Source organism: Dyadobacter sp. NIV53, assembly GCF_019711195.1.
In the GTDB taxonomy this organism is placed as follows: domain Bacteria; phylum Bacteroidota; class Bacteroidia; order Cytophagales; family Spirosomataceae; genus Dyadobacter.
On the sequence record NZ_CP081299.1, the window covers coordinates 6812183 to 7587604 of the forward strand.

General features: G+C 40.2%; 657 protein-coding genes, 4 tRNA genes and 27 pseudogenes (1 of these 688 running past the window's edge). 369 read left to right on the forward strand and 319 right to left on the reverse strand.

Annotated elements, in window-relative coordinates:
- A protein-coding gene (locus tag KZC02_RS27885; protein ID WP_229253847.1) for a PLP-dependent aminotransferase family protein crosses the window boundary here: on the forward strand, nucleotides 1-1285 show its 3' portion. Its footprint begins 179 nt before the window's first position; 1285 of the gene's 1464 nt are visible here — the last part of the coding sequence; the start codon falls outside the window, past its left edge; its stop codon occupies nucleotides 1283-1285.
- A gap of 332 nt (nucleotides 1286-1617) precedes the next feature.
- Complete coding sequence (locus tag KZC02_RS27890; RefSeq protein ID WP_221391667.1) at nucleotides 1618-2724, forward strand: LacI family DNA-binding transcriptional regulator; 1107 nt, start codon at nucleotides 1618-1620, stop codon at nucleotides 2722-2724.
- An 86-nt stretch (nucleotides 2725-2810) separates the two neighbouring features.
- Here the strand turns inward: KZC02_RS27890 and KZC02_RS27895 are convergent, their stop codons facing one another.
- Entirely contained in the window at nucleotides 2811-3041 is a 231-nt protein-coding gene (locus KZC02_RS27895; RefSeq protein WP_229253848.1) for a hypothetical protein, read from the reverse strand.
- 315 nt (nucleotides 3042-3356) lie between these two features.
- Between KZC02_RS27895 and KZC02_RS27900 the strand changes: the two genes are divergently transcribed.
- Together KZC02_RS27900 and KZC02_RS27905 are read left to right on the forward strand one after the other, a co-directional pair.
- Nucleotides 3357-4571, forward strand: coding sequence for an MFS transporter (locus tag KZC02_RS27900; protein WP_221391668.1), 1215 nt, complete (start codon nucleotides 3357-3359; stop codon nucleotides 4569-4571).
- Between the two features lie 19 nt (nucleotides 4572-4590).
- Entirely contained in the window at nucleotides 4591-5457 is an 867-nt protein-coding gene (locus KZC02_RS27905) for a cyanophycinase (protein WP_221391669.1), read from the forward strand.
- 50 nt (nucleotides 5458-5507) lie between these two features.
- On the opposite strand, the gene KZC02_RS27910 is transcribed toward KZC02_RS27905, so the two are convergent.
- Nucleotides 5508-5891 carry a hypothetical protein gene (locus KZC02_RS27910; protein ID WP_221391670.1) on the reverse strand — a complete coding sequence of 128 codons (384 nt, stop codon included), beginning with the start codon at nucleotides 5889-5891 and terminating at the stop codon, nucleotides 5508-5510.
- Between the two features lie 203 nt (nucleotides 5892-6094).
- Between KZC02_RS27910 and KZC02_RS27915 the strand changes: the two genes are divergently transcribed.
- A complete protein-coding gene (locus KZC02_RS27915) occupies nucleotides 6095-6412 on the forward strand; it encodes a hypothetical protein (protein ID WP_221391671.1) in 318 nt (105 codons plus the stop codon).
- Nucleotides 6413-6519: 107 nt separating this feature from the next.
- Here KZC02_RS27915 and KZC02_RS32690 read toward each other — a convergent pair whose 3' ends face one another.
- The 5 genes from KZC02_RS32690 to KZC02_RS27930 form a co-directional block, all read right to left on the reverse strand.
- Complete coding sequence (locus tag KZC02_RS32690) at nucleotides 6520-7464, reverse strand: Hsp70 family protein (RefSeq protein WP_310590461.1); 945 nt, start codon at nucleotides 7462-7464, stop codon at nucleotides 6520-6522.
- On the reverse strand, nucleotides 7461-7775 hold the full coding sequence (locus KZC02_RS33175; RefSeq protein WP_310590379.1) for an Hsp70 family protein: 315 nt from the start codon (nucleotides 7773-7775) through the stop codon (nucleotides 7461-7463). Before KZC02_RS33175 ends, KZC02_RS32690 begins: the two co-directional genes overlap by 4 nt.
- Before the next feature lie 90 nt (nucleotides 7776-7865).
- Nucleotides 7866-8441, reverse strand: coding sequence for an alpha/beta fold hydrolase (locus KZC02_RS27925; RefSeq protein ID WP_229253849.1), 576 nt, complete (start codon nucleotides 8439-8441; stop codon nucleotides 7866-7868).
- A complete protein-coding gene (locus KZC02_RS32250; RefSeq protein WP_229253850.1) occupies nucleotides 8438-8590 on the reverse strand; it encodes a hypothetical protein in 153 nt (50 codons plus the stop codon). Before KZC02_RS32250 ends, KZC02_RS27925 begins: the two co-directional genes overlap by 4 nt.
- 56 nt (nucleotides 8591-8646) lie before the next feature.
- Nucleotides 8647-9219, reverse strand: coding sequence for a GDSL-type esterase/lipase family protein (locus tag KZC02_RS27930; protein WP_221391672.1), 573 nt, complete (start codon nucleotides 9217-9219; stop codon nucleotides 8647-8649).
- A 210-nt stretch (nucleotides 9220-9429) separates the two neighbouring features.
- Between KZC02_RS27930 and KZC02_RS27935 the strand changes: the two genes are divergently transcribed.
- Nucleotides 9430-9867, forward strand: coding sequence for a hypothetical protein (locus KZC02_RS27935; RefSeq protein WP_221391673.1), 438 nt, complete (start codon nucleotides 9430-9432; stop codon nucleotides 9865-9867).
- A gap of 123 nt (nucleotides 9868-9990) precedes the next feature.
- On the opposite strand, the gene KZC02_RS27940 is transcribed toward KZC02_RS27935, so the two are convergent.
- The gene (locus KZC02_RS27940; protein WP_221391674.1) at nucleotides 9991-10785 is read right to left on the reverse strand and encodes a DUF3050 domain-containing protein; all 795 of its coding nucleotides are present in this window, start codon (nucleotides 10783-10785) and stop codon (nucleotides 9991-9993) included.
- 225 nt (nucleotides 10786-11010) lie between these two features.
- Here KZC02_RS27940 and KZC02_RS27945 point away from each other — a divergent pair, with 225 nt between their 5' ends.
- From KZC02_RS27945 to KZC02_RS27965, 5 genes are all read left to right on the forward strand, one after another.
- Entirely contained in the window at nucleotides 11011-12732 is a 1722-nt protein-coding gene (locus KZC02_RS27945; RefSeq protein ID WP_221391675.1) for a hypothetical protein, read from the forward strand.
- 97 nt (nucleotides 12733-12829) lie between these two features.
- On the forward strand, nucleotides 12830-13234 hold the full coding sequence (locus tag KZC02_RS27950) for a hypothetical protein (RefSeq protein ID WP_221391676.1): 405 nt from the start codon (nucleotides 12830-12832) through the stop codon (nucleotides 13232-13234).
- Between the two features lie 102 nt (nucleotides 13235-13336).
- On the forward strand, nucleotides 13337-14266 hold the full coding sequence (locus tag KZC02_RS27955; RefSeq protein ID WP_221391677.1) for an aldo/keto reductase: 930 nt from the start codon (nucleotides 13337-13339) through the stop codon (nucleotides 14264-14266).
- 4 nt (nucleotides 14267-14270) lie between these two features.
- On the forward strand, nucleotides 14271-15194 hold the full coding sequence (locus KZC02_RS27960) for a glycosyltransferase (RefSeq protein WP_221391678.1): 924 nt from the start codon (nucleotides 14271-14273) through the stop codon (nucleotides 15192-15194).
- Between the two features lie 8 nt (nucleotides 15195-15202).
- Nucleotides 15203-16090, forward strand: coding sequence for a glycosyltransferase (locus KZC02_RS27965; protein WP_221391679.1), 888 nt, complete (start codon nucleotides 15203-15205; stop codon nucleotides 16088-16090).
- 3 nt (nucleotides 16091-16093) lie between these two features.
- Here the strand turns inward: KZC02_RS27965 and KZC02_RS27970 are convergent, their stop codons facing one another.
- The 5 genes and pseudogenes from KZC02_RS27970 to KZC02_RS27995 all read right to left on the reverse strand — a co-directional run bounded on the left by KZC02_RS27970 (nucleotide 16094) and on the right by KZC02_RS27995 (nucleotide 21869).
- Nucleotides 16094-17062: a glycosyltransferase family 2 protein gene (locus tag KZC02_RS27970; protein ID WP_221391680.1), complete on the reverse strand. Its 969-nt coding sequence runs from the start codon at nucleotides 17060-17062 to the stop codon at nucleotides 16094-16096.
- Between the two features lie 30 nt (nucleotides 17063-17092).
- A pseudogene (locus KZC02_RS27980) lies at nucleotides 17093-17928 on the reverse strand (DUF5672 family protein).
- Between the two features lie 17 nt (nucleotides 17929-17945).
- Nucleotides 17946-18890, reverse strand: coding sequence for a hypothetical protein (locus KZC02_RS27985; RefSeq protein ID WP_221391683.1), 945 nt, complete (start codon nucleotides 18888-18890; stop codon nucleotides 17946-17948).
- A gap of 57 nt (nucleotides 18891-18947) precedes the next feature.
- Entirely contained in the window at nucleotides 18948-20771 is a 1824-nt protein-coding gene (locus KZC02_RS27990; protein ID WP_221391684.1) for an ABC transporter ATP-binding protein, read from the reverse strand.
- Nucleotides 20772-20885: 114 nt separating this feature from the next.
- On the reverse strand, nucleotides 20886-21869 hold the full coding sequence (locus tag KZC02_RS27995) for a glycosyltransferase family 2 protein (protein ID WP_221391685.1): 984 nt from the start codon (nucleotides 21867-21869) through the stop codon (nucleotides 20886-20888).
- 964 nt (nucleotides 21870-22833) lie between these two features.
- Here KZC02_RS27995 and KZC02_RS28000 point away from each other — a divergent pair.
- Nucleotides 22834-24030 carry a putative sensor domain DACNV-containing protein gene (locus tag KZC02_RS28000; protein WP_221391686.1) on the forward strand — a complete coding sequence of 399 codons (1197 nt, stop codon included), beginning with the start codon at nucleotides 22834-22836 and terminating at the stop codon, nucleotides 24028-24030.
- Between the two features lie 124 nt (nucleotides 24031-24154).
- Here the strand turns inward: KZC02_RS28000 and dinB are convergent, their stop codons facing one another.
- Nucleotides 24155-25258 (reverse strand): DNA polymerase IV, encoded by a 1104-nt coding sequence (dinB, locus tag KZC02_RS28005; RefSeq protein ID WP_221391687.1) that lies wholly within the window; start codon nucleotides 25256-25258, stop codon nucleotides 24155-24157.
- A gap of 301 nt (nucleotides 25259-25559) precedes the next feature.
- Here dinB and KZC02_RS28010 point away from each other — a divergent pair, with 301 nt between their 5' ends.
- Complete coding sequence (locus KZC02_RS28010; protein WP_229253851.1) at nucleotides 25560-27665, forward strand: M43 family zinc metalloprotease; 2106 nt, start codon at nucleotides 25560-25562, stop codon at nucleotides 27663-27665.
- A gap of 78 nt (nucleotides 27666-27743) precedes the next feature.
- Here the strand turns inward: KZC02_RS28010 and KZC02_RS28015 are convergent, their stop codons facing one another.
- Nucleotides 27744-28139 (reverse strand): hypothetical protein, encoded by a 396-nt coding sequence (locus KZC02_RS28015; protein ID WP_221391688.1) that lies wholly within the window; start codon nucleotides 28137-28139, stop codon nucleotides 27744-27746.
- Nucleotides 28140-28461: 322 nt separating this feature from the next.
- Between KZC02_RS28015 and KZC02_RS28020 the strand changes: the two genes are divergently transcribed.
- The 3 genes from KZC02_RS28020 (at nucleotide 28462) to KZC02_RS28030 (ending at nucleotide 34585) form a co-directional block, all read left to right on the forward strand.
- Nucleotides 28462-31893 (forward strand): TonB-dependent receptor, encoded by a 3432-nt coding sequence (locus tag KZC02_RS28020; RefSeq protein WP_229253852.1) that lies wholly within the window; start codon nucleotides 28462-28464, stop codon nucleotides 31891-31893.
- 18 nt (nucleotides 31894-31911) lie between these two features.
- A complete protein-coding gene (locus KZC02_RS28025; RefSeq protein WP_221391690.1) occupies nucleotides 31912-33492 on the forward strand; it encodes a RagB/SusD family nutrient uptake outer membrane protein in 1581 nt (526 codons plus the stop codon).
- A 163-nt stretch (nucleotides 33493-33655) separates the two neighbouring features.
- On the forward strand, nucleotides 33656-34585 hold the full coding sequence (locus KZC02_RS28030; RefSeq protein ID WP_221391691.1) for a Nif3-like dinuclear metal center hexameric protein: 930 nt from the start codon (nucleotides 33656-33658) through the stop codon (nucleotides 34583-34585).
- A gap of 131 nt (nucleotides 34586-34716) precedes the next feature.
- Here KZC02_RS28030 and KZC02_RS28035 read toward each other — a convergent pair whose 3' ends face one another.
- On the reverse strand, nucleotides 34717-35010 hold the full coding sequence (locus KZC02_RS28035; RefSeq protein ID WP_229253853.1) for a Dabb family protein: 294 nt from the start codon (nucleotides 35008-35010) through the stop codon (nucleotides 34717-34719).
- Between the two features lie 308 nt (nucleotides 35011-35318).
- On the opposite strand from KZC02_RS28035, the gene KZC02_RS28040 reads away from it, so the two are divergent.
- From KZC02_RS28040 to KZC02_RS28065, 6 genes are all read left to right on the forward strand, one after another.
- Nucleotides 35319-37181 carry a serine hydrolase gene (locus tag KZC02_RS28040; protein WP_221391692.1) on the forward strand — a complete coding sequence of 621 codons (1863 nt, stop codon included), beginning with the start codon at nucleotides 35319-35321 and terminating at the stop codon, nucleotides 37179-37181.
- 126 nt (nucleotides 37182-37307) lie between these two features.
- Complete coding sequence (locus tag KZC02_RS28045) at nucleotides 37308-37814, forward strand: GbsR/MarR family transcriptional regulator (RefSeq protein WP_221391693.1); 507 nt, start codon at nucleotides 37308-37310, stop codon at nucleotides 37812-37814.
- A gap of 55 nt (nucleotides 37815-37869) precedes the next feature.
- A complete protein-coding gene (locus KZC02_RS28050) occupies nucleotides 37870-38694 on the forward strand; it encodes a hypothetical protein (protein ID WP_221391694.1) in 825 nt (274 codons plus the stop codon).
- A gap of 1 nt (nucleotide 38695) precedes the next feature.
- Nucleotides 38696-39622, forward strand: coding sequence for a TIGR01777 family oxidoreductase (locus tag KZC02_RS28055; protein WP_221391695.1), 927 nt, complete (start codon nucleotides 38696-38698; stop codon nucleotides 39620-39622).
- Nucleotides 39623-39710: 88 nt separating this feature from the next.
- Nucleotides 39711-40475, forward strand: a complete 765-nt coding sequence (locus KZC02_RS28060) for a 5'-nucleotidase C-terminal domain-containing protein (RefSeq protein ID WP_221391696.1) — start codon at nucleotides 39711-39713, stop codon at nucleotides 40473-40475.
- Entirely contained in the window at nucleotides 40447-41400 is a 954-nt protein-coding gene (locus KZC02_RS28065; RefSeq protein ID WP_221391697.1) for a metallophosphoesterase, read from the forward strand. Before KZC02_RS28060 ends, KZC02_RS28065 begins: the two co-directional genes overlap by 29 nt.
- A gap of 158 nt (nucleotides 41401-41558) precedes the next feature.
- Here the strand turns inward: KZC02_RS28065 and KZC02_RS28070 are convergent, their stop codons facing one another.
- Nucleotides 41559-41909: a DUF4174 domain-containing protein gene (locus KZC02_RS28070; protein WP_221391698.1), complete on the reverse strand. Its 351-nt coding sequence runs from the start codon at nucleotides 41907-41909 to the stop codon at nucleotides 41559-41561.
- Between the two features lie 63 nt (nucleotides 41910-41972).
- On the opposite strand from KZC02_RS28070, the gene KZC02_RS28075 reads away from it, so the two are divergent.
- Entirely contained in the window at nucleotides 41973-42230 is a 258-nt protein-coding gene (locus KZC02_RS28075; protein ID WP_221391699.1) for a hypothetical protein, read from the forward strand.
- Between the two features lie 45 nt (nucleotides 42231-42275).
- Here KZC02_RS28075 and KZC02_RS28080 read toward each other — a convergent pair whose 3' ends face one another.
- The 4 genes from KZC02_RS28080 to KZC02_RS28095 all read right to left on the reverse strand — a co-directional run bounded on the left by KZC02_RS28080 (nucleotide 42276) and on the right by KZC02_RS28095 (nucleotide 44407).
- Nucleotides 42276-42716, reverse strand: coding sequence for an SRPBCC domain-containing protein (locus tag KZC02_RS28080; RefSeq protein WP_221391700.1), 441 nt, complete (start codon nucleotides 42714-42716; stop codon nucleotides 42276-42278).
- A gap of 71 nt (nucleotides 42717-42787) precedes the next feature.
- Nucleotides 42788-43120, reverse strand: a complete 333-nt coding sequence (locus KZC02_RS28085; RefSeq protein WP_229253854.1) for a helix-turn-helix transcriptional regulator — start codon at nucleotides 43118-43120, stop codon at nucleotides 42788-42790.
- A gap of 186 nt (nucleotides 43121-43306) precedes the next feature.
- The gene (locus KZC02_RS28090) at nucleotides 43307-43732 is read right to left on the reverse strand and encodes a hypothetical protein (RefSeq protein ID WP_221391702.1); all 426 of its coding nucleotides are present in this window, start codon (nucleotides 43730-43732) and stop codon (nucleotides 43307-43309) included.
- Between the two features lie 195 nt (nucleotides 43733-43927).
- Nucleotides 43928-44407 carry a Dps family protein gene (locus KZC02_RS28095; protein ID WP_221391703.1) on the reverse strand — a complete coding sequence of 160 codons (480 nt, stop codon included), beginning with the start codon at nucleotides 44405-44407 and terminating at the stop codon, nucleotides 43928-43930.
- Nucleotides 44408-44643: 236 nt separating this feature from the next.
- Here KZC02_RS28095 and KZC02_RS28100 point away from each other — a divergent pair, with 236 nt between their 5' ends.
- Both KZC02_RS28100 and KZC02_RS28105 read left to right on the forward strand, forming a co-directional pair.
- Nucleotides 44644-45069: a helix-turn-helix domain-containing protein gene (locus KZC02_RS28100; protein ID WP_221391704.1), complete on the forward strand. Its 426-nt coding sequence runs from the start codon at nucleotides 44644-44646 to the stop codon at nucleotides 45067-45069.
- 217 nt (nucleotides 45070-45286) lie between these two features.
- Nucleotides 45287-46465 (forward strand): amidohydrolase family protein, encoded by a 1179-nt coding sequence (locus KZC02_RS28105; RefSeq protein WP_221391705.1) that lies wholly within the window; start codon nucleotides 45287-45289, stop codon nucleotides 46463-46465.
- Between the two features lie 31 nt (nucleotides 46466-46496).
- On the opposite strand, the gene KZC02_RS28110 is transcribed toward KZC02_RS28105, so the two are convergent.
- Nucleotides 46497-47489, reverse strand: a complete 993-nt coding sequence (locus tag KZC02_RS28110) for a hypothetical protein (protein WP_221391706.1) — start codon at nucleotides 47487-47489, stop codon at nucleotides 46497-46499.
- A gap of 206 nt (nucleotides 47490-47695) precedes the next feature.
- Between KZC02_RS28110 and KZC02_RS28115 the strand changes: the two genes are divergently transcribed.
- On the forward strand, nucleotides 47696-49576 hold the full coding sequence (locus KZC02_RS28115; protein WP_221391707.1) for a glycoside hydrolase family 13 protein: 1881 nt from the start codon (nucleotides 47696-47698) through the stop codon (nucleotides 49574-49576).
- A gap of 91 nt (nucleotides 49577-49667) precedes the next feature.
- On the opposite strand, the gene KZC02_RS28120 is transcribed toward KZC02_RS28115, so the two are convergent.
- The gene (locus tag KZC02_RS28120; protein WP_221391708.1) at nucleotides 49668-50939 is read right to left on the reverse strand and encodes an NAD(P)/FAD-dependent oxidoreductase; all 1272 of its coding nucleotides are present in this window, start codon (nucleotides 50937-50939) and stop codon (nucleotides 49668-49670) included.
- A gap of 468 nt (nucleotides 50940-51407) precedes the next feature.
- Between KZC02_RS28120 and KZC02_RS28125 the strand changes: the two genes are divergently transcribed.
- From KZC02_RS28125 to KZC02_RS28145, 5 genes are all read left to right on the forward strand, one after another.
- Complete coding sequence (locus KZC02_RS28125) at nucleotides 51408-53783, forward strand: DUF2339 domain-containing protein (RefSeq protein WP_221391709.1); 2376 nt, start codon at nucleotides 51408-51410, stop codon at nucleotides 53781-53783.
- Nucleotides 53780-54655, forward strand: coding sequence for a hypothetical protein (locus KZC02_RS28130; RefSeq protein WP_221391710.1), 876 nt, complete (start codon nucleotides 53780-53782; stop codon nucleotides 54653-54655). Before KZC02_RS28125 ends, KZC02_RS28130 begins: the two co-directional genes overlap by 4 nt.
- A gap of 4 nt (nucleotides 54656-54659) precedes the next feature.
- Nucleotides 54660-55043: a hypothetical protein gene (locus tag KZC02_RS28135; RefSeq protein ID WP_221391711.1), complete on the forward strand. Its 384-nt coding sequence runs from the start codon at nucleotides 54660-54662 to the stop codon at nucleotides 55041-55043.
- Nucleotides 55044-55318: 275 nt separating this feature from the next.
- Nucleotides 55319-55942 (forward strand): hypothetical protein, encoded by a 624-nt coding sequence (locus KZC02_RS28140; RefSeq protein ID WP_221391712.1) that lies wholly within the window; start codon nucleotides 55319-55321, stop codon nucleotides 55940-55942.
- A gap of 8 nt (nucleotides 55943-55950) precedes the next feature.
- Entirely contained in the window at nucleotides 55951-56958 is a 1008-nt protein-coding gene (locus KZC02_RS28145) for a S41 family peptidase (protein ID WP_221391713.1), read from the forward strand.
- A gap of 89 nt (nucleotides 56959-57047) precedes the next feature.
- Here the strand turns inward: KZC02_RS28145 and KZC02_RS28150 are convergent, their stop codons facing one another.
- Nucleotides 57048-57533: a thioredoxin fold domain-containing protein gene (locus KZC02_RS28150; RefSeq protein WP_221391714.1), complete on the reverse strand. Its 486-nt coding sequence runs from the start codon at nucleotides 57531-57533 to the stop codon at nucleotides 57048-57050.
- A 198-nt stretch (nucleotides 57534-57731) separates the two neighbouring features.
- On the opposite strand from KZC02_RS28150, the gene KZC02_RS28155 reads away from it, so the two are divergent.
- Nucleotides 57732-58109, forward strand: coding sequence for a hypothetical protein (locus tag KZC02_RS28155; RefSeq protein WP_221391715.1), 378 nt, complete (start codon nucleotides 57732-57734; stop codon nucleotides 58107-58109).
- Nucleotides 58110-58155: 46 nt separating this feature from the next.
- On the opposite strand, the gene KZC02_RS28160 is transcribed toward KZC02_RS28155, so the two are convergent.
- The 5 genes from KZC02_RS28160 to KZC02_RS28180 all read right to left on the reverse strand — a co-directional run bounded on the left by KZC02_RS28160 (nucleotide 58156) and on the right by KZC02_RS28180 (nucleotide 63386).
- Entirely contained in the window at nucleotides 58156-58344 is a 189-nt protein-coding gene (locus KZC02_RS28160) for a hypothetical protein (RefSeq protein ID WP_221391716.1), read from the reverse strand.
- 99 nt (nucleotides 58345-58443) lie between these two features.
- Nucleotides 58444-60156: a GMC oxidoreductase gene (locus KZC02_RS28165; RefSeq protein WP_221391717.1), complete on the reverse strand. Its 1713-nt coding sequence runs from the start codon at nucleotides 60154-60156 to the stop codon at nucleotides 58444-58446.
- Nucleotides 60157-60402: 246 nt separating this feature from the next.
- Entirely contained in the window at nucleotides 60403-61167 is a 765-nt protein-coding gene (locus tag KZC02_RS28170; protein WP_221391718.1) for an SDR family NAD(P)-dependent oxidoreductase, read from the reverse strand.
- A 94-nt stretch (nucleotides 61168-61261) separates the two neighbouring features.
- A complete protein-coding gene (locus KZC02_RS28175) occupies nucleotides 61262-62164 on the reverse strand; it encodes an AraC family transcriptional regulator (RefSeq protein WP_221391719.1) in 903 nt (300 codons plus the stop codon).
- Between the two features lie 31 nt (nucleotides 62165-62195).
- A complete protein-coding gene (locus KZC02_RS28180) occupies nucleotides 62196-63386 on the reverse strand; it encodes an esterase (protein ID WP_221391720.1) in 1191 nt (396 codons plus the stop codon).
- A gap of 231 nt (nucleotides 63387-63617) precedes the next feature.
- Between KZC02_RS28180 and KZC02_RS28185 the strand changes: the two genes are divergently transcribed.
- Nucleotides 63618-64073: a response regulator transcription factor gene (locus tag KZC02_RS28185; protein WP_229253855.1), complete on the forward strand. Its 456-nt coding sequence runs from the start codon at nucleotides 63618-63620 to the stop codon at nucleotides 64071-64073.
- 119 nt (nucleotides 64074-64192) lie between these two features.
- The gene (locus tag KZC02_RS28190) at nucleotides 64193-64726 is read left to right on the forward strand and encodes a DUF4199 domain-containing protein (protein ID WP_221391722.1); all 534 of its coding nucleotides are present in this window, start codon (nucleotides 64193-64195) and stop codon (nucleotides 64724-64726) included.
- A 46-nt stretch (nucleotides 64727-64772) separates the two neighbouring features.
- Here the strand turns inward: KZC02_RS28190 and KZC02_RS28195 are convergent, their stop codons facing one another.
- Entirely contained in the window at nucleotides 64773-65558 is a 786-nt protein-coding gene (locus tag KZC02_RS28195) for a class I SAM-dependent methyltransferase (protein ID WP_221391723.1), read from the reverse strand.
- A gap of 220 nt (nucleotides 65559-65778) precedes the next feature.
- On the opposite strand from KZC02_RS28195, the gene KZC02_RS28200 reads away from it, so the two are divergent.
- The 7 genes from KZC02_RS28200 to KZC02_RS28230 all read left to right on the forward strand — a co-directional run bounded on the left by KZC02_RS28200 (nucleotide 65779) and on the right by KZC02_RS28230 (nucleotide 75120).
- Nucleotides 65779-67716 (forward strand): CocE/NonD family hydrolase, encoded by a 1938-nt coding sequence (locus tag KZC02_RS28200; RefSeq protein WP_221391724.1) that lies wholly within the window; start codon nucleotides 65779-65781, stop codon nucleotides 67714-67716.
- 91 nt (nucleotides 67717-67807) lie between these two features.
- The gene (locus tag KZC02_RS28205) at nucleotides 67808-68653 is read left to right on the forward strand and encodes a sugar phosphate isomerase/epimerase (RefSeq protein WP_221391725.1); all 846 of its coding nucleotides are present in this window, start codon (nucleotides 67808-67810) and stop codon (nucleotides 68651-68653) included.
- Between the two features lie 316 nt (nucleotides 68654-68969).
- Nucleotides 68970-70370: a glycoside hydrolase family 140 protein gene (locus tag KZC02_RS28210; RefSeq protein WP_221391726.1), complete on the forward strand. Its 1401-nt coding sequence runs from the start codon at nucleotides 68970-68972 to the stop codon at nucleotides 70368-70370.
- A gap of 125 nt (nucleotides 70371-70495) precedes the next feature.
- Complete coding sequence (locus tag KZC02_RS28215; protein ID WP_221391727.1) at nucleotides 70496-70795, forward strand: hypothetical protein; 300 nt, start codon at nucleotides 70496-70498, stop codon at nucleotides 70793-70795.
- Nucleotides 70796-71728: 933 nt separating this feature from the next.
- A complete protein-coding gene (locus KZC02_RS28220; protein ID WP_221391728.1) occupies nucleotides 71729-72883 on the forward strand; it encodes a glycosyltransferase family 1 protein in 1155 nt (384 codons plus the stop codon).
- Between the two features lie 181 nt (nucleotides 72884-73064).
- Entirely contained in the window at nucleotides 73065-74222 is a 1158-nt protein-coding gene (locus tag KZC02_RS28225) for a family 1 glycosylhydrolase (protein ID WP_229253856.1), read from the forward strand.
- Nucleotides 74223-74247: 25 nt separating this feature from the next.
- Nucleotides 74248-75120 (forward strand): helix-turn-helix transcriptional regulator, encoded by an 873-nt coding sequence (locus tag KZC02_RS28230; RefSeq protein ID WP_221391729.1) that lies wholly within the window; start codon nucleotides 74248-74250, stop codon nucleotides 75118-75120.
- Nucleotides 75121-75169: 49 nt separating this feature from the next.
- Here KZC02_RS28230 and KZC02_RS28235 read toward each other — a convergent pair whose 3' ends face one another.
- On the reverse strand, nucleotides 75170-75547 hold the full coding sequence (locus KZC02_RS28235) for a DUF983 domain-containing protein (protein ID WP_221391730.1): 378 nt from the start codon (nucleotides 75545-75547) through the stop codon (nucleotides 75170-75172).
- A gap of 470 nt (nucleotides 75548-76017) precedes the next feature.
- Here KZC02_RS28235 and KZC02_RS28240 point away from each other — a divergent pair, with 470 nt between their 5' ends.
- Nucleotides 76018-76698: a hypothetical protein gene (locus KZC02_RS28240; protein WP_221391731.1), complete on the forward strand. Its 681-nt coding sequence runs from the start codon at nucleotides 76018-76020 to the stop codon at nucleotides 76696-76698.
- Between the two features lie 63 nt (nucleotides 76699-76761).
- The gene (locus KZC02_RS28245) at nucleotides 76762-77217 is read left to right on the forward strand and encodes a hypothetical protein (protein ID WP_221391732.1); all 456 of its coding nucleotides are present in this window, start codon (nucleotides 76762-76764) and stop codon (nucleotides 77215-77217) included.
- 255 nt (nucleotides 77218-77472) lie between these two features.
- On the opposite strand, the gene KZC02_RS28250 is transcribed toward KZC02_RS28245, so the two are convergent.
- The 8 genes from KZC02_RS28250 to KZC02_RS28285 all read right to left on the reverse strand — a co-directional run bounded on the left by KZC02_RS28250 (nucleotide 77473) and on the right by KZC02_RS28285 (nucleotide 86586).
- Entirely contained in the window at nucleotides 77473-78051 is a 579-nt protein-coding gene (locus tag KZC02_RS28250) for a chemotaxis protein CheB (RefSeq protein ID WP_221391733.1), read from the reverse strand.
- Nucleotides 78033-78842: a protein-glutamate O-methyltransferase CheR gene (locus tag KZC02_RS28255; RefSeq protein ID WP_221395217.1), complete on the reverse strand. Its 810-nt coding sequence runs from the start codon at nucleotides 78840-78842 to the stop codon at nucleotides 78033-78035. The genes KZC02_RS28250 and KZC02_RS28255 overlap by 19 nt, the downstream gene beginning before the upstream one ends.
- A 7-nt stretch (nucleotides 78843-78849) precedes the next feature.
- Complete coding sequence (locus KZC02_RS28260) at nucleotides 78850-79215, reverse strand: response regulator (protein ID WP_221395218.1); 366 nt, start codon at nucleotides 79213-79215, stop codon at nucleotides 78850-78852.
- Nucleotides 79216-79312: 97 nt separating this feature from the next.
- Nucleotides 79313-82912: a response regulator gene (locus KZC02_RS28265; protein ID WP_221391734.1), complete on the reverse strand. Its 3600-nt coding sequence runs from the start codon at nucleotides 82910-82912 to the stop codon at nucleotides 79313-79315.
- 31 nt (nucleotides 82913-82943) lie between these two features.
- The gene (locus tag KZC02_RS28270; RefSeq protein ID WP_310590380.1) at nucleotides 82944-84368 is read right to left on the reverse strand and encodes an ATP-binding protein; all 1425 of its coding nucleotides are present in this window, start codon (nucleotides 84366-84368) and stop codon (nucleotides 82944-82946) included.
- A 394-nt stretch (nucleotides 84369-84762) separates the two neighbouring features.
- Nucleotides 84763-85029 carry a hypothetical protein gene (locus KZC02_RS28275; RefSeq protein WP_221391735.1) on the reverse strand — a complete coding sequence of 89 codons (267 nt, stop codon included), beginning with the start codon at nucleotides 85027-85029 and terminating at the stop codon, nucleotides 84763-84765.
- A gap of 151 nt (nucleotides 85030-85180) precedes the next feature.
- The gene (locus KZC02_RS28280) at nucleotides 85181-85753 is read right to left on the reverse strand and encodes a hypothetical protein (protein ID WP_221391736.1); all 573 of its coding nucleotides are present in this window, start codon (nucleotides 85751-85753) and stop codon (nucleotides 85181-85183) included.
- Nucleotides 85754-85854: 101 nt separating this feature from the next.
- Nucleotides 85855-86586 carry a DUF3891 family protein gene (locus tag KZC02_RS28285; protein WP_221391737.1) on the reverse strand — a complete coding sequence of 244 codons (732 nt, stop codon included), beginning with the start codon at nucleotides 86584-86586 and terminating at the stop codon, nucleotides 85855-85857.
- 191 nt (nucleotides 86587-86777) lie between these two features.
- Between KZC02_RS28285 and KZC02_RS28290 the strand changes: the two genes are divergently transcribed.
- Nucleotides 86778-87824: a hypothetical protein gene (locus tag KZC02_RS28290; RefSeq protein WP_221391738.1), complete on the forward strand. Its 1047-nt coding sequence runs from the start codon at nucleotides 86778-86780 to the stop codon at nucleotides 87822-87824.
- A gap of 96 nt (nucleotides 87825-87920) precedes the next feature.
- Here KZC02_RS28290 and KZC02_RS28295 read toward each other — a convergent pair whose 3' ends face one another.
- The 3 genes from KZC02_RS28295 to KZC02_RS28305 all read right to left on the reverse strand — a co-directional run bounded on the left by KZC02_RS28295 (nucleotide 87921) and on the right by KZC02_RS28305 (nucleotide 89887).
- Nucleotides 87921-88082 (reverse strand): hypothetical protein, encoded by a 162-nt coding sequence (locus KZC02_RS28295; protein WP_221391739.1) that lies wholly within the window; start codon nucleotides 88080-88082, stop codon nucleotides 87921-87923.
- 50 nt (nucleotides 88083-88132) lie between these two features.
- Nucleotides 88133-89326: a class I SAM-dependent RNA methyltransferase gene (locus KZC02_RS28300; protein ID WP_221391740.1), complete on the reverse strand. Its 1194-nt coding sequence runs from the start codon at nucleotides 89324-89326 to the stop codon at nucleotides 88133-88135.
- A 288-nt stretch (nucleotides 89327-89614) separates the two neighbouring features.
- Entirely contained in the window at nucleotides 89615-89887 is a 273-nt protein-coding gene (locus KZC02_RS28305; RefSeq protein ID WP_221391741.1) for a hypothetical protein, read from the reverse strand.
- Nucleotides 89888-90320: 433 nt separating this feature from the next.
- On the opposite strand from KZC02_RS28305, the gene KZC02_RS28310 reads away from it, so the two are divergent.
- A complete protein-coding gene (locus tag KZC02_RS28310) occupies nucleotides 90321-90842 on the forward strand; it encodes a hypothetical protein (RefSeq protein ID WP_221391742.1) in 522 nt (173 codons plus the stop codon).
- Between the two features lie 83 nt (nucleotides 90843-90925).
- Here the strand turns inward: KZC02_RS28310 and KZC02_RS28315 are convergent, their stop codons facing one another.
- From KZC02_RS28315 to surE (KZC02_RS28325), 3 genes are all read right to left on the reverse strand, one after another.
- On the reverse strand, nucleotides 90926-93244 hold the full coding sequence (locus KZC02_RS28315) for a c-type cytochrome (RefSeq protein WP_221391743.1): 2319 nt from the start codon (nucleotides 93242-93244) through the stop codon (nucleotides 90926-90928).
- 75 nt (nucleotides 93245-93319) lie between these two features.
- Nucleotides 93320-94621, reverse strand: a complete 1302-nt coding sequence (locus KZC02_RS28320) for an MFS transporter (protein WP_221391744.1) — start codon at nucleotides 94619-94621, stop codon at nucleotides 93320-93322.
- 267 nt (nucleotides 94622-94888) lie between these two features.
- Nucleotides 94889-95626, reverse strand: coding sequence for a 5'/3'-nucleotidase SurE (gene surE / locus KZC02_RS28325; RefSeq protein ID WP_221391745.1), 738 nt, complete (start codon nucleotides 95624-95626; stop codon nucleotides 94889-94891).
- Between the two features lie 85 nt (nucleotides 95627-95711).
- On the opposite strand from surE (KZC02_RS28325), the gene KZC02_RS28330 reads away from it, so the two are divergent.
- The 3 genes from KZC02_RS28330 to KZC02_RS28340 all read left to right on the forward strand — a co-directional run bounded on the left by KZC02_RS28330 (nucleotide 95712) and on the right by KZC02_RS28340 (nucleotide 98320).
- The gene (locus KZC02_RS28330) at nucleotides 95712-96608 is read left to right on the forward strand and encodes a diacylglycerol kinase family protein (RefSeq protein WP_221391746.1); all 897 of its coding nucleotides are present in this window, start codon (nucleotides 95712-95714) and stop codon (nucleotides 96606-96608) included.
- 381 nt (nucleotides 96609-96989) lie between these two features.
- Nucleotides 96990-97994 (forward strand): NAD(P)/FAD-dependent oxidoreductase, encoded by a 1005-nt coding sequence (locus tag KZC02_RS28335; RefSeq protein ID WP_221391747.1) that lies wholly within the window; start codon nucleotides 96990-96992, stop codon nucleotides 97992-97994.
- Nucleotides 97995-97996: 2 nt separating this feature from the next.
- Nucleotides 97997-98320, forward strand: coding sequence for a 2Fe-2S iron-sulfur cluster-binding protein (locus KZC02_RS28340; RefSeq protein WP_221391748.1), 324 nt, complete (start codon nucleotides 97997-97999; stop codon nucleotides 98318-98320).
- Nucleotides 98321-98416: 96 nt separating this feature from the next.
- Here KZC02_RS28340 and KZC02_RS28345 read toward each other — a convergent pair whose 3' ends face one another.
- The 3 genes from KZC02_RS28345 to KZC02_RS28355 all read right to left on the reverse strand — a co-directional run bounded on the left by KZC02_RS28345 (nucleotide 98417) and on the right by KZC02_RS28355 (nucleotide 100526).
- Complete coding sequence (locus KZC02_RS28345; RefSeq protein WP_221391749.1) at nucleotides 98417-99112, reverse strand: SGNH/GDSL hydrolase family protein; 696 nt, start codon at nucleotides 99110-99112, stop codon at nucleotides 98417-98419.
- 126 nt (nucleotides 99113-99238) lie between these two features.
- The gene (locus tag KZC02_RS28350; RefSeq protein WP_221391750.1) at nucleotides 99239-100060 is read right to left on the reverse strand and encodes a maleylpyruvate isomerase N-terminal domain-containing protein; all 822 of its coding nucleotides are present in this window, start codon (nucleotides 100058-100060) and stop codon (nucleotides 99239-99241) included.
- A 1-nt stretch (nucleotide 100061) separates the two neighbouring features.
- Complete coding sequence (locus KZC02_RS28355) at nucleotides 100062-100526, reverse strand: nuclear transport factor 2 family protein (protein WP_221391751.1); 465 nt, start codon at nucleotides 100524-100526, stop codon at nucleotides 100062-100064.
- 339 nt (nucleotides 100527-100865) lie between these two features.
- On the opposite strand from KZC02_RS28355, the gene KZC02_RS28360 reads away from it, so the two are divergent.
- The 3 genes from KZC02_RS28360 (at nucleotide 100866) to KZC02_RS28370 (ending at nucleotide 105387) form a co-directional block, all read left to right on the forward strand.
- Nucleotides 100866-101618, forward strand: a complete 753-nt coding sequence (locus KZC02_RS28360; protein ID WP_221391752.1) for a peptidase — start codon at nucleotides 100866-100868, stop codon at nucleotides 101616-101618.
- A 728-nt stretch (nucleotides 101619-102346) separates the two neighbouring features.
- Complete coding sequence (locus KZC02_RS28365) at nucleotides 102347-104659, forward strand: heparin lyase I family protein (RefSeq protein ID WP_221391753.1); 2313 nt, start codon at nucleotides 102347-102349, stop codon at nucleotides 104657-104659.
- Nucleotides 104660-104766: 107 nt separating this feature from the next.
- A complete protein-coding gene (locus tag KZC02_RS28370) occupies nucleotides 104767-105387 on the forward strand; it encodes a T9SS type A sorting domain-containing protein (RefSeq protein WP_221391754.1) in 621 nt (206 codons plus the stop codon).
- Between the two features lie 259 nt (nucleotides 105388-105646).
- Here the strand turns inward: KZC02_RS28370 and KZC02_RS28375 are convergent, their stop codons facing one another.
- The 7 genes from KZC02_RS28375 to pdxA all read right to left on the reverse strand — a co-directional run bounded on the left by KZC02_RS28375 (nucleotide 105647) and on the right by pdxA (nucleotide 115527).
- Nucleotides 105647-107032, reverse strand: coding sequence for a M28 family peptidase (locus KZC02_RS28375; RefSeq protein ID WP_221391755.1), 1386 nt, complete (start codon nucleotides 107030-107032; stop codon nucleotides 105647-105649).
- A gap of 46 nt (nucleotides 107033-107078) precedes the next feature.
- On the reverse strand, nucleotides 107079-109400 hold the full coding sequence (locus KZC02_RS28380; protein WP_221391756.1) for an RND family transporter: 2322 nt from the start codon (nucleotides 109398-109400) through the stop codon (nucleotides 107079-107081).
- 166 nt (nucleotides 109401-109566) lie between these two features.
- Entirely contained in the window at nucleotides 109567-110682 is a 1116-nt protein-coding gene (locus KZC02_RS28385; RefSeq protein ID WP_229253857.1) for an SAM-dependent methyltransferase, read from the reverse strand.
- A 178-nt stretch (nucleotides 110683-110860) separates the two neighbouring features.
- Complete coding sequence (locus KZC02_RS28390) at nucleotides 110861-112663, reverse strand: sensor histidine kinase (RefSeq protein ID WP_221391758.1); 1803 nt, start codon at nucleotides 112661-112663, stop codon at nucleotides 110861-110863.
- Between the two features lie 173 nt (nucleotides 112664-112836).
- Nucleotides 112837-113451, reverse strand: coding sequence for a DNA-3-methyladenine glycosylase (locus KZC02_RS28395; protein ID WP_221391759.1), 615 nt, complete (start codon nucleotides 113449-113451; stop codon nucleotides 112837-112839).
- A gap of 4 nt (nucleotides 113452-113455) precedes the next feature.
- Nucleotides 113456-114343: a YicC/YloC family endoribonuclease gene (locus KZC02_RS28400; RefSeq protein WP_221391760.1), complete on the reverse strand. Its 888-nt coding sequence runs from the start codon at nucleotides 114341-114343 to the stop codon at nucleotides 113456-113458.
- 77 nt (nucleotides 114344-114420) lie between these two features.
- Nucleotides 114421-115527 carry a 4-hydroxythreonine-4-phosphate dehydrogenase PdxA gene (gene pdxA / locus KZC02_RS28405; RefSeq protein WP_221391761.1) on the reverse strand — a complete coding sequence of 369 codons (1107 nt, stop codon included), beginning with the start codon at nucleotides 115525-115527 and terminating at the stop codon, nucleotides 114421-114423.
- Nucleotides 115528-115622: 95 nt separating this feature from the next.
- Here pdxA and KZC02_RS28410 point away from each other — a divergent pair, with 95 nt between their 5' ends.
- Nucleotides 115623-116558, forward strand: a complete 936-nt coding sequence (locus KZC02_RS28410) for an NAD(P)-dependent oxidoreductase (RefSeq protein ID WP_221391762.1) — start codon at nucleotides 115623-115625, stop codon at nucleotides 116556-116558.
- An 18-nt stretch (nucleotides 116559-116576) separates the two neighbouring features.
- On the opposite strand, the gene KZC02_RS28415 is transcribed toward KZC02_RS28410, so the two are convergent.
- The 5 genes from KZC02_RS28415 to trpS all read right to left on the reverse strand — a co-directional run bounded on the left by KZC02_RS28415 (nucleotide 116577) and on the right by trpS (nucleotide 120317).
- Nucleotides 116577-117083 (reverse strand): DUF421 domain-containing protein, encoded by a 507-nt coding sequence (locus KZC02_RS28415; RefSeq protein WP_229253858.1) that lies wholly within the window; start codon nucleotides 117081-117083, stop codon nucleotides 116577-116579.
- 96 nt (nucleotides 117084-117179) lie between these two features.
- Complete coding sequence (locus KZC02_RS28420; RefSeq protein WP_221391763.1) at nucleotides 117180-117746, reverse strand: 50S ribosomal protein L25/general stress protein Ctc; 567 nt, start codon at nucleotides 117744-117746, stop codon at nucleotides 117180-117182.
- A gap of 37 nt (nucleotides 117747-117783) precedes the next feature.
- On the reverse strand, nucleotides 117784-118728 hold the full coding sequence (locus KZC02_RS28425; protein ID WP_221391764.1) for a ribose-phosphate pyrophosphokinase: 945 nt from the start codon (nucleotides 118726-118728) through the stop codon (nucleotides 117784-117786).
- A gap of 39 nt (nucleotides 118729-118767) precedes the next feature.
- Nucleotides 118768-119343 (reverse strand): phosphatase PAP2 family protein, encoded by a 576-nt coding sequence (locus KZC02_RS28430; RefSeq protein ID WP_221391765.1) that lies wholly within the window; start codon nucleotides 119341-119343, stop codon nucleotides 118768-118770.
- On the reverse strand, nucleotides 119340-120317 hold the full coding sequence (trpS, locus tag KZC02_RS28435) for a tryptophan--tRNA ligase (protein ID WP_221391766.1): 978 nt from the start codon (nucleotides 120315-120317) through the stop codon (nucleotides 119340-119342). The genes KZC02_RS28430 and trpS overlap by 4 nt, the downstream gene beginning before the upstream one ends.
- Nucleotides 120318-120652: 335 nt before the next feature.
- Between trpS and KZC02_RS28440 the strand changes: the two genes are divergently transcribed.
- From KZC02_RS28440 to trxA, 3 genes are all read left to right on the forward strand, one after another.
- Complete coding sequence (locus KZC02_RS28440; protein ID WP_221391767.1) at nucleotides 120653-121321, forward strand: DUF2461 domain-containing protein; 669 nt, start codon at nucleotides 120653-120655, stop codon at nucleotides 121319-121321.
- Nucleotides 121322-121402: 81 nt separating this feature from the next.
- Nucleotides 121403-125053 carry a DNA polymerase III subunit alpha gene (gene dnaE, locus KZC02_RS28445; RefSeq protein ID WP_221391768.1) on the forward strand — a complete coding sequence of 1217 codons (3651 nt, stop codon included), beginning with the start codon at nucleotides 121403-121405 and terminating at the stop codon, nucleotides 125051-125053.
- 214 nt (nucleotides 125054-125267) lie between these two features.
- The gene (gene trxA, locus KZC02_RS28450) at nucleotides 125268-125600 is read left to right on the forward strand and encodes a thioredoxin (protein ID WP_221391769.1); all 333 of its coding nucleotides are present in this window, start codon (nucleotides 125268-125270) and stop codon (nucleotides 125598-125600) included.
- Between the two features lie 208 nt (nucleotides 125601-125808).
- Here the strand turns inward: trxA and KZC02_RS28455 are convergent, their stop codons facing one another.
- A complete protein-coding gene (locus KZC02_RS28455; protein WP_221391770.1) occupies nucleotides 125809-126111 on the reverse strand; it encodes a hypothetical protein in 303 nt (100 codons plus the stop codon).
- 253 nt (nucleotides 126112-126364) lie between these two features.
- On the opposite strand from KZC02_RS28455, the gene KZC02_RS28460 reads away from it, so the two are divergent.
- From KZC02_RS28460 to KZC02_RS28500, 9 genes are all read left to right on the forward strand, one after another.
- Nucleotides 126365-127150, forward strand: coding sequence for a DUF2306 domain-containing protein (locus KZC02_RS28460; protein ID WP_221391771.1), 786 nt, complete (start codon nucleotides 126365-126367; stop codon nucleotides 127148-127150).
- Between the two features lie 34 nt (nucleotides 127151-127184).
- Nucleotides 127185-128690 (forward strand): DUF1593 domain-containing protein, encoded by a 1506-nt coding sequence (locus KZC02_RS28465; protein WP_221391772.1) that lies wholly within the window; start codon nucleotides 127185-127187, stop codon nucleotides 128688-128690.
- A 204-nt stretch (nucleotides 128691-128894) separates the two neighbouring features.
- A complete protein-coding gene (locus KZC02_RS28470; protein WP_221391773.1) occupies nucleotides 128895-129305 on the forward strand; it encodes a hypothetical protein in 411 nt (136 codons plus the stop codon).
- A 108-nt stretch (nucleotides 129306-129413) separates the two neighbouring features.
- A complete protein-coding gene (locus KZC02_RS28475) occupies nucleotides 129414-129725 on the forward strand; it encodes an SRPBCC family protein (protein ID WP_221391774.1) in 312 nt (103 codons plus the stop codon).
- A 394-nt stretch (nucleotides 129726-130119) separates the two neighbouring features.
- On the forward strand, nucleotides 130120-130497 hold the full coding sequence (locus KZC02_RS28480) for a hypothetical protein (protein ID WP_221391775.1): 378 nt from the start codon (nucleotides 130120-130122) through the stop codon (nucleotides 130495-130497).
- A 111-nt stretch (nucleotides 130498-130608) separates the two neighbouring features.
- On the forward strand, nucleotides 130609-130842 hold the full coding sequence (locus KZC02_RS28485; RefSeq protein WP_221391776.1) for a hypothetical protein: 234 nt from the start codon (nucleotides 130609-130611) through the stop codon (nucleotides 130840-130842).
- Between the two features lie 130 nt (nucleotides 130843-130972).
- Nucleotides 130973-131536, forward strand: a complete 564-nt coding sequence (locus KZC02_RS28490; protein WP_221391777.1) for a dihydrofolate reductase family protein — start codon at nucleotides 130973-130975, stop codon at nucleotides 131534-131536.
- A 75-nt stretch (nucleotides 131537-131611) separates the two neighbouring features.
- Entirely contained in the window at nucleotides 131612-132040 is a 429-nt protein-coding gene (locus KZC02_RS28495; protein WP_221391778.1) for a VOC family protein, read from the forward strand.
- Nucleotides 132041-132133: 93 nt separating this feature from the next.
- On the forward strand, nucleotides 132134-132688 hold the full coding sequence (locus tag KZC02_RS28500) for an alpha/beta hydrolase (RefSeq protein ID WP_221391779.1): 555 nt from the start codon (nucleotides 132134-132136) through the stop codon (nucleotides 132686-132688).
- Nucleotides 132689-132690: 2 nt separating this feature from the next.
- On the opposite strand, the gene KZC02_RS28505 is transcribed toward KZC02_RS28500, so the two are convergent.
- A complete protein-coding gene (locus tag KZC02_RS28505; RefSeq protein ID WP_221391780.1) occupies nucleotides 132691-132885 on the reverse strand; it encodes a hypothetical protein in 195 nt (64 codons plus the stop codon).
- A gap of 218 nt (nucleotides 132886-133103) precedes the next feature.
- On the opposite strand from KZC02_RS28505, the gene KZC02_RS28510 reads away from it, so the two are divergent.
- The 11 genes from KZC02_RS28510 to KZC02_RS28560 all read left to right on the forward strand — a co-directional run bounded on the left by KZC02_RS28510 (nucleotide 133104) and on the right by KZC02_RS28560 (nucleotide 143904).
- On the forward strand, nucleotides 133104-133529 hold the full coding sequence (locus KZC02_RS28510; protein WP_221391781.1) for a response regulator: 426 nt from the start codon (nucleotides 133104-133106) through the stop codon (nucleotides 133527-133529).
- A 69-nt stretch (nucleotides 133530-133598) separates the two neighbouring features.
- Nucleotides 133599-134438 carry a sulfurtransferase gene (locus KZC02_RS28515; RefSeq protein ID WP_221391782.1) on the forward strand — a complete coding sequence of 280 codons (840 nt, stop codon included), beginning with the start codon at nucleotides 133599-133601 and terminating at the stop codon, nucleotides 134436-134438.
- A 214-nt stretch (nucleotides 134439-134652) separates the two neighbouring features.
- Nucleotides 134653-135345, forward strand: a complete 693-nt coding sequence (locus KZC02_RS28520; RefSeq protein WP_229253859.1) for a DUF1080 domain-containing protein — start codon at nucleotides 134653-134655, stop codon at nucleotides 135343-135345.
- Nucleotides 135346-135370: 25 nt separating this feature from the next.
- The gene (locus KZC02_RS28525; RefSeq protein WP_221391783.1) at nucleotides 135371-138511 is read left to right on the forward strand and encodes a PVC-type heme-binding CxxCH protein; all 3141 of its coding nucleotides are present in this window, start codon (nucleotides 135371-135373) and stop codon (nucleotides 138509-138511) included.
- 45 nt (nucleotides 138512-138556) lie between these two features.
- Complete coding sequence (locus KZC02_RS28530; RefSeq protein ID WP_221391784.1) at nucleotides 138557-138853, forward strand: Dabb family protein; 297 nt, start codon at nucleotides 138557-138559, stop codon at nucleotides 138851-138853.
- A 52-nt stretch (nucleotides 138854-138905) separates the two neighbouring features.
- Entirely contained in the window at nucleotides 138906-140165 is a 1260-nt protein-coding gene (locus tag KZC02_RS28535) for a Tm-1-like ATP-binding domain-containing protein (RefSeq protein WP_229253860.1), read from the forward strand.
- A 142-nt stretch (nucleotides 140166-140307) separates the two neighbouring features.
- The gene (locus KZC02_RS28540) at nucleotides 140308-141183 is read left to right on the forward strand and encodes a phosphoenolpyruvate hydrolase family protein (RefSeq protein WP_221391785.1); all 876 of its coding nucleotides are present in this window, start codon (nucleotides 140308-140310) and stop codon (nucleotides 141181-141183) included.
- Between the two features lie 478 nt (nucleotides 141184-141661).
- Nucleotides 141662-142456, forward strand: coding sequence for a HipA family kinase (locus KZC02_RS28545; protein WP_221391786.1), 795 nt, complete (start codon nucleotides 141662-141664; stop codon nucleotides 142454-142456).
- On the forward strand, nucleotides 142434-142817 hold the full coding sequence (locus KZC02_RS28550) for a DUF3037 domain-containing protein (RefSeq protein WP_221391787.1): 384 nt from the start codon (nucleotides 142434-142436) through the stop codon (nucleotides 142815-142817). Before KZC02_RS28545 ends, KZC02_RS28550 begins: the two co-directional genes overlap by 23 nt.
- A gap of 17 nt (nucleotides 142818-142834) precedes the next feature.
- Entirely contained in the window at nucleotides 142835-143296 is a 462-nt protein-coding gene (locus KZC02_RS28555; protein ID WP_229253861.1) for a hypothetical protein, read from the forward strand.
- A gap of 29 nt (nucleotides 143297-143325) precedes the next feature.
- On the forward strand, nucleotides 143326-143904 hold the full coding sequence (locus tag KZC02_RS28560) for a DUF4202 domain-containing protein (protein ID WP_221391788.1): 579 nt from the start codon (nucleotides 143326-143328) through the stop codon (nucleotides 143902-143904).
- Here the strand turns inward: KZC02_RS28560 and KZC02_RS28565 are convergent.
- Complete coding sequence (locus tag KZC02_RS28565; RefSeq protein ID WP_221391789.1) at nucleotides 143896-144411, reverse strand: GNAT family N-acetyltransferase; 516 nt, start codon at nucleotides 144409-144411, stop codon at nucleotides 143896-143898. The two genes, KZC02_RS28560 and KZC02_RS28565, sit on opposite strands and share 9 nt — an antisense overlap.
- Before the next feature lie 555 nt (nucleotides 144412-144966).
- Here KZC02_RS28565 and KZC02_RS28570 point away from each other — a divergent pair.
- Nucleotides 144967-145377, forward strand: a complete 411-nt coding sequence (locus KZC02_RS28570; RefSeq protein ID WP_221391790.1) for a response regulator transcription factor — start codon at nucleotides 144967-144969, stop codon at nucleotides 145375-145377.
- A gap of 11 nt (nucleotides 145378-145388) precedes the next feature.
- Nucleotides 145389-146600: a sugar transferase gene (locus KZC02_RS28575; RefSeq protein WP_221391791.1), complete on the forward strand. Its 1212-nt coding sequence runs from the start codon at nucleotides 145389-145391 to the stop codon at nucleotides 146598-146600.
- Between the two features lie 84 nt (nucleotides 146601-146684).
- Here KZC02_RS28575 and KZC02_RS28580 read toward each other — a convergent pair whose 3' ends face one another.
- Entirely contained in the window at nucleotides 146685-147302 is a 618-nt protein-coding gene (locus KZC02_RS28580; protein WP_221391792.1) for a DapH/DapD/GlmU-related protein, read from the reverse strand.
- Nucleotides 147303-147415: 113 nt separating this feature from the next.
- On the opposite strand from KZC02_RS28580, the gene KZC02_RS28585 reads away from it, so the two are divergent.
- The 7 genes from KZC02_RS28585 (at nucleotide 147416) to KZC02_RS28610 (ending at nucleotide 155272) form a co-directional block, all read left to right on the forward strand.
- Nucleotides 147416-148084, forward strand: a complete 669-nt coding sequence (locus KZC02_RS28585) for a TolC family protein (RefSeq protein WP_229253862.1) — start codon at nucleotides 147416-147418, stop codon at nucleotides 148082-148084.
- Complete coding sequence (locus tag KZC02_RS28590; RefSeq protein ID WP_221391794.1) at nucleotides 148081-150261, forward strand: exopolysaccharide transport family protein; 2181 nt, start codon at nucleotides 148081-148083, stop codon at nucleotides 150259-150261. Before KZC02_RS28585 ends, KZC02_RS28590 begins: the two co-directional genes overlap by 4 nt.
- Nucleotides 150258-151433, forward strand: coding sequence for a glycosyltransferase (locus tag KZC02_RS28595; protein ID WP_221391795.1), 1176 nt, complete (start codon nucleotides 150258-150260; stop codon nucleotides 151431-151433). The genes KZC02_RS28590 and KZC02_RS28595 overlap by 4 nt, the downstream gene beginning before the upstream one ends.
- A 164-nt stretch (nucleotides 151434-151597) precedes the next feature.
- Complete coding sequence (locus KZC02_RS28600; protein WP_229253863.1) at nucleotides 151598-153109, forward strand: O-antigen ligase; 1512 nt, start codon at nucleotides 151598-151600, stop codon at nucleotides 153107-153109.
- Between the two features lie 67 nt (nucleotides 153110-153176).
- Complete coding sequence (locus tag KZC02_RS28605) at nucleotides 153177-154028, forward strand: beta-1,6-N-acetylglucosaminyltransferase (RefSeq protein WP_221391796.1); 852 nt, start codon at nucleotides 153177-153179, stop codon at nucleotides 154026-154028.
- A gap of 63 nt (nucleotides 154029-154091) precedes the next feature.
- Nucleotides 154092-154436 (forward strand): hypothetical protein, encoded by a 345-nt coding sequence (locus KZC02_RS32255; protein ID WP_229253864.1) that lies wholly within the window; start codon nucleotides 154092-154094, stop codon nucleotides 154434-154436.
- A complete protein-coding gene (locus tag KZC02_RS28610; protein WP_229253865.1) occupies nucleotides 154382-155272 on the forward strand; it encodes a glycosyltransferase in 891 nt (296 codons plus the stop codon). Before KZC02_RS32255 ends, KZC02_RS28610 begins: the two co-directional genes overlap by 55 nt.
- 22 nt (nucleotides 155273-155294) lie before the next feature.
- Here the strand turns inward: KZC02_RS28610 and KZC02_RS28615 are convergent, their stop codons facing one another.
- The 5 genes from KZC02_RS28615 to KZC02_RS28630 are packed head-to-tail and all read right to left on the reverse strand — an operon-like array spanning nucleotide 155295 to nucleotide 160410.
- Nucleotides 155295-157904: a response regulator gene (locus tag KZC02_RS28615; protein WP_221391797.1), complete on the reverse strand. Its 2610-nt coding sequence runs from the start codon at nucleotides 157902-157904 to the stop codon at nucleotides 155295-155297.
- A gap of 57 nt (nucleotides 157905-157961) precedes the next feature.
- A complete protein-coding gene (locus tag KZC02_RS32260; protein WP_229253866.1) occupies nucleotides 157962-158201 on the reverse strand; it encodes a hypothetical protein in 240 nt (79 codons plus the stop codon).
- On the reverse strand, nucleotides 158164-158733 hold the full coding sequence (locus KZC02_RS28620; RefSeq protein ID WP_229253867.1) for a glycosyltransferase: 570 nt from the start codon (nucleotides 158731-158733) through the stop codon (nucleotides 158164-158166). The genes KZC02_RS32260 and KZC02_RS28620 overlap by 38 nt, the downstream gene beginning before the upstream one ends.
- A gap of 23 nt (nucleotides 158734-158756) precedes the next feature.
- Nucleotides 158757-159533 carry a glycosyltransferase gene (locus KZC02_RS28625; RefSeq protein WP_221391798.1) on the reverse strand — a complete coding sequence of 259 codons (777 nt, stop codon included), beginning with the start codon at nucleotides 159531-159533 and terminating at the stop codon, nucleotides 158757-158759.
- Nucleotide 159534: 1 nt separating this feature from the next.
- A complete protein-coding gene (locus KZC02_RS28630; protein ID WP_221391799.1) occupies nucleotides 159535-160410 on the reverse strand; it encodes a glycosyltransferase family 2 protein in 876 nt (291 codons plus the stop codon).
- A 388-nt stretch (nucleotides 160411-160798) separates the two neighbouring features.
- Between KZC02_RS28630 and KZC02_RS32265 the strand changes: the two genes are divergently transcribed.
- Genes KZC02_RS32265 through KZC02_RS32270 form a run of 3 tightly spaced genes read left to right on the forward strand, consistent with a single transcriptional unit; the run spans nucleotide 160799 to nucleotide 162139 of the window.
- Nucleotides 160799-161161 (forward strand): hypothetical protein, encoded by a 363-nt coding sequence (locus KZC02_RS32265; protein ID WP_229253868.1) that lies wholly within the window; start codon nucleotides 160799-160801, stop codon nucleotides 161159-161161.
- Nucleotides 161059-161967 carry an oligosaccharide flippase family protein gene (locus KZC02_RS28635; protein WP_229253869.1) on the forward strand — a complete coding sequence of 303 codons (909 nt, stop codon included), beginning with the start codon at nucleotides 161059-161061 and terminating at the stop codon, nucleotides 161965-161967. The genes KZC02_RS32265 and KZC02_RS28635 overlap by 103 nt, the downstream gene beginning before the upstream one ends.
- Entirely contained in the window at nucleotides 161915-162139 is a 225-nt protein-coding gene (locus KZC02_RS32270) for a hypothetical protein (protein WP_229253870.1), read from the forward strand. The genes KZC02_RS28635 and KZC02_RS32270 overlap by 53 nt, the downstream gene beginning before the upstream one ends.
- A gap of 24 nt (nucleotides 162140-162163) precedes the next feature.
- Here the strand turns inward: KZC02_RS32270 and KZC02_RS28640 are convergent, their stop codons facing one another.
- The 7 genes from KZC02_RS28640 to KZC02_RS28665 form a co-directional block, all read right to left on the reverse strand.
- The gene (locus tag KZC02_RS28640; RefSeq protein ID WP_221391800.1) at nucleotides 162164-163039 is read right to left on the reverse strand and encodes an alpha-1,2-fucosyltransferase; all 876 of its coding nucleotides are present in this window, start codon (nucleotides 163037-163039) and stop codon (nucleotides 162164-162166) included.
- Between the two features lie 48 nt (nucleotides 163040-163087).
- Nucleotides 163088-164203, reverse strand: coding sequence for an acyltransferase (locus KZC02_RS28645; protein WP_221391801.1), 1116 nt, complete (start codon nucleotides 164201-164203; stop codon nucleotides 163088-163090).
- A gap of 7 nt (nucleotides 164204-164210) precedes the next feature.
- Nucleotides 164211-164636: an anti-sigma regulatory factor gene (locus KZC02_RS28650; protein ID WP_221391802.1), complete on the reverse strand. Its 426-nt coding sequence runs from the start codon at nucleotides 164634-164636 to the stop codon at nucleotides 164211-164213.
- Between the two features lie 193 nt (nucleotides 164637-164829).
- Complete coding sequence (locus KZC02_RS28655) at nucleotides 164830-165117, reverse strand: STAS domain-containing protein (RefSeq protein ID WP_229253871.1); 288 nt, start codon at nucleotides 165115-165117, stop codon at nucleotides 164830-164832.
- Nucleotides 165118-165122: 5 nt separating this feature from the next.
- Nucleotides 165123-165380, reverse strand: coding sequence for a SpoIIE family protein phosphatase (locus KZC02_RS32275; RefSeq protein ID WP_310590381.1), 258 nt, complete (start codon nucleotides 165378-165380; stop codon nucleotides 165123-165125).
- On the reverse strand, nucleotides 165358-166281 hold the full coding sequence (locus KZC02_RS28660) for a response regulator (protein ID WP_229253873.1): 924 nt from the start codon (nucleotides 166279-166281) through the stop codon (nucleotides 165358-165360). Before KZC02_RS28660 ends, KZC02_RS32275 begins: the two co-directional genes overlap by 23 nt.
- Nucleotides 166278-166829, reverse strand: a complete 552-nt coding sequence (locus tag KZC02_RS28665; RefSeq protein WP_221391803.1) for a hypothetical protein — start codon at nucleotides 166827-166829, stop codon at nucleotides 166278-166280. Before KZC02_RS28665 ends, KZC02_RS28660 begins: the two co-directional genes overlap by 4 nt.
- A 193-nt stretch (nucleotides 166830-167022) precedes the next feature.
- Between KZC02_RS28665 and KZC02_RS28670 the strand changes: the two genes are divergently transcribed.
- Both KZC02_RS28670 and KZC02_RS28675 read left to right on the forward strand, forming a co-directional pair.
- Nucleotides 167023-167937, forward strand: coding sequence for a glycosyltransferase family 2 protein (locus tag KZC02_RS28670; RefSeq protein ID WP_221391804.1), 915 nt, complete (start codon nucleotides 167023-167025; stop codon nucleotides 167935-167937).
- A gap of 3 nt (nucleotides 167938-167940) precedes the next feature.
- The gene (locus tag KZC02_RS28675) at nucleotides 167941-169113 is read left to right on the forward strand and encodes a glycosyltransferase family 2 protein (protein ID WP_221391805.1); all 1173 of its coding nucleotides are present in this window, start codon (nucleotides 167941-167943) and stop codon (nucleotides 169111-169113) included.
- A gap of 130 nt (nucleotides 169114-169243) precedes the next feature.
- On the opposite strand, the gene KZC02_RS28680 is transcribed toward KZC02_RS28675, so the two are convergent.
- The 11 genes and pseudogenes from KZC02_RS28680 to apaG form a co-directional block, all read right to left on the reverse strand.
- Nucleotides 169244-169612 (reverse strand): Hpt domain-containing protein, encoded by a 369-nt coding sequence (locus KZC02_RS28680; protein ID WP_221391806.1) that lies wholly within the window; start codon nucleotides 169610-169612, stop codon nucleotides 169244-169246.
- Nucleotides 169613-169623: 11 nt separating this feature from the next.
- Nucleotides 169624-170739 (reverse strand): MlaD family protein, encoded by a 1116-nt coding sequence (locus KZC02_RS28685; protein WP_221391807.1) that lies wholly within the window; start codon nucleotides 170737-170739, stop codon nucleotides 169624-169626.
- 2 nt (nucleotides 170740-170741) lie between these two features.
- Nucleotides 170742-171506 carry an ABC transporter ATP-binding protein gene (locus tag KZC02_RS28690; RefSeq protein ID WP_221391808.1) on the reverse strand — a complete coding sequence of 255 codons (765 nt, stop codon included), beginning with the start codon at nucleotides 171504-171506 and terminating at the stop codon, nucleotides 170742-170744.
- Nucleotides 171507-171508: 2 nt separating this feature from the next.
- Nucleotides 171509-172297: an ABC transporter permease gene (locus tag KZC02_RS28695; RefSeq protein ID WP_221391809.1), complete on the reverse strand. Its 789-nt coding sequence runs from the start codon at nucleotides 172295-172297 to the stop codon at nucleotides 171509-171511.
- A gap of 68 nt (nucleotides 172298-172365) precedes the next feature.
- Nucleotides 172366-173142 carry an EcsC family protein gene (locus tag KZC02_RS28700; protein WP_221391810.1) on the reverse strand — a complete coding sequence of 259 codons (777 nt, stop codon included), beginning with the start codon at nucleotides 173140-173142 and terminating at the stop codon, nucleotides 172366-172368.
- A gap of 145 nt (nucleotides 173143-173287) precedes the next feature.
- A complete protein-coding gene (locus KZC02_RS28705; RefSeq protein ID WP_229253874.1) occupies nucleotides 173288-174412 on the reverse strand; it encodes an endonuclease/exonuclease/phosphatase family protein in 1125 nt (374 codons plus the stop codon).
- 79 nt (nucleotides 174413-174491) lie between these two features.
- Nucleotides 174492-175468: pseudogene (locus KZC02_RS28710) on the reverse strand (glycoside hydrolase family 43 protein).
- Nucleotides 175469-175528: 60 nt separating this feature from the next.
- Nucleotides 175529-176662, reverse strand: coding sequence for a hypothetical protein (locus KZC02_RS28715; RefSeq protein WP_221391811.1), 1134 nt, complete (start codon nucleotides 176660-176662; stop codon nucleotides 175529-175531).
- Nucleotides 176659-177627, reverse strand: coding sequence for a DUF2157 domain-containing protein (locus KZC02_RS28720; RefSeq protein ID WP_221391812.1), 969 nt, complete (start codon nucleotides 177625-177627; stop codon nucleotides 176659-176661). Before KZC02_RS28720 ends, KZC02_RS28715 begins: the two co-directional genes overlap by 4 nt.
- Before the next feature lie 149 nt (nucleotides 177628-177776).
- The gene (locus tag KZC02_RS28725) at nucleotides 177777-178553 is read right to left on the reverse strand and encodes an O-methyltransferase (RefSeq protein ID WP_221391813.1); all 777 of its coding nucleotides are present in this window, start codon (nucleotides 178551-178553) and stop codon (nucleotides 177777-177779) included.
- A gap of 63 nt (nucleotides 178554-178616) precedes the next feature.
- Complete coding sequence (gene apaG, locus KZC02_RS28730; protein WP_221391814.1) at nucleotides 178617-179003, reverse strand: Co2+/Mg2+ efflux protein ApaG; 387 nt, start codon at nucleotides 179001-179003, stop codon at nucleotides 178617-178619.
- A gap of 153 nt (nucleotides 179004-179156) precedes the next feature.
- Here apaG and ung point away from each other — a divergent pair.
- Nucleotides 179157-179823 (forward strand): annotated as a pseudogene (ung, locus tag KZC02_RS28735) (uracil-DNA glycosylase).
- Between the two features lie 78 nt (nucleotides 179824-179901).
- Here ung and KZC02_RS28740 read toward each other — a convergent pair.
- Nucleotides 179902-180306, reverse strand: a complete 405-nt coding sequence (locus tag KZC02_RS28740) for a Dabb family protein (RefSeq protein ID WP_229253875.1) — start codon at nucleotides 180304-180306, stop codon at nucleotides 179902-179904.
- A 440-nt stretch (nucleotides 180307-180746) separates the two neighbouring features.
- Between KZC02_RS28740 and KZC02_RS28745 the strand changes: the two genes are divergently transcribed.
- Nucleotides 180747-181733 carry a zinc dependent phospholipase C family protein gene (locus tag KZC02_RS28745; protein WP_221391815.1) on the forward strand — a complete coding sequence of 329 codons (987 nt, stop codon included), beginning with the start codon at nucleotides 180747-180749 and terminating at the stop codon, nucleotides 181731-181733.
- Nucleotides 181734-181764: 31 nt separating this feature from the next.
- Here the strand turns inward: KZC02_RS28745 and KZC02_RS28750 are convergent, their stop codons facing one another.
- From KZC02_RS28750 to ald, 4 genes are all read right to left on the reverse strand, one after another.
- Nucleotides 181765-182685, reverse strand: coding sequence for a sugar phosphate isomerase/epimerase (locus tag KZC02_RS28750; protein ID WP_221391816.1), 921 nt, complete (start codon nucleotides 182683-182685; stop codon nucleotides 181765-181767).
- 61 nt (nucleotides 182686-182746) lie between these two features.
- On the reverse strand, nucleotides 182747-183268 hold the full coding sequence (locus tag KZC02_RS28755) for a DinB family protein (protein ID WP_221391817.1): 522 nt from the start codon (nucleotides 183266-183268) through the stop codon (nucleotides 182747-182749).
- 68 nt (nucleotides 183269-183336) lie between these two features.
- On the reverse strand, nucleotides 183337-185133 hold the full coding sequence (locus tag KZC02_RS28760) for a DEAD/DEAH box helicase (RefSeq protein ID WP_221391818.1): 1797 nt from the start codon (nucleotides 185131-185133) through the stop codon (nucleotides 183337-183339).
- A gap of 738 nt (nucleotides 185134-185871) precedes the next feature.
- On the reverse strand, nucleotides 185872-186984 hold the full coding sequence (gene ald, locus KZC02_RS28765) for an alanine dehydrogenase (RefSeq protein WP_221391819.1): 1113 nt from the start codon (nucleotides 186982-186984) through the stop codon (nucleotides 185872-185874).
- Nucleotides 186985-187168: 184 nt separating this feature from the next.
- On the opposite strand from ald, the gene KZC02_RS28770 reads away from it, so the two are divergent.
- The 9 genes and pseudogenes from KZC02_RS28770 (at nucleotide 187169) to lepB (KZC02_RS28810) (ending at nucleotide 194571) form a co-directional block, all read left to right on the forward strand.
- The gene (locus tag KZC02_RS28770) at nucleotides 187169-187630 is read left to right on the forward strand and encodes an Lrp/AsnC family transcriptional regulator (RefSeq protein WP_221391820.1); all 462 of its coding nucleotides are present in this window, start codon (nucleotides 187169-187171) and stop codon (nucleotides 187628-187630) included.
- 61 nt (nucleotides 187631-187691) lie between these two features.
- Nucleotides 187692-188714 (forward strand): SPASM domain-containing protein, encoded by a 1023-nt coding sequence (locus KZC02_RS28775; RefSeq protein ID WP_221391821.1) that lies wholly within the window; start codon nucleotides 187692-187694, stop codon nucleotides 188712-188714.
- A gap of 164 nt (nucleotides 188715-188878) precedes the next feature.
- Nucleotides 188879-189676 carry a ParA family protein gene (locus KZC02_RS28780; RefSeq protein WP_221391822.1) on the forward strand — a complete coding sequence of 266 codons (798 nt, stop codon included), beginning with the start codon at nucleotides 188879-188881 and terminating at the stop codon, nucleotides 189674-189676.
- 28 nt (nucleotides 189677-189704) lie between these two features.
- Nucleotides 189705-190626 (forward strand): annotated as a pseudogene (locus KZC02_RS28785) (ParB/RepB/Spo0J family partition protein).
- Nucleotides 190623-190838 carry a hypothetical protein gene (locus KZC02_RS28790; RefSeq protein ID WP_221391823.1) on the forward strand — a complete coding sequence of 72 codons (216 nt, stop codon included), beginning with the start codon at nucleotides 190623-190625 and terminating at the stop codon, nucleotides 190836-190838. Before KZC02_RS28785 ends, KZC02_RS28790 begins: the two are co-directional and overlap by 4 nt.
- On the forward strand, nucleotides 190808-191311 hold the full coding sequence (locus KZC02_RS28795; RefSeq protein WP_229253876.1) for a DUF5683 domain-containing protein: 504 nt from the start codon (nucleotides 190808-190810) through the stop codon (nucleotides 191309-191311). Before KZC02_RS28790 ends, KZC02_RS28795 begins: the two co-directional genes overlap by 31 nt.
- 55 nt (nucleotides 191312-191366) lie before the next feature.
- Nucleotides 191367-192086, forward strand: a complete 720-nt coding sequence (gene dapB / locus KZC02_RS28800) for a 4-hydroxy-tetrahydrodipicolinate reductase (protein ID WP_221391824.1) — start codon at nucleotides 191367-191369, stop codon at nucleotides 192084-192086.
- Nucleotides 192087-192113: 27 nt separating this feature from the next.
- The gene (gene lepB, locus KZC02_RS28805) at nucleotides 192114-193250 is read left to right on the forward strand and encodes a signal peptidase I (protein ID WP_221391825.1); all 1137 of its coding nucleotides are present in this window, start codon (nucleotides 192114-192116) and stop codon (nucleotides 193248-193250) included.
- Nucleotides 193251-193392: 142 nt separating this feature from the next.
- A complete protein-coding gene (lepB, locus tag KZC02_RS28810; protein ID WP_221391826.1) occupies nucleotides 193393-194571 on the forward strand; it encodes a signal peptidase I in 1179 nt (392 codons plus the stop codon).
- A 110-nt stretch (nucleotides 194572-194681) separates the two neighbouring features.
- Here the strand turns inward: lepB (KZC02_RS28810) and KZC02_RS32280 are convergent, their stop codons facing one another.
- Together KZC02_RS32280 and KZC02_RS28815 are read right to left on the reverse strand one after the other, a co-directional pair.
- Nucleotides 194682-194954 (reverse strand): alpha amylase C-terminal domain-containing protein, encoded by a 273-nt coding sequence (locus tag KZC02_RS32280; protein WP_229253877.1) that lies wholly within the window; start codon nucleotides 194952-194954, stop codon nucleotides 194682-194684.
- 37 nt (nucleotides 194955-194991) lie between these two features.
- Nucleotides 194992-196503 (reverse strand): alpha-amylase family glycosyl hydrolase, encoded by a 1512-nt coding sequence (locus KZC02_RS28815; protein WP_229253878.1) that lies wholly within the window; start codon nucleotides 196501-196503, stop codon nucleotides 194992-194994.
- A 147-nt stretch (nucleotides 196504-196650) separates the two neighbouring features.
- Between KZC02_RS28815 and dprA the strand changes: the two genes are divergently transcribed.
- Together dprA and KZC02_RS28825 are read left to right on the forward strand one after the other, a co-directional pair.
- The gene (dprA, locus tag KZC02_RS28820) at nucleotides 196651-197784 is read left to right on the forward strand and encodes a DNA-processing protein DprA (protein WP_221391827.1); all 1134 of its coding nucleotides are present in this window, start codon (nucleotides 196651-196653) and stop codon (nucleotides 197782-197784) included.
- 2 nt (nucleotides 197785-197786) lie between these two features.
- Nucleotides 197787-198416: a helix-turn-helix domain-containing protein gene (locus KZC02_RS28825; RefSeq protein ID WP_221391828.1), complete on the forward strand. Its 630-nt coding sequence runs from the start codon at nucleotides 197787-197789 to the stop codon at nucleotides 198414-198416.
- A 72-nt stretch (nucleotides 198417-198488) separates the two neighbouring features.
- Here KZC02_RS28825 and KZC02_RS28830 read toward each other — a convergent pair whose 3' ends face one another.
- A complete protein-coding gene (locus tag KZC02_RS28830; protein ID WP_221391829.1) occupies nucleotides 198489-198920 on the reverse strand; it encodes a peptidylprolyl isomerase in 432 nt (143 codons plus the stop codon).
- 75 nt (nucleotides 198921-198995) lie between these two features.
- A complete protein-coding gene (proS, locus tag KZC02_RS28835; RefSeq protein WP_221391830.1) occupies nucleotides 198996-200471 on the reverse strand; it encodes a proline--tRNA ligase in 1476 nt (491 codons plus the stop codon).
- Between the two features lie 184 nt (nucleotides 200472-200655).
- Between proS and KZC02_RS32760 the strand changes: the two genes are divergently transcribed.
- The 3 genes from KZC02_RS32760 to KZC02_RS28850 all read left to right on the forward strand — a co-directional run bounded on the left by KZC02_RS32760 (nucleotide 200656) and on the right by KZC02_RS28850 (nucleotide 203660).
- Nucleotides 200656-201975 carry a hypothetical protein gene (locus KZC02_RS32760; protein WP_221391831.1) on the forward strand — a complete coding sequence of 440 codons (1320 nt, stop codon included), beginning with the start codon at nucleotides 200656-200658 and terminating at the stop codon, nucleotides 201973-201975.
- A gap of 119 nt (nucleotides 201976-202094) precedes the next feature.
- Nucleotides 202095-202886, forward strand: coding sequence for a hypothetical protein (locus KZC02_RS28845; RefSeq protein ID WP_221391832.1), 792 nt, complete (start codon nucleotides 202095-202097; stop codon nucleotides 202884-202886).
- 150 nt (nucleotides 202887-203036) lie between these two features.
- Complete coding sequence (locus KZC02_RS28850) at nucleotides 203037-203660, forward strand: hypothetical protein (protein ID WP_221391833.1); 624 nt, start codon at nucleotides 203037-203039, stop codon at nucleotides 203658-203660.
- A 50-nt stretch (nucleotides 203661-203710) separates the two neighbouring features.
- Here the strand turns inward: KZC02_RS28850 and KZC02_RS28855 are convergent, their stop codons facing one another.
- From KZC02_RS28855 to KZC02_RS28865, 3 genes are read right to left on the reverse strand one after another with little or no spacing between them, the layout of a single operon-like run.
- Nucleotides 203711-204214, reverse strand: a complete 504-nt coding sequence (locus KZC02_RS28855; protein WP_221391834.1) for a shikimate kinase — start codon at nucleotides 204212-204214, stop codon at nucleotides 203711-203713.
- Complete coding sequence (locus KZC02_RS28860; protein ID WP_221391835.1) at nucleotides 204214-205305, reverse strand: BT_3928 family protein; 1092 nt, start codon at nucleotides 205303-205305, stop codon at nucleotides 204214-204216. The genes KZC02_RS28855 and KZC02_RS28860 overlap by 1 nt, the downstream gene beginning before the upstream one ends.
- A 47-nt stretch (nucleotides 205306-205352) precedes the next feature.
- On the reverse strand, nucleotides 205353-205898 hold the full coding sequence (locus tag KZC02_RS28865; protein ID WP_221391836.1) for a DUF1599 domain-containing protein: 546 nt from the start codon (nucleotides 205896-205898) through the stop codon (nucleotides 205353-205355).
- A gap of 48 nt (nucleotides 205899-205946) precedes the next feature.
- On the opposite strand from KZC02_RS28865, the gene folP reads away from it, so the two are divergent.
- The 4 genes from folP (at nucleotide 205947) to KZC02_RS28885 (ending at nucleotide 209683) form a co-directional block, all read left to right on the forward strand.
- On the forward strand, nucleotides 205947-206852 hold the full coding sequence (gene folP / locus KZC02_RS28870) for a dihydropteroate synthase (RefSeq protein ID WP_310590382.1): 906 nt from the start codon (nucleotides 205947-205949) through the stop codon (nucleotides 206850-206852).
- A 38-nt stretch (nucleotides 206853-206890) separates the two neighbouring features.
- Complete coding sequence (cdaA, locus tag KZC02_RS28875; RefSeq protein ID WP_221391837.1) at nucleotides 206891-207694, forward strand: diadenylate cyclase CdaA; 804 nt, start codon at nucleotides 206891-206893, stop codon at nucleotides 207692-207694.
- Between the two features lie 105 nt (nucleotides 207695-207799).
- A complete protein-coding gene (rpsT, locus tag KZC02_RS28880) occupies nucleotides 207800-208063 on the forward strand; it encodes a 30S ribosomal protein S20 (RefSeq protein ID WP_221391838.1) in 264 nt (87 codons plus the stop codon).
- Nucleotides 208064-208408: 345 nt separating this feature from the next.
- Nucleotides 208409-209683, forward strand: a complete 1275-nt coding sequence (locus KZC02_RS28885) for a beta-propeller fold lactonase family protein (RefSeq protein ID WP_221391839.1) — start codon at nucleotides 208409-208411, stop codon at nucleotides 209681-209683.
- Nucleotides 209684-209714: 31 nt separating this feature from the next.
- Here the strand turns inward: KZC02_RS28885 and KZC02_RS28890 are convergent, their stop codons facing one another.
- Nucleotides 209715-210413 (reverse strand): lysoplasmalogenase, encoded by a 699-nt coding sequence (locus KZC02_RS28890; RefSeq protein WP_255637098.1) that lies wholly within the window; start codon nucleotides 210411-210413, stop codon nucleotides 209715-209717.
- A gap of 95 nt (nucleotides 210414-210508) precedes the next feature.
- Here KZC02_RS28890 and KZC02_RS28895 point away from each other — a divergent pair, with 95 nt between their 5' ends.
- Nucleotides 210509-212122, forward strand: coding sequence for an ABC-F family ATP-binding cassette domain-containing protein (locus KZC02_RS28895; protein WP_221391841.1), 1614 nt, complete (start codon nucleotides 210509-210511; stop codon nucleotides 212120-212122).
- A 75-nt stretch (nucleotides 212123-212197) separates the two neighbouring features.
- Here KZC02_RS28895 and KZC02_RS28900 read toward each other — a convergent pair whose 3' ends face one another.
- Together KZC02_RS28900 and KZC02_RS28905 are read right to left on the reverse strand one after the other, a co-directional pair.
- The gene (locus tag KZC02_RS28900; RefSeq protein ID WP_221391842.1) at nucleotides 212198-212833 is read right to left on the reverse strand and encodes a gluconate 2-dehydrogenase subunit 3 family protein; all 636 of its coding nucleotides are present in this window, start codon (nucleotides 212831-212833) and stop codon (nucleotides 212198-212200) included.
- A gap of 31 nt (nucleotides 212834-212864) precedes the next feature.
- Complete coding sequence (locus KZC02_RS28905) at nucleotides 212865-214604, reverse strand: GMC family oxidoreductase (RefSeq protein ID WP_221391843.1); 1740 nt, start codon at nucleotides 214602-214604, stop codon at nucleotides 212865-212867.
- 277 nt (nucleotides 214605-214881) lie between these two features.
- On the opposite strand from KZC02_RS28905, the pseudogene KZC02_RS28910 reads away from it, so the two are divergent.
- Nucleotides 214882-215831, forward strand: a pseudogene (locus KZC02_RS28910) (L-threonylcarbamoyladenylate synthase).
- Between the two features lie 70 nt (nucleotides 215832-215901).
- On the opposite strand, the gene KZC02_RS28915 reads toward KZC02_RS28910, so the two are convergent.
- Nucleotides 215902-217329 (reverse strand): ATP-dependent RecD-like DNA helicase, encoded by a 1428-nt coding sequence (locus tag KZC02_RS28915; RefSeq protein ID WP_221391844.1) that lies wholly within the window; start codon nucleotides 217327-217329, stop codon nucleotides 215902-215904.
- A 165-nt stretch (nucleotides 217330-217494) separates the two neighbouring features.
- Between KZC02_RS28915 and KZC02_RS28920 the strand changes: the two genes are divergently transcribed.
- The 5 genes and pseudogenes from KZC02_RS28920 (at nucleotide 217495) to coaD (ending at nucleotide 220028) form a co-directional block, all read left to right on the forward strand.
- Nucleotides 217495-217914 carry a CBS domain-containing protein gene (locus KZC02_RS28920; protein ID WP_409014274.1) on the forward strand — a complete coding sequence of 140 codons (420 nt, stop codon included), beginning with the start codon at nucleotides 217495-217497 and terminating at the stop codon, nucleotides 217912-217914.
- Nucleotides 217915-218041: 127 nt separating this feature from the next.
- Nucleotides 218042-218257: a hypothetical protein gene (locus KZC02_RS33185; protein WP_310590385.1), complete on the forward strand. Its 216-nt coding sequence runs from the start codon at nucleotides 218042-218044 to the stop codon at nucleotides 218255-218257.
- Nucleotides 218258-218274: 17 nt separating this feature from the next.
- A complete protein-coding gene (locus tag KZC02_RS33190) occupies nucleotides 218275-218523 on the forward strand; it encodes a hypothetical protein (RefSeq protein ID WP_310590386.1) in 249 nt (82 codons plus the stop codon).
- 52 nt (nucleotides 218524-218575) lie between these two features.
- Nucleotides 218576-219480, forward strand: a pseudogene (locus tag KZC02_RS28930) (DUF3822 family protein).
- A 65-nt stretch (nucleotides 219481-219545) separates the two neighbouring features.
- Entirely contained in the window at nucleotides 219546-220028 is a 483-nt protein-coding gene (gene coaD / locus KZC02_RS28935) for a pantetheine-phosphate adenylyltransferase (protein WP_221391846.1), read from the forward strand.
- A gap of 81 nt (nucleotides 220029-220109) precedes the next feature.
- On the opposite strand, the gene KZC02_RS28940 is transcribed toward coaD, so the two are convergent.
- A complete protein-coding gene (locus KZC02_RS28940; protein WP_221391847.1) occupies nucleotides 220110-220799 on the reverse strand; it encodes an NUDIX hydrolase in 690 nt (229 codons plus the stop codon).
- 102 nt (nucleotides 220800-220901) lie between these two features.
- Between KZC02_RS28940 and KZC02_RS28945 the strand changes: the two genes are divergently transcribed.
- Both KZC02_RS28945 and pyrE read left to right on the forward strand, forming a co-directional pair.
- Nucleotides 220902-222203, forward strand: a complete 1302-nt coding sequence (locus KZC02_RS28945) for a hemolysin family protein (protein WP_221395227.1) — start codon at nucleotides 220902-220904, stop codon at nucleotides 222201-222203.
- Nucleotides 222204-222218: 15 nt separating this feature from the next.
- Nucleotides 222219-222845 (forward strand): orotate phosphoribosyltransferase, encoded by a 627-nt coding sequence (pyrE, locus tag KZC02_RS28950; protein ID WP_221391848.1) that lies wholly within the window; start codon nucleotides 222219-222221, stop codon nucleotides 222843-222845.
- 50 nt (nucleotides 222846-222895) lie between these two features.
- Here pyrE and KZC02_RS28955 read toward each other — a convergent pair whose 3' ends face one another.
- Nucleotides 222896-223918 (reverse strand): aldo/keto reductase, encoded by a 1023-nt coding sequence (locus KZC02_RS28955; protein WP_221391849.1) that lies wholly within the window; start codon nucleotides 223916-223918, stop codon nucleotides 222896-222898.
- Between the two features lie 144 nt (nucleotides 223919-224062).
- On the opposite strand from KZC02_RS28955, the gene ppk1 reads away from it, so the two are divergent.
- The 3 genes from ppk1 to KZC02_RS28965 all read left to right on the forward strand — a co-directional run bounded on the left by ppk1 (nucleotide 224063) and on the right by KZC02_RS28965 (nucleotide 226851).
- Entirely contained in the window at nucleotides 224063-226150 is a 2088-nt protein-coding gene (ppk1, locus tag KZC02_RS28960; RefSeq protein ID WP_221391850.1) for a polyphosphate kinase 1, read from the forward strand.
- Nucleotides 226151-226256: 106 nt separating this feature from the next.
- Complete coding sequence (locus KZC02_RS32290) at nucleotides 226257-226412, forward strand: hypothetical protein (RefSeq protein WP_229253879.1); 156 nt, start codon at nucleotides 226257-226259, stop codon at nucleotides 226410-226412.
- Nucleotides 226384-226851 (forward strand): TetR/AcrR family transcriptional regulator, encoded by a 468-nt coding sequence (locus KZC02_RS28965; RefSeq protein WP_229253880.1) that lies wholly within the window; start codon nucleotides 226384-226386, stop codon nucleotides 226849-226851. The genes KZC02_RS32290 and KZC02_RS28965 overlap by 29 nt, the downstream gene beginning before the upstream one ends.
- Here the strand turns inward: KZC02_RS28965 and epsC are convergent.
- A complete protein-coding gene (gene epsC / locus KZC02_RS28970; protein ID WP_221391851.1) occupies nucleotides 226844-227680 on the reverse strand; it encodes a serine O-acetyltransferase EpsC in 837 nt (278 codons plus the stop codon). The genes KZC02_RS28965 and epsC overlap by 8 nt on opposite strands.
- 197 nt (nucleotides 227681-227877) lie before the next feature.
- On the opposite strand from epsC, the gene KZC02_RS28975 reads away from it, so the two are divergent.
- On the forward strand, nucleotides 227878-228777 hold the full coding sequence (locus KZC02_RS28975) for an alpha/beta fold hydrolase (RefSeq protein WP_221391852.1): 900 nt from the start codon (nucleotides 227878-227880) through the stop codon (nucleotides 228775-228777).
- 145 nt (nucleotides 228778-228922) lie between these two features.
- Here the strand turns inward: KZC02_RS28975 and KZC02_RS28980 are convergent, their stop codons facing one another.
- The 4 genes from KZC02_RS28980 to KZC02_RS28995 form a co-directional block, all read right to left on the reverse strand.
- On the reverse strand, nucleotides 228923-231370 hold the full coding sequence (locus tag KZC02_RS28980; protein WP_221391853.1) for a TonB-dependent receptor: 2448 nt from the start codon (nucleotides 231368-231370) through the stop codon (nucleotides 228923-228925).
- A gap of 133 nt (nucleotides 231371-231503) precedes the next feature.
- Nucleotides 231504-232025, reverse strand: coding sequence for a hypothetical protein (locus tag KZC02_RS28985; RefSeq protein ID WP_221391854.1), 522 nt, complete (start codon nucleotides 232023-232025; stop codon nucleotides 231504-231506).
- An 80-nt stretch (nucleotides 232026-232105) separates the two neighbouring features.
- Nucleotides 232106-233206 carry a T9SS type A sorting domain-containing protein gene (locus KZC02_RS28990; RefSeq protein WP_221391855.1) on the reverse strand — a complete coding sequence of 367 codons (1101 nt, stop codon included), beginning with the start codon at nucleotides 233204-233206 and terminating at the stop codon, nucleotides 232106-232108.
- A gap of 115 nt (nucleotides 233207-233321) precedes the next feature.
- Entirely contained in the window at nucleotides 233322-234398 is a 1077-nt protein-coding gene (locus tag KZC02_RS28995) for an isoaspartyl peptidase/L-asparaginase family protein (RefSeq protein WP_221391856.1), read from the reverse strand.
- 197 nt (nucleotides 234399-234595) lie between these two features.
- Between KZC02_RS28995 and KZC02_RS29000 the strand changes: the two genes are divergently transcribed.
- Complete coding sequence (locus KZC02_RS29000; RefSeq protein WP_221391857.1) at nucleotides 234596-236458, forward strand: glycoside hydrolase family 2 protein; 1863 nt, start codon at nucleotides 234596-234598, stop codon at nucleotides 236456-236458.
- A gap of 62 nt (nucleotides 236459-236520) precedes the next feature.
- On the opposite strand, the pseudogene KZC02_RS29005 reads toward KZC02_RS29000, so the two are convergent.
- The 8 genes and pseudogenes from KZC02_RS29005 to KZC02_RS29040 form a co-directional block, all read right to left on the reverse strand.
- Nucleotides 236521-238795 (reverse strand): annotated as a pseudogene (locus KZC02_RS29005) (NADP-dependent malic enzyme).
- A 38-nt stretch (nucleotides 238796-238833) separates the two neighbouring features.
- Nucleotides 238834-240108: an MraY family glycosyltransferase gene (locus KZC02_RS29010; RefSeq protein ID WP_221391858.1), complete on the reverse strand. Its 1275-nt coding sequence runs from the start codon at nucleotides 240106-240108 to the stop codon at nucleotides 238834-238836.
- 150 nt (nucleotides 240109-240258) lie between these two features.
- Nucleotides 240259-241002, reverse strand: a complete 744-nt coding sequence (locus tag KZC02_RS29015) for a glycosyltransferase family 2 protein (RefSeq protein WP_221391859.1) — start codon at nucleotides 241000-241002, stop codon at nucleotides 240259-240261.
- Nucleotides 240999-241565 carry a WcaF family extracellular polysaccharide biosynthesis acetyltransferase gene (locus KZC02_RS29020; protein ID WP_221391860.1) on the reverse strand — a complete coding sequence of 189 codons (567 nt, stop codon included), beginning with the start codon at nucleotides 241563-241565 and terminating at the stop codon, nucleotides 240999-241001. Before KZC02_RS29020 ends, KZC02_RS29015 begins: the two co-directional genes overlap by 4 nt.
- The gene (locus tag KZC02_RS29025; RefSeq protein ID WP_221391861.1) at nucleotides 241522-242448 is read right to left on the reverse strand and encodes a glycosyltransferase family 2 protein; all 927 of its coding nucleotides are present in this window, start codon (nucleotides 242446-242448) and stop codon (nucleotides 241522-241524) included. The genes KZC02_RS29020 and KZC02_RS29025 overlap by 44 nt, the downstream gene beginning before the upstream one ends.
- A 60-nt stretch (nucleotides 242449-242508) precedes the next feature.
- Nucleotides 242509-243657 carry a glycosyltransferase gene (locus KZC02_RS29030; protein WP_221391862.1) on the reverse strand — a complete coding sequence of 383 codons (1149 nt, stop codon included), beginning with the start codon at nucleotides 243655-243657 and terminating at the stop codon, nucleotides 242509-242511.
- Between the two features lie 51 nt (nucleotides 243658-243708).
- Nucleotides 243709-244857: a glycosyltransferase family 4 protein gene (locus KZC02_RS29035; protein WP_221391863.1), complete on the reverse strand. Its 1149-nt coding sequence runs from the start codon at nucleotides 244855-244857 to the stop codon at nucleotides 243709-243711.
- Nucleotides 244857-245891 carry a hypothetical protein gene (locus KZC02_RS29040; protein WP_221391864.1) on the reverse strand — a complete coding sequence of 345 codons (1035 nt, stop codon included), beginning with the start codon at nucleotides 245889-245891 and terminating at the stop codon, nucleotides 244857-244859. The genes KZC02_RS29035 and KZC02_RS29040 overlap by 1 nt, the downstream gene beginning before the upstream one ends.
- 362 nt (nucleotides 245892-246253) lie before the next feature.
- On the opposite strand from KZC02_RS29040, the gene KZC02_RS29045 reads away from it, so the two are divergent.
- The gene (locus KZC02_RS29045) at nucleotides 246254-247123 is read left to right on the forward strand and encodes an alpha/beta fold hydrolase (protein ID WP_221391865.1); all 870 of its coding nucleotides are present in this window, start codon (nucleotides 246254-246256) and stop codon (nucleotides 247121-247123) included.
- A gap of 98 nt (nucleotides 247124-247221) precedes the next feature.
- On the opposite strand, the gene KZC02_RS29050 is transcribed toward KZC02_RS29045, so the two are convergent.
- The 3 genes from KZC02_RS29050 to KZC02_RS29060 are packed head-to-tail and all read right to left on the reverse strand — an operon-like array spanning nucleotide 247222 to nucleotide 249576.
- On the reverse strand, nucleotides 247222-247587 hold the full coding sequence (locus KZC02_RS29050) for a VOC family protein (protein WP_221391866.1): 366 nt from the start codon (nucleotides 247585-247587) through the stop codon (nucleotides 247222-247224).
- Nucleotides 247588-247617: 30 nt separating this feature from the next.
- Nucleotides 247618-248202, reverse strand: a complete 585-nt coding sequence (locus KZC02_RS29055) for a cupin domain-containing protein (RefSeq protein WP_229253881.1) — start codon at nucleotides 248200-248202, stop codon at nucleotides 247618-247620.
- A 27-nt stretch (nucleotides 248203-248229) separates the two neighbouring features.
- Nucleotides 248230-249576: an amidohydrolase family protein gene (locus KZC02_RS29060; protein ID WP_221391867.1), complete on the reverse strand. Its 1347-nt coding sequence runs from the start codon at nucleotides 249574-249576 to the stop codon at nucleotides 248230-248232.
- Between the two features lie 169 nt (nucleotides 249577-249745).
- Here KZC02_RS29060 and KZC02_RS29065 point away from each other — a divergent pair, with 169 nt between their 5' ends.
- The 3 genes from KZC02_RS29065 (at nucleotide 249746) to KZC02_RS29075 (ending at nucleotide 251702) form a co-directional block, all read left to right on the forward strand.
- Nucleotides 249746-250033, forward strand: coding sequence for a hypothetical protein (locus KZC02_RS29065; RefSeq protein ID WP_221391868.1), 288 nt, complete (start codon nucleotides 249746-249748; stop codon nucleotides 250031-250033).
- Nucleotides 250034-250114: 81 nt separating this feature from the next.
- Nucleotides 250115-251152, forward strand: coding sequence for an SDR family oxidoreductase (locus KZC02_RS29070; protein WP_221391869.1), 1038 nt, complete (start codon nucleotides 250115-250117; stop codon nucleotides 251150-251152).
- A 67-nt stretch (nucleotides 251153-251219) separates the two neighbouring features.
- Nucleotides 251220-251702, forward strand: coding sequence for a PA2169 family four-helix-bundle protein (locus KZC02_RS29075; RefSeq protein ID WP_221391870.1), 483 nt, complete (start codon nucleotides 251220-251222; stop codon nucleotides 251700-251702).
- A gap of 202 nt (nucleotides 251703-251904) precedes the next feature.
- Here the strand turns inward: KZC02_RS29075 and KZC02_RS29080 are convergent, their stop codons facing one another.
- Both KZC02_RS29080 and KZC02_RS29085 read right to left on the reverse strand, forming a co-directional pair.
- Complete coding sequence (locus KZC02_RS29080; RefSeq protein ID WP_221391871.1) at nucleotides 251905-253929, reverse strand: T9SS type A sorting domain-containing protein; 2025 nt, start codon at nucleotides 253927-253929, stop codon at nucleotides 251905-251907.
- A gap of 461 nt (nucleotides 253930-254390) precedes the next feature.
- A protein-coding gene (locus KZC02_RS29085; RefSeq protein ID WP_221389931.1) for an IS3 family transposase occupies nucleotides 254391-255568 on the reverse strand; the annotation gives its coding sequence in 2 pieces (ribosomal slippage) (nucleotides 254391-255298 and nucleotides 255298-255568; 1179 coding nt in all).
- A gap of 281 nt (nucleotides 255569-255849) precedes the next feature.
- Here KZC02_RS29085 and KZC02_RS29090 point away from each other — a divergent pair.
- The 7 genes from KZC02_RS29090 (at nucleotide 255850) to KZC02_RS29120 (ending at nucleotide 259974) form a co-directional block, all read left to right on the forward strand.
- Entirely contained in the window at nucleotides 255850-256311 is a 462-nt protein-coding gene (locus tag KZC02_RS29090) for a hypothetical protein (RefSeq protein WP_221391872.1), read from the forward strand.
- A gap of 108 nt (nucleotides 256312-256419) precedes the next feature.
- Nucleotides 256420-256944: a DinB family protein gene (locus KZC02_RS29095; protein ID WP_221391873.1), complete on the forward strand. Its 525-nt coding sequence runs from the start codon at nucleotides 256420-256422 to the stop codon at nucleotides 256942-256944.
- Between the two features lie 378 nt (nucleotides 256945-257322).
- On the forward strand, nucleotides 257323-257520 hold the full coding sequence (locus tag KZC02_RS29100) for a hypothetical protein (RefSeq protein WP_221391874.1): 198 nt from the start codon (nucleotides 257323-257325) through the stop codon (nucleotides 257518-257520).
- A gap of 38 nt (nucleotides 257521-257558) precedes the next feature.
- Nucleotides 257559-258425 carry a M4 family metallopeptidase gene (locus tag KZC02_RS29105; RefSeq protein ID WP_221391875.1) on the forward strand — a complete coding sequence of 289 codons (867 nt, stop codon included), beginning with the start codon at nucleotides 257559-257561 and terminating at the stop codon, nucleotides 258423-258425.
- 11 nt (nucleotides 258426-258436) lie between these two features.
- Nucleotides 258437-258703 carry a hypothetical protein gene (locus KZC02_RS29110; protein WP_221391876.1) on the forward strand — a complete coding sequence of 89 codons (267 nt, stop codon included), beginning with the start codon at nucleotides 258437-258439 and terminating at the stop codon, nucleotides 258701-258703.
- Between the two features lie 173 nt (nucleotides 258704-258876).
- Nucleotides 258877-259263 (forward strand): VOC family protein, encoded by a 387-nt coding sequence (locus KZC02_RS29115; RefSeq protein ID WP_221391877.1) that lies wholly within the window; start codon nucleotides 258877-258879, stop codon nucleotides 259261-259263.
- Between the two features lie 216 nt (nucleotides 259264-259479).
- Nucleotides 259480-259974 carry a DinB family protein gene (locus KZC02_RS29120; RefSeq protein WP_221391878.1) on the forward strand — a complete coding sequence of 165 codons (495 nt, stop codon included), beginning with the start codon at nucleotides 259480-259482 and terminating at the stop codon, nucleotides 259972-259974.
- Between the two features lie 55 nt (nucleotides 259975-260029).
- Here KZC02_RS29120 and KZC02_RS29125 read toward each other — a convergent pair whose 3' ends face one another.
- The 11 genes and pseudogenes from KZC02_RS29125 to KZC02_RS29175 all read right to left on the reverse strand — a co-directional run bounded on the left by KZC02_RS29125 (nucleotide 260030) and on the right by KZC02_RS29175 (nucleotide 270288).
- Nucleotides 260030-260317 carry a hypothetical protein gene (locus KZC02_RS29125; protein WP_221391879.1) on the reverse strand — a complete coding sequence of 96 codons (288 nt, stop codon included), beginning with the start codon at nucleotides 260315-260317 and terminating at the stop codon, nucleotides 260030-260032.
- A 70-nt stretch (nucleotides 260318-260387) separates the two neighbouring features.
- The gene (locus KZC02_RS29130) at nucleotides 260388-260810 is read right to left on the reverse strand and encodes a secondary thiamine-phosphate synthase enzyme YjbQ (RefSeq protein ID WP_221391880.1); all 423 of its coding nucleotides are present in this window, start codon (nucleotides 260808-260810) and stop codon (nucleotides 260388-260390) included.
- A gap of 151 nt (nucleotides 260811-260961) precedes the next feature.
- Nucleotides 260962-261189, reverse strand: coding sequence for a hypothetical protein (locus KZC02_RS29135; RefSeq protein WP_221391881.1), 228 nt, complete (start codon nucleotides 261187-261189; stop codon nucleotides 260962-260964).
- Nucleotides 261190-261266: 77 nt separating this feature from the next.
- Nucleotides 261267-262589 (reverse strand): porin, encoded by a 1323-nt coding sequence (locus KZC02_RS29140; RefSeq protein ID WP_229253882.1) that lies wholly within the window; start codon nucleotides 262587-262589, stop codon nucleotides 261267-261269.
- Between the two features lie 97 nt (nucleotides 262590-262686).
- Nucleotides 262687-263565 (reverse strand): aldose 1-epimerase family protein, encoded by an 879-nt coding sequence (locus KZC02_RS29145; protein ID WP_221391882.1) that lies wholly within the window; start codon nucleotides 263563-263565, stop codon nucleotides 262687-262689.
- Nucleotides 263566-263678: 113 nt separating this feature from the next.
- Nucleotides 263679-264894, reverse strand: a pseudogene (locus tag KZC02_RS29150) (aspartate aminotransferase family protein).
- 160 nt (nucleotides 264895-265054) lie between these two features.
- On the reverse strand, nucleotides 265055-266248 hold the full coding sequence (locus KZC02_RS29155) for a hypothetical protein (RefSeq protein WP_221391883.1): 1194 nt from the start codon (nucleotides 266246-266248) through the stop codon (nucleotides 265055-265057).
- Between the two features lie 38 nt (nucleotides 266249-266286).
- A complete protein-coding gene (locus KZC02_RS29160; protein WP_221391884.1) occupies nucleotides 266287-267153 on the reverse strand; it encodes a type 1 glutamine amidotransferase in 867 nt (288 codons plus the stop codon).
- 77 nt (nucleotides 267154-267230) lie between these two features.
- Complete coding sequence (locus KZC02_RS29165) at nucleotides 267231-268331, reverse strand: carboxylate-amine ligase (protein ID WP_221391885.1); 1101 nt, start codon at nucleotides 268329-268331, stop codon at nucleotides 267231-267233.
- Between the two features lie 251 nt (nucleotides 268332-268582).
- Nucleotides 268583-269531, reverse strand: a pseudogene (locus tag KZC02_RS29170) (RimK family alpha-L-glutamate ligase); the annotation flags it as partial.
- Between the two features lie 49 nt (nucleotides 269532-269580).
- Nucleotides 269581-270288, reverse strand: coding sequence for an esterase family protein (locus KZC02_RS29175; RefSeq protein WP_221391886.1), 708 nt, complete (start codon nucleotides 270286-270288; stop codon nucleotides 269581-269583).
- 303 nt (nucleotides 270289-270591) lie between these two features.
- Here KZC02_RS29175 and KZC02_RS29180 point away from each other — a divergent pair, with 303 nt between their 5' ends.
- Nucleotides 270592-271395 carry an esterase family protein gene (locus KZC02_RS29180; RefSeq protein WP_229253883.1) on the forward strand — a complete coding sequence of 268 codons (804 nt, stop codon included), beginning with the start codon at nucleotides 270592-270594 and terminating at the stop codon, nucleotides 271393-271395.
- 178 nt (nucleotides 271396-271573) lie between these two features.
- Here the strand turns inward: KZC02_RS29180 and KZC02_RS29185 are convergent, their stop codons facing one another.
- Entirely contained in the window at nucleotides 271574-272596 is a 1023-nt protein-coding gene (locus KZC02_RS29185; protein ID WP_221391887.1) for an acyl-CoA reductase, read from the reverse strand.
- A 131-nt stretch (nucleotides 272597-272727) separates the two neighbouring features.
- Here KZC02_RS29185 and KZC02_RS29190 point away from each other — a divergent pair, with 131 nt between their 5' ends.
- From KZC02_RS29190 to KZC02_RS29200, 3 genes are all read left to right on the forward strand, one after another.
- Nucleotides 272728-273075: a 4Fe-4S binding protein gene (locus tag KZC02_RS29190; RefSeq protein ID WP_221391888.1), complete on the forward strand. Its 348-nt coding sequence runs from the start codon at nucleotides 272728-272730 to the stop codon at nucleotides 273073-273075.
- Between the two features lie 346 nt (nucleotides 273076-273421).
- On the forward strand, nucleotides 273422-274660 hold the full coding sequence (locus KZC02_RS29195) for a porin (RefSeq protein WP_229253884.1): 1239 nt from the start codon (nucleotides 273422-273424) through the stop codon (nucleotides 274658-274660).
- A gap of 48 nt (nucleotides 274661-274708) precedes the next feature.
- Nucleotides 274709-276034, forward strand: a complete 1326-nt coding sequence (locus KZC02_RS29200) for an ammonium transporter (RefSeq protein ID WP_221391889.1) — start codon at nucleotides 274709-274711, stop codon at nucleotides 276032-276034.
- A 131-nt stretch (nucleotides 276035-276165) separates the two neighbouring features.
- Here the strand turns inward: KZC02_RS29200 and KZC02_RS32695 are convergent, their stop codons facing one another.
- From KZC02_RS32695 to KZC02_RS29210, 3 genes are read right to left on the reverse strand one after another with little or no spacing between them, the layout of a single operon-like run.
- Nucleotides 276166-276294, reverse strand: a complete 129-nt coding sequence (locus tag KZC02_RS32695; RefSeq protein WP_255637102.1) for a hypothetical protein — start codon at nucleotides 276292-276294, stop codon at nucleotides 276166-276168.
- Entirely contained in the window at nucleotides 276279-277496 is a 1218-nt protein-coding gene (gene mtaB / locus KZC02_RS29205; RefSeq protein ID WP_229253885.1) for a tRNA (N(6)-L-threonylcarbamoyladenosine(37)-C(2))-methylthiotransferase MtaB, read from the reverse strand. Before mtaB ends, KZC02_RS32695 begins: the two co-directional genes overlap by 16 nt.
- A 38-nt stretch (nucleotides 277497-277534) precedes the next feature.
- Nucleotides 277535-279370 carry an LTA synthase family protein gene (locus tag KZC02_RS29210; RefSeq protein ID WP_221391890.1) on the reverse strand — a complete coding sequence of 612 codons (1836 nt, stop codon included), beginning with the start codon at nucleotides 279368-279370 and terminating at the stop codon, nucleotides 277535-277537.
- Nucleotides 279371-279529: 159 nt separating this feature from the next.
- Here KZC02_RS29210 and KZC02_RS29215 point away from each other — a divergent pair, with 159 nt between their 5' ends.
- Nucleotides 279530-281716, forward strand: a complete 2187-nt coding sequence (locus tag KZC02_RS29215; RefSeq protein WP_221391891.1) for a glutamine synthetase III — start codon at nucleotides 279530-279532, stop codon at nucleotides 281714-281716.
- 38 nt (nucleotides 281717-281754) lie between these two features.
- Nucleotides 281755-282309, forward strand: a complete 555-nt coding sequence (locus tag KZC02_RS29220; RefSeq protein WP_221391892.1) for a hypothetical protein — start codon at nucleotides 281755-281757, stop codon at nucleotides 282307-282309.
- 91 nt (nucleotides 282310-282400) lie between these two features.
- On the opposite strand, the pseudogene KZC02_RS29225 reads toward KZC02_RS29220, so the two are convergent.
- Nucleotides 282401-283412, reverse strand: a pseudogene (locus KZC02_RS29225) (glutamine synthetase beta-grasp domain-containing protein).
- Nucleotides 283413-283793: 381 nt separating this feature from the next.
- On the opposite strand from KZC02_RS29225, the gene KZC02_RS29230 reads away from it, so the two are divergent.
- The 3 genes from KZC02_RS29230 (at nucleotide 283794) to KZC02_RS29240 (ending at nucleotide 286103) form a co-directional block, all read left to right on the forward strand.
- Nucleotides 283794-284507 (forward strand): 16S rRNA (uracil(1498)-N(3))-methyltransferase, encoded by a 714-nt coding sequence (locus KZC02_RS29230; protein ID WP_221391893.1) that lies wholly within the window; start codon nucleotides 283794-283796, stop codon nucleotides 284505-284507.
- 26 nt (nucleotides 284508-284533) lie between these two features.
- Nucleotides 284534-285205: a DUF4159 domain-containing protein gene (locus tag KZC02_RS29235; RefSeq protein ID WP_221391894.1), complete on the forward strand. Its 672-nt coding sequence runs from the start codon at nucleotides 284534-284536 to the stop codon at nucleotides 285203-285205.
- A 151-nt stretch (nucleotides 285206-285356) separates the two neighbouring features.
- Entirely contained in the window at nucleotides 285357-286103 is a 747-nt protein-coding gene (locus tag KZC02_RS29240; RefSeq protein WP_221391895.1) for an acyl-CoA desaturase, read from the forward strand.
- Nucleotides 286104-286346: 243 nt separating this feature from the next.
- Here KZC02_RS29240 and KZC02_RS29245 read toward each other — a convergent pair whose 3' ends face one another.
- The 5 genes from KZC02_RS29245 to KZC02_RS29265 form a co-directional block, all read right to left on the reverse strand.
- Nucleotides 286347-287732, reverse strand: coding sequence for a HAMP domain-containing sensor histidine kinase (locus KZC02_RS29245; protein WP_221391896.1), 1386 nt, complete (start codon nucleotides 287730-287732; stop codon nucleotides 286347-286349).
- 1 nt (nucleotide 287733) lies between these two features.
- Nucleotides 287734-288414 carry a response regulator transcription factor gene (locus tag KZC02_RS29250; protein WP_221391897.1) on the reverse strand — a complete coding sequence of 227 codons (681 nt, stop codon included), beginning with the start codon at nucleotides 288412-288414 and terminating at the stop codon, nucleotides 287734-287736.
- Nucleotides 288411-288944, reverse strand: a complete 534-nt coding sequence (locus tag KZC02_RS29255; protein WP_221391898.1) for a 5' nucleotidase, NT5C type — start codon at nucleotides 288942-288944, stop codon at nucleotides 288411-288413. Before KZC02_RS29255 ends, KZC02_RS29250 begins: the two co-directional genes overlap by 4 nt.
- Nucleotides 288944-290251 (reverse strand): dihydrolipoamide acetyltransferase family protein, encoded by a 1308-nt coding sequence (locus tag KZC02_RS29260; RefSeq protein ID WP_221391899.1) that lies wholly within the window; start codon nucleotides 290249-290251, stop codon nucleotides 288944-288946. The genes KZC02_RS29255 and KZC02_RS29260 overlap by 1 nt, the downstream gene beginning before the upstream one ends.
- Nucleotides 290252-290334: 83 nt before the next feature.
- On the reverse strand, nucleotides 290335-291606 hold the full coding sequence (locus KZC02_RS29265; RefSeq protein WP_221391900.1) for a competence/damage-inducible protein A: 1272 nt from the start codon (nucleotides 291604-291606) through the stop codon (nucleotides 290335-290337).
- A gap of 109 nt (nucleotides 291607-291715) precedes the next feature.
- Here KZC02_RS29265 and KZC02_RS29270 point away from each other — a divergent pair, with 109 nt between their 5' ends.
- A complete protein-coding gene (locus KZC02_RS29270; RefSeq protein WP_221391901.1) occupies nucleotides 291716-292447 on the forward strand; it encodes a DUF4197 domain-containing protein in 732 nt (243 codons plus the stop codon).
- A 61-nt stretch (nucleotides 292448-292508) separates the two neighbouring features.
- The gene (gldC, locus tag KZC02_RS29275; RefSeq protein WP_221391902.1) at nucleotides 292509-292850 is read left to right on the forward strand and encodes a gliding motility protein GldC; all 342 of its coding nucleotides are present in this window, start codon (nucleotides 292509-292511) and stop codon (nucleotides 292848-292850) included.
- Between the two features lie 211 nt (nucleotides 292851-293061).
- Here gldC and KZC02_RS29280 read toward each other — a convergent pair whose 3' ends face one another.
- From KZC02_RS29280 to KZC02_RS29305, 6 genes and pseudogenes are all read right to left on the reverse strand, one after another.
- Complete coding sequence (locus KZC02_RS29280; protein WP_221391903.1) at nucleotides 293062-293421, reverse strand: MmcQ/YjbR family DNA-binding protein; 360 nt, start codon at nucleotides 293419-293421, stop codon at nucleotides 293062-293064.
- Nucleotides 293418-293597 carry a DUF6728 family protein gene (locus KZC02_RS29285; RefSeq protein WP_221391904.1) on the reverse strand — a complete coding sequence of 60 codons (180 nt, stop codon included), beginning with the start codon at nucleotides 293595-293597 and terminating at the stop codon, nucleotides 293418-293420. The genes KZC02_RS29280 and KZC02_RS29285 overlap by 4 nt, the downstream gene beginning before the upstream one ends.
- Before the next feature lie 142 nt (nucleotides 293598-293739).
- Nucleotides 293740-295748 (reverse strand): annotated as a pseudogene (gene ispG, locus KZC02_RS29290) ((E)-4-hydroxy-3-methylbut-2-enyl-diphosphate synthase).
- Nucleotides 295749-295936: 188 nt separating this feature from the next.
- The gene (locus KZC02_RS29295) at nucleotides 295937-297022 is read right to left on the reverse strand and encodes a galactokinase family protein (protein ID WP_221391905.1); all 1086 of its coding nucleotides are present in this window, start codon (nucleotides 297020-297022) and stop codon (nucleotides 295937-295939) included.
- Between the two features lie 3 nt (nucleotides 297023-297025).
- Nucleotides 297026-298252 carry a sugar MFS transporter gene (locus tag KZC02_RS29300; RefSeq protein WP_221391906.1) on the reverse strand — a complete coding sequence of 409 codons (1227 nt, stop codon included), beginning with the start codon at nucleotides 298250-298252 and terminating at the stop codon, nucleotides 297026-297028.
- A 74-nt stretch (nucleotides 298253-298326) separates the two neighbouring features.
- Nucleotides 298327-299679: a Gfo/Idh/MocA family protein gene (locus KZC02_RS29305; protein WP_221391907.1), complete on the reverse strand. Its 1353-nt coding sequence runs from the start codon at nucleotides 299677-299679 to the stop codon at nucleotides 298327-298329.
- Nucleotides 299680-300076: 397 nt separating this feature from the next.
- Between KZC02_RS29305 and KZC02_RS29310 the strand changes: the two genes are divergently transcribed.
- Both KZC02_RS29310 and folE read left to right on the forward strand, forming a co-directional pair.
- Nucleotides 300077-300493: a 6-carboxytetrahydropterin synthase gene (locus KZC02_RS29310; RefSeq protein WP_221391908.1), complete on the forward strand. Its 417-nt coding sequence runs from the start codon at nucleotides 300077-300079 to the stop codon at nucleotides 300491-300493.
- Nucleotides 300453-301142: a GTP cyclohydrolase I FolE gene (gene folE / locus KZC02_RS29315; RefSeq protein ID WP_221391909.1), complete on the forward strand. Its 690-nt coding sequence runs from the start codon at nucleotides 300453-300455 to the stop codon at nucleotides 301140-301142. The genes KZC02_RS29310 and folE overlap by 41 nt, the downstream gene beginning before the upstream one ends.
- A gap of 131 nt (nucleotides 301143-301273) precedes the next feature.
- Here folE and KZC02_RS29320 read toward each other — a convergent pair whose 3' ends face one another.
- On the reverse strand, nucleotides 301274-302203 hold the full coding sequence (locus tag KZC02_RS29320) for a sugar phosphate isomerase/epimerase (RefSeq protein WP_221391910.1): 930 nt from the start codon (nucleotides 302201-302203) through the stop codon (nucleotides 301274-301276).
- A 9-nt stretch (nucleotides 302204-302212) separates the two neighbouring features.
- Nucleotides 302213-303238, reverse strand: coding sequence for a cation diffusion facilitator family transporter (locus KZC02_RS29325; RefSeq protein WP_221391911.1), 1026 nt, complete (start codon nucleotides 303236-303238; stop codon nucleotides 302213-302215).
- A gap of 38 nt (nucleotides 303239-303276) precedes the next feature.
- Here KZC02_RS29325 and KZC02_RS29330 point away from each other — a divergent pair, with 38 nt between their 5' ends.
- Both KZC02_RS29330 and KZC02_RS29335 read left to right on the forward strand, forming a co-directional pair.
- Nucleotides 303277-303831 (forward strand): NUDIX hydrolase, encoded by a 555-nt coding sequence (locus KZC02_RS29330; protein ID WP_221391912.1) that lies wholly within the window; start codon nucleotides 303277-303279, stop codon nucleotides 303829-303831.
- Nucleotide 303832: 1 nt separating this feature from the next.
- Complete coding sequence (locus KZC02_RS29335; RefSeq protein ID WP_221391913.1) at nucleotides 303833-304447, forward strand: LysE family translocator; 615 nt, start codon at nucleotides 303833-303835, stop codon at nucleotides 304445-304447.
- Between the two features lie 17 nt (nucleotides 304448-304464).
- On the opposite strand, the gene KZC02_RS29340 is transcribed toward KZC02_RS29335, so the two are convergent.
- Both KZC02_RS29340 and surE (KZC02_RS29345) read right to left on the reverse strand, forming a co-directional pair.
- Nucleotides 304465-306027: a GH3 auxin-responsive promoter family protein gene (locus KZC02_RS29340; RefSeq protein WP_221391914.1), complete on the reverse strand. Its 1563-nt coding sequence runs from the start codon at nucleotides 306025-306027 to the stop codon at nucleotides 304465-304467.
- Between the two features lie 21 nt (nucleotides 306028-306048).
- Nucleotides 306049-306816, reverse strand: coding sequence for a 5'/3'-nucleotidase SurE (surE, locus tag KZC02_RS29345; protein WP_221391915.1), 768 nt, complete (start codon nucleotides 306814-306816; stop codon nucleotides 306049-306051).
- Nucleotides 306817-306951: 135 nt separating this feature from the next.
- Between surE (KZC02_RS29345) and KZC02_RS29350 the strand changes: the two genes are divergently transcribed.
- Entirely contained in the window at nucleotides 306952-307449 is a 498-nt protein-coding gene (locus KZC02_RS29350; protein WP_221391916.1) for a GNAT family N-acetyltransferase, read from the forward strand.
- Here the strand turns inward: KZC02_RS29350 and KZC02_RS29355 are convergent, their stop codons facing one another.
- Nucleotides 307450-308436 carry a rhodanese-related sulfurtransferase gene (locus tag KZC02_RS29355; protein ID WP_221391917.1) on the reverse strand — a complete coding sequence of 329 codons (987 nt, stop codon included), beginning with the start codon at nucleotides 308434-308436 and terminating at the stop codon, nucleotides 307450-307452. It lies immediately after the preceding gene.
- Between the two features lie 226 nt (nucleotides 308437-308662).
- Here KZC02_RS29355 and KZC02_RS29360 point away from each other — a divergent pair, with 226 nt between their 5' ends.
- The gene (locus KZC02_RS29360; RefSeq protein ID WP_221391918.1) at nucleotides 308663-309277 is read left to right on the forward strand and encodes a deoxynucleoside kinase; all 615 of its coding nucleotides are present in this window, start codon (nucleotides 308663-308665) and stop codon (nucleotides 309275-309277) included.
- A 49-nt stretch (nucleotides 309278-309326) separates the two neighbouring features.
- On the opposite strand, the gene KZC02_RS29365 is transcribed toward KZC02_RS29360, so the two are convergent.
- Together KZC02_RS29365 and KZC02_RS29370 are read right to left on the reverse strand one after the other, a co-directional pair.
- A tRNA-Leu gene (locus tag KZC02_RS29365) sits at nucleotides 309327-309410 on the reverse strand.
- A gap of 153 nt (nucleotides 309411-309563) precedes the next feature.
- Nucleotides 309564-310478: an AraC family transcriptional regulator gene (locus KZC02_RS29370; RefSeq protein WP_221391919.1), complete on the reverse strand. Its 915-nt coding sequence runs from the start codon at nucleotides 310476-310478 to the stop codon at nucleotides 309564-309566.
- Between the two features lie 553 nt (nucleotides 310479-311031).
- Here KZC02_RS29370 and KZC02_RS29375 point away from each other — a divergent pair.
- Complete coding sequence (locus KZC02_RS29375; RefSeq protein WP_221391920.1) at nucleotides 311032-311442, forward strand: RidA family protein; 411 nt, start codon at nucleotides 311032-311034, stop codon at nucleotides 311440-311442.
- A 50-nt stretch (nucleotides 311443-311492) separates the two neighbouring features.
- On the opposite strand, the gene KZC02_RS29380 is transcribed toward KZC02_RS29375, so the two are convergent.
- A complete protein-coding gene (locus KZC02_RS29380) occupies nucleotides 311493-312362 on the reverse strand; it encodes an oxidoreductase (protein ID WP_221391921.1) in 870 nt (289 codons plus the stop codon).
- A 213-nt stretch (nucleotides 312363-312575) separates the two neighbouring features.
- Here KZC02_RS29380 and KZC02_RS29385 point away from each other — a divergent pair, with 213 nt between their 5' ends.
- A complete protein-coding gene (locus tag KZC02_RS29385; RefSeq protein ID WP_221391922.1) occupies nucleotides 312576-314417 on the forward strand; it encodes an alkaline phosphatase in 1842 nt (613 codons plus the stop codon).
- Between the two features lie 31 nt (nucleotides 314418-314448).
- Here the strand turns inward: KZC02_RS29385 and KZC02_RS29390 are convergent, their stop codons facing one another.
- Nucleotides 314449-315393, reverse strand: coding sequence for a cation diffusion facilitator family transporter (locus tag KZC02_RS29390; RefSeq protein ID WP_221391923.1), 945 nt, complete (start codon nucleotides 315391-315393; stop codon nucleotides 314449-314451).
- Nucleotides 315394-315552: 159 nt separating this feature from the next.
- Between KZC02_RS29390 and KZC02_RS29395 the strand changes: the two genes are divergently transcribed.
- From KZC02_RS29395 to KZC02_RS29405, 3 genes are all read left to right on the forward strand, one after another.
- Entirely contained in the window at nucleotides 315553-315855 is a 303-nt protein-coding gene (locus KZC02_RS29395) for a hypothetical protein (protein ID WP_221391924.1), read from the forward strand.
- A gap of 127 nt (nucleotides 315856-315982) precedes the next feature.
- Complete coding sequence (locus KZC02_RS29400; RefSeq protein WP_221391925.1) at nucleotides 315983-316303, forward strand: hypothetical protein; 321 nt, start codon at nucleotides 315983-315985, stop codon at nucleotides 316301-316303.
- A gap of 89 nt (nucleotides 316304-316392) precedes the next feature.
- The gene (locus KZC02_RS29405; RefSeq protein WP_221391926.1) at nucleotides 316393-317169 is read left to right on the forward strand and encodes an AraC family transcriptional regulator; all 777 of its coding nucleotides are present in this window, start codon (nucleotides 316393-316395) and stop codon (nucleotides 317167-317169) included.
- Between the two features lie 31 nt (nucleotides 317170-317200).
- On the opposite strand, the gene KZC02_RS29410 is transcribed toward KZC02_RS29405, so the two are convergent.
- The gene (locus tag KZC02_RS29410; protein ID WP_221391927.1) at nucleotides 317201-318316 is read right to left on the reverse strand and encodes an endonuclease/exonuclease/phosphatase family protein; all 1116 of its coding nucleotides are present in this window, start codon (nucleotides 318314-318316) and stop codon (nucleotides 317201-317203) included.
- Nucleotides 318317-318577: 261 nt separating this feature from the next.
- Between KZC02_RS29410 and KZC02_RS29415 the strand changes: the two genes are divergently transcribed.
- The 4 genes from KZC02_RS29415 to KZC02_RS29430 all read left to right on the forward strand — a co-directional run bounded on the left by KZC02_RS29415 (nucleotide 318578) and on the right by KZC02_RS29430 (nucleotide 324386).
- The gene (locus tag KZC02_RS29415; RefSeq protein ID WP_221391928.1) at nucleotides 318578-318889 is read left to right on the forward strand and encodes a glycerophosphodiester phosphodiesterase family protein; all 312 of its coding nucleotides are present in this window, start codon (nucleotides 318578-318580) and stop codon (nucleotides 318887-318889) included.
- Between the two features lie 20 nt (nucleotides 318890-318909).
- The gene (locus tag KZC02_RS29420; protein ID WP_221391929.1) at nucleotides 318910-319368 is read left to right on the forward strand and encodes a hypothetical protein; all 459 of its coding nucleotides are present in this window, start codon (nucleotides 318910-318912) and stop codon (nucleotides 319366-319368) included.
- A gap of 144 nt (nucleotides 319369-319512) precedes the next feature.
- Nucleotides 319513-322749: a SusC/RagA family TonB-linked outer membrane protein gene (locus KZC02_RS29425; protein ID WP_221391930.1), complete on the forward strand. Its 3237-nt coding sequence runs from the start codon at nucleotides 319513-319515 to the stop codon at nucleotides 322747-322749.
- A gap of 41 nt (nucleotides 322750-322790) precedes the next feature.
- Nucleotides 322791-324386, forward strand: a complete 1596-nt coding sequence (locus tag KZC02_RS29430) for a SusD/RagB family nutrient-binding outer membrane lipoprotein (RefSeq protein WP_221391931.1) — start codon at nucleotides 322791-322793, stop codon at nucleotides 324384-324386.
- A gap of 76 nt (nucleotides 324387-324462) precedes the next feature.
- Here KZC02_RS29430 and KZC02_RS29435 read toward each other — a convergent pair whose 3' ends face one another.
- The 4 genes from KZC02_RS29435 to KZC02_RS29450 form a co-directional block, all read right to left on the reverse strand.
- Complete coding sequence (locus KZC02_RS29435; RefSeq protein ID WP_229253886.1) at nucleotides 324463-325854, reverse strand: DUF4932 domain-containing protein; 1392 nt, start codon at nucleotides 325852-325854, stop codon at nucleotides 324463-324465.
- 145 nt (nucleotides 325855-325999) lie between these two features.
- Nucleotides 326000-328408 (reverse strand): TonB-dependent receptor domain-containing protein, encoded by a 2409-nt coding sequence (locus KZC02_RS29440; protein WP_221391932.1) that lies wholly within the window; start codon nucleotides 328406-328408, stop codon nucleotides 326000-326002.
- Nucleotides 328409-328618: 210 nt separating this feature from the next.
- Complete coding sequence (locus tag KZC02_RS29445) at nucleotides 328619-331039, reverse strand: TonB-dependent receptor (RefSeq protein ID WP_221391933.1); 2421 nt, start codon at nucleotides 331037-331039, stop codon at nucleotides 328619-328621.
- Between the two features lie 167 nt (nucleotides 331040-331206).
- On the reverse strand, nucleotides 331207-332184 hold the full coding sequence (locus tag KZC02_RS29450; RefSeq protein WP_221391934.1) for a GntR family transcriptional regulator: 978 nt from the start codon (nucleotides 332182-332184) through the stop codon (nucleotides 331207-331209).
- 110 nt (nucleotides 332185-332294) lie between these two features.
- Between KZC02_RS29450 and KZC02_RS29455 the strand changes: the two genes are divergently transcribed.
- Nucleotides 332295-332600, forward strand: a complete 306-nt coding sequence (locus KZC02_RS29455; RefSeq protein ID WP_221391935.1) for a hypothetical protein — start codon at nucleotides 332295-332297, stop codon at nucleotides 332598-332600.
- A gap of 20 nt (nucleotides 332601-332620) precedes the next feature.
- On the forward strand, nucleotides 332621-336778 hold the full coding sequence (locus KZC02_RS29460) for a beta-L-arabinofuranosidase domain-containing protein (protein ID WP_229254426.1): 4158 nt from the start codon (nucleotides 332621-332623) through the stop codon (nucleotides 336776-336778).
- A gap of 109 nt (nucleotides 336779-336887) precedes the next feature.
- On the opposite strand, the gene KZC02_RS29465 is transcribed toward KZC02_RS29460, so the two are convergent.
- Both KZC02_RS29465 and KZC02_RS29470 read right to left on the reverse strand, forming a co-directional pair.
- Nucleotides 336888-337931 (reverse strand): NAD(P)-dependent alcohol dehydrogenase, encoded by a 1044-nt coding sequence (locus KZC02_RS29465; RefSeq protein WP_221391937.1) that lies wholly within the window; start codon nucleotides 337929-337931, stop codon nucleotides 336888-336890.
- A gap of 216 nt (nucleotides 337932-338147) precedes the next feature.
- Nucleotides 338148-338891, reverse strand: a complete 744-nt coding sequence (locus tag KZC02_RS29470; protein WP_221391938.1) for a glucose 1-dehydrogenase — start codon at nucleotides 338889-338891, stop codon at nucleotides 338148-338150.
- 285 nt (nucleotides 338892-339176) lie between these two features.
- Between KZC02_RS29470 and KZC02_RS29475 the strand changes: the two genes are divergently transcribed.
- From KZC02_RS29475 to KZC02_RS29485, 3 genes and pseudogenes are all read left to right on the forward strand, one after another.
- The gene (locus KZC02_RS29475; RefSeq protein WP_221391939.1) at nucleotides 339177-340265 is read left to right on the forward strand and encodes an AraC family transcriptional regulator; all 1089 of its coding nucleotides are present in this window, start codon (nucleotides 339177-339179) and stop codon (nucleotides 340263-340265) included.
- Between the two features lie 88 nt (nucleotides 340266-340353).
- The gene (locus KZC02_RS29480) at nucleotides 340354-341466 is read left to right on the forward strand and encodes a hypothetical protein (RefSeq protein WP_221391940.1); all 1113 of its coding nucleotides are present in this window, start codon (nucleotides 340354-340356) and stop codon (nucleotides 341464-341466) included.
- Nucleotides 341467-341481: 15 nt separating this feature from the next.
- Nucleotides 341482-342741, forward strand: a pseudogene (locus KZC02_RS29485) (outer membrane beta-barrel family protein); the annotation flags it as partial.
- 295 nt (nucleotides 342742-343036) lie between these two features.
- Here the strand turns inward: KZC02_RS29485 and KZC02_RS29490 are convergent.
- Nucleotides 343037-343573 carry a hypothetical protein gene (locus tag KZC02_RS29490; RefSeq protein WP_221391941.1) on the reverse strand — a complete coding sequence of 179 codons (537 nt, stop codon included), beginning with the start codon at nucleotides 343571-343573 and terminating at the stop codon, nucleotides 343037-343039.
- A 274-nt stretch (nucleotides 343574-343847) separates the two neighbouring features.
- Here KZC02_RS29490 and KZC02_RS29495 point away from each other — a divergent pair, with 274 nt between their 5' ends.
- The 17 genes from KZC02_RS29495 (at nucleotide 343848) to KZC02_RS29575 (ending at nucleotide 368181) form a co-directional block, all read left to right on the forward strand.
- A complete protein-coding gene (locus KZC02_RS29495; RefSeq protein WP_221391942.1) occupies nucleotides 343848-344318 on the forward strand; it encodes a hypothetical protein in 471 nt (156 codons plus the stop codon).
- 79 nt (nucleotides 344319-344397) lie between these two features.
- The gene (locus tag KZC02_RS29500; protein ID WP_221391943.1) at nucleotides 344398-344760 is read left to right on the forward strand and encodes a nuclear transport factor 2 family protein; all 363 of its coding nucleotides are present in this window, start codon (nucleotides 344398-344400) and stop codon (nucleotides 344758-344760) included.
- A 51-nt stretch (nucleotides 344761-344811) separates the two neighbouring features.
- On the forward strand, nucleotides 344812-345168 hold the full coding sequence (locus tag KZC02_RS29505) for a TfoX/Sxy family protein (protein ID WP_221391944.1): 357 nt from the start codon (nucleotides 344812-344814) through the stop codon (nucleotides 345166-345168).
- Between the two features lie 175 nt (nucleotides 345169-345343).
- On the forward strand, nucleotides 345344-345769 hold the full coding sequence (locus KZC02_RS29510) for a Crp/Fnr family transcriptional regulator (RefSeq protein WP_229253887.1): 426 nt from the start codon (nucleotides 345344-345346) through the stop codon (nucleotides 345767-345769).
- Between the two features lie 145 nt (nucleotides 345770-345914).
- Nucleotides 345915-346598 carry a type 1 glutamine amidotransferase domain-containing protein gene (locus KZC02_RS29515; RefSeq protein ID WP_221391945.1) on the forward strand — a complete coding sequence of 228 codons (684 nt, stop codon included), beginning with the start codon at nucleotides 345915-345917 and terminating at the stop codon, nucleotides 346596-346598.
- A gap of 102 nt (nucleotides 346599-346700) precedes the next feature.
- Nucleotides 346701-347006, forward strand: coding sequence for a putative quinol monooxygenase (locus tag KZC02_RS29520; RefSeq protein WP_221391946.1), 306 nt, complete (start codon nucleotides 346701-346703; stop codon nucleotides 347004-347006).
- Nucleotides 347007-347523: 517 nt separating this feature from the next.
- On the forward strand, nucleotides 347524-351810 hold the full coding sequence (locus KZC02_RS29525; RefSeq protein WP_221391947.1) for a hybrid sensor histidine kinase/response regulator: 4287 nt from the start codon (nucleotides 347524-347526) through the stop codon (nucleotides 351808-351810).
- Between the two features lie 152 nt (nucleotides 351811-351962).
- Nucleotides 351963-352553 carry an RNA polymerase sigma factor gene (locus KZC02_RS29530; RefSeq protein WP_221391948.1) on the forward strand — a complete coding sequence of 197 codons (591 nt, stop codon included), beginning with the start codon at nucleotides 351963-351965 and terminating at the stop codon, nucleotides 352551-352553.
- Between the two features lie 165 nt (nucleotides 352554-352718).
- On the forward strand, nucleotides 352719-353909 hold the full coding sequence (locus KZC02_RS29535; RefSeq protein WP_221391949.1) for a FecR family protein: 1191 nt from the start codon (nucleotides 352719-352721) through the stop codon (nucleotides 353907-353909).
- A 231-nt stretch (nucleotides 353910-354140) separates the two neighbouring features.
- Complete coding sequence (locus tag KZC02_RS29540) at nucleotides 354141-357401, forward strand: TonB-dependent receptor (RefSeq protein WP_229253888.1); 3261 nt, start codon at nucleotides 354141-354143, stop codon at nucleotides 357399-357401.
- Nucleotides 357402-357414: 13 nt separating this feature from the next.
- The gene (locus KZC02_RS29545) at nucleotides 357415-359112 is read left to right on the forward strand and encodes a RagB/SusD family nutrient uptake outer membrane protein (protein WP_221391951.1); all 1698 of its coding nucleotides are present in this window, start codon (nucleotides 357415-357417) and stop codon (nucleotides 359110-359112) included.
- Between the two features lie 180 nt (nucleotides 359113-359292).
- Nucleotides 359293-360225 (forward strand): S9 family peptidase, encoded by a 933-nt coding sequence (locus tag KZC02_RS29550; protein WP_221391952.1) that lies wholly within the window; start codon nucleotides 359293-359295, stop codon nucleotides 360223-360225.
- Between the two features lie 47 nt (nucleotides 360226-360272).
- Complete coding sequence (locus KZC02_RS29555) at nucleotides 360273-360959, forward strand: GDSL-type esterase/lipase family protein (RefSeq protein WP_221391953.1); 687 nt, start codon at nucleotides 360273-360275, stop codon at nucleotides 360957-360959.
- Between the two features lie 14 nt (nucleotides 360960-360973).
- Nucleotides 360974-362332, forward strand: coding sequence for a glycoside hydrolase family 28 protein (locus KZC02_RS29560; RefSeq protein WP_221391954.1), 1359 nt, complete (start codon nucleotides 360974-360976; stop codon nucleotides 362330-362332).
- A 26-nt stretch (nucleotides 362333-362358) separates the two neighbouring features.
- Complete coding sequence (locus KZC02_RS29565) at nucleotides 362359-365298, forward strand: glycosyl hydrolase 115 family protein (RefSeq protein ID WP_221391955.1); 2940 nt, start codon at nucleotides 362359-362361, stop codon at nucleotides 365296-365298.
- Between the two features lie 6 nt (nucleotides 365299-365304).
- Entirely contained in the window at nucleotides 365305-366711 is a 1407-nt protein-coding gene (locus KZC02_RS29570) for a family 43 glycosylhydrolase (protein WP_221391956.1), read from the forward strand.
- A gap of 168 nt (nucleotides 366712-366879) precedes the next feature.
- Nucleotides 366880-368181, forward strand: a complete 1302-nt coding sequence (locus KZC02_RS29575) for a Gfo/Idh/MocA family protein (protein ID WP_221391957.1) — start codon at nucleotides 366880-366882, stop codon at nucleotides 368179-368181.
- 44 nt (nucleotides 368182-368225) lie between these two features.
- On the opposite strand, the gene KZC02_RS29580 is transcribed toward KZC02_RS29575, so the two are convergent.
- The 8 genes from KZC02_RS29580 to KZC02_RS29615 all read right to left on the reverse strand — a co-directional run bounded on the left by KZC02_RS29580 (nucleotide 368226) and on the right by KZC02_RS29615 (nucleotide 373782).
- On the reverse strand, nucleotides 368226-368690 hold the full coding sequence (locus KZC02_RS29580) for a DinB family protein (RefSeq protein WP_221391958.1): 465 nt from the start codon (nucleotides 368688-368690) through the stop codon (nucleotides 368226-368228).
- Between the two features lie 80 nt (nucleotides 368691-368770).
- A complete protein-coding gene (locus tag KZC02_RS29585) occupies nucleotides 368771-371428 on the reverse strand; it encodes an ABC transporter permease (protein WP_221391959.1) in 2658 nt (885 codons plus the stop codon).
- Complete coding sequence (locus tag KZC02_RS29590; RefSeq protein ID WP_221391960.1) at nucleotides 371425-371763, reverse strand: PadR family transcriptional regulator; 339 nt, start codon at nucleotides 371761-371763, stop codon at nucleotides 371425-371427. The genes KZC02_RS29585 and KZC02_RS29590 overlap by 4 nt, the downstream gene beginning before the upstream one ends.
- Before the next feature lie 431 nt (nucleotides 371764-372194).
- Nucleotides 372195-372449 carry an RHS repeat-associated core domain-containing protein gene (locus tag KZC02_RS33475; protein WP_409014232.1) on the reverse strand — a complete coding sequence of 85 codons (255 nt, stop codon included), beginning with the start codon at nucleotides 372447-372449 and terminating at the stop codon, nucleotides 372195-372197.
- Nucleotides 372412-372714: a hypothetical protein gene (locus KZC02_RS29600; RefSeq protein WP_221391962.1), complete on the reverse strand. Its 303-nt coding sequence runs from the start codon at nucleotides 372712-372714 to the stop codon at nucleotides 372412-372414. The genes KZC02_RS33475 and KZC02_RS29600 overlap by 38 nt, the downstream gene beginning before the upstream one ends.
- A gap of 21 nt (nucleotides 372715-372735) precedes the next feature.
- Nucleotides 372736-372966: a hypothetical protein gene (locus KZC02_RS29605; protein ID WP_221391963.1), complete on the reverse strand. Its 231-nt coding sequence runs from the start codon at nucleotides 372964-372966 to the stop codon at nucleotides 372736-372738.
- Nucleotides 372967-372976: 10 nt separating this feature from the next.
- Nucleotides 372977-373411 carry a hypothetical protein gene (locus KZC02_RS29610; RefSeq protein WP_221391964.1) on the reverse strand — a complete coding sequence of 145 codons (435 nt, stop codon included), beginning with the start codon at nucleotides 373409-373411 and terminating at the stop codon, nucleotides 372977-372979.
- 146 nt (nucleotides 373412-373557) lie between these two features.
- Nucleotides 373558-373782 (reverse strand): hypothetical protein, encoded by a 225-nt coding sequence (locus KZC02_RS29615; RefSeq protein WP_221391965.1) that lies wholly within the window; start codon nucleotides 373780-373782, stop codon nucleotides 373558-373560.
- Here KZC02_RS29615 and KZC02_RS29620 point away from each other — a divergent pair.
- Nucleotides 373781-374053, forward strand: coding sequence for a hypothetical protein (locus KZC02_RS29620; protein WP_221391966.1), 273 nt, complete (start codon nucleotides 373781-373783; stop codon nucleotides 374051-374053). The genes KZC02_RS29615 and KZC02_RS29620 overlap by 2 nt on opposite strands.
- Nucleotides 374054-374447: 394 nt before the next feature.
- Here KZC02_RS29620 and KZC02_RS29625 read toward each other — a convergent pair whose 3' ends face one another.
- The 9 genes from KZC02_RS29625 to dnaE (KZC02_RS29665) form a co-directional block, all read right to left on the reverse strand.
- Entirely contained in the window at nucleotides 374448-374954 is a 507-nt protein-coding gene (locus KZC02_RS29625; protein WP_221391967.1) for a hypothetical protein, read from the reverse strand.
- 61 nt (nucleotides 374955-375015) lie between these two features.
- Entirely contained in the window at nucleotides 375016-376326 is a 1311-nt protein-coding gene (locus tag KZC02_RS29630) for an RHS repeat domain-containing protein (protein ID WP_221391968.1), read from the reverse strand.
- 584 nt (nucleotides 376327-376910) lie between these two features.
- Complete coding sequence (locus KZC02_RS29635; RefSeq protein WP_221391969.1) at nucleotides 376911-377321, reverse strand: Imm50 family immunity protein; 411 nt, start codon at nucleotides 377319-377321, stop codon at nucleotides 376911-376913.
- A gap of 2 nt (nucleotides 377322-377323) precedes the next feature.
- Nucleotides 377324-377512, reverse strand: a complete 189-nt coding sequence (locus tag KZC02_RS33480) for an HNH/endonuclease VII fold putative polymorphic toxin (RefSeq protein WP_221395234.1) — start codon at nucleotides 377510-377512, stop codon at nucleotides 377324-377326.
- 2 nt (nucleotides 377513-377514) lie between these two features.
- Nucleotides 377515-378692, reverse strand: a protein-coding gene (locus KZC02_RS29645) for an IS3 family transposase (protein ID WP_221391970.1) whose coding sequence is annotated in 2 segments (ribosomal slippage) — nucleotides 377515-378422 and nucleotides 378422-378692 — 1179 coding nt in all. Because the reading frame shifts where the segments join, the coding sequence is not laid out codon by codon here.
- A 25-nt stretch (nucleotides 378693-378717) separates the two neighbouring features.
- A complete protein-coding gene (locus KZC02_RS29650; protein ID WP_221391971.1) occupies nucleotides 378718-379419 on the reverse strand; it encodes a DUF3800 domain-containing protein in 702 nt (233 codons plus the stop codon).
- Between the two features lie 360 nt (nucleotides 379420-379779).
- On the reverse strand, nucleotides 379780-380376 hold the full coding sequence (locus KZC02_RS29655) for a hypothetical protein (protein WP_221391972.1): 597 nt from the start codon (nucleotides 380374-380376) through the stop codon (nucleotides 379780-379782).
- A 656-nt stretch (nucleotides 380377-381032) separates the two neighbouring features.
- Nucleotides 381033-381671: an SOS response-associated peptidase gene (locus KZC02_RS29660; protein WP_221391973.1), complete on the reverse strand. Its 639-nt coding sequence runs from the start codon at nucleotides 381669-381671 to the stop codon at nucleotides 381033-381035.
- A gap of 133 nt (nucleotides 381672-381804) precedes the next feature.
- Entirely contained in the window at nucleotides 381805-384774 is a 2970-nt protein-coding gene (gene dnaE / locus KZC02_RS29665) for a DNA polymerase III subunit alpha (RefSeq protein ID WP_221391974.1), read from the reverse strand.
- 91 nt (nucleotides 384775-384865) lie between these two features.
- On the opposite strand from dnaE (KZC02_RS29665), the gene KZC02_RS29670 reads away from it, so the two are divergent.
- From KZC02_RS29670 to KZC02_RS33485, 4 genes are all read left to right on the forward strand, one after another.
- Entirely contained in the window at nucleotides 384866-385660 is a 795-nt protein-coding gene (locus KZC02_RS29670) for a helix-turn-helix domain-containing protein (protein ID WP_221391975.1), read from the forward strand.
- Between the two features lie 14 nt (nucleotides 385661-385674).
- On the forward strand, nucleotides 385675-385917 hold the full coding sequence (locus KZC02_RS29675) for a hypothetical protein (protein ID WP_221391976.1): 243 nt from the start codon (nucleotides 385675-385677) through the stop codon (nucleotides 385915-385917).
- A 103-nt stretch (nucleotides 385918-386020) separates the two neighbouring features.
- The gene (locus KZC02_RS32700) at nucleotides 386021-386155 is read left to right on the forward strand and encodes a hypothetical protein (RefSeq protein WP_255637105.1); all 135 of its coding nucleotides are present in this window, start codon (nucleotides 386021-386023) and stop codon (nucleotides 386153-386155) included.
- A 112-nt stretch (nucleotides 386156-386267) separates the two neighbouring features.
- On the forward strand, nucleotides 386268-386420 hold the full coding sequence (locus KZC02_RS33485) for a DUF6965 family protein (RefSeq protein WP_409014233.1): 153 nt from the start codon (nucleotides 386268-386270) through the stop codon (nucleotides 386418-386420).
- Nucleotides 386421-386513: 93 nt separating this feature from the next.
- Here the strand turns inward: KZC02_RS33485 and KZC02_RS32705 are convergent, their stop codons facing one another.
- Both KZC02_RS32705 and KZC02_RS29685 read right to left on the reverse strand, forming a co-directional pair.
- Nucleotides 386514-386648, reverse strand: coding sequence for a hypothetical protein (locus KZC02_RS32705; protein WP_255637107.1), 135 nt, complete (start codon nucleotides 386646-386648; stop codon nucleotides 386514-386516).
- 55 nt (nucleotides 386649-386703) lie between these two features.
- The gene (locus tag KZC02_RS29685; protein ID WP_221391977.1) at nucleotides 386704-387603 is read right to left on the reverse strand and encodes a histone deacetylase; all 900 of its coding nucleotides are present in this window, start codon (nucleotides 387601-387603) and stop codon (nucleotides 386704-386706) included.
- Nucleotides 387604-388761: 1158 nt separating this feature from the next.
- Here KZC02_RS29685 and KZC02_RS29690 point away from each other — a divergent pair.
- Nucleotides 388762-390165 carry an amidohydrolase family protein gene (locus KZC02_RS29690; RefSeq protein WP_221391978.1) on the forward strand — a complete coding sequence of 468 codons (1404 nt, stop codon included), beginning with the start codon at nucleotides 388762-388764 and terminating at the stop codon, nucleotides 390163-390165.
- Between the two features lie 148 nt (nucleotides 390166-390313).
- The gene (locus KZC02_RS29695; protein ID WP_221391979.1) at nucleotides 390314-390943 is read left to right on the forward strand and encodes a nuclear transport factor 2 family protein; all 630 of its coding nucleotides are present in this window, start codon (nucleotides 390314-390316) and stop codon (nucleotides 390941-390943) included.
- A 44-nt stretch (nucleotides 390944-390987) separates the two neighbouring features.
- On the opposite strand, the gene KZC02_RS29700 is transcribed toward KZC02_RS29695, so the two are convergent.
- Both KZC02_RS29700 and KZC02_RS29705 read right to left on the reverse strand, forming a co-directional pair.
- Nucleotides 390988-391242 (reverse strand): glyoxalase/bleomycin resistance/extradiol dioxygenase family protein, encoded by a 255-nt coding sequence (locus KZC02_RS29700; protein ID WP_221391980.1) that lies wholly within the window; start codon nucleotides 391240-391242, stop codon nucleotides 390988-390990.
- Nucleotides 391243-391761: 519 nt separating this feature from the next.
- On the reverse strand, nucleotides 391762-391983 hold the full coding sequence (locus tag KZC02_RS29705; protein WP_221391981.1) for a transposase: 222 nt from the start codon (nucleotides 391981-391983) through the stop codon (nucleotides 391762-391764).
- Here KZC02_RS29705 and tnpA (KZC02_RS29710) point away from each other — a divergent pair.
- Genes tnpA (KZC02_RS29710) through tnpC (KZC02_RS29720) form a run of 3 tightly spaced genes read left to right on the forward strand, consistent with a single transcriptional unit; the run spans nucleotide 391982 to nucleotide 394247 of the window.
- Nucleotides 391982-392290, forward strand: coding sequence for an IS66 family insertion sequence element accessory protein TnpA (gene tnpA / locus KZC02_RS29710; protein WP_221391982.1), 309 nt, complete (start codon nucleotides 391982-391984; stop codon nucleotides 392288-392290). The two genes, KZC02_RS29705 and tnpA (KZC02_RS29710), sit on opposite strands and share 2 nt — an antisense overlap.
- Nucleotide 392291: 1 nt before the next feature.
- The gene (gene tnpB / locus KZC02_RS29715; protein ID WP_255637110.1) at nucleotides 392292-392675 is read left to right on the forward strand and encodes an IS66 family insertion sequence element accessory protein TnpB; all 384 of its coding nucleotides are present in this window, start codon (nucleotides 392292-392294) and stop codon (nucleotides 392673-392675) included.
- Nucleotides 392676-392714: 39 nt separating this feature from the next.
- Nucleotides 392715-394247 carry an IS66 family transposase gene (gene tnpC / locus KZC02_RS29720; RefSeq protein WP_221391984.1) on the forward strand — a complete coding sequence of 511 codons (1533 nt, stop codon included), beginning with the start codon at nucleotides 392715-392717 and terminating at the stop codon, nucleotides 394245-394247.
- 8 nt (nucleotides 394248-394255) lie between these two features.
- Here tnpC (KZC02_RS29720) and KZC02_RS29725 read toward each other — a convergent pair whose 3' ends face one another.
- The 3 genes from KZC02_RS29725 to istA (KZC02_RS29735) all read right to left on the reverse strand — a co-directional run bounded on the left by KZC02_RS29725 (nucleotide 394256) and on the right by istA (KZC02_RS29735) (nucleotide 397901).
- Nucleotides 394256-394987 (reverse strand): transposase, encoded by a 732-nt coding sequence (locus KZC02_RS29725; protein ID WP_221391985.1) that lies wholly within the window; start codon nucleotides 394985-394987, stop codon nucleotides 394256-394258.
- A 622-nt stretch (nucleotides 394988-395609) separates the two neighbouring features.
- Nucleotides 395610-396335: an IS21-like element helper ATPase IstB gene (gene istB, locus KZC02_RS29730; protein ID WP_221391986.1), complete on the reverse strand. Its 726-nt coding sequence runs from the start codon at nucleotides 396333-396335 to the stop codon at nucleotides 395610-395612.
- A 15-nt stretch (nucleotides 396336-396350) separates the two neighbouring features.
- On the reverse strand, nucleotides 396351-397901 hold the full coding sequence (gene istA, locus KZC02_RS29735; protein ID WP_221391987.1) for an IS21 family transposase: 1551 nt from the start codon (nucleotides 397899-397901) through the stop codon (nucleotides 396351-396353).
- A gap of 141 nt (nucleotides 397902-398042) precedes the next feature.
- Here istA (KZC02_RS29735) and KZC02_RS29740 point away from each other — a divergent pair, with 141 nt between their 5' ends.
- Nucleotides 398043-398486 carry a recombinase family protein gene (locus KZC02_RS29740; protein ID WP_221391988.1) on the forward strand — a complete coding sequence of 148 codons (444 nt, stop codon included), beginning with the start codon at nucleotides 398043-398045 and terminating at the stop codon, nucleotides 398484-398486.
- A gap of 700 nt (nucleotides 398487-399186) precedes the next feature.
- On the opposite strand, the gene KZC02_RS29745 is transcribed toward KZC02_RS29740, so the two are convergent.
- The 5 genes from KZC02_RS29745 to KZC02_RS29765 all read right to left on the reverse strand — a co-directional run bounded on the left by KZC02_RS29745 (nucleotide 399187) and on the right by KZC02_RS29765 (nucleotide 404238).
- On the reverse strand, nucleotides 399187-399957 hold the full coding sequence (locus KZC02_RS29745; protein ID WP_221391989.1) for a LytTR family DNA-binding domain-containing protein: 771 nt from the start codon (nucleotides 399955-399957) through the stop codon (nucleotides 399187-399189).
- A 33-nt stretch (nucleotides 399958-399990) separates the two neighbouring features.
- Nucleotides 399991-401034, reverse strand: coding sequence for a sensor histidine kinase (locus tag KZC02_RS29750; RefSeq protein ID WP_221391990.1), 1044 nt, complete (start codon nucleotides 401032-401034; stop codon nucleotides 399991-399993).
- Between the two features lie 35 nt (nucleotides 401035-401069).
- Nucleotides 401070-401429, reverse strand: a complete 360-nt coding sequence (locus KZC02_RS29755) for a hypothetical protein (protein ID WP_221391991.1) — start codon at nucleotides 401427-401429, stop codon at nucleotides 401070-401072.
- Nucleotides 401430-401514: 85 nt separating this feature from the next.
- The gene (locus tag KZC02_RS29760; RefSeq protein ID WP_221391992.1) at nucleotides 401515-402906 is read right to left on the reverse strand and encodes a sensor histidine kinase; all 1392 of its coding nucleotides are present in this window, start codon (nucleotides 402904-402906) and stop codon (nucleotides 401515-401517) included.
- A 154-nt stretch (nucleotides 402907-403060) separates the two neighbouring features.
- Nucleotides 403061-404238 (reverse strand): IS3 family transposase gene (locus KZC02_RS29765; RefSeq protein WP_221389931.1). Its coding sequence is split into 2 segments (ribosomal slippage): nucleotides 403061-403968 and nucleotides 403968-404238, totalling 1179 coding nucleotides; the frame shifts between segments, so codons are not numbered across the junction.
- A 270-nt stretch (nucleotides 404239-404508) separates the two neighbouring features.
- Between KZC02_RS29765 and KZC02_RS29770 the strand changes: the two genes are divergently transcribed.
- The 16 genes and pseudogenes from KZC02_RS29770 to KZC02_RS29845 all read left to right on the forward strand — a co-directional run bounded on the left by KZC02_RS29770 (nucleotide 404509) and on the right by KZC02_RS29845 (nucleotide 417291).
- Nucleotides 404509-405195, forward strand: coding sequence for a hypothetical protein (locus KZC02_RS29770; protein ID WP_221391993.1), 687 nt, complete (start codon nucleotides 404509-404511; stop codon nucleotides 405193-405195).
- An 11-nt stretch (nucleotides 405196-405206) separates the two neighbouring features.
- A complete protein-coding gene (locus KZC02_RS29775; RefSeq protein ID WP_221391994.1) occupies nucleotides 405207-405521 on the forward strand; it encodes a hypothetical protein in 315 nt (104 codons plus the stop codon).
- A 131-nt stretch (nucleotides 405522-405652) separates the two neighbouring features.
- Complete coding sequence (locus KZC02_RS29780) at nucleotides 405653-406324, forward strand: phage tail protein (RefSeq protein ID WP_221391995.1); 672 nt, start codon at nucleotides 405653-405655, stop codon at nucleotides 406322-406324.
- A gap of 255 nt (nucleotides 406325-406579) precedes the next feature.
- Nucleotides 406580-406654, forward strand: a pseudogene (locus KZC02_RS33490) (hypothetical protein); the annotation flags it as partial.
- A gap of 249 nt (nucleotides 406655-406903) precedes the next feature.
- On the forward strand, nucleotides 406904-407440 hold the full coding sequence (locus tag KZC02_RS29785) for a hypothetical protein (RefSeq protein WP_221391996.1): 537 nt from the start codon (nucleotides 406904-406906) through the stop codon (nucleotides 407438-407440).
- Nucleotides 407331-407969: a hypothetical protein gene (locus tag KZC02_RS29790; protein WP_221391997.1), complete on the forward strand. Its 639-nt coding sequence runs from the start codon at nucleotides 407331-407333 to the stop codon at nucleotides 407967-407969. The genes KZC02_RS29785 and KZC02_RS29790 overlap by 110 nt, the downstream gene beginning before the upstream one ends.
- Complete coding sequence (locus KZC02_RS29795) at nucleotides 407948-408307, forward strand: hypothetical protein (RefSeq protein ID WP_221391998.1); 360 nt, start codon at nucleotides 407948-407950, stop codon at nucleotides 408305-408307. The genes KZC02_RS29790 and KZC02_RS29795 overlap by 22 nt, the downstream gene beginning before the upstream one ends.
- Nucleotides 408279-409268: a hypothetical protein gene (locus tag KZC02_RS29800; protein WP_221391999.1), complete on the forward strand. Its 990-nt coding sequence runs from the start codon at nucleotides 408279-408281 to the stop codon at nucleotides 409266-409268. The genes KZC02_RS29795 and KZC02_RS29800 overlap by 29 nt, the downstream gene beginning before the upstream one ends.
- Entirely contained in the window at nucleotides 409255-409734 is a 480-nt protein-coding gene (locus KZC02_RS29805) for a hypothetical protein (RefSeq protein WP_221392000.1), read from the forward strand. Before KZC02_RS29800 ends, KZC02_RS29805 begins: the two co-directional genes overlap by 14 nt.
- 17 nt (nucleotides 409735-409751) lie before the next feature.
- Nucleotides 409752-409961, forward strand: a complete 210-nt coding sequence (locus KZC02_RS29810) for a hypothetical protein (RefSeq protein ID WP_221392001.1) — start codon at nucleotides 409752-409754, stop codon at nucleotides 409959-409961.
- 872 nt (nucleotides 409962-410833) lie between these two features.
- The gene (locus KZC02_RS29815) at nucleotides 410834-411481 is read left to right on the forward strand and encodes a master DNA invertase Mpi family serine-type recombinase (RefSeq protein ID WP_229253889.1); all 648 of its coding nucleotides are present in this window, start codon (nucleotides 410834-410836) and stop codon (nucleotides 411479-411481) included.
- Between the two features lie 139 nt (nucleotides 411482-411620).
- A complete protein-coding gene (locus tag KZC02_RS33495; protein ID WP_221392002.1) occupies nucleotides 411621-411716 on the forward strand; it encodes a recombinase family protein in 96 nt (31 codons plus the stop codon).
- A 405-nt stretch (nucleotides 411717-412121) separates the two neighbouring features.
- Nucleotides 412122-412748, forward strand: a complete 627-nt coding sequence (locus KZC02_RS29825; protein ID WP_221392003.1) for a hypothetical protein — start codon at nucleotides 412122-412124, stop codon at nucleotides 412746-412748.
- Nucleotides 412749-413042: 294 nt separating this feature from the next.
- A pseudogene (locus KZC02_RS29830) lies at nucleotides 413043-414429 on the forward strand (IS3 family transposase).
- Nucleotides 414430-415309: 880 nt separating this feature from the next.
- The gene (locus tag KZC02_RS29840) at nucleotides 415310-416737 is read left to right on the forward strand and encodes a DUF4403 family protein (protein ID WP_221392005.1); all 1428 of its coding nucleotides are present in this window, start codon (nucleotides 415310-415312) and stop codon (nucleotides 416735-416737) included.
- A gap of 323 nt (nucleotides 416738-417060) precedes the next feature.
- The gene (locus tag KZC02_RS29845; RefSeq protein WP_221392006.1) at nucleotides 417061-417291 is read left to right on the forward strand and encodes a hypothetical protein; all 231 of its coding nucleotides are present in this window, start codon (nucleotides 417061-417063) and stop codon (nucleotides 417289-417291) included.
- Between the two features lie 626 nt (nucleotides 417292-417917).
- Here the strand turns inward: KZC02_RS29845 and KZC02_RS29850 are convergent.
- The 4 genes from KZC02_RS29850 to istA (KZC02_RS29865) form a co-directional block, all read right to left on the reverse strand.
- The gene (locus tag KZC02_RS29850) at nucleotides 417918-418871 is read right to left on the reverse strand and encodes a hypothetical protein (protein WP_221392007.1); all 954 of its coding nucleotides are present in this window, start codon (nucleotides 418869-418871) and stop codon (nucleotides 417918-417920) included.
- A gap of 113 nt (nucleotides 418872-418984) precedes the next feature.
- Entirely contained in the window at nucleotides 418985-419725 is a 741-nt protein-coding gene (locus KZC02_RS29855) for a hypothetical protein (protein WP_221392008.1), read from the reverse strand.
- Between the two features lie 513 nt (nucleotides 419726-420238).
- Complete coding sequence (istB, locus tag KZC02_RS29860; protein WP_221391986.1) at nucleotides 420239-420964, reverse strand: IS21-like element helper ATPase IstB; 726 nt, start codon at nucleotides 420962-420964, stop codon at nucleotides 420239-420241.
- A gap of 15 nt (nucleotides 420965-420979) precedes the next feature.
- Complete coding sequence (gene istA / locus KZC02_RS29865) at nucleotides 420980-422530, reverse strand: IS21 family transposase (protein WP_221392009.1); 1551 nt, start codon at nucleotides 422528-422530, stop codon at nucleotides 420980-420982.
- Between the two features lie 556 nt (nucleotides 422531-423086).
- On the opposite strand from istA (KZC02_RS29865), the pseudogene KZC02_RS32300 reads away from it, so the two are divergent.
- The 16 genes and pseudogenes from KZC02_RS32300 to KZC02_RS33505 all read left to right on the forward strand — a co-directional run.
- Nucleotides 423087-423283, forward strand: a pseudogene (locus KZC02_RS32300) (transposase); the annotation flags it as partial.
- Between the two features lie 469 nt (nucleotides 423284-423752).
- Nucleotides 423753-425153 carry a patatin-like phospholipase family protein gene (locus KZC02_RS29875; protein WP_221392011.1) on the forward strand — a complete coding sequence of 467 codons (1401 nt, stop codon included), beginning with the start codon at nucleotides 423753-423755 and terminating at the stop codon, nucleotides 425151-425153.
- A gap of 257 nt (nucleotides 425154-425410) precedes the next feature.
- A pseudogene (locus KZC02_RS29880) lies at nucleotides 425411-425642 on the forward strand (transposase); the annotation flags it as partial.
- Nucleotides 425643-425703: 61 nt separating this feature from the next.
- Nucleotides 425704-426881, forward strand: a protein-coding gene (locus tag KZC02_RS29885; RefSeq protein WP_221391970.1) for an IS3 family transposase whose coding sequence is annotated in 2 segments (ribosomal slippage) — nucleotides 425704-425974 and nucleotides 425974-426881 — 1179 coding nt in all. Because the reading frame shifts where the segments join, the coding sequence is not laid out codon by codon here.
- Nucleotides 426882-426966: 85 nt separating this feature from the next.
- Entirely contained in the window at nucleotides 426967-427785 is an 819-nt protein-coding gene (locus KZC02_RS29890; protein WP_221392013.1) for an IS3 family transposase, read from the forward strand.
- A 76-nt stretch (nucleotides 427786-427861) separates the two neighbouring features.
- Nucleotides 427862-428830 (forward strand): hypothetical protein, encoded by a 969-nt coding sequence (locus KZC02_RS29895; RefSeq protein ID WP_221392014.1) that lies wholly within the window; start codon nucleotides 427862-427864, stop codon nucleotides 428828-428830.
- 681 nt (nucleotides 428831-429511) lie between these two features.
- On the forward strand, nucleotides 429512-430831 hold the full coding sequence (locus KZC02_RS29900) for a hypothetical protein (RefSeq protein WP_221392015.1): 1320 nt from the start codon (nucleotides 429512-429514) through the stop codon (nucleotides 430829-430831).
- Nucleotides 430765-434268, forward strand: coding sequence for a CHAT domain-containing protein (locus KZC02_RS29905; RefSeq protein WP_221392016.1), 3504 nt, complete (start codon nucleotides 430765-430767; stop codon nucleotides 434266-434268). Before KZC02_RS29900 ends, KZC02_RS29905 begins: the two co-directional genes overlap by 67 nt.
- Before the next feature lie 16 nt (nucleotides 434269-434284).
- Nucleotides 434285-434920 (forward strand): tetratricopeptide repeat-containing protein, encoded by a 636-nt coding sequence (locus KZC02_RS29910; RefSeq protein WP_310590462.1) that lies wholly within the window; start codon nucleotides 434285-434287, stop codon nucleotides 434918-434920.
- 44 nt (nucleotides 434921-434964) lie between these two features.
- Nucleotides 434965-435090 carry a hypothetical protein gene (locus tag KZC02_RS32715; RefSeq protein ID WP_255637127.1) on the forward strand — a complete coding sequence of 42 codons (126 nt, stop codon included), beginning with the start codon at nucleotides 434965-434967 and terminating at the stop codon, nucleotides 435088-435090.
- 18 nt (nucleotides 435091-435108) lie between these two features.
- Nucleotides 435109-435534, forward strand: a complete 426-nt coding sequence (locus KZC02_RS29915; protein ID WP_221392018.1) for a hypothetical protein — start codon at nucleotides 435109-435111, stop codon at nucleotides 435532-435534.
- A gap of 48 nt (nucleotides 435535-435582) precedes the next feature.
- Nucleotides 435583-436987, forward strand: a pseudogene (locus KZC02_RS29920) (IS3 family transposase).
- 108 nt (nucleotides 436988-437095) lie between these two features.
- Complete coding sequence (locus KZC02_RS29925; protein WP_221392019.1) at nucleotides 437096-437362, forward strand: transposase; 267 nt, start codon at nucleotides 437096-437098, stop codon at nucleotides 437360-437362.
- Nucleotides 437363-437379: 17 nt separating this feature from the next.
- Nucleotides 437380-437835, forward strand: a complete 456-nt coding sequence (locus KZC02_RS29930; protein WP_221392020.1) for an IS3 family transposase — start codon at nucleotides 437380-437382, stop codon at nucleotides 437833-437835.
- Between the two features lie 17 nt (nucleotides 437836-437852).
- A complete protein-coding gene (locus KZC02_RS33500) occupies nucleotides 437853-438068 on the forward strand; it encodes an integrase core domain-containing protein (RefSeq protein WP_409014275.1) in 216 nt (71 codons plus the stop codon).
- The gene (locus tag KZC02_RS33505; protein WP_221392021.1) at nucleotides 438056-438196 is read left to right on the forward strand and encodes an integrase core domain-containing protein; all 141 of its coding nucleotides are present in this window, start codon (nucleotides 438056-438058) and stop codon (nucleotides 438194-438196) included. The genes KZC02_RS33500 and KZC02_RS33505 overlap by 13 nt, the downstream gene beginning before the upstream one ends.
- A 340-nt stretch (nucleotides 438197-438536) precedes the next feature.
- Here the strand turns inward: KZC02_RS33505 and KZC02_RS29945 are convergent, their stop codons facing one another.
- A complete protein-coding gene (locus KZC02_RS29945; RefSeq protein ID WP_221392022.1) occupies nucleotides 438537-442871 on the reverse strand; it encodes an RHS repeat-associated core domain-containing protein in 4335 nt (1444 codons plus the stop codon).
- Between the two features lie 173 nt (nucleotides 442872-443044).
- Nucleotides 443045-445276 carry an FG-GAP-like repeat-containing protein gene (locus tag KZC02_RS29950; RefSeq protein ID WP_221392023.1) on the reverse strand — a complete coding sequence of 744 codons (2232 nt, stop codon included), beginning with the start codon at nucleotides 445274-445276 and terminating at the stop codon, nucleotides 443045-443047.
- Nucleotides 445277-446385: 1109 nt separating this feature from the next.
- On the opposite strand from KZC02_RS29950, the gene KZC02_RS29955 reads away from it, so the two are divergent.
- Nucleotides 446386-447363, forward strand: coding sequence for an IS481 family transposase (locus tag KZC02_RS29955; RefSeq protein WP_221392024.1), 978 nt, complete (start codon nucleotides 446386-446388; stop codon nucleotides 447361-447363).
- A gap of 281 nt (nucleotides 447364-447644) precedes the next feature.
- Here KZC02_RS29955 and KZC02_RS29960 read toward each other — a convergent pair whose 3' ends face one another.
- From KZC02_RS29960 to KZC02_RS29975, 4 genes are all read right to left on the reverse strand, one after another.
- Nucleotides 447645-449762 carry a T9SS type A sorting domain-containing protein gene (locus KZC02_RS29960; RefSeq protein ID WP_221392025.1) on the reverse strand — a complete coding sequence of 706 codons (2118 nt, stop codon included), beginning with the start codon at nucleotides 449760-449762 and terminating at the stop codon, nucleotides 447645-447647.
- A 763-nt stretch (nucleotides 449763-450525) separates the two neighbouring features.
- A complete protein-coding gene (locus tag KZC02_RS29965; protein ID WP_221392026.1) occupies nucleotides 450526-452571 on the reverse strand; it encodes an AAA family ATPase in 2046 nt (681 codons plus the stop codon).
- Nucleotides 452543-453004 carry a hypothetical protein gene (locus tag KZC02_RS29970; protein ID WP_221392027.1) on the reverse strand — a complete coding sequence of 154 codons (462 nt, stop codon included), beginning with the start codon at nucleotides 453002-453004 and terminating at the stop codon, nucleotides 452543-452545. Before KZC02_RS29970 ends, KZC02_RS29965 begins: the two co-directional genes overlap by 29 nt.
- A 203-nt stretch (nucleotides 453005-453207) precedes the next feature.
- On the reverse strand, nucleotides 453208-453432 hold the full coding sequence (locus KZC02_RS29975) for a hypothetical protein (RefSeq protein WP_221392028.1): 225 nt from the start codon (nucleotides 453430-453432) through the stop codon (nucleotides 453208-453210).
- 328 nt (nucleotides 453433-453760) lie between these two features.
- Between KZC02_RS29975 and KZC02_RS29980 the strand changes: the two genes are divergently transcribed.
- On the forward strand, nucleotides 453761-454189 hold the full coding sequence (locus KZC02_RS29980; protein ID WP_221392029.1) for a hypothetical protein: 429 nt from the start codon (nucleotides 453761-453763) through the stop codon (nucleotides 454187-454189).
- 16 nt (nucleotides 454190-454205) lie between these two features.
- On the opposite strand, the gene KZC02_RS29985 is transcribed toward KZC02_RS29980, so the two are convergent.
- Complete coding sequence (locus KZC02_RS29985; protein WP_221392030.1) at nucleotides 454206-454814, reverse strand: recombinase family protein; 609 nt, start codon at nucleotides 454812-454814, stop codon at nucleotides 454206-454208.
- A 1254-nt stretch (nucleotides 454815-456068) separates the two neighbouring features.
- On the opposite strand from KZC02_RS29985, the gene KZC02_RS29990 reads away from it, so the two are divergent.
- Together KZC02_RS29990 and KZC02_RS29995 are read left to right on the forward strand one after the other, a co-directional pair.
- Nucleotides 456069-456317, forward strand: coding sequence for a hypothetical protein (locus tag KZC02_RS29990; protein ID WP_221392031.1), 249 nt, complete (start codon nucleotides 456069-456071; stop codon nucleotides 456315-456317).
- Nucleotides 456314-456616 (forward strand): ABC transporter permease, encoded by a 303-nt coding sequence (locus KZC02_RS29995; protein WP_221392032.1) that lies wholly within the window; start codon nucleotides 456314-456316, stop codon nucleotides 456614-456616. Before KZC02_RS29990 ends, KZC02_RS29995 begins: the two co-directional genes overlap by 4 nt.
- 153 nt (nucleotides 456617-456769) lie before the next feature.
- Here KZC02_RS29995 and KZC02_RS30000 read toward each other — a convergent pair whose 3' ends face one another.
- Both KZC02_RS30000 and KZC02_RS30005 read right to left on the reverse strand, forming a co-directional pair.
- On the reverse strand, nucleotides 456770-458560 hold the full coding sequence (locus KZC02_RS30000; RefSeq protein ID WP_221392033.1) for a T9SS type A sorting domain-containing protein: 1791 nt from the start codon (nucleotides 458558-458560) through the stop codon (nucleotides 456770-456772).
- On the reverse strand, nucleotides 458511-460415 hold the full coding sequence (locus KZC02_RS30005) for an ELWxxDGT repeat protein (RefSeq protein WP_221392034.1): 1905 nt from the start codon (nucleotides 460413-460415) through the stop codon (nucleotides 458511-458513). Before KZC02_RS30005 ends, KZC02_RS30000 begins: the two co-directional genes overlap by 50 nt.
- Before the next feature lie 345 nt (nucleotides 460416-460760).
- Between KZC02_RS30005 and KZC02_RS30010 the strand changes: the two genes are divergently transcribed.
- The 4 genes from KZC02_RS30010 to KZC02_RS30025 all read left to right on the forward strand — a co-directional run bounded on the left by KZC02_RS30010 (nucleotide 460761) and on the right by KZC02_RS30025 (nucleotide 464844).
- Nucleotides 460761-460925: a hypothetical protein gene (locus tag KZC02_RS30010; protein ID WP_221392035.1), complete on the forward strand. Its 165-nt coding sequence runs from the start codon at nucleotides 460761-460763 to the stop codon at nucleotides 460923-460925.
- Nucleotides 460926-461972: 1047 nt separating this feature from the next.
- A complete protein-coding gene (locus KZC02_RS30015) occupies nucleotides 461973-462563 on the forward strand; it encodes a hypothetical protein (RefSeq protein ID WP_221392036.1) in 591 nt (196 codons plus the stop codon).
- 887 nt (nucleotides 462564-463450) lie between these two features.
- Nucleotides 463451-463615, forward strand: coding sequence for a lmo0937 family membrane protein (locus tag KZC02_RS30020; protein WP_221392037.1), 165 nt, complete (start codon nucleotides 463451-463453; stop codon nucleotides 463613-463615).
- 767 nt (nucleotides 463616-464382) lie between these two features.
- On the forward strand, nucleotides 464383-464844 hold the full coding sequence (locus KZC02_RS30025) for a hypothetical protein (protein WP_221392038.1): 462 nt from the start codon (nucleotides 464383-464385) through the stop codon (nucleotides 464842-464844).
- 147 nt (nucleotides 464845-464991) lie between these two features.
- Here the strand turns inward: KZC02_RS30025 and KZC02_RS33510 are convergent, their stop codons facing one another.
- Both KZC02_RS33510 and KZC02_RS30030 read right to left on the reverse strand, forming a co-directional pair.
- Nucleotides 464992-465243: a T9SS type A sorting domain-containing protein gene (locus KZC02_RS33510; RefSeq protein ID WP_409014276.1), complete on the reverse strand. Its 252-nt coding sequence runs from the start codon at nucleotides 465241-465243 to the stop codon at nucleotides 464992-464994.
- On the reverse strand, nucleotides 465168-468941 hold the full coding sequence (locus KZC02_RS30030) for an Ig-like domain-containing protein (RefSeq protein WP_221392039.1): 3774 nt from the start codon (nucleotides 468939-468941) through the stop codon (nucleotides 465168-465170). The genes KZC02_RS33510 and KZC02_RS30030 overlap by 76 nt, the downstream gene beginning before the upstream one ends.
- A gap of 650 nt (nucleotides 468942-469591) precedes the next feature.
- Here KZC02_RS30030 and KZC02_RS30035 point away from each other — a divergent pair.
- The 4 genes from KZC02_RS30035 (at nucleotide 469592) to KZC02_RS30050 (ending at nucleotide 472594) form a co-directional block, all read left to right on the forward strand.
- On the forward strand, nucleotides 469592-469924 hold the full coding sequence (locus tag KZC02_RS30035; RefSeq protein ID WP_221392040.1) for a hypothetical protein: 333 nt from the start codon (nucleotides 469592-469594) through the stop codon (nucleotides 469922-469924).
- Nucleotides 469912-470295, forward strand: a complete 384-nt coding sequence (locus tag KZC02_RS30040) for a hypothetical protein (protein ID WP_221392041.1) — start codon at nucleotides 469912-469914, stop codon at nucleotides 470293-470295. Before KZC02_RS30035 ends, KZC02_RS30040 begins: the two co-directional genes overlap by 13 nt.
- A gap of 1154 nt (nucleotides 470296-471449) precedes the next feature.
- Entirely contained in the window at nucleotides 471450-471776 is a 327-nt protein-coding gene (locus KZC02_RS30045) for an AraC family ligand binding domain-containing protein (protein ID WP_229253890.1), read from the forward strand.
- 386 nt (nucleotides 471777-472162) lie between these two features.
- The gene (locus KZC02_RS30050) at nucleotides 472163-472594 is read left to right on the forward strand and encodes a hypothetical protein (RefSeq protein ID WP_221392042.1); all 432 of its coding nucleotides are present in this window, start codon (nucleotides 472163-472165) and stop codon (nucleotides 472592-472594) included.
- A gap of 253 nt (nucleotides 472595-472847) precedes the next feature.
- Here KZC02_RS30050 and KZC02_RS30055 read toward each other — a convergent pair whose 3' ends face one another.
- The 8 genes from KZC02_RS30055 to KZC02_RS30095 all read right to left on the reverse strand — a co-directional run bounded on the left by KZC02_RS30055 (nucleotide 472848) and on the right by KZC02_RS30095 (nucleotide 484296).
- Nucleotides 472848-475901: an ELWxxDGT repeat protein gene (locus KZC02_RS30055; RefSeq protein WP_221392043.1), complete on the reverse strand. Its 3054-nt coding sequence runs from the start codon at nucleotides 475899-475901 to the stop codon at nucleotides 472848-472850.
- Nucleotides 475895-476125 (reverse strand): hypothetical protein, encoded by a 231-nt coding sequence (locus KZC02_RS30060; protein WP_221392044.1) that lies wholly within the window; start codon nucleotides 476123-476125, stop codon nucleotides 475895-475897. Before KZC02_RS30060 ends, KZC02_RS30055 begins: the two co-directional genes overlap by 7 nt.
- Nucleotides 476126-476294: 169 nt before the next feature.
- On the reverse strand, nucleotides 476295-479027 hold the full coding sequence (locus KZC02_RS30065; protein WP_221392045.1) for a DNRLRE domain-containing protein: 2733 nt from the start codon (nucleotides 479025-479027) through the stop codon (nucleotides 476295-476297).
- Nucleotides 479028-479123: 96 nt separating this feature from the next.
- Nucleotides 479124-479552 (reverse strand): hypothetical protein, encoded by a 429-nt coding sequence (locus tag KZC02_RS30075; protein ID WP_221392046.1) that lies wholly within the window; start codon nucleotides 479550-479552, stop codon nucleotides 479124-479126.
- Nucleotides 479553-479596: 44 nt separating this feature from the next.
- Entirely contained in the window at nucleotides 479597-479911 is a 315-nt protein-coding gene (locus tag KZC02_RS30080; RefSeq protein ID WP_221392047.1) for a hypothetical protein, read from the reverse strand.
- 11 nt (nucleotides 479912-479922) lie between these two features.
- Nucleotides 479923-480102, reverse strand: coding sequence for a hypothetical protein (locus KZC02_RS30085; RefSeq protein WP_221392048.1), 180 nt, complete (start codon nucleotides 480100-480102; stop codon nucleotides 479923-479925).
- A gap of 107 nt (nucleotides 480103-480209) precedes the next feature.
- On the reverse strand, nucleotides 480210-484034 hold the full coding sequence (locus tag KZC02_RS30090; protein ID WP_221392049.1) for an ELWxxDGT repeat protein: 3825 nt from the start codon (nucleotides 484032-484034) through the stop codon (nucleotides 480210-480212).
- Between the two features lie 64 nt (nucleotides 484035-484098).
- On the reverse strand, nucleotides 484099-484296 hold the full coding sequence (locus tag KZC02_RS30095) for a hypothetical protein (RefSeq protein WP_221392050.1): 198 nt from the start codon (nucleotides 484294-484296) through the stop codon (nucleotides 484099-484101).
- Between the two features lie 394 nt (nucleotides 484297-484690).
- Between KZC02_RS30095 and KZC02_RS30100 the strand changes: the two genes are divergently transcribed.
- From KZC02_RS30100 to KZC02_RS30115, 4 genes are all read left to right on the forward strand, one after another.
- A complete protein-coding gene (locus KZC02_RS30100; RefSeq protein ID WP_221395237.1) occupies nucleotides 484691-485419 on the forward strand; it encodes an IS982 family transposase in 729 nt (242 codons plus the stop codon).
- 455 nt (nucleotides 485420-485874) lie between these two features.
- Nucleotides 485875-489822, forward strand: a complete 3948-nt coding sequence (locus tag KZC02_RS30105) for a M4 family metallopeptidase (protein WP_221392051.1) — start codon at nucleotides 485875-485877, stop codon at nucleotides 489820-489822.
- Nucleotides 489823-489872: 50 nt separating this feature from the next.
- Nucleotides 489873-494123 (forward strand): M4 family metallopeptidase, encoded by a 4251-nt coding sequence (locus KZC02_RS30110; RefSeq protein WP_221392052.1) that lies wholly within the window; start codon nucleotides 489873-489875, stop codon nucleotides 494121-494123.
- Between the two features lie 261 nt (nucleotides 494124-494384).
- Nucleotides 494385-494615: a hypothetical protein gene (locus KZC02_RS30115; RefSeq protein WP_221392053.1), complete on the forward strand. Its 231-nt coding sequence runs from the start codon at nucleotides 494385-494387 to the stop codon at nucleotides 494613-494615.
- On the opposite strand, the pseudogene KZC02_RS30120 reads toward KZC02_RS30115, so the two are convergent.
- The 3 genes and pseudogenes from KZC02_RS30120 to KZC02_RS33515 form a co-directional block, all read right to left on the reverse strand.
- A pseudogene (locus tag KZC02_RS30120) lies at nucleotides 494616-495026 on the reverse strand (transposase); the annotation flags it as partial.
- Between the two features lie 41 nt (nucleotides 495027-495067).
- Nucleotides 495068-497629, reverse strand: a complete 2562-nt coding sequence (locus KZC02_RS30125) for a Tn3 family transposase (protein ID WP_304488631.1) — start codon at nucleotides 497627-497629, stop codon at nucleotides 495068-495070.
- Nucleotides 497584-497832, reverse strand: coding sequence for a DUF4158 domain-containing protein (locus KZC02_RS33515; protein WP_221392055.1), 249 nt, complete (start codon nucleotides 497830-497832; stop codon nucleotides 497584-497586). The genes KZC02_RS30125 and KZC02_RS33515 overlap by 46 nt, the downstream gene beginning before the upstream one ends.
- Before the next feature lie 154 nt (nucleotides 497833-497986).
- Here KZC02_RS33515 and KZC02_RS30135 point away from each other — a divergent pair, with 154 nt between their 5' ends.
- Entirely contained in the window at nucleotides 497987-498772 is a 786-nt protein-coding gene (locus KZC02_RS30135; RefSeq protein ID WP_221395238.1) for an IS982 family transposase, read from the forward strand.
- A 56-nt stretch (nucleotides 498773-498828) separates the two neighbouring features.
- On the opposite strand, the gene KZC02_RS30140 is transcribed toward KZC02_RS30135, so the two are convergent.
- Complete coding sequence (locus KZC02_RS30140) at nucleotides 498829-499566, reverse strand: IS3 family transposase (protein WP_221395239.1); 738 nt, start codon at nucleotides 499564-499566, stop codon at nucleotides 498829-498831.
- Nucleotides 499567-499619: 53 nt separating this feature from the next.
- Nucleotides 499620-501007 (reverse strand): annotated as a pseudogene (locus KZC02_RS30145) (IS3 family transposase).
- A 114-nt stretch (nucleotides 501008-501121) separates the two neighbouring features.
- Here KZC02_RS30145 and KZC02_RS30150 point away from each other — a divergent pair.
- A complete protein-coding gene (locus KZC02_RS30150; protein ID WP_221392056.1) occupies nucleotides 501122-502051 on the forward strand; it encodes an NACHT domain-containing NTPase in 930 nt (309 codons plus the stop codon).
- On the forward strand, nucleotides 502048-502980 hold the full coding sequence (locus KZC02_RS30155; RefSeq protein WP_221392057.1) for a hypothetical protein: 933 nt from the start codon (nucleotides 502048-502050) through the stop codon (nucleotides 502978-502980). Before KZC02_RS30150 ends, KZC02_RS30155 begins: the two co-directional genes overlap by 4 nt.
- On the opposite strand, the gene KZC02_RS30160 is transcribed toward KZC02_RS30155, so the two are convergent.
- A protein-coding gene (locus KZC02_RS30160) for an IS3 family transposase (protein WP_221391970.1) occupies nucleotides 502977-504154 on the reverse strand; the annotation gives its coding sequence in 2 pieces (ribosomal slippage) (nucleotides 502977-503884 and nucleotides 503884-504154; 1179 coding nt in all). The two genes, KZC02_RS30155 and KZC02_RS30160, sit on opposite strands and share 4 nt — an antisense overlap.
- Before the next feature lie 181 nt (nucleotides 504155-504335).
- Between KZC02_RS30160 and KZC02_RS30165 the strand changes: the two genes are divergently transcribed.
- Nucleotides 504336-505109, forward strand: a complete 774-nt coding sequence (locus KZC02_RS30165; RefSeq protein ID WP_221392058.1) for a hypothetical protein — start codon at nucleotides 504336-504338, stop codon at nucleotides 505107-505109.
- A gap of 324 nt (nucleotides 505110-505433) precedes the next feature.
- On the opposite strand, the gene KZC02_RS30170 is transcribed toward KZC02_RS30165, so the two are convergent.
- A complete protein-coding gene (locus KZC02_RS30170) occupies nucleotides 505434-505895 on the reverse strand; it encodes a hypothetical protein (RefSeq protein ID WP_221392059.1) in 462 nt (153 codons plus the stop codon).
- Nucleotides 505896-506203: 308 nt separating this feature from the next.
- On the opposite strand from KZC02_RS30170, the gene KZC02_RS30175 reads away from it, so the two are divergent.
- Genes KZC02_RS30175 through KZC02_RS30195 form a run of 5 tightly spaced genes read left to right on the forward strand, consistent with a single transcriptional unit; the run spans nucleotide 506204 to nucleotide 510617 of the window.
- On the forward strand, nucleotides 506204-507187 hold the full coding sequence (locus tag KZC02_RS30175; RefSeq protein WP_221392060.1) for a hypothetical protein: 984 nt from the start codon (nucleotides 506204-506206) through the stop codon (nucleotides 507185-507187).
- Between the two features lie 43 nt (nucleotides 507188-507230).
- Nucleotides 507231-507539, forward strand: coding sequence for an IS66 family insertion sequence element accessory protein TnpA (gene tnpA, locus KZC02_RS30180; RefSeq protein ID WP_221391982.1), 309 nt, complete (start codon nucleotides 507231-507233; stop codon nucleotides 507537-507539).
- Nucleotide 507540: 1 nt separating this feature from the next.
- The gene (tnpB, locus tag KZC02_RS30185) at nucleotides 507541-507924 is read left to right on the forward strand and encodes an IS66 family insertion sequence element accessory protein TnpB (RefSeq protein WP_255637110.1); all 384 of its coding nucleotides are present in this window, start codon (nucleotides 507541-507543) and stop codon (nucleotides 507922-507924) included.
- Between the two features lie 39 nt (nucleotides 507925-507963).
- Nucleotides 507964-509496 carry an IS66 family transposase gene (gene tnpC, locus KZC02_RS30190; RefSeq protein WP_221391984.1) on the forward strand — a complete coding sequence of 511 codons (1533 nt, stop codon included), beginning with the start codon at nucleotides 507964-507966 and terminating at the stop codon, nucleotides 509494-509496.
- The gene (locus KZC02_RS30195) at nucleotides 509493-510617 is read left to right on the forward strand and encodes an ATP-binding protein (protein ID WP_221392061.1); all 1125 of its coding nucleotides are present in this window, start codon (nucleotides 509493-509495) and stop codon (nucleotides 510615-510617) included. Before tnpC (KZC02_RS30190) ends, KZC02_RS30195 begins: the two co-directional genes overlap by 4 nt.
- Nucleotides 510618-510958: 341 nt before the next feature.
- Here KZC02_RS30195 and KZC02_RS30200 read toward each other — a convergent pair whose 3' ends face one another.
- Nucleotides 510959-511849: an IS3 family transposase gene (locus KZC02_RS30200; RefSeq protein ID WP_221395240.1), complete on the reverse strand. Its 891-nt coding sequence runs from the start codon at nucleotides 511847-511849 to the stop codon at nucleotides 510959-510961.
- Nucleotides 511846-512133 (reverse strand): transposase, encoded by a 288-nt coding sequence (locus tag KZC02_RS30205; protein ID WP_221392062.1) that lies wholly within the window; start codon nucleotides 512131-512133, stop codon nucleotides 511846-511848. Before KZC02_RS30205 ends, KZC02_RS30200 begins: the two co-directional genes overlap by 4 nt.
- 99 nt (nucleotides 512134-512232) lie before the next feature.
- Between KZC02_RS30205 and KZC02_RS30210 the strand changes: the two genes are divergently transcribed.
- The 8 genes and pseudogenes from KZC02_RS30210 to KZC02_RS30245 all read left to right on the forward strand — a co-directional run bounded on the left by KZC02_RS30210 (nucleotide 512233) and on the right by KZC02_RS30245 (nucleotide 519655).
- Nucleotides 512233-513516 carry a hypothetical protein gene (locus tag KZC02_RS30210; protein WP_221392063.1) on the forward strand — a complete coding sequence of 428 codons (1284 nt, stop codon included), beginning with the start codon at nucleotides 512233-512235 and terminating at the stop codon, nucleotides 513514-513516.
- Nucleotides 513517-513575: 59 nt separating this feature from the next.
- Nucleotides 513576-514676, forward strand: coding sequence for a hypothetical protein (locus KZC02_RS30215; RefSeq protein WP_221392064.1), 1101 nt, complete (start codon nucleotides 513576-513578; stop codon nucleotides 514674-514676).
- The gene (locus KZC02_RS30220) at nucleotides 514677-515750 is read left to right on the forward strand and encodes an MBL fold metallo-hydrolase (RefSeq protein WP_221392065.1); all 1074 of its coding nucleotides are present in this window, start codon (nucleotides 514677-514679) and stop codon (nucleotides 515748-515750) included.
- A gap of 718 nt (nucleotides 515751-516468) precedes the next feature.
- Nucleotides 516469-516786: a hypothetical protein gene (locus KZC02_RS30225; RefSeq protein ID WP_221392066.1), complete on the forward strand. Its 318-nt coding sequence runs from the start codon at nucleotides 516469-516471 to the stop codon at nucleotides 516784-516786.
- The gene (locus KZC02_RS30230; RefSeq protein ID WP_221392067.1) at nucleotides 516765-517049 is read left to right on the forward strand and encodes a hypothetical protein; all 285 of its coding nucleotides are present in this window, start codon (nucleotides 516765-516767) and stop codon (nucleotides 517047-517049) included. Before KZC02_RS30225 ends, KZC02_RS30230 begins: the two co-directional genes overlap by 22 nt.
- Nucleotides 517018-517659: a hypothetical protein gene (locus KZC02_RS30235; protein ID WP_221392068.1), complete on the forward strand. Its 642-nt coding sequence runs from the start codon at nucleotides 517018-517020 to the stop codon at nucleotides 517657-517659. Before KZC02_RS30230 ends, KZC02_RS30235 begins: the two co-directional genes overlap by 32 nt.
- Nucleotides 517660-517671: 12 nt before the next feature.
- Nucleotides 517672-518208 carry a hypothetical protein gene (locus KZC02_RS30240; protein WP_221392069.1) on the forward strand — a complete coding sequence of 179 codons (537 nt, stop codon included), beginning with the start codon at nucleotides 517672-517674 and terminating at the stop codon, nucleotides 518206-518208.
- A gap of 203 nt (nucleotides 518209-518411) precedes the next feature.
- Nucleotides 518412-519655, forward strand: a pseudogene (locus tag KZC02_RS30245) (IS256 family transposase).
- A 136-nt stretch (nucleotides 519656-519791) separates the two neighbouring features.
- Here the strand turns inward: KZC02_RS30245 and KZC02_RS30250 are convergent.
- Nucleotides 519792-520968, reverse strand: a pseudogene (locus tag KZC02_RS30250) (IS3 family transposase).
- A 144-nt stretch (nucleotides 520969-521112) separates the two neighbouring features.
- Entirely contained in the window at nucleotides 521113-521868 is a 756-nt protein-coding gene (locus tag KZC02_RS30255; RefSeq protein ID WP_221392070.1) for a plasmid pRiA4b ORF-3 family protein, read from the reverse strand.
- Between the two features lie 177 nt (nucleotides 521869-522045).
- On the opposite strand from KZC02_RS30255, the gene KZC02_RS30260 reads away from it, so the two are divergent.
- Nucleotides 522046-522738 (forward strand): hypothetical protein, encoded by a 693-nt coding sequence (locus KZC02_RS30260; RefSeq protein ID WP_221392071.1) that lies wholly within the window; start codon nucleotides 522046-522048, stop codon nucleotides 522736-522738.
- Between the two features lie 1506 nt (nucleotides 522739-524244).
- A complete protein-coding gene (locus KZC02_RS30265) occupies nucleotides 524245-524688 on the forward strand; it encodes a hypothetical protein (protein WP_221392072.1) in 444 nt (147 codons plus the stop codon).
- Nucleotides 524689-525652: 964 nt separating this feature from the next.
- Here KZC02_RS30265 and KZC02_RS30270 read toward each other — a convergent pair.
- From KZC02_RS30270 to KZC02_RS30285, 4 genes are all read right to left on the reverse strand, one after another.
- Nucleotides 525653-526165 carry a hypothetical protein gene (locus tag KZC02_RS30270; RefSeq protein ID WP_221392073.1) on the reverse strand — a complete coding sequence of 171 codons (513 nt, stop codon included), beginning with the start codon at nucleotides 526163-526165 and terminating at the stop codon, nucleotides 525653-525655.
- Between the two features lie 94 nt (nucleotides 526166-526259).
- Nucleotides 526260-526790 carry a hypothetical protein gene (locus KZC02_RS30275; protein ID WP_221392074.1) on the reverse strand — a complete coding sequence of 177 codons (531 nt, stop codon included), beginning with the start codon at nucleotides 526788-526790 and terminating at the stop codon, nucleotides 526260-526262.
- Between the two features lie 63 nt (nucleotides 526791-526853).
- A complete protein-coding gene (locus KZC02_RS30280; RefSeq protein ID WP_221392075.1) occupies nucleotides 526854-527360 on the reverse strand; it encodes a hypothetical protein in 507 nt (168 codons plus the stop codon).
- 540 nt (nucleotides 527361-527900) lie between these two features.
- Nucleotides 527901-528503 (reverse strand): recombinase family protein, encoded by a 603-nt coding sequence (locus KZC02_RS30285; RefSeq protein WP_221392076.1) that lies wholly within the window; start codon nucleotides 528501-528503, stop codon nucleotides 527901-527903.
- Between the two features lie 482 nt (nucleotides 528504-528985).
- Here KZC02_RS30285 and KZC02_RS30290 point away from each other — a divergent pair, with 482 nt between their 5' ends.
- Nucleotides 528986-529570: a recombinase family protein gene (locus KZC02_RS30290; RefSeq protein ID WP_221392077.1), complete on the forward strand. Its 585-nt coding sequence runs from the start codon at nucleotides 528986-528988 to the stop codon at nucleotides 529568-529570.
- 150 nt (nucleotides 529571-529720) lie between these two features.
- Here KZC02_RS30290 and KZC02_RS30295 read toward each other — a convergent pair whose 3' ends face one another.
- The 3 genes from KZC02_RS30295 to KZC02_RS30305 all read right to left on the reverse strand — a co-directional run bounded on the left by KZC02_RS30295 (nucleotide 529721) and on the right by KZC02_RS30305 (nucleotide 532034).
- On the reverse strand, nucleotides 529721-530137 hold the full coding sequence (locus KZC02_RS30295) for an OsmC family peroxiredoxin (protein ID WP_221392078.1): 417 nt from the start codon (nucleotides 530135-530137) through the stop codon (nucleotides 529721-529723).
- Between the two features lie 103 nt (nucleotides 530138-530240).
- The gene (locus KZC02_RS30300) at nucleotides 530241-531137 is read right to left on the reverse strand and encodes an AraC family transcriptional regulator (RefSeq protein WP_221392079.1); all 897 of its coding nucleotides are present in this window, start codon (nucleotides 531135-531137) and stop codon (nucleotides 530241-530243) included.
- A 78-nt stretch (nucleotides 531138-531215) separates the two neighbouring features.
- On the reverse strand, nucleotides 531216-532034 hold the full coding sequence (locus KZC02_RS30305) for an SDR family NAD(P)-dependent oxidoreductase (RefSeq protein ID WP_221392080.1): 819 nt from the start codon (nucleotides 532032-532034) through the stop codon (nucleotides 531216-531218).
- A 413-nt stretch (nucleotides 532035-532447) separates the two neighbouring features.
- Between KZC02_RS30305 and KZC02_RS30310 the strand changes: the two genes are divergently transcribed.
- Nucleotides 532448-532609, forward strand: a complete 162-nt coding sequence (locus KZC02_RS30310) for a hypothetical protein (protein ID WP_221392081.1) — start codon at nucleotides 532448-532450, stop codon at nucleotides 532607-532609.
- A gap of 254 nt (nucleotides 532610-532863) precedes the next feature.
- Complete coding sequence (locus KZC02_RS30315) at nucleotides 532864-533868, forward strand: helix-turn-helix domain-containing protein (RefSeq protein WP_221392082.1); 1005 nt, start codon at nucleotides 532864-532866, stop codon at nucleotides 533866-533868.
- A 38-nt stretch (nucleotides 533869-533906) separates the two neighbouring features.
- Here the strand turns inward: KZC02_RS30315 and KZC02_RS30320 are convergent, their stop codons facing one another.
- Entirely contained in the window at nucleotides 533907-534863 is a 957-nt protein-coding gene (locus KZC02_RS30320; protein ID WP_221392083.1) for a helix-turn-helix domain-containing protein, read from the reverse strand.
- A 2367-nt stretch (nucleotides 534864-537230) separates the two neighbouring features.
- On the opposite strand from KZC02_RS30320, the gene KZC02_RS30325 reads away from it, so the two are divergent.
- The gene (locus KZC02_RS30325; protein WP_221392084.1) at nucleotides 537231-537539 is read left to right on the forward strand and encodes an integrase core domain-containing protein; all 309 of its coding nucleotides are present in this window, start codon (nucleotides 537231-537233) and stop codon (nucleotides 537537-537539) included.
- Between the two features lie 149 nt (nucleotides 537540-537688).
- Nucleotides 537689-538138 carry a hypothetical protein gene (locus KZC02_RS30330; RefSeq protein ID WP_221392085.1) on the forward strand — a complete coding sequence of 150 codons (450 nt, stop codon included), beginning with the start codon at nucleotides 537689-537691 and terminating at the stop codon, nucleotides 538136-538138.
- A gap of 745 nt (nucleotides 538139-538883) precedes the next feature.
- On the opposite strand, the gene KZC02_RS30335 is transcribed toward KZC02_RS30330, so the two are convergent.
- From KZC02_RS30335 to KZC02_RS30360, 6 genes are all read right to left on the reverse strand, one after another.
- The gene (locus KZC02_RS30335; RefSeq protein WP_221392086.1) at nucleotides 538884-539795 is read right to left on the reverse strand and encodes an IS3 family transposase; all 912 of its coding nucleotides are present in this window, start codon (nucleotides 539793-539795) and stop codon (nucleotides 538884-538886) included.
- Between the two features lie 6 nt (nucleotides 539796-539801).
- A complete protein-coding gene (locus tag KZC02_RS30340; protein WP_221392087.1) occupies nucleotides 539802-540194 on the reverse strand; it encodes a hypothetical protein in 393 nt (130 codons plus the stop codon).
- 220 nt (nucleotides 540195-540414) lie between these two features.
- Nucleotides 540415-542319 (reverse strand): hypothetical protein, encoded by a 1905-nt coding sequence (locus tag KZC02_RS30345; RefSeq protein ID WP_221392088.1) that lies wholly within the window; start codon nucleotides 542317-542319, stop codon nucleotides 540415-540417.
- A 10-nt stretch (nucleotides 542320-542329) separates the two neighbouring features.
- Nucleotides 542330-548710: a neuraminidase-like domain-containing protein gene (locus KZC02_RS30350; protein ID WP_221392089.1), complete on the reverse strand. Its 6381-nt coding sequence runs from the start codon at nucleotides 548708-548710 to the stop codon at nucleotides 542330-542332.
- A gap of 99 nt (nucleotides 548711-548809) precedes the next feature.
- On the reverse strand, nucleotides 548810-549250 hold the full coding sequence (locus KZC02_RS30355) for a hypothetical protein (RefSeq protein ID WP_221392090.1): 441 nt from the start codon (nucleotides 549248-549250) through the stop codon (nucleotides 548810-548812).
- A 332-nt stretch (nucleotides 549251-549582) separates the two neighbouring features.
- On the reverse strand, nucleotides 549583-557133 hold the full coding sequence (locus KZC02_RS30360) for a SpvB/TcaC N-terminal domain-containing protein (RefSeq protein ID WP_221392091.1): 7551 nt from the start codon (nucleotides 557131-557133) through the stop codon (nucleotides 549583-549585).
- 459 nt (nucleotides 557134-557592) lie between these two features.
- Here KZC02_RS30360 and KZC02_RS30365 point away from each other — a divergent pair, with 459 nt between their 5' ends.
- The 5 genes and pseudogenes from KZC02_RS30365 (at nucleotide 557593) to KZC02_RS33530 (ending at nucleotide 562120) form a co-directional block, all read left to right on the forward strand.
- Entirely contained in the window at nucleotides 557593-560688 is a 3096-nt protein-coding gene (locus tag KZC02_RS30365; RefSeq protein WP_221392092.1) for a Tn3 family transposase, read from the forward strand.
- A 308-nt stretch (nucleotides 560689-560996) separates the two neighbouring features.
- Nucleotides 560997-561338: a Tn3 family transposase gene (locus KZC02_RS33520; RefSeq protein WP_221395241.1), complete on the forward strand. Its 342-nt coding sequence runs from the start codon at nucleotides 560997-560999 to the stop codon at nucleotides 561336-561338.
- Nucleotides 561334-561654: pseudogene (locus tag KZC02_RS32720) on the forward strand (Tn3 family transposase); the annotation flags it as partial. The gene KZC02_RS33520 and the pseudogene KZC02_RS32720, both read left to right, overlap by 5 nt.
- A gap of 48 nt (nucleotides 561655-561702) precedes the next feature.
- Nucleotides 561703-561921 (forward strand): annotated as a pseudogene (locus KZC02_RS33525) (transposase); the annotation flags it as partial.
- Nucleotides 561827-562120 (forward strand): transposase, encoded by a 294-nt coding sequence (locus KZC02_RS33530; protein ID WP_409014235.1) that lies wholly within the window; start codon nucleotides 561827-561829, stop codon nucleotides 562118-562120. The pseudogene KZC02_RS33525 and the gene KZC02_RS33530, both read left to right, overlap by 95 nt.
- Before the next feature lie 264 nt (nucleotides 562121-562384).
- On the opposite strand, the gene KZC02_RS30385 is transcribed toward KZC02_RS33530, so the two are convergent.
- The 3 genes from KZC02_RS30385 to KZC02_RS30415 all read right to left on the reverse strand — a co-directional run bounded on the left by KZC02_RS30385 (nucleotide 562385) and on the right by KZC02_RS30415 (nucleotide 570101).
- Nucleotides 562385-566182 carry a DNRLRE domain-containing protein gene (locus KZC02_RS30385; RefSeq protein WP_221392095.1) on the reverse strand — a complete coding sequence of 1266 codons (3798 nt, stop codon included), beginning with the start codon at nucleotides 566180-566182 and terminating at the stop codon, nucleotides 562385-562387.
- A 101-nt stretch (nucleotides 566183-566283) separates the two neighbouring features.
- Complete coding sequence (locus KZC02_RS32310; RefSeq protein ID WP_409014277.1) at nucleotides 566284-568059, reverse strand: DNRLRE domain-containing protein; 1776 nt, start codon at nucleotides 568057-568059, stop codon at nucleotides 566284-566286.
- A gap of 917 nt (nucleotides 568060-568976) precedes the next feature.
- Nucleotides 568977-570101 (reverse strand): hypothetical protein, encoded by a 1125-nt coding sequence (locus KZC02_RS30415; RefSeq protein ID WP_221392096.1) that lies wholly within the window; start codon nucleotides 570099-570101, stop codon nucleotides 568977-568979.
- Between the two features lie 883 nt (nucleotides 570102-570984).
- Between KZC02_RS30415 and KZC02_RS30420 the strand changes: the two genes are divergently transcribed.
- The 7 genes from KZC02_RS30420 to KZC02_RS30450 all read left to right on the forward strand — a co-directional run bounded on the left by KZC02_RS30420 (nucleotide 570985) and on the right by KZC02_RS30450 (nucleotide 576009).
- Nucleotides 570985-571473, forward strand: a complete 489-nt coding sequence (locus KZC02_RS30420; RefSeq protein ID WP_221392097.1) for a DUF6933 domain-containing protein — start codon at nucleotides 570985-570987, stop codon at nucleotides 571471-571473.
- A gap of 19 nt (nucleotides 571474-571492) precedes the next feature.
- The gene (locus KZC02_RS30425; protein WP_221392098.1) at nucleotides 571493-572008 is read left to right on the forward strand and encodes a hypothetical protein; all 516 of its coding nucleotides are present in this window, start codon (nucleotides 571493-571495) and stop codon (nucleotides 572006-572008) included.
- Nucleotides 572009-572754: 746 nt separating this feature from the next.
- Nucleotides 572755-573345 carry a hypothetical protein gene (locus KZC02_RS30430; protein ID WP_221392099.1) on the forward strand — a complete coding sequence of 197 codons (591 nt, stop codon included), beginning with the start codon at nucleotides 572755-572757 and terminating at the stop codon, nucleotides 573343-573345.
- 450 nt (nucleotides 573346-573795) lie between these two features.
- Entirely contained in the window at nucleotides 573796-574176 is a 381-nt protein-coding gene (locus KZC02_RS30435; protein WP_221392100.1) for a hypothetical protein, read from the forward strand.
- Between the two features lie 32 nt (nucleotides 574177-574208).
- Entirely contained in the window at nucleotides 574209-575117 is a 909-nt protein-coding gene (locus KZC02_RS30440) for an IS3 family transposase (RefSeq protein WP_229253892.1), read from the forward strand.
- Between the two features lie 74 nt (nucleotides 575118-575191).
- On the forward strand, nucleotides 575192-575590 hold the full coding sequence (locus tag KZC02_RS30445) for a hypothetical protein (RefSeq protein WP_221392101.1): 399 nt from the start codon (nucleotides 575192-575194) through the stop codon (nucleotides 575588-575590).
- Nucleotides 575591-575613: 23 nt separating this feature from the next.
- Nucleotides 575614-576009 (forward strand): hypothetical protein, encoded by a 396-nt coding sequence (locus KZC02_RS30450; RefSeq protein WP_221392102.1) that lies wholly within the window; start codon nucleotides 575614-575616, stop codon nucleotides 576007-576009.
- Here the strand turns inward: KZC02_RS30450 and KZC02_RS30455 are convergent.
- From KZC02_RS30455 to KZC02_RS30490, 8 genes are all read right to left on the reverse strand, one after another.
- Nucleotides 575998-578055, reverse strand: a complete 2058-nt coding sequence (locus tag KZC02_RS30455) for a Tn3 family transposase (protein WP_221392103.1) — start codon at nucleotides 578053-578055, stop codon at nucleotides 575998-576000. The two genes, KZC02_RS30450 and KZC02_RS30455, sit on opposite strands and share 12 nt — an antisense overlap.
- A complete protein-coding gene (locus KZC02_RS30460) occupies nucleotides 578013-578999 on the reverse strand; it encodes a DUF4158 domain-containing protein (protein WP_221392104.1) in 987 nt (328 codons plus the stop codon). The genes KZC02_RS30455 and KZC02_RS30460 overlap by 43 nt, the downstream gene beginning before the upstream one ends.
- A 424-nt stretch (nucleotides 579000-579423) precedes the next feature.
- Complete coding sequence (locus KZC02_RS30465) at nucleotides 579424-579585, reverse strand: hypothetical protein (protein WP_221392105.1); 162 nt, start codon at nucleotides 579583-579585, stop codon at nucleotides 579424-579426.
- 345 nt (nucleotides 579586-579930) lie between these two features.
- Nucleotides 579931-580680 carry a nucleoside 2-deoxyribosyltransferase gene (locus tag KZC02_RS30470; RefSeq protein WP_221392106.1) on the reverse strand — a complete coding sequence of 250 codons (750 nt, stop codon included), beginning with the start codon at nucleotides 580678-580680 and terminating at the stop codon, nucleotides 579931-579933.
- 136 nt (nucleotides 580681-580816) lie between these two features.
- Entirely contained in the window at nucleotides 580817-581116 is a 300-nt protein-coding gene (locus KZC02_RS30475; RefSeq protein ID WP_255637131.1) for an integrase core domain-containing protein, read from the reverse strand.
- Between the two features lie 19 nt (nucleotides 581117-581135).
- On the reverse strand, nucleotides 581136-581534 hold the full coding sequence (locus tag KZC02_RS30480) for a DDE-type integrase/transposase/recombinase (protein WP_221392108.1): 399 nt from the start codon (nucleotides 581532-581534) through the stop codon (nucleotides 581136-581138).
- Nucleotides 581519-581743: a hypothetical protein gene (locus tag KZC02_RS30485; protein ID WP_221392109.1), complete on the reverse strand. Its 225-nt coding sequence runs from the start codon at nucleotides 581741-581743 to the stop codon at nucleotides 581519-581521. Before KZC02_RS30485 ends, KZC02_RS30480 begins: the two co-directional genes overlap by 16 nt.
- An 84-nt stretch (nucleotides 581744-581827) precedes the next feature.
- On the reverse strand, nucleotides 581828-581980 hold the full coding sequence (locus KZC02_RS30490; RefSeq protein ID WP_221392110.1) for a hypothetical protein: 153 nt from the start codon (nucleotides 581978-581980) through the stop codon (nucleotides 581828-581830).
- Nucleotides 581981-582528: 548 nt separating this feature from the next.
- Between KZC02_RS30490 and KZC02_RS30495 the strand changes: the two genes are divergently transcribed.
- From KZC02_RS30495 to KZC02_RS30505, 3 genes and pseudogenes are all read left to right on the forward strand, one after another.
- Nucleotides 582529-583071 (forward strand): hypothetical protein, encoded by a 543-nt coding sequence (locus tag KZC02_RS30495; RefSeq protein ID WP_221392111.1) that lies wholly within the window; start codon nucleotides 582529-582531, stop codon nucleotides 583069-583071.
- Between the two features lie 25 nt (nucleotides 583072-583096).
- Nucleotides 583097-584273, forward strand: a pseudogene (locus tag KZC02_RS30500) (IS3 family transposase).
- A gap of 19 nt (nucleotides 584274-584292) precedes the next feature.
- Nucleotides 584293-585015, forward strand: coding sequence for a hypothetical protein (locus KZC02_RS30505; RefSeq protein WP_221392112.1), 723 nt, complete (start codon nucleotides 584293-584295; stop codon nucleotides 585013-585015).
- 272 nt (nucleotides 585016-585287) lie between these two features.
- Here the strand turns inward: KZC02_RS30505 and KZC02_RS30510 are convergent, their stop codons facing one another.
- The 8 genes from KZC02_RS30510 to KZC02_RS30545 all read right to left on the reverse strand — a co-directional run bounded on the left by KZC02_RS30510 (nucleotide 585288) and on the right by KZC02_RS30545 (nucleotide 594742).
- Nucleotides 585288-586325: a YhcG family protein gene (locus tag KZC02_RS30510; protein ID WP_221392113.1), complete on the reverse strand. Its 1038-nt coding sequence runs from the start codon at nucleotides 586323-586325 to the stop codon at nucleotides 585288-585290.
- 440 nt (nucleotides 586326-586765) lie between these two features.
- Nucleotides 586766-588526 (reverse strand): tetratricopeptide repeat protein, encoded by a 1761-nt coding sequence (locus tag KZC02_RS30515; protein ID WP_221392114.1) that lies wholly within the window; start codon nucleotides 588524-588526, stop codon nucleotides 586766-586768.
- Between the two features lie 102 nt (nucleotides 588527-588628).
- Nucleotides 588629-588838, reverse strand: coding sequence for a hypothetical protein (locus KZC02_RS30520; protein WP_221392115.1), 210 nt, complete (start codon nucleotides 588836-588838; stop codon nucleotides 588629-588631).
- Between the two features lie 307 nt (nucleotides 588839-589145).
- Nucleotides 589146-590570: a TolC family protein gene (locus KZC02_RS30525; protein WP_221392116.1), complete on the reverse strand. Its 1425-nt coding sequence runs from the start codon at nucleotides 590568-590570 to the stop codon at nucleotides 589146-589148.
- Between the two features lie 13 nt (nucleotides 590571-590583).
- On the reverse strand, nucleotides 590584-592830 hold the full coding sequence (locus KZC02_RS30530; protein ID WP_221392117.1) for a peptidase domain-containing ABC transporter: 2247 nt from the start codon (nucleotides 592828-592830) through the stop codon (nucleotides 590584-590586).
- 33 nt (nucleotides 592831-592863) lie between these two features.
- A complete protein-coding gene (locus KZC02_RS30535; RefSeq protein ID WP_221392118.1) occupies nucleotides 592864-594039 on the reverse strand; it encodes an HlyD family secretion protein in 1176 nt (391 codons plus the stop codon).
- A gap of 21 nt (nucleotides 594040-594060) precedes the next feature.
- On the reverse strand, nucleotides 594061-594276 hold the full coding sequence (locus KZC02_RS30540) for a hypothetical protein (RefSeq protein ID WP_221392119.1): 216 nt from the start codon (nucleotides 594274-594276) through the stop codon (nucleotides 594061-594063).
- Between the two features lie 25 nt (nucleotides 594277-594301).
- Nucleotides 594302-594742, reverse strand: coding sequence for a hypothetical protein (locus KZC02_RS30545; RefSeq protein WP_221392120.1), 441 nt, complete (start codon nucleotides 594740-594742; stop codon nucleotides 594302-594304).
- A 639-nt stretch (nucleotides 594743-595381) separates the two neighbouring features.
- Between KZC02_RS30545 and KZC02_RS30550 the strand changes: the two genes are divergently transcribed.
- The 16 genes from KZC02_RS30550 (at nucleotide 595382) to KZC02_RS30625 (ending at nucleotide 608477) form a co-directional block, all read left to right on the forward strand.
- Complete coding sequence (locus KZC02_RS30550; RefSeq protein ID WP_221392121.1) at nucleotides 595382-595954, forward strand: RNA polymerase sigma factor; 573 nt, start codon at nucleotides 595382-595384, stop codon at nucleotides 595952-595954.
- Between the two features lie 4 nt (nucleotides 595955-595958).
- Complete coding sequence (locus KZC02_RS30555) at nucleotides 595959-596627, forward strand: hypothetical protein (RefSeq protein ID WP_221392122.1); 669 nt, start codon at nucleotides 595959-595961, stop codon at nucleotides 596625-596627.
- The gene (locus tag KZC02_RS30560) at nucleotides 596614-596823 is read left to right on the forward strand and encodes a hypothetical protein (protein WP_221392123.1); all 210 of its coding nucleotides are present in this window, start codon (nucleotides 596614-596616) and stop codon (nucleotides 596821-596823) included. Before KZC02_RS30555 ends, KZC02_RS30560 begins: the two co-directional genes overlap by 14 nt.
- A gap of 88 nt (nucleotides 596824-596911) precedes the next feature.
- Nucleotides 596912-598321 carry a S8 family serine peptidase gene (locus tag KZC02_RS30565; protein WP_221392124.1) on the forward strand — a complete coding sequence of 470 codons (1410 nt, stop codon included), beginning with the start codon at nucleotides 596912-596914 and terminating at the stop codon, nucleotides 598319-598321.
- A gap of 9 nt (nucleotides 598322-598330) precedes the next feature.
- Complete coding sequence (locus KZC02_RS30570) at nucleotides 598331-599533, forward strand: tetratricopeptide repeat protein (RefSeq protein WP_221392125.1); 1203 nt, start codon at nucleotides 598331-598333, stop codon at nucleotides 599531-599533.
- A 94-nt stretch (nucleotides 599534-599627) separates the two neighbouring features.
- The gene (locus tag KZC02_RS30575; RefSeq protein WP_221392126.1) at nucleotides 599628-601094 is read left to right on the forward strand and encodes a CHAT domain-containing protein; all 1467 of its coding nucleotides are present in this window, start codon (nucleotides 599628-599630) and stop codon (nucleotides 601092-601094) included.
- Nucleotides 601095-601368: 274 nt separating this feature from the next.
- Nucleotides 601369-601971, forward strand: coding sequence for a recombinase family protein (locus KZC02_RS30580; protein WP_304488624.1), 603 nt, complete (start codon nucleotides 601369-601371; stop codon nucleotides 601969-601971).
- A 36-nt stretch (nucleotides 601972-602007) separates the two neighbouring features.
- Nucleotides 602008-602562, forward strand: coding sequence for a DUF3267 domain-containing protein (locus tag KZC02_RS30585; RefSeq protein ID WP_221392127.1), 555 nt, complete (start codon nucleotides 602008-602010; stop codon nucleotides 602560-602562).
- 450 nt (nucleotides 602563-603012) lie between these two features.
- Nucleotides 603013-603342 carry a helix-turn-helix transcriptional regulator gene (locus KZC02_RS30590; protein WP_221392128.1) on the forward strand — a complete coding sequence of 110 codons (330 nt, stop codon included), beginning with the start codon at nucleotides 603013-603015 and terminating at the stop codon, nucleotides 603340-603342.
- Between the two features lie 48 nt (nucleotides 603343-603390).
- The gene (locus KZC02_RS30595) at nucleotides 603391-603969 is read left to right on the forward strand and encodes a DUF6428 family protein (protein WP_229253893.1); all 579 of its coding nucleotides are present in this window, start codon (nucleotides 603391-603393) and stop codon (nucleotides 603967-603969) included.
- A gap of 18 nt (nucleotides 603970-603987) precedes the next feature.
- Complete coding sequence (locus KZC02_RS30600; protein WP_221392129.1) at nucleotides 603988-604485, forward strand: GNAT family N-acetyltransferase; 498 nt, start codon at nucleotides 603988-603990, stop codon at nucleotides 604483-604485.
- A 5-nt stretch (nucleotides 604486-604490) separates the two neighbouring features.
- Nucleotides 604491-604907 carry an arsenate reductase ArsC gene (locus tag KZC02_RS30605; protein ID WP_221392130.1) on the forward strand — a complete coding sequence of 139 codons (417 nt, stop codon included), beginning with the start codon at nucleotides 604491-604493 and terminating at the stop codon, nucleotides 604905-604907.
- A gap of 1 nt (nucleotide 604908) precedes the next feature.
- Nucleotides 604909-605982 (forward strand): ACR3 family arsenite efflux transporter, encoded by a 1074-nt coding sequence (gene arsB, locus KZC02_RS30610; RefSeq protein WP_221392131.1) that lies wholly within the window; start codon nucleotides 604909-604911, stop codon nucleotides 605980-605982.
- A gap of 7 nt (nucleotides 605983-605989) precedes the next feature.
- A complete protein-coding gene (locus KZC02_RS30615; protein WP_221392132.1) occupies nucleotides 605990-607048 on the forward strand; it encodes an ArsO family NAD(P)H-dependent flavin-containing monooxygenase in 1059 nt (352 codons plus the stop codon).
- On the forward strand, nucleotides 607045-607821 hold the full coding sequence (locus KZC02_RS30620) for a metallophosphoesterase (RefSeq protein WP_221392133.1): 777 nt from the start codon (nucleotides 607045-607047) through the stop codon (nucleotides 607819-607821). The genes KZC02_RS30615 and KZC02_RS30620 overlap by 4 nt, the downstream gene beginning before the upstream one ends.
- Nucleotides 607818-608477 carry a metallophosphoesterase gene (locus tag KZC02_RS30625; protein ID WP_221392134.1) on the forward strand — a complete coding sequence of 220 codons (660 nt, stop codon included), beginning with the start codon at nucleotides 607818-607820 and terminating at the stop codon, nucleotides 608475-608477. Before KZC02_RS30620 ends, KZC02_RS30625 begins: the two co-directional genes overlap by 4 nt.
- A 13-nt stretch (nucleotides 608478-608490) precedes the next feature.
- Here KZC02_RS30625 and KZC02_RS30630 read toward each other — a convergent pair.
- Both KZC02_RS30630 and KZC02_RS30635 read right to left on the reverse strand, forming a co-directional pair.
- A protein-coding gene (locus tag KZC02_RS30630; protein ID WP_221389931.1) for an IS3 family transposase occupies nucleotides 608491-609668 on the reverse strand; the annotation gives its coding sequence in 2 pieces (ribosomal slippage) (nucleotides 608491-609398 and nucleotides 609398-609668; 1179 coding nt in all).
- 25 nt (nucleotides 609669-609693) lie between these two features.
- Complete coding sequence (locus KZC02_RS30635; RefSeq protein WP_221392135.1) at nucleotides 609694-610374, reverse strand: RHS repeat domain-containing protein; 681 nt, start codon at nucleotides 610372-610374, stop codon at nucleotides 609694-609696.
- A 309-nt stretch (nucleotides 610375-610683) separates the two neighbouring features.
- Here KZC02_RS30635 and KZC02_RS30640 point away from each other — a divergent pair, with 309 nt between their 5' ends.
- The 3 genes from KZC02_RS30640 to KZC02_RS30650 all read left to right on the forward strand — a co-directional run bounded on the left by KZC02_RS30640 (nucleotide 610684) and on the right by KZC02_RS30650 (nucleotide 613210).
- Nucleotides 610684-611652 carry an amidohydrolase gene (locus KZC02_RS30640; protein WP_221392136.1) on the forward strand — a complete coding sequence of 323 codons (969 nt, stop codon included), beginning with the start codon at nucleotides 610684-610686 and terminating at the stop codon, nucleotides 611650-611652.
- Nucleotides 611653-611876: 224 nt separating this feature from the next.
- Nucleotides 611877-612425, forward strand: coding sequence for a type VI secretion system tube protein Hcp (locus tag KZC02_RS30645; RefSeq protein WP_221392137.1), 549 nt, complete (start codon nucleotides 611877-611879; stop codon nucleotides 612423-612425).
- Nucleotides 612426-612445: 20 nt separating this feature from the next.
- Nucleotides 612446-613210: a T9SS type A sorting domain-containing protein gene (locus KZC02_RS30650; protein ID WP_221392138.1), complete on the forward strand. Its 765-nt coding sequence runs from the start codon at nucleotides 612446-612448 to the stop codon at nucleotides 613208-613210.
- 111 nt (nucleotides 613211-613321) lie between these two features.
- Here KZC02_RS30650 and KZC02_RS30655 read toward each other — a convergent pair whose 3' ends face one another.
- Nucleotides 613322-614125: an SDR family oxidoreductase gene (locus KZC02_RS30655; protein ID WP_221392139.1), complete on the reverse strand. Its 804-nt coding sequence runs from the start codon at nucleotides 614123-614125 to the stop codon at nucleotides 613322-613324.
- A gap of 81 nt (nucleotides 614126-614206) precedes the next feature.
- Here KZC02_RS30655 and KZC02_RS30660 point away from each other — a divergent pair, with 81 nt between their 5' ends.
- Nucleotides 614207-614566: a helix-turn-helix domain-containing protein gene (locus tag KZC02_RS30660; RefSeq protein WP_221392140.1), complete on the forward strand. Its 360-nt coding sequence runs from the start codon at nucleotides 614207-614209 to the stop codon at nucleotides 614564-614566.
- 108 nt (nucleotides 614567-614674) lie between these two features.
- On the opposite strand, the gene KZC02_RS30665 is transcribed toward KZC02_RS30660, so the two are convergent.
- On the reverse strand, nucleotides 614675-615742 hold the full coding sequence (locus tag KZC02_RS30665) for a branched-chain amino acid aminotransferase (RefSeq protein ID WP_221392141.1): 1068 nt from the start codon (nucleotides 615740-615742) through the stop codon (nucleotides 614675-614677).
- 356 nt (nucleotides 615743-616098) lie between these two features.
- Here KZC02_RS30665 and KZC02_RS30670 point away from each other — a divergent pair, with 356 nt between their 5' ends.
- The 3 genes from KZC02_RS30670 to KZC02_RS30680 all read left to right on the forward strand — a co-directional run bounded on the left by KZC02_RS30670 (nucleotide 616099) and on the right by KZC02_RS30680 (nucleotide 618292).
- Complete coding sequence (locus KZC02_RS30670) at nucleotides 616099-616881, forward strand: class I SAM-dependent methyltransferase (RefSeq protein WP_221392142.1); 783 nt, start codon at nucleotides 616099-616101, stop codon at nucleotides 616879-616881.
- 13 nt (nucleotides 616882-616894) lie between these two features.
- Nucleotides 616895-617197, forward strand: coding sequence for a hypothetical protein (locus tag KZC02_RS30675; protein ID WP_221392143.1), 303 nt, complete (start codon nucleotides 616895-616897; stop codon nucleotides 617195-617197).
- Nucleotides 617198-617956: 759 nt separating this feature from the next.
- Nucleotides 617957-618292, forward strand: a complete 336-nt coding sequence (locus KZC02_RS30680) for an NIPSNAP family protein (protein WP_221392144.1) — start codon at nucleotides 617957-617959, stop codon at nucleotides 618290-618292.
- Between the two features lie 6 nt (nucleotides 618293-618298).
- On the opposite strand, the gene KZC02_RS30685 is transcribed toward KZC02_RS30680, so the two are convergent.
- On the reverse strand, nucleotides 618299-618436 hold the full coding sequence (locus tag KZC02_RS30685) for an AraC family transcriptional regulator (RefSeq protein WP_229253894.1): 138 nt from the start codon (nucleotides 618434-618436) through the stop codon (nucleotides 618299-618301).
- Between the two features lie 6 nt (nucleotides 618437-618442).
- On the opposite strand from KZC02_RS30685, the gene KZC02_RS30690 reads away from it, so the two are divergent.
- The 8 genes from KZC02_RS30690 to KZC02_RS30720 all read left to right on the forward strand — a co-directional run bounded on the left by KZC02_RS30690 (nucleotide 618443) and on the right by KZC02_RS30720 (nucleotide 624129).
- On the forward strand, nucleotides 618443-618619 hold the full coding sequence (locus tag KZC02_RS30690; protein WP_221392145.1) for an SDR family oxidoreductase: 177 nt from the start codon (nucleotides 618443-618445) through the stop codon (nucleotides 618617-618619).
- Between the two features lie 302 nt (nucleotides 618620-618921).
- A complete protein-coding gene (locus KZC02_RS30695; protein ID WP_229253895.1) occupies nucleotides 618922-619329 on the forward strand; it encodes a putative quinol monooxygenase in 408 nt (135 codons plus the stop codon).
- 33 nt (nucleotides 619330-619362) lie between these two features.
- Nucleotides 619363-619545 carry a hypothetical protein gene (locus KZC02_RS30700; RefSeq protein ID WP_221392146.1) on the forward strand — a complete coding sequence of 61 codons (183 nt, stop codon included), beginning with the start codon at nucleotides 619363-619365 and terminating at the stop codon, nucleotides 619543-619545.
- 94 nt (nucleotides 619546-619639) lie between these two features.
- Nucleotides 619640-620200 carry a hypothetical protein gene (locus KZC02_RS32315; protein WP_229253896.1) on the forward strand — a complete coding sequence of 187 codons (561 nt, stop codon included), beginning with the start codon at nucleotides 619640-619642 and terminating at the stop codon, nucleotides 620198-620200.
- Between the two features lie 113 nt (nucleotides 620201-620313).
- A complete protein-coding gene (locus KZC02_RS32320; RefSeq protein WP_229254432.1) occupies nucleotides 620314-620826 on the forward strand; it encodes a sensor histidine kinase in 513 nt (170 codons plus the stop codon).
- Entirely contained in the window at nucleotides 620823-621527 is a 705-nt protein-coding gene (locus tag KZC02_RS30710) for a LytTR family DNA-binding domain-containing protein (RefSeq protein WP_221392147.1), read from the forward strand. The genes KZC02_RS32320 and KZC02_RS30710 overlap by 4 nt, the downstream gene beginning before the upstream one ends.
- 154 nt (nucleotides 621528-621681) lie before the next feature.
- Nucleotides 621682-622803, forward strand: coding sequence for a DUF3500 domain-containing protein (locus KZC02_RS30715; protein ID WP_221392148.1), 1122 nt, complete (start codon nucleotides 621682-621684; stop codon nucleotides 622801-622803).
- Nucleotides 622804-622815: 12 nt separating this feature from the next.
- The gene (locus tag KZC02_RS30720) at nucleotides 622816-624129 is read left to right on the forward strand and encodes a HupE/UreJ family protein (protein ID WP_229253897.1); all 1314 of its coding nucleotides are present in this window, start codon (nucleotides 622816-622818) and stop codon (nucleotides 624127-624129) included.
- Between the two features lie 121 nt (nucleotides 624130-624250).
- On the opposite strand, the gene KZC02_RS30725 is transcribed toward KZC02_RS30720, so the two are convergent.
- Nucleotides 624251-624631 (reverse strand): helix-turn-helix domain-containing protein, encoded by a 381-nt coding sequence (locus KZC02_RS30725; RefSeq protein ID WP_221392149.1) that lies wholly within the window; start codon nucleotides 624629-624631, stop codon nucleotides 624251-624253.
- Between the two features lie 128 nt (nucleotides 624632-624759).
- On the opposite strand from KZC02_RS30725, the gene KZC02_RS30730 reads away from it, so the two are divergent.
- Nucleotides 624760-625557 carry an SDR family NAD(P)-dependent oxidoreductase gene (locus KZC02_RS30730; RefSeq protein ID WP_221392150.1) on the forward strand — a complete coding sequence of 266 codons (798 nt, stop codon included), beginning with the start codon at nucleotides 624760-624762 and terminating at the stop codon, nucleotides 625555-625557.
- 8 nt (nucleotides 625558-625565) lie between these two features.
- On the opposite strand, the gene KZC02_RS30735 is transcribed toward KZC02_RS30730, so the two are convergent.
- Nucleotides 625566-625931, reverse strand: a complete 366-nt coding sequence (locus KZC02_RS30735) for a helix-turn-helix domain-containing protein (protein ID WP_221392151.1) — start codon at nucleotides 625929-625931, stop codon at nucleotides 625566-625568.
- A 106-nt stretch (nucleotides 625932-626037) separates the two neighbouring features.
- On the opposite strand from KZC02_RS30735, the gene KZC02_RS30740 reads away from it, so the two are divergent.
- On the forward strand, nucleotides 626038-626781 hold the full coding sequence (locus tag KZC02_RS30740; protein ID WP_221392152.1) for an SDR family NAD(P)-dependent oxidoreductase: 744 nt from the start codon (nucleotides 626038-626040) through the stop codon (nucleotides 626779-626781).
- 187 nt (nucleotides 626782-626968) lie between these two features.
- On the opposite strand, the gene KZC02_RS30745 is transcribed toward KZC02_RS30740, so the two are convergent.
- Nucleotides 626969-627886, reverse strand: coding sequence for an AraC family transcriptional regulator (locus KZC02_RS30745; protein WP_221392153.1), 918 nt, complete (start codon nucleotides 627884-627886; stop codon nucleotides 626969-626971).
- A gap of 10 nt (nucleotides 627887-627896) precedes the next feature.
- Complete coding sequence (locus KZC02_RS30750) at nucleotides 627897-628211, reverse strand: hypothetical protein (RefSeq protein WP_221392154.1); 315 nt, start codon at nucleotides 628209-628211, stop codon at nucleotides 627897-627899.
- A 277-nt stretch (nucleotides 628212-628488) separates the two neighbouring features.
- Between KZC02_RS30750 and KZC02_RS30755 the strand changes: the two genes are divergently transcribed.
- The 3 genes from KZC02_RS30755 (at nucleotide 628489) to KZC02_RS30765 (ending at nucleotide 630480) form a co-directional block, all read left to right on the forward strand.
- The gene (locus tag KZC02_RS30755) at nucleotides 628489-629067 is read left to right on the forward strand and encodes a TetR/AcrR family transcriptional regulator (protein ID WP_221392155.1); all 579 of its coding nucleotides are present in this window, start codon (nucleotides 628489-628491) and stop codon (nucleotides 629065-629067) included.
- Nucleotides 629068-629159: 92 nt separating this feature from the next.
- Nucleotides 629160-629486 (forward strand): hypothetical protein, encoded by a 327-nt coding sequence (locus KZC02_RS32325; protein WP_229253898.1) that lies wholly within the window; start codon nucleotides 629160-629162, stop codon nucleotides 629484-629486.
- Nucleotide 629487: 1 nt separating this feature from the next.
- Nucleotides 629488-630480 carry a trans-acting enoyl reductase family protein gene (locus tag KZC02_RS30765; RefSeq protein ID WP_221392156.1) on the forward strand — a complete coding sequence of 331 codons (993 nt, stop codon included), beginning with the start codon at nucleotides 629488-629490 and terminating at the stop codon, nucleotides 630478-630480.
- On the opposite strand, the gene KZC02_RS30770 is transcribed toward KZC02_RS30765, so the two are convergent.
- The 3 genes from KZC02_RS30770 to KZC02_RS30780 are packed head-to-tail and all read right to left on the reverse strand — an operon-like array spanning nucleotide 630398 to nucleotide 632738.
- Complete coding sequence (locus KZC02_RS30770; RefSeq protein WP_221392157.1) at nucleotides 630398-630703, reverse strand: tail fiber protein; 306 nt, start codon at nucleotides 630701-630703, stop codon at nucleotides 630398-630400. The two genes, KZC02_RS30765 and KZC02_RS30770, sit on opposite strands and share 83 nt — an antisense overlap.
- Before the next feature lie 15 nt (nucleotides 630704-630718).
- On the reverse strand, nucleotides 630719-631711 hold the full coding sequence (locus KZC02_RS30775; RefSeq protein WP_221392158.1) for a c-type cytochrome: 993 nt from the start codon (nucleotides 631709-631711) through the stop codon (nucleotides 630719-630721).
- Nucleotides 631712-631751: 40 nt separating this feature from the next.
- The gene (locus tag KZC02_RS30780) at nucleotides 631752-632738 is read right to left on the reverse strand and encodes a ScyD/ScyE family protein (RefSeq protein ID WP_221392159.1); all 987 of its coding nucleotides are present in this window, start codon (nucleotides 632736-632738) and stop codon (nucleotides 631752-631754) included.
- Nucleotides 632739-633196: 458 nt separating this feature from the next.
- On the opposite strand from KZC02_RS30780, the gene KZC02_RS30785 reads away from it, so the two are divergent.
- The 3 genes from KZC02_RS30785 to KZC02_RS30795 all read left to right on the forward strand — a co-directional run bounded on the left by KZC02_RS30785 (nucleotide 633197) and on the right by KZC02_RS30795 (nucleotide 637005).
- Nucleotides 633197-634222, forward strand: coding sequence for a two-component regulator propeller domain-containing protein (locus KZC02_RS30785; protein ID WP_221392160.1), 1026 nt, complete (start codon nucleotides 633197-633199; stop codon nucleotides 634220-634222).
- Between the two features lie 53 nt (nucleotides 634223-634275).
- A complete protein-coding gene (locus tag KZC02_RS30790) occupies nucleotides 634276-636309 on the forward strand; it encodes a sensor histidine kinase (protein WP_221392161.1) in 2034 nt (677 codons plus the stop codon).
- Nucleotides 636310-636372: 63 nt separating this feature from the next.
- On the forward strand, nucleotides 636373-637005 hold the full coding sequence (locus tag KZC02_RS30795) for a response regulator transcription factor (RefSeq protein WP_221392162.1): 633 nt from the start codon (nucleotides 636373-636375) through the stop codon (nucleotides 637003-637005).
- 76 nt (nucleotides 637006-637081) lie between these two features.
- Here KZC02_RS30795 and KZC02_RS30800 read toward each other — a convergent pair whose 3' ends face one another.
- The 6 genes from KZC02_RS30800 to KZC02_RS30825 form a co-directional block, all read right to left on the reverse strand.
- Nucleotides 637082-637408 (reverse strand): outer membrane protein assembly factor BamE, encoded by a 327-nt coding sequence (locus tag KZC02_RS30800; protein ID WP_221392163.1) that lies wholly within the window; start codon nucleotides 637406-637408, stop codon nucleotides 637082-637084.
- Between the two features lie 432 nt (nucleotides 637409-637840).
- Entirely contained in the window at nucleotides 637841-639304 is a 1464-nt protein-coding gene (locus KZC02_RS30805; RefSeq protein ID WP_221392164.1) for a T9SS type A sorting domain-containing protein, read from the reverse strand.
- 12 nt (nucleotides 639305-639316) lie between these two features.
- A complete protein-coding gene (locus KZC02_RS30810; RefSeq protein WP_221392165.1) occupies nucleotides 639317-640519 on the reverse strand; it encodes a hypothetical protein in 1203 nt (400 codons plus the stop codon).
- A 517-nt stretch (nucleotides 640520-641036) separates the two neighbouring features.
- Nucleotides 641037-642038: an amidohydrolase family protein gene (locus tag KZC02_RS30815; protein ID WP_221392166.1), complete on the reverse strand. Its 1002-nt coding sequence runs from the start codon at nucleotides 642036-642038 to the stop codon at nucleotides 641037-641039.
- A gap of 244 nt (nucleotides 642039-642282) precedes the next feature.
- A complete protein-coding gene (locus KZC02_RS30820) occupies nucleotides 642283-644211 on the reverse strand; it encodes a serine hydrolase (protein WP_221392167.1) in 1929 nt (642 codons plus the stop codon).
- A 375-nt stretch (nucleotides 644212-644586) separates the two neighbouring features.
- Nucleotides 644587-644838, reverse strand: coding sequence for a VOC family protein (locus KZC02_RS30825; protein WP_221392168.1), 252 nt, complete (start codon nucleotides 644836-644838; stop codon nucleotides 644587-644589).
- Nucleotides 644839-645238: 400 nt separating this feature from the next.
- Between KZC02_RS30825 and KZC02_RS30830 the strand changes: the two genes are divergently transcribed.
- Both KZC02_RS30830 and KZC02_RS32730 read left to right on the forward strand, forming a co-directional pair.
- Nucleotides 645239-645589, forward strand: a complete 351-nt coding sequence (locus KZC02_RS30830; protein WP_221392169.1) for a hypothetical protein — start codon at nucleotides 645239-645241, stop codon at nucleotides 645587-645589.
- Between the two features lie 551 nt (nucleotides 645590-646140).
- Nucleotides 646141-646266: a hypothetical protein gene (locus KZC02_RS32730; protein WP_255637134.1), complete on the forward strand. Its 126-nt coding sequence runs from the start codon at nucleotides 646141-646143 to the stop codon at nucleotides 646264-646266.
- A 1313-nt stretch (nucleotides 646267-647579) separates the two neighbouring features.
- Here the strand turns inward: KZC02_RS32730 and KZC02_RS30835 are convergent.
- Both KZC02_RS30835 and KZC02_RS30840 read right to left on the reverse strand, forming a co-directional pair.
- Nucleotides 647580-647652, reverse strand: a tRNA-Lys gene (locus KZC02_RS30835).
- A gap of 94 nt (nucleotides 647653-647746) precedes the next feature.
- Nucleotides 647747-647819 (reverse strand) — tRNA-Lys (locus tag KZC02_RS30840).
- A gap of 175 nt (nucleotides 647820-647994) precedes the next feature.
- On the opposite strand from KZC02_RS30840, the gene KZC02_RS30845 reads away from it, so the two are divergent.
- Both KZC02_RS30845 and KZC02_RS30850 read left to right on the forward strand, forming a co-directional pair.
- Nucleotides 647995-648729 (forward strand): SH3 domain-containing protein, encoded by a 735-nt coding sequence (locus tag KZC02_RS30845; RefSeq protein WP_229253899.1) that lies wholly within the window; start codon nucleotides 647995-647997, stop codon nucleotides 648727-648729.
- A gap of 84 nt (nucleotides 648730-648813) precedes the next feature.
- On the forward strand, nucleotides 648814-649281 hold the full coding sequence (locus tag KZC02_RS30850) for a CHRD domain-containing protein (RefSeq protein ID WP_221392170.1): 468 nt from the start codon (nucleotides 648814-648816) through the stop codon (nucleotides 649279-649281).
- 77 nt (nucleotides 649282-649358) lie between these two features.
- Here KZC02_RS30850 and KZC02_RS30855 read toward each other — a convergent pair whose 3' ends face one another.
- From KZC02_RS30855 to KZC02_RS30870, 4 genes are all read right to left on the reverse strand, one after another.
- On the reverse strand, nucleotides 649359-650591 hold the full coding sequence (locus KZC02_RS30855; protein WP_221392171.1) for a DEAD/DEAH box helicase: 1233 nt from the start codon (nucleotides 650589-650591) through the stop codon (nucleotides 649359-649361).
- A 203-nt stretch (nucleotides 650592-650794) separates the two neighbouring features.
- Entirely contained in the window at nucleotides 650795-651088 is a 294-nt protein-coding gene (locus KZC02_RS30860) for a chaperone modulator CbpM (RefSeq protein WP_221392172.1), read from the reverse strand.
- Nucleotides 651089-651100: 12 nt separating this feature from the next.
- Nucleotides 651101-651982, reverse strand: a complete 882-nt coding sequence (locus KZC02_RS30865; protein WP_221392173.1) for a DnaJ C-terminal domain-containing protein — start codon at nucleotides 651980-651982, stop codon at nucleotides 651101-651103.
- Nucleotides 651983-652047: 65 nt separating this feature from the next.
- Nucleotides 652048-652269: a VF530 family DNA-binding protein gene (locus KZC02_RS30870; protein ID WP_221392174.1), complete on the reverse strand. Its 222-nt coding sequence runs from the start codon at nucleotides 652267-652269 to the stop codon at nucleotides 652048-652050.
- A gap of 85 nt (nucleotides 652270-652354) precedes the next feature.
- On the opposite strand from KZC02_RS30870, the pseudogene KZC02_RS30875 reads away from it, so the two are divergent.
- Nucleotides 652355-653334 (forward strand): annotated as a pseudogene (locus KZC02_RS30875) (Gfo/Idh/MocA family protein).
- A 305-nt stretch (nucleotides 653335-653639) separates the two neighbouring features.
- Here the strand turns inward: KZC02_RS30875 and KZC02_RS30880 are convergent.
- Both KZC02_RS30880 and KZC02_RS30885 read right to left on the reverse strand, forming a co-directional pair.
- The gene (locus KZC02_RS30880; protein ID WP_221392175.1) at nucleotides 653640-653948 is read right to left on the reverse strand and encodes a hypothetical protein; all 309 of its coding nucleotides are present in this window, start codon (nucleotides 653946-653948) and stop codon (nucleotides 653640-653642) included.
- Nucleotides 653949-653973: 25 nt separating this feature from the next.
- Nucleotides 653974-654618, reverse strand: a complete 645-nt coding sequence (locus KZC02_RS30885) for a cysteine hydrolase (protein ID WP_221392176.1) — start codon at nucleotides 654616-654618, stop codon at nucleotides 653974-653976.
- A gap of 165 nt (nucleotides 654619-654783) precedes the next feature.
- Between KZC02_RS30885 and KZC02_RS30890 the strand changes: the two genes are divergently transcribed.
- The 6 genes from KZC02_RS30890 to KZC02_RS30915 all read left to right on the forward strand — a co-directional run bounded on the left by KZC02_RS30890 (nucleotide 654784) and on the right by KZC02_RS30915 (nucleotide 660578).
- Nucleotides 654784-655635: a methylated-DNA--[protein]-cysteine S-methyltransferase gene (locus tag KZC02_RS30890; protein WP_221392177.1), complete on the forward strand. Its 852-nt coding sequence runs from the start codon at nucleotides 654784-654786 to the stop codon at nucleotides 655633-655635.
- Nucleotides 655636-655873: 238 nt separating this feature from the next.
- Nucleotides 655874-656479, forward strand: coding sequence for an OmpW family outer membrane protein (locus tag KZC02_RS30895; RefSeq protein ID WP_221392178.1), 606 nt, complete (start codon nucleotides 655874-655876; stop codon nucleotides 656477-656479).
- A gap of 291 nt (nucleotides 656480-656770) precedes the next feature.
- A complete protein-coding gene (locus KZC02_RS30900; protein ID WP_229253900.1) occupies nucleotides 656771-657535 on the forward strand; it encodes a hypothetical protein in 765 nt (254 codons plus the stop codon).
- Nucleotides 657532-658467: a tRNA (adenosine(37)-N6)-dimethylallyltransferase MiaA gene (gene miaA / locus KZC02_RS30905; protein WP_229253901.1), complete on the forward strand. Its 936-nt coding sequence runs from the start codon at nucleotides 657532-657534 to the stop codon at nucleotides 658465-658467. The genes KZC02_RS30900 and miaA overlap by 4 nt, the downstream gene beginning before the upstream one ends.
- 46 nt (nucleotides 658468-658513) lie before the next feature.
- The gene (locus tag KZC02_RS30910) at nucleotides 658514-658966 is read left to right on the forward strand and encodes a hypothetical protein (RefSeq protein ID WP_221392179.1); all 453 of its coding nucleotides are present in this window, start codon (nucleotides 658514-658516) and stop codon (nucleotides 658964-658966) included.
- 328 nt (nucleotides 658967-659294) lie between these two features.
- Nucleotides 659295-660578, forward strand: coding sequence for a citrate synthase (locus tag KZC02_RS30915; protein WP_221392180.1), 1284 nt, complete (start codon nucleotides 659295-659297; stop codon nucleotides 660576-660578).
- A gap of 84 nt (nucleotides 660579-660662) precedes the next feature.
- Here the strand turns inward: KZC02_RS30915 and pdxH are convergent, their stop codons facing one another.
- The gene (gene pdxH / locus KZC02_RS30920) at nucleotides 660663-661301 is read right to left on the reverse strand and encodes a pyridoxamine 5'-phosphate oxidase (protein WP_221392181.1); all 639 of its coding nucleotides are present in this window, start codon (nucleotides 661299-661301) and stop codon (nucleotides 660663-660665) included.
- 106 nt (nucleotides 661302-661407) lie between these two features.
- Here pdxH and KZC02_RS30925 point away from each other — a divergent pair, with 106 nt between their 5' ends.
- From KZC02_RS30925 to KZC02_RS33540, 4 genes are all read left to right on the forward strand, one after another.
- Nucleotides 661408-663318 (forward strand): DUF349 domain-containing protein, encoded by a 1911-nt coding sequence (locus tag KZC02_RS30925; protein ID WP_221392182.1) that lies wholly within the window; start codon nucleotides 661408-661410, stop codon nucleotides 663316-663318.
- Between the two features lie 111 nt (nucleotides 663319-663429).
- Nucleotides 663430-663502: transfer RNA gene (locus KZC02_RS30930), tRNA-Thr, on the forward strand.
- A 262-nt stretch (nucleotides 663503-663764) separates the two neighbouring features.
- On the forward strand, nucleotides 663765-664256 hold the full coding sequence (locus KZC02_RS33535) for a serine hydrolase domain-containing protein (protein ID WP_221392183.1): 492 nt from the start codon (nucleotides 663765-663767) through the stop codon (nucleotides 664254-664256).
- Between the two features lie 26 nt (nucleotides 664257-664282).
- Nucleotides 664283-665329, forward strand: a complete 1047-nt coding sequence (locus tag KZC02_RS33540) for a serine hydrolase (RefSeq protein ID WP_221392184.1) — start codon at nucleotides 664283-664285, stop codon at nucleotides 665327-665329.
- A 102-nt stretch (nucleotides 665330-665431) separates the two neighbouring features.
- Here the strand turns inward: KZC02_RS33540 and KZC02_RS30945 are convergent, their stop codons facing one another.
- Nucleotides 665432-665824 carry a hypothetical protein gene (locus KZC02_RS30945; protein WP_221392185.1) on the reverse strand — a complete coding sequence of 131 codons (393 nt, stop codon included), beginning with the start codon at nucleotides 665822-665824 and terminating at the stop codon, nucleotides 665432-665434.
- 281 nt (nucleotides 665825-666105) lie between these two features.
- Between KZC02_RS30945 and KZC02_RS30950 the strand changes: the two genes are divergently transcribed.
- From KZC02_RS30950 to KZC02_RS30975, 6 genes are all read left to right on the forward strand, one after another.
- Nucleotides 666106-670260 (forward strand): hybrid sensor histidine kinase/response regulator transcription factor, encoded by a 4155-nt coding sequence (locus KZC02_RS30950; protein WP_221392186.1) that lies wholly within the window; start codon nucleotides 666106-666108, stop codon nucleotides 670258-670260.
- Between the two features lie 382 nt (nucleotides 670261-670642).
- Complete coding sequence (locus tag KZC02_RS30955) at nucleotides 670643-673861, forward strand: TonB-dependent receptor (protein WP_221392187.1); 3219 nt, start codon at nucleotides 670643-670645, stop codon at nucleotides 673859-673861.
- 48 nt (nucleotides 673862-673909) lie between these two features.
- On the forward strand, nucleotides 673910-675535 hold the full coding sequence (locus KZC02_RS30960) for a RagB/SusD family nutrient uptake outer membrane protein (RefSeq protein ID WP_221392188.1): 1626 nt from the start codon (nucleotides 673910-673912) through the stop codon (nucleotides 675533-675535).
- An 18-nt stretch (nucleotides 675536-675553) separates the two neighbouring features.
- On the forward strand, nucleotides 675554-676723 hold the full coding sequence (locus KZC02_RS30965) for a glycan-binding surface protein (protein ID WP_221392189.1): 1170 nt from the start codon (nucleotides 675554-675556) through the stop codon (nucleotides 676721-676723).
- 135 nt (nucleotides 676724-676858) lie between these two features.
- Nucleotides 676859-678766, forward strand: coding sequence for a glycoside hydrolase family 44 protein (locus KZC02_RS30970; RefSeq protein WP_229253902.1), 1908 nt, complete (start codon nucleotides 676859-676861; stop codon nucleotides 678764-678766).
- A 27-nt stretch (nucleotides 678767-678793) separates the two neighbouring features.
- Nucleotides 678794-681181: an alpha-xylosidase gene (locus KZC02_RS30975; RefSeq protein ID WP_221392190.1), complete on the forward strand. Its 2388-nt coding sequence runs from the start codon at nucleotides 678794-678796 to the stop codon at nucleotides 681179-681181.
- Nucleotides 681182-681288: 107 nt separating this feature from the next.
- Here the strand turns inward: KZC02_RS30975 and KZC02_RS30980 are convergent, their stop codons facing one another.
- The 3 genes from KZC02_RS30980 to KZC02_RS30990 form a co-directional block, all read right to left on the reverse strand.
- Nucleotides 681289-685131 carry an ELWxxDGT repeat protein gene (locus KZC02_RS30980; protein ID WP_221392191.1) on the reverse strand — a complete coding sequence of 1281 codons (3843 nt, stop codon included), beginning with the start codon at nucleotides 685129-685131 and terminating at the stop codon, nucleotides 681289-681291.
- 228 nt (nucleotides 685132-685359) lie between these two features.
- On the reverse strand, nucleotides 685360-687864 hold the full coding sequence (locus tag KZC02_RS30985; RefSeq protein WP_221392192.1) for an ELWxxDGT repeat protein: 2505 nt from the start codon (nucleotides 687862-687864) through the stop codon (nucleotides 685360-685362).
- Between the two features lie 581 nt (nucleotides 687865-688445).
- Entirely contained in the window at nucleotides 688446-688802 is a 357-nt protein-coding gene (locus KZC02_RS30990) for a hypothetical protein (protein WP_221392193.1), read from the reverse strand.
- A 383-nt stretch (nucleotides 688803-689185) separates the two neighbouring features.
- Between KZC02_RS30990 and KZC02_RS30995 the strand changes: the two genes are divergently transcribed.
- Both KZC02_RS30995 and KZC02_RS31000 read left to right on the forward strand, forming a co-directional pair.
- Nucleotides 689186-690706, forward strand: a complete 1521-nt coding sequence (locus tag KZC02_RS30995) for an FAD/NAD(P)-binding protein (protein ID WP_221392194.1) — start codon at nucleotides 689186-689188, stop codon at nucleotides 690704-690706.
- Nucleotides 690707-690797: 91 nt separating this feature from the next.
- Nucleotides 690798-691604 (forward strand): AEC family transporter, encoded by an 807-nt coding sequence (locus tag KZC02_RS31000; RefSeq protein WP_221392195.1) that lies wholly within the window; start codon nucleotides 690798-690800, stop codon nucleotides 691602-691604.
- A gap of 150 nt (nucleotides 691605-691754) precedes the next feature.
- Here KZC02_RS31000 and KZC02_RS31005 read toward each other — a convergent pair whose 3' ends face one another.
- The 3 genes from KZC02_RS31005 to KZC02_RS31015 all read right to left on the reverse strand — a co-directional run bounded on the left by KZC02_RS31005 (nucleotide 691755) and on the right by KZC02_RS31015 (nucleotide 697919).
- Nucleotides 691755-693143, reverse strand: coding sequence for a sulfatase (locus KZC02_RS31005; protein WP_229254435.1), 1389 nt, complete (start codon nucleotides 693141-693143; stop codon nucleotides 691755-691757).
- A gap of 67 nt (nucleotides 693144-693210) precedes the next feature.
- Nucleotides 693211-694797 (reverse strand): RagB/SusD family nutrient uptake outer membrane protein, encoded by a 1587-nt coding sequence (locus tag KZC02_RS31010; protein WP_229253903.1) that lies wholly within the window; start codon nucleotides 694795-694797, stop codon nucleotides 693211-693213.
- A gap of 35 nt (nucleotides 694798-694832) precedes the next feature.
- Entirely contained in the window at nucleotides 694833-697919 is a 3087-nt protein-coding gene (locus KZC02_RS31015; protein WP_221392198.1) for a TonB-dependent receptor, read from the reverse strand.
- Nucleotides 697920-698635: 716 nt separating this feature from the next.
- Here KZC02_RS31015 and KZC02_RS31020 point away from each other — a divergent pair.
- The 9 genes from KZC02_RS31020 to KZC02_RS31060 all read left to right on the forward strand — a co-directional run bounded on the left by KZC02_RS31020 (nucleotide 698636) and on the right by KZC02_RS31060 (nucleotide 714242).
- Entirely contained in the window at nucleotides 698636-702487 is a 3852-nt protein-coding gene (locus KZC02_RS31020; RefSeq protein WP_221392199.1) for an ELWxxDGT repeat protein, read from the forward strand.
- A gap of 201 nt (nucleotides 702488-702688) precedes the next feature.
- Complete coding sequence (locus tag KZC02_RS32340; RefSeq protein ID WP_229253904.1) at nucleotides 702689-702916, forward strand: hypothetical protein; 228 nt, start codon at nucleotides 702689-702691, stop codon at nucleotides 702914-702916.
- Entirely contained in the window at nucleotides 702910-705366 is a 2457-nt protein-coding gene (locus KZC02_RS31030) for an ELWxxDGT repeat protein (protein WP_221392200.1), read from the forward strand. Before KZC02_RS32340 ends, KZC02_RS31030 begins: the two co-directional genes overlap by 7 nt.
- Complete coding sequence (locus tag KZC02_RS31035) at nucleotides 705263-706516, forward strand: DNRLRE domain-containing protein (protein WP_221392201.1); 1254 nt, start codon at nucleotides 705263-705265, stop codon at nucleotides 706514-706516. The genes KZC02_RS31030 and KZC02_RS31035 overlap by 104 nt, the downstream gene beginning before the upstream one ends.
- Nucleotides 706517-706816: 300 nt before the next feature.
- Nucleotides 706817-708913: a phosphate acetyltransferase gene (pta, locus tag KZC02_RS31040; RefSeq protein WP_221392202.1), complete on the forward strand. Its 2097-nt coding sequence runs from the start codon at nucleotides 706817-706819 to the stop codon at nucleotides 708911-708913.
- Nucleotides 708914-708940: 27 nt separating this feature from the next.
- Entirely contained in the window at nucleotides 708941-710143 is a 1203-nt protein-coding gene (locus tag KZC02_RS31045) for an acetate/propionate family kinase (RefSeq protein WP_221392203.1), read from the forward strand.
- Between the two features lie 116 nt (nucleotides 710144-710259).
- Entirely contained in the window at nucleotides 710260-710835 is a 576-nt protein-coding gene (locus KZC02_RS31050; protein WP_221392204.1) for a porin family protein, read from the forward strand.
- A 389-nt stretch (nucleotides 710836-711224) separates the two neighbouring features.
- Nucleotides 711225-713537, forward strand: coding sequence for a heparin lyase I family protein (locus KZC02_RS31055; protein ID WP_221392205.1), 2313 nt, complete (start codon nucleotides 711225-711227; stop codon nucleotides 713535-713537).
- A 357-nt stretch (nucleotides 713538-713894) separates the two neighbouring features.
- Nucleotides 713895-714242 (forward strand): hypothetical protein, encoded by a 348-nt coding sequence (locus tag KZC02_RS31060; protein ID WP_221392206.1) that lies wholly within the window; start codon nucleotides 713895-713897, stop codon nucleotides 714240-714242.
- A gap of 102 nt (nucleotides 714243-714344) precedes the next feature.
- On the opposite strand, the gene KZC02_RS31065 is transcribed toward KZC02_RS31060, so the two are convergent.
- Complete coding sequence (locus KZC02_RS31065) at nucleotides 714345-715124, reverse strand: peptidase E (protein ID WP_221392207.1); 780 nt, start codon at nucleotides 715122-715124, stop codon at nucleotides 714345-714347.
- 109 nt (nucleotides 715125-715233) lie between these two features.
- Between KZC02_RS31065 and KZC02_RS31070 the strand changes: the two genes are divergently transcribed.
- Nucleotides 715234-716991 (forward strand): ABC transporter ATP-binding protein, encoded by a 1758-nt coding sequence (locus KZC02_RS31070; protein WP_221392208.1) that lies wholly within the window; start codon nucleotides 715234-715236, stop codon nucleotides 716989-716991.
- Here the strand turns inward: KZC02_RS31070 and KZC02_RS31075 are convergent.
- Nucleotides 716988-717761: a tryptophan-rich sensory protein gene (locus tag KZC02_RS31075; RefSeq protein ID WP_221392209.1), complete on the reverse strand. Its 774-nt coding sequence runs from the start codon at nucleotides 717759-717761 to the stop codon at nucleotides 716988-716990. The two genes, KZC02_RS31070 and KZC02_RS31075, sit on opposite strands and share 4 nt — an antisense overlap.
- Before the next feature lie 127 nt (nucleotides 717762-717888).
- Nucleotides 717889-719295, reverse strand: coding sequence for a Gfo/Idh/MocA family protein (locus KZC02_RS31080; protein WP_221392210.1), 1407 nt, complete (start codon nucleotides 719293-719295; stop codon nucleotides 717889-717891).
- Between the two features lie 241 nt (nucleotides 719296-719536).
- On the opposite strand from KZC02_RS31080, the gene KZC02_RS31085 reads away from it, so the two are divergent.
- From KZC02_RS31085 to KZC02_RS31110, 7 genes are all read left to right on the forward strand, one after another.
- Nucleotides 719537-721309 (forward strand): tetratricopeptide repeat-containing sensor histidine kinase, encoded by a 1773-nt coding sequence (locus tag KZC02_RS31085; protein ID WP_221392211.1) that lies wholly within the window; start codon nucleotides 719537-719539, stop codon nucleotides 721307-721309.
- Nucleotides 721310-721728: 419 nt separating this feature from the next.
- Nucleotides 721729-722298, forward strand: a complete 570-nt coding sequence (locus KZC02_RS31090; protein ID WP_221392212.1) for a hypothetical protein — start codon at nucleotides 721729-721731, stop codon at nucleotides 722296-722298.
- Between the two features lie 99 nt (nucleotides 722299-722397).
- On the forward strand, nucleotides 722398-723183 hold the full coding sequence (locus KZC02_RS31095; RefSeq protein WP_221392213.1) for a hypothetical protein: 786 nt from the start codon (nucleotides 722398-722400) through the stop codon (nucleotides 723181-723183).
- Between the two features lie 107 nt (nucleotides 723184-723290).
- Nucleotides 723291-724388: a hypothetical protein gene (locus tag KZC02_RS32345; protein WP_229253905.1), complete on the forward strand. Its 1098-nt coding sequence runs from the start codon at nucleotides 723291-723293 to the stop codon at nucleotides 724386-724388.
- Nucleotides 724385-725968 carry a carboxypeptidase-like regulatory domain-containing protein gene (locus KZC02_RS32350; RefSeq protein WP_229253906.1) on the forward strand — a complete coding sequence of 528 codons (1584 nt, stop codon included), beginning with the start codon at nucleotides 724385-724387 and terminating at the stop codon, nucleotides 725966-725968. The genes KZC02_RS32345 and KZC02_RS32350 overlap by 4 nt, the downstream gene beginning before the upstream one ends.
- Before the next feature lie 83 nt (nucleotides 725969-726051).
- Complete coding sequence (locus tag KZC02_RS31105) at nucleotides 726052-726510, forward strand: hypothetical protein (RefSeq protein ID WP_229253907.1); 459 nt, start codon at nucleotides 726052-726054, stop codon at nucleotides 726508-726510.
- Complete coding sequence (locus KZC02_RS31110; protein WP_221392215.1) at nucleotides 726510-726995, forward strand: hypothetical protein; 486 nt, start codon at nucleotides 726510-726512, stop codon at nucleotides 726993-726995. Before KZC02_RS31105 ends, KZC02_RS31110 begins: the two co-directional genes overlap by 1 nt.
- A gap of 100 nt (nucleotides 726996-727095) precedes the next feature.
- Here KZC02_RS31110 and KZC02_RS31115 read toward each other — a convergent pair whose 3' ends face one another.
- Nucleotides 727096-728151 (reverse strand): glycoside hydrolase family 43 protein, encoded by a 1056-nt coding sequence (locus tag KZC02_RS31115; RefSeq protein ID WP_221392216.1) that lies wholly within the window; start codon nucleotides 728149-728151, stop codon nucleotides 727096-727098.
- A 235-nt stretch (nucleotides 728152-728386) separates the two neighbouring features.
- Here KZC02_RS31115 and KZC02_RS31120 point away from each other — a divergent pair, with 235 nt between their 5' ends.
- The 5 genes from KZC02_RS31120 (at nucleotide 728387) to KZC02_RS31140 (ending at nucleotide 738008) form a co-directional block, all read left to right on the forward strand.
- On the forward strand, nucleotides 728387-728851 hold the full coding sequence (locus tag KZC02_RS31120) for a hypothetical protein (RefSeq protein ID WP_221392217.1): 465 nt from the start codon (nucleotides 728387-728389) through the stop codon (nucleotides 728849-728851).
- Between the two features lie 35 nt (nucleotides 728852-728886).
- Complete coding sequence (locus KZC02_RS31125; protein ID WP_221392218.1) at nucleotides 728887-729654, forward strand: CPBP family intramembrane glutamic endopeptidase; 768 nt, start codon at nucleotides 728887-728889, stop codon at nucleotides 729652-729654.
- A gap of 114 nt (nucleotides 729655-729768) precedes the next feature.
- Nucleotides 729769-730767, forward strand: coding sequence for an FAD:protein FMN transferase (locus KZC02_RS31130; protein WP_221392219.1), 999 nt, complete (start codon nucleotides 729769-729771; stop codon nucleotides 730765-730767).
- A gap of 294 nt (nucleotides 730768-731061) precedes the next feature.
- Nucleotides 731062-735429 carry a PAS domain S-box protein gene (locus KZC02_RS31135; RefSeq protein WP_221392220.1) on the forward strand — a complete coding sequence of 1456 codons (4368 nt, stop codon included), beginning with the start codon at nucleotides 731062-731064 and terminating at the stop codon, nucleotides 735427-735429.
- Nucleotides 735430-735770: 341 nt separating this feature from the next.
- Nucleotides 735771-738008, forward strand: a complete 2238-nt coding sequence (locus tag KZC02_RS31140; RefSeq protein WP_221392221.1) for a bifunctional alpha,alpha-trehalose-phosphate synthase (UDP-forming)/trehalose-phosphatase — start codon at nucleotides 735771-735773, stop codon at nucleotides 738006-738008.
- A 920-nt stretch (nucleotides 738009-738928) separates the two neighbouring features.
- Here the strand turns inward: KZC02_RS31140 and KZC02_RS31145 are convergent.
- From KZC02_RS31145 to KZC02_RS31160, 4 genes are read right to left on the reverse strand one after another with little or no spacing between them, the layout of a single operon-like run.
- Nucleotides 738929-740005 (reverse strand): dipeptidase, encoded by a 1077-nt coding sequence (locus KZC02_RS31145; protein ID WP_221392222.1) that lies wholly within the window; start codon nucleotides 740003-740005, stop codon nucleotides 738929-738931.
- 33 nt (nucleotides 740006-740038) lie between these two features.
- The gene (locus tag KZC02_RS31150; RefSeq protein ID WP_221392223.1) at nucleotides 740039-741148 is read right to left on the reverse strand and encodes a D-TA family PLP-dependent enzyme; all 1110 of its coding nucleotides are present in this window, start codon (nucleotides 741146-741148) and stop codon (nucleotides 740039-740041) included.
- Nucleotides 741149-741199: 51 nt separating this feature from the next.
- A complete protein-coding gene (locus KZC02_RS31155) occupies nucleotides 741200-741670 on the reverse strand; it encodes a RidA family protein (protein WP_221392224.1) in 471 nt (156 codons plus the stop codon).
- A gap of 51 nt (nucleotides 741671-741721) precedes the next feature.
- Nucleotides 741722-743026 (reverse strand): gluconate:H+ symporter, encoded by a 1305-nt coding sequence (locus KZC02_RS31160; protein WP_221392225.1) that lies wholly within the window; start codon nucleotides 743024-743026, stop codon nucleotides 741722-741724.
- Nucleotides 743027-743302: 276 nt separating this feature from the next.
- On the opposite strand from KZC02_RS31160, the gene gyrA reads away from it, so the two are divergent.
- The 3 genes from gyrA (at nucleotide 743303) to KZC02_RS31170 (ending at nucleotide 747485) form a co-directional block, all read left to right on the forward strand.
- A complete protein-coding gene (gene gyrA, locus KZC02_RS31165; protein WP_221392226.1) occupies nucleotides 743303-745945 on the forward strand; it encodes a DNA gyrase subunit A in 2643 nt (880 codons plus the stop codon).
- 74 nt (nucleotides 745946-746019) lie between these two features.
- On the forward strand, nucleotides 746020-746214 hold the full coding sequence (locus KZC02_RS32355) for a hypothetical protein (protein WP_229253908.1): 195 nt from the start codon (nucleotides 746020-746022) through the stop codon (nucleotides 746212-746214).
- The gene (locus KZC02_RS31170; RefSeq protein ID WP_229253909.1) at nucleotides 746184-747485 is read left to right on the forward strand and encodes a tetratricopeptide repeat protein; all 1302 of its coding nucleotides are present in this window, start codon (nucleotides 746184-746186) and stop codon (nucleotides 747483-747485) included. The genes KZC02_RS32355 and KZC02_RS31170 overlap by 31 nt, the downstream gene beginning before the upstream one ends.
- A gap of 456 nt (nucleotides 747486-747941) precedes the next feature.
- Here KZC02_RS31170 and KZC02_RS31175 read toward each other — a convergent pair whose 3' ends face one another.
- The 12 genes and pseudogenes from KZC02_RS31175 to KZC02_RS31225 form a co-directional block, all read right to left on the reverse strand.
- Complete coding sequence (locus KZC02_RS31175) at nucleotides 747942-749333, reverse strand: T9SS type A sorting domain-containing protein (RefSeq protein ID WP_221392227.1); 1392 nt, start codon at nucleotides 749331-749333, stop codon at nucleotides 747942-747944.
- A gap of 39 nt (nucleotides 749334-749372) precedes the next feature.
- Nucleotides 749373-750196, reverse strand: a pseudogene (locus KZC02_RS31180) (hydroxypyruvate isomerase family protein).
- An 87-nt stretch (nucleotides 750197-750283) separates the two neighbouring features.
- Nucleotides 750284-751180 carry a hydroxypyruvate isomerase family protein gene (locus KZC02_RS31185; RefSeq protein ID WP_221392228.1) on the reverse strand — a complete coding sequence of 299 codons (897 nt, stop codon included), beginning with the start codon at nucleotides 751178-751180 and terminating at the stop codon, nucleotides 750284-750286.
- Nucleotides 751181-751220: 40 nt separating this feature from the next.
- Nucleotides 751221-751550: a ThuA domain-containing protein gene (locus tag KZC02_RS33195; protein ID WP_310590387.1), complete on the reverse strand. Its 330-nt coding sequence runs from the start codon at nucleotides 751548-751550 to the stop codon at nucleotides 751221-751223.
- 86 nt (nucleotides 751551-751636) lie between these two features.
- Nucleotides 751637-752128, reverse strand: coding sequence for a ThuA domain-containing protein (locus tag KZC02_RS33200; protein ID WP_310590388.1), 492 nt, complete (start codon nucleotides 752126-752128; stop codon nucleotides 751637-751639).
- A gap of 133 nt (nucleotides 752129-752261) precedes the next feature.
- Nucleotides 752262-754961: a c-type cytochrome gene (locus tag KZC02_RS31195; RefSeq protein WP_221392229.1), complete on the reverse strand. Its 2700-nt coding sequence runs from the start codon at nucleotides 754959-754961 to the stop codon at nucleotides 752262-752264.
- Between the two features lie 318 nt (nucleotides 754962-755279).
- Nucleotides 755280-756789: pseudogene (locus tag KZC02_RS31200) on the reverse strand (RagB/SusD family nutrient uptake outer membrane protein).
- A 32-nt stretch (nucleotides 756790-756821) separates the two neighbouring features.
- The gene (locus KZC02_RS31205; RefSeq protein ID WP_229253910.1) at nucleotides 756822-760037 is read right to left on the reverse strand and encodes a TonB-dependent receptor; all 3216 of its coding nucleotides are present in this window, start codon (nucleotides 760035-760037) and stop codon (nucleotides 756822-756824) included.
- A 769-nt stretch (nucleotides 760038-760806) separates the two neighbouring features.
- On the reverse strand, nucleotides 760807-762234 hold the full coding sequence (locus KZC02_RS31210) for a DUF1501 domain-containing protein (RefSeq protein WP_221392231.1): 1428 nt from the start codon (nucleotides 762232-762234) through the stop codon (nucleotides 760807-760809).
- Nucleotides 762235-762412: 178 nt separating this feature from the next.
- Nucleotides 762413-764773: a DUF1549 domain-containing protein gene (locus KZC02_RS31215; protein ID WP_221392232.1), complete on the reverse strand. Its 2361-nt coding sequence runs from the start codon at nucleotides 764771-764773 to the stop codon at nucleotides 762413-762415.
- A gap of 304 nt (nucleotides 764774-765077) precedes the next feature.
- Nucleotides 765078-766586, reverse strand: a complete 1509-nt coding sequence (locus tag KZC02_RS31220) for a RagB/SusD family nutrient uptake outer membrane protein (RefSeq protein ID WP_221392233.1) — start codon at nucleotides 766584-766586, stop codon at nucleotides 765078-765080.
- A 10-nt stretch (nucleotides 766587-766596) separates the two neighbouring features.
- The gene (locus KZC02_RS31225; RefSeq protein WP_221392234.1) at nucleotides 766597-769761 is read right to left on the reverse strand and encodes a TonB-dependent receptor; all 3165 of its coding nucleotides are present in this window, start codon (nucleotides 769759-769761) and stop codon (nucleotides 766597-766599) included.
- 671 nt (nucleotides 769762-770432) lie between these two features.
- On the opposite strand from KZC02_RS31225, the gene KZC02_RS31230 reads away from it, so the two are divergent.
- The gene (locus KZC02_RS31230) at nucleotides 770433-772337 is read left to right on the forward strand and encodes a gliding motility-associated C-terminal domain-containing protein (RefSeq protein ID WP_221392235.1); all 1905 of its coding nucleotides are present in this window, start codon (nucleotides 770433-770435) and stop codon (nucleotides 772335-772337) included.
- Between the two features lie 6 nt (nucleotides 772338-772343).
- Here KZC02_RS31230 and KZC02_RS31235 read toward each other — a convergent pair whose 3' ends face one another.
- Both KZC02_RS31235 and KZC02_RS31240 read right to left on the reverse strand, forming a co-directional pair.
- The gene (locus KZC02_RS31235; RefSeq protein WP_229253911.1) at nucleotides 772344-772754 is read right to left on the reverse strand and encodes a helix-turn-helix transcriptional regulator; all 411 of its coding nucleotides are present in this window, start codon (nucleotides 772752-772754) and stop codon (nucleotides 772344-772346) included.
- A 268-nt stretch (nucleotides 772755-773022) separates the two neighbouring features.
- Complete coding sequence (locus KZC02_RS31240) at nucleotides 773023-773838, reverse strand: 2,3,4,5-tetrahydropyridine-2,6-dicarboxylate N-succinyltransferase (protein ID WP_221392237.1); 816 nt, start codon at nucleotides 773836-773838, stop codon at nucleotides 773023-773025.
- Nucleotides 773839-774364: 526 nt separating this feature from the next.
- On the opposite strand from KZC02_RS31240, the gene gap reads away from it, so the two are divergent.
- A complete protein-coding gene (gene gap / locus KZC02_RS31245) occupies nucleotides 774365-775375 on the forward strand; it encodes a type I glyceraldehyde-3-phosphate dehydrogenase (protein WP_221392238.1) in 1011 nt (336 codons plus the stop codon).
- Nucleotides 775376-775422 lie beyond the last annotated feature (47 nt).

A 775422-nucleotide genomic window follows, 5' to 3' on the forward strand; every position in this document is an offset into this window, starting at 1 on the left:
CTATGACGAATTACTGGCTCAGGGCTGGCTGGAAAGCCATGTGGGTAACGGCACTTTTGTAGCTAAAAATTTTCCGGAAATAAAGCTTTCCAGATCTGATGAGCATACAAAAAAGCAGATAAAACCGAGCAAAAAAGCAGGCTTTGAGGTTCCCATCTTATCTCATTTGAATCGTTCTGTATTGAAATCCGGGACGGGACTTCATTTGGACGACGGTTTTCCGGATGCCCGGCTTGCTCCTCTGGAAGAACTTTCACGGGCCTATCGCAGTCAGTTACTAACAGGCAATTCATACGCACGACTGGGTTATGGTGATACGCACGGCTCTCTATGGCTGCGGCAGGAACTGTCTGTTTATCTGAATGAAACCAGAGGGTTAAACACAACAATTGCTAATATACTGATCGTACGGGGAACGATTATGGGCTTGTATCTGGTGAGTGCAGGTCTGTTAAAACCGGGTGATAATGTGGTAGTAAGCGAATTAGGCTGGGCAGGGGCAAACAATAACTTTTTGCAGGCAGGTGCCAATCTTTTAACTATTCCGTCAGACGATTATGGGATTGATCTGGATGCACTTGAAAAACTTTGCTTAAAACAACCAATTCGCCTGCTTTACGTCACTTCTCATCATCACTATCCAACTACTGTGGCACTCCGTGCAGACCGCCGTGTCAGATTATTGCAATTGGCTGAACAATTCGGGTTTATCATTTTTGAGGACGATTATGATTATGATTTCCATTATCTGAGCAAGCCTCTTTTACCGCTTGCCGGTGCTGATCAGGCCGGAATGGTGTTGTATTGCGGTTCGTTCACCAAAGCTATTTCACCTGTATTCCGAGTTGGATACCTGGTTGGGCCTGAAAACGCCATTGCGCATTTAGCAAAATTACGACGGATCATTGACAGGCAGGGAGATACGATTTTGGAAAATGCACTGGCCGACTTGCTTCAAAACGGAGTGATTCAAAGGCATTTGAGAAAATCATTACGCGTGTACAGGCAAAGACGCGATCTGTTTTGCGAACTTCTTAATATGGAATTGGAGAATTATGTTGAATTCCAGGTTCCTGATGGTGGGATGGCAGTTTGGACAAAATTTGATCAGAAAATAGATTTGCCATTACTGGCTCAAAAAGCACTGAAAAAAGACCTGTACTTTTCGGATGGAAGTGCACATCAGCAATATTCCCGGATAAAAAATACAACCAGACTTGGCTTTGCGTCTTCTGACCCTCACGAACTGGAGAAATCTGTGACAATCCTGAAAAACCTGATCTGATCGAATCGACAGTAATTATGATAGGTTAGTCACAGGTTGAAATTGAAAGTCAACAGAGTTATTATCCAGGAATTTATACTTTAAAAATCTACATTTATAAGTGGATTTAACAATATAAACGTGGTTGCCAATTTCAATAAATTATTAATATAATTATATTTGTATTTTATTAGTCTAATAGGATTAATTGTATAAATTTAATATAAAATGGTAGTTGAAACGATTCAACATGAAATTTTACCAATATTAAACTATTTATGTTTTTCAATCGTTAAATGGTTTTAGTGCAAATAGTTATTAAAATTATTTGCTTCATTTTAATGCTTGAAATTATGCAAAAGAAAGCCTCTTTAAAGAGTATCGCCGACAAAGTCGGCGTCTCTACAACGCTGGTTTCCTATGTTCTGAATAACAAAATGGAAAACAGGATCAGCAAGGAAGTCGCTCAGAATATTCGTGACACAGCAAAAGAATTAAACTATAATAGTAACCAGATTGCAAGAAGTTTGAAAACCAATAAAACTTTCACAATAGGACTCATAGTAGCAGATATATCCAATCCATTTTCCTCGGCTCTGGCAAGGATTATTGAAGACGAGGCGGACAAGGCAGGTTATACAGTAATCTACGGAAGTTCGGACGAGAATCCGCAGAAATCACAAAAACTGATTGATACATTTTTGAATAAGCAGGTTGATGGACTGATCATTGCGCCATGCCATGGTTCGGAAGCGCAGATCATTGAACTTGAAAATCGCAATTTTCCTTTTGTGCTCGTTGATCGCTATTTTCCGGAAATTACGACAAATTATGTAGCGCTGAATAATTTCCAGGCGTCATACATGGCAGTGAATCACCTGATTGATCATGGCCATAAACGCATTGGAATGATTACGTTAAATTCCCCGCTGCATCATATGAAGGAAAGGAAGAGGGGTTATATGGAAGCTTTGCTGGAACACGACCGCACATTTGTACCAGATCATCTGATTGAATTAAGTCAGGATTTTTCTTCCGCAGATATAGAGGGAGCATTTTACCAGCTTCTTGGTCTGAAAGAACCGATTGACGCAATTTATCTGACTACAAATCAGTTAGGTATGTTTGGCTTGAAGTATATCAACTCAAACAAAATCAAAGTTCCTGAGGAACTGGCCGTGATTAGTTTTGACGAAACTGAATTTCTTGATTTATTCAGCACTCCGGTGACTCAATTGAGACAGCCACTGAAAGAAATGGGGACGGCAGCTACTGAAATTCTGATTGCAGCTATTGCTGATAATAACAAGCTGACTCAGCTTAATATGCAGCCATTGCTGGTTATACGTGGTTCATCAACAATGACTGGTTTGCCTAAAAAGGTATTGGAAACCGAAATGCCACCAGCAGTAGTAATTAATCCTTTGCAGTTAAACGGTCAAAAAGTAAAAGTTGCTTAATATTTCATTGAAGCAGGCCGGCTCATGTGGAATTTATAAGTGTGAATGAATGGAACTTTAAACGATTACAACTCTGTCGGGCTCCATCATTCCATTTTGAGAATGGACCGAATAACCAAGATCAATTTTTTTCCGGTACTTTTTGCTTCTTCCAGAAGTTTAAAAACTTTTTCTTCCCCTTCAATTCTTAAGGCTTCGAATAAAAGATTTCCATACCGAAATTCATCGGAGCCAAAACCGTGTCTCAGAGCCGCAGACTGGTATTGATCAAATATTTCTTTTCCTGTCATGATTAGGCATTGTTTTATTTTTAACATGGCTTTTTATAAAAGATGTATTTCTCAGGCCAAAAGTTGCATGAATGGTTACATTTCATTTAATATAAAATGGATTACTTCTTTTTGATCTATTCCGTTTAATAAAATCCATGATAAATTTTAGAATTGAAAACAGCCGGTTAATAAATTCTGCTACATTTGTATTATGAATAATCAGTCGTCATATCGCGTCTTTTCTATTTGGCACCACAAGGTGTTCCAGGCAGGATAGCTATATTTCAACTTCAAGAATATAATTGCAATCCGCTTGGTATCCCACTAAGCGGATTTTTTTGTTTTAAATCCAGAACAATTATGGTACGTAATATTCTACAAATTTACCGGATTTCATTCAGCGGGCTAAGCAGGGAAACCTGGCTGTTGAGTGTTGTTATTCTTATCAACCGTTGCGGTTACATGGCAGTGCCGTTTATGAGTATGTATATTACCCAAAGCCTTCACCGGAGCATTGCCGATGCAGGTTTGATCATTACCCTCTTTGGGGTCGGTTCCGTTGTGGGAGCTATGGTCGGTGGATACTTTACTGATAAAATTGGCTTCCGGCCCGTGCAGGTTGTTAGTCTTCTCATAAGCGGAATCCTGTTTATGCTATTTGGCCAGGTGCATAATTTTGATGGATTGTGTGCTTTAACAATTGTGCTGGCCTTTTTTGTAGAATCATTCAAGCCAGCTAATAACACAGCCATTGCATCTTATTCGTCCAAGGAAAATCTCACAAGGTCATATGCGCTGAACAGGCTTGCAACCAATATCGGATTTGGTTTCGGAACCTCAGTTGGCGGGATACTGGCAGCGATCAATTATCATTTGCTGTTCTGGGTAGACGGTGTGATATACATGACCGCCGGGTTAATGATTGCAATATTACTTCCAGCAGTATCCAGACCTGGTTTATCAGAAAAAAGCAACCCGGAAAATATCGAAAGTTTATCGCCCTGGAAAGATGTCTTTTTCCTGAGGTTAATCGTCATGGTTACTTTTTATATGATATGTTTTGTCCTTTTATTCAGGTTGGTACCGGTTTACTGGAAAGAAGAATTAAATATTGGGGAAGCTACGATCGGACTTCTTCTTGGAATGAATGGTATTATTATCGCCTTGTTTGAAATGATACTGATCCAAAAACTCGGTAGCCGGAGATCAGACGCATATTATATCGTAGCTGGAATATTATTTACAGCCATTGGGTATTTATTTCTTCTGGTGCCTGGTTTAAAGCCTGTTGTAATGGGTGCTGCAACTGTTTTCATGTTTACGATCGGGGAAATGCTTACGTTGCCTTATCTCAATACCATGGTCATGAACCGTGCTTCAGTATCCAACCGGGGACAATATTCTGCTGCATATTCGCTTTCCTGGGCAGTTGCGCAGATCATCGGCCCTGCTGCGGGCGGATATGTTGCACAGCAATGGGGATATAATATGTTGTGGTTCGTTTTGGTATTACTAAGTATGACATGTGCATTTGGATTTAAAATGTTGTTTCGAAACGTAGTAAAAATGGGCTGATTTCTGTTACATTTAAGACATGAAATATTATCTGATCAGGTTCTTTGCCGCTTTTGTTTTCCTTTCTTCTTTTGTTCATGCGCAGATCCCTGAAAAATCCAGGCAGGGTAATTTGTTTATCATCGGTGGCGGGGATCGTTCTCCGGATCTGATGCGGGAGCTTGTAGCGGCTTCCGGTTTAGGACCAAAAGATTATGTTGTCGTGTTGCCGATGTCAGGTGCAAATCCCGATACATCATTCCATTATTTCAAAGCAGATCTGGAACCTGTTTGCTCAAATAAAATAATAAACCTGAATTTTAAAACTTCTGATGTAAATAATAAACTAAGACTGGATTCCCTTGCCAATGCAAAGCTGGTATTTATTACTGGCGGTGACCAGGAACGGTTTATGAAGGTCGTTCTGAATACACCGGTGTATGATGCAATTCATAAAGCTTTTGCAAAGGGGGCGACTATTGCAGGTACAAGTGCCGGTGCCGCCGTAATGAGCCATTATATGATTTCCGGACGTGAGCTGGTTGGGGATACGACATTAAGGGCAACTTTTAGAAAAGTGAAAGATCGGAATATTGACATTCAGACAGGACTTGGGTTATTAACTGATGTAATTGTTGATCAGCATTTTATTGTCAGAAGCCGCTATAATCGCTTATTCTCGGCTTTGGCCAAGTACCCTGATTTTACCTGCGTAGGTATTGACGAGGCCACTGCCATAGTTGTAACAGGAAATCAGGTAAAAGTTGTGGGTGAAAGCCAGGTAGTAGTGATGAAAAATCCGGCTAAACTAAAAGTGACAGAAAGTGGATTAATTAAAATGGAAGATATACAATTCAGTTTGTATACTGCCGGAGATGTTTTCCGGATCAATAAAAGAAGCGAATAAGAACCACTATCAATGAATCAATAAATTTAAACAGGTTTCAAAACTTGCTTTTAAATTACTGTCAGCTGACTGATAATTCTTTGCTCTGCCAGTTTCATCATCCGTTTGTTTATCTCATCTTCATTATCAACAAACTGCCGCCATTCGGTTTCGGTAAAATGGCCAGCAATGATGCCTCGTACGAAATGGCGGAACTGGTGATCCTGCCGCAATGATTTTGCAACAAACAACTGCTGTTCAGCAACTGATAATTTCCTGAAAGTATCCTTATGCCTGGAAATATATTGGCGGAAAGCACCGATAAGTAAATCATTCTGCATCTTTAAAACCGGCCTTAAGGTCTGATTTTGAAACTGTTCAGAAACAGTAAATGCGGGTTCAGTCTCTATTTCCGGGCGAAGTGCCAAAATACGATTATTGTCTATTGCTGTCATAATGATATGAACGCGGAACAAGCTGATTTAATTTAATAAAAACCTTGAAATGAAGATTTATCCCCCACAGTGAGGAATTTTTTAACATTATTTTTTATATTTATTTTGGTTAAATAATTGAAAATGAGCGTATTGTAAATTTGGTATGATCCTGTTATTCCTATTATCATTGTTACAAACATATTTAACTTAAATCACAGATCATGAAAAAGCTAATAGTATCGGCAATGGCCTTAACACTTATCTCTTTCGCCTCTGTACAGGCCAACACTCCTTTAAATACAAATAAAGAGATCCTTTCATTAGTAAGTAATACACAGGAAAAAGTGGCGGTAAAGCCTGAGGAATTACCAGACGGTATAAAAAAGACGATTAGAGGAGAAGAATTTACAGGCTGGAAGGTTACGTCCGCATTTCTGATTACAGCACCAGACAAAACCCAATATTACGAACTCAACGTGAAAAATGGCAAAGAATCAGCCAGGGTTAAGTTGGATAAAGATGGAAAGAATGTAAGTTAAGAGGTATAAAAAGGCAAAAATTTAGCCGGGTAAAGTCAGCATTTTTTCTGATTTTACCCGGCTTTTTTATAAACAATTGTTATTAAAACAAAACTTACTTATTCTCCTCAGCCAAACTTTTTCTGACTATCATAAGCTAATCCGAGACCAACACTTGAAAGCTTGTTTTCGTCTGCCAGAACAGCATTAGGGAATAATTTTCGGAATTCATTTTGAACCGACAAGACTTCCGTAGTTCCACCGGTGAGGATAACAAGTTCTATATTGTCCTTTAAAACACCCGCTTCGTCGAGGCATTGCTGGGCTGCGTTGGTGATTTTTTTGATTTGGGGTAAAATTGCTTCGTCAAACTGGTCACGCGTAACTTTTGCGGAAAGGCCGTCTTCAATGAAATCAAATGGCGTGTTGTATGTCAATTCGTCTGTCAGAGCAATTTTGGTTTCTTCCGTCACTGCTAATAATGCATGTCCTGTTTCCTGTTCAAGTACCTGTAAAAGCCGTTTGAACCTGTTTTTGTCATGTGACTCATATAGTAATTGGCGGGTCTGGGAAATTATTTTTGTGGTATACAGGAAATTAACCTTACTCCATTCCGAAAGATCGTAGTAATGTCGAAGGGGTACTTCCAGATTTTTTTCACCATAAGTGCTTTTATATCCGAGCTCGGGCATAATAGCAGCAAGGCTCAAATCTTTATCAAAGTCATTTCCTCCGATACGAACACCGGTATTAGCCAGAATATCAGCCGAACGATCCGGTTTACTTATATATTTATTTGACAATCGGATAACGGTAAAATCGGATGTTCCACCGCCCAGATCGGCAACCAAAGCCAGTTTTTCACCCGAAATGTTGACCTCATGAGCGAAGGCTGCCGCGATGGGTTCAAACTGAAAGTCAATATTTTTGTAACCTAATTTTAGTGCAATGGACCTTAGTTCTATCTGTGCTCTTTTGTCTGCCTCAGGATCATTGTCCACAAAATGCACAGGTCTGCCCATCACTACGTTTTCAATTTCATTGCCTGCTTCGCTATCAGCACCAGCCTTCAGGTTTTGTAAAAGGCAGCAATGATCTCGTCAAATTTCATGAGTTCACCATTCACCATTGTACCTTGTTTCATGATACTCGTGCCCAAAACGCGTTTTAAACTACGCATTAACCGGCCAGGTTTTCTGGTCAGGAACATATTCACTGCCTCTCTGCCGTAATAAGGAACATTTCCTTTACGTAAAAAGAACATGGCACTGGGTATGGTAACACTTGAGCCTTCGACGGGGATCAAATGTATGTCTCCTTTTTTGGCAATAGCAATACTTGAATTGGAGGTTCCGAAATCAATTCCGCAGGAAATATGGGTCATTATCAGTTTCAAAAATTTGGGGGCGCAATTTCTGATTATTACTGAACATTTACAAGTTGTTTGTTATTTAAAATTTTATACCGGTACTTTTTACAAATATAATTTAACCATTTCCCGCCAGTATCTCGGACGGTGCGCTTCTTCTTCCCAAATGAATAAATCATGCCCGACATTGATTTTTGATAAGGCATCGCTTAGCTGTTCGTTATTATTCAGGAAAGAATCCTCCTGTCCAATAACAAGTATTATTTTTAGTTTTCTAAGCTGTTTTAATATTGTCGAATCAGAAATTTGCGGCACAAAATAATTGGGCATATTGTAATAAATATTCTCATCAGAATAGCCCTGGAAAAGATCATCAAAAAAAGGCAATGATACAGTAAGGTCATACCGAGAGCTCATTCCTACTACCTTGGTAAATAGAGAAGGATGCCTTAATGCAATATTTACAGCGTGATACCCACCCAGGCTGCAACCGGCAACAATGAGTTTCTTTTCAGCATTCGACTTTTTAATAAAAGGAATTACTTCTTTAAGAATATAATCTTCGTACTGGATATGCCTTAATATCCGCTGGGGAGGTGGCGCCTGAGAGTAAAAACTTTCGCAATCAATACTGTCAACACAGTATATCCGGAGTTCACCAGCTTCAATTTTAGGCCTCAAAGCATCAATGATTTTCCAGTTTTCAAAATCGTAAAATCGTGCAGATCGTGTGGGAAAAAAAGTACCGGAATTCCAGAATGTCCAAACACGAGCAGTTCCATATCCCGTTCCAGAACGGGGCTATACCATTTGTGGTAAACTCTTTCCATTATGAAGGGTAAATTTGATTTGAAACTTTATGATTCACTTTTTATAAATACTTCTTTCAATAATTTTTTTTCCAAAGTTCATATCCTTTTGCACTTAAATGCAATCCATCCTGCTCGAAAAGCGAAGCACGGGGATGATCCTGGTTGTTGAGCATATCAGGAAAAAGATCAATAAATTTCTGGTTAGGATCTTTCCTGACTTCCAGCTGAATGAGCTCGTTGGTTTCCCGAATATTTTTGATGAGTTCCCAACGTTTCAGACTTGGTTTTATGGAAATGTAAAAACAGGGGATATCACCAAATCTGCCGCGTATCTGATGAAGCAGTTCACGATAAAATAAACTGACCTCCTGTGGATTTCTTCCATCGCCTATATCATTGTCGCCGGCATAAATAATAATGCATTTGGCCGAAGTAACAGGAGCAAGGACCCGCTCAAAAAACCATCCGCAAGCAGCAAGCGTTGAACCGCCAAAACCAAGGTTTACAGGTTTAAATTCTTCGAAATCAGTGTACAAAGTTTTCCAGAGCGTGATGCTGGAGCTGCCGTAAAAAATGGCTTCGGGCTTGTAACTCAGACTTGCACATTCCTTTTCCACACGCTTCACTTCATCTTCGTACCAAATCATGAGTTTGTTAAAATAATTGCCAAATGTATCATCCTAATGTTACGTAACTGTTACCGTTTCTTCAACAATTTAAAAATAATTTGACCGATTGTGCCGAATTACAGGCTGTAAAAACTATAATCATTATTTTATTATAAAATTTTATGGTAACGTTACAACCATTTACCGGGCTTTTGTTTCTTATAGATATGAACGGATAAAATCTATAGCATGAAAAAGATAATTTTATTTGGATTGATTTGTTTTGCAGTGATGGCCTACGACAATAAAAATGATTCGAACCCGGTTCCCGTTGCTGAATTGAAAACGGCGGTTGTATCCAATCAGCAGGTAACGTCTTTTAGGACCTCTGACGATGAACTGGCAGCAAAACTTATTGCAGTATCAGACAGCCGTTGTCCATCGAACGCAGTATGTATCGTTGCCGGCAGTGCAAATCTGACATTTAATGTGTCTGATGGCAAAAATCAAACAGATGTTCACGTAGTATTTAGCGGTGATGAAAAAAATTCAGGGAGCCAGGAGTTCAAATTAGGTGACCGCACTTATAATCTGACTGTAACCGAAGTGCTGCCATATCCCAAAACTTCAACAAATCCTTCTCTTGAAGAATACGAGATTAGTGTAAGTATTGAAAAGAAATTGTAAGTATTACAGTATTTTAATCTTTAGTGGAGTTAAATTAATAGAGGCCTGGTCAGTTGACCAGGCCTACTTTTTTGTTATATCGAATCCCTATGAAACAGATTTTGTATTTTTGCAGCTCTAAGATTACAACCCAACCTCTGCCTCTTTCCTCAACAGGATTTTTTCATAAACACTATCCCAAAGATCTATTCTCTTTTGTAGTGATTCAATAGTAGCTTCCTCTGCTTCCTGCCAATATTGTTCATTGTTCCCACAAAGATTCGAAGTCATTTGCAGTGCCAGATGACTATGATGATCGCCGTCCACTTCAATATGTCTTTCCAGGTAATATTTGAAGATTGAAATGCTGTCCGGAAAATTTTTATGCATGTCGTTTACAATGGAATGAAACATGCCTGGAATCAGATCTTCGCGCCCGAAAGTAAAAATCGCTGATTGTAAATAATCTTTATTGCTTCTGATAATTTCAAATGTGAAGTCTACAAAATTTCGTGCTCCATCAGGCGTATCTGAAGTGGAATATGCCAAATCAAAATCTCCGGTTTCCTTTAATTTTTCAACAAACTTTTCGATGGGGGAGATGTCTGCCCCGCATTGATGCATGGCCTGCAAATACAATTCAAAATGACTCATCCTACTGCCAAATTCGTCAACATCAGATTCTTCACCTACAACATTTTCATTGATCAGATGTCTCGTTGCGGCAGAACCCTTTGGAAACCAGGGTACAGATGTACAGGTCAGGTTATTTTGCAGCGCTTTTAGTAACGACATAAAATCCCAAACCGCAAAAACATGGTACTGCATAAAGACTTTCAGATCATCAATATCTGTAATAACAGAATAGACTTTATGATTGATAATTTGCTCCCTCAAAGGTTGAGTTGCCTTAGTTATTCTTTCAATGTGTTGGTTCATGCAATAATTATTAAATATTGATTAGCCTAACACGCTGGTTTAGCTGGGAGTTCAAACCACAATAACAGATATTAATCCAAAAATTAATTAATCCGGCATTAAAATTTTAAATTGCTTTAGTAATTTATTTGCCATTTAAGATTAATAATTGAAGACCAAAATAATCGGCCATTCTCATTTTGTACAATCATACTACTTAAAAATGAATCAATTAAATAGCTCGTAATGAAGAATGTAAATTTACTTTTCGTTTTATTAATGTTAACTGCGAATGTAATGGTTTTTATATATTCTTATAAAAATCCTTCATCCATTATTACATCGTGGCCAGAACAAATTACTATATGCGGCTCAAATCAAGGTAACCAAATTGTCCCTGCCGATAATGGGAAATTCATCGTTCCGCTTCCCGGCTGGGGGGAATATTCTTATCGAATTGCCACAAAGCAGGATAGTGCGCAATTTTATTTTGACCAGGGATTAAATATGTATTATGGCTATCACCTTAAAGAAGCATTGGCCTCTTTTAAGGAAGCATCCAGATTTGATCCCAATGCTATAATGGCTTATTGGGGCCAGGCTCTTGCAATGGGGCCATATTACAACGGAGCTCATACCTATGTAATGCCAACAGAAATTCAGGCTGTTTTAAAGCGTATGAATGAAATATCGACCGATCCAGATCAAAAAGAAATACAACTAATTAAAGCAATGAATCTTCGGTATTCCTTAGATGCCTCTGATTCCAAAAGAAAAGAGCTGAATCTGGCTTATGCGTCTGCAATGCGGGAACTTGTAAAAAAATATCCTGACGATCATGACATAAAAGCGCTGTATGTAGATGCCGTGATGCTGATACATCCCTGGGATTTCTGGAATAACGATGGTTCACCCAAATCGTGGACAAATGAAGTGGTTGATTTGAGTGAGGGCATTCTCAGAAAAAATCCCGATCATCCGGGTGCATTGCATTATCACATTCATCTTACTGAGGCATCGCGTCATCCGGAAGTAGCACTCAATAATGCAGATAAACTCAAAACACTTTTGCCAGGAATACCGCACATGGTCCATATGTCAAGTCATGAATACCAAAGAAACGGACTTTATGCGAAAGGAGTTGAGGTGAACGATCTGGCTGATGAAAATCTGCTTCGTTACAATGTTTTAGCAAAAAACCTGAATCTAAATAAACATAGCCCGCATTATTTTGCGGTGCAGACGTATTGCGCTATGAGCGGTGCGATGTATAAAACGGGGATGCAAAATGCATTGCGTTGCCGCAACAGTGTTTCTCCAACTTACGAAAACACGTATGACCAGTATCTGTATATGTTGCCTGTGCTTACTTTGGTGCGGCTTGGTAAATGGGAAGAAATATTACGCGACAGTACCAGTCTGGATTCCCGTTGGCATTATGCAGGGTTAATACATCATTTTGCAAAAGGAATGGCTTATGTTAATATGAACGAAATTGCTTCAGCTCAGAAACAGCTTACTGAACTCCAGAACAAAGCGAAAGATCCCATATTAAAAAAGCGGCGCATCCCATTTAATACACCTTCTCAAATTGCTGGTATAGCTGAGGGAATTCTGAATGCGGCCATACTATTCTCACACAAAGAAAATGATAAGGCTATTAGCAGCCTGATGAATGCCATTGAAATTGAAGATAAATTAATTTATACAGAGCCGAACGACTGGCCGATTTCTGCCCGCCAGTTTTTTGGCGCTTACCTCTTAAAAATAGGAAAACCGGCCATTGCAGAAATGGTGTATAGAGAGGATTTATTAAGAAATCCTGGTAATGGATGGACTCTGCTGGGCTTATGTCAAAGCCTTGAAGCACAGTATAAAACTAAACAATTGGCGGAATTTAAAGCCAAATATTTAGTTTCGTTTTCCCACGCAGACGAGTTACCAACCGGTTCGGTTTATCTTCGATAAAGAATTTTAGCATTGTTTTACGAAATCCAGGAAACTAAGACAAAAAGCTTTATGCTTTTGTTAAATTAGATTCTTATTCACCATTGAAGAAAATAACATGGAAATTAAACGTAACGATGCTACAAGAAACCGCCCGGATGGAAGCAGAATTATTGATGCTCCGTATGTTTTTATGGATATTCCAGCGTTTACAGAACAGTTGAGAAGTGAGAAAAGCTGGGACAAAAACCACAGAAACGGTATTACAGTTTTTAAGTCAGACGAAATTACAATGGTAGTTACAGCCCTGAAAACAGGAGCAGAAATCTGTAACCATACTGAAAATGTATTTTTTACACTTATGGTACTTCAGGGCGAAATTGTCATCATCACTGCCGATGTCGAAAAGGATGTTATGAAAGGACAGGCAGTTGCTTTTCATCCGCATATTCTGCACTCGATCAAAGCATTATCAGACTCAACATTGTTGCTGACAAGCTATTGCAAAAATGGGGTGTCATGAAAGGCCGGATTTGTAAGGGTTGTCTTTATACAATTGGATTATAGTTAAAGTCAAATTCTATTTAAGATATCCTGAAAATATTAAGGACTATATTTACCAGTTATGAAACAAAATCTTTCAAGGCGTGAAATGTTGCAAATTACCGGGTTGGCCAGTGGTGCTCTGGTGCTAAACCAGTTTGATGCAGCCGCACAAAAACCTCCTTCTATGTTAACGCGTACAATTCCTTCTTCGGGAGAAAAATTGCCCATTGTCGGACTTGGTTCCTGGCAGCAATTTGATGTCGGAACAACTTTAAATGAAAGGGACCCGCTCAAAGCTGTTTTGAAAAATATGCAGGAACTGGGTGGAAAAGTAATAGACGCGTCGCCGATGTATGGGAAAGCGGAACAGGTAATCGGTGAACTTACTGATGAGTTGAAACTGAATGAGCAGTTTTTTCTGGCAACCAAAGTATGGACAACAGGTAAACAAGCCGGGATAGATCAGATGAACGACTCGCTCCGCAAAATGAAACGGAGTAAAATCGACCTGATGCAGGTGCATAATTTACAGGATTGGCAAACACACCTGAAAACGCTAAAAGATTGGAAGGCAAATGGTACAGTCCGTTATATTGGAATTACGCATTACACTGATTCGGCGCATGCGCAACTCGAACAAATGGTAAAATCCAAGGCGGTGGATTTTGTTCAGTTTAATTATTCTATACGTTCAAGAAATGCAGAAAAAAGTTTGCTTAATGCGGCAAAAGATAATGGCGTTGCTGTAATTATAAACGAACCGTTTGAACAGGGAGCTTTGTTCAGAACTGTAAAAGGCAAGGAACTTCCTGTTTGGGCGGCAGATTATGATATTAAATCCTGGGCTCAGTTCTTTCTCAAATATATTCTGGGTAACGCCGCCGTTACTTGCGTTATTCCCGGAACTTCTGATGTAAAACATCTTATTGATAATATGGGCGCGGGTTTTGGTAAATTGCCGGACGAAAATGGCAGGAAGAAGATGGCAGAGTGGATCACGTCAATTTAAAAGTATGATTTCAGTTATTATTTGCTCAGCAAGAGAGCAGGATTTAAACCAGGTTAAAGAAAACATTTCTCAAACAGTTGGTGTGCCCTACGAGATCATTGCTTATAATAACAGTGATGGACAACGAGGGATTTGTGAAGTTTATAACGCCGGAGCGCGGCAAGCACGTTATGATACATTATGTTTCATGCATGAAGATATTGAAATGAAGACGCCTGACTGGGGTAGTAAAGTGGTGAATTTGCTTTCTGAGCATCCTAAGATTGGGTTGATCGGCGTAGCAGGAGGCGGATATAAATCTGTAACTCCTTCCGGCTGGTATAACTACGGACTTGAAATTAATGGTGGTGCTTACAGTAATGTATTACAAGGATATAAGCGTGATGAAAAGAAGGAAGGCCATGATTATAATAACCCCAAAAGGGAATTGTTTTCTAAAGTTGCTTGTGTGGATGGTTGCTGGCTAAGTACAAGGAAATCAGTTTGGCAGGAATCTCCGTTTGACGAAAAGTTACTGACGAAATTTCACGGTTATGATCTCGATTTTTCTTTGGCTATTGGAGAAAAGTATGATGTGGTTGTAACATTTGAGGTATTGCTCCGTCATTTTTCGGAGGGGAATTATGATTTGAACTGGTTTGAGGAAATGCTTAAAGTGCACGCAAAATGGAGTTATCTTTTGCCCGTCAATGCTGATAACATGATTGAAGGAGATCTGTTACAAAACGAAAAATGGGCGTTTCGACGCTTTCTTCAGGATTCCCTTGACAATGGAATTACTAAATCTGCTTTAATAAATGTGGTCTGGCATTCCAGGAAGTCCAGTTTTATAGGATTTAATCTTATGGTTAAATTGGGTTTTGCATTAATGAAAATGAAGCCCAAAAAGAGAAATCCCGTCTATCAGCCCATTCATACCTCGCTTTAAATCCATTCATGATATCCATTCTCATATGCTCAGCAAATCCCGGAGATTTATTGCTGGTAAGGAAAAATATAGAAAGTACAATCGGAGCTATTCCCTATGAAATTATCGCTTTTGATAATAGTGAAGGTAAAAAAGGAATATCTGAGGTTTACAATGTCGGAATTAAACAGGCTAGATACGAACTGATCTGTTTCATGCATGAAGATGTTAGTATAAAAACAAAGCATTGGGGGAATACTATAATCCGTATTTTTTCAGGAGATCCTGAAATCGGGATTGTTGGCGTAGCAGGAGGAGGTTATAAATCATTGGCACCATCGGGATGGTATTGCCCTGAATTCGAAAATCCTGCCCAGTCGTATCAGAATATTCTTCAGGGATATAAGCTTGATAGTAAAGAAGAAGTGCATGCTTATCACAATCCTTATAATGAACCGCTTAGCGACGTTGTTTGTGTAGACGGGGTTTGGTTTTGCACCAGGAAAAGCATTGCACTTAAAAATCTCTTTGATGAGAAATTATTAAAAGGCTTCCATGGATATGACCTGGATTTTTGCCTGAACGTGTTTGGAAAACACAGAATTGTAGTGAGTTACGATATTTTAATGAAACATGCATCGGAAGGTAATTTCAACAATGCATGGCTGAATGAAATTTTGAAATTACATCAGAAATGGAATAAATACCTTCCTTTGACAACATCAGATGTAAGTGAGAAGGAAATTTATTTAACTGAAAAACGTGCAATAAAAAAACTGATCGAACAAATGCTTGGCTGGAATTACCCATTTGCGGCCATTCAAAAAATGCTTCTGAACTGTACATCTTCGAAACGAATGCCATTCCGTTTATTTTTTAAAGGTTATCTCCATCTTGTAAAACAGACATGGAAATAAGGTTTATCTGTTGAACAAGTTAGCCCAGATTGTTTTGGCTTTTAATCCCCACATTTGCCGGTAGATGAATCCGTTTATTGTACCCTTTCGTAATTTGTGGTTATGGTAAAGTGTATCATAATTTTCTTTTATAATTGCCGCGTACTTAAAAGAAAAAAGAGAATCAATCCGGTTCTCAAAAAGTCTTGTAAACCTGTCAACAAAAGCCTGGTTTCTGTTCCGGTGAAAAGCTGCACACAATTTAAGCCATATAAGTTCACGTCTTAATTTGGCTACATCCCTGTTTTCATGATAGCTTTTGTCCAGAGTTTTCCTTTTGTTTAAAATATCGGTAGAACTGGACGTGTGCTGTCGGTAAGCAACGAGGCATTGTGGAATAAAGTCAATCGAACCCAGATTGGTCGCTACGTAGGCTATCCAGTGATCATGAAACTGGTTTGGGTGGAATGGTAAAATATCTGTCAGTAATTCTCTTTTAAAAACACAACTATGGCCTGATACACAGTTTGATAATAAAAAAGTTTCAGGTTGGTTGCCACGATACAAATGAAGCACATCCGACATTTTTTTATGCATGTCTTTTCCGCTTTCATCTATAAACCGTGAGTCATGGTAAATTAGCAGGTTGTCACGAATGTTTTCGGCCTGAAGTTTTATTTTATCTAATTCCCAAATATCATCCTGATCCGATAAAGCGATTAATTCACCATTACAAAGTGTTAATGCTTTTTCAAAATTTCTGACGTATCCCAGATTCTGCTCATTCCTGTAAATTTTTATAAAAGGATAATTGCCGGCAAACTCTTCCAGTATTTTTACAGACGAATCCGTACTGTAATCATCAACGGCAATAATTTCAATATTTGAATACGTCTGCAGAACAAGTGATTCCAGCTGCTCTCTTAGAAATCGTTCTCCATTGTAAACACAAATTGCAATGGAAACCAATGGTGTATTTTCTTTTTCAGGCATTTCTATTGGAATTGATCTTGCAATAAGTTGTTAGTTAAAATCCCGGTTACTGTGAGCGGGCAAAAAATATCCATATTTTTCAAAATGCGGACGCCAGAAATTCAAATGCAGATCCCAGGCGTGGCATCCAAAAGGTAACTGGTTTTTTGTATGTTTCAGGGATTCTTCCGGATTATTTTCAAAGGAGAAAAACAGGGCTTCTTTGTAATCAGGAATTTTCAATCTTCTTTTTTTCTGTTTACTTCAATACTCCAGAAAGCGTCTTCATGAAATTTATATTCCGTTCTTTGAATATAAACCTCCATTTCAGACCGGAATTTAATTGACAGATCATAAAAAACCTGAACCCTGCGCAATGAAAATCCTCCGTTTCCCACTACATTATCAAATTGCCTGTCACTGGGTAATCCGTATTTAAAAATATTGAAATAGGTGTAAAATCTTGTTTTAACCCGTGTTTTCCAGGCAGCAAAGTTGTTTAGATCTGGTATCCGTTTAAGCCAGGGTGCACCTATGTAATCATAACCTTTATGTGCCCACGTTTTTAGCTCGTTTTTAAATACAAATGCATCAAGCTGATGAATAAGAATGAATTCGAAACCCGGGAACCGTTGATAAAAATCCGATGAAAGCATTAATTCATTGTATCCCTGCACATTTTTAAAGTATGAATCGGCAAATGAAAGGATATCTGAAAACTGTTCATAATCAGGTATTTCTGATAAATTCAGAGATTGCGGTTTAATAGCAATGATAGGATATTCCGACAGAACTTTAAAGCACTGATCCAGCGATGTTCTTTCCAATACGCTTAACGATGTTTTGTAGAAAGGAACAACTACTGCAACAAGTTTTTTATCACCCATAGGTTATATGCTAATAATTATTTGCTGTCGAGCATTTTAACAATGGATTCCAGGTGATCCTGAAAGAAAAAATCATATCCGTTTTCTCCTTCCGGAATAACATTGATAATATCAAACGAAGTTTCCAGTATCCTCGGGATTTTCAGCGATTCGGCTATCGAAAAGGGAAATGACTGGTTACCAATAAAAAATTTGGCTCCGGCAATTATACCGGCCAGTTTCATAAAGTTATCGACCTGTATCCATTTGATGTCAGGAATCACTTTTTTGATATCGTTATATTCAGATTCGACACCGATAAAAACCAGGTTTTCATAGGAATTAAGAAATCCATAATTAATTGAATGATTACGGTATCGTTCACTTCTGGCGATTACAATGCTATTACTGAAAGTTGTATCTGGTTTGACAGAAATCCAGGCTTTCCAGAGCTGTGGATTAACCCCCGTAATGTAGCTGCACCAGCGTGCAATATTTCCCGTTTTCAAAGGAATGTTGCCGGAATGAAAATAGTCCATATCGATATGCACAGGCTGGTCAGTATGGACTTCACAAACATGGATATAGGCTTGGGAAATAAGCAGAGGGCTAAGCATTTCTGCCATGCGCTGATTAAGCTTTACATTGCCCATCGGATGATTTTTATAGCCCGACAATATAAGCGGCTTGCCCAATCTCAAATATAAATGAATAGGGGCACCTGTTAATTCATGTATGCGTTTCAGCGTTGGCAACGCATAAATGATATCGCCTGCGTTTCCACTATGGCTTACGCTGATAAAACCGCTTGTTGTCGCAAATTCGCTGATTTTATCAATCGAGGTTAATCTGTTGAGGCCGGTTATAAACTTTGAGAATTCCTGTTGGTTATAATTGGCTAGTTCCCATTTGTAATCTTTATATAACGGACGGTTTGTATGTTTAAGCCATAGCTTTTCGAAAACATTCAGCTTTTTAAACATGTCAACAGATTTTAGGATATTACCAGTTTATAAAGAACCGGTTAAAATTACAAGGTTTTAATCATTAAAAGTTTGCATGTCGATCAGCCTTTTGTAAAGGCCGTTACGCTGAAGCAGTTCGAGATGAGTTCCTTGTTCATTGATTTGCCCGTCTTCCAGCACTACGATCATATCAGCACTTTGAATGGTACTTAACCGGTGCGCAATAACAAGTGAAGTCCTGTTTTTCATTAAATTATTCAACGCTTCCTGAACCAGTTTTTCCGATTCCGTATCCAGCGCAGATGTTGCTTCGTCGAGCATCATAATCGGAGGGTTTTTCAATACAGCCCTTGCTATACAGATCCGTTGCTTCTGCCCGCCCGAAAGTTTCATTCCCCTGTCACCAATATTACTTTGATAACCGTGTTCGGTCTGAAGAATAAAATCATGTGCGTTGGCAATTCTGGCAGCGTGTTCTACTTGCTCCTGTGTGGCATCAGGCAGGCCAAAAGCAATATTATTAAAAATCGTATCATTGAAAAGCATGGATTCCTGGTTGACAACACCAATAAGAGACCAAAGCGATTCCATTTTTAATTTCCTGACATCAGTTCCATCAATTGTAACCCTGCCACTTTCTACTTCTGTAAACCTTGGGATCAAATCCATCAGCGTCGATTTTCCACCACCTGACGGGCCAACTAATGCAATTGTTTTTCCTTTTGGTATGGTCAGGTTGATATCTTTTAAAACAGTCCTGCCGGGATAAGAAAAGGACAGATTCTCCAGTCTGATCGAATGGTTGAAAGAAGTAATTGATACAGCGTCGGGTGCATCCGTTATCTCTGGTTTCTGGTCAATCAATTCGAGCACGCGCTCTCCGGCAGCCAAACCTGTGTGAATACCGCTGAAAGAATTTGTCAATGCTTTTGCCGGTTGCATGATCCTTGAAAAAAGAGCAATGTAAGTAACAAATTCAGGGCCTGTAAGATCAGACTGGTGGTTCAGAATGAGGGAACCGCCATAAAGTACTATGGTCGTAACCATGGCCACACTAAGAGATTCAGATACCGGCCCGCTCAGTTGCTGACGACGTGCCATTTTACGGCCAAGGTCTGAGTACCTTACGTTTTCAGAATCGAATTTATCTTTGATGGCTTCCGTAGCATTAAAAGATTTTATGATTTTAATACCTGAAAGTGCCTCATCCAGATAACTGATCATCAAACCGAACATGTGCTGCGCCATTGTGGCCTGTTCTTTCAGCCGCTTTACAATTTTTGAAATTACAAATGCAGAAATTGGTATGACCAACAGTGCAAATATGGTCAGCTTAAAAGAGATTGAGAAAAGCATGAAAACATAAGCAGTCAGCTGTAATGGCTCTTTAAAAACAACCTGTAAAGTTCCTGTCACCGAAAACTGGACTGCACCGACATCAGAAGCAATTTTAGCGATAATATCACCTTTACGCTGGTTACTGAAATAGCCAACGTGCTGATCCATGACATTGTTAAATACTGATTTCCTAAGGTTCAGCAATGTATGGATACGGAAATCTTCCATGATCCGCTGTGCGAAATACCTGAAAACGTTCCCAAGAATAACTGCTATGACAATGACGCCGCAAACAAACTTTAAAGCTCCGAATGGGCCATATGTAAAACTGATCTGCTGGGAAAAATAATTGAGGTACCCGGTAACATCAGCCCAGCCAGCCGGCTTTGTAAGTATAGTCGCATTAGCTGATCCGCTTGCAAAAAGTGTGGTAAGCAGCGGGGCGAGAAGTGCTAATTGTAATGTATTGAAAACTACTGCCAGTAATGTTAATATGACATAAGGAATGGCAAATTTTTCAATGGGTTTTGCAAAGGATAATAATCTGAAATAAGTCTTCATTTTTTATATTAAGGCTCTTTAAACAAGGGCCGTGAATCTTTAATACCGCAAAAAGCGGATACAAAGATTATTCATTCTGAGGTGCTAATAATAAAATGTATAATAATATTTATCTCAAAGCTTAATTACATGCTTGTATTTCAGCATAATACGGATATTTCTAATCACATCAATGATACCAATCTCTGAATGATAACGTTTCATTTGGCGTTTAAATGAGTTCTTCTTTATCTGAAGCGCTTTTCGGTTTCTGAGAAAATCCATATATGCTTCCACTTTGTAAAATTGGAAAGTAAACAAGCTCAGCAATACGTCACAAAGCAAAATCTGAATATGCCACAGAGCCAGGTCCATGCCATATAAGTGCAGGAAATGCACATAATAGCGATTCCTGAAATGAATCTTTTTTATGGCTCTTTTGTGATTGTGGGTTTTGGTACTGGCCGAAACTTCATGCCTGCAGATGGCATTATGTTCATAGTAACATTTCCATCCCAGCCTCCATGCACGGATAGACAGTTCCTGATCTTCGCCATAATAAGGATTGAACATTTCGTTGAACCCGTTAATTGCTTTCAGTTTGCTTGTATCCATCAATGCTATGGCACCCGAAAGATAAAAAGTAGGCGTAAATGATTCGCGGTCTTCCAAACGGAAAAAATCACTCGACTTTATTTTACGTCCCATAATCTTAGGCGAACGGGCCGCTTCCCTGATCAGGTCATCATCCATTCCGATGATCCGGCCCATTACGCCAAATGTATCGTCCTTTTCAAAATATTTATAAAGCTTTTCAAAGTAGCCTATTTCCAGTGTAACATCCGTGTTAAGAAGGAATATCAGCTCGTTCTTCGCTTCTTTAATTCCCAGGTTACAGGTATTGGAAAATCCTGAATTGATTTCTTTCTGAATCAGAGTAATTTGGTTACCATATTTTTGCTGAAGATATGCTACAGAATCATCTGTTGAAGCATCGTCAATAACAATGATCTGGACATTGGTGCCCAGTGTTTTCAGTATATTCAGATTATGTTCAAAATATTTTTCGAACAGATGTTTTCCGTTATAATTCGGGATCACCACAGAGATGCTTCTCATTAAGATTACAATTTAAGTGTACCGTAAAGTGTGTAACAGATAGTTATTATACAGTTAGATTGTGTCGTAGTTTTAATTCCGGCCAACCGTGCATGCACACGTTCACATTTTATTTTGTCATTGCTTCCATGTATTCAAGCAGTGTACTAGCAATAACTGAACCATCAAAAATTCAGCAGCTTTACAATGAATACGCTTATTTTCACAAGTCTGTGTAAAAAGAGTTGTGTAATAGGTTAGAAAATAGTCAAATAAGGACAGTTTTAGGTTCTGCAATGATTAAAGTGCAAGAATAATTTTGAAGAGAATCAAAGGGGTTTAGAAACGGAAGACTTACCGGAATATACTTTTTTAATGTCATCTTAAAGTTACTTTATTAAAATTTGTTGATTTGATCCTAATTTAAAATTTAATTCAAACCAGAAATTAACGATTTAACGTAAAACGAATGATACTTAATCTGGATTGTTACCCGAAATAATGTTTCCGCTCTGTACCAGACTTTTTGTATTAACTTTTAATATGACGTGAGAAGGTTCGAAATGGTTGTAAACTGAAGTAAAAAATTATTGATGTTTGATTTAATATTTTGAATAAAAATATTGAAAGCTCTGATAATCAATACGTGTGTTTTCTTTTAACGTAATGAATTAAATTCATTCTGAGTAAAAATATTCTCAACGTTTATAGGAAAATTACTTTTGATAAATCAGATTTTGTATTAAAACTTCGTAATTAATATATCGAAAAACCTGATGTTTTGTTTAAAGAACAGATTTTAGCCAGTTAGTTAACCCTGGATCCTGCACAAGATACTGTTTTATACAGCAATTAGTTCGCTTAGTATTAAGTATGGTTATATTTCAACTTTTTGTAATTTCTGATTGTTGACTTAATTATAGCTTCTACAGACCAATCATCGTTTTAAAAAACAAGTATGGAAGGTATTTTGAAAAATAATTGCATGAAACCATCGAAGATTACAATAGATAATTACGAAGGTTCAGAAATTGGTGATACAGTGCCGGTTACTACATATAAAGCGGCACGTGCAGTAGCAGGGTTGGTTGCAAATCATTTTGATCGTCATCATACTTCGGCGAAGCGCCATTATGAGTATGAACTTGCTCCAAAACCAGGAGCAAGTACCATTGAAACCATTATTGACACCACTTTTTGGGCGAGCCTGAGAAGAGAGGAGGGAAGGTCGCCGAAAGTATCTATTGCATTTCTGGCCCCGGAGGATGTTGAAAAACCATTGAAATTTGGTGAACGCCTTCCTTTTACAGCCAATAGTCTTACTAAACTGGCACCAGCTGTAGAGCGTTCCGGAATACATCTGGGAGTATGGCAGGAAGGTAATGAAATGTATATTTGGGGCACTACACGTGTGATTCCGGGATTGTGTTTTGTACTTGAAGTCGTGGAACCCGGTATGTTGGTTATCAAACACCGGAGGGTAGACGGCTTTGGAAAGTTTGTCAATGTGGCTGTTTTAAAAGGAGACCAGGTAAAGGTTGTTAATGAAGAAAGCGGGAAAGTACGCGATTGTCCGTCTCTGATCAATTCAATGATGGGATTTGCATCGTCTTCCATTTGGAACGATTCACTTAATATTCTGGTACAGTTGTCGGTTTCTATGAGAGATCACGGGCGCGGCGGAATTTTGCTGGTTGTTCCAGCCGGCAAAGAAGCCTGGCGGGAATCTATAATCCATCCGATTGCTTATGCCGTTGAACCTGCATTTTCGGAATTGGCAGAATTGCAGAAGCCGCATTCTGAGGATATTAATGCTGTTTTATGGCAAAGCAAGCTGAATGCCGCCATCTATAATCTGGCAGGATTAACTGCTGTTGACGGTGCTACTGTCATCAACGACAAGTATGAACTTATGGCTTTCGGGGCCAAAATAGGCAGATCGCCCAATGGACAACCGGTTGAGGAAATGCTTGTGACCGAGCCTATTATTGGAAATAAAGGAGTGATAGTGCATCCGGTCCAAAATGGAGGAACCAGGCATTTGTCGGCAGCCCAGTTTGTTCACGATCAGCATGATGCCATTGCCCTTGTGGCTTCACAGGATGGCCGTTTCACTATTTTCTCCTGGTCGGCCTGCGAAGGAAAAGTACAGGCGCACCGGGTGGATGCTTTGTTGTTATAGAAGTACAGGCTGGTTACCCGAGGGGCACAGAGAAATGGGAAAGAGTGCCACAGAGGTTAATTTTAATGATTCTCTGTGGCTCTCTTTTTTCCTCTATGCCCCTCTGTGTAACCAACCCGTACTTCTACTCAAATAACTCCAGCTGCTCAGGATTTCTTGGTTTCCGAGGCTTGGTTTCTATTTCTCCAAAATTGGATAAGGAAATTCCTAGCAATCTCACTGTCTTTTCTTCCATATCCACTTTTTCCAGTAGCTGTTTCGAAGTTTCCAGAATCGTGTTAAAATCACTGACCGGGTGAGAAAAAGAAATATTGCGGGTGATCTGGGTAAAATCGCTGTATTTTATTTTAAGGGTAATTGTTCTTCCTTCCAGTTTGTTTTTTTGCAACCGGTTAAATACAGTAATTGCTATTTTATCCAGCTCTTCGTGCATTTCTTCGATAGTTTCCAGATCATGCATAAAGGTATCTTCAGCACCCAGCGACTTCGTTTCCCTATGCGTCTGGACTTCCCGTTCATCAATTCCTCTTACTATTTTATAATAAAAATGGCCAGTTTTTCCGAAATGTTTCACCAGATCGTTTTCAGAAAGTTTTTTCAGGTCAGCTCCTGTAAAAAGATTCATTTTTTTCATCTTTTCAGCTGTTACTTTCCCCACACCAAAAAACTTTTCAACAGGTAAGTCATTGATAAAACGCTCAATTTTTGAAGGGCCGATAAATGTAATACCGTCAGGCTTATTGATATCTGAAGCAATTTTTGCAACAAATTTATTAGTAGATATGCCGGCAGATGCAGTCAGATTCAATTCAGTTCTAATAGCCAGCCTGATCTGTTTGGCGATCTCCAATGCTGAACCAATTTTTAATTTATCACTGGTAACATCCAGATAAGCCTCATCCAGTGAAAGCGGTTCAATGATATCAGTATAACGTTGGAAGATTTCCCGTATACTTTTGGAAACCGCTTTATAAGCTTCGAATCGCGGGTATACAAATATAATATCCGGGCAAAGCTGTATGGCTTTTCGGGATGACATAGCTGATCGTACTCCAAATTTTCTTGCTTCGTAACTTGCCGCTGCTACCACGCCACGGCCGTTAGGCGAGCCTCCGACAGCAATGGGTTTGCCTCTGTAATCAGGATTATCACGCTGCTCAACAGAAGCATAAAAGGCATCCATATCTATATGAATGATCTTACGGACTGTCGTGGCGGGTTTTTCCATATCATCTACTTTTTTTGTATACCAAATTTTTTAAAGCCATTGCAATTTCAAAACAAATGAAACCACAGGGAAATTCAAGATAATAAAAGTTTGCCGGGTAAGCTTAGTTAATTAAAATGGAATTAAATCGGTCAGGTTCTGCATCATTTTTTGTCAGTTTTACGTAAGTATAAGTAATTCAGGAGCTGTCGAAATGTAACCAGCCGACAATCCTTTTGCCTAATGTTTATTCCCTGCTATTACAATGCTTACAAAATTACCAGAGACAAAATCTTTAATAAGATTCTCAATATGCTTTGCCATGATCTTATTTTCATTTGATCTGATGGCACAAAGCCGATGCGGGTCAATGGAATTACTGGATAAAAAATTTCAGGTTAATCCAGCTTTGAAAATCACATTTGACAACAGAAGAACTCAGCTTGAAAAGATCATCAATGCACGTATTGCATCGGGACAATCCCTGAAAACCGCTGAGGCTATTACAATTCCGGTCGTTTTTCATGTAGTGCTCAGCAGGCAGTCACAAGTGCAAGTGACGGATGCCCAGATACAGGCACAGCTTGATACTTTAAACCGCGATTATGCAGGCTTAAACCACAGATCGGATTCAAGGATACAACCAGCCTTTTTAAATATTTACGGCGAATCAGGTATTCAGTTTTGTATGGCACAACGAACTCCTAATGATGAAACTGCTACTGGTATTCACAGGGATACAACTACAAGATCATCCTTTGTATATACCACCAGTGACGTAAAACACAGCACAACCGGCGGAACAGATGCCTGGGATCCTGATCGATATTTTAATATCTGGATATGTGATCTGTCAAACGATATCCTGGGTTATGCCACATTTCCTGACGATGGCATTCCCGATGAGCAAGGCGTTGTGATTGACTATGCCAGTTTGCCGGGAGGCAATGCTACGGGCTATAACCTGGGAAAAACGCTGACGCATGAAACCGGACACTATTTTGACCTGTACCATATCTGGGGTGATGATAATGGTTCATGCAACGGATCCGACGGAATAGCGGATACACCCAACCAGGGGAACAGTACAACGGCTTTGCATACTGGTATTTTGACGGACAACTGTACAACAGCTTCACCGGGAATTATGTATCAGAATTATATGGATTACACACCTGACGCTGCTTTGTTCATGTTTACGACTTTGCAAGTAGCTCATATGCAGCAGGTTTACGCCAATCTGCGTTCTTCGCTTGGATCTTCCAATGCCTGTACTCCTGTTAATCTTGCCAATAAAGATGCGTATATTAAGTCCATTGTTTCCCCGGATCAGCGGTTATGCAGCGGCACATTTATTCCCCAGGTTGTATTGAGAAACCAGGGATTGGAAACGCTTAATTCCGTCACTATTACAACCAGCATTTCGAATGGAAATACCACAAGTTTCAACTGGACCGGATCCCTTTCGACGTATGGTGAAGTAACTGTAACATTACCTGCTTTGACGGTTGGCGAAGGTAATCACGTACTAACGGTTACCGGCTCAAATCCGAATGGAGCGGCAGACGAAAATACAGCAAATGACGAAATCAGCCTGGATTTTATGTATTACGCACCAATTGCCGCCCCGGTAACTGAAAGCTTTGAAAGTACTTTCCTTCCCGAGAAATGGGATATTGTAAATGAGGATGGCGGAAGCAGCTGGGAGAAAACATCTGCTGGCTCCAAAACGGGTTCAGCATCAGTCCGGATCGCCAACTTTGATAATGAGGCTGTCGGGCAAAAAGATTATTTGCGCAGCCCCACAGTCAATATTGCCAACGCTGACTCTGCTTTTGTATCATTCCAGGTTGCCGCGGCCACATATACAAGTTCATCGGCTCAAAATAATGTATGGGATACTTTACAGGTGCTTGTCAGTACGGACTGCGGCAAGACTTATACCAGCGTTTATAAAAAGTGGGGATCAACGCTCATTACGAGATCGGGTGCAACCAGAACAGCTTTCCAGCCCGGATCAGGCGAATGGCGTCAGGAAGAAATTAATATAGGTCAATTTATTTCCAGCGGAGATATTCTGGTTGCTTTCCTGAATATCAATGGTAATGAAAATGATATTTACCTGGACGACATCAATATCAGGACAGTAACAGTTAACCCAAATTTGAAGGAAGCAGGTTTTCTGGTATCGCCAAACCCGACTGACGGAGCTATATCAGTCCAGTTTTATCCGCATCCTGCCAATTTAAAAGGGATCTATATTTACAATACTTCCGGACAATTAATTGAGGACAAGCTGATTACAAATGGCGTCGTCACCACTAATATCTACAATTTCGATCTGACTTATGCTTCTGCCGGGCTTTATATAGTGAAGGCAGTTTTTGAAGATAAGATTTTGACCAGGAAATTTGTTAAAGTAAAATAGGATTTAATTTTTGAATCTGGTAAAACGAAAGAAAGCCGGCTGATTTTTCAGCCGGCTTTCTTTCGTTTGTCTATTTTCTTACAATATGCGTTTCACAATTACTTTACTATTCGTTTGCGAAACGGCAAACTCTTTTGCATTTTCAGAAGGAGGAGAAATGAAAATCTGTTTTTTCTTTTTACCATCCGTAGAAACCCAGTTTGCCGAATATATTTCAGGTAGCGGGCCAGAATAAACCGGACGGTTATCAGAATGCATAAAAACTTCTTCCTCTTCATAGGCTAATCCTAAATCACTCCCTGTGATCACATCACAGATGATTTTCAATTTGCCAAAATCATCGTCAGCCAAACCTTTAATTCTGGCTTTTCCATAAAATGGGTCCTCTTCAAAGTCCCAGCGGATATAATATTCAATAATGTTTCCTATTTGAGAATCAATATAATCGGCGGTTAGCAGTTGTTCCTGGCTCATGGTGTTGTATGTTTTTCTATAGTCTTTCAAATAAATTGACTTTGGCGTATACCCTGATAGCGGAGCATTTTGACAAATGTAATCGGTAACGGCTTTTTTCCAAAGATAAATTCAGCTCTTTTAGTGGATTTTATGAAAATAAAATATTAAGACCAACTCTTTCTGTGTATAATATTGAAAAAAAGAATTATAAACAACCAAATACTATACGAAGTTGTGTCTGGTTTTTTAAAATCAAATGGAGGGGTATGGTTTTTGTTCCAGCATTTTTCTGAATGACTGCAATTTCAGAAGTATTTTACCTCATCCAGCTAGCAATGATATGTTTAAAACTCAACGATTTAACGGGTGGCAATCCGGGTTTGTTCTTTTTAAAAAGACAATTTTTTTTCAGCTCTTTATTTTTTTCAGCATTTCTTTTAAGGTCAGCGGTCAGCAAGCTGGTAGTGATACAATCCCGAAACCAATTACCACTGATACGCTGGTAAAGTCAAAACCACAATCCGATTCTACTTCCAAACCGGCTGTAAAAACAGATACAATCTCGAAACCAGCCACTATAAGGCCCGACTCGTCAAAGATCTCTGACAGTACCGCGATGGAAAAAATCCCGGGAAATGTTACAAAATCAATCATTCAAACACAGGATACAACGTCTGTCAAAGTAAGTAATGATTCTATTCCTTCCGTTGGAGTTGGCGCAAGAGCTGTTAAGGGAACAGTGGTAGATGAGAATGGGACGGGTTTGCCTGGTGTTAGTGTTTTGATTAAAAATACTAAAATACAAGCAGTTACAACTCCGGAAGGTGCTTTTGATATAAAAGTGCCGGCTAAGGCAATAATGATTTTTAGCTATGTCGGATTTACCACACAGGAAATTCCTGTCCGCAAACAAGCCACTTACAATATTCAGTTGGTACCGGAGGCAAAAGCCTTAAAGGAAGTTGTTGTTGTTGGTTACGGGGCCCAAAGCAAGCGCGATCTGGCAAGTTCAACTTCCAGGGTTTCTTCCGGAGAATACAAATCGGCTGTTGTTAACACCCTGGACCAGGCATTACAAGGACGAACAACAGGTGTGCAGATTGTAGAAACTTCGGGGGAACCTGGTGCTGCTTCGGTAGTTCGTATCCGTGGTAACAACTCTTTGAGCGGTAATAATGAACCGCTTTATGTGATCGACGGATTTCCTATGCCTGCTTATCGTGAGGCCGGTGCCAATTTTACCGGAGCATATACACAGAACGGATTATATGGGATCAATCCCAATGATATCGAAAGTATGGAGGTTCTGAAAGATGCTTCTGCCACTGCTATTTATGGGTCAAGAGGTGCTAATGGCGTTATTCTGATCACAACCAAAGCTGGTAAAAGAGGCACCGGCAGGGTGGAACTTGTAAATAAAACGTCTTTTGGAACTGTTTCGAACCCAATAAAAATGATGAATTCCCGTCAGTATGCTGAAATCATCAATGAAAGTTATAGCCTGAGCGGACGGGTACCACCATTCGGCAATCTGGATAGTGCTTTAACCAACACAGATTGGGTTGCGGCCGTAACACAGCCAAGTTTTCGTCAGGATGTTACGCTGAGCTTATCGGGTGGAAGTGCAAAGTCGTCCTATTATATCTCGGGAAATTATCTGAAGGAAAAAGGGACAATCATCAATTCCGACAACAACCGCGCAAGTATCCGTGCTAATCTGAACAATGAGATCAACAACTGGTATACGGTAAAAGGCCAGTTTGCATTTACCCGTCAGAACTCCAACCGTGCAGTAACGGCTTCCAGAGCCTGGCCAAATTCAGGAGGATTAATGGATGGTTTGCGTGCTGCACCAACGCTGCCATTGGATTATTTGGGAAATAATAGTCTGGGAATCCCGAATTATCAGGGTTATTATTTTGCCAATCCTTACAATGAACTGATGGCCAAAACAGATGTAACCAAGAATGATTTTTCTGTAATTAACATTGAAAATTATTTCAAGATTGTGAATGGCTTGCAACTGGTAGTCAGCCTGGGAACGAACCAGAACCTGACAAGGCGAAATGTATTTTTGCCACCAAGTACAGCAGAGGGAAACCAGGTAAAAGGTAGAGGCAGCAATAATACGTCTAATACATACAGTTATAATGTAAACGCTTATTTTCAATACGAGAAAACATTTAAGAAGAATCATTACCTCAATACTACTTTGGGTGTAGAATATAACGACCAGATTGTTGATTTCGTCAACACCAATTCATCAGGTTTCGATGTTCCCTACTTCGGTGTTGACAATATCGGGAGTGCCCAATTCCAAAATATCGGTTCGTATAAAGAAGAACGAATTCTGCAATCTGCTTTTGTGCGCGCTAACTATTCTTTTAAAGGGAAATATGTCTTAAATACATCTGTACGTGTAGACGGGTCGTCGGCTTTTGCAGAAAACAGAAAATACGGATTATTCCCTTCAGTGGCATTAGCCTGGAACCTGGATGCTGAAGATTTCATGAAAGAAGTGAAATTCATTTCAAATAGTAAACTAAGGGCATCGTACGGTGAAACAGGAAGCCAGGCTATCGGTCCCTATTCATCTTTGTCCCAGTACAGCAGTAGTTTTTATCAGCTTGGCGAAGGTGACAATACGATCGGGACAGGCATTTATCCGACAACACTTGCCAACCCGAACCTTTCCTGGGAACGGACACGTCAGTTTAATGCCGGGGCAGATTTTAACACTGCCAATGACCGTCTTGTATTCAGCTTTGATTATTACAATAAAACGACTACTGACCTGCTGCAATACCGGAGGTTACCTACACAGTCTGGGGTAAATTCCATCATTGATAATTATGGGACCATGCGAAACCGGGGGCTTGAATTAAGTATTCAGGCAAATATTGTAAAAAGGAAGAATGTGACCTTTTCTTCACGTCTTAACATTTCAAGAAACCTGAATACTCTGATTGATCTGGGTGAAAGAACACAGTCTGATTTCGTTACTATTAATGGCAATCTGTTGGGTGGGGTATCCGGAATATTAACTCCGGGACAGGAAGTCGGCCAGTTCTTTGGATATAAGGTAGCTGGTTTGACTCAAACCACAGATTTTGATAGCAATGGTAATCCAACTTTTCCAACATTTGAAGGCCCTGCACCCACAGGTTCAAAAGGAACTCCAGTTTATGGTTCCTGGATTTATGCCGATACGGATGGAAGTAACCGGGTGGATGCTGATGACCGTGTTATTCTTGGTAAATCCACACCTGATTTTACCTTTGGCTGGACGAATGATATTACCTGGAAAAACTTTTCTGTCAGTGCACTTGTAACGGGTTCTGTTGGGAATGATGTGTTGAACCTGACCAATTTTTACATCAACAATGGCGTTGTGGATTTTGGCGGAGTAGGTTTCAATCAGTCCGAAGATTGGTATAACAACCGCTATACAGAATCCAATATCCATAATAATCCCAAATATCCGGGAATTCAGAGAGGTATTGCTTCTGGTGATATTAACTCCACAATGATAGAGGACGGAAGTTTTGTGAGGCTGAAAATGCTATCGCTTTCTTATACTTTTCCAAGATTTGGACCAGTACAAAATCCGCGCTTGTTTGGTACTGCCACCAATCTGTTCACGCTTACAAAATATACAGGTTTTGATCCTGAGGTAAGTTCTTATGCACAGTCGCTGCTTCAGCAGGGGATTGATTATGGCGCGTATCCTTCCCAGCGTTCTTATACCATAGGTTTTTCATGTAATTTTTAATCCTGGCTTTCCACAGATATGATATACCGTTTAATTATTTCCGCATTTATATTATTCAGTTTTGTTTCCTGCAAAGAAAATCTGGAAGAAACGCCTTTTTCTTCATTAAGCAAAGAGGTTGTTTTTAAAGATGAAGAAGGGCTGAACCAGGCCACAATCGGCGTTTACCAGGCATGGACAGCACCTGATTTTACAGATATCAGCAGCCGTTTTATTCTCAGTGAATCGGGTCACCGTTATGCAACAGCCTGTATAGGCATTGGCGCCGATCCTTATTACCGGTTTGCCCACGTTCCAGGCTCAGGCGCTTTCGAAGCGGTTTGGGGAAGATTTTATAAGATCATATTCAGGGCAAATACTGTTATTGCCAATGCAACGCTGGCAGTTCCCGGCAAGGAAGAGGAAGCTGATCCTTATATTGCAGAAGCCAGATTTTTACGCGCCTATGCTTATTTCAATCTGGTCAGATATTTTGGTGGAGTTCCGCTTATCCTGACTGAAATTAATTCATTAAAAGATACTGATCTTATATTTGGCCCAAAAAACACAGACGCTGAAGTCTATGATGCGATCATTGCGGACTTAACCTTTGCAGAAGCCAATCTTCCGGATTCAAGGGGAGGAGTAGAGCTGGGGCGTGTATCGGCGGGGGCTGCGAAAGCTATGCTGGGAAAAGTATTTCTGACTATGGCAGGAAAGCCATTGAGCAAAACGGAAAATTACCAGAAAGCAGCTGATAAGTTAAACGAAGTGGTTGGAAGCGTAAATGAAGAAAAATATGATTTTGAATTACAGCCTGATTTTGCCAATGTCTTTTCTTTAGGAAATGAAAGAAACCGTGAAATCGTATTGTCTTTCAGCTACTTTGTAAATTCTTCCAATCCAAATGGCAACATTCTGCCATTTAATTTATTTCCTCCCGGCCTGGTGAACGGAGACGAACAAACCAATTACGGCCTGACTTACGATTATTATAAATTGTTTGAAGCAACTGACATCCGAAGGGATTTTACACTTGTTCCAAAATACGTTTTCAAGGGGGTCGGCAGAACTGACGTCCAGCCTGGCGATAGCATTATATATGATTCGGAATTAGGGAATTATATGAACAAAAGAACGAGGCAACCAATCAGCCGCAGTGATTATAAGTATGGAATTGCGTTTGGCAAAATGGCCAGGGAGCCGCGTGCCGCTGGTGCAGCCGTGCAGGGTTACGGAGCAGATTTGATTGAAATGCGTTTTTCAGATGTATTACTTTGTCTGGCTGAGGCGCTGGTAGAAACAGGAAAACCTGCGGAAGCATTGCCCATTTTAAATAGGGTAAGAGCTAGGGCCAAAGCAACACTTTCCAAAGCTGCAACCGTTGCAGATGTCCGCGCCGCCATTCGCAAAGAGCGGCGGTTGGAATTAACAGGAGAATTTACGACTGTTTTTGATATCCGCCGCTGGGGAACATTAAGCCAGGAAATTGCCGCCATGTCACCGGATCAGATCGTTGACAATATTCTGCTGCCGTATACGCCCAAACTGGAAATATATCCAATCCCGCAGTCGCAGATTGATGCCAATCCAAAACTTAAACAAAACGACGGTTGGTAAAAGGAGTTTAGCTTTTTGTTATAATGCGTGGTTCTGCCGGAACTGCGCATTATTTTATTAAAAGTTTATAGATCATTTGAATTCAGATCATTGAAGTAGTAATTCGAAGTAAACAGCTTGATAAGTAAATAATGGTGATATTTAAATCAAAAATTATTTATCAATGAAAAATTCATTATTTCAATTCAGTAACTCCAGTGTTGACAGAAGAAAATTTATATTGAATGCTGTTCAGTCAATTACTGCGTTGGCATTAATTGGACTCAAACCTGCATTTGCGTTTGAAAATGAAGAAACATCCAAAAAGCCGCCAACCGTACAGGAAATAATTAATCTGATTTTAAAAGAAGGGGGCCTGACTCCATTAAAAGAAACGGTGGATACAATCAAAACTGGAAATGGCAACCAGATTGTTACAGGAATTGTAACGACGATGTTCCCAACGATTACAGTTATCGAAGAAGCTGCGCGGCAAGATGCCAATTTTATTATTGCACATGAACCATCGTTTTATAATCATAATGATAAATCGGATTGGGTAAATAATAATAGTGTTTTAAAGCAAAAACAGGCATTGCTTGAAAAACATAAAATGGTCATCTGGCGGTTTCATGATTATTGCCACGCTCTAAAACCCGATGCGATCAGTTACGGCGTGGCTAAAAAGGCAAACTGGCTTCCTTACTATAAACCGAGCGAAATAATACTTAAAATTCCGCCACTATCTTTAAAAAAGCTGGTACAGCACCTTAAAACTTCATTGGGGATTTCGCATGTTCGAATCATAGGTAATCTGTCGCAGCAATGTGAACGCATTGCATTGTTGCCGGGAGCATGGGGTGGGCAAAGGCAGGTTTCGGCTGTGGAATCAGAAAAGCCGGATGTTTTAATTGTAGGCGAAGTTTCAGAATGGGAAACAGCAGAATACATCCGTGATGGAAAATTACTGGGTGGTAAAACTTCTCTTATTATACTGGGCCATGCAGTAAGTGAAGAACCGGGAATGGAATGGTTTGCCGAATGGCTTCAACCCAAATTACCTGATGTGAAGGTGGTGCATTTAAGTTCGGGCGATCCTTTTGTTTGGGAGTGATTGAGAATATTTTTTAATTAAAATGAATTAACGAAACATGATTTGTCGGACAGAATGGAATTAGTTACGCTCGCACCGATTCGCAATCGGTGCTCCATGGCCCTGTGTTTGTAACGCGCATCACAAATATTTTACATTACAAACCCCTCGTAATCAATCTCCAAAAAATCCTCCACATCCTTCATCCAGAATTGTTCAATAAATTGTACGTGCTGCGGGTGATTGGAATAATTGTCGTAGACTGTTTGGTTTTCAAAAACCATAGACAATCCATATTCAAATTTATTAGTCGGATTGGTTTGTTTCAGGCATTCAAAATTTTGTACACCTGAAATATTTGCGAGCTTTTTTGCCGCATCCCAGAAGTCTTTTGCTTCAACTGAATCTGATGAATGTTTGAGTTTGAAAATAACAGAGTGTATCATGATCATTTGATTTAGGAAATGGAATATCTCAGTTTTTTGGGTTGGCAAAACAAGTTTTGCTCCAACTCTAATTTAAACCAAGATAATGGAAAACAGCGAACACCTGAAAAATATAATCAGGCCCGAAAACAAATACCCCACCAACAACTAGATTCAGGATTTGCTTCATTTAAGTTACGTATATGATTAAATATATGTAACTATCTGTTAATCAATTATTGCCGAATAGTAAATGTCCGGAAGTTAAGCATTATTGACCGAGATAGAATATTTATTTTTGACTAGTATTTATCTTAAATAACATAGCCATGAAAACGAAAATATTGTTTCCGATCATTGTGTTTTTTTTCTTTTCATACCGGATCCTATCACAGGGAATTCTTGATCAGCCATACGGTGATATTTCCTGGGAATCATACCGGAATATGGGCGAATCAGATTATGAAGCCCGGCTTGATGAGTTGCTGGCCAAAGATTACCGACCTGTTGACGTGGAAATTTTAGAAAATGGCTCCTCACGCCTGTACGCATTAGTTTCCCGCAAAAATACTGATGGACGAAAGTGGTCGGTCCGCACAAAACTGACTGATAGCGAATTTTCTGACAGAGCAGCCGAAATGCTGAAGAGTGGTTACAGGCTTGTAGATATGGAATCACATAACCTGAACGGTCAGACTTACTACGGCGGTATTTGGGTAGAAAATAAGGAAAATTATAAATGGATGTCGTTCCGGAAAATGACCACAGAGGCATTTTCTGATATGGTTGAAACTTACAAAGACCAGTTTATTCCTGTTGATATTGATGCATATAAAATTGGCAGCACCGTGTATTATTCCGTAATATGGGTTGAAAATAAGGAAAATATTAATTGGGCTAACAGGCGTAACATTCCGCAGGCGACATTTGCAAGCCATTTTGATGAATATGCGGGAAAGGGTTACAGGCTTTACAGTACCGAATCATATGAAAGGAATGGGAATCAGGAATATGCAACCATCTGGGTAAAGGAAAGTAACAGTCGCAAATGGTCGTCAAGGCGTGATATGAGCGGAACATCGTATCATAACTGGTGGCTCAGATACAAAGATTTAGGTTATCGTTTGGAAGATATTGAAGTGTATTATATTGGAAAAGATATCCGTTATGCAGGAGTCTGGCTCGAAAATGACGACCGGCTGCAATGGAAATACAGGGAAGGTGTTGAAAATCTGGTTGATGCATATTTTGCCAAAGAACCTACCGCGGGAATGAGTGTAGCGGTCGCTGTAAATGGTGAAATCCAATTTATGCGTGGATGGGGATTTCAGGATATAAGTGCTGATAAAGAAGCACATGCAAATACTGTTTACCGCCATGCTTCTATTTCCAAAGCACTTGCCAGCACTATAGGATTCCGGCTTCAGGCTAAAAATAAAATTGATATTTCTAAAAAAACAAGATTCTATGAACCGCGCCTGCCAGTTCATCATACCCATACGCTGGGAGAATTATTGTCGAATCGAGGCCACGTAAGGCATTATAAAGCAAACGATCCTGCTGCTGGTGACGGAACACTTTTCGTATTTCCAAATGCTTACGAAGCATCCAAGCTTTTTAGTGCCGATCCGCTCGTATCGGATAACTATCTGTACTCAACTCATGGCTACACCTGTTTTACGGCTGCAATTGAAAAAGTCACGGGAAAAACTTACACGAAGATCATGGAAGATGAACTGACTAATCCGTTCGGGCTGACTACGCTGCGTTGCGAGAATTTGGGAAGTAGCGTAGCTGAACGTTCCAGGATATATTCGGCAAATGGAAGTAACTTTTCATTATTGATACCGTTGAGTTTAAGCTGGAAATTTGGAGGCGGTGGTACAGAATCTTCGGCATATGATCTCGTTAGGTTTGGGGTCAAACTTTTGAATGGAGATCTGCTTTCGTCTAAAAATCTCACTGCCATGACAACCAAACCAGATAATGCAGAGGATTATGCATTTGGCTGGGATGTTGATACAGAGTCATCGGGTGAGAAATTTTTTGCCAAAGCAGGAGATCAGGCAGGAGCCCGTTCGTATATTTTGTGCTATCCTGATAAAAAAATTGTGATCGTATTACTTTGTAATACCGCAGGAGAAAATTTAAAACCACTTGGCAGGGATATTGGCGCTTTGGTTCTGAAATAAATTTAATTAGGCCTGGGTGATATTGCCGGGATTTTAATTTTTTCACAAAACAATCAGATAATTTATTGATATAAAATTAAACTTTCAAAACTTTTTGAAAGTTTAATTTTGTTCTTATATTTGTTTATGGAATTAACAGAGGCAAAACAGAAATTTATTGAATCCTGGGGGAAATTAGGATCTGAATGGGGTATCAACCGGACCATGGCGCAAGTGCATGCGCTGTTGCTTATTTCACCTGAAGCACTTACAACCGAGGAATTGATGGAAACACTGAGTATTTCCAGAGGCAATGCAAATATGACACTACGTGACCTCATGGGTTGGGGTTTAATAGAGAAACAACATAGAGCCGGCGAGCGTAAAGAGTATTTTTATGCTGATAAAGATGCCTGGAATATCGCGCGGCAGGTGGCTAAAGAAAGAAGAAAAAGAGAACTTGACCCCGTACTGAAGGTTCTGGATGAATTGTCGAAAGTGGAAGGGGATTTGAATGACCCTGAATTTAAAACTTTCAATAAATCAATTAATGATATTAATGAGCTTGCCAAAAATGTTGACAAAACCATTGATACAATGTTAAAAGCAGAAGAAAATTGGTTTTGGGGATCTATTTTCAAAATATTCAGGTAAGAATATTTTTTTATAATAAACTTTCAAAAATTACTGAAAATTCAATATGTATAATATGAAAACGCTGAAAAATCACCTCATTTTGTTTGATGCTGAATGCCCTATGTGTAATATGTATACCAAAGCCTTTGTAAGCAGCGGGTTACTAGACAAAAATGGCAGATCTTCCTACCAGGAATTTACCAATGAGGCTTGTCCAATGCTCGACCGTCAAAGGGCGGTGAATGAAATTGCACTGATAAATCAGGAAAGCGGAGAGGTTACGTATGGGATTGAAAGTCTTTTTACCATTTTCGCATCTGCTGTACCTGCCTTAAAATTTATTTTCTTCAATAAGATTTTTATAGAAATAATGGCAAAAGTTTATGCATTTGTGTCTTACAATCGCAGGGTAATAATTCCAGCCCCAGCTGCTGTAAATAATAAGGTTTTGCAGCCTGCGTTTAAATTAAATTACAGGATTGCTTATCTTGTTTTTACCTGCGTTATTACGGCATATATTCTTTCTGAATATGGAAAACTAATGACTGGAATATTACCCAAGGCTCCCGCATACCGTGAATATTTAATTTGTGCTGGCCAATTATTTTTTCAGGGTATGGTAATCAGCATTATTAGTAATGTTAAAAAATGGGATTATTTAGGAAATATGATGACAATCTCTTTCGCAGGAGCACTTTTATTACTGCCTGGATTATTGATCTTTTCCTTATTTCAACTCAATCCGGCGTTACCTGCGGTTTGGTTTATGATAGTAGTTGGGCTAATGTTTCTGGAGCATCTCCGCCGTAACAGACTTTTACAACTTAGCTGGTTATTAACGATCAGCTGGATCCTGTATCGTGTGATTGTTTTGTTATTCATCTTTTTATATCAGTAAAATGTTGTATCAAAAAATTATACTGGCAGGAGGTAACGGTTACCTTGGCCAGGTACTCGCAGATTTTTATAAAAACCTGTCAATTGAGATATTCATATTAAGCCGTAAGTCTGCCCCGGACAATGAAAACATTAAAACCTTAATTTGGGATGGACATACAGAAGGAGATTGGAAATATAATTTGGAAGGAGCAGATATGCTTGTGAACCTTTGCGGCAAAAATGTGAATTGCAGATACACAAAAGCGAATCAGGAAGAAATCATTAATTCGAGGGTTAATCCTACTTTGCTTTTAGGAAAATTGATTGGAAAAATGGAAAACCCTCCCAAACTATGGATTAATATTACCTCAGCCACAATTTACAGACATGCCGAAGATCGCCCTCAGGATGAAGAAATGGGTGAAATTGGATACGGATTTTCGATAGATGTCTGTCAGAAATGGGAAAGTAATTTTTTTCATACAAATACACCCCATACCCGTAAAATTGCCCTGAGAATGGGAATCGTATTAGGAAAAAAGGATGGAGCATTCCCAAGATTGCTGAATCTCGCCCGATTGGGCTTAGGTGGAAAACAGGGGGATGGTCAGCAATATATTTCCTGGGTTCACGAGCAGGATGCAGCACGTTGTACAGAATGGCTGATGCAACACGAAGAAATGACGGGGATAATCAACTGCACAGCGCCGGAACCAATAAAAAATAATGATTTTATGGCGAGTCTCAGAAAAATTTACGGAGTGCCATTTGGATTACCTTCTCCAGCATGGTTACTTGAAATAGGGGCTATGCTGATTGGAACGGAAACAGAATTAATTTTAAAAAGCCGTTGGGTATTACCAAAGAGATTATCAGACGGTAAATTCAGTTTTCAGTATCCCAAAGCAGAATATGCAATGAAGGATATAATAAGTACCAAGGCTTAATAGCTTTGCTTTTACAAAGACTTTACATTCTACCAGGTTTCTTACGATGCCAGCTATTACCTTTGCTTATCAATCCGAATCTCCTGTTATGTCTGATAAAAAAGTAAAGAGTAAGTTAGCTTTTCTAGTAGTATCCGTTTTAGTTTTATCATCCTGTAATAAGCATTTCACCGTTCAGGACAATGCTTATAAAGAATATGGAATTGACAATCAGTCTGAGGTTGATTCGTCGGTTGTAAAATATTATATGCCGTATAAGCAGCAAATGGAGGCTGAAATGAACCGCGTAATTGGTGAGACAGAACAGGAACTCACAAAATCATCGGATCCCGAAACATTGCTGGGAAACTTCTTTTCTGATGCAACCTTAACTGAAGCATTAAAGATAGATCCTTCTGTCCAGTTTGCTTTATCAACTACAAAAGGCGGGTTACGCAATACACTTCCAAAAGGCAATATTACTGTTTCCGGTATTTTTGAGTTGATGCCTTTCGAAAATGAACTGGTTATACTGAAATTATCCGGTGCCAGTGTGCAAAAGGTCATTGATTTTATTGCAAGTAAAAACGGACAGCCGGTTGCAGGAATTCGTATGAAAATCAAAAACAATGTGGGATACGACGTTACCATTTCGGGTAAACCTTTTGATATCAATCAAACTTATACTGTATTGACCTCTGATTATCTGGCAAATAACGGCGACGACCAGAGTTGTATGGCAAATCCCCTGGAAAGAAAAAACATTGGATTAAAAGTCCGTGATGCGCTGATGGATTACATTGGCGGGCAAACCAAAAACGGTAAGAAAATAAATACCCAATTAGATGGAAGAATCAGTGTCACAAATGAATAACCGGAGAGATTTTCTGAAAAAGAGTGGTGCGGCAGCCGGATTACTGGCTCTTACTTCATCACCCTTTGCTGTCTTTGCCAAAGAAGAATTGGTACAGCTCACCATTTTGCACACAAACGACGTACATAGCAGAATTGAGCCTTTTCCTATGGACGGTTCCCGGAACCAGGGGCTGGGTGGTGTGGCCAGAAGGGCAGCTTTGATAAAACAAATACGGGAGGAGCAGAAAAATGTGCTTTTGCTGGATGCTGGTGATGTTTTTCAGGGAACGCCATATTTTAATTTATTTGGCGGTGAACTGGAAATGAAGCTGATGACCGACATGGGTTATGATGCAGCAACAATGGGAAACCATGATTTTGACAACGGAATTGCTGGTTTTGTCAAACAGCTTCCACATGCAAAATTCCCGTTTCTGGTTAGTAATTATGACTTCTCCAACACGGATCTTAAAGGGAAAACCGAGCCATATAAAATATTTAAAAAGCAGGGGATCAAAATCGGGATTTTCGGCCTGGGAATAGAACTGGCTGGCCTCGTTGACAAGAAAAATTATGGTGATATTGTTTATCAGGATCCCATTGCCAAAGCAAATGAAATGGCTGCCAAGCTCAAAAAAGAACAGGATTGCGATCTGGTTATTTGTCTCTCGCACCTGGGCTATAAATACAAAGAAGAGAAGGTTTCTGATCAGATACTCGCCAAATCAACCCGTAATATTGACCTGATTATTGGCGGGCATACGCATACCTTCATGAAGGTGCCGGAAGAGATTCTGAATCTGGACGGTAAAGCAACGACCGTAAATCAGGTAGGTTTTGCGGGAATTAATCTGGGCAGGCTGGATTACTTTTTCAATAAAGATTCCGGCAAAAAGAAAATGGTAGCGACCGTTTGTCCTATTGGAGACAGGTTTCTGGTGTAAATATTTTTGACAAAATTCCTTGCAAAAGCATTAACAGGATTTTGTTAGTGAAAGCAATGGCTGTAATTGTCCGGGGGTTTTAGAGAAGTCAACTTTTCGAAAGTTGACTTCTCTCATCTCCATGATTCCTGCTCCAAAACTTTTTCACACCTAACATTTTACTTTTTTATCTCACTTTTCCTCATCGGCATCGCATCTATTTTTCCAAATAATTCCTGATGAGTTACCATCTGATTTGACCGGTGTTTTTCGCCGCCATCTCTGCCAACCAGAATAAATGTAAATGGTTTGGATCGATCGATGTCCCACTTTTTCCAAACCGTCTCATTTTCAGCAGATAATTTATAGGACGTTATAACAATATCCCGGTCTTTTATACCCTTTTTCTGACTGTCCAATTCAGACACCTGTTTTGTCCATATTCCGGAATTTTTCTCATTATAAAAAAGAAAAACTTTCCTGGGTTGATCAGCCATAAGCAAAAAAATGGTTAACAATAATAATTTCATAGTTAGAATTGATATAAGTATAAGCTATATTGAATACTCAATAATTATTCCAATTGTAATTTTATGAAATTGACCTGGACCTTTTACCCAAAATTTGAAAAAGCAATAACACTTCAGGTTTCTTATTTGCCGCGAATCGATAAAACCGGGGCGTGGGGTTTCCTTCATGTCGAATCAAACCAGGCCTGGGTAAGCTGGGATTGCTTTAAATGCTTTGACCGGGGAGACGTAAAAGCTAAAAAAGATGCATTTCAGCGGTTGGTAAAAGTAATTTCCCCGGAAGTTTTTGTAAAGGAACTGGATAGTATGAGCGATCTATAAACCCGGATTGATTTTTAGATTTGACAAATCCTGAACATGTGATAGTTAATTCACTACTTCTTCTTTTTCCAGGAATTCTGGCAGACTAATATTGATAATAAAATCCCAGCCTTCTGCAAAGCTTTCTTTTGCAAAATCCGTTTTGTTTTTTGGAAAGCTCTCCAGGCCGGTGTGAGTTAAAACAAGCCTTGTTTTATTGCCTTCTTCAAACAGTTCAAAAGTTAATTCAGAATTGCCAGGATAATTATCATAACGCCATGTATATGAGATCTTTTTGTGTTCAATCACATCTGTAATCTTACAAAGGTGCAGATACTTTTCATCTTCACTTCCGCCGTAAAACTGAAATTCAAATCCTTTTTCCGGTTTGAAATCATTGATGTCAAAATACCACTCTTTCATTTTGGTACGGTCGGTCAAAGCCTGCCAAACGCGGTCAACCGGTGCATTAAGTGTACGTTCTACTATTATTGGTTTTGCGTCCATGATATTAGGATTTTAGGTGAAACTCAATCTTTTTTCAGACTTCTGATCATTAACTTTTTCATGCTTCTTTTTTAATTTTTCGACAGATCAATTTCTTTATCCAGAAAATCTTCCAGTGCATCCAGTTTGATATTCCAGAATTCCCGGTAATGATCAGCCCAGTCTGATACCTGTTTTAATTTTTGTAAATCGGCTTTACAAAATCTTTCCCGGCCCTTGGTTTTTACAACTACGAGGCCACATTCGGTTAATATTCTGATGTGTTTGGAAATAGCCGGCCTGCTTATGGTAAAATGATCGGCAACGGCATTCAGGTTCAGCGTCTGGTATGCCAGTAAATTAATGATTTCCCTGCGCGTCGGATCTGCAATTGCCTGAAATACATCTCTTCTTAACTGGCTCATAACATTGATTTTATAAAAGGAAACCATTTGGTTCCAAATTTAATGAAACCAAATGGTTACGCAATAAGTTTTTCCTTTAATTTATTTTATGATGAAAAAAAATGAAAGCTATTTGAAAGGGTTAGCAAATGCAGAATTTAATCCTGAGGCTTTAACAGACAAACAGTTTAATTATGTTTTTAAAAATTATACAGTTTTTGCTGAATCTTTAAAAAGTCGATCCGTTATATGTGAACATATTTCCAAAGCGGTACCTGCATTGGAGTAAATGTTATGTCCGCCATCCTTAATGCTTATGTAATTTAAGTTCATACTTTCAAACCAAAATTGGCTGGGTTTAAAATTTTCAAATTCACCATAATAAAGACTGATATTACAATCGGGCTTTTCAACTTCATACCTTATCCGGGTAGCTGAAACCAGGTATAAATTTCGTATTTTCAAACCATTCAAGCCCGCTTTCCAAATTGTTCCTCCGACGCTAAATGCCAGCACATCCACGGTTTCAACTTCGTAATTTATCAGAAGTTCAGCGGCAGTGTCAATTCCACCCTTAATAAATTGTTCATGGATCTGCTCCTCATCGGGAGCTGAGAGGTTTATGTTTGCCAAAATACAAGAATCATAAAACTGTATATTGTAATGCGGTTCAAGGAAAGATATATAAGTATTTATCCAACTGGAATGTAGAATGCCCCACATATCCGATAATATGATTAATCTATCTTTCATTCAGATCTGTAAAAAAAATGTCAGCTATAGCAACTGATAATTGCGATAGCCGACAAATTTAAAACTTTTTGAATATTATTTTTTACCAGCAAAAGAGCGAAGCATCCATGTGTTTTTTTCTTTGTACTGCATGAAACGGTTTACCATGTCGTTGGTGCCATCATCACTTGCACTGTCAGAAATTTCAAGTAATTCGCGTTCCAATTCAATGAGTTTTGCCATATCTTCCAATAATGCCTCCACCATTGCCAGGTCACTCATGCCAATGGTATTTATTTCTTTAATTACCGACTCATTAATGTAGTCAACAAAACGGCTGTGCGGCGGTTTCCCCAGTGTCAAAACGCGTTCCGCAATTTCATCAATGGTTAACTGCGCGTTGGTATATAATTCTTCAAATTTGACGTGTAGTGTAAAGAAGTTTTGTCCTTTAATATTCCAGTGACAGCCTCTTAATTTCTGGTAATGAATGTGGTAATTCGCCAGGTAATCATTTAATAAATCCACAACCGGTTTTACATCCTTTTCATTTAAACTTATTGCTTTGGCATCCATAATGTCTTGTGATTTTGAATATTTAAAATCGCAAATCAGCAATAATCATACCATGCGGAAAGTTCTAAAACTGATATACGCAGAATTTGAAAATAATATTTTCATACTTTACAGCATTTGACACTTTTATAACTATCCTGTTATATTTGTACTTGCAAAATAAAAGTTGAAATTTTTTTATAACAACTTGAAATTCAAAATTATATAGGTCCAGGGTTGAAATAATTATTGTAGTCATGAAAGAAGCAAAGGAAATTACACCAAGGTCAGCTTGCCCGGTTAGTTATACACTTGATTTTGTCGGGGATAAATGGATGCTGCTCATTTTACGGGATATGATGTTTGAAGGAAAATCATCCTACGGCGAGTTTTTGCAATCGGATGAAAAAATTGCTACAAATATTCTTGCTGATAAGCTTAATATACTCTACTCAAATGGCTTTGTTACCAAGAATGTTTTGCCGGAAAATAAATCAAAATTCAGTTATATCCTTACCGAAAAAGGAATTGGGTTACTTCCAGTTGTGATAGAAATGATGATTTGGGGTTCCAGATTTAATCCGTCGGGTGGCAATAAGGACTTACTGGCGGTATTTAAAAAAGATAAGGAAAAGGCAATTAAGGAATTTTCCAAGATGCTGAAAAAACGTATTCCCGCTTGATATTAACCGACTTCGGTAGCATCTATGCAAATAACTTTTCAGAATTTTTTCGTAGATTGTTCAACCTGTTCCAGAACTCCGTTTACCTTTTTAAAATTTTTTTCATGAAGAAAATAATACTTTTTTCTTAACCTGTATTCTTGCGACATCACTGCGCGCGCAAACCAAAATAACAGTTATAAAAGCCGGTAAGCTGATTGATACTGAAAATGGGAAAATGCTGGCCAACCAACTGATCCTGATTGAAAACGATTCGATCAAAGCGGTGGGGCCGGATATCAAAATTCCCGTCAATGCAACTATTATTGATCTGTCGAAGGCAACCGTTTTACCGGGATTAATTGACAGCCATACACATATTACTGTCCAGCCAAGTGGAGATTACTACGGTGATATTTTCAGGAGAACGCCAATTGATTATGCTATTACTGCACATATTTACGCTAAAAAAACACTTGAAGCCGGGTTTACAACTTGTCGGGATGTAGGTGCACCCGCTTTTGTAGATGTAGCATTGCGTAATGCAATTAATAATGGCGACGTTGTCGGGCCTCGTTTGCTGGTAGCAACATTATTTATCGGCTCTACTGGAAGTCACGGTGATCTGAATGGTTTTTCACCGTTTCTCAATTGGCAGATTCCAAAAGAAATGACCGGTGTAGCCGATGGTGTTGATGCACTGCGGAAGCAGGTTCGTTACAATATCAAATACGGTGCAGATGTCATTAAATTTGGAGCCGGTGCGGGTGTTCTGAGTGAAGAAGAAAGTGTGGGTGCACCGCAATTTATTCAAGAGGAAATGAACGCAATTGTAAGCGAGGCGAAACTGTGGGGAAAGAAGGCTTGTGCACATGCACATGGAAATGAGGCGATTAAGATGGCCGTAAAAGCCGGAGTTGCATCCATTGAACATGGCAGTTTTCTGGATGATGAAGCAATAAAACTAATGAAGGAACACGGGACGTATCTGGTGGCAGATATTTACAATGACGAATATATCATGAGTGAATACACCAAAACGGGCTATCCTCAAAAAATACTGGATAAGGAAAAACTGGTGGGGAAAACCCAGCGTGAAAGTTTTGCCAAAGCCGTAAAAGGTGGTGTCAAAATAGCATTCGGAACTGATGCCGGCGTTTATCCGCATGGATGGAATGCAAAACAATTTAAGTGGATGGTTCAATACGGCCTCACACCGATGCAGGCAATTCAGGCAGCAACAATCAGTGCTTCTGATTTATTGGGTAAAAAAGACCGGATTGGCTCTATCTCAGTAAACAAATGGGCAGATATCATTGCGGTATCCGGCAATCCGCTGGATGATGTAAAGGTGCTCGAAGACGTACAATTTGTTATGAAAGGCGGGGTTGTATTTAAAAATTTGATTTCCAAATAAGGATCTTTAGTATTAACAATATGCATGTAAATCAGCGTTTAGCTGCCAGGAATCTCTGAACGGCTTTCTGGATATTCGGGTAAACCTGATTTTCATCTTCCTCTTCGCAAATCATTTCCTGTTTAAGATAAAAGGGCAATTTGTTCAGATTCTGCTTTTGCCCTTTTTTACTACGCAGAATGATCAGTGGCTCAATATTGTTTGCATGCACATATCCTAATTCGTACATCACATTTGGATTATTACCTGATATATCAACAATTATTGCCTTCACTCTGTCAAGAGCGGTTTTGAACAGATTAGGAATATTGCCGGCCTGATCATCCTGGTCAATTCGGTGTGGTGCATATTTACATTCAATTATAGCTTCTTTTAAATAATTGTCATAAAATCGGGTATCCTCAGCCGCAAAAGGCATAAGGATAAGACAAGTTTTTTTACTTACTTTTTTTACAAAATCTGCTATAACTTCTCCGGTTTTCAGCGAACCAGCAGGCATTTCAATTATCTGATCAATAAAACTTTCAGGCAGATCAAGCATTTTTATGATGTCCTGTTCATACATCTTCCACATTTCCTCAGACTGCCCTCCCGTAAATGCCAAAGGCAGAACTGGTTTATTGAGTGCGAGGGCTAATTCTATAACATTTCTGGTATGGTCTTCACCTTGAATAGTTATAATAGCATCAACATTTTGGACCAGTTTATTCCTCCTGATCTGCGAAGTGCCTAGAATCTCAATGACTTTCCCCTCTTTAAAACGTTCCACTTTTGTTCGGTCATATTTTTTTGGCAGCCAGGTTTCAAACCTCTGGTTGAAAGTATCTTTTAATAACTTTTTAGCAGTTTGCATAACCACCTTATCAACAGACATTCTTTCAGGATGTTTTTTGTAATGGTCAAAACCTCCGCTGACAAGTATAACTTCATCATCGTTTAACAAACTCTTCGTCAGGTTTTCAACAAAATCTACAATTTCCGGAAGAAGATCGGTACCTCCGTATACGGCTATCCTGGTTTTCATAAATTGAAGGTTTAAAGTAATTATGACTGAGGTATTTATTTGCCTGCTTGGCTCTTTCAATAAAAATACAGTTTACAAGTAATTGATTTATACAATTTATTATTGTTATATTTCTTATTTATTAAACGGTATAAGACCGGATCTATACGTTTTAATGTAACCTGAAAAAGCATTTCAGATCTTAATAATTTGTCCATCAATATTCTATGAAAAAAAGGTATACATTTTTATTGTTTTCGTTTTTATTGCTGCGGTTATCTCATGTAGTTGCGCAAACTCCTTCTATTCAAAGGATTGATCCATCCAATTGGTGGGTTGGTATGAAAAATCCTAATGTACAGCTGCTGGTATATGGGCCTAATGCCGGGACGCTAACTTATTCTTTAAATTATCCTGGTGTCAAACTGTTAAAAACCAGTAAAACTGAAAACCCCAATTATGCATTTCTTGATTTGAGTATTTCTGCGTCAGCGAGGCCTGGAAGTTTGAAAATTACTGGGAAATCGGGCAACCATACTATTACCAGATCGTATGAATTAAAAGCACGTACTAAGGAAATAAAGGGTGCCGGTGTGAATTCTTCTGACCTGATTTACCTGATCATGCCTGACCGGTTTGCAAATGGGGATGTGTCCAACGATAAATTTACCACAATGGCCGATCCGGACGCAGATACTAAAAATCCATATTTGCGGCATGGTGGTGATTTCAAGGGTATACTCAATCATCTGGATTATTTGCAGGAACTGGGTGTGACGGCATTGTGGCTGACGCCGGTCATTGAAAATGACGAAAAATTAAAGAAAGAAGGGCCGGACCGTATGCAGGCGGGTTATCATGGTTATCATTTTACGGACCATTATCTGGTCGACAGACGTTTGGGAGGAAATGAAGGCTATATTGAATTTTCGAAAGAATTGCACAAAAAAGGCATGAAACTTGTGCAGGATGCTGTGTATAATCATATCAGCGATGATCACTGGTTTTACAAAGATCCGCCAGCGAAGGACTGGTTGAATAACTGGCCGTCTTATACAAATAGTTCTCACAAGGAACAGCCGCTTTATGATCCGCATAGTTCGCAGTCCGACCAAAAAGTATTGTTGGATGGCTGGTTTACGCCTTTTCTGCCCGATCTGAACCAGCGCAATTCGTATCTGGCAAATTATTTGATCCAGCATGCAATCTGGTCTACGGAGATGTTCAGTCTGGATGCCTGGCGAATTGATACTTACAAATACAATGATCAGGCTTTTATGAATCGCTGTAACCAGGCGTTGTTGAATGAATATCCTGAGATTCATTTGTTTGGTGAATCGGTTGCCAGCCAGCCGCTTGGACTTTCCTATTTTGTGAAGAGCAAGGTAGAATTTCCATTTAAAAGTAACTTGCCAGGAACATTGGATTTTCCGTTAAACTATGCAATTAATGATGCTTTAAAACAAAATTTTGGCTGGGACCAGGGTGTGAGCCGACTGTATCTGACTCTGGCCGAAGACGTTGTATACGCTGATCCGATGAAGCTTGTAACATCGCTTGATAACCATGATATGGACCGTTATCTGTCTGTAATCGGTGATGATTTTGAAAAATATAAAATGGGTGTAACATGGCTGCTGACAACCCGTGGAATTCCATCCTGGTATTACGGAACCGAAATATTAATGAAAAATTTTAAAGACCCTTCTGATGCAGAAGTCAGGAAAGACTTTCCAGGCGGCTTTGCAGGGGATAAGGAAAATAAATTTACTGCAGGTGGAAGAAATAAAAAGGAAAATGAAGCATTTGACTATGTAAAAAAACTGGCTAATTATCGTAAAAATACACCTGCGTTACATTCGGGAAAACTGATGCAATACTACCCTGAAAACGGAATCTATGTTTATTTTAAATATGATAAAAACAAAACAGTGATGGTTGCAACCAACTCTACCGATAAAGAAGCCGATTTGAATACAACTCGTTTTGCAGAAAGAATGAATGGATTTTCAGGTGCCAGAAATGTGATTTCTAATGAAAACATCAATTCAATAGGAACCTTGAAAATACCGTCAAAAACAGCTTTGGTATTGGAGCTGTTGAAATAATGAAAAATTTTCTTAACCAGACTTTCCAGGTTTTTTTAAGACTTTCCAAGTTTTCGGGACGGGGACGCTTGGTCTTGGAAAGTCTCTGTTTTCAATCCTCAACGGTTTCTTTCAAAGTGGGTTTAATAATCATCCTCAGAGATTGGTCTTTGGTAAAATACGCGATCATCCAGTTGTATAAAGTCCTGAACCTGTTACGCTGTGTAATCAATGACAAAAGGTGGATGAATAACCATGCAAACCAGGCAATGGTACCGCCAAAATGTACTTTTGGACGAGGCAGATCCGCTACCGCTTTCATCCTTCCAATAATTGCCATTGAACCTTTGTCAACATATTTAAATGGTTCAAGCGGTTTGTTTTCGACCATCAGTTTGAAGTTCCTGGCCAACTGTTTTCCTTGTTGAATAGCTGTTTGGGCCACCTGCGGATGTCCATGCGGATATTCTGGTTCTGATAATTGCAGGCAGGTATCACCGATGGCATAGATATTAGTAGTTCCATTGACTTTGTTGAATTCATCCGTTAGCAATCTTGAACCACGGCCATAACTTTCCGCAGGAATTCCTTCAAACACCTTGGCAGTTACTCCTGCGGCCCAGATAAGGGTTTTACTCGGAATTGTTTCACCACTTGCCAGATAAACCGTATCATCCACAAAATCTTTTACCCGGCTTTTCAACATGATATTTACTCCAAGTTTTGTCAGATCTGCATAGGTTTCCTGCTGGGATTTTACACTCATCGGCGATAGCAGTTCGTCACCACCGTCTATCAGATATATTTCACTTCCTTTTCCGACCAGTTCAGGGTATTCTTTTTTCAAAATCCCGTTGCGCATTTCAGCAAACATTCCGGATAATTCAACTCCGGTTGGCCCGCCACCGGCTATGACAACCGTCAGTCTCTTTTTTATGTCCTCAGGATCTGTCGCTATCGCAGCCTGTTCCATTTGCTGCAATAATTTGTTGCGCATTTCAATTGCATCGTCCAGCGTTTTCATGGAAATAGCATTTTTCTTCACGTTTTCCATACCAAAATAATTAGTCTTCGCGCCTGTCGCAAACACCAGATAATCATATGTCAGCTCCCCATTGGAAAGAATTATCTTATTTTCTTCCGGTACCACTTTTTGGAGATATCCTAACCGGAAGTGTACGTTTTCCTTGCTTGAAAATAATTTCCGGAAAGGATAACTGATACTGGATGGTTCCAGAAATCCTGTTGCAACCTGATAGATTAGAGGAGGAAAGAAATTATAATTATTTTTATCAACCAATGTAATACCGAAATCTTTATTATTACCAAGTGCCATGGCAAGATTTACGCCGGCAAACCCACCACCAATGATGACTATATTCATTCTGAAATTTATTTGAACCCAAATTTATCCTGACAAACCCTAAGCGAATATCTTGCCAGGCAAAGACCGAAAATACTTTTAAATTAAATGGAAACGATTTATTTTATTAATTCATTTTGAAAAAAGCCCGGGTTCGCGATGAATCCGGCATAACTGGTTTACCTTTATAAATGATTAAGTGATCAGGATTGTGCATTCAGGCACAAAAACATACTCAGCTGACTTTTAGAAAAGGACATGAAATATTGCTTTATTCCAAATATCTGGAGGTCGCATGAAAAATCTTCGCTTTAATCGAGGTGATTTTGTTTTTGTCAATAAAGTTTTGCTTTATTTATATTTTAAATATTAATAGAAAAAATATTGATCTGTTTATATACCCTCTTCATATTCTAAAATTTGATGGAAATTTTTATAATTTTTGGCATCATCATAGTACTTCTTATGATGAACAAGAACAAGAATCAAATGGATAACAAATTTGATTCCTTGCAAAACAGTATAGACAGCTTATTCACTGAGCTAAAAAGGCTCGAAGCACTTTCCGGCCAGAAGGTTAGTCCGGAACCTGAGAAAATAATAAGGCCTCTCCCTAGAATGCCGGTTGTTGAAATTAAACCTGCCGAACCGGAAATTGTTGAAATTCCGAAACCTATTGCTGCGGAGATTCCAGTAGTACGCATTCCATTAGAAATTCCCAAACAAATTACTGAAGAACGGCAGCCGGAAACTGCCAGTCAGGTTGCGGAGCCGGAACCGGAATTGTCATTTTGGGAGCGTTACCCCGATCTTGAAAGATTTATTGGCGAGAATCTGATTAACAAAATCGGGATTGCCATTCTGGTTTTGGGGATGGGCTTTTTCCTCAAATTTGCAATTGATCAAAACTGGATTAATGAAATCGGTCGGACCTGCATCGGATTGGTAACAGGAGGTGTATTAATTGCTATTGCACATAAAATGAGGGATAATTACCGTTCATTCAGTTCTGTACTGATTGGTGGCGGGATGGCTATATTATATTTTGCGATTACCATTGCATATCAGCAATACCATTTGTTTGGTCAGGAGCTGGCTTTTGTAATCATGATCTTTATTACCGCGGCTACTGTGTTTTTAGCCATTTCCTATGACAGGATTGAACTGGCCATTTTTGCAATTCTGGGTGGTTTCGGCGCACCTTTTCTTATTAGTTCGGGAGAAGGGAATTATGTCGTTTTGTTTACTTACATGCTCATTCTGAATGCAGGAATGCTTGTGCTGGCTTATTACAAAAAGTGGAATTTAATCAATCAGATCTGCTTTGTTTTAACCGTATTGATTTATGGAGGCTGGCTCACTACCAGGATCATAAACGCACCGGTAACAACTCCGAAACCTTACTGGGGAGCATTGATTTTTGCCACATTGTTTTATCTGATTTTCTTTCTGATGAATATCGTAAATAACATCAGGAAAAAAGTAGAATTTACAGTTTTTGAAATTGGCCAGTTATTGAGTAATACCGTTTTTTATTTTTCCGCAGGCATGCTGATAACGGGTGCAATAGGTGATGGTATTTACAGAGGAGCGTTCACGATTTTCCTGGCAGTTGTCAACTTTACTTTTGCCTTTATCCTCTATAAAAACGATAAGGTTGACCGAAATCTGCTGTATCTGCTTATTGGCCTGGTTCTTACTTTTGTAAGCCTTGCTGCACCCATCCAGCTTGATGGGAATTATATTACTCTTTTCTGGGCGCTGGAATCTGTATTGCTTGTTTGGTTGTCTTACAAATCCGGGCTCAGTTTTCTGCGCGATGCATCCGTTTTATTGATTGGTTTGCTGATCATCAGTCTATTGATGGACTGGAATAATATCTATCTGACAGAGCCTGCGGATATTCTGAAACAACATTTGTTCCCGATTTTTAATAAAGGTTTTATTACCAGTTTTGTTGCAGTTGCCGGAATTGCCGGGTATTCGATACTAATGAAACGGTATTATCAGAATGATAAAATTGTTATTCTGCAAGTTTCCCAATACATTGATATTTTGAAAGTTGCCACGATCATCCTGATTTATTTTGGAATATTTCATGAGTTAAATTACCAGCTGCAAATTCATTCTCCTGAAATCAGAATCCTTTTTCTTGGTTGCTACAATTATATTTTTGCCATTGTGTTATTGTACATCCTATCCGGCAAACGTGCAGAAGTTAAGTTCGTAATACTGATATATGCCTTAACTTCGGTAATTTTCTTTCCAATACTTTTCAATAACGAAACCATCTCAATCCGTAATAATTATTTGCTCGGAACAAACCTGTCCATTGCCAATTTTTTAACACATTATTTACTTACTGTTTTACTGTTTGTTACGCTGTATTCTATACACCGGATATACAAATCGCTCTTTGAACAATATAAGATAAGTGAGTTATTTCAATGGTTTGTCATCATAATGGTGGTATACATTGCGAGTGCGGAACTGGATCATTTGGCTGTCACCATCTATTTCAGCCCGGGTTTACCGATTGATTCAGTACTTGGCAACAACCATAAGGTTGGGTTTGCTATTTTGTGGGGAATCTGTTCGTTTATTTTGATCTATCTCGGAATGCGATGGAAAAGCAGGACAATCCGGATTGCTTCCCTGGTTTTGTTCGGAATTACATTGCTGAAGCTGTTTATATTTGATATTACCGGTTTATCGGAGGGTGGTAAAATTGCTGCATTCATTTCCCTGGGAGTTCTTTTATTGGTCATTTCCTTTATGTATCAAAAATTGAAGAAAATTTTGCTGGAAGACGAATTGAAAACTGAGGCAGAAAAGGGGCAGGCAAATCAGGAAAATCTGATATGAAATGTTTTCACTGCGTATCAGCAATTCTGGTATTTCTTTTCATTGTCTGTTTGCTGGATAAAGATTTAAGCGCCCAAAATATAACATGGCGTGCTGATTTGCCCGCTATTTCCGGCAATGGTTTTTACAAAATTCCTTTATCACCTCAGTTGTTATCCAAAGCAGATAATAAATTAAATCGTATCAGGATTTTTGAAGGTGATACAGAAGTTCCTTTTTTAATTAAAAAGGAGATGTTAGCGACTTCAAAAAGCACTTTCCACGCTTTGCCTGTTTTGGAAAGAGCCCAAAGAGATTCACTAGGATATATAGTTTTCAGTAACGAAAACGCTTTAAAATTCAGTAAGTTAAACCTAACTATTAAACGTGCCTGGGTTACTAAAAAGGTGAAAATTAGCGGTAGTTTCGATGGTGAAAACTGGTTTATAGTACGCAGTGAATTTTTATTAAATACGCAGGATGCAGTTGAAAATGAGGATGAAACTACTGTCAGATATGTGTTAAATCTTCCGGTTACAGATTATAAATTTTATAAAATTGAATCTGATAACAGAGACGATCTTTCGATTAATATTCTTGCAATAGGGTACTTTATCCAAACAACGGTAAACAGAAATTACAATGAATTACCTGCTCCGACTGTGCAACGACTTAAAATTACAGATACGAAAACTGATCTGTTTAAGCTAAGTTTTAACGAACCATTGCTTGTAAACCGGCTTACTTTTGAAATAAACAAACCTCATTTTTTTCTGAGATACGCAAGATTGTATTCGGTTAATCCACTGGTGAAAACCCAAACCGGAAAAAGTAAAATTTCAGATAATATTCCATACACTGTAATGAGCTTATCTTCAGAAGGATTCCAGTAATTATATGGACCTTGAAGGAATCTCAGCCAAGTCTTTATTCCTGCTCGTTGAAAATCAGAACAACCCTTCACTTGAATTTAAATCCATTCAGGCTTATCAGGATCCTTATTTTTTAAACACTTATCTGGAAAAGGATAAGAAATACAGGTTTTCGATTGGACCTGATTCGCTTGGATTGCCGGTTTATGATCTGGCAAACTTTGATAACCAGATTGGTGCTGAAATACCAGTTCTGGAAATCATAAATTTGAAGAAAGAAGAATTTACCTCTAAACATTCTGTTGAAACTTTTTTCAAAACTAAACTCTGGATTTGGGTTGGCTTACTTTTTGTTGCAGGATTATTGGCATATATGTGTGTGCAAATGATGAAAGAAATTAAAAAGTAGGAATGTAATAAAAACTCATTTTGTAATAAGATGAAATCCGGCTATGAAAAAACTTTTTCTGCTACTTTTAATTCTGCCGCTCCAATTATTTGCCCAGGCTATTTCAGTATCCGATAGCGCCGGCAAAAACGTGAGGCCAAAATATTATGAGCTTGGTGCAGGACTAAATATTTCTTCTTTTCGTGATTTTGCTACTTCTCCTTTAGTTTATTCAGGTATAGCCGGTCAGTTCATTCTGGGTATAATTCGCCGGGATGAACAGATAGAATCCAATTTTGGATTCAGGTTTTCATCTGGTATTTACCTTTCTCCCGAAAATACCAGCGAGAGGACTACTAGCAATAGCCAGTATTATTTTCGTAAATTATTCCCGTCTGTATCAGATAAAATCTCTCTCGTCTCAGAAATGGAATTTCAAAGTTGGTGGCAAAATAGATCTGACCGGAAATATCAGGCAAAATTCAAGCCTGCTTAACAGTGGCGTCGGTTTCGAAAGTTTTCAGACGTTTTTTGGTTCTGCAAAAGTGACCCGCGATATTTCAAGAAAGGAATTAAAAGAGAAAAGATTTCTGTTTTTCAAATATAAAAGGAAGCCGGTAAGGCGCGAATTATCTTTTCAGCTCAATCCATCGCTGGTAAACAGCACATACAGAAACGGATATGCCTATATCGGCCAATCCGGCGTTACCGGTTCTGATAATCCATTTGATGACTATCAGTTTTCGGCCTTTTCGGGATTTAGAATAAATACAGCCTTGGATTATACAACTTACCTCAAAAATGGGAATGGGATCAAATGGTCGTATTTATGGGATGCTTATAAAACAGGCGGGAGTTTGTCAAAATTCGAAATGTCGCATCATATCATTCAGGTAGCACTTTTATTCAGAGTTAAATAATGAAAGAAATGAAAAAAATCGTTTTGATTTTACTTACGTTACCAGCTTTGTTTTCTTGTGAAAACTTACTTTTTGAAAAGGATATAGCAACCCGCAATGCTATGGAAAACTTTGAGTACCTATGGAAAGAATGCAATGAAAAATATGCTTACATGGATTACAAGCAGATTAACTGGAAAGAAGTACACGATGAATATGCCGATTTGATTTATGAGGGAATGTCGGACGATTCATTATTTACGATACTGGGAAGCATGCTCAATAAACTAAGGGACGGTCATGTGAATCTGCTGTCGCGCTTCAATGTATCACATTTTAACATTATAAAACTTGGGCCTGATAATTTTGATTTCAGATTGATACAGGATCATTATTTGCCGGAAGATTATTATGTTTCGGGTCCTTTTGTTCACGATTTTATTTCGAACAACCGGGTAGGATATATTCGTTTAAATTCTTTTCCGGGCACAGTTTCAGACAATAATCTGGATTTTGTTCTGGCAAGATATGCAAATACAAAAGGCATTATTCTGGATCTGCGCGAAAACGGGGGAGGAGCTACCAGTGATGTTTTTGACCTGTTAAGTCATTTTGTACAGGTAAAAACACATTTATATAATTCAAGATTAAAATCAGGGCCGGGCCACAACGATTTTACAGAACTTGAACCGGGATATGCCACACCATCGGGCAGGTATAAATATTTTAAAAAAGTAATTGTACTTACTGATCGCGGAACATTTAGCGCAGGATCATTTACGACACTGGCAATGAAAGAACTACCAAACGTAGTCATAATGGGTGACACAACCGGCGGCGGACTCGGACTGCCAAATGGCGGTCAGTTACCTAACGGCTGGACATACCGTTTTTCTGTTACCCAAACTCTGGATCTGGCGGGAAATAATTACGAAAGCGGGGTCCCACCGGATATTGCTGTGTATTTAAACAGCACGGACGTAAATAATGGAAAGGACACTGTTATAGAGCGGGCATTGGTAGAAATTTTCAAATAGAGGGTTACAAAAGATGTTCACGCATAGTAAAATGAAAAGAAAAAAAACCTTTCGTCCGCTTCTTTTACTCAGCGTGAAACCTTTCCTTTTCAGATTGCCTTCAGAGTCTTGAATATTTCAGCATGCGGCTGTTCTCCTTCATATGTCTTCACCAGGTTTCCGCTTTTATCATAAATAGCAATGTAAGGAAACGAGCGAATCTGGTAGTAGTGCTGCACTATGTAAGAAGTGCCTTCTGTTCCTACTTTGAAATTGAGGTATTTATTTAAATTATACTGTGTAACAAACGGTTTTAACATATCCATTGCCTGGAAAGTAACCATAATAACCTGCTTATTCGCAACTACAGCGTAATTTTTAATCAGATCTTTGGTGAAATCCTGGCAATGATCACAGTCAGGAGAAAAATAGATAAGTACAACCGGCCCTTTTGCAAGCTGTGCAGAAGTATACTGCTGACCGTTCGTGAGCTGCATTTTAAAGGGCGCTATTTTCCTTGTGCCAACGCTTGCCTGAGAAAAAGCAGTATTTGCCAGAAAAATAAACAAAAACAGGTTAATTAATTTATGAGTCATTGATTCGGATTTATATAGTCACGCAATGTAATTATGTTTAAAATTTATTCAAACGCTTTCTGTTTTAAAGTTACAGGAAGTGACAATTCGGCCCAGTCTTTTATCATGAAAAAGAGCCGCTTATGTAATTCAACAAAAAGAAAATTTTTAGCTACTGTATATTGCATAGTACCTTGCAAAACAAAATCAATTAGCCATATGAAACGTTTATTATTTTCGACAATTACCGCAGTTTTCTTACTAAGTGTTTGCTTGTCCTGTTTTGACTCAGAAGACACAAAAATTTCTGTCACCGATTCTGACGATACGTACGAGTTTTATGCAAAATTTGACAAAAGTAAAATGGGCGAAATTCAGAATTTCATTAACAGAAAAATTGCCCCGAGTAGTATTGTTACGGATAAAAATATGGACATCACAACTACTCTGAATGATAATACGCAATTCCAGCTTAAAGAATCACCAGGAAAAATCCGTATCATATTAGATAAAGAAGACAATTCGGTTGCTTCTTACATCCGGATCAAAAAAATGTGTGAGGGAATAAAGGGGATTATTTCTGAGAAGAAAAACTGAAAAAGATTAAAATTGGATATAGTTTGATGCTATGTCCAATTTTTCTTTAAGCCAGTTCACAACTGTTTTCGCTGAAATACTTGATTTCGTTGGTCTCTAAATTCTGACACTTAACCTTTCCTGTAAATTTGGTGGTAGCGCCTTTTTTAATTGTTTCGTGTTCTAAAATGAACCACACGGCAGGCTTGTTCTTAATTTTAACCTTAACCCTGTCATTGAATTTCTGTACTGCCATTCTGAATTTTTTGAAATAATCGCAAATATAACAAAATTGTATGGATGCCTTAATGGTGATACCATCCGGTTTAAAGTTTGTTGAGACATGAACTTTGACTTATAAATTCCCCTTTCTCATTTCATTAACTGCATGATCCACTGCCCGTGCCGTTAGTGCCATATAGGTCAGTGACGGGTTTTGGGTAGATGTGGAGGTCATACATGCGCCATCCGTCACAATTACATTCGGACAGGTATGCATTTGGTTCCATTTATTGAGCATGGAAGTTTTCGGATCATTTCCCATCCTGGCACCGCCCATTTCGTGGTTTTCACTACCGGGATTCCGTTTTGTATCAGAAGTTTTGATATTCGTAAAACCTGATTTTGTAAGCATTTCCGACAGTTCATTATAAAAATCCTGGACCATTTTCATATCATTATCATCAAAATCCACAGACATTCTCAATAAAGGAATTCCCCAGTTGTCTTTTAAAGCAGGATCCAGCTTCACAGTATTGGTTTCTTTTGGCAAAGTTTCTCCCATCATTTGTCCGCCTATAGTCCAGCCACCTTTCTCAATACCTAATAAGCTGTGTTTAAGTGCTTCACCCATTTCGTCAGTAGGATTTGCTGCTTTTGAACTGGAAAATGAGGTAGAGTAACCACGCAGAAAATCTGTTTCCTGCTTAAAAACATTACGAAAACGCGGAATATATGCAGCATTTGGTCTGCGACCGTCGGTAGTAAATTCATGAAAACCATCATATTCACCAGTAATTTTTCCACGATAATTGTGAAAACCAATGTACTTGCCCAACACGCCACTGTCATTACCCATGCCATTTGGAAACCGATTGGAAGTTGAATTGAGCAGGATCAGATTTGAATTGATCGCAGAAGCATTGACAAAAATTATTTTAGCATAATATTCAGTCATTTCCTTTGTTATTGCATCCACAACCCGAACTCCGGTAGCCCTTTTCTTTTTGTCATCATAAATAATCGAATGCACAACAGAATGCGGCCGCAAAGTCATTTTACCTGTTTTTTCGGCCCAGGGTAAGGTGGATGCATTACTGCTGAAATATCCTCCAAACGGACAGCCGCGCTGACACATATTGCGGTGCTGGCATTTGGCCCGTCCCTGTTCTGTATGAATAGGTTGAGGGTTACTGATATGTGCGACCCTTCCGATAATAACCGGGCGGGTATTGTTGTAATTTTTAGCGGTTTGTTCGGTAAAATGTTTTTCGACGCAGGTCATCTCGTGTGGTGTCAGAAACTCCCCGTCCGGTAACTGCGGCAATCCATCTCTATTTCCTGAAATGCCTGCAAATTTCTCCACGTAACTATACCAAGGAGCGATGTCTTTATATCTTATCGGCCAGTCTATGCCGAAACCATCACGGTCTGGTCCTTCGAAATCATAATCCGACCAGCGCTGCACCTGCCGCGCCCATAAGAGCGAACGTCCGCCCACCTGATAGCCACGCATCCAATCAAATGGTTTTTCCTGTACGTAAGGATGGTCAGCATCTCTGACTACAAAATGCATGGCGTCTTCCCTGAATATATAATGCTTACTGACAATCGGATTTTGTTCGCGAACTGCCAGGGGAGGTAGTCCCAAATGCTCGAACTCCCATGGTTGCATGTTGGTGGTCGGATAATCCACTATATGTTTCACATCCCTGCCGCGATCCAGAACCAGCGTTTTTAATCCTTTTTCTGTAAGCTCCTTAGCTGCCCAGCCACCACTTATTCCGGTACCGACAACAATGGCATCAAATGTGTTGGCTTTCTTGGCATCTATATTAAAATAAGACATGGTGTTCAGTTTGAAATCTAATATACTGACTTAAAAAGAAGGGAACACCCTGACATACTTGTTTCTTTCAATAAGCCTTCGCGAGTAATAAAGGTGATAGGTGCGGAGCGCGCGAAGTTTTCTGGGAAGTCGGTTTTTTAAAACAGCAGCGAAGTCAACTTTTAAAAACATCAGAGAAGTCAACTTTTTAAAAGTTGACTTCTCTTGGAAACTTCTCAGCACTAAAACACGCGACGGTCACTTATCTTACAGGAACATACCGCCCGAAGCCTCAATCCTTTGAGCCGTGATCCATCTTGCATCATCAGTACATAAAAACGCAACAATTCCGCCAATATCATCCGGCTGGCCGACACGGCCAAGTGCGGTAATCGAGCTCATGTAATCTTCCAGTTTAGGATGTGCAGTAAATGCACCTTTGGTAAAATCAGTATGAATAATACCCGGAGCAACAATATTTACGCGTATTCCTTTCGGCCCTAATTCCTTCGCCAGATATTTGGTCAATACTTCAATGGCGCCTTTCATGGATGCGTATGCTGCGTAGCCAGGAGTTGCAAAGCGCGCAAGGCCAGTCGAAAGATTGACAATACCTCCGTTATCTGCAATAAACGGAATTGATTTTTGCGTTAAAAAATAGACTCCTTTGAAATGAACGTTCATTAATTCATCAAAACTTTCTTCTGTGGTATCTTTGAATGCTGAATATCTGTCAATTCCCGCATTGTTAATCAGGAAATCAAAGTTTTTTCTTTGCCAGTTCTGATCCAAAACCACTGAAAGACGTTCGAAAAAACCATCAAAAGTTTTAGTATCAGCTACGTTCAATTGCAATGCTACTGCTTTCAGGCCAAGTGCTTCAACTTCTTTGACTACTTCATTTGCTTCATTTTCATTGCTGTTGTAAACCGCGATAATATCAATTCCCTTTTTAGCCAGATTAAGTACCATGTTTTTCCCCAGACCACGGCTTGCACCAGTTACCAGTGCTATTTTATTTTGAGATTCCATTTTGTTTTTGTTTAAATTCTGATGGAACAAAGGTAACGGAGCGGGAGAGAAGCAGACTTACAACGATCAAATCAATACTTGCATAATTCAATACTTATACCCTAAAAGCACGTGGAGATAATGTCGTATGCTTTTTAAACAAATGGTTAAAATGTGCGGGTTCTTCGAAACCTAAGGAATAAGCGATTTCAGAAATATTCCAGTCCGTATGTTTCAAAAGGATTTTGGCTTCCTTCACAATCCTTTCCAGGATAAGTTCAGTGGTGGTTTTACCCGTAACTTCTTTTAATTGTTTATTCAGGTAATTGACATGAATTGACAATTGATCTGCGTAATCTTTGGCTGAGCGAAAATTGAGTTTCTGATGCGGTGGTTCAAGAGGAAACTGCCTTTCAAGCAATTCTATAAATAAGGATGATACTCTTTTGGAAGAACTGGTTTCGGTATGTAATGCAGAAAGTGGCTGTAATTTTTGCCCGGTATGAATAAGTTCAATAACATAATTACGTAGCAAATCGTACTTGTATGCATAATTAGACGCCAGCTCGCGAAACATTTTTTTAAAAATCAGCTTTACTTCATCAATCTGTTCCTCGTTGAGAAAAAATATGGGATTACCTCCTGGCTGGAATACGGGCAGATCCTGTAATTTAATTCCTGACTGGCTTCCCGCAAAAAAATCTTCTGAAAAGATACAGAATGTCCCGGTTTGGTTATCGTCCAGCGGTTCCCAGTTATAGGGAATTTGCGGCGTTGCAAAAAGCAAAGCATTATTCTCAATGTGTATTACTTTGTCCGCATATTCCGCTCGGTTTTTACCGATGATCAGGCTGATCTTGTAATAGGCCCGCCGGTTATATGGCATCGTCCTCGGTTTGGTGGCAAACAATTCTTCTGTTTTAAAAACATTGAAATGGCCGATTTCTTTTTTGATACGTTCAGGAATCAATAAAGAAGCGTCTTCGTAAAAGTCTTTTACTGATATAATATCTGGCATGAAACAAAGTTACGAAATTCAAATATGGATTTTACTTTTTCTTCCACAGGTTTGGCAGTAATTTATCATTGAGCAACAGTCGCCAGGTTCCCCAGTCATGTGCGCCTTCACCAACAATTACATACTCGTGTCTGATTCCGAATTTTTCCAGTGCCTCGTGAGTTGCAGCCGAGCGTTTTCCCACAGCCGATTCCGTTTCTCCGCTTCCAAGTCCAACCAGAAGGTAATCCACTTTTTGTTTTACCTGAGGATCTTTGAAAAAAACAGCATTCATTTTTTCGGTTTCCAGATCACCCGCACTAAAAATACCAAATGAGCTGAACAAATCCAGGTCGTTCATTCCTACAACCTGCGTATGCCGGCCACCCATAGACAATCCTGCAATAGCTCTGCCTTTACGGTCAGTAATGGTGCTGTATGATTGATCGATAAATGGTACAATTTGTTTTCTCAATTCCGCTTCAAATAATTTATAAGTCTTATCAACATGGTTTGGATCGCTGCGGTGAAGCACCTGGTTGTTTGGCATTGCAATGATCATCGGAACCATTTTTCCTTCGGCAAGCAGGTTATCGGCAATAAAATTGGCACGTCCGTCAACGCTCCAGCCATTTGCAAGCTCACCGCTTCCCCCAAGTAAATACAAGACGGGATATTTCTTTTTTGCGTCATATCCCGGAGGCGTATAAGCAAAAATTTCCCTTTCTCCATCCAGCACATCCGAGTGATAAATATGCCTGTTTACATTACCGTGCGGGACTTTTTTTGCATCATAATAGGCCGGCCCGTTTCCATGAACAACCACACTGCTGTAACCAGGCTGGTTGGAAGATCCTGTAATAGTATTATTGGGATCAACAACTGCGACATGGTCCAGCAATAATCGGTATACATAAATATTGGGCTTCACTGGCCCGACTGTCAGCGTCCAGATGCTATCGTTATCTTTTTTGAAAGCAATTGGATTTTTGGATTTTAGTGCCAGCAATATCGGCCCGCCAGTCAGCTCTACTTTTTGTACATCAGGAGCTTTGACACGAAAAGTAATGGTCTGATCATCATGGACATCGGGTGAAACCACGTTTCCGCCATAAGGAACAAGATTTTCTGTATTTTTCTGCGGGTTCCAATCCAGGTTTACATTGGCCTGCTGTGCAAATAAAGAAGGCGTTCCTGCAAATAGGATCAGGGTAGAAATGTATAATTTTTTAATTTGATGCATGATAATGAAAGCGGGTTATATCGGAAATATTCATTTAATTAAGGCAGGAATTTGCCTGGATTTGGAATGATAAAGTCAGATGATATAAAACAAATACTCTGTCAGAACTGAAAATTTAGATTTCCGGCATTTGGCATGCAAAAAATTGAATTTTTGCAAACCAAAACCGCTTGTATTTTTTTAATCGAAATATAACTTACAATCACAGTTAAGATGACTTTCAGCTTTATAATGAGACATAAGCAGACCATACTTTACGGCATTTCTCTGGCTGTGCTATTATTTGTGTTGAAATGGCTTGAATTGCGTTTTGTGGTCATCAATCATGTTTTTGAAATTTACATTGGTGCTATAGCACTCATCTTTACAGGTCTCGGGATATGGCTTGCGCTTAAATTAACAAAACCTAAAATACAAACGGTTTTAATTGAAAAGGAAATTTACATCCATCAGAATAATAACCTAGCCCAGAACGAAATTGAGATACTGAGACTTGGGTTGAGTAAAAGGGAGCTCGAAGTATTAGGGTTATTGTCAGGTGGTTTGAGCAATCAGGAAATTGCTGATCAGTTATTTGTTTCTTTAAACACAATCAAAACGCATTGTTCGAGATTATTTGAAAAATTAGAAGTGAAATCCAGAACACAGGCTATGGAAAAAGCGAAAAGGCTGGGTATCATTTCCTGATGCAAAAACTTAGGAGTGAAATTTTACTGCATTTGTCAAAATCACCCGAAAGTATGAATGGAAAAAGTTGCTGAAGGTTCAATTTTGCGGCATGTTTAACATTTAAATCAAAATTAAAGATGAGAAGAAATGTAATAGTTTGCGGATTGATCTCAGGAATTATCCTGGCTGGATTCATGGTAGTAGTTACTTCTATCTGTTACCAGAATGAGGATTTTCAAAGCAGTATGGTATTGGGCTACTCGTCCATGATCCTGGCTTTTTCTCTCATTTTTGTGGGTGTAAAAAACCTCCGTGATAAGTTTAATAATGGTTTTATCACGTTTGGCAAAGCGTTCCGGATCGGGATTTATATTACTTTGATCGCCTCAACCATGTATGTTCTTGCCTGGGTGATTGATTATTACCTGTTCATTCCTGATTTTATGGATAAATACACAGCGCATGTGATGAGGGAAATTAAAGCAGCAGGTGCAGATCAGATGGAAATTGATAAAAAAGCTGCCGAAATGCTTGATTATAAAGAAATGTATAAAAATCCACTTTTGGTACTGTTGCTTACCTATATGGAAGTGATCCCGGTCGGGCTCGTAGTTTCACTAATCAGCGCATTGATATTAAAAAGAAAATCCAAAACGCAAATCACTGTTTAGGAGCTGTTTAATTGTGGAGAGTATTGGTTATGTTACGTATGACAAATTAAATTTTGCCATGGTTGTTTAAATCGAAACTATGTTTTTTCTTCTCTTTAAATACCGATTTCATTCTGGAAAGTAACGTTTCTTTTTTCAGCTCAGTAGGTATGTATGGTGTTATGGTTTCATTGCCGACCTGTATATGAAAAGGTTTTTTACGTTTTTCTTTTTCAAAAACCACCATGCTGTCGTAAAAAGAAATGCCATTAATATGGCTGGTTATTTCATTGACGGCTACTTTCTTTTTGTCGTTATCGTCATGAATATGATTATCGTACAGTGAGTCAATGAGCCTTTTAGACCTTTCAATAAAACTTTCCGGATTTCTCAAACCGCCATGAAATTCAGTCCAGTAGGAAGTATGTGTGTCTTCCACAATATAAACGCCGCCCTCTTTTACTTTAAGATAAAGATATTCGAAAGATACCAGCTGCTGGCTCATCGTATGGCCGCCGTCATCAATAATAATATCCATTTCGGGTAATGTTCTGGCAAGATCGCTAAGAAAAACTTCTTCATTTTGCGATCCGATATAAACGGTTACATTTTCTTCCTCAAACTTTTTACACTCGGGGTTAATGTCGATCGCATGAATATGGACCTTATCACCAAAATACTTTTTCCATAATTGAAGAGAGCCGCCGTGTGAAATTCCAATTTCCAGCATATTAATTTCCTTGCCCTGGTATTTTGAAAAATATTTTTCATAAATATCAAAATAATGGTCCCATTTATGGATCAGGTTTCCATTGTGATCATAAAATAGCTCTCTGATTGTTTTTGTCTTCATAGTTAAGGATTATTGCTGTTGAGTTGAATTCTTCATTTATTTTCTCAAATAAATACAATGAAACCAATATAAAAAGCAATACAGCAAAATCTATTCCTTTATACCACAGATTTTTTGCGGGCTCCTGCCTTCAAAAGCAGGCAAAATCCTTAATTTAGCCAACATGTAGGGCTAATTTCCTAATCCTTGAAATCCATTTACTTTTCACTCCATTCAATCTATGAGATTTTCAAAATCCTTTGTTCATTTAAAAAAGCGCTTTGTAAAAATTTGTTTTCTGTTCACATTTATTTCATTACCGTTTTTAACTTTTGCGCAAAAAGCCAAAGTCAATGAAGATTCGTTGTACATCCGCGAGCATTACACTAAAATTGAACGCATGATACCGATGCGTGACGGGATAAAACTGTTCACAGCCATATACATTCCGAAGGATATTTCTGCTTCTAAAACCTATCCTGTTTTGCTCAACCGGACTCCGTACAGCAGCGCACCTTATGGAGAGGAATTGTTTAAAACTTCTATTGGTCCAAGTATGCTTTTTGCACGGGAAGGATACCTTGTTGCTTATCAGGATGTACGTGGAAAGTATATGTCGGAGGGTGATTTTGAGGCTTATCGTCCATTTATTCAGGTAAAAAAAGCGAAAACAGATACAGATGAAAGTTCAGATACCTTTGATACAATCGACTGGATCATTAAAAACATTGATGGAAATAATGGTAAAGTAGGCAGCTGGGGAATTTCCGCACCTGGTTATTATGCCACCATGACTGCCATCGAAGCGCATCCTGCACTGAAAGTAGCTTCTCCACAGGCTCCTGTAACAGACTGGTTTATGGGTGACGACCGGCATCACAACGGTGCATTTTTTCTGATGGGTACATTTTCATTTTTATCATCCTATGGGGCACCACGGCCGGTACCAACGCCAAAAGGAACTCCTCCGTTCTCTGCTTACGGAACTCCGGATTCTTATGAGTTTTACCTGAAACTGGGGCCATTGAAAAATGTGAATGAAAAGATATTCAAGGGTGAAAACCGGATCTGGAATCAAATGATGGAGCACGATGTATACGGCGGCTTCTGGACAGCCCGTACGCCGGTTCCGCATTTGAAAAACATAACGCCTGCGGTCATGGTAGTAGGAGGGTGGTTTGACCAGGTAGATTTGTACGGCCCTTTAAAAACGTATCAGGCCATAGAATCAAACAAACCAAAATCTGAAAATCTGCTCATAATGGGTCCGTGGATACACGGAGGATGGGCACGGGGTACGGGTGAATCGCTGGGCAATATCCGTTTTGGATCAAAGACCAGTTTGTATTACGAGAAGGAAATTGAATTGCCTTATTTTAATCATTATCTGAAAGACCAGCCAGATGCCAAACTTCCTAAGGCATTTATTTTTGAAACAGGAGCAAATGAATGGAGAAAATACGACCAGTGGCCGCCAAAAAATACGGTGGAAAAAAGGCTCTATCTGCATCCGGATGGGACACTTTCCTTTTCGCCAACTATGACCACCATGCAGGTGAACGCCAAACCTGCATTTACGGAATATATCAGCGATCCTGCCAAACCTGTTCCCTACACTTCCGAAATCAGGATTATCCGGGGAAGTGACTATATGTATGAAGATCAGCGTTTTGCAGCAAGCCGGCCCGACGTATTGGTCTACGAATCGGAAGTTTTGAAGGAAGACATTACTATTTCAGGTAACGTGTTTGCAGATCTGTTTGTATCCACAACGGGTACAGATGCTGATTTTGTGGTAAAATTAATTGATGTATACCCTGGTGATGCGCCTAATGACAGTCCTGTAAACCCGAATATGAAAATGGGTGGTTTTCAGCTTTTGATCAGGGGTGAAGTGATGCGTGCGAAGTTCAGAAAAAGCTTTGCAAAACCGGAAGCCATGGTTCCTAATAAAATTGAAAACGTGAAATTTGATATGCAGGATGCAGCACACCGTTTCAAAAAAGGACATAAGATCATGATCCAGGTACAAAGTTCTTGGTTTCCTTTGGTTGACAGAAACCCGCAGAAGTTTGTTAATATTTATAAAGCTTCGGAACAGGATTTTCATTCTGCCAAACATCGGATTTATTCTTCGGGTACAAGCAGTTCTTATATCGGCGTGCGGGTTATTGAGTAATTTTCATACCTGGTTTTCTTTGTTCGTTTAGATATGATTTTGTCCGAATGGCAGAATCTGTTTTTATTACATATTTAACCTGATAATACCTATGAAAAAATTAATACTGATTGCCGGTATGTTATTGCTGACCATGTTGATGAATAAAGCATACAGCCAGAAAACCGATCCTAAGAATGACTGGAAACTGGGAGTGGCCATGTATACCTTTCACACGATCTCTTTTCCGGAAGCATTGGCCAAGGTGGACAGCGCCGGTATTGATTACATAGAAGGAATGACGTTTCATAGATCGGGGCCGGAATTAAAGGATTCTGTTATATCCCAACTGTCTCCGGCAAGTGTGGCAAAATTGAAAAAGTTGGTTGCTGACAGAGGAATGAAAATAGAATCCATTTACATTGGAGGAGGAAAAACAGTGGATTCCTGGAAAAAGGAATTTGAAATCGCTAAGGAACTTGGTGTAAAGTTTGTAACAACCGAGCCTCCGGTTAATATGTGGGATAGCATTGACAGTCTGGCGGGTGTTTATGGAATGAAGGTGGCTATACATGAGCACTGGAAAGGTGTAAGTGCATACTGGCATCCTGATTCCGTATTGGCAGCGATTAAAGGCCATCCAAATTTCGGTGCTTGTGCGGATCTGGGACACTGGCCGAAAAGTGGTGTTAATCCTGTGGATGGTGTGAAAAAACTGGCCGGCCATATTATAGCCATACACCTTAAAGACATTGCGGCGTTCAATGATCCGAAACTGAAAGATGTAACAGTGGGAACAGGTGTGGTAAATTTTCCAGCTGTATTTGCTGAATTGAAAAAACAAGGATTCAAAGGCCCGATTTATATCGAAAGAGACGCTGAAACTTTGCCAAGTAATTTGCCCTCTGTGATGGAGACGGTTAAGTATTATAATAAGGAAGTTGGGAAGCTGAAGTGAGGTTAAAAAAAAGTTTCCACGCTGAATATCCAATATGGCTATGTTTTTCTGTTAGAAACCGGACTCATTTTTTTGGGAGGATTTCGGGATTAACGGGATTTTAAGTTAAATAAATGTTTAAAAGTTAAAAACGCAATGCGTGCAGAAAATTTCTGTACTCATTGCGTTTTCTTATAAAATAACATCTTTAACCCCATAATTTCAATCTTTTCAATCCTGTAATTTTCTCTAAATATTATGCTTGTCATGTTACAATAGGTGAAGGTAAATTCCATCATTATTTTTCTTTTAACAGCAACTTAACATCTTGCCAAAAATGAAAAACCTTGCACTGCTGCTGATATTAATTTTAACACAAAACATAAGTCAGGCCCAACAACCTTTTTCTCACGGACGGCTTAAAGTGTCTGATAATCATCGGTTTCTGGTTCATCAGGATGGGACGCCTTTTTTCTGGCTGGGAGATACGGCCTGGGAATTGTTTCACAGGCTCAATCGTGAAGAGGCGGACCAGTATTTAAAACACCGTGCCCAGCAAGGATTTACAGTGGTTCAGGCCGTTGCCCTGGCAGAAATTGATGGATTGAACACACCTAATGCACTGGGAGATAAACCATTAATTAATAACGATCCTTCAAAGCCAAATGATGCGTATTTCAGGCACGTTGATTATATCATCGACAAAGCCGCTGAATATGGAATTGTAATAGCCTTACTGCCAACCTGGGGGGATAAAGTTTTTAAGGATAACTGGGGAAAAGGCCCTGAAATTTTTAATGTAAACAATGCCGCCGCTTATGGTGAATGGATTGGAAACCGCTATAAAAAACGTGAAAATATAGTCTGGATTTTAGGTGGCGACCGCACGCCCAGAAAGGATTCTGATGATGTGAAAATATGGAGATTGATGGCGGAAGGTTTGGAAAGAGGTGCGGATGGAAAAGACAAAGCATTGTTAAGTTTTCATCCGCAGCCAAATAGTGTCGGAATGGGCGGATCCTCTAACTGGTTTCATAGAGATGAATGGTTGGATTTCAATATGTTACAGGACGGGCATTGCCGGGATGAAATTACTTACGATAAGGTTTCATTTGTTTACAACCGCAGGCCGGTTAAACCAGTTGTTGACGCAGAACCTATTTATGAAGATCATCCGGTATGTTTCAACGCAACCGATCTGGGTATTTCCAATGCCTATGATGTGAGAAAATTCGCTTATCTGGATTTATTTGCGGGCGCATTCGGGCATACATATGGTTGTCATGATATTTGGCAAATGTATTCGAAAGAACGGGAGCCGATCAATGGCCCGCATTTCCCATGGCAGGAAGCTCTTGATCTGCCCGGAGCAAAACAGATGACGTTTGTGAAAAAACTGATGACATCCAGGCCAATATTGGACCGTGTTCCTGACCAATCGCTTATTGAAGAAAATAATTACGGACCTGCAGACCGTATCCAGGCAACAAGAGGGAAGGACTATGCTTTTATTTATACGGCCGCCGGACGTCAAATTACGGTTAATGCAGGAAAAATTTCAGGTAATCAGTTTAATGCATATTGGTTCGATCCGCGCAAAGGAGAGGCAAAACTGATTGGGAAATACGATAACAAGGGCCGACACCAGTTCAAACCACCAACGGCAGGTTATGGAAAAGACTGGATTTTGGTTTTGGATGATCCTGCGAAAAATTACGGATTTGATAATCTAAAATAAAATCGGTTTTAAATTATAATTTATGTTACTCAATTTGAGTTTTATAGTCTTAATGACGTAAAATAATCCAAGTTGTCCCGTTATCATCGTAGATTTCCGGAAATATTAAACCAAGAAAAATAATCATGAAAAAAGTATTAGTAATTGCAGCTTTTCTTGCTTTTGGAACTGTTTCCTATGCCCAGGATACAACAAAGACAAAAACTGAAAAAGCTGTCGACAAAACCAAGGAAGTAGCCAAAAAGGTTGGGAAAGGCGTTAAAAAAGGAGCAACAGTGGTTGGTGAAGAAGTAAGCAAAGATGCGAAAGTGGTGGGAGCAGGAACCAAAAAAGTGGCTAAAAAAGTGGCCAAAGGAACTGAAAAGGCTTATGACGCAACAAAAGAAAAAGTGCAGGAAGTAACCAAGAAAAAGACAGATAACTAATATTTATTGCTGCCATTAATGAAACCTGTTCGTTGCGGACAGGTTTCATTTTTTTGCCTTGTAATTTAAAATAAATACGTAAAATGTAGTTTTTACAGTCGAAATTAGACAATTGAGGAACAGGTTGGCAACTGATTGTTTCCATTGTAAGAATTGTATATCCCGAAATTTGTAAAATCAGGAAAAATAAGACAAGCCTAAGTGGTTTTTTGCCGGAATACTGCTTGTTCATCAAGTAAAAACCTTATTATTTAATACATAAATTACTTGTTATCAGATTGTTGGTTTACAATACTCACTTCATTGTGGAGATTTAATATGATTTTAATATGACGTATATATATCTACGTTTAAAATTTATGTTAATGATTGGTTTTCGTTTGGATTTTCTGATAAGTGTATAATGTAAATGGATTACAATCAGGGTTGTTCGCTTAATTTAAGTTCCCAATAAACTTGTGGAATATCAACCCCTATGGCAGTTTGGTAGAGTGTGTTCCTAATAAGTGAATGATCAGATTCTTTGGTAATACGTATAATTAACCATAGATAAACTTGTAATTTATGCTTTGGCACAATTGTTATATAGACATTATGCAATTTAAATATTATTAAAAGTGAAAAGCTAGTTTAATAATTTGTAAATTGGGAAGGGGAATTTTACGATTTACCGAATGATTCTAAGAAAGTATGATGTCAGCAATTTTTATAAATTTTTACTTGCTGCATTTTTCTTAAACCAAATTAAGCAGCAATTATAAATATCCGCGGTTTCCAGGTGTTTGCCCGAAGACTTAGTAAGCTTCCACCTGCGTTTATCAAACCGTAATTAATTTTTAGAACCCAATGACTCAGTACAGAAATTGTACTGTTAAAATATTTTTGTGCCAAGGTCAATTTAATCAACATTCAATTTTTCTTTTAACTCAACATATGACGCGTTTACCCAAAAATTTATTATGTTTATCGCATCTGCGCTGGGACTTTGTTTACCAACGTCCTCAACATTTATTAACACGTTTTTCTGAGTTTACAGCAGTTTATTTTTTGGAAGAACCTGTGTTTGGTTCAACCGATATGCCGTATCTGACTTTTTCCCAAAGAATGCCGAATCTGTGGGTTTGTGTTCCGCATCTTTCCAAAGGATTGAGTAAAACAGAGATCAACGCGCAATTGAAAGAACTGCTTAAATTTTTCTTTGTCAATAAAGATGCCTCAGAATTTATTTTCTGGTATTATACGCCAATGGCCCTGGAATTTTCAGGACATATGAAGGCAGGCCTTACCGTTTACGATTGCATGGATGAATTGTCTGCTTTCAAATTTGCGCCGGAGGAACTGAAAAATTTGGAGAAACAGCTCTTTAACAGTACTGATATTGTTTTTACCGGTGGACATTCTTTGTATGAATCCAAGAAGATGCAACACTACAATATCCATCCGTTTCCAAGCAGTATAGATAAAAAGCATTTTTCGCAAGCAAGAGTAAAAGGGCAGGAGCCGGCTGATCAGGCCAATATCAAAGGGCCGAAAATTGGTTTTTATGGTGTAATTGATGAGCGTTTTGACAGCAATCTGATTCAGGGAATTGCAGATGCAAGGCCGGACTGGAATATTATCCTGATCGGGCCAATTGTTAAAATTGATCCGAAAACATTGCCAAAAAATAAGAATGTCCATTATTTAGGCTCCAAATCTTATGAAGAGCTGCCTAAATATTTATCGGGCTGGGAAGTTGCGATGGTGCCATTTTTGCTAAATGAATCAACACGATTCATCAGTCCTACCAAAACACCTGAGTACCTTTGCGGAGGCGTTCCTGTGGTTTCAACAGCGATTAAAGACGTTATTAATCCTTATGCAAAGAACAAACTGGTATCAATAGGAGTGGATTCGGAAGACTTCGTTGATGCAATTGAAAGTCAGCTTAATAACCAGGATAAAAGCAAATGGCTTGAAGAAGTAGATCAGTTTTTGGCCAGCAATTCATGGGATATTACCTGTTCAGCCATGACGGACGCAATGATTTCAACAATTGGTAGCAGAAACAAGATTACAGTTTCGGTTAATGGTGTATCGAAAGTTTAGTACAAAAAGAAGATATAACCGGCCGCAGGTGCGGTTAAGAATATGCGACTGCTGTGATCCACAGCAGTCGCTGTTTCAATACGGGCATGCTGAATTTAAGTTTAAGATGTAAAAATGCCCGGAAATATAATCCCCGGTAAGAGATGGAATTAAATCATTTATACAAGATAAAAAGTAAACAATGGCAGAAATTAAGAATCCGTTCCAATCGTTCTGGATGGGAGGCTACGAATGTACAGACCAACTGAACACCCACGGAAACAGAGTGGATTTCCTTCATATTACTTCTCATTTAGAGCTTATTAATGAAGATTATAAGCAATTGCAAACTTTTAGTATTACTACTGTACGGGAAGGAATTCGGTGGAGCCAGATTGAAAAGGAACCCTATGAATATGATTTCAGTACGGTTCATCAAATGATTGATGCCGGTAAAGCAAACGGCGTTCAGCAGATCTGGGATATATGCCATTTTGGTTATCCTGATGATCTCAGCCCCTTACATCCCCATTTCACCAGGCGTTTTGTCGCTTTATGTAAAGCATTTGCTACATTTTATTTTTCGGTTAATCCTGATGAAACACTGATTGTTACACCTATTAATGAGGTAAGTTTTATTTCCTGGCTTGGCGGCGATGTGGCAGGCACATCCCCTTATTGCAGGCACAACGGATGGGAAGTGAAGTACGGTCTTATGCGGGCATATATTGCTGGTGTAAAGGCTTTTAAAGAAATAAACCCTGCTACGGTAATACTTACGACAGAGCCGCTGGTGAACATGGTGCCGCCCTTAAATGCTACACCCGAAGAAATTCTGGATGCCCGAAAACAGCATGAATTACAGTTTCAGTCTGTGGATATGTTATGCGGAAAAATATGTCCGGAATTAGGAGGCAAACCTGAATACCTGGATATTTTGGGTTTCAATTATTATTACAATAATCAGTGGGTAATAGGAAATTTTCAGTTTTTAGGATGGAATGACCGTGTGCCTGATCCAAGATTCCGGTTGTTATCCGATTTGTTAAGAGACGCTTATTTGCGGTATAATCGTCCGATTGCACTTACAGAAACAAGCCATCCTGGTGTAGACAGGCCAGTATGGATCCGGCAGATTACCAGTGAAATCGGCAAGGTTTTACAACTGAACATACCCTTCTGGGGAGTTTGCATATATCCGATAATTGACCGTCCGGACTGGGATAATCTTAAAAACTGGCATCATTCCGGTGTGTGGGATACCGATTCAGGAGCGTTATCGGATAACAGGATTTTGCATGAACCTTCTGCTCACGCCTTACTCGAATCGCAGCAGAAACTGGCAAATATGATCCGTTAGCAAAAATATATTACATTAGCGGAATATGCAGACCAGTATTCCCAATCTTGATCTTTGTGCACTTTCCGAATATCGTGAAAATGATATAATGATCAGCCGTTTTGCACAATATCTTGCTGAACATCAGAATCTTGTGTTCCCTCACCGTCATAGTTTTTATCAGTTTGTGTTATTTACTAAGGGTGGGGGAACTCATACTATTGACTTCCGTCATTTTGCAGTAGCGCCTTTTCAAATCTATTTTATGATACCGGGACAAGTGCATACCTGGGATTTTGAAGGAGATATGGACGGTTATGTTGTGAATTTTTCAGAAATATTCTTCCGGTCTTTTTTACTGAAAACCGATTATCTGGACAGCTTTTCATTCTGGAACGGCATTACAGAAGAAAGTGTACTGACCTTACCAGCAGAAATCAGGAAAAGTATTATAAACCTATCAGAAGACCTGGTCCTGCAATACCAGTCGAATCATGTTTTGCGCGAAGATATGATTCGTTTGATCCTGCTTCAATTATTTGTAATGATAGAACAAAATGTAATTGTTAATCCTGACAATACCGTACATCATGTTCAAAATGCAGTTGTCAGGAATTTTCAAAAACTGGTTGAAAAGAACTATGTTACGGTCAGATTACCAGGTGAGTACGCGCATTTATTGAGTGTTACGCCCAATCATTTGAATGCATTAGTAAAGGAACATCTGGGTAAACAAGCTGGTGAAGTAATTCGTAACCGCATTATACTGGAAGCGAAAAGAATGCTTGTCAGCCTGGAAATGAACATATCTGAAATTGCGTATGAGTTAAATTTCAGCGACAATTCCTATTTTACCAAATTCTTCAAAAAGTACGAAGGAACATCCCCCGAAACATTCAGAAAAAAATCTAAAGTTTAAAGTGAAATCACATTACTCTAAACTCTGAACTCTAGACTTTTCATTCTACCTAAGGCATTACATTATTTTTTGCCGGTTTGATAAACAAAGCCAGCCAGGATCTGCGCGCAAGTCTGTAAAACAAAGGAGTTAATATAATCAGTACAGGAATGATGCTGTATAAAAAGTAATCGAGATATTTTTCGAAGAAGTTAACGAACACCAAAAAATAACTAACCATAAATGCTACGTAAAAAGCATAGCTCATGTATAAAGCACCCTGATAAAAACCTGGCTCAGGAACAAGGTTTTCTCCACAATTAGGGCAGTGTTTATGCATCTTGTCAAAATTTTTGGCATAAGCACTTTTAGTGATAAAAAAATCACCTTCTCCACAGCGTGGGCATTTATTAAAAAGGACGGTATATAATCTGTTTTTGTGGTTCATGACTGAAATCATTGCTTAGCGTTTCCTGGTAAATGTAACTGTTATAATCATGCCATTTACCCGTCACAAATGTCCGTATTTATTATTTGCCTCGAAAAGACAAATTGTTTGTTTTGTGGTACTAATCAATGGTTTTACTAATTAATCCCTGGCAGGCAGTTAATAGTTTCGATAAAAATTAATCAAACAAAATACATCAACTAAGCTTGATAATTGACAGAAAATTAAAATATTTATGAAAAAATTCTATTTCAGGAAAATACTCTGTTAAAAAACAAAGGTACGGCATCGTTTTTGCCCTTCAGGCAGGTCAAATATTAAGTTATCAATACCACTATGTTAGATCTGAGTGAGCTAAATACCCCGAACTTAATAATTTGTTAACATGTATCTGCTTGTAACTAAATGTTTACTTTCTACCTTCATAGCTAAGATAACTTAAACAAAGTCATGAAATCACTATACTTTTTTTGACATTACTTGTAATTGTATGTTCCTGCAAAAAAGATGATTCTGTTAACCCGACTGACATTGGCCTTATCATAGAAAATAAGGACTGGTATATTTTAACTGCTCCGGACTCAAGGGAAATAATAGCAGCCTATGGAGATATCGACGCCAGTCTGGTAATTACAGACGGGAAAAATATATACAAGACAACAGATAAGGGAAAGACGTGGCAGGATGGTGGTTATGATTCCAATAGCGGGCTGTTTGGATTCGCAGCCAAAAATGATACTTTATCAGCCCTGAATGTTCTGAGTAAGTATTCGGATCATGGCGACGATTTGTTTGCTACAAATCCTTTCTATTACAGTCTGGACCAGGGTTCTTCCTGGTCTCCGTATCCTCCTTCTTATCGAGATGAGCAAACGGCGGTTGTAACAAACCGTGTAAAGTCGGCATCGGGAATTGAGTATCTGGTCAATCGTGAAGAGTCAGGAGGATATATTGAAAATAAAAGCATTAAAAATTCCCTGGGTGCCATAATTACCTTACCATCCAGGCATCAGATCAACAGTCTGTTTTTAGACAGCAAGTCCCGGATTTATATCTCAGCTTCTGCGGCACTTTGCGGTAGCGGTTCAGAATTTTCCTATTGTGGAACCCAGAATGGAATTCTGTACATATCCAAAAATGCACAGCCATAATATGGGGCTTACCAGATACTTAACCCTTTGGGAAAACCGGCTTCGTCCTTGCCAAGCCACTTCATGGAGCTGAAATTGCCGTTGGTTTTTATTATTTATGCAGGTGCATTACAAACGCAAAGCCATTGCCGCCTAGATTTCAAATCTGGGCAAGCTGGAACAAAAAAGATGTGGGAGGCGATTTTAATGACGATATCACAATGCATTACGGCATCATATCTCAACAGGATAGTACTCGCCAATACCAATAACTATGTTTTACTCGGAGCAAATTTAGGTTGGCAGTCATATAGTGATAAAACGGTTGTCGCTGGTTACAACGTAACGGTTACAGGCAGCACCACCGGTATTGGGCTGGATGCAAAATTCGGACATAAGATCAGCCCGGGCGCTGCACTTCTCTTTGGCCTTTCATTTACCGGAGGTACGCTTACCAAAGTAAAAGCAACCAATGGTTCTCAGTCGCAAACTATCAAATTACCCAAGGGGCAATACGAAAGTTTATCAGGCTTGAATTAACGCTCGGATTGGAATTTGGCAAACAGGAGCAGGTTTTAATTTCAGACCTCTTCGTCTAGCAGATTTTCTTAGTAATCCATCATTATTTTATAGATTGCAAGTATTTAGGAAAATACGAAAGCATGTACTTAAATGATTGTTGATCATTTTAATAACCTATAAATTATTTGAAAAACGCCAAACTTAAAAATGGTCACTTTACAAAAGCCTCACAAGAAACATCCAATTGAAATCGGGACGAACTTCATTTTTTTATCACAATCCATTTATAAATCCAGCTATTTCTCTAACAGTCAGTACCGATTCAATTCCCACATGGCTAATGGCGTGTTGAGGCATAAGAGGCATTTGGGCAGTATCAGGATTTTGGGCAATGGTTATTCCGCCTGCATTTTTTATAGCTTTTAGCCCTTTGGTACCATCTTCGTTGGCACCGGACAGGATAATTCCAGCCATAGACGATCCATATATATCGGCAGCGGATTCAAATGTAACGTCGATACTGGGCCTGCTGAAATTGATTTTTTCGGAGTAATCCAAAGAGAAGGTATAGTCCTTTTCAATGAGTAAATGATAGTCGGATGGTGCAAGGTAAATATAACCTGGAAGTATGGCATCTTTATCTTCTACTTCGTTTAATGGCAATGTGGTTTTGGTAGACAAGAGTTCGGCCAGTGATGAATCACCCGAATTGCGGCGATGCAATATGATAATAATAGAAAGTGACAAATCCGGGCGAAGCAATGGTAATAGTTTAAAAAGCACTTCCAGGCTTCCGGCAGATCCTCCGATCACTACAATTTCAACGGGCAGATTTAAACTATTTTCTTCCATATTTTTTCCCTGTTCAATTGCTTGTAATTATTTTGAATAGCCGAAAATTTAAGTGTTTCTTTCGTGCCCAACGCCAGATAGCCCAACGGCCCCAGACTTGCATCGAAAAGTTTTAGTACTCTGTCCTGTAAGTCTTTATCGAAATAAATCAGGACGTTACGGCACAATATCAGGTCAAATTCATTGAACGAGCTATCTGAAACGAGGTTATGTGTGGAAATAATGATCTTTTCTGAAAGCTCCTGGTCAAATTTTGCCTGTCCATAATTGGCAGTATAATAAGATGAAAAATCTTTTTGCCCCCCTGAGCCAATATAACTTTCAGAATAATGCTTCATTTGGTCTAATGGAAAAATGCCTTTTCTGACTTTCTCCAACACAGTAGGATTCAGGTCAGTGGCATAGAGAAGGGATTTCCTTAAAAGGCCGGCTTCTTTTAAAAATATTGCCATAGAATATACTTCCTCACCTGTGGAACAGCCTGCATGCCATATACGAATAAAAGGTTTGGTGCCTAGTACAGGCAGCACATCGGTTCGGAGAGACTGGTAAAAACTGGGATCGCGGAACATTTCAGTCACATTCACTGTAATTTCTTCCACGAAACGTTTCAGGTAAGTAGTATCCGTTTTTATGCGGTATCTCAATTCGGCAAAACTTGGGAATTTATCCAGAGAGTACAGGCGCAAAACACGTCTTTTGATAGACGCTTTCGAATAATTTGTAAAATCGTAGCCGTGTATATCAAACAAATCATTTAATAAAATATCTATCTCTTCATCTTCAATCATCACATTTCTATATTTTTGCCAATAGCTGTAGCAATTGATCGACATTGATCGGTTTGGAAATATATCCGTCGGCACCCGCCTGCAAACATTTCTCCCTGTCGCCCACCATAGCCTGCGCTGTTACCGCAAAGACGGGCGTATTTTTTCGGTTATACAAGTTCTTGATAATGGGAATAGCTTCATAACCATCCATTTCCGGCATCATCATATCAATCAGAATGGCGTCAATATCTTTTCCTGTTTTTAGCAGTTCCAATGCTTCGGGTGCTCCCGAGCAGGAAATACAATCATAGGATCGCGCGCGCAATGTAGCCGACAAGGCAAAAATATTCCGCGCATCATCATCAATAATCAACACCTTCTTCTTCATAATTTTAAATGGTAAAAGGTTAAGGGTTACAAGGTTAATTATTATATTTTTTTATTAAAGAGTAGTGCTTTAACCGTTGATCTTTCACCCTATTCTTTTTTTAAACACTTTTCTCATAAAGCCATACGCGCAGCAATGACATCAGCTGATCAATATCTACCGGTTTGGTAATATAATCCGATGCGCCGGCGTTAATACACTTTTCACGGTCGCCAGTCATAGCTTTTGCTGTTACTGCAATCACCGGCAGGTTTCTCCATTGGTAATTTTCCCGGATTTTTCTGGCTGTTTCGTAACCATCCATTTGCGGCATCATCATGTCCAGCAATACAACATCCACCAACGGATTTTCGTGAAGTTTTTGCATGGCTTCTTTTCCGTCCAGCGCCGTAATAACATTCATTTTATAGTTTTCAAGTGACTTCGACAATGAGAAAATATTTCTTACATCATCGTCCGCTATCAGTACCGTTTTATTGTTTAATATTTCATTCAGGCCACCTAACCTTTTAAATTCACTCGTTTTTGCGGTTGGTTTTTTACTTTCTTCCACAACGTGCAAAAACAATGAAACTTCGTCGAGCATACGTTGGTAGGAGTGGGCTGTTTTCACAATAATTGAATCCGCATACTGTTTTATCCGTAATTCTTCGGTCATCGACAGGCTTTTTCCGGTAAATACAATAATAGGGATATTCCCAAATTCCGGATTCTTCTTTACTTCTTCCAAAGTCTCGTATGCTCTTTTATCAGGAATGCCCATATCCAGTATAACACAGTCTACTTCATTTTCCCGTAATGCTTTTATTCCTTCTGAAATGTCTCCCTTCAACTCAGAATTGATATTATATGTCCCTAAAAAATAGGCCAGGGCCTTGGCATGCTTTGAATTATCTTCAACTATAAGCACCTTTTTTGCTTTTCTGCTGATCACATACTCAATTTTTTCAAAAATATCATGCATTTTATCTATCACCATTGGCTTGTCGATAAAATCAACAGCACCTTTCATCATGCTTTCACTTTTCATACGGTGTGACGACATAATATGAACCGGAATATGCCTCGTTTCAGGATTGGCTTTTAGTGCATCCATCACTTCCCATCCACTCATCACAGGCAGTTGAATATCAAGCAGAATTCCTAACGGGTTAAAAGTTCCGGCCAGTTCCAGTCCTTCATCACCCCGCACCGCGACTATTCCCTTATAACCTTGTTTTCTGGTGTAATCGAGGAGTGATCTTGCAAACAAAGTATCATCTTCAACAATCAGAATTACTTTATCGGTGCCGGTTATAACATGTCTGTCGTCCGGTATATTTTGAGGAACAACTGTGCTGATAAACTGAGAAGGGTCGGGAAATCTGACTTTTTGCTGGTTTTCATTTCTTAACGAAAATAAGTTCTCTTTAATAGGATTTTGTTCCGTCTCCGAATTAACGACAGGAATATACATGGTAAATTCACTTCCCTTTCCAGGAAGGCTGGATACTGTGATTTCACCTCCAAGAAGCTTAACCAATTCTCTGCTGATAGAAAGTCCAAGGCCTGTTCCTCCGTATTTTCTTTTTGTTGATCCGTCTGCCTGCTGAAAAGCTTCAAAAATAAGCTGTTGTTTCTCAGGAGCAATTCCGATCCCGGTATCTTTGACGACAAAGCAAATCCTGTTATCCTCGTGACTTGCTTTTATGTCAACAGTTACAGCTCCCTTTGAAGTGAATTTTATCGCGTTGGATATCAGGTTTTTAAGTATCTGTTCCAAACGCATTTTATCCGTTTCAATAAAAGCCGGAATTTCGGGGCTGAGTGTAATTGTAAATTCCAGTCCTTTTTCCCTGGCAACCTGTGTAAAGAGCGATTTAATATCTACACTTACTTCTTTCAGCGAAACCTGATCAAATTCCAGTTCCATTTTACCGGCTTCAATTTTGGAAAGATCAAGAATTTCATCAATCAAACCCAATAATCCATTTCCTGACGACTGAATTACAGTTGCATATTCGACCTGATCATTACTTAAAGTCTTTTCATCGTTTTCGGCAAGTAACCGGCTTAGCAATAAAATTGAATTGAGCGGCGTGCGTAATTCATGCGACATATTTGCCAGGAATTCCGATTTGTACCTTGTTGTCAGTTCAAGTTCTTCGGCTTTTCGCTGTATTTCAAAATTCTTTTCTTCCAGTAATCCGCTTCTTTCTTCCAGTTCTTCATTGGTTTGCTGTAATTCCTCCTGTTGAACCCTTAATTCTTCTTCGGATGCCTGCAGTTTTTGTGACTGCGCTTCAAGTTCCGTATTCAGGTTTTCGAGTTCATTATGCTGTGTTTGCAGTTCTTCGGATTGTGCCTGCGTTTCTTCCAGGAAGTTTTGAAGTTTTGCGTAATCTAAAGCACTGTTTATGCCAATGGCCATTGCTTCCAGGTTTTCTTCCAGGAACTTTATTTCCAGCGGCTCAGGGTATTTTAACAATCCCAGTTCTATAACCCCGATACATTCGTGCGCATAAACCAGTGGGAGTATCACAAGCACAGCCGGACTAGCCGATCCCAAAGTAGAAGAAATATTGATATAGTTTTCAGGAATATCTTTCACAATCAGCGGCTTTTTGTTTTTGATAACCTGTCCTGAAAGCCCCTGTCCGGAGATGATTTGTTCCGGTGCATCCATTGTGGCATACTTTGCACCCAGGGTAAAGTCCCAGTCGCTATCCAGAATGTATATCGTGGCAAGAGGCGCATTAATATAACCAGTAAGGGTCTGGATCAAATTAGCTGCCAGTTTTTTAAGGACACGTTCGCCACGAATGGCATCGCTGACCTGTACAGTTCCAACCTGCAGCCAGGCCTCATTTGTAAGTGTAGTAAAAGTTTGCTCAAGAGAGCCGGTCATGGAATTTAATGCGACGGCAATCCGGCCTATTTCATCATCACCAACATCAGCACTTCTTTCTGTATAATTCCCAGAAGATATTTTTTTTGTAATTTCTTCCAGATTATTGATCCTATGCCTGGTTTCACCGTATTTTTTCTCTTCTTCCAATTGCTGCAGCAAGCGGTTATTCATGTCTCTTTTAATCCTGAAATACGCAAAACCTGTGATCAGGATCGAAACCAAAGCAGCAAAAAGTAAAAGAAAAGGAGTGTAGTTGATATAAATTTCCTGCTGGCTAAGTCTCTCCTTTAAAGTTTTTTCTTCCTCTGATTTTACCTGATTGACGATCAGCCTGGTGTCATCCATGATCTTTTTGCCTTTTCGCATTTCATTGTTCCTTTCATCGGAATTAACGAGATACAGTGGGCTTTTTCTTGCAAAATCTATTACCCTTTCCATTTGGGCAAATCGGGCTTCGTAGCGTTCCTTGAGTGGAATAAGTGTTTTTTGCTGGATTGGGTTTTCCAGAGTAAGCGCTATCAGATTATTATAAGATGCCGTTGTCCTGCTGTAAGCACCATTATAAGGTTCAAGAAATACAGGATCCAGAGTTAACAGAAACCCGCGTTGTCCGGTCTCAGCATCTTTAATGTAGGATATAATGTTTTCGGCCTCTATCAGTACCTGGTTTGTATGGTTAACCAGCTGGGAATTAACAATCAGTTTCTGAGTACTGTAATAAGAGGCGGTAAGGCTCAGGATCAGTAATATAATTGAAGCTGTAAAAACGATCTGTAACTGAAAAATAATAGAGTTAGAAGTCCTTCTCATGGCATTGATAATGATGCTTGATCTTTAAGTTTTAAGGTTGGGAAACAGGAAGTACCAGAATAAAGCGTGCCCCGCCATTTTCACTGCTTTGAGCCGAAATCAAACCATTGTGTTTGTCCATGATTTTTTTCGCAATAGCCAGCCCTATGCCTGTTCCTTCATATTCGGCCTGATTATTAAGTCGTTGGAATATAACAAAAATACGATCCAGAAATTTTTCATCAAAACCAATACCGTTATCTGCAATAATAATCCGGCAATATGCACCATTTCTGTCCTGATTGCCATCAATTGATTTTACATCGATCAGCTCTGATGTGATTTTAATATATGGTGTGGTATCGTGGCGCGAGAATTTCAGGGCATTACTGATCAGATTTTGAAATACCTGCCTGATCTGGCTCGGAATCGTGTCGATAACAGGAATATATCCCAGATTGACTTCAAACTTTTTCTCAGTAATAACTTCTTGAAAATCAACCAGAAGTTCATTAATCAGCGTATTAAGATTAGTAGGGGAAAACTCTGCATTGACTGAGAGCCTTGAATAATCGAGCAGGTCACTTATGAGCCTCGACATTTTCGCTGCTGCACCAATGGAGCGATCAAGATAAGATGCTGCTTCCGCATTAGTACTCAGAAATTTATCCTTAACCAGATGACTGAACGTTTGAATTTTTCGTAAAGGTTCTTTCAGGTCGTGCGATACCACCCAAGCAAACTGCTGGAGCTCGTGGTTGGTACTTTCAAGTTCAGAGTTTTTGTTGAGCAGTTCTTTTGTCCGTAATTCAACTTTATGTTCCAAAAGTTCATTGGCCATTTTTTGCTGATGGATATCTGTAAATGTGCCCACCCAGCGAATAATTGCAGCCTGTTGAAAAATGGGAATCGCCTTTAATAAAAAGTATTTGTACTCCTGTGTCTTTAAGTGTTGAAGCCGTAATTCCCAGCTAAATTCAATTCCGTCCTGAATATTCTTCCTGAGTTTGTCATATACCTCGTGATCGTCGGGATGAACATCCGGAAATCTGCCTGCTAGTTCTGAATATTGAAACCAATGCTCGTTTACATATTCAATAATACCGTCCATGCCAAGCGTAAATGCAATTTGAGGTAACGATTCCATAACAGAGCGCAATTCCTGCATTCTTTCTGCCAGATTATCCTGAGCCTGTTTCCTGATCTCAATCTCTTTTTGCAGGGAATTCTGTATTATTTTAAGCTCTTGCTGCTGTTCGTAGAGTTTATTGAAAGTCTTTACTTTTAAAAGTAAAATATCGGTATCAACTGGTTTGGTCAGGTAGTCAATACCGCCGGATGAATATCCCTTTGTAATAAATTTCTTTTCTTTATTCACAGCCGAAAGGAAGATGATCGGTGTGTCCTTCGCTTTATTAAAACCGGAAACAGCTTCTGCAACTTCAAACCCGTCCATTCCCGGCATCTGAACATCCATGATAATGACAGAATAACTCGTATTGAGGATTTTTTTAAAGCTTCCTCTCCTGATCCGGCGCTGTCAGTTTCAAAATTATTTAACTCCAGTATTTTCCTTAATGGTAATATATTTTCGGGTCTGTCGTCGACAATAAGAATCATAATAAACTAAAAAATATCATTGTTTTCCGGTCTTATAGTGTCATAGGATAGATAATAAAAAATTGTTACCTGAGAAGATAAAGTCAGAAAGAAAGGATTCTTACCTTATTAATTCGTTTAAATCACCGGTTTAAAACGTTTATGCCTATACGAATTTTCAGTGTAAAGTGTGTGCACAAAGCATATTCATAAATATCATACCTGAAAATTCATTTGTTAGAATTGAAAAAGAAAGATTTACTGAACAGATCTCATGATTTTTCTGCCAAAAGATCACTCACAATCTCTTTAAGTTCTACACTCCATTTTTGAACGGTTATCATGGGGTGGATATACGGAACGTTAAAATCCTCAACAATAGAGGTCTTTTCTAATTCTTTAACCAAAGTAATAATTGCATCTACAATATTTTCTTGCGATGGATCATATTGTGTATCCTCATTGGTTTCGCTGACACGGGACAAAAAATCCTTTATTTTAATCAATTCTTCCTTTGAAATTTGCTGTTTATCCATCATGAAAAAAGGCTATCCGGCTCATTAGCGGCCTTATTGTTGGGAATTATTTTTCCCCTGAATCGCAGATTCAGGTGCTTCTGTGTTTACAGCAAATATTGTACTAACTATTATATTCAGGTAAACGGGGAGTTGTTGGGATCTGTGGCATGAATTAAATGTCCCGGATCTTAATTTTCATCTGATGAGGTGCTGTTTCATCGCCGCCAAAATAGGGGAGCAATTTGTACGCAATACCAACTCCACCTGAGCAGTGGCGGGGCATTACGGTTTCAATTCCGTTAAATGTAAAAACATAAGTATTCTCATTCGTCTTCAGGCCAAAGCTGGTTATTTTACCAATTTCCGTAGTTCCGAGTTCTTTTTCCTGTCTTTGTCCGTTGACATAAATATAGGCATAGATCCGTAATGCATGATCCCGCCAGTTCCAGCCAAATCGTGCACTGTTTGCCTGGTGCTGAGAACTGCAGTCAGAAAAACCCAGTAGCTTATTGATATCATTTTGGTTTTCAGGAATAGAAGTCTTGTAAATGCATGTACTGTCAAATACAGCCTGAAACCGCATACCAGAGGAGGTAAATAAACCATTGGAATTGTGATCCACTTCATGATTTCCGGCCTGAATGGTATAAGTGACAAAATCGTCACCAAAACTGGGTGAATTTCCGAACCAATCGCAAGAGGTCAGCAATAAGGCAAGAATGGAGAGTAAGCTGTAAATTTTCATTTCAATTTTTAATTCCCGATGCTTTAAACGTTTTTTTGTCTTGGTAATTACTTTTCGGAAACAATTTAGAACAATATGAATTTTGTTTACGTATACCTCTTTCAGTTTTTTGGTTTGCTTACCTGATAAACATGAAGTTCGGGTGTAACATCCAATAGGATTTTGCGAAATTCACTAACATCCTTGAATTGCAGCTGGGTTATGGTTCTGGATTCGTACCGGATCTCAAATTGTTCTGACTCAAAAGGCCAGGGATCCACATGCAGATGTTTTTCATCCAGTGAATAAAGCTGGTAACATTGCTGGTCAGGTCCGGTACTGATCTCGATCTTTCTGTTTTCAGGCTGTATCAGTTGCTGACAGATTAATAACGAAAAAGCATCACACCATTCCAAAATGGCATACGCATGTATCAGTTCGTTCTCATTCAGGCCAATTTCTTTTTTCCAGACAGATTCCTGCTTTTGCAGATTATCAGCATATTTTTTTGCGGCCTTATAATCTGAACTGCCGTACAAAAATCTGATATGACGGGAAGTTAGCAAGGCTATATACCGGCTTTTGGTTAATGCATATCCTATTAATTCATCGCATTTTTGTTTTTCAAACTTTCTTGATTTAAAGTTAACCGGCCCGCCATTTTCATTGATTAATTTATTGTCAGAGTCAAACTCGTTGAAAACATCGTCGTGCCCGGCCGTGGCAATAATTGTTTCCAGCCATCGTTCCGGCCGGTTTTCTTTTTTCCAGTGAAAACATATTTCTCCGGCTAATAAACCATGAGCTCTCTGGGAAATAATCTGCCACCCGTTTTCCAGGTAATTTACAATCATGAATGAAATTAAATAAACTTTACTTTTTGAGGTCAGATCAAATAGTATGCCGCACTTATTAAATCACACATTAATTTTTATTTCAGTTTAGAATCCAGCAAATATGAGTCACAGGTTTAAGATCTAATATTTAACTTTGATAAGATGTTGTCGAATAACGTATTGTAAATAACTTCCTTAAATCAGTTTCTATGAAATGGGTCTGGTGCTTTATCTGTTTTCTCCTCATTGCATGTGTCTCGAATGCACAGGATCGGTACCTGAAAATTACTACCGATTGTATGATACCTGCATCACCATTCACAAATATCTATTCTATTGATAACCGGTCAGACAATCAGCTTTTAGGGTTTTTGGAAGGAAAGAAAAGCGGAATAGAAAGTGTCAGTTTTAATGGAAACCTTACAGACACACTGGCTCATATTTTTGTAGGACAGCCATTAATAGGTGTAGAAACAGAACTCGTTTTAATTTTGAACGAACTCTTTCTAAGTGGATCCGAAAATTCAGGAAAGTTTAAGTTATCCATGCGTTTGTTTTCTTCCCGGGGTACAAAAGCGTACACTGAAATATTAACTGTGGACAGTATATATGTAATACGGGGCAAAAATTCGAATGAAAAATTACTTTCTTCTATAAGTGACCAGTTGTGCGAAATAAGAAATCGGGTAATTATGGATCAGAATAAAACATCTGAAAATGCATTTTATTATTCTTTGAAAGAACTTTATGATCTTGATAGCCTTGAAAAATTAAAAATTCCCATGTACCTCACGGACAAACCTGCGCGGGGTATTTACAAAGACTATGAACATTTTAAACGAAATACGCCGGATATTGATACCGAAATTATTATCGATACGAATGACCGGAAAGGTATTCAGGTTGACAGGGTTTTTAAAAATAAGAACCGGAAAGTTAAATTAGATCCAACCGGAATTTACGCGGTTTCTGATGGCAAAAAGCTAATTAAAGTTACTTCCTCCGGTGAATTTCTTGAAATAAGAAAACAAAACTTTGATTTTTATTACGACCGCCCCGGTTCGTTTTCAAGTCAGGAATATCCTTTTGCTCCTAATTATTTTCCTGGTGGAGGACGGATAGGTACAACCAGAACGGGGGACTTGGTAATTCGCCTTAATAAATCCGACGCAGATAATACGCCGTTCTATCGTTTTAAAATTAATCATCGAAAAGGCAATTCGGTGCCGGTTTCAATCGTGGACAAACGAAGATGATAGTATTAATAGAAATGTATATTTCATAATTATAATAAAAAAAGGAAGCCGGGTTGAACCCCAACTTCCCAATTCTAAATTCATCATTCTTAGCTCCTAATCCTTTTTCTTACCCTGGCTTTGGGTTTGTTTTTTATTATTGGTGATATGGTCACCTTTCACTGTTTCTTCTTCCTTATGTCTGCTGTCCAGATTATCTTTATTTTCTGTCTTCGACTGGGTCTGAGACTTTGGGTTGGACGTTTGTGACTGTTTCATAACAATTTAATGTTGGTTATGTCACATATTATATAACAATTGTGCCAGGCTCACTCAGCTTCAGGAGAGGCTACAATAGTCTTGATTTGCCTGCTTCCTTCGTATAACTCGTATTCCAGCAACCGGCAATCAATCGTACTGGTATAAAATTCTATTCTTCGTTTCGCTTTAAGGCCGATTTTTTTTGCAAGATCCAGATTCCCCGTAAAAACATAACCATAATAACCGCCGCACTTCTGTTTCATGAAATCCCCAATTCTTCCATAGGTTTCTTCCAGTTCATCCACATCTCCAAGCCGGTCGCCATATTCAGGATTGACAAAAAAGACGCCTTTTTCACCAACCGGAACTTCAGCACTGGCAAAGTCACAAACTTCAAATTCAATCATATCAGCTACACCGGCAGCTATTGCGTTCTTTTTTGCATTAACAACCGCCAGTTCGCTGTAATCGCTGGCAATGATGCGTAGTCCCGGTACTTCGGTAATCTGTTGTTCGAGCTTATCCTGTTCGGCAAAATATATTTCCTCGTCGTAACCCTGGCAGTGCATAAATGCATAATTGGTACGGAATAATCCCGGTCGGCTGTTACTTGCGATCAGTGCAGCTTCAATTGCCAGCGTACCTGAACCGCACATAGGATTTATAAATGGAGAATTTCTGTCCCAGCGGCTCGCCAGTATTGTTGCTGACGCCAAAGCTTCAAGCATCGGCGCACGTCCAGGGATTTTACGGTAACCATGCCGTGCCAGTGAATCACCGGAAGTGTCAATAAATATTTCGGCATAATCGAATTTCCAGAAAAGATGTATCACAGCACCAGTCAGTTCCGGGCCAGTAGTTGGCCGCGTCCCCCTTTTTTCACGAAGCCTGTCCACAATAGCATCTTTTACCCGCACATTGGCAAACATATTATTGTTAATGGTCGGATTCTGGACATTGCTTGTTACTGAAAAATAACCAGGGTCGGGGATGATATCTTCCCAGCTTATTTTCAATAAATGATTATATACATCATCTGCATTTTTTGCCTCAAATTGCTGAAGACTATACAAAACCTGGCTCGCACAATACAGGTTTAGGTTTAGTTTAATACAGTCGTTGATGGTACCCTTTATACGTACTCCGGTTATAAAAGCTTCTTCAATTTCAAATCCCAGATCTTTTACTTCCTGCTCCACATATGGGGCGAGGCGTTTATTGCAGGTAATGGTAACAGGGGCAGCGGTGGTATATAATGACATGAATTAATTCGAAAGTAAGAAAAGCACAAACTTACACGTTTGCTGTTGAAGATTCAGGTTTCAGCGAAAATGTTTGTTTCCGTTATACGTCTTTGGATTCATTCGGCCGACTACAATTTGGGATAAATTCTTGTATGCTGGTTATGTACAAGATACCAGCGGTCGGCTTTTTTTGGAAAATGAGAAGCTGATATATGTTACTTACCGGTTTATCAGTTCCGTCAGGATTAAATCTGTAATAACGGTATCGGATGAGAGAATATGCAATATTGTTTTCAGCAGTAGTACTTACAACTTCGGGAATGATTTCCCACTTTTTTTAAACCATGCTTCATTAAATTCAAGAAACTTTTCCTTCGAATACATGATCTCCCCATCTGGAAATATCATTGTTATACTGTCTGCAACAGTTTCATCCAAAGCTGGTAAATATTTTTGTCTTATACCAAGTAAAAAACGGTCTCTTGCTTTTGTGAAAACGGTGTCCTTTTCAATCTGGTTCTGCGCTTCACAAACCCAGGCCGAAAATATAAATAGCGATATGAAAAGCACTTTTTTCATCGCAGTTCAACAGTTTGAATTTCACATTTAAATAATTTTTAATTGTTAATGAAACGAAATATTTTAGTACATCAAATTACAAAAATTACCGGACAATATTTTTATTTCGTACAACTTTTGATCGGATGGTTAATTACTTTGAAAATATTTTTAATAACATCAAAAAAGTTCTAAAATTTAATTATTCAATAACGTTCATAAATAACGGTTAATAATATACTTTTGCGTAGTATATTTGTGAGTCGGAGAATTTATTAATTCGCTCTGTTTCAATTGTTTTAAAATGAAAAAATGCTACAAAATTTTATAATAGGTTTAAGTGTTATTTAAAGTAATACTACCGTTAAATAAGAATATTGTATGATTATTGATTTTTTGCAGCCGTTTATTTAGTATTGAATTTTACCTTACCACCACCTTAACTTTAATTCACATGCCATTCATTGAAATTGCCTCGATGCATTCACCAGGGCTTAATTTGCGCCAGGAAGATTTTAACGTTGCAATTATTGAAAATCATAAGCGTAAAAGCTGTAATCAGATTTTCGATAATTTTTTTAATGGCGAAGACGGAACCATCATTCATATTGGTGACCCGGATCTTCGGAATGACAAGAATAATGTTTGTTTTGCAAGTGAAATTATAGACTGGGACTTTGAACCCGTTGATATTATTTATTTTCCGGAAATTGATGACGATTTTGAAACTTGTACCGGAGGGGAAAACCAGCAGTTTAAATTTAAGTTTTTAAGCCGTTACAAAAGAGATATTGACAGGCTTCTTCGCGTTGCCCTCAGAAAATCTCCAATAAAAAAAGGCTATATATTGTCCGATTACCAGTTTGGCCCAAGCATTCCACAGATTGAAATAATCTCCCGTATAAGTGACTTTTGGTCCAGGCATGATCAGGAAGGATTAATGTATAACACTGTTTATGAATTATACGGCTCCTGATTAGTTAGAAGATTTTGGAAAACAGGTATATAAAAACGCCGGGCCATAAATAGTTGCCCGGCGTTCTCATTTATATTATTAATTTAAATTCCGTTTAACTCAGCCTGGGTAAATGCTTTTTGGCGATCACCCAGTTTCCTGCGTTTGGTAACGACTTCATCAGTTGTAATTTTCTCAGCATCATTACGCCATGATTTACGGATATAGCTCAAAAGCTGTGCAATATCTTCACTTGGCATATCTTTATCATATCCTATTCCAGGCATATCACCACTTACTTCGGGTGATTCATATACATGTCCATTTACCTGCACCGGCCCGGTTAATCCGAACAGCACAATTGAGATCAATTTGTCTTTATTTCCCGTAACCCATTCCGACTGATTTAGAGGCGGGCCCAGTGATTTAACTCCATTTCCGTCTGGCCCGTGGCATGTCTGGCAAATAGAAGTGAATAATGCTTCTCCTTTTGGAAATTGTTTTTTCAAAACATCGGGATTACGGTTGGCCAGTGCATTCTTAGCATTGGTAATCGCTTTCTGAAGTTGTTTATTGAAAACAAGATTTTTATCACTTAATGAAGCAGACAATTCTTTCTCAAATTTTACTTCGCTGTCCTGTAAATTACTGATGACCGCATCAGATACGTATTTGTTTTGCGGATATTTTACTGCCAGTTTTTTCAGAAGATTATTAGCAGCCGTTTCGTCATGGATCTTTATTGCCGGTGCCAAAAATGCAAGGTAAGGGGCAGCCAGCGTATCATCGGAAGCAAGTAGCTGGTCAAACCCTATAACAAATTGCTGATAATTATCACCGTTGACCAGGGAAGGAACTGCGGTAAGAGCAGCCATTTTTGCTGGCCAGACCGGTTGGTTCAGTAAACCCAGAACCTCTTCGGTTTTGAGTGCATTGAGGCCTTCCAAAGTCCAGAGTGCATGAATAGCAAACAACGGATTTTCAGTCTGTATCATTGCCAGCCGCAAAGCAGGAATAGCCTGCGTTGATTTTGAATCAATTAACTTTTGCTGTGCGTTATCGCGTACCCAGCCATTTGGATGACTTAGTAATTTCACCAATTGATCAGGATCATTGGGAAGCGTTGTAATCCGCGGTTTTGTATTTATCGGAACAATCTTATAAATCCGTCCGCTTGCCAATGGCTGTGTAAGTTCCCGTTTGCCTATTTCGCCTTTGAGATAAGGTGTCAGATAAGTTTTATGCTGAATAATCCCTCTATACATATCCAGTACATACATGGAACCATCGGGAGCATTGTATAAATTTACCGGTCGAAAACGTTCGTCAGTACTTGCCAGAAATTCTTTGTTTTTGTAAGCCTGTTCTCCTTTTATAACATAACCGTTTTCGTCCATAATATTCCGTTTGATCAGATTGGCTGATGGTTCGGGAACGAATGAATTGTTGGCGTATGCCTTTCCAAAAAGATCGCCTCGGTAAATAACTGGCCCGGCCGCGGCGGTGAAATCATTCAGGCGAAGGCTATCGTCCAGAATCCCTTTCATATAACCTCTGTTCACGCCAGGAGTTGGCCGTATCGGATATACTTTATTATTCGCAACTGCCTTTTCATTAAAACCGGCAACGCCACGCTGATTTTTATTGGTAGCTCCCAAGCCGGGTGAAAAGTAATCGCCCAGCAGGTTCTGCGAATTATTGTTATAATAAAGGCGACCATAATTATCCTGTGTGATGCCCCACTGGCCACGGAAATGGGTATGTTCGACAAGCCATTTGTCTCCTTTTTTGCGATAACGTTTATCAGATTTGGCATTATAGATCCAGTTGTCCATAGCACGAAGCAATCCGTTTGGCTGGTGCTCCACATTTCCGCCTTCTGTATATTTATCGTCTACTAAAAGTTTTTTAACAGCTTTATCATTATTGATTTCATAGAACCAAAGATTGGTAGGTTCAGCAACCAGAATACCGTTGTCAATCAGGCAAATGGCTCTTGGTAAAACGAGTGAATCCAAAAATACCTTGCGGTCGTCATAAACACCATCTTTATTTTTATCTTCCAGGATAACAATTTTTCCATTCGGAATTTCTTCGCCTGTGCCTACTGTATCCTGCATATAACCTGTCATTTCCACAACCCACATTCTTGCTTTATCGTCAAAAAGCATGGCAACCGGCGTACTCACCAACGGTTCTGCGGCAACGAGTTTTACCTCAAAACCTTCTTCCACAACCATTTTGCTGATCGCATCCTGAGGAGAAACAAAAGGTGATTTGCTGAAATCAATTTTAGCAGGATCAATTTTTACCTTTTCAACCGAACTGGCAGCTTGCCGGGATGCAGATTGTTTGTTCGACGTACAATAAAAAAGTACTGACGAAATTGAGGTGAAAAGAAGGAGATACTGAAACTTTTTCATTGAATTTGATTAACTGACAAACTATTGACAGAGATACGCTTTTTGGTTTGCTTCGGATGATTCTTGTAACAAAGATCATTCCTGTCTTAACGATTCCTCAACCGGTTTCATATTTTTAGTAAGAAGATTAATGATAAGCCACGCAGTAAAATACGCCAGTCCGCAAATGACAAAGAGAATATTGTAACCTGAACCGATATTTCCGGCAGCTTTGTAGTAATCCAGTAAGGCGCCAACAAGCAAAGGGAATAATGTGGATCCAATTGAACCGGCCATTCCCCCAATTCCTACAACGGAACTTACCGCGCGTTTTGGGAAAATGTCAGATACGATTGTAAATATATTGGCACTCCAGGCCTGATGCGCTGCTGTTGCGACACTTATAATTGCCACTGCAACCCACACATCCGTAGCAAATTTGGCCAGAATAATAGGTAATACTGCAAACGCAACAATTAACAAAGTCGTTTTTCTTGCTTTTAACGGAGCCCATCCTTTTTTGATTAAATAGGAAGAAAGATAACCTCCACCGATACTCCCGAAAGTAGTGGCAGTGTAAACGATCGCAAGGTGAAGACTTGGTTTTTTTAGATCTAACGAAAATGTAGTTGCAAAATAGGAGGGAAGCCAGAACAGGAAAAACCACCAGATTGGATCAGTAAGTAGCTTTCCCGTAATAAAAACCCAGGTTTGACGTAGCTGTAGCAACTGCGTCCATTTGATCGGTGTTACATTTTCGACAACAGTCGGATCGTTGTCACTATGAATATACTCGAATTCTTCCGGGGAAACCTTTTTGTGGCGGGAAGGAATTTCATAAAATAACCACCAGAAAACGAGCCAGATAAAACCCAGTGCACCCGTAATCAGAAAAGCTTCACGCCACCCGTATGAACCTAACAGCCACGGAACCAGGATAGGTGCTGCAACTGCTCCGATACTCGTGCCCGAATTGAAAATACCGGTAGCCAGTGCACGCTCGCGTTTAGGAAACCACTCAGCAGTTGCCTTTACTGCCGCCGGGAAGTTACCCGCTTCACCAAGACCCAGAACAGCGCGTACTGCTCCAAATCCAAATGTTGTTTTTACAAAAGCATGTGCAATTGCAGCAAGGCTCCAGATAATAATTGAAATAGAATAACCCAGTTTTGAGCCGATCCTGTCGATAAAATTTCCGAAAACCAGGTATCCCAGTGCGTAGCAGCCAGCAAATACCATGACAATATTGGCATAGTCAGATTCTGTCCAGTTAAATTCTGTTTCGAGAGTAGGTTTTAATAGTCCCAGAATTTGTCTGTCGATGTAATTGATTGTTGTTGCAAAGAAAAGTAAAGCACAAATGACCCAACGATAATTGCCAATTTTGGTTTGTTTCATAATATGAACAAGTGGGTAGCTCAGGTTTAGGTTATAGCCGTAAAAGCAGTTTGGGAATAAGACTGCATTTTCGACATTCTACCCTTTAATGACAATCGAGGAGTTTTGGCTTTGGTCAGAAGGAAATGTAAAAACGGTCAAGGGTAAAACGGTAAAAAGGTTAATGGTAAAACGGTTAAGGGTTACAGGTATGCGCGGCATGGCAAAAAAATACGTCCCAATGCCTTTAATCATTTCACCTTTGACCCTTAACCTTTTAACCCTTTTTTATGAAATCGGATAAGCCAGTTGTGCTTTAAGTAATTCTGCTTCATTGGTCAGATCAAGTCTTAACGGCGTAATGGAAACAAAATCATTTTCCATTGCCCAGCGATCTGTACCTTCTTCTGACGGCTCTAATGGAATAACAGTAAACCAATAATGTTTTCTGCCCATTGGGTCAATACCCGGTTCAATTCTATTATCATAGAGCCTTACAGATTGGCGGGTCCATCTTACACCTTTCGGATTATGCGGAAAATTGACGTTGATCAGGTTCAGGTGCGGATTTTTAAACAACAAATCCAGCGCTTTTTCAACGAATGGATCGAGCAATTCAAAATTAGGCTCAATTTTATCTGCCGGCGTGCTCAGTGCGATACCCTTCATACCAAACAGAACAGCCTGTTTTGCCGCCGCAAGTGTACCCGAATGCCACATAGCATTTCCCAGATTTGGCCCCATATTGATACCGGATAAAACCACATCCGGTTTGTCCCACAAATGCTGGCCTAAAGCGACGCAATCCGCAGGTGTACCATTAACACGGTATGCTTCCAGTCCGTCAAAGGATACAGGTGATTTTTTATATGAGAGCGGTCTGGATGAGGTAATCGCATGTCCCATAGATGATTGCTCGGCATCCGGGGCAACAATTTTTACTTCTCCAAACCGCGCTGCAATCTTAGCAAGTGCTGCTAGTCCGGGGCTATATATTCCGTCGTCGTTTGTTACTAAAATTTTCATAATTGTATGATTTTTTTTGGAATGCTTAATAAAATTATGCCTGGTATATTTTTTTTGAAATTTAAAAGGAGTTTAATTCCAACTTATGAAAAAAGCGCACTTATTACACAATCCAACTGCTGGGGATACTGATTTTTCAAAAAAAGAACTGCTTTCAATCATCAGGAAAGAAGGCTTTGAATGTTCTTATGCATCGGTAAGAAATGAAAAATGGGAAGAATTTTCAGTTGAAACGGATTTTCTGATTATTGCCGGAGGTGACGGTACCGTACGGAGAATTGCAAAAGCTTTATTGAAACGTCCACGTATCGACAAGCAATATCCGCTTGCGCTTTTGCCGCATGGTACAGCCAATAATATTGCATGTACTTTAAGTATTGATGGAAACGTAAAAGACATTGTAAAGACCTGGCATGAAAACAAACTGAAAAAGTTTGATATTGGTAAAATCTATGGCATTGGCGGGCAGGTGTTTTTTCTGGAAGGATTTGGGTGCGGGATATTCCCCCGGCTGATTAAAGTCATGGAAAAGATAGATACAGAAGGCGGCAATGCAGAAGAGAAAATAAAAACTGCCAGATCAGTTTTATATGATATCGTACTTACTTACGAAGCTCAGAATTGTAAAATTATTGCTGACGGTGTAGTTCATTCTGGCAAGTATATCATGGTAGAAGTAATGAACACCTCGTCCATTGGCCCTAACCTGGAACTGGCCAGATCGGCCGACCCGGGTGATGGCGAACTGGACATCGTAATGATACCTGAAAGCCATCAAAAGAAATTTGAATCGTTTCTGCTCAATAAGATTAATGGTGAAGAAGACAATTATGTTTTCACGACCATTAAAGCTAAGAATATTGAGATTGTGTGGGAAGGTAGGGATGTGCATGTAGATGATGAAAAAATCAAATTCTCTGCACCGCTGAATGTTAAAATCGAGATACAACCGGGAATGCTTGAATTTTTAGTCCCGGAGTAGATTGACTGCCATTTGTTCTATTGAAAAATTTCAATTTTTCCATTGCTAATTTTAACTATCTGTCATATCAATAACTATTCGTCCAGGTCAGATAATTTTGTGGGTAGTTATATCGTTTTGAGATTTATTTCATAGCGTTCCCAAAGAGCATTCGGTGATTATACTATGATTGCAAACAATCTTTTCTAGGATTGCAGAACTTCTTTTTTGCAAATACCAAATGCTAATCTGATATTTCAACCGATAACCTCTGGTTATCATTGATAACAAATTGTGATTGGCTTACGAAGATAATGGAGGTTACTTTTGTCACATGGAATTTAACTGAAACACCAGAAAAATTCCAAAAATAACTTTTCCAAAATTCATCATAACTAAGTCATGATCACCACAGATATATGTATTATTGGCGCCGGCCCTGTAGGCCTTTTTGCAGTTTTTGAAGCTGGACTGCTTAAAATGCGCTGTCATTTAATTGACGCTTTGCCACTGGTAGGAGGGCAACTCTCAGAAATATACCCCCAAAAACCCATTTATGATATTCCGGGTGCTCCGGGAATTATTGCAGAAGACCTGGTCAAAAATCTTTTGCTTCAGATAGAAGAATTCAAACCAGGATTCACATTAGGAGAACGTGTTGAATCTCTTGATAAACAGGATGATGGCTCATACATTGTTACTACGAACGAAGCGACTGAAATCCATTGTAAAGTGGTTGTGATAGCAGCTGGACTGGGTAGCTTTGAACCACGCAAACCGGCAGTCGAAAGACTGGAATATTTTGAAGGAAAAGGAGTACACTACATGGTGAAACGTCCTGAGCAGTTCAGAAACAAAAAAATAGTATTGGCTGGTGGCGGAGATTCTGCTTTGGACTGGGCTATTTTCTTATCAGATATTGCTTCCAGGGTAACGCTGGTTCATCGTGGAGAAACTTTCCGGGGAGCTCCTGATTCAGCTGCAAAAGTTTTTGAACTTGCAGAAAGCGGAAAAATTGATCTCATACTGCAATCTCAGGTTAATAGTCTCAATGGTAATGGTGTATTGAAGGAAGTGTCCATTCTGGGAAATGATAAAAGCCTGACAACGATCGAAACCGATGATTTTATTCCTTTATTCGGATTGAGCCCTAAGTTGGGGCCGATTGCGGACTGGAATCTGGGCGTGGAAAAATCTGCGGTAACAGTCAATACTCTTGATTATTCGACGAATGTTGAGCGGATTTATGCCATTGGTGATATCAATACTTATCCGGGAAAGCTGAAATTAATTCTCTGCGGATTTCATGAAGCGGCGATCATGATGCAGAGTGCTTTCAAATATGTATATCCGGAGCAAAAGCTGAGCTTTAAATACACCACTGTCAACGGAATAAACGCTTTTTAATCATGATCAATATAACAGTTGAGGACCGGATTGGCAATCGTCAGGATCTGGATGTTCCCGAAGATGTAGGGTTGAACTTAATGGAAGTTTTAAAAGCCTATGAATATGATATCCAGGCAACATGTGGCGGAATGGGGATATGTGCAACCTGTCATATCGAAGTATTAAAGGGAGCTGAAAACCTGCCCGATTGCAACGACAATGAGTTAGATACTTTGGATACACTTCCCGACGCGGATAATAACAGCAGGCTTGCCTGCCAGATCAGGCCGAATGAAGATATGGAAGGATTGGTCATAAAAATCAAGGCCCTTCAGGAAGTTTAAAGATTATAGAATTTTGGAATAATAATACATAAACCTTCGCTGTGACATATAGCGAAGGTTTTTCTTATTATAACAGAACTGTTCCGCCCAAAGTTTTCATAACATGGGCTTTACTATAGGCGAAACTTTGTTGACCCATAACTGGTGCATTTTACCTGAAAAATGAAGATTATCGTTTGCTATCATAGTCGGATCATTTAATGCCTGCCTGGAAATGGGTGTAATGTCAATAAAATATACTTTCTGGCTGGCACACTCTTTCCTTGCTACATTATTGAAACGGTCAATTTCTTCTGCAATTTTTTGCCTGTTGGAAGGGGCGGCAGTCGGCGTAACACTCCAGTCGGGAATGGATAGTACAAATACTTTTCCCGGATTGCCACCGGCATAAGTTATACTTTTCTTAAGTAATTCGCTGAATTCTTTCTGATACTGTTCTGTACTTAATCCCTGGTACTGATTATTAACACCGATCATTAGTGAAACGAGATCATATTTTTTGGCTGGCGGATTGGCATTCAACGCATTTAGCAGATTTGCGGTTGTCCAGCCCGTTGTAGCTATAATTTCCGGGGAGTGCACAGCCGTCCCATTTTTCTTTAAATCTTTAACCAGCAACACCGGCCATCGCTGATCCACAGTCACATTTTGCCCGATTGTATAGGAATCACCCAGTGCGAGGAACAACAAACCGGTATCGGAGGGGTTTAAATTCTGGTCATTAATTACCGGCTCAGACTTACACGCTCCTAGGAAAAGGAGTGAGGCAATGATCAGCTTAAATAGATTCATGATTTTTCAAGTGTTGAGTATACCTGTGCACCAATTTCTGACACCTTTATTTTAACATATATACCTTTTTTGTATCCGTTTGGATCAATTTTATATTTTATCTGTAAAAAAATAATTTAATTCCTATTACGCCATTACTGCAATCAGTGTAAGCGCTGTACTTGCCAGGTTGTGATCACCGGTTATTTTTATCTGGTCAGTTATTTCGGAAGGTTTGATTGCCTTGGTAAAAAGCTGCCACGCAATATCAGGTTCTATTTCAATTGCTGCACTTATTTGACTGGCAGGTTGAGAAGAAATTTTCCAGTCATTTTCTGTTTTGACAAGAAACCAGGTTCCTCCTATTTCAGAGGTAATATCAAGTTGGATGGTTGTTCCATTTAGTGCAAAAACGTTAAGATAAATGTGAGGAAGCCCTAATAAAAGCGTGCTGATAAATGGGAAAAACAATTCTTTGATCATAATTCCCGGCTTGTTCACCGCTTTCCTGATTTGCTGCTGGTGATGCCATTTTTCAGTATACTCTCTCGCAATGTGAAACCAGTTTTTAGACGTTTTTTCACCAGCCCAGGCAACGGAAAAAATTGCTGTATCATCCGGATTTAAAGTTTGTACGTGCTCAGTGTAAGCTTTGCCCGTACTTTCCAGTAAATCAGTCAATACATTTGGGCTTAGTCTTCTCGCGGCTTTTACCCATTCCGCATTGATTTGATTGAGATAACCGATCAGGTCAGAATAAGAATTGATTTTCACATCAGGAGTTAAGTGAAACTGATCCCGCGAAAAAGAAAGCATTCTGAGGTTTCCATCCAGAAGATGTGCAGCTACATCTTTCACGGTCCACAACCGGGCAACTGTGTGTTTGTTCCAGTCGTCTGTTTCCAGCGATTTTAACAGTTCTATCAGTTTCCCATCCAGAACTGAAAATAGATGCCTGGTTTCTATCATTTTACTTTTGCATAAATTTGGCCAGGTTTTCCATAGCCGTTGCCCTGACTTTGTTTTTAAAAAATGTTGTCCAGCCGATCAGTAAACCTGTAAAGCCAAATGCTTGTTTGGCCCAGATATAAAAAGGAAAGGAATCCGTATGTTTTACAATTTTTCCGTTTTCGATCTCAAATCGTGCATTTATATTATTGGTAACCTTATTGCCGGTTCTTGAAAAGGTGTAAACAGCAGTCCATTCCGCTTTGCCTCCGGCTGCGTCTCCTGATATATTGCCAAAGGTGAGTTTAAGGTCTTTTCCGTTTTTTATCAGCATCTCCCACATTGATCTTACCTGTTTTCCGTCGAGGTTTACAAATGCAGCGTCGCTGAATTTAGCCTGGTCGGCATAACAGTCCTGCATACCTTTATAATCCTTATTTTGAAAGCTGGTATAAAACTTTGTTATTAATTGTTCGTTAGCTGTCATGAGGAAGGAAGATCATGGTTTGTTTTGTACAATAAGTATTGGATTGCATTTTAAAACATTGGTGTAAGTATACAAAATTGGGATGCTAATTTTCATTCGTATTCAAAATACAAATAAAAATTATCATCCGGAAATTATCAAAAAAATGAACTAATGTGTTATAAAACAGTTTCTTATAAGAAATTGGCCAGTATTGTTGAATAAAAATTTAAAAAGTAAATGCATAAGTTTTCTATGAAACTGCCTCATTTTGGTAATTTTGCATAACATTAATTTAATAGTTGAAACAGATTTCTTACATAGACCAGTCTGTTTGACATTATTGGAAAAAAGATAAAAATGACTTATTGTTTAGGAATAAAAGTAAAGGAAGGCCTGGTTGCAATTGCTGACACGCGCATTACCGCCGGGACCAACACCACTGTTAAAAAGAAGATGTACATTACCCAAAAGGACAATTATTCGCTGTTTATCATGACCAGCGGACTTCGTTCAGTGCGTGATAAAGCAGTGCACTATTTTGAAGAATTGCTGAATGATGGTGTCGTTTACAACAAGCTGTATAAAGCAGTTAATGCTTTTGGGGAGCAAATAAAGAAAGTAGCCGAAGAGGACAGGGCATCGCTCGAAAAGGCCGGATTTAAGTTTAATCTCAATACTATAGTAGGAGGGCAGCTAAAGGACGACGAAGACCACAAGTTGTTTTTATTGTATTCCGAGGGCAACTGGGTTGAACTGGACGAAGGCTCACCTTATGTGATCATTGGTAATTCGGGGCAGGGAAAAGCGATATTAAACCGTGTTTTGAATGAAGAATCAACCATGAAACAAGCGCTTAAAGCCGGATTTCTTTCATTCGATTCTACTCGTGTGAGTAACAATGATGTTGAATTCCCGATTGATGTGGTACTCTATAAAAAGAATAGCTTTCAGATCGTGGAGCACCGGTATGAAAAGAAGGACATGGAAATAATATCAGAAGCCTGGGCGGATAAATTAAAGCAGGCGCTTGACGACATTCCGGAAGAATGGATGGATAAGTCCTTTGACAAAATACCTGAAGTGGCTGATAAGGTTTCGGCAGAGAAATAAATTTGGTTTGATATTTAAAAAGCCCGGCCTGCAACCAAGCAAGCCGGGCTTTTTCCTGTCGTAATGTTTTCCCTATTTATATTACTTGTGCCAGCGCACTTGTTTTTATATCAAGACCCTAATTTGATTTTTTGATTTGCCAGGCTTGTAGCCGCTTGATGAAGCACTGCCAACGGGAATCGTTGCAAGTTTGCACCTTCATGTCAATAGGAATGCACTACTGATCCGTTTGGACAAATTCAGAGAACTTCTATAACAGCCGCATAATACAGACATAATGTGTTCAATACTCAACTGAAATTATGAAAATGTCATTGACCTGTTTTTTTTAATGATGAGGTTGGTTTTATCTATGGCTTGAATTTATATTTTGAGAAAAACCTATCTAATAATTCGAAAAGTTTATTTCGAAAAACTATAATAGCGTTAAAGTGTAGGTGCATTGTTTTAGTCACAAAGAGCACTGCTAATTGGCATAAATGCCGATTTAATATGGTTATAAAAGTATTGTTATCAGAATGTTATGAATTAGGAGCATGTTATCACCAGTTACTTACTGTGAAAATTGTATTTGAAATTTTCGTGTAAAGTTTTGTAGAGATATTTTTACAAAACTTTTGCTATTTATGCTAATTATATGTACTATTACACATAGAGAAATTTCTATGTGCAGAAAACTCTAAGAATGCCTTAAAATCCTCTTTTATAAACATCATTACGGAACAATTATGGAAAATAGGCGTGATTTCCTTCGGAAATCGTCGATGGCAGCTTCAATGCTCATGTTCATCCCACGATTTCTGGTACCTGTTAAAAAGCAACTGCTACCTCCCATTCTGTCATCAAAGCGAAAGGCCCTGGATCACATGGTTCAGACTTCCTCAGATGAAAATATGCTTTTCAGCCGATCCTCTCTCGCTTCGTATTATAACTCCAGTGGACTGTTGACTTATAGCGGCGAGAACATGCTCACCTACAGTGAAGACTTTCGCAACGCAAGCTGGGTTACGGCAGGATCCTCACTTACAATTTCTCCTGACATTGTTGCACCAGACGGATCATTTACTACGGGTATTTTACAGGAAGACCTGCAGAAAAGTGAACACCGCATATGCAGAAGCCTTTCCGTTGAACAAGGGACTACATATACAATCAGCCTTTTTCTAAAAGCCGGAACCTGCGCAAAGGTACGTGTGAGTTTTATGAACAAGGCTAGTTACAAAAAAGGAAATCCCAGTTTTATATTTAATCTTTTAGACGGCGCAATCACCTCTCCATCCGTCAACGTTTTGTATTCAACTGTAACGAATGCAGGTGATGGCTGGTGGAGAGTTTCAGTTACCGGTACTCCCGATTTGAAACCGATCTCCGGCTTTCAGATTTTTATGATGACAGATAAGGGAACTATTAATTACAGGGGAAACAACAGAAACATTTACGTATGGGGAGGACAGTTTGAAAGTGGTCTTAAGGTAACATCCTACAATTCTACATCTGATCAGCCAGGTTCTGTCATACGTTACAACTACAACCCGGAGTCAACAGCGCTGATTGGATTTCTGGTTGAGCCAAAGGCTACTAACTTGTTGGTTTATTCCGAAAATCTGGATAATCCCGAGGCCTGGCTCCTGGTAAACACTGTTGCAATAAAAAGTGAGGTTTTTGCTCCTGATGGTGTATCAAAATCTATTAAGTTACTGGAAGACGCATCTTTTAATCTGCATTACATCAGGCCTCTCACTTTACAACAAACGACAATTGGGCAGATTTATAATTTTAGTGTGTTTATCAGGCCAGGTGAGCGGAAATGGGTTTACTTAAGTATCAATGATTCCTCTGTGCATTTTGATTTGAATGAAAGATCGGTCAGCCGAAGTGTTAATCCACTTTTTCTAAATACAGATACAGAATTTGTTGGTAACGGCTGGGTCAGGTGTAGCGCTTCCATTATAGCAAGTGCGAGTGAAATGGAATTTGCAATTGGCGTGGAGCCCGATGATAATGACAGGAATTATGCGGGAAATGAATCATTTGGTATCTACGTTTGGGGTGCACAGTTAGAAACAGGCCTATATGCAAGCAGCTACATACCAACATTGTCCAAAGCCTACGTTCGCAGAGATGAAATTTGTACATTACTTGCACCCGAAACTGCTCAGCCTTATGATATTTTTATACAAAGAAGAAACGGAGGTAGCTGGGCTGACGATATTTCAGATTCCTACCAAATACCTTTTTCAAGATATGAAGTCGAAGGGGCGGGATTCTGGGATCCTGGCACTACGGATGAGGGAAAAGAGCAAATAGCCGAAGAGCTGTATCCGACAGAATTTATAAATGCCGGCTTGACAAAAGATAAGGTAACAGTTTTTGCAAACGATTACCGTATACAAAGTGCCGACCAGCTTTGGTCGATAAATATGGCCATGAATAAATCCTGCCAGCCGCACCGTTTTGAAATAAGGTCCGGTGACCAATGGGCAAGTGATGCTGGAAAGGACAAGGAACGGTCGGAACTCTACATGCTCAATGAACTTCCTTTTGACCAGGACGTATGGCTTTCCTATGCTGTTAAAGTATATCCTGGAGATCCGGTAACCTCGCAGTTTTGTCATATCGGCCAGTTTCATGCTACCGAAGATTCACATGATGCAGCATCTGTCCCCATATTAACTTTCCGGTTCAACGGTGAGGATGATTTATCTGTAACAACCTGTGCAAATGTAGAAGACCCGCTTGTGGTTAATGCAACCGGAGAAGTACGTTATGTTGGAAAACTTACAAGAGGTGTATGGGTTAGAAATGTACTTCGTGTTCGTTTTTCACCTACCAATGCACAGCTGCAATGGTGGGAAAACGGACAGGAAAAACTGAACCTTGCCAATACCGGTATAGGTAATACGGACGAAGTAGGGCCTTATTGGAAATTCGGTATTTACAGGACCCAGTCTGTTGAGACATTAACCGTAGAATATGCCAATATGGAACTCTCGTTGGAATCCCTGCAATCGCGCATTTACAATCCTTTGCTTATTATTTAAGGATTTTCGGAATTTTTCACAGCAACTTATCTGGATTATACATATTCAAATTTCACAATCTTATTCAAAACTCAACCATGATTTTATCATATAAATCAAGCAAAATAATGCCCGGATTTTTATTTTGCATTATTTTGGCGCTTAATCTATTATGCACATTTTCCACTTATGCACAACCTGTTGAATCAAAAAACAACGGTAAAATAGAATTACAGAAAATGATGCGGCGCATTTACATACTGGATAATAAGAAAGGAAAATTCAATAACAAGATCGTTTTCAATTCAAAGGGTGCAATTTCTCTTAGAAGTAATATCAATCAAAAGAATATATTGACAGGACAAAATATAGCCATGAAAAATACTGGTTTTAATGACAGAAACACGTTAATGCGGATAATAGAGCCTGTTCAATTAAAAACACGTGAAAAAGAGAGGATTGCAGAAGTTGATTCCGAAGATGATAAAACAATTAAAGATTTCAGCTTTTTTCCCAATCCAATAGAAAGGACTCAAAAGGAGATCAGTATTAATTTCAACAAATTTGAAAGTGGGAGTGATGTTCAGATGTTGCTCTTTGATGCCTCCGGAAATGTAATGGTAAAGCAAAATCTGAAAGTCATTGCCGGACAAAACCGTGTCACTGTTCCCACTCTGGCTTCTGGTATTTATTATGTCAACATCAATGAGAAAAACAGCAACTATTCAAAAGCGATGTTTGTGAAGTGATGCTTGAAGGAATGATGTATTTTGATTTTGAATCAGGTTCACTGGTGGCGGATAAAATATTGGCGGCCCGCTGCGCCGCAGAATAAGCTTCCAAGGATTTTTCAAAGTGCCGTAGGTACGAAACATTACATACCTACGGCATTGTTATCATGAATTCATTTTTGATTTTTTAACTCACGGCGGAACGTCAATTTCACGTCTCAGTAGTGACTTTTTTAATCACTTAAAGAAGAAACCAGTTTGGTCAAGTCATTTTCCCTCACTCCACACCATACTTATCGAGCAGGTACATCATCGAAGCCATAGACGCAGCGCCCAGTTCCAGTTCGCGTTTACTTATTTTGTCGAAAGTGTCATTAGAAGCGTGATGGTAGTCGAAGTACCTTTGGGAATCAGGTACCAAACCTAATAAAACGGTTCCTTGTGGGCCAAGCGGCCCAATGTCTGCTCCGCCACCACCTGGGCCTATTTCGTGTAAACCATACGGAGCGAACAGATTTGACCAGCTCTTTATTTTAGATTTTTGTGCTGGTGTTCCAATGATTCCAAATCCAAGCGGAATAAAACCACCACGATCAGATTCAATAGCAGCCAGATGTTTTTCATTTTTAGATTTGGCTGAATCTGCATAAGCAATACCGCCTTTGAGTCCGTTTTCCTCATTCATGTACATCACTGCCCGTAGCGTATTGTTCGGTTTGTAACCCAAGACGGACAGTATTCTAACAGCTTCAATGGATTGTACACACCCTGAGCCATCATCATGTGCACCTTGTGCAAAATCCCAGGAGTCCAGGTGTCCGCCGGCAACGATATATTGCGGTGAAGTTTTCGATCCTTTTAATTCCCCGATCACATTATGAGACGGGGCATCAGGAAGCGTTTCGCAGTTTTGTTTAAAATAAAATTCAGTACCCGGTTTTTCTTTAAGCATTTTGCTTAACAGTTCAGCCGCGTTCGTGGAAATAGCAGCGGCCGGGATAATTGGTGCTCCACTGGCATAACGCATACTTCCGGTATGAGCTACATCGTCGAGCCTGGTAGTCAGTGATCGTACAATACAACCTACAGCTCCCATTTGTCCGGCTTCACTTGGCCCGGCTCTGCGTTGATCACCTGCTGCGCCATAAGCCTCGAAAGTACTTAGCTTAGTCGGATCCATCGGCCGGTTGAAGAAGACAATTTTACCTTTTACCTTATCAGCACCTAATGCACGTAATTCCTGAAAGTTTTTCACCTCAATAACCTGCGCTTTAATACCTTCCTTTGGCGTCGCTACCGAACCGCCAAGTGCGGCAATCGGTACATTTATTTTTAGTTTGCCATTCAGGATGTAACCCTGTTCTTTCGCACCTCTAACCCAATGAGGCACCATTACATTTTGGAGAAATACATTATCAAACTTCTGCTCCTTCATCACATCCCGGGTATATTCCACGGCCTTTGCAGCTCCTGGTGAACCACTTAAACGCGAACCGATTTCCGTTGTCAGATGCCGTAAAACCTCGTAACATTTGCCGTCACCCAATGCAGTATTGAAAATTTTACTGATAAAAACAGAGTCGGTCTGGTAATCCGTTTGGGCACGAACTGAATGAGTTAGAAAAGGATAGCACAATAATGAAGCCAGAATGCGTTTTTTCATTTTGTAAAAGGAGTGGGATAAGAATGTAAATTTATATCTGCCTAATTTAAGCAGGTTTTACATTTTTCCCCTGTCTTTTAGCAATAGATAATAGCAAGGCGGGCAATAAAATAAGATTCGTACACATCGCTACCAGCAAAGTGATAGAAACCATAACGCCCATCGCTGCGGTTCCACCAAAACTGGATGCAGCAAAGATGATAAACCCGCAAAAAAGAATTACTGCGGTATATATCATACTTAATCCGGTACCAAATATGGTATTCGTAACTGCCTGGGAAGGGTTCAGTCCTTTTTCATAAATTTCCTGACGATAACGTGTCAGGAAATAAACCGTTCCGTCGGAGGCAATGCCAAAGGTGATACTAAAAATCAGGATAGTTGTAGGTTTAAAGTAAATCCCGAAATAACCCATAATCCCGGCAGTAAGTGCCAATGGGATTAAGCAAGGAAGTTTTGATAACAGAATAATTGGAATAGACCGGAAAAGTACCATACCCACAATGGCAATCAGGCCGATCGCAATCAGCAGACTTTCGTATAGATTGCTCAGTAAATAATCGTTACTCTTCAGGAAGACCAGACTATGGCCGGTAAGGCTTACTTTATATTTTTCAGGACTGAAAATCGAATCCACTTTCGGGCGTATTTTTTGCATCAGTTCTTTAATACGTTCCGAACCGACATCGGCCATCTGAAAACTTACCCTGGTAACGCTTTTATCCTCATTCAAAAATGAATTGATCTGTTTGGCGGCGCCTTGCTTACCTTGAACATAACCTGTCATTTTGGACAATTCCAAAACTCCCGGTAAAGCAAAATATTTCGCATCTCCGCCTCGGTAAGCCTGGTATAAAAACCGTGAAGCCTGTACCACAGAGATCGGTTGAGAGAACTCCGGGAACTTGGCCATTTCATTCTGAAATGATTTTATTTTGTATAAAGTCTGTGCCTCATTTCCAAAAACTCCGTTTTTCTCTTTCGTATCGATCATCACTTCAAAAGGCAAAACGCCATTGAAATTTTTCTCGAAAAAGCGCAGATCCGTGTAAACTACGTCCTTTTTTGGAAGGTCATCCACAACATAACCGATCGTTTTGATTTTCGTCATGCCAAACAGGGAAACAATAATCATGACAACCATGGCCATGTAAATTTCTTTTCGTCGGTTGTGTACCAGATCATTAACGGACCTTAGGAAACCAAATGCCCATTTACCGTCCAGATGTTTCATATGGCGTGCTCTCGGAACGCTCATATAATGCAGTGTAATTGGCAGGAGAAGCATACAAAGCACGTATGTAACCATGACGCTAATGGCCGCAACAATGCCAAATTCAACGAGCAGGCTGCTATTTGTAAAATAGAAGACGCCAAAACCAATAGCTGTAGTAGTATTGGCAAGAAGTGTGGACAGACCAATATGTTTAATCATTTCACGGATCGAGTCATCTTTGGTCCGGTTATCCCTTAATTCAGTTTGGTATTTGTTAATAAGAAAAACGCAATTTGGGACGCCAATCACAATGAGCAGGGGAGGGATCAGGCCGGTAAGTGCCGTAATCTTGTAATCGAATAAATGCAGGATTCCGACTGAAAAAATTACACCGATCAGTACGACTACTATGGATAAAATAGTAAGACGAAACGATCTGAAAAATGCCCAGAGGATCAATAACGTCACAAAGACCGCCAGTCCCATGAACAGCTCCATTTCACCGGAAATCTTTTTCATGTTGATCGTCCGTATATATGGCATTCCGGAGTAGTGCAGATCCGTTTTGTATTTGACCGCAAATTCTTCGGCCATGGCTTCAATATCACTTACAATCGTCAGACGGCGTTTGGAATTAAGTTCTTTATCATTAAAAGTAACCACAATCAATGTGGCGTTACTTTTTGAATTTAGCACCAGGCCTTCATAAATAGGAAGGTTGAGAATTTCCTTTTTCAGGCTATCGGCTTCTTTTTGTGTGGATGGTATTTGGCTAATTACCGGCTTAAAATCAAATTGCCTCAGACTGTCATTCCTTACTGCCTTGTAAACATTAGCAAGTGAGAGCACATTTTTTATACCTGCTGTCTCCTTGATACGCTCTGAAAGTTTGCACCAGTCACGAAATTTATTAATCTCAAAAAGCTGTGGATCCTGCCAGCCGATCACCATTACACTGCCGTCCTCACCAAACAATTTACGAAAATCCTGGTATTCCTTTTCAACCGGATCATTGGATGGAAGTATCCTGGCAAAATTATAGGAGAGTTCAATTTTACTGGCTTCAAAAGCCATAAATACCGTAGTTATTAACACCAATGCAACCCACATAAGCCGGTAGCGGATAATGTAAGTCGCTATTTTATTCCACATATTTTATTCTATTTTTTACAAAAGGCGCAAATATACGCACTGGTTACACAATAAAGGCATTTCAGGTATTTCTATCTGATTTTACTTGCAGTATAGAAGCAACTGTTTTCCGATTGGATCTGGTATATAACGGAGATACGAGATATAACGGAATCTTTGTTGAAAATTACAAACCCATTATTTTTTCGAGATGATGGTACTCAATGCCAAAGTAAGCTTTCGCATCTTTGATTTTTTGTAAAATAGCAGGCTGCTCCTCAGTTAGCTTTTTATTTTTAACACCCACTATCATAACATTTTTGGGTGTATTTACATCTGATACAAACTCGAATACTTTGGTTTTGTAGCCATAATATTCCAGTATCATTGCACGTAAACCATCGGTTACCATCTCTGCCTGTCGTTCCAGAAAAATACCATGCCGGGTGAGAAAATCCACATCATTTGCAGCTTTGTGTTTCTCCATTTCACGCCTGATTTGTTTGTGGCAGCACGGAGCGACAACGATCAGATCTGCGCTGCCATTAATTCCTTTTGAAATTGCATCGTCTATAGCCGTATCACAAGCGTGCAGTGCAATGAGCATATTGGTATCACTGCTATCATAATTCTCGATGGTACCTTCAACAAAATGAAGGTGTTCAAATCCTGATTTTTTGGCAATTGTGTTGCAAAGACTTACCATATCTTCGCGGAATTCGACACCAGTCACTACAGCTTCACGTTTTAAAACATTTTGCAAATAATCGTACAATCCAAAAGTGAGATACCCCTTACCAGAACCCATGTCAACAACTTTTAATTTTTTGTCCTCGGGTATTTCTTTGATCAGCGAACTGAGGATATCAATGTAATGATTGATCTGCCGGTATTTATCCTGAGCATTTTTAAAGACATTTCCCCGTTCGTCAGTAATTTTTAGTTCTGTCAGATATTGTTTTTCTCTTGCAGAAATCGGCCTGTTTTTAACTTTATCGTGTTCAGGTTCGGGAACCTTCTTTGTTATTGCAGGCTGTTTTTTTAAAAGTGTCTTCTGATCATTTATGATCTGTAAATGATAATCCGAAGTAGTAGTAAATAATGTCGCTACCAGAAAACCAGTTGTCAGATTATTAATAATGAGCTCTATGGCTTCTCCCACCGGATAATTTTTAACAATATCCCTGGTTTTGTAACGATAAGTGAAGCTTAATTTTTCCTCCTTTTTGATGAGGATTTTCTTAATGTAAATGTTTTTGAGATATTCTTCGGTGCCTTTATAATTACCTAATGACAAACTCACAAATGTGTTATTAGTTATACAATTTTTTAAGGCAGACTGGAATTCTGTAAGTTGCGGGCTGATGATCATAGTCGTTTATTCTCCTTTTGCTCTAAAAGAACTGTATAAAATGATATACAGTTTAACCGGGAGAGAATTTTTTATTCTTATACTACTTCCGGATAATAACAAAGGTCTGTTAAGCTGTTGTTTTCGGGATTTCAATTTCAATTCTGGTGCCTTTTTCCGGTTCATCGAGGATCTGAATTTTACCGGATAAACTTTCAATACGGTTTTTTACATTGTACAGGCCAATTCCTTGTTTGGATACCTGGTTTATCCCACTTCCATTATCGCTGATGGTGAGGTTTATATTTTTTATACTCTCATTAATATCAATGACCGCTTTTGTAGCACCTGAATGTTTAAGAATGTTATTGGTCAGTTCAAGCACAATACTGTAAAGTTCAAATTCCACTTTTTTGGCGTATCGTTTTTCAAATCCGTTATGGTTAAACGCAAATTCAATATTCTTGTTTTCATTGAGCTTGCCAACCAGACGGCGCAGTGCCGTAACCAGTCCGTGTTCTTCCAATTCGGCCGGCATTAAATTGTGTGACAAACTACGTACCTGCCGGTACGCAGCACCGACCATTTGGTGTACACTGTCATAAATTTTTTGTTCTTCCGGTGATAACCCTTTTTTATCCATGCCATAGAGATACCAGTTCAGCGAAGCCAGGGTACCACCTAAATGATCGTGCAATTCGGCCGCTACTCGTTTGCGTTCAATGGTTTGTCCTTTAATCAAAGCTTCTCTTATTTCTGCATTTTTCTTTCTTAGTTTTTCATTATTGAACCAGAGAAATGCAGCAAATGCGATGATCAGGCTTGAAAATCCAATCAATAATTGTTGAATCCTGCTCTGTTCGTCTATTATTTTTTGTTGGATTGCCGTGCCCATCTGCTGGTTATCATACATGAGCTGGTACATGGTATATTGCCTGCGGATATATCCATCGTGAAGCATACGACGGTTATAAGCAAATTCATCCCCGTAAAAAAGTGCTTTTTTAAGCATATTTTTTTCACGATAAGCACGTGAAAGGGTTTGTAATGCCCAGTTAGTTTGCTGAATAGAATGATACTGTTTTGAGGAATTATAAGCTTTAAGACACATCTCAATGGATTTATCATACTGCTTACTCCAGTAATATGTATTTCCCAGATCATTAAAAATGCTTAATTCACCATAAGGATTTTTGTCTTTCCGATATAATTCCAGTGCTTCAAGGTAAAGTTTTTCTGATACGGAATGGCTTTTTATACGATGGTACAAGTATCCCTTATTTTGCAGGACACTGGCTTTTCCCCTGTCGGAATTAAGTTTTTCGTAGAGAGCGTATGCCTGATCATAATATTTTATCGCAAGGTCATTTTTGTTTTTGTCCCGGTACATATTGCCCATATTTTCCAGACAAATAGCCCTGCCGCTATTGACACCAATTTTTGTGAAAATGGCAAGTGCATTCTGATAATTGATTTGTGCCGAATCCCACTGGCGGTATTCGGTATAACTTTCAGCCATGAACCTTTTTGCATGGGCTGTATAAAAAGGAAGATTAAGTCTCTTTGAAAGTATAACCGTTTCATTTGACAGTTCCCTGAGCACATCGTAACTCCCGTCGAGCAAATAATAGGTGCTCAGTAAGTTATAGGCCAGAATTTTTCCCTTTCCCCATTGATGTTTTTGCGAAAGCTGTAAAACCTTTTTTGCATACATCATGGACTTTTCAGCATTCTGATAAAGATATGCAGTTCCTAACTTGTGATATTTATGTATCAATAAGGTATCCCGGGCAAAACCGGCCTGGTGCTTTTCAACATATTCATCCTCACTTCTGCTGGAAACAGACAAATTCTGGTCAAACGAGGAGCACTGAATTCCGGAAAGAAGAAGCCATAATGAAATTAGTATTCCTAACTTGTATAATATATTCATATCATTTAATTCCGTGACGGATTAGCAGATATGCAAATCTAAGCGAGTGCGAAAAAAGCATGTTATAGCTTTGAGATCTGTTTCTCTAATCTGTCAAAGATAAAAAAATGAATAAGGAAACGAAAGTGTTATTTAATTATTGAATGGCATCATTTTCGAAATTCGAACAAATGCTACTTACTTATAAACTTACTCCCCTGAATAGTAAACCGGTATTGTAAATCCATTCCTACACGAATACCAATTCTTTTGGATGCGGTAATCGCAATATCATTAATTAGTGGTGGGGTAATGTAAAGACTGCTATCGGAAAACGAATGATTGTTATGCAACTCACGTTCAATTCCCATTGCCTGTACAAGTTTTCCAGGTCCGCGACATAATTCGGTGAGGCTTATATCTTTTATTTCTTTGTAAGTTATTTTTCTTTTTTCATGCCTGCGAAGCTGCATTAGTTCGATTCCGGAAGTAGGTTGTAAAGCCCTGATCAGTACAGCTTCTCCGATTCCAACACGATTACTTACTACGTTGACGCACTGATACATACCATAGATCAGATACACATAGATGGTTCCAGGAAGCCCGTACATGGGTTCGGTCCGGACGGTTCGTCTGTTGTAGGCATGACAAGCTGGATCATTGGCAAGGTAAGCCTCCGTTTCAACAATAATCCCGCTGGTAATACCATCGGGACTATCGTGAACCAGTTCGCAACCGAGTAGTTTTTGTGCCAGCGTCAGCGTATCAAACGACTCGTAATATGAAAGAGGAAGCTTATTTTCCGCCATTCAGTTAGATAATATTCATAGTTTGCTCTTTGATCTTTTCCAATTCGTCTTTCATCTGGACAACCAAATGCTGAATAGTGGCATCATTGGCTTTTGATCCAATCGTATTGATTTCACGACCGATTTCCTGTGCAATGAAATTAAGTTTTTTTCCATTGCTTTCTGATGATTCCAGTGTTTCGGTAAAATAGGTCAGGTGGTTTGCCAATCGGATCTTTTCTTCTGAAATATCGAATTTTTCAATATAATAGATCAGTTCCTGCTCAAAACGGTTTGGGTCAAAATTGTCATCCGAAAGTAAATCCCTAACCTGTTTTTCCAAACGTTCCCGCACTGCCGGAATACGTAGTTTGTCCTGTTCTGAAATACTGTCCAGCAAAGAACTGATAGTCCCGATATAATCAACAAACTTGTCGGAAGTCATTTTTCCTTCCTGTCCGCGAAAGACATTACATTTCCTGATCGCTTCCAATACTGCCGTTTTAACCTGTGCCCAGTCATTCTCCCTGCTCGATTCATCTACCGAATCGGTATTATAAGCATTCGGTAATTGTAACGCTACCCGTAGTAATTCTGTGCCGTCAGGACTTAATCCAAGGTCGGTTGCAGTTTGAGATAAGTCAGCGTAATAAGCTTTTACAAGAGCACGGTTTACTGATGTCGATGCTACTGCTTTTCCAACAGGCTGAACCGTAAGTGTAAATTCCACTTTGCCACGTTCGAGCGATTGGGTTAAAAGATTTCTTATCTCAATTTCTCTTTCAGAATAATTTCTTGGAATACGGCAATATATATCTAAGAACTTTGAGTTAAGCGTTTTAATCTCAACTGTTACGTTTATTGATTCAGATTCGATGTTGGATACACCGTACCCGGTCATTGATTTTAGCATGTTGATATTACTGAGTTAAAAGTTTAAGGTTTATAAGTTTAAAGTCTAAAAGCCGGATGCTGATAGCCGGCTGAAATCTAATTAAATCGTTGTTTTCCACCGGATTTGGCAGGATGCTGGCTTTCAGACTGCTGAGGCCTTGATACCAGCGCATTCTTTTCATTTTCGGTATTTTCAATCCTGAACCGCGAAACATCGCAGGCAAGATAAATAGCCTGTAATAATGAACCTGGTGACGCCTCATTTTTTCCTGCAATATTATATGCAGTGCCATGATCCGGTGAGGTTCTTACGATTGGCAAACCTGCGGTGAAATTCACGCCTTCGTTAAAAGCAAGTGTTTTAAAAGGAATTAACCCCTGATCATGATACATGGCCAGGACTGCATCGTATTTTTTATAAGTTCCTGCCGCAAAAAATCCGTCAGCTGGAAAAGGACCGACAACCAAATTTCCTTTTTCTTTGAAATATTTTACAACTGGCTGAATAATATCTATTTCTTCGTTCCCTAAAAGTCCGTTTTCACCTGCGTGCGGATTTAAGCCTAATACGGCTAAACGAGGTTTTTTTATGCCAAAATCGTCTTTAAGCGACTTTAACATTTGTTCAATTTTAGCAGAAAGTTTTTCAGGTGTAATCTGCGATGTTACCTGGTTAAGCGGTATATGACCAGTAAGTACGCCAACGCGTAAATCGCCGGATACCATAAACATGAGCGCATCTTCTACTGCAAATTCACTGGCAAAATACTCTGTGTGGCCAGGAAATTTAAATTCTTCACTTTGAATATTATCCTTATTGATTGGTCCGGTTACAATTGCCGATAATTTGCCAGCTTTAAGATCATCTACGGCGCGTTTTAATGATGATAAAGAACCTTGTCCGGCTTCATTTGTTATTTTTCCGGGTGCAGCTTCTGTCTGGTGATCATGCCAGCAAGTAATCACATTGGTAAGTTTTGGATTGGCTTGCTCCGGTTTCTGGATTCCATGTAATGTCCAATCCTTTATTTCTAATATATTTCTATATTGATTTAATACACGCAAAGAGCCGTAAATAATGGGGGTACATAATTTAGCTAACTGATTTCCTTCTAATGCTTTAAGAATTACTTCCGGTCCAATTCCATTGTAATCTCCTAACGTAATTCCTATAAATGGTTTATTACTAATCTGGTCGCTCATGAACTTAAAATGATATTATAACGATTCTTATATGCAATCTATATTACTTTTGTACAAGTATTCGACTGGCAAGTTACAAAAAATCCCGTGCTCCTATGAAAATCCTGATAGCAGACTCCATGCATTCTTCTCTTTTCAACATGTTGAAAGGTCAGGGATGGGATTATGCTTACCAACCTGACTTCCGCCGTCAGGACATTATTGATGCCTTACCAGACTATGATGGCCTTATTATCAGAAGTAAAACGTATGTAGACCAGGAAGTATTGGCTACGGCAAAAAAGCTAAGATTTATTGCCAGGGCTGGTGCAGGTTTAGACCTCATAGATTTAAATATTGCAAAGGGGCTGAATATTGAAGTTTTTCATGCCGGGGAAGGAAACCGCGATGCAGTGGCGGAGCACGCAGTGGGCATGTTGCTCTGTTTGTTCAATAATATTTTAAAGGCCGATAAGGAAATCCGGAACGGGATTTGGGACCGGGAAGGTAATCGCGGTGTGGAAATTATGAATAAAACGGTAGGCATTATTGGTTACGGCAATAATGGTGGTGCTACTGCACGCAGACTGAGCGGTTTTGGCTGTAAAGTCCTGGCCTTTGACAAATACCGTGATAATTATGGAGATGAATATGCAGAGGAAGCTCCTTTGGAACAAATCATGGAGGAAGCTGATATTCTTAGCCTGCACATTCCACTATCAGAAGATACCCGGTTTCTAATTAATGAGAGTTTTGTTGAGAAATTTTCAAAACCTTTTTATTTATTAAATCTATCCAGAGGAGAAGTTGCACAATTAAATGCAGTTGTGAATGGATTGAAATCAGGTAAGATTAGAGGAGCTTGCCTGGATGTTTTGGAAAATGAAAAAATTAAGAATCTGAGCTCCGGACAGCAGGAAGCATTCGATTATCTGCGCGCCTCAGATAAAGTCATTCTCACACCACATATCGGAGGCTGGACGCATGAAAGTTACTATAGGATTAATGAGGTTTTGGTAAAGCAGATAAAGAACGGGCTGGTAAACGCATAAATGCCAGAATCCTAAAAACTATTTGGCTTCTTCCTTCAATATTACACTAATATTTCCTGTGGATTCCAGATAGCAGGTTTTTACCTTTTTATAATCATCAACGTTATTTTCTCTTAATAGCCCGGTCAGCTCTTCTTCATCTATCAATTCTTTTTCCATATTCTTGAGTATATAACGGCCGTTTCTTATCAAAAGGATAGGTTCCGGTCTGGCCAGTTTACCGAAAAGGATTTTTTTATAACCCATCCAGTCAATCGCATAATCCCAGAATAATAGTGTCATGATTAAAACTGCGCCTTCCGAAATAGAATTGTAGGTACCGGCCATGGCATTTTGGGAGGCATCTGAAATCATCGTGATCAACAACAGGTCACTTATACTAAGCTGTCCGGTTCCGCGACGGAAAAGGCGGAAGCATAAATAAATGATCCAATAGGTAATAGTACCTCTTATGCACACTTCCAGCAACGACTGACTGGGAATGAGCATTCCTTCCCAATCCAGGCTTATAATTTTATCCATCATAGCGATTTTGAAATAAGTACAAAGCTATATAAACAAATATGCCGACCAAAGGTCGGCACGTTTGCATCTATTAGCCATGAAAAATAAAATACTCTATTATTTACCAATCGTACCACGAAGTGCACGTGGAATTTCAATTGATGCAATTGGGTTACTTGCCGCTGTCAATATAACATAATTTTCAGCTTTTACCGCACCTACTTTAACGGATTTTCCTAAATCCAAATTTGTAACATCTACTTCTACATAGTCAGGAATATTTTCAGCCAGACCTTGTAAGCGCAATTTACGTAATTTTTGGTTCATTTTACCACCACTCATTACGCCAACAGACGTACCAGTTAATTTTACCGGCACTTCAACTTTAATTTCCTTACCGTCAATGATTTGCAAAAAATCCGCGTGGATCAGCGCGTCATTAACCGGGTGAAATTGTTTTTCCTGCAAAATGGCATTATAAATAGTGCCTTCAATATTCAAGGTAACATTATATATATCCGGTGTAAAAAGCAATTCACGGAATAACATAGCAGGCGAATAAAAATGTACTTGCTCGCTACCACCGTACAGCACAGACGGAACATAACCTTGTGAACGAAGTTCCATGGCTTCCGACTTGCCGAGATTCGCTCTTTTAAACCCTACAATCTCATGCGTTTTCATAAGAATAATTTATTAAAAAGTTAAAAAAAATTAAAATTTACTTATAATTTATAAATAATGAACTAATAGACTCGTGATCGCGGATCCGGCCAATTGCTTTTGCAAATATCTCTGCAACTGACAGTACGCGGATTTTATCATTCTGTTGCTTCAATGGAATTGTATCTGTAATAATTAATTCTTCCAAAACAGAATTTGCAATATTTTCATGGGCTTTGCCCGACATGATAGCATGTGTACTGATCGCCCTTACAGAATTGGCACCCTTTTCCAAAATCAGTTCAGCCGCTTTGCATAGTGTACCACCTGTATCAATAAGGTCATCCACCAGTACCACATCCATTCCTTCCACTTCACCGATTACCTGCATGCTGGCAATTTCATTAGCTCTTTTCCGGTGTTTATCGCACAGGATCATATCCACATTCAGGAACTTAGCAAAATTTCGTGCCCGTGCTGCACCGCCCATATCAGGAGAAGCAATCAGCAGATTTTTAAGGCCTAAGGATTTGATGTAAGGAACAAAAATAGAAGTTCCTTCCAGGTGGTCTACTGGTAAATCAAAAAAGCCCTGGATTTGTCCTGCATGTAAATCAATTGTCATCAGGCGGTCAACACCAACTGAGGTAAGCAGATTTGCCACAACTTTCGCTGCAATGGCTACACGTGGCTTGTCTTTCCTGTCCTGACGTGCATAACCAAAATAAGGAATGACCACAGTAACATAATGGGCAGAAGCACGGCGTGCAGCATCTACCATCAAAAGCAGTTCAAATAAATTATCTGCGGGAGGAAAAGTTGACTGGATTAAAAAAACGTCACAACCTCTAACCGATTCTTCAAAGCTCGGTGACAATTCGCCGTCACTGAATTTTCTCAATGTGTACCCGCCCAGTTCCTTGCCAAAATATCTTGCAATATCCTTCGCGAGGTATTCTGACTGGCTTCCTGAAAATATTTTTACTGTATTAAATGAGCCCATGGCTAACTAAAAATTTGCGCAAAATTAAATAAAAATCGGTTAATTACCGAAATACTTAGCTAAAAAAATGAAATACAGCCGGATACATAACCATGCCACCAAAATTCCGATCAGTGCTCCGACCAGAATATCCCCAGGATAATGCACACCTGCATACACTCTGCTGTAAGAATAAAGTGCCGCCCAAACGAGCAAGAGCCACATATAACTCACTTTATCTTTCAGCAATGCAAACCATACACCAGCCACAGCAAAACTGGTACTGGCATGCGAAGAAGCAAATCCGAACTGGCCACCACAGCCTGTTATTTCATGAACCATTCCAGCCAGATCCGGCTCGTGACAAGGACGAAACCTGTGAAAATAGGGCTTCATGATCCCTGAAGTAATCTGATCAGCAAGTGCAACAGCCAAAATAACAGCAACAAAAATGCCAATGGATTTCTTTCCTTCGACTTTTATGGTAATCATAGCCAGAGCCAGATACATAGGAATCCAGGTGAATTTGAATGTGATCCAATACATCAGCGTATCAGCCCACGGAGCATGCTGGCCATTTAATGCAAGAAGTAACTCCTGGTCGTAGTGAATTAGTGAGTCAATTGCTGGTGTCATGAGCTGAAACCTAGAACTTTTCGTACTTTTCTAATGGTTTGTTGTGCGATGTTACGTGCTTTTTCTTCACCTTCTGTCAGGATATTTTCCAGTTCAGCCGTGTTTTCCATATAATAATTAAAAATCCGCCTCGGTTCTGCAAACTTTTCAAGTATACATTCGTACAAAGCCTGTTTGGCATGGCCATAACCATAACCGCCACTTATATAATTCTGGCGCATTGTTTCAATATCCGTTTCAGATGCAAGCAACGAATATAATTTGAAGGTTATATCGATATCAGGATCTTTGGAATCTTCCAGAGCAGTGGAAGCTGACAGGATTTTCCTGGTTACTTTTTTTAGTTCGTTTTCGGGAAGGAAGATATCAATATAATTATGATAAGATTTGCTCATTTTCTGGCCGTCAATACCGGGAATGGTCATTATATGTTCATCGATCTGCGGTTCCGGCAACACCAGTACGTCTTCTCCTGCAAGCTGGTTGAAACGGCTGGCAATATCTTTGGTCATTTCCAGGTGTTGTTTCTGATCCTTTCCAACAGGAATAATATTGGCATCATAAAGCAGAATATCAGCCGCCTGTAAAACCGGATAAGTAAAAAGCCCGGCATTCACATCAGCCAGTTTTTCCGATTTTTCCTTAAATGATGTTGCATTGGCAAGCATAGGAAAAGGTGTAAAACAACTCAGGTACCAAGCCAGCTCAGCATGTTCCTGAACCCTTGACTGGCGCCAGAAAACATTACTTTGATGGTCAAATCCCATTGCCAGATATGCAGCCGCAATAGCCCGTACATATTCACTCCTGTCAGGCCCGCTTTTTAAAGAAACAAGTGAATGCAGATCAGCAATGAAAAAAAATGATTCGTTTTGTGGATTTTTTGAAAGTTCAATAGCAGGCAGGATTGCTCCTAAAATATTTCCTAAATGCGGTCGTCCGCTGCTTTGAATTCCGGTAAGGATTCTGGCCATTTAATTATATATGCTTATAAAAATATTATTTGAGCTGGTGTAAATTATTTTGACACAAAGTCAGGAAGACACAAAATAAAAAGACTGAGAATTTTTCAATTAGTGTCTTAGTACCTTTGTGGCTATTTGTAATTTTTTAATTTATGTAAATCTGCTGTATCTTTTCCTGAATTGCTTTCATTTTTTACCCTTTTCGTTTGACAAAAATTGAACGTTCATGACTTTTAATGGATTATCAGTTTTAAAGAAATATCCGAACTCTGAATTGCCAAAATTCGTTAAATTGAATCAGAATAACGTATTAAATTTAATTTTTATACTGCTTAATATTTGGAATGGAATTAAAAACACTTGAATTTCTTCGTCAGCTGGTTGAAAACAATAATCGGGAATGGTTTCAGGAAAACAGAAAAAAATATGATGATGCAAAAGCGGATCTGGCAGATTTAGTGGAGTATCTGATTGCGGAAGTTGGTAAGTTTCAGGACTTGGGAAATTTGCAGGTGAAAGAATGCATTTTCAGGATAAACAGGGACATTCGTTTTTCAAAAAATAAAACACCTTATAAAAGTAATCTGAGTGCCGGAATTGGTCCGGGTGGGAGAGGTGCCGGTAAAATTGATTACTATCTGCACATACAGCCTGGTGACCAGTCGTTTTTAGGTGGTGGGATGTGGGATGCCACTTCCGATCAACTGGCCAGGTTCAGGCAGGAGGTAGATTATAATGCAGATGAGCTCAAAAAGATTATTGAAGACAAAACGTTTCGCGCATTTTATCCGAATATATCTGGCGAATCTCTCAAAACAATGCCTAAAGGTTACCCCAAAGATCACCCCGAAATTGAGTTGTTGAAAAGGAAACAGCTTTTCTTTGATCATCGGTTTACCGATAAAGAAGTGACTTCCAAAGATTTTGGTGAAAAGGTTGTAAAAGGTATCGCATTGCTGAAACCTTATATCGATTATATGAATTATGTATTATATGAACAGCCCCGGATTTGACAACTTCTCCATTAAGATTTGACAATTTTTTAAAATTTGTCAAATCTGGGCAAGCAAAACAGCATCAATAAAATTTAAAATATGCAATTCTCCCATTTACACTGCCACACCCAATTCTCTCTTCTGGATGGTGCGGCTGATATAAAGAAACTTTTCAAAAAGGCAAAAGAAGATAATATGCCTGCCGTCGCCATTACCGACCACGGTAATATGTTCGGTGTGTTTGAATTTGTTGCTGAGGGGAATAAACAAGGTATAAAACCTATAGTGGGCTGCGAATTCTATGTGGTGGAAGATCGTCACATCAGGCAGTTTACCAAAGAAAAAAAGGATGTCCGTCATCATCAGCTCCTGCTGGCGAAAGATGAAATAGGATACAAAAATCTGGTGAAAATGTGTTCACTGGGTTATATCGAAGGAATGTATGGAAAATACCCTCGCATTGATAAGGAGTTAATTGTAAAATACCACCAGGGACTGATTGCCACAACCTGCTGTATCGGAGCCATTATTCCGAAAACGATAATCCGCAAAGGAGAAGAAGAAGCGGAGAAAGAGTTTAAATGGTGGCTGGATCTTTTTGGGGATGATTTTTATGTTGAATTACAGAGACATGAAATACGCGATCAGTACATTGTGAATGAGGTTCTTGTCCGTTTGGCCAAAAAATATAATGTTAAAATAATTGCATCTAATGATTCCCATTACGTAGACCAGGAGGATTGGAATGCGCATGATATTTTGCTTTGTATTAACACTGGTGACAAACAAAGTACACCGTCTGCAAAGGATTTTGACGATGATAAAGGTATTCCGAAAGGGTCGAGGTTTGCATTTTTTAACGACCAGTTTTATTTCAAGAATACCAGTGAAATGACGAAGTTGTTCAATGACCTGCCACAGTCTATTGATAATACAAACGAGATCGTCGACAAAATAAAAACACTTGATTTAAGGAAGGATATTATGCTGCCGAATTTCCCGATTCCTGAGGAATTCAAAACGCATACATTATCTGAAATGTCTGGTACAAAGGAGCTTACAGCCGATGTGCTTAATCAGTGGGAATATCTGAAACACCTTACCTATGTTGGTGCCAAATTTAAATACGGAACTATAACCTCTGAAATTGAAGATCGACTTACGTTTGAGCTGGACACCATCCGGAACATGGGGTTCCCGGGATATTTCCTGATCGTTGCTGATTTTATTGATGCAGGCCGTAAGATGGGTGTATTTATTGGTCCGGGCCGCGGTTCTGCTGCTGGTTCTGTGGTGGCTTATTGTACCGGTATTACCAATATTGATCCAATTAAATACGATTTGCTGTTTGAGCGTTTTCTGAATCCTGACCGTATTTCACTTCCTGATATTGATACGGATTTTGATGATGAAGGCCGTCAGAAAGTAATTGATTATGTGGTAAAAAAATATGGATATAACCAGGTTGCTCAAATTGTCACGTATGGTACAATGGCTGCAAAATCGGCCATTAAAGACGTTGCCAGGGTGATGGATCTGCATTTGTCGGATGCCAATATGCTCGTAAAACTGGTTCCTGACAAGCCTTCTTATAATATGACACTAAGCCGTATCTTTTCAGCGCCGCTGGAAGGTGAGGGGAGTTTAACTAAAAAAGAAGGAATAGCTCCGGACGAGCTCGAAAATGTAAAAAAATTAAGATCTATTATAGCAGGCAATGATTTGCAGGCGAGTGTTTTGCAGGAAGCGAGAAGACTGGAAGGAACAGTTAGAAATACCGGAATTCACGCTGCCGGAATTATTATTGCACCAAGTGACCTGACAGAAATTATTCCGGTTAGTACATCCAAGGAATCTGAATTTCTGATTACTCAGTATCAGGGAAAGATCATTGAAGACGCGGGTGTAATTAAAATGGACTTTTTGGGTCTTCGAAACCTGACCATTATAAAGGAAGCACTGCGTCTGATCAAGCAAAATAAGAACATTGAAATTGTCATTGACGATATTCCACTGGATGATCCGAAGGTATTTGAATTGTTCCAACGAGGAGATACCAATGCGATTTTCCAGTTCGAGTCGGATGGGATGAAGAAGCACATGCGTGACCTGATTCCCGATCGTTTCGAGCATTTAATTGCGATGAATGCCTTGTACCGTCCGGGTCCGATTGCATATATTCCAAACTTTATACGCCGTAAAAACGGGCAGGAGGAAATTACCTATGATTTACCCGAGCTGGAAGAATACTTAGCTGATACATATGGAATTACTGTTTATCAGGAGCAGGTAATGCTTTTGTCCCAGAAACTGGGTGGATTTACCAAAGGACAAGCTGATACATTGCGTAAGGCAATGGGTAAAAAGCAGATTGAAACCCTGAACAAAATGAAAGGGTATTTCATGAAGGGCGGTGCGGAAAAAGGACTGGATACCAAAAAACTGGAAAAGATCTGGACTGACTGGGAGGCATTTGCATCTTATGCATTTAACAAATCGCATTCGACCTGTTATGCATTTGTGGCTTATCAGACCGCTTACCTGAAAGCACATTACACGGCTGAATATATGTCTGCCGTTTTGACCAGCTCACTCGGTAACATTGAAAAAATTACATTCTTCATGGAAGAGTGTAAAAATCAGGGACTTGTGGTTTTGGGCCCGGATGTAAATGAATCGGACAGGCAGTTTAATGCCAATCAGAAAAGTGAAATTCGTTTTGGGTTAGCTGGTGTGAAAGGCAGTGGTGACGCAGCTGTCGAGGCAATTATTGAAGAACGTAAAAACGGTGGACCGTTCAAGGATATATTTGATTTTATAACGCGTGTTAACTTACGCTCAGTTAACAAGAAAACGATAGAAAGTCTGGCATACGCAGGTGGTTTTGACTGTTTTACTGAATTCCATCGGGCCCAGTATTTTGCAACGGTTCCGGGAGAAAATGGTAATTTTATAGAACGGCTTATTCGCTATGCCAATAATTACCATGCTGAAAAATCATCAGCGCAATCGTCACTATTTGGTGCATTCGGAGGTAACGAGAGTCTGATGGCACGGCCAAAAGCAGCTGATGTTATTCCATGGGGAGATTTGGAAAGACTGCGCTTTGAGCAGGATGTGGTTGGTTTTTATATTACCGGGCATCCATTAGATACCTTCCGGATTGAACTTGAAAACTTTTGTACCTGTACCGCGGATGAAGTCATGCTGATTCATGAAGGTGAGAAAAAACCACGGAATTTTGAAAAAGAAATCTCAATTGGAGGGATTGTAACAAGTGCCATGGAACGGACTTCGAGAAATGGAAACACGTTTATGATCTTTAAGATCGAAGATTATAAGGGTTCCATTGAAATGCTGTTGGGTGGCGACGATTATATCCGTTTTAAGAATTATCTTCAGATTGGACAGTTTTTGCACATAAAAGGCAAAATCCAGAGTCGCTGGAAACAGGAAGACCAGTTTGAATTTAAAATACTTCATATTCAGCTGCTGACAGAAATCAGGGAAAAACTGTGTAAAAAGATCAAGATAAAACTGCCGCTTGACCATATTAATGAGCAAATGATTTTTATCATTAATGAAACCCTGAGCAATAATCCTGGTACTTGTGCTGTCAATATGACAATAATTGATCCTGAAACCAGGATCGAGGTAGAAATGATATCAAGAGGTTATCGTGTGGCTCCGTCCAATGAATTATTTCATACCCTGAATGGAATGGAAGGAGTGAAATTTTCTTTGAATTAACAGAATTGTATTCAGGATCCATTTTTAATAACAATACGTAAAGTTTTGTTAATCAGAATGTTATTAGAATGAAATATTAACTTTGTAGCTTAAACTTTTCACTCATAAAAATCCTGTCAAAAAGGAATTATTAATATCACTGGCACGGAACTTTTAACAGTAAATTTTGATTAATGAAACAGATAATTAAAGATAAATCAGACAATATTTTGACATGGGAAAAGCACTTGAAATTACCGATAGCACTTTTGAAGAATTGATCCAAAGCGACAAACCAGTACTTGTAGATTTTTGGGCTGAATGGTGTGGTCCTTGTAAAATGATCGGACCAGTTGTAGAACAGTTAGCTGGCGAGTATGAAGGCAAAGCAGTAATTGGTAAAATGGATGTGGACATGAACTCAGCAATTCCTGCTAAATTCGGTATCCGTAGTATTCCAACCTTGATGATCTTCAAAAACGGACAGTTGGTTGATAAAGTGGTTGGTGTTGTTCCAAAAACAACTCTTGAAGACAAATTGAATGCGCAAATTAGCGTTGCAGTATAATTTTAACTGCTTATAATATTTTTAAAAGGCTCGGAAACGAGCCTTTTTTTGTGCCTGAATTTGCGATGGATGCACGAATAATGTTCGAATCGTATTTGTTTTATCAAAGCTTTATTCGTGGATTCGTGGCAGCAGTTTTATTTATAATTAAAAGTTGTTATTAAGATCCTAATGACTTCGTGGAATCTGTCATGGCTGTTTTAAAGATTCATCTCCGGCGGTAAATCCTTTTCATAGTTTTTGCAACCTGTTCATCCAGGAAATTCTGTTTATAGAGATAATTGGGAAAATGCTCATTCCACAATTTTTCTACTGATTTCATCGTCTTGTAGAAGTTGGTAGTGTTTGGTTTGATTCCACATTTATAATTTTTGATATTTGAAGTAAAAACCGCTGCCGGATCAACTCCATATTCATTTATATGGTGTTGAGATTTGAGTGCTCGAAATACCTTTTGTTTCGTAGTAACAGGACCTGAAAGCATAAAATCCACCTGATTATTAACAACCATTGTGCAAATAATCAGAAGAAAGTTTTATTGCCATTTTGAAATGCCTGGCCCCGATTTTTTTCAACCGGATACCTATTTGGACAAAATATAATTTTTCAATAAATTGAATTGTAGTATTTTACCCTTTATTAAAATAATACGGTTGATTTTCGCTGTAAAATAATTACTTCAGCTATTTTATGACAAAAGTTCTAAGCGATCCGGTTATTTCCCGTGAAAAAATCCGGCACTGACTAAGATCAGTTCCGCTGCAATGAGGTGGTCTGGAATCGTTCTTGTTGCCACAGTCTGGATTAGTGCAGCTTTATTTGGATTATATATTCTGGCATTTTACGCTTCCGCACTTTATGAAGGAGAAATGTCTCGCTGGAACAATGTTCTGCCAAAATTATATGAAGAAGATTCCACCGCGGCTACCAGTGGTATAGGCCTTCACTTTGCAACGGGCGGTATTATTCTCTTATTAGGAAGTATTCAGTTGCTTGATTCTGTCAGGGTTCGTTACCCCGCTGTGCATCGCTGGATTGGACGTATTTACATTATTTCATCAATTTTTGCGGCCGTTGGCGGATTGTTGTTCATTATACTAAAAGGAACAATTGGCGGCCTGGTGATGGATATTGGATTTTCACTTTACGGAATTCTGATGTTCATCGCTGCAATTGAAACTTACCGGCATGCGGTTGCCGGGAGGCTTGATAAACACAGAGCCTGGGCATTACGTTTATTTGCACTTGCTATCGGTTCTTGGCTATACCGCATGGATTACGGGTTCTGGATTCTTCTGATGGATGGACTTGGGCATGAGCGCCATTTTACCGGACCGTTCGATTACCTAATGGCTTTTTTCTTCTATATTCCTAATTTACTGGTGGCCGAAATATTTATCAGCGTCAGGCAATATAAAACTAACCCGTTTCTGAGATTATCTGCTTCCTTTGTCCTCTTACTGGCAACCGGATTTCTGTTATTAGGCACCTATTATTTTACATTATATTACTGGGGCCCCGCCATTGTGAATTGGTTAACAGGAAAATGATCTTAATTATTGTTTACTATTTTGGTTCATTATCATGAAAAAATGTGTCTTATGTATTCTTACTTTTTTATGTTTTCTAATTCCTGAATCAGGAAATGGCCAAAATAATTCAGCCAAAAAGCGGACCATTGTAACAACCGATGGCGAGGTGGATGATGTTGATACGTTCATCCGGCTTTTGCTCTACGCCAATGAATTCAATATTGAAGGATTGATTTACAGCAGTTCGCAATGGCATTATAAAGGAGATGGAAAAGGAACTCTTTTTACTTCCGAAATGGAAAACACTGCCAAACGATATGGTAAGAGAGCGGATCTGCGTTGGCCTGGTACCACCTGGATGCAGGAATATATCAATAAATATGCGCTGGTTTACAACAACCTTACCATTCATGCCAAAGGATATCCGATTCCTGAATATCTGCAAAGCATTGTCAAAGTAGGGAATATCGATTTTGAAGGAGAAATGGCTAAAAATACGGATGGATCTGATTTTATAAAAAAGATACTCCTGGACAATAACCCTGAACCCGTGTATTTACAGATTTGGGGTGGAACAAACACTGTTGCCCGTGCACTGAAATCAATTGAAGAGGAATATAAACCAACCAAAGACTGGGAATCGGTTTATAAAAAAGTATCTCAAAAAGCAATCATTTATGCTGTTCTGGATCAGGATGCAACGTATCAAAAGTATATTGCCAAAAACTGGAAAGAGATCCGTGTACTTTATAACTCCGACCAGTTCTGGAGCTTTGCCTATCCCTGGCCAAAAGTAGTTCCTACTGAATTACAGCCCTATTTGCGTGGAGACTGGTTTGCAAAAAATATAAGGTTTAATCATGGTGCTTTATTGGATGGATACTACTTATGGGGTGACGGCCGTCAGATCGAGGGTGACCCCGAACATACACATGGAAACATGGAAGAGGCGAAAAAGTACGGTTTTACGCAATACGATTTCATTTCAGAAGGGGATTCTCCTGCCTTCCTTTATCTGGTTGATGTAGGATTGAGGAGTTTGGAAAATGGTTCCTATGGAGGTTGGGGAGGCAGAATGGTTCAATCAAAGAGTAATCCTTTCCGCTGGGAGGATGGGAAACATGTGACAGATTTCAATCCTTTTACCAAAACAGATGACGCGGCATATCCACAGACCCGTTGGATTGATGTGATCCAGAACGATTTTGCTGTACGTGCTGATTGGTGTGTTAAAAGCTATAAGGATGCGAATCATCCACCTCTTGTAAAACTTAATCATCAGCAGAACTTAACGGCAAAACCCGGCAGTATTGTGAAACTGAGTGGTGACGCAAGTGATCCGGATGGAGATAAACTACTTTACCATTGGTGGCAATATGAAGAAGTAGGAACCTGTAAAAGTAAAGTTGCAATTCAGGGAGCAACTGATAAAACTTCTCAATTTAAAATGCCGGAAAATATTTTGAAGGGCGAAACCATTCATATTATCCTTGAAGTGAAAGACAGCCAGGCTAAAAGTTTGACGAGGTATCAAAGGGTAATTATTACTGGCCAATAAATTAGAAAACTTAAAGTCATAGTCGACTTTCAACTGCTAACTTGTGATGTGGATTAAATGACACCATTAATTAAATATTCCTTTCATAGTCGGCAGAATTAAATATAAAAAGAATTATTCTTCAATGTCCGGATTTTTGAAATCTGATTGTCTTCATACCAAATTACAATGAAATAAAACAATCGATTTTTTATAAACGCATTTATGGAACAATTTGAAATAAAAAAAGAGGTTCGGCTAATTTGCCAACAGGCGGAATCTTTTCCGGACGGGATTATGGATGCTTTTAGTAAATTACAGGCATCGTTACCAAATTGTGCAGACAGAACATGGTACGGACTATCCAAGCCGGATCATGGTGATATTATTTATAAGGCAGCCGTCACAGAATTGAGTGATACGGAAGCTGAGGTTAATGGTTTTGAATCCTTCATAGTAACCAGCGGAACGTATCTTACGAAAATAGTTACGGACTGGCGTCAGGATACAGAGGTGATCGGTACCGCATTTAATGAACTCTTAAAAGATCCTCAATTAGATCCGTCTTCGTATTGTGTAGAATGGTATTTACCGGATGACAAATTAATGTGTATGGTAAAACTTAAAACAGAATGAAGGATACAAATAATTGAAAAATACAATATATTGCCAGATTAATCTGATTGATATAAAACTGGAAACTGGTGTTTTAAAATATTTAACCTTCTAATCAAACTAAACACGATGAACATTCTTCTGAAAATACTGATCGGCATTGGTGCTCTTATTGTATTGCTCCTGATCGTTGCCATTTTTGTAAAAAATGAATATTCTGTCCAGCGGGAAATTGTGATAAACAGATCCAAACAAGAAGTTTTTGATTATATCAAATACCTTAAAAATCAGGATCAATACAACAAATGGGTGATGATGGATCCGGAAATGAAAAAGACTTTTAGGGGAACGGATGGGAAAATTGGCTTTGTGTATGCCTGGGACGGAAATGACATAGCCGGAAAAGGGGAGCAGGAAATAAAGAATATTACCAGAAGGTGAAAAACTCGACATTGAAATCCGCTTTGAAAAACCATTCGCAGGAATTGCACAAACTGAAATCAAAACCAAACCAGGAACGGGAAATCAGACACAGGTAAACTGGATTATGAACGGCAGAAGCGCATATCCAATGAATTTGATGAATTTGTTTATTGACAATGTATTAGGGAAAGATTTATCTGCAAGCCTCGATATGCTGAAAGCAAATCTTGAAAAGTAATTGTTATAATTCAACTTTATTTAAAAGTATAAAAAGGTATTATTATTTTGAATGTATAAAATGTATTTAGAAAAATAATATTAATCAAAACGTTTACCGGACTGCGTCAGGGAATTATTAATGCTGATTGCACCTTGTTCTCTCCATATTTAACTTTAAACCTAATCTACTGATATGAAAATTGCTGTTATTGTTGTTCGCGTTTTGATGGGGCTACTGTTCTTGTTTGCTTCCATAGTTGTATTGTTTAATCTTATGCCACAGCCAGAAACAACGGGTAAGGTTAAGATCTTTAATGAAGGAATTGCAGCAGCCGGCTACTTTATACCTATTCTGAAAGTGATTGAGTTGATTTGTGCAATTTCTTTGTTGTCAGGATTTTACCTCAGGCTTTTTACTATTGTTTTGTTCCCGATTACCATTCATATATTTTTGTTTCATGCATTTTTAAGTCCTGAGGGATTACCAGTTGCTATATTTCTGCTATTCGGAAATTTATTTTTGGCTTATCATTACAGGGAAAGTTATTCGTCACTCCTGGTTGCTAAGTAGCGCTTTGAGCTGGAAGAACCAGGGGTAATATTCTTCCAAGGTTCCACTCTGCTTGATTGTGCACTAGCTACCGACGGATATTGACTATTGTTAATTTAAAAATTAAATGCGATGATTGAAGTTTTTAAAACCAATGTCAGAAGCAAGGACGATGCAAGCCAATTGATCGACCGGATTCACAAAACCTTTACAGATTATCGCGCTAATTTTGACCTCGAAGATTGTGATAAAATCCTGCGTGTTAAAAGTGCAGAGGTGCAGATACAATCTTCCTTGTTAATTAAGCTTTTGAGCCAATCCGGTTTTTTTGCAGAAGTGCTGCCTGATGATGAATTTTTTATTTAAAAGGTCGTTAAACCTGGTGTTAATTGCAGTAATCTGAATGTATAATATATCGTAAAATTTGCACCTTGGCATGGTGCAGTTATGTGCCGCTTTTGAATTTAACAAGCTGCTTATTCTCAAATTTACGACCATGAGAAAATTGAAACTTCAGATACAAATGACAGCTGATGGTTACATTTCCGGGCCCAACGGGGAAATAGACTGGATGACCTGGGACTGGGATGATAAACTTAATAGTTATGTGGAGGGAATTACCTCACCGGTTGATACCATTATTCTGGGTAGAAAACTGGCAGAGGGCTTCATTCCTCATTGGACCTCACAACTTGAAAGTGCAGATACAGCTGATGACGGAGCACAAAAAATGGTAGAAACAGATAAGATAGTTTTTACCAAAACAATGGAAAAGTCGGGATGGGCGAGAACAAAACTGGCAAAAGGTGATCTGACCGAAGAAATATGCAAGCTTAAAGAGAAAGAGGGAAAGGATATTATCGTCTATGGCGGTGGCACTTTTGTTTCTGCATTGATCAGAGAAAACCTGATTGACGAATTTCATCTATTTATAAATCCGGTTGCTATCGGTAATGGAGTAAATATATTCAGCAAATTGGACAGGAGAAAGAATCTGACACTCATTCAATCGGAAGTATTTAAATGTGGAATTGTAGTGCTTTGTTACTTGCCTCATTGATAACAAAAGAAACATACATTATACCTGGAATTAAGATTTTACCTAAAACAATTATCAACTTAACAAACGAAAAAAATGGCAGTTTCAAATGTTTATCTGAATTTTCCGGGTAACGCCGAAGAAGCTTTTGATTTTTACAAATCTGTATTGGGCGGGGAATTTCACATGGTGCAACGCTTTGGTGACACGCCTCATGGTGATCAGTTACCTGAAGAAGAAAAGAAGAAAATCATGCACATAAGTCTGCCAATAGGTGCCGGAACAATGATTATGGCATCGGATGCAATTGAATCTATGGGACAGAAACTGACTATCGGAAACAACTTTTACATTTGCCTGAGTCCGGACAGTGAAGAGGATGCAGACCAAATTTTTAACGGATTGTCAGCTGGCGGAAAAGTAGAAATGGGGATGGAGAAAACTTTCTGGGGTGCTTATTTTGGAAGTTTCGCGGATAAATTCGGAGTTCATTGGATGGTTAATTATGAGTATAACCAGCATTAACTTTTAGCTCAACGATTGGAAACAGATATTTTAAATGAATATATGTTTCCAATCGTTGAGCATTTTTTGCCATTCATGATTTTGGAGGGTTAAATGAAAAGACAAATTTTATTTATCCATAGTGCTGAAAAACAGGGCCCTGAGCGGGGAAGTGGACACATTTTGTCATATCTGAATAAAAATCTGGGCAATGAATATGAGATTATTTCTCCAAAAATGCCTGGTTTTGAAAATCCGCAATATGAATCCTGGAAAAATACCATTGATAAAAAAATAAATTCCCTGCAGAACGAGCTCATTCTGATTGGCCATTCCCTGGGTGGATCAGTTCTGCTCAAATACCTTTCAGAACAGAAAATAAATACGATAATTTCCGGTTTATTCCTCATTGCCGCACCTTATTGGGAGCAAGATTCGGAATGGAATATTGAAGAATTTATTCCTCACAAGGAATTTGCATCCCGGCTTCCTCAAATTTCCTCCATTTTTTTATATCACAGCCGTGACGATCAATGGGTTCCGTTTTCGCATGTCTATCATTATTCTGCAAAACTCCCGGATGCAACGGTACGCAAATTTGGCGTGTCCGGACATAATTTTATCCAGGGTTTTCCTGAAATTATCAAGGATATTAAAGAATTGCCTTAAAGTTATTTAAAACGCACAAAATCAAAAAGAATCGTGTATACCCATTTACCTTCCTGTTGCTTTCCAATCGAAATGACAAATTGATTATCTGAACGTTTTTCATAAAGTACCCGTACCGCTTCTCCTTCTTTTTCAAATACTACCCGGTCATGACCAGATTCTATCCATTTATGGCGTGTTGCTGTTGCAATCCACATTACTTTCCTTCGGTAAAATTTAAAAATGTCTGACAACCTTAAATATTATCATTTTAAATAAAATCATAAATGGCGCTTGAATATAATTAATAGTACTTCGACAAAATGAAATGCCAAAAAATACAATTTTTACTATCTTTTAGAATTTTATTGTAATTGGTAATGGAGTGAATATGTATGATATTTGTAATCTGATCAACAAAAATCTTAAAGACGGCATGTCACTCAAAGGACCTATTATTGCAATTGAAGATGATGCAGATGACCAGTTTTTGCTTATAACCGCAGTTGCAGAATTGAAAATTCCTAATAGAATCGTTTTTTTTGAGAATGGCCTCGAAGCGCTTGGCTATTTAGAATCTACTCAGGAACAACCATTTTTAATTCTTTGTGATATAAATATGCCCGTTATGAATGGTCTTGAGCTTCGCGAGCAAATTGACCAAAATGAATATTTAAAGAAAAAATCAATTCCGTTTGTCTTTTTAAGTACAGCTGATAATCCCAATATTATTGAAGCTGCTTACCATTCTAAAATTCAGGGTTTTTATAAAAAGCTTAGCAATTTTAAAGACTACAAAAAACAAATCAGGATCATAGTGGACTATTGGGAGCATTGTTTGCATCCTAACGTTAAATATTAGTTCAGGACTGAACACTGTGTTTAATGTTTATTTTTACATTTTTGTAACAAAAAATAAACATCAAAATACATGGAAATTATTGCTTCCGGCCAGCTTGCGGCCATTATACAAAAGGGAAATGTTGTGATTGCTGACGCACGCGGTGGTGCAGATGCATTCGAAAGATACAAATCCGGACATCTGGAAGGCGCATTATTTGTTGATCTTGAAACACAACTTTCCAATAAATCAGAAAATGCAGCAAACGGTGGCAGACATCCTTTGCCGGAGCCATCAGAATTTGGCCGTTTGCTGGCTAAACTCGGTATTTCCCCGTCTTCCACAGTTGTTATTTACGATGATAAAAAAGGAGCAAATGCGGCTGCCCGGTTCTGGTGGATGCTTAAAGCAGCCCGCCATGAAAAAGTATATGTAGTGAGTGGTGGCCTTGATTCGCTTGTAAGCGCTGGACATAAGATTACAACTGAAATATCCTCAACTACGTTGGAAACGCCCATCTATAAGATCGATAGCTGGAAATTGCCAACTGTCAGTGTTGAACAGGTTGCAGAAGTTTCACAGGACAACAAGTATCTGATAATAGACGTCAGGGAAAATTACCGGTATCTTGGCGAGAGCGAACCTATTGATCTTGTGGCAGGACATATTCCAGGTGCTGTCAACATTCCATATACGAGTAATCTTAATGAAAAAGGGGAATTCCTGTCTTCGGAAGAATTAGCTGAGAAATATAAAAACGCTTTGCAGGGCCGTAATCCTGAGAATGTTTTCGTGCATTGCGGATCAGGTGTAACCGCCTGCCATACTTTACTGGCGCTTTCGGAAGCCGGCATTACTGGTCCCAATCTGTATGTTGGATCGTGGAGCGAATGGTCGCGTCAGGATAGGCCTATTTCTACAGGAAATTAATCCTGCACGGATCAAATCGTTGTAATGTATGCCATTGAAATTATCAGTATTCTAACTGTTAGTTTCTATGGCTTTTTTATTTTTAAAGCATTCAACAAAGTTAATTGTCATAGCTACCTGTTGCTTTCAATAAGTAGTTAACAGTAGATTAATAAGTTTACACTTTTTTAATAAAGGTATTGTCAGAATTCAGAAAACATTCAAAGACATCAAAATGATGAGAACAGATAGGAATTATGTTATTCAGATTAACAGATTATCAGGATTATTTTTTAAGACTCAGTCGTTATTAATGATTATGGTTTTAAGCGCATTCAATATTTGTGCACAATCCACTGTTCAGTCCGTCTCTCTTTTTGACGGAAAAACACTTACCGGATGGAAAACGGTTGATCCCTCTCATGAAAAATTATGGTCCGTATCTGATAGTACTATTAAAAGTGGTGATGGTGTAAATAAAATCCCGGATAATACGTATCTGCATACGATCAAAGAATATGGTGATTTTGAATTTCGCTGCCTTTTTAAATTATCCGGTGATCCAAAAACGGGAATGATCAACAGTGGAATTCAATACAGGTCTGTACTTGAAGGCGGGAAAATCCTTGGTTATCAGGCAGACATTGGCAGTGGTTATTGGGGGGATATTTATGATGAACACCGCCGGGGAAAATTAGTAGGAGGTGATTTGCGTACGCTAAGCCATTTACTGAAAGAAGACGGCTGGAATAGTTACATAATCCGCTGTAAAGGTAACCGTCATGAATTGTATATCAATGGAGTGAAAACCAGCGATTATACAGAAAAAGACTCCAAAATGCCGCAAAAAGGAGTCATAGCCGTCCAGATTCATGCTGGTGGGGTTGCCCAGGTAGAGTTTCGTGACCTTACAATATCAGAGCTTTAAATTCCCTTTTTTAACGTAAACTGTAATGAAGATCATTAAGATTTTTACGATTATTTTCCTTGTAGCCGAAGCGCACTTTGCTCAGGTTGGATTTGCCCAAAATAAGGATAAAACCCAATCGTCTCGTACAAGGATTTATACACCGGAAGAGGAACTGGCGGGATTTAAAGTTCCGAAAGGTTTTGTTGTTGAACTGGTTGCCAGTGAGAGAGACAGTATTGTCAATCCAGTTGACCTTACATTCGACGACGCGGGAAGATTATGGACACAAACTGCAAGGATGTATCCGCTCGATCCGGTTGCAGATATTGAATGGGACGATTTGCTGGAATTGATGAATGACCAGGAAGCACAGAAAAATCACCCTAACTTCAAAAGGATACTTGATCTTTACCAGGGAAAAACCAAGGGAACCGACAAAATCATTGTTATCTCAGATCTGTATGGCAAGTCCCCGGCAAAAACGAATATATGGGCAGACGGGCTAACAATTCCCATGAGTATTTTGCCTTATAAAAACGGGGCTTATGTAGCGCAGGGTTCTGAACTTTTCTTTCTCGATGATACGAATAAAGATAATAAGGCAGATCTGCGAACTCCTTTATTTACTGGTTTTGGCTTTACAGACACGCATACGATGGCGCATGTCCTGGTAAGAGCACCGGGCGACTGGATTCATTTCAGCCATGGAGCACTTAATAAAGGAGTTGTTTCCTCACTTAAAAGCGATGTGAAATTAAAAGTGGATTATAGCAAAATTGCCCGCTTTTCACTGGATGCAAAAAAAATGGAATTAGTGAGCTGCGGGCTTAATAATATCTGGGGATTTCAAATGCGCGGAAATGGTCAATGGTATGGTTCTGAGGCAAATGACCTGGGTTATTCGGTCGCACCCATGGAGCCTGGTTCAGGATTTCCGGGAATTGGAAATGAGCATTTAAGGTCTTATCAGCCATTTATGCCGGAGCTACATGACTTTCGTGTCGGTGGCACTGGTATTTCGGGCACTGCATTTGCTGATGATATTTCGGGTTCTTTTCCAGATGAATACAAAGATGTTGCATTTCTTGCCAATCCAATAACAAGTTCTGTTAATGCCGTGAAAGTGATCCGTAATGCTGACGGCACTGTGTCTTCCAGACATCTTCCTGATTTATTAACGTCTGAGGATGACTGGTTCCGACCGGTTAATATGGAATTTGGCCCGGATGGATGCCTTTACATAGCTGATTGGTATAATAAAATTGTATCGCACAATGAGCTTCCGACAACACATCCTGACCGCGACAAAACCCATGGACGTATCTGGCGGATTCGTCACGTAAGTCAGAAGCCACGTGAAATCCCGGATTTTTACAAGGTCAAAACCGACGAGTTGGCGGGATATCTGAAATCGCCATCACTTTGGGCGAAACAGGCGGTTTGGCACCAGATTACTGATCGTCCTATTGAAGAAACAACAGGATTGATACCACAGCTTACGGCTATTGCATCAGACGGGTCATTGGATGAAATAACCAGGATCCATGCTTTGTGGTCTCTCGAAGGAATAAAAAATTATGATGATAAACTGATATCCTTATTGCTAAAATCTCCGTCAGATAATCTCAAAAGGGAAACGATTCGGTCTTTGGTCAGTTTTTCACTGAGTCCGGAGAAGATTGCCGTTTATGTGAAGGATCTGATTGAAGATAAAAATCCGGCAGTTCGTTCTCAGGTTCTTCGCACTTTAAATGATGCCAACAAAGCAAATCAGGCTGTCATTGAAATCTTAGTCCGTGCTTCCAAGCCAGAGCTTTCAGGAAATGCATTGGGTGGAGCTTATGAGAGAAAATTTGAACGCTTTCTTGCAAGAAAAGCATTGGAACAATATGCTCCTGAATTACAAACATTCATTGGTGCACCCATAGCCAGCGATATTCCGGTTTCCAATATTTTGTGGGCCGTACAAGCTTTGCCAACGGTACAAAAAGAAACAGCTTTTCTGCATTTCTGGCCAAAGGAAAATATTAAAACACTGGACGAATCGACATTTGTGAGTATTGCAGGTATGCTGAATAACAAAGAGATCTATGATGCTGTAAAACCTGTGATTCAGAAACCGGCTGATGCAAAAATTTATGTCAATTTTGCATTAGAGAACCAGGCTCAGATACAATCTGCCCAACTTACTGATCTTCTGAACATTCCAGTCAACACGTTGCTTAGAAGTAAGTCTCAATCAGATATTGATCTGGCGCTGGATGCAATCGGCCGATTTAAAATTGAAAAATTGAGAGAAGAAGTGATAGTTCTGATCAATGAAGAAACGCCGGATAACACCCTGAAACTGGCTCTACAGGCGCTGGAAATCAATCCAAAGGATAATCAGGAAGTTTTTGCTAAAATTGTTCAGAATAAAACATTGAGTTTTGAAGTACGTGCGGCATCACTTAATAGTCTTGTCCAGGCAGATTCTTTGGCCGGTCAAGAGGCATCTTTAAATTGGATTCCCAACCTTAGCAACACAGAAAAGGAAGAACTGGCATCTGTTTTATCATCATCCAGCCAGGGAGCCAGTTTGTTAGTGAATGTATATGAAAAAAAACTTATCGATATGTCGGCCTTCGATCTTTCAACTGCCGAGCGTATTGTGGATAATAACAAAAATGATCGGCGCGGACTGGCAATTATGGAAAGTGTGAAAAAGCGCGAGGAAGAGAAAAAGAAAGCTTTTAAAGGAAAATTAACACATTACATAAAGATTGCAGAAAGAAATAATGGAAATCCGAGGGAAGGGAAATTACTTTTTCAAACATGTCTTTCGTGTCATCAGGTTGGTAAAAACGGTCAAAATATAGCACCTGCCCTTGATGGTTCTGCATCCCGTGAAAATGAAGCTTTGCTTACAGCCATTCTTGATCCTGATGCGGCAGTGGAATCCGGTTACGCAGTTTATCGTGTTGTCAAAAAAGACGGCAGTAGTCTGGAAGGATATTTGGTTAATAAAGACGACCGGGGATCCACGATTGCATTTATTGGCGGCAGTAAATTATTTGTCGAAGCAAATGCAATCAGAAGCCAGGGTTTTTTGGGAGGCCGTTCATTTATGGTCAAGGGATTAATTGATAATTACAACGACAAGCAGGTAGCTGATTTACTTTCTTATATCCGCACGTTGAAATAGCTGTTAGCTTAAAAGCTTATTTATCAATTATAAAAACAAAACGCTATGGTCAGACACTTTGGGGTTTTTAAATTTAAAGAGTCCATTACTGAAGCGCAGATAGCGGAATGCTTTAATACGATGGAAAATATGGTCGGTGCAATTTCTGGATTATTAGATTTTGAATATGGACCATATAATAGCAGTGAAGGACTCAATGAAGATTTTACCCATGGTTTTGTAATGACTTTTGATAATCTTCAATCAAGAGATGCATATTTGCCACATCCGGTTCATGAGAAGGCAAAAGAAATAGTGGTGCCAAGACTGGAACGTGTCATTGTTTTTGATATTGAAGTTTGATTCTCCAATATCAAAAAAACTCTTTTAATTAATTTCTAAAACAACAAAATCAATGATGTCATCGACTGGTCCATATATTTTAATGCTTGGCTGTTTCGATACCAAAGGCGAGATTTTTGCTTACTTGAGAGATTGTATTCTAACAACAGGCGAGCGTATTATTGCAATAAACACTGGAGTAATGGGGACAACTGACCGTTTTCATATAGATTTTGAATCGGATGCAGTTGCATTGGAAGGCGGAATTTCCATCACAGATTTAAGATCGAAAAAGGACCGTGGGCTGGCGATAGATGTAATGGGAAAAGGGGCGGCAAAAATTGTATCAAAACTGGTTGCGGAACGATCGGTAAAAGCGGCGATTGGCATGGGTGGGGGCGGAGGCACATATATTGCACTTTCCGCCATGCAGGAAATCCCGTTTGGAATACCCAAATTATGCCTGACTACATTGGCAGCAAAGGATTTATCCCGTCAGATCGGAAATAAGGATATCACATTAATGCCGTCAGTTGTAGACGTGGCCGGACTTAACAGTATTATTAAAGTGCTGGTTGAACAGGCAGCGGCCTCCATTTGTGCAATGTCCAATGTAGTAGTTGCAGGTAATGAGCATAAAAGAGGAAGTATTGCAATTAGTATGTTTGGCAATACAACAGCCTGCGTGGATAAATGTACAGAATTATTAAAAAACCAGGGTTACGAAGTGCTTGCTTTTCATGCTACCGGCGTAGGAGGGAAAGCGATGGAAGCATTAATCAGAGAAGGTTTTTTTGATGCGGTTCTGGACGTTACAACGACTGAACTGGCGGATGATCTTTGTGGGGGGATTTGCAGTGCCGGGCCTGAGCGGCTGAGTGCTGCCACAGAAATGGGAATTCCACAAGTTGTTGTGCCGGGTTGCCTGGATATGGTAAACTTTGCTCATTTGGATACAATACCAGTTCAATATAAGGACAGGGACCTATATAGCTGGGCCCCTGATGTAACTTTAATGCGAACTAACGAAGAAGAAAACGAAGTGTTGGGAAAAATGCTTTCTCAGAAAATTAACAGATCGGCCGCTCCGGTTAGCGTTGTTTTACCATTAAAAGGAATATCCCAGATAGATGCAGCCGGAGGAATATTTTATCATCCGGAAATTGACCAGGTTTTGTTTGAATCAATAAAGAAGTATGTGAATGAAAAAATAAATGTTATAGAAGTGGATGCTCACATCAATGATGTCGAATTTGCGGAAACACTGGTAAAGACATTACTTGAACTCATGCAAACAACGAAAGTGGGATTCATTAAAAATGGGAGAGGATAAAAAGCCGGAATACGACTTTGCCAAGTTGAACCAGAATTGATAGATATCATTAAGGATTTAGTATATAGGGAGTTACAATCTTATAATTCGTCATTTCTTAATGATTTATTTAAATTAAACTAAAAAAAGATTCAATATTATTATGCCAAATCAATGGACAGGTAAGGGAAATCCTTATACAAAGCAGGAAGTAAGAGATCGTTTGCAAGCTACGTTAGATCAGGGAAAAGCAATTATTGCAGCTGGTGCAGGTACAGGTATCAGCGCTAAATTTATAGAAAAAGGTGGCGCAGACTTAATCATCATTTACAATTCCGGCCGTTTCAGAATGGCTGGCCATGGCTCCTCCGCCGGTTTAATGGCTTATGGAGATGCTAATGCCGAAGCAATGGATATTGGTGAGTTTGAAGTTTTGCCTGTGGTGGAAGAAATACCTGTAATATGTGGCGTACACGGTTCAGACCCACGGCGCAGAATGTGGCATCACCTGCTGAAAGTTAAAGAGATGGGTTTTTCAGGGGTGAATAATTTCCCGACACATTCTATAGTTGACGGACATTTCCGGCAGGTTTTGGAAGAAACCGGAATGGGTTTTAGTAAAGAGGTAGAAATGATCCGTATTGCTTCCAAAATGGATTTGTTCACTATTGTTTACGTTGCCAAACCGGAAGAAGCAAGACAAATGGCGGAGGCAGGAGCTGATGCAATTATTGCGCATGTAGGAACTACCGTCGGAGGATCTATCGGAGTTGTAGATGCAAGCTGTACTATGGAAGATGCAATGGAAAGGACACAAAAAATCATTGAAGCTGCAAGAGAAGTAAATCCGGATATATTTTTTCTGGCACACGGTGGCCCGATTAATACGCCTGACGATGTTAAAATAGTTTTGGACGGCACGGATGCACACGGATTTGTAGGTGCATCCTCGTTGGAACGTATGGGGGTTGAAAAGTCCTTAACCGATTTAACTATGACCTTTAAATCTCTTACGATCAGGGATAAATCACAGGATTAAAAGAATTTTAAAAGCACGCTTATAAATAGAAAAAGGGCTTTGGCTCTTTTTCTATTTATTTTTTAAACCAATTTGTTAAAGAACTTTAATCACAAAATTCTTCGTCGCTTCTGCAAGCATCGCTATTTTAACAAATTTGAAATCAGTATTTAACATAAGGTTTTTAATCACGTTTGCTTTACCCTTGTCGAAACATTTTTTTCAAGTATTTCTAATGTATTCACAGCTTTGTCTTTTAAGATTGATGGTAACGGGTGTAATAAATTTATGATCTTCTGCAACATTTTTCTATTCATGTCCTCAGTCTTTCCCCATTTAACCTGAGAAATATTAAAAAAGTCATGGATCATTTCATATACTTCCATTCCTGGAAAAGCTCATTTCTGTCTAAATCATTAGAACTTACTTCAATCAGCTAAATGAATCCTGATTTTATTCGTTTCTTCGCGCAACGGTTAAGAATTTTGAAAGCTGATTTATGAATAACAAATTACCTGAACTCCGTACAGTCAATGTAATCCGTTATGTTACTCCTCTGCGGGAAGGCGGATCATTGCCTGCAATTGCAGAGGCTGATGACGATTTTCTTTATGTTCTCAAATTTCGCGGTGCAGGACAAGGTTTAAAGGCACTCATTGCTGAGCTGATTGGTGGTGAAATATGCAGGTTACTGGGTTTACGCATGCCGGAAATCGTTTTTGCCAATCTGGATGAAGCATTTGGCAGAACGGAAGCGGATGAAGAAATCCAGGATTTACTGAGGGCTAGTACCGGCCTTAATCTGGCCATTCATTATTTATCAGGAGCTATTACATTTGATCCGCTGGTTACTGCTGTTGATCCGAAACTAGCCTCCCAGATTGTCTGGATGGACTGTTTGCTTACCAACGTTGACCGTACTGCCCGTAATACCAATATGCTGATCTGGCACAAGGAATTGTGGCTGATTGATCACGGCGCTGCATTGTATTTCCATCATTCCTGGCAAAACTGGGAGGAACAAGCCAGGCGTCCGTTTGTTCAGGTAAAAGACCATGTGTTACTTTCAAAAGCTTCGGAACTTGATCTGGTGGATCTGGAATTTAAGGCAATTCTGGACACAGAAGGTATTAATTCCATCGTCGGACTGATTCCTGATGAATGGTTGGTGGCGTCATCAGACGAGTCTTCGGATGAGCTCAGACAAGTTTACGCCCAATTTTTATTAACAAGGATTGCCTCTTCGGAAATCTTTTTAAAGGAAGCAAAGCATGCAAGGGAAACACTTATTTGAGTACGCCGTAATCCGCGTTGTACCAAGGGTGGAACGTGAAGAATTTATCAATGTTGGCGTTATTCTGTATTGTCAGGGGCATAAGTTTTTAAAGGTTCTTTATCAGCTGAATGAAGAGAAAATCCATGCCTTAAGTAAAGATACGGATGTTCAGGAATTAGGAATTTATTTAAAAGCGCTTGAAAAAATTTGTATTGGAGGCAAGGAAGGTGGTACCATAGGGCAATTTCCACTGGCTTCACGTTTTCGATGGCTAACTGCAACAAGAAGCAGTGTCGTGCAAAGCTCAAAAGTACATCCTGGTTTTTGTGCTGATCCCGGTGAAACTGTCGGACGACTATTCAATCAGCTTGTTTTGTGAATTTAAAATAAAAAATCATGTTAAGAAAAACACATGCTTTTATACTGGTAATGTTATCATTCACGTGGTCCTTTACTGCATGCCGGCAAACCGCAAGCGATCCGAAAGATGCTTCGGAAAAACTAACTGCTACATCGAACTGGATGATTGACGAGATTATTGTGAACGATGCGGTAACCTTTAAAAACGGAAAAATGATCAAACAGTTTGGTGGTGTTGATTTTGATAGATACATGGAAACAGTGCGTTTTAAAGCCAATGGAGAATTTGAAGGACATTTTGCTGGTGATGACAAACCGTTGGTTCTTTACTGGAAATTGAATGAAAAAGATATTACCATTGCGGCAGCTGATACCAAAGGAGGCGCCTGGACAATTATTCCCAGGGATGTTACTGACGATTCATTCATAATGAAAACGCAAAGTACAGCATATGATTATCCCAGGATGACAAAAATTGAACTAAGCTTTAAGCGTTAACATTTCAACTTACTTTTATCTCAAACACCATGACGAAACTAGAAGATGCTTTTATCTATTTTGACGAGTACAACAAGCAAGCTCCTGAGCACATAACCTGGAACGGAGAAGTTTATCCATCGGAGTATTTTTACGCATTAAAATTATATGAATGGGTAAAAAAGCTGGATGCCAATGCGGGTGAATGCTTGCTTCTTGCATCCAGAAGCCAGCATATTGGCAGGTGGGAAATAGCAAGGAGTTCCTATCCTGAAGGACGGGTAGGTTATTTAAAATGGAGAAGTGACCTTTCTAAATTTCATGCTCAGAAAGCAGCAGAAATATTACAAACTGTTGGATACGGCCAGTCAGATATAGATCGTGTTAAAGAAATAATACAAAAACAAAAGCTGAAAGCGGACCAGGAAGTGCAAACCATGGAAAATGCACTTTGCCTGGTATTTCTCGAATTTCAATATGACGATCTTATCTCAAAGCTATCAGAAGAAAAGATGATTGATGTTTTAAGAAAAACCTGGAACAAAATGAGTGAACCAGGAAGAAACGCAGCTTTATCGATGCAGTATAGTGATAATGGTAAGGCGTTGTTAAGCAAAGCACTAGGATAATTCTTTTTTTAGAAGCCAGTCTGTTTGGCGATCATCACCGAGCATAAAAATATGTTCGCTGAATCTTTCAAAACCCCACTTTTTGTAAAATGAAAGTGCATTTGAATTGTGTTCCCAAACCCCAAGCCATATCGTTTTCGCTCCCAGGTCCACAGCCGCTTCCAATCCTTTTTTCATTAGAATATTTCCTATACCCTGTCCGATTCTTTCTTTGTCGACATATATCCTGCATATTTCAACAGTTTTTTGAGCAATATCTTCCAAAGGATTTTGTACTGGCAATAACTTGATATATCCTGCAATTGTGTTATTATCTAATGCAATGTAAAAGATATTTTCAGGGCTTTTAACTTCGGCAGCAAGAGCATCTTCCGAAAATACAGTCATGAATTTGTCCATATTTTCTTTCGTATTCTGATCCGCAAAACTATCATGAAATGATTTTCTGCTGAATCTGGCAATATTTTGTGCGTCAGCAACTGTTGCTTTTCTAATCTCTAATGGCATAAATTATTGTTTTTTATTTGAAAGACATAAGCAAATTCCGTCTGTTCTTATGTCAAAGGTATCAATTTGTATGTTTTGTAAATATAGCATCGTGAGCAAATATTTGATCCATTGTGCACCCTGGCCTAATCAAAAAGCGTTGTACACATAGCTACGACCCATATGCGAGAAAAATATTAAATCAGTAGAATTAATTTCAAATGCAAACTTTGAATTGTAGTATTTTTTTTGTGATATTGCACCTACTATCTAAATTGTAAATAATCATTAAATACATAGAATCTTATAAGTTTAATATAGGATTTTTATTATATTTAAGCCGAATTAGTTCTCTTATAAATACTCGAATGATTAGTGAAGCGATTTTTTATGATTAAATACTGATTAAAAATTTAAGACTTGAACTGAAATTTTCAAAATAATACAAGAATGTTTTCTACAAAAAAACAAATATTTTAATCCGTGTAGAATCTTGTATTTGGCATAAAAAAAATGGAGCAAACCTCTTCATTGAAGATTTAGGATTAACAAAGAAAGACAAATTATTAAAATCATATGGCTGATACGTTGTTCAATACGAACGAAAAAAGAAATTTATTGATCATAGACGATGAACCAAGCATTTGTAAAATACTGGAACATTTTCTTAAAAAGGATTTCAATGTAAATATCAAGCACGACGGTTCGGAAGGGATGTTGTGGCTGGAAGCTGGCAATGAGACAGATCTGATCATCGCAGATCTCCACATGCCTAATCTGAGTGGTAAAGAATTTCTTAAAGTTACCAAGGCAAGTAATCTGTATGCTGATATTCCGGTAATTATCCTTTCAGGATCTGATGAAAGCAGTGAGCGAATCCAGTGCTTAAATCTCGGCGCCGACGATTTTATGGTCAAACCATTTAATCCCATGGAAGTACATGCAAAAATCAATGCCATATTGCGCCGCAGCAAACGATACTCTTAATTACTATTATAATGGAATTGACTGGTACATCCGTTGAAATGGCCATTGAATCAAAATCGCAGATAACCCTTTTCAGGGTTTTTTATCTGAGTAAGGATTTTGCCCAATATTTATGGTTTGCCGAGCAGTATGGTAATTTTCTGCAGGTGGAATATTTTGATAACAGCGATGGAATTCTGAGTGCGCTGGAAGAATTTCCGGCTGATGTAGTCATTGCGCATGTAGATTGCGGCGGCTGGGAATTACTGGAAAGGATTCGTGGCAGCGTGAGCCTTGGTAATATACCGTATATTCTTATGGCTGAATCCCTGAACGACGACGTTATTCAGAACGCTCGTCTCAAACGGGCCGATGACATTTTTTCAGTTCGCTTCGATTCCGGTGACCTTTTAACACGGCTTCGCTATTTTAAGAAAAGACAGTGGTATGTTGCAAGTAAAGCTTCGGAAAAAATTGGTTTGAGGCAAAGCCAGACCCCATTTTGGAAACGGGCCATTGATATCTTCACTACTGGAATGGCATTGTTGTGCTTAATGCCGGTTTTAGCCATTGTTGCCTTGCTGATCAAACTGGATTCTAAAGGTCCTGTTTTTTATAAATCAAAAAGGGTAGGGAGCGGATACAAAATATTTGATCTGTATAAATTCCGTACTATGCGTACCGATGCAGATCAGATGATAAGGAAAATGGCAGCACTCAGCATGTACAACAAAGGAACTGAGCCAACGCAACAGGTTGAGAGCGAAGGTCTTTGTGATGAATGTAAAGCAGGAAACCAATGTAAAAGCTTGCTGTTTCTGGATGGAAAGGAAATTTGTGAAAAACTGTATCACTTTCAGAAAGACCAGAAAGCTGCTTTTATGAAGTTTCAGAATGATCCACGTGTAACCAAGTTTGGTGCGTTCCTTAGAAATTCCAGTCTGGATGAATTACCACAGCTCCTCAATATTATCAAAGGAGATATGTCTCTTGTTGGCAACCGTCCTTTGCCATTATACGAAGCTGAAAAAATGACTACTGACGATAAAATCTTACGCTTTGCCGGACCGGCCGGATTAACAGGATTATGGCAGGTTACGAAAAGAGGAAAGGGGAAAGCCGATATGTCGGAGGAAGAACGTGCGCAGCTGGATGTAACCTACGCAAAGGAATTTTCTTTTATGATGGATTTGAAAATTATCCTGAAAACATTCCCTGCATTGTTGCAATCTGAAAATGTTTAATACGGTTCCGAACTATTTAATGATCTGAAAAGCTGGTTTGCCGGACAAGAGTTCGTAATTGACCTAAACTTTAATTTGACAATGTCAATAGGTTTTAATCCATTGTTTTTGGTTCTCGTCATACTTTTTGATGATTCGCGATGGATTTCCAACTGCAACAGAATACGGAGGAACATCCTTGGTTACAACGGTACCAGCCGCAATTACGGAATGTTTGCCAATGGTAACACCAGCCGTTACAACAACATTAGCACCAATCCAGCAATCGTCTTCAATAGTGATAGATGCAACAGTAACACCTTGTTTGTGAATTGGTTGGTAAATATCGGTATAATTATGATTAAGGCCGCTTGCAACGATATTCTGTGCAAAAATTACATTATCACCAATTTTAACAGGACCAATAATTACGTTACTCATTCCTACAAGAGAGTTTTCTCCTATTACTACATCCCCCACACCATTGTTAATCGTACTGAAATCTTCAATCACAGAATTGTTTCCGATTGAAAAATGATTGAACGGAACTACATCCATTCTTACCCAGCGGCGGATAATTACGTTCCGGCCTTTGTGATGATAAAATGGATTTAAAAATATCCTGACCCAAAGCCGAGGGCGTGCCTGGTTGGTAGGAATAAGCATCCAGTGAAAAAGTTTTTTTAATCGTGCATTATTACGAATGTAACCGGATACTGACATTAGAAGTAGTTTTTAAGCGTTGAGATATAATTGTAATGAACATAATAAGTACATTGCTAATCTTATAAAACAAAAGTAGGTTTTAATAATATATTTTTTCTAAATAAATGCAGATGAAATACGCAGTGTTTTTGGTTTTCCTGTTTTTTTCAATTCATGCTACACAAGCTCAGGAGTCACTGAGCAAGGATATTTCGTATGCATACCTGGAAAAACTGATCGCAGTTTGTAAGACCAATTATCCCAAAGTGAAAATGTATGAAGCCAGGGTAAACGTGGCAGAGAATGGTGTAAAAAAGGCTAAACTGTCTTATTTTGACATATTCTCGCTTTCTTATTTATACAGTCCCAGTAACAACACTGCAACCGTTTCTGATAAATTTTTGGGAGGTTATCAGTTTGGTTTCTTTGCTAATATCGGTTCCATATTACAGAAGCCTAATTTGATAAAACAGGCCAAAGGAGAATTTGCTGCTGCACAATATGATAAGGAAGCTTATGACCTGAACATGGAGGCAGAAGTAAAAAAACGCTATTTTATTTATATACAAAAAGTTGTATCCCTTCGTGTACGTTCAGGATCATTGCTGGATGTAGAAAGTATGCTTGCCAATGTAAGGCACCGTTTTGAAAAAGGAGAGGAGACACTTGAAAATTATAATAAGTTACTAATTATGTTATCTGACCATCAACAGAACATAATTAATGCAGAAAGTGAGATGCTGGTTGCAAAGAGTAGCCTGGAAGAATTATTGGGACAAAAATTAGAAGATATAAAATGAGCGAGTTTTTACAGTTTTTGAGATTGCTGCAAAGAAATAAGGTTACACTTATTCTGGTTCCATTAATCACTGTTATTGTATGTTATTTTTTAGTTAAAAGGCTTCCGGACTCTTACGATGCACATGCCCGAATTGCGACCGGGCTTGTAGATAAAACAGATCAGGTTGTTACCAAATCCAAGGAAGAACAGGATTCACAGATTGCCAGAAAATTTGAAAGCCTGATCCAGGTAATGTTACTGAAAAGAACACTCGATCAGGTGTCGTATCGTTTGATACTGAATGATTTGAAAGGAAAAAAAGATTCTACCTGGCGCGAGCCGGTTAGGGAACTCGCTGACATGAGCAAAGCAGATAAAAGTAAAGCAATCGCACTTATCACTCAAAAATACAAGGCCAGAGAAGAACTCTTTCTTTGGAAACCCTATGAAAGATCCTTAAATAAAATTATTGAGGACATGCATTATGGTGCTGATGCACTCAGGGGGAAGCTTACCGTTTATCGCAGTGGCGGAAGCGATTATATTGATATTCAGTACGAAGCTGAGGACCCGGATCTGGCTGCTTATGTTATTAATACGCTAAGCCAGGAATTCATTTCAAATAATTCATCCAGAATTGTCGATAATAACAAAAAAACGATTGATTTTTTGCAAACCTTCATGGTGCAGAAACTGAACGACTTAAACAACAGGATGACTATCCTGAAAAATTACAAGATCCAGAATAGGGTATTAAACTTAAATGAGCAGGCAAAAAGTATTTATGGCCAAATGGCAGATTACGAATCGAGGAGAGAGATAGCTCAAAAAGATATTATCGCCTATTCGGCAGCCATTGGAAATATTGATAAAAAATTCGATCCGGCTGACAGAAAATATTTTGAAAGTGCACTGACGGAAATTAACCAGAGCATTATTACAAACAAAAGAAGCTTAAGGGAATTGAATGAAAAATACAATTTAAGCAACTTCAACCCACGTTTAAAAATTAGTCTGGATTCATTGAGAAACCAGCTTTCGGGACAAATTGATGCCGCCTCGGATAAGTATGTATACAATCCTATGGCGGTAAAACAAGATTTGGTAACTCAGAAACTGGGTATGGAAATATCTTTGGACCTGGCCAGAAACAGCGTGTCGTCTATACAGGGAGAATTAAACCGGCTGAACCGAAAATTCGATGGATTGGTCCCGAATGAAGCCAAAATTCAGGAATATGAAACCCAGATTGATATTGCTAATAAGGAGTATATCAGTGCTTTACAACGGTATAATGATGCGAGCCTGGAATTCAGCTTTCCGGTTTATCTGAACCTGATCGAAAGAGCAATGCCAGGCGAAATCCAGTCGTCAAAGAAAATGGTACTTGTGATCCTGTCAGGCGTGATCAGTTTTACATTTTGTGTATTTGTATTTTTTATCCTGTTTTATCTCGACAAATCGATCCGTTATCCTTTAGATCTTGCCAATGCGACTGACCGGCCTGTTTTAGGTTATCTCAATGCACTGGACAAAAATATGAACCTGAGCGTTTCAGGAATGAATGCTTCCGACGATAAGCAGATCCGGTTATATAAAAACCTTGTGAGATCTGTCCGGTATGAACTGGATAATGAGTTAAGCGATCCCAAAATAATTGCCGTAACCAGTCTTTCAGATGGGGTAGGGAAGACCTCATTTGTTGTGGCATTAGCCTGGGCATTTTCGAAGATCAATAAAACGGTACTGATCGTGGACGGAAATTTTGGCCAGCCCGATATTTCAAAATTAAACCCTGACTCTGCTTTATTTGAAAGTTTTCTTAAAAAGGATGTGCCAGTTGAAGCAGTTCCTGGCCAGATCAGTATTCTGGGAAATAAGGGTGGCGATTTTTCTTTGCTTGAATTATCGGATGAAAAACTTATTGGTCAAAAGCTGGCGATGTTAAAATCAAAATTTGACATCATTCTGGTTGAAACTGATTCACTTACGGCGATGAACAAAGCAAAGGAATGGATCAGTTTTGCAGACCGGGTCGTAGCTGTTTTTTCGTCAGGAAATTCTATATCAGGTGAAGACCAGTCGAAAGTTCAGTACCTGATGAATCTTGAAAATAAGTTCTCAGGCTGGATTTTAACCAACACGGAAGATATACCAGAACAGGCAGGTAAAATCGGTAAACTAGTGGAAGCATGAAAATAGCGGGAAATATAGGATTGCTGTTACAGTGTCTGATCGGTTTTAATCTGATTTTTCCTGTTGTTTTACTATTAATATATAATATTAAACAATCCGTTAAAAAATCATTAAAAGTAACTCCATTACCGGTATCTCCGGACTATGCTATTATTGTTACAGCTTATGAACAAACGCAGCAGTTGAATGCAGTGGTTGATTCATTGCTGAAATTGAGATATACAAATTACCATATTTATATTGTAGCAGATAAATGTGACATCTCTAATCTTCGTTTTCCTGAAAAAAGTGTTTTATTGCTTCGTCCTGAGCAAACCCTGGGAAGTAACACAAGATCACATTTTTATGCGATCAAAAACTTTATCCGGCCACATTCCCATCTCACTATTATTGACAGTGATAATTTGGCTGAAAGTAACTACCTCGATGAGCTGAATGTATATTTTAACCAGGGTTTTGAAGCTGTGCAAGGTGTTCGCAAAGCCAAAAATCTGAACAGCACTTATGCATGCCTGGATGCTGCCAGAGATATTTATTATCATTTTTATGATGGGAAAATACTTTTTGGCGCAGGTTCATCAGCTACTCTGGCTGGCTCGGGAATGGCTTTCACAACTGATCTTTACCAAAAATGTCTCGGACATCTGGACGTAACCGGTGCAGGATTTGACAAGGTTCTTCAGGATGGTATTGTAAGCAGGGGTTATCAGATTGCCTTTGCTGAGAATGCCGTTGTTTATGATGAAAAAACGAGCGGGACTGATCAGCTTGTGAACCAGAGGGCTCGCTGGATTAATACCTGGTTCAAGTATTTTTCACTGGGATTCAGGATTTTGTTTAAGGGTATTGTCAATTTTAACTGGAATCAGTTCCTGTTTGGCCTTGTTTTGCTAAGGCCGCCGTTGTTTATATTTCTTTTGCTTTCCGGGTTTTTCCTGATCATCAATTTATTTTTTTCCCCGCTTATTTCTGTTTTCTGGTTTACAGCATTGTGTGTGTTCGTTGCAGGGTTTTATATATCTCTCAGAAAATCAGAAACAGAGCCACGTATTTATCAGTCGCTGGTCAACATTCCGAGGTTTATCGCTTTTCAGGTACTGGCACTGCTTAAGTCACGGAAAGCCAACCAGATTTCAGTAGCCACAAAGCATGGACATTCGGATAAGGAATAGTTAAAGCCCTCGACAGTATGAAAATATATCCCGAAAAAACTGAAAAAAAGAAGAAAATCAGTTTCCAGCATCTCACTCCTCTCCAAAAGAAAACGAGGCAGGTTGCTTTATTGCTTGCCTTTATAAGCGTATTTATATTCTTTTTTAAAATCTTATTTTTTTAAGTGGAAAAAGACATTCAGATATTTGTAAAAGATGATGGTGCATCACATGCTACTTTAAAACACAGAATAAGACAATTGTTTTGGGTGGATAAGCTCAGCAATGCAACTGGTCTGGTTATTCTTTTATTCATTTCCCTGATTTTTGGCGCTCTTATAGCTTACAAAGGAATTATCGCCGGGGCGTTTATTCTTGTCGTGATTTTCACACCGCCGGTTATTTACGCAATAGTGGTTTATCCTCTATTTGGTATTTCGGTCCTGCTTGTATTCGCTTATCTGCTGTTCTTCATTATGAAACTGGGAATAAATTTTCCAATGGGAACGCTTATGGATGGAATTCAGGGCTTGCTCCTTCTGGGCTTTTTTATTCACCAAAAGAGAAAACCGGGATGGGATATATTCAAAAGTCCGGTAAGTTACATGATCCTCATTTGGATCGTTTTTAATATCATTGAAGTGGCTAATCCGGCTGCGGAATCAAGGCTGGCCTGGTTGTATACTATCAGGTCTGTTGCCGTTGTGATGCTCATGTATTTCGTTTTTATGTATCAGATAAAAACGATAAGTGCTGTAAAGTATATCCTTAAATTATGGATTGCACTCTCCGTCTTTGCAGCGTTATATGCTTACAAACAGGAATACATTGGTTTTTCTGATGCCGAAGATGAATGGCTTCATTCTGATCCGGGCATTGCCGGCCTTCTGTTTATAGCTGGTCATTGGCGGAAATTTTCTATTTTTTCGGATCCGGTGGCCTTTTCGTACAATATGGTCGTTAGCAGTATTTTATGTATCAGCCTGCTTACCAATGCGAAGAAATTCTGGAAAAAATTGTTGCTGACCATCTTCATTATACTTTTTTTGACAGCCATGTTATTTTCCGGGACCAGAGGCGCTTATGTTTTGGTACCGGCTGCCATGGTCCTGTTTCTGATATTACGGTTTAGCCGGGATGTATTGATTGGAGCGATTATCGCAGCATTTTTTATCGTTTGCCTCATTTTCGTACCCACTTCCAACCAAAATATTTTACGTTTCCAAACTGCATTTAAGCCTTCGGATGATTTGTCATTCAAAGTCAGGACGGCCAATCAAAAACGTATTCAGCCTTATATTTTGTCTCATCCAATTGGTGGCGGGTTAGGAGCTACCGGGGCTTGGGGAAGCCGGTTTGCTCCTAACAGTTATCTGGCTAATTTTCCGCCCGACAGCGGATATGTTCGCGTGGCCGTTGAACTGGGCTGGATTGGTATGCTGATATTCTGTTTTTTGATGTTTTTTATCCTGCGTGAGGGAATCAATAATTACTATACAATTGTAAATCCCGAACTTAAAACATATTGCATGGCTATGCTTCTGATGGTTTTTGCATATAATATTGGCAATTATCCGCAGGAAGCCTTGGTGCAGTTTCCATCAAATATTTATTTCTATCTGGTAGTGGCACTTATCCACGTCACCAAACGAATTGACGATAAAGAGATTGAAAATGCGAAACGAAAAGTTACCTGATTCGTGGATTAACCTGTAATGAGCGTAGCTAAGACCAAGTCAGAAAAGATTAAATTCCAAAGTATTTATGAAAATTGCCCACCTGATATTAGCCCATTCAGAACCCAGCCAACTGGAAAGAATTATAAATAAGCTGGCTCATCAGGATGCGTATTTTTTTATACACCTTGATCAAAAAATAAGTCAGGAAGCATTTCAGTATCTTACTTCAATGGACAGGGTTTATTTAATTCCTGACCGAGTAAAGGTAGCTTGGGGAGCTTATAGTCTGGTTCAGGCGACAATCATCGGTTTTCAGGCTATCGTAAATTCCGGATTGAGAATTGATTATATCAATTTATTAAGCGGATCGGATTATCCGCTAAAACCGGCGAATGAAATTCATGCTTTTTTTGATGAAAACAAGGGACGAAATTTTATGGGATTTGAGTCTGTAAACGAGCAATGGCTTGAAGCAATTCCAAGAATAACCCAATACCACCTGACGAATTATGCCTTTCCTGGAAAATATATTGTACAGAGATGGATCAATATACTAACACCCAAAAGGAAGATGCCGGACGGGCTCATTCCGGTTGGCAGGTCGCAATGGATGAGTATCACTACTGAGGCAGTTCAATATATACTTCAGTACCTGAATTCACATCCTCATATAGTTCGTTTTTTTGAATTGACATGGGCACCGGACGAAATGATTTTTCAAACTATTCTTTATAATTCTGATTTTAAAGGAAGCCTCGTCAATAACAATTTAAGATACATTGACTGGGCGGCTGGAAATCCCAGCCCTAAAATCCTTGATGAACAGGATCTTGAAAAATTACTGGCGTCAGACAAGCTTTTTGCAAGAAAATTTGACAGCTCAAAAAGTCGTAGGGTGCTTGACATGCTGGATGAAAAAATACAAAACCTGAAATAATCAATTAACATATGATCATTTTAAAGGTGATAAATACATGATACTCACCCATAACTAAATTGAATGATGGACATTATCATAACAGGACAACAAGCCTGGGATGTGGAAATTGGAAGTAATTGTAAAAACATTGCACTGGAATTCAGCAAAAAGAACAGGGTTTTGTATGTTAATTCTCCATTAGACCGCATTAGTCTGATGAAAAACGGTAATGACCCGAAAGTCATTAAACGGAAAGACGTAATCAATAAAAAAAGGATGGAATTGAAAAGATCCAGGATAATCTCTGGGTACTTTATCCGGACAGGATCATTGAATCTATCAACTGGATTTCATCTGACTGGTTATTCAATTTGCTCAATAAACGGAACAATAAGACATTTGCCAAATCTATTCTCAGGGCTGTAAAAGAACTTGATTTCAGGGATTTTGTTCATTTCAATGACAATGATATGTTCCGTAGTTTTTATCTGAAAGATTACCTGAAACCTAAAATTTCCATTTATTACTCCCGCGATTTCATGTTGGCAGTAGATTACTGGAAAAAACATGGAACTGCACTTGAACCTCAGCTCATAGCAAAAAGTGATATTTGTGTGGCTAATTCTACCTATCTCGCAGATTACTGTAAAAAATACAATAAACATTCTTATTACGTTGGGCAGGGGTGTGATCTTGAAATTTTCCTGAACGGTATCAATGCATCCGAACCGCAGGATATGAAGCTGATCAGCAAGCCGAGGATTGGTTATGTTGGTGCGTTGCAAATTCTCAGGCTTGACCTTGGTCTGATGCACTACATTGCAGTTCACCGGCCAGACTGGAATATTATACTGGTTGGCCCGGAGGATAATGAATTCAGGGAAAGTAATTTACATAAGTTGCCCAATGTTATTTTTACAGGATCCAGGAGCATAGATGAACTACCGGCATATATCAATTCATTTGATGTTTGTATTAATCCACAGCTTCTCAATGAGGTAACCATCGGGAATTATCCACGTAAAATCGATGAATATCTTGCTGTTGGTAAACCGGTTGTGGCCACCAAAACGGATGCTATGAGCGTATTTTCAGAACATGTTTATCTGGGAAAAACAAATGAGGATTATGTAAAACTTATTGAGCAGGCATTGAAAGAGAATTCAGTAGCCAGGACGGAGGCGCGTCGTGTCTTTGCAGGAATGCACACCTGGGAAAACAGTGTAGCGGAAATTTATAGCGCTATCAGTAAATCTGTTTAAGGTTTACTGATAGCTTACATTTTTAAAGCAGTTTCAATTGAGATAAACCAAGCTCGGATTGTAATTTAAGCTCTTCTAATTTTTGGTTTAATTCCTTTTGCCAGCTTCCCTGCTTAAGTATTGCTTCGAGTTCTTTGTATTGATTAGCAGTGTAAAGCAGTCCAACGGAAAATAAGGACGAGCGGAACTTGTGAATAGCCAGGCGTAATTTTTCCCCATCTCCGGAAATGGCCGATACAGTAATGGCGTTTAACTGGATTTCACTCTCATTTTCAAACATGGAGATGAGCTCGTCACGGAGTTCAGTATCTCCTCCGGTTATTTCAAACAGGTAATCCAGGTCTACAACTTGATCAGGCATATGATTATTATTAACAGGACGTTGAGTTTCTTTAGGTAATGCCGGCTCGGAATTTTCTTTGTTTCCGAGATGCGCAATGGTATAAAGCAGCTCCTTTTCCTTGAATGGTTTTGAAATATAACTGTTGGCACCTATGCTAAGGCACTCTTCTTTCTCTCCAACCATCGCATGTGCAGTCATGGTAATGATTGGTATTGTTTTGGAAACCGAACTTCTGATTTGTTTAATGGCAGTATATCCATCCATAACTGGCATCTGGATATCCATCAGTACAAGATCAAACTCTTCCTTTTCCAGTCTTTCTATTGCCTCCAATCCGTTACCAACAATCGTAAGCGAAATATCCAGCCTTTCAAAAATTGCCTGTAACAGCTTTTGGTTAAGTGTATTATCTTCTGCTGCCAACACTCTTAACGAAGAAATGGAACTGCTGATGTCCACCTCATTTTCAATATTCTCCTGCAGAAAAGTGTCCTCAACCAGCTTCATAGGAAACTCCATTGTGAAAGTACTGCCTTTTCCTACTTCACTTTTTAAAACAATCGTTCCTTCAAAAATTTCCACAAGCGATTTTACAATACTTAATCCAAGTCCTGTACCTCCAAAAATTCTTGTGGTACTTTCTGCGGCCTGTACAAACCTGTTAAATACTTCTTTTAATTTATCATTCGGAATGCCAATTCCACTGTCCTGAACGATGAACCTGATTCTTTGTGAGCCATCAATAACTTCTCCAACAGGTTCCACTGTTAACCGGACTTCCCCTTTTTCAGTGAATTTTATTGCATTTCCACACACATTGAGCAGGATTTGCGACATGCGCAATTTATCGGTTTCAATCATTTTCGGCAAATCCTCCGATATGGTCTGCACATATCTGATATTTTTTTCTGCTGCTCTCTGATCAATAATAATAGATACTGAATCAATTAATTCCTTGATCGAAGCCGGTGTTTTTTCCAGGATAATCTGACCGGCTTCTATTTTTGAAAAATCCAGGATATCGTTAATTAGTTCCAATAAATTTTTACTGGCGATCTGAATATAATTTACATAGTCGGTACTCTTGGCATCTTTTACCTGGGCAACCAGCAAGTTGGTAAATCCAATAATTGCATTTAGTGGCGTCCGGATTTCATGACTTACATTAGAAAGAAAAATATCTTTTACTCTTACAGACTTTTCGGCCAGAACCCTCGCATTTTCGAGTGTAGTTTCATAATTTGCCCTTTCCGTAATATCCCTGAATACCGTTATCGCACTTGTAACTTCGCCTTCCAAACCGATAACCGGCTGGACATTACTTTCCAGATGGAATATTTTGTTGTCTTTGATAAGGTCAATTTTATTGGCAGTCAGTTTTTCTCCAAGCAATCCTCTGGCAACCGGTAAAGAATCAGGAGTAAAGCGAACATGATATCTGGTCGGATCAAGCAGTTTTACTTTACTCAATTCATCATAAACGGTTTCGATTTTACCACCTTTGATTCCCAATATTTCCCTTCCTGACTGATTCAGCAGTACAATTTCCTTTTGTGTATTGACTACCATTACCCCATCCGGAATTGCCTCAAGATATTGGGTTAGTATACGCTCCTTTTCATTGATCTCTTTTTGCAATTGTTTTTGTTTGCGCTGGTCGCTAAGCAGGAAAATACCTGCGAGCATTGTAAGGAAAAGACCAATAATACTCGTAGAAAAAATAAACAGGGTTGAGTTCTTTTGTGTAACCAATACAAGTTTGCGACGTTCCAAAAGTCCCTGATTGGCAGATTTTTCAATTTCGTTTATCTTGCCCGATAAAAGTTTATCCAAACGCTTGCCTTCACCTTCCTTTATTAAATTAAACGCTTTTTCTGAACCTTCAATCCGGTCTAGGGTAATCACTTTTTGAGTAAAGGATACAACAGCACTGGAAATTGCCAAAAGTTCCTTTACTCTTTTTGTTTGCTCGCCATCAGCCTTCACCAGATTAAACAGCGTATCACTGATCTCAACCAGCTGAACACGTTTTCTGTAATTATCTGATAATAATTCTTCGTCCTGGGTGATCAGATAGCCGCGCATATTAGACTGGAAATCTTTTGTAGCCAATCCAAAGTTAGCTGTCTGGTTCAGTATGCCAATGGTCGTGGTCACACCCTTATTATTAAGGGAAAGATCCTGTAAACTTTGATAAGTAAAATATTGAGATCCAAAGATCAGAGCCAACCCAAAACATATACTGGTATAATACCATTTGAGTGAGTGGTTGGTGGTGAATTTTTGCATAATAGCTTTACTTCCCGAAGCGTTGATACCAGTTAAATGCGAATGCAGCCTGTAACATTAGTCCATCAGATAGCTGAAATTGAACTTAATATGTCTGTACAAATGCCGGAGCTGAGTCATTACGAAATTGTCACTTTCACGCCACACATCTCTTTTCATTGTACTCGGTTCTGCTTCCGAATTTTTTTGAATGAATAAATCCTTAAAATTTTTGTAAAACAATGCTTTACCATCGTTTTTCAGGAAAGACATCATCATACTATACTCTGTTACATCTCCTTTCTGGCCTTCTGACATACCTGCCAAATCTTTCAAAAAAGCTGTTGCGCCGCAAATGGGGATGATCGCTGTAAACATAAAATTTCTGGTATCCCGGCTTCCATAACCTAAAATCAGTTTCGTAATAACCGTGACGTGGATTGGCCAGGTACGGATATTCGAAATAAGCGTAAAAACGTACTATATCAATTTCCTGATTATTTCTGATGAGGCCCATGGCATCCTTAAAACTTTCAGGAAATAAGGCAGTTGGCGTGAAATCTTCCTGTACATAAAGTGTAAATAAACTCTTCACCGCATCCTGGCCCTTGTTAATATTATTGCCAAGCCCTTTGTTTTTAGGAGTGGTAACCAAACGGAAATTGAATTCTTTTTGCAGAGAAACAATGTATTCAAGGTGCTGAATGACACTGCCATCATCAGAAACTACAATATCTCCAAAGTGACAATTAAGTGCTGTAAATGATCTGAGCAACTGTTCCAGAGACGTGCTCCGGTTGTAGTGTGTGATCAAAAGTGTTACATCTTCAAAAAAGTAATCTTTCGTCATAATATTTAAATAATGCCTTCCATTTATTTCATAAATACAAGATCCAGGGTGTTCCTGAGCCAGCGATATCGCAGATAAACGACACGCGCAAGTTTAACCGCCGGATTTTCACTTAGCCGCCAGTTTGCACGGACCATCGTACTTGGCTCGTCGGAAGAATTTTTTTGATAGAATAATTGAGTGAAATCATTATAAAATAATCCCCGGCCTTTCTTCTGGATAAAACTCACAGCCATTTTATATTCAGTCAAATCCCCCTTGATGCCTTCCGGGTATCGTCCGAATTTATTCAGGAAATTGCTCCTTCTCAAATGCGGATGATCACTGTAACAGTAAAATTTAAGGTGGTTCCAGTTCCAGAACGAATAGATCATTTCTGAATAACCTTTGCCATAAGGTATCAGATTAGGATAAGTGAAATAGGCGTAAAACCGAACAATATCCAGCGTTGTATCAGATTGCATAAAGTCCAACGCATCCTTAAAATGCGTGGTGAAAATTTCAGCTGGTTCGAAATCTTCCTGTACATATAATGTATAAGCAGTTTTTACTGCATCCTGTCCCTTATTAATATTATTACCTAATCCTTTGTTAACCGGCGTCTTTACCAGTTCAAAAGCATATTGATCCATTAAACTTTCCAGCTTTTTTAAATGGTCAGGACGGCTTCCGTCGTCAGATACCACAATGCCTCCAAACTTACAGTCCAGCGCTTTGAAGCATTTCAACAGGCGTTCAAGTGATTCACTTCTGTTATAATGCGTGATTAGAAGCGTTGTTTCAGGGAAATAATGTATCATCTCACAATTTATTTGATAGATAGTAGCGAATCCCCTTCACCTGCCGTATCGCACGGTTCATAAATGCTTTGCCTATACTTCCGTCGTCCATCAGGCGTCTTGGAGAAGTAAAAACCCTGGCTTTTGGATCTGTTACCATTTTTAAATTACCAGCAGTTTTAAGGTTGAGTGCCATCCGCCCGTCTTCGGCCTCGTTCTGATAGTCACTGCCCACAATATTGGCATATATCCGGTTTCCACTTACTTTGAATCCTCCTGTTTCACGACCAGTTTGCGTTACAAACCCCATATTAAAACCATAAACATTCAAATATTCCCTGTTTTTCTTCCTGATTTGGATCATCATTCCGGCAAATTTTTCATACACCCAAAGTCCAAACCGGCCTTGTCCCTCGGGAGGAATAAAAGAATAAATTCCGTAAACACCCGTAATTCCGGAATCTTTCACCATTGGAGCTACCATCAGGTCAATCCAGTCAGGCGGATAAAAAGTATCAGAATCTGCGCATAAGTGGTATTTCCCCTTTGCCTGGTCCAGGCCCATTTGCCTCGCACTTGGCGTTCCCTGAACCGGCTGAAAATAAGACCGAACCCCCAAAGTATCCAGCACATGCTGAGTTCCATCGGTTGAATTATTGTTAATTACTACAATTTCCACTTTGTAGTTTGTCCTGCTGGCCGAAAGTGAAGAAAGGGTCCGGTAAATATTATTTTCTTCGTTCCAGGCGGGAATAACCACGGAGACATCAGGTGCGTTGTCAGTAAACCGTTTGATCCTGCCGCGCAATTCCTGAATGTCATTTTTTGAAAGGTCATTAAACTTTTTCCTTGCAAATAAATGCGGTTCAATCCATACAGGTAAACCAAATAAACTCATACAGATAATTATTTTTTAGCCTTGATTTACATTGATAAAGATATTCAAATTAATTCTATTATACATTGGAAAAAAATAAGTTAATTTATAAGCTTTTTGGTCAGGCAGGATTAACTAATAATAACAAATAGCGAATTTTAATTGGTAATAGCTTATGCCGGATTATTAAACTTAAAAATCCGGTCTGTAATTACTAATTCTCGGCCTGTATCTTAAATAATGACAAAAATAAACTGTAAAATTAACTATTGTTCTAATTTGTAGAATAGTTTTACCAACAATACGAATATTTTTAATTTTTTTGTCAATTTATAATTTAAAAACAACATATTTGTATTGCTTCCCATGCAAATTTAACGCCGTCAACATATTCTTATAATTATATTAAATGGACTTACGCATTATCGATAGGATAAAAAACAAACACTTTCTTTCTCTGGCGGGAAACGGAATTATGTCCGTTCTGGGCATGCTGAATATGATGATCTTATATCGTGCGCTATCCGTTTCTGACATTGGAATGTGGGTTTTCTTCCTGTCCATACTATTACTCGTTGATACTTTTCGCTCCGGTTTTTTAACCACTGCCTTTATTAAATTCTATGCTGGTGCAAGTGAAGAAAGAAGTAAGGAAGTTTTGGGGTCTGCATGGTATCTGGCAATAATTGTAACCGGGATATTAGTATTACTGAACGTACCAGCATATTTTTTCTTTTTTATATTAAAAATCAGTCTCTTGCTTTTTTCGTAGAATGGTTTGGTATCATTTATGTAGCTTCCCTGCCTTCATTTATTGCAACCTGTGCTGTACAAGCCGAACAACGATTTGACCAGCTTCTTTATATCCGGTTTTGCAGCCAGGGTATATTCATATTGTTTGTATTTTTTATGGTACTAACACATACAGCCAGTTTACAAAATATCATTTACGCATATCTGGCAGGAGCTGCCGCAACAAGTTTGCTGACAATCGTTATGGGCTGGTCAAGGATTTCCTCCATAAAATACAGAAGTAAAGCCTGCGTAAAAGAATTATTTAATTTCGGGAAATTCACCGTGCTGACAACACTCAGTTCTAATTTGTTTGGAACATCCAATACCATCATTGTTAATTTTATGCTTGGTCCAGCAGCATTAGCTGTATTTAACCTAGGTTCGCGTTTAATGGAGATCATTGAAATACCGCTTCGCAGTTTTGCAGCAACTGGTATGCCGGAGCTTTCGGCTGCTTACAATGCCGGAGACAAAAAGAAGGTAATGGATACCCTGAAAAAGTATATTGGTATTATTACACTGACCCTTTTGCCTGTTTGTATCTCCGCCGCAGTGCTCGCTGACGTAGCCATCGGGATTTTAGGAGGAAGCAAATATGTGCATAGTGAAGCTGCCAATATCATGCGCATTTTAATGATTTTAGCCCTGTTATATCCACTGGACCGCTTTTTTCGCTCTGACTCTGGACGTTATTCATCAGCCTCAGATCAACTTCATAAAAGTATTTGTAATGCTCGCCGGAAGTATTGCAGCTACTTTCATCGGTATTTACATCACAGGTAATATTTACGGTGTTGCCATCGGTGGAATTGTTCCAATTTTGATTGGAGTCAGTGTTTCCAAATGGGCTCTTGACCGGTACTACGCATTTAGTTTTGTCAGTATTTATAAGGAAGGATACCAACAAATTAAGCAATTACTGGCTACTTACTGGGTAAGTTTTTTTCCTAAATAAAGTGCGCTTCTTCTTTTATATTTATTAAAGCCTTATCCAGTTCTCCGGAACCAGGTCATTTGTATTCAGGTCAGGCAGGTTGTTGTACCATCTGGCAGGAGCTATTACAATTTTATCCTCTTTTGGATTGAGCCAGGCGCCCCACCAGCTAAACGAACTGTTGGCAATAATATGGTGATGGCAGGCACGCATCAGCATCAGATCTTCCAGATCGCTGTTTTCACCCGTATTTTCAACAAAAATAAAATCTTGTCCTGAATTTAAATTTTCTTTCACCCATTCCAGATCGTCACTGAATACAAAAAATTTACAATCAGGTGATTTTTCTTTGAAAAATTTGATCGCGTTTCTGTAATAATCCAATCCTATAAAGCCAAACTGATTGTTAAACTGCGTGTTATTGACATAGTCACCACGCCGGATATGTAAGGATACCGGGCAGTTTTCAGCCTGGATTTGTTTTTTGTAAACTTTAAACTGTTCTGTTTCAACTGATTTTAAGGTGAGCTCCTTTTGCAGTGTTTCTTTAATATCCCTGAAATATTTTTCCGTTTGCCAAAAGCCGCTCAAATAAGTGAACATTGATTTTGCAGAAAGTACCTCGGGCTCAAATGTGCTTTGTTTGTCTCTTACCAGTTTGAAAAAAGGAGGAAAACTTCGGTTCGGAAATAATTTTGTGGACTTGGATAGATAAATCAAAGCTGGTGATTCATCCAGCAAATCAAAATTAATATTGAATTTATTCAGTTTAAAACTTCTGAATGTATCAGTAGCATAAGTATGATTGTAATAGCGAAGGTCAAGATAGAGCGATGTGTTTTGCTTTAAGGCCATGCTTCTGGCAATCGCATACTGAAAAAGCTGGTTTCCCAATCCATGGGATATTTTTGAAATAATCATAATGTAATAAATTAAAGTCGGGTAAAAATTATAATGTTGCAGTACGGGCTAAACCGTGCTCTTCTCCACCATTGGTATTTTTTTAGGGGTTTTATATTGAAACCTCATCTCAATATTCTTGTATGTCCAGACCGAGAAGAAGTATATCAGAATAAAATTCAGGATAAATAAATAGGAATAAGCACTGGGTGGAAATTTTAAGATGCGTATGAAAAGGACATTGAAAAGGCTGATTAGTAACGCGTGTGACATATAAATGGAATAGGAATATTTTCCAAGTTTATGAAGCAGGGTTACACTTTTGAGTGCTGCGGAAATGAAGCCTTTTTCGAATGAAAATGTATAGATACAAACGAAAAATAAGATTTCGAAAACGATTCCCCATGGTTTTAGTATTTCCCCATTGAAAATACAATATCCAATAAGTGTAAGTGAAATGAGTTCTGCAATTGAAAAGATAATGGAAGGCCATTTTCTGACATTTTCATTGGTATTGCTGAACAGATTAAAACAAAGTACGCCTGTGAAAAATCCCAGAATGCCGCGAAGAAAGCCGTAATCAAAGCTGTAATTGATCTGAAAACTGCTGGAAACCAGCCATAGCCCTGATACTGAAACCAGACAAATCAGCGCATAATACCAGTTGCGCGAGGAAACGTGCTTTGCAAAATGAATGAAAAGAACCAGTATTCCAAATACAATGTAGGCCATCATTTCGGCACTGATAGACCAGCTAGGAATATTCCAGCTCACATCTTTAACACCGGGAAGAGGTGTGGAGTTTATCAAGAAAAGTGAGGTGAAAAAAGTATATACACTATTAGCGGGATTGCCGAGATTATTAACCTTTACATAAGGATTAAGTAGATTTTTCGCTATTTCCATTCCCACAAAAGCCATAAGCATCACAAAATGTAATGGATAAATGCGGTATAATCTTTTGGTGAAAAACAGTTTTAGTGACTGCCTGTCTGAAATCGACTGATAACTGTAAGCAATAACAAAGCCGCTCAGTACAAAGAAAAAATCAACAAACATGTCGGAGTTCTCGACAAAACTGTTATTGAGAATAGGAGTTTCAGCAAATGGACCTAAATGAAAGAGAAAAACCAGGGATGCAAATAAGCCACGAAAAATGTCCAGGACTTCAAATCTGTGTTTCATTCTACAATTATTTTAAATTAAAGTGGCTTGTAAACCTGTTTATTTTACTATCCTGATCAAATTCATACTTAAACCCATCCGATGCTTTTGTGATAATAAGCAATCCGAAATGCTCACTGATATCCGCCAGTAATCCCGGCATTTCCTGGTTTTCGAGCTGATCGATAAAAAAAATTGCCTCGTTGTTGCCGATGCATTTAATTCGTAATGAATCTGATCCGTTGTGGTATACCTGAAAGTTGACCGATTCATCCTGATTCAGAGGCCATGATATTTTTTTTCCACTATCAAAATCGGTTATGGTCAGTGGCGGGCCGTAATCTTCTTTTTCAATAATCAGTTTTTTATCCTTAATTGTGATTTTTAGCTCACATCTTTCCGCACCGGAATGTTTTACAGCGTTGGTTAACAATTCGATTAAAATCCATTTCATTTTGGTTAAAATGTCTGATTCCAGCGGATATTGCGTAGTTTCCAATTTGATATGAGCCTCACACAATTTCAAAATATCCGGGATGTCCTCTTGTCGGCATTTTAAGTAGTAACTAATCTTAACAGAAAAATCCTTCATAAATTAATTTAACGTTGCCATTGCCTGATCGTAATCTTTAAAGATTTTAAAGACTTTATCCATTCGTATAAGTGTCAAAAGATTTTTTACATCCGGCTTCCAGAGCAACCAGATAAATATCAACATTGCGTGGCATTGCATACTTTAATGCTACAACCAGGCTTCCCAAAAAAGAACTGTCGATATAGTCAACGTTTTCAAAGCTTACGATTACAACCTTTGCACCGTTTGCAATAATTGTGATCATTTCCTCCTTAAACATTTCAGCATTAGTAAAACTGGCTTCATTTGGTAAGATTGCAGCCGTTACTATATCCTTAATTTGATTGGTTTTAAGTATCATTGGAATTATAATTTTTCGATAAAAATAATGCTGGCGTCATCCATCTGATTACTGTCATTGATGTTATCCAAAACATTGGTCCTGATTAATTTAAAGCTTTCCGGCTGCCCTAGATACGGACTGATCTTGGAAACGAAGAAAGGATAATCACTCTTTTTTGTTCCCTCACAGGGTATATCAATCATGCCGTCTGTAAAAATGACGAGCTGGTCACCGGTTTTCATTTCGATGATCTGCTGATCATAAAGGCCCTCTTCCAACAATCCGAGAAGTAAACCCGAAGAAACTATCGTACTTGTAAGCCCTGCAGGCCGGAATATGGCTGATCAGCGGTAAATCACCGGCACCGGTATAATGTATTTTTCCGGTATAGCTGTCTATCAATATCAGCGACAGGCTTGATAAAATATTCTGAAGGCCTTCATCCAGATAAATCAGCTTATTGATTTTCTGAACGATGATATCCAGACCAAAATCGTTATCCAGAACGCAAAAACGAATAGCTGCCCGAATGTAACTGAGGAATCCGAACGTGAAAAACCATGCTTTCCATTTCTTTCCCATAATATCGCCCAGAAAAGCAAAACAAAACTGGTCGTTCACTTTCACAAAATCAATAAAATCCCCTCCCGGATAACCGCGGTAGCCTTTGTGCCAGAAGTTGATTCTGAAACCTGCAATCTCCGGATCTTTGGAAGGTATAGACTTGACATTTAAAGCATCAGCGGCAATCCTTAGCTCGCGTATTGATTTTAAATGTTCGTTCTCTAATGTTTTAATGATATTGCCAAGCTTGGATATAATGACCGGCAGAGGCGTTTCCTTATTGATAAAGTCGAGCGCATTCATATTCAGTCCTTCCAGCATTAACGAATTGTCTGTGGAGGAAGTCAGGAAGACGAAGGGAATATCGCAGAATTTTGAATTCTGGAGTACAACCTGCCTGAAATCAAAGCCATTCATTTCTGGCATATCATAATCAGATATGATCATGTCGGGCTCTTCATGTATCAAGAGCTGCAATGCCTCCGTTGCCGATGTGGCAAGCAGACAGCGATATCCGGCCCTGATTAATGAAACGTTCATGACAGTACGAAAAAGCAGGTTATCTTCTACCAATAGAATTGTTTTGACATTACCTGGCAGATCAGTCAGCAGATTCATTTCTTATTGAAGTTAAGTACAAAAAGAAAAACGCCTGACAGAATAATCAGTAGCGATACCAGGTCCATGATAGTGACTCCATCGTTTGGATTAAAATAAAATACAGTAAAAAGCTCAAAACTTGGTGGAGCCGGCATAATAATCATCGCAAATCCGGTACCGATCAATATAATGGCAATTAGGCAAAGTAAAATCTTTTGAAACGTATGCCGCCGTAAATATGCCCGGCTCACTTTACTATCAATTTTATTAACAGTAAGTAATTTTTCCAGGCCGTCAAGAAGTTCTTCCCTTGAAAGATTATTTTCCTCACTCAATTCTTTGAATGGCAGTATCAAATCAGAAGATGAGTGTGTTTTCTGAAATGCTTCGATTATCTGGTTCTGGTAATGTTTGATCTGTTCTTTATTCAGAACAGTTAGTTGTATCAATGCAATCAGCTCCTGAATTTTCTGTTCGAGTTCTGAACTACCGGAACCGATCTCAGGAAAATTAGCACTATCCGACTTTAAAATTCCCTTCACTTCAAGAAGTCCTTTAATTTTCACTATTCCGATGATTGATAGGATGTTCGCAGTTTTTTACGATTTGTTGAGTGCCCGAATTTTAAAATATTACACAAATACTTACAATTTGTTTAAAACTATATGATTATTGTTAATTTTGAAATAATTCTACAAAAATAAAACTCTTTTTGTAGAAATTCGAGAATATTTTTTCAACCAGATTATTATTTTTACAATGCTTGTTTCTATCGTTACTGTAAATTTTAATCAGCCGCAAGTAACGGAAGCGTTACTGAAATCATTGAAAGAAGTCAACACCTATCCGGATATAGAAATAATTGTAGTGGATAATGGCAGTAAAATTGATCCGGTTCCGGAATGGAAACAGAAATATCCGGATATTATTTTTATCCGCTCCGACGAGAATACGGGTTTTGCGGGAGGTAATAATCTGGGAATTCAATATGCAAAAGGAGATTATCTTTTTTTGATCAACAACGATACCGAAGTTACATCCACTCTGATCCGGCAGCTTTCAGATACTATGAACGGTAATCCTGAAATTGGTATGTTATCTCCCAAGATACACTACTTCGATAATCCGGGAATGCTTCAGTATGCAGGTTATACCAATATGAATTATGTGATGGCGCGTAATGCATGTATCGGGCAGTTTGAGGAGGACAAAGGCCAGTATGATTCTTTAAGCGGCCCTACTGGTTATGTACATGGAGCAGCAATGATGGTAAGGAGAGAGGCTATGGAAAAAGCCGGATTAATGCCTGAAAACTATTTTCTTTATTATGAAGAGCTCGACTGGTGCGAACGGATAAGAAATGCAGGATATGAAATACATACCAATTTGCACGCGCTGATATATCATAAAGAATCTGTTTCGGTTGGTAAGAAATCGGCTTTGAAAGAATATTTTATGAACCGTAACAGGATTTTATTTATCCGAAAAAATGCATCGGCGACTAGTTTTTTTATTTTTTGTATTTATTTTTTAATTGCAGTTGTACCTAGGAATTTGATACAATACCTGTTGAACAAAGAATATAATTTTATCCCTGTTTTTTTTAAAGCCATTAGCTGGCATTTTACTAATAAAACGGATAGCAAATTCCTGGGCTATCCTGTTATCCGCTGATATATGAAAATTCTTTTTTGGACCAGTTTATTGATAGTCTTCTACACTTTCGCAGGGTATGCGATAGTTCTGTATGCATTGGTGAAATTACGAAGATTGGTAAAAGGGAAAAGGACTGTACCAGAACTTGGCGTACATTTTCCTACCTTGACACTGATCATAGCTGCATACAATGAAGAGGGCATTATTGAGGAAAAGATCAGAAATACTCTGGCGCTGAAATATGATGCGGATAAACTGAAATTACTTTTTATTACTGACGGATCATCTGATAAAACTCCGGATATCATTTCTCAGTTTAAGGAAGTTGATCTGATGCATTCTCCATTGCGGAAAGGGAAAATACATGCGATTCATCGTGCAATGGAAGTTGTTGATTCAGAGATTGTTGTATATACAGATGCAAATACGTTTTTAAATGCTGAGGCATTGCTATATATCGCCCGGCATTATTCCGATCCTAAGGTAGGTGCGGTATCGGGCGAGAAACGGGTCATGCAGGATGTAATTTCTGATGCCACAGCGGGAGAGGGGTTTTACTGGAAATATGAATCAGCGCTTAAAAAATGGGACTCGGAACTCTATTCGGTCGTTGGCGCAGCCGGTGAACTTTTCAGTGTAAGGCGTTCACTTTACCGAAATGTAGAAGCCGACACCATTCTGGATGATTTTATGATTTCGATGCTTATTGCACTTCAGGGATACCGCATTATTTACGAACCGGACGCTTATGCTTCTGAGCTTTCCTCGGATAATATTAAAGAAGAGCTGAAACGGAAAGTAAGGATAGCAGCAGGCGGGATTCAGTCAATTTTAAGATTGAAACCACTCATGAATCCTTTTAGCAATCCGATTTTGTCATTTCAGTATATAAGCCACCGGGTTCTTCGCTGGACGGTTACACCTTTTTTATTAATCCTTACTTTAATTCTGAACATCCTTATTTGTATACAGTCTTCTGATCTTTTATACCAATTGATCCTGATAGCCCAATGCCTCTTCTATTTAATGGCAATAAGTGGTTTTATGTTGGAGAAGCGCAAAATCAAGGTTAAAATATTGTTCGTACCGTATTATTTCTGTATTATGAATTACGCTGTATTTGCGGGAATTTTGAGATATATAAAGGGAAGCCAGAGCTCGGCGTGGGAAAAGGCGCGTCGAAAAAGTGCCTGAAACGAAAAGATTAGAGGTAGAAATCTTTTTGATTTAAGAAGTCTGCGGGTTGGTTAAACTACACAGTTCCGGTTTGCTGAACCCCATTCGGATTCAGCCAGCATAAAGAATTTTGGACTTCGGGTCAGACTCAGACCTTACGTAAGCGTTCTGATTCAGTTTCAAGAATTGGCATAAGCTGATTAATCTCTTCCGAAATCTGCTCATACTGCTCCTTTAGTGATGAAATTGTTGCACCATCTTTCACAGCTTTTTCCATAATTTCAACTTTTGGCCGAATCCATGTTAAGCCCGCCATGGTAAATGATGGTTTAAGGCCATGTAAAATACTGGCAGCCTGTTCCATATCTTCTTCGTCAAGGGCCTGTTTTAAGGTGTACCAGCGAGGCAATGAATCTGACAGAAAGGCATCAAATATCATGTGAATGATTGTAGCGTCTTCCCCGTATGCTTGCTCTAAATAATTGGTATCTAGTAAAGGATTAATTTGTAGAGCCATTAGGTCATATACTATTGATTAAAAAATAATTCTCTTGAATTTATACTACAAATATAAAAGGTATCACAACATAGAAATATATTGTGATACCTTTTCTTTAAAAAAATTAAAAATTTATTCCTTAGTCGGTTCTGAGGCTTCTGTTTTGGCTGGTTGTTTGGCTTCTTCTTTTGCTTTTTTCTTGAAATACCGGCGGAATAAAAATTGGATCTTAGCGCCTGCATATTCTCATCAAGTTTTTCGGTACTTGTTTCCAGATTTTTTAGTGTGCCTTTCAAATTGGATGCAGTTTGTTCGTCGTGCAGCAATACGCCAAGAGGGCTTGTTGTATTAGAATTCAGGTCGGCACTGGCAGTGTTCAGGTTTGCCACCATGGTATTGGCCGACGTAACTGTTTCGTTTAGTTTGCCCACCGTTGCCCTTATATCACGCATAATCACTGTATCAGTTGCAAAATCATTTGCTAATCCGCCTTTCTGATTCAGTTTGGCAGTGAAACCTGAAAGTGCAGCTGTCATAGTCTGGGCATTTGCAGAAGCTATCTTCAACGATCCCAGGGTTTTATCTACATCATTGTAAAGGCGTTCATCATTCAGTAACATTCCGACGGTACCTTTACCTTCCAGGATATTTTTACTGATGGTTTTAAAAGCACTTGTAATTCCAAGTAAATTTTTATTGTTTTCAGACAATACCGCCAGCATTTCTTCCGTGCTTTCTATTTTTTCGACAACCAGCTGGTCACCGTCTTCAATGGCAGGCACTTTTTGAGTTCCGCCGTAAATAACAATGATTTTGTTACCAATAAGGCCATCCGTACTTACTTTGGCTTTAGCGTTCTTACGGATAAATTCCTGAGATTTCTCTTCAATGTTCAGCATAACTTCGACCTGTGAATTGTCGAGAAACCGGAGGGTTTTCACAGTACCGATTTTTACACCTGAATACCAGATATTATTGCCCGGTTTTAGTCCGTTCACATCGTGAAAAATGGTTTTAATGGTAATATTGGTCGAAAAGACCTTCTTCATGCTACCAATTGTAAGTATACCGACAACGAATATCAGAATACCTACTATCACAAAAAGACCTACTGTTATGGAGCGTTTTCTGGCTGATGTTTCCATTATTATTGAATAAAATTATAGTCGTAAAAACTTTTGATTCTTTCTTCTTCCGAAGCAAATACTTCTTCGAAAGTTCCTTGTTTTATAAACTTGCCATCCAAAAGCATGGAAATTTTATCGCCAGTTTGGCGTGCACAGGTAAGATCATGGGTAATGATGATCGCACTTGTATGATATTTTTCCCGGACTTCATTAATAAGCTCATTGATTTCAATACAGGTAATCGGATCAAGGCCGGCTGTTGGTTCATCATAGAGCATAATTTCCGGCTGCATGATCAGTGTTCTGGCAATACCAATTCTTTTACGCTGTCCGCCGGAAAGTTCTGATGGTACCTGATTTATGGTATTCAATAATCCAACCGCATCCAAAACCGACTCTACCTGTTCATTAATACTGGCACGGGTAAGGTTCGCAACGTTTCTGACCAATGGAAATTCAAGGTTTTCGCGAACGGTCATACTGTCATACAGCGCACTGTTTTGAAATGAAAAGCCGATTTTTAACCTAAGATCACGAAGGTCTTTTTCGTTCAAATCCGCTACTTCGCGCCCCAGTACATTAACCGTACCCTTGTCTTGTTTGAGCAGGCCAGCAATAATCTTGATTAAAACAGATTTTCCTGTTCCTGAACGCCCTAAAACAACTACATTTTCACCTTTGAGTACTTCCAGATCGACTCCCTGCAAAACCTTAAGATCACCAAAGGATTTATACAAGCCCTTAATGGAAATGACCGGTTCACCAGTTTCCGCAGTTTCTTCCATTTTTATATTCTAAAATAATTTGACACCTGAACAATAATAACCTCTTCTATAAAAATGAGGAACATAGATATTACCACCGCAGAATTGGCTGCTTTACCTACACCCTCGGTACCTTTATTTGCATTGTAACCCTGATAACAGCCAACAATTCCAATGGTGAAACCGTATGCTACTGCTTTTGCTACTGAAGTTCCAATATCCAAAAAGGTGATTTGTTCAAACGCGTTCTCGAAAAATGACCGGAAACTCGTTCCTTCATTTAAGGTTACATTAAGAAAAGCCCCCAAAAGGCTGACCATTGTGCAATAGAACACCAGGATAGGAATAGTTATAGTAGATGCCAAAACCCGTGTTACCACTAAAAATTTAAATGGATTTACCGCTGAAACTTCCATTGCATCTATTTGTTCTGTTACTCGCATAGACCCAAGTTCTGCACCTATGCTTGATCCGACTTTGCCGGAACAAATCAATGCTGTAACCAGCGCAGCCAGTGCCCTGACAATAGCAATGGAAACCAATGACGGCAACCAGGAAGTAGCTCCGAATTCGGCTAGTGAAGGCCGCGATTGTTTGGTAAAAACCATTCCAGTAATGAAACCTGTCAGACTTATCAGAAATAAAGATTTATACCCAATAGCATAACATTGCTTTACAATTTCCGGGAATTCATTTCTGCCGCGAAAAATTTCACGAAAGAACCGAATAAAAAAAACGTAACCGTTATAGACTGCCAGAAATGCGGAATCCAAACCTTTCGTAAAAACTTTATCTTTCTGCGTTGCGCTCATTAAACAATATGTGTCAGGTTGATAGGCTTGTAACTGTTAATCATATACTATATTAAAAAAAATGGGACTTAATGTTTAAGTTCCAGAGGTTTAGCTTGTTCGGTATTATTCTCTAATATATTTCGCTCTTCAATCCAGCGCATACGGTAAGCATTCATAGCAGTAGTTCCCAATTGATTGATTAAGCGATAATTAACAACTACACCTACTGCGGCTCCAATACCGGGAATCAGCTGGGCCATTTTAGCAAGGTCTATATAGTCCCGATATTCCTGCTGAAAATTTTTCCAGTCAAACTGATGAATTTCATTGGGAAGATCCTGGCTTTTGGAACTCCAGTCGGTCATTTGAACATAAACAGTTTGCTTGTTTTTCTGACTTGAAAAGGCAAGTTGAAATATGTACAAAATAAAAAGCCTTTCACGGTAATCGTCGGTTTTCCTGCCATACAGTGCAGCAATTTCGAAAAGCAACTTCATTTTTATTCCTATCAGAATAGGGAATTCGGCAAGTGATAACAAGAAACCACCAGCACCAATAATACCTCCTTCTGCTGCTCCGGCTTTTTTGTAAAAACTGATTCTGGATTTTACTGCATTTTCTGTTTGTTCAAGTGAGTTTAAATGAACAACTGGTTCAGAAGTAGTGAATTCTGCACCGAATAACACCATACGTGTCATTTGCTTTATAGTAACAGTAATGGCATCATGAACTTTATCCGGAATGATATTATTTATTTTATCCTGAAAAAATTTCGATGCCCTGTCTATTCTTGAAGGATGCTTCTGCATTCTAATTTGCCATTTATGCAATTCATGCCTTATTTTTTCTTCGTAATCAGTCATGCGCTGTAATTGACAAGTATGTGAAACGGGCTTACTACTGGTAAGTTAGTAAATAAAGATTGCAATCTAACTAGCAAAAATCATTCCAGGTCTTATACTTTACTACAAATTATGATAGAATAAAATTGATAGCGCGCGACGATAGTTAAATGAAGACAAAAAAATAGTTGTAATAATTTTCAAAAGAGAGAATTATCAAAAAATTATTCAGACACTTCTTTATTGATTTTTTCCTGTGCCAGTTCCAAATCATTCTCATCTGCAACAGGTTCCTCCTGCTGTGCTGAAGCTTGCGATTCGTACTGTATAGGGTTATTAAAATAGGGAAATGATCGGATGAGAAATTGTCAAGGCGTGCCAGCCTTATTAATTTGAAATCGGTGGAGCAAAATACATGGTCCAGGGGAAAACGTAGAAACGGATACCAGGCATGAAATGTATTATAAAATCCGCGCCCGATCCTTGGATCAAGTAGGCCGCTGATTTTTGTAAATAGTTCAGTGGTATACGACCATGCGACATCGTTTAAATCTCCAACCACAATTGTCGGAAGATTGTTTTCCTTTACCTCCTTTGCCACCATAAGTAATTCTTTGTCACGTTCGGTAGAATACCTGTTTTCTCCCGGTACCGGTGGTGTTGGATGAAGGCAATACATTCTGATATTTTGACCTGATGCAAGTTTTACGAGTGTTTTAATAGATGGGATTTCAGTGTCCACTAAATATCTGACCTCTGTATCAACAAGTTCCAATTTAGAATAGAGCAACATCCCATATGTATTTTCTAATGGAACAAGTGCCTGATATGGATATTTCTCTTTTAATTCCTCAGTGCTTTTATACCAAAAATCATCAGTTTCTAACAGCAATATTATATCAGGATCATTGGCGTGCAGCATTTTTAAACATCCCGCATTATTTTTATTATCCTGAAAAACATTAGAAGAAATAATACTGATCTGATTCGGGGTGTCCGGCTTATGGGCGTTTAAAAGCGTTTTCTTAGCGATGAAAGTAAAAGAATAAACTTTGTAGATTAAAAAAGCAGCATTCAGGGAAAGTAGTATGATGAATGCAATCCCGAAAAAAGATGAAATTTTAAATAAAATAATATATACAACTATTATTGCAAGATTGATTAACAGCTTTTGTAACCTGGGATACTCGAATACCCGGAAAACCCAGTAATCGTTTTTGACGAGTGGTATAATTGTGAATAAAGTGATTATAAATCCAAGAGTTTCCAGAAACAGTTTAAATGATTGCATTAAAGAAAAGCGAAGTTTTAAATAAATTAATTTTAGAGATCGCTTTTTCCTGCGAAAACCAAGTTTCTAAGTTTTTTAATTATTGTATTTTTTGCGGTTTAACGCCTTCCCTGGTGATTTTGACCGGATTAATCAGCCCCTGACTGTTAAATGTCATTACATCTATGCAAGTTTCACGATGATTACCATCGGTTTCTGTTAACGGCCTTCTGTGGTAAACTATATACCATTTGTCCTTGCCGGGAATCTGTATCACTGAATGATGTCCTGCACCGGTTGCAATTTTAGGGTCTTGCTGAAGAATTTTGTCAATTCTTTCAAACGGCCCAAACGGTGAATCAGACATGGCGTAAGCTACCGAATAATCCGGCCCTGTCCACCCACCTTCCGACCACATAAAATAATATTTACCGTTCCGGATAAACATAAACGGACCTTCTACATACCCTTTTGGTGTAATTTCCTTAAATATACTTCCATCTTCAAACTGTATAAATCCGGTAAAATCATCATTCAGTTTGGCTACATTACAATGTTTCCAGCCACCATAATAAAGATAATATTGTCCGTCTTTATCTTTGAAGATAAACTGGTCAATGGGTTGTGCGCCATTGTAGAACTTGTCAATGAGAGGTTTGCCAATATGATCCTTATACGGGCCTTCCGGTTTATCTGCAACGGCAACGCCAATCCCTCCTGATTCCTGGTTATTCTGAATATCGTTTGCTCCAAAGAACAAAAATATTTTTTATCTTTTTCAATAATAGATGGTGCCCAGATTGCTCTTTTTGCCCATTTAATGGAAGTTGTATCCATAATCCGTTCATGCTTTTCCCAATTCACCAAGTCAGGCGATGAAAATGCATCGAAGAAAATCTGATCTTTATAAGGTGCAGAATAAGTAGGGTAAATCCAGTATTTGTTTTTAAAAATGATTCCTTCCGGATCGGCGTACCATCCTGGAAAAACCGGATTTCCAGACGTTTTCTTAACAGATTGAGCGAAGGATGTTTGATATAAAATGAGGAAAACCAATACAAGTAATTGCCTGCTCATATTTCGACGGTTAATTTTAAATAACAGATTCATTTTTATATATTAATTCAAGATCTCATTTTAGTAGGAATCACCAGCTCCGGCTCCGCCAAAATTACCTTCTCCAAATTCCAGCCCTTTATCTTGCGGCGTTTGTCCGAGGTATTGTGCGGCCAGAATAACTTCAAGATTTGTGAATTTTCTTTCGTCTTCTGTTTCGTCCGATATTCCATGTTTTGGTTTTCGCAAAAACTGTATAAACAGCGCGGCAAATAAAATCATTAATAAGCCGGCTATTGTTAATCCTTGTGCTATTGTAAGAAAGCCAAAATAGAATCTGAAAGTATAAACAGAGCATCCCAATGCTATCAGCCCGACTATTAGAAGTATCCGGTTTTTTACTTTAAGCCCCAAAAATATGTAAGTAATGGGAATAAGTGCAGTAAATGAATAAAAAACAGGTGCAAACGCTATTTGAACAGACGGAACCAGATTACTGATCCAGGCATTTCCTTCCCTTATCACGTAATAATTTCCTCCCAGGTAGAATGTTATCACCGACATAATTTCCAGTAAAGTCCTGCAATTTTTGTAATACGGATCTTTAATTTTTTTCATCAGGTAATAAATGGCAATCGAAAGTGCCATTACCGCAAAAGGAAGAAGCGCTTTTCCCAAGGAAACCTTCATCATGAGGTTAGCCATCAGTGTAAATAGTGTTAAAAAGCTTCCTGCTGTGGTTAACATATCCGCATAACGGTAGGTGGCAGCAACGAGCACTATTAGCAGGAGTACACAATATTGCCAGAATTCTAAATGCTCAAAAAGTATAAAAACGGTACTTGCCAATAGCCCGATCGCTGCATAAAGTAATGCGTTATCAGTACCAGAATGATATAACTTTCGGTTAATTATCAGGTATTCAAGTAAGAACGACAAGCACAAAAAGCAAATGAAAGTTATAACAGCAAATGTTTTACCTGATGTGTTAGTAAATAACAGCGATATAAAACCGATGAAAAAAGCACAAGCAATAGTGGAGAAAAGGAAAAGGCCAATTTTGACAAAAATTCCTGGACGATAGAAGTGCTCAGGAAAATTGGTCTTTACTGCCTCAAACTGCACCTGGCTAATCAGGTTTTTAAAGTACCATCTTTCCGAAATTTCCTGAACGGCCAGATTGCGAATCCAGGTTTCATTATACGGTTTTTTCATTTTTGTATCCTGAGTATTTTTTTATAGTTAAACAGGAAAAGCAATACGCCTATACTGGAAAATAAAAAATAATAGATTTCAAATGATCCGTTAAACATTTCCGGCAGTAATTTGAAAACTGAATAGGTTAAGATAATATATCCATAAATGATACCCATCAGCAAAAATACCAGCGATGCCTTTTCGCGGGAATAAATTATAAAAAATACTGACAAAGTAATTCCTGTAATGAAGTAAATCACTTTAAAATCATGACTGAAAAGTCCGGTAGTGCTGGCAATTGCGGCGAGGTTTCCTCCCAATAACAAGTATGTGAAAGCAAAGTGTTTTTTTAGATTTTTTTTGTCGGAGAGCCAACTGGCTGCTATGAGAGAAACCCCCAAAACAATCGCAGTAATAATCAGTTTTGAATCAGTAAAATTATTTTTTGTAACTATGGAAAGTGGAGCGATCGTAAGGCCAAGCCAGGATGCCAAACCGGTAATAGCCATAGATAGTACTCCTTTATGATCAAAACGATAAGCGTGAATAAAGAAAATAACTGTTGGAATAAATGCAGCAAACCCATATTTACTGCCGAAGAATTTATATTGGAATTGTATATAACCTTCAAGAATCAGGAAAGTAGTACACCCTAACAGTAAGGTAAATCCTGCATATTGATTGGGACTGGAAACTTTCTGCCAGCTGAATGGTTCAATGGATTTGTAAGAGTAAAAAAAGCAGGCAACGGTTACCGTACCAATGAATGCAATTATTGCCTGATGTCCGATCGTATCTATATTTTCATAGATTATGATCCCGAGGCCTGTGCTTAAAAGCAATATTCCTAAATATAATATTGAACGCAGTTCCGTATGCACCGAAAACAGCTTATTAGCCAGGTAAGACTCTATCACAGTACTTTGCTGATCTGAAATTATTTCCTTAGATCGCAGCTTTTCAAGCACTTTTGATGTAGTCATGTTATATGAAATGAGGGAAGGCAAAGTTAATAAGTTTGACTTATTATTTTATAAAGTACCTCATCTTCAAAAACTGCTCAATGACCGTCATTTATATTTGACGGAATTGTAAGACTATTGTTATAAATGAATTAATTCAGCAATTTTTTTTAAAACCTAAGTGTGAAATTCTCTTTAACCTGCTCTTTACGAAAAAAAACGAGCCCGATCCAAAAAAGGTCAACGGTTAATATTACATCAGGATGGGCTTTGATATATTCCCAGGCTTTTGTCATTTCGGGAGACCAGTAAATATCATCAAAAATAAAAAGTGAGTCGTTAGTTGCATAAGGTAGACAGGTTTCAAAATAACGAACGGTTGGCTCGTAACGATGATTGGCATCAAAGTATGCATAATCAATTCCGTCCTTCAATTTCTTTAATTCCTGAGGAAGAGTTTCATCAATATTTCCAATTACAATTTCTATATTTTCTGCACCGGCTTTTGCAAAGTTTTCTTCTGCAACTTTGGCGGTTTCAGGGCAACCTTCAAAGGAAATAATTTGTGAGTCTGGTTTGGCACGAGACATGTACAATGTGGTAAGCCCTAATGAAGTACCAAGTTCCAGAATGGTTTTGGGTTGAAATCTTCGAATCAGCCGATTAAACAACTTACCAAATTTTTCCGGTTTTTCTGCGTTTTTGGCTATAGCTTTAATTTTCCGGAGATTGGATTTATTAATTCGTGAACCCGCTCCCAAATCCAGGATTTCAATTTGCTTATCGGATTGAAGAAGTTCTTTTCTTAATGCTTTTAACGTAATATAATCAGGATTTTTGTCCTTTTTAGAAGCAATAACGTTGGTGTATAAATCAAAAAGAAATGGGGAGTGAATGGCATGCTCGTTACCTGAACGCAATAAGTACTTAATGTAGGCAGCAATCAATTTGTGGTATTTTATTTGCAATTAATACTTTGACCAGGTTCCGGTGTTATCCGAAAACCAGTTTTAATTTAACCGGTAAGGTACGATAAGAGAAAAAGCGGGAATGATCACACGGAATTGCCTTCCATCTAAAATGCGTTCCATTAAATAAGTTCCGGCCATTTTACCGATGTCTGTACGAAGATTACACCCTGAAACATATTCATGTAAATCACCAGGTTCCAGAATCGGCTGTAAACCGACTACGCCTTCTCCTTCTACTTCACGAACTGTACCATTGGCATCATAAATAAGCCAGTGCCTGCGCAGTAACTTCACTGTATGTTCGCTGTGGTTTTCAATCAGGATTTTATACGTAAACACATAATGATCCTGGCCCGGATTAGAATAATCGGGTTGGTATTCTGTCAATACGGTGACTTTGACACCATCTGTTACTTTCGATACCATAGTAGGATTGAGGGTGTTGATTAGTATTGAGAAGTTTAAAGTATACAGGAGTTTAGTTTGTAATACTTCTACATAAACGAAAATAGTAATCAAATGCTGATAAAACAAAAACAAAAATCATTTTATTTAGGTTTTTAAATTAAACACGACGTTATGGACGTAAAAATAGAGGAGTCCTGGAAGGCGAAAATGGCAGATGAATTTGAAAAACCATATTTTGTTTCTCTTACATCTTTCGTGAGAGAGGAGTATACAACAAAAAAAATATTTCCACCTGCACGGCAGATTTTCAATGCTTTTAATCACTTGCAGTTTTGATGATTGCAAGGTCGTGATTTTAGGTCAGGATCCTTATCATGGAGAAGGCCAGGCCAACGGGCTATGTTTTTCAGTAAACGACGGGATCAGAATGCCGCCTTCGCTTATTAATATTTTTAAGGAAATTAAGGATGATCTTGGCAAACCCATACCTGCTTCCGGGAACCTGGAGCGCTGGGCATCTCAGGGCGTACTTTTATTAAATGCGACGTTAACTGTACAAAGTGCAACACCCGGCTCACATCAGAACAAAGGTTGGGAAAGATTTACAGACGCCGTTATTAAGTGTTTATCAGATGAAAAAGAAAACCTTGTTTTTATGCTTTGGGGACGCTATGCTCAGGAAAAGGGAGCGGTTATTGATGCATCAAAACATGAGGTTTTAAAGGCAAAGCATCCATCACCCATGGCGGCCAATGGCGGAGGCTGGTTTGGTACCAAACATTTCAGTAAGGCCAATTCATATCTACAAGAACAGGGACTTAACCCCATTGAATGGTAATTAGGCTTGCTCGGAAAAGAAAAAAGAGTCGGGAAGCCCGGCTCTTTTTAATAATTTTCACTCCTATTACTATTTTAATTACTTTTCGATGCTGGAATTCAATTCCAGAACATTCTCCCAGTTTGATTCATTACTCTTAACAAACGCCTTACGATCTGCATTTGCCGGATATTCCTGCGCACCTTCGTTTGTACGGAATGTTAGGTAATGAATCACGTCAAACTGGCTGTCTGCGGCGTCAGTTTTTTGAACGCGTCCTGCTGAATAAGCTACAACATCTTTTACATTGTTCTTCATCGATGCAAAATCACGCATGTGTTTTTCTACATCCTGAGGTGTAGTGCCCGGCTTAAATTTGATACAGATCACTGTTTGTGTCTCAGCAGATTTGTGAGGGACGTAAGCTCCGTATATCACCAGCATAAAAACGCATAAAGCGAATACCGGCACTAAATATTTGAATGTTTTACTTTTCGATTCCATTATTAGTTACTATCGGGATAGCATGTTTGATTTTTGATAAACAAATGTACAACATAATTTAATTATTGTATTATTTTCATAAAAAATATAAATAATATTGATTTTTATAACTATTTCAAATTAAAAAGTATGTTTTTTGGTTAAATACAATATTATATTTGGATCGCTTTCTCTGATAGGTTTTGCTATCTGCTGAAAACAATATAAAAAATAGTTGTTTGACGCTGTCAATTTTAGATAATCGGTTTCAGGAAGGTTGCGTTTCTAATGCTTTTGTGACTTTTTTTTGTGATTTCGGTATAAAGTAGGTGTAAATAGGTATTATTAAATACTCCAAATAAAATATTGGAAGACAGTTGAAAAATCATCAAAAAAAGCCAAATTATTTTTTAATTTTTTGTAAAAATCAGCTTTTAAACATTGCTGCATTAATATTTACAATGTTTTGCTGTGCATTTGATGGACAAAGAAAGTTTGGTTTGCAAATTGGTTCTGTTCATGATGAAGTGTCTGGTGAAAAGAGCAGGAGGCCCCTCTGGGGATTTTGGGCTCACAAAAGAATTAACAGGCTGGTTGTTTTTAGGTTGCCGGCCGAAATGCAGATATTTTATAAGCAAAACATTGATTATTTAACCGAAAATGCTGTTAATCCTGATCGCAGAAGATACGCAGTTGTAGGAGAGGCTGAAAGACATTTTATTGACCTGGATGTATACGGAGATAGTGCAATGAATATTTTGCCAAAGTACTGGCCGGACGCAGTTAAAAGAATAGGAGAGGACAGTTTGAGAAAACATGGCATTGTTCCCTGGTATCTTCAGACGGCTGCATATCAGCTGACGGAAGCATTCAAAGCAAAGGATGCCAAGCGCATTTTACGTCTTTCAGCAGATATGGGACATTATGTAGCTGATGCACATGTTCCCTTACACACCACCCGAAATTATAATGGACAGCTCACGGGTCAGGAAGGAATTCACGGTTTTTGGGAATCGCGTCTGCCGGAGCTCTTCGCTACTGATTATGATTTATGGATTGGTGAAGCAAAATACCTTGATAGGATCACAAACGAAGTCTGGTTGGTAGTGGCTGCATCACATGCTGCTAGTGATTCCGTTTTTTTATTTGAAAAACAACTTAGTGATTCCTTTGAGCCGGATAAAAAGTATAGCTACGAGTTAAGGAATAATGTGTTGACAAGAACCTATTCTAAAGAGTTTTCAGAGCACTACCATAACATGCTGAATGGCCAGGTGGAACGCCGGATGAAAGCCTCGGTAAAAACGGTAGGGGATATGTGGTATACCTGCTGGATTAATGCCGGCCAGCCTGATTTGAGAAATCTTTCAGGCATTTCACTGAATGAAAATGAAAAAAAGAAGAAGCCGCTGAGCAGCAAAGCTGGTTGCAGCGGCTTTTTCGTGTAAGATCAGAAAGTGATGAATAAGTCAGAAATTTCTATTTGAAAACAAGCTTTTTCATAAATTCCGCGTCGTTGGCAATACTGGTTAATACAGGACCAGGGTATTCTTCCTGTTCAACAATAAATTGTTTGATGCCATTGTCAGAAGCTACTTTCAACAAACTTGCATAATCGACATCTCCCTTTCCAAGGTCAGTTGATTCAACTTTTGGTTCACGTACAAAATCTTTAACATGGCAAAGGTCATATCTGCCCGTATATTTCTTTATGTGTGCCGCAGCATCTGCTCCGGCTGCTTCAATCCACATCAAATCTAGTTCATATCTTACGAAGGACTTATCAGTATTGTCCAGCAAAATTTCCTGTGGAATTTTTCCTTCTAACACCTTAAAAGAATAATCATGATTGTGATAACCAAATTTTACGCCGGCTTTGTTACATATTTCGCCTCTTTTATTGAATTCATCAGCACGTTTTTTCCATTCATCTATGGTTTTTTGCGGTCCGATGTAAGGTTGTAAAATATATGAAAGCCCGGCTTCAGCAGCTTCGGCAGCCGCCTTTTCAAGATTTTTGGTCGTATCCGCGTGGGTGCTGACGATGGTCATTCCCAATTCGTCCATATATGCTTTAAATTCTTTTGGCTTCATTCCCCAAAAGACACCCTGATCACCCTGATAGCTTTCAATTTTCTTATATCCAAATCCTGCGATTTGCTTTAAAACACCTTTTGGATCTTTTCCAATAAGGTCACGTACACTGTATAGCTGGAGACCGAAATCAGGAATTGATGGTGCCGGGGAATTAGTCTCAGCAACACTGGTTGAATCAGAATTGTCAGATTTTTCTCCTGATTTTCCACAAGACGACAGCGAAAAAACCATTGAACTTGTAAAAGCAGTTCCAATTGCGGCTGCTCCTGCTGATCTAAGGAATAAACGACGGTTAAAAGTCATAAATTTAAAAATAAATTGAAATGGTAAAACGTAGAATGAAAAGTGCAAAATACAAAGTTATCTACTCAATGCCTGCTTGTAAAATCTTTGCAGTCACCAATAATTGTCCGACATGGCGTTGTGTATGTTCTGCTGCATGAAAAAGCAAACCTACATGAGTAGAAGCAATTCTGGCGCGTCCTACATATCGGATTTCCGTCAAAGTTGACTCATCGGTAGCCATTAACTGGGTAATTGCTTTTTGGACCTGGGATCTAAAAATTTGAAGTAAATCTGAATAGTTACAACCAGGAAAGGGTTCTGTTCCTTCATTTTTCAAATAAAGAAGCTGTTCCTCATCTAATGATTCTTGTCTGGCATAAGTAAATAACCTGTCAAGTACGCCGGATAAATGTTGTAGGTGAAAACCTACCGAAGCTATATTTACAGGATGTTTCCATAGAAGCTGAGAACTAAATTCATTCCCGGATAAGTTGATTTCTTCCAGTGCCTGTAAAAGTGCGTGAGCCACTGGTTGTAACAATGCGGGGATCTGAGGCAGCGGGCCACGTAACCATACTTCTAAATTATTATCGTTTTGCATTCCTGAAATAATAAAAAAAGGGACCTATTTACAAGTCCCTTTTAAAATCTATAAGAAAATCGAATTACTTATTTAGCAATGTCAATCTGAACAGGTTTCCCTTTAATAGTATTTCCGTCCATCGCACGCAGTACCGCACGGGCATCACGTTCTGGTACGTCAACAAAAGTGAACTTGTCATAAATATCAATGGCACCGATTGTTTTACCAGGAATGTTAGCTTCACCTGCAATAGCTCCAACAATGTCTTTCGGAAGGATATGGTCTTTACGTCCAAGGCTCAAAAACAAACGTGTCATACCAGCTTCCGGAGTAGCAGTACGTCTCGATTCATCACGGCTGCTGCTGCCGCCTTCACTTCTGCGGGGAGAGTCAGAACGGGGTGCAAAACGATCACTGCTTCCACCTTCACGGCTGATACCTCTGTCGAAACGGCTACCACCACTGCGGCGATCATCACCACCACGGCGATCACCATCACGGCTGCTTCCACGGCGTTCATCACCGCCACGTCTTTCTTCCCATGCCATATTGCTATCTGAATATTCACTTTTCTGAACACCCATGATCTGCTTAGCCATTGCTCCTACAATTTGTTCAGTAGAAAAACCGCTGTGCTGAAGCATTTCCAATACGTCCTGATAAAGTGCGTTGTCTCCGCCTTCCTGAATTGAAGCAGAAATACTTTCTACAAAACGCGCTTTACGAACTCCGACTATGTCTTCGAACGAAGGAATAACTCCTTTTTCAATTTTTACTTTAGTATAATTTTCAATGGTTTTAAGACGGAATTTTTCGTCTCTTGCTACCAGAGAAAACGCTTTACCAGAGTTACCTGCGCGACCTGTCCGGCCTATACGGTGTACGTAATATTCTTCGTCAAGAGGAATGTCATAATTAATTACTGCATCCAGTCCGCTTACGTCAATTCCACGTGCTGCAACATCCGTAGCAACCAGGATGGTTGTTACACCAGCCTTAAATTTGCTCATAACATTACTACGCTGCTGCTGACGCAAGTCACCATGAATACCTTCTGATGCATAACCGCGCAACTGAAGATCTTCAACAATTTCGTCTACCTTACGTTTGGTGTTACAAAAAACCAGCAATGATTTCAAATGATACATGTCTATTAAACGTGTCATCACTTCAACCTTCGCCTGTGGTTTTACTTCAAAGCAAACCTGCTCGATGTTCTGGTTTGTCAATTCGTTACGAACAACCTTGATCAAAACCGGGTCATTCAGGAAACGTTTTGTAATTGACATAATCGGCTTCGACATTGTGGCCGAGAAAAGAACCGTCTGGCGATCTTCCGGCATGTCAGCCAATATACTTTCAATGTCTTCACGGAATCCCATATCCAACATTTCATCAGCTTCATCCAGAACCATCATACGCACTTGGTCAAATTTCAACGTGCGGCGTTCCATGTGGTCCATTACACGGCCAGGAGTTCCAACCACTACATGTACACCTTTTTTAAGAGAACGTATCTGGCGATCAATAGAATCTCCGCCATATATTGCTTCAATTCTTAAACCTTTCTGATATTTTGCAAGCCTACCGATTTCTTCCGAAACCTGTACGGCTAATTCACGTGTAGGACAAAGTATAAGAGCTTGTACTGCATTATTGGTAACATCAATTCTTTCTAATAAAGGAATACCAAATGCGGCAGTTTTACCGGTTCCCGTTTGTGCCTGACCAATCACGTCAGATCCTTGCATAACGGCAGGTATTCCTTGAGCCTGGATAGGAGAGGGTTTCACAAAACCCATTTCAGTTAATGCTTTGAGTATATTTTCTGAAATTCCTAAATCAGCAAAAGTCTCAAATGTTTCAATTGTTTCAGTTGTCATTCTATTGTTATTGTTATTAAATTCTTAAATAAATTACAGTTGCAGATATAAGATTTTTTCAAAACCAATTTTTAAATTGATCAGACAAGAAATGGAATTGAAAAAAAATGCACAACTGATAAGCCACATGTCGTTTTGTTTGAATAAAATCAAACCTGTTTTAGCACGACAAACCGGATGACAGCCAGTTTTATTTATTTTAAAAAAGGGGATTGCGCAAAGCCCACCAACCACAAACCATCCGTGGGGCTCTGCATGACGAAACGGTAATAACCAACCGGACATTTTAAAGGCTGGAAGCGGAAAAACCGCAAAACCGGGGATGAGGCAGAGAAGCGAACGGATGTTCGTTCAATTATGATGCAAAATTAAGAATATTATTTGAATACGCAATGTATTTGTAATAAAAATTGCAATATTTTTAGATACCCGCTTTTTACGTATAAATGCACATTGCGCAGAAATGAGTATTGCGGGGGTTAAGAAGAATATTTTTAGCAATTTGGCTAAATTACCTTTTTGCACTAACGCATGCTATTGGTGTAAATCTGAAAAGTGGATTTAATTTAAGCTTTTACCTTTTAAGCTGGGTGTGTTTATTTGTTGTTCAAAATTCAGGCTCATAAAACGAAAAAGGCCATATCGGAATTTAATCTGATACAGCCTTATTTTATCTGGTAATTGAAAACCAGCAAATAAATGCTTGTGGGAAGAACAGAGTTTAAAGTCTGAACTCAATTATAGTACTTCGCTCACATCTGCATATGGCAAATTCCATGCATCGGAAACTCCTTTAAAAACGATTTTTCCATTCACTACATTCAGCCCTTTACGAAGTTCTTCATTGGTAGCACAGGCATTTTTCCATCCTTTATTAGCAAGCTGTAAGGCATATGGCAATGTGGCATTTGTAAGCGCAAGTGTAGAAGTATAGGGAACAGCACCAGGCATATTAGCCACGCAATAATGAACCACACCGTCCACTTCATAAATTGGATCTTCGTGGGTTGTAGCTTTCGAAGTTTCAAAACATCCACCCTGATCAATCGCAACATCGACCATCACGGTACCGGGTTTCATTAGTTTCAGCATATCACGTGTAATCAGTGATGGAGCTTTCGCACCAGGTATCAGAACCCCACCAATAATAAGAATTGAGCTCTGAATTAATTCACGGATATTATATTCGTTGGACATTACAGTATCAACATTAGCTGGCATAATGTCTTCCAAATAACGTAAACGGGCAAGGCTTATATCAACGATCGTTACATTTGCACCAAGTCCGGCGGCCATTTTTGCCGATTGTGTTCCTACAACTCCACCACCCAAAACCAATACATTCGCAGGTTTTACACCGGCAACACCGCCCAGCAAAATTCCGAATCCACCCATTGGCTTTTCAAGATATTTTGCACCTTCCTGAACTGCCATACGTCCGGCAACCTCGCTCATAGGAATCAATAATGGTAAACTTCTGTCGGTTCTTTCAACTGTTTCATAAGCAAGGCAAACTGCCTGACGTTCTATCATGGCATGCGTCAGTGGCTCAGATGACGCAAAGTGAAAATATGTAAATAGTAACTGATCCTTTTTAATAAGCGTGTATTCACTTGCAATGGGTTCCTTTACTTTAATGATCATTTCGGCAACAGCATAAACCTCTTCAATAGTTGCCAGTAAAGTTGCACCTGCCGTGGCATATTGTTCATCAGAAAAACCACTTGCTTTCCCCGCTTCGTTCTGAACATAAACCGTATGTCCGTGTTTGCGGAATTCGGTAACACCGGCTGGAGTAACTGCTACCCGGTTTTCGTTATTTTTAATTTCTTTAGGAACGCCAATGATCATTATTGAAAAAGTTTAACTATGAAAACTATTGCGGTTTAAAACGCTGCAAAAATAAGCATTAGGCGAAAATGATTCTACCATAATGGAATTGAATAGAAAACAAAACTGATTTACATCTATTTTATAGAAAAATATTCTTTACGTTTATTATTTATATGATTTTTGCCATAAAAAACACTTCTATATGCAATTGGATAGTACCGACTCCCGGATACTGGAATTATTACAGCAAAATTCTCAGCTTACTATTAAGGAAATCGCAAGTCAGATCAATCTTTCAGTTACGCCTGTTCATGAGCGAATAAGAAAACTGGAAAGGGAAGGATTTATAGATAAATATGTTTGTTTGCTAAACCGGCGGAAACTGGGAAAATCTTTGGTTGTATATTGTAATGTAACACTGGACAAACAGCGCAAAGAAAGCTTCGAGGATTTCAACCTGGCCATAGTGGGAATGGAAGAAGTACTTGAATGTTCAGTCGTATCAGGTAACTTTGACTATATGTTGAAAATAGTGGTACAGGATGCGGAAGCATATAATCAATTTTATCAGCTTAAACTTTCTGCACTGAAAAGTGTGTTACACATCAGCAGCTATTTCGTTATATCTGAAATAAAATATACAACCGGAATCTCTGTTCGTTAAATCATAATTTATCAGGGTGAAAACTAAAAGCTTACAGCTAAAAGCCAACAGCTAAAATAATATGAATAAAAATTTTAAAGATGGTCTGAACCTGATGTCCAAAGTTACACCCAAACGGGCATGGAATGCGATACAAATATTAGGGAGTTATTTTTATTCAAAATCGACCGGTCAACCTGTTCATTGGGGTATGCCAATTGCTATTTCTTTTGAACCGACTACATCATGCAATCTTCGTTGTCCTGAATGTCCGAGTGGATTGCGTTCATTTACCAGGCCTACTGGCATGATGGAAGAAAAGCTCTACAAAAATACAATTGACGAATTAGCTGATACTTTACTATACCTCATTTTTTATTTTCAGGGCGAACCGTATTTGCATCCTAAATTTTTTGAACTGGTGCAATATGCTCATGATAAAGGCATTTACACGGCTACATCAACCAACGCGCATTATTTAACGGATGAAAAAGCAAAAAAAACGGTAGAATCGGGTCTGGATCGTTTGATTATTTCTATTGACGGAACCACACAGGAAGTTTATCAGCAATATCGCATTGGTGGTAAACTGGAAAAGGTTTTGGATGGAACGCGCAATATTATCAAATGGAAAAAAGAATTGAAGTCAAGTACACCTCATGTTATTTTTCAGTTTTTAGTAGTAAAACCCAACGAGCATCAAATTGAGGATGTGAAAAAATTAGCCCTTGAAATGGGCGTGGATGAAGTCGGACTGAAAACTGCACAGATTTATGATTATGAAGAAGGTAATAATCTAATACCTACCATTGACAAGTATTCGCGTTATGAAAAGCAGGATGGCGGGAAATATTCTATCAAAAACAAGTTTGTAGATCATTGCTGGAAAATGTGGCATTCCTGTGTTATTACCTGGGATGGCGGTGTTGTACCTTGTTGTTTTGACAAGGACGCAGAATATCAGCTTGGGGATATGAAAAAGCAAACTTTTAAACAATTGTGGAGAGGCAAGAAATATAATGATTTCAGGGCATCTCTGATCAGATCACGTTCTGAGATAGAAATGTGCAAGAATTGTACAGAAGGAACTCAGGTTTGGGCGTGAAACATTGGTATTTTAAGGGTTGAATTAATATTTAATCAAATAATAATGTTAGTTAATATTCTGATATTTAGTTAATTAAATATAAATTATAAAACTCCGTGGAACATTTTTTGGTGATTTGCCTTGAATAGTTGAAATTTGACGCCGGTAACTCACAAGAATACATGGGCAAAGTAATTGCAATTGCAAATCAAAAAGGAGGAGTAGGAAAAACGACCACTGCTATTAACCTGGCTGCGAGTTTGGCGGCCCTCGAATTCAGGACACTTATTATCGATGCGGATCCACAGGCTAATTCTACGTCCGGATTGGGATTTAATCCCCAGGAAATGGAAAACAGCATTTACGAGTGCATGGTAGAGGAGGCAAGAACGGCGGATATAATCCTGGAAACTGATTTTCCCAATTTAAATCTGCTGCCGTCGCATATTGACCTGGTAGGGGCAGAGATTGAAATGATCAATCTTACAAACCGGGAACAGCGGATGAAAGATGCGATTTCGGAGGTTCGGGATGATTATGATTTTATTGTAATAGATTGTTCCCCGTCTTTAGGGCTTATCACTATCAATAGTCTCACTGCCGCTGACTCAGTTATTATCCCGGTTCAATGTGAATATTTTGCTTTGGAAGGTCTGGGCAAATTATTAAATACGATTACTATCATACAATCAAGGCTCAATACGAATCTTGTCATTGAAGGTATTTTGTTGACCATGTACGACCTTCGTCTCCGCTTGTCAAATCAGGTTGTGAATGAAGTAACCAGCCATTTTGAATCGTTGGTATTTAATACAATTATCCCCAGAAATGTCAGGATCAGTGAAGCGCCAAGTTATGGTGTTCCGGTAATGGCACAGGATGCAGACAGCAAAGGTGCGATCAGTTATTTGAATCTTGCACGCGAGATTCTCACCAAAAATGGATTGTTGTCGTCTGATAAGCATCTGGGAGTTAATTGATCACCAAATCTGAATAGCTGGAACACACATGGAAACGAGTAATAAAAATAAAAAAATGACAGGTCTTGGCAGAGGTTTAGGAGCCTTGCTACAGGATTCAGATAAAGTAAGTCCGCGTTCCAATACCCGTACCTCTTATGAGGTGGTTGGTTCCATGAACGAGATACCAATAAGCCAGATTGAAGCAAATCCATACCAGCCCAGGACAAAGTTTGATCAGGAAGCTCTTCAGGAACTTGCAGATTCTATTCGTGTGCAGGGAATAATTCAACCTATTACTGTTCGTCAAACCGGCGAAGGTGCTTTTCAGATCATTTCAGGAGAACGGCGTTTGCAGGCATCAAGGTCAATTGGCATGTCGAGCATACCAGCTTACATCCGTACAGCCAATGATCAGCAAATGCTGGAAATGGCTTTGATCGAGAATATTCAGCGAGAAAACCTTAACTCAATAGAAATTGCACTTAGCTATCAGCGTTTGATACTGGAATGTAACCTCAAACAGGAAGAACTGGGCGTTCGCGTAGGTAAAAACAGGACAACGGTTAATAATTACATTCGTTTACTGGAAGCTTCCTCCGGTGATTCAGGCTGCACTTCGCGATAATAAAATCAGCATGGGACATGCGCGGGCAATTATTACAATCAACAGCGACATGAGCCAGCTTAAAATTTTCAATAAAACCATTGAAGAAGGCTGGTCGGTTAGAAAGGTTGAAGAAGAAGTGCGTAAGCTTGGCCTGATGAGCAATATATCTTTTGCCGCTAAAAAACAGGTTATAATTAATCAGGAAATAAAGTCGTTACAGTTTCAGTTGTCTTCATTTTTTGGAGCAAAAGTTTCGGTGAAGAGTGACAATGATCATAAAGGAGAAATCAAAATTCCTTTCACTTCGCAGGATGATTTGAAAAAGATTTTAGAAACCTTGAAATTTAACAAAAAAGCTTGAAAAATTGGTTTTGGATTGTGCTGTTTCTGCTCATTGCATATGAAGGAAAAAGCCAGAAAGCTGCAAAAGATAGTTTGAATAATAAAAAGAATACCATAATAGTTTCTGATACAACTATCAGTGCTGTTAATGATTCTTTAAAGGTTATTATTGGAAAAGATGGCAGAAAAAATTTATCCCAGTGCCGAAAAAAGCTACCAGACTGGCTTTAATTCCTGGCTTTGGGCAAATTTACAACCGGGACTATTGGAAACTGCCGCTCATTTATCTTTCGATAGGAGGAGGCCTTTACGCATATCATCTGAATTCAATAAAATACCAGGATTTTCTTAAAGCCTATAATTCTTTTTATAACTTAGAAACTGGGGAATTGGCTACTGGTGTTACTACTGACACAAAAAAAATTGTTAAAGTACGTAATTTATTCAATACGAGTTTTGTAATGGATTCAGCATCCAGAGATGCCATTGACAGACAAAAAAACTACTGGCGCAGAAATAAAAATCTATCAATTATAGTAACAGGTTTGATTTATACCCTGACTATTGTTGAAGCCAATGTAGCAGCACATTTGAAAACTTTTGATCTGTCCGATGATCTGACATTCAGGATTGAACCGAAGATCAGCCAGCCATTGATGCGGCAGCCAGCACCAGGGGTTCGTCTGGTTTTCAATTTTAAATAAATAGTAACCCGTACCGGCATTTTTGCATTAACACAGCTGGTAAAAAAGTAAATAAATGAAAATATTATTGCTGGGATACGGCAAAATGGGGAAAACGATTGAAAAAATTGCCATTGAAAGAGGGCATAGCATCGTTGGTAAAATTGATCTGCAAAATCGAGCTGACATGGATCAGCTTCAATCCACGGATGTTGATGTGGCAATAGAATTCAGTTCACCCGAATCGGCTTTTGATAATATTACCTATTGTCTGAAAAAAGGTTGGCCAATAGTAAGTGGCACAACAGGATGGTTGGAACATCGCACTGAAATAGAAACACTATGTAAGGAAAAAAATGGGTCGTTTTTCTATGCTTCTAATTATAGTATTGGAGTAAATCTTTTTTTCAGGCTGAACAGGCAACTTGCACGATTAATGAACGGACATGGTTATCATGCTTCGATGACTGAAATCCACCATATACATAAACTGGATGCTCCAAGCGGTACTGCTATTACACTTGCAGAAGGTTTAATAGATGAGGCTGTTGATTTGGAAGGTTGGAAACTAGCACCTGAAAATGGACAAAATTATTTGCAAATCGTTTCCGAGAGAGAAGGCGAAGTCCCGGGAACGCATATCATCAGGTACGAGTCGGAAGTAGACCGGATTGAAATTTCGCATACTGCACACAATCGTGCTGGTTTTGCATTGGGTGCTGTTATTTCTGCCGAATGGCTTCCTGGCAGGCATGGTGTATTTGGAATGAATGATCTTTTGAAAAATCTCGATTAAAATATTTAACTCTCAATAATACATAGCATGGCTATTAATAAAGAAATGACTGCCCAACCTGTTGCTTATAGAAAGCATAAATCAGCAGTAAGGGAATGGTTCGATTCAATACTTTTTGCAGTTATTGCCGCCACACTTATCCGCTGGTTGTTTTTTGAAGCATTTACAATTCCTACACCTTCCATGGAAAACAGTCTTTTGGTAGGGGATTTTCTTTTTGTCAGTAAGTTGCATTACGGCACACGTACACCAAAAACACCATTACAGGTACCATTAACGCATCAAACCATTTGGGGAACCAACATTCCTTCTTATACGGATGCTATTCAGTTACCTCAATATCGCCTGCCAGGTTTCAGTGATGTGAAACGTGGTGATGTGGTTGTTTTCAATTATCCTCCCGAATTGCAGCATCCGGTTGATTTGAAAACGAATTATATTAAACGATGTGTTGGTTTACCTGGTGATAAGCTGGAAGTAAGGGATTTACAGGTTTACACAAATGGTGTAGCAATGGTAAATCCGCCAAGAATGGAAGATGAATACTTTGTTGCCACAACTACTACTGTAAATGAAACAAAGGTTTTTAAGGAAAACGGGATTTCGGAATATCATCCTTACACCGAAAGTTTTAATGATACAATAGCAGCTAATGACCAACAGGGCTATCTGGTTTTTACCACAACAGAGATCGCAGCCAAGCTAAAAGCATTCGATTTTGTTAAAAGTATTACGTTGGTAAAATCGCCAAAAGAAATCAGTGAACCAATGTTGTATCCAAATTCTCCGTTATTTAAATGGAACCGGGATAACTACGGGCCAATCACAATTCCAAAAGAAGGAATGACAGTAAATCTTACCCCGGAAAATATTGCAACTTATGGTACTGTAATTAAAAGTTATGAAGGAAATGATGACGTTGTTATTGATACATCATCCATTAAAGTAGGAGGAAAGGCAATAACCAGTTATACTTTCAAACAGGACTACTATTTTATGATGGGAGATAATCGTCACAATTCGGCTGATTCGCGTTATTGGGGTTTTGTTCCAAAAGATCACATCGTTGGAAAAGCCGTATTTGTCTGGATGTCAATTGATCCGGATCCTACAAGTTTCTTTAGTAAAATTCGTTGGAACAGATTATTCAGAGTCATAAACTAAGATAGGTTTTTAGTAATAATATTAAGAGAGCCAACTATCAGGGCTCTCTTTTTTTATTGTTGTTTGTATATTCAATAAACTGATATATATTTGTTTATTCTTTATCTGAAACAGTATTTTTATATTTAACTTATAACAACAAATGGAAATAGCGAATGCCATGAAGATCAGCACTGAACCTGCTAAAAAGAAATCTGCTTTTCGGGAATGGATTGATTCTGTACTATTTGCAGTTACAGCCGCAGTAATAATCCGCTGGTTGTTTTTCAGTGCTTTCGTTATTCCTACACCATCCATGGAAAACACTCTTCTGGTGGGAGATTATTTGTTTGTTAGCCGAATACATTATGGAACTACTACACCTATTACTCCATTGCAGGTTCCATTAACCCATCAGACTATCTGGGGTACAAGTATTCCTTCATATCTTGACTGGATTCAGTTGCCTCAATTTCGCTTACCAGGAATTACAGATGTGAAGAGGGGAGATGTCGTAGTTTTTAATCTGCCGGTTGAACATCCGGATTTATATTCAAAATACGGTTCAGTTTTGCCAGACCTTAAACCACACCCGACGGATCTGCGTTCTAATTATATCAAACGTTGTGTTGCAATATCAGGTGATAAATTAGAAGTTCGTAACGGTCAGGTATATGTTAATGGTAAAGCTGAAACAAATCCACCACGTATACAAAGTGAATATTTTGTATCAACGGGTGCTCCTGTAAACGAACTTAATATTTTCAGAAAAAATGGAATTACAGATTATTCGCCTTTTACCGAAACATATAATGATACGATAACCGACAATGATGAGTTTGGTTATATTGTAAAAACTACGGCTGATCTTGCTTCGAAGTTGAAAGGATATGATTTTGTAAAAAGGGTAGAAGCCGTATTAATGCCGAAGGAGTTAAAAGAACCACAGTTATTTCCGGCTTCGGAACAATTACATTGGAATAAAGATAATTATGGTCCTGTTCTGGTTCCTACAAAAGGAATGAAAGTAAGTTTGACTTCACAAAATATTGCCTTATACGGAGAAATAATTAAAAGCTACGACGGGAATGAAAATGTAGGTATTGAACCCAATCGGATAACTCAAAATGGTAAGCCGCTGGAAAGTTATACTTTCAAACAGGACTATTATTTCATGATGGGAGATAACCGTCATAATTCGGCAGACTCCCGTTACTGGGGATTTGTTCCAAAGGATCACATTGTAGGAAAAGCAATATTTGTATGGATGTCTCTTGATCCCAATCCCACCAGCTTCGTAAATAAAATCAGGTGGGACAGGATTTTCAGAGTGATCAATTGAGTTTAAAGTTTACGAGAGTTTAAAGTTTAAAAGTTCAAGAGTTCAAAGTTGCTGCCAACTTTAAACTTTTAACTCTCAACTTTTAAACTCTTAAACTTTAAACTCTTAAACTACTCTTCCTGAGAATAAATTAGAGCAGTATAAGGTGGAATATTAAGAGATGCGTGAACAGGAAGACCGTCGAATTCTCCTTCTACTGTGTCCAAATCAAATACTCCCTGGTTAGAAAATTCAGGATCGTACTGGCCAGCATCACTATTTAAACGCAGATGCCATTTTCCAGCTCTTGGGAAACCAACTTTATAATCCGCAAACGTCTCAGTAGAAAAATTTAAAATGACCACAACACTATCTTTTGGGCCACCATTTTGCCAGCGATGCATGATAATAATTTTCTTATCATTGTCGGCGCGTATAAATTCAACCTCTTGTCCCTGAAGGCCAGCTGTTACGCCAAACCAGTTCCTTGCGCAAGTGTATCATATCACGATGCAGTGCTGCGAATCCGCTGAATTTTTCCAGTCGCGTCCAATCAATTGGATCGGTATCCGAAAACCATTTATCTTCAAGTAACGGCTGTCCCTGAAATATCATCGGAATGCCGGGAGAAGTTAGAACAAGAGCTACCCCAAGTGCAGCCCTTTTTTTTGAGTACCAATTATTTACGTCACCGTTTGCTATTTCCTCTGCTACTCGGGCTTGTCCATTTGCTACTTCATCATGTGATTCAGTATAAATAATACGTTGGAATGCATCCAGGTTATATCGGTTTTTAACAGCTTCCACAATGCTGTTCATATCCCGGTCTTTATCATTTTGAGTAATTATTGCGTCTCGCACTGAATGAACAAACTTTGCATCCCATTGAGAACCATAACCTAAGCCATCATTGTTAATGGTATCGGTAATACATTCAAGCGAGTGCATGTCTTCGGCGATGGTAATTTTATTGGTGAAATTTTCACGAATGTCTTTATTAATCCATTGCATTAATGAGATTCCTTCGGGTATGTCATTACCTGGATTTCCATCTGCTTTCACATTACGGATATAAGGAACCATATCCATTCTCAAACCATCCACATGAAAATCTTTAATCCACATCAGGGCATTGTCATGTATATATTGCCGTACTTCACCACGTCCGTAATCCGGACGGGTATTTCCCCAGGGAGTTTCTGAACGCCAGTCGTTATAAAAATATATTCCGCCGCCATCATTTTCCTGCCATCCATCAAACTGCCAAAGATCCATATCTGAAGGCCCGAAGTGATTATAAACAACATCCAATATTACCGCAATACCAGCTTCGTGTGCAGCTTTTACGAATGTCTTAAGTCCGTCCGGCCCGCCGTAGTCCGACTCAATAGCGAAAGGATTCGCAGGATTGTATCCCCAGGAACGCGACCCGGGAAATTCAGCACATGGCATTAATTCAACAGCATTAAAGCCCATATCTTTTAGGTATCCTAACTTTTCAATAGCTGTGTACAGTGTACCGATTGAGTTTTCATCAGGTGCATTAAATGTACCAACGTGTAATTCATAAATAACCAGTTCGTGCCAGGATGGAATTTGAAAGTCCTCGTTATTCCAACCAAATGACGAATGGCTATAAACTATTCCGTTTCCAGCCGAATTTGTCATTTGCAAGGCGTAAGGATCATTTCTCATAAAATCGCCAGAAGGTGTTTTCAGCGCGAATTTATATTCGTCACCAATTTTGGAATTATCAACAAGAACACCCCAAAAGCCGTTTTCTTCAGCCTGCAAAGGATTTGAATCTTCCTTCCAGTCATTAAAACTGCCTACGACCGATACGCTTTTGGCATGTGGCGCCCAAACCCTGTAATAAACTCCTTCAGGATAATATGTAGCACCCATACCTTCAAAATGTTGTAAAGTGTGCGCATCAATCTCTTGGTTTTCCATATATGATTTAAAAAATTTGTTATTTTTGATGATAGTCTGAATAACTTTTTATTGCAAAACTTATGCCAAAATTTTTCGCTGGGTTCAAGGCTTAATTTTGATCAGATTTGTCTTCATCAATAATTTAAGAATATCAAACACACTATTATGTTGCCGTCACTGGAAAATGAAAAGATTAGTACGTTGGCACTTATTCACACGCCGGGAATAGGATCTGTAACAGTCAGACAATTAATTAGTTACTGCGGCGGTGCTTCAAAAGTATTCACCTCTGATTACAAAAAGCTTATTAAAATACCAGGAATCGGTGATAAAGTTGCCCGTTCAATTTTAAACGGAGGCGGATTTGCTTTTGCGGAAAAGGAATTTGTGGACTGTGGTAAATCAGACACACAGCTTCACTTTGTTACGGACAAAACTTATCCGGGCAGGCTGAAATCTCTATACGATGCACCAGTTGTTCTATATTCCAGAGGACAATTTGACTTCAATCAGCAAAGAACGGTTGGTATTGTCGGAACCCGGCAAATAAGTGAGTATGGGAAAACTGTTACGGAAACTATCATAAAGGAACTCGTTCCGTTTCAGGCATTAATCGTCAGCGGACTGGCTTACGGGGTTGACATAACTGCTCATAGGGCATGTTTAAAAAATGGTTTGCCAACAATAGGGGTAATGGCTAGTGGGCTGGATGTCATATATCCTGCTGTACATCAGCGAACGGCACAGGAAATGCAGGTTCATGGAGGAATTGTTACGGAAAACGCGCTGGCGACCAAACCGGATTTCATGAGATTTCCCGCCAGGAACAGAATTATTGCGGGGCTAAGTGATGTTACAATAGTTGTAGAATCTGCAAAAAAAGGTGGAAGCCTAATTACAGTCGAGTTTGCACAAAATTATCACCGTGATGTATTTGCAGTACCCGGAAATCTCAGTAGCCCGCAGTCAGAAGGATGTAACCAGCTGATCAGAGATAATAAGGCAGCTATTTTTACATCGGTTCAGGATATGGCGATGGCAATAGGCTGGAATTTAGATCAGGAACTAAATAACGGATTAGTAAAACAATTCGAAAAGGAGATTCCAATGAGTTTTGATGGGTTTACACAGGATGAAGGCCAGGTGCTGGGAATGTTAAGACAAAAAGGAAATATGCAGATAGATGATTTGTCGTGGCAAAGCGGTATGCATCTTAATAAATTAGCAACGTTATTATTAAATCTTGAATTTCAGGGCATGATAAAGTCACTGCCAGGAAAAAAATATGGATTAATTTAAATATGAATAAAAGCACCATTCAACTAATAAAACAAGGAGAAGGCTTAGCCATTGAATTTAAAAAAACGATTGACAGTCCATATAAAATTGCTAAAACGATCACATCGTTTGCCAATACATCCGGTGGGGTTCTTTTGATAGGCGTGGACGATGCAGGATTGATATCGGGAATTTACTCAGAACTTGAAGAATTGCAAAAGCTGGAAAAAGCTGCTGGTCAGCTCATTGAGGAACCCGTTTTATTACATTTAAACACAGAAATAATTGATAATAAGAAAATTCTGCGGGTTGAAATAATTGAAAGTGCAGGCAAACCTCATTATGCAATTAATGAGAAAAATGAGCGGATCATTTATATTCGGGTGAAGGACAAAAGTGTACCAATTCCAAAGCTTTTAATTGCGGGAGAAGGAGATTTTGATACAGAAAAATTACTGGCCACACGACATGTTAAATCTTTGATTACATATTTAAAATCAACGGATTCTGTTACAGCCCGAGCATTCGCCAGAATCATAAATATTTCTGAAAAAAGGGCAGAACGCATGCTGAATGAACTTGCAGCCAGACAAATACTGCTAAAATTGAGTAAAGTAAAACCGGAAACTTACAGCCTCAAATGGGCGAAATGAAAAACGTTTGTTAAAATATAATCACGAAGATTCATTTTTAACAAACGTTTTAAAGATAGACTTCAGAAATGTTTAGTCGATTCCTACCAATTCCAGTTCAAAAATCAAATCCTGACCTGCCAGAGGATGATTTGCATCCAGAAGTACAAATTCTTCGGTTACCTCTTTAATTACAACAGGAATTACTTGTCCGTTTCCATCCTGATGCATATTTAAAGTGCCGCCAATTTCCAATGGAATTTCAGCAGGGATCTGAGCGCGTTCGAAATTAATGATCATGTCTTCATTAATAGGCCCGTAAGCATCTTCGTTTGGAATATTAATCGTTTTTTTATCTCCAATCACCATTCCGGTAACTCCGTCATCAAATCCTTTAATAACTTGTCCGCTTCCCAGTTGGAAAACCAAAGGCTCACGTCCTTCTGAAGAGTCAAAAAGTTGTCCGTCAGGAAGAGTTCCTTTATAATGAACTTTTACGTTATCTCCTGCTTGTGCTTGTTTCATTTCAGTAATATCTTAATTGGTTAAAAATGAGTTAATAAGTACTCTGGTAAACTAATTATACCAATACTTTGATGATTAATATGCTCTTGCAAAAACAACTCTTCTGAAAGATGGTTTACCAGAATAAATGCAAACACCGCTTTCCTCTTCTGCGTTCAATGGAATGCATCTGATCGTTGCTTTTGTTTCTTCCTTAATCTTTTCTTCTGTTTCTGGTGTACCATCCCAATGAGCAAGGATAAACCCGCCTTTTGAATCCAGTACACTATTAAATTCTTCAAATGTATCAACACGAAATGTGTTTTCTTCACGGAACGCCAGTGCCTTGTTGTAGATTGATTCCTGAATATTATCAAGCAGGTCAGTAATATACAAGGCGATTCCTTCCAGGGAAACTGTTTCCTTGGTTTTGGTATCACGACGTGCAACTTCAACCGTGCCATTTTCCAGGTCACGAGCACCCATTGCAAGGCGAACCGGTACACCTTTTAATTCGTACTCCGCGAATTTGTAGCCTGGTTTGTAAGCATCATTATTATCGAATTTAACACTTACACCAAGTTTTTTCAGTTGCTTTTTTATCTCATCAGCTTTTTCAGAAATCTGGGCAAGCTGTTCTTCATTTTTGTATATCGGAACTATCACAACCTGGATAGGAGCCAGCTTGGGCGGTAAAACCAATCCGCTGTCATCCGAATGTGCCATGATCAACGCACCCATTAAACGTGTGCTTACACCCCATGAGGTTCCCCACACATATTCGAGCTTACCGTCTTTGTCCTGAAATTTTACATCAAATGCAGTTGCAAAATTTTGTCCGAGAAAATGAGATGTTCCTGTTTGTAATGCCTTACCGTCCTGCATCAGAGCTTCTATACAATAGGTTTCCACGGCTCCGGCAAATCTCTCATTTGCAGATTTGATACCTTTCAAAACGGGTAATGCCATCCATTCTTCCGCAAACTGCGCGTAGATGTTCAGCATTTGCTCCGTTTCTGCAATCGCTTCTCCAGAGGTAGAATGTGCAGTATGGCCTTCCTGCCATAAGAATTCAGTAGTACGTAAAAATAAGCGGGTGCGCATTTCCCAACGAACTACATTTGCCCATTGGTTAATCAGCAAAGGAAGATCCCGGTAGGATTGTATCCAGTTTTTATATGTACTCCAAATTACCGTCTCGGATGTAGGGCGAACAATAAGTTCTTCTTCCAGTTTCGCATCCGGATCTACAATGACTCCTTTACCATCCGGATCGTTTTTCAATCTGTAGTGCGTAACAACTGCACACTCTTTTGCGAAGCCTTCCACATGTGAGGCTTCTTTACTCAGATAAGATTTTGGGATGAATAAAGGAAAATAAGCATTGGAATGACCAGTTTCCTTAAACATATCATCCAGCGCCCGCTGCATTTTTTCCCAGATAGAATAACCATAGGGTTTTATTACCATACAGCCTCTAACTGCCGAGTTTTCAGCCAAATCGGCTCTTTTTACTAGTTCATTGTACCATTCGGAGTAGTTTTCACTTCGGGTTGGTAAGGCTTTACTCATTCTTAGGATTATTTTGTAAATGAAAAGGAGTATAACGATGCGTAATACAGTCTTTTTTTAGAAGTTGCAAAGATAGTTTTTTATGTTAACTTTGGAATTAATGTAACTGCAATGATGTTTAATTCGTATTAATGGAACGAAATTTATATGTTCATTATAGATCAAATTTTAACCCTTTAAAGCCATGAAAATGATGAATGGAGCAAAATATTTGTCTTTATTAGTGCTGCTGGGAGCTTGGGGATGTACAAAGAGTCAATATTCTGGCAGTGGCTATGATGACCTCTATGGTGGAAACCCAAATTCTGGAGTAGTAATCAGAGATCAGAATGGAAACCAGGAATATTCCCGCACGGACAATCCGGATTATACAAGTACCCAGGATCCCAATGCCGGAACGAGCGATTATTATGATGATACATATCTTTCATCACGCGGTGTTCAGCGTCAGCTATCCTCAAACAGTGTAGGTTACAATGCTGGCTTTGCAGACGGTTACAGCCAGGCAACTACCAGATACTCCAACAATTACAATAGCGGTTTGGGCTCTTACTGGCCTGGAAGTTCAGTCAATATAGGTTTTGGAAGCATGTTTGGTATGCGTTCATATCTAGGTCTTGGATTCGGAATGGGATCTATGTTAGGATATTCACCTTTCGGTTATGGCAGTATGATGGGTTATAGTCCTTTTGGATACAGCCCATTTGGATATAGTCCATTCGGATATGGCGGATTTGGAAGTATGTATGGCTATGGCAGCAGCATGTATGGCTACGGTTTATATGATAGTTATTATGGTGGTTTTGGAGGCTACGGATATAATCCATGGGCTTACAGTTATCCCGTTGTAATTGTGAACAACAATTATGAAAGACAGGGTTTAACCCGTACTTATGGACCGCGCGGAACGAGTGGCAGTGCAAGAAATACTGACCGTTACAATTCAGGATTTGTAAATTCCCGTTCCAACTCAACAGGTTCTGATCGCGGATCAAGGAGATCTGCATACAATGGAAGCGATACTTACAGCTCGCCAAGATCTTCAAGATCAGAACGTAGTAGTAATTCATATACAGGAGGAAGAACCAGTACTGAATCGACTGGTGCCCGTAGTTATTCAAGAAGCGCAGGTGAAGGAAATGATGTTTATTATGCACGCCCTCGTTCGTCATCGTCAAGTAACTATTCTACTGATGGTCTGAGTTCAGGTAATTCATCACGTTCTACAAGAAACAGCAGCTCATACAGTGCTCCATCTTATAGTTCGCCGTCATCATCATACAGTGCTCCTTCAAGAAGTCAGTCTAATTACAGTACGCCGTCGCGCAGCAGCAGTTCTTATTCTGCTCCTGGCAGAAGCAGTGAATCTTACAGCGCTCCTTCAAGGAGTTACAGTGCACCAAGCCCAAGTTATAGCGCACCATCCAGAAGTTACAGTGCACCGAGTGCGCCATCTGGTGGTGGAGGTGGCGGTGGACGTTCTTCGTCAAGAGGTCCGAGATAATTGTATCTGAAAGTTATAAGTAAGAAATATAAGATTTATTTAACCCTGCAAAATGTCATAATTTTGCAGGGTTTTCGTTTAAATTGAAGACGTAATTTATTAGTAATTTTAAATTGAACATGACAAAATCAGGAGTTTATGCCGGTTTTATATTGAGTATATTTATTTCTGTTCCGGTCGTTGCACAGTATGCAGGTGATGCCTTCCGGTATTCAGAGATCAATCAAACGGGTACAGCCCGTTTTCAGGGATTAGGCGGTAACCATGCAGCATTGGGAGGGGATGCAAGTACTATAAGCGGTAACCCGGCAGGTTTGGGATTTTATAATCGTTCGGAGTTTTCAATTAGTCCGGCAGTTGCCAATATCAATACAGACAGCAGATATATTGACAGACTCACCACTGATGGAAAGTCGAATTTTAATTTGTCCAATGCCTCATTAGTAATTTCCAGCAAACCAGGATTCCAAAGGAAGTGGAAACGTTCTTCACTGGGAATTTCCTTTTCCCGTCAGCAATCTTTTCAAAACAGATTCAGCTACTCCGGATTGAATAATAAAAGTGCTTACGTGGACAAAGTAGTAGAAGATGCCGACGCCGTGGGCTGGAAAGATAAGGATTACGAAGACGAGTATGCTGATAATAATCAAAGCATACAGTATCTGGATCATGCCTACTATTATCAGAAAATGATTTACCCAACTAAGTTTGTTTCTACCACAGAAGGATATGGTCCTCCATACGCACGCGATGACAGAAATAATCCAACAGATCAAACAGGTGAATTTGAATCGAAAGGTGCTAATACGCAATGGACATTTACATATGCAGGAAATTATGATGATAAACTATACATTGGTGGATCTGTTGGTTTTAATAGAATCAAATATTCTTATTTCCACACTCTATAGGATATTTATACGAATCCAACGGTTTTTCGTTCATCTATAAAGGGAGAGGATCTTACTGTAACCGGAAATGGTATTAATGCGACTCTGGGTATTATTTATAAGGTTTCGCCGATTATCCAATTTGGCGGTTCTCTTACTACTCCAACTTTTATGAGAATTAATGAAACGTTTAATCAAAACCTCACTACTGATTATATTCCAGGATCGCTTAATGATGACCAGGGAAGAGATATAGGTCCAACTGGCAATTTTGTGGCCTTGGTTCCACGGGATTTTAAATATTCAATCATTAGCCCATTAAGAGGATCAGCAGGAGTTACATACTTTTTTACCGATAAAGGATTTATTACCGGCTCATTAGAGTATGTCGGATATTCAGGAATGCGAGCGCGTACCAAATACAGCACTGTTGCAAACGAGAATAAGGATTTTAATGAATCAAGCAAAATTGAAATAAAGGATACTTATAAAAGTGGTATAAATGCACGTGTAGGTGGAGAATACAGGGCAGGATTATTTCGTGGAAGGCTTGGACTTGCTTATCTTTCAGACCCTTACAAAGATTTAAATGATGGAATTAATAGAAGTAAATTACTTTTTTCAGCAGGAGCGGGTGTCCGGAATGATCGTTTTTTTGCAGATGTATCAGGAACCGTTTCTACTTTTAAATCAGCTTACACTCCATATGTGCTTAACAATGCACAGGATTATTCTTCTGTTGATATATCAAATCGTACTTTTAATGTTATGCTGACCGTAGGAACATTCTTTTAAAAAAAATACTGTTATAAAAAACCGGAACCCATTTTTGAGTTCCGGCTTTTTTACAACAGTACAGTTAGCGCTTCTAAAATATTACCTACATCAATTTCTCCTTTTATAATAAGATCTGCCTGTGAATAATAAGGCAGTCTTTCAATAATTTTTAGCTTTAATGCATTTTCTAAGGAAGCTGCTCCTGATAAAACCGGCCTGTCGTCTTTTCCATGATTTTCTATTCTTTTAGCCAGGTCAGTTGCTGAAACATCAAGAAAAATGCTGATTCCCAGATTTTTAATGAAATCCATATTATCATAAAAACAAGGCGTTCCACCTCCCGAAGCCAAAACGACATTACTTTCCGGTGCTATTTCTTTTAAGATCCTGCTTTCGACTTCTCTGAAATATGTTTCCCCCTTTTGGGAAAATATAGTGCTGATATCACATCCCTGATCTTTTTCAATCAACTTGTCCAAATCGACAAATCTGTAACCTAATGATCTTGAAAGCTTCTTTCCTAATGTCGATTTCCCGGAAGACATCATTCCTATTAAAATAATATTTTTCATTATTTGACCAGTCTTACTACTTCGTCGGCAGTTGGCGTATCATTGTAATGCCATTTGCCTTTTACCGTACCATCTTTTAAAAGCCATAGACCAGGATTCGATCTTGAAATTGTTTTCAGCACCGTTGCATCCACAAAGTAAAATGGCACAGTAAATTGATGCTGTTTAAGGAAATTTACAATTTCGCCGCTATCTCCTGAGGTAAGAATAATTGGTTCTACTCCTTTTCCTTTTACATTATTGATCAGCTTACTGATATCCGGCAAGGCCGCTGTATTGATATCCGTAAAGTTTTTAATTATCAGAAATAATTTATTTCCCTTAAAAGTATTTTCAGTGAAATCACCTTCATCATTCCAAACCTTGTAATCTGTAATTTTGGGTTTTGCTTCTTCATTCAATACTATCATATCCTTAAATACAAGTGTAGTATCGCTGGGATATTTCTCAAATTCGTATGTCTTTCCACCTTTTTCAAAAACATACTGATAGCGTAGTGGTTCGGATGGTTTCAGTTGGGCTGGAATATTGGCACCCACGCGGTAAGGAAGCAAATCAAAAAGTGGCAAGTGGCGTAATGCATAAACTGCAATTCCGAGTGAAGCTATTGTAGATATAATGACTACGATACCAGTAGCCAGAGGCCTGAATTTTTTTCTGTAATATACTATGATGAGTATCAGGATAAGCAAAAGCAGGTCTTTGCTAAATGAAGTCCATGGAGTCAATTTGATGGCAGCACCAAAACAACCGCAATCCGTTACTTTATTGAAATAGGCTGAATAAAAAGTCAAAAATGTAAAAAAGACAATGATAAACAGCAGAAGCCATGAGGTTGTTCTTGGCTTGTAAGCAACCAGCAGGGCAATTCCTAAAACAACTTCGGCTGTACAAAGAAATACAGAAAAGTAAAGAGCTAAAGGAACAAGCGACATGAAAAAATCATGAAAACGGGGCAGGTCCTCAGCAAATACTTCAAAATATTCTTCAAGTTTATATTGCGTACCAAGCGGATCATTCAGTTTGATCAGTCCAGAGAAAATAAATAGTAATCCAACTATGACACGGGAAATCTGCGCAGGAATTTTCATTTCAATTTATTAGTTTAACCCAATATTTGTTGTGTTTTTAGCAGGAATTAGTTAGTCTGTAAAGCGTTAGACTTAATAAGGCAAAAAACAGAATAGTTAATGATGTCCTGATAGCCAGCTTTTACACCTTCCGATACTATTGTATATCCTTGATTATCTTCAATTTGCTTTATTCTTAAAAGCTTCATTAGAATAATATCAGTCATGGAGCTCACACGCATATCCCGCCAGGCTTCACCATAATCGTGGTTTTTATTAAAAAGGAGTTCTTGTACCTCACTTACCTGCGTATTATATAAAGTAGTTAGTTCTGACGAATTAATGTCATTTTTCGATTCCCCCAAAGCGATCTGGATCAAAGCCATGACGCAGTAATTAATAATTCCTATAAACTCTGATGAAATATCGTCATTGACTTTTTGAATTCCTTTTTCCTGAATAGTACGGATTCTCTGTGCTTTAATGAAGATTTGATCAGTGATGGAAGGAATTCTCAGGATTCGCCAGGAAGTTCCGTAATCTTTGTTCTTTTTTGCAAAAAGATCTTGGCAATACTGAATGATTTCCTGATATTCCGCTTCGGTCGATTTCAAAGTTTTATTATATGTTAAGCCTGGTAATTGATCATTATTTAAAACAAAATGCACCATAAGTGTATGCTGACAGCTGCACGCAACCGGTTCATTTATAAATTTTATATGGCGCAAGTTAATAAAAAAACGATTAATGTCAGGGGGCAACTGATCGATCTGTCGACCCCACTTGTAATGGGTATTGTAAATATTACTCCTGATTCTTTTTACAAAGAAAGCCGGATGGAATCACGAGAGGCTGTAATTGAGAGAGTTGGGTGGATGCAGGAGGATGGGGCTTCACTGATCGACATTGGAGGATATTCAACCCGTCCGGGAGCTGCTGAGGTGACGGTTACGGAGGAAATAGAGCGGATTGAATCTATTATTGAGCCGTTAAATAAATTTTTCCCGGAACTATTCATTTCTATTGATACATTTCGGTCGGCAGTTGCAAGAAAAGCAGTTGAAAAAGGTGCGCAAATTATTAACGACGTCTCCGGAGGTGACCTGGATGTTGAAATGTTTGATCTGGTTGCTAAGCTTGGAGTGCCATATATTCTGATGCATATGCGCGGTACGCCAGCAACAATGAATGAACTGACACACTATGACCAGCTGATTCCGGATGTAATTAAAGCATTAAAGCTGAAAATCGAGGTACTGCGCTCAAAAGGGGTTGCCGATTTAATTATTGACCCCGGGTATGGATTTTCTAAAACAGCAGCTCAAAACTTTGAACTGATCAGGCATATGTCTGAATTTGATCAGCTTGGTTATCCGGTACTTGCCGGAATATCACGAAAGGCAACAATCTACAAAACATTGAGTATCAGTGCGGCGGAAGCTTTAAATGGTACAACAGTACTGAATACTTTGTTACTTGAGCAAGGCGCTTCGATTTTGAGGGTTCATGATGTAAAACCAGCCGTAGAAGCAGTAAAACTATGGATGGCTACTGGTCGTATGAATTAAAAATAGTAATTTAGTCGCAAAATAATATTTGTTTTCTTATGCGTGTAGGTTTTTTAAATATCAATTGGGCAGATATCCTGGATGTCTTTTTGGTTTCAGTGCTTCTATATCAGGTTTACACACTTGTTCGCGGCAGCATTGCCAGCAGGGTTTTTTTAGGTTATTTATTTGTTTACGTATTTTATCTCGTTGTAAAAGGATTAGGCCTTGGACTGCTTACAGCTATTTTACAATACTTCATGGGCGTAGGAGCAGTAGCATTAATTGTTATTTTTCAACAGGAAATCCGCAGGTTCTTATTAATTATAGGTAAATCTACTATCCATACCAATAATGGTTTTTTAAAAAAGATATTAAGAAATTCAATCCTTGACATCAAAGCGAAAAATTTGATGGAAGTAGTGGATGCAAGCAAGACAATAGCCGCTAATTTCACAGGTGCTTTAATTGTTGTAAATAAACGTGATGATCTTAGCAAATATGTAGAAACAGGGGAATTGCTGGATGCACGCGTGTCTAAACCATTATTAGTTTCTCTCTTTAATCAATACAGTGAATTGCATGATGGCGCGATAGTAATTGTAGACGGGAGGATAAAAGCTGCCCGTTGCGTACTTCCGGTAGCCGATGGGGTAGACGTGCCATCTTCGCTTGGCTTTCGTCACCGGGCAGCCATGGGCATGAGTGAAGCGACTGATGCCGTGGTAATTGTGATTTCTGAGCAAACCGGTAGAATTTCCGTAGCAGTAGAAGGGGAGCTGCATAGTAATATACCGATTTCTGAGCTTCAAAACCGCCTGGAAGAATATTTATCGTCTGATGTCCAGCGTATGGCTAAATAGGAATTTGGGTTTTTTGTAAATATATCTTCATGTAAATTTGGCATTTCGGCATGATATCGCTATTTTTGCAGACCGATTGAGAAATAAAAAATATTATAATAAAAAATGGCAAATCATAAATCTGCATTAAAGAGAATTCGTGCCAACGAAACAAAGCGTTTGCGTAATCGTTACCAACACAAGACTACACGTTCATACATCAAAAAATTGCGTGAAACGACTGATAAGGCTTTGGCTGTAGAAGTATACAAAACTGTTTCTTCTATGTTGGATCGTTTAGCTAAGAAAAATATTATCCATAAGAAAAAAGCTTCTAACCAAAAATCAAAATTGGCCAAATTGGTTAATACATTATCGGTAGCAGCATAAGTTTTTTTTCTTTTAAGATACTCCGCCCCGTTAGTTTTTACTATCGGGGTTTCTTATTTATTGGAAACAAAATATTTTGTTAACTATGTTACCATTAGTGACGTACTTAACATATTGAATAAATAATTTCAATAGATTTATAGATAAGATAGCTGTTTAGAATTGATAGAGTAAGATTTTAATCAAAAACCTGATCCTGAAAAATCAATTTATAGCTTGATCGTTATCTGTTTTTTACATTATATTGCGTTATAAAAGAGAAACCTTGTAATCCGTTTCGGGTATTTACAAGGTTTCTTTTGGTGAACGGTAATACTTTAATTCAGCGTTTAATTAAAAATATTTATGAAAAAAGTCTTTTTGTTGGCCGGTTTGATAACAATGGGATCTGCATCAGCATTTGCCCAGTCATCTATTAATTTCAATGCAAAAGGCCTTGTAGTAATTTCGGATGCAGATTTATCAGCATCAGCATTGGTCGATGGAAAATTACTCAGAGACAATACTGCCAAGGATGTATTAACCACGATTAAGTTTCCTGTGGAAAGGGGAAGTAAAGGATTTGGAACAGCTCTTGTTTCTAATTCAGTTCTTGGGTATTCCAAAACACTTGCCGTTCCTGCAACGGGCGGATTGGCTTATGTACTTGAAAGCAGGCTTAGGCCGGATGATGGAGTGGTTGATTTTAAAGATGCTGCGTCTGAATTTCCAGTTGGAGAAAAATTGTATGTGGTAGACATTGCAAATATGACCGTGCCCAAGGCGAAATTTGGTTTTCCGGTTGGTAAAAAACCAACATCTATTGATATTAACAAAAATGAATTAATTATTTCAACAACTGATACTGGTAAAGAACTTGTGTTTATAGATGCTGCTCCGGATGGTAAACCAGCACGTTTTTTAAATCTGCCCGCAGGTTTGGATACAACAAACAAAATTATTGATTTATCCTGGCATCCATCCGGTGACTTTATTGCTTTCACATTGGATAAATCCAAGGAAGTGGGTATTTATAAGGTGATTCGAGAAGCGGGAAAACTTAAAAATGTTGAGATGATTGGTAAACCTGTTAAGGTTGGAACTGATCCTTCTTTTGGCAGGTTTTCTGCTGATGGTAAACATTATTTTGTTTTGGATGCAAAAGGCATACAGGGAAAGGCTACTGGTGAAGGAGAAATTTATGTGATAGATTTTTCTATGGACGGATCAACTGAAGCTAAAATAGCCAGCCAGATTCCGGTAGGTTTAAATCCGGGATCGTTTGCCGTCAGTCCTGACGGAACCCTTCTTGTTGCGGTAAATGCAGGAAAAAGCGGATCACCCTGGACAGAAGCCAGTGCAGGAGCTGGCAGTTCTCTGACCTTATTTAAAATTGGAGCTGATGGAGCTTTGACCAAGGTTGCTGATTATCCTTTTGAAGGTATCAATCCTAAAAGTGTTGTATTCGATAAGGATGGTTCAAACCTCGCAGTTGCTGTTTATGAATATCTCGAATATGGAAATGGAACAGGTGGCGTTGAATTTTGGACTGTAACAAAAGGAGATGTACCGTCATTAAAGAAACAGAGTGCTAAAATAAGTGTAGGAAGAGGAGCACATACACTTCGTATCATACCATAACAATCTGTCAGATTTACAAATAGATTTATATTCAGAACGAAACAGACGGGTGCGAACCTGTCTGTTTCGTTTTTAAATAGCCAATAGCGATTAAATATTGAGCAAAACAATATGTACTCATTACCCAAACTGTGTTTAGGGGTATCGCCGTGATGAATTTATCCACCGCAATGACAGAATCAGAAATCAGGAATAAAATGGCTCCGTTAACAACCATCAAAAATGATCCGTTTGAAACCTTATTTTTTCTAAGAAAAGACATCCAGGCCATTGAAGCTATACCCAATGCATAAATTGCAACCGCAATTTTAATAACAATTCCAGTTAGATAGGGTTGTAATATAATATAGAAAGTAATAGCGAAAAGAAGGAAAGGGGCCAATCGGATATAAGCAAACTTTGAAGTTAATTTTAGTGGGTTATCCAGGTAAAATGCATAAGCATAAAGTATTTGCATGCTTAGAAAAGACGCCAGTCCCGGAATAAATAAATCCTCTTCCTGAATCATTAAAAAAATATCTCCAAACAGTGCGAAGAATAGTCCAGCGTTAAAGAAGAGTAATCCTCGTACTTTTCTTTGAGTTTTGGTCTGAAAAGAATAAATGATAACAGATACCATAATAAGCGGTTTGGTAAGATATATCAATATTTTGTTGCCACTTAGATCTGCGATGATTTCCGTTAGAGAAATGATTATAAAGAAGATTGAAAAGATAAGTTTGGTGTTCATTTATTAAATGCAATGGAAGGAGGAATAATCTATACGAAATTCCTCTTAATTTCGTAATTTTGCGGCTTCATTCATAAAAAATACATATTTTAAGTATGATTACGGTTCAGAACGTATCGCTGAGGTACGGTAAAAGAGTTTTGTTTGACGAGGTAAATATAAAATTTGTTCCGGGTAACTGCTACGGGGTGATAGGTGCAAATGGTGCAGGAAAATCAACATTCTTAAAAATACTTTCGGGTGAAATTGAGCCTCAAACAGGCTTGGTAAGTATGAATCCAGGAGAAAGGATGACATTTCTGAAACAGGACCAGTTTGAATTTGATGCTTATACAGTAATGGATACCGTGATTTTAGGACATGATCGTCTCTATAAAATCATGAAAGAGCGGGAAGCCATCTATGAAAAAGAAGACTTTACTGATGAAGATGGAGAGAAGGCGGCCAATTTAGAAGCAGAGTTTGCAGATTTGAATGGGTGGGAAGCTGAAACTGAGGCTGCACAATTATTAAACGGACTTGGCCTAGGTGAAGAATTACATTCTGCCATTATGGGAGATCTTAATGGTAGTGACAAAGTACGTGTACTTCTTGCTCAAACCTTATTTGGTAATCCCGATGTATTGCTTCTGGATGAGCCAACCAATAACCTGGATGTTGAGACGGTTCTCTGGCTTGAAAACTTCCTGGCGGATTTTAAGAATACCGTTATTGTTGTTTCTCACGACAGGCATTTTCTTGACGAAGTTTGTACGCATGTTGTCGATATTGATTTTAGCAAAGTGCAGATGTTTACCGGAAATTATTCGTTCTGGTATCAGTCGAGCCAGTTGGCAATGAAACAACGCCAGGATTCTAACAAGAAATCAGACGAAAAACGCAAGGAACTTGAAGAATTTATACGCCGGTTTAGTGCCAATGCGTCTAAATCCAAGCAGGCGACTTCGCGTCAGAAATTGTTGGAAAAGCTTACTATTGAAGATATAAAACCTTCATCGCGGAAATACCCATACATTGCTTTTAAATCAGAGAGAGAAGTTGGAGATCAGCTTTTAAGAGTGGAAGGACTCTCAAAGAAAGCGGATGATGGAACTATCCTGTTCAATAATCTGAGCTTCAATATAAATAAGGGTGATAAAATTGCTTTTGTAAGCCGTAACGTAAATGCTATCAGTACGTTTTTCGACATTATTAATGAAGAGCAGAAAGCTGATAAAGGAACTTACAACTGGGGCGTAACAATCACAAAATCATATTTTACCAAGGATCCAACATCATTTTTTGATGTTGATCTTAACCTGGTTGACTGGCTGCGTCAGTATTCTGAGGAAAAGGATGAAAGTTTTATACGTGGATTCCTGGGAAGAATGCTTTTCTCAGGAGAAGAAGCACTCAAAAAAGCAAAGGTGCTTTCCGGAGGAGAAAAGGTGCGCTGTATGTTGTCAAGAACGATGCTTTCCAGCGCGAATGCACTAATACTGGATGATCCTACCAATCACCTTGATCTTGAATCAATTACAGCTCTGAATAATGGATTAATTGAATTCCCGGGATGTCTTATATTTTATTCCCATGATCACCAGTTCGTTCATACTATTGCAAACAGGATTATTGAAATCGGGCCAAAAGGAATGGTGGATAAATTGATGAGTTATGATGAGTTCCTGAAAGACGAGACGGTAAAAGCGCAACGTCAAAAATTGTATTAATATATAATTGTCATCATAAAAAAACACCGTCAGTTTTTTGAAACTGACGGTGTTTTTTTATGATGAAGCTAAAATTTAAATGATATACTTCTCATATTGTTTGATTACTTCAGCGGGCGGGCCTTCCCACACATTAGGAGTATTTCCTACATATCCGATGTCATCAATACCGATTCTGGTTGTGTAAAAACCGGATGCTGTAAGATTACGCATCTGATTAAAAAATGCAACTCCCTGGCTATACATTGGTTTTGCTTTTTCTGGATATGCAATATCATCTACAATTTGTAACTGCTGTGCTTTTGTACAAAGTGTAAATATTTTGCTGAAACGTTTATTTGATTCAAGGTCGAGCCACTTCAAACCACCACGAATGGGTGTTTGGTGTTGTGGCATATCTTTAACAATAAACTCTATAAATTGGGGAACACCAGCGTCAGACGCACTTCCCGATTTATCGTCAGCAGGAATAATGATATCGCAAAGGACTTTGATAGTAGCCAGCTCGGCAACGGTCAGGAACTTCTCCTTCATCAGTTGTGCGTCACGGATCGCTTCTTCTTTTTGTCTTCCGCCCGGGATTTTTATTGGAGTTTCGGGTGGATTTTGCGCGTCAATCTCCCTTTGTTCAGCAAGTGCTACCTGAGGGTTCATGGCAGCAAATCCGAGAGAACTTAACGTTAAGGCTTTTAATGAATCTCTACGCTTCATAATAATATGATTTGAAAGAACGGTTCAATGATTAAATATTTTTCTGTTTTACCTGATCAATAATATAATCAGATGCTCTCCACGATAAAGCAAGTATTGTCCATGTTGGGTTTTTATCTGCCTGTGAAACAAAAGAGCCGCCATCCACTACAAACACATTTTTTGCATCGTGTGCTTGTGAGAATTTATTCAGAACAGAAGTTTTTGGATCATCACCCATACGTACAGTACCTACTTCATGAATGATACGGCCAGGAGCTTCAATGCCATAATTAGTATCTGCACCTGGCTTGGTGCCGCTGGCAACACCTCCTAATGAATGAATTACTTCTTCAAAAGTATCATGCATGTGCTTGGCCTGCTTAATTTCGTAATCAGTCCATTTATAATTAAATCGCAAAACCGGAATACCGAATTTGTCAACTACGTTCGGATCAATTTCACAATAATTTTCAATACTTGGAACTGCTTCACCTCTGCCGGCCATACCAACATAAGCTCCGTAAAAACGACGGTAATCTTCTTTTAATGATGCTCCATAGCCACCCGCCTGTTTCATTGTGCCGTTAGCGGTTGGGTATTTACCATTCATTCTTTCTATGCCTGAACCAAAACCATAACTTGGCATACCCATTCCACCACCATATTCAATATGGTAACCACGAGGAAAATCAAGTTTTTTGTTATCCAGCCACCAAGGTGTATACACGTGCATTCCACCGACACCGTCTTCATTATAACGCTTTCTATCCATTAAATGTGGTAAAAAAGCTCCTCTTGAAGCACCGGTTGAATCGTGCAGATATTTTCCAACTATTCCACTTGAATTACCCAGTCCGTTGGGATGTCTTGCGGATTTAGAGTTTAATAATAAACGTGCTGATTCTCCTGCGCTGGCAGCAAGTACCACCACTTTGGCTTTAATTGTATGTTCTGTAAGCTTGTTGCGATCCACATACGATACGCCGGTTGCAAGTCCGGTGTTAGGATCTGTCAATACTTCCCTGGCCATTGCATTATTGATCAGGGTAACATTGCCTGTCTTTACAGCCGGAATTACCAATACAGAGGATGAAGAAAAATCCGCATAAGCCTGGCATGAACGGCTGCACTGGCTGCAATAGAAACAAACCCCGCGCTGATCGTTAATAGGCTTGGTTAATATGGAAAGCCGCGACGGGATTACAGGGATATTGGCCTTTTTACCAGCTTTTTGAAGAAGCAGTTCGTGTAGGCGAGGCTTTGGAGGAGGAAGGAAGATACCGTCCGGCTCATTGTCCATGTTTTCTATTGTACCAAAAACACCGATCAGTTTATCTACCTGATCATAGTAAGGCTTCACATCATCATACCCAATTGGCCAGTCATCACCCAGGCCATCTATACTTTTACGCTTAAAATCTTTTGGGCCAAAACGAAGGGAAATCCTGCCCCAGTGGTTTGTACGTCCACCAAGCATACGTGATCTGAACCAGTCGAATTGAGTTCCGTTTTTATGTGTATAGGGCTCACCTTCAAGATCCCAGCCTCCCCATGCAGCATCAAAATCACCAAATGGGCGACGATTACTCGCACCTCTGCGTGGCGATTCCCATGGCCATTTCAATTGTGTAATATATTTAGGATCGGCAGGGTCAAAATATCCACCTGCTTCCAGCAACGCTACTTTTGCGCCGGCTTTTGCAAGCTGATATGCTGCCATTCCACCTCCCGCTCCTGAGCCAATAATACAGACATCAAAAACAGCAGGTTGTTCTTTGATTTGAAACATAAGGGTTAGTTTTTTAAATTACTATTTAATCATTAAATATAAACACAGATCTATTAGCAGTCAGATAAATATCCAAATATCAAAGTTATTTAAAACGAATCTAAATGGGTTGTCATTAACTGCTGCCGTTAAATCTATTGTTATTTCTTAATTTGTAAATTATTAACAAATCGTTAAATAATTATAAATACCGTCCGTTCAAATTTACTTATTAAGCACAGTATAACGTACATAAACAGGTTTTTCCATAAATTTGTATTTTAATTAAAATAGTATTTTGGCTATAATCGATAACGACGTTCAACTTGCGAAACAATTTCTTTTAAAAGGACAATTGGTAGCAATTCCTACCGAGACTGTATATGGTTTAGCTGGAAATGCTTTGGATGAGAAATCTGTATTATCCATTTTTGAAGTTAAAAACCGGCCGTCTTTTGATCCATTGATCATTCATACTGATTCACTGGATAAATTAAAGAACTATGTTACGGACTTGCCGGCAAGTGCCCGCAATCTGGCAATTGCATTTTGGCCAGGCCCTCTTACATTACTTCTGCCTAAGAAGAGCATTATTCCTGATCTGGTGACTTCTGGGCTGGACCATGTAGCAGTACGTATTCCCAATCATCCATTGACATTGGAATTGCTTCGACAGCTTGAATTTCCCTTAGCTGCACCAAGCGCAAATCCTTTTGGTTATATCAGTCCAACGAAATCGGAGCATGTAAATGCACAATTGGGTGAAAAAATTCCTTATATACTGGATGGGGGAGAGTGTGGTGTCGGAATAGAATCTACAATTGTTGGATTTGTAAACGATATTCCAACAGTATACAGGCTTGGAGGTTTGGCCATAGATGAAATTGAAAATATAGTAGGTAAAGTAAATGTATTACCTCATTCTTCTTCCAATCCGCAAGCTCCGGGAATGTTAAAAAGCCATTATGCTCCCAGAAAGCCATTTTTTTAAAAACAAAAGAAGAACTCGCTCAGGCTCCTGATGGAATTGGCTGTTTGTTATTTGATCAAAACATTCAGATCAAAAATTACGAATATCAGCGGATATTAAGTAAAACGGGTGATTTGAAAGAAGCAGCTCATCATTTATTTGCTTTTTTGCGTGAGTTAGATTCCTTACCCATTGAAGAAATATGGGCAGAAAGAGCACCGGATTACGGACTTGGCCTTGCTATTAATGACAGATTAAGGCGTGCTGCCGCAATTTAAGTTGAATGATTCGTGCTTAAATATCTAAAAATCAGGGTAATTAATGTTAAAGTACAAAACGTGAAAGATATTATTTGAAAAAATACTGATGAAAATTCATCAAAAATACTTCATCAGTTGCCCTGGTAATGGCTGTATATAACCATCTTATGAACTCGTTATTAACCTGCTCCTCAGGTAAGTAACCCTGATCTACGAATACAGCACTCCATTGGCCACCTTGTGATTTGTGTGTAGTAAGCGCATAAGCAAATTTGACCTGCAATGCGTTCAGAAAAGGATCTTTCCTTAATGCTTCCATTCGGTCTTTTTTCGATTTGATATCAAAATAATCCTGAACAACACTATCATACAATTTACGGTTATCTTCTGACGACATGGAGGGAGAGAAGGAATGTAGAGTGTCCAGAATAATTTTTGCATCAAATTCCGGTTGTTTGTCATAATCAGATAGGCGTAATACGACATCCGCAAACCGGAAACCATGAATTTCCTGTGTATTACGAATTTTCAGAAGTTCGACAAAGTCCCCGTTTGCAATAAATCCTGCCGGAGAGTCCTCTTCCAATACATTATAATTGTTTCTAACCACCATCAAGCGATCGCCGGCGTCCAGTTCCTCTTCTGAAAAGTTGATCATCCGTCGAATGTATTCATTATACTGAACAGCGGATTTATTGGAACGTGTTAATATGATTACATTTTCCTGCCCAAATTTGTCATAAGCATAACGTAATCCCTCTTCCAGTCTGTCGCCAGTCATGCGAAACATATCCCTGAAAGATTTGGTCATAATTTTAATGTCCGGCTTCTCTTCCTTCAACTGATTCCGGAGTTCAGTTGCGTTATATAATATTCCCGACAATTCATCCTGCCGCATTACTTCTTTCAGTTCTTCCTGAAAGACAGACATATAGAAGTTTTTTTCCAGATAGTCTCTGTCGAGGGCCGGGCTAAGTTCCTGCCCGACCGGCGGAAGCTGCGCTACATCACCAACCAGCATTAGTTTATTCCCCGGATTTTCAAAGACAAAGTCAATAAGATCAGCCAGCAAACTTTTATTTCCAAAATCCGCATCGTCAGTAATCATAGATGCCTCATCCACAATAAACAATGTATTGTCATGGTAGTTTTTCTGCCGCTGAAAAGTAAGGCTTCCAGAGAACGAATCGGATGTTTGTTTGTATATTTTTTTGTGAATGGTTAGAGCGATTTTATCCGCATAGTTCGACATAACTTTTGCCGCACGTCCTGTTGGCGCCAACAAGATGGATTTGTAACCGTAATTCTTAATTACCTTAATTAATGTACTTATAATGGTGGTTTTACCCGTTCCTGCATATCCCTTTAATAAAAAGCAATCGCGATAACGTTCCAGTCCCTTTTCCTCTAACAGAAAATCATTCGTTTGTTTGAAAAAGCGAAGTTGTCCTTCCGTCGGTTTAAAAGGGAATTGCTTAATCATTTGCTGTGAAGGCAAAGTTTGGTTTTTTTCCATGGTAACGAATCTAAGACAAGGAAAATTAAAATCAAAGTCGGGCGACAGTTACAAAAATATACATGGATTTAATTGGATTTTTACATACTAATTCCATATATTAGTTTCGTGTTTCTGTTTCCATATTCTCACTAACCTGAACTTTATATGCTAGTATTTCAAGTGATGGGCAACAAGCCTGTAAATGCCCTGTATTCTATAACTCAGGATAATACTGTTTTTGAGGCATTGGAACTAATGGCCGAAAAAAATATCGGTGCTGTTCTGGTACTTGAAAACGACAAGTTGATTGGTATATTCTCAGAACGTGATTATGCCCGAAAGGTAATTCTTCAGGGAAGAGCCTCAAGGGATACACTGATCCGGGATGTCATGACGAGTCGTGTAATTACAGTTGAAACAGATCAGAAAATTGAGGAATGTATGCAAATAATGTCTGATAAACATATCCGGCATTTACCTGTAAATCAGAACGGTACCTTAGTTGGGATCATTTCAATTAATGATATTGTATCTGCAATTATAAGAGAACAAAAAGATCATATCCAATCTCTTGAAAGCTATATCTCCGGCAATCCTTATTAGGGAAAATTAATATTTCCGCTCCATTCACTGGTTTTTTATGCCCGTCAAATTATTTTCAATATTTTTGACGGGCATAATTCTTACCAAATTCACCGGTAAGGTTGTCTTTGCACTTAATACTTAGGAATTGGATCTATCATTATCAGAATCAAAAATTATATACGAAAACCGTGTGCGTGTACGTGCATGCGGAATATATTTCGAGAATGATAAAATGCTGCTTGCGGGCCATGCATTAAATGGGCCTGAGATCAGTTTTTGGTATCCGCCTGGTGGTGGAATTGAATTTGGTGAAACAGCTGCTGATGCATTAAAAGAGAATTCAAAGAAGAGACGGGATTAGAGGTTGAAATTGGTGAATTGCTTTTCATGAATGAGTTTATCCAGCCACCCTTGCACGCTATTGAGCTGTTTTTTTTGATAACTTCTGCAACCGGCAAACTAATTACAGGAACTGACCCGGAGTTTTCTACCCGTGAGCAAATAATTAAAGAAGTCAGATTTCTAAGTATAGAAGAAATTAGAGCACTTCCTGATATATTTGTGCACAGCCTGTTTAAGTCAATAAACTCCTTTGATGATATTTTTAAATTAAAAGGATTTATCTGAGCTTTTTATTTAATCAACTGTAAAATTTTTTATTAATCGTATAATTTTTCTTGTGACAAATTCTGATAATCAGGCAATTGAAGTCATTCCTACTCTGCTGGTAGGAGATAGTTCATTTGACTCGGATACCATTCCGTTTTGTACGCTTTGCATCGAAGTAGATGAAAGGCGCATACGGTTTTGTATCATTAAGGACGAAAATATGGAGTGTATCTGGTTGGAAGACTATGGCTTCCAGCGGGTTTTAAATAAAAATGATGTATTTGAAAGATTAAAAAAATCTTCACCGGGCATTTATTATGGTCTTCCAATCATTGGAAAAATGTCAGGATCGCTATTAATTCACATGCATTCAGTTTGATTCCCAAGTTAATTTTTAATAAGGATTCAATTCAGGATTATCTTGAATTTACCTTAGGTACTGCTATACCCAATGATGAACGTGTACTTTATCATGAAGTACCTATCGTACACGCTCACAATGTGTTTAGTATTCCTGTTCTTTGGTACGACTGGATGATCAACCATTTCAAATCTTCCAATATCTCATTTTACCATCTTACAAGTCCTCTTATTATCGGAGCGCTTGTAAGCCATGCAGAACACCAGGAAATAAGAATAGCGTCTGCTTATTTTGAAAAAGATTATTTTACGTTAATTGTTAGTGAAGGCCAGCAGCTGATATTGTGCAACAGATTTAGATTTTCGCAGCCGCAGGAGCTTGTATATATTATCCTGTTTACATTAAATCAGCTTAATTTTCTTCCGGAAGAAATGAAAGTGCTGGCTTACGGAGAAGTTACAGTTACCTCAAATTTGTATCTGGAGTTGTCAAAGTTTTTTCCAAATCTGGAAATCGGAAAAGGGCCGACTACATTGAAATATAACGCACAATGCAGTGATATTCCGGGCCACAGGTATTTTGGCCTGTTTAATACTTATCTGGTATCGTCCTGAAGAATCAAGCTGCTAGTACAATTCCCGGGCTAACGGGATTTTTATATTATTAAATTTTAGTTTTTATGAAGCGTGTAGCACTATTTCCGGGATCTTTTGATCCTTTTACTAAAGGACATGAAGATATTATCATACGTGGATTAAGGCTTTTTGACGAAGTGGTTATTGGAATTGGTAATAATGCTACTAAAAAACGTTATTTCCCTCTGGAAGTAATGAAAGAATTAATAGAAAGGACTTTTGAGGATGAAACCAATGTAAAAGTTATTACCTACGACGATCTTACAGCGCATACAGCCCGGGAAATAGGGGCTAAGTTTTTACTAAGAGGTTTAAGAAATACAACGGATTTTGAGTATGAAAACGGAATTTCACAGGTAAACCGTTACATATATGCAGAAATTGAAACCGTCTTTTTGATTACATCACCTGCACTAGCCCCGATCAGTTCAAGCATTATCCGGGATCTTCACCGTTATGGACAGGATGTAGACGATTTTTTGCCTTATTCGCTTTCTGAGTTAAATAAGCTGAACAGGGAAGTTTAAGTTAGAACTTATCAGAAAAGTATACAATGCAGTCTGAACGCAGCATTGTATACTTTTTTCATTTCAAAGTAATATTTGAAATTATAATTCCTGTACGTTCTGCATTTTTTTCAGGCTGTCGACCACGTAACGGATTGAACTGAAAGAATTAACGAGAATTGCTTTTCCTTCTGCCTGTGTGAGCCAGCTTAGTTTTTCAATTTGTTCTTCGGCCTGCGGGCTCATTTTAGAATCATCGACGCAATCTAAGACATACCATTTAGTACGTTTCAGAATCCTGTTATTATTAATGCTGTAAGTGTGCCAGGTAGTACAAATCCGGTCATGTATCACAGCATCCACACCGGTTTCTTCCTTAATCTCACGTACAGCCGCGTCTTTGGAGTTTTCCCCTTTGTCAAGCTTTCCTTTTGGCAGGTCCCATTTTTTACGGCGATACATAAAAAGCCATTTTCCATCTTTGATTACTACACCACCAGCAGCCTTAATTACTTTAAAATTACTTTTTATTTTTTCTTCAACCTCCGCTTTTTCACGTGTTGCCATAGTTAATGAAAGCAGGTCACCCGGCATTTCTTTTTCCAGAAAAGTAATTGCCTGTAGAGCCGTAGCAGCAGTTGCATTAAGAAAAAGGACATGACCTGTTAATAAACTTTTTTGAAGTTTAGCTAGTCTTAGATCCACAATATTGTCAAAATGTGCCGTTTCAGCCATAGAAAGCTGGTTGGTCCTTACAATTTTGAAGGGACGGTCGTCAAAAAAAATGATCATTTGTAAGGTTTGGCGTTTGTTCTCTGGCAAAATTAAGTAAAGAGTTTAGTTTAGACAGAGATTATTATTGATAAATTTGTAGTATCAATAAATTAATTGTTATTGGAACTCCTGATCATTTTACTTTTAGTGCTTGTCAACGGTATATTTTCGATGTCGGAGATAGCACTTGTTTCTTCAAGAAAATCACGTTTAGAGGCTGCCGCCAGAAACGGTGATTCCAGTGCCAAAGCTGCCCTGCATTTAGCTAATTCACCGACAAGGTTTCTTTCAACAGTTCAGATTGGCATTACGCTTATCGGCCTGTTGACAGGTATGTATAGTGGTGATAACATTACTGCAGATTTTGAATTATTTATATCCAGGATCACTGTTTTAAAACCTTATAGTCATACGTTAGCTGTTGGAACTGTTCTGGTTTTTATTACCTATTTATCCCTTGTTCTGGGAGAACTTGTTCCCAAGCGAATAGGAATGGCCAATCCGGAGGCGATTTCCACCTTTATGGCCAAGCCGATGAACCTGCTTTCAAGAATAACCGCTCCGTTCATTAGTCTGTTGGGTTTTTCCAGTGATTTGATCATCAAACTATTAAATATCAAACAAAGTGAAAATTCAGTCACAGAGGAGGAAATAAAAAGCCTGATTCAGGAAGGAACCTCGGGTGGTGTATTTGAAGAAATTGAACAGGAGATTGTGCACAATGTTTTCCAGCTCGGAGACAGGAAGGTAACTTCACTCATGACAAACCGCCAGGAAATTGTGTGGCTAGATATTGAAGATACCGTTCAGGAAAACAAAGCGAAAATATTCGAGTCCAGGCATTCTATCTATCCTGTTTGTCGGGATACGGTGGACGATGTAGTCGGTTTAATCTACGTTAAAGACCTTATAGCTACTGATATTGAGGATCAGCTGGCGCACATGAATACAATTATTAAGGAGCCGGTTTATCTTCCTGAAAGTAATAGGGCTTACCAGGCTCTTGAAAAATTCAAAGAACAAAGGGTTTATTTTGGGATTATTGTGGATGAATATGGCGGAATGTTGGGTGTGATTACCATGCACGACATTATGGACGCATTGGTTGGGGATATCTCGGAAGATATTGAAGAAGCATCTGAGATAGTGAAACGTGAAGATGGCAGTTTTCTAATTGATGCTCAGCTTCCATTTGATAATTTCCTGCAATATTTTCATATGAATATCCAGGATTCGGAAAGGCGCGAACTCACAGGATTTAATACGTTGGGCGGATTTGTGCTTTACATTTTAGAAAACATCCCTCAGGAAGGTGAAAAATTTACCTGGAAACATTTTGAATTTGAAGTAATAGATATGGACAGAAGCCGTATTGATAAATTGCTTGTTCATAACAATAAAAAAGAAGACAAGGAAGAATAAATACCAAACGATCAGATGACAGATAAACGTGTTGCCGAATTACTGCTGGAAGCCCAAGCTATTAAATTAAGTCCTGACAAACCTTTTACGTGGAGTTCGGGTTGGTTGTCACCAATATACTGTGATAACCGGGTTGCTTTATCTTACCCGGATACCCGGACATATATTAAAAAAGTACTGGCTGATCTGATCAGGCAGGAATATCCGGACGTGGAAGCTATTGTTGGCGTTGCGACCGGCGGAATTGCACAGGGTGCATTAATTGCTGACATCCTGGAATTACCTTTTGCTTATGTTCGTCCTGAGCCTAAAAAACACGGTATGGGCAACCAGATCGAAGGGCGTCTGGAAAAAGGGCAATCAGTTATTATCATCGAGGATCTGATATCTACCGGAGGAAGTTCTCTGAAAGTGGTGGATGTATTGCGTTCAGCAGAAATTGAAGTAGCTGGTATGGCTGCAATATTTACATATGGATTTGAAATAGCTGAACAGAATTTCAAAGAGAAGAATGTGAAATTGAGTACGATCTGTAATTACAACGCGCTGATTGAATCAGCATTGGAACACAATTACATCACAGAATCACAAGTAGCAAGCCTGAGTTCATGGAGAGTGAACCCGGCTCAATGGGGAAAATAAATAAAAAGTGAGAGATAACCCATAAACTATCTCTCACTTTTATTACAATTTTATTGCCTGTGGTTATCCAGAAGGTCATACATTCCTCCAAAAGCTTCTTCTTTTACTCCATCGGATTTGAGGAATTCATGAGGAAAGCCCAACTCAATTTTACTGACCTCATTTAATTTTTTCAAAAATTCTTCTTGTATCCGGAAGTTAAGGCAACCAAGAGAATCCTGTAATTGTATGGATCTGGATGCTCCGATAATTGGTATCATAACCTGTTGTCGCTGGCGTGTCCAGTTAATTGCAACCTGTGCCGGTGTTGCTCCGATTTCATTGGCAATATCCACCACAGTTTGAGCAATTATGCTACTATGTTTATTGCGTCTCTGGCTATCGTCAGGTACACGTCCTGATTCTCCTCGTAAATATTTCCCTGTTAGGGCGCCACCACCAATTGCTCCCCAGGGAGTGACTGCAAGATCCAGTGCTTTTGCCATAGGGATCAGATCTCTTTCAGGTGTACGCTGTAATAAGGAATATTCGAATTGTAAGGCTGTGAAGGCATTCCATCCGCGAAAATCGGCGATGGTATTAGCCTGAGAAACAATCCAGGCCGGCGTATCCGAAATCCCAATATAATGAACCAGTCCACGGCTTACGAGATCATCAAGGCCACGCATTACTTCTTCTGTTGGAGTGGTATTATCCCACATGTGAACCCAAAGCAGATCGATGTAATCAGTATTTAGCCGTTTCAGACTGGCCTGTACCGACCGCATCATATTTTTGCGATGGTTGCCGGCAAAATTCAAATCATCGTTTCTGTCCTTTAATGTAAATTTGGTAGCAAGTACCCAGTGATCACGATCAGTTTCAATGAATTCACCTACAAATTTTTCAGATGAACCCTCTGTATACCGGTTGGCTGTATCTATGAAATTTCCACCCGCATCTGCAAAAGTGTCAAAAATCCTGAAACTCTCATGTTTGTCTGCTCCCCAGCCCCATTCTGTGCCAAATGTCATGGTTCCAAGACAAACTTCAGACACTCTTAATCCTGAACGGCCTAATAATTGATAACGCATAAATAGTATAAATTAAAAGGTTTGCCTATATGTGTAACAGTGGACGCTCGCCGTACAACGTTATTATTAATGATGCAAAGTTATATCCTTACCCATTAAATGTCTTTATATTGTACCTAAATTTGAATTTTTTTGATTTAATAAATGATTGACGTTTCGTATCCTTACTTTGACATTAATTTAAGCTGGCTGTCTAATAACTACCGATTATTATTAGAAGCCAACGATGAATCAGTTCCTTTAAGGGAGCGGTTACGGTTTTTGAGTACGTATTCCAATCAGACAGAGGAGTTTTATAGGGTAAGGATTCCCAACTTGCTGGCTATGGGTGAAGCGAGTGATGACATACGGGCTAAACTAAACATATACCCTCATTCTTTGCTTGAACATGTGTATGAAACCCTGGAAAATCAGCTTAGAGAATTTAACGATATATTAGTAACAGGAATATTACCAGCACTGAATGAACAGGGAGTTCATTTTTACTACAAAGAATCTTTCGTTTCGGAGCATTTACCTTTTATCAGAAATTTCTTTATAAATAAACTGTTCAGATACTTACAGCCAGTCTTTCTCGACGGAAGAAGAAATTCCAAAGTAACATTTTTTGAGACAAAGCAGCTGTACCTTGTAGTAAGGCTTAACTGGTCAAATGATGAGCAGGTAGATTTGTATGCTACCGTAAACGTGCCGTCTGAGCCTTTTGGGCGGTTTTTGGAATTGCCGGAATATGAAGGAAGAAAATACGTAACATTTATAGAGGATGTTATCAGGGAAAACCTGCCATTATTATTTCCAGGTTATTCAGTTATTGATAGTTATGCAATCCGTGCGGAGCGTGATACAGAGCTTATGATCGAAGATGAATATCCTGTTCAAATTTCGCAAAGAATATTAAAACAGCTGGACAAAAGAAATTTTGTAATGCCTTCTCAGTTCTTTTATGAAACTGGGATGCCTTTGGAAATGCGTGAATATTTATTCAACAAAGCGGGTATTCAGATGAACGAATTTCATGAACGCGGGCCATATATATTCATGCAGGATCTTTCCGGATTTCCTGCATTATTTAAAAAACTCGATTATTCCGTTCAAAAGCCTTTACAAAATCCCAATTTTGACGATAAGACATCCGTATTTGATACCATTCAAAAGGCAGATCAGCTGTTCCACTTACCATATCATTCCTATGAACCGATTGTACGGTTTTTTAATGAGGCTGCAACAGATCCCTTTGTGAAGGAAATTCATGTTTCACTTTATAAAATCAGCCCTAACTCCTTTATACTAAATTCTTTAATTAGTGCTGCGCGTAATGGTAAGCGGGTAATAACCTACGTAGAGCTGAATACCAAGGTGGATATTTATGAAAATTTACATTGGTCTCGTAAAATGCGTGAGGCGGGAGTGAAAATTGTTATTAGTGTTCCTAATCTAAAGGTGCATGCAAAGATGGCACTCGTTAAACGCAAAATGCAAAAAGGGTGGGAGCGTTACGCATTTTTAGGTACAGGTAGTTTTTATAAGCTGACAAGCAGGGAAATTGTAGATCATGCCATGCTTACCAGTCATCGTGAGCTAACGAATGAACTCGAACTGTTATTCGGATATTTATTTACACAGGATGAACCTAAAAAGTATAAGTACCTGCCATTTAATTATTTGATGGTAACTCAGTTTAATTTTCAAAAAAGATTGGTTGACCTGATCGACCGGGAAATTGCAAACTGTAATGCGGGCTTAAAATCTTTTGTAACAATCAAGGTAAACCAGCTTCAGGATCATATTTTGATAGATAAACTTTATCAGGCAGGGCAGGCCGGAGTTCCGGTTCATGTAATTGTGAGTGAAAGCAGCAGCCTTATTTCCGGCTTACCATCCATCAGCGATAATATTATAGTAAGCAGGCATGTGGATAGGTACACCGAAAATACGAGAATATTTCACTTCGGTAACCGGGGTAATGATGAAATATTCTTTTCTTCCTGCGATTGGACATACCGTAATCTGCATAGAAGAATTGATATCTGTTTTCCTGTATTGGATGAAGTATTGAAAAATCAGACGCGAATGGTTTTAAGAAACTATGCTAATGATAATCAGAAGTCGGTAAGGCTGGACATGTATCAGAATAATTTGCGGATCACAGATGAATCACGATTTAAATTAAGAGCTCAGGAAGCCAATTATAAGTTAACCGAAAAGCTTGAAAAGAATACAATTCAAAAGTGATCTAACAGTAACAGATATTTTAACACAGGTTATTTTATTTATTCACTATATGGTTATATTTGATGTAATTAATTGTTTTTAAATAGGTAAAAAAGAACATTTCAATATGGGAATAACCGATCGCAGGGAGCGGCTGAAAATACAGGTACGTTCCGATATAGTTAAAACAGCGAAAGAAATTGCCCGGGAAGGTGGGTGGACGGCAGTTTCAATTCGGAAAATAGCTGAAATGATTGAGTATAGCCCCTCCAATTTTATATGAATACTTTGAAAGTAAAGACAAGTTACTTGAATCAATCCGGATCGAAGGGTTTGATTTTTTACAACTTGAGTTTATAAAAATAAAAACCCGTTTCAGTAATTCCGAAAAACGATTATCTGAAGTGGCGCAATGTATCTGGAATTTTGCTGTCGAAAATCCGGAAGTTTATCAGGTTATGTTCAATCTGGAAGGTGCATACTGCGACTCAAAGCGTGTATATTCCCAGGCTATGACCATCAAGGATAATCCAGTTTGGGAAATGATAGCCACTGTGAGGCCCAAAGCAGCAGAGCTTGTTACCAAAACATACTACGAATGGTGGTGCCTGACATACGGTTTTATTTCTATAACAATGACAACACAACCCAGGTATGCATTATCGCAGGCTGAACCGATTTACATGGATACAGTACGCAGGTTTATAAAAAGCCTTACGTAATAGAAGGAATCGATTGCGGGCGTACCTCTACTTTACTTTGGTGATATACCTGAGAATAAGGAGGTACGCTTCTTACCAGCCAGGCATTCCCGCCAATTACTGAATCATGACCGATTACTGTATCTCCGCCTAAAATTGTTGCATTGGCATAAACCACAACATTATCTTGAATAGTTGGATGTCTTTTACTTGTAGCCAGTGATTTGGAAACCGAAGTAGCACCCAAGGTTACACCCTGATATAATTTTACATTATTGCCGATATGGGTAGTCTCCCCGATAACAATGCCCGTCCCATGATCAATAAAAAATGAATGGCCTATTATCGCATTGGGATGAATATCTATTCCGGTTTGGCTATGGGCAAATTCTGTCAGCATTCTGGGTAACAATGGTACTCCTAATTTTGCAAGTATGTGTGCAATCCGGTAAGTAGCTATGGCCATAAATCCCGGATACAATGCAATGACCTCTTCAATACTGACAGACGCTGGATCATTATCAGTAATGGACTGGGCATCTCTGAGCAGCATTTCATAGATTTCGGGAATCTGTTCAAATACATGATCCAAAATAGCATTTTTATTATCTTCCAGCTGCGGTGTTAATGGCTCCAGCATGCATCTGAGTTTCATTCGTAGCTCATCATAAGCTTGTGATGCATCCTTAGCCTTATCATTTTGCAGACAGTCGTAACTAATAGGAAATAAAAAATTAATAAGCTGTTGAATAAACTTACCTGCTTCTTGCCTGGATGGTAGTTTATAACGATAAGTTTCATTTTGCTCAGCGAGGCGTTGCAAAAATACATTCTGGTGGTTGGCGGTCATCAATTTACTTTTTTATTGATCTATAATTAAAATCAGAAGTGGATTGGCATTATTTTATTGCTTAACAAATAAACATACAGAAATGTTGAGTTTTTAACAATTGTTGTAAAAAAAACTAAGCACCAGTCCTTTTTGCATAATATATCGTATATTGATGTATATAGTAATGTCGTTATCAGTAATATGATTGTGTTTCTATGTTGAGCTATAAATTTTTTCGTTCGGGTTTCATTGTTCTGATTTTTTCAGTTTTGCTGACATCCTGCTTTTCCCGATATATTATTTCAGCCAAACAGGTTAGAAAACACTACGCTTCCAAGGAGATAAAACCCGAAATACAAATTATCCGGAATGATACACTTTCTCTTTGTATTGCAAGTGTAGGTGCGGATACATTGCCAATGTTGTTGCTGATCCATGGCGCACCCGGTTCATTATGGGGCTACATGAATATTATGGATGATGCTGACCTGCAGAAATACTTTCATATTGTTTCTGTTGACAGAGTAGGGTACGGAAAATCAAGATTAAAGAAACGTCGTTCAGTAACTTCAATAGAAACACAGGCTAACGCACTTTTGCCGGTTTTTGATCTGAACCATTCCAGTCAGAAAGTCATTGTTTTGGGCCGGTCCTATGGGGCGCCTATTGCTGCAAAACTGGTTTCAATGGTTCCGGAGAAAGTAAAGGAACTTATTATGATCTCACCGGTAATTGATCCGGAAAAAGAAAAATTTTACTGGTTTTCAAAATGGGGCCGTAATTCATTTATACAGCTCTTTTTGCCGGGTGAATTTAATACTGCCACTGCTGAGAAGTATACACATGCTGATGAACTGAAAAAGCTATTACCGGTGTGGCAAAACCTGAATGTACCAACAACAGTGATCCAGGGAGGAAATGACTGGATTGCAGACCCTTCTAATATCGACTTTGCTAAAAAACATATTAAAAGCAGGCGCGCTCAATATATTTTTCTCAATGACGCTGGCCATATGATTACTTTTTCCCACGCGCCAATGATCAAAGAAATGTTGCTCAGATACAGGCTGTTTCAGGATAAAATAGGGTCAGTACAAATGGCAGTAGGAAATTAGGAATATTCCTTTTTCAAAATAATTCTGGAAAATCAAAACAATTTACTTTGAAAATTAAAAGAAAACGACTGGTCATTAGACCAGCCGTTTTACTGAATTATAATTAACCTATGATAAAGTCTTTACACCATAATCAGTTATAGTATTATATCTTAATGCCAAACGAAACTACCAGGCTTCTGCCATCAGAACTCCATATTCCGGCTCCGGGATACATCGTAGGCCTTTTTGTATAGTAGCTTTTATTGAGCAAATTATTAATACCGGCCTTTAAGGTATACTGACTACCGAAACGTAAAGTAGTATTTAAATCCCATATGCCATATGACGGCACTTTACCTTTAGTACCATTAACAGACGGAGTTACTGTATTAAGTGGATCCGAAAAGTTAGAACTTACAAAGCTATATTGTAACGTTGCAAACAAACCATTATGTTGCAACTGAAGACCATTTCTGCTTATCCAGGTTGGAACACCTTCTAATTTATTTCCAACGATATCGGTGTTAATATTATCCGCTACCGCTCTTCCTTTAATGTATCTTGCATGAAAATATGATGTTGACGTAAAAAGAGAAAGCTCAGTAATTACATCCGATTTGCTTTTAATGCGAACAGGTTTGTATTCAAGATATGCCTCTACACCTTGTGTACGCGTGTTTCCGGTATTGGTCCGTAAAAGATAGGCCTGATCCGCCTCATTTCTCAAAGACATGGTACCCATTCTGTTATTGTATAATATTTGAAAAAGGCTCACATCATATGTTAGTAAAGACCTGATATTGCCATTCATACCTATTTCCAGATTATATCCTTTTGCATCTTTCAAATTTTTATCGACCTGTTCCAATACTGACGCCGGAATAATATCTTTAAAAACGACCGGACGATATGCCTGGGAAAAACCAGCATAAAACTTTTGAAGGGGAGAAATTTTGTATTGCGTATTAATCCCGAGCAATGGAAACTTATGGCTGATCTTATTAGGTAAATTTCCGGGGTCATAGTAACTGATGGTACCAGTCATATTTGTAGTGCCGGATTCAATACGAATACCAGGTGAAACTGTGAACTTGGGTGTGATATAAATCAGGTTTTCAATGAAAAGTGCAATGTTTTTTGTCTTCAGATACATGTCCCTTCCGAATACACCATTTTTAACCGACAGGTCAAAGTCACTTCCTGTCGTACCAACTCCTAATTGTCTTCGACGAAGATTGTTATGCATATATTGAACTCCGGCTGCAATAAAATTAGTCATTCCGGCAATTTGATACTGGTGAACCAGGCGCAACTCAGAGGTAAAGCTCTTAAAATTATCTATATCTACCTGGCGATTTTTGTACTGGTTTGTGGCTGGATTTATTGTATCCTTCACATTAGCAAAGGCATCGAACATCACACTGTTACGGCTGCCATAAAGCCCTGAGTTTGTCCATTTCAGCCGTGTCAATGGGTTTAATTTCCAGTCAATTACTATCGAAGGAACATAAATGTCCGGATTAAAATAATTTCTGGATCTGGTAGATTGCCGTGGATCACTTGCAAACATAGCGTCTGAGAGTGGTCCGGGAATTTTATAAACATAAGTAGAACGTCCCAGTTCAGCTTTGATATTTAATCCTGGACTTACAGCATAAGTAAGGCTTACAAATTGCGATTCTGCACTTGAATTAGCATTTTTTCGGTATCCTTTCGAATCACGTTTTTGGTAATATGCGGAATAGGACAGTTTTCCAACTTTCCCTCCAATAGCATTGTAAGAGCTAAAAAGCCCGTAAGATCCAGCCGTATTTATGGTTTCAAAATTGAATTTCCTGGTTGTATCAGGAGTTTTGGTAATATAATTGATCATCCCGCCAAATTGAGCACCATATTGCAGGGAAGATGAACCGCGTATGAGTTCAACCCTTTCAATAGATTCCATTGCCGGACTGTAATGACTGGCAGGATAGCCATACATGTCCGAATTGGTAATGATACCATTCTGCCGGATATTAAATTCCCAGGAACGATGAGGATCAAGCCCTCTTGTAGATATATTTACCTGATTGCCACTGCCATCCATATCATATACAAATACTCCCGGAACTTTGGCAAATATCTGCCTTCCTGTTTTTTCTGTCACGTTTGCATTTAGACCACCCATTTCTATAACTTCATTTTTTTTACCTCCTATCAGAAATGAATTATGAATGTCGGGAAGCCTTTCAACCTGAATGTTATTCTTTCTTTCTTCAACAATTATTTCACTAAGATTTGAAATTTCTTCTTTAAGAATAATTGCAAGGTTAGTTGTCTCTCCCGTCTTTACAGATACTCTTACCTTCTGACGGGCATATCCAACATTGGAAATGTGCAGGATGTAGTTGCCTCTTGCTACTTGTTCCAGTTTAAACATACCGTCCTGATTTGTCGTACTTCCTATTTTAGTATCGCCTAGTAACACCGTAACTCCTTCTAACGCCACGCCATTTTCAGTGCTTACTTTACCAGTTATGGTTTGTGAAAAAGAGGAAAAACCGATCGTGAAAAGTAACAGAAAGCAACACCAACCCAATATTTTTGGACTAATAAGTAAATTTTTATACATAGCTGATTTAATAAGCAGAAAGAATCAACTGCTCATGATTTTATAATTTCGAATTTATTTCCATGCTAACATATGTCAGATTTAAGCCTTTCCTATTTCAAAAAAGGCATATTTTGGAAATCTGATCATTATTTCAGGAAAAATTGGGAGGAGGAGTAGAAACAGAGCTAATAAAAGATGCCGAGTTAATCACAATGTGCGGATAAATTTCAGGGGCAATCCATTCAATAATAAAAAAAGTAAGCCTTCGATCAGTAGACATGTACTCTTTTATCAGGTTTTTCATCACTTTGCCTCCACGATTTTCAGTGCCGTCATCAGATGTTTTTAAATGCTCATCATAATCTGAAACTAATTCCCAGAAGCGGTCCCGGGAAGATTCAGTATAACGACAATGAACATAAAGCGTGTCATTAACAACGTTGCGGCTTATGATTTGATAGTGGTCATCGCCCTGGAGTAATTCGTCTTCACCATTATCTGTGATTTGCCAATCCGTTACATAAGGCACTGAAAATGGCATTTTTAAAACCATTCCCCCAACCTTATCAGATTGATTATCGACCTCACTTGCATTTAGCAAAGTGTATATCGAAAATCCCATCATATTACATGTGAGCAGCAACAGCAATAATATGGATAGAGGTTTTTTCAACAGTTGCAGGTATCTTATTTGTATAGATTACAAATATAGCAAACCTGCATGAATTTAATAATGGCTGGTAATGAAACCTGTTAGCGTAATATCTTTTGGGATACTGATTCAATATCGTTCTCTGCGCGGATAATATAAATGCCTTTTGGGTATTTCCTTAAATCAAATTGTTCTTCAATACTTGCTTGCGGCGTCTGAGATTTAATTTCGTCCAATACACGGCCTTGCATGTCGATCAATTGTAACCGGATTACCGATTGCTTTTTACTATAAGCTTTTACAGTAACAAAGTTTTCAGTAGGAACGGGGTAAGCCTCAACTAATATTGATATTTCAGGCGAATCAAGTGAAGGTATAGCTGTGATTATTTCGCCTGGATTTTCGGCATATTCATACGTAGGGATTTCTACTGTAGACCCAGGTTTATCACTGACATCAATTGTTCCTTCCCGATAGCTTTCCGAAATATTAATTCCATCCCGCCATTCATAAACCACCATTGCATATAAATAGCTTCCAACTTGTTCAGGGGCAATCCAGGTTAGTTTTTTTTCAGCCTGATTAATTTTGAAAGTACCTGTTGTGGTAACATCATTTGGATAAATATAAGTTGAATCAATCATTCTTACCTTGCAAGTTCCAGGAGACCCTTTACTAAGTTTTTGTAACCGCACACTTATACTATCGCCATCCGTATTAGCTGGTTTCAGGTCAATGGAAAATACCTGCTTCACACCGGCACTAAAGGTAAGATATGGCATTACAGGTGTAGAATTCACTAATTCAGTACTTATGACTGTCCACAAGAAAAGAGGACTTTCATTTCCTTTCGGAAAATTAATTGCACTGTTACGATCATTAATTGACGCAGAAATCTGAAATCGACCTTGAGACGGATAGGTGTAATTTGCTTCAAACGTATTAACTGTAACCCCTTTTTCAGGCAATTGCAAGATCGCAACCCGTTTTGCCGTTATTACGTTCTGATCTCCCATACAAACAGAAACATCGGTTTGTGCATCAGAAGCACTTGATGAAAGATCAATGTAAAGCAAAACAGATATTTTGTAGGTTTGACCTGAAATATGATCAGCCCTGATCTCGCCACCTTTAATATGTGTTGCAAAACAGGATGAGCTTACAAGAAGAAATAATATGCAAATTTTATAAAAGTAATTCATGGGTTGGAACAGGAAGTTAACCAGTTTACAGCGTTAAATTGAAAACGATCAACTTCTGTTATTTTGTATCAATGAAGTAAATTATACCTGTAAAAACAGTTAAAACAGTTTTTAATTATTTATCAGCTTCATCCTTGTAAATCATGATTTCACTTTTCCCGTCACCTTTGATATAGCCGCGATACATTCCTTCACTATTAAACAGCATGGCAATATTGCCGTTTCTATCCAAAGCAATCACGCCCCCTTCTCCTCCGCGCTGAACAAGTTTTTTCATAACTACTTCATTGGCAGCATCCTTTACCGAAAGGCCTTTGTATTCCATCAATGCAGAAATATCATAGGCAACAACCGACCTGATAAAAAACTCTCCATGTCCCGTAGCAGATACAGCACAGGTTTCATTGTTTGCATAAGTGCCGGCACCAATAATGGGTGCATCGCCCACACGACCGTATCTTTTGTTAGTCATGCCACCAGTGGATGTACCTGCTGCCAGGTTTCCGAATTTATCCAAAGCAACACAACCAACTGTTCCAAATTTTTTCCCTTCTGTAAAAATCAGTTCTTCGACGTTTATAAACCCGGTTTTTGGATTTTTCCTGATTTCTTTTTTTGTATTTTCTGAATGATCCAATTCAATTTTCTCTTCTTTTTTTGCTTCCTGTAAGGCCTTATAACGTGCTTCGGTATAAAAATAAGAAGGATCAACAATTTCTAATCCTTGTTCTTTTGCAAATAAATCAGCACCTTTTCCTGCCATCAATACATGAGGCGATTTCTCCATTACAGCAATTGCACCACGTATTGGATTTTTAATTGTGGTTACACCTGCAATGGCACCCGCTTTAAGGGTTTTGCCTTCCATAATAGATGCATCCAGTTCATTCTTGCCTTCATTGGTGAAGACGGCACCTTTTCCTGCATTAAACAAAGGTGAATTTTCCATTACCATAATGGCTGCTTCTACTGCCTGCAAGCTTGTTCCACCTTGTTTTAAAACTGAATAACCATTTTGCAAAGCCAGATTTAAAGCTTCCCGATATGCCTTTTCCTTTTCCGCTGTCATATTGGCCCTGGTAATAGTGCCGGCTCCTCCATGTATCACCAGCGTAATCTTATCTGAAAAATCCTGGCTGAACGAAGTATGGGCTATAAAACAGCAAAATATGAATGAATATATTGTTTTCATTTTAGGAACATTTGTTATTAGTAAACTGTATCAAAGCTACTAACTATCACTTGAAATATTCGTTTGGATAATAATTTTAATCAGATTCCTAAACATCAGTAATGCTCCAATTTTATACTGCAGTCAGTAGAGGGATATAAGAAAATCCTTTTCTTTCAAATTGTTTCAATACTTTTTGAATATAACTGTTTTATTAAATGAAAAGGGTACTACTCTGTTTAGCATTAAGTTTTTGGTTGGCACATGGAGTTACATTAGCTCAAAATGCACCCAAATGGAAAATTGTGGAAGGTAAGATCATAACGCCCTGGGCGGAAAAAGTAAACCCGTTACAGCCGCATCCGGAATATCCCAGACCGCAATTGGTAAGGGGTAACTGGGTAAACCTCAACGGGCTATGGAATTATGCGATTGTTCCCGTATCAGGATCTGAAACGAAACCTACCGGGTTTAATGGCAAAATTCTTGTTCCATTTTCAGTGGAATCAGCATTGTCAGGCGTTGGAAGGCGGGTCGGAAAAGACAGTGTACTTTGGTATCAGAATACTGTTACATTCTCTAATAAGATCAAAAATCAAAATGTTTTATTGCACTTTGGCGCAGTTGACTGGGAATGTGATGTTTATGTAAATGGTAAAGTAGCTGGCAAACACAAAGGCGGATATGATCCTTTTTCATTTGATATTACCTCATTACTTGTTAAAGGAAATCAGCAGGAAATCGTTGTAAGAGTCTGGGATCCTAGCAGCGACGGGCCACAGCCAAGAGGTAAACAGATTAAAAATCCTAACAGTATCTGGTACACACCAGTTACCGGTATATGGCAGACCGTTTGGCTCGAAACCGTTGCCAATACCTATGTTGAGTCTACAAAACAAACGAGTGATATAGACAAACAATCTGTAAATGTCCTCGCGACTGTAAAGAATTCTCAGGCTGGTGATAAGGTAAAAATAACGGCCTTGGATGGCTCTCAGCCAGTTGCGGAATTAGAGTCACTACCCAATTCTGATGCTGTTTTAAGTATTAAAAATCCAAAATTATGGTCGCCGGAAAATCCTTTTTTATACGATCTTAATATTACGGTAATAAGAAACGGTAAAGTTGTTGATGAAGTGAAAAGTTATTTCGCCATGCGTAAAATATCCATGCAGCCGGATCAGAATGGCGTACAACGAATGTTGCTCAATAATCAGTTTGTATTTCAGTACGGCCCCTTGGATCAAGGCTGGTGGCCTGATGGATTGTATACCGCTCCAACTGATGAAGCATTGAAATTTGATATTGTAAAAACAAAAGAAATGGGTTTTAATATGATCCGTAAGCATGTTAAAGTAGAACCAGCCACATGGTACCGGCATTGTGACGAACTCGGAATGCTCGTTTGGCAGGACATGCCAAGCGGCGATCTTGGAAATAACTGGGAACAGCGTCCAGGTATTACGGGCGCGGAAACCGATCAGAAAAGGACGCCGGAATCGGAAAATATTTATAAAACAGAATGGAAGGCTATTATTGATGCGAATTATAACTTTCCGTCTATTGTTGTCTGGGTTCCGTTTAATGAAGCCTGGGGACAATTCAAAACGGAAGAAATAACCAACTGGACAATGAAATATGATACAAGCCGGTTAGTAAACAGTGCAAGTGGTGGTAATTTTTATCCGGTTGGCCATATTATTGACATGCATAACTATCCTTCGCCTGTGATGCCAAGACCAGATATTTTCGGAGCAAAACAAATCATTGTTTTGGGTGAATTTGGAGGACTTGGCTTACCAGTTGATCAACATACCTGGCAACAGAAAGACAATTGGGGCTATCAGAGCTTTAAAAATAAAGAGGAGTTGTATGACAAATATGCGTCTTTCATGGTGACTTTGGAGCCGTTGATCAGAAAGGGATTATCCGCGGCAGTCTATACGCAAACGACTGACGTTGAAGTAGAAACTAATGGATTGATGACCTACGACAGAAAAGTGATCAAATTTCAGGAAGATAAACTGAAACAAATTCATGCCAAATTGTACAATCCGGCATTAGTATTAATGAAGCCTTAAAACGTAAAATAGCCGCCCGTTTAGTTTTGGGCGGCTATTTCTATCGTTACAATATGTCTTTTTTACTGCTTCATTTGTGCTTCTACAACAGCGATTGCCACCATATTTACAATTTCGCGAACAGAACTTCCCAACTGAAGAACGTGAACCGGTTTTTTCATACCCAACAGGATAGGCCCGATTGTTTCCAGTTCAGCTACTTCTTTTAGTAAGTTATAAGCAATGTTACTTGCGGATAGGTTAGGGAAAATCAAGGTATTTGCACCACCATCGATTAAAGTGCTGAAAGGATGGTTTTCCTTTAACAATTCTGTGTTGAAAGCTAAGTGAGCCTGTAACTCTCCTTCAACGATCATATCCGGATTTTTCTTTTTAAGAATAGCCGCAGCCGCACTCATTTTCTCTGCATCTTTTCCTGCTGCACTGCCATAATTGGCGTATGTTACCAACGCAATACGTGGCTGAACATTAAATTGCTGTTCGATTGCTCTGGCGGTCAATTCAGTAATTTCAACAATTTCGTCAACGGTCGGGTCAAGATTAACAGTCGTATCCGAGAAGAAAAGAGGGCCTTTTGGAGTCAGTAATATGTACATACCCGCCACTTTATTCACATCATCTTCTTTACCGATTACTTGTAAAGCCGGACGAATAGTATCGGGATATGTTCTGGTAAGCCCCGAAATAAGTGCATCAGCTTCCCCGTTTTCTACCATCATGGATCCAAAATAACTTCTGAAATAAATAGTACGGTGAGCTTCTATTGGAGTAAGCCCTTTACGTTTTCTTTTTTCATAAAGCAGGTTTGCATATAGATCAATGGTTTTTTCATTTTCTTCGGCTCGCGGGTCTATGATGGAGATATCGCCCAAATCGAGTTTGCTTTCTTTAATCAGGTTCAGAACAGTTTCTTTATTACCCAACAAAATAGGAATCGCAATTCCTTCTGTCACGAACCTGCTGGGCGGCTCTTAGTACCTGAATATTTTCGGCATCTGCAAAAACTACTTTCTTTGGATTTAACTTGGCCTTGTTAAGGATCACACGTGAAAGTTGCTCATTACGCCCCAGACGGTTAGATAATTCCATATCATACGCATCCCAATCCGTAATAATTTTTTTCGCAACACCTGTTGCGATAGCTGCTTTTGCAACAGCCGGAGCTACCATAGTCAATAACCTTGGATCAACTGGTTTTGGAATAATATAATTTTTACCAAAAACGATATTCGTTTCACCATAGGCAAGATTCACGATATCCGGTACTGGTTTTCTAGCCAGTTCAGCAAGTGCATATACAGCTGCCAGTTTCATTTCTTCATTAATCTCAGTTGCTCTAACATCAAGCGCGCCTCTGAAAATATAAGGAAAACCCAAAACGTTATTAACCTGGTTAGGATAGTCGGACCGACCGGTAGCCATAATGACATCTTCGCGCGCTTCGATAGCATCAGGATAAGGAATTTCAGGATTTGGATTTGCCATTGCCAAAACGATAGGGTCTTTTGCCATTGACTTCACCATATCTTTCGACACAACATCTGCCTTGGACAAACCCAGAAACAAATCGGCACCAACCATAGCTTCTTCCAGAGAATTGTAAACAACTTCAGTTGCAAACTGGCTTTTCATCTCACCTAAATCTGTTCTTCCTAAATGAATATGGCCTTTAGTATCAAACATGGCAATATTTTTCAGGTCGGCACCAAGCGCAACATAGAGCTTGGTACATGAAATAGCTGAAGCACCGGCACCGGATACTACTACACGGATATCTTTGATATCTTTTCCAACAAGTACCAATGCATTAAGCATCGCTGCCGCGCTTATGATAGCCGTACCATGCTGATCATCATGCATAACCGGAATATTCAATTCTTTTTTCAGGCGCGCTTCGATTTCAAAACACTCCGGAGCCTTGATATCTTCCAGGTTAATACCGCCAAAAGTTGGTTCGAGTATTTTAACCGTTCTTACAAATTCGTCGACATCTTTTGTATTGAGCTCAATATCAAATACATCAATATCGGAATATATTTTGAATAGCAGGCCTTTACCTTCCATAACCGGTTTGGAAGCTTCCGGTCCAATATCACCCAGCCCAAGAACGGCTGTTCCATTACTAATTACTGCAACCAGATTTCCTTTCGCAGTGTATAAATAAGCATTTTCAACATTTTCTGCAATTTCCAGGCATGGTTCCGCGACGCCAGGGGAATAAGCTAATGAAAGGTCTCGTTGTGTGTTTGTCTCTTTGGTTGGAATAACCTGTATTTTACCGGGCCTTCCTTTTGAGTGGTAGTAAAGAGCGTCTTCTTTTCTGATCTTTTTGTTCATACCTTTTGGACAATTATTTCGTGCTAAGGTACAAACATTCAATAAAACGCCATGAATATTACAAGCATATTAATGGCATGCCGGAGTTTTAAAACAAGGTCAAAATCATAAGTCTCTAAAAGCCTTTTTAGTAGGAGAAATATCTTTGCTTTGGAAAGTAGGATTTTCAGCCAGCTTTTTTTCCTGTTCCTGGATATAGCTCTTTTTTTCATGTAATAAGCAACGACCATATATACAACAAACATACCAATATATATATACATGGATGCTGTATTAGTAATATCACCGTGAAATACAAAAAATAGCGTTGTATTTAAAATCGTAACCATCCAGAGAGTGAATGAAGCCCAAAAATGATTAAGCCCGCTGTCGATCAATATATGATGCATGTGATTTCTGTCAGCAACGAAAGGAGAGCCACCTTTTACTATGCGAACAATAAAAACCCTTAATGTATCAAAAATAGGAACAATCAGTAATACCATTACAATAATAGGGGCATTGAAGTAGGCAGTTGGATCGTGCAGGTAACCAACATTCAGAGAGAGAAATTCAACCGCAAAAATAGAAAGCAGATATCCAACAATGAGAGAACCGGTATCACCCATGAAAATTTTGCTGGTACGAGAGAAGTTAAACCTTAAAAATCCGAGTAGTGAGCCGGACAAAGCAAATGCGAGGCATGCAAATGAGAAATGATCATTTAAAATAAACCAGATACCGAAACCTAAGCTCGCAATCAAACTGATTCCGCCCGCAAGCCCGTCAATTCCGTCAATCAGGTTGATCGCGTTAATAAGGGCAATAAAAATAAATACGGTAAGCGGTATGCTGACAAAGTCTGAAACGGCATGAACTCCAAAAATTCCATAAAAGTTGTCGACTTTAAAATTTCCCATCGCCACAAGTATCAGGGAAGCAAAAATTTGTATAATTAATTTTTTTGTAGGATCAACCGCAAGAATATCATCCTTCAAACCCAGGAAAAACAGGATTACAATTCCGGTCATGGAAAGGTTAATGATATTTGACTCTAAAATGTTTTCAGAATGAGGCCAAAGAAAGTAAGCGATCAGTGATGCTGCAAAAATGGCAATTCCACCAAGTGTAGGCGTTTCTGTTTTATGCGAACTTCTGAAACCCGGTTTGGCAGTCAGATGCAGCAGATTAGATAAATTAATAATAACCGGAATGGAAATGATCGAAAGGAAGCAGGCTATCAGAAAGGAAAGAATGCATTGATAAACATCATGGTGAATGATGTTGTTAATATTTCCGTCTGCTAATATCTGCAAGGGTAGCGTTGGTTCCATTTTAATGATGATGAATTAACTACATTATGAAGAGTTCAGACTTCTTTTGTTCAAATTTGGTGAATTATTAGAACAAAATGAAAGGTATACTCTTGAATGTCAAAATATTTGTTAAAATTAATGTAATATAATACTACAAACCTTGTCCTTTTATAGAAACTGTGATACTTTCCTTAATGGTTTAAGTAGTAATGTGTAAAAGCGGGGTTTTAAATGATTAACCTCCCAGGCTCTTTTATCATTTCGGTTGGCTGCCAAACGATTTTTAAAGCTACTGTTGCTCACACCCCCATCTCTCATTTTGACCAATACTTTTGGAATGTAAACAAGTTTTATGCCTATTTTCTCAATCATGCGCAACATAAGCTCGTAATCTGCCGCACTTCCCATATCCAGACGAAAACTTCCGTGTTTATCATAAATAGTTTTCTGAAGGAAAAATGTAGGATGTGGGGGCATCCAGCCGTTTAAAAATGAACTGGTTTTAAATTCTCCGGAAATCCATTTTCTCTTCACTTTCAAATCATTTGCAGCATCAACATAATCCAGATCCCCGTAACTTCCATTCGCGCCGCTAACTTTTAAAGCATTTACAACATCGGATATAACTGAGTGATACGCATAAAAATCGTCCGCGTTCAAAACACCAATTACATCTCCGGTTGCAGCTGCTATTCCTTTATTCATAGCATCATAAATTCCCTTATCAGGTTCGCTTATAAATTGATGAATTCTGCTTCCATAAGATTTAATCAGCTCTTTTGTACCGTCAGTCGAATTACCGTCGATAATTATGTACTCTATAAATTCATAGTCCTGCATCAATACTGATTCGATACAGGATTGTAAAGTGGCAATGCCATTAAATACGACAGTAATGATACTTACTTTCAATGTGTAATATTTCTTGTTTTTACAAAAACTGCCGGGTTTCCCTGGTAAATACTGTATGGTTCCAGATTTTTGTTCGCAACTGAGCTTACCGCCAGCACAGCATGGGAACCTACTGTTACGCCCGGACACACTGTTGATTTTGCTCCAATCCAGGCTCCGGTTTCAATTACTATTGGTTTAACGATGAGGTCAAAAGTAGTCTTTGTAAAATCATGGTTACCTGTCAGCAGTAAACATCCCTGTGACAAGCATACGTTTGATTCCAAAGTCACCATTGTGAGGTTGTCGATCCACACTTTTTCACCTATCCAAATGTCACTTTCAGCCTTCAGATACCATGGATATTTGATATTAACTTTTGGTTTTATAACAACATTATCACCAATCGTTGCTCCAAATAATCTCAAAATTATTCTTTTGACAAACATTGGAAAAGGTATATATGTATTAATAAAAAAACGGGAAGCGACATACCATAGAAATTGTTTTAAACGGCTTCCGGGTTTGTACCAGCTATTGTTATATCCGGACAGACTGGTTCGGGCTTTTGAGATCTTTTCCATATTCTGTCCTGAAATGTGTAATAATGTCCTGCTTGTTTTTTCCCGCCTGTTGGTAAACTTCATAAATTTTGGCATCAACAAGGAAGCGATACCAGAAACCCTGAAGAAAATGCCATATCAATCCTTTTTTTCCATCCAGAAATCCCAGTTTGATTATATATCTGAAAATAAAGTACAGAAATGGCCGGGTAAAAAGTGGCAATCCTGCATATTTGATTTTTAAAAAACGCGTCCTTTGTTCCTGGCTTCCCCAAAAATCGGGTTGTACAGTTGCCTTTTCGTCAAAATTGTATTTTATATTCAGTAAGTCAATAACTTCCCGTATTGCATAATTATTATGTTTCTGAGTCCACCAGGTCAGGTTATTGAGATTGTGGTCCACAATGTCATTTTGTAGCTGAGCCGTGGTTCCGCTGCTTAATTTAATATGCTCGTCCATCCACAACTCTTCACAAATGCCAATTCCTTGTCGCCAGATCCGAAGCAGCCAAATTGGATAATAACCTCCGCGCCGAATCCACTGGTTCATAAAATAAACCCGCCTTTTTATATATAATCCCGAAACCTCTGCCGGGGTTAAAGATAAGTTCTGTTTGAGTTCCTGAGCCAGTTCAGAAGTAATATACTCATCTGCATCCATCCGCATAACCCACTTGGTGTTAAATGGATTATTTTGAATCCCATAATTGAACTGAAACGCATAAGATACCCACGGATTCTGAACTACCGTGGCACCAAGCCTGGAAGCAATTGATAAAGTGTTGTCAGTTGAAAAGGAGTCAACAATGAAAATTTTATCCGTTACCTGCTGCAGACTCCTGATGCATCTTTCAATATGCCTGGACTCATTGTGCGTTAAGATGATGACGGATAAATCAATCATACAAAGATAAATACGATATTAAAGTAATGACATGGCCAAAAAAATGTGGTGCAAATGTAGTTAGATTTTCTTAATCTTCTTGTATTCTTCCAATAACTGATTGGCAACTACCTTGATGTCAAAGTTTTCCGTAACCATCTTGTACGCACTTTTTACCAATGTTTCTGCATAATCCTGATCTTGTAATATTTTAAGAAGTCCTTTTGCTACTCCATCACTGTTTAAAGGTGTAAGATAGGCGGCGTTATACTTCCTGATATAATCACCAAAGCCAACCCGGTCAGATACCAACGTGGCTACTTTTGAAGTCATAGCTTCCAGAACCGCAATGGAAAAACCTTCGGAATAGGAGGGAAGTACGAAAAGATCAGCATCAGATAAAGCCTCTTTTTTATCTGTATCGGTGAGCATACCAACCAGTTTTATCTTATTTCCAAGATTATTCTTTTGAATAAAATCTTCCGTTTCTGATTGATAACCGTCATCAGGACCGGCTAGAATCAGTATGGCATTCGGTAGTTTTTCGTGCACTTTCAGAAAGGCTGGAAGCAGGAGATCCAAACCCTTTTTAATATTCAGCCTTCCCATAAACAGGATCACTTGCTGATCCGTCCCGATCTGATGTTTGTTACGAAACAAACCCTTTTTCGGGAGGTTGGCATATTCCGAAAGCTTCATTCCGTTTGGAATGATCACCATATTTTTTGGCTCATAGCCCAGATAACGGATTACATCCTGTTGTTCATCTGTATTATTAATCTGGATCAGGTCAGCTTTGCCCAAAAGCCTTTTCTGATATAAAATGGTAACCAGGTCTTTTTTCCATTTGCTATGTGCTACTGCCCATTTATCAAGAAGCCCGTGAATGGTTATCACCATCACAGCATGATTCGGTATCAGGAATGGCGCCAGGCTGCCGAAATGCCAGATTCCGTGCATGTGAATGACGTCATATTCCGTTATATGTGTCTTTAAGTATTGGTACATACCAATCGAAAATTCACGGTAATAATTGCTAACCGGAGTAGTTCTGGCACATTCTATCAGCCGTGCACCTTCCGGAACAGGATAACTTTTTTCACCTGGTGTCATCGGACTCAGAATATCTACCTGATGTCCCTGACGAAGTACTTCATTGGTATGATCATAAATGATCCTTGCCGGGCCGCCAATTGCCCAGGTGTAGGCGCATATGTTTAAAATCCGCATGTTTTGATTAATGTGTGGATAGCAATACTAAATATATTGTGTAATCAGATTTCATAGGCTACTATAAGAATTAACCATTTCAGCAGCAACTTTTTTTGAAGAAAACCGTTTAATTAATCTTTTTGATTCTAGGCCCATCGAAAGAATTTTATGAGGATTTTCAATAAAAAACCGAAGGGAATTTTCTAATTCAGGTTGTACTTTCGGATCAAAGGTAAAACCGTTTGTACCATTTTCTAAAAGGTCTTCTGCACAGCCGCAGTTTTTTGAAACAATAACAGGCATTTCACAAACCATTGCTTCATTCACAACCAACCCCCACGGTTCAGATAAGCTTGGAAGTACAAGTACATCGCTTTTTGCCAGCCAGTCCGGGACTTTGTGCCATGGAAAACCGCCGGCAAATTTTATCTTATCAGCTAATGCACTTTCCCTTGCCAATATTTCCAGATTTAATCTTGATGGCCCGTCTCCAACAAACAGTAAACCCCATTGTTTTGCAATAGAAATGTCTTTTTGTGAAGCAACATAAGCTTTTATCAGCATTTCAAGATTTTTTTCGGGAGCGAGCCTGCCCACAAAAATAAAATTATGGTTGCCGGACGCTAATCCCGTTTCCGATTGCTTTTTTGCCAGATCATAATTTGCTCTGATCATATCTTCGTCAATAACGGCGGCATTATTTACGGCAATCTGAGCAGGTTTTACACCCAGACTAATCAGATAATCGGCGGAAGTTTTGCCAAAACAAAAAAATGCATTAGCCTGGTTTAAAATCCAGCTTTTAATTTTCTCTTTTATAAGAGAATGGTTATTGTCGGCAGATGAAGATTCAGAAGATAATACTATTTTAACACCTTTTGCCCGGGCATAAACCATTAGCAAAATCTGAGCCCGGTCAAAGTAGCCGGTAACGTTTAAAATAGTTGGTTTGAAATCGTCAAAAGCTTTAATGAGAGCGGTAAACCTTTCCTTAAACCCAACCTGATCCAGGCTGCGATTAAACAAAACCTGATATGGATACACATACTGAAAATTATCTTCATCCTGCATGCTGCCTCGGCTTGCTTCGTATAAGGCTATATGAACAACCAAAAATCTACTTTCAGGATGTTTCTCTTTCAGACAATTGTTGATCTCGCTAAATAGCTTCGATTTATAATGTGCCCATAATTGGTTGTGAATGACAAGAATGCGCATCAATGAATATTTTTAAGATAATCTGAAAAAAGAGGGTAGAGGTTATTGGCAAGAAATAACTGTCCTGAATTATTGTAGTGGATTACATCCATTTCGCGGTAATACTTTAAAATAATACCAAGATCAAACTCGTTGATCAGCCTGATATGATTCGCTTTCGCAAACCGGATAATTTCTTCTCCCTGATCATTAAAATGTCCCAGTTCTATTTCTGAAATTTCGGGATGCAAATAAATGAAGAATGGAATGGAATCTGCTCTGGCCATATTATAAAGCTGCTCATAACCTGGATTAAATCCAATTCCGGGTTTGCGGATTCCGGCATCGTTCAGTTCAATATGCTTGATAGAATCCTTTACAGCCGGCTCTGGTACAGTCTGTTTTATTTCATCTTTTTTTGCTTCTGTTTCTTTTTGCTGTTTTGTTTCGGCAACCGGCGTAAAAAAGAAAGAATTTAATTTATAAAAGATTAAATAGCGATATCTGTCCCATAGCTCCATTAATGCCAGTTTATATTGTTTATCAGGCATTCCCGGATCTATTCCCACCGGACTTTGATGTGACATAATATCATGTGCATCATGACTGCTAGTAACCAGACAAATCAGTTTTGCTTTGAATAATCCGTATTTTTTTAAAAATGCTGCGATATTATCCGGTCCCCAGGAGCCGGCCGAAATATTCAAAACCCGTATTTTTTTGCCATATTTTTTTACAAATCGTTTTTCAAGAATAGTTGTCGCAATACTGTCCTGATCCGTCAGATTTCCGCCATTAACTACTGAATCCCCAATTAACAAAATAACAAGACTGTCTGACGGAGAAACTTCCTTGCTTCGCATTGACAAACTATTGGTTTGGATTACATTACCAAAGCGCTTTGCATTTTGGTTTGGTGCATATATGTATTCAAAATCGGGATCAGAAATGTATAACGGAGCATTACAAAAGCCGTATTTGTATCTTAAAATGATTTCTGTCAGTCCGGCCAGAAATAGTAACAAAATTAGAAATCTGATAATGTATTTAAACATAAAGGGGTTTTATCGCTGCGATGAATGCAATTGCAAATTTAGAATTACTTTTCCCATTTACGACTTTTTGATCAGGTTCGGTCAAATTTTGCACTTTTCATGTTTATTTTGTTTTCATAAATCAGTCCTGCATTTCCAAATTCATTTGCAATTTTTTGTGATCTGCTTCAATTTTTCTACGATTTGTTTCAGTATTCCCAGCCCAATTTGTATCGTACAAAGTGTAATACAGCATTAAATGTATGCCTTACAACCCATAGTTGTTTGGTATAATATTTTGAACCTGGCTTACAATTACATCTTTCCATGCACAACGGCAGTGGAGATGACAAATAAGTTTTCTTACCAAATCAAAAACCAATATGAAGTTTATCAAATCAAATTCAACCACTAACGGCGAGCCAGTAAAATTATTTGTCCATGAAGTGGGACAAGGAAAACCAGTTGTATTTATAAGCGGATGGCCACTAAGTCACGAAATGTGGGAATATCAGTTTAATGAATTACCAAAAAATAATTTAAGATGTATTGCTTATGACCGTCGCGGTTTTGGTAAATCCGATAAACCCTGGGATGGATATGACTATGATTCCCTGGCGGCTGATTTAAAAGCTGTTTTAGATGCTCTGGATTTAAGAGAAGTTACACTCGTTGGGTTTTCAATGGGTGGTGGTGAAGTGGTTCGTTATCTGAGCACTTATGGAAGTGATCGAATAGCAAAAGCTGTGCTGATCAGTTCGGTAGTACCTTTTATGTTGAAAACAGATGATAATCCAACCGGTTTGCCTCAGGATTTATTTGATGGGTTTGTTGAAGAAGTGGAAGATGACAGGCCTAAATTTTTAACCTCTTTTGCAAAAATGTTTTATGGCAATTCACTATTGAACAATGCCGTATCAGACGAAATTCTTCATTGGCACGGACTACTTGCAATTCAGGCTTCTGGACACGCTACCATTGAATGTATCCGTAGTTTCAGCGAAACTGATTTTAGAAATGAGCTTTCGACAATAGACATTCCTGTGTTGATTATCCATGGCGATGCAGATAAAATTGTTCCCATAGAAGCCAGTAGTGATCTAACAGCAGAATTGATTAAAAATGCTGAATACGTGGTTTACGAAGGCGAACCGCATGGGCTGTTTTACACCAGTAAAGAAACGCTTAATGATGACTTACTGGAATTTATAAACCAGGAAGTTGCAACATCAAGTAACAGAACAACTTTTTAATAATGGTACTCATTTGTCATGCCAATATAAAATAGTGCACATTTTCAATCAAATAATAAATCACGGAAGACAGCAATGTTTTCCGTGATTTATTTTTGTCAGAGCATTTCCAAAAACTCAATTCTGTTCCCAAATGGATCGCGGAAAGAAAACCGGATCCTGTCAGGAATCAGGCTTTCATATTTAATAGTTATGCCATGAGATTCGAGGATTTCCTGAGCATTCCTGATATTAGTAATTTCGAAGGCAGGGTGTCTTTCGGAATAATGTTGTATACTTTCAGCGCGGATGTGAAGTTGTACATCCCCGATCTCGAACCACATCGCACCTTTTGGTAATACATAACCGAGATCCGTCAATTCCCGAAGGCCAAGGACTTCTCCATAAAATTTTCTTGCTTCATTTTCGGTGCCAACCGGGATACAAAGCATGACATGATCCAGTCTTTTAAATTCAATTTTCATTTTTTGGTTTTGCTCGAATATGGCTCCAATCTAACGCCATATTTTCAATAAACCGCCATTTGAGCCAAGATATGGGTCAAAATCCGGAATTAGAGCAGCCGCAATGTTTTGATCTGCCGCTGGTCTTTCACCGGATTCTCCTTTTAATATATCATAATTTTTACCATCTGGGTAGGCTCCGACAACGGCAAAATCTGCGGAAGATGACAGTTTTTTGTGACCAACACCTGCGGGAATAACGATAATGTCGCCGGCTTCAACCTTTACTTCTTTGCCCATTTCTCCACCCAGTTTTACAAGCGCACTTCCTTCGTAAATCCCTAATACTTCATGTGTAATACTGTGGTAATGATGGTAACTAAACACGCCGTTACGCCAGGAATTTGTCCAGTTGTTTTTGGCGAAATGCTTTTCCAGCCAATTTGCTGCATCATTTCCTCTTACAGCAAAAACATTCCTGAAAAGCAACAACGGATATTTACTGTTGGGTATCTTGCCGTCATCTTTAAAATAATGCTTTTCAGGATCAGACATTTCAATACTCATAGCTTTATTATTTAATAATATAGCAGACGATGCAAATCCCAGTGCCGTCAGAAAGTTCTTCCTTTTCATTATCGTGTTCCATTCCAACTATTTATTTTAATTTTCAGCAGCTGCCTTGCTTACTTCTTTTCCGTCTTTCCAAACAGACCGGATAGTTCTCGAATTCTTTATATTTTGTTCTGGATTATCATTCAGAATAACAAAATCAGCTTTTTTGCCAACCTGCACCGATCCCAGATTATCATTGATTTGCAATGCTTTGGCAGCATTTAAAGTAGCAATTGAAATAACCTGCATTGGAGTCAATCCCGCCTGAACCATTAATTCCATTTCAAGATGTTCTGAAAATCCCTGAGCACGGATTGGAAAAGCACCGGAATCTGTTCCTAACGCAACGGTTATTCCGGTGTCATAAATCTTTTTTAAGTTTGTCATCCCCATTTTTGAGGCCATTTTATTCTTTTCAAAATCAGGGGAAGTCTTGATTTTATCCTGATAATCTTTTGAGGTAATCATTTCATAAACACCCGGTTCAAGTGAAGTTTTGAAAAAATTATCATTGATCCATTCTGGTTTTTCTGCATAAGCGAATAGGTATTTGTCCAAAGCCAGAGTAGGAATGTAGATCACATTTTTCTGTTTCATTAAATGAAGCAATTCAGTATCAACTTCTTTATCACGAATGCTGTGTGCAATAATATCCAATCCCGCATTGACAAGTGCGCGAGCATCCTCTGCGTAAAATAAATGGGCAGCAACGCGAATTCCTCTTTTATGTGCCTCATTAATAATGGCTTTGTATATTTCCGGCTTCATTTTCCGGGCTTTTCCGCCATGATCGTCCACCCATATCTTCACCACGGTTGGTTTTAGCAGTGCAAGTTTCTCCATCATAGCTGGCACTTCTTCCGGTGTTTTAGGACGAAGCAGCAGATTCATCCAAGATGCTGGATTATCGTCGGGCGTATTAAACCCGTAACCGGCAGAAAACAAACGTGCGCCAGGTAGTAGGCCGGTTACTGTAGAATCCCTCAGGCCATTTTCAAAGATTATCTGGCGATCCGTTCCCATGACCAGAATAGAATTAATACCGTAATCCTGATAGCGTTTTAAATGTCTCAAAATATTCTGCCTGGTGTAATTTTTTTCATCCGAAGTATTTCCTTTTAAGGTTCCGACATGCGTATGAGCGGAAATGAGTGCAGGAATAACGGTTTTGCCGGAAAGATCAATTTGAGTTGCCGTGGGATTTGTAATTCCTTTTTGAATGCGGGAAATTCTGTCACCCTGAATAAGGATGTCTACATTTTTTTGGATAACAGATCCCGTTCCGTCAATCAGTGAAACATTTTTCAATAGCGTTGATCCGGATTGTTGAGCATAGGAAATAACGCTGATTCCGGATAAAACAAACGTTATAAAAAGATGAGAAAGTGGTTTCATAGCGTAAATTAATTTTAAGTTGTTTTACCATATTTATACCAAAGCGCTGAATTCTGACGAAAACTTCAATATTATCAATTAGGGAAAATAACTTGTAATAAATACCAGGAGAAAATAAGATAGGTATAATTATTTTACAACCCGATTGAAATTACTAAAAACCATTAATATGAAAACTTTAAAAAATAGTATTGCAATAACTAGTATGTTAACGCTTTTTATTTTCACATCATGCGGTAAAACAAATGACAGTGATAGCAAGAGCGGATCCGATTCCCAAACGACCGCGAATGACAGTTCCAAAGCGGAAAGCCGTAGTGCGATGGGTGTTAATGAAGATAATCAGGATAAGGTTGCCGGTTATCCATCCAACCAGTCCAATCTTAATTCAGACTCGACCAGTAAGCTGCACGATGTGGATACAACCCATACAAAAACAACGCAGCCTAAGAAATAGTATAACGCTGGCAACTAGTTTATGGAACTGGCTTTGTAGATCAAATATGCTTGATTTAAGAATTCAGTAACTTTTAATAATATGAAAGATTCAAAAAATAAAGCATCACTCATTTCTGTCAAAAATGCTTTAGTCACAGCAGTGGGATTGGGCGTGTACGCCTTTGCAAAAAGTGTGTATAAAGAAATGACCAGATATGACTGGCACAATAAAGTAGTATTAATTACAGGAGGTTCGCGCGGGCTAGGCCTTGCATTGGCGAGAGAACTGGCTGTAAAAGGTGCTAAACTGGTGATCTGTTCACGAACAAGCGAGCAACTTCAAAATGCAAAAGAGCAACTTGAAGGAATAGGAGCGGAGGTATTAGCAATGGAAACCGATTTAACAAACCAGGTCGATGTCAGGATTATGGTAGATACAGCTGTCAGGCATTTTGGAAAAATCGACGTATTGATCAATAATGCCGGTACAATTTCAGTTGGGCCTGAAAATGTCATGGAAGTTGAGGAATATGAAAGGGTAATGGATATTAATTTCTGGGCTGTTTTGTATACCATTAAAGCTGTTTTACCATATTTTGGCATTCGTGGAGGTGGGAAAATTGTAAATATCTGTTCTATTGGAGGTAAAATTTCAGTTCCACATTTACTGCCATACAGCGTCAGTAAATTCGCATTGGTTGGGCTCTCTGAGGGTTTATGCGTGGAATTAAAAAAGGACAATGTCCAGGTAACTACTGTGATTCCAAATTTAATGCAGACCGGAAGTCCAAGAAATGTAATTGTTAAAGGAGATCATGAAGCGGAATATGCATGGTTTAAAATTGCAGCTTCCTCACCTATACTTTCGCAAAAAGCTGAAATGGCAGCCAAACAAATAATAACAGCCGTTGAGAATGGCAAAAAAGAAGTGATTCTTACGCAAACGGCGAAAGTAGCAATTGCTGTCCAGGGTTTGATGCCTGAAGTAATTACATCTTTATCCCAGGTTGTCAACCGGTTTCTTCCAAAAAGCTCGGATACCGAAACTAAAAAAGGTTTTGAAAGCGAATCGGAATCATCCAATGGACGTGTTGCTGCAATAAGTGATGAGGCAGCAGTAAGATATAATGAAATATAGCTCATTATAATAAGATAAGTCTTTCTGACATAAGTGTTTATGATCGGATTTAAAACAAAACGATATTATGGAACGGAAATCAGAAGTAATAGAAACCTTGAATGATTTGATCCTGATCAATAATGACCGCATTGCAGGATACGAAAAATCCTATGAAGAAACTGATAACATCGAAACTGACCTGAAAGGATTATTTCAGAAATATATCAATGACAGCAGAGGATTCATTTCCCAACTGACTGACGAAGTAATAAAACTCGGCGGGCAACCTGCCGATGGAACTCTATTTTCTGGAAAACTTTACAGAGTTTGGATGAATATCAGGGCAACATTTTCCAGCGACAACAGAAAAGCAGTGCTGGAAAATTCAGAAGCGGGAGAAGATGCAGCACAGGAAGCATACGCCGAAGCTTTAAAAGCTGAAGAACTGCCAGCTGATCTGCAACAACTCATTTTGTCACAAAAAACTATTCTAAAAGAGGCGCACGATAACATAAAAAGCCAAAGGGACCAGCAACGCGATGTTTGGAATTATCCTTTGACGACTTGAAAATCATGAAGTTGCCTTAAATAGAAAAACACCTTATATGGTAATTTCTAATTTCTAAGAGACAGTTTTTTTATTGAATTTTCAAGATTTACTTCATTAGAGCTTATTCCGTTTTCTTGAAGAAACCGGTTGTTTTTGAAAAAAGTACGTACCCAAGGCGTTAAGCACCGGATACGGACCTTTTTTGATTTTATCTAAACCGTTAATTAACCTTTACAAACCTCAAATTCGTATCCTGGCCGGCATTGGAAACTTTAATAAAATAATGTCCTGAGGAAAGTTTGCCAACATTCATTCGATGGGTATTTATACCTTCCTTTATTTTAATCTGGTAATTTGTCAGCTGTATTCCTGCAATATTGTAAACCGCGATTTGGGATGCACCGGAATTTCTTGATGTGAATTGAACGTTGACATAGTCATCAGCAGGATTAGGTGCGGCAACGGCTTCAAGTATCTGGTCAAATCTGGCCGTTACTATTTTGCTTTTCGTGAATGTACCGTCCTTATCAATTTGTTTTAGCTGATAATAATTAGCGCCCGCAAAAGGTTGGGTATCCAGGAACTGGTAGTCACCTGTTCTTTGTTCGGTAAGTGCTAATTTTCCAATTACCTCAACATTTTTCAAATCATTATCCAAACGCAGGATTTCAAATCCCTCACCATCTTTTTCACTAACTACTTTCCAGGAAAGGGCAATACCATTTTTAACAGGTGCAGCATCGAAAGCCGCAATATAAATTGGCAATGCTCCGTCCACACTGAAATTCATAGCGCTAACAGTTGAAATACATGTTCCACCTTGAATTTGAAGGGTATATTCGCCTTTTGGCAAGGCTGCGTAAGTTATAGCCGGGCGGTTACTTTGAGGGGCAACACTATTTTGACGCATCATATTACTTCCCTGCATAACTTTCCAGTTGATACCGTATACTCCGTTTCCATCAAAAAGAAAGGAAAGTCCCACATCTGTTACCGAACTAATTCCCTGCAATGACGGGCCTCTGTCGCAATTGGCGGCGATAGTAAAGTTTTGTGAACTTACTCCGGAAGTACAGCTGCTTCCCTGAATTTCCAACGAATATGTTCCGTTGACTATATTATTGAATGTTAATGTGGCACTGTTTGCAGAAGTTGCTGTTGTACCAGTCGCCAATTCCGTTGATCCGCTTTTTATTTTCCATGCAATTGTAGCGATATTCGTTCCACTGAAATTTACTTTCAGGCTAGTAGATCCAATGTTGGCTACCGAAGTGATTGATGGTCCGCCTACACAAGCAGGAGCAGCGGGTTCTGTAATAGTAAATGATTGGGAGCTTACTGACGATGTACAATCACCACCTTCAATTTCCAACAAATAATTGCCTGCTGATAATGAACCGTAAACGATATTGACTGTTGTTGCATTGGATAGTTGCCCGCTTGTACCTGATCTTACTTCCGAATTATTCAGTTTAATTCTCCATTTGACATTGGGAATACTCGTACCCGAAAAAGTAAACCTTAGTCCGGTTTTCGAAATGTTTGTAACATTTGCCAATGTGGGGCCGGATGCACAGGCTGGTGCAGTAACAACCGGGGTTGCAGGTTTCGGTTCCTCACCCCAGAAACAGCTGGTAACTTCCAGGTAGTTTAAAGGGAAATTCATAATACTTCCATTTTCACCATTTATAGTAGGCTGAATGAGTCCCATCCCTAATTGGTTTGGATTTAATTCAGTTCCTTCGCGGTGAAAATTAATGCGCAGCCTTTCATTGATTATCCTGGCATATTGGAAAGTTTTAACTCTGTCGCCGCCAATATAAGTTCCTATCAGCGTATTATTGGCGATTGGTTTTCCATTACATGGAATTGCTCCGTTGCTGTTCTTTGGTTGCAAATAACCGTTATTAATAGTGCTCGGATCTCCGGAGTTCACACAGTTTCCGACCACCTGATCTCCTGCCGCAGGGAATCTGTTATTGGAAAGATGGTATAGGATCCCAGTGTTGTCAAATGCGTTAAGCGGGCTTCCATCCCATTTAATATATATCCTGTTTTCGTGAATATATGTCCATACCTTTTTGTCTTGAAATACTCCAAGTTCTTCACCATCTGTCCAGATTCTGTTACCACAACTTACCTGAGTGGCCAAGGCCGATCGGTCATTTCGCAGGCTATCGTCTGATTTTGCTGCCATTAAGCCAAACAAAGCGCTGACAAAAACTAGTTTGAGTAAAAATTTCATAGATAAAACTGAGTTTGTTAAGGATAATAAGAATATTTAAATTTTTGCTACTAAAAGTTGTAGAAAATACATGATTCTTAAATGTAGTAAAATTTAGCCTTTCCTCGATTTTTATTCTATGATTATTTTAATTTAGTGGAATAATATTTTTCGATTGCAATACTTTATTGGCTAACAAATCATGTTAAAATCACCAAAAAATTATTTACATTGTAACTAAATGCTTTATAAATGTAAAACTACAAAGTGTAAAGTTGTAGCTAAACGCCTGATGGATATTAACCAATTTGAAGATAAAAACATTAAAACAGATGATCTGCATTACATTATACGGAATGCTGGGTTTGATTGAAGTTAGGTCAATAAGAAAATGAGTAGAACTCAAATCACCATTTTATCTGGAAAAGATCTCAAATTTTTCACATTCTTTATGGAATTGCAACAATAAAGAGGACAAAATGTTAAGCCGCAATTTTCTGCATATTTAAAAGTTCTTCAAATTCTTTTGGTGACATGTACCCGAGGGCAGAATGAAGCCTCTTTCTATTATACCAGGTTTCAATATATTCAAATACAATTATTGCTGCCTGGTGTTTATTAATAAAAGTATTTTGGTAAACACATTCTGCTTTTAAGGTCTTAAAAAAACTTTCAGCAACCGCATTATCCCAACAATTTCCTTTTCTGCTCATGCTTCTTATTACCAGTGGGCTTTTGTCCAGCAAACTTTTAAATTCGTTGCAGGCGTATTGAATTCCCCTATCCGAATGGAAAATTAATTCACAGGTTACGCTTCTATTTTTCAGAGCCATTTTCCACGCAGGTATCACAGTATCAATAGCTTTCATTGTTGAACTAAGCGCCCATCCAATTACTCTCCTGTCAGCTAAATCCAGTACTATGGTGAGATATAGCCAACCTTGCGTCGTTTTAATGTATGTGATGTCAGACACCCACGCAGTAGCTATTTTTTCTACTTTAAATTGCCTGTTAAGCTTATTTGCTACAACCGGATATGTATGTTCAGAATCTGTTGTGACACGGAATTTTCTCTTGACAATACTTCTTATTTTTGCTTTCTTCATCAGTCTGGCGACCCTTGGACGGGACACTTTCACCCCCAGTTTGTACAATTCCTGAGTGACCCTGGGGCTTCCGTACGTTTGTTTACTATCCCCATGAATAACAATTATTTTATCGATAAGGGTCTGATTTTCAATAGCTGTATCCGATAGTTTATTGCTCAGCCAAGTATAAAACCTGCTTCTGCTTACCTTAAAAACCATGCACATTTTCTCAATGGGAAATATTTTCCGGTGATCCTTTATGAACCCGAATATTTGCCATCGCTCCTGGAGAAAATGCCTACAGCCTTTTTTAAGATATCTCGTTCAAGTTGTGTGTCGCGGAGTTCTTTCCTTAGCCGGGCCAATTCCTGTTCCGTTTCACTTAAAATCACCTTTCCGTTGCCAGGAAAACTACCGTTTTGTTTCGCAGAAAACTCTCTACGCCAGCGGTATAGCATAGCAGGTGGAACATCCAATTCTTTTGCCAGTGCAGCAAGGTCTGTGCGGCTATTGCTTAGTTCAACGCTCATCAGTTTGAACTCCTTGTCAAATACTCTTCTTTCTCCAGACATAAGTGTTAAGTTATAAAAGTTTCACTTAACTCAATGTCCACTTAAAGGTAGCAAGTCCATTATTTGAAATAAAGTTTCACAGCAGATACCTGAAACATAAGCTTGTAATAGAATTAGACCGCAAGGCTTTTATGTTCTGATTCGTATCATACTTTAATAATAGAAGCTTTATATCATTCCATTGTACAACATAATGGAATGGTTTTTATAGGTAAAAGTGTACAGGGTATAACTATCTTTACAATCTTTATTGATCACATACAATTAAAAACTATTTAGGAATGAAACATTTAAGATCGAATATTGCAGGCTTGCTATTAATTTCCGGAACGACATTTGCCCAAATCATTACGCAACCAGTACAACAACCCGCTTCCGGGCAGTCGCAGGTTGCACCAGCTGGCCAGGTAAATCAGGTTAGAACCGGACAAACCACACGAACTGTTACTCAGCAGCAAGTAAATACGACTCCTGCACAAACACAGGTTCCAGTAGCAACGGATGGGCAAACGACTGTTATCAGCTCTCAAAATGCTACACCTGTGGTTAATGGAGAAGTGCAGCCAGCAACAACGGTACAGGAAATCGAAAGCGTTCAGCAGCAAAGTTTGCCGGTCAATACGGGACAGGTGCCCAAAGTATATACAAATACGACAGATGCATTACCTTTCCGGGATCGTCAGCCAAAACCGACAGGAAGAATAAGTCCCGCCAACATGCCGGTCAGGAGACCAAACCGCTAATTTTCAAATTAGAGCTTACCAATATTATTCATACTTACTGACATAGGGTTGTCACTTGCACCTGTTTTATTTGTGGTGTTATTTTTTAACATCTAATTAAAACAGTTCATGGATAATACCAGTCTTCAGTCAAATCAGAAAGAATTTATATCCCCCTTCATTACTACGGAGGCATTTCTGAATCATTGGCAGGGACATCGCCGCTTGACCCGAAAAGTAATAGAAGCATTTCCCGAAAACGAGTTCTATAATTATTCATTAGGAGGGATGCGGCCTTTCGCAGAACAAGTAATGGAAATGATTGGTTTAGCGGCGCCGGGAATCCGTGGTATTCAAACGGGTAACTGGACAAGCATTGAAAAACCAATTTTAAATTCTCATACAAAGGCGCCGGAAACTAAACGGGAAATACTTAATCTCTGGGATTGGGTTACTGACCAAATCGACACAATTTGGCCGCAAATTCCTCAAAATCGTTTTGAAGAAACAGATGTGGCTTTTGGCCAGTACGAAGATTCTGTATATTCAATTTTATTGTATCTGATTGACAATGAGATTCATCATCGTGGACAAGGATATGTTTATTTGCGCTCATTGGGTATTGAGCCGCCTGCATTCTGGGATAGAATTTAGTTTTTACTAATTATTTAATACCAAGAAAATCTTCCAAAAGAAATATTACACTTGATCAACCTGATCAAAGATACCTACTGAAATTGTTGGCATAGATATGCTGACAATTTTGGATGGTCTCTTTTTTAATTTATGAGGAATGGCAATATAAATTACTGTTCAACAGCAAATTAGCTTCATTTTTCTGGTAGCCAAAATATACTGAAAATCTAATCTGGAAAACACTTTAATCTCCAGGCAAAGAATTCCAGGCATTTTAAATTGATTGGAAACAGCTACACTGTATTCGAAGTTGCCGGTTAATAAATGGCAGTTTTGATCTTTTGGAAAACCTGAAATGGTTTAGTAAATTCAGAATGTAAACAGTAAATATTTCAAATGGAAAATAATATGTGTCAGCATTCTTCACATAATCCTATCCAATGTGTGGTTCCGCCATACATAAGTGATAAACTGCTTGATCAGGCAAGCGCAAGAAAATTGCCGGTTATTGTAAATGATGAACTGCGGAGTTCGCGCTTTCGTAATGACCGTGCCTTTTTGCAAAACTCAACGAAACACAGCGGGCAGTATTGAGCCCGGTTGGCAGAGCATTAAAAACACCCGCTTTGAAAATGCAGGTATTCGACATGAACCATGATACTGATATGTCCAAGGCGGAACTGGTTTGGGACAATGGCAAAGCAAAAGGAAGACAAGATGCTGACACTAAACATTTAGTTGCCGCAGGGACTGCAACCTGGGATATGTACTACGAGATCTTTGGACGTAATTCCATCAATAATCTGGGTCTTGTCCTGAAACACTATATTCATTACGATAACAAATACAGCAATGCATTCTGGGATGGAAGACGCATGGTTTACGGTGATGGCGATGGTTCTATTTTTGGAAGTTTTACTGCCGATCCTGATATTATCGGACATGAGCTGACTCATGGTGTCACACAATATGAGGCAAATCTGGTTTATCATAATCAAAGTGGTGCACTCAACGAATCGATGTCGGACGTGTTTGGTATTATGATCAAGCAACGCCTTTTAAATCAGGACGTTAAAAAATCAAAATGGCTGATCGGAGAGAAAGTACTGAAAGGTGCTAAATATGCACTTCGAAGCATGAAAGCACCTGGTACTGCTTATGTTAATCATCCCGATCTTGGTACTGATCCACAGCCTGCTACTTTTGATAATTTCATGCAATTGCCTGATACGCAAAGAGGAGATTACGGTGGTGTCCATATTAATTCGGGAATTACAAATTTTGCTTTTTACGTAGCGGCCTTTAATATGGGTGGTTTTTCGTGGGAAAAGGCAGGCAGGATCTGGTATGCCGCCCTGACCGATACAGCTCAGCTAAGTCCCGAAGCTAGTTTTACCGATTTAAAGACACTGACAATCCAAAAAGCGGAATCACTTTTTGGTAATGGCAGCCTGGAAGCCAAAGCTGTGACCGATGGTTGGAACGAAGCGAAAGTGTAAAATCAATTACAATGAAAATAAAATTGCAGCGACTGGGTGGTTTACTGCCTGTTACAAGAGAAGCTACTACGGAAGTGGATTGGACGGATGGCGAATTTCAGCAATTGCTGAAGTCTATCCGTTCAGAAGAAGACAAAGATACGTTGAGCCGTGATGTTACATGCGATTATCTGGAAGTTGGGGGGGAAGTTTTTCAGGTTAATTTAAATAAGATCCCGGCCAAATATAAGGTTTCATTTGAAAAGTTAAAGGAAGGTTTAAAACCAGTAAAATCCTGACAGTGAACAGGAAAAACGAAGATTTGGAATGAACAAATTTTAGGCAGAAAGATAGAATTTATAAATATTTCAAAAAAATAAAATTTTTGTCCGGAATTGAAAAATTTAATTGTCTTTGAGATAAATATGTAGAAAGCCTGTACGGGCTAATAAATAAACTAAACCAATATATTATGTTCAAAGACACAAAAGCATTTAGCAGTTTTTCAGTAAATGACCTGGAAAAAGCAAAACAATTTTATGGAGAAGTACTTCAGGTTGATATTTCGGAAGAAAAGGAAATGGGATTACTCCAATTGCACCTTAAGGGTGGAAATGACATCGTAGTTTATCCAAAACCAGATCATTCTCCTGCAACATTTACTGTTCTCAATTTTTCAGTCCCACAGATTGAAACAGCAGTGGATGAACTTAAAAAAAGAGGTGTAATTTTTGAAAGTTACAATATGCCAGATTTAAAAACCGGTGAGGATCAAATTTCCCGTAGTGACGGTCATGCTGTTGCCTGGTTTAAAGATCCTGCGGGTAATATTTTATCCGTTATGACATCAGGATCATAAACAGTTACACTGTTTGTTGCAAATGTTTTTATTTGCAAATCTTGTAAACTCTCTTCTCCCTGTAATCCATTGAGTTTGGATTATCCTTATAGCTTTATTGGATTAATGCGTTCCTTTTTGATTTAAAAATTAAAGGATAAAAATCTGTTACCTAATTTAATCGAAATTGGTAATGGGAGTAGTTAAAAATTCTTAAAATACTAAACCTATCATCAGATGGAAATAATCACAAACAGCAAATTGTATTCATTACTTGTGTTATACGATATGCAAACTACATTTTTTAATAATGTGCTGGACGGTATTTCAGATAATGATACACATAACAGATTGAATACCAAAGCGAATCATATTGCATGGCTTACGGGTAGCCTGGTTCAGCAGCGTTATGACCTGGCGAATGAACTCGGGATAGAGATGAAGCAGGAGGCAAATGAGCTCTTTAAGGATAACAAAGGAATTCAGGATGATGCTACTTACCCTTCATTAGCATCATATAAAAAAGATTTTGAAAAAATCACACCTGTCCTTAGAAGTGCATTGGCCGAGGCTACGGAAAACCAGCTTAACCATGAAATTGATATGGGATCTGATCAAAAAATGACCTTTTATGATCTTGTTAGTTTCTGCAGTTACCGGGAGGCAAACGTAATTGGTCAGATCGCGCTGTGGCGTAGGTTACTTGATTATCCGGCTATGAAATATATGTAAATCACAATCAGGACATGAAAATACCCGCTGCTTACCATGCAGCGGATGTTTTTGTCTAAACTTTACTTACATAATAGTTGACCGTAAGAACGGGGTCATTTCCTGATTTAGGGTCAGGAACGTCCGGGTTCGGCACTAAATCCAAATTGGTATATATCGTATCAATCACATATTGTTCTTCATTGAAAAGAAAATATTCTCCAACCGTTAAAAATTTCCGTGAAGGGAACTCCGTCCATTCTGCAAAAGTATATTGGCTGATTTGGAGATTGTCATCAATTCCTTCACTTAGTTGTTCATTATCGCTCAACATAAAACGGATACTTGCAGTTATTTTGCTCATCGGCAGAGATATAGTTATAGTAGTAAATCCAATTTAATTTTTACGGTTTGGCCGGAATTGTCTTTCAAAATTATTCTCCCCAGGCTGTAACCACAAAACTTCTTGCACCTCCGTAATTCCTGTGTTCGCACAAATATATTCCCTGCCAGGTACCCATAGCTAATCTTCCGTTTCGAATCGGGATCATTACCGAGCTTCCCATCATGGATGCTTTAATGTGTGCTGGCATATCATCTGATCCTTCGTCGTCATGCTGATAATCCGGATCATTTTCAGGAACAGCTTTATTAAAATACATTTCAAAATCCATCCTGACGGTCGGATCTGCATTTTCGTTAATGGTCAGGGAAGCAGAAGTATGCTGAATAAAAACCTGGCACATGCCCGTATTGATCTCATTAATCTGTGGCAAGGCATAAGTAACTTCGCCTGTAATAAGATGAAATCCTCTTTTCCTTTCTTTCAACTGAAATACCTGCTGGAAAATTTTCATTAATTCTTAGATTCCATTTAACTCAATAATAGGGATAAAAAACAGGTTCTGAAAGATTTTTTGAACACCAGAGTGTATTATTTGCCTATTTTCCATGTATTACCAGCTTATTTATAATTAATGACGAATTTGTGCAATCCGGATACAGGTTCTAAAAAATGACCATTAAATCGGAATCAGGATTTTTATTGCTTTCCAGATATTCCCATTCTATTATCTCATTTTCCATAAAACTATTTCCAGCATCGCCGGATTCATCATTGCCAATGAGTTCAATAAAGGCTTTGAGGTCAATATTATAGATCCCTTCGTGCTGAATCCCTTGCTGGTCTGTGAAAAGTATTGGACGATGATCAGCTGGTAAATAGTTATTTTTCATGGCGGTGACAGTTTTAGTTTGAAGGCCAAAGCACAAAAACGATGCCAGAAAAGTATAAAATATTTTAACGCAGTTTTTTAAAAGTTGTACTGTACCCGGCAAGTAACAACATCATCAGGAATATCATCTGAAAATCCGGACAAACCAGATTTTTCATTTTTTACAAAATCGTAATAAAGCATGAATTTTAAGGACGAATTAGCATAATAAACATACCCGAAACCAAGCGTGTTGTATTGTAAATCGGCTTTTCCAAATCCCATGTTATCCGTAATTTCTTTTCCGGAAACCTTACTATTTGGATCATACCAATCGTATTTTACTACAAATTCGTGCTGGGTACTCCAGAGGTTTTGAAGAAAATAAAAATATGCTCCGTCAAAATTTCTCAAATAAAGAGGATCTTTTATTCCATTTGTAACCGGGTAGATACCCGGAGATTCGCTGCTGGCCAGTGTAGCCGTTTGCTTACCTTTTATAAATTCCGCCCGGATTTCTGTATGTCCATGTTTGTTAGGAAATAATAACTGGAAGTCGGCACCGGAATAATTGCGTGGAGAAATTTTTCTATAATTAGAAGCCGCCGAATCACGTACAGTTTGGTAACCGTCAGAAATCTGTTTAGTACTATATAAAATATTCGACTGGCTTGTGATACCACCGGCATAACCAGACAAACCCGCAGATAAAATTACTCCGTGGAAGACATGAAATTTGGTTGGTTTCAGGCTTAACCTGGCAATAACATCTTTATGACTGTCGTAATCAACCGGGCCAGACACACCCTGACCATTAAATACACCCACATCCAGTTTTACCTTGCCCCATTTACTCCCTTTTTTACGGTCATTTATAGTCACCATAATTCCAATATCCCTTTCTGTTTTCATCAGAATCTGAGACATTCTTCCTCTTTCGGGTGATTCCCGGTTTGCAGAGGCGAGGTTTATTTCGTAGCCAAAAGGGCGGGCAAACATCCCCGTTGTAACTGAAAAAAGTTTGTATTTATTTTCATAAAACCTTCCCCAAAAATCGCGGATAGCTACCCCGCGCTCAGTTCCGTCAAACTGAAATACAAAATCAGTAGTAACCTCGTTTGTTTCATTTAAATGAGCATAATCAATCCGCAAGCGACCACGGCGAATCATAAACCGGTTGTTAGACATTGGGGCAAAATTACCACCGCTAAAAGATTCTATTCCTCCATTTTTAGTATACTGGAATTGTGGCTGCATGTATCCGCTGACATTCAACCGGTTATATCTTTCGTAAATAGATAACATTCCTTTTCCCATGTGATTGGTCGTATCAACCAGATCCATCAGAAAACGTTGTGCAAAGATTTGTTGGGAGGTAAGAAACAAGAAAACGAAAAGGAGTCCGGAGATCCATTTTTTCATTATACAGGAAAATTAAAATTGGTGTCAGATAAACGCGCAAAGGACTCCAATTTTTTTAACTTATATGTTATAGTTGGTGAAGATTATTTTAAAATTACTACTCGCTGATCTCAATGGAATACAATGCTTTAAACACAGCTTTTGATTCCAGATTCAATATACCTTCCTTATTTTCAAGATTTTGATCTGAGTCCGCATTGTCTGCTATACCAAGCCAGGGTTCAATACAAACAAAATTTGCATTCGGTTTTGCCCATATTCCAAGATAGGGAAAATCGGCATAATGTAAAGTGATTACTTGTCCGGATTTAGTACTGCGCAAACTGACCTGAGTAGATTTTAATGTCTTGAATATCAGTGCATCGTGGTCAAAAAGGTGGCCGTTCAAATGCAGGACATTTGTATTATGCAGGATTGGTTTGGTATGATTTCCTACCAGGCCATCTTTTTCAAGAAGCCAGGTAGATTCAGTTTCAACCTGTTCAAATTCCAGGTAATAATCCTCATAAACCTCATCATCACTCAAAGGACATTTAAAAGCCGGATGCCCTCCAAGAGAAAATAACATTGGTTCATCACCATGGTTGGTAACCTCATGGCTAACTATAATTCTATTGTCGTAGAGTGTGTAAGTGATCTGGAATTCAAATTTAAACGGGTATATTTTCAGCGTTACATCATCATATTGTAAGCCAAAAGTAAGGCTGTTTTCGGTTTTGCGAACAAGCTTTACATTCGGATTATTACGTACAATTCCATGGCGCGGGACAGCATATTCCCTTTCATTATATTTTACAAAACCATTTTTAATGGCTCCGATTACAGGAAATAAAACGGGCGAATAACTCGCCCATACGTCAGGATTGGCATCCCACATGAATTCCTTACCCGTTTGTACGGATTGTATCTGGCATAATTCCGCTCCTGTTAGGTTTACCGATATCAGTAGCTTTTCATTTTCGATTGTATATTTCATAATGGGTTTGTTTATAGGGGTTCATGCAGACTAACAGAAGTTTTTCGCAGAAAGCAGGGAGGATTAATTCTTTGCGTTCTCCGCGAAAGCTCCTTCTACTCTGTGTGTACCTTTTATTCAGAATCTAATACTTCTAAAATCACACCACACGCTTCCCGGATCTGTTCTTCCGTGATAACAAGGGGAGGGGCAATTCTCATAGAGTTATCACAGAACAGAAACCAATCAGTAACAACGCCTTTCACAATACATTGATCAATAGTCTGTTTCAGTTTTTCGAAAGACTCCATTTCTGCTGCCAGCATAAGCCCTTTTCCTCTTACTTCTTTTATTTTAGGATGTACCAGTAATGACTTAAAAAGTTCTCCTTTCACTATGGCACTTGCTGGTAAATTTTCGTTTATTGTTACCTGTAAAGCGGCAAGAGCCGATGTACAACTCACCGGATGTCCCCCAAATGTAGTAATGTGACCTAAAATGGGATTGGTCTTCAGTACACCCATCACTGCCTGGGAAGCCATAAAAGCACCAATTGGCATACCGCCTCCCATACCTTTTAGCACTTAAAAGGATATCAGGGTAAATATTATATTGTTCGAAGGCCCAGAAACTTCCGGTTCTTCCATATCCGGTCTGAACTTCATCCAAAATAAGCAAAGCGCCAACTTCAGTACATTTTCTACGCAATGCAGTAACATATTCCTGGGTAGGAATACGTACGCCCGATTCTCCACCAATGATTTCTATAACGACAGCTGCTGTTTTAACAGTTATTTTTTCAAGATCACTTAATAATCCGTGTGTTATATTTTTTATTTCAGGAAGTAACGGACGAAAACTGCGTTTGAAAAACTCTGCTCCTGAAAGGCTTAAAGCGCCTTGAGTTGCTCCATGATAGGCATTGAAACAAGATACAAACTCGGATCTGCCGGTGAATCGCTTGGCTAATTTCATAGCACCTTCAACGGCCTCAGTTCCTGAGTTTGTAAAATAAACGTTATCAATTAATCCAAAAGGTGAGGGGTTATCGGAATCAAAATTTAAAGTATCCGACAATGCTTTGGCAAGCTGGACTTGTGTACCTTGTACAAATTCACCATAAACGAGCAAGTGTAAATGTTTGTCAAGTTGTGTATGAATGGCCTTCAAAACTGCCGGGTGCCTGTGTCCAACGTTACTTACACCTATTCCCGAAATTAAATCAAGATAGTGTTTGCCATCGGTTCCATACATATAAACACCTTCGGCACGGTCAATTTCTAATGCTAACGGATAATCAGAAGTCTGCGCAACATGGTTAAAAAAATGTTGTCGGTGAGTAATATGCATCTTATATTTTTAATACTTTTAAAAAGTATGATTCTTTTAATATTGTCTAACAGATGAAGGGAGCCTTACGCAGAGAACAAAGTTTATCCTTGCGGTATCTGGGTTTTGATCTTTGCGGCCTTTGGGCAACGGACGATTCCCTGAAACCTTTCTTCAACTCTCATTTTTCAAAGTAGCAAGCGCTTCCACCAACCCAGGTAAAATTTTTATTGAAATCAACTCCGATCATTTCCCCACGGCTCAACCGGCTCAGACTAATCATTAATTCCGGTTTTTCCGCATGATCGGGCCAGCCGTACATCATTCTTATTTCACATTTTACCAATCCATCCGGTGCCTGGATCACAGGTTCGTAAACTACTTTTCTTTGAAGAATATAATTTTCCGGATCCTTAATTGATTCCAGCATAGTATTGTCCACATGAATTTTTACACCGCTTCCGGCAAATGAGAAAAGTGGTTTCAATACATAATTTTCCAGATCAGAGGGGAAAATTCCATTGTAATCACTGACAAATTTAGTCTCAGGAACAAATTCGCTATTCAAAAAAGGCAACGCAAACTTACTGATCCTGAAAAACCAATTAGGATGCCCAACCCAGGTTACGTCCACGTCGTCGGTAAAATGGTAGCTCGTTTCCAGATCAGGGTAATTTTGCAGGTCATCGAATATGAGACGGTTGTATATTCGCTTTACCTGAACCTTTCGCCCTTCTTTTTCATAAAATAACTTCCTTCCTTCCCTGATTAATTTGGTATAACAAATTGCTTTAACACCAATCAACTCTTCCGTTATGGCGAAGTCAATTCTCGTTTTTTGTTTTTCAGGATAAATTTCCAACAGAATTACTTCCTCGGGATTTTCACCAGCAACAATGAGGTCTTTTAATTTTTGAATATAAGCTTCCTCTGATTCTGCTCCGAAAGCGTACTGAAACTTGTCCGATATGCTAAAGTGCTTGGGAAAAGTTTCAGACAAATAAGCCTGATAAGCATATAATGATGGAAATCCCTGCAGTTCAATCAGCTGAGGGAATAATTCGCCGGATTCCTTTTTACAAATGGCAAAATCGATTGCCAGGAATGAAGAATGCCCATTTTCATTGGGAACGTTATGGCCGGCCGGAACAGCACGATTGGTTTTTAAAGAAAAATCCGGGGACAGCAATGTTTCAATAATTCCGTCACAAGCCTCTATCAGGCTTTTCTTTAATTCGACTGGTACAAATACAGGTGTTTCAGCTACCCGAAAATCCAGTTGTCCAGGATGATCTGCTGCAATATTAGAAACAAAAGCATTGTATTTTTCCTCTGTAAATGACTGGTTGAATTCTTTGCGGGCTTCCTTATGCATATTGTCAAAGATTCAGTTTAAAGCTGTGAAGTGTTCAATTATATAATTTTTGCTAAAGGGCTTTCAGATTGCTCATTAGACTGTGATTTATAGAAAGCATTTCTCAAAAATGTAGGTATGATCACTGATTCTGTCATCAGTATTTTATCAGCATCGTTCAGATTTGTGATCATGTCATCATATTTCTGTTCGCCGTGATTGGCAATAATAGACGCTTTTTTATCCTCACGAAGAAAGTAACGCAGCATTCCCTCGGCATCTGCCTCAGGATGAAACTGGGTTCCTACAATTTCATTTGAGAAACGCATTGCCATAACTGCGCGTTCGAGCTGTACATGCGGGCGGATTTTTTCCAGACAAAGCACCTTTGCACCCATTTGATCCAATACGTATTGATTGGGCTGAGTAACCTGAAAATCCCTTGAATCTACAATCCAGAAAGGGTCGTTCAGTAAATTGAGTAAAGGATCTTTCCGTCCCAATGGTGTTTTGTGTACGGGAAACGTTCCAAAAGATGTTTTTCTTCTTTTACTTACTCCTGCCAGCTGCCAGTGAATACATGCCATTTGAAAGGAGTGGCAGATTAAAAACAGATGTTTTTTTGTACGGTTATTCCGGTTGGCATTAAATTGAATCAAACTATCCAGGAAATAAAAAAACTTTCTTTCCCAAACTTCACCAACCGGTGCCGGATTGCCCGGGCCACCTGTAGAAATATACGCGTCAAAGTCCAGGCCTGGGGTTTCTAATTTCTGCCGTACATCAAATATCTGATATTCAATGTTTATAGACTCATTTTCACCAAAGTTTGTTATAATTTTTTTAATACAACGCATCCCCTCATTCGCAACGCCGTCGTACATATCCAGAATCGCAATCCTGAATTTTTTATTGTCATTGTTCATTTTATTAGCTTTTAGCTTGTTGGTTTCACGCAAAGGTTTCTTTCTCGGCGTGAAACCTTCTTTCTTCCCTTTATCCGTTACTCTATTCCAACTTTAGTTTCGGAAACAATATAATCTACTACTGCATTCAGATCGCCGGTTGCTTCGAATACCGCCAGCTGACGATCTGCGCCAGTTCCCTTTTCCATGATCTGATGGATATATTCAATTTCATGCCGGCTACCCAGCTCGTCTACCACATCATCGATAAATTCCAGGAGCTCACCCGCCAGAATCTTGTATTCTACTTCTTCCTGCTTTCCGAAATCAATGAGTTTTCCATGAATCCCGTAACGTGCTGCACGCCATTTATTTTCATTGATAAGCATCCGGTGGTAAGGGCGGAAACTCAGGTTCATGCGGTGTAACTTATGAATTTTAGCAACAAGCGCCTGCATAATAGCCGCCAGACAAATTGTTTCATCTGTCCGCATGGGTACGTCGCACATCCTGAATTCAATTGTATTAAAGAACGGATGAAGTCTAATGTCCCACCAGATCTTTTTGCCGTTGTCTATACATTTGGTCTTCACAAGCAAATCTATATACTCATCGTATTCGGCGGCACTTGAGAAAAAATCAGGAATACCAGTTCTTGGGAACTTGTCAAAAACTTTCGATCTGTACGATTTAAAACCAGTATTCCGGCCGCACCAGAATGGCGAATTTGTAGAAAGTGCATAAATATGAGGAAGGAAATAACGTACTGCGTTCATAATGGCTATGCCTTCATTCCGGTTTTCTATTCCTACGTGCACGTGTAATCCAAAAATAAGATTACCACGTGCAACATCCCGCATTTCGTCAATAATCTCGTCATAACGTGGATCCGGAGTGATCAGCTGTTCAACCCAGTCGGCAAACGGATGGGTTCCGGCGGCGGCAACGTGTAAGTCCTGTTTTGCGGCAAGATCAAGGATCATTTTTCGCAGGTAAGTAACTTCTTCCCGGGCTTCCTGTATATTATGGCAGATATTTGTCCCGACTTCAACTACTGCCTGGTGCATTTCTGCTTTGACGCGCTCTTTTAATGTGATTTTTCCGTCTTCCACAAGCTTAGACATGTGTGATCTGAGATTGCGTGTTACCGGATCTATGGTTTGAAATTCCTCTTCAATTCCAAGCGTGAACGTAGGCATGTGATGTGCTCTTTAGTTTGATTGTGGTTCTATGCTTTTTTCTTAGCGGGCTTCGTTGCTGCTGCGGCTTTCGGTTCTTTAACGGCAGCAGGCTTTTTAGTTGCAGCCGCTTTTTTGACAGCTACTTTCAACATTACCTCATCGGCGGTTATAGCTTCGGGAGTTACTTCATCCACAGAAGTTGATTCGGTTTCAGGCACCACTGCTTCGGCATTCACTTCTTGTGAAGAACTTGGTGAAACTACGGAAAGAGCAGCTGATTCACTTACAAAAGTACCCCAGGTTAAATTGGTTTTACCGGGAACCTGTTTTTTTGCACGCTCAATGGCCATGTTTGCTGCTGCTTCCACTACCCACTCAAAATTATCATGACCTACCGAATAGATATCAGCATCCGGAGCCGGGTTGCAGAAATCTATCGCGATCGGTATTCCGTCACGTACTGCAAATTCTACGGTATTGAAATCATAACCAAGTGCTATGTTCAGTTTAAGTACATATTCTTTTATTGTTGCCAATAGTTTTTCACGCTCTTCGCCGGTTGCGTTCAGTTCAGCCGCATATCGCAAATGGTGTGGATTACGTGGTTCATAAGGCATGATCAACACATCTTTCTGGCCAATACAATAACAGCGTACATAATCGTCGAATACGATTTCTTCCTTGTAGCATCATAATCAGATGACCGGTTTCACCATGTTTGTTCCACATGTCCTGAGCATCTTCTACTTTATATACACTTTTCCAGCCACCTCCGTCATGCGGTTTCATATACGCAGGAAAACCTACATACTGAAACATTTCTTCCCAGGCCAAAGGGAATTTAAGGTTACGGAAAGATGTTTCGCTCGTATCCAAAGGCCGTTCTTTTGACGGTAGTAAAACAGTTTTCGGAACCGGAACGCCTACTTTTTCAGCAAGTGCATTGTTAAAAAACTTTTCATCAGCACTCCACCAGAACGGATTGTTAATTACAGCTGTCCCGCTTAATGCAGCATTTTTGAGATATGCCCTGTAAAACGGAACATCCTGTGAAATCCTGTCTATAATCACTGCATATTCGGTAGGGTCAGCCTGTACAACCTTGTCAATCGTTACTGCTTCGGCAATAATATCTGGTTCTCCTTTGCTGTTTACACGATCTATAAAAGCTTGCGGAAATGTATTTTCCATTCCGAAGAGAATTCCGATTTTTTTCATAATAAGGTTTATTTTTATGTTGAATGAAAAGCGATTTAAATATTAATAATTATAAAATCCGGGATAAATAATGGGGGAACATTTTATTCCATAACGGCCAGTCGTGCTTTTCCCAGCCACGAATATCAAGCCAATGGTCAATTCCTTTTGAATTCAGGATATCTGACATCCTGATATTGCTATCCAGACAAATATCCCAGTCGGATGTCCCCAGAACGATCTTCATATGGCCGTATCTCCAGCCTTGTTCATTGGGCATATAATCAACAGGGTTATTGAAATATACATTGTCATCGTAAAAGCCGTCCATAAAACTTCTTATGTCAAATGCTCCACTCATACTGACCATATATGCAACCAGGCCAGGGTGGCGAAAAGCAAAATTTGCAGCGTGAAAACCGCCAAAACTGCATCCTGCAACACCAATTTTATCAACCTGGCATTCATTACGAATAAATGGAACCAGCTCATTTGTTAAAAACCGGTCATAAACCATATGATTTAGTGCCCTGTATTCCGGATTGAGATGTTTGGCATACCAAGAATCAGCATCAATGGAATCGATACAATAAATTTTGTATTTTCCGGACTCAACCAACCCGCGTACGGATTCAATTAGTCCCATGTCCTTCGCCTGATAATACTTACCCAAGGTAGTTGGAAAAAGCAAAATAGGATAGCCCCAATTGCCGTATACAAGCATATCAATGTCACGGCCAAGATGGTGCGAATAGTATTTAATGTGCTTCTCTTCCAAATGGAGTGTGTTTTTAGGTTAATTATTGAAATATACGAAAGAATATGTTAGTTGCAAATTAATAATATGCTTTGCATTCTGACATTAAACAGGCTGGAAAACGATGCTTTTATTTTTCATATATGTATAATACTATATTCATTTTGGCATAAAAATGGTTAAATAATCCTCTTTCATGTAGTGTGTTTTCCAATAACAGGTTTGCCTATCCTCACATCACCCTTTTGGTTTCGCGTTTTTATAAAAGTTTCGATTCTGTTACCTTTCCGGATTATTTATATTTCATCAATTTACAGAACGGGCTTGGATATCTCTCATCAACAATTATTTGAATCACAACAAAGCATATTTTCTGCACATATAAAGCGTGAAGTTACTATTTCAATTATTCTGCCTCAGAATTATTCACCTTTTACTACTTATACTTTATTAATTGTAAATGACGGACAGGATTTTCCGGCGTTAGGGATAGAAAATATTTTAAAAGAATTACAAATAAATAATAGGATACACCCGGTTCTGGTAGCGGGCGTTCATGCCGGGGCGGACCGTATTTATGAATATGGTACCAGCGATCAGCCGGACTACGCGAATCGCGGCAACAAAGCCGGGAATACACGGGATTTTATATTACATGAATTACTTCCGCATTTAAGGAAAAGCTATTCTTTTGAAGAAAATAATATAGTTTATGCTGGTTTCTCCTTAGGTGGCTTGATGGCATTGGATATTGCCTGGAACCAATCCCATATCTTTTCCAAAACGGCTGTTTTTTCGGGTGCATTATGGTGGAGGAAAAAGGCAATTGAAGATGGTTATAATGATGCAGACCGGATCATGCACGCACAAATACGCGACACCGCCCATAAACCGGATTTGAAATTCTGGTTTCAATGCGGCGGTAAAGATGAAACCGATGACCGTGATGGAGATGGCATTATTGATTCTATTCAGGATACACTCGAATGTATTGCTGAACTGGAACGTAAGGGATACGCCTGGAATAAAGATATCAGCTATCTGGAAATGCCCTATGGCGAGCATAATATTCCCACATGGTCACTGGCACTGCCTGAATTCCTGGTGTGGGCATTTGGAGTGAAGTAGTAACTGGTGGGCTACACGTAAGATTAAACAGCGGTATGCAGAGAAGGAAGAAGAAAGCCACAGAGATTTTTTTAGTAAAAATAGATTTTCTAAAAAGCGTGTTTTTCTGAAATTCAATTAATATATCTCTGTGACTCTCTTTTCCTTTTTCTCTGCGCGCCTCAGTGTAACCTCCTTCCTACAACCGGGCCAGGAACTCCATTGTTTCTATCGAGTCGGCGTAATCGGATAGGCCTGGTTTTTGCGCCTGCCCAAAAGGAATGACTTCGGGAATATCCAGATCCTGGCTGCCAACGATGCACTGAATATTTTCAGCTGATCCCTGAACAGTTAGTTTTAAATCCCCGATTGAATCATAATATTCAAAATGAACCACACTGATCGGTGACACAAATGCAGGGCTTTCGGTTAACATTAGGAAACCGTTATCATAGTGAAAAGTACGGTTAATCAACAAAATTGATTTGTTGTATTCGTAATTATTAAAGTATTTGTGGTGATGAAGACAAGTGTTGGTGAATCTTGTAATGGATTCGTAAAACTTGGTAAAATCATATCCTGCCGGAACGAATAATTTGGATACGTTCCGGCATCCCAATCCGAAGTACTGAAAAATATCCTCTCCCAGCGCCGCCAATTCGTCTGCACTTTCAGCACCTGTGAGTATACCGATAGAAGTCCGGTTTTTGCGAATAATGTTTGGTTTTTTGGAAAAATAATAATGAAAATAACGGGCGGTATTGTTACTTCCGGTGGCAATGTAAGCATCAGCGTCATTAAGGCGGTCTACAAATTGTATGTTCTCCGTAAATGCGGGTTCCAGTTCGGCTAACTTTTCAAGCAGCATCTGAATCAGCACTAAATCGTCGGAGCTTGGTTTGGCCAGTAAAATATGTCCGCTTATCAAAACGCTCAGTGCATCATGAAATCCAACGGCAGGTATATTTCCTGCCATTATTACACCAACTTTTTTGATTTGATCAGGTTCATGATACCTGTCAGCCCAGGCAGTCAGTTTTTGTGGATTTAAAAATTCTGTTCCGATTGCCGCCAGAGATAATGCAGAATTTTCAGGTGTAAACCAGTTATTCCTTCTGTTTGCACTGGTTATCCAATCTTCAATTTCAAGTACATGCTTTGGGTCGGTAAGAAAATTTCCTAATTGAATAAATGCATTTATGCGTTGATTTCTTGATATCATTCTAAGCGAACTGTAAATAGTTTAATTAATGCGAAGGTTTTTAATTTTCTGATTGTTGGGAAACTTTAAATAGTTACATTTGTTACTATATAAAGAGGAAAATAAGAACAAATATAAACAATCCGGCGACTATGGCTATAATGATAACCGATGAATGCATAAACTGCGGGGCGTGCGAGCCAGAGTGCCCCAATACGGCTATTTATGAAGGTGGAGTAGAGTGGACCTGGGGAGATGGTACAAGTTTAGATGATGTAGATTTTGGCGATGGAACTATAGTGAGCGGAAAAGAAAAGCAATCACCGGTTTCAGATGAATTCTACTATATAGTTACAGACAAATGCACTGAATGCATGGGATTTCATGAAGAACCTCAGTGTGCTGCGGTTTGTCCTGTTGACTGTTGCGTTCCTGATCCTGATAATGAAGAAGAGGAAGAAACATTATTGGCTAAAAAGGCCTGGATGCACGGAGAATAACTTCTTGCACCATATAAGATTTTGCGACCCCGCTCTGAGCGGGGTTTTTTTGTGCCCAAGTGTTTTCTAAAATGGTAATAAAATAATATTCTTAGCCATATGTTATTAAAAAATTTTAAATATAATATTTTGCAGAACTAAATTTATACAGAATATAAATACTTTGGAATAAAATGATTATTTCTTAATATTGTGTTCAAATATCATTAAAAAATAGTACAAAAGAATGAAAAATACATTTTTTTGTATAAAAATGATGTACTTTATTTGATAAATATAAAATAAGTACAATATTTGATTCATTATTGCTTCTGATAAGTAAAACTAACATAAACAGAATATAATTATGAAAAAAGTCTATTGTACAGTATTATCTTTAATGTTTCCTTTATTGGGTTTTGCAGAGTCAGGCGAGAAGAAAACTAAGAGTGATACACTCACTACAGTTGCTGAAGTAAAAGAAGATGAAGAGTCAAAAGGCACATTTGCCTTTTCGGGTTATCTTGATTCCTATTACATGGCCAATTTTAACAAGCCTCTTTCACGTTCCAATATGGGAGCCGCTGGAACAGCTCGTGTCTTTGATCGTAAATCAGGCCAGTTTTCACTAGGTCTGGTTCAGGCCAAGGCTGTTTATACCAATGCAAAGTCAGAAGCAGTAGTTGATCTGACATTTGGACCAAATGCTGATTACGGAAATTATGGTAATCTACTTAGTCCGCTTGATGGATCAAAAACAGGAACTGCTCTTGCCATCAAACAGGCATATTTTACCTACAAGTTCACAGATAAATTTTCTATGACTGCCGGTCAGTTTGGAACACATATTGGATACGAGGTAATTGATGCTCCTGCCAATTATAATTATTCACTTTCAAATTTATTTAACAACGGGCCATTTTACCACGCAGGTTTAAAAGCCACTTATGCTTTTTCTGACAAAGCTTCATTAATGCTGGGTGTTGTTAACAATGTAGATGGCTTGGGAGATAATAACCGTAAAAAGGGTCTTATTGGTCAGTTTTTCTTTTCTCCGGTTGCCAACTGGAATGTATACGTGAACGCTATCACAAGTAACGAAGCAAATGTTGATGAAGCTACAGGTAAAGAACCGGATGCTTTTTACCGCGTTTTTGACCTTACTACAAGTTATCAGGTAACAGAAAATTTCTTATTAGGTCTTAATGCTGCTTATGGTATGCAAAAAGGAGAATATCAAGGATACGCAGGACCGGAAGATTCAGAATCATGGGGTGGTGTAGCGGTGTACGCCAATACAAAAATTTCTGACAATTTTGGTATCGGAGCCCGTTACGAATACTTTAATAACGATAATGGTGTACGTGGTGTTTTAGCTTATCCTGGCGGAGCAGGCACTGCTGCAATCGGTACAAAGGTTAATTCGGTTACTTTAACTGGAAATATCACCTTGGCAGATGGTCATATCTTGCTAAAACCTGAATTCCGTTTAGATGCTTATCCAAAGGCAGGTACGGGTAAATCGGAGCAATTTGAGGACTCTGATGGTGCTTTCACTAAAAGCAGCCAAACAACTTTCGGACTTGCATTTATCTACAAATTCTAATCTAATACCTTCTTAATCTATAACCTTAAAATAAATTACAATTACAAAATGGGAAAGCGTAGTTACATTCCACTAATCATTTTACTGGCTATTAGCATCTTGGGTGCTTTTACGCCAAACGTACCCACAAAAATTATTACTGAGGGAATAAATGCTGGTGATACGGCGTGGATGCTGGTTTCATCGGCCCTCGTTTTGTTGATGACACCCGGCTTGGCTTATTTCTACGGGGGAATGGTAAATAACAAAAATGTTATTTCAACCATGCTTCAGAGTTTTATTGCTATGGGCGTAATCAGCGTTCTATGGGTTGTAGTTGGTTTTAGTCTGGCGTTTGGAGATGATGTTGCAGGTTTAGGATTTATTGGAAATCCAACGTCTTACTTCATGTTTAGTAACGTTTTTGATGCGCCTCTATCAGGAACTATTCCATTTGCGCTTTTTGCTATGTTCCAAATGAAGTTTGCAGTAATCACTCCTGCTTTGGTAACAGGATCAATGGCAGAACGTGTTAACTTCCGTTCTTATGTTCTTTTCATGATTCTTTTCGGTTTGTTTATTTATTCTCCATTATGCCACATGACTTGGCATGCTGATGGTATTCTATTCAAAATGGGGGTTCTTGACTTTGCTGGCGGAACTGTTGTTCACATGTCAGCAGGATGGGCTGCCCTTGCCGGTGCGCTTTATCTGAAAAGGCGTAAAGCACTTCTTGAAGATCATGTATTGCCTCCTGCAAACATTCCTTTCGTGCTTTTGGGAACAGGTTTATTATGGTTTGGATGGTTTGGTTTTAACGCGGGTTCTGCACTATCTGCTGGTCCGTTGGCTGTTTCTGCTTTTGCTACTACAAATACAGCAGCAGGCGCAGCTGGTTTATCATGGGTATTGTTTGATGCTGCTAAGGGTAAAAAAGTTTCGGCTCTTGGATTCTGTATCGGTGCGGTTGTTGGTCTAGTAGCAATTACACCAGCTGCTGGTTTCGTAACTGTTCCATCTTCCATATTTATAGGAACTGTTGCATCAGTTATCAGTAACTACGTTGCGCATCTTCGTACACGTTCTACATTGGACGATACATTGGACGTTTTCCCTTGCCATGGTGTAGGTGGAATGGTTGGTATGTTGATGACCGGAGTATTTGCAACCAGCGGTGTGAATCCACTTGTTACTGACCAAGGTTTGGCGTTCGGTGAAACCACCCTGTTTTTTAATCACCTAATTGCATTGGTAGGTGTATCAGCATTTGCTTTCGGAGGATCTCTTCTTTTGTTGAAAATCACTGATATGATTTTACCACTTCGTGTATCTGAAACTGACGAAAAACTTGGTTTGGATGTTAGTCAGCACGATGAATTTCTTGTAGAAGCATAAAAACTGATTTGGATATTGTTTCAATAAAAAACCCCGGATTTTCCGGGGTTTTTTATTATAAGGACCTTAATATAATCTAAACTTTGATACAGGCTCTTGACTTTTAACTCCTTAATATAAACTCTCATTCCTCAATGATGCACAAGATATTCCTCATATAATTCAGTAACCTCCATCAATCCAGCATCATTCAGATGGTCGTAGCGGATTTTCTTTGTTTCGTTCACAAGCAACGGATCGTATTTTACTGCAACACGCACATAGTTTTCGGTGAATCCGAGCATCTGTCCGTTTTGGATTTCATCTTCAAAAAGTACTGTTGCTTCCTTACCAATCTGCTGTTCATAAAAATACCTTTTTTCTTTTCAGAAAGTATGTGCAGCATCTTTGAGCGATCTGCTCTTTGTGATTTTGGAACAACAGGTTTAATGGCCAGGGCCGTAGTGTTTTCCCGCTCTGAATAAGTAAAAACATGCAGGTAAGAAATATCAAGTTCGTTCAGAAACTGATAACTTTCCAAAAATAATTCATGCGTTTCTCCCGGATGCCCAACGATTACATCCACACCTATACAACAATCCGGCATCAGCGATTTGATCTTTGACACACGTTCAGCATACAATTCTCTTTTATATCGCCGGCGCATCAGGCTAAGTGTTTTGTTGGAACCAGATTGCAACGGAATATGAAAGTGCGGTACAAATCTCCTGGATTGCGCTACAAATTCGATTACTTCGTCGGTCAGCAGATTAGGTTCAATAGAGGAAATACGGAATCTTGATATATCTTCTACCTCATCAAGTGCTTTGATCAGTTCAAGAAAAGTTTCCTTTTTCTCTCCGTTCTGAATACCGAAATCTCCAATATTCACACCAGTCAGAACAATTTCTTTCACTCCTCTTTCTGCTACTTCTTTGGCCGCGGCAACTACGTTCGCAATGGTATCGGAACGGCTTTTACCTCGTGCAAGTGGAATGGTGCAATAAGCGCACGGATAATCACAGCCATCCTGTACTTTCAAAAATGTACGCGTGCGGTCATTTAATGAATAGGATGTATGGTAGTCAACCGCTTCATCAATATGCGATGCTAAAATTTGTGCAGGATGATTACCAGGTGCTTTTTCAAAGGTATCGATAAGTTCAACTAACCTGAATTTTTCGGCAGCACCCAACACGGCGTCAACTCCCGGAATCTCTGATATTTCTTTTGGTTTTAGCTGGGCGTAGCAACCAATAATTGCCACATATCCATCCGGATTGATTTTTTGTGCCTCACGTACGATTTTCCGGCATTTTTTGTCAGCATTTTCCGTAACAGAACAGGTATTGATGATAAAAATATCAGGATTATCGTTGAACTCGACTTTGGAATAACCTTTATCCTCAAACATTCTCCCAATGGAAGAGCTTTCAGAATAATTTAACTTACAACCTAATGTATAAAACGAAACTTTTTTCATAAAATCAGCTTAATCCTGCAAAATTACAATTTTTACGCTCAACGCTTTAAATAATCATTAAAAGAAGATTGTAAATATGCTTTTCCCAATTCGGTCTCATTCAGTATTAGCCCGCCTTTTTGTTCCGTAATATTGCCTCCAATATTGTCTCTGATGATAAATCCGTTAGGTTTCATCCATCCAAGGCCGTTATTAAATGCGAAATACGCAAAAGGTACTCTGTTCTTTCTGAAAATATTATTGCTCCATTTAAAGGACTCCGAAGGTAAATTCAGCTGATCCAATAGGGTAGAGGCCAAATCGGTTTGCGAGCATAACGTATCAATTCGGATGTTTTTTTCTTTCAGCACTCCCCCAAGCCAGAGCATGGGAATATGAAATTCAGTTGGTTTGCTTCCTGAAATTTCCGGTAAAGGATGTCCGTGATCAGCCAGGATAATAATAAGTGTATTATTCCACCATGATTTTGTTTTGGCTGTTTTTATGAAATCACCTATTGAAGCGTCAGAATAATGAAGTGCATTCAAAAACAGATGTTCAGGATCGTTGCCGTTAATAACCGTTTTGACCGGTACTTCGAATGGCTCGTGACTGCTCAGCGTGAACAATGTGGTAAAAAACGGTTGTTTCTGATAATCCAGATCGGTTAGCAAACGGTTTAAAACTACATGGTCATGGGCTCCCCATTTGGAATTCATGTCTGCCGATGAAAAAGCACTTTCATCTGTCAGTTTATCAAAACCCTGCTGTAAAAAGTATGATTTCATGTTGGCGAATTCTGTTTCTCCGCCATAATAAAACGAAGTGGAAAAACCGTTTTCATGAAAAGTTTTAGGAACCGAGGGTAGCGAAATAGTCTTGTTCGGAATTTTAATAATTGAAGTTGTCGGCTGTGCAGGATAACCGCTCAGAATTGCCACCATACCTTTATCGCTCCGATTTCCACTCGCATACATGTTGGTGAAAAGAATTCCATCTTTGGACAAAGCTTCAAATTGTGGCGTTATACCTTTTACCCCACCTAATCCGGAAACTACTTTGGCAGTAAAACTTTCCCAAATAATTACCAGCACATTGACCGGCTTTTCAGTATTTATAACTTTGATTATTTCATTACTGTGACTGTACAAAGCAGCGACTTTATTATCGGCAGTCTTTTCATCAAAATAACTAAACGGATTCTTTTTCGAATAGCTTTCATTTAAAACAGAGCGCATATAATTCCACGGAACATTTACCGCCGCATAATTGGCAAAACTCTTGTCACTGAAAAATACAGTGCTTTCATTCATAGGCGCCAATTGTAAACCTCCCCGGATTGGGATAACCAGCGACCCTGCTAATAATATAAAAAAAGCAATTGTATATATGAAAACTGATTTGGGGAAAAATGGAATTGAGCGTTTCTGTATTGTTTTTAAAAGCTGAAATACTAAAATGTATAAAAACAGGAATAGGGAAAGAAGAAAAAAGACTGGTGCAGTACCCATCGAAGCCCATGCTTCTTTGGGTGTTTTCAGATAATGCAGTGAGGTGCCATCAATACGAAAACCCCATGCACGGAAAAGTTCCAGGTCAGTGACGGTTAGCAGAAGTATGAAAAGCGAAACAACTGCACTGTATACAGACATGAATTTATAATACCATTTCCAGCGCTTTGCTGTGAAAGCTATAAGCAATGTAGGTAGCAGAATGATATATCCGGAAAAGGAAATATCCATTCTTAAGCCGTGCCATGTGCTTTGGGCCCACATGAAACCCTGAAGTTCAAGTGCCTTTTTATAATGATATATCAGGAAAATAATACGGAAGAACTGAAACAGCACAATCCATGCAATTCCATAAAGGGCAATAAATTGAAATCTTTTTCGCATTGGCGTTTGGAAGAATTTGCAAAAATCCAAAAAATATGCCGGATTCAGGAACATTATTCACAAGTAATAAGGAAAAATCAGGAAAATATCATTTGAAATAGTAGTTGGTGAACCGAAATAAATAATTTTGGGAATAAATTATATTTAAATGATACAAAAATGACTTTTCGTTCCAAGGCTTTTGAAATAGCGCAGGGTCGTGTTGCACCTGTTTTAACTCCTCCAATTGAAAAAGTAGCCGATTTATATGGAAGTAATACATTCAGTGATGAAGTAATGAGAACGCTGCTGTCCGCAGAAGCTTATACTAAAATTTCTAATGCGATCCGCTCTGCTTCGACAATTGACAGGGAAGTTGCTGACGAGGTTTCAGCTGCCATGAAATCATGGGCAATATCAAAAGGCGCTACGCATTATACCCACTGGTTTCAGCCTTTAACCGGAACCACGGCTGAAAAGCACGATTCCTTTTTTGACCTGACCCTGGATGGTAAAGCCGTAGAAAAATTTAAGGGAAGTGCACTGGTGCAGCAGGAACCGGATGCTTCTTCGTTTCCAAGCGGTGGTTTAAGAGCAACTTTTGAAGCCAGGGGATATACCGGCTGGGATCCGAGTTCACCTGCATTTTTGATGGACAATGGAGCTGGTGGTAAAACTTTGTGTATTCCATCCGTATTCATTTCGTACAATGGAGAAGCGCTGGATTATAAAGCTCCTTTGCTTCGTTCCCTGGTGATGCTGGACAAAGCAGCGACATCCGTTTGTCAGTTTTTTAACAGGGACGTTGATAAGGTAACACCCACATTAGGAATTGAACAGGAATATTTTCTGGTCGACAAAGCGTTATACTATGCCCGTCCGGATTTACTGATGGCTGGCCGTACTGTATTTGGCCATAGCCCTGCCCGTGGACAGCAACTTGACGATCACTATTTCGGCTCTATTTCTCCGCGTGTCAATGCATTTATGGTCGATTTCGAATTTGAGGCATTAAAGTTGGGAATTCCGGTCCGCACCCGGCATAATGAAGTGGCACCCGGACAATTTGAGTGTGCACCTACTTTTGAAGAAGTAAACCTGGCGATTGATCACAATGCATTACTGATGGATCTGATGCAGAAAATTGGGAACAAGCACAATTTTCAGGTCCTTTTTCATGAAAAACCTTTTGCAGGAATAAATGGAAGTGGAAAACACAACAACTGGTCTTTATCAACAGACACTGGAATCAATCTGCTGGCTCCTACTACAAAACCCAAAGAGAATTTACGGTTTCTTACCTTTTTGCTCAATGTAGTTAAAGCAGTGCACGATCATGCTGACTTATTGCGGGCTTCTATATCATCAGCCGGAAACGAACATCGCCTTGGAGCAAATGAAGCACCTCCTTCTATTGTGTCTGTTTTTTTGGGCGGCGAACTGACAAGTATGCTGGAAGAGCTTGTAAGCAAGGGGGAGATCACCTTGGAAAAAGGCGAAAATTTTTATTATAAACTGGGAATTACCCGCATTCCTAATTTGCAACGGGACAATACAGACCGGAACCGGACTTCACCATTTTGTTTTACAGGAAATAAATTTGAATACCGCGCAGTTGGAAGTTCGCAAAACAGCGCTTCTCCCATGATCGTACTGAATACCATCGTTGCCAATCAGCTTACCGAGTTTAAAAAAGAAATGGATGAACGGCTGGGTGCAGGAGAGGAAAAGAAAGTGGCCACAGTAGAGATCCTGAAAAGATATTTTAAAGAATCCAAGAAAATCCTTTTTGAAGGAAACGGTTATTCTGAGGAATGGATTGAAATGGCTAAGGAAAGAGGGTTGAGTAATATCCGGGAAACCTATACGGCACTGCATGCATATGTAACTGAAAGTACAATTCATGCATTTGAAAAAATGGGCATACTGACGGCCAGGGAATTGCATGCACGTTATGAAATCGAACTTGAAAATTATGTGAAAAGGTTACAGATCGAATCCAGGGTTATTGGGGATCTTGCTTTAAATCACATCGTTTCAACAGTTGTTAAGTACCAGTTTAAACTCGCTCAGACGGCTCGTTCGCTAACTGATCTTGAAATGATGGAGGAAGCGGAACCAATTAAGGAAATTATAAAAGAAATTTCGGCACATGTTGTAATTATAAAACGGCTGGTCCATGAAATGACTGAAACCAGAAAAGTTGCAAATAACGTCGAAGAATTGCTGGAACGGGCTAAGTTATACGGATCTGATGTAAAAGGTTACTTTGAAGAAATAAGATATCATGTAGATAAACTGGAATTATTGATAGATGATGAAGATTGGCCTTTGGCAAAATACCGCGAAATGCTATTTTTGGAATAAATTTGTCATATTGAATAGAAACAAATAATTTGAAGACTATGAATCCGGGATTTGATCCAGAAGAAATCGCTCAGTTAAAGCGGGAATGTAAAGCTGAACGGTTAAACTTTGTATACGTATCAGATGAATTCGAAGATGAGGAAGAAGAAAATAATGAACACGCTCATGTTCAGTTTGTAGGTTATTATAAAGAAAAAGAAGTTGTATACGACGCCTTGATCTATACTTTAAGACTACATCATTCTACCTTAGTATATGACGCAGCGCTGGAAAGGCTAAAAAAAACGATGCCTGATTACATTTCTCCTGACGAAAGACTGGAAAATGATACCAGTGATCCAGAAGAAGATGAAGAAGCAGAAATTCTATTGACTGAGTTTATAGAAGAAATTGAAGAGAATGAAGAAATTTCAGTGCGGGAACATGTTGAGACTGACGATCAGTTTGAATATGGCATCGGTTTGGAAGTAGGTTTGAATAAAACTGAGATCAACGAAAAAGTGATCAATGATTTTATCCTTCGCTTTAATTCCGGCCGTTTACAGCTTGACTCTACTTTGTATTCGTTTACTGGAAGCGAAGAAGAAGACTGATTTTGAATCGAATTTGAAAAACAATAAAAAAAACCACTTTTCAGTGGTTTTTTTTATTGTCCGTTTATTGAAAACGGTATTTGAATATTACTTAAAGAGCTCCTTTTACAGTTTTGATAATTCTTGCTGCAACTTTGTAAGGATCAGCCGCTGAATTTGGACGACGATCTTCCAGGTATCCGCTCCATCCTCTTTGTGGAACCAAAACAGGGATACGAATAGATGCACCACGATCAGAAACACCGTAGCTGAAATCATGTATACTTGCCGTTTCGTGTTTTCCAGTCAAACGAAGGTGGTTATCAGCACCATAAACTTCGATATGTTCTTTCACAACCGGGCGGAATGATTCGCAAACTTTGTCAAATACTTCTTTACTTCCAGCAGTTCTTAATGCTGTGTTAGAGAAGTTTGCGTGCATACCGCTTCCGTTCCAGTCAAGATCACCCAATGGTTTTGGATGGTAATTGATTGCAACACCATATTTTTCGCCAATACGCTCCAAAAGATAACGGCCAAGCCAGATCTCATCACCTGCCTGTTTAGCACCTTTTGCAAACATCTGGAATTCCCATTGTCCGGCAGCAACTTCTGCGTTGATACCTTCTGATATTAAGACCTGCATCAATACAAGCATCAAGATGCTCTTCAATGATTTCACGTCCGTAAGCATTTTTTGCTCCTACTGAACAATAGTAAGGGCCTTGTGGTGCAGGGAAACCATTTACCGGAAAGCCAAGCGGTTTGTTTGTTTCAATATCCCATAGGAAATATTCCTGCTCAAAACCGAACCAGAAATCGTTGTCATCGTCTTCGATTGTAGCGCGGCCATTTGTTACGTGAGGAGTGCCGTCAGCATTCAAAACTTCACACATAACAAGATACCCATTCTTACGCTGTGGATCTGGAATAATAGCAACTGGTTTCAACAAACAGTCAGATGAACCACCCAGTGCTTGTTCAGTGGATGAACCATCAAACGACCAGTTACTGCAATCTTCTAGTTTTCCACTAAAATCGTCTTCAATTTTGGTTTTGCTGCGTAAACTTTGGGTCGGCTTATAGCCATCCAACCAAATATATTCCAGCTTGGACTTAGACATAATAATACTAGATAAAGTGGTGACGAAATATTATAACGACACAATATTAATGCAAAAATGTAATTGGAGAAAATAAAACATAAGAAAAATTATCGAATTGCAAAATATTATTGTGTTGATAGAAGTATTAGAAGTAAAAAATGTATTTTTTTAATAAAAAGTGTATGTTTTAAATTAATACCATGAATACGCTTTTTGCATAAAAAGTTTGAAATACCGATGAAATATGAAGCAGTCAGGCATTAAAAATGTATTAAATTCAAGAAATACGAATATAAGTGAAATTTTTAAATTTGTTTTGAGCAGTATCTGAACTGATTTTATTGTTCTAATCACTTACTTTTGAATTCATTTTATTGATACTATTAATTTCAATTATACATGCACTTGTTTTATCAGCCTGATGTTAAGGTTAAAGAATTAGACGAAGAAGAAGCCAGGCATAGTACAAAAGTATTAAGATTAAATACCGGGGACATCATACACGTTACGGACGGAAAAGGATTGTTGCAAAAGTGCCGGCTTGTGCTCACCGGAAAAAAAGTGATGTACGAAGTTTTAGAAGTTTTTTTGATTCCAAAAAGACCTTATTCGGTAAATATGGCCATAGCACCAACGCGCAAGGCCGAGCGTAACGAATGGATGGTTGAAAAAATGACTGAAATAGGAGTGGAGCAAATTGATTTTGTAGTGACTGCCAATACTAATCTGGAATCGCTCAGCCGGGTTGTTAATATGACGCGTTTAAATCGTATTGCAGCAGCAGCCATGAAGCAATCACAACAATTTTATTTACCGGAAATTACATTGAATAAAAACTTTGGGTCGTTTATTGAAAGTAGGAAGGAAAACACTAAATTGTTAGCATATGTGCCGGACAATCATTTGGTAAAGCATGTGATCGAAATGGTTAATAGAAATACAGATACCATTTTACTGATTGGGCCGGAAGGTGATTTTACACCTGATGAAGTGTTGAATGCCAAGCAGAATGGATTTAATACTGTGTCTTTGGGTGCAACCAGGCTACGTACAGAAACGGCTGCTGTGGCCGGATGCCATGCAGTAAATTTAGCCTATATACTCGATTTGTGAAAGCTGATCTAAACTAGTAAAAACTTATGTTGAAAGAGAAACGTATACGGCCGTTATTATTGATTTTTTTATTGCTCAATGTTTCTTTTAGCTATTCACAATCTGCCCTTAAAATTGCCAAGCTTAAATATGGAGGTGGAGGAGACTGGTATGCCAACAAAACTTCATTGCCAAACCTTATAAAGTTTTGCAATAATGAGTTAAAAATGAATATCAACCCTACTGAAGACGTGGTGGACGCAGGAAGCGCAGATTTGTTTTCTTATCCCTTCATACATATGACCGGTCATGGAAATGTTGTTTTTACTGATGTAGAGGCTCAGAATTTGCGTAATTATTTGCTCTCAGGAGGCTTTCTTCATATAGATGACAATTATGGCCTGGATCAGTTTATAAGGAGAGAAATGAAAAAGGTTTTTCCGGAATTAACCTTCGTGGAGCTACCTTTCGACCATGCAGTTTATCATGTAAAATATGATTTTCCCGGAGGCTTGCCCAAGGTTCACGAACATGATGGCAAACAGCCACAGGGTTTTGGGCTGATTTGGCAGGGTAGGCTTGTCTGCTATTATTCATACGAAACGGATCTTGGTAATGGCTGGGAGGATCAAAGTGTATACAATGACCCCGAGGAGATGCGCCGGAAAGCATTGCAAATGGGAGCTAACTTAATAAGTTATGCTTTTATGATTTTATAATTAAACATAGAATCACTTTTGTATTGCTGCATATGATGTAACCAATTAGAATCAATATAAATAAATTCAAAATTAAGCTTTGATCTGTGTGGTATTGTGATTACTTACCTTTATTTTTGCAAATACTTTCGTTTAATCACCTAATAATTTCATGTATATAGTTCTTGCCGTTTTTGTAGTACACTGGTATTTGTCACTTTTCTGTCAAACTTTTTTTCTACATCGTTACTCTGCCCACAAAATGTTCATTATGAGCAAATCCTGGGAGCGTTTTTTCTATTTGCTGACGTATCTTTCACAAGGTTCATCTTATTTGAGCCCACGTGCTTATGCAATTCTACATCGGATGCACCATGCATTCAGTGATACCGAGAGAGATCCGCATTCTCCTCATCATACCAAAAATGTTTTTACAATGATGTGGGAAACCAAAGATATTTACAATGCTGTATTGAACCGTAAAAGAGCTATTGAATCACAGTTTGAACGTAATTATCCGGAATGGAGATTTATTGAAAAATTGGGCGATTCCTGGATGTCAAGATTAGGATGGGCTTTGCTGTATTCCGCTTTTTATATTTTAGCGTTTGTATATCTGGATATGCACTGGGTATTTTTCTTTTTGCTTCCGATCCACTTCCTGATGGGGCCAATACACGGTGCAATTGTTAACTGGAGTGGCCATAAATATGGATATCAGAATTTTGACAATCAGGATAAATCAAAGAATTCACTGATATTTGACTTCCTGATGATGGGCGAGCTTTTTCAGAATAATCACCACAAACGTCCAAATTCAATCAATTTTGGCTCAAAATGGTTTGAAGTTGATCCAACCTATCCAGTAATCAGATTGCTAAGCAAAATGAAAATTATTGAGATACGTAAAAAACCTTAATTGCATTTATACTAACAGAGTTTGCGGCGGACAGTTATGTTCGCCGTTTTTTTTTACAAAATTCGGGCAAAAAATTTATAATACCTCTAAAAAAACTTTGGCAGGTGTGAGAGACACCTGCCAAGTTTGCTTATTAACACCACAAAAAATGAAATCTAACTAAGAACTTGCTATCAGCAAGAATTTAATTTAATGAACATTACAAATTAAAATAGTAATACTTAAAATGTGGTTAATAATAAATTAGAATTTACTTAGAGGTGGAATAAAGGTTAAAATAAAGGTGGTTCCTTTTGGATTGTTGGTCTGAATAGAAATGGCCCCATTGTGGAGTTTAACAATTCGGTCTACCAGGGAAAGGCCAATGCCATATCCTCTTATGCTTGCCGTATTGTCACTACGGTAGAAAGGTTGAAATACAAGACTTTGGTCTGCAAGTGGAATACCTTTACCATGATCAGAAAACCGAACGGTCAAATTTCTTGCTGAACATTGTAAATTAACATGAACCGTAAGATTGTCTGAGAACTTGCAGGCGTTGTCCATTAAGTTTAAAAATGCAGTTTTTAGCAAAGTGGAATTTCCAAATATTTCAAGCCAAGTATCATCTTCCGGCAAATCGTTAAAATGAATCTGGATATTGTAGGACGGATTAGCCTGGATCAACGTTTGGCGGGAATCCAGTAACAGGTCATCAATACGTACCGTTTCAGTAAGCAGATCACGCTGATCTTCACTCACTTTGGCCAGTTCAAGTAAAGTATTGGACAATTGAGCCAATTCATGAATATCTTCAAGTACAGAATTGATCGTAGCGCGGTAATCAGCTGGATTTCGCTCTTTAAGCATACTTACTTCCAGCTGCGACCTCATTTTTGTCAAAGGATTTTTTAACTCATGGGAAACGTTTGCAACAAATATTTTTTGCATTTGGAATGCCGTCTCAATGCGGTCAAGCAAATTATTGAAAGTAGTGGTAAGCCGCCCAATTTCATCCTTTTGATTAGGTACTTCAAGCCTTGTATCGAGTTTCTGGGGTAATATGCCTTCCACAGCATTCATCACTTTGGATATAGGCCGTAACGCACGTTTGGCAAAAAACCAGCCTGCAAGTGCTACAATAACTGTAACGATGATAAACAGCGCAGTAAGTAATTTGGAAAGGTTGGATAAATTGATCTGACCATATAAATCCTGGGCACCCAGCATAACAACGGCACGATTAAAAGGGTATTTATAGTACAAACCTACCACCTTATAATCCCCGTCCGTATAGCGAATCTGACCAGCTTTACGGATTTCGTCCAGCCAGTAATTCGATACATTAATAGATTTGGAAGAAGGATTAGTATTGGTGTATATCAGCCGGTTTTTCTCGTCGAAGATCAGAATGTTTTCATTGTAAATCAGATCCCTGTTTGATCCTTCCAACGCCCTCATTACTTCGGTATTAACCTGTGGTACTTTAAGTAAAAGTTCAGCGGTTGATTTGGCTTTGGATCTTAACCTGTCGTAAAAATCCTCCGTTACGTTATCATAGGAAAAGAAATAAATAGCAAGAAAAGTAACAAGTAATATGCCGCTTACCAACAAAGAAAACTGAATAGTAAGCCTGGTCCTTATCTGCATATTATTCTTCCAGTTTAAGTACGTATCCCATTCCAAATTGTGTATGGATTAATTTGACAGGATAATCCTTATCAATTTTTTTACGCAAATAATTTACATAAACCTCTATGACATTGGTTCCGGTATCAAATCCAATATCCCAGACCTGTTCTGCAATTTCAACTTTGGAAATCACTCTGCCCTGGTTGCGTATCAGGTATACTAATAAATTAAATTCCCTGGCCGTAAGGTTAATTTTGTTTCCTGAACGATGTACTGTTTTGGCGTCAAATGATATTTCAAGATCAGCAAAACGAAGTATCTGGGCCGTTTGGGAAATATTGGAACCACGTTTGGTCAAAGCCCGAACACGAGCTAGCAATTCCTTAAATTCAAATGGTTTTACGAGATAATCGTCGGCTCCGGCATCCAAACCCGTTACTTTATCGTCGGTGGTGCCAAGAGCAGTAAGCATAAGAATTGGCGTGTTATCACCGGATTTCCGGATTTCACGACACAATTCGATACCGTTGATACCCGGAATAATAATGTCGCTGATAATAAGCTGATATGAATTATTTTTGGCAAGTTGCTTGCCTATTAAACCGTCGTACGCTATATCTACTTCGTAGCCATCTTCTTCCAGGCCTTGTTTGAGGGATTGTACGGTCTTTGGTTCATCTTCAATTAGCAATAATTTCATGATCTGTGCAGGAATAATTCTGATACTTCTTTCCAGCTTGACACCCTTTTAAAGGAAGTCTCACGAAGATTATGCGGTGCGGTAAATAAAATTCCTTCTCCTTTGAAGGCAGCCAGGTTACGGACATGATCATCGATCAGATAATCTGAATTGATAATGCTTTTGTAACCACAAAAAACGATGTTGGTCCATGGGATGAAATTGAAATGTTTTTTAAGCCAGTCAAATTTATCACGGAAAGAATTGGGGAATTCCATACAGGCGGTAGCTACGAATATTTCGTAGTACTTTGATAATTCATAAACTGTTTCAATCGCATCATCCTTCACCGGAATATCTGCAAAAAAACCTGGTTCATTAATGATTCTATGAATTTTGGTCAATTGTTTAGGATGAAGCAAGTCTCTCAACGCACTTGATTGGAGCTGTTTCAGAGTCAGAGTGGTATTGAAATCATTTAATACAATATTTATTAATTTTTCGTGTGTATCAGCCAACACATCATCCATGTCCAAAGTTAGTCTCAGCATTACATCAGGGTTCTGTGCGAATCAAAATTTTCAAGATAATCATTCACTTTTTTCAAAAACATTCCGCCAAGTGAACCGTCTACAACACGATGGTCATAGGAATGGGAAATAAACATCAGGCTGCGTATTCCTATCAGATCTCCCTGTAAGGTTTCAATAACCGCTGGTTTCTTTTTTATAGCACCAAATGCCATGATTGCAACCTGTGGCTGTACAATTATAGGAGTTCCCATGAGGTTAGCAAACGCTCCGATGTTGGATACCGAGTATGTACCGCCGGAAACATCATCCGCTTTCAGCTTATTTTCCCGCGCTTTTTTTGCAAGTTCGTTTACTTTACGCGCCAGTCCGGCCAGATCGTACTGATCAGCACGATGAATTACCGGAACAATGAGGTTGCCGTCCGGTAATGCAACTGCCATCCCGATATTAATATCCTTTTTAACAATAATCTTGTCTCCTTCAACAGAAATATTGATCATCGGATAATCTTTGATTGCCTTCACAACCGCTTCAATGAGTATGGGCGTATAAGTAATACTGTCACCAGATCTTTTACGATAATCTGCCTTTACCGTTTCCCGCCATTTTACAACAGTGGTCATGTCAGTTTCTATAAAGGAAGTAACATGCGCTGAAATTTTACGGGATTCAATCATGCGCTGCGAAATCATTTTGCGCATCCTGTCCATTTCAATGATCTCAGTGCTTCCGTTTAAAGAAGTAGCTTTTGGTAACTGAACCGGTAAATCAACAGGTGCCTGAATAGCTTCCCTTGTACTAAGATAGGACAGGATATCATTTTTGGTAACACGTTGTTCTGCCCCGGTTCCGGTTATTGTGGCCAGTTCCCTGGAACTGATTTTTTCCTCTCTTGCTATGCTCAGGACCAAAGGAGAATAAAAAATATCTCCATTGCCGGAAGAAGATTCAGTTTCCGGTACTTCTGTTTTCTTATTTAAGGCTACTTGCAAATCCTTTTCAAGAAGAACTGCCGGGTCTTCTACAGTTAAATTTTTTTCCGGTGAAATTTCAGGAATAAAATCAGATGGAATATTTCCATCATCAGCGATTTCAATACGTGCAACAGCACTTCCTATCGGAACCACATCATCTTCTTTTACCAGCCATTCTATAATGGTTCCATCATATGGGCAGGGAACTTCCGTATCAACTTTATCCGTAGCTACTTCTAATACCGAATCATCAACACTCACTTTATCACCTGCTTTCCTGAGAAGATGCAGCACTGTACATTCCATGATACTCTCACCCAACGGGGGCATCAGCATTTCAACTATTTTCATATATCTCTGTAATGCCATGAAACAGCAAATCTGTTTCAATTGAATTTCTTAAGTTATTAATAAAAGGATTGATGATAATCCTGTCAGATTGTTTCCACCTGTTCAACTTTTAAAATTGTTTTTCTTAACAGATTTAAAGCGTAGGTAGAAGTCAGTTCTATATTTAAACTACGGATTCCTGATAATTTCAGCAACTGTGTAAATGTTCCGTTAGGTGTTGCGCAGGCAATCCAGACAGTTCCAACAGGTTTCTCAGTTGTTCCTCCATCAGGACCCGCAATTCCTGTGGTTGCAATGGCGTAAGTAGTTTTCAGAACCTTTCGTGCACCTTCTGCCATTTCCCGGGCAGTTGATTCACTTACGGCTCCATAAGTGTTAAGTGTTGCTTCAGATACACCCAATACATTCGTTTTTACCGAATTACTATAACTGACAACCGAACCTTCAAAATACCTTGAAGAGCCTGCAAGACTTGTTAGCCGGTGTGCCACAAAACCTCCTGTGCAGCTTTCTGCCGTTCCGACAGTTGCGTGTTGTTTTATCAATAACGCTCCAATGACCGATTCAAGTTCATCCGAGTCGTATCCATAAACAAACTCCTCAATTAATGGCAAAAGCAGATTTACCTGCTCCTGCAACTGGGAGTCTAACAATTGCTGATCCGTTCCTGTACCGGTAAGGCGAAGCTTTACCTGTCCAAAATGTGGGAGGTAAGCCAATTTTATATGTTCAGGAAGGGCATCTTCCCATTTTTCAATTGTTTCAGCCAGAAAAGATTCGCCTATACCAATTGTCCTGATTGATTTATGCTGAATTATATTAAAATTAAACCTTGCTTTAAGTCTGGGTAATATTTCAAATTCCATCAGGCTTTTCATTTCATAAGGCACTCCGGGTAGCGAGACATAAATTACATTGTCTTTCTCAAACCACATACCAGGAGCAGTTCCCCACAAATTTGGAATATACGTGGCATTGGCTGGCAAAGCTGCCTGCTGAATATTCAGTTCGGTCATTTCCCGGCCACGTTTTGCGAAAAAACCAGTAATTAGTTTTAGTGCGTCCTCATTGATTTTTAACTCACTATTAAAATATTCGCAAAATGTATGTTTAGTAATATCATCCTTTGTAGGGCCAAGTCCGCCCGTAACAATAACAACGTCAACACGTTGGCTGGATTCAGTAAATGCATCGATAATATCCTGCTTATTATCTCCTACAGAAGTTTTACGAACCGGACGAATTCCTATTCCGGTAAGTTCTGCGCCAATCCATTGTGTGTTCGTATCGGTGATCTGTCCAAAAAGGATTTCATCACCAATGGTAATTATTTCTGCCCTTACTGTGGAATTCATATATGAGAAACAGAGTGGATAAACCGTTTATTTTTTCCAAAATTAAGTAAAATTAATCGTTATTGATTACGTTTGGAGCTTAGATGAATGATAACAAACTGAAAGAGAAATGAATCAAAAATTCTTAATTGTAACGTTGCTATGGATTTTTAGCAGTTGTGCAGCAGATGCCCAGCTTAACAAAAAACTTGGTGGCATATTGGATCAGCTTAAATCGCCGGCAGGGGCACTAAGTGATGGGGACATAGTTGGAGGACTGAAAGAAGCTTTAAATATCGGAATCAGCAACGGATCTGCGGAAGCTTCAAAAGTGGATGGTTTTTTCAAAAATGAACTGATTAAAATCGCAGTTCCGCCAGAAGCACAGAAGGTTGCTACTACCTTACGTAAAATGGGAATGGGGGCAGAAGTGGACAAATTTACTTTATCCCTTAACAGAGCGGCCGAAGATGCTGCTAAAAAATCCAAGCCGATTTTCTTAAAAGCCATTACCTCAATGACTATTCCTGATGCTCTTACAATTTTGAAAGGGAGTGATGATGCCGCTACACAATACTTAAAGAAAACCACCAATGCCGACCTTTACAAAACTTTTTTTCCGGTGGTTGACAGCACTTTAAATATCAATAAGGCAACGGAATATTATTCTGAACTCGTAACAGTTTATAACAAGCTTCCTCTTGTTAAGAAGGTTGACCCAAACCTGAAAGAATATGCAACCCAAAAAACCATTGACGGTTTGTATGTTTTGATAGCGCAGGAAGAAAAGAAAATCAGGGTTGATCCGGCTGCCAGAGTTACTGATTTGCTAAAACAAGTGTTCAGCAAAGCGGGAAAGTGATGTGTTTATAGCGTCTGATGTGGCGTAATTGCTTACTTTTGTGAAATTTTACTACTAAGAAATGAAAAATTCGGAAATAAATTTCACCATAGATCTTGATAATCAAAACGTACCGGAGAAAATTCACTGGAGTGCTACTGATAATCCCAATGAAGGTATTAATGATACTCGTGCCATTGCCATTGCAGTTTGGGACCATTACCACAGGGGTACCCTGAAAATTGATCTCTGGACAAAAGACATGGAAGTTTTTGATATGAAAAGATTTTATATCGAAATCATGAGCGGAATTGCAGATACCTTGCTTACTGCCACCAATGATCCTGTTATGTCAGATGCCATTGAAGCAGTTTGTGAAACGCTTAGCAAACGTCTGGATGAAGAAATGAAAGCAGCCAAGTAATAAATTTATGCTCCGTTTGTAAAAACAAAACCCTGACAAGCGCCTGTTATCCAGGAATATGTCAGGGTTTTATTTTTTTCTTTTAATTCCAAAGTAAGAAACCAAATGAGTATTTTATATTTATCTAATCCCAGAGTGATGAAACATAGGTGGGGTCCGCCGATATTATGCTCCTCCGGGACTTTACATTTCAGTAACTCTAATTTGAAATTTACGATGACCCCATCAATTCTTCTTTCGCACGTTTTGGTAGTGCGCTCACAATCAGATCATAAGAATCTTTTACCCAGCTAAATAAAATTTCACTTGAAACACTGCCGGTAACATGAACGGTATTCCAATGCTTTTTATTCATATGATAACCGGGCTGGACATCGGAATAAGAAGCTCTTAAATCTTCTGCCTTTTCCGGGTCACATTTTACATTAAAGGATAAAGACGGACTATCAAGCGAGGTTAAAAGAAACACTTTTCCCATCACTTTAAAAACCAATGTATCCGGTCCAAAAGGTAATTCCTCAGTTACACCGGGAAGTGCCAGGCAATAATCTCTAAGGGATTCAAGGTTCATCTTGTAAATGCTCGTATGATCATCACAATAACACAAAATATAAACATCACAATAGAAATTCGGTTGATACCGTGCATCATCCGAAGATTAAAAGATGTAGGCGCATTAGGATCGGGTTTTTTGAAAACCCGGACGAAATAATAAAATACGTCACCGAGTTGAAAGTACTTTTTCATTTTGTTGATTTTTGAATTTTTATAAAATTAGTTAAATCAATTAATCTAAGTTTGATTTTACTTCAATTGTTAAAAGTTGACGAGTCTTACTCAACGACTAAGTGTCTGCTTTGAACTTTAAGCTCCGGACTTTAACTATATTTTAATTCAGGACTTCGGCTTCATTTGGATTGATCCAGCGCCCGTCCTCACGTATCAGTTCTATCAGCTCTTTTACAGCATTCGCTGCTGATACTGATCGCTTTATTACTTCCTGGCCACGATATAACGCAATTTTATCTTTACCCATTCCGACATAACCATAATCTGCATCGGCCATTTCACCCGGTCCGTTTACAATACAGCCCATGATGCCGATTTTAATGCCTTTCAGGTGTTCGGTATGCTTGCGGATCAATGCTGTGGTTTCCTGCAAATCAAAAAGCGTTCTGCCGCATGAGGGACAGGAAATATATTCGGTCTTGGACATCCTCGTACGTGCAGCCTGCAAAATCCCGAATGCAATACTATTATATGTCGAGGCAGATTTTAATTTTTCAATATGAATTGCATTGTCAGTAAATTCGGGGGACAATAATGTTCCGTCACCAAAACCATCCACGAGCGATCCTCCGATATCTGTTGCTGAGTACAGTGTTAACGCATCTCCCAAATCTGTTGAATAAGTCCGTTGAATAATAACCGGGATTTTAATACCAGCTTCAACAAGTTTGAAAAATAAACGCCTCAGTTCTGGCATTGCATGCTGATTAAAAGTTTGCAATAAAAGAACTGCATTTTGAAGAGAGCGAATACTTTCTAAAAATTCAAAGTCAAAGGAGTGAATATTTCCCTTGATGAAATTAAGCTGTGTTGAAACTTGTTCCGGCTCAGCATTTTTCCATTCAGCAACTGTGAGTAACGGGAATTTGTTAGTACGGTCGATGTGGTTGGTCCATGATTGAAAATCCAGGATTTCCTTTAAACCATTTGGCAGCATAAAAGGTGCCGGATTTCTGCCAGTATAAATAAAATCAGCTCCCTGATCATTCATGGCCCATTTATCAGGAACCGGAAGAAAAAATGGCCAATACTTTTTAAATCGTCCAGCTGAGTGATAGCAATATTCGAATAATCAGCAATAACTCTCGGTACGTTTAAACTTCCAATGTTATAGACTTCCTTTGTTTCCCGGCGGGTATATTTAAATGGATTTATCGGGCAAAGTTCTACGGGTTCTATGTTGTCGTGCGGCGCCCTAAAAGTATACCGTTCAATCAGGGTCCGTGCAACCGGAGCTTCCTTTTCAGGTGCCTCAGTCAGAGAAACCCGAACGGTATCACCTAACCCGTCCTCTAATAAAGTACCAATACCAACAGCAGATTTAATCCGTCCGTCTTCTGCTTCTCCTGCCTCGGTAACACCCAAATGCAAAGGGTATGGTTTAAGGCCTTCCTCATCAAGTCGCTGTACGAGAAGCCGGTAGGCTTCCACCATTACCTGCGTATTACTGGATTTCATTGAGAGTGCAATATTAAAATAATTGAACTCTTCACAAATCCTTAGAAATTCCAGCGCTGATTCAACCATACCAATTGGTGTGTCACCATAACGGCTTAAAATCCGGTCAGAAAGGGAACCGTGATTGGTCCCAATTCGCATGGCGGTTCCATATTCTTTACAAATCCTGACCAGCGGTATAAATTTATCACGAATACGATCGAGCTCTGCGGCATAGGACGCATCGGTATAATCTATGGTTTCAAAGCGTTTACGATCTGCATAATTACCAGGATTGATACGTACTTTTTCCACGATCCTTGCTGCAAGTTCCGCAGCATTTGGTGTGAAATGTATATCTGCAACCAACGGAACAAAAATTCCGAGTTTGTGTAAACCGTTACGAATATTTTCAAGATTTTGCGCCTCTTTTACGCTTGGTGCAGTTATACGGACATATTCACAGCCTGAATTAACCATCCTTATTACTTCATCAATGGAGCCTTGAGTATCCATCGTGTCCACAGTAGTCATCGACTGCACCCTGATCGGATAATCGGAACCCATTGGAATATCGCCAATATTGATCGTGATCGTTTTGCGGCGTTTATATTCCGTTAGTGACGGGCAATAAATATTTGTGGTTTTGTCGGAAGCAGTTATCAATGTCATCAAGTGTATTCTTTTAAGCCAGACGGATATTAAAGTCCGTCATTTGGAATGTCAAAGGTCATAAAACTAAAACACATTAAGAATTACATTCGTGCATTTTAATAAAAAAGATAGCTGGCTTTGAAAAAAAGGGAAGTCAGGTTTTTAAAACTTGACTTCCCTGAATCTTGCAAAATGAATTATACAGATTACTCCGTTTCAATCCTCGTCCCCATATCCACAGAAATAATATAACTTTTCCCGCCTTCCCGTTCGATCGCATCCGCTACTTCCGCGGCATGAGCTGGCGCATATACAAACATACAGCCTCCACCACCGGATCCATTTATTTTTCCTCCCAATGCGCCCGCTGACAAAGCCGCATTCATCATCCGCTCTATTTTTGGTGTTGAGGTCCGCTTGTGATCCCGCAGGTTTTTGTAATGTTTATACAGAAGTTCGCCGAATTTGCTATCAAAAACTTCGCGTCCTGATTCAGGTACGTTTTGTGACAATAACTTTTTTCCTTCCAGTAAGATATCCCGGTCTTCAATATTTGCTTTCAGCAAACTCATTTCATCTCCGGAAAGAAATGACTTATAATCAGATATCTGAAATAATGGTGTATGGAAAATTGAAAAAGAACCATCCTCAGTTTTAACCTTTCTGATCACATCTTCCATTCCAAACCGGCATCTTGCCAAAATTCCAAGCGTATCCTTTGGTTCCAAAGAATCACCCAATACGAAAGTGCCCAGGTTAGGAGTAAGGGTTTCTACTTTAATTTTCGGTTCGGACTCTAAGTAAATTACATTTCCAATCGCAGTTGAATAGTGATCCATCATACCGCCAGGCTCTCCAAATTCAAGTACTTCGGCCGAGTTGGCAATTTCTCCCAGTTCTTTTTGTGTAAAATTGGATGGATTATCACTCATTTTATCCAGAAAATGTGCCCAGGATACGATCAGTGCCGACGAACTGGATGTTCCGGAATTAATGGGGATATTTCCATGTATTAAACAATCAAATCCTTTTGAGAAAGTTAATCCTCTTCTTTTTAAAACATTAATTGTGCTTCTGAAATAATCCCTTTGAAGAATATATGGGAATGTTTCTTTCAACGAGAATTGGACTTTTTGATTGAGATCAGGTAATTCTAAAATTACCTGATCGTCGTTTCTATAAGAACCAATAATGCTGATACGCCGCGATATCGCCGCTGCAATTACGGGTAGACCAAGATAATCCTGGTGTTCCCCGAATAAACAAATACGGCCGGGGGTTGAAATTTTCATGAACTACCAGCTTTTCTTTTTGTGACCAACAAGGCCAAAGTATACAATAAATGCGTAGAGTGGAAGCACTAAAAGATATGCTTTTTGAGTACTGCCGATAGAATCTGCAATTCCTCCGTAAACCAAAGGCATAATGGCACCACCAGATATACCCATTACCAATAACGCAGAGGCGATTTTTGTGAATTTACCCAATCCGCTCAATGCGAGCGGCCATAATGCCGGCCATATCACTGCATTGGCAAAACCCAGAACTGCAATGCACATAACGGATGTAAAACCGGTTGTCAATACTGCTATTACCGTAACCACCAGTCCTAGAATTGCAGAAAATAGCATGTAAGCCTGTTGAGAGACAAATTTTGGAATAAGCGCAATACCGAGTACATAACCGAACATCATTCCGCCTAATGTATATGCGCCAAAAACTCTGGCTTCATTTTCAGGAATACCAAGAGAAACACCGTAGTTAATAATAGTATCAGCTGCTATTACTTCCACACCTACGTAGCAAAACAACGCCAGTACGCCTAAAACAAGATTTGGATATTGGAATACGCTGGTTTTTTGTACTGTTATAGCTGCTCCTGCAACCGGCTCTTCCTCTTCTTCACTCACTTCAACAAGACCTTTGGAAAGACGTATGATTAACGCAAGAGCAACTAAAATACCAGTAAGAACGAGGTACGGTACAACCACTTTGTCAAGTTCGTCTTTTGGATCTGCTGATGATACTCCTGCCAGAAGCAGTTTACCGATGACGATTTGGCTGATAATCCCTGCACCTTTGTTGGCAATTCCCATGATACTGATCCTTTGAGCAGCACTTTCGCGAGGCCCAAGAATTGTTGCATATGGATTAGAGGCAGTCTGGAGAACTGTAAGTCCAATACCAATTGTAAAAAGGCCAACGAGGAAAAGAGGATAAGAAGCCAACTCGGCAGCCGGAATAAAAATAAGTGTACCAACAGCCATCACCATCAGTGCAAGCGACATACCGTTTTTAAATCCTGTCCTTTTAAGAACCATCGAACACGGAATTGCCATTACCGTATACGAAATAAAAAATGCAAAAGTCACCAGATAGGAACTCGTATTATCTAAACTGAACGCTTTTTTAAAGAAAGTAATTAATGTTCCATTTACCCATGTTACGAATCCCATAACGAAGAAAAGGATACCAATTGTAATAAGGGGAACCAGGTAATTGTTGTTTTTATTGTTGCTCATTGAGGCAGGTGTTAAAATAGTAAGTAGGACGGTAAAAATATAAAATTAATTCAGTTAACAGGTGTCAGACAATATTAGTAGTCCTCGTTCAATCCAAAAATCCTTTTGTTGGTTTTCCATTTTCCCCGGGTAAAATCGGGGATTTCGACCGGGGAACTGCCTCTTGCAATGGACATTTCTGACAATGGGCTGATAGCACTCCAGACGGCTGCATCGTATACATCTATCGGTGGAGCAGTTTTCCTTTTTATAGATTCGACAAAACCTCTGAAAACAAAATAATCAATTCCCCCGTGTCCTGCATTTTCAGCAGATTTGGCATGTTTTTTCCAGAGCGGGTGGTCGTATTTTGCAAGATATGGTGCATCAGGTTCAGAAGTATGCTCTTTTGGCGAAACACCTTCAATGTAAATACTGTTGCCGTCGTTCATCCAGATACCTTCTGTGCCTTGTGCGCGAAAAGCGAGCGAGTAGGAGCGGGGCGAATTGGTATCGTGTATCAATACAATATTTTCGCCATTATGGCACTGGATGACAGTCGTTACGATATCTCCAAGTTTAAAGTTAACCTTAGCATTCGGATGGTCTTTGCCACCATGATCTACAATATATTTATGTAAACCTCTTGATTTAGTAGCGGTAGATGTCAGATAAGTGAAATAATTTCCACGATTAATATCCAGCCAGTGTGCAACCGGGCCTAGTCCGTGCGTTGGATAAATATCCCCGTTTCTGTCAACGGAATGCTGTGTACGCCATTTTGATTCTGAATAACCTTTTTCTCCAAACTCTACTCCGACGTTGTTGCTTTTTCCGTCATTCAGTTTTATTCCTCTTAAATCGTGCTGATAGCCACAATGCGCATAAGTCATTTCTCCCAATACGCCTTCACGGACCATTTTAAGAACAGCCATTACATCGCGGCGGTAGCACACATTTTCAAGTATCATACAATGTGAACCGGTTTTCTCGAATGTATCAACCAAATCCCATGATTCCTGTAAAGTAACTGTCGCTGAAACTTCCACAGCAGCATATTTCCCGGCCCGCATAGCAGCGAGCGTCATAGGAACATGCCATTCCCAGGGCGTAGCAATAAGAATTCCGTCCAGATCATCTCGTTTAACCATGTTCAGGAAATCTTCTGCACCTTTGGCATATACAGCAGGTGCTTTTTTGCCCGTTTTTTTAATCTGATCCAGGGTGATATTAATTGCTGACGGATCGATATCACAAATTGCATTGATTTCGACATCTGAACTGAACAATGCCTGCTCGATATGGCTGCGGCCACGGTGCCCCACTCCAATAAATCCAAGGCGTACTTTGTCCAATGGTTTTGTCTGAAATTCGTTGCTAAGAGATGGCAATATACTTGTTACAGAGCCGGCCAAGGCGGCTTTCTGAATAAAATTACGTCTATTCATGAAAAGTTTAGGAATATTTGTTGCATTCAATGAGTTTGAAGACAAGTTCGCAATTTACAATCAATTACAATAATTTTTAATTTTTTTTATTAACCTCAAATGTTGGAAGTTAAAAGTGGTTATTACGATTTGTTTTGCGGTGCGATCAACCGTCGGCATTCGGCTGTCAGCTCTCGGCCATAGTATCAGAACGCCGACTGCTGACAGCCGGTAGCCGACAGCCGATAGCAAATCTGTAATCATTTTTTGCCGGCAATGAACAAATTTAATTCTTACAGCGTTAATCCAATGCAAGTGACTCCAATGAGCATTTTCAGAAAGCTCGGCGGCTTTAAGTGTGTTGGACACAAACTTTGTAACGACATTTAAGGCATTTAAATTTTTAGTTGGTATATGTATGGCTCATAAAGTAGCTGTGTTTCGGAAGGAACATTTCAATGCTGCACATCGTCTTCACAATCCGGAATGGTCGGTTGAAAAGAATGAAGCAGTATTTGGAAAGTGTAATAACCCTAATTTTCATGGACACAATTACGAAATTATTGTTCAGGTTACGGGTGAGGTAAATCCGGAAACAGGATTTGTCATTGACATGAAAGTACTGGGTTCTTTATTAAAAGAATACGTGCTTGATCGTTTTGACCACCGCAACCTGAATCTTGACGTAGAGGAATTCCACAACTTAAATCCATCAGCCGAAAACATAGCCATAGTTATTTATTCAATATTACGTACAAAAATTGATGCAGAGCTTGCTCTGAAAATACGATTATATGAAACAGAACGGAACTTTGTCGAATATCCCGTCGATTGATTTACATGATGTTGAGGAAACAGGTGATGATCATATTTTCTCTTCTATTGAAACTCCCATGCGCGCTGATGCATTTGCATTGGAGGATGAAATGAAAATTGAACTGATTGAAAAGCATTTTCGTCACATAATGGAAATTATGGGACTTGATCTTACAGATGACAGTCTGAAAGGTACTCCAAAAAGAGTGGCTAAAATGTATATCAAAGAAGTGTTCAGCGGCCTTGATCCTAAAAACAAGCCGGATATTACACTTTTTGACAATAAATACAAGTACGATCAGATGCTGGTCGAAAAGGATATTACCGTATTTTCAAATTGCGAACACCATTTTGTTCCTATATATGGCAAAGCACACGTAGCATATATTTCAAGCGGAAAAGTGATCGGATTATCCAAACTGAACCGTATTGTAGAATATTATTCCAAACGTCCGCAGGTGCAGGAAAGGCTGACAGTTCAGATTGCAAATGAATTGAAGAAAGCATTAAACACCGAAGACGTAGCCGTACTGATTGATGCAAAGCACATGTGTGTACAATCGCGCGGTGTACAGGATTCCGGCAGCTCAACAGTAACGGCATATTACGGTGGGAAATTCGAAAGCGAAGCTACGAAGAAGGAATTTCTAAGCTATTTGGGGCTTTAAGAGGGTTAAGGGTAAAACGGTTAAGGGTTAACAAAAATCAGCCTGGCAATCAATAGATGTGTCAGGCTGATTTTCGTTATTATATAGCAGTTAAGCGTTACCCGTTTAACCATTTATCTTTTAACCCTTCTTTAAATCATCGGCCCTACGCGTTCCAGCAAAGCCTTTGTTGCTTTAATACCATCGTATTCCGACAATTTACTTCCTTCATATTCGATACCTGCTATGCCTTTAAAACCGCTGTCTTTTACAATTTTAAGGATTTTGGTATAATCAGTTTCGATACAATTTCCTTTTTCATCGAAATCATACGTTTTAGCACTTACACCTTTTGCAAAAGGCATGAGTTCCTTTGTTCCCTGATAACGGTCGTAAGATTCCTCGCATTCAGAACTGCCTGATTTTCTTTTGATACAGAAATTTCCAAAGTCAGGAAGCGTTCCTACATTTTTCATGTTAACTTCTTTCATCACGCCGGATAACCATTGTCCGTTGGAAGAAGAACCGCCGTGATTTTCAACGATTACATTGATCCCCGTTTTTTTAGCGAATTCTCCTAATTTGCCAAGACCTTCAACAGCAGCTTTTGCTATTTCCTCATTGGTTCCTTTTCCATATGCATTTACTCGGATGGTTTTACAACCCAGATATTTAGCGCATTCAACCCATTTGTAGTGGTTTTCGACAGCTTTGTTACGTACGGCTGCATCCAGTTCTCCAAGTCCGCCTTCACCGTCAATCATGATGAGGTTGTTGGTGATCCCGTTGTCTTTACATCTTTTTAACAGCTCGTTCAGATAAGTTTTATCTTCTGCTTTGTCTTTAAAAAACTGGTTTACATACTCAACAATGCTGATCCCGAATTCCTTTTTAGCCAATTCAGGAAAATCCATATTAGTGATTTTTTTAGCAAATAATTCTTTATGCAAAGACCATTCAGCCAGGGATATATCAAACCAAAGTTTTTTAGCTGCCGATTCTGCCAGCAAATCGGTTAATGTTGTTGCAGCAAGTGCAGTTGCACCCGCTTTTTTTAGGAAATCACGTCTTGAGAAATTCATAGGTAAGGATTAAGAATTATAATTGTTATTTAAATTAAGCTGTGCTTCTGCATGTAATTTTTCATTCTTCACAAGATTTACTGAATCCCAGTTTAGATCATGCAAAAAATTATGTTGCCGTGCCTGACAGTTTTTTATAGGGCAAAAATAACAGCATTCCGGCAGACAAGGGTCGGCGTGTACAAAAATTTCTGTTTCACCCGTATGGCTGGCTTTAATAATGTCTTCAAATGAATGAATTACTTCGTGTACTTTTTGTAATTCCCAGTAGTGCGGAAGTGTAAGATGGCAGTCTATATGCAGGTCGGAGCCATATTGCTGTACCCTTAAATTATGCACGTCGATCCAGTACGGTTTTTTATTGGATCGCAAGGTATTAATTACTTTTTCAAGCAGTTTCTCATCCGTCGCATCCATCAGGCCGGCAACAGATTGTCCTACCAGCTGAACGCCATTATAGGCCAGAAACATACCAAACAGGAGGGATGCTAAGCTGTCAATCCATTGGTAGCCGGTAAGCAATATCAATCCAACGCTAAAAATCAAGACCAGGCTACTTATGCTATCGGATAATAAATGTCTTCCGTCGGCTGTTAGCGCCATAGAGCTGGAGCGCTGCCCTTCAACAATAAGTTTGTAGCCTATTACTGTATTGATCAGTATCGTTAACAAAATAAATACAGAACCTTCAGCCAGGTTTTCAATTGGAGCAGGTGTAATAAACCGGCTGATCGCTTCGATGACAATGAATAAAGATGCAATAACAATTAATGCACCTTCAATACCTGCTGAGAAAAATTCAATTTTTCCGTGTCCGTATGGGTGATTCCGGTCCTTCGGCTGAGCAGATAAATAAATGCTGTAAAACGCAAAGCCACTGGCGATTACATTGATTACAGATTCCATTGCATCACTCAAAATAGCATTGGAGGAGGTGAGATAATAAGCAAAAAATTTCAGGCCTGTCAACAGTATACTTGCTACAAAAGATAACAGGATGAGACGTTGTTTGCGCTTATTTTGGTTTATTTGCATTTTGGATCAATAAATCAGGGCGTAAAAATACTAAGAAAATGCGGGTTGCAACCACAGAAAATAATTGGAAAACACTTTCTTCTGAAACCGTTTATGAAAACGCCTGGCTGGAACTAAGTCATCGTGAGGTAATTACACCAGGTGGGAGCAATGGTATTTATGGCCTTGTTAAATTTAAAAATCAGGCAATCGGGATAATTCCATTAGATAGTGAAGGTAATATTTATCTGGTTGGGCAATTTCGTTATGCCATTAATGAATATTCCTGGGAAATTCCGGAAGGAGGAGGCATTTTGGGTACTGATGTTTTAGAAGCCGCAAAACGCGAATTAAAAGAAGAGACCGGCCTGATCGCAAATACCTGGACTAAACTTGCGCGTATTCATACGTCCAACTCGGCTACCAATGAGGAAGGGTTTTTGTACGTCGCTGAAGATTTAATCCAAAAAGAGGCAGAGCCAGAAGATACAGAAGATTTACAGGTGAAAAAAATTCCTCTGAAAGAAGCTGTGGAAATGGTGATGCGCTCAGAAATTACTGATTCATTGTCTGTGTGTGCCATTTTGATGACCGCCAGGCTGAAAAATATTTAATATGCTGCAAGCATTGTTTTATGGTACGCTAACAGGAATAGCGTTATGTCTTACGTTTGGGACAGTTTTCTTTTCATTGGTACAAAATAGCGTCGACAATGGTTTTCGCACTGGTGCCAATATTGCGTTCGGCGTATTTGTCTGCGATATAATCTTTGTATTTTTTGCAATTTTTGGTACGGCATTCCTGCCTGATGTGTCAGGTTTTCAGAAATGGGTTGCAGCTGCCGGAGTGGTTTTTCTGCTGATTTTAGGATTAAGCAATTTTGTGAGCGGCCAGCCCAAAATAGCTTATCCAAAAACAAAGTTTGGGAATTTGCTATATTATTTCACAACAGGTTTTTTGCTGAATGGGCTCAATCCGGTCAATTTCATCACCTGGGTAACTATCGCAACCTATATCCGGTCCACGCTGCATTATAATCTGGATCAGGTAATCCTGTTCTTTACTGCCAGTGTCATTGCAGTATTTATTGTGGAATGCGTTATTGCACTATATGCCCACAAGCTGAAACGTCTTTTTACTCCAAAAGTGGTGAAGATATTCAGCAAAGTGACAGGCGTCGTTTTTGTTTTGATCGCCTGCCAGATTGCTTATGTTAACTTTATTAAATGAGTAAGACAATGATTGCTCTAACTGATATAACCGTTTTTGCTTAAATAATCTTTCCAGTCATCCATCAGGAAATTTTTGAAAACCCTTGGGAATTTATGTTGCCCGCCCATTTTTCCTTTTGACTCCATCCAGCCATAAAAAGCTTTATTAGGCAGCACAGTTACAAACACTTCTTTCAAAGCATGTTTGCGTTCTACTGCATAATCGTCATTGAGTTCCGACAGCCGTGCATCCAGTTTCGTTTTCAGCAATTCTGTATCCACATTTTTTTCTTCCACACCAATATACCAGTGATGCGCAAATAGAGAATCATATGGTACCCCACAAACGGTGAACTCTTTTACAGTAAGCCCCATTTCGTCTGAAACCAGGTCTACGGCTTTATTCATGTTGTCAACCGAAAGATGTTCCCCACATAAGCTCAGGTAATGCTTTGTGCGGCCCGTTATCATTATTTCGCCCTTCTGTTTATCGACAAATTTTATTGTATCGCCAATGAGGTAACGCCAGGCTCCAGCACAGGTCGACATTAATAAAGCATATTCTTTTCCTTCTTCAACCTGATCCACCATCAGCGTTTCAGGATTTGGCTGCAACGTTCCTTCCGAATCAAAATTCTTTTCATTGAACGGGACAAACTCAAAAAATATGCCATTGTCACACACCAGTTCCATTCCCTGGGCTCCTGGACGGGTCTGATAAGCAATAAAGCCTTCTGATGCCAGATAGGTATTGATATAAATAAGCGGACGTGCTAAAAGCTTTTCGAAACCTTTTCTATAAGGCTCAAAAGAAACACCGCCATGCGCAAACACCTGTAAGTTAGGCCAGATATCATGAATGGTTTTGACGTTGTAATGTGCAATGATTTTTTCCATCAGCAACTGAATCCATGCCGGAACGCCAACTATAAATCCGATGTCCCATTCATGTGCCTGCTTCGTGATTTCTTCCAGTTTTAAACCCCAGTCTTTTTGGGAAGCAATTTTTTCTCCCGGCTTATAATAAGGGCGGAACCAGTATGGAATCTGTTTTGCAGTAATTCCACTCAGATCACCTTCAAAATGTTTATCCTGATTATTTAAATTGGTACTGCCTCCGAGCATTAGAAAACCTTTTTCATACAAATCGTCCGGAAGATCTTTATAATGCCCCAGAGATAAAATTTGCCTGATACTCGTTCTTTGAATGGCACGGGACATCGCTCTGGTCACCGGAATATGTTTGGTAGCAGCCTCAGAAGTGCCTGAACTTAACGCATAATACTTAATCTGTCCTGGCCAGCAAATATCTTTTTCACCATCCAGTGACCGATGCCACCATTCCTGAAAAATCTTATTATAATCGTAAACAGGAACTGACTTCTTGTATTGCTCATAAAACGATCCTTTCTCACCAAAAAGAATGGCTGAAAGTAATTCGTCAAAATTATATTTTTCCCCAAATTCTGTGTAACGTGCTTTAGCGAGAAGTTTCGCGAGTGTTTTTTTCTGCTGAAGATGAAGGGACGCTTTTTTACGACTGGCAACTATATTGCTGAATAGTATTCCTTTCTTGAGTAAACTTCCTACAAGGGCCATGGCTAATATTTCTAACGTTAATTATAAATTCCAGGTAACAAGCTCTTTTAAAGCCTCATACTCTGTAAGGTCGTACTGACACGGAACTACTGATACGTAATTGTTATCCAAAGCCCAAACGTCTGTATCCTGTTTTTCTGTATCAAAGTTAACAAAATCACCTGCCATCCATAAATAACCACGGCCATTTGGATCCACACGATAGTCAAATTTCTCTAACCACTTTGCTTTTGCCTGTCTGCTTACTTTTACACCTTTGATTGGAAAGTCGGATTTGGCAGGAATATTGACATTTAGCGCAACTCCTTTTGGTATCCCGTTTGATAACGCCGCTTTAGTAATTGAAGTAATAAAAGGAACAGCATGGCTGAAATCAGCATCTTCCCTGAAATCACATAGAGAAAAGCCGATGGCAGGAATTCCTTCAATTGCTGCTTCAATTGCTGCGGACATAGTCCCGGAATAAAGTACGCTGATAGAACTGTTACTGCCGTGATTAATACCGCTCACAACCAGATCAGGTTTGCGGTCGTGCAAAATATAATGTTTGGCAAGTTTTACACAATCAGCCGGAGTACCGGAACACTCATATTCTACAACACCTTCAAAGATATGCGTTTCATATAATCTGAGTGGTTCGCCAATTGTAATGGCATGTCCCATTCCGGATTGAGGACTGTTTGGGGCAACTACAATTACATCCCCGATCTCCTTCATGGTTTCTACCAGTGTACGAATTCCCAGTGATGTAATTCCGTCGTCGTTTGTTACTAAAATGAGTGGTTTCATATTTTAATTAATTCCATTGGCAATAATTAACCTTTAATGGAATTGATAATACCGGATATAGAGTAAATAAAAATATTTAGTTTTACGAATTAAGAATAATAATTCATCCTTCAAAAGGAATCAAATTTAGCAAAAATGCCTTCATTCGCAACAAAGCTTGCCGGAACAGATGACATTCCTATAATAATACAAATTCAGGAAAAAACCTGGGAACCTACCTACAAGGAAATACTTAGCAAGGAGCAAATTGATTTTATGTTTGAAAAATTGTATTCGCCCGATGCCCTTTCCAATTCTATACGGATTTATAAGCATCAGTACCTGTTATTGTTAAATGATAGCGAACCGGTAGGATTCGCTTCGGTTTCGGAGGAAAAACCTTCATATTTCAAACTCCATAAAATATATGTATTGCCCGCAACCCAGGGAACGGGAGCAGGCAAATTTCTTTTGAATGAAGTTGAAAAATATGTGCAATCAGTTGGAGGCAAAAAACTATCATTAAATGTAAACAGGTTCAATAAGGCCAAATCATTTTACGAAAAAATGGATTTTACAGTTATCCGCGAAGAAGATATTGCTATTGGCCCTTACTGGATGAACGATTACGTTCTTGAAAAACATCTTGATTAATTATTCTGCCTGGAACGACTGTGCCAGTTTTAATTTTTTAATTGTCTTTTTCTGACTTTTCAGGCCTTGCAAAGGATGGTAATGATTGCTGTTGCTTACATAGTAGCCGGTACCATCGTATATGCGTTTGAGCGGATGTGCCTTGCATTCAGCAGAACAGGTTCCTTCCATTTCGTCACCACATTTATGGCAAATCGGCACGTGCGTGTTACAATCTGCATTGGCGCAGTTCACCATTCTGTCACACGGATCATTGCATATGTAGCATTTTGATATAACAGTTGGATTTACCTGGTTTACGTCAACAGTAATCCTGTTGTCAAAAACATAACATTTTCCGTCAAAATTTTCTCCGCCTTCTTCCAGCCCATAGCGGATAATACCTCCATGCAGCTGGTATACATCTGTAAAGCCTTTTTCCAAAAGGTATGCGCTTGCTTTTTCACATTTAATACCGCCTGTACAATAAGTCACGATTTTTTTGTCCTTCAAATGCGCTATTTCATGCATGTGATCAGGCAACTCACGTAGGTTGTGCATGTCAAAGGTGATAGCGCCTTTGAATTTGCCAACTTCATGTTCATAATCCGAACGCATATCTACCAGAACCACTTCCGGGTCATTTAAAAGTTCCCTGAATTCAGATGGTTCCAGATGTTTGCCGGTTCTGACCAATGGGTTAACGTTCAGGTCTGAATTAACTATTTCTTCCTTTACACGAACGTGTAGTTTTTGAAAAGCAATTTTATCATGCTCTTCTATTTTAAATTGTACGTGTTTAAATCTTTCGTCCGACCTTACATAATCCATATAGGCTTCACAATCCTCAGGAGTTCCGGAAACTGTTCCGTTTAATCCTTCCGGTGCAATGATAATTCTGCCCAAAAGATTGTTTTGAACGCAAAATATATGATGCTCATCCCGATAAGTTTCGGTGTTTTCAATAGGAGCATAGCAATAATATAAAATAACCTTAAATGGCTTCATGGATTTGAATTTTTACAGGAATTCTATTCCGGAATTACCGGTGTGACTGATGAATTGTAAATAGGACATTCTTTTGTCTGGCTTTTCATCAAAATCAGGTGCAAATATACGAATATCCGTATTTTAAAGAAAATGAAAAGAAATGACTTTTATCAGCCGGGCTGTTTATAGTAATTGACTATTTTTGTTTGGATCTATTTATTCAAAAGTTCATCGGAATATACTTATGCATATTGCTATTGTTGGAAATATTGGTGCAGGAAAAACTACATTGACCCAAATGCTGGGTGCGCATTACAAGTGGGATGTCATGTACGAAGCTGTGGAAGGTAATCCATATCTGGCAGATTTTTATGACGATATGGAACGCTGGGCATTTAACCTGCAGATTTATTTCTTAAACAGCCGTTTTGCTCAGGTTCAGCAAATCAGGTCTGCAACTTATGCTACAATTGTACAGGACAGGACGATTTATGAGGATGCATTTATTTTTGCCCGTAATCTTCATGAATCAAAAATCATGACTGAACGGGATTATCAAACCTACTTATTATTGTTTAATTCCATTGTTAATACAGTTTCGCAACCTGATCTGCTCATATATCTCAAAGCGGATATTCCCAAATTGCTGCATCAGATTAAAAAGAGAGGCCGGGACTTTGAAGCTGATATTTCAATAGATTATCTAACCAATCTGAACGGTTACTATGAAGATTTTGCCAAAACTTATGAACACGGAAGGTTAATTGAGATTGATGTCAATAATATGGATTTCGCCTCAAATCCGGCAGATTTTGAAATTATAGTTAAAAAGCTGGATAAGGAGCTGTTTTATGTGTAGAAATTTACAAAAAAACAGCCTGTAAGTGGTTGACTCACAGGCTGTTATGTGACCAGAAGGAGATTCGAACTCCCACACCCGTAAGGGCACTACCCCCTCAAAGTAGCGTGTCTACCAATTCCACCACCTAGCCGTAGATTTACCAAATTACGATATACCAAAGCATCATTTTCCATTCCTGAAAACACAATTAAGCCATTTGGGCTTCCTTTTGTACCGTCGTGCAAAAGTATCATTTTAATATTTTAAAGCAAATCGCGGGTAAAAGTTTTTTGCTTTGTTGCAGTTATCTCCTTCTAAATTCCGCAGGTGTAAATCCTGTATTTTTCTTGAAGAATAAATTAAAACTTGGCTGCTCAGCAAAGCCGATACTGTAACTGATGTCATGCAGGCTCCAGTCGGTTTGAACGAGCAACGCTTTGGCTTCATCAAGGATCCGGTTGCGGATATGCGTACTGGCATTTTGACCTGTATGCTTTTTCAGTAACTGATTTAAATAATTCGGGTGCATCTGAAGGCTTCCTGCAAATTCCTTTGCTGTTTTTATTCTGATCGGTGCGCTGTAATTGATGCCAGAAGTTTCTTTTTCCAGTAAATCGAAAAAGTGATGGATATGTTTGAAATCATCCGTTACCTGGTCGGGTTTTGGATGACGTGCCACTTTCATACTTTCGACCATAAGCAACTGAATAAAAGCCTGCATGGCATCTTCTTTAAAATCACTGCTGCCTGTTTCTTCCTCCTGCATCCTTTCAAAATACTGACTTAAACGCGGCACTTCATCTTCTGTAAGCCGGATCACACTTTTCGGTTTTTCAGCAAACAGCCCGAATTTATCAATTACCGCTTTAAGCTGTAAGTGATGGTGAATGAAAGATTTTTTAAACAAGACATAAAAACCGCCGGATTCATCAGATAGATTTTTCCAGGAAATGATGTCGTTTGGATGGATAAATAACAACGTCGGTTCTTCGATGTAATAAGTATTGAGGCCCATAGTGAATACACCGGTACCTTTTGTAATCAGTAAAATCTTATAAAATTCACGTCTGTTCGGCGATAGGTAATTCCGGCATTCGTGTTGCTCACGGTTAAAAACCCGGATCGTCCAGTCTTCAAAATAGTCGCGAAATACGGGGATCAAATCCGGTAGCTCGCGGAGTGTATCAATCACTTTACTGTCCAGGGTTGTCTTAAGCATTTCAGATAGTCAGGAGTTTGTACAAATCTAATAAAATATGGAAGCACCTGAATAATACCAGATGCTTCCGAGCAGTTTTTAACAATAAGCGGGTTTGCTTTACTCTGATATGCCAAATTGACCGTCTCAGAAATTCTTTTGTACTGCTATCAGCCGTCGGCATTCGGCTATCAAATTGATGCATGGAAGGAGATTTTAAATGATTGCCGATTGCCGATAGCAATACTGTCTTACAATATAATTCGGGATAAGGTCAAATGAATATATCAAATTTTCCAAGGCCGTCAGCTGATGATCTTTCAGTATATCTTCCACAAACCAGGCAACCACATTAAGAAATTTGCCGGTGAAGGACAGTACGATTTGGATCATCGCATCGATCATCTACCTTGGGTCGTGCCTGGCATATTAGTATCTCATTCTGATTTTCAGATATATCATTGATTAAATTGACTTTTAGAAGTCATGTGTTTATTTTTAATAAATGATGCTTAATAGTATCTGCTTATTTATTACCGGTTCTTATATTCCAACAATCATAAAAATATAGGATATGAGCTCAGACATAACTTTTTTAAATCCGGACGAATTATTGAAAAATCCTGCTTTTTCTCAAATAGCCATAACAAAGGGAAATGGCAGTACCATTTATATTGGCGGGCAAAATGCAATAACAAAGGATCTGGAAATAATCGGAAGGGGTGACATAGCGTTACAAACAGAATATATTCTAAAAAATATTGAAATAGGTTTAAATGCCTGCGATGCAAATTTGGCGGATCTGTTCAAACTGACAATCTATATTGTGCAGGGGCAGGATGTTCGAAAGGGATTTGAAGGTGCTCAGAGCTTTTTAAAGAAATTAAGTAATCCACCCGTTATAACCGGTATTGTTGTGGCCGGTTTGGCAAATCCGGATTACCTTGTCGAAATTGAAGCTGTTGCGTTCCGGAAAGATAAATAAATTCATAACAGATGTTATCACGAATTATATCGTAACATAAACGTTAAATTCTATTCTGCTTCCTGAAATTTTGCTTCGACATCGTCGTGATCAGTCCCGGTAATGGTATCCAGCCAATCTGTAATTTCCATTTCAAAAGCAGTTGTCTTTGCCCGGAACCGGTCGAGGGTATCTTTTCCTAATGGTAAATGCACAGGTGGATTTTCAGAATTTCCCAGTGCGATGAAAGCCTGCGCAAGTTTTTCAGGATCACCCGGTTGTTTATTATTTGCTTTTGCAGCAAATTCACGCATGGCACCAACTGTTTCAGCATAATCAGAAATGATTTGTTTGCTGCTAATCAGGGAAGATTCGTCCAGGAAATTAGTGCGGAAAAACCCTGGTGCAACTACTGTGGCCTTGATACCCAGCGGCGCAACTTCCATAGCCAAAGCCTCTGTAATTCCTTCAATAGCGAATTTGGTTGATCCGTAAAGTCCCCAACCCATATAAGCGCCCAGGCCACCAACAGAGGAAATATTGATAATATGCCCGGCTCGTTTTTCTCTCATAAAGGGAAGCACAGCCCTGATTACGTTAAGCGCACCAAAAACATTAACTTCATAATTTTGTTTGACTTCTTCATTGGTTGCTTCCTCGACACCGGAAAGTAAACCGTAACCAGCATTGTTGATCAATATATTAATCTGGCCAAATTGATCGACTGCCTGTTGAACGGCAGCCTTCACCTGCTGCTCATTGGTGACGTCCATTGTTACAACTAACAGATTAGGGTCGTTATTAAGCTGAGCACTTAATTCTGGTCCTTTGCTGCGAACGGTTCCAACCACTTTATCTCCGGATGCAAGTACAGCTTTTGTGATTTCTAATCCGAAGCCTCTTGAAGCTCCTGTGATGAACCATGTTTTTTGCGTTTTCATATTGTTAATCTTTTAAATTGTTTGATGAAACAAAATTGGTAACAATCGCAGGCTGGAACTATATCAAAAACAAAGCATTGATTATGAATTTCAAAGATTTTGCCATGAGCTTAAATTTATTTTTGGCCAAATGATGAAGATAAGTTAATCTCTGATTCTTCCTTAATTGATAATTTAGCCGGAATTTTGTTGTTGCCATTTACCAAAAACCGTATGACTTTGAGACCCCTGTTTACTTTTGTTTTATTATTTCTTTCTGTTTCATTTTCGAGCTTTGCCCAAAGCTCCCGAACCTACACCACAGCTCAGGCACATTCACATAACGATTATGAGCAGAAATTTCCATTCTGGTCGGCTTACAACCAGCAATTCGGTTCGATTGAGGCAGACGTATTTTTGAAGAATGATACGCTTTTTGTAGCCCATAATGCAGCTGACATGCGTTCGGACAGGACTCTAACTACGCTATATCTTAATCCTTTATTTGCCGGAATCAGTAAAAACAATGGTGCTGTATATCCCACAAGAACTGACACTTTGCAGTTACTTATTGATTTAAAAACCAATGCAAAAGAAACAATACCTGTGCTGGTTAAGGAACTTGAAAAATTTAATAAGATTCTGGCACCAAACGGTCCGGTTAAAATTGTTTTGAGTGGAAATACGCCACCACCGGCAGAATTTGAAAAATACCCTGAATATATCTATTTCGACGGCCGGCCTGAAACCGAATATACCACATATCAGTTGGCCAGAATTGGGCTTATCAGCCAGTCATTTGGAAATTACAGTGCATGGAATGGTAAAGGTGTTTTAACAAAAAATGACAAGCTTAATATTGAAAAAGTTGTTAAACAAGTACATTCCCAAGGCAAAAAACTCCGTTTGTGGGCGACGCCTGACTATATTAATTCCTGGAAAATGTTCATGAATTTGGATATTGACTATCTTAATACGGACAAAGTTGATGAATTAGGTATTTATCTGCGTAACAGGCCCGGTTCCGAATACACTGAAACAAAGCCACATACCTTATACAAACCAACTTACAGAAATAATGACAGCCGTACGGAAGTCCGGAATATTATTCTGCTGATAGGTGACGGAATGGGGCTTGCCCAAATATATTCAGGAATTACTGCAAATCGGGGAGAGCTTAATCTTACAAAAGTTTTAAACATTGGTTTTTCTAAAACAAATGCTTCTGACAGCTATATAACGGATTCAGCAGCTGGCGCGACAGCCATGGCAACGGGTAAAAAAACAAGAAACCGGGCTATTGGAGTAGACAGTAATTTTACTGCAATTCCCAATTTACCGGACAGGATCAAACCACTTGGAATTAAAACCGGGTTGATATCCGCAGGGAATATTCTGGATGCCACGCCGGCCGCATTTTTTGCCCATCAGCCTTACCGGGATTACGAAAAACAAATCGCTCATGATTTTCTGCAGTCATCCGTTGAAATTCTAATTGGTGGTGGCTCCAAAATATTTAATGCAGAAAAAATAGCAGATTCACTGCTTTTGAAAGGAATACAGTACTCAAATAATTGGACAGATCTTTCTGGCATGAAAACACCATTTGTGCTTTTGAATGATGAAAAAACCGTATCAATCCAAAAGGGGCGCGGAGATTTTTTAACCGAATCGTTTGCAAAAACGAGTAAATCGTTGTCACAAAATAAAAAAGGTTTTTTTATCATGGCCGAGGGTGCCAAAATCGACTACGGCGGGCATGCCAACAACGTGGCTTATGTGGTTACAGAAATGCTGGATTTTGACCAACTTGTAGGTGAGGCCATGAAATTTGCAGATTTAAATGGAAACACATTGGTAATTGTAACAGCCGATCATGAAACGGGCGGACTGACTTTGTTGGACGGAGATATGAAAAAGGGTTATGTGGACGGTCATTTCAGTATAAATGACCATACAGCAGTCATGGTTCCTGTATTTGCTTACGGGCCTCATTCACTTGATTTTAGGGGAGTATATGAAAACACGGAGATTTACGAAAAAATCCTGAAACTGTTTAAAAAGTATAATAAGTAACTGAGAAAGAAATAAATTTTTTCTTTCCGGCTTATATCATCCATTTTCTTTCCGTAGTAAATGAAATGGTCAGCCACATTTTGTAATCTCCTTTGATCTGGTCATACAATTCCTGGCGGATTTTATCGTGATCCGATACTTTCATTTCAGATAATGATTTAGGAAGTAAAAAGTCGATTTCTATAGTATAGCTGCTGCCCGTTTTGGCAACACGAACACGGTTATCCAGAAAATGATAGTATACAGATATTTTTTCCGTTGCTTCGTGAATCATGTCTTCTACCTCATCGTCCGGAGCAAATTGTAATAATTCTCTTACATTCTTCCAAAAAGTACGGGCTGGAATCCGGAGGAATAAGACGGATATTATTAGAACTATAAATGGATCAAGGTATGGTATCAGATATTCAATAGTTGAATTTTTTAGAAAATACCCAAGCGATAAACCGGCTAATACCCCGAAACTAAGGAACGCATCTAACTGCCATTCCGTGGATTCAATCCGGATATATTCTGATCTGAGTTTTTGTGCTTTATCCTTAAAATACAGCCATAATAAAAAACATCCTACAATTGAAAATATCAGATAGGGCATGGCGATACCCAGCTCAACTGTTTTACCACCATTAAGAATATCCATGACGGATGTGGCAAGGGAATACAGGCACAAAAATATGATGACAGAAGATTGCACGGTCATCGCAAAAGGCTCAAACTGGGAGCGGCCAAATGGCAGGTTATCATCATCAGGCTTTCGGATAAAATTATTTACTAGCAATGATACACCCGAAAGGCTGATGCCCACCATGGAAAAAAGTGCATCAAAAATAATGGATTTTGAGTCACCCAGAATTCCAACAATGATAGCCCAAATTGTAAAAACAGAACCGGTCGCAATGGAAAGTTTTATGAGTTTTCTTTCCTGAATTCTTTTTTGCCTTGGATTAAGTGCTGGAGAGGCAGATAATGGTAACATTTTAGTTTTTATTTCAAAACAACAAAATCTTTCATATAGTTGTATCAATAAGATTTTACAGGTGGCTGATAATCAGTCTAATATTATCAAATTGTTAACCGCTAGAACTGCATTTGTTATTCTGTTATTTTTGTTAAAGAACCAGACCAGGGAACAGGTATGATCTATGAAAAAACATTTTTGCAGATTGATGAAAGCTTAGTCAGGATCATAATTACCGGACATATCGCACCAGGTGGCTCATGGATGAGGACAGAAATGGAGGTGCTTGTTGAAAATCCTGATGACAAATGTTTTTATCCTCCTGTTACAGCAGGCCATTTTGCATACGCCAAATTGAAAATGCTGAACAAGGAACAGGCCGGACAATTACAGATTTTTTACAGCGGGATTACTGTCGGACAAATTAATCAGGCGCTTGCCGAATTTGAACAGATCAGGAAATCTTCTGTCATTTATTGAAGTACACCGCCAATACAGAATGATATTTTACCTATCTGTTATCTCTGAATTAACTTATAGTTAAGTGGGTTTTTATGTGCTTACCATTCAATAAATTTGTTTGGTAAACCAGTTACATGAAATAAGAATGAGACACGAGAAAGCATTTGTTTTGCCAACAGGACGGTTGGTGAAGGTTATTATCACAAGTTATTTAGCTGAGGATCTGTCGAAAGTGAGCGTTGAAATTGAAGTGTTCATTAAGGACGAAAGAGATGAACACTTTCGTGTGCCAATTGGCACTGCACATCCCAGATACTGGAAACTTAAAAGACTGGACTCAGAGCAGGCAAGGGTAATGCAAATCCGGTATAGCGGACTGACGCAACGCCAGCTGAGACGTGCCTTAAAAGAATTTGAACAAATGCCTGCCCCTGTAAAAACCTGTGATGTTGCTGACTTTTGCTAAGATCGGCTGCTGGAAAATCCAATCGGAAATCCTGCTGCCATTTAAATAGAACCCCGGCCAAACTGTTTGATGGTAATCAGAAATACACGATGAAAAAAATTGAGGATTACAAAAAATCTGCCTTGTTTTTTGAAGGTTGCATTTCATTTATTACAGAAGTCTCTCCCGACACGGATTACTATCATCATTGCTATAAACTGGTCATTAACCTGGGCCAAAGTTTCGGTTGTCTGATTGATGGGCAGACGCTGGATGGTTTACAGGGATTAATCATCAACCAGGCCACTCCGCATACTTTATTTTCACCAAATGCAAAATTGCTTGTCAGTTATATTGAAATTGACAGTTTTCGTGGCTGGCAGCTGCGTGGTTTGTTAAATGGACAAGCTTTTGTGAACATGAACTGTCTTTTATCGCCAATTCAACTGGAACATGCGATTCCTTCCAACTATAATGAGTTGCCCGATGGAATATTGGGTGGTTTTGTAAAGGTGCTGATGGAATCTGTTTTTATTATGCCGCCTCCGGACAGTTTTATCGTTAACCAATCCGTACAGCTAGCGTTGCAGTTTATTGAATCAAATCTTGATAATTCCCTTGAAGCAGAAGATATTGCGTGCGCCATTAATATGTCATCCGAGCATTTTCGCTATCTGTTCGTTCAGCAAATGAGCATACCTTTTGCCCATTATGTAAAATGGAAACGAATCAGGAAATCAATTGCTGAGGCACTTTCCAATGATAACACACAGGTTTTATCTTATTCTGATTTTATCTTAAATCATCTCGATTCCGACCGCGTCTTCAAAAAGGTTTTTGGAATGAGCCGAAGCGCCTTATTGAGAAAAAGCCGTCTTTTGATATAATATGTTTTGACCTAAATGCATTGTGATATATTTAACGCAACTCGCACCATAACAGGTGATGATCGCTTGCTGCATGTATTGGCTTTTTGAGTTCATGATAAACCTCCCATCTAACCGGACGGCTCCCGGGCCAGGCACCCTTCCGAAATAATCCCGATGCAGTAACCCTGCCATACAATGCAGGAGACAATAAAATATAATCAATTTTATCCGAATCATTTCCAAGGCCAAAAGTACCGTTACCCGGAAATGTGCCTGTGTCAAAACTCGGATGAGTAGAAACGTCCTGCAGGTCAGTGCCCAGTAAAAGTTTTTGTATTGGCATGCTGTCCGGTGTATCATTCAGGTCTCCCAGTACTGCCACATTTGGAAAACCATCCGATATCAGCCTGTTATAAATTTCCGCAGTTCTTATTGCCTGATTCTGCCTCATGTTTTGTGCAGCCGGATCATTACCGCCAAATTTACTTTTGAAATGATTGGGCAATATCCATATATCCTCACCCTCGGGAGTACGCACACAATATTCCGGGCAATCCCGGCTATATACAGGCAGGCCTTCTGAGTCTGGGTCATTGATATGGCTTCTCATCAGACCTATATCAAAGCCATTTTTAGTCATAAGTCCAACATCGATGCCCCGTTCATCATTCCCATCTATAAGCATCACATTACGGTAAGGTTTGCCGTCAATTTGGGTCAATACATAATCACTGAATTGTTTTAATGCAATACGGTTTTCGGCTTCAACAACTGCCAGAATATCTGCATTAACATCTCTGAGCACCCTCCCAGTATTCATTACAGCTACTTCATTGACAGGCGCCATTTTTAATTCTGCCCAACCAACCCAGTCAGCACGGCCATTCGCAACGATTTCATAATCATTGCCACTTAGCGGTCTTTTTATAAGTTTACCTCTGATTTTCCTGAGCAATATGTAAGTGGCATTATTAGTTTTAAGCAGCCCGGTCTCCTCCATGATTTCTAATATCCGCAGCTTGTCCGAAGTTTCGTAAACCGGTTTTTGGAATAACTCATTCAGTTTTGCCTGAAGTTTAATGACCCGGCGTGCTTCAGGTGTGTCATCGTTAAATGCCTTGGCACGGTCAAAAAGATTTTCAACATTATAGGATGCAATTTTCATATGCAATTCAGAAATTAATACGCATTGATTATATAAAATTAATCTGTGAATCAATCTGTTATATTTCCGGTGAGTAAGAATAACAAAAAATTAATATTGTCCAGCCAATTCGTTAATCGTATGCATGCACCTTTCTTTCGGGATCAGTTCATATTAATAAATTGTAAAAATTGATGTTTTACCAAAAACCAGTAGCTGAAATTCGATCTTTGTAATTAATTTAATGAACCACTTTCAAGTATTTTATACAATTTTCAAATCATGAAATTCCAAAACATTTTATTTATCTGCCTGATATTGTTTTGTTCGTCAACAGTGGTTTTTAGTCAGTCTGTTAATCCTGATTTTAAACTGATCGCGCACCGGGGTGGGGTAGTGGATAGTGCATCTGCTGAAAATAGCCTGTCAGCACTTCGCCGGGCTGTGGAAAGTGGATATTATATGGTTGAAATAGATTTAAGAGTCACTAAAGACAATGTGCTGGTGACTCATCATGACCGTAACCTGATACGTGATTTTGGGGTGGATGCCAATGTCTCCTCCGTGAACTGGAAAGAGATAAAAAGACTATAGGAAAAAAGGGCAATAAAGTATTGAAATTGGAAGATGTACTGCAATACAGTCAGGGAAAAATTCAGATTATGCTGGATAATAAAATAAGTGGAAATGACACAGTCCTTTTTAACAGTGTCATAAAAATGCTTAAAAAATATGATTTGTTTGAAAATGCTTTGATGATTGGTACGGATGAATCCACTGAATTTTTTACAGGAAAGATAAAGCTGAGCTGTACCCGCAAACAGTTGGAAGAGAATATGCTTAAACCTGGGTTTAAAGCAGAGAACTATTACCTTTTTTCAGGCAATATTTCAAAAGAGGATGCTGAATGGGCAAAACAGCAAAAAATATTAACCGTAGGTGTTATTAATACCTGGGATTTGAAATCAGCTGATCCTCGCCGAAGTGCGGCCGAACTTGCGGATAAAATTAAATCAGCCGGAATAAGCTATGTTCAGATTGATTCGGAATATGAGAAATATTTCAGACAGTAATAAGAAGTAATTATATATTGGTACAGATAACTTTCGAAACTTCAAGTAACTTAAAACAGAGTTTACATATACTTAACAATTCGCAAATATTGAGGTAATACTGTTAGTCTAGTTTTGCATTTTATAAATGTAAACAGCTAACAAATGATTCTTCACTCTACGACTTTTAAAACAGTCATTTTAAGTATCCTGCTGCTCTGTACCATTCAGGTTATGGGCCAGACCAGCGTAAAAGGCAAAGTGACCGACCAGCAAACCGGCGAAGTAATACCGGGCGCCAGTATCATTGTAAAAGGGACCAATTCAGGAACCGGAACCAACGCCGAAGGAATTTACGAACTGAACGTTCCTGATTCAAAATCTATTTTAATTTTCTCATTCGTAGGATTTTCTACCCAGGAAATTGCGCTGAACGGCCGTTCACAGCTGGATGTAGTTCTGAGCACCGATCTTAAACAGCTAAATGAGGTAGTTGTTACCGCATTAGGTATCAAAAAAGATGTTCGCCGGATTGGGGTGGCCATTCAGACAGTAGACGGAGCTTCAACTATAAAAGCCAGGGAACCAAATGCTATCAATGCACTGGCCGGAAAAGTAGCTGGACTAACCATCGGTGCACAGCCGGAACTCCTGAGAAAACCAAATATCATGTTGAGGGGTAACTCAGATGTACTTTTTGTAGTGGATGGTGTGCCTGTAAACTCTGATACATGGAATGTAAGCCCGGACGACATTGATACTTACTCCGTTCTGAAAGGTGCGAGTGCATCTGCCTTATACGGTTTCAGGGGTAAAAATGGTGCCATTCTGATCACTACGAAAAGAGGTACCAAAGACAAACGTGGGTTTTCAGTTGATGTGAATTCTTCCACTATGGTCGATAAAGGATTTTATTCCATCCCAAAAGTACAGGACGAATATGGCCCTGGTGATCACGGCCGGTATGCGTTTGTAAATGGTGCAGGTGGCGGGTTAAATGACGGCGACTATGATGGTGGCTGGGGACCGAGATTTGAAGGCCAGCTGATTACACAATATGACAGTCCGGTAGATCCAATTACGGGTGTTCGTTCCGGTACACCATGGATCAATCGCGGAAAAGACAATCTTAAGCGTTTTCTGAAACCAGGTATTTTGTCAACCAATAACGTATCCGTTTCTTCATCGGGCGACAAATACAATCTTCGTTTTTCGGCATCTAATACTTTCCAGAAAGGGATAGTACCAAATACCAAGCTGAACATTACCAATTTTAATGTAACGGGAGATTTTAAATTTTCTGAAAAGCTTAGTTTTACGTCTAACCTGCAATACAACAGACAATATTCACCCAATATTCCTGACGTTAATTACGGACCTAACTCGATCATTTACAACATGGTATTCTGGGCCGGTGCTGACTGGAATGTAGACGATATGCGTAATTACTGGCAGCCTGGAAAGGAAGGTACACAGCAGATCTACGCGGAATATCAGCGTTACAATAACCCTTATTTCATGAGTTATGAATGGCTTCGTGGCCATCAGAAAACAGACATTATCGGTCAGGCGGCGATGACATACAAAATCAATGATTTTCTGGAAGCATCATTAAGGACACAAATCACAACGTGGAATCTTTTCAGGAATGAAAAAATGCCGTATTCTGCCACTTCTTATGGCCGTGAAGAACGAAGAGGTGATTATCGTGAAGACCGCCGTAACCTGTTCGAGAACAATACTGATGTCTTGATTAAATTTGATAAAGACCTTTTTGAGGGCTTTAACTCTAAAATATGGGCAGGTGGTAATATCCGCAGTTTTGAATACAGTTCACAATATGGTTCTACGGATTATCTGAACGTACCTGGCCTTTACAATTTCAATAACTCTTACAGGCCGGTTAAAACTTCCAATTTCAATTCTGCCATGCGTGTGAACTCAGCTTATTATTCAGCGGATTTTACATATAAAGATTATTTTACTTTATCCACTACCGGCCGTGTTGACAAGCTCTCCACTTTGAAAGCTGGAAATAATACCTTTTTCTATCCATCCGTTGCAGGTTCTACGGTTTTGTCTGACTTTTTGCCAATACCTGAAATTGTGTCCTTTCTTAAATTGCGTGCATCTTATGCCAATGTGAAAGACGGTTTGACCAAGTCAACTATTGGTACTACACCTGCATTGGGTGATGGCAATCCATTGGGATATGGAGATCAGTATTATTCACCTTATGATGGTCCAACTTACCAGAATGCAGCCGTGTATTCCACACCGTTTGCTTACAATAATACACCAGCTGCTTATTTTACCAATACCATAAATAATCCGGATCTGATACCAAGTACGACATCTCAAACGGAACTTGGATTGGATATACGCGTATTGAAAAACAGGATCGGTCTGGATATGACCTATTTTATTTCTCATGATGGCCCAAGGATATTTGCGCTTCCTGTAACCACGACTACGGGATATGAAAATTACCTGGTAAATGGTATCAAGACAAAGAAAACAGGTTTTGAGCTTGCGTTAACGGGTTCAATACTAAAAAATCCGAGTGGCCTAAACTGGGATATAATAGCGAATTATTCAACATTTAAGGAAGTTTATACAGAGCTTTACCCGGGTGTAAATGCTTTAAATACATTTTATAAAGTAGGGGACAGGCTGGATAAATTTTATGGCCGTGCATTTGCAAGAACCGCAGACGGACAGATCATCAATGATGTTTCAGGAAGTCCGATTTATTCACCTGTCAGCCAGTACCTGGGCAATGTAAATCCTAAGTTTGTTTTTGGGATCAACAACAAATTCTCTTACAAAAATATAAATCTGAGTTTCCAATTTGACGGACGTATCGGTGGTGTAATTTCGAATTATGTTCAGAAACAGACTTTCCGTGGCGGAAGAAACGCAAAGCTGGCTCAAGGAGCGCTTGGTGAGGCCCGTTATCAGGATTGGCTTGGATTTAAAAACGGTGAAACCGACAATAAAAATTATCTGGGAGAAGGTGTCCAGATCAGCAATGGTAAAGCACCTAATTTTGATATCGACGGTAAGATCACAAATCTTTCTGAATTGCATTTTGCCCCTAATACTACCAAACAATATGTTCAGGACTGGGTGAGCCGTTATTACAATACCGAAGAAGGAAATCTTATGAGCCGTTCTTTTGCCATGCTGCGCGAAGTCGTGATCGGCTATACAATCCCTTCCAAATGGCTTGTTCAGAGTAAATTCATCCGTAATGCTTCTGTTTCACTGGTTGGAAGAAACCTGTTGTATTTTGCTGAAAGTAAAGACATTGATCTGAACCAGTATACCTCTGGTAATGAATCAGGACCGCAAACGCCTTCCATGCGCCGTTATGGTGTGAATGTGAGCCTTTCTTTTTAATGAAAAACAGCAACAGAAATTTAAAATTTAACATCGAAATCATGCATCGTCATAAAATATTTTTTATACTGTTAACCCTGTCTTCCCTGTTTTTTACAGGATGTGACCGGAGTTTTGAAGAACTGGAAAAAGATCCGAACCGTGCCATTACCGCACCTGCATCGCTTATTTTGCAAGGAATTGAATGGGATATGTACAACAATACAGGAAGGCCATTCAGCTCCGAAATGCGCTGGAACCAGTTTTATGCTATTAACTACAATTACTACGGAAACAACGAGTACCAGTGGTCAGCTTTTCAAAACCATTATTCCACACTTAAAAATGTGGTGCAGATGGAAATCGAACATAAAAAGACAGGTGCTGCGGATGTAAATGGTTATTCAGCATTAGGTAAATTTTTCCGCGCGTTTTTTATGGATCAGATGTCTGCAAGAGCGGGTGATCTGCCTATGACAGACGCATTACAGGGCCGCGAAAACCTTAATCCAAAATACGATACCCAAAAACAGATCTACGTGCAAATTCTTCAGTTACTGGATGGCGCAAATAGTGACATTACATCCCTGATTGCTAAGGGAGAAACAACTGTGGAAGGTGATTTCTACTTTACTGGGAAACTGGCAAACTGGCAAAAAGTGATTAATGCATTCAGGCTCAGAATGCTGATTCGTTTAAGCAAAAAAGAAGCGGATGCGGATCTGAATATCAAAGCACAATTTGCAGAAATACTGAATAATCCTGCAAAATACCCATTGCCGGCGGCCATGACAGATAATTTGCAGTTTGTATCCAACAATTATAATAAGTATCCTTCCAATCCGGACAATTTTGGATTTGATGCAACACGCCAGAACATGGCAGCTACTTATGTCGGACTGCTTACAGAACGTAAAGATCCGCGTGTGATGATCACAACGGAGCCAGCCGGTGCCCAGTTAAAAGCAGGAAAACTACCTTTGGATTATACAGCTTTCGTTGGAGCAAGTTCAGGAGAAGGATTGGGGGATATGGCGGCAAAAGCGGGTATTGACAATGGTGCAGGGTTTGCTCCGGGTGCCTACTCATTTCAAAGCCGCTCCCGTTACTACACGACTTACACGGGGGAAAATGTGTTTATTGTGGGTTATCCGGAATTATGCTTCAATATTGCTGAGGGATTAAACCGCGGCTGGGCAACCGGAAATGCAGACCAGTGGTATCAGAAAGGGATCAGAGCTTCCATGGGATTTTACGGGATCAAAGACGGGGCAAATACGATGCAATATTCCCGAACAGGAGGTAAAGAAGCAAGTGACTTTACGAGTTATACGGTTGATTTTACTTATGACGCTTATCTGGCTCAGCCTCTTATCAAATACAGTGGAAATAATACTGCCGGTTTAGAGCAGATTGTTACGCAAAAGTATCTTGCCTTTTTCATGAACTCGGGTATGGAAGCATATTTTAACTACCGCCGTACCGGTTTTCCTAAGTTTATGGTTGGAGTAGGAACAGGGAACGGGACACGTATTGCACTTCGCTGGCAATATCCGGTTTCTGAAAGAACCACAAATGCCGATAATTATAAGGCTTCGATAGACAGTCAGTTTGGCGGTAAAGATGATATAAATGATGTTATCTGGCTGAACAAATAGTTATGTAATCACCTTAGTGAATTTGCAGGATTGCCCGGGTAGATTTGCCCGGGCAATTTTTTTATAATTAACTTGTTCAAAAACCTTGTTTGGATGCCCAGTCAATTATAGGAGGGTACAAATCAGCAACAGTTTGACCAGGCTGTCGGTTTTTATATAAGCTTAATAATTCCTGGTTAAATTCCCGGAATTTTTGAAAACCACGTAGACCGGCCATATTTTTTTCAACACGCATATTAAGTATGGCAAAAGTCTTTTCATCAAAAATTTCTGAATAATATAATGTTACTAGTCCATAGTTCATATATTCTTCAAAACATACCAGCGCATTATTATACCCGGCAGAAGGTTTACCAACAGAGATCCATTCAGGCAGGTTTTTAAAAGCTTCCGCAATAGCCTTACTGTGTTTTTCAGCCTCAGGATTGAGGAAAGCATGATTAATTTCTGTAAATGTGATCATCATTCGCTGGCCTTTCAGAACATTGGCAGTCAACTTCTTATCCTCCTCATCTACAAATGGAAAGTTGACATGTGCCTGTGCTTCGGTAAAACCATTATCATTGAAAAAGGCAGCAGATTGATTCCATCCGACCAATGGAGAAAAAACCACCTTAAGTGCAGAATACTTTGTAGCTGGAAATTGTTTCCCAAGCCAGCTTTTCATTCCCTTTATATTGATATTATTAGTGTAATCTTTTTTTAGACCGGAATAGTAATTTACATTGTTTTTGTAAAAAGCCTGGAATCCTGACCTTTCTGCAAATTTTTCAAGTAACGGTAAGTAAAATTCTAATTCATTTTTTTCACCTGAACCAATGCGGTCATACACACCTGCATTTATTATTTTATTGCCTGAAAAAATATATGCGTAGCTATCCATTTTTAAATGGAGATAATAAAATCCAGGCTCAAAATTCAGCAGGGAATCTATTGCCCGTACCGCAGCATCTTTTTTATATGAAGTATAATGATCCATGACCGACTTATAGTAGCCGGTGTTTTTATATATGGCACCTGTATTACCGTACCCGGTTAACGCAATAATAATATTGACCAGCTCGTATACTTCGGGAATCTCAATAATGGTTTTACCTTCATTCTCCGCCTTGTATTTATCACTGAAACTCGCTGGCCTCACTAACTTCTGGGTAGTAAAACTACATGTTACAGTGTCACCTTTGGATTCACGCACGATTTGAAAAACAGCATATTTCTTAGGCCTGAGAATCACCGATATAGAATCTGAATTTGACGTCAGCTTAAATACAGATGAATCGTTTTGAACAACGAAGCTGTAATCGAAATGGCTCCCTAGTTTATTTACACCGTTAAACGCATTTTTTTGGCCATCCAGATACATAATTAAACTATCAGAAGAAGTGTGCAGAATAGGGATTGATCTATTCTGTGCCAGAACAACTAATCCATTTAAACAGATAAACAGGCATGTAAAGATCAGTTTCATCAAATTTGTGATAGAATGAGAAATCTAATATTACTAAAAATAAACCGAATAATACAAGTGGATTACTCAGACTAGAAATTCCATTATACCATTCAAATATTGAAAAAATGATTTTTAGTTAATCTGAAAATGTCGGTTTTTAATTTTAATTATTCCCTTCACCACCTTTTTTGTCATCATTGCTGATCTTCTTTTTCTCACGTTGTTTACCAGCCATTTTTCCGAAGTCATATTTAAGATTTATCCGCCATCCTCTGCGATACATGGCCACGTCCTGGGTTTGGACAAAATTAGCTCCAACAAAATCATTACGCCATTTAATGGTCTGGTTAAAAGGATTATCATAACCGAAACCAATAGTTCCTTTCTTTTTAAGTACTTCTTTCTGGAACACAATATTATAGAAACCAAAGCCACCGTATTTTCCCTGTAAATTGACCCGAGGTGAGTTGTAAAATCCGAATAACTGGGCTTTGAATCCTTTTCCAAAATCAATGGTAGAATTTAGGTTGAGGCGGTACATCCAGTCTGCATTCCTGGTTTTAAGCTCTGCACTTTCCAGTACACTGTAAAACAGGTTCAAAGAACCATTCACCGACCACTGTTTGGTGATTTTCGTATTGGCACTCAGGTTGACACCATAAGCCGAATTCTCGGCTACATTCTGAAAGATCTGCTTCATGACACCACTGCTGTCCACGCTGTTAATTCCCTCGATGGCGTTGTTGGTCTTACGTAGAAAAAATGAGGCATTATAACTCGTTTGTTTGATAGAAACGCTGTAATTCGCTTCAATTGAATGTGTTAATTCTGGTTTGAGATAAGGGTTTCCTCCATATTGATTTTTAGAATCTGATTGATTTACATACGGATTCAGATAATAGAACTGTGGCCGCTGAATACGCTGGGAATAACTGAAACGTACCTGCTGTTCTTTTTTCAGGCTGCGCGACAAACTCAGACTTGGAATAATATTTCCATAATTATTGGAAAATGGTGACGTTCCATTCAGGAAATTAGCCTGTATGAAGGTGTGCTCATATCGGGCACCCAGGTTAATTCCCCATTTCTTTTTAGGCGTTCTGCTGTAAACTGCATAGGCAGAGGTAACCTGCTGTGCATAATCGAAAATATTTGCCAGATCAGGCATATCCCTGAAATCTGTGGAACCGTCTGACGCACTTGATATACGATAGTCGCTCAATATTTTCCGGAATATGGTTTTGGAGCCAAGTTCGAACTTACTGATACTGTCAATCGGATTGGTAAAATCAAGCTGTATTGTTCCCTCCTTATTATTGCTGATGTTGTAGCTTTTCTCCCGATAGTAAACCGAATTGTCGCGATTCATTAAATCCGACCAATAATCGCTGTCTTCTTCCTCAAAAGAATACATCATCAGCAGAGTTAGCTCTTTTTGCGGTTTTTTAAACAAACGGGTATAGTCAAAGTTAATCGTAGAACCGGCCCAGTCATAGGTCCGTTTCATGTCTCTCCTGAAATATTGTCTGACATTCCCAAACTGGCTTTCTTCAAAAGTGATATCAAATCCATTCGTATTGATACCATTATAATAGTTCCAGCCTGCCCCGATACGGTTCAGCGAATCGATATCCCAATCCACGTTCAGTGTGCCATAAAAATTTTTGCCCCGTCCATTGATCCATTGAACCTGGTTTTGGTTGGTAACCGTATCTGCATTTGTGAAAGAACGTAACAATTGCATATTCCGCTTGTTTTTCCAATTGCTGAAACCACCGTTTGCTGCAATGCTGATACCATTCATACGGTGATTGATACTTGCATTCGGCCAGTTATTCCATTGTCCGAAATTCGGGCTGACCGAGCCGTTGGTTCCATTAACAGAATTCTTCTTGGTAATAATATTAATAATCCCGGCAGTGCCCTCCGCATCGTATTTCGCAGAAGGAGAGGTAATTACTTCCACCTGTTTGATAATGTCAGCAGGAATTTGCTTTAACGCATCCGAAACACTTCGCGCAACAATGCTAGATGGTTTATTATTAATCAGCACCTTAATGTTCGAACTTCCGCGAAGCTGTACATTGCCTTCAATATCAACTGCGATAGACGGTATTTTCTTAAGAACATCCGTCGCGTCCCCGCCTTTTATACTAATATCTTTTTCTGCGTTATAAACCATCCGGTCTGCCTTCTCTTCAAACAAAGACTTTTGTTCGGTTACGGTTACTTCATTCAGTTTCTGAACGGCAGGTGTGAGTTTGATAATTCCTATTTCAAAATCCTCATTTTCAGTCGCATTTATATTTTCAACTGTTTTGGTAACATAACCCATCAAAGTAACCTGAACTGCATATTTATCCGGCCGGACCTTGTTGAATACAAATCTTCCTTTTGTATCGGAGTTGGCCCCCTCAACAATTTTTCCGTTTTTCATCAGTGCGACAGTGGCGAACTCAACAGGTTTGCTGGCCGTGGAATCCATTAACAATCCCGAAATCTTGATGTGCTGCGCCGATAATAAACCGGCACTTGCTGCAAACGCGGTCATGATGAGTAGTAGTATTTTCATGATATGGCTAGATAGATTATTCTTATCATGCAGGTTTACGACTGCCTGATGTCCTAATATCGCAATGACAAAATTTTGGCGCGAATGTTGCATAGCGGGGATAATTTCCCGTTGCGAACGAAATAAAAAAATGCATGAAAACAAAAAGGCCGGAAGAAAAAATCTCCCGGCCCTGACTCGTGAATTGCTTAGTGCTTGAAATTCAAAAACTTAGAAGTTATATGTGATATTCGCCAATAAGGCCCGTGGTGTTTGAGGCGCAATGGTAGACCATCCTTTATAATATTCTTTGTTAAAAGCATTATTTATTTTAACCCCGATCCGATAGTTTTCGCCCTGAAAAAACAGGGATCCGTTGGCTACGGTATATGCAGGTAACAGAAACTCGCCGGTTGATGCGTAGTTGATCGCAAAACGTTCGCTGGCGCCGTTGCATCCCAAACCGAGCCCAAAACCTTCTAATTTTCCACCGGGTACTTCATAGTTTGCCCAGAAATTGTAAAGAGTTTTGGAACCTGCTTCAAGGGGCCGTTTGTTCAGTACTTCCAGATTGTCCGTTTTGGTAAGCTTGCTGTTATTATTGCTGTACCCGGCTCTAATATTTAAGCCTTTTACCGGATTTGCATTCAATTCAAGCTCAAACCCTTTGCTGTATACCTCACCTCCCTGGATTTTATTGAAAGGTGAAGAAGGATCGGTCATGACCTGGTCTTTTACCTTAATATCATAATAACTTATCGTTGCATTCAGCTTATTTTTAATGATGTTGGTTTTGATACCAAATTCAAGCTGGTTTGCTTGTTCAGGCCTGAATGTTTTAATCGTTTGCGGGCCGTCTTCCGGATTTCCAACAAGAGAAGGTGCCACGTTAGTAAACCCATTCTGATAGTTAGCAAAAAGGGAAACTTTGTCAGGTACCGGCTGGTACAAGATCCCGAATTTTGGGGACAATGTGGTCTGGTTATAGTCGTCCTCCGACGTGGTTACACTTCCAACATTGTCAAAATGATCCAGGCGAAGCCCAACCATTAAGGATAAATTATTCGTCAAATTCAGCACGTCCGAAGCATAAGCGCTGTAAATATTGTATTTCGATTTGGCATTTGAAACTGCCTGCGTTGCCAGTACAGCATCAACTCCGGCTGTGGAAAGCGGATATGCTGTAGTTTCGACAGCAGGTGTAAAAGGATTGTCGCCGCTGGTACCACCCTGAGGTGTTACATTTCCATAAAATGCATAACCGGTACCGTTACTTGTTGAAATGGCTGAAAAATAATCGAGACCAATAACTACCCGGTTTCTCAATGTACCTACTTTGAAATCACCAATAAAATTCTGCTGGATATCGGAAGTGCCGGTGTATTCATTTTGTTTGTTCAAAAAACGGGAAAACGTATCGTTCTCTAAAATACCGTAGTCATACAAATAAGTATAATAGCCTTTGGTAGATGTTGCACTTTTTGAGATCAGCGTTTGTGACTGCCACGCATCAGACAATTTGTAATCCATTTCAACCCTGTAATTTTGTGTTGGGTTCTGCAGGGTTAAGTCATTGCTTGTAAAAGAAAGTTTGTAGTTGTATCCTAAATCTTTGATGTTTTTAGAATGCTGGGGTGCGCTTCTGTTCAGGAACAGGAACATCGGATTGGTTTGTTCAGCCTGTGTGATCTCTCCGTAAAAAGAGAACGACAGGTTATTATTCACTTTGTATGAAAGTGAAGGTGCTACGAAAAATGATTTTCTTAAACCTGCATCCTGAAAACTTCTTTCGGTCGAGTAAGATGTATTTAACCTGAAATATAAATTCTTTTCCTTACTTAATGCAGTATTGAAATCACCCGTGATCTGGTTCAAACCAAAAGAGCCGGTCGTAAATGAAAGCTCTCCGCCTGTCCCTGCAAAAGGTTTTTTGGTCACCACATTAATCAGTCCGCCGTATGAACTCACCGCATTTCCAAATAATGTTGCCGAAGGTCCTTTCAATACTTCAATGCGTTCGATGTTGGCTGCATTGATGGTACCGTTGGTGAGCCCGGGTAAGCCATTTACAAGTTTTGGCTGAACAGAAAATCCGCGTAGTGAGAAATATCCGGCACCATCTCCACCTCTTCCGGTGGAAGTCCAGAGATTGTCGACGCCGGTTGCATTTTTAAGCGCATCATCAAAATTCGTTACAATCTGGGTCTGTAATAAATAATTGGTAATGGTGCTGTAAACCTGCGTATTTTCAAAATCTTTTAAAGGCAATTTGGAAACATAGGCAGTTTTGTTTCGGGAAAATTTGTTGTCCCTTTCTCCTTCAATGATTACTTCGCGTAATATTTCATCACCCTCGTATAAGGTGATCGTTTTAACATCCACCTCGTTTTGAGAAATTGTAAACGGTAATTCTTTCGTTTTAAAACCAACAGAGGAAATTGACAAAGTGTAACTGCCATCGTTGATATTGGATATTTCGAAGAATCCGGCATCGTTGGTCTGGGCTCCTGTATTGGTGTTTTTGATTAGAATATTTACACCTGCCAGGCTATTTTTCGCATTGTCCATTACCAGCCCTTTCAGTTTGCCTGTTTGAGCAAAAGAAAAGCAGGATAGAAGCATGCACGTTGAGATAATTAAAATTCGTTTCATTTATTTTATTTAGACTTATTACAATTTAGTTTCAGGTGCAAATGTATTCTCCACAAATTACACCTGCAAGCAATTTGTAATATTTCGTTAATTATAAATTAATAAACAGGGTAGTGTTTTTAAAGGTTGTTAGCATTTTATCCTGCGGAAATAAATCCTATCTGACCTTACAGCGACCTGCGAATATTGAGTTGCCAAGGATTTTCAATCGTACAAATAGCTTTGGTGCCGATGAGTTCGGCCATAGTTTTTCCCATAAGCCTGAAATCGGTGGAAAGTGTGGTAATGCCTCCTGCCAAAACTTCTTTTAAAGGTGTGTCGTTGTATGAAATAATGCCAAAATCAGTTCCCGGAGATAGTTTTTGAATGGCGGCTTGTTTGATGAGGCCGGCCAGGTCTTCGTCTTTTACGACTATAAAAAGCTCCCCAATTGCGATTTCCCGGCCTGCTGTATCTGCTATATAATCATGTCCGATATTTTGTTCCAGGCAAAATGCTTTCAAACCGTCATACCTTTCTTCAGGTTCTTTTTCTTCTTTTTGCACCATCAAAATCCGTTTGTATTTACGGATCAGCTCTTTTCCTGATACGAGCGCCTCATAAGTATTTTTCTCAAAATCCTGAAATACAGCTGAGTACCTACCTTTCAGTTCGAAGTGAAAATGATCCAATAGAAAGACACGGCCTGAAAGTGATTCAAGTAACGGGCCGATTCCCTGAAACTTGCCGGACATAATGACATAATCCGTGTATTTCCCGTTAGCGTCATTTATCAGCGTTTCAAAAACTTTTCTGTTGTAGTTATGAAAATACAGATCAACGGTCGCGACATCCCGCATCGAGTCCATGAATGATTTGAAAAGCACTTCTTTAAACCCATTGAATTCGTTAAAGAGTAGAAATATATGATGCCCTGCCTCTATTTTAGTGCTTGTTATAAAATAGCCTACACCGTGGTTGGAAGCAATAATACCTTTTTTGATCAATGCCTGTAGACCAGCAAATACGGTGTCACGTGACAAATTGTAAATATTTCTGAATTCATTGATAGACGGAATGCGGCCACCCAGCAAATACTCTTCGGAACGAATGCGATCGGTTACGTGATTGATAATCAGGTTATATTTTGAATTATTTCTTTTCATTTTAATAGAAATGTGGTGTCTCGCCTGCTGGTACGGCAAAAATAAATAAAACCAGACCAGTTCGTACCAGTTATAAAAGGTTTTTATATTTGGGAATCTCAGATTATAATATGAAAAAGAACAGGTTATTTATCGGCGTTTTGATACTTATATCCTTATCTGCACAAGCGCAGATGAGTGGTAAAAAGCAGCTGTCCCAGGTTCATCGAACCAGTATCAATGATCCCTTCTGGAGCCCGAAATTTGAGCTTTGGCAGAGGACTATAGCTAACGACGTTCTGGACAAATTTGAAGGAAAACATTTAAAATCTTCGGTAGAGCAGAAGAAAAATAATGTTTTTGAAAACTTTGATAAGATTGCCGCTGGAAAAAAGGCGGTGGCGGGCACGCAGGTTTACCATGGTTTGACGGCCTGATTTATGAAAGTATCCGTGGCATTGGCGACCTCTTAAAACAACATCCTGACCCGGCTTTGCAGGCCAGGCTGGACGGTTACATTGACCGCATTTATGCAGCCCAGCAAGCAGATCCGAGCGGCTATCTCAACACCTATACTGATTTGATGGAGCCGGATCACCATTGGGGTGACAATGGCGGTTTCCTGCGTTGGCAACACGATGTTTATAATGCAGGAATGCTGATTGAAGCTGGTGTACACTACTACAATGCTACTGGTAAAACCAGGCTCCTGGAAGCTGCAACACGGTATGCCAATTACATGTCTGGCCTGATGGGTGCCCCGCCGAAACGTAATATTGTACCAGCACATTCCGGCCCGGAAGAAGCAATGGTGAAACTTTACTGGCTGTACAGGGAAAATCCGGATCTTAAGAAAAAGCTGGGCGTGCCAGTGAACGAGCAGGCTTATTTTAATCTGGCAAAATTCTGGATCGAAAACCGCGGACACCATGCAGGTTATCCGCTTTGGTTTACCTGGGGAAATGATAAGTCGGAGCAATGGATTAAAGATCAGAAATATAGGGAAGGCGCTGTAACGGCAAGCACACGTCCGGCGTGGGGTGATTATGCGCAGGATTCTATTCCAGTTTTTCAGCAAAAAACGATTGAAGGCCATGCCGTTCGCGCAACTTTACTAGCCACTGGTATTACCGCTGCGGCTCTGGAAAATCACGAACCAGCTTACATGATGACTGCGGACAGGCTTTGGGATAATATGGCGGGTCGGAGGATGTTTGTCACCGGCGGTGTTGGTGCGATCCACAATGACGAAAAATTTGGTGCGGATTACTTCCTGCCTACGAATGCATATCTCGAAACCTGCGCGGCCGTGGGTGCCGGGTTTTTTAGCCAGCGCATGAACGAGCTGACTGCGGACGGAAAATATATGGATGAGTTTGAACGTGTATTGTATAATAATGTCCTGACTGGGGTTTCGCTTTCCGGAACCCAATATACTTACCAAAATCCGCTGAATGCCCATGACCATGCGCGCTGGGAATGGCATTCCTGTCCGTGCTGCCCGCCCATGTTCCTGAAAATGGTTTCTGCATTGCCCGACTATATTTACGCTTCTGCTGATAACAGCCTATATGTGAACATGTTCATTGGAAGTAATGCCGACGTTGAGCTGGCGGGTAAGCATGTTGCGGTTGCACAGGAAACAGGTTATCCCTGGAACGGGAAAATCAGTTTAAAAATAAATCCTGATAAGTCCGCTTTATTCGTGGTGCATATCCGTATTCCGGGCTGGGCGCGTGGTATTGAAAACCCTTACGGCCTATACTTATCGGATTTAAAGGAACCTTTTACCATTCGTGTAAACGGAGCAATTCAAAATGTTACCATAGAAAATGGCTATGCCGCGATCAGCCGTACCTGGAAAAAAGGGGATAGGATAAAAGTGGAATTGCCAATGAAGCCGCGCATCATTACTGCCAACGAAAATGTGAAAGATTTGAAAAACATGATTGCCTTGGCTTCTGGTCCGGTAATTTACAGTTTAGAAGGAACAGACAATGCAAATCCTGACCATATTCAACTCAATAAGAATGTAACACTTGGTTTAGAATTTCGGAAGGATTTGCTGAATGGCATCAATGTGATTACAGGTACGTCAAAGCAAAATGGGAGAGAAGTTGGTTTTACGGCGATTCCGTATTATGCAGTTGGAAACCGTGAGAAGAAAGGGTACAAAGTCTGGATCCAAAAAACCGCCCAAATTAAGGTCAACACTGGTAAAGTTCAAAACAGGATCAGCCCGCTGATTTACGGATCAAATATCGAAGATGTGAACCACGAAATTTATGGTGGCTTTTACGATCAGCGGATTTTCGGGGAAAGTTTCGAAGAACCGGCAACCGGTGTGGATTTCAGCAAATGGAGAAGATACACAGGCTTTTGGACGGCAAAAAATGGTGTAGTGACCGTCATTCCGGGCAGAAATACAACCAGTGATGTTTTTATGGGAGGAATTCATTCGCTTGGCGTGGAACCCGATCACAGTGCCAAATTGGTTTACGAGCCAAAAGAATATTCAAACGGTACTTTTCAGACTGAAATGCGTTTTACAGGAAAAGGAGAAAGCGGAGCATTTTTATTACGTGTGACAAATGAAGGTGTAGGAACCGACGTTTTTGATGGTTATGAAATCAGTTTGAGCAGGGATGGAAAAAAAGTAGCGCTAGGTAAACACATGCAAAACTTTAAGCTGCTCAAAGAAGAAGCAGTTAATTTTAATCCCGATTCCTGGAATGTGATAAAAGTTAAGCTTTCAGGACCGGAAATTACAGTTGCTCTGAATGGGAAAAACGTGCTTTCATATAAAGATGAAAATGTGCCTTTGCTAAAAGGAAAGATCGGTTTGCGTACATGGAAGTCGGGATTGGAATTTCGTAATCTTTTTGCTGAGGATAACGGAAATCCAGATTCGCTGACATTAAATTTGTCTGAAAATGAGCATATTAGTTATAACTGGGATGTCATTCATGAAAAAGAAGTCAACGCAACTTTTAACGTGGACAGCACAACATCTTACAATGGAAAGTATTCACAGGTAATCAATTTTACTAACGGAACCGGCAGAGCAGGAATCACAAACAGAGGACTTAACCGATGGGGGATTGCAATACGCGGAAAACAGGTTTTTCAGGGCAGGTTATATTTGAAAGCTCAAAAATTAAAAGGTACTGTATATGTGGCATTGGAAAATGCAGACGGTAGTAAAACTTACGCCGTTGAAAAAATTAATGGCATTAGCGGCTCCTGGAAGAAATTTTCATTCAACCTGACATCAAACACAACAGACAAAAATGCAAGGCTTTCGATATACATTAATTCAAAAGGCAAACTTTGGGTTGACCAGGTTGTGTTGATGGGCGCCGGTGAAGATCAGTTCAAAGGCCTCCCGATCCGGGCCGACATTGGTAACATGCTGGTGAAGCAGGGGGTTACTTTCCTTCGTTATGCGGGTACAATGGTAAATTCTCCCGAATACCGTTTCAAGAATATGATCGGCGACCCGGATAAGCGTCCGCCTTACCGCGGTCATTGGAACCGGTACAGTACCAATGGATTTGGAATTGAAGAGTTCCTGCAATTTTGCGAAGCAACATCCATTACACCCTGCTTCACGATCAATATTTATGAAACACCTCAGGATATGGCTGATATGGTGGAATACCTGAATGGCGATGTTGTAATGAAGTGGGGTGCCATTCGGTCAAAAAATGGCCATCCGAAACCTTATGGTGTTAAATACATTGAAATTGGTAATGAAGAAGTACTTTTCAATGGTGATAAAAAGGAAGCATACGAGGAATATGTGGCACGTTTTAATTTGCTTTTTGACGCAATGAAACAAAAAGACAGTACACTTAAAATCATCCATTCTGCGTGGTGGCGACCGGCTTCTTCCAACATGGAATACGTTTTCAAGCAACTGAATGGAAAGGCTGATTATTGGGATTTGCACGTAGGAGGGGACGATCCGAAAGCAGGCCTTGAAACGGACAAACAAATAACCGGAATGCTACGACTAATGAAACAATGGGATCCGGAAACGAAAATGAAAATCGCGGTTTTTGAGGAAAACGGAAGTAAACATGGTATGCAACGAGCACTCGGCCATGCAACGAATCTCAACGCTATCAGAAGGCACGGCGAAAATGTACTGACTTCCAGTCCGGCCAATGCTTTACAACCTTATTTGCAAAACGACAACGACTGGGATCAGGGGCAGATATTTTTTACTCCGGATCAGGTTTGGGGTATGCCGCCATTTTATTCCCAGAAAATGCAGGCAGAAAATCATTTACCGTTACTGGTTGAAAGCCAGGTTGAGGGCAATCTGGACGTAACCGCGGCACGTAGTGAGAATGGGAAAATCCTGATATTACATGTGGTCAATACCGGGACGGATCCTGTTAATACGGACTTAGATTTAAGCGGATTTGAAGGTAGTAAACCAGAAGTAGAAATTTCCATGCTTGCGGGTGATCTGACTGCACGAAATACACCCGGCCAACCGGAACAATACCAGCCGCTAATCTCTAAAGTATTGCATGAAGGGAATGAAAACGGAATGTCTTACGATTTTCCTGCACAATCTTACACCATTATGAAATTCAGCAGATGAAATTTTGAAGCTATTTACAATTCGTGGATCTGTTGTGGCAGGATGAGTGTGGTAAACTAATTTTCAGAGCCGCAAAGGTGAGATACGGCTCTGAAACTAATTAACAATGTTACAGCGTTGCCATGTCAATGACAAACCTGTAACGAACATCGCCTTTAACCATACGCTCGTAGGCAGTTTGGATGTCTTTTATATCAATCATCTCTATCTCAGAAACGATATCGTGCTCAGCACAAAAATCAAGCATTTCCTGAGTTTCGGCAATACCGCCAATACCGGAACCTCCTATACTTTTCCGGCCTCCCAATAAACTGAACGCTGAAATTTCTGCCGGTTTAGGCGGAACACCAACGCAGATCAGCGTACCATCTGTCCTTAACAATGATAAGTACATGTTAAAGTCGTGCTCAGCAGAAACTGTATCCAGTATAAAATCAAATGTGCCAATGGCAGCCTTTACCTGGGCTTCGTCGGTGGTTACAACAAAATGGTGGGCGCCAAGTTTCCTTGCATCTTCTTCTTTTTTAGCCGATGTGCTCAATACAGTTACTTCTGCGCCGAAAGCTACTCCGAACTTAACGCCCATATGGCCTAAGCCGCCAAGACCCAAAACCGCCAGTTTATGCCCTTTTCCTACTTTCCAATGTCTTAGAGGAGAATAAGTAGTGATGCCCGCACATAATAAAGGCGCAACAGCAGCCAGGTTTAATTTTTCAGACACATGTAATACAAACTCTTCTCTTACAACAATAGTATTTGAGTAACCTCCATAGGTAGGTGTTTTACCATCACGTTCATAACTGTTGTAAGTCTGTGTATTACCTTCCAAACAATACTGTTCAAGATCTTTCCTGCAATTTTCGCACTCCTGGCAAGAGTCGACCATACAACCTGTTCCGGCCAGATCTCCCACTTTAAATTTCTTTACATGGTCTCCGACTTTAATAACCCGGCCTACAATTTCGTGGCCCGGTACCATCGGAAATATACCCGGAAACCATTCATCTTTGATCTGATGCAAATCCGAGTGACAAACACCGCAAAATAAAATATCAAACTGTACATCATGAGGACCAACTTCCCGGCGCTCAAAAGTCCAGGGAGCTAAATCAGTGGTTGGTGTTTGCGCAGCATATGCCTTTGTTTCTATCATTTTCTTGGTTCGTTAATTTAAAATAAAGGTAGGAACTTAAACAAATAACGGATTGCAAAAATCAAACAATTGATTAGAATAATCAAACATTATGATCTCGGATGCTTTTTATAAATAAACCCAAACCAAATCCCTCCTCAAATGATGTATTCGCTGATATTTGTAATTGAAACCATTTCTGGACTAAGCCCGAAATAATTTTTACGGCGAAACAAATTATAACGTCATTCCTCCATCGACAACTATCTCAGCACCTGTAATAAACGACGCGGCATCATTGCATAAGTAGGCAACAAGTTTTGCAACGTCTTCCGGATTGCCCATTTCTTTTAAAGGGATCGCATTGATCAGCCTTTCTGTAATGCCATTCAATTCAGATTCGTTCAAACCCGCTTTTTTCATAACGTCAGTTTTGTGAGGACCCGGGCTTACGAGATTTACCCTTATTTTCCGGTGAGCCAGTTCTGCGGCGGCAGTTTTTGTAATGGAGTTTAGAGCGGCCTTACTCGCCTGATAAATTGATGTGTCAGGCTTGTAAGTAGAGGCCACAATGGATGACAGCACAACCACAGATGCACCGTTGTTCAGTAATGGAATAAATTTGCTCAATGTAAAATACGCACCCCGAAAATTGATGTTCATGACATTATCAAAATTTTCGACACTTGCTTTTTCTATCGGGCCGAGCGAGCCTGTGATCCCGGCATTAATAAATAGTATGTCCAGTTTTCCGAATCGTTTTTCTATTTCCCGGCTTAACAATTCCGTGTCATCCAGATTTGCCTGATCTGCAACAAAAGCAATTGCCCCGATTTTCTGTGCTGCTTTTTCAATGGCATCTTTGCGCCTGCCAGTGATGATGACTTTGGCACCTTGTGCAATGAATTCTTTGGCTGTGGCGTACCCAAAGCCACTGTTTCCTCCTGTGATCAAAGCCAGTTTGTTTTCTAATTTTTTCATATCTGAATTTTTTTCACAAAGCTAGGTTTGATTGATATACCTATGTAATCAGTATAACAGAGTATACCAGTATAGATGAGTATATCAGCTATTCGGATTTATAATAAAACAAAATCAGGCAAAAATTTTGCAGGGGAATTCAGGAACCGTTAAATGATTTTTTAACCAAAAATCCCGAAAAGGGTTTATTACTGAAGAAGATGTTTGAGTTTCAATTTAACAATCAGATATTGCAATACATTTTGAGGGATTGAATTATATACCTAAAATAATCATGGCATACCTATGAATATCAGCAAAGAACTTTTATTCTTTTTCAGTATTTTAGGCGCTTTTAACGGGCTCTTACTCAGCCTGTATTTTTTCTTTTTTACCCGAAAAAAATACCTAGTTAATTATTTTCTGGGTGCTTTGCTTTTTGCATTAAGCATACGTACCGGCAAATCTGTTTTTCTCTATTTTGACGGTAAACTACCTAAAATTTATTTGCAGATCGGACTCTCTGCCTGCTTTTTTATTGGGCCTTTTTTGTATGCATTTGTTTCTTCTGCAGTAAAATCGATTGAGAAACTTCCCCGAAGCTGGTTTTCTGGTTTCATTGCTTTACTTTCAGTAACACTTGCGGTTGGTATAGCTTTCCCTTATTCAGAATTTCCGCTGCTCTGGAATGACTATATCGCCGGGGTTATTTATTTTCAGTGGTTTATCTTTATTCTTGTCTCAGGTTTTGTGGTGAGAGATTTGATCGGCAAACTATTTGTCCGTGCTTATAAAATGAAGGCTTCTGAGCTGTGGGTTTTCGTTATTTTCCTTGCCAATGTCTTTATTTTCCTCCTTTATTTCTCAGCATTGATCCGGGCACCGTTTGCCCCTTACATCAGCGGTGCCATTGCATTTTCGCTAATGCTTTATCTGATTGGTTCCATACTTTTTTACCGCAACAAAACTGATGAGCTTTTCTTAATGAATGCTGTCAGGTCAAATGTTAAAAAACTAAACGAGTCCGATACGCAGCTATGGCTCGAAAAGCTGAACAGAATAATGCATGAGAAAACAGTTTTTACAAATCCTGATTTGAAACTGAGCGACCTGTCAAAAGAAATACAGATATCCACGCATCAGATGTCACAACTTTTGAACGAGGAGCTAGGTAAAAACTTTGCAACCTATGTAAACGAGTTTCGGGTTGAAGAAGCTTGCCGGATTCTTTCAACTGATTATAGGTTTACGCTGGAAACTATTGGTTATGAGGTTGGATTTAACTCTAAATCAACATTTTTCACAGCTTTCAAGAAATTTAAGGGAGTAACACCAGCCGCTTACCAGCAAAGCCAAATACAGCCAACGGCATCAAAAAAAGGTTTGAATTTATAAATTCGTACTACGGAATCACTTTATCTGAACCTGGAAGCCAGATTTACAATGAATTTTTGTGCAGGCAAAATCCACTGTAAATCACTTTATGAAATTTTTAAAACTTCTGTTATCAATAAAGCTCTTGTCTTTATCGTTTTTCACCAATGCTCAGCAAAACTATTCGGTTACTGCCAAAGTTACCGACATTTCACATCAGCCATTGCCCGTAACAGTCCGGGTATTATCCGTCACTGATTCCAGCCTGATCACAGGATCCGTCTATGACGACGGGAATATTTACATATCCGAAATCCGGGAGAGGAAGGTGCTGTTAAAACTCTCTGTATTATCTTTCTCCGACACAATTTTTGTAGTTGAAAATAAAGGAGAATTGAAAATCGATCTTGGAACTATCGTGATGAAAGAGCAAAGCCAGGTATTAAACGAGGTTCAGGTCAAGGCCAGTGCGCCTTTGGTAAGTCACGGTAAAAATGGAAGTATTGAAATTCAGGTACCCGGAACTGTCCTGGCTGGAAGCAATTCGGTTATTGAATTGCTTGAAAGGTCTCCTGGCCTTTCAGTTATTGACGGCAGAATAACTTTCATTGGAAAAGGTGATGTAATTTTATTTCTTAACGGCAGACCTGTAACGGCCGGGCAGCTTTCCACTATTGCAGTAAGCCAGATTTTGAAAGTAGAAATAATAGCGAATCCTTCTTCAAAGTATGATGCAGAAGGTAAGGCAGTAATTAATATCATCACCAAAGCCCGCAACGAAGCGGGTGTGTCTGGTTCATTTACACAGCAATATTCTTATACCGGTTTTGCAGGCGGTGAAAGCAATACACTTGCTGATGTGAACTATATGAAAAAGAAGATCTCACTGGCTGGCAATCTGGGGTTATTGTCAGGCAACAGCCGGGAGATTTTATATACGACCAGAACAAGGCCGTCGGTTGCAGATTACCTGAGATCTGAATTAACAACGGATTGGAAACGAAAATTTAACAATGCAAACTTGGGGCTTGGTATACAATATGATTTGAATCAGCGATCCAACTTTTCACTTATTTACCGTGGGAACGCCGAAAATCTGGGTGGAAGCCAGGAAAGCAAAAACCTGATGATGACACTTTCAAATAATAGTTTGTATAACAGTTATATCCATAAAAATGAAGATAGAAATAATCATTCATTTACACTTAATTACAATAATTAACCGGACAGTGCCGGCTCTTCAATTTTTGTTGGAAGCCAGTATACGCGTTACCGGACAGGGACGGATGATCTGATCAATGAAGATAACCTCGTTGAGGACAGTAATGTTATCAAGCTAATTAAAAATGAAGTGGCACAGGATATTGCCATTTCAAGTACCCAGGCTGACTTTACGCGTGTTTTCAAAGGAGACAAAAAATTGGAAGCAGGATTAAAATTCAGCTACGCCGGCAATTCATCAGGAATGGATTTCCTGGTAGCTGGCCCGGAAAATCAATTTCAGCGGGACGATGATCTGTCCAGCAAATTTCGATATACTGAATTGCTGCCTGCTGCTTATCTGAACTATAATACTACGGCTAGTAAAAATGTCAGTTTGACATTTGGGGTACGGGGAGAATGGACACAATACAGGTTAAATACTTCTGCCGGAAAAGGTCAGTTGATTAATTCGTCATATCTGAATATTTTCCCCAATCTTCTTGTGAGCAAAATAATTTCCGACCAGTTTAAAATCCGCGCTTCTTACGTTTCCAAGATCAGCCGGCCTAGATACCAGGCGCTCAACCCTTTTGTAATATACCAGGATCCATTCACAACCATTGAAGGAAATCCAAATCTTAAACCGGAAAAGATTCATGCTTTTGAGCTTGGTGCAAATTTCCGCCAATTTGATTTCCGGACAGGTTTTAATTTCACCCTGGATCCATTAAGTGCCGCGGCATTGAGGGGTGTCAAACCAAACAGTTACGTTTTGAAAGGAATAAATCTTGAAAAGGACTATACCTGGCTTGTATCAGTTTCACATGCATTTAATGTCAGCTGGTGGAATACTACAAATACCGCAACGATTACCTACAGTAAATCAATCGATCATCAGTACGATTTTGTATTTGTAAACCCTAGGCCGCAGGTCTATGTATATACCAGTAATACTTTTAATGTACATAACTTGTTTAAGATACAGGTGCTTGCATGGTATTTGGGAGACAGGTATTATGGACTTTACCACAATGAGAGCCGTGCAATGGTAACCCTTGGTGTGGAAAAAGTATTTCTGAAAAATACACTTACCGTAAGATTTACCGCAAATGATATTTTTCATCAGACCAATTCATCCGGGACTTACAATGTAGGGCAAACCAATATCTATTTTGACAGGACATATTCAACCAATTCTTTCCGGCTGGCAGCGACTCTTCGTTGGGGCCGGTCAACCAAAGCCAGGTTCAGTAATGTATCCACCAGCGAGAGCGAAAACAGCCGGGCGAGGTAGCTTTTGCACGTTGTTTGAATTGACGGTCTAATCAAATTCCTCCTGCTTTCACAATCAGTAGTTTCAGAAATTATCAGCATTTCCCAAGATTTTAGTGAAAAGGATGCACAACCGTAATATTGTTAACGGCCGATGGGTTGAAAAGGCCAGGCTAAATAAAATGCTTTCCGATTTTGCAAAACGGAATACTGCTTTATAATGGCAATACGACTGGGAGAAAATTATGGGGAATTGAAAGTATATGTATTATGATTATTTTTCGGTTAACTGGATTTTACAGAGATGACAGCCCTAATTATTTTTTGAGTGGTATGGAAAGGCCAGAACCGGAAAGTAACAAATTAATTCTGAGCCTATTGTATTGCTGCAACAGAATTGGACATACATTGTAAACTAGATTTGAAAGCAAAATGAGCAGTGCCAGTGTTATTTTTCCAATTAAAAAGGCACTTCCAGTACTTAAAAGGAAGAACACAAAACAGCAATAATGATATCTTTCCTGCATGGCAATGGTTGTCAAATAGGTGCTGGCACTTTTTCGATTGCTGATTAATGCTTCGGTGCGATTTCGTCGAACGCGTGCAACAAAAGTACCATTTTGTACAAACCAGAGGATAAATCTTACACCTAACCTTTCATATGTCCTTCGCTTGTTGCTAAGCGTAAACGCTGAAAACCACCTTCCGGGAAACAAGTAAACCAGTACACTCAATGAAATTATAACATAGAGTGGCCAATGAATTCCTTTTTCGGATATATATCGTTCCCAATAATATATAACAACTGCAAAAGAGGTGGCAGTCCAGAATACATTGATCAGTTGGTTGAGCATACGGACGGGAAGTATTATTGTAAGGTGCTTTGGAGCCGGCTCGGCAATTCTGTTATGCTTTTGGCGTATAAGTTCGTTAAATTTACCATTATTAAAGCGCGTTATAATTTCATAAAGGCAAAGTAAAACTGCTTATTTTAAATAGTATATAACTGGCAGATACAAAAAACCGCAAGGTATAGGATTCGAGGAACTTTCGTATATTTTGGAGTAAGTGGTCATTGCCAGCCGATCCAGGAGTATTTAAAATGGTGAACCTTAAAATCAAAGCAAAATGGAAGCAAATTCAATTGACAGAAAGACCTTTCAACTTAATGAAAACGGTCAGCAGTTGGGTGAACTGGTTTATGAGAATATGTTTTTTCTTAAAGCAGAAATTAAACTGGCAAATTCAGAGCTTTATGAAATTGAGCCTGTTGGAATTTTCGCAACAAGAATTAATGTGACCAAAAACGGAATTGAAATAGCTAACTTAAAAATGAACTGGCGTGGAGAAATTGCTTTTACTTTTCAGAACGGACAAGCATTTGTTTTAAAAGCAAAAGGTACATTTTCTGATAAATTCATAATTGAAAATAAAGAGGAAGAAAAGCTAATTCAATTTGATCCTAAATTTAACAGGAGGAAGTTTCATTATAATTACGACATCACAACCGAGAAAAAGCCGGAGGATATTTTATTGATTTTACTTGGTGTTTATGCTTCAAATTATTTTATAGATTCTATTTCAGGTGCAATTGCTTGAATGAACTAAAATAACAAAACCGTTGGTCTGAATAATCATTTAAAAAGAATTTAAAACGATATTTAAACAAAAAATATTTATGCCCGCTCAATTTACAGATCTAATTAAAAAAGCATATTCCGCTTTCAATGAAAGAGATATTGACAAAGCATTATCAACTATGCAACCAAATGTGCAGTGGTCGAAGGCGTGGGAAGGCGGTTATATAAGCGGACACGATGAAATAAAACAATATTGGACCAGACAATGGACTGAGATAAATCCAACTGTTGAACCAACCGGTTTTAATGAAAGACAGAATGGAAGTTTAGAGGTGAACGTTCATCAGAAAGTAAGGGATTTACAGGGTAATTCAATATTTGATGGGCTTGTAAAGCATATTTACACCTTCGGGGATGGTTTAATAAAAACGATGGATATTGAATTGGCAGATAATATTTAAATACTTCTTACTCAGAATAATGACAAAAAACCTTATCACATTAACCTTAATATGCCATACGACATCAATCTTGCGGACAAAGTAAGAGCATACCTTGCTGAAATTCCTGAAATAGAAATCAATGAAAAGGAAATGTTCAGTGTTTTAAATTTTATGGTTAATGAAAAAACCTGCGTTTGTGTAAGCGGTGAAAAATTAATGTTACGTTTTGATCCCGGATTACAGGAAGACCTGGCTGAAATAAACGGTTATGAAACCATGTTAATGAAAGGTAAAATTTTTAGGGGTTATTGTTACATAAATCCGGAGGGGTTTAAAACAATAAAAGAATTTAAATATTTGATTGATTTATGCCTTGCTTATAATAAAGTGGCCAAATCGTCAAATAAATCAAAAGCGAAGAAATAAACATGGGTACCCTCTGATTTTACACCTGCATAATGGAGAAATTGAGAAAACATATTGAAGCAATTACACAGATTACTGATGAAGAATTTGAGTATATCAAGACATTTTTCACAATAAAAAAGTAAGAAAGCATCAATACCTGATAGAGGAAGGTGATCATGCAAAATTTGAGTTTGTGATCCTGAGGGGTATTTTCAGGGTTTTCTATCTGGATGAGGAGGGAAAAGATCATATCGTGCAGTTTGCAACCGAAAATTGGTGGATGTCGGATTATATTGCTTATTTCAATGAAAAGCCGGCAACAACAAATGTTATATGCATGGAGGAAGGCGAAGTTTTGTGCCTGACACTTTTCGGTAGGGAAAAGTTGTCGGCCGACCTGCATAAGCTGGAGCATTTTTTCAGGGTTAAACTCACAAACGGCTATGTGGCACAGCAACGGCGGATCATGACATTACTATCAGGTACGCCACAACAGCGATACGAAGAATTTGCTAATCTGTATCCTAATCTGCTGCAACGGATACCTAAAAAATACATCGCTGAATATCTCGGAGTCAGTCGCGAAACGTTAAGCAGGTTATACTCCGGCAGCAAATAATCAAAGTCTTGAGAATTATGAAGTGTGATTTCAGTCACACTTTTTTTGTGATTTGCCTCCTTCCTCGCCGAGGCAGCGTGTCCTAATTTTGTATTAGAAATTAAAACACGGTAATCATTTCTTAAAACTCTAAACTTTACAAATCATGAAAAGGAAAATTTTGATCATTGTCTCAAACGCCAACGTAATTGGCCCAAACAACAGAAGAACAGGTACTTTTTTACCGGAAGTAGCACATCCTTATGCTGAATTCGACAGAGCAAATTATGAAGTAGATTTTGCAAGTTTAACTGGCGATACGCCTTATCTGGATGCGCTGAATCTGGCCGGTGATCCTGATAATCTGGCATTTTTAACTGGCAGGGGATGGGCGGCGATGCAAAAAGCGGTTAAACTTTCGGAAGTTGATGTGAGCAGTTATGATGCAGTTTTTGTACCAGGAGGGCTGGCTCCTATGGTTGATATGCCGGATAATCCATTAATAAAAAAAGTTATAAAAGAAACAAATGAACGTAACGCAGTTGTTGGAGCGGTGTGTCACGGCCCTGTATCTTTATTGAATGTAAAACTGAGCGATGGGACTTACCTCGTCAATGGCAGGAGTATTGCTTCTTTTACGGATGAAGAGGAGGAAAATTATGCCAAAACCGACGTGCCTTTCTTCCTGCAGACTGCTCTTACAAAACAAGGTGCAATTTTTCACGCCGCAGCTCCATGGACTGCTAACAGCATTGCGGACGGAAAAATCGTAACTGGCCAAAACCCGGCATCAGCCAAGGGAGTTGCTGAAAAAATGATTGTGATTTTAGAATCACCGGAATCTTTATAGCCTATGAATATTGACCTCTTTCCAGAACCGGTAAGGAGGTCAATAAAAACTTTAAATATTGTGTCTTGCCAGGATAAATAAAAACTAACCAAAAAAACAAAAATGGAAAATTTAAAACCTATTCATGTATTTGCCACATGGCAAGTGAAAGAAGGCCAAATGGAAAGTATTTTAAATATACTTCAAACTGTCCGTGCAGAAAGTATCAGGGAAAAAGGAAACCTGTTTTATAAAATTCATCGCAGTAATGCAGATGAAAATACCATTGTATTGTTTGAAGGATATGCTGATGAAGCTGCTATTGCCGAACACCGTAACACAGCGCATTATCAGGATCTGGTTATTGGAAAAATTATACCGTTACTGGAAAACCGAGAAGTTATTCTTGCCACGCCTGTCCCGGAATAATACTTTTTAGGGTAAATTCCTGATCAGGTAACTTTTGAATCCCATTTTCACCTTTTGTTACTCAATCCTGACTTTTTTCGTCGGTCAGCAAAACTTTTCCTTGCATACCTGACTTGTATCATCCGGTACAAAGGTATGCCGGGATATTCATTCCGGAAGTTAACAATTGGTAAGAAAATCAGTTTTTGAACTAAATATATGGGTTTTTTCAAAACGACAGATTGATTTTTAAACCCCGGATCGGTTTGCGTAATTAATTTTGAATCCTCTGTAATAATGAGAAACCTGTCTGGCTAAAGATTAGTTAAACGCGATTAAATTTTATCACTTTGATATAGTTATTTAATGATTTTGCTTAAAAGTTATAGTCAAAATATCTTTTCAGGTATTAGAATAAATATAAATAATACTATGTTTGAAATAGAATTAATTTGTGTTGTATCTTTATCTTGTTGTGAATAAGTTACACTTGATATCATCCCGTTTACCGCCATTATTAGCCTGTAAGGAAAAATCCATGCTCCGAAGAATAAATAAAAAAGGTACATTTTATTTTGTATTATTTATTGTATTGCTGCAAACCATTCCATTAACCGGACTTCCACAAAGCAGGCCCATTCATTTTAAGCAGATTTCTTCTGAGGACGGAATTTCAAGCAATAACGTCAAATGCGTGTTTCAGGACGCAAAAGGTTTTATCTGGATCGGGACCATGGGCGGGTTAAACAGATATGACGGGCATGAGTACCAGACTTACCGAAACGATGAAAAGGATAAAAGCAGCATTAGCAACAATCATATTAACAGCCTCGCGCAGGATAAAAACGGAAATCTATGGGTCGCAACCGGCGGTGGCGGGCTTAACATGTTTGACCGGGACAAAAACCGATTTTACACCTACACGCATAATGAAAAAGATAAAGCAAGTGTTACAGATAACTACATCAATAGTGTAACCTTTGATAAAGAAGGAAAACTCTGGCTTGCAACTCCGGTCGGCCTGGATCTTTTTGATCCCCTAACCCGTAAAGTGCTCGTTCATTATAAACATGATGAGACCATTAGAAACAGCCTTGGTGATAACAATGTCAATGCCGTCTATTGTGACAAACAAAATAACATTTGGGCAGCAACCGTATCCGGCCTGAATTTACTGGATAGAAAAACCGGTTCATTTAAAAAATTTGTACATGATAAAACTAAAACCTCCATATCCGCAAATAATATTAGATGTTTGTTTCAGGACACCGAAAATAAGCTTTGGATAGGAACATTTGGAGGCGGCTTAAATCTTTATCAGCCTGCTGATGGAACCTTTAAACGTTTCAGGCATGATCCGGCAATTCCCGGTTCAATTTCTCATGACAATATCATGAGCATTAATGAAGCGGGTGGAAACCTGTTTGTGGGAACGGAGAATGGGGGGCTTAATATTCTGGACCGGCAACGGGAAACTTTTACTTCTTATGTTCATGATGATGTAGACCACAGCAGCCTTGCCGGTAATTCAGTCGACTGTATTTTTAAGGATCGGCAAAACAATTTGTGGTTAGGTATCTATAGTGCAGGAATCAGCATGTACAACAGCAGCAATAATTTTGAGCATTTTCAACATAATACTTCTGTTAACAGCCTTTCCAATAATCAGGTACTTTGCTTTTATGAAGATAAACAAAAAAATATCTGGGTAGGAACGGATGGAGGCGGATTGAATATGTTTGACCCCAAAACAGGTAGTTTTAAAACGTACACATATAACAAAAATGCCGGAAGCATTTCTGGAAATTATATACTGGCCCTTACCAGTGATAGTAAACAAAGGTTATGGATTGGCACATGGGATGACGGAGTAAGCATTTTTGATCCTGAAACCCGAAAATTTACATCTTTGAGGCATAACTCTGCTGACACAAACAGTTTATACAGTAACAATATTTATGCAATTGCCCGGACGCCTGATGACAGAATATGGCTAAGTACCTATGGGGAGGGGCTGGATGCCTACGATCCTGCAACAGGCTTGTTTAAACATTACAAAAATATACCCGGCGTATCAGGCAGCCTTTGTAATAATGTGGTGAATTGTTTAATTACTGACCGGAAAGGCAGATTATGGATCGGTACAGAGGATGGCAAACTGTCGCTTTATGATCAGGCAACTGATTCTTTCAGTTCAAAGCAAATTTCCGGAAGCCGGGATCGGTTCACCGATAATTCGATAATCGGCATGACTGAGGATCACAATGGGATTATATGGCTGTGTACTTTAAAAGGCCTGGTTAGTTTTGATCCGGTGACATCGGCCTATAAAAAGTATACGACCTCGCAAGGCCTGGTTAATAATGTAACCCAGGGTGTTGCCGAAGACAACATGGGAATGCTTTGGATCAGTACCAGCAGCGGCCTTTCCAGGTTCAATCCGAAGTCTGGGATATTTCAGAATTATTCAGCTGACTTCGGCCTGCAAGCCAATGAATTCAAACAAAAGTCAGCTTTTAAAGACGGGGAAGGTAATTTGTATTTTGGTGGAATAAATGGTTTTAACAAATTTAACCCGGCACATTTAGTTTCTGCTCAGGAAGAATATCCTATCGTATTAACGAATTTTAAGATCTTCAATAAAATTGTGAAACCATCGGTAAATGCAGATGAAGGATCACCCCTGACAAAAGATATTTCTGAAACTGAACTCATCAGGCTTTCCTACGATCAATCGTTTATTTCGTTCGAATATGCAGCCCTGGATTTTAAAACGTCCAAAAAAAACTATGCGTATATGCTTGATGGGTTTGATAAAGAATGGAATTATGTGGGCGATATAAATAATGCTGTTTATACCAACCTGCCACCCGGCAGCTATTTATTTAAAGTTAAAGTCCAGAATATTTCTGGAAAGTGGACTACCGCAGGTACCGATTTAACAATTATAATTTCACCTCCTTTCTGGTCAACCTGGTGGTTCAGATTAGCGGTTATCCTTATTTCCTCCGCCCTGATTTACAGATTTTATAAATACCGGATTCAGGCAATAATCAGGCAGAAAGTGATATTGGAAACCCTGGTTGAACAGCGGACGGCACTGGTACAGAAACAGTCGGAAGAATTACATACGCAGTCGGAATATCTGCAGTTCATGAACGAAGAATTACAGGCTCAGTCGGAGGAACTGAAATCCCAGTCGGACGAATTGCTTATCCAGAATGAACTGGAACAATCTGCGAGGGAAGAAGCCGAACGAGCAAACCAGGCGAAAAGCGTTTTTCTTGCCACGATGAGCCATGAGATAAGAACCCCAATGAACGGTGTAATAGGCATGACTGCATTGTTATCCGAAACCGAACTGACTGAAGAACAAAGGGATTTTACGAAGACCATTGCGAGCTGCGGGGAAACTCTTGTAAATGTAATTAATGACATCCTGGATTTCTCAAAGATTGAATCAGGTAAAATTGAACTCGAAGACCAGGAGTTTGAACTGCGGCTCACGGTTGAAGAAATCATGGATTTGTTTGCGCTTCAGGCATCTAAAAAACATATTGACCTGGTTTATGAGGTAGCGGCAGATTTACCTGTTTATCTTATTGGCGATAATTTAAGATTGAAACAAATATTAACAAACCTGGTCAATAATGCTATCAAATTCACTGAGAAGGGGGAAGTATTCGTGCAGGTTTTTAAATTAAATGAGCCTGATCCTGATGAAATCGGGGTTGGTTTTATTGTAAAAGATACCGGAATTGGAATTCCTGAGGATAAGCTTTCAAATTTGTTTAAATCATTCTCCCAGGTTGATTCTTCTATAAACCGCAGGTATGGGGGAACGGGATTGGGTTTGGTAATCAGTGAGCGCTTGATAAAGTTAATGAACGGAGATATCCGGGTCGAAAGCATATTCGGAAAGGGAACTGAATTTCATTTTAATATCAAATCCAAACTAAGTGACAGAAAGCCGGAGACTGCATCCCAGGCCTTTGAACAGATGGATATTGAGGGAAAAATGATACTGGTTGTTGATGATAACCAAACGAACCTGACCATATTAAAAGGTTACCTTGAGCAATGGAAACTGATACCAATCCTTGCCTCGTCCGCTAAGCAGGCATTAGAGATTTTAAAAACCGAAACACGGATTGAGCTGGTAATCACGGACATGGAAATGCCGGAAACAAACGGTGCGGTCTTAGCTGAGACAATTAAAGCGGGAAACAATCCCCTGCCTGTTTTTTTATTAAGTTCTGCAGGTGATGATGTAAAAATGAAATTCCCCGGATTGTTTGCGGGCGTTTTAGCCAAACCGGTAAAAAAAGGACATTTATTAAAAGGCATTTCACTTATTCTGACGAGTCAGAAAACGCTTTTACCAGAACCTGCGCCAGAGGCAAAAATATTAAATACAAATTTTTCCGCTGAACATCCCCTTAAAATACTGGTTGCAGAAGATAATCCAATGAACCAAAAGCTCATCAGTCATATTCTTGTGAAAATGGGTTATGATATCATCGTTGCAGATAATGGCATTGCTGTACTGGATAAACTTTCAGAAAGTTCTTTTGACGTTATTTTAATGGATATTCAGATGCCGGAAATGGACGGTTTGGAAGCTACCAGAATAATTAGGGAAAAATATGGATATCTGCCTTATATCGTAGCACTTACAGCAAATGCAATGCAGGAGGACAGAAATAACTGTTTGAGTATTGGTATGGATGATTACATTGCAAAACCATTAAGACTGGATGTAATAAAAAGAGTTTTAAAGGAAGCGCATCAGCAGATCGGAGCTGCACCATCCCGCCTTGTTTAATTTTTTTGTATAATGGTGTGAGATAGTCACAGTTCGATTGATGATTCTAGTGTTGTTTGGTGGTAATCATCTTTGGAAAAAACAAATTTTAATTTAAAAAGTATAGTAGTTAGCTAAAAAAATTACTTTTACACGTCTAACTCCCTAATGGCGTGATACAGGATTCGAAACATAACACAGATATATGGAACGCCTTTAGGCTGGGGGATAAAAGTGCCTATGCCGATATCTATGAAAGTCATTTCGATGCGCTGTATTCCTATGGAAAGAAATTCCTGCCTGACGAAACACAGGTAGAAGACGCGATTCAGGATCTGTTTATTAATCTCTGGCGGACACGGGAAAAGCTTTCTCCTGTTGATAATATCAAATTTTACCTTTTCCGGAGTTTAAGAAGGGATATTCGCCGCATTAACGAAAAGGAAAAAACATTCGAGAAAGTTGATTTCGATAGTTTTGTTTTGATGAACGATCATCCCGGTGAGGAAAATACCATATACAATTCAGATGACGAATTGGCGCAGAAGTTAACTGCCATTCTTAAAAATCTTCCTAAACGACAGTTAGAAGCCATTACTTTAAGATATTACGAGAATTTCAGCATTGATGAAATTGCTGCTATCATGGATGTTTCCGAAAAAACGGTCCGTAATACCTTACACAATTCCCTCACTTTGCTTCGGAAGAATTCAAATCTCTTCTACTCGCTGATCAAACTGGCACTGGTTTACTTTTGGCAATAAACGACTCTTTGTTCTGGTTATTAAATTTACATAAGACCTCCGCTTTCGAGGGTCAGCTTTTGGCTTTTTAGTGGTCAAAAAATGCCTGCCTCACATTAAACTGATTGCCGATAGCTGATTGCCGAAAGCCCAAAAAAGTGATTGATAAATGAACTATTAGTTTTTTTGAAAAAAATATTAAAATTCTTTGGGTCAAATGGGTTAAAGCCTCCTTTGTATATATATAATGCAAAAGGAGTTGATACTAACCATCAGGCTTTGAAAAATTATAACGATTATAACACGGAAGATTTTTTTCAGGACGAGCGTTTTCGCAAATGGATGATATCCGGCGGAAATGAGGAATCCTTGTTCTGGGAAAATTTCAATAAACAGTATCCGGAGAAGTCGAACGACCTTCGCCTTGCGAAAAATTTATTTAACTCATTGCACCAGCTTCAGGCGGTACCGGATGGAGAGATAAAAGCAAGGATCTGGAATAATGTTGAACAGGTCGTCGAGGATTCGGATGTTGGAAACGAGACGAACCGCCCCGTTCGTCCTTTGTATAGATGGTGGTGGATGGCCGCTGCAACATTACTTATTGCGGGCGGACTGGCCTGGAACCTTCGGTCGGCGTTTATGGGTGCCCCGTTAGAGTATAAGAAACAGGTCAGTCTGGCGAAAACAACGTTACAGGAAACTGTGAATAATACCCGGACAGAGCAAACTGTTTTACTCATGGATGGTTCTTCCGTAAAATTGAAACCTGGAAGTAAATTGAGTTACTCCGATTTTTCTGAAAAGCAAAGAGTCGTTTATTTAGATGGAGAAGGGTATTTTGATGTGACAAAAGATAAGTCAAAGCCATTTATAGTTTATGCCGGTCACATTGTCGTTCAGGTTGTTGGTACAAGTTTCAAAGTGGTTTCCAGGACAGGTAATACGAAAAGTAATGTCTCTGTAATGTCCGGAAAAGTGAAGGTATTTTCTGCCGGGAAAATGCATGAAGTCGATAGCCAGAAGGAAGATCAGGCTGTATACCTGACTCCTAATCAGCAGGTTGCTTTTGATGCAAATACTAATGTTTTTGAAAAAGGGCTTGTTGCAGAACCTGTTCAGGTAGCTAAAACCGGAGGTGCAGAGGAATTTTATTTTACCAATACTTCCGTAAACGAAATTCTCAGGGAGCTTGAAACGGCCTACGGAGTAAAGATGCGCTTTAACAATACATCATTAGAATCCTGCAAAGTTACTGCTCCTTTAGGCGACCTGCCGTTATTCCGGAAACTGGATATTATATGCCAGACTATCGGTGCAACTTATGAAGTGTTTGGGACAGAAATTGTGATCTCCGGAGGGAGCTGTGATCTTTAAATATTCTATAACTTAAATATGAAATGTATGATTAGAAATTGACCTGAAAACAAAAAAAACTGAAAGCGCGGCCACGCTTCCAGTCTAAAAATCTCCCACGAAATCGATTGAACGATATTCCTGCGCTAACAGGAAGAGGGAATTGTATGTCCTATTTTAAACGCATTAAAACAAAACACGAGTAAAATTATGGAAAAGTTTTTCAATACTGGTCCTAAAACAGTGCTTATAATGAAATTATTAGGTGTTCCTCTTGTAATTATTCTCATGCTTGCAACGCTCGGTTTTGCAAAAGACGGGAACGCGCAGGACCTGATGAAGAGAACCGTTACGATTCACTTTAATAACAAGGAAATTGTTAAAGTTCTGACAACAATTGGCCATAAGGCTAATGTGAAATTTACGTATTTACCGGGCATATTTCCGGCTGAAACGAAGGTTACAATGGACTTCAAAAATGAACCATTGGAAAATGTTCTCCACCAGATACTTACACCTTATAATGTTGGTTATCAAACAAGTGGAGAATTTATTATACTTAAAAAATTGAATCCTACTCCAAAATCTTCCATGTCGGATGGCAGAAACGATGTGCCGAGGATAATGGATGAAATTACCATAACCGGAAAAGTAACCGACGAAAAGGGTGAAAGCCTGCCTGGTGTGAGCATCATTCTGAAAGGCACACAGCGCGGAACAGTGACTGATATAGAAGGTGCATATTCATTTAATGTTCCGGACAAAGGAGCAGTTTTGGTATTCAGTTATGTGGGTTATCTGCAAAAGGAAATTCAGGTAGGTAACCAGACGAATATTGCTACCCAGTTACTTGTTGACAATAAAACACTTGAAGAAGTAGTGGTTGTAGGATATGGTACTGTGAAAAAGGCGGATGTCACAGGCGCTATTGCGTCGGTGGACGGAACCCGGATTGCAAGAGCCGCAACGCCGGATGCAACGGGGGCTTTACAGGGAACGATGCCTGGGGTTGTGGTGGTGAAAAATGTAGGGAAGCCAGGTAGCGGTTACAATATCAATATCCGTGGTGTCAGCTCGATCGGCGGGTCAAATTCACCCTTATTTGTCATCGACGGAATTCCTTCCACGGCTGGTATCAATGAACTGAACCCGGCAGATATTGAGAAAATTGATATTTTGAAAGATGCATCAGCAACTGCCATTTACGGTTCGAGAGGCGCGAAAGGTGTTGTGATCGTAACTACAAAAAGAGGAAAATCAGGTAAAACGACTATTTCCTATGATGCGTATGCAGGTGTGAGAACGCCCACGCATTTGCCTGATATGTTTGACGGAAATGAATATGTTGCGTTTCGTACTGAAATGTTCAAAGCACAAGGCAAAGACATTTCCAGGACCAATACCACATTTTTCACACCCGAACAATGGAAAAATATTGACGAAGGGAAGTTCACCGACTGGCCCAAACTTATATTGAAAAATGGCTTGCAGATGAACCACAATCTCACGGCCAGTGGCGGAGACGATAAAACACGATTTGCGATCAGCGCCGGTTTGCTTTTGGAAGATGGCAACGTGAAACCTGAGCAATTCAAGCGTTATACTTTACGGGGGAATATTGATCGCCAGATTACAGCGAAGTGGAAAGTAGGATTAAATATTTATTTTTCTCAAAATCTTACAAACCAGGGAAGTTCAGAGGCTTTGAGATCGGCTTACCGCTTGCCGCCTATGGCTTATCCGTATAACGAAACAGGCGCTCCGGCATTCCGTGTATATGGCACGAATTCAGTCACAAATCCACTTTTTGATCAGGATAACGAAATTCGCCAGAGCCGGAATTCAAGAACTTTTGGCAATATCTATGTGCAGTTTGAACCCATCAAATACTTTACTTTAAAGTCGACGATTTCGCCTAATTATTCAGCTGAAAGAAGCGGATTTTACTTTGGGCCACTTACAAAACAAAGCCTTGGCGGTTCTGTTCCTACGCAGGGATCCAATTCCAGCAAAGAACAATTGACCTGGGTTTGGGATAATCAGGCTACCTATGAGCGGCAATTCGGGTTACACAAATTGACGGCTACCGCTGTACAAAGTATGCAGAAGGATCGTCTTGAAAGCAGTACCATTACAGTCGACGGGTTGCCTTACAAATCATTATGGTACAATCTGTCAACAGGTGGCCGGGTTTTGGGATACGGTTCAAATTATACAAAGTCGACCCTGGCTTCGGCAATGGGCAGGGTTAATTATAGCTATAAAGACAAATATTTGTTGACCGCAACGGGTCGCTGGGACGGATCATCCAGGCTTGCAGAAGGCAATCAGTGGGGCTTTTTCCCATCAGCATCGGTGGCATGGAGAATCTCCGAAGAGCAATTTATCAAGACGATTTCTGCTATTAACGATCTTAAACTACGTGTAAGTTACGGCGTTACGGGAAATGACAGAGTTGAACCCTATTCTACCCAGGCAACACTGACGCAAACGTTTTATGATTTTGGAGGCACTTTCGCACAAGGTTATGCTCCGAACCAGCTTCCGAATAAAAACCTGACCTGGGAAACCACACATGAAATTAATGTGGGTCTGGATTTTGGTCTTTTGGGTAACCGTGTTTCAGGAAGTATTGACGTGTATAACAGGCTGATCGACAACATTCTTTTGAGTCGTCAGCTACCAGCTCCATCCGGATTTAGTTCTATTACCGATAATGTGGGAAAACTGAAAAACAGCGGTGTTGAAGTGGGATTGAGCACGATCAATGTGCGTGCAGGAAAATTTATGTGGAAAACAGATTTTGTCTTCGATAAAAACAAAAATGAGATCCTTGAACTGAATGGTGGGAAAAAAGATGATGTCGGCAACAAATGGTTTATCGGGCAGCCGGTTCAGGTCAATTATGATTACGTTTCTGACGGAATCTGGCAGCAGAATCAAATAGATGAGGCAAAAAAATACAACCAGACTCCGGGACAAATCCGGGTGAAGGATCTGGATGGCAACGGCGTGATCAACGCTACGGATCGTCAGATTATTGGTAAGCGCGTTCCAAGCTGGACAGGTTCGTTTTCAAACACATTCCGTTATGGTAATTTGGATCTGTATGTGCAGGTTTACACCCGCCGTGGAGAGCAGTTTGTCAGTTCGTTCGATGCGACTTTGATGAACTATAACCAGGATTACAACCAGGTAAAGGTCGATTACTGGACAGCCAGCAACCCTTCGCAGACACACTTCCAGCCGGGAAATCCTGGTCCGTATACAGTGATCCCAACTTACCGGAAGGTTGATTTTACAAGAGTCAGTAACATCACATTGGGTTATAATCTGCCAAATAGTCTGGTTAAGAAGTTCAATATCAGCAATCTGCGATTCTATGCCACGGCTACCAATCCTTTCCTGTTCACCAAATACGAAGGATTTGACCCGGAATGGCCTGCGACCAATACGTACGGAACGGCCGTGAGTACATCTTCATACCTGTTTGGAATCAACCTTGCATTTTAATCCATAGCAACCGATGAAAAAGATATTTTATACATTAATAATAGCCGCAGCAGTAGGACTGGCATCTTGCAACGAGTTTTTGACAGAAGAAAACATAAGTGGCGTAACCAGTGAAAACTTTTATGTGGATGCAGCCGGATACGAAAAACTCGTTAACTCGTGCTATTCATCCCTTCGTGACATTTACAAAACAGATCCAAAACTTTTTGCCTGGGGAACCGATACGGAAACCCGAGGAGAAATCGAATCCGTAAGCGGAACAGTGGGAGACCGGGTTGTGCGCGCCACACAGCTGAACGAATACAAAACTCTGTCTTCGGACAACTCAGGTGTCAACGAGATTTTTTCCGCACTTTATGCCGGGATTCAAAGATGTAACACGGCTATAAACAGGGCAAACGGCATCCCGGGTTTGGCGGAAGCGACTAAAAATAAACGTGTTGCCGAAGTACGTTTTATCCGGGCCTATTTCTATTATTTGCTGGTAGAAAACTTTGGAGGCATTCCTATTGTGGAGGATGAAATCAATACACCGGTTACGCATTTTGTACCCAATTCTGAGCAGGAAGTGTATGATTTTATTGTTCAGGATCTGAATGCATCAGCGGGCACTGTGGATGCAACGACCACAGAATTCGGAAGAATTACGCAAGGTGCCGTAAAACATTTGTTGTCTCTGATCCATTTGACGCGCGGCTATAAAACATTTGCAGCAGGTGATGATTTTGCAAAATCTGCCCAGTATGCCGAGGAAGTAATTGCGGGTGGGACTTACAGTCTGCTTCCTTCTTTTGCCGATGTGTTCAAGTCTACAAATCAGAAAAACAGCGAGATTATTTTCTCGATTCAGTTTGACCCAACAAGTCTGGAAAACAAAGTAGTAGGTCATGGTCAGAACCTTTTCTTTGGCTGGCGGATATTCCGCGAACCCGGATTTTACGATGGGGAATATGCAGTATATAGCAGAAGGACCAGCGATTTTATGCCAACCCAGTTTCTTTACACCCTATACAACACGGCAAAAGACACACGTTATGACGGTACTTTTTTAAGTCAGTTTTATGCCGTGCGGGATGACAAACTTGGTGCTAATGATATTAAAAAAGGGGACCTCCGGTTTTACTTCCCATATCCCGACCGTCCTTTTACAGCCCAGGATTCGGTTGCTTTGAAAGCTGCAAATCCCAATGTTGAAATCGTGCGATTTGAAAGATGGAAACAGGATTTCCAGGGAATAGGCGGGGCATTGAAATTCCCGATGATCAACAAATTCTTCGATCCGCTGGCCAGTTTTCCCAACAATAACGAGGTCGGTTACAGCTCAACCCGCGATGTCTTTTTGTTCCGTTTCGCTGAAACTTACCTGCTGGCTGCCGAAGCTTATTTCAAGTTGGGGCAATTGGATAAAGCAGCTGAAAAAATCAATGTTGTCCGCAAACGTGCTGCCGCAGCAGGACAGAGTCTGGACATTACAGCAGCGGAAGTAACGATCGATTTTATTTTGGACGAACGCGCAAGAGAGCTGGCAGGTGAATACAAACGCTGGCTGGATCTGAAACGTACCCGCAAACTGGGCCGCGCTTTTGAACATAATATCCTGACAAAACTTGCCAATCCGGGCGGCGTAATCGACAAATATTACCTAAGGCCAATTCCTCAGACGGTCATTGACAGGGATACAGAAGGATATCCGCAGAATCCGAGTTATTGAAGTTAAATGATATTTTGCTGTCACCCAGAGCCTGTTCTGGGTGACAGTAATGGAACGAAAAAAGCGCTCTGGTTTACAACCCTAAATTTATTTTCATTAATGAAAGCCCTAGTGAAGTTCTTCTTGTGTTTCCTGATTTTGTTAACGCATGAAACTTCATATGCCCAAACAAAACCAATTTTGGCCGATGAAAAGCCTTCAGAAGAAAGTTATATCAAATTTGACGATACCAGAAACATTACCTGGCCAGCCGATTTTAAAGTCGTTGAAAATGTTTCCGGAATGGATCAGAGCGTTCAAAAATCTTACTTCTACAAAACAAAATCGGCTGAACCAAAACCGCTGATTGTTTCACTGCACACGTGGAGTGGGGATTACACACAGAAAGATGACGTTGCAGCGATATGCAAAGAGAAAGACGTAAACTACATTCATCCTGATTTTCGTGGTGCCAATGTAATTACCAGCGCTTGTTGTAGTGAACTGGCATTAGCGGATATTGATGATGCGATCAGCTACGCAATCAAAAATGCCAAAGTTGACACTGCGAAAATATATGTCATTGGCGTAAGCGGTGGCGGTTATGCGACGCTTGCCACTTTTATGAAATCAAAACATCGTATCAGGAAGTTTTCGGTATGGGCTTCGATTTCCGATTTGACGGCGTGGTATCATGAAAGCACAATATTGGGAAATAAATACGCAAAAAACATTTTAAATTGCACGGGTTCTCAAAGTGAGTTGAATGTAAAAAATGCCCGGTACAAATCACCTTTGTATATGCCTGGCCCTGGCAAAAACCGGGAGGGTGCAACACTGTATATTTTCGCAGGCATTTATGATGGCATTCAGGGCAGTGTACCTATTACGCACTCCATTAATTTTTACAATAAGCTTTTAACTGACTTGTCCGTGGCTGACAAATCCCAATATGTTTCGGATGCTGAAAAACTGAATCTGCTTGAATTTCGGCGTCCGTTGGGAGCACTGGGGACAATAGGTGGTAGAAAAATTTGTCTGCAAAAAGAATACGAAAATTTTAAACTAACCATTTTTGAAGGCAATCACGAAATGCTTTCAACCTTCGCTGTCGAGCAATTATTGGATCAGTAAGTTTCGGACAATGAGTGTATTATAAGACAAAATTATTTGTTAAGTAAATGATAACCAGATACATATTTATACTTTTCTTTTTGATTTCAAGCCACTTGCCGGCTCAGTCTGTAAACCCAACTTCGGTAAAGCCGAATATTTTTACTTTGGGTGATAGCAACGGCACTTATCCGCACAGCTGGCCTCAGCAGCTGGCTTCGGCCATTCCCGGTGCACAGGTTTTTAACATCAGCAAAAGTGGAAGGACAATTGGTTTTCTCAATTTGGGTGATAGTACTTTAAATTCCCTTTTTGTAATAGACCAAAATCTTAAAAAAGCAGCTGAATTTACCGGAGAGCGACCGTACGATTTTGTGATTTTGGAGCTCGGTACAAATGACGCCAAAAACGTTTTCGCCGCCTTGCAACATGAAGTCTCTTTGAACTTGGAAAAGCTCGTAACGAAAATCAAAAACAGTCCATATCCGGTGATCAGCAAGGCGAAAATCATCATTATTTCGCCACCGCCATATGGTTCAAAAGCGCTGGGCACGGATAAATATGCTGGTGGAGATGATCGCGTCAAACAAATGAGCACGGAATTCGAAAAAGTAGCACATCGTAATGGTTGTATTTTTATAAATGGCTATAAAACCATTGGGCATCATATAGAAACCATGACCACAGACGGGCTTCACCTGGATTCTGCCGGTTCAAGGGCATTAATTGAACCCATTCTTAATATCATTTATTAGTAAATTTTAACCACATGAAACAACGAATTGTTGCCATTTTATTCTGCGCTTCATTATTGCTTGCCTATATCGCGCAAGCGGAGGTTCCTACCGTCAAATTGAAAGTGAAGGCACATTTTGCTATGCCCGATATTCTGGTTCCGGATTTTAGCAAAAGTAAAAAACTGCTTATTACGGATTTTGGAGCAGTACAGGGAGATAAAATAAAAACATCGCAGGCTATTGCAAAAGCCACTACGGAAGCGAATAAGCTTGGCGGAGGAATCGTTGTGATTCCCGAAGGCGAATGGCTGACCGGAAAAATTCACCTTAAAAGCAATGTTAACCTGCATTTAAATAAAGGTGCTGTTTTACTATTTTCAGAAAATCCGGATGACTATTTGCCGGCTGTCCACAGTACATGGGAAGGTCTGGAATGTCTTAATTATTCCCCGCTGATTTATGCTTACGAGTGTAAAAACATTGCTATTACCGGCGAAGGAGAGTTAAAAGCCAAACTCGATGTATGGAAAGAATGGTATGCACGTCCGAAGCCGCATATGGAAAGTATCAAGCGTCTGTACAATCTGGCTGCTGCTTATACGCCTGTCGATGAGCGCCAAATGGTGAATGATACTGCCCATCTTCGCCCGCAGTTTATCCAGTTTAACAGGAGCGAAAATATTTTGTTAGAAGGCGTTACCATTACAAACAGTCCCTTCTGGACGATCCATCCTTATCTATCCAAAAATGTGGTAATCCGGAAAGTAAAAGTATATGCGCATGGACATAACAATGATGGTGTAGATCCCGAAATGAGCCAGAATGTGTTGATAGAAGATTGCGTTTTTGACCAGGGAGATGATGCTATTGCTATCAAATCGGGGCGAAATCCGGAAGGATGGCGGTTGAAAACGCCTTCAAAAAACATTGTGATCCGTAACTGTATTGTTAAAAACGGACATCAGCTGGTTGCGATCGGAAGTGAACTTTCCGGCGGAATTGAAAACGTGGATATCAGCAATTGTCAGGTAATTGATGGTGCGAAACTGAATCATTTGTTATTTATCAAAACCAATGAACGCATGGGCGGATACGTGAAAAACATTTACGCGTCGAATCTCACAGCGGGTAAAATTGATCTCGGTGTACTCGGTATTGAAACCGACGTATTGTATCAATGGCGGACTTTGGTACCAACTACGATCCGCAAACTCACGCCGATCTCGGATGTTTATTTGAGCAATATTACTGTCAAAGATGTACAGTTTGAATCCAGAATATTAGGCCAAAAAGAGTTGCCTGTCAAAAATGTATCCATGAAAAATATTGTCACCAATACGATACACGACAAAAAAGAAATTCACGAAAACGTGCTCAACTTCCAGAATTGAGAGCATTTAAATACAAACCCCTTTACATGAAAATGAAGATATCAAGGTTTATTGCGGCATTTATCCTGATCGCAACGGGGAATCAATATGCCGCAAATGCATCACAGTTTGATCTCGTAACGGCACAAAATAAAGTATCAATTTATTACCAAAAAGGAGATACGAAACTTGATTCCATTGCGGCGAATTTGCTGGCCTCTGATATCCAGTTAGTGAGCGGATATCTGCCAAAAGTTTACAACGATATTTCGACTGCAAAGGGAAATGTTATCATCATTGGCCGGGCGGATTCGGAGTTAATTATGGGTTTTGGAAACAAAGCTGTTGATCAGAGTTTGAAAGGAAAGTGGGAATCTTACTCACTCAGAATTCTTGTAAGACCTTCAAAGAACATTTCCAACGCGCTGGTGATTGCGGGAAGTGATGCACGGGGAACGGCATACGGTGTGTTTTCCATTTCGGAAAAAATAGGAGTGACGCCCTGGTATTGGTGGGCTGACGCAACACCGAAAACCCAGAAATCGCTTTCTCTTAATATTGAAGATTTTACCTCAAAAGCACCTTCGGTTAAGTTCAGAGGCATTTTTATCAATGACGAAGACTGGGGATTACAGCCCTGGGCGGCCAAAACTTTTGAACCTGAAACAAAAGATATCGGCCCGAAAACGTATACGAAAGTTTTTGAACTGCTCCTGCGCCTCAAAGCAAATCTGATCTGGCCGGCCATGCACCCGAGTACAAAAGCATTTTACCATTATCCGGGCAATATCAAAGCGGCCGAAGATTATCAGATTGTAGTCGGCTCTTCACACGCAGAACCGATGCTCAGAAACAATGTAAGTGAATGGGACGAAAAAAGCATGGGGCACTTTAATTACCTGACAAACAGGAAGAAAGTTGACGAATATTGGGAATCGCGGATTAAAGAGAGCAGTAAGGTCAACGGCATTTATACAACCGGAATGCGTGGGATTCACGACGGCGAAATTCAGGGCGTGAAAACGATGGAGGAAACTGTTCCGTTGCTGGATACGATTATAACTTCGCAACGGAATATGCTTAAAAAGTATGTAAATGCGGATATTACCAAAGTGCCGCAGGTATTCACACCCTACAAAGAAGTACTCGAAATATATGATGCTGGCCTGAAAGTGCCGGATGATATTACCCTGGTGTGGCCGGACGATAATTATGGATACATTCAGCGGCTAAGTAACGCAGAAGAAAATAAAAGAGCAGGCGGTTCGGGTGTTTATTATCATGTGTCTTATTGGGGCAGGCCTCACGATTATTTGTGGCTGGGTACGTCGCATCCTGCACATATTCGCGAAGAAATGACCAAAGCTTATGCAATGAACGCGAGACAGTTATGGGTGTTGAATGTGGGTGATATCAAGCCTAATGAATATTCCACGCAACTTTTTATGGACATGGCTTATGATATAAAGCCATTTGAAGAATCTGTCTTTTCTTTCACCCATTTGCAAAATTGGTTGACCACAATTTTTGGAAATAAAACATCAGTTTCTGTTGCCAAGGCACTTTGGAAATATTACGACCTGGCTTTTGAGCGCAAGCCCGAATATATGGGTTGGAGCCGGACGGAGCCAACTACGGAAGTGAATTTCACTGCGTACAATCACAACTATTACAACGATCAGGCCCAACTTAGAATTGATGCTTACGATCAGTTGGCGGCGGATGTCGAAGCTATCAGTGCCAATATCCAGCCAAAAGACAAGGATGCTTTTTTCGAATTGGTAGCCTATCCGGTTAAAGGAGCGACGTTGATGAATAAGAAATTCCTATATCGAGACAAAGCTTATTTGTATACCAAACAGGGCAGATTGAGTGCTCAATCGTATGCTTCGTTATCTAATGAAGTGTATGAAAAAATCGCCGATGAAACTAAATTCTATAACACAAAACTGGCAGACGGAAAGTGGCAGGGCATGATGGATATGTTTCCAAGAGAGCTTCCGGTTTTTAAATTACCCGTTTTTGATTTGCCCAAAACAAAAAATTTACCTGCTTTTCGTGCGCTACCAGAAGGTTACAAAAATGTTGATTCCAGTTCAAATTCCACAATTCAGCATCAGTTTTCGCTTCCTGAATTTAATAAATGGAACAAGCCGAAATATTTCATCGACGTATTTTTATGTCGGAATGAAAAAAAGACTTTTACTGTAAATTCTTCTGAAAACTGGATAAAAATAAGTGCTGTAAAAGGGGAATTAACTCCGGACGGATTGAACAGTCAGCAGCGTATTTGGGTGGAAATCGACTGGGTTAAAGCACCGGTTCAGAAGTTGTTAAAAGGAAATATTATTGTCAAAACGGATGATGATCAATATGAATTTAATGTAGCAGCCAACAATGCCGGAACGCAGGATCTCGAAAGTTTTAAGGGCCACATTGAAGCCAATCATTATTTGTCAATCAATGCTGTTGACTACACAAACATTAAAAACACCAGATCCCGCCAGTGGAGCATCGTGGATGGATTGGGTTCCAATGGCAAAGCTCTGGAAGCATTGCCATTGATTGAAAAACCAGCTGATGGTGATTTGGATACAATGAAAGTGAAAAGCAATCCCTCGGTTGAATACGATTTTTACACGTTCCATCAGGCAACTGCAAACCTTACGATTTCTTCGTTACCTACGTATCCGCTCAACAAAAATTTTGAATTGCGATACGGCATCAGCATTGATGGCGGTCCGGTAAACATATTCAATTTCAAAACTTTTGGCCGAAGCGACGAGTGGAAAAATAATGTATTGAGCAACTCAGCTCAACGTACTTTGAAGGTGCAGGATCTGAAAGCGGGCAAACACAAACTGACAATCCATATGATCGATCCGGGAGTGATTTTGACGCATATTTTTATTGACCTGGGCGTTGCTCAGCCGTTTTACGGATTGCTTCCTTCAAGCTATAACAACACAGTTATTAGCAGTAAATAACCACTTATGAAATTTGTCACAATTCTTCTTTTCTTCTTCGTTTTGCATACCAGCAATTGTTTGGCACAGAAACCAAAACAGTATGACGCGATCTATTCCGGTACTCCCTGGTTTGACGATAAGGGAAACATCGTAAGTGCTCACGGAGCCAACATTGTGAAAGAAAATGGCCGGTACTTCCTGTTTGGTGAGGCGCATTCGGATACCAGCAACGCGTTTGCCGGGTTCAATTGTTACTCATCGGCTGATTTATACAACTGGAAATTTGAGCGTGTAGCACTCGCTCCGCAAGCAAACGGAAAGCTGGGGCCAAACCGGGTAGGGGAGCGCGTGAAAGTAATGAAGTGTCCTGATACAGAAGAATTTATAATGTATATGCATGTTGATACGCTTGGCTATAAAGACCAGTTCGTGGGTTATGCAACATCCGGAACAATTACGGGACCTTATGTTTTTCAGGGACCGTTACTATTTGATGGTCAGCCAATTAGGAAATGGGATATGGGCATTTTTCAGGATCAGGACGGATCGGGTTATGTGCTGATACATGGCGGCGAAATTTACAAGCTCAACAAAGACTATAAAAGTGTCAGTGAGTTGGTAAATAAAAATATGACTTCCGGCTTTGAATCGCCTGCCATTTTTCGGAAAGACAGCATTTATTATTTTTTAGGGTCGCATCTTACAAGCTGGGAAAAAAATGAAAATTACTATTATACCTCTAACGCATTGAAAGGACCGTGGCAGCATCGGGGAACGTTTACACCCGAAGGCACACTAACCTGGAACTCACAGACTACTTTTGTTTTACCTATTACCGGCTCGAAGGACACGACCTTTCTGTTCATGGGCGACCGGTGGTCTTACCCTAAACAGGCTTCCGCCGCAACATACGTCTGGCAGCCATTGACCGTATCCGGTCACTCTATTTCTATTCCCGGGTTTCAGGAAGCATGGCAAGTCAATACTTCAACCGGTGTAAGATCTTCCAAAAAGGTTACTGACAAAATTCTGGAACGTGCAGACAGAAGAATTTCCTATTCCGGAAACTGGCAGGATGAAACTTCAAATCCGACAGCAGGACGTATTTCCCAGGAAAAAGGTGCTTCTTTCTCCGTGAGTTTTACAGGAACTCAGATCGGCTGGTACGGTCAGGCGAGTCCAAAAGGAGGATATGCAAAACTCATTTTGCGAAACAAAAAACAAAAAATAGTGCTGTCGTCAATCGTTGACATGTACTGCAACTATGCCGAATCATCACTAAAATTTTTAAGTCCTTTGCTTTCAAAGGACGACTACACATTGACGGTATCCGTTTTGGGAGAACGTCCAAACTGGTCTGACAAAAGGAAAGCTAATTATGGAAGTACGGGTTATGAGGTTTCTTTGGGTAAAATTGTTTTGAAAGAGTAATTTTAGAGTCGCTGGTTATTTTATTGGAATGATTTCGTCAGATTTCTTGTAAAAACCTGCTTTCAAAATGGAGGATTTGAACGCATGTTGGTTTATGATTAAGTAGAATTATAGTATTTTATATTTATACTATTCTGCTATCTACAAAATTGCATTTGCTTTAATCATATGGCCACAAGAAGAAAATTCATCAGCTCGACTTCTGCAATAGTTGCTTATACAGGAGTTTCGTCGTTCTTGCCTGTTTCCTTATCTGCATTCCCAAAGATATTTGCACTTGCTGATACAATCCGGGTTGGAGCGATCGGAATTAATGGCATGGGCTGGGCGGACCTGAATGCTGTACTTAAAAATCCGGGTGTTGAATGTGTGGCCTTATGCGATGTAGATAAGAATGTGTTGGATAAGCGTGCTGCTGAACTTTTGACCAGGGGTATTAAAGTAAAGACATACAATGATTACCGCAAGCTACTTGAAGATAAAAATATCGATGCGGTTGTAATCGGTTCTCCCGATCATTGGCATTGCCTGATGATGGTCGAAGCCTGTCAGGCCGGAAAAGATGTGTATGTGGAAAAGCCAATTGGAAATTCAATTGCTGAATGCCGGAGCATGGTTGCTGCACAGGAACGTTTTAAGCGTGTGGTGCAGGTTGGGCAGTGGCAGCGGAGCCAGAAACATTTCCGCGATGCAATTGAATTTGTGCATTCCGGCAAGCTTGGTAAAATTGGTCTGGTAAAGGTTTGGGGTTATTTTGATTATGGCGCGCCATTAACAAATCTTCCCGACAGCGCTCCCCCGATGGGTGTTGATTATGATATGTGGCTGGGACCGGCGCCAAAAAGGCCGTTTAATCCCAACCGGTTTCATGGAAAATTTCGTTGGTATTGGGACTATGCAGGGGGAATTATGACTGATTGGGGCGTTCATTTGCTCGACTACGCTTTGTTAGGTATGAAAGCTTCCGCACCCAAAAGTGTATCTGCTGCCGGTAGTAAGGTGCTCAATTTCGGCGTTGATGCCCCGGACACACTTACGACTGTTTTTGAATATGATGACTTTAATATTCAGTGGGAACACGCCATTGGTTTCGGCGCAGGTATATATGGTCGCGAGCACGGCATTGCATTTATGGGAGGAAACGGAACGCTTGTCGTGGACAGAAACGGTTGGGAAGTGGTGGCGCAAGGAAAAAAGATGGAAGCCGTAACGCTCCAAAAGTCTTCAGATAACGGACTGGACCTGCATGCAAAGAATTTCATTGAAGTGATCCGGTCACGAAAATTGGAAGATTTGAATGCACCGATTCAGATTGGTTCTGAGGTTGCGATCCTGTCGCATATGGGAAATATTGCTTACCGCACCGGTAATAAGATCCATTGGAACCAGGAGAAAGGAAAGTTTGACGAATCAGTTGCCAACCAGCTTATCACCAAAGAATATCACAACGGGTACAAAATTCCTGGTTGAAGCCTGCTATAATTAAGCTTTATTTATATAAATACGAATGCTGGTCATGCCGGAAAAAATCTGGCAAAAAGAATATAATCTGTCGAGGGAGGTGCAAGATCAAGTTCCCGTATTCGCCTGATAATCTGGCCACGGTGATAAGTCCCATGATTTACCATATGGCAAAGCGTATCTTGTATGGTTGTCTGGCAAGATACGCCGGCCATATTTTTATATGAAAGCAATTTACCAAAGTCATCCACATTCAGGCTCCTGATATAATCAGCCCATAATTTGCCATTTGACTCCAATTCAATGACCATCTCAGGATTAATATTTTGTATGCTCCAAACCGGTACGTCATCCTGCCGGCCAATAGTGCGTTTGTACCAATTGACCTGTGCGAGTAAAATGTGGCTGAGCAATTTTACGCAATCATGATCTGTAATGGCGTGTTCCAGCAAATAATTTCCAATGATTTTATTTGCCCAATCATTGTAACGGAAAAGGCGGATGAAATAATCGTTCATTTTAATGTATAAATTTGTCAGTAAGATATTCTTAAATTATTGCCCGGCAGATTGTATATACTATCTGCCGGGTTAAGTATTTATTCGCTCCGTAAACTTTTTGCCGGGTTCATTAGTGCAGCACGGACCGATTGGAAACTAACCGTCAGAAACGCTATCAAAACAGCGAGCAATCCGGCTTCAATAAATATCAATACGCTGATATTTATTCGGTAAGGGTAATTTTGCAGCCATTTATCAATAGCATAATAAGCCAGTGGAAATGCAAAAACAAATGATATACAAACCAGTTTCAGGAAGTCGGAAGTTAGCAACCGGGTAATACTGGTGACTGAGGCACCCATAACCTTGCGGATGCCAATTTCCTTATTGCGTCTTTGGGCGGAAAGTGTGGCCAAACCGAACAGGCCAATGCAGGAAATAAAGATCGTCAGAATGGTTCCGAAAAGCATAATCTGCTTCCACTTCGCTTCTGATTCATAGCGTTTTATATTCTCGTCGTCCCAGAACTTGTAAGAATAAGGATTAAGCGGGAACAGCCGGGTGTAGGTTTCTCCAATGTGCCGGAGACTCGTGGTTTCGGTGCCAGGTTTGATCTTGACAAAAAAACCGCCAAATGTATTGCCAGCTTTCATAGTGAAAACCTGCGGGCCGATTTTTTCACTCAAATCAGTATAATGGTAATCCTTCACAACGCCCGCAACCGTATACTTGGCCTTGTCATACCAAAAGTCGACAACTTGTCCGATAGGATCCTTCCAGCCTGCTTTCCTGACAAATGTTTCATTCACGAGCACATGAAGAGCAGAATCAGAAGGGAAATCAGCAGAAAAATTGCGGCCTTTGAGTATCGGAACATGTATCATTGGCAAGAATTCCGGATCTACCGTTTCATAAGCAAAACTGATTTCGGTATTTCCATTTACTTTGGCGGAAGTGAACCAACGGCCACCGTTTTTTGGTGCCACAGCAATGATATCAGGGTCTTTTTCCAATTCCTGTCTGAGTAGTTGCGCTTCCTGCCTGGTAAGATTGGACTTTTCGACATGGACAAGGTGTTTGTCGCTATACCCCAGATCCTTGTTTATCAGGTAGTCGAATTGAGATTGTATAGTGAGTGTACCGATAATGAGGAAGGAGGCAATAGTAAACTGCAGAACGACCAATGAAGTCTGCAGATAATTTTTGCCTGAAAGCTGCATTCGGTTATAGAGCGTTGTCACAGGATCATAACCCGATAATACCAATGCAGGATAAAATCCAGCCAGTAAACCTGTGGTTAGGAAAAGTGCGAAATAGACCAGAATGAGCTTTATATCAAAAAGATAGGAGAGGGCAAGTTCCTTGTTGGCAAGGTGGTTAAATGTTGGTAAGGTGAGCTGTACGAGCACGAGCGCAAAAATAAACGCAGCCAGGCAAAGCAAAAAAGATTCACCAAGAAACTGGATGATCAGCTGCATGCGGCCTCCGCCAACTACTTTCCTTACTCCAATTTCTTTCGCACGTTTTAAAGAGCGGGCCACCGTCAGGTTTACGAAATTGATACAGGCAATGGCAAGTATAAAAAGCGCAATACCGGTGAGGATATACGACAGTTTTGGATTACTATGATCTACCAAGCCATTGTCGCCGGGTAAATCGCTGCTCAGGTGCATATCTGTATAGGGCTGAAGGCTGTATTGAACCTTGTCCCTGAATCCAAACTTTTCGATTCCTTCCTGGATTACTTCCCTGGCGTCGATATTATAAACCTGGTTCATCTTACGTTCCACAAGTTTTACATTTGCTCCCGGTTCGAGTACCACGAAGGTGTTCATGAAGGTGTTAAACCAATTCGTGCTTTTCTCCATTTCGCCATGATTGGTCAGCATGGGGATTATTATATCAAATTTTATGGATGAATTCTGAGGTGATTTTTGAGCAACGCCAGTCACTGTATATGGTTCAAAGCGGGCATCTTTATCAAAACTATCTTTCATCAGGATCGTCTTTCCGAGTACATCCTTACTGCCGAAATGTTTCTCAGCCATCCCTTCCGAAATCACCACAGATTTGCTTTGGCTCAGTGCAGTATGCGGATTTCCGCTCAGCAATGGGAATGTGAATACAGAAAAGAAAGAAGAATCAACACGATAAGTTGTTTCACTCTTAATTTGGGTACCTTTCTTAACATCGTTTTGATGCCCGTGATATCGCATAAAAGAGCGGATTTCCGGCACACCTGCGGCAAACTTTGGCCCCTGCAAATATCCGGTATTTCCCTGTACACCAACCTTTTTGCCGGCAGGAGAGATATACTGACTGGTTATCCGATAGATGTTCGGATTATTTACATGGAATTGATCAAAGCTGATTTCGTCTTTGGTGTAGAGCAGTATCAGCATGGCAGCGGCCAAACCAATGCTCAGGCCGATTACATTTATAAAGGAATAAACCTTGTTGTGGGCCAGGGTTCTCCATGCAATTGTGAAATAGTTACGGATCATATCAGGGCTTATCATGTAGGTGGTGGAATAAGGGGATTTTTGTCTTTTAATGTATCTGGGTTTCAGAAAACCCAATGCTTCCTGTAAATAAAATAACTGCGCTTTTCTCAAACCAGCTTTCCCGACCTGATAATTGAATTCTTCATGTAGATCACCCAAAATGGTTTCAATCAGGTGCGGGGCGCAAATGCGGCATAGCAGTTTATCGGCCCAGACTGGCGGGCGTAAAGGCCGGTTTGGGTTTGTTTTCATAGGTCGAGAGCGAGGGTAAAAGGTTTTACAAGACGTGACCAAAGATTTTCTCTTACTTCTCTTACCTGCTGTAGGGTACGCTGGCCATAAGCAGTTAACGAATACAACCTTTTCCGCCTTCCGCCACGTTCTGCTGTTGGCTCGCCCATATCCGATTTTACCATTCCTTTTTCTTCCAGGCGCTGTAATGCAGAGTGGATCTGGTTTAACCTAACCGCACGTCCGGTTTGCTCAGCAATTTCGTGCGTGAGTGCAACGCCATAGGCAGAACTGTCGAGGGCAGCAACAGTCAGAAGTACAATTTCCTCAAATTCTCCGAGGTAGGCTCTGTTCATGATTTACCATTAGTTCCATATTTGCTGATAAAATACTTTGCCAGATAAATTTATTTAACATAATGCATTTTAAGTCAGATTATTATGATTTTTTCCGATGTCGAAAAGTGTTCATTTACGGACAGTAATTGTTCGGGTTTGTCAAGGAGTCTGGTGGGCAGATTTATTGTTATGTATTAATCTTTTTAACAGGGTTTTACAAAAAATTAATAACTGATTTTTATAACCTATATTAAAATAGTCAGCTTATACTTTGTCTAAATTCATTAGAAGATGATCTTAACTATTGTATATTTTATTTACCTGATCACATTTTCTATCAAAGGCACTCCAGGAGCTCACACAAACTTCCACTCTGGCATTATTTTGAACAGAATAAATTATTCAAAGTCATGAATTTAAAGTATATTTTGAAATAACGTGGAATTGTATTAAACTGAAATTCTTACTTTCCTGCCTTCAATAACAGCACAGATCCGCCGTAAACAGCTCTGGTTATCAAATGAGTAATGATGCGGAGAAAATTCTAATTGTCCTTCAGTTTCAGGGTCAATAGTGGTGAACCTGTCGGTTGTTGGATCGTAAAACCGCTGCATCAAATCCAGATAACCTGTTTCCGCCTGCTTCTCGCGCCCAATAAAATTGTATTTACTCGTCCCTGCCGTCCTGGGAATCGCCAAACCCAAAAGGGAAGTACCCGGTCTCTTGTAAAAGTGTACCTGCTTCGTTTATTACTTGCCGGGTATTGCCAAGGTGATCTTTCAGGTAATATTGGAAGGAATAGTCACTGGCATTGGCACCGTTGTTGGTAATTGCGATCTGGCCTTCTTCGGTCCCGATACGTGTAAGGTAATTACTGCTGTTGTAGTCAAAGATACCTGAATATTTGGTGTTATCCGTTCCGCGCCGCATCCGCAGCTTAGAAGCGGTAGCATCATAGTGATACTGCATAATGAGATTGTTGATGACAACTTACCTGGTCAGGTTCATCATATTGCACCAGATGCCGCCATCGGCGATACCCAGGTTTTTATCCTGAACTACGTTGCCGTTGCCGTCGTACCTGTAATCTTCAGTGTCAGCAGAAGAACCATTGTTAAAATCCTCTGTCGAGCTGGCGTCCGTCACCTTCGTCAGGCGGTTGCCATTGTCGTAGACATAGGTCAGGTCATCCCAGGTAGCTGTACCCTTTTTTCGCTGCAAGGCTTTGATGTTACAGTTGAACCGGGGTCGCGTACGACTCGTAGGCCGAAATTGTTTCGCTGTATTCGTAGTTAGACCCTTCACCCTTTGTCAGGCGGTTCGCGTTATCATAGGAAAATTTATAGCCTACCCACGCACCGCCCTGGCGCCAGAGCATCTCGCCGATATTGCCATTGTACTGAGGGGTGGCCGCATTCGCATATTTGAGCTCAACACCAAAGTTATCTCCGGCACCTGTCTTACCATTTACTTTACTCATCCCGCCCCTGGGGATATAGCCATAGTCCAGCTGCTCCCGGAAATTACTGCCATCTGCCGAGTTCAGAAACTTCTTTTTCAGCTGTCTAAGTGCATTGTAACGGTTGGCAGCCACCACAATTTTCTTTCTCTCGGCGGTGCCGCTGCTCTCTGTCCCACAAACTTCCAAAGCAAAGTTTGAAGGCAAACTGGTTTCGAATTCATTTTACTATAGAAACTGGAAACTTCACAATGATAAAAATCTGTGAAGACACAGACTACGGTTGAGACGTTTTCATAACCAAGACAGAAGTGACAATTCATTTTCGCTTCTGTCTTGGTTATGAATAAGTATTATGGCGCTGTCAGCGTAATGGTATTGTAGTCCGTGGTGATCGAAGTCGTAGCGGTATTTACCACCGCATAAAAGCGGTAGGTGCCTGGATTAAGCAAGGCTGCCGGCCACTTGCCATTGGCAGCGCCTTCCGCAGCAGACAAGGTGTAAACACCGGGCCGGCTGGCATCGGCTACCGCAAAACCCATTGTGTTAGGGAATCCGCCATCAATGGTTGCGGCCATGACTTCCACGCTGCTGATGGTGCTGTCCGTTGGAACACAGGTAGTGATGCTGATGGCAGTGGTCACCCGTCCGGCGGTCGTGCTGGCTGTGCCTACTACACTGGCATTGTTGGCCGGCGAGAGCACGCTGGCCGTCAGCACTGAACAGCTGGAAGGTGCTGTTGGTATAACAGTACCGACTTTATCGCCTTCATCATCACATCCCATACCGAAGAAAAAGAGCATAAATACCAGAATTGTGCTAAAAATAGTTTTCATGATTGTTGTTTAATTATTAATTATTCAGAGGACACGATTTTTACAACATTAGTTGTAAAAATCGTGTTCAGAAGCAATAAATAGATTTAATATAGGAATATAGCTGAATTGTAGAGAATTTAAAATACCTTATTTTTAAATATTGACTCATCAATGCAATAATTAGGAAAAGAAAGCCAGCTTACATGTTTCCTTTAAGTTAAGAACCTAAGTTAGACTGAATTTTATAATTTAATAAAGCTAACAGGCATGATAGGAGAGTAGTCCAAACTGTCAACTTATTTTAGTAACACACGAAAATGCCTAATCGCGTAAAAGTACACAAATACGCTGGTAGGTGACATTGACATTGCCATTGGCCGCAGTGGCATAATGGAACGTGTGAGAGCGCATTCGCCTCAATCAATCTACTCAAAAGTCATCTGCTTTTTAAACTGATTTGCCTTTATTTTAGACTCACAGCCTTCAACCAAAATATTTCGACCTTTTGATAATTGGAAATGAAACAAGTATTCCTTACTATTCTTAATTACAAACAATTTTATTGATTGCTTGGCAGCAAAAGGAATTCTATGTTGCAACCCATTTACAATTTTGACTAACTCATTAGACTTGGAATCATAATATACGCCCGCATTAGATACTCCAGTCGAAAAATCAGAATTTATAATAACCTTGTCTAAGACTAAAAAGTCATTAATAGAAAGGCTGATGGTGTCCTGGTGGAAACAATCCCCAATAGCAATTAAGAATATTCCTTCTTTTTCTTTTGCTAATTTCCTATTCATGCAAGATGCAAGGCAGAGGATAACAAGAAGCAAAACACTTTTACTTTTCATCATTTGAATCAGTTTTGTTTTCCACGATTTAGGGCTCCCACGCCATACATTTGGTGTATTCTCTTTATTTGCCAAGGTTCGATTTTGGTTCCTGCCGCAGGTTGCCCTGCCGAATTCATGTCTTGCGATTGGTGCATTAAGTTGCGAGGGAAATCACTTGTTGTATATGGTGCGCCCGTAGCTGGGTTAGTTTCATTTTTCGGGTGGCCAAGTACTGCACTGTGCCCAAGTTCATGCGCTCCCGTTCTGGCGTAATTTCCCCCTTTTCTATGTAAACCACATTCTGACCAACTGGTCCAAAACCTTCAATGTTGCCACCAGGGGGATCTTCTTGTCCAATAGTAGTTGCTACGTCATCCACTATTCTAAAGGCATGATCGCTTGCCTCTAACGGATTATTTTGAGCACTGGCTACTGTGATATTTGTAGTTGTCTGATATTCTATATTCTTATCCCCGCCGCTAAATGACTTTTGGATCTGCTTGCTAATTTGCTGTGATATTCTATTCAATTGTTTACTAGTAAACCCCTTAGATGTATTGTCAACCACTTTACCACTTACATTAATCTTATATAGGTCCTTTCCATTTGCCCCCCCTCCCTTAACGTAGTTTACAGATATTGAGTCTCCATTGATATCAACCAAATTGACAGGATTATTTGCGGTATATTGATATGAGGATAACCCATAATATTTCTCTGAGTATCTATCGGTAGTTCCAAACCGCCCAATTTCCGGCAAATACATCCTAGCCCCATAGTCGAGCCAACCAGTTTCCGGCTGTTTTTCCTTACCATTATAGAGATATTTGTTAGTTCCTGCCGTTCTAGGAATCTCCAACCCAAAAGGAAAATAATCAGTCTCCTGTAAAAGTGTACCAGCCTCGTTTATTACTTGCCGGGTATTGCCTAGGTGATCTTTCAGATAATATTGAAAGGAATAGTCACTGGCACTGGCACCGTTGTTGGCAACAGTAATCTGGCCTTCGTCGGTCCCAATACGGGTAAGATAATTACTGCTGTTATATTCAAAGATTCCGGCATATTTAGTATTTTCCGTGCCGCGCTGCATCCTTAGCTTCGAACCGGTTGCATCGTAATGATACTGCATGGTGAGACTGTTTATAGCCACTTCTCTGGGCAGGTTCAGCATATTGTACCGTATACCGCCATCGGCGATACCCCGGTTTTTATCCTGAACCGTGTTGCCGTTGCCGTCGTACTTGTAATCCTCGAGGGCAGCCGAAGAACCGTTGTTAAAACCTTCTGTCGAGCCCGCATCAGTCACCTTGGTCAGGCGGTTGCCATTGTCGTATACATACGTCAGATCATCCCAGGTAGCTGCACCCTTTTTCCGCTGCAGCGCTTTGATGTTACAGTTGAACCGGGGTCGCGTACGACTCGTAGGCCGAAATTGTTTCGCTGTATTCTTAATTCGATCCTTCACCCTTTGTCAGACGGCTGGGTACAGGCATTCTCAAGTGGATACCTTTAAACTTCTGGCCGATGCCTTGCAGCTCCATGTTGATAGCTTATTGACCAATGACGTGGCAACGGTGAAGGACTTGGAGCTGTTACGTAAATTTGAAGTAATCAGGGAGCTGACCGGTGAGACCCGCTGGGTTGTCAGTACTCTCCTAGATATGGTCATTCGCAATTTTAGGACTAAAAGGGCTTATGCCCAATAGATATTTTTTGCCTGGCAACAGCAAAAAGCCCTCAAAACGATCCGTCCGAATTTGCTTTGAGGGCTTTTAATTTGAAGGTTATCTACTGGCTGATTTTAGCAAAGTGCCCCAGCTGTAAAAACAGGGCCTATTTTAATCTGGTCAACATTTTCCGGGTAGAGTCGACGCTTAGGCAGCCCCGTTTAGATAAACCCAGTAAAGCGAACCACTCAAACCCGGTTTGCAAGGGGGTTTAATACCCCATTTGATAGTGGATATGAAGGGGGATTATATGGGGGATATGAATACAAAAAACGGACTGTAATAAAAAAAGCACAGGCCCCGAATCCAGAGCTTGGTATTGTTAGCTTAAATTGTATGTATTTTGATATCCGTTCAATGAACTTAAGTATATCCAAGTCGATCTTATAGTTAGCACTTCTGCCTTAGAAGCATCTCTCAAAGTTATCCGTTTATAGTCACTGATCTGTTCGATTATAATACTATCAACACTGGAAATAGCCTTTTCCAAATCTATTTCCTCAATTTTGGCTTGAATTAAGTCCAAAGTTATTTGCACAGTGTTTATATTTCTATCTAACCACTTTTTTGGAATTTTCTTTGGAAATTCCCCCAGATCGAATCGGATATTGATTATAAGATCTTTACCAGTTGTGATTTTAATTTCGTGCAGGAATAAATTTTCTAGATCTGGCACTTCATCCTGATATATGGCCAGTAAAGCCTCTCTTTTTTCAATTAATGATAACCACATATTTAGTTCTTTTTAAACGGATCAAAAGGATAATGTGCATTAGTACCAGGCACTGTACCTGTCCTTGTATTTTCGGATGGTCGAACATTAAAATGTGGTTTTGCTGCTTCACCTCCAAATTGAGTATGTCCGGCAGAATGATCTTGAATAACAACCTTAGAACTGGAATTGCAATAGTTAAGCGGACAAATGGTTAAGCCGCAATTTTCTGTTTGTTTAAAAGTTCTTCAAATTCTTTCGGTGAGACATATCCTAGAGCAGAATGAATCCTTTTTTTATTATACCAGGTTTCAATATACTCGAATACAATTACTGCCGCCTGCTGCTTATTGATAAAGGTATTTTGGTAAACACATTCTGCTTTTAAAGTCTTAAAAAAGCTCTCTGCAACCGCATTATCCCAGCAATTTCCCTTTCGACTCATGCTTCTAATAACAAGGGGGTTTTTATCCAGCAAGCTTTTAAATTCATTGCAAGCATATTGAATTCCCCGATCCGAGTGGAAAATTAATTCACTTGTAATACTTCTATTTTTACAAGCCATTTTCCATGCAGGTATCACAGTATCAATGGCTTTCATGGTTGAGCTAAGTGCCCATCCTACTATTTTCCTATCAGCTAAATCCAGTATCATGGTGAGATATAGCCAGCCTTGTGTCGTCTTAATATACGTTATATCAGATACCCACGCAGTGGCTATTTTATCCACTTTGAATTGCCTGTTAAGCTTATTTTCCACAACCGGATATTTATGCTCAGAATCCGTTGTGATGCGGAATTTTTTCTTAACAATGCTTCTTATTTTTGCTTTTTTCATCAGTCTGGCAACCCTCGGACGAGACACTTTTACATCCTGCTTAATCAACTCCCGAGTGACCCTGGGGCTTCCGTATGTTTGTTTACTTTTACTATGAATAACCCTGATTTTTTCAGTAAGAGCCTGGTTTTCAATGGCTGCATTTGATAATTCACTGCTCAACCAAGTATAAAACCTGCTTCTGCTTACCTTAAAAACCATGCACATTTTCTCAATGGGAAATATTTTCCGGTAATCCTTTATGAACCGGAATATTTGCCATCGCTCCTGGAGAAAATGCCGACAGCCTTTTTTAAGATATCTCGTTCAAGTTGTGTGTCACGAAGTTCTTTCCTTAGCCGGGCCAATTCCTGTTCCGTTTCGCTCAAAATCACCTTTCCGTTGCCAGGGAAGCTGCCATTTTGTTTCGCAGAAAGTTCTCTGCGCCAGCGGTATAGCATTGCCGGCGGAACATCTAATTCTTTTGCCAATGCACTAAGGTCTGTGCGGCTGTTGCTTAGTTCAACACTCATTAGTTTGAACTCCTTGTCAAATACTCTTCTTTCTCCAGACATAAGTGTTAAGTTATAAAAGTTTCCCTTAACTCAGTGTCCGCTTAAAGGTAGCAAGTCCAGTATTAGCCTTAACGAGATAAGAGTCAAACACATCAGGCCAGAATTTTATAGTTAGTAGCTTGAGACGTAGTATGTCAACGAAATCCTGGCGCTGATCAGTCATGACAGTTTCATCGTAACACCTGGCAAGAGTCCCGGCTATGAAGCCAGAAGCCTGAATGAGCATATCTTCTTTATCACTAACAAAGCCAAATGTACTTTCGTTGAACAGGTTAGAAATATGGTTTTGGCTTACATATTTAATGAAACCCTCCATAAAAGTGTCAGTCCCAAAAGATCCTGCAACCATTTCCAGATTTGAAAAGATCTTGAACAGTTCCCGGTCAGCGACTCCATGAATAAATTTGTAAAATGACCCTTTGTAACGTAACCCTTCCCCTACAAGTTGTCTTTTATCAACCACCAATGCGAAAATTTGAAACGGCACTTCCAACAAATCTTCCAGAATCAGTTTCCGTTTGATGTGATCATTGGCTACAAGATCTGAATCAATGACACCGCTTTGAAAATGTTTGTTTTGAATTGCCTTTAATATTCTTTTGGCTTCCTGTATATGGTTTTTATGAAGTATAAGAGCCGTCAGGACAAAGTGGGTTGAAACCCCTTTTTTTACAAATTCCATTCCATTGTTTCCCCACTGTTCCAGAAAGGCTATTTGGTTGTACATCTTCTTGTGTTGGCGTTCAGATTCAAATGAAATTATTGAATAGTCAATATACTGAGAGTTCCCATTTTTTTAGCAATCTGGCCATTCAAAACTAGCTTTGTCATTCTAAATGTTTATGAACGGACTGAAATTTGTTTAACAAAAAATATAATCTGGATTGGAATAGGGCAGTAATGTTTTAAAATACCGTGGTATAATCGTACTCTACTCCCTTAGATTTTTCTTCACTTTTAGTTCTAAAATTGGCCTGATTTTGCCTTTTTAAATTCCATATTAGCGGTGCACCTAAACTGATTACATTATATTTCAGGCATACACTTATAATATAGGACTGCAGCTAATACTTGTATAAATAGCACTCTATCGGTGTAGTCGGGCCAGTTGCATTTCCAATGTATCACGACCTAATACCCCGTAAAGAAGCATTGCTTCTGCAGTACGATTTTTGATCGTGGCACGTAGTGTGTTTTGAGGATAGAAGACGACCAGCAAGGCATTTTGCAGACTATCAAATTCATAGCTTCCAAATAAACTTTCAGTAGGGTCAAACCGGTATGGGTTTGGACTAAAGGCACAGCCTTCAAATCCTGCAAAATAGACCCGGTTCCAAGCCGCATGATGTGTCAACCAAGCTGTAGCCGGGTGAACCCGGCCATTGCGTATCAGTTTTTTTACTATCCAGGTACCTTTTAGGGTTTGACCAGAGGGATGGGTTGCGATTGATACTTTAAGGCACACAAAAGCTGAAATAATAAGTAGCAGGCGCAGGCTATGCCTGACACAATTACGCCTAAAGGGCATAGCAGGAAAATGATCAATTAAATCCCAAAAAATCATTTTGAGTTTTTGGGCATGCAGCATAAGCAGAAACACCAGGGCCAGCAGATAGATGAACGAGTTAAAAAAGGCCTCAATGGTAATTTTATAGAATATGTTAATCAGGATAATATTTACCATCACTGGCAGAAGTATGATTGCTCCAAGAAAGGTTGTCCTTCGATAGAGCAAAAGGACCGGTCCCCCGATTTGAAAAAGGCAACTATAACTGCCAACAGATAGGAATAACCAAAATAATACCAGGTCAGGCTCATGCCGTCAAACGAACTTATGGGCATGTCAAGGCGGAAATAAGAGCAGATTTAGCAAAGCAGTAGCTGTCAGAGCCGATTCACAAAATTTAAAGAGCCAGGAGGTCCGGCTACCAGGTAAAGTTTGTATCATAACTTGAATACGAATCTTTCACTGGCTTGATTTATCAATTTAATATAAAGGGAAGTATAATATAAGTTGAAAATGAATCCTAACAATGGGTTAAAAAGTCATGTGCCACTTTGATACCCAAAGTGCAATTTTCTATTTTATACTGACTGAGGCACTTTACCTGTCTTTTTAGATATTTGGCACCTGATCTAATCAACAGAAGCGTAAAGATCTGCATCTATTCCCTGGTACAATTTCCAGTTTCAATCCACCTAATCCGGAAATCAGCATTTGAAGTTTTGCAGGATAAAAACGGGAAACTTATAGCGAAGGTTTACTCTGTACAGATTTAAATGGAGGTCATTAAACTGACACTTTTTTAATGTTCTCTTGATCAGCCCGGGACTTTTCCATCAAGCTTTTTCAGCCTTCAATTTTATGTGTGACCGGTCGGCAAATGCAAGATGATCAACCTTTGGGTTCAGCCAGTCTTCATATTCATCCGGATCCAAAACGACCAGCATACGCTCCCCTTTGTTATGAATCTTTTTCATGAGCGCATTGCCTTCTGTGGTTACGATCGTGTAACAGTATGTAATAATACCGGTTTCCCTGTTATGCCATTCCGTAAATAAACCCGCACACAAAAATACCGAATCATCCGGCCTGGTTATCAGATACTTTGTTTTTGCGCTCTTTTTCGCGTCCGGATCTTCCCATTGCCATTCATACATACCATCCATGGCCACCAGGCAACGGTTTCCGATCTTGTGTTTGTAAGATGCCTTCTGCGGAAGTTCTTCGATCCGGGCATTCAGGCAGTTCATCCGCGCCTTTTTTGCATCCGCTTCTGTTTTAACCCAGTCTGCAATCAGTCCCCATTCGTACAGGTGAATCTTTTTACGATCATCAAACCGGACAATGGGTGTGGCCGGATTAACAAACCCGTTAAATTCTGCTGCCGGCTCAAAGGTGTCCGGTTCGTCGAATTTCGCTTTTGTCGCTTTTTCAATATCGATCGGCTTTGAAGTCAATTTTGTATGATAACACATAACTACACTATTTTATTAAGTCGTAAGCAGATTATACAACTTTTTAACCTAATCAAAATTCGGGCCATTGATCTTCCCATTTAAATTTTCAGATGTTAAAATTCCTTACCGGCTTTTCGTTCAAATGCCGGACTTACTTCTTCCATTTGGCACTAAATTTCTCTTCTGATAGTTTTGGGTTGCCTTTCACAGCGATTTTGGCGCATTTGATGACTGTTAAAGCAGTATATCCAAATTCGAGGGTAACGGTTCCGGCAATCAGATAAGCCCCGCTGCCTGCAAAACTGTATTCTTTCAGGCTTGGTGGAAAATGGACGGTATCAAAAAAGTTGCCTTCACTGTCCAGGTAATTGCCAAACATCATGATTTCCCCGCGCTTGGTGCGTACCGGCTTATAAGTCACGTATTCTCCCACCATACGAACCGTTTTTCCTACATGCTGCGGCATTTCGCGCGCCAGGATATCGCCACGATAATCCGTGCGCAGCATATCAAACCAGCTACCGGAAACCGGAAATCCCAACAATTCTATTTCATCATACAAATGCTGAACCAGACTGTAATCGAAATCAGGCAGCGTTGGTATTTTTAATGGTTTTTCAAACAGGTCCATTAGCTTCGCTTTGTTTTCCAGACTATTGGCCATGTATAAGGCTTCCCATTGGAGTGTAGTTTTTACCTTTCCGGTAAAACGGAAAGCACCTGCCTTGATAAGAATGGCAACCTGCGAGGATGTAATGCCGGTACGTGCGATAAAATTTTCCAGGCTTTTATAATGCCCGTTACTTTCTCTTTCGTTTAGTATTTTAGCAGCTGTGTTTTGCTCCAGTTCCAGTATATAATCAAAGCCCAGGTATAGGTCTGTACCGTAAAGTGAAGTAGTCACACAGCTCATATTTACGCAGGGCAAATGAATAACGGCACCTGCTTTTTTGGCTTCATTTATATAAGTCCGGCGGTCGTAAAAACCGCCATAATTATTAAGCACACTCACCATAAATTCAATCGGAAAGTATGTTTTCAGGTACAGGCTCTGAAAACTCTCTACGGCAAAAGAGGCTGAATGCGCTTTTGAAAAGCTGTAACCGGCGAAACTTTCCATCTGTCTCCATACTTCCCTGGCCGTCTGCTCCGGATAACCAAATCGCCTGCAGTTGTCAAAATACCTGCCTTCGATCTCTTTCAGATGCGCCGTGCTTCTGCTTTTGCCTGACATCATCCTTCTGAGCACGTCCGCATCAGCCAGGTCCAGGCCGCCAAAGAAGTGCCCGACCTTAATGACATCTTCCTGGTAGACCATCACGCCGTAGGTCTCTTTAAGCTGCTGCTCCATGACCGGATGCAGATAAACCGTAGACTCCGGACTGCGGTGCCTTTCGATAAATGCCTTCATCATGCCGGAGCTGGATACACCTGGCCGGATGACCGAGCTTGCAGCGACAAGCGTAATGTAGTTATCACATTCGAGTTTGGTAATCAGCTGGCGCATGGCAGGTGATTCAATATAAAAACAGCCGATGGTATTGGCTGATTTGAGCTGAGCTGTGATCCTGGGATCTGTAAAGAAGCGGTGTGGTTCTGTGATATCCACCTTTTCGCCCCGGTTTTCTCTGATAAGCTGCACGCAGTCCTTGATATGGCCCAGGCCGCGCTGGGAAAGTATATCAAATTTTTCAAACTTGATGTCCTCGGCCACATACATATCAAACTGGGCTGTGGGCAGGCCCTTGGGCGGAAAATCCAGGGCGGTGTAATTGGTGATCGGCTCCTCACTGATCAGTACCCCGCAGGCATGAATCGTCCTTTGGTTGGGAAAGTCTTCCACCATGCCTTGCAAGCTGGCAATCAATTGCAGGGCGTGCTGTGAATGATAGGCCGATGCAGGGTTTTTGATCAGCTCGTCTATTTCAGATTTTGGCAGACCGTATACTTTCCCCAGTTCGCGGATGATGCTTCTGTCTTTGAATGTGCTCATAGCGCCCATCAGTGCCGTGTGCCGGGTCTGGTAACGGGTAAAGATATATTCGTAGACCTGATCACGGTCTTTCCAGCTGAAATCAATATCGAAGTCTGGCGGGGTTTTCCTTTTGGGATTCAGGAAGCGTTCAAAATACAGATCCAGCTCAATCGGGCACACATCTGTAATGCCCAGGCAATAGGCCACAATCGAATTGGCGCCGCTTCCCCGGCCAACATAGTAAAAATCCCGGGAGATCGCGTAGCGGATGATATCATAGGTAATCAGAAAGTAGGAGGAAAAGGCCAGCCCATCAATAATGCGCAGCTCTTTATTTACACGATCGGCTGCTTCCCTGTTGTTTTTACCATACCGGCGCACCAGGCCTGCCAGCGCCAGTTTTTCGAGTAAAAGTTTATCATCATAGGCATTACCGGTATAGTATTTTTTATTGCGGACGATACTGAAATCAAAGTAAAAATGGCAGTGTGACAAAAGTATTTCAGTGGTACGGATAATCTCGGGGTAGCTTTTGTATGTCTGGCGTAGTTGGTCCAGGGTAGGCATGATCTCATCCGGACCGGCCAGCATCTCAGGCTGCAGGCGGGAAAAGATCAGGTTGTGATCTACGGCGCGAAGCTGCTGATGCAGCTGGTAATCTTTGGCATTCTTGACGGTAACGGGCCAGAGTACCACGTAGCGCTCCCGTATGGCATAGGGATCTTTATAAATTCTGGCCGTATCCCCTGGTTTAATGCCGATCAGCTCGTTTTCAAGAAGCCCCCTTTTCATTTTGCTTCCGTAGGGATAGATAATATACACCTCATCGAATTCAGGCGCCATCTCATCCATCGGCTGTTTCTGCTGGTTCACTTTGCTCATCCACTGGTTTAGTTCTGCAAACCCGGCCTCGTTTTTGGCAATGCCGATATAGAGAAGCTGGTCACCGTTTCTGAATTCCATCCCTACCAGTCCGTTGATACCGGCCTGTCTGCACGCGCGGATGAAGGGAAAGACCGCTGAGGAGTTGTTGATATCGGTCAGTACGGCTGTGCTGTGGCCTTTGGCGATGAGCTCAGCAACCAGCTCATCAATGCTGATCGTACCATAGCGGAGACTGTAACAGGAGTGGACATTCAGGAGCATTTTAGCGGGTGTTTAAAGGGTTAATAAAATATTTAATTACATTTGATGCTAATAATATCAAATGCATGATCCTAATGGTACCAAAATAAAAATGGAAGCGCAAGAAATATTTTTAAAAGAGAACCTCCGGTTTCTTAGGGAGCGCCGGAAAATGACCCAGCAGGCCCTGGCCGAAGACCTGGGTTTCAGCCGTGTAAAGCTCAATGCGATCGAAAGTGGGAAGACGGCTAACCCGGTACTGGAAGATGTGGTGGGCATAGCCAAATACTTTAAGCTGGCCGCTGACACGCTTCTGACCGTGAAGCTCTCCAAACTGGGTGAGCTGAAACTCCGGGAGCTTGAATCAGGCAGTGATGTGTATCTGACCGGAAAGAACATCCGGGTACTGGCTATCACTGTGGCGCCGGACCAGAAGGAAAATGTTGAGTACATTCCTGTTAAAGCCAAAGCAGGTTACCGGGCAGGCTTCGCTGACCCGCAGTACCTGGCAGAGCTGCCCAAGTTTAATATTCCCAACCTGCCTTCGGGAACCTTCAGAATGTTTCCTACCATTGGCGATTCGATGCTACCTGTACCGGAAGAAAGTCAGATCCTGGCCCGTTATGTGCAGGACTGGAAAAGCCTCAAACCGGACACGCTTTGTATTGTGATTCTGAAAGCAGACCAGGACTTCGTCTTCAAGCAGGTTACCATACAGCAGGACGGGCTTCGGCTGCATTCGATGAACAGGCTTTATGAAGACTACGTTGTTGCTTTTTCCGATGTACTTGAAATATGGGAGTATTACAGCTTCCACAGCAGACAGCTGCCCGAAGCGCTTAGCGATCTGGCTGTGGTGATCCGGGAAATCCGGAAACTGGAAGAAAGAATGGTTCTGAACCTTTAACCGGCACATAAGCAATGCAAGCAGCTAATCAGAAAACAACTTACCGTATGCAGGTGCATATCATCCACAGCCTTTTGCAGATGGTCAAAGCCCGCTTAAAATACCAGCCCGGCATGGATGAGGCTGATTTCATGAAGGTCAATGCACTTCTTTTCCAGCGTATTGCAGGAGCCCTGCAGGATAGTTATAACCTGGATTACAGCACCGCACATGCATTACAGGCAGCCAGGCTCTATCTGAATGGGCTGCGGCAGTAAAAGTTAATTTTATTAAAGTTATAAAAATGCAGATCAGCAAGCTGAAAAAGATAGTAACGTTATGATAGTAATTTATTTTTAAACTAAACAATCAAAAACAGAAATGGCATACCCACCGGATCAAGAGCTGGTACTGTTTACCGATAAGCACAAAGTTATCCGTGAAGGAAGATATATTTTAAGTATGCATGCTTTTGTAGAGCTGGAAGGTGATGAGGGGCCAGAAGACTGCAAGTAATGTTTATGCCCAGCAGGATATTGTAAGCTGGCAGTACTTAACAAGATCAGATGTTGATCAAGGATTGATTGAGGCGCTTTAATTCAGCACATATCGCATATTTAAGAATTGTATGAATAAATTTGAACAGGAGCTCACAGGCCTCGAAGGCTTTTTTACAACAGCTCAATTGCCAGCTGAACCATGTCAGCTTAATAAATATATGACTGTACATGATATAAGGCTTTTTATTACGTCTGAGGCACAAAAGATTCAGAAGGTATGAAGGCAGTGATCTTGTTAAAGATTCACTCTTTAAGCATTTAAGGGAATTGAAAGCCATGACAGATCGTAATTAGATATTGATATGCTTTACAGCTTAGTAAAGCTGCTCAGCACCGTAGATAGAATGAAGTATTCCTGCTTTTGCAGTCAGGAAAAGAATTTCTTTCATGATAAAATGAAATTTATCATTGATTTGTGTTTTACAGATAAAACCGGATACGCCCTGCATTGGAATTTAAAGACAGAAAGATACAGGTTGACTGTATTGCTAAGCCTTAATGCATTTAAAAGACCTGAGAGGCTGCCCGGAAGGTATTTGTGTGGGCTTCAAGAATCGTCCTGAGCTGAGGGGAATAGCTGCCACCCATGCTGCACTGCATGGGAATGCCATGCTTTTTAGCAGTAGATAACACCATTTCGTCCCTTTGCCTGCAGCCCTGCTGAGTACAGGCCATCCGCCCTATGCTGTCGGTATGAAGGATATCAACACCAGCCTGGTAGAAAATAAAATCTGGTTTTAGCTGGCTGATAAGTTTGGGAAGGACCTCTGCCAATATCCCTAGGTAAGTTGAGTCGCCTGTCCAGTCTTCAAGCGGGATATCCAGGTCACTTTTTTCTTTTCTAAAAGGGAAATTATTTTTACCATGCATCGAAAAGGTAAACACACGGGGTTGATTTGAAAATATATCTGCTGTCCCGTTGCCCTGATGGACATCCAGGTCAATGATCAGGACCTGTTTGACTTTTTTATGGTCAATTAAATACTGCGCTGCCACAGCCTGGTCGTTAATCATACAAAACCCTTCGCCATAACCAGGGCCGGCATGATGCGTACCACCGGCTATATTGAAGGTAATACCGGTATCAAAGGCTTTAAGTGCACCTTGTAGTGTTCCACTGGTGATCCGCAGTTCCCGATCAGCCAGAAGTAGTGTCTGCTCAAAACCAATTCGGCGTATCTCTTTCCGGCTCAAATTTCCCTGCAGAAAACGGTCTATATATGCACGCTCATGCACAGCATATACGGCTTGCATGTTCACAGGGTCCGGGCTGAAAAAGTCGGACGGTTCGGCTATACCTTCCCGCAGCAGCTGCATAGGAAGCAGTTCATATTTGTCCATCGGAAAGCGGTGCCCTTCCGGTACGGGGTATTTGTAAATGGGGTGAAATGCAATCGGAAACATGCTGCTGATAAGATTGCCAATAATAGTGGCAAACAAATCTAATGAACTTGCTGTTAATACAATTCAGGACTTTCACAGTATTAATTACTGATAATGGAGCGATCAAAAATACGGTCGTTAAAATGAAAAATGACGTACGCCGCAATTTATGCGATATTAGCAGTGCAGACCCCAATCTAGTACAGATTAGTGCTTCATAGCACACGTTAAATTGTACGATGCAGCCTACATTATAAAATGCATGAGAAACAAGCGGCCACTAGCTGTTGATTACTCAGGCTATTCAACAGATATGGCACCAAAGGTAATAAGCTCAATGATAAATGTTATCGTTCGAAGGGGCTGACAGCGATACCTTCGTTTGTCATTAAAATCAAAAATTATAAAAGACAAACAAATCAATATTGTTTCCGACATATCCCCATCATCGGCTGAGTTAATAAACTTTTTAACAGTAACATTTTTGAGCAAAAGAAATTCCGAATAGCGGATTATGGATAAAACAGGTGTGATTATTCATGTGGTAATCCAACTAGCAGACGCCAGGGTAGTGCCTTTTAATGCAAGAAAGGGCTGCGCCCCAACGCCAAAAATAATACATCCTGCACCTTCGTGTATGCCTTCAACTACAACGCTACTGATCAGGTCAGTCTTAACTGTTATAAGCGCACCAATGACCTTTGCCGTTAAGTAATAAATTTTGCCATGATAGTCGGGGAATACTTTTATTAATTCACGCTTTCATCACTTTCATTTATAGTAAAGTAGCATCACGCGCAGTGCAATTTCTCAGAGTAAAAATGTTAATTTTAATGAGCGTGTAACGTACAGAGCAATTTTCATTTCGGTAACCCGGTTTCACAGCTTAAAAAACAGCCATGGGGCATTAAACACGTGGGTTTGTTAAATACCTTCAAACAAAAACAAAAAAATTGCAAAACATGTAGATATACAATTACTGGCCAGAAAAAATGCTACGCTATCCATTGCTGGTGTTGACATTAACACCAGGATTGCTTGAAAAAAGGGCAACTACTGATCTAATGATAAGCTTAGTTTTATTGGTTCAAAAATCCCATTGATACCCAACGGACCTGAATTGCGGCACAGTTGATAAGTGTTTATTCAGTACTTAAAATTAACCTGAACTATAACAATATGAAACTTCTCTTGTACAGCCTTGTTTGTTTCAGCTTTTTTGCAAATGCGCAAGCACCGGCAAAACGAATCGTCCTTCGAAATGCTAATGTGATTGATATAAAAACCGGAAAGGTTTTATCGGGCACGTCTCTGGTGATAGAAAGCAAACGAATTTCAGCCTTGGGCAAAAATATAAAGATGCAAACGGGTGACAGTGTAGTTGATGCTACAGGCAAGTATGTCATACCAGGTCTATGGGATATGCACACGCACGCGTTCGGCAAGTACGAAATGGCCTTTCCGCTGCTACTTGCAAACGGCGTCACAGGGATACGTAACATGCACACCACGGCAGAAAACCCCATGCAGCTTCTTGCATCAATCAGGAAAAGCTTAAATGACAAAACCATACTTGGGCCTCGATTGGTCGCCAATGGGCAAATAGTTGATGGAGAACCTGCGTACTGGCCCGCGACCTACATTGTGCATGATGCGGCCGAAGCTCGGATTGCGGTTGATACACTAATTAGAAGCGGTGGAGACTTTATTAAAGTGTACAGTAATCTATCCAGAGATGCTTATTTTGCGATCGCCGACGAATGCAAAAAGCGAGATTTTCCCTTTGAAGGACACGTACCCTTTTCCATTACAGTAGAGGAAGCAGCAATGGCCGGGCAAAAAAGCATTGAACACTTTACAGGTTTGATAAACGCGTCTACGGCAATAGAGAAAGAGCTCATGCAGGAAGAAGTGAAAGCAATGCGTAGCCAGAGCGATAGCATTGAAGACATAACTTTTCGTCATATAATTGCAGCACAAGATGGGCAAAAAAGAACGGAGGTATGCAGAATCCTGGCAGGTCGAAAAGTATGGCAATGTCCAACCCTGGTCGTAAACGAAATAGGCTTTGACACCTTGGTTATAAATGATCCTCTTGTGAAAAAATATATGCCTGCTTCGGTGTATAAATCTACACTAGACATGATTAAAACAATCACCACTGAATCCGAAGCTTTTTTTGAGATATCTTCAAAAATGAGTAAACTTCGTTTTCTCTTGCTCCAAGAAATGAACAAAGAAGGTGTTCCTTTACTGGCCGGCACTGATGTAGGCAATCCGGGATTATTATACGGCTTTAGTCTGCATCAGGAACTTGCTTTATATGTAAAAACCGGATTGACACCTTTGCAAGCTTTACAAACCGCCACCATAAATCCCGCCAAATTTTTTAGTTGGGAAAAAGATTTAGGCACAGTGGAGAAAGGTAAGTTTGCAGACCTTGTGCTACTGGATGCGAACCCCTTGATAGATATAGAAAACACGAAAAAAATTTTTGCAGTGGTTGCAAACGGTCGGTACCTGGGTCGACAAAGCCTGGACTCCTTATTAGCCGAAGTTGCTGTACTCGCTAGGAAAAATTAGGAATGAAGAAACAGAATGAAGACCGCTCTTTGATAGACAGTCTTAATCGTGGTCTACCGCGATTTTCAGATTCCTGGCATCTTTAGCACTTGTTTCATTTTTTAGCTGCCAGTTTTGCCGGGCATCTACGCTAAACGACAGAAGTGATATGAAATCTAAACCTTTCTACTGCCTGTTCGTCTCGATACTATGCTTTGGTCTCACGCCCAAAACAAGGGGCAGCCCATTATCGCAGAAACAACAAAAACAAGTTAACTACTCCACAGGTTTTTGGTCATCGAATTTCCACTTCCAAAAAAGTAAGTTTATGAAAACTATTATCTTTATCAGTATGGGTTTATTTTATGTGCTACCTAGCTACTGCCAAACCCCAAGCATCTCAGGCAAGCCTGAACAGGAAATCATTAAATTGATGAACGATTGGATGATTGCTGTCATGAAACGAGATGCTAACACATTAAATAAAATCGTTGCCCCCGAATTTAAATTGGCCGAGGCCAACAAAGCTGCATTTGATAAACCGGTCGTGACACGAGAAACATGGATGATGAATGGGATACAGCATCTAAAGGTCGATTCGGTTCATTATTATAAAATGCACGTGGATATTATTGACAATGTGGCCGTGGTTAAGTCAACCTTCTATTGGTCTGGCTCATTTCGCGGGAAACCGTTTATTGACTCAACCTCGGTTCTGGTTGATACCTGGCTGAAACGGAAGGCTGGCTGGCAGGTTGTCAGCCGACTCCGGGTTGATGAGCCGCCAATGCAAAAATAAGCAGGTCGGGTTTTGTAGATTAGCCACGAATGTGATTTTCCTAGTCAAAAGGCTGTCAGAGCTTGTGCCTTGCAATTTTTCAGGGCTGAAATGATTGTGCTCTTCCGACTCATCTGCAACAACAAACCTTGCTCCCATAATTGCCGGTTCAGCAACACTGATCCGTCCGGATCAGTGTTGGACATAAGAAGATTAGCACCAAATGCCTTCGGATAAAACCCTATGGCGGCAGTGCAATTTTTTACGTTTAGCGTGGGGACAATGACTGCCAGATGTGAATTATGTTGATGTGAGTTCATAATTCTTTTTACCACAACAGTATGCTAAAAAAGTCTGAAATGGTGACCTCATGTATAGGTCAGACAAGTGTCTATTAGATCAATGCGGGATGATAAATTATTTCAATTTGTAACCGCTTGGAGCTGTTTAAAAATTCGGTGGTATTTGTGTACTCTAAGCTCCCTACCATTTTTCTTCCCTTTTGGCTTATAAAACAACCATTTTTGGCACATTGAAATTCCATATTAGATTCTGTGTTAATAACCTATAAAAATTTCAATTTTTTATACCTTTGTTTTTGAAAGCAGCCAAGAGCTAGCTTGAATAGCATGTTTATGCATTTTGTGCTGACATGCTATTTTTTTGTCCTAATCTTTGGATTTCATACGATTTGTCATAGCTAGTTTGGTTCTTAAATAGTGTATATGCCAGTTCCAATAATTTTCTTTGGACAGCTATCAAAGCCTTCATTTTGATGCCCTGTTTACTGACGATTCTTACGTACATATTTTTAAAATTCTCATCATATTTCACCGCAGTCATTGCAGGGAAATACATGGCCTTTCTAAGGCTTCGATTTCCTTTTTTGAGATTCTTGGCTTGCCTTTTATTGATGTACCAGATTGTTTTTCTTTGACGTCAAAGCCGGCATAACTTGAAAGTTGTTTCTTATTTCTTATCAATTCAAAACCGTTTGTTTCGTATCCGTCCGGTGATACCCATATTTTAACAGATTCGCATAGTTCGTAATCTTGTTTCATGAAAAATGAGACAGAAAGAATGCGTGAGCTGTACGATCAGTGGCAGACGCAAGGGATAAGCAAACAGGCTTTTTGCAATCAGAATGGTATAGGATACCATAAATTCAATTACTGGGTTAAGAAATTCCGCCACAAGAATGTGGCCACCATGTCACCGCCCCGTGGGTTCAGTCAGATATCAGTTCCGCAACCAGAATTAATTACGCAAGACCAACAGGCGCTGGCAGCAATCACTTTTCCATCCGGAGTACGGATAGAGCTATTCGATTCTTTGGACGCATCATTTATCAGGAAGCTCATTCTTTAACATGTTAGCCTTATCTAATAGTTGCCGGTACTTCCTATACCGGAGCCCAACAGACATGCGCTATGTTATATACAGTTTGGCTGGCCTGGTCCGGAATGAATTGGGCTTTGATCCGGCGAGCGGAGACATTTTCGTTTTCTTAGGTAAACGACTTAATCAAATCCGGCTCTTGCAGTGGGATCGGGACGGGTTTGCGATGTATATCAAAAAGCTAGAACAGGGCACTTTTGAATGGCCACAGTCAGAAAATATAGCCATCACCAGCCATCAATTGACACTTCTTTTACAGGGTGTAATGCTGGATTCCGTCCGCCTCAGAAAACGTTATCAGCAGACAAATCAGGTCACAAAACAAGAAGGAAAATTAGCGCCAAAAGTGCCTTAATAACTTGTATAGGCTTGTTTTAAGCCGTATCTTCGAGTTATGGAAGACACGGCGACGGACTATAAATTACTTTATCAGCAGGCAATTGCTGCACATAAAAAGTCGCTGGAATTAATATCGGAAAAGGATGAGCAGATCCAGGCTCTGAACTTTGAGCTTGATAAATACAAGCGGTATATATTCGGCAAAAAGAATGAAAAACTGGCCAGTGTCCACACGGATGCAAACCAGATTGATCTCTTTGAACTGGGAACGGACCAGCAGCAACAAGAGGAACTTTCACAGCAAGTCGCTGACGTTGTAAAGGAAAAAACTCCTGCCAAAAAGCGTGAAAAAGGAACGGGGAGAATGCTGCTTCCTGAGAACCTGCGCCGTGAGATCATCATCATTGAACCTACCGAAGACGTTACCGGCTGTATTATAATCGGAGAAGAGGTCACTGAGGTATTGGACCTTATTCCTGCTGAATTTTTTGTGAAGCGTTACATCCGTTACAAATATGCCCGTGCAAATGGTGAGGGCATCATAACCGCATCACTTCCAGACCGTGTGATCGATAAGGGCATTCCTTCCGAAGCGGTCATTGCCCAAATGGTTGTTGATAAATATGTATTTGGTCTTCCACTTCACCGTCAAATCGATAAATACAGAAGATTGGGAGTGAATGTTCCAGCTTCCACCGCCTCTGATTGGATCATGAAAGGCTGGCAGCATCTCGCTCCTTTATGGGAGCTTTTAAAACTGCTCGTTCTCAATCAAAAGTATTTACAAGCCGACGAAACACCTCTCAAAGTGCTTGATAGAGATCACAAAAATGGGATCCATCAAGGCTTCATGTGGATATATAATGCCCCTTGCGACAAACTGACGCTGTTTGACTATCGGAAAGGCCGCGATCAAAGTGGGCCCAGGCAGATGCTGGAAGGGTATGCGGGTATCCTTCAGGTTGATGGGTACGCCGTCTATGAAAAGCTCTTTGGTAGCCATCCAGATATCCTGCTGGTCTACTGCATGGCCCATGCCCGCCGTAAATTTGTTGACGCTCTTAAATACGACGAACAGAAAGCTACCTATGTACTCGAACGCATGCAGCTACTTTATGTCCTCGAAAAGCAGATGCGAGAAGAAGGGGTGGATTGGGAGGAGAGAACCAAATTAAGGCAGAAAAAATCGGTTCCGGTTCTTTTGGAATTAAAGGAGTGGATGACAGAGCAGCTTCCGCTGGTAATCCCCAAAAGTCCTCTCGGTCAAGCCATAGCCTACACCTTACCCCGCTGGGAAGGACTGAGTGCGTATGCATTGCATGGGCAAATTGAGATCGATAATAATCTTGCGGAGAACGTAATCAGGCCCCTTGCAATTGGACGAAAATCATTTTTGTTCGCTGGTTCCCACCAGGCAGCTGAAATGACAGCAGCTATGTATTCCTTTATGGCAACATGCAAAAGGAATGGTGTTGATGAACAGGAGTGGCTCAAAGATGTCTTCGAAAGAATCCAGTCACACAAACAAAAGGATCTCTACCAGTTGCTTCCAAATAACTGGATTGAGTACAGAAATCAGACAGGTTGATCTACCTGTCAAAAAGCCAATCTACACAATGTGGGTTCGTCGGACGGATACTTTGTTTCTGCTAAAATAATGACAGCTGTCAATTCGCCGATTCCTGGAATACTGCTAATTATCTCTACTTCTTTTTTGAGCTCAGAATCTCGACTGAGAACCTGAAGTATATCTTCCTTGATTTCTTGCTCTTGTCTGTTGAGAAACCAAATCCGCTCCCTGAGACGCTCTAAACTCCGCTCATGTGGTTCTGCTTCCTGACTTTCCGCATGCAACTGATTTTTTACCACCGAGCGCTCTGAAATTATTTGATCACGTTCTCTGGTAAGTTGTTGAAGACTTTTGTAGTTCCCTTTGGGACGCTTCCAGCTATCTAATTTTCGCTCTAATCCAAACCTGGCAATGGCTTCAGAACAGCTTTTATCGGTAACGGTTTTAACTTCCAAAGTTCTGATATAATTGCTGATCTTGTTTGGTAAAACAATACTTAAAGCACAGCCATGATCATCCAGGAAGTAAGCAAACTTCTGATGATATACCCCCGTGGCCTCCATCACAAACCGCACCTCTATATCAGGATCTATTAACTTATTAGTCCACGTAAGCAAGGATGAAAATCCCTTTTCGGTATTACTAAAAACTTTAAAAGCATACAGCTCAATGCTTAAATCCGCCAGCAACCGACCTAGTGTGACAACTAATTCTTTCTGGGCAACATCTACTCCCAATACTTGTTTTAAAGTGCTCATACTTATAATGTTAAATGTTAACATAAAGTGATGAATCTCCCGGTTCGTCTTGTCTCCTGGTTGGATATTCTGGATATTGAGCAATACTCAATTCCTTACATTCTGTTCAGACTCGAAAAGATAAAAAAGGATGAGGCAATTTCTAAAATCCAATATACTTCATGAGTTATTAAGTGGTACATCTGCTCTCATCCTTTTATCACTTTATCTTACAAATCTAACTTTTATCCTTTAGACTTAATTAGCTTCGTAAACATAGGAGTGGTACACCAAAACAAATTACCGTATATTGCAAACCGGCACGTTAAACTGTACTATTTGGAATGGTGATTTGATACATTAGGGTCTCGAGGACCGAGCAAAATCAGGATCTGCAGTTTGATGCGCTTAAGAAAGCAGGCTGTGAGAAAATATATCCGGAGCTTCCATGCAAAGACCGTAATATATAAGGATGATTTCGGAGCTTCGAAAAGGTGATGTCATCGTTGTCTGGTGCATATTCCGGGAAAACTTTACCACCATTCCGGGCTGTATATTTACCAGTAATTCCGAAGGAAACTTTACCAGTAGCTAAGTACTTACATCACTGAGGATGTTAAGTTGAACATTCAATATTAGTTTTTTATTTTCGTCTTCTCAAGGAGCGCCCCACAAGATCAATTTTATTTGCCGATGCTGTGAGTCTATCGAGCACCGCGTCGGCAACTGAAGGTTCGTTTATGAACTCATGCCATTTGTCTACCGGCAGCTGCGAGGTAACGATTGTAGCGGATTTCCCATACCTGTCTTCCAGGATATCCAGCATGGCCAGCCTTGCGTCTGGCGATAGTGGTTTCAGACCAAAGTCATCAAGAATCAATACCTGATGGCCCGCTATATTACGGATCCATTTCAGGTAAGAACCATCGAGCTTCGCCTGAGAAAGGTTTTCCAGGAATTTATTCATCGAGAAGTACAAGGTCTTGTAGCCCAGCAAGCAGCTGCTGCGACCTATCGCACACGCCAAAAAGCTTTTACCTGTTCCGGTTTGCCCACAGATAAGTATATTTTCAGCTTTCTCAATAAACATTCCGTCGGATAACCGTAGCAGCATCTCGCGGGAAAGCCCCCTTTCGGGGGTGCAGATAACTTCTTCAAGCAGGGCATTGTAACGCAGTTTACTGTTTTTTAGCAGCCTTTCTGTTCGATAATGATTTCTGTATTCGAGCTCGGACTGACACAGTAAGGCGATAAGTGAATGTGCATCTTCCTGCTCGTGTGAGGGCAGCGCTAAGGCAGCCTGATATCGTTTGGCCATTCCGGTAAGTTTGAGAACATTTAATTGCTCTACGGTCATTTGAGTGTTCATAATCTGTACTGTTTGTTAAATTGTTTTATAAGAATCTGCACCACGGATGTTGGTATGAACGGGAATTGGGGAAGGTGATTCGGTCAGCTCTACAACCAGATCCATGTTGTTTTTAAGGATCGTTTTAACCACACCATAATTGTATTTACTTCCCATCAAGGCTCTTTTACAAGCTGATTCCACTCTAGCAGGACCATATTCTGTAATGAGCCTCAGTATACCAAGGCAAGGGCCGTAGGCCTGGTGAATCGTTATTTTACTCTGCATTAGTTTATCAAAAAACTCCCGTGTATAGACACCATTTTCAGAGGCCTTCCTGAGATAGTACTCTGGGTTCCATCCTTTTTGTTCAGCAATCCTTTTATGGTTCTCGGGCATGTGCTCCCATTCGGTAGTGTAGGCATGTTTTTTAAAACTTCTCTTATGAAGAGCAATCCGCTCCTGACGGTGGTAGATCTCTACACAATCGCTATCGTAAACAATCTGTACTTCTTTACCTACATACGTGCTTGGAACGCTGTAAAAGTGCCAGTCTTCGCCTACCACGACATAGTAGTTTTTATGTACTTTGCCCCGTGTGTAATGACGAAGCTCATAAGGCGTCTGAGGCAAGGGTTGTAATAAGGGCTTTTCCTCGGAGTTAAATAGCTGGTATCTGCTGTATGTTTTCTTTTGAAAGTTTTGCCGGTGATGTTCTTCAAGCTTTTGCAGGATGGCCTTATTAAGCTCGGCACGGCTATGGAAAGTTGTATTGCGGATCAGGGCGTAAATGCGGCGGTAAGTGATCAATACCTGATTCTCTACAGAAGGCTTGTCTTTGGGGAAACCTGGTCTGGTAGCCAACAGGCCTATGTGGTTATGGATAGACCACTGCTCGAGCATCTGTGGAAAGGTTGGCTCATAACGACAGGATTTGCTTACCCACTGTCTCATGTTATCTGAAATTGCATTTAAGGGTACTCCACCCAGATAATCAAGCATGTTGTTCAAGCCTTTGATTACCTGCGGCAGACTCGCATTGTCAAGGGCTTCTACATAAGCATAACCGCTGAATGGCAACACACCAATTAGTACGGGACATTCAAATAGCTCACCACTTTTCTTATCGACATAATGCAGTTTTGAACCCGCGAAGTCGATCTCCATCAGCTGGGCTGGATTATGGCTAAAATGCATACTGGGCTTCCTGCGGCCCATTTCTATATCAAGAAGTTCACAAAACCTGGAGTACTGAAAACCAGAAGGGTGCGCTTCGAGATATTCCTGCCAAAGAAGCTGGCGGGTGACACCAACCCTTTTTAATTCCAGTACAAAGTAATCGATCTGGTCTAAAAACTGGCTTTTACGCGTATCCCGGACCTGCTCCTTTTCTGGTTTATTCCCTTCAATAATGGAGTGCAGCTGATGATCACTAAGCGTTAAAAGGGTGTTATAATCACTTCCGGTTTCCAAAAACAATCTGGCATACTGATGCACAGTCTGCCTTGAAATACCGGTTTGCTTGACAATAGCGCGCTCGGAATAACCCCTTTTCAGGAATAAAAGTATCTGACGTAATTTTTGCATACTAAGTGATTTATTAGCCATTCTTCGGATAGTTTTTGATCGTAATCAAATGTATCCCAGAACGGTATAAAACCCTCAGTGGTAAAGTATGTAGCGGAAAATCCGGTAAAGTATCTGTCGGAATAACAGACTTTTAATGCCTTGATTTTACTTCCAATTGGTAAAGTTTACAGCGGAATAGCTGGTAAAACCCACCGCAGAATAACTGGTAAACTATTCCGGAACACTGGTAAAGCATGTTCGGATTTCCTGGTAAAATATGAAATCGGAATCGTGGTAAACTATAGAGTGGAATATGCAGTCTGGAGGATTGACCGGCTTTGCAGGACAACTTATGAGCTAGTCAAGCTCATGGTGGAATGGAAAGAAATGGGCGTGGACTTCCGCAGTATTTCCGAAGGCATTGACACTTCTACCAAAATGGGGCGGCTCTGGGATATGCTTAGCTCGGTATTTGCAGAAAACGAAAGAGAGATCTTGATGGAGCGGACTTTGGCTGGAATGGAAGCTGCGCGGGCAAGGGGCATGGTAGGAGGGCAGGCCGAAAGGCTTAACCAAAAAATATACAAACAATCAGATATGTGAGCAGTTAAAGATTGGAAGCAAGACCACGCTTTACAATTACTTAAGACACGAGGGAATTGAGATCGAAGGTTGGGTAACAAGAAAACAACTCAAAAATTTTATAGCTTTGTGAAATAACCCAGTTTTAAATGATAGATTTTGGCAAACTTCTTTATGTTCGCCAACCTTTCGACAAGCAGCATCATAATCAGATGGAAGCTTTAACAAATGTACCGGATGGGTTCAGAGAAAAACTCACCTAAACATTCCGTTTTGGACATGCGTAACCTTTATTATTATGATCCTAATTCTACCAACGAATATTATCAGGAATGGCTTACTAGTCTACCGGAAATCATCCTGAATTAAAAAAATCGGTAGGTTACTCAGATAGTATAAAATCTTGTCCTCTTTGCCGAATATAGAATTGGAATGAGAGTCTTCCAGATCTGTTATTAATTCCCATAGCAATTAATAATTCCGTTAAATGTTCTCTATCGAATTTTCGGTCTTTGTAGAATGACTTACAAAGTATGTAGCCATACATCAACGCTAAAAGTTATATTTCGTTTTGCTGCCTTTTATCAGAAATATATAATACGACCAAAACCGACATTTCTGAATCTACGATTTTTTTGATAAGAATTAAGAGGGTTAAATAATTAAGTTATAACAAATAAACTAAGATTAATAATTATAGCAATTGCTGATTTATCTTTCACTATTCAGATTCAAACGATGGTTTACCTAGAACCTTTAAAAGAAAAGTTGCTTTATTGGCTTTCGATACACTAATATCACTGCCATCGAGGAGTATAGCTGAACCACCATCGCCTCTTTTATAGCGTACTACACAGTCTAAGTTGATAATATGAGACCGGTTAACTCTGAAAAACAAAGGATTTTCACAAACATAATCGTAATGGCCTAGTGGTTTAGACGACACTACTTTTAGCCTGTCTTTTTGATATATCTCTGTATAAGCTCCATCTGCGGAGAACCTTATGACCTCGGATAACGTTATGTATGTCAATTCTTCAGTCGTAGCAATAGCTATCCTGCTTGGCCCGATGCTTCCGTTGCTTAACGTAGTCACCAAGTTAACTAACTCCTTAGTATAATTTATTTGGATTTTTTGTGAAAGCTTTTGTTGTAACCGACTAATAGTAATTTTTAAGTCATCTTCATCTACAGGTTTAAGTAGATAATCGAAAGCATTTGCTCTAATTGCCTTTATTGTAAATTCATTGTGCGCAGTAACGAATACTACCTGAAAGTTAATTTCAAATAGGTCTTGTAGAACTTCAAATCCATCCTTTAACCGCATTTCAATATCTAAGAATACAACATCCGGCAGATATTTTTGAATTACGGCAGCAGCCTGACGGGGGTTACTTACTTCGGCAATTACATGAACATCCGGGAACTTTGATAACTTAATTTTGAGCAGCGTAATTGCCATGACTTCGTCATCCACTATTATTGCTTTCATCTTAAATTCACAGTTTATCAATATTAAAGAATGTTAAGTGCTTTCAACGAGTGGAAAAAGTATTTCCACCCGAGTACCAGATTTGTGGAAAACAGATAAATCGTATATTTTAATAGATCCACCGAAAGATTTAATTCTTTCCTCTGTCAATTGCATTCCAAGAGATTGCCTCTCCCTTTTAAATTGATTAGAATTTTGGTTATACGAACGCTCAATTCCAATGCCATTGTCCTCAATTCTACATAGCATGGCAGCTTGATTCACTTTGAATTCAATCAATATTTGGGCATCGAAACTTAAATATCCCTTAAACCCATGTAGAATAGAATTTTCTACATAAGGTTGAATAACTAGCGGTGGGATAAGATATTTTTCAAGAATATTATCGTCAATAACAATTTCATAGGTAAAACTACGCTTAAGTCTTATGGATTCGAGATGCAGATAGTTTTTTAGTGCCTCTGTTTCTTTTGATATGCGTATTACATCAAATTGTGAATTCTCAAGTAATTCCCGCACAACTTTTGAGAATTTTTGAAGGAGAAGCTGTGCTTCAGCAGGTTTACTAGCTGCAATGTATGCCTCAATGCTATTCATACAATTGAAAAGGAAATGGGGATTCATCTGATTCCTTAATGACTTCAAACGCAGTGCTGCTAATTGAGACTCAAAAGAATTAGTTTTTACTCTATCAATCTCAGCTAAATGTTCCTCAATTTGAATGTTCTGGTTCTCCAATGTTCGAACGAGATTATTAAGCTTGATTTTTTCGACTTCAATGGTTTTACGCTGTAAAAAATCCATGCGGGTATACACTTCTAGCGAATAACCCGGAAACAATGCGAGTATGGAGCCCCCAATATTATCAATTTGATGAATAATAATAATGTCCCTGTAATCTTCAGATAACAAAGGAAACTTAAATATCATACAGGCAGTAAACAATAGCAATAAAATAATTGTACAAGTCAGGGCATACCAAAAACGTAATGCTATTCCTGAACAGGCGAAAATAATTACGAGAAGTAAGCCAGCCGGGTAATAAGTATGTCCACGGTCGGATGGCTCAAGTTGCAAAACAAAATAGACTATACTAATCCCAGCAATAATTATTAAAATGCTAAATGGAATTTGATGGTTTTTAATTTCAATTTTTTTAAATACGTTATTATTATTCCAATTAGTGCAATCAGGCCAACTGCAAAACGGACGAAGATTATATTATTAGATTTTTCTGGAGATGCAAAGATGTCTAGACCTGCAAAAGAGAGATATACAACAGTAGCAATGATAATACCCTTAACAGGCGTGAAAAATGTTAATTTATAATAATTTTCTAAATATTCTTCCTCTAATGCCGCTGGAAATCGAAGTTTTAAAGCAGCAATCCTCAGCCGACTATAGTCAGGACACGAATCATCAGTCATCTGCTGAAACTCAGTTTCTTCATTTGGGCGTTTCTTAGCTGACATGATTACTAGAATAATGATTCTTGGTACTTTAACATTCCTTCTAATATTTTATTAAAAAGCGTCTCGGGCTTTGCCTTAAAACAATTTAATCGGAAGCCATGTATTTGATAGGAATAGTAATTATTACGCGAGTTCCCGTCCTACCATACAATGACAAATCTGTTACACTTACTTTTCCCGCAAGATATATTAACCTTTCCTTAGTAAATGCCATTGCAAGTGACTGTTTATTTTTCATTCGCAACGATTTGTTTCGCAACGATTGCTCGATGCCAATTCCATTATCTTCAACGGTACAAATCAAATTTTCTGCATTTATCAGTAGATGGATTAAAATCCTTCCAAAGGATGTTTCCCTGAAATGAATCCCATGTAGGATTGCATTTTCAACATATGGTTGAATAATAAGTGGTGGGATAATAAAATTTTCACGAAGTAGAGATTCATCTAATTTAATCTGAAATGTAAAGCCATGATTAGCTCGTATTTGCTCAAGTTGAAGATATAATTTCAAGGTTTCCAATTCATCCTTTAATGAAATACCATCTGAGTTAGAATACTCCAGAGAACTCCGTATTAATTTAGAAAATTTTTGCAAAAATTCGCTTGCTTCTTGTGGCTTATGGCTAACAATATAGGCTTCAATGGTATTCATGCAATTAAACAAAAAATGCGGATTCATTTGACTACGCAATGCTGTAAGTCTTAAAGATGCCATTTCAGCTTTAATAGACTGGTCTTTAATTAATTCCATACGCCTTTGTTGTTCTTGTATTTCTATGTTTTTACTTTCTAACTGAAGCACAAGTTTATCCAGCCTATGTTTTTCTGCTTCAATAGTTTTTCGTTGTAAGAAGTCCATCCTAGAATAAACTTCCAATGAATAGCAAGCGAAAAGGCTTAAAAATGAGGCGCCAATTAAATTAAAATTATGAATCAGATGAACCGTACCAGATGAATTAGGAACTTCCAAAGGATTAATAAACGCCATAATATTAAAAACTACAATAAGAGTCAGAGTGGCCAAAAGGGCATACCAAAATCTTAGCATAATTCCTGAACATGCGAAGATAATAACGAGGATTAATCCTGCTGGATAATATGTACGGCCAATTTCAGCAGGTGACAGGTTATAAATAATTATTATAATTCCTAATCCAGCAACAATAGCCATCAAACAAAACAATGTTTGATACATACCGGTTTTGATTTTTCTGTTGTAAATCGCCGCTGAAACAATTATTGCTGGTATAGCTACCAACATACGAATGTTCAGAGTTGTATCTGTGTGTATCGGAGCAGCAAAAATATCCAAAACAAAATAAGCTAAATATATTAGAGATGCGATAATAATCGACTTTAGAGGAGCGGTAATTGTCAAAAGAAAATAATTTTTAAGATATTCTTCTTCAAGCTCCAACGGAAAACGCAGACGCCTTGCATCGCTATTAAAATGGCTATATTCTAAGATGTCCATGTCGTTATCCATAGTTATCTTAACTCTTAAATATTAGCTTTTAAACGTAACTTAATTTTAGCAAAACTTCGCATGAAAAACAACTCACGATAATTGTTTATGTTATATCTGTTATTTACGGCAATGGAATTGCAACAATAAAGAGGACAAAATGTTAAGCCGCAATTTTCTGCATATTTAAAAGTTCTTCAAATTCTTTTGGTGACATGTACCCGAGGGCAGAATGAAGCCTCTTTCTATTATACCAGGTTTCAATATATTCAAATACAATTATTGCTGCCTGGTGTTTATTAATAAAAGTATTTTGGTAAACACATTCTGCTTTTAAGGTCTTAAAAAAACTTTCAGCAACCGCATTATCCCAACAATTTCCTTTTCTGCTCATGCTTCTTATTACCAGTGGGCTTTTGTCCAGCAAACTTTTAAATTCGTTGCAGGCGTATTGAATTCCCCTATCCGAATGGAAAATTAATTCACAGGTTACGCTTCTATTTTTCAGAGCCATTTTCCACGCAGGTATCACAGTATCAATAGCTTTCATTGTTGAACTAAGCGCCCATCCAATTACTCTCCTGTCAGCTAAATCCAGTACTATGGTGAGATATAGCCAACCTTGCGTCGTTTTAATGTATGTGATGTCAGACACCCACGCAGTAGCTATTTTTTCTACTTTAAATTGCCTGTTAAGCTTATTTGCTACAACCGGATATGTATGTTCAGAATCTGTTGTGACACGGAATTTTCTCTTGACAATACTTCTTATTTTTGCTTTCTTCATCAGTCTGGCGACCCTTGGACGGGACACTTTCACCCCCAGTTTGTACAATTCCTGAGTGACCCTGGGGCTTCCGTACGTTTGTTTACTATCCCCATGAATAACAATTATTTTATCGATAAGGGTCTGATTTTCAATAGCTGTATCCGATAGTTTATTGCTCAGCCAAGTATAAAACCTGCTTCTGCTTACCTTAAAAACCATGCACATTTTCTCAATGGGAAATATTTTCCGGTGATCCTTTATGAACCCGAATATTTGCCATCGCTCCTGGAGAAAATGCCTACAGCCTTTTTTAAGATATCTCGTTCAAGTTGTGTGTCGCGGAGTTCTTTCCTTAGCCGGGCCAATTCCTGTTCCGTTTCACTTAAAATCACCTTTCCGTTGCCAGGAAAACTACCGTTTTGTTTCGCAGAAAACTCTCTACGCCAGCGGTATAGCATAGCAGGTGGAACATCCAATTCTTTTGCCAGTGCAGCAAGGTCTGTGCGGCTATTGCTTAGTTCAACGCTCATCAGTTTGAACTCCTTGTCAAATACTCTTCTTTCTCCAGACATAAGTGTTAAGTTATAAAAGTTTCACTTAACTCAATGTCCACTTAAAGGTAGCAAGTCCAGCAAAAGCATATTTTCAATGCAGTTCGTTAGTCCATTTCATCTCTTCATAAACTCAAACTGTTTATTCATATAATTTGGTAAATATGAGATTGGCATTCCATTTATCTTTGTTTAAGGCGCTTGGCAAGAAGTAATCTAAGATACGTTTTAATCACAAATATTCAAGCGTTTCCATAGAATAGATGTAATTCAATATTAAACAATTTTGATATGGCAGGTACACGAATAAAAGAAGAGCGATTTAGCTTTATAGATCCACAAACAGGCAAAACTATTTTGGTGTATGAACCTGAAAGTAACGACGAAAATAAAACGGTCGAAGACGTGAGTAAACTTACATTTTATATTTCGCCTCTTTGTTTGTTTAATGTAGCAGGTAATTTACCAAAACCAATTTTCGTTGACAATGCTTTTCGCTACACATTTGAGCTAAAGTGTTATCCCCAACGAATAATCGACTATGCCGCAGAAATGACGACAAGACGATTGAAGGGTCAGATTGGTGGTGCCGTAATATCTTCCGGTAAAGTTTCCCCGTTGCCGATTCAATCCATTGAATTCAAATCCTCGTTATCAGGGGTTGAATTTGAACCATTGGTTAGCGACTCCAATGACTCCGCACTGGGAGACCTTGAACTAGTAGTAGTAAAAGTATCGCAGCCGTACAAAGAGATATTTGAAAATATTGTGACCGATCCTGTTGGCCTTAAAGTTCAAGTTGGATTGAAGTATAATGTTTTGAACACACAAGATGCGACGTTAACCTGGTCTGTCGAAGATATACAATCTACCTTAGCATATAAAGACCTTCTCCAAGCAGGGGGAACTACGTTTCAGCAAAGCAAATCCAAAAAGTTGTTAGAGATGCAGCCACAATTGCAAATGCACGTATCGTAGCCTTTCCAGGAATGCAGGAGAAGCTAGAGTCAGCGCTGGCAAACGTTTTCAGTCGAATTTTTGATGATTTTGCCAACATTTTTAAGCAAGAAATTATTAAAAGCAGAGAAGAGGCTGCCGCATTAGACCGCAAGATTATTGAAGGGACCGGTTTAAATTCAAATGAATTTAAACCGATAGTTTTATTTTTTGACATCGTCGACAAACTTAAAACTATTGATGATTTTCAAAGTGCTAATGAATTCATAAGGAAAACTTATAATGAAGATACTACCGGAATGGATTTCTATTTTGAGTATGTTGGCGAAAGTTTTTCGGCTCATTAGGTTTAAATTCAGATTCCAAGTCTATACGTGATGGCCTATTTAAGAATTCTGAGCAATATCATTTATTTAAAGAACGAGTAACTGAAATTAAAGGACAGACGGTCGAAGTTGTGCTGAGAGGTATTAAATTATTGGAAAAGGGCGACTTTGTTAATAATCTTAGAAAGACTGCTAGTTTTGTAGTTGTTGAAGTGAATGTATCATCCATCAGTCTTGCTATTTCTACCAACTTAAGAGCTGGTACAATAGATGATCAGGAGATTCGTGAACTAAGCTTATTAAAACTCATCAAACAAACGGTGCCCATTGGTACAATCTTTGCTTATGCCAGTGACGCTGTACCTGAAGGCTTCCTAGTCTGTGATGGATCACCGTTAAAAGCGAATGATTACCCGGAATTGTATGAAGTTTTATCTACTATTCATGGTAATGGAATTGATTCAAATAGTGTACTTACTGGAAACTTTAATTTACCGGATTACCGTGGAATGTTTCTTAGAGGTTGGGACCCAATTGGCATCAATGATCCTGATTTTAACACGCGGCAATCACCAAGATCCGGAGCAAATGAAGGAAATCGCGTTGGATCTATCCAGAACCATCATGTACAAGCCCATGATCATTTGCTTAATTTACCCCGGCATATAAACATTGGAGGTCGCTACAGTGGTGGTGACTGGTCACTTGCCTGGGAATCACATGATCAGTTTCTTAACAATCCACCACAAAGAGTTGGAGAGAATGGAGGGAAGGAGACACGCCCAAAAAATGCTGCGGTAAATTTTATTATCAAAGTGCTTTGAACTTATTATTTGATATACTGGAGCTGACTTATAAGGAAGATGTTATTTTCATAATAAGAAAGAGTAAGTGAAACTTTTATAACTAAACACTTATGTTTCTAGAAAGAAGAGTATTTGATAAAGAGTTCAAACAAGTGAGCGTTGAACTCGGCGATCAGAACGCCTCCAACATTTAGACAGATCTCAGTTTATTATTGAAGCAATTGATTGTTTCATCAGCATTGTTGTAATGCATTCATATAGAGTTTTTTCAAGACTTTGAAAGCAGAATGTGTTTATCAAAACAGGTTCATCGATATGCAGCTGCCGGCAGTAATTATCTTTGAATAAATCGAAATGTGGCGGCCGTCACTGCGGTACAATAGAAAAAGAATCCATTCTGCATTAATCTGTCTATCAAAGAATTTTAAGAACTTCTAAACAAAAAGAAAACTGCAGCTCCTCTATTGTCCGCATAATTGTTGCAATTCCACTTATCAGAGCTAGGATTTCTACTCAAAAATTGTCGCATAATCTTCTTTTCATTTATTACATTTCTTTAAATCTTTCTATATCTAAATACTTATAAATGAGATTTTTATGAAAAACTTACTGATAATACTAGTTATGATTGTCCAAGTGCTGACAGTAAAAGCACTACCACAACGGTTAGCGATATTACCAACTGCTGGATCGATTGCATTAGAGGCAGCTGGCCAATCAGTAGCTACATTGGCCACTATTTGTATTGATTTAAATCGGGGAGCTCCTTATGGAGATAGCTATAAATTTATTCATGCTGGTGAAAATATTCCAATAAAGGTTAACGGCAGTAATTACCCCGGAAATTTGAAAGCTGCGTTGCAAGGGCCAAACTCAATTCTTCTAATGACAGGAAGGGGAACTAGCAAGCTTGAAATAAGGATTAATCCCGAAAGAAAAGATATTAAGACTGTTGAATTAAACAAAATCGATAAATATACCATTGTTGGAACAGAGATTGGAGATGATAAGGGAATATATGCTGATGAAATTTTTAACAAAAAAATTATCATCTACAGATACCAAAGTAAATCCAGGAAATTTCCAAGATTATTATTGGAAAGAAAATGGAAAGATAAAAAAAGACATTCTTGATGGAAGAAATAATAATTATCCTGGTGAAAAACCACGTTTAGAGAAAGAAGAATTACGTTTAAATAAAGAATTTGAGATTTACAGTAAGCTAAGTGAGCAATTTGGAGCTAAGATTTTATTTAATGTTTATGAGCTTGGAATGGTTAAGTTTGATGCAAATGGAAATTTAACTGGCGAGTCAAAGGCTTTCCTAAGATTTTATAAGGTATATGGTAAAAAATATAGTTTAACAACTTGGCAACAAGGAATAAATAACAAAAGAATAAAATTTGATAATTTAGGAAAACTTCTGCCAAAGTCTATTAGAGACTTAAAAGCCTATGAGGATATGATTAATAAATATAGTCCTGAGGCGGTTCAAGATGCAAGTATGCAAGGTAAGCGTCTGATAGATGATTTAGGAAATTTATCTATTGAAGGAAAGGACTATTTAGAGGAATATAAGGCTTTTATATCGATTATAATAAATATGAAAATGTACTTGATGAAATTTATGATAAATCTAGTATGTTACAACAATCTGACCTAGCAATTGAGAGATCCAAATCAAGATTAAAAATATTTCAAAGTGCAAAAGGATTACTCGAAACTGAGAAATTTGATGAAAAGACCGTAACTGCTCTTAACGATTATGTAAAATTTCACAAAGAATATTTTGAGGAATATTCTTATGAGCCCAAAGGTAAGATATTAGAGTATTCTAATTCGGAAGGCTCTGATGATTTTAGTTATTTAATAAAAAATGGAGATAATTACTTTATTCTCAACCGTGCTCCTATCTGGAATGTACGCTCAACAACCAGTAAAGATATCTCTTTGATAGAGAAAAAGACTGGCTATGGATTTAAAGCAAAATGCAGAAAGTAATAAAGATTATCAACTGCTACGTATTGGCTCGAGAGACCCAGAAACCCAAAAAGCAAGCATATTCTTAGGTAACGACCTTTTAGAAGCCGTTTGGGGTAATTTGGAAAGGTATGATGAATTGATTACCCCAATTGACGAAATAATTAAAGATACACCAGACGATTTACCAATTGTAATTTCAAGGGATGAATTACACTCTAGTATTATACTTAAAAGGGATAATGTAAATACCACATTTTTTGTTGATGAAAAACTTGGTGGAAGAAGTTGGATTAATCCAGCCGAATTGATGAAAGAATTAAAAAAGAAATATCCGTCAAAGCGTTTTTATTTAAGTCGAGGTATCACGGGAATAAGTAGAATTAAAAGACTACCTACTATAAAAGGTCCACAGGATATAGCAGCCTATATGCCTACAAAAGGTAGTCTGATAAAGGAAGATTTAATTGCCAGAATGAAACAGACCTTACAAGATGGGAAAATAAAAATTGTGGAGGTAGACGACACCTTTTTAAGTGCAGATGACAATATACCCGAATCAAATATCTTATTAGTAAGTGGCCATAAAGATGAAACATTTGAGAGCTTCCTAAAAACTCTTGCAGATAATGGTAAATTAATACATAAAGTAGTAGCTATTTTTTCATGTTTTGAGAGAGGGACCACCGATCTACAGGCGTATTTAATCCACAATGGATATGCTAGTAATGTAATTTTCTTTCCGATAAGAATAAGCCCCTCCGCAACACAAGCATTAATTCAGGAGATTACAGCTATTTTACCAAAGGTAACTGACATTAATAAGAACGGAGTGCTTATGGATGAATGTATTGAAATGGCTCTTAATAATGCATTAAATAATCCTGATTATTTAGATCTGAATGAAGAGCTAATTCAGCTAAGTGCTCTTCTAAATCAAATATCTTTCAACTCAAAACCTACTCAAAATGGAAAATCGTGAAATAATTGGTTTGGAGTCAAATATCATTCTTGACCTAACAGTCGATACAAATGCAAATGAAAACTTCGAAATTCCGCCGGGTAGACGAGAGATGGGAGGTGATATCCCGGATATAGAAGTTGATAATATAAGACTGTTTATTGGTAAACAACCGGTCTCACTAAATTTAAAAAAACTAAACCTAATACTAGGTAAACAAGTGCCGCCTGAAATTCAACTTTTTAAGCGTTACAACGTTTACGTTCTTACTCACAAAGTGGGAGTTATGAAAGTAGGCGGTTTTAAATCTGTAAGTGAAGTTGGTTATAAAGTAAGGTTTTCTGAAGAACAGCCAGTAAATATTTTGAATCTGATGCCTCAACCAAAATTCGTCAAAAACATTGGAGGAGACTTTAGTTTTGATGCAGCTCTTTCGATTAATGGCGCTAGAAATCCCACACCAGTTTACCGAATTTTTGCAAAATAATGTAGAATATGCGACGCTTGGAGGGGAAATTTAAAGCGGCTATTAATAATTCAATTACTGGACGTTTCTCATTTGCCGTACAAACACCGGAAATTATGGCGATCGGAAAAGGGAATTCTTACAGCGAATGGTTATTTATAAAATCAGAAAAACCTTTATATGGTAGTGACATAGAGATGTTTCAAGTGATTCTGGTTGACCGATTTGCAAAAAAGACTGAAATTTGAAGTCAAAGCGTACTGTACAATTTCAATTTACGATATGCTACCGAAAACAAGAGAAAGTGAATGGGTTCAACTTGAATGTGAGCTTGATTAGATTAGTGTACCAATTGAGCAGTTTGAAATAGTAATTGGTAAGCTATTCCAATATTACCATACATCTTTTCAATGTATTTTCTCAAAGTAAAATAATCGATGTCTTTATTCTCCATATATGCATAAACGAACTAAGTTGTAATCAATAATTACCGTTTAATACCAAATAGAAAAAATGCAATTCGGGAGTGTACGATGAACTGTGTCAGAATTTGATTTTCGAATATTCACCCACCAAGGTAAAATCCCCGATCAGCCTGTAATCGGTCACTGAATCTAAAATACAATTGAGACATTGTCAACTCTAGTTATGAATTGACATGGTCCATTTTTAGAAAGATCTCGGACAACCAAATACACCAATTTTTGAAGCACCTGGTCAGAGGTAAAAGCTTCTTTCGTTTCCGTTACTTTTTTTGATCTGGCGGTGCATTCCCTCAATTGCGTTTGTTGTGTAAATGACCCTTCTCCTTTCATTAGTATAGTCAAAAAGGTAGACAGATTCAACCAGTTATCCATTCAGGATTTAACGGAAAGAAGATATTTCTTTCGGGACCGGCCTTCAGATCTATGAAATAATAAGGTTTTAAGATCTACGTTACTTTATCAATCCATTAATGTGGTCTAGATAGTACATATTTTTCGTTTCAGAAATTTTCAGTTTTCTTATTATCGAATTTACTAATTTGTGGAAGTGATTAATTAAAAGGTCCCTTTAAGTATGCTATATTTTAGGCGGTATATTATACCCTAATTTTATCGTATACTTGTATAATTAAATATTGAATCGTGCCCTTAATACTAACTTTCTGGTTTTTGCTATGATTTATGCCTATATCCGGGTTTCCACAGACAAACAGACCGTGGTGAACCAGCGCTATGAGATTCTAAAATATGCAGCTGGCAAAAAGATCCATGTGGAGCAGTGGATCGAAGAAACGGTTAGTGGCAGCAAGCGGTCCGAAGACCGTAAGCTGGGAGCGGTTTTAACCGGTTTAAAGAAAAATGATATATTAATCGTCAGTGAGCTTTCCAGGTTGGGCAGAAACCTGATGGAGGTCATGAGCATCCTGCATATTTGCATGCAGAAAGAAAGCAAGGTATTTGCCCTCAAGGAAGGGTATGAACTGGGTAATAATATTTCTTCAAAAGTACTGGCCTTTGCTTTTTCCCTTTCTGCCGAGATTGAACGCAGCCTGATCTCGCAGCGTACCAAGGAAGCCATGGCACGAATGAAAAGTGAAGGGCTGCCGGTAGGCCGTCCGGCCGGTGCTCTTTCGAAGCAGACTAAACTGACTGGCAAGGATGATACGATTAAAGAATTATTGGGTAAGAAAGTCGCTGTGTCTACGATCGGCAGGATTTTAGGCGTTAACCGCTTAACAGTGGAAAATTATATCAAAAGCAGGAAGCTAAGAGAAGATTCATAATTACTGTTAATTACCAAATTTGTTTTGACTAAAAACACGGATTTTTTTAACCCTTACATTTGATGCTCTTAAGGAAGCAGGTGTGAGAAATTTATCATGAAAAGATTTTGGATGCTTGCAGATATCGTAATATATAAGGATGATTTCGGAGTTTAGAAAAGGGAATGTCATAGTTGTCTGGAGGATTGACCGTCTTGGCAGAACTGCCTATGAGCTGATTAAACTTATGGTTTAATTGAAAGAGATTGAAATTGGACGGACTTTGGCTGCTATGGAAGCGGCAGGTGCGAGGATAAGGGTAGGAGGTTGGCCTAAGGAATTGACTAAAAATCTAATGAATCGGCGAGTCTGGGCGCTACCTTGTATCAAAGTAAGAAATTAAACAGCCAATCAGATTTGTTAATAGTTGATAATTGGCAGTAAGACTAACTTTACAATTACCTAAGGCATGAAGGTATACAGACAGTAGGCTGGCCCAAACTAAAAGTTGATTAAATCACTTAGCGCAGAATTACACAAATTAAATTATTACATTACGGTCAAAAACCATTTTAGCAATGCTACGTTGTAATTCTACTAAAACAGTTAAGTCAGATAGTAGTTACAAATGATTTTCTTACTGCTTACTAAGTGTAACACTATGAAAGGTACAATATTAGATACAATCCATGAGGATAGTAGTAACTGCTATCTAACAAAGTTTACTTTGAAGGACTTTGTAATTTCTTTGTCAGAGGAGTATAGAGAGTACGAGATTCAAAGAGAAATTGTCACTAATACATATCTGGATAATCTGATTGATACTGTTCTTTTAAAAAGACACATTCCACCAATTGTACTTGTGATTGATGCTGAAAGTTATCGTTTGAACGGTAATGAAATTCAAATTTCTGAGTTTAAAATTTTAGATGGTTTGCAAAGAACTTACCGTTTGAAGTCTATTTGGGAAACAATTCAGTTTTTTAAAAATGAATTGGAATATTCTGATGAGTTTCTCTCCTTTTCAAGACTACAATTAGCTAGAAAATTTTCAGAAAAACTTGAAAAAATAAATTCTAATTCAAAGGTTCTTGAGTCTATTTTAAAATTTTATAAACTTAACATTTTGAATAAGCAAAATGTTAATATAGATGATTGTTTTCTAGTTTCCCAATGGTTTGAAGTTTGGTCAAATTTATCACCAGAACAAGAAGTAAATAAAATGCTTGTTTTAAATGCAGGTCATAAGTCTGTAAAAACTCAACATCAATTGGAACTCCTTTTTTAAATATTATTCCTATAATCAAGAAAGCCGGACTGGATAATTTCCATTTAGTTAGAGAAAAAGAGTCAAATTCCACAGTTTTTAGTAAAAATAGATCAAAAGGGCAGTTTCATTTTTCTCACTTAATTACATCAATTATGTCTTTGAATGAGACGAAGCCTATAACTGCGAATGTTAATTTGATTCATAAGACTCAGTCTGCGGATTTTAATATTGTGTAAATCGTCAGCAAAAAGTGGACAATTTTAACTAAAAACTAAGAGAGTGTTTTCCCCTTGAGTTCTTAACTTTAATATTATGGGAAACACAAAAAAATCAACTCCGGAAAATTACATTAAAGACATTCGTCTTAAGACCAGACGTATCTTCACCGCAGAACAAAAGATTCTGATTGTGATGGAAGCCCTTCGGGCCGAATTACCCATCGCTGAATTGTGCCGAAAATACAGTATCAACGAATCTCAATTCTACAAATGGATCGGCCCGCCGAAGCGATAATGAATTTCTTGAAGCTGGCAAAAAGCGACTCCAGGGAGACGTAACAAGAGAGGCTACCACAGATGAAGTAGCTGAACTACGCAAAGAAAATACGCGGCTCAAGGAGATGGTCGCCGACCTGGTCCTGAGGTATGATATTGTAAAAAAAGTTTGAACATGCTGGACTAACCCATAAATATAAAAAGTTTATGAGATTATCTGCATCGGAGAAGTACGAAATCATCCAGACTGTGACCCGTTCAGAGCTAGGTGTAAAAAAGACGTTGCAAGAGTTTGGGATAGCCAGAAGCACGTTTTACAAATGGTACAACAGCTATCTTGATCAAGGATACGATGGGCTTTTGGATAAGGAAAAAGCTCCTGGAAGACAATGGAACAGTATACCCCAGCAGCAGAAGGACCTGGTTGTTGAAGTAGCACTTAACAAAGTGGACCTGTCAGCCCGTGAACTAGCCCATTACATCACCGATGAACAACAGATATTTATTTCTGAATCAAGCGTTTATCGTATATTGAAGCAGCGGGGACTGATCACTGCTCCAAGCCATATTTTGATCTCCGCATCAGATGAATTTAAAGACAAAACGTCTTTTGTACATCAAATGTGGCAAACCGATTTTACTTACTTCAAAATTGTGGGCTGGGGATATTATTATCTGAGTACAGTTCTGGACGATTATAGCAGATACATCATTCATTGGGAGCTGTGCAGCAGTATGAAGGCTGATGATGTGAAAAGAACCATTGATCAGGCAGTAAAGAAGGCCAGGATTAAAAGTAAAGCCAAGCCGAAACTGCTCTCTGATAACGGAGCTTGTTACATATCCGGCGAGCTGAGTGACTATCTGAAAAACACGGTTAAAATGCAGCAAGTTCATGGTCGCCCGGCTCATCCTCAGACGCAAGGCAAAATCGAGCGATACCACAGAACGATGAAATAATGTGGCCGCCATGGAATGGTCAAGCTCAACAATTTCTATCATCCGGATGAGCTGCGGGAGGCACTAAGTGAATTTGTCGATCGCTATAACAACCAGCGTTATCATGAGTCCCTGAATAATCTCACACCCGCAGATGTCTATTTTGGAAGAGGTGATGCGATCTTAAAAGAAGAGAGGAAATTAAAAAACAAACTTTGAAACAAAGAAAAAATCAGTATTTAAATCAAAAATTAATAGTTTTATAAAGCGGAAAATACTCTCTAAGCATTTGTCCAAGTTGGTTTGAAGACATACATCAAAGAGTAAAAGCTGGTATGGCCAGGGCAAAAGCACAGGGCAAACGTATTTCTCGTCCTCCGTTGCCTATCCATCAACAACGGGAAATTCTTGAACTAAAAAAGCAAGGAATATCGATGAACAAGATTTCCAAACAGCTAGGAATAGCCTATGGGACGGTTTATAACTACGCATCAAAACCAAAAACGTAGCGGCCGCCTGCGGTTTCTTAGCGTATGTTTTCGCCCATTTGTAAGAAAAACCTCCTTATCAGAAGTGTTTTTTTAGCGTGGCCATTGCGCCTATATACTTCACCTGGATCGCTTCGGCACTCTGTTTATGAAAATAGTAGGAACTTATTAAGCGGTTAGTTTTCGGTTTTAAGAAAGGTTAGATTTATTCAATTAATTATATATATGTTAGCCAAATTAGATGGTGATCCCTATGAATTTAGCACTTGTTTTCTGCAATGTTTTTTTCTTTTTGCTGGGATGCTTTTTTTGTAAATCAGAAATTGTCAAAAAGTACGGTCAAGGCTGGGGCGGCTCCGTCTTTCGAAATTAGTAGTATCAATATTACTAAGGGTAAAATTACTGTCAGGCATGATAATGCTGGTCAGGGGAGAGTCTCCAAGACGCTTCTTTTTGCACCCGGTACGCGGAGGATAATATATTCTCTTGACCCTGGTGTTACAAATGTCCGTCCTGGTGATTATGATCATGCTGCTAGCTATACAGGATCAGGTGGTGGTATCTGCTATAGCAACATTTTCTATGAGTAGAAACTGCCTTTTGTTGGAAGATAGTAATACGTTTTAATGGCTTGACAACAATTTAGAAAATTAACATCATGACTTCAAAATGCATTACCCTCGTCAACTATCAATTAATCATTTTTTGCATATTGCTACTGTTTTGCCTTGGTTGTGCTAAGAGGGCAACCAAACCTGTGTATTCCGAAGTGCCTCTTCCTGAGATGGCGGTTTCAACAATTTCTGTTCCAATTAATGTTGGAACAGAAATTGTGAGAAGCAAAATTGATAGCAAACTGCCTCCGTCATTTGGACACGCTAGGTTCAATTATCAAATTGGCGGTGGAGCAGACCAAGGAGGCGTTAGTATGGGGTTTGGTGTTGGGAGAGCTCCCAATTCTGTCAAATTGAATGGGGAAGATTCGACATTAACAGTAAGCTGCGACATGGGCTATTGGATACATGGACTGGTATTACATAATTTCCATTTTTCTTGTGGAACTGCCTTTCACAATAGGGATGATGATGGCTTGCGAAGTGCAACAGCTTTTTTACAGGGTAAATTTCATGTAACTACGGATTGGAGTCTTAAAAGTCAGTTATCTCCTTCTGTAAGGGCAAACAGCAAATGTCGAATAACAGGTTTAGATGTAGATGTTACAAAGCACGTTTTGAATGTGATGCAGAATGTTCTACAAGATGCCTCAGTAAGGCTTGAAAGCGAACTTAGTGAAAAAATAGACTTAAGGCGTAAAGCAGATTCAGCTTGGAGTTTTATTAATGCGCCAATACAGATTGATAAAAGCGCATGGTTGACGGTATTGCCTGTTTCAGCAGGATCAACGCCTATAGCTTTTACGGACAATGATGCTTCAGTCAGTATAGTGCTAATTTCAAAGCCAGAAATTGTTTTCAATTCAACACGACCACAACTTCGTTCAATGCCCCTTCCAAAACGATTTAATTCTTTAGGTGGAAATCAATTTCATATTTTACTACCAGTAATGACGTATGGAGCATATATAGACGACCAGTTAGAAAAAATTTTCAGTAACGACAATGTTCGATTTCCAATTAAAGGAAAACGTTACTTGGAGTTTACTAAAGCACAGATTTTTGGCAATGGTGGGAAAATGGGTTTACGGCTTAAATTTAAGGGAATGGGAAGGGGAGTAGTTTACTTGTCGGGAACTCCGTCATACAATTCAAATAATAGGACTGTGTCTTTCCCAGATTTAGACTTTACAGTCAAGTCCAAAAAAATTATAATTAAAATAGCCGATTTAGTCAAGCACAATGAGATTAGAGATTCTTTACGTAGTATTACCAGGCTTGACCTGAGCGAAAAATTGGATAATATTTATCCAAAATTCCGGGCAGCTTTGAACGGAAAATTTAAAGATGTTGAGTTGGTAGGTAATTTGATGAACCCGGAGCTATTGGGAATCTACTACACCGGCGACAAAAGGCAAGAGTTTGCCGCTTACTTTGAATTAATTGGAAATCTGCAAGTTCGGGTAAAATAATTGATGTTAGTTGTTTATTATGTGGAGAATTTGAAACTGTTGACCATCGCAATACGGAAATTAATATAATTTTGGTGGGAATAGACTAGTTCAAACAATTAATAACAGCTTAACTCATGTAATGTAAAAATTCAACTGATGGTCAATCTGCCACGGAACCCCATGGTGAATCAATCCGAATTATACAATTAGATGTACAGTTAACGGTCATTAAGAAAGCCAAAACTAAAAACGTAGTCACTAACGCCGTTTTTCGCCCATTTGTAAGAAAAACCTTTACACCGTCGCGGCACAGAACGATGAAATAATGTGGCGGCCATGGAATGGTCAAGCTCAATAACTTCTACCATCCGGATGAGCTCCGGGAAGGGCTAAGTGATTTTGTCGATCGCAATAACAACCAGCGTTGTCATGAGTCCCTGAATAATCTCACACCGGCAGATGTCTATTTTGGAAGAGGTGATGCGATCTTAAAACGAAGAGAAGAGATTAAAAAACAAACCTTGAAACAAAGAAAAAATCAGTACTTAAATCAAAAATTGATAGTTTTATAAAACGGAAAATACTCTCTAAGCATTTGTCCAAGTTTGTTTGAAGATATACAAATGGCTTGGTGAACCACACCTTCTTTCATATCAATTTTGGCTACTAGCACCGCGCATACTTCCCCTTTGAACTTTCCATGGACATTTATCGTAAAAACTCAAAGGCCAGTTGTGGTATGTATACATGGTTCATAAAACAAAAATCCCATTCTGTTTAAACACCCAATCACGTAAAATATGTGTTATTCACTATCAGTAAAATAATGTGCAGTAAATTACCTATTCTGAGACAAAGTAAAAAATATCTAAAATATTATGGGTTTAATAAAAGATTTACCCGAATCAATGATATAACTGCTAGCTCCGCTAATATATTTTAGGTACTGCCCAACTTTCAGAAACAGGCTGAACAAAAGCGGTTCCAATACTTACCAAAGTCTATTGTATCTACTTTTGTACAGCATCTGGCGGCAAGTAATGATATTTTAATAAAGCTTTGACTATTATTCTGGTGGCCATCAAAATATAATGCAGATGCCATCCCCATTGTGATCAGTTCACTATAATACTATTCTTTCAGAGCATCGGTATGAGCATTTTAGGTATGCAATAAATTGCTACTTGTGTTGAATAAATTATTTTTTAGGTGTAATACCTAAAATCTTTCCCCGTAAAGTTGCCGCATCATATACCGGCAAACTTAATCGTTTTGCCAAATCATATAAACTATAAGACAGTAGATCTTTGATAGTAACGTTAGGACCAAGCTTGTTTACAATGTCTTTAGAAATCCAATTTAATTGGTGAATTGGAGTCATTAAAGTTGATTCTGGGAGTCGAGCTACTAAGCGATCTTTAAAATAATCACTATCGACTAAATCCAAATTATTTTGCGGATAATACTGTTTTATTCTGTCAGGAAGCGTAAGTAAACTTTGAACTTCTCGACGAAGCGAGTCTTGAAATGAACCTCCAGTACCAGAAAAAACATCAAGAGCTATATCGTTGTTAATTTGTACTGGAAGCTCACCCATAAATGAAGCTGCCAGACTATCTAGAGGCAGCCATTCTGGTGCACGTAATGGACATGGATCACCAGAGCGCATTGCTGTACATAGAGTACGTCTAAAAATCATTAAATTCCCTAAATCAGCAACAGCGGGACGGGTCTCAGGTCGCGGCCGTCGAAGATATATATGAAATGTCAATGTCCAAGTATCATCATCAGCGTTGAAGCCACGCTGGATTAAAGCAGAAAACAGAAACGTATCGGGACTCACTACATGATAATCTCTTGATTTAACATCGCTTGGATGCATACCCGAATCAAAACTATCACGTTCAAAACTTACTCCTCCTCTTCCTACATCACCCCTTGTTGGATCGAACTGCCATCCGTCAATTTCAAAGCCATGCCGTTCTACATTCACAATTTGCGAAGGATTACTAAATTCACCTGTCCCTACTGCTATTACCGTAATGTGGAGAGTTATTTCACGTGTATCAAAGGATGGTTGCTTTACATTGATTGTAGCATCTTCAGGAAAATGGCCGGTATCTACATGAACTTCAATACGCAGGCCCTCCATATCACCAGGACGGCGAACAATTAAAAAAAAATCTTGTATACCTTCAATATATCGAACACCTTGAACGAATGTGCGACGATTAGTTGGTTGTAATGTATGTGGGCGAGCTAATATTAAAAAAGGGCTCGGTTAGTTCCAGAATGATAACCTGTAAGGAGATTATACATTTGATTTAAGTCTGTCCGTGTTGACTGCCGTTCGCTCCTTTCTCTTGAAGCATCCGCGTTAACCTGGAAAGACTCGGTTGTAGAATCTTTCCAGGTGCCTTTAATAGTGTGAGAAGCTTCAAAGGATCCAGCATTTGATTCTGGAGATTTGTATTTTCCAGAATGCTCCAAACCGACTTCATTGCCATGAGTGCGACTAAATGATTTATCTACGGAAATACTTGACTGTGATCCAGTCAATACTTCCCCCGTTTCGCTGGTTACTTGTAGCAATTCTCGTAATTTTGGTTCAAAATCAACAATGTGGGGAAAAAGAGTTAAATCTGTTATGGTGTCTTGTGGAGGAAAAGTAGAAATATGGACCATTGCCCCGTAGCAAGCTAAATAATCTCCAAGAATTGTTCGCAATTCCCCTGATGAAAATGTTGATACTATTCCTTCTAATCGACTCCAATCATCCGTTTGGAGTTGATAACCTGTAAGTGAAATTGTAACCTTCAAATATGTCAGCTTTTCACCGCACATTTCAATAGGAATTTCTGATTGGGAAGGTTCGTATGCAAAAACAGCAATAGATGACTTAAAGCAGGTCGGAGCTGCATTATCACAAAAACCAGGATCTATCATATCTTGACTAACGTCAATGAGTTTCCATGGTATATCAATTGGAGGTATTAATTCAGGCATATCTGATCAGTTTAGAAAAGGTGAATAATCAATTTTCTAAATTTTTGCAGTTTAAATTACCATCATCACAAGAAGTTCTTAGCTTTAATTAAAGATATAAATTTTTTATCGAGAATAACTAATAAAAATTTACATTTTCTACTACTGACCTCCCCCGGCAAACGAAAGAGTTTAAAACTAGAGATTTTTGGTAGCAAATACAGATCAAAAACGTAATTTATTACTATGAAAAAATCGAACTTCGCCGAAGTTCAGCGGAGTGGCCCGTGCCATCGCTTATGCACTCAGACAATCTGGCGCAGCAACGCGGGTTAAATACATTTGTCGGCAGATAGGTGTATTATAGGCAACATTTTTTGCCTGTAATCGGATCGATTTCTACGATGCATATTCCGGGAAAACTTTACCACCATTCCGGGCTGTATATTTACCAGTAATTCCGAAGGAAACTTTACCAGTAGCTAAGTACTTACATCACTGAGGATGTTAAGTTGAACATTCAATATTAGTTTTTTATTTTCGTCTTCTCAAGGAGCGCCCCACAAGATCAATTTTATTTGCCGATGCTGTGAGTCTATCGAGCACCGCGTCGGCAACTGAAGGTTCGTTTATGAACTCATGCCATTTGTCTACCGGCAGCTGCGAGGTAACGATTGTAGCGGATTTCCCATACCTGTCTTCCAGGATATCCAGCATGGCCAGCCTTGCGTCTGGCGATAGTGGTTTCAGACCAAAGTCATCAAGAATCAATACCTGATGGCCCGCTATATTACGGATCCATTTCAGGTAAGAACCATCGAGCTTCGCCTGAGAAAGGTTTTCCAGGAATTTATTCATCGAGAAGTACAAGGTCTTGTAGCCCAGCAAGCAGCTGCTGCGACCTATCGCACACGCCAAAAAGCTTTTACCTGTTCCGGTTTGCCCACAGATAAGTATATTTTCAGCTTTCTCAATAAACATTCCGTCGGATAACCGTAGCAGCATCTCGCGGGAAAGCCCCCTTTCGGGGGTGCAGATAACTTCTTCAAGCAGGGCATTGTAACGCAGTTTACTGTTTTTTAGCAGCCTTTCTGTTCGATAATGATTTCTGTATTCGAGCTCGGACTGACACAGTAAGGCGATAAGTGAATGTGCATCTTCCTGCTCGTGTGAGGGCAGCGCTAAGGCAGCCTGATATCGTTTGGCCATTCCGGTAAGTTTGAGAACATTTAATTGCTCTACGGTCATTTGAGTGTTCATAATCTGTACTGTTTGTTAAATTGTTTTATAAGAATCTGCACCACGGATGTTGGTATGAACGGGAATTGGGGAAGGTGATTCGGTCAGCTCTACAACCAGATCCATGTTGTTTTTAAGGATCGTTTTAACCACACCATAATTGTATTTACTTCCCATCAAGGCTCTTTTACAAGCTGATTCCACTCTAGCAGGACCATATTCTGTAATGAGCCTCAGTATACCAAGGCAAGGGCCGTAGGCCTGGTGAATCGTTATTTTACTCTGCATTAGTTTATCAAAAAACTCCCGTGTATAGACACCATTTTCAGAGGCCTTCCTGAGATAGTACTCTGGGTTCCATCCTTTTTGTTCAGCAATCCTTTTATGGTTCTCGGGCATGTGCTCCCATTCGGTAGTGTAGGCATGTTTTTTAAAACTTCTCTTATGAAGAGCAATCCGCTCCTGACGGTGGTAGATCTCTACACAATCGCTATCGTAAACAATCTGTACTTCTTTACCTACATACGTGCTTGGAACGCTGTAAAAGTGCCAGTCTTCGCCTACCACGACATAGTAGTTTTTATGTACTTTGCCCCGTGTGTAATGACGAAGCTCATAAGGCGTCTGAGGCAAGGGTTGTAATAAGGGCTTTTCCTCGGAGTTAAATAGCTGGTATCTGCTGTATGTTTTCTTTTGAAAGTTTTGCCGGTGATGTTCTTCAAGCTTTTGCAGGATGGCCTTATTAAGCTCGGCACGGCTATGGAAAGTTGTATTGCGGATCAGGGCGTAAATGCGGCGGTAAGTGATCAATACCTGATTCTCTATAGAAGGCTTGTCTTTGGGGAAACCTGGTCTGGTAGCCAACAGGCCTATGTGGTTATGGATAGACCACTGCTCGAGCATCTGTGGAAAGGTTGGCTCATAACGACAGGATTTGCTTACCCACTGTCTCATGTTATCTGAAATTGCATTTAAGGGTACTCCACCCAGATAATCAAGCATGTTGTTCAAGCCTTTGATTACCTGCGGCAGACTCGCATTGTCAAGGGCTTCTACATAAGCATAACCGCTGAATGGCAACACACCAATTAGTACGGGACATTCAAATAGCTCACCACTTTTCTTATCGACATAATGCAGTTTTGAACCCGCGAAGTCGATCTCCATCAGCTGGGCTGGATTATGGCTAAAATGCATACTGGGCTTCCTGCGGCCCATTTCTATATCAAGAAGTTCACAAAACCTGGAGTACTGAAAACCAGAAGGGTGCGCTTCGAGATATTCCTGCCAAAGAAGCTGGCGGGTGACACCAACCCTTTTTAATTCCAGTACAAAGTAATCGATCTGGTCTAAAAACTGGCTTTTACGCGTATCCCGGACCTGCTCCTTTTCTGGTTTATTCCCTTCAATAATGGAGTGCAGCTGATGATCACTAAGCGTTAAAAGGGTGTTATAATCACTTCCGGTTTCCAAAAACAATCTGGCATACTGATGCACAGTCTGCCTTGAAATACCGGTTTGCTTGACAATAGCGCGCTCGGAATAACCCCTTTTCAGGAATAAAAGTATCTGACGTAATTTTTGCATACTAAGTGATTTATTAGCCATTCTTCGGATAGTTTTTGATCGTAATCAAATGTATCCCAGAACGGTATAAAACCCTCAGTGGTAAAGTATGTAGCGGAAAATCCGGTAAAGTATCTGTCGGAATAACAGACTTTTAATGCCTTGATTTTACTTCCAATTGGTAAAGTTTACAGCGGAATAGCTGGTAAAACCCACCGCAGAATAACTGGTAAACTATTCCGGAACACTGGTAAAGCATGTTCGGATTTCCTGGTAAAATATGAAATCGGAATCGTGGTAAACTATAGAGTGGAATATGCACTACGATCCATGCAACTAAAATATGATAAAAATTATAGGTTAATTCTTGCTTAAAACATGGAAATCCACGCGGTCGGTAACTGCAGCAAAATTTGCAACGATTTGCTGGCTAGAAAATCTTTAAAAGGGATTAATGTTGTTACTGAATTAAGCCGAATCTGCCTGGCCGAAGAATATTTTCCACAGCGAATTCATTGCTATAACTGTAATGAATTTATTTCGAAGAAAATGGACTTATTCGGGGCGACCCGTACCGGCGTATTCAAATAGTATAACACTCGACTTCTCAAGGCCAGGAAAACCAATTGACAATCATTTTGTTGTATCATTTGACGGAAAGAATGTCTTTCGGTTAATTGGTTCTTGTCTTTGGACGACGTCAGAAGAAAAATCGAAGACTTTCGGTGGGAATATAACTATTTCAGACCACACAGTACGCTGAATGATTTAACCGCGGCCGCCGACAGCTCCAAAGAATTTGTTAATTTACATTATGAAACACCAAAACTCTGTTTACAACCATCTGATAACCGGGGGGAACCTCATTTGAATGAAAGTTTTTACGGTCGATACACAGATATTTAAGTAAATTGACTTATCAAATCTGACTCTTACAATATTTAATTATGATCCTATAAGTGTCATTTAAATTTTACCATTTTAATTTGCTTTAAAATGCTTGAAAATTATTTATTACAAATAGACTTGTTGCAATTGTTAGAGTGCTGCTCGACAAAAATATTCATTGGTATTTATCACCCACTTTAATTCATCAATATTTCCATCAGTTAACCTACACAAGCGTAGAGCTTACGGGAAAAATGAATATTGTTAGTAATAGATGTTTACTTTATTCTATATAATAATTACATATTTCAAAATTAGAAATTCTAATTGTCTGTATTCTTGCCAATCATTAATTATGGAAAAACAAAAAATACATCTTGTACTGAATGGTGGAGGAATGAGATGCATAAGTTACATAGGGGCGATTAAAGAACTATTAGATAACCAGATTGAAATTGTATCAATATCTGCTAGCTCTATGGGTACAATTATCGGATCTATGCTTGCATCAGGCCTTACCATCGACGAAATGGAAAGGAAGGTTTTAAACTTTAATTTTAGAAGGTTTCAAAAAAAAAGATCATTTTCAAAACTTAGAATATTTGTATATCCATTTGCAACCCATGAAACGCCTAATTACCTTGAAATAGTTGAAGAACTAATTGGTGGAGATTGTGAGCTTGGAACACTTGAGCTGCCATTATCAATTAATGCATTTGATATGCTATCTAAAAAAATCCTGACATTTTCTTCAAATGATCCTGAACGAAAAAAAATATTGCTATCAAAAGCTTTGACTATTTCAACGTCATTTCCGCCAAGGTATGAACCTGTCGAATTTGAGAATTCGCTATTTGTGGATGCAGTAGTTGCCGGATCAAGCGCAGTTTTAGCTGCTTCACAACAGAAAGGATTTTATCCAATACTAGTATTGAGACCTGGATTAGCTGCTGTAAACCCTAGGAAGATTAACGTTTTGCGCTATGTCCGTTTTTTAATAGAATCATCTGTTGTCGTTCACGATTCATATGTAAATCTTCAGATAGGCCGCTCGACCGAAGTTACTACCTACTATGGAGATATTAATGCCCTAGATCTAAATATTGGACCGGATGATATAAGATTGCTGTTTGCCGAGGGACGTAGTTCAATGAAGAAGAAACTACAAGAGATTGACAGTAACTTTTCATATTTAATAAAGGGTTACGGTGCGTTAGAATACAATGCAGACGTTATATCAGAAGAATCCCATAAATCCTCTTCAATTGGAGAGTGCATGCCTTCTGCAATTGCAGAGCTATTTAGAAAGAATAGTATTTTTGTATCTTATAGCCATGAGGATTATGTTTGGTTAAGTTCTTTCCAAAAACATCTTAGCACTGCGCAGCGCTACCACAAACTTGTAGTATGGACAGATCAAGATATTAAGCCGGGAGATTTGTGGATGCAGCAAATAGACAATGCATTAGATAATGCAAGAATAGTTGTATTTTTAGTATCGCCAAGTTTCTTCAATTCAAATTTTATCCAAGATAAAGAGCTGCCCTACTTGCTCAATAAGCATATTGATGGAGAAGTCAAAATTGTTTGGATAGCACTTAGTTTTGTGCTTTATGAAGGTACGCCAATAGAAAAATTTCAATGTGCTAATAATCCACGAGAGCCTATTGATTCACTTCCTGATTCAGAACGCAATCTAGTTTGGGTTAATATATGTAAAAATATATTGTACGAAATGGAAAATCCTGATATTTAGAAAATCAACCAATAATCTGGTTGTTTTAGTTGGCATAGATAGCTATGATGGGTATCAGTTATACGTATTGTCCTGTTTTTACCTTACAGTTTGTCCGATCCTGAAAATAAGTTGTCAGTTTTTAAGTGAATAATTATTATGTCTTAGCCTGATATAGATTGTCAATTTTACCTTAAAATTTACATCTATGCAAGATGTAAGCTTCCCTAAAAATAGGACAGTAAAATTTTAGACAAATTTTCTAATTTTAAACTGTTATGAAAGGGACAAAATTTACCGAAACACAAATTGTCAAGATCCTGAAGGATTTAGATACTGGCAAACCTGCGCTAGAAATTGCCAGAGAACATGGGATATCAAAGGCTACACTTTATAATTGGCGAAAAAAGTACAACGGCATGGGAGCTTCGAAACTGTCTGAATTGAAAGCTCTCAAAGGAAGAAAATCGCCGGTTAAAGCACATGTATGCTGAGCTTGCACTGGATCACAGTGGACTTGCTACCTTTAAGCGGACACTGAGTTAAGGGAAACTTTTATAACTTAACACTTATGTCTGGAGAAAGAAGAGTATTTGACAAGGAGTTCAAACTAATGAGTGTTGAACTAAGCAACAGCCGCACAGACCTTAGTGCATTGGCAAAAGAATTAGATGTTCCGCCGGCAATGCTATACCGCTGGCGCAGAGAACTTTCTGCGAAACAAAATGGCAGCTTCCCTGGCAACGGAAAGGTGATTTTGAGCGAAACGGAACAGGAATTGGCCCGGCTAAGGAAAGAACTTCGTGACACACAACTTGAACGAGATATCTTAAAAAAGGCTGTCGGCATTTTCTCCAGGAGCGATGGCAAATATTCCGGTTCATAAAGGATTACCGGAAAATATTTCCCATTGAGAAAATGTGCATGGTTTTTAAGGTAAGCAGAAGCAGGTTTTATACTTGGTTGAGCAGTGAATTATCAAATGCAGCCATTGAAAACCAGGCTCTTACTGAAAAAATCAGGGTTATTCATAGTAAAAGTAAACAAACATACGGAAGCCCCAGGGTCACTCGGGAGTTGATTAAGCAGGATGTAAAAGTGTCTCGTCCGAGGGTTGCCAGACTGATGAAAAAAGCAAAAATAAGAAGCATTGTTAAGAAAAAATTCCGCATCACAACGGATTCTGAGCATAAATATCCGGTTGTGGAAAATAAGCTTAACAGGCAATTCAAAGTGGATAAAATAGCCACTGCGTGGGTATCTGATATAACGTATATTAAGACGACACAAGGCTGGCTATATCTCACCATGATACTGGATTTAGCTGATAGGAAAATAGTAGGATGGGCACTTAGCTCAACCATGAAAGCCATTGATACTGTGATACCTGCATGGAAAATGGCTTGTAAAAATAGAAGTATTACAAGTGAATTAATTTTCCACTCGGATCGGGGAATTCAATATGCTTGCAATGAATTTAAAAGCTTGCTGGATAAAAACCCCCTTGTTATTAGAAGCATGAGTCGAAAGGGAAATTGCTGGGATAATGCGGTTGCAGAGAGCTTTTTTAAGACTTTAAAAGCAGAATGTGTTTACCAAAATACCTTTATCAATAAGCAGCAGGCGGCAGTAATTGTATTCGAGTATATTGAAACCTGGTATAATAAAAAAAGGATTCATTCTGCTCTAGGATATGTCTCACCGAAAGAATTTGAAGAACTTTTAAACAAACAGAAAATTGCGGCTTAACCATTTGTCCGCTTAACTATTGCAATTCCACAGACTCGCTAAGGAGATTATCGAAAAAAAGCTCTAAAAGCCTGTTCAAAAGCGATTGATTGCAACAGAAATTTCTGGAGAAGGGTTTAGCATTGAACGGGCTTGCAAAGTATTAAACCTGAGTCGAAGCGTTTATTATTATAAAGCTGTTAAAGACGATAGTGCAGTTATTGATAAACTTAACGAATTGTCGGAAACTTATCCGACCAGAGGTTTTGACTGGTATTATGGCTATTTTCGAAATGAAGGCCTAGGTTGGAATAGAAAACGGGTTCTGCGGATTTATCGTAAAATGAATTTAAAACTCAGACGGAGACGTAAAAAACGTCTTTTGACCAGGCCTAAACAGCCATTAATTGAAGCTAAAGCGCTAAATGATACATGGAGCATGGATTTCGTTAGTGATGCACTTAGCACTGGTCGTCGTGTTCGAGTTCTGAACATAATTGACGATTCAACCAGAGAAGTTTTAGCAGCACATGCCGATTATTCAATTTGTTCTCAAAAAGTAATAGAAGTACTGGATCATCTGAAATCAGAAAGAGGATTACCAAAATCAATTAGAACAGACAACGGGCCGGAGTTTATTAGTAAGAAATTAGCTAAATGGTGTGAGAAAGAACAGATCGAACAAAAATTTATCCAACCGGGGAAACCCATGCAAAATGGATTTAACGAACGCCTGAACAGAACATATCGTGAAGATGTTCTTGATGCTTATTTTTTTGATTCATTGGAACAGTTAAGGATTATATCTGATAATTGGATGTACGATTACAACAATAACCACCCGCACAGATCACTAAACAGGATGACTCCAAATCAAAAGAGGCTGATATTGGAAAGCGAACACAAAGGGGAAAAAGAAATTTAATTAAAATTCAATTACTAAAGTCCAACAAATCACTGTACTAAGAAGGGGAAGCATACATCTAATACTCATAATATATATGCGTTTGTTACTGAGGTATTTTAGCTTTACTGCAATTTTAATTAGTACGATAATGCTTTTTCTAATTGGAAAAGTTAATTATACAGTTATCGAAAGATACTCAGGATTATCTATCGTCATTGTCTTCATTGTTTCCGTTCTGTTCTCTATCGTTGGGGCATACGGCTTTCGTCGTAGCAAGCAAAAAAAACTAAATGTGCCAAGTGATATTACAGATACATTTCCGAATTCAACATTTAAGCATGCAGTAAATCTGACTTACATGAGTGATACTGTTCTATATCTAAGATCATTTGAAGACGATTGGTTAGATCAAGTTTTAGTCACAAGCAATCTGCTAGATTTATCGACAAAAGAAGAAAATTTAAAGAAAGTATGTAGGGTATACGGCAAGATGGTGGCAATCGGTGATCCAAAGGACGTGCATTCAGTCCTTGGAGCAGAGCGTATTTATTTACCACCTCAAGCAAAAGAACCGGATTGGCAAACAGTTATATTACACTGGATTCATGAATCAGAATTAATCCTATTGAAGGTAGGGACGACGGACGGCTTTTTGTGGGAGCTTTCTACAGTTCTCAATACTGCCAATAGGGAAAAAGTTTTGCTTTTAATGCCAAAGGACCAAGATAAGTACAAAAAATCTGCCGCTTACATTGAAGAAATGACCTCTTTGAAATTACCAAAGTTTGTTAACAGACTAACAGCTATTTCAGAATATCAAAGCATTATTTATTTTTCCGGTCACAATTCATTGCATTGTTATTATCCCAGGTGGTGGAAGACAAATATTATTAAAATATTAGATGATAATGCTTTCGTGCTTAAAGAATGCCTTAAAGTAAGTCATGGAAAACCTAACCCTTCGGACGAATACTTATTTTTAAGTATCACGTGGAAAGTTTTAAGCTATTATTTACTAATGGCAAGATATAAAATTACATTATTTGCCCGCTCGGAAAATTAATAAAATTAGTTAATAACAGGGTCACTTTAATCTGAGCCGACATTTTGAAGAGAGGATTTAAATCACCTGTTATTAATGGTGATTATTTTTTATATTGCTGGCATCGTTATTTAACTAAAATTGAACTAAGTTTTCATAAACTTGCACATTCATATAATTAACTTACTTTGCACAAAGCAAATTATTTATGATATCAATTCGCATATCATAACTGGATTTATTATTTTGTTTTTGATATTTATTTCTTTTAGATATGAAGATGATAATACGTTTTTAGCATATATATATTTTTTACATATGGTGTTTGATAAATCCTGTCTTTAGAATTTTTGTACAAAATAAAGTTATCAATCGACAATTGTTAGAACAATATTATTGCAAGCGCATAGGACGTCATGTAGTAAAATTACATGGTCTTTATGTTAATAATTTAAAGTACCATTGGACAAATAACTCCGAATCTGCTCTGGGCGAGTACCGTTTAATAAGTTTTTCTACTAATTAAATTATTTCAGTAGAATATGAAAGTATCTTCTGCCAAATTGAACTTTAATTAATTAAAAAATAAGGTGCAAATGACAAAGGCCATACGCCTGTTTAAAACGTTAAATAATTAAACCTTCTTCAAAATGGAAATCATATCTCAATTAAAATTTCGAGGTGTACCCGTAGAGAATAACCGTGAAGATTCAACAGAATATCTTGCAGATCCGGGACACTTATGTTTTAAAGGAGAATATGCGCAGTGAACCGCTCATCAGCCAGACCGTTTCCCTGTCCGAAGATACCGTACTGGAATTTCAGTTTGATGATGATACGGTCTGGATTAGTGATCCTGCGAGTATGGAAGAGTTGTTTCCAGAGGCGGTAGCAAGTTTGAGAAGCCTGAACACATCAGTATTTGAATTGCCATCAACATTATCTTTACCTTCCCAGGAGCGAGGAATTGTCAAAGACATAGCTTTAAAAGTATTTAAGGTTTTTGTCAAGAAGCAGGTCATAGGACCCATCGTCCGTGAACTGGCAGGGAAACTGGAGGAGAAAGTGTTAAACCAGGAGCGGGGATTATTACAAATCAGGCAGGATTTCTCATTTATCAATGAAAAGCCTGCGAATCCCGGTCTTTATTTATTACTGATTCATGGTACTGCATCGTCTACGCATCAGTCTTTTGGTGATTTAAGGCATGAGAGTAAGGAAAAGCCTGTTGAGACAGCGCTGTGGCAATACATATTTACAACCTACCGGGAAAATGTCTTCGCATTTGAGCATGAGAGCCTTACAAAAAGTCCATTAAATAATGTCCTGGACCTGGTGAGGGAACTTCCGCAAAATGCTACGCTTCACCTTTTGACCCAATCCAGAGGAGGGCTGGTCGGTGAATTGCTTGCCAAATTTTTTGATGAGAAAGCAGATAAAAAGGGTTTTACCAAAGTTGAAAAAGACTACTTACGCAAACACAATCAGAACAAAGATCCTGACCGGGTTAAAGAAGTTGACCTTATTGAAGAAATAGAAAACATCATTGCCGATAAAAATATAAGAATTGACAAATTTATCAGGGTGGCCTGTCCTGCTAATGGGACAACGCTGGCATCCAAACGATTGGACATTTGGTTGAATGTCATATTTAATGTTGCCGGACTCGCCCTTGCACAGGCAAGTAATCCGGTTTATGTGGCTTTTAAAAATCTGCTGACAGCCGTGGTTGAATCAAAGGATGATCCGGATGTGCTTGCCGGATTGGCACCGCAAAACCCGGAATCTGCGATCAACAAGGTGATCAATAATACAGAGTCTGTTACCCTGCTCTCTTCACCCTTATACGTAATCTCAGGAGATAACCAGCTCAGCTTTAAACTTAAAGCATTGCTTGGAATACTAACGAATCTTTTTTTCTTGGTAAAAATGACTTTGTTGTCAATACCGCCTCCATGTATCAGGGTACCCGCCGTTCTAATGGAAGCGCCCAGTTTTTTCTGGATGAAAGTCCCGATGTAAACCACTTTAGTTATTTCAAAAATACCAGCACGCGTGGCGCTATACTTCGTGCTTTACAATCCCTTGGAAACGCCCGTGTTGACGGTTTTTCTCCTGTGCCTGAAAACTTACTTACCCAATCCAGGGTGAGAGGGATTGATATCAATTTATCATTTGGACAGCTCATGCCCAAACCGGTATCGGGAACCAAGCCTATCGCCATGATCTTGCCAGGGATCATGGGCAGTAACCTGGATGTGGAGGACAAGCCGGTTTGGGTGAATTTTCTAAAATTCGTTTCAGGCGGTCTGTCGCTGCTGGAACATAGTATTAATAATAACAAAAATGTCACGGCCCCTTCGGTGGTAGGTGATTCGTACAGTAAACTTTACCGGCATCTTTCTTCGGAATATGATGTGACTGTATTCCCCTTTGACTGGCGTTTGTCAATGCAAACCAATACGGCATTTTTCAACGCTAAAATTAAAGAATTGATGCAGTTCAAACAGCCTATTAAGCTTATCGGACATTCGATGGGCGGCGTTTTGATCCGCGATTTTATGATTGATCATCCCGATACTTGGACAGATTTGCAGAAAACCACGGATTTTTCTTTACTTTTTCTGGGAGCACCATTAAATGGCTCTTTCAGGATAGCATCAGTATTGTTCGGCAGGGATTCATTGATCAAAAAGCTTGGGTTGATTGATACAAAAAATTCCAAAAAAGAACTTTTGGCATTCTTTACCCAGTTTCCTGGCATACTGGCCTTACTTCCTTTTACGACCGATGCCGCCAATGATTTTTCAAACACGGGTACATGGCAAAAAATGCGGGATGCCCATGGAGATAATAACTGGCCTATCCCTGACGCAGCTTTACTTGCTGATTTCAAGAAATACCGTGACAATGTCCTTGATCCAAATAATACGCTGGACTTCTCAAAAGCAGTATACATTGCTGGCATGGCCGGAAGCCCTGAAGGTACCATATCAGGCTACCGGATTGTTCCAAAAAGTATTTTTAACAGAAATAGATTGAAACTGGAATTTCTGGCGACTTTGGAAGGAGATGGCAGCGTTACCTGGGAAAGCGGCATACCAGGAAAAATGATCCAATCTGAAAACGTATATTATTCATCGGTAGAGCACGGTGAGCTTGCAAACGATGAAAGTCTGTTCGCAGGAATCTCAGATATTTTAAAGGTAGGATCGACAAAAAAACTGTCGAAAAGCCGTCCGATGGTATCCAGAGGAATTGGCACCGAGTTTACGGCACCAGAATCGTTTGACTTTGATTCGTCAGACGCAGGGCTAAAAAGTGCAATACTGGGTTTGAGTTCACCGGAACGCGGAGTCAAGACCGTGGAGCTGCCCATTATTGTTTCTGTCACGCATGGCAATCTCAAATACGCATCCTACCCACTTTTGATAGGACACTTTGAAAGAGATGGAATTATGTCGGCGGAAAAAGCGGTTGATGAACATTTGGGAAAAGAATTAACCCGCAGACTGCAGCTGGAACTTTACCCGGGAGAAGTAGGCACCAGTATGCATGTATCTTCTTCTGATAACTCAGACTTCAAAGGGGTCATTGTTTTGGGTTTGGGTAAACAAGGAGAATTGAATGAAAGGTATCTGGTTAAAACGGTTGAGCAAGGCATTAGCAGTTACCTGACAAGCCTGATTACAAGCAAAGACAAATCTTTTGTAACTGATCAAAAAGCCGGAATATCGGCATTGATCATTGGCTCGGGTTATGGGGGCCTGGGTATAGAAAATTGCATCAGGGCTATTTTGGAAGGTGCACAGAATGCCAACCAAAAGATACAGGCAGCATATGGTCAAAAGGCAGTCAGGATTAATGATTTAGAGTTTATCGAGCTCTATCAGGACAACATACTGACCTGTATGAAAGCGCTTAAAACGCTTGAACGTGCCGAGGGAACAGGATTGTCGATACAAAGAAGTAATTCGGGTATTGTCGAGCAGATGGGCCGCAGGCTGCGGATCCCTATGGAATCGACTGTTGAATGGTGGACAAGAATCACCGTAAGGCGGTATTTAGATGAAGACAACGTGCCGGAACATGTTAAAAAAGGATTACTCTTTACTATTACCACAGATGCGGCCAGGATTGAGGAACGGTCATTGTTCACTTCCGGGAATGAAATCACCAATCTTTTAAAAGCGGCCTCAGCTGAGGGCAGATGGACCCCTGAATTAGCAAAAACTTTATTTGAACTGCTGATTCCCAATGACTTTAAATCGCTTGTCAAACGTCTTAGCAACATCATATTACAGCTTGACGAATTCACAGCATCGTTCCCATGGGAGCTATTGCAGGACACTTTGTTTAACGGCTCCCCGCTTAGCATCAATTCCGGATTGATCCGTCAGTTTACAACCAGGAATTTCAGGGTTATCATCAATTCAATTAATACCAGCACGGCACTTGTTGTAGCTGATCCGGATTTGACAAATCCAAATATGCAGCTTCCTGCGGCTTTAATGGAAGGTTCAAAAGTTTCACAGCTGCTTTTGGATCAGGGTTATGGTGTTATCCAGGAAAACAGGTCAACGTCGGACAGGATACTTACTAAATTGTATAGCCAGAATTACAAAATCCTTCATCTGGCAGGCCATGGTGTTTTTGAATTCGGAGAGCAAAAGCAAACCGGAATGCTGATAGGGAAGGATATCTTTCTGACACCAGCGCATATCGACCAGATGAGCAGTGTCCCTGAGCTGGTATTCGTAAACTGTTGCTTTCTGGGTCAAACAGAAGCAAGGTCGGAGGAATATACCCAAAATCGTTATCAGCTGGCAGCAAATCTGGGAACCCAACTGATCAGGATTGGTGTAAAGGCAGTAGTAGTTGCGGGATGGGCGGTTAGTGATGATGCGGCCCTTTATTTTTCAGAATGTTTCTACCGGGCTATGCTTGAAGGCCGAACCTTTGGAGAAGCAGCCAAAAAAGGCAGAAAGGCCGTTTTTGAGTTGTACAAGAACCGGTCAAATACCTGGGGAGCTTATCAATGTTATGGCGACCCATTTTACCGCCTGGCAGCAATATACGGGCATAATCATTATGAATATGATTTTGAGATCCCTGCTCTGGCAGAAATGGAGCTGACCAATTTGAAAAATGAATTGGATTCTGGAAGTGAAACCAACCAAGTCATGGCTAAGTTAAATGCAATTAACCTGGCATTAAAAAAAGACAACCTCTCCAATGCGAATATCACAGAATTGCTGGCAGCCATTTATGCTGCCCTGGGCATGTATAAGGAGGCCATTGCCCAATTCGAAAAGTTGAGTACCATTACCAACGCAACCTTTACACTGAAAGCGCTCGAACAGTATTGCAATGTAAAGGTTAAATTTTTCCTTCAGGAAGTCAAAATGGGTCAGAAATCCGCTACTAGATGCAATCAAAGACATAAAATCCGTCATTAAAGATCTGGATACGCTTATCAAATTCGGCGAAACCGCCGAACGTTACAACATTTTGGGCAGCACTTACAAGCGGTTGGGTTTGCTTAGCAAAGATACCGCAAAAGAAAATGCTTACCTGGAGGCCTCGGATGCCTACAAGAAAGCGGATAATCTTTCACCTGCAAAAGACAAATATTATCCTATCACGAACTGGATTGCGATTGATCACGCAATATCCTTAAAAAAAACAGGAAAAAAGGGCAAACCGAAAGAAACAATTGCCGACCAAAATGACGAAAGCCCGGTTGATAAATCGGGCGATTGGACTAAGTTGCTGGAATCTGCGTTGGCTGCAAGGCCTGTCAGGTCCCAGGGAAAGAAAAACTTCTGGGATTTTGTGGCCGAAGCGGATATCAGGTTTTGCCAACTGCTTTTACACTATTCTCAGGAAGAATTTGATAAAATGTCCAGGCTTTACCAGAAAATATGGCATTTCGCAGGACACCAGGGTAACCGTCTTGGGACGTTAGAGCATCTGGATATTTTAATTGATTTATACGGTTTTGTAGGTGAAAATAAGATTATAAAAATGATTGAAAAGTGTAAGGTTTTGCTGGAAGGAGGCAGTGTCGACACTAACCTAACCAGTGGGCAAGAAGGTATTACCAATTAAACTAAACCTTTAAAGCGGTTAAAAAGTAAAATTAATTATATGTTATGGAAGTGACTGTTGAACTTCGAAACGAAAGCTTTCCAATCCGAAACAAATACGCGCAATTGATCGGTGTGGAGACCTTTGACGATCCTGAGTTTGAAAATATTGCGGGTATGCAGCGCGATTAAAGTTAGATATACTTTCATATGAAGACTTATTGTTTTGTAATAACTTCTTTTGATAAAAAACCAAATATCAAGGATCTTCAGGCAAAATTTGAGGCTAAAAAGGTGGATGAACCAATCCAGAAAATTGACTTTGATAAAATTTATGAAGAATTGATTAAACCGGCAATTATTAAAGCCGGCATGGAACCGTTAATTGAGCGGGAAGAAACCACCTTCGGCTCGATTCATAAGACGATGTATGAGAAAATCATTCTCTGTGAGTTCTGCATTGCCGATTTAACCAATGCCAACCCAAATGCTTACTATGAATTGGGGATGCGTTATGCGGTCAGACCCTTTACTACGATACCGATCATTGCTTCTTCTCACTTTCCTTTACCCTTTGACATTGGCTTTGACCGCACATTTGCTTGTAAATCGTCAGCAAAAAGTGGACAATTTTAACTAAAAACTAAGAGAGTGTTTTCCCCTTGAGTTCTTAACTTTAATATTATGGGAAACACAAAAAAATCAACTCCGGAAAATTACATTAAAGACATTCGTCTTAAGACCAGACGTATCTTCACCGCAGAACAAAAGATTCTGATTGTGATGGAAGCCCTTCGGGCCGAATTACCCATCGCTGAATTGTGCCGAAAATACAGTATCAACGAATCTCAATTCTACAAATGGATCGGCCCGCCGAAGCGATAATGAATTTCTTGAAGCTGGCAAAAAGCGGCTCCAGGGAGACGTAACAAGAGAGGCTACCACAGATGAAGTAGCTGAACTACGCAAAGAAAATACGCGGCTCAAGGAGATGGTCGCCGACCTGGTCCTGAGGTATGATATTGTAAAAAAAAGTTTGAACATGCTGGACTAACCCATAAATATAAAAAGTTTATGAGATTATCTGCATCGGAGAAGTACGAAATCATCCAGACTGTGACCCGTTCAGAGTTGGGTGTAAAAAAGACGTTGCAAGAGTTTGGGATAGCCAGAAGCACGTTTTACAAATGGTACAACAGCTATCTTGATCAGGGATACGATGGGCTTTTGGATAAGGAAAAAGCTTCTGGAAGACAATGGAACAGTATACCCCAGCAGCAGAAGGACCTGGTTGTTGAAGTAGCACTTAACAAAGTGGACCTGTCAGCCCGTGAACTAGCCCATTACATCACCGATGAGCAACAGATATTTATTTCTGAATCAAGCGTTTATCGTATATTGAAGCAGCGGGGACTGATCACTGCTCCAAGCCATATTTTAATTTCTGCATCTGATGAATTTAAAGACAAAACATCCTTTGTACATCAAATGTGGCAAACCGATTTCACATATTTTAAAATAGTGGGTTGGGGGGTATTATTATCGGGCGGCGAACCGCTTGAGCACGGTTCTGGACGATTATAGCAGGTATATCATTCATTGGGAGCTGTGCAGCAGTATGAAGGCTGATGATGTGAAAAGAACCATTGATCAGGCAGTAAAGAAGGCCAGGATTAAAAGTAAAGCCAAGCCGAAACTGCTCTCTGATAACGGAGCTTGTTACATATCCGGCGAGCTGGGTGACTATCTGAAAAACACGGTTAAAATGCAGCAAGTTCATGGTCGCCCGGCTCATCCTCAGACGCAAGGCAAAATCGAGCGATACCACAGAACGATGAAATAATGTGGCCGCCATGGAATGGTCAAGCTCAACAATTTCTATCATCCGGATGAGCTGCGGGAGGCACTAAGTGAATTTGTCGATCGCTATAACAACCAGCGTTATCATGAGTCCCTGAATAATCTCACACCCGCAGATGTCTATTTTGGAAGAGGTGATGCGATCTTAAAAAGAAGAGAGGAAATTAAAAAGCAAACTTTGAAACAAAGAAAAAATCAGTATTTAAATCAAAAATTAATAGTTTTATAAAGCGGAAAATACTCTCTAAGCATTTGTCCAAGTTGGTTTGAAGACATACAAGCTTCCCTAAAAATAGGACAGTAAAATTTTAGACAAATTTTCTAATTTTAAACTGTTATGAAAGGGACAAAATTTACCGAAACACAAATTGTCAAGATCCTGAAGGATTTAGATACTGGCAAACCTGCGCTAGAAATTGCCAGAGAACATGGGATATCAAAGGCTACACTTTATAATTGGCGAAAAAAGTACAACGGCATGGGAGCTTCGGAACTGTCTGAATTGAAAGCTCTCAAGGAAGAAAATCGCCGGTTAAAGCACATGTATGCTGAGCTTGCACTGGATCACAGACTCGCTAAGAAGATTATCGAAAAAAAGCTCTAAAGCCTGTTCAAAAGCGATTGATTGCAACAGAAATTTCTGGAGAAGGGTTTAGCATTGAACGGGCTTGCAAAGTATTAAACCTGAGTCGAAGCGTTTATTATTATAAAGCTGTTAAAGACGATAGTGCAGTTATTGATAAACTTAACGAATTGTCGGAAACTTATCCGACCAGAGGTTTTGACTGGTATTATGGCTATTTTCGAAATGAAGGCCTAGGTTGGAATAGAAAACGGGTTCTGCGGATTTATCGTAAAATGAATTTAAAACTCAGACGGAGACGTAAAAAACGTCTTTTGACCAGGCCTAAACAGCCATTAATTGAAGCTAAAGCGCTAAATGATACATGGAGCATGGATTTCGTTAGTGATGCACTTAGCACTGGTCGTCGTGTTCGAGTTCTGAACATAATTGACGATTCAACCAGAGAAATTTTAGCAGCACATGCGATTATTCAATTTGTTCTCAAAAAGTAATAGAAGTACTGGATCATCTGAAATCAGAAAGAGGATTACCAAAATCAATTAGAACAGACAACGGGCCGGAGTTTATTAGTAAGAAATTAGCTAAATGGTGTGAGAAAGAACAGATCGAACAAAAATTTATCCAACCGGGGAAACCCATGCAAAATGGATTTAACGAACGCCTGAACAGAACATATCGTGAAGATGTTCTTGATGCTTATTTTTTGATTCATTGGAACAGTTAAGGATTATATCTGATAATTGGATGTACGATTACAACAATAACCACCCGCACAGATCACTAAACAGGATGACTCCAAATCAAAAGAGGCTGATATTGGAAAGCGAACACAAAGGGGAAAAAGAAATTTAATTAAAATTCAATTACTAAAGTCCAACAAATCACTGTACTAAGAAGGGGAAGCATACACTTACACAAATACCTTTTATTGATTAACACAAGTTTAGAGAACTACATATATTAGCTAATACTAATCTTAAAATATAAGCATCACTTGCCAATTGCTAACATCCCACAACTATATAATTTAGTAGTACATTAATAGTATTAGAACTACTACCTGTCCACTAAAATATGTTCGAGGCATGCTGGAAAATTTAGTGCTGACTACTTCATGCCTGTCCGACAAGTCAAGTCTTAACTCATTCACGTCATTTGGAATTGAAGGTCTGCGGCTATTTTGAAACCGTTGTTAATGGATGCCTGTGACTTTCAGGCTCCAACGGATTGCATTTCCACCAATTTTGGCCACAAAACAACCAACTGTACCCCCTATAGCAAGATGGGCAGGTATATATGCGTCTCCAAAGAAGCGAGCTTGCCAGATGTGGTCATACTCATTTGCTCGCTGTCTGGCAGTTGGCGTACCTTTATACAGAATTACGCCTCCGATAGTTATAGCTCCCCTACTTCCTGGCATCCATCTTACTGCCGGATTATTAGAGAATTCAATAGCTCCCCATCCAATGTTAATGTCCGATAGTTTGGGATTAGTAAGCCATCCAGCAGTCCCTACTAACAGACCAAGAGAGCTGGTTCCTGGTGAAATAGCGAAAGTAAGGGCTGTGACGCCTAGTTTCGCTGCCAAAATACCAGCATCCGGGGCAATTGATGCAGCAGTCGATGCAACCGCAGAACCAGCAGCTTTTGCGCCTTTGTAGGCTGCTGAAGCTCCTTTTGCAACTCCTTTACCTACACTTTTAATCGCCCCACCAATTGACAATTCTCCTGATGGATCAATAAAATTTACCGGATTATTGAGAGCGTAAGTATAAGCATTAAAACTAAGAGGGTTCAGACTCGAGCCTGCTAAGGGATCTTTTGTAAGGAATCTTCCTACTTTTGGATCATACCATCTTGCACGCATATAATATAACGAAGTCTTAGGATCTAACTCTTCTCCGGCATACAGGAAACGGTTATTGGCATAGGCAAGCTTTTTTTCTGTATTTCCGAAAGCATCATATTGAAACAAGCCTTGTGGTGTTCCTTTCTCAGTTGTAAGTGCAACGGTGCTTCCTAACCCATCGGAATGAAAGAAAAGAAATGGGTTAAATTCTTCATCCTTGGTAACATATCCTTCCCCGATCAAATCTAAGCCATAAACATGGTTAGAAGATATATTTAACTTTCCGTTTGTTTCACTTTCCTGTTGCAAGACAACAGCCAGCGGAGAGATCACATCGTTTACAAACCGGATAGTTTTTATGTTATCTGCTGCACTATAAGTCTGTTCAATTTTATTTTGTTCTCCATCATACTGATATTGTACCAGTACAGATCCTCCTTTTACTATCTGTGTAATACGATTTAGGAAATTGTACGTATACTCAATGCTTTTCGTTCCAGGAATCAGTTCTTTTGAACGGTTACCGTTTGCATCATATTCGTATACTGTGTTTCCTGCCTTTAAAAGTTGATTGTTATTATTATAAATGTAATTAACTTCTTTCTCAGGCTGGCTGCCAAAGGAACTGCTTGAGTACTTTGTGGTTCTGTTCCTATTTCCAACCGGATCATATTGGTAAATGGTCCCATTTATAAGACCAAATGGGCGTTTCTCTTCTTCTTTGGTCAACTGAGAAACGGCGTCATATGTATAATAAACGGTCCTGTTCCTAAAGCTTAAAGTATCAATTTCTTCAGTCTGTATGCGCAGACCCAGCTCATCAAGTTTGTATGTGAATTCAGCTAGACTTTTGTCCTGCCATTTATTTGATACTTTTATGAGCCGTTCTGCTGCATCATACTGGTAAGCCATCGAAGTCGAATTGGGATAATGAACTCCGGTCACGTTATCTGCATCGTCATACTCATATCTGGTTACATCAGACATCCAGTTTGTAACCTGTTCAAGACGGTTTAGCGCGTCGTACTGGTATTTGACAGTCTTTCCGTCTGGGTAAGTGAGTAATACGGGGTTTCCAACTACATCATAAGTATAAGACACCTTCTTACCGCCTGGGTAAGTTACCTGTTTGATTTGGCCCAAAGCATCATAAGTATATTGGGTATCACCCCGTTGATCCACCATTCTCGTTCTGTTTCCGTTGGCATCATACTCAAATGCTATTTTTGCCTCTCCTTCGGGCGTTATGCTAACAAGTTGATTATGCTTATCATAAGTAAAAGAGATTTGCTTACCATCCGGATTGTTTACAGCAGTAATATTATTTGCCCGGTCATATGTAAAGGATTTTTTATTCCCAAGTGGTTCTGTGACCGATACTAACCGGTTCAGGGCATCATACGAGTAAGTTGTTTTATTTCCGTTTGCATCTGTTACAGCACTAAGGTTATTATTTGGATCGAATGTATACTGGGTTATATGGCCTAAAGCATCCACAGCTTTTGTTAAATTATCTACCTCGTCATACTCATAAGAAACGCTGTTTCCCTTAGCATTAATCACCCTAACAAGGTTTCCGTTTTCATCGAAATTAAAAGAAGTAGCATATCCCAGCGAATTCTCAGCTTTAACCGGTTTATTATTAGCATCAAATTCGAATGTGCTTGTGTTACCATTTTGGTTCGTTGATGCAAGAGGACGTCCTATGATGTCAAAGGTATTTGTGATGGATTTATTAAGAGCATTGGTGACCTTGTTTACATGGCCATGTTCATTGTATCCGAGTTGGTTAACAAAACCCCGGGCGTTCTTTACCTTTATCGCTTCACCAAAATCATTATTTTCAAACTCGGTAACATTTCCAAGAGGATCCAGTAATCGCTGCAGGTTTCCTTTTTCATCATATTGCAGTGTTTCCATAAAACCCATAGGATCCGTTAGGCTAGTTGGATTATTTGTGCTGTCATAAGTTATAAAAGTTTGATTTCCTATGGGGTCTGTCATGGAAAGGACATTCCCTCGCTGGTCATAGCTTAGTCTACTTACATTTCCATTCATGTCAGTTATAGCAGTTCGGTTATTGCTGCTATCATATTCTACTGAAAATACAAAGCCATACGGGTCAATCTCCTTCACAATACGCAGCTGACTATCGTATTCATGAATTGAAGTATTTCCAAGAGGGTCGGTGATGCTTGTTTGATTTTCTTGCGGGACACCATAAGCAAAGTTTGTTATGAACCCACGCCCGTTTTTCTGCGATATTACTTTCCCGTTTGAATCATAGGTGTTTTCAACCAGGGAATTCTGGCGCGGATCAACGATATGTGTCATCCTGTGCTCCTGGTAGACATAGTGTGTTTCCCCACCCTTCGGATCAATGCTGGAAATCAGGTCCCCATTTGAATCGTAGAAATAGTGTATGGACCTGCTAATAGGATCTGTGACTTTTTTAATGTGCCCCGAATCATCATAATCCAAATGATACATAAGACCCGTAGAACCAGAAATAGTAATGAGGCTGCCGGCCATATCATATTGAAAACTCAGCTTATTGCCATTTCTGTCTTCTATACTTATGAGTTTTCCACTGCTTGCAAAATGGTAACGCGTCTGATTTGTTTCAGTAAGCGTATAGCTCAGATCCGGTTTTTTTGTCAGTGTACTAAATATGCCAGGGTATAAAGATGTATAGGTCCCATTAGCAGCCTGTCTGTAATATTCTGTCTCACCGCTAGTATGCCTAATGGTGATTAAACTGTCTGCGGTCTGTGAAAGGCTTATATTGTATGAATATGTCCAGCCATGGCCAAAGGGGCCGGAGGATGTGTCCTGGGAATTGTAAGTGCGCATAAACACAACAGGCATTCCACGACCGGCAAGCGAAAAATCGGTTCTTTGAAGAAAGTAGTTGCCGGTAGCTGTATTGACCGGGTCTGCCACAAAGGCCGACGGGTTAGAGCGACTAGGCGGGCCAAACGTTGTTTCAATAGGGCGTAAGGCTGCTTTCACAGTAAAATTATCAATGACAAAGGGGAAAACACCTTCGAATGCGGTCGAGTCCAAATCCATTACCGCATAAGCCACATCTTGCCCACTGGCTGTTAAAGTTTTACTGGAAGTGAATGGACGAAACGAGCTGCATCGTATATCGGAAACCGGAGTATACGCTCTTACAGATGTTACCTGTTTACCGAAGGCATCATATAGTCTTAAACGGACTGGCATTTTACCCATTGACTGAAAATCAACGGAAATCGTCACAGGACCTGTTGGCATAGGAAAAGTAGCCTTTATCTGCTCCTGTGACGTGGGATGCCCGATTGTTTCCGGTAACCCAGGTGCTCCCGTAGCGAACTTTTGATCATCATTGGAAGGAGCTAAACATACATAAGCTTCACTGTTCTTTACAAGTCCGATGGTTGGATTGGCCGACACTGTGGTAAAAGTTACCCCCGAAACCGCATCTGTATAGGGACTAATTAGCTTATTTGGCTCGCTGCCCAAAGGTGGTGTCTCAAAATCGATGTTAATAGGAAGATTTGTTTGGGAATGTGCCGTATTAAGCAGACCGTTTAGTAATACAATGAGTATACAAAAGTGAATACAAGTCAAATGAAGAACAAACTTCCTTAACTTTTTCGTTGTTCTTCCGGAAAAGGTAAAAAGCTTTTTCATATCTTCCCATTTTGTTTTTAATAGTATGGATACAGATTGTTATTGATTATTTTTTGATAAGCGCTATTGTAAATCTTGAACTTATCACGTTGTGGGACACAGCGGCTAACTGTTTTTGGCTGATTGCTGATAGAAGGGAATCAGAAGGTGTTCAAATTCCCTTCTATCAGCAATCAGCGTAACAACACCATTTTACTAGTCTGTGCATTATTACTTGAGTGCAGCCTTAGTATATACATACCTGCCGGCAGCTGCTTACTTTCAAAGGAGGCCTTATACCGTTTCCCGGCTTCGAGCTCGCCCTGATACAATCGTTCCACTTCTCTGCCGCTGATATCATAGACCCCCAGGGTCGTATGACCGGTTTTTAGTATTGAAAATCTGATGGTGGTCTGACCCGTAAAAGGATTAGGTGCAGCACTGAGACTTTCTCCTGCATTTTCAGAAAGCTCCCCGGCAATAGACTGCTGCTGGAATGCAGCGTTGGTTCTTGCAGCAGGTGACCGGTCTGCCACGGTGAAATTTAAGCTGTAAGGCTTTCCTTTCTTACCCTGGCCATATTTGCCGTCACAAGGCGTAACAGTTAATCTGTGATAGCCCGTAGGAAGTGTCCAGGCTCTATAGTCTCCATTAATGTCACCACCAATAACATATGGAACCTCGTTCTCCCATACCACCAGCCGGTTGTTCATGTTAAACTCCACACTGCCCACTGTATCGGGATGTGTTACTGCCCGAATGTTGATCTTGGCAGTGGGCAGAACGGATAGGTCGATCACATCTCCATTCTGTAAAGTTTGGATGGCCTGATCGGTTTCTGCATTCACCAGTATGAGGCTACTGACCACTGCGCCGGTAACGCTGAAATGGATTGTACGGGGCGTGCCTGCTTCTGCATTGCCCTGTGAAGCACTATATGGAGTAGCAGTCAGCGTATAGTTGCCATTAGCCGGCGTCCATCCATTGTAATCCTGCTTATTATTGGCAAACAAGGAATAAGGGGCTGTGTTCTCTGTATGGTTCCGTGTCAGTGGCCCGCTCAGCTGAAAGACCACACTGCCTACAACAGACGGGGCAGAGTTGGCCCGGACAGTCAGATTCAGCGAGGAAAGAGCGGACAGATCAATCACATCACCCTCCTTTAACTGCATGATATCCTTATCACTGTCAGCATCAATCAATGTGAAACTTTGGATGGAAGCCTGATCCGATGGGCAAGAATCTAAAAGCACAGCAACTTCATTACTGTAAAAATTTGAAAAAGCCAGATCTTGCTTTTTATCCTTGTTAAAATCCCCCTGGATTACAGAAGTAGGAAAAATACCACTAATATTTAAGACTCTAGGCTCTGCAAAACTGCCATCTCCGTTTCCAGGAAGTACGGCAATACTTCCCAATGTATGACCACCATTACTAACAGCGATATCCAATTTACTATCGCTGTTTAAGTCACCTGTGATAATTGAAGCTGGTAATCCCATGCCGCTTGGGTAAGTCACGGCTTTACCAAAACTGCCATCTCCTCTTCCCGCTAGTACACTAATATTGCTGATTGGATAATCACCGTTACTGACAGCCAAATCTAATTGGCCATCGTTATTGAAGTCTCCTGTTGTTATGGACATCTGAAAGCCTTCGCCTCCTGGGTAAGTAATCGCCTCTGCAAAGCTGCCCTTGCCGTTCCCCTGCAATATTCCGATAGAACTGAAGGGATAATCGCCATTTGTGACAGCTATATCCAATTTGTCATCATTATTAAAATCGCCAGTCGTTATTGAGGTCTGAGAGCCTTCACCGCATGCATAAATATTAGCCTTTGAAAAACTGCCATCACCTTTGCCTAGAAGTACCCCAATCGTTCCACTCTGAACATTCAAAACAATTACGTCTCTTTTATGATCCCCATTAAAATCACCACTGACCATCGAAGCAGGAAAATCGCCTCCGGTTTCATAAGCAGTTACGGGTGCAAAACCTCCTTTGCCATTACCTAATAGTATACCGATCGTATTGGAATTACTATTTGCAACAGCTACATCCAGTTCATCATCTGCGTTGAAATCATTATTGATGAGCAGCGAAGAAGGAAAACCACCTCCACTTTTGTAAGTCATTTCAGGTGTAAATCCTCCTTTACCATTTCCTAATAATGCACTAATAGAACCCTGAGTTTGGGTTACAACTAAATCCGGATTGTTATCGGTATTGAGATCACCTGTAACGATTGCATAGCAATAATCACCAGTACCCAATGAATGAATTATGGGAGCCGACTTGCTTATTAAGCAAGTGTCTTGAGCATATGAATGGATGATTCCTGCAATCAGCATAAGCTGAAAAGCCCAAACCTTCTTTGACAAATTAATGCCCCGTAAAAAGTGATGTTGTGAATAGTTGTGTATCATAAGACCTATAGTTTATAATCTTACAATAAAAGCAGTGTCAAGATCAAGCAGCTAAGTATATAAGCTGTTGCCTATATTTTAAAGAAGATCAGCAACAAATGTTGCACATAAGGTTAAGAAGGAAAGCGATTTCCTTCATTAAGGAGCACGATCCATAACCCAGATCAATTAGAATGTTTTTAACTGAATGGTTCCTGATGCAAAACCTGAAAGTACGCTCAACACGTAGCTTTACAGTCGTAAGTAGTGAAATCCTTAGCCAAATTTTGTTACAGGATCAATTATAGGGATGATGCACATCTTTTTTTGAACGTTGCAAACTGGGGAGGGCTTATTGATGAACTTAAAGTTCAAATTTAAACATGCTTCAATCCGGATAAAATTGTTCTTGGTAACAGATAACGTAAATCAAAATTTTTGATACTTTTCTATTAACTAACAATTATTATCGATGAAATTAAAATGTGTATGAAGAAGTTTAACGTGCTATATCAGTAAGATAATGCGTCGTAAGGCAACCCGTGGAAAATGATTTACACGTATAAAGATAATATTAAATCACATAAAAGTCCAAATAATTTCTCATTTGTTTTAAATTTCAAAATATTTACAGTGTTTAGCGGGGATGATCCATTCGAGCCTTTATACATCATAAAGCGTTTTCAATTTTGCTGAAATATTCTCCTGTAAATTAAAATAACCTGATGCATTTTTTAGAAGGCTGCGCTGGCAATCTTATTGTATCTGTAAACAAAAGCGGTGTCTTCTTGTTTTAGCAGCATGGGAGGTGATTCTTACAAATCTATTACAAAGGCCATCAAGCAGGGATGGTTCTGGCTAATCGCCTTGTTAAAAACCACAGAGTCAGCAAATCACGTCAGAAGCTGATAATCAAACAGGGAATTGCCCTAAAATAATTTCATATTTGTGATGGTTCATAACATTCGCTACACTTACAGTTTCCTTTGATTTCTCTAAAAAGTTATATTCAATTTTTTGTATTGCGATCAATTCTTTAAATTAATGATCATTTTTTCTCGCAATCCTCTCTCACAAATCCGGAGAGGTTGCGAGAAAAAATGAGGTGTTTCTAATCCAACCACCTTATTATGGCCATTGAAAATTTAAAGATTGAAGCCCGACAGAAGTGGGTAGCGCTTTACAAGCAATTGGGAAATATCTCAGTAACCGCTCGCAAATGTGGTATTGCCAGATCTACTTTACAGCGCTGGCTTAAAAGGCAGGACGAAGAGAAGCTTGTTGACCGCTCACATCGCCCAAAGCGGTTAGGTTGTCAAAAGTTTGATACTGAGCAAGAGACACTTGTGCTTAAAATTCGAAATGAGTTTAACTATGGAAAGCTAAGAATTTGCTCTCACTTGTTAAGACACCACGAACTGAAAATATCTACTTCTACCATAGCACGAATACTAAAAAAACACGCTATAAAACCTATTCGTCGATATAGGAAAAATAATCCGCCAATTAGGTATGCAAAGCTGATCCCAGGTGAACGCGTGCAATTAGATGTTTGCAAGATCAAGGCTGGGTTGTATCAATACACTGCTATTGATGACTGTACGCGGCTGAGGGTGCTAAATCTTTATAAACGACGCTCAGCTGCTAATTCGATTGACTTTCTGGACAAGCTGATTGAAGAATTTCACTATCCCGTTCAGCGCATCCAAACTGACCGGGGCCAGGAATTCTTTGCAGTTGCGTTCCAGGAAAGATTGATGGAATACTGCATCAAATTTAGGCCTATTAAGCCGCGATCTCCGCATCTGAATGGAAAAGTAGAGAGAAGTCAGCAGACTGACCTTCAGGAGTTTTACAGAACTGTTGACCTGAACGACCCAGACCTTAAAGATAAACTTGCTGAATGGCAATTCTACTATAATTACTTCCGTCCCCACAGTAGCTTGAATGGAAAAACACCGATTGAAGTAGCCATTGAACATTCCGCTAAAGCGCCATTTTGGGATGAGGTTGAAAAAGAATATGATCCAACAAAAGAGAGAATCCGAGAACAGGCTTATTGGCGTGACAAAAAAATGAATAAATACGGCCACCAGAAAAAAACGTAGTTTTGTCCTACTTTTCCAAGCTAGTTAAGTGTAGCGGAACTGTAGAACCACTACATCATATTTAATTATAAAGATTTGATAATCAACACTTTTATAATTTTTTGTTGTATGACATGTTTTTATGTTAAATGCCGCATATCTATACCTAGCCTTATATCTCTTATAATTGCATAAGAATAAAGTAGTTTACGCTGTCAACTTATTTAAACAACACACATTTTAACAATAAAAGCCGCTGATATGTATTATCAACGGCTTTTATTGTTAAAATGTTCACAAAGTTATAATTTTATGAATCTGCCGGTATCTATTTTCTGGTTATAGAAAATAACCTGCACAATATATAAACCGGATATTAACTGATCAGTCGGTATACTGTTTGATTGTGATAATTTTGAATTAAAAACAGTTTTGCCTGTTGCACTGGTTATTTTGACAGATTTTACCTGACTCCAGTCATTCAGCGTAATTTTCAGATCCTGCGAATTTATAATCGGGTTTGGATATAGCTTTATCTGATTGTGCAGACTAAAATTCAGACTTTCTATATGGCTGTATGCATACGTGCCGTCATAATCTATCATCTTTAAACGGTAAAGATTTTCACCATCGACAGGATCAGTATCGCTGAAAAAGTAATGCTGTATGGAAGTGCTTTCATGATTTGAATTCACGTTTCCAATTCTGATCCAGGATTTGCCGTCTTTGCTGCGTTCAATTTGGAAGCCCTCGCTATTTGTTTCGGCTGATGTGGACCAGCTTAGAATTGCTGTCTGTGCCTCTGGTTTTACCATGAAACTGATTAAGCTTACTGGAAGTGGGTCGGCAATTGTAATTGAATAAGTGAAGGTTACAACATCACCCAATGAAGTTCCAGGGCCTGAATCTACAATATTAACATGAATATCAAATGTGCCATTGGTAAAGGGGGTTCCCGAAACAATGCCCGATGGTGAAAGCTGTAAGCCGGTTTTCGCTGTTAAATCTGATGATGTAAAAACAAGATTCCGTCCCCCCGGATTAGAAACTATTACATTTGTTGAAGTGTACAGTTTGTCTTTACTTCCCCCCGGCAATACATTCTGAACGGGCAGGGGCAGAACAGTAATATTTGCAGTAGCACCAGCAGATTTATTGCTGCAGCCTGGTCTCACTGCCTGAACCTGATAGGAAGTATTTGCTGAAAGTACCGGAGTAGTAAACGGACTGGTTGTAGCGCCGGAAGGTGTCCATAACAGTCCGTCACCAGTACTGGCCACTGCGGATAACGACGCTGTTTTTCCACTATAAATAGTCACATTAGCAGTTGTAACAACAGGGGCTTTTATCGCTGAGCCTATTTCGTAAACTTTTACCGCAGATACAGCATTTAAAAGTCCATCGCCTAATGAAATTTCAATCCTGTCAAAAGCTACGGTTGAAGGAATTACGAACTCCACCAAAGGATTTCCTGCTGATCCGCCAAGAAGTTTAACATTGATTAATGAGGCAGAACTGCTGACAATGGTTGAAGGGCCGTTTCCTAATGTGGTTTGTATAAGTATACCATTAGCTATTGCTGTAGCATCTAATACACCGGTCTGGAGCTGGGCAACAACCCTGATATTATCTCCTGCTGGAACAACAGAATTTAAAATGCTGGTCAGATATGTTTTAGAACCGACGCTTAAAGCAGAACTTAGAAGTGCAAAGGTCCCATCATTGTTATCTACAGCATTTTTTGGATCCGTGATTAAATTAAGTGTGCTTGCCACATCAGAAGTAAATCCATGAATTACGTCCGCTGCCTGGTTACAAGCAATATCTCCTGCGGGCGTTTTATTGATATATCCTTCATATATTCTGACAGATGGGCCAACAACAGATAAAAGTGTCCTTGTTGTTATTCTGACCGAATTAAATGATTCGCCCGGCGCAGGTATAACAAAATCATAAATTGCATCTCCGGAAAGAAGGGCCAGTAATGAAGCAACATTAACAGCTGACCCAACGGGGATATCTTCGTTATAAGCCTGCAATTCAACACTGCTTGCAGCAGCAAGTAAACCACCGCTAACGCCTATTTTTACATGTATAGGGTCAGTTGCAGCGGGGGCCTTTTCAACACTGGCAGGAAATGTCAGTTGCTGATAACAGTTACTTCCTAAGGCAGAAGTTAACGGAAAAGACAATGTACTGTAATCATCAGGATTTCCTCCAATTGCCTGGCCCGGATCAGAGACATGTGAAGTTCCTGTAATAGGTACTGATGAATGGGTTTGTGAAACCGCATAGACCCTTAAATATTCTTGTCCAAAAGAATTGGATGATAACAATAACAAAGCCAGGATCAAAGCATAATTATTATAAAAGCACAGCTTGATACTAACTGAAACAGTAAGAGGCAGGTTGGTTTTCATAAAATTCAAATCATTGAAGTTAGAATTAATTAAATTTTAGAAGTACAGTTTGATTGGAATTAACGGGATGAGAACAGATCATTTAATCCGTATTTTATTTTTGCATATGGATTCAGTTTAGATGAATAATGAGGTATCAATGGTTTTGTTATTATTCTGTAAATGGCACTTGCTACTTATACAATGATTAAGGAATGAAACAGAGCCTGATAAACTATTTAAATCTAAAGCAATCAGGAAGTTTGCCAAATAAAAATATTTATTTTCTAAAATACAAGATACTTCTATACATTAATATAAAATAATTTCTATATATTATAATAGATATTTTATATTTGGATTAAATTAGTGTCTATCCTAAACATGCTGTTAACAAGTGCCAGTCTAATAAAGACCGTAAAGCAAACAGACACCAATCCATAGGTTTTCTAAGCAGAACATAAAAATCTATCAAGGATAATTTCTGTATTACAATGAAATATCCTTACAATCTTTAGGTTAATTTGGCAGATAATATTATGAGCCACAACCTGCATAATAATGGACAGTACCTTTATAAGTCAGAGTTTAAAATCATGAATTGATGTATTAAAATGAAGGAAAGAGGATAGGGTAGTCCAAGCTGTCAACTTATTTTAGTAGCATACAAATGCAATAAAGTTCAAACTTGTATTGGCAGCGTGCTATTTTATTGTCCATATTATGTGCTTCAAACATCAATCTTGAAAAAAGCCTCATCATTTTGCAAGACAAACGGTTGATTTTAAGATTTCTGTTTATGCGGGTTTTGCAGCAGATAAGCCAGGGCAGTCTGCCTGACAGCGGTATTCTGTTTGTTGACTGCCATGGCCAGTGCCTTCCGGGACCCCACAAATACGACCAGCTTCTTTGCCCTGGTGATACCGGTATAGATCAGGTTGCGGAACAGCATGTTAAAGTGCTGGGTGACCAGGGGGATGATAATAATTTCAAACTCGCTACCCTGTGATTTGTGAATGGTGATGCTGTAAGCCAGGTCCAGTTCCAGCAGAGATTCCCGGCTATAAATGACATCTCTGATCTGCTGACCGGCGCCAAACTGCACGATCACTTCCATGTCTTCGTTGTCGACTTCTTTGATCTGGCCAATGTCGCCATTGAAGACGTTCAGATCATAGTTGTTGCGCTTCTGGATCACGCGGTCGCCCTGCCGGAAAGTTTTTCCCCCGACTGTTACCTGGGCTTTGCCCGCAGCGGCAGGATTGATCTTTTCCTGGATCACCTGATTGAGGTTAGCTGTTCCCAGACTTCCCCTGGTCATCGGAGAAAGGATCTGTATCTCTGCCTGTTTTCCGTAATATTTGGGAATAATGGATCCATATAGTTTTTCGACCATACCAACAGCTGAAATGCCGTAATGCAGCGAGGACCAGGGATGGATGCGCGCGGTCACTTCTTTCAGCTCGTCAGTATGGGTGCGGGCCTGCATCAGTGCATCCAGGTCCACATGGCTGAATTTGGCCGGAATGAGCAGGCCGTTGTCCTGGTGATAAGGGTCATCCGGATCTGCTGCCCGGACCGTATCACTGCTAAGTCGCTTCACTTTGGAGATAAACCGGAGCTGCTCAGCCGTCGCTTCTTCGGAGTCGACAAAGAGACAATCTTTTTTCTGCTGCCAGACCGCGGGCGTATGAAAAGGGGAGGCTATGGCGGGCACTTCTCCCTGGTTGATCTGATGGGCGTATGAAATGATCAGTGACTCCTGCGCCTGACGGAACACCTGCGTCAGCCGCTTGCACGGAACTGCGCCGGAGCTGATCAGATCCTTCAAGACATTGCCGGCACCGACCGCAGGCAGCTGGTCCGCATCACCGATCAGCACGAGCTGCGCCTGGATGGGCAGCGCCCGAAGCAATGCAGCCGTCAGGTGCACATCCAGCATCGAGCATTCATCGACGATCAGGATATCAGTCTGCAGGGTATCTTCCTCCCTGCGCTTGAAGCCGCCTGTGGCCGGATCAAATTCCAGCAGCCGGTGGATGGTTTTGGCTTCCAGGCCAATGACCTCGCTCATGCGCTGGGCCGCACGGCCGGTCGGGGCAGCCAGCATTACTTTCCTGTTCATTTTTTGAAGTATGCCGACCAGTGCTTTGGTTGTCGTGGTCTTTCCGCAGCCTGGTCCGCCGGTCAGGATCGAAAGCCTTTCAGCCGCAATCTGCAGCACACTCTGGCTCTGCTGCTGGCTGAGGCTGATCTGATGCTGCTGACAAAAGGCACCGAGCTCCTGATGCAGATACTTTTGATCCGTTTTCAGGGGAAAGTTGATTAATTGTCTGACCCGCGTGGCAATATACTGTTCATCGAAGTACAGAGAGTGGGCATAGTAGCAGGTCTGTTCTGCGCCCTGCGCGTCCGGCAGCTGTCTGGTTTTAAGCTCTTCTTTTTGCTGCAGCTCTGCCAGGACGTGCTGTATGACCGGGCTGCCGGGAAGAGACAGCAGCTGCTCAACTGCCTGCAGGATCTGCTGGCGCGTCAGATAGCAGTGTCCTTCCTGACGCGCACTCTGCAGCACATGCCCGATACCGGCCTGGATCCGCTGGGGAGCATCTGCTGCCAGGCCCAGACTGATGGCCACCTGGTCAGCCGACAGAAAGCCGATACCAAAGATATCCTGGGCCAGCCGGTAGGGGTTGGTCTGTACCACCTGGATGGCATCATTGCCATAGGTTTTGTAGATTTTGACTGCAAATAGTGTAGAGATGTTATGGGACTGCAGAAACAGCATCACATTCCTGATTTCCTTATGCTCTGTCCAGGCTTTGCTGATCATTTCCAGCTTCCAGACTGGCAATGCCTTCCACCTGGGTAAGCTGACCGATACTGTTTTCAAAAACATCCAGGGTTTTATCCCCGAAATGTTTTACGATCCTTTTGGCTGTGACCGGACCAACCCCTTTGATCAGGCCCGAACCCAGATACTTTTCCAATGCATTGGTCGTGGCAGGTTTTCTTTCAATGGCTTTATCTGCCTTAAACTGCAGACCGTGACCGGGATGCGTAACCCAGTCACCATAAAAATCCATCGTTGCCCCTGCAAATACTTTGGACTGGTGCACGACAACGGTAAGCTCCTGGCCAGGCCTTTGCAGGCTGCTGACTTTCAGTACGGAAAAACCGGTTTCTGCGCTATGGAAGGTAACGCGCAGGACGATGCCTGATAGTTTTTCTAACGCTGCTGTATTTGGTTTGTCCGGTGCAGGCATATACAATGATTTTAAAGCCAAAGTTATATGAACCTGAGATATAACAAAAGTTAGATATCATTTTTAGAGCTGATATGTTGCCGTTCCGATACATCACCGGGCATACCGTGGCCCGTAATCGGGCGTCAAACCTGTTGATGGTTCAAAGGTATTCTATCAGCCTGCCGGTTCTTCAATGCAGGAATTGACAGGTCCTGGCTATGCTAAAAATAAAGCCAAAGTTTGCCGTCGCCGATTTTGTAGGTGACCAGCCGGTTTAAATTATAATGCTGACTGCCCACGTACATGAATTCATTCCCGAATGAAAATTCATAACTTTCATTAAACAGCTTGTTATCATGGAAGCGGAACACGCTGACCTTGTTTACAGGGGTGCTGATGATGGCTTTTTGCAGGTGTACCGAAAGGCGTTCGCCGGATGTTTCCATTTTAGGTTATGATTTGTTAAAGCAACAGCTGCAGCACCGGACATTTTGATTCCCGCAGGTCGCCTGCTGTTTTCAGCACCTATGTGAACGGCAGGTACATGTTAGCAGTAACAAGCTATCTCTGCCGGGTAAATATGCATGTAATATTTCCGGACAGCCCCGGAAATGGGTTAAATACCACTTATCACACAGGTGAAACCGTATTTAAGCGGGATCAGGCCAAAACTGTCAGGGATACCCAAACGGCTCGGTAAGGTCAATAGCAAAAATATCACCGGAACGAGCGGATACAGTAGAAAAGCAGGCAAGCCAGCTTATAATATACTACATGAAATGGTCATTTACTGCTAAACCATTTATAGTCATGAAGCTTGTTGAACTACAAAAGCATTCACACCTGCTTGAAATGGTAGTCGGCACCGGGAAGCTGGAGAATCTGTATGCAGAGGATTTTCATTATATAAATAGTGGAAAAGATCCGGATGATATACTATTCGTTTTTAACCTTACTGGTAACGCGGCCGCCGGTAAAGACCTGGTGCGTGAAGACTTTCAAACCTATCTGGCAGGCAAGGAAAACTTTGAATCCGTGCGGATAAACTGTGGATTCGTCAGACGGCATGTTCTGATGCTATATGGTAACAGCCTGGTTAGAAAGGCGGGACTGCGCATTTTCCATCAGGAGAATGAATATGTTCAGCACCGGGTACTTGTCCATTTGAAAGACCATGATATCATTTTCACGGCAGTCCGTTGATTCTGAGTACTCAGCTTTATTCTGTCTGGCTTTGATAAGCACTGATTGCAACACCACGCAACCGTAAATACTTGTAAAGTGTCATTTTTGAGACGCCAACTGTTTTGGCTATTTGATCCACACCCAGCTTTCCCTCTTTGTAATACATCTCGGCCAGCATGGATTTTTTCCGGGCTTCCGGCGAAAGTCCGCTTCTTCTGCCTCCTTTTTTGCCCCTTGCCCGGGCAGCTTGAAGACCTGCACCTGTTCTTTCCCGGACCAGGTCGCGCTCCAGCTCCGCCAGGGAGCTGAAAACATTCAGCACCAGGCTTGCGTTTGGCAAAGTCGTATCGATAGAATCGGTTAAACTTCTCAGACCAATTTCCCGGCCATGAAAATCTGTAACCAGTTCCAAAAACTTTTTGAGCGGCAGACCCAGCCTGTCTAACTTGAAGATGCAAACGATATCTCCTTTCTGAAGCTGATTTAACATTTTTTCAAACTCCGGACGGTCCGCTTTGATACCTGAGACTATCTCCTGGAAAATGATTTCACATCCGGCACTGGCGAGTGCGTCAAGCTGATGCTGCATAGTCTGGTCTCTGGTGGCCGCTGCCACTGATACCCTTGCGTAACCTATTACCATTTGTAGACCTGATCCATATTTTTTAAAGATAAATATACTTTAAAAGGTATACAAGTTTAGTTTACAAAATAACAAACATTTTATCCATATTAGCTCAAGCTGATGTCTGGCAAAAAAGTGTAATTATATCCGTCTGTTTGTTTGCACTACATTAAAGATTTTGCGTTACTTTTTATAATAAGCATTACGTTTTTGATTCTATGGATCATCATTTTGGTGATACTGAAGAACCTGGTTTAACTGTCTTTCAGTACCGGCTTGTTCATGTACTTGATTAACGAGATTGATTTTGATACGAATAAACAAATGGATATTTTGGTTTATATCAGGTCGGACACGGATCAGATCATTGGCAGGGTTTTGCAATCTGTTTCGTTTCTTTATGCACTTTTTAAAACCATGAGATTTTTTTCCTGGGGACCAGAGTATGATGTAAAACAAAAAAATTGCAGGTCACAGGTAATCTATTGCGATCAGAGATTCGATCACTGCTTTTTAAATATATCTATGCTAGCAAAACAGTCTTCATGTGAATCGCAGGATGGTAACCAGTTTCAGTTCTACCAAAATAACTGTTTTAAGTGGCTCCGGCGTATTTGCCAAAGTATAGGAAGAATTAAAATTCTTTACTTTATGTAGTTCATTTGTAGCTAATTAAAGCTTACTATAAGTAATAGTAACCCTGTTTTAATTTACTTTTAAAATAGCTGAGTGGTCAACAGTAAAGGCGAGCTGGTAGTTTTAAAGGTTGGAAGATAGATGCAGCTAACATTTGCTTAACCGTAAAATGCTCAGGACTTAAAAGTGTATATCAAAATCTCACGGCCCTGCTACACGAAAAATGTTTTCAAGAGCATAAGAAAAGCAGACGTATACTAACTTTGTTTTGCCCATATGTGGTTTTCGTCAAGGTAATTAAACTCAATCGAGTGCTACAATACCGTTACTGAGTTTTTTAGCCAAATATGAACGTAGCCAGCCCATAAGGGTCAAGAAAATATAAGTAAAACAACACCTCGTTTTCATTACCACCCATTTTGGCATTCTATAACACGCCTTATAATGAATACAACGGTTATTAATTTGAGCTATCCAAGTTTTCTGTATAAAAAAGAACAGGGGTAGGATAGTCTAAACCGTCAACTTATTCCCGTAGCATACGCCCTGGACAGTGCAAAATATACAATTGTTGGAGTTGTAGGCGACTATAAAGGATATGGCTGGCATGATATAGTACCCCTATGTGTGTTGTGTATGGCAAAGCCCGATGGATATAAGTATATGGTTGTGCGTACAAGTAATGCCAAATTGCCACAAGTTGCGGCATTCTTACAAACTATATGGCATGAATTGGCTCCCAACCTACCTTATCGGGGTTTTCTACAATCAGATTTAATTGAAAAGGAACTCCGCATGGCGCAAGGTTTTAAATCAATTGCTTTTTTCAAGCCATTGTTACTCTGCTACTTTCAGCGTCAGGTTTATTTGCACAAATTTCATTGAATATAGATAAACGTAGTAAAGAAATTGGCATGCGTAAAGTTGTAGACGCTTCAGTGATGCAGATAATTGGAGCAGTCAATCGGCAATTCGTGTATATCCTGCTGATTGCATTTGTGGTGGGATTGATTTTTGGTTATCTGTTTACCAGCAAGTTTATTTTCAAATATCATCCTGATGCCGGGCCAGCTCCATATATAGGAACATTTCTGACTGTTGTAATCTGTTGTTGCATTATTATCGGTTCAAAGGTTTACCGTGCAGCCATGTCAAATCCAGTTGAAAGATTACGTGCAGACTAGTCGCATTTTTTGAAATTGGTTGGCTTTGAGATTGAATGTACTTAATAAGAAAAGGATAAAAACCTACATGAATGTCGTGACGGATTTTATCCTTTTCTTTAATTTTACCCTATAAACCATTTTTGCCCATAGCCAGATTTTATTTCACCAGCTTTAAGGTTTCTTTTTTTTGCCTAGGTCAAGTTGTATCAGATAAGAACCAGAAGGGAGATCTGCTAAATTCACATGGAACTGTTGCTTATAGCTTTCGGGAACAATACTTTTTAGAATCTGTCCTGCAGGGCTTATCACGGTTATTTTAAGAATGGTGTCAGCACTCTGAATCGTCACAACTTCCGCAGCAGGGTTAGGATATAGCAAGATTCTGATAGAGGAAAACCCAATTGACCGTATCTGACTGTACGTATACTTCCTGCTTTTGTCTGCCATTTTCAGACGGTAATAACTGGTTGCGTTCAGTGGCTGATCATCTGTAAAGCTATAGTCTGTCAGCTGCGCTGCTTTGGATTCGCTCTTTACAAAACCAATTTCCTCCCAGACTTTTGTATTGGGTGAGCGCTGGATAATAAAACCCTCCTGATCTGTTTCATCGGCTGTGCTCCATGACAATAATACATGATCTTCCTGTTTTTTTGCATCAAAATTTACCAGCGTTACTGGCAGCGGATCCGGCGTAGTGCTCACAAAAAAGCCGCTAAAACCTTCCACATCAAAGGTAATCTCCCACCGGTTATTGATCCAGACGATGCTTTCATCTTCCGGGTCAATTATTTGTCTGGCGCCTGCATAAGAAGAGGGCAGCCCACTGGCATCAATGCTCGTGCCTGCATATTGATGAATGAGCAGGTTTGGTTTGTAGTGCTCCGGATCTGCTGGACTGACCGGCAGTTTTAATATGTTAACGGCATTATAAACATCAAAGTCTTTTTGGCTGAAATAAAGCGTAATGCGCGCAGTTGAATTTTCGGCGCCCGAAAGCGGTTTAATTTCATAATGTCTCTGGACAAAGTGTACCTGCGGCACCTCGCTCAGCCAAACCCTGGCAGACACCGGGCCGCTTACCGGCACACCGGCCCCACTTGCGCCGGCAGTCTGGCTGACCGATGCAATAACCGTACAGCTGGTCCCATCCAAAAATTCCCGTACATTTTCGACACTGTCAGTCGACATGGTATTTTTCATAGGTAATTCCGGGTTCACGCATGCGATATATTTGTAAAGCTCCATGCCGAATTCACCGCTGTTGGCTGAGATCAGCAGCTTATTGTTCATAGTACCTAACTGCCAAAACACGGAACTTCCGCCTGGCGTAATATCATAAGCAAGGCGCGTTCCTGCTTCGGTGCCATCACTTTGCCAAATTTCATTGCCGTTAATGCCATCATCATTGGTAAAATAAAGCAGGCTGTTGACGACTACTGAATGAGTAATTTCACTATACGCACCCAGCCCCGTTATAGCTTTCACCAGGCCGGTCCCCTCAGGCGTTCCGTTGGTTTGCCAGAGCTGGTCGCCTTCCCCGATGATTTTGGGCACAAATAACAATTTGTCCCCGACTACGCGGCGGTCATGGATACGGCTTTGCTGAAAAGAACCGTAATAAGTATCCGTGTCAAAGTAGCCCAGCTGCACGGTACCGGCAGAGGTGCCATCCGTCCTTCGGAATTCCTCCAGATTAAAATCGTCAAAAACGGTGGAAAAATAAGCATAACCGTTTGCTGATGTAAGCCCGGGTAATAACCGCCTGTTTTCCGGGCCAAAATCATAGACTATTTCTGTACCTGCCGTACTGCCATCAGACACCACAAGCAGGTAATGGTTGTAGGGCTCGTCCATTAGAAAAAACAGCTTTCCTGATGCTACGACCAGCGAAGCATAAATCATACCCCCATCCTTAACAACCAGTTCCGTCACCGCAACCGTGCCGGCTTCCAGTGCCGTCACTTTTCCAGAGCTCGGCGCTGTTTATCCCGTCGTAAGCTCCGAAATACAGTATGCCGTTTAGTGTTACCGGTGCAAAGAATGTTTTCAGGCCGCCTTTTACCAGGACAGTCCCTTCATTTGTCCCGTCGCTTTTCCATAGTCCCATCATACCGTCTGTATACACTCCGAAAAACAAAGTCCCATCTACATTGGTCAGGCCCTGGATACTGTCGGCGGGCATTTGCGAGAAGACGCCTTTTAAAAGAACAGTGCCCGCTTGTGTTCCGTCACTTTTCCATAGTGAAGCTCCTGTAGCTGTGACAGGAAGTGTAAAATACAAACTTCCAGCGATGTTGACCAAATTGGATATCGCTGAGCTGTCAGCACCCGGGGTGATGTCTTTTACCAGGTATGTCCCGGCAGATTTTCCATCACTCCGCCATAATTCCCTGCCATGAAAGGCATCATCTGCCGTGAAATAACCAACGCCGTTGAGCTGTACAAAATTCATAGGCACCGAAGCCGGCCGCGATATGCTGGTGATTACGCTGGTACCACCCGGCTCCATATTGCTTTTGAAAATCTGTAACCCATTATCTGTCAAACCGTTAAAATAAAGCAGGCCGTTGACATCTGTCAGCCAGGTAGCATCTGTATCTGAAAGTACCTGCGTACCAGCAGCCAGCCCATCGCTTTTCCAGAGTCTGCGCCCTGTGCCATCATCTGCGCTGAAAGCTGCAGCAGTGCCGACTGCCGTCAGTCCGGTGATATGGGCATCGCCTTCTCCGGGATTGATATCCGCAATCATGGATGTATTGGCAGAGGTCCCGCCGCTTTGCCATAACTCCCTGCCGTGTGTACCATCACTGGCCGTAAAATACAGCCGGTTCCCTACCCTGACCAGCCCGCCCGGGTCCGAGGAGACCTCTGTGGCCGGGTTAATATCTTTGACCAGCTGGGTACCTGCAACAGAGCCGTCTGTTTTCCAGAGCTCAACGCCCGCATGGAGGGCCACTGCCGTAAAGAAAAGTGTATTCCCTACAACAGTCAGATTATCCAGTGCGTACACGTCCTGCCGTACGATGATTTCCGATGCAATTCCGTTGGTGCGGCGAAGAGTATAAATAGGTACACCCAATCTTCTGCCCATGTAGGTGACGTAATAGAGGTTACCATTAGCGACTTTGAGCGGCATACGAAAAGCACCCGAAACACCCACTACCTCGGTCCCTTCGGCTGTTCCGTCACTTTTCCAGAGTGTATAGGGACGGTAAAAATAATCATAGGTATAGAAGTAAAGATTTCCTTTAAACTCCACAAAATCACCCGGATTACCCGCTTCATAGCCCGGGACAAGGTCTTTGACCAGTACTGTCCCTTCCTGGGTACCGTCAGTTTTCCAGAGCTCGGTCCCCAGCCCACCGTCGGATGTAAAGTAAATGCTGTTTCCAATGGCCAGCAGGTTGCCACCGCGGTCATAAGCACGGTCGCCTACCTCTTTTACCACAGTTGTACCCCTGTCTGTTCCATCTGTTTTAAAAAGGAAAAAGGCCCCGCCTGTAAAACCGTAAAAGTAAAGTGTTCCGTTGATATTGGTCAGCGTCCTGGGCGGAAATAAGAATTGCCTGTCCCTGGAGTGCAGATTTTTTACCATCTGCGTACCTTCCGGCGTTCCGTCGCTTTTCCAGAGTTCGGTTCCGTTCAGCCCATCATCGGCTGCCATATACAGCACATTGCCTACCGCGCAGGTCTCAGACACTTTAAGCCCATTGTATCTGCCTGTGGTATTGATATCTTTGACCAGCCCATGGATCTGTGCCAGGACCAAGGTATCTGCATGCGCTATCAGAAAAACCAAAAGTATAAATTGTTTCATATAAGTAGTTGAAAAGTGACAAATCTTGAAAAAGTAACTTTATTTATTTAATTGTTAATATAAATAAAATAATTGGCTTTTCAAGTTGGCAGTAGACTCCTATTATATAAACCTGTTTCCGTTTACCAAGAGACACCATAAGCACCTGAAGTTGGCTTTGAAGATGGTTTTTTAGAAATAATAATTATATCCTCTCCGTTGCAGTTATTAATAACGAGCAATTTACTATTCTGATATTAATGATTACATGTAAAGCTATTTCAGCTCATTACTAACTATACGGTAAAAACAGGACTACACAGTGACAGAGAGCCGGAGCAAAACCTTGTTCAAAATACAGGATTTTTGGCGGTTCAATGGCGGGCCATGTTTACAGGAAAGCACCCGTTCATTACTGTGGACGTTGTTAAACGAAAAGCCGTACAAATGACTGTCAAGGGGGCGAGGATGGTTTCGTATCTGGATGTGAATGTAGCCGCCAGCAGGCAGGTCACTGCCCGGGTTGACTAGAGGTTTGCCTCCATATCTGCGCTATAAGCCTGCCACTGATTAAACCGATATGAAATTAGCCGCTATTATGTTCTTGGTTTAGCAGATCAATCTTCAATCAAAGGGAGGAAAGAAACTACCATGAGATGGAAGGTGCCTTGCTATTCAAGGTATGTTCAGATCATCGTAGAGAATATCAACGGATTGATAAAAAAACCAGGCGCTGAACGATTCAGGATTTGTGTTTTCCCGACATAACCATAAGGTATTTTTAATTTCATTTAACAAGCATTCCGAAAATTACAATTTGATTTCACAAATGGGAATATAAAATGTTTAATAACGGTTAAGACATAGAAATTCCTCAGTTAAGAGCAAGACTTATGATTTGATAAAACCCTTGATATTTTATAGAGAGAAAGCTATCCTTTTAGGGGAAGCGGGCTGGGTATTTAAGTTGAAGATTTAAACGATTTATAAATAAACCTCGAAGTGTTTTTCTGAGATACTACATCTGTAGATGTTAAACCTAAATTCAAAGTTTCAATAGTAAGTTAGAGCAAATAAGGGGCTTTATTGGTAAATTATTATTGGAGTCCCTGAATATTGAATTATGTTCAGGTGATCTAAGTTGAAAGTAGTCAATAAAATGTGTGAATACAGAATGTTAAAACAAACTTTGAACAAACATTTACTCCCGGTTTTATAGCCCAAAGTTAGTGTCAGAAATAGAGAGTTATCGATAATTTTGGTGATCAATATCACACGTTAAATTTAGAGCTGCGTAGAGAAGCCTTAAGTTTTTTTACCACTTTGTAAGTGTTAAAGATGTGTGGTTTGATTAGTCCGTATTGTCAATCTATTCAAATAGCATAAGGAGCAGAAAATTTTTATGCGCTACATTCGAAATTGTCCTATCAGCATGCTATTTTAACGCTTATCACATAATTATTCATATGTTTTATTGTTTTTTAAATAGTCATTAAATTTACATGTCACTGTTATTTCTAAATTGGTTAATTACAGTGAAACAGGTAAATACATGTTTAACTTTTAAAGAAAGAAATCATGAGTGACTATGTATTACGGATTATCAAATTCACATGTGTTGATGAATCTGGTATTGATTTTTTAGGTTCTGACGAACCTTTTTGGATTTTCACGGCGAAGGTCAATAATGGCGAGGTGAATACTGCATCTTCCAGGCAATTTGGTGATGTAGACTCAGGCAATACCGAAAAGTTTCTTACCGACAATAATCGAAATATTATTTGGCCTAAAAAAGGAGCAGTTCAGGGGGCCCCTGGTCCAATCGGTCTATCCATTCAACTTTGGGATAAAGATCAAGGTGCCAAGGACACAATTGAGAAGCAAACGGAAAAAGCATTTGATTTGGGTTCACAAGCTCCAATTGTTGGTGATTGGGTTAGGCGGGTTCCATCTATTGTGCGGAACCAAATCAGCGCCTTTATTGGCGACGATCTGATGTCATCGAAAACGGTTCTATTTACTAATGCACAGCTTGATCGGCACCTTCGCAACGTAGGTTCGAAGCTCAAACAGAAGATTCGTTTCGGTGGAACCGGGGGAGATTTACCTTTTGAAGTCGCTGGTGGACCGGACTATGACTTATTCATTGAAGTAGAGAGAGTTTCGTGATTAACGTTGCCGGTGTTTGCAGTAATTGTCTATTCCCCATATTAGCAATTCTGGAAAGTATGATTTATATTATGTCAAAGTCATACTTTCTTTTACCACATTTGATAATTTACTCCGAATAAAAAGTTTTATGTTTTTGATTAATTTCGAAATAAATTACGATCCTTTCAGATTCCAATCACCTTAATGCTATTGTTGAACAAATTTAATTACAGCAGGATCGACTGAAACATCACCAGATCTGTTTTACATGTTTGAAAATAAAAGAAAACTTCTATTTGCGATAAAAGAATGTTTTCCTGCCTTAGCTTCTGTTAAAATTAACAATGGATAGTAACTAATGTCTCTGGAAATGTAATTGTTTAGTAGTACTTTCAATTATGAATCAGGATAAAAAAATGGCTATATAATCTGGTAATTACCGTCGTAGGAGCTCTGATTATTTGGTTTTTAACCCTGCCTGGTATCTTTACAAAAGAGAAAAAGCCAGTAAAATCTATTGCCGAAGCAGACATCAGAATCCTAAAATTCGATATTATGCCAAGTTTTTCGGTCAAAAGGGCATATGGGACATTTTCAGTATATAATGACGGGCAGGTTATCGCTGAAAACTGCGATTTAGAATGGACTATCTTGCCTTTTATTCACAATTCAAGCAAAACGCTTTGTTTTTTGTTTACTATCACACCTATTATAAAAACAAAAGCTTTGGTAATCGATAGTACTGGCTGAATTCAGAAATTCAAAAATAGGTCCAGAGCCTGTCTTGTACAAATATTTTTTTAATCTGTAAAAATTTAAAATTTTTTATAGTTGTAACACCATATTGGTAGTATTGGCACTGTATTTGTTATGCTCAGGCAAACCTATAACTAATCATAAATACAATGGGAAATATCCTGTACACAATTGCAGTCATTTTAGTTATTTTATGGCTGATAGGCTATTTTGGATTTGCTAGTTTCGGAATGGGCAACATTATTCACGTGCTTCTGGTCATTGCAGTCATTGCGGTTATTCTGCGTTTAGTCAGCGGTAATAAGATAGTCTAAATGGTATCTGGTCAGATCTGTCTAAGAGAACTGACCAGATACTATAATTTTATAACTGCTTTGTTAATTCTAAAATAATAACTCTCTGGAATTTTCCCATTGTGATAGCTGTGGATATTATGTTATTGAAATACAGTATTGGAAAGGTAATTATGCTTATAAAAAGTGGTAAGAAATGTTTACTTCTTAAACCACGTTGTTTACGCAGTCCTTTTTACTATCGTCGCTGAACGCCTTTTAAAATAATATCAATCAAACCAGCCTTTTTAGTTACAGAAGTATTTGCCTACTCCTGAAGTGCTGTAATACCTTTCAGGTTTACCAGACAAATTTTTTTATTATAGGCTAGGGGTGCACTTTTAATGATGCACCCCTATGGAACTGGATCGTTATGCCTTCTGAAAGACCAAATGGCACAGCCAGACATGGCAATAAAGTTAAAAAACTGGAAAGATAGTTCAACTCATTTTGAAGATATTTTTAGATTGAAAAGTTGGATTTTTATGGTAAATTCTAATTCTGGTTATTTTCCTAGAACACTATATTGACCTAACCGTAATGAAAATGGTTTCTTTTTTAAATATTGATATTAAAAAGTACCACTGAGCTAATCATCCGGATCTGCAGCTAGGGTATGCACCTCTTAGGTCATAACAGACTTTTTTATGTATTCATAATACACTGTTAATTTTAATCTGGCATGGTTGGAAAGATTTGAGTCATGGGCTTTGGAATTCAAATTTTTATTTATCCAAATTCGTTTAGTTATGTCTGATTTAAACACTACAGCTTATACGGATGGTCCGATTACAGGTTCATTCAAGAACAGGGAAGATGCAGACCATGCGTATGATTCTTTAATCAGCCGTGGATACAGCTCTGATGATACTACGGTAATAATGTCTGATGAAACCAAGAAAACACATTTTGAGAACGGGGACTATAAAAGCGATCTGGGCAATAAGTCGTTTGAGAAAGCAGGGATTGGTTCAGCAATTGGCGGCACAGCTGGTGCTATTATCGGGGCTATTGCAGCGATTGGTACGGTCGTGGCGCTGCCCGGTATAGGCCTGGTTGTAGCAGGACCGTTGCTTGCAGCACTGACCGGAGCAGGGGCAGGAGGGCTGACCGGAGGAATTATTGGTGCACTTTTAAAATGTCAACCAATTACAAGTAGCATATGCACTGCAATAGTCAGAAACATTGTTCAGGTGAGCCATTTGCTGTGAATCCTAATATTTGCACCTGAAAAGAAACCTGCAATCGCAGGTTTCTTTATTTATACGACGATACAGTATCCAGAGTAATTTGATTCAGTTCTCTCTGAATACGAATTTAAAATAAGTTCCTTTATAAATATACAGCATTTGAGTGAACTACTCCATAATAAATTTGGAATGCTTCACACCGGAGGCGGTCTGCGCTTTGATAATGTACAAACCCGGCACCATAGCCTTATTGACAGACATCTCCACAGAAATGCCTCCTTCCGCATCGCTGTCAACTGTTTTCGCCTGATACAGCTGCCCGTTGCGATCGTATATGGTAATGGTTACCGGCTCCTGTTTTGCAAAGTCAGTGAGGTCAATATAGATTTTTGACCCATTTTGGATTGGATTAGGATAAATCTTAAGACCAGGCTCTTTCGCCGTTGCTTGACTGACGGTATCGGCTGTAACCTGCTTTCGGGCATTTTCCTGGGAAGCGCCGGTAGCTGAAGAATCAGCTTCGTAAGAAATCCCGAAGCCAGATAACTCGACAGATACAACCCGATCCTGTTTCCTTTTTTGCTGACAGCCTCCAACCTTGCCTTTTTTTCTCCTGCGGATTTAGGGTAAAAAGCAACGTTAAAGGTAACTGAACTGTTCTTACGAATTTTTATGGGCTTATTTGGGTTAACATCCGGCTGCCCAATCATCTTAAATTCGCTGGCATTAGCTCCGGTAATAGCCAGTCCTTTTAATACCAGGTTACCCCGGCCGGTATTGGCGATCGTAATGGTGTGCAGCGCGACCTTTGAGAAATCACGTGTGTCGTTATCATCGTCATTGCCATCGTCACCTTTGCCCCTGGCACCGGATTGAGAAGAAACTGCAGCGAAGTTCGCTGTGGAAGCAGTCCTTTCCGAGGAAGTAGCAGTGGTGGTGACTCCTACTACCTCGACAGCAGAGATTTTCGCGGGAAAAGCGCTGGCAAACCCTTCTCCATCGGATAAACTGCTCACCTGTAATAAAGTAATCTGGGAAGTTCTGTCGGGTGTATTATTCCAGTTTAACTCGATCACGTACAAGTTTCCTGTTTTCACATCTTCGACCACATCCAGCGGATTAATAAAACCAGACATACCCACTAAACCGCTGGTACCGGCTCCGGTATAGGATTTTTTAATGTCGTAAAGGCTATCAGTGCTGCCTTTTACGAGCGACCCTGGTTCTAAGACAATTATATCGCCCCCGCCGCTAAAGCGGCATACCAGTAATTTACCTTTCAGCGCTCCGTTAAAAGCGCTGCTCTTGTATTCAATAGCGCCGTTAGGTGACCGGTTTAAGTCAAAGTTAAAGGCTGCTCCCTGATAATTCTGATCAGCGCTCACAGTAGTGGGGTATTTAACGTTGTCTTTATTACCCCGGTTAACAATATATTCGCCGCGCAAAGGATTAGGGTGCCCATAATAGCCATTTGGTTTGATACGAAATAACCAGTCATTCTGGACCTGTACCCCCGTTGTAGCCGGTATCGACGGACCATTATAAAAAGTGCCATCCGGCCGCCGGGTTCCTGCTACAGAAGCCGGTGTATTGCCCCCGGCCGCAGAGCCATTGGCCGGAGCGTATAACTGTCCGTTGGAATGCCACACCAGATCATAGGCATTTCTGATACCGGAAGCATAGATTTTAAGCGGGGCATTTGTAGCATATGGGTTGTAGGTGTTATCGGAGAGACGCAGCTGGCTTGCAGCAGCCTGATTGATTAAACTCTGATTGGAAGTTGTTCTGGCATCAAGCGTGGTACCATTTAGTTTTGTCAGATCCAAACGCAGTATTGCTGCAGACAGTAAACTTTCGGTGCGCTGCCATGAACCATCATAAGCCCCCATAGAACTGTTGCTGCCCTGATTTAAATATAAGGCTTTATCAGGACCAAATGCCAGACTATTCACCAGGTGGTCTTTAGCCGAGCGGGGCAGATTGGTAACCAGTAACTGCTCGGCAGCCAGGCCCGACCCCGTTAGTTTAGAGATTTTACCATCAAATTCAGGCGCATTTGTCAGCCCGGAGGAGCAGTGGGAAACATAAGCTATAAGGCTGGTGGCAGTAGAAACCGGGTCAAAAACCAGTCCTATTGCCTCACGGGTTCCGTATTTATTGACCAGTGTGGTAATAGAATCCAGTTTGCTAAGCACACCATCGGGCCGGTTAATTGTAAATCTTTCAATCACACCATCTAACCGCAGGGCGTAAAACTTGTCGTCCGGACCAATAACCAAAGAAGCATATTTTTTATTTTGAGTTCCGGCAATGGCCACCTTGTTGAATTCAACGGATAAAGGATCGGTTGGTTCAAGGGCGGCACCCGTGGTAAAAGTATCAGTATACGGAACAAAAGAAGCCTGGCTATACGATTTTACACCCTGAGTTACCATAAACTTGTAAGTCGTATTGGCTTCCAAAGCAAAAGTAGGCGAAAAGCTGATCGCATCCCCGCCCCCGGTACCCTGCACCACTCCCTGAATCTGGGTGGTAGTGCTGCCTGCTACTTTTAGCAGCTTTACCGTGCTACTTGTAATCGTACCATTATCTACGCCGCCTCTATATCCCACTACCTCCGGCACATAAAGATCATTAGCAGCAATACTGGACGTATTTACGCTTACATCAGTGGCAGCATCTACGGGTGTTGAGGAAACTACGTAAGGGTGGGGCGCACTTACTTCCAGCTGTATAGTAAAGCTGCCACTGCTCAAACTGGCAGCCACCGCGCTAATCTTAGCTTTATAAGTACCTACCGGCAACTTTTCGGCAGCAGCATAATTAAAAGTAACATTTGGCTCTGTGCCGTTATGGGTAGAATTAAAGCTTAGCCAGCCACTGCCGCCGGCTTCGTATACCGCCGATAAGCTGTATTGAACATTTGTATTGCCCGAGTTGCTAAGTTCCAGAGAAAAGGTTTTATTGGCGGTGGAGATGCCTTTCTCAATGGCTAGCTGCTGCTCATTTACAGACCAATAAACATAAGGCCCGGTGGCAACCGGCACAATTCTGGCATAGTTCATTTTAGTATTAATACCACCATCCGCGTTAATGGTCAGCTTACCATCAGAAACCATTACCCGTACTGAAGCCGATTTGAAGCGTGTGTCAGAATTAATCGGTCCGATGGGTATAAATTGATCAATTACCTCAACCCCTTCTACATTCAGACTATGTTTTTCGGGAAAAGGATAAATACCAGCATCACCCGCCGAAACAGTAACATCGTATAAGCCCCTGGGTACTTCTATCTCCCAGTAGGCTTCTGCTTTGGTACCATTGAAATTACCGGCGATATCATCAGACTGCATGTGTATTAAAGTGGATTGAAGTACATTAGCCTGCCAGTTCCGGTTTCTGCCGTTGCCAGGCGTGTCGCCACCAACAGCAATATCAAGCAGGCTGTCATCCAAACGCTTTTTCCAGCCATAATGCAGGTTATTTCCCTGGTAAGTGCCGGTCCGCAGGCCAAAAGCCTGGCCAAAATCCCGCACCCAGCCTGCAGGCGGGACCGTAACCGGATCCTGAAAGGTTACCTGAATTGTCTGCGGATTTACAACTTTGAAAGAAATGGATATGGCTGTGCCAGCCGTGCCTGTACCCTTAGCTGCCGAATAAGGAGTAGCTTTTAAGGTGTAACTTCCTGCCGCCGGGGTCCAGTTCATGCTGTCTCCAAACAAATCGTAGGGACCCTGCGATTCAATTTGTGTCCGGTTTTGCGTACCACTTAAGACAAATACGACACTTCCGACCGTACCGGGGCTGGTATTTGCCCTGATGTTAATATTTTTAGTAGGTAAGGCAGCTAAATTAACGGTGCTGCCATTGGTAAATGTTTGTATGACAGCTTTTGTAGCTGAGTTTATTAAGGTAAAGCTCGTTACTTGTTCACCTGCCAGAACATTATTTGAATGGGTTCCGGAGACATACTTTCTATTGGCAGGCTCTGCGGTATGTGAAGCCGGATTTAAAGCCTGCCCATGACCACTGATCAATAAACTAATTATCAGAAGCACCCACCATTTATACGTTAATATCTTTTTTTGTTGCAGTACGGAGGTACAAATTTGATCCATTTTTTAATCAGTTTTAAGTTGAGTAAATTTGTAATTTATAAATAATAATTTTAAATATTCTTTATCAGTTATTACGGTAATATTCAGAATATGTTTCAATTTTAACGAAGGCAAAAAGCGAAAGTCAGTCGATTTACTGCAAGTGAGAAAACCATACGCTAGCCAATGCTCTGATAACAGATTAACTGAACGGCAGAGAAAGTTAGAAACATTAGTGCCATTTTAGCAAAGGCTCGTATGTAAGCAAAGTACTAATAAAAGGTGTAAAAAATGCCCCGATCCGTTGACTGTGGGGGTATTTTATCTCGTATCTACTATGAATAATACAATATTTAATTATCGGATACTTAATTAAAATGAAAATTCGGAGCCGTTGACATTGTAATTCGGAAATGAGGAGCCGTAGTGTTTAGGCCAAAAATGACCGTTTGCATTCGCAAAGCGACCGGATATATTTTAGAAAATAATTCGGACTGTAACGTATTGATGTGACAGGTTTTATTTGATAAGTATATAGTCATTTTTTATCCGGAAAAGTAAAAACAGAAAAACGGTGTATAAGCTCACGACAATTAAGCTTTATGCATACCAATTCTCTAACTTGAACATATAACGGGCTATTTTCAACTTATTTTACCAATAATTTAATTATGGAAACAAATTATTACCTGGGTGGGTATTATTTGATTTTGCAGAATCCTATCACATATTGGGGAAACAAAATCAAAGTAATTAATTCTGCAAGCGGCTGTTTCAATGATCATTTATTAAATGGTTGGTCATATAGTTGGTCATCTAATAACAATCCATGGATCGACAAGATTAAACATTCCTGTTTAATTGATGACTCAATAATCACTGCTATCAGAAAATGGACAATGCTAGCCTCCGCAGCTGGCAAGATTGGGTTGCCGAACGTTTTTGCAGATTTGGATACCCTGAATGAATACAGAAAAACATTTTCTCCCATTTGCCTAATGTAATAGCTTTGGGCATTTATTTTGAAGATTCGGTTGCGGAAAACGTGCGTTTTATATTATCTGCGAGGTACGTGTTAGAAGATTGTGGTCTGTATTTAAATTTAAGTAAGCGTGTACCGGAAGTCAACCGCCAAAATCAAGCTTTACTTGGATTTGACCTTATCAGAATAGACTATGGTGCATCCTTTCATACATTTGTTTGTCATAGTATAGAAGAAAAGCTGGTAAGCTGGTTTGATCTGAAATTAAATGAATACGGTTTATACAATGACAGCAATCGATGGGAGGAGGTATCAGAATTTCTTAATGGAGAAAATTCTTGGGTTGAACCGGTACCATGGGTTGTGTGTAAGGTTGAGCTTATAGGGATGTGATTTTGTTTTCAAAATATAAATTTTAAATGAATCGGATAATACACTGGGAGACTGTAAAATAAACTCTCGTCAATTCTTCTCCTGACAGGCCCGGTACTCTATGTATAGGATTCTCAGCAAGGTATGATACCTTTTGTAACATCTTGACTGCTATCTATCAGATTGTATAACCCAACAACCCTTGGAGATATAATTGAATTTTTCCTGATCACAAGGAATTGCTCTAATCGATCCAAGTAACAATATTGCATTTTGGATAGTTGTTTGACTTATTTCACTTGGAGGCGGCATAGATGAATAAACATTATTGCCAGTTGTACCAAGACTCGGTATAGTCAACGATTTCCTTTCCAATAATAATGACAACTGTATAAATACCGCGTGGCTCGACACACGGCTTGGAGATAATAATTTATACGGGGCACTCTCCAGTCATGGCGGTTTAACCTCGTGCAAAAGCCAGCTCATTTACAAAGGAAAGTAAAATGATATTTGTGAGCACTGCAAACCGTCCGTTTAAATCACTCAAGCCAGGCATATTTTTGTCATGTTCCGAAACACACTGGATGGTGCTCGTAACATGTACCTGATTTCATCAAATGACAAAGGACAACATTTTGGTAAAACGCAAAAACAGGGTACCGGAGATTAGATGATCGATGCATGCCCGATGTACAGAGGCGATTTGACGGGTTAATTTAAAGGATAAATTTCCACAGTCTGGCGCCATCTATTGGAAGTTAATCTTACGCAGCAGGAAAAACCTGAAACGGAAATAGGTGGTGGTTCTGTACATGTTATACTCCAAGCTAACCACGGGAAACACGATTGCCTGGCAGCAAAATAAAGCAATTCAGTTCCAAAGTCCTGCTGGGTTTAAAACTTTTTTACCGGCAATAGGCAATTTCCAAACTGGCATCGATACTTGATCAGAAACTGGCTATTTGTACTTTTGAACAAATGCCGGATCATGGTGACAACTGTTGATTTACAGTAAACATTGTCAAACCTGGCAAAGAAAAATTTACTTCAAACACGCAGTTCGTGCCTAAATGCTAATTTTGTCCGGTAATTAATGATGTTTTGAAGTTATATTCATTGAAATTCCGGTTAAAAACAAGCTTAATGAAAAAGAGCTCTTTCGTATAAAGAGAATGAAGGAGGTGATTAAAACCACCAACCCACATGGCCACAAAAACTATCTTGAAATCATTTATTTAGAAGAAGGGGCGGGGTATCATCAGATTGATTTTAATCGTTTTGCTGTTAAACCATACAATCTTTATCTGGTCAAGCCGGGTCAGATCCATAGCTGGGAGCTGACCGAAATCCCGAAAGGATTTGTGGAGATGATCCAGAAAGATTTCCTACTGGAACACCCGCTTTATGATGTGCTTTTTCAAACCGTCCCGCTTCCTTACCCGAGTGGTTTTGATCTGGAAAAAGTGCGTCACCATGATTTGTATAACCACGAGATTTAAAAAGCCGCTTAGCCAGAGTCCACATCTGTGAAAATGCCTTATTAGGCCCCGGTTTCAAGAAAGTAGCAGGGTGATCCTAATGCATGCATAATTCTTGGAACCTGTGAAGCTTTGGGGAACTCAAACATTGATATCAAGTACATTACATTTGAGGATTTAAACGAAATATCAATAGTCAATTAAAGTGGTACCTTTCATAATTTTGACAGAAATAATCATTAGCACGACTAAAATATTAGGCTAATATAACGGATAAATTGAAATATGAGCAGATCTGATTCAGCTTGTCAGTTACATTGAAATTCAGGACTTTGAATAAAAATTTTATAAAATTATCTGGAAGTTTTTGTAATTTCATTAGAATTATAACTTTTAACTTCTGGACCATGAAAGCATCACTGTTAGCAACGTTTCTGACCTTTATTTTATGGTGTTCAACCGCAGCTGCCCAAAGCCGGTTTATGGCAAAACCCGGAGACAAGGTGTGGGTTTTTGTAAATACTGTCAAAGCCGACAAGCGACCGCAGTTTGAGCAGTTTCTGCATGATATTTTCTGGGCAGGCGCCAAAAAGCTTGGGGAAGATGATCAGAAAGTATTTCTGCAGACCCGAATACTGCATCCGACAGCAGCGGAAGCAGATGGGACCTATTCTTACCTTTTTATTATGGATCCTGTTATTGAAGGTGGCAATTATGACATCAAAAGTCTGCTCACTAAAATGTATGGCGATTCAAAGGCAGAACAATATTATAAAATATTCGAAGACGCTTCTGTCGGAGAACAGAAAGGTTATCGGTTGACGCAATCAAAAGACTAGAAAGCCAGAGGCAGAGCCGGCTTTCATGTAAATTGCCGGATGATTAAAAAATGTCATCCCAATTTGCTTTTGATACGACCTGGCTGCCCAACAGATTCAGTTTCATTTCGACTGGTAAAAATATGATAGCATTCAAAAAGAATGAAATTGTAAGCACGTAGTTTTACTGTTTAGTCAGCAGCACCTTTAACGTTTCAGTAAAGGTGCCTGACTGTATTTTCAGCATATAGATCCCATTTTCCAACTGGATGGGCTACACATCTACTTCGTACCGGCTGGCCGGTATGCCAGCTTGCCGGGCCTGTATCTGGAAGGTATTACCCGACAGGCTGATCAGCCGTAGATCTATTTTTCCGTGGTGTTTGCCTGACACATTTATTGTAAAGCTGGTTGCCGCCGGATTCGGATAGATGCCGGATGCTTCGGGTCCGGGCAATGGATGCGCAAATTCTTCTGCTGTCAACCTTGCGGCTGGTGGAGCGTTTGCTTCGATAACCAGCTGCGGCCGGTTGGCTTTACTTTCACGGCTGTTGAATATCAGGCGGGTATTCTGGTTGTCAGGGTTGGTCAGAACAAGACTTGCCACCATGTCCCCTGCCAGCTCAGACTGTACAAAAGTCGTTACATCGATCTCGTAATATCCGGTGCTGCCACTTACATTCACTGATCCCTGTGCACTTTCCGAAAAAACAGGTGCATTATCCCAGGTAATGTCCGTTTCTATCCATGAATCATCACTTACACCATAAGCCGAAACGCTGGTATGTTCCCCATTCTGCACATTAGACCCGTACAGCCGGAGTTTGGCTGACCTGATCTGGCTGATTCCATCCAGTGGGAATTTCAGATAGGTATTCCGCTGAAAGGCAGGCAAACTACCTGCTTTTATTTCCAGTGTGGATTCCATACCATAATTGTTCTGATCGCCGGGCGAGTTCCGAACATAAGCATCAGCCAGAGGCAATAGAATGGCTGGCTGGGCGGGCTGGTATTTGTAGAGTTCAGCACCAATTTCACCTGCATCCGCAGAGATCAGCAGCGTTCCGCCCACATTGGCCAGATCAAAAAAACTCGTACCTGTTATTCCCGAAGCGTGGTCATACACCAGGTAAGTACCCGCGCTGGTACCATCGCTTCGCCATAATTCACTGCCGGTAGCCGGATCATTGGGCGTAAAGTAAAAAACGTTTCCTACGGCAGCTGAATGGCTGATGGTTATTTTATCTGTTCCGCGACCGATCCGTTTTACCATATGCGTTCCTGAAGGCGTGCCGTCACTTACCCAAAGCTGATCACCAAAATCGTTGTCACAAGGCACAAAAAACAATTTTCCCCCAACGTCCGTCAAATGACTGATCACAGGACGGTAAAAAAGATTGGTCGTGTATTGTTCATCAAATGTGCCCAGTTGTATTGTTCCTGCGGCGGCACCATCCGTTCTCCATAAATATTCCTTTCCTTTATTTACAACATGAAAATACACCAGGTTGCCGGCTGTGAAAAGGCCTGAAATATGCGCTACATCTTCATCCGGATACAGGTTTTTTAGTACGGTGGTACCCTCAGCAGTGCCATCACTTTTTACCAGCAAGTGATCCTTGTTTTTCTGGTCGGTCAGAATATAATACAGAAAATTGTTAATAACAGCCGGAGAAGAGCCATTGCCAGGTCCGTTACTGATTCTTGTGACTACTGTTGTTCCTGCCGCTGTTCCGTCGCTTTTCCACAATTCATTACTATTTACTCCATCCGGGGCAAGGAAATATATCTGTCCGTTCAATGCAACCGGTTCAAAGCTGCCGGTATTTGAAATCGTTCGCAGGAGCACAGTTCCCGCCGTAGTACCGTCACTTTTCCATAGCTGAAGCTTTTGCGAAGTGGTTATGACACCCAGGAAAAGTGTACTGTTTAAACCAATCATGCCGGCGATCCTTTCGTTGTGATCCAATGGGATTACTTCTTTGACCAGTACCGTGCCTTCCGAGGTCCCGTTACTTTTCCATATTTCCCGTGAGTCGACCGCAAAAAACAAAGTTCCGTTTACATTGGTAAACAGGTCTGGAAAGGAGCCGCCTGTACCCGGGTAAATATTCCTGACCAGTGCCGTTCCTAATGCCGTCTTATCCGTCTTCCATAATTCAAAGTTGTTGATTCCGTCATTAGCAGTAAAGTATCCGGTGCCGTCAAAATCAAAAATATGCTGGGGAACGGAGCGAGGCCCTGACAGGGTCGTGACAGGCACTGTACTTTCCGAAGTGAGATCACTTTTAAATACTTGTGTGATATCGAAGTCAGATCCGGTGATATCTTCCGTTCCGCTAAAAAACAAAGTCCCTCCGGCATGGGTCAGCAATGTACCGTAGATATCAGCTATCACCTGCGTTCCTGCATCAGTCCCGTCAGTTTTCCATATTTTCCCACCCGTATCAGAATCATCAGAAACAGAAAAAATCAACCGGTTACCTATGGTGATTAATTCACCAGCACCGTCAGGAAATTCAAATACCCGGAACGTGCCTGCAGCAGTGCCGTCCGACTTCCAAAGCTTAAAATTCGTATGATCACTTTGAGCAATAAAAAACAGGGTACCGTCCACGTTGGTCAGCCGTGACAGGTTAGAGGGGTCCGGGCCCGGAAATAGGTCTTTTACCAAAACAGTTCCAGCAGCAGTGCCGTCCGACTTCCAGAGCTCTAAACCCGTGTTGCCTTGCCGGGCAGCGAAATAGATCGTCGTACCAACAGCAATGAGACTTTCTGGATCTGCATTGGGAAATCGTTTAATGGGTGTGATGTTGATCCCGTCGGTGCGTTTCAAGGTATAATTTTCAATAAAGTACATGTATCCGTTTACCGCTGCCGGCCTGAAACTGCCAAGCAACGCTGGTCCGGGTATAGTGCCGGCGGCTGTCCTATCACTTTTCCATAATTTATAAATCGTACTTCCGGTTTCAGATAGTTCACCAGTCAGAAAATACAGCACCCCATCGAAATTAATCAGGTCTAGCGGGCCGGTTGAGCCAATACCTGGCGGGACAACTTCTTTAACCAGGCTTGTTCCGGCAACTGTTCCATCAGTCTTCCAGAGCTGACCGCTGCCGTCTGATCCTGGGCTGGAAAAATACACCGTACCATTTATCTCAACCGGATTTTCAAACCGCAGCTCCTTTAATGGAAAAGTGCCGGCGGTAGTTCCGTCACTTCGAAAGAGCCAAGTACTATCATTATAGGTAAACTGGCAGAAAGCAAGGCCGTTCGCGGCAAATAACCCCGTTGGTCCATCTGATTTGTAATAGACATCTGTCAGCATCCTGGTGCCCCCGGTAGTCCCGTCACTTTTCCAGAGCTGCTTATTGTGCGCAGCATCATTGCCAAGAAAAAAAGTGTATGACCTGCAACAGCCCTTTCCCTCATGATTACCCCCTGGGAAGGCCCGCTAACATTAATATCTTTAACGAGGTCAATGGTCTGTGCTTTTAATATGTGAGGCATGATCATCAGTGAAAATACCAGCCACAGCAGTTGTCTTTTCATAAGCGTTGATTGTTTAAATAGTTTTAAAAATCAATGATGCCTGTTTTTAAAAAATAGAATTTGTTTTTTATTCAAGAGCGGAAATCAGGTATAACCGGCTTTATGCGATTTATTTTAACAAGTGATACCATGGGTTAGCAGCAGATATATTCCTGATGCTTCATTGCCTTTATTCCAAAACCAGCATTTTTAAAACTTCTTTATGCGTTCCTGAGGCGATTTCTAATAAAAACAGGCCTTCGGATACTTGTAATGCTGAAATGTCCATTTCAACTACTGATGCTGAATTATAGGTTTTCTTCCGGGTCTGTACGGCTTGTCCGGTCTTGTTTAGCAGACTTAAACAAACATCACCCTTGTGGCGGTTGGAAATCTTGATCGAAATATGTTTCCCAGTAACCGGATTGGGATAAATACTTGATGCTTCCGGGCCGGGCAACAAAATCGCAAACTCCTGTTCTGTTATCATCCTTGCGCCTGGCAGCGGCAGATCCTGTAGAACGAGCTGCGGCGGGTGGACTTCTCCCTCCCTGCTGTTGAAGGTCAGCTGGGCGTTCTGGCCGGAAGGGTTGGTAATTAAAAAGCTTACTGTTTGATCCGTTGCCAGTTGTGACTGTACAAATGCCGTTACATCTATTTCATAATACTGAGCCGTGTGAGTTACAGGCACCGATCCGAGCACGGTCCCTGAGCCGGCTGGTGCATTCAGCCAGGTGATGCCCGTTTCTGTCCACGAATCGTTGGCCACCGCGTAAGCTGACAGGCCAACAGGCGCCGTGCTTTGCATAGCCGAACCATACAGCCGCAGCTTCGCCTGGCCCACCTGGCCTACATTGGCCAGGGAGAATTTCAAATACGTGCAACGCTGATAGCTGGGCAGACTTCCGGCTTTGACTTCCAGAGTGGGGGCTGTTCCGTAGTTGGCCGCATCGTGGGGCACATTACGGATATATGCATCGGCAACCGGTCCTAAAATTGTCTGCACGGGCACTACCTCTATCGCAGCAATAATGGGCATGTCTGCGGCCCCTTTCAGAAAGTCAATGTCCAGGGTGCCGTCTGAGACATCGACTACAAATGTTTCCGTTCTGGCACGCATGGCCCCGCCGGCTTTGGTGAAAATATCGTAGTTGGTCAGCTTTCGGATGCCTTCCAGATCCACATGAAAACGGCGTTTGCCATTGCCAGCCGGCCCGCCTTTGCCCGGTACGCCCCAGTAGATTTCCGCAAAATGCAGCACGAGTTTCATTTGTCCGTTGGTAACCGGTATGCTGTATTGAAATCCCGGACCGTAGCGCTGTTCCCGGTAGAGCTGATCATCTGTTGTAGCAAGTATATCACCGCCGGAGAAATTAGAGATCCGGGTGGTACCACTGAAATACTGGTCCGCGCTAAAATGGCGGCCGCCGGAAGCTGCAAAGGATGCACCACCTGCATTAATGCGCATTTCCTGCACGCCGATGGGCACAGGGTCATATTTGTAGAGCTCGTAACCATACACGGATGTACTGGCGCTGATCAGCAGGGTGTTATTGATCGTGGCCATTTCTTCAATACCCGTATTTTCGTTCGGTGTGAGGTCCTCCACCATAAAGGTGCCTTCCGGCGTTCCATCGCTTCTCCACAGCTCATTGCCTGTTGCCGGTTCATAGTAATTGAAGTAAAAAAGGTTTCCCATACCCGCAGATACCGTTCTTTGGAAACGCAGCGGGTTCTGATCCATAGGGGTCACGCGTCTGGTACCCGAAACCGTGCCGTCACTTACCCATACCTGATCCCCGTTAACAACGTCACTGAGGCTAAAAAACAGTTTGCCATTTACATTCGTAAATTTAACAGGGCGCCGGATGTCATCTTCCTCAACCGTACCGATGGCTGCCAGTTCAATAGTGCCCGTGGCTGTGCCATCGGTACGCCATAAAAATGTTTCGCCTGTATCATAGTTGCTGATGATCGTATACACATAGGTGCCGGCAGAGTGCAAACCCGATGCCCAAAGCGGCATCGATTTGACCATATAGGTCCCTTGCGGGGTTCCATTCGTTTTGGCCAGGTTGTTTGTTCCGTTGTCCCAGGTCAGGTAGAAAAGGTTGTCACCAGATACAGCCATTTCCGTATAAAGGAGCGATCCGAGGGAAATGTCGCCGGCAGGCACGGTGCCGGCCTTTGTGCCATCACTTTTCCAGAGTACATAACGGTCAACCCCGTTCCAGGCTATAAAATAGAGCGCTCCCTTGAATTCTATGGAATGAAAAAAATCGGTATTTTCCAGGGTTTTGACCAGCACAGTCCCTTGCGGGGTCCCGTCACTTTTCCAGAGCTCCATTCTGCCAATACGACTGTAAACGCCAAAGTACAGCGTATTTCCGATACTGGTAAACCCTTCAATACTATGGTAATATTTGTCAGGAATATCAAAATCTTTCACCATAACAGTCCCATTATCCGTGCCGTCCGATGCCCATAGCTGCCAGTAAGACTTAAAGAAGAGTAACCGGTTTGTATGCATCAGCAAATCCAGGCCATCCGGTATCTCCCTGACCAGGACTGTGCCGGCAGCGGTGCCGTCTGTTTTCCAAAGGCCTCTGCCGGCTTGCGGAATGGTTGCTGAGAAATACCCTTGTCCATTCAGCTCAGTAAAATGCCGGGGAAAAGAGCTTTCAGTCGTTACTGCGGTAATTGGCTGGGTTTGCTCGGTTGCAAGGCTGGTTTTGAAAAGCCGGTAGCCGGATTCAGGATACCCTGCAAAGAACACATCCTTCCCCACAAGGATTGGGAACAAAGAGAGAAAGTCGGTCAGCGCATGCGTCCCCTGCCGGGTTCCGTCACTTTTCCAGAGTTTGTGCATTCCGTCATTTCCGTCATCTCCGTTAAACACCAGGTGGCTCCCGGCTACAAACATGGTCCAGTAATCCTGTTCTGGTTGAGAACTTTCCAGGTTAATGTCACTGACCTGAACAGTCCCGCCGGCTGTGCCGTCACTTTTCCATAGTTCATACTACCGGGAATCGTTTACAGCAAAAAAGAAAAGGGTATCCTGAAAATTTGTGAGCAGTTCGGGAGATACCGGCTGGTTACTGTCTGGGCTGGCGTCCTTGACTACGACAGTCCCTTCCGGGGTTCCATCGGATTTCCAGAGCACGGTATTCCGGGTATTAGCCAGTGCTGAAAAATAGATGGTTCCGCCTGCTGCGACCGGCTCACCCAACCTTTCCAGGCCGGATTTGACCGTATCGACTCTTTTGCCATCTGTTTTCATCAGGTCGAATTCGGTGGTGAAATACAGATAACCGCCGGCAGCCGCTGGATTAATAAAGCCGGAAACAAGTGGTCCCGGAGTAGTACCTTTTTCCGTTCCGTCGCTGCTCCAGAGCACGGATCGGCTCTCTGGTCCGGTAAGGGCTGTAAAATAAAGGATGCCGTCCATGTTAAAAAAATTACCTGCATAGGAGATGCCAGGATCCAGATCTTTTACTTTCGCTGTCCCGGCTTTAGTCCCGTCTGTCTTCCACAGCTGAATGGATTGGCTGTTGTCCGGGAACCCGAAAAAAAGAGCATGCCGTTAATTTCCAAAAGGTCCGTATCACTATTGTAATTTGAAACCCTGAACAGAGGAATGGTACCTTCCCGGGTGCCGTCACTGCGGAAAAGCCATCCGGTTCGCTGGTAAGGTGCCTTAAAATAAACATAGCCATTTGCACTCGTCAGTTTTATAGGATTGTATTCTTCAAAGTAAAAGTCGGTCAGACGGAATGTGCCCTGTTGGGTGCCGTCTGTTCTCCACAACTGATAATTGTTTATGTCATCACTAGAGAAAAAAAGAGCAGCCCATTGGCTACTGCCCTGTTCCGAATGTCATGGCCCCTGCGCGAGGGTGTATCGTTGATGTCTTTGACCAGCCTGATCTGCTGGGCGTGCACAGTCAAAACCAAAACCATGACCGGCCAGCTGGCGAACAGAAGCAGATATCTTTTCATGCTGTTATCGTTTAAACTGGATTACTAGTAATTGTTTATTGATATAAATGGGCTAGAGTGCAATATTGGTTGAAACAGCGGTGGCAAAATACCTGGTTTATTATTTGTCACTGCCCGGTTAACAGTACCCTTAAGGTTTCGGTGAAGGCCGCAGACCGGATTTTAATCATGTAAATACCGGCTGGCAAACGCTGTGCTGATAGATCTACTTCCACCTGGGATGCAGGCCGGACTGACTGATAACCGGGAGCCCAAACGGTATTTCCTGATAAATCAGACAGCTTTATATCTGTCTTTCCCTGATGTGCTTTAGATAATTGCACTGTAAAGTATTTTCCGGCCGGATTGGGATAGATGGCTGATATTTCCTGATCTACGATTACAAATTCCTGTTCTGACCCCGTTCTTGCAGCGGGCGGTGCTGTTGTTTCAATGACCAGCTGCGGCCGGTTTGCTGCACTTTCCCGGCTGTTAAAGGTAAGCCGGGCATTCTGGTTGTTCGGATTAGTCAGGAGCAGACTGACGGACCTGTTGCCCGAGAGCTGTGATCTGACATAAGCTGTTACGTCGAGCTCATAGTATTTTTTTGTGTTGGTTACCTCTATGCTTCCCAGCGTGCCGTCGGTTTCTGACGGTGCATTCTGCCAGGCAATGCCTTCTTCCAGCCAGTTGTCGTCCTGCACGCCGAACACCGATAATGTAGTAGCGGCGCTGCTTTGTACATTGGAGCCAAAGACTCGCAGTCTGGCCGAGCTGATCTGACCTACCCCGAACAGCGGAAATTTCAGATACGTGTTTCGCTGGTAGCTGGGCAGGCTGCCAGCCTTTACTTCCAGCGTAGCCTCTTTGCCATAATTGGTTTCCTGGTTGGGCGTGTTGCGCACATAGGCATCGGCTACCGGTTCGAGCACGAACTGTGCGTCCGGGATCACTTCAACGGCCGCAATAGCAGGCTTGTCAGCTGTACCCGATAGAAACTCAATATTCAACATGCCGTCGGTCACATTTACAGTAAAGTGCTCTGTTTTAGCCCGCATTGCGCCACCTGCTGCTGCAAAAATATCGTAGTTGGTCAGCTTGCGGCTGCCTTCCATATCAACGTGAAACTTCCTTCGGTTGGTGCCGGTCGTGCCGCTTCTGGCAGGTACGCCCCAGTAGGTTTCAGCGAAATGCAGTAAGACGTCGGCCTTGCCATTTTTAACCGGAATAGCATAGCTGAAAGAACTGCCGAAACGCTGTTCTCTATACAGCTGATCGTCTGCGGTATTGAGGATATCACCGCTGGCTGCACTGGAAATACTGGTCGTGCCGCTGAAATAGTCATCTGCACTGAACATTCTGCCCGATGAGGCATTGAATGTGCCGCCGCCCGAGTTAATGCGTATGGCCTGCGTGGCTGTGGCCGGTTTGTATTTGTACAGCTCGCCATTCACCGAGAGCAGCAGCATACCATTGACACGGACAATCCCGCCGAAGTTGGTGCTGCCGCCGGGTGTAAAATCCTGTACGAGGTAGGTGCCTTCCTGTGTGCCATCGCTGCGCCAGAGTTCGGTGCCTGTGGATTCTTCATGCATAGTATAGTAAAAAATATCGTCCAGGGTGGCTGAATAGCCAATCTCGTAAGTATCGGGAAACTGGTCTGTCTGTTTTACCCTGCGCGTGCCGGCCACAGTACCATCACTCACCCAGAGCTGGTCACCGACCTGGCTGTCGTATGGGACAAAAAACAGTTTCCCGCCTGCCTCTGTAAAGTGACGGATATAGTGGGATGAATACTCCTGGTTCTCATCAAAGGTGGCCAGCTCAAAGGTCCCGTCTGCGGTGCCGTCCGAGCGCCAGAAATTAACTGTGTCGGTGTTTTCCCGGACAAAGCTGAAATACATAAGGCCTGCTGCCAGATACAGATTGGAATGATCGATATATACTTCGTCATAAAATTTTTTGACAACCACTGTGCCCTCGGCGGTACCATCCGTTTTCATGAGTTTGTTATAAGCAAAAAAATACATATATTCACCCGATACAATCAGGTTACTGTTAGGTCCTTCATGCGTTTCAGGCAGGGCTGGATCTTCAATTGGCACGGTGCCAGCTGCTGTGCCGTCACTTTTCCATAGTTCCAGCTTGTCATTTAAATCCGTATAAACACAGAAATAAAGTGAACCTTTAAATGCGGCAGGGTTGAAATACTGTCTGGTGCCTAATGTCATAACCTGCACCGTGCCTGCTGTGGTGCCGTCACTTTTCCAGAGCTCTGTCTGGTCACGCGGTGTGGTCACTGCAAAATAAAGCGTATTGCCCACAGGGGTAAGATCCTTGATCTTGGCCTGGGACGAAGCAGTAAAGGCCCTGACCTGCACCGTGCCTGCGGTCGTGCCACCGGTTTTCCATAAAATGCGGCTTTCGGTCACAAAATACAGGGTATTATTTATCGTTGTCTGCTGGTTGAAAGAATTGAATTGATTAGCCGCAGTGATATCAGTGGCCCGGGAAGTACCTGCTGTGGTGCCGTCACTCTTCCAAAGCTCCTGTCCTGTTACACCATCGTCCGCTGTGAAGTATACGGCATCTTTTACCCTGGTAAAAGACCCGGGGAATGAACCGGCGGGAACCGTGAGGGGCAAAGGCCGGGTACCTGCGACAGTCAGGTCACTTTCGTACAGGCGTGTCCTGTTTTGTTCTCTCCCTTGAAAAAATACTTTATTGCCAACTTTTACGATGGGACGCGAGCTGGGGAAACCGGCAACCACGGACGTCCCGGCGGACGTCCCGTCACTTTTCCATAATTTTGCTTTATTTCCTTCCCCGGCTATAAATGCCAGTTGTCCGTTGACTACCAGAATGGGGTACAGATAATTTTGTCCAGTTGACTTGTTGATGTCTGTAACGGCAAGTGTGCCTGCCGTTGTTCCGTCGCTTTTCCAGAGTTCAATGTCCGCTTCCCCGGAACTGGCTGAAAAATACAGGGTGTTATTAAAACTTGTGAGGCTGCCCGGGTAGGAACTGGCTTCGTCCCCCCCTGGAAAAATGTCTTTTACCAGTACAGTCCCTGACGTTGTACCATCCGATTTCCACAGCTCCTGCCCGGTAACGGCAGTGCCTGCACTAAAAAAAACAGTTCTGCCGACAGCCACAGGTGTATCTATTGATGTAAAACCCTGTGCTACGGTCGTTACCGTTTTCCCGTCCGTTTTTTTGAGGGAATTGTTTTCGGCAAAAAACATGTAGCTGCCGGCAACTGCCACATAAAATGGCGGGATCACGCCAGGTCCGGACTGCGTACCTGCCTCGGTGCCATCGCTGCGCCACAATACGGCTGTTGCATCCTGGCCATAACCGGACGTTATCAGAAAATGCAGTACCCCGTTAAAGTTCTTAAACCAGGAAGGGCCGGATATGTTCCGCTCATGTAGCTGCAGCTTTTTGACCAGTCTGGTGCCGGCAATACTGCCATCTGTTTTCCACAGGTCAATCGACTGGTTATCCTGGTTTCCAGCAAAATAGACTGTGCCATTGATTTCAAGAATGTCATTGTTGCTCAAAAATGCGATCCACGACAGCCTGTGCAATGGAATTGTGCCTGCCACAGTGCCATCCGTCCTGAACAGCCAGCCTTGTTTTTTATAGTACTTTTTAAAATATATATATCTGCCTGCCGCCGTAAGTTTCTCTATATATTGGTCTTCGTAGGAAAAAAGATCGGTCAGCTGGATGGTGCCGGCCTGCGTTCCGTCGGTGCGCCAGACCTGGTCGTGTGAAATGTAGAAAAGCATCCCGTTCAGTGTGGCATGTGGAATGAATACGTCGCTTAGTGGTACATAGTCCAGCACCGCAGGATTGATGTCTTTGACCAGCTCCAGCTGCTGGGCCCGGACCTGGGTAGCGCAGCCACTCAGAAGTATGGCAGTCAAAAGAAGTAGACGTATTTTCATATGTGTACAGTTTATACTTATAGGAATAATCAAATATACTCATTGAATATAAATATTTAATTGCTCAATTACAAATGATTTTTATAGAAAAATTCAGGTTAACAAAACGCGGTATTCCGGGCGGAGTCAGGTAAATGTGCCGGAAATAGATCTGGACTGAAAGCTTGCTGACAAGTACCCAGGTATCTTTTATGTCTTTGAAAATAAAACGATAGATATATGTCAGCAGGCCCACGGATCCGCTGCCGGTAAAGCTGCTCAAGTTTGAATCAGAACGAGGGAAACAGATTTTACTAGTGGCATCCTGGGAGAAATCTGGCTGACAGAACATAGCATTGCAGACAAAATTCAGTTGAACCGACGCAATTACCAGCATCTGGAAATGGTAGACAAATCAGGAAATAATACGCGCAGTAGGATTAGATTAATTGCGATTTCCATTTTTAGGATCTTGCTATAACCCGTTGGGTGAAATAGAATAAAGGAAGGAACGTGTATGCATATTGGGTTAAGATACTGAATTTAAGTATCTTAAAGTCGCCAAACAAACCCCAATATGTATGTCAAAATTAGTAATAAATTATTATAAAATCCTGGAAACGATCCAATTGCTGAATATCGATTGTATTGTTAAGAAAGTCGGACGAAAGCCTAAAATGTCTGATAATCAAGTTGTTGCTCTAAGTTTGACGGCTGAATTTATGAGCATAGATAGCGAGAATCTCTTATTTCAACTGATACCAGAAAATGGAATAGAAAATATTTTAGAACGAAGCCAATTTAACAAGCGTCGCCGAAAATTATTGGCCTATACCGAATTGATCAGAACCAAATTAAATCATAGTTTCATTGAATTTGAGGACTACTTTATAGTTGACTCAATGCCACTGGAAATATGTAAAATGGCTAGACATAAAAGGACTAAAATCTGTAAAGAACGTTTTGAAACAGCTCCTGAGAAAGGCTTTTGTGCATCTCAAAACACATGGTTTTATGGTTACAAACTGCATGGAGTTTGTACGATGTCCGGTGTTTTTCATTCCATGGACATTAGTAAAGCAAATGTCCATGATATTGCTTATCTAAAAGATGTTAAAACACAACTCTCTAATGCTGTTCTACTTGGAGACAAAGGATACATATCTAATGAACAACAATTAGACCTATTCCATACTGTTAATATCCGACTGGAAACTCCGATGAGAAGCAATCAGAAAAAATATAAAAAGCAAGCGCATGTTTTTAGAAGAACCAGAAAAAGAATAGAAACGCTTTTCTCACAACTATGTGATCAATTCATGATTAGGAGAAATTATGCGAAAAGTTTTGATGGATTTAGGACAAGAATTCTTGCAAAAATAACTGCTCTAACTTTGATTCAATAGCTTAATAAATTTGTATTCAAAAGGAATATAAACAATATCAAAATTCAAATCACATAATTTCACCCAACGGGTTAAACTATTAAATTGATATTCTTCTTCGAGCTGATTACCGGTATCACAGGTAATCAGCTTTATCATTATAATGTACTGCCAGATACGTTTATCCCTTCCGTTACTCCAGATATCATTCTACACATTTCTGGTTAGCGTGTTAAGATAATAAGAGATTAAAGTTAGTTAATTCTATTTGATTTAGAGGTAGTTAACCCATTTCTGATGAATTTTACCGCTTAATAAGTTATTGGATTTTATTAAGTAAAAATTGGGCTATTATCTTAATTTTATAACTACAAAGTTTCTCAGGCATATCGAATACTGTTACCTATTGGCACTTCATCCTGGCTTTCGGCAGTTACCATCAACTCAACTAAACTCATCAATCTAAATGTACCATCATGAAATGTATTTTACTCAACTTCATTTTTTTTGTTTGGGCAGGAATCTTGTTTGCACAAGAGCCGCTGAAAAATCAAATTGAACTCTTTACTTCAAGGACAGGAGCTATCCCCGGGATCGGTAAGGCAACAGGTTCGGTAAGTATGTTAAAATTCCCAGCCGGCAAAGCTATGAAGATCAGTGGTGCGGGACCCCAGGAAAAAGCACTCTCATTTTTACAGCAAAACAAGGATCTGTTTGGCATAAAGCCAGGTAAATCCGATTTTGTTTTAAAGGAAAGTAAAAAGGACAATTATGGACTGGATCATGTCATATTGGAGCAGTACTTTCAGGGGGTCCCGATTTATGACGGGGTAGTAAAATTTCACTTCAATAAAAGTAATGACATTACCTCTATGAACGGCAACGTTGTCGCCGTAGGTGAGCTCAACACGGTTGCATCCGTTTCCAGAGCTGATGCTGCCGGGGAAGCAATAAGAATTGTAACAGCACAAAAAACCGGAAAGCTAAAAGTACCATTAAAAATAAAGAGCAACACGCTGTATGTTTTCCAGAAAGGGTTGGTACAAGGATACAGGGGACCCAAACACCTGGTTTACGAGGTGGAGGTAAGTAATGACAGAAATGTACGCGAGTTTGTGTTTATAGATGCACATTCCAAAGCGGTTGTTGAGCAGTTTGACGGGATCAGTTATCTCCATCGCAGATTATATGAAGAAGAGTATATCAATGGACAAAAGATATATGAAGAGGGAGATTCTCTTCCCGGCACACTCCAGCCATGGCATGAAAAACAGATAAAAGTTACGGGGCACATATATAATCTCATGAAGAATGCATTTGGCTACGTCTCTTTTAACAACAAGGATTCGGCCATGATCATTGTCAATGACGACATATATTCAGAGCCTGACCTGGAGGGTCTTAGTCCCAGGTGGAATGGCACCTATGTCAGTTCATTTTCATCAACGGCTACTGATGATGTAATAGCACATGAATGGGCCCATGCCTACACCCAAAGTACCAGCGGGCTTGTTAATGCCGGGGAAGCAGGCGCATTGAACGAAGCCTATTCTGACATCTGGGGAGAAACTGTGGACCTGATGAACGGTTACCTGGATTCGGATGAAAATAATGCAGTAAGAACCGGATGTGCAAGCTCAACGAGGTGGCTGATCGGAGAAAAAATAACAGGACGTGCCGATCCTATACTCAGGGATATGTGGGATCCTACCTGCAAACACTATCCAGGCAAGGTTTCTGATCCTCAATACACCTGCAATAATGAGGATTATTACTATAATTTTCCGAACATGGGTATCCTCAACCATGCTTATGCTTTACTTGTAGACGGAGGTACTTATAATGGACAGATCATAACCGGGATTGGCCTGACTAAGGCTGCTCATATCTTTTGGCGCGCACAGTCAAGTTACATGACACGGACAACAGGTTTTGTTGCCATGGCCGATATCCTGGAACTGTCAGTGAACGACCTGATCGGAATTAACCTGCCACGGCTTTATACTTATGCTTCTGCACCTGTACTTTCCGGACAGGTAATTACTACCGCAGATGCAGAACAATTATCCAAAGTTATTGCTGCTGTGGAAATGGGAACTGATAATGGCTGCTTTACACTTCAAACACTTCATCCGGTTTCTACACCTTTGTGTGCCGGAGGGTCAGCAGAAAATGCCTTTTTTTATGAAGATTTTGAGTCCGGCCTGAATGGCTGGAGCTTAGCCAACAGTGGAGAGGAAGAGAACTGGACAGCTCATAACTGGGAAATTGCTTCAAAAACACCAGGAGCCAAAACTGATAAGGTAGCTTATGGTACAGATAGAAATGTAGGATCAGGATTGATTTCCATGACGAGTCCGGCCATTACTATACCCACCGGATCGGCCGGGCCATACAATCTTGCGTTTGATCACTATGTAACACTTGGTTACAGAAATGGCGGAAATATCAAATGCAGTATCAATGATGGAGCGTGGATTTTAATACCAGATTCGGCATTTACCGAAAATCCCTATAACCGGCGTTTGATTGGTTACGATGATGAGTTTAGTCCTAATCCGTTAAATGGAGAGCGTGCTTTTTCGGGTTCTTTTTATGAGGTCGCCAGCTGGGAGCAAAGCCGGATCAACCTGAGTTTATTGGGTTTGAAAGCAGGACAGACTATCCGGTTCCGATGGGATCTTGGTACAAAGATCTACGAAGGACTGGAAGGCTGGTATATTGACAATATCAGGGTTTATACTTGCAGCATACCCTCAGTGCAGTTTGTTGCCGATGCTTCCATTGTTCGGGAAGGCGATGCTGATCAAATGAGTAATGCGCCGGATCAGTGTTTAAATTATACAGAAAAAAGAATTACCATCAGAATTAACAAGGCTCCTCCTGCACCTGTGAGGGTTACTTTAAAAACACCCGCAGGATCAGCCACGTTGGGGAACAAAGCCGATTACACAATCTCGCCCGGTTCGTTTGTTTTTGAAGGAGAGAAAATATCTCAGGATATCATAGTACGGGTTTATGATGATGCATTGGTGGAGGAAAATGAAACCATTCTACTGGCTTATTCATTGGAAAGCAATAGTATAGCTGTGCCTGAAACCTATAATCAGCGACATGTACTCACCATAATGGATGATGATTTTGTTCCTGATGATGCAAACAAGCAATTACTTTTTGCCGATTTCAATAACGGGCTGCCGCCGGGTTGGCAAATTCCCGGACGCGAAAGAGCCTTATACGACTGGAATTTGATTACTAATTTATCTCGTCCTCTGGACCCATCAGGACCTCCTTTGCTGATGGCTTCGTCGGAGAATCAGGATCCGGATTTCTCGATTTTGCCTGTGGATGCAATTGTAGAATCCGCTCCTTTCAGTACAGTGGGCCGCACTAACATCGTGCTATCCTTCATCCAGGAGTTTCAACGATCGGGACAACAGGGATTGGTGGATGTATGGGATGGAAGCGAATGGCACAGCCTGCTGGTGCAGAATGCATCGTCAGGCCCTAAGGATATTCCCCGCATGAGATATATTTCCATTCCGCAGGAATATGCCAATCATGCAATGAAAGTCCGTTTCAGGTATATTGCAGACAATGATTACTCGTGGTCGATTGACAATGTGAAAGTTACAGGTGATATCTCTGCACAGATTGAAACTGCATTAACTTCCACGCCCGATGCACAATATCTTGGGCCAAATGCAACCGTATATTTTTATGACCCGGGTTCCAGGGATCTGATAGCAAAAATTAAAAATCTGGGCGATCATGATTATGGATGTACTACCGTGGCAATTGATCGTGCCGGTGTAGATGAAACGGATTGGATAGGCTCTTATCATATTACCAAAAAGACATTCAAGGTTATTCCGGCAAACAATAACCCCGCCGGCCAATATGAGATTACACTGTATTATAAAGCGTCGGAACTCCCCAATTTTAATGGTACGGACATTAAATCAATGGGTAAAAGTGAGGGAAGTATCAAGGCAGGCGACGCGTCGACAAGTTCATTAGCACCGGTTGTGGGGAGTAATGTCTTCGGTTCTGATTATGCATATACCGCTACTTTTGACTCTGGGTTTTCAGGCTTTGGGCTTTCGGATCTTCCTGCATCAGGTCCGGCGTCCCGCATGCTTCCGGTAACACAAAGTAAAGCTGATGACGGGCAAAGCAGCAATCTTAAACTTTATCCCAATCCGGTACAGTCATTGGTAAAAATGGAAGTGCCGGATGAAGGTATCAAATCTGTGAATGTGCAGGTTATCAGCTTATCAGGAAAACAGGTCCTGACAAAGCGGAACCTGAAAAGACAGTATGGCAGTTTCAATCTGGATCTCGGCGGTTTATCTCCTGGTATCTATCAGGTGATTTTGTCGGGAGAAAAGCGGAATTATACATTCTCAGCACTCAAATTATAATCTGACTTTCTTTTACCAGAAACTTATTCCAAAACCTTACTTGTACGGTTATGAAAAATATACTGTTCCCACTTTTCCTTTTGTTTTATGCTGTAAACACATTTGCGCAAAAAACTTTAAAAGATGAAATTGATGCCTTTGCTGCGCAAACAGGTGCAGTTCCCACGATTGACAAGGCAACCGGTTCACTTGGTTTTTTAAGATTTCCGGCAACCAGGCCATTTAAATTATCCGGAGCAACACCAGAGGCAAAAGCACTTTCCTTTATCAGGCAAAACCCGCGTCTCACCGCCATAAATTCTGATAAAGATAATTATACTGTTAAGGAGGTTAAAAAGAATATTTATGGTCTTACGCATGTTGTGATGCAGCAATTTTACCAGGGCGTTCCCGTTTACGACGGAATCCTGAAATTTCATTTTAACAAAAATATGGATCTTGCTGCGATAAACGGGAATGTATTACCGGTTACAAAGCTCAATACTGTTCCCGCTGTATCAAAAGGTGATGGAGCTGAAACAGCGCTTAAAATAGTAACGGGCCAGAAATTGGGCAATTTTAAAGCTCCATTAAAAGTAAACAAGATAAATCTTTATGTATTTCAGAAGGGCCTGGCACAGGGGTATCAGGGAGGGAAACTTCTGGTGTATGAGGTGGAGGTGCGAAATGATAAGGATGTACGGGAGTTTCTTTACATAAATGCACATACAAAAGCTTTGGTAGAACAGTTTAACGGAATACATGCCATAGACCGGGTTTTGTATGAAGGCACATTGGCTCCGGAAAATAAAATATGGGAAGAAGGAGATGCTTTACCAGGAACCTTGGATCAGTGGCAGGAGTCGGAAGTAAGGACTTCGGGGCATATTTATAATTTAATGAAAAATACATTTGGCTACGTTTCCTTTGATAATCAGGATGCACAAATGGTCACCATTAATAACAACTATGAGATAGGTTGTCCAAGCTCAAGCTGGAATGGTGTTACAGCTAATTTTTGCCCTGGAACTGCATCAGATGACGTGGTTGCTCATGAATGGGCACATGCTTATACTGAATATACAAGCGGGCTCATTTATGGATGGGAGCCGGGTGCGATAAATGAAGCATACTCTGATATATGGGGAGAGACTGTGGATCAGATTAACGGGTACATGGATACAGGCGAAAGCAGTGCAGCAAGAACCGGATGTGAAAGTTCGGAACGCTGGGAAATAGGAGAAAAAAGAACTGCTTTCGATGGTGTTTTAAGGGATATGTGGAATCCCAACTGCAAAGATAGCCCGGGCAAGATAACTGATCCCCTGTATGCATGTGTAGATGAAACAGATCTGGGACTTGTACACATTAATTCAGGAGTCCTGAATCATGCTTATGCCTTGCTGGTCGACGGAGGTACTTACAATGGGCAAACAATTACCGGAATCGGTCTGACGAAAGCAGCTCATATTTTCTGGCATGCGCAGGTTAATTACATGAGCAGTACAACGGACTTTGCGGCGCAGGCAGATATTCTGGAGGCTTCATTAACAGATCTGACAGGTATTAATCTACCCAAACTTTCAACGTCAGAAACGCCACAAGGCTTGTCGGAGGAGGTGATCACATCTGCGGATGCGGAGCAGCTGGCAAGGGTCATTGCAGCAGTGGAAATGAGAACGGAAAACACCTGCGGTTATGAGCCTATACTTAAGCCGGTAGCTGCTATCTGCAGCGGTGGCTTGCCTGAGAATGCATTTTTTTATGAGGATTTTGAATCCGGAATTGATGATTGGACCTTTTCCAATTCCGGGATTGCACAATCATGGACACCCCGTAACTGGGTGCAGGATGATACAGCACCTGGCAGCAGGCAGGGTAAAGTAATGTATGGCGTTACTCCTCCAACCGGCGATTGTGAGACGATATTTCAGATTGGGCTCATATCTATCACGAGTCCGGTCATTACAATTCCAACTGGCTCGTCAGGACCATTTCACCTGGCTTTTGATCAATTTATAGCAACTGAATGGGGATATGATGGGGGCAATGTACGGTATAGAATCAATTCAGGAGAATGGAAGTTGGTGCCTCTATCAGCATTCACGGTCAATGGTTATAACGCAACGTTGAGCACAACAAATGAAAACAGCGATAACCCGTTACAGGGGCAACCGGGATTTTCGGGCCATGACCCGGGGTCAGTAACAGGAAGCTGGGGGCAAAGCCGTATTAATCTGACTTCATTGGGATTGACCCAAGGGCAGTCTATTGAATTTCGATGGGATTTGGGTACAGATGGATGCGATGGAGTGGAAGGCTGGTATATTGATGATGTAAGGGTTTATTCATGTTCAACACCATCCGTACAATTTGTTAATAGCAGCACAATTGTCAATGAAGCCGAGGCAATAATTCCGGGCCAAGCACCTGGTGAATGCTTGAAATATGTAGAAAGAATAATTAAAGTAAGGATTAACAAGGCACCGTCAGGCCCGGTAACTGTTACGCTGAATGCCCCTGCCGGAACAGCAAGTCAGGGGAATACAGCTGATTACACTATTACACCTTCTACGTTTATTTTAAAGGAAGGTAAGTTATCGCAGGATTTAACTCTTAGAATCTACAATGATGCTTATGCGGAAGAAGATGAAACTGTTTTTCTCACATATACCCTCGCTGGAGGAAATGCTTACGCGGATAATTCAAATCAGAAACATACCATTATAATTAAGGATAATGACATACTTCCGGGTACATTGACGAAAGTACTCCTGACGGCGGATTTTAATAAAGGTTTTCCATCGGAGTCTGGCTGGACAATCATTGATAATGAACCAGGTACAGGAACCTGGGAAGTAGTTGAATTTGACGAGGTGACACTGGACAAATCCGGCGGTCGCCCGTTTTTACATATCAACAGCAGGTTTGGATATCCTGACGGATATGATGAAATAGCTGAATCTGCTCCTTTCAACTCGATAGGTATGTCCTCCATTAATCTTTCTTTTATTGAGTTTTTTAATATGTACCCATATGGATCACAGGAGGTTGGTAGGGTTGATGTTTGGGATGGAAGTAATTGGCGCAATTTGCTGACTCAAAATGAGGCTTCGGGTACTTCCGGATCATGGAGTGCGCCAGCAATAAGAAATATTTCAATTCCTGTTACTTATGCAAATGCGGCAATGAAAATACGTTTCAGATATACAGCTATTTCTGATTATTCGTGGTCTATTGACAATGTAAAAGTCACAGGGAGCTTTTCTTCCGGGATTGAAAGTGCTGTAACTGCAATGCCGGATGAACAGTACCTGGGGCCGAATGCAACTGCGTTTTTCTACGATCCCGATTCCAGGAACCTGATCGCAAAAATTAAAAACCTGACCAATCATGATTATGGATGCACATCCGTTTCTATTGACAGGGCAGGGATAGATGAAACAGACTGGATAAGCACTTATCATATCACCAAAAAGACATTTATGGTAAACCCGGCCAATAACAATCCTGCCGGTGAATATGAGATTACGCTCTATTACAAAGCTTCGGAATTACCTGGTTTTAATGGTTCTGATGTTAAATCAATGGGTAAAAGTCCGGGCGGTATCGGACCAGATAATGAAGTGGGAACCTCGGTAGCAGCGGCTGTGGTAAGTACTGCTGTTGGTTCCGACTACGCTTTTACTTCTACATTTCATTCCGGCTTTTCGGGTTTTGGTCTGTCAGATTCTCCACCAACCGATGACACAGGGCAACCTGCTCTTCCGGTTGATCTCATCAGTTTTGAAGGCAAACATACGGCTGAAGGAAATATGCTGAACTGGACAACTGCGGCAGAAGTGAACAACAACTATTTTGCTGTTGAAAGAAGTATGAATGGCCGGGATTTCGTACAGACAGGCAGTATAGACGGCATTGGTAATTCGGCGGTAAAGAATGATTATAAATTTGTTGATACCGGTTATAAGAAAGGAATCAATTATTACAGGCTGAAACAGGTTGATCTGGACGGCGGCTTTGCTCACAGCCGTATTTTGGCTATCGATGCATCAAATACCGGAGACCTGAAATTTTATCCGAATCCCGTACAATCGCTATTAACAGTGGAGTTGCCTGACGCGGAAATTAAAATGATAGATGTGAGCATCATAAACGTAGCAGGCCAGCAGGTGCTAACGGAAAAAAATGTGAAAAACAGGAATGGCAGATTTAATCTGGATATGAGCCGTTTGCCATCAGGTATTTATCAGGTAATTTCCTCAGAGTCAAAATCATTGGGACAAGTGAGAAGCTATACTATGAAAATAGTCCGGCCGTAAGATAGAACTCGTTTTGTTTGATCTTATATTAAAATCCGAAGCACCAATTCTGTGTTTCGGATTTTAACGTTTATAGATAGCGTTACAGATCAGTATATCCTATGCTGTATGTCTTACTTTATTTGCGGCAGATATGATTTAATTGTTAAGAACCAATATCAGACCTTATAACGGATTAAATTGTATGGTAGTTTTGCAATTGGCAATACGCTTTATAGCATTATTTGCCATTAAAACAGCAGAAAAGTAAACAAAATAAACATGAAATTTCAGATAACATTATTTGCCGGTTGGATGCTGTCGATGGCTATGACAGATGCATTATGTCAGCAAACGGACAAGAAGCTTGATGCTGATTATAAACTGATTGCACACCGCGGCGGAGTTGTCGATAGTACATCAGCTGAAAACAGCCTTTCTGCTTTACGTGAAGCGGTGAAAAGAGGGTACTGGATGGCAGAAATAGATTTAAGACTAACCCGTTGGGTGTAATTAAGTGATTTGAATTTTGATGTTATTTGTGCTTCTATTCAGCACATATTTATTTATATATTGAATCGAAGTTAAAGCAGTAATTTTTGCAAGAATTCTTGTTCTAAAACCATCAAAACTTTTGGCGTAATTTCTTCTGATCATAAACTGATCACATAATTGGGAAAAAAGCGTTTCAATTCTTTTTCTGGTTCTTCTAAAAACATATGCCTGCTTTTTGTATTTTTTCTGATTACTTCTCATTGGCGTTTCCAAGCGAATATTAACTGATTCAAACAAGTCTAATTGCTGTTGATTTGATATGTATCCACGATCACCAAGTAGCACTGCATCAGATAATTGCGATTTAACATCTTTTAAATATGCTATGTCATGAACATTGGCTTTGGTAATGTCAATTGAGCTAAAAACGAGGTTTTTCTTACAAATGGGCGAAAAACGGCGTTAGTGAACTAATTATTTAGTTTTGGCTTTCTTAATGGCCGTAAACCATTATCACCAAGATCCAGATTTGTATTAAAGGAGTATTTCCCCAGCCGGTTAATATGCTCAAAGGGTGCCGGAGAGATAAATTCAAAGTCATTTTCATCGACTACTAATCCTTTCTGGTGTAGTTGTTTGATGATTTCCTGTTGATAAACTGTATTCCAGACCAGGATAATATTGGTCATCAGGTTCAGGCTTCTGACCACTTTTTGTTGTTGCTCTTCCTGTTTTTTGCGTATAATACCATCACTACCAAACCAAAGATAAAGCCGTAGGTTATGAAGCTGTTCCCCTTTGATGAGTTGTGTATTTATTTTTCTTCTTAACGGCATACTGAGCAGGTATTTAAGGATAAAGTTGGTTTTTATCAGCTGGCCATAAGCGTGTAAAACATACATCAGGTTATTTTGACGTGGGTAAGACTGGAGTTTTGAAATCAATAATGAAGCAGTCACTCGTCCCGACTTAATAGAGGCCGCCACTTTCAAAAGTTCATCAAAATGCTGTTTTAAATATTCCGGATTAACACGTCCCGTAAATTTCAAGGCAGGGTATTCCCACTCCTTATCTTTTATTTTACACAACCGCTGATCTTTTATGTCCCGGATCCTTGGACAAAAATCCATTCCCAATAAATCAAATAGTGCAAAGATCAAATCTGAATATCCTGCCGTATCCGTGGTGTGTTCGAGAATGGGCAAATCGGTTTCGTTACCAATTATTTCATCCAATACATAGGTGGCATCCCTTTCAGTTGACGAAATACTCCGGCTGCCATACTGGCTATACTGATCAGAAGTATGTGTATAAAAGGTGATCCCTTTACCATATCCAAAGTAATTGGGGAGTGCCTTCGCATTCCGGATTTTCCCACTTGTCGGGAAGCGCTGACCGTCTGAGGATGAAAGTGTCCCACCTCCCCAATAACCACTCAACCATTGTTGATAATGAAAGTTAACAAGAGTATCATTAGCCTTTTTAAGATTATCTTCTGACAGATAGTTATTGCTTGTCCACCAAACCGATTGGTAATCAAGTTCACAAGACCTGGCCAAATCCGACAAAGGGATATTGCAACCCGCGGCAAAAACAGCTGCATATAAAAGGGACTGGTGCTCCTGGTTGCGCGGTTCACTTTCCAATCCGTGAAGATGCTCTGAAAAATTTATCCATGAGTCTACTTCCTTAATCATATCTGTGATGTTGACTTTGGGGAGCCGTTGATTGATCTGCTCCCTGAGTGCTTTCGCCGAAAGGGGGATATCTTCTACAGGCAGCGCCGGCACTACCAGTATGCCTTCTTCCAGCCGTATCTCACCACCTGCGTTAAGCAGTTCATCCAGCGGTTTTAACAGCGATTCCAGTTCTTGTAAACGCTGATCGATACGTTCAGTGGCCAGATTAGGCATCGACATTTGACTGCAAAAATCCTGTCGTAGCAATTCCCATTGTTCATCTGAAAGGAGAAACGAATTGAAATCTGCGTATTTACGGGAGATATCAATAAATACATCTCCTGAACGGAGCCTGTCCCGTAAGTTAGCAAGCGCGCATAATTCGTAAGGTTGACGTTGGGGGAAAATTTCAGGCTGCTGCTGATCATTTTCAAAAATCAGCTTATTCCAGGATGGTGTTATAAAATCGACCGGTGCATCATCAGGCAGTTTTCTTCGTTTGCCGGTTTGTATATCGATCAGTATCTCAAGTACTGCCTTAAACCCATCTTTGGAATGGGCAATTTGAAAATCGATGGTTTTCAAAAGATTGGGCGTAAATTGCTTTAAATGGGCATAATAGTTATTAAGGTAAAACAAATAAGTCTGTCTGACAGGGCGAAGGGCTGAGCTTGTTATAAGTAATGCCTCGCTGAGCATTTCCTTTGGATATATTTCAAAAATAAATGCCCGAAGCTCATCATCTGTAACGGTATCATTGATAATGATACTGACAGCCTGGGAGAGGGTTTTCATCGCCTCGTTCTGTGATTTGAACAAGGTCTGCTGGTACACATCCAGTTCTTTTTTCGAACCATTGACAATATGCTCCCAATAGTCATCAAACATTTCCAGTACTTTATCATTGGTATCCATTAGGCTTTCATACAGGAAGCAAATTAAAATCGGGTACCTGCGGGTAGCGTTCAGTCTCTGTAAATATTTATTAGAAACATTCCTGGCTATTTGGGCAAGCCTTTTTCTACAGTTCAGACTTATTACGGACAAGTCCCATCCATGGACGTTTAATGATTTTAAAAAGTTGATCTTTTCTAATGTCTGGTTAATTGCCCTAGGCGTATTACTGGTGGGAACCTGGCAAAGCCACCGGTGTAAGGTTATACCGCGGATACCATCCAGTTCTACTATTTGAGTGAGCCTGGTTTTCATATCTTCAGTCAAAAGCGGACTGAACCTTCTGTACGTTTCCTGATGCAACTGTTCATCCAGACCACCAACAATCCTTTCCAATGTCCCAATGGACGGCCTTAAAATTTTTCCTGTCCGAGTTTCAAACAAACTTGCCTGAGCAATATAGGTTCGTTGTCATGTTCCATCCCCTTATTGAGTAGCCACGGCGAAAGCCAGATTTCATCCAAAGGTTGCCACCTGCGAAACTTTAGATATTTTAAGACCATACCTAAATGCTCAGTTCTGGTCTTATCTCTTTGACCGTATATTGATATTAGTTTAACCCGTTGGGTGAAATAGAATAGACATAAAAAACAATAATGCATATTGGGTTAATATACTGGATTTCAGTACATTAAAGTCGCCAAACAAACACCAATATGCATGTCAAAAATAGTAAAAAATTATCATAGAATTCTTGAAACTATTGAGTCTTTGAACATTACTTTAACTGAACGCAAAGCAGGAAGGAAGCCAAAAATGACTGACTTGCAAGTAGTTGCACTAAGTTTGACAGCTGAATATATGTCAATCGATAGCGAAAATCTGCTTTTTCAATTGATTCCTTTGGATTCGATTGAAAATCTTTTGGAAAGAAGCCAATTTAACAAACGCCGCCGAAAATTATTGGAGTTTACTGAGCGATTACGAAAGGGTTTAAGCCATAATTTTATCGAATTTGAGGATTGCTTTATAATTGATTCAATGCCATTGGAAATTTGCAAAATAGCAAGACATAGAAGAGTTAAAATCTGTAAAGAAAATTTTGAAACTGCTCCTGAGAAGGGGTTTTGCGCATCTCAAAATACTTGGTTCTATGGATATAAACTGCACGCCGTATGTACAATGTCGGGCGTTTTTAGCTCAATTGACATTACCAAAGCCAATGTTCATGACATAGCATATTTAAAAGATGTTAAATCGCAATTATCTGATGCAGTGCTACTTGGTGATCGTGGATACATATCAAATCAACAGCAAGTAGACTTGTTTGAATCAGTTAATATTCGCTCGGAAACGCCAATGAGAAGTAATCAGAAAAAATACAAAAAGCAGGCATATGTTTTTAGAAGAACCAGAAAAAGAATTGAAACGCTTTTTTCCCAATTATGTGATCAGTTTATGATCAAAAGAAATTACGCCAAAAGTTTTGATGGTTTTAGAACAAGAATTCTTGCAAAAATTACTGCTTTAACTTCGATTCAATATATAAATAAATATGTGCTGAATAGAAGCACAAATAACATCAAAATTCAAATCACTTAATTACACCCAACGGGTTAGTTTAATATTGGAATTGCAACAATAATGAGGACAAAAAGTTAAGCCGCAATTTTCTGCATATTTAAAAGTTCTTCAAATTCTTTTGGTGACACATATCCTAAGGCAGAATGTTGTCTGGTTTTGTTGTACCATATCTCAATATACTCAAATACAACTATGGCGGCCTGCTGCTTATTTATAAACTTGTTTTGATAAACACATTCTACTTTCAATGTCTTAAAAAAGCTTTCTGCAACTGCATTATCCCAGCAGTTTCCTTTCCTGTCGCCGGGCGCCCCCGTCATACTTCTGGTAACAAGAGGATTTCTGTCCAATAAACTTTTAAATTCGTTGCAGGCATATTGAATGCCACGGTCAGAATGGAAAATTAATTTGGTTGTAATACTCCGATTTTTCTGAGCCATTTTCCATGCAGGTATCACTGTATCAACAGCTTTCATAGTTGAACTTAATGACCATCCAATTATTCTCCTGTCAGCTAAATCCAATATAATAGTGAGATATAACCAGCCTTGGGTCGTCTTTATGTACGTGATGTCTGATACCCAGGCGGTGGCTATTTTTTCTACCTTAAATTCTCTGTTTAGCTTATTTTCAACAACTGGATATTTGTGCTCAGAATCCGTTGTAACACGAAATTTTCTCTTAACAATACTTCTTATTTTAGCTTTCTTCATCAGCCTGGCAACCCTTGGACGGGACACTTTTACATCCAATTTTATCAGTTCGCGAGTGATTCTAGGGCTTCCGTAAGTTTGTTTACTTTTACTGTGAATAACTGTATGTCTTCAAACCAACTTGGACAAATGCTTAGAGAGTATTTTCCGCTTTATAAAACTATTAATTTTTGATTTAAATACTGATTTTTTCTTTGTTTCAAAGTTTGTTTTTTAATTTCCTCTCTTCTTTTTAAGATCGCATCACCTCTTCCAAAATAGACATCTGCGGGTGTGAGATTATTCAGGGACTCATGATAACGCTGGTTGTTATAGCGATCGACAAATTCACTTAGTGCCTCCCGCAGCTCATCCGGATGATAGAAATTGTTGAGCTTGACCATTCCATGGCGGCCACATTATTTCATCGTTCTGTGGTATCGCTCGATTTTGCCTTGCGTCTGAGGATGAGCCGGGCGACCATGAACTTGCTGCATTTTAACCGTGTTTTTCAGATAGTCACTCAGCTCGCCGGATATGTAACAAGCTCCGTTATCAGAGAGCAGTTTCGGCTTGGCTTTACTTTTAATCCTGGCCTTCTTTACTGCCTGATCAATGGTTCTTTTCACATCATCAGCCTTCATACTGCTGCACAGCTCCCAATGAATGATGTATCTGCTATAATCGTCCAGAACTGTACTCAGATAATAATATCCCCAGCCCACAATTTTGAAGTAAGTAAAATCGGTTTGCCACATTTGATGTACAAAAGACGTTTTGTCTTTAAATTCATCTGATGCGGAGATCAAAATATGGCTTGGAGCAGTGATCAGTCCCCGCTGCTTCAATATACGATAAACGCTTGATTCAGAAATAAATATCTGTTGTTCATCGGTGATGTAATGGGCTAGTTCACGGGCTGACAGGTCCACTTTGTTAAGTGCTACTTCAACAACCAGGTCCTTCTGCTGCTGGGGTATACTGTTCCATTGTCTTCCAGGAGCTTTTTCCTTATCCAAAAGCCCATCGTATCCTTGATCAAGATAGCTGTTGTACCATTTGTAAAACGTGCTTCTGGCTATCCCAAACTCTTGCAACGTCTTTTTTACACCTAGCTCTGAACGGGTCACAGTCTGGATGATTTCGTACTTCTCCGATGCAGATAATCTCATAAACTTTTTATATTTATGGGTTAGTCCAGCATGTTCAAACTTTTTTTACAATATCATACCTCAGGACCAGGTCGGCGACCATCTCCTTGAGCCGCGTATTTTCTTTGCGTAGTTCAGCTACTTCATCTGTGGTAGCCTCTCTTGTTACGTCTCCCTGGAGTCGCTTTTTGCCAGCTTCAAGAAATTCATTATCGCTTCGGCGGGCCGATCCATTTGTAGAATTGAGATTCGTTGATACTGTATTTTCGGCACAATTCAGCGATGGGTAATTCGGCCCGAAGGGCTTCCATCACAATCAGAATCTTTTGTTCTGCGGTGAAGATACGTCTGGTCTTAAGACGAATGTCTTTAATGTAATTTTCCGGAGTTGATTTTTTTGTGTTTCCCATAATATTAAAGTTAAGAACTCAGGGGGAAAACACTCTCTTAGTTTTTAGTTAAAATTGTCCACTTTTTGCTGACGATTTACAGACGATCTTAGGAAAAATATTCAAGAAAAGACGATGGTTGTGCTTGGTGAGCCAGGAATGGGTAAAAGCACTACTATGCAATATATGGCTTACAACGATGCGAAGGATCTGTTATCTACAAATTCTAATAACATTACCAGAATTCCGATATACCTTGAATTGAAATTATTTTCCAAGTCAGAGACCATAATCGAAGTTGCATCCCATAAGGTTGGAATAGAGGAAGAACGATTATTAGACTATTTTACAAAGGGCAAGATAACCCTTTTTTTAGACGGACTTAACGAGGTATTTATCGAGATTCGTAAAAGTATTCGGATTGAAATACAGAAACTTATTGCAAAATATCCTAAGTTGGCAATTATAGTTACTACACGACCACTCGCTTATGCCAACGAGTTCAAAGAAACACCAGTGTTTGTGCTTCAAAGAATGGAGGACGAGCAGGTGAAAGAATTTCTCTTGAAGAATTGTAGTCATGTGCCAACGCGTGCCTTAATTTTTAATGAAGTAACAGCAAATATTAGGCTGGGTAAAATTGTCAGAGTTCCCCTGCTACTTAAAATGTTAATAAATGTCGTGTTAAACAATAAAGGTATTATTCCAGCCAATAAGACGCTAATTATAAAACGATTTATTCAAAATTTATATGACCGTGAAACCAAAAAAATTACATCAGACATAGATTTTAGAATTATTCACAGATTGCTCTGTTTTGTGGGGTATAAAACCCGAAATATTAATGGCTCAAACGTTGGATGGAGAATGGAAGAGCTAGAGGCTATTATAGAACGAAGGATTGAAGGTTCAAGATTTAAGATAAATGCTTACGAATTTCTTGATTATGCCATGGACTTAAACATTATAGTTAATGATGAGAATAAGTACAGTTTCATTCATGAATTATATCAGGAATATTACGCATCAGAAGAAATGTTTAGAGAATCAGCGGTTATCAAATGAAAAGCGAATATTATTTGCAAAGGCATTGGGCGGAAACCGTTAGACTGTATACTGGTCTTCTAGATGAGCCTGATAGAAATGAATTTTTAAAAAATTTGGCTGATAAAGATGTTTTACTGGCATGTGAATGTAGGGCTACATTTTTTACCGATGATCCGTTTCTCGATGAATATTTAACAAGAATTGCTGTGGTGGAAGCAGTTAAATTCGAGAAAGCAAAATCATCTGCAAATGGACTTTTGGCATTGGCGGAGTTGAACCAATTTGACGAAATTTCAAAAATTTTCCAATCAATTCCAGTAGGATCAGATAGTTATAGCCATAACCAAGTAGTTGCAAATTACATAAAGAATGGAAATGAACTACAAATTATATCATTTTTAAATGTCCTTTCTCAAACTAATGTAGAGTTACTGGGTAAGGCTTTAGATATGGTGCTGGATCAAAAGATTTTCTTTTCGAACTATTCTTTACAGAAAGCCATAGAAATTGCTGGAAGATTGAAAACCGATAAAAATCTATTATTTGCAAAGGTTGTTTGTTTGTTTCAACTTAAGTCCCAAATTGATGACCCCAATGTGATTTTCCACGAATTTCTAAAACATAAGCAACTCAAATTTGCGGAGCGACTTATTTCATTAACGAGTGTTCAAGTCTCAGAGAGCATCGTAGAGTATCTGCCTAATTATATTAAAAACAATGGTCATAAGCAATTGATTAGCCAATTGCTTAACATATTTGCAAAACTAAAAATAAATCTTGATGATGAATATATTAGTATTTGTTTATCAAAGAGTTTAAATCCACTAATAAAATCTCTTTCGTTAACCTTTGGAAATGCTTCATATTTGTCTGAGGATTTAGCTGTTAAAATTTGCCTTGTGAATATAGATATTGGAATTGCAATAGTTAAGCGGACAAATGGTTAAGCCGCAATTTTCTGTTTGTTTAAAAGTTCTTCAAATTCTTTCGGTGAGACATATCCTAGAGCAGAATGAATCCTTTTTTTATTATACCAGGTTTCAATATACTCGAATACAATTACTGCCGCCTGCTGCTTATTGATAAAGGTATTTTGGTAAACACATTCTGCTTTTAAAGTCTTAAAAAAGCTCTCTGCAACCGCATTATCCCAGCAATTTCCCTTTCGACTCATGCTTCTAATAACAAGGGGGTTTTTATCCAGCAAGCTTTTAAATTCATTGCAAGCATATTGAATTCCCCGATCCGAGTGGAAAATTAATTCACTTGTAATACTTCTATTTTTACAAGCCATTTTCCATGCAGGTATCACAGTATCAATGGCTTTCATGGTTGAGCTAAGTGCCCATCCTACTATTTTCCTATCAGCTAAATCCAGTATCATGGTGAGATATAGCCAGCCTTGTGTCGTCTTAATATACGTTATATCAGATACCCACGCAGTGGCTATTTTATCCACTTTGAATTGCCTGTTAAGTTTATTTTCCACAACCGGATATTTATGCTCAGAATCCGTTGTGATGCGGAATTTTTTCTTAACAATGCTTCTTATTTTTGCTTTTTTCATCAGTCTGGCAACCCTCGGACGAGACACTTTTACATCCTGCTTAATCAACTCCCGAGTGACCCTGGGGCTTCCGTATGTTTGTTTACTTTTACTATGAATAACCCTGATTTTTTCAGTAAGAGCCTGGTTTTCAATGGCTGCATTTGATAATTCACTGCTCAACCAAGTATAAAACCTGCTTCTGCTTACCTTAAAAACCATGCACATTTTCTCAATGGGAAATATTTTCCGGTAATCCTTTATGAACCGGAATATTTGCCATCGCTCCTGGAGAAAATGCCGACAGCCTTTTTTAAGATATCTCGTTCAAGTTGTGTGTCACGAAGTTCTTTCCTTAGCCGGGCCAATTCCTGTTCCGTTTCGCTCAAAATCACCTTTCCGTTGCCAGGGAAGCTGCCATTTTGTTTCGCAGAAAGTTCTCTGCGCCAGCGGTATAGCATTGCCGGCGGAACATCTAATTCTTTTGCCAATGCACTAAGGTCTGTGCGGCTGTTGCTTAGTTCAACACTCATTAGTTTGAACTCCTTGTCAAATACTCTTCTTTCTCCAGACATAAGTGTTAAGTTATAAAAGTTTCCCTTAACTCAGTGTCCGCTTAAAGGTAGCAAGTCCAATATTGGTAATAAATCGTCGGTAGAATTTGCATTAAAAGTTATCGAAGACTATGGCTTAGCTCATAGAATTGGCATTGAGTCTCTGATAGACGCACTCATTGCCGATCCTAAATTTCAAAGAATGGAACTAGCATATAAGTTAGTATTCCAATATAACTTAGCGGGAAAATATAGTTATCAATTATTATTTAAATTATTAATAGGAAAGATTGAACCTCAAAGCTTTGCCTTAGCACGTAGAATTATTCTTGATCACTTCCCAGTAAAATTCCGTAACAGGACGCTCGAGTATCTCGCCAGTATTTGCCAGACTCATTCTGCTCTTTCCAGAGTATTGAAGGATATCGTTTTAAGAGATTTTAAACAATTTTCTTTTGAAGATTCAAATGTGTTAAAAAATTCTTTTTTAGGAATTGTTACCACTTATAATAAAGGGAACTATACAATTCGCTTTTCGGCAAGTAACGAAGCCGTAACAGTTAAAAAAGACTACAAGCATAATTATAAAATTGACTCCATTATACAATTTAGAATAACGGATCTTGGGCAAAAGGTATCCGAGTCCCGAATCGTAATTGAAAAAACTGAATTGTTTAGAAAGCTTTTCTGGAACTACTTTTTCGATCAGTTTTATATAGGCCAAATAGTCAAACTGCAAGTTTACGTAATAGAAAGAAGTAAGGTTATTTTGATAAATGGAGAAAGTGACGATCTTCAATTTATACTGCCAATTCGTGAGATTTCGTATATGTATATAAAAGATATTAAGGATTTTGTGACTATTGGACAAGTTTTGAATTTACGGATTATTAATTTTCATAGAGCGAACAGGCTAATATTTTGTTCTCAGAAAGAATTGCATCCAGATAAAAAAACAAGGAGTATTAAAAAGTAAGTACTATACTTAGGTTAGTCTCCATCTAGTAATGATCATAATTGAGAAAGATTAAATTTTAATGAAGTTTAAAGATTTAATTATTCTTGTTTTTACGGCTATAAGGAATCTTCTGTAATTAGATAATTGGTTTTGGTAGGATTTATTGCAGAATGGATTCACACCAAAATAGGGTTATATTATAAGATGGCATATAGTTTTTGATAGGCTATTGTAAAATTCTTAATCCATTCTTATGCCAAATCAGGTTAAAATAAAGTTGTGCTATGTGTGACAATTTAAATATTAATTGTAATTAGTAACTGCATTTGATTGGTAAAAAAATTAATTTTTCGCAGCATCCACAACGCTCCAGCTTAACTCCTGAGTACCTTTTGGAGCTATTACCCTAACGTCAAAATGTTTAAGTGATCCTGGTGGCAAAATCTCATAAACTGTAAATCGACTACTTCCCAACTGGGTTTTTGTCTTACTGAAGAAGTACACTTCAAAAACTACATCTTTATAAATTGCCGATACAGCACTGCTTATAAACGAACCTTGAATACGATACTTATTGGCAAACAACGTTTTTCGGTAAGTGCCGTCCGATTTGATAAATTTCTCTGGCGAATCAATTTCGTGATTCTCTGCTGTAACCAAGCTTTTATAATATTCAGGACTGGAGTTGGACTTCTCTTTGTTTAATAAATAAACAAATCCAATTACAACGAGCATTATTGCTATGCCAATAATTGTTGGTTTTAATCCAGGGTTTGTTTTGGTCTTAGTAGTTAAATAGGGCATTTTGTTGGAGGGATAAGTTTGTGACAATATATAATCACCTGTGCATATTAGCAAATCAAAGTTGCGAGTGAATATTAGAATGCGATTTTATTTGTTTCGTCGGTGCAAAATTTTTACTTCAAGGATTAAAGACAAAATTTTACTATTTTCAGGCTTATTGTTATTGTCATATCTCCTTTCGACTGTTGATTGACATGCTTGTATTAGTCTGTTGCTGAAATTCGCTCATTTTGCAACTTTTTGGAGTGCTTCAAATAGAGTCTTTTTTGGTACCAATTATTTTTAATACCGAAATAAATCTCTTTATAATGCTCCTAAAAAACGATCAACTTTTGACCCGATTGACAGTTCGTATTCAAAACTTAGGGCAGACAATAGGAAGTGGGGTCATCTGCTGTCAAAGCACTTTCCAAGAAAAGGTATATATTTTCACGGCAGCTCACTGCTTATACAGTGATAGTGATCAGTTTACAAAGCCTTTAGAATTTGTTGAGGTGCTTTTCTACAACCCACAAGAAGCAAGATACGTTGCGATTCAGCATACGCTTAACTTTAATTTAGTATCTCCAATAATTCAACAAGATGTGGCTGTTCTGATTTTTGATAGATCAACTGTTGAAGAAATTACTGGATTACTGCCATTAATACAAGTTGTTCAAGACAGACATAGCATTAACAACTTTGCTTGCAAAGGGTTTCCAAGTGCAGCAAATGGTAAGGAGCTCATATTGATAAAACCAGTTTGGTCTCAGCATTTAGCCATAGATAATAGATTTCAACTCCTTTTGACGCAGGACTTTAGCTCAGCGGAGTCTGCCAGGTTTGAAGTGGATGGTTATTCCGGAAGTGGCATATTCTTGGTTGAAGAAAATAATATTTACCTTTTCGGAATATTTACGAGGTTTTTAGATGCAGGAAAAATAATTTACGGACAATATATTGTTACTTTCAATGACTTACTTAGGGAAAACTTTTTGCCCACCTTACCAATAAATTCCTTTGGTGGTCATGGTTTGACGCTAGATTATTTTCAAAAAACGGCCAGTCAAGCAGTTAGAAATCTAGGCCCTAGATTCAGCGAGTATCTTAATTTCCAACTTCCAATTGCGCGGCAATTTAATGATCTTGCAAAAGATTCCTATTTCAAGTTGAAAATCACCCAGGTGGTCGATACTTATCTCACAGCGGATAGATTTGGAGCCCGTGGTAGCTCATATGTAAATGAAATAGTTGAGACATACGATACGTTACGGCAATACGTGTTGAGCTGGTTTAATGTATCCGTCCGGTGATACCCATATTTTAACAGATTCGCATAGTTCGTAATCTTGTTTCATGAAAAATGAGACAGAAAGAATGCGTGAGCTGTACGATCAGTGGCAGACGCAAGGGATAAGCAAACAGGCTTTTTGCAATCAGAATGGTATAGGATACCATAAATTCAATTACTGGGTTAAGAAATTCCGCCACAAGAATGTGGCCACCATGTCACCGCCCCGTGGGTTCAGTCAGATATCAGTTCCGCAACCAGAATTAATTACGCAAGACCAACAGGCGCTGGCAGCAATCACTTTTCCATCCGGAGTACGGATAGAGCTATTCGATTCTTTGGACGCATCATTTATCAGGAAGCTCATTCTTTAACATGTTAGCCTTATCTAATAGTTGCCGGTACTTCCTATACCGGAGCCCAACAGACATGCGCTATGTTATATACAGTTTGGCTGGCCTGGTCCGGAATGAATTGGGCTTTGATCCGGCGAGCGGAGACATTTTCGTTTTCTTAGGTAAACGACTTAATCAAATCCGGCTCTTGCAGTGGGATCGGGACGGGTTTGCGATGTATATCAAAAAGCTAGAACAGGGCACTTTTGAATGGCCACAGTCAGAAAATATAGCCATCACCAGCCATCAATTGACACTTCTTTTACAGGGTGTAATGCTGGATTCCGTCCGCCTCAGAAAACGTTATCAGCAGACAAATCAGGTCACAAAACAAGAAGGAAAATTAGCGCCAAAAGTGCCTTAATAACTTGTATAGGCTTGTTTTAAGCCGTATCTTCGAGTTATGGAAGACACGGCGACGGACTATAAATTACTTTATCAGCAGGCAATTGCTGCACATAAAAAGTCGCTGGAATTAATATCGGAAAAGGATGAGCAGATCCAGGCTCTGAACTTTGAGCTTGATAAATACAAGCGGTATATATTCGGCAAAAAGAATGAAAAACTGGCCAGTGTCCACACGGATGCAAACCAGATTGATCTCTTTGAACTGGGAACGGACCAGCAGCAACAAGAGGAACTTTCACAGCAAGTCGCTGACGTTGTAAAGGAAAAAACTCCTGCCAAAAAGCGTGAAAAAGGAACGGGGAGAATGCTGCTTCCTGAGAACCTGCGCCGTGAGATCATCATCATTGAACCTACCGAAGACGTTACCGGCTGTATTATAATCGGAGAAGAGGTCACTGAGGTATTGGACCTTATTCCTGCTGAATTTTTTGTGAAGCGTTACATCCGTTACAAATATGCCCGTGCAAATGGTGAGGGCATCATAACCGCATCACTTCCAGACCGTGTGATCGATAAGGGCATTCCTTCCGAAGCGGTCATTGCCCAAATGGTTGTTGATAAATATGTATTTGGTCTTCCACTTCACCGTCAAATCGATAAATACAGAAGATTGGGAGTGAATGTTCCAGCTTCCACCGCCTCTGATTGGATCATGAAAGGCTGGCAGCATCTCGCTCCTTTATGGGAGCTTTTAAAACTGCTCGTTCTCAATCAAAAGTATTTACAAGCCGACGAAACACCTCTCAAAGTGCTTGATAGAGATCACAAAAATGGGATCCATCAAGGCTTCATGTGGATATATAATGCCCCTTGCGACAAACTGACGCTGTTTGACTATCGGAAAGGCCGCGATCAAAGTGGGCCCAGGCAGATGCTGGAAGGGTATGCGGGTATCCTTCAGGTTGATGGGTACGCCGTCTATGAAAAGCTCTTTGGTAGCCATCCAGATATCCTGCTGGTCTACTGCATGGCCCATGCCCGCCGTAAATTTGTTGACGCTCTTAAATACGACGAACAGAAAGCTACCTATGTACTCGAACGCATGCAGCTACTTTATGTCCTCGAAAAGCAGATGCGAGAAGAAGGGGTGGATTGGGAGGAGAGAACCAAATTAAGGCAGAAAAAATCGGTTCCGGTTCTTTTGGAATTAAAGGAGTGGATGACAGAGCAGCTTCCGCTGGTAATCCCCAAAAGTCCTCTCGGTCAAGCCATAGCCTACACCTTACCCCGCTGGGAAGGACTGAGTGCGTATGCATTGCATGGGCAAATTGAGATCGATAATAATCTTGCGGAGAACGTAATCAGGCCCCTTGCAATTGGACGAAAATCATTTTTGTTCGCTGGTTCCCACCAGGCAGCTGAAATGACAGCAGCTATGTATTCCTTTATGGCAACATGCAAAAGGAATGGTGTTGATGAACAGGAGTGGCTCAAAGATGTCTTCGAAAGAATCCAGTCACACAAACAAAAGGATCTCTACCAGTTGCTTCCAAATAACTGGATTGAGTACAGAAATCAGACAGGTTGATCTACCTGTCAAAAAGCCAATCTACACAATGTGGGTTCGTCGGACGGATACTGTTTAATCATATAGATTGGAGTCCTGCCGGAACTATTGAAACAAGCTGTCTTTTCAAACAAGTTTCAGATTTTAATAACAAAGCTCATGAAAGACAAACGGAGCTTTACACAGAGGAAGAACATATTCTAAAAGCTGACAGTGGTAAAACTGAGTCATATAAATACTCAACTCCCTTACAGAATGAAATTCATTGGCTTCGAGAGATATGTGAAAACAATCAAACTTTAATTTTTAAACTTGGAGAAATAAATATAGAGTTAAGTAATAATCCGGTTTTGCTTTTAACTGGTGAGGCTGGAGCCGGTAAATCACATCTTCTGGGAGATATCGCCTTAAATCGCACAAGGGATCATGGGCAGCCGTTCATTTTATTACTTGGCCAAAATTTTAAACGAGAAAAATCAATATGGGAGAACATACTAGCCCTTCTTGACTTGTCCTGCACTTCTAGCGAATTTCTAGATACGTTAAACCAAATAGGCCAACAAATAAAGCAACGCGTTGTCATTGCAATTGATGCGATCAATGAAGGTCCAGGAAGAGAATTATGGCGGGAAAGCTTAGCTGGATTCATTTTTGATGTAAAACAATATAAGCATGTTGCTCTTGTCATCAGTATTCGCAATACATATTTGAATGAGATAATTCCGATTGACATACGCCAAGATCCTACTATAGTTAAGGTAACTCATGAGGGATTTCGAGGTAATGAATATTTTGCTTTACAAGCTTTTTGCAAGTATTATGGAATAAGCCAACCCAATTTTCCGCTCTTACTACCGGAGTATAGCAATCCACTGTTTCTAAACTTAATATGTCAGGGTATTGCAGTGTCCGAAAATAAGTCCTTTCCACAGGGTTATCACGGCATAAGTGAAATTTTTTCATTATATAAGAAAGCCATAACCATCAAACTTTCACAAAAGCGCGATGAATACAAACTTCGACTTACACTTTTTGATAAAGTTTTGGAGGAGTTTTCCAATGCTTCTTACAAACAAGAATTTCGGAAATTCCTGCCTTTGGAAGAGGCGGTAGCTCTTTTGAGCAACGGTTTAATAAGCTAGACAACTTATTATCTGATCTAATCGAAGAAGGAGTTTTTATTAGGCAAATTATAGAAAACTACAAGACAAATAAAAATGAAGAAGTAATCTATTTCGCATATGAAAGGCTTGGCGACTATTTTATGGCTGAAAAACTTTTGGCACCATATAGAAATACTAACGAAGTGAAGCATGCATGCCAGAGAGCTAACGTTTTAGGCAAATTGTTTGATGAGGTGTGCTAATTTTGCCGCACGGTTAATTGTATAAGAGTTTCAAAATTTCTTCGAAACGAAGGACAAACATTTGAATATCTGCCCCTTGCGTTAGGAAGCCGTGTAGATTTTTTGTCTAACTCAAATTTAGGGTGATTTATTTGATTGTCTTCGAAATTTCTCTTCGAATTCGGTCGGTATTTCATAATTGATACCTGAATGTCTCCGTTTCCGGTTGTAGTATATTTCGATGTACTCAAAAATCTCAGTGTATGCGTCATCAAAATTGAGAAACGTTCCTTTTTGTATCAATTCCGCTTTAAATCTACTAAACAGACTTTCGCCCATTGCGTTGTCATAATGGTTATTCTTTCTCGTCATACTTTGGCAGAACTTATGCTTTTTTATCAACTTTCTAAAATCTTCTGATGCATACTGTCCACCTCCGTCTGTATGTATAATTAATCCACTTTTCAGATTTCGTCTATCAATTGATTTCGTCAAAGCATTTATAACCAAGGAACTACGCATGTTGGCATCCAAATCCCAGCCAACAATCACTCTGCTAAACATATCTAGCCAGGTAGCAAGATAAAGAAAGGATCCATCTGCCAAAGGGATATAAGTAATATCGCCTACAAATACTTCGTTGGGCTGTATTGGCGGTGCTCTATCAAGTAATAAATTGGCATTGCGTCCGAAATTATGGTTTGAGTCGGTCGTTTTTGGAACAAAGCTCTTGGGCTGAATGGCCTTTAAATTTTGTATTCTCATCAACGTCTGTGTTTGATGTCGTCCAATTTTCAGACCTCTGGATTGCAATTCTTTACTTATTCTTATGGCTCCGTAACGGCAGCGATGCTCATCAAAGACCACTTTTACCTGCTCTGCTAAATCCTTTTTTGCATTTCTGAGCACGTATGTTTCTGATCGTTTCCAAGCATAAAACACCCCAAAGCCAATGTTCAGAACAGAACAAAGCACTCGAATTGGGTACTCAGACGACAATGCTTCGATTACTTCGTAGGATTTTGTTATGTCCCCCGGCCAAAAATAACGAGCGCTTTTTTTAAAATATCCCTCTCTGTCTCAAGTTGCCGAATTTGTTTGCGAAGTTGATCTAATTCAGAGTTTACAGACTTTTCCTCAGGATTTTCCTGGGTTCTTGATTCAGCTTTCCACCTGTACACCAGGTTCTCGCCTAATCCCATCGTCCGAGCAACTTCAGGCACACTGCGGCCAGAATTGATCATCTTTAAAATCTCCTGCTTGTAATTTTCATCGTATTTACGACGTTTTCGGCTGGCCGTTTTCTTTTCCATTGCACACAAAATTAAGAGAATTTAGTGTGCGGTTTTATTAGACAGTCTCATGATGAATGGCAGTGGCGAAACAGAGGAATATTTGAATGTTTCGCTGTCTTGCTTCCGGAACGATTCAATATTGAAATAGTAGAGGCCTATGACTGGGTTTTTGCTGAGGTTGACACCTTGGACGGTAATTACGATAATCAATTAAACTATTGGCTAATCGAGGGCTTTAAATGGAGGAGTATAGAAAGTTTTAATAATGAAAAACTTAACATATGGCTGAATAAGTCAGGCAAATTTAACTTGAACCATGACCAATGGTTGTTTTACCTTTTTGAACTAACCGGCATTAAAAATCACCCGTTTAATAGCGATCGTTTGTTCCGCATTCTGTCGCGTGTGACAATGGCTGAAAGAGACGGATTTTTTCAATCACACATGCGTGGGTATAGCGGATATGATGACAACGGAGTCGCACAACCAATAACAAGATTAATTGACTGGGCTTGGCAGGATGGCATTTCGAAACTCACGGATTCAGAATCAGCAAGGCTTTGTGGTCAAACGCTTTGCTGGTTATTATCTTCCACTAATCGTGAACTACGGGACCAGGTCACAAAGGCCCTTGTAAATCTTCTTCAACATCAGGTAGATGCATTGCTTAAGCTAATAACTACATTTTGTGATAATGATGATTTTTACATACAAGAAAGATTGTATGCAGTAGTGTATGGCTGTGCGTTGCGTACATCAATGGAGAATTTGTCACAAGTTGCACAGTCTGTATATGATAAGGTATTTAAGGATGGAAATCCGCCAGAGCATATTTTGCTTAGAGACTACGCACGCAACACTATTGAATATGCACTTTTTCGTGGAGTGCAACTGGACGTTAATGTTATCCTGATTCGTCCGCCCTACCAGAGTAAATTACCAATTATATTTCCAACAAGTGATGAGGTAGAACTTAAATATGAAAAGAATCATAATGATCCTGATTATAGACAAACATACAGTGATACATCTAATCAAATTCTGCATTCCGTGCTTGAAGGAGACTTTTCAAGATATACCATTTCTTCCAAATTATCTAATTTTATTCCGTTGAAATTTTCATTCAATGCTGAATTAGAAAGGTTCAAATCCGGTTTGCTAAGAGGGGGGAAATCGCTACTTATTAAGGTTAAGCAATTTTTTGAATATCATGTGAAACCAGATAAAGAACGAAAGAGAGTTTATGATGGATTCAAATCAAATCAAGTTTCTGAATTCTGGGCATCAATGGATTACTATTTCAAGTATTTTGAAGAGAAATTAAGAAGCATCTTAACTGAGGAACAGCGCCTTTTTTTGACAAAGAGATCCTGCCATTTTGGAGAACGGAATTTGAATTAAAACAAGGGGAAGATTTAATTTTAAATGCTGATGGCATTAAATCCTGGATTGTCGAACGAGTGTTTGAATTAGGATATGATTCTAAAATTCATGGTCAGTATGATTCATCAAGACACTATTATGAAGGTCGCTTTGAAAACAAATTGGAGAGAATTGGAAAAAAATACCAATGGATAGCATTACATCAAATGTTATCCTTGCTCACAGATAATTATAAAATTAGAGAAAGTTGGTCAAGAGATATCAAAGGTAAGTTTTATGTTGGTCCTTGGGAATTAAGGTTGCGAGACATCGATCCATCTTTTACCACAAAGAGTGAAGAGAATAGCGATAGCCAAGATGATTTTGGTATTGTTAAAGAAACTTCACATTGGTGGAATATGGACAAATATGAATATTGGAACCGGTCACCTTCGGATTGGGGTAACTCTTCTTATGATCTACCTGATCCAGTTAAAGCTATCAATCGAAAAGACGAGATGTTAACAGAATGGTTTTATCTTAATCTTTCAAATACTTGGCAGGAACCAAAACCAGTAGGAGTTGATCGGTATAGCATTGGTCGAAAGGAGATATGGTATTCTTTCCAAGCATTTCTTGTTCCTAAGAATAAATTTTCTGAGACATTAAAGTGGCTAACAGGAAAGGACTTTTTTGGCGGTTGGTTGCCGGAAGAGCGTTCTCACACACAATTATTGGCAAGGGAAAACTACTGGTCACCAATAAGTAAACAGGCGCAAAAAGCTATGCCAGCTTGGCATAAATTGCGAAATTCAAATCTAAACGTTATGGTAGCTACTGAATCCGGCGTAGGAGAGCTAAGCCGTGACTATTCTGGAGCTCACCACTTGTATTCAATGCCGTGCAAAAAAATATTCGAGGGCCTTGATTTGACCTATTTGGAAGTCGACGGATATTTTAAGAATTCTTCTGGTAAAACAATTGCCTTTAGCGACAGGAAGACAGGTTGTTTAATTCAGAAGGATTCATTAATGGAATTTTTAAAAGCAACGAATCTTGAAATTGTTTGGACTCTCTTAGGAGAAAAGAACTTTTTCAGCAAGGATAAGGATAAAATTGATTACAGAAAATCACTAAGTGGAGTGTATTACTTACAGGATGGAAAGATTGTAGGAAATTTCGAGGTAAACGAGTGGTAGATGAATACATATTTTTATAAAGCAGGATGCGGTGATGCTGCAAGAATTAGCTATGTAGATCAAGATGGAAAAAATCGTCACATCTTTATTGACTCTGGCTACGACCGTACTTTTAGGAATTTGCTAGGAGATGAAATTAAAGCAATAAAAAATAGAGGAGAAAGTATCGACCTATGGATAATTTCTCATATTCATGATGACCATATTGGAGGGATTTATAGATTTATTAATGCAATAAAAGCAGGGAAAGCAATTGATATTGTCGATAATTGGATGTTCAATGCACCCAGAAAGTTAGAAAGATTGTTAGTAGAGGATTCCGTGAGTGAGGCGAAAAGTATCAATCAAGGAGATTTGTTAACATCATATCTTAAATCATTAGATAAGTTAACAGAAAAAGAAATTACAAACGATTTAGACGTTTTGGAAATAGAAGATTTGAAAATAACTATTCTATCTCCAAATATGACGAAATTGAATTCTTTATATAGTAAATACAAAATTATTAGTGTTCCGCTTGAAAAGTATGAACGTGAATTGATAAGTACAGCAAGTTCTCCGGTAGCACGTGATTATTTTGAGGCATTTGAGGATTTTGATCTCCATAATTTTCAAGAGGATTTTAATATTGAGAATGGTAGTAGTATTGCCTTACTTACTGAGCTCCAAGGTAAAACAATTTTATGGCTTGCAGATTCTCATCCTTCCACTGTGGTGGATAAGCTTCACAGGATGGGCTACTCATCAGATAATCAATTGGTTTGTGATATTGTAAAAGTTTCACACCACGGTAGCGCAGGGAACAGCAGTGATGAATTATATGATTGTATCAAGTGCTCCAATTATGTAATGAGTGTGGATGGTAAAAACATTCACGGGTTGCCGACTAAACAATGCATGGTACGAATTTTACTAAATAAATATCGTAGCACAGATCAGAAATACACGTTTTACTTTACCCACGACGACTCTGTTCTGAAATCCATTTTTGAAGTCGATGGAAGTGAAATATACGAAAAGTTAAATTTTAATATCATTTATTTATCTTCTGACAGAATAGCACTTATATTTTAATTAGTTTCTATAGTTAGGGCTTTGAAATTACATGTCCTTCTGTAAATTCATTAGAAATCTTTTCTACTAATACTATAATAGTCAATATATGCCAGCCATTAATAGATTCAGCAAAAAAGTAAGTGTATTACACTGATATAACCTTACAGTTTTTAAGCTGGATCACCCAAATAATATTTTGTTGTATAACAATCATTATGATGAATATTGCGTATATATGTCTAAGTTGATGCCTCTTATTTATATTTAAGGAGACCTTAGGTAGGTAAATATAAATTGTCAATTAATTTCAGCAACTTATACGAACTGTAAGGTAATAACAGGACGGAATAATGTTAACCTAAATCATTGCACTCAATGTTTGGCTATGGCCCGGGAGCTAAATTTAACTTTAATTTGAAATTGAATAATTATTCTTAAATTATTTACTGGTTTACATATTCTAAACCGCTTAATAAATTTTTCATTTAGATATTATATTAAAGTGAAAAATATTTTTTATTTTAAACTTAATTTACCTATTTAATTAATGATTTGGATTGCAGCAATATTTTGATTTTTATTTACAAGTTTTCAATTTATATGAAGGATTGAAAATATATGGAAGTTTCAATTCCGAATTATAGTTAACATATACTATTGAAAATAGGGAATTTTAATTCTGATTAATTTTTCATTTTGAAAATGATTTTATCACACCGATAACTTTTATTGTTATATGAAGGACTTTTTAACTCCAGAAGAAATCCAAGATGAGGGTTTTTTATTTCATAATTGGCAAATAGAACATCTTCTTAATCAAGCTGCTGAATTAGCTGATAAATGTCTCTCTGAATATAAAGAGCTTAAATCGATAGAGATGGCATTTAATCAACTAAACATCAGTTTGGATGATGAGTCGGAAAAGTTGAAGTTGGATAGAAAGCAGTTAAGTCAATTATTTCGAAAGAATCACGATATTACTCAACATCGGGTTGACTTTTTAAAACTTCAGATATACGTTATCAAGATTCCGTGGACTCAGCTAGTAAATTAACACAACAACATCCTGGTGATGATGGCTTTGGACAAAAGTTGGCAGAAAAGGAAGTCGAGAGCAATGCACGTGATAGAGAAAAGTTAATTAGTGAACTGAACAATGACATTAGCCAAGATGAAAAGGAGAGATCTGAAAAACTTTTAGATCGAAGAGATGATGTTTTGGCAAAGATGCGGACGACAGTATTAGCGGATATTTCGACGCAAATGAAAGAATTTACTGAACGTATTGATAAAAATTATAAATCTGCAAGTTATTAGATTAAAAGTTACTGTTAAAAGCCTTGAAGAGATCTTTGGTTATAATGAGAAGGGTTCATTTGATAAAATAAACAGCCCAGTTACCCTAGCTTTGTGGATAAGAGATGCTATTGATTTTGTTCTTGCAGAACAGCTTAGAGATCATCACGAGATTCATATAATTTCCCTTAGAAATGGTACCAGCGATATAGATTGGCAAACATCTATTAAGAGTAAGAAGATTATATTTAAAACAATTCCATCAGATTTTAAGTTGGAACGCGTTAGGTTTAGAAGTATTTCTGCAAGTGTTGTTGGGCCAATAACATTTCCAAAATCTCCCTTTTCACTATCTGTACATTTTCCAAAGACAGGAATTTATATTTTTGAAAATAACAGGAAACTTATTGATCAAAGCAAATTACCTGTATGTTTGATTGGAAGAGTTGAAAATATTCAATCTAATAGAGAGGTAGAGATTTGTGGAGGTGTCATTTTTAATAATGCTAGCCCAATTTGTTCTGAAGATACTTTTTTTGAGATTAATATTGAGCAATTACCTAGTGCCTCAGATAAGATTGAAGATGCAGAAGATATACTTATTGAGTTGCATGTCGTTGGAATCAACTAAATAATCAACAAAATGCATGAATTAAGAATGGAATTTAAGCTCGAATTACGCTCTGGTTCACGGGATCAAGCAGGGGCAAGGTTTAGCGATTATCATGGAAGTATAGGTAAAGATAGATTTTTGGATAATGGCTCATCGAGAAATCAACTAAAAAAGAATTCAAAAGTTTTATCAGAAAACCTTAAAAGTTTAGAAACTAACAGTTCAGGGTTTACTAAATCTTTATATCAAGTTTATGGTGCGACAGCAGGTATCATAAAGTCTGGAGTGGAGTTAGGAATAAATATTAATGCTAATTTATATGGAATTGATAAATATTTCAGCTTAACTAAACCAATTACTGATCAAATTAAGCTTGAATCTTTCATTTATAAAAATTACCAAGCAGGTGGAGATACTGATATGCTATTTAAGACTAGTTCATCATTACTTCTAACAATTTTGGTTGGAAGTTTACCAATTGCAGGACCAGTACTAGCTCCAATTGCAGGCTATATCTGGGAAGAAAAGTTTGCTGTTCCAACTTATAAATGGTTAACAACAGACTAGATATTTCTTATTTTAGTTCCCTTAGAATAATAGAGAATAACTTACTAAACCTTATATCCAAAATATTAAAAGATAAAAAGAATATTTAGCTGCTCAACTTCTCAGCTATTTTTGAAACACCCCGGAGATTGTAAACTGAACTGTGTCACCTCTTAATTTGCTTAAGGGGAAAAATAAGTAAATTAGTTTAATTTATAGACACTATGAAGACAAACGAATCCTTCAATTTCGAACGCTTCAAAGAAGAAGCAATGCAAGGTCTCTACGACGGCAAAAAGATGGGTGGTACCGATGGAGTATTCGCCCCGATTTTAAAACATCTTCTGGAATCGATGCTAGAAGGTGAGCTGAACAACCACCTGGAAGAAAGCAAAGCTGCGGGTGAGAGCAACCGCAAAAATGGTAAAACAAAGAAAACTGTCCGAAGTCTTCAATCAGGTCATTTAGAGATCGAAAGCAGTCGTGACCGCCAGGGTACTTTTGAACCTAAAATCCTGCCTAAGCGCCAATTGATTATCAGCGAAGAGCTTGAAGATAAGGTGATTGCAATGTATGCTCGTGGCATGAGTACACGCAATATTTCCGAATATGTAAAGGAAATGTATGCGATGGAAATTTCTGCTACCGAAATTTCTCATATCACTGATAAGATAATTCCGCTGATGAATGAATGGCGTAACAGGCCATTAGAAGCCGTTTACCCCTTCGTTTTTCTGGACTGCATGCATTATAAAGTACGCGATAACGGCACTGTTGAGTCAAGGGCAATTTATAACATACTGGGAATAACCCGTGAAGGAAAAAAGATTTAATTGGGATTTATCTATCTGAAAACGAGGGCGCTAAATTTTGGCTATCTGTTCTTACAGATTTAAAACAACGCGGTGTTGAAGATATTCTTATCGCTTGCATAGATGGTCTAAAAGGCTTTCCCCAGGCGATTGAATCAGTATTTCCCAAAACTAAAATTCAATTGTGTATAATCCACCAGATCCGCACTAGTATGCGTTATGTCCCAGAAAAAGACAAAAAAGCTGTTGTTGCTGATTTGAAACCTATCTACAAAGCAGTTAACCAGGAACAAGCCTATGAAAAATTACTTGAATTCGATGACAAATGGGGAAAGAAATATCCTTTGGCAGTAAAATCCTGGATGGATAATTGGGTGAATCTGTCTACATTTTTTGAATACACTGCTGAAATAAGGAAGGTTATTTATACGACCAATGCAATTGAAGGAATGCACCGTCAAATTAGAAAAATTACGAAGACAAAAGGGGCTTTTACGTCCGATCAGGCGCTGCTAAAATTGGTATATCTTGTTGTCAGAGATCTTTCTAAAAAGTGGACCATGTCAATTCATAATTGGGGCTTGACGATGTCACAATTGTACATTAAATTTGGTGATCGATTACAGGCTGACCGTGAATTTTTCCTTGGCGGCTGAATCTTCCAAAATCAAATCCTGACACAGTTCAGTGTACACTCCCACACCCCGCAGGCTTTGGGGCTGAGCTACAAGTCATATGTCTTCTATCTGCTATTGTTAGTCCTGGAATTGCAATAGTTAAGCGGACAAATGGTTAAGCCGCAATTTTCTGTTTGTTTAAAAGTTCTTCAAATTCTTTCGGTGAGACATATCCTAGAGCAGAATGAATCCTTTTTTTATTATACCAGGTTTCAATATACTCGAATACAATTACTGCCGCCTGCTGCTTATTGATAAAGGTATTTTGGTAAACACATTCTGCTTTTAAAGTCTTAAAAAAGCTCTCTGCAACCGCATTATCCCAGCAATTTCCCTTTCGACTCATGCTTCTAATAACAAGGGGGTTTTTATCCAGCAAGCTTTTAAATTCATTGCAAGCATATTGAATTCCCCGATCCGAGTGGAAAATTAATTCACTTGTAATACTTCTATTTTTACAAGCCATTTTCCATGCAGGTATCACAGTATCAATGGCTTTCATGGTTGAGCTAAGTGCCCATCCTACTATTTTCCTATCAGCTAAATCCAGTATCATGGTGAGATATAGCCAGCCTTGTGTCGTCTTAATATACGTTATATCAGATACCCACGCAGTGGCTATTTTATCCACTTTGAATTGCCTGTTAAGCTTATTTTCCACAACCGGATATTTATGCTCAGAATCCGTTGTGATGCGGAATTTTTCTTAACAATGCTTCTTATTTTTGCTTTTTTCATCAGTCTGGCAACCCTCGGACGAGACACTTTTACATCCTGCTTAATCAACTCCCGAGTGACCCTGGGGCTTCCGTATGTTTGTTTACTTTTACTATGAATAACCCTGATTTTTTCAGTAAGAGCCTGGTTTTCAATGGCTGCATTTGATAATTCACTGCTCAACCAAGTATAAAACCTGCTTCTGCTTACCTTAAAAACCATGCACATTTTCTCAATGGGAAATATTTTCCGGTAATCCTTTATGAACCGGAATATTTGCCATCGCTCCTGGAGAAAATGCCGACAGCCTTTTTTAAGATATCTCGTTCAAGTTGTGTGTCACGAAGTTCTTTCCTTAGCCGGGCCAATTCCTGTTCCGTTTCGCTCAAAATCACCTTTCCGTTGCCAGGGAAGCTGCCATTTTGTTTCGCAGAAAGTTCTCTGCGCCAGCGGTATAGCATTGCCGGCGGAACATCTAATTCTTTTGCCAATGCACTAAGGTCTGTGCGGCTGTTGCTTAGTTCAACACTCATTAGTTTGAACTCCTTGTCAAATACTCTTCTTTCTCCAGACATAAGTGTTAAGTTATAAAAGTTTCCCTTAACTCAGTGTCCGCTTAAAGGTAGCAAGTCCATCCTGTAGCAACGACGAACCGTTCATCCTTTAATACCCTTATAGAAATCACTCCCTTATCCATCACACGAAATTACAAACTATACTCAAATTAAACAGTAGATTTTATTGATACAGAAAGTGCTATCCTTAAACATCAAAATAAGCATCGTAACCGCCCAGGGTTCTCCAGAATTTACCATCACCCTTTTTTGATACAGTTTGCCCAAGGCCTGGTTCATTTTTTTCTTGTCGAACACTTCACTGTGGTGTTTGAGATACCACCAGGGGGCACTATCCAGATCAAGGTCCGGAACTTCTCCGTTCTCAATACTATCGAAGACGTTTGATAAGGTTTTCTGGATCCAGCTGAACTGACTGATCAAAGCATCCTGATAGGCATACGGGCCACCGACATCTTCCGGAGGGCAAGCTCTTCGCCCGGCTGTACAAATCGGGTGGCGATACCCCGGCCTGGCATTCTCAACCTTCTCAATACGAATTTCGTGTTTCCAGTAGTCGCCAAAATCATAAACATAGGAAAATTTATCTCGAGCCCTCAAACCTAAATCTTCGATAAGAATCTCACTGGGGTCATCACGATAGTAGGTACCTCCTTCATAGGCAATTCCATAATTCACTCCCCAAATATGAAAAACGTGTAAATGCTGGTTTTCCCAGCCCATCATTATCTGTATCAGATGATGCAGCTCTGTAATATTTGTATTGCCGTCAATAATAAAGCGTCGGTAGATCATCGGCGAAATATTCAGAATATGTACCTTCAAAAGATAAATCGTGCGACGAACCGCTGCACTTCTGGGGTCAACGGCTGCCGACTGGACTACATTTTTTGCTTTCATGAGAATGTGGGGCCGCCAAGGGTTAAAATCCTTCTCAAGTTATGAAAGAATCGATTGCCACACACCTTTGATGAATAGAGATTTACCACTTAATAAGTTGTTTTTTAGGTGATTAATTTTTTTATATCTTTCATTTAAGTAGGCGTAAGGTCGCCTGTATCCTAAAACTTAGCAGTTATGAAACAACTATATATGTTTGTATTCCTCATTGTGCTCAGTATAGGTTTACAGTCGTCCAAGGTTAATATCGATGGAAGCCGTATTGTAGCAACCGTAAATCAAATTGATGACTGCATCTGTGTAAAAGACAGAACCTACACCGTAGATTGCAAATGTGAACCAAGTGGGACTATCGTTAAGGCTACTTGCACGAAATATGTGTGCTCCACTGGTAATGGTGTTTGTAGTGATGGTTGTGAAAGTTGTTATTCCGCATGTGAAAGAGCAGGGATATTAGGAGGTGCAAGACCACCGGTGTGGTCTCCCGTAACAAACATAAGAATCGACATATATAACAGACGAACTAAAAATGGGTCAAATTATATGGAATTTGGTGCACCATTGAGCCCCGCTAATGCAGATGTTCAATTCCATGGATTTAAATTAGAACTATATCAGAAAATGGCAGAATGGGAGTCATACATTAGTGCAAAAGCGGCTCCTTCCCAATGTCGAGTTTTTTTTAGATTTTATGATGCAACTGACCAGTTAATAAACAAATTTCCAATAGCTCCCAACCAGTTCATAGAGATAGATGTAGATCAAGTCGGCAATCAACAAAAGTTCTCTGCAATCGTAGGTGGAGATCTTGGGAACAGGTGGCAAGATGTCTCTTATGGGTTTTTGTATATCCAATCTCGAAAAAAATAGTAGGACTTGCTATTTATTAACCGCATTGAATTTTCTGTATGAACCTCTCCCACACTTTTTGATGCACTCCGATTACAACAATAACCACATGCATAGATCACTGAACAGGATGACTCCAAATCAAAAGAGGAATATATTGGAAAGCGAACTCAAAGCGGGAAAAGAAATTTAATTAAATTACATAAAGTCCAACAAATCACTGCACTAAGAAAGGGAAGCCTACAGTCTACGGCGACCCAGTGATTTCGGGAGCCAATCCGGGTTGCCGGTGCGATCAATCCCAGCGGCGTGCAGATTGAAATTGGCAAGACTGCGGTTGGTTTTCCCATCATTTTGATTGTTTAAAGACATAAACTAAGCTTCAGGGAATGGATGGATGAATCAAGATTTTTCTATACGGGATTCTTAGGAAGAGATCACCAGTGAATTCAACAAGTGCCTCTTTGAGAGGCATAATCCATTCTAGCCTAGATTTTAAGAAGGACTTATGTGTACCAATATAGGTTGATAAGCTTATCTCTGAAGCTGTAACAAGATATGTAAAAAAGTAAAATTCACGCTATTCCTGTTGTCATTGGTATTCAATGGTACCCGCACAATCATTCGATGCTAGGACGGGTCACCCTAACTTCTAAATATAAAAACGTACCATTTGATAAATTGTTGGTCTGAAACCTTTAAATTATTGAATAAATTAATTTATAATATATTAAAAGTCTTAATCAATTTTTTCGACAAAAGAATTGAAAATTTGTCACATTTATTGTTGCATATTTTTGGGAAGCATAAATATACAGCCAAATATCACTATTTCTAATTGCATTTTAATTCAAGGAGAATGAAATACTTTTATCATAGATGGATTATTACTAGTATGTATGTCAATGCAACTGTTCTTTTGTCACTATACGTTGTTCGATATGTAGAGTCAATTGTGATAAATGCAGTCCTATTTTGGGTAATAGTATTATTCATCATTAGTATTGTTTTAAACCGATTACAACCAATAATTATAATTTTAAGAAGATTTAATGATAGTTCTAATGATGTAATCCTTACGGACTTGTTTCTTCCTAATGTTTCCAGATATGGACGAATTGTTTGGCTAGGGAGTAAATATTCAGAAGGAATTGTTAGCATTTAAAAGGTACACACCATTGGCTCTCGTATGTCAGTTAGTTAGTATAGTTGGTATGTCCATATATCTTTATTTTGATTGTGAAACTCTTTTAGATGTTATTTTAACAGCAATACTAGTATTAATTGGTAGTACATGGATGTTAGATGCATCAGTTGGAAACAGTAAATTGAAGGCTATTTCATTTTTTTATAAACTTAATTACCAACTTATTAATATTAGGCTATAATTTAAATTTTGTAAAAAATTATGAATTATTCATTGTTCTAGCTTTTGTATATTTTTTTGGCTTTTTTATAAGTCTTGATATACGGTTTGACTCTCTACTTTTTACATCAAAGATAAATGGTAAGTTAGATTTACTTTGGATGAAAATGGAACTTTGGTCACCATTATGGTTATTTCCAAGATTTATTGTTAACGGCCCAACTGTTATAATGGATATATGGCCAATTGATTCTAAATGGCAAGATTCTTTTCAGATTTTGCTTAATAAATCAAGGGCAGCAATTATTGATGTAACCTACTTAAAGCCGGCATCATCTTTAGAGTGGGAAATAAGAATGTGTGAAACTAAAAATGTAAGAATGCTTTTTTTGTGTAGAATAGACAAAGCAGTAGAAAAAATAGATCTTATTAGAACCATTGTTCCACAAGCAGTGATCTTTCCAAATGATTTTGAGTTAGGAAACCTAAACAAGGCCTTAAAAGAGCGAAAAATATTTAATCAATTTTCAACTTATAATAATAGTAGTTTTACAGAAAGGGAAGTCAATAATTACTGGAACTTTTTTTGGAGATATTTCTCTTGAAACATGGTTTGCTTATAGTCGTAATAGTAGCAATTAAACCATACGCGCTAAAATAGGTTGACAATTAATGATGGTTGCAGATTATCACTTTGATGATGCCTTCTATATTACTTTTTAAAATATCAATTTGAGTGTGGACGCACATTTAATTAGCATTATTACTTATCTTCTAAGGTGTGTTTCAAGCGTAGAATTCATTTCTTAAAACTATTATCCTAAATAATTTAACCCTTTGCGTTTAGCTTTGGAGCCAAATTTTTTATATAAATAGCTCTATATAACTAAATACATCTTAATAATCGCATAAGTATTTTATTAAATTCACAGGTCAAACTATTTACATTCGGTTTCAAATCAAAGCGGACTAATACTCTGCAGACATTTTATTATGGTCGTCCCTTTTGATCAGCCTGTAAATCGCCTTGCTTCCAAACTGCTTGTGCCGGCGAGTGAAGTAATGCGTTTTATTTAGGGTTAAATTAAAAGAAAGGAGAGAAACCGTCACGACTTCCTTGTATGTTTTTTATTTCCAGTAAGCCAAATATATTTAATCCTAACTCATACCAGGCAACAATTAGCCAATCTAAGCGACTGCCAATCATGAAGAATTGTATTAATGCAAAATGACGAAAGGAAACAGATTAATTTTTAATGTCCAGCTATCATAATATTCACAATAATGGCGCTTAGAATCAGTTAATCAGAATAATATTGAGCTTATTTTATTATAAAAACCTACGACGGATTTTGCGCTGGGCCGGCAATCTGGTTAGCCGCCGCTGTCCTTTCCTTTAATTAAACCCCACATTCAAACTGATGCAACAATTAAAAATACTTTATTAATGCTTTTTGATTGGTCAATTCAATGAGGGTAGCAGCTTATACTGAATGGACAACTAATTTTTTTCTTTTCCTAAAAAACGAAAAATTAATATTTAATATGTTTTAAGCTGTGTTAAATTGTCTAAATCACTATCTGTCGGTATTTAATTAAATCAGATTCTATTTCCATTAGTACCTTCATTGCTGTGTTTTTACCTCTAACCATTGCAAGTTCATCATTAATCGAAGGTTGTTCAACATTTAAAAATTTAGCTATTATCTCGAGATCTTTAATTGAATTCTCAACAGCTGCATCAAATATGGTTCTGTCAAAATGGTAATTTTTTTCAGAAAATAGGATAGAAGTATGTATCAAATTGTAGAATCTATTAGATGGAAATGGGTGAGATTGTTTGGACGCCATAACCTTCGCCAATAAATTTCTATTTTTTGCAAGTCTGACTGCCTCAAGAAGCAAAAAAAGCGATCCGATTGTTGTAATCCATAATCTAAATCTTGATACAGGGCTCATTTTTGTCATAGCGGAAAAACGTTCACCAAATGGCCTAGCTTCTGGGACGTCTGCGTAAAATGTGTCTACCATTCGATCAATTGCATAATCGTCTGCTTGGTATTCAAAGCCGAAGGAAAGCATTTGATTTGAGCTGCGATTAGATTCCTGGTCAAATTCTAAAAAGCATTCAAATCCCGATTTTGTAAATATCCGGCATGCCCCATTACAATATGACCTAATTCATGGAAAGTAAAGAAAAAGCTGCCTGTTGAGCAAGTTGTAAGGCAAGATTTGCTCTATTTCTATTAATAATCAATTTAGAATTTGTCCAGTTAATAAGATTATTTGGATGAGCCCTGGGTATTGAATTTCGGATGACCTGCCAGTTATTCTCAATAAATTCCCTATTGTAAATAGAATTATTTGACGTTTCATCAACTAACTCTTTAACATTGAATGCTTTCGGATTTAGATGATAAACATCATCCATATTATTAAATATCGTTTCGTCTGCCAGAATGGAAAGAAAAAAACTATTCAGCAATAACGGAAACCCGGAAAATACACCGATAATGGATTTGCCGTCTCGTATTCCAGCAAATGCGTTGATATCGTTGTTATTTAAAACAAATACTTTAGATATATGCGGGGTTCTTCTGTTTCCAGAAACATAATTTTGAATTAGTTCTGGAAATAATTCAAAATCATTTTCTACACCAATACTTAAATTACAAAAATAGAGAAAGTTTTGTAATTGATCTTTCAAAGGTCCGTCAGGAAGTTTTTTAATATCAAGTATTCCCCCATTATTTTCAAAAATAGATTATAATCAGTCATTGTCTTGACGTCTGTTTTTGTATTTGGAGTTGGACAGAATATCCTTCCAATAGTATCCGTTCAAAAATGCAAGATAAAATGGAAAAATAGGATCACTTGCTTTCAACGAACTTAACCATGTTGGATAGAAAACGATGATTGAAAAAAACAATGGATATAGAAGTTGACTTGCGGTTATATCGAACATGAGAGAGTTCCCAGCCTTGTAATTTCCGTTAGTAACTTGAACAAACATGCCTAATATAATTGCTGCCATTAACCAACAACCGAAAATTATTGTGTCAATGTTCTTGATAATCAAGTCATAATCTCGATATACCGAAACGGCCATCAACGTAAAGGCAATAATTGCAAAAATATTTATGATCAATCTAGCACTACTAGTTGGACTGGTCATTCCCAAAATTGAATTTTTAACCAAGCCATATGAAAGTGTCTTGCTAAAAAATGTAGCAAAAACCGATATCAAGATTCCTATTACAATACTTATATGAGGCATAAAATAAATTATTTATGATGAAAGTAAGGTGAAATGATATTTGATTAGGTCTTGATTCACAGGACTAAATCTAAATTATTCTTGTTAAATTTCAAATATAAATTTCATCAAGTTAATTTCCTTATATAGATTGCAGTTTCGCGAAATTTTTATAAGTTATTAACCTCTCCACACAAAACTGAACATTGTATAACTATAAATTAAGTCCGTGCGTTGGGCGAACGCTATTTGTCAGGATCGCAAAAATAACTAAGCACTAGGTACAACATCCTTTCCTTACCCCTTAATATTTCTAAATAATTGCTAAACCGAATAATTAAGATATGAATGATTCCGGTTGTCTGGATTACTATGTAAGGCTTGTTGCTACAAGATGCAGCAGTCAGCTAGATCTGAGTTTCACAAACCAGTAAAGACTTCAAGCTAAAAAGCTATTATTTACCAATAATGGGCTAAACTACTCAAACGTACAATTTTCCCCGCGGGTTGCTCAAACGGTTTTATTCATACCTGAATGCAGCTATAATCAATTCTCAGCGCTTACAACTTCCCAGTTTTGCTTTGATAAGCACTGATTGGGACACCACGTAAGCGTAGATACTTATAAAGTGTCATTTTTGAAACGCCAATGGTTTTTGCAATTTCGTCCACACCCAATTTTTCTTCTTTGTAATACATTTCGGCCAGCATCGATTTTTTCTGTGCTTCGGCAGAAAGCCCACTTCTTCTTCCTCCCTTTCTGCCTCTGACTCGGGCAGCTTCCAAACCTGCTTTCGTTCTTTCCCGGATCAAGTCCCGTTCGAACTCGGCAAGGGATGCAAAGATATTTAGTATCAGCCGGCCCTGGGGTGTGGTCGTGTCAATAGAATCCGTAAGGCTGCGAAGCCCAACTTCTCTTTTTTCAAAATCGGCAACCAGGTTCAGCAGGTTTTTTAGTGAACGGCCTAAACGATCGAGTTTATAAATACAAACTACATCCCCCCTTCGTAGCTGGGCCATCATCTTGTCCAGTTCCGGACGATCTGCTTTAATGCCTGATGCTTTTTCCTGGAAAATGATTTCACACCCGGCTTTTGTAAGTGCGTCCAATTGGAGTTCCAGATTTTGGTCTTTGGTTGATACCCTTGCGTAACCAACTAACATTTGTATATCTTTATTCAAGTTTTTTGCAAAGTAATTATACTTTGATAAGTATACAAGTTTAGTTTACTAAATAAGACGCATACTGTCCATTTTACTTGCATTTGAATATCAGCTGAAAAAGTACAAACAAACCCACGTTTCCCTAATCCCCCATATCATATAGATTAAATTTATATGAGTCAACATTTCCGTTAATTAACTTCCAAATGCGTGCTTAAGAAAATAGAAAAATGGTAACAACTATATGGCGTTATTCACAGGATTCGAATGAAATTGACAATCCTTAGATATTATGAATAATATTCAATCATCTCGGCCTAAGAATTTTGAAACGATGCTCAGAATGTACAGACCTCGCAAACATTTTCAAGCTGGTTAATGTGCTGGAAACAAGATTTTGATTATCAATTTAGTAAAATAAACTTGTATAACAATCTAAGTACATTAAATTTGGTGTCATAGATGGATTAAAGTATACAAAAGTGAAAATAGGATATGGAAGGGTCTCGACCCAGGATCAGAATTTGGAGATGCAGCTTGATGCCTTGACAAAAGCGGGCTGTCAGCAGGTATTCCAGGAAAAGGCTTCCGGAATAAAATCGGATCGGCCACAGCTTGCTGCCATGCAGCAAATCCTTCGTGAAGGTGATGTAATATACATCTATAAGCTGGACCGGTTGGGACGGTCTTTAAAGCATTTGCTTGAAATGACTTCGGATTTTGAAAAGCGTGGCATAGGCCTGGTATCAATCAATGATCACATTAATACGACAACTGCACAGGGCAGGCTCATCTTTAATATCTTCGCATCATTAGCAGAATTTGAACGAGACCTGATCCGTGAAAGGACAAGGTCCGGATTAGAAGCAGCAAGGGCCAGGGGACGAAAAGGTGGCAGGAGCCGGGGATTATCGAAGGAGGCCGAAAAAACGGCTATGCTCGCGCAAACGTTGTATAACGAGCGGAAGTTAGGTGTTAACGAAATTGCAGCTGACTTAAAAATCTCAAAAATGACGCTCTACAAATATCTCCGTCACCGTGGTGTTCAAATCAATAGCAAAGTTTAATTGGATTGACACAATAACGCTGATGGTCAGATTTGTAAGCCATTAGGTTCCGGCATACAATCACAGGCATAAACAAATATACTCGAAAGTCGTGACCGTTTTTCCGGGAGCCGGTGCTCTCCTTTCTTTTAATTTAGCCCGTCATTAGAGTTAAGCTAACAAATGTGCTTCTGAACTGATTGGAACAGTTAAAGCCTTGGAAATTAAGCAATTTTGCTCAGCATCTTTGATGATGGCTTCGAATTCAGTTTCGCTAATACCAAATACAGAACCCGTGATCGAAAGATGTATCCCAGTTATATTAAATCCCTCCATTGACAAAGTAGCTTCGGTATTTAATGATACTGGATTTAATCCTTTCTCTGTTAATGCAAAACTTACAGCCATTGTAAAGCATGCTGAATGTGCGGCCGCTAATAATTCCTCAGGATTTGTACCTTTTACATCTTCGGAAATACGAGTTTTAAAACTAAACTTTGTTTTGTTCAAGGTTTCACTTTGAGTGGTCAATTCCCCGTTGCCATCTTTTATGGTGCCAGACCAATGTGCATTTGCTGTCCGCTTCATTATTTAATTTTTTAAATTGGAATGTCATTTTACCTCTGTTTGGTAATTTGCCTCGTTTTTACAAGAACATGAAGCTTTACTATTATGGTAGATTTTCTGCTTCTTAATTTAAGAGGCTCCCTCTAAATTTATTTGGAGCAGTCCCTACTTCTTTTTTAAATAGACGGGAAAAATAGGTGGTATTTTCAAAGCCAAGTAACTGTGAAATTTCCGATATATTAAGTTCACCTTCTGTCAACAAATTTTTTGCTTCACCAATCAAAAAGAGATGGATAAGCTCGAGCGCAGTTTTTCCTGTTTCCTGTTTCAGCAGATCAGTTAAATACCTGGAAGATATGTTCAACTTGTCTGCCATCAGAGACACAGTGGGAAGACCCGTATTTTTTGTTTTTCTCTCTTCAAAGTTAGCGGCAAGCAATGCATTGAACTTCGTCACTGTCGAACCAGTCAATTGCGTACGGTTAATAAACTGCCTTTTATAAAAACGCTGTGCATATTTAAGCATGGAATCAAGGTGACTTACAATGATAGCCTTGCTAAGTTCATCGGTGTTGCTGTGGTGCTCTTTTTGTATGCTATAATATAAATTCCAGATGATGTCTTCTTCTGTGGGTGAGAGGTGCAATGCCTCATTAACTTCATAATCGAAATAGCCGTATTTACTAACCTCGCTATAAAGACTAGTTCCCGGTAGAAAGTCTTCGTGAATGATAATTAAAAATCCCCTTTGCTCTAATTCCACATTTTTAAAGCTCACCTTCTGATGTGGCTTTACAAATGACATCGACCCGAGATCGTGATCATATTTTGTTTTTCCATAAAGCATACTTCCCGTTTTTAACTTTTTAAATCCTATGATATAAAAAGCTGAAGTAAATTCGATCTCCGTATTTCCGGGACATGTGTCCCGTTCACCATACATCGCACTGAAAAGCGGATGCTCCGGGGGCCTAACACCAAGCGCTTCATGTAGCGGGCTTATTTTTTTAAAATGATCCATTGTTTTTAAAATGATCCATTGTTTAGCAAAATAGAAACAGAACCCGGCAAATCCGGATTCCGTTAATTTAAAATTCTATTAACCATGAGCAGCCACAGAAACATCCAGCCATGTTTCCCATGTTTTAAGGCGCTCTTCATACGTGTATTTTACCCAAGGGTAAGTCGTTTTACCCAATATTAATCTTAATGGCGGATTTTCTGAATCCACCAGGCTCAAAATAGCTTCGGCGGTCGCCGCGGGATCACCGGAATCCTGCCCTTCGGCATGCTCGTAAAACGCCTTTCTGACGCCATCGTAAGCCGGTACTGATTCACTTAATGCAAGAGAATTAGTCCCGAAAAAATCTGTGGAGAAACCTCCTGGTTCCAGTATAGTGACCTTAATTCCAAACCCACTTACTTCTCCTGCCAGTGTTTCAGTAAGGCCTTCTACGGCAAACTTCGAAGCACTGTAAAGTCCCATTAATGATACCGTATTCAGGCCCAATGCACTTGACAGTTGAATGATATGCCCTGAGTTTTGCTTACGCATAACAGGCAAAACCGCTTGAATGGTCCATATTGAACCGAAAACATTCGTTTCGAACTGTGACCTGACGTCTTGTTCATTCAACTCTTCAACAGCACCAATATGCCCAAAACCAGCATTATTAATTAAAACGTCGATGCGGCCAAAGTGCGTTTTTGCTGCATCAACTGCTTCAAAAGTTGCCTTTTTATCCGTCACGTCAAGTTTTAACACCAACAGACTTGATGGAAATGCTTCTGAAAGTTCGGTCAATGTTTCAGGCTTGCGAACAGCCGCAACGACGTTATCGCCACGTTGCAAAAATGCCTCTGTCCAAATCCGGCCAAACCCGCGGGATGCGCCCGTAATGAAAATTGTCTTTGTCATTATTTTATTTTTATTACTTATAGGACAAAGTTCTGCTAATTACTGGCAGCAATTATGATACAGAAGTAGGCAATAATGAAACGTTTTTACGAAATCCTGCGACTGTTCTCAAGCCGTACTTCAACAGGTAGGTTAAATTATAAGATTGTATGGCAGCGGCCGCCGCCAAAAGTACGGCGGGTTTGATAGAGCTTTTTTCCTGGTGAGATATGGAATACAAACAATTCTCAGCGTCATCTTTAAACATATTACAAAAATAGTCATGTACGAAGCATAGTGATTCTGTTTCATTTAGTCATTTTGGATCACTAGAACTATTTCAAAACCTAAAAATTACAATATAGAGTCAGGAATACTACCTCTAGGATTAGATATGCCAAGATTATAGCAAAGAAAAACCATACACGGAAGTCATGACTGTTTTTCTCCTTTCTTTTAGTTTAACCCAATACAAGATAACCGACAGTATTCCGAAAAATCTTAAAGGAAAGCTTCCCAGCATCGAAGAGCTCGAAAAAGAACTTGAAGCTCTTACAAACGAGGATAAAGATCCAATTCAATCCAAAACCTACTAGACTGGTATCAAAAAGTCAGTACCAGTAATACCATTGTAAATCATTTTCTGAACCTACTTTTGGACCATAGTATACGCATTGACTATATCATTTTAAAGGTTTTTAGCAGTGGTTCAAAAAGGTAGGATAATAATAACAATTAAAATCAAAAGTAAACACTGGTTTTAATTGTGAGTATGAACTCATTTGCCTTGCAGACGCTTTCTATTTTCATTGCAAAACACTACCTTTTGACCATTAACTTAATTAAGTCTATGATTGACCTTGATAGATTTTCAGTACAATCAGAATTCTTCAGTCAGATCAGGGCAAACCTACCTTCCAACATCGTCCTGGTCGATGCTATTGCTGATGTTTTAAGCCTCAGCAACGATAGTGCTTACCGACGTATTCGTGGTGACAAACCGATTAGTTTTGATGAAATAGGGAAGTTGAGCCGACATTTCAAAGTTTCGGTAGACAGGTTACTCAACTTGAAAGCTGACTCCTATATTTTTAGCGGGAAGCTTGCCAATGCGCATGACCATGTTCTTGACAAGTGGCTTGAAAATGTACTGAGCCAGTTTGAATTTATGTGTTCTTACAGGGATTGCAAATTATACTATCTGGCCAAAGACCTGCCTCTGGCACATTTCTTTCAAACGCCCGAACTAGCGGCATTCAAGTTTTTTTTCTGGCAAAAATCCATTCTTCAGTATGAAGAAAAGCGCGGTGAAAAATTTGAAATCGCGCAGATAGATGCCGGGTGCAAAAGGCTTTCTGAAAAAATTGTTGAGACTTATAATAAAATCCCCACCATTGAAATATGGAATGCAGAAAGCATCAACAGCACAATTCGCCAGATCGAATTTTACAGAGATGCAGAAATGTTCTATTCCAAAAAAGAGCTGTTTCTGCTTTGGGATATGATGGAAGAACTAGTCAATCATTTGGAGCGGCAATCGGAGTACGGGGTGAAATTTGCTTATGGAAGCACTGATCCAAAGGGGTCGGCTCCCTACCAAATTTATAACAATGAACTCATTCTTGGAAATAATACAGCGCTGGCTGATTTTGGTAGTTTCAAGCTCACTTTTCTAAACCATTCTGTCATTAATTATATTTCTACCCAGGATATCAGGTTCAATGACTATATGTTTTCAGGTATTGAAAATATGATCAGAAAATCTGAACAGTTAAACGATGTAAATGAAAAAGGAAGAATAAAATTTTTCAACCGTTTAAGATCCAAAATACAAAGGGCCAGGAAAGCTTCCTGATCTCTATCTTACCGTTCTGGCATCCGAAAGCTTCCTCTTTAAGCCATTAAAAAAATCCTTCTTTCCTTTTCTCCCGCCCAGCTTATGGGGGTCGACCGCGCTATGATGTTTTTGATGGCTTTGAAAGTGTAACTACAAAAAGACTCATCGACGGTTGTTAAATAGTTGATGAAGCTGTGATTCAAAAACGTTATTTTACTATTTCCCAGATCAGCAAGGATGGTATCTTCTCCGATAAATAATTCATTGTGGTACAGATGATATCCTGCTGCCTCACTGCCCGGTTTTTCACCAAATGTATATTTTACGCCTGATTCGGCCTGATTCTCCAGATGGGTTATCATAATTTCAATGGAGTCGTAAAGGCTTCTTAAGTCATCAACCGAAGAAAGCTGGTCCGTATAATGATAAAATTGGATCTGCTTGATAATACTGTTCAGGCATTCCGAGCTCCAGATTTCAGTACTGGGAATGCTGTTATAGGTTTTCACAATCTGCGTTACTGTTACACTCGATGAGGGGTTGACCGCAGAAACCGAAAATTTAACCCTGCGGGTCCTGTCAGGCGAAAGAAGGCTTTTGCGACGCGAAAAATCCTTAAAAGCGGCTAGAACAGGAAACTGTAACGGATATACAAGCGGAATATCTTTGGCAAGATAATAAATATGAGGATTCTGCTGCAATTTAATCTGCTGAACAATTTTGTTAAGGCTAATAAGCCATTGTTCTGAATCATAATTTTCATCAGTCAAATACCCCTGAAAAAGGAACGCTTTATCGTTCAGATTAAAGAGGCGGTCAATTGATATATTGTAGTGAGCGGCCAGTATTTGCAATTCTTCCAGCGTGACCGGCTTTTCACCGCGAATCCGGCGATAAGCGCTGTCATTACTTATATCAAGCAAATCTGCTATGGAATCTGCCAAGGACATATATGGCAGCATTTTTTCCCGGATTTCAAGAAATAGTGAGATCTGAATTTGTTCTGCGGTCATAATCTTTTCGCGTTTTTGCGAATGCTGATCTGAATGTTTCTTAAAAATTACTTGAATTTAGCTAATGTAAACCGTTTGATCAGCGTCTTACAGAAATCTGCCATATTAATCGCTCACCAAACGTACTTTTTGCAAAATTCCTGACTCATGGCGCATTATGCCATTCGCGAACTACAACTCAACCGTCTAGCTTTGATATATAAATAATCAGCTAGCTGGTATGCTCATGTATCTCATCCAAATATTACACGAAACAGATGACAAGATTACCGGAAACGTATGCTACTGAAATGAGTTGACAACTTAAAAGGTCCGGTCCTATTCGTATCATTAATCTCATATCTCTTTACTAACATTCGCCCTTTAAATATTAGAGAAATGGCTTTAAAATCGAAATATGTAAACCCCTATCAACAATTTGGATTGCTTCATAATGAAGATGTAGATTTTATATTTGGCAATTTATCCAGTATTTAATTTTCAACAATAAGTTCGAGAAATTAAGAAAGTACGCTGCATATTGTAGGCGTAACTGAAATAATAATGCAGACAAATCAATACCTATCTTATACTCTTTGTAATTGTTCTAATAATTTTACTGAACAAGATAGCTTTGCTACGGAAGGCAAATATCGTGAGTCACTGTTATTTGGAATGCTAGCAAAATCTTTCAGTAGTAAGGAGGAAGTTGAAGTACTTTACCAAAAAGCAGGATAATCAGAGAGTTAAATTGTTCATATTACTTACCTTTTTAATTCAACGTTCAGCATTGAAAATAGCTTCGATTCATTTGAAAAAAATGTCTTTTATTCTAATTTAAGTGAACAGGAAAACGATGCTTATCATTTACGTCGGTAATCTTCAATGTAAGTGCAAACTATATTCATGGATGGGAAAATACATTAAAGTATTATAAAGGGCCGATTAATGAAGGATTTAAAAGGGGGCAAATGTTGACGGAATTTGTTTCAAAATATATTCCCAAGTCTGAAGAGTCAGATCCTAAAAAAGCTTGGTATGAAAGATGGAACTGGAAAAAGATGCTTTGAAAGGTTTAATCGGAGATTCAAAGACAGTATATTAGATATACTAAAACCCGCAACAGTAGGTGTTACTGCGGCATCCGGTGAATATTGGGGATTAAGGCAGGTTTAAAAATTGGAGGTTTAGGCAGTGCGATTGTTGATTCATACGTTGATGCCACTAATCTTGATTAGTCGTATGCTATGTAAATCGACAACAAAAAGTGGACAACTTTGGCTAACAACTTAGAGAGTGTTTTCCCAAAATTGATTCCTTTAAAATTATGGGAAACACAAAGAAGCCAACACCTGAGAATTACATTAAAGACATTCTCGCCATAAGACCTGACGTCTTTATACGGCTGAACAAAAGGTCCTGATCGTTATAAAAACCCTTCATTCAGAAATTTCGGTTGCAGAGTTGTGCCCCAAACATCAGATCAACGAATATTAATTCTACAAATGGAACAAAGAATTCCTGGAAGCCGGCAAGAAACGGCTTGAGGTCGACCTGACGCGTGAAGCCAATACTGATGAAGTCAGCGAATTACGTAAGGAAAATACTCGTCTCAAAGAAATGATTGCAGACTTTTTTACTATGTGATATTGTAAAAAAAATTGACGATGCTGAATTAAACCTCAAACGCCGAAGTTGTATGTGATTATCAGCACCAGAAAAATACGAAATCATTCAGACTGTGACGCGTTCCGAACTGGGTGTCAATAAACCCCTGCAAGAAATTAGAATTGTCAAAAGCACCTTTTACAAATGGTACAGCAGTTATCTAGACAAGGGTTATGATGGTCTTTTGAGCAAGAAAAAGGCCTCAAACAGGTAGTGGAACAATATTCCTCAACTGTAAAAAGATTTGGTTGTCCAGGTACCCTTGGACCGGACAGACCTTTCTGCACATGAGATTGCCCAGCATATAACTGATGAGCAACAGGTATTTATTTCGGAGTCCAAGTGTTTACCCAATTTTAAAAGAACGTGGACTAATCAGTGCCCCAAGCCACATATTTAAAATTACATCGGATCAATTCAAGGATAAAATTGCTTTTGTGCATCAGATGTGGCAGACTAACTTTACCTATTTTAAAGTGATTGAATGGTGATATTACTATCGCGGGGCGCCTGTCTGAGCACCGTTCTGGACAATTATAGCCGGTATATCATCCATTAGGAGTTGTGCCGTAGCATGAAGGCCGATGACGTCAAAAAGACCATCGATCTCGCTATAAAGAAAGCCCGAATAAGAACCAGATCAAACCCAAGTTACTCTATGACAACGTGCCTTATTACATATCAAACGAACTGGGTGATTACCTGAAAAACACGCTCAAAATGCAGCAAGTTCATGGCAGACCTGCCCACCCGCAAATCAAGGGAAAAATCGAGTGGTATCATAAAACCATGAAAAATGAGGTCAAGCTTGAAAATTATTACCACCCCGACCAGCTTACCGAAGTGATTGGTGAGTTTGTAAACCGCCAAAATAATAAGCGGTACCATGAATCTTTGAACAATCTAACTCCTGTCGATATCCAATTTGGTCGCGGTGAGCTGATCCTGAAAAGAAGGGAGCAAATTAAAAACCCGACCCTCAAACAGCGCAAAATTCAATATTTAAACCAAAAATTACTAGCTTTATAAACCTGAAAGTAATCTCTAAACACTTGTCCCAGTTAGTTTTAAGATATATAGTCTTTCTTAAATGCCCTTGGTTCTTTATTACAGACAGGAATACCAGTTCAGTATTTTTCCCATATTTTTTATCGAATTGATTTTTAAACATTTAACTCATGAGAAAATTACTACTGCTGACCTGTATGTTTACCCTGACTTTGCATTCCTATGCATATGATTCCGGTTTTGCACTAAGCGACACAATCCCGGATACAACTAGAATACAACCTGCTACCGGATCAAAGGCTTCTGTTGTGTCCATTGCTACGGGACTCGGCTCCGTAGGTTTTGGCGTTTTCAGTTTCGCCCAGATGGCTAATGGTATTTTTGAAGACGTTCCGGTGGTTTTTGGTTTAGTCGGAGCGATAGGGATAGTGGCAATTATTTTTGGAATAGTAGGGTTATCAAATTATCATAAAATGAAACAAACCCCACGCACAAAAACCGAACTCGAAGACATGAAGAAAACGAAGAGGCGATCGGTAGGTGGAATTATTCTTGGTGTGCTCGGGATTGTTTTTTCTATTATTTTAATACAGATGGATTACGGGAATATTGGTTGGTGACTTTTGTTCTTCTGGGATGGTGTTTGTCAATCACATATTCAAGCTGGAAGCTGGCGCACAACATGAAGTTCCCCAGATGTTGGTGTCCCGCAGCTTTGATTGCGGGTAAGCGCCTTGCATTGGATGAAGTCCGGAACAAGGTTAACAGAAATGCTTTATGATCGGTAAGAAATTCGCCCGGGTACATTAGGCGGGTATCAAACTTCGAATTGTGGGCACCGACCTGCTACAATGGGACTGATCTCATTTTTACCGGCAGTTTGGAAGGGGAACAGGGAAAAGTTTTATTTAGTAAAAGGCAACCAATCAATGTCATATCAGCGGGAAGTAGACTTTGCTGGTTATACCGAATCCAAACAATTGCCTGATCTTAATGAAGCGGGCAACAGATCTATCACCGTTTTAAGGGCAGCGTCAATAATGCCTCAGGGCTTACAAGTTTTAAGGATGAAGAGTAAACGCTAAGAAACGGCCTTATTTCCTTGCTTAGCGCAGTAAGTTCGAAAAGTAATTGGCCTAGCCAATCGGTCACTCTGCGTTCCATTTTTGCAAATTTAGCAAGATGAAAGTCCATCCCATACTCCTTGGCGCAGGGAGTGAAAATGGCATACTGTCCGATCCTGAAAATAAGTTGTCAGTTTTAGGATGAAAAATAATTGGTTAAAGTTAATCCTGATATTATGTTGACAGTTGCAAAAAAGTGCTTGTTCTAACTGAATTTATCCTATTCTTGTAAGTGCTTAAACTATTTATAGACCTTGGGTTTCCAGTGCTTCTTTAAAGGCTGGTCTGACTGATGAGCGACCGCAGATGTTAAATAATCACAGCTCATATGAGGTCGCAAAAGGTTGTAGTTATATATGCTTTTGTCGACGGCCTTTACTGCTTCTTCAAATGTAGTGAACACACGGTTTAAACGAAAATCTGTTTTTAGGATCCCGTTTATCCTTTCAGCGATTGCATTTTCATAAGGATCGCCGCTCTGGGTCATGCTGTTGGATATCCCTGCTCTTTTAAGTCGGCGTACATATTCAAAGCTGCAATATTGGCTGCCTCGATCTGAATGATGGATTAGTCCGTTTCCTTTTTCCCAATCGGTTAATAGAGCCATTTCCAATGCCTTCAGACTACCTTCCGCCGTTAAATATGGATGCAGGCAATAACCAACAATCAGTTTTGAATAGGCATCAGTGACCAATGACAGATAGCCGAACCCCAAACCAATACAAATATAAGTAATATCACATACCGCCCGGCGGCCCGGCCATATCTGTCTGGGCTGTAATATAGCCTTGTCTATAAGCAAGTTAGGATACATTTTTAATCTGTGATTTGAATTGGTTGTCTGTGGAACTTGTCGGCGATGACGAAGGACCAGACCATGGTTTTGCAGAAGTTTATGTAACTTATCACGGCCTAATTTGATTCCGCTGATAGCTAATGGCTCATTTAATAACAGATGCAGCTTTCGAGTACCCAGACCTGGGATCTCTCTTCTCAATGCCGATAATAGATCTAATATTAACATGGAATGGCTAAAAGACTGTTGTGAACGTTCTTCTCTTCCGTAAAATGCTTGTCGACTTACACCGCACCGGCGGCCCGGCAAACAGACGGCAAAGGGTTCCGACACTAACCTTTGCGATTTCGTTATCACGAAGCTTTAAGACCGTTTGGGTGGTGCGCCACTGCGACCAGACTTTTTTCGAATGGGCACATTTAACTCGTTCTCAGCGACCTCGATCATCGTGTTTAGAGCCAAAATCAGCAAATTAGCCTGATTGAGGGCATATTCCAGTTCCTCAATCCGTTGTTTCAAGTCTGTAATGTCCTGTGTCTGTGCCTTTTTCAAAGCAGGTAAAGTTATCAGACCGGTTTGAATCTTTTGTTTATACAAAAGTACCCAGTTACGAAGGGTATAGCTATTATGAATATCCAAATCAGCCATAACCTGGCTAGGATCTTCGCCTCCGAAAAGAATTCGAGATACGGCACTCTCTTTGAGTTGCTCGCTGTATTGAAAGCGATTAAGCAGGTCGCGAATGTGATCTTGCATAGATGTAAATTTTAAGGTAAAATTGACAATCTATATCAGGCTAAGACATTTCAAAAAATTCTGGCGGATCTTGTATACGCCAGAATTTTACCGGTTATGGAAACTTACTTTGTGATTTTTGAATATTTATTAATATAGTAGCTATATTATTCAAACTTTCCTGTAGCTCAGTTTTAAAACAAGATGCCAGAATTCTATATAAGCGAGATTTCTGGCATGGTTATTCCCTTTTAATCGTGTAACCAACCAATAGAACCAGCTCCTCCAGCTTATTCAAATTCTCTTCCGGTAGTGATAATTCAAATCGAGTATCAAAACTGATGTTTTCCGTCTCGCCCGTAAACAGCCCTAGTGTTCCGTCCTCCCGTAACGACGTTGTAGAACTATTGTTGCCCCCAACGGTAATAGTAAAATCCGGGGCGGTATGGGCAAATAGTTTTGCAGCAAAAGTTACCCGAGCCACGATTACTTCAAAGGATTGTACAAGATAGGGCAGCCTCGATTTAGAGATTTCCAACTCTATCCTTCCTGTTTTTTTGAGGAGTCTCCATTCATTGGCATATTCATTTTTCAAATTGATGCCAACATTCAATTCCGTCTCGCCAAGCTCGTTATGGACTTTCCCAAATTGCTCCTTGAGAAAGAGATTGACTGCCGATTTAAAGTCTGCACCTCCATCCTTGGCCGAGTAGCTCATGTGAATAATTACATCTGCTATCGAATTATAATCAAATTGCCTTATTTCCGTTGGCAGTTCCAGCTGCCACTTGCTGATAGCACCGGCTCCTTCGAAAGGGAGGTAGCGTTCATCCCTGAAATTTAGTTCAAAAACCCCACTGTCGCCCTGGGCTGAGCTGGTTGCAATGGACTTTACTGCGGTGCCGTGGTTATAGACGAAACGTTTATCCTCTTTCGTTTCTGGATTGATTTCGGCGTAACCACCGTCTATTGATGTGCTTTTTCTAAACTTACTGTTTAGCAGAGAAAGGTGAGCGCTTACCGAGGTGTAAGGTCCGGCGACGCACGGGATACTGAGGCTTACTGATTGAATGAGTGTAAAATAGTTGCCAGGGTGATCCATATCAAAAAGCACCTCCGGGACTTCAAACTCGCAGATCCCCATAGTACGGAACTTGATCAACGCCAAAGGATCAAGCATCGACAACGAAATGTGTTTGGTGATTTCGTATTTACGGTTGTTTTGAGTCAAATATTCGTTTTCCAAGGTTCTGAGTGCAAATTGTAATTGCTCACCGCTCATTAATCCTTTTTTCAAACTATCCCAATAGCCATACTGTATATAGTTTGTCGATTCGAGGCCCAGTTCATGCTGCATGCATTTTTCTGCTTTTCGTGCGGTGGAGTAGGCTAGTTGGTAACTTTGGAAATACACCTCTGAAATCTTTCCTTTCATCCAGTCGTACAATTCGAGGTTCGTGAATTTGCTGCGCATATAGTCATCGACTTCAGCAGATTGCTCCATTTGCTGGGCATGGTTCTGAAGATCCTTATCCGCGATCGACAGCCTGATTTCTGCTGCGACTATTTGTTTGTCAATCTGTTTCAGTTCAAGTTCCGCAGTTTTGGCCTGGAATTTCCAGTCGTCCATTCTGCGCTGGAATCCTCCTAAGGTTGAAGCCATACTGCCTAAGATATTATTCTGGATGGACTGAATGTTCAGAAAGCTACTAAAAGCTTTAAGAGCATTTCCAACGTTGCTTCCTCCAAAAGTTACGCCGGCGGAAGTAGGTGCTCCGACTTTTACATCCGGGGCCATGTAGGCGATATTGGCCAGCATGTCAAATCCACTCTGAATAGTTTGCAATGCGAGACCTGTCGTCAGCGAGTCGTAATACTGTCTTTCAGACGGGTTCATGAGCTCACGGGTTGTATAATAATTCTTTCTGAGACTTGTATTCTGCTTCAATTCAAATAAACCATTCAAATTTTCCTGGGCTTCGTCCCGCTGTTTTTCCTTCACGTCTTTTATCAGTTCAAGCATATTCAATTCATGGGTACTCCGGAGCAGCGAAAGTTCTTCCGCATCTTTTTTCTCCAGAGCGGCCAGCAGCGATCCGCCGAGCATTTTCACATCATTGCAGAGCTCATTAGCTTTTTGCAGCATCACCTGGAATCTAGTAGTTGGGCAGGGAAATGTTCATATCATTCAGGATACTGTTGAGGTCCAGCCCGGCGGCCCGTCCTTTTACCAGCAGAGCAGGATCGATCGGCGGCTCGAAAAGCGGGAGCTGTCTTACCTCACCCTGAAGGTTCATGCAATTCCTGATCTTGAAAAGCCGGTCGGCGACGGTATCCCAGTACTTGAGTACCAGATCATTACCAGGAATTCCGAATACCGGCATCAGCATCCTGCCGGTGTTTGGGCCGTCGCCCGACGGGTTAATGTAAATTTCAAGCTCAGCCAGACTGTTATGGAAAGGATCAAGTTTTTCGAAGATATCCGAGAAAGACTTTTCGCTGACGACTGCCCGCGCGGGTACCCGTTCCTTTCTTTTGCCCAGGATATTGGAGGCGAGAGTATACAGCAGTGTGGCTTCGTTGATAGATTCGATCGTATCCCGCTGAAACAATTGGTCACCCCATTGAATAAGGTTGTCGATGTATAGCGTGACCACCCTCAGCATATAGGCAAATTGACGTGTTCGGGCAACTGCATGCGGATTGAAAGGGTTATGTTCCCAATATTCGATCTGCCGGTTTAGTTCATCCACGAAGTGTTCGTCCAGCAGCAATTCTTCAATCGGCTGGATGCCGTTCCTGATTTCCTGTTTGAATGGTTTCGTGATCCAGAACTGCTCACCATCAGTGCCGCTTCCTGCCGATTGTGTCGGATTAAAGATATAATGGTACCATTTGAGCGCCTCTAAAAACCGCTGGTTTTGGGCAAGTCTGGTGGCTATAAGCAAAGGCGCATGATAGAACAGTTCCCAGTTGTACAGTGAATAGGCACCGCCGAACTTGAAATCCAGCGTTTCCACCGGGTAGGGTTTCAGTACAAAATTTGTGGGATTGTAACGGTCGGCGGTGAAAAGTTCCTTCTCCTGATCGGTTTCCTGATGCGCATACAATGCGTCAACTCCTTCGACATTCAGTTTTCTGATCAGTTCGCAGGCGTGAGGATGGTAAAAAGTTTGAAAAGTATATTCTTTTTTAATGTAATGCTGAGCGGGAGATGTCTCATTTTCTGCGGGGTTTAAGGTGGAATGGTTGGTTTCTCTCGCTAGTATATGTGGGACGTTATCGTCTACGGATAAAAGAGGTAACAGTCGATCCGAGGATCGGGCAAAGAATGTGTTTTTCTCATTATTGAAAAAAAATGAAATGGTTTTTTGAGCTTCTATTTGATGGTGATTGGGCAGCAAACGGAATTGTCCTGGTGTTGACTCAAACAGCTCGTTTTCAGTAAATTTTGTTTTAAATAAGAGACTCTTAGCCACGCCTGAATTCATCAGAGAAAATGAGTCCTTCAAAATGGTTTCTTTCATCCATATTCCGTCTGGAACCACATCTTTTATCATTCTTAATTTTTCAGGAAGCAAGCCATTCGTTGTAGTCGGCTTCAGCTTTGGCGATCCGTTGCACGAGTCAAATTCAAATGTGCCAAGAAAAAGCTGTGTATAGATTACCGGACCTATTTTCTTTTCTTTAGCTGGGGGCCTTGTTTCAACAATCCTGATTAGCAGATTGCCATTAAGAAGTCTTGAACTTAAAGACCAATTTGCCTTCCCATAAGTATTGTCCAGGACAGCCACCTCTTTCGAAATCTTCTTCCCGCCCCATTTCCCTTTTTTGTACTCGCTCCATGGCAGTTTCATTTCAAAATAGGTTGGCGCCTCGGTGGAGCTCATCGTCATCGGGCCGTCGGCAGGATTGGAAATAGAAGTGCTCCCACCTTTGCCCTGCTTTTCAGTAAATTCTCCCCAAAGGATCAGCAGCCTGCTATTCCAGACAACCATAATGATATGATCGCTGTTGATGTCCAGGTCAACTTTGGTCCATGCCGACCATTCACCGTTTTGCTGAGTTCGGTAATAGTATTGATGCGGCAAAGTTTGCGTGCGGCCCAGGACATGGAGGATACCCATCTCTTGATCATCGAACAGGCCGACCATTTCCAGGTTCGACACTTTATCCAGCTTTTCGAGGTAAGACTGTAACGCATCCTTGGCCGTTTCCTCGGTCACTTCACTCTGTTTGAGCTGTGATTCCAGTTCCAGGAAGAACGGACTTTTATTGTCCCGGAGATCCGGCTCGATCCAGTTTTCGGGATACAGGAAAATTTTCCGGTTGGCTTCCCATACCCGGTATGCCTTTCGCCACTCGTGCCATTCTTTCTCAAATTCGCTGCTCAATGTAATACCCACTTCCAGGTTCATTAAACAACGGTGGATGAACAACTGCACGCTGCCGATTGCCTGTTTGAGGCGGGAAGTCATCATGCAGGTTTCCATTTCCGTATCGATCAGCAGGTGGTGGTACAGGTCGTCTGCGGATGTCCACCGGTCATCCTTGTTGATCAAAAACTTAACCAGCGCATTTTTCCTGCGACGTCTCAGCCGGTTGCTGATCGGTTTGATTATATCCAGCCATTGATCATTGGTGTACTTGGTTTTCAATAGATTACGGACTGATTTCGCATCGGACGGTCCGGGCTCGGGATTAAGAAGCGCTGCAACCTGCGTCGCGCTGGCGCCAAGGCTGACTAGTGTTTTGTTGCTCTCCAGCAAATCCAGCAATGGTTTTACCCGAAGGAAATCGTCGGGAAAGGAGAGCCAAAGCTGTCCTTTGTCGTCAAAGTCATTTTTTGTGCCCGCCAGCAATTCGAGACTTTCTTCCCTGATCGCGAAGATTTTTACAAACTGCGTGAAATAGGCAGCCTTTGCCCCTGTGTTTTCGGACAGGGCCGTATTCAACAGCGAAATCAGTGAAACGGTTTTATCAGTACGCTCTTTGTTTAGTTTCGATAAATGAAAAAGGCTGATCCAGGCATGATAGACTTCTGGATTCAGCGCCGGGATTTCATTCCAAAGCGCCGCAATTCCAAGCCGATTGCGATTGTCGTGCATCCATTTGATCTCTGCCATATCAAATCCCCAGTCCTTTAACAGCATCGGCGTAACTTTGCACAACAGATAGGCATCGACGAAATCGCTCAGGCTCCGGAGTTGGGCAGCAATCTGGCTGGCGGGAAGTTTGAATAAAATCTCTGATTCTGTCGGATCGATGAAGGCAGTAATGGTCTTTTTTATTGAAAGGTCGTCGGGGTTGGTCAGTGGCCCGGCAAGCGCGGACTTCAGCGTCGCATTGTTGGTAAAAAAAGCAATTATCTCCCGAATAATAGAGTCTTTATCTTCCGCTTCTTCGCCTTCTGGCGGTGTGAGTCGGTTTGAAAAGTCGATAATCGATGAAATGAACGTGTCATCCAGTGGCAACCTGTAATCTTCGCCCACTTTGCTGCCAAGTGTTTCCAACAATTTCTGAATCGGTACCCTCGTACTTTTGAAAATCTCATAATGTTCGAGAAAATCAATCAGATCGGCTGCATCCCAGCCCGTATCCGCAGCCCGCAAACCAAATGCCGTTTGAATAAGCTGTAAGTTGGCAAGACTGATCCTTAATGTTTTCGATAATAAAACTTCCCGGTACACCCGGCTCAGACTTGCGAGCGACAATACTTCCCCGGATTGTTCAAGCACGGCGATGTCTCCCACGCTTACGTTCAATGCTGCCCCAATGGGATCCTTATGCGACCATAGAAGGCCCGTAAGTTGATCCGGATTCTCCGTAAACGGCGACCCTTCCAGTTCCGAAACCAACCTGTTTCTGAAAAGCTGGGTGTAAAGCGACGGAATCTCTGGCTGCGCTGCTTTGGTATGGTCCAGGTACAACGCAGTGCTGATCGGAGCAATCAGTGTAATGGTCTGGCTGTGTGTTAAATGCAGTTGTCGGCTGATCGTTTCAACGCGTGCCAGCGGAAGGAGTATTTTGGTTTCGAACTGTGCTGTTTCGGGGAAAGCAGGATTGTCCAGCAGCGTAGTGAGTACCTGGTCCAGATCGTACAGGTCCCATTTGATGCCCTTCCAGAGGCGAACAAAACGAGTCAGTTTGTGGAGCCAGGCATTGTTGAAGCCCGATATAAAAAGCTCGTTAAGATTGCATGTCAGTACGTTTTCGTTGTCCCCGGCCACCTTCTGGAAAATTTTCATTCTCCCCGTATTCGTTTTAGGATTCAGAAAGTAGGTGCCCAGCAATTGCAGCAGCTCTACATAGCTCAACCCGGTGAGCGTGAGGAGGGATTGAATGGTTGTCTCTGCCTGGTCCATCTCCGGAAGGCTGAATGGCGTCCGGCCGGAAATGATATCCAGCTCCGCGCCGGAAAAACCGAGCAGTTCTCTTGCCAGTGCGGGATCGTTCCATTTGGCCGACAATTGATTGCCTGAAAATACCTCCATGAGCTGATAACGCTGCCAGCCCAGTTTTTCGGAATAAACCCTCACCTCCTCCAGAGACAGGTCGAGCGGCAGCGCCTGGGAAAATACGGTGTCACCGGATATGCCCTTCAAAGGCTCGTAAGCTGCAGGGTTGACATGTTCCGGCAAGGCGACCAATTCTGCGGCCGACCCTTCGGACTGATAGGAATTCTTCATCAACCTGTCAGGATCCAGCTTTTTCAAAACTTCCTTCTCCAGCAATTCATTGACCAGGTCGATATAGGGGAGGGGTGAATTGGTATTCTTGCAGGTCAGTAAAATATAGGGTAGGTCGGGCCGTCTTTCGATCAATTTGTCATAAGTAGCCTGATCCTTGTCTGCATTCCGAATAAATGCCAATACATCCACAAAATAGGCAGCGGGGCTAAGCACGCTCTGGCACTCTTCACACTCGCATAAATCGCCTCCCGATATCAAGTTGCCGCCCAGCGCATACATTTTCAGATTGTTGCGTGCCTGATCACCCACCTTTATCAGACTTGTTTTGTTATGGACCGATACCGCCCTTCTGTATATTTTCGACGCATTGGTTGCGCCTCCCAGCTGTCCTGCGAACTCCTTTTCAAACTGGGCCTCGCCAAACTTGTGCACCGCATCCGTTGCACTTGAAATCCCTTTCCGTTGCAGGGCACTTACTTTTTCATAATCATCGGCAAGTTTGCTCAGGCGCACGACCGTTTTCAATTCCGTTTCTAATCCATTCCGGTCGCTGATCCCTTCCAAAGCGGCCTGGTTAAAGGCTTTCTGAAAATGGGTTGTTTTGAGGTCAAATTCCGGGTTTTTGAGTAGAAATTGCTGAATGTCGCGCTGATGCGCAAAAGTGGACTGAGTATCTTTTTTGAGCCGGCTTGCGAAGAAAGGGGTAGGATAAAGCTGTTTGTTCCGGTTTTCAAGGGCTGCAGCGTAAAATTGCGTTTGCTCTTCCACTGAATCTCCTGTTACCCAATCCGGGAAGTCGATGACGGCTGCCTTTCTGATATGCTCCTGCCAGTCTTCCTCACTGAATTTGGCAAAGCCAGAAGCTTCGGCCAGATCGGGATCGTTGCCCTGTAATTTAAATAAATGGTTGGTCAGCTCGGGCTGGCCGGACGTAAGGGTGTTGAGCGCCAATAGTTTTTTGGCCTTTTCGATCGCCTTACCATCTGTAAAACCTGGTTTGAGTTTAAGGTTTTCCCAAAATTTCGCGGGCTCTTCCTGTTCATGGTTAAACAATGTATCTGCAAACACATTCTGCTCCGCCTCTGTCAGCACGGAACCCAGCGTCTTTCTGAACAGAACAGACTGTTTGTCGTCGCCAATTAACACCTGTTTGGAAGCCAGGCTGTTGAATCTGCCGACGACTTTTTTAATTTCCGGCCGCCATTTGGATGAAATGGTGTTTTTGTCGATGCCGCCTTCGATAGCATTTTGAATTGCATCTGCCTTTGTGAGCAGCAAATTCCTGAGATTCGTCGGCATCCCGGCTTTGGCGCATGCATAATAGATATCGGGGGCAATGTTGCCCTGTTCCTTAGTCAAACGGTGCGCCAGGTTGAGGAATGTAATATCCTCCGCAGTTTCACCCGTTTCTCCGGCCAGAAAGCTGATATCCTGATGTTCCTCATTTTCAACCAGTTCCCCAAGCTCCACTTGATTGGCTAGCGCGATCGGCGCTACTTTTTCTAATATCCTTTCGTACTCACTCTTTCCCGTGTATGCACCGCCGCCAATCTTGAAATCATAGTCGATTTTAGGTCCGACATTGTACAAAACCGGAGATGTGCCGAGTAGCGTCCTGCCGGAAAAAACTTTGAGGAATATATCAACCGGCCTCGATTCGGACACGTGCACAAGTGTGGGATTGAAAAAATTCTCATACTTTCCCTGCGCGTCAGTTTGAGTGGCGATCAGTAGCTTCTCTGATCGAAGGTCCTTATACAAGACCTGAACAGTAACGTTGGACAACGGAGCGTCATGCTCGGAATGGATCACTCCGGAGATGTGGAATTGGATAGGACGTGGCATATTATGGAAAATTCAAGATGGAATTTTGGGGATATTTTTTTCTTTTTATTTATTCTCTTTCACACTTTATTCACAATAAGAAATTTTTCCAGCGTCTTTCTACCTCCCCCACCCAAACAGGAAGGTAATGTCCTGATACTCCTCGTTCTCCACCAATTTGCCAAGTGCAACGCTGTTGGCATCCAGAATAAGTTTCAACCTCGTAATCAGCACGTCGAACTCACTAAGGTTGTCGGTCATCGATACTTTTAAATCAATAACTGTCTCGGACCCGATTCCGAAGTAGACTTTTGACTGGCCAAGAAGTAACTCACCCGAAAAGGCTTTGATACAAATATCAACCGGCCGTGATTCTGAAATCTCTGCAGGCGTAGGGTTGAAAACAATATCATAATTTCCTTTTGAATCTGTTTGCCCGGACATCAGCAGCTTCTCTGAACGAAGCTGCTTGTGAAGGACCTGAACGGTGACATTGGACAGCTTAGCGTTGAGCTCGGATTGGATGGTTCCTGAGATGTGGAATTGGATGGGGTGGGGCATGGCGATTCTGATTATTAGGTCGAACTGGGGAAAAATATTTTGAACTTCAGATTAACAATACGAAACCCCGAGAGCATTTGGACGATCATTACTAAGATTAGCTATTATTGCTGTACTATATTTGCTGACATCCATGGGCCGAAATAAACAGATCGTTGACCGATGGATAAAGTTAGCAGTGGTCAAAATGGAGGTGTTGCAAAATCTTGGCGAATATTTGACAATATATTTTATCAATTGTATTGTTCTGATTTGCTTGATAACTATCCGCTCTACGTATCTAAAAATCCGAATTGTCCCTTCCAACAACCGCCATAAATGGATCACGCATACTACCACTCAACGGCGAATGCACCTCCTTCGTCTGAGTGGTATTCTCGCCTACCCGGTTTACCAACTATATTGCCTCCTTCCACGCGTCCAGTATAAGTGGTTTCGGGTTCCGGGATTCCAACTTCGATAGATTCGATGGATTCATATGCATCAAATAGTAGAGATAAATCTACGGGGCCAATGCCGAACTCGCCAGCAACAGCCTTAGCAAAACGGTACACGTACGACCCTTCAGTTGTCTCAAACGTTACGAACGCTCCAACGATTGGGATTGCTTTTCCAGTTAATGTTGTGGCTTTCGCTCCGACCTTTTTTAACGCTTTCTCTCCAACATCAGTGGCTTGTCCGCCTGGGAATGTTTTCTTGCCAGGAACACTTCTAGCCAATGGTGACCAAAAGTCCGAGATTTTCGCCCCTTTTTTTATAGCATTAGCAATTACATCACCTCCTTGTGTTACTCTTATGTAAGGCGCACCCAATACTTTTTCCAAATCCTTGACTCCGCTTAATTTACCTGCACCAGTTTTATAATCAAGTGCTAAATCGACAACATCACTAGCTTTACGGCCAACAATATGATCAACTGTTTCGCCGGGTTTAAGTAGCAACCCATCAACACTTCTTAGATTTCTACCGCTCTTTGCTAATACTCCGGCTTTTTCTGGCGGCATTCCTACTTCAACAATTAGTCCTGTATCCATATCAATGACAACCTCCGATGCTAACCTAGATAAGTTGGTACCAGGAGGGAGTCCTTTTCCGTCGATTCCGGACCTTGCCATGAATTCAAGAGCCATATGTGCCCTTGTGCCCTGAGATGCTCTTGTAAGATCTTTGAATTCATCTTGGGGTATCTGATCAACCAGACTTTGATAGTATCGAAGTAGCGCTACACCTTCATCATCTATTGATTTTTTGCCTGACCTATCCAATAAATTTATTGGGTTGTTATTAGAATAACGAAACAAATTCCCTCCCCCCTCAATCCCAATCGGATCACTACTCAACCACCTCCCAAGCCAAGGCAAATAATACCTGGCACTATGATATTCCAGTCCCGTTTCCTCATCCCGCTCCATGCCTGTGTATCGGTAGCGCTTTGCAACTGATCTGATGGCCTGGTTTTTGGCTTGGAATGCAGTCGTGCCGAAGGGGTGATACTCCTCATAGCTAATGATCTGCGCGCGTTGGTCCAGTTCCAGGCTGGCTGAGCCTAAATGGTTGTGCAATTGATACCTTACCAGTTGCCTTTCGGTATCGTCATCAATTTCGTTTCTGGTTTCGATCATCACAAACCGGTGCCCTTCGTCCATCAGGCTCAGTGTACTGCGTTCGAGCCCTGCGAGGCGGCCATGGTGGTTTTTGTATACCTCATAACCGGATACATATATACGCTCTTCCATTTTAGATGCATGGGTACCGCCGGCAGTCTCGTTCTCTGTTATTTTACGGATGCGCTGGCCCTGGCCGTCATACTGGTAATAAGTGGTCATGGGCGTATTGGCATCCACATCTCCACAGCGTTGCCTGATAGTCCGTACCACTTCTTCCTTAAAATTCCAGCTGATGCTTTCCAGGTGGGGTAGTTCTTCCAGATATCCGTGTTTGGTATGGTGCCGGTACCGTGTATAATGTCTGGGATTTGAAATACCTCCAACAAATGTTGATACGAGCCGGTTGTTGTTCTGCTCGTAGGTATAACCCCGGGTCCAGCCACCGCCAGCCGCTGTATGTTTCATTTGAAGGATATTTCCAACGGCATCGTATTGAAATTGCTGTGTATAATTCCGAACACCGAATGGATCATTGGTATTGAGCAGGTGCGTAAACGGCTTGTCGTTCCAGTTGTCACAATCTCCATAAATCAAACTTTCCGAGTTTTCCTTTCCTGTTGCCTCGATCAACCGGTATAGCGCATCGTAGGTATATTCATTTTTGGGTTCAATTCGGCTGTTACTAAAAAACGTGACGGCTTGTGAAAGATCCTCGATCGTGGTGATGTTGCCAACCGGGTCATAGGTATAATGCAGGTCCTGCAACAGGCTGTTGTCGCGTTTTTTACTTTCCAACCGTTTCAACCGGAAAGTTTCTTTATCATAACTAAATCGGGTCACAACATCATTGCCATACTGAATACGTTCGCGCTGCCCCTTTTCATTGTAGCTAATGGCGTTGATATAGACAACCTCATTTTCTGAACCAGCATGTATTACTTTCTGGGCTGAAAGCAGGCCTGCTTCATTGTAGGACGGAGTGAGGATACTTCTATCAGGCGTGATTTGTCGGGTTACTCTACCCATGGCGTCGGTTTGGGTGGTGAACGTGAACGACTCGTTTTCCAGTTCTCCCGCATGATCGCCTTCGGTCCAGTTGGCCACCGATTTGTAGTCTTTCAAAAGTTTGCGGGTCGTGGACCTCGGCTGCCCTTTGAAGTCAAATGCCGGTGTTTCGATGAAGCCGGCGGTATCAAAATACCGAATGGGTTGACCGAGCACGTTACGTTGCTGCAAGTCTGTTTCATTGTCCCGGCCTTCCTCTAAAAGACTTTCTCCGTAAACGATCAGGTCAAAAATGTGGTCAAGCGTCACGGACCCGTCGCCACCAGTTACTTTACTGTACGAAGGCCGGTGCGCAACGTCATAAAAATACTGGAATTCGCGGTTTCTTTCATCCCAGGTACGAACAGGAAGGCCCAGGATGTTGGTAAACAGCCACCGCTTTCCCGCATCCATGCTATCCTGAAAAACCATTTTCCCCAGCATGTCGTACTTGTACCGTACGACGTCATTTCCACGCGCGTCGGTCACCTTCCTAAGATTACCCTCGGTATCAAGCGAAACCGTCGTAAGGTAAAATTCGTCCTGCTCGCCATCACGGTTGTGTTCGACTGAAAGTATGGGCCTGCCCAGGGTGTCCAGGTGCATGATGCCAGGTGTGTTCGCATGTCTGGCCGCTTTCTCCGCTGCGGCCTTCTCCCTGATCGGATCCTTCCCATCAGCAATGAGCTGCTCATCGATCAATTGGTTGATCCGGCCATCGTACCATTCGGATTCTAAAACGGTGTCATTGGGATCATAAACGGTTTGTTTCCAGGAGTCAAATTCCAGGCGGCTGAGCGTACCGTCAGGCATTTTGGTTTTTTTCAAACGTCCCATGGCGTCGTAGAACATCACCGGTGATACGCCGCTTTCTACCAGCTCTCTGGCGTCCTCGAAAGCATTTGTTACCGAGAAATAAGGCTCATATTGTTTAACAGCATTTCCTTTGTTGTTCAGGATTGTCCTGCCATTACCTATCCAGCGCAACTGTTTTGGATTTAGAGCACCACTATTTATTTCACTTACGGTATAGCTGCCCGATGCGTCTATGATCGATTTTTCGGCTTTACCTGGTTCCGCCTGAACTTTTTTCATGATCACCTGCCCGAGTCCGTTGGCGTATTCAAAGGACAATTGTACCGGTGATTCGCTGTTATCTTTAAAATGCTCTTGTCTGACAATGGATGCAGTTACAGCTGGTTTGCCCGTATTTTTATACACATCAAAATCGTAAACAAAGCGTATCGTTGCATGCTGAAGAAGACGCTTTGCAGTCGCTGTTAATGCAATGGAATCGGCTGTGCCTTCCGCTGTTAACGGCGTATTGAAAAATTGCAGGATCAAATCCTTTTCTTCTTCCTCTGTAAACCCGGCAATTCCATCCAAATCATCTGCCTCCGTCCCTTTTCCCATGACGGCAATAGCCTTTACCAGGCCCAGCTCGTCCATCAATGCTTCGGAAATATTGCCATTGATATCGCGCATCCGTTGAGGCGAAAGCGTGTAAAAATTAAATAGTTCTACCGAGGACCTATTACCCAAAGCGTCCTGGGTCTGGTCGATAAAGAGAAAATAGTTTTTATAATATTTAACCTTTGTGATCGCACCGTATGGATCAGTATACGAAATGGGCGCGTAGAATCTTTTTTGTGCGTCGGCATCCGTTTCGTCTGCGGTGCAGAACTGAGTCGTGCCCGATCGTATCCACCAATTTTGGTCGTCACAATGCGTGAATCGTCCCGTTTCTAACAGCGCATCATTCACTTTTTCGCCATAGATGTCGTTCAGCAACGCGGGTGTATAAGCCAGCTGGTAGCTCTCAAAGGGTAATGCAAGGGACTCTAACGTATGAAGCGGCAATGGCTCATCGAGGGTATTTTTGATATAAGTTGTACGTACATGTTCAATCAATCGCTTCTGGGATGTTCCGGGTGCGGGTTGCCTGTTTGTTTCCTGATAGGCTGCATCTTCCGACAGATCCAGTATTTGGTCAAAATTATTCAGAGAATAATATGATCCTGTTTTCGGGATTCCTTTAAGCTCAAATGTTTCGACCTCTGACGGCAGCCTGAGTCTGTAAAGGTCATTCCCGGTCAGGTCATTGGTAAAGCTGCTCCGGGTATAAATGATGATGGTTCTATTTTGTTCAGACCGTATGTCGTCGGTTAACAAAGTGTTGTCAACCAATCTTGGATACACCACTGAGGCACTCTCAAGTATATTTCCATATTCATCCAGTTTGACGTTGAGATTATGCGCTATTCTCGGGTCGTTGGTATTCCTCTCGTAACTGTAAGTAATTGCTTCGCTCTCCCTGCATATATAAACCGCATGCCGGTTGCTTCCTTTGGGTTGTAAAATTTCGATTACGCAATTATGCGTAGAAACCGAGTAAGGCGTTAGTTGCTTCCTGATATCATCGGTTGACGGGTTTTCAGCTGGGGCGTCCAGCGCAAAAACTTCCGAGCGTAATGACATACCTTTACAAGCACGTAAAGCCTCCCTTTGCTCACCAAAACTCAGGTGCCTGGTAATGGAATCTTGTAATCCGGGTGCTGCAACGATACGTGCGTCTGGTAGGGTGACTTCATGATGAAGCGCATCATAACCAAGTCTACGCATTTCCCTGTACCAGTAGTCGATTTCAAATTGCCCGAGGATCTTGTCGTCTCCTAAAAATGCACCCGTGTGGAACCAGGTCTTTGAAACAACAGGTTCCTGATGCAGCTCTTTATCCACAATGTTTGACGACGTGCCCTTCTCGCAGTTTTCGAAATGCTCTGAGTCTGTTTGTTCCACCATGCCGAATCCCCGAAATTCCCGTTCCAAATGATCGTAATATCCATGGTGATAACGGTAGCTTGTGACAAAACGGTAGCCCGATATTTTATCAACGGTTTGGGTCCTGGAAACGCAATGTACCGGGAATTGAAGCTGTGTAAGCCAGGGCTTGCCTGCCAGTTTATCCTCGATATAGAACTTTGTGGAAGGAGCGTATTCAAAGGACACCTCTTTGCCCAGGTTATTCTTATAGCCTGTCATGACGTGAGGCTTTTTACTGCCCATCAGGTCGATATATTTAAAAGGGGCTTGGGTATCCTTGGAAAGCGGTGATGACCAGACAATACAGGCGACCCCGTTACCGAGCAAATCGATAATCGAAATTTGAGCCTGGGTGTGAATTTCAGGAAATGATTCTATCTCAAAGGGGACGGTTCCGAATCTGTTCCCGCTTAAATTTTTCCAACATGAAAATTTATTTTTGCCCAGATAAATAATATCAGCAGTGCCCGAACCGTCGATATCTGCAAGTTTAAGGTATGTGGGATTAAAGGAATCCGGGTAGTCGAACAAAGGCGGGTTGTCCATCGCAACCTTCGCTCCGAAACTGCCGAATCCAGTGTTTGGCCAATAGCAGACCTCTCCGTTTCGGATCCGAACAATATCTGTTAAACCGTCACCCGACATATCGGCCAAAAAAATAGACTGTTTTTCATCAGCAAAAACAATGGCCGGACCGGCTTCTTCATCGAATGGTTTAGGGGTCAGGCGTGCAACCGAATAGCCATTGCGGCCCTCCGACTGATACCAGGTGAAAACGTGATCCTCAGAAATGAGAATTTCGGGCCGCCCGTCACCATCCAGGTCAAGAATACGGGTGTTTGGGTCGCCCAGGTCTATGTTGGGCAAATGCTCAAAATATCTGTAAGCAAGCCATTCTTGATTATCGTCGAGTTCATAATAGCCGGGTTCAGTTCCACCGAAATTTACAAACTGCCTCCCTCCATCTGCATCCAGGTCCATTAACTGCAGCTTGCTTCCCAGCCCCTTGAACGATGGCTTTGGGTCTACCAGTTGTGCCGGCTCAAATTGCCCATCGCCAAGGTTATGCTTGTAATACCAGCCGGTAGCTTGTTCTGTCAGAATTCCTGATAGTCCCTCGTTGTAAAGATCGGTAAATTGGTAGCGCTGATCAGCTAATCCCGCGGGAGCTTGGAGCAGTGAATCAAGTGAAACTTGCTTTATCTGGTCGTTCCATTCGTGTTTCTGGTATTCAAATTCGGTTGCTGGCAGACGCTTACTAGTGTAAGTACCATTTTCTTGTTTGATGTAACCAAACGATGTAACTGACTTTAAAAATGTGAAATCCAGTTCAGGCGTCTGATCATACTCAAAATTTAACGACTTGACCAAAGCCGAGCCACCCGGGAGTTCTCGGAAATGATGCCATGTCAAAACCCGTCTGCATAGGCGGGTTGTTCTTATTTCAAAACCTGCTTTGTAGTCAGAGAAAGAATCACTCCGATAGTTCCATATTTTAGTCTCTGCGAAAGGTGCTTCGTTGTCATATTCCCCGTAATCGAAAATGGTTTTAAACATAAAATCACTTTCAGCGGGGTAGGGATCACCGAATTTAGAGTATGGTGTCTTATTTCCATACAATACTTTCGCGAGGTAGGTATTGGTGTAGGTGATATCTCCATTTTTTACCCGGTTATTATTGTGCAGAAGATCCGGGATCTCCTCTGCATTTTCTATTTTATAATGGTATTGACAGCAATTTCCTTTGTCGTCAAAAACGAAATCGGGCAGCCATTCAAATATTTTGTGTGGATTTTTTGGATCCGCCACGACAGACTCACTACTCCACCCCAAAAGTGTTGTAATGTTATCCCCAGTTTGTACGCGCCATTTAATTGTGCCCGACCTGATATTGGTCCATCGTTCTATACGGGCAAATAGGCCTTCGATACGGGGTTTGTAAAAACGTATGGTATGAGACCCGTCCGTAGACGTTCTCTCAGCAATTACGTAATCTCCATTTTCATCTTTGGCAAAAGTCCCGTCATCGTGTTTTTTAAACACTGGCACCAAATCCTCAGTACCTGAAAAAAGATAAGTGTCGGATTCGAGTGCATCCAGATATGTGGGAAGACCTTTGTCTGTCTTCCGTCTGATACTGGGAAGATCATAATTCCACCCAAGGCCAAAAATACCGTTTCCAGCGCCTGAATTGTAAGAAAGATTTAACGAAGGCGACGCACCTCTTGCAGGTGAAAAAGGAAGGGGGACCGAAAATGAGGCAGTACCGTTAACCGCATTTACAGAAAACTTTTCGTCTATTCCCCGGATCGCCCCGCTACCTTTGGGTAAGGAATTGGAAGGAGTTTCAATCGCGTTTGACTTGGTCGAGGCATCCCGGTCTTTGAGAAAGGCTGAATCTGTTTTCATTTTCGAAATTGATTTGTTTCAACTAGACAATCCTTCTGTTTATGACCAGCTTTTTTGCTCGGACCAAGTTCTCATCTAAATCATGCCCTAATTTACTGCCCGAAAACTTCTACTTAAAATTGAATTTTAGGTCTTTCGAGCCCCAATCAGTATTAATTACTAAAATGAAGTGACATCTTTCAAAATGTATGGTGATTTGCAAAAGTTATTGCCTCAAATGGATCGAACACGCGTTTTTCAGGAAAACTAGTTACTATGCAATGAGCCTGAAGTGCACTATTATTCGTTTTATGTGTAAATCTAAAATCTTATTACTGATGTCGAGATTATGAAATTTTTTATTGAGGTTTATAAAAGCTGCTCAAAGAAAAGTACCACCTGTTCTTCATTGATGGTAGGAAGATTTTGGACAGCTTACAATCCTTTAAAGTATCGTTTTTTTATACAACAGACGACAGCATGCCCAAAAAAGATTATCTGTCACAAGAAGCACGGCACAAGTTCGATAACCCGCCTGTTCTAAATTCGGAGCAAAAGCTTATTTTCTTAAAAGCACCCCAATGGGCTACTGAATACGCTAAGACTTTACAGACACCTTCCAATAAAGTAGGATTTCTTCTCCAGGTCGGCTACTTCCGGATTGTCAGCCGTTTTTTCGTTCCCAACCGGTTTTATCAAAGCGATGTTGATTTCCTGGTACAAAGAATATCAATCGATTCAAATGCTGTTTCTATAGGAGAATATGAGGGGCGGACCGCTCTGCGGCATCGCGAAGATATTCTTAAGTATTTTGGATTTACTGCCTTTGAAAGTTCATCTGTACAAGCGTTGATGGAAGAAACTCAAAGGCTGGCCCATGTACAGACCAGGCCGCATTTAATATTTGAAGGCATGGTTGGTTTTCTCCAGGAACATCACATTGAAATTCCAACATACCAGGCTTTAAAAACAATACTTGATAAGGCACTTTCCAATTTTGAACAAGATTTGGAATCCATTTTAACCAGGTTTTTAACAGCTGATGATATTTTGCTTCTTGACCAGCTGCTTGTAGAACATAGCTCTTATCAGGAGGATTCCAGGCAACATTTGAAAGTGAAGCGGTACGAAATTACCTTCTTCAAACGTATTTCACAGTCCATGGAGACAAAGCAGATCCGGGAGCGTGTCTATAACTTTCAGCATTTAAAGCGGATGTACCTGCAATTATTACCTGTTGCAAAACGCTTAAAGCTATCTGATGCAACAATCCAATTCTATGCTGAATATGTCATTAATAACCAGGTACCACAAATAGCGACCAGAAGTACGATCCGGTATCTGCTTTTGATTGCCTTTATTATCCATCAATACTATTTATTGGGAGATGCGCTTATCCTGACTTTAAACAGTGCAGTCACAAACTATGTCAATGGCTGTGAAAATATGGTTAAACTAGAGCTTTATGAAAACCGGATGCAGACCGCCCAACTGGTTAGCAGTGTAACACACCGGAGCACCACCCATATTGATGTACTGGCAGCAATTGAAAAAATAATCGTCGATACGGTTATGGAGCCATTGGCCAAGGTAACATTGATCGACCAGCTTTTCAAAAACAAACGGTTATCACAAAAGCAGTTAAAGGAAGACGAGCAGCGTCTTAAAGCTCTCAGGGAAGCAAATCAGAAGATAAATGACCGTGAAGATTTTTACATGGCTATTGAAAAAGGTTCTTCCAGGCTTACAGGCAAGGTCGGTGAAATTGTAAAAGCTTTGGTTGCCAGCAGTACAGCGTCATCGGGAAAAGACATCCTGAAAGCGTTCTTGTATTTTCAGCAAAAGGATGGATCCATTCTCGCCAGAGGAGCAGTGCCAACTGAATTTTTGGGAATGGAACAGCAGCAGCGCGTGCTGACCGCAGAAGGAAAGCTCCGGGTGGGATTATACAAAGTATTTTTGTTTGAACAAATACGGGATGATATCAAGTCAGGGACGCTTCCTATTGAGTCATCTTATGATTATCGCAGCTTTGATGAATATGAAATTCCTTCCAATGTATGGAATAAAGAGAAGGACAAGCTCATTGAGCAGGCCGGATTAACGGCGTATAAGGACTCCCGTGTAACACTGCTCCGGCTAAACGAAAAGCTCAATGCTCAAATAAAAAGTACGAATGAGCGTATAGAAGCCGGCGAAAATAAGAAAGTCTATTTTGATGCTGGCGGTGACTGGCATCTAATGAAAGACAAATCGGAAGGTGATATTGTAGAATCTGAATCCCTTTATCCACAGGAATATATTATTCCTTTATTGGAAGTACTTACCACGGTACAAAATGCAACCGGATTTACTTCCGCGTTCATGCATGCGGGTATTGATTACCTACCGAAAAGGCCCGAAGAAAAGCTGTTTTTTGCCGCAGTACTGGGCTATGGATGCAATATTGGCATACGCAAGTTCTCTTTCATGTCCAAAGGTATCCGTACCAGCTCGCTTGAAACTACTGCGCTTCATTACTTTTCCCCGGAAATGCTGATCCAGGCCAATGATAAAGTGCTTGCTTTCAGCAATGCATTGCCGCTCACAGAACATTTCAGAAAAGACCTGGGGTTTGTTCACACGTCAAGTGACGGGCAAAAATTTGATGTTTCAGTCGCTTCGCTGGTTGCTTCCCCATCTTTCAAATATTTCGGAAATGGCAGGGGTGTTACATTCTATTCCTTTCTGGATGAATCAGGGCAATTATTTTATTCAATAACATTTAGTGCAGCAGATCCGGAATCACATTATGTGATCGATGGACTGACACATAACGAAGTGATATTACCCAATGCCCATTCAACAGATACTCATGGCTTCAGTGAGCCTGTCTTTGCTGTAACGGGGCTTTTGAACATTGCTTTTCGCCCCAGATTTGCCCGTTTTCATCACCAGCAACTTTACAGTATTGACGAAGTACGTACTTACCGTGAACAGAATTATAAAATTATCCCGGATGCAAGGATCAACTTGGCACATCTCGAAGAGCAGTGGGACGATATATTAAGGCTCGTATGTACCATTAAGTTGGGATACTCCAAGGCATCAACATTGTTCAGACGATTGAATTCTTATTCAAAGCAGCACCCGGTATACAAGGCGTTGAAAGATTTAGGCCGGCTTTACAAGACGGTTTACGTTTTTGAATACATGGACGACGAAGTGATCCGTAAATCTGTTTCAGGATCACTTTCCAAAATTGAAAGCAGTAACAAATTTTCAAAAGCCATTACGGTTGGCAATAATCAGGAGCTCATATGGGCAACCAGAAAAGAGCAGCTAATTGCCGAAGGGTGTAAAAGATTGATAGCTAATTCGGTAAATACCTATAACCTGATGTTACTGTCTGAAAAATTGGTGTCAGCAGCCTCAGAAAAAGACAAACAAATTCTTTTGAAGAAAATTATTGCCACATCCACCCAGAGCTGGGCACATATCAATTTAGTCGGGGAATATGACTTTTCGGATGGAAAGGATTATAAAACATTTGATTTGGATGCCTTGAAAAACCTAATGCTAACGCCTGAGAATTAAACATACAGTAATTATGGTGATGACAAAACGTCCGCGAAAGTCGTGACCGTTTTTCTCCTTTTCTTTAATTTAACCCAAAGTAGGTTGATTCCAGTCTAAAATCTGTTCGTAATTCAATTGTTTGTCGAAATATGACCTGGTATTGTGGCTCAATACTAACCGATTAAGACACAAAATCTCTTAGCGCTATTCTTTGTCCAATTACTAAAAGAACCCCAACATGGAATCAGCTACGTAAATTCCGCTTTATGTTATTTATTGAAAATTGACTTTCAGCCGAGGTTTAAAACGATTCACAAGGTTAAGTTATTCGGAACTGCTTCAGTACCAAATCAAACCAATCCAATTTTCAGATCAATGCAGGCGGCAGCATTAATACACAGCCTATAGAAGAACAATGGGATAACATTTTACGCCTGGTAGCAACGCTAAAACTAAAACATACCATTCCATCTGTCTTATTAAAACGCCTAACCTCTTACTCCAATAGGCATCCTTTAAATGTAGCTCTTCAAGAATTAGGTAAAGTCGTCCAGAGTATTTTTGTTCTAAAATATATGGATCAGGAAGATTTGCGAAGAAGAATTAACCACCAACTGACACAAGTCGAAAGCCTGCACTGCTCCGGCAGCCCGGCAGCTTGCAGATGAACTAAATTTGGGCCATGACGGATTAATACAATTTGCAAATAAAGAGGAACTATTAATTATGGCTCGCAGTAAACAACTCATTATCAATTCAATTGTCTGCTACAATTACCTTTATCAAACCAAAAAAATAACAGAAGCAGGTTCACAAGAAAGAAAAGAAATACAGAATGCGTTGTCGCACTCTGCTGCTTTTGCTTATCGGCACATTAATTTTCATGGAGAATACGACTTTTCAGATGACATCATTAAAAATTCAATTAAAGTAGATTTAAATACGTTATTGCAAATTGAAGAGCAAGAAGTCGCAACAGTTTAATAATCAATGTATTAGTGATCTACGCTGGGAAGTTTGCCCCACATTTAAGTGACTCCCCAATCCTGGACTACGATTCAGCAGAAAGGCCAGCCCCGGGTATTCATCAAATTTTCCCGTAAGCACTGTATACCATGCGCGGCTAGGGAGAAATGTACCAAAATGAAACGACGGGGTGTCAGCCTACTGGGCGATACGCAGTATCAGGCTTTACAGGAAGCCCGACAGCGGGAGATTCAGCAAACCTGGCTGCTTCTTTATTCTCAACGGGCAGGCATTGAAGGCAGCGCTTTCCCAGGCAGTACGCGGGTTTGGCATGCGACGTTCGCGTTACGTGGGTCTGGCCAAAACGCATTTGCAGCACATCTGTATCGCCACGGCAATCAATCTATACCGGATTGCTGACTGGATCAACGAAGTACCCCTGGCCAAGACGCGTCAGGCCTCCTTTTTGCGCTTGATGCCTTGATTGGTCGACCAGGCGTGAATTCGCCAACAGTATCTATTTGTAATGAAAACCTCAAATACCAGCCACAGCAGGTGTATTTTCATAAGCGTTGATTATTTAAATAGTTTTAAAAAATCAATGATGCCTGTTTTTTTTAAAATAGGATCTGTTTTTTATTCAAGAGCGGAACGGAAATCAAGTATAACTGGCTTTATACGATTCATTTTATATTAACTAGTGATCCCATGGGTTAGCAGCAGATATATTCCTGATGCTTCATTGCCTCTATTCCAAAACCAGCATTTTTAATACTTCTTTATGCGTTCCTGAGGTGATTTCTAATAGAAACAGACCTTTGGATACCTGTGAACCTGAAACGTCCATGTCAACTACTGATGCTGAACTATTGGTTTTCTTCCGGGTCTGTACGGCTTGTCCGGTCTTGTTTAGCAGCCTTAAACAGACATCACCCTTATGCCGGTTGGAAATCTTGATCGAGATATGTTTGTCAGTAACCGGATTGGGATAAATACTTGATGCTTCCGGCCCGGGCAACAGAATTGCGGATTCCTGTTCTGTTGTCATCCTTGCGGCCGGCAGCGGCAGATCCTGTAGAACGAGCTGCGGCGGATGGACTTCTCCCTCCCTGCTGCTGAAGGTCAGCTGGGCGTTCTGGCCGGCAGGGTTGGTAATTAAAAAGCTTACCGTTTGATCTGTTGCCAGTTGTGACTGTACAAATGACGTTACATCTATTTCGTAGTATTTAGCCGTATTATTTACATTCACTGATCCCAATGTGTTTCCCGAGCTGGCTGGTGCATTATTCCAGGTAATGTCCGTTTCGGTCCACAAATCGTTGGTTACACCATAAGCAGACAGACCAACAGTTGCGGTACTTTGGGAATTGGAACCATATAATCGCAGCTTTGCTGAGCTCACCTGGCTTACATTCGCCAGGGAGAATTTCAAATAAGTGCAACGCTGATAGCTGGGCAGGCTTCCGGCTTTGACTTCCAGAGTGGGGGCTGTTCCGTAGTTGGCCGCATCGTGGGGCACATTACGGATATATGCATCGGCAACCGGTCCTAAAATAGTCTGCATGGGCACTACCTCTATCGCAGCAATAATGGGCATGTCAGCAGCCCCTTTCAGAAAGTCAATGTCCAGGGTGCCGTCTGTGACATCGACCACAAATGTTTCCGTTCTGGCGCGCATGGCCCCGCCGGCTTTGGTAAAAATATCGTAGTTGGTCAGCTTTCGGATGCCTTCCAGATCCACATGGAACCGGCGTTTGCCATTGCCGGCCGGCCCGCCTTTACCTGGTACGCCCCAGTAGATTTCCGCAAAATGCAGCACGAGCTTCATTTGTCCGTTGGTAACGGGTATGCTGTAATTAAATGCCCGGCCAAAGCGCTGCTCTCTGTAGAGCTGGTCATCTGTTGTAGCATGGATATCACCGCCGGAGGAATTAGAGATCCGGGTGGTACCACTAAAATACTGGTCTGCGCTAAAGTGGCGGCCGCCGGAAGCTGCGAAGGATGTACCACCTGCATTAATGCGCATTTCCTGGACGCCGATGGGCACAGGGTCATATTTGTATAGCTCGTAACCATACACGGATGTACTGGCGCTGATCAGCAGGGTGTTATTGATAGAGGCCATTTCTTCAATACCCGTATTTTCGTTCGGTGTGAGGTCCTCCACCATAAAGGTGCCTTCCGGCGTTCCATCGCTTCTCCACAGCTCATTGCCTGTTGCCGGTTCATAGTAATTGAAGTAAAAAAGGTTTCCCAGACCGGCAGATGATCTTATTCTGAAACGCAAGGGGGCTTGTACCATGGGGGTCACGCGTTTGGTGCCTGAAACCGTGCCGTCACTTACCCATACCTGATCCCCGTTAACAACGTCACGCAGACTAAAAAACAGTTTGCCATTTACGTTAGTAAATTTAAAAGGGCGCCGCCGGTTATCATCTTCGCCAACCGTACCGATGGCTGCCAGCTCAATAGTGCCCATAGCTGTGCCATCGGTCCGCCATAAAAATGTTTCGCCCGTATCATAGTTGCTGATGATCATATACACATAGGTGCCGGCCGAATGTAAACCCGATGCCCAAAGCGGCAGGGATTTGACCATATAGGTCCCTTGCGGGGTTCCATCCGTTTTGGCCAGGTTGTTTGTTCCGTTTTGCCAGGCCAGGTAAAAAAGGTTTTCACCAGAGACAGTCATTTTCGAATAATGGAGCGATCCAAGGGAAAGATCGCCGGCAGGCACAGTGCCGGCCTTTGTGCCATCACTTTTCCAGAGTACATGACGGTCAACCCCGTTCCAGGCTATAAAATAGAGCGCTCCCTTGAATTCTATGGAATGAAAAAAATCGGTATTTTCCAGCGTTTTGACCAGCACAGTCCCTTTCGGGGTTCCGTCACTTTTCCAGAGCTCTGTTCCAGTATTACTGGTAATACCAAAGTACAGCGTATTTCCGATACTGGTAAACCCCCCAATACTATGGTAATATTTGTCAGGAATATCAAAATCTTTCACCAGAACAGTCCCATTATCTGTGCCGTCCGAAGCCCATAGCTGCCAGCGAGACTTAAAGAAGACTAACCGGTTTGTATGCATCAACAAATCCAGGCCACCCGATATCTCCCTGACCAGAACTGTGCCGGCAGCGGTGCCGTCTGTTTTCCAAAGCCCTTCGCCGGCTTGCGGAATGACTGCTGAGAAATACCCTGTTCCGTTCAGCTCAGTAAAATGCCGGGGTATAGAGTTTTGAGTCGTTACTGCGGTTATAGGCTGGGTTTGCTCTGTTGTAAGACTGGTTTTGAAAAGCTGATAGCCCGATTCAGGATATCCTGCAAAGAATACATCCTGCCCTACAAGTGTAGGGAACAAAATGGGAAAGTCAGTCAGTGCATGGGTCCCCTGCCGGGTTCCGTCACTTTTCCAGAGTTTGCGAATTCCGTCACTGCCTTCAAATACTAGCTGGTTGCCTGCTACAAACATTGTCCAGTAATCTGATTGATAATTTTCCAGATTAATGTCACTGATCTCAACGGTCCCGCCGGCAGTGCCGTCACTTTTCCATAGTTCATACTCGCGGGCATCATTTATGGCGAAAAAGAACAGGGTGTCCTGAAAACTTGTGAGCAGTTGCGGAGAAACCGGCTGGTTACTGTCTGGGCTGGCGTCCTTGACTACGACAGTTCCTTCCGGCGTTCCATCGGATTTCCAGAGCACGGTATTTCGGGTAGTTGCCAGCGCTGAAAAATAGATGGTTCCGCCTGCTGCGACCGGCTCACCCAACCTTTCCAGGCCGGACCTGACCGTATCGACGCTTTTGCCATCTGTTTTCATCAGGTCGAATTCGGTGGTGAAATACAGATAACCGCCGGCAGCCGCCGGACTAATTAAGCCGGGAACAAGCGGTCCCGGAGTAGTACCTTTTTCCGTTCCGTCGCTGCTCCAGAGCACGGATCGGTTGTTTGGTCCTGAATTTATTGTGAAATAAAGTTTACCGTCCATTTTAGTAAAATAATCGGCCCTGACCTCGAAAGCACCTGGGCTCAGGTCCTTTACTTTCGTTGTCCCGGCTTCAGTCCCGTCAGTTTTCCATAACTGCAGTGATTCATTGTAATTCTGCGATCCTGAAAAATAAAGCATACCGTTAAACTCCAAAAGGTCTCTTGTACTGTAAAAGTGCGAAAGCCTGTGCAGGGGAATGGTACCTTTCCGGGTGCCGTCGCTGCGAAAAAGCCAGGCACCTCCCTTATAAAGGGCTTTAAAAAAAGCATATCCATTTGCACTCGTCAGGTCCTTGGGCCATTCTTCTTCGGCATCAAGCTCGGTGAGACGGATCGTGCCCTGTTGGGTGCCGTCTGTTCTCCATAACTGATATCCGTGAAAATTATCGGAGAAGAAAAAGAGCAGTCCATTAACCGCCACCCTTTCCTGAATGTCATGGCCCCTGCGCGAGGGTGTATCGTTGATGTCTTTGACCAGCCTGATCTGCTGGGCATGCGCGGTCAAAACCAAAAACATGACCGGCCAGCAGGCGAACAGAAGTAGGTATCTTTTCATGCTGCTATTGTTTAAACTGGATTAATAGTAACTGTTTATTGATATAAATGGGCTAAGGTGTAAAGCTGGTTGAAAACAGGGGTGGCAGGTTATCTTAATTATTATTGTCCGGTCAGAAGCACCTTTAAGGTTTCGGTGAAGTTCGCAGACTGGATTTTAACCATGTAGATACCGGCTGGCAAACGCTGCGCTGATAGATCTACTTCCACCTGGGATGCAGGCCGGACCAATTGATAACCGGGTACCCAGATGGTATTTCCTGATAAATTAGACAGCTTCATATCTGTTTTTCCCTGATGTACTTTGGATACTTGCACGGTAAAGTATTTTCCGGCCGGATTGGGATAAATGGCTGATATTTCCGGATCTGCGATTACTATTTCCTGTTCTGAACCTGTTCTTGCAGCAGGCGGTGCTGTTGTTTCAATGACCAGCTGCGGCCGGTTTGCTGCACTTTCCCGGCTGTTAAAGGTAAGCTGGTTGTTCTGGTTGGCCGGATTGGTCAGGAGCAGACTGACGGCTCTGTTGCCCGAAAGCTGCGATCTGATATAAGCTGTTACGTCTAGCTCATAGTATTTTTTTGTGCTGGTTACCTCTATGCTTCCCAGCATACCGTCGGTACCGGCCGGTGCACTTTGCCACACAATGCCATCTTCCAGCCAGTTGTCGTCCTGCACGCCAAACACGGATAATGTAGTAGCGGCGCTGCTTTGCACATTGGAGCCGTAGATACGCAGTCTGGCCGAGCTGATCTGACCTACCCCGAACAACGGAAATTTCAGATACGTGTTTCGCTGGTAGCTGGGCAGGCTGCCCGTCTTTACTTCCAGCGTAGCCTCATTACCATAATTGGTTTCCTGATTGGGCGTATTGCGTACATAGGCATCGGCCACCGGTTCGAGCACGAACTGTGCGTCCGGGATCACTTCAATGGCCGCAATAGCAGGCTTGTCAGCTGTACCCGATAAAAAGTCAATATTCAACATGCCGTCGGTCACATTTACAGTAAAGTGCTCTGTTTTAGCCCGCATTGCGCCACCTGCTGCTGCAAAAATATCGTAATTGGTCAGCTTGCGGCTACCTTCCATATCAACATGGAACTTCCTTCGGTTAGTGCCGGTCGTGCCGCTTCTGGCAGGTACGCCCCAGTAGGTTTCAGCGAAATGCAGCAATACGTCGGCCTTGCCGTTTTTAACCGGAATAGCATAGCTGAAAGAACTGCCGAAACGCTGTTCCCTGTACAGCGGATCATCTGCGGTATTCAGAATGTCACCGCTGGCTGCACGGGAAATACTGGTCGTGCCGCTGAAATAATCATCAGCACTGAACGTTCTGCCCGATGAGGCATTGAATGTGCCGCCGCCGGAGTTAATGCGTATGGCCTGCGTGGCTGTGGCTGGTCTGTATTTGTACAGCTCGCCATTCACCGAGATTAGCAACATGTCATTTACACTGACAATCCCGCCGAAGTTGGTGCTGCCACCGGGTGTAAAATCCTGTACGAGGTAGGTGCCTTCCTGTGTGCCGTCGCTGCGCCAGAGCTCGGTGCCTGTGGATGCTTCATGCAGGGTATAGTAAAAAATATCGTCCAGGGTGGCTGAATAGCCAATCACATAGGTATCGGGAAACTGGTCTATGTGTTTTACCATGCGTGTACCGGCCACAGTACCATCACTCACCCAAAGCTGGTCACCGACCTGGCTGTCGTAGGGGACAAAAAACAGTTTTCCGCCTGCCTCTGTAAAGCGACGGATACCGTGGGTACCATTCACGAAGTCTTCATCAAAAGTGGCCAGCTCAATGGTCCCGTCTGTTGTGCCGTCCGAGCGCCAGAAATTGACTGTGTTGGTGTTTTCCTGTACAAAGCTGAAATACATAAGGCCTGCTGCCAGGTACAGATTGGAATGATTGATACGTGGTTCATCATAAATTTTTTTGATGACCACTGTGCCCTCAGTGGTACCATCGGTTTTGATAAGTTTGTCGTCGGCAAGGAAATATATGAAGTCACCCGAGACGAGCAGGTTGCTGTTAGGTCCTTCATAGGTATCCGGCAGCGGGGGGGCTTCAATCCTCACTGTGCCTGCTGCTGAGCCGTCGGTTTTCCATAGTTCTGTTTTCTCTTCTTCATTATTAACGACACAAAAATAGAGAACCTTTTTTAATACAGCCGGATTAGAAAAGCCTGTTGTAATTACCTGCACCGTGCCTGCTGTAGTGCCGTCACTTCTCCAGAGCTCTGGCTGGTCACGCGGTCTGGTCAGAGCAAAATAGAGTGTATTGTCTACTGCTGTCAGCCAGTTGATCCGTGCCTGGGACGATGCCGGAAAGGACTTTATCTGCACCGTGCCTGCGGGTGTGCCACCAGTTTTCCATAAAATGCGGCTTTCGGTCACAAAATACAGGGTGTTATTTATCGTTGTCTGCTGGCTGAAAGAGTTGTATTGATGGGCTGGGGTAATATCAGTGGCCTGCAAAGTACCTGCTGTAGTGCCGTCGCTCTTCCAAAGTTCCTGTCCTGTTACACCGTCGTCCGCTGTGAAGTATACGGCATCTTTTACCCTGGTAAAAGACCTGGGGAATGAACCGGCAGGAACTGTGAGGGGCAAAGGCCTGGTTCCTGCGAGGGTCAGATCACTTTCGTACAGGCGTGTCCTGTTTTGTTCGTTCCCCAGAAAGAATATTTTATTGCCAGCGTTAATGATGGGACGCCAGATGGGAAAATTGGTAACCACGGACGTACCCGTCGTCGTCCCGTCACTTTTCCATAGTTTTGCTTCATTTCCTTCCCCTGCTATAAATGCCAGTTGGCCGTTGACGACCAGGATTGGGTACAGATAATTTTGTCCAATTGACCTGTTGATATCTGTAACGGCAAGTGTGCCAGCCGTTGTTCCGTCACTTTTCCAGAGTTCAGTGTCCGCTTCGCTGGAACGGGCTGAAAAAAACAGGGTGTTATTAAAATTTGTGAGGTTGCCCGGGTAGGAACTGGCTTCGTCCCCCCTGGAAAGATGTCTTTTACCAGTACAGTCCCTGCCGTTGTACCATCCGATTTCCACAGCTCCTGTCCGGTAGCGGCAGTGCCTGCACTAAAAAAAACAGTCCTGCCGACAGCCACAGGAGTACTGATCGATGTAAAACCCTGTGCTATGGTCGTTACCGTTTTTCCATCTGTTTTTTTGAGGGAATTGTTTTCGGCAAAAAACATGTAGCTGCCCGCAGCTGCCATATAAAATGGCGTAGGCACGACAGGCCCGGGCTGCGTACCAGCCCCGGTGCCGTCGCTGCGCCACAATACAGCAACAGCATCCTCCCCACGACCGATTGTTACCAGAAAATGCAGTACTCCATTGAAGTTCATAAACCAGGAAAGGCTGCCAGGTCTGTCCTGCTCGTAGGGCTGCAGCTTTTTGACCAATTGCGTGCCGGCAATGCTGCCATCTGTTTTCCACAGGTCTATCGACTTGTTATCCTGGTTTCCAGCAAAATAGATCGAGCCATTGATTTCGAGCAGGTCATTGTCGCTCAGGAATGCCCCGTTGGAAACTTTATGCAGCGGAAAAGTGCCTGCTACGGTACCATCTGTCCTGAACAGCCAGACATTTTTTTGATAGAATTTTTTAAAAAATACATATTTACCTGCCGTTGTCAGTTTTTCTATATACTGATCCTCATAGGAAAAAAGATCGGTCAGCTGGATGGTGCCGGCCTGCGTTCCGTCGGTGCGCCAGACCTGGTCCTGTGAAACGTAGAAAAGCATTCCATTCAGCGTGGTTTGTGGAACGTATACATCTTCAAGTGGTACATAGTCCAGCACCGCAGGATTGATGTCTTTGACCAGCTCCAGCTGCTGGGCCCGGACTTGGTTAGCACAGCTAATCAGAAGCATGGCAGTAAAAAGAAGTAGCCGTATTTTCATGGGAGTAAAGTATGTAAATTATGTAAATAGTTAAATTTAATCATCTAATATAACTATTTATAAGGCATTTACAAGTGATTTTAATGAATAATTGATGTAAAAATTAAGGTTTATTTAAAAGGTATTACACTGATATAGGTTTACATTTATTTAAATAACGATATCTAAATAAATGCTTTTTGATGAAAGCGAACACTCAGTATCAGAAATAGAGCTTTATCCTAAATTTTTGCTTAACTTACTCATGCGAAGAAGTATAAATGCACAGCTGATCAAGGGAAAACAACTTCAAAATCTAAGGCTTAGATCTTACGGTTTGGCTGGCAGCCAAGAGAAAAAATCCCCGGGTTGAATGCTGCAATAACCCATGATTATATCATAACCTGAATTTTAATCTAAAAAAATGTATAAATTATTTTGATTTATATTTCCGGTTTTTTAATTTTATTGTCTAGGTGTCCCTAAAAAGACTAACCTGTTAAGGCGGCTTCACAGCCTGACCTATTTAAGGGTGCTACATTGATATGGGCACCCTTAACCTTTTTAATATACCAGACTGGCAGAAGGTGAGTACAATGTACAGAAGCACAGAAAAAAGCCAGGCATTCATAATCACAATTGATTGTAAATGTAGTTGGATGGCAATAAGACCATCCGGCCAAACCCGTGGGGAAAAACCCACGTTCGAGTCATTTACCTACTTTTAATACAAATCTAACGCTTGAAGACAACGGTTTACGGCCAATAAGAAAGCCAAAACTAAATAATTAGTTTTTTAGCGTATGTTTTCGCCCATTAGTAACGAAAATCTCCAAAAAGAGCAGTAAATGATTTTTGTTTATATTCGCTTTTACATACCGGTATAAGCCAAAATATCTTATTGATGGTTCATATTTATTGCACCCAAAAGCTGGGAAAGTTTCTTAATACTGCAAAGGGTGAGCTGCCAGAGCGCAGATCGCATGACTGGTCGGCGCATTTGTTTTTTGTATCGGGACGCAAATGCATCATTTTTGTCCATAAGAAAACGCTGTATTCCGTGCTGCTGCTGGATATTTTTAAAAAAGATATGGTGCATGTAAGCAAACTTTTTCTGGAAGCGCTGATCAGCCAGCTTGAAGCAGACAAGATTCCGGATCGTTATCAAAGCCTGGTCCGGGCTATTTACAAAGAAATAAGGTTTGTTCCGGCTGACAATGACAGAAAAACCCTTGGCGTAATCAATAATATGATATCAATTATTCAGGCAGTAGCTGCCGATGGCTTAAAAGCTGCAGGGCAGTATGAAATCAATAAAATACCCTGGCAGGCACTGAAATATGCCTATCCAAAAGATATAATGCTAAAAGAGCTCACCCGAATTAACCTGTAAAGCTGACAAAACGATTAAAATGGAATCTTATATCAATAATGCGGTCCTTTTTATTCATGAGTACCGGAACATGGAAAATTCTGATATCGAAACCAATGAAAGGTTCATAAAAAGGGTAATTTCCCCTGACTGGATTGCTGACCATTTGTGCGACTCCTGGGCAGGCAAAAATAATGATTTTGGTGACTTCTATCTGAACCTGGACCATACCATCCAGGCAGACTTCGTAGAGGCCTGGGGGATCCAGGTAGAAGGTTTGAAAGAATATAAAGATAAACAGGCTGCTGATCCCATGTTCAGCCTGTTCGCCCCTGCACCCATGACCATCACCTGGCTACATGGATTGGTTAAATACTTTTATAATAACGGTATTGGCGGCCGGAAAGATCTTATACTATCAAATCTTCCTGCTCAGGACAAGCGCTACGGCAATTCTGCCAACTGGGGCAGCTATATTCTATCTCTTTCATCAGAAGGCCGGGAGCTGGTTTTACGGCAGCTGTACAGCCATATAACCAGTAAGTCAAGGATTTGAACAGATCCTAAAATGGTGGGAGCTGTCCGGTATTAAATATAAGCCTTTACAGTATACCTGCTGCTCAACGCAAAGCCTCTGATCAGATGCTGGAATGACCTGATTCGATTACTTCCATGCAGTAACTGCTTTGTAAATGAAATCTGATTTCAAGTGCCAGCCCCGATCACGATGCAATGAATCATTTGTAGATCAGGGGCTGATGTAGCAGGATCCTGCCAGAAACAGGAAGTGGTAACCGTTTTACTACTTCCTGCTATCCGCTTTATTTCAATACTATAACAGATAAATCTTCATGACAAACCCTTATAATAGGTCAGGGGCATGCATGTAATGCAATGCCCCTGAATAGGTAGGGCTGTTAAGCCTCCTAAGTAGGTCAGTCCCTAAGGACGCCTGAGCTATAAAGTTAAAAAACCAGGAAAATAAATCAAAACCTTTCCTCCTGTTTTTTTATCGTAAAAGTCTATTTTTATGAAGGCGGACCTGAGATATTCCAGATTATAAAAAATCAGACAGGTATGCATAGAAGAACAGATGGCCTTAAATCAGCAATAAATCCCTGAATGGTTATCCAGGACTATTTACACAGGCTTAGATTCTTTGCAATTTGCATTTGAAAGCCCGGGTTTACAATGACCGTTTATTTGATAAGCTTTGGCTGCTTCGCAGTGTTTTCAAGGCTAATTACTGCTGTAACATTTTTAGTCCAAATCAACCAGAGCAACACTAAACCATCTCAGCAAATGATGACCACAAAGCAAAAGGAAAGGATCCAGGCTAAAATCGCCGGTATTAAACAGACCCTGGCTACTGAAAGAAGAAAATTCAGCGGGTATGATGATAGCCGTGGCCTGCGCTACCTGCCCACCAGATACTACTTGCAACTAGAAGACTATGCAGGCGGACTGGCCTATACGAGATGGTTTGCCAAAAATTTTCCGGATGACAGCGGCTTTCCGGATTTTCTCTTCGAGTGGACACTCATTCTTTATAAAAACGCAAAAAGCCAGGAGGCATCTAAAAAAGCATTTGCAACTTTTTGCTCAGACACGGATGTTTTCGGCTATTTCCTTAATAAAACTGCTGAAAATCAGGACATCAGGGAAGAAACTGGCAGGCAAAGCGTGATTATTACCGAAAGATTCCCGTATAGCTGCACACAGAAAGAACTGGCTGATTTTGCCATATGGCTGGATGCCCTGATAGCAACTGAATGGTTTAGCTCTCTTTCCCATAGGTTTACAGAGCTTAACCGAATGCTGGATGCTGAAACGGATATTGGCCGGAGACATGAGCTGGTTATGGAGTTGAGCCGGCTGCAAAAAGCAGTATAAAGTTCCTGAGCTGCCGGTCCGTGATTTTTATGTTACGCTTTTTCTGCTTTCAACTTTATGTGTGACTGGCCGGTAAACGCAAGATGTTCAACATTCGTTAAGCCAGGGTAACAGGGCTTGAAAAGCCGTTACATTCGTTTGCAGGCATAATGATATTTTATTTATCAGTTTTTACTTTTGCAGCTTTTTCAGTATCTGCTGATTTCGCAGTAAGTTTGGCATGATAATAAATGAGAGATAAATTAATTTTCCGGTAGTTTTAAATCATTAGGACTTGACCTAAGAGTTTACCTGACTTATATTATTTCTATTAGAACAAGATATAAGCTGGAATTTATAAATGGTCAAAGCCAGAGTAAAAATAGGAGACACAAATTTCTATTTAACATAACCAAAGTTATACAACAAACGGAATTGCCCTGAAATAGCTTGACATTAATTTACAAAGCTATGATAATCAATATTTTAGAGTATGTAACAGGGAAACACAAAACTGGACTGATGAAACGTCAGGTTGTGGAATTGTATCGGATGAATGTCTATTCTGAGCATCAAATTTTGGAAGCTGTTGGAATTTCCCGTACTTTATTGAGACGATGGAATCGTTATTATGATCGTTATCGGAATAAAAAACGGGTTTACATAAAAATGTATGGCTCTATGAAAACGAAAACTACCAATGAGTTAGCCGCTTTAAGACGTAAAGTAGCTGAACTAGAACAGTATAGCAACAAGCTATTACTTGAAAAACAGGCTCTGGAAACGGTTATTACACTGGCCGAAGACCAGTTCAAGATTCCTATACGAAAAAAGTCTGGTCCCAGGCAGTGACCCATTTAAGCATACAGAACCCTTTGGTTAGTATGCAGCAACTCTGCGAACTGTTTGGGAAAAGCCGTCAGGCTTGGTATGATAAGCAGAAACAGCAAGATCAAACCGCTTTTGAATTCGAAACGCTCCTGGATGAAGTGCGTTCAATCCGAAAAAACTTACCCAGGATTGGAGCCGAAAAGTTGCATGTGATGACTGCTGACTTTTGCCGGCAGCATGGCATTAAAGTTGGCCGCGACAAGTTTACACAGCTTATGAAAGAACAAAATCTTTTAGTCCCGCGTCGGACCCGGCGGGTTTCAACAACGATTTCACATCATCACTATTTCAAGTACCCAAATTTAATCAAAGGCATGAAAGTAACCCGGCCCAATATGTTGTGGGTCAGCGATATAACATATATTCCAATACAAAACCGATTTTCATATTTGAGCTTAATCACTGATGCTTATTCGAAAAAAATAGTGGGTTGGTCACTAAAACCTACTCTTGCGGTGGTCGGTCCGGTGGCCGCGCTCAAAATGGCTTTGGCACAAAGAGTAACAAAAGGGGAAGAAAAGTTATTCCACCATTCTGACCGCGGAATACAGTATTGCTCAAATCAATATACCAGCCTTTTAATTGATAGTCATGCTGAAATCAGCATGACTGGTAAAGGCGAATCGAGCGAAAATCAAATCGCCGAACGTATTAACCGGACAATCAAAGAGGAAATACTGGAGAACCGCAGCTTTTTCTCTCATCAACATGCTTTTGAGGAAATAGAGAAGGCTATCAAATCGTATAACTGGCTTCGGCCCCACTCAAGTTGTGATTATCTGACACCGGAGCAGGCGCATCTAAGGGAAGGAAACCTAAGAAAGAAATGGCAGTTATCGAATAGGCATCGCCATCGAAAAGTACAACTTGAAGAACTTGAAACTATGGTTTTAGATTATTAAAAATCCGTCAAGTAAAACCAGGGCAACGCCAACCATATGTTACTGGTTTTAGTGTACATTAAACTCGTAACATCATGTATATTAACGTATTACAAAGAAATAAAAAAAGCAGGCAATCTGTATCTTTTAAGAGAAAAGTTGTGGAAATTTATCGTGCTGAAATATCAGACAAGCATGAGATCCATCAGCATCTGCACATTTCACCGACGGAGCTCCGCCGGCTGAACCGGTGGTACTTCAGACACCGTTTAAAACGTCATTTATCTTCCCATTCATTTTTAAAGCAGACTATGAAAAAGAAAACTGATGCATCTTACCTGAAAGCGCTGGAAAAGCGGCTTTTGGAAGCTGAAAAAGAAAACAAATTCCTACGGCTTAAAGCCGAAGCGTTTGAGATTGCCATCCAGATTGCGGAGGAAGAACTTAAAATTCCAATCCTAAAAAAGTCTGGCACCCAGCAACCGAAAAACTGACCCGTCGCTACCCTCTTACGGGTATGGAGCAGTTGTGTAAGTTGTTCGGGTTGACAAGACAAGCCTGGTATGCGGATGCCGGGCGTCAGGAAAAAAGATGTTTTCAAAAGGATCTGGTCCTGGAAGAAGTCCGGCGTATCCGGCACAAGATCCCAGGTGTTGGAACTGCGAAACTACATGAGGTCATGCAGGATTTTATCCGGAAGCACCAGCTTAAACTGGGACGGGATAAATTGCATAATCTACTGAAAGACAGTAATTTATTATCAATCAAAAAAAGAAAAAGGGTTAAAACCACTGACTCTGACCATTGTTATTACAAATACCCGAACCGGGCGAAAAATGTAGTGCCTAACCGGGCTAACAGAGGTTTTTCTTACAAATGGGCGAAAAACGGCGTTAGTGACCTAAGTGTTTAGTTTTGGTTTTCTCAACGGCCGTAAACCATTGTCGCCAAGATCCGGATTTGTATTAAAGGAGTATTTCCCCAGCCGGTTAATATGCTCAAAGGGTGCCGGAGAGATAAATTCAAACCGGGTCGCCGGGCGATCATTTTCGTCAACTGCGTATCCTTCCTGGTGTAGTTGTTTGATGATTTCTTGTTGATAAACCGTGTTCCAGACCAGGATAATATTGGTCATCAGGTTCAGGCTTCTGACCACTTTTTGCTGTTGCTCTTCCTGTTTTCTTCGTATAATTCCATCACTACCAAACCACAGATAAAGTCGTAGGTTATGAAGCTGCTCCCCTTTGATCAGCTGTGTATTTATTTTTCTTCTTAACGGCATACTGAGCAGGTATTTTAGAATAAAATTGGTTTTTATTAACTGGCCATAAGCCTGCAAAACATACATCAGGTTATTTTGACGCGGGTAAGATTGGAGTTTGGAAATCAATAATGAAGCAGTCACTCGTCCCGACTTAATAGAAGCCGCCACTTTCAAAAGTTCATCAAAATGATGTTTGAGATAATCAGGATTAACACGCCCTGTGAATTTCAAGGCAGGATATTCCCATTCCTTGTCTTTTATTTTGCACAACCGCTGATCTTTTATATCCCGGATCCTTGGGCAGAAATCCATTCCCAATAAATCAAAGAGGGCAAAGATCAAATCAGAATATCCAGCTGTATCGGTTGTATGTTCAAGTATTGGCAAATCAGTTTCGTTACCTATAATTTCATCTAAAACATAGGTGGCATCCCTTTCAGTGGACGAAATGCTCCGGCTTCCATACTGACTGTACTGATCAGAAGTATGTGTATAAAAGGTGATCCCTTTGCCATATCCAAAGTAATTGGGGAGAGCCTTGGCATTCCTGATCTTTCCGCTGGTCGGGAAGCGCTGACCATCTGAGGATGACAGCGTGCCACCGCCCCAATAACCACTCAACCATTGTTGATAATGAAAGTTAACAAGTGTATCATTAGCCTTTTTAAGATTATCTTCTGACAGATAGTTATTGCTTGTCCACCAGAGCGATTGATAATCAAGTTCACAAGACCTGGCCAAATCGGACAAAGGGATATTGCAACCTGCGGCAAAAACAGCAGCATATAAAAGGGGCTGGTGCTCCTGGTTGCGCGGTTCATTTTCCAATCCGTGAAGATGCTTTGAAAAATTTATCCATGCGTCTACTTCTTTAATCATATCTGTGATGTTGACTTTGGGGAGCCGTTGATTGATCTGCTCCCGGAGTGCTTTCGCCGAAAGGGGGATATCTTCTGCCGGCAGTGCCGGTACTACCAGGATGCCTTCTTCTAGCCGTATCTCCCCACCCGCATTAAGAAGTTCATCAAGTGGTTTTAACAGTGATTCCAGTTCCTGTAAACGTTGGTCGATACGCTCGGTGGGTAGGAAAGGTATTGACATTTGATTACAAAAATCCTGTCGTTGCAACTCCCACTGCGAATTTGAAAGGAGGAACGAATTGAAATCTGCATATTTACGGGAGATATCAACAAATACATCTCCTGAACGGAGCCTGTCCCGTAAGTTAGACAAGGCGCATAACTCATAAGGCTGGCGTTGTGGAAAAATTTCCGGCTGCTGCTGATCGTTTTCAAAAATCAGCTTATTCCAGGATGGTGTTATAAAATCAACCGGTGCATCATCGGGTAGTTTTCTTCGTTTGCCAGTTTGTATATCGATCAGTATCTGGAGTACATCCTGAAAGCTATCTTTGGAATGGGCAATTTGAAAGTCAATGGTTTTCAAAAGGTTAGGCGTAAACTGCTTCAAATTGGCGTAGTAGTTATTCAGGTAAAACAAATAAGTCTGTCTGACAGGACGAAGGGCTGAGCCTGTTATAAGTAATGCCTCCCTGAGCATTTCCTTTGGATATATTTCAAAAATAAATGCCCGGAGCTGCTCATCTGTAACAGTATCATTAATAATGATACTGACAGCTTGGGACAAGGTTTTCATCGCCTCGTTCTGTGATTTGAACAAGGTCTTCTGATACATATCCAGTTCTTTTTTGAACTATTGACAATGTGTTCCCAATAGTCATCAAACATTTCCAGTACTTTATCATTGGTATCCATCAGACTTTCATACAGGAAGCAAATTAAAATCGGGTACCTGCGGATAGCGTTCAGTCTCTGTAAATATTTGTTAGAAACATTCCTGGCTATTTGGGCAAGCCTTTTTCTGCGGTTCAGACTTATTACCGACAAGTCCCATACATGGACGTTTAATGATTTTAAAAAGTTGATCTTTTCTAATGTCTGGTTAATTGCCCTGGGTGTATTACTGGTGGGAACCTGGCAAAACCACCGGTGTAAAGTGATACCACGGATACCATCCAGTTCTACTATTTGAGTGAGCCGGGTTTTCATATCATCAGTCAAAAGCGAACTGAATCTTCGGTACGTTTCATGATGCAACTGTTCATCCAGGCTACCGACAATCCTTTCCAATGTCCCAATGGACGGCCTTAAAATTTTTTCCTGGCCGAGCTTCAAACAAACTTGCCTGAGCAATATCGGTTCGTTGTCATGTTCCATCCCTTTATTGAGTAGCCACGGCGAAAGCCAGATTTCATCCAGGGGTTGCCACCTGCGGAACTTTAAATATTTTAAGACCATACTTAAATGCTCAGTTCGGGTCTTATCTCTTTGCCCGTATATTGATAATAGTTTAATATCGGAATTCAGTTGGCTACTTACCATAGCAGCTACATTTTCCGGAATCTGCTCTTGCCATTTGTCCGGAAGGAAACCCATGAACCGGACAATCCCTATCTGGAGTGCAATCCCTAACTGGTTGTGTTCCCCTCTGAACGATTTAAGAAAAATTTTGTCCTGCCTGGTGATTTGAAAAAATTGCATCAGGTCATACTCTGATATTTCTGCCGGTACCTTCTCGTAACGTTCACGCTGGGATTGGTTCAAAAATATTGATGCCATATGAAAGACAGTTATCAAAAAGGGTATCAAAATTTACCACGCTTAAAATAGGTTTAAAGCGTGTTTCTAAGCGTCAAAAAGTATCTTTGTAAAGGAACTCCTTTACAAAGATACTTTTTGATAGCTAATAACCTGCTTTAAACCTGTTTCAAGTGGGGTATATTTTGATACCCTTTTTGATAACTAAATCAAGCATGAAATAGACTAATGTTAAAATCAGCACACTTTGTAATTTATAATTTTTAAAGCGAACTGGCATTAAAACGGTTTTTGACTCCAACACTTTAAATCAGTACAGTTTTAATTGATTTGTACAAAGAAGATGATATTTTTTAATAGGCAAATGCGTATATAATAATGGGTTAGAAACGATAAAAATCACCATATTTATATATGGTGATTTTTATTAGCTAGTATTATTTTCTCAATTTGTCTTTATTAATCCTTCTTTTATTGTTTTCAAAAGTTCTTCTAATGTTAGTCCATTTGAATTAATCGGTCTTACAAGAACAGCCGCTAGTTCCTGAGTGTTTAAATCATCTCCGTGATTTCTATACACTCTTTCCTTGTTAAATAAATTTTCCATCTTGGGGTAAATTAAAGAAAAGGAGAAAATCCGTCACGACTTTGATATACGATTTTTGTCTTTCATAATCCTAGCATATCCAATCCTAAGGCGTTATGCCGACATCTATAACAAACTTTATAGCCTTTAAACATAAATTATTGATCCAAAATAGCGAGAAAGAAAAGAGTCGTCATTCGAATACTGAATTATTCTTAGAATATCTTCCTAAAATAAGCTGAGAATCAGATAGACGGAATATTTATCAGATTATTTTGCTTTACAAAACACGTGACGGTTTTTATCCCTTCTTTTAATTTACCCCTTAATAGCAGGATTATAGTTTACCCAATGTTGCCTACTCCTCTAAATAGGCTCTTTTCGGATACGTATTTTATCTTCATTTTCGACAAGCCAATTTTCTCCCTTTTCTGTCAAAACGCAGTAGGTGTTAAAACCGCCATATTGGAAATCATCCTCTATATTAAAATCCATCATTCCTTTTCGTTTTAAGGTGCGATGTGACATATTTGCTGCTGCTAACGTAAAGCCTGCTTTGTCCATTTGATCTATGACACGAGTAATAATGACCTGTGAGTGGGGGGTAGTTAAGTTTTCTAAAAGAATAACCATAAAGGCAATTTCATGAGGATTAAGACCTTCTGTTTCAATAAATGGAGATTTCTTAATTTGGTCAGTAAGATTAGAAGTTGAAAGAAAGGCTTTTAATTTTGTTGTTATACTTTTGGCTAGCAAAGAGAAGTCACTAGAAGATCTGCTCTGATATTCGATGATGCCTTTATGACGGATGTCAAAAGGATATGAATCTTCAGTTCTCTCTTCCTTGCAAGAAACCATAACAACTTCTTTACCAAGAGCAAAAGCGTATCCTAGCTCATACCAGACATTGGGATTATTAGTAGTTATATCAGCAAAACACATCTTGGCATCTCTAATACGTTCTTCAATTTTGTCAATTATAATTCTAGCAGAAGGGTCTTCATCTACCCTATATGGCTCTAATCCACTGTCTCTTATTGCTAGTTCAAATGTGTCTTTGTATCTCTGATCAAATTTATCCCGATCAAAAGGTTGCATTACAAAACAATACTCCATATTAACAGTAGGTAATTTATTTGCTAGTAGTCAAAAATAAGAAAAATTCAATCTATTATATCTGCTTCTGGAGTAAATAATCATAACAAAACCCAGAATTAAGATCTGGACATATGCTACTGAAATTGGTTGACACTTAGCCGGTTTTCGCATATCCGGCCGGGTATTGCACGTTTCCAAAACGTATTTTTTTGTACGGGTACCACTTTAATGGGAGTGGTCCAGTCCGGTGATGTGCCTGGTGAGGGGTTAAATAGCCGATGGAAGCGTGTGGCCGCATGGCGTTATAGTTGTTGATGGCTCTCTCAACTGCCTCTCTTGCTTCTGAAAAAGAAACAAAACCTCTGATACCAAAGTCTTCTTTCAGCATCCGGAACACCCGTTCTGCCATGGCATTTTCGTTGGGATCACCGCTTTGGGTCATGCTGATGGTCACACCGTTATCTCTCAGCCGGTCAACATATTTCCATGAGCAGTATTGTACGCCCCGGTCTGACCGGGTCGCCGGAGCGATGGTGAATCAGGGGTTTGTCAGATTTTCCTCGTGACAAAAGTGCCATGTCCAAAGCCTGTACCGATCCCCTGGCCTGCATGGTTTTGTCCAGGTGCCAGCCGACAATTTTACGCGAATACGCATCCATAATCACGGACAGGTAAACAAAAATTGAACCCAGTGGGATATAAGCGGCCGCCGCTGCGGTCATGTCTGCCACCCAGAGCATATTGGGCCGGTTCGGGACTACATTTTTTGCCCGGTTCGGGTATTTGTAATAACAATGGTCAAAGTCAGTGGTTTTAACCAGTTTTCTTTTCTTGATTGATAATAAATTACTGTCTTTCAGTAGCTTATGCAATTTATCCCTTCCAGTTTAAGCTGGTGCTTCAGGATAAAATCCTGCATAACCTCATGCAGTTTTGCAGTCCCGATCCCGGGAATCTTGTGCCGGATTCGCCGGACTTCTTCCAGAATCAGATTCTTTTGAAAATATTTTTTCTCCTGACGCCCGGCAGCCGCATACCAGGCTTGTCTTGATAAACCGAACAACTTACACAACTGCTCCATACCCGTAAGAGGGTAGCGACGGGTCAGTTTTTCAGTTGATCGGTCGGTCCGCCGATGCGGCCAGACTTTTTTAGGATCGGAATTTTAAACCGCGCTGGCGGCCCAGTCTTCCTCCGCAATCTGGATGGCAATTTCAAAGGCTTCGGCTTTGAGCCGCAGGAATTTGTTTTCTTTTTCAGCTTCCGAAAGCTGCTTTTCCAGCGCTTTCAGGTAAGATGCATCAGTTTTCTTTTTCATAGTCTGCTTAAAAAATGAATGGGAAGATAAATGACGTTTTAAACGGTGTCTGAAATACCACCTGTTTAGCCGGCGGAGCTCTGTCGGTGAAATGTGCAGATGTTGATGGATCTCATGCTTGTCTGATATTTCAGCACGATAAATTTCCACAACTTTTCTCTTAAAAGATACAGAATGCCTGCTTTTTTATTCCTTTGTAATACGTTAATATACATGATATTACGAGTTTAATGTACACTAAAACCAGTAGCATATGGGAGTTTTCATAACCGGCGTTATGATAAAAATTCGAGTCAAAAGAATATATATAAAGCTAACTCCAAATACCGTTTTAGTCTGTCGATTTTCGAACTGGAATTTCCTTTTGCTAAAATAAGATAGTTGGCTAGCGTTATTTTATGCGGGTTGTGGGCTCCTTTGATCCCTTCAATGTTAGAATTCTTCTTGACGTCCAAGCATGAATCGTGCCGTTAAATAAGTTTTTGATATTAATAGTATAAATGGCGTAAAAAGTAGAGTTCTTGCGACAAACCTCTATCTTAACTATTATGAACAAAAGTTTATTTCTCTTAAAAGATTTCCTGTTTAAAGTCTTCCTAATGCTATCATTGTCAGCGATTTTAACAATTTTTACTGCTAACAATGTAATTTCGCAAAACACATTAGTTGTGGGTAGAATTAAGGTTGGACAGCAATCCAATGTATACAAACAAGTTAAGATTACTGGTTGTGAATACACTTACAAGCCACAAGTCGTTGCATCTCCAACTACTAGCATCACAGAAGTTATCAAAGAAACCAAGACTAAAGATGGTGAGACCGAGATCACTGTAAAAGAAGTTCTTACTTACAAAGGAACGATCGGATTTAAAATTAAGAAAGACACTACCATATCCATTAATTATAAGGGGTTTGCAGAGGGTAAGGCAGATTTTTATTTGGATGAGAAGGATAAATCGAAGCTTTACATTAGCTATTGGCTAAATAAACAGCACAAAGTTGATAAGAGTAAGCAATTAAAGTTTTACAAACCCATTTACGACTGTACCGGTAAGATTGGACTTGCTACCTTTAAGCGGACACTGAGTTAAGGGAAACTTTTATAACTTAACACTTATGTCTGGAGAAAGAAGAGTATTTGACAAGGAGTTCAAACTAATGAGTGTTGAACTAAGCAACAGCCGCACAGACCTTAGTGCATTGGCAAAAGAATTAGATGTTCCGCCGGCAATGCTATACCGCTGGCGCAGAGAACTTTCTGCGAAACAAAATGGCAGCTTCCCTGGCAACGGAAAGGTGATTTTGAGCGAAACGGAACAGGAATTGGCCCGGCTAAGGAAAGAACTTCGTGACACACAACTTGAACGAGATATCTTAAAAAAGGCTGTCGGCATTTTCTCCAGGAGCGATGGCAAATATTCCGGTTCATAAAGGATTACCGGAAAATATTTCCCATTGAGAAAATGTGCATGGTTTTTAAGGTAAGCAGAAGCAGGTTTTATACTTGGTTGAGCAGTGAATTATCAAATGCAGCCATTGAAAACCAGGCTCTTACTGAAAAAATCAGGGTTATTCATAGTAAAAGTAAACAAACATACGGAAGCCCCAGGGTCACTCGGGAGTTGATTAAGCAGGATGTAAAAGTGTCTCGTCCGAGGGTTGCCAGACTGATGAAAAAAGCAAAAATAAGAAGCATTGTTAAGAAAAAATTCCGCATCACAACGGATTCTGAGCATAAATATCCGGTTGTGGAAAATAAGCTTAACAGGCAATTCAAAGTGGATAAAATAGCCACTGCGTGGGTATCTGATATAACGTATATTAAGACGACACAAGGCTGGCTATATCTCACCATGATACTGGATTTAGCTGATAGGAAAATAGTAGGATGGGCACTTAGCTCAACCATGAAAGCCATTGATACTGTGATACCTGCATGGAAAATGGCTTGTAAAAATAGAAGTATTACAAGTGAATTAATTTTCCACTCGGATCGGGGAATTCAATATGCTTGCAATGAATTTAAAAGCTTGCTGGATAAAAACCCCTTGTTATTAGAAGCATGAGTCGAAAGGGAAATTGCTGGGATAATGCGGTTGCAGAGAGCTTTTTTAAGACTTTAAAAGCAGAATGTGTTTACCAAAATACCTTTATCAATAAGCAGCAGGCGGCAGTAATTGTATTCGAGTATATTGAAACCTGGTATAATAAAAAAAGGATTCATTCTGCTCTAGGATATGTCTCACCGAAAGAATTTGAAGAACTTTTAAACAAACAGAAAATTGCGGCTTAACCATTTGTCCGCTTAACTATTGCAATTCCAGATTGATGCGGCAAAAAGTTTAAGCGTTGACCTAGATCCCTTACAAACTGATGCCTTGTTTAATGGTGAGAAGATTTCAGTGGATAAATTTAACGCTAATGATGAATGGGTTAAAAATTCAGAAAGGGTCGAAGTATTAAAAGCTAATGGTAGTCCGGACTATTATATCGTTGATAGGTATAACCAGGATTCTAAATACATTATGAAGTTAGAAGTTAGAGAATTTGTGTCTTATTCCTATCCTTCTTTCGGGATATCAGCCATCACAATACCAATCAAAGTTCGGCCTGAATTTTCCAAAGGAGAAGTGGTTGTTCCCGGTGAGGCAGTTGCTGCCCTGAATATTGGGGCTTTTGGAAGCTATCGCCTTACGAAAAAGCATATCAAGAATGATTTAGGTACATATAAGGCGATTGATAAGGCTTCACTTCAAGCTGGACCGTTTCTGTCGACTTCCGTAGTATCATTAGATAACAAAAATACAACAGTTGGTGACAAACCACTTGATAGTACTTCAACACGAACTTTGGCAGCCATTAGTGCCGGTTTAGGGATAACTGGAAATTTCAAAGGACTTCAAATTGGATTTTTTGGAGGGTGGGATTTTGGAATAGGAAAACAAACTAAAAACTGGAACCAGCAAGGCAAAGTTTGGTGGGGTTTCGGTATTGGTTATAAAATCACTGATTTCTTTGCTCAAAAATCTGATTAATGCATCTTCAAAACTCAATCGAGCTTGCAGATAAGTTGTATAATAAGAACTGGAGTGATTTTAGAAATAGTATCTAAAAATTGCTGGGCAATAATGTTTTTGGATCCTATCTTGTTTGGTCCAAAAAGCCATACCTTTTTGAGCCATCACCAATATCCCTTAACAAAGTTATATTCAGTGCTAAATTGATAGCCCAAAAAGTAGGTTCAGAAAATAATTTACAATAATATTATTGATACTGACTTTTTGATACCAGTCATGTAGGTTTTGAATTAAACTGAATCTTTTTCCTCGTTTGTAAGAGCTTCAAGTTCCTTTTCAAGCTCTTCGATGCTGGGAAGTTTTCCCTTAAGATTTTTGGGAATGCTATCAGTGATCTTGTATTCTGAAATTCCGATAGGTTTATTTATATCCTTCAAAGCATATTCAGCAACTACCTTGTTCTTATCCTGGCAAATCAAAAGACCGATGCTTGGTTGATCCAGGTCGGTTTTTAGAACATCATCCACCACAGAAAGGTAAAAATTTAATTTCCCGGCATATTCCGGAATAAACTTTCCGGTCTTTAGTTCTATAACCACATAAGACCTAAGCTTTAAATGGTAAAAAAGCAGATCAATATAAAAATCAGAGCCTGCGACATCCAGGTGGTATTGCCTTCCTACAAAAGCAAAGCCTGCTCCCAATTCTAATAAGAATTTAACAATATGGTCTGTTAATGCATTTTCCAGATCCTTCTCTTTGTAATCGTCAGCCAGAGATATGAAGTCAAACAGGTAAGGATCTTTCGTAACTTGTTGCGCCAGATCAGACTGGGTAGGAGGGAGACGGTTTGCAAAATTGGTAATGGCTTTGCCTTTCCTTTTTAAATAACCGGATTCAATCTGCATGACCATGATATCTCTTGACCACCCATTCCTCGCTGTTTCCTGGATGTAAAATAGCCTGTCGCTTTCATTCTTTACTTTACCTAGCAAGGTAATATGATGGTACCAGGTAATTTGTGCAAGTGACGCTTGCACAAATTTAGGATCCGAATAGGCCTTAGCGAATTGTCGCATGTATTTAAGGTTTCTCACTGATAGACCATGCATATCTGCAAATTCACTTTTTAAATCTTTCGCAAGCTGTTCGATTACCTTCGACCCCCATCCGGACTGATCCTGCTGATCCAGAATTGTTTTCCCGATTTTCCAGTAAAGCAAAAGCATCTCTGCATTTGCCGATAGCAGCGCTTTCAAACGGCTCTGCCGTATGGCAACTTTTAGCTCAGAAAGAATTAAGGGATACTGATCAGGCAAAGCACTCATTGTTATCTTCCCATTTGTTAAGTTGCCAATATAAGAACATTGGTGGGGAAAAAGAATAGGACTTCATTATTGAAAAATCAAAAGCAAATGGATTTGAATAAGTATCAGGCTTAGCTACGAAGCTAAAAGCATGTCTAATGAATTTTATAAAAATAATCTTTAGACCAAATAATATTTTGTTGTATAACAGTTTTTTATGTTGAATAGGACGTATAGCGTATTGAGTTATACTGGTTGTTTTATATAAAATATCAGGGTAGGGTAGTGCAAACTGTCAACATAGTTCCGTAACCAATAAGTTTTTTTGAAAGTATTTTACTTAAAATTACTCAACTCAAATAATTATGCTATGTTAAAAATTTCATTGTGTTGATTCTATTATTTCACCCTTACAATCATTGACTCATAATACTGAATTGGCGAAAATGAAACTGGAAAATTTAAAGATCTAATCTTAATTTTTCTTGAAATATCTGTTCAGCCTTACCAAATCGACCGGTGTCCTTATAAATACTCTCCAAATTATTTAGCGAGAAAACCATACCAGACTGGTATGTAGCAGGGGTTATAGTCTCTAATTGTCGGTATATGAATAAAGCCTCTGTAAATACCTCCTCAGCCTTGTCAAAATGCTTAATATCTTTATAAAAAATACCAATTTCATTTAAAGAGTTTGCCACATGCCCCTGGTAACTAAATGAGTCTTCCTTCGCTAATTGTCGGTATATCAGTAAGGACTCCTGATACATCTTCTCTGCCTCGTCAAAACGCTTGACACCATTATATAAACGGCCAAGGATGCTCAGAGAATGAGGAACATCAATCTGGTAAACATGTGGGTCAGCCAATGCTAATTGCCGAAATATCTGTAAATGTTCCAGATAGGCCTGCTCTGACTTATCAAAGCGCAACGTTTCACAATATAGAATTCCTAAGTTGCTTAATAATTCTATTACTTCTGCAAGATAAAGATCGGGATTGCCCACTGCTAATTGCCGGTATAAGCATAAGGACTCCTGATAGGCCTGTTCTGCGTTGTCAAGTCGCCCTACTTCATTGTAGTAATTACCCAGGTTGTTCAGGGATAATGCCATATTTGCCTGATAGTTATCAGGTTTAGTCATTGCTAATTGCCGGTATATACTAAAAGAATCCAGATAGGCCTGCTCTGCGTTATCAGGGTGCCCGGTGCTATCGAAGAGAACACCAATGTTGTTCAGAGACAATGCTATTTGAGCCTTATAAGCATCCGAGTCGACCATCTCTAACTGTCGGTATAAATGTAAAGACTCCTGGTAGGCCTGTTTTGCATCGTCAAAACGTTTGGTTTTATAGTAAAGACTGCCCCAATTGTTCATGGACATAGCTACATCTGCCTGATATTTGTAAGGATTGGCTGCTGCTAAATGCTGATATATCCGCAACGACTCTTGAAGAGCCTGCTCTGTGTCGTCAAAGCGCTTGGCTTTCATGTATAGAACGCCCAGGTCATTCAAAGACATTGCTATGTCTGCCTGATAAGCATCCGGATTGGTGGTTTCTAGCTTCATGTAAATTTGTAAAGATTTCTGGCGGGCATGCTCTGCTTTACCAAAATTTCCGATTTCATAGTAAATGTCACCCAGATTTTTCAAAGACAAGGCTACATTTTTCTGGTAAACATCCGGGGAACTAATCTCTAACTGTTCGTATATATGTATTGACTCTGTGAAATGTTGCTTAGCCTGATCAAAGTGTCCTGTTTCCTTACAGACATTGCCAAGGTTTTGTAGAGACAATGCCACTTCTGCCAGGTATTCACCTTGATTAGCCGTTTCCAGCTGCCGGTATATTTCTAATACTTCTTCATATAATGGCAATCCAAGGATAAACTGATCGTTTTCTTTTAAAAAATTCGTATAAATCTTTAGATTCTCAACATTTCGCTCTGCCCTAAGGGACTGCTCAAAACAATCCAGGGTTTTATTGAAGCAGTCTGCCCTCTGGTTATTGATGGCGGCCAGTTGAGCTAAAATTAAAAACTCATTTGCTCTGTCTTTAAGACTTTGATCTGTTTCACTTTCTTTCTTTTGTATCTTTTCCTGACTTTCAAGCAAGGTATCAAGCTCAGTACTCATTGTTTCAAAATCCAATACATTCTGCGCTGCCTGGAGATCTCCTGCTTTAAAATATTGCCTTGCCATATGCAAACGATCAGTCATTATTGGGATCCGAGAAAACAGCCCAGCCAAACTTAGGACATACATTTTCAGGCTTTCTATTTCTCTCTGTTTGAAGCTTCGTTTCTTGTCACTTTCGAGTAACTATAGTTCCAGCTGAGTATTATTTTGGTTCTCGTTTAATTCTTGCCGGACTTTTTCAAAGTCGTTATTTAACTCAGTAATCTGTTCCTGAATCACTTTATACTGAGTTGTCTCTTTAAAATTGATAATTGTAATACCATCGCCAGCAATGATATTGCCATTAATATCAAAATGAGCCGCTATCAAATTTTTACTTTCAGAAGTATTCATTTTTTACTGTTGGTAATATTACTGTTTTCCAATATTAAATTCCCATCCTAAATAATTGTGCAAGTGTTTGCATCTTTACTATTTAGGGTAACATATTTTCCTGTTTTTCTAATCTTAATATCTGCTGCCAACTTTTATTGGGGCTTTTTAATCTAAACTTTTTTCTAAGAATCTTTGCCATTAAGGTTTTGACAATTTTCTCCGAATATTCACTTTTAGGATCTTCATAATGAACATCATCCATAATAAGCTTTAACTCAGCATGTGTTGTTTTGGGACAGAGGCAGTAACGAATATCTTTATGTTTTCATTCGCTTCCATCCCGCAGGAAATCAAGCACTTGCTTGCGCAGACAGTATTCGTATTTTGTTTGTATGAAGCTTATTCTTGCTCTTTCAAGATCATTTTTTGCAAGAAGGAATTCTACCGGGCTGGCAATTCCGTTGGAAAGTTTTACTTCAGCTACATGCAGCACTTTTTCCAGGGACTTAACTTGCCTTTCCAGGCTTTGACCACGTTCAGCTGTACTTTTTACAGTTATAAAAGCTTGTTCAATCTGCCTCTTCAGTTCCTGTTTTGCATGAACCTGCTGATTGGATAAAATCAGTTTTTGAATTTTAGCTTCTTGTATTTTATAACTGGCCTGGGTGGCATTTAAAATGGGTATCCGGATCGAAAGATCGATCGAAAATGCCCGATTAAGGTTTAGCTGACTAAAATAGCCAATGTTGCTAAGAGCCATTGATTGGTTTATGGCACTGGCCTGATAGGTTTTGCCGTCAACGGTTATGAAAGCATTGATAGGTGTCTGCACATATTCTTCGCTTGCAACTGCCTTTTTTGCAACCGATGAAAATGCAGTTCCCAGGGTGCTGCGCAGAGAAACAACAGGATGCCGTAATCCTTTAGCCATGTCGATTCCCTTATTCGCTGCAAGCAAACGGGTTTCAAGGGCTTTTAGCTCAGGCCGTGCTACCAATGCAGTTTTATATATATCATTCCAGGTATCAGGTACTGGGGTGCTCGGCTCATATCCGGGTTGCTCAATTTCAATGTGTTGCCCGGCAGGCATATTTAAAAGCTGATCCAAAGAAAGGTTTGCCAATTTCAGATCATTATAAGTGTTAATAATCTGGACCTCATCACTGGCTAGCTGTGCCTGAAGACTGTAAGAAGCCGATTCAGGAGCGACTTCCAGTTTGATTTGCTTTGATATACGGTCAATCTGACGTTTTGTGGACTCAGCCTGATTATAAGCAAGAGTCAGTAATTCCCGAAGCATCAGAACTTGCATGCAGGCTTGCAATACTTCCAATACAATTCTGTTTTTGGCTGTCTGAACGTCAAACTGGCTGGCAGTTACGTTTAGTGCGGCTTGCTGTGAGGCACGTTTTCTCTGGTATCCATTGTAGACCAGCCAATCGGCGCTGATCCATAAGCTACTTGTCCCGATCCGGCTGTTAGTAACAGAATTGGTGTATGGATCTATGCTTCGTCCCAAAGAATAACCGGGACTCAACATGCCTTCAACAGATGGCAGAAGGCTGCGTTTGTTTTGTTGGTGGGTGTTAGCAATGGATTGGAGCAGGAGCTGCGATTCTTTTATAGCTGGGTTTCGGGCAAGAGCAATTTCAATGCATTTGGATATTGTTAGTGTGTCCTGTGCATTTGCAATGCTGTACGGAGTCGTGAGCATTAATATCCAAAATAAGGTCAATATGATAGATCTCATGGCATGAATTGGTTTAATGTACATGATCATCCACACCAACAATTGTTCCGTTGGCACAAATATTACGGAGACTTACGGGATCCAAAGGATTTGGCTGAAAGTCGATAAGATACTGAGAAGCCCAAAGTCTGTAATAGGCATTTTGATTTGACAGTAGCTGGTAATGATTGCCTTCTTCAATCAGTTTCCCTCCCTCAAGAACCAGAATTTTGTCTGCGCTCATTATGGTGCTGAGCCGGTGAGCAATGATAATGATCGTTTTACCTGACTCGCGCAGCTTTTCAATTGTATTCTGGACGGCCTTTTCGGATAAAGAGTCAAGCGAAGAAGTTGCCTCATCCAGAATAATGATTTGCGGATCACGATACAATGCACGTGCAATTGCAATTCGCTGCTTCTGACCTCCTGATAATGTTGCACCGTTTTCTCCCAGATAGGTATGAAATCCATTGGGCAGTTTTTCAATAAAGTCACTGATGCCTAACATCTGACAGGTAGTGATCACCCGTTGCATATCCGGCACATGTTCACCGACGGCAATGTTATCAATTACATTACCTGCAAAAAGATCTACCTGCTGGGGAACAACGCTTACAATTTGCCGAAGGCTTTGGTTGCTAACATGCTTGATATCGTATTCGCCAATATAAATGCTGCCACTTTGAAGCGGATACATGTTTTGTAGAAGTGATAAAAGAGTCGATTTACCAGATCCGCTCTCGCCGACTATCGCTGTGACTTTGCCGTTGGGGATTGTCAGGTTTAAATCACTGAACACCTGTACCCTCGATCCATACCGGAATGACATCTGTCGGAAAGTAACATCACCAACCATATCTCTGGTGAGCTCAATCTTGTTTTCTGTCGCCTCTCGTTCCAGGTCCAAGATTTCGAAGAGCCGGTCTGCTGCAATTAATGCATCCTGAATTACTGCATTTGACTCTACCAATGTCGACGCAGGTCCGGTAAAATATCCGATCAATGCATAAAATGAGAGCAACTCTCCCGGTGTCAAGGAATTATCCAGCACAAAGCCTGAGCCAACCCAAAGCAGAACAATTGTAAAAGAACGTGAAACCAGTTCAGAAGCATTTCCGGACCAGAGAAATACTTTAGATGATTTAAAGATACTTTTCAGCAGTTTCATAAACCGCACCTCGGTTTTAACATTAGCAAAAGATTCCAGACCGAACCGCTTGATGGTGCCCATCGAATTGATTGATTCGACCAGCTGCGATTCCAGTTCTGCGGAATTTTCCATCAGCTTGCGTTGTCCCTTCCGATTGATCCTGTTGACGGTATAAAATATTGCCGAATATATTGGGATAACCGATAGCATAATCAGTGCCAGTTTGACATCGTAGGTAAACATCATCCCGAACGAAAAGATTACAATGAACATATTGACAACCAACGATAAAGCAGTATCATTAATAAAAGCACGAATTTTGACCGCATCATTCACCCTTGAAATAATCTCTCCCACCCGCATTGTATCAAAAAACTGCTGTGGCAAAGTCAAAAGATGCTTGTAGTATCCCAAAATTAATCTTGCATCAATCTGCTGTCCGGTTTTCAGGGCGAAAACGCTTTGCATAAAACCAATAAATAGCTGTAAGCTCAAAATAATGAACATCGCTACACTCATCAGATTCAGTAGATTGCGATTTCCACCAACCAATACATTGTCAATTATTTTCTGGACATAAATCGAGGTTGATAAACCCAGGACCGTGTATACAACCGCCCCAAAAAGTGCCTGTGTCATAACCCTGCGATGCGGTCCTATCAGCGACCAGAACCGTCCTGCTACTGACTTTCTGTTATCTCCCTTCTCAAATCCAGCTTCTGGTAACAGCAGTATTAGTACACCGGTCCATATTTTCTTAAAATCTTCATGCGAATGCCTTTCAAGCTTACCAAAAGCAGGGTCCATCACGACCACGTGTTTTTGGTTTATTTCGTAAATCACTACAAAATGCTGAAGGGTTTCATTTATAATGACATGTGCAATAGCTGGCATTGGAATCCGGGAAAGGCTTTCGAATTCACCACGAACACCTTTGGCCTGAAAGCCCAGCTTCTGTGCTGCCTCAATCATGCCCAGCACATTCGTGCCTTTTTTATCCGTGGAAGCATACTGGCGTATGCGGGCTATGGGCATCAATAGCTTGTAGTATGCTGACACTGAAGCCAGACAGGCTGCGCCACAATCCGTTATATCGTGCTGCCTGATACAGATTTTGTTTTTTATAAACATAGCATTTCAAATAATAATTGGATTTGTTAATAATCAACGTGTTGCTATATCCTGTTTGCTCGTAAGAGGATTGAGCCAGTCGTCAGCCTGATCGTACAGCAAATCGTAAAGGGTTCTGCGGCTCACCACAAAGTTGCTCAAAAGCGTCATTCCCTTTTTAAGATTTCCACTGATGCCCTGTTTCATCGTCAAATGATCACTATCAAGTCGGCACCTCACTTTGAAATAAGCCTGCTGTTTGTCGGTCAGTGCAATGTCATTGGAAATTGTCAGAACAGTGCCCTCAGCCATACCCCATTGATTGTAATCATAGGCGTCAACCTGCATACGACACTTCATTCCTGCTTTCAGAAATCCGATATCCTTAGGTGAAACATAGCATTCGGCTATCAGATTAGAATCAGGAGAAATTATAGCCAGTAGCTCTCCCGGCTGAACATAGCTTCCTGGATATTTCCCAGCCATCTGGCTGATCGTGCCTGCAATAGGTGCCGTAATAAGGGTACTGGATATTTCCGACTGAAGTTGTTTTTCCTGGGCCTGGATCTCCTGCAGTTCCAATTGGCATCGCGAAAGTGCGGCCTGCCAATCGCCGGTCTGCTTTTCCATAAAGGCGTCAAGTTGCGCTGCGGCAGTAGTAAAGCCAAACTCTTTGTCGTCCAGTTCCTGACGTGCGACCACTTTTTCTGCAAATAGATTTCTGCTTGTTTCAAGCTCCCGTTTCCGTTTCTGCCTGGTTTCATCCAGTTCTCTTAGTTGCAAAATGAATTGCTGATGCTGTTGCCGGTACAATGGAGATTCCAGTGATAAAGTACCGGATGTATTGTGGGAAACAAGCTTCCTGAGGTCAGAGATATAGCTGCTTTTTTCCATTTGCATGGCGTGTATTAACCGGATTTTGGTGTCAGCAATATCAGTTTTGAATCTAAAAAGTACCTGCCCTGCTGAAATTTTTTCATTTTCTTTTACAAACACCTTTTCCATCTCTCCTCCTGTCAGCGGGCGAAGTTCGCTCCGCTCCGCTGTCGAACGAATGATTCCCGGGCTTTGAACGGAAACATCTATACGTAAAACAGGAAGTGCTGAAAAACAGGCAAGCACAGCGCAGATGACTGCAATATAAATTGTTTGTCCCTGGACAGAAACTTGCGGAAGATACGTTTCCGCAACATCTTCAATCACATCGGATTGATATATTTCACGTTGCATGGCTGGGTGGGATAAAATTTATCATATTTTTATGACAATCGGGTCAGGACTAGGCTTCCAAATAATTCCATATGTAGGCTTTATAATCTGTCTTTTGACTGCTCCACCTTCCAATTTTTCGATAGCCTCAGCAGATATTTCTCCGACATTTAATGCCGCAAGATTTTGCATAAATTCTTCCTTGGATGCAGCTGAATCTTTCAGATGCCCAATAATCATTAGTTCATTTGCTTTCATGCTGATATAATTTAAATTTTAAAAATTAACTTTCATCCGGATCAAGCGCTTCAAGCCTTGATCGTTCCATACTTCGAACAGTTTCGGTGCAATTAGCACAAGCGAGGCTGCCTTGCTGCGCAAACCACCTGCAATGTTTACGAATGGCGCAATGTGAAAACTGTGTATTGCTTTCTGCTTTTTTGTTCATTGCTTCAATTATTCTTCCGACCAGACTGCAGGAAGCACTTTCAAGGCTCCATTGGTGGCAACCTCCTTTTATGCACTTCCCTGCAAACCGGAATCTTTCATCTGCCGCCCTCCCGGTTTCATCCTCATATCTTTGTGCAGCATCAACAAACGTCTGATCAACTTTAATTGATTCATCAAGGTATTCCACCCTGCCTTCTTTGTTAACTACACCGAATAATTCAGCACCGGATTTAGCAAAGTAGCTGGGGCATAGAAGCGTTTCATTCGTTTGCATAAAATTTTCATTAAAAATTTGACAAGAGCGGGTAATATTACCCGCTCTTGTTTGGTAATTATTAATAGTAGATTATGTAGTCTTTATAGCCAATTACACATCCACATTTGTCGACGAAATAGACGCGTACTCTCTTAGACGCCCCACCATCAACATTCAATAATTCATCATCATTTAAGGACTTTAAATTAAACTGTTCTAAATTTTCCATTTTGTAAGTTGTTTTTTGTTGAAAAAATAATTTTGATCAATAAGCTTATTTGATGTTATATCCGGTATGTAGCACGGCTGTTACCCATTTTTCTGAAAAAAATTAAATTTTTTATGTGGCATAATGTAACCGATGCTAATTGTTTAGGTTATATGTGTCAATTTCATTTGTAAATAATTGATTGTCAGTTATTTATTGTTTTTAGAAATTTTTTGACTTTCTAAGTGAATTCATACACTATTTATTTAATAAGTAGGGGTGCCAAAGCAAATCCGGAAAAAAAGAATGGATTTACCGTTTAATAAATATGACCTTATCAGTTATAGGAAAATTTTTATAAAACATTAACTTTAAGAATATTACATACTACATAAGGCCATTTTAAACGAGAATGACTTAGAACTCCAAAACATTTTAATGTCAATTGCATGCAGCATCCTGACCATAAATATATTGATGCTTTAATCAATAATGACCGCGTGTTATTAGATGAATTGTATCGAAAATTTTCTGGAAAAATTAAATGGATGGTACTAAAAAATCATGGCACCGAAGCAGAAGCCGCCGATATTTTTCAGGATGCCTTATTGTCTTTATTTGATAAAGCTACAACTCAGGATTTTAGATTAACATGCCCATTGGATGCTTTTCTGTATTTGATCTGCAAGAAAAAGTGGTTAAACGAATTGGATAAGAAAAAGATCGGTGAAGTAACAATTACTGACGATGACGGATATATACTCAGTGAAGATAGTTTTAAACTAGCCGAAGAATTTACAGTTCAGGAGGATCGGTTAAAACTGATTGCAGAGAAGCTGGAAGAATTAGGAGATGTCTGCAGACAATTACTTAATCTGAGCTGGGGTGGTAAATCCATGGAAGAGGTTGCTGCAATCGTCGGCGTAACCTATGCCTATGCCAGGAAAAAAAAGTCGGAGTGTATGGCAAAATTGGTTGAGCGGATGAAATCGTCTCCACAGTTTGACTCCTTAAAGTGGTAAGCTTATGAATACAGATAGATTTGAAGATTTTGAAGATTATCTTAATGGAAGGATGACCAGCGAAGAAATATCGCTCTTTAAAGCGGAATTATCTTCTAATGAAGAACTGTATGCTGAATTTGAAGTTTATCGTACCATCGACACCGCAATGAGGAAGCAGGAAGAGAACAAGCTAGATAAAAGTAACCTGCTTCATTCCCTGCAGTCTCTAAATACCCGGTATTTTAAAAGTGAACCACATAAAACAACTAAAGTAATTCCTGTTGACTTTTCAACAAAAGAAACATGGATAGCAGCGTTCAGGAGCTTTGCAAGCCACAAAAGCAAGCAGCATGAGCCAACCGAAGTAAGTCCGGTAAACCACTACGGAATCAATAAATGGTATGCGGCAATTGCCGCCTCAGTAATTATTTTCCTGTTTGTCTACCTGCCATTTTTTAGATCAAATGATGATATGCAACGTCTGGCAGCGGAGTACTACAACGACAACTTACAGCACTTAAGCCAGACAATGAGCAGTTCGGAAGATAGTTTACAATTAGGTATTGCGGCATATAACGACCAGGAGTTTAACAAGGCGTTACTTTATTTTGACAGGCTTTACAAAAATCATCCTGAAAATACGGAGGCAAAAAAATACTGGTATTGTTTACCTCGCAATGAAAGATTATGATAAAGCATTAATGGAATTTGATCAGTTGAGCCAGTTAAAACATCTGCATAGTAATCCCGGGTATTTTTTAATGGCAATAACTTTATTGAAACGAAATAAAGAAGGTGATAGAAATAAAGCACAGGTACTGCTCGAAAAAGTCATTGGAGAGAATTTATCGGGAAGAAAAGAGGCTGAGAAGTGGTTAAAAAAATGAAAATGTGTAAAGGCTTTAAGAATTGTAACTAAAGCATTTAAAACTGATTCAGCATTGCATTCATAAATTCTAAACCAACAAATAGGCGATGGCGTTTTCATTAACAAAAGAAGAAATTATTAGAAGGGCTTCTACGCCCGGCTTTGATAAAACATATAGGGAAAATCAGATTATTGTGGTATTTACTGAAAAACCCAATGCAGAAAATATTTATTCCGCTAAGGAATTTCTGATCGCTTCCATGCGCAAACCAACAATTTTAACGCCTGCAGATATAACAGCGAAAACGTGTGACCAATGTGACTGCCCGCTTGTACTTTTCGAGGGCATAGATATTGAAACGGTAATTGTTACTGAAGGCGTAAAAGCTGGCTCCGGAACATCTCCGGGGAAGGCAGTTGGTGAACTCTCCTTAAACTATTATATTTCCTTACCATACGAACATTGGCCCCCACAACAAGGGTTTAAAAATAAATTTTCGGAATCTGCTGATGAAGGTAAAAAGAAAGTTGTGGTTGCAGTGTTAGATACAGGTTTAGATGCCGGGCTGGTAGACCCAAGATATCTATGGGAAAAAGATGGGAGTTTGCCTGGTGCTCATTGTTATGAATTTATTCAGAACGGATGGAATTTTGTCGATAAAAGTGAGCTAATAGATGGGCAGGATCCTAGTAATTACCATGACGACCACATAGGAAAACACGGCAGTCTGGTAAGTCAATTTATTATAAACGAATTCATAGAATTAAAAAAAAACTACGTTCGGATCATGCCGTTAAAGACACACTCGTCCTCGGGGAAAGGTGATCTTTATGGCGTTATTTGTGCAATTCATGTTGCCATGGCGCATGGAGTAAATATAATAAATGCAAGCTGGGGGTTTGCCAACATTTTAGGACTTTCGTTAACTTATCTGGATGAACTGATTTCAAAAAGACTTGCGGAAAAAGGGATACTTTTTATTACTGCCTCTGGAAATTTCCCGAGAGGTGACGAAAAAATTCAAATAGACATTCAAGGTATTGATACTAGTAATAAATCAGGCATCCTACAACTCAGGAACGTTGAATACAATAACTTTTGGCCTGCGAGTTTAAGCAGTAAGAGCAAAATCGTTATAACCACAACTACAACGGACGGAGTTAAAATTAGTCCAGCACAGAACTTTTCTGAACAATTTGTAGATCTTGGGGTAGGTGCCCATCATGAAATGCAATTTGACGTTCCTTTTTCAGAAAACAGTGATGAATATGCTCCTTTACGCGGATCATCATTTGCAACAGCCATTGCGACCGGGATAATTGGTGCGAACTGCTCGGTGAAATGGTTCAAAAAAGATATTAGCAAGGACAATATATTTAAGGAATTCGCCCGGAGAAACCCAATATTTTTTAAGTCGCCAATACTAATATATAACAAAAAATTAGCTCATTATTGGATACGTAACGGATGTATTATCAATAAAAGAAAGAAAGTTATATCTCGGGCTACAAGTTAAAAGGATAAAATGATTAGAAAAGCATATCTCTTTGCTGTGTTGCTTTCTGCACTTTACTCAGCAGAGGTTACCGGTAATTGTCCAAATAAACTTTCATTCTGGAAAGATTTAAAAAAGATAGAGGGCAGTGTCGACCCGGTAAATAAAAAAATTGAAAGGCTTACAAATCTCTCGGCACAATTTCTCCATTGTGGGAATGTTCCGGATAGTACTTATGCTCAGATTGTACATCGTTTAGGTGCTTTATATATCGGCAACGATAACATGGAAACGGCATTATCTTATACAAGAAAAGCTATATCAGTAAATCTAAAATCAATTGCAGGGACTGATAAATCTTATTTAGCTAATAGTTATTACAATCTCGGGATAATTTATAGCAAAATCCATCTGTCGCAAGACTATATTCGTTCACTTGACAGCTGCATTTATATAAGTAAAAAATTCCCTTCCAAATATTTTCTGGCAATGATGGCTTTCTCCCACAAAGCTTTTACTCTTTATCAAAATGGAGACTATCAAAAGTGCATTGAAACATCGGATGAAGGAATTCTTTTGGCCAGGGAAATAAGGGATATAATTGCAGAGGCATCACTTCTTTCACAAAAAGTACAATCACAAATTGCAATCAACGATCTGGGGAATGCAAAAAAAAATATACAGTCAGCCATTTCAATTTTTTCAGGCAATCCCTCTTTTTCAAAAGATCTTGCTACCACCTATGCTATATATGCACAATTATTGATGGTAAATTCTAATTACCATGCAGCCAGGCAATACTATTTAAAATCATATAGGCTCAACGAAGCTGCTGAAAACTGGCCGCAATGTTCCAGAGATATGCTGGACCTGGGTTACCTGTATGACTATAACCTGCATGACTTTCCAAATGCACTGGCGTGCTACGAACGAGGACTGACCATTCTTGAAAAGGCAAGTGATGATTATCAAAAAGCTGGAATATATATTAACATTGGTGTTCTATATTGGCGACAAAACAATTACAAAAAAGCCCTGATCTTTTACCAGAAAGCATTAAATACGTTACCCATACATTTCTCAGATCCGTCAATATTTAGCAATCCCAATTTCAAAATGCTCTCACTTGTTTCCAATGACTATTATGTTTACACATTGTTGTCTAACAAGGCGGAATCTCTTTTGGCTCTGTATAAAAAAGAAAAAAGCCAGCTGGCTAAGCTTATCAATTAAAACTTACAAACTAGCTGACAAACTTGTAGACCAGATGCGATGGAAACAGCAGGGGGAACAATCAAAGTTATTCTGGCGCAGTAAAACCAGGGAAATGTATGAAAAAGCAATTGAAGCGTGTTATCTGGCTAATAATGCAGAAACCGCGTTTTTCTTCATGGAAAAAAGCCGTGCCGTTCTTCTGAATGATAAATTAAATGAACTTGGTGCTTTGGCAAAATTACCTTTGGCTGAAACATTCAGAGACCAGAAATATAGAGCGAAAGTCACGTTAGCACTTCAAAATACAATGTCCTCCAAGCCTGATAGCAAGGAATGGGAAAAAAATCTAAGTCAGTTACTGACAGTTAAAACAGATTTTGAGAATTATATTAAAACACTTGAAACCAAATATCCTGCTTATTATCAATATAAATACAGTTCGGATGTACCTACTTTAAGTGTATTGAAAAATAATTTACATAAAAAAAAAGCAAGTTTCATTCAATACTTTATGGCTGATTCGATGACGTATATATTATATGTTACTTCTGCCCAAGTTAAAATATCGCGTCTTACCCCAGAGAAATTAAGTTTAGCTAAAATAAACCGTTTCAATCAAATTTGTTCAGACAAAAAATTTCAGAATAATCAATATCATACATTTGCCTTAATGTCACATGAATTGTACGTAACATTAATTCAGCCGTTAGCGTTACATGAGGGAAGGGTGATTATTTGCGCTGATAATATATTAATACCATTTGAAGCTCTCTCTAAAGATTCTCTTGGTACGCATTTCCTTCTAAACGATTATATATTTAGTTATACATATTCAGCTAGTTTTTTGCTGAAAGATTTTCCAGTTACAATTCCCAAAGGTGATTTTATCGGATTTGCTCCTGTCCATTTTCAGCCTCATTTAAATGTACCGGATTTAAAAGAATCTGGAAATTTAATGAGGGATGCTGCTAAATTTTACAGCAACAGTGTAGTACATACAGGCCTGGAAGCAACAAAAAATTGCTTTTTGGATGATGTGTTTAATTATGGAGTTGTCAATATTTTTTCACATGCTAGTGCAGGATCGGCTGAAAGTGAATCTTATTTATATTTGCAGGATTCAATCATACGACTTTCAGAATTGAATCTTTCGCGTCGGCTTGCAACGAGGTTAATTATACTGACTGCTTGTGAAACCAATATTGGTAAAAGCGCAAGGGGAGAAGGTATATTTAGTCTTGCGAGAGGATTTGCCTCAGCAGGAACGCAATCTATTGCTGCAACTTTGTGGCAGGCGGATGAAGATGCTATATATGCCATTTCAACTTTGTTTAACCAGTATCTTGCTCAGGGAATGGATAAGGGTGATGCTTTACGAAAGGCAAAAATAAATTTTATTAAAGCTGACAATGGTGAAAAAACTATGCCTTATTACTGGGCAAATATGGTTTTAATAGGTAATTCCGATTCAATAAAGTTGACAAACCCAAATTATATTTGGCCTTTCGCCTTAATTTTGGTTGCTATTCTTTTGTTCATACTATTGTTTCGTTTGCTGAGGCATCAGGTTGACATTTAGCTAGTAGTGTCGATTAGATAAATTTGCTTCCTTGATTCGGTTAAGTTCTGCCATGTACTTCTTACTTGAACCGTTCATTAGCAAAGCCTTGATTTCCATATGCTACTGAAATCGGTTGACAGCTAGCCGACAAGTCAAATTTTGATTGTTTATTAAAACGACCGTATTTATACATAGCACAAAACTTCTCTATTTCTAGGGATTATGTTATGTATATTGTTATGTAAATTAACTAAATGTATTATATTTGATTTTATTAAGTTTCGTACATAAAATGATCAAAATAGGATACGCGCGCGTCTCTACCCATGACCAAAATCTGGATCTTCAACTGGACGCCTTAAAAAAGGAAGGATGCAAACAGATTTTTACCGATAAGGTTTCCGGGGTAAAAGCTACAAAACCAAATTTTGAGAAACTGATTGAATATGCCAGGCCAGGTGATACGATTGTAGTCTGGAAATTAGACAGGCTGGGAAGGAGCACCATCAAACTCATAGAATTGATCGAAGCCTTAAAAATAAAGGGCGTGAATTTGAAGTCGCTCTCAGAATCCATTGATACCAGTACGGCTACCGGTAATCTGTTTTTTCAGTTTATGTGTGTGCTGGCTGAACATGAACGTAACATTATCAGGGAGCGGACAAAAGCTGGTCTGGAGTCTGCCCGTGCCAGGGGAAGATCCGGTGGCCGGCCGGAAGGGTTGAGTGAGCGTTACCGCAAGATTGCCCCGGAAGTCAAAGAGATCTATGAGAAGAACAGCCGGAGTACCGATGAGATCCGGGAAATGTTCAAAATCAGAAGTCAGCCTACCTTATATAAGATTTTAAAATACAGTGGTGCTGAGATAAAGGGTTTTTTACGGAAACGTAAATAGCATCCCATTTTATTAGTAACAAAAAACATCTTTAAAATGACAACGTCCTTAAAACACCATACGATCAGTGCCCGCACCGGCAATCTGTTCAGCATTGTCCTGACGCTCATTCTTATGCCGGTAATGGTCCTTTTATTTGCTTTGATCTGGAAAATCGATACAAAGGGAATCATTGAGCGGTCTGTTTCCAACTTGAAATATGTGCTGATCATTTTTATCGTAGGTGTGATTGTTCATGAGTTGATACATGGCATGACGGCTGCCTGGTATGCTGGAATAGGATGGAAAAATATCCGGTTTGGTGTGCAGTGGAAATCATTTACTCCGTATTGTCACAGCATGCTGCCCATGCCTGTTTCAAAATACAGATATGTTGTTGTGATGCCTTTAATCATTTTGGGAATGATACCCTACGTCATTTCTCTGATCAACGGTTCAGGCTGGTTTTTAACCACAGGTATACTTTTCACGGTAACAGCAGCCGGGGATATGATCATTTTATGGATGATGCGAAAATTACAAGGATCTGAGCTTATCCAGGACCATCCAAGTGAAATTGGTTTTTTAATATTAAACCAGGGGAAAGAATAATATTAACTTTCTATATTCTGACAGCCAAATGTGATAATGGCCGGTTAATCTTTTAAGTACTTTAATTTATTATAAAATCCTGCCTGCGACCAGCTGTTGTCTTTTGCACTTTTTGCAAACCGGCAGCCTTACCATATATTTAATTCACTTACTAACCTTGCATCATACTGACAATATTATGAAGTATGCTTTTTTTCTTATTCTCTTCATACCCATTAGCCTGTCTGCCCAAAAAGTGGGGTAAACTAAAGAAAGGGAGAAAAACCGTCACGACTTTCGCGTAGGATTATAATTTAACTACAATGCAGTACATTCAATTCTCAGCGGATATAAAATTCATACAATTGGCCAATGATCTCCATTCGGTTGTCCGGAATCCTACATCAACAAAAAATTAAAAAATGTTAATCGTATTATTGCAATGAATAAAATAGTTTATACCTTTGGCACATGGGAGTTACAAAGACACAGGTATTCACGGACAAACAAAACCGTATTGCAGATCTGGCCAAGGCGCTGGCGCATCCGGCACGGGTTGCTATCATTCAGCATCTTTTGAAAGAGAAATCATGCGTTTGTGGTGATCTGGTAGAAGTGCTTCCGCTTGCGCAGGCCACGGTTTCACAGCATTTAAAGGAGCTTAAAAATATTGGTATCCTGCATGGAGAAATCAATCCGCCCCGTGTTTGCTATTGCATCAATGAAACAGTATGGCAGGAAGCAAAAGCTATATTTGGAGAAATCTTTGAACCGGATGTTGCAGTAGCTTGCTGCAAATAAGTATGTGGACAAATAATTTACTTAACTTTATTTAATCGTAACATAGCAATGAATAACTTAAATCCAATGAACTGGCAAGCCTTCAAAAGCACACTTTTGGAAAATCCGGATAAAATCCTCCAATTCCAATATGCAGAAGGTGAGTATGTAGATGCATCATATCATATTACCGAGATCAAACAGGCTCCGATTGTATCTGTCGATTGTGGTGGCGTGATGAACAGCTGGACGGAAATCATAGTACAGCTTTGGGAGCCGTCGGTAGCAGAGACTGAACATGCCATGAAAGTAAGCAAAGCGCTTTCCATCATCAGCCTGGTAGAAAAATCGCTTCCACTTAATCCGCTGGGCGTGGTCAAAATAGAATTTGGTAATTCAAAGTTTGATACCCGCCAGATGTACCCTTCTGAATTTATAGCTGAAGGTGATTCCTTTACTGTTAACCTGGCCGCTGATTTTACCCAATGCAAGGCAATAACCAGGGGACAAAGCTGTGGTACTACATCATCCGGTGAAGAATGCTGCACACCTTCCAGCAAAAAGGAAACTGATGTGAAACAAGTGCAGGTACTTGAAATGGTTGGTGCTGAAACCCAAAGTTGCACGCCAGGTGGGGGATGCTGTTAATAATCTAATCTGCTAAATATGATCACGATACGAAATTTAGAACCTGGTGACTGGCCAGCCGTCCGTGAAATTTATGAACAAGGTATAGCTACCGGAGATGCCACCCTTGAAACCAGTGCGCCCGAGTGGCCGGTCTGGGATCAGTCTCATGTAGCCCGGTACCGTTTTGTGGCACTTTCAGACAGCGGTGAAATTGCCGGGTGGGCAGCATTGACACCGGTGTCCGGAAGATGTGTCTACGCCGGAGTAGCCGAAGTGAGCGTTTATATCGGTAGCCGTTTCCGGGGACAAAAAATAGGTGATACACTTTTAAAGCACCTGATCCTGGAAAGTGAAAAAGGGGGCTACTGGACACTTCAGGCAGGTATATTTACCGAAAACGTCCCAAGTATCAAACTGCACGAGAAAAATGGTTTCCGTCTGATCGGATACCGCGAAAATATCGGGAAGATGAAAGGAATTTGGCGGAGCGTCAACCTTTTGGAAAGAAGAAGCAAAGTAACAGGAATAGATTAAGCAAAATGAAAAAAGTATTAGTGCTTTGCACCGGTAACAGTTGCAGGAGCCAGATAGCCGAAGGTTATCTCAGAAAATTTGCTGGTGATAAAGCCACCGTATATAGTGCAGGGGTTGAGACCCATGGAGTGAACCCCAAAGCTATTTCCATTATGGCAGAAGATGGGATTGATATCTCTGGCCACACCTCTAACAACATCGATGAATATAAAGACATTGACTTTGATTTTGTGATAACGGTTTGTGATAACGCCAAAGAACGCTGTCCCTATTTTCCGACTAATGCGAAGAAATTCCATCAGAACTTTCCGGATCCTGGCAAAGCAACTGGCAGCGAAGAGCAAATAACAGAGCAGTTTCGTACTGTACGTGAAATGGTCAAAGCCTACACTGAGAACTTTGTTAAAGAAAACTTAATATAGCATGTCTGCAAATAATTGTGCCCCTGCGGCAAACCGGAAGAAGCTAGGCTTCCTGGACCGTTACTTAACGTTATGGATTTTTCTGGCCATGGCCATTGGCGTCGGCCTTGGCAATTTTGTTCCCTCATTGCCTGATTACATCAATACTTTTTCAAGTGGTACAACCAATATCCCGCTTGCTATCGGCCTGATCCTGATGATGTACCCGCCACTGGCCAAGGTGAAATACAACAAAATGGGCGAAGTATTCCGCAATACCAAAGTGATGACGGCTTCGCTGGTACTAAACTGGATCATTGGGCCGGTACTCATGTTTATACTGGCCATTATCTTTCTTCCGAATCATCCGGATTATATGATCGGGCTAATTCTGATCGGTCTGGCGCGGTGTATTGCCATGGTCTTGGTCTGGAACGAGCTGGCAGAAGGCAGCCGGGAATATGCTGCCGGGCTGGTAGCACTAAACAGCGTGTTTCAAGTACTGCTTTACAGCTTTTATGCTTATTTCTTTATTACGGTTTTACCCCCATTGGTGGGATTAAAAGGACTGAATGTAAATATTACAATTGCTGAAATTGCTAAAAGTGTAGGCATTTACCTGGGTATTCCTTTTGCTGCCGGAATGATCAGCCGTTTTGGGCTGTCTGCCTTGAAAGGGGAAGACTGGTATGAGAAAAAGTTTATACCTATGATATCACCTGTTACTTTGGTTGCGCTTTTAGCTACGATCATGCTGATGTTCAGCCTAAAAGGTGAGCTGATTATTCAGCTGCCGGGTGATGTGCTTTTAATCGCTATTCCACTGGTCATTTACTTTGCGATCATGTTTTTGGTAAGCTTCTTTATGGCAAAATCACTGGGTGCGGATTACTCACAAAATGCTTCCATTGCCTTTACGGCGGCAGGTAACAATTTTGAACTTGCCATTGCAGTTGCTATCGGCGTGTTCGGTATCAACTCCGGCCAGGCATTTGTCGGTGTGATCGGTCCGCTGGTAGAAGTACCGGCATTGATAGCCCTGGTGAATGTGGCTTTCTGGCTGCGGGATAAATATTACAAAACTGAAATTGTCTGAGCCCTGCATGGAGTTATATGACCTGATTATTATTGGTGGCGGGCAGAGTGCTCTGGCTTGCGGGTACTTTCTTCGCCGGGCGAATCTGAAATACATTATTTTGGATGACCAGATGCAAGGCGGTGGAGCGTGGCAGCACGTCTGGGATACTTTGACTTTATTTTCACCGGCACAGCATAGCTCGTTGCCAGGATGGATGATGCCAAAATCAGAACATGAATTTCCTTCCAAAAATGAAGTACTGGACTATTTGGACGCTTATCAAAAACGCTATGATTTAAATATACAGCATGGCATAAAAGTGCAGGATGTTACAAAAGAAGGCGAGGTTTTCAATGTTTTTTCGGATCAGGGGCAGTATCGTAGTAAAACGGTGATATCGGCCACCGGTACTTTTCAAAAGCCATTTGTACCAAATGTGCCGGGTAAAGATCAGTTCATTGGTCAGCAGCTGCATTCTTCACAGTATGTAAATGCAGATCCTTTTATCAATAAAAAAGTACTGATTGTAGGTGCCGGTAATTCCGGAGCACAGATCCTGGCGGAAGTTTCAAAAGTAGCAACCACTGTTTGGGCAGCAGAAAAAGAGCCGGAATTTTTGCCCGATGATGTAGACGGCAGGGTGCTTTTTGATGTGGCTTCTGCCAAATACCATGCGATGAAAGAGGGCAAAGAATTTAATGCAGCTCAGTACAATGTAGGTAATATCGTGATGGTCCCGGCAGTAAAAGAGGCACGCTCACGTGATGTCCTGAAAACACGGCCTACTTTTAAAACCATGTACGGGAATGGTGTTACATGGCCGGACGGCAGCCATGAAACCTTTGATGTTGTGATCTGGTGCACGGGTTTTGGCTTTGCAACTGATCATCTTACAAATCTTGGAATTTTAAAAGAAAAAGGAAAGGCCGATTGTGAAGGCACAAGATCGAAGGAAGCTATCGGCTTATGGCTGGTAGGCTACGGAAGTTTTACCGGATACGCTTCTGCTACGCTGATAGGTGTAGGCCGGTCTGCCCGGCAGACCGTTTCTGAAATTATTGAATATTTAAATTTACAACCATGAAAATTGCCCTTTTTTCAGATATCCATGCGAACCTGCCTGCCTTAGAGGCGTTTTTTAAAGACGTTGAAACACGTGATACAGATGCCATTTATTGCCTTGGAGACTTGGTGGGATACAATATCTGGCCCAATGAAGTAGTTGATGAAATCAGAAAACGGGGTATTCCCACCATTGCCGGTAATTATGACTTCGGTATTGGAAGGAGCAGCGACGATTGCGGATGTGCCTACAAAACCGATGATGAAAAAGAGAATGGAAAAGTATCTATTGCTTATACAAATCAGATTGTAAAGGATGAGCAAAGGGCATACCTGCGTACTTTGCCAGCTCATATCCGGCTGGAATTTCAATTGAATGAAAAGCTTTTGCAAGTGCTTTTGGTTCACGGCAGCCCGCGCCGGATCAATGAATATTTGTTTGAAGACCGGCAGGAGCAAAGCATGATCCGGATCATGGAGCAGGCAAATGCAGATGTGATGCTCTTTGGCCATACACACAAACCGTATCATAGAATCTTGGATTCAGTTCAGACAGACGGCAGCGATCATTTCCGTCATGCGATCAATATCGGATCTGTTGGCAAACCCAAAGATTGCGATCCAAGAGGTGGTTATGTAATCCTGAATATTGGGCAGGATGCATCCATAGCAAATAAGGACAGCATTACGGTAGAATTTATACGCTTTGATTATAATGTTGAAAAAGCTGCCAAAGCCGTAGAAGACAGTATTCTTCCTAATGCTTACGCAGAATCCTTACGAACCGGCAAATGAGAATAGCATTACTATCTGATATCCATGCCAATCTTCCTGCTTTTGAAGCAGTCCTTGAAGATCTGGAAAAACAAAAACCGGATGCGGTTTACTGCCTGGGTGATCTGGTTGGCTATAACGTCTGGCCAAACCAGGTAATTGGTTTGATCCGCAAACATGGAATTGCCACCATTGCGGGAAACCATGACCTGAAAGTCTCTAAAATACTTCCATCAGAAGGTGAATGCAGCAAAGAGCAAAGCAGTGAGTATGCTTATAAGCTTGTTGGCTCTAAGGAGCGGGATTATCTTTTGACACTTCCCAGGCATTTGAAACTTGAATTTCAGCTCAATGATGATCATTTAAATATGCTTTTGGTACATGGCAGTCCCCGCAGTATCAACGAATATCTTTTGGAAGAGCTGCCTAAGCAATATATGCTGGATTTGGTTAAAGAATTTAATGCTGATATCCTGTGCTTTGGTCATTCACACAAGCCTTACCACCGGATCATTAATTCCGGAAAAGACGGTAGTAACCATTATCATCACCTGATCAATACCGGCTCCGTTGGAAAACCCAAAGATGGTGATTCAAGGGCCTGTTATGTGATGCTTACTATAAGCCAGTCAGCTACTGTTACCAGTCCGGATGGGATACTGGAATTGCAACAATAAAGAGGACAAAATGTTAAGCCGCAATTTTCTGCATATTTAAAAGTTCTTCAAATTCTTTTGGTGACATGTACCCGAGGGCAGAATGAAGCCTCTTTCTATTATACCAGGTTTCAATATATTCAAATACAATTATTGCTGCCTGGTGTTTATTAATAAAAGTATTTTGGTAAACACATTCTGCTTTTAAGGTCTTAAAAAAACTTTCAGCAACCGCATTATCCCAACAATTTCCTTTTCTGCTCATGCTTCTTATTACCAGTGGGCTTTTGTCCAGCAAACTTTTAAATTCGTTGCAGGCGTATTGAATTCCCCTATCCGAATGGAAAATTAATTCACAGGTTACGCTTCTATTTTTCAGAGCCATTTTCCACGCAGGTATCACAGTATCAATAGCTTTCATTGTTGAACTAAGCGCCCATCCAATTACTCTCCTGTCAGCTAAATCCAGTACTATGGTGAGATATAGCCAACCTTGCGTCGTTTTAATGTATGTGATGTCAGACACCCACGCAGTAGCTATTTTTTCTACTTTAAATTGCCTGTTAAGCTTATTTGCTACAACCGGATATGTATGTTCAGAATCTGTTGTGACACGGAATTTTCTCTTGACAATACTTCTTATTTTTGCTTTCTTCATCAGTCTGGCGACCCTTGGACGGGACACTTTCACCCCCAGTTTGTACAATTCCTGAGTGACCCTGGGGCTTCCGTACGTTTGTTTACTATCCCCATGAATAACAATTATTTTATCGATAAGGGTCTGATTTTCAATAGCTGTATCCGATAGTTTATTGCTCAGCCAAGTATAAAACCTGCTTCTGCTTACCTTAAAAACCATGCACATTTTCTCAATGGGAAATATTTTCCGGTGATCCTTTATGAACCCGAATATTTGCCATCGCTCCTGGAGAAAATGCCTACAGCCTTTTTTAAGATATCTCGTTCAAGTTGTGTGTCGCGGAGTTCTTTCCTTAGCCGGGCCAATTCCTGTTCCGTTTCACTTAAAATCACCTTTCCGTTGCCAGGAAAACTACCGTTTTGTTTCGCAGAAAACTCTCTACGCCAGCGGTATAGCATAGCAGGTGGAACATCCAATTCTTTTGCCAGTGCAGCAAGGTCTGTGCGGCTATTGCTTAGTTCAACGCTCATCAGTTTGAACTCCTTGTCAAATACTCTTCTTTCTCCAGACATAAGTGTTAAGTTATAAAAGTTTCACTTAACTCAATGTCCACTTAAAGGTAGCAAGTCCAGTATCATATGAAGCTTCTGCTTTTACCAATCGTACAGAAGCAGCATTCATATCTCCGCCTACTCCTTCACCAATTTTTAAAGCCACTCTTTGTCCAGCTGTAACTTCAACGCTACTTTTCACGTATCCGCTTACATTTTTCGTCAAGTAGTTGTTTGTCGCGTTAAATAGCTTTTTGAAGTCATCACAGATAGGGCAATCCCCGTTTGGATCAGAATATCTAATCGGATTATTCCAGCCATACTGATAAATGCTTAATTGCTCCTGGCTTTTTGTGACAGGGTCAACACTGGTGAACCTTCCGGTCAATGGATCATAAAACCTAGCCTGCAGATCAATATACACGCTGGCAACCTGTGTTTCTTTTCCCAGGAAGTTGTAACAGTTAATTCCGTTTCTTGCATTCAGGGGGACGCCCACATCTTTGGGTATTTCCTGGCTAAAGGGATAATAATCCGTTTTCTGAACAATTGTCCCTGTTTCATCAAATGCTGTCTTGCTGTTGCCTTGATAATCCTTTAGATAATACTCAATTTTAATCAATCCGTTCCGATAAACAGCTTGTCCTTCTGAGAGCTGTACCCGGTCCAGTACATTTGTTGACCCTGAGATCCGGTAATTAAAGGGCCCTTCATATTTCAAAGCCACGGTATCAGAGGTAAACTTATGCTTATTGCCTCAAACTAACAATATTAGATGTTGCAGCGGTTTAACCAGATCATTAACACGTAGGATCATTTATTATAAAAATAAAAGATTTCAAGAAGGCTAGTATAATTAAAAGTTACCTAGTCCCAGGCACAAGGAAAACGGCAGGATATTTTGACAAAAAAAATGGTTTATACTTTCTCCGGATCCTGCAAATCGTAACCAGGCAATTTTGTCTCTGGTGAGTAAACTACTGCATAAAATCGTTTTGAATGATAATAGTGATTGCTGCCCATAAACTTTTTATTAATGAACCGGAGAAAATTTCTTGCTTTATCCGCCGGCGTTTCCGTTGCTGTTGGTTTTCCAGAAGTAAATACTGGACTAAATGTGACAATACCAATCATTGATACACACATACATCTGTTCGATACGAATCGTTCTCAGGGCATACCCTGGCCGGAGAAAGGTGATAAAATTCTTTATAAACCGGCTCTTCCTGAACGTTACCGCAATATTGCCGGACGGACTGGAATCGTTGGTGCTATTGTCGTAGAAGCCAGTCCTTGGCTGGAAGACAACCAATGGGTTCTTGACATTGCAGAAAAAGATAAAATTATTGTCGGTGTCATAGGTAATCTTGAACCGGGAAAACACGACTTCGGGAAACAGCTTGGTCGTTTTCAGAAAAATCCACTTTTTCGTGGTATCCGTTATGGGAACTTATGGGGACACGATATTTCAAGCCAGCTGGCAAATCCTGGTTTCATCTCAGATCTTAAATCCTTGGCGCAGAATGGATTGATATTGGATACTGCAAATCCAAATCCTGCGCTGCTGTCCGCAATTGTGAAGCTCACAGATCTGGTTCCTGATTTAAAGGTTGTAATAGATCATTTGCCACAGATGGCCATTCCTGAGGATAAAATCATTCGAATGTCCTATGAAGCTGACCTGCGGGAGCTCGGCCAGAGGCCAAAAGTGTTTGTGAAAATTTCTGAGGTTTTACGCAGGGTGAACGGCCAGATACCAACGGAATTAGGTTTTTATCGCGAGCGCCTGGATGAACTTTACACAATCTTTGGTGAAGACAGGCTGATGTATGGAAGTGATTGGCCGAACAGTGACCAATGGCTGCCTTTTGAAGATGGACTAAACCTGGTACGCAGCTACTTCTTGGAAAAGGGCCAGGCTGCTACGGAAAAATACTTCTGGAAAAATTCCGTAGCCGCATATAACTGGCAAAAACGTGATGGTACACAACCAAAAACGTATTGAATCCATCCAGTGGCAACTAACCTGCAAAGCATAAGTAAAATTGCCGGTTAATAAGAAGTTTAGATTCCATATTGTAATTCTTACTAACTTGATAATGAAATCATGATTCACATTTTACGCTGAGTTATACTTCATTCCTGTTTCCTCCAACACCACTTCTTTTTTAGAATATTTCCTGCTTTTTCCAGAATATTTCCTTCGTACATCTCAAATGTTATAAAAAAATGAAAAAAGTCTGCTTGCTTTTATTTTGTGCCTGTTATCTTTCTTTTACGTCCCGGGTTACCGGCCAGGGCCTTTTTCTTAAAGCTGGTGAGCTGACGGCCGGGGCAAGCCAGAATGATACTTACCAGGATTATGCTGAAATACACAGCTTTCAGTTTGGGACAATGATAGATGTAAATATTACCGGCGGAACCGGATCCGGGGTGGGCAAACCCAGTGCAACCAAGGTCGTTGTGACCAAATCAGTTGATGTAAGTTCAAGTAAATTATTGCAAAAACAATTGATGGGCCAGATCATACCAGAGATTGAAATTATATCCACTAATTTCAATGGTACCATCGTTCATAAAATACAGTTAAAAGATGTTTATATCTCCGATGTTGCCACCAGTGGAGCTGCCTGTTCAGGAGGATGCCCGGCATCTGAAACCCTTAGTCTGGTCTATACTGCCATTAAAATAACGACATATACCATGAATCCAAATGGTAGCGTCACACCCGACACGCCTGTTATGTTTAATTTCCGCACCATAACACAAACCTATTAATGTCTGCAACGTAGGATTTTATGAGATATTTTTTCTCTTTGTTTGCTTTGTTGGTAGTGGCTACTTATTCGTGGGCGCAAACTCCTTTTTACCAGTCACCTGCCAAAGAAGCTGCTGATCAGCTGGTTGCCAAAACCCAGCCAGAATATTATGTCAGACTGCAGGCAGGCCGTTTCGCGGCAGATCCTTGCGGGCCAGATTTATGTAAATCTAACCCGTTACCTGTTACTTTAAAAAGCTTTTCCGGTGAACGTTTGGATATCACGAAGGTGATTTTGTTTTGGGAAACAAGTTCTGAAAAAAGTTTTGACCGCTTTGAGGTACAACGAACGCTCAGGCCACAATATGGCTTTGAAACAGTTTCTACCATGAAAGGGGCGGGGACTTCTGCTGTCACGCACAAATATCAGCTAACGGATGTCAATGAAAACACGGGTTATACCTATTATCGATTAAAACAAATTGACCTGGACGGAAGCTTCGAATATAGTTCGATTATTGCCATTAAAGGAGCGGTAGTGCCACTGTCAGTTAATGCATTTCCAAATCCCGGGCAAAGCAAAAATATTACATTCAAGACAACCGGCCTGAGTGTAAATGATCAGCTTGCAGTAATGGTTTATGATGTCCGGGGCCGTGTGATTTACACAAATGAGAATTTTGCGGTCACTTCGGATAAGCAGGTTTTTAAATTAAAACTGCCGCTAATGCCAACAGGTAAATACATTGTAAAAATGAAGGGCAAAAACCAGGTTGCTACCGCTTCTTTTGTTATCATTCCATAGCATCAGATAAAATCAGGATAAACCGGATATGCAGTTTATCCTGATTTTAATTTATTTATTACCAGACATACAGCCAGGAAATTAATTTAAAATGCGATTTCAAATTTGGCCTTATTCTCCCAGCATCATTTGTTTAATGCCTTGTCTAAATCCTTCATCGCCTGCTGCAAGGCGCTGTGCATACAATGCTTTTGCGTCTTCACCACAGACATACCGTAAGGTATTTTTGCCATCGGTAGCGGCTTCGTACACAACCTCTGCAATTTGTTCCGGAGTGGACATTTTAATTTCGGGTCCGCTCAATGCAGCGAAAAACTTTCCTGCCAGAACTTCATATGCCGGATGGGAAGGAAACACCGATCTTTCTGTCATATCCGTAGAAACCAAACCTGGCTCAATATTTTTGATACCGATGCCAAACTGGGCTAATTCAAATGACAAGCTTTCAGCCCAGCCTTCCAATGCCCACTTACTGGCATCGTACATCGAACTGACCGGAAAGGCCATGAGCCCGGCCGAGGAAGTTGTGTTGATAAACAATCCTGATTTCTTAGCCCTGAAATTTGGAATAAAAGCTTTGGTGACACGCACTGTACCCAGGAAATTAGTTTCCATTTGACCCACAATTTGTTCGTCGGTTGTGGCTTCCAATGGTCCCAGTACGCTATATCCTGCATTGTTGAATACCACATCGATATTGCCCATGGCCAAAGCTTTTTCAGTGGTATCAATGATTTGCTTCACATTTGTTACATCCAATGGCAGCAGTATAACATTATCGAGCTGATTCAGTTCTGTTTCATTTTCAGGCTTACGCATGGTAGCGATAACTTTCCACCCTTTTGCGGCAAATAGTTTGGCTGTGGCCTTACCAATACCTGCTGAGGCACCGGTGATAAAAATTGTCTTTGTCATTTACTGTTTTATTTTATTTCGGCCCAAACTTATCGGATATTTGCTATACATATACTATTGATTACCTAAAAGAAAGTGACTATGCTTTTTGATACGAATACCTGTGACCCTGAGCAATCCAGGCAAAGAACACTGGCATTAAGGGATGCTATCGAGTTATTGAGCGGGAAGTGGAAATTTTGTATTCTGCTTAATCTGTATCAGTATAAGATCATGCGTTTTAAGGACTTGCAGGAAACATCAATAGGTATAACCCCTAAGGTGCTTTCAAAAGAATTACAGGAACTGGAAGAAAATCTGCTGATCACACGAACAGTTAATAATACTAAACCCGTAACGGTTTCTTATGCACTGACTGACCACGCCATTGAAACCCAGCCAGTAATCAATGCTTTGATCGAATTTGGATTAAAGCACAGGAAAAAAATTAAAGACGAATGAAAACCGGAAGCTGGCAATGAAAGAAAAATGACGGTTTTTTTTGTGCAGATGTAAAAATAGCGGGCAACCTTGTGATTGCCCGCTATTGACGTGAAATAATTTTAACCGTTACACTTTCAGCGTCCAGCCAAAAATGTCTTCTGTTTTTCCGGTGTAGATTTGATTCAGATAATCCTTTACATTTTTAGCAAACGAATCTTCTGCCACTTCGGGAAGTGTGTAATCCGCACCTTCGTATCCAATCGTAGCAATGTGCGAAACTACCGCCGCTGTTCCGGCACCAAAGGCAGATTCCAAACGTCCTTCTTTCAGGGCGTCAATGATTTCTTTTACTGAAATCCTGCGTTCTTCAACCGGAATTCCCCAGTGATGTGCAATGGCAACAATCGTTTTACGTGTAATTCCATCCAGTGTAGTATCTGATACGAAAGGTGTTACAAGTTTTCCGTCCATTACAAACATCACATTCATTGCCCCCGATTCCTCAATGTAAGCATGTTCCCGTGCATCTGTCCAGATCAGCTGGTCGTAACCCTCCTGTTGCGCAAGTTTGGCGGGATACAATGAGCCTGCATAATTACCACCACATTTTGCACCACCCACGCCACCTTCTGCTGCCCGGATAAAGTGTGTTTCGATTTTCACTCTTGGAGGTTTCGCGAAATACGAGCCAACCGGGCCTGTAAAGATGATAAAGGTATATGTATCGGACGGTTTTACTCCGACATAAGCATCCGCCGCGAACATATAGGGACGGATATAAAGCGCACTTCCTTCCTGTGACGGCACCCATGCAGAATCCAGGCGAACCAGTTCGGTTAAACCACCCATAAAAATTTCCTCAGGGATTGCCGGCATACACATACGTTCTGCTGATTTGTTAAACCTTTTCCAGTTATCTGTCGGTCGGAAAAGCAGCGTGTCGCCTTGCGGGCTTTTGTAGGCTTTCATTCCTTCAAAAATCGTCTGTCCGTAATGCAAAGCAGCTGTTGCCGGGCTTAGCGAAAGCTCACCATAAGGGACGATGCGTGAATTTTGCCAATGACCGTCAGAATAATCGGCAATAAACATGTGGTCGGCCATGTTGCGGCCAAAACCAAGATTGTTGAAATCAATTTCTTTCAAACGTGATACCTCCGTTTGCCTGATTTCTATTTGTAATGTGTCGGCAGTCATAATCCTTCAAGTTATGCTGAAAATTAGGTAGTAGTGTTATTTTCAATTCTTCCGCAATTTAAATAAATAATTAATTAGTACAACAATAATTTTTAAAACAACTTTATTGAATACTGATAAAGCAGCGAAACTTGTAGTAGCTGTTTAGCTTAATCTATTAATGAAAACCGGCGTTGAGTTATCATTGAACTGAATTCATTATTTTATGATTTAAAAACATTTTTTACTTTTATGATATATAGATAAATATTTATAACTTATCTGATAATAAGCATATTATGTATATTTAAATATACTAAAATCTGTTGGTTTTTACTCTTGTTATATTTTCCATCCATTTGTAAACTTCAACCACCATGAACAACTCATCTGATACAGCTTCACCCGATTTTGAAACGCCCAACATTGATGCTCAGAAAATGGATGCTTTTCTGGGAAAGGTAGTAACCGACTTTGGAGCTGCCTTCAGCGCACCTCTGTGTTACATTGGCGACAGGCTGGGTTTGTATAAAGCCATGGCTTTTGCCGGCCCGCTATCTTATGAAGAACTTGCCCAAAAAACCCAAACTGATGCGCGTTACGTGCGGGAGTGGCTAATTAACCAGGCAGCCGGTGGGTACGTAGACTATGATCCGCCGACTAAAAAATATACTTTGCCCGATGAGCACGCCGTCGCCCTGACCGTAGAGGACAGCCCGTATTATGTTGTAGGAGGTTTTCAGATTGTGAACGCGATGAACAAAGCCGATGAGCGGATCATAGAAGGTTTTCATACCGGAAAAGGAATGTTATGGGGAGAACACCACCACAATCTGTTTCAGGGAACGGAACGTTTCTTTAAACCCAGTTACATTGGAAACCTGATACAGAGCTGGCTGCCGGCCGTGGAAGGAGCCGTAGAAAAACTTCAGGAAGGAGCAAAAGTAGCCGATATTGGTACAGGCCATGGCATTTCTACGCTCATTATGGCGCAGGAATTTCCCAAATCCCGCTTCTTTGGTTTTGATAATCATCAGCCCTCTATTGAGCGGGCGAATCAGATCGCCAAAGAGCAAGGCGTAGAAGACCGTGTAGAATTTATGGTAGCCAGTGCGCAAGGAATTTCCAGGCGAGCAATACGATCTGATCACTTATTTTGATTGTCTTCATGACATGGGGGATCCCGTAGGCTCATTACATCAGGCTTATAAAGCGCTATCGCCCGATGGGGTAGTAATGGTGATAGAGCCAATGGCGGGCAGAAAAACGGAAGAAAACTTCAATCCTGTGGGCCGGGTATACTCAGGAGCATCCGTATTATGTTGTACACCTAATGCAATTGCCTCTGGCCCTTATGCTTTGGGAACAGTTGCAAGTGATGATGCACTGGCAGAAGTTGCCGGGAAAGCCGGATTCAGCAGCTTTACAAGAGTTACCGAGACACCTTTTAACCGGGTATTTCAGGGTAAGAAATAAATGATACAGTTTAATCTTTAATCCTGCATCTACGTTTGACTAATCGTCACATATTTAGTAAACCTGTACTTTTGATGGTACTTATGCTGGTTTTATAGTATCCCTATAAAATTCAGAATCGGTACCATCAAACAATGTTTTAGCCAAAACCGAAAGGAATTGGTCATTTGAATGATTTTCAGAACGGATTCTGCTGCAATTTTACAGGAAGGGGTATAATATTAATTAATAAGGTATTGCAAAAAAATGGGATCATTGCAGGATATTATACAGATGCACTTTTGGGCAAATTCCAATTCCTGAAATAGTGTAAAAGCAAGGAACGTGATCTGATGCTCATTCCGGATTTTATTAAATCCATTTGTGAAAGTTTTATTTGATGCTTCATTATGCAATCACAAAGTCAAAACCATTATCACAGTGCTCATGCTTTCCAAATTCAGAAGTTTTGACTGAACACCAGAAACGAAGCTATTTTCATCGGATTTTTGTCTGTCATGTTGATCGGTGGAAGAGGTAAGTATGAATATTTTAAATACATTCTGAACCGATGCACCAAATTTTTCAAATTCAACTAAAATTCCCAGCCACCCATTGTTGGCATTTTAATGTCAAGAAATAAAATGGTTTGTGGATCATCTTCACACTCAGCATATTTTTGATTAATAATGTCACCTCGGTCAAATGTAGATGCGGGTCGGTTACCCTGTTCAGAAATATCAGTACATTTACTTAAACCGGTTTTAACCAAAATGTACTATGATCACTTGTTTTTTAAAATACAAAATCGACCCTGCCAAACTAAAAGAATTTGAACATTATGGAAAACTGTGGATTGACATAGTAAATGAAATGGGCGGTCTGCATCATGGATATTTATTGCCGCATGAAGGTGAAAACGACGTAGCGTATGCCTCCTTTTCATTCAATTCACTCGCAGAATATGAAGTATATCGAAACAAAATACCACTTTCACCAAAATGCCTGGAAGCAATAGATTATTTTGATAAAACGCATTGTTATTTCAGCTACAATAGAAGCTTTTTAAAACCGCTTTTCGAGGGAGTAACTGACCAGGCAAAATTATTTTATTGAGACTATTTAATTCAGCGACCGATAATCAACCGGTGTCACACCAGTACTTTTTTTAAACACTCGTGTAAAGTGATGCGGATATTTAAAACCCAGATCATAGGCAATTTCACTGATTGATCTGCTGGTGTTCAGAATCTTTTTCACACCGTAATGGCAGACCAGATGATAGCAGGCGGACAGAAAGATGCCTTGGATCAAATGCTGACGCAGGTATCTGTGGGTCGTTTAGGACGACCGGAAGGGATTGCAAGCACTGTAATTTTTCTTTGCAATTATGCGGCGAGTATGGTAGTGGGCCATAATCTGGATGGTGGCCTTACTATTTAGTCAAAAAAAAGAACTTTTTTCCATGAGAAAATCCTGTTTTTAACCATAATCTCTATTTTTTTATTGCAGTTGAGCAGCCGTTCGCAAACCAAAGCCATTTTTCCAGAAGGAAAACTAACGGCAACCAATTTTACCGAAAAGTGTGGGCGCAGCCCTTAGTGCCAAAGGACAGTATCTTTAATCTCGTAGCAGTGAGCGTAACGTTTGAACCAAGGAGTAGTTACCTGGCTGGTCCCGGTCATTGATAAGCAATACAATGGACCTAAAAACTAACCGTTTACATCAACCAATTTTTTAGCTGTATGAAAGCAAACCATGGAATTCTTACATCATTCATTATCTGCATACTTATGGTAGCCACAGGTTCTGTTAAAACTTTTGCGCAAGATCAAAGAAAGGTCCGCATGGCAAAACTTGAAATCCATTCCGCCGATCTGAAAGCCTACAAGGAGGCACTTGCTGAACACGCAAAAACGGCGGTTAAAGTAGAACCGGGTGTTCTCGCTCTGCAAGCTGTACAGGATAAGACTCATCCCGAACTTTTCACAGTTTTTGAAGTGTATGCCAGTGAAGAAGCGTATCAGTTTCATCTGAAAACACCGCACTTTCTGAAATACAAAACGGGCACACTGAAAATGGTTAAATCGCTGGAATTGATCGAAGTGGAGCCGGTTGCACTGGAAATTAAACCGGAATTGATAAAGCATTAAAAAGGATTGTTCCGCTTAAACATCATCAATGCAATGGATTTATACAAAACAAAAAATGGAAATTGGTCGCCTTGCGGCTCTTATCCTGATCGGGTCAGTTATTTTTTGGCAAATACAAATGCACAACAGCGGGATAGGACCTGGTCGGTTTATAAAGCAGATGCAAACAGCTCGAATTATTCACCTTTGGATCAGATCAACGTTTCAGATTTTTAATTTTCCCATTAACCACAACAATTCCCATTTTGACCAAGATTATTCGTGGCAGTCTGTTATCCTTTGTAGTTTAGGGGTGTAGATTAATCGGTAGATGGCGGCTATAATAAATAAGCGTATCAGTACTTTGCTCGTTGGAACTGCACTTGCTGTTCTGCCGATCCTATATTTTGTTTACAGTGGTGTCAGCTGGACGCCGATAAATCCGCATGAGCATTTGATTCAAAACGGGTTGGCTTATATTTTTCTGGTGCTTTTCTCTTATTTGAATTATACGTTTTTTGTGCCCCGCTGGTTTTTAAACAAGCAATATGCGCGTTACTTTTCCATCACAATCTGCTGTATTCTGGCCACAGCTTACCTGCCTTACCGTATCGAACAGTGGGCATTTTTCCGGCCGCCTGTCGAGCATACCGCACAGGCCTGGATCCGTCAGATTTTCTGGGAAGAAATGATGCTTAACCAGTCGCATTCTGAAAAATCAAGACCACCGAAGGACGATTTTCATTCAATAAACACCCCGCCTGATCTGTTGGATGATCATGAACATTTTCGTGGGCCTCGACTTTCAGGTCCTCGAGATGGCAGGTCTTTATCCATTATTCTGCCGGCAAAATTGGCGATTTTTTTCTGCTTGGTGCGGTTAGCTCGCTGATATCAATTCTCATCCAGGCGACAAACAGGCTTCGACAGGTTGAGAACGATCAGTTACAGGCGGAGCTGCGGCAACTCAAAGCCCAGATTCAGCCGCATTTTCTTTTTAATACGCTGAACAGCATTTACGCCCTGGCTATCCGGAACGATCCGCATACTCCCGATACCATCGTGCAGCTTTCAGAATTTCTCAGATATATTATCCGTGATGCCAACCGCGAGCTCGTTCCGTTGACGACCGAATTAAATTATATTAGTAATTACATCGGGCTGCAAAAAGCGCGGCTACGGGATGCGGTGCAGGTGGATTTTCGGTTGGATGGCGAGGCAAAAGGACTGACAATTGCGCCGCTGATCCTGTTTTCGTTCATCGAAAATGCGTTCAAATATGGTGTGAACCCGGAGGAAGATTCACGCATCGAAATTCACCTGGCTCTAAATAACGACCGCTTGCAATTACACGTTTACAATCATAAAGTTCAGGTAAACCACATGGAGGAATCCACTGGCATTGGCCTGAAAAATACAAAAGAACGGCTCCGGCTCATTTATCCCAACACGCATGAGCTGACGATCGATGATACTGAAAAGGATTTTCGCATTAACCTGTTTCTAACTCTGACATGATAAAAGCCATTGCTCTGGATGACGAGCGTCCCGCTTTGGATATCATAGAGGCATTTTGCAGCCGTCTTGAATCCATCAATCTGGCAAAAACATTCATCCGCACCGGCGAAGCGCGGCTATATATGGACGACAATCCTGTCGATCTTATTTTTCTGGATATCAATATGCCGAGGGAATCCGGATTGGAATTTTCCAGGAGCATTGCCCAGCAAACACTTGTTATTTTCACGACGGCTTACAGCGAATTTGCTGTCGAGAGTTATGAGGTTCAGGCGGTGGACTATTTGCTGAAACCGTTTACTTTTCAACGATTTGAACTGGCCGTACAAAGAGCCCAAAAACAGTTACAAGCATTGCGTAAAAATCCGGTAAGCAACCAGAATGAGGAAACCGCACATATTTTTCTACGTGTTGATTACGGTTTGGTAAAAATTACACTTGCCGACATTCTTTTTATTGAAGGGCTTGACAATTATCTTAAAATCCATTTGCGGGAATCCCGTCCGCTGGTGGTCAGGCTTACAATAAAAGCCATGCTGGAAAAATTGCCTGAATTGAATTTCGTCCGTGTTCACCGGTCCTATATTGTTGCCATTGATAAAATTCAAGGCGTCAGGAATAAGATGATCCATGTCGGAGAAGAAGAAATTCCGGTCGGCAGCAGTTACGAAAAGGACTTTTTTAGTCGGTTTCTCAAATAATTTTTACCCGAACTTTTGCCTCTTTGGTCACAAAGAAATTGCCTTAGCCACAACATTTAGCCTATTAACCACAGTTTTATCACACTTCCCTAGTGACCCACGTACTTTGATTTAAATAACATTGAAGTTCTAAATTCACTAATTGATCTATCAAATGGAAGCGATTTTAAAAGCAGGATGGGGGCTGATCCTTTTCACCATTTTTACTTTGGGATGCAGTTCAAGCGACTCAGAAGTAACGCCAGACACCGGTGATACTGGCAGCACTTCATCTTCTATTACAGCGGCACTGGTGACAACCACCAGCAGCAATACCAGTTGCAGTGCTTCAACTGGTGTTGCCAAAGTGGTTTGTCTGGCGGAAGCTTTTAAGGCAACACTCAGCAGCAGCCAGGTTTCGACAACCCAGCTGACTTACAGCAAAGCCAATGCACAGAAATGGTCTAACCTTCCTGCCGGTTTATCTGGCCGAATTGGAATTGACCTTGGTTCGTTGAGCGACACACAACTTGCAGCATTCAGGGATCTGATGGTGGCTTTACTGGACGTTAGTACCAGCAATGAGGGTTATGATGAAATGCTCGGGAACCTGGTTGCGGATGATTACCTGAACACAGTCGGAGGTGGTTCTGACTACGGTGCAGGCGAATATTACCTGTCTTTTTTAGGCACGCCCAGCACAACAGGATTGTGGGAAATTCTTTTCACCGGTCACCATTATACCCAGCCTTATACTTTTAACGCCGGAAAACTGGCAGGTGTTACGCCCGCTTTCCGTGGGGTGGAACCCGCATCAGCCGTGACTGCCAACAGTAAAACCTATCAGCCTTTTGAACAGGAGCGCGTGACTTTTGCTGCTATGCTTACAGGACTGAGTACTACGGAACAGGCAACAGCAAAACTTTCCAGCACTTATTCGGACATTCTTCTTGGTCCCGGAAAAGACGCATCGTTCCCTACGGCAAAATCCGGTTTGCAGGTTGGTACACTGACCGCCGCCAAACAAGCGTTGGTACTTGATGCGATTAAACTGTATGTGAACGACCTGGATGCAACTTCTGCGACTGCGATCCTGAATATGTACACCAGTGAGTTAGCCAATACTTACGTTTCCTATTCCGGTACAACGGCGGTTTCAACGCAAAATGATTATGTTCGTATTGACGGGCCGAATGTCTGGATTGAATTCTCTTATCAAGGTGGGGTGATCGTCCGCAATACACCACATCCGCATTCCGTATGGCGCGATCGTACAGGCGATTATGGAGGTAATTAAAAAGTTTTGACTGTGAAAAATAACATATCAACTATCGGCCGCCTTTCAACGTGGCTGATAGTTTTACTCATAATAACTTTACTTTCCGGTGGATTAATAGCTCATCCAATGCCGAATTCTGTGGTGTTGCTAAGGGTGAATCAGGATCATATCCATGTCGAATTGCAACTCCCTTTGAGCGAGCTTCAGGCGGCGATCGGCAAATCCGTCAATGATTCTTCGGCAGGACTGACAGAGCGGCTTGGGCCAGAGTTAAGAGCTTATTTGCTGGCGCATGTCAGGTCCAAAACACTTGACGGACGGCCCTGGCGCGTAACGGTTGGCGCTTTGGCTGTTCATGAAACAAAAAATACCATCAACGGAACCTACCGTGAACTAACGGCACAGTTGCAGCTTATTCCTCCGGCAGGTACAGATGTACGGCATTTTAACTTTGACTATGATGTAATTCTGCACCAGGTAGTTACACACAAAATCCTGGTATCCGTAAGCGAAGACTGGGCCGCTGGCCAGCTCAAAGAGCAAACACCGGTACAGGTGGGGGTGATTGTACTGGATATTGTCAACAACAGGATTCTGCCCTTAGCTGTTAATCTGGAATCGGGGAATATCTGGAAAGGTTTCGTTGCAATGGTCAGGCTTGGAAAGGAACATATTGCCGAAGGGACTGATCACCTGCTTTTCCTTCTTGTTTTATTATTACCTGCTCCACTTTTACACACGCGTAAACGCTGGGCTTCTTTCGGAGGTGTAAAATACAGTCTTTCCCGGCTGCTTTGGATAGTAACAGCATTCACAATCGGCCATTCACTGACACTGTTGCTCGGAGCATTTGGCTGGGTAAAGCTTCCCGGCCAGCCGATTGAAATATTAATCGCTCTATCGATCATGGTGTCTGCTATTCACGCAGTACGACCGCTTTTTCCGGGTAAAGAAACCTGGATTGCCGCCGGTTTTGGCCTGATTCACGGACTGGCTTTTGCAAACACATTAGCAAACCTTTCGCTTGATACCGGACGAATGGCTCTCAACATTCTAGGCTTCAATATCGGTATCGAGCTGATGCAGCTTGCGATCATTGCAGTAACGATTCCATGGCTAATTCTACTAAGCAGGACACCATACTATACATATTTACGTAACACAGGTGCCATTTTCGCCGGATTAGCAGCAGTAGCCTGGACAGCCGAGCGCGTTACCGGACAGGCAAATTCCTGGACCGCAATCGTCGAACGAATTGCCGATTATGCACCTTACGGACTTGGTGTTCTTGCGCTTTTGGCTATTGTTTTTACTTTGAAAACGAGGTTGATACGTGAGGGTTAGACGTTAGGGTGTGTGCCGGATAAGCTGGCATATTTGAGGATCTTGTTTATATAAAATTGCCGGAAGTTGAGGCATGTTAAGAATGGATCTTTACGTTGTTCTTTTCCTTTTTACGCCATCCTTACATAATTTTCTTGGATTGCATCCTGTTCCTGGCCTCCTGAATTGCAGGCATGCTCTCCACTGCCCAGTTTTTCAGCATGGTAATGGCAGGCAATAAAGTTCTCCCAAGATCAGTCAACGAATACTCAACCTTTGGTGGAATCTGTGGATACATCTTTCTGTCAACCAGTCCGTCTGTCTCCAGACTTTTCAGTGTTACGGTGAGCATCTTCTGTGATATGCTTTCTATTTTATGATCCAGTTCGCTGAAACGCAGTGTTCCTTCGCTTCCCAGAATATCCATGATCATCAGTGACCATTTGTCCCCAACCCGATCCAATAAATTACGAATGCCGCAATCTGCCATATCAAAATCTTTTTTAATTTCTTTTCTAATCATAACCTGTTGGTGTTCAATGTTACAAACCTGGCAGTAAGTCACTGATTTTCTGGTACGTTCTTGTATGATGATTACTTACCAAATACCTTTGACTTACCAAAAGTAAGTAATGGTTAAATAAAATCAGAATGGATTTAAAAATTAAAGGAAAAAGAGCATTAATAACCGGATCAAGTTCTGGTTTGGGAGAGGCAATTGCTATTATGCTGGCGGCTGAAGGTGCAGAAGTAATTATTCATGGCCGTGATGAAAACCGAACCAAATCGGTTATGGACAGGATCAATCAATCGGGTGGAAAGGCCGAATATGTGATAGGGGATCTGGCAACCGAAGAAGGTGCTGACAGTGTTGCTGCAGCTGCATTGGCAAATGGATCTGTTGATATACTGGTCAACAACGCAGGCGTTTATCGCGGTCAGCCCTGGATGGATGTATCAGCAAAAGAATGGCAGGATACCTATAATACCAACGTAGTTTCCGGAGTAAGAATGATTCAGCGTTTATTACCACAAATGCTCAAACTCGGCTGGGGAAGAATTGTGCAGATCGGTGGTATTACCGCCATTCAGCCCATGGCTATTCAGCCTGATTACAATGCAGCCATGGCGGCAAGGCACAATCTGACCGTTTCGCTGGCAAGGGAGCTGAAAGGTTCAGGAATTACTTCCAATACTGTCGCTCCGGGAGCCATGCTCGTCGAATCTGTGAAAAACCTGATTTTAGGAATGGCTGAACAAAATAACTGGGGCGATTCCTGGGATGAAATTGAAAAAAATGCAGCTTCGCAATTCCTGCAAAATGACCTCGGGAGATTTGGTAAACCAGAAGAAGTGGCAGGAGCAGTTGCTTACCTGATGAGCACGTATGCCGATAATATTACGGGATCAATTTTACGCGTAGACGGTGGGCAGACCTTATCAGTGTGAACTAAATTTTAAAGATCACCAATCTTAATCTTGTGCCGGTGCTCTGTTCCCCAGTCGGCAAGTGCCTGAATAATAGGTTCCAGGGTGTGGCCGTAAGCGGTCAGTTCGTAGGTTACCGTAATCGGTTTTGTGATATTGACAGTCCGGGTAATGAGTCCGTTAATTTCCAGTTCCTGCAATTCTTTTGAAAGCATTTTCGAACCAAGGCCCTCTATCTGGCGCTGTAAATCTGTAAAGTTTTTTTTCCCATAGAGCAGTACGCTGATCACCTTGATCTTCCACTTACCGCTTATCAGATCGAGTGTATCCTGTATCGCAAAAAGTATTTTGGAACAATCCGCTTGTTCACCAGCTATTGATTTTTCATTTGCCATTATCATGAGCGTTAAAGGGAACCCACTATACTTTCGGAAACCCATATCAAATGTAAAGTTAAGTGGTTTTACCTTTGATTAATTAAGTGGTTAAATAAAATTTATAATGAAAAAATTCGAAAACAAGATAGCGGTCATTACCGGTGGAAACAGTGGAATGGGTTACGGTACAGCAAAGGTTCTAAAAGAAATGGGAGCTACGGTTATTATTACAGGAAGAAGAAAACAGGCCATTGATAAAGCCGCTCAGGAACTGGGAGTTACAGCGATTTTATCAGATCAGGCAAAGATTGGAGATATTGATAATCTGGTAAGTGAAGTGACTGAAAAATTTGGAAAGGTTGACATTCTCTATATCAATGCAGGCATATCGGGAACATCTTCTATCGAATTGGAAACACCGGAGAACTTCGACAAAATCAATAACATTAACTATAAGGGTGTTTTCTTTACTCTGAGCAAATTCATTCCGCATTTGAATGATGGTGCATCCGTTGTGATTCTTTCTTCTGTGCTTGCTTCCACAGTAAGTCCGGGTTTGAGTGTTTACAGCGCGAGTAAGGCAGCAGTCAGTTCTATTGTGAAGACGGCTGCACTGGAACTGGCATCAAGAAAAATCAGGGTCAATTCCATTAGTCCGGGTGCGATTGATACCGAATTATTTAGCAAAATGGGAATGGATGATGAGACTTTAAATGGTTTGACGGACTACCTGATCGGTTTGACGCCAATTGGACGTATTGGAAAGCCGGAAGAAATCGGGCATCTTGTTGCCTTCCTATCCAGTAATGAAGCGTCATTCATTACCGGTTCAGATCATATCATTGATGGAGGATCGACACTTCTGTAAGGATTTTAGCTTTTTTATACGAAACAGCAAAGACTTGCCAGCAACTTTACGCTGACAAGTCTTTGCTGTTTTACCAACAGGTTGATTGTGAATCTTAAAGAATTTATTAGAAAAATTCGACATGCCTTAAAAATTAGTGATTTTTACATCAGATAATGAAGGAAATTTGAATATTGGTGGATCACGTTCAATTATTGAACATCTGCTTGTATTCCAGCGGAGATACTTTTGTCTTGCTTTTAAAAAGTTTATTAAAGGACTGCGGGTATTCAAATCCGAGTTGGTAGGCGATTTCGGCGATGGTCAGATTACTTGTGCTTAATATGTTTTTTGCTCTGTCAATCAGTTTATTGTGAATATGCTGTTGGGTGGTTTGACCGGTTAAAGAACGGAGCATATCACTAAGGTAACGGGGTGAAACTTTAAGATGATCAGCCACTTGCTGTACAGTTGGCGGACCATCGAACAGCGATTTTTCTGCTCCAAAAAATTCTGTCAGGTACGATTCCATTTTCACAATCAGGTCATTATGCACCACTTTTCGGGTGATGAACTGCCGGTTGTAAAAACGGTTGCTGTAATTCAGCAGCAGTTCTATTTGCGTCACCAGCAGATCCTGGCTGAAATGATCAATATTGGTTTCAAGCTCCACCGCTATGGCGTCAAAGACTGAAAAAATCAGCTTCTTTTCTTTGTCGGACATATACAGAGCTTCGGCTACGGAATAAGAGAAAAAGCCGTATTTGATGATGTTTTTTCCAAGAGGGTAGTTTCGGATAAAATCAGGATGGAATAGTAAAGTATAACCGCTGTAATCTTTTTCTTCTTCAGCCGCAGTTATTACCTGATTCGGAGCTGTAAAAGAAAGCCCGCCTTCCTCAAAATCATAATATCCCTGTCCGTACCGTATTTGGCCGGAAAAATGTTTTTTGAAGGATATTTTATAAAAATTCAATACATAACCTTTTCCCAAATGCTGCGTATCCGCCTTGATATCCTTATAGTCTACCAAAGCCACCAGCGGATGCATGGATTTTGGAAGTTCCAGAAAACGGAGCAGTTCGGATATGCTTTGTATGACTTGCGGGGCGTGTTCCTTTTTCATTGTCTGGCGATTAAATCTGATGGTAAACAGGATATATATTCCAGGACACCGTTCTCTGGTCGATCACATCATGTACAGGAGAATCCGCAAGTTCTTTCATTAAACGGTGCATGGCATTCGTTCCGTCTGTTTCGGAATCCCAGACCAATGCATCGATGATAGTGCCGTCAGGCTGCCGGGCAATATATCTTGACCGGAAACCTGGCTGTTTTTTCAGCCAGGTTTCAACGTCGGCATTTGCTTCTATAAAATCCTGATAAGTTTTCCCTTTTTCTAATTTGAAAGTAGTCATTTCCAGGCCACCTGGTAGTTTTGTATCTGACATTGTTGGTTGAAGTTAAAGGCTTAATGAATGTTTAATGTGCTTTGATTCCTAATTTCCGGACGTTCAAAAAGATACCCGCCATAGTCCATAAATCAGGATAAAGCACCGGCAATAAATACTGCCTGCATGATTTTGATTTACTGTGCGGTGCAAAGATCCGGCAATATTGCCACTGCCGTGTTTCCATTCCGGTTTAATGTGTATCCAAAATTACAAAGTAAATTTATTTTCTTATTCTGGAACAACTGTTTTAAATAGTATTACCTTTGCAATAGTTATGGCAAGAAATGTAGAATTTAACGAGGAGACGGCAATCCAAAAAGCCATGGAAGTTTTTTGGAAAAAAGGTTATAACGGTGCTTCCATGCGTGACCTGACGGATGCCATGCAGATTAATCCCAGCAGTTTATACAATACCATAGGTGATAAGCGTCAGCTCTTTGTAAAGTGTATTCAAAACTACACCGAGAGCAGGATGGAAGAGGCAAAAGTGCATTCGGCGAAAATCAAATCTCCGCTTAAAGCAATAACGAGTTTTGTTAATGATTCTGTAAATGCCATTCTGTATAGCAGTAATAGCTGTCTGGCCATAAAAACGACTTTTGAACTGGCTGCTACGGATAAGGACGTGCAGGGAATCCTGAGAAAAGATAGTGATTTTACACATGAATTTCTTTTGTCCCTGGTTAAAAGCGCTGTGAAGCAGAACGAAATCGATCCGGATACCGATGCTGAAATGATCACGGATTATATCATAAATTCCTTCACAGGATGGCATGAATCATATATTCTGCATCAGGATGCAAACAGGATCAAAAAAATGGCAAAATATCTGATTGCCCAAATTTCAAGGTGAATTTTTTTTGACTAAATCTGAAACGATTGTTTTAAAATTATACTGAATTTGATCCTGGCTTTATTAGAAAATAAATCAAATAACAGATTAATATGAAAGAAGTGACCTTGAATGAGACAGTAAACCGGTCTTTAAAATTAAGAGAATTGTACCGCGAACTGGAATTACAATATCACGGCAGTGAATGGACGGTTGAAGAAGATGCCCTAGCATTTCTTACCGATGCAGGTCTTGTTGGCCGCCTCACGATGTCGCAGCAGGGACGCTGGCCAATGGGAGCTGGTAGTGCTCCTGACCTAGAGCATAAGTTAGGGGAATGCATCTGGTGGCTGATCGTTTTGGCTGACCGTATGGATATTGATATCAAAACCGCGCTGGAAGGATTTCTTTCCCGGACAGAAAATCTTTTAAAGAAATAACATGACAACATTAAATCAGCCTGAAAAAGGTAAACTCCTTATTTACGGTGCAACAGGTTACACCGGTACAATGATCTGTCGCGAGGCAGCCAGACGCGGCCTGGATTTTGAGATTGCTGGCAGGAGTGAAGAGAAGCTTTCGGAATTGTCGCGACAGCTCAATGTTGTTTACCATGTTTTTTCAGTAGATGACAAACCCGGCTGGGAAAAAAGTCTTCGCGGTAAAACCTGTCTGCTCAATGTCGCAGGGCCATTCAGTGAAACGGCTGAACCGGCCATGGAGGCTTGTATTACGCATCATGTCCATTATGTTGACATTACGGCCGAAGTAAATATTTACCAGCTTGCCGAGTCCAAAGACTTAGCAGCGCAAGGCGCCGGTGTTATGATCCTATCTGGTGCCGGGTTATTTTCGACCTATGATCCGCTGGTGGTACATACTGCAAAGCGTGTGAAAAACCCCGTTGCTTTAAGGGCAGCTTTTCAGTACAGTGGCGGATTTACACCCGGTTCCATTGCGAGCAGTGGCAATATTATTGATGCAGGCATCCTGGTAAGGCGAAACGGATCAATTGAAAAATTAACAGACGCAAAGCCTTCTTATTTTGATTTTGGTAATGGAGCGCAAGAGTGCTTTCCAACACCACTGGGCGCCGTAGTGCTGTGTTACAAATCGACTGGCATTCCTAACATCGAAGAGTTTTTTCAAATGGCACTACCGGCTGCGACGGAAAAGTCAGATTTGGAAACGATTCAAAATGACCAGACAAGTGAAGGCCGCAGCAGAATTCTTGCTGAGATAACGGGAGCAGACGGTTCGATAGTGAGATCCATAGCCATTACACCTGCTGGTTATATGCCTACCGTTACGGCCTCTGTTGAAGTTGCCTCGCGGGTATTGAACGGTTTTTTTAAATCAGGATTTCAATCACCCGCTTCGGTGTTTGGAGAGAAACTGCTGGAATCTTTTGAAGTTGAGATAATTGATTTATGATAACACCGCTCCCGGGGCCCTCGTCCTGGTGTATCGGCAGGTACTTTCTCAGATCCGGAAGACCAAATGTAATCTCGCCGTCACCACCGTAAGTGGTTCCCAGCAGTCGAAAAAGAAAATGGTTGTCGGCAATGGGAAGCAGCTTTCCGTCACAGAACAACCATCCATCGGGAGCGGATTTTCCAGCATACATTCTGATTTCACCGACGTAAGGGTAAGCCATGGCAAGCCTTGTTAATTAATGCGCAGTGGCATCAGCTCTTGTTATTACCTCAAATTTTTCAACCTTGTGTGTGATCGGTTTAATCGTATTCAGATAAGCGAAGATCGCGGCAAGGTCCTGTTCCTTCATCCCTGCATACATGGTCCATGGCATTGGTGTGTTCAGCTCGCCGGCAGCAACTTTGGGCGAAATATACGCGCTGTCTATGTAGGCTTTGAAACGCGCCACAAAAGCTTCTTTGGTCCAGTGGCCTATACCGGTTTCCTTGTGCATAGTAATGTTAGGTGAGCGTACAGTACCGTTTGGACTTTTGAACTCCATTCCTCCGCCAAACTCGGTTCCGGGTACCACACTGCCTTTTTCAGTCTTGCTGTGACAGTCCACACAGCCCGTTGCGGTGATCAGATATTTGCCATATGCTACCTCATCTGCTTCTGATGGAATTGTCGTGAACGCAGCTTCCTGCGGCATTGTATTGATCAGGAAGTTGACAGGAAAATCAGGCTCCGACTGCGGAACATCCTTTTTTACCGGTTCCAGATCACGAATGTAGGCAATGACCGCATAAATATCCTCTTTGTCGAGCTGCCCGAAACGGTGGTATCCCATCACGGGAAACAATGCCTTTCCACTCTTACTGACGCCAGTTGTAACGGCACGGAAAATTTCTCCGTCCGTCCAACTTGCCAGTGTATAGGGTGTGATGTTGGGTGCATAGAATTTGCCGGGGAAGCCCATTTCCTGTGTGAACGCTTCGCCGCCCGCTCCAAGACCACCAGATAGCGGCCCGGCATATTGTGACCAGTCGCGGGTACTGTGACAGTCCATACAAACGGTAACGTGATTGGCAAGATACTTTCCGCGTTCGATGCGGGCTGCGGTGCGCTCAATTTTAAGTTCTGGTGCAGCGCCGGTATTGGGTAGGGCAGCTTTGACATAAATCAGGGCAGCCGCAATAATAATTGCAAGGCAGGCCAATACTTTACCGGTAATTTTCAGTGCTTTCACTTTGGGGTCAGGAAAGTTAGGAGGGTTTAGAAACTTATTTTCAATAACTAAGCTTGCTGATCGTCCCGTCCTGGTAGCTCAGCAGGTAATAGGTCTTATCACTTGCACGGACAATATCGGTTGGCCGGGAAATATTATCCAAGAGCGTTTTACCGTTTTCGTCCAGCACTTTACCTGACTTTGTTTCAAATCCCATTTGTCCGAATATACCGTGCTGAACAATGATTGGCTTGTTATTGGCCGAAAGAGTTATGGCTGTAAGCGTCGTGAAATCAGACTTATACACACTTACATTTCCTGATTGATCAACCTGAAAAATTTTCGCATTTCCGGGAGCAAACGGGAAGCCTGTTAGTGTACTTACAAGAAATTTGCTGCCGTCGTAAACAATCCCGGTCGGTACTGCATTCGTGTTTGGCGCAAGGTCGGCGATGTGTGCGAACAGAGCTAAGTCGCCCGTAGTCTTGTCTCTTTTTATAATCGCATTGCTTCCGGCGTCGGCAAGGTATAAATGATCATCCGGCCCGAATGCAAGATCATAAGCATTTGAATTCTGCGGATCCGTCAAAGCCAGACTTCTAATATAAGTTCCTACATCCTGGGAAGGTATATCGGAAAGTTTAACAGCTGCATCTCCCGGTTTGAAAGAAGACACATCTGCTGTGTAGAGGCTGCCATTTACACCATGTAGAAAATACAAGGTTCCCCCGCGACATAGCAAATGACCGATGCCCTCAGTGGAGCCCTCATTTGTTATAGATTTCAGGCCGGCTACGAATGTTGTTTGAATACCGGCTGGCGTGATCATCGCTATGCTCGCATCATCGTTATTATTTCCTGTTCCGGCTTCTGTCACCCATATGTTTCCACTTTCGTCCAGAGTTAAACCAACCGGTGATTTTAATCCGCTCACAAATGGTTCAGAGGTAAAAGATTGTGGTTCCGGAACTGGCTCTGTATGGTCGGTACAACCGTGTATAAAAAGAGCCAGCAAGATGATTTTTAGAGAAAGAACTAAGTTTTTCATTTTAGGGGAAATTGAGTATTTAATTAAGATATTACCTTGTAATCACAATTCTGCATGTTTTTTTTGCCGGTCAATGAGCTTGAGGTCAATGACAAATGCACCTGCCCGGCGGGATTTTACATCAATGAAAATTCTAAGTTCCCGCCCGGCAGAGAAGTAAAGTGTATTTTTGCTTCTTCATTAAGTCCATAAAATTTCCAAAAGCCGTCGTGCCTGTTAGAATCAATATTACGGCCGAGGCATAATTCGATACCTTGATTTAACAGTACAAAAGAATACAAGAAGGTGCCGTTGCGCAATAGCAAATTCTTGCTATGCCGGTACTTTAAGGCAAATAATCCACGTCAGCGCTTATACAAGTTGGAAACAAGTAAATTGAAAGCGGTTACATCTTTAATCTGATAATGGAATTTCAGAGTAAACTCTTTAAGCCATCTTACGAAATTTGTCTTCACCGCATGCAGCGCAAACTTTTATGCTTTACGATTTGGGGGCCAGGTAGAAGGATGCATAGTTTCTGGCTGCTCCATCTAATATTCTGGTATGGGGTAATTCCCTGCCTCGCGCAGGTTCCGCAAACGCGTGTGAACATTCAGTTGCTGGGTCCTGAACAAGGTTTACCAAGCAGGAATACGCGCTGTCTGGCGCAGGACGGACGTGGTTTTATGTGGGTGGGAACCGGTCAGGATTTGTGGCGCTATGACGGATACACATTTCAAAATTTTACCGGCATCCTTACCCGGTCCATCGGAGGCAGCACGTTGATTAACCAGATACGGACTGGCCCGGAAGGCAGCATCTGGGTGGCCCATAATGCCGGCATCAGCATTATAAACCCTGATAATCTGACCTGCACCACGATCAATCCTTCGCGCCATCTGAAAGGCGCAGATTCCAAACAACACCTGGATATCTTCTTTGACAAAAAACAAAATGCCTGGGTGGCTATTCCTGGTGGCAAACTGGTCAGGATCAACAGGAAACTTGTTGCTGATGCCATCTACACGCCGAATTCCGGTTTGGAGCATCGCTTTTCAGTTGAAAGTGTAGTTACAAACCTTTTCTGTGATGCCGGCAACCATGTGTATGCCTACATCGAAGGGAATTTCCTGCATGAAGTCAACGAAAAATCAAAGAGTAGTAGCCGGATAGACTTGTTAGGTGACCTTGCTGCCCGTCATTTACAGGTAGCCAGCGTTCTGCAGTCTGGTCCTGACAGAGTGAGCATTTATTACAATCAGCAAGGCAGTAAAAAAGGCAGGATGCGTAAATACTTTTTTGAAAAACAGACATTCGGTCCGCTTTCAGACGCAGATACACCGGTAAATCCTGATCATATTGATGCCGACAAAAAAGGGTATGCATGGTATAAGAATGAAAAAGAGGTAGGTTTTTTAAATCAAAAAACAAATGAATTTACTTCTCTAACCAGTCAGCTGCAGCAAAAAACCGGTACTCAGATTTTCTTTTTGCAAATTACCTGAGCTCTGACGGCAGTTTCTGGATCTCATGCGCCAATGGCCTTTTCAAGATCACTTTGACCGGGGAAATATTCCGGAAATACCTGAGTAAGCCACAGGAAAAACCGGGTGACATTGGCAGCAGCATAAGAGGCATTACAGAGGATGCGACAGGCAAAGTATGGGCATGTTCTTATGGCTACATCCGCAGCGATACAGCCTACATGCTCCACCAGATTGACCCGTTATCAGGCCTGACAAGGCATATGGTGCTGTACAGGCAGAAAAACATTCCGGGCAACGAAGTGATCCCGTATAAGGTTTTGTTTTCTAAAAGCCAGGTGTATGCCGTTACGGATGGCACCCAGTTTCTCCACATTGATCCTGGCAACGGGAAATACACCCGGGTCGAGTTTCCATTTGTGAGTGGCCGGGGATTTACTTCTTTTTATAAATTGAATGATCATACGTTCTGGATGGGAACATGGGGTGGAATGGCGGCTATTGATACCCGTAACCTGAAACCTGTACTGCTGAATGACAAGGCTGGCCGGTATATCAAAAATGAACGGATAAACTATTTTATGGCCTGGTCCCGTAACCGTGTTCTGGTTAGTACGGTCAACGGTTTGTACGTTTTAAACCAGGATGCTACCATTGAAGCACATTATGGCCAATCGCCGGCAGACAAGATCAAACTTCCTGCTTTGCAGATATTTCACACAGTCTGGCATGAGAATGCATTATGGGCCGCATCAGGCCAAGGATTGATCCGCATTGATACGGTTCAAAAAAAAACGCGGCTATTCACTATTCACGACGGCCTGCCGGATAACAATATTTATGCTGCGCTGCCGGACGAGCTGGGAAATCTTTGGCTAAGTACAAACAAAGGCTTGTCACGATTTAATACCCGCACGCAAAAATTTCATAACTATGGACTTTCTGACGGGCTGCCGCACACCGAGTTCAATCACGGATCTTATCTGAAAGCAAAGGATGGTACCCTTTATTTTGGTGGCCTGAATGGCATTGTCTCATTTGATCCCGCGCGCCTTGATACCCGTTCTGACAAAGAGCATGCATTGCAGCTGATCTCCTACTCCAAATACGATGCCGACCGCAACAAGGCAGACACAACAATAAACTATAAAGCAGGCGGGAAAATTGTCTTTAACCCCTCTGAACGTCTTTTTGCTTTCTCTTTTATGAGCCCGGATTACCAGAACACGGCCATTAACCGGTTCCGCTACAAACTCGAAGGATGGAATGATGATCGCTGGCAAATGTTTGAAAGCGGCAACAAATTGCTGCTTAACAGCCTGCCGCCTGGCAAGTACAAGCTCCGTGTTCAGGTATCTGTTGCAGGTGCCGACTGGAGTGCCCGTGAATGGCAGGCTCCTGTTGAAATGGCTGCTCCCTGGTATAGGTCTCCCTGGTTTTTCATCCTTAGTATTCTGATAATTGGCATCTTTTTCTACCTTTTCTACCGATACAGACTTAGTCAGATTCTTCATATTCAACAGATCAGAAATGGCATCAGTGCCGACATGCATGATGAAATCGGTAGTACGCTCAGCAGTATTACATTTTATAGCCAGGCACTGCTGATGCAAATGGAAAAGTCAGAACATCAGCAGGTTGTGCAAAAAATAAAGGAAAATGCCCAGCAGGTACAGGAAGGGCTTAGTGACATTGTCTGGAGCGTTAAAGCCGGCAGTGACCAGATCGACGATGTGTTTGCACGAATGTTTAGTTTTGGAAACGGATTGGCTGAATCCAAAGGAATTGCCTTCCATTTTCAAACAGATCCTCTGCTACAGAAGATGAAGCTTGACATGCAAATGCGAAAAAATCTTTACCTGATCTTTAAAGAGGCCATGAACAATGCAGCGAAGTATGCCTGCTGCAGCACGATCCATGTAGATCTTCGTCATGAAAACGGCAAGGTTAAAATGGTAAGCAAAGACAATGGTGTAGGGTTTGACCGGGAGCTTGCAAAAAAAGGAAATGGCCTGGCGAATATGCAGCAGCGTGCAACCCAGATGAAAGGCAAACTCATGCTCGAAACGACAAAAGGGGGCGGAACTACCATCACGCTCGTTTTCTAATCCGATCAGGGATAGCAATTATTTGCTATGGAATTGTATGCAGCGAATCTTTAACTTTACGGCATGGCATCCAGGATCATAATTTTCGACGATAATCAGGAGAGGCTCAATAGCGTGGCCATGCTGCTGAACCTGTCATCCGACTTCACATGTAGTGGCACCTTCGCCAATGCCGGCAATCTGGTAGCGGATATTACCGACTCAACCCCCGATCTTGTGCTCATGGACATCGATATGCCTGGAATTGACGGTATTGAGGCAACCCGGCTGATACGCAGGCATTTTGGCGCATTGCCTGTATTGATCCAGACGAATTTCGAAGAAGATGAGCGCATTTTTGAGAGCCTTCGGGCTGGAGCGAACGGATATCTTCTCAAAAAAACAAGCCCCGAAAGATTCCTGGAAAGTTTAGGGGAGGCTCTTAATGGCGGCGCGCCGATGACAGGCAGTATCGCTGTCAGGGTACTCCGGTATTTCTCCATAGAAACTTCAGCAAAAAAAGACTACCACCTCACTGAACGGGAAAAGCATGTGCTTGGATTTTTAGTGAAGGGTTGTAGCTACAAGCTGATTGCGGCTGAATGCGGAATCACTTATAATACGGTTAATAACCACATCCGGAGTATTTACGATAAGCTTTATGTCAACAGTGCTACCGAGGCGGTAAGTTTAGCCATTAAGGAAAGGCTGGTTTAGAAGGCTCTGTATACTGCCGGCCAATGATTTGGTATTTAATTCATTTTTCCACCCTTTGGATGTTAGGTATAATCCATCAATCAGATGGAAGGTGATCTTTAACCACATTCTTATTGATATGTTGTCTGTTCCATTCAGTCAGCTTATTCGTAATAAATTTAAGATGATACTCTTCGCCCATGTCACTTTTGTAGCCAATTACTTCAACCGGATTACCATAGGCATCCCTGGCCGATGACGTTATCATATATTTCTGTCCAAGTGTTTTAATCACTTCTTCTTTTGTCATCCCGATCTTTATTTTCTTGATGTTTTCGTTGGTCTTCCACGCTATGTTATTGGATACACAACCATTTAAGCAGTATATGGCCAATAGGGATAGCAACATTTTATTAAGTTTCATGGAGTATTTTTTTAATGGTAATTATCAGAACAGGCCGCGGCTTCGCAGGATGGTTACAAACTTAATGGAATGAAAAGACGTGTCCAATTTCTGTGGGATTAAATAATATATCGGTGCTTCTGTCGCTAAAATGTCTTTTAAGTATTTGCCCATAAAGCAATGGTACATCTCAGAAATTGGTTTTAAATAATGTATTCACTTAAATGCTCCAAAATTTATACTAAATTAAATCACTATTATGAACATATCATTGAATATTTGGCGGCAATTCGGCTGACGGGATTTAGTGGCATAAAATCAACCTTCACCCGTATTATTGCGATGCCGGAGATTTACATACTTATAAAGAAACAGGCAGCCCCAAAAGCTAAATTATTACAATTCTGCTTTTGGGGCTGCCTGTTTTATTTAAACCAAGCGGACAAAATCCACCTATTCTTTAATGAATTTGAAAGCCTGATCGTAGCCGTCCTGACGAACAGATAAGAGGTAAACTCCCGGTGGGAAATTATGGGTATCCAAGGTGACTTTTCCCTTAATTACGGATACAGGCTGATGCATCAGACGTTTTCCCTCCAACGATGTTATGGTTATTTCGGCTTTGCTTACATTAATACTGCCTGTCCGAAGATTTAACACCTCTCTGGCAGGGTTAGGATATGCTACCAATGTCATGTCATGGCTACCAGCTTCAACACTTTGTGCCTTGCTATATGCATAACTTCCGTCCAGGTCGACCAGCTTTAAACGGTAATAAAGCTTGCCAGCCAGCCATGAGGCGCCTGCGGACTGAAAGTCTGTAAAATCGAAATCCGACTGGGCGCTGCCACTTTTCAGATAATCAATCCGGCCTGCCTTTTCGTACTGTACCGCATCAATACTTCGCTGCACTTCAAAGTGGCTGAACCGCTCGGCATCTGCGATTTTCCATTTCAGTACTACGGTACTTTCTACTCTTTTGGCAGTAAAGGAAATCAGCCGCACCGGCAGTGGTGAAGATGCTGAGATGCTCCCCAGTGTGAAAGGGCTCCACGTGCTGATACTGTTACTGGTTACTACACCCGCTGCTGAAGTGCCGCTGCTACTGCTGGCTCCCTCGTTCTGCCATTTTCCGGCTATAAGATGCGCGACAGCCAGATCCGCAGTGTTACCGATGCCGGAATTATTGTAGTTGTCCCAGAAAATTGAAACCGTGCCGGCAGCAGTGCCCGCTGGCAAAAGCGTCCAGTATTCCTGTGCATTTCGTGCCAAAAGTGGGGTAGGATTGCTACCGGTGTTGCTGAAGTCTCCGGTACCAGCATCCCCCGCTACATATTTTGCCATCATGCCATCGCTGTTTTCGGTCAGGTTGACTGAAACAGGCTGGTAGGATTGTCCGTCACCGGTAGGGAAATTAAAACCACCAACTCCTTCTTTTACCACAAAACCATTGATATGGCTGGCATCCGATGCAGGAGAGTCTTCACTAACCGAAGCATCCGTTGTGAAGGTAATTGCATTGGCAGGATCGGTATTAACCAATATCCCGGAAGCAAATGCTATTTGTCCACTAATCCTGACAGGTGTAGTAAATGTAACTCCGGCAGGATTACTGATAGTAAGGTTGGTAGCATACACCGGGGCACCTGCAATCGTTTGGGGTTGGGTTCCCTGAAGGAATAATTCCCCGGCATCCGCCTGCAGCATGGGCACATTATTGACCACATCGCCAGAGGTGGAAATTATACCCTTGTTATTCAGGTCACTGCCAGGTTCATTGATAAAATCCCCGTTTACCTGAACCTCCGTCCCCTGTGAAATGAAGAGGCCCGCACCGTTGTTGATCAAAGCAGGTGTTTGTGCACAGGTTATTCCGCCTAAACCAAGGAAAGCGGATAAGATAAGTATGTTTTTCATTTCGGTGGAGGATTAATAAAGGTTTTCCGGATTGGCACTCGCGATCGTTTTAAGTATTCCTCCAATACCAGCAGTGGGTGCTGACACAACATTTTTAGTGGAAGAAACAGAGATAACACCTCCGGCCCCGCCATTGCCGCCGCTACCGCCACCGGCTCCTCCGTTTGATGAGCCATTCCCGCTATTAGCGAGATTATTACCGTTCGCACCACCATTTACCTGTGAATTTCCTGCCGCAACTGATGGGCCTACCAATAAGATGATTCCACCGCCACCTCCGCCGCCGCCAGGCCTTGGTCCGGTACCCAGGTTCGAGTCAGAACCCGCTCCACCGGCAGCACTGATTGTACCCGTATTATTCACGCCGGTTTTTGAGAGAAGTACCACAATACCACCGCCACCGCCTCCGCTTCCATTTGTACTGGTTGCGGTTCCTGCGTTTGTAATTGCTATGCCGCCATTTGCCGTAATGCCTCCTGCGGCAGATATAGTTATATTCCCATTCGCATAAATGGCAAAAGACCCGCCACCTTCACCACCAGAACACAGGCTGCCAACACCGCCGGTTGCTCCGGCTGCGCCGCCATATGCAGGAATATTGACCAGGCTTAGAACCGAAGTGGTCTGTACCCCATATGAAATGTTTTCACCATTACCTGCAAATGTGCGGGCTACGCCACTGATCCATCCGGAAGTAGCAATTCCTGTTACCTTCTCAGAACCTTTCACGATGATCATGCCCGATATACTAACATTGCCGTTACACCGCAATTTGGTCCCACTCGGAACCGTAAGTGTTGCACCCGCTGCTATGCTAATGCCCGAAAACTGAAAATTAAAATCAGCAGGCGGTGAAGCTGTCCAGTCCGTATTGGAGGTGATGCTTAGATTGCCTGCTGACCCATCCCCGTACACGGTCGATGTGCCGCCTCCACCAGTACCACTTCCACTAAGTGGCTTCCAGCTGCTGCCGTCGAAGTAATAAAATCCGGGTGTATTGTCTTTTTGATAAATCAGCAGCCCATTTGCAGGTGAAGTGATGACATCACGCTGTGACTGCGTCAGCCTGGGTACGAGAATACCTTGGTTTGCACTATTAATATCAAGGGCTGCGGAAGCATCGGGTGTAGTGGTATTGATACCAACATTGTTTTGAGCGGAGCCAAAGCTGTTAAAAAGCAGCGATGCAGCAATAATAAGCAATAATTTTTTCATCTGAATACGGATTAATTTTATACAACTATACATTTATAACTATAATGTATTAAATCAAATATGAATTAATACTACTTATAAAATATAAATATTTATCGTAAAATTATAATTTGTTAAGTATTCAGATCGTTTTTATACTATAATTTGAGATTTGACATAGGGGTTATTTTGATAAAAAAAGTAATAATTTCAATTAGTATTAAATTATTTAGTCATATATTATAGAATATTTTTAATTAGTTATATCAAACGAATTGTATTTAAACAAAAACAAGCTTCTCAACAATCAAATATTCCCGAATTAATTTGTACTCCATTTGGTAAAACAAATGAGGCAGTACTATCAATTTATTTTACTAATAACATTATCGGGAATTCTACTGTATTGCTTTCGGCTTTCGGCGGTCGGCTATCAAATTGTTGCATGGAACGAGATTTTGGAAGATAGCCGATTGCCGACAGCAAAAATGTCTTACAATATAATTCGGGATAATGTTTGGTATAGGTACAGGTTATTTTACTTCAGTTTATTTTCGTCTAACCGAAAAAAACGGACTGCATTATTAAATAAAATATCCCGTTTTTGATCAAAGGATAAATAATTGGCATTTTCAATCACACCAATGGATGTTTCCAGAAGTTTCGGCCATATCATCAGATCAGTGCCATATAGTATTCTTTTGCCAAAACCAGCCTGTACGAGCCGTTTAATATAAATATTTACTTCTTCCAGCGGATAACTCCAGATCATCCCGGCAACATCTACATAGACGTAAGCATTGGCTCCCATCAATGCCAGCATTTCATCCATCATGGGATAACCGGCGTGCATTACCCATACCTGCAGTTTGGGATGGCGGGCCAGCAGGTCTTCCAATAAAAAGGGGTTACCCATCGAAGCCCGGTACTTTGGATTTGATATATTAATACTGCCGTTACCTCCGGTACCCATGTGAATGCCAACCGGAATATTAAGTTTTTCAGCTGCTGCGAAATACCCGTCCAGGGATTGGTCGCTGGGTGACATCCCCTGATACTGAGGAGCTACTTCACCCATCACTTTATAGAACCCTTTGGATAGGGAGTCGGTAAAAGCAACTACCGTCATCTCTTCTGACGAACTTATGCTGATACTTGGAATAACCCTGCCAGGAGCTGCTGCTTTCTGCCAGCTGCGGATAATGCCTGCATCGCCGCTTGCAATGATGGTCATATTCAACCGCTTCATTGTAGCCATCAATGAGTCCTGGAATTCTTTATCTGATCTGGCCGCTTTGAGCGGTAGGGCACAATCTGTATTGATGAAGGTAGGAGCGGGGCCGTTAGGATTGGCGCCCGGCATACTGCTTAGAAACCAGGGGCACATATCAGCTGCAAAGGCGGGATTTACCTTCATGGCATGCACATGTACATCTATGATTGGAAGATGTTTGGGACTTGATTTTTGCCCAAAAGAGGAGTTATTGAATGTTGCGACAATAGATATAATTATTGCCAAAATTAAGTTAAGTCTTTTCATTCTTTCCGGATTAAGTTAGGTTAGAGTATATTAAATTAAACTTATAAATAAATGGAAGTCCGAAGTTATCATACTTTCTGGTCTTTATCCGATCTAATATATTCTTTTTATATGTCTATAAATCTTACTAATGCGAATAAGCTTATACTGGATCTGACTTCTGCTGAATTGCCCTTTTGGAAAGAGAAAATAGGATATAGGTTAGCAGGATCAGCCAGAAAGTTAGGACACGATGAAGTTCATGTTAATTCCAGGTCTGGATGCCAATTACGCCGTACCATATTAGATAGCAGGTCACTACTAGATGCAATCCGGTCAGAATAACAACATGGATGTAAATATTGCTTACACTTTTTGTCTTTCTTTCTAAAAAAATATGAACGGCAGACCAGGCAGTTGTCAACGCAAATCCGATTGTCAAGACCATGATAGAAACCGATACAGGACTGACTTTACCCAGGAGTTCAAATGGGTTTTTCCCACCCACAGATGCCATAATGGACGCACATACAAAAAGCAGGCTAGCTATGACCGGCCACAAACCAATTGTTTGTTTTGACAGTCCGACGGATTTACCCATGCCCCAGCGAATCAGCCAGATGCACCCAAAGATCAGCGAACCTGCCAGATAGCATATCCATAAGCCTAAAAGGATAAGCCGGCCAAATGCCGCAAAGGGTGAAACCCGCATGAGTATCTGAGTATCTGCCTGCAGAACTTCACCTGCCAGCGGATCACGTACTTTCACCATGCTGATCTTTCCAGTCTCCTGTGAGATGAACTGGTGATCATTAATGGCCAGATATGTTTCGGTACTTCCGCCGAATAGGGGCGAATTGAAAAGAAACCGTTCCTTCCCCCAGATATGGCGCAGGTTGACGATCCGTTCAAGATAGTCCGTCATCTGAATTCTGGGATTGATGAGGATATAGTAACCATTGACATCCAGGGTAGGTAATGGCCCCGTGTTATCTGTACGAACGGTCTTGTCAGACTTCAAATTGTGTGTCTGGAAACTGCGTACCAGCTGTTGGATTCGGTACAGGGCATTTCCATCACCCGAATTGATCATGATCGCATAGCCTGCCTGATGGCCGGGCAGATAGGAAAAATCGGTTAAGCCTCCATTGACACCCCCGCCATGCGAGCGGTAAACATAACTTTTATACACCGACGAGTAATTAGACAATCCGTATCCGTATTGAAGTCCCTGACTGGCACCGATCGTGGTGGTGGACATTTCCATACGCTCAAGAGATTTTTCGCTTACTATCTGAAGGCTGTCAACATGTCCTCTTTGGATAAAAAACCTGAGCATTCTTGCCATGTCTTTAGCAGATGCATTGATTGATCCCGAAGGCCGGACACTGATGTTCCAGTACTTTTGCGGTTGATTATCCATATATAATGTGGCACCGGAATTCTTGTATAAACTCGTGGCATAATAACTCATCGTCTGCATTCCCATAGGTTTAAAAAAATGCTCCTGAATATAATCCTCAAAAGTCCGGCCGGTAATCTTTTCGATAATGTATGCAGCCACCGCCGGGCCGGAATTGCAGTAGGACATACGTGTCCCCGGAATCCAGCGCGAGATGCGCGAATGAGGATGGTAGTCAAGTCCCTGTTTCAAGGTTAGTTTGGGTTCGTTCATGGCATAATCTGCCAGATGCAGATCGTCCCATCCGGTAGTATGTTCCAGCAGATGTTCCACCAGGATTGGGGCTGTGTTTTCCCATGGGTTGATGAACGCAATTTCTGGCGCCAGATCACGGACTTTGTCTTTAAGACTTATACGGCCTTCTTCCTGCAATTTTAAAATGGCCAGGGAAACAAACATTTTGGAGACAGAACCAATCCGGAACATCGTATTTTCATTGGCATCCCTGTTCTTTTCCAGGTTCGCTTTGCCGATTCCTGCAACCCAGACCAGACTATCGCCCCGCACCAATGCCACGCCTACGGCAGGAGTTCCGGTTTCTTTCAGGACTTTCTGAATGGCTTGCTGCAGCTCTTTGATAGTTTGAGGTTCTTTGGGTTTCGGCTGGCCCATCACCATGGCCGCAAAAAGGATTGAAAAAAGGTTAAAACAGATCTGAGCGGAATGGAAATTGAGGCCATTGTCTTTGTGTTTTGTCTGGAGGATTCTGATTGATGGGAGAAGCAGATGCATCAAAGATTTTACTGTAACGGGCTGGTTTTAGCTGACACCGGGTCCTGCATAAAGGTGGAAATTCCATATGCACTGCTTCTTCCGGTCATTGTCGTGGTGAAAAGCATATTCACAAAGTACAAATGGTATACAGATACTTTGCAGGTATGATAAAAAAAGTCTTATGATAACTAAAAAAATGTATGGCATCACCAGTTTAGCGGCTGATGAATTTATCGGATGTGTGGCTCACGTTTTTTCCGACAGCAGGTTTACGTTTTATATGGCTTGTATTAACAAGAAAAAGTTTAGTGGATTGAACTGGTTAATGATCAACAAGACAATTATCTGGTTAGAAGTTGTTTTGATCAAATGTCCCATAATTCACTTTCGTTATTATATGGGTTTGAAAACTTCCCAATGATGGCCAAAAGGATCGGATAAGTGACCCAATCTGTAACCGTAATCCTGATCGGCCACAGCATAAATAATTGATGCGCCTGCTTGTACTGCAAGTTCGAATACTTGGTCAGGATCTTCGACTTGCAAGCCAATTCTTACAGGTGTACCTTTTAATCTTTCAGGGCCAAAATTACCATGCTCCTCCGACTGATCTGCCACAACGAACCTGGCACCTCTAATCTCCATTTCTGCGACCACTGATCCATCAGGATCTGTATTGGCCTTAAGATTGTAGCGCCAAATGCCTTTTGATAAAAGGCAATTGCATCTGAACCATTTCTAACCGTGAGCGTAGGAACAATGATTGCCCGGGCGTACTCGTTTTGATTTGTCTCCATTAATTTTTTTGATGGCAATAATACCATTTTAATTACAAATTACTGTTAATTGCACTCTTTCAAATATGGTATGTCCAAGGTTGATTTGTATTTAAACCGCACCTACATTTGCTTATATTCTGATCCCATCGGTGTTGGAGGTTGACTACTAATTTGACTGAATAGACCTATTATGAGGTAAATATTATGTTTTACAACTATTTTCATAATGCTGGGGTCATATGTTTGAACCATTAACCAACAACAAAATGCGTTTCATAATTAAGGTCTCATTTTACTATTTTTTACTTTTCGCGTCATCATGCTCAAAGGAACGTGATGAAGACTGTGGGTGTGATGGTTCAACAAACCTAACCATTGAAAACCAACAAGCCCGATACTCAGGTAACGGTTCTTTTGTTGTTCCGGATAAAAATGTTGGTTTTATGCAAGTATCCGCCTGTGATGCAGATAGTGACTGGGAAGTAAGTAAAGATGGAAAAACCTGGAATTACACCATGTCGGGTAATGTTAAAAGGAGGTGCCCTGGGCCTAATCCTGAGTTAGAGTTACCGGCTCCGGGAGGTCCGATTGAAATTACATATATCAAAAAGTTGTAACTATCTTGAAACTTTCAAGCTTATATCGGGTTTTCATATTTTAAGGTTTTTGTGGTGATTAGTTAATTCAAGTGGATTCGGTTCGATATCGGGCTCTCTTTATTTATTCTTACTAAATTTGGATGTTTATAATTTCCCTCACCTCTATTCAAATGTTGGATTCTAACAATAATCTTGTAACCAATTCGGACAATAATGTTCAGGAACTTATTAGTATTAACAAGTTCATAATCCTATCTATTTTTACTTGTGGTCTTTATCCATTTTGGTGGACTTATAAAGCATGGCGATTTTTTAATGAAAAGGACGACTTAGATATAATTCCGGCAGCAAGGACATTATTCAGCTATATTTTTTTATCAAACCTCTTTAAAATTATTCTGGAACTTGCACGGAATGCAGGGTATTCAAAAACTTTCCATCCCGCATTGTTACATGTCATATATGTCGTTATTATTTTGTTAAGCTACCTTCCTGAACCTTACTTCCTAATTTCTTTATTGAGTTTTGTAATTTTTATCCAACCTTTTCAAGCACTTAATTTTGCTAAAATGAACATTCCTGGTATCGTAACCATTGAACGAACCTCATTCAACGCCAGGCAAATAGTGCTGATCGTAATCGGAAGTCTGTTATTATTGCTTGTACTACTGGGTATTTTGCTTGGTGATCATTGAAGACGTCGGAAGTGCAGTGCCGGCGACTAGCTGTATGATTATCAAATAATGTTATTATAATTCTCAAATTCAGTTGGTGTGGAGTGCAAAATTATAATTGCAGCAATTCTATTATATAAGACATCAGAAAAAAACAAAATCAGAGTTTTCCGTACAAAATCGTCCAGGCCCCATATATATAAAAGTGTATTGTTCTAAATCGAAATTGACCAAATCCGATTAGAAATTTGATCTTTCAGTGATGCCGCTGGGATGCGAACCGGGCGGCGTACCGTCCAGGTCCCATACATTAAAAGTGTATTGCTCTAAATCAAAAAAGACCAAATCCGATTAGGAATTTGGTCTTTCAGTGATCCCGCTGGGATTCAAACCGGGCGGCGTACCGTCCAGGCCCCATACATTAAAAAGTATATTGCTCTAAATCAAAAAAGACCAAATCCGGTTAGGAATTTGATCTTTCAGTGATCCCTCTGGGATTCGAACCGGGCGGCGTACCGTCCAGGCCCCATACATTAAAAAGCGTATTGCTGTAAATCAAAAAAGACCAAATCCGGTTAGGAATTTGATCTTTCAGTGATACCGCTGGGATTCGAACCGGGCGGCGTACCGTCCAGGCCCCATACATTAAAAAGTGTATTGCTCTAAATCAAAAAAGACCAAATCAGGTTAGGAATTTGATCTTTCAGTGGTACCGCTGGGATACGAACCGGGCGGCGTGCCGTCCAGGACCCATACATTAAAAGTGTATTGCTCTACCAGCTGAGCTACGGAATCGTTATTCGATTTTATTTTGAAACTGCTCGATTCCAGTTTTGCCCGTTATGAGCATTTAATCATGAATATGAAGATCGTTCATTTTTATGACTTGTGATCCCGCTGGGATACGAACCGGGCGGCGTACCGTCCAGGCCCCATACAGTAAAAGTGTATTGTTCTAAATCAAAAAAGACCAAATCCGGTTAGAAATTTGATCTTTCAGTGATGCCGCTGGGATACGAACCGGGCGGCGTACCGTCCAGGCCCCATACATTAAAAGCGTATTGCTCTAAATCAAAAAAGACCAAATCCGGTTAGGAATTTGGTCTTTCAGTGATCCCGCTGGGATTCGAACCGGGCGGCGTACCGTCCAGGCCCCATACATTAAAAAGTATATTGCTCTAAATCAAAAAAGACCAAATCCGATTAGGAATTTGATCTTTCAGTGATGCCGCTGGGATACGAACCGGGCGGCGTACCGTCCAGGCCCCATACATTAAAAGCGTATTGCTCTAAATCAAAAAAGACCAAATCCGGTTAGGAATTTGATCTTTCAGTGATCCCGCTGGGATTCGAACCCAGGACCCATACATTAAAAGTGTATTGCTCTACCAGCTGAGCTACGGAATCGTTATTCGATTTTATTTTGAAACTGCTCGATTCCAGTTTTGCCCGTTATGAGCATTTAATCATGAACATGAAGATCCTTCATTATTACGACTTGTGATCCCGCTGGGATTCGAACCCAGGACCCATACATTAAAAGTGTATTGCTCTACCAGCTGAGCTACGGAATCATTTATTTTATTTCAATCCAAATTTTGACTCCATACACTGAAACAATTCAACTTGCGGTAAATGCTTTCTGGTTGTATGACTCAACTAAACGAGTTAATGAATCATTTTAATTTGTTGGATTAGCCGGGGCGTTTTCCGTAATTGCGATGCAAAAGTAGAATTCTTAAAAGTAAAATGCAAGCCCTGTACAAGAAATACCTGTCATTTTTGATTTTAGCATGCACCATTTTGGGGTCAGGAACCGTAGTTTCTGCTGACCTAAAAGAGTTAAAAGCTGCTGATTCTCTGTTCGCTATGGCGAAGTATACCGAGGCGGAAACGCTGTATAAAAAAAATTATAAAGAGGACGAAAAAAATAATGAATACCTGCTTTTGAAGCTTGCTTTTCTTTCTGAGAAGACGAATAATTATACAAACTGCCTGTATTACCTGAATAAATTGGCTCTCATAAATCCTTCCAGGCGTTTATTTGAAAAAATGGATAATTTGGCAGTTGAACAAAATCTAAGTGGCTATGACTTTGACGATTATAATTATTTTATAATTTTTTACAGAAGATATGGTGAGTACATTCCAATATTGCTTCTAACTTTGGGGTCATATATCGTTTTCATCATGGTTTTGAAAACGAGGAGAAAAGAACCAATTTTACAATTTCACAAGATTTCAACGATTGTTTATCTTGTAGTCCTGCTTGGTGTTGTTAACATTCCCTCTCTTTATAAAACCGGTATTATTGTTAATGATAATACTTTTCTGAGAGAGGAGCCATCATCTGCTTCAAACGTAGTGGAAATGGTTAGAAAAGGACACAAGCTTACAATCTTTGGATCGGTGGATCATTGGGACAGGGTTATCTGGAATAACCGGATCGTTTACATTCGCAAAAATGATCTGTGGACAATCTGATAATGGTGATTCTGGTATCATTTTTGTATCGTGACAAGTTTATGTGTATATTTAAGAGTTAACTTTTTTTAAAATTAAAGATGTATGAAAAAGCCAATGAAACGTTTTTTACTATTTATGACAGGTATTGCTATGTTTGGTATGATGTCCTCTTGCAAGGAAGAAGGCCCTCATGAAGATAACATAGTTAAATTTTCAGCCACAATTAATAGTGCACCAACTGTTCCCAAATCCGTTTCTGCCGCTCAGGGATCTGGAGCTTTTGAATACAATAAGACTACCAAGGAATTAAGTTATAATATTTCCTACAAGGATATTACACCTGCTACTGTGACAATTAATTTTGCTAATCCGGGTTACGAAAGAGGAGCAATACTATTCACACTTGCTGGCCCGACCGCCACACAGGTTGTTGGGAAAGCAAATCAACCTTTAACCGCCGAACAACAGGCTTGGTTGATACAGGGATTATTTTACGTAAATATTACTACTGCGCAAAATATATATGGCGAAATTCGCGGACAAATTCTTCCGGATAAAATAAGTTACTAATTGCAGATTGAAATAAATGACAACAATAATGGCCTGTCGGAAATTAACCGGCAGGCCATTATTGTTGTCATTTACCACTATTTCTTCTTTTTCTTTTTTCCTGCTTCATAACTTTCAACTTCTTTCATCAGTGCATTAAGATCACTGGAGGTGTCACTGGTAAAGTCAAGCGTTTCGGAATAATCAGTAACACTTATTTTAACAACTTCAATTGGCTGGCCAAGGTACTCCTGAATTTCTTCCAATACCGGCTTTTCTTCAGGACTACAAAACGAAACAGCTAATCCTTTCTGTGTACCCCGACCGGTACGACCTACACGGTGTACATAATTTTCTGCTTGTTCCGGAAGATCGTAGTTAATTACATAGTCTACGTTCGCAATGTCAATGCCTCTGGCGCTCACATCCGTTGCGATCATTACTTTTACCGTCCCTTGTTTAAACTGATTCAGGGCTTCGGTGCGATCTGCCTGGTCTTTGTCACCATGGATGGTCAGACTTTTGATTTCCATGCGTTCCAGCGCGTTAAACACGCGTTCTGCACGGACTTTCGTGCGCACAAAAACAAGAATTTTACTTTCCGGGTTTTCTTTAACTATTCTTTCCAGAAAAAAACGTTTATCATCCATGCCGATATAGGCTACCGAATGCGTAATGTTTCTGGCTACTTTATCATTGGGAGAAACCTGGATTCGGATCGCATTTCTGACCAGAGAGTAGGCCAGTTTTTTGATCTTTTCATTGATCGTAGCAGAGAAAAACAGGGTTTGGCGATTTTTTGGCAGAAATTTTATTAGATCCTGAATATCCTTAATAAAACCCAGATCAAGCATATGATCGGCTTCATCCAGAATCAATACTTCTATTTTGTTTAGCTTGATATGTCCCTGGCTTACAAGATCAAACATTCGGCCAGGTGTGGAAATTAATACATCTATCCCTTTTTCCAGTTGTGCAATCTGCGGGCCTTGTTCTACTCCGCCAAATACGCTGAAAGCTTTTACTTTGGTATATTGTCCTATTTTGTCAAATACTTCTGTGATTTGTATGGCCAGTTCCCTGGTTGGCACCATTACAATACATTTAATGCCTTCCGGCCGGCTCGAAGCTTTTTGATTGTGTAACCTGTCTATAACCGGAATTGCAAATGCAGCTGTTTTTCCTGTTCCTGTTTGTGCAATGGCCAGTACGTCTTCGCCTTTCATAATTGCAGGAATCGCCTTAAACTGTATATCAGTCGGACGCTTAAATCCTGCTTTTTCTAAGCTCCTCTTTATTTCAGGAGCAATATGGTAATCCTCAAATTTCATAATAATGGATTGATCAAGCAGCCCGGGTTTCGGACTGCTTCAGGTAATATGCCACAAAGATACATTCGTTATTGCAGTTTCACTGAATTTGAAATAATTACCCGTTACCAGAATGCCTTTAGATGAATCTATTAAATAGAAAATCCTGAACCGGGTTTCATTGAAAACACGATTCAGGAGATTTTATAATAACAAAAGATTGACTAACCTTCATAAAACCGCAGCCGGTTTTTCAAAGAGTTGATCTGCTCATTCATTTGTTCCTGCCGTTCCAGCAGTAATTGTATTACTTCTATACCTTCAAGATTAATATTCAGATCGTCATACAAACGAATAATGCGTTCAATTTTTTGTAAATGTGGAATATGTATAAACTCGGTTTCCTGTATTACAATCGTGTCAATCAGCCCGATTTCCATTAGAGATTCAACAAATGAATATTCTACGTTGTAATAAGTACAAAATTTATCTGTTGGTAACAATTTATCAGTTTCCATACCTTTTACGGATTAAGATTGGGATAATTCTGTAAACAACTCTTTCTGTCTTTCAGTTAATTGAGTAGGGATTTTGACATTAAAAGTTACATAAAGGTCACCGAAGTGGCCTTCATTTTTGTATACCGGAAAACCTTTTCCTTTCAGCCTCACCACAGTACCATTTTGAGTTTCCGGTTTTACAGGCAATTTTACTTTTCCGCTTAAAGTATCAATCACCAGTTCTCCGCCAAGGACAGCAGTATACAAATCCACGTCTTCTTTAATATGAATATCATTTCCGGAACGTCGGAATTTTTCGTCATTTGTTATGGTAAAAGTGATATATAAATCCCCGTTAGGGCCACCGTTTGAACCTGGTCCGCCATGACTGGCAATTTTAATTGTCTGTCCGTTTTCAATGCCGGCAGGAATTGTGATCCGTATATTTTTCCCGTTTACGGTTAGGGTTTTCTTATTGGTTTCATAAGCTTCTCTCAGGTTCAGATTTACTTCTGCTTTATAATCCTGCCCTTTAAATTTTACCTGGCGCCCTCCGCCACCAAAACCTGAAGATGAACCGAACATAGATTCAAAAAAATCCGAAAAGCCGCCGCTATCTTCCCCGCCATATCTAGAACCTGCCTGAGATCTGGCGCGTGATTGTTGTGCTCTTTCGTATTCTTCACCATGCTGCCAGTCTTTACCATACTGGTCATATTTTTTACGTTTATCAGGATCGCTTAGTACTTCATTCGCTTCATTGAGCTGCTGAAATTTCTTTTCCGCTTCTTTATCGTTAGGATTGAGGTCCGGGTGATATTTTCTGGCGAGTTTGCGGTAAGCATTTTTGATATCTTTTTCTGAGGCTTTTTTGTCAAGTCCCAGAATTTGGTAATAATCAACGAAAGGCATAATTAACTAAAAGTTGAGTGATGAAGAATAGTTTGCATCCTGTTATTTATTCTAAAATTAGAAAACTATTTTGTTTCAATCATCCGAATGTATAGATCTTCTACCTTTTTACGTGCCCATGGTGTTTTTCTCAAAAATTTGAGGCTGGATTTAACACTGGGTTCAAACTGAAAACTATTAATGTTAACAAGCTGTCCCATTTGTTCCCAGCCATAATAATCAACCAGTTCATTAAGAATTGCTTCCAGTGTTTTTCCATGAAGCGGGTTGTTGCGTTGGCTTTCCATTCAAAAAAATTAATAAGTTAAATCAGACTGATTAGAATAAATAATAATTCTGCTTAGGTAATAGTTCAAAAATATCATAATTGTTATGGATCAGATTAACTGGGGAATTATTGGTTGTGGTAATGTAACAGAAGTAAAAAGCGGCCCTGCTTTTAATAAAGTGGCCAATTCGCACCTCATTGCAGTGATGCGACGGGATGCCGAAAAAGCAGCCGATTATGCTGAAAGGCATCATGTTCCGAAATGGTATGCTGATGTGGACGATCTGATCAATGACCCTGATATTAACGCCATATACATTGCCACACCGCCTGATGTACACGAGGAATACGCGATAAAAGCCATGCGTGCCGGAAAACCTGTGTATGTGGAAAAACCAATGGCCAGGAACGCAGCAGAATGTGAAAGGATGAATGAGGTAAGCAGGCAAACCGGTGTGCCATTATTTGTGGCTTATTACAGGCGTTCCCTACCGTATTTTCAGAAATTAAAGGAGCTTTTAGATCAGAGAGTAATTGGTGATGTACGTTTTGTCAATATCTGTTTGCAATGGCAGCCTTATGAAGAAGAGGTTGGGGATCATGCCAAACCTCGCTGGCGTGTGGATCCGGAGATTTCAGGCGGCGGACATTTTCATGATCTGGCCTCTCACCAGTTTGATTTTCTTGAATATGTATTTGGTCCGATAAAAACCGCAACGGGCATTTCCAAAAATCAGGCGGGATTATATACAGCTGATGACATAACTGTTGCTAATTTCGAATTTGAATCCGGTATCCTGGGTAATGGCAGCTGGTGTTATACAGTCAATAAAGAACAACGGGAAGACAAGGCCCAGATTGTAGGTTCTAAAGGAAGAATTAATTTCTCATTTTTTGAGAAGTTTGATATTATAGTAGAAACAGAAAAAGGTACCGAAGTTTTCAATATCCCTTATCCGCCACACGTTCAGCAGCCACTCATTGAGCAGATTGTGAAGGATTTAAGAGGGGAGGAAAAAGCCCTAGTACGGGTGAAACCGGTGCAAAAGCCAATAAGATTCTCGATTGGATCACACAGAAATAATCAAAAGATGTTTTTTACCTGAAAATTAAGACATTTGCCAAAGTGAAAATTTGAAATGCAGCAGGAAAAATATAGTTCCTTAGATACCAAATTTGAAACTAATTCAGTTATTTTACCAACTTATAACACTTAAAATTTTAATAGTCATGGCAAAAGGTAAAAATCTGGACAAGGGAAGTGCCAAAAAAGAGCCAGAGAAAAATCTGAAAGAAAAACGTGCGGAGAAAAAATCCAAAAAGGATAGTAAGAAAGAATACTAACCATTATTTAACGAGCTCTTCCAATACCGGAAGAGCTCGTTACTTTTATTTGGCTTCGCTTTGGTTCTTATATTTTACAAGCCTTTTCCTTGAACGGATAATTTTGGAATATATCTTATTCTTTTCGTCCTGAGTCAATACTTTATCCGTGCCGGCTTTTTCAATTGCCGACTGAATTATATCCTGCTCTTTTTTTAAGTTTTGATATTCGGGTTCAGTAATTTTCTGAGACTTGTAAGCAACTTCAATTTCTGTATTAAGCTTTTTCAGATCTGATTTGAAATCCTGTGCAAAAGCGGTATTCATACCAAGCATCAAAATCAAAGCAGACACATAACGTTTTAATAAATTCATTTACAATTGGTTGAGTGAAAAATATTTATTCGTAACCTTTTCCTTTTAATTCAAGAGTTGCTTCACTTGTCAGAACTTCAATAAACGCAGTGTGTGACATTGGCTGGCTGAACATTGGAAAATCATTTTTTAAAGCATTGTCATGCTCTTCCTGACTTAATGTGGCGCAGCAATCCGTCAGGGTGATCACATTATAGCCTTTATCATAAGCTGTGCGCATTGTAGATTCAACACAGCAATTGGTAAGGTATCCGGCTAAAACTACATTTTTAATGCCCGTACTACGTAAAATAAAATCAAGATTGGTACTTGCAAATCCGCAAAAACTGCGTTTTCCTTCAATGATGATATCATCTTTTTCAGGTGTCAGAACTTCTGCAATTTCAGTACCCCAGGTATTTTTCTTAAAAGCACCATTGTCAACTACGCCTTTCATTATCCCATAAGGCGTGCTGGTAACCTCATGATAATCAGGTGTAAATGCTATTGGAATATACATTACATGAATTCCGGCTTCACGGGCTGCCTTCACTGTATCTACCGTATTCTGAAGCATATTACTGGAATCCATCACACCTTTTACGGCTCCGTGAAATATGCCTCCTTCGGTGGTAAAATCGTTCTGAAACTCTATCAGAACAAGGGCAGTTTCTTTTGGGTTAAGCTCCATAGTAAGGTTTTGATTTAATTGGTAATTATAAAAACAACATGAATATAACTTACGTACCTTGAAATTCGTATCATTGCCAAAGCTATTTTTTACTATTACTAAGCAAGTTTCAGGTTGGGTAGTATGAAGGTTTGAAAGATATTTGCTTAACAAATAAATACTGTCATGAACCAGGAAACTTATAATTACGACAAAATTGCAAAGGCAATTGAGTTTATTACGACAAATGCAAAACAGCAGCCATCTCTCTTTGAAGTTGCCGAAGAAGTGAGTATCAGCCAGTTTCATTTTCAGCGTCTTTTTTCGGAATGGGCTGGTGTAAGCCCAAAGAAATTTTTGCAGTATATTACAGCGGATTATCTTAAACAGAAAATTAAGGATTCAACCAACTTGGCGGAACTTGCAGAATCTGCCGGGCTTTCCAGCCAAAGCCGTGTATACGATTTGTTTACAGGTATTGAAGCCGTCACACCACATGAATTTAAAAGTGATGGAAAAGGGTTGAAAATTAATTACGGTTTTCATCAGTCGCCGTTTGGGGAGTGCTTTATTGCAGTTACTGAACGGGGCATTTGTGCAATGGCTTTTGTTGATGAGGAATCGCGGGATGACCAACTTATCAAACTTGCTAAAAAATGGCATTTTGCCTCTATAAAACAGAATCAGCAGATAACTGAAAATTTTATAAATAGGATTTTTCAACCTCATTTGAGTACATTGGGTAAACTTCCGCTTTTGGTACAGGGAACCAACTTTCAGTTAAAGGTTTGGGAAGCATTATTGTCAATTCCGCAAGGTTCTGTTACTACTTATCAGCAAATCGCAGAAAGTATCGGTAACCCCAAAGCAGTGAGGGCAGTAGGTACAGCAGTAGGTGATAATCCGATCGCATACCTTATTCCCTGCCATCGTGTTATCAGAAAAGAAGGAATATTGGGTGAATATCATTGGGGAAGAACGCGTAAAAAGGCTTTGGTTGGATGGGAAGCAGCAAATCTGGATCGGGTTAGTTTATAATGTTACAATTCTATTAATTCTAGTAAATAGAATTGGCATTGAAAGTTACCTGGAAGTTAGCGGAATGTGGAATTATTTGCACAGATATACAATTTCAAGAACTGAATATAAGCGTGTATTAATTCATCAATATTCTGATTTATAATAACTTATATTAATATTAGGTTTGTTGTTTTAGTCATGGTTTGATATTGTAAACTTATTAATCTTCAATCATTTAAATAACCGATATCAGACTATGAAAAAGTATTTAAGTCGCGCAATTGGTGTTGCTGCTTTTGTTTTTTTATTCAATTCGACAGGTTTCGCTCAGTTTTCATTGGGCTTGCAGGGAGGATTGGCGAAGTCAAATATTGAAGATTCCAAGACCATAGCCGGAGGCGGCATTAATCTTAGGGTGTTTACATCTCCCCAGTTTGCGTTTGGTATTGCCGGCAAAATTTATGCGGATGGAAGTGATTATAATTTTGCTGGCCAAAAACTAACGACGACAGGAACGCTGACGCCATTGACGGTTACTGGTGATTATTATTTATTACAAGGTTTAATCCGCCCATATATTGGAGGAGATGCAGGGATGTATTTTTCTAAATACGATGCAAAGTTTAACGGTAACACCATTATAGAATCTTCGAAACACAGTAATTTCGGAGCGGCACCCAGGGCAGGTATAGTTTTCGTTTTTGGCAATTTAGGGGTTCAGGTTGAGGGGATTTATCATTTTGTTTTTGGTAATGCGGATCATAGTGCCACTACGGATTCTGCCGGCAATATTGATTTTAGTTCAACTTCTAATTTTGGCGGTGTGAATGTTGGTGTTATTTTTGGACTAGGAGGAAAATGAAAATTCAAGACTTATAGTTATTTAAAAAGAGGATATCAGAAATGGTATCCTCTTTTGTTAGGTAGAAAATTTTCATCAATAAACTTGCTTCTTCCAAGATGAAATGATTAGAATTGTAAGCTGATTATCATCTTTATCCAAGTTAAACCAATCATATTGTTAAGTAATAAAACTTCTTTTGAAGAACAAATCTCCGATTGGTTAAAACTGATTGGCTTTACATGTAAAATTTGTAAAAAGGAAGAAGAAATTTTTACAACGTTAGAAATACAAAAAACTGGTAACGCTTATTTGCATCTAAAATTAATTGAACTTCAATTGTGGGGTTCAGAAAAGTCTATTGAAGAATTGAAATTGTTTGCAGCTGCCCAGGACAAGCTACGTTTATGCGGAATTAACAGCATTATATTGTGGGAAGATCAGTGGAAAGGTAAAAGTGATATAGTCAAATCGAGATTAATGGCTTTGCTGGGAATTTCCATTCGCATACCCGCCAGGCTTACTTATTCCGTTCGTATCAATAAAGAAATAGCCGGACAGTTTCTTGGAAAGAATCATTTGCAGGGTACGGTACAGTCAAAATACCAGTTTGGACTCTATCTTCCCGTAAAATATTTCAGAATATTACCAACTGGTTTTCAGGTTACTAATGTAAATGAAGATTTGCTCGTTGCGGTCGCTACGTTTAGTCACGTTCGTATATTCATTAAACAAGAAAAACCATTTCGTTCATTCGAGTTAATCAGGTTTTCCAATCTGATCAACACCACGGTAGTTGGCGGAATGGACAAATTACTAAGCGCATTTACTAAAGAAATCCACCCGGATGATATTATGACCTACATCGACAAGGAATGGTCTGACGGAATTTCATATGCTAAACTTGGATTTGAAAGGATATCCGAAAAACCTCCGATAACCTTTTGGCTGGATACTGAAAAATATGTGAGGTTTTCAGATAGAAAACATACAACAGGAAAAAACACGATACAAATATGTAATGTGGGAAGTCTCAAATTCGTTAAAACAATTATAAAGAAACCATCAGGATTTTGAAACCCCTTCTTATTATACTTGGCCCGACAGCATCCGGAAAAACCCATTTGGCTACACAAATTGCACATCAGATGGGTGGGGAAATAATCAGTGTAGATTCGAGGCAGGTTTACAGGAATATGAATATTGGTACAGGAAAAGATCTGGATGAGTACAGGGTGAATGGAAATAATATTCCATACCATTTGATAGACATCAAGGAAGCTGGCGAACAATACAACGTAAACGAATTTCAAAAGGATTTTAAAAGGACATACGATGATTTGGCAGAAGGCAATAGCGTTCCAATACTATGTGGCGGGACAGGGTTTTATATATATGCACTTTTAAAGGGCCATGCATTTTCGTCGATACCAGTAGATAACGATCTAAGGATAAAATTGGAAATCCATACCACAGAAGAACTGAATCATATTTTTCAAAATCTAAATTCGGCCTATTCCGGCCTCGCTGACACTTCTACCAGAAAAAGATTGATCAGGGCAATTGAAATTTCTCAGTACCTTATTCAAAACCCAAGTTCAGGGTCAAAGCTTGTTACAACGTCAGTAAAATACCAATCGGTAATTTTTGGCTTAAATCCACCGGTTGATGTCCGGCGGGAGCGTATAAGCTCAAGATTGAAATATAGATTGGAAAACGGATTGATTGATGAAGTGGAAGCTTTAATGAAAAGTGGTATTTCGGCGGAACAGCTTATTTATTATGGCCTTGAATATAAATTTGTGACGCAATTTTTACTTGGAGAATTGATTTATAAAGACATGGCCAGGTCACTGGAATCCGAAATCCACAGATTTGCAAAACGTCAAATGACTTTTTTTAGAAAAATGGAAAAGGATGGAATTACAATCAATTGGATTAACCATGATTTGCCATTAACCGAACAAATTGAAATGATTACAGGGAAATACAACAAAATATTGGTGTAAAAATGGATATTATTCCAATTACTTTAACATTGTAAAATTCTTTGACATGAATAAGAAAATGAGCAGTTTACTTCTTCTATTGGTGTTAAGCATTACTGATGCGTATCTTCTGGCTCATCCTAATCTTATCGGGCGGCTTGGAGTTTTGCTTTATAAACATTCCTATATCAGTAATTTTCCGAGAGCTTTATTAACAGTTTTATTGGTTGTCGTTATATCATTAATTACTTGTGAACTAACTTTCAAATATTTTAACAGACAGAAAATGTCTGTTCTGTATCTTGTTTTGTTGTTCATTTCATTGGCTTGGTTTGGATATGTTTACATTACATTTTCATCATTTTCTTATCGAATTACAGGCAAAGCATTTATCTATGGGGCTCATTTGCTGCCAATTATAATGACGGGGCTGTTTGGAAGGTACTTTATTAAAGCGAAATTTGGACTTATTAACGAAGTAAAAGTGCCTTCTGAGACTCAAACCGGACAAAATGTATGAATTGTAAAGCTTTGTTCGTATGATAATTTTGGTCAAAATAATGATCGAATGCTAAGTGGCACAGGAATAGTGTTATAATTACTTCAAATTATCAATGATTGGCATTTTAATCTTGAATTTTTACAAATAAAACGAGGATAATAATAGAAAGTACACAGTTTTTTAAGATATTGCGACTCGTGTTTAACTGGAAAATGCTGTCAGGCTGATGGATTTAACACAAAATTAATAATTGAAGCAAGTAATTTGAAGCCAATGATTTCTTTGATCTTTCATGCCATCATCAGCATATAGTTTATATACCAACCTTTAATTTTATTTTATTAATATGTCCCAAATAGCTGAATTAACCCTTGATGGTAAAAATTACCAGTTCCCAGTAATAGAAGGTAGTGAAAAGGAAAAAGCGATAGATATTGCCAAATTACGTGACCAGACAGGGTTTATAACAATTGATGCCGGATACAAAAACACTGGTGCTACTAAAAGTGCTATTACGTTTTTGGATGGAGAAGAAGGGATTTTGAATTATCGTGGTTATTCGATTGAAGATTTAGCGGAAAAAGCTTCTTTTTTAGAAGTCTCTTATCTGCTTATATATGGTGAGCTTCCAACTGAACAGCAGTTTTCTGATTTTGAACATGAGATAACTACGCATACGCTTGTAAATGAGGATATGCGGAAAATTTTTGAAGGTTTTCCTGTCAATGCGCATCCAATGGGTGTTCTTTCGTCATTAGTAAGTGCAATGAGTGCATTTTATCCTGAAACCTTTGATCTTGATACACCGGAAATCACCGAACTGCATATTATTCGTTTGCTTTCCAAAATGCCGACAATAGCAACCTGGTCATATAAAAAATCCCAGGGACATCCGGTTAATTACCCAAAAAATGACCTGGATTATTGTTCTAATTTCCTGAATATGATGTTTTCTCTGCCAGTAGCCAATTACGAGGTAGATCCGGTTGTTTCAGCTGCGTTAAATAAACTTTTGATCCTGCACGCAGATCACGAACAAAATTGCTCAACATCCACAGTAAGGCTGGTTGGTTCGTCGCATGCCAATATTTATTCTTCTATTTCAGCCGGGATCAGCGCATTGTGGGGCCCGCTTCATGGTGGTGCAAATCAGGAAGTTATTGAGATGCTTGAAGCGATCCGTCAGGATGGTGGTGATACCCAGAAATACATTGATATGGCAAAAGATAAAAGCAGCGGTTTTCGCTTGTTCGGTTTTGGTCATAGAGTCTATAAAAACTTTGATCCGCGTGCAAGGATTATTAAAAAAGCAGCGGATGACGTACTGAGCAAATTAGGTATTAACGATCCGATCCTTGAAATAGCTCAGAAGCTTGAAAAAGCGGCTTTGGAAGATGAATACTTTGTATCACGTAAATTATATCCGAACGTAGATTTTTACTCAGGTATCATTTACCGTGCATTGGGAATTCCAACAAATATGTTTACGGTAATGTTTGCAATTGGCCGTCTGCCAGGCTGGATTGCTCAATGGAAAGAAATGCGTGAAAATAAAGAGCCAATCGGCCGTCCGCGCCAGGTTTACGTGGGTGCTCCTAAACGTGATTTTGTTCCTATGAGCGAGAGGTAATATATTAGAAAGACAAAAATAAAAGAGGATCGTGCTGAAATTTTCAGAACGATCCTCTTTTATTGTAGCGCTACTGAAATTATTTTACGGTGCGAGCCGCTCAATACTCCATATCCCTTCCGGGTTTTTTTGATAAACAAGTCTGTCGTGCAATCTGCTGGGGCGACCCTGCCAGAATTCCAGATAATCCGGAATCACTCGGTAGCCGCCCCAATGTGGCGGACGTGAAATAGAATTTCCTTCAAATTTTGCCTCGAATATTTTCGTTTTTTGTTCAATGGTTTCCCTGCCTTCAATCACTTCACTCTGATCAGACACCCAGGCGCCAATCTGGCTTCCTCGTGGCCGGGTCGCAAAATACTCATCTGATTCGTTTTCTGACGTTTTTGAAACAGTCCCTTCTATACGAACCTGTCTTTCAAGCTCTTTCCAGAAAAAAGTCAGCGCAACATGAGGATTCGCTGCAACATCTTTTCCCTTTTTACTGTTGTAATTTGTGAAGAATAATAATCCGTGATCAAGGTCTTTTAACAGTACAATTCTTGCCGATGGCCTGGCATGGTGGATGGTACTGAGTAACATTGCATTGGGTTCATCAAGCCCTGAACCAATAGCTTCATCGAACCATTTTCTAAATTGTTTGAGGGGATCAGATAGCAGATCATCCTCATGAAGACCTTTTAAACTATATTCATTACGAATATTTGCAATATTATGATTCATTTCTTAGGAATATGTTCAATGTTACGAAGTCAAAATTAGCCAATTCATAGGAAAGATTGTTAGATTTGTATTCAATTTGAGACGTACGTACGAAACACTAACCACGATGGCACAAGAACAAAACGAAGGGGTCGAAAGCAACGAGCAGGAAGACCTGACACAAAAAACGATCGATACCCTCGAAATTGATCTTAACAATGATTTGGCAGAGGAACATGAAGAGGAGCACACGCCGGATGTGGATTATGCCCAACTGTCTAAGGAGCAACTGGTAAAGCTATTGGAAAACGAACTTGCTGCGGTACAGGGAACAGGTTCCAAGCCTGCGCTTTTGAAAAAAGCAGAGGCAGTGGTTCGTGATATTCGCCCCGTTCTGGATCAGATAAAACTAAATGACAGGGAAAATGCCCTGAAAGCATTTACTGCAGATAATAATGGAGAAGCTGACGGATTTGAATTTAAATACGATGCTGATACGCAAAGGATTGATGCATTATCCCGCGAAATAAGAGGGTTGAAAAATTCATATTACCAAAGCCAGGAAAAAGAAAAAGAAAAGAATTTTACTGTTAAGACTTCTTTGCTCCAGCGGTTAAGAACTCTGCTCGAAGAAGAAGGTATCAGAGAAACTGATGCTACCGGATTAAAATCCAGCTGGGAGGAATTTAAAAAGATCCAGGAAGAGTGGAAATCGGCAGGCAACATTGCATCTCCTCACAACGGTACGCTTTGGGCTACTTATAATGCATTGATCGACCGCTATTTTAGCAACAGGAATATTTATTTTGAATTAAAGGAGCTGGATCGCCGCAGAAATGCAGAGTTGAAAGCTGAATTGTGTGAAAAAGTAGAAGAGCTTGGAAAATCATTGGAAAACCGTCCGATGAGCCGGGAAATCCTGAATGAAGCCAATCATATTTTTGAAGAATACAAACATCTTGGGCCTGCGCCTAAGGAAGATCAGGAAAAGTTATGGCAGAGATTTAAACTTGCACTGGATGTATTGTATGATGCGCAGCGCGGACAATTTGCTGAGCAAAAGAAATCGATGCAGGAAAACTACGAGCAAAAGTCCAAGATCTATGAATCAATAGTTCCTTTCACAGCTTACAGTTCAGGAAGTATAAAAGAATGGAATGCCAAGACCAAAGAAATCATGGCTTTTCAGGATCAGTGGGTTTCTTTGAAAGGGATCATGCCAAGGGAAGAGGGAAAAGAACTGAGTAAAAAGTTCTGGGCAAGCCTGAAAACATTCTTCAACAATAAAGGTGAATTTTTCCGCCAGCTCGAAAGTAAAAGAGAGCAGAACCTGGAATTGAAAAATCAATTGTGCGCTGAAGCAGAAGCGATTCTTGCAACGGGTGAAGACAATGCTTCTAATACGCAAAAGATTATTGAATTACAGAAAAAATGGAAAGGTATTGGCCAGGTGCCGGAGAAATATAAAGATACCATTTATGACCGTTTCAAAAAGGCCTGTGATGCTTACTTCAATCAGAAACGTGCCAAGAACAAGGAAGTTGAGGAGGAATTTGAAGAGAACCTGAAACGGAAAACAGATTTGATCGAAAGGATTGAACAGGCAGCAAGCGGCAAGGATGAATCATCTTTGAATCTTTTAACTGCATTTAAGAGCGAATGGTCATCCATTGGATTTGTTCCCAAGAAAGATATGCAGGCTATTCAGAAGCGCTATATTGCGGCTATAAACACGTATGTAAGTGCAATTGGCCAATTGTCAACAAGAGAAAAGGAGCAGGCTGTACTCGAAAGCGAAGTGGAATTGGTGCGGGATGGAGAAAGCAATCGTAATCTTTTCAGAAAAGAAAGTGATATCCGTCGTAAGGTGACACAGCTTGAAAATGACATTGCTTTGTGGCAGAATAATATTGAGTTCTTTGCGAAATCAAAAACTTCGGATCGTTTGAAAGCGGAATTTGAGAGAAAGATAAATAGTGCTTTAACTCAGTTAGAAGAATTGAAACATCAACTGTCTATAATTCAGGAGGCTATATAAAAGCTGAAAAAAACTTTTAAAAAAGTTTGCAAAGAGTTGCGCTGAATAGTCTTTTCTACTACTTTTGCACCATGATAACGGAATAACAAACGGTATCGGCCAGTAAAAAAGGCCTCCTTAGCTCAGCTGGTAGAGCAACTGACTTGTAATCAGTAGGTCGTTGGTTCGATCCCGACAGGAGGCTCTTGAAAATCAAGCACTTAGCGAATTTCGTTAAGTGCTTTTTTGTTGTATTTGGTTTAGATATTTTCATGGTGCCATAACCCATTCCTAATTTTGAATTAAATATTTGTGATGGTACATCTATTTAAATATTTTACTTTGTGAACAACACATAAAACTGACTTAATAAAATTGCTATAAAAGTAAATGTATCAGCGCAATGAATTCATTTGTTAGGTTAAACACTGCGCTTTCGGTCATACATTTTTTAGCATCAAGAACAAATGCTGACCTTTGTTCCCCAATTTTACTTTTATACCTTTATTGAACAACAATTTCTGCCTGACGAACTAGGACGCCTTCCTCAAAAAGCTTCAACTTCTGTAACTGGTTTAACCTGCACAAAAGGCTATGTCTATAAAGCAACTCCCGATATTCCTTTTTTTATGTTCTGTGGTTTTACCTTGTATGCCCAAAACAAAAAGGCAAAACTGTCAGAAATTATGCAGACATACCATAATTACAATATGTTTGACGGTGCGGTGTTAGTTGCTGAAAATGGTAAAATAATTTACAAAGGGGCATTTGGGTTGGCAAACAGGGAATGGAATATTCCCAACGCAACCGACACAAAGTTTATGATCGGCTCGGTTTCCAAGTCATTAACTGCTACGCTGATGCTAATTCAGGTTCAGAAAGGTTTGGTGGATTTGAATAAAACCGTTTCAGACTACTTACCTGATTTAAAACCAAACCTGCGGCCAATGTCACGGTAAAACAGTTACTTAGCCATACATCCGGAATGCCGAACTATGATATTATTAAAGATTTTTTTCTAAGGTTCAGCCGGCAGAGTTTTACGAGAGAAGATTATGTAAAGGTATATGCAGACTCTGCGCTTGCGTTTGAGCCTGGTTCCAGGTATGCGTACAGCAGCTGGGGATACTTTACTTTGGGTTGCATCATGGAAAAGGTTACGGGGAAATCCTATTCACAATTGATGAAGGAAGATATTTTCGATAAAGTGCAGATGAAAAATTCCGGCTCCTACCACCATTTGCAGGTTGTGCCCAAACGAGCAACGGGATATGATTACAGTTTTGGTGGTTTTACGAGCGCAGATTTTCGCGATCAGTCAAATACAATGGCGACTGGTGATCTTTATTCTACGGTGGACGATCTTTTTAAATTTCATCTGGCCCTACAGGATCATACATTATTGACCAAATCTTTGACGGATGAAATGCTAACACCCGGAAAGAGGCCGGCCAGATATGGATATGGCTGGTTCAATCAAAACTTTAAATATACAGATGTCGACAGTGTCGGTGCAAACTTCCATTTGGGAATGACCGACGGCTTTATTTCCTTCATGCTCCGCATACCTTCCACCAATAGCTTTGCTGTTATTCTGTGTAACAGTTCCCCAACTGATTTTTTTGGAATAACAAAGAATCTGGTTAAAATTCTATATGACAAACCTGTTAGTGTAAAACAGCCGGTACACAAAAAGATAGAAACTTACATATCCCAGATAGGTACAGAAAAAGCTGTTGCAGAATATAAAAAAATGAAAGCCGATACAGTTAATAATTATGTCGACTGGATTTCAATGAATTTTATTGCCGAACAGTTACTGAACTTAAAACGGTATAACGACGCCAGGTTAATAGCAGAAAATAATGCAACGGAGTTTCCGGACAAAGACCTGGTCATGCTTACATTGGGAAATGTTTACCTGGCATTAAACAGAAAAGAGGATGCGATCAGGTTTTATAAGAAAGCGCTGCAAATATATCCGGGATATCAGGAAGCAAAAAATAGGTTGAAAGAGCTTGAGACCAGGTAAGTGTCTTTTTCCTTAATCTGAATGATGGAATTTAACCGGTTTTGAATCTCAAATATATTTTATAGTGTTAAACCTGTTTGTCGCAGATTTAACTATCCTCACTCACAAATTCAACTTTCCATAGCTGTTATTGTACACTTTTCCTTCTTTTGGATGCGTAAATTTCAGTGCAGACCAGATTCGATTAATGCTCAGGCAAGTACTTTCAACAAGGCCAAATTCGTAACCCATTTCAATGACCTTTTTTATTGACAGGTCAGTGTCCAATTGTTTATTTTTCGGCCAGGAAACCCATAACATTCCTTGTAGGCCGAGATGGGCTTTTAGCTTTGGGAAATGCTCCTTAAACTCAGTCTGTTTGGTTACAAACAAATGTATGTAATCAAAACTTCCTTTAAGTTCATCAGAATAATTAATATCAGGCAGTTCAATCGCCGCAACTGCTTCGTCCGGCGCTTTTATCATTATGGCTCGGGTGCCAGACTGAATACCCATTTTTTTGAAACAGATTTCACCATTGATCTATTTTATGTTTTAATTGTTCCGTTCATTTATTTGTTAAAAGATCAGTGTAATTTCTGACAGCATTTTGCAGCAGTTGGACTGATTATTTCAGTAGTATAACAAACAGATTATTACATTTCTTAGGTTGCATCAAACAATTAAATCACCTTCAATTGATTATTTATGAAATAGGTCTTTTCAATTCAAATGTTAAATAAAATCATTTCTTACTAAATATGGTTATTTTGTACATTTTATAAACATTTCTTTTAATGCAAAATTGGTTGTGGTACTTTTTATTGATCGTTGTATGTCTGCTTGGACTTTCAGGAACTGGCCTGACTCAGTCTTCTGACTATCAGTTTGCACGATATAGTGCTGAAAAAGGACTTTCACATAACCAGGTAAATTGCTTTTTAAAAGACAGACAGGGATTTGTCTGGATCGGCACCGCAGACGGGCTAAACCGATTTGACGGTTATTCTTTCAAAATATTTAAGCATAGTCCCGCTGATTCTACAAGCCTGACTGATCACCACGTCATTGACCTTTTTGAAGATCCGGACGGTTACATCTGGATTAATACAAATAAGGGTTATAATATTTATGATCCATCTACTGAACAGATTGATAAAAATGTCAATCGTGCAGCAAAACGACTAGGCTTGCCCGATGCCAACTTTAACAGGATTTTCAAAAACAAAAACGGGGATTACTGGATCAGTCATAACCGGTTTGGATTATTAAAATTCCGGCCTTCTAAAAAGCTTTTGTTAGCCGTAAAGTTTCGGCCCGAAAAAGCTGGTGGTTTGCAGGCAGGAGCTTCACTTCCAGTTATTTCCGATTTTAACGAAGACGGTTCCGGAAATTTATGGGTAGTTTATGATAATGGTTTTTTGGCAAGACTGGATGCAAAAACTTATAAACCAACTTACCAGAGCAGTTTGCTCAAAGACAAAAAGCTTGGGAATTCCACAAACCACCGCGTATATGTTGACGAACAAGGAGAACCATGGGTATACATCGTCCGGGCTGTGCGGGGAGCTTTTTACTTTGATTTAACAAAAAACGAATTACTTACAGTCAACACTTCGGCACTGGTTTTTAAGCTTAATAACAATATTGTCAGCGCCATTATTTCGGGGCCGGATGGGAAAATCTGGATTGGAACGGACCACGGAGGAATTAACATTATTGATAAAAAAAACGGGTCGGTAGGTGCATTGCAATACGACACCAACAATCCGAAAACGATTAGTCAGAACAGCATCCTGGCTTTGTATAAAGATGCGACAGGTATGATCTGGGCAGGTACCTTTAAAAAGGGTTTTTGCAATTATCACAAAAATATCTTCAAGTTTTCTCTAATCCGGCATTTACCGTCCAATGTTGGCAGCCTTCCTTTTGACGACGTAAATGTTTTTGCTGAGGACCGGAAGGGAAATATTTGGATCGGCGCCAACGGGGGTGGACTGATCCATTATGATCGGGGCAAAAATACTTTTAAGCAGTATAAAAATATTCCCGGAGATGAATCCAGTCTGAGTAACAACGTTATTGTCAGTTTATTTCTGGATAAAAGTGATGTGTTGTGGATTGGTACTTATTTTGGAGGGCTCAACAGTTTTGACGGAAAAACATTCAGACGATACCTGCACAATCCGTCCGATTCAACCAGTTTGGTAGACGACCGGGTTTGGGAAATCTTTGAGGATTCGAGCCGGCGACTTTGGGTCGGGACGCTGGGAGATGGCCTGGATTTGTTTGATCGCAAAAAAAGTACCTTTAAACATTACCGTCCTTTCGCTCCCAACTCGATCAGTTCTTTCTACATCGCCTCCATTATTGAGGACAAAGAAGGTGACATCTGGTTTGGTACGGCTTACGGAATCGATGTGCTTAAGAGAAATGCTGACAAATTCGTGCACTTCGGGCATGATGCAAAAAATCCAAAAAGTCTGAGCAGTGACGCAGTTATTTCGCTTGCTGAAGATGGCCTGGGAAACATCTGGATCGGAACGTCGGAAGGATTAAATCTTTATGATAAAAAACGTAACATGTTCACAGCCTATGATTCCAATGATGGTTTGCCAGATAATTCAATATTGACCATTGCGGTTGATGCGAAACAGAATTTATGGCTTGGAACGCCAAAAGGACTGGTTAATTTTCGTATAACTAAAAGAAACGGGACGTTGCCGGCAAAATTTGATATCAGGGCTTATAATGAAGTGGATGGTTTGCAGGGCAGAAGTTTTAACGAAAATGCAGCGATCAGGCTTCGTACAGGTGAACTGATTTTTGGTGGTGCTAATGGATTTACTATATTTTCACCGGACAAACTGGAAGATGAGCCCATAATTTCAGAAGTTGTACTAACTGACTTCCAGGTTTTTAACAAAAGTATAAAGCCGGACGAAAAACTGAATGGAAAAATTGTGTTGCAAAAATCAATTTCAATTACCGATGAAATTCAGTTGAAATACAGTCAGAATGTGTTTACGATCGAATTTGCAGCACTTAATTTTTTGCATTCGGATAAAAACCATTATCTGTACCGACTCGAAGGATTTAATGACCGCTGGTTTGAGGCTGATAACAACACACGAAAAGTCACTTACACCAATCTTGATCCGGGACAGTACGTCTTTAAAGTGAAGATGAAACAAGGTGATGCTGTTTCAAAAGAACGTATTCTTAAAATTCAGATCGATCCTCCGTTTTGGAAAACACCTCTTGCCTATATCGCTTACTTTTTACTGATCGTGGGTGCACTCGCAGTTGCGCGTTGGGTCATCCTGGAAAGGGAACGACTGAATTTTAAACTGGAACAGGAGAGGAGGGAAGCATTGCAATTGCATGAGCTGGATATGATGAAAATCAAATTTTTCACCAACGTCAGCCATGAGTTTCGTACGCCGCTCACGCTGATGCTCACACCGCTGGAAGGACTTTTACATAATCTGCAGGCTGATTTGGGTGTTCGTAATCAGCTTTCGATGATCCATAGAAATGCACGCAGGCTGCTGAATTTAGTGACGCAGCTTCTTGACTTCAAAAAGCTTGAAGTGGAAGAAACGCGGTTCAGTCCGGAAAAAGGGGATATTATCCGGTTCATCAGGGAAATCGCTTTTACTTTTTCGGATTTATCCGAACGCAAACACATCATCTTCACTTTTGAAACGGATATCGAATCCCGCTATGCCCTTTTTGATCAGGAAAAACTTTCCAGAATCATGTACAATCTTTTGTCCAATGCATTCAAATTCACACCAGAAAATGGAAGCGTTTCTGTAATAGTCAAGATTGTGGATTTAGAAGGAGCGGAGCAGCTGGAAGTCAGGGTTGGAGATTCTGGAATAGGCATTCCGTTTGTAGCTCAGGCCAAAGTTTTTGATCGCTTTTTTCAACATACTTTACCTGATCATATAGTTAATCAGGGAAGTGGGATCGGACTTTCTATCACCTGGGAGTTTGTGAAACTGCACGGAGGAAATATTGTTGTGGAAAGTGATGAAGGCAAAGGCAGTACTTTCATCATGCATTTGCCGCTAGGCGTAGTGGAAAATGCCAGCACGTTACCGGAAACGGTACAAAAAGTATTTACCAAAGAAGAATCACCTGAGTCAGAAGAAATCCAGGCTGTTATGGATCGAAAAAACAAACCAGTACTGCTGTTGGTTGAGGATAATGATGAGTTTCGGGAATATCTTCGGGAAGTGCTTCAAAAAAATTATAAGATCCACGAGGCTGCAAATGGAAAAACGGGTTTGGAAATCACTTTGGAAATTATTCCGGACCTGATTGTGAGCGATGTTATGATGCCTGAAATGGACGGGATGCAACTATGCCGGATGATTAAGACGGACAACAGGATTTCGCACATTCCAGTCATATTACTTACAGCCCGGGCGGAAGAGGAACAGCAGCTTCAGGGTTATGAGACTGGTGCTGATGCGTACGTGACTAAACCATTCCGGCTGGATATTTTACAGGCTCAGATCCGCAACCTGATACGGCTTAGGGAAAGTTTTCAAAAACAGTTTCAAAAACATATTCACATCGGGCCAAGTGAAATTGCTGTACGATCACTGGATGAACAATTTATTAACAAGGCCGTAAAAGTAGTGGAAGAAAACATGGTGAATCCGGAATATACGGTGGAAGAACTTAGTTCAGAAATGGCAATGAGCAGAATGTATCTGTATAAAAAATTGTTGTCGCTGACAGGGAAAACCCCTGTAGAATTTATCAGGATCATCAGGATACGCAGGGCCGCATCACTACTCGAAAAAAGCCAGCTGACAGTTTCAGAAATCGCCTATCAGGTCGGTTTTAATAACCCTAAATATTTTGCCAAACTCTTTAAGGAAGAATATAAAGTACTTCCGACAGAGTACCGGAAAAAGGATCTGATCAATGAATAAAACACTGAAATTCCCAACCTTAAATCCGATTTTGTAAAGGATTAATTGCATATATAGATGATATTCTTATCGGAATAATACAACAAATAGATTTTATTGTTTTACTGCAAATGAGATTCTTTCCAATCGGGAGAATCTCATTTTTTTTCATTTTTGTTTCGAAAACATTAATATTAGCAGAAAATAATGCCCTTTTTTACCCTTAGTTTACATTTGAATACCTATCTGTAAACATTTGGCACCCCTGCTCTTTAATTTTATCCATCACATTTGATCAAAAATAAATTCGAAATATACCAAAAGAAGATAATGCGAAGGCTATTATTGGAAATGTATAAACCGAATGAATTTGTCCAATGCATTTTTTAACCTTAAAACAATTATGCAACTAAACGTGTACCCAAGCAGAAGGGCAAAGCGAAGCCTGGAATCCCTTATGAAGTCCTTACGCACTTCTCTGTTCTTAACAGGAATGATGCTGGCTTCAGGAGGTCTTTTTGCCCAGCAGGATGTCAAAAAAACCGTCACCGGTTCGGTCTTATCAGAAGATGGAAGCGATGGGATTCCCGGAGTGAGTGTAGTAATAAAAGGCACATCAAACGGAACAACAACCAATAACCAGGGCGTGTTTACGATTGAAGCGTCGGCTGGCAGCACACTTGTTTTTTCCTTTATCGGATATGAAACAAAGGAGGCAAGTGTGGGTAATAAAACCAAAATTGAAATAAAACTTAAAGAAAGTATTGCCAATCTGAACGAGGTGGTGGTGGTAGGTTACGGCGAAATGAAAAAAACGGATGTATCCAGTTCACAGGTAACCGTTTCAGGTAAAGACCTTAGCAAAACGATCAATACTTCTCTGGAGCAAGGTTTACAAGGGCGAGCTGCCAACGTAATGGTTCAGCAGAACTCCGGACAGCCGGGTGCAGCCCCTTCCGTTTTGATACGCGGATTGAGCTCCTTGACTGGAACTACACAGCCTCTGTATGTAATTGACGGTGTGCAGATTAAGCCTGATAATATGAAGGACGATCCGAATAACCGGCCTACTGGTTTTTCAAACATACTTTCCAGTATTAACCCGGATGATATTGAAACGATTAACGTGTTGCAGGGACCTTCGGCAACTGCTATTTATGGTGCCGTGGGTGCGAATGGGGTTGTGATGATCACGACAAAAAGAGGAAAAGCAGGAGAAGCCAAGATTACCTTCAATTCTTTACTGACGTTGCAGGCTGAGCCAAAACATATAGATGTAATGAATCTCAGCCAGTATGCGCAGTTTAGAAACGAATTGGCTGCAATTGGAGGAACTGCAACAGATCCGGATTTTGCTGATCCTTCGGTATTAGGAAAGGGAACCGATTGGCAGAGTGCGTTATTTCGTCCTACAACATTGCAAAAGTATTCTCTTGGATTAAGCGGAGGAACTGAAAAGACGACTTACTACTTATCCGGCGAATATTTTAACCAAAAAGGTATTGTTGAAGGCTCTGGTTTCAAGCGTTATAATTCACGTCTGAATCTGGAAAACCAGACACGGAGCTGGCTGAAAGTAGGAGCTAACCTAAGCGTGGGTATTACTGAAGAAAAAGTGAATACTTCCAATGGCGGTATTATTCAGCTTGCGCTGGATCAGAATCCGAGTGTACCCGTTACCAATCCCGACGGAAGCTGGGGTGGACCTGCTACTACGCAGTTCCAGTTTTCTAACCCGGTGATGATTTCAAAAATCAATAACGATTACAATCGGCGGACATCCATTTTGGGAAGTCTATTTGCAGATGTAAAATTATCGAAACGTCTGACATGGCATACAGAAGCGAACGGTAGTTCTGAGTTTTTGAAATACTACTCTTTCCATCCTTCTTATACCATTGGCGGTTATGTGGTATCGCAGGATGCGGCAACTTCTACCCGCTCTGTCAATACCAATACCTGGTGGAGTTTGCATAGCAGGGTGCAGTACGATTTGAAACTGGATAAGCATAGTGTTAATTTAATGGCTGGTCATGAAGCTCAGTCTTTTACTTACGAATCTTTGACAGGAACGCGTAAAAAATTCATTACCAATACTATTGAAGAGCTTTCCGGCGGTGATGGTTCTTCGATCTCCAATGTCAGCAATAGCAGCAGTAAAGGTTCGGGCTCAAGGGAATCTTATTTTGCGCGTTTGAATTACAGCTTCAAAGACCGCTACATCGTACAGGGAACATACCGGATGGATGGTTCATCTGCGTTTCGCCAGGGCCGTCGCTGGGGTAATTTTCCAGCCGTTTCTGTGGCATGGAGGGCTTCTGAGGAAGAATTCCTTAAAGCTGTACCTGCTATCAATGACCTGAAATTCCGTTTTGAAGTTGGCCGCTCAGGTAACCAGGGCAGTGGTGGAAATGCTATTTATTCCACATTACAAGCTGTACCAACAGGCTGGGGAACAGGGTTTCTTGCATCCAACTTTGCCAATGAATTCCTTACCTGGGAAAAAGATGATGTGATTAACGCAGGTATGGATCTGCACATGTTCAGCAACCGAATTGAGCTGATCGTGGATGCCTATATGAAAGATATTAAAAGTCTGATCACAATCAATTCATATCCTTTCAGTTATGGAGGTGATATAGCTTATTCGCCAGGATATCTTAGCTGGCCGTCAGTGAATGCAGGTTCCATGCGTAATAAAGGGATTGGATTTACTTTGAATACTGTTAATATTGACAAAGGTGGTTTTTATTGGAAAACAGGCCTTAACCTTTCTTTCGACAGAAATAAAGTAACTTCCCTTCTGAATCCGATCACACCGATCTGGAATGCTACTTCCGTAGGTTTCAAAACCGAAGTGGGAAAGCCTGCAAGTATGATCACAGGTTACATTGCTGAGGGAATTTTCCAGGATGCAAATGACATTAAAGATCACGCAATTCAGACTTCAAACGGAGAATTGACGATCAATCCGGCAACCGGAACGTGGATCGGAGATACCAAATTCAAAGACTTAAACGGCGATGGTGTAATTGATGCTGAAGATCGTACCGTCATTGGTAATCCATGGCCAAAATTCACGCTGGGTTTGAATAACAATGTGATGTACAAAAACTTTGAGCTTAATGCATTTCTGACCGGCAGTTTCAAAAATGACGTGCTGAACTATCCACGTTACCGCGCTGAAATCCCCGGAAACGGAGGAACATTTGGAAATCAATGGTCGTCCGTTGCGAATTATGCTAAACCAAGCAGTTACAATGTAGGAGATGCCGAAACAGCTACATTAACCAACCCGGGTTATGTGATTCCGAGAATTGCTCCTGGTGATCCAAACGGTAACAGCCGTATGAATACCAACTTTATTGAAGACGGCTCATATGTTCGTCTGAAAAATATTACGCTTAGCTACAATTTTCCTAAAACGATGCTGAAAGACTTCTTTATCAGAGGTTTGAAGGCTTCTGTTGGTGCTCAAAACCTATTTACAATTACCAAATATAAAGGGTATGACCCGGAGATTGGAATGGTGAATTATGGTGGAACTGTCATGGCTGGAATTGACACAGGCCGTTATCCGTCGGTTCGTATGTATTCGTTTGGTTTACTGGCTGATTTTTAAGTTTGTTAAAATCGCTGATATAAAATTCAATCTCAAAAAATATTTTCCATGCAATTCAAGATAAAACTTTTAGCCGCAATCGGAGCATTGATGCTCATACAGGGATGCAAGGAGGACTTCCTTGACCGCCCGCCTGTGGATGCGCTGACATCAGGTAATTTCTACAAAACCGATGAAGAAATTATGGCCGGAACGGCACCACTTTACAACATCGTATGGTTCGATTTCAATGACAAGGCAAACATGGCTTTTCAGGAAGCCAGAGCGGGGAATCTGAATTCAAATGACCGGACTGCTTATATCAAACATGCTATTCCTTCAACGGATGCAAGTACCTTGTTGCCGGGTTATAAATCGTTTTACAAAATAATAGCACAAAGTAATAACGCCTACAAAGCAATTAAGGAAGCTACCGGAAGTACAGCTTCTGCGGCCGGCAAAAACCAGGGTTTGGGAGAATGTCGTTTTATGCGCGGAACAGCCTACTATTATTTGGTGGCCAATTGGGGAGCTGTGCCGATCGTATATGACAACGTGGCCCAGATCAACGAAGCGCCTGCCCGTAACACTATTGAGGATGTCTGGAAACTGATCATTCATGATTTTCGCTATGCGGCAGCAACGCTTCCTGCGACAGCAGTACAAGGCCGGTTGACAAAATATTCAGCCGAAGGTATGCTGGCGCGCATGTATCTGATGCGTGCAGGTCTGAACCAGAACGGCACACGAAACCAGTCGGATCTGGACAGTGCCAAATTCTATGCAGAAGATGTCATCACTAAAAGTGGCCTGACATTGGCTCCTTCTTATTCGGAATTGTTTTTGAGTGCGAACAACAACAGCTCGAAAAACAATTCGGAAAGTCTGTTCGCTTTGCAATGGATGCCTCTGAGCTCTCCATGGGGAATAAATAATTCGTTTCAGGCTTATTTTGCTTATGAATCGGCGATCACTACCACTGGCGATGGCTGGGGTGCGGCACAGGGTGTTTCGGCTGACCTGGTGAAATATTTTACTGAAAATCCTGCTGATTCATTGAGAAGAAAAGCGATCGGGATGTTTGACAGCGATGTGTATCCCGAAATTAACAAAGCCAACGGCGGACTTAAATACAACAGGCCGGCTGCGTTATCGGCGATTAAAAAATACATCATCGGCTCACCTGCTGACAATGGCGGCCTGGGTGGCTTCATGGCTGCGAATATCAATTCATATATGCTTCGTCTGGCGGAAATTTACCTGATTTATGCGGACGCTACATTGGGTAACAGTGTTTCAACGACTGATCCCAAAGCTTTGTCTTATGTAAATGCGGTTCGTAAAAGAGCCGGTTTGGCTGACAGGACTTCTTTGACATTTGAGCAGATCTTCCAGGAAAGAAGAATTGAAACTGTTTTTGAGGGAAATTCATGGAACGAGATCGTACGCTGGTATTATTTCAATCCTGCAAAAGCGATGGCATATACTGCTGCTCAGCATAAGGAAAACTATACCATGACGTACGTGCCGGGTTCTACCAATCCTAAGAAATACACCGTAACTTATTCAATTGCTGAATTTTATCCGTTGACAGCCAGCACACTTTATCTGCCTTTTCCAGAGGCTGAAATCGTGAATGCGCCATCATTGAAAAATGAACCGGTAGCTTTTGATTTCAGCAAATTAGTTGATTAATCCTTAAATAAAATTGACATGAATTTTAAGCATATATATAAAGCCGGCCTGGGATTAGTAGTTGCATTCAGTGCACTGTTATCTTTCCAAAGCTGTGAAAATAAAGATGACGTTGATGGTGCACCCACGATCAGCAATGTGAGACTTTTAGATCCGGCTAGCGCAGATAGTTCCCTGAGCGCAGCATTACCCGGAAGTAAAATTGTAATTCAGGGACAAAATCTGGGAAGTGTTTTAAAAGTTTATTTTAATGATTTCGATGCAACTTTTAATTCAGCTTTGGGTAGTAATAGCAATATCATCATTACTATTCCGGCAGAGGCTCCGACAAAAGCTGTCGATGCCGCGGTTTCCAATAAAATAAAAGTGGTAACAAAAGGTGGAGAAGCAACTTATGATTTTAGTTTGACATCACCGAAGCCTGTTCTGAACGGTTTGTATTCTGAATTTGTAAAACCTGGCGGAACGATTATTATTCTCGGAGATTACTTCTACAATATTAAAAATGTGAAGTTAGGAGCAACAAATCTTGAAGTTTTGAGCTCAACAGAAAAGGAGATCAGGGCGAAAATGCCAGCTGTTGGTGCCATAGATTATATTACGATCGAAGGTGAGTTCGGTACAGCGAAAACGAATTTCAAATTGAACGATACTACCGTATACATGATGAACTTCGATGTACCGGTTACGACCTGGGGAGCGACAGTTTGTTATGGAAGTGCTGCAATTATTCCCGGTACCGATCCGCAAGCTATTTCTGGCAAGTTTTCAAGAATCAAACAAGTTGATTTACCAAAAACTGGCTACGAAGACAAATGGGTTCTTTCCTCCTGTTATTTCGAGTTCAAACTTCCGGCGGGAGCAGCGGAAAACAGGCAGTTCAAATTCGAGCACAATATCGTTGAAGCGTGGAAAGCAGGCAAATATGATATTACTCTAAATGCTGGCGGAACAGATTATATTTATTCCTTTCAACCCTGGAACTCGACCTTGTATTCTTCATCAGGTTATATGACAAGTGGCTGGAAAACAGCGGTAATTGAGTTAGCTGATTTCAAGAGCTCGTCTGGATCTACCATTGCTGACGTATCAAAAATCACGGATCTGAAGGTGTCGTTCAATACGCCTGATCAGACGATTGCTTCCTTCAACGGAAGTGTAGATAATTTCAGGATCGTCGCAAAATAACCCAAGGACTTAGCTTTGGGTTGGCATATGCCTGGGCAGGATGGCTTTAGCCGAAGTACCAGTGTTGGCTAAAGCCGGTAGCCTCGAAGCGGCATTATAACCCACGGCTCAAGCCGTGGGTTAATAGATACTCCCATGATTTACACCAAACTGATGTTTGAAACTTTCCGAGTTATTTTCTTTTGTGTCGTTGCAGTAATGTACTGTTTTAATGTTTCCGCACAAATTACAATTCAGATTGACGCTGAGGCAGAGCAAAGACCAATTTCCCCGTTTCTGTATGGCAGAAACAATTCCTTCTCTTCTACGGATCCAAACTGGACTTTACCGGAAGAAGATCTTGTCAGGCTTCACGATGCCGGCATTACATTTTTCAGGGAAAGCGGAGGAAATAACAGCAGTAAGTATAACTGGCGACGCAGGCTTTCAAGTCATCCGGATTGGTATAACAATGTGTATACCAATAACTGGGACCAATCTGCACAGACTTTACAGAAAAACTTTCCTAATGCACATGGACTTTGGGCCTTTCCGCTTTTGGGTTATGCAGCCAAAACCAATCAGGCAAATTTTGGCGACTGGAATTATAACCAGTCGAAATGGTGGGAGGGAGTGACCCAGAACCTTGCGGGAAACGGTGTACCAAATGGAAACGGCATAAAGGCAAAAGTGGAAGGAGATATTAATTTGTATCTGGAAAAATGGGATGCGGACTCTGCTACCGGGATCCTGGATCATTGGTTTGGTACGGGAGGATTAGGATTGGATAAAAACCAAATCCGTTACTGGAACATGGACAATGAGCCTGAAATATGGTCGGGAACGCACGACGATGTGATGCCTGTTCAGATTTCGGCGGAAGAATTTATGCAGCGGTACATTACCCTTGCTAAAAAAGCCAGGCAGAAATTCCCTGAAATTAAGCTTGTCGGGCCTGTAACGGCAAATGAATGGCAGTGGTACAATTGGGATAACAATACCATTTCGTCAAACGGAAAAAACTATCCCTGGCTGGAATATTTTATCAAAACCATTGCAGAAGAGCAAAAGAAAAGCGGTGTCCGTCTTCTGGATGTGCTTGATATTCACTTTTATCCTTCTTCGAAAAAAACCGAAGAGGTTGTTCAATTCCATCGTGTATTTTTTGACAGAAATTACAGTTTTCCGGAAGCGAATGGTGTAAAAAAAATATCAGGATCCTGGGATAACAATCTTACAAAAGAATATATTTTCGGAAGGGTGAACAACTGGCTTGCAACCTATCTGGGTGCGGATCATGGTGTCACATTGGGACTGACTGAAACAGGGTTGGATGGAAGTATAGAGCCCAGCGTTACCGCTGTCTGGTATGCTTCAACGATGGGTGAATTTATGAAAAATGGCGTTGAGATTTTTACTCCCTGGTCCTGGACAACTGGAATGTGGGAGACGGTCCATCTGTTTAGCCGCTATAATCAGAAAGTTTCGGTTCAGTCTGTATCAGCAAACGAAACGCTGGTTTCAGCATATTCGTCTGTAAATGAAGCTCGTGACTCCATGACGGTTGTTTTAGTCAATCGTTCTGCCGCACAAAACCAGGCGGTGACTGTTCAACTTGATCATTTTTCTCCTGTTCAGGAAAAAGTTACGGTGTATACCTTATCACAATTGCCGTTCGCCGAAACCTTTAAATCCCACATAGAGAACGCACTTAAAAAATCGGAGATAACGCCTGCCGGAAATATGCTGAGCCTCACACTTCCTGCTATGTCAGTAACTTCCATTCAGTTGAAGGCAGGTACCATTTTGGCAGCAAAACCAGTTATTGAACCAGATATTACTATTTATCCAAATCCAACCTGGGACAGCATTACAGTCAAATGGAATAACCCGGTTTTTGATCGGATAGAGATTATTGATAAGTCGGGAAATGTCGTGTTTCAGCAGCCGGTCATGAAATCGCAGAGTGTCCTTCAAATCAGCAGGAAGTTTACAGATGGCTTACACATCGTAAAATTGAGTGGAGGCCAAAACGTTGTTACCAAAAAAATTATAGCCCATTGATTTGAAAAAATCACTTTATTGTCAAAAATGCGCCCTATTCAGCTACTCCCTAAGACATTTTCCTTACTATTTTTATTATTATTTTGTGCAGCCAATGATATGGTTTTGGCGCAGCAACACAGCAAACTGATCAACGAGCCGGTCGATATCAGCGAGGACTTCCGGGATTTTTCCAATACTTTTTTCTTTGCCGATAGTCTGGCTTCTTTTGATCCTGAAACAGGGAAAGGAAAGGTAAAATGGAAGAGGCATGAAGCGTTTTCAGCGCATAATTTCAACAACTCCATGATCAGCTACAAACGGTCGTATAGCAATGAATTCCCGGCTATTGAATATGCACAGGATCCGTCATTGCCATTTTCTGTTGAATTTACTTCTGAAAGAACGATCCGTATCCGTGCCAGTACAAGCACGGAAAAAGTAAGTACGGAACCATCATTAATGTTGGTCAAAGAGCCGGTTTTTGATAAATCCTGGAAGTACAACAAAGTGAAGGGCGGGCATCAATATACCGGAGCCTATGGTTCTGTAACGGTTTTTGAAAATCCGTGGAAAGTTGAGATAAGGGATCAGACTGGGAAGCTCTTAACCCAAACCCGCAGTAAACTGGATGGACAAACATCTTATACGCCCAACTTGCCCTTTTCTTTTGTACGCCGTGCTTCCGATTATTCAAGGAGTGTAGCGGCTGTATTCTCTATTTCACCTGACGAAAAAATATTTGGCTGCGGTGAATCTTTTACCAAACTGGATAAAAACGGACAGAAAATTGTACTATGGACGCATGATCCAAACGGGGTTGAAACGCAGACGATGTACAAACCGGTTCCCTTTTATTTGAGTTCGAGAGGATATGGTATGTTCATGCATACTTCTTCACCTATTACCTGCGATTTTGGCGCTACTTACGGAGAATCCAATGCGATGCAGATTGGTGACGAAAACCTGGATCTTTTCATTTTTCTGGGTGAACCCAAAGATATATTGAATGCCTATACCGATTTAACCGGCAAAGCAGAAATGCCACCATTGTGGTCCTTTGGCTTGTGGATGAGCAGGATAACCTATTTTTCTGAACAGGACGGACGTAACGTTGCCGACAAACTACGCAGGAACCGGATTCCTTCTGATGTGATCCATTTTGATACAGGCTGGTTTGAAACCGACTGGCGTTGCGACTATAAATTCTCACCAAGCCGGTTCAAAGATCCTGCCGGAATGATTGCTGATCTGAAAAAGCAGGGTTTTCATACTTCACTCTGGCAGTTACCTTATTTTGTTCCAAAAAATGACCTTTTCCCCGAAATTGTTGCGGAAGGATTGGCTGTAAAAAATGCAAATGGAACGCTGCCTTACGAAGATGCCGTACTGGATTTTTCCAATCCTGAAACGATAAAATGGTATGAGGACAAAATCGGTGGATTACTGAAACTGGGTGTATCGGCTATTAAGGTGGATTTCGGTGAAGCGGCACCTTTATCCGGTGTTTACGCTTCCGGTAAAACAGGTTTTTACGAGCATAATCTTTATCCGCTGCGTTACAATAAAATTGTTTCTGAACTGACTAAAAAAATGACCGGTGACCGGATTATCTGGGCGAGAAGTACCTGGGCGGGCAGTCAGCGATATCCGATTCACTGGGGTGGCGATGCCGAAACTACGAATAAAGGAATGCAGGCACAGCTTCGTGGCGGGTTGTCATTGGGCCTTTCTGGATTCACATTCTGGAGCCATGATATTGGCGGTTTTACAATGAAAACACCGGAGGATCTGTATCGTCGCTGGCTGCCGATGGGTGTACTGGCATCACATACCCGAACACATGGACAAGCACCGAAAGAACCCTGGGAATACGGTGAAGATTTCCAGAATTACTTTCGTAAGGCTGTTGAATTGAAATACAAATTAATGCCATACATCTACGCACAATCTAAAATTGCCTCCGAAAAAGGCCTTCCGATGTTGCGTGCATTGTTTATAGAATTTCCAAATGATCCGGGATCCTGGCTAATTGATAACCAGTATATGTTGGGCACGGACGTATTGGTCGCACCGTTTTTTGAACAGGGCAAAATACGTTCTGTTTATTTGCCAAAAGGACAATGGATTGATTACCAAACCCGAAAAGTGTACGAAGGCGGCTGGCACGAAATTGCATCAGGAGAGCTTGAAGTAATAATGCTGGTCCGGGAAGGTGCCGTGTTGCCACAGGTGAAAGTTGCACAGTCAACCGGTGAAATTGACTGGAAAAATATAGAGCTTGTTAGTTTCGCGTTTAAGTCAGATAAAGCTTCTGTACAGGTTTGTTTGCCTTCGGATAATGTTGTTAAAGAAGTTTTGCTTGTAAGAAAAGGGAAGAATTTAATTGTGAGCCAGGATCCGTTTAAGGGTACAATTGCCTTTAAAATGCAATGAATTAACCCACCTTTAATGTGAATAATCAGAACCTGATTTTGTGATAATAGCAGCATGTCTTTCAGAATAAATACATTCAAAAGACATGCTGCTTTTTGCGTGGTATACTATTCTGTAAACATCACTTTGATAGTTTCAGTAAATACCTCCGACTGGATTTTCATGAGATACATTCCTTTTGATAACTGCATGGAAGTAATATCTACATCAAGCCTCGTCGGTGATACAGTTGATCCCTGGGATTGTATTGAATAAGTATTTCCGGATAAATTGATCAGCTGCAAATCTACCTTTCCCTTATGTTTGCCAGACACAACTACTGAAAAGCGTTTACCGGTCGGGTTCGGGTAAATGCCGGATGCAGAAAACTCCTCATTATTATCCGTCTTTTCTAATACAGCCACAACATCTTCTTCCCCGCTAAGCTTAGCAGCAGGCAGTGCTACTGCCTGAATGACCAGCTGTGGGATGTTAACCGCAGTTTCACGGCTGTTAAAAGTCAGCTGGCTATTCTGATTGGCTGGATTCGTGATAAACAAACTGACTACTTTGTCGCCTGCAAGCTGGGATTTGACAAACGCAGTAACATCAATTTCGTAGTATTTGGCAGCATTGTTTACATTCACAGAACCTAAAATGCTGCCTGATGCGGCGGGAGCACTGTTCCAGTTGATATCAGTTTCTACCCATGCATCGTTGATAACCCCATAAGCAGAGAGCCCAATATTTGCAGTACCCTGGATATTCGAACCATAAAGGCGCAGTTTGGCAGTACCAACCTGACTTACACCGGCCAATGAAAATTTAAGATAAGCATTACGCTGATAACTTGGCAGGCTACCGGTTTTCACTTCCAGCGTATTGGTGGTTCCATAATTGATATTGTCGTTAGGTGTATTACGTACAGTTGCATCAGCGAGCGGTCCCAGGATCACTTGTATTGGCACCACTTCAATAGCGGCAATAACGGGCTTATCGGTTGCTCCTGACAGAAAGTTTATGTTCAGGATACCATCAGTTACATTAACCGTAAATGTCTCTGTTCTGGCACGCATCGCACCTCCGGCTGAGGCAAAAATATCATAGTTGGTCAGTTTTCTGCTGCCTTCTATCTCTACATGAAACCTGCGTTTGCCAGTTCCGGTTGAGCCTCCCTTTCCAGGTACTCCCCAGTACAGTTCGGCAAAATGCAGCACTACGCTCACCTGGCCATTGGCAACGGGAGTATTATATTGAAAAGCGGAACCAAAACGCTGTTCTTTGTAAAGCTGGTCGTCGGTTGTACCCTGGATATCACCGCTTCCGGCATTGGATATTTGTGTAGTCCCGCTAAAATACTGGTCAGCGGAAAAGTTTCTGCCGGAGGATGCAGCAAATGCCGCACCACCAGAGTTAATACGTAATGAGGCAGGCGGCAACACCTGGTATTTGTAGAGCTCCATGCCGGCTGAACCATTATTGGCAGAAAAGAGGAGCGTTCCATTATAATTGGTTGCACTTTGAAAACCGGAACTTCCGCTTAAATTAAAATCCTGTACCATAAAGGTTCCAGCGTCCGTACCATCAGTTCGCCATAGCTCTTTGCCATGCACGTAGTCTGAGACGGTAAAATAAACGATATTGCCAACGGCTGCCAGAGTCCTGATTCCCGGATTGTTAGATACCGCACCAATTTCTTTAACCTGATGTGTTCCTCCCGGCGTTCCGTCACTTACCCATAACTGGTCACCGTTCTCTGAATCAAATGGTACAAAATAGTACAAGCCACTGGCGTAAATTCCGCTATGGAGATAAGTGCCATCCGGATAGCCATCAAAACCAGCAAGTAGGATGGTTCCTGCCGCTGTACCGTCCGTTCTCCACAGCGCTTCCTGGGAACCGACTTCACTTGCATTAAAATATAATAGTCCACCGGCTCTTGTTAAACCTCCGATATAAGCATCCGCCCAGTCATACAGTTTCTTTATAATGACTGTGCCGGCCGTTGTTCCATTTGTTTTGACAAGCTGTGTACCATTAGCATTTTCAATTGTATAATAAAGCGATCCATTAAGTACAGTTGCACCAAAACGCAAAAGTGTGTTCACCGCTTCATCCGCGAGGTTTTTTATGATTGCTGTTCCGGAAGCCGTCCCGTTCGTCTTCCAAAGCTCGTAACTATCTACACCATCCCAGGCTGGAAAATATAATTGGCCGTTAAGCACTGAGGGTTTAAAGCCGGGCGTAGATGGAAAGCTTGTCACCTGCACAGTACCCGTTGCTGATCCGTCGCTTTTCCAGAGCTGAAGTGTTTCTTCGGATGTAACCACACCAAAATAAAGAGTTCCGTTTACATCAATGAGGCCCTTAATTTCGTCATCACTGGCAGATATCACATTTTTCACAAGTACAGTACCAGAAGCTGTTCCATTGGTTTTCCAGATTTCCTTCCCATTTGCTATGAAAAACAGGTTTGTATTAACCTTCGTAAGTTGTTCAGGGCTGGAGCCATTTGAACCAGGCGTAACATCTTTTACCAATACGGTTCCTGCGGCCGTCCCGTCAGTTTTCCAAAGCTCGCGCCCGCTTATTCCATTATCAGCTGCAAAGTAACGTATGCCATTCAGCTCGGTAAAACCATCCGGATCTGAACCCGGAGGAAAAAGATTTGTGATCCGAACCGTTCCTGAAGCCATAAGATTTGATTTATACAACTGGTTTCCATGTGTATCGACACCACTAAAAAACACAGTCCCGGAAACATTAACGGCATCGCCAGCGGAAAAGTCTACCACTTTCTGCGTACCGGCACTGGTGCCGTTACTTTTCCAAAGTGTCTCGCCTGTTCCGTAACCAGTTGAAAAGACTGCCTGGCTGCCTACTGCAAACATACGTTCAAAGTTGACTTCTTCATCCGGATTAACATCCTTAACAAGCACTGTTCCGGATTCTGTTCCGTTACTTTTCCAAAGGTCATAGCCATAGTCAGAGGCTCTTGCTGTAAAAAACAGTGTTCCATTGACATTGGTCAGAAGTTGTGGTTCAGAACCATCATCCGCTCCTGCCAGGATATCTTTTACACGTACAGTTCCAGATGCAGTACCGTTTGATTTCCACAATTCGATATCAGGATATTGCTGCCCAGCCGAAAAATAAAAAGTGGAGCCTGCTAATATTGGATTGTCAATAGTTACAAAGCCATCTTTCACAATCGTTATAGTGTTTCCGTCAGTCCGTTTCAAAGCCTTTCCATCTGAAAAATACATGTAGCCGTTGAGAGCAACTGGTTTGAAACTACCTGAAAAGGCCGGACCAGGCACGGTTCCCGCGGTTGTGCCATCACTTCTCCATAACTGGTGTGTTGCATCTGAACCATAGCCGGTTTCAATAAGGAAGTACATGAACCCGTTGAAGTTAAAGAAGTCATATGGCCCCGTTGAGAAAAACTCTTCCGATGGAAAACTCTTCACTTTTACGGTTCCTGCTACTGTACCGTCGGTTTTCCACATATTTCTGGTGGTGCCATCCGAAGCTGAAAAATAGATAGCGCCTTTGTATTCAAAAATGTCGAGCTTTTCGTACTCGGTGCTATAAACAGGTTGAAGTGGAAAGGTTCCTGCCTTGCTGCCGTCACTGCGAAATAGCCAGTAATGCCCATCATAAAGTGCTACGAAAAAAACAAATTTACCAGCAGCGGTCAGGTTTTTGGCAGGATAATCAAATATCTCCGGTAGCTCTGTCAGGACATAAGTTCCGGCGGCAGTTCCGTCGGTTCGCCAAAGATTAAGTTTATTAATCTCATCATAAGACATCGTAAAATAGAGGCCGCCGGCCGTAGCGGCCTGGTTGTTGACATAAAGACCTCCCGAGCCTTCCGTAGTGTTAATATCCTTGACAAGTTCAATAGTCTGTGCCTTTAACACATGTGATAATAAAAATAGAGTTACCAACCATAAACGATTCTTTTTCATAACGTTAAGTTTAAAAAATGGATACAATCTGATCACTTTTCAAATATATCATTAAGAGACTTCACTCGTTCAGTTTTAACTATCTCAATAGTTGTCGAGTTCTTAAGCGGTAGATAATGTAAAATTTAGGTCGTTTTTTGGATAAAAATTTTAATTTTATATACACATGGTAACATAAAAAAGACCGGTAAAAATGAGTTTCTACCGGTCTTTCTGGTTTAGTAATTCTTATTTTATCAGCAGCTTGATCGTCTCCTGATATTGAAATGACCGGAGTTTTACAAAATAAATACCAGCAGACAGATTTGAGGACGCCAGGTTAATATCTGCATCTTTAACCGCTTTTGATGATGCAATTTTTTCAAAATGGTATATTCTGCCGGTTACACTTGTCAACTCAATATTTAATTCACCTTCATGCTTGTCTGAAATTTTAATCGAAAATTTCTTGCTGGCAGGATTTGGGAAAATTGTTGACGGAGCCTTTTCTACCTGCCTATCTTCTACCTCATTACCTTCTCTTGCCAATGGTGAAGTGTTTGGCGACGTATTAATAATCAGCCTGGGTCTGTCTCTTGAATTTTCGCGGCTATTAAAACCAAATAATTGATTCTGGTTTGTGGCATCAGTCAGTAAAAGGCTTACAGTCTTGTCACCTGCCAGTTGATCCCTTACATAAGTGGTCAAATCAATTTCATGATAACGGCCGTTGTAATAAATCTGGGCTGATCCCAGTTCACCGCCTGATGAAGCAGGGGAATTGGACCAGGTAATGCCGTTTTCTGTCCAGGAATCCGAAGGAACCCCAAAAACAGACGCCTTTAACTGTTCGCCATAGTCAAACTTATTGTGATATAGAAGCAGTCTGGCAGAAGTTACGCGGCTTACCCCTTCAAGTGAAAACTTAAGAAATGCCTTCCGCTCATAGCTGGGAAGGCTTCCTGATTTTACATCCAGCGTAGTATCAGTTCCGAAATTAAGGTTGTTGCTTGGAATATTACGGACATAAGCATCTGCAACAGGTTCCAGACTGACCTGCTGACTGGGCAGAATTTCTATAGCGGCAATGATTGGATTGTCCGCCAGTCCTTTAAGAAAGTCTATGTTCAAAGTCCCGTCTGAAACAGTTACAGGAAAAGTTTCCGTCCTTGCCCGCATGGCACCACCGGCTGCCTGGAAAAGATCATAATTTGTTAGTTTTCGGCTACCTTCTATATTCACATGGAAACGGCGTTTATTAACCCCTGTTGCTCCGCCTTTGCCCGGAATACCCCAGAAAGTTTCAGCAAAATGCAGGACGACGCTTTTTGATCCGTTTGTAACAGGAATATTATAACTAAATGAAGGCCCGTAACGTTGCTCCCTGTATAACTGGTCATCATTCGTATTAAGAAAATCTCCGGCGGGCGTAGTTGAAACATTAGAAGTTCCGGTAAAATACTGGTCCGCGCTAAAGGTTCGGCCATCACTTATTACCACTGCATTGCCGCCGGTATTAATGCGTGTAGGATCTGGTAAACTTTCCGGAACGAACTCGTATAAATCAAATTCCCGGGAGCTATTATAATGCTGGTAAGCGCTGACCAGCAGATGGTTGCCAATACTTAACATGGAGCCAAAATCAGTGTTACCGCCTGGTGTGAAAATGGTTGTCCGGTATGTACCCTGTTGTGTACCATCGGTCCTCCATAGTTCATTACCTGAATCAAAAGCCCCTCCCTCAAAGTACAGAATATTTTTGTGTACAGCGGAACTCAGCGTTGAGATTGAAGTTAGTTCGGTATGAAAAGCCGGTGCCGTGTGTTTCAGTAGTGTTGTACCCGCAACTGTACCGTCGGTCTGCCAAACCGCGTTACCAAATTGGTTATTATGATTGACGAACATGAACTTTGTTCCCAGCTTTGCCAGGGGAAAAAGCGAAATGAAATCTCCGGGCGCTGTATGTATCTTGTATGTTCCGGCCAAAGTTCCGTCGCTTCTCCAAAGGTCTATTCCGATGCAAAACAGGTACAGCTGATTTATTTCCGACGTCCAGGCAATTAAGATTTCTGATCCGGTGTTAAATTCAAATACCTGACGTGTCCCATTGCTGGTTCCATCAGAAACCCACAGTTGTTTTCGGCTGTCCGGCAAACGGTAAAAGAAATACAGTTTGTCACCAACTATCTGTATTGTAGGATTGTAGTCTAGTCCAGATCCTCTTTGGTAACTGATATTTTTTACAAGAACGGTCCCTTCGGCAGTTCCGTTACTTTTCCATAATTCATAATTCTCAGTATCGTTAATGGCCCAGAAATATATCTGGCCTTTAAATACAAGCGGAGTTGGAAAACTTGGTCTTCTGAAATATTTGACCATTACTGTACCCGTTTCGGTGCCATCGCTTTTCCACAACTCGATGCTGGGATACTTTTCAACAAAAAAATACAGGGTGCCGTTTACATTGATCAGATCGGTGATCGTCGAATTAGCTTGCCCGGGAGAAATATCCTTTACAAGCATTGTTCCTTCTTCTGTTCCATCACTTTTCCACAGTTCGCGGCCACTGTCGTTTGTGTTTCCCAAAAAGAACAGCGTTTGATCAACAGCAGTCAGCTCAAAGCTTCTTCCTTGTTCTTCATCTCTATTGGGACTAATGTGGGCGACATAGTTGGTACCTGCAGCAGTACCATCACTTTTATATAAATCACGGCCGTCCTGGTTATTCACGAAGAAATAGGCAGAACCACTCATGTCAACAAATTGCCCGACCTGGGTTCCTGCGATTGAGTTGAAATCTTTTAAAAGCGTGTAGTCCTGTGCCCAGCAGATGCTGAGTGCAGAAAAAGCAAAAATAGCGTCAATCCCGGTAGTGTTTTCATCATTCTGTACGTTTGAAAATTGTGGAGAAATTCAGGAAAGATAGGAGTGATGTGAAATACGGAGGCTTATCGTAGAAAAGCTACAAAAAGGCAGTTGTCTTTTACAGGGTGCTGCCTTCGAGTCTATTCTTATGATAGAATAAATTTATCGAATTTTGTTGATTAATATTTAATAATAAAAATAACCGGGCAAATTTTTTTTTAAGCTAGGGCTCGTTAACAACAACGAAATCAGGAGAAAAACACGATGATCTGTTTTAGCAGCGCAACATAATATTCGGTTGGCTTTTCCGTGTTTTTATAAACAGGTGTTAACAGGCAACTTATTTTAACATGAGTTGAATTGAAGTGATCATAAGAGAGGAGATAATAATGGTATTAGGTCTAAAATAAAACTTATTATCACCGATTGATACAATAGTACAGCGCCTTTATAATAAATAAGTAAAAATTTCAGCCAATTTCAAATGGGAATTTTTTGCTGAATTCGACGATAGCCGGGCTTTCATCTTTTCTTTTTTTTAATGCAAAGCCCATGAGGATGAGCCGGTTCAATATGAATTTTGGATTTTCGGTATAAATTACCCAATTCTCAGCAGTGGGGTGGCTGGAAATTTGAAAAGGTGTAATTCCCATATCAGGGATATTTTTACGATCGGAGCTGATCAGTAATACATTGCCGAAGCTGTCCAGGTCAACTTCTAATTCACGGAGATCATAGCGGTTGTCTCTGCCGGTAATGGTAATTTTTTCAATTAATCTGTGGGCTTCCAGATTCGATATACTCGCTGAATTAAGTAGTTCGCTCATTGAATGAAATTTGTAAAAAAAATGTGTAAATTAAATTTACAATTATTTTGAATATATACTACAAAATATGAAAATAAATTGTCGCAAAAAGTTAAACAGACTATTATTAAATAGTTAATATGGCAGCTCGCTTATCAAATTATATACGCCTGCAACTTTCTAATGGATTTGTAAAGCCCTGAAATATTTGTTGGCGTTGGTATTTTGTATTGTAGCCAATGTCTGCTCCAACTTGAATCAATACAGATTGATCACATATTTGCCTGCTGGAAAACAGGATTGAATATTTGTTTCAATAGAAGAAATTTTAAGAGAACAGAAATTAGCACGATTGTTTTAAGGACGGATACCAGCTAAATCAATCGTTCTGAAAATTTAACAGTGTGAATTCTTTAAACCTTACAATTATCGGTGGAGGTGCCTGCGGGATTTCCTTATTTATCGAACTCTTTCTGCAATTGCGTATCGCAGGTTTGCATAAAAATGTCTCCATAACCATCATTGAAGAAAACGAGGAAGTAGGGAAAGGGCTCGCCTTTGGTACCCAACAACCCGGACATATTCTTAATACCCAGGCCCAGCTGATGGGAATCCATTTCACAGAACCGGAGCATTTTAGTGATTGGCTCAAAAAACATAACGAACGCATCGGGCAGGAAGTGGTAGATAACCAGGGACAGGATGAGGCTTTTACTACCCGACGGCTTTATGGCGATTACCTTAAGGAACAGTTTGAGTTTTATTTTGAACTCGCAACTAGGGAAGGAATGAAGCTAAAAGTAATCCATGCCAGTGCGAAAGGTGTAACAGAGTCAGAAAATGGTTATGAGATACAGCTTTCAAATGGTAAAAAAGAGGTTTGTAATTACCTGGTTTTATCTTTGGGAACACCCGTTTCCAGTGTATACAGTGAACTGGATAAGTTTAAAAATTACTTTGATTCTCCCTGGCCATCTTCAAAAATATTGGAAAACGTACCACAAAAAGAGGATGTTGCCATTATTGGGTCCAGCCTTAGTGCCATTGATGCTTTAATGACTCTGGCAGATAATGATCACGTTGGTAGAATTACCTTTTATTCCCTGGACGGGCTTCTTCCAAGGGTTCAGGTGGAGAAGCCAAAACCCTATGAATGTAAATATCTGACGATCAGTAATCTCCATAAAATACAGCGGGAAAAGCTGAGAAGTCCGTTCGTGAGCGAGGTTTTCAGGCTGTTTATCAAAGAGGCAGAATATTTTGCAGGAAAAAGCATTGACTGGAAAAAAGCTATGCGAACAGCAATGAGCCCTCAGGAACGTTTGAAAGAGGACATTGCTATTTCTAAAAATGGTGGCGATGAACTCATAAATATTCCTTATGCCTTAAGATACGACAGTTCACAAATGTGGAAGTTACTCGATGAGCGGGGCAGGATTAAATTCAAGAAATGGCTGGGAAATTATTGGGCTGTCAACCGTCATTGTATGCCAATGGTAAACGCAGTTCGTATCGAAAAGTTATTTGATTCCGGGCAGCTTAAAGTTGTAGCTGACCTGAAAGATGTTACTTATTATGAGAAAGAGAAAAAATTCACGCTCTCTTACCAAAATAAATCGGATAAGGTTAGTTACGTCATCAATGCAACCGGTCCGGCTTCGGCAGTTAAGGAAATGAAATCTGACCTGGTACAGAATCTGGCTGCCAATAACCTGATAGAATCGGAAGAAACCGGCGGAATAAAAATTAATACCCAAACCATGCAGATAATCCGGAATGGTAAATCAGTCCCAAATTTTTATGCTCTCGGCCACCTTGCCAACGGACTTCTGCTGGATGTGAACGCGGTCTGGTATAATGTAAAAACGATTGGCAACCTCTGTCATCATTTAATCGATAGTATCACGGGTGAAGATATTGTTTAAATTATATAGTGAACTTCTCCCTGTATTGGCATTTATACCTGCCGGGTATTTTTTGAAGAAAAGGTTTAATATCAAACCTGAATACATCAGCATGCCACTTATAAAGTTCCTGCTGCCTGTTCTTGTATTCTTTAACATGCTGGATGCAGAAGCCGGGAAGCTGTATGTATTGCCGGTATTTACACTGATCCTGGCTTTGGCAATGGTTCCGGTGGCTAATTTGGCACAAAAACAGCTTGCATCCGACTTTGATCCTTTGCTTCTCAGGGCCTCATTTTCATTTTTTAATATCGCATTTTTTGGAATACCAACTGTAACTGCGCTTTTTGGTGAAGAAAAAGTAAGCACGCTGATCTGTATCTATCTGGGCTCTGCGCTTTACGGAGATACGATCGGCTATTTCCAGGTAGCGAAGTCGAAGCTGGAGACCAGTGGAGCGTTAAAAGAGGTAATTAAAATCCCTTTCCTTTACGTATTTGTTGCAGGGATTGTTTGTAAATCTTTAGGTATGCAATCACTTGAGGAACTGGGTGGAATTCTGAAAGTGGTTAGTCTGACTGTATCCTGTGCAGGTATGATTATCGTTGGTTTTCAATTAGCCGATATCAGTCTGAAAGAAGTTAAAATACCTTATTACTTAAAATTAATTGGTGTCAGGACAATTGCAGCCATGGCAATTATTGGCGTGTTGATTTTTGCAGAATATACTGTTTTTAACAGCCTGGAAACAGATGATTATAAAATGCTTTTTCTTGTTTCACTTTTCCCAGTAGCTACCAATGTAACAGTTTTTGCTTCCTTCCTGGGCTCTGAACAGGAGAAGCCTGCGCTCATTGTAGTTATTTCTGCATTGCTGTCCCTTGTGCTGGTATCAATAGCAACTTTATTTTTAATGTAATTTCGAAAACATTTAAAACAGATTATAAAAACATTCAGGAAGAAAAAGGAAGTCAGGTTTATGCGGGCGTGATACAAACCAGTTCACATAAACCTGACTTCCTTCAATTCAAACTCTGAAAAATTTCCTTTTTTATTTTACAAAAACCACTTAATTATTTCCAAATTTTCTGCCGGGCCGAACATTTTTTCCGGTACGTTGCTGCAATTCGTCACCCATATCTTCACGGGCTTCTTCTGCTATTTTTTCAAGTTCAGCTACGATCTGCGGATTTTGAGAATACACATCATATCGCTCACCAGGGTCACGACCAAGATTATAGAGTGCAGCCGGTATGGCGTTATTTTCAGATGTAGGGCCTGGCTGGCCATCTTTTCCAGGTAATGAACCTTCATAAATACGTCCCGGATGTGCAAAAATGAGTTTCCAGTTGTCCTTACGAACTGCTTCCAGGCTATTTTTCCGGTAGTAATACACAAAGTTTTCACGAGGTTTTTTGGTATCGTCACCTTTCAGCAGATCGACAAATTCAATTCCGTCAATTTTCTCTTTTGGCAATTTAGCACCTGTCAGTTTCACCAGCGTCGGGAGGATATCAATATTGGATAACAATTTGTTCGAAACCCTTCCGGCCGGTACCACACCCGGCCACCTGATAATTGCAGGAACGCGCTGTCCTCCTTCAAAAGAAGTCCCTTTTCCTTCACGGAACCCACCGGATGAACCCGCATGGTCTCCATAATTCAGCCAGGGCCCATTGTCGCTGGTAAATATCACAATCGTATTGTCGTCCAGTCCCTGGTCTTTCAGCTCTTTCATAATTTGTCCAACTGACCAGTCCAGTTCCATCAGAACATCACCAAAAATACCATGCTCACTTTTTCCTTTAAAATTGGCACTTGCCGCCAGCGGAACGTGCGGCATCGGTTCAGGAACATACAGGAAAAACGGTTTTTTCTTATTTTTCTTAATAAAAGAAACAGCCTTTTCCGTAACGGTTGGTGTAATCAGGCTGGCATCTTCCAGGTTTTTAATTTCTTTCACCTGTTTGTTTCCCTCAATCCAGAATAGGGGAGGATACTTTGCCTGTTTCTGCCAGGGATGAAGCGGCCACATATCGTGAGAATACGGAACACCATAATATTCATCGAAACCCTGTTTTAAAGGAAGAAAAATAGAATCACTTCCCAAATGCCACTTGCCAAATATGCCGGTAGCATAACCGTTTGCTTTTAATAATTCTGCAATGGTTTCCTCTTTCGGATCAAGTCCAAGCCCCTGATTTGGCCCGAATGCCCCGGCTACACCTAGGCGGTTTGGATAACAGCCGGTGAGCAGTGCGACGCGGGAAGCGCTGCATACAGCCTGAGCTGCCATAAAATTGGTGAAACGTGTTCCTTCTGCTGCAAGTTTGTCTATGTTCGGCGTTTTGTAACCCAATGCACCTGTTACCGACAAATCGCCATAGCCCATATCATCAATAAAAAACAAAACAATATTGGGCGTTTTGGATATGGGTTTAGGAGCCAATGCTGCCATAAAAACAGCAAAGCCCAAAACAAAAACGGATAAAATTACGAACCTTATTTTTTTTATAATCAACATGTTACCAACCTGGATTTTGCGTTAATGATGGATTTAAATCTCTTTCTTTTTGAGGAACAGGCCATAAATAATGGCGGCTCACATCGAATGTTTTGTTCACTGCAATTACCTCAACGGTTTTAAGTGCACCCGAAGCATCCTTATAGGTAATACCGTAAACAGGTCCCGGAATTACTTTTTCAGCCGTTTTCCAGCGACGGATATCAAACAAATGCTGCCCTTCAAATGCCAGTTCAACGGTTCTTTCCCTGCGGACAATTGTTCTGAGCTCTGCTTGTGACATACTGGTTACAGAAGGTTGTTTTACGTCACTTCTACCATTTCTTACCAGATTTATTGCAGCCAGCACGCTTGCATCAACCTGGCCCAATTCAATTTTGGCTTCAGCATATGTCAGTAAAATTTCAGCGTATCGAAGCAAAATAATGTTGATACCACTATTTGCCGGATTGGCATAATCCTCGGCAATAATGTATTTTTTGATATTAAATCCGGTTGTAGAGGCAATGTAAGTACTTCCGATAGCATCGGCCGTTCCACTGGTCGGCTGTGGCTGGAATGTAATTCCGCTTGGTAAAATATCGCCCTGAAGGAAAACAGAATATTTCAACCTGGAATCCCTATTAACGTAAGGTGTTGCCGGATTATAACCGCTGGCAGCATCCGTAATCAGTTTGCCGTCCAGTGTTTCGTACATGTCAACGAGCGCTTTGGTAGGAACGTAACTGCTCTGGCTGTTTTTCTGGCTGTAAGGTGCCAAAAGTGGAAAAACGTTGATGGGATAATTGTCCTTAATAAATTGCCTGTCAAATAATACTTCCTTATTATTTTCAGCTGCATAACTGAACAGTTTTTCATAAGATTCATATAAACCGTATATCCCTGACTTTATGACTTTGTCAGCTGTTTCTGCCGCTTTCTGGTAACGGCCTGCATACAGACTGGCTCTTGCCGCCAGTCCCAGTGCGGTTCCCTGCGTCACTCTGCCTTTATCTGCTGCGGTGTAAGTTGCGGGCAAAAGTGAGGCTGCTTCGTTCAGTTCTGTGTCAATAAAATCCCAGATTTCTGCAACCGGTGTTTTTACCAAAGCCCTTCCTTCATCGATTGTGATGGAAGAAGTTACCAGCGGAACATCGCCATAAAATCCAGCGAGTTTAATATATTGATAGGCGCGTAAAACTTTCGCTTCACCTTTGAGCTGGTTGATAAGGGCTGTATTCGTTGAAGGGATTTTGTCTACGTTTTCAAGGAAATAGGAGGTCGCACGGATTCCTCTGTATGCGCGTTTCCATTCACCGTATATTTTCGAACTTGTCCCGTCGTAAGTTCCGAGTTCAACATACGCCTGTACATCAAAATTCTGGTTGGTGTGCGCAATGTCCGTTAGTGCATCCCAGGTAATAATATTTGTACTGTCCAGATCCGTGTATAATCCATTCACCGCCAATTTTGCATCCTGCTCTGTTTTCCAGAACATATCCACGTTTAATCTGTCGTTCGGCACAGTTTCTAAAAGGTCATTATCGCAGGAAATCAGTAAGCCTGATGAGATTGCAAGCGACAGTGTTATATATTTTAATGTATTCATTTTCATGATTTTCAGGTCAATAGTGTTAATGATGATCAGAATTGCAGATTCAAACCGGCTGTGTACAAGGCAGTTTGAGGATAATATACGGCACGTCCGGAAGGTGCTTCCGGATCCAGGTTCCACTCATTCAGTTTTGAGATCGTGAAGATGTTGGTCGCTGAAATATAAACCCTGACTCTGCTCAAATGTATTTTCTGAGTCAGAAGTGTCGGTACATTATAAGCAAGCTGCACATTTTTCAGCCGCAGGTAAGAACCGTTCAGGATCAGACGATCCGAAGTAGCCACATTTCTCAAATCGTATTTGACCGGGCGTGGAAAACGGGCATCGGTGTTCTCAGGAGTCCAGTAATTATTGGTATAAATTTCGTGCGTAAAACCTTCCTGATTTCCCATTTCTGCCAAAGCCCCAGCCAGGCGTGAATCCACTTTTGCTGCACCCTGGAAAAGAATATTCAGGTCAAAATTCCTGTAGGAAAAATCCGCGTTAAAACCATAAGTGTATTTTGGAAAAGAATTTCCAATGGCTGTCATGTCATTTGCATCAATTTTCCCATCATTGTTCAGGTCCACATACTTAACATCTCCTGGTTTTGTATTAGCAGCGTAAGTCGCTTTGTATTCCGTAATTTCCTGCTGCGACTGGAACAATCCGTCTGTTTTATAACCCCATAGTGTATTGATAGGCAATCCTTTTTTAATAATATATCGCGGATCAATATCCGAACCGGTGATATAAGGTCCCGTTCCTTTCAAATCCGTTACCATGTTTTGGTTGATGCTTAAATTACCACCCACGTTATACCTGAAACCTGAGGCACCCGGCGTACCGCGGTAATTCAGACTGAATTCCCAGCCTTTATTCTGAACAGAACCTGCATTTTGCGGTGGTGCAGTTAAACCAATTGTTGCCGGAATATCCAGGTTCAGCAAAATATCATCGGTTTGTTTGTTGTAATAATCGACAGTCAGGTTTAGTTTTTTACCAAGAAAAGATGCATCCAGGCCTAAATCCAGCTGTGTTGTTGATTCCCATCCCAGGTTCGTATTTGCCAGTGTATTCTGGAGATAACCCTGCACCGGCGATCCGCCGAAGCTATAACCATTGGCAGTCAGTGCAGCATAATAACTGTACAGATCAACCGATTGATTTCCGGTTATACCCCAGGAGCCTCTGAACTTCAAATCGTTTACCGTATTTTCAAGTCCCTGCCAGAAATTTTCTTTTGAGATTCTCCATCCAGCAGAGAAAGAAGGAAAAAAGCTGTATTGTTTTGCACCAGTGAATTTGGAAGAACCGTCATAACGGCCGTTTACCTCAACCAGATATTTTCCGTTGTAATCATAATTTACCCTGCCAAAAAAGGATCTCAGGCCGTAAACTGCGTCCCGCCCGGAATTTGTTTTTGTGCCGTCGTTAGCTCCCTGGCCAATTGAACCGATATCATTGTTGTAAAAACGCTCGCGGTAAGCCGATAAAAATGTTTGCGTATTGCCGATCTGGGAATAACCAACGAGCGCTTTCAGATTATGGCTGCCAAAACTTTTTTCATAAGTCAGCAGATTGTTGATCGTATACTCACGTAGGTTATTACGGACCTCGGTCAGACTGTTGTTTGCAATAGTTTTGGTAATATTCGTGTTCTTATCTGTATTGACGTAAGAATTTGTGTAGTTTTTTTGTTGTGTAAAAAGCCCGCGACCGGCGATTTGCGTGGAGAAAGTTAATCCGGTTGCAATCTCAAAATCTGCTTTTACAAAACCTGCGAGGTAGTCCATTTTTTGTAAAGATTGTCCGCCTATTTCCAGAAACATCAAAGGGTTATTTCCCTGCGTACTCAGGCCGTAAGTTCCGTCGGCATACTTGGGAACCGCCCAGAGTGATCCGTGGAAGAAATTGTTCAGCGGCGCATCCGGATTGGTAGTTGGGCTTTCTGTACTGTTATAACGATAATTAATATCGGCACTCACACGAATTTTTTTAGAAACGTCATAATCTGTATTTAGCCTGAATTCGCCGATTTTGTTACCGAAATTCTTGATTACGCCATTTTGGTCCTGATAGCGGATACTGAGGCGGGTACGTAACACTTCGCCACCGCCGGCAATGGATAAACTGTGATTTTGCTGTGGTGCAGAACGTAATAAAGTTTCAAACCAGGTATTTGGCATCGGATATTTCTCGCGGTCTGTTGCATTGACATAAGCCTGTATGGACTCTTCCGTGAAACGCGCGGGAATTGCTGCACCTGCATTGGTGTACGCAGCAACCTGTTCGCGCATATAAGCTTCCAGCCCCATCATTTTAGGCACGTTATTCGATTTCTGGATTGCGTAATAGCCATGATAATCCACCTGGACTTTACTTCCTTTCGCTCTTTTTGTGGTTATCAGAACGACCCCGTTTGTTGCCCGTGAACCATAAATGGCGGTGGAAGCAGCATCTTTTAAAACAGAAACGGATTCAATATCGTCCGGATTAATATCGCTTAATTGTTGTTCAATGCCATCAACGATAATAAGTGCATCATTTTTCCCAAGATCATAACCGCTTGTACTGCTTCCGTTTATATTGAAAGTAGTAATGCCACGCACTCGGATCGTTGCATTCGACTTTCCGGGCGATCCACCCAGGTCTGTCACCGCAACACCAGGCATTAATCCCTGAAAGGATTGCTGGATATTGGAAACAGGCCTGCGGGCTACGTCTTCACCCGTGATGGTAGATACGGAATTCGTAAGACTGTTCCTTTTTTGAGTGCCATAACCAACTACAACCAGTTCGTCCAGCTGTTTTGTGTCGGCTTCAAGCCGGACGTCAACAATCGTTCTGCCTTTCAGCGGAGATTCCTGGGTAACGTACCCGATACCGGAGAAAACAAGAACTGCATCGGACGGAATACTCAATTCATATTTTCCGTCAGCGTCTGTAGATGTGCCGGTAACTGTGTTTTTTACAACGATATTAACACCTGGCAAACCGGTTTTATCGGTTGCTGATGTGACTGTTCCCTTTACCGTAACATTTTGGGAATAAGCTTGTAAGCTAAGAAAAATGAAGCCGGACAGGAAAACCCATTCCCGTAAATTCGGGATTGACCTGGATAAATTTTTTAACATGTTTTTGACTTGGATTAAAATTAATAGGTATGGTTTTAAATAAAAACCGGATGAAATTTTTCACTCAGGCAAACCTGCGGAACCTCATTAATTATGGTTTTGAGTTGTACCTGTGAAAGATCAAAGCAAAGGTTTTAGATCAATAAAAAGGAAAGCTGTATTTTAACAACAGTAAAAACCTGAATGGGAAGAATGAAGCGGAAACAACAGAAGAGGACTCGTTCGGATCGAAATAATAGCGGCTAATTTCATAACGTTAAAAAGTTTGGTGGTTACCTGAATATTAAATCTCATAGACTATATAATCTATTTAACTTATAGACAAAGTAAATTGTATATTCAGTAATTACCAACGGGATGACGTACCAATTGTAAAATTCGGTGTGATTTTGCGGTATATTAATATTAAAAGTGCAAATCGTATTATTATCTGATACAGAACCAAAATTGGGTGTCACTTTATTTAAGTAAGTTGACACATTTAATTCTGAATATTTTTGATGTTTCGAGATAACTATAAAAATAGGCCAGATTGCATCATGGCCTTAATAAAGCAGTAAGTCAATTAGGATAACTCATTTGATGCACATATTTAAGGTCAAAAATTCTTTCCATTACCTTTTTTCCCGACAATTACATATTCCATTTTTTTAAAAAGTATGTATTTTTAATGTTAAAATAGTAAATAAACAATATTGACTTAACGATCAACGCTTATGAAAAGACATCTGCTGTGGCTGGCATTTTCGTTGATGATCATGCCTCACATTTTAAAAGCACAAACCATTGACCTGGTTAAGGATATCAATGTGACCGGGCCGGGTACTGGCGTAATTATGGGAGAAAGAGCTGCTGCCGGTAACATGCTCTTTTTTCTAGGCAGCGATTCTGCCCACGAAAGACAGCTTTGGAGGAGCGATGGGACTTTAGGGGGTACAAGAATGTTAACAGATATATCTTATGATTTAAGTTATCCGCCTCAAGGGCTGTTTACCGCTAATGGACTTGCCTTTTGCCAGTTTCAATACAATAAACGTTTTTGGCTGTTTAGAAGTGACGGGACTACTGCTGGCACTTTTCCTCTTGTCGAGTTGCCATTTGGTCTGCCTGATGGTCATTCAGTCCTTGAGGCCAATGGCAGTGTATATTTTTCCAATGCCGGTCCGGACGGCAGCAGGCAGCTCTGGAAAACGGACGGAACAGTGGCCGGGACAACCATGGTCAAAGAAGTGGTGCCCACAGGAAGCAATTCAGTTGGTCCGCTTGACCTCTTTAATTTCAACAGTATCCTGTATTTTCTTATAGGTGTGGGAAATGAAAATGGAAGTACAGATTACCAGCTGTGGAAAAGTGATGGAACAACGGCAGGCACCGTTCCCGGACCAGCTATGCTCGGCCGTTTCAGGCCGGCATCAGTAAACGGGTATATGTACTTTTCTGAAAATAATTCTTTAAAGCGTACTGATGGCAACACGGTCACTACCATCAAAAGCTTTTCTTATGCAGGTGACCCCGTAGTGGTCGGTGCAACTTTATATTTCTCAGCTCAGGATGGTACTACAGGTACCGAGCTTTGGAAATCCAACGGTACAACTGCCGGAACTGTTCTGGTGAAAGATATTAATCCGGGCACCAACGCCTTCTCCATGCCACATAACCTGATTAATGTAAACGGGACTTTATTTTTCGCTGCCCTTTCTGGTATGGCTGGTGATACTTCGGGTTACAGACTCTGGAAAAGTAACGGAACCACTGCCGGTACGGAAATGATAATACCCAGTGCCTGGAACGTGAATGAAGTTATTGCAGTAGGCAACCAGGTCGCTTTCAGTGGAAGGGACCCGCTGGATGCATCAAAAATCTGGGTAACAGACGGCACCAATGCCGGCACGAAGGTCCTGGCTGATTTCTTTGGCAACCTGCTGATCAATGTCGGCGGCACTTTGTTTTTCAGACAATTTGAACCTACTATAAGGCGGGTCTTTAAAAGCAATCTGACCCCGGAAGGTACAGTGCCTGTCTCACCTTGGTCAGGTCCGGGTTCGGAGCCACACGATATATTTGACCTGGACGGCACCGGTTATTTTGCAGCCAATGACGGGACCAATACACGTGAGCTCTGGAAGACTGATAAGTCAACCGGCGGTACAGTACTCATAAAGGATTTTCTGATAGGTACATTTTCGCTGTACCCAGAACAATTTACCAATGTAAACGGAACATTGTATTTTGTTTCCAATGACGGGATGATATGGAAAAGCAACGGTACCCCGGAAGGCACGGTACTGGTTAAAAATATGGTACAAATGCATCCCTATCATAAGACCACCGGCCTGATCGGATTGGGCAATACACTCTTCTTTTTTGTATATAATGCGGGTGCTGAAAAACTCGAGCTATGGAAGAGCGACGGGACATCGGCCGGAACTGTGCACATCAAAACCTTTTCAAAAACCAATTTGCCGGACTGCATTAAATCGGTTGTATTAAACGGATTGTTATATTTTCTTGCCTGGGACGGGATAAACAGTTATGAATTGTGGAAAAGCAATGGAACAGCGGCTGGAACGTCACTGGTTAAAGATATCTCCGAGAGAGGAGGAGCTATCGGTTCACCGCTAATTTTGAACAATAATATTTATTATATTCTCGGAAGTCCCGACGAAAACTCGACACAGTTGCTGGTTAAAAGCGATGGGACTGCCAAAGGTACCAATGTCATCAAAACTCGGTATCCGGATGATGAATTTATTTATACTTCAGATCTATTCACAGCTGGTAACCTGGTCTATTTCGATGTTTTCAGTTCCAGTCAGGAAAAGGAGTTATTATGGAGAACGGACGGTACGGAAGCAGGAACTTTCCGGCTAGCCGATTTTGATTTTGTGGGCAATCTTCCTAACATCCGTCACAAAACAAACGTTGGTGGAAAATTGTTTTTTGTACCCTACGACGATGAGACAGGCGAACAGCTATGGGTAAGTGACGGCACACCTTCCGGAACGCACATGGTGAAAAGGATTGGCAGCGGAATGGATAAAATAACCATCAGCCATTCAGCTGCCGTGGGAAACGTTTTTTACTTTACACCCAATCATCCGGCAACCGGAACAGAATTGTGGAGAAGCGACGGCACAAGTGAAGGCACTTATCTGGTTTATGACCTTACTTCGGGCAGAAGCGGTACCCGCTTTTTTGATCTGGCCAATGTGGGAGGTACGCTGCTGATCTCTGCGGATGCAGGCAAAATTGGTGCTGAACTCTACAGATACCAGCCAGCTATGACAGCGCTGCGTATCAATTCCGGCGGTGCTGCCTTTGCCGCCTCAGGTAACCGTCCGTTCAGCACAGACCAGTATTTCAGCGGAGCTACCCGGATCTCTAATGCCGCAGGCGGGGATATTTTGAACACAACAGATGACCAGCTCTTCAAGGAACAGCGCACGGGTCCGGCATTCAGCTACAACCTTCCTGTCAGCAACGGGCCGATGCAGGTCGTACTGCATTTTGCCGAGATCTACTGGGGTGTTCCAGGCCGGGGCGGATCAAACGGAACAGGAAAACGACGCTTTCATGTCGATATTGAAGGCAGCAGGAAATTAAAAAATTATGACATTTTCAGTGCTGCGGGCGGTGCGATGCGTGCCCAAACGGAAAGCTTTATGGTCAACGTCACGGACGGCATCCTGAACATTGATTTTCTTGCAGGTACAGCCGATCAGCCCATGATTGCCGCCATTGAAGTATTACCGGTGCAGGTGGATCTTGGCCCGCTTGCAGATGCATTTGTACGCAACAAACCCAATGACAATACCAGTTATGGAACAGCCGAAACACTACAGATAAAAGCCGGAAGCCTGCCTGCCTATCAGCGGAATACCTATCTGAAATTCCCGCTTAATGGAATCAGCGAGGTCAGTTCGGCGAAACTCCGCCTGTACGGTTCCAATGTGCAGAGCGGGGAAAATACCAGCGTTGCAGCTTATGGTGTCAGTGATGATTCGTGGATAGAAACGGACATTACGTGGAATAACGCACCTGTTTTCTCAGGAAGTGCACTGGGCTCAGTGAATGTAAACGGCAGCGCCGAATATTACGAGATTGATGTAACGCCCTTTATAAAATCTGAGCTGGCAGGTGACAAGGTCGCAAGTCTTGTTCTGACCAACCCGGACAATCAGAACGCCCGGCTGATATTCAACAGCCGTGAGAGTAAAGCCAACCGGCCGCAGCTTATCATCCGGTCTTTGTCATCGCCGACTGCGAGAATGGGGGAAGAAGCAGATTTTGTGATAGCTGAAAATGAGCCGGAAGTTTCTGGAATTTATCCCAATCCGGTTACCGGAAAACACTTTTCGGTCAAAGTTTCTGAACGGCACAAAGGCGATATAACATTAAGTTTGATCAACAAAACAGGAGCGTCCCTGCTTATCCGGAATATAACAGCCAATGCAATACCGGTTGTTGAAATGGACGTTTCAGGATCACAATTACCAGCCGGCGCCTATTTATTTAAGATTGAATCTATGGCACACAAAGAAGTACTAAAATTACTGGTCTCAGAATAGCAATATCTTTAAGAAGCACTAGAATAAAAGTCCTGGTAATCAGGACTTTTATCATTTAAAGTTACGGTTAATAAATAAAGGCTCGGAATCCCTGATTTTTCAGTTATAATCTTATTCATATATAGTCTATTTTTTATTTAAATAGGTATATTTAATGGTTTTGTTGTAAATAATCAATAAATATTTTAACGATCAACGTGTATGAAAAAACATTTGCTGTGGCTGGCATTATCACTGATGATGTCACACATTTTGAAAGCACAGACCATTGACCTGGTCAGGGATATTAATGTGACCGGAACCGGTACCGGCGTTACAATTCTGGAAACAGCTGCAAGCGGGAATATTCTTTTTTTCTCGGTAACGATGGTATTCATGGAACCCAGCTCTGGAAGAGCGACGGGACTGCGGCAGGGACATTCATGCTGACCGACATTTTTAATGACCCTGAGGTACCACCAACATCCCTGAGGGCTGCCAATGGTCTTGCTTTTTATAATGTACTCTACAACAATCAAATATGGCTGTTCAGGAGTGATGGTACCAAAGAGGGGACTTTTCCTTTAAAAACAACAAGCATTGCATTTGGTGAGAATAATATACTTGCGATTAACAATTCCATTTATTTTTCTGTCATCAGTTCCAGCGGCAGCCATCAGCTTTGGAAAACGGATGGTACGGTGGCGGGCACTGTTCTGGTTAAAGAAATTTCAAATAATATACTTGGTGCAACAGGAGCATTTGATTTCTTCAATTTCAATGGCACACTTTACTTCCTGTCCGGTGTACGTTACAGCGGACAGGAAAACTTCCAACTCTGGAAAAGCGATGGAACAGCAGGAGGTACAGTTCCCGGCCCTGCTTTTGGCGATCGTTTCAGGCCGGTAGCATTTAATGGTTACATGTATTTTTCCGAAAATAATGTTTTAAAGAGAACTGACGGGGCTATAATTACAGCAATTAAAACTTTTACTTTTCTGGATGACCCCATAGTTGTCGGGACTAATATATATTTCTCGGCGCAGGACGGCACAACAGGGGCAGAACTTTGGAAATCCAATGGTACAGCCGCCGGAACAGTTCTGGTTAAAGATATTAATCCCGGCACCAATATATCTTCCTTTCCTGCATACTTATCTAATGCAAATGGCACCTTGTATTTTTCTGCTGTAACTGCTGCTAATAATGGACGCGAGTTGTGGAAAAGTAACGGAACTGCTGCCGGTACCGTGCTCGTGACAGATGTATTTTCAGGAGGTGATGGCAATGTACGGGAAGTTACTGTTGTGGGCAACCAGGTTGTATTTACCGGAAACAATTCGTCGGGCCCAAAGCTGTGGAAGAGTGACGGAACGAGCGGGGGAACCCAGGTCATTGCTAATTTTTACAGCACTCAGCTTGTCAATGCCGGTGGGACTGTATTTTTTAGCGGTACGGAAACCATTGTGACGCGTTTGTATAAGACCAATCTGACCCCGGCAAGCACCATAGCTGTTTCTCCATTGACAGGGCCAGGTTCACAGCCTCAGAAAATGTTTGATTTGAACGGTACCGGTTATTTTACGGCTGATAATGGTATCAATGGCCGCGAACTATGGAAAACCGACAACACAAATGCCGGAACTGTACTGGTAAAGGATATCCTGCCGGGATCCGGCAGCTCAAATCCTGACCAGCTGACCAATGTAAACGGGACACTTTTTTTTGTGGCCAATGCACAGGAAATCTGGAAAAGCAATGGCACTTCGGCTGGCACGGTGCTGGTTAAAGATGTAGTATCAGTATCAAGCGACCGGATCACCGGACTGATAGCATTAAATGGAACACTTTTCTTTGGCATTGCAACCTCTTCACAAACTCTTCAGCTCTGGAAAAGCGATGGCACATCGGCTGGTACTGTGCTGATAACTACTTTTCCGAATACAGGCAACCTGGCTGCGATAGCATTTAATGGTCAGATTTACTTTCTCGCATGGGATGGAGTCAACAGTTATGATCTCTGGAAAAGTAACGGTACGGCTGCGGGAACGACGCTTGTCAAAGACGTTGCAAGTAGCGGAGGAGCGTCCGGACCGCCCGTTATCCTTAACAATTACCTCTATTATGTCTTAGGCAATTACGAAAGTTCTGGTCAGGTGTTGGTAAGAAGCGATGGCACTTCAGCTGGCACGACAGTGATCACAAATCTGTTTCCCGGTGATTCCGGTCTTACAATTTCGGGGCTCTTCAAAGCGGGAAACCTGCTCTATTTTAATGTACTTGGAACTAGCGCAGGCAGGGAGCTTTTATGGCGAACAGATGGTACTGCGGCCGGAACTATTCAGCTGGGCGATTTCGATTTACACTACACCGAGGATCCTTTTATTCGTCAAAAAACCGAAGCAGGAGGCAAATTCTTTTTTGTACCCTACGACGATGAGATAGGAGATCAGCTTTGGGTAAGTGATGGTACACCTTCGGGAACAAACATCGTGAAACAGATCGGCCAGTTTGCCAATGATTTTACGATCGACCACACGGCTGCAATTGGTGATGTCATTTACTTTACACCTTATGATGCAGCAACTGGTACAGAACTGTGGCGAAGTGATGGCACCAGCGATGGCACCTATATGGTCTATGACCTTACCCCGAACGGCAGTACCCGTTTTTACGATCTGGCCGATGTGAACGGAACATTGCTGATATCGGCAAGTGCGGGTCCGCTTGGTGCTGAACTATACAAATACCAGCCGGCACCAGCTGCCCTGCGTATCAATTCAGGAGGTGCTTCTTTTGCAGCTTCCAGGCAGCCGTACTTTTATTGCCGACCAATATTTCAGTGGCACGACGCAAATTTCCAATGCAGCCGGCGGAGATATTGTCAACACAACGGATGACCAGCTTTACAAAGATCAGCGGTTTGGTACAAACTTTAATTACAGCATCCCCGTAACCAACGGGCCAATGAATGTCGTGCTGCATTTTGCTGAAATATACTGGGGTGTACCCAGCCGGGGCGGCTCAGCAGGATCGGGAAAACGACGTTTCCATGTAGATATCGAAGGCAGCAGGAAACTGACTAATTATGATATTTTTACAGCTGCGGGCGGTGCCATGCGCGCCAGGACGGAAATATTTACCGTGAACATTACGGACGGCACCCTGAATATCAGTTTTCTTTCCGGCGCATCGGATAAACCAATCATTGCCGCCATTGAGATAGTGCCGACTCCGGCAGTAATTATCGGCCCGCTTGCCGATGCGTATGTCCGTAATACGCCCAATGATAATACGAACTATGGAACCGAAACCTCACTCGAAATAAAAACAGGCAGTTTGCCCAGCTATCAGCGGAATACTTACCTGAAATTCCCGCTTGCAGGAGTGGATAATGTAGGTTCGGCCAAACTGAGGCTGTATGGTTCCAATATACAGGGCAATACGAATATCGGCTTGTCTGCTTATGGCATTACCAACGATGCCTGGACGGAAACGGGTATTAACTGGTCGAATGCACCAACAGCCTCCGGTAGCTCATTAGGCTCAGTGAATGTGAATGGTACAGCCAAATATTATGAAATTGACGTTACAGCCTTTGTGCAATCGCAACTGGCCGGAGATAAAACGGCAAGCTTTTTTGTGACCAATCCAGGAAACCAGAATACGCAGCTGACCTTCAATAGCCGTGAGAATGGGGCTAACCGGCCGCAACTGGTCATACGGAACGTGGCACCGCCTGCTGCAAGGATTGGGGCAGAAGACGATATGATTTCAATAGAAACTGATCAGGATGCTTCTGGTATTTACCCGAATCCGGTTAATGGAAAACACTTCTCTGTAAATGTTTCCAACCGTCACAAAGGTGAGGTGGATCTGAGCCTCGTCAACAAGACAGGGCAACTCTTGCTTTTGAGGAAAAAACCTGAAGGAACTGCATCTACTGTTGAGGTAGATGTTTCGGCAACACGATTGCCGGCAGGCCTTTATCTATTGAAAATTGAATCGAAGGCACATAAGGAAGTGCTGAAGTTGCTGATGGTAGAATAAAGAGGTTGCAGAGTCCTTTGGAATTAAAGCACAAAAATCCGCTGAGTAAATCATATTTGCTTAGCGGATTTTTGTGCTTTCAGGCTTTAAAAAAAACTGAATAACTGAAATCAGATTTAAGTCAGCACATTCAGGGATAGGAGGCTATCAATTCTATCTCAATTTATTCCACTTCGATTCCATTACCTTCGTACAATCTGCCTGGAAACTTGAAACTATGCAATGGAAGAAATTCAATTGATCATGGCATAATATTATTATTTAACAATTGCTGAAAACCTCCATTAACCACATTACAGGATGACTAAATCAATTTTTATCGCATCGGCTGAGCCATTTACAGGCAAATCTGTTATTGCACTCGGGCTGGTCAATATGCTTCTTGGTAAAACAGAGAAAATCGGATATTTTAAGCCCATAATTTCTGAGCAGGCTCCTGGAAAAAAAGAACGGCATATTGAGGCCATTCTGGATTATTTTTCCCTCTCTATTCCTTATGAGGATACTTATGCTTTTAGTCGTCCGCAGGTTTTACAGTTTACCGAAGCTGAAAATCAGGGCGAAATGATCGATACTATTATCAGTAAGTATAAAAAACTTGAAGACAATTACGATTTTACAGTGATTGAGGGCAGTGATTTTCTGGGAGAAGGGATTGCTTTTGAATTTGAATCCAATGCAGCCATTGCTAAAAATTTAGGCGCACCGGTTCTGGCAGTTGTAGGAGGAGAGAACAAATCCACTTCACAGGTTGTAAGTGCTGTGCTGAATATCCTGCATAATTTCGAAACGCGGGAAGTGCAGGTCGTCGGTGTGATAGTTAACCGGGTAAAACCTGAACAGGAAAATGACATCAAGGAATTGCTGAAAATGCAGATCCACGAAAGTATCATGCTATCTGTTATCCCCTGGAACAAGGATCTTCAGAGCCCAACCATGAAAGAGATCTGTGATGCGCTACAGGCAAAGTTACTGTTTGGTGAAGATGCACTTGCCAATCAGGCTGATAACTTTGTGACGGGCGCTATGATGCTGCCAAATTTTTTAAACCATATAAAGGAAAACGTACTGATCGTTACACCTGGTGACCGGGGTGATATTATTATCGGAGCCATTCAGGCTAATCTCTCAGCCAATTATCCGAAAGTAGCAGGCATAGTATTAACAGCCGGTACAATTCCTGACGAACCTGTCATGCGTTTGATCCAGGGTTTACAAACAGTGATTCCTATCATGTCTGTTGAAAAAGGAACGTTTGAAACGACCACTGCGATTGGTGCCATTCATTCAAGAATTACTGCTGATAACAAAATGAAGATTGGTCTTGCGATTGATATTTTTGAAAAATATGTCGACGTATTAGCCCTGGATGAAAGGATCATCACTTTTCAGCCACGCGGCATTACGCCTCACATGTTTCAGTACCAGCTTGTAAAGTGGGCAAAAAACCAGAAGAAGCATATTGTACTGCCTGAAGGAAATGATGATCGTATATTAAAAGCGGCTGCAAGGCTAGTAAGTCAGCAGGTTGTTCAGCTCACAATTCTGGGTGATCCTTCCGAAGTTACTGCATCTTTTAAAAGACTCGGGTTGAATCCCGACATGAATGATATACAAATTGTTGATCCAAAGGCTTCCGACAAATATGATATCTATGTAGATAAACTGTTTGAATTAAGAAAAAACAAAAATGTAAACCAGGAAATGGCCAGGGACCTTATGCAGGATGTATCCTATTTTGGCACAATGATGGTTTATTTGGGCGAGGCAGACGGCATGGTTTCAGGAGCCATACATACCACCCAGCATACCATACGGCCTGCATTACAATTTATCAAAACAAAACCAGGCGTTTCAATCGTGTCTTCTATTTTCTTCATGTGTTTGCCGGAAAGGGTTTCTATTTTTGGAGATTGTGCAGTTAATCCGAATCCAACCGCTGATCAACTGGCTGATATTGCCATTTCATCCGCAGAGAGTAGTTTAATGTTTGGTATTGAACCACGGATCGCCATGTTGTCCTATTCTTCGGGCGCTTCTGGAGAAGGGGAGGACGTGGAAAAAGTGAGGGAGGCTACCAGGCTTGTGAAACTTAAACGCCCTGATCTTAAAGTGGAAGGGCCAATCCAGTACGACGCCGCCGTTGACCCTATTGTTGGCAAACAAAAACTATCGGGATCCGAGGTTGCAGGAAAGGCAAGTGTACTTATTTTTCCGGATTTGAATACGGGAAATAATACTTATAAAGCCGTACAGAGGGAAACCGGCGCACTGGCAATTGGCCCGATGCTTCAGGGACTCAACAAACCTGTGAATGATTTGAGCAGGGGTTGTACGGTTGATGATATTTTTAACACAGTGGTCATTACAGCCATTCAATGCCAGCAAAACGGATAGATTTAATAATCTAATTAAAATTCATTCATGTACATACTGATCATAAACGCCGGAAGCAGTTCACTGAAATACCAGCTATTTAACATGCCCTCTGAAAAACCGCTGTGCTCCGGGCTCATTGAAAAAATAGGAGCAGAAGGTTCTTTTATCAAACATAAAATTTTGGCTGGAAACGATCATGAAGAAAAGGTAATTGAGGATAGGGACTTTGTCAGTGATCATGCTGATGGCTTAAACAGGGTGCTTGCACTATTGATGCATTCCAATGACGGAGTAATCAAAAACCGTGATGAGATCATTGCCGTTGGCCACAGAGTGGTACATGGTGGAGAGTATTTTTCAACGGCTACAATTATTACAGAAGATACCAAAGACAAAATTCAGGAGCTTTCCAGGTTGGCTCCTTTGCATAACCCGGTTAATTACAGATGTATAGAAATTTCTGAATCTACTTTTCCCTCCGCATTACAGGTTGCTGTTTTTGATACAGCTTTCCACCAGACGATCCCGGAGCCTGCTTATCGCTATGCCATACCTGAACCGTTATATAGTGAAGAAAAAATCCGTGTGTATGGTTTCCATGGTACCAGCCATTACTATGTTAGCCAAAAGGCAATGCAGTGGCTCAACAAACCGGACGCCAAAATTATCAGTATTCATTTGGGTAACGGATGCAGTATTACGGCAGTTAACCAAGGTAAATCTGTTGATACAAGTATGGGTTTTGGTCCGCTAAGCGGGCTGATCATGGGTACACGCTCCGGTGATATTGACCCCTCCATTATTTTTCATTTGATAGACCAGATGGATTACAGTGTGGAGGAGGTCAGTGAGCTTCTGAACAAAAAATCAGGTTTATTGGGAGTCGCCGGAACAAATGATATGCGCGATGTCAGGAAACTACTGCAGGATGGAAGCAAGTCCGCACAGCTGATCCTGGATATGTACGCGTACAGAATCAAAAAATACATCGGTTCCTACATGGCCGTTCTAAACGGGGCTGATGCAATTGTATTTACGGCCGGCGTAGGTGAAAACGACAGTGCGATTCGGGAAAGCATTTGCTCAAATCTGGAATATCTCAACCTTCATCTTGATAAGGCTAAAAATAAAATACCCTCTGATCAGATCAGGGAGATAAATGTATCAGGGTCAGCCCTGAAGATCCTTGTTATTCCAACTAACGAAGAACTGGAAATTGCTCAGCAAACATATTATCTGTGCAATTAATTTAACATATTTTAAAAATTTTTAATAACTGGCATGATTTTAGAAACCGAGGTATAATAATAATTAATCAGTTTCAGGTTACCGTAATAAGGTAATCCATTTAAATTTTTTATAAAATGAAAAAATCAGTCTTTACAGTTATTTTGTTTTTTGCAGTTCAGTTTGCATTTGCGCAGAAATTTAGCCTTGGGCCAAAGGCAGGAGTTAATATCAGCAACTATACTGGCGGTAACATCGAATCGGATGTGTTGGTAGGCTATCACATTGGAGGTGTTTTGAATTATGGTTTTGGAAATGTTTTTTCCATTCAGCCGGAAGTACTATTTTCTACACAAGGAGCCAAAGTACAAAGCAACGGAAGCAAAAATGATTTTAAGGTAAGTTATATTACAATTCCTGTTATGTTCAAATTTAAGGCCAACGGAGGATTTTATGTGGAAGTAGGGCCTCAGGCCGGATTTAGGATTTCCTCAGATATACCTGACCAGACCATCAATAATTTTGCAAAAAACCTTGATTTATCACTGGGAGCAGGTTTAGGCTACCAGTCAGCGATTGGGCTTGGTGTGGGAGTTCGTTACATTGCCGGTCTTACTATGGTTGGGAATTTTTCAGGACAAAATATTGATCCGGATTTTAAAAACAGTGTTATCCAGGCAAGTATATTCTGGGCAATTCCATTAGTGAAGTAACAGTTATATATCCGTTTTAAGAAGCGGCAGATTTACCTCTAAAAAAGGTGGGTCTGCCGCTTTTGTTTTATTCCTCCTTCGGCCAAAACTGCCATGTTGTAGTAGTTGATATCACCAAAAACCATAAATAAAATATTTTTAAATTATTCTATACAATATATCAAATAATACTACAAATATACTACATTTGTAGTAGAGATATGTTTGTAGAATAAATTCCAAAATTTCAAGGTGCACTGACTAAGCAAAAGTTGTTATAACCGCCTAACGACTTACAACAGTTCTGGGTAATGATTTGAGCTTAAAAGATTTTAGCGGGTTTTTTCAAAGTTTATAAGACACTTACAGTTTGGTTACATCTTCAATTCCTAATTAAACTATTTTAAAACATGATGCATTCGAGACGGGAATTTCTAAGAAAAACTTCTATGGCGAGCATGATGCTTGCGACGATTCCACAGATTTTTACACCGACAAACGTTGCTGCGAAATCAAGGGTTTACAAAAATTTAAAACCTTTAAATAATTTAAGTAACAGCACATTAAGCGAAAATATTGTTTTCAACCGAGCGTCTTCCGCAACTTATTATGAATCAAATGGTTTACTTACTTACGCACAGCAAAATTTATTTACATACAGTCAGGATTTCACAAATCTGAACTGGGCCAAAACAGGTATTACTGTTGGTCCGTCCGCGGTTATAGCCGCACCGGACGGGACTTTTACAGCTGGAATGGTAAAAGTATTAAATGTTTCTGGCGAGCACAAAATCGGCAAAAGCATTGATGTAAGTCAGGGTATTATGCATACGTGTAGTATTTATTTGAAAGCAGGAGCATGTACAAAAGTTCGTGTTGCATTTAGTAATGATGAAAGTTATACGGGCGGCAGTCCACGCTTTAATATAAATTTAAGCAATGGAGTAATTTCTTCCAAAACATCTAACGTGATTAGCTGTTCGGTTAATAATGCAGGGAATAAATGGTGGCGAATTGTATTTACAGCAACTCCTGATCTGGGCTCTTTATCTGGTTTAAGTTTATTTATGTTAAATAATCTCGAGGAATCAGTTTACGCCGAAAGCACTTGGATGTATATATGGGGCGCACAATTTGAATCTGCACCGGTCGCATCCCTATATTATCCGACTGCTAATGTTACTTATTCTGCTCCGCGTTATAATTATGATCCTAATACACTGAGCCTAAAAGGGCTTATGATTGAGCCGGCTTCGACAAACATGCTGAAAAAATCAATCAAACTGAACGATACATCAATTTGGTTATACCGTAATGTCCTTCTCCAGCCAGAAACGGTTTTATCTCCGGACGGCGTTTCCAGGGCAGTGAAACTTATGGAAGACGGCCTGTCAAATTCACATTATATCCGGCCGGCAATAAAGCCGGCTGTTGTCCAGGGCCAGCAGTACACTTTCAGCGTTTTCGTAAAGGCGGGGGAGCGTAAATGGATGTATTTTAATCTGGAAGGGGCAACAATCCATTTTGATCTGAATGACGGAACGGTGAGCAGAAGTGTGAACCCTGCTTTTCAGTCGGCAAATGTGGAGATAATCGGTAATGGCTGGTACCGTATCAGCGCAACACTTTTTGCGGCAGGATCGGTAATGGATACAAGTATAGGAGTAGAAGTGACTGAGAATGTGAGGGTTTATAAAGGTGATGGCGTCAGCGGGATTTATGTATGGGGCCCGCAGCTTGAAACAGGAAGTTATGCGAGCAGTTATATCCCAACAGACACCAAACCTGCCACACGCAGTACGGAAACCTGCTCTTTGCTTGCACCACCAACTTCGTCTGTCAATGATATTATGATTCAGCGTACAAATGGTGGTATGTGGGTTAACAATATTTCCGACAACTATAACATACCCAATTCCAGATATGAACTGCTGACAGGCAGCTTTTGGGAAGCAGGTGTACCAGCCGGCCAAAAAGAAGAAATAGCAGAAAATATGTTTCCCCCGGATTACATCAATGCTGGTTTCAGTACTGCAAAGGTTAATTTGTTTGGTACCGATTACCGTGTTCAAAGTCCGAATAAAGAATATTCTGTTTCACTTGCAAAAAACAAGACCTGCCAGCTTTATAAATTTCAGCTTAACTCAGGTGACCAATGGTCAAGTGATGCAGGCAAAGATAAAGAACGGTCGGAGTTATATTCATTGACAAAGATGCCGTTTGATCAGGATGTGTGGCTGTCTTATGCAGTGAGGGTGGCTCCCGGCGCTCCGGTCTCCTCGGCTTTTTGTCATCTTGGCCAGTTTCATGCTACGGAAGATAGCGGCGAGGTAGCGTCCGTACCGGTTCTGACATTCCGTTTTAAGGGGGAAAATGCGCTGCAAATTACTACTTGTGCCAACACTGAGAAAATTGCGAAAGTCAATACTACGGGTGTAATTCGTTACAATGGCACACTTCAGCGTGGTGTATGGGTCAGAAATGTTATGCGGATACGGTTTTCACCAACGAACGGACAGCTGCAATGGTGGGAAAATGGAGTCGAAAAGCTGAATCTGAGCGGAGTCGGAATTGGTAACAATGATACTGTCGGCCCTTATTGGAAGTTTGGGATTTACCGTACCAGATCGGTAGAAACACTCATTGCTGAATATGCCAACATGGAACTGTCTACAACGACTTCCCTCATCTCACGCGTTACAGAACCTTTGCTGATTAGTTAATAACACACTTTTTTAACATATAGTGAAATAATTTAGTTGAGTTTGCAACAGCTTACTGGTGAGAATTCTATATTCATTTTTTAAATTGAGAAGTCCGGATATGGTTGTATATCCGGGCTTCTCAATTTAGTTTCTAAGTGTAGGGATAAGATAAGGTACGGTTTTTTACAAATTTCTGTTAATGGTTTTGGAAAGTAGCCAGACCTGATAATAAAAATAATAATGAATCAGCCATTTTGAGCCTGATGCAAATAGTAAAAAACAATTTCAATGAATACCTTAAAAATAAGAAATAGTGCACTACCATTCCTGATTGTAATTTCTATTACAATTTTTTTTACGTCCTATAGTAAAAAAATGAGATTTGAAGCATCCCGTGAAGCACCAACCGCCGAGGGAGCTGTAAAATATAAAAAGGATAAAAACGATAATTACAATATTGATCTGAACCTGACCAATATGGTTGATCCTGAAAAACTGGATCCGCCTAAAAATACTTATGTTGTGTGGATGGAGACGGAAAGGAATGGAACCATTAAAATCGGCGGCTTAACAACGTCAAGTGGAATATTTTCAAAAAAGCTGAAAAGTTCGCTGGAAACCACAACACCCTATAAACCACTGATGTTTTATATTACCGCCGAAAACAGCAAAGAGGTTGAGCGACCGGGATTTCAAACTGTCCTGAAAACCAAACATTATTAATTGTAACCTGAATGAAATTGCATTATCAATTTCATTCAGGTTATTACTTATGTTAAGTGCATTTTAGGGGTTGATTACGAACGGAAAACAAGTGTTTCTGATTTATTTAAGAATTTCCTTTGGCAAAAGTTTTTCATTCACTTCACCATTTTCCAGCGACACAAAATAACAGTTGTTTTGGTCATCCAGTGCTACCACTTTTTTCACTTCATTGTCTTCAAAATAAATTCCGGCTTTGTCGTCACATGCATATCCTGCTTTGTATTCTTTACTTTTAATCTTGGACCAATACAACGGTTTTCTTTGTGGTTCAGCATGATAATGAGGGCAGTGACTGGTTTTAATGAATCCCAAACCATCCACTTTCGACAATTCTATCGGACGCGAATCGGTAGTACCGTGTTCAAACCAGCATAGCGAGCCTGCACTTCCTCCGGCAAGTACAATTCCTTTCTCCCAGGCAGTTTTTAGTATTTCGTCAATTCTGTGCGCTTTCCAGATCACCATCATGTTAAGCGTATTACCGCCACCTACTATTATCGCATCCATTCCCAGCAACACTGTTTCAAAGGATTCTTTCTGTGTGTATGATGAAACGAACATCCGTTGTACAAATGGCCTGACCGGCAGGTTGGCACAGGAATCGTACCATCTAACTATGTTCACAAGGGAATCTCCGGTAGCTGTGGGCAAAAAGCAGATCTTGGGATTTTCTTTTCCTGTCAGCGAAGCTATGTACATGATGAATTTACTATCCATTGATCCGCCGGTAATGAATATTTTCTTTTTAGTATCAGTATAATTCAAAGCCTGTGAAGCCAGTGGAAGGCTAACCGAAATTGCAGTACTTGCACCAAGTTGTACAAATTTTCTTCTATTCATGGTCTAAATGGGAGATATGTTGAACGATTTGATAAAATCATTTTAATATAAACTATATTATCGACTTGCTACATGCAGGAAGTCAGATTACAATCATAATCAATAAAGAATGAAAATCCTTTGGAAATATCTAAGGCCCCAGCGTAAACTAATTTTTATCTCCTTATTTCTGGCCGGTACAGCACAGTTACTGAATCTTTTAGACCCTATTATTTTCGGGAAAATTGTTGACAATTACGCTGAAAACCCAGGAAACCTGACCGAAAGTGAGTTAATAAACAACGTAATGTATTGGCTGGCTGTTGCCGTGGCAATTGCTGTACTGGCCAAATTTTTCAAATCTGCGCAGGAATACCTTACCCGGAAAACAGTTGCGCATTTTGGCATGAGCATTTTTAATGACGGACTGAAACAAACCCTGAGGCTTTCATTTCAGGAATTTGAAGAAAACAGAAGTGGTACAACTTTGTCCGTTCTTCAAAAAGTAAAAACAGATACGGAGCGTTTCGTCAATTCTTTTATCAATATACTTTTTTCTTCCCTGGTCGGTATTGGTTTTTTGCTCTGGTACAGCATTAACAAAAACTGGATGCTTATACCTGTCTTTGTTATTGGTGTGCTTGTGTTAGGATCGTTGACAGGATTATTGTCAAGAAAAATAAAAACCATACAACGAAGTATTAACAAACAAACCAATACACAGGCCGGGATTATTACAGAAAGCCTAAGAAATATTGAACTGGTAAAAAGCCTGGGACTTACCTTTTCTGAGATCAGGAGGTTGAACCAGCAAACACTTGAAATATTTCAGCTGGAAATGTTCAAAGCGAGGAAAGTCAGCCTGCTCACTTTTTTGCAGGGCGTAACACTCAATCTGTTAAAGCAATCCATACTTTTTATCCTGTTGTGGCTGATCTTCCGGAAAGTATTGAGTACGGGCGAGCTGATTGCCATGCAGTTTATTTCAACTGCTATCTTTGGCCCTTTGCAGGATTTGGGAAATATGATCCTGCAATACCGTGAGGTGGATGCATCTTTAAAAATTTTTGATCAGCTGATGCATAAACCGATTGAACAACGCCCGGAAAATTCCGTTGAACTGGGGCCCTTAACCAGTCTCAAATTTGATCATGTTATTTTCCGGCACAAAAGCTCGGGTTACAACGCAATTGATGATATATCTTTCATGGTAGAATCCGGGAAAACCATCGCGTTTGTAGGCCCGTCAGGTTCCGGAAAATCTACACTTGTCAAGTTACTAATTGGGTTATATTTACCGGTTGGTGGCAAAATAAAGTTTAACGAAGCGGATTCTTCAACGATCCGCTATAATCCGTTGAGACGTCAAATTGGATTTGTTACGCAGGATACGCAGTTATTTGCCGGTACAATTCGCGACAATATGTTATATGTAAAACCTTCAGCGACAGACGAAGAAATTCTGGAAGCATTAAAAAAAGCTTCGGCGAGTGGACTGATTGCAAAAGCTACTGGTGGTGTACATACTATGCTCGGGGAAAATGGCATGAAACTTTCAGGTGGTGAAAAACAAAGGATTTCAATTGCAAGAGCATTACTTCGCCAGCCCAGGCTATTAATTTTTGATGAGGCTACATCCGCTCTGGATTCGCTGACGGAAGAAGATATTACGAGCACAATCAGGAATATTTCAACCAACAGGGAACAGATGACAATCCTGATCGCACACAGGCTTTCGACTATTATGCATGCAGATGTGATCTATGTCCTGGAAAAGGGAAAAATAGCAGAAACCGGATCGCATGAAGAATTACTGCTTCAAAAAGGATTGTATTATGCCATGTGGAGGCAGCAAATCGGAGAAAGAAGAAATGCAGTTATAAGTTAAATAATGAAGGGGTTTTTTCTGTTTTTATAACCGTGAACTAGACCACTTAGTATAAGAATTGCAGTAACGTTAATTGCAGCAAAAGCAACCGATTGCGTTTTGTTCCAATTTGCACTGGCAACTGCGGCCAATCCCCATGCACCAACAAATGCTGCTTCACGCATATTTCTGTTCCAGGTTATGAATAGGTAAGCTGCACCGGCTACGCAGATCATCATGATAGTCCAGCCAGTATCAGAAATACCGAATCCGTTCCATTCAATTTTGGTTAGATATGCCGCCGTATTGGCTATGACAGCCACCATGATCCAGCCCAAATATAAAGAAAAGGGCCACCAAACCAAAGCAACTCTTTTGAATGGAACGAGATCAAGTTCCATTCTTGTCAATATTATGATCCGCAGTAAACTAACAAGCAAAACAATCATGATCAGCACAGAAGCCCCGGTAAATTCATAAAGCCAGGCCAAAATCCATAAACAATTAGCTACACAGGAAATAACAAAAGCCCAGCCAATTTCTTCCACGATTGATGGAGTATATCCTTTTTTAAATAATCCTTTTCCTTGATGAATAACAAATGCAATTAATCCGATATAAATAAATCCCCATATTGAAAATGCATATCCCGACGGAGTAAAAAGATTTTGGTACCGCGCAGAAACCGTCGCCATGGTATTTCCATTAAACACGCCTGTATTTGACAGGTAATTCATGATGATCGTAATGATCAGCGCCAAAATGTTTGCAGCTTGCAGTGTTTTCTTCATCAGGTCGTTTAAAAAAATCAGTTATAATGTGCAGTATAAAAAAATGATTCCACCTCATCCTGTAAAGGCAAAACTCTCATTTGAGACAAACTTTAAATTGCCTTAAATGAGAGTCGTTTTCTGATCATTAAACTGTTTTTACGATTTTCATTTCTTCGGGATTCCAGTTTACAACCGTACTTTCGAAGTAACTCTTATTGGAAAGTAAAGCCGGGCCAGCTGCTCTTAGACCAAAAACTGCATCTTCCAGAACTGGTTTATTATTCCGCATCGCATCAAAAAAGTTGGCAAAATGATCCAGGCGGTCATCGTATCCTTCCGGTGCTTTATATTCTTCAAAATCCGGTTCTGACATTTCTGGTATTGCAGGATATTTTGTGCGGTATTCGGCTAAAAATTTATCCTGTAACGCTTTTGGAAAAGTATCAATGGTGTAACCTGGCGCTTTTGCCATCTTTTTCTTTTTAACTGTAACCGTATTTCCGGATAGGGTAATTTGTCCGTCGGTACCAACAAACCTGAATCCTGAACCTCCGCCTGAACCATCAGCAAAGTTGACCCTTAATGTTAAGTTGAACGCGGGATGTGAGGCGGTTTTCGGATAATCATAAATGCCAACCATAACATCGGGGACATCCCGGCCATCTTTCCAGTAACGCAGCCCGCCGCTGGTCATAATACGAGTAGGCCCTTTGGAATCCAGGATATAATGCATACCCGAAAACAAATGCACGAACAGATCACCGGCAACGCCCGTACCATAATCCTGATAATTTCTCCACCGGAAAAACCTCAGCGGATCGTAAGCCATCTTTGGTGCTTTATTGCTCAGGAAACGGTTCCAGTCAACGGTTTCAGCCGATGCGTCCGGCGGCAATGAATATTGCCAGGCTCCCTGTGCGGAATGCCGGTCGTAATATACTTCTACAAAATTGAGCTCGCCAATTGCACCAGCTTTATATAATTCTTTTACCTTGCTGTAAACGATGGAGCTCACACGCTGGCTGCCAACCTGAAATACTTTTTTAGACTCACTCTGAGCTTTGATCATATCATATCCCTGCTCAATTTTGTGCACCATCGGTTTTTCACAATAAACAGCTTTGCCTGCTTTCAGTGCTTCAATTCCAATCTGTGAATGTAAGTGATCAGGCGTGGCCAGAATAATAGCATCGATATCCTTGCGGTTTATGATTTCAGAATAGTCGCGTGTTGTTTGTATATCATTGCCAAAAAGCTCTTTTGCACGAACCAAATGCCCGTCGTAAACATCTGCAACAGCCATTAATTTTATACCGGGAAGTTTTAATGCCGTCCTGGTATCGCCCATTCCCATAATTCCGGTTCCGATACACGCAATCTGAATGTTGTCGTTTGCAGAAATTTTCCCGGTATTCCATGGTATTTCATGCGAAGAAGATGATCCTGTATTGCCGTTTGCTAAAAGTGAATGAACAGGACTGGCAGCCAGCAGCATTCCGCTTCCTACCTTTTTAATAAAATCCCGTCTGTTTTTTTCATTGAACTTTGACATAGTAACCGCTATTATGTTGATTGAAATTAATGACTTTTCAAAATTATAACAGAGAACGCATTAATAGCGGGTTTTGAATTAATATATCTATATCAGCGCAGTTTCATGACAAATCATCATCAAATAATTACTATTCCATTGAGTTTTTTAAAGAAATCGTATTCCCTGAGTTTTTAAATTGGCATTTTGGACAATGCAAACATTATATTTGGCCTTTTACTCAACGAATAAAATAACCACAATGCATTTTTCCAAGGCAATTGTATATGCTTTTGTACTGATTTTTAATTTAATCCTGTTTTCGGCTACTGGCCAGGTCGCTGAAATCAGGAATTTGCAACAACAACTTCCAACAGTAAATGACAGCCTGGCTTATGTGGATGTTTTGAATAGAATTGGCTTCCTGACACACATGAAAAGTGCTGATAGCTGCCTTCAATATGGAATGCGCGCCAAATCTATTGCTGACCGGTTGTCCTATTCCAAAGGGAAAGCCGATGCTATCGTAAATATTGGCTCAGCACTTTATTTAAAAGGATTATATAGCCAGGCACTTTCCCTGTTCACCGATGCCATGATGATCTACGATGGCATTGATGACCATGCCGGCGTTATGCATATGTATATGAATTTTGCCGTTGTGTATGAGGTTTTGGGGGACACAGCCAATGCCGTCAAATTTTCGAAAAAATCCATGTCCAGGATTAGCCGGGTCACGAACGATTCTTTGCTGAGTATGCAATTTGCCAATTACGAATATTTCATGCCAAAAAGCGATGCTGATTCTTCCAGGTATTATTTGGACAAAGCAGAAAAAATAGCGATCCGTTACAAAGACGACAGAGTTTTACTTGTGCTCGATCAGTTGCGTGGTGAAAAGCTGGTAGAAGCCGGTAAATTTAAAGAGGCATTGCCGCTCATCCTGAAATCGCTTTCAACGGCGCGGAGTCAGCAGCTGGAATACCATGAAATTACCGGACTGGATTATTACGCGAATTATTTTCTTAAGCAGAATCTGGTCGACAGTGCCATTATATGTTATAACCAGAGTTATCAGATTGCATTAAAAAGCGGATTTCTGACCTTCAAAACGGAGATCCTGAAATCCATGCTTCAGGCTTATAAATTAAAAAAAGATGAGATTGGTACTGCCAGGGTCAATGCACTTTTGGTGAAAGCCCTGGAGGAAGAGGGGAGAAGTAATAAGAATTTTGCCGGGGATTATATTTCATATAGTAATACTGAGCGGGAATTGCGGGAGCTGGAAATGAAGCAGGCAAATGACCGCCGGATCATCTTTGTTTTGGTAGTATTTTCTTTCATTGCCCTGGCTGCAATAGTGTATATATTGTACCTGAACAAAAAATTGAAATTAAGTGCGGATGAGCATATTGCGTTAAATCAAAGAATAACTTCCCAAAACGAATTATTGGTAAAAGCAGACCAGTTTAAATCGAATCTGATTTCTGTGCTCGCCCACGATTTCCGTTCGCCGCTTGCTTCAACAATGGGTATGATACATGTGCTGAAAGACCAGGAATTTGAAAAAGAAGAACTTGACGTTTTTTATGATTCAATTGAAAATGAATTACATGAAACTCTTTTGACATTTGACAACATTTTGCAGTGGGTCAAAAAGCAATATTCCGGTTATGTGTATAAACCTGAGCGGGTATTACTAAATGACTTGATTGAAGAAGCAGCGTCAGTGCATAAAAACCTGATCAATGACAAGCAGATTGCCATAATCAATCTGGTGCCGGAAACCACGGAGCTGTATACCGACAAGGAAATGATTCAGTTCATTAATCGCAACCTTCTGCACAATGCGATTAAATATTCCCCTCAACATGGCAGCATTGTAGTTTCAGCATTTACAACTGATGATGAACTTGTAATTTCTGTACATGATGAGGGTTCAGGCATGACACAGGAACAGCAGGAACAACTGTTTTCTTTTAATAAAGGAAATGCTACGGATAAAAGCGCAAGGAGTTGCCCTCACTATTTGTAAAGAATTTATTTCCATCTTAAATGGAAGAATTTGGACTGAAAGTAATGCTGGAAAAGGCACAACTTTTTTTACGCATTACCATTGAATCCGGAATCTTAAACTATTCAACAAGTGTAATAATTCAGATTAAAAATTTAATTTAAGTACGAAACCGCATATTCAACCAAATCTGGATAATCAGATCCAATTTATATGTAACCGTTCAAAAAAAGCAGATTTTCTTACACTCGAAAAAAGCGCATAATTTTAATAAAATGGCATAAGTTCGAAAAATAATTTTAGAAATAGCTTTATATCAGCTGGTTACATAAAAAATAAAGTAAAATAATTTTTGTGATAAATAAATTTACTTCTATATTTGACGTATATTATATAGAATAAATATTACAAACAATCACAAATTAATTAGTTTACATTTTATGAGAAAGAAACTTACCAATCTCACATTTACTTTTGTGTTGACATTGGCCCTAGGGTCGTCCGTTTCCTTATTTGCGCAGGACACCAATACGGACAACCACCAGATTACGGTTGAAATACCAACTGTGGCCTTACTGGATTTGGAAACTGCCGGGACCAAAAACTTTACGGCCACTTTTACGCAGCCTACCCCGCTGGAAGCCGGGGACAAACTGACCGCTCCGGCACTGAACAATTCTTTGTGGCTGAACTATTCGTCGATCCAGGCCGGGACAACCACCAAAAGGGTTGATGTGAATTCAAGCGCACTGGTAAACGGGGTAGATATCCATTTGGTGGCCGGGACTTCTGCATCCGGTTTTGGAACAAAAGGAACGCCAACGGCTGGCTTTAACCTGACAGCTTCTGACCAGACGCTGATCAACGGGATCGGGAGCGCCTACACGGTTTCGGGGCCAAACAACGGACACCAGCTGACTTATACTTTTGCTGCTGCTGATGCTAATTATGCGAATCTCCGCTCCGGGAACACAACAGTAACAGTTACTTATACTTTGGCTGACAATTAAAATTTATCGGGACAATCTTACCGGAAGCCGGTTCGGCCGGGCATCGTGCCTTTTTAATTAAGCCCGGCCGGCCCGGCTTGCTTACCCAATCTGATGATAATGAAATTAGTTGTTACAAGCATTCTAACACTATTATTACCGGCACATCTTCAGGCATCTGTGGTTATTTTGAACGGGCTGACACACATACACACACTAACAGATGCAACTGTGAAGGTCCAGGGCGTAGTGCGAGTTAAAAATGAGGGTGACCAGGAATCGCGTATACTGGTTTACCGGCAGGATCTGCTGCCGGCATGCGGCCAGGCGGTGGTGTACCCCGGAACCGGCAGCCATGGCCGTTCACTAGGCGACAGGCTTAAGACCAACGTGGACGAAAAACTTATTGGGGCCGGTCAGGAATACGAGGTCAGGTATAGCATTGAAACAGAAAAGCAGAAGACTGAACCCGGGACTTACTGGGAAGTGGTAATGGTGGAAGTGGCCGAACCGGTACGTGATGAACCCAAAAACGGGGTACAGGTCAATTCAAAAGTACGTTACGCAATACAGATCATTGTAGATGTCGGCAGCTTTGAAGGCCCCCGGTTATCGTTTGAGGATGTTTCGTTCGAAAAAATTTCGGAACGGCAGTCTTTTCTCAAAGTAACGTTAAAGAACAACAGTATTTTTGGCTCCCGTGCGCTGGTGAGCCTTGAAATTTACGACAAAAACGGAGACAAGCTAAAAACGACCGAACCCGGTACCCGGATGGTCTATCCGGGTTACTGCAATATATTCGAAATCCCGGTCAATGACTTGTCGCCAGGCAAATATGATTGTGTGATCATTGCCGATACGGGCAAAGATCTCTTCGGTTCCAATATCTCGGTACAGGTTGAATAATTTTAAAGCAAGATTTATTAGTATTCGATTTACTGATTCAACGTGGATTACACGCCATTTTATCCCGATACAACAGATTGATCCGGCTCATTATCATATTTATTGTTTTGATCGATTTGAGGGGGGTATGCCAATCGCCAATCCTGGTCACTTTATCAAATTCTCCCGGAAAAGTGGTACCCGGGGGACATTTTACTTTATTTTTCGATGTAAAATCTGATAGTGCTCTACCCGATCCGCTTGACGGGAATATCGTTTTACCTGAAAAGTGGAGCCTGCTGTCCCAACGCATACCTGTGCGGATAGCCGGACAAAAGCAGCTCAGGTATTTTTTTGTGATAGGGACACCTTCAGATTGCAAGGCAGGGGAATTTATGGTCCGTTTTAAGCTGTCATCCAACCAGGGCCAGACAACTGCACAGGTACCGCTCAGTATTCAGGAAACCCGGAAAATAGAAGTATTTGTCGTTTCACAGCCCGGATTTGTCAAAGAAGGCGATACCCTGCGCGTCACCTACCTGGTCCAGAATTCGGGGAACCGGACAGAAAAAGTTTTCCTGAAAACCAACCGCGGGAAAATCGAGAACGTACAGGACAGCCTTACGCTTGAACCGGGCGCAAAGACAAAAGTCACGGTTTTGCAGATTATTCCTGTTACTGAAAACAATGCATGGCAATGTTCCTCGGATGTTACCATAAATGTGGCAGGCGCGGGACAGCCGGTCTATCAGGTTGTTACAATTCCGGTTTTTTCATCTAAAATCAGGAAGATTGACCCTTATTTCCGATTTCCGGTCGAGGCCGGGGGCGGTTACCTGTCCTACCAATACGGGGACAAAAAAATGGTGGCCTACCAGTATGCTGTTTCAGGAAAAGGGTTTTTGGACCAGAAGGAAAAGCATTATGCCGATTTTACCGTCCGGGGGCCCAACCAGTTTGCATTTCCTGCCATCGGGGGCTACGACCAGTATTCACTGGAATACAACTATAAAAAGAAGGCCTTCATTTCTGCCGGCGATTACATTTTGCAACTAAGCAGCCTGATGGAATTTGGCCGGTTTGGCCGCGGGCTGAAAGTGGAACAGCAGTTCAGAAAAACGGCCTATACTGTCTTCTACCAGAAAGCAAGGTTTTATCCCAACCAGAAAGAATCGGTGGGCGGCAGGTTTGTTTATAAAACAGGGGGGCTTCCAGCATTGCTTTGAATTATATATCCAAAAATGTGGTGTTCCACCGTGAAATGTTCTGGTCAAACCTGCTGGGGATTTCGGGCACGCTCAGCACGAAACGTGTGCAGCTGGAAACGGAACTGGCCGCCGGACATGCAAAAGCCAAAACCGGTTACGGCGCTTTTGCCAGGTTGCAGCTGAGCGGGGCCCGGATGAATTTTACGGGCAACCTGGTTTACGCCGGAAAGGATTTCTACGGGTTTTACAACAACAGCCTGCTGGTCAATACCAATATCGGCTTCAACCTGGGCCGGAAACTGGCACTGGGCGCCAGCAGTAATTTTTCCAATGTGAACCCAGGCCTGGACGCAACCTATTACAGCGTTTCGCCCAAGGACAACAGCTATATGGCCTTTACGTCTTACCAGCTTGATAAAAAGAACCGTTTTTTTGTTTTTTATGCTGTCCAGGAAAAGCAGGACCGGCAAAAGCCTGCGCAGTTCCATTACTCCGAAAACTTTGGCAACATTTCCTACCATTATAACGGCGGCCGGTTCACGCTGTTCTACCAGGGCAGGTACGGTTATTCGAGAAACCTGCTGCTTGCTGACAATACCGGAAAAAGACAATCATTCTCCAATCTGGCGCAGCCTGCTGTCAGGTTTTTCCCGTGGTTATGGGTGGGGGGATATCTTGAACACCAGCACACCAGTAAATTTTCGGGCGCCGATGTGGTGCAGGATTTGTTCTTTTATGGCGGGAACGCCAGGATCAGCCTGAAAAGAAATTTATACGCAAGTTTTCTATACCGGAACAATTATGCGCCTGATGAGCTCTACGAAAGAAGGAGTTTTATGGATGCGTCGTTATCACTTGACCTGAAAAGGCACCGCCTGTCCCTGAGCGGCGGGCGTTCGTTTGTCCCCAACCTGCAGAACGCCAACCAGAATACCTTATTTTTCAGTTTGAAATACGCCCTGAAATTGAATATCCCGTTAGCAAAAAAGAGAAACATTGGCCGTGTAAGGGGGCAATTAATAGGATCAGGGTTCCCCAAGGAAGGGAATCTGGTCCAGCTGGGAAATCATAAATTCCTGACCGACAGCAGCGGCAGGTTTTCATTCGAGGGGATTGCACCGGACCAATATTACCTGAGTATTTCACAAAATGATTCCAAAAATGACGGCGTGGTGGCGGATATAAAAATGCCGTTTCTGGTCACTGTCAGGCCGGACAGTTTAAAAGAAATCGCCATACCGTTTATCCGCACCGGGAGTGTGACCGGGAAAGTGGAATTTGTACAACCCAATCAAAAAGGGTTATCTGCCGTTTCAGGCCAGCGGCCAACGGTATTGGTGAAACTGGCCAATGAAACGGCCAGTTTCCTGACCGAGCTGAACGACAAAAATGAATTTTCGTTCAAGGAAATGAAACCGGGAAACTGGACGCTTTCGGCTTATATCCCCGGCAGCCAGGACCGGTTTGTGATCGAAGAAAGCCAGAGAGAACTGGTCATTGAAACGGACAAAGCCCTGGACGTGTCCTTTCAGGTCAGGCCCAACGAAAAACGCATCCATTTTTCAACCAAGAATTTTGAAGTCTCTGTCAAAAAATGAAATATGTATTTTCGATCTTCCTGCTTTTAAAAAGTCTCATTTGTCATGCGCAGACGGCCGCCAATGTCAATGTCAGCATCACCATGCCCTCGGTGGCGCTGGTGGACCTGCTGCCGGCCGGTTCCACGAATTTTAATTTGAAAATGACCGCGCCCACCGAAGCCGGGGCCATCAGCGGGACCTCCAATTTTAATGCGGCCAACTGGCTGATATTTACTTCGGCAGTAACCTCCGGCGGGTCCAGGAGCATCAAAGGCGACGTGGTCGGCAGCCTTCCGCCCGGTATAAGATTGCGGCTGGACATATCACCCTACACGGGTGACGGGCTGGGCTTTACCGGCGGCAGCAGTTATGTAACGGGCAATGTGTACCTGAGCGGCACGGCGGCCACTTTTATTGACAACATCAAGGGTGCCTATACCGGTACCGGATATGGTACACATGGATTTAAATTAAGATATTCACTGGAAATCCAGACCTACGCCGGCATCAGGAGCGGAACAACCAGTGTGACTGTACGTTATACCATGGCAGATAACTGATGAAAAAGTACATCCCGTTTTTTCTTTTGGCCCTGATAAGTTTTGTGACTTCTGCACAGTCCATCACGGTCACCAACGGGGCGGGTGGTTCTACCTGGTCCGTACCTGCGCTGTCATCTGTCATTACAAAGGGCGGCAAAAACTATGAGCATATAGAAACCAGCGCGGCTTCACATACGCTTTTGAAGGTGAATTCCCTGCTTGTATGGGGCGTAAGCGTGCAGCAAAGCGGGATTTCGAACTGGGACCCGGCCCTGAAAATATCCGTGCGGCGGACCGGCGACGGCACGGGCGGGGCCATCATCGGCGGCGGGGCGGCCTATATCCAGCTCACCACGTCCAGCCAGGCATTCTTTTCCGGGCTGCTCGGCCTGGGTTTCAGCCGCGACAACGTCCCCATTCAATACAAAATCGAAGGCCTGTCCGTGCTGCTGCCCGTCAAAACATATACTACTACGATTATTTATACGATTTCCGGGTTGTGATCAGCGTTACCATGCATTTACAATCTTAGGTTTTTGTAGCTGGAAATGCGTGTTAGTTGATTAGCAACCTATATAAGGAAAAATAATCTGTATCAAGTTATTAAGGTGTAATAGTTATAATACTTCCATCAGCTTCACGATTCAATTCACGAACTTTTACATTCCGGAGATGTGTTTTTCCAGAAAGCTCTACGTCATGATAAAAAATATACCATTTCCCTTTAAACTCAATGATCGAATGATGCGTTGTCCAGCCGGTTACTGGCTGCATAATCACTCCCTGATAAGTAAATGGGCCGTAAGGCGAATTACTGGTTGCGTAAACCAGTAAATGAGTATCTCCCGTAGAATAGGAAAAATAATATTTATCCTGAAACTTATGCATCCACGCACCTTCGAAAAAGCGTCGGTCATGATCTCCGCCGGTAAGCGGCTTGCCCTCTTTATCCATGATCACAACATCCTTTGCTTCGCCATCAAAAGTCAGCATATCATTACTCATTTTGGCTACTTTGGGGCTTAACGCTGGTTCCTGATCTTTCGACAAATCGGTTTTTGAGCCATTTGTTTCATATTGTCCCGTGTGCCAGCGTTGAAGTTGTCCGCCCCAGATCCCACCAAAATACATATATGAATTTCCATCTGTGTCAGTGAAAACGGCCGGATCTATACTATAACTTCCAGGAATGGGATTTGGTGCGGCTTTAAACGGACCGGTTGGTGATTTACTCGTAGCCACTCCGATCCGGAAAACATCTTTTTTGTCTTTTACCGGAAAATAAAGAAAATATGTCCCGTTTTTAAATGCCGCATCCGGCGCCCACAATTGGCGGCCAGCCCATGGGATATTACTTATATCAAGCGCTACACCATGATCCGTAACTTTTCCGTCAACATTGTCCATGGAAAGAATGTGGTAATCACGCATATTAAAATGCCCGCCTTCATCATCCTGCGGCACATTTGCTTCAACATCGTGTGATGGATAAACATAAATTTTACCATTGAATACATGAGCCGAAGGATCCGCTGTATAGATGTGGCTTACGAGTGGCTTCGGCCCGGATTGAGCGACTGAATTTTGGCAAAGTCCAAAAAATACACCCGACAAAAGTAAACAGGTGAGAATGGAAAATGATCTGTATAAAATGAACATAGCGTAATAGCAGTTTGAAGTTCGGTTTTGGTGTATACAGTAATAAAACAGGGTTATTACAGGGAAAGGGAAAATGCATATTGAGCTACTGTAAATTAAATTTGAAGCCTTATCAAATTCAAAGAGGATTTTTGAGTTACCTTAATTAATTTATACTTTCGATCGTTGTGTAACTGACTTTATCATGGTTCAGCTACACGGATAGCAAAATTGTATCAAACTGATTTACCTGTAAATGCTAAAGAAATTTATTACTGAAAAACCGTTTTTGCCATTAAGTTTTACCATTGTTGCTGTCATGTTAATCGCAGTATTTAAACGGGATTACCTGGCAGATTTACAAGTAAATAATGCCTATATTGTTGTTCCTATTCCGGTTTTAGCCGGATTGTTTACCGTCATTCTGGCAATAAGCAGTTTGGCATATTGGTTAATCAGAAAAAGAAAAAGCATAAATCAACTTACCTATGTTCATGTTTTCGGAACCACAGGAATAGCCATATATTTGATGTGTTTTCTGGGTTTACCTCCGGATTCAAAAACGGCGTTAGGGTATTCGCTTTCCATTGCTGAATATCAAAAGCTTGAACAGCTTAATAACCAGTTAATTATTGGTATCCTGGTTTTAGGATTGATACAACTTTTATTGATCGTACATATCATCCTGATCCTGGTTCGGGATCCGAAAGAAGTTGCCTGATCTGTCACGTTCAAATCATAGTTAAACAGCACCGGATGTCCGTAAAATTGTTCACACATATATTGCTGGCAAACTGCCTTGTGATCCTTGGCTTTAATCTGCTAATGCTTTTACCCGAATTGAAAGTGTATTTGCTGGATTCCAACCGCCGGATCATAACCGGGCTAAGTTTGTATACATTTCAATTTATAATGACAAAAGCTTTACTTAAAGAAAATGTATTCTGGCTGACAGATCCATTTAAACTTAAAGCTGTCTGGAGAGGAATTATTGCTTTTGTGATCGTACTTTTATTGTCTCTCGGGTTGGTTACGATGCTGGATAAAAACAGCTTTATATCGATTGATCAAGGTGACTGGATAAATTTTTCAGGTGTATTTCTATTGAATTCCCTGCCAGGTGCTGCAATGGAAGAATGGCTGTTCCGGTATTTCCCTGTTCGTTTTGTACATTCGGCATCATTCTGGATTCCTGCCAATGCAATACTGATTTTCATGCTTTTACTTTTTACACTGATACATATTCCGGCTTTTGTATTTCAGTACAATACGGATTTGAGTTCTCTGGGAAATATTTTTGTAACAGGTATTTTTCTGTTCCTGATTTACTTCACAACCAGAAATGTCCTATTCACGGCCCTTTTTCACGCATTTTGTAATAATCCAAAATTTCTGATGGACTCAGTTTTTAACTGGCAATACTTTTACGCGAGTGTTTTTGCAGTTACGCTTGCCTGGCCTTTTATTGCTGATAAAATTGCACATAGGGCAGCCTCCAAAAAGGAACATTATATTCAGGAATAGTAAGGAAAAGCTTTTGATAACTCAGATTTAACAACTTTTGAAGTGGGGCACGCCTAGTGGGGCACGCCAGGTTCTGTCAAACCTTTTATAAGCAACAGGCATTATTCATTAAAAATGAAATTTAGATATATAATTCTTCACATTATTCTGTTCATTTCAGTGACGTCGGAGTTGGCGTTTGCACAAGTCCAGCGCTACTCTTATGAAAAAGGGATGATGGGTTCACCATTTGTGCTGACATTTTATGCTAAAAATGATACACTGGCAAAACAGGCAGCTGACAGCACATTTAAAAGGATCCAGCAACTGAACGATTCATTGAGCGATTATCGGGATGGCAGCGAGATCAATAAACTATCCGCAACTTCCGGCACTGGCAAATGGGTTGCAGTAAGTAAGGATTTGTTTAATATTCTGGCCGTTGCCCAGGATTTCAGTCAAAAAACTGATGGAAGTTTTGATGTAACACTGGGGCCGGTTGTACAGGTTTGGCGTAGAGCTGTGCGGAAAGGATATTTGCCGGATAAAAACGAGATTAAAGAAGCAATGGAAAAAACGGGCTACCGGAAACTCCTGCTAGATCCCGAAACTCGACGCGTCATGCTTACTCAAAAAGGAATGAGGCTGGATATCGGGGGTTTGGGGAAAGGATTTGCTGCCGACGAAGCAATAAAAGTTATGGAAAGCTTTGGTATCACTTCGGCCCTGATAGATGCGGGTGGTAAACTGGCTATTACCAATCCTCCGCCAGCTGCAAAAGGTTGGAAAATAAAGGTATCTTCCGGCCGCGACTCGCTTGGAACCATAGAGCTGGCAAATGCCGGAGTAGCAACTTCGGGTCCAACTTACCGTTATCTGGAATTTGAGGGCAAAAAGTATTCACATATTGTCGATCCAAAAACGGGTATTGGGCTTCAGTATCATGTACGGACAACAGTTATCTCCCCAAATGCAACAGATGCTGATGTACTAGCTACTGCATTCAGTGTCACCGGTATTCGCAATGGCCGGAAATACCTGAAAAAATATTATTCTGCTTCAAGGGTCTGGCTGGTAGAGACCAGAAATGGGAAAGAAACTTCATGGAATACTATTGGCCAAAAAAAGCCGTAATGCCAAATAGTTTTCCCTTATTTACTTCAAATTTAAAAATGAAAAAGCTGAATACTATCGAACTATTTTCTATTTTAATGCTTAATTAATTCTATTTGTTTTATTTTTGATGGATTTTAATTTCTATACTAAGACTGCTGATCTTAAAAAATCTGATTTCATTATGCAGGTTTAGTAGAAATCAGAATGCAACTTAACGATATCATTAGGGTTTGCGTTTATTGAAGGTTTCTGATATATTAAGATCAATATTGAGATTAAATTGATTTGCAACTTTGCTCCACTTCACTTCAAATGAAATTTCTTCCCATTCCTGACAATGAAAATGAAAGATTAAAAGCACTTCAGAATTACCTGATTCTGGATACTGAGGGTGAAGAAGAATTTGATAAAATTACCGAACTGGCCTCCCTGATCTGCGATGTTCCTATGTCATTGATTTCATTGATCGATGAAAACAGGCAATGGTTTAAATCGACCAAAGGAATTGATGTAAAAGAAACGACCAGAGAAATTGCGTTCTGCCAGTATACCATTATGGATAATGTGCTAATGGAAGTGCAGGATGCAACGAAAGATGAAAGATTTGTAGATAATGAATTCGTTATTAATGATCCTCACGTACGCTTTTATGCGGGTTACCCACTGGTTGATCCGAATGGATATTCATTAGGAACTATTTGCGTTTTGGATGATAAAGCCAAAATCCTAAATGAATCACAAAGAAAGTCGCTCAAAGTGCTGGCGAGCCAGACAATGGCATTGATCGTAAATCAAAGAAAACGTAACGACCTTAAAAATTTCGAGACACTTTTTCGATTATCCAATGATTTGATTTGCATTGCTGGTACCGACGGATATCTGAAAAAAATAAACCCGGCTTTTAATCGATTGCTGGGCTGGGACGAAGAAACCCTTATGAAGACCCCATTCGTCGAATTTATTCATCCTGATGATCGCGAAAAAACCTTAACCGAAGTTGCACGGCTTTTGTCTGGTGGAGATACTGCCAATTTTTCCCAGAGATTCCTTAGGAAAGACGGTGAATATTTGCAATTGCAATGGGTATCAACGCCCGAACCTGCAACCGGTAATCTTTTTGGCATTGCCCGAAACATTACAAAGGAAAAAATCAATGAGGACAAATTACGTGTAAGCGAGGAGAAATTCAGGTCATTTTTTGAAAATTCCCAGGGTTTGATGTGTACACATGACCTGGATGGCCGCTTCCTCACAGTCAATTCGGCAGGCGCTGTTCTTCTGGGCTACACCAAAGAGGAGGTTTCCAAACTAAGTTTATACGATCTCATTCCAGCCAGGCATCACGGAGCGTTCAAAGATTATCTGACTGAAATAAGAGAAACGGGCCGATCAAGCGGATTGATGACAACCATGCATAAAAATGGTTCCTATAAAATATGGAGTTACCACAATATCCTGCTTAAAGCCGAGGATGGATTTGATTATGTTATTGGTAATTCGATTGATGTAACAAAAAGCCATCAGATGGCACAAAACCTGCAGAAAATGCAGGAAATGCTTAGGCAAACCAATGAAGTTGCACGTGTAGGCGGCTGGGAAATGGACTTGGTACGTAGTACTATTTACTGGTCAGAAGTTACCAAACAAATTCATATGGTAAAGCCGGATTACATGCCCGATCTGGAAGCGGCGTTGAGTTTTTATAAAGAAGGAGAAAGCAGGCAAACTCTGACAGAAGCAGTTGAAAAGGCGATTGCTGATGGTACATCTTTTGATCTGGAACTGGAAATGATCACTCCGGAAAATAAGGAAATATGGGTGCGGGCAATTGGCAATGCTGAGTTTGAAAATGGCATTTGTAAGAGACTCTATGGCGCATTTCAGGATATAGACGATAAAAAAAGAGCAGAACTGGAAATAGTCAATTCAAGAAAGCTGCTGAATGATGTAATGGATGCTGCCTCGGAGGTTAGTATTATAGCGACTGACAAATCGGGGATCATCACGGTCTTTAACAAAGGTGCAGAAAAAATGCTGGGTTATTCGAGTGACGAAGCTATTGGCAAGTCAGGCTCCGGACTAATCTACGTTCCCGAAGAAATACAGTTGCATAGTAAAAAACTAACAGAAAAGTACGGAAAACCTATTGAAGGATTCAGGGCATTGGTACACACTGCTGAGCTGGAAAGTTCCGAAGTCGGTGAATGGACCTATAAAAAGAAAAACGGCACACTCTTTCCTGTTTTGGTAGTGGTAACTACGATCCGTGACTTCCACAATACAATTACCGGTTATCTGGGTGTAGCCACCGATCTGTCTGCGAGGAAGAATGCGGAGCAGGCATTAATAAATGAAAAGGCAAGGCTATCCGCTTTTGTACAACATGCCCCGGCAGCAGTTGCCATGTTCGATAAGGAAATGAAATACCTTGCGGTGAGTAATAAATGGCTGGAAGAATACAGGCTAACCGGTAGTAATATCATTGGTTTGTCGCACTATACTGTATTTCCCAATATCCTCCCGAAATGGAAAGAGATACATCAAAAGTGCCTGAAAGGCGATATTTTCACTGAGGAAGAAGAGGTATGGAGACCGGTTGGCTGGGAACATGACCAGTATTTGAAAACCGAGGTCAGGCCATGGTTTTATTTTGACGGCACAGTTGGTGGCATCATGATTTTTACCCAGGACATCACTGAGATAATCCTTCGCCGCCAGGAATTGCGACATGCACAAATCCAGTCGGAGCAGGCAAGTATTGCGAAATCAGAATTTCTTGCAAATATGAGCCATGAAATCAGGACACCACTTAATGGGGTAATTGGCTTTACTGACCTTGTATTAAAAACAAAATTGAACGACACGCAAAAGCAATATTTAAGGATCGTAAACCAGTCGGCAAATGCCTTATTAGGTATTATCAACGACATTCTGGATTTTTCCAAAATAGAAGCCGGAAAGCTGGAACTGGATATTGACAAATGTGATATTTACGGAATGGTCGCGCAGTCGACTGATATTATTTCATTTCCGATCCAAAATAAAGGATTGGAAATGCTGCTGAATATGCCGGCAGATTTGCCAAGGTTTATTTGGGTGGATGAGATCCGGCTGAAACAGGTACTCATTAATCTCCTTAGCAACGCTTCAAAATTTACAGAAAGCGGCGAAATTGAACTCAAAATTGAAATCCTGAAATATAATCCAGCCGAAAGCAATGACATATCCTGTCGTTTTTCTGTGCGGGATACGGGAATTGGGATTAGGAGTGAAAAACAGGATAAAATTTTTGAAGCATTTTTGCAGGAAGACGGTTCTACAACCAAAAAGTATGGCGGAACAGGGCTTGGACTTACTATTTCCAACAAACTTTTGGGTATGATGGGAAGCCAGCTGCAATTAAAAAGTATTCAGGGTGTGGGTAGTACTTTCTATTTTGACCTGACCATGAAATCGGAGCCGGGTGAAGCTATTGTCTGGGCTAATGTGGATTCCATTAAAAAGGTTTTGATTGTAGACGACAATGATAACAACCGGACGATCCTGAACAAGATGCTCCAGTTATTGAAAATTGAGTCTGATCAGGTAAAAAATGGCCGCGAAGCAATTAATGCAATTAGCGGAGACACGGTTTATGACGCTGTGCTGATGGATTACCACATGCCTGAAATGGATGGACTGGAAACGATCAGGGTAATCCGAGAAACTTTGTTAAAAGATACAGATGAACTTCCAGTTGTTTTGCTGAACAGTTCTGCTGATGATGCGACGGTTTTAAAAGGCTGTGAGGAGCTGAACGTAAATTACAGGCTGATCAAACCTATAAAACTTAGTGATATTTCATTATGCCTTTCCAGGTTATCACACAAAGAAAAAGCAGAGGAATCTTTTCAGGATGAGGAAACAAGTGAAGTAAGCAGTAAAGAATTTCTGGTATTAATAGCTGAAGACAACCCGGTCAATATGTTTCTTGCTAAAACTATTGTAAAAAAAATAGCCCCGAATTCATTGATAATGGAGGCAGAAAATGGGGCAGAAGCTGTCAATTTTTATAATAATCAACTGCCGGACATTGTTTTTATGGATATTCAAATGCCTGAAATGAATGGTTATGAGGCAACTCTGGCAATTAGGAATTTACCTGGAAGAAGGCATGTTCCGATAATTGCGCTTACTGCCGGAAATGTAAAAGGGGAGAAGGACAAATGTATTGAAGCAGGAATGGACGACTTTATTGCCAAACCTTTTGTAGAAGATGATATCAGGCAGATATTCAACAAGTTCTTGGGGTTATCTGAAACAAGTGTTTCAAACGAAAATGATAACCGGCTGTCTTTTCCGTTAAATTCTCATTTCGATATGAATAAGCTACGGGATACTTATATGGATGATTATGAATTTATCTCAGAATTTTTACTTTTAACCAGTGAATCGTTAACGAAAAGTCTGGCAGATTTGAAGAAGTACCAAAATGACAAGGATTTAAGTGGAATTAAATCAACCGGGCACAGGCTGAAAGGTGCTACGGCATCCGCATTTTTATCGGATGCGACAGACATAGCCGATACGCTTGAACATTTACAATCCTATGAGCCTGATTATATAGCACAATTACTATTTGATCTTGAAAATGAAATTAAATTGCTGCTGCCATTATTGGAAGGAATAAAAAACAATTGAAAGTTTAAATAATTCTTTCATTAATTATATTAAATACTTTACAGAATATTTAAGCATGATAAATTTATCCTCTTTCGCCTTCCTGGCACGATTTATGCCTCCAACTATTTGATCCTTATTGAAGGATTGATGCTATTATTACTAAGTTTTAACTGTATTGGTTTATAGAACATTTATTACTTCCAGATTTGAAAAACATGTTGTTATTCAATTAGTTGTATGTTAAATTGATTTAAATTTCCGATAGTCATCAACCAAAATAGCTACTGTTAATTTGGGTTTAAGCATGAAAAAAGTTATATTTAATCAAACGCGTTCAGAATCCGGACGCTTTGAAAATTATGAAAGATTTGAAAAAAGTAGAAAATTCAGGAAGATTAATCATTATTGCCTATCGACTTCCATTTAAAATTATTCGTGAAAATGACCAGGTTCAACTCTTCCAAAGTTCAGGAGGATTAGTGTCGGCGGTACTTTCTCTGGTTCATGAACAACAGGAACCAATCTTTAAATCCAAAGATAAAATTCAGTGGATTGGATTTACAGAAAACACTCCCGAAGAACTGGAAGGGCAGTCACTGGCCAACGATTCTTTTCAGGCGCACCCGGTTTTTATACCAGACGATGTAAATGAAAATTATTATGAAGGTTTCTGTAATAACCTTATCTGGCCGTTATGCCATTATTTCCCATCGCTCGCAAGATTTGAAGATGCTTATTTTGATGCATATCAATCAGCTAACAAATTGTTTTTCGATAAACTGGACGAAATTATTCAGCCGGGGGATGTAGTTTGGGTTCAGGATTACCAGCTAATGCTTTTGCCCGAGATGATCAGGAGCAAATATCCTGAAAACAAAATAGGTTTCTTTTTCCATATCCCGTTTCCTTCTTATGAGTTGTTCAGGTTGTTACCAGTTAAATGGCGGAAGGCATTAATTGATGGCATTCTTGGCGCTGATGTAGTCGGGTTTCATACCAACGATTATGTAGAATATTTCTTAAAATCGGCCAGGCTCGTTTCCGGATATGGAAATAAACTTCATTACATCAATATGAGCAACAGAATCGTTAAGGTTGATTCTTTTCCGATCAGTATAGATTTTGCTAAATTTAATGATGCATATGATGACCCGGAAGTAGCGAAAGCCAGAACGGAAGCGCGGGAGTCGTTAAAAGAAAAAATAATTTTCTCGGTTGACCGCCTCGATTATTCAAAAGGAATATTACACAGGTTAAATGGTTTCACACGCTTTTTGGAACATTATCCGGAATGGCATGAAAAAGTGTCTTTTGTCATGGTGGTCGTTCCGTCCAGGGACAAAATTGAGCAATATCAGCAAATGAAAATGGATATTGACCAAACGGTAGGAGCGATCAATGCCAATTATGGAAATATATACTGGCAGCCTATCATTTATCAGTACCGTTCTATGCCTTATCAGGAACTTATTGGAATGTACACTGCCAGTGATGTTGCCTTGATTACACCAGTAAGAGATGGTATGAACCTGGTTTGTAAGGAATATGTAGCCAGCCGGAAAGATACACACGGCGTGCTGATTCTCAGCGAAATGGCCGGAGCTGCTGCGGAGTTGGGCGAAGCGCTCATTATAAATCCGTTAGACAGGCAGGATATTGCCGATGCCATTCAAAGGGCGTTTCATATGCCGGCTGAAGAACAAACTAAACGAATGAACGCCATGCGGGAAAGAATACGCGAATACGACGTATTTGCATGGACGAATGATTTTTTTACCCAAATGATTATGCTGGAACAAGAACACGAACGGTTAAAACAGGTATTTTTAACCAATACAGGAATTGATGCGATCCGCAATGCTTACACTTCTTCATCAAAGAGAATTTTATTTTTTGATTATGATGGCACACTTGCACCGATTGTGCCCGATCCTTCAAAAGCGATCGTATCAGAAAGTCTAAAAAAATTAATTCTTGAAATTGCAAAAAGAGATACTATAGTTATAATCAGTGGCCGTGACAGGCATTTCTTAAATGAGCATTTTCGTGATCTTCCTGTTCATATTATTGCAGAACACGGCGCTTTGATTAAAACAAAAGGCGAGGAAGAATGGACACTTAATGAAAACTATGAGGAAAACTGGAAGGAGAGTATCCGTCCTATACTGGATTTATACGCAAAAAGATGCCCCGGGGCTTTTGTAGAAGAAAAAGAAACCTCACTTGCATGGCATTACCGTACGGCCGAAGATAAAGATTATGCCAACAGAAGAGCACAGGAATTGTCATGGCAGCTAAAAAACTTTATCCAACCCGAACTTAATCTTCAGATCATTGACGGTAATAAAGTTGTAGAGGTGAAAAAGACAGCTTTCAATAAAGGAACTGCGGCGAGAAGTTTTGTTGAAAATGGCGATTATGACTTCATACTGGCTATTGGAGATGATACGACAGATGAAGATATGTTTGAAGTTCTACCTGAAAGTGCATATACCATAAAGGTTGGTGATGATTTATCGGCAGCCCGGAACCATATCAAAAATCAGGAGCAGGTTTTCTATTTCCTGAGCTTTATGGTTTCTTCTCTTGCTGAATAGTTGTAGAGGAACTAAAGATAACATTTGATAAGATTTGACAACTTTCTAAAAGTTGTCAAATCTCTCTTTAATTAGCTTCTATGAAAAAGTCAGGACTTCACCATCATTAAAATTTTCCATTTTTATAAAATCGCAGGAATAACCGGCGTACTTGTAGCGCTGTTTGTATCCTTTTAAAATCAGGCATATCGGATGTTAAAGTCAGCATTAGATTTTGAAAATCGTATGCCCAGTGTTTTACGTTTAATCTTTTTAGACAGTCGTGTAAGCGTTGAAATGACTTACTGTTTTTGAGCTTCGTACGAAATGAGATTTTATATGTGGAGTTCATTTGTAAAATTTGATTTGAAAGTATTAGAGAACGTTTTCGAGCAGAGTTTTTAATTGCCCAAAACTCACAATAATTTATAATGATTCCAAATAAATAAGCTTAAAATTTCCTTAGAATTTTATGGTGATTCTTGTAAAAGTGAAAAGCTTCACAACAATCGATCGAAAGTTGCGAAGCTTTTGTGATAATCTGTTTAAGGCAGTGTTAAATTTTCTTAATTTCAACACAAACGGTATGTATCAGTTATAAACGGCAGGTATTTTAAATTTGTCATTTTAAATTTCAGAGTGGTGGGCCGCGGCGGGGATGAAATATTGACCGTATGCAGGTGCTAGTATCATCACGTTATAAGTATTTTTAAAGATGCCATAGATACAAAAATTTACATACCCACAGCAGCGCATTATCGAATTCAACTTCAATACTACCATCATTGTTTCCCTAACGGCACCTTGCGCCAGCTACTCTAAATTTTGAACTCTAAACTTTGAACTCTCTCCCTTGAATAATTACCATCATTGTGTCCCTAACGGCACTTTGCGCCAGCTACTCTAAACTTTAAACTTTGAACTTTAAACTTCTAAACTTTCTACTCCCTTCCCCAGGCTCTTTCCAGAAAATCAACCCAATTTTTCCACATGATCTGTTCAATATCCTGTGCTGTATAACCTCTTCGTTCAAGGATTGGTACTATTGTCTGTAAATCCGCAATAGAATCCATATCGCCGGGAGCCTGTTCTTTTCCAAACGCACCATCCAGATCGGAACCAATGCCGACATGTAAAGCATTACCGGCAAGCTGGCAGATATAGTCGATGTGTTCGGCAATATGTTCTATTTTAAGGCCAGTACTTTCAGGTGTTGATTTTCCTCTTACCCAACCAGGAATCATCATCCAGGCGTCAAAAGCCATACCAATCACCGCCTTCCGGCTGATCAGTTCTCTCAGCATTTCATCCGAAAACTGGCGGTTGTGCGGGACCAGATTGCGCACCAGATTGTGGCTTGCCCAAACAGGGCCATGATATATTTTCATAGCATCCCAAAATGCACTGTCACACAAATGCGTTGCATCCAGAATGATTCCAAGCCGTTCTATTTCACGTATAAGGTCTTTTCCCTTTTGTGACAACGGCTGGTCTGAATCAGTGCCATAAGCATAAACTCCCGGTCCATAATGAGCTGGCCCGACAGCCCGTAAACCATAATTATATGCCGTTTCAAGATGTTTTAAGCTTAGTATGGAGTCTGCACCTTCCAGGCTTAAGATATATCCGATTGGAAGATTTTCAGTAGACTCAGCGTTTTTCCAAAGCGCAATATGTTTTTGTAAAGATGGGAAATCTGTAATCTGAACGAGTTCTCCGGCTTCTTCCATGGCCTTATACCATGCAACCTGGCCCTGGGTTTGAGCCCATGCCTGTGCCTGAGAATGCCAGCCCGGAATAAGGCTATCCGGCTTTACAAAACGGGCGATCTGCGTAGCCACACACATGCCGATATTTCCTTTTCTCATTTCCGGGAAACTAACAACACCCTTGCCTCGGTCTGGCTTGTCGGTCAGATGTTTTTCACGTTCCCGTATATCATTCAAGCTTTGTGTGAAATCCCGGTTCCATTCCAGCGCATTCATGGAAATGTCAAGATGGGCGTCAAAGAGAAACATAAACTAAAATATTATTTAATGATTAATGACAGCTTATACAGTAATACGGCGATTTCTTGCTACGACTTTCCATTCGTCAACTACTTCTTTGTTTTGAACAACAAATGCAAAATCATGCAGTGCAACGCTTGGGCATATATGATAGGGAAGGGCATAGTAGACATCGCCGATCTGGATATTTTCCCAGGCTTGTTCACCTACTTCCAATACTCCATGTTCCTCACTCTGGCTCAGAAGAGTATAATTGTTCAGGTTTAGTAATTGGAAACGGCTGTCAACCGGATTTTCTGCGGATACTGCTTTGTGTCCCAGATCTATTGTAACAATCCCGGCTGATGGCTTGGATACAACGCGCGTTAAAATAAGTGCTGCATGTAAAAATGGCTGATCCTGAAAACGGGAACCATATCCCCAATCCCACAAAACATTTGTTCCGGGACTCAGATAAACATCGGGACGTAATGTATGTATATTAAATGAAGGCGAACCACCAGCTATGACCATCTGCTTATTTTCCGGATTGTCCCTGATCATATCCAGAAATGGCAAGGCTTTTTCAAAGGCTTCGTCACTTGCCAGTTTCCTTTCTGAAAACTCAGGATTTCGTATATGTCCGTCGTATATGTGAGCTCCGGAAAACTGTACATCCGGTAAGCTTTTCAGGTAATGAAATAAAGAGAGCAATGTAACATCAGTAATATGGCCTGAGCGGTTCATGCCGTTATTAACATCAATAAAAACAGAGGAAGTCTGCTCATTCACAGCAGAGCATTCCTGAAGCGCGTCAGCAGACTTTTCATTATCAATTAAGGAAAAATAACTTACTTCCGGATAAAGAGCTTTCAGGTTAAACAACCGCTGGATGTTTGGGCCTGCCATCTGATAAGCAATCAGAATCCATTTTGCACCTGCACTAGAAAGCATTTCTGCTTCAGCAATGGTAGCGCACTTGAATTTGGTAATACCCTTTTCCAGCTGAATTTTAACTATTTCCGCCGTTTTATGCGTCTTTACATGGGGGATTAGCCTGTTCACGTCTCCGGCAACATGGATCATCCGGTCAATATTGCTATCAATTCTATCTTTATAAAACAGGAGTGACGGAGAAATGACCTTTTCCGGTTTGTTGAGTAAATACCACATATTTAATAATGAAGACCGGGTCGCCGGTGCGGTGAACTTAAGTTTTGATACTTATTTTTCTTCCAATTCAAACATTGCTTCAATTTCAACAGGAATATTATCAGGTAACGATCCCATACCTACTGCACTGCGGACACCAATCCCGTTTTCTTCTCCCCAGACTTTTGCAAACAGCTCACTGCATCCGTTGATAATGAAGGGATGTTTTTCAAAATCAGAAGTGCAATTTACCATGCCTAAAACTTTGATAACCCGCTTAATACGGTCTAAGCTACCTAAATTTGCTTTCAGGGTAGAAAGGATGGTCAAGCCCACTTGTCTTGCTGCTAATTTTCCTTCTTCCTGATCCATATCTGCACCGATTCTGCCTTTGATAAGTGTTCCGTCATCTTGTACAGTTCCATGTCCGGAAACATAAACCCAGCGTTTATCAACGATCAGTAACGGTTTATATACACCAAGCGGTTTTGGTGGCGGAGGCAAAGTAAGTCCTAGTTTTGCGAAGTTGGATTCAGGAGTCATCGTATTGAGATTTTATTGGATAAATTTTAAATTATGAAGCAATTTCTATGCTCATACGAACAAATTTAGCATTAAAACGCCCACTAAACCCATAATTGAGACAATTGTTTCCATTACAGACCATGTAAGCAGGGTATCCTTAATACTCAGATTGAAGTATTCTTTAAACAACCAGAATCCACCGTCATTTAAATGAGAGAACATTAAACTGCCTGATCCAATGGCTAATACGAGCAATTCAGGTTTTACCGGAGAGTTGATTAACAGGGGGGAAAGTATGCCAACAGTTGTCAGTCCGGCAACGGTAGCAGAGCCAACGCAAACGCGTATTACAGCAGCAATTCCCCAGCTTAACAGGATCGGAGAAATATCAACTCCTTTCAAACCTTCTGCAATGTAAGTGCTGACACCACTTGCAGTCATTATTTCCTTAAATACCCCTGCACCGGCAATAATCAATAAGATAACTGATACTCCTTTGAAAGCTTCTTCCATTGACTTACTAACGGATTTCATGTTCATTCCACGTCGGATTCCTAAAACATAGGAGGCAAAAAGAACCGAAAGCAGCATTCCGAAATATGGTTCAGCCAGAAGTCCAACGACCGGATTTTCAGGAAAAACCTTTTTCACTGCCGACATACTTGTTAGTAAAAAAACCGGAAGCAGTGCAGTAATAATACTGATACCCAGTCCTGGAAGTTCAAATGACGGGCGGGGCTTAATATTAAAAAGATCTGCATCAGGAGTAGGCTGGAAGCGTTTCAGCGTACTTCCAAATATCGGCCCAGCTATGGCTATTGCAGGAATGGATACCATAAGTCCGTAAAAAAGTGTCTTTCCCAGGTCTGCATGAAGCTGGCTTGCAATGGCTGCCGGAGACGGGTGAGGAGGCAAATAGCCATGCGCAACCGATAAGGCCGAAAGCATAGGAATACCTACATATAATAAAGGAAGCCTTGCAGTGGCACTGATCATGAAAATCAGTGGAATTACGATGACAAACCCAGCGTTGTAAAACAATGGTATTCCAATGACAAATCCCGCCAGGGCCATTCCCCATTGAATATACTTTTTACCGAAAATGCCGATTAACGCATCTGTGATTCGCTGGGCGGCACCGCTGTCAGCAACCATTTTTCCAAGCATAGCGCCAAATCCTACGATGAGTACAAGGTCTCCGAGCGTTGAGCCAACACCTTTTTGAATAGCCTTACTTACTGCGTCAACTGTGAGTCCGCTGGCAAGGCCTAAGCCGATGGAAACCAGCAGAAAAGAAATAAAAGTATCTATTTTCAACCATGCTATGAGCAGAATAAGACATAAAATGGCAAGGAATGTAAGTAGTAGAGGCATAGAAAAGTTGTTGGAAGTATGTTTAAAGTATAAGCAACACAAAGGCTTAATTTAATGCAAATAATTTGTTTTTAGTTTTTCCGTCATCGTAATAATCTCAAACAGAACACCATTCCGTTAATATAAATGTAACCTGTCGAATAGATGGCATATAGTTTGTTAGAGTGCTCAAAAATGACGAAATTTGTGCTTTAAAGTTCAATATTTTAGATTAATCTTATGTGTGTTGGTATAAAATCACCACTCATTTAAATTTCGATTCTTTTTTAAGTATTTATGGCAGAATCTTCAAGTGAAAACATTATTCCCATTAATATTGAGGATGAAATGCGGGGTGCGTATATCGATTATTCGATGTCCGTTATTATTTCCCGTGCTTTGCCCGATGTAAGAGATGGTTTAAAACCTGTGCACCGTCGTGTGTTATACGGTATGTCAGATTTGGGTGTAAATTATAATCGGACCCATAAGAAGTCAGCACGTATAGTAGGAGAGGTGTTAGGTAAATATCACCCTCATGGTGATTCTTCGGTTTACAATACAATGGTTCGTATGGCCCAGCCATGGTCTTTACGTTATCCCTTGGTGGACGGGCAAGGTAACTTTGGTTCGGTGGATGGTGATAATCCTGCGGCCATGCGTTACACAGAAGCGAGGTTAAAACGTCTTGCTGATGAATTATTAAACGATTTGGGTAAAGATACTGTCGATTTTCAGCCCAATTTTGATGATTCCTTAACAGAGCCTTCTGTATTGCCGGCTAAGTTTCCGAATTTATTGGTAAATGGTTCTTCCGGTATTGCGGTTGGTATGGCAACAAACATGGCGCCCCACAATCTTACGGAAGTGGTCAACGGCGTACTGGCATACGTTGATAACAATGATATTACCATTCCGGAATTGATGGAGCATGTAAAAGCGCCTGATTTTCCAACCGGTGGGACTATTTATGGTTATCAGGGTGTACGCTCCGCTATGGAAACGGGCAGGGGAAGTATAATAATCCGTTCCAAGGCCAATTTTGAAGTTTCGAAAACTGGCAGGGAACAGATCATTATTACTGAGATCCCTTACATGACCAACAAAGCCGCGATGATCGAACGCATCGCCGGGCTTATTAATGATAAAAAACTGGATGGTATCTCGGATATCCGTGATGAATCTGACAGGGATGGAATGCGCATTGTTTTCGATTTAAAGAAAGATGCTATTCCTAATATAGTACTGAATCACCTTTACAAATATACGCCGCTTCAGTCGTCTTTTGGGGTGAATAACGTAGCCCTTGTAAAAGGTCGTCCGGTAATGCTGAATCTGAAAGATCTGATCAAGCATTACGTTGAGCACCGGATTGTGGTTATCACACGCCGTACAGAATACGAATTACGTGAAGCTGAAAAACGTGCCCACATATTAGAAGGTTTGCTGATTGCACTCGATAATCTGGATGCTGTTATTACATTGATTCGTAACGCACGTGATCCTGAAAAAGCAAAAACTGGCCTGATTGAGCAGTTTGCATTAAGTGAAATCCAGGCGAAAGCTATTTTGGAATTACGTTTACAACGTCTTACCGGCCTTGAACGTGAAAAGATAGTAAAAGAATACGAAGAGATCATGGCGATCATTACGGATTTAAAGGACATTCTGGCTAATGAATTCCGTAAGTTTGAAATTATCAAAACGGAGCTGAATGACATTAAGGATCGTTATGGTGATGAACGCCGGACCAAAATTGAATTTGCAGCCGAAGAATTCAGTGATGAGGACATGATCCCGGATGACGAAATGTTAATTACCATTTCTCATGAAGGTTATATCAAAAGAACTCCTCTTGCCGAATACCGTACGCAAACGAGGGGTGGGGTAGGGTCCCGTGGTGTAAAAACCAAAGACACTGATTTTACCGAACATTTGTTCTCCGCAACAATGCTCAATTACTTACTCATTTTTACGGAGTACGGTAAATTGTTCTGGATGAAGGTATATGAAGTACCCGAAGGAAGTAAGACATCAAAAGGCCGGCCGATCCAAAATCTGATAAGCCTAGAAAATGGTGATTCGATTCGTTCGGTAATAAACGTTCGTACTTTGACCAATGAGGATTATATCAACAATAATTACCTCATTATGTGTACAGAACAAGGTACAATTAAAAAGACCTTGCTTGAAGCATATTCACGTCCACGTACAAATGGTATCATTGCAATTTCTATTCATGAAGGTGACCGCCTGCTGAATGTTGCTCTGACCAATGGTGATAATGATATCGTAATTGCTTCGAGTGCCGGTCGCGCCGTAAGGTTCAATGAAAAAGGAGTGAGGCCAATGGGAAGAACTGCCGCTGGTGTGAGAGGTATTAATCTGACTGATCCTGAAAACAAGGTAATCGGTATGGTTTGTATCAATCGCGAGGATGCGCAGCTATTGGTTGTTTCTGAAAATGGTTTTGGAAAAAGATCACTGATCGACAGCTATCGTGTTACTAAACGTGGTGGTAAAGGAGTATCGACTATGAATGCCACTGATAAAGTGGGTAAACTGGTTGCGATCCGTGAAGTGACCGAACAGGATGACCTGATGATCATTACCAGAAATGGTATTGCAATCCGGATGAGTATTCTTGATATTCGTCAGGCTGGTAGAAATACCCAGGGTGTAAAATTGATCCGCTTGAACAATTCTGATGAAATTACGTCAGTGACAAGAATTCTGAAAGATCCGGATGAGAAAGAAGCTGAGGAACTGGACGAAGATGGCAATGTAATTGTTGTAAAATCTGCGGATATTTTAGCGCTCTCTGATGAAGATTTAGTGGATACAGAAGAAACTGATATTGAGCTTAGTGAGGATGATGAAGATACAGACGAAGCTGAGGAAGATGCAGAAGAAGATGCTTCTGATGATGATGAGGCATGATTTTTGTAAAATTTGATTATAATTAATTTATATTTAGCTTTTTCTAACTATCAATCACAATAAAGTTAAGATTTATGAAAAAATTGTTTTTTGTTTCTGCACTTAGCCTTTTCAGCTGGTCTGCTTTTTCGCAGGATGCAGGTGTAAATAAGGCGGTAGTGGATCAATTCCGTAAGGATAAAGAAAAAGCGATAAAGACGTTGCAGATCCGAAGAATAGTGCAAAAGCAACTTTTTGGATGGAAAGAGCAAAAACGTACGAAAACATAGCTTTGCAAGCTTCAGAAGTTGATTCAAGTGCTGCAAAAACTTCACTTGAAGCATACAAAAAAGTTGTGGAACTTGATTTGAACAAAAAAGGAGAGCCTGGTAAATCATCAAAAGATGCTCAGAATGCATTGAGCGGGGCAGAAGGTACATCTCTTTTTAATGCTTTTGTGAAACAGGGCGCTGAAAAATACCAGGCTAAAAATCTTGCCGGTGCCTTAGAAATGTTCAAACTTGCACAAGAGGTAAATAAGAAAGATACGACAGCTGCTTTGTATGGTGGTATTGCTGCACAGCAAATTGACAAAAAAGATGAAGCTAAAACACAATTTGAATCTTACATCGCTAATGGTGGAAAAGATCCAAGTGTATTTTATGGTTTGGCTCAGTTATACCGTGCGGATAACAACTATGATAAAGCAATCGAAGCTTTAAATAAAGGTTTGGAAAAATCTCCAAATAACAAAGATTTGAAATCGGAAGTTGTTAACATTCTATTGGCATCTGGCAGAGAAGATCAGGCAATCAATGAATTAACAGCATTGACTAAGGCTGATCCTTCAAACGTTCAGAATTTGGTAAATCTTGGAATTCTTTATGATAATACGAATTCCAAAACAGTTGCTAAAATAAAAGAGATTCAAGGCAAATTGGGTTCAGGAACTTCTAAAACTGCAACGCTTACAAAAAGCCTGGATTCCGAGAAAGAAAAAGTTCAGGTGTATGATGGCGAGGTAAAACGTATTTCAGCACTTCTTAAAAAACAACCAAGCAGTGCGGATTTGAAACGTCAGCTTGCAGATGTTAATTCTAAGAAAAAAGAATCATTGACTGCAATTACCGGATTGGAAGCGGATTTGAAAACTGCTGCAGCCGCAGCCGAAGGAAATGCATCATCTGGAAAAGCACTTGCTGATACTTTGGCGATGTTGAAAGAAAAGCAAAAAATGGCGTCGAAAGAAGCAATGGCTAATTACGAAAAAGTACTTACGCTTGATGCTGCCAATTATGACGCACTTTATAACTTAGGTGTATTTTATTACAACGAAGCTGTTCAGATTAAAAGCGAAGTTGATAATATGAGTATGACTGAATATCAGCAACGTGGTAAAGAAGTTGAAGGCCGTGTATGCGGACGATTCAAAAAAGCAAAACCATACTTCGAAAAAGCGATTCAGGTTAAAGACGAAGCCGAGGCTAAGGAAAACCTAACTACTGTTAACAGTATACTTGAACAGTTCGCTGGAAAAGGAGTTGCTTGTACAGAAGAGTAAACTTATAAAGGAATAATAAAAAAGACAATCAAGATGATTGTCTTTTTTATTTGCACAAAATTCTATTTAACATAATATAAATTATACAACAAATAGATATGAAAAATATAAGTTGGCAATACAAAAACAAACTGTTTAGATTGACTCAAACAAGGTGAGATACCGGAGTGACAGCATCTATGCAATTCTAAGTAGGTGTCATTGGGTTGAAAGGCCAAACAAAGAACTAGCGATCAGTTGGTTAGGGCTTAAATATTCAGGTATAAATTTTATAAGTCAAATTGAATTTTTAATAAATTTTTCAAATTTTTGTAAAAATTCATCTCTATAGTATTGTCAAGTAATTGTAAATGAGTTTGTTATAAGATTTGATTAATTACACCTTATAACAAACTCATGATTTTAATAAATTATTTTTTTTATTTTTTCCTATCCTTTTTTCTTGGTCTTCCACTCTCATCTGCTAATCAGCATCTTTCCTGTGCGATTTTGTAAACCGGTTTGAAGCTGATAAATATATATTCCATTCGTCAGTCCCTGAACATCAACTTGTTGCCTGTGCTCCCCTGCTATTTGGTATTCATTGGCTAAAACTTTTAAGCTCTGCCCCTGCTTGTCAAACACGGTTAATTTAACAAAACCAGATTCTGGTAATTGGTATTGAATTGTGGTTTGAGATTGAGCCGGATTTGGAAAGTTGCTTAAGTTAGTATTGTATTCTGGTTCTAATTCTTCAATATCTCCGCTCATTTGGCGAGCAAGCAAATTATCCGAACTAGGAACAGCTGCAACAATATAATTTGTAAGTGCGCCGGCAGCCGGAGCAGCCAGGTTACCTCCTACTGTTATATTACCAGCAGGATATTCTTTAGCATACACATTCAAATAAGATGTTCCTGAATCTGTTGTATAAACTTTGTCATTCAGCTTTTGCCATCCTTGCAACCATGCTGGTAGAGTTGTCGCCCTAGGATCGTAAAGTACATAAATATATGATTTTTCTGACAGCTTAAAACTAAGGTATGAAGCCCGGATGTCGTTCTTGGTATTATTACCAGTTTGGATAAACGATGCTTTTTTCAGAAAGGAAGGTAATGAAGTTATTGTAAAATTACGATCCACATAAACAGGAACTCCGGTCCCCAGATTGGCAACAGAATAAACAGCACCGCCGGCAGTTACCGGATTGGTAATTAGTTTTGGTAGAACACGCACTTCAAACCAATCCACAGAAAATGCTTCTGCGCTGGTTTCAGTATCCACTTTCCAGCCAAAGTGGCCCAGCGTTGTGTAGGTATTATCGGTCGCTTCCAAAACCGGTTGTGTACTATATCCACTTCCACTGTTAATAAAAACCCGGATCAGGCCATTGGGGAAATGTTCTATTTTGAAGGTGTGGGATTTGGATGGATCCAAAATCAACGCCTTTTGTTTCAGTACCACCGGATAATAATCATTTCCTTCCGAGCGTCCGAGTGTTAGTCCCTGATTGTATTCAGGATTATATTTTAAAACATATCCATAATCCTGATCAGGATTTGGTTTCCCGAACAAAATACTATATTGCCGGTGATAAGAATTTTTTAATGGTAAGGCAATAGTTTCTATTAGGTAATTTCTCTGGGTGTATTTTTTGCTGGTAATCAGTATGGCTCCGGTGCCGTCATAAAAACTGTATGCCTGATTGTTTAAAATAGACCATTCCGGATAACCACGTGTTAACCAGCCTGATCCTAATTCGCTCCGGTTGAAATCATCCCGAAAAATGACCTGGGCTTTTGTGTCAAAAGCTAAGGTAACTGATATAGCAAGTAAGGTAATCTGAACATAAGTATTAAATTTTTTCATAACGTTGAGAAATTCATTTAGATAGTTAGATGTGGGTAATTATGCGATATCACAAATTTCGACACCCTGTTTCAACGATGCGATTTGATCTGTACGTTTCGGAATAAACTCCTGAGCTACAAACCCTTTAAATCCAGTTTCCACAATAGCTTTCATGATAGCCGGATAATACAATTCCTGGGTTTCATCAATTTCGTTTCTTCCAGGTACGCCACCAGTATGGTAATGCCCAATATATTTGTGGTATTTTCTGATTGTTGCAATTACATCACCTTCCATAATTTGCATGTGGTAAATGTCATAAAGCAATTTGAATTTTTCAGAACCGACCATTTCACAAAGCCCAGCACCCCATGCCGTATGATCGCACATATAATCCCTGTGATTCACTTTGCTGTTCAGAAGTTCCATTATCAACGTCACATTGTATTTTTCTGCTGATGGTATCAATCTTCTCAAACCTATTGCACAATTTCGCATTCCATCTACATCTGACATCCCGTTGCGGTTTCCGGAAAAACAAATTACCGTTGTGTAACCGGCAGCCTGTATTTTTGGAAATATTTCCTCGTAGCTTTTTACCAGTTCATCGTGGTTTGCCAGATCATTAAAGCCTTTTTCGATTCCCATTCCTGCGCCATTCGGTAATGCACAGGTAAGCCCATATTTCTTCAAAGTTGGCCAGTCTTCTGGTCCAAGCAATTCAATTGATTGTAATCCAATTTTTTTGCTTCCTGGGCAAAAGTGTCCAATGGTATTTTTCCATAACACCATTTGCAAACAGAATGATTGATTTGCCCTTTGAGTTTTGGGCCTAGCGCCTGATCGGATGCTGCGAAAATATTGGTCAGTGATAATGGCATCGCAGTGATACCCGCACCTGCCGCTATATTTTTAAGTACAGAACGTCGGTTGAATTTTGTTTTCATTTATATTTAAGTTGTTTATAATCAGGCAATATCACAAATAGTTACACCTTGTTTGAGAGAAGCAATGTCATCTTTACGGCTGGGTACGAATTCCTGTGCAACAAATCCTGTATAGCCTGTTTCAACAATAGCTTTCATGATAGCAGGATAGTATAATTCCTGGGTTTCGTCAATTTCATTTCTTCCGGGTACACCACCGGTATGATAATGCGAAATGTATTGATGATATTTTCGGATCGTTGCTATAACGTCGCCTTCCATAATCTGCATGTGGTAAATGTCATAGAGCAGCTTGAATTTTTCAGAACCAACCATTTCACATAATGCGGCACCCCAGGAGGTATGGTCACACATGTAATCTTTATGATTTATTTTGCTGTTCAGCAATTCCATCACCATTGTTACTTTGTGCTTTTCTGCAATAGGCATGAGTTTTCGTAATGCAACCGCGCAATTTCTCATTCCATCCAAATCGCTCATTCCCCTTCTGTTTCCTGAAAAACAAATGATCTGATTATAGCCCGCAGCCTGTACTTTCGGGATTATATCTTCAAAACCTTTAATCAGTTCGTCGTGATTAGCCGGATCACAGAACCCTTTGTCCAGACTCCTGGTAAGTCCTTCTCCCCAAGGCAGTGCACAGGTCAATCCGTTTTTTTTCAAAATTGGCCATTCTTCCGGTCCGCATAATTCAATAGAAGTAATTCCCATTTTTTTTGCTTCAAGCGCAAGTGTTTCAAGCGGAATTTTACTGTAACACCACCTGCAAACGGAATGATTGATTTTGCCGTTCAGTTTTGAACCCAAGGTTTTTTCCGATGCAGCAAAAACATTTGTCAGAGTTAGTGGTAAACTCATTACGCCGGCTCCGGCTGCCATATTTTTCAATACAGTTCGCCTGTTGGAGTTGCTTTTCATTGGATTGTAATTAATGTGATTGTAATAAAATCTAAAATTTCTACTGTCTGGCACTTCCCTTTGCGGCAGTTGGAAAATCTGTTGGAATGCTTTGTGTTACCTTTCCGATTGCTGCCCATTCGGTGCCTCTCTGCAGCGTAGTTATAAATCCAATACACTTTTGAGAGTAATTTTCGTGTCCCAAAGTGGTATGAAAAATTCTTCCTTTTCCATATTTTAATGTCATCAGCATAGGTTCATTACGACCAGACCCTCTTTGTTCAAGGGGGCTGTACGCTGTTGCCAGTACGTTTAAATTTTCTCCCGGCCCTCTGAGCCGGTCATATAATTCGTCTTTCTGATGCAGCCATTCTGCTGGCAAACCCTTCATAATGGGATGATTGGTATCTCTGGTTTTTACAATAAATTCGTGCTGGTTGCCATGGCTTCCTCCAATTCCTTTTGTAGTATCCTTTACTATTTCTTTTTTTCTTCACTAAAATAAACATAAGGGCCCGATTTCTCGTTTCGCCCCTCCCATCCACCAATTCCTATCATTTGATTATATGCTTTCCAGGATGGAAACGAATTATCAGCGGCATGGACAACTACAACTCCACCCCCATTTTTTACAAACTTTTCAAATGCGAGGTTGGTTGTTTCGGGCCAGGAATCACCATTGTAATTGGATAATACGACGTCATATTTAGAAAAATCAGGCTTAAATTCATCCAAGCTCTGCCCCTTTTTAGGAGTTGTCATCACATCCACCGTAAACATGCCGGTTTCTTCCAGATACCCCTTCATCATTCCTGTGCCTTCTACCATATTTCTATGATTGTTCTGGCCATCTATAATAAGCACTTTGTAAACTTTTTTTGCAGGAAAAGTTTTAGCACTTATTTTATTAACTGTTAATAATAAGGCAATTAACCCAAGTATAATGTAAGTATATGTTTTCAATTTCATGCTAAAAGATGGGGTCAATGAAAAAAAAATAGTGATGCCACCTGGATGTTTTTACCTTTTTGATGAGGCTAAACGTTCGTTGGTGACACCACTATATTAAGCTTAATTCTTTGTAATCTACTCTTATAATTATCTATTTACCAGATTTAGGAGCTGCTTTATTTTCAGAATAAATAGGATTGTTTTTGTTGCCTCCCGACATCAGGTAAGCTACAAGATCCCTGAGTTCATCCGGATTTAGTCCATTGATCAATCCTGGCAACATAACAGAAACCGTTGAGATTTTGGTAGATGCAATTTCCTTTTTACTGATTTTACGAATTGTTTTAGAGTCGAACGGATTCTGGGCAATATAGTAAGCATTTGCGTCCTCATTGATCTGCCTTCCAACAATGGATTCTCCGTTTTTCAATGTGTATGCAATAGATGCGTATTGGTCAGAAATGGTTTTATCCGGAACAATGATCGATTCGAGCATATCTTTTGTTGAAAAACGTGTTCCAAGTTGTGTCAGATCCGGACCAACGTCAGCACCTTCACCCTGAATTTCATGGCAACGGCTACACAAAACCGCAGAAAAGATCATTTTTCCTTTTTCAAAATCACGATTGGTTAAACTGTCCTGAACAAGCGCAACTGCTTCTTCTACTTTCCAGCCACGGCCTGGTCCTTTTGGAGAATACATTCTTGCCAGATCATTTCCATTTCCAGTCAGCAATTCAGCTCCTGACAATTTATTGTAATAGGCCAGTTTTTCTTTCGGCACATTCAATAAAGCCAGATTACGTGCTTTATCAATAAAACCAATGTAACTCCTTCCTCCCTGATAACTGAACGCCTTGTAATACCATTTGAAATATTTTTCTCTGGTCGCTGGTGTCCATCCGGTTTTTTCACTGCTTAATACAATCGCGTAGAACATTTGCTGTGCCGGAGGCATTTTTTCCAATAGCCCAGCCAGATCCAAACCATACTGTGGATTACGAAGAATAAGATCCGCTGACGCCGTAATCATTTCATTGTCTTTGTCATCAAATTTTTCATTGCCTTCTAATAGTGCCAACGTGCGTTCTACTACTTTCGGTGCTTCCAGGTTTACCAGGATTTTACTGAAAAAGCGATTCTGCATCGGTGATGGAGAAGGATATTTCGGACTCAGGTAAGCAATTAATTTAGTTCTTGTAGCAGCATCCGGCTTACCAGTTCTGTACAATACCACTTCAATCGTGCGTAACAGATCCTGTTTCTGTATGTTACTTAGTTTGCTGAAATCAATACTTGTAAGTGCATTGAACAACGGAACACCAATTTTGGCTGAATCTCCCTGGTGTGCCAATGCAATAGCGCCATAGATCAGTGTCTGAGGGTCTTTTTCACTGTAAATTTTGCTTTCCCACTCACTAACTGGCTGATGTTCAATAGCAACACGAGCAGCATAACGTAGGAAGCGATCCGGGCTTTTTAAGTAAGGCCATGAAGTTTCAACAGCTTTTGGATCTTTTCCTTTGTGAAATACTTCTAAATCAGTACGTTGTTTGTGTTCCGGAGTAATAACGGCTTCGGCTGTGTTAGAACCAGCTGGTATATTTTTGTAATCTCCATAATAAACCCGGTACAGATCAGATTCCAGACGACGTCCACCAGTCAGGAAATACAATGCACCGTCCGGCCCGATCGCTCCATCAGTTAATGGAAGCGGCGCTCCGGATAAAAATTCTTCATGGTCTGCTGAGTAAGTAGAACCATTTGGTTTCAAATGTAATCCGTGAACGATACCAAAACTCCAGTCAAATGCAAGTAAAGTATTTTTGTATTTGGCAGGAAACCGTGCTTTATCCAGATAGATTAAATTTGTCGGGGAGCCCTGGCCAATATTCATAATCGGTGAAAGATTGTCGGCAAAAGTCGGTGACCAGTTTGCTGAACCTGTGCGCCATCCGTATTCTGCACCACTTGTAGCATGGCAAACGCGTGTCGGGCGGTACCATGGTGTACCAAAATCCCACTCCATATCAGAGTCATAAATAAACAGATCACCTGCTTCATTGAAAGCAATATCATAAGAATTACGATAACCAGCGGCTATGAGTTCCCAGTTCTTGCCTTCGGGATCAGTATGGGCAATCCAGCCGCCTGGTGCATTTCGGTCATTGGCATGTCCGCGCGGATCTTTTATCCATGGAAACAAATTATCGTTTTTCCATGTTGGTGGCAAAAGATATGAATCCATTTTTGGCAGATCCGTGAAGTTACCTGCAACAACGTAAAGGGATTTTTTATCAGGAGATAAAACAATACTATGAGGACCATGTTCACCTTCACCTACCAAAGGTTTCAGTAAAGTTATTTTATCAAACTGATCATTGTTATCCGTATCCTGTAACCGGTAGAGTCCGCTTCCTTTTGGGAACTTTGGATTTTCACGATTATTGATCATTACATAAAGGCTGTTGAAAGCATAAAGCAAACCGTGGGCAAATCCCATGGCAATTTTTGCTGTATCGCCTTCCACCTTCAAAGTTTCCACAGTTGGTTTATCAGTTGATCCGATTGCGGGTAGTACCAAACGGAATAATCCTCCATACTGATCAGAAGTGATCAAACGGCCTTTATCGTCAAAAGTCATGGATACCCATGAACCATTCTGTTCTTCGGAAGGACTATATAAATGTTCTGCTTTAAAACCTTCAGGTAATTTTATTTTGTCGACTTTGGATCCGGGCGGACGGTGTTTGGCTGTCCGGTTACTTAGCATAACTCCACAGAAAACACCCACAGCTACAATTGCTGCAAGCATCATAGGAAGTTTAGACCATTGTTTTTTTGTGTACATCTTACAGTTCAGAGTTTAGATATTATAAAATAAAAAAGGATATGGTGATTAATGTATCTGGTAATTATCTGATAAAAAGCCTTCTAGATTAACAAAGTTTAAGTTCGGATATTGTTACTGCAATCTTAAATAAAACAAACTAAAACTTTGAATAGTCTGGTTTGTGCAATATTAGAATGATTAGCTGAACCTGCCATCCTGTTGTGTCGGGTAAAGCAAAAATTTAAGGACATTCTAATAAAAGCAAAAAGTGCAGTAAGAGGGAACTTACTACACTTTTTGCTTTTAGCTTAATTTAGTAACACTAACTTTTCAAAATTAAAAACTTGGGGTTAGTGCTGCTTCTACTGCTGGTAAACCATAATATTGATCTAATACCGTAAATGCATTTGGTGGAGGAACATTTCCTTTCGGGAAATAATAAGCCGCAGGATTTGCCTTTACCCTGGCACCATAAGGAACAATAATTTCCTGTATTTTTCCAGTTCTGGTTATATCAAACCAGCGCTTGTTTTCAAATGCAAGTTCAACTCTTCTTTCTTTAAAAATAGCATCCCTTAAAGTGGCTTGTGCTGCTGCTGTTGTATTAGCCAGGCCAGCTCTTGTACGAACCATATTGAGATAAGTGGCTGCTTCTCCGGCTTTGCCTTGCTCATTCAATGCTTCGGCCATAAACAGCAACACTTCTGCATAACGATATACCGGCCAGTTTTGACCTGTGTTGCCTTGCAGCGCGTGCGGCCGGGCGTATTTTTTGATATACGGGAATGTTTTGTTTACTGTAAGACTCTGGCTTAAAGTAACATAACCTATAGAAATATCCTTACGTTTATCTCCCGTTTCATAAGCCGCAATCAGGTCAGGTGTAGGAATATTGTTACTTTCCTGCGAGGTTGGCTGCGTATTGGAAGTACCAGTTATAGGATTTAATTCAGCAGCAGTAATAGGCGAAGGTATAAACCTGTATATAAAACTACCATTATATCCGGCTGAGCCTTGCATATATTGTACCTCAAATATTGACTCTGCATTGTTTTTGTTGGATTCAGTAAACGAAAATGCGTTGTTATAATCAGGCATTAACATATAGCCGTCTTTGGTAATCACATCTTTCATCAGCGTTTCAACCTGTGCCCATTTTTTTTGAGTCAGATACAAGTTTGCCAGGAGTGTTTTTGCTGCTCCTGAAGTTACCCGGCCTGGTTCCTGTTTTGCTTTATTGAATAGTAAAGTACTGGCTTCAGTAGCATCTTTCTCGATCTGGGCATATATTTCGTCCGTTGTAGAAAGTGGTAATGCTGCTTCTTCACGAGTCTGAACTGGGATCAAATGCAGGGGAACCGTACCAAATAAGCGAACAAGATCAAAATACGCAAAAGCGCGTAAAAACAATGCCTGACCCTTTAAATTACCTTTGGACTCAGCTGCAAAATCAACTGCATCGATAGTTGTAAGGATTTGATTTGCCCTGGCAATGATCTGGTAATTAAGACGGTACTGCACCAATACGTTGTCATTGGCTGTTACTTTATTTGCCGTTGGAACAGCAAAGTCTGCCACGTTCTCTGTTGGATCCACAGCGCCGTAAAGCGTATTACGGGCATAATACGTATTGTCGGAATGCATTTCTTCCAATACCCAGGCACGTTCGTTGAACATTTGACGCAACGGAACATAAGTTGCATTTACAGCCTGCTGAAAATCGGACTCGGTAACAAAAAATGTTGCGGAGCTCAATTGGGTTTCGGGAACTACGGTCAAAAACTCGTCCCTTGCAGCCCGTCATTAAAGAACCCGCAAGGCATGCTATTATAATTTTCTTTTTCATTTTATATATCTTAAATAATGAAATTGATCAGCTTAAAAATTCAGATTAATACCAATAGTCCAGGTGCGGGGAATAGGATAATTAGAGAAGTCACGTCCCTGACTCAGGTTACCACCATTGCCATTTCCATCACCTTGTCCACTCGTTTCAGGATTTGGTCCACCCCAGTATTTTGTAAATACATATAGTTGCTGAACAGAACCATAAAGGCGAGCAGATTTGAAATACTTGCTCTTAATTCCTACGTTGTAACCAAGTGTCACGTTTTTAATTGTGAAGAAAGAAGCTTTTGCCAAAAATTGAGTACTTGCCCAGTCTCTTTCAAGTCCTGTGAAATTTCCCCCATTATTTGTTGCACCAAACTTGCCTTTTCCAGGCGTTATAACCGTAGCAGCATAAGGACTGCCATTGGCATCCAACGCATTCTTAACCCGGAAACGATCTTTTACATCTGCCACCATATTGAATACTCCATCCAGATTGGCTGTGCTATACAAATGCGTTACATAAAGCTGATTGCCCTGTGATCCGGAGCCTGTTATAGAAAGGTCGAAGTTACCATAAGAAAGATTGTTGGTAAGACCGTATGTAAATTTCGGAAATGGATTACCAATAATAGTTCTGTCATCCTGGTCGCCACCATTGGTAATTACACCGTCACCATTGATATCCTTGTATTTAATAACCCCGATAGCAGAGCGGCCGGGAACGACAGGCGAGTTTTTAAGTTCTTCAGCACTATCATAGTATCCGTCTTTTACCAAACCATAAAACTGACCGAATGGCTTACCAACCTGAGTAATATTCACATCTCCATATACCCTGTCAATACCAGGAGCTAACTCCAATACTTTGTTACGGTTAATAGAAATGTTCGCACTGGTTGTCCATTTTAAAGCACCCGTCAGGTTTCTTGTGGTAAGCGAAAATTCATGTCCCCAGAATTTGATCTCTCCAATGTTGTCATTATAACGTTCAAATCCGGATTCCTGAGGAACCTGAACACTGTAAAGCAGGTTGGTAGTTCTCTTGGTATAAAAGTCATAAATAAACTGTATACGGTCGTTAAATAACCCAAGGTCAAGGCCCAAATCAAATTGTTTTGTGGTTTCCCATCCAAGGTTGTTATTGGCAAGAGAAGTAATGTTAGCACCAGTTGCAACGGTACTTCCGAATACCGCATTCGTAGTGTTGTTAACCAATGCATATTGCGTATAATTACCAATGTTGTTATTACCAATTACACCGTAGCTGCTTCTTAATTTTGCAAAAGATACCTGGCGTATATTATCCTTCATGAATTCTTCATCCGAAATAACCCAGCCCACAGAAGCAGAAGGAAACGTTCCCCAACGGTTGTTCGCCCCAAATCGGGAAGAACCATCAGCACGGACAGCAGCTGAAAACAGATATTTCCCCTTGTAGTTATAAGTTAAACGGGATATGTAAGACGCTAATGACCACGCGTTGATACCGTTGAAAGTATTGCCACCGGAACGATCAATGTTAAGTGCTCCCTGAATTGTCGGTAGCCGGTCATCGGTATAGGTATTAGCGGTTATCCGACTATATTCCTGCCGATATTTTTGCTGTGTAAAACCAGCTAACAATTCAAAATTGTGATCTCCAAAACTTTTGTTATACGTGGCATAATTTTCGTTCAGCCAAGAGAAGTTTTGAAGAGCCTGGCGAATAGAAACAGCTGTGGTCGGAACAGGAACGTTGATGTTACTGGTAGCAGTCGACGGGTTGAAAAAGAAAAACTTGGTGCTTTCAAGTTCAATGTTCAGCGAAGTCCTTAGTGATAATCCTTTTATTGGCTGATACTGCAAATATGTATTTCCAAGTAACTTTGTTGTTTTTGTCTCGTTAACAAGCTCTTTGGCTGCTCTTACCCAGTTCGGATAATCAAATATATTTCCGGTATTTCCAGGGAAGTTATTATACTTGGTCAGTTGTCCGTTCGCATCATATATCGGCATAACCGGCCAGGTATGCAAAGCATTAAAAAGAATACCTGTACCACGGTCTCCGTCAGTTCTTGGCGTATTATCAAAAACGTACTGCGGTGCTATATTGAAACCAATTTTCAGTTTTTTATTAACTGTGTATTCGGTGTTCATACGTAATGAATACCTTTTGTAATTATTATTAATTACTACACCGTCCTGGTTAAATACCCCTGCAACGATTGATGTACTCACGTTTTCCTTATTGGAAGTTAACGTAAGGTTATAACTTTGTATCGGTGCTCTTCTCAACAGCGCTTTATACCAGTTGTTGTCTTTATTAGCAAAATCCGCCGGATTCGCAAATACTTCCGGAACCGGTTGGTTTTGGTCTTCGTAGTACTCCTTTTTGAACTGAGCAAATTCTTGTGCAGTTAACATTTTCACCAAACCTCTGTCAGGCACTTTCTGGGTTCCGTAATAGGCATTCAAGCTGATGTTGGTCTGTCCCGCTTTTGGTTTTTTCGTTGTGATCAAAACAACACCATTGGCAGCCCGCGATCCGTAAAGAGACGTAGAAGCAGCATCTTTCAGGATTGTAATTTCATCAATTTCATCCGGGTTCATGGCAGAAATATCACCAGTTATAGGAAATCCGTCGATCACATATAGTGGGTCACTACCTGCCGAAACTGAAACCTGGCCACGGATACGTACAGACATTCCCTGACCTGGCTTACCAGTAGTCTGATTGATTTGCACGCCAGCCAAACGTCCCTGAAGTTTTTGTGTTACCTGAGAAACAGGCATATCTTTTATTTCAGCAGAACTTACTGTCTGGACAGATCCAGTAATTTCCTTTTTCAACTGGCTACCGTATCCTACCACAACAACTTCAGTTAGTGCTTTTGAATCGGTTTCCATTTTGATGTCAATATTGGTACGGCTTCCAACAGCGACTTCCTGTGAAAGGTAACCCACTGATGAGAATATCAAAGTACCCCCGTTATCCGGAACTGTAATTGCATATGTCCCGTCCGTTGCAGATACGGTTCCTGTTGTTGTTCCTTTCAGTACGATACTTACACCAGGTAGCTCCTGGCCTGCGTCGTCCAAAATTTTACCTTTTATGGATTTATCAATTGTCGCCGATATCTCAGTTTTTACCAGAACCGGGGCAGCAGAAATATGGGCAAAGGAAGCAGTACTTAGTGCAAGGCCGGCCATAACAATTGCCCACGAATTTTTAATGGGCTTGTTTTTTCCGGATTGCAATGATAATTGTTGAGATGGAATCATATTTTTTTGGTTGGTTAAAAAATTTAAGGTCTTAGGAAAACGCCCGGGTCAGAACAGGTTTATGCTGACAGGGTACTAGATTTTAGGGTTATTTTCTGTGTTGCATAGTTGATTATTTTAGTGAATAATGAATTGTGTTGGGTTAGGAATAGTCAGTTTGAATTAATGGGTCAGGAATGTCAGTTTAAATCACTATATTATATAAGTCTTAAAATATATTTAATTATTCATATTTTTAACTAGTCGAGCTATTTCCGGTTGATAATTTAAAATTTCTTAAAATCGGTATGATTTGGTATAGTTAAACGAACGCTATTTGAATGATATCTCTTCCAGTATAATGCCAGATCTGAAACTACACTGAGAATAAAAGGGGTTTTCGTTAGATGAAGTAAAACAGATGTAAAGTCTACTTTTCCATAATGGTTATAATTTTAATAATTAGAGTGCAATTACTGAAAATGGCTTACCTGAAAAGGATAAGTTTTAATTACTATAATAATATTATGCAATACTAAAATGATTGAAAGAAGGGACTGTCCTGCTCTGTCTGGTTTTAATCAATATTTAATAAGGAAGAGTTTTTAGGATTAAATCGTTATTGGGCGGATATATAAAATGTGTAATATTGATGTTGAAGATGCTCAAAATGACAGAAAATGCTGATTTATTGATAAAAATAAATGAGTAAAATTTTGTATTTATTCAACAAAAAACACCTGACAATTTGATGCCAGGTGCAGGTAATCTTTACTTAATAATTAAATATTTATGTTAATAAATCCATTGCCGCCTTTCCTTTTCCGTCTGGCGTGGTATAGAACGGACGTTTTTCAACTTCATACTGAGTGTCTTCCGGAATCCCTAATGCATGGTAGATTGTCTGGTGGACCTGATCAATTTTGATCGGATTTTCTATTGTTTTGCACGGACGTTCGTCAGCTGTTTTACCATAAACAAACCCTTTTTTAATTCCACCACCAAACATTAACATAGAGCCGGCATCAGTAAAATGACGGTGCATTCCGTAAAATTTCAGGTCAGATAAGATATCCGGCTGTTGTACCTGCTCCAATACTTTTGCATCTGGTTTACCTTCCACCATCATATCCCGGCTGAATTCACTGGCCAATACAACCATGGTTCTGTCCAATAAACCTTGTTTGTCCAGGTCTTTAATGAGCTGTGCGATTGGCCCATCGATTTGTTTTTTCATTTCGATCAGACGGGTATAACCATTTTCGTGTGTATCCCATCCTTTAAATGGTTCGTATTCGGTAGTTACACTTATAAACCTGGCGCCCTGCTCGGTAAGACGACGGGCCAGTAAGCATCCCAAACCGAATTTTCCGGTATTGTATATATTGTAACTTTCCTTGGGTTCAGTACTCAGATCGAACGCTTTTGATTCAGGAGAATTAAGTAATGCGTAAGCCTGCTCCATGGAACGTTTGAGAGATTCGCGCTGATAGTCGCTGCCAAATTCTCCAACCGGACTGTTATTGATCAGTTCATTGTACAACTGATTTCTTCTTTCAAATCGTTTTGCATCCATCCCAACAGGTGGCCGTACACTATCTAAACCCTGGCTTGGATCAGGAATAAAAAACGGGCCGAATTCATTTCCGAGGAACCCGGCTGTATGAAAAGCTTTCAGTTCTTCTGCTTCGCCAACTGTGAAACGCTGGCCGATATCAATGAACGCAGGAATGACCGGGTTCTTTGGGCCCAGCTCTTTTGCAATCCAGGAACCCAGATGCGGAGCTGCCACAGTTTGCGGCGGTTCGTAACAGGTATGCCAGTGATACTGATGGCGCGAATGTAGAATATGACCCATATCGGCTGCCACATAAGATCGGATAAGCGTGCCTTTATCCAGCACATTTCCTATGGATTGCAGGCCGTCAGAAAAATGAATTCCATCCAATTTTGTCGGCATAGACTTGAAAGTACTCAGTACTCTATTGCCTTCCATATTCTTTTCAAATGGCGTATAAAGCTTCGGATCGAATGTTTCAGTGTGTGCCATTCCACCTGCCATCCATAATAAAATTACCGTATCAGCGGTCGATTCTGAACCTGAAATGGTTTTACAACCTGATAAAAGACTTGATATTGGAGCGCCTGCTGCCAGCGCTGCCATGGTAGCAGCACTAGCTCTTTGCAGAAATTCTCTTCTATTCCATTTGGTATTCATTTTATACGAAGTATTAAATGATTGATTTTAAATTAATTACAAAAAATAACTTTCTATACTTTTTTTATTTATAAAAAATATAATTCATACATATAGTATAGAAAGTATAGTATTTACTATTTGTTATTAATGTACTATATTAGATACACTAATTAAAAGTTTAATTAATATTTTTCTTTTAATATATTAACTGAAACTCAGGTATCAGTGCCATTGCCCAAACCAGATCTTGGATTCCTTCCTCACTTGGTTTTGGCCCCAGAATTTTCTTAGCCACATCCAGTTCTTTTGGAAGTGGATTTCTGCCAAGTGCTCTCCGGTAAAGTTCCGTCACCAGCGAGTCGGAAGTTGGATATTTTGTCTTCCACTCTTTTGCACCACGTTTTAATGTTTCTGTAAATTTGTTACCATTTGTAAGCTCTAGCGCCTGCAGCAAATTTGCCTGCGAAGTTCTGCTGGTACTTACGGTTTCTCTGTTCGGCCTTCCCAAAGATGTCAGGAAGGGATCATTTTTTACGAAGCCCGCTCTTGGAAAAGGCAGTTTGCTTTCCATCTTTTCAGGCAGTAACTTGAACACAACAGCAGAGTCGGCATACATTGGATTGAACGCGGAGCTGATGGCATCTGTAAATTGTTCAGCCGTAAGCCGACGGCGAATCATTCCTGTAAACTTATATGTATTGGCCATGATGTCGTTGGCTTCTTTCACAGATGTGGACGGAAGCTGATACGTTTTAGAAGTGACGATTGTATAGATCAGTTTTTTCATGTCATAACCATTGGCAACAAAATCCGAGGCCAGGTAATCCAGCAGGTCTTCGCTCCATGGTACGTTGTCCATCATGTCAACAGGTTCCACTATTCCACGGCCAAGCAATTGAGCCCAGATTCTGTTCACGGCAGTTCTGTAAAGTCGCCCGTCTTTTGGCTGAACCAAAAGGTCGGCCAGCTGGCGCAATCGTTTTTCTGTACTGGCATTAATACTGATTTCACCAAGTTCGGGAAACAGAATTTTGGTGCCTGCAATTTTACCAGTTGGCTTATCGCAACGGTTAATTTCCAGTAATGTGTCAGCAAAAATATTTGCAAAAGCATAGGAATCCGCCAGTTTCCAATCGCTGATGAAACTATCATGGCAGGATGCACATTTTAAATTTAACCCAAGTAAAACCTGGGATACATTTTGCGCAGCCTGCATTTCGGTACGCTGACTGGAATTGATAGTTCCGCGCCATTTAATACCTTTTATAAAACCTTCAGATTGTTTGTTCGGACTGATCAGTTCTTTCACGAATCCGTTGTAAGGCTTATTTGTTTCAAGCGAAGTATAAAGCCATTTGGTAATATCAAACCGCCCGCCTGTAATATAACCGGTTCCTGAATAATCGTTACGCAGTGCATCATTCCAGAATGACATCCAGTGCTGTGCATAATCATCATTTCTGTTCAATAACTCTTTCGCCAGCAATTCGCGTTTGTCCGGCCGTGCATCTGCTACAAATGCTTCGATTTTTTCAGGCGGAGGAAGTAAGCCAATAATATCAAGGTAAACACGGCGAATATATACGCGATCATTTACCACAGGCTTCCATGCAATTTTGTTCTTTTGGAAATACACATTTACAAACCTGTCAACTGGTTGCACGATATTACCGGTTGGCGCTGGCAACGCTGGCATACGTGGTTCAAGTGCAGCGACACGGTAAATACTTTTTTGTTTTCCATCCGGCCATAGTGCTCCTTTTTCAATCCAGAACCTGAGTAATTTAATTTCCCGTTCTGTAAGCCTTTTGCCTTTTGTGGGCATTGCATCTTTATCACTTTTTGGCAAAGAAATTCTTCTGATCAATTCACTTTTGTCCGGATAGTTCGGAATTACAACTACTCCGTCTTCACCACCTTTCATAATGGCCTCTTTGCTGTCCAGTCTCAGGTCGCCTTTTATCTTGGTTTCGCTGTGGCAACTATAACAATTATGCGCCAGGATTGTACGCACTTCCACATTCAGGTTTTGAACCTGCTCCGGATTCAAAGCGCCAGTATTTGTAAGCACAAAATCCGGTTCATCGGATCCGGTTGGTTCAACAGGTTCAGATGAAGACGGTAACACGCTTGACAAATAATCATCGCCATGTGTTAGCATAGCTCCGTAATGCCCTGCCAAAGAAACGCCGCAAACAGTGGTAAGCAATAAGGAACGGTATAAACTTCTACTATTAAAACGCAAGGAGAACGTGGCTAAAACTGCCAAAGTCATTGTAGCAATCCCAGCCCAGCGGTGTATTTCCAGATTTGGGCCGGCAGCTTCTTCCTGATTGGCAAGCATCCATCCAAAAATGACGGCAAACACAGCACTTAATGCGCCAATCCAGGTAAGTATATTTGTTGCTTCACGCAGCCTGGTAGATTTGCGTTTCCAGTCGGTTAGTTCAAGGATGAGTGCGACGCATAAAAGTCCAATAGGAAAATGAACCAGCAATGGATGTAATCTTCCTAAAAATTGCCAGAGCCAAAAGGTTTCGGTTGCTTCAAGTAACACAATGAAAAAGATTAGTGGTTTAGGAATGTTGCGTATAACTTCTAAAAACAAGATACAATACTATAAGTAATAAGACTGATTGCTGTCCTGTTCTGTCTTGGCTAAAATTATACCGGATAAAGTGGTAACAGGTAAATTTTAGTAAAAACAATTTGTAACCGTTTTATTCACAGAAGGTTAATACCCGTTTCAATATTATTATAACAAATTTTGTCCATAAATAATTTAACTTTTAAGGAGAAACACACAATTTACAGTGTTTCTCCTTAAAAGACTGCCTGTTTTGTAACTCTGATTAACTAATTCAATATCCTGGATTTTGTACCAGTTTTGCATTAATCAGAATTTGCGGAGCTGGAAGCGGAAGATAATATTCAAATTCTGAAAAAACGTAATCAGTTGAATTAAACGGTACATTTCCCCTTGCAATGGTTGGTTTTGCTTTTTCACGAGCTCCATGTGCATTCATGAAAGTGGCCCATTGTGCTGGAGTCATTGTTCTTTTTAAATCAAACCATCTGTGATTTTCAAATGCCAGCTCAATCCTTCTTTCTTTTAATACTGCCGTTCTGAAAGTTACTTTATCCAATCCCGTCAGATCGGTCAAACCGGCACGTTTACGAATTTGGTTGAGATAACCCAATGCTTCGGCCGTCGGGCCGGATACTTCGTTAATTGATTCGGCAAGCATCAGCAGTACATCAGCATAACGTAAAACCGGCCAGTTGGTATTAGTACGGTTGACAATCGTATGCGGGTAATTGTATTTGTTTACATAAGTTACCGGGTAATAAACGCCATCCAGAGTAAAACCTGTTCTTAAAGATATGTCTTTTCTCAGATCGCCTTTTTCATAAGCTTCGATCATATCATTCGTTGGCGCATTTCTCCCTCCGTTTGATCCGGCCGCATAACCTGTTACGGCCCCTTTTGAAACCCGCGGAGCAAAAACGTATTCAAAATTACTTTGTTCACCCAGGTCATTGTCACCCTGATATTGTATTTCAAACAAAGATTCGACACCGTTCTTTTTTGCTGGAGAAGGGTCAAAATTGTCTGCATAGTTTGCATTCAATGAATATCCCAGTGTTGTTACTTCTTTTAACGTCGTTACAGCTTCAGGATATCTTTTATTGGTAAGATATACTTTGCCAAGCAAACCCAGAGCCGCTCCTTTCGTAACTCTTCCTTTGTCTCCTGCATTGGTATAAGCAGCTGGTAATAAGGAAACGGCTTCTTTCAAATCAGCTTCTATTAATGCCCATACATCTGCCTGAGGAGAACGCACGAGATCAAAAGCCGGGTCAGGCGTTTCCAGTGTAGAGGTAACCAGTACAACATCGCCAAAATACTGAACCAGATTAAAATAGAGATAAGCTCTTAAAAATTTCAACTGACCTTGTATTTCCTTCCTTGGAGCATCGTCAATTGTGGCATCAACCATTTTCTCTAAGGTAAGATTGAGATTATACAAAGAAGAATAGTAGTTATTCCAAACTGTATTGATCTCACCATTTCCGGAGTTGATAGTTGAAAATTCAAAAGCTTCCCATCCACCTGCACCACCCCGGTCAGAAGGATTCAGATCGACAGTGGTATTGTCTGTCTGAAACTCACCGAATAAATAGGCCTGATTGGTAATGGTTTGAATTGATCCGTAAACTCCGTTCAAAGCCTGCTTAACCTGGGCTTCATTTTCATAAAAAAGGTCAACGCCTACTTTTGTCGGGTCCGTTTGATCAAGGAAATTTTCATTACAGGATGATTGGAACAAACCCAGAACAACAAGACAGATAACGGTTATATTTTTCATTTTCATATTTTTAGAAGTTAACTTTTATACCTGCCGAGAATGTTCTGGGAATCGGATATGACTCATCATCATTATTCAACTCTGTTCCACCTCTTACGCCTGCATCAGGATTACTGCCAGGATACTTGGTTACCAGCAGCAGGTTAGCGGCATTAATGAAAATTCTGGCATCCGACAAAATTCCTTCCAGTTTAGGAAGTGTATATCCAATCGTTACATTCTTCACCCACATATGTGTTCCGTCATAAACGTAACGTTCGCTGCTCTCTCTTGACCATTTGAAATAATCTGTTCCGCCCTGTGAATGTTTGTCGTTAGGATTTGGTCCGGGATTTTCAGGAGATCTCCATCTGTCTTTGGCTTTTTCCAGTACGTTGAATACGCCATCCATATTCATTGTGGAAGCTTCTATATTCCGGTAAATATCGAATTTGTACGCACCCATCAACAGCACACTTACATCAAATCTTTTGTAATCCGCACCTACGGTCCAGGCCCAGTTGAATTTAGGATTTGGGTTGCCAATCTCTGTCATGTCTTTGGTATCATAAGAAACGATTCCGTCGGGTCCGCCATTGGCCGCTCCATGTAAATCCGCAAATTTCATTGCACCGGGAATTGCTCCGTCCTGTGTCGGGGAAGCTAGGATCTCTTCTTTTGTGTTAAATATTCCCAACTTGCGATATCCGAATATCATTCCTATGGGCCTGCCAACCTGCTGGATATTATATCCACCATATTGACTTCCCTGTAATATGAAATCATTATTTCCTCTGATGGCAAGTACTTTATTTCTGTTGAACGTAATGTTACCGTTGGTTCTGAAATTAACCTGACCCACCTTAATACGATAATTGATAGCTACTTCAACTCCCTGATTCTGAACTTTACCCAGGTTTTTTAGGGTTGTGGTAAACCCCGATACCGCTGGTATGTTGTAACCAAGTAACATATCATCGGTAATCTTCTTGTAATATTCTACCGTAAAAACCAGTCTGTTATTAAATGTTGCCAGGTCAAACCCAATATCTAGCTGATTTGATTTTTCCCATGTTAAATCAGAATTTGCAAAACGGGTAACAGTTTTTCCTGGAGCCAGTGTATTATTAAAAACATAATTGTTTAAACCTAAAAAAGCCAAACTAGCGTAATTTCCATCGTCCGTAATATTCTGATTAATGTTGAAGTTATTATTGGCACTCACAGAATAACTGTTATTACCTGTTTTTCCCCAGCTTGCTCTAAATTTTAAATCAGTGAGCCAGTTAGCTTTTGGCATAAAAGATTCTTCCGATATTCTCCAGCCAACAGAGGCCGCAGGAAAATTTCCAAACTGATGCCCCTCACTAAACCTGGAACTGCCTTCACGCCGCATTGTTGCCGAAAGCAGGTATTTATCCTTGAAGGAATAATTCAAACGGGCTACATAAGCTAGCATGGTCCATTTTCTTTCAATAGAATTAGAAGAGCGAATGGTTGCATTGCCAAGATACGGAGCCAGGTCATCCGGAAAAGTATTGCCGGCTCCATAAAGTCCTTTAACCGTTTCCTGCTGGGCTGTATAACCAAGAAGCGCGTCGAAATGATGATTTTCACCAAAATTCTTGTTATAAGTAAGGAGCTGATCCGCGGAATAATTTCTTAACTCTTCTGAGTCATCACGTTCTGTAGCAATTCTCGGTGGTGCTCCTGCACTTCCGGTTGCTATGGTGAGCCCGATAGTAGAAGGAGAAAATTCCTTATAATTGTTATAATTGATCTTGGCGTTAAGGGATGACCGGAATTTAAATCCTTTGCCGATATCAAATTCTACATATCCGTTTGCCAGTACGTCGGCAATGTTACGATTGCGTTTGAAGTTTTTTAATACAAATAATGGATTTGGAAAACCGAAAATATCTCCAACACCATTATAATAAGGGATTAGCTCCCCTTTTTCATCGTAAGCCGGATAGCGCGGATCACTGATCAGTGTTAATCCGACAATGGCATTTCGTCCGTCAGTCTGGGCAAGGTTTGATTTAGAATAACTTCCGGCGATGTTCATACCCATAGAAATTACTTTATTAACCTGTCCTGCCAAATTTGTTCTTACAGATGCTCGGTCGTAGCCAGTATATTGAAGAGATCCGTCTTCTTTATAATAACCAACTGAAACCACAGATTTGATCGGCCCTTTTCCCGATGATAGTGTCACGTTTACATCCTTATAAGGGGCATTGTTATGTAGAATAAGATCGAACCAATTAGTTGAATATTTGGTAGCTGATGGATTGCGGAAATCAATTGGTATTTCTTCCTCGGTTGGATCCCTGTGAGTAGTATTGCTTTCCTGAATTTTAAATCTGCCAATAAAAACTTCCCTTTTAAACTGCGCAAAATCAGGTCCGTTCAAAACATGTGTTTTTCTTGAATCAGGTACATTCTGAATACCATAATCTACCGAAACATTTAAACTTGTTTTCCCTTCCTTGGCACCTTTGGTTGTAATCAATACCACACCATTTGATCCTCGCGCTCCGTAAATTGCTGTTGAAGCAGCATCTTTCAAAATAGAAATTGTTTCAATATCATTGGGATTTAAGTTCTGCCCCACAGAAATACCAACCGGAAATCCATCTATTACATAAAGCGGATCACTGCCTGCTCCAAGTGAACTAATACCTCTGACTTTAACTTCGAACTGCTGGCCCGGCGTGCCGCTTTTTTGTTTTATAATTACACCCGGAGCCTGACCCTGTAGCATCCTGGTTACGTTGGATTTTGGTACTTCTCCAATATCATCCATATTGATAACAGAAACTGCCGATGTTATATCTCGTTTTCGTTGGGTACCATACCCTACTACTACTACTTCTTCAAGTGCCTTATTATCAACTAAAAGCTGAATATCTAACGTTGTTTGATTTCCTATCGTTGATTCTTTTGGTAAATATCCAACAAATGAGAAGACTAAAACCGGATTTCCAGTATCAGGAATATTTATAGAATAAGCCCCATCAGTATTCGACACAGTTCCAGTACTACTTCCCTTCAATACTATGCTTACACCCGGAAGTGGCAAGCCATTTTCATCGCTTATTTTACCAGTTATGGTACGATCAGCCAGTGTAAATTGGTTTGTACCTATTTCTATATCATTACCGGCAATCAGATCAGTATTTACAAGAGACATTACAAAAAAAGAAAGCAATGTATGCCTTAATATAAGGCGAGAGCTTCCAGGAAAAGTTAGGAGTCGAATTTGATTCATAATCGGATTTTTAAAGGTGGAATAGTTAGAAATTAATAGTAATTAAAAAATTATTATATCATATATTATAAGGATTAATGAAGAAAAAATTGACTTTTTAAAATTGTAAATACTGTTAAATCTTGGTAAAAGCATATCAAAATTGAGCCATATTTTGGTATTAAAATGAGCTTATACGATTAATAAATTGTTAAGAATGAAACTTTTACACCGGAATTTTTAAAAGAACTATCCGTGGATGATTCAATGAATATTTATCAGACTGTTCTGAAATTTTAATAGAAATAGTACTATTAAAATAATATAAAAATAGATTTGAATAGTGTTATTTATGCAATGATAAATGTATTTGTTATGCTGACTGTCCTGCTGTGTCCGGTATCAAAAAAAGTTTGAGTAAATGTTTTCATAATTTCTACAAAATTTTACGATTTGTTGAGAATTTAACTAGGCAACTAGTTCATTAGCAATTATTTCTAACTAAATAACCGTATAATAGAAAAACCTAGTTGCCACAGAATTTATTAATTTAAATTGTTAATTTTATAGAATTACTCAACATTAGGCCGAGCGCGGATTTAAGAATTATACGTATGAAAAATATTTTGCTTAAAACGTTCATACTTCTTACCTGGCTGATAACAGGAAACCAGGTAAAAGCCAACCATATTGTTGGAGGAGAGTTGAGAATGAAATCTGTTGGATCCGGAAAATTTGAAATTTCACTCATACAATACTGGGACAAAAAAAACCTTATTATTCCCACGCCAACAGTTGGAGGAAACCGTGACCCTGATGCTGAATTATACATATATAGCAAGAGAAACAATATGTTAATGGACTTACTTACTGTTACTTACAATTCTACTTCTCAGATTGAATATCAAAATAAAGCATGTGCAACCAGCCGTTCTCTTGAAACGCTTACTGGAATTTATACCGGTACCATAAGTCTGCAATCAGGCAGGTACAATGATCCGGAAGGTTATTATATCGTATGGGAAAGATGTTGCCGCAATGATGACATCAATAATATTGTGAACCCGGGTGAAAACGGAATGGTCTTCTACCTGGAATTCCCACCATTAACTGTTGTAAATACATCTCCCGTTTTTCAAGCTCCCAATGGCCAATATATTTGTATAAACCGGGATTTTACCATGAATATGTCTGCAACGGACGAAGATGGTGACGAATTAAGATATACATTGGTTACTCCAATGCGTGGAAATACAAGTCCGGATGACCCTATTGGAAATGATTCCAGGAAAAACGGGTATCCATTAGTGACGTGGATAAATGGAGTTTCATTAAATAATGTGATATCTGGATCACAGCCTTTGAGAATTGATAATGATGGTTTATTGAAAGTCAATGCTAACCGGATTGGCCTGTATGTTTTTACAATTCAGTGTGAAGAACTCCGTAATGGCAAACGAATTGGTTTGGTGCGTCGTGACTTCCAGCTTCTTGTGATAGATTGTAATGATGAAACCCCGGAACAACCAGTGGTTATGGTTGATAATAAGCCAGTTAACGAAATATCTTTCTGCCCTCAAAATCCAATTGAGCTAAAAACTGATACTTCTGCTGAATGGTCTTATCAGTGGCAATTAAATGGTTTGAATATTCCTGGTGCAACCAATTCAACAATTATGGTGAGCGATACCGGTAATTATTCGGTTGTAAAAAGTTTTAGCCAAAAATGTTCAAAGGATACTGCATCTTCTTCGGTTCATGCAACTTTCAAAACGATAGAGGCAGTTATTACCGAAGGGAAATCGGTATTATGTAAAAATGATTCCACTACATTGCTCGCAAATGGTGGACTAGCGGGAAACGATTTAACTTTTTCCTGGAAGCGAAATGATGTTTCCATTGCTAACGGGACAAGCTCTCAGATAAAAGTGCACGAAGCTGGGCTGTATGAATTGACTGTCAGGGATGAGCTTGAAGGTTGCATTGGAAATGACTCGATTCTGATTAGTAACGAAGACATTATTGTGGATCTTCCAGAAAAAGCATCGATCATTGAGGGGTCCAGAATTACACTGTCACCGCAAATTCTTCCGCAAAATCTTTCTTACAGCTACCAATGGTCGCCACCAAATGGTATCATTGGCGGAGATCCTACAAAAAGGGAAATAGTAGTATCTCCTGCTTTGCCAACTGACTACCTCATTACGGTAGTTTCTCAAAATGGTTGTACCGGAACTGCAACCATCATGTTGAATGTCATTGAAAAAATGCATATTCCTACTGCTTTTTCTCCGAATAGTGATGGAGTTAATGATACTTTTGAAATTTATAATGCAAAAGATCAGATTGAAACGATTGAAGTATACAACCGTTGGGGAGAGGTAATCTTTCATTCTGATGGTTACGAAAAGCCATGGAACGGAACCTACAAAAATAATCCGGTACCAGCCGGAAGTTATACCTATGTAATCAAAACTACGGAAAGGGAAATTCGAGGAGATGTTTTGTTACTGCAATAGAAATATCTAAAATGGTGAATCCTGTTTAAATTCCTGGAAAGTCCCATCCGAATAGAAAATTACAATCCGCTCTACCATTTTAGCAGGCTTAACTGATTTATTAGGCTGTTTGAGATTTTGCTGTGCGGGCTCAGCTAAGAGATTCCTCCTTTTATCAGATTCTAAAGCTTCCGGCACATTAGCTTTGATACTGTTTTTCGTTGTCCTTTCGATTGATTTAGAGGCTTCTACATTAGTCAATTGCTCTTCAAAATTTTCATCATCTAAAATCCAATTTAGGCCCAAATCCGGAAATCGCTTCACTATTTTCTGAACAATGTCCAGACTTGGCTTATTTCTTCCGGCCAGGATATGGGATATACTTGAACGTTGTATTCCTATTTCATCCGCGAACAATGAAGGAGAAATATTTTTCATTGAAAGTATTTGTTTTATTTTTTCTGATAAGTCCATCAATCTATTGGTGTTAAAAAGTAAACTGTAAAGGTAAAATAAATATAATAAAATAAACTACATAATGTTATAAAGTTAAATTAGTATATATTGTTATACTCGACTTAAAATTCACTATTGTAATTTAATTAATATGGTTAATTGAATAATGTAAATAAGAATATAAAAACAAAAAAAAGCGGTTTACAATGCTGTAAACCGCTTTTTCCCTAAAACAAAAATTTTGAATATCTTAAACCGCTACATGATTGTCACGTAGCGCTTCATTTAATGAGGTTTTAAGATCGGTGCTCGCTTTTCTCTTACCTATAATCAGTGCGCAGGGTACATGATAGGTTCCCGAAGCAAACTCCTTTGGAATAGATCCTGGAATTACCACAGAATCAGCAGGAACATATCCTCTGTACTCAACTGGCTCTGAACCTGTTACGTCTATAATCTTGGAACTGCCTGTAATTACTACACCAGCACCTAAAACAGCTCTTTTACCAATATGTGCTCCTTCAACGACAATGCATCTTGAACCAATAAATGCACCATCTTCAATGATTACCGGTGAAGCCTGAACGGGTTCAAGCACACCTCCTATTCCAACGCCACCGCTTAAATGTACATTTTTTCCAATTTGTGCACAGCTTCCTACCGTAGCCCAGGTGTCAACCATAGTTCCTTCATCAATATATGCGCCAATATTTACATATGAAGGCATTAGTATTACTCCTTTTGATATATAAGATCCGTAACGCGCCACAGCTGGTGGAACGACCCTGACTCCTAATTTATCATATCCGGTTTTTAATTTCATTTTGTCGTGATATTCAAATATCCCAACTTCACTTACCACCATCTGTTGAATTGGGAAGTATAATATGATTGCTTTTTTTAAAGCTTCATTGACTTTCCAGCTACCATCAGCTTGTGGTTCGGCTACTCTTAACCGTCCTTTGTCTACTTCTTCAATAATATTTGTAATGAGATCAATAGATGACTTTTCCTTCAATAATTCCCGGTTAGACCAGATTGATTCGATCTGAATATCAAAATTCATATTAACTTTACTATTTAATTAAAACTATTTAACTCACTCATTTATAGCACATTACAGCTTTTAGAAACATATTATTTGCTTTTTTCTCTTGCCCTCTTAAACAATAAATAGTCTTTTAAAAAGGCAAAAACCAAATTGATTATTTTATGTCTTTCAGTTTCTTGTACTTTTATAAATATAACGTATCCAATTTGATTTTAGAAGGACAGATAATAATTTGTTTGTAATCTTTTCAGGTGAACCAGGCAGTGCTTTCGGGTGCCATTATTTAGTAAATAGCAGAAAGTAGAATAGAAAGGAGAAATAATCACATGCAAATAAGTAAATCCGTAAGCATTGAGTAGAAATACTACTTTAATTAGTAAAACAAATAAAGCAGCGCTATTTTTTTAGCGAAACTCTACTAATTTACTATTTTTAATAGTAATATTTCTACTATCATCCCCTGTTATTTTTTATCAGTTTCTTTCCAAAACGGCTACATTTTTGTTAATTTTGCACCAGAAATAACATAATCATACAAGACATGTCTACAGTAAAAGTTGCAATTAATGGCTTCGGGCGGATTGGCCGCCTTGTTTATCGTCAAATCTACAATATGGAAGGCATAGAGATTGTTGCGATCAATGATCTAACCAGCCCAAAGGTATTAGCTCACCTGTTAAAATATGATACAGCACAAGGACGGTTTGATGCTGATGTAAAATCCACAGAAAATTCAGTTGTAGTAAATGGCGAAAACATTGTTATTTACGCTCAAAGAGACCCCGCTCAAATTCCATGGGGATCACACGAGGTAGACGTAGTTTTGGAATGTACAGGATTTTTTACAAGTAAAGAATCTGCAAGCGCTCATATTACTGCCGGTGCAAAGAAAGTTGTAATTTCTGCTCCTGCTACCGGAGATCTTAAAACAGTTGTTTTCAATGTGAACCATGATATCCTTGATGGTTCAGAAACGATCATCAGCGGTGCTTCCTGTACCACTAACTGCCTTGCTCCAATGGCTCAGGTGTTAGAAGAAAAATTTGGTATCGTTAATGGATTGATGACTACAATCCACGCTTATACAAACGATCAGAATACTCAGGATTCTCCACATCCAAAAGGTGATTTGAGAAGAGCACGTGTTGCAGCTCAGAATATTGTTCCAAACAGCACTGGTGCTGCAAAAGCGATTGGATTGGTATTGCCTTCTTTGAAAGGTAAACTAGACGGATCAGCACAACGTGTCCCTACATTGACCGGTTCATTAACTGAATTGACAGTTATTCTTGGTAAAGAAACAACTGTTGAAGAAGTAAACGCAGCAATGAAAGATGCTGCCAATGAAAGCTTTGGTTATACTGAAGATGAAATCGTAAGCAGTGATATCATCGGAATTAACTATGGTTCTCTTTTTGATGCTACTCAAACAAGGGTACAGTCGTTTGGTGGTACTCAAATCGTTAGAGCAGTTAGCTGGTACGATAATGAAATGTCTTACGTTTCTCAGCTTGTTCGTACAGTATACTATTTTGCAAAATTGATTAAATAATAATCAGTAATAAATTAAGGTAAACGGCCTATTTGTATCATAATTTG

Excerpts from the sequence above, each read along its gene's own strand:
- KZC02_RS28345 (WP_221391749.1), bottom strand. The coding sequence starts at position 99,112 with ATGAATCTATTTAAGCTGATCATTGCCTCACTCCTTTTCCTAGGAGCG.
- KZC02_RS28480 (WP_221391775.1), top strand. The coding sequence starts at position 130,120 with ATGAAAATTGCTGTTATTGTTGTTCGCGTTTTGATGGGGCTACTGTTC.
- KZC02_RS32355 (WP_229253908.1), top strand. The coding sequence starts at position 746,020 with ATGAAAAAATTGTTTTTTGTTTCTGCACTTAGCCTTTTCAGCTGGTCT.
- KZC02_RS28055 (WP_221391695.1), top strand. The coding sequence starts at position 38,696 with ATGTTGTATCAAAAAATTATACTGGCAGGAGGTAACGGTTACCTTGGC.
- KZC02_RS29425 (WP_221391930.1), top strand. The coding sequence starts at position 319,513 with ATGATTCTTCACTCTACGACTTTTAAAACAGTCATTTTAAGTATCCTG.
- KZC02_RS28470 (WP_221391773.1), top strand. The coding sequence starts at position 128,895 with ATGGAACAATTTGAAATAAAAAAAGAGGTTCGGCTAATTTGCCAACAG.
- KZC02_RS27985 (WP_221391683.1), bottom strand. The coding sequence starts at position 18,890 with ATGTTTAAAAAGCTGAATGTTTTCGAAAAGCTATGGCTTAAACATACA.
- KZC02_RS32700 (WP_255637105.1), top strand. The coding sequence starts at position 386,021 with ATGGCATACCCACCGGATCAAGAGCTGGTACTGTTTACCGATAAGCAC.
- KZC02_RS29620 (WP_221391966.1), top strand. The coding sequence starts at position 373,781 with ATGACTTCCACGCTGCTGATGGTGCTGTCCGTTGGAACACAGGTAGTG.
- arsB (WP_221392131.1), top strand. The coding sequence starts at position 604,909 with ATGTCTGCAAATAATTGTGCCCCTGCGGCAAACCGGAAGAAGCTAGGC.
- KZC02_RS32325 (WP_229253898.1), top strand. The coding sequence starts at position 629,160 with ATGAAAGAAGTGACCTTGAATGAGACAGTAAACCGGTCTTTAAAATTA.
- KZC02_RS29045 (WP_221391865.1), top strand. The coding sequence starts at position 246,254 with ATGAAGTTTATCAAATCAAATTCAACCACTAACGGCGAGCCAGTAAAA.
- KZC02_RS29140 (WP_229253882.1), bottom strand. The coding sequence starts at position 262,589 with ATGAAAAAATGGATCTCCGGACTCCTTTTCGTTTTCTTGTTTCTTACC.
- KZC02_RS30780 (WP_221392159.1), bottom strand. The coding sequence starts at position 632,738 with ATGAAAAACTTAGTTCTTTCTCTAAAAATCATCTTGCTGGCTCTTTTT.
- KZC02_RS30985 (WP_221392192.1), bottom strand. The coding sequence starts at position 687,864 with ATGAGTGGTTCTGCCTATTTCTTCGTGAATAACCAGGACGGCCGTGAT.
- KZC02_RS28370 (WP_221391754.1), top strand. The coding sequence starts at position 104,767 with ATGCCCGGATTTTTATTTTGCATTATTTTGGCGCTTAATCTATTATGC.
- KZC02_RS30105 (WP_221392051.1), top strand. The coding sequence starts at position 485,875 with ATGAAATGTATTTTACTCAACTTCATTTTTTTTGTTTGGGCAGGAATC.
- KZC02_RS30990 (WP_221392193.1), bottom strand. The coding sequence starts at position 688,802 with ATGAGCGAACTACTTAATTCAGCGAGTATATCGAATCTGGAAGCCCAC.
- KZC02_RS28220 (WP_221391728.1), top strand. The coding sequence starts at position 71,729 with ATGACGCGTTTACCCAAAAATTTATTATGTTTATCGCATCTGCGCTGG.
- KZC02_RS30570 (WP_221392125.1), top strand. The coding sequence starts at position 598,331 with ATGATTAGAAAAGCATATCTCTTTGCTGTGTTGCTTTCTGCACTTTAC.
- KZC02_RS28555 (WP_229253861.1), top strand. The coding sequence starts at position 142,835 with ATGTTAAGAAAAACACATGCTTTTATACTGGTAATGTTATCATTCACG.
- KZC02_RS29495 (WP_221391942.1), top strand. The coding sequence starts at position 343,848 with ATGGAAGCAAATTCAATTGACAGAAAGACCTTTCAACTTAATGAAAAC.
- KZC02_RS30785 (WP_221392160.1), top strand. The coding sequence starts at position 633,197 with ATGCAGCGCAAACTTTTATGCTTTACGATTTGGGGGCCAGGTAGAAGG.
- KZC02_RS28750 (WP_221391816.1), bottom strand. The coding sequence starts at position 182,685 with ATGACTTTTAACCGTCGTTTATTCCTTAGATCAGCAGGAGCAGCCGCA.
- tnpB (WP_255637110.1), top strand. The coding sequence starts at position 507,541 with ATGTTAGCCTTATCTAATAGTTGCCGGTACTTCCTATACCGGAGCCCA.
- KZC02_RS30455 (WP_221392103.1), bottom strand. The coding sequence starts at position 578,055 with ATGTATCAGAAGACCTTGTTCAAATCACAGAACGAGGCGATGAAAACC.
- KZC02_RS33200 (WP_310590388.1), bottom strand. The coding sequence starts at position 752,128 with ATGAAATTGAAAACATATACTTACATTATACTTGGGTTAATTGCCTTA.
- KZC02_RS28775 (WP_221391821.1), top strand. The coding sequence starts at position 187,692 with ATGAATAAAAATTTTAAAGATGGTCTGAACCTGATGTCCAAAGTTACA.
- KZC02_RS30055 (WP_221392043.1), bottom strand. The coding sequence starts at position 475,901 with ATGCTGACAGATGTCTATTACAAATCAGATGGACCAACGGGGTTATTT.
- KZC02_RS31195 (WP_221392229.1), bottom strand. The coding sequence starts at position 754,961 with ATGTACACAAAAAAACAATGGTCTAAACTTCCTATGATGCTTGCAGCA.
- KZC02_RS30665 (WP_221392141.1), bottom strand. The coding sequence starts at position 615,742 with ATGACTGCCGACACATTACAAATAGAAATCAGGCAAACGGAGGTATCA.
- KZC02_RS30520 (WP_221392115.1), bottom strand. The coding sequence starts at position 588,838 with ATGAATACTTCTGAAAGTAAAAATTTGATAGCGGCTCATTTTGATATT.
- KZC02_RS29435 (WP_229253886.1), bottom strand. The coding sequence starts at position 325,854 with ATGAAACTGATCTTTACATGCCTGTTTATCTGTTTAAATGGATTAGTT.
- KZC02_RS30435 (WP_221392100.1), top strand. The coding sequence starts at position 573,796 with ATGATAATCAATATTTTAGAGTATGTAACAGGGAAACACAAAACTGGA.
- KZC02_RS30175 (WP_221392060.1), top strand. The coding sequence starts at position 506,204 with ATGCTCCTAAAAAACGATCAACTTTTGACCCGATTGACAGTTCGTATT.
- KZC02_RS29115 (WP_221391877.1), top strand. The coding sequence starts at position 258,877 with ATGTTCAAAGACACAAAAGCATTTAGCAGTTTTTCAGTAAATGACCTG.
- KZC02_RS30085 (WP_221392048.1), bottom strand. The coding sequence starts at position 480,102 with ATGAAAAGATATCTGCTTCTGTTCGCCAGCTGGCCGGTCATGGTTTTG.
- KZC02_RS29540 (WP_229253888.1), top strand. The coding sequence starts at position 354,141 with ATGAAATTATTAGGTGTTCCTCTTGTAATTATTCTCATGCTTGCAACG.
- KZC02_RS30265 (WP_221392072.1), top strand. The coding sequence starts at position 524,245 with ATGAAAATGGAACTTTGGTCACCATTATGGTTATTTCCAAGATTTATT.
- KZC02_RS29360 (WP_221391918.1), top strand. The coding sequence starts at position 308,663 with ATGCATATTGCTATTGTTGGAAATATTGGTGCAGGAAAAACTACATTG.
- KZC02_RS28590 (WP_221391794.1), top strand. The coding sequence starts at position 148,081 with ATGAGCGAGTTTTTACAGTTTTTGAGATTGCTGCAAAGAAATAAGGTT.
- KZC02_RS29090 (WP_221391872.1), top strand. The coding sequence starts at position 255,850 with ATGAAACATTTAAGATCGAATATTGCAGGCTTGCTATTAATTTCCGGA.
- KZC02_RS29105 (WP_221391875.1), top strand. The coding sequence starts at position 257,559 with ATGCAGGTATTCGACATGAACCATGATACTGATATGTCCAAGGCGGAA.
- KZC02_RS29955 (WP_221392024.1), top strand. The coding sequence starts at position 446,386 with ATGGCCATTGAAAATTTAAAGATTGAAGCCCGACAGAAGTGGGTAGCG.
- KZC02_RS30530 (WP_221392117.1), bottom strand. The coding sequence starts at position 592,830 with ATGTTTATAAAAAACAAAATCTGTATCAGGCAGCACGATATAACGGAT.
- KZC02_RS28760 (WP_221391818.1), bottom strand. The coding sequence starts at position 185,133 with ATGACAACTGAAACAATTGAAACATTTGAGACTTTTGCTGATTTAGGA.
- KZC02_RS30150 (WP_221392056.1), top strand. The coding sequence starts at position 501,122 with ATGGTTGTGCTTGGTGAGCCAGGAATGGGTAAAAGCACTACTATGCAA.
- KZC02_RS28205 (WP_221391725.1), top strand. The coding sequence starts at position 67,808 with ATGAAAAAATTAATACTGATTGCCGGTATGTTATTGCTGACCATGTTG.
- KZC02_RS30030 (WP_221392039.1), bottom strand. The coding sequence starts at position 468,941 with ATGGATCAAATTTGTACCTCCGTACTGCAACAAAAAAAGATATTAACG.
- KZC02_RS29220 (WP_221391892.1), top strand. The coding sequence starts at position 281,755 with ATGAATCCGGGATTTGATCCAGAAGAAATCGCTCAGTTAAAGCGGGAA.
- KZC02_RS30060 (WP_221392044.1), bottom strand. The coding sequence starts at position 476,125 with ATGAAAAGACAACTGCTGTGGCTGGTATTTTCACTGATGATCATGCCT.
- KZC02_RS33195 (WP_310590387.1), bottom strand. The coding sequence starts at position 751,550 with ATGAAGGGTTTGCCAGCAGAATGGCTGCATCAGAAAGACGAATTATAT.
- KZC02_RS30640 (WP_221392136.1), top strand. The coding sequence starts at position 610,684 with ATGAACCGGAGAAAATTTCTTGCTTTATCCGCCGGCGTTTCCGTTGCT.
- KZC02_RS30700 (WP_221392146.1), top strand. The coding sequence starts at position 619,363 with ATGGATTTATACAAAACAAAAAATGGAAATTGGTCGCCTTGCGGCTCT.
- epsC (WP_221391851.1), bottom strand. The coding sequence starts at position 227,680 with ATGACCGCCAACCACCAGAATGTATTTTTGCAACGCCTCGCTGAGCAA.
- KZC02_RS30090 (WP_221392049.1), bottom strand. The coding sequence starts at position 484,034 with ATGAAAATACGTCTACTTCTTTTGACTGCCATACTTCTGAGTGGCTGC.
- KZC02_RS29280 (WP_221391903.1), bottom strand. The coding sequence starts at position 293,421 with ATGAACCTTGAATCCCTTAGAGATTATTGCCTGGCACTTCCCGGTGTA.
- KZC02_RS30755 (WP_221392155.1), top strand. The coding sequence starts at position 628,489 with ATGGCAAGAAATGTAGAATTTAACGAGGAGACGGCAATCCAAAAAGCC.
- KZC02_RS29285 (WP_221391904.1), bottom strand. The coding sequence starts at position 293,597 with ATGAAAAAGTACTTTCAACTCGGTGACGTATTTTATTATTTCGTCCGG.
- KZC02_RS28320 (WP_221391744.1), bottom strand. The coding sequence starts at position 94,621 with ATGAAACAAACCAAAATTGGCAATTATCGTTGGGTCATTTGTGCTTTA.
- KZC02_RS27955 (WP_221391677.1), top strand. The coding sequence starts at position 13,337 with ATGAAACAAAATCTTTCAAGGCGTGAAATGTTGCAAATTACCGGGTTG.
- KZC02_RS30550 (WP_221392121.1), top strand. The coding sequence starts at position 595,382 with ATGCAGCATCCTGACCATAAATATATTGATGCTTTAATCAATAATGAC.
- KZC02_RS30155 (WP_221392057.1), top strand. The coding sequence starts at position 502,048 with ATGAAAAGCGAATATTATTTGCAAAGGCATTGGGCGGAAACCGTTAGA.
- KZC02_RS31145 (WP_221392222.1), bottom strand. The coding sequence starts at position 740,005 with ATGTTTCTCTTTGACGCCCATCTTGACATTTCCATGAATGCGCTGGAA.
- KZC02_RS28495 (WP_221391778.1), top strand. The coding sequence starts at position 131,612 with ATGGCAGTTTCAAATGTTTATCTGAATTTTCCGGGTAACGCCGAAGAA.
- KZC02_RS30600 (WP_221392129.1), top strand. The coding sequence starts at position 603,988 with ATGATCACGATACGAAATTTAGAACCTGGTGACTGGCCAGCCGTCCGT.
- KZC02_RS29165 (WP_221391885.1), bottom strand. The coding sequence starts at position 268,331 with ATGCCTACGTTCACGCTTGGAATTGAAGAGGAATTTCAAACCATAGAT.
- KZC02_RS28595 (WP_221391795.1), top strand. The coding sequence starts at position 150,258 with ATGAAAATAGCGGGAAATATAGGATTGCTGTTACAGTGTCTGATCGGT.
- KZC02_RS31130 (WP_221392219.1), top strand. The coding sequence starts at position 729,769 with ATGAAATTTAGATATATAATTCTTCACATTATTCTGTTCATTTCAGTG.
- KZC02_RS28660 (WP_229253873.1), bottom strand. The coding sequence starts at position 166,281 with ATGAATCTGCTGACTGATCTGCCAGGTAATGTCAAAACAATTCTATTG.
- KZC02_RS29390 (WP_221391923.1), bottom strand. The coding sequence starts at position 315,393 with ATGTTACCATTATCTGCCTCTCCAGCACTTAATCCAAGGCAAAAAAGA.
- KZC02_RS29145 (WP_221391882.1), bottom strand. The coding sequence starts at position 263,565 with ATGAAATATACAATCGAAAATGAAAAGCTACTGATATCGGTAAACCTA.
- KZC02_RS28195 (WP_221391723.1), bottom strand. The coding sequence starts at position 65,558 with ATGAAGACAAAAACAATCAGAGAGCTATTTTATGATCACAATGGAAAC.
- KZC02_RS30495 (WP_221392111.1), top strand. The coding sequence starts at position 582,529 with ATGAACAAAAGTTTATTTCTCTTAAAAGATTTCCTGTTTAAAGTCTTC.
- KZC02_RS29100 (WP_221391874.1), top strand. The coding sequence starts at position 257,323 with ATGGAAAATAATATGTGTCAGCATTCTTCACATAATCCTATCCAATGT.
- istA (WP_221391987.1), bottom strand. The coding sequence starts at position 397,901 with ATGCAAAAATTACGTCAGATACTTTTATTCCTGAAAAGGGGTTATTCC.
- surE (WP_221391745.1), bottom strand. The coding sequence starts at position 95,626 with ATGAAAATTTTAGTAACAAACGACGACGGAATATATAGCCCCGGACTA.
- KZC02_RS29795 (WP_221391998.1), top strand. The coding sequence starts at position 407,948 with ATGTTACAACAATCTGACCTAGCAATTGAGAGATCCAAATCAAGATTA.
- KZC02_RS30965 (WP_221392189.1), top strand. The coding sequence starts at position 675,554 with ATGAATTTTAAGCATATATATAAAGCCGGCCTGGGATTAGTAGTTGCA.
- KZC02_RS28460 (WP_221391771.1), top strand. The coding sequence starts at position 126,365 with ATGAGGTGGTCTGGAATCGTTCTTGTTGCCACAGTCTGGATTAGTGCA.
- KZC02_RS28355 (WP_221391751.1), bottom strand. The coding sequence starts at position 100,526 with ATGACAGCTAACGAACAATTAATAACAAAGTTTTATACCAGCTTTCAA.
- KZC02_RS27905 (WP_221391669.1), top strand. The coding sequence starts at position 4,591 with ATGAAATATTATCTGATCAGGTTCTTTGCCGCTTTTGTTTTCCTTTCT.
- KZC02_RS32260 (WP_229253866.1), bottom strand. The coding sequence starts at position 158,201 with ATGTCAGAAGGCCAGAAAGGAGATGTAACAGAGTATAGTATGATGATG.
- KZC02_RS28920 (WP_409014274.1), top strand. The coding sequence starts at position 217,495 with ATGGGCAACAAGCCTGTAAATGCCCTGTATTCTATAACTCAGGATAAT.
- KZC02_RS33515 (WP_221392055.1), bottom strand. The coding sequence starts at position 497,832 with ATGCATTATTGTTTTTTATGTCTATTCTATTTCACCCAACGGGTTAAA.
- KZC02_RS29040 (WP_221391864.1), bottom strand. The coding sequence starts at position 245,891 with ATGTTTAAATACATTATCAGATTTCTAATTTTGTTACTATTTCTGGCC.
- KZC02_RS28285 (WP_221391737.1), bottom strand. The coding sequence starts at position 86,586 with ATGATTGTAAATTACCTGGAAAACGGGTGGCAGATTATTTCCCAGAGA.
- KZC02_RS29565 (WP_221391955.1), top strand. The coding sequence starts at position 362,359 with ATGAAAATGAAGATATCAAGGTTTATTGCGGCATTTATCCTGATCGCA.
- KZC02_RS28160 (WP_221391716.1), bottom strand. The coding sequence starts at position 58,344 with ATGGCAGTACAGAAATTCAATGACAGGGTTAAGGTTAAAATTAAGAAC.
- apaG (WP_221391814.1), bottom strand. The coding sequence starts at position 179,003 with ATGGTATCGAAAGTAACAGATGGTGTCAAAGTCACCGTATTGACAGAA.
- KZC02_RS31090 (WP_221392212.1), top strand. The coding sequence starts at position 721,729 with ATGAGAAAGAAACTTACCAATCTCACATTTACTTTTGTGTTGACATTG.
- KZC02_RS28250 (WP_221391733.1), bottom strand. The coding sequence starts at position 78,051 with ATGGAAGAAAATAGTTTAAATCTGCCCGTTGAAATTGTAGTGATCGGA.
- KZC02_RS30650 (WP_221392138.1), top strand. The coding sequence starts at position 612,446 with ATGAGATATTTTTTCTCTTTGTTTGCTTTGTTGGTAGTGGCTACTTAT.
- KZC02_RS30525 (WP_221392116.1), bottom strand. The coding sequence starts at position 590,570 with ATGAGATCTATCATATTGACCTTATTTTGGATATTAATGCTCACGACT.
- KZC02_RS29655 (WP_221391972.1), bottom strand. The coding sequence starts at position 380,376 with ATGGTAAATATTATCCTGATTAACATATTCTATAAAATTACCATTGAG.
- trpS (WP_221391766.1), bottom strand. The coding sequence starts at position 120,317 with ATGGCCAGAATCCTTACCGGAATTCAAAGCAGCGGACGACCGCATTTA.
- KZC02_RS30800 (WP_221392163.1), bottom strand. The coding sequence starts at position 637,408 with ATGAAACTTAATAAAATGTTGCTATCCCTATTGGCCATATACTGCTTA.
- KZC02_RS29670 (WP_221391975.1), top strand. The coding sequence starts at position 384,866 with ATGGAAGCGCAAGAAATATTTTTAAAAGAGAACCTCCGGTTTCTTAGG.
- KZC02_RS30810 (WP_221392165.1), bottom strand. The coding sequence starts at position 640,519 with ATGAAAAAATTATTGCTTATTATTGCTGCATCGCTGCTTTTTAACAGC.
- KZC02_RS28455 (WP_221391770.1), bottom strand. The coding sequence starts at position 126,111 with ATGGTTGTTAATAATCAGGTGGATTTTATGCTTTCAGGTCCTGTTACT.
- KZC02_RS30310 (WP_221392081.1), top strand. The coding sequence starts at position 532,448 with ATGACTGTTTTTCTCCTTTCTTTTAGTTTAACCCAATACAAGATAACC.
- KZC02_RS28280 (WP_221391736.1), bottom strand. The coding sequence starts at position 85,753 with ATGAAAATTTACAGCTTACTCTCCATTCTTGCCTTATTGCTGACCTCT.
- KZC02_RS28825 (WP_221391828.1), top strand. The coding sequence starts at position 197,787 with ATGAATAAAAGCACCATTCAACTAATAAAACAAGGAGAAGGCTTAGCC.
- pyrE (WP_221391848.1), top strand. The coding sequence starts at position 222,219 with ATGACAGATAAACGTGTTGCCGAATTACTGCTGGAAGCCCAAGCTATT.
- KZC02_RS28640 (WP_221391800.1), bottom strand. The coding sequence starts at position 163,039 with ATGATTATTTCAAAAATATCCCATGGATTGGGAAACCAGCTTTTTCAG.
- KZC02_RS28410 (WP_221391762.1), top strand. The coding sequence starts at position 115,623 with ATGAAAATCCTGATAGCAGACTCCATGCATTCTTCTCTTTTCAACATG.
- KZC02_RS30110 (WP_221392052.1), top strand. The coding sequence starts at position 489,873 with ATGAAAAATATACTGTTCCCACTTTTCCTTTTGTTTTATGCTGTAAAC.
- KZC02_RS28500 (WP_221391779.1), top strand. The coding sequence starts at position 132,134 with ATGAAAAGACAAATTTTATTTATCCATAGTGCTGAAAAACAGGGCCCT.
- KZC02_RS28265 (WP_221391734.1), bottom strand. The coding sequence starts at position 82,912 with ATGAGAAGGACTTCTAACTCTATTATTTTTCAGTTACAGATCGTTTTT.
- KZC02_RS29525 (WP_221391947.1), top strand. The coding sequence starts at position 347,524 with ATGCTCCGAAGAATAAATAAAAAAGGTACATTTTATTTTGTATTATTT.
- KZC02_RS30845 (WP_229253899.1), top strand. The coding sequence starts at position 647,995 with ATGCAAGCCCTGTACAAGAAATACCTGTCATTTTTGATTTTAGCATGC.
- KZC02_RS29775 (WP_221391994.1), top strand. The coding sequence starts at position 405,207 with ATGCAGGAGAAGCTAGAGTCAGCGCTGGCAAACGTTTTCAGTCGAATT.
- istA (WP_221392009.1), bottom strand. The coding sequence starts at position 422,530 with ATGCAAAAATTACGTCAGATACTTTTATTCCTGAAAAGGGGTTATTCC.
- KZC02_RS30465 (WP_221392105.1), bottom strand. The coding sequence starts at position 579,585 with ATGGAAAATTTATTTAACAAGGAAAGAGTGTATAGAAATCACGGAGAT.
- KZC02_RS29650 (WP_221391971.1), bottom strand. The coding sequence starts at position 379,419 with ATGTACAACCAAATAGCCTTTCTGGAACAGTGGGGAAACAATGGAATG.
- KZC02_RS30115 (WP_221392053.1), top strand. The coding sequence starts at position 494,385 with ATGAAATTTCAGATAACATTATTTGCCGGTTGGATGCTGTCGATGGCT.
- KZC02_RS29905 (WP_221392016.1), top strand. The coding sequence starts at position 430,765 with ATGTATCAGGGTACCCGCCGTTCTAATGGAAGCGCCCAGTTTTTTCTG.
- KZC02_RS28305 (WP_221391741.1), bottom strand. The coding sequence starts at position 89,887 with ATGAAAAAAGTGCTTTTCATATCGCTATTTATATTTTCGGCCTGGGTT.
- KZC02_RS28210 (WP_221391726.1), top strand. The coding sequence starts at position 68,970 with ATGAAAAACCTTGCACTGCTGCTGATATTAATTTTAACACAAAACATA.
- KZC02_RS29060 (WP_221391867.1), bottom strand. The coding sequence starts at position 249,576 with ATGAAACCACTTTCTCATCTTTTTATAACGTTTGTTTTATCCGGAATC.
- KZC02_RS31045 (WP_221392203.1), top strand. The coding sequence starts at position 708,941 with ATGTACATACTGATCATAAACGCCGGAAGCAGTTCACTGAAATACCAG.
- KZC02_RS28335 (WP_221391747.1), top strand. The coding sequence starts at position 96,990 with ATGATCACCACAGATATATGTATTATTGGCGCCGGCCCTGTAGGCCTT.
- KZC02_RS30740 (WP_221392152.1), top strand. The coding sequence starts at position 626,038 with ATGAAAAAATTCGAAAACAAGATAGCGGTCATTACCGGTGGAAACAGT.
- KZC02_RS31205 (WP_229253910.1), bottom strand. The coding sequence starts at position 760,037 with ATGATTCCATCTCAACAATTATCATTGCAATCCGGAAAAAACAAGCCC.
- KZC02_RS28670 (WP_221391804.1), top strand. The coding sequence starts at position 167,023 with ATGCTTGTTTCTATCGTTACTGTAAATTTTAATCAGCCGCAAGTAACG.
- KZC02_RS31010 (WP_229253903.1), bottom strand. The coding sequence starts at position 694,797 with ATGAATACATTAAAATATATAACACTGTCGCTTGCAATCTCATCAGGC.
- KZC02_RS30945 (WP_221392185.1), bottom strand. The coding sequence starts at position 665,824 with ATGGGTATTCAGTCTGGCACCCGAGCCATAATGATAAAAGCGCCGGAC.
- KZC02_RS29305 (WP_221391907.1), bottom strand. The coding sequence starts at position 299,679 with ATGAATAGACGTAATTTTATTCAGAAAGCCGCCTTGGCCGGCTCTGTA.
- KZC02_RS28050 (WP_221391694.1), top strand. The coding sequence starts at position 37,870 with ATGAAAACGCTGAAAAATCACCTCATTTTGTTTGATGCTGAATGCCCT.
- KZC02_RS28155 (WP_221391715.1), top strand. The coding sequence starts at position 57,732 with ATGAAACGTTTATTATTTTCGACAATTACCGCAGTTTTCTTACTAAGT.
- KZC02_RS27900 (WP_221391668.1), top strand. The coding sequence starts at position 3,357 with ATGGTACGTAATATTCTACAAATTTACCGGATTTCATTCAGCGGGCTA.
- KZC02_RS30865 (WP_221392173.1), bottom strand. The coding sequence starts at position 651,982 with ATGCCTTTCGTTGATTATTACCAAATTCTGGGACTTGACAAAAAAGCC.
- KZC02_RS28885 (WP_221391839.1), top strand. The coding sequence starts at position 208,409 with ATGAAAAAAGTCTTTTTGTTGGCCGGTTTGATAACAATGGGATCTGCA.
- KZC02_RS31030 (WP_221392200.1), top strand. The coding sequence starts at position 702,910 with ATGCTGACCGACATTTTTAATGACCCTGAGGTACCACCAACATCCCTG.
- KZC02_RS30510 (WP_221392113.1), bottom strand. The coding sequence starts at position 586,325 with ATGAGTGCTTTGCCTGATCAGTATCCCTTAATTCTTTCTGAGCTAAAA.
- KZC02_RS29310 (WP_221391908.1), top strand. The coding sequence starts at position 300,077 with ATGGCTCATAAAGTAGCTGTGTTTCGGAAGGAACATTTCAATGCTGCA.
- KZC02_RS30575 (WP_221392126.1), top strand. The coding sequence starts at position 599,628 with ATGTATGAAAAAGCAATTGAAGCGTGTTATCTGGCTAATAATGCAGAA.
- KZC02_RS28010 (WP_229253851.1), top strand. The coding sequence starts at position 25,560 with ATGATCTTATTTTCATTTGATCTGATGGCACAAAGCCGATGCGGGTCA.
- KZC02_RS29025 (WP_221391861.1), bottom strand. The coding sequence starts at position 242,448 with ATGATTGATTTATCCGTCATCATCTTAACGCACAATGAGTCCAGGCAT.
- KZC02_RS32730 (WP_255637134.1), top strand. The coding sequence starts at position 646,141 with ATGAACATTCCTGGTATCGTAACCATTGAACGAACCTCATTCAACGCC.
- dapB (WP_221391824.1), top strand. The coding sequence starts at position 191,367 with ATGAAAATATTATTGCTGGGATACGGCAAAATGGGGAAAACGATTGAA.
- KZC02_RS31065 (WP_221392207.1), bottom strand. The coding sequence starts at position 715,124 with ATGAATAGAAGAAAATTTGTACAACTTGGTGCAAGTACTGCAATTTCG.
- KZC02_RS28605 (WP_221391796.1), top strand. The coding sequence starts at position 153,177 with ATGAAAATTGCCCACCTGATATTAGCCCATTCAGAACCCAGCCAACTG.
- KZC02_RS29035 (WP_221391863.1), bottom strand. The coding sequence starts at position 244,857 with ATGCGCATTCTTGTCATTCACAACCAATTATGGGCACATTATAAATCG.
- KZC02_RS32715 (WP_255637127.1), top strand. The coding sequence starts at position 434,965 with ATGGAAGTGACTGTTGAACTTCGAAACGAAAGCTTTCCAATCCGAAAC.
- KZC02_RS30450 (WP_221392102.1), top strand. The coding sequence starts at position 575,614 with ATGGAGCAGTTGTGTAAGTTGTTCGGGTTGACAAGACAAGCCTGGTAT.
- KZC02_RS29975 (WP_221392028.1), bottom strand. The coding sequence starts at position 453,432 with ATGGAAACATCCGGCGAACGCCTTTCGGTACACCTGCAAAAAGCCATC.
- KZC02_RS29385 (WP_221391922.1), top strand. The coding sequence starts at position 312,576 with ATGACTTTGAGACCCCTGTTTACTTTTGTTTTATTATTTCTTTCTGTT.
- proS (WP_221391830.1), bottom strand. The coding sequence starts at position 200,471 with ATGAGTAAAGCCTTACCAACCCGAAGTGAAAACTACTCCGAATGGTAC.
- KZC02_RS29690 (WP_221391978.1), top strand. The coding sequence starts at position 388,762 with ATGAAACTTCTCTTGTACAGCCTTGTTTGTTTCAGCTTTTTTGCAAAT.
- KZC02_RS30205 (WP_221392062.1), bottom strand. The coding sequence starts at position 512,133 with ATGGAAAAGAAAACGGCCAGCCGAAAACGTCGTAAATACGATGAAAAT.
- KZC02_RS29515 (WP_221391945.1), top strand. The coding sequence starts at position 345,915 with ATGAAAAGGAAAATTTTGATCATTGTCTCAAACGCCAACGTAATTGGC.
- tnpB (WP_255637110.1), top strand. The coding sequence starts at position 392,292 with ATGTTAGCCTTATCTAATAGTTGCCGGTACTTCCTATACCGGAGCCCA.
- KZC02_RS29685 (WP_221391977.1), bottom strand. The coding sequence starts at position 387,603 with ATGTTTCCGATTGCATTTCACCCCATTTACAAATACCCCGTACCGGAA.
- KZC02_RS30420 (WP_221392097.1), top strand. The coding sequence starts at position 570,985 with ATGGTTCATATTTATTGCACCCAAAAGCTGGGAAAGTTTCTTAATACT.
- KZC02_RS30025 (WP_221392038.1), top strand. The coding sequence starts at position 464,383 with ATGTCTGATTTAAACACTACAGCTTATACGGATGGTCCGATTACAGGT.
- KZC02_RS28545 (WP_221391786.1), top strand. The coding sequence starts at position 141,662 with ATGAATAACAAATTACCTGAACTCCGTACAGTCAATGTAATCCGTTAT.
- KZC02_RS31000 (WP_221392195.1), top strand. The coding sequence starts at position 690,798 with ATGCCACTTATAAAGTTCCTGCTGCCTGTTCTTGTATTCTTTAACATG.
- KZC02_RS28270 (WP_310590380.1), bottom strand. The coding sequence starts at position 84,368 with ATGGATGTTCAGATGCCGGGAATGGACGGGTTTGAAGTTGCAGAAGCT.
- KZC02_RS29400 (WP_221391925.1), top strand. The coding sequence starts at position 315,983 with ATGAGACACGAGAAAGCATTTGTTTTGCCAACAGGACGGTTGGTGAAG.
- dnaE (WP_221391768.1), top strand. The coding sequence starts at position 121,403 with ATGCAATTCTCCCATTTACACTGCCACACCCAATTCTCTCTTCTGGAT.
- KZC02_RS29455 (WP_221391935.1), top strand. The coding sequence starts at position 332,295 with ATGAAAAAGAACAGGTTATTTATCGGCGTTTTGATACTTATATCCTTA.
- KZC02_RS29415 (WP_221391928.1), top strand. The coding sequence starts at position 318,578 with ATGAAATTCCAAAACATTTTATTTATCTGCCTGATATTGTTTTGTTCG.
- KZC02_RS28530 (WP_221391784.1), top strand. The coding sequence starts at position 138,557 with ATGGTCAGACACTTTGGGGTTTTTAAATTTAAAGAGTCCATTACTGAA.
- KZC02_RS29895 (WP_221392014.1), top strand. The coding sequence starts at position 427,862 with ATGCGTTTGTTACTGAGGTATTTTAGCTTTACTGCAATTTTAATTAGT.
- KZC02_RS28100 (WP_221391704.1), top strand. The coding sequence starts at position 44,644 with ATGAAAGAAGCAAAGGAAATTACACCAAGGTCAGCTTGCCCGGTTAGT.
- KZC02_RS31095 (WP_221392213.1), top strand. The coding sequence starts at position 722,398 with ATGAAATTAGTTGTTACAAGCATTCTAACACTATTATTACCGGCACAT.
- KZC02_RS28420 (WP_221391763.1), bottom strand. The coding sequence starts at position 117,746 with ATGAAAACGCATGAGATTGTAGGGTTTAAAAGAGCGAATCTCGGCAAG.
- KZC02_RS29560 (WP_221391954.1), top strand. The coding sequence starts at position 360,974 with ATGAAACAACGAATTGTTGCCATTTTATTCTGCGCTTCATTATTGCTT.
- KZC02_RS28585 (WP_229253862.1), top strand. The coding sequence starts at position 147,416 with ATGAAATACGCAGTGTTTTTGGTTTTCCTGTTTTTTTCAATTCATGCT.
- KZC02_RS28035 (WP_229253853.1), bottom strand. The coding sequence starts at position 35,010 with ATGATACACTCTGTTATTTTCAAACTCAAACATTCATCAGATTCAGTT.
- KZC02_RS29570 (WP_221391956.1), top strand. The coding sequence starts at position 365,305 with ATGAAATTTGTCACAATTCTTCTTTTCTTCTTCGTTTTGCATACCAGC.
- KZC02_RS29055 (WP_229253881.1), bottom strand. The coding sequence starts at position 248,202 with ATGAAAAGGAAGAACTTTCTGACGGCACTGGGATTTGCATCGTCTGCT.
- KZC02_RS28745 (WP_221391815.1), top strand. The coding sequence starts at position 180,747 with ATGTTTTGCTGTGCATTTGATGGACAAAGAAAGTTTGGTTTGCAAATT.
- KZC02_RS30280 (WP_221392075.1), bottom strand. The coding sequence starts at position 527,360 with ATGCCTCATATAAGTATTGTAATAGGAATCTTGATATCGGTTTTTGCT.
- KZC02_RS30830 (WP_221392169.1), top strand. The coding sequence starts at position 645,239 with ATGCGTTTCATAATTAAGGTCTCATTTTACTATTTTTTACTTTTCGCG.
- KZC02_RS28255 (WP_221395217.1), bottom strand. The coding sequence starts at position 78,842 with ATGATTGAAGATGAAGAGATAGATATTTTATTAAATGATTTGTTTGAT.
- KZC02_RS30750 (WP_221392154.1), bottom strand. The coding sequence starts at position 628,211 with ATGTCAGATACAAAACTACCAGGTGGCCTGGAAATGACTACTTTCAAA.
- KZC02_RS32340 (WP_229253904.1), top strand. The coding sequence starts at position 702,689 with ATGAAAAAACATTTGCTGTGGCTGGCATTATCACTGATGATGTCACAC.
- KZC02_RS29945 (WP_221392022.1), bottom strand. The coding sequence starts at position 442,871 with ATGAAAAAGCTTTTTACCTTTTCCGGAAGAACAACGAAAAAGTTAAGG.
- KZC02_RS29445 (WP_221391933.1), bottom strand. The coding sequence starts at position 331,039 with ATGAAACGAATTTTAATTATCTCAACGTGCATGCTTCTATCCTGCTTT.
- KZC02_RS28230 (WP_221391729.1), top strand. The coding sequence starts at position 74,248 with ATGCAGACCAGTATTCCCAATCTTGATCTTTGTGCACTTTCCGAATAT.
- KZC02_RS31150 (WP_221392223.1), bottom strand. The coding sequence starts at position 741,148 with ATGTGGTATTTACTCAACAAACCGGAAAAGGTCATTTCTCCGTCACTC.
- KZC02_RS29745 (WP_221391989.1), bottom strand. The coding sequence starts at position 399,957 with ATGAAAGCAATAATAGTGGATGACGAAGTCATGGCAATTACGCTGCTC.
- KZC02_RS29240 (WP_221391895.1), top strand. The coding sequence starts at position 285,357 with ATGTATATAGTTCTTGCCGTTTTTGTAGTACACTGGTATTTGTCACTT.
- KZC02_RS27940 (WP_221391674.1), bottom strand. The coding sequence starts at position 10,785 with ATGAACCAACACATTGAAAGAATAACTAAGGCAACTCAACCTTTGAGG.
- KZC02_RS29590 (WP_221391960.1), bottom strand. The coding sequence starts at position 371,763 with ATGAACAGAGCCTACCTCGGAGAATTTGAGGAAATTGTACTTCTGACT.
- KZC02_RS30315 (WP_221392082.1), top strand. The coding sequence starts at position 532,864 with ATGATTGACCTTGATAGATTTTCAGTACAATCAGAATTCTTCAGTCAG.
- KZC02_RS30925 (WP_221392182.1), top strand. The coding sequence starts at position 661,408 with ATGGCACAAGAACAAAACGAAGGGGTCGAAAGCAACGAGCAGGAAGAC.
- KZC02_RS28780 (WP_221391822.1), top strand. The coding sequence starts at position 188,879 with ATGGGCAAAGTAATTGCAATTGCAAATCAAAAAGGAGGAGTAGGAAAA.
- dinB (WP_221391687.1), bottom strand. The coding sequence starts at position 25,258 with ATGGAAAAACCCGCCACGACAGTCCGTAAGATCATTCATATAGATATG.
- KZC02_RS31060 (WP_221392206.1), top strand. The coding sequence starts at position 713,895 with ATGAGATTTGAAGCATCCCGTGAAGCACCAACCGCCGAGGGAGCTGTA.
- KZC02_RS30585 (WP_221392127.1), top strand. The coding sequence starts at position 602,008 with ATGACAACGTCCTTAAAACACCATACGATCAGTGCCCGCACCGGCAAT.
- KZC02_RS29125 (WP_221391879.1), bottom strand. The coding sequence starts at position 260,317 with ATGAGCAAAATAACTGCAAGTATCCGTTTTATGTTGAGCGATAATGAA.
- KZC02_RS29330 (WP_221391912.1), top strand. The coding sequence starts at position 303,277 with ATGCGGGTTGCAACCACAGAAAATAATTGGAAAACACTTTCTTCTGAA.
- KZC02_RS29925 (WP_221392019.1), top strand. The coding sequence starts at position 437,096 with ATGAAAGGGACAAAATTTACCGAAACACAAATTGTCAAGATCCTGAAG.
- coaD (WP_221391846.1), top strand. The coding sequence starts at position 219,546 with ATGAAGCGTGTAGCACTATTTCCGGGATCTTTTGATCCTTTTACTAAA.
- KZC02_RS29965 (WP_221392026.1), bottom strand. The coding sequence starts at position 452,571 with ATGATCAGCAAAGCCTGGACAGAGCATAAGGAAATCAGGAATGTGATG.
- KZC02_RS29110 (WP_221391876.1), top strand. The coding sequence starts at position 258,437 with ATGAAAATAAAATTGCAGCGACTGGGTGGTTTACTGCCTGTTACAAGA.
- KZC02_RS31185 (WP_221392228.1), bottom strand. The coding sequence starts at position 751,180 with ATGAAAAGCAACTCCAACAGGCGAACTGTATTGAAAAATATGGCAGCC.
- KZC02_RS30645 (WP_221392137.1), top strand. The coding sequence starts at position 611,877 with ATGAAAAAAGTCTGCTTGCTTTTATTTTGTGCCTGTTATCTTTCTTTT.
- KZC02_RS29155 (WP_221391883.1), bottom strand. The coding sequence starts at position 266,248 with ATGCATAAGGAAGCCCGCAAAGAATTCAACCAGTCATTTACAGAGGAA.
- KZC02_RS30350 (WP_221392089.1), bottom strand. The coding sequence starts at position 548,710 with ATGCCACGTCCTATCCAATTCCACATCTCCGGAGTGATCCATTCCGAG.
- KZC02_RS28295 (WP_221391739.1), bottom strand. The coding sequence starts at position 88,082 with ATGAAACAGTCACAAACGTCCAACCCAAAGTCTCAGACCCAGTCGAAG.
- KZC02_RS28850 (WP_221391833.1), top strand. The coding sequence starts at position 203,037 with ATGAGAATTAATGAAACGTTTAATCAAAACCTCACTACTGATTATATT.
- KZC02_RS28575 (WP_221391791.1), top strand. The coding sequence starts at position 145,389 with ATGGAATTGACTGGTACATCCGTTGAAATGGCCATTGAATCAAAATCG.
- KZC02_RS28145 (WP_221391713.1), top strand. The coding sequence starts at position 55,951 with ATGAAAAAAATCGTTTTGATTTTACTTACGTTACCAGCTTTGTTTTCT.
- KZC02_RS28675 (WP_221391805.1), top strand. The coding sequence starts at position 167,941 with ATGAAAATTCTTTTTTGGACCAGTTTATTGATAGTCTTCTACACTTTC.
- KZC02_RS30885 (WP_221392176.1), bottom strand. The coding sequence starts at position 654,618 with ATGGAGCTTAACCCAAAAGAAACTGCCCTTGTTCTGATAGAGTTTCAG.
- KZC02_RS30680 (WP_221392144.1), top strand. The coding sequence starts at position 617,957 with ATGATCACTTGTTTTTTAAAATACAAAATCGACCCTGCCAAACTAAAA.
- KZC02_RS28290 (WP_221391738.1), top strand. The coding sequence starts at position 86,778 with ATGAAATGGGTCTGGTGCTTTATCTGTTTTCTCCTCATTGCATGTGTC.
- KZC02_RS28705 (WP_229253874.1), bottom strand. The coding sequence starts at position 174,412 with ATGCAATCATTTAAACTGTTTCTGGAAACTCTTGGATTTATAATCACT.
- KZC02_RS29855 (WP_221392008.1), bottom strand. The coding sequence starts at position 419,725 with ATGCCTGAATTAATACCTCCAATTGATATACCATGGAAACTCATTGAC.
- KZC02_RS29695 (WP_221391979.1), top strand. The coding sequence starts at position 390,314 with ATGAAATCTAAACCTTTCTACTGCCTGTTCGTCTCGATACTATGCTTT.
- KZC02_RS30795 (WP_221392162.1), top strand. The coding sequence starts at position 636,373 with ATGGCATCCAGGATCATAATTTTCGACGATAATCAGGAGAGGCTCAAT.
- KZC02_RS30735 (WP_221392151.1), bottom strand. The coding sequence starts at position 625,931 with ATGGCAAATGAAAAATCAATAGCTGGTGAACAAGCGGATTGTTCCAAA.
- KZC02_RS27945 (WP_221391675.1), top strand. The coding sequence starts at position 11,011 with ATGAAGAATGTAAATTTACTTTTCGTTTTATTAATGTTAACTGCGAAT.
- KZC02_RS28070 (WP_221391698.1), bottom strand. The coding sequence starts at position 41,909 with ATGAAATTATTATTGTTAACCATTTTTTTGCTTATGGCTGATCAACCC.
- KZC02_RS30850 (WP_221392170.1), top strand. The coding sequence starts at position 648,814 with ATGAAAAAGCCAATGAAACGTTTTTTACTATTTATGACAGGTATTGCT.
- KZC02_RS32760 (WP_221391831.1), top strand. The coding sequence starts at position 200,656 with ATGAAAATGATGAATGGAGCAAAATATTTGTCTTTATTAGTGCTGCTG.
- tnpC (WP_221391984.1), top strand. The coding sequence starts at position 507,964 with ATGGAAGACACGGCGACGGACTATAAATTACTTTATCAGCAGGCAATT.
- KZC02_RS28690 (WP_221391808.1), bottom strand. The coding sequence starts at position 171,506 with ATGGAAGAAACTGCGGAAACTGGTGAACCGGTCATTTCCATTAAGGGC.
- KZC02_RS28475 (WP_221391774.1), top strand. The coding sequence starts at position 129,414 with ATGAACATTCTTCTGAAAATACTGATCGGCATTGGTGCTCTTATTGTA.
- KZC02_RS29230 (WP_221391893.1), top strand. The coding sequence starts at position 283,794 with ATGCACTTGTTTTATCAGCCTGATGTTAAGGTTAAAGAATTAGACGAA.
- KZC02_RS29760 (WP_221391992.1), bottom strand. The coding sequence starts at position 402,906 with ATGGACATCTTAGAATATAGCCATTTTAATAGCGATGCAAGGCGTCTG.
- KZC02_RS28190 (WP_221391722.1), top strand. The coding sequence starts at position 64,193 with ATGAGAAGAAATGTAATAGTTTGCGGATTGATCTCAGGAATTATCCTG.
- KZC02_RS28130 (WP_221391710.1), top strand. The coding sequence starts at position 53,780 with ATGAAATGTTTTCACTGCGTATCAGCAATTCTGGTATTTCTTTTCATT.
- KZC02_RS28350 (WP_221391750.1), bottom strand. The coding sequence starts at position 100,060 with ATGATAGAAACCAGGCATCTATTTTCAGTTCTGGATGGGAAACTGATA.
- KZC02_RS32255 (WP_229253864.1), top strand. The coding sequence starts at position 154,092 with ATGATGGACATTATCATAACAGGACAACAAGCCTGGGATGTGGAAATT.
- KZC02_RS30625 (WP_221392134.1), top strand. The coding sequence starts at position 607,818 with ATGAGAATAGCATTACTATCTGATATCCATGCCAATCTTCCTGCTTTT.
- KZC02_RS28025 (WP_221391690.1), top strand. The coding sequence starts at position 31,912 with ATGATATACCGTTTAATTATTTCCGCATTTATATTATTCAGTTTTGTT.
- KZC02_RS29790 (WP_221391997.1), top strand. The coding sequence starts at position 407,331 with ATGAAATTTTTAACAAAAAAATTATCATCTACAGATACCAAAGTAAAT.
- dnaE (WP_221391974.1), bottom strand. The coding sequence starts at position 384,774 with ATGCTCCTGAATGTCCACTCCTGTTACAGTCTCCGCTATGGTACGATC.
- KZC02_RS33485 (WP_409014233.1), top strand. The coding sequence starts at position 386,268 with ATGAATAAATTTGAACAGGAGCTCACAGGCCTCGAAGGCTTTTTTACA.
- KZC02_RS29440 (WP_221391932.1), bottom strand. The coding sequence starts at position 328,408 with ATGAAAATACTACTACTCATCATGACCGCGTTTGCAGCAAGTGCCGGT.
- KZC02_RS29580 (WP_221391958.1), bottom strand. The coding sequence starts at position 368,690 with ATGAACGATTATTTCATCCGCCTTTTCCGTTACAATGATTGGGCAAAT.
- tnpC (WP_221391984.1), top strand. The coding sequence starts at position 392,715 with ATGGAAGACACGGCGACGGACTATAAATTACTTTATCAGCAGGCAATT.
- KZC02_RS29080 (WP_221391871.1), bottom strand. The coding sequence starts at position 253,929 with ATGAAATTTTTACTCAAACTAGTTTTTGTCAGCGCTTTGTTTGGCTTA.
- KZC02_RS29020 (WP_221391860.1), bottom strand. The coding sequence starts at position 241,565 with ATGGAAAAGATCTCAAAAGCCCGAACCAGTCTGTCCGGATATAACAAT.
- KZC02_RS28315 (WP_221391743.1), bottom strand. The coding sequence starts at position 93,244 with ATGAAAAAGTTTCAGTATCTCCTTCTTTTCACCTCAATTTCGTCAGTA.
- KZC02_RS29340 (WP_221391914.1), bottom strand. The coding sequence starts at position 306,027 with ATGGCCCTTGTAGGAAGTTTACTCAAGAAAGGAATACTATTCAGCAAT.
- KZC02_RS31140 (WP_221392221.1), top strand. The coding sequence starts at position 735,771 with ATGAAAGATTTGAAAAAAGTAGAAAATTCAGGAAGATTAATCATTATT.
- KZC02_RS29325 (WP_221391911.1), bottom strand. The coding sequence starts at position 303,238 with ATGCAAATAAACCAAAATAAGCGCAAACAACGTCTCATCCTGTTATCT.
- KZC02_RS29395 (WP_221391924.1), top strand. The coding sequence starts at position 315,553 with ATGATCTATGAAAAAACATTTTTGCAGATTGATGAAAGCTTAGTCAGG.
- KZC02_RS29300 (WP_221391906.1), bottom strand. The coding sequence starts at position 298,252 with ATGAGCAACAATAAAAACAACAATTACCTGGTTCCCCTTATTACAATT.
- KZC02_RS29470 (WP_221391938.1), bottom strand. The coding sequence starts at position 338,891 with ATGAAAAAATTAGAAAACAAACTGGCTTTGATCACAGGAGGAAACAGT.
- KZC02_RS30035 (WP_221392040.1), top strand. The coding sequence starts at position 469,592 with ATGGAAACAAATTATTACCTGGGTGGGTATTATTTGATTTTGCAGAAT.
- KZC02_RS28560 (WP_221391788.1), top strand. The coding sequence starts at position 143,326 with ATGACGAAACTAGAAGATGCTTTTATCTATTTTGACGAGTACAACAAG.
- KZC02_RS30620 (WP_221392133.1), top strand. The coding sequence starts at position 607,045 with ATGAAAATTGCCCTTTTTTCAGATATCCATGCGAACCTGCCTGCCTTA.
- KZC02_RS29575 (WP_221391957.1), top strand. The coding sequence starts at position 366,880 with ATGGCCACAAGAAGAAAATTCATCAGCTCGACTTCTGCAATAGTTGCT.
- KZC02_RS31125 (WP_221392218.1), top strand. The coding sequence starts at position 728,887 with ATGTCCGTAAAATTGTTCACACATATATTGCTGGCAAACTGCCTTGTG.
- KZC02_RS30590 (WP_221392128.1), top strand. The coding sequence starts at position 603,013 with ATGGGAGTTACAAAGACACAGGTATTCACGGACAAACAAAACCGTATT.
- KZC02_RS30825 (WP_221392168.1), bottom strand. The coding sequence starts at position 644,838 with ATGGAGATTAGAGGTGCCAGGTTCGTTGTGGCAGATCAGTCGGAGGAG.
- KZC02_RS28275 (WP_221391735.1), bottom strand. The coding sequence starts at position 85,029 with ATGATGGATAAACAGCAAATTTCAAAGGAAGAATTGATTAAAATAAAG.
- KZC02_RS31220 (WP_221392233.1), bottom strand. The coding sequence starts at position 766,586 with ATGAAAAATATAACCGTTATCTGTCTTGTTGTTCTGGGTTTGTTCCAA.
- KZC02_RS30170 (WP_221392059.1), bottom strand. The coding sequence starts at position 505,895 with ATGCCCTATTTAACTACTAAGACCAAAACAAACCCTGGATTAAAACCA.
- KZC02_RS29235 (WP_221391894.1), top strand. The coding sequence starts at position 284,534 with ATGTTGAAAGAGAAACGTATACGGCCGTTATTATTGATTTTTTTATTG.
- KZC02_RS30975 (WP_221392190.1), top strand. The coding sequence starts at position 678,794 with ATGCGCCCTATTCAGCTACTCCCTAAGACATTTTCCTTACTATTTTTA.
- KZC02_RS29755 (WP_221391991.1), bottom strand. The coding sequence starts at position 401,429 with ATGTCAGCTAAGAAACGCCCAAATGAAGAAACTGAGTTTCAGCAGATG.
- KZC02_RS28000 (WP_221391686.1), top strand. The coding sequence starts at position 22,834 with ATGAAACCATCGAAGATTACAATAGATAATTACGAAGGTTCAGAAATT.
- KZC02_RS30260 (WP_221392071.1), top strand. The coding sequence starts at position 522,046 with ATGAAACAACTATATATGTTTGTATTCCTCATTGTGCTCAGTATAGGT.
- KZC02_RS28185 (WP_229253855.1), top strand. The coding sequence starts at position 63,618 with ATGAGACATAAGCAGACCATACTTTACGGCATTTCTCTGGCTGTGCTA.
- KZC02_RS28625 (WP_221391798.1), bottom strand. The coding sequence starts at position 159,533 with ATGATACATTATTTCCCTGAAACAACGCTTCTAATCACGCATTATAAC.
- KZC02_RS29520 (WP_221391946.1), top strand. The coding sequence starts at position 346,701 with ATGGAAAATTTAAAACCTATTCATGTATTTGCCACATGGCAAGTGAAA.
- KZC02_RS29320 (WP_221391910.1), bottom strand. The coding sequence starts at position 302,203 with ATGAATTTCTCAAGACGTGATTTCCTAAAAAAAGCGGGTGCAACTGCA.
- KZC02_RS29700 (WP_221391980.1), bottom strand. The coding sequence starts at position 391,242 with ATGAACTCACATCAACATAATTCACATCTGGCAGTCATTGTCCCCACG.
- KZC02_RS29915 (WP_221392018.1), top strand. The coding sequence starts at position 435,109 with ATGAAGACTTATTGTTTTGTAATAACTTCTTTTGATAAAAAACCAAAT.
- KZC02_RS28200 (WP_221391724.1), top strand. The coding sequence starts at position 65,779 with ATGAGATTTTCAAAATCCTTTGTTCATTTAAAAAAGCGCTTTGTAAAA.
- KZC02_RS28685 (WP_221391807.1), bottom strand. The coding sequence starts at position 170,739 with ATGGAAACATCAGCCAGAAAACGCTCCATAACAGTAGGTCTTTTTGTG.
- KZC02_RS28490 (WP_221391777.1), top strand. The coding sequence starts at position 130,973 with ATGAGAAAATTGAAACTTCAGATACAAATGACAGCTGATGGTTACATT.
- KZC02_RS30615 (WP_221392132.1), top strand. The coding sequence starts at position 605,990 with ATGGAGTTATATGACCTGATTATTATTGGTGGCGGGCAGAGTGCTCTG.
- KZC02_RS30655 (WP_221392139.1), bottom strand. The coding sequence starts at position 614,125 with ATGACAAAGACAATTTTTATCACCGGTGCCTCAGCAGGTATTGGTAAG.
- KZC02_RS30100 (WP_221395237.1), top strand. The coding sequence starts at position 484,691 with ATGTCTGATAATCAAGTTGTTGCTCTAAGTTTGACGGCTGAATTTATG.
- KZC02_RS29545 (WP_221391951.1), top strand. The coding sequence starts at position 357,415 with ATGAAAAAGATATTTTATACATTAATAATAGCCGCAGCAGTAGGACTG.
- KZC02_RS29585 (WP_221391959.1), bottom strand. The coding sequence starts at position 371,428 with ATGAAAACAAACCCAAACCGGCCTTTACGCCCGCCAGTCTGGGCCGAT.
- KZC02_RS29805 (WP_221392000.1), top strand. The coding sequence starts at position 409,255 with ATGGAAAATCGTGAAATAATTGGTTTGGAGTCAAATATCATTCTTGAC.
- KZC02_RS28235 (WP_221391730.1), bottom strand. The coding sequence starts at position 75,547 with ATGAACCACAAAAACAGATTATATACCGTCCTTTTTAATAAATGCCCA.
- KZC02_RS30540 (WP_221392119.1), bottom strand. The coding sequence starts at position 594,276 with ATGAAAGCAAATGAACTAATGATTATTGGGCATCTGAAAGATTCAGCT.
- KZC02_RS30015 (WP_221392036.1), top strand. The coding sequence starts at position 461,973 with ATGAGTGACTATGTATTACGGATTATCAAATTCACATGTGTTGATGAA.
- KZC02_RS30220 (WP_221392065.1), top strand. The coding sequence starts at position 514,677 with ATGAATACATATTTTTATAAAGCAGGATGCGGTGATGCTGCAAGAATT.
- KZC02_RS29010 (WP_221391858.1), bottom strand. The coding sequence starts at position 240,108 with ATGGAACCAACGCTACCCTTGCAGATATTAGCAGACGGAAATATTAAC.
- KZC02_RS30670 (WP_221392142.1), top strand. The coding sequence starts at position 616,099 with ATGAACAACTCATCTGATACAGCTTCACCCGATTTTGAAACGCCCAAC.
- KZC02_RS28180 (WP_221391720.1), bottom strand. The coding sequence starts at position 63,386 with ATGCATCAAATTAAAAAATTATACATTTCTACCCTGATCCTATTTGCA.
- KZC02_RS28720 (WP_221391812.1), bottom strand. The coding sequence starts at position 177,627 with ATGACTACATCAAAAGTGCTTGAAAAGCTGCGATCTAAGGAAATAATT.
- folP (WP_310590382.1), top strand. The coding sequence starts at position 205,947 with ATGCACCATAAGTGTATGCTGACAGCTGCACGCAACCGGTTCATTTAT.
- KZC02_RS30595 (WP_229253893.1), top strand. The coding sequence starts at position 603,391 with ATGAATAACTTAAATCCAATGAACTGGCAAGCCTTCAAAAGCACACTT.
- KZC02_RS28015 (WP_221391688.1), bottom strand. The coding sequence starts at position 28,139 with ATGAGCCAGGAACAACTGCTAACCGCCGATTATATTGATTCTCAAATA.
- KZC02_RS30365 (WP_221392092.1), top strand. The coding sequence starts at position 557,593 with ATGCCCAAAAAAGATTATCTGTCACAAGAAGCACGGCACAAGTTCGAT.
- KZC02_RS31170 (WP_229253909.1), top strand. The coding sequence starts at position 746,184 with ATGGAAAGAGCAAAAACGTACGAAAACATAGCTTTGCAAGCTTCAGAA.
- KZC02_RS30960 (WP_221392188.1), top strand. The coding sequence starts at position 673,910 with ATGCAATTCAAGATAAAACTTTTAGCCGCAATCGGAGCATTGATGCTC.
- KZC02_RS31075 (WP_221392209.1), bottom strand. The coding sequence starts at position 717,761 with ATGAAGAAAACACTGCAAGCTGCAAACATTTTGGCGCTGATCATTACG.
- KZC02_RS28095 (WP_221391703.1), bottom strand. The coding sequence starts at position 44,407 with ATGGATGCCAAAGCAATAAGTTTAAATGAAAAGGATGTAAAACCGGTT.
- KZC02_RS28135 (WP_221391711.1), top strand. The coding sequence starts at position 54,660 with ATGGACCTTGAAGGAATCTCAGCCAAGTCTTTATTCCTGCTCGTTGAA.
- KZC02_RS29430 (WP_221391931.1), top strand. The coding sequence starts at position 322,791 with ATGCATCGTCATAAAATATTTTTTATACTGTTAACCCTGTCTTCCCTG.
- KZC02_RS30605 (WP_221392130.1), top strand. The coding sequence starts at position 604,491 with ATGAAAAAAGTATTAGTGCTTTGCACCGGTAACAGTTGCAGGAGCCAG.
- KZC02_RS28845 (WP_221391832.1), top strand. The coding sequence starts at position 202,095 with ATGACAAAATCAGGAGTTTATGCCGGTTTTATATTGAGTATATTTATT.
- KZC02_RS30430 (WP_221392099.1), top strand. The coding sequence starts at position 572,755 with ATGATGACCACAAAGCAAAAGGAAAGGATCCAGGCTAAAATCGCCGGT.
- KZC02_RS31155 (WP_221392224.1), bottom strand. The coding sequence starts at position 741,670 with ATGACTCCTGAATCCAACTTCGCAAAACTAGGACTTACTTTGCCTCCG.
- gap (WP_221392238.1), top strand. The coding sequence starts at position 774,365 with ATGTCTACAGTAAAAGTTGCAATTAATGGCTTCGGGCGGATTGGCCGC.
- KZC02_RS29245 (WP_221391896.1), bottom strand. The coding sequence starts at position 287,732 with ATGCAGATAAGGACCAGGCTTACTATTCAGTTTTCTTTGTTGGTAAGC.
- KZC02_RS30950 (WP_221392186.1), top strand. The coding sequence starts at position 666,106 with ATGCAAAATTGGTTGTGGTACTTTTTATTGATCGTTGTATGTCTGCTT.
- KZC02_RS27930 (WP_221391672.1), bottom strand. The coding sequence starts at position 9,219 with ATGATTTGGTACGAAGATGAAGTGAAGCGTGTGGAAAAGGAATGTGCA.
- KZC02_RS28330 (WP_221391746.1), top strand. The coding sequence starts at position 95,712 with ATGAAAAAAGCGCACTTATTACACAATCCAACTGCTGGGGATACTGAT.
- tnpA (WP_221391982.1), top strand. The coding sequence starts at position 391,982 with ATGAAAAATGAGACAGAAAGAATGCGTGAGCTGTACGATCAGTGGCAG.
- istB (WP_221391986.1), bottom strand. The coding sequence starts at position 396,335 with ATGAACACTCAAATGACCGTAGAGCAATTAAATGTTCTCAAACTTACC.
- KZC02_RS30345 (WP_221392088.1), bottom strand. The coding sequence starts at position 542,319 with ATGCTGCAAAAAGCTAATGAGCTCTGCAATGATGTGAAAATGCTCGGC.
- KZC02_RS30725 (WP_221392149.1), bottom strand. The coding sequence starts at position 624,631 with ATGATTAGAAAAGAAATTAAAAAAGATTTTGATATGGCAGATTGCGGC.
- KZC02_RS30425 (WP_221392098.1), top strand. The coding sequence starts at position 571,493 with ATGGAATCTTATATCAATAATGCGGTCCTTTTTATTCATGAGTACCGG.
- KZC02_RS28975 (WP_221391852.1), top strand. The coding sequence starts at position 227,878 with ATGTTGAGCTATAAATTTTTTCGTTCGGGTTTCATTGTTCTGATTTTT.
- KZC02_RS31120 (WP_221392217.1), top strand. The coding sequence starts at position 728,387 with ATGCTAAAGAAATTTATTACTGAAAAACCGTTTTTGCCATTAAGTTTT.
- KZC02_RS28415 (WP_229253858.1), bottom strand. The coding sequence starts at position 117,083 with ATGATGGATAAAATTATAAGCCTGGATTGGGAAGGAATGCTCATTCCC.
- KZC02_RS28040 (WP_221391692.1), top strand. The coding sequence starts at position 35,319 with ATGAAAACGAAAATATTGTTTCCGATCATTGTGTTTTTTTTCTTTTCA.
- KZC02_RS27995 (WP_221391685.1), bottom strand. The coding sequence starts at position 21,869 with ATGAGAAGCATCTCTGTGGTGATCCCGAATTATAACGGAAAACATCTG.
- KZC02_RS31160 (WP_221392225.1), bottom strand. The coding sequence starts at position 743,026 with ATGCCTCTACTACTTACATTCCTTGCCATTTTATGTCTTATTCTGCTC.
- KZC02_RS31235 (WP_229253911.1), bottom strand. The coding sequence starts at position 772,754 with ATGAAAAATATTTCTCCTTCATTGTTCGCGGATGAAATAGGAATACAA.
- KZC02_RS29490 (WP_221391941.1), bottom strand. The coding sequence starts at position 343,573 with ATGCTCAACCAACTGATCAATGTATTCTGGACTGCCACCTCTTTTGCA.
- KZC02_RS28535 (WP_229253860.1), top strand. The coding sequence starts at position 138,906 with ATGATGTCATCGACTGGTCCATATATTTTAATGCTTGGCTGTTTCGAT.
- dprA (WP_221391827.1), top strand. The coding sequence starts at position 196,651 with ATGTTGCCGTCACTGGAAAATGAAAAGATTAGTACGTTGGCACTTATT.
- KZC02_RS28440 (WP_221391767.1), top strand. The coding sequence starts at position 120,653 with ATGGAATTAAAAACACTTGAATTTCTTCGTCAGCTGGTTGAAAACAAT.
- KZC02_RS30460 (WP_221392104.1), bottom strand. The coding sequence starts at position 578,999 with ATGGCATCAATATTTTTGAACCAATCCCAGCGTGAACGTTACGAGAAG.
- trxA (WP_221391769.1), top strand. The coding sequence starts at position 125,268 with ATGGGAAAAGCACTTGAAATTACCGATAGCACTTTTGAAGAATTGATC.
- KZC02_RS28365 (WP_221391753.1), top strand. The coding sequence starts at position 102,347 with ATGGAAAATAGGCGTGATTTCCTTCGGAAATCGTCGATGGCAGCTTCA.
- KZC02_RS29785 (WP_221391996.1), top strand. The coding sequence starts at position 406,904 with ATGAAAAACTTACTGATAATACTAGTTATGATTGTCCAAGTGCTGACA.
- KZC02_RS28400 (WP_221391760.1), bottom strand. The coding sequence starts at position 114,343 with ATGCTAAAATCAATGACCGGGTACGGTGTATCCAACATCGAATCTGAA.
- KZC02_RS29985 (WP_221392030.1), bottom strand. The coding sequence starts at position 454,814 with ATGGTAATAGGTTACGCAAGGGTATCAGTGGCAGCGGCCACCAGAGAC.
- KZC02_RS28150 (WP_221391714.1), bottom strand. The coding sequence starts at position 57,533 with ATGACTCATAAATTAATTAACCTGTTTTTGTTTATTTTTCTGGCAAAT.
- KZC02_RS28390 (WP_221391758.1), bottom strand. The coding sequence starts at position 112,663 with ATGAATATATTATACAAGTTAGGAATACTAATTTCATTATGGCTTCTT.
- KZC02_RS29065 (WP_221391868.1), top strand. The coding sequence starts at position 249,746 with ATGAAAACTTTAAAAAATAGTATTGCAATAACTAGTATGTTAACGCTT.
- KZC02_RS28300 (WP_221391740.1), bottom strand. The coding sequence starts at position 89,326 with ATGTCATTATATACCACCGCTGCCCCTGTTACCATTACCTGCAATAAA.
- KZC02_RS28550 (WP_221391787.1), top strand. The coding sequence starts at position 142,434 with ATGCAAGGGAAACACTTATTTGAGTACGCCGTAATCCGCGTTGTACCA.
- KZC02_RS29875 (WP_221392011.1), top strand. The coding sequence starts at position 423,753 with ATGGAAAAACAAAAAATACATCTTGTACTGAATGGTGGAGGAATGAGA.
- KZC02_RS28245 (WP_221391732.1), top strand. The coding sequence starts at position 76,762 with ATGGAGCTGAAATTGCCGTTGGTTTTTATTATTTATGCAGGTGCATTA.
- KZC02_RS28955 (WP_221391849.1), bottom strand. The coding sequence starts at position 223,918 with ATGCGTTATCAATTATTAGGCCGTTCAGGATTAAGAGTGTCTGAAGTT.
- KZC02_RS30545 (WP_221392120.1), bottom strand. The coding sequence starts at position 594,742 with ATGCAAACGAATGAAACGCTTCTATGCCCCAGCTACTTTGCTAAATCC.
- KZC02_RS28080 (WP_221391700.1), bottom strand. The coding sequence starts at position 42,716 with ATGGACGCAAAACCAATAATAGTAGAACGTACACTTAATGCACCGGTT.
- KZC02_RS29200 (WP_221391889.1), top strand. The coding sequence starts at position 274,709 with ATGGGAAAGCGTAGTTACATTCCACTAATCATTTTACTGGCTATTAGC.
- KZC02_RS30445 (WP_221392101.1), top strand. The coding sequence starts at position 575,192 with ATGTATATTAACGTATTACAAAGAAATAAAAAAAGCAGGCAATCTGTA.
- KZC02_RS31230 (WP_221392235.1), top strand. The coding sequence starts at position 770,433 with ATGAAAAATATTTTGCTTAAAACGTTCATACTTCTTACCTGGCTGATA.
- KZC02_RS30005 (WP_221392034.1), bottom strand. The coding sequence starts at position 460,415 with ATGAAACAATTTATACTTTTGGTTTTTCTGATAGCGCATGCAGATACC.
- KZC02_RS31085 (WP_221392211.1), top strand. The coding sequence starts at position 719,537 with ATGCATTTTTCCAAGGCAATTGTATATGCTTTTGTACTGATTTTTAAT.
- KZC02_RS30880 (WP_221392175.1), bottom strand. The coding sequence starts at position 653,948 with ATGAATTTATTAAAACGTTATGTGTCTGCTTTGATTTTGATGCTTGGT.
- KZC02_RS30695 (WP_229253895.1), top strand. The coding sequence starts at position 618,922 with ATGAAAGCAAACCATGGAATTCTTACATCATTCATTATCTGCATACTT.
- KZC02_RS30165 (WP_221392058.1), top strand. The coding sequence starts at position 504,336 with ATGGAACTAGCATATAAGTTAGTATTCCAATATAACTTAGCGGGAAAA.
- KZC02_RS30715 (WP_221392148.1), top strand. The coding sequence starts at position 621,682 with ATGGAAGCGATTTTAAAAGCAGGATGGGGGCTGATCCTTTTCACCATT.
- KZC02_RS29260 (WP_221391899.1), bottom strand. The coding sequence starts at position 290,251 with ATGAAAATAGTTGAAATGCTGATGCCCCCGTTGGGTGAGAGTATCATG.
- KZC02_RS33535 (WP_221392183.1), top strand. The coding sequence starts at position 663,765 with ATGCTGACCTTTGTTCCCCAATTTTACTTTTATACCTTTATTGAACAA.
- KZC02_RS30855 (WP_221392171.1), bottom strand. The coding sequence starts at position 650,591 with ATGAAATTTGAGGATTACCATATTGCTCCTGAAATAAAGAGGAGCTTA.
- KZC02_RS30075 (WP_221392046.1), bottom strand. The coding sequence starts at position 479,552 with ATGGACGGCATCCTTTATTTTACAGCCCTTACCGGACCAGAGAGCCGA.
- KZC02_RS29840 (WP_221392005.1), top strand. The coding sequence starts at position 415,310 with ATGACTTCAAAATGCATTACCCTCGTCAACTATCAATTAATCATTTTT.
- KZC02_RS29845 (WP_221392006.1), top strand. The coding sequence starts at position 417,061 with ATGGTCAAGCTCAATAACTTCTACCATCCGGATGAGCTCCGGGAAGGG.
- KZC02_RS30300 (WP_221392079.1), bottom strand. The coding sequence starts at position 531,137 with ATGGATCATTTTAAAAAAATAAGCCCGCTACATGAAGCGCTTGGTGTT.
- KZC02_RS29370 (WP_221391919.1), bottom strand. The coding sequence starts at position 310,478 with ATGCTTAAGACAACCCTGGACAGTAAAGTGATTGATACACTCCGCGAG.
- KZC02_RS28615 (WP_221391797.1), bottom strand. The coding sequence starts at position 157,904 with ATGCAAAAATTCACCACCAACCACTCACTCAAATGGTATTATACCAGT.
- KZC02_RS30970 (WP_229253902.1), top strand. The coding sequence starts at position 676,859 with ATGATTTACACCAAACTGATGTTTGAAACTTTCCGAGTTATTTTCTTT.
- KZC02_RS32250 (WP_229253850.1), bottom strand. The coding sequence starts at position 8,590 with ATGGAAAGAGTTTACCACAAATGGTATAGCCCCGTTCTGGAACGGGAT.
- KZC02_RS28540 (WP_221391785.1), top strand. The coding sequence starts at position 140,308 with ATGCCAAATCAATGGACAGGTAAGGGAAATCCTTATACAAAGCAGGAA.
- KZC02_RS28900 (WP_221391842.1), bottom strand. The coding sequence starts at position 212,833 with ATGAAGCGTAGAGATTCATTAAAAGCCTTAACGTTAAGTTCTCTCGGA.
- KZC02_RS28890 (WP_255637098.1), bottom strand. The coding sequence starts at position 210,413 with ATGAACACCAAACTTATCTTTTCAATCTTCTTTATAATCATTTCTCTA.
- KZC02_RS30385 (WP_221392095.1), bottom strand. The coding sequence starts at position 566,182 with ATGAAAAGATACCTACTTCTGTTCGCCTGCTGGCCGGTCATGTTTTTG.
- KZC02_RS28635 (WP_229253869.1), top strand. The coding sequence starts at position 161,059 with ATGGTATCTGGCAATAATTGTAACCGGGATATTAGTATTACTGAACGT.
- KZC02_RS28380 (WP_221391756.1), bottom strand. The coding sequence starts at position 109,400 with ATGTGGAATAAAATAGCGACTTACATTATCCGCTACCGGCTTATGTGG.
- KZC02_RS28310 (WP_221391742.1), top strand. The coding sequence starts at position 90,321 with ATGCCATTCATTGAAATTGCCTCGATGCATTCACCAGGGCTTAATTTG.
- KZC02_RS32290 (WP_229253879.1), top strand. The coding sequence starts at position 226,257 with ATGGGAATAACCGATCGCAGGGAGCGGCTGAAAATACAGGTACGTTCC.
- KZC02_RS29410 (WP_221391927.1), bottom strand. The coding sequence starts at position 318,316 with ATGAAAATTGCATCCTATAATGTTGAAAATCTTTTTGACCGTGCCAAG.
- KZC02_RS30295 (WP_221392078.1), bottom strand. The coding sequence starts at position 530,137 with ATGAAGCGGACAGCAAATGCACATTGGTCTGGCACCATAAAAGATGGC.
- KZC02_RS27890 (WP_221391667.1), top strand. The coding sequence starts at position 1,618 with ATGCAAAAGAAAGCCTCTTTAAAGAGTATCGCCGACAAAGTCGGCGTC.
- KZC02_RS31110 (WP_221392215.1), top strand. The coding sequence starts at position 726,510 with ATGAAAAAGTACATCCCGTTTTTTCTTTTGGCCCTGATAAGTTTTGTG.
- KZC02_RS29960 (WP_221392025.1), bottom strand. The coding sequence starts at position 449,762 with ATGAAAACCAACCTGCCTCTTACTGTTTCAGTTAGTATCAAGCTGTGC.
- KZC02_RS28085 (WP_229253854.1), bottom strand. The coding sequence starts at position 43,120 with ATGAGCCAGTTAAGAAGAGATGTATTTCAGGCAATTGCAGATCCGACG.
- rpsT (WP_221391838.1), top strand. The coding sequence starts at position 207,800 with ATGGCAAATCATAAATCTGCATTAAAGAGAATTCGTGCCAACGAAACA.
- KZC02_RS29500 (WP_221391943.1), top strand. The coding sequence starts at position 344,398 with ATGCCCGCTCAATTTACAGATCTAATTAAAAAAGCATATTCCGCTTTC.
- KZC02_RS29615 (WP_221391965.1), bottom strand. The coding sequence starts at position 373,782 with ATGGCCGCAACCATTGATGGCGGATTCCCTAACACAATGGGTTTTGCG.
- KZC02_RS27950 (WP_221391676.1), top strand. The coding sequence starts at position 12,830 with ATGGAAATTAAACGTAACGATGCTACAAGAAACCGCCCGGATGGAAGC.
- KZC02_RS29475 (WP_221391939.1), top strand. The coding sequence starts at position 339,177 with ATGAATATCAGCAAAGAACTTTTATTCTTTTTCAGTATTTTAGGCGCT.
- KZC02_RS29660 (WP_221391973.1), bottom strand. The coding sequence starts at position 381,671 with ATGTGTTATCATACAAAATTGACTTCAAAGCCGATCGATATTGAAAAA.
- KZC02_RS28395 (WP_221391759.1), bottom strand. The coding sequence starts at position 113,451 with ATGGCGGAAAATAAGCTTCCTCTTTCATATTACGAGTCGTTTGATACG.
- ald (WP_221391819.1), bottom strand. The coding sequence starts at position 186,984 with ATGATCATTGGCGTTCCTAAAGAAATTAAAAATAACGAAAACCGGGTA.
- lepB (WP_221391825.1), top strand. The coding sequence starts at position 192,114 with ATGGCTATTAATAAAGAAATGACTGCCCAACCTGTTGCTTATAGAAAG.
- KZC02_RS29250 (WP_221391897.1), bottom strand. The coding sequence starts at position 288,414 with ATGAAATTATTGCTAATTGAAGATGAACCAAAGACCGTACAATCCCTC.
- KZC02_RS29705 (WP_221391981.1), bottom strand. The coding sequence starts at position 391,983 with ATGAAACAAGATTACGAACTATGCGAATCTGTTAAAATATGGGTATCA.
- mtaB (WP_229253885.1), bottom strand. The coding sequence starts at position 277,496 with ATGAAAAAAGTTTCGTTTTATACATTAGGTTGTAAGTTAAATTATTCT.
- KZC02_RS28855 (WP_221391834.1), bottom strand. The coding sequence starts at position 204,214 with ATGAAAAATATTATTTTAATAGGAATGATGTCTTCCGGGAAATCGACA.
- KZC02_RS28505 (WP_221391780.1), bottom strand. The coding sequence starts at position 132,885 with ATGTGGATTGCAACAGCAACACGCCATAAATGGATAGAATCTGGTCAT.
- KZC02_RS30555 (WP_221392122.1), top strand. The coding sequence starts at position 595,959 with ATGAATACAGATAGATTTGAAGATTTTGAAGATTATCTTAATGGAAGG.
- KZC02_RS28175 (WP_221391719.1), bottom strand. The coding sequence starts at position 62,164 with ATGCCAGATATTATATCAGTAAAAGACTTTTACGAAGACGCTTCTTTA.
- KZC02_RS30255 (WP_221392070.1), bottom strand. The coding sequence starts at position 521,868 with ATGAAAGCAAAAAATGTAGTCCAGTCGGCAGCCGTTGACCCCAGAAGT.
- KZC02_RS28115 (WP_221391707.1), top strand. The coding sequence starts at position 47,696 with ATGAAAAAAAGGTATACATTTTTATTGTTTTCGTTTTTATTGCTGCGG.
- KZC02_RS28940 (WP_221391847.1), bottom strand. The coding sequence starts at position 220,799 with ATGATCATTTTTTTTGACGACCGTCCCTTCAAAATTGTAAGGACCAAC.
- tnpA (WP_221391982.1), top strand. The coding sequence starts at position 507,231 with ATGAAAAATGAGACAGAAAGAATGCGTGAGCTGTACGATCAGTGGCAG.
- KZC02_RS30955 (WP_221392187.1), top strand. The coding sequence starts at position 670,643 with ATGCAACTAAACGTGTACCCAAGCAGAAGGGCAAAGCGAAGCCTGGAA.
- KZC02_RS30325 (WP_221392084.1), top strand. The coding sequence starts at position 537,231 with ATGCAGCAAGTTCATGGCAGACCTGCCCACCCGCAAATCAAGGGAAAA.
- KZC02_RS30020 (WP_221392037.1), top strand. The coding sequence starts at position 463,451 with ATGGGAAATATCCTGTACACAATTGCAGTCATTTTAGTTATTTTATGG.
- KZC02_RS28030 (WP_221391691.1), top strand. The coding sequence starts at position 33,656 with ATGAAAAATTCATTATTTCAATTCAGTAACTCCAGTGTTGACAGAAGA.
- KZC02_RS29375 (WP_221391920.1), top strand. The coding sequence starts at position 311,032 with ATGAGCTCAGACATAACTTTTTTAAATCCGGACGAATTATTGAAAAAT.
- KZC02_RS30050 (WP_221392042.1), top strand. The coding sequence starts at position 472,163 with ATGAAAGCATCACTGTTAGCAACGTTTCTGACCTTTATTTTATGGTGT.
- KZC02_RS29255 (WP_221391898.1), bottom strand. The coding sequence starts at position 288,944 with ATGCTGAGACTAACTTTGGACATGGATGATGTGTTGGCTGATACACAC.
- KZC02_RS29950 (WP_221392023.1), bottom strand. The coding sequence starts at position 445,276 with ATGATACACAACTATTCACAACATCACTTTTTACGGGGCATTAATTTG.
- KZC02_RS28990 (WP_221391855.1), bottom strand. The coding sequence starts at position 233,206 with ATGAATTACTTTTATAAAATTTGCATATTATTTCTTCTTGTAAGCTCA.
- KZC02_RS29505 (WP_221391944.1), top strand. The coding sequence starts at position 344,812 with ATGCCATACGACATCAATCTTGCGGACAAAGTAAGAGCATACCTTGCT.
- KZC02_RS31050 (WP_221392204.1), top strand. The coding sequence starts at position 710,260 with ATGAAAAAATCAGTCTTTACAGTTATTTTGTTTTTTGCAGTTCAGTTT.
- KZC02_RS30910 (WP_221392179.1), top strand. The coding sequence starts at position 658,514 with ATGAATAAGAAAATGAGCAGTTTACTTCTTCTATTGGTGTTAAGCATT.
- KZC02_RS30490 (WP_221392110.1), bottom strand. The coding sequence starts at position 581,980 with ATGAAAAAGAAAACTGATGCATCTTACCTGAAAGCGCTGGAAAAGCAG.
- KZC02_RS28995 (WP_221391856.1), bottom strand. The coding sequence starts at position 234,398 with ATGAAAACAATATATTCATTCATATTTTGCTGTTTTATAGCCCATACT.
- KZC02_RS29980 (WP_221392029.1), top strand. The coding sequence starts at position 453,761 with ATGAAATGGTCATTTACTGCTAAACCATTTATAGTCATGAAGCTTGTT.
- KZC02_RS30820 (WP_221392167.1), bottom strand. The coding sequence starts at position 644,211 with ATGCATCTGCTTCTCCCATCAATCAGAATCCTCCAGACAAAACACAAA.
- KZC02_RS30270 (WP_221392073.1), bottom strand. The coding sequence starts at position 526,165 with ATGCTTTCCTTCGGCTTTGAATACCAAGCAGACGATTATGCAATTGAT.
- KZC02_RS28650 (WP_221391802.1), bottom strand. The coding sequence starts at position 164,636 with ATGAAATGGATTTTAATCGAATTGTTAACCAACGCTGTAAAACATTCC.
- KZC02_RS29000 (WP_221391857.1), top strand. The coding sequence starts at position 234,596 with ATGAAAAGGGTACTACTCTGTTTAGCATTAAGTTTTTGGTTGGCACAT.
- cdaA (WP_221391837.1), top strand. The coding sequence starts at position 206,891 with ATGCGTGTAGGTTTTTTAAATATCAATTGGGCAGATATCCTGGATGTC.
- KZC02_RS28815 (WP_229253878.1), bottom strand. The coding sequence starts at position 196,503 with ATGGAAAACCAAGAGATTGATGCGCACACTTTACAACATTTTGAAGGT.
- KZC02_RS27895 (WP_229253848.1), bottom strand. The coding sequence starts at position 3,041 with ATGTTAAAAATAAAACAATGCCTAATCATGACAGGAAAAGAAATATTT.
- surE (WP_221391915.1), bottom strand. The coding sequence starts at position 306,816 with ATGAAACCACTCATTTTAGTAACAAACGACGACGGAATTACATCACTG.
- pdxH (WP_221392181.1), bottom strand. The coding sequence starts at position 661,301 with ATGAATCATAATATTGCAAATATTCGTAATGAATATAGTTTAAAAGGT.
- KZC02_RS28225 (WP_229253856.1), top strand. The coding sequence starts at position 73,065 with ATGGCAGAAATTAAGAATCCGTTCCAATCGTTCTGGATGGGAGGCTAC.
- KZC02_RS28915 (WP_221391844.1), bottom strand. The coding sequence starts at position 217,329 with ATGGAAAAAAACCAAACTTTGCCTTCACAGCAAATGATTAAGCAATTC.
- KZC02_RS28170 (WP_221391718.1), bottom strand. The coding sequence starts at position 61,167 with ATGGAATCTCAAAATAAAATAGCACTGGTAACTGGTGCAAGCCGTGGT.
- KZC02_RS33175 (WP_310590379.1), bottom strand. The coding sequence starts at position 7,775 with ATGACCCATATTTCCTGCGGAATTGATTTCGGAACCTCCAATTCAAGT.
- KZC02_RS30535 (WP_221392118.1), bottom strand. The coding sequence starts at position 594,039 with ATGCAACGTGAAATATATCAATCCGATGTGATTGAAGATGTTGCGGAA.
- KZC02_RS28110 (WP_221391706.1), bottom strand. The coding sequence starts at position 47,489 with ATGAAAACCAGGATAGCCGTATACGGAGGTACCGATCTTCTTCCGGAA.
- KZC02_RS31115 (WP_221392216.1), bottom strand. The coding sequence starts at position 728,151 with ATGTTCATTTTATACAGATCATTTTCCATTCTCACCTGTTTACTTTTG.
- KZC02_RS30660 (WP_221392140.1), top strand. The coding sequence starts at position 614,207 with ATGCTTTTTGATACGAATACCTGTGACCCTGAGCAATCCAGGCAAAGA.
- KZC02_RS30360 (WP_221392091.1), bottom strand. The coding sequence starts at position 557,133 with ATGAAAACAGATTCAGCCTTTCTCAAAGACCGGGATGCCTCGACCAAG.
- KZC02_RS28340 (WP_221391748.1), top strand. The coding sequence starts at position 97,997 with ATGATCAATATAACAGTTGAGGACCGGATTGGCAATCGTCAGGATCTG.
- KZC02_RS29050 (WP_221391866.1), bottom strand. The coding sequence starts at position 247,587 with ATGAAAATTGAATTTAAAAGACTGGATCATGTCATGCTTTGTATCCCG.
- KZC02_RS28895 (WP_221391841.1), top strand. The coding sequence starts at position 210,509 with ATGATTACGGTTCAGAACGTATCGCTGAGGTACGGTAAAAGAGTTTTG.
- KZC02_RS30485 (WP_221392109.1), bottom strand. The coding sequence starts at position 581,743 with ATGGAGCAGTTGTGTAAGTTGTTCGGTTTATCAAGACAAGCCTGGTAT.
- KZC02_RS31240 (WP_221392237.1), bottom strand. The coding sequence starts at position 773,838 with ATGAATTTTGATATTCAGATCGAATCAATCTGGTCTAACCGGGAATTA.
- KZC02_RS29825 (WP_221392003.1), top strand. The coding sequence starts at position 412,122 with ATGAAAGGTACAATATTAGATACAATCCATGAGGATAGTAGTAACTGC.
- KZC02_RS27990 (WP_221391684.1), bottom strand. The coding sequence starts at position 20,771 with ATGAAGACTTATTTCAGATTATTATCCTTTGCAAAACCCATTGAAAAA.
- KZC02_RS30895 (WP_221392178.1), top strand. The coding sequence starts at position 655,874 with ATGAAAAAGTATTTAAGTCGCGCAATTGGTGTTGCTGCTTTTGTTTTT.
- KZC02_RS30565 (WP_221392124.1), top strand. The coding sequence starts at position 596,912 with ATGGCGTTTTCATTAACAAAAGAAGAAATTATTAGAAGGGCTTCTACG.
- KZC02_RS30745 (WP_221392153.1), bottom strand. The coding sequence starts at position 627,886 with ATGAAAAAGGAACACGCCCCGCAAGTCATACAAAGCATATCCGAACTG.
- KZC02_RS29030 (WP_221391862.1), bottom strand. The coding sequence starts at position 243,657 with ATGCGGATTTTAAACATATGCGCCTACACCTGGGCAATTGGCGGCCCG.
- KZC02_RS31070 (WP_221392208.1), top strand. The coding sequence starts at position 715,234 with ATGAAAATCCTTTGGAAATATCTAAGGCCCCAGCGTAAACTAATTTTT.
- KZC02_RS32705 (WP_255637107.1), bottom strand. The coding sequence starts at position 386,648 with ATGCAGGGCGTATCCGGTTTTATCTGTAAAACACAAATCAATGATAAA.
- KZC02_RS28060 (WP_221391696.1), top strand. The coding sequence starts at position 39,711 with ATGTCTGATAAAAAAGTAAAGAGTAAGTTAGCTTTTCTAGTAGTATCC.
- KZC02_RS30805 (WP_221392164.1), bottom strand. The coding sequence starts at position 639,304 with ATGAAAAACATACTTATCTTATCCGCTTTCCTTGGTTTAGGCGGAATA.
- KZC02_RS28465 (WP_221391772.1), top strand. The coding sequence starts at position 127,185 with ATGAAAAAATGTGTCTTATGTATTCTTACTTTTTTATGTTTTCTAATT.
- KZC02_RS30285 (WP_221392076.1), bottom strand. The coding sequence starts at position 528,503 with ATGTTAGTTGGTTACGCAAGGGTATCAACCAAAGACCAAAATCTGGAA.
- KZC02_RS28520 (WP_229253859.1), top strand. The coding sequence starts at position 134,653 with ATGATGAGAACAGATAGGAATTATGTTATTCAGATTAACAGATTATCA.
- KZC02_RS30915 (WP_221392180.1), top strand. The coding sequence starts at position 659,295 with ATGTCCCAAATAGCTGAATTAACCCTTGATGGTAAAAATTACCAGTTC.
- KZC02_RS30225 (WP_221392066.1), top strand. The coding sequence starts at position 516,469 with ATGAAGGACTTTTTAACTCCAGAAGAAATCCAAGATGAGGGTTTTTTA.
- KZC02_RS28065 (WP_221391697.1), top strand. The coding sequence starts at position 40,447 with ATGGAAGAATCAGTGTCACAAATGAATAACCGGAGAGATTTTCTGAAA.
- KZC02_RS29725 (WP_221391985.1), bottom strand. The coding sequence starts at position 394,987 with ATGAGCACTTTAAAACAAGTATTGGGAGTAGATGTTGCCCAGAAAGAA.
- KZC02_RS29990 (WP_221392031.1), top strand. The coding sequence starts at position 456,069 with ATGGCAAAGCCCGATGGATATAAGTATATGGTTGTGCGTACAAGTAAT.
- KZC02_RS29405 (WP_221391926.1), top strand. The coding sequence starts at position 316,393 with ATGAAAAAAATTGAGGATTACAAAAAATCTGCCTTGTTTTTTGAAGGT.
- pdxA (WP_221391761.1), bottom strand. The coding sequence starts at position 115,527 with ATGAGCGACCAGATTAGTAATAAACCATTTATAGGAATTACGTTAGGA.
- KZC02_RS29135 (WP_221391881.1), bottom strand. The coding sequence starts at position 261,189 with ATGAAAAATAACTATTTACCAGCTGATCATCGTCCAATACTTTTCACA.
- KZC02_RS29070 (WP_221391869.1), top strand. The coding sequence starts at position 250,115 with ATGAAAGATTCAAAAAATAAAGCATCACTCATTTCTGTCAAAAATGCT.
- KZC02_RS28580 (WP_221391792.1), bottom strand. The coding sequence starts at position 147,302 with ATGTCAGTATCCGGTTACATTCGTAATAATGCACGATTAAAAAAACTT.
- KZC02_RS33540 (WP_221392184.1), top strand. The coding sequence starts at position 664,283 with ATGCCGAACTATGATATTATTAAAGATTTTTTTCTAAGGTTCAGCCGG.
- pta (WP_221392202.1), top strand. The coding sequence starts at position 706,817 with ATGACTAAATCAATTTTTATCGCATCGGCTGAGCCATTTACAGGCAAA.
- KZC02_RS30415 (WP_221392096.1), bottom strand. The coding sequence starts at position 570,101 with ATGAAAATACGGCTACTTCTTTTTACTGCCATGCTTCTGATTAGCTGT.
- KZC02_RS28430 (WP_221391765.1), bottom strand. The coding sequence starts at position 119,343 with ATGACACCAGCAATTGACTCACTAATTCACTACGACCAGGAGTTACTT.
- KZC02_RS30470 (WP_221392106.1), bottom strand. The coding sequence starts at position 580,680 with ATGGAGTATTGTTTTGTAATGCAACCTTTTGATCGGGATAAATTTGAT.
- KZC02_RS31015 (WP_221392198.1), bottom strand. The coding sequence starts at position 697,919 with ATGTTAAAAAATTTATCCAGGTCAATCCCGAATTTACGGGAATGGGTT.
- KZC02_RS28215 (WP_221391727.1), top strand. The coding sequence starts at position 70,496 with ATGAAAAAAGTATTAGTAATTGCAGCTTTTCTTGCTTTTGGAACTGTT.
- KZC02_RS32280 (WP_229253877.1), bottom strand. The coding sequence starts at position 194,954 with ATGCATCGCTGGCAAAATGGTGGCCCAAAAGATAGTGTTGTGGTCATT.
- KZC02_RS30135 (WP_221395238.1), top strand. The coding sequence starts at position 497,987 with ATGACTGACTTGCAAGTAGTTGCACTAAGTTTGACAGCTGAATATATG.
- KZC02_RS29635 (WP_221391969.1), bottom strand. The coding sequence starts at position 377,321 with ATGTGGTTATCATTAATTGAAAAAAGAGAGGCTTTACTGGCCATATAT.
- gldC (WP_221391902.1), top strand. The coding sequence starts at position 292,509 with ATGAAAAATTCGGAAATAAATTTCACCATAGATCTTGATAATCAAAAC.
- KZC02_RS27915 (WP_221391671.1), top strand. The coding sequence starts at position 6,095 with ATGAAAAAGCTAATAGTATCGGCAATGGCCTTAACACTTATCTCTTTC.
- KZC02_RS28655 (WP_229253871.1), bottom strand. The coding sequence starts at position 165,117 with ATGATACTTAAAACCAATCAAATTAAGGATATAGTAACGGCTGCAATC.
- KZC02_RS28830 (WP_221391829.1), bottom strand. The coding sequence starts at position 198,920 with ATGAAACAAGCACAAGCAGGAGATAACGTAAAAGTTCATTATAAAGGA.
- KZC02_RS30690 (WP_221392145.1), top strand. The coding sequence starts at position 618,443 with ATGGCAGACCAGATGATAGCAGGCGGACAGAAAGATGCCTTGGATCAA.
- KZC02_RS29355 (WP_221391917.1), bottom strand. The coding sequence starts at position 308,436 with ATGAAGCCATTTAAGGTTATTTTATATTATTGCTATGCTCCTATTGAA.
- KZC02_RS29075 (WP_221391870.1), top strand. The coding sequence starts at position 251,220 with ATGGAACGGAAATCAGAAGTAATAGAAACCTTGAATGATTTGATCCTG.
- KZC02_RS28375 (WP_221391755.1), bottom strand. The coding sequence starts at position 107,032 with ATGAAAAAACGCATTCTGGCTTCATTATTGTGCTATCCTTTTCTAACT.
- KZC02_RS29130 (WP_221391880.1), bottom strand. The coding sequence starts at position 260,810 with ATGAAAATTTTCCAGCAGGTATTTCAGTTGAAAGAAAGGAAAAGAGGA.
- KZC02_RS27965 (WP_221391679.1), top strand. The coding sequence starts at position 15,203 with ATGATATCCATTCTCATATGCTCAGCAAATCCCGGAGATTTATTGCTG.
- KZC02_RS28740 (WP_229253875.1), bottom strand. The coding sequence starts at position 180,306 with ATGGAATCGAAAAGTAAAACATTCAAATATTTAGTGCCGGTATTCGCT.
- KZC02_RS29335 (WP_221391913.1), top strand. The coding sequence starts at position 303,833 with ATGCTGCAAGCATTGTTTTATGGTACGCTAACAGGAATAGCGTTATGT.
- KZC02_RS29185 (WP_221391887.1), bottom strand. The coding sequence starts at position 272,596 with ATGATATCAAGAAATCAACGCATAAATGCATTTATTCAATTAGGAAAT.
- KZC02_RS31225 (WP_221392234.1), bottom strand. The coding sequence starts at position 769,761 with ATGTCTCTTGTAAATACTGATCTGATTGCCGGTAATGATATAGAAATA.
- KZC02_RS29195 (WP_229253884.1), top strand. The coding sequence starts at position 273,422 with ATGAAAAAAGTCTATTGTACAGTATTATCTTTAATGTTTCCTTTATTG.
- KZC02_RS31020 (WP_221392199.1), top strand. The coding sequence starts at position 698,636 with ATGAAAAGACATCTGCTGTGGCTGGCATTTTCGTTGATGATCATGCCT.
- KZC02_RS30890 (WP_221392177.1), top strand. The coding sequence starts at position 654,784 with ATGAACCAGGAAACTTATAATTACGACAAAATTGCAAAGGCAATTGAG.
- KZC02_RS30870 (WP_221392174.1), bottom strand. The coding sequence starts at position 652,269 with ATGGAAAGCCAACGCAACAACCCGCTTCATGGAAAAACACTGGAAGCA.
- folE (WP_221391909.1), top strand. The coding sequence starts at position 300,453 with ATGAAACAGAACGGAACTTTGTCGAATATCCCGTCGATTGATTTACAT.
- KZC02_RS30065 (WP_221392045.1), bottom strand. The coding sequence starts at position 479,027 with ATGTTTGTAGCCGGGAGCCACCTGGTGTTTAACGGAGATGACGGAAAT.
- KZC02_RS28770 (WP_221391820.1), top strand. The coding sequence starts at position 187,169 with ATGCAATTGGATAGTACCGACTCCCGGATACTGGAATTATTACAGCAA.
- KZC02_RS32310 (WP_409014277.1), bottom strand. The coding sequence starts at position 568,059 with ATGTATTTCAGCTTTGTACAGGAAAACACCAACACAGTCAATTTCTGG.
- KZC02_RS27935 (WP_221391673.1), top strand. The coding sequence starts at position 9,430 with ATGAAAAAGATAATTTTATTTGGATTGATTTGTTTTGCAGTGATGGCC.
- KZC02_RS30580 (WP_304488624.1), top strand. The coding sequence starts at position 601,369 with ATGATCAAAATAGGATACGCGCGCGTCTCTACCCATGACCAAAATCTG.
- KZC02_RS30240 (WP_221392069.1), top strand. The coding sequence starts at position 517,672 with ATGCATGAATTAAGAATGGAATTTAAGCTCGAATTACGCTCTGGTTCA.
- KZC02_RS27910 (WP_221391670.1), bottom strand. The coding sequence starts at position 5,891 with ATGACAGCAATAGACAATAATCGTATTTTGGCACTTCGCCCGGAAATA.
- KZC02_RS29120 (WP_221391878.1), top strand. The coding sequence starts at position 259,480 with ATGGAAATAATCACAAACAGCAAATTGTATTCATTACTTGTGTTATAC.
- KZC02_RS28045 (WP_221391693.1), top strand. The coding sequence starts at position 37,308 with ATGGAATTAACAGAGGCAAAACAGAAATTTATTGAATCCTGGGGGAAA.
- KZC02_RS33495 (WP_221392002.1), top strand. The coding sequence starts at position 411,621 with ATGATTTCGGAGTTTAGAAAAGGGAATGTCATAGTTGTCTGGAGGATT.
- KZC02_RS30730 (WP_221392150.1), top strand. The coding sequence starts at position 624,760 with ATGGATTTAAAAATTAAAGGAAAAAGAGCATTAATAACCGGATCAAGT.
- KZC02_RS30340 (WP_221392087.1), bottom strand. The coding sequence starts at position 540,194 with ATGCAAGATCACATTCGCGACCTGCTTAATCGCTTTCAATACAGCGAG.
- KZC02_RS29675 (WP_221391976.1), top strand. The coding sequence starts at position 385,675 with ATGCAAGCAGCTAATCAGAAAACAACTTACCGTATGCAGGTGCATATC.
- istB (WP_221391986.1), bottom strand. The coding sequence starts at position 420,964 with ATGAACACTCAAATGACCGTAGAGCAATTAAATGTTCTCAAACTTACC.
- KZC02_RS27960 (WP_221391678.1), top strand. The coding sequence starts at position 14,271 with ATGATTTCAGTTATTATTTGCTCAGCAAGAGAGCAGGATTTAAACCAG.
- KZC02_RS28425 (WP_221391764.1), bottom strand. The coding sequence starts at position 118,728 with ATGGGCTCATTTAATACAGTAAAAATATTTTCAGGAAGCCAGTCAGAA.
- KZC02_RS28525 (WP_221391783.1), top strand. The coding sequence starts at position 135,371 with ATGAAGATCATTAAGATTTTTACGATTATTTTCCTTGTAGCCGAAGCG.
- KZC02_RS28630 (WP_221391799.1), bottom strand. The coding sequence starts at position 160,410 with ATGAGTTTATTTGGTTTACCTGTATGGATTGAACCGCATTTATTTGCA.
- KZC02_RS31175 (WP_221392227.1), bottom strand. The coding sequence starts at position 749,333 with ATGAAAAAATTTAATACTTATGTTCAGATTACCTTACTTGCTATATCA.
- KZC02_RS29350 (WP_221391916.1), top strand. The coding sequence starts at position 306,952 with ATGCCTTCATTCGCAACAAAGCTTGCCGGAACAGATGACATTCCTATA.
- KZC02_RS30710 (WP_221392147.1), top strand. The coding sequence starts at position 620,823 with ATGATAAAAGCCATTGCTCTGGATGACGAGCGTCCCGCTTTGGATATC.
- KZC02_RS29800 (WP_221391999.1), top strand. The coding sequence starts at position 408,279 with ATGGATTTAAAGCAAAATGCAGAAAGTAATAAAGATTATCAACTGCTA.
- ppk1 (WP_221391850.1), top strand. The coding sequence starts at position 224,063 with ATGATTGACGTTTCGTATCCTTACTTTGACATTAATTTAAGCTGGCTG.
- KZC02_RS29215 (WP_221391891.1), top strand. The coding sequence starts at position 279,530 with ATGACTTTTCGTTCCAAGGCTTTTGAAATAGCGCAGGGTCGTGTTGCA.
- KZC02_RS30815 (WP_221392166.1), bottom strand. The coding sequence starts at position 642,038 with ATGAAAAGACTTAACTTAATTTTGGCAATAATTATATCTATTGTCGCA.
- KZC02_RS30770 (WP_221392157.1), bottom strand. The coding sequence starts at position 630,703 with ATGGCTTACCCTTACGTCGGTGAAATCAGAATGTATGCTGGAAAATCC.
- KZC02_RS29465 (WP_221391937.1), bottom strand. The coding sequence starts at position 337,931 with ATGATAGAAACAAAGGCATATGCTGCGCAAACACCAACCACTGATTTA.
- KZC02_RS28860 (WP_221391835.1), bottom strand. The coding sequence starts at position 205,305 with ATGAAAATTCCTGCGCAGATTTCCCGTGTCATAGTTGGATTACTATTT.
- KZC02_RS28360 (WP_221391752.1), top strand. The coding sequence starts at position 100,866 with ATGACTTATTGTTTAGGAATAAAAGTAAAGGAAGGCCTGGTTGCAATT.
- KZC02_RS30765 (WP_221392156.1), top strand. The coding sequence starts at position 629,488 with ATGACAACATTAAATCAGCCTGAAAAAGGTAAACTCCTTATTTACGGT.
- KZC02_RS30330 (WP_221392085.1), top strand. The coding sequence starts at position 537,689 with ATGAGAAAATTACTACTGCTGACCTGTATGTTTACCCTGACTTTGCAT.
- KZC02_RS29265 (WP_221391900.1), bottom strand. The coding sequence starts at position 291,606 with ATGAATTCCACAGTAAGGGCAGAAATAATTACCATTGGTGATGAAATC.
- KZC02_RS28570 (WP_221391790.1), top strand. The coding sequence starts at position 144,967 with ATGGCTGATACGTTGTTCAATACGAACGAAAAAAGAAATTTATTGATC.
- KZC02_RS29555 (WP_221391953.1), top strand. The coding sequence starts at position 360,273 with ATGATAACCAGATACATATTTATACTTTTCTTTTTGATTTCAAGCCAC.
- KZC02_RS28515 (WP_221391782.1), top strand. The coding sequence starts at position 133,599 with ATGGAAATTATTGCTTCCGGCCAGCTTGCGGCCATTATACAAAAGGGA.
- KZC02_RS28695 (WP_221391809.1), bottom strand. The coding sequence starts at position 172,297 with ATGAGCGCAACGCAGAAAGATAAAGTTTTTACGAAAGGTTTGGATTCC.
- KZC02_RS31135 (WP_221392220.1), top strand. The coding sequence starts at position 731,062 with ATGAAATTTCTTCCCATTCCTGACAATGAAAATGAAAGATTAAAAGCA.
- KZC02_RS30560 (WP_221392123.1), top strand. The coding sequence starts at position 596,614 with ATGAAAGATTATGATAAAGCATTAATGGAATTTGATCAGTTGAGCCAG.
- KZC02_RS29270 (WP_221391901.1), top strand. The coding sequence starts at position 291,716 with ATGAATCAAAAATTCTTAATTGTAACGTTGCTATGGATTTTTAGCAGT.
- KZC02_RS30675 (WP_221392143.1), top strand. The coding sequence starts at position 616,895 with ATGGGGGATCCCGTAGGCTCATTACATCAGGCTTATAAAGCGCTATCG.
- KZC02_RS28075 (WP_221391699.1), top strand. The coding sequence starts at position 41,973 with ATGAAATTGACCTGGACCTTTTACCCAAAATTTGAAAAAGCAATAACA.
- gyrA (WP_221392226.1), top strand. The coding sequence starts at position 743,303 with ATGGCAGAATCTTCAAGTGAAAACATTATTCCCATTAATATTGAGGAT.
- KZC02_RS31005 (WP_229254435.1), bottom strand. The coding sequence starts at position 693,143 with ATGGCAGCATTGGCTCCTAAACCCATATCCAAAACGCCCAATATTGTT.
- KZC02_RS30320 (WP_221392083.1), bottom strand. The coding sequence starts at position 534,863 with ATGACCGCAGAACAAATTCAGATCTCACTATTTCTTGAAATCCGGGAA.
- KZC02_RS28105 (WP_221391705.1), top strand. The coding sequence starts at position 45,287 with ATGCTGGCCAACCAACTGATCCTGATTGAAAACGATTCGATCAAAGCG.
- KZC02_RS28565 (WP_221391789.1), bottom strand. The coding sequence starts at position 144,411 with ATGCCATTAGAGATTAGAAAAGCAACAGTTGCTGACGCACAAAATATT.
- KZC02_RS30355 (WP_221392090.1), bottom strand. The coding sequence starts at position 549,250 with ATGCCCCACCCCATCCAATTCCACATCTCAGGAACCATCCAATCCGAG.
- KZC02_RS29380 (WP_221391921.1), bottom strand. The coding sequence starts at position 312,362 with ATGAAAACGCAAAAAACATGGTTCATCACAGGAGCTTCAAGAGGCTTC.
- KZC02_RS29095 (WP_221391873.1), top strand. The coding sequence starts at position 256,420 with ATGGATAATACCAGTCTTCAGTCAAATCAGAAAGAATTTATATCCCCC.
- KZC02_RS28905 (WP_221391843.1), bottom strand. The coding sequence starts at position 214,604 with ATGTTTCAAATCAAAGAACAACCTGCTGTTTTTGATGTCTGTATTATT.
- KZC02_RS28125 (WP_221391709.1), top strand. The coding sequence starts at position 51,408 with ATGGATAACAAATTTGATTCCTTGCAAAACAGTATAGACAGCTTATTC.
- KZC02_RS30440 (WP_229253892.1), top strand. The coding sequence starts at position 574,209 with ATGCAGCAACTCTGCGAACTGTTTGGGAAAAGCCGTCAGGCTTGGTAT.
- KZC02_RS30860 (WP_221392172.1), bottom strand. The coding sequence starts at position 651,088 with ATGGAAACTGATAAATTGTTACCAACAGATAAATTTTGTACTTATTAC.
- KZC02_RS28645 (WP_221391801.1), bottom strand. The coding sequence starts at position 164,203 with ATGAAACACAGATTTGAAGTCCTGGACATTTTTCGTGGCTTATTTGCA.
- KZC02_RS29770 (WP_221391993.1), top strand. The coding sequence starts at position 404,509 with ATGGCAGGTACACGAATAAAAGAAGAGCGATTTAGCTTTATAGATCCA.
- KZC02_RS28165 (WP_221391717.1), bottom strand. The coding sequence starts at position 60,156 with ATGTCTTATTTTAATATAGATGCCAAGAAAGCCAACACATTTGATGCC.
- KZC02_RS29210 (WP_221391890.1), bottom strand. The coding sequence starts at position 279,370 with ATGCGAAAAAGATTTCAATTTATTGCCCTTTATGGAATTGCATGGATT.
- KZC02_RS28510 (WP_221391781.1), top strand. The coding sequence starts at position 133,104 with ATGTCACTCAAAGGACCTATTATTGCAATTGAAGATGATGCAGATGAC.
- KZC02_RS29190 (WP_221391888.1), top strand. The coding sequence starts at position 272,728 with ATGGCTATAATGATAACCGATGAATGCATAAACTGCGGGGCGTGCGAG.
- KZC02_RS28700 (WP_221391810.1), bottom strand. The coding sequence starts at position 173,142 with ATGACTGATTACGAAGAAAAAATAAGGCATGAATTGCATAAATGGCAA.
- KZC02_RS32265 (WP_229253868.1), top strand. The coding sequence starts at position 160,799 with ATGGACTTACGCATTATCGATAGGATAAAAAACAAACACTTTCTTTCT.
- KZC02_RS30045 (WP_229253890.1), top strand. The coding sequence starts at position 471,450 with ATGAAGGAGGTGATTAAAACCACCAACCCACATGGCCACAAAAACTAT.
- KZC02_RS28680 (WP_221391806.1), bottom strand. The coding sequence starts at position 169,612 with ATGGCTCTACAAATTAATCCTTTACTAGATACCAATTATTTAGAGCAA.
- KZC02_RS29450 (WP_221391934.1), bottom strand. The coding sequence starts at position 332,184 with ATGAAAAGAAATAATTCAAAATATAACCTGATTATCAATCACGTAACC.
- KZC02_RS31105 (WP_229253907.1), top strand. The coding sequence starts at position 726,052 with ATGCCCTCGGTGGCGCTGGTGGACCTGCTGCCGGCCGGTTCCACGAAT.
- KZC02_RS32270 (WP_229253870.1), top strand. The coding sequence starts at position 161,915 with ATGCTCGCCGGAAGTATTGCAGCTACTTTCATCGGTATTTACATCACA.
- KZC02_RS30515 (WP_221392114.1), bottom strand. The coding sequence starts at position 588,526 with ATGACTGATCGTTTGCATATGGCAAGGCAATATTTTAAAGCAGGAGAT.
- KZC02_RS27970 (WP_221391680.1), bottom strand. The coding sequence starts at position 17,062 with ATGCCTGAAAAAGAAAATACACCATTGGTTTCCATTGCAATTTGTGTT.
- KZC02_RS29600 (WP_221391962.1), bottom strand. The coding sequence starts at position 372,714 with ATGCAGTATCACTATGATGCTACCGCTTCTAAGCTGCGGATGCGGCGC.
- KZC02_RS28755 (WP_221391817.1), bottom strand. The coding sequence starts at position 183,268 with ATGCAAAACGATAATAATTTAGAAGTATGGTTACGTGGCCCGCTGCCT.
- KZC02_RS28620 (WP_229253867.1), bottom strand. The coding sequence starts at position 158,733 with ATGACGAAAGATTACTTTTTTGAAGATGTAACACTTTTGATCACACAC.
- KZC02_RS29295 (WP_221391905.1), bottom strand. The coding sequence starts at position 297,022 with ATGAAAATTTCAACCCCCGGCCGTATTTGTTTATTCGGGGAACACCAG.
- KZC02_RS29970 (WP_221392027.1), bottom strand. The coding sequence starts at position 453,004 with ATGCCTGCACCGGACAAACCAAATACAGCAGCGTTAGAAAAACTATCA.
- KZC02_RS31210 (WP_221392231.1), bottom strand. The coding sequence starts at position 762,234 with ATGAATACCAAATGGAATAGAAGAGAATTTCTGCAAAGAGCTAGTGCT.
- KZC02_RS28715 (WP_221391811.1), bottom strand. The coding sequence starts at position 176,662 with ATGAAAAAACCGTATAATGAAACCTGGATTCGCAATCTGGCCGTTCAG.
- KZC02_RS29160 (WP_221391884.1), bottom strand. The coding sequence starts at position 267,153 with ATGAACAATGACAATAAAAAATTCAGGATTGCGATTCTGGATATGTAC.
- lepB (WP_221391826.1), top strand. The coding sequence starts at position 193,393 with ATGGAAATAGCGAATGCCATGAAGATCAGCACTGAACCTGCTAAAAAG.
- KZC02_RS32315 (WP_229253896.1), top strand. The coding sequence starts at position 619,640 with ATGGCGGCTATAATAAATAAGCGTATCAGTACTTTGCTCGTTGGAACT.
- KZC02_RS29850 (WP_221392007.1), bottom strand. The coding sequence starts at position 418,871 with ATGGAGGGCCTGCGTATTGAAGTTCATGTAGATACCGGCCATTTTCCT.
- KZC02_RS29480 (WP_221391940.1), top strand. The coding sequence starts at position 340,354 with ATGAAATTTTTAAAACTTCTGTTATCAATAAAGCTCTTGTCTTTATCG.
- KZC02_RS28120 (WP_221391708.1), bottom strand. The coding sequence starts at position 50,939 with ATGAATATAGTCATCATTGGTGGTGGGTTTGCCGGCGTAAATCTTGCC.
- KZC02_RS28485 (WP_221391776.1), top strand. The coding sequence starts at position 130,609 with ATGATTGAAGTTTTTAAAACCAATGTCAGAAGCAAGGACGATGCAAGC.
- KZC02_RS28980 (WP_221391853.1), bottom strand. The coding sequence starts at position 231,370 with ATGTATAAAAATTTACTTATTAGTCCAAAAATATTGGGTTGGTGTTGC.
- KZC02_RS31080 (WP_221392210.1), bottom strand. The coding sequence starts at position 719,295 with ATGTCAAAGTTCAATGAAAAAAACAGACGGGATTTTATTAAAAAGGTA.
- KZC02_RS28020 (WP_229253852.1), top strand. The coding sequence starts at position 28,462 with ATGTTTAAAACTCAACGATTTAACGGGTGGCAATCCGGGTTTGTTCTT.
- KZC02_RS30305 (WP_221392080.1), bottom strand. The coding sequence starts at position 532,034 with ATGACAAAGACAATTTTCATTACGGGCGCATCCCGCGGGTTTGGCCGG.
- KZC02_RS30980 (WP_221392191.1), bottom strand. The coding sequence starts at position 685,131 with ATGAAAAAGAATCGTTTATGGTTGGTAACTCTATTTTTATTATCACAT.
- KZC02_RS31055 (WP_221392205.1), top strand. The coding sequence starts at position 711,225 with ATGATGCATTCGAGACGGGAATTTCTAAGAAAAACTTCTATGGCGAGC.